Source organism: Alteromonas sp. ISO5 (genome assembly GCF_058105165.1).
Genome location: NZ_CM176572.1, coordinates 807,399 through 1,730,144 on the forward strand (window position 1 = coordinate 807,399; position 922,746 = coordinate 1,730,144).

Consider the following 922,746-nt stretch of genomic DNA (forward strand, 5'->3'; position numbering starts at 1 on the left):
AAGCGCCAATGGCCAGTGCGCAGTGAAACCACAATACTAATAAACAAAGCCATCTCATTGCAAAACAACACCTTTATAAAATACCATCTAGTCGCTGTTACTCTCGCCTTGCCACCAACAGATTTTCTGCCATTGAGCAGTGCGTCCCTCAACTATTGTGAATATCGTTGACTTAGCGTTCTTCGAATGCGTCCAGCTCGAAGGTCCGGCTGGCCCAAATATCATTCGCCCGGCAGATACCGGTACTCTCAAAGCGATAATAATAATAATCGACATTTTGTTTTACCACCTGGGTGGTTGTGCAGGTTGCCTGATAACTGCAGTTTTCCAGCCCGGTGCCGGTGCTGAATGCCGCACGGCTTGAAACAGTGGTACTGCAGGTTGCTACCGGGCTATTTAATGGAAAGGCGCTACTGAGCAATCGCTGTACACCGCTTTGTGCGGCCAATTTGGCTCTGGCGCCCAGCACCTCATACACCACCGACTGATTGGATGACGATAACAGATTAACCATGGTGATGCCCAGAAAGGCGAGTATAATTATAATGAACAACGTCATCACCAACATACTGCCGCGCTGGCGTTTGTCAGGGAACATTATCAATATGGATCTCCTGCTGATAAGCAATCTGTTCATTATTGTCGATAAAGCGCAGGCGTATTTCGACTATCGAATTACTTTGCAAACTAGTAGAAATAATCCGGAACGGATCATCTTCCTGTGGATTGCCTACCGGATCAGCCGACAGCACATTGGCCACATGCTCTGCGATAACCGGCAGGCCGGGAAATGCCCCTAATTGATTCACCAGCAAGTCATTTTCATAGCGAATAAGGCGATTCTGATACACACAGTAACTCACGGCCCGATCGACCAGATAGACCCGTGAAGCAGGCGACTCCTGGGCCAGCAACCCAGTAACCTCCAGTTGTACAATGTTATCGCTGTCATCCAGTGTGGTGCAGTCGCCATCACCATCATCACTGCAGCCGTTTACGGTAACCCGGTAGCCATTATTGGCATCAAACACGTCTTCACTTCGGGTAGGATAAACGACCGCAAAGCTATCGCCACCGGGCAGCGCATAAGGCACGTTGTTAATATCGTGCAGGGCAACCACATCAATTTCGTAGGTCGCATCGCCGGGGTCGGGTAAGTCGGTATACACCGTGGCCCAGTTAATCGGTACAAACTCAAGGCAATGATAGCTGGTATTCCCGGTTATTCTGACACTGTTGGGCAACGCGTTGCGCAGCTCCCGTTTAAGCCGTTCAATGGCAAAACGACTTTCTGACATCAGTTGTTCTCGGGTACTGACATCAATATAAGTCTGCATTGAGCCACGCACAAAAGAGGCAATGCCAGCACTGGCGACTCCGAGGATCACAATGACGGTAACCAGTTCAATCAGGGTGAATCCGCGGTTGCGCTGAATCATACGTTCCACCGATAGGTGCTAAAAGTGATTGCCTCACCGCCAGGCGTGGTAACCGTAATCACAATCCGCTTTACATTGCCGATAACCGTGCCACTGCCGCCGGTATCGTCATTAACGCCGTCTTCGTTATCATCATAGTAAACCTCAACGGCCACAGAAAAGCCGGCATACAGGCTCTCGCCATTGTACAGTACAGGTACCCCCTGAGCCGACAAAATGGCAGCTCCGGATTCATTGAGGCCATTATAATCATCAATATCATCATACTGAGCGCGGTTTTCACCGGCGTCGGGCCCAAGGTTTCCCGAGGTCGTACAAGGAACTGATTCATTGCAGCGAGTACTGCTGTTAGCCAGATTGTTATCGAACGCCCGGGCATTAATTTCGCTCAACAGCGACTGCGCTAACTCGCTGGCCCGTACCTGCCAGATGGGCTCCACACTGAGCCGCGATTGCGGGCCAATTAAGCCAATGATCACCATCATGATGATAGAGAACACAGTAATACCAATAATCAGTTCAACCAGGGTAAACCCTTTTTGTAGCTTAGCAGGCATGGATGTAGCCCTCACTTTCAATGCATACATCCACACTGGACTCACCAGTGATAGTTACCCGGCACGGCGTTCCCGTACCACAGTTAGCTGCATTGTTCAGCGGCCTGCCCAGCGCATCAAACCCGATATAACTGAAGTTAATCAGCGCGCCATCGGCACTGGATAAGCTCAGTCCCTCATCGGTAAGCTCGGTACCCACAGTGGCCAGAAACCCTGGAGCATCACTGGCTATGCCGCTGCCGCACGTAGCACTGCCGTTACCAGGTGCATAATCGAGTGCTGGTGGTCCGTATGCGCTATTAGCGCCGTATTGAAAGTTAAGCCGAAAGCAAAACCCGTCACGGGTATCCTGCATGGCTCTGATTTGCATATTACGAAGGGCGGACACGAGGCGGTCCTGATAGGCGTATTCAACATAGCCCTGACGGCTCTGAAGTCGGGTGCCGGCCACAACGGCCAGCACGCCGATTAGAGTTATGACAGTGACTAGTTCAACTAAACTAAAACCACCGGCTCTTTTAATGACCTTACCGGTCATAGATCAAGCCACAATCAAAAAATGATGGTTAACAACCTGTGTCAACTAAAGCGACTGAAGGAACACCACTATCAGTTGCTTCTGTATAAGTTACTGCACAAGTATTATCTGTAGTCCCTTCAGGGTAAAAAGTAATTACACCTGCAACTTCAGGACTAGAAGTCTGATCCCCTGCCGTTGTAACAACAGCATTCCAGTCCGTATCGGTGATATCAGTCCACGCTGAAATTGTTGGAGTCCCTGTAAGTAACATCGTATCCGCATCAGGATAACCATAATTAATATCTACGGTGGTGCCGTTTATCAAAACAGTCGTTGCTGCGAGGCCCTGCGAGCCTGCGATCGCTGATTTTGCATAAACTAATTGCGAGCCTCCTTGTAATCCGGCTTTAAGACCCTGAAGAGTAGATACGCGAGCCTCACTTTGGAAGTCAATAAAACGCGGGGCGGCAGTCACCGCTAAAATGCCCAGAATCACGATCACGATGATCAGTTCAATTAAAGTAAAACCACGCTGTTGCATATTAATTCCCCTTAAAACTATTTGTTCTATTATTCACTATTTTTCAATCGAGTACAGCGTTTACTGCACTAATTAGACGAATTAGTTAGTATTGTTACTAAAGACTACCACCTGACCAATTCTGGGGTCGTATATGAATCCATCCCCAACCGTGTCATCGGTCGGTGCGTTTTGTAAATTACGCACCGATTTACTTAAATAGTAATAGCATAAGTCGTTGCCACCGGACCCCGTACCATTGCTGAAGTTGGCAAAATAACGAAAACTATCAAATGGCCGGTTTGCCCAGTTAGACGTAATGGTGGGCGCACTCTGCATAATCAGATTAAAAATACTCTCACAGTCCAGCGCTGACATGGCATCATCTTCGGTACTGTTATCGTTGTTTAACTGGCCGGTAGGATAACCGGTGTTTTTATCTACCCCAACAATAATACCGTCGATGGTGACAAACGACAGATTGGTGCCCTGATTATCCCGCGGCCGGGCTTCCAGTTCCCACTCGGCTCTGACCAGGCCCACTCCCGTGGCAAACCCACCGGATACAGCCTCGATAGTGGCGTCCTCGGCTTGTTCAGTCACGTCCAGGAAACGCGGTATTGCTACTGCCGCAAGCAACCCCAGTAAGACCACTACAATAGTGAGCTCAATGAGGGTAAAACCCTTTGCACCCGCGATCTGCGTGCCCGCGTTGTGACGTTTATAATTTGTCATAGATAACTCCTGAACTCCCAATTTATTCACCAACTAGTCATTCCCTGATTGTTGAACAATACCCGTATAAATACTGTAGTCAAAATAGGGGCCGGTACTCACCCGGTAGCGACACCTTGCATTCGGTGTTTGCTCCCCGTCGTTATCACTGGCGTAGTAATCCCCCAGTACACGAAATCCCTCAACCCGGGTTGAAGTATTCAGTAATTGCTCCCACAACTGCAGACAACTATCCGAACTCGGCTCTACTTTCGGCCAGCCAAAGTGGGCCATTCTCACCGGCCGGCGGCCTACTTCCTTACCTTCTTTGTCGTAGTGTACCAACATAATCATTTCCGGACGGCCCTCGGCCTGCCACTGCCAGTGGGCATTGGTGGCACTGGTGGCAAACTGCCGCGCGTAGCCTTGCATAATTTCCGCCTCCACATCCGGTTCACTGTCGTACACATAAACAATCGCGGTAGCCATCAAAATGGTAAACACCACAATTACCGCCAGGTTTACCAGCACCCGGTTAAGGTTATGTTCGGCGACGTCTTTTGATTTCAAGCTTATTGCCCCTTAATCGCGCTCATCATGTCCCACATCGGGGTAAAGATCCCCAGTGCCAGCACCAGTACCATACCAGCGACAATGCCTATCAATACCGGTTCTATTTTGGCCGTCAGGCTATTGAGGTCGTAATCTACTTCACGTTCATAGAAATCCGCCACTTCGGCCAACAGTTCATCAACCCGGCCGGTTTCTTCTCCCACATTCACCATTTGCAACACCATTGGCGTAAACAGGCCGCTTGCCTGGGTCACCCTGGACAGATTTTCGCCCTTTTCAATGCTCTGGCGCATCTCTATGATTTTAGTTTCCATAAACCGGTTGCCAACAGCCTCTGCCACCAGGTTAAGTGCGGTAGTTAACGGTAAACCGGCTTGCAACATCATCGAGAAACTGCGACAAAAGCGGGCCAGCAACGAGCGTTCTATCACCTTACCAATAATCGGCAATTTCAATTTCTTGCGACTCCAGGCCAGATTGCCATCAGGTGTTTGTAAGTAGTTACGTACACCAAAAACTACGGCCAGAAGCGAGCCAATCAGTATATACCACTGATTGATAAAAAAGTCAGACATACCTAACAGAAAGCGCGTCATCACCGGTAACTCGGCGCCAAATTTGTTAAACAAATCGGCAAACTTAGGGATAACAACGATATTCATAATGATTAGCGCTGCTACCAGGGCAATCACTACAAAAATCGGATAGCGGGTTGCCGCTTTTATCTGACGGCGGGTTTCCTGCTCCCTTTCAAGGTAGCCAGCCAACTGCAAGAACGCTTCGTCCAGCCGACCGGTATTCTCACCAACGTGAACAACGCTTACGTATAACTTGTCGAAGATCTCGCTGTGTTGATGCATGGCCGATGACAGGGTGCGGCCCCTTTCCAGCAAGCTGATAATATCGGTCAGCGCTATTTTCAGGCGCAGCGACGACGACGATTCAGCCAGGCTGCTTACCGCACGGAGAATTGGGATGCCGGCATGAGTAAGGGAGTACATCTGACGGGACAGGATCACCCGTTCATCAAGACTCACCCTAGGCGTTAGAAAATTAACCTTTACCTCGCCCTGTGTCGTACTGCCTTCCACCGGGTTAATCGAAATCGGTGTAATACTGCGCGCCAGCAACATTTTGGCTGCAGCGTTGGCGTCAAGCGCATCAAGCATACCGCTTTTCATTTCGCCACCAGGCTCACGGCCGGTGTAGCTGAACCTAGGCATCCGGTAAATCCTCCAGACTCAGGCCACCATCTGGATTGCTGTTATTGCCCGGCGTGATTTGTGCGTGTTGCACACCCTGTTCGTCGCTTTGCGGAAGCTCTGCGACCATTTCCACCAGTTTTAGTACTTCTTCTACCGTTGTCAGGCCCATCTTGGCATAGGTGAGGGCAACGTGAGACAGCGGCTTATAGCCCGGACTACGTAAGGCATGCTCACCAAAGGCGGCGGTATCACCGGTTTTTAATGCATTCATCATCGGATTAGTCAGTTCGAGTAACTCAAATACCCCCATCCGGCCACGGTAACCGGTATGATGGCACTTCTGACAACCTTTACCGCGCTTAAATGTAACCGCATCAAGATTATTATCAATATGCCCGAGCCAGAAAAGCTCGTCCTGTGAAGGCTGATGCTCTACCTCACAATTATCGCAGATCCGTCGCACCAGACGCTGGGCGATGATGCCTCTCAATGAGCTGGCCACCAGGTAGCCCGCTGCGCCCATATCGAGCAGACGGATGGCGCTGGACACGGCATCGTTGGTGTGCAGCGTAGATAATACCAGGTGGCCGGTTAACGCACCGCGCAAACCAATTTCTACCGTTTCCTGGTCCCGCATCTCACCGACCATAATAATGTCCGGGTCCTGACGCAAAGTGGTCCGCAGTACGCGTGAAAAGTTAAGCCCGATACGACTGTTTACCTGGACCTGATTAATTCGCGGCAAACGGTATTCCACCGGGTCTTCTACGGTAATTATTTTACGCTGGGGCTGGTTTAATTCACTCAGGGCGCCATATAAGGTTGTCGTTTTACCGGAACCGGTCGGCCCGGTTACCAGGATCATGCCGTGGGGGCGTTTCAGTAACACCCGTAATCTGTCGAGTAACGGTTTGGGCATACCGGTTTCATCCAGAGATAATACCCCGGCTGACTGATCGAGCAAACGCATGACCACTGCTTCACCGGTTTGAACCGGCATCGTTGATAAACGCACATCCACACGGTGACCTTTCACTCTGACCTGTGTGCGACCATCCTGAGGCAGGCGCTTCTCTGAAATATCCAGACCGGCCATCAGCTTAAGGCGCAATACCAGCGCTGCTGCGATATTATTTTCCGGAAATACCGTTTCCTGCAGTACACCGTCTACCCGCTGCCGGATACGTAACTGCTGCTCGTCAGGCTCAATGTGAATATCTGACGCCTTAGCTTGTACGGCATCTTCAAAAATAGACTGCAGCAGGCGGGCAACAGCCGTGTCCTGCTCGTCCTCGAGTCCAGCCGTAAGCTCAAATTCCTGCTCGTCGCGGTATTCATTGGCCAGCTGCTGGGCAAAAGAGGCTATTTCATCGGTACGCCGATAAAAGCTGTCGTATGCTCCAAACAACTGTTGTTCACTTACCACTGCCACTTCAAAGGGCTTCGGCAGAATCTCGCCAAGATTATCTACCGCGGTCAGGTCGGCCGGGTCGCTCATCCCCACCAGTAATTTATCGCCGCGGTCTTCCAGCACCAGCGCCCGGTAGCGGCGGGCCTGCACTTCCGGCAGCAGTTTTACCGCAGCCGGATTGACATTAAAATGATCAATGTCGATCAGTGGTACATTTAAGTGCGTGGAGAGCAATTCGAGCAATTGCTTTTCAGTAACCAGTTCCATGGCTATCAGGGTAGCGCCGAGCTTGCGGCCGGTCTGGCGTTGCTCAGCCAAAGCCGACATGAGTTGTGGCTCGTCTATCAGCCCTTGCTGCACCAGCAGATCGCCCAGCCTGACCTTTACACCACTCATGATGATACTCCCGTCAGATTCGTTAAGCGCTGGCGAATAAATTGTTCAATGCCGTCTTCGAGCTGTCGCAATGACAGAGCCTCACGGTAACTGCTCAGAGCAAGCGCCGTATACCCCTGCTTATCGGCGACGACCGCCTGACCGAGCCACCATTTGGCGGTTTGACTATCTAACTGGACCAACTGCGTATAGTCGTTGAGAGCATCATCCAGCAAACTTAACTTTTGCGCCAGCGATGCCCGGTAACCTAACAGCTCAATGGAAGGCTGCGCGTAGTCGTTTACATCCTGCAGCGTGTAATAAGCCAGCTTGGTTTCGTTTTGCTGCACCAGCAGGCGGGCATACATTAGCCTGACACTGCTGTCGGCAGGCATATCAGCCACGGTTTTTTGCAGTAACTGCTGGGCGTCAGTAGTGCGACCTGCACTAAAATACAGGGCTGCCAGCCTTTTGCGGGCCGCCACGTTATCGGGTTGTTGACGGATCAGTGTACGTAACAATTGAACAGCCATCGGCGTATCATTCTGGCTGAGCGCGCGGCGGATTTGTGCTTTTAGCGCTTCTTCCGGATTAGCGGCACTGGGCTTGATAACCGGCTCAGCAGTGCGCTTTTCCGGCTCAAGTGTTGCCGCGGGGGCTGCCTCAGTAGTCTCGGAATCGCCGCCCGTATACGCAGCCATTCTTTGTCTGGCAGTCGGTAAGGCATTTCCAGTATCGGATTCAGTGGGTAAAGACGTTGCACTCGGATCAACCGGGCCATCCATCGTGCCCATGGTATTGTGCGGTTTAGTTGCCGTGCTGGTTTGTATTTGCTGCGGCTCGGACTCTTCAGGCGCTGTAACCTGCGCAGCCACTGCGTCTGGTACAACCTGATTGATCGGCCCTACCGATGGGCTTTGCCGCAAATCACCCTGAGTGGCAACAGGCCACAAATAGACAACACCAATGGCGACTAAGCCAACCAGCAGAATTCCCGCAATACGCAACACTGAGGATGACTTTTTAGCAGGCGGCTGATAGTTAGCCGGCGTAGCCTGACTGGCTTCCCGGTTCTCTAAATCTTTCAGCATTTTATTGACTACACTCACAGTGTCGCCCTCATGTTCCATATCCCTGCAATCATCACTATCACTACTACTGTGGCCGCTAACGCCAACCATTTACTCTGCAGGCCCTGCCACCAATTATTACTGACCGTTCGAGCAGCTTCTGTATCGACAGATGCGGCGGCAATATGCTCTGGCTCCACGACTGATTTACCTTCGCCATAAGCCAGCATTAGCGCTTTATGAGCCAGTACATTCACTATTCTCGGCGTGCCGGCACTGGCGCGATAGAGTAGCTCGCAGCACTGACGGTTAAATAAATCCGCACCATGATAACCGGCCACATTGACCCGATGTCTGACATATTGATACACCTGATCAGGATCCATCAGCGCCAGGCTGTAACTAAAAGTAATTCGCTGCCGTAACTGACGTAACTCCGGCAAGGCCAGTTTTTCGTCAAGCTCCGGCTGTCCGAATAACACCACCTGAAGCAATTTACGCGATTCGGTTTCCAGGTTGGTCATCAACCGCAAGGCTTCAATACTCTCAGTGGGTAATGCCTGAGCCTCATCAATAATCAGCACTGCACTTTGTTGCTGCTGATGAATCGCAATCAACCGCTCCTGAATTTTTTGCGTAAATTCCTGTTGATCGCAGTCACTGCTGAGCTCAACACCCAGCTCGTTGGCCACTGCACGCCGCAATTCTGTGGGCGACAGCATGGGGTTAGGCACGTAGGCCGCCACAAAGTAATCCGGCAGTTCATTGAGTAACTTACGGCAAATCAGCGTCTTACCGGTTCCGACCTCGCCTGTAACCTTTATAAAACCCTCGCCGGTTTTTAAAGCCGTCAGCAAGACCTGCATAGCCTCGTTATGACTGGGTAAGCCAAAAAAATAGCTGGTATTCGGGGTCAGCGTAAAAGGCAGTTCACGGATACCAAAGTGATACAGGTACATGGTTACTCTACGTACAACCAATCAGCCATTTTTTCACGGCTTAGTTCAATTTGTTCCGCCCAGGTTCCACTGCCGATCACGGTAGGTTTAAGCAGAATAATCAGCTCTTTCTTGGTTTCACGCTGACTTTTGTTGGTAAACAACTCACCAAGCAGCGGGATATCGCCAAGCAACGGCGTTTTCGATTCTGAATCAGTCAGGCTGGTTTGCATCAGGCCACCAATCACCACAATTTCGCCCGATGCCGCCTTGATGATAGTGTCAGACTCACGAATCGTGCTCTGCGCCAGTGGCAGTACAATCTGTTCCTGATTCAGGCTAACGACTTTTTCCTGTTCCTGGGTTTCGATAACCGAAGGGTGCACATGTAACAGTACCGAGCCGCTCTCATCGATTTGTGGCGTAACATCCAGCGCTATCCCGGAGAAAAACGGGGTAAGCTCAATATTCGGCACTACCGATGTGGTGGTGGAGGTGATGGTGTTCTGACTCGACACATCCGTAACGAAATACTCGTCATCACCCACTTTGATCACGGCTTTCTGATTGTTAATTGCCGTCACTCTGGGGCTGGACAACACCTGTACGTTTCCCTGGGTAGATAATAGCGAGATAACCCCAGAGAAGTCCTGATTCAGAAACGACAAGCTGGTCACTGCCCCCAGCGACGCGGAAATTTCATTGCCAATGCTGGCCGCGGTATTGCTGAAAGTAAAATCGGTGCTACCCACATTCGCCACTACCTCAGACCAGTTAATGCCCTGCTGATAACCGTCATCCAGCGCGACTTCCAGAATTCTGGCTTCCAGAATAACCTGACGTTGTAAGCTCGCTTCAGAGGTATTAAGGAACCGTTTGATATCGCGGATCTCATCGGGCATCGCGCGAATGGTGACCAGCCCGGCCTGTGGTGTTACAAAAACTGCCCGGCCGCCTTCAGTGCCAATCATCGATTCCAGCGATGCTTTCAGCTCGGTCCAGAAATCGGTTTCAGTGCGAGTTGAAATAGAGGTACCATTAACATTGTTGCCGAACTGGTTACCCAGATTGTTACGGTTTGCAGAATTGCCGCTGAAGTTATTAAAGTTACTGTTAGAGTTACGATTACCGTTGTTGTCGGTTTGTGATACACCGCCTGAAATAATACTGGTTTGCGTGGAGCCATCACGTTTCATCAGCAGGTAATTTACTGCCAGTGTTTCAGTGCGCATACCGGCAGGCAACACTCTGAAAACATTACTCTTGCGGCTGATATCAAAGCCGTAAAGGTCGCCCAGCAGTTCCATCACCTGCTCCATGCTAACCTGTTTTAAGCTTAGGGAAATGTCACCGCTGACATCCGGATGAATGGCCACGCTGTAGGGAGTATCGGCCACCAGACCGGTAAAAAAGGCTTTGACGCCAACGCCGTCGGCTTCGATATCGTATTTTTCGGGGCCAAATAACGACGGACGTTCACCGCTAGTTTCCACATCTCCCAGTAAATGGGTTACGTTGTCCGGCACATCCTGCAAGGAATTCGGTGACACCTTGGCATTTTTCTGAGCGGCTTGTTCGTGGGCAATTTGCTCAGCCAGTTGCTGTTTCAATGATTGTTCCACCACGGATTCTTCGGGTGTCGACTGACAGCCCGCCAGTGCCATAGCCAGAGCGATGTATATCAAACGTTTATTCATGCTACCCATTTTAATAATTCTCTGCTGCATTGGTTTTCACGTTGCCCCGTTGGCTGACCCATAACGTCATTGTTTTCCACACCCCGTTTTCATCATGCGCAATCACCACGCTACGTGGATTGATTTCTTTTATTAGTGCACCCTGAAATGTTTGCCCCGGTTTAACCGCTTTGCCATTAATTACCGCGGTCCGGCTCGCGCCAAGCTGTAAGACAGCTTGCAGTTGTAATTCAACCGCAGCCGCTGCTACCGACGCGCTGGCCTGAGAGGCTGTGCGTGCCGGGCGGGTGGGATCCTCAAGCACCTGAGCTCCCGCCTGGCTAACGAGCATGGTTAACAGCAACAAAGGGGACACTTTATTCAACACCTATAAACGCCTTCTCAGTACTCAGAGTGTAAACCTCAAGGGTTACCTCAGCAGTGGGATATTCCTTTACATGATAAGCCATAGAGCGCCAGTACAACTTGTTCGACAACTGCTCCAGGCGGGCCAGAAAATCCCTCACTGCAAAATAACGCCCTTCGAAAGTCAGCGTGACACCATGTTGGTACAGTGGTACTTCTTTCATCGCCGGGTTATCGGCAAAAATATTTTCCGGACTAACGGATGCCATTTCGATGAGTTTTAGCCCATCGGCCTGCGAAAACACCTGCTCGATGAGCGCTGGCATTTGCCGGGGCAGGATTAAATCAGCCAGTTGTGCGGCAAAGTTTTCCTGCAGTCGCACCATGCGCTTGTCAACCTGGGCGATTTGCTGCTTCAGGCTGGCATCCGGGTCTTCGGCCAACGCCTCCTGGTAAACCTCCTGTAGCGCTGTAAGCGAATTGACCTCGTTGCGGGCAATCTCAATAGTGCTGTTGGTTTTACCGTTTTCCTTGATGTCGGGCTCAATCAGCAAAAAGACCAATACAGCAAGGACTACGACCATTCCCGAGGCAAATATTAACGCTTTCTCGCGATGACTCAGCGCGGCAAATTTTTCTTCGTACTGGTCAAAAGTCACCGCAGACCACCTTGTTGTGTTGTTTCCGGTACCCGGGCCATATTTAATTCAAAGCGTAATTGCTCGTCGTCTCGGTACAGACGGGTAGAGTCAAAGGTGCGGCCGGAGAATGAGCTGGTTTGCCCCAGCCGCTGCAACCATTTGGGCATTGCCTGTGGGGTACTCAATTGTCCTTGCAGCACCATCATGTTTTCACTGACTTCAATGGTATCGAGCCAGATATCCTGACTGTCTTTGTGTGCCAGGCTATCGAGCATACCAGCAAAGCCCTGCTGTTTAATTTGCTCCCGCTGACTGAGTTCACGCACCAGCAATTCACGATTTGCCAGTTCCTGCTGGCGTTGTTCCAGGGTGCGAGTGAGTCCGGCATCGGGTTTACGTTGCTCAAGAGTCGTTTTTAGATTGTTTACCGCAGCCGATAACTGCTGTTGCTGAACCTGAACATTCGCTAGTTCTGTCCGTTTGGTTGCCCCATACCATGCGACACCGGCCCAAATCAGTAACAACACTGTGAGGGTTGCTCCCCACGCCAGCAGCACGCTGGTAAGCGAGAGCAAATCGAGGCGCGGCGCAAACTCAGCAGAATAAAAGTTAATCCTGTTTTTCATAGCGCGGCCTCATTCTCTTCCTGCGGCTCCGCAGACCTACAAATCGCTGCGCCCAGGCTGGAATAATTCACCCGCGTTATCGACGTTCCTGGCTCGGCTGACGTCACGGCAGGGATAAGGTCACTGACACTGGCACCAACCACCTGCTCAATCTGACCGGCCAGGGCCTCAGGGTGAGGGGTATCAAGGCGCATCATAATCTGCCTGACAGGCGCCTGACGCAGCTGACTTTCATAAAAGTCCATTGAACGCTGAATCTGCACACTTAACGACTCGCCGATGCCCATTTTGAGCTCGTCCTCGGTAAAGCTTCCGAGGTTCTCAAAGCCTTTCAGACGACGGCTGAAATACAGCTGGCCATCTTTGATGATATTCAGACAAATTTCTTCACCCACTTCCTGCACCACTGTCAGAATAGGGTCGGTCTGCACCGGTACTAACTCACAGTTAGCCAGTTCCTCGACCGTAATTAGCTGAAGTACCAGGCCTGCGTTGAATACCACATCGCTAACATTCTCAACATCTTCTTTGGGTAGTGCAAACACATTAATTCTGGCATTGCCGGCCAGCGGTACCGGCAAGTCGGTGTAATCGATAGCCATTTCTTTATCGCTGCCAGTGAGTTCTTTCACCGACCAGGATAATGCCGCGGTGATCTCATCAGCTTCCACGGAAGGCCGGTCTATCTGGAGAATCTGATACCAGTGAATTGAAAAGGCAACGTAGGTGGGGGTACCGGCAAGGCCATGTTTATCAACCCACTTGATTAGATACGCCCCCCAGTGCGAAAAGCTGACCGTCTCTTCAAACGCCAGGGTAATTGCACCGTTTTGCTTTTTGAGTGCACAAAACGTTACCGAATCCAACGACACTGCAATGCCGATTGCATGATAGCCAGATTTTTGTTGGAATTTTTGTTTGAGGAAAGAACGCCAACCAATGCGCATATATTTTTATAACTTCGTATAATTATTAGTTAAATTACAACAGAATTTAACTTAAAGTACCAGTGTCGAGTACCACACTTTTGTCGAACTATGTACCAAATCGTCGCTACCCCTTATAATTTCAACTTCACTCTCTGACATCAAGATAAATTTTTGACCTGCAAAGCCACCAACAATGCACCAGCTAAAAATGTTTGCGAAATGGCGAGCGGTACGTCCTACGCCCCGGCTGAAGCCCCTTTCGACCAGGTAAGACAAGGTGCCCGGCAATGGTGTCGCAGTTATAACCAGCTTACCGATGCCCGGCAGCGTCAGGCCATGCTGACAGCACAACTGCAGTGCCGGGGGTCGGTACAGATTGAATCAACCTTTCAAATCGAATACGCCCTGCACTGCTCTATCGGGAAAGGCAGTTTTATAAACCATAACACCAGCTTTCTTGATGTTTGCCCTATTAAATTGGGTAATCAGGTACTTATCGGCCCCAACTGCATTATCTCCAGCGCTCTGGGCAGAACACAAATTTGGCCAGAAATCTATCCGCCGGCGGAAGTTGGCCTGCCGGTTTCAATTGGTCACCGGGTTTGGATTGGTGCAAATACCACGGTATGTGCCGGCGTGTCGATTGGCGATAACGCGGTGATTGGTGCGGGCAGCCTGGTGCTCAACGACATTCCTGCTAATGCCGTCGCCTACGGCGTTCCTGCCACCGTGCAGCGTAACATTACACAAAATACTCAATAATCAGCCGGGGGTGGCCGATAACACTTCACAGTGTTGTGCCAGAAAAGAGTGATAACGTCTGATGAAAGGAATGAGCCTGTTGCCCTTACGAACCCATCATCTGCTGATGAAAGCTGCCCTGTTGACAGTTGCACTGCTTTTGAGTGCATGCGGGAGTGGGCTGAGTAAGGATGACTCAGACGAAAGCTTTGCCGTCAATGCCGGCCGCGATCGCTCGGCGGCAGAGCAAACCGATGTCAATTTGTCTGCCCAGGTGTCTTTTCCTTCCGGTGCGGTAGTGTATAGCTGGTCGGCAATACCGGCACTAAACATCACCCATGACGACACCAGCGTTGCCACAGCCAGTCTGACCACCCCGGTTGTCACAGCCGACACACAATATGTGGTCACGGTAAGCGTAACCGACAGTGCAGGTCAGTCGGCCTCTGACAGCTTTACCCTTACCGTAACCCCCGACAACCTGCCTCCCACGGCCATTATTACCCTTAACGACTGGCCGGATTTGCCATCCGGTACCTACCCGGCAGGCGTTACTGTTACATTGGATGGTCGTAACAGCACAGACAGTGACGGCACCAGCAGTGAAGAGATCAGTGCCTGGGTCTGGGAGCAAACCGCGGGTGATGATATTGTAACTGGGATTGAATCCGACCAGTCTACGCTGGTTATTGACACCCCGGTTACCGAAAACCAACAGACCCTGACGTTTAGCCTGACCGTCACCGACGATGAAGGGGCGGTCGACACCGCAACTCAGTCCATCACCGTCTTATCACTGAGTGATACACCACCGGAGGTGGATGCGGGAATCGATCAGGCACTGTTTGCAGGCGAGCGAATCGTTCTCGCTGGCACTGTCTCCAGCACCGTGCCAGACGCGACGCCGATTACCACTCTGTGGACCTACAGCGGTGATGCAGCGCCACAAATCATCAATCAAAATACTGCCGACACCTATGCTATAGCGCCGCTGGTAGACAGTGCCACCACGCTGGATTTTTACCTCACCGGGAAAGATAGATTCGGTAACGAAGTGACCGATCATCTGCGCGTACTGGTACGTCCATTTCCGGTGCGGGTGCTCAATGATACCGGCATGACGCAGCAGGCCACCAATACTACGTTATCGGCTACTCAGCAAAACGCATTTCCCGGCCAGGATGGTCAGCGCGGCGCCGATGCTTTGGCCGACAGCAACGTACTGGAGAAAGCCGGCCGCGGTGAAAACGGTTTTGATTTTACTAAGCTCAATGCCAATGGCGACGAAGAGGATGTGGATGCAGCGCAGTTCAGTTGTGTGCGGGACAATGTCACCGGGCTGGTCTGGGAAGTGAAAACCACCGACGGCGGCCTGCGTGATCTTGATCACCGCTATAGCTGGTATGCCGATGAAAACAACGGCGGCGCGCCCGGCAACCTTAATGGCACAAACACCAGTTGCACGCTGGCAAGCTGTAATACCGATGCTTACATCGACGCTGTTAACAGTGCCGGATTATGCGGTTTCTATGACTGGCGTCTGCCCAATCATCAGGAACTGATGTCACTGGTACACTTTGGCCGTCACCCCCTGCTGCGCATTGATACGCAGTACTTCCCCAATACCGGAGCTGACAGCGCCGCTTCGCTCTGGTACTGGACCTCCCAGCCCAGCGCCGATGGCGTGAGTAATGATGCAGCGCAGAATGCCTGGGCCATCGACTTCATCAGTGGGGTGGATAGTTTTCTTAATAAGTCAGATGCCGTCAGCATCCGACTGGTCAGAGCGGGACGATAATCATGAAACGCTTAATCACAGTCTTGTTTAGCTTACTTTGGGTGGCTGAGGTCACAGCGCAGGAATGCCTTACTAACGCCGTAGAAACCACTCCCGATGAGGTCTTCGGCGAAGTGACCACCGATACCATATTGCACATTCCAACCGGTTTAATCTGGCAGCGCTGCGCGGTGGGGCAAACCTGGAATGGTGAAACCTGTACCGGCGATGCCGAACAACTCACCTGGCAGCAGGCATTGGTATATGCCCGCGACTACGACGCTGAATTACTCGAAGGCTGGCGTGTTCCCAATGTGAAGGAACTGGCCTCGCTCACCGAAAGAAATTGCGTGAGACCGTCAGTAAATTCGGTATTTTTCCCGGCTACACCAAAAGACAGTTTCTGGACGTCCACGCCCAGCCTGAACGACCCGGAAAGGGTTTGGACGGTGGCCTTTTTCAATGCCAGCCATTCGATAAAAGAAAAGCAACGGGCTATTTACCTGCGCTTGGTCCGCACCAATCTTCCCGAGTAACCTTCCAACACTACTGCGCCAGTACATAATCGCCGGGAGCGGCCGGTAACGGCTTAATGGCTTCCACAGTTCTGGCGCTGACCTTACGGCTTGATTGCGAGGTTAGCCATTGCTGCCAGACCGGCCACCAGGAACCTTCCTGTAATGGCACTTCATCCAACCAGGCCTGGGGTGGCAGATAAGCCCCGTCTTCCTTACGGGTAGACATCTGATAGACCCGATGGGCATGACCAGGTTCACTGATAATCCCGGCATTATGCCCGCCATTGGTCAGTAAGAATGTAATATCTTTATCAATCAACAAGTTAATTTTATACACTGATTGCCATGGCGCGACATGATCTTTGGCGGTACCGACCACAAACAACGGTACCTGAATATCGGCCAGCGCAATGGGCCTGTCATCCACCATAAACTGACCGCTGGCCAGCGAATTTTGTAAATAACACTGACGCAAATATTCGGCATGCATGCGCGCAGGCATGCGGGTAGCGTCTTTATTCCAGGTCAGTAGGTCGTTAGGGTGCTGGCGTTCACCTAACAGGTACTCTTTTACCCATCGCGACCAGAGTAAATAATTCGCCCGCAGCAGGGTAAAAGTGCCGGCCATGCTTTCTTTGGGCAGGAAGCCGTTCTTAGCCATCACTGCCTCCAACATCGACAACTGGCTTTCGTCGATGAATAATCTGAGATCGCCTGCATCACTGAAATCAGTTTGTGCCGCCAGTAAGGTAAGCGCACAGAATGGATTACGCTTTTCCCGGGCCAGCCAGGCGGCGGCCATTGTCAGCAGAGTGCCGCCCAGACAATAGCCAACCCCATTGATTTGTTCCCCGGGGACTCGTTGCTGAACGGCTTCTATCGCCTCGCCAAGGCCCAGTTTCAGGTAATCAATCAGACTAACGTTATGATCCTCTTGTTGCGGGTTTTTCCAGGAAATCATAAATACCGTATGGCCCTGCTGCACCAAATACCTTACCAGCGAGTTGTGCTCAGACAGATCCAGAATGTAGTACTTCATGATCCATGCCGGCACTACCAACACCGGCTCGGCGCACACTTCCTCAGTGTCCGGGCTGTACTGGATAAGTTCCAGCAGGTTGTTTTTGAACACGACCTGGCCAGGCGTAACGGCAATATTCTCACCCACCCGGTAGGTATCCTGGCGATGAGACTCGGCTTCTTTGAAATGTTGCGCCTGCAAATCCTCGATAAAGTTATCAGCCCCTTTCACTAGGTTAGCACCAGCGGATTCCAGGGTTTTGCGAATGACGTTCGGGTTGGTGGTTATAAAGTTGGCCGGAGATAAAGCTTCCAACCACTGCCGGACCGAAAAGTTCACCATGTCGGTATGATGTTTTTCAACGCCTTGTACACCACGGGTAGCCTGTTGCCACCATTGACGCATGGCCAGATAGTTTTGCCGGTATACGGCGTAGGGCCAGGTTTGCCATTCGGGACCGGACAGCCGATTATCGTCTGCGGCCTTTTCGAGGTTTTTATTGAGCGTACTGGCATTAGTCAGGCTCAAGTCCAGTAGTGCCTGCTGCTTACCCAATGACAACAGCAAATGAATAAACCAGTCAGTAAAGGCCAGCGAATAAGCCACCGGATCGATGCCACCGGTAAACTGCGCGAGTAGTTGATTAATGGCATAATCAGGATTGAGCGGCTCACTAACATCGTAGGGTACCGCATGCTGATCGGTGTAAGTATATTCAATAACGTTACTTTCGTGGTTTATCACAACGAGTCTCCCAGACTATTTTATCTAGCATAACAGCTTCAGCGGTTAAAAATCTTGATCTTGATAGGTATCAATGCACATTTATTCATCAACCTGTAGTGTAATCATGTAATATTACAAAGCGAATTACAGCATTCACAATTTGGCGCCTCTGGCCGGAGAATCAACATGGAAATGATCCGCAATAAACCCTACAACAGCATTACGGTGGGCGATAAAGCCTCGCTTAGCCGCACACTGACCCGTAAAGATATTCAGCTGTTTGCCATTATGTCGGGCGATGTAAACCCGGCCCACGTAGACGAGGAGTACGCTAACAGCTCCCAGTTTCATCACATTATCGCCCATGGGATGTGGGGCGGAGCATTAATTTCAACCGTACTGGGTACCCAACTGCCCGGCCCTGGCACCATTTACCTAAAGCAGGATTTTACCTTCCGCCGCCCGGTTTCCCTTGGCGACAACCTCACCGTCACGGTAACCGTAGTAGAAAAACGTGAGCATCATCAAATCCTACTCGGCTGTGCCTGTACTAATCAGGACGGTGAAGTCGTTATTGACGGTCAGGCACTGGTAAAAGCGCCTACCGAACAAATCGATCGGCCCAGGGCGGTATTGCCGGCGGTTGAACTCAAAGAACAAAGCAGTGACCGCTATCAGCAGTTTATGGACATGGCAAAAGATATGGCTCCGCTCAAAACCTGTGTTATTCACCCAGTGGACCTCAATTCACTGGCTGGCGCTGTAGAAGCCGCTGCAGATAACCTTATTACCCCTATTCTGGTGGGCCCCATAGCCCGTATCGAACAGGTCGCGTTGGAAAATAAGCTCGACATTTCCGCGTTTGAACTGGTCGATACACCGCATAGCCATGCCTCAGCTGAAACCGCAGTAAAACTGGTGAGCAGTGGCAAGGCCGAAGCGCTGATGAAAGGCCATTTGCACACCGATGAAATGATGCATGAAGTGCTCAATAAGGATTACGGATTAAGAACCGGGCGGTTGATGAGTCATATATTTGCGCTTGATGCACCCAGTTACCATAAGACGCTTTTTCTCACCGATGCCGCGATTAATATCCGCCCTAACCTGGCGGCTAAAAAGGATATTATTCAAAACGCCATCGAACTGGTGTATGCCCTAACAAACCGAACTCCAAAGGTCGCGATTTTATCAGCGGTGGAAACTGTCGAAGAAAAAATACCTTCAACACTTGATGCCACAGCACTTTGTAAAATGGCCGAGCGTGGTCAGATTGTTGGTGGACTCCTCGACGGACCGCTGGCAATGGACAATGCGATTTCGGCTGAAGCGGCGAAAGCCAAGGGAATATTGTCGCAGGTGGCCGGCGATGCTGACATTCTGGTCGCACCGGATTTAGAATCGGGCAACATGTTGTTTAAACAAATGCGTTACCTGTCCGGCATCGAAGGAGCAGGCATTGTACTGGGTGCCAGAGCGCCGATTATTCTGACCAGTCGTGCCGGTGGCCCGCTAACCCGCAAAATGTCTTGTGCCATGGCATTGGTTTATCAGCGTAAACGCGGAGATCTGCCGTTATGAGCAAGCAAACCGATAGCCCCCATTACCTGGTCTTAAACAGCGGTTCCTCCACCTTAAAATACGCCGTATTTGACGCCATCAGCCTGGCGGTAGTGGAACGGGGGCTATTCGAACTTAGTGAAGATAATTATGCCGAGACGCTGGACGAGGTGCTACACCATGGCGGCTATGTCAGTGCCGTCGGGCACCGTGTAGTTCATGGCGGTACCGCCTATACGCAACCACTACTCATTGATGATAGCTCACTCGCGACACTCGATGAACTGTGCGATCTGGCGCCGTTACACCAGCCGCATAATCTGCATGCTGTAAAAGTACTGCGAAAGCTGCATCCGGAACTGCCACAGATTGCCTGTTTCGACACCGCTTTTCACGCTACGCAGCCTGCGGTTTCAACCGATTATGCTTTACCCGACTCGTTGCGTCGTCAGGGCATTCGCCGTTACGGTTTTCACGGATTATCTTACGATTATATCAGTCATCAGCTTGCTGCTTCAGATGCCTCAGCGGGCGGCAGATGTATTGTGTTGCACTTGGGTAGCGGTGCCAGCGGTTGCGCTATGTACGAAGGCAAAAGCGTTAGCTCAACCATGGGCTTTACCGCTCTTGATGGTCTGATGATGGCAACTCGCTGTGGCACTTTGGATCCGGGGCTGGTGTTACACTGTATAACGCAACTGGGGATGTCAGCCTCTGAAGTGACCAGTTCATTGTATAAGTCATCGGGCCTGCTGGGTGTTTCCGGCTGTTCAGGTGATATGCGTGTGTTGGACCAACACCGAAATGATCCTGCTGTAGCTCATGCACTTGCTCTTTATTGCCGCTACATTGTACGGGCCATTGGTAGTCTGACGGCAGAATTGCAAGGCCTGGACACGTTGATATTTACCGCCGGGGTTGGAGAAAATGCAGCAGATATCCGCCGCCAGATATGTGAGTCGCTCAACTGGCTTGGTGTTGAGCTCGATAACACGGCGAACCAGAACAACCAACCCGTGATCAGCACATCAACATCGTCCGTTACTGTGCGCATGCTCCCCACTAATGAAGAATGGATGATTGCATACTACATGCAGCAGATGCTTAACCCGTAAAGCACTTTGCATCTTTCTTCTGCGCCCTGTGCACATGGCTTTTGCCCCGCTGCCGGCAGGCCGGCGTTTCAAGCTGGCCATTACCCTGCTGGTTCACCGGCTCATCACTACGGTTTCAACCTTCAACCTTCAACCTTCAACCTTCAACCTTCAACCTTCAACCTTCAACCTTCAACCTTCAACCAGCTATTTCATCAGACCTTAAGGTTAAGAAAAACTAAACATAGACTTTAATCAAAATTAAAACATCAGTTACAACAAAGAATAATTCACATTAACATTCTCTCAAATTTTGCTGCCACTCATTACCAAATCGAGTCGATAAAGAGAAGCGGTTGACCGATATTTCCGCTCAGCATATCTGGAGACTTTAGTTTGAAATATACACTGTCAGTCATTGCCGCAGCGCTTACCTTTAACACCTCAGTATCAGCCAGTACGGCATATGACCCGGAACGCATTACTTTTGAAGGTCAGTATTGATCGATCAATGAATCAAATTAGGTAAAACCCCTACACCGATTATTGATGTTCCTCTAAGCCTATCGATTATGACGGCCGAAGACATCACCGAGCGCGGCATTACCAGTATTGGCGAAATCATCGACTACACGCCAGGTGTTAACACCTCGCAGGGTAAGGGGCACCGCGATTCAGTGGTGTTCCGCGGCGTTCGCTCAACCGCTGATTTTTACATTGATGGCAATCGCGATGACGTACAGTACTATCACTCACTGTACAATGTAGAACAGGTCGAAATCCTGCGCGGGCCCAACGCCTGCTCTTTGGCCGCGGTGGCACCGGCGGTATCCTGAACCGGGTTTCTAAAAAAGCCGGGGTAGATGAAACCTTTACCGGCGGTGACGAGGCGCTTTACTTACCCAAGCCGAAACGTATTAGGAAATCACTCAAGGAAAACGTGGCGTAGTCAACATATTCACCGGCATCGTAGAACCGTCCATGGCACTGAGGGCAACTTTCAAAATGGATATGTCGCTGCCCGCTGTCGGTCATTTCGAGCATTTTACTATTAGGGCACACAGGGCAATGAATATCGCTTATTTCACTGTAAAGCCTGCCCATTTCCTTATCACCGGTATCCAAAGCCCGGGCAAAGTCCTTTAGCTCCTCGTGCTCCATGACATCAAACCATAAACCATAGCAGGTGCTGCAACGCGCAACAACACCGGCAGGCGTACTGATATGCTCAAAATTACCATGACACTTGGGACAATTCATACGACTTCCTGCACAGGTGAAACAATCAGACTTTTACTATATGTATTTTAGGCTGTGCTGTCATTAGGCTGTGCGGCTATCACCAATAAAAAACCCCGCCGGGGCGGGGTTTGTAAAAGATGTCTCAGGTAACCGTCAGAACGGAATGTCATCGTCAAAGTCGAAGTCAGGCTCAGCCATTGGGGGCTTTTGCTGATTCTGGCCGCCCTGGGGACGTTGTTGCTGAGGCGGTTGCTGATAACCACCACCCTGGTTGCCACCGTAACCACCGCCCTGTTGACCGCCTTGTGGGCGTTGCTGATAGCCCCCGCCCTGGCCGCCCTGACCACCGTCACGGCCACCGAGCATTTGCATCTGGTCGACGATAATTTCTGTGGTGTAACGATCCTGACCCTGTTGATCCTGCCATTTGCGGGTTTGCAGTTTACCTTCAACGTAAATTTGCGAACCTTTTTTGAGGTATTCACCGGCAATTTCCGCTAACCGACGGTACATGGTTAAACGGTGCCATTCAGTTCGTTCCTGTACCTGCCCCTGCTGATCTTTCCAGCTTTCGCTGGTTGCCAGGCTCAGATTGGCAACGGCGTTGCCGTTGGGCATGTAACGTACTTCCGGGTCGTTACCTAAATTACCGACCAGAATGACTTTGTTAACGCCTCGAGTTGCCATGATGTCTCCTAAAATCTGTTTACGCTTTTATAATAATATAAGCGCATGCAGCGCTTCGTCGTCGTTTGTAAAGCTTGCCAGTATAACGCATTTTTTGCGCTCGCTCAGCGCCTTTTTGAGGTTAAATAAAAATCCTCAATGACAATATACTAACTCGTTGTTTTACCATACAGACTACGGCAAATTGGCATGGCTTTCACCTGTTCTTGCAACCGGTTGTGTCACACAATTCACCTGAGTAAATGTCCCATTGCTGCCAGTGTGGTAAAAATAGCCACTATCAAGCCCACAATGAGCATCCCACAAAATAGCAGAAACAACCTTACAGGCGGCCATAAGTGGTGCGCCAATTGCGGCTCCCGGTTAGTCAATGGTGCCACTGTTAACACCTTCAGACACCAGTACATGGTGGGTACGGACAGCCTGAGACCAACAATTTCAGTCAGTTCCAACAGCAGTGGCGCAGGAGTTGGCGACACCGAGAATAACCTGGCCAGATCGAGTAGATAAACGTTGAAATAGCTCATTCCCGCCAGCAATCCGCCAACTTTCGCCCACCGGGCATGTAACCTGACGAAGTAGGCCGCCATCAGGCTCCCAAGGCCAGAGTGGTTAAAAATAAATTAAAAGTACTGAGCAACAATGGCGAAAGGTAGGAAAAGTCGCGGTTTTCAATGGGGCCTCCCGGCACCAGTGCGATCAGCAGAAACGCCGATAGCAGCAACCAGGTAGTTTTATTATGAATGATTTGTCTGCGGTTTAATTAATTCCAACAGACTCATCGCAGGCTGGTAAAACGCAGGTAAAAAAAGCCTCAACCGAGGTTGAGGCTTTCAGCTTTGCATTTTATGCGACAATGCTTACCACCAGGTAATGTAGAATGCCGCCACCACAATAGTTAATGCTACAGAGGCCACATTAAACACTGATGAGGTTTTAAAGTTAATCTCGTCCAGTTGTACGGCGTGCTCATGCTCACCTTTGCCTTCAAACAGGCTCACTACAACGGCCAGACCAACACACAGCAGGAATACAATACCCACGCGGTCCATAAATGGCAGTTCCGGCCACAGCAGTTTAAATGCCAGGCTGAATACCGCAGAGCCAACGGCCGCTACCAGACCACCATTGGCGGTAGTTTTCTTCCAGAACATACCCAGAGCAAACAGTGCGACAATACCCGGAGTGAAAAAGCCGGTGAATTCCTGAATGTACTGGAACGCCTGATCGAACTGACCGAGTAATGGTTTTGCCACGGCCATGGCAATAATCAGTGCCAGTAAGCTAACAATACGACCTACTTTTACATAGTGATGCTGGCTCTTGTTAGGGTTGCGGTCTTTGTAAATATCCATGGTAAAGATAGTAGACACGCTATTGGTCATCGACGCCAGCGACGACACAATTGCGGCAACCAGGGCAGCAAAGATAATGCCTTTAAGACCAACCGGCATCAGTGTCATCAGCGATGGATAGGCCTGATCGGCTTTTTCCAGATCCGGCACCAGCAGTACCGCAGCTATACCCGGTAATACGACAATCAACGGCATCAATACTTTTAGGAATGCAGCAAATACAATTCCTTTCTGCGCTTCATTAACGCTTTTAGCCGCCAGGGTACGTTGGATTATATACTGGTTGAAGCCCCAGTAAGACAGGTTCATGATCCACATACCACCAATCAGTACCGATAAGCCAGGCAGATCCATATAGTGCGGATTCTCTTCGCTCAGGATCATATCGAATTTGCCAGGTAACTCCGTAGTGACAGTATTAAAACCAGCCCAGAACCCGGCCCCGTCGCCAATAATATCCAAGGCAGTGTAAGACAGGAACATTCCGCCTAACACTAACAGCACAACCTGGATAATATCAGTCATAGCCACTGCTTTCAGACCACCGTACAGCGAGTATGCCAGGGAAAAGACACCAAGGAAGATCATGCCATACATCAGGTCGACGCCGGCGATAGTATTAATTGCCAGTGCACCCAGCCATAATACCGCGGTGAGATTTACAAACACATAAACCCCCAGCCAGAACACCGCCATGACCATGCGTACACGGTGGTCATAGCGCTGCTCAAGAAATTGCGGCATCGTATAAATTTTATGCTTCAGGAAGATCGGCAGGAAGTATTTACCCACAATGATCAGTGTGATGGCTGCCATCCACTCGTAGGAAGCTATTGCCAGACCCACCATATAACCTGAACCAGACATACCGATGATCTGTTCCGCAGAGATATTGGCAGCAATTAGTGATGCACCAATAGCCCACCACGGCAAGCTGGAGCCCGCTAAAAAGTAATCGTTAGTGTCTTTCTCGTGGCCCTTCTCTTCCCGGGAAACCCACCAGGCAATACCTATTAAGGCAATGACATAAATAGCGAATAACGCTATATCGAGTGTTTCAATTTTCATTATGCGACCCAATAGTTTGTAATTTTAATTCGTAAGTGGGTAACGAAATCAAGTGTTTTCGTCAAAAGCGCCCGAATTTGTAGTACAAATGTAAACTTTTTGTTTCAACCCAGTCTGCGCATAATACTTGTCTTCTACCTGTTTAGTCACCCCTAAAAGTAATTTTTTTGGTAGTAAAATAACAACACAACCGCCAAATCCGCCTCCGGTCAACCTTACCCCGCCGGATTCTCCTATCACCTGTTGAATAATTTCTACAAGGTAATCAATAGCCGGTACGGTGATTTCAAAGTCATCACGCATTGAATGATGCGACTCGGCCATTAACTGACTCACTTTGGCAATGTCGCCTTTTCCCAGCGCATCAAACATGGCAGTAGTGCGTGCGTTTTCACTGATAACATGACGTGCACGCTTATACTCACTCTCACTTAGTACTTGTTTGCCGGCTTCCAGCAGCTCATTGTTAGCATCCCGTAAACTGGCCACGCCGAGTTTACGGGATGCTGCCTCGCATTGCTGACGCCGCAGATTGTACTCGCTGTCAACCAAACCCCGTTTAACGTTGGAGTTGACGATCATAATGGCGAAATCTTCGGGCAAGTCGATAAAACGCTGTGACAGGTCGCGGCAATCCAGCAGCATGGCTTTACCGCTTTTCCCCAGTGCTGATATCAACTGATCCATAATGCCGCAGGAGCAGCCAACAAATTCATTTTCAGCCTGCTGCCCCAGCAAGGCGGCCTCAAGGCCTGCTATATTCAGCTCGTAAAGCTGCGTTAATGCACTGATAATTGCAATTTCAAAAGAAGCAGATGAACTCAGGCCCGCACCTTGTGGTACATTACCGGTTACTACCAGGTTAGCCCCGCCCAGCTGCGGATATTTCGCTTTGACAACCTGACACACCCCCTTTACATAATTAAGCCAGCCAGGCTCTGGCTGATGCTCAATGTTAGCCAGGGAAAATGACGCGCATTCATTGTCGTAATCAACAGCCACCACCTTAACAATGCCGTCATCCCGCCGCGCCGCGGCAATATCGGTACCAAAATTGATCGCCACCGGAAAGACAAAGCCCTGGTTATAGTCGGTATGTTCACCAATCAGATTAACCCGGCCGGGGGCATGGCTGGTTACCTCTGGCGTGGTATTGAAATTAGCAGTGAAGAGCGAAGAAATATCTGCAAGCGTCATTGGCCGGTCTTCTTATAATGCGTTGTAGAAAGCGCCTGCAGGCGCTGGGCAGCTTGTTCAGGTGTCAGGTCGCGCTGCGCTTCCGCCATCATCTCATACCCAACCATGAATTTTCTGACCCTGGCAGAGCGAAGCAAAGGCGGAAAGAAGTGCGCGTGCAGACCCCATTCAGGGTGTTCGTCACTATCGCAAGGCTGGCTGTGCCAGCCCATCGAATAAGGAAAAGACGTGTTAAACAAGTTGTCATATTTACTGGTGATTGCGCCCACAATCATACCCAGATTGTGCGCCTGTAAGTCACTCAGGACTGCCAGAGAACTAACACTAAAGCGAGGTAACAACAGGGTTTCAAACGGCCACGCGGCCCAATAAGGAACCACGACCACCCAGTCATCGTTACTGCATACCACCCGCTCATTAAGAGCGACTTCACGCTCGGCATAATCGAGTAATAAAGCCCGCTTGTGTTGCTGATAATACGCCGCGAAGCTCGCCAGTTTCTTTGCTGCCTGCGTTGGCAAATGACGTTGGGCCCAGACTTGTCCATGAGGGTGCGGATTGGAACAGCCCATCATTGCGCCTTTATTTTCAAACACCTGGACCCACTGATAACTTTTCCCCAGCTCGGCAGTTTGAGCCATCCAGCATTTCACCACGCCTAATCTTTCCTCATCGCTAAGCAATGGCAACGTTTTGCTGTGATCCGGTGAGAAGCAAATCACCCGGCTACAGCCCTGTTCAGATTCATAGCGAAACAGCGGATCGTTGCTGGCATTTTCCGGCGTGTCCGGCTGCAGCGCGGCGAAGTCGTTGATAAACACGTAAGTCCCTTCATAAGCCGGGTTAACTTCACCGTTGATCCGGGTGTTTCCCGGGCACAAATAACAGCCCTCGTCATAGGTTGGTAAGACGGATTGGTCGGGTTCATCCTGTTGGCCCTGCCAGGGGCGCTTGGCCCGGTGTGGCGATACCAGTACCCATTCTTTCAGTAATGGGTTGTAACGTCGATGCGGATGATCTGACGGCTCAAAAGGAACAGACATGCTTATTTCCTGTTTAACAAAAGGGAAAACCTTTACCTTAATGCGCTAGACAAAAGATTGATAAACCAAGGGTTAATTGTCACAAACCCGGGCTTCAGGAACACCTGTTACGCCCACGTCAAGCTCAAACACGCTACCAGCCAATGGATAACGATTTAACGCCTCATCATCCATCCCAATTCTTGCTGAGGTAACAAACAGCATTGAATAAGCTGGACCGCCGAAAGTGACATTCGTAATTTGTGGCGCAGGCAGCACAATGCGCTCGATGAGCTTTCCTGCCGGATTAAAGCAACATATCCCGTGCCCTTGCCAGCAGGCCACCCAAAGGTTGTCCTGGTTATCTACTGTGATGCCATCCGGATAACCGTAGTGGTCAGATAAAACAATGTGTTGGCGTTTATGGGATAACTGCCCATTGGCATCAACGGTAAAGGCGTAAATGGTTCGACTGGCAGAACTCACCGAATAAAGCCGGTTACCAGCAAGATTAAGGGCCGGGCCATTGGATACGGTATAGCCACTGTCTACTTTGTGCAGCGTGCTATTATCGTTGAGACTGGCCAGCTGATAGAGACTTCCGCAGGGGGCCGCTTCACTGTCATCCATGGTACCAAAATACAGCCGGCCAGCCTGGTCGGTTTTCGCATCGTTCAAGCGATTGGTTACCGGTTCATCACGCAGTAGCAAACAGTATTCGCCACAGCTCAGATCATCGTTTAGCCAGTAAATGCCCGACTGTAATCCAACAATAAAGCGGCCCGAGCGAGTTTCCTTCACCCAGCCAATTTGCTCTGGCATGGCGATACAGGTCTCGGCCTTAGTGGCGTAATCCATACGATATAACAGCTGCTGTTTAATATCGACCCAGTAAACACAGTTACACCGGGCACTGTAATAAATGCCCTCGCCGAGGCTACATTTGTGACGACTAACATTTAAAATTTTAACCGGCATGGCATCATTTCGCTGTTAAATAGCCCTGCGGGTGAATCCAGCCCAAACCGACGCTCTTCGTCAGTTAGCCGCCCGATGATTCACCATCAAAGCCGAATATAGAAAGGCAAAGCTTACACAACCTGCAAACAGAATCGAATAGTGAATGTCGTTTAAGAATAAGATCATTGCGATATCGGCACAAAGGAAGAAGCTACCGAAAAACAATAAAGCAAACAATGACTGGCTATTTTGTTGCTGACGCAGTCGCTTGTCTCTTAACACCCAGGCCATCAGTTTCAACACCGGTAAATCTTTATGCCACTGACTTATTTGTTTCCCCTGCGTGTGAGCATAGAGTTTTGCCGCAACGGCCAGCGCGATAGGTGTCAGGATGATGGGTAGCCAGATGTCGCCATTGCTAAAGCCGTGATAGACCGCAACAGTCATCAGTATAAGACTTGAGTAAATATATATACGTTCCATACATTCTCTCCGAATAGGGGTCGAGGATTCATAAAGGAAAAGCGGCTCTGAACGAACCGCTCGAGCGTTAAAACACACTCCCGCCATCTTTCTGGATTTGATCAACGATACTATCAACACCGGACACCACGGCGCCCACGATACTGCCAGCCACTGCACCAGCGGCAGCCCCAATGATGCCTCCCATGGCAGCTCCAACAGTAGCCCCCGTGGCTGCACCCGACAGCGCACCGGAGCCTGCCGCTTCGAGTGCTTCACCACCGCTTACCGAGCCGCCTGTAACCACCATACACTCGTCTAAATCCAAACATCTCATATTGCTCGCCTTAATCTGAGAAGTATTCATAAGCTGCTCCTATCAAAGCTCCTGCTGCTACCACACCAATCACAACCGGAGCGCTAACAGTAACCCCAACGGCAACTGCAACACCTACCACTGTAGCGCCAGCTCCTGCGCCAGTTGTAGCTCCCTCTGCGGCATCGATAACGTCACCGCCACCGCTAACCAACTCGATATGTTTGCTATTTAATTCATACATAGATTGCTCCTTCACATAGTTTTAATTTTCAGTTGATAACCTGAAAACAATTTTGCCTCGGGGAGATACCGGTTTCCCGAGAGCCCCTTCCACTATAATTTTTGCAGAAGAAACCTAAATTTAAATGTAAAGGGCCACGAAATCATCGGTCCAAACGGACAGGTATGGGATAGTTTATGAAAGCTTAAAATGAGAGGGAGTGCGGCTTAGCTGGCAACAATCAGCACGGTACCGGCAAACGCTGCCACGACCAGGATCAGTTTTCTAATCAGTATTTCGTTGATACGCCGGTTGATAAAAAACGACGCGAACCAACCAGTCAGAATAGCCGGGATACACTTTAAGAAGAGCTCAAGATCGTCACGGCCCGCCGCATCGGTAAACCACAGTACGGCGATACCAAACATGTTGATATAAACAAAAAAGACACTCAGATTGGCTTTAATTTTATCTTTGTCTTCCGCCTGATACAGCAAGCCCATAGGGGCACCGCCAGCCGATGTAGTGGTGCCCATAAAACCCGATATCATGGCCGCGATTAAATTGGAGATAACGCTGACACGGGGTTTAACACCCACCATCGACAATATCACTGCAGTAATAATACACACGCCCAATAACATCTGATACTGATGAGCATCAATATAAAGCAGCACGCTACCGGCCACCAGCACACCCGCCGTGCCACCAAGAATAGAGAACCCGGTCTGTTTTAAGTCGATATCGTACTGATGTTTAACCGCCAACAGCGTCGTCAACAGTAACGCATTGAGGATCATGGGACCAGGCACCAGTTCGGGCATTATCAAAAAGATAAGCGGTGCACCCAACAGACCCAGCCCAAAGCCTATAACACTCTGCAAGCATGAACCGATGATCAGGACCAGATACACCAGGATATAGTCGGTCAAACAAACAATCCTTCAACTAAAGCTTAACTGTTATGCGCAACATTCATTATACATATTATATTACATATCATTTATGCACAGCGCCAGAGTGTAAACATTTTTTCAACATAACAGTGAGCCGGAATACTTGTTCACAGCCGTGCAAGGGTCTTCAGACCAAGCCTTAGCAACGAAAAAGGTCAGAGGATCAGGCATGCCTGCGCAATGCCGACAGACGTCAGCATGACGTTATACCCAGCCGGCATCAACAATCAGCGTTTGCGCAGTCATCATTTTACTGTCATCAGCGGCGAGGAATAATGCAGCGTTGGCAATATCGATAGGTAGCAGGGTTTCATGGATACACTGAGCCTGTTGTACTTCCTGAATAATGTCAGGGCCAGCCCAACGAGTCATCTGTCGTTCGGTCATCACCCAGCCGGGCACCAGCGTGTTTACCCGGATATGCTCGGGACCAAGTTTTGCAGCCAGGGTGCGGGTCAGGCCATCAATGGCCGCTTTAGCTGTAGTATAAACAGGCATACAGGTTTGCTTCTGGCGCCAGCTGACCGAGCCCATATTTACAATACTGCCGCCACCGCAGCGACGCATTTGCTCGATAACTGCCTGTGCGGCAAAAAAGCTCGGGCGCAGGTTTACATTAATGCGATCATTCCAGTATTCCTCGTCCACGTCTTCAAATTCGTGGCGGGTATCGTCGGCCGCATTGTTAATCAGCACGCTAATATCGCCGTGCCGTTCCCCGGCCTCTCTGATAGCCCCTTCGAGGGCTTTGAGATCGCGCAAATCACACTCTATGAAGGTGACCTGGCCTTTACCGGTTTTAGTTATTCGTTCTACCAATGTCTGACTCTTGTCAACATTGACATCAACAAAACACACTCGGGCTCCCTGTGCACAAAACCGTTCCACCATAACCTCGCCAATACCTGTACCACCGCCGGTAATAAATACGCTGCGGTTGTTCAGGCTTGGATAACAGGCTGAAGTATCAGACGACTGGGTCATAAAAAATCACCATAGATGATGGCTCGGTACACACCAACTTTCGTTGTTAAATAAAAATTCGTTACGCAGACAGGTCAGATTCAGCAATCTTCAGTTCAATATAAGCCATTGCTTCATCTATCAGATACGCCATCATGTTTTTGGCTCGCTCTGCTTCACCATTTTTAATCGCCTGATAAATCTTACGATGCTCGTCGGCAATGGTTTGCAGGCTGTCCTTAGCATTAGTCGTATACTGGAAGCTTACATTTAAAGCGGTGCTGATGAAATCCCGTAACTGGTAGAAAAAGCGATTGCCACTGGCAAGTAAAATGGCCGTATGAAATTCTAAATCGCTCTGATGGATAGATCCGTCGGTTTGTGCGGCGTTATCCATGCCATTCAAAGCCATCTCAATTTGCGCGATGGCTTCCGGTGAGCCGTGTTTGGCTGCCAGCGCTGCAGCCTGTGGCTCAATAGCCAGACGCATCTGCAAAAACTCTTTTAAAACCAGCAATGACGGACTGCTCTCAAACATCCACCCCAACACGTTGGTATCGTATAAGTTCCAGTTCTCTGGCGGCTCAACCCGAATCCCCTGGCGCGGTCGGGAGGATATTAACCCCTTTGCTGCCAGCATTTTCACTGCTTCGCGCACTGCAGTACGACTGATGCCATACTCGGTACAAAGCTGAGCTTCAGTTGGAAGGCCTGAACCCTCGCCATAGACTCCCGCAATAATCGCTTTACCCAATTCATTGGTAACGCGTTGCGACAGGTTTAAATTCTCAATTCGCGCCATGGATTATAATCTTTCTGCTTACCGCCATAACCACTAATAATATCATATTTATCGGTGGTACCTGTTGGCTTTATTGTTAATATATTTGTTCACATCATAGAGTTGTAAGCCTCCAACGTGCAAGCGTTTAAAATTGATCCAACCCTAAAAACAATCTATCAACGTCATTATGGAATTTAACGCTGTTTTAACAAAAAGCTTTTCATTACCAATATTGTAATATAATATTTTTTAATTGTTTTGAGCTTATATCATGGTATCAGGGTTATTACATGGTTGAATTAAGTACACTCGACTGGCTGGTTCTGGCTGGCTTTTTTATTTTGTTGCTTGGCGTAGTCGGGATGTCCATGCGGCAAAAAGAGGAAGATACGGCGGATTATTTTCTTGCCGGTCGTAACGCCAGCTGGCTGGTGATTGGAGCCTCAATTTTTGCCTCAAATATTGGCTCTGAACATTTGGTAGGTTTGTCTGGTTCCGGTGCCCAGTCGGGTATGGCGCTTGCTCACTGGGAATTGCAGTCGTGGATCATCCTGCTGTTGGGTTGGATATTTGTGCCCTTTTACTGGAGCAGTAAAGTGTACACCATGCCGGAGTTCCTGGAACGCCGCTACAACGCCGCTTCACGTACCTTCCTGTCGGTGATTTCACTGGTCAGTTATGTTTTGACCAAAGTCGCTGTAACGGTTTACGCCGGTGGTATTGCGTTTAAAACAATCCTCGGCATCGACAGTATCTGGGGTATCGACTTCTTCTGGATATCGGCGTTAGGCCTGGTCATCATTACCGGTATCTATACCGTACTCGGTGGTATGAAAGCCATTATGTGGACCTCCGTATTACAAACCCCGGTGTTGATCATCGGTTCTGTGGTGATCCTGGTGGTCGGTCTCGATCAGGTTGGCGGTTGGTCTGAAGTTGAGCGTATTAATGACGCCAACCTACACCTTATTCGCTCAGCCAGCGATGTAGACTTCCCATGGCCTGGCATTATTTTCGGCTCATTCATTATTGGTTTCTGGTACTGGTGTACCGACCAGTACATTGTACAGCGCGTTCTGTCAGCAAAAGGCATCAAGGAAGCCCGTCGTGGTACCATGTTTGCCGGTTACCTTAAATTACTGCCCGTGTTTATTTTCCTGTTCCCGGGCATGATTGCTGTCGCCCTTAAGGAAAAAGGCATTATCAATTACGCCAGCGCCGACCAGGCGTTCCCAACGCTGGTTGCCGAGCTATTACCTTCAGGGGTTAAGGGTATTGTTATCGGTGGTCTGGTTGCAGCGCTGATGAGTTCACTGGCGTCTCTTTTTAACTCTTCTGCCACGCTGTTTACCATCGATTTCTATAAGAAATTTAAACCTGAATCCAGCGAAAAACACCTGCTAAAAGTGGGCCGTATCGCTACCATCGTCATTGTTATTCTGGGTATTCTGTGGATCCCGGTGATGAGCCTAATTGCCGATGTATTGTATGAGTACCTACAGAGTGTGCAGTCACTTATCGCGCCGGGTATTGCAGCCGTCTTCCTGCTGGGCCTGGTAAGCCGTCGCATCACGCCTGCAGCAGGCTACGCGGGCCTGGTTTCAGGCTTTGTACTGGGTATGATCAGACTGGTAATGCTGCCGTTTAAAGACAGCCTGGCCGACACCAGCTTTGCCTGGGTTGTGGAGATGAACTGGCTTTACTACTGTATCCTGCTGTTCGTATTGGTAACGGCTATCATGATTGTGGTGAGTATGTTCACCAAAGCGGCCAGTGAAGAAAAACTTCAGGGCCTGACCTTTCGGACACTGGGAAAAGGCACCATGAAAGAAGTGGTCGACGGTCTGGATAAGTGGGATTACATTCATACCGTAGGTATATTAGGTATTACGGCCTTCATCTATATCCGCTTCTGGTAAACGACCAAGCCGGTGCCAACGTCACCGGCTTTTCTTTATATACACTAAACTATCAGAGCCAACCCAGGTAGCACCATGCTGCAAACACTCGCTTTAATATTACTGGTAGCATCTCCTGCCACAGCAACTACCTACAAGGTTTATTACCTTGGCGGGCAGTCGAACATGGAAGGCTTTAGTGAAAATGCCGATCCGCCTGCTCATTACTAAACGCCACTTAAAACGGGGGCTGTTTTCCAGGGCAATCCGGTGGTCGATTTTAAACTCAATGTTGGCCCTGGTTTATGGGATACACTATAACCAGGCTTCGGCCGGCAGTTTTATTCCGACGGAAAAACTAATCAGCATTCAGACTTTATCGGCCCGGAGCTGAGTTTCGGGCACCAGATTGCCAGACTACACCCACAACAGCACGTAGCCCTTATAAACTATGCGCTTGGGTGGCTCGGTCCTGGGCTGTGGCGTGGGTAACAACTGGTATCCCGACTCTCGTCGTAGCAATGGTGTAAACCAATACAATAATTTTTTATCTACACTCAGCAATGCGTTCGCCAGCCGGGATCTTGATGGTGATCGCGAGCCTGACCCTGATACCCGCAGGCATTATCTGGATGCAGGGAGAGTCAGATGCTTCCGATAGTGACATAACCGCCAATCGTGTTGTCCGGATAACCTGAAAACGATGATGGCGCTGTTCAGGACCGCTCTTCGTAGCCCGGATTTACCGGTAGTATTAGGTAAAATGACCGATTCGGGCATGGCTCCTGAAGACAGTTTACGAATGAACTGGGGCGGTCAGGTTCAACACGCCCAGCAAAACTTTGTGGAACAGGCTCCTTGCGCAGCTCTGGTCAGCGTTAGTGAAAGTTTTACCCATCTTGATGACGGCTGGCACGACACTTCTGCGGATTCCCTGATATTAGGACGCCAATTTGCAGAGCGAGAGACACAACTGGAGAGTCAGTGCCATTCTGATTAACAACAATAGCGCAGCGCTTTTCACCGTGCCATCCTCGCTGTAAAGCACTCGTTAAACGCAAACTGATTGATACCTGGTCAGTTAACAATGTAACCTCAGTATCAATTTCCCGTCCTGCATCACCACTTATGTCAGACAGCTTTGCTTTATTCCCCATCATTGAACGCATCTTTGCCACCGTTTTTCCGTTAATTGCCATGGTAATGGTGGGGTTTCTTTATGCCCGCAAAACCGATTCAGACATGGGGGTGGCCAACCGCATCAACATCGACATTTTTGTGCCCGCACTGATCTTCTCTGTGATGGCGTCCAAGTCGTTTGATCTGTTTAGTTATCTGGACTTAATGCTGGGTACTTTGTTGATGGTTATAGGGTCAGGCTTACTGGCTCTGCCGGTTTGCAAGTGGCTGGGGGTGTCGCCAAAAATTTTCGCTCCGCCCACCATGTTTAACAACTGCGGCAATCTGGGCTTGCCCCTCGCCTTGCTGGCATTTGGTGAAGCCGGTTTAAGTGCTGCTATCGCCATGTTCCTGGTAAGCACGTTGCTACATTTTTCACTGGGCGTCTATATTCTGCATGACAAAGCACAGTTGAAAACCCTGGCTACCAATCCTATGGTCATGGCCACTGCTGCAGGGGTGATATGGAGTTTATCCGACTGGACGTTACCGATATGGGCCAGCACACCGATAGATATGCTCGGCCAGATTTCCATACCACTGATGTTATTTGCGCTGGGAGTCCGCATGACTGATGTGGATTTTGCCAACTGGCGTTCCGGTTTGTTCTGGGGGTTATACGGGCCGTTAACCGGCTTTATGGTCGCTTACCCGTTTGCCTTGCTGGCGGGGCTGTCGAGCGAACATACGGCGTATTTTGTGCTGTTTTCGGTACTGCCACCGGCCGTACTCAATTTCATGCTTGCGGAACGCTACAAACAAGCGCCACACACGGTGGCGTCGATTGTATTACTAGGCAATATCGCCAGTCTGGTGGTCGTGCCGGTGGCACTATTCTTTGTACTCGACTAATCAGTCTTATCACTGAAGACTACCTGAAACCCTTCAGCACCCCAGTAAATCAACCGGCCTCAGGCATGACGGTTAGGATCGGTAAGTGGCGCGCCCCGCAGGGTTTCATAATCACGGCGGTGGTAAATCATCAGCTCGGTCTCGCCATTTTTGGCTTTCACAAAACGATTATGGCCCGAGCCGTAGCCGCCAACCGCTGCATTGGTGGTAAATACCGGCTCGGCTTTTTTATGCCAACTGGCAGGATCCAGTAAATCCGCGTCTTCATCGTCCCACAGCAGAGCCATGGCATAGCGGTGATCGGTTGCACTGGCCGAATAGGTGATCAGCACCCTATATTTTTAAACAACATGGTTATTACTATTTGTTTTTTTCTTTTGATAAATGCTGTCGCGTTATGGACAGTACCTGCAATACACGCGTCGGGTGCAGTAAATCGGTCACAGGCCCTAAACTGGACCGCGTTGGTAAATCGCAGATGGAAGGCGGTAAAACCATGGTAATAGTAGGTAACGATGACTGGGCAGCACTGGGTTATAATGCCGCTTATACCTTCGACGGCAAAGATTACCTGGTGTTGCACGGCTGTGAGACGGTCGATAACACGCTGCAAAAGCTGCGTATTCTGCCGATTAGTCGGGATAATGACTGGCCTGTGATTGACCCGGCTGACCTCAACAAGCGCACCACTAAACGTTTGAAAAAATAATACCGCTTCAGCTTGCCGTGCGTTGTCGATGGCTATGACACATCCACGCGCACGGGAGTTTTTCTCATAGTATTTATCCAACCCACTGTTCATCCATACGTTATTTCAGTATTCTGACTAAACAAATTTCCTTCTCTGTTCTCGGTTTCACAGGGTTTGTGTCGCGGGAGTTCCCATGCTTTCTATTCCACATGCCTGGCATGCTCATTATGTATTTCTGGTTATAGCTCTGGCCGCGCTGTTAATGGCCAGTAATCGCGTGCGCTACGATATGATAGCCATCACCGTAGTGCTGGCACTGATGCTGGGCGGTGTATTGTCGGTTCAGGAGTCACTGGCCGGCTTTGGCAACCCGGTGGTTGTACTCATCGGCGCCCTGCTGATTGTTGGTGAAATGCTCGACCGCACCGGGGTCGCCCGTTTTGTCGGTGACTGGATAGGCAGGCACAGTCACAGTTCTACCAATAAGCTGTTAATAATGCTCATGCTCGCCAGTGCTATTTTAAGTGCTGTAATGAGTTCTACGGCAGTCGTCGCGATATTTATTCCCATCGTGATGCGTATTGCCAAACAAACGGGTAACAGTGCCAGTCAACTACTGTTACCCATGTCTTATGCTGCGCTGGTCAGTGGTATGCTTACCCTGATTGCCACGCCGCCGAACCTGGTGATAAGCGGCGAGTTGGGTGCACAGGGCTATGAGCCCCTGCGATTTTTTACTTTCACGCTGCCGGGGCTGGTCGTCCTCGGAGGACTGATGCTGTATATGCTGTTTGTCGGCCGTAAATGGTTGCCCAATAATGGTAAAGCCGTGCATCAATCTGCACAGCGCTCTATTAAAGCGCTGTGGGACGACTACCGGGTTAACCGCGAACTGGTCTACCTGCGTATCGACGAGGAGTCCCCTTTGCACGGCAAAACTATTGCGCAAAGCGGATTGTACGATAGCTACGGTTTGCGCATTCTAGATCTGTCCCAGCGTGTTCGTGGCTGGCGTGAGTTAAAGGCCGGTGTATCGCCGGATATTATGCTACACACCGGGGATGTGCTGCATGTCGCCATTCCACCTGAGCAACTGGCGCAGGTAGAAAGCCAGGTCAGGCTGATGCCATTTCACCCATCGCAGTTAGAAACCCAGTACCGCAGTTGGGAGTTTGGCGCTGAAAGCGTGCTGGTTCATCCCGAATCAAAGCTTATTGGTAAGTCAGTGCGGGAGGCCAAATTCCGCGATCACTACGGCCTCGATGTGTTTGGTGTCAGGCGCAACCGCCAGTCTCTGGACGACTATCAGAATCAAAAACTGCAAGCCTCTGATTGCCTTTTGGTCACCGGCCCCTGGGCTAAAATTATGCAGTTACAACAACAAAACCACGATTTCGTAGTATTGGAAACGCCCGCCGAGGCCGCTGATGTGGTGCCTGCTTTCAAGCGGATGCCCGTGGCACTGGCTATTACCAGCTTTATGGTGCTCAGTTCGGTGTTTAACTGGATGCCGCTGGTTGCCGCTGTGCTTATTTCGGTTATTGCGGCAGTGATGGCCCGCTGCCTCACCGCGGCCGACGCTTACCGGGCCATTCACTGGCAAAGCCTGGTATTGCTGGCCGGTATGCTGCCCCTGGCTGAAGCGCTGCAACAAACCGGCGGCACGGCTATGATTGTTGGCAGTATGATAGGCGCCGCTGGCGACGCCTCTCCCCAAACCCTGCTGGTGTTGCTATTTGGCATCACAGCTTTGCTCACTAACATTTTGTCTAACACGGCATCTGCGGTACTCATGGCACCAATCGCAATTAGCATAGCCCAGCAGCTCGGTGTGTCACCCTACCCGTTGGCCATGACCGTTCTGTTTGCTGCCTCGGCTGCATTTATGACCCCCATAGCCTCGCCCATCATTACTCTGATTGTCGAGCCAGGAAAATATCGCTTCGTCGATTTCATAAAGCTCGGCACGCCCATGCTCGTTTGGGTCTTTGTGTGCTGTTATTTCCTTATCCCGTTTTTCTTTCCCTGGTAACCTTTTTGTTAACCATGAATGTTAATGACTACAACGTTATGGTCTGCGCAGTTCCGCAGGCCACGTTTTCCCTGTTCTTCGGCGCGAAACAAGATAAATAAGTGTTAAATTTTGTCTTTTATCGCTTCAAATTTGGCCACAGCAAGAGTATCTTTAGCTAATTAGTTAAGCAACCTAACAATTGACAACAAGCATCATGTCGTTGTCTTACGCGCCGAGGTAGTAATGGTTAATAACACTTATGATGCCATCGTTGTTGGCTCCGGAATAAGCGGCGGTTGGGCCGCCAAAGAGCTCACAGAGAAAGGCCTGAAGGTATTAATGTTGGAGCGTGGCGAAAACGTTGAGCACGTAAAGGACTACACCAACACCCATAAAAACCTGTGGGATTACCCTCACCATGGTCGCCCAAGCGAAAAAGCGCTGGCGTCTCAACCGATTATGGCACGTGGTAAGGGCTATCCGTTCAACGAAGTTACCATGGGTACCTGGGCGGATCATGAAACTTCGCCCTATGTGGAAAAAGAACCATTTCAATGGTTTCGCGCTTATCAGGTAGGTGGCCGTTCACTGCTGTGGGGCCGGCAGTCTTACCGACTCAACCCCGAAGACTTTGAAGCTAACGCTAAAGAAGGCGTTGCCATTGACTGGCCAATCCGTTACAACGACATCGCCCCCTGGTACAGCTATGTAGAAAAGTTTGCCGGTATCTCAGGTAATAAAGACGGTTTGGACGTGCTGCCCGATGGTGACTTCCTGCCTGCGTTCGAAATGAACGCCGTAGAGAAGGACCTGGCCGCGCGCCTGAAAAAGCACTACAAAGGCGAGCGCCACATGATCATGGGCCGTACAGCTCACATTACCGAGCACCGCCCGGAGCAGGGCCGCGGGAAATGCCAGAACCGTGATAAATGCTGGACGGGTTGTCCATGGGGCGGTTACTTTAGTACTCAGTCGGCGACACTCCCAGCGGCACTGAATACCGGTAATCTCACCCTGCGCCCGCTGTCGATAGTGAAAGAACTCATTTACGATAAAGACAAAAAGCGCGTTACCGGTGTGGAAATCATTGATGCAGAAACTAAGGAAACCATTGTTTATAAAAGCAAGATTGTGTTCCTGAACGCATCGACGCTTAACTCTGCCTGGGTACTGATGAACTCCGCCCGGGATGTGTGGGACAACGGGTTGGGTTCGAGCTCAGGCGAACTCGGTCATAATGTGATGGATCACCACTACATGCTGGGGGGCACTGCGGACATTCCAGGCCATCTTGACAAGTATATCTATGGCCGCCGCCCAACCGGTATTTATATTCCGCGCTTTGCCAACTGGGGCAGTGACAAACGAGACTTCCTGCGCGGCTTTGGCTTCCAGGGCAATGCTGAACGTCAAAGCTTTACCCGTGACGCTAATGGCCTCGGCATTGGCGCGACACTGAAAGAGACTCTGAGCAAGCCAGGTAAATGGACCATGCGCACCGTTGGATTTGGTGAAATATTGCCAGATCATCGCAACAAGGTCAGCCTGAGTAAGACGGTCACGGATGCCTGGGGACTACCGGTACTCGAAATGGATGCCAAAATTCGCGACAACGAAATCAAAATGCGTAAAGCGATGAAGGAAGACATTGTTGAGATGTTTGATAGCATTGGTCTTAAGAATGCACAGGCTTGGGAATCGACTTACCATATGGGTAAGGGTATTCACGAAATGGGCACTGCGCGTATGGGCCGGGATCCTAAAACCTCTGTGCTTAATAAGCACAACCAGGTATGGGACGCACCGAACGTTTTTGTCACCGACGGCGCCTGTATGACCTCATCATCCTGTGTCAATCCGTCTCTGACTTACATGGCGTTAACCGCCAGGGCAGCAGACTTTGCCGTTGAAGAATTAAAACGGGGGAACCTGTAATGGCAAATTCATCATCCACGACCATGGACCGCCGTACGCTGTTAAAGCTGATTGCGGCCTCAACCGGTGCCGGCCTGATTAATGCTCCGGCACTGGCAGTCTGGGAAGAACAACCCGAACTGCTACCGGTAAGCAAAGCAGGTTTTGATGACGCCACCGTGGCGCTCATTACTGAACTCTGCGAGGTTGTTATTCCGCGTACCGACACACCGGGAGCCAAAGACGCCGGTGTACCACCGTTTTTCATAGGCATGGTGCGCGAGTGCTACGACGAACAGCAGCAAAAGCTGTTTGAAGCAGGCTTTGCCGACATTGAATCACGTAGTAACGCACTTTACGGCACCCCCTTTGCAACCCTGGCAGCAGTGCAACAGTCCGATCTGATCACCGCCATTGATGCAGAAGCCATGGCGTTTAACAAAGGCGAAGCGACACAGTGGGATGGTTCTGGCTTTAGAGGTCAGCCACACTACTTCACACTAATGAAACAATTGATTATTTTTAGCTTCTTCTCATCCAAAGTGGGTGGTACTCAGGTACTCCGCCACTCCGATGTGCCCGGCGGCTACTATGACATTCCTTATAACGAAGGCGATAAAGCCTGGACAACAGTCTGGCCCTGGTAAACAACGATGAATTTAAACAAACTTATTAAACTTCCACTAATCCAAGCCGCAGTGCTTACTGCCGGTTTGCTAAGCATAAACACTGCCCACGCGGAAACGGCTATTGCTGACTGTGTATTACGAGACGCCAGTTTTAGCGTACAGCTGCCTGCGTATGACGTAATGATCCGCCCGGAAGCCCGGACTATTGCCGAGAAATACTACCCTGGTCTGTTTGAAACACTGCCAGCCTGGCTTCTCAGCGAAAAAATGCCATCGTTCGCTACCATACTAACTCTGGAGCAACTTATCGCCAGAGCTGATCCGGCAAAGTCGCGTCTGGCTGAGCTCGATGCTGAACTTCGCGCGTTGCCGGTTACCGAAGCCGTAAAAGCTGCACGCTGTGCCCGCTTCGATGCTGAACCTCAGCATTTTACGGTTGATGATGCACCGGTGCAGGTGCTGGTGTATCAGAAAATCAACGGCTACGACCATGGGCGTTCGGTTACTGCTGCTACCGAAGCGCTGACCCGTATATCAAAAGAAATGGGCTATGGCGTTACCGTTACCGCCAATGGCGGCGCGTTTAATGCTGAAAACCTGTCTCAGTTTGATGTGGTTGTATGGAACAATGTCAGTGGTGATACGCTCACCCTTTCGCAGCGTGCGGCATTCGAAAACTATATGAACAGTGGCGGTGGTTTCCTTGGTGTCCATGCTTCAGGTGGTGATTCCATCTATTTCTGGGACTGGTATCGTGAAGCTTTGCTTGGCGTGCAGTTTATTGGTCACCCTATGGATCCGCAGTTCCAGTTGGCCGAACTAACCACCCACGAGAATTCGGCACATATCGCTGAGTCATTGCCTGATACCTGGTCTATTAAAGATGAATGGTATTCCTTTGCAGCAGAACCGGACCTCGATGGCGTGGAATACGTTATCACGATTGATGAAAACAGCTATCAGCCGGGCGATTTGGCGATGAACGGTGTCCATCCCATTGCCTGGAAGCACTGTGTAAAGGAAGGCCGCGCTATGTATACAGCGATTGGTCATCGCGAAGAGATGTATGATGTACCGGAAAATATCACACTGATTAAAGATGCCCTGAAATGGACATCAGGCCACGGCGCTAAGGTATGTGCTAAATAAGGATGCGTACTAATTGAAAAGCAGTGCTGAGAAAGCCTGTATCTAGCCGCAAAAAAGGCTCCTGTATGGGAGCCTTTATGCCTTCAAGCATTATCCATGCTGTTCGTCGAGTAGTTCAGACTTTTTCTTAATCTTACAATTGAAGATTTTCTGGGTATTTTTCCTGCCTAAATACCAGGCAACAGTGTATGGATGTGCGCGCTTGAAGAATCGTTTAAAAGCTTTCATATTACATCCTCCTTTTTGTGTTGCCCTATTAACTATATGACAATACTGTAATAATTGCCAGTGCAATTTTAAAATCGTATACTATTTTGTTTTTACTTTGATTTTAAGGATTCACTTAACTACGCCTGACAGAATCATAAAAGATTGAAATATATTGATTTATTTTGAAATTCCGCAGACCATCTTCGCAGATTTAACAAGACTGGTTATCCGTCTTTTTTTGCTGCGACTAATGGCTCAGATACACTGACTACTGCTAAATAACCCCCAGCTTTATCTGATAGCCATATCAGATGCAACCACAGGAGCAGGAATGATTCGGGAAATCAGCATTGAAGATACGGTTGAAGTTGCCTCAATTTACAATCACTACGTTGAGCATACGCCAGTTACATTTGAAGAAGAGCCAGTGGCGCCAGAGGCGTTTGCCCAACGGATCAAGGCTGTGCTGGATTCGGGCCTGCCCTGGCTGGTATCCTCCGACGGCGGCACCCTATCAGGCTATGCCTATGCCACTGCCTTTAAGCCCCGCAGTGCGTACCGGTTTTCAGTAGAGTCAACCGTTTACCTGGCGCCCGATGCCCAGGGAAAAGGTCTTGGTACCGCATTGTACGAAGCGCTCCTGCAAAAGCTTTATCAGGCAGGGATTCGTAATGTCATTGGCTGTATCACTCTGCCCAATCCCGCGAGCGTGGCTCTGCACGAAAAAATGAACATGCAAAAAGTGGGGCACTTCCCGGCAGTAGGATTTAAGTTCGGACAATGGCTGGATGTTGGATTCTGGCAACTACAGATCTCTCAGGAATCCGATTAACACAACTGACCTGCTTGCGTTACTCAATACTGATCAGTCGGGCATCAACAATCATAACAGCATTAGGGCCAATTGAACTGCTGTTACCCCGCTTCCCCCAGGCCAGCTCCGGTGGGATCACAAATTCATACCGGGCTCCCACGTTCATTAACTGAAAGCCTTCCTGTAAACCTTCAATCGCTTCGCTGACGGCGTATTCTTCCGGTAAGCCCTTCTTATATGTGTCATCAATGACACTGCCATCACCTAACTTGATACGCTGATGGACTTTTACCCTGTGCTGAAAACCGGGTTTTACCCCCTCGGCCTGCTCAATAATTCGATACAGTAAACCCGACGCCGTTTCGCTAGTATCGTCGCGCTGTTGGTATTTTGTCAGCACCTCTTCGGTCAGGTTTCTGTTACTGCCACGCGAGCCTTTGGATTGTTTTCGTTTTGCCATATTGTGAACTTGCACTACTCATAAAATAAAAAATAATGGGGTCAGAGTAATTAAATCACAAATGATTATAGTACTCTGAGCAACCAGGACTAATCTGCAATCAATCGAACGCCATATATCCCACCTGCTACAGAGCCGGTGCCGGCCTCGAATTTCAACATCAGTTTTTCAGCCTGCTGCATCGACGGACTTAGCGGATAATCAACGGTGTAAAAATCGCTGGTTGGTGAGCCCACTGGCAGCTCAACTTCCGACAGCACTTCCTGATTCACTTTAATGCTGAACTGACGATTAACGTCACCTTTAAAATAGGTAATCCGCAGTGACCTGGCGCGCAGGTCGGGATTACGTAACAGGTACTGAAAGTATCCACTGGCATCCCGCCAGTGCCTGCCATTATTCACACCAGCCCGGGTATTCTCGCCAGTAAAATCGTGCTCTACCTCCGGCTGTTGCTCCCCGGGTGTGACTTTATCAACAGTGATGGCCTGCAGAGCTGAAGTAGCACTGGCTTTAGCTTTGGCATCATCAACAAACTGGTTAAACCCGGCTTTATCCAGTTGCGGCCAGTACACCTGATAGCGGGAGTCGTGTAAGCGGAAAAACGGGATTAACATGGTTGGTTTATTGCCATCTACCGGATCGGCAATAGCCACGTTATCGGTTGCAACAAAAGTCAGCCCTTTCTCTTCCGTCCGCTCAAGATTCTGTAAAAATCGCTCAGGCTCACCAAGCATAATCGGCAACGCTTCAGGAGGACAGACAGGCCCCGCAGCAACATGCCCCATGCGGCTATCATCGGCCACAAAGTTAATCTGCTCGTTGGCAAATGCCGTCACCGGCGTTGCCATGACCACCGGACCATACATCACCGAATAATAGTCCTGTCCGTCAGGCAATTGCTCAACATGCAACGCCGGGTTTACTGAGAACGTCACTGTATCACCTGCCTGCCATTGACGACGGAGCTGAAGATAACCTTCGGACAAGGGCGCATCAACTGCCTCACCGTTAACCGCCACCTGTAGCGACTTATCAGCCCACTGTGGCTGCCTGACATTCAGCGTAAATGTCGCGGACTCCTGACTGGGATCCACTTCAAGCGTCACTTTGTCATCATCCGGAAAACGGGTGTGTTGTTGGAGCAGTACGCCTTTCTCCTGCCAGTTGAGCGTGGCGGGTATAAATAAATTGACCCACAACGCATCATCCGTATGCGTAAATACTAACTCTCCATACTTACTATGATTCTCAATCCCTGAGCCTACACAGCACCACATTGAGTCCTGTACCGAGGAGTACATCCGATAGTGGCCGGGCCGCATGGAGGTAAAGTACACCAGTCCGCCATGTTCGGGGTGCTGACTGGATAAAATATGGTTATATGTGGCGCGTTCGTAAAAATCCAGATACCGCTGTTCGCCGGTACGTAAGAACAACATCTTACTGAGCTTCATCATGTTGTAAGTATTGCAGGTTTCCGGCCCTTCGATATCTTCCACCATCGGCGTGAAGTCTTTATCGTCATGGAAATGTTCGCGTACGCTGTTGCCGCCGATACTGACACTGCGATGCTGGCTAACCGTGTTCCAGAAAAATATGGCTGCGTCTTCCCATACGTCATCATCATCCAACTCCGCTACCCGCAACGCACCAATAATTTTAGGAATTTGCGTATTGGCATGCAGGCCGGTTAATTTATCTTCATACTGAGTTAACGGCCGCATGATTTTTTGATGGGTAAACTGGCGCGCCAGCTCTAAGTAGCGTTCATCACCGCTTATTGCCGCCATATCGGCAAACACCTCATTGAGACCACCGTGTTCGGAATACAGCATTTGCTGGATCTGCTCTTCGTTCAAATCAGCGGTGATATCGAGCATCCATTCACCAAGCTCCAATAACATGACTCTAGCCTGCTCACGGTGAGCGATTTGGTAAGCATCGCGCAAACCATGGAATATTTTATCAATGTTATACAACGGAACCCAACGGTCGTTCAGGCTGAATAAGTCTGCATTAATTTTACCGGCTTTAATTTCAGCCCACATCGCTTTGCTGTTGGGAATACCGCCAAGATATCCATTGCCGGCCTCCTGCGCCTGCTTAAGTTCGTCGAGCATATATTCCAGGCGGTCTAGCAAAGCCTGATCGCCGGTGGCAGCGTAACCAAGACTTAACGCAGAGAGATAATGGCCGCCAATATGACCGTCAAGACCGGTGTTTTCCCAGTTTCCATAGGATGCCGTTTTAGGCTCAAGGCCCGCCTCGCGTAAATAAGGCGCGAGCAATTTGTCGGGATCCATGGCCAGCAGATAATTCACATTGGTATGCATGGCGTGGGCAAACGGCCCATCAGTAAGACGCACTTGTTGCAAGTCAAACAGGCTGGCATTCGCCACAGAGACAGAAGCACGCGCTGACGCGCTGCCCGCTGTTTGAGCCAATTCGGATGATTGCTGATTAGCAGGTTGGCTGCAGCCGTTGAGGGTTGTCAGAGCGGCACTGACGCAAAGCGCCAGTGCCCAGTGTTTAACTGTATTTATCTTCATAGCGCTTCGCCATTTTTGTATTGTTTAGTCCCTTTGCGCCTGACTAAAGACGCTGCGACCACCGGAGGCTGATTGATAACCAGCCAGACCCGGCGTCGCTTCTGTAAGCGTTTGGGTAATCGTTGCATGTCTTGCGACGTTATTTCACACCGGATGCCATATCAGCACTGTGTTGACTGGCGGCGTCCAGTTGAACGTCATGTTTGAGCCGTTCAGTGGTGGTGAAGAAGCAAAACAGAAACATCGCCACGGCCAGACCACAGCCATCAGACCCATTGCAGTCTGGTATCCTGCTGCCAGTTTACCTTGCCAATAATCAGCACAGGCCCCGAAGCCTATCTTCTCTAACCGGGTTAATTTTTGTGAAACCATACCACCACGCTTCCGACTTTCAGCCTTAATACATTAGGCTGTGTGAAATAGACATAAGACTGCTAATTCAGCCCTCGGCTTGTCGTATTTGCAAACCAAATGTTAACATAACATATACTATCATCATACAATTTAAACAAGACGTATTATGACTTTCAGGAAGGGGAATTTTTGCGCCTGGGGAAATATTAACAATCTGCCTGAACAGGCTGTTAACAACAAAGAGCCCGAAGAAATGCCGGGCTCTCACTACATGTGCGTGACCCCTGCGCGAAAGCGCTCTGGAAACATAAATTTCGCCGTTTTCATCTACTTCAAACTCGGGAATATCCTGTTCCGAATCCTGCATCGTGTAACTCGCCTGAACACCTATCCCATCGAGCATTTCTGGTAAGTTGTCAGGGACAATATACCAGTCCTAATTCAAGGCCGCACAAGGTGCTATCAGAAGCATTACCAAGTTGCAAAGCAGAGCGGGTTTTATAGACACTGGGGCTTCGTAACAATGCTGCAGGAATAGCAGCCAGTGCAGTGGAACGGCCTGTCGAAGTAAAAATATTTCTACCATTAACAGTGGTTGTTGCATCAGATACCCCCGAATAGTAACCGTATTCACTTCACCTGAAGCTCTGTCAGTTACCTGAACACCGGTAACCCGTTACAGGGCCTCTACCACATTAATATCAGGAAATTTACCAATGTCTTCCGCAACGATTGTGTCTACGATTTGCAAATTCTGACGCTTGATGTTGATGGCTGTATTTAAACGAGTCCAGATACCGGAGACTTCAATAACCTCTAGGTCTTCTGGTGCGTCTTCCCGTGCATTCCCAGCTTATTGAGCATTGTACTACCCAGCGCAAACATGATTGCTGTTGCTAGTTGCGTTCTTTTACACATACGGTAAACCACCATTACTAGGAGCCAACCAAACTCCGGCCAGTCACCTTTATACAAGTTGTGTTAACTGCAAAGTAAACAATATCAGTTTTGTAGCAGAACGATTCGATCACGCCAAGATGTTATTGTATGACTTAATTAATACCAATGAAGTCTGGCAAATATATTAACATGTGTTAGCAAATCGGACTGCTGCATAGTTCGATTAAAAGACAAAGGCCATAACGTAAAAATTAATATTAATATTCAAACCCTTACATTTAACTAGATTGATTTACCCGATTTAACGATTAACAATGGATTTACATACTATATACTGTTTGATATATTCAATTAGTCATACAATATTACTCTGGTGAGATGTAACCATGAGATGGTACAAAGTGTTGTTAGCCGTGAATATTTCCGCTGTATTAGTTGGATGTGGGAACGGAACACAACAAAATGTTGAGGGTGTTGTTGAAGCCCTTCAGAACGAACCGTCTGTCAGTGTTGCCAACCCGACCTTTCCAACCGGCGTTACTTTTAGAGAAGCAGGCGTTCACGATCCTTCTGTTATTGGTATGAATGACAGCACTTTCTATAGCTTCGGTTCTCATATGGCCTATGCCAGCTCTACCGACATAGTTAACCGGACTCAGTTAAACCCAGGCGCCGCAAGTAACGACGCCGCAGCAAACACGCCATTATTCAATACCTACCGGTCAGAGGTATCAGAAGGTATCGACTGGGTAGGCGGCAATCTTTATTGAAGCAAATGCCGATGCCTACATATTCTTCGATAATCTGATGCCGAAATACGTCAAACTTAAAGACAATATACTAGAGCTGGATGGCGAGATAAACACCATCGACGTATCCAATTACACCGAAGTCTCGTGGGTCCATAAAAAGGGCGATAATTATTACTTTAGCTATGCCTGCGAATTTCCGGAAAAGATCTGCTATGCCATGAGTAAGAGTATTCATGGTCCATGGGTGTACAAGGGCCTATCGAGGATAGTCGCGGTTAACTCAGAAACCAATCCCCAGTCGATTATTGAGTACAAAGGTAAAAGTTATTTTATTTATCACACCGGCGCGCTGCCGCCTAAAGATGGCCAGGCAAGCGGCGGACGCTTTCGCCGTTCAGTGGCTGTAGAGCCTTTTTATTATAACGAAGATAGCACCCTGAAACGTGTCATTATGAGTACTGAAGGCGTGCAGAATTAACAAGGAGTAATGATGAGATTAAAATTAGTTGTCTGTGCCCTGCTGGGGGTTGGCCTGTCGTTTGGCTGTGTTTCCAAACAACATGAGGTGAATATCACCGCCGACCTCAGTAAAGAAGGTGCAACCATTAATAAAGATATCTACGGTCAGTTTGTCGAGCATCTCGGACGGGGTATTTACGAAGGGATCTGGGTAGGTAAAGACTCAGATATACCCAATACCAAGGGTTTTCGGAATGACGTCCTCAATGCCCTGCGCGATATTAAGGTGCCACTGGTCCGCTGGCCGGGTGGGTGCTTTGCCGATGAATACCACTGGCGTGACGGAATTGGCGATCCCACAAAGCGTCCGGTGAAAGTGAATACTCACTGGGGCGGTGTGGAGGAAGATAACGCAGTAGGCACCCATGAATTCTTCGATTTTGTCGAGCTGCTCGGGGCTGATGCATACATCAATGGTAACCTGGGTAGCGGCACCGTGCGTGAAATGGCTGAGTGGGTCGAATACATGACCTCAGACAAAAACTCCACGCTGGCCAATCAACGCCGGGCAAATGGTCGCGATGAGCCCTGGGATATTGCGTATTTTGGTATTGGTAACGAAAGCTGGGGCTGTGGTGGTCATATGTCGCCGGAGTACTATGTTAACCTGTATAACCAGTTTGCCACCTTCATCAAAACGCCGCCGGGTAAAATGCCAAAACTGGTGGCCAGTGGCGGCCATACCGAAGATACCGCATGGACTGATGTGTTAAGCGCCAGTATCGAGCGCAACATGGATGGCATCAGCTACCACTTCTACACGTTGCCTAACAGCGATTGGTCGAACAAGGGCCACGCTACTGAGTTTACCGAAACCGACTGGTTTAAAACCATGGAGCGTACTTATCGCATGGATAGATACCTTAAGGATAATATCGCAAAACTCGATGCTAACGATCCCGACGGTAAACTGGGCTTTTACGTGGATGAATGGGGTACCTGGTACGACCCTGAGCCGGGCCGTGAACCGGGCTTTTTGTATCAGCAGAATACCCTGCGTGATGCGGTGTTAACCGCGGTGAACTTTAACCTGTTCCACCACTATGCCGAGCGCGTGCACATGACCAATATCGCGCAGATGGTCAACGTACTGCAGGCCATGATCCTCACTGATGGTAGCGATATGCTGCTAACACCAACTTATCATGTGTATGGCATGTATAAGGTCTTTCAGGATGCCACCTCGATCCCATTTACCATCAACGGTAGTGAGTATCAACAAGGCGACCAGTCGTTACCTGCGGTCACCGCCTCTATTGCTAAGGGTCAGGATGGCAAGGTGTATATTGCTCTGGTTAACTTAGACCCGGCCAATGACGCAGAAGTCACTTTGGATTTTGACAACGGTGATTTTTCTTCACTGGTCGGTCAGATCCTGACTGCTGATGCCATTACGGCTAAGAACACGTTTGGCGCCAAGGACGTCGTTAAACCTGCATCATTCAGCAGTGATTTTGACGAACTAGTACTGCCAGCCAAGTCGGTGCTGGTTGCAGAGCTGAAATAAGCTGGTCTGTACCGGATAAAAGCGCGGTCAGTTTCTGGCCACGCTTTTTTTACTCACTCAATCCCAGTTCACTGGCACTTAAATGGTCGGTCAGATGGGGCTTACCCTTCACATAAAAATGCCGAAAAACGTTAAAGTAATGCGCCAATGTTTGAGCAGCGCTAGCTTCGCCGGCCAGTTTTAATACCTCTACGCCAACTTCTGCAGTACACAACTGATGGGCATGTGCCGCCTCCCGCAATTTATACTCTGAGTTCGCCTGCGGCTGAATACCCAACACCGGCAGATGCTGCAGATACTCACTTTTACGAAACATTTTGCGCGCTTCACGCCAGGTACCATCAAGCATGATAAACAAAGGGACTTTACCGGTATCAGCTACCGCATGCTCGCGTCGCTCAGGCTCAGCATATTCGTGGGGAAAGATAATAAACGGCTGATAGCTCGGATTGTCGAGCAGCGCTAAAAACGCTGGCGAGGGTTCAGTGCGATGCCACGTAAAGGCGTGATTCACCTTTGCCACATCGGCAATCAGTCGCCCGGTATTCGTTGGCTTGTAACATTCGCCTTTGTACATCAAAAACACAAAAGCACTGTTAGCCTGCGGCTCTGGCACATGCTTGCAGATACAATTGGCGGTTGGCAGCAAACAGTCATCACAGCGTACGACCTTGCCCCCGCGGGCCAGAAACGGGCGGGTTGAATGAACCAGCTCTCGCTGGCGCAGGGCTAAAACAGAATTATGCAAAGCATTGCCGGAATAAAACGAACAGGGTTTCATTATATATGAGCCCTGCCCGGCACGACCAGCATTGCTGAGCGGTATTTAATCGCCGGGTGATTGTAGTGAGCATAGTGTCACGGGCTAAACCAACGGATAGCGGGTTTCCAGGCTATCGATATCCACGACATTGCCGTTGCGGTTTACCTGCCGGTACAGACCCAGCTCAGCCGGGGGGACAAAACCAGCTGCCAGTTCAATATCGTTCAGGCGTGCTCCCTGAGCCACCAGGAACGTCAGATAAGTATGCCTTAGCGCAGCCACTGAAAACTGATCCGGGTATGGCAGCCCTGCGTCGTGAGCCACGTTAATGATCATCTGATCTAACTGACTGACATCCAGACGACTGCTCAATACCGTCGCTTCAGGGTCGCTTTCTGACTCGCACAATAATCCTATGCACTCATTGGTCAAGTCGAGGGTACGGGCAAAGTCACCGTGGATCTTTAGTCCGCCTTTTTGCACCAGCACGTCCTGATAACGTACTTCAGGTAATTCCTCTGGTGCTACCCCGCTGAGCAACAACGCAATAACCAGTTTGCCATCTCGATTGGCCGCTTTGTAGAGCCCCTGGCAGTCTTTTTCACTCAGTAACCTTGCATTGTTTGAGGTGGCTTCATGACCAAGTTGCATGGGGGCTTGCTGATGCCCTAATTGAGAGACCTTTTGTTGCTCAAGCGCCTGATGGGCAGCCATTTGCTGCTCCAGAGTCAGCCCCTGATTGGGCACCACGTTATAGCTGGTAAAGGTCGGCGCGGGAGCTTGTTGGCGATGAATCGAGCTGAACAGCTGCAGTGCCAGCAAGCCAAGAATAATTGCTACGACCAACGCAATGGCAGAGTCCCGCCAGTAGTGTGGCGCTATGGGAAAGTCCGGTTCAAAGGGTTGCTCCAGGATATTAATGGTTGGCTGCATGGGCTTTTGCACCTCTGCCTGTACCAGTTGATCCCGCAAAGTCTGCGACTGTAGTTGTAACTGCTCCAGGGCACCGTCAAGGCGGGCATATTCTTCGAGTTTCTGATTAAAGGCCTGGGCATCAAGCGACAGTTGTTTAAGTTCGCTCTCCAACTGCTGCTGCTTTTGCTGGGAAGACGTTACTGTTCGTTTGAGCTCTTCCAGGTAGCGCTGCTGGCTTTGTACTACAGTCTTATCGTAATTACCTCTGAGTTCCTCCAGTTTGCGCTTTTTGCCAACGATATCAGGGTCCATATTCATATAAGTGGGGGTGAAGTTTTCTGCCAGTTCGGCTAGTTCCGCTTCCACTTCGGCAATCACGGCATAGAGGCTATCCATGCGTGCTTTGTCATTGGGATGAAAGACCATTTCGCCGCGCGCAATACTCTGGCGTACGGTGGCCAGCTCAGCCTCGGCTTCAGCCTGCATAGACTCAGCCTCATCCAGCGCAGCGCCCTTACTTTTAATTTTCGCCAGTACGCGGTTTTCATCACGCTCCAGCGAAACAATGTTGTTTTCTTCACCAAAGGCCTGCACTACTGCCCGTTGTGCACTAATCTTTTCTTCCAGCGCGAAGAGTTTTTCCTGTTCGACACTGATGGTTTCTGCGGTGTTAGCAAGGGTTTCGGCCGACAGTTGTTCAAGGTACAGACTGAGCCACTGCTCCAGGACCGGTTTTAACAGAGTTTTGTCTTCTCCGCTGGCATACAGACTAATAATACGACTACTGGTATTGGCCTCGGTACTCAACATACCTGCCAATTGCTCCGGGCTAAGTGACAATGAATCATAGGCCAGCAACCGAACACTCAAATCATTAAATACACGATTACTGGTAAGACGCTGGTTGTTCAGGGTAATTTGCTCAACCGGCACAGTGCTTTGCTCGGTATTATGTTGCTGGGCATAGCTGAAATGAACGATGGCCTGACTCTGATAAATTTCTGCCCGCGACCAAATCCACACCAGAGCGGCAGCAAATACCACCAGAAACGTTAAGCTTAACACTAACCACTTTTGCTTTTGCAGCTTTTTGGTTTCTTCCTCTGAACGCAGATCTGCGTTGCCTGTGACAAATTGTGATGGCGTCACTTCGACTTTGCCATTAAATGCCATGTGTTATTTCCATATTCCAACGCAATACCCCCATCTCTGCAGACAGGGGCTGATTACTTACCTGGCGGTTAGATTATCAGCTAATGTATAGCTGTGCGACCACTATTGGGTGTTATCCGCGCTCCCCTGCAGATTTTTACACTCAGTGCTAATCCGGCTAAATGTTTACAGACCGGCAACGAAGGTTTTGTAGGCATCGACAGCTATAGGGCTTTTCATCAGCTTGTCATGGCCAACACCTTCTACCACCAGTAGGTTTTTATTCTCCGAGGGCGATACCCGGTAAAGTATCTGACTATACTTGGGTGGTGTGGTGAGGTCTTTTTCGCCCACGATAATCAATAATGGGCCTTTGTAGCTGCCTACCTGGTAGGCATTGTCTACCGCTTCGAGTTCAGGCGACAGCTTGATACGCGTAAACCAGCCGGACCAGCCCGGTGAGTTATCGTTAATAAGCTGAGAAAGATTAACAATGGGTTTTTCCAGCACCAGGGCATCCGGGCTACGCTGCAATGCAATATTGGCAGCCACGGCAGTGCCCAATTCGATACCGTGCACGATAAAGGGTTTATCGTTACGCAATTTCTCGGCGGCAAATTCATAAATAGCCAGTGCATCAGCCATCATAGCTTCGGGATCGAGTTGGGTTGGTTTATCACTAATTCCCGCACCGGGGTAATCAAACCAAATCACGTTGGCCGGAATGGCGCCAAAGCGGTGCACAATATTGGCTGACTCATTAATGGTCATGCCGTTGGCACCAAACAACAGAATATTGGCTTTCGCGCCATGATAAAGCGCCTGAATACCGCGCAGGGTGTATCCCTGTTCACTGGTCAGGCTTACCGCTTTTAGCGCAACCGACATATCATCCTTAAAGGCCTGCTCCCGAAAACGAGTAAGATTCAGTTTTTCGGTTGTAGCCGACTGATAAATAAGATTGCCCGGCGTGACGTTGATCACACAGCCGGTAATCACCACTGCGATGACGGAAATGATGGAGGTTTTGATAAAACGGTGCATGCCTTTCCCTGGAAAACCTTTAACTGCTTTAAGCGTATCAGTAAAACCGCAGAAAATCATGCAGGGCCATACATTTACTCTGTGGTTTGAGGAGTTACAGAGAAAGAAGGGAGAGCACCGCCCTACCCAGAACGCCCCCTTGAACAACAAGGTACTTAAAAAATAATGATTTACTGAGGTTCGCGCAGATGGAAAATCTGCGCAGCGTGTTGCCAGGTCAGGCTGCTGCGCAATATGAGTGCCTTCAGAAGGACCACGATCGGTTAAGCCCAGCGGCAGACGCATTTAGCGGTTAGCACAAATAACCAGCTTTATTCTGCCCGAGAATTAAAGACCTGCTGTTCAATGTTGCCACCATTCACGGCCAGCGCTTTACCACTTTGCTGGCTCATGAGTGTCACGTCTCCCATGGGGCACAGTTGCCACTGATTACAGGCACTGTCGGTATTGTGCGGTAACACTGCCTGATTGACAGAAGCAGAACACCCGGCAACCGCCAGGGTGGGCGACTTACACATCACTAGTTGCGACGTCCAGGTGGTTGTGGTCAGGTAATAGTTACCATCCCAGTATTCCAGCCACGGATCGGCGCCATTAGAAAACAGGGGATTAGTGAAAATGCCGGATGCTTGCGTCGCGACATTAGCCTTGGATTCGGTGACTTCCTGACTGCCTGTGCTGTTCCAGCCGGCAAGGAAATACATTACCAACAAACTAATACCAAGTCGTTTAAACGACTTGGTAATCATGATTGCTCTCTATCTGGGTGACACCCCCCGCCAGCCGACGGGTGTTAGGGTTAACCGCTCAACGCTGGCTTACTTTGTTTCGAAGATGTAGACAATACGCGTTGAGTAAACTTCGCCCGGTAATAAGGTAGTGCTTGGGAAGTTAGCCTGATTAGGCGAGTCGGGATAATGTTGGGGCTCCAAGCACAAGGCACCACGGAAAATATGCTGCTGACCAAACCCTTCGGTAGTTCCTTCCAGAAAGTTACCAGAATAAAACTGTACCGCGGGCTCTTCGGTCAGTACTCGCAGAATCCGGCCAGAGGTTGGCTCATAAACGGTGGCTGCTTCGATAAGCTCATTGTCTACCTGTTCTTTTAATACGTAGTTATGATCATAGCCTTTACCCAGCGCCAGTTGCTCGTTGTCAGCTTCAATATCGCGACCGATGGCTTTTGGTGACCTAAAGTCGAAAGGGGTTCCGGCCACCGGGGCCAGCTCGCCCGTTGGGATCAGGCCATCATCTACCGGTGTGATGTATTGACCGTTGATCTGCAGCTCGTGATCCAGAATCGTGCCTTTACCGGCCAGGTTGAAATAGGAGTGCTGGGTCAGATTGACCACGGTTGGTTTATCAGTGGTAGCGATAAACTGCATATCCAGTGTGTTGTTGTTGGTCAGCGTGTAAGTGACTTCGGTTGTCAGCTCACCCGGGTAGCCCTGATCGCCGTCCGGGCTTACCAGAGTCAGGGTCACCCCAGCACTGTTAGCCGTTGCAAACGGGGCCATTTTCCAGATTTTCTTGTCGAACCCCTGGATCCCACCGTGCAGGTGGTTATCGCCATCATTGCTGGCAAGCTGATACTCAGTGCCGTTTAACGTAAACTTGCCGTCTCTTATACGGTTACCATACCGACCGATCAGCGCGCCAAAATAAGGGTTGCCCTTTTCATACTCTTCAATGGTTTCCATGCCATAGACAATGTTACCCGATTTGCCATTAGCATCGGGCGTAGCAATGCGGGTAATAATGCCGCCGAAGCTAATCACTTCAACTTCCACATTATTGCTATTTTTAAGGGTGACTTTTTCAACCGGTGTCGCGTCGCTCAGCGAACCAAAAGCACTAATGGTAGCGCTGGGAGTGGTAGTCATAGATTGTCCTTGCTTATTAGCCATAACCTGATTGGCACAGCCAAATGTCAGTGTTAGCACTCCGGCCAGCAACCACTTGGCCTGTTTACCGGAGCGGGAGAAAAACGCAGGGCGAACCCTGGATAAAGATAACGACGGCATAATTTACATCCCTACAATAATTTTTATACTTTTATATTACAATTAACATAAGGGAATGCAAGTTTTTCAGACCTGAATTTCGCCGTTGTTTACCATAATACAGTCCATTCCGGCATCCTCAGCCGCCTGGCGACCAATCTCGGTATCCTCGAACACTACGCACCTGGACGGTTCAACCCCTATTTGTCTGGCAACAGTGAGGAAGGTTTCCGGATGTGGTTTGCCATGAGTCACATCGGTAGCCGTTACCAGTGAATCAATGCGCTCAAGGAGACCATGGGCCGACAACAGATGTTCCGCATGCGGGCGTTCAGCGCCGGTACCAATCCCAATCGCCATGTGCGGGCGATAATGCTCAAACACCGCCATGGTCGACTCTATGATAACCGGTTCAAGCTTCATTGCTTCCCAGCTTTCGCGCTTGAAGCGGGCAACTTCCGATGGATCAAGATCCATGTTGAATTTATCATTCAGAACCAAAACAGTCTGTCGCGTAGGTACACCACCCAGTGAATTCATGTAGTCGAGGTCAAAGGGATAACCGTATTTTTCGCAGGTGATACGCCATGCTTCCATGTGCGCTGGCATCGAGTCTACCAACGTGCCATCCATATCAAACACAATGCCTTTATAAGGGCTTAAGTCGACCATGAGTACTCCTAATCAATCTGTACTAGTCATAAAACAAAATCGCAATGTAACACGAGCTACTTGCGATTATATTACTATCACTGGTATGACAATGTTGTTGGTTCACCCTGAGGGTAAACCAACAGGTCGATTAGATACCTTGCTTAAGCTGATAGTAAGCAGCGTTATAGCGCAGTTCTGATTTGAAGTTACGCAGATTGGTATCGCTGTCGATTACCACGGTTTCAACACCCGCCATATCAGCAAAATCTTCAATTACTTCTGAGCTCAGCGCCTGGCTGTAGGCTGCGTGGTGAGCACCGCCAGCATGTATCCAGGCAGCCGCAGCCACCTCCAGATTTGGCTTAGGTTCCCACAGTGCCGATGCAACCGGCAGGTGTGGTGTCGTTTCAGGTTGTTCAACGGTTTCCACTTCGTTAATCAGAATCCGGAAACGGTTACCCATATCGATTGGCGATACGTTAATGGAAGGGCCCGCTTTAGCGGCAAACAGCAGACGTGGCACGTCACACTTTACACCAATGGTGTGGCGATGCAGTTCCAGACGAGGCGTCTTGCCAGCAATTGACGGGCAGATTTCCAGCATGTGGGCACCCAGTACCTGATCCACGGAATCAGTGAAGTTATAGGTGTAATCTTCCATAAAGGAACAGCCGCCCTCAAGACCCTGTGCCATCACTTTCATGGTGCGAACCATAGCAGCCGTTTTCCAGTCACCCTCTCCGCCGTAACCATAGCCTTTGGCCATTAAGCGCTGAGTGGCGAGCCCCGGCAGACCGGTTAACCCGGCAAGGTTTTCAAAACAGTTAGTGAACGCCCCGAAGCCACCGTCGATGAAGAATTTTTCCATACCCAGTTCCAGACGGGCTTCTTTCATCAGACGGTCACGCTGGTAGTCGTCGGTTAGTAGTTCTTTACTAACATCGTATTCCTGATAGTAAGCATCCAGTTGTGCCGCCACGTCGCCGTCGCTGATGCCGTTTACGACATCTGCTAAGTCCTGCAGGCCGTAAGCATGCACTTCGTAACCAAAAGTAATCTGTGCTGCAACCTTGTCGCCCTCAGTTACCGCTACGTTACGCATGTTGTCACCAAAGCGAACCACTTTGAGCGACTTGCTTTCTGCCCAGCCTAAGGCGGCACGGCACCAGCCGTCGATTTGCGCAACGGTTTTCGGATTTTGCCAGTGACCAACCACGACTTTACGTTCTTTACGCATGCGGCTACCAATGAAACCAAATTCACGGTCACCATGGGCACTCTGGTGCGTATTCATGTAGTTCATGTCGATGCTGCTCCACGGCAGACCGGCATTAAACTGAGTATGCAAATGCAGCCATGGCTTTTGCAGTTCGTTCAGGCCGGCAATCCACATTTTGGCTGGCGAAAAGGTGTGCATCCACAGGATCAAACCAACGCAGTTGGCATCGCTGTTCGCTGCCTGGCAAATCTGATGGATTTCAGCTGCAGATTTTACGGTGTCTTTATAAACCACTTTCACCGGCAGGTTGTTTTCGTTAAGGCCTGCGGCCAGCGCCTGACTGTTACCGGCGACTTCTTCAAGTACGCGTGGGCCATACAGATGCTGAGAACCGGTAACAAACCATACTTCTTTTTGTACTGTAGTCATAATTTGAGTCCTCTATTGATAAAGAGCTTGCAGGTAGAGTTACTCTTGGCCGTAGTAGGCGTTTTTACCGTGCTTGCGTAAATAATGCTTGTCCAATACGGCTTGCTTAAGCACAGCGGCATTGGGGTCTAAAGTCCTTGTGAGATACGCCATTTTGGCGATCTCTTCGAGCAGCGCGGCATGATATACCGATTGTGCTGCATCCTTACCCCAGGTAAATGGCGCATGGCCGGCAACGATGACCATCGGTGCTGCAGCCGGGTCGCGATCCACGTAAGCGTCAGTAATCTGCACCCCGGTTTCTTCTTCATAGTCGCCGTTAACCTGCTCGTCGGTGAGGTCGCGGGTACAGGTAATTTCACCGTGTACGTAATCAGCGTGAGTTGTGCCCAGGCAGGGAATGCTCTGGCGCGCTTGTGCCCACGCTGTCGCGTAAGTTGAATGGGTGTGAGTTACGCCACCAATTGAGTCAAACGCGCGGTAAAGGTGGGTGTGGGTTTTGGTATCAGAAGAAGGCCGCATGGTGCCTTCCACGATGGTATTTTCCATATCCACGATAACAATGTCTTGCGGCTTCAACTGATCATAAGACACACCGCTTGGCTTGATAGCCACTACGCCTCTATCCCGATCAATCTGTGATACATTACCGAAGGTGTAAATCACCAGATTACGCCGCTGAAGTTCCATATTGGCTTCATACACTTCCCGCTTTAATTCGGTGTAGCTCATGCTTTACCTCCACTGACATAATCGCCAAGTGTCTGATAGTTTCGGTATAACTCGTCGTAAATATCCACTTTCGATGCATCCGGCAGATATTGTTTGCAAACAGGCGACGCCATTACCTGCTGAGCTTCGGCGACGGTTGGGTATTCGCCAGCCGCTACAGCAGCCATAATGGCACCGCCCAGGGCACAACTCTGTTCACTTTCCAGTACGTCGATGGGGCAGTTCCACACATCGGCGCAGGTTTGCATTACGTAGTCGGATTTTTTCGAAATGCCGCCAATAACCACTACCGAGTCAATAGGTACGCCTTCCTCACGGAAACGTTCGGTAATGGCCCGCGCACCAAACGCCGTTGCTTCCACCAGCGCTTTAAATAATTGCGGCGCATCGGCGCCCATTTTGATACCGGTTAACGCCATCGACACGGTTTGGTCGGCATCCGGTGTACGGCGACCATTTACCCAGTCCAGGGCGGTGATATCTGTAGCACTTACCGGCAAAGTCGCGGCAGCAGCAGACAAACGCTGTAAGGTCAGCGATTCAATCTTATCCACTAATTCATCGGCGCCTGATTCCACCAGTTCATGCAGTAAATTGCTGGTTGGCCACAGCACCAGGTTTTTAAACCAGGCATACAGGTCACCAAATGCTGACTGACCGGCTTCAAGGCCAACCAGACCAGGAATAACAGAACCATCAACCTGCCCACAAATACCGCGAACACAGGTTTCGCCAATGGTTTCGTAAGACGTCACCGTGATGTCACAGGTAGAAGTACCCATTACTTTAGTCAGCACGCCTTCGCGAACATTGGCAGCTACCGCGCCCATGTGACAGTCAAATGCGCCATAACCCACTTTAATACCTGCAGGCAGACCCAGCTTTTCAGACCACTCAGAAGTTAACTCTCCGGCTACCTGATCGCTTGTTTGTGTTACTGGATTCAAGGTATCCACCAGGCCATCCAGCAGCGGATCTACTGAGGTAAAGAAATCATTTGGCGGGAAACCGTTCCAGGCTTCATTCCACATTAGTTTATGACCGGTTGCACAACGGCCCATCTGTAACTGCGAAGGATGGGTAGTGCCGCACATTAATGCGGTCATCCAGTCGCAATGCTCTACCCAACTGTAGGTGGCGGCTTTAACCGCCGGATCCTGGCGGAAAATGTGTAAGGCTTTGGCCCAGTACCATTCAGAAGAATATATACCGCCCATGTAAGCCAGGTAGTTCACCTCATTAGTGCTCGCAGCCTTAGTGATTTCGCCGGCTTCTTTCAGTGACGTGTGGTCTTTCCACAATACGAACATCGCATTGGGGTTTTCTGTAAATTCTTCGGTTAATGCCAGCGGCACACCTTCGGCGTTGATTGCCACAGGGGTAGACCCGGTGGTGTCGAAGCTCATGCCAACGACTTTATCAGCCGTGCCGGCAGGTACCTTCGACCACAGCGCATTGACCACTTCAATCAGGCTATCCACATAGTCCTGAGGGTGCTGACGGTACTGGTCTTTCGCGGGCTCGCAATAACGGCCCTGTGCCCAGCGCGGGTAATTCGCCATATGGCTGGCCAGCTCTTCGCCGGTGGTTACATCTACCAGTAAGGCTCTGACCGAATCAGAGCCATAATCCAGCCCTAATGTATAACGAGACATAATTTCTAATTCCACTCACGGCTAACAAAATTAGCCAACAAAGCCTAATTGTATGATAATATCAATATTAGGCAAATGTAAAGGTAATATAAAATTAATATTAACAGTGTAGACGGTGCATAATGCACCAGTACGTAAGTTGATGATGCCGCTGACCTATTGCTGTAAAAAACCACAACCAAAGCCTGCCGAAACTTGTAACCTTTTGAATTTATTCAGAGTGGAAAGAACTATGACTACCCAGTTAGAACAGCTTAAATCTATGACTACTGTGGTTGCCGACACCGGCGACTTCGAAGCGATTGCTTTATATCAACCACAGGATGCGACCACTAACCCGTCGCTATTGTTAAAGGCCGTACAAATTGAAAAGTATCGTCCGCTGGCTCTTGAAGCCGTAAAATGGGCGAAAGATCAGGGTGCTACCGATGACATTGCAACGGTTGCTGCAGACAAACTAGCGGTACTTATTGGTGCTAAGCTAATGGAGCAGGTACCCGGTTATGTGTCTACCGAAGTAGACGCACGCTTATCCTTCGACACCATGGCCACTGTCGAGAAAGCCAATCATCTGCTGGCGCTGTATCGGGATCAGGGCATCGATACCAGTCGCGTACTGATTAAAATTGCAGCAACCTGGGAAGGTATTCAGGCCGCCCGTATCCTCGAAGCCCAGGGGATTAAAACCAACGTCACTCTGGTTTTCTCTTTTGCTCAGGCCCGTGCATCAGCCGAGGCTGGCGCTTTCCTTATATCTCCTTTCGTAGGTCGTATTCTTGACTGGTATAAAGCAGACCAGCCAGACGCTAACTTTAGCGGCGCTAATGATCCGGGCGTGTTGTCGGTTACCCGCATTTATAACTACTTCAAAGAGCATGGCTATGACACCATCGTCATGGGCGCAAGCTTCCGCAACATTAGTGAGATTCAGGAGCTGGCTGGCTGTGACAGACTGACCATCAGTCCGGGATTACTTGATGAGCTGACTAATAACGACGCCGCACTGCCACGCAAACTCACTCCGGTTGATGCACCTAAGGCAGCGCCGTCGGCGTTAACCGAGCAAACTTTCCGCTGGGATATGAACGAAGATGCCATGGCTACTGATAAACTGTCTCAGGGCATCCGTCAGTTTGCTAAGGACCAGGAAACCTTAGAAACCATGCTGACCGAGCTGGCCAAATAATCGTTACACTGCTTCTCAATGCAATGCGGCTCAAAGTGACCTGTCAGCCGCATTTTTATTATACGAATGGCTCAACATTTATATTACTTATTGGTTGATGAGTGCCCTTCAATAAAGCTGCGAATATCCTTAAACAGTGCCGATTTAGCCGTGCTGTTAACGTACATCATGTGGCCCCCTTCATAATAGGTATACCAGATTTGCTCTGCATTGATGGCATGGCGGTTAAGGGTATATTCGGCGTCAAAGAACGGCGTTACCAGATCGTAATACCCTGATGCCACCAACACGTCCAAATGAGGGTTAATCCGTAATACCTCTGTTAATTGTCCCGCCGTATTCACGTAAGTTGGCTCCCAGGAACTACCGTCTTTGCTGGTACGGTACCGCCAGTAACGTCTGAGATCTGGGTCTGCCGGCGACAGGTACTGACGCTCCCAGTCTACATTGAGTGAGTTGCGCATATATACCTGCAGGGCGCTGTTAAAGGCTGCCGAGATGGTATCTGATGCCGCATCCCGTTTGGTGCTATCATCCAGGTCATCACGCTCATCACCTAAATAGCGCGCATCCAGCAAGCCCACTGTCTTACTCTGGTCACGCAATAACTCCTTGGCAAAGCGGCGCGCGCTTATTCTTAACTCAGCGCGTTCGACATATTGAGGACTTAATCCGGTAAAATAAGCCAGCCGCCTGGCTAACTGACTTTTTTGTTCAGGCTTTAAACGGTTACCCGCAAACAGGCCTGACAGTAATTCATTCGTAGCAAACTGACGCGCTTGCTCCAGGAACGCCTGTTTATTCTGTGGCACAGGGGCCACTTTACCGTGGTATAACGCGGCCGCTGCCATAGTCGGCACATAAGTCACATAGGAAATAATATTATCCGGGATATATGGCGACGACCCCTGATAATCCAGCGCCTGAGACACAAATACCAGCCCGTTAATACTGATTTTCATATTCTTTTGCAGAATATTAGCCACATAAGCGGCTCGCGTGGTGCCATAACTTTCACCCAGAATAAAAATCGGCGAACCCCACCGGTTATTCTCTGTCATCCAGGTGCGGATAAATTCGGCCATGGACTGCGCATCTTCTTTTAGGCCCCAAAATTCTTTACCTTCGTGCTCACCCAGAGCCCTGGAGAATCCGGTGCCAACCGGATCGATAAAGACCAAATCTGTTACATCCATTATTGAGTTTGTTGAACTCTTCGGTAAATAAGGCGGTAAGCCGGGATGGGTCGCATCCGACGGCACTTCAGCAAAGGCAGGCCCTAAGCCACTCATATGTAGCCACACCGACGCCGAACCCGGTCCGCCATTCCAGACAAAGGTTACCGGCCGCGTGGACGCTTTGACCTTATCCTGGGTATAAGCAAATGAAAATATGCTGGCTTTGGGTTCGCCTTGCAAGTCTCGTAAATAGGTTTCGCCAGCGGTTGCCCTGTAGGCAATTTTCTGACCGTTAAACTTGCCACTGTGATTGGTGATGAACGCCTGCGGTGCGTCAACAGGTACTTTTTCATCCTCAGCCTGAGCCGATGTCATCAATACGCCTAATACCAGTAACCAGCACTTAATCCCTATTCCAGACCGCATAGTTGCTCCACCTGTTTTATTATTTATTACCATTTAAGTATATAGTGATTTAACCACAATACAGGTCACAAACGACGAGCTCACCCAAAGCGATGATGAACATCAGCCGTATCTGAGTAAAAAATAATGTGGTCAAACCTTCAATAAATACGTATGTTTATTGCCGTTATAACGGATGACCCACCATCAACAAGGAATGAACTTTATGAAGCTATTAAAGTCTGTCGCCCTTTTTCTGTTACCAGCTACCGTTTCGGTTAATGCCAGTGCTGAATACCTAATTAACCTGACTGACTTTCCGGCATGGTTTCAGCAGTCCATGGCTCGTGAAGCCGAGGTGACGACTACCGGCCAACTCACCATCGAACAGTTAAATGTCGATGCCAAAGTAAAAGGTGCTCCGGCTTTGCAGGACAGCGGCAGTGAGGATGTTTGGTATTACACCATGGATATCGGCTCTGATTCACCAGTAGAGTGTTATGCCTTCTTAGAGTTTGATGGCGCGGCTAACTCCCTTCATGCCATTGTGGAACACAGCCTCGGCGGCGCTGAGCAAATTAACAATAAATCGTTGTCTGGCCGTTTTAATCTCGGTCTGGATATGGGCATGATTGGCGATACGCCCTATCTGCAGCTTGATACTCTGTATAATCTCGGACAAGGTAACGATAAAGTGGCAGGTGTGTTAAAAGGCCTCTCCGCGCAAACAGACCAGAGTTTGCAGATTTGTGTACACAACGAAATGGGTTACCAACAGGCATTCCTCGACGTTTTCAGCAGCTTTGTACAAGCGTTCACGGCAAATGACAAGCAACCCGAATTATACGAAGCCACTTACCGGATGACTATTAACGGCATTCCGGTAGGCTACACACAGGAAAAGCACACCATTGATCAGGACGGTGATATTGCAACCGTGTTGCGCGATGCCATGATTACCCCGGTCGACCAGGTAGCGGTGTCCCGTTCAGACTCTCAAACCCTGGAATGGAGCCGGCCCGATGGCTCCCTGATCAATGCTCAGGAATATGCCATTGAAAATGGCCAGTTGACATCACAGTTTGCTATCAGTCACGCAGAAGATGCCTGGCAGGTAACAGGCCAAATGCAGGGTAAAGAAGTCAACGCACGCCTGGAATACAATAGCTGGTTATTGTCGAGTTTCGGTAATTACACTGAAACTGCGCTGCTGCTGACCAGCGATGCGCCAACTGCCGATTACCATATCTGGCTCTCAGAAGCCGACCCAACCTCAGCCTTACCGGTGACCTTTACCAAGATCGACGAACTGCCTGACGCCAATTTACAGTTTGATCTTGGGCCGCTTACCCTTAAATACCTGGCTACAGAAAATGGCTCCTTTGAAAAAGGTTCCATTGCCCAGGGCGGCGTGGAGCTGAAACTTGAAAAAGTGTACAGCAAAGGCCAGCCGGTTCTGCCATGAAAAAGTACCTGACCATCCTGGCACTGACGTTTTCATTCAACGTCAGTGCACAGTCAGTGCCTTCACTGGCTGAAATACCGCTGACTCTCAGTGCCAATCAGTCTGGCGCTTTAAACGGTACCGTTTATCTGGAGATTGAGACCCGCCAACCAGCTTCACTGATAAAACACCTGGGCAATTACAATGGTGTTACCACTAAGCGGCTTGCTAGCCAGAAATTGGCGGTTGCCTTAACACACCAACCCAGGTTTACCGGTCCGGTTCAGGCAAAGTATACTCAGCCAAGCTTTGTTATTGATACCGATGAACCGGCGACCCAGGCTTTTATTGACGGTTTTACCACCACTTTGGCTGATACTGACAAGCTTGAGGCGATCACCGCCTACGTCAGTAAATACATTAATGAACCGACTTATATTCACGGGTTTAATCTGGCGTCTACGGTTGCCACCCAGCGCGCTGGTGACTGCACGGAATTTGCTGCCCTGACGACTGCCCTGGCCAGAGGTTTAGGATTGCCCGCCCGCTTAACTCTGGGTACGGTTATTACGGCTTATGGAGAATCGGCCGATGCGTTTGGTCATGCCTGGACGGAAGTCTGGTATAAAGGTAAATGGCAGATTATAGATGCTGCGCTGTACGGGGCTGAAGGGCAGCAGTTTTATTACCTGCCTACCGGCATTCTCAACAATGAAGGACCCGGTTTTGCCATGTCTTTAATGATGGCATCGTCCTTGTTTCCCAATCGTGTGGGAAACGTACAAAACTTGCAATAATCAGTACGCTGGTTGATAAGGTTATCGCGGCCGAACCGCCCGATGTGTTAGCACCGGCACTAACCTGAAGCGATCAGCCCGGCACTAAAGCGCTGATTAATGAAATAACGGGCACCAACGAACCACTCTCCGTTCAGTTTATAGCGGTCGACTACACTGTCGCCAAAATAACGCACAAAAACACGGTTGGTTTTATTCAGCTAAGGTGAAATATGAAAGCTTGTTCGCTCACCGGCACATCAGACAAATACCGCTTGTATTCAATACCAATAAAGTCGTCGCCATAGCTTTTTAAATCAGCTATACCGAAAGAGATCTCATTTTGGGTAACAACGGAAAAACCAGAAAAACACAACCCGGACAGGGCTATGGGTAAAAGGGAATGCTTCATAGCTCATTCTTGTTACGATAAAAATGACGATCAGCGGTTTGCCCCGGCGCCGCGTAACGAAGCCACACATCAACACAGCATAACCGCAGTATACATACCGCTTGTTACGAGCTCTGCTCCGTCAAATAGTTCAGCATTTATCTACACCGGCCACACTTTTTGTATGGCCGATTACGCCTTTTGCCGCATCTACTCAGCCAATTCGCACGGAACCGCGGCTGTCATCCTATACAGGATTTTATCAACGAGATGGTTGCATAATGCTAACTCAGCAATATAATAACGCGAACTATTATCATTTACATTAGGATTATTGATGAAATATAACGCGATCAGTCTCGTCCTGCTTACTTCTCTCGCTTTGCGGGCCGGCGTTGCCAACGCAACTGCGGTGCCTGACGATGACGATATTGAAAAGCTCACGGTCAATGGCGAGCGCTTAAATAATTATCTGTATGAAAAAGCCGATAGCTTGTCCCGACTGGATCTGGATATAAAGGATTTGCCTCAGTCGATCAGCGTGATTGGCGAGGAAATGATTGATGATTTCGCGTTAAATAACATTAATGCGGTACTCGATACCGTCACCGGCCTTAACGTAGAGGAAGTCGAAACCGACCGGACATATTTTACTGCGCGCGGCTTCGACGTTACCAACTTTCAGGTAGACGGTCTGGGTTTACCCATATTAAACGGTAACGTACATGGCGATATCGACACCGCCATTTACGAAAGAGTTGAGGTATTGCGTGGTGCAAACGGCCTGATGACAGGTACCGGCAGCCCTTCTGCCACGATCAACTACGTGCGCAAAAAGCCAACCGAGAACACGCAAATCTCCGCCCGTGCTCAGTTGGGTAGCTGGAATGCCAGGCGTCTCGACGTTGATGCCTCTGCACCATTATCCGACTCAGTAGGTGCGCGTGTGGTAGTGGTGAAAGAAGACAAAGAGTCTTACCTGGACCGCTACGAGTTAGATAAAACCGTGGCTTATGGCGTTATTAGTGCCGCCCTCACCGACACCACTCAGCTAACCGTAGGCGCCAGCCAACAAACCAGTGATGCGAAAGGCAATATGTGGGGCGCGTTAACTCTGTATTACGCCGATGGCACGCCAACCAACTTCGACACCAGCACCAGCACTTCTGCCGATTGGTCGCAATGGGATGTCACCGACACCCGCTATTTTGCATTTCTAGAACAGCAACTGGCCGAAGGCTGGTCACTCAAAGCAGATTATACGCACATTGAGACCGACGAAGACACACAGCTGTTTTATAGCTACGTATCCCGCGATCCGGATACCGGTGTTATGTTGCTGGATCCTGAAACGGGTCTGGGCCTGATTGGCTACGGTAGCGAATACACCCTGGATGATGAACATGACTATGCCGATATCTACCTGAACGGTAACTTCGATGCTTTCGGACAAACACATCAGGTAATGATGGGGGCGAGCTATGCCAAAGTAGCTTACACTGATGTATCGCTTTACGACTTCCATACCGGTAACGGCTTTCCGCTCTTGCCAGCCATGGAAGATTGGAGCGGCGACACACCCTACCCTGAATTTACAGACGGTGCTACCGGCAGCGATGTAGAGGAAAAACAAACAGCCGTGTATTTTGGTGGTAATTTTGCCCTGACCGACAGCCTGTCGCTACTAGCCGGCGGACGCTTTAATCAGGTGGAAGTAACTGGTATCTCCTATGACATCGACGAGACCCTCGATCAAAACGCTTTTGTCCCCTACGGGGGCCTGGTTTACGCCATTAACGATGATATCAACACCTACTTCAGCTACACTGAAGTGTTTACCCCCCAAACTGAAAGAGATGCCAACTTCAATCGACTCGATCCGATTACCGGCGAATCAAAGGAGATTGGGATTAAGGCGTCATTAATTGATGGTAATGCGCTACTGACCGTGGCCTACTTCGATATTGATCAGGTCAACGTTGCGGTGGACGACGGCTTTGCAGCCAACCCGGTATCCGGTGTGGAAGAGCAGGTTTACCGCGAAGCGGATGGCCTGAGCTCTAGAGGCTGGGAAATCGACTTAGCCGGTGAAATTCTGCCCGGCCTGCAAACCAGCCTTGGCCTGACGTTTTTCGACCTTGATGGCGACCAGCTTGTTGCCGATTATACGCCGGAAAAACTGGTTAACGTGAATGCTACCTATCAGTTCCAGACGTTACCGGCACTGAAAGTCGGTACCTCGATCCGGTGGCAGGAAGCCACTTCCCGCAATGTGGGCCAGGTACCCGCCACATATGCTAACGCGGGCCAGGATATCGTAATTGAACAGGATGCCTACGCCCTGGTGAATCTGATGGCCAGTTACACCGTTAACGACAGTATTACCATTATTGCTAACGTGAATAATGTGACCGACGAAAGATATCTGAAGTCGCTGTATTGGGAACAAGGCTATTACGGTGCACCCCGTAACTATATGTTGTCATTAAACTGGCAGTATTAAACACAAAACAGGCCGCTAATAGAGCGGCCTGCTTAATCTGCTGACAGGTTTTACGCCTGCTCAACAACTTCCTCAAGCTGGGGACCGGCTTTCACCAGTGCCCGGCCTTTGTCGTTAACGGCAAATTGCTCAAAGTTATCAATAAACAACTCGGCAAGCTTGGTAGCCTTTTCGAACCACTCATCTGCACTTTCATAGGTATCACGCGGATCCAGTATATCCGGATCAACCCCTGGCAGTGATGAAGGTACCTGCAGGTTGAAAATAGGCAATGAATGGCATTCCGCCTCTTCAATAGAACCATCCAGAATACGATCAATGATAGCACGGGTATCTTTTATGGAAATCCGTTTGCCCGTGCCATTCCAACCGGTGTTCACCAGGTATGCCTGGGCGCCAACCGCGTCCATTTTCGCAACTAACTCTTCACCGTACTTGGTGGGATGGAGGGTTAAAAACGCTTTACCAAAACATGCAGAGAAGGTTGGTGTTGGTTCGGTAATGCCACGCTCAGTACCCGCCAGTTTAGCCGTAAAGCCAGACAGGAAATGGTATTGAGTTTGCGCATGATCCAGTTTCGATACCGGCGGTAATACACCAAAGGCATCAGCAGTTAGGAAAATCACTTTCTTAGCGTGACCGCCTTTAGACACCGGCTTCACAATATTTTCAATATGGTGGATAGGGTAAGACACCCGGGTGTTTTCGGTGACGGAGTTATCGCTATAATCCACTACGCCGTTGTCATCAACGGTCACGTTTTCCAGCAACGCATCACGGCGAATAGCTTGATAAATATCCGGTTCACTCTCCGGGTCTAAGTTGATGGTTTTGGCATAGCAGCCACCTTCGAAATTAAACACGCCGTTTTCGTCCCAGCCGTGCTCATCGTCACCGATCAGGCGGCGGTGAGGATCGGTAGACAGCGTGGTTTTACCGGTGCCTGACAGACCGAAAAAGATTGCTACATCACCCTCTTCGCCCATATTGGCAGAGCAGTGCATGGAAGCCATGTTGTTCAGTGGCAGGTAGTAGTTCATCATCGCGAACATACCTTTTTTCATTTCACCACCATACCAGGTGCCACCGATAACCTGCATTTTTTCGGTCATATTAAACACGGTGAACACTTCCGAATTCATGCCGTGTTCTTTCCACTTAGGGTTGCTGGTTTTAGAACCATTGAGCACCACAAAATCCGGCTCGCCAAAATTAGCCAGTTCGTCTTCCGACGGACGGATAAACATGTTCTTAACAAAGTGCGCCTGCCAGGCCACTTCCATCACAAACCGTACTTTTAAACGAGAGCTTTCGTTAGCACCACAAAATGTATCCACCACAAACAAGCGTTTGCCGGATAACTGCTTACCCACCAACGCCTTGAGATCAGCCCAAACTTCCGGGCTTATTGGCTTGTTGTCGTTATGGGCAGCATCGCTGTCCCACCACATGTGCTCTTTGCTGACGTCGTCTTCCACAATGTATTTGTCTTTCGGTGAACGACCGGTGAAAACACCCGTACTCACTGCCACGGCACCGGACTCGGTTACCACGCCACGCTCATAACCGGTAAGATCATCACGGGTTTCCTCGGCAAACAATTGCTCGTAACTGGGGTTGTATATAATTTCGGAGGCATCGTTGATGCCGTATTTCGCTAAGGTTTCGACAGAAATGGCCATTGCCTTTTCCTCCGTGAACGGTTGAAAATTAAATTAGAAAACTTTTCTAAAGGCAACGCTGAACTTATTATTTTTATTTTAGGTTGCAGGGTCTCTTTTAGGTATAACAAAGTTCAGTCAGGGGTACAACTGTAGCGCTATTGACGGTAATTAAAATTGATATGCATCAGTTGAATGTAATCAACAAAAAACCAGCTTGTTTATGTGATTTACCACCTCCCTGTCATCCCGGAATTTGTGCAGCAAATATCCGGGTTCTCCTTGCATTTAAGCTTTAGGTAAAGGACCACAAGCGTTTAAAAGGTCACTTACGAGTCGTTTAGCGGTGGTGATATGACGTAAAACAAAAAGTCCATGAAAGACGTGGGCTAACCACGGAAGGCTAGCCAGGGCAGGACGCTCGCTCTGCTCGATAGACTTTCCCTTTTTATTTTATGTCATGCTGTATCGCCACATAGCACTGAGAGGGTCCAGGGGGGCCTCACTGCCTCCCCTGGTCGCCGTCGGCGACCCGACAAAAGCGGGAGCAGCATTTAAAGTTATACTGTTTGAAGGAGTCAGACTGTTTTAGAAGATCCCGGCCCGGAGGCAGGGATGACTGGTATTTACTTAAGCAACGCGGTTGCTTTAGCGACTACGTTTTCTACTGTGAAACCGAAGTGTTCCAGCAGTACGCCGCCCGGTGCAGATTCACCGAAGGTTTGCATTCCAACTACATTACCGTCGGTGCCCACATACTTGTACCAGAAGTCAGTATGGGCCGCTTCGATAGCCAGTTTCGGCACACCCGTTGGTAACACGGATTGCTTGTAGGCAGCATCCTGTGCATCAAACTGCTCAGTACTTGGCATCGATACAACTCGCACCGCTACACCATTATCAGCCAGTTTCGATGCGGCATCCGCGGCCAGCGCCACTTCCGAGCCAGTAGCAATCAGCACCAGCTGTGGGGTACCTGCGCAGTCTTTCAACACGTAACCACCTTTGGCAATATCCGCTAACTGACTTTCGCTTCGAGCCATGGTTCTGGTGCCCTGACGGGTAAATACCAGCGCACTTGGGCCCGCTTCTTTGACCAGCGACTGACGCCAGGCTTCGGCAGCTTCCACTGCATCACAAGGGCGCCAGGTAGTCAGATTCGGGGTCAGGCGCAGGTTAGCCAGTTGTTCGATAGGCTGGTGAGTCGGGCCGTCTTCACCCTGACCAATAGAGTCGTGGGTATAAACGAAAATCGATTTTGCTTTCATTAATGAAGCCATACGCACAGCATTACGTGCATACTCCATAAACATCAGGAAGGTCGCACCAAACGGGATAAATCCGCCATGCAGGGCTATACCGTTCATGATAGCGCTCATACCAAACTCACGCACACCGTAAAACACATAGTTTCCGGCGGCATCATCCTGAATGCCTTTTGCTTGTGGCCACAAGGTCAGGTTGGAACCAGCCAGGTCGGCACTGCCGCCAATGATTTCAGGTAGCTGACCAGCAAAGAAACCAATCGCATTTTGCGAGGCTTTACGAGTGGCCATGTCTTTCATATCCGCCTGGCACTGGCGAATGTAGGTGTCGGCCTTTTCGTTCAGATCGGTAGGCACCTGCTGTTTGATCACGCGGCGTTCAAACTCGGCGGCGAGTTGTGGGTAAGCCGCTGCGTACTCGGCGAACTTAGCTTCCCATTGCTGCTCCGCGGCATTACCTTTTTCTTTGGCATCCCACTTCGCATAAATATCTTCAGGCACTTCAAACGGTCCGTGCGACCAGTCCAGCTGCTTACGGACTTCGGCAATTTCTTCATCACCGAGTGGCGCGCCATGACAATCGTGACTGCCAGATTTGTTTGGAGAACCGAAGCCTATAACGGTTTTACAGCAAATCAGAGTAGGTTTGTCGGTAACTGACTGTGCATCTTCAATGGCTGCCTGCAGAGCCGCTTCATCGTGGCCGTTCACATCCTTAATTACATGCCAGCCATAAGACTCAAAGCGCATTGGTGTGTTATCGGTAAACCAACCTTCTACATGACCGTCGATAGAGATACCGTTGTCATCCCAAAAGGCGATCAGTTTGCCCAGTTTCAACGTACCGGCCAGTGAACAGGCTTCGTGAGAAATCCCTTCCATCAGACAGCCGTCACCCAGGAAACAATAGGTGAAGTGATTAACAATATCGAAATCATCGCGGTTAAACTGGCCAGCCAGAGTCTTCTCGGCGATGGCCATACCGACAGCATTGGCAATACCAGCGCCCAATGGCCCGGTTGTGGTTTCAACACCTGCAGTATAACCATACTCCGGGTGGCCTGGGGTTTTTGAATGTAACTGACGGAACTGTTTAAGTTCTTCAATTGGCAGATCATAACCACTCAGATGCAGCAAGGCATACTGAAGCATGGACGCATGGCCGTTAGACAGCACGAAGCGGTCACGGTTAGCCCAGTTAGGATTTGCCGGATTGTGCTGTAAGAATTGCTGCCACAGTACAGTAGCAATGTCTGCCATACCCATTGGCGCACCAGGGTGACCTGACTTGGCTTTTTGAATTGCTTCCACTGCGAGCATACGAATAGCATTAGCAGCGACTTGAGTTGATACTGACATGAGTGTAAAGACCCTTGTTACTATTATAGTATAAATAGTAAATTGAACTGACGGTCTAACACAACCTGTAAGTTAAAAAAAAGAAGCCTCAATACACTATTCGTTAACAAGTGCCTGCTTATGAGCACATTTTCAGGGCAACGTCTGGTTATATTGGGGCAAATCTGTCACGTTATATGAGGCATGTTACGTTTCGGAGCACACAGTCATGACAGATCGCATACAAAGCCTGAATGCCGTTGGCATTCTGGTCGACGACTACGATGAAGCTATCACATATTTTACTGAGGTGCTCAATTTTACGCTCATCGCTAACGAAAAACATAAAAACGCTTTACGCTGGGTGTTGCTGCACCCGCCGGGATTATCCTCCACCGGTATCATGCTTAATCTTGCCCGTTCAAAAATGGATAAAATTGCGGTGGGTAATCAGGCCGGCGATCAGGTTCTTTTCGTACTGCAAACCAATGACTTCTGGCGCGACTACGACTTTATGCAAAGCCAGGGCGTAGACTTCATTGAAACACCACGCGATGAAGACTACGGCACTGTGGCCATTTTTGAGGATCTTTACGGCAACAAGTGGGACCTGCTACAGGTAAAGGACGTCTGATCCAAAGCACGGTTGTTACGCCTTGATACAATTAGCCAGTACCCAGTTGGTCCCGATTGGGTTAAGCTCCATAAGTCAAAATAGTTAGAGGCTGTAAATCATGGAAGTATTACTGGACTATATTCTCACTCCGCAACTGTTTATTCTGATTTTTGTGGTGATTTTACTTAAATCATCGATCAAATTTGTGCCGCAGAACCGGGCTTATTTAGTTGAACGTTTTGGTAAATACCAGTCAACCAAAGAGGCTGGCCTGAACTTTATTGTGCCCTTTATCGACCGCATTGCTGCCGACCGCTCACTAAAAGAACAAGCGGTTGACGTACCAGAACAAAGTGCCATTACCAAAGACAATATTTCGCTGCACGTCGACGGCGTGCTGTATTTCCGGGTACTGGATCCTTATAAAGCCACCTACGGCGTAGACGATTACGTATTTGCCGTTACCCAGTTGGCGCAAACCACCATGCGTTCAGAACTGGGTAAAATGGAGCTTGATAAAACCTTTGAAGAGCGTGACCAGCTCAATACCAACATCGTAACCTCCATTAACGATGCCAGTGGTCCCTGGGGTATTCAGGTATTGCGCTACGAAATAAAAGACATCGTGCCGCCTAACTCGGTAATGGAGGCCATGGAAGCGCAGATGAAAGCCGAGCGGGTGAAACGCGCGCAAATCCTCGAGTCAGAAGGTGATCGCCAAGCCGCGATTAACCGTGCAGAGGGGGCTAAACAGTCAGTAGTACTGGCGGCAGAAGCAGATAAAGCCGAACAAGTACTGAAAGCCGAAGGTGAAGCCCAGGCGATTCTGGCCGTGGCCGACGCCCAGGCTGAGGCATTACGTAAGGTGGGTGAAGCCGCCGATACCGAAAAAGGCCAAAAAGCTATTCAGCTCGACCTTGCCACTAAAGCCATTGAAGCGAAACAGGCGATTGCCAAAGAGTCATCCATTGTGTTGCTACCCGACGGTAATACTGAAGCGGCCAGCCTGGTGACTCAGGCCATGGCTATTATTAATAAAATGAACAATAAAGACTGATGCCTATGGACTGGATCTATGCAAATGTGACCACGGTACTGGTAGTCACCGGTTTAGTGTTGTTAATCATTGAAGTAGCGATACTGGGGTTTGCCACCTTTGTGCTGTTTTTTGTTGGTTTGGCAGCGCTTATCACCGCTGGCATTTTTTATACCGGCGTGCTGGAAGCAACCTACATCAACGCCTTTTTCAGTTGTGCTGTGTTAACCGCTATTATTGCTCTTGTGTTGTACAAGCCGCTTAAGCAAATGCAGCAACAGGTAGAAAAGAAAACGGTGAACGGTGATTTCAACGGCTTACGGTTTCGCCTGACAGAGGCTATCGCTCCTGCTGCCCCTGGTACGCATAAATACTCGGGCATTAGTTGGTCAGTTCAATGTGATGAGCCTATCGCTGCTGGCACTGAAGTAGAAGTGACCAATGCCGAAGTAGGGATATTTCATGTCCGCCCTGCGCCCATAAAATAGTCGCTGCAACCCGGCAACCTTCGAAGGCAGTGGTTAACCCCACTGCCTGATGACAGCACGGGCATTAAGCTCATCAAACTCACCGTCCACTTTCAGGTATAACTGATTCTGGTTGGCATCGAACACATATTCCACAACCCCTTTTAATTCGTCCAGTTGAGCTAACTGACCGGCCACAGGTCGCGTATTACCCGGCACGTTAAGGGTCACTCGCTTGAGCTTTTCGCCAACGCGAATACCCGCCACAATCACACACCAAACTACGGCGATGACGGCACCGGTATAGTAGGCCGAAGTGGGGCCTGCTTGTGCTGTCATCGCACCGGAAAGAATACCGCCCAGAAACGCACCAAAAAACTGAAAGCTGGCATAAATGCCCATGGCAGTGCCCTTCTGACCAGCCGGAGCAATAGTAGACAGCAGCGCCGGAAAATTCGCTTCCAGGTAGTTAAAACCGGTAAAAAATATCAGCAGTCCGGTGCCCAGTAACCACCAGTTCTGTCCGGCTGAAGGCAACAGTACAAAAGCACTGCCGAGCATGATAACCGCCGCCAGTAACATCGAACGCGGCGTACGGCCGCGACTGCTACGCATCATGATGGCCAGTAGAAATACCGACACCAATAACACCGGCAGGTAGATTGTCCAGTGGTTGTCCAGCGGCATTCCCAGCGCCACCATTGTGGATGGTACCTGCACAAACAACAGGGTGATCATCATATGCAGCAGCATGACGCTGACATTCAAGCGCCACAAATCCCGAGAGGTAAACAGTTGCCAAACCTGGTCCATACGCGGCAGAGTATCTGCGTTAAACTGTTTAGGGCTGTCGGGCACAGCCCATTTCACCAGAGGTAAGCAACACAAAGCCAGAATACCGGTTACCCAGAATACACCGGCAAGGCCCCAGCCTTCAGCGATTAGCGGTCCGATGACCACCGCGATATAAAATGAAAAACCAATAGCAATGCCAATAATCGCCATCACCTTGGCCCGCTGCTGTTCTCTGGTGACGTCGGTTGCCAATGCCATGATGGCACCGGCAATAGCCCCGGCACCCTGCAGAATACGCCCGGCGATCAGCCACATCATACTATCGGCCATAGCAGCGATAATACTACCCAGAGCGAACACAGAAAGCCCGAGTAAAATAACCGGTTTACGCCCCCATTTATCCGACAACATGCCCATCGGAATTTGTAGCGCCGCCTGGGTTAAACCATACCCGCCGATAGCCACGCCCACCAGCATCACAGAGTAGTCACTAAATTCTGTAGCAGCCACAGCTAACACCGGCATGACCATAAATAACCCAAGCATTCTCAGTACGTAAACAACGGCAAGCGTTAATGCGGCACGGACTTCAATGGCGTTCAAAGTACTTTCTTCTCTGTTCTGGGGGTGAAACGGGGCGCGAATTGTAGCATAACTTGTCCGCCTGTCCCTAGAGCCTGTTGGCCTATGTGCGAAATTCCGCCGATACAACGAATGGTTAGGGGCTGACTGATCTTAAACACCTGATACACCATATTCATACCATAGCCATATACCCACGACATGGGTATATGGCATACTGTTTCTTTTGTATTCTGAACTGGTTCGAATGGATAAAATAGAAGTTCGCGGTGCACGTACGCACAATCTCAAAAACATCGATATCACCATTCCCCGCGACAAACTGGTAGTGATTACCGGTTTATCGGGTTCGGGTAAGTCGTCCCTGGCATTCGATACGCTCTACGCTGAAGGTCAGCGTCGTTATGTGGAATCTTTATCTGCCTATGCCCGCCAGTTTTTATCGATGATGGAAAAGCCCGATGTGGATCACATTGAGGGCCTGTCTCCGGCGATTTCGATTGAACAGAAATCCACCTCGCATAACCCCCGTTCAACCGTGGGGACCATTACCGAAATATACGATTACCTGCGTCTAATGTTTGCCCGTGTGGGCACACCACGCTGTCCGGATCACGATGTGCCATTGGATGCCCAGACCATTTCACAGATGGTCGATAAGGTGCTGGCTATGCCTGAAGGCACCAAGCTCATGCTACTGGCGCCGATTGTTCAGGATCGCAAAGGCGAACACGTAAAAACCCTGCAGTCGCTAGCTGCCCAGGGTTACATTCGCGCCCGTATTGATGGCGAAGTGTGTGACCTGTCGGATCCACCTGAGCTCGATTTACATAAAAAACACACCATCGAAGTGGTTATCGACCGCTTTAAAGTACGCGATGATTTGCAACTGCGTTTGGCCGAATCATTCGAAACGGCGTTGCAGCTTGCCAACGGCAATGCCAAAGTGGCCTACATGGATGACAGCAGCGAACCGGAAATTGTTTTCTCGGCCAATTTTGCTTGCCCTCACTGTGGCTACAGCATCAGTGAACTGGAACCACGCATGTTCTCGTTCAACAACCCGGCAGGTGCCTGTGGTACCTGCGACGGATTAGGTACCCGGCAATTCTTCGACCCTTTCAAAGTAGTCGTTAACGACGAACTGAGCCTGTCTGGCGGCGCTATCCGCGGCTGGGACAAGCGCAGCTATTATTATTTTCAGATGCTCCAGGCCGTTGCCGATCATTATCAATTCAGCCTCACTGTGCCCTTCGGCGAACTGAGCAAAGAATTCCGTGACATTGTGCTGTACGGTTCAAAAGGCAAGTCGATTAATTTCCGCTATATTAACGACCGCGGCGATATTATGGAGCGAAAGCATCCCTTTGAAGGGATCATTCCTAACATGGAACGCCGCTACCGTGAAACCGAGTCAAATACGGTGCGTGAAGAGCTGTCTAAATTTTTGAGTCAACAGCCGTGTAACAGCTGCGGCGGTACTCGTTTGCGTACCGAAGCCCGTCATGTGTTTATCGGACAGACCAACTTACCTACCGTGGCCGATATGTCGATTGCCGGTGCGTTTGATTTCTTCGAAAATCTGCAACTCTCTGGTCAGCGCGCACAAATCGCCGATAAAATACTGAAAGAAATTCTCGACCGCCTGCGTTTTCTGATCAATGTCGGACTCAATTACCTGAGTCTGTCACGCAGCGCAGAAACCTTATCTGGTGGTGAAGCTCAGCGTATTCGCCTGGCCAGCCAGATTGGCGCGGGTCTTGTGGGTGTTATGTATGTGCTGGATGAGCCGTCGATTGGCCTGCACCAGCGCGACAACGAGCGGTTGCTGAAAACGCTCACCCACCTGCGCGATCTGGGTAACACGGTACTGGTGGTCGAACACGACGAAGACGCTATTCGTGATGCCGACTTTATTATCGATATTGGCCCCGGTGCCGGTGTTCATGGTGGCGAAATCATTGCCCAGGGCAGCCTTGAGGATATCGTTAATAACGAGCAATCACTTACCGGTAAATATCTATCAGGCAAAGAGAAAATTGATATTCCGTCAGTGCGTCATCCGGCTAAGGACGATCAGTGGCTGGAACTTGCCGGCGCCACGGGCAACAACTTAAAGGACGTCACACTAAGGGTACCAACAGGCGTTATGACCTGTATCACCGGCGTGTCAGGTTCAGGTAAGTCGACTCTGGTTAATGATACGTTCTACAAGATTGCCCAGCGCGAGTTAAATAAAGCCACCACCAGTGAACCCGCGCCGTATAAGTCAATGCAAGGATTGGAGCTGCTCGATAAGGTGGTGGATATCGATCAGTCACCCATTGGCCGCACGCCTCGTTCTAACCCGGCCACCTACGCGGGCATTTTCACTCCGATCCGGGAAATTTTCTCCGGTACCCAGGAAGCCCGTTCGCGGGGTTACAAGCCGGGTCGCTTTAGCTTTAACGTGAAAGGCGGCCGTTGTGAAGCCTGCCAGGGTGACGGCGTCATTAAGGTAGAAATGCACTTTTTGCCAGACGTTTACGTGCCCTGTGATGTATGTAAGGGCAAGCGCTATAACCGCGAAACGCTGGAAATTAAGTTTAAAGACAAGAATATCCACGAAGTGCTGGAAATGACCGTCGAAGATGCCAGGCATTTCTTCGATGCTATCCCGGCCATCGCCCGTAAACTGCAAACCTTAATGGATGTGGGCTTGTCCTATGTGCGCCTGGGCCAATCGGCGACCACTTTATCAGGTGGTGAGGCACAACGGGTAAAACTGGCCAAAGAGTTGTCGAAGCGGGATACCGGCCAAACGCTGTATATTCTGGATGAGCCTACCACGGGCCTGCACTTCCACGACATTAAACAGTTGCTCGCGGTCCTGCATCGTCTGCGGGATCACGGCAATACTGTGGTGGTTATTGAGCATAATCTGGATGTTATAAAAACCGCTGATTACATTGTCGACCTTGGCCCGGAGGGCGGCTCCGGAGGTGGTCAGATCATTGCTGAAGGCACGCCGGAAGAAGTTGCCAACAGTGCAGTCTCCCATACCGGGCGATTCTTAAAACCGATGCTGAAGTAGGTGAAGCATGTTTGAAATGGACTTAAACCCGCGCCTGAGCGAAACCGACGGCGCCGGTCATGTTGGCAATACAGTGTTGGTAGTCTGGTTTGAAGAAGCCCGCACGCCTTTGTTTCGTATTGTCATGCCCGACTTATCCATAGCCACCTGGTCATTAATACTGGCCAATTACAACGTAGATTTTTATGCACAGATTTTTTACGGCAACCCCGTACAGATAAAAACCTGGGTAAAACGCATTGGTAACAGCTCATTCGAAACCTATCAGGAAGTCTGGCAGGACGGTAAACGCTGCGCTTCCGGTACCTCGACACAGGTTTACTTTAATTATCAGGCCGGCAAGTCCGAACCAATCCCGGAGAGCATTAAGGCAGGCCTCAGGGAACACTTACTGCCCGGGCAGGATGAAATGTGAATACCGACTTTATTGAAGTTGACGACAACGCCTTATCGCCAGAACCACACCATAAAAAATAGAGGGTTATGGTAGTAGCAAGCACTTACAAACTGACTGCTCTGACGGAGGTATGGATACCGATAAAAAGCGTTCAAAATGAGCCCTTAATTCGTATCTTACTGTTTATGTTCTACCTCAATGACGTCGGGGAAGGCAGCAGTTCCGACGTTTACTATCAGTAACAAATCCATTCAGCCACGGGCAGGCCAGATGGTCATAGCGCCGGCTTATTTTACTCATACCCATCGTATCCAGGTGCCGGTGAGTGATCATAAATACTTTTTAACCTCCAGGGTATTGTTCAACCGTGCAGAACACATTTATAGCCAACCTCACATTAGTCACTGAAACGGTTTACACCAACCACAACCCGGCCACCCGCTTTCTCACAGCCTCCCGAACCAGACTGCACACTATTGGTCTCATCAATCCAGGCTGCCGTAAAGCGGGCAATTTCCCATTCTTCAACGTCCGGAGCAAAGAAATACACCACGAGTGTGGGTAAGTTTTTTAGCCTGACACGACCTTCAATAGCAAGCCGTGTGATTTCACCAACCGGCATCTTTTGCTCGCCAAACTGGGTTATCCCTTCCTGCAGCAGGACCTTCACATTCGCGATATTATAATAGTCATCAATTAACTACTGAGGTGGTGGACCTGCGTTTGAGCAAAGCAAAAAGTGCGAGAATGAAGAACACAAAGACAATAACAACGTCCGTCAGACACCTCAGAGACTGACAAAAAGAAATGCGCTTTGATTAGCCTATAATCAGAAGGCTTGTCTGTCGTATCAGAGATCCGCCATTTCTGTCACTGGTTTTCAATTCCATTGAGGACGGCAACCCCAACCTTACTGGCCGATAGGAACAGTTTACAGCGGCATACCGTCTCCGCATGCGGCTATTTTTGAGCACATTACCAACAATTAAGCTGGTTTTAAGACGAGTTGCCTGAATTTTGCCACCAGAAACTTTATTAACAATTGTTTTACAACTATAGTCTATGGACGCAGATGGAGCTGTGTGGGTAAGCACTTTACGCATTAACTTTGCCTATCGATGTAAAAATAATTCAGGATGCGAAGGTGCCTATCGGAACCAGGATATTTTTCTATTGGAGGTAACTAATGAACTACTTCAAATTAGCTGGAGTGATAGCCGCGCTATCTGTATCCAGCCAGCTTAAGGCACAGGATTTTCAGTTTGTCGCAGCCGACAATAACCCGGAAACAAAATTTTGCGTCAGCGCAGTTAACAACGACTTAGATGCAATGAAAGGGCGTTTATTCCGGATGGGGATGGGCGATGCAGTACGAAAGAATATTAACCGTATTACCTGTAACGATATGTCGGTAGCAAAATTCACGCATAAATATCGCGCTGAGGACACCTTCGTGTACCTCAACAATCGCAGTGCTTATGGTAATAAAGCCAAAACGTCCGTAACGATAAACGATCTGGCGCAAACCAGCAGTTCTGACGAGCCGGTTATTGTTTATGTCTCTTCTGCCCGCTGATTAACCACCGTCAGAGTATTCAAAGACACTGAAAGGAGCCACAAGCTCCTTTCTTTTTAGCGGTACACCCAATGCGTTAGACCCTGGGCGGCTAAAAAATCTTCAGCGTCTTTTCCCTGTAACATTGCCAGGGTTGCCAGTAACCCAGCCTGCGTGCAAGAACCTGCCGCAACCGTTACCGAACGGGGCGGTTCCTCAACCGGATAACCGGTGTTAGGGTTTAGTATATGGCTGTAACGCTTGCCTTTATACAACAGATATCGACGGGCATCGCCGCTGGTTGCCAGCCCGCCCTGATAAATTTTAACCAGGGTTTCACCCTGTTCTCCCTTGAGTGGGTTTTCAATGCCTATATACCAGGGCTGATCGTTTATCCGCCGGTGTGTTACCTGAATATCGCCGCCAAAATTGACGACCACCGACACCTCTGGCACCTGCTCAGACAGCAACACCGCTACACGATCCACCGCATACTCTTTACCAATCCCGCCAACATCAAGATGCATGCCCGCTGGCACAGTAACGGTATCGGCGGTAAGCTCAACCCGCTGCCAGCCAATCAGGGTTAACAGCGCAGCAATATAAGATTCAGATGGCAAACGGTTGGATCCGTCAAAGCGCCAGACTTTACCCAGTACCCCCGAAGTAATATCAAACATGCCCTCGCTGAGCTGATAACAGGTATTGGCAAAACTTAATAATCGGTAGGTTTCATCATCAATAGCTATCGGCTTCCCGTGACTACTATTGATGGCGCTAATCACACTGTCGGCACGGTAACGGCTGTACTTGTATTCGATCCGTTTCGCTTCATTATAAGCCAGTTGGGTAATATGCCGGGCCAGTTGATTATCGGCGGTTTCAATAAGAATTTCACAAGGACTGGCCATGGCATCAAAGGTGCCAAGCATAAAGCCGTCTTGTGGTTGAATGGATACCGCCAGATCGGAATGCTCCCCGGTTCTGGTGGTATCGGCTTGATTAGTGGCCATTAAAACAGTCTGCTTACCTTAAAAATGGTAGTTAAACTGTAATATAACGGCTTTCACACTGGGGTAAAGGTCTAAATCAGCTAGCACGCCCGGTTCATCGAAACCGGCATTTTTCGGATCCTGCTGATAATATTCTGCCCGCACAGCCCACTCGTGACCGTTTTCCATTTTATGTCCGTACTTGAGCCCAACGGTATACGCCGTCATTTCGCCTACACGATAATCAGCACTGGCATACATAGGCATCGGATCGTTCTGGTTCAGGAACGGACGATAAAATTCCGCCGCGCTCTGCTGGTAGTACCGCAAGTGGGGCTGAATGTAGTTATTATCGCCTAAATTAAACCGGAAACGAGAATCGATGGTGTGAGAATCGATTTCCCAGTCATCAGTAGCAAAACGATACGACACATCCACAACACCACTATCGAGGGCATATTTGGTTTGCCAGAAAAAGCTGTGCTTGGTGCGCGAATCCGGGCGGCCTTCATAAATGACATCCTGCGTCATACCGGCACCATCTACCACACTTAGCAGTTTGTAGGGATCAGTCATGTAGCCGTCGACCACACTTAACCCATAGTTAAACTGCATCAGCATACGGCGGTTAATGACCTGAGTAACACCCAGGATGAGGTCAGTCGTCGTTTTACTTTCCGAGCCGGTTTTGTTTTCACCTTCTTCGTAGTCATCATCCCATTCGAACTCGCCTTCATCATTATCATCGCCGATGTAGGTCGGGACCAACATACTGGTTAATGCATCAGGCGTTCCACCTACCGGATCGATGGAATCAAACTGGAACGACAAGCCAGCCGAAAGCGTGGTATTGCGCATAAATAAATCTTTTTCCAGTAAGCCACTCAGTCCCAGCGACATATAGTCATACTCACGGGACACGTTTACCGCACCGGTAGCCCGCCAGGTATCGGCAAAAGGCTGCATCCACGAACTGGAAACCTGCACGCGGGTATCGCGGAATGTATCATCCAGCGGCGTTTCACCGGCGTTCACTACGTAACCATCTTTACCTGAGGGGCGGGAGAATGTCTGGGCATAAGGCTGAGCGACAGCCCCGTTAGCCGATGCACCGGTCAGCGTATCGATAACCAGTTTAACGTTAAAGATACTATCATCGTCGTTGGTTTTGGTGGCGTTGATAACGCCTTCAGCCAGACTCACCCGGTCGGTTTCGCCGTAGTACAAAATAGCGGTATCAAATGTCCAGTCTTTAAGCATCTCCTCCTCGGCCTGAGCCGCAGGAGTTCCCAATAACGCGCAGGCAGCACCTGCCAGTGCTGTCGCTACCGTGCCTTTATTTGTTAGTTGCATCCGCAGCCGCCTCCGGCAAATGAACGGCCGCCACTGGTGGCTTCCTTACTAAAATAGATATGATCATCAAGGCCTAAATCAACGCCTTCAGCGCCCAGTGCCATTTCATCCTTGGCCAGTAAATCACGCTCCCAGGGTTGTACACCTAAGGACGCACAGCCGCTGAGCTGAGCGACAGCCACCATGGCTAAAATAGCTGCTAGTTTTCGTTTCATGCTGAACTCCTATTCGGCCAACAGGCCCTTAATTTCCTGTTCGTATCGGGCTTGCTTCTCAACGTGAAAGCCCTGATGAGCAATACGTAGATTGCCCGCTTTATCAATCAGATAACTGGTAGGCATGCCTTTTAATTTATAGGTTTGTGCTGAATTGCCATCAGGATCGAAGGCAACCGGAAAATGCGCCGGAAGTTTATCGAGGAACGTATTGGCCAGTTTGCGCTCGCTATCAAGGTTGATAGCAATAACGGTAAAGCCTTGCTCGCCATATTTAGCCTGCATATCGTTCATCCACGGGAACGAGCGCTGACAGGGCTTGCACCAGCTTGCCCAGAAATCCAGATAGACAACCTGACCTTTATAATCCGATAAATTTACTTGCTTAGAAGCCATGCTTAACACCAGCTCCGGGGCTGGTTGTGCTGCTACGGCCAGGTTGGCGCTGGCCAGCATTAAGCCCAGACTTAAGCTAACGGCGCCTGCCAAGGCTCGAATACGACCCATCTTAAAACCCTGTGTTCAATTAACTGATGAGCAGTGTAAAAATCAAACCTTAAGGAAAGCTTAAGGAAACCGAAAAATGCCCCTGCGCAGTGTGTCTTTCACCAAATTCCGGCCCGTCCTTAACGTCATTTTCTGCCAGGATTGCGGATTCACTCGCTTTTCCCGGTGATTTTGCCGTATATTCTTGCCATTACTCAGTTCGATGACGCTAAGAGGACAGCTTCATACTCATTGGCTTGAGCTAATATGCTGTCGGGCTCAGGCAATGGGTCCGAATGACCCAGGGAATAGTAATATTAACAGGATAAAATCATGCGTAGATTTTTGTTTGTTGCCGCATTGCTGGTTACCACTTTAAGTGGTTGTGCCAGCTATGAGATTCGCTCTACCACCATCGCCAAGAATCAACCATTACCAGCCAATAATGGCGTTGTTGCCTTACAGGTTATCAACAATGCCGAACGGCTCGCCCCGTTACATAAGGGCTGGACAGCGGTGATAGTAGTAAGAACCGACAATATGGACGCGATTAAAGCCGCCGCTATTGCTGAAGCAAAACAAAAAGCAGAAAAGAAAGGTAAAACCATCGACGAAGAAAAAGTCGACTGGGATCCAGAGGTTTATGAATTAACGCCGGTATACCAGGGAACGGTAGACAGCCAACTGTTTATTGGCAGCATGCCGCCAGGCGAATATATGATTTCAAACCTGTACAGTTTTTATAATGGCGGCGATATGACTTCCTGGATTTCCATGCCGGTATTTTCTGCCGCCGGTGAATTTGCAGTGAGCGAGACCACACTCACCGACCTCGGGTCTGTGTTGTTTCAGCCATTGCTCAGTATTAAGGAAAGCTCTTTCTGGAGCACTTCCACTTCATCCAGAGCTTTTGTTACGCGGGTATTTGAAGAGTCAGATTTAGGCAATATCGTACTGCCACAATATCCGCAAATACAGCAACAACTTACTGGTAAACCAAGCCTGAGTTGGAAAACCGACGAGCTGGATCCACTCCGCGAGAAACTCAGTGTACTGGCTACCGAAAACGCCCTGGCAGCCAGCCCCATCGTATTACCAACCACTCAGCAGCGCGCGCTGGCAGCTAAATTCGGTCGTCTGGCAATACAGCATGACGATACCTGGACAACCTATAACCTGCCAACCAATTCACAGTTGTATGCAGCGCTTGAAATAGACGGAAAAGTGGCCGTTGGCGGCGAGTTGGGGCAGTTATTTATTTCGTCCGATTGGCAGCAATGGCAGATCACTAACCCCGTAGGGGCCGATGAGGCCATTGTCTGGATGGACAAGACAGCAGACAGTCACTATGCCCTCACCAGTTCTGCCAAACAATATCAGGTATACCGGTTTAATCAGTTAAACGATAGCTGGCAGAAAATTGGTAGTTACATCAAAAAGGATCCCAACGACTGGTTGATTCAAAATGGCGGTCTGTTTGCAGCTATCACTAAGCAAGGCACACTGCGTATTTTCAACGATAACAAGCGTCACGACTATAATCCTGCTGACAATACCTGGTCGACGGATAAAAGCACGTCACTGCGTAATATGGTACAACTGGCCAATGGCGCATTAGTGGCCGTTGAGGTAAGCCAGTGGGATGGTGTTGGCTCACAACTCATCAGCCTGGATGATGGTCTGAACTGGCAAACTATTAACCGTAATCTGAGTTTATTTGGCGATCTCAAAGCCGATGTCAGTTTACCGGTACTGACCGACGACAATGAAGTCATCACACTTAGTCGTAACCGCAAGTCCAGCGGCGAAAAAAGCCAGATCCGCATTGCTACCACAGCATTGAGTAACGCTGATGATAGCAGTAGCTGGCAGCTACATGGTGTGGCAAAGGACAACTGCCATTCCTTACTGCCTCAGTTAACATCCGGCAATACACTGTATTTTCTGTGCGATCAGGGACAAATCGTCAGTACCAATGACTTTGGCAACACCTGGCAAACCGATATTGACCGTGATATTGCGCAAATGCAGGCGCAATACGAAACCTTTATCGATGAGTTAAAACAGCAGCAGGAAGCCGAAGAAAACGCCAAGGCAACTCAGGCCGAAGCAGCCGGCGAGAAATAAGCACTGTGGGTAATGCGTCTGACTTATTCGGTGCATTACCCGTTTATCAGATTCTAATCGCCCTAACTGAAGGGTTGCCAGCCAATGACTTTTCTGGCAATTTCCTGCCTCGTTTTACTTATCCGGATAATCTTTCATGAGCTGGGCCTTGCTGTCTGTCTTTGTACCGACTTTTTTCTTTGTGTCTGTAACACCGGGGATGTGTATGACCCTGGCCATGACACTGGGCATGAGTATTGGCGTGAAACGCGCATTATGGATGATGCTGGGTGAACTAACTGGCGTTGGCCTGGTAGCGACCCTGTCTGCGGTGGGCGTAGCGGCGCTGCTGTTAAACTATCCGGACATATTTACCCTGTTTAAATACGCTGGCGGACTGTACCTGCTTTATTTAGGCCTACAACTGTGGCTTTCCAAAGGCAGAATGGCATTACGCCAGGAGAGCAGCGACCAGTGGGTGAACAGAACACAGCTTATCAGCCAGGGCTTTATTACCGCCATAGCCAACCCCAAGGGCTGGGCTTTTTTTGTGGCATTACTACCGCCCTTTCTTGATGCCAGTCAGCCGATGGCGGGACAATTAGCCAGTCTGATTGCCATCATTCTTACTCTGGAGTTTGGCTGTTTACTGATGTATGCCTCTGGTGGCAGAACCTTACGCACAGTACTGATGCAAAGCGGCAACGTGCGCATCATGAACCGTATAGCTGGTACGTTAATGGCTGGCGTTGGGCTGTGGCTGGCAGTTGGCTAACCACAGCTAAAATACACCGGCAATCAGCCGGATATTGTTGCGATCATTCATCAGTAAATAACTGAGTTAACGTCGTCAGTCTTTAACAAACGTTAAGTTGCGCCCGCCCTGATTGAGTGTAAATGACTGATAATCGACCCCACCGTCATTCTGCTCAAAGGTTATGATGATGCCAGCAGGCTCAAAGCGAAATTCTGAATCTGAAAAGGGGGTTAACGGCAGAGCCCGTTGTCCGGTTGCCTGAGCGGTAAGTTGGTTACCGTCAATGCTAAGAGTAATGCTAAGCGTAATCTCATCAGAGGTAAAAACGCCCTGATAATGGCGCAGTTGTTTGGCAGAAAGCGTAATCGCCTGTTTGCTAAAATCAGGCAGTTCGTAAGGCATTCCGAAGTAAATACTTAATACGCCAATACTTATATCATTAACCTTAAAATTTGTTCCATTGGAAGTGATCACCACTGCCACATCATCACGATCAAAATAAACGCCTTGCGAACTAAATCCGTCGATACCGCCAGTATGGCCATAGGCCTGCTTGCCATTGAAAGGAAACTGAAAGATGCCACGGCCAAAACCTTCATTAATCTCTGTCATTTTTGCCAGCGACGCTGCTGACAGCAGCTTTCCTTCAAATAACCGGGTCAGAAACAGCGCTACCTCAGTTGGGGTTGAAATAATGGCGCCAGCCCCATGCGGTACACTCATATCAGTTTCTGATGCCGGGTACCATGTGCCACTTTGAAACTGATATGACCTTGCCTGATTTTGCTCAGGCGTAATTTCGCGACCATAAGCAGTACGACTCAAACCAAGTTTATCGGTAATTCGTTTTTGCAGTTGATTGGCAAAGGTATCGCCGGTGACGTCTTCCAGAATATAACCGAGTAGCAAATACCCACTGTTTGAGTACTGTGCCTTGCTACCAGGAGTAAAATCGCTATCCATGTGCTCAATAATCATAAGCATGTCTGCTTTCGACATCTTTTTCGTCATCAGGCTTGGATATTCTGGTAAAGCGGTGAAGTTATGAATGCCACTGCGGTGGCTTAACAGCATCGATATGGTGATATCACTGGCATACTTTACCTTGGGATAAAACGCAGCCAGCGGCGTATCGAGCGACAACTTACCTTCTTCGATAAGTTGAAAAATCATGGTGGCTGTATAAACCTTGGTGATTGAACCAATGCGATACTGCGTTTCTGAGTTAGGCTTTGTGCCTGCTTTTACGTCGGTAAAACCGATCGAACGCTGATAAACAGGCTGACCTTTATCGATAATTGCCACCGACATCATAGTTTTTTGATGATCATCAAGTAACTGCACAAATTCATCGAGCTTTGCTTTATCGAATGATTGCGCCTCTGTACCAAACGAAATAACAATTAAAAACAGGCAAAGTAGTTGTTTCATGCGATCCCTTGCTGTGGAGTATGCATATCCAAACCAGACAGAGACTACTGAAAGCCTATCACAATGTCGACCAAACCAGGGGGAGCCTGCCATGGACCAGGGTAGTTACTTTAGCGAATGTAAGCCAAACATATTCCCTTCGGTGTCTTTTGCCAGCGTAATAAAACCATAATCACCAATCGAAATTTTCGGCCGCACTACTGTGCCGCCTGCAGACGCTACACGTGACTCTTCTACCGCACAGTCTTCGCAGGAAAAATACACCAATACGCTGTTCTGACCCGCCGGCATGTCTTCAACACAAACGAGCGCCCCTGAAGCCCCATGGCTTTCCATGTCAGACGGGAAGGCCTTCATTTGCAGCGAGCTATTAGCTGGCTCCGTGGACTCCAATAAATCGGCAAATTCGATGGCAAAGACCGAACTATAAAATGCCGAGGCCCGGGCCATGTCATCAACATAAATTTCGAACCACGTAATGGGATTTTTCATACTGTACTAACCTGAAGGACTAAGACTTTTACATTAGCACGTATTTTGTACAATTCTAGAATGGTTTGGGGGCTGTTCCTCAATAGGGATGAACCACCTCGCCCTGCATGCTGTAGCCGGCAGCAGCCAGATCACTGCTGTAACGGGTGGTCGAGAAAATACCCTCAACCCAAACCGCATCATAGAGATTTTCCACCGGCACGCCTTCTTTCATTTTAACATGTACAATCTGGTTGGAAGGTGGTGGCGGCACATGAATGCAGGCACCAAAAAACGGCACCAGCAAAAATTCGGTTGTCAGCTCTGCAGTACCTTCTAGAGGGACAATAAACCCCGGCACTTTAACCCGTTTACCATTGTAAATATCCACTACCGGTGCATCAGGCTGCAACTGGGCCATCTTATTGTTGTGATCGGTAGCCTGTTGAGGCGCCAGTTCATTGAAGTCCGGCGGTACCAGATCTTCCCAGTACACTTCTTTAACCTCGCTGGCGTTTACCCCACCAGCAAGTAGCATCAGGCACCAAAGCAGCGGCACTGCCCGTTGTTGTATCAATTGCAACATAGGATCTCCAAATAAAAAAGGCCCGACGAATCGAGCCTTTAATCTATCAGCATAATGCTTATTTTTCAGCTTCGTAACGCTCAACACTTGATACGATTTCAGCTTTAGCGGCGGCGGCATCACCCCAACCGTCAATCTTAACCCACTTGCCTTCTTCTAAGTCTTTATAGTGCTCAAAGAAATGTTCGATTTGCTTCAGCAGTAAAGGCTCAACATCTGAGGTTTCAAACACTTTGCGATACAGGGTAGACAGCTTGTCGATTGGCACAGCCAACACTTTTGCGTCTTTGCCTGATTCATCGGTCATGTTTAATACGCCCACAGGACGACATTTAATCACTGAACCTGCCAGCAGAGGGAAAGGTGTGATAACCAGCACATCTACCGGGTCACCGTCTTCAGACAGCGTGTTGTTTACATAGCCGTAATTGGTTGGGTAGTGCATGCAGGTCGCCATGAAGCGGTCTACGAAAATAGCACCAGTGTCTTTGTCGACTTCGTACTTCACCGGATCAGCGTGGGCTGGAATTTCGATAATTACGTTCACTTCATCAGGCAGTTTTTTGCCTGCAGGTACGGCGTTTAAGCTCATACAGGTTTGTCCTTTCGTTAATAGTTAGATTGCGTCAAGTATAAGGCTAACAGATGAAAATAAAAACCTGTTGCCCGATGTATCGGGCATACTTAGGATTTATTTTACCTAACCAATTAGTCGTAATAGCTCAGGCAAGCCTCTACTTCGTCTTTTGAACCGATGATTACCGGTACACGCTGGTGAATTTCTTCCGGCATCACTTCCATGATGCGCCCCTCACCGGTTGAAGCCAGACCACCGGCCTGCTCCATCAAAAATGCCATGGGGTTCGCTTCATATAGCAGACGCAGTTTTCCTGGCTTACCCGGATCACGTTTATCGTACGGGTACATAAAAATACCACCGCGGCATAACAGGCGGTGGATGTCACCAACCATGGCGGCTACCCAGCGCATGTTGTAGTTTTTCTCGCGAGGGCCTTCCGTTCCGGCCAGCAGGTCTGCCACGTAGTTTTGAATGGGCGGTTCCCAATGACGCTGGTTAGACGCATTAATGGAAAACTCAGCGGTTTGTTCCGGCACCTGAATATTCGGATGGGTTAGCAGGAAACCACCATGGGTTTTATCCAGCGTATAAATATGTGTGCCTTTCCCGGTGGTCATAGCCAGCATCGTAGACGGACCATACAGCACATAACCAGCTGCAACCATTTGCGTACCAGGCTGTAAAAAGGCCGAAGGATCATCCGGCTCCATCCACTGCGGTGCATGAGCAATGGAGAAGATAGTGCCGATCAGGCTGTTAATTTCGGTATTTGAAGAACCATCCAGCGGATCAAAGCTGACCAGGTATTTACCATCGGGATGACAGGGCACCACGTCATCTTCCTCTTCAGAGGAAATCGCTTTTACATAACCCGACTCCTTAAGGATATCCTTAAGAATTTGATTTGAAATCACATCCAGTTTCTTTTGCGTTTCGCCCTGAACGTTTTCACTCAGAGTTGAACCCAAAACGCCCGCCAAAGCGCCCTGACTCACCCGAAACGAAATCTCTTTACAGCCCGCCAACAGCGTACGGATCAGCAAAATAAGTTCGAGCGGAGCACCATCTTGTTGCATTTGTGAATTAAGTCTTTTCATGGTTTATGTAAGCCTTTTTTTCTATGTAGGGTATTGTTGCACTATACGGGTCGATAATGCTGGTTCTCTCCGTTGCCGCGTGGCAGCAATTGAACCTCGAGCATGATGCTCTGGTTAGATTGTAAACTGACTCACCGCTGAAAGGAAATCAGATGTTTAGGCATCACCGTGCGCATCTGGTAAAGTGTTCGGATATGAAATTAGCGCAGGAAAGTTAATGCACGTACACATTTTGGGAATTTGTGGCAGTTTTATGGGCGGTATCGCTGCAATTGCCAAATCGCTGGGACACACTGTCACTGGCTCAGACCGCAATGTTTATCCGCCAATGAGCACCCAGCTTGAGGCGCTCGGGATTACCCTTACCGAAGGCTATGATCCGGCCCAGTTCGAACCACTACCGGATATGGTGATCATTGGCAACGCTATGTCACGTGGCAACCCGGCGGTAGAATACGTGCTCGACCGCAACCTGCCTTATACCAGTGGCCCCCAATGGTTGCTGGATAATTTATTAACCGACCGCTGGGTTATAGGCGTTGCCGGTACCCACGGTAAAACCACCACGTCTTCTATGGTGGCCTGGATATTGGAATACGCCGGGCTTGAGCCGGGCTTTTTAATTGGTGGCATTCCACAAAACTTCGGTATCTCCGCCCGAGTGGGGAAAAGCCCGTTCTTTGTGATTGAGGCCGATGAATACGACAGCGCGTTCTTTGATAAGCGCTCGAAGTTTGTTCATTACCGCCCACGGACTCTGGTGATGAACAACCTGGAGTTCGATCATGCAGACATCTTCGCCGATTTAGCCGCTATTCAAACGCAATTTCACCATTTGGTGCGAACTGTGCCTGCCACCGGCCTGGTCCTTTCGCCCGACAGTGATGACAACCTCGCCACCGTACTCGACAAAGGCTGTTGGAGCGAGCAGCAATATCTTGGCCGCCACTGGCATGCCGAGCTCATTAACCCCGATGGCTCAGCCTTTAAAGTGTTCAATCAGGAGGAACAGGTCGGCACAGTAACCTGGGAGCTTCTCGGTCAGCACAACGTCGACAACGCCCTGATGGCCATCGCAGCGGCGCACCATGCCGGAGTGACACTACCAGACGCCATTGCCGCATTAAGCGAATTTGTGAATGTTAAGCGCCGCATGGAAGTTCGCGGCTGCGTGAAAGACATTACCGTTTACGACGACTTTGCGCATCATCCTACCGCCATTAAAACCACCCTCGACGGCCTGCGCAAGAAAGTTGGCGATGCCCGTATCATAGGTGTACTGGAACCCCGTTCCAACACCATGAAAATGGGTATTCATAAGGATGTACTGGTCGACTCCTGGCAGGAAGCAGACGAGATATTACTGTTTGAGCCGGATAATCTCGGCTGGTCAATGGCGCAACTGGCCAAGCACAGTCAAACGCCAACGCAGGTATTTCGTAGCGTAGATGCTATTGTTCATCAGTTAACGACTATGCTGCAGCCCGGCGATCATGTATTAATCATGAGTAATGGCGGTTTTGGTGGGATCCATAACAAGCTATTGGATGTATTAGCGGGTAAAGCCTGAGAGTTAGCATGAAAAAAACCATCACCCTGGCAATCACCGGCGCATCAGGTGCGCCCTATGCACTTCGCTTACTGGAGCAACTGGTTGTGGCCCAGTATGACGTATTTGTACTGATATCTTCCGCCGCAAAAGTGGTTTTTGCCACCGAAGAAGACCTGAAGATCCCGACCCAGCCAGAAGCAGCCAGCACTTTTTTTACTGAACGCTTTAACGCTCATCCCGGGCAGATCCGGGTTTGTGGTAAAGAAGAGTGGTTTTCACCCGTTGCTTCCGGCTCTGCGGCGCCTAAACAAATGGTCGTGTGCCCCTGCTCCACTGGTACTTTGTCTTCCATCGCCATCGGCGCTTGTGACAACCTGATTGAGCGTGCTGCCGATGTGGTACTCAAAGAAAGAGGGCAACTGATTCTGGTAACCCGGGAAATGCCATTGTCGAGCATTCATCTGGAAAATATGCTCAAACTGTCACAAATGGGCGCTACTATCATGCCCGCCTCACCCGGCTTTTACCATCAGCCCCAACAGATCAGTGATTTAGTCGATTTTGTCGTGGCGCGTATACTCGACCATTTAGGGGTAGACCAGTCGTTGATGGCGCGCTGGGGCTATCAGAACCAGTAATCCGACGGATTTCAATTTGCAAAGGAAAATTAAAATGATAACACGCGCGAGAAACGCCCCTGTTGCACTGCTTCTCTTAGCTTCATCAGTATTAAGCCTGCCAGCTTTTGGCTGGGGCCAAACCGGCCACCGTGTCACCGGCGCTATTGCTGAACGTCACCTTTCCGCTGAAGCCAAACAGCAAATTGAAGCACTGTTACCGCTGGAATCACTGGCAGAAGCGGCAACCTACCCGGATGATATGAAGTCGAACCCTGCTGAATTCTGGCAGAAAACCGCTACCCCCTGGCATTACGTAACAGTGCCTAAAGACAAACACTATCACGACGTAACGGTGCCGGAAGAAGGTGACGCCGTCACCGCTTTAACCCAATTTAGCGCTACGCTGGAAGACAGCAAAGCTTCCAAAGCAGATAAACAACTGGCCCTGCGCTTTATCGTGCATATCATTGGCGACCTTCACCAACCGCTTCATGCCGGCAACGGTACCGATCGTGGTGGTAACGATATTAAGGTACGGTTCTTCTGGCAGGATTCTAACCTTCACCGCGTGTGGGATTCGCAAATGATTCGTCAGAAAGAGCTGTCTTATACCGAGTGGACTGACTGGCTCGACAAAAAGATCACAGCACAAGACATAGAAGCCTGGCACTCAACGGATCCGGCAGAGTGGATCACCGAGAGCACTAAAATCCGTGACACCATTTACCCCGAAGATGCCAATCACATGGGCTATGGTTATCTTTATGATCATATGCCCACCACCAAACGTCGCCTGCAGCAGGCTGGCATTCGCATAGCGCATTATCTCAACGAAATATTTGCTAAATAAACGTAAGGACGCTCAGAATCCATCCCATAGGATATATCTGAGCGTCTTATTAATGTCCTGTAGCGACACACTCAAGGTTATTAATCTCAACCATTTTACCGGTTCCATCATTACTCAGCAGACACTTCGTTCCTTTTTTATATAAGGTGAACCAATAGGCCTGGTTGTTATGACGACCTTCAACAGGTCTACCCTGCCTGTCCAAGTGCTCTCTTCGCTCAATAGTCACAGAGGAAGAACTCGAGAACACATTGTCAGCCAGAGTAACTTTGGTACCACCAAACCATGCACTGATTACCTTCTCTATCTGCACTTTCTGCTGATGAGTCAGCGCACCTACCGTGGCGGGATAAAGCTCGTTATCACTGGTTTGCGCACAGCCACTGGCAACAACCAGTGACACACTTGTCAAAAGCCAGGTTAGCTTTAGCTTTTGCATTATTCTTGCTCCGTCAGAATGGGCTCATTGATTTTGTTTTGCAGGATTAAACGCTCTTTGAGAACGAATGGATTTTCAATAGCCAGTGACGACTCTGAACTCTGTCGGTCAAGCGAATCCGGTGAAACCGGTGCAGGACTCACTGGCTCAGGGCAGGCCCCGGTTTCTGCATATTCCAGAGCCGCGGAAAGCATTCCTTCAGCAGGATCGCCCAACGGGCGGCTAAAATCATCTTCTACTGCACAACCCGGCACTTCATAGCCATAATTTGGCGTCTCGGTAGGTATAAAGCCGTCGGCATAATCGCCAAAACCTTTGTTATTTACGCCCTGAAACTGAATGGTGAAATAGGTTGTACCGCAATTGTCGGTCGGATAAAAGCCATAAGGCTTGCCACAGGTCGTAGAACCTATCTGGACAACTTCTACGTCGATCCCACGCAATGCATTCATAACCGATTCACTCGCCGAGCAGGACGCACCGGTGGTCAATACGAATACCCGGGTTAATGATAAGCTGGGTAAAACCTCACTGAGTAAACGGCTGGCATTATAATCTATTTCATTGCTGTAAAAGGGCGTAGGCCGAATGACATTGCCAGTTACAGGATCAATGTTTGGTGATTTATCATTGAATTGCAGAGTCTCGAAAAAAGCATTGTTGGTCTGCGCCGGACCTGCCACCATATAAGACAACTGAGATGCCAGAGCCAACAGACCACCACCATTATAACGCAGGTCGATGACCAGTTCGGTAACGTTTTCATTTATGAACCTATCAAAAGTGTCAATCAGATCATACTGGGCTGTTCGGATAAAGGTATTGAACTGAAAATACCCCGTTCTGCCTGCTGGCATATCCAGCACCTGAACATTCTGCACCGGAGATACCTGTACGTCGGATGACGTCACATCCACCGCCAGTTCATCACCATTAACAAGTTCAAACACAAAACTAGTGGTAGTACCATTATCAACGGGGAAAAGGGCTTCATTTAGCGCTTCGATATCAGTACCATTGTTGGTGTTAACAAAATCGATGCCATTAACCCGTTTTACTGAAGCGCCCCTCGGGATGCCAGCTAAATCAGCAGGTGATCCGGGCTCAGTAAATCTGACTATGAATGCTCTTGGCGAGGTATTTCGCACAAATTCCCAGTCGAATCCATAGCCGGATGCAACACCACTTTGAGTCAGCTCATTGTATTCATCGGTAGGTTGGTAAAAATGGAAATTGTCTTTTGGCGCACCGCTTGGCGTGGTCGCAGTAGTTTTTAGCTGCCCAAAATACGCCTGCACCGAATAATTGGCCGGATTGTTATCATCAACTTCGTCGTACCAGAGATAGGTCTCATTCGTCCAGCTACGAAGCCAAAGCTTTTCCTCCAGACTGCTGCCCGCCTCATCCGGGTACTGTTGCCCGGTGAAAGGGTCAATACCGGTTCGTGGCGACTCGCATCTCGCGATCAGCGAAGATGCTGCCGCATAAACGCCCGGTTGCCAGGATGGTCCTGTAGGTGTAGGTGTTGGCGTGGCCGCCGGGGCCGAAGAACTGGAGCCACCGCCACATGCGGATAACCCTGAAATAGAGATTGTTGCGACGATGACTGCCGCTAGTTTAGATAAGCGCATTGCTGCCTCCCTGGCCTTTGTTATTTTCTGTCGTGCTGTTTTCTTTAACTAGAGCGTGTTGCTCTTTGCGGTATAAAAAACAAACGGCATGAAGACTGATATTATTCATTTCGCCAAAAACAATCCATACCGAAATCAACATGCCGAGATCTATGTTATCAGATGTCCAATGGGACAAGCTATGCCAATTGATGTATTTAAGTGGTCGGGTCTATTCAAAAGCCGAGCACAGAATGACGTTTGAAGGGATTCTATATCGTATGCGAACAGGCATTCTGTGACGTGATTTGCCCAGGGAATTCGGTGATTGGAGTGCCATATTTAGGCGGTTCAATCTATGGTCTAAAAAGGGCGTGCTAGCCGAGATGTTTAAGGCACTGAGCCAAGCGAGTGATACTCAATGGTTGTTTTGATGACAGTATCGTTAAGGCTCATCAGCATGACGCAGGGGCTGCCAGTGACATCGATGAGTCCATCGGGAAAAACCGCGGTGGAAACTCAACCAAAATATATCTTGCGGTCGATAGTGGCTGATTACCGGTTTACTTTAAATTATCGGGTGGCCAAGCCCACGACGTTAGTGTCGCAGAATCCTTAGTGATGAACTCTCCTTCGTCAGAGGTTGTTGTGGCGGATAAGGGTTGCGATAGTGACATGTTAAGAGGCTCGATAGAGGCCGCTGACATGGCGTCTAATATTCCGAGGAAAATCAATAAGAAGCGCGGTAATACCCATATGGACTGGTGGTTATACAAATATCGCCACCTGGTTGAGAATGCGTTTTTAAAACTAAAAAAGTATCGGGCAATCGCTACGGGATATGACAAATTGGCCAGAAACTACTATTCGATGGTATCTCTGGCTTTTACTATGCTGTGGTTACCGATGTATGCTGACTGAAACATGTACAGAAAAAATCAACACACTCTAGATTCTCTAGTTAAAACGAAAAACCTCTTATGATTCAGTACAATCATCTATCAACTTCCATGAGATTCCACAGGAAACCAGCAGCACCTAGCGAGTACTAACAGAAGATATGTTAGGAAAATAACGGGGGGATGGCCGACCGTAGCTGGCCATCAGGTTAAAGATAATAGGCCGCCGACTAACCGACCTAGCGCACTTTATTCCAAAGGTTTTGATTTTTCTTAAACGAAAAATAATCTGCCGGTTCCCAGAAAGCAGGGATCAGATCGTCAACAGCTTCCGGCGAGAAGTTACCGGATAGCTGACTCATAATTTCCATGAGGCGTTCCCGGCCGATCCGCATTAATTTTTTGCGATTCGCCGGAAAAAACAGATTGCTCGACTTTTTAATCACTTCATCACTACCCGAGCTGATATAGGACAGGTTTCTGGTTACCGGGCGCCCTACCGGCTCGGCTGGATGGGCTGGGTTCAAACGGGTTACAATCGCACATTCATATTGTTCCCGGTCAATACCCTTTTCATTGCGTGGAATATAAGTGACGCCAAAACCAAGGGGGAAATACCCCACAATCTGCACAAACGCCTTAGCTAACTCGGCATTAATTGCCCCCTTTTTGGCCAGCTGTTCAATAAACACATAGCCTTTTGGCAGGTTTTTCTTTGAAAAATCCGGTTTGGTTGATAACACAATGGACGTATAGATTTGTGGTATTTTTATCAGCTCGCCAACCCCGTTTTTCGACAGGTAGGTGTCTTTGAGCAGCGTCTGCATAAACCCGTTGAGCGCTGTATGGCGCTGCACAAAACGATCCCGCTCAGCTTTGTCGTTACCGATATATCGCGGCAACCCCAAACCATTTTTGAGGTATTCCAGGGTTTGGGTAAAATTAATTTTGAGTAACTGCTTACGGGTAGGCTCATCCAGTACGCGAAACTCATCAAGCTTGTTATCCTCGCCATGTAAAATAGACAGCGCTTCGGATGACTGTAAGCCAATATCCTGCAACAAGGCGCAGCTGATAATAGGGATCGCTACTTCTTCCTGCCACTTTTGATGATGTTCACGGCCGCCCTTAAAGCGTAATACCGAATCTTTTACATGATACAGATAGCGGTTGTTCTGCACATCCATATCCAGCACCTTATCCACCAGCCGCAAGGCCAGTACGGCCTTATATAGTGGCTTTAAGCGTTGATGCAGGCCTGCAAAATTTCGTTCAGGTCCGCGGGTGATAAGCATCAGGGTACCGAGAAATTTGGAGCTTAACATCTGCGTATCTTCAAAATTCTCACCTTCGCACAGGCTAATCAACTGACTGGCCACCGAATGCAGTCGCTCGATCCGCTGATGGCGCCCATCCTCGTGCGACGCTGATACGTCTTTCATCTGCTTGCGTAAAAGCTCGGCTTTTGCCTGACCTTTTTTCAACTTTTCTGCACGGGTAAGTTGTTTCTGTATTTCCGCTACGGCTGATTGCTGTGCACTGGCCTCAGCAAAGTATTGTCTGGCATCGCCGTAAACCGACCCCAGCCGATCATCCTTTGGGTAAACCTCTTCGATAAGCTGCTTAACTTGCAGAGTATAGTTATTGTCGGGATGTTCAAACTTACTCACTGTAAACCTTATTATAGTGTTTTTGCTTTCAACATGGCGGTAATGGCGCGTTAAGACCACCATTAGTCATTTACGGCTCCCTGTACAGCATCAAAGACATCGTCCGTAAACCGTATGTTATCGCAAGATAAACGGAATTTAGGTATTTATATTGATACCAACAGTATACTAAAAGTGAAGATTTTTGCCTGAAACAGGCGGGCTGATGAAAGCTGAATTCACACGAAACGTTGTGTCTTTTCAGCTCAACATGGTGGCGTATTTCACACCGAACGTGAAGAAAAATTGTAGAGCAGTAACAAAGAAAGCGGTGGCTACGCCACCGGCTTAATCAATATCGAGCGGCTCAGGAGAGAGAATTACGCCAGTGCTGTCGGCATATAGATGGTCTTCCGGCAGAAAGGTTACCCCACCAAAATTAACCGGCACATCAATATCACCAGTGCCCTGGCTATCGGCATTTACCGGAATAGAATTGACGGCCAGTATGCCCAGATCAAAATCAGACAGGCTGTCGACTTCGCGAACACAGCCGTAGCACACTACACCTTCCCAGTTATTTTCAACTGCCAGTTGCGCCGATTCAGCATCAAACAACGCGCGGCGCAGCGAGCCACCACCATCGATCAATAATACTTTGCCATCGCCCGGTTCAGTCAGTACCCGGTCGATTAATTCCCTGTCTTCAAAACACTTCACGGTGGTTATTTCTCCACCAAAGGAATACCGACCGCCATAACTGGTGAAAATGGGATCGACCACATCCACGTTATCGGCGAATAAATCACATAACTCAGAAGTGTTATAGTCCATGTTTATACCCTGTTGGTAAGCTAGGTTTTCGGGTTTTAGCATAGCACTCTAACAGTGATAACGCCTAGCGCAGAAATTGATTTTACTCACAAAAAGTTTGATTTCGCTCTACCCTCCCGCCATTGCCAGTCACTGTCATAAACCTTTAGCAAAACTGTCACTTGTGTTTCACGAACACTTTTTAACCTGATAGCGTTGATGAAAAGGAGCCGCGTTGGATGGGCCTGAAAAATATAACCAAATACGATACTGCAATCTTTCACTGGTTGTACGATCTGACCAAACACCGCGATTGTCGGGTTATTGTCTGGTTGTCGCGTACCGGTGATGGCTACCTGTATTTTGTTATTGGTCTTTTGTTAATGTGCTTCGAGCCTGAGCATGGTGAGATTTTTCTCTATACCGCACTAATGGCCTACGGTCTCGAACTGCCAATTTATGTGATCTTGAAAAAGGCCTTCAAACGCCCACGCCCGTGTGATTTTCTGGCTAACCTGACAGCCCACGTAACGCCGTCCGACAAATTCAGCTTGCCGTCCGGGCACACCGCTGCCGCCTGTTTAATGGCAACTATCATCGCGTTTTACTACCCTTCATTCTCACTACTCGCCTTTACCTGGGCAAGTCTGATTGGTTTGTCCCGCATATTGCTGGGCGTGCACTACCCTACTGATGTGATTGCTGGCGCCTTGCTGGGCCTCACCATTGCCCAACTGAGTCTGACTATTCTGGTTTAACATGAAAATACTTTATGGCGTACAAGCTACCGGCAACGGTCATATTGCCCGTGCTCGCATTATGGCATCAGCCATGGCTGAACGTACTGATATCGAAGTGGATTTTATTTTCTCAGGCAGAGCAGCAGATGAGTATTTTGATATGGAGTGCTTTGGTGAATACCTCACCTTTAATGGGCTGACTTTTGTAACCCATAAAGGCAAGGTCAGCCAATGGGAAACGCTAAAAAGCGCCAGGCCGCTGCAATTGTATCGAGATATACGGCAACTCGATGTAGCAGGCTATGATCTGTTGCTGAATGACTTTGAACCCGTCACCGCCTGGGCAGCCCGCCGCCAGGGATTAACCTCTATATCGATAAGTCACCAGGCCGCCTTTAGTCACGATATCCCACGCGCCAGTGAACACTTCACTGACAAGCTCATTATGCGCGGCTTTGCGCCCACAGACATCCAATTAGGCGTGCACTGGTTTCACTTTGAAAAACCTATTGTGCCCCCTTTTATTACCGATAAACCGGTGCCGTACCCGGCTAACAGCCACACGCTGGTCTATCTGCCCTTTGAAGAACTCGACGATATTCAGTTGCTGCTTGAGCCGCTCACCGAACAGCAGTTTGTATGCTTTCATCCCAAAGTGAAGCAGCAACACACGCAAGGACATATTGAGTGGCACCCGCCTTCCAAGCCTGGCTTCAGCCATGCCCTGCAACACTGTTCGGGGGTGATCAGCAATGGTGGCTTTGAACTGGCCAGTGAATCATTGCAACTGAAAAAGAAACTGCTGGTGAAACCGCTGAACGGCCAGTTTGAACAGCTCTCCAATCTGAAAACCCTGATGTCGTTGGGCCTTTGCCAGCCACTGTATCAACTGGACACGGATACCGTTGAAGAGTGGTTGCTGGAACCAGCCAGTGAAGGCTTGCAGTTCCCTGACGATCCAACCCCTATGCTTGACTGGATTGTGGCAGGTAATTGGCACAATACTAAACCACTGTGCGAAGCGCTGTGGAAACAGGTAAATTTTGGTCCAAAGACCCGTGAACGTTTGATGTCACTTGCATTTTAATCTCCCTCTGCGATGATATCCGCTCTTTTTATTTGCGGAGTGAGTGCGTGGCAAAACGTGTTGCATTATTACTGGTGTTGTTACTGAGTATTTCGGCCTGTGGATACCGCGGCGCCTTATATTTACCGGAGCAACCGCCGGCCAGTGATAATGAACCTGCTGACAACTCGACTCCTGATGCTTCCGGAGATTCTCGCTAGTGGACTACTTCAGTTACAAAAACCAATCGCTGCACGCTGAAGACATTGACGTAAAGGCGCTGGCCGCCCAATACGGCACCCCGTTATACGTGTATTCACGTGCCACCCTTGAGCGTCACTGGCACGCCTTTAACGATGCGTTGGGCGACCACCCCCACCTGATTTGCTACGCGGTAAAAGCAAATTCTAATATTGGCGTGCTGAGCGTACTGGCCAAACTGGGATCTGGTTTCGATATCGTTTCAGGCGGCGAACTGGCCCGCGTTATCGAAGCGGGTGGCGACATGAGCAAAGTCGTGTTCTCGGGCGTGGGTAAAACACCGGAAGAAATCGAATTTGCACTGCAACAAGGTATTCACTGCTTTAACGTGGAATCAGAGCCAGAACTCGAGCGGATCAACGAGGTAGCGGCAAAGCTGGGCAAAAAAGCGCCTATATCGCTACGTATTAACCCCGATGTCGATGCCAAAACCCATCCATATATTTCCACTGGCTTAAAAGCCAATAAGTTTGGTATCGCCCGCGAGCGAGCGGTAGAGGTATACACCCTGGCGGCCAGCCTGGAGCATCTCAATGTAGTGGGCATGGACTGTCATATTGGTTCTCAGCTTACCGAAACCGGTCCTTTTGTGGATGCACTGGAGCGCTTACTGGAACTGGTAGATGAGCTGTCGGCCAAGGGCATTGAAATCAGCCATCTCGACGTAGGCGGCGGTTTGGGTGTTACCTATAAGGATGAAACACCGCCGCACCCGAAAGAGTACGCCCAAGCGATTGCGGCGAAAATGGCCGGTCGCGAACACTTAACTCTGATTATGGAGCCTGGACGCGCTATTGCAGCAAACGCCGGTATCATGCTCACCAAAGTAGAGTTTGTGAAGGAGGGCGAGGAAAAGAGCTTCGCGATTGTGGATGCTGCCATGAATGATCTCATTCGTCCTTCTCTTTACTCAGCCTGGATGTCGATTATTCCGGTAGATGAAAATCCAACCCATACACCTCATGTTTACGATGTGGTTGGCCCGATTTGCGAAACCGGTGATTTCATTGGTAAAGACCGCGAACTGGCAATTGCCCCGGGCGACCTGCTGGCAGTACGTAGCGCTGGTGCTTACGGTTTTGTAATGGCTTCGAACTATAATACACGCTGCCGCCCGGCTGAGTTGCTGGTAGATAAAAGCAATGTTCATGTGGTCAGAGAAAGAGAAAATCTAAAAGATCTCTGGAAAGGTGAGCATAAAGTTACGTAAACTAGCACTATTCTTATAAGTCCTGTTGCGCTAAACCCCGTTGTTGTTAGTTGGGTTATTGTGATGAACACTGCATCACCTTTTCTGTCATAACAACACCGGGTGCCTAAAAAAATAGTCTGCAACACTTAAATAAACAGGCCCAGGATGCTGGTGAACTTTTCTAAAATGCACGGTCTCGGCAATGACTTTATGGTCATTGATAATGTGACTCAAAATGTTTTTTTCTCGCCGGAAAAAATCCAGCAGCTTGCCGACCGCAATTTTGGTATTGGTTTCGACCAGCTCCTGATGGTTGAGCCACCCTACGATCCCGATCAGGATTTTCATTACCGTATTTTTAATGCTGACGGCTCAGAAGTGTCGCAGTGCGGTAATGGGGCGCGCTGCTTTGCACGCTTTGTGAAGCTCAAAGGCTTAATCAACCGCAACAAGATTCTGGTGAGTACCAAAGCCGGCAAAATGATCCTGTATCTGGAAAAAGACGGTCAGGTCACGGTCAACATGGGTGTGCCAGATTTTACCCCGGCAGAAATCCCGTTAAAGGCAAATAAAGAAGAAAAAACCTATATTATTCGTGCCGACGATAGCACCCATTTTTGCGGTGCAGTCTCCATGGGCAATCCCCATTGCGTACTGGAGGTAGACAACACCGAAAGCGTCGATGTAGAAACGATCGGGCCACTACTAGAACGCCACGAACGCTTCCCTGAAGGGGTTAATGTGGGCTTTATGCAAGTATTGACGGCCGAACATATTCGCCTCAGAGTATTTGAACGTGGAGCAGGAGAAACCCTGGCATGTGGCAGCGGTGCATGCGCAGCAGTTGCAATAGGACAAATACAAGGTAAATTAGGCAAAGACGTTCGGGTGGATTTACCTGGTGGGCGCTTGCGCATCCGCTGGCAAGGGCCAGGAAGCCCATTAAAAATGACCGGACCGGCTGAGCATGTATACGACGGAACAATAAATATATGAATGAACTATCAGGTCAGGCCAATACCACACTGCAGTTTGATACCGACTTTCCTGAGGTAGGTGAGTTAACTGCCGAACAAGTGAGTCAGTATTTGGTCGAGAACCCTGATTTTTTTATTCAGCATCCGAGTATTTTAGAAGCGCTGCAAATCCCCCACCTGCAAAAAGGCAGCGTGTCACTGGTAGAATTGCAAAGTGAGCAGCTGCGCAAAAAAGTGCGCCTGCTTAACTATAAGCTCAGCCAACTGATTGGCATTGCCAAGCAAAACGAAAAAATTTACCGCGCCTACGCCGATTTAAACCTGCACCTGTTAACCTGCAAAGACGTTGGCGAAATGCTGCTTAAACTACAGGAAACCCTGCAGGATGAACTGGGACTGGCGAGTGTGGAACTCAAGTTGTTTAAAGGCGCGAATGCGTTACCGGAATTACAGCAGCGATTGTTCATGGAAAAACGCTTCAAACAGGGGCCGTACTTTTTTGGCCGCCTCAGCCAGCACGAAAAACAGCTGATGTTCGGTAATGAAGTGGCTGAATCTGTTGCTTTGATCCTACTAGGTGAGAGCCACAATTTAGGCGTGTTAGCCGTTGGCAGCCGCAACGCCGATCACTTTACCCCCGATATGGATACCCTGCTGTTAAACCAGCTGCGCGAAGTCCTAAATGTAGTTCTGCCCGAGAAACTGCGTTACTGATGACTGCATCGGCGGCCGACTCTCCCGCATCGCTGTCGCCGGACTGCGAATACTGGCTGAACAAATTTATTGATTACCTGCGTTATGAACGCGGCTTGTCTGATCACACCATTAAAAATTATGCGCGACAACTTGAACAGATTGCGCTGAGTCTGGAGCTAACGAGCTGGCAACAACTGGACCAGGCGGCGGTAAAAAAAGCCGTCGCCATTGCCCGTAAACAAAGTCTTGGCGCGCGAAGCACCGCTCTGCGCTTATCTGCACTGCGCACGTTTTGTAAATACCTGTTGCGTCATCAAATTATCGGCATCGACCCGGTAGAAGGTATTTCAGCGCCCAAAGCGGAGAAACCTCTGCCCAAGCAGATGTCGGTGGACGATATGTCTGCATTGCTGAATGAGTCGGATGATGAAGAGATCGTGATCCGTGACCAGGCGATGTTTGAACTGATGTACGGTTGTGGGTTACGCCTCAGCGAGCTGACCTCGTTGGATCTTAAACACATTACCAGCGATCGTCAGTTACGCGTAACAGGTAAAGGCAACAAGCAACGTCTTCTGCCCATTGGCCGTAAAGCCTGGCAGGCCTTACAACGTTGGCTGGCTATTCGCAGTCATTGGGGCGCAGGATTCGATAATGCGCTGTTTATCAGCCGCCAGAAGCGGCGTATATCCAATCGTCAGGTGGGTAATCGCCTCACTGAAATGGCCCGGCGGCAAACCCTGAATCAGCGTATTAACCCGCATAAATTGCGCCATTCTTTTGCGACCCATGTACTGGAGTCGAGCAGTGATTTACGCGCAGTACAAGAGCTATTAGGCCATGCTAATCTGTCGACCACTCAGGTGTACACCCATCTGGATTTTCAACATTTAGCCAAAGTGTATGATACAGCCCACCCTCGTGCCCGTAAGAAGAAAGATTAATCAGCCAGTCAGGAATTTTTGATGCAATGTTACCGCCCGGTCTCGCCGGTTAAAGCTATGACCTTTGATTTAGACGATACCCTGTACGATAACGAGCCTATCATTGCAGGCGCTACTCAGGCCCTGAACAATCGAATTGCCGAGCTTTACCCGGCAGCCGCCGCGCTGCCGGCGGCACAATGGGCCGCCATAAAGCGAGACCTGATTAAAGGCAACCGGGGATTAGCTTCGGATATGGGTCGATTGCGCTATGAGACCCTTTACCACGGACTGGCCGCAGAGCAGTTAGACGATGACAAGCGCCACCAGGCGGCGCAGTCGTTATTTGATTATTTTTATCATGCCCGCAGCGACTTTGCTGTAAGCGAAGAAGTCAGCCGGATACTGGCCACTCTGGCTGCAAAAATCCCTTTAATAGCTATTACTAACGGCAATGTGGACACAGTAAAAATTGGCATTGATGAATTCTTCACTGCCACGTATCACGCCAGCCTGAGTCGCCCCAGCAAACCCCACCGCCATATGTTCGATGAAGCGGCACAAACTTTGGGCCTCGCGCCGCAGGAAATCCTCCATGTGGGCGACAATCTCGAAAAAGACGTGCTTGGCGCACACCGGGCCGGATTGCAAACCGCCTGGTTCGCGGTGAACCGCTCTATGGATTTACGTCAGGAAGACGTCAGTGTGCTACCCGGTGTTCATCTGCACAGTCTGGCTGAATTGCTGTGGTTTGTTGCCTGACGACGTTTACAACCCCCAATCAATACTCATCGAAAAATACCATGCAGATCATTCAACACAGCGAGGACCTGGCTACTACCACCGGCACCATGCGTTGTTATATTTATCGGCCGGCCAGTGAGCAACGCTATCCGGCCATCGTTTTTTACTCTGAAATATTTCAGCACACGGCACCCATCGGTCGCTCGGCGGCCATCATGGCTAGCCACGGTTTTGTCGTTATCGTGCCGGAAGTCTTTCACGAGCTGAACCCCATTGGTACGGTACTTGGCTATGATGATGAGGGCAAAGACAAAGGTAATAACGACAAGTGGCAAAAGCCATTAACCAGTTACGACTCAGATCTCGTCGCCATTGTTGACCATTGTAAAACTGCATCTTATTGCACCGGAGTCGTTGGGGCCATGGGCGTTTGTCTTGGTGGTCATCTGGCTTACCGGGCCGCGATTAATCCGGCTGTGGCCAGTGCCTTCTGCCTGTATGCTACCGACATTCACAGCAACACCCTGCCCGCCAGCGATGAAGAACAAAGTTTCAATCACATGGCCGATATTCAGGGCGAGGTGTTTTTTGTGTGGGGTAAACAAGACCCCCATGTGCCCGCTGAAGGTCGTCTGAAGATTTATCAGCAATGCCTGGCCAGCGGCCTCAATTACCAGTGGCAGGAAGTTAACGCCGTGCACGCCTTTATGCGCGATGAGGGCGAACGCTATGATGGCGCTTTGGCATTACAGATGTATCAGCAAGCCGTGCAGTTTTTTCAACGTACGTTGGTTAGTTGAACTACTAATCTAGCAAGCTGTTGAATCAAATCCAGTGCTGGCCTTTTACTGAATTCCAGGGGTTTTAAAACGCTTTTGCTTTTTAAAACATTGCGTTAGCTAAGGATTTTTGTACGCCCTGAGCGGTCTCTGATTTCAATTCAAACTCAAGGGGTGCGGACTGCCCTGAAACAAAGATTTTCAGTTCTGCATCAAGGTCGAAATGACCTGCGGTTTCTACTTTAAACTGGGTAATCGCTTTATAGGGAATAGAGTGGTAATCCACTTTACGACCGGTCATGCCCTGTTTGTCGATAAACATAAACCGATTGCTGGTAAATACAATCAAGTCTCTCACCAGTTTGTAAGCACTTACAACCTTCTCATTATCACCCAGAATAGGCCCTAGTTCTTCCTGAACCTCGGCGACATCAACTTCACTGGCATTGCCCATCAGTGCATCAAGTAAACCCATAATGATTTCCGTTTTGTGATTAATCGAACTTTTACCTTAGCACACCTTTTCATGAATTCAGCCTGCAGGGCATCACTCGGCAAAAAGAAAACTTCACTTTCACGATGAAGTTGCGGTTAAATTAGACAGCCAAAAGGATTTACCATTTTTCTCAACACACAAGATGGTAAGCTAGAAGTAAACAGACAAAGGATAAATGAATGGAAAGCAACGCGCTGCAAGTGAGCTTTGATGATGTTCATCAGGCATCCTTGCGTATGATAGGCAAGGTTACCCGTACCCCGCTAATCGAATCGAGCCGCCTCAACCAATGGCTTGGGCAGCGTATCCTGTTTAAAGCTGAATGCTTTCAAACCACCGGCGCATTTAAGCTGCGCGGCGCCACTAACTTTATTGCCAGTTTGCAGGAGCAGGGCAATATTCCTCGGCATATTGTGGCGAATAGCTCCGGCAACCATGCTCAGGCTGTCGCTTACGCGGCCTCTCAGGCGGGTATCCCGGTAACCATTTTTTCTACAGAAAATATCTCCGAGGTAAAAGCAGCGGCAACCGAAGACTATGGGGCCGAGCTACGGCTTTACGCCACTCGCCCGGAAGCCGACGAGGCAGTAACACAGGCGGCCAAGCAAGAAGGGGTAGTGTGGATCCCGCCATTTAATCATCCGTTGATTGTGGCCGGACAAGGCACCGCTACTATGGAGGCTATTCAGGATGCCGATCACGTGGATGCCGTGTTTGCCCCCTGTGGCGGTGGCGGCCTGCTAAGCGGCAGTTTACTGGCAACCCGCCAACTCGCTCCCCATGCGAGAGTGATTGGTGCTGAGCCGCTACTGGCTAACGATGCTGCCCGCTCGTTACAATCTGGCGTAATAGAATCCCTTAGCGGGCCGGTTTCAACTTTAGCTGATGGCGCTGCGACGCCCTCAGTAGGTGATGTGACCTTCCCGATATTGCAGCAGCTCGACGACTTTTACGAAGTCAATGAACAACAAATTGCTTACTGGACCCAGTGGTTACAGCATCTGCTAAAATTACACGTAGAGCCCACCAGCGCCATGAGTATGGCCGCCGTTGCAGCCTGGGCAGTAAATGCGCCCAAAGGGCAAACCGCCGTAGTCATTTTATCCGGTGGCAATATCAGTAAAGCCACCATGACGAAAGTCTGGGATACTGACTATTTACTCCAGCCGCCTATCATTGAATAACAGCAAACTGAATAACACTATGTATAAAAAATCATTGCTCACCCTCTCTGCTACCTTGCTTCTTTCTGTAGGCTTCAGCGTATCGCTTAGCGCCGCCACACTGGTCACTAATGTGAAAGGCTACACCCTGAACCAACAAGGCAAACTTTTAAAGTTTAAGCGTATGCTTGTCGATGATAACGGTAAGGTAGTCAGCCTGGATCCAAACAATGTACCGGCAGGCACGACTAAGCTGGACGGCCACGACAAAGTATTGTTGCCGGGCCTTATTGATGCTCACGGCCACTTACTGGGCCTGGGCGGTAATCTACTGGAAGTCGACCTGCGTGAAACTGGCACGATGCAGGAAGCGGCGCAGTGGGTAGCGCAATATGCCATGGGTCATGCCGATCAGGAATGGATTATGGGACGCGGCTGGAATCAGGAGCTCTGGAGCGACCGCTCTTTTCCCAGTACGAGAGTCCTCGATGACGTTATCAGCAATAAACCAGTATGGTTAACCCGGGTCGACGGCCACGCTGCCTGGGTAAACACCAAAGCCCTGGAATTGGCCGGCATTACTAACGACACACCCGATCCAACCGGTGGCCAGATTATTCGCGATGAAAACGGCCAGGCCACCGGGGTACTGATTGATAACGCCATGGATCTGGTTGCTGAAGTTATGCCTAAGCAAAGCAGCAATTTATACCAGGCACAGCTTAATGCAGCAGGTGAGCACTTACTATCGGTAGGTATCACTGCCATGCATGATGCAGGCATTGGCCATCACGTCTACGATTTTTACCTGGCCCGTGCGGCCGAGCAAAACCTGCCGGTGCGCATTTACGCTATGTTAAGCGCAACTGACCCTACCCTGCCAGATATGCTGGATACCGGCATTATACGCAGCAGTGACGACTTCCTGTTTATCCGCAGTGTTAAGGCCTATGGTGACGGCGCGCTAGGCAGCCGTGGCGCAGCACTGATTAAACCCTACAGCGACGCGCCACACCAGCACGGCTTACTGCTCACCCAGCCGGAAGACTTTCCAAAGATCTTCCAACAAGTATTGGGCGCAGGTTTTCAACTCAACTTTCACGCCATTGGTGACCGTGCTAACCAAATGGTACTGGATGAATTCGAGCGCACTTTCAGCTCTACCGGTGGTCAGGAACTGAGAAACCGTGTGGAGCATGCTCAGGTGATTGCGGTAGAAGATCTACCACGTTTTGCCGAATTAAAGGTATTACCTTCCATGCAGCCTACCCACGCCACCAGCGATAAAAACATGGCCGAAGACCGCTTGGGTAAAGACCGTATGGAGGGCGCTTACGCCTGGAAAACCCTAATTGACAGTGGTATTCCGTTACCTCTGGGCTCAGATTTTCCGGTAGAACTGGCCAATCCGTTCTATGGTCTGCACGCAGCGGTTACCCGGCAGGACAGAAATAATCAACCCGTGGCGGGCTGGTACCCAGAACAGGCGTTAACCATAGAACAAGCGTTTAAGGGCTTTACGCTGGATGCGGCCTACGCCGCCCATATGGAAGATTCACTGGGTACATTAACCCCGGGCAAGTGGGCCGATTTCATTCTGGTTGATCAGGATATTTTTGAAATCCCGGCCCAGGACATCTGGAAAACCAAGGTTATTCAAACCTGGCTGGCCGGTGAGAAAGTGTTCGACGCAAACACGTCTTCAGACTAGAACATAACACCTGCGGTTACTGCGACCGCAGGCTTTTTGCGGTGCTGGGTTAACCTTTTCCTTTGATATGAGCTTAGCCAAACAGCGAAGTTTTTAATTTGTAAGTGCTTATCGGTTATGCGTGACATTTTCAACTTGCTAGAAATAAGGTGAAGAATTTTCAAAGGCCCGCTGTGTTTTTTAACACGAAGAAAGTGAAATAAAAAATGGCCGCATTGTTTGCGGCCATTTTTTATTTCGCTTTTTTAAGTTTCTTTTTCAGCTTTTTTACTTTTGTTTCTTGTTTTGCAATTTTCGCTTTGCGTGATTTGATTTCTTGTTTTAACGCTTTTGTTTTAGATTTTGCCATCTTAAATGACTCCTAATTTTTATCAGTTTGTTTTTGCTCTCGCTCGTGTTCAGCGATAAAGCTCTTGATGAATCGTCTTACCTCTCGGGCTGCGCTTGTATCGAGCTCATCACAGAGATCAACAAACGCCTTACGCTCCTCATCATTAATGCGGATTATTAATTGACTATTCTTTTTCTTACTTTTTGTCACAGGCAATCAAATCAATAGTAAGGAGTAACTCGATATACAAAAGATAGCAAATGTATATACATTTTTCAATATCCACTCAAACCCGGTGTATACAGGTTAAAGAAGCTTTGCGCATTCTGTCATCCTTAAATGCAGACTTGCTTCAATTTATCATCGCCAAAACCACCAACGCGATACCCCCACTAAAAAGCACATCACCGCCACATAACCCAATATGCTCACCATGGGGCTATAGAGTGCATAACTAAGCACTTCGGCTTGTGCAGGGTGGTCCGGTGAGTAAACAACTGTCAGCTTATCGCCTTCTTTTATTAAGCCCATGCCAGCATAAATATGCGCATTGGCATATATCCGGTAGGTCTCTCCTGCTACCTGATACTGAATCGTAATCTCATGTAACTCAGACTCCCGTGATGAACCTGTTCCCCGGATTTGCTCAATATAAACCTGTTTATCCACCACCGTCCCACTGGCAGAATTACCATTGATAAAACCCGTAAGCACATTACCGCTCAACAGCAACATGATAAACAGGCAAAACCAGCCAGTTGCCAGGGTATATTGCAGGTATGTTCCTTTTTGCGCAGTGCTCAATATTGTAATCTCCCTGAATACTACCGGACTGATCTGACCGGAAATCCCACAATGCGATGATGAAATACTGTATAGTGATTGCCGTTTTTTAGCTAACAGGAATCAATATGTCTTTAAGTGTAAACAGCTATTTCGACGATAACGTTAAATCTATCGCTTTTGAATCGGCCAACGGCCCGTGTACGTCAGGGGTGATGCTGCCTGGTGAATATGTATTCTCTACCAGTAAAGATGAATTGATGAAAGTGGTTGAAGGTGAGCTGGTGGTTAAACTGCCTAGCGCGGAAGAGTTTTTATCGTTTAAAACCGGTAGTGAATTTAACGTAGCCGCGAATCAGTCGTTCGACGTGAAAGTCAGCACTACTACTGCTTACCTGTGCTTCTATAGCTAAGGTTGAGTTTATCCAGCGAGCCGGAAAGTGGCTCGCTGTGTATTCCTCGAGCGGGCAACACACTTCTCATTAATAGAGTGTTTTAATCCACTTTTCTTCGGTAATAAAACTCCAGTCCCACTTGGCGTATTGCTCTGGCAGACCCTTTTCTACTGCTTGCGCTACCGACAAACCTGCTGCTTTTTGCTCTTCCACCCAGTCTTTAGTGGCTTTAATCATCGCTAGAAAGTTTTCGTAATCTGCTTTTTTGGCCAATGGGCCATGACCCGGGATAATCACAGTAGCGTTATTGATTTTCCCTAGCAGGATTTCAACCGCCTTGATATATCCGTCTACTGTCCCGCCAGCGCCTAAGTCGATATAGGGGAATCGTTCGTTAAAAAACAGATCGCCAGTATGCAACACATTGGCCTCCTCAAACCACACCACACTGTCGCCGTCGGTGTGACCGTTAGCTAAGTGAAACACGTTGAGCGTTTCATCGTTGAAGTGGATTTTTATACCATCCTCAAAAGTGACTACCGGCAAGGCAGCTTTGGCGATGGAGTTATCATTGGCCAGGCGGATACGCACGTTCTCATGGGCAAAGATGGTGGCCCCTTTATTATCGTGGAAAAACGCATTACTGCCAGTATGGTCGCCATGATAATGGGTATTGATCACATAGCTTGGAGTGTCTGTTGCCAGATCACCCAGCGCAGCACTGATTTTAGGTGCCAGAGGCGCAAACTGGTCGTCGATGATCAGCACGCCATCGTCACCGGCTGAGACTCCGATGTTACCGCCAGCGCCTTGTAGCATATAAGCACTACCCTTTAGTGGCGTGACACTAATAGACACATCAGCAAAACGGTCCTGAGCAGCACTCTGTGATGCACAAAATATCAGAGCCGCCCCAAGCGTACTGGAAATACGTGTTTTCATTTTTTTAATTACCTGTCGTTAGCGAATAGTGGTTGGATGAAATTCCATTCCACCATTTATAAGCTATTACAGACAAATAGGTTCACCGGAGGTGACAGGATTGTCTCTCAGGGCGTTGTTTCGACGGCCTTTTCCCCCAAAAAGCGAAAGCGCTCCACACTACGCCCGTTTACTTTAACTTCTTCAGTGAACATGGATAGTGGTCTTACCCACAAGCCTCTTTCGCCATATAGGGGGCGGTAAACCACCAGGTGGGTTTCGTCTTCTGAGTGTGTTGCCACACCAATGACTTCGTAATTGTTACCTTTGTAATGTTGGTAAATTCCCGGGCTTATCATTAAATACTTCCTTTAGGTGATGCGCACAGTCAGTTTGTAAGTCTAGTTCAGGTTCCTTGGCGCTGCGAACTCATCAGCGCAGTTTATTTCCGGCCGGTTTACAAGGTTTCAAAAGGTAAATCCAATTGCTTGTTTTCGTCTTTTTCTGCCAGGCCTACCTGCAGGCCTACCAGCCTTATACCCCGGCCATTGCTGCGCTGATACGCTTCCTGCAACAATGGCTTAAACGCACTACGGTGAACACTGGGGTAGCGGTGCTCTGCAGAGGTCAGTTGGAAATCGCTAAACTTTAGCTTCACCCCTAGCGTGCGAATGTTAGGTGGCCGCCCGCCATTATGTTTTCGCTGATGAGCAGTCAGCCTTTCTTGTAATGTAGTATATAGCTTATCGATTATTTCATCACACGCCTCAAGCGACTGGATATCTTCACTTAACGTGCGCTCAACACCTACCGACTTGCGAATCCGATTAGTCTGCACCGGTCTATCATCAATCCCATGGGCTCTGTCCCAGATCACCTGACCAAACTTGCCAAAGCGCTTTTGCAGCTCCGTTATGGGGTAAGCTCTGACATCAGCGCAGGTGTGTAACCCAAGCTGATTAAGCTTTTGTACAGTTACCTGTCCTACGCCCGGGATCTTTTTAAGCGACATGGCTTTAACAAATTCATCCAGTTGGTCTGGTGTGACTACACACAGGCCATTGGGTTTGTTTTCGTCACTAGCTACCTTAGCCACAAATTTACAGGGCGCTACACCGGCTGATGCCGTAAGGTTAAGCTCGCTGTCGATACGCTGGCGAATTTCTTCGGCTATGCGGGTAGCACTCCCCTGAAATAAAGATGAGCCGGTAACATCCAGATAAGCTTCATCCAAAGACAAGGGTTCAATCAGATCGGTGTAGTCGGCAAATATGGCCCTTATCTTTTGTGATTCTTCCTGATAGACCGCCATGCGTCCTTTAACCAACTTTAAGTTGGGGCACAGTTTTAGAGCATAGGCCGACGCCATGGCTGAGCGCACACCATACTTGCGTGCCGGATAATTGCAGGTCGCTATAACACCACGGCGCTCGCTACTGCCGCCAATGGCAATAGGTATATTACGTAGCGCCGGGTTGTCCCGCATTTCTACCGCTGCGTAAAAGCAATCCATATCCACATGTATTATCTTGCGCATGCCTGCTACTTTATTTCGGCCTGATTGGGCAACCGTTGTCTTTGGCTCTTCATGATAGTGGAATAATACTGTATATTTAACCAGCAATCCAGTGTCACTTTTCATTTTTGGCCTGTCTGCGTTTGGCATCTACGACTAATAGCGCATATGGCTATGTTAACAGTTTGTTATCAGAAATTTACTCCTTGTCGAATTTGTTTAGTACTTTAGACTAGCTGCGGAGTATGACCTGCGTGCAGGCGAAGGTTAACATTCTGATTCTACGTGTAAACAGCGACAACAGGTTTGTAAATATAGAGATAATAAATAAACAATGATTTAACAAATAAGCTATTTTATTTTCTCTAGGATGATGTCTGATTCGATTGTACCTTTATTTGGAGTCAGTACACATGAGTACCAGTAACACCGTGGACGGCAAGGCTGATTTGGCCGGGGATGCCCCGTCAGCATCATCGCCGCAGTCTTCAAATTACAGCCAACAACATAAACCAAGCTCAGCCTTTAACAGCAGGGATGAGTACCTGGAACATGAGCTGCAGATCATGTCACCACGGCGCTGGCGGCCTAATCTGCCTTTTCGTGACTATCGTTTTGAATGGGAAGATACTATTCCCGCTATGGCCGGCACCATTGGTAAAGTGGTGATGGTGGGCGCAATTGCTGCCACCTTCGCTGGTCCACTAGGGCTGAGTGACGGCTTTGTACTGGAAAATGTGCGCTACGAACTTATTCTGGTTGCGTTTTTCATTGTGTTGTTTTCAGGATTTATCCTTCCTACGGCAAATTTAGCCGGTACCCATGGCCCGCTGATCCCACTCATTCCTATTGTTGTGGCTGCGGGTGGTCACCCAATGGCCTTTGGCCTCCTCATCGGCGTATTTGGTTTTCTGCTGGCAATAAGCAAGGGGGGCAGTTTGCTGGCGCGGCTTACCAGTAAAGGTGTGTGCGGAGGACTGTTACTCTATCTTGGCTTTATTGGCACGACGTCTCAGGTTAAAAAGCTGTTTGCCTGGGCTGAAGGTATCGATATGGCTCACATCGCCTTTATTGTGATTGCCTGCACCATTGTGCTCTATGCCTTGCTGGAACACTGGAAAAAACGCTGGTTAGCAGTGCCCTTAAGCTGCTTATTGGGTGGCGGCATCGCTTTTCTGCTGGGCGCGCCATTTGAATTTAATACGGCACCGGGTTTTCCGAACATGAGCCCGTCTTACTGGTGGGGCGAGAGTACCGGCTGGATGTTGGGTTTGCCAACCCTCGAAAGCTTTATCGTGGTATTACCGTTTGCGGTACTGGCTGTTGCTATGTGGTCTCCGGACTTCCTCGGCCACCAGGTGTTCCAGAAAATCAGCTATCCGCCGAAAACTGAAAAAGTACAGATGAATATTGATGACACCATGGTCAGTGCATCGGCGCGGCAAATGGTGGGCTCAGTGATGGGAGGTGCAAACTTTACCTCGTCCTGGGGCACTTATATTGTGCCAGCAGCCATTGCCAAACGTCCTATTCCCGCTGGAGCATTGTTAACCGCGTTGTTCTGCGTAATCGCCGGTATCTGGGGTTATCCCATGGATCTGGCTATCTGGGAGCCAGTACTGTGTGTAGCATTGATTGTGGGCGTGTTCATACCACTGTTAGAAGCAGGAATGGAAATGACCCGAGAAGGCAAGACCACCCAGTCAGCTGCTATTGTCGTATTCTCGTCAGCGCTGGTAAATCCGGCCTTCGGCTGGTCCTTAACCATGCTGCTGGATAACCTTGGTCTGATAGGCTGTAAGGAGCGTAGTGCAGAACTTTCCAACATGAGTCGCTGGATTATACCGGGCATTATGTTTGTTGTACTCACTACCGTGATGGCCCTGGTGGGCTTGTTACCCGGCATTCCGGCTATTCTCCCCAATTTTCGTTAATCAGATCTTTGGCACAAAAAAGCCCCGGCGTTAATAACGACCGGGGCCTGTTAATGTTGTCAAAACCCATTCAAATAATACAGTCTTTGTGCCATCAATCGACACAAGCTGAGTAGCTTAATTTTAAAGCGCTTCGCAAGAATAGGTGACCGTACAACGCAGCATATCAGTTTCGCAATTAGTGGTACTGGAACAGTTAGGCATTCCTCTTGATAGATAGAAATCTTGTATGAAACGACTAAGCTTAATATTAAAATCAACACCGCGCTCATGACTTAGCTCAGCTTCTCCGCTATTTCGTATTTGCCCATCAATCGGAGCACTTGATACTTCGTCTGGTGTTATCGGCACCACGAGATTGATGTCGGCCGTCACCCCAACAGCGATAAAGGTCATCACAGTAGTATTCGCTTTTTGGCTTTTGATCGATGTTGCAAATTCATTAAGCGTAGTTGCCGTCTGCACTGCATTGTTAACCGTAGTAGACACACGTTCCGCTTTGCTTAATACCCGTTTTTTGAGTGAATTAGCAGCAACGTTATTATCAACAGCTAACACTGGAGAGCTGCCAATGCTGAGAATTTCTGTGCAATGATAATCATCACAACAGGATGAGTCACGCGGATCGCAAACTTCCTCTTCCCAAACATAAAGGCGTGTTTCATATATCGCATTTCTCAACGCCCAATAAACCTGTTTAACAGCAAGGTCACTATCAGAACACGTAAACTGTTGGCTGCATTTAATCTCAAAATCATACTCCGTATGTGCCAACTGACCGCTACTCTTGTCGAATACACGGTGGATAATAGTGGTTTGTTCGGTGTAAAAGTTATCCAGAAAATGCGCTCTGATTTCATCATATTGATAGGCCTGACAAGCCGCTGAATGTTTATTGCTAAAATTAAAACAATTATTAGATGATGCAAGTATGTCTGTAGAATAGAAAAGGGCAGAGATTAACACAAAAAATGTGTACACTTTTAAGTACATTATAGCTAATTCCTTTTAAATAATGGTTTCTGTAAATCCAAATATCTTCAAGTTACTTGGACAAAAAAAAGCCTAAGGAAACTGCGAATAAGTCCTGCAATTTAGTTCTTGAACCAGCCTTTGCATTCGCCGTCTAATTTTTGAACGCTAAATTTTCAATTTCGGCCAATATACTGCCGTTTTAGGCCGGATTGCCGCCTTATTCCGGACTATTCCCGGATTTTAGACAGATCTTGGCTGTCGTCGTAACATTTGGTCTACTTTAAACAGGTTCGCCAAGGTGAATAACATAGCTAACTGTGAGTCATTTTTCATCAGCCCTTTATAACGTGCTTTGATAAAGCCAAACTGACATTTGATGAGCCGAAACGGATGCTCCACTTTTGCTCGGATGCTGGCTTTTAAGTATTCGATGTTGATGGCCGTTTTGTTTTTGCGGGGATGCTTTTTCAGTGTCCGGACTCTTCCGGGGCGTTCGGCAATCAGCCATTCCACTTTCGTATCTTGCAACTCTTCCCGTTTATCTACTCCCTGATAACCGGCATCGCCGGAAGCGAATTCTTCTTCGCCGTGCAACAAATTGTGCAACTGGTTCAGGTCATGCTCGTTGGCGGCGGTGGTCACCAGCGTATGAGTCAGGCCGCTCTTGGCATCCACACCAATATGGGCTTTCATACCGAAGTGCCATTCATTGCCTTTCTTGGTCTGATGCATATCCGGGTCGCGTTCATTCTTTTTATTCTTGGTGGAGCTGGGTGCTTCAATAATCGTGGCATCCACCAGTGTGCCCTGCGTCATCATCACACCGCTGTCCGTCAGCCATTGGTTGACCGTTTTGAATAATTTGCGAGTCAGCTTGTGTTTTTCTAGCAAGTGCCGGAAGTTCATAATGGTAGTACGGTCTGGAATCGCTTTATCCAATGACAGTTGCGCAAACTGACGCATCGAAGCAATTTCATATAACGCATCTTCCATCGCTTCATCACCAAGGCTATACCATTGCTGCATACAGTGAATGCGAAACATGGTCTCAAGCGCATACGGACGTCTGCCATTGCCTGCTTTAGGATAAAAGGGTTCAATCACTTCCAGCAGTTGAGACCACGGCAGCAGGTTATCCATTCTGGATAAGAATATCTCTTTACGAGTTTGACGGCGCTTGCTGGAAAACTCACTATCGGCAAAAGTTAACTGTTGGCTCATGGGCGGTAATGGCTGTGATTTACTATGCAGCTATGATCTCACATCGGGGACTTATTCGCATCTTCCCTAACAGACAAGACAAGACAAATTAATAAGCAGGATCAAGAACATGACGTTGAACCTGAACCTGCTTATTTTTATTCATGATGGAAACTCAGATGGTTGGGAATCAATCGCCGCTGACGCCGTTTGCCAATATCAGTACGTCTTGCGATAACCTATACCAGCCATTGACGGCGATCATATTAACGATGGCCAACAGGCGTTTACCGAAGTACCGGGCAACACTCTAAATAATCCGGTCTTTGTCCCATTCTTTGAGCTTTTCCTGACGAGCCGCTTCCTTTTCCATACGTGCTTTTTTGCGGTCACAGGGTTCAGGGCAATCGCAGGCCTTTTCGATACCCAAGGCGCCTAACCCACCGCAACTGCCAGAAATGCTCCTCTTCTGCATAATGTAGCCAATGGCCATGGCAGTGACCATTACCAGAAAGAATGCGAAGGCTAATATAAAGGTACTCATTGTTTAACAAACCTCAGCGCTTAGCGCATTAATAAACCGTTACCAGCTCTTTAAAGGCCGGACTGGCATATTCTTCAAAATCCTTGTCTTTACGACGAATTATAAACACAGCAATGTTATTGGCTTCTGCTACTTCAATAGCATCTTCCCAACCCATTACATTAAAGGCAGTGGCCAGGCCATCAGCCGTCATTGAAGACGAGTGAACCACGGTGACCGCCACGGTATTGTGCTGAATGGGTTTACCCGTACGCGGATCAATAAGGTGTGAATACCGGGTACCATCCTGTTCATAGTAATTGCGATAATCACCAGATGTTGCAATGGCATTATCACCAATAGACACTACTTTCTGAACAGCACGCTGATTTGAAACCGGCTTTTCAATGGCGATTAACCAGGGTGAACCATCACCCTTTTCACCTTTCACGCGCATCTCACCACCAATCTCGACCAGATAGTTGTGAATACCGTTTTCTTCCAGCAGATCGGCGACCACATCAACACCATAGCCCTTGGCTATCGTAGATAAATCCACATACAGCTGCGGATGATGCTTCACCAAAGCGCGACCTTGTACCTCAAGTTTATCTAGGCCAACGTACTCTCTGACTGCCGTGACATCTTCTTCGTCGGGGATTGTTTCAGGGCGCATAGTAGGCCCAAACCCCCAAAGATTCACCAGTGGACCTACGGTCACGTCCAGTACGCCATCACTTAACTCACCGAGCCGTAAAGCTTCGTTAACTACCAGCAGGGTTTCATCAGACACCTCAAAGGGTTTTTCAAAGCGATACTGGTTAAAACGTGACAGCTCAGAGGTTGGATCGTACGTCGACATCAGCTTGTTTACCTGAACAAGACGCTTATCGATAGCGGCTTTGATAACCTCATCGCTTACGCCCGCTACCTCAGGAAACTTAACGTTATAGGTCGTCCCCATTGTCTGACCTAAAATGTGCTCAACTTTTACCACTGGCTGTTTTGAACAGGCAGCTATAAATAGGACCACAATAACCAGCAAAAATTTCATTTGTGTCACGCTCATCCCCTTGGACGCTACAGCAAGTACAGCATAATTATACAGGGTTAATAAAAAAGGGGCTAACAGCCCCTTTTATTATTTTACCTTTTCGGCTTAGCCACCGAAGTCATCCAGCAGGATGTTTTCGTCTTCTACGCCGAGGTCTTTCAACATGTTGATAACCGCAGCGTTCATCATAGGTGGTCCACACATGTAGAACTCACAATCTTCTGGTGCAGGGTGGTCTTTCAGGTAGTTTTCCAGTAATACATTGTGGATAAACCCTGTGTAACCGTCCCAGTTGTCTTCTGGCTGAGGATCAGACAGCGCAACGTGCCATTCGAAGTTATCGTTCTCTTCCTGCAGCATATCAAAATCTTCTACATAGAACATTTCGCGCAGCGAACGAGCACCGTACCAGAAACTGATCTTACGGTCAGTCTTAATACGACGCAGTTGGTCGAAGATATGTGAGCGCATAGGCGCCATACCAGCACCACCACCAACGAATACCATTTCTGCATCGGTGTCTTTAGCGAAGAATTCACCGAACGGACCAGAGATAGTCGCCTTGTCACCTTCCTTGAGGCTCCAGATGTACGATGACATCTTACCGGCCGGCAGGCTCAGGTTGTTTGGCGGCGGCGAAGCAATACGCACGTTCAGCATGATAATGCCTTCTTCTTCCGGGTAGTTCGCCATGGAATACGCACGAATAGTCTCTTCGTCTACTTTTGATTCGATATCGAAGAAGCCAAAGCGCTCCCAGTCACCACGATACTCTTCTGGTACATCAAAGTCTTTGTACTTAACGTGATGTGGTGGAGCTTCGATCTGAATGTAACCACCGGCACGGAAAGGCACGCTCTCGCCGTTTGGAATTTTAAGCTTAAGCTCTTTGATGAAGGTCGCTTTGTTATCGTTAGAAATAACTTCACAATCCCACTTCTTAATACCAAAGATTTCTTCTTCCAGCTCAATTTTCATGTCTTGCTTAACAGATACCTGGCAAGACAAACGGCAGCCTTCACGGGCTTCACGCTTGGTGATGTGGTCCAATTCGGTTGGCAGAATTTCACCACCACCTTCTTTTACATCCACACGGCACTGGCCGCATGAACCACCACCACCACAAGCAGAGGATACAAAGATCCCTGCATCGGCCAGGGCACCCAGCAATTTGCCGCCTGGTGCTGTCTTGATGTCTTTCTCAGGATCATCATTGATTCTGATAGTGACGTCGCCGGATGGTACCAGTTTAGACTTGGCAAACATAATGATGAATACCAGTGCCAATACGATGACGATAAACATCCCTACGCCAAGAATGATTTCAATTTGATTCATTGTTTCTGCTCCCTAGCGTCGATTACAGCTGTACACCAGTGAAGGACTGGAAACCCAGTGCCATCAGACCAGCAATCATGAAAACAGAACCCAGACCACGGATACCGTCTGGCATGTCAGCATATTTCAGCTTTTCACGCACAGCAGCCAGTAACACAATAGCCAGAGCCCAACCCATACCACTGCCTACACCGTAAACAATACTTTCGGTAAAGTTGTACTCACGCTGTACCGCGAAAGCCACACCACCAAAGATTGCACAGTTAACCGTGATAAGCGGCAGGAAGATACCCAGAGCGTTATATAGCGCCGGGAAGAACTTATCCAGACTCATTTCCAGAATCTGTACCAGTGCCGCAATAACACCGATAAAGGTCAGAAAGTTCAGGAAGCTCAGGTCTGCATCAGGGAACCCGGCCCAGGCCAGAGCACCAGGTGCCAGAATGTTCACATAGATAACCTGGTTAACCGGCACTGAAATACCCAGTACTACGATTACCGCAACCCCCAGCCCCATTGCTGTTTTAACTTTCTTTGAGACGGCCAGAAAAGTACACATACCCAAGAACAGCGACAACGCCATGTTCTCAACAAAGATTGAGCGAACAAATAATGATAAATAATGTTCCACGAGACTTACTCCTTAGGCTCAACTTGTTCTGGGCGAAGGGTACGGAGCGCCCATACCAAACCACCAATTAAGAAGAACGAGCTGAACGGCAGAATCAGCAGACCGTTAGCCTGATACCAACCACCATTTTGAATCAGCGGCAGAATTTCGAAGCCAAGGATAGTTCCGAAACCAAACAGTTCTTTAATGGTACCCACGATAATCAATACCAGTGAATAGCCAAGACCGTTACCGATGCCGTCTAGGAACGACATTAGTGGCGGACTCTTCATTGCGTACGCTTCCGCACGTCCCATTACGATACAGTTAGTAATAATCAGACCAACGAAAACCGAGAGTTGTTTAGATACCTCATAGGAGTAAGCCTTGAGGATTTGGTCTACAACAATTACCAGCGACGCGATAATGGTCATCTGAATGATGATCCGCACGCTGCTTGGGATCTGGTTTCGAATTAACGAGATAAACAAGTTAGAAAACGCCACAACGCTGGTTAGCGCCAAGGACATTACTAACGCGGTTTCTAGTTTAGTAGTAATCGCAAGTGCAGAACAAATACCGAGGATTTGTAATGCAATTGGGTTACTGTCTAAGATCGGTCCAAAGAGGACCTTCTTCATTTCTTTAGTATCAGCCATGATAATAACCCCTTACGAACGCCAGGCTTGTTTTTTAAGGAACGGACCAAAGCCGTTATCGCCTACCCAGTACCGAACCATGTTATTAACACCGTTACTGGTCAGCGTTGCACCAGACAGTGCGTCAACTGCATAAGGGTTGTTTTCGCCCGCGTTCTTTTTCACTTCAATTTCAACCTGGCCATCTTCGTACAGCTTCTTGCCATCCCACTTAGCCTGCCATGCTGGGTTTTGAACTTCACCACCCAGTCCTGGCGTTTCTTTTTGCTGGTAGTAAATCAGTTCACGAACGGTTTTGCCGTCAGCGTCAACTGCCAGGAAACCGTACATCAGATCCCACAGACCGCTACCATGTACAGGCAGGATGACGCGACTGACATCACCGGCTTCATCACGTACTAAATAAACAGAGGCTACTTCGGCACGACGTTGGAAACCCACGTTGCTGTTTTCCACCTTGATGCTCATGTCGTCGACTTTCGCCGCTTTGTACATGTCGTAGTCTTCTTTTGGTGCTTCAACAAAGTCACCGCTGCTTAAATCAACATAACGTTGTTCTACAAATTCATTGTAAGTGGCAAGGATGTCGCCGTTTGCCTGATCCAGTAACCCCGCCGCATGCAGGATGTTAGACATCTTGTCTTTCTTAGCGTTGGTTTGCTGAATATCTCGCAGGCCAACGGCCGCACCCGATACAATAATTGAACAAACTAGACAAACTGCCAGTACTACGCCGACCGTTTTTCCTAAAGATTCTTTTTTAGCCGACACGAGCTATCCTCCGCTTGATATTGCTTTGAGCGACAAAGTAGTCGAAGAGTGGCGCCCACAGGTTGGCAAACAGAATTGCCAGCATAACGCCCTCTGGGAATGCAGGGTTAAGTACACGAATCAGCACGGTCATAAAACCAATAAAGAATCCGTACGCCCACTTGCCCTGGTTGGTAAACGACGCAGACACGGGGTCTGTCGCCATAAAGAACATACCAAAGGCTAAACCACCCACTACAAAGTGCCAGTGAGCCGGCATGGCGAACATTGGGTTAGTATCGCTGCCAATCAGGTTAAGCAGGGTTGCGAAGAACGCCACACCCAGCGCCACACCCGCAACAATCCGCCAACTCGCAATACGCATGTAAATAATGAACAGGCCGCCCAGCATAATCGCCAGTGCAGACACTTCACCGGCAGAACCAGGGATGAAGCCCATGAACGCATCCATCCAGGCGTTAGTGTCGGCATAGTTTAATGTGCCTGCTGCGCCATCACTCAGTGACGTAGCGCCAGAATAGCCGTCTGCAGCAACCCATACGCGGTCACCAGAAATTTGCGCCGGATATGCGAAGTACAGGAATGCACGACCCGACAGTGCAGGGTTCAGGAAGTTGCGGCCAGTACCACCAAAGATTTCTTTCGCGATAACCACACCGAAGGTAATCCCTAAGGCAACCTGCCACAGCGGAATAGTCGCTGGCAGCGTTAGTGCAAATAGTACTGAAGTCACAAAGAAACCTTCGTTGACTTCGTGCTTGCGCACGGAAGCAAACAGTACTTCCCAGAAACCACCAACAACGAACGTAGTTGCGTAAATCGGTAACCAGAAACAAGCACCGTAAAACATCAGGCCTAATGTACCCGCGTTTGAAATGTCTCCACCCAGTGCCGCAAACAGACCTGCCTGCCAGGCATCAGGTAAGGTACCAGCGCCAGCAACAATTGCTTCCTGGGCCTGGAAACCAATGTTATACATACCAAAAAACATGGCAGGGAACGTAGCCATCCACACCATGATCATGATGCGTTTCAGGTCGATACTGTCACGCACGTGCGTGCCAGCTTTGTTTACATGACCAGGCGTGTAGAAAATAGTTGCGGCTGCTTCATACAGTGCATACCATTTTTCGTACTTTCCACCGGGCTCGAAGTTAGGTTCGATTTTTTCTAAATACGCTTTTAAGCCCATGAATTAACCCTCTTTCTCAATGGTGGTCAAACAATCGCGCAGAATGGAACCATAGGTGTATTTGCCGGGGCACACATAGGTACACAGCGCCAAATCTTCCTCGTCCAGTTCCAGACAGCCCAGTGTTTGAGCACTGTCAGTATCACCGGAAATTAAATCCCGTAATAATAACGTTGGCAGGATATCCAGAGGCATTACACGCTCGTAGTTACCAATTGGTACCATTGAACGCTCTGAGCCGTTAGTGGTCGTGGTCATGTCAAATTGCTTGCTACCACTGAAGTGACCGGTGTACGCACGGGTAACTGAGTGTTTATCAGACCCAGGTGTTAACCAACCAAACAGGACTTTTTCTTTACCTTCCAGTAACAGAGATACCTGTAAGTGGAAACGACCTAAGAAGCCGTGTACGCCCTGTGCGGTAGTTCCGTTGAGTACTGAACCAGAAACCACACGAACGTCGCCATCTTTCTTCTCGCTGGCAGTCAGTTCTGTCAGGTCTGCGCCGACAACAGTTCGTACCAGACGAGGATTCTTCGCCGCCGGACCGCCGATTGCCACCACACGGCTGTTGTCCAGTTCGCCGCTGGTCAGTGTTTTACCAATGGCTATAACGTCCTGGTAGTTTACTGTCCATACCGTTTTCTTGGCGCCGACCGGATCCAGATAATGTACGTGAGTACCAGCCAGACCAGCAGGATGCGGACCATCAAACTCAGCCGTTTCTGCTTTGCTGTCGCCAGCAGATACGTTTGCGCCGGCTTTCTTACAAAGATACACCTTACCGCCGGATAAGATGCTAAGCGCTTTTAAGCCGTTAGCGAAATCTTCCTGACGCTCAGCGATAATTACCGCCGGATCAGCTGCTAACGGGTTAGTGTCCATCGCGTTAACGAAAATCGAGCTTGGGGTGGACCCCAGCGCCGGAGACTTACTAAACGGGCGTGTACGAAGTGTCGTCCACAAACCGGTGTCTACCAGCACTTGCTCAATTTTTTCACGCGCAGTTGAAGTAATCTGGTCAGCAGCAATGGCTTCGAAGGTTTCCGCTTCGTTTCCTTCCTGCTTTACAACAACTGATTGTAAAACACGTTTAGCACCACGGTTTACTTCTACCACTTCACCCGCAACCGGAGCAGTAAATTTAACGCCAGGATTCTTTTTATCTTCAAAAATCAGCTGACCTTTCTTTACTTTGTCTCCAACCTGCACGTGCATGGTAGGACGCATACCCACATATTCTTCTCCCAGTATGGCAGCCCGAGACACAGACAGACCATCCTGGATCTGTTGTGTCGGAGCTCCCGATATAGGGAGGTCGAGACCTTTTTTGATTTTTATCATACGTAATCGCACTACTCTAATAGAAATACCCTTTTGAATTGGCTGCGCTCCGGCAAAACTGCCAACAAAGCCACAATTCAAAAACGTACTTCGCACAAACAGTAAAATTTGGTTGTTTAAAACCGTAACAAAGCTACAAAGCTTAGTTTCCACTTCGCAAAAATTGCAATCCAGCTGAATTGTTATTGTTGTTAGAATGTGTCGTGGTTATTTAGTGCTGGGCGCTTGCTGCATCGCCTGTTGTCACGACTAAGCGCAGGGTCCTGAACAAGGTCCCCCACTTAATTTCGGAATTTTAGCATCAACATAGCAACTTACGCTACGTCGATCAGAGATAATCCGTAATTTTTATCCCGATAATCTGTACAACTAACCTACCACAGTAGTCTTATATTTAATCACAGGGGCCACCCTGACTGGCTTGCAATGCCCGGCCGACTGAATATTGTCGACATGCCGGTATGCACTAAAGTATTAACAAAAAACCAAAATAAAGCCGTCATAAAGACGGCTTATATTAATTATCAAGTGGTATTACCAATTAACCAAAGGATCAACATCGGCGTCATAATCGACCCCTGACACGTCAAAACCGAACAGTTTCAAAAACTCATGATGGTAACCGGCATAATCACTCAGGTCGTGGAAATTATCCTGAGTTACCTGATCCCACAGCGCTTTAATTTTCGCCTGCGTCGCATCATTGGTCTCCTTGCCATCCATGCGGTAGCGATTGTGTTCATCAAGCGTGGCGCTATCGCCGTAAAGGCATTCTGTGTAAAGGCCTGCAATCTGTTCGATACAACCTTCGTGGGTGCCCTCTTCTTTCATTACCTGATAGATTAACGAAATATACAGCGGCATTACCGGAATCGCTGAACTGGCTTGTGTCACCAACGCCTTAAGTGATGATACATGCGCATCAACCTGCAAATCAGCATGGTCAGAATTAATCGCCGTGGCGGCACGGTCGAGATCTTCTTTGGCTTTACCAATTGTCGCCGAACCATAGATTGGCCAGGTCAGCTCTTTACCAATGTAAGTATAGGCTGTGGTTTTACACCCCTCAGCCAGCACACCTGCCTCAGCCAGCGCATTCAGCCACAACTCCCAGTCTTCACCGCCCATCACCTTAACAGTATCCGCAATTTCTTCTGCGGTCGCAGGCTCGAGAGAGACTTCGTGGATTTTATCTTTGTCGGTATCGTAAGTTTTTGTGGTATAGGCCTGACCAACCGGTTTCAGGGTAGACTTGTAGGTTTCACCTGTGGCCGGATCGGTGCGACGTGGTGACGCAAGACTGTAAATAACCAAATCCACCTGACCCAGGTCGGCTTTGATTTTGTCGATAACTTGCTCTTTTAATTCGTTAGAGAAAGCATCACCGTTAATGGTTTCAGCGTAAAGGTCAGCAGCTTTTGCCTGCTCATGAAACGCCGCGGTGTTGTACCAGCCGGCCGTCGCAGTTTTACGTTCTGTAGGCGGCTTTTCGAAACACACGCCCAGGGTGTCGGCACCATAACCGAATGCAGAAGTAATGCGGGACGCCAGGCCATAGCCGGTTGAGCAACCAATAACCAGCACTTTTTTGGGCCCGTCACCGAGCTCGCCAAGACCTTTAATATATTGAATCTGTTCTGCAACCACTGCAGCACAACCTTCTGGGTGTGCATTTGTACAAATGAAGCCTCGAATTTTGGGCTTGATAACCATAGTGACACTATCCTTTCTTATTTTAGCGCGTATTGTAAATGACCGGCCGTTGATAACAACTCTGAACAGCTAGAGCATGCTAAGCCTAATGCTATTTTCGCCAATTGCAAACCACGCCTCAATGCCCGTGGTTAAAAAAGCAAAAAGCCCGCAGTCGCGGGCTTTAACAAACTATAAATAAGAGCTTAGGCAACTACGTCCAGCAGCTCGATATCAAATACCAGTGTGCTGTAGGGTGCAATCGCGCCACCTGCACCCTGTTCGCCGTAAGCCAGGCTGTGCGGAACGTACAAACGCCACTTCGAGCCCACCGGCATCATTTGCAGCGCTTCGGTCCAGCCTTTGATTACACCACCGACCGGGAATTCTGCCGGCTGGCCACGATCGTAAGAGCTGTCGAATACAGAACCGTCGATCAGAGTACCATGATAGTGTGCGCGGATGGTACTTTCAGCAGTAGGCACTTCACCGTCGCCCGCGCTAACCACTTCGTACTGAAGGCCAGATTCAGTTACCTGTACTTCTTCGCGCTTAGCGTTTTCAGCCAGGAAGTTCTCGCCGTCTTCGATAGCGGCATTATGTTGCTCGGCTTTAGCCGCCTGCATACGCTCGTGAATTTCACCAAACGCAGCACGCAGAGCGTCGTTATCAACCTGTGGAGCCTGACCAGTGAATGCATCTTTTAACCCTGCTACAACAGAGTCCAGATCCAGTCCGTCAAATGGATTTGATTGTAATTGCTGACCCATTTGGAAACCAATCCCGTAACTAGCCTGAGTTTCTACTGTTTTAAATAAATCTGACACAGTGTCTCCTGAAATAAAATTACACTTTCTGCGCAATTATTAATCAAAAACCGTAGTATTCTGAAAATTTTTATTACGCTTCGATTTTTCGCTGGCATAGTGTAACACAGCCAGATAATCCGTGCCCGCGACATTGTTCCGACCGGTTTGAAGAGCCCGTTCCAAGGGGCTGTTAGATAAAAAGCTATTAGACAATTTAACTAAGAGACAGTATGTTGATAGCACTGTTTTTTGGAGGACGCCATGCAATCACATTATGACGCGCAGTTGAAAGATACTGTTCGCTATTTGGGAAAAACGCTGGGACAAACAATCAAAGCTCAGCTGGGAAATGACTGGTTGGAGAAAATAGAGAAAGTTCGCCTTGACGGTCGTGCATCGTTTAAAGGGGATACAGATTGCAGTAAAAATCTGAAAGAAACTTTCAAAACCATGTCCGACAGCGAATTACTGGTAGTAGCCAGAGCATTCGCTCAGTTTCTTAATCTGGGCAATATCGCCGAACAGGAATACAACGCTGGCCTGGATGTTGACGCATCCATCGATTCACTCTTTTCACACCTCGATAAGGCTGAACTGAGCGCGCTGGAAGTGGAAAAAGCGGTGGCTAAACTGGATATCGATCTGGTACTTACCGCTCACCCGACCGAAGTATTCCGTCGTACCCTGATACATAAGCATAAAGAGTTAGCTTACTGCTTAAAAAGCATGCACCACGAGCAATTAAGCGATACCGAGCGAAATCGCCTGGAAACCCGCATTGCAGACCTGATTAGTCAGGCCTGGCATACCGAAGAAATTCGATCGGTTCGCCCCACCCCGGTGGACGAAGCACGCTGGGGATTTTCGGTAATCGAAAACTCACTGTGGGACGCTGTCCCTGAGTTCTTGCGTGATTTAGACGAACGCTTAAAGAAGGATTACAACGTATCTCTGCCGATAGACGCGGCTCCTATTCACTTTAGTTCGTGGATGGGCGGCGACCGTGACGGTAACCCGTTCGTTACAGCCAAAGTGACCGAAGAAGTTTTGCTGCTGGCCCGTCGCCGTGCCGCTAAACTGCTGACTATCGATCTTGACCGCCTGCAGGTTGAGCTGTCGATGAATGACTGCAACGATGAACTCAAAAACGCAGTAGGTGAACAATACGAGCCCTACCGCGCGCTGTTACGCCCGCTGGTGAAGCGTTGTGCAGATACCCGCGACGGTATTTACGATTTCTTCAATGGCCGTCCCTATGATTCCAGCGAGTGGATTGCCTCTAATGATGAGTTGTTAGAGCCCCTGCTGATGTGCTACCGCTCACTGTGTGAGTCGGGTCTGGAAGTAACCGCTAACGGCATGCTGCTCGACACTATCCGTCGTGTTAAGTGTTTTGGCGTTCACCTGTTGCGTCTGGACGTTCGTCAGGACTCCCAACGTCACGCTGATGTGCTTAGCGAAGTTACCCGTTACCTTGGGTTAGGCGACTACGCTCACTGGAGTGAGGCCGACAAACAAGCCTTCCTGCTGCGTGAGCTTAGCTCCAAGCGACCTTTGTTCCCGCGCTGCTGGGAACCATCGGAAGAGGTTCAGGAAGTGCTCAACACCTGTAAGGTTATCGCTAATCACAGCCGCCATGGTTTTGGTATCTACATTATTTCTATGGCAAGTGAAGCCTCAGACGTAATGGCCGTACAACTGCTACTTCAGGAAATGGGCGTCGACTGGCCAATGCCGGTAGCCCCCTTATTTGAAACGCTGGACGATTTGAATAATTCGCCCACCGTAATGCGTAAACTGCTGAGCATTGATTGGTACCGTGGTTATATTCAGGGTAAGCAGTTCGTAATGATTGGTTATTCTGACTCAGCCAAAGATGCGGGCGCTATTGCCGCAGGGTGGGCACAATACGAGTCTCAGGAAGCGCTGGTTGCGCTGGCTGAGGAATTCGACGTTAAGCTCACGCTGTTCCATGGTCGCGGCGGCACGATTGGCCGCGGCGGACTGCCCGCGCATGCAGCCATACATTCTCAACCACCGGGTTCACTGGACGGTGGTTTCCGGGTAACCGAACAGGGTGAAACCATCCGTTATAAGTTTGGTATGCCGTTACTGGCTAAGCGCAGCCTGGGTATCTACACCAGTGCTATTATAGAAGCCATGTTGTTCCCACCACCTGCACCTAAAGACGAGTGGCGTGAACTAATGGCTGCCATGGCCGCCAAAGGTCGGGATTTCTACCGTGGCGTAGTGCGTCAGGACCCAGAATTTGTACCTTATTTCAGGGTTGCTACACCGGAGCAAGAATTAGGTAAACTGCCGCTTGGGAGTCGCCCGGCTAAACGTAAGCCGACAGGCGGTATCGAGAGCCTGCGTGCCATTCCGTGGATTTTTGCCTGGGCGCAAACCCGTCTGGTATTGCCGGCCTGGTTAGGCAGCATGAAAGCTATCGAAGCAGTCCGTCAGGCAGGTCATCACGAGAAGCTACAGGAAATGCGCGAAAACTGGCCGTTCTTCCAGTCGCGTTTGTCCATGCTGGATATGGTTTTCCAAAAAGCGGATCCGCGTATCAGCGCGGAATACGACGCTCGCTTGGTGCCCGATGAGCTGAAACACTTCGGTGAAGCACTACGCAATGAGTTACAGGAAGCCATCAAGCTACAACTGGATATTAACGGCCAGTCCGATATCATGGAAGCGGATCCGCAAGGTAAAGAGTCAATGAATATTCGCGCTCAGTACCTTGAACCACTGCATTTTCTGCAAATTGAGCTGCTTTCGCGCTTACGTCAGTTAGATGACGATGAGCATGATGCCACGCTGGATAAAGCCATGATGGTTGCGATCAGTGGTATTGCTATCGGTATGCGTAATACCGGTTAATCCACCCGCACGGTAACGTAACAAATAAAGCGCGGATAATGGTATCCGGGCTTTTTTTATGCCATCAACAAAAAAGCCGCTCAAATGAGCGGCTTTGACATATAAACTTAACGTTACTTACCCGTTTACGAAGTCAACACCCAGTTTGATGTCGCCACGCAGGCCTTCCAGCATATCTTCTTTAGCTTTTTGTTCGAAGGCACTCAGTTCGCCGTAAGACAGAATTTCTTCAACACCGTTTGGACCTAAACGTACAGGGTGAGAGAAGAACGCAGCGTCATCGCTGTCGTCAGTTTGTACATAGGTGTACTCAACCACGTTGTCGCCTTGCATAGCGGCAACCAGAGACAGACAGAAACGTGCAGCCGCCTGGCCCATAGACAGTGTAGCAGAACCGCCGCCGGCTTTAGCTTCAACCACTTCAGTCCCCGCATTCTGGATACGAGTAGTCAGCGAAGCCACTTCGTCATCAGAGAAGTCTACGCCTTCAACCTGAGACAGCAGAGGCAGAATAGTCGTGCCTGAGTGACCACCGATAACCGGTACGTGAGTATTCGCCGGATCCAGATCTTTCAGTTCTGCAACAAAGGTTTCTGCACGGATCACGTCCAGAGTGGTTACACCGAACAGTTTGTTCTTATCGTAAACGCCTTTTGCTTTCAGTGTTTCAGCAGCGATAGCAACAGTGGTGTTTACCGGGTTTGTGATAATACAAGTACAAGCAGAAGGACAGTTATCAGCAATGCCTTCAACCAGATTCTTAACGATACCCGCGTTGATATTGAACAGGTCGGAACGATCCATACCAGGCTTACGAGGTACACCCGCTGGAATTAAAACTACGTCACAACCCGTTAAAGCTTCTGCCAGGTCATCTTTACCGTGACCGGTAACTTTCACTGCAGTGGGGATGTGGCTTAAATCTACCGCTACACCAGGAACAACAGGTGCAACGTCATACAAAGCTAACTCAGAACCTGCTGGCAGTTGTGTTTTTAACAACAGTGACAGCGCCTGACCAATACCACCGGCAGCACCTAACACGGCTACTTTCATACCATTTCTCCTCATGGAAAGAATCACGTTTAATAACGGCCGAACACATTAAAGGATGTCAGCCTTAAACTCAATCACCTATTAGTCGTAGGACAGGTGAATGGGCGATTTATCGGGTTATATTCAATATAAGTGCATAGTTATGCATTAATGTTGCTTTTTCATGCAAATTAGGGCACAATAACTGGTTTTTAAAACCGTTAGGGTATGGGAGTTATCCCGGCCCTGAACCTTTCGCGGGATAGAGTATACACCAAGCCGGCAGGTTAGCCGAATCGATTAGCGATTAAAACTTAACCCACGCCGCCAATAACATACTATTACGAATAAACGTCAGGAACTAAATGGCAAATCAGAAGCAGGAAGAGCTCATCCGGGCATTCAAAGACATTCTTAAAGCTGAAAGTTACGGCTCCCAGGGAGAAATTGTTGAAGGGCTGAAAAGCCAGGGCTTTAACAATATTAGTCAAAGTAAAATTTCACGCATGCTGAGTAAGTTTGGCGCGGTTCGCACCCGCAATGCACGCGGCGATATGGTTTACTGCCTGCCGCCGGAACTGGGCATGCCAACAGCTAAAAGTCCGCTTAAACAACTGGTGCTGGATATTGTGCATAATAATGTGATGGTAATTATTCGCACCAGTCCGGGAGCCGCACAGCTCATTGCCCGTCTGCTGGACTCGCTCAGTAAAAAAGATGGCGTGCTTGGCACTATTGCCGGTGATGACACCATTTTTATTGCGCCGGCCGATGTCAGTAAAATTGAAAACCTGCGCCAGCGGGTAGAGGATTTATTCGATAATGTTTAGGGCTTGCTGCCCAACATCTGTTTAGAAGGTGCCGGCTGCACGCCGGTATTTTTTGCCCTAAAAGCAGTCCATTAATCAGAAAATCTCAGCTTTATACATGTCTTCCTGGAGACTACTGAATTTCAAAAAACAAAAAACCCCGCTTCGCGGGGTTTTTTAAATAAATATCTAACGGGTTAGCTTAGAAGCGGTAGTTGACACCTACACGGATTTCCCAAAGCGATGCGTTGTTTTGTACGCTGTCGCGCTGACGTGGAGTAGAGAACGTCTCGTACACGTACTGGCCTTGGTCATTAACACTTGCACCAACTACTGACTCAGACACGAAGTTACCTTGTTTCAGTACGCCCCAGTCATCGTTTAACAGGTTAGTAAAGTTCTCAATAACAAAGAACGCTTCAGCAGAGTGATCAGCGGTAAACGCTGGTAGCTCTTGGCTGATACGCAGGTCAACCTTAGTCCACCAGTCACCATTTACGCTGTTACGGCCCATGATTTTACCGCGATCTAAGCCTTCAGATGAGATGAATGCATTAAAGGCATCCAAGTCAAAATCAGGACCATAGACAACATTTGGATCATCTACAGTTGGTACGTAAATCAACTGGCGCCAGCCACCTGTGTCATCACCGTAATAGTTGTCAATTGCGTTTGTATAATAGTCGTCACCATCGTCATCAAAACGTTGAACGCTATCATAAGTATAACTCATACCACGACCTTCATTCGCCTGAGCAAACATGGTAATACGCGTAGTATATCCATCAATAAACTCTTGAGCATAACCAATACGCAGAGTAAAGCGATGTGGAATGTTGTAGTTAGACGTTGCTACCGCAGGATTGTTTGGATCGTAGGTTGCGAAGCTAGAGTAGTTTGAACTTGCTACCGAGCTGGTCATTGGGTTAGCGTCAGTCGAGTCGTTGTAAGCATAAGCAAAACTTACATCCAGACCGAAGTCATACTCTTTTGATACTGCAAATGACAGAGTTGTCGCGTCACCTGAATCACCTTCGATGTTAGTCAACAGGAAGGTATCGTTAGAACCAACATATACCGGACGACCGTCAGGACCAGTACCGACTTGCTCACGAGCGGGTTCTATGTAGGTAATCGCGTCTTTCTTGTCAGTGTAAAGAATGTCTGCTTGTACCAGGTAATCACCAGGTGCCAGGTAGGTTAAACCTAAGGCATATTTCCACTCAGTAGGAATATCAAGGTCTGGATCAATCGCAACAACGTAGTTAGCTGTACCTTCGGTTGGATAGTCCTCTACATAATCATATTGGGCCTGGGGTGGAGCAAAAATAGGATCACCGCCGCCTACGCGAGGCAGATCGAAAATACTGGTTTCGCCAGCGACAAAACCTGGAATGTGGTATTCACGAGAACCCACATTGGTTACACCATCATTGGAGTAGGCATTAGACACCCACACGTTCGGGCTGCCACCAGAATACAGACCGAAACCACCGTGCAGTTCCATGTCGTCAGTCAGTACATAGTTAAAGCCAACACGAGGCTGAACCAAGTCGATACCATCTAAATTAGCTGTGTTATCAAAACCGAATGCATCTTCAAATGCTGAGTTGTAACGCGGCGTATCGCTAGAAGACCAACGGTCATAACGAACACCTAGCAGTAAGGTCAGATCATCGTTAACGTACCAGTCATCCTGAATATAAAACGTAGTAGTTTCGAAACCAAAACTTGCCGCTGCGTCGTTTGGATCGTTAGTACCTGCTGAACCGTTATAGTAAATACGATTCGCTAAACCAGCTTCATAGTCAGCAATTGAGTTAAATCGGTACTCACCGATTGAGTGCTGCTGGAACAGGTTGAAGGCATCTAACTCTTCATATTCTACACCAGCTGTGATGGTGTGATCGCCGAGCAAGTAGGTACCAGCAATTTTAAATGTGGTGTTTTCCCAATTTAGCTGATTCGACTGACGCGAGTCATCAGGACCTAAGTAAACTGTGGCTTCACCGGTGTCGATTTGAACTTCACCAAAACCAGTCGCGGCATCTACCGAGTTCTGACGATTGTCTAACTTGGTGTGGCCAATACGAATTTCAGTTGAGAAATCTGCAGTCCAGTCTGAGTACAATGAACCAGTGAAGGTTTCGATTTCAGCACCGCGCTCATAATAGTGACCGTCGAATACTAACTCATCGCTGCCGCCGTCAGACTCAGAGATGTTGAAACCGTCATTCCAGTTATAGGTAAAAGATGCACGGTGATCCTGGTTTATGTTCCAGTCCAATTTAATCAACAGTTTTTCATCTTCTATTGGTGAGGATGCTTTAAAACCACCAGGATCATAACCATAGATTTCTTGTGAAATAGTACGAATTTGTTCTACTTGGGCATCAGAGACTACAGACAAAGCCGAATAGTCATGCAAACGGATCCCTTCTTTCTTCTCGTAAGCACCAAATATGAACAGTTTGTCACTGATGATTGGTAAACCAACAGTGAAACCATAACGTTTTTCAGTGTAGTTACCATTGTCGATATCACGACCTTCAATTGAGTCGCCACGGAGTGAATCAGACGTAAAGTCGTAGAATGCAGAACCGTGAACTTCGTTGGTACCAGACTTGGTTACGGCGTTGATGTTACACGCGGTAAAACCACCGTACTCAACATCGAACGGCGCTAACTCAACAGCTACCTGCTCAATGGCATCGTATGAAAACGGCATGTTTTCAGTTGGATAACCGTTAGAGTTCAGACCGAAGTTATCGTTTAAGCGCATACCATCCAGCGTTAAGCTATTAAAACGTGGAGATGCACCGGCACATTGGATGCCATCAGAATAGGTTTCATCGATATAAACACGTGGATCAGTACGAACCAGGTCTTTGATATCACGATTAATTGCGGGCGCAGTTTGCAGGTCTTCAATACTAAAATTAGCAGAAGGACCTTTTTGACCAAATGCAATAGAAGCAATCTGTGAAGCCGTTACTTCGATGCGCTCAACGTCAGCTTGGGCACCCAGTGCGAAGTTGTTCAGGTTTAAGCCGCTGTCCAGTGACAGGTAAACATCTGAAATAGTCGCGTCTTCAAAAGTATCAGAATCCATTACGATTTCGTATGGACCACCAACACGCAGACCAGACAGATTGAACTGACCATTTGCGTTAGCAGTTACTGTTTTGATACTTCCGGTCGGAATGTGCTTAACAGTAATTACTGTACCCGCTGCAGGTGCGCCCTGTGGACCAACTACGCGACCAGTGATTTCTGAAGATGTCTGTTGTGCCATAGCGGCAGTGGACAGACCAACAGACATCGCTACCGCAATCGCTACGCGATTAAGCTTCGATTTTGTCATCATTAGTGTGTTTCCCATTTATTTTCATAAGGCGTTTGTATTACTCCCGTTAACAAGAGATAGAACAGCAACCTGTTGCTTCCGGCAGTAAATGCAATTTTTATGTTCGGTCACCATAGCCGTTATTGGTGACAGTTCCGTTTTTCTGAAACAGCGTAAATCGGGCCGAGATTGTTCATTATTATTGTTTCAGCAATATGACAAATTCGCTCTGGTTGAACTACTTAAAAAGTTGACAACGCTTATTATTTTTATATTTTCCTGAACGAACGGTCAGTTATTTACCTAATTTATTAGAACCCTCGGCCCTGCTCACAAGCCCAGCTATATTCTTCGCATAACCACAATGAATAAACAGCGTTTAAGCAAATTCAAAGTTACTTAATGAATTAATATATTTTTCAGCATCTTAGACAGCCAAAATAAACTTACTTATTGCATTAAATAAGTTTAACTGTTCAAATTGGTCTAACAAATAAAACTAACTCTAAAACACTTTGCACCGTTTACGACTGAATTCAACAACACGATGGCTGATTGTTGCTGCTATTTTTATTTTTAGCGGCGTGCTGGGCTTCGTGCAAAATTCACAAAAAATAAAAGATATTTCACCGCAAACTACCAGCAAATTGCAGTGCGAAGCCCCATTGTCGCAAAACAGTAAGGTCTTTACCGTGTACCTTACTGAGCAATCTATCGCCGAAAAAGCACTGCCCTTGCTGTGCGCCAATAAAGTAGTGCAACGTCAGTTTGGCGATGTGCAGGTCATTATCGGTCGTAACGATTTTGATACTTTCCGTTTTGTTAATCACGGCGTACCAGAGCTGACCCTGGTAAAACGTAATGTGGTCGACGCTTTCGGTGCCGACCGTATCTATCATTACGATAGCATAGCAGCTCATCCGGACTACAGTGCATATTTTATTGCATTGAGAGAAAAACCGGTACTCAGTAAAGAATATCTGCTAGGTAAACGGATCGGCATACTCGACTATCCGAGCAGTCGGTCTGGGCACATCGTGCCGAAAACCGTGCTACAACGTCTGGGCCTTAACGACTCAAACATCAAGCTCTACTACTACAATTCGCATCAGGAACTGCGCCGCGCACTGATGGCCGGAGAAGTGGATATTATCTCCAGCTACTGGGGTAAAGCCGATGAGCAGACGTTGTCGCGAAATTACATTACCTCGCTGGAAAACAGTGTGCCGGGCATGCGCTGGTATTTAAAGATGCAGGATAACAATACGGATTTACGCTGCGCCATTCAGCAAGTGATTACCGAAATATCCAATAACCACCCACGTAAGTATTACCGCGATGTGGTACTAATTAATGAGTGTAATTCAAATGAAAACCTATGACATTACACCCAACGACTGGCTAAAGGGCGGCCTCGTCACTCTCCTGCTGTTTAGTATCTTCCAATTAGGAGCCCTTGCGGGGCAAGCCAGTGCCCGCTTGTATGCCGAGCATGAGGCTATCGATAAAATAAAAGCGCGGATTAGCCTGGATCTGCAGTTCCTGGATGTGGGAAACCAAACCTTAAGAACGCCACCAAATCAGGACACCCTCAAGGCTTACCTTAATCGAATTAATACCATTCTCAGCGAGCAACGAACCGGCGTATGGCTGGTGTCACTGCAGTCGGTCACCGCCAATGCAGCAGATCAGCCTGAATATACCCGTTTAACCCAGCTGGTACTGGAAAATTCAGAACAAACCGTCAATGTACAACTGGCTACCAAACCACTTTATCGCTACCTGTCATTCAGCCCTTTGACTTTACTGGCGGCGTTATTGGTATCGCCGGCTTTTGTTAAGGTGCGAACCAGTCAACGCCGTGCGGTTAACGCAGTTGCGTTGGCACAACCGGTGCCCATCATTAAAATTACCCCGAAGCTCACCGTTAACCTTAACGAGAAAACCCTTGGCAATGGCGTCAACGATGTCACCGTGCAGCTACAAAATAAACCGTTATGTTTTTACACGGCATTGCTGCACTATTGTATCGATAACCCCAATGCAATATTACTCCACCACAAAGATATACCGCCCGAGCTGACTAACCTTGCCAGTAAAGTGTTTACGCGCCTGATGGAATTAGGCCATACCAAGCGTAAACGGCCAGATTTTAACGCTAATCTGGATAAAACCCTGAGTGAAATCCGCGCTGCTCTCGATGAGGTATTTGCCGGTTTCAGTGAAGAGAAAACCCGCTATTATCCGCCTCGTGCCCAGGGTGAGGGGTCACGTTCCAAGCAACACTCCTATGCCCTGCCGGTGCTTCATACCAGTGACATTAATATTATCGGTGAATAGCGCGATTTGTAATCAGGCTTGTACAGCGTCGGTGTGACGGCCTGATGACAGACAGTTTGCAAGCCAGGAAAACAATGGTAACCTGAACAAATGGTCAGCATTATACTGCAAAGACTCACCATTTGCCGGGAGGTCAAAACACCCCCGAGCGGCGCTATCTGATTTAAAGCCTATACTGTGGGATTGATTCGCACGGTGCATTTGCGTATCTTTGCTATAACTAAATATACGTTTTCCCACTATGCAAACACCCCTGATTATTGCAATTTCCGGTGCTTCTGGCTCTGGTAAGTCGTTGTTCACTGAGAACCTGATTAATGCTTTTTCTGAGCAAGGTCGGCCGGTACAGATCCTTCGCGAGGACCATTATTACCGGGCCCAGGACCATTTGCCCATGGAAGCGCGGGAAAAAAACAACTATGACCATCCTAACGCGTTTGAGCACGAATTATTAAAAGCCCATCTGGGCGCATTGCGTAATGGTGAGCCCATTGACTACCCGCATTACTGCTTTAAAACCCACACCCGGTTGCCCAAAACCGAACGATTGCAACCTGCCCCGGTTGTGATCCTTGAAGGCATTATGCTGTTGGCCAGGGTGGAGTTACTGCCTTTATACGACGTAAAAATCTTCATCGACACGCCACTGGATATCTGTCTCATGCGCCGCATGATGCGGGATGTAAAAGAACGCGGGCGGACCATGGATTCAGTGGCTAAGCAGTACGAAGAAACGGTAAAACCCATGTACCACCAGTTTATTGAGCCCAGCCGTTTTACCGCCGATGTCGTGGTTACTCAGGGTGGTAAAAACCAAATTGCGCTGGACGTAATAAAATCACACATACAACAAGTTATTAAGTAAAGGATTACCCCATGATAAGTTTACTGGGCGTCGCCCTGCTGTTATGTATTGCATTTGCTTTATCAAGTAATCGACGTTCCATAAACTGGCGCACCGTGGGTGGCGCTTTCGCCATCCAGGCGGCGGTGGGGGCGTTTATCCTGTATTTTGAGCCCGGTATTAAGCTGTTACTGAAAACCACCGAGTTTGTGCAGAATATTATCGACTACAGCCAGGCCGGTATTGATTTTGTGTTTGGTCCGATTGGTAACAAATCCCTGGGCTTTATTTTCGCCTTCAATGTACTGCCGGTTATCATCTTTTTCTCTTCCCTGATTGCCGTGCTGTATCACCTGAAAGTAATGAACATAATTATCCGCCTGATTGGCGGTCTGCTGGAAAAAGCACTAAAAACCAGTCGCCCCGAGTCGATGTCGGCAGCCGCCAATATTTTCGTGGGCCAGACCGAAGCACCATTAGTAGTACGGCCTTTTATCCCCAACATGACCCGTTCTGAGCTGTTTGCCATTATGGTAGGCGGACTCGCTTCCATTGCCGGCTCGGTCATGGCTGGCTATGCCGGCATGGGGGTCGAGCTTAAATACCTGTTAGCTGCCAGCTTTATGGCCGCTCCGGGTGGCCTGCTAATGGCTAAGATAATGCAGCCTGAAACTTCGGAGCCGCACAACGAACTGGAAAAAACCGAGGAAGAGAAAACCCATTATGCCAATGTATTTGATGCAGCGGCCAGTGGTGCTGCTTCAGGTTTACAACTGGCCCTGAATGTAGGCGCCATGTTACTGGCTTTTGTGGCCCTGATTGCCTTGCTCAACGGCATTATCGGCTGGGCTGGCGGCCTGGCAGGTTTCGAAAACCTGACTATTCAGCAAATTCTCGGCTTCCTGTTACAGCCGCTGGCCTGGACTTTAGGCGTGCCCTGGTCTGAGGCGCAGATAGCAGGTAGCTTTATTGGTCAGAAGATAGTGGTCAATGAATTCATTGCCTATCTTGATTTTATTGCAGCGCAGCCAGAACTGTCGCCTATCAGTCAGGCCATTATAACGTTTGCCTTATGTGGTTTTGCCAACCTCTCATCGATTGCCATTCTGATGGGCGGTATCGGAGCCATGGCCCCCACCCGGCGCAAAGAAATTGCGCAATTAGGTCTTAAGGCGGTTTTTGCTGCCACCTTGTCAAACCTGATGAGCGCAGCCCTGGCCGGTTTTTATCTGACATTGGGGTAAACTTTCAGCCGTAATCAATCCGGCTTGATATGTATCAAGCCGCCGGCATTTGCAGTACCTCAAAGCCACATTATAATTTGTAAAATCAGAACGACAGGAAAACCCTAATGAACTTAGTTGCCGTGGACTATCAGGCAGACAACGCTGCCGAGTTATTTGCTAAATCGCTGCATGAAACCGGTTTTGGCGTGTTAAAAAATCACCCTATCCAAAAACAATTGGTAGAAGATATCTACACCGCCTGGCAGGCTTTTTTCGACAGCGAAGAAAAGTTCGATTACACCTACAACAAAGGCACTCAGGACGGCTATTTTTCCAAGTCGGTATCCGAAGTTGCCAAAGGCTTTAAGAAAAAAGACATCAAGGAATATTTCCACTACTACCCATGGGGTATGTGCCCCCCTGAGTTAAAACAGCAGTTAGCAGATTATTACGCCAAAACCACCAGCCTGGCCGCTGAATTACTTAGCTGGGTAGAAGACAATGCACCAGAAGACGTTAAGGCCAATTTTAACGAGCCATTACCACAAATGATTAATGGCAGTGAGCAAACATTGCTGAGGGTGCTTCACTACCCCCCCTTGGACGGCAATGAAGAGCCAGATGCTATCCGTGCTGCAGCTCACGGCGATATCAACCTGCTAACCGTATTACCAGCAGCGAACGAACCGGGGTTACAGGTTCAGCGCAAAGACGGCTCATGGATGGATGTACCCTGCGACTTTGGTACGCTGATTGTGAACATTGGCGACATGCTGCAGGAAGCCAGCGGCGGTTATTATCCATCAACCATCCACCGGGTAATTAACCCGGACGGTGCGGATATGACTAAATCGCGCATTTCCCTGCCATTGTTCCTTCACCCGCGTCCGGACGTTAAACTGTCTGACCGTTACACCGCTGAAGCGTATTTACAGGAACGTCTACGCGAGCTGGGCGTTATTTAGCGAGCTTTATCCAATTGATTAGCGAAGCACTAACAGCTCCGCGTTTTTATGGCCGCTCGTTAGCTTCAGCGCACAAAGCATCGAGTTTTTGCAGGTATTGCCACGCAATAGCGACGGTCTCGCCATAAAACGATTGATTTACCCGGGATGCGGTATCCCTGGGCGTGTGGTAGTAATTATGCCGGCCCACACCAAGAAACAAGAATGGGATGCCCTGTTCAGCAAAGGCGGCATGGTCGCTCACCTTGCGGCGGTCCGCCAGACTCGGGTAGCGGCCTACCCGACGCTTTTCATCGGTGGCAATCATAGGCATGTTACTGGCGAGTTCGATCTCTTTGATCAGACCATTAAACGCCGGATGGCTGAGATTACCACTAACCAGCACTTCCTTGCGACCGCCCGGTTGCGAGAGCATGTCGAGATTAAGGTTCACGAAAATCAAGTTACCGCCGACCACGTCAGACGCCACAAAGGCTTTGGCCCCTAGCAGGCCATGTTCTTCGGCATCCGAAGCTAAAAACACCTGGTGGCACTGGCGTCCCCTTTGCTGACTTTGCGCAGCAAGGTACAACATAGCCGCCACACCACTGGCGTTGTCATCGGCACCGTTAAATATGCGCCTTCCCTTACGGCCTATATGGTCATAGTGAGCACTTACAACAATATAGCGTTCCAGGGTGCCTTTCAGCTGACCAACTACATTAGTGCCGGCCAGGCGTTTATTCTTGCGGGTCGCCGAAAAAGGCTGGCCATAATCGTTAAGTGCTGGCAGCGGTTCAATGCCGATTTCCGCATACCGCTCCATCAGGTATTCGCGACTCCGCCTAGACCCCTTGCTACCCACTTCGCGGCCTTCCATCACATCGTCGGCCAGCACGCTAAGATCCTGCATCCACACGGGTTCACTGGCATTCACCAGTGCACACCAGCCTATCCCCCAGACAGCAACTAACAGGGTCAATTTCACTACAGCTGTTCCTCATAATAATGGCTCAGCATAGCCAGCTTGGCAGCATAGCGCTGTCGATCGGCCGCTAATTCCGCGCGCTTAATGGCTCGAGCCAGAAAGGTTTGTGCCTCGTCAGTTTCACCTGTAGCCAACGCGGTCTTGCCCAATGCAAACAGGATCAAATGATTGGTTCTGTCTAACCGGTAAGCCCGGCGGTAATAATTGTGTGCAAGGTTAAAATCCCCTTCATCAAAGGCTTCATCGCCGCGGATCAAATGGTAATAAGGATTAGCAGCCCTCAGTTGATGCACTTCTTTGGCTAACTCGGTGGCCTGGGAGTCACGACCTGTCAGGCGAAACAAAATAGCCAGATTTTCTCTGGCGGTAAGATTTTGAGCGTCGATCTGCAGAACCTTTTTATAGGCTTCTTCAGCATAGTCATAGTGTTCAGTAAACCGGTACAGCACTCCCAGATTGATCCATGCCGCGGTAAACTGCTCGTCCTGCTTCAGGGCCGCGCTGAGATAACGAAACGCCACCGGGAAATTGCCATATACGAGTGCATTAGCCCCCTTGTTGTTGTAAAACATCGACAGCGCTCGGTTTACCGACATGGTTTCTGATTTAAATTGCTGCCCCAGCATGCGGGTGTCAAAATCTATCAGTCTTGGTGTAACGAACAAACCCCGCTTGTCGGTGACCAATACATTGACGTGACCGTTGAGCAAACTAAAACCCTGCTTGCGCGACCAGTACTCGGGAATAAACACGTCCTGTAGACTGGCATCGAGGCCGAGCCCCTTTGCCAGAGCATAGGTCATCAATGTGAGCGAGAGACAGTTGGCCTGGCGGTTTTTAAAGGTTTCTGCAACCGTGGAATTTGCATCGCCAAAGTAACTTAACCCAAGCTTCTGCTCGGCAAACAGACTATTTACCAGCTCGTCTAACGGGGTGGTTTTTTTTTGTTCAGCCGTCACCTTAATTTTTGTTAAAAACCGTTTAGCCTCTTCCGGCAGCGTGAGGATTTGGGCTGGCGACTCAATGTTTACTGACCTGGCAGCTGGAAATGCATCGGTATAAACCGGGTGTAAGTCGTTACCGTCATCGAGCTCTGTACTGGCGCATCCGCCTAGCAAGATGGAGCTGCTGAGTACGACAACCAATGCATAAACTTTCATAGGCAGGCGCCTCCATTAAAAGGGCTCCTTTAAGTTTAGCTCAATTCACACGTATTTAACATTATTTAAACACTTTAATCCGTTACTTTTCGGCAGGGATAACTTATGCTGAAAGCGTCGATTATTTATACAGCAAGTCCTCATCTCATCGACCGACGAGGAAATAAAGGGAGTCACATGAAACGGGTGGTATTCAATCAAAAGGGCGGTGTTGGCAAATCAACCATCAGCACCAATCTCGCAGCAGAAAGTGCCTTAAGAGGATATAAAACCCTGTTGGTCGATTTGGATGCACAGGGCAACAGTACCCACTATGCGGGCATCGATATTACCGAAGACACCCTCACTGTGGCCGACATGTTTAAGCAGATTGTGGGATGGTTTTCCAAGCCCCAGCCGCCCACCGCTTTTGTGCGGGAGACCGCCTTCGAAAACCTGTTTGTACTGCCGGCAGATCCCTCCCTTGCCACAATTGAACGGGAACTGGAGTCACGCTATAAGATGTTCAAACTACGGGAAACCCTGGAAGCACTGAGCGAAGAGTTTGAACGCATTTATATTGATACACCACCCAACTTTAACTTTTACTCAAAAGCAGCCCTAATTGCTGCCGATGAGTTTCTGGTACCGTTTGATTGTGATCATTTTTCCGCCCAGGCCATTGAGCGTTTGCTGGAAAATGTCATGGAAATCAAAGAAGACCATAATCAGTCACTGGCACTATCCGGTGTTGTTATTAACCAGTATAACGCTCAGGCCAAGTTGCCAGCGGCGTTGATTGGTGAGCTACAGGAGAAAGGCCTGCCGTTGTTTGAAACGCGTTTGAGTAGCTCTGTGAAAATCAAAGAGTCGCACTCTCATCGCACGCCGCTGCCGTTTTTAATGCCCAGCCATAAGGTTACCAAACAAATCGCGGCGTTATTTGACGAAGTAGAAGGTGGCTGAGCCTTATCGGCTGACTAGACCGTTACTGTCTGGCTAATATCCAACAACAAGGTTGCGCCTAAACCAAGGAAAATCCCCCCCACCAACTGCTCCTGACGCACTGCGATGCGGGGGTTTCTCGCCATCCAGCGCCCCAGTTGATGAGACAGTTGCACCACCAGCAAATCACAACACAATGCGATAATACTGAATAGCAGCCCCAGTATCAGCAAATCGGTGATCAACACATCGCCCGTCGCATGGGTGAACTGCGGCAGAAAGGCAATAAAAAACAGCGCAGTTTTGGGGTTACTCAGTTCTACCAGCAAGCTTCTGGAAACTATCCGCCGGGTCGATGCCTGAACCGGCTTGCGCAGGTGTGGCGCGGCTGCAAACCGTATTGCAGTGACCCCAAGATAGATTAGATACAGCGCCCCCAGCACCTTTATCACCGTAAAGACCACAGGTACATACGCTATAACGGCCGCCAGTCCAAAAGCCGTGGCAATGGCATAACTGGAAGACCCTACTGCCATACCCAGTGCTGCCGCGGTGCCGCCGGTACGGCCTGAACCCAGCGTGCAAGCCATAATGTACAGATTGGAGGGGCCGGGCGACAAACTGATGATCAGCGTTGCGACTACAAAGGCCATAAGGGTATCAGGCGTTAAAGTCATAAAATGAATAACTTATTATCTTGGAAAAATGAAATGTGTAAGGTGAATACGGTGTAGTCTACCAGCAAACTCGGTTAAAAGGAGTGTGCCGATGTTCACCCTGTATCAATATTTACTCTGCCCGTTTTGCGTGTGCGCCGATTGGTAAACTATACCGATATTCCTCACGAGAAGGCACTGCTGCTGAATGACGATGATGAGACCTGTCATCAACTGATTGGTAAAAAATGGGGCCTATTTTGCGACTCGATGACGGCAGCGCAATGGGCGAGAGTCTGGATATAATGAACAAACCCCTTGTCCCTGGGGCTCGCTGACAAACCGCTGCCACTCAGGCAACTGGCAGATGAAGTCACCTTACTGCTTAGCGAGTACAGCAGTGACATGAACAGCTTGCTATTCCCGCGTAATATCCTTATGACCAACCGGAGTTTGCAACCGCTTCAGCCCGTGATTATTTCCAGGCGAAAAAAGAAAAAATGATGGCCATGACCTTTACCGAAGCCATGTCGTAATCAGAACACTATATTGCCCGGGTAAATGGCATGCTCAGTAAACTGCCGCCACTCAAGGCAACCACCAGATTTGGTGAGGATGATGTGCTGATATTCCCGCACTGAATAACATCCACTTTTACTGGCAGCAAGCTGCTTAATCCTTAAAAGCCAATCCTTTATGGGCCGCCAGGCCCGTTTCCCATTCCGTTTTGGCAAATTGTCGCGAAACATAAATCTCTAACTATACTTTAGTCCAAGCGGCGGGAAATAAGCCAAAAGATATCCCTCAAACACCGCTGTTATAAGCCTAGTTAACCAAGATACCTCTGAGTTGTGTAGTCCAGGGTCTTTCTGACGAGCAGACTATGAATGGATTGATACGTTTATCGATAGTACACCTGACGCTACTGTGTATCGGCCTGATTGGCGGATTAATGCTGGTTATGACCGGCATCGCAGTCAACAAAAGCCTTACTCAGTTACACCAGGCTGAATTGGAAACCCGCCTGGTTGAATTAGTTGATGCGGTTGAAAAAATTGCCCATAACCATGCTGTGGAGCGGGGGCTAACCGCTGGTTTTCTGGGCTCTGGCAGTGAGCAGGCGCGGGCAACAGTCCTCGAACAACGGCAAAAAGCCAGTGCTTCAGTGGATGCTTTGCGTCAGCTTGCAAATCAGGACTGGCCTGACTCACTCAGTATTCAACACCAGCTCAACAGCCTGTTTGCTATGCTGGACAACAAAACTGTCATTCATCAGCAAGTCGACAGGCGTGAAGGCAGCAAAGCTTTCGCTTATTACAGTAAGGTCAACCGTATGGCGCTCGACACCGCCAATACACTGGTACTGAACATTACCAACAGCGATGTGAGCAATACCATTGCTCACGCCCTGACCCAGGCTTGGCTGAAGGAGCGTCTCGGCCAATTACGAGGCAAAGTTAATGGCGTACTGGCCAGCCAGCGCATCACTGCGCAGTTAGCCGATGACCTGTCTGAATACCATGACAACATTGAATATCTTATTACTGTGCAAAAAAATGCCTTAACCGGCCAGGAACTGACTGACTTCAATACCGTTGCCAGTTCCTCACAAAAAGCGTTTATGGATAAGGTTTACCGCGCTTTAGTTGCTGAATCGGTTGATTTTTCGCAACTTCCGGCCGCTGCCGACTGGTTTGGTCAGGCGACGGCCCAGATTGGCCTGGTGAAGGAGTTGCTGGACTACACCTGGTTAGAGGTAAAAGCCAGTGCAGAGGCAGAATACGAGTCAGAGCTCACCAGCCTGATTGTGCTGGTTTCGGTAACTGGAGCGGTATTTGCAGTGGTTATCCTACTGGTCATCACCCTGATCAAAACCCTTAACTCCCAGCTGTCCACACTGACTTACAGGCTCAACGAGATCTCCCGCAGCGGCGACCTCACCATTAGCGTTAAACTCAATAGCGACAATGAACTTGGCGTTATCTCCAGAGCGGTTAATCAAACCTTACTGGCTATCCGCGATTTGATTACGGGCCTGGCTAAATCGGTAAATACCAGTACCCGGCTGGGCGACAGCGTAGCCGAATCGGCCGATACCATTCACCACGAGTCGGAGCAAACCCAGCAGCGGGCCATGAGCATAGCAACCGCCATTGAACAGATGACCCAAACCAGTAAAGAGATTGCTCAGTCAGCCTTTAATACCCTGGAGTCGAGTCAGGCCCTGGACAAACTGGCCGACGAGGCAACCCAGGCCAATAACACCATTAAAACCTCGATCCACAGCCTGACAGAACAAATGCAGGATGTAGAAAACAGCGCTAAAACCATGGGCGAACACTTAAGCGAGATCAGCGGTATTCTCGACACCATCAACAGCCTCTCTGATCAAACTAACCTGCTGGCGCTGAATGCTGCTATTGAGGCTGCCCGGGCCGGTGAGCACGGACGGGGCTTTGCCGTGGTGGCAGACGAAGTCAGGCAACTGGCCACCGCCAGTCGTGGCTCATCCGATAAAATTTCATCGTTACTCGATACACTGGCGCAAGTGAGTAGCAAAGTTATCAACGGGGTCAGCCAGAGCGCAGACGCCGCGCGCACATCACTCAACCTTACCGAAAGCGGCGAGCGCACTGCGAACACCGTTCGCGAAAGCGCCATTAACGTGGAGATCCAGGCCAATGCGATGTCGGCCGCCGCCGAACAGCAATCGGTGACCTCAGACCAAATTGCTAAGGATGTCATTTCGGTGCAGGACGCCGCTATCCATCAGGTCTCGATTGCCGATGAGCTCAAAGCACTGACAACCGATCTACAGTCAAACAATGCGCTTCTGGAGCGCACCATGGGTAATTTTAAGTATTAGGCTAATGTCCGCTTTATGACATACTGGGAATGATAACAACAAAAAGGATGAAACATGCGAAAACTGATTGTGTTACTCACACTTACCGGTTTAGCCGCCTGTAGCGGTGAAGCACCTGTTAGCTCAGACACAACGGCTTCACATAGCCAGCAACCAACGGTTCAAACCGCCAGTTACAATGTGTTGTTTGGCGGTACCGATGTGGGTGATATGACCATCAGCCAGTCCGGCCCCCTGATTGAGATCAGCTATGGATTTAGCAATAACGGCCGTGGCGCCAGCAGCGAAGAAACGTTATTACTCTCTGAAGCGGGCCTGCCAATCAGCTGGAACATCACCGGTAAAACAACCTTCGGTAATCAGGTTAATGAAACCTATGAGTTAAAAGACGGCCAGGCCAGCTGGACCTCTGCCGCAGGCAGTGGCGAAGCCGATGCCAGCAATGAGCCTATTTATATTGCCCAGAATCCCAGCCCTTATGCGCTGTATACCTACGCTAAAACAGTGCTCGATGCCGGTGGTGAGCCCTACCCTGCATTACCGGCCGGCCAGGTAACCGTTACCCCGAAAGAATCTCTTACCTTACAGGGCAAAGACGGCGAATTAGCAGCTACCCTGTATGCCGTTGGGGGTATCGACCTCAACCCAAGCTATATAATACTCGATGAACAACAGCAATACGTGGGCACCGTATCACCACGTTTCGCACTGTTGAAAGCAGGGTTTGAGGATGAAGATAGCCGCCTGCGCGAACTTACGGCAACGCTCAATACTCAGCGTTATGAAGACATCGCCAGTAACGTAACTCATGAATATGAGCAACCGGTGCGGGTTAACAATGTGCGTATTTTTAACCCTGAGTTACTTAGTCTGACAGACCCGGTATCGGTGGTCATGACCGGCGATACCATTACCGCCATCGAAGACGTCCGGTCGGCGCCTGACACCGATGAAGTATTTATCGAAGGCGAAGGCGGCACACTGGTGGCAGGACTCTACGACATGCACGGTCACGTTGGTGATAATCAGGCGATCATGAATGTCATGGCCGGCGTTACCGGCATTCGCGATATGGGTAACGAAGACGACGTATTGTCGGACCTGATAGATAAGATTGACCGCGGCGTGCTGATTGGCCCTACCATTACCAAAAGTGGCTTTATTGAAGGCGTAAGTGAATTTAGCGCGGCAACCGGAGAACTGGCAGACAGCAAAGACAAAGCGCTGGAGCTGGTCAGACACTACGCCGAAAAAGGTTACTGGCAAATTAAAATCTACAACTCCATGAACGGTGACTGGGTTGAAGATATGGCAGCAGAAGCCCACCGGCTGGGTATGCGGGTAGCGGGCCATGTACCGGCGTTTTACCGCGCCGACCAGATGATTGAGGCAGGTTATGATGAACTGACTCATATCAATCAGATTATGCTCGGCTGGGTCCTCGGACCGGAAGAGGACACCCGTACTCTGTTCAGAATTACCGGCATGAAGCGCTTTGTTGATTTGGATCTCAACAGCGATAAAGTGCAGCATACCCTGAAGCTAATGGCCGAAAACAACATTGCCCACGACCCCACCGCAGTGATCCACGAATATGCCATGACGGGCCGTAACGGTATTACCAACTTCGCGGTGCGCGATTATATTGATCACATGCCCATTAGCGTCCAGCGGTCGGCTAAATCCGCCATGCTTAACGTTGCCGATAAAGCCGAGGATGAAGCTTATCTTAGCGCTTACCAGAAAATTCTCGATACTTTGGCGTTAATGCACGAACGTGGCATTCTGTTGGTGCCCGGCACCGACATGGGCGGTGCTTTTTACCTGCATCGTGAACTGGAGTTGTTTGAAAAGATCGGTATGACCGCAGCCGAAGCACTGCGGCGCGGTTCCTATGATATGGCGCAATATCTGGGCCACACAGAACGCGGTTCTATTGAAGTGGGTAAACAGGCCGACTTTTTTCTGGTTCCCGGTGACCCAACCGAGGATCTGAAGGCCATTAAAACCATCGCCATGGTTGCCACTCAGGGACGCATCTACTTTCCCTCCGAGGTTTATCCTTCGTTTGGCATACAGCCATTTACCGAAGTACCTAAGGTGCATGCTCCCGATTAAACCGGGTCGAATTTAACCCGTTAACAAACATTTACAGTTTTGCTTCCGCCAGCACTTTAATTACTGGCGGAATGCTATATGTTTAACACTGGCACAAATCTGCCCGGGCGATACTCAACGCTAATAAAAAGATTAAGGATGACAAAAATGACAGTAATCAAACACCTCACCAAAGGCCTGAAACTAGGCGTTGGTGTGCTGGCACTCAGCGGTTTATACATAACTGCTGCGTTTGCCAAAGACGACATTAATATCGACTACGAAAAATTTACCACCGATAACGGCCTCACCGTTATTGTTCATGAAGATCGCAAAGCACCGGTTGTCGCCGTGGCAGTGTGGTATAAAGTGGGTTCAAAAGACGAACCCGAAGGTAAATCCGGCTTTGCACATTTATTTGAGCACCTGATGTTTAACGGCTCAGAAAACTACGATGATGAATGGTTCGGGCCATTACAGGAGGCTGGCGCTACCGGTCTGAACGGCACCACAAACTTCGACCGCACTAACTATTTCCAGACCGTTCCTACCCCTGCACTCGATCGGATTTTGTGGATGGAATCCGACCGTATGGGGCATTTGCTCGGTGCGGTAACCCAGGAAAAGCTCGATGAGCAGCGGGGTGTAGTACAAAACGAAAAACGCCAGGGCGAGGATCAGCCCTACGGCACCTTGTTTAATCATGTGGTTGAAGCCCTGTTTCCCAATGGCCACCCGTACAATCATACCGTTATTGGTTCAATGGATGATCTGAACTCGGCTTCACTGGACGATGTAAAAGCCTGGTTTAATCAGTATTACGGGCCTAACAATGCCATTTTAGTGCTTAGTGGCGATATTAACGCCGCCGAAGCCAAGCCTTTGGTAGACAAATACTTTGGCGATATTGAGCCGGGCCCGGCCCTGGCCAAGTGGCAATCCTGGGTACCTGAGCGTAAAGCCAATACACGCCAGGTAGTGCAGGACAAAGTACCGCAAACCCGCATCTACCGGCTATGGGTGTCGCCTGAGAACACCAGCCCCACCGCCACAGACCTGTTTATTGCAGCCAGTGTGTTAGGCGATGGCAAGAACTCGCGAATGTACAAAGAACTGGTTTACGACCAACAGATCGCGACCAATGCCTCAGTGTTTAATTATGAACTTCAGATGGCATCTATCTTCGGTGTCAGTGTGGACGTAAAAGCCGGCGAAGATCCGGCTAAAGTTGAACGCGAAATGGATAAAATCATTGCCGAGTTTTTACGTAAAGGCCCAAGCCGTGACGAAGTAGAACTCGTATCCACCAAGCGTCGCGCCTCAATTATTCGAGGCCTTGAGGAAGTTGGCGGCTTTGGCGGTAAGGCCGATACGCTGGCTACCGGCGAATACATTGCCGGCGATCCCAATTACTTTAAAACCGAATTAGAAGAACTGGCTGATTCCACCCCTAAAAAAGTTAAAGCGGCCGCCCAGCAATGGCTAGGGAATGGTTGGCATCAGATTACCTTTGTGCCTTTCGAAGAGCATACGGCCAAGGCTGAAGGCGTTGACCGCAGCACTGGCCTGCCATCGATTGATGCAGAAACTCAGCTGAGCTTCCCTCAAGTCACTGAAACCGAGTTGTCCAACGGCATAAAGGTGGTGTTTGCGCAGCGCTCTACGGTGCCATTAGTGAATGTAGCAGTGCAGTTTGATGCCGGTTATGCCGCCGATGCAGGCGGCAAACTTGGCCTCGCCAGCTTTACCGCCCGTATGCTGGATGAAGGTGCTGGTGACTATGACGCACTGGAACTGGCCGCCGAACTGGAACAACTGGGCACTAATTTAAACAGTGGTTCCAACCTCGACACCACCACCGTCAGCATGTCGATGCTAAAAGAGAACATGAAACCGTCACTGGCCTTACTTGGTGATATTCTTAAAGATCCAACCTTTGACAAGGAAGAGATTGAGCGCCAACGTGCTCTTATACTAAGTAATATTGCTCAGCAAAAGACCCGCCCGGTAAGTATTGCCCTGACCCTGCTGCCGCCACTTATTTACGGTGACGACCATGCCTACGGTATCCCGTTTACCGGCACGGGGACGGCTGAAGATGTACAGGCGGTCACCCGTAGTGATTTGGTTGACTTTAAAAATACCTGGTTACGGCCGGATAATGCCACCATCTTCGTTGTAGGTGACACCACCTTAAATGAGATTAAACCGGCCCTTGAGAAAGCGTTTGGCAAGTGGAAAGTATCTGGCAGCAAAGGCAGCAAGCAAATCGCCAAAGCCGAACTGCCTGAACAGGGCCAGGCCATCATTATTGACCGCCCGGGCTCTCAGCAATCGCTTATTCTGGCTGCCCATTTAGCGCCACCCACAGGCATCGACAACAATATTGCCATTGAAGCGATGAACCTGACATTAGGCGGCGCTTTCACTGCCCGGGTAAATATGAACCTGCGTGAAGACAAGGGCTGGTCTTACGGCGCTTATACCTTCCTGCAGGATGCCCGTGGTCAGCGCCCGTTTATGGTGTATGCACCGGTTCAGACCGACCAGACCGGCCCGTCTTTACTGGAGCTGAAGAAGGAGCTCAATGCTTACCTGGGTGACAAGCCGCCGATGGCCACGGAGCTTGAGCGTGCGCGTCTGGATGAGGTACGGTCCCTGCCGGGGCAGTTTGAAACAGCTGACTCTGTGCTGGGGAGCCTGCTTTCCAGTAGCCGTTTTAATCGCCAGTATAACTACCCGGAAACTCTGGTAGAAAAATACAACGGCCTTACGCTGGACGACCTCAATGAAGCCGCAGCTCAGGTGATCCATCCTGATAAGCTTACCTGGCTTATTATTGGTGACGCCGAAAAAATTAAAGCTGAAGTGGAAGCCGCCGATCTCGGCCCGGTTTCGGTACAGAGTATGAATAGTCTGTAATATCCGCGCTGCCAGCGGCAAATGCCGCTGGCAACTTCCTTTCACTATTTCCCTGGGGTTTACTCCCCCGGTGTCATACCAGCTGGCTCTGCAGCGAATGCGGAGGATGTTCAGCAGTTAATCCACCAAATTAAACGGCATCAGGGCGATGATGATAATTCTGGTTGGCCATTCTTATGGCAGACTGGTAGCAACCGAAGCCGCACAATTAATGCCGCAACTGATCAAGAGGGTTGTGTTGCTGGAACCTACAGTGCGCAATCAGCGCAAAGAATTTAATGCTATCGACCGTGAGCGTATTGCCAATTCAGAACAAACAATGCATGTTCGCTCAAAATCGGTTTCGCCCATAACCACATAAAGATAATCCTGAACTTGTGGCCCTGTCGATATTGCAACTCACACAAGCAATCCACTAAGCCGGCACAGTCTAAACCAACCCTTTGCAGCAACATTCGTAGCATTTAAACAAGAAAACCCACTCTGTTAGCCAGGGTGGGTTTTCTGAACGTATAAATCAATAGGGCTTAGTACTGGCTGAAGCTATACTTAACCGTTAAGCCCACTGTACGCGGCTCCTGCAAAGACGCTAAGATAGCGGTGTAGCCTGCAAATCCGGAGTCTACGCCTTCAGGATAACCCAGGATGTTGTAGTCACGACCATACGTATAGGATTTGTCATCAAAGACGTTTTTCACATACGCCTGCACGCTAAAACTACCAAATGAAACGCCAGCTCTAAGATTTACCTTCTGTAGATCAGGCGTTTCGGTCAGATTAGCTTCACTGGTGTACATGCCTGATTTGTAGCTGTAATCAATTCGGGCAAAATAATCATACTCACCAATAAAGTCGCTGTACTGTAGACCAACATTGCCTGATTGCTTTGATACGCCAGGCATTTCATTGCCTGAAAAGTCGGTATAACCCACCAGACGAGTCAGGTTAACACTGGTGAATTCCTGAATATCAGAACCAATATAAGCCCCGCTTGCGTTCAACCGCAGATGACTGGTGAGCATCCAGTTTATCTCGCCTTCCAGACCGCTAATTTCCACCCCGCCGGTATTCGCATAACCGGCATAAGTTTCCTGCAAACCACCGACCACAATGGTGCCATTCAGTTGGTTGGTCTGATTCGTCCAGTCTGCAAAATAGGCGTCAACCACATAGGTCATAGAGCCATCCAGCGCAGAACCTTTTACACCAATTTCGTAGTTATCTACTTCCTCGGGCTGTACCGCCAGGGTAATACCGGCTTCTTCTGCCGCAGCACGTACTTCTGGCAGATAGGTTGAAAGCACAGTATTAAACCGGGAAGGGTTTACCCCTTTTGAGTAAGTCACGTAAGCCATCAAATCATCGTTAAATTTGTAGTCCAGGATCACGCGCGGTAAAAAGTTATTATAGGTTGCTTCAGCTTCAAGCTCACCGGTTGCAGTTTCACTGGACACCTTATCACGCTGATAACGGCCTTCGGCACTCAGCGTCGCTTTATCGGTAAACTCATAGGATAAACCGAAGAACAAACCGGTGGTCTCGTTGAAAGCAGTGCCGCCCTGAGCCGGTGCAAAAGTGTAATTAAAGAATGGCTGATAAATAGTGTAACCCGCACCGGTTTGCGACTCAGCGTCAAGATAACTAAGGCCTACAGTACCTGTTAACGGACCATCGCCTGCGTAACTTAAGCGTAACTCCTGAGAGAAGTCTTCAATCTGACGTTCCGACATATAGGCAAAGTTGTAGTCACTGGAATAGTAGTGGTCGATGTCATTAATGATCACCCACTCTTCGTCATTCATACCGGTGAGAGATGAGACAGTAAAACCGCTGTCACCGATCTCATAATCCACCACCAAATGGGCATGATAGGTTTCCCGTTCCATACCGTAGTCGTTGATATCCAAATCCGTTAAACGCAGTGAAGGAATTTTAAGTGGCGAGTCCTCGGGTAAATGCGTGTTATAGGAAAGCGGATCGATTTTATCTGGCAACTGGCCACAAATATACGGGTTGCCACCGTTGATTTCACAGTTGCTTTGTCCCTGTACCAGTCGGTTACCAGAATAATCATTAATGTTGTAGGCTGCGATCAGTGCCGAGGCCGCCGGACCATCCTCATCGTGCGAGTAGAAGCCAAAGGCTTTAATGGTTAAGTCTTCGGTTGGCGTTGCCAGCACATACAGATTCCCCATAGTCGTTTTCTGATCACCCAGCGTGCCACCATCGGGACCATGGTTATCCCAGGCACCGTCTTTTTCATAACTTTCAACTGAGGCTCTAAAAGCAAGAGCATCGTCAATCAGAGTCCCTTCGAATTCGCCTCGAAAGCGCGTAAAGCTATAGTTTCCGACGGTCGCTTCCATTGAGCCAGCCCATTCTTTATTAGGCTCTTTGTTTACCACATTCACTGCACCAGCAAAGGTATTTCGACCGAAATAAGCAGCCTGCGGTCCACGCAAAATCTCAATGCGTTCCGGCGAACCAATAGACGATACGGCAGTAGTGGAAGACACTGGCACACCATCAATAAACATAGAAGTGGTTGCTTGAGAACCACTTGGCGTAAAACCCCTTAAAATGAAGGTTTGCACAGAGCGGTCAGTTTTACCCGAATAGTTATTGGAAACCACCAAACCAGGCGCATTATCAGCCAGATCACTAATCTGAATAATACCCCGCTTTTCAATATCGTCACTAATAAGCGCTGACACAGCCAGAGGAACTTCCTGGATGCTTTCAGAACGTTTACGGGCAGTCACCTCAATTTTCTCAATCTGGGGTTCAGCCCCTTTTTCATCTTCTCGTGCAAGTGCTGGCTGAATAGCACTGATGACGACACCAGCTACCAGACTATAACGCATGGTTTTATTACACGTTGTTCTCATTAAATTTCCTCACAATATCTTGTTGAGTCTTGTTTTATTGCTTTGTATACAGAATCCGGCGGCATAACTGTCGGTATTCCTGATAGGTCTAGAGCGTCTTGAGATACGCAATAATTGCTTTACGCTGAGCTTCATTGGGTAACCCGGAAAAGCTCATAATATTCCCAGGCACCAGCTGTGCAGGGCTCTGCAGCCACTGATCTAAAGTCGTTTCATCCCAGCTAAAATCCGTCTCACTCAACGCCTTTGAATAACTAAATGTGGCCAGACTGGCGGTATCCCGACCGACAATCCCCTTTAGACTCGGGCCAATTTTTATGCTGGGCTGGTCGTTGGTGGTATGACAGGCCTGGCAAACCACAAAGAGTGATTTCCCTTTGGCGGCGAGAGGCTCAAGCTCTGCAGCCATTGTCCTGGTTATGCCCATCAAGGCCACGAGTAAAGCGAGTACAAGTTTTGAGACCGTTATTATATTCATAAGCCTGTTTATCCTAAGCTGATAATTTCAAATGCTGCCCGCTCACCTGACTCCAGTGCCGATTCCATTCCAAAATCATTCCGACGGGTATGTTCACCAGCAAAATGGAGACGATGATGTGGTTTGATGATTTCTTTAGCGAAACGATTGATTTGTCCCGGAGCATACATATGGCGACACCCCTGTATCATCGGATTGTTTTTCCAGCCATACATATCAAGGAAACGTAATTTACCTTTAGTTGACGGTCGTATTCGGTTAATTTCCGCTTCCATTACAGCTAACGCTTTGTCCTTAGAGTACTGATCGATACGTGCTGCGGCGGCATCGGTAAATACCACCATAAAGCGGCTTTTCTCTTCATCCGGGCGTGGTTCCAAAGCCCAGAACATTTGCACCGTTTCGTCACTGAAGAAGGAAGGCTCAAATCCGTCTTCTTCCCAGAATGGTTCCTCGATAACGCCAAACGCCCGTGAGGTATCAACATAATCGAGGGTAAACACGCCTTCTGCCTGTTTACCCTCAAGCTCAGGAAATACCGATACATGCTGTAACGTCGAGAAAGGCAATGCACTGACAACATAGTCAGATTGAAAACGGCTGCCGTCCATGCAGGTCACTTCGGCGCCCGTTTTTGTCATATTGATTTTGCGCACCATCTTGCCAGTGCGCACACTGTCACCCAACGCTGCTGCCATAGCTTCAGGTAAACGAGAGCAACCGCCTTCGATATTATTAATCAGGGCTAGCCCTTCGCTCATACCTTTACCGTTGCCATATCCATAAGGGCGATCCACAGCGTCCTGAACATCTTTAGTGAACGCCAGGTCGAATAGACCGCGGTTTTTTTCCTGCAGCAACCCTAAAGCCGAAGCGGTGTGAATGTCGGTCGTAGCTGAAGCCAGCCGGATGGCCTCTTCAGAGGCACCATGCTGTTTAAACAGGTCGTAAATGGAAATATCATAATCACTGAATTTAGGGTCTAGCCAATCAGTAAGTGACTTAAGCGGATTGAGTTGAGTGAGCAGCTTCGAACTTAACAGTGCCGGGGGGATCTTGCGCTCATCCCCGACTGTTTTATTCACCTCGGAATGTTCCCAATCGGTCGATTTCACCCATTGGCCATTTATATAATTAGACATTGCCATCAGTTTGCGATGTTCTGGGATCAGCTTTAAATTAAAGCGTTCACATAAGCTAATGGTTCGTGCGTAAGACTTACCGATCTGACTGGCGCCGTATTCTGGGCGGGTTTCTACATTATCAGCGGTATATACACGTCCCCCCAGCCGTTCTGAAGCTTCCAGTACAATCACTTCATACCCGGCATCTTTAAGCATTAACGCACTGTTTAAGCCCGATAGCCCGCCACCGACAACGGTGACTGAGGTTTTCTCGACGGCTTTGGCTCTGCCGGTTGCCGTTATCGACAGAGCCGATAAGGCCAAAGCCCCTTTCATTAATTGACGTCTGTTTGTTTTCATTGATTGTTTTCCATCTGTGTAATTGGCAGTAACAAATTAGGTAATGCAGAGTCATCCCAGGAATGATCAGCTTTGCCGATGCGGACTATCACGGTGTTTGTACTGGGAATGACGTAAACCCTTTGTCCGCCAGAACCATCCAGGAAAAACACATCATCGCGATTAAAGGGGTCTTTCGCTGGTACGACGGCCGGGATCCCTTTACCATAAATCCTGCCTGGGTTGTGTGGACTGCCGCGCCAGATTTGCCAGCCATAGTTTGGATTAAGTTGAGAGGGTTGGGTCATAGCTGAAATCCACTCGGCTGGCACAACTTGTGTTTCGCCCACTTTGCCTTGTTGCAGTAATAGCAAACCGAATTTCAGCCAGTCTCTTGCACTGGCCTGCAGACAACATGATGCTCGGGGGCTGCCACCTTCATGATCCAACCACAACCGCGCATCGCCGGCCCCAATGGGTTGCCAGAGATATTTTGATAAGAAATCGGCATACCGCATGTGGCTTGTGCGTTCTATGATCCAGGCAAGATACTGGGTATTAGCATTGGCATAAAAAAACTCTTGGAACGGCTCAAACCGCATTGGCCAGTGAGCAATAGCCTGACTCAAGTCATTGCCAAAATAGGTTTGATAATAGGCACTTGCCGGATTAGTTGATACCGGAGGTGTAGTAATACCGCTGGCCATTTCCAACATAGCGCGCAAACTAACAGCCCCCCGTGGCGTACCTTGTAATTCGGGTAAATACTTGTCGACCGGGTCATCCACATTGCCAATGAGTCCCTGCTGTTGCGCTATGCCTAACAACACAGCCACTACCGTTTTATGCATCGAAGCGGTGTCAAAACGCGACTGTAGGCCAAAGTCGTACCAATACTTTTCCGCTTTTATAGCCCCGCCCTGCCAGTAAATAAAGGCGTAACTGTCATGCTTTTCGACCAGTGCAATGGCCTGATCGATTGCGGGTGAGGTTTGTGCGTTAACAAGCAGTTGACGCGAATAATCCCCATCAACTACTTCCAGAGGCGTATACCAATCCACATCATAAATAAAACGCTTAACAGGAAAGTTAGCCATGCGCTCCTTTACGAAGTTGATTTGTTGTTGTGTTGGCCAATTTTGCTCGGCCTGGGCCAGGGAAAAATAACTCAAAAGCATAAAACACATTGCCAATCGAAAAATCACGGGGTCTCCACCATTGCCTTAACAGCAAGCGTCATCGCTTTCATAATGCAGAAGTCCGATGGCATCATCTGACTAAGACTGCATGACGAGCTACTGGTCCACCAGCTGAAGCTGCTTAATTATTAATCAACCTAGCAGTGCTTAACCGACTTAACTTTGACATTTGTTAAATAAAATTAAGAACGTTATTAATTCTGGTTTAGCAGCTTCTGCATAATCCCAGGTAGAATCAGTGTTAGCGCAGGAAATCACTCTGGTTATGAAACAAATTCATAGGCCCTAGCGCTAAATAGCGTCAAGGAGTGTGGTAACAGGACTAAATAGTTGATAATCGCGATTAACTGTTGCATTCACCTCTCTTTTGATAATTAATATTCATAAATAAATAGTAGAATCGAAGAGAAACCCCTGCGTGTTACGGGAAAATTTAAACGATCTGGTTGCACTGAGCGTGGTGGTAAAAGAAGGTAGTTTTACCAAGGCAGCAAGACAATTGGGCGTCTCTCAGTCAGCCTTGAGTCATGCGGTAAAAGCACTGGAAGACAGACTTGGAACCCGGCTTTTATCCCGCAGTACTCGCAGTTTGTATCCAACCGACGCTGGCAGACAGTTGCTCAAAATTATCAATCCAAGTTTTGACAATATTCTGGAGGCGATATCAAACCTTGGGGAATGGCAGGAAAGCCCTTCTGGCACAGTGAAAATCATAAGCTGTCGCTATGCGGCGCATGCTTTAGTATGGCCCAGATTGCGCAATAAATTAGCTGGTTATCCAAACCTCCACATTGAACTGCTAGTCGACAACCGGGTAGACGACATCGTCGCAGAGCATTATGACATTGGGATCAGAATTGCACAGGAAATCCCTAAAGACATGATTTCCTTTCCCATAAGCAAAAAGGTTGGGATGGTAATTGCTGGTTCACCCGACTATTTAAATCGTTACGGTTATCCTCAAAAACCCGAAGATCTACTTAAACATAATTGTATTAAAGTCAGAAAACTGAATGATGGACGCACTTTTGACTGGCTCCTTGAAGAAAACGGTAGACCATTTACTCAAAAAGTGAATGGCCAGTGGACCTTTAGTGACAATGGTCACGCCTGGCATGCTGCTCTTGACGGCGCAGGATTAGCTTATTTACCCTATGATTTGTTCGAATGGAAAGCCAAAGAAGGTCGCTTGATTCAGGTTTTAAAAGACTGGATGCCACTCTCGCCGGGGTTTCATTTGTTTTATCCAAACCGACGACATCATTCACGCGCCTTCAGTTTGGTGCTTGATGCGTTAAAATCAGAACCTGAAACCTGAAATTGCGAGGGCGATCATGAATACATTTATTATGTCTAGTCCTTAAAAAAGCACTAAACAGGTGTAATATTGATTAATTAACAGGTTGTTCGATTTAGGCGCATCGCATTTTTATAGTAGGATGCTCCGGACGCACAAAATATAAGGAAGTGTTATGAAGAAAGTGCTTATTATCTTGTTATTGGTTATCGCGGTTATTGTAGGCGCAGTGGTGTTTCTGGCCAGTGGTGCCAATGAATTTATCCGCTCGCAGATAGAAACTCAGGGCACCAAGTATTTAGCCACCCCGGTGAGCGTTGCTTCGGTAGATTTGTCTTTCAGTGAAGGCCGCCTGACCATAGACGATATCGATGTGGAAAACCCGGATGGCTTTAGCGACGAAGATGCCCTAAGCCTCAGCGGCATCACCCTGGACTTGGGAGGTTCTACCGAGGAACCTTACCGCATTCAGGAAGTCACTGTCGACGGCCCGGAGATTCTGTATGAACTGGATAGCAGTGGTCAGGGTAACCTGGTAGTGCTGAAGAACAACCTGACCGCTAACCTGCCTGAAGGCGGCAGTGAGCAACCCGCCGATCCTTCATCACCCAGCCCGAAACTGATTGTCGACCAGGTAACCGTTAGCAACGCCAGATTAGTACTGAATTTTGAAAACCTCGATACCGGGGAATTTGAGATTGATAAAAAGGCTTATGAAGTCACGTTGCCCACCTTCAACGCCGGTTCAATTGGTAAGCCCGACGGTTTGCCAGCCGACCAGGTTGGTGCCGCTATAGTGCAGCAAATGCTGGATAACGCGATTAAACAGGCTAAAGCCGAAGCGAAGAAAGTGGTCGCTAACAAAGCCAAAGAAAAACTTGAGGAAGAAAAAGACAAGTTACTGGAAAAAGGCAAAGACAAACTTAAAGATCTGTTCAACTAGGCAGTGTTTCCTGCTGCTAAATAATGCCTGACGGACGTTCCAGACGTCCGTCGCTTACCACCTGCTACATGTGCTGTTCAATGGCCACTTCAACACTTTCCGTTGCCTCTGGCCCTTCGATAGTCAGCCACATCTGACCATCCTGCACGGTAACCTGAATTTGCATAGAGCGTTGAACGACGTTTGCCAGCGTGGAGGCCAGTGCTTCGGGCACGGTAAACACCGAGAGGTTTTTGCGGGTTTGCAGCTTATTTTGTTCCTTTTTCCACCATGCATCAAAGCTGTTGTCGGCGTAGGAATAAATCATCATCTGCTGGCTTTGATTACAGCCTTTCTTAATACGTTGCTCTGAGGGTTGGCCTAATTCAATCCACAACTCAATCTCATCACTAAAGTGCTTTTGCCACAGGTCCGGCTCATCATCATCGGATAACCCTTTAGTGAACTGTAATCGCTCATGAGCATTCACAATGAACGCAATAATACGCAGCATCATGCGTGCATCGTTTTCAGACGGATGCCGGGCAATGGTCAGGTTATGATCGTTATAATAGTTGCGGTCCATATCGGTGATCGACAGGTCTGCTTTAAAAATGGTTGCTTTAAGTGCCATAGTAATCCTGAGGTAATAAAGGGTGCAAACGCCATGCAATGTCGCAACGCTCCCGCTCAGCAGATTTTACACGTATATTAGCAGCTATTGATATCATTCGTCCGCAATGGTTAGCTAATTGTTGCGTCTACGCTAGTGAATATAGCAAAAGCGGTTATTCTTTTTGCTGTTATTGTCGAGCTTATCGGGATTAGCATTCTGACCGCGTATTGGTTCACTGAAATGGACTGGAAAACCAGTCTGTGGCATGCCATGTTTTACACTATATCAGCATTCAATAATGCGGGTTTTGCCCTTAGCGCAGATAGTTTGATGCCGTATATTTAGGATCCCGTTATTAATCTTACCATTACGTCATTGTTTACTACGGGTGGTTTGGGCTTTTCACTCTGGCTACATATTTGGCAAAAGCGAAGATAGCGAAAACTCACTCCCTATAGCCGACTTATGCTAGCGGGCACACTCATTCTATACACGTTAGCCCTGCTTACCATTTATTTTATTGAATATGACAACCCATAAACTCTTGGCATGTTAAGCCAGTCTGACAAATAGCTTGCCGCTTGGTTAAAGGCGGTCACACCGAGAACGGCTGATTTCAACACCGTTGATATCGCGTCGCTGAAAGACGCTTCTACAGCATTGATACTGCTGCTTATGTTTACCGGTGGTGGGTCACTTAGTACAGCCAGTGGGATAAAGGTAGTTACTTTTTTGTTCTGTTATTCTCCACATACAGCTTTCTGCGCAGAGACAGTAATGTGGAAAGTTTTGATAAAACAATTCCGTCGGAAACCGTCAGAAAGGCACTCGCCATTACATACATCTGTGTGACCTGGCTGGGTATGTTTGGATTGCTGATAACAGAAAATGGTAAATTCTTTGATGTTGTTTTTGAAACAGTCTCTGCACTCGGCACGATTGGCTTATCCCAGGGATTAACGGCCGAACTAAGTAACCCTGGCAAATTGGTTATTATGTTATTGATGTTTACTGGCAGGCTCGGACCGCTGACAGTAGCTTACTGTCTTACCAGCCCACGTGTAAAAGCGACACGCTTCCCGTCGTCTCGGCTTGCGATTGGATAAGGAATGGAAAGTGCGCAAGCATGGTAAAGAAAAGCGCCGTACCTGGCGACAACTACACCTGGGTGTGGATGCCAATCGCACAAATTCTGTGCGCCGAGATATCGCCGGAGAATATCGGCGACAATTAGGCTCGCAGACTTAAAGAATGGAAGCGAGAAACGGATTATCATAAGCGTTCGCTGGCGGAGACCGCCATGTGGCGCTACAAATCTCTGACGGGTGAAAAACTCCGTTTACGGGATTACAACGCTCAGGTGGGCGACTCCATGGCACGTGTTGCCGTGTTGAACAAAATTAGGCATGCCGGTGAGCAAAATGATCCGCTAAGCAGATTAAGGTAAGGGGAAGTCAGTCCCTGAAAATGAATTGATCAACAAGACCCCATGAAATATGATTTATAACAATGAAAAACCAATAAATCACACTATATATCAAAAACACCCAAAGAACCTATTTGTAATGAAAATTCTCCCGACGCCTCTGTCTAAGGAAAGGAGCTGTTCTGAAATGGCCTAGGAGCAGTTTACGTATTTGCCAAAGCTGACAACAACTTGACTTACGATATCTATATAAGTAACGCCACTGGATTGAGATTTCTTGCCAAGAGCGCCGAAAACCAAGTAAACAATTGTGAAGATTTCAGAAAGGCCTTCAAAAGTACCCGAAGAATTATCTAAATAAAATTAAACCCGAGTGGCGATATCATTAGCAATATTCTCTAGGCATATATCACCGTTAAAAAAATATTCCGGAGTAATTTTGATGCTAAAAGCACGTTCTAATTCTATCGTGATAGTAACCGCATCTATAGAGTCAAGGTCAAACTCTCTGATGGGTGAATTTTCACCAATATCATTATAGCTCTCCCCCAATAAATCAGCTAGATATAACTTCATCCAATGAGTTAACTCGTTACTCAACACTGATTTTTTCATTGCTAGCTCTTTCAATTTATTTCATCTCAGATTGTGTATAACCGATTTATATCAAGTCGTTATAAAAAAACCAAGTAGTTTTTATACAACAATTTTTGCTACCATAGGCGATTAGAATGAATCTGTATGAATAAATAATTAAGAGCTGTAGTTTGAGGGACATATGGAAATAGGCCTGCTTTACCTGCAACAAAAACCACTAGAAGCAGTGCCTTCATCCCGACTTCGAGCCTTACTAAACGAGGCGAATATACAGGGTTTTGATCTTCTGGTTTTGATTTATCGCTCTGTGAATTATCACTCCCAAACGATTAAAGCCTATTGTTGGTCAAGAGTAGAAGAGAAATGGCACGTTAAATTAGTGCCTATCCCTGAGATGTTAATATTCCAGGATGCAGTTAAAAACTATTCAGAGCGTAAACTCCGAGAGTGGTGTATACGGTATCGATACACAATCGCTGACGTGGGCATTAGTAAGAAAAGGCTCGCCGAGCTCCTCAGTGATACAATTTACAACAACACTATTATCCCCACACAAACATTAGCCAAAGACAATACTGTTTCCCATATAAAACTATTTATAAAAGAACATCAGGGAGCGGTAGTCAAACGAGAGAACAGTAACCGCGGAATAGGTTTAGTTTTTATTCGTAAAGTTGAGAGCTTATGGACATTAACCTCTGAACGCAAAAAGATGACAGGCACTTTGGATGAGGTCGCCGAGCAAGCTTCAAAGCTAATTAAAGGACGGATGAATTATCGCGACTATATAATACAACCCTTTATCACAGCAAAAACCAAGGACCAGCGCCCCGTTGATATCCGGGTTCATCTGCAAAAACGGCGAGACGGTAAATGGTACACTACTCGGGCTTATGCAAGGGTAGCCGAAGCTTGTTCAATGTTGCCAAATTATAGCAAGGGAGGTTATCAACGGGACCTAGAGTCATACTTGAAACTTGTTTGCCCCGATAATTTCAAACAGATTAACAGAACGTTAGTCTCGACGGCCATTGGAATTGCTACGGCCCAGGATAGAGTGGCAGATCACCCCCTGTCTGAGTTGGGGCTTGACTTTATACTTGATACCAAAGATAAACTGTGGCTTGTTGAAACAAATGCGTGGCCACAATCGGCACTACACGAAATGGAAAGAGCCCGATACGTTATAGAGTATCTGCGCTTTTTAAAAGCGACAAAAAGTAACTTAGTCAGACAGAAAATACCATGTCAGCAATCCCCCCAGGGCGAATTGGACAATTCCATAGAATATTGTTAACAGCTGTGCTTCTATTTAGCTCACCAGATAATGAATTAACTAAAGAGTAGCCATGTTATGAAACAAGAACTTATTGCCAATTCACCTGATGAAAAGCTAGCGTTACTTACTCGCGATAAACATGCCTATTTTATGGCCAAGGCGCTGGAGAAACGAGGTATCGCCTGGCGGGTCTTGCATCAACCGGGCAAGCTTACGAAGAAAGGTAACCCGAAGCGCTGGTTAAGCTTTAATTTAAACGGTAGAGACTTGCTCTACCGACTGACGATTTTTTTTGAACCCACGAGTGAGCAAACCAGACGTACAAGAACTTACATAAACGGGCAAGCGAGCCATATTGTAGCCGACAAACATGGGACCAAACGAAGGCTTGCTGCCCACCATATCAATTGCCCGAAGGGCCAAATCTTTCGCCGACGTTCAATTCAAAAAGCACTTGAATATTATCATACGACACAAGGTATGTTGTGCGTGAAGCCGAACAATGGCAATCAGGGGCGAGGTGTAACGTCAAGGATCAATAGTTATCAGCGGTATAAACAAGCTGTCGAAAAAGTTGCCGCGAACTTTGTCAATATCGTGGTTGAAGAACACGTTGAAGGCGAGCACTTTCGCTTTTTCTACGTTGAACCAGAGGTTGTGGGGGTACGTCAAGGTATACCGCTTAGTGTAGTTGGAGATGGTAAGCACACTATTGCTGAGTTACTAGCTTTAAAAAACCTACAACGGCGACAGCGTGCATCGCCAACGCACCCCGAAATATCTGTAGATGACAATATTGTTAGTTATCTGAAAGCACAGCAACTTTCGATTGATTCAGTCATACCGCAAAATGAGCGCGTATTTCTTCGTTCTGCTGCCAGCTACTCTGAAGGGGCAGATACGTTATTACATGATTTGAGCTCAGTTCACCCAGATTATCTTGATATTGTAGCTAGGGCATGCCAGGCAGTGCCAGATTTACACTTTTGTGGTGTCGATATTGTGATAAAGGACATTACACAGCCAGCAACTTCAGATAACTACTGGATATTAGAATTAAACTCTACACCTTCGATTACTCCCTTTTACTTTCCTTGGGAGGGTGAAAAAGTGGATATTGCCGGGAAAATCATTGATATGATGCTCAAAAACTTCCCTTTCCCAGAAAGTGAAGACGTGAAAAACAAAGAGAATCATTAGGGATAAAACATGATTACTCTACCAGCGCAAGCTACAAAGCTTGATCAACACGCCGCATCATTGGCGTGGTCGTTATCGCAGAATGGTATTGATTACGAAGTATTTTCGTCAAACAATAAAAAATCAGACATTGCCTACTGGCTAAAGTTTGAGGTTAATGGTCAAGCGTTTTTATACCGCTATGGTGTTTTGTTTACGGTATCCAACACAGGCGACCAGTCCGATAAGGTTAATATTAACCATCGAGCAGAATTACTCGTGGCGGATAAACACAAAACCAAGCTGCACCTTGCCAAACATGGCATTAGCGTACCATTTGGCAAATTCTTTCGACGACGTTCATTGCAACCCGCTTACGATTTTTATAACGATCTTACAAAACCGCTATGCGTGAAACCTAACAATGGCCGTATGGGTCGCTGTGTAACCGCTTCTATCAATACCTATGAACAATACACTAAAGCCATATCTCGTGTGGCTGCTGATTATCCAACCCTAGTGGTTGAAGAGCATGTAGACGGAGAACATTTTCGCTTTTTTTACGTTGAGCCAAAGGTCATTGCGATCCGCGAAGGTATTGCACTGAGTGTAGTAGGTGACGGTGTGAGTACCATTGCCACTCTGCTCAATAACAAAAATAAAGAGAGAGCTATAAGAAACCTGGTAACCCATCCGACGGTTGCTATCGATCAACCAATACTGGATTATTTGGCAGCGCAACACCTCACACCAGAAAGTGTACCCGCTTTAAACCAGCGAGTGTTTTTGCGGTCATCTGCCGGACACTCGGAAGCAGCAGATACCATAATTCTGCCGCCGGAAGCCATCCACCCGGATTACCTTCGCATTGTGGAAAGGGCCTGCCAATCGGTACCCGGATTATATTACTGCGGTATCGATATTGTTATTAAGAACCGGACAAAACCCGCCACAAATGAGAACCATTGGATTATTGAGCTTAACGCAAACCCTGGTTTGTCGCCCTATTACTACCCCTGGGTTGGCGATAAAATTGATGTCTGCAAAGTATTGGTAGATTTGCTAAGGAGCCCGCGTGAATTCTAAACAAAACATGGTTACAAATCCCGATACCAATGATGGAAAGAAACGTCCACTGGATCCCTTCGAGCGATGGGGTTATATCAACCGCAAAGTACTTACTTTTAAGCTTAGCGAAAATGAACAAGAGAAGTTTAAGACTGGTTTAGCCAATCTCCACTATGAACGAAGTAAAATTGAAAAGTATGCCTCGGGGGTACTTGATGACATGCTCATATTCAATGGGAACACAAATAGCCCCGCCATATTATGGTGTTTTAATCATTGGAGCGAGCCACTTTTGCTAGCTCGACATTTACCCAATTCAGTCACCTTGATAGCGGCAGTTTCTACTCACCTGTTAGCAGCAAGACAAGAGTGGAGGCTCAAAACGCGATTACATGAACACCTTGTTAAGCGTTACTTAACCACGTTAAAAGTGCATAACTTGATTTCGAACCAACTACTTATCGGTGGGAATTGTCAGGGTGCACCGGTAGCCGAGTCACTGGCAGTAAGAATCAATAACCAAACCGGACTCTTACCTCAATTGGTTACACTCGATTATACCCAGCGCAAAGCCTATTGTGGCCCCAAACTAATGCTATTTGGCAAAGACAGTAGTTATAACCCGTTCAACAGCGGAATAGACCCTAATAAAATGTGGGAAACTTTACCAGGCAAATGGCAGTACGAATTTTTAAACGCCGCGCATGGCCAATATTTTAGAGAACCAGGTATCACTGAATTAAGCCAGTTTTTGGATAGAGAAATGCAACAGCTGATAACAACAAATGTATCTGTCCCAGACCCATCTACCGATGCTTACTCTCAGAAAGCAATATAATGAATGCTATGAAGCAAGAAATAACTGAATTATTGGTGAGCGGAACTGATGAAAGGACGTCATTGGATAAGAGAGGTTTATCTAACTACGGCATTTCTTTTACCGATAGCAGTTTGACAAATAGAGGCTCCTGCACTTGTAACCATATTACCCAACATCACATTGACTATTTATCTAAAAAATTGCGCATAGTTTCAACCAGTCAAGACTGGATTAGTTTAATAGACAAAGTACGAAATAGTATTCAACAAGAAGTCGTTGGAATTACAGAGACTAATTTCGAGGTTTTATTCGGGCCCTCTGGCACTGATTTACTGTACTTCCCGTTGCTTTTTTCAAGAGAGCGTTTTCCTGAAAAAAAGAGTTTGTATATTGTTACTTGTATTGATGAACTAGGCTCAGGAGCCATTAATGCCTCTCAAGGTAAGTACTTTTCCGCAAAAAATCAGTTTGGAGAAGGCATACCGAAGGGAGAGTCCATCATTGATACTGATTTTATTGAAACTCATTACCTAAACGCCCGGTGTCCGCAAGGATATATTGAAAACCCTAGAGAAAAATTAAGCGAGTTAATTAGTTTCAATCCTGACAAAAGTATTATTGTTAATCTAGTTGTTGGTTCTAAATCGGGTATTGAAGACAACCTTTCATGGATAGATGAACTGGCCGCAGACAATGTGATGTGGAATGTAGACATGTGCCAATTCAGGCACAGTTATAAATTGATTGCTCCCCTCATCCAAAAGGGAGTTTCAGTTATGATCACTGGTTCTAAATTTTACCAATCCCCTCCATTTTGCGGGGCTATTTTGATCCCGGAAAGTTGGATTAAAAAAATAGAAAATATCAAAAGATTATCTCATTTTGACTTATTCAATAAAGTGTTCTCCAAGTATGATCTTCCACCTACGCTAAGGCAAAAAACTAACCTTCCAGCAAAAATCAACAAAGGCGGAGTCCTTCGATGGCTAGTGACGTTTAAGTCTATTTCCGATTTAAGGCTTATCGAAAAAAACAACATTAGCAAAATAACATATACCTGGAATGCATTTGTTAACAATGAGTTAGGAAAACATAAAGAATTTATGCTGATGCCTGAGCAGAACAAAACAGATCCCACAATAATCTCTTTTCAGGTTAAAGGGAAAGATGGGGTTTTAAACCATCAACAATTAAGAACACTGTTTATATCAGTGGTAACAAGCAACCAACCTGACCTTCCAACCAAAAGAGTTTTTATCGGGCAACCTGTCGCTTATGGCGATAAGTCCTTTTTGCGGTTAGCGATAGGAGCCAATGATATAGTTGATTTTAATGCACGTGGAGCAGATTTACTTGAAATCGATAAGCGAATTATAGCTCTCATTAGTGAAAAACTAATTGAGTTGGAATCAATACAGCCGTAAATCTACTCACTTAAATAATTGACATAACGCACTACCAATTGACTATACCAGCTCATTGTGAAGGAAAATCAAAAGCTGATGACATCACAGTCGTTCCTCCCCCCCCAAAAAAACGCCGCTTTGCCTCCGGTATTGTTGTGCGTAGGTTTTCATCGCAGTGCCACATCCGCAATTGCCAATTATTTACACAATGCAGGTCTTGATTTCGGCGAAAATTTAATTCAGCCGCATATCGCAAACCCAAGGGGCTATTTCGAAGATATGCCGGTGGTGAAAATGCATGAGTCATGGCTGGAAGAGCAAGGCACTAACTGGCAATATCATGGAGAAGTGGCGTTAACACAAAAGTCAGCTTACGCAGAACAAATCAAGCAATATGTTGCGCTGCGCGACAAGCAGGCCAAACCATGGGCATTGAAAGATCCCAGACTTTGCTTATTTTTGCCTAGCTGGCAATACGCCTTAAAAGAACGGGCCCGATACTGTATTGTTGTTCGCTCCTGGCAGAGCTGTGTTGAATCCTTGCACCACCGGCATAGCAGAGAGCTGACCTACTTAACTCAACGCAGCCGTTCATCACAGCACCTCAAATTTTGGCAAATAGAGGCGCTGGCCGCCAAAATGTGGCTAAACTACAACCAGCAAATAGTTGAGTTCATCCAGCAAAATCGCGCTAAATGTGTAGTAGTTACGCAAAAAGCTGCATTAGTTGGCGCCCCGATATTGGATAGTATTAATGCGATGGATGATTTTTCACTTGATAACAACGCGTTATCACCATTTTCCAAAGAACTGGTAAAAGAAACCGTTAGCCTTCGCCACAATACTCTGATTCCAACACAATTAAAAAATGAACTGGACAAATTGTGGCGTACATTGCTTAGCCTTTGTGATCATAGGGCCGAGAATGAGCTGGTAAACACCTACTTTGATGCCAACACACCTATTATTTCTGCTTTGTTAAGTGTATCACCACAACCTCTTAGCTTATCTCACAAAGATGAAAATAAGACTATGCAACAGTTATTTGGTGAGTATTCGAACGACAGCACATCGGCAATCAAAGGTTACTTTGCGTTTTATGGCGACGCATTGAGTAAAATTGATCAAGCAAGTTTACTAAAACACTATGCCAATTTACTTAAACAATGTTGTAATGTTCATGCCAGATTTGAGCTCGCCGCCAGAATATTAACGCATATAGAAAAATGCAATATTTTAACGCAGCGTCACAACGGTCAACTCACACTAACGCAGGTGCCTCCACTAATATCTCTCCAAACTCGCTTGTTTCCGAAGAGCAAAGGCGCAGATAAAGTTATTATCAATGGGCTTGCCGCGAAGTGCGACTGGGTTGTACTTTCAGATAACAGTGCCCCAGAGACCTTTTTAGTTAAACGTCAAAATACCGAATCGCCTAAAACGATATTTGTGAGCTTCCGCAATCCTTTTGCTGCAATTAGCTTCTTTTATGAACAGGTAATGCCACAGATTTCTGCGCCATTCATCATAATTTCCGGGTCAGAAGATACAACCTTTCCAGAGCAAATTGACAAGCGTAGGCGATCTTTTAACGAAAAAGAGAACGAATTAATTAAAAATATTCTGGATGACCCAAATCTCATTCACTGGTTTACAGAAAACCTATCCAGCAATAGCCATAGTAAACTAAGCCCTATTCCACTAGGACTGGTATATCGAGACAGTAAACAGAATCCGTCTTTACCATGGGAAACTGTACCTCCTATGCGTTCACGACCAAACAAAGTATTATGTGCCCACAGAGTTAGAGGTGACCACCAATGGGACCTCAGGAAGCGTGTAAAGCATATAGCCACCAAAGAGTGGCAACAATTTTGTATTGTTATTGACAATTATCTCTCAGAACGTACTTATTTAACGCTTTGCAAAACCGTTAGCTTTGTTGCTTGTGTGGAAGGCGGAGGTCTGGATCCCGCGCCTAAGATAATTCACAGCATTCTAATGGGCGCAATCCCCATTATCAGGCGCACACCAACGAGCGAAGCCTATTCAGAGTTGCCCGTTGCTTTTGTAGATGATTGGACCCCTTCTGCTATAAACGAAAAAAAGCTAGCGCGGTGGAAGGAGAAATTGTCACAATGGTATGACGAACCAGACAAGCGTACCAAAGTACTTAAAAAGCTGGATATCAACTTTTGGTGGGAAAAGTTGTGCAATCGTCTACAGCAGCGCTAAATTCCTTAGCTTTGCAATAAACACAGTCGAGCTATCACTAGTAACTTTACCACTTGTGGTTTTAAGTAGTTAGCCTCTTTCGAGAAGATAAACTTCTATTTTAGAGGGTGTCCGTCCGGTAATCCCCACATTCAATTCATAAGTTAGCTGCGGCATCGTGTTCGCTTTCAAAGGAGAATGACCATGCAGTAACATCAACAAAAACAAAGCGGACTCACCGCTGTTGAGTTTTGTCGTCAGCAGCAGATTAATGTTCAAACCTACTATACCGGCCGCCGTGATATTAGGCTTAAACGAACAAGCAGCAAGTTTGTTCAAGTGAAGCGTGAAGTGACGAAGATTGAGTCATACATTGAGGAAATGGATCGCGAACCTCACCTGCAATTTGGAAACGCTCAACTTAGCGTGCCAACAAACATCAGCCCTCACTGAGTTGCCACTGTCATGAAGACATTAGCCGAATGAAGATGCTCGTTGAGCCTGCCGACATGTATTTATACATGAATATCGTCGACTGCTGTAAGTCGAGTAACGACTTGATTGTGGCGGTCGCACGGGGCATGAACCTCAATGTCTTCCGTGACGCGCTGTTCGTCTTCTGCAACAAAAAGCGCGATAAGTTTTAACTCCGTAGTATTTTTTTGTGAGAACTAAAATATGAACCTAGCTCGTTGAGTTAGGGAAGTCCAATTACCGTTTATGGGGTAGAACCTAGAGCCTGTCGAAAGACAAATAAATGGTGCCCAGAGGCGGGTAAAGCGAGATTCAAGTGAACAAACAGTTTTGCTCACGCTCGCTGAACGGCTCGAGCTGTGCGAGAGGCTGAAATGTCCGCCAAGCAGAAATAACTGCAGGGATTTATCACATTATGGGAGTATTTTAACTTAGAAAAGAATGGTGCCCAGGGGCGGACTTGAACCGCCACGCCCTTGCGAGCACTAGCACCTGAAGCTAGCGTGTCTACCAATTTCACCACCTGGGCCTTGCGTTTAGCTCGTTGCTCAACGCGGGCGGAAAGATACGCTGTTGGACTATTCTTGTCAATCACTTATTTTCACTTTCCCTAAATTTTTGCAACTTACGGCTTGTGTATGAGCAATATCCTGCAAACTCATCTTTCCGCAGGGGTCCATGCTGTAATATTGCGCAAACCAGAGCTGTAATGTGGCCATCGCATCATCCAGGGCATTATGTGCCGGAGCCAGCGGTAAATCTAGGCGCTGACGGCATACCGTAAGGGTGGCACTGTTTGGCGGGAGCACATCATGTTGTTTTTGCAACTGATACACCGCCAGCTTCAGCGTATCTATGGTAATCACCTCTGGCAGATACATTTCGTTGGCGGCGAACACTTTATCGAGTACCGCCAGATCAAGCCCGGCATTATGAAAAACCCAAACATGGGTCTGAGCATAAGGTGCGAGACGCTCTAACGCTTCCTTAATGTGCGCACCCTGAGCAATTTCATCCGCTGTCAGGCCATGAATAACCGGGCTTTGCTCCAGATCGCCCGATGCCCTGACCACGTCATAATAGCAGCTACTCAGCTCAATGCTCCCGGCCTTCCCCTCTGTCCAGCCAATCGACGTTACTTTGGCTTTCTGTGGGTCCAGCGAGGTCAGTTCCAAATCAACCGCCAGCAAGGGGACATCCCGGAGCATTTGGTGCTTGCGGCTTTCCGGCAAAGCGGTTCCACTACTCATCCACTGCCGTATGCGCCGCCAGATTGAAGGCTGTCGCTGCGCCTGCATATCAGGATATTCCGCCGGAGAATTTCATAACCGCCGCTTGCTGGGCTCGCTCGATAGCCTGAAAGGCCGCTTTTAACTGGTGTTTTTCAATCGACGATAAGTCGCTGACTGACACCAGATTGTTGGTGACTCTATTTTGCAGTTGGTGGCGCCAGCGAAGTCGATTTAAGAACAGCCAGATATCCCGCAGATTATCTGCATCACGGTTCGATAAACCGGCGCCTGCCGGGAGTGCGGCAAGCCGCCCGAGCGTAGACGGCATGGTTAACCCGTTTGCCAACGCATAAAGCCTTACCAGGTTATTAATAATGGCAATTGCCCGCACTTTCAGATCAATAGCATCTTTAACGGTGTGGCCTTTTTCATAGGTGAATTTTTTAAACATCGACAGGGGCACCGAGGCATCATTAGCCTGGCGCGCCAACGCCGCCAGAAACATGGGTTGTTTTAATAAGGGCGCCCGAGCCATCTGCATTTTTCTGAATAAATCCACGTCTCCTGCGGCAGCACGGGCATCCAGAAAAATATTAAAATACATAATGGCTTTATTAGTGGGTTGAGCCACCCAGCCTTTTGCTTCTTTAATGGCAGCATCCAGTGACAACCGGAGCTCGGCATTGCTGGCCATAATATTGCCCGGGCACAGTTTGATTCCGCATTTTCCCAACCCGTTGCACACATACTCTGCCATACCGGCAAAGTAAGCCGCCTCCTCGTCACTCGGTTCACGTTCCAGCAATAAGCCGTTGTCCTGATCAGAGCCCATGGTCTGATCTTCCCGCGCCTGTGAGCCATAGACAATCCAGGCATAATCTAGCGGCGCCGGCCCGTTTTCGCGCTGATAATAACTAATCAACTTACGGGTCATAATATCGGTAGCCTGGGCCAGCACTTTACCGGCAATATCGAAATCCCCGAGGCGCTTGGCATGGGTGGCTAAATAATGTGGCAGTTGCCACGACAGCCTGGCGAGCTCATAAAGGTTTTCCGCTTTAGAGAGCTCACCAATAACAAACAGTACATTGCCCTTTTGATGACGTATTATATCTGACGCGGTCACCATACCCAGCGGCTGCCGGGTTGTCCGGTCTATCACCGGTAGGTGATGAATATTGCGCTCGGTCATCAGTGTCATGGCGTCGAACATGGTGCGGTTCTGAATAATCATGGCCGGTTTCTCTGTCATGATAGACTTTACCGGCAAACCAACATCCAGGCCGGTGGCCACTACCCGGTTACGCAAATCGCGGTCGGTAACAATACCGGCGAGCTTGTCATTATCGGTTATCAGCAGTGACGATACATTGCTTTGTGACATAACCTCTGCGGCCTGCTGCACTGACAGACTGACATCCACTTTTACCGGCGCCCGCTCAATCACTTCGGATAGGGCTTTATACAGCCACATGGAATTTGAGTCTTGCACAGCCTGGTTCTGCAGTGCCTCGCTTTTGGTGCCCTGGAAGAAGTTGGCGATTTCCGGCATCTCCAGAGATTTTTTAAACGCGACCTCGCTAAACGAATAAACCAGTCCGGGTGAGTCCACTTCTACTTCCAGCGGATAGGTCACGCCATCTATCAGCGCATGAAAGCCAAAGTAATCACCTTCACTCAGGTGTCGCTCAGGTCCGTCACAGTCTTTTACCGAAAACTGGCCGCTCTGGATAAGAAACAAACGTCCGGCGTTTTCCTTGAGTAACGCTTCCTGGTTTTCCTTAGCCAGATAGATAAGCCTCGCCTTTTGGGCCAGTTCATCGAGCATTTCATTTTTCAGGTGATCAAAAGGTGCTGAGGTTTTCAGAAAATCGATCACTTGCTGTGGCGTGGTACTCATAAGCTGTCCCCAAAAGCGTTTTTATCCTGTATTAGTTACAGCATACTGTTTTTTTGCCAATCACTAACTGTGCTGAATCAACCCTGTTTATGCCTGAACAGCCTTTGGAAAAACCTGCTCAGGGATAAATAAAGAAGGCCCACCGCAAGGTGAGCCTTTTCGTATTTAAATGTCAGTCAATCTTAGTGAGCCGACGCTTCACCCGCGCCTTTCGGGAAGCGGATACTTTCAACCATTTCCTGGATTTCCTGTGGCGCTTCATCAGTCATTTTGAACACGCCGTAGGCGACTGCGAAGTTCACAATCATCCCCAGGGTACCGATACCTTCCGGCGAAATACCAAACCACCAGTTAGCAGGCACGTTCGCTGCCGGATTCACAAACTTGAAGTAGATGATATAGGCTGCGGTAAACGCGATACCCGAGATCATACCAGCCACAGCACCTTTATCATTCATACGCTTGCTAAAGATACCCATAATAATAGCCGGGAAGAAGCTCGAGGCCGCGAGACCGAACGCGAAGGCGACCACCTGCGCAACGAATCCTGGCGGGTTAATCCCAAAGTAACCGGCAATCACAATCGCCACACCCGCTGCCAGTCGGGCATAGCCCAGCTCAGCTTTATCAGAGATGTTTGGCGCAAAGTTACGTTTCAGTAAGTCGTGTGATACCGAAGTCGAGATTACCAGCAGCAGACCCGCCGAAGTAGACAGTGCCGCAGCCACACCACCAGCCGCTACCAGAGCGATAACCCAAGCAGGCAGGTTGGCGATTTCCGGGTTAGCCAGTACCATGATGTCACGGTCAACGTTTACTTCATTAGCACTGTTAGGGTCGGTAATACTACCCGCAGCATAATACATGTTGCCATCGCCATTCTTATCGTTAAATTCGATAAGGCCGGTTTTTTCCCAGTTCTTAATCCAGGTAGGGGCATCCGCATAAGGTGTACCCGCCAGGTCCGGACCATTGATGGTTTCAATCATGTTTACCCGACCAAATGAAGCCAATGCCGGCGCAGTGGTGTACAGGATTGCAATGAAGACCAGCGCCCAACCTGCAGACTTACGCGCATCACGTACTTTAGGTACAGTGAAGAAACGTACGATAACGTGTGGTAGACCAGCAGTACCTACCATCAGTGCGAAGGTAATAAAGAATACGTCAATGGTGCTCTTCGTTCCGGTGGTATACTCTGCAAATCCAAGTGCCAGTGAAATCTGGTCCAGTTTCTCCAGCATGTACATCCCGGACCCATCAGCCAGCGTTGCACCGAAAGCAGTTTGCGGCAGAATGTGACCCGTCACCATTACAGAGATAAATACACAAGGTACTAAGTAGGCGAAAATCAGTACGCAGTACTGAGCCACCTGAGTGTAGGTAATGCCTTTCATACCGCCTAATACGGTGTAGAAGAATACAATTGCCATACCGATAACCACACCGGTAACAATGTCTACTTCCAGGAAGCGGCTGAATACCACGCCAACACCACGCATCTGACCGGCAACATAAGTAAAGCTTACGAAGATGGCACAGAATACCGCTACGGTACGTGCGGTTTGTGAGTAGTAGCGATCACCAATGAAATCCGGTACAGTAAATTTACCAAACTTACGTAAGTAGGGCGCAAGACACAACGCCAGCAGTACGTAACCACCGGTCCAGCCCATCAGGTAAACCGCGCCGTCGTAACCCATAAAGGAAATCAGACCGGCCATAGAGATAAACGATGCGGCTGACATCCAGTCCGCAGCGGTTGCCATGCCGTTAAGGACAGGTGGAACACCGCCGCCGGCAACATAAAAGTCGTTGGTTGAACCAGCGCGGGCCCAAATCGCAATAGCGATATACAGGGCAAACGAGGCGCCAACGATGATAAAGGTTAATAATTGTACATCCATTGGATTACTCCTCGTCTACGCCGTATTTTTTGTCTAATGCATTCATTTTGGCCATATATACAAAAATGAGTACCACAAACACGTATATTGCACCTTGCTGTGCAAACCAGAATCCCAGCTTAAAGCCAAAGAACTGGATTTCGTTTAGCACGTCTACTAAGAGAATGCCGCAGCCAAAAGACACGACAAACCAGACTACTAACAATTTGGCGAGGATGGAGAGATTCTCCTTCCAGTACGCCGTTTTGTCGTCATCACTTTTAAATGCCATCTTTCCGTCCTCATCAACAGGTTAATTCGATGTTCTATTTTTACATTTTCCTAACGGAGAGCTTCTCAGGCGACTTTAGCGCTTACCCTGGCTATCCCAAACCGCCAAAATCGCCTAAAAACCGCATAATTAGGAGCTTCGGATATACTCTAGACGGGCCTGTCAATTCAAGAAATGAGACCATGGTCGTAGGTCAGGTCTTAGGGGGTTGGTTATAATGCAATCAGATTTGTTAAAAACCTGTTAGGACAAGGCATGACGTTCGGTTGGGTTTCACTCGCACTCGTTTATTTATTTTTATTATTTTATATCGCCAGTTGGGGCGATAAGAATTCTCCCACCGCCAGATGGATAACCTCGCATCCGGTCATCTACTCCCTGGCACTGGCGATTTATTGTACTGCCTGGACCTTTTTTGGTGCGGTAGGTCAGGCATCGCGCGATACCTGGATATATTTACCCATTTTGCTTGGACCGGTTTTGGTTTACGTTCTTGGTTACCGGTTTATCTATAAACTGACACTGGTCAGCAAAAAACAGCATATTAATACCATTGCCGACTTTATTGCTTCCCGCTATGGCAAGCGTCAGGCGGTTGCTCTGCTGGTTACCATTATCGCTTTGATGGCCACTATTCCCTATATCGCCCTGCAGTTAAAAGCCATCGGTGCCACCTTTAAACTATTAACCAATCAGCCTAACAGCCAGTTTATTATTGTTCTGGCCACCGCCTTTATTGCCCTGTTTGCGATCTATTTTGGTACTAAACAAACCGATGTTACCGAATACCGCCGCGGCTTAATCCTGGCCATTTCCTTTGAATCCTCTATTAAACTGTTAGCACTGGTTCTTGTCGCCATCATCGGCTATCAGGCATGGTATGAGCAGGAAACAAGGCCGATTCTTGAAGATTTCCTCACCTCTGAAGCACTGTCTCAGTTTTCCTCTTTTACCTTTTTCGCCCAGGTGATTATGGCCGCCGCCGCGGTGATTTGTTTGCCTCGACAGTTTCACGTGGCAATTGTTGATAACCTGAGCCTGAATCACCTGAAAACGGCACGCTGGTTATTTCCGTTATACCTGGCAATCACCGCCACCGTGATTCCTATTATTGCCATGGCCGGGCAATCGGTGTTTGCCAGCAATCCCATTGAGCCGGATACTTATGTACTATCGCTGGCCATTTTCTCGGAATCTTTTTTACTGCAGGTCATTGTGTTTGTTGGCGGATTATCGGCCGCCACCGCCATGATCATCGTTGCCACGCTGACGCTCAGTACCATGCTGACCAACGACGTGGTACTCCCCCGATTACTGGCAGTTAAACAACATTCCGCAGCTTACGGTGACTACGGTAAACGCATTCGACTGATCCGCCGCATTATCATTGGCATTATTCTGTTACTGGCCTTTTTATATCACCAGCAAATGACCGGCAGTCGTTCGCTGCACTCCATTGGTTTGATTGCTTTTTCGCTGGTTATTCAGCTTATGCCTGCGGTAATTGGCGGCTTGTACTGGAAACGCGGCCATGCGCATGGTGTATACGCAGGCCTGGTAGTTGGGCTCATCACCTGGGTGTTGTGGCTGGTGTTGCCCATTGTCAACAGCTCCTCCACGGACTTTGAACAAAGTGAGTTACTCAGCCAGGGCGCGATTATCAGCCTGATTGCCAACGCCATGGCCTATTGCCTGTTTTCTTGGTTTGCGCCGGCCCGATTAATTGACAGGATCCAGGCTGAAGCCTTTGTATCCCCCGCTGAAGTGCGTAATACGCCACTCAAGAATCAGAGTGTTAACGTTACCATCGCTGATCTTATCACTTTGCTCTCCACGTTTATGGGCACCGGGCGCTGCAAGCAGTTGGTCAATGAGTATCAGCAACTGCACCACACCACGGTTGAAAGCTCTCAGGTACCGGATGACGCCTTTATGGCCTTCTGTGAAAGGGCACTCGGCGGTGTCATCGGTGCATCCAGTGCTAAAGCGCTGATCGACAGTGTACTGCGTGGTAAGAAGCTCGACTTTACCGAAGTTATTAACTTCTTTGACGATACCACCCAGGCCATGCAATTTAACATGACCGCCCTGCTCACCTCTCTGGAGAATATGGATCAGGGCATCAGCGTGATTGATAAACACCTTAACCTGGTGGCCTGGAATAAACAGTACGCCACATTGTATACCTATCCGGAAGACTTTTTAGTGGTGGGCATGCCCATAGAAAAGCTCATCCGCTACAATGCACAACGGGGGGAGTTTGGAGTAAATGATATTGAGGGCGAAATCGAAAAACGTCTGGAGCACCTGCGTTCTGGCACGCCTCATCGGTTTACCCGTCAGCGTAGCGACGGCCGGGTTATTGAAATGGTCGGTAACCCGCTCCCGGGTGGCGGCTTCGTAACCAGCTTCAATGATATTACCGGGCACGTGGAAATCCAACAGGCACTGGAAGAGTCCAATATCGACCTTGAGCTGCGAATTAAAAAGCGCACGGAAGAAGTTCACTCGATTAACGCCGAGTTACGCCTCGAGATTGAGCGCCGCCGCGGCGTAGAAAAAGAGCTGATCCGGGCCCGTAAACAGGCCGAAGATGCCAATGCCAGTAAAACCCGCTTCCTGGCGCTAGCAAGTCACGATGTATTGCAGCCGCTTAACGCTGCCAAGCTTTATGTTTCGGCTTTGCAGGAGGCCAGATTACCGGAAGCGGTGAATAACATCGTCAACAAACTCAACCACTCGGTTACCTCCAGTGAGGCGCTGATTGCTACTCTGCTGGACATTTCCCGCCTGGATCAGGGCGAGCTCAAGCCCAACCCGGAGCCGGTAAACATCAAGGATTTATGTGATCCCATCGTTGATGAGTTATCAATGCGCGCCAGGGATAAAGGCCTCATCCTGCGCACCCGCTTACTGAACTGCTGGGTGTATGCCGATAAAACCTTCCTGTATCGAATAATTCAGAACCTGCTGTCTAATGCAGTGAAATACACCAACACGGGTAAGGTGCTGCTTTCTACCCGCAAGCGGGCAGGAAAACTGCTGATTGAAATTCGTGATACCGGCATTGGGATCTCCAGGGAGCAACAGGCTTTAATCTTTAGTGACTTCTATCGCACCAATGTAAGCTCTGAACACGGCATCGGGTTGGGTTTGGGTGTAGTAAGACGATTAAGCCAGCAGATGCAGTGTAAGGTAAAAGTTGAATCTGAAGTGGGCCGGGGCAGTTGTTTCTCGCTGAGTTTCCCCATGACCCAGCCACTGGTCGCAAAGAATACCTCGCTGGCAAACCCTACCGCTTCCTTCCACGGTCTACGGGTGTTGTGTGTGGACGACCAGCAGGAAAATCTCGACGCGCTACAAACGTTATTAGAGAAATGGGGCGTAAGCACGGTATTGGCGGATAACTGGAACGATGCTATCACGCAGGCCGATATTTTCTCGCCGCAAATTTTACTGATGGATTATCAGCTCGGCAACGATCAAAATGGTCTGGATTTAATTGATGCCATTCGCCAGCATCTCGATATCGTGCTGCCAGCTTCACTGGTTACCGCCACCCACGATGAGGATGTCGTGACCCGTTGTAAGGAACAAGGGGTGAATTACCTGAGCAAACCCATTAAGCCCGCTAAGCTCCGCGCGCTGCTTAAAAGTATGACCCGCTACATTAAACATGCCCACTAATGTGTGGGCATGTTTAGATAAGTAGCCTGTACATCTCATTATTTTTACCCGTATGCTATACCTTAATACGGTAGTGGCAGGTAGTTGTGACCGTTAAGAAAAGTCACCGTCACGATAAATTATATTCACTTTACATTCTAACGACACAAGGCAAAGTATGCCGTTTTTTGCCGCAACCAATACTAGGCTTAATCATGCGAATCGCAATACTTTCAAGAAATCCGAAGCTTTATTCTACCCGCCGTTTAAAAGAGGCCGGCGAGCTCAGAGGTCATACTGTTGACGTAGTCGACACGATGCACTGTTACATGGATATCACCAGTAGCAACCCATCCGTTCGTTACAATGGTAAAAAGCTGCCGGTTTATGATGCAGTGATCCCACGCATTGGTGCCTCAGTGAGCTTTTACGGCACCTCGGTTGTTCGTCAGTTTGAAATGATGGGGACTTACAGTATTAACGAGTCGGTGGCAATCAGCCGCTCGCGGGACAAACTTCGTTCCTTACAGTTGCTCTCCCGGAAGGGTATCGGCATGCCCCGTACCGGCTTTGCTCACCACCCGGACAAAGTGGACGATGTCATTAAAAACGTTGGCGGCGCACCCGTGGTGATCAAATTACTGGAAGGTACTCAGGGGATCGGAGTCGTGCTGGCCGAAACACAAAAAACGGCAGAAGCTATGATTGAAGCCTTTATGGGCCTGAATGCCAGCATTCTGGTTCAGGAATACATCAAAGAAGCCGGTGGTGCAGACATCCGCTGCTTTGTCGTGGGTGGCAAAGTTATCGCAGCCATGAAACGCCAGGCCGCGCCGGGTGAGTTTCGCTCCAATCTGCACCGAGGAGGTTCCGCCAGCCTGGTTCGTCTGTCACCAACGGAGCGTAAAACCGCAATTGATGCGGCCAAAACCATGGGCTTAAATTGTTGTGGTGTGGATATCTTACGCTCGTCCAGAGGGCCGGTAGTGATGGAAGTTAATTCTTCACCGGGCCTGGAAGGCATTGAAAAAGCGACCAATAAAGACGTGGCCAGTATGATTATCGAGTTTATCGAGAAATCGGCTAAGCCCCACAGCACCAAAACGAAAGGAAAAGGTTGATGGCCAGCAAAGGGCTTGTTATTGGCGGTGAAACCATACTGCCAGGTGAAACGAAGAAGGTCGCGCTGGATATGCCACCTCTTTATACCGCTACGAGTATGAGTATTCCGGTTTACGTGAAGCGCGGGAAACGGTCGGGTCCTACGCTCTTCGTGAGTGCCGCTATCCATGGTGATGAGCTGAATGGTATTGAAATCATTGCACGACTCATCAAATCCCGGGCTATCGACAGGTTAAAAGGCACACTAATAGCAGTGCCAACCGTTAATGTTTACGGTGTGCTGAACCAGTCACGTTACTTACCGGACAGACGCGACCTGAACCGCAGCTTTCCAGGTAGCCGAAAAGGCAGTCTGGCCGGGCGTTTGGCGCATTTATTTTTTAATGAAGTGGTGAGCAAGTGTGATGTCGGTATCGACCTGCATACCGGCGCAATTCACCGCAGTAACTTACCGCAGATCCGCGCCGACCTGGACGACGAGGAAGTACTTGCTATGGCACAGGCATTTGGAGTGCCGGTACTGCTCAATGCCGATATTCGCGATGGTTCGTTACGCGCGACAGCCAGTGAAGCCGGGATCAAAATTCTGCTCTACGAAGCCGGTCAGGCCTTACGTTACGACGAGTTTTCCATTCGGGCCGGGGTAAAAGGTATTATTAACACCATGCGCCATCTGGGTATGCTCAATAAAAGCCGTGCGAAAAGCTTGCCGATTAAACCTTATATCGCCCGTTCCAGTGGCTGGGTTCGCGCCCCGGAAAGTGGCTTTATCAACCACCTGGCGCAACTGGGAGACCATGTGGAAAAAGGCGATAAGCTGGCTACCATTGCGGATTCTTACGGTCAGTTTCTGGGTACCCTCACCAGCCCAGCAGAGGGTGTGGTTATTGGTAAGCAAAATATTCCGTTAACCCAGGAAGGTGAGGCGATTTATCACATTGCCTATTTTAAAACCCCGGATACCGTGGCAGAACAGGTGGAAATGCTGCAGGACAATCTGATACCTAACGACTCAACGGTGACAATATAAATGAACAGAGCACATAAAACCAAACAGATGATTGGTGCCCTGGAATATGGCAACCTGCCAGAGCTGGGGATCACCAATTTAGTGATGCGGGTAGACACCGGCGCTGCTACGTCCTCTTTGCATGTGGATGATATCCAAGAGTTTGAACGCGATGGTGAACGCTGGATACGGTTTGATATTCATCCTGACATTCACGACGTGGAACGTACGGTAAGATGTGAAAGTAAAGTGCTCAGCCAGAAGAAAATTAAAAGCTCGACGGCCGATCGCCAGCGCCGCTATGTCATACGCACCCGGCTGGAGATGGGCTCGCGGGCATGGAAAATTAAACTCACACTGACCGACCGCTCTGAAATGACTTATTTAATGTTATTAGGCAGACAAGCTATGGTCGGCAAATTCTATGTCGACCCTGAATATGAGTTTATCCTGCCGGTACAACCATAACCATCAAGCAATACGCCAGCCTTAACGGTACCGAACCGGTAGCAGACTTCTTCGGCCGGTTCTTAGTTTTCAAGTGGTAATTCGCTGTTACCAGTTGTGCAGGAACAGACACCATCACCTATACTCTAGTAGTTAAGAATAGGGAACTGTGCTGCTCATGTATAAAATGGCGTTATTTATTATCGCTCTGATGGGTGTTTATCCAGCAGTGGTGCATGCCATGGAAATCGTTCGTATACCAACCTTTACCGTTCAGGATCCAATCATTGAATATCTTAATAAGCAGTTAGATCTGGCACTTGAGATAACTGAAGATGACTTTGGTCAGGTAGGGGTCGTGCATTTGAAAATTCCAATGGAAGAAGAACGTCAGTTACGAAATCTCAACCAAAATATAACGGATATTGCCTGGGCCACCTGTTCGGTAGCGCGTAATGAAAACTATCAGCCAGTGCTGATCCCACAAATCGCAGGCCTTTTTGGCATTCGCGTTAGCGTTATTCGTAAAGGTGACCAGCAATTATTGGAAATCAATGATATAGACACACTTAAGGACCTCATTGTAGTGCAGTCTCCAAAATGGCAAGACTATGACATCCTGGTCAATAACGGCTTTACTGTTCTGCCCTCAGATCGCTTTTCTGCCTACCGTGCGATTGAAGAAGGCCTGGCTGATTTCTACCCCAGAGGTATAGCAGAAGTCACAGACGAGATGCAGATGGCAAGTACAAAAGGTCTGACTGTAGCGCCTCATCATGCCTTACGCTATCCACTACTGTTTTTGGTTTATGTTAAAAAGGGCAATACGGCGCTGGCTGAAAGACTCACGCAGGGTTTTCAGCATAATCTGGAAAGCGGTACTTTTCAGAGCCTCATGCAATCCCAGCAATGGTTCAAGAGAGCGAAATCCATGCTGCAGGGGAGAACGTTTTTTGACCTTGAGAATAGAGATTCCCTGGGCGAGTGCCTGCAAGTTCAGGAACAACATAAATCATTACTGCAGGCCCCTTATGCCAATAATTAGATAGCCCAATGAAAAAGCAACCAAGGAGAAGGTTAATCCTAGGCGGCATGCTCGCTACCTGGTTATATATCGCCTCGAATAACTGCCTGGCACAGGCAGCCGCATTTGACGAGGTTACCAACATTAATATTCCTAATTATCAACCTGGAACCGGTGAATTTTATTTTTACATTAAAACCTTACTTAGCCTGGCTCTGGCGCAAACCGATAACCAGTTTGGCCCTGTAATACTGGTTACTGACTCCCAGATTGTTACTCAGGAAGCGCAATTTAAAGAATTGGCGCTTGGAATTACCGACATCACCTGGTCGATTACGACTATCAGACGAGAGCAACAGCATATTGCAGTGCGGGTGCCTTTAACAGCAGGCTTATTTGGTTATCGCGTAATGCTGGTACGAAAAAACGACCATCGTTTCGACGATCCGCTGTCTCTTGCCGCCCTCAAGGCCCTTACCGCGATTCAGGGAACCGGCTGGCCGGATAACAGCATACTCACTTATAACGGCTTTAAGTTGATAACAGACAGCTATGCCGACGCCTTTGAGAGCCTGAGCAACGGCAGGGCAGATTACTTTCCCCGCGCTGCTCATGAGGTTTTTGAAGAATTAGCAACCCGAACCTTCAAGGATCTGGTTATTGCCAGGGACATTACCCTGCAATACAACAATCCTATGTTTTTCTTCGTTACGAAGGACAAACCTGAGTTGGCCAAACGGTTGCTTAAAGGGTTGGAAATACTCGCTGCAAACGGCGACTTGTCCCGCTTGCTTACCTCTCAGCATTTCTATATCAGGGCTCGTAATTTGCTCGCAGGCAGAACCCTTATCAAGTTGGAGAATCCATTGCTATCGGAAGCCACCAAAGAAGCGACTGCACGCTACAATAGCCCGCTTGAGCACTTATTCTGAAGACAACTATTTGCCTGATGAGGCCGGAGGTTCGAGCTCAAGCTGAGAAGCAATCAAAACCGCCTGGGTGCGGTTATTGATACCCAGCTTCTTAAATATCGCCGTAACGTGAGCTTTCACTGTGGCCTCTGCGATATCAAGGTTATAGCCGATTTGCTTATTAAGAAGACCATCGCGCATATAACAAAGCACTTTGTACTGCGAGGGTGTCAGGCTCGACACTTTATCCGCCAGTTCTGAGAACGCTTCATCCACGTCTTCGAGCTTTTCGCTGATTGACTCAGGCAGCCAGATGTCACCGTCGAGGATCACTTCCACTGCTTTGGCTATATTATCCGCACTGGTAGTTTTGGGGATAAAGCCAAGCGCACCTACGCCAACAATTTTCGAAATTATGGTGGCGTCTTCGGTGCCGGAGACCACGGCTACGGGTAAATCGGGGTAGAGTTTGCGAATATGCAGCAAGCCGAACAGATCGTTACTGCCCGGCATATGTAAATCAAGTAACAACAGGTCGACATCTTCTTTTTCCAGAATCTCGGCCGTAGCAGTAAGGTCGCCAGCCTCGAGGATGGTGAGGTCTGGCAACGACAATGACAACGCTCCCTTTAGCGCATCGCGGTATAAAGGGTGATCATCGGCAATCAGCAGCGTTATCATTGTTACTCCGTTTACTTGTTAAGACGCTCCTCTATGAGTGTATCAACAACCGACGGATCCGCCAACGTCGACGTGTCGCCTAACTGCTCATGCTCATTAGCTGCAATCTTACGCAAGATACGACGCATGATTTTGCCTGAACGGGTTTTCGGCAGACCACGTGACCATTGAATCATATCCGGCGTTGCAATTGGGCTAAGTTCGGTACGTACCCAGGCACGAATTTCTTTAGTCAGCTCGTCATCCGGCTCAACACCTTCATTAGGCGTGATGTACACGTAGATACCCTGCCCCTTAATGTCGTGCGGATAACCCACTACGGCAGCTTCGGCCACTTTAGGGTGAGCAACCAGCGCACTTTCGATTTCTGCAGTACCTAAACGGTGGCCAGATACGTTAAGTACGTCATCTACCCGACCCGTGATCCAGTAGTAACCGTCTTCGTCGCGACGGGCACCGTCACCGGTAAAGTAAACGCCTTTATAGGCACTGAAGTACGTATTAATGAAACGCTCGTGGTCGCCATAAACCGTACGGGCCTGACTTGGCCAGCTTTCTTTAATCACCAGGTTACCTTCGCTGGCGCCGTCCAGTTCTTTACCTTCAGCGTCAAACAGCGCTGGTTGAATACCGAACATCGGGCGTGAAGCAGAACCTGGTTTAAGCGGTGTGGCACCAGGCAGTGGCGTAATCATCATACCGCCGGTTTCGGTTTGCCACCAGGTATCCATAATCGGACAACGGCTTTCACCAATAACACGGTAGTACCATTCCCAGGCTTCCGGGTTAATGGGCTCACCGACTGAACCTAACAGGCGCAGTGAAGACAGATCACAGCCTTCGACCGGCGCATTACCATGGGCCATCAGCGCACGAATTGCAGTAGGCGCAGTATACAGAGAGTTTACTTTGTACTTTTCAACAACCTGAGCAATCCGACGTACGTCCGGGTAAGTCGGTACACCTTCAAAGAATACCTGCGTCGCACCGTTAATCAGTGGTCCATAGGTCATGTAACTGTGGCCGGTGATCCAGCCCACATCGGCGGTACACCAGTAAATATCGTCTTCGCGGTAATCGAAGGCATATTTAAACGTCATTGCGGTATATAACAGGTAACCGCCGGTCGTGTGAACCACACCTTTAGGTGTGCCGGTAGAGCCTGACGTGTACAGAATAAACAGTGGGTCTTCTGCGTTCATGACTTCTGGCTCGCACTGCGCAGAGCAGTCCTCTACCAGCGCGTCCCACCACACATCCACACTGTCATTAAACGCAACATCGCCGCCCGTTAACCTGTGCACAATTACGTTAGTGATAGAAGGACAGGCCTCATTGGCCAGCGCCCGGTCAACGTTTGCTTTAAGCGGCACACTGCGGCCAGCACGACGCCCTTCGTCACAGGTAATGACCACCTTGGCACTGCTGTCGTTAATCCGGTCGGCAATGGCGTTTGGAGAGAAACCACCGAAGATGACTGAGTGCACCGCACCGATGCGCGCACAAGCCAGCATGGCGTAAGCCGCTTGTGGCACCATTGGCATATAAATGGCAACGCGGTCGCCCTTTTCAACACCCAGTTTTTTCAGGCCATTCGCCAGCTTACACACTTCATAATGCAATTGCTGGAAACTAATTTCATCACTGTCTTCAGGTGAATCGCCTTCCCAGAAAATGGCAGTTTTCTTGGCATTTTCGGCCAGGTGGCGATCAATACAGTTATAACTGGCGTTGATCTCACCATCTTCAAACCATTTAATTGAGACGTCATCGGCGCCGAAGTGAGTATTTTTTACTTTTGTAGGCTTAGTATACCAATCCAGCGTGCTGGCATGTTCGCCCCAAAACCCTTCAGGGTCTTCAACCGACTTCTTGTACATCTCGAAGTATTGCTCTTCAGTCAGGTGCGTAGATGCTTTGATGTCCTCTGGAACCGGGTATATCTTGCTGGCAGTCATTTGATGTGCCTCCAATTTTTTAATAAAAAGCAGTGATATTGTTGATAGATCAATGTAGCCGTTCCTGACCAAAGAAAAATGCGACTTTGGTCTTAGCGAAAGCGAAAATTCTATTTACTTACCACGTGTTACGACTTTCGTCTTATAGACCATCCGCTTATTTGCAATTGGTCTAAACTCATCCAAATTGTTATTCGTTAACTGTATTTTTACACTTTTTTTACCAATCATCCAATTCCTGGACAAATGGGACGAGAAACATGAAAACCACTATGAAAACAATCACCCGCGCAGTATCACTGTCTGTAGCTGGCTTTGCGGTAGCTTCTGCCAACGCTGCTACCATTGGCTCAACAGACGTTAAATACACCGGCTACATCAAAGTAGATGGCATCTACAGTGACTACTCTAACGGCGAAGGCCACCCTCTGAACCGGGATTTTTACGTGCCTTCCACCATTGCAGTTGGCGAATCTGATGATGATATTGGCGGCCGCTTCGACGGTCACGCCAGACAATCACGCTTTCGTTTAACCACCAACACGCCGGTAGATGACGGTGACAGCATCACAGGTGTACTGGAATTTGATTTCATGGTAACTAAAGGTGACTACGATAACGAGCGGATTTCTAATTCTTATCTGCCCCGTATGCGCCACGCCTTCTTAAAATACAAAAACTGGTTAGTGGGCCAAACCTGGACCACCTTTATGGACGTAGGCGCATTACCTGAGTCACTGGACTTTATTGGTACTACCGATGGTATTATATTTGGTCGCCAGGTAATGGTACGTTATTCACAAAACGGCTTTGATTTTGCACTTGAGAATCCGGAAACCACGGTAGTTGGTGTGGGGGCAACAGATGACAACTCAGTACCAGACGTAATTGGTGCCTACACGCACAAAGCTGACTGGGGTCACGTGAAAGTAGCCGCTATCTTACGCCAGTTATCCTATGAAGTCGGCGGTATTGATGCATCCGACACCGGTATGGGGGTATCGATTACTTCAAAAGTGAAGTTAAGCGATACCGACGACCTGCGTTTCACTTTCTTTACTGGTAGCGGCCTCGGTCGTTACGCTGCACTTAATGCCGCACAGGGCGCCGTATATAACGAAGAAACCGGTAGCCTGGACGCAATTGACTCCACCGGTTATGGTGTGGCTTATCGCCATATGTGGACCGACAAAGCCCGTTCCAGCATTATGTTTTCAGCTTTTGATGCCGATGCTGAGCAAGTTACTGAGGTCACCATGGGTGATTACACTGACAAGACCTACAGTGCCCGCGTGAACTATATTTACTCCATGACCAAAACCGTGACGGTAGGCGCTGAATATGCATACGCGAAGCGTGAAACCGATGCAGGTCTTGAAGGTGATATGAATCGCGTGCAATTTTCTGCGAAGTACGCTTTTTAAGACTACACTTAATCGGGCAGCGTGTGCATGCTGCCAGTTGTGTAAAGTTGTTCCCAAGTTGGCCACATTGATTGTGGCCTTTTTTATGGTAGCTTGAATCCGGACAGTAATAAAAAGCCGAAAGGCAACGCAAAAAAAACACTCAGAATATACACCAGGCCCAGTACCTTATGTTTGGCAACCCGGTTAGCCAGCAAGCCAGACAGGAGCGGCGGGATTTCCCTTAACCAGGGCAATCCAAAAATCAACAGCACTGCCAGCAGGTTATAGACAAAATGCACCAACGCGATTTGTAGAGCGGGTTCTGCCATGAGTCCACTGACTCCAAGCGCTGCAATAATGGCCGTAATACAGGTGCCAATATTAGCTCCCAGCGTAAATGGATAAATGTCCCTGGCGGTGAGTGCGCCGCTGCCGACCAACGGCACCATCAATGACGTGGTGGTTGACGAAGACTGTACCAACACCGTTACCGCAGTGCCGGAAGCAATGCCGGAAACCGGGCCTCGGCCAATACTGCTGTAAAGCATAGTTTTGGCCCGGCCGACCATCAGTGCTTTCATAATTTTACCCAGATAGGTAATGGAAACAATGATCAGACATATCCCTGCCACAATCATCACCGCCCCGGCGTAGCCCGAGGATAAGCCCGACAGCATCGACTCCAGTTGCTGGCTTACCGGCGAGGTAACCGCTTTAATAGGATTAAATCCGCTCACCTCCAGCACCTCATCGCTGTGCATCCAACTAACGAGTACACCACTGATTTTCTCCAGCAGATGAAACGTGATTTCCAGCGGCAGGAAGATAATCACCGCCATCAGATTGAAAATGTCATGAATTGTGGCGGCCTGAAAGGCCTTACGGTATTCATCGGTATTTTTAATATGCCCCATACTGACGATAGTATTGGTAATACTGGTGCCAACATTTGCCCCCATCATCATGGGCACCGCCAATGTTATCGGTAACCCACCGGCGACCATCGCCACGATAATCGACGTGACGGTACTGGACGACTGAATTAACGCCGTAGCAAGAATACCAATAATTAAACCGGTAACGGGATTTTCGGCAAACTGAAAGAGCGACTCTGCATGGCCAGCGGTCATCGCCTGAAAGCCATTACCGATGACCGAGACGGCAACCAGCATCAGGTATATAAGCCCCAGTAATACCACCCACTGATGACGGTTTGGTTGAGGTGCAGCGCCCGCCTGGGTGCCTAAAGGAAGTGATGTTGTCGACATAAACTGAAAGTGGAAAGTAAACCAACCTCCAGTCTATGGACGTTACATGACAAATCGATGAAGGGGTAAGACGCCCTAGAAAGGCATGGGATAGCGCTTGATCACCTGGTTGATTTGTTTTTTAGTATCTTCTGACAGGTCTATTTCAAATGCTTCAATATTGTCTTTAAGCTGCGCCACACTGGTTGCGCCAATAATAGTGGATGTAACACCGGGGACCTGCTTACACCAGGCCAGCGCCAGCTGCGCAGGGGTAATGTTTGCGCGTTCAGCAATTTCCAGATAACGGGCGGTTGCTTCGTGTGCCTCGGTGGTATTTCTGAATAACCCCTGACGCTGCACGAAGGTCCAGCGACTGCCCTTAGGACGCTCATCATTTAAATATTTGCCAGTCAGTAATCCGGTCGCCAGTGGCGACCAGGGCAGGTAAGCAATGTTTTCAAAAACGCAGGTTTCAATCAGATAAGGCCAGTCTTTTAAATGTAACAGGCTAAACTCATTCTGAATGGAGACCGGCTTGGGTACACCCATTTCCTGGCACAGGTTTAAAAACGTATGGATCCCCCACGGGGTGTCATCCGAAAGCCCCCAATGACGTATTTTTCCGGCATCAATGGCCTCGCCAATTCCTTTAACAATATCACGCATACCTTCGCGCTCGCGCTCAACATCGGTATCCTGAGGGTTGGTGCGCCACGGCCAGTGTTTGGCAAAATGTGGCGAGGTACGGTTTGGCCAGTGCAACTGGTACACATCCACATAACCCGTTTGCAGCCGCTTCAGAGATTCATCCAGCGCCATCGCAATAGTCTTACTGCTGATAGGACTGGCATCACGGATGTAAGCCAGGCCACTGCCAGCAATCTTGGTCATCAGCACCAGCTTATCTCGTTTATCCTGATGGGCTGCCAGCCAGTTACCGATAAAACGCTCGGTATCTGCGTAGGTCGCTTCGTTAGGCGGAATAGGATACATTTCGGCAGTGTCGATAAAGTTAATGCCGCAATCGACCGCGTAATCTAACTGGTCGTTGGCATCCTGCTGCGTATTCTGGATGCCAAAGGTCATGGTGCCGAGGCAAATTTCCGATACCTGTAAATCGCTACTACCTAGTTGATTAAATTGCATTTCTGCCCTCTTAAAAATGTTATGGAGCCACTTCTGCGGACTTGGGTTCAGTCGCTTCCAACTTAGCCAGTCGCCGCTCAATTTGCCGGCGGCTTTCGACCATTTCATTGGCCAGTGCAGCCAGCGAGCGAAACTCCGAAAATCCCAGTTGCTTTGGGTCTATACGTTGATATTGCCGTTTACAGCGATAAAAAAACAGTACGAAGTTAGCAAAAGACCGATGAAATGAGGCAAAACTTTTGACCAGTAACAAAATTAGTGCGACTGACGTCAGTAGGGCAATAGCTGTGCTATACACTGCAGCCTGCTTTTTATGCGATGCCAGCACCGGTTGCAATGCATTATCCAACACTTCCAGATCATCTTCTACCTGGTGTGCCAGGTCGCGGAATTCACCGCGCAATCCTTGTTGTTCACTAAGTCCGATTTGCTTTTTCACTCGGGCAAGACGGTTAACCTGCTGGCGGAAATCAATCAACAGGCTTTCCACGTCAGCCGGTAATGGCTGATCATCGAAAATGATTGTCAACGTTTGTCTGAGTGTTTCCAGCGTATTCGTGTTTGCGGTGAGTTGATAATCGGCAGCCAGATAAGTCGCCCGACCGATTTGATTTACCAAGGCTGGCGCAAAACCTTCGACTCTGGAATATAACGACATGGAAAGCTGTCGAAGTTCGCCGTTAATACCCGTGTCAGCCGTGAGTCCGTACACTTCCATCAATTGCGTCAACTGGTAAAAATGGCGTGCATAGAGCTCACTGTTTACCGCGATATCACTAACCAGGTTAGTTGGTAATTCATACTGGCTAATAACACCATCGAGACTATTAACAGTGGAGATAAAACGTTGGTATTGTTCACGAAACTGCTCAAGGTAGCGACGGTCATGGCGCAATAAAAAGTCTTTTTCGTGACGCCGTAATTGCAGTAAGTCGGCTTGCATTTGCTGTAGCGCTACATTCTGCTCATTCAGCGTACTTAACTTCTGACCAAAGTAGTGCTGGTTAATGGTCATTAACCCCATACCCAGCACACATAAAGTTGTCATCAGAAGTAACCGGGACTTAATTGAATCCCATTTCATCGCATCACCTCGTCGGCAAATAAAGCCCGACGCTACCCCAGATTGATGACGTTTATATGAAGAATTAGTTAGCCTATTGAGGCTACCCTTAAATCATTTTTGAGTAGATGACGGAGAATTAAAATTGGAGACATAACAAACGCTCCAGAAAGCATTGTGATTTCGCACTTTTTGAATGTTACTTTTATAGGTAAACAGTCAGGGCAAGATCGCGAGCACTATTTGATCAATTTTAGCTGTTAGTTGACGATCGAATCTGGTTATGATCATATGCTCTCTTTTTGGGAGCAGCATAATGTCACTTGCCCTTTTCGCTAGTCATTTTCACACGATAGATGAACCTCGCCAAGCTAGCAAAATCACCTATCCTCTTTTCGACGTACTGTTCTTAACTGTCGCGGCGGTTATTGCTGGCGCAGAAGGTTGGGAAGATTGAAGACTTTGGTCACTGTCACCTGAATTGGCTCAAACAGCATGGCGATTTTAGTCTGGGCATTCCTGTTCACGATACCATTGCTTGAGTTAATTAAATTAAGTGGGAAACAAGATGTCTTAACGGATTAATTAGTTACTGGCCGCACACAACGATACGGCTTTGTTCTTACTAATGTTAATTCTAAACAGAACAGTTTCTTCTGAACGAGAAATACGGCCAGTCAAAGATCACATTGAGGAAGGTTGGGGAAAGCTCTTGATGAGTCATACAACGAGAACCAAGCTCATTATCGAAGCGTTTACAAAGCTTACCTGGTTGCTTGTTTCAATTGTTCTAATAATATCAATCTTTAGGTAGGAAATACGATGCAAGATCGTAAGCAGCGAATCAAGTACTTGAAGTTAGCGGCTGATGGTATAAACCCACTGTCTGAGAAAGGTCCACAAAGCACTACTGATGCAGCAGATTTCTTGAAAAAGCTTCAAAATGAAGGTTTGGTCATATTTACACCAAATAGGAAACAAAATTCTAGTAGTGGTTTAGAAATAACTGATACTGGCCATAAAAGGCTAGATGAAATGAATAGGTCCAGATACCCCGATTGGCTTAAGTGGGGAGCACTTTCAGCTATTGTAGCCGCTGTGGCATTACTTATTGGTCTCGGTATCTGATGGGAAAAAGAAACATCATGGAAGTTCATCCTGATATAGCATATTCGATAAGAAATCGAGCAAAAGCAATAGACAGTATCCCTATTAAAATAATAGATCGGGAAGAGCGATTGCTTTCGAAAATACAGAGAAGCAAGAAAAACTCAATTGGCAAGCTTGTTTCTCTTTATGACTTTATGTACGAACTAACTTCATCGTTTAGTCATTTAACACCGTGTAAAAATGGTTGCTCTTATTGCTGCAATATCAGAGTGGACGTTTCTGAGTTGGAGTTATCCTTAATAAAAAGTAAAGCTTCAAAATCGTTTAAACGCGCTAAGCGAAATAATAAAATTGGGCAGCCATGCCCGTTCTTGGTAAATGATTCGTGTTCGGTTTATGAAGTTAGACCTTTTCAGTGCCGTAAACACAATGTATTTACGCCTACGAGTGAATTGTGTGCAACTGACAGTCAGTTAGGAGCGCAGTTGCTGAAATTTACTGAGGTAGAGGCTTCTTACTCCGCTATTTTGACTGAGAATAATAGTAAGCAACCGAAAGATATCAGAGAGTACTTTCGAGACGATAACACTTTTATTTTTTAATAGGAAAAATTGACGATGGAATCTAAGGCAAAAAATAAGTTAGACAAGCCTTGTTTTGAAAGTCTGGGTAACCTGCCTCCGGCAGGTTACCGAGCAAAACTGGAAAACTCTAATTTAGAACTGTCCCATTAAAGGGGAAGTGGACAAATAGACTTTATAGCAGGCTCAGGTGAAGAACTGGTGCACCTGGCAGAAGAGAGCTGATAATGGCTTTTGCTTAGAAGATGAAGACAAAATCACAGCGTTACTGAAGTAATTTGTAAGTAAAGATAGAATGCAAACCCAAACTTTTAATTTACCCACTGAATCGGTCTTCACCAACAGGAATAACTTAAAATCTACAGAAAGCGCAACGCAGACAGAACATAAAAAAGGACCTGTGATAGGTCCTTTATACTTTATAGCAATATACGACGTTTTACAGTGGTCTTAACTCGGCCCAAGTTGTTAATATGGCTCTGTTATGCGCGCGTATCAATCGGTAGAAGTACCCTTTAGGAACAATGCCCCCCAGGCTATCCTGCTTCTCATTAAAGCGTCGAGACACTTTTGCGTGGGACAAAGATACCCAACTGGAAGTTGAAGGATCTCTTACTTGAAAAGTAAGCGTATCTTGCCCCTCGCTCCCGCCATTTTGAGCTACTCGCACAGCAACCGCAATCGTTCCATCTGTTGTGTTTTCGTACTCCGTTGAAAAGCCTCTGTTTACTGTCGTCCAAATCCGCTCTGAGTCACCTGTAATACCATCAAGAACGTCCTGTTGTTCTTCAATCGTATCTTGCAGGGAGGCTATTAGCGATTGTGTTTGAGCTAATTGCTCTTGCAGCGCTGCAATAGCCGCGGCATTCCCCCCGACAGAGGGACGCGTTTGAGCGTAAGCACTCCCTGCTAAAAGCAAAGAAAGGGCAATAGCGGAAAATGAATAATTGATTTTGATTTTTTTCATACCTGTTTCCTCAAAGATTATTATGTAGTGAATACTGACGTGAACGTCGACGCCTTATAATTAGAAGTGTCGTGAAGAATGCCGCAGTGAAAAATACTGTTGTTGATGGCTCAGGAACTGCCGTAGATTCAATATTGGTGAACACTCCACCGATGCTGTAGGTAGTGTTAATGTCCCCATCATCGAGACTTCCCAGGCGAACGGTATTAAACACTGAATCTGTGCTAATGACCCCCAAAAAGAACTCCAAGCCATTATCCGGTAACACAGAGACTTTGCTGGAAGCGTCAATACCAAATGTTTGTCCTGCAAGTGAAATGAACAACTCGCCATCTAATGGGGTATCAGATAGACTCAGGCTCAAACCAAATGCGTTGGTAGCAACATCCAGACCAAAATCAATGACATCTAAGGAGTCCAGGAAAGGCCCCCATGTTGTGATCAGTGAATTTGTCCCAGGTGTCGCATCAAACGAATCGGTAATGGCAAAATCAATCGTCGGGTCGTTAAGACTATAGGTAATGCCATTAAAGCTATCACCATTAGCAATAAAAGTACCGGCTGGTTGACTATCAAAATCCTCCACAACCAAACCAGCTCCGACGTCATTTTGAAATAACGTCGGGTCAGAGTAGAAAATTACCCCTGCATGTGAAACGCAGGGAACGGATAAGGAAAACATAACAGCAGCAGCTGTATTCTTAAGAAACATCTAAAACTCCTTAAAGAAAGAAGCCGACGAATCAACTCTGTTTGCTATCGTATTTGACGCACACCCAGACAGACCTTATACTACCGTATTGTCTTAGGGCTTTCCTTAGCGGAAAGGTCAAGGCGATAACCTTAAGTGCTGTTTCATCAGCGACTTTACAGGTGTGCGGGACATAGAGATCTGTTTGACGACCGAAGCTCTATGCTTCCGCTTCTTATGTTAACCGTGCTAGTAATTAAACTAACGCTACGATGCCAAGAGAATTATTAGAACCCTCTTTGGCTCTTTCAGACTAACGGCAAATATCTAATTGTCAACAGCGCCATTACACGCCAAAAGTCGCTAATAATTGAGTAAAATCAAGTGAAAATTCTGTTGGTGTCAGATTTTTTTACTTTTTTACGATAAGCATCTCTTCGTAATTAAATTACATAAACAAGGGAGTTTTTGTCGCCGATAAAGCGCTCCAACGTAATTTAACAAGATAATACTCATCACAACTTGCAGCTCTTGCACCCTATTGGGGCGTAAATCAGCTCTTGCACCCCCTTTGAGCGTAAATTATACTTTACATTTGCAGTATTTTTGCAAAAAATAAAAATAACTATTAGTTATGCTTTCTTTTAATGTATTCACGCAGGGAATTCTGGTGATAAACGCGAGTGATGTTGAGAGGGGAGAGCGGCTAATTCGCCACTCAGCGGTGCATTCGCGCCCCTTTATTCATTAGGTTAGTTGTAAGAATAAATTTTACAGGAGGACAGGCAGGAAACATGGCGCTTAAATTAGTACTACTGCTTGCAGGTAAACAGCATATTGCGCCCCACATTACTCCAATCCCAGTTACTAGCCGTCCCATCTATTCCTGAGGCCGATAGCTGTGGTAAAAAGGTCAACCCCGTTAGCTGCTCTAGACTTGCCAGAGAAATGACTCGCCCTTTAATATAGTCTTGAGCTTCCGCTTTTTTGCTACCGTGTCGAGCATCGCTGTTTTCCAGTGTTATTGCTGTAACTACGTAACGGCCCGCCGACAACTGACGATAAATAACCTTAAAAAAGCATCCGCTATAGCAACGTTACGTTTACCATTATTACTAACCATCCTCGCAACCTGGCTATCCGCATCCCGCTTTCCGTCATGGTCGGAATCATAGATTCCTCCACTTATTACGTAAATTTCCCCGTAATCGTAAGCCCAATTGGGTTCATCCCGTTCGGACATCGTAGCAATTTCTTCACCATTTTCTTCGAGACGATAAAAAGTACATTTATTGAATTCAACATCTCCAAAACTAGTAATGCTTACGAGCCAATCAATTATATCTGCTGGGCCTAGACTTAGGGAAATGGGATGGACTCCCCTCACAATCGGCATCGATGTGCCATTATTAAGGTGAATATCGTTAATCAATGAGGAGAGTCCTATGACGATTATGCGTATTTGGGTGGATTTAGCCAAGAATGTATACCGACAGGCCATTCTACCAGCATGTAAAAGCAGGGGATTTACCTTCCTAAATTGGTCTGTTCGAGGAAATATTTATCGTATCAGAAAAGGTAAGGTGCATGTCCAATGGTAAGGATGAGGTGATTGCCGAGCCTGGCACCGTAGCGTCACTACCGCGTGATAATCAGCACGGTTTCTGAACCCCCTATGACGAGCCAGCTCAGTTACTGGTATTGGTTGCGTGCGGTCACTTTCAGGAGTTTTTTGGTGCCGTTGAGGATACGGTGATGGCATCCGGTGCTAAATGTCCCCCAGGACATCGGTGCTATTATTGGCCAGGAAGCCGCAAAGAAAGGCATTATGATCGATATGTCTGCCTTGCCTCCCTCAGCACTGGCTTTATTGCCACCACCGCAATAGTAATGGATGTGATCAGAAATGCCCACACATCCCCCACGTCATCCCGCAAGCTATAGAGCGGGGACCTCCCTGCCTGATATCGTAGAGTTAAAACGTGTTTTGCTGATGAAGTTGTTACAGGCCAGACAGCCTTTGAAGGAGATCTCGGATATACGCGGCGCGAATTCCGGGATGGTCTCACAATAGATGCTCTTTCTTCGGGCATAAAAAAAGGCCGCGTAAGCGACCTTTTTTGGGTACGGTGTTAATCGTCGATATTAATCGATGATTTTAGATACAACACCAGCACCTACTGTACGACCACCTTCACGGATTGCGAAGCGCAGACCTTCGTCCATCGCGATTGGTGCAATCAGTTCAACTTCGAACTTCAGGTTGTCGCCAGGCATTACCATTTCAACGCCTTCTGGCAGTTGAACAGCACCGGTTACGTCAGTGGTACGGAAGTAGAACTGTGGACGGTAACCTTTGAAGAATGGCGTGTGACGACCACCTTCATCTTTAGACAGTACATATACTTCCGCTTCAAACTTGGTATGTGGCGTGATTGAACCAGGCTTAGCCAGTACTTGTCCGCGCTCTACATCGTCACGCTTAGTACCACGTAACAGAACACCAACGTTCTCACCTGCACGACCTTCGTCAAGCAGCTTACGGAACATTTCAACACCAGTACAAGTCGTTTTAGTTGTATCTTTGATACCAACGATTTCTACTTCTTCACCTACTTTAACGATACCTTGCTCAACACGACCCGTTACAACAGTACCACGGCCTGAGATTGAGAATACGTCTTCGATTGGCAGGATGAACGGTTTATCGATGTCACGCTCTGGCTCTGGGATGTATGAATCCAGGGCTTCACCTAACTCAACAATTTTCGCTTCCCACGCTGCATCGCCTTCAAGGGCTTTCAGTGCTGAACCTTGAATTACTGGCAGGTCATCACCTGGGAAATCGTACTCTGATAACAGTTCACGAACTTCCATTTCAACCAGCTCAAGCAGCTCTTCGTCATCAACCATGTCACATTTGTTCATGAATACGATGATGTAAGGTACGCCTACCTGACGACCTAACAGGATGTGCTCACGAGTCTGAGGCATAGGGCCGTCAGTTGCAGCAACTACCAGGATCGCGCCGTCCATCTGAGCCGCACCGGTGATCATGTTTTTAACATAGTCAGCGTGTCCAGGACAGTCTACGTGAGCGTAGTGACGAGTTGGAGTGTCATATTCTACGTGTGAAGTAGAGATGGTGATACCACGTGCTTTTTCTTCAGGCGCGTTATCGATTTGATCAAACGCTTGAGCAGAACCACCGTAAGTCTTTGCAAGAACAGTAGTGATTGCTGCAGTCAGAGTGGTTTTACCGTGGTCAACGTGGCCGATAGTACCCACGTTTACATGGGGTTTCGAACGTTCAAACTTTTCTTTTGCCATTTTTCTAATATCCCAGCAAAGTACAATGTTAGGTGAATTTAAATATTACTACATGAGCTGGGGAGAAATGGTGCTGATAGGCAGATTTGAACTGCCGACCTCACCCTTACCAAGGGTGCGCTCTACCAACTGAGCTATATCAGCACGGGACTTGGAGCGGGCAGCGGGAATCGAACCCGCATCATCAGCTTGGAAGGCTGAGGTAATAGCCATTATACGATGCCCGCATTCCTAATTCTCTTGCCACACTCATAGAAAGTGGTGGAGGGGGCAGGATTCGAACCTGCGAAGGCTGAGCCGGCAGATTTACAGTCTGCTCCCGTTGACCGCTTGGGTACCCCTCCAGAGATTGATGAATGGTGCCGACTGCCGGAATCGAACTGGCGACCTACTGATTACAAGTCAGTTGCTCTACCAACTGAGCTAAGTCGGCTCCTCATCAAGTGGGTGCGAATTCTAGAGTAATGAATCACTCAGTGCAATAGGCTTTTGCGAAAAATTTTCTTTTTTTTGACTGAGTGGTTATTAATTTATCACCCTGTCGTTTAATTGAACAAAATCAATTAAAAGAAGCTTTTTCAGCATAGCGGGCTAGGCCGTCTATCACCAAATTCGCGGCGGAGAGACTACCACCGTCACAAGCACTTGTCAGCAGTTTTTTATCGCCGCCGGTAAAAATTATGACACTTTCTTTAAATTGACTATTTAATCGCCGCCTGGCTGACCAAAAAACACCCTGCAGTGCAGCCAGGCAGCCCATGGCCACACATTCTTCTGTATCACTGGCAGTCATTAATTGTTCCGGCACGGTCTCATTTTCGAAAACCCGGGTCGTATTGGAGAGCAGTGCTTTTTTCATTGTATGAAAGCCTGGCGCTATCCATCCGCCTAAATGTTGACCATCTGCCACAAAATCTACCGTTACCGCTGTGCCGGCATCAATCACGGCAAACGGTTTATCGGTTAATTTTGCCGCACCTAAAATGGCCAGCCAGCGATCCACGCCCATTTTTTGCGGATTTTGGTAACTGTTGGAAATACCAAATGCGTCACTTTCTGTTTTCACCGCACAAAATGTAACCTGCTGTTCCCGGCATAATTGCGCCAGCGCTGCTTCCACTGCTGGTTTACCCACATTAGCGATATATAAATGGGTAACCGGAGCTGCTTCTATATAAGTAATCAATGCCGACAGGTCGTCCACCGTATTGACGTTATCGCCATCATCACTTAATAAACGGTATTTAATTCGGGTGTTACCAATATCCACCAGCAATACGCTGTTAGTTTGCACGTAAACTTACCTCTCCTCCGTGGAACCGGGTAATGCCGTCAGCTGTTTCCAACAGCAGTGCGCCACTGGCGTCGATGCCCCGGTTTATACCACTGATTCGTTTATCGCCTGTTTTTATTACCACAGTGCGGTCGGCAAACCAGTCCAGGTGTTGCCACTCTTCGATATACGACTCGAAACCACGCTGGGTAAAATCAGGCAGTAGTGTCCAGAGTTGCTCAATGATACGGGCCGCTACCTCATTCCGATCGACATCCGGACCGAGAACCTGGCTTAAATCGGTATGCGGCTGGCCCACATCGTATTCGTGAGCCGGTACCATAACATTTAATCCAATGCCGATAATACAATCGGCGGGCGCGCCGATTTGCCCTTCTACTTCAATTAATACCCCGGCCAGCTTTTTACCATACAGGTACACATCGTTTGGCCATTTCAGGCGGGCTTCTTCCACACCGCAGTCTCGCAGTGCCCGACATATAGCCACACCGACTAATAATGACAGGCCGGCCATCCCCTGATAACCGTCATTAAAACGCCAGTACATAGAAAAAGTTAAACTACCGCCGACTGGTGCCAGCCACTGACGGCCATGTCGACCACGACCAGCGGTCTGAATCTCAGCCAGTACCGTATCACCATTAGCCCGCAGGCGAGCGGTGTTTTTCAGTTCGGTATTGGTCGATTCTATAACCTGCAACACATTGATGTCGGCATAAGGTTTATTGCTCAAAGCGCCAGTAATGGCCTTAGCATCGAGCAGCTTAAGCGGCCGGTTTAATTTGTAGCCCTTCCCTTTTACCTTAAATACGTCCAGTCCCCAGTCAATCAGCTGGTTGATATGCCCGGCAATAGCAGTACGGGATAGGTTTAATGTCTGAGCCAGGGTTTCACCTGAGTGAAAGTCGCCGTCCGCCAGCAGGCCAAGTAGTTGTTGCCTTACCTCGCGGGATTTATGTTTCATAGTTCAATACGTCCTTGTTTACCCAACAGTCTCACCTCAGGCACCAGGGTTATGGAAAATAGTTGTGAGACTTTTTGCTGAATCGCCCGGGCCAATGTAAGCAGTGCTTTGCCTGTGGCATGATGTTGATTCACCAGTACCAGCGGCTGACGATGATAACAACAAGCACCGTCTATGCACTGGCCTTTAAATCCGGCGTTATCAATTAGCCAGGCGGCTGGTACTTTTACCTGCTGTTCATTCACTATAAAGCCAGGAATAACCGGATGAGACTTTTTCAGTGCTTCATACTGGCTGGTGGCGATCGTCGGATTTTTAAAAAAGCTGCCAGCGTTCCCCAGTACCACCGGATCCGGTAGCTTTTGCTGTCGCACCTCAATAACTTTATTGAAGATATCAACGGGCGATGGGTTTTCCAGCGCTGCCAGTTCAGCGTAGGCGGTTACCGGTTTAATATCGCCTGCCAACCAGAAGTGCACGTGGGTTACCACCCAGTGCTTTGCTTCGGCACGCTTAAAGCGACTGTCACGGTAACCAAACTGACACTCGTCCCGGTTTAAAGTAAAAGCCTTGCCGGTGATAACATCAACGACCTCAACCTGACTGATGCGCTCGCCCACTTCCAGGCCATAGGCACCAATATTCTGAATCGGTGCCGCGCCAACAGAGCCCGGGATCAGCGCAAGGTTTTCCAGGCCTCCCCAGCCTTGCTCAATAGTATAGGCCACCAGCGTATGCCAGTTTTCGCCAGCACCCACCCGCAAGCTTACCCCACCGGGCTCATGACAAACTTCAACGCCGGTAATTTTATTGACCAGCACCTGGCCATCATAATCTTCGGTAAAAATCGTATTACTTCCCTCCCCCATAATGTAACTGGGAGTGTCCCGGGGGTATAAATCGAGAAGTTGCTGCACCGAGCAAAACTCATGGAGTACGCGGCAACGACTGGCGATACCAAAAGTATGACGTTGGGATAAATCAGGCATAGACACAGACTGTAATCTTAGAGGTCGTTTAGTATGCCTTAAAAGACCTAAGGTTGGCTATGTTGACACAGGTAACGATTAGCAGATTGGGCCTTTTCGGCCCAATCTTATGTAATAGGTAAAGCCCTTAACAACACAAGGTTGCTAAGCGCATGGCGCTTAGTCGAGAACAATAATGACGCCGGCTTCGTTGAAAAAGCCTTTATCGTCAAGCTCAATAATGCGCTCTGCATATTCGCTGGCCAGCACGATTTCGGTTCGTGTGTCACCATAGGTACGTAGCGCTTTAACTAACAGCGGGCGATTGCCAACCACCGGGTGCTGTACGGCAAAGTCCACATCGCGGGCAAATAATGACACCAGCTGACCACGTTCCAGCAAGCGTTCTTTGGAAGCGCCCTGATCCGGGTACACTACCGCGCCGCGTAACTGGCGAATTTTAGGACTCAGTGACGGAATAAAGTTACTGCCTCTGGCATCCACCACCAGCCCGGTGGGTTGTATATCCGCAACCGGTTCAGGCTGCGCATCCTCGCGACGGGTCTCAACCAGTTTTTGTTCAATCACCGACAACCGGCGGTTGAGCTTTTCCATTTCCAGTAGCCATACTGGCTTTTCCAGTTCTACATCATCCTGGGCATAGGCTTTACTGATCAATGCCCCGCCTAACCAGTCGAGGGTTGAGCGATAAAAACTTTGCAGGCCGGTTTCCTGATAGACTTCCTGATAAATCGTTTTAGACGCCTTGCCACCCAGATTGATCACCATTTCTATTTTACAGCTGCCATCATCGGCAGGGGTACGGCTGATAATGCGGGCATTACGAATAATCCCCTCCACTTCGCTTTTCACCTCATCGTTACTCAACATGTAATTGTCGATGACGGTGGTCGCAGTCACTCTGACGCCCTGGGTTGCCTCCAGCAAATTACGCTGAGCATCAACCACTGCTGCGCGGCACGCCAGTAATGGCCCGGCTTTACCGCGCACATTGCCCGGCGGCAAACCGTAACCTTCGGCAGAGACTTGCCCCGTGGTCCAGTTAATTTTACCGCCGGCCGCGGTCCATTCTTCATAATGAGCGTCCGCGGCAATGCTACTGCTGCTTACCAGCGCCAGAGCGAATACAAGCTTTCTCATTATTTAGTCCTTACTTTACCTAAAATTGACGTCTCAGAAGGTGCAGGTTGCCATTTGTTGTCTTGTGCTATGACCTCATAACTGGACGCGTTCTGAATATGAAACGGGAAGTTATTCTGCAGCGTACAATCCGTCATATTGAGCTTGGCGTAATCACTCACCACAATACCTGCCGTGTTACTGCCGTCAATTACACAGGAGCGTAAAGTCACATTGGACTCACCTTCAATACTCAGGGCGGTAAAACGGCTACCGATTATCTCAATGGCTTCCAGCAGTGGCTGACCGGATTTAACCAGTATGCCTATGCCTGCATCTTTGATTTTTAGCCCTGAGATTTGTGTTGGTTTGGTATTGTTCACAATCAGGTAAGGCTTCCGACGAGCCTGTTTGCCACTGGCACGGATACGGATATCCTGTTTTAGCCCCCAGAAATACGCCTCTCCATTAATTTCGATAGTGGCACCGGGCTCAAACTCCAGCACTACTCCAGGCTCAATGTATAACTCACTGTCTTCAGCAAACACCACCTCACCTTTTACCTGATAAGGACTAAAGGTTTCAGTAAGCGACAAAATACCAGCATAACCGCCCTGCAGCGGGCCGCTAACAAAAGTTTGTTTACCCACTTCCTTTATATAGGTAGTCAGAGTGAGTGACTTAGGCTCACTGGTATTGCCCGCCTCATCGATGGCAACCACCTCGTAGGTACTCTTACTGAACGCTTCCGAGTCAATATCGAGGTTAACGAAGGAGTCACTGCTTTGTTGAATTACAACACTACCGCTGTCATTGGTGCGCGTTACTTTATAGGCGGCTGCAACTTCGGCGTCCTGCCAGGCCAGCTTAAGGGTGGATTCAGTCTGACTGCCCACCAGATTGGTTACCGGCGGCGGCGCTTCATTGTCAAAATTCACCAGGCCGGTAATACTCAGTAGTGTATTAGTACTGCCATCAGTGTCTTGCAGGATACCGGTAACCGGTACCCGCTGTTCGTTCCAGTCGGGTTGTACCGGAATCTCGCTGATATACACACCGGGCTCCACTTCTTTAAGCTCGGTCCGTAACTGATTGCCAAGCTCCACAAACGCCTGCAAACCTGCTTCGCCTTTCACGCCGACTTCTATTACGTCGCCGTAGCGTAGCCATTTACCGGCTTTGTCGTGAATAACCGATTCAATAAGTGGTCCGGCACTACCTTTATAAAAACGCGGTTGAGGAAATTCAAACGCCACCTTACGCCCCAGCTCGTCGGCGGCCGCCAGCAGGTTTTCATCATCTAAATTCATGGCGGCAATCGCCGCGTTAAGTAACAGGCCCCAGGCAGTAGTGGACACGCCACCGGCGCGCTGGGTGACTTCATGCTCGCCGGTCCATACCACGTCGCCTTTGGTATTATATAGTGACAGTTTAATACCGAGCCGGATCTCTGAATAAATACCAGCAAAGAACCTTTCAAAGTCTACCACTTCACCGACCAGCACCCCTTCAACGCCAAGATAAGACGCCATTTGGGTGTGATCCAGAGGGCCCGACGGTAACCGTTTATCGACTTCTCCAGGATGCATTACCGAGAAGTTCCGCCCGGAAAGCTGGCTGTTGATAACCTGTCGAAGCAGCGGTCCGGCTACTTTTTCTTCGGTTACATTACTGAACGGTAAAATGGCAATGCTCGAAGGGATCGCCTGTTGCTCACCGCTTACACCAGTGTTGTTCTCTACTTCGCTGCTGGTTGAACGTTGCGGTGGACCCACCAGCACCGTGTCTTTTGTACTTACTGTACAACCAGACAACACCAGACACACCGCACCTAACCACAGGTGCACAGACAGCTTCTTCATGACTTGGGGTCTCCTTCCACAAGCGGTGGTACCGCAGGGTCGTATAGGGATTCATCAGGCGGGAACAAGCCGTTATTTTCCGGCCCTTTGGCTGGCACCGGCACGGCCTCCCCGCCCTGTAATAACCAATGTTGACGTAACTGGCGGGTGAGACCATTTACCTCAAACAATAAATTGTTGAGCAATGCCTGAGTTTGAGGCATTTCCGCCACGGTGGGTTCCATATTCACCGCGATGGCGTTGATACTTTCGATTAACTGTGCCGACTGCTCCGCCACGCCAGCAAAGGTGGCTATGTTATCGTTAACGGTTTGCGAGCCTTCCTGCAGGGTGGTTTCCATCACCTGCATGGTGCGCTGCATCTGGTTAAGGACGTCAGGCAACTGCTGACTGGCTTGGGTCATACTGGAGGTCAATGTCGCAACGTTTTCCAGACTTTGGGTCAGTGAGTCCTGGTTGTCACTGACATTGGTGACTATCTTGTCGAGGTTCACCAGGATATCAGCCACTTTTTGCGACAGTGCCTGGATATCCCATTCTTGCATCAGGTCCTGTATTGAGCGTGGCTCCTCGGCTTCCAGTAAGGCACCATTTTGTAATTGCCCCGCCGGGCCGGGAATAAAAGCAATGGCCGCACCCGACAATACATTATCAATGGCCAGCGTAGAGTCTATCTTAAGCCGGCTTCCCGCCCGGTACAGCGCCTGGTAATCCCGCTGCATCACCAAATCCAGCGCCACCTGCCCCTGCTCACTGAGGCGGATATTGTCAATCCGGCCCACGCTGACACCGTTAATTTTCACCGGCGAGCCCACGCTCAGTCCGAAAGACGAAGAAAGGTTAGCGCGAAAACGCAGTTGGTCGGCATGTTGTTCCTGTAAATCCTCAAACAATAACCAGCCAGCCAGTAACACTGCCACAATCACAAACAAACCAAGCAGCGTATCCTGCGCACGGGAAGACAACGACTGTGATGGCGCAAAGCTCATTGTACTTCCTCCAGTTGATGGTTATGAATTGCCAGTACCCGGTCGGCAAAGTCGGTGCGATCGCCGGCGGTGACCGTCATCACTACCGCATACTGATGTTGTTGCTGTTCCCTAAGCAACACATTTAGCATATTTTCACGCATTTCGTGTGACATACCGCTTTGCACTTCATCCAGCAGTATCAGTTTAGGCCGAAATACCATTGCCCTTAACAAGTTCATCATACGGGTTTGCACATCATTCAGCTGATGCGGTTCCAGTGCGAGTAACTCTGTCATTGCCAGCGCCTCCGCCAGGGGCTCAATGTGATCCGCTATTTCTTTTTCCGACATCCGGGTATGGTACAGCATCGGAAAGGCAATGTTATTGTAGTTAGTAAATATGCTCAGCAAGCCACCGGCTTCAAAAGCCATACAGGTGGATTTAAAACGCGCCTGTTCGGTCATATCCCTGAGCGATAAGCCTTCGATAATAATGTTGCCGTCATCCGGCTCGCATAACCCGGCTGCCAGCTTTAACAAACTGGAACCACCATCCAGTACGCCGGTTTCAATACACACAATTTCGCCGCTGTTAACGCGCAGGCTGAGCTGCCTGAACACCACGTTCTGGTCAAACCGCAAATCGACATTATCAAACTGCAAGCAGGTCATAAGTACACCAGGTAGGACAAGCCCACATTCAGCACAAAAAACGCAAACAGTTGAAAAGTGTTTGAATTAGATATCGCCCGCGATACATCAGTAAACCGATCCTGCACATTGTAACCGAAGAACAAGCTGGCCAGGCCAATCAGGCAGCCGCCCACCAACGCTTTGGTCATACTTACCACCACTTCGGTGAAAGTGAGCTGTTCGAGCAGGGCACGGATAAATGCCATCAGCGTAATGCCGCCCTCATGATATAACTCAATTACCGCATATGAGGTAAACACACATATCAGATTAAAATAGAAAAACATCAACAGCAAAGAGAGTGGAAACGCAAAGAATACCGGCAGCAGGAAAACCAGTGCCGGACTCATATTCACCGCAGACAAGGCATCAAACTGGCGGTACAACTGCATTTGTCCCACTTCAGCGGTCACTGCGGAGGCCGAACGGGCAATCAGAATGATGCCGGAAATTAGCGGGCCGATCTCACGATTCACCACAATATTAAAAAACTGTGCGTAGTAATCGATAAACTGCATGTTATTGGGAATAACTGAATAGGCTTTGGACATCACAAACACGCCAAGTAACACGGCAATAATCGTATTAATTGACGCCGCCCTGAGGCCTGAGTTATACAACTGGCGCTTAAACAGCAACCAGAAGATACGACGTCGCTGGGGCTTTAATAGTTGAGGGCAGGTATTTAACGCCAGACCCAGCAGGCCAGTGATACCCACCAGCACATTGGCATAACGCCGGGTTCGTAATCCCAGACTACTGAGCATAAACCGTGTCCCGCCGCCAGGTTCTGACCCGTTCTGCTCTGGCGGCCTCGCCCAGTTGGCTAAGCAGCAGTGCTGCTCGCGAAGCGTAATCCGCTGCCGCGTTCGGTTGTCCCTGCTCGTATTTTAACTTTGCCAGTAAAAAATAGCTGTCTGCCATGTTATGGCGGGCATCAAACTGCTCAAATAACACCAGCGCTTTTTGTAAAGCCGGCTCATTAAACGCAGCTTTACCAGATAAATAACACTGTAAAGCCAACCATTCGGTTGTTTCTGTACTGCTAAGGCAGTTGGTCACACTGATGTCAAAGATGGCTCGGTAAGACGCGTCATTGGCTGGCAGAGCTGCCATAGCCCGCGCATAATCATCTCGGTTGCCGGTAATAAAATATTGCGCCAGATGAGCTCTTGCCTGTGCTAGCTCATCGCCCTGAATAATCGCTACGTCCAGCAACGCAGCGCAGTCCTCGGTAGCGCCCGTGGCAGCTACGCCTCGCTGGCATAATTTCCACAGCGCCTTTGCCATAAGCGGCAGGTCGTTATTCTGATAGGCCTGATTGGCAATATTTCGCATGGCGAACACCGAAAAACCGGCGTCCTGCGCGAGTTTTTGATACTGTGCAGACAAGCTTGGCGGCGGGGGCGTGCTGCCACAACTCCACAACAAGGCAACGCAGCAAAAGCTAAGTGTTCGAATTATCGCCGTGTGCATAACTTAGCCTTACCATACGGGTGAGTGTATGGAGATTGTCTTCCGTGTTTACGTAGCGATTAAGCAACGTCATGATTTCATCCTGCGACATTTGTTCCTGCATGAAGTTTATACTGCGGCGCAGGGGTTTTAGCTCGTTAGTCGACAGCTGAATTTCCAGCAAATCAACAAAGTCATCGTAATCACCTTTTAAAAACAGTTTGCGGCTGCGACGCATAAAGTTCCAGTCGGAAAATTTACGCAGGTATTTCGACATCACAGTGCCTAGGGCAAATGCCATGGCCATGGCGATGAGATCGAAAAGTTTATCAAGGGTGAGTTCTTCTAACTGCTGGGCCTGCTCACTCACCGACGCATCATAAATAGACCGTATCACTTCAATGCGACGGGCAGCCAGAGCATTAAGCGGGTTAATTTCCAGCGCCCGGCGAAAGGCCACCTCGGCTTCGACTATCTGTTTATTTTCATACAGTGCATCACCATACAGCGACAGCAACATATCATTGTCCGGATACTGCACCGTGGCATTTTCCAGATAACGAATAGCCTCTTCATATTCTCCGCTTTCGATCAGGATTTGCGCTTCAACGATCGCTACTTTGGGTGACGCATGGGCGGCCGACTGGCAAAACAGTACCAGCAGCAGGCATACCAGTAATCTACGGTAGCAAGTGGCGCTCATCATCTGGCAATCACTATCATCACTTCGGCATTACCCAGCGCTTTTTGCAGGGTCTGCTGCGATTTCAGTAACGCTACGGCAGCGTCGCTGATGACCAGATCAGACTTACGGGATTTATAGGTGCCTTGTGAGGGTATGATAAAAGGCTTAACCGCAATGCGAGCATTACGCACTGCATCATTTACATCAAAATCGTAAGAAACCGGGCGGCTGCTGATACGGCCCTGGGTTAAATCATCTGCAGTAGGGTAAATAATGTCGCCCTTTTGATTTCTGATCCGCGGAATGGTCGCCAGTTCAAAATTGCCAATCTGGCTGGCATCTATTAAGACACCGGTAAAGTTACTATTACTTTCATAAAACTCAATGTATTGTTCCAGTTGAGCGATAACCTGAGGCTGACTGTGAGTTTTCAGTAAACGGGTAATTTCTTTTACCAGTTCCAGTTGGTTTGGGTTGTCGATAACCAAATGGCTTTGAGTCGTTTCTGCCGCCGCAGCAGTAGGGAACAACGTGAGCGAAGGCCATTCCATCTGAGTGGTGCGGGACAGTACCCATTGCACCGGTTTATCGTACCAGGTTGCGGCCGTCATGCCGCCTTTTGCCACCTCGGGTGCAATCATCTGAATAAAGCGACCGTCCAGTGACATGGTCATGGTAACCGTTGCAACGTCATTCTGGTAATGATCGGCGGTCATCGCCGCGCCTTTAATCATGGCTTCCAGGCTGGTTTTTACCGTATCGCTCTGCGCCACCATTTGCTCAACAACCGTTTCAGATGACACCCGCACGCCTTTGATCATCTCGGCCAGGTTTCGGTAGGCATCCAGTTGAGCAGCCCGGCGAGCCAGCAACCGTTGTTTAACCAGCGGCACATCATCCGGCGCTACGCCATAACCGTAGGCTGAAATCACCCCGGAAGACCAGTTAATTACGCCACCCGGCTTTTGCTCAACGACTTCTTCTGCATTAGCGAGGCCGGAGAGGAACGCACACACCAACGTTAAATATCGCATTGTCTTCATTGTTGCTCTCACTTTAAACGGGTTACGCATCAAACTGCTTATACTTAGCCATTCGGGTTACCACCTTTTTCAGGTAGTTTTTGGTTTCCTGGGCTGGCAGGTTTTCCATCAGAAAATCATAGACTGCATCGGGCGACATCCCATTGATGGTATCGACCGCGGCAGTGATACTTTTTTTGGGGGTAAAGGTTCTGGCCACATTGCCCACTCCAGTGTTGTAACTGGCAACCGCACAATAAAAACGCGCCTGGGGGTCAGTGATTTTACGTAAGTAGCGATGGGTCAGCAGGTGAAAATAGGCTGAGCCCAGCTTGAGGTTATTATCCTCATTAAACAAATAGTCAGCACTTACTATCTTTTTTTCACCATGCACAAAAAGGTGTGCGTCCAGGCCTGCAGTTTTGGGCACCAATTGCATTAAACCAAACGCGGGAACGGGAGATACCGCTCTGGGGTTATAACTCGATTCTGTTTCGATAATCGCCATAATGACTGAAACCGGCACATCGTACTGCTCGGCATAGCCTTTGATATCATCAAAATACTGCTTAACCAGTTTTTCCTGATAACCGTTTACAAACTCTATTTTTAATTGCAGGCGGGTTTGCCCACCTTCTTCCACCACGCTCAGTACCGGCATGGGTTTGGTTTGATCAACAGGCTGGATGGTTGCCGTCATTTGAGCCTCTGCTCCAGCTTGGGCGGGCGCTACAAACTGCCTGGCAACAGCGGAAGGTTTCTCTGCCGGCAGGTTGGTAATTTGCGGCGCGGTTTCCGGCTCTTCATCCGCTATCGGTTGTGGCCGTGGCTGACCCGCATCGGCTTTGGTAAGTTGTTGCTTTTGCGCCACCTTGCTTACCAGCGCACTGATATCAACCGACTCAGACTCAACTTGCAGTTCCGGTGCAGCGGAGAAATCCTGCTGTAAGGCGTCGGCCAGACCTTTGAGTTGTCCGCCAATGGTGTCGGGCAGCACACTGGCCAGTGATGAATCAGTAGATGATGTCATCTCTACCGGCTCTTCGGTAACTTCAGCCACCTCTTTGGTTACTTCCTGGAGCAGTACGTCCTGCTCATCCAGCTCGGCCGGTGTAGCGGTGGCTATGGACGATGACATTTCCATCAGCTCAGCAACCCGCTGTTGAAGATCTTCGCCTGGCTCTACCAGGGTTTCGATGAGCAACTCACCCGACTCAAAGTCGGCGATAGCCCGGCTGCTCATTGTTTTGTTATAGGTTACCCAGCGGTGTCTTTCAGGCATGGCCCCATCAGGCCATTTAACCTCAATACGCTTGGTCAGGCCTCGGAAGGCACGGTCGATAGCTTCATCCACAGCCTGGTAGATGTCGTCGATACGCCTGGTTTGGTTTTCGAATTCAGCATCCATCCGCGCGCTGATTTCATCGAAGTCATCTACCGACTGCGCAGCACAAAACGGACTGAATGCCAGCGTCGCGGCCAGCAGGTTAATACTGAGAATTTGCCGCATTACTGATCGCCTCTAAACTTTCCCGTTCTTTGCAAATATCAGCTTCGTTTGTCAGGCAAATACCCAGTACCACTTCCGCAATCCAGGTTCCTTCCTGCTCATAAACTTTCTCGTCTACCACAACGGTACCCTGCAACCAGGTTTTTACACGGGTCGCAATAATATCGCTTTTTACCTCATACTCTTCCACGGTAGAACCGGCACGTAATTCAATACCCTTTACCTGCTCAGATAACTGACGCTGAGCATCGAGCTGGGCAGCACGCTTAGCCAGCATGCGAGCCTGGGCGTTGGTTTTTGCCATCGCCGGATCCACGGTACCGAACCCTTGTGCCGTCACTACGCCAGTTAAATCTGCAGCCTGAACAACGCCGATAAAACCGGCCAGCAGCAACAGTAAAAACTTTACTTTCATGGTTTAATCCCTTTTTGCTTAAGTACCTCAGCGTAGACGTGATTAACCAGGTCAATCTCTACCCCTTCGCGCACTGAATCCATTAATTGATCAACAACTTCCACTTTAAACGCACCTGAGAGCAGAAACTGACGCACGCTCAGCAATTCACGCTTACAGGCAATGGGGGCGTGAACAATGGCAGAATTCAGATCGTTGACCTTTAAATATAGCGTGCCTTTGGCTAATACACACTCACGATATTTGTCGCGCAGACCTTCCAGCTCTTTCGATTCGCTGACTTTCTTAATTGCAGAATACTCGTTGGCTGCTGCCATATTGAGACCGGAAAACACTGTGACTGCCGAGCACAGCAATAACAGCCTGGATAATTTGATCATGTTTAGTTCCCTTCTGCATGCGGTGCAGTGGTGATTTCAGCGGAAGCCGACACGCTTCCCTCTAATTCGTCTTTATCTACCGCGGATACCCGGTAGCAGTAACTGCGCCTGCCAGACACATCAGTATCAACATAGTTGGCGGCACTGACAGCTGCCAATTTTCTTACATTACTACAACTTGAGCCCCGGTATACCTGATAAAAATCAATATCGCGTTCAGGTGCCGGCTGCCACTGCAAGACCACATTGGAGGCTGATTCCACGGCGTTGAGCCCTTCAATGCGGGCCGGTAGTGGCTTGGTTCTGGCCTCAACCACCGGCGTGGAAACGCCGTTGGCATCATACAGATTATACGCCAGTATTTTGTAGCGATGGGTTTGACCATCACCCAGTTTGCTGAAGAAGCTCCCCTCGTCGACATAGCGACTGGCAGTTCGACTGCTCAGGGTTTCCAGTAAATCAAATTTACCCTTATCTTCACGATAGATCTTATAGCCTTTAACATCGGCATCATTAGCCGGCTGCCAGGTAAGTGTTACACGTTTAACCTGGTTACTCGCCGCCGTAAAGTTCTCTGGTGCTGCCGGCACCGCTTTGGTAGTGGCCGTCACGATATTCGACTTTTGCGTTTCTTGGTCACCACCCACCGCGCTAATCGCATATTCATAGCTCACGCCATCGGCCAGATTGCGGCGGTCATTGTCGGAGTACTGAGTAATGCTCGGTGTAGTGATAGCCGTAACCAGCTCCCAACGGGGTACACCCTGAACCCGGCGGTACAGTTTATAGCCATCAATATTTTTATGAGCAGTCCAGCTTAAATCCGTTTGTCGCAACATGCCCTGAGCAGCCACACTTAGCGTTACTTCATCAGGACTAGCAATACTGGCAAACGCAGACGGGTCACTGCGCAGACCGTCTTTATCCTCGGCCACCACATAATAGGAAGTTTGCGCATAAGGTTTCAGGTTAGCATCGGTAAATGCCGACTCATTAGCGGGTAGCAGCGCAATTTCCTGCCAGCCCTGGTTATTCCAGCGCCGGTATAAGCGGTAGTGCTTGATGTCTACTTCGCCCGATGGCGGCCAGCTGATACGAATTGTATTGTTGTCTGCCGATAGCGCCGGGCTCTGCGCCTGATCCGGGCGTGGCTTGGTTTGCGCGCTGCGTGTTTCTGATACAAAACCAACGCCTTTGAATTTATTCAGTGCAACCACGAGGTAATGATAGGTCGTGCCGTCTTTTAAAGGCTGACCATTATCTACCCCGTCAATAAACTGGGTTTTATCGGCGCCGCTGACATCAGCTAATGCATCAAGCAGGGTATCTTGGTCCAGCTCCCCTTCCGTGCGGAATATCCGGTAACCCACTACATCGTCGTCTTTTACCGCCTGCCAGTACAAATGAGCAGATTTAACCCCGCCAGAGACGCTAAATTCTGTCGGCGCGGCCAGTTTCTTAGTTTCCTTGCGGGTGATATTAGAAGGCTCAGAGGCAGACAATTGATCGAACAGGCGAACCTGATACTCATAAACCAGGCCGTCTTCCAGACCCTGTTTGTCTACGTATGTGCCGTTGTGGCCAGGGTTGATTTCGCCCACGGTTTGCCAGTCATTCGTACCGGCCCCGCGACGCTCGATGCGCACACTGTATTCTGAGGCGGCTGGCTGCCACTGCAGAGTGACTTCACGGGTTTTTATCTCGCTATCGGCATTAAGCAGGATAATCGGTGCACTGGTTACCCTCACCGGTGGAGACTTGGCACTTTCCTTACCACTGTTGGTTACCGTTGTTACCGCAAACTCATAGCTCTTATCCGCTTCCATCAGGTTGACGGCAGAAACGGAGTAATTAATTTTTCCGGTGTCTTCAATTTTTACCGCAGGCGCCCAAACGCCACCGACTTCACGATAATACACCTGATAGGCGGCGGTTTTTTCCTGATTCGCAATCGAAGGAACAAAGTCGAGCTTCACACCGTTAACGTAAACCTGATGCTGCAGGATAGACGGCGCTGCCACATCGGCACTGGCCTGGGCTTTGGCAATAGTGGCTTTACTGACCAGGCCACCATCCATTTCATCACCGGTTTCCAGGATAATATCCAGACGGTAATAAAAAGTGCCACTTTGGGGAATTCGGGTATCGACATACTGACTTTCAGTAGTACTTTCGACAAATTCAAAAGGCCCCGATTCTGATTCCCCCCGATACAGGTTGTAATAAAAGACCGCGCCGATATCAGCGGTTTGCCAGTTCAGTACAACCTGCTCGCCCTGCGCGTTGCTGGTAAATGCTGTTAGTGCGGCACTGGCTTGTGTGCTATCCGGCTGCACCGACAGCGCACGGCGAATGCGTCGCTCCAGTGACTCTACGATTTCCGGTGCCCGGGTCACTAACTCACCCTGGGTTTGAAAGCTCTCCTGCCAAATCGCCGCCTCCCGGCTGTTTGATACATCAATCAGCTTAAAATCCACAATGATGGTGGCACGTTTAATATCGATTGAACCAGACAAAATAAAGTTTACGCCTAGTCCATTGCCGTACTGAATAATTTTTTGTGTATCAGCTACCTGCGCACCGCCAATACGGTACAGGCCTTCTTCCATCTGGCGCCTTGAAAGTAACTGATAGGTTTGGGAACGCTCCAGCTCCTTTCGCATGGAAAAGAGCAGGTCACCGTCCAGACCAATAGCATCAATACTGGCCGGTGACAGGTTGAATAAAGCGAGGCTGGTTTTTGCAAAAGTCGTGGTTGGTAACAACAACACTATCAACACAGCGACTCTAAAGATTACTGCTTGCATATCCCCTCGCCTACTAACTAATTTCTAAATTGATAGGTTTCGATGATTTGCTTCATATACCCGTCAATTTTGGCGGAGATCGGAGAGTTAACATTAGATTTAACACGCTCATCAAACTTGGCATCAACAAACCGCTCCAGCGCTTCCAGCGATTCTTTACGCTTAAGCAGTAATTCTTCACCGGCTTCGAAGTAATCGACTTCACGGTTACGCAGTGGTTGTAATACTTTACGGGACAAATCTTCCACCACCTGATCCGCCATCATTTGCAGCATTTCAGTATCAGTGGCAATTTCCAGTGGGTCGTAAGCAATGTTAGCGTCTTTCACCCCGTCGTTACCCACGTCTTCTTTCACCAGGCGCGAACGGATAGTATCCACACTCACGTTTTGTCCGGTTGAAACGTCAACGATGCGATAAGAAATCTCGATAAAGCCGACCTTTTTCGCTTTGTTTACGGTGTATTCTTTTTCGGTGTATACCGGCACCATAATTTTCGCCTGTGGTGCCTCTTTCAGATCGTTTTTATCTGGGTTCGGGTTGAGCGCTTTCCAGTTCAGGAAGTCAATGTTGTCCTGAATTTCCTGGCCAACCTGATAGCGTACGGTTTCGGCACTTTCAGATTTGGTTTCGTCTACTTTAAACAACAGTACCGAGCCCATGATTGCCACATCGATACCATACAAACGTCCCATTTCTTTGGCGGTATCTTCAGATACCACGCCGATTTGGCCGAGTTTCATTTCTTCAAGGATGGACTTCAGGTTTTCACGCTCAAGGATGTTGATATCCTTGGTAGCGTTGTTGAACAGGTTAGAAATCAGCTTTCCGGCAATCAGGCCACCCGCATCCATGTTGTAAGACGGGCTCTTAAAGTCAAATACCGCGATTGATTTGATGACACGCTCGCGAATTTTATCCTGTACATCACGTGACTTCTCAAACAGGCCTTCCATTAACGGGTCCAGCTTGCCGATTAATTCGTACATGTACCAGGCAACCCCCCAGTAACGATTGTCCATGTATTCGATGGCGATATCTTCGGCGCGGGATATCACGGCATTGCGCAGAGCAACGGCACGCAGAGGTAGTGCACCACCGGTATTTTCGTCAATTTCAATCGCCAGATTGATTGCCCGGGCGATATAACCCTGCTGTAACAACCGGGTCGCTTCAATAATTTTCTCGTCAACCAGCTTTTCCAACGCTGTGGCTTTCCACGCGATACAGTCCTGGTCGTTAGGGCTGAACGAAAGCACTTTTTCACAGGCAAACTCAGTCTGACTCCAGTTTTGTGTATCTAACGACTGGGCCGCCAGACTTTTAAAAAAGGTAGCGTTGTTTTTCTGGTCAGCATCAGCGGCCATTTTCTTGGCGATAACATTGTTCGGATCCAGCATGGTGGCTTTGCGGGCCGCCAGCTTGGCATCTTCAAACTCGTACTCAACAAAGGCTTTTTTGGCTTGTAGAAGATAATCGCGGGTACCTTCGGTTTTAATCCGCGAAGCTAACGGTACTGATGCTTCAAAGTTTGGATACAACTTCTGAACCTGTTGCAGTGTCAGGTTAGCACGCACCCAGTCCTGACGGTCAATCAGTGCCAGCGCTTCAGAATAACGCTCCTTCACTTCATCAATGAGTTCACTGCGCGAGCTATCGATCTGACTTTCCAACGACGCAATAGCCGGCAGATTCGGCGAGAACTGCCTGGCTTCCGCCACCAATGACTCGGCTTTCTCAATGTCATTAATGTTGACTCTGGCCACATTCAGAATCCCCTGCGCCTGACCAATGAGTGTCTGTGAGGCTTTCAGGCGTAAACTGCTAAGCTGAGCCGAATACTGTTGGTTATTCGGCTCTTTGGTTATTGCCTGCTTAAGGTAAGCAATGGCCTCAGCATAATTCCCGGCTGCAGCGAGCTGCTGAGATACATCAAACTCTTTTTTTCCCTTGCCCGTTGATTGACAGCCTGCCAGGGCTGACAATACCAGAGCGGCCAATACGTACCGTCTCATTGGTTGATCCTCAAACTTTGGTTGCGGTGATTTTGTTACCTGTGACGCCAACAATCTGTATTTTATGTCGTTGCGCTATGTTACTGGCCAGCAGTTCTTCATATAGCTGTTCTGTCCAGCCTTTATAGCTGATGACAAGATGTGCCACACCATTGGCGATATTAGAAATTTCGATTTGCTGAATAGCGGGCATAGCCTCCTGAATGACCGCTTTCATCTGATTCGCGACATCCAGTGAGTCAACGCCTTCAATATCAAGAAACACATTTCTGGCTTTCACCTGCTCCTGATGCCAAAAGCGGATCAGTTGTTTCCGTAACTGTGGCCATTCCTTGCGAATGATATCGGCTGATAGCTTTGCAAAAATACTGTTCGATTTAACGCCCGGTTTGCTGGCGCTCTTGCTACCTGCAGCCAGCACCTGGTTATCACCTACCCGGGTCACCTGCATGCCAAGGGTCAGCTCGTTGGCATTGATTTTCATGCCTTGGAATTCTTCCGGTTTTATTTGGGAATCAACGATCAGATTAACAGCAAACCCGGCGTAAATAGGTTCGTCTTCGTCAAACACCTGAAAGCCATCCCGTAACAAACGTTCGGTCATTTCGTTGCGGGCATGCTGGGCAATAATAGAGTTGGTGGAATTTTCATCGAGTACCACGGTAACGCGGGGCATTTTGGTCCAGCCCATGGAAGCCTGAATTTGAGCGACTCTGTCTACCAGTATATCCACCCGTACATCAGCCTGAATGACCACTTCGTAGATGTCTTCGCTGTCGCCTACGCCATCATAAATAATTTTGTATTCGTCGATCTGGCCTGCCGTGCTGGAAAATATCTGGTCTTTACCCAGCAGGTAATTATTCACGTCGGTACGGGAGCGCACAAAGGTGCCAACCACTTGTTCTACCGCAGCCCGCTTTGCATTTTCCAGGGCCACTTTGCGGGCTTCGACAATATTGTTGTCAGCCACTGCACTGATCCCTTTGGCTTCAACCAGCTTGGCAGTCGCTGATGCACTCACAACACTCAGAAAAGCAACAAAAAAAGGGATTACCACGAAAGAATACTGTTTGATGCTTCCACTGCATACTGCCATAGTGTCTCCAAATACCCACTATTACTACCAATAGTAGTTGAATATAATCCAATACCCCGTGATTTGCACTATCGCATCGGCTTTCTCACCCAAATATCGCAAAAATAAGTCAACTTGTCGGTTTTTAGGGAACTTTTTTATGAGTTTTATGCGGTCATTTATAGGACAAAAGTTGACAAATTGGCCCGACTAATCTGATGTGTTGCCAAATGACGACTTTTTTTATCCACAAATGAAAAAAAGCTTTATAAAGTCGGCGTTGGCGTATAGCTTTAATGCTATGCACAAGCCTAATTCGTCGCGATTACGGCGTCTGGCTACTTTTAGCCTTCCCTCCCGACTTTATCTTTTGAAGGAACGCGCAATGCAAAGTGACTCAACCGGAATCTGGTATTTTGAATGTGACGTCTGTGATATCGAAGCATATCTGCTGAACCTGCAAAGTCGTTCTGTTATCTATCCCGATGAATGCGAATACCTGATTAAAAACCTGCATAAACTGCACGCTACGTCAGAGCAGAATACCCATGGCGTGGTACCTTTGTGTCACCGCTGTGTAACGCTTATCGCTAAAGATGACAAAGTCGAAATTGTTATAAACCGGGAACAGGAAAAAACTGACCATGTGACCCAACTGCCTTTGCGTGTGTCTCTTTTGCGTCAGCTCGGGATATGGTACGAGCAGGATCCCGAGGCGATAACCGGTATCTGCCTGGTCGAGATCGACGATTTCAGCGATATTAACGACACCATTGGCCATGCCGCCGGCGATCTGATTTTGTTTGAAATCGCCCGTCGCCTGGAGCGGTATCATGGTTCACGATTTAAGTTGGTCAGACTGCATGGTGATGAATTTGCCCTGGCGGTAACGCAATTAGCTGATACAGAGGATATCTGGCAGATCTCAAAGTGGATTTGTGAGCAGTTCGAACCGCCTTTTATGACCCAGAAAGGCGCCGTGTTCCTGACTCCGTCAATTGGCTTGTCACTGAATATCAATACTGGTGAAGAACCTGTTACTTTGCTGGAAAGTGCATATATTGCCCTCAACCATGCCAAAGACGATCCGCTGACTAAAGAGAAATTATACAACCCTCAGCAGGAACATACGCTGACCCGGCAGGTGTTGCTCGAAGCCCAGCTCAATCAGGCGCTCACTGAAGAAGACAGTTTACTGGTGTGGTATCAGCCCAAACAGGATTTGCTTAACCGACAAATCAATGGTCTGGAAGCATTGATCCGCTGGAACCATATTACCGAAGGACTGATTTCCCCCGGTGAGTTTATCCCCCTTGCTGAACGCACCGGTTTAATTTGCAGCATTACCGATTTCGTCGTCTGTCAGGTTGCCAAAGACATCCCAAAACTGCGCATGCACGGTTTTACCGGCAAAGTGTCGATTAATATCTCGGCTACCGACTTTATGCGTACCAACCTGGTAGATAGTCTGCTGGCGTTGCTCAAGCCGTATAATGTCGATACCAGTGACATTGAGTTAGAAATCACCGAAGGCGCTTTTATCAGCGATTTCGATCACTGTATTTTACTCCTCACCGCCCTGCGTGACGCTGGATTCGCTTTGTCTATCGACGACTTTGGCACGGGCTACAGTTCGCTGAGTTATTTAACCCGGTTACCGGTAGATACCATAAAAATTGACATGAGCTTTGTCAGAGAGCTGGCCCGCAGTGAGCAGGCCAGGCAGATTTACAAAGGCATGATTGATATTTGTAAAGCAATGCACTTCGATGTGCTTGCCGAGGGCGTTGATGACGACGCCCAGCGAGAAACGCTGGCCGCCATTGGTTGCGACCGTATTCAAGGTTATCTGCTGAGTAAACCCTTACCGGTAGACAAACTACTCGAATTTCTGAATAAGTAACCGCGGACTGTAGACTATTTCATTGAAAAATGATGGGAATCGATTCAACTCGGTGGCGATAAACTCGATACCAGCTATATTCAAAAAATAATTACGAAAGCGCCACCGAACACAGTGGAGTGCAGGAGAAAGCTTGTTATGTTCTTCCAGCGTAAAACAAAACACAGTCGCAGTACTGACATTGATAACCCGGTGGCCGCCACTCTCAATATAACCAGCCGGGACATTCAGCCGGAAAAGCTGACGGCGTTGAAGCTTGAACCAGGTACAGCGCTGGTGATTGCATTCATTAGCCCATCCGGCCAGTTTGCCGAACTATCCCAGCGCCTGACCAAGGCAATGCCGTTTTCACCACAGGTCATCACCATTATGACAGCAGGTGAATTAGGCGGTGGCAAGGCGCTCTACCACACAACGTCCGATCAGTGGGATAATATTGTTTTACATGCATTTTCCAGCAGACTCTTCGAGCAGCTATCAATTCATACCGTGGCGCTGCACAGCCAGGATATTAAAAGCGGTAACCCTTCCCGTCCGGCAGCTAAGCGCATCGAAGCCATTACCGCCGAGCTGATGAAGGTGCGAGTGCCCTTTGAAGTGAGCAGCCACGATACGCTAGCCCTGACCTATTTTGATGGTTTGACGGCCAGCGAAGACTTTTTTACCCAGGCGTTATATCAAAGCCGTCGCTTCCCCTGTTATTTTGTTGGCGGCAGTGCCGGTGGCAAGCTGGACTTTAAACAGGCCGACATCGCCATTAATGGCGAAGTAAAACATAACAGCGTTATTCTGTGTTTTTGTAAACTGGCGAAAGGCTATCGTTACGGCATCCTCAAAAGCCATAACTTCAAGCCTACCGGCAATCAGTTTGTGGTTGCCGAATTCAATCCACTTACCCGCACGCTTAATTCGGTACTGGATAAAAATCTGAATTTACTGACACCGGTTGACGCCCTTTGCAACACTTTCCAGTGCTCACCTGCGGAACTGGAAGCACGTTTGCAATCCCACTCGTTTGGCATCGACATCAACAACAATATCTACATTCGTTCCGTGGCGTCTATTAATGATGACGGTAGCATTCGCTTCTTCAGCGATATGGCTTTTGGTGAGGAGTTACTTTTAGTTAAAGCCACTGACTTTAAGCAATCTCTGGAAGAGGACTTCCGACGCTTTATGCAGGACAAGCCTGCCACACCGGTGGCAATGATAGCCAATGATTGTATTTTACGCCGTCTGAATAACGCTTCTGCCCTGCAAAGCGTGAACACCTTTGACGGCATTTGTTTATCCGGTTTTTCTACTTTTGGCGAATTTCTTGGCCTACACCAGAATCAAACTGTAACGGCCGTCGGCTTTTTTGCCGTTTCAGCACAGCAGCGTTTTGAAGATGAGTACGCTAATAACTACCCGTTCTATTTATCATCCTTTTCCAGCTACCATTTGAATGCCAGAATTATCAGCATGCAGCGCATTAATGATCTGCAAAACCGTCTGATCGAAAGCACGCACGAATTCAGGCATTTGCTTGAGGAATCTAATGAGCAATTGCAGTTCGTGGTAGGCCTGGCGCGCGACTCAGCCACCAAACAACTGGAACTCGGCGGCCAGTTCAGCACCTTTTTAAATCAAATAGCACAGCAGGAAAAAGAGCGCGCAGGGCTGACTCAGGGTATGGCCCAGCTCCGTGATAGTGCCGAGCGCATCGTTCATATTATTCAGTCGATCAGCGGCATTGCTGAGCAAACTAACCTGTTGGCGCTAAACGCCGCTATAGAAGCCGCGAGAGCCGGCGAAGCGGGCCGTGGCTTTGCTGTTGTCGCCGACGAAGTGAGAGCACTCTCGCAGCGCACCCAGACCAGTTTAAAAGAGACCGGTGACACCATAGATGGTGTTTCAGGCTCCATCGACGGCATTGCTGTTGCTATCAATAGCATTAATGAATTGCTGTCCAGTATAGAAGGTAGCTCTACCGAGCTAAGTGCTGATCTATCCGGGTTATCCGAAACCTCATCCAGTGCTGCAAGCCGTGCTGAAGAGGGCATTGCCAAAGCACAGAAGGCGACCGAACGAATGAATGCGCTGGAAAAAGAGACCCGGTTAATTGAAACACTTAATGAACTTGCTCAGAAATCGCACTAATTGCGCGAATGCTCACTGGATAATCAATTTTACTGTCTATAAGTGGCTGAGCAGGCTGTGTGGCTCTCAAAACCGCTCAACCCTTTACAAAAAAGACACATATTTAAAATAAATAATCAACACCTTGTAAAGCTACCATACCAGAACTACGCCCCGGCCACCGCTTCGCAGACGGCGCAGGCTACTCTGACCTAGCAATGCACGTATAATAGGCGCTCATTTTTTCGTCAACATATAAAACTAACAGACGAATTAACTTCATTCAGAACGACAGAAATCCAGTTTATTATTATGAAAAATGCATCACACAGTGTTTTCGAAGATGTTTTTGCTCTGCTATGTGCCGGTTTATTTGTGGCGTTTGGCATTTTCCTGTTTCAGTCTCAGGAACTCATGGTAGGTGGCGCTGCGGGTCTTGCCCTGTTGGCAACCTACATTACCCCGCTTGAGTTTGGCTTATTGTTCTTCCTGATCAATTTGCCGTTTTACTATCTGGCGTGGCGACATATAAGCAAACGTTTCATGATCAACACGTTTATTTCCGTCACTACGGTTTCATTATTCTCTGAGTGGGTCCCCCATTTTGTGGATATTTCGCGGGTCGACCCTTTTTTCGCGGCCGTGTTTGGTGGCATTTTAATTGGCGTAGGCATGCTGATTATGTTCCGCCACAGCTCCAGCCTGGGTGGCCTTGGGATCCTGGCTTATTACCTACAAAATCGGCTTAATATTCGTGCTGGTTCGTTTCAACTGGTCGTTGATACCAGTATTCTGAGCCTGTCATTTGTATTTATCAACGCGCACCTGGTGCTAATCTCTATTCTGGCCGCGCTTTGTCTGAATATGGTGATTTCACTGAATCACCGACCGGAGCGCTACACCCTGCCCGCGGTAAAAAAGCCTCAGGCAGATGATGAAGTGGAGCATCTGCACCCACAAAACGGCTAAACGCTGGTATTCACTGAAGTAAGTTGCTGCTGGGCCAGATACACCGCGCCCCATTCCGGTCCGTGACAGGCAGGTTGAATGCGCGCAGCAACGGTTTCTGCCAGGTACGGCCGCCACGCGCTGGCCAGGCCACCACTCAACACTAAATTCATTGTACTATCGCCAAGCGCCCGTCGTGCCAGATCATTCAGATATTCTGCGCCCTCTGCGATAATGTCTGCAGCCGCCGCATCTTCGTTTGCCAACTCAAACAGCTGTGGTGCAAAGCGGGCAAATTCCCCGGGTAATGCGCTATTGAGTCGCTCGACTAACTCTGATGGTGTGGAGCAATCATAGAACCGGCTTACTGCTTGCCATAATTCACTGCCATGCCTGAGCTTGTCGGCCACCAGCAATGCCTGTCTGGCGGCCATCTGGCCGAGCCAGGCGCCACTGGCCTGGTCGCCCAGTTGAAAACCATAGCCCCCATATTGGGTCACCTTGCCATCTTGCAACACAGCCGCGCAGGAGCCGGTGCCGGTAATAATCACCACACCATCCTCGCCACCATGAGCGCCAAGTAAGGCGGTATGCAAATCGGAGGAAAAAACCAGTTCAGCAAAAGGGTGCTGCCATTGTTTAAGCAGGGCTGTGGATGAGTCCAGGTAGGCACCGGCCAGACCAGCGCTGACTACCAGTCCACGACTGACATCACTGAACGGCAGCCCGGCATCTGCCACGGCATTCTTAACGGCGGTCAGTATCGACGATAACGCCAGCTGCCCATGCCTGGCAATATTGGCAGGCCCGCCAATACCCTGCCCTAACGACTCTCCGAGTTGGTTAAACAGCTTAGCCCGGCATTTAGTGCCGCCGCCGTCTACGCCTACCCAGTATTCGCCGTCTTTCAGGTTTTGCGTCATTCTGATCATCCCAGTAAAACATCTAACAACATCATTACCACAAAGCCAATAAGCAAGCTGAACGTGGCTATGTTCTGATTACCATTCTGGTGGGTTTCCGGAATGATTTCATCAGAAATAATAAACAACATAGCACCAGCAGCGAAGGCCAGTGCCCATGGCATAAACGCTTCAGCGCCCGATACGGCGACTGCGCCTACCAGCCCGCCAAGAGGCTCTACCAATCCACTGCCAATGCCTATTAAAGAGGCTCTGATTGGGGTAAATCCCACCGATCGCAAAGCCACCGCTACCGCCAGGCCTTCGGGTATATTCTGGATACCTATACCCAAGGCCAGTGACAGGCCATTTGCCATTTCGCCACCGGCAAAACCCACCCCAACCGCCAGGCCCTCCGGAAAGTTGTGCAGGGTGATGGCCAGTACAAACAGCCAAATCCTGGTAAGCTTGGTTTTAGAAGCCCCTTCACGACCTGTAACAAAATGCTCATGGGGCACGGCCTGGTGAATAAAAAACAGTAAAAACGCGCCGGTCAGCAATCCCGTTGCGACCACCATACCGCCGGCCATATCACTCCCGTACAATGTACTACCGTACTCCAGCGATGGCAGTAATAATGAAAAGAAGGTCGCGGCCAGCATGATCCCGGCTGCCAGACTAAGCAGTGCATCCTCCAGTCGGCGAGACAATTGCCTGATCAAAAAGACGCCCAGGCTACCAGCGGCGGTGCCCAGACTGGCACAGCCGCTGGCGATCACACCCGCCCAAACTATTTGTGAACTCTCCACTTACTCATTTCCCATTTCAACCAGATACTCTTGGTACTCTGGCAGAGACACGGGTGATCAATTCGTAACTAATGGTACCGGCCCAGTCAGCCACCTCATCCACCGGTAATTGCGGCCCCCACAATTCCACTTCGTCACCCAGGGCAACCGCTTCGATGTCGGTAACATCAATGGTAATCATGTCCATGGAAACTCTGCCTACCAGTTGCCCTCGCTGACCACGCACTACTACCGGCGTACCATTCGGACAATGGCGGGGGTAACCATCGGCATAACCAATCCCTACCGTGGCGATAACACTGTCCCGGGGTGCTGTCCAGGTTTGGCTGTAGCCCACGGCTTCACCTTGTTTTACGTTATGCAGCGCAATAATTTGTGCCATTAGCGTCATAGCCGGTATGAGTCCGTATTCAGCGGCAGGATGACCTGTCACCGGGCTGGCACCATACAGGCCTATTCCTAACCGGCACCAGTTGGCCTGACTCGCCGGGTTACATAAAGTAGCCGCAGAGTTAGCCATGCAGCCTGGCAGAGCCAGTGACCTTGTTAAAGATAGAAATTGTTGCAGTTGGGCAGCATTATTAGGATTGTCCGGGTCATCAGCACAGGCAAAATGGGAAACCAGCACCGGCTGCTGTTGTTTCAGCCAGTCGCACTTTGTCAGCACCTCAGCAATGTCGTCTGCGTTATACCCCAACCGATGCATACCGGTATCCATCTTTAACCAGACCTGTGGCCGTTGGTCCTGATCAAGAGCACTCAACCAGTCCAGTTGTTGCTGATTATGGACCAGTAAAATAAGGTTGCTAGCCCGCGCGGCAACGCAATCGTCGGCATGATGCGGCCCTTCGAGCACCAGCAATGGCTGCCTGATACCAGCCTCTCTCAGTGCTGCGGCTTCATCACAAATGGCAATCGCAAAACAATCACACTGCTCAGCCAGTGCTTTAGCTACCGTTACCGCACCGTGTCCGTATGCGTCAGCCTTAATCACCGCAATAGCCGTACTGCCCTGCACAGGACGCAGCTGACGGAAATTATGACGGATGGCATCCGGATTTATAATGGCACAGGTTGATCTGCTCAAACGACTAACTCTTAGGTTGCGGAATATATTGGGTATATCCTGTACGATACACCTTGCTCATAAATTAATAAATTCTTAATTTGAAAATCCCTCAGAATAATATATTCTAAATTCGCACCAACTCTGACAAACTGGTGTCAATATCGATGGTTATTGGTTACTGAGAACCATGATAACCCAGCTTTCAAACGGTGAGAACGAGAATAAATGTTAACCAACTATACCCTGCCAGACTTGTTGCTGTTTGCCTTTTACGGGCTACTGTTGCTGGTGTCTGGTTGGTACTTTAATCGCCGTGCGCAAAACACCAGCGATTATTTTCTGGGGGGGCAGGCTATGCCCGTCTGGATGGTTGCCATGTCAGTACTGGCCACTTCTCAATCTGCCGCCACTTTTTTGGGTGGCCCGGACCAGGGCTATCGCGGTAACCTGACCTACCTGGCCACCAATCTGGGGGCGTTTATTGCCGCTTTTTTTGTTGCCAGGGTACTCATTCCACGCTTTTACCAGCTGAAAGTGTTTACCGTTTACGAGTTATTGGAAACCCGCTTTGGCGCCAGCGCCAAAAAACAAGCCGGACTGATGTACCTATTTGGCCGTATATTCGCCAGCGGTGCAAGACTCTACATGGCAGCGCTTGCTGTGGCCATGATTCTGTATGGCAACATAGCTGCCAGTAGCGTCATAACAGCGACGATTCTGATCAGCGTCATTGGCCTGATTTACAGTATCTATGGCGGTATCCGAACCGTTATTTACAGTGACGTTATGCAGGCCTTTACCTACATTAGCGCGGCACTTGCGGTGATTATTGCACTGTTAATTGCCATCCCGGCAGATATTCCGTCTATCCTCGACACTTTGCAGAATCCGGGCGCCGGTGAGCCATCAAAACTCACACTGTTTGATAACCGAATCGATTTTTCACCATCCGGGGTATTTACCCTGACCTCGGTATTCACTGGCTTTGTTCTGCTAAATATCGCGGCCTTTGGCCTTGATCAGGATATGACCCAACGGGTGCTGACCTGTCGCAACGCCCAGGAAGGGGCCAGGGCAATGTTATGGTCGGTGGTCATGGTGATCCCGGTCATGTTAGTGTTTATCGTGATAGGCCTGCTGTTATATATCTATTATCAGCAACCAGATTTGATGACCAGCAATGCCGGCGCACCGGTGCCGCAGTTTGCCGGCGAACCTGTCACCATTTTTATGTATTACGTGCTGACCGACTTACCGGCAGGCTTAAAAGGGCTGGTTACCATAGGCATCCTTGCCGCTGCTCTGTCGACATTGAATTCTGGCTTGAATTCAATGTCGAGTGTACTCATTCAGGATTTGTACCGGCCGTGGCAACGTAAACGGGGTAAGCAACGCAATGAACATCATTTTGTGAATGCCGGCCGCCTTGCAATGGCTGTCGTTGCATTGGCGTTAGCGTCCATGGCCTGTTTATGCTATTACTGGCAACAGTATTCAGATACACCGTTATTACAGTTTGCGCTGGGCGTGATGGTATTTTCCTACAGTGGCTTACTTGGCGTATACTTTATTACACTATTTACTCAGCGGGGCAGCCCTGCCTCCGTCACAGCGGCATTATTGAGTGGTTTCATTATCCCCTTGTTGCTACAACCATATGTGATGAGCTGGTATTTACCTGAAGCCTGGCAACTGAGCCTGGGCTTCACCTGGCAACTGGTTATCGGAACGCTGGTTGCTACGCTGGTATGTGCTGCAGGCAGCCAGCCTGAATACATGCCTGAAATAAAGGCGGAAGCAAAATGAATGGAATAACACGTTTAACCTGGACGATGGCTAACCTTAAGGTCGGCAGCTAACTATGCACATAACAAATAAACAGTCAGCAACATTGCTTGAACAACTGAACAGAATTATTTCTGAGGGCCGTAACCCTCATACTATGGATATTGATGTGCTGCCGACCATCGAGATTCTGGAAAAAATCAATCAGGAAGATGCCGGGGTTGCTGACGCTGTTCGCAAGACAATACCTCATATCGCTAAAGCAGTGGATGCCATTGTCCCGCGCATACAAGCCGGAGGCCGGTTAATTTATATGGGTGCAGGGACCAGCGGCCGTCTCGGTATTCTCGATGCGGTAGAATGTCGCCCTACCTTCAGTGTGCCTGAATCAATGGTTATTGGCATTATCGCCGGTGGTGACAAGGCTATAAAACATGCGGTGGAAGGTGCCGAAGACGACACCGTGAAGGGTGTTGAAGATTTAAAAGCTATCAACTTTTCTGCCAAAGACGTTCTGGTTGGCTTATCTGCCAGTGGGCGCACCCCTTATGTGATAGAAGCGATGCAATACGCCAACTCACTTAACGCAGCCACCATTACAGTAACCTGTAACCCTGAGTCGCCCATGATGCATGTCGCGGCCATCGGTATTTGTGCAGTGGTTGGTGCCGAGTGTATCACCGGCTCTACCCGCATGAAGTCTGGTACCGCACAAAAACTAATCCTCAACATGCTCAGCACGGCCAGTATGATAAGACTGGGTAAAACCTATGAGAATTTAATGGTGGACGTCAACGCCAGCAACCAAAAATTAAAAGCGCGCGCTACGCGCATTGTAATGCAGGCCACCGACTGCAGCGAGAAAGAAGCCGATACGGCACTGCAGGCAGCAAATAACCGGGCTAAGCTGGCCATTCTGATGATTCTGACCGGCCAGAATGCCACAGAGGCAGAAGCGCAGTTGGCTGATAATGGCGGTTTCTTACGCCGTGCTGTGCAGTCACATTCTTAGCCATGATCAGGTTACTGACACTTTTTCTGCTGTTGCTTACCACGGCAACAGCGCACAGCACTTCATTAAAGGTCGGCGCCGAGCAACCAACACGTTACCTGCCGCTACTGGACGGCAAACAAGTTGGCCTGGTAGTTAACCAAACGAGCCGGGTAGAACAAACCCATCTGGTAGATTTTCTGTTAAGCCGCAATGTAGCGGTACAAACAGTCTTTGCTCCGGAGCATGGTTTCAGAGGCAAGCTGGGCGCCGGAGAAAAAGTTACCGACGGCATAGATACGAAAACCGGCCTGCCAATTCGCTCGCTGTATGGCAAATTTAAAAAGCCCGCCCCGGAAATGCTGCAGGACATTGATGTGCTGGTGTTCGACATTCAGGATGTTGGTGCGCGTTTTTATACTTACATCAGTACCTTGCACTACATTCTCGAGGCTGCTGCTGAGCAGAATATTGCGGTCATTGTGCTGGATCGGCCCAACCCAAATGGGCGCTTCGTTGATGGCCCACTACGTGAAGCTGAATTCAGCTCATTTGTAGGCCTTGATCCGCTGCCATTACTGCACGGGCTGACGGTAGGTGAACTGGCGCTGATGATCCAGGGAGAAGGCTGGGTAAACCAGGCAAAACAGCTTAGTCTGACGGTCATTCCCGTTTCCGGATACACCAAAGCAACCGAGTATACATTACCGGTCGCTCCCAGCCCGAATTTGCCAAACAGGGATGCTATACGCTTATATCCGTCACTGTGTTTATTTGAGGCCACGGTAGTCAGTGTAGGCAGAGGTACAAACTGGCCATTTCAGATCATTGGCCATCATGAGATAAAGCTGGGTAACTTTACCTTTACACCACAATCCATGCCGGAAAGTGCCCCTAACCCAAAACTTGAGGGGGAATTACTGTTTGGCCGGGATTTGCGCGACAGTGCCATTCATGGCTTTGATATTGAATTATTCCATGCGGTTTATCAGCAGTTTCTTAAGCGCCAGCAGACATTTATTGACCGGCCCGACTTTTTTGACCTGTTAAGTGGTACCGATAAATTACGTAAACAACTGGCAGAAGGCCTCGACCCGGCTTCAATCAGAGCGTCATGGCAACCTGGGCTAACAGCGTTTAAAGCGCAGCGTCAGCCTTATTTGCTTTACCCGCAGTAAGTATTGAGTCGCTAACTTCCCGGCACGCCTGACCCACCACGGCGAAACTGAGAAACAATCTCGTTGGTTTTCTCCAGCAGCTTGCGGCCCGGGCGGGAAGCCTGAGTAAGGGCAATAAACAACATATCGATAATCAGTTCCTGAGCCGTTCTGGCCAGAATCGAAGACAACCGCGCCGAGGCTTCTTCAGCCACAGAATAAAGCTGCACGTCGGCTGGCTCCGACACCGGCGTAGCGCCGTATTTGGTAATAGAAATGACCTTGGCATGATTGTCCCTGGCCTGATTCACCACGTTGACAATCTCCCGCGTCGCGCCAGACTCAGAAATCGCCACGACCACATCATTCTCGTTAAAAGTGGCAGCCAATGCCAGCTGAACGTGCCCGTCGGCCTCGGCTATCGCCATCATGCCCAGCTTTTGCAATTTGAACGAAAAGTCCTTACTCACCAGAGCTGAGCCACCCACGCCACAAATCAGGATCCGTTTAGCGTTTTTAATGATCTCTACGGCTTTTTCGAACTCAACCAACTCATTCAGATTGCGGGTTTCATTAAGCACACTAATTTTACTGCTCAACAACTTATCGGCCATTTGTTCAAAGCCGTCGTTAAGGGTTATTTTGCCGTGTAGCTGGGTATTGGGGGTTTCCCGGTTCAGCGCATCAATCACCGCCAGTTTAAACGCCGGATACCCCTTATAGCCAAGCTTTTGAGCAAACTTAACAACACTGGACTGACTCACACCCACCACATTGGCCAGCTCCTGGGACGATAAGTCCCGCACCGCGTTGGGTGAATCCAGCGTAAAAGTCGCCAGTTTTGACTCACTGCTCGACAGTGAATGCTTTATGGCTTTAATTTTAACAAAAGCTGACATGTGCTTGTTCCCGGTTGTCGGCGTCGGTTACTAAGCAAAGAAACCAACAACAAAAATAACAAAAGAATTTTTTATTCAAATATAAACCAGTTGATAAGAATATCAAAATCTCTTTAAATAGAGTTTTCGGCGCTCTACGCGTTTAACTGTTTGTAAGGTTACCGTAATTTATGAAAGCTGCCCATCCCCATGCGCCCGCGCAGGCAACCTCCAGCCTGTGGGACTCACATCATTTTACATCGCTGGATAAAGCTCACCTGCAGCATAAGGATATTCAGCCAGTACTCGATGAATTAACGCAATTCCCCACACTCAGCAGGCAAACTATCGGATACAGTTGTTCCGGCAAGTCTATTGAGCGCCTTAGCATGGGAAATGGGCCGCTGGTAATTCTGGCCTGGACACAGATGCATGGTGACGAGCCTACTGCCACCGCGGCTGTGCTGGACTGGCTAAAGCTCTTACATCTGAATACCTCCAGCAATACACTGGCATTAGGTAGCAACTGGACTTCCCTGGTTACCTTACATGTGATCCCGATGCTAAACCCGGATGGCGCTGAGCGACGTACGCGGGTAAATGAACAAGGGATCGATATCAACCGTGATGCCAAACACCTGCAAACGCCAGAGGGCCAGTTGTTGTGGCAACAGGTGCAAACCCTGAAACCCGATGTTGCCTTTAACCTGCACGATCAAAACCCGTATTATTCGGCCGGCTCAACCGCTTACCCGGCAACCATCGCCTTTCTTGCGCCTGCATTTCATCCGGATAAACATGTTGATGCCCCCCGTTTGCGGGCAAAACAACTGATTGCCTGTATGGCAGATACCATCAGCCACTGGCTGCCTTGTCACATAGGCCGCTACGATGATACCTATTCATTGCGCTCCTTTGGTGACAACATCGCCGGTACCGGCGCCAGTACTATTTTAATTGAATCCGGTGCCCACCCTGATGATCCTCACCGTCAGGTGGCCAGAAAGATGAATGTGATTGGCTTGCAAAGTGCCCTCGAGGCCTTATTAGGGAACTTGTACCAACAGAAATCCCTGGCGGACTATTACCGTATTCCGGATAATGTCGAGGATGGCCTGGTGGATATTAAATTTTCCCAGGTTGCGCAGTCTTGTTGCGGGCACGAATACGTAGCTGATATCAGCGTGAACAGGGATAAACAGGGTCGTGCCACGGTTCAACATATCGGCGACCTGTCGGGTCAGGCTGGGTTTACTAATATCAGCGCTTTCCAGACGACGGTATTGCCACGAAAAACGCTTCGGCTCGACAAGCCGATGGTATTAACTGAAACAGACTATCTGGCACTGTTAAAACAGGGCTTTTGCGCTTTTGAGGGCGAGTTATCCTTGCTCGACAATCAGAGTGGTCTGCCAGTGTTATGTTTGTCTGCGCCGCTGGCATATTCCAGCTTGTATCCCGGTGCAGATGCGTTCTGGATAATGCAGGACAATGAAGGCAAACAGCGGGCAGTATTGAACGGCACGATCATAAACCTCTAAAAGGTCAGCTTGGTAAGCTCAGCCCCGAGGGCCTGATTGAAACGCTGCATAAAGGCCTCATCAACCCGGTTGCGACTGAACAGAAAATGCACCCGGGTTTCATGTATCACCTGTTTAGCTATCTTAAAGTCGTCAATACCCAGTTCTTGTGCCGCCGCTTCGAGTACTTTTTGGTCGCCTACCACTGCCTCCACTCGACCCATATTGAGCAATTGCATACGTCTTAATGTGCCCTCTGCGTGGATCAGATTGCGGTCGTAAACATCGAGCGCGTTGCGTTGAAAGTCTTCTCCAAACCAACCACTTTTATTCACTGAAACCAGAAAGTTTTGTTGCAATAAAGTACTGACATTCACTTCACTGAAATAAGGATTACGGGAAAACCTGAAACCGAATACGATGGTCTCTTTGCGATATGCCATGGAGTAAAAGTTCTTTGCTTCTCGGGCCTGCGTATAGGCCGCCCCGAGGATTACATCTATCTCTCCCTGTTCAAGTTCCATAGCCAGTCGTTGCTCAGGTAGTCGCTGCGCATTCAGCTCGTAGCCTAACCGTTGCAGTGTGCGCCGCAGTAGGCGTAAATCTTCGCCGTCTGGCTCTCCGTGTTGGTTAATGTACAGGTAGGGTTTCCAGTCAACCGTAACAGCCAGATTGAATGGTGCTTCGCTGCGGGCCGGAAAAACGGCCCCATACAGACACACAGTCAGCATGAAAATGAACAGATAGCGCAACGTCTTTCCCTGTATTTACGTTTACGATGTGGGCGTAATTATTACACTGGCGATGTCCTGATGTGGACTTACCAGCACTTAAATACGCCAGAAAAAACCATTATTATACATAAACTTAATCGGGTAATAGCACAGAATTAAAAAGACTATTGCCAGCAACAAAGAGGCCAGTTGCGGGGGCAGAGGCAGCGCTTGTGCCAGTTGCCAGGCATGCCCTTTTAAAGATACACCATCAACTCTTACTATAAGCAGTGCTCTGGCCAGCATACCAGACAGCATAAAAAAGGCGATGCTGTTGGTCCCGGCAACCAGCAAGGGATGCCCTTTGGACAAAGGGCCAGCTTTACGCTCGTACAGGATACTTAGCCAAAACAGAATGGTTAAAATACCACTGGTGACCATGACATAAGTGGGCGACCAGAGAGCCTTATTTATTGGATTAATTACCGCCAGTCCATAACCGGCACAAATGCCGGCGAGTGCCAGCATCATCAGTTTATTCGGACAGCCGTGTTGCACCAGTACGTATCGCCCGACCCAGACGCCACTCAGGCAGGTCACTACCGCTGGAAGGGTTGACAGGATCCCCTCCGGATCAAAGGCAAATGGGGTCGCATCAGCGTAATAAACGTGGTCTGCTCCAAGCAGGTGGTGATCGAGGTAGGCTGCCAGACTATTGCCAAAATCCCACTGGCCGTTATAAATCACGCCGCCAGCGTCAACATAAGGGACCCATTCCATCGCTCCCCAGTAGCCCGCCAACAGCACTGTAGCCAGCACGCCAATCCAGCGCCAGGATACGGTGAGAATAAGCATAACGGTAAGCCAGTAAACCACACCGAGTCGGGGCAGAACGCCAGCAAAACGCAGGGAGAGCAGACGCTCCTCAACCCAATTGTATCCGGGACTGCCCGTATTGTACCAACACAGATATAACCCCCAGCCCAGCAGAATAAGTATGATGGCGCGGCGGGTGGTACTTCTGATTACGGCCACCCGACTGTTGAGGCCGGTCAGCTCCTTAGGCAAATGGACTGCAATGGTGATTCCCATCACAAAGATAAACCCCGGGAAGATCACGTCTGTCGGGGTCAAACCATGCCACGCAGCATGTTTCAGCGGTGCATAAACAGCCTGCCAGGAGCCCGGATTATTGACCAGTACCATAGCGATTATTGCCACTCCCCGCAGGGCATCCAGAGCGCTTATGCGCGGCACGGTAATTCCTTATTGGTCGATGGTAACGGGTGATTTACCCGACATTAGTGAGCGCCCGAGTAACCCCTCGGCCAACGCAGTAAATACTGCACCATGTGCCTGCGCTGCTTCCTTATTATCGGCTTCTGATACGGTTACGTTATAGCCGAATGTTGCTACCGCAGCGCTAGCAAGATGGCGGTAGTCCGAAATACTATAGGGTGCCCTGAGCGCCACAAACACGGTTTTAACCGACTGCTCACCAGCACTGACCAACAAACGCCGCACCCAGGCGTCCTGAGTATTCTTATCGGGTCGGTTACGCCATGTGGTCAGGTCAGCCATCCCCCCCATTTCGGCCAGACTGTGCTGCGGTGTAATATCGCCAATAATCACAGCATCCGCCCCGCTAAGCGCTGGTAAAGCAGCTTCAGGATCAATGTCTGTTAGCGCCACACAGCTAAGTTGCAATTCTGGTTGTAGTTTTAAGAGCGCCGCGGTCATTGCCATACACCGCACAGTATCGGGCATCACCACCATATACTGACTACCTCTTAGCGGCAGTACATCACGATTATACACCTGGGTTAGTGCCGCACTGGCCAGCGCCTTTTCGGTGCGCTGGTTCGCTTCCATTGGCAACACATCAGCCGCTGTTTTTATTCGTTCGGCCAAAGGTTGCTGAATAAAATCATTGAGCTGAAATTGTTGCTTAGCCTGCAAAATACGTTTTACTGACAGCTCTGTTTGCTGGCGGTCAATTGTCCCGCTGGCAATAGCCTGGTTCCACTGTTGGTATAATTCCCAGAACCGCCTGATGCTTTGCGGGTTACGCACTGCATAGGGCATCAGTGCTATGTCAGCTCCGGCATTAAAAGTTTTAATCACCGCATTTTTGTGGTCAACATAGTGCGCGATACCGGCCATATCCAACGCATCGGTAACTATGATTCCCTGATACCCCATTTTATTGCGTAACAGACCCGTCAGAATTTTATGTGAGAGCGTTGCCGGTACCAGGGTTTCTTCGCCGTCCAGTGCGGTAAAACGGGTATCGTCGAGCAAGGGATACTGAATATGCGCAGTCATAATCATCGCTGGTGCCTGCTCCTGTTCGATGGCATGTTGAAAAGGCAGTAAATCAACCGCTTCCACCGTTGCCAAATCATGGTCCACTCGTGGCAGGCCGGTATGACTGTCGGTGTGCGTGTCACCATGGCCAGGGAAATGTTTCAGGGCGCTAAGAATGTTCTCGCCTTGCAACGCAGCAACTGCCGCCGCTCCCAGTTCCGCTACCATGCGCGGATCTTCGCCATAGGACCTGACGTTTATCACGGGGTTTTCAGCGTTCACGTTCACATCTACGGTGGGGGCAAAATTCACATTAAACCCAAGCAAACCAATACTTTTGGCAATCCCTGTATTGACTCGTTCGGCAAAGGTGGTGTTATATAACGGGTAGGTTGCGCCAATCGCCATATTGCCTACATAACGCGTCGCCACTTCATCGGGTAATCGCGCGACTCTGCCTCCCTCCTGATCGATAGCAATGAACAGCGGCGGCAGGCCCGCCTCTTTCGCCAGTTGTTGAATGGCATAATTCAGCTCGATAATTTGCTGAGTGTTTTCGAGGTTTTCAGCGAATAGAATCACTCCGCCGATGTGGCCCTGGCGAATAATATCAGCAAATTCGGGCCTCAAAGTGGTAACGGGCGTTTTGCAACGCTCAGCGGGCGTGCCATCGGCACAGTAGTAACGCATATCCAGCATCAGCTTCTGACCCAACATAAACTCGGTATCCTGTCCGCCAGAGCAGCCCACGATTAACAATCCCAGCAAACTTCCCAATATGGCCTTAGTACGCATCACTATCAGAGCCCTTAATAAATACATCAACGTTATCCATCAAGCTTACCTCAGCGAGCATGAGAAATAAATTATTCCAAGCGGACATTTTAACTCTTTGTTTATTTATCTGGGATTAGTGCTTCAGGACTATTATCACCGTTACCAAAGGCAGAGAAAAACGCCTCCACCACCGAAGATTATAGCTATTCAGGTAATCAATGAACGGTTGAAATACGAACCAAACATAAGGAATATTTTATTATGCACAAGTCATTCGAGTATGGTAGTTTGAGCTATACTACCGTCTGCGCTGCAGCCGGACGCCTGACCAACCACTGATCAATATAGAGGAATTGCTGTGACCAGCCGAAGTTTTCGCGGTGCGTTATTATGGACACTTTGTGCACTGCTTGTAATTAGCTGTAGTAGCCGCCGGGTGATTGAGATGCCATCGGCCAACTATGGGGAGCGAGTAAAGTCACTGGTACTGCACTTTACGGCGATTAATTATGCCAGGTCAGTCACTGCGCTGGTAAATGAAGGCGGATTAAGCTCCCATTACCTTATTCCGGAGTCTAATGACCCGAGCGATCCTGACGGCAAGCCAAGAATAATTCAGTTAGTCGATGAAAATATGCGTGCCTGGCACGCCGGTAAGAGTTATTGGCAGGGGCGCACCGGCTTAAACGATCACTCCATTGGTATAGAAATTGTTAATGTGCCGGAATGTGAACGTGATGGTGATATGGCGCCCTCTTTGGCTGAACACGGCTCTAACCGGTTGTGTTTTTTCCCGGATTACGATCCGGCGCAAATCGAAGTGGTTATCGAACTGGTAAAAGATATTATTGCCAGACACCCGGATATTGAACCTACTGCGGTGGTCGGTCATTCTGATATTGCCTTTGACCGTAAAAACGATCCTGGCCCTCGCTTTCCCTGGTTTGAGTTATATCAGGCGGGCGTTGGTGCCTGGTACGATAATGACACGCTGGCTGACTACTGGAAAACATTCAATGAGCAACCAGCCAGTATCGGTTTATTACAAAGTGCGCTGCGCGCTTATGGTTACGGGGTAATTGAAACCGGCATCGCCGATACCAGTACGCTCAATGCAATTTCCGCATTTCAGATGCACTTCCTGCCCTGGCATGTAAGTGGCGAACCTGACAGCCGCACAACCGCCGCCGTATTTGCTTTACTTGATAAGTATTTTCCTGACCAAAAAGATGCACTGCTGACCCGTTATGAAAAAGAACGTGAGCTCGCCATTGCCACCGCCGAAAGTGAGTTGCCGACGGTTCGACGTGGTCAGGTAGACGCAGTATTGCCGGATCATTCCCCCTCGAAACGGGCTTTTGTGAAAGACCGCTTCGCGTTTAAAAGCTACGCCGGCCGCGGAGAGCTGATTATTGAGAGTAACCAGCCAGCGTCGGCTACCGTGTCGGTTAACGGCGAAGTACTGTCGCTGGATGATAAGTTTACGGCTAATAATACTTATCGTTATTCCCTGGCACGCCGCACGCGAACGGGCATCAATGCCCTGGCCGTCAGCAACATAGAACCCGTCGAAGCACAGTTACATATTCAGGTGCCCTACCCTGAATTAAAAGACAATATCCAAGCATACCAAAGCCACTTTACCGCGGTAGACGAGCTAATCAATAAAGAAGTGGCTGAAGGCTTCCCGGGCGCTGTGTTACTGATAGTCAAAAACGGCGAAATTATTAAGCGCACAGCCTATGGTTACCAGAAGCGCTACGACGAAAACGGTCAACCGCTGGCCAATCCACAACCCATGCGTACCGACACCATTTTCGATCTGGCCTCCAATACCAAGATGTTTGCCACCACGCTGGCACTTATGCACCTGGTGGAAACCGGTCAGCTCGACGTTACGCAGCCCATTAAACATTACCTGCCGGAATATCAGGGTGCGGGACGTGAGGCACGGCGGGTCAGCGATCTGCTGTCTCATCAGTCCGGCTACTCGCCAAGCATTGCTTTTTACGATCCACAAAACCCGCTGGGCGAGCGCTTTTATTCCCAGTCCAGACAAAGAACCAGTGAGCTGCTGATCACTCAGGCTCCTTTTGAAATCAGCAACGGGCTTAATGCAACCTACAGTGATATCAACTTTATGTTACTGGGCCTGATTGTTGAACGTATTACCGGTATGCCGCTGGACAGCTATTGCGAAGAATGGCTGTATCAGCCGCTGGGCCTCAATAATACCCTGTTCAACCCGCTTCAGAAGGGCCACCATAAAGGCGAGTTTGCCGCCACCGAACTGCGTGGTAATACCCGCGACGGCCGGATTACATTCCCGAACATCCGTGAGTATACCCTACAGGGAGAAGTTCACGACGAAAAAGCCTTCTATGCCATGCAGGGCGTGTCCGGCCACGCCGGACTCTTCTCGACTGCTGATGAACTCGCCGTCATGGCACAGATGCTGTTAAATGGCGGTGGTTATGGCGAAACGCATTTGTTCGACAGCAACGTGATAAATGCCTTTACCAAACCGGATAACCGTTTCTGGCACTATGGACTCGGCTGGCGCCGGGCAGCGAACGGCGCCAATCGCTGGCACTTTGGCCCGTACGCCAGCGATCTGGCATTTGGTCACACCGGGTGGACAGGCACGGCAACCGTTATCGACCCAGCCCTTGATTTGGCCGTCATCCTCTTGACCAACGCGCGCCATTCGCCCATTGTGGAAGAAGACGAGGAAAAACTGCAATTTACCGGTAAGCAATTTGAAACCGGTCGCTACGGCAGCATCGTTTCACTGGTCTATGAAGCAATTCTGAACAAACAGGCCAACTAAAATAACGGCATAAAAACAACAAGGGTTCATTCGTATGGATTGGGTTTCCATCATTCCACCAGTTATCGCCATCGTGATCGTTTTCTGGAAGAAAGAGGTCATTATGGCACTGCTGATGGCGGTTCTCAGTGCTGAGGCACTGATCCTTCTCTCCGCTGGTACAGACAGTCTTTTGCTCGCCCCCATCACGTCTATCGAAAGGGTGGTAGAGGTAGCCACCAGTGCCGGCAATACCCGGATATTATTATTCAGCGTACTGGTGGGCGCATTGCTGGCTTATATCCGGGATTCAGGCGGGGTTACCGCTACGGTTGATTGGCTGACCAAGCGTGGCGTCGCCAAAAGCCGTCGTCAGGTAGGCGGACTGACCATGCTCACCGGGATTGTCGTTTTCATCGAGTCTAATCTAAGTGTGCTGACTGCCGGTATATTTGCCCGCGGGCTATTCGATAAGTTTGGCATGAGCCGGGCCCGACTGGCGTACCTTATCGACAGTACCAGTGCTCCCATATGTATTCTTATATTGCTCAACGGCTGGGGCGCTTTCGTACTTGGCATGTTGGATACCTACGAATTGCCCGCTTCTTCGGCCAGTATCCTGTGGGGTTCAGTGTTTTTTAATTTTTATGCCATCATCGCCCTGCTTATTGCCGCTTATACCGTCTTTGCCGACAAAGTCCATGGCCCCATGGCTAAAGCTGAACAACAACTCGAGAGCAATCAGCAACAGTTCTCAGCAGCCGCAGCAACGAAACCCGGTTATATGGTAATCCCTATTTTAACCATGGTAGTGAGCATGGTGGGGTTTATGCTGTGGACCGGCAATGGTGTGCTGTCCCAGGGCAGCGGCAGTAAGTCGGTACTGTATGCAACCATTCTGGCCACGGCTGTGGCGTATCTGATGCTGGTATTTTCCAAACGGTTTACTCACCACGAAGCGGTAGACGTTGGCTTTAAAGGCATGGGTGAATTGCTGCCCCTGGTAACCATAGTATTACTTTCACTGACACTCGGTAGCAGCTTAAAAGTACTGGGAACGGGGATTTTTGTAGCCGGCATAGTTGGTGAGTACTTACCGTTGTTTTTGATTGTTCCCATGTTGTTCTTAGCCGGTGGTATTATGTCATTCACCACCGGTACATCCTGGGGGACCTTCGCCATTCTGATTCCGATTGGCGTGCCCTTAATTCAGCAACTGGGTCTTCCGCCATCACTGGTCATTGGCGCCATTCTGGGCGGCGGGGTATTTGGCGATCACTGCTCGCCAATCTCCGACACAACGGCAGTCTCTTCGATTGCTTCAGGCTGTGATCTGCTTGAACACGTGCGCACACAAATGCCATATGCTTTGACCGGCGGTGCCTTAACCTTAATTCTTTATGTGATAACAAGTTTAATCATGGTGGGTTAGTTTTATGCGATATCTGTTAATAAGTGCTTTTATCCTTTCCCTTACGGCATGTTCAGCATCGGACTCCGTTACAAGTTCTCAGGCTACCTCCGCCGAATATGCGGTCGCCATGCCTGATAAATTTGCTGCGCAGGTGGCTCTAGATGTCATGCAGGACGGTGGCACGGCGGTAGATGCCGCCATTGCGGCTCAGTTTGTACTGGCTGTTACTTATCCTGAAGCCGGTAATATTGGCGGTGGCGGGTTTATGACCATTTACATGGACCAGCAGGCTGATTTTCTTGATTACCGTGAGATGGCACCTGCTCTGGCATCTCGTGATATGTACCTGAATGAAACAGGCGATGTGCACCCTACAGACTCCCTGTTTGGCGCCAAAGCATCTGGGATCCCTGGTACCGTTGCCGGCATGTGGGCCGCTCATCAAAAGTATGGCAAGTTACCCTGGCAGCGCCTGGTCCAGCCTGCTGTAACATTCGCCAGCGAAGGTTTTGCCGTACCAGAGAAGCTGGCCGGTCGGGTAAGTCGCTATATTGAGCGCATTGAAAAACGCGGCCTGAAAACTAACTTCGCCGATTACTTCGGTGCGGCAGCCACTGCAGGCGCACTATTTAAGCAACCCGAATTGGCCGCAACATTAAGCCGGATCCGGGATAACGGGCCAGCCGGGTTTTACGAGGGTGAAACGGCTGACCATATCGTCGCGTATATGCAAGCCAACGGCGGATTAATCAGCCATGCCGACTTAACCGGTTATCATGCGCAATGGCGTACACCGGTTAACTTCGATTGGCGAGAATATCAGGTTATAACCGCTCCTCCACCAAGTTCGGGCGGGATTGCTGTAGCGCAGTGGCTGGGTATGGTCAACAACGTTATTCAAACCAATGTATTACCTGCTCATAATTCTGCGCCTTACCTGCACCTGGTGAGTGAAGCCGGAAAACGGGTATTTGCTGACCGGGCTGAATACCTCGGCGATCCCGATTTTTTTGCCGTACCACAACTGCAGTTAATCGATCCTGACTACATCGCCAAGCGTGCTGATGAAATTAACCTCACGGCTATATCTGCTACCCCTGAAATTAAGCCTGGTTTGCACGAAAGCGAAGATACCACCCATTTTTCCATTGTAGATCAATGGGGCAATGCGGTGGCAAACACCACTACCATCAACCTGAGCTTTGGTGCCGGGGTTGTCGCTGAGGGTGCCGGCTTTTTATTGAATGACGAGATGGATGATTTCAGTGCCAAACCCGGTGTGCCCAACTTTTTTGGCGCGATTGGTGGTGAAGCCAACGCTATTGAGCCTTATAAGCGCATGTTATCGTCGATGACGCCTACCATCGTCCTGCAGGATGGACAGGTAAAACTGGTTACCGGCTCACCCGGCGGCACTACCATCATTTCGTCGGTAACACTGTCGATTCTCAATACGCTGCTGTTCGATTTAAGTGCTGAAGAAGCCGTTAATCTTCCGCGTTTCCATCACCAGCTTTGGCCGCAGGATCAAATTCGTGTCCATGAAGGGTTTGCCCCTGACACGCTCAATGCATTACAAGAGATGGGCTATATAATCAAAGAAAGTAACTTTGGCGATCTGCATCTGATAATCCAAAAAGACGGAAAACTATCGGCCGCCTCAGAGGCTCGGGGACGGGGTAAAGCAGTAGTGCAGTCGGCAAAATGATGCCCGCTACCAGCCTGAAGCCTGCGGCTTCAGGCTACGACAAAGTGCTCCCTGGTAAACTGGAAGGCCAGTAACCAGAAAGAACTACGCCTAAAACAAGCAGTACGATCAAGCCGGTTGCGGCACAGGTAAAGCCTGTGTGTGCTTTCTCCTGGCGGAAAATAGCCCGCTCACGCGCTACTCTTCTGGGGTACTGACCGAGGGTGACAATTTTACAAACCGGCCAGCCTACCAGGTAACACAAGCGCCAGAACAGCAGCTCTGCAATTAGAAAACCTATTCCCCTGAAAAACCCTTTACCAGCCTGTGCGACTACATCTTCAATCACGATAAATCCTGTTGGTTATTATTGTTGTTATATGTTCAGCATAACACCAGTTGTGTTGACTACTGCTGAGTTAATTTATTCGTCTTTCCCTGAGTAACAATGGCGTGGGTTACCCATCGGGTCCTTAAATTATTACAATAACGCCATAAACAATCAGTTCCCATTATAAGGCAAGCACCTGTCGGGTTAGCTTAATCTGTCGCAAATAATTGGTGAATATCGGTAAATGCTTTGAACTCCAACGCATTACCCGCCGGATCCATAAAAAACATAGTGGCCTGTTCACCGGCCTGCCCCTTAAAACGCACATAGGGCTTAATCACAAACTCCATGTCAGTGGCGGTCAATTTATCGGCCATTGACTGCCAGTCATTCATCGTCAGCACCACACCAAAATGCGGTACCGGTACACTGTGACCATCCACAGCATTATATTCCGGGGCAGACGGCATGGCTTTAACCAGATGTGTCACCAGCTGATGCCCGGCTAAATTCCAGTCTATCCACTGCGTATCACTGCGCCCCTGCTTGCAGCCGAGTAAATCGCCGTAAAATTCGCGGGCTTTATCCAGGTTGTCCACCGGAATGGCTAAATGAAAAGGTTGTGGCATGACGATACGGCTCCTTCGTCGTTGATAACAATCAACTACAGTAACTTCTTGAGTAAAAAGCGCTTGCGGGCACTTGAAGGGGCATAACGGATAGCCACATCAAACCAGAAACTGCGTCTCATAATGCTTTTCTGATGACTGAAGGTGTCAAAACCAAACCTGCCATGATAGCGCCCCATCCCGCTATTACCCACACCGCCAAACGGCAATTGCGGGTTCGCCATAAACATCATGGTATCGTTGATACAGATACTTCCGGCACTAACCTCATCAACAAACTGCTGCTGAATTGCCGACGACTCGCTGAATAAATAGGCCGCCAGGGGTTTGTGCCTGCGTTTTATAAAATCGATGGCTTCGCTGACACTGCTAACTTCAATCACCGGCAGGACCGGCCCAAAAATCTCTTCCTGCATGACCGGCGTGTCGATGTCCGGATTTAAAATCACGGTAGGCGCTAACTTCATTTGCGCTTCATCGACCTGACCGCCAATCACTATCTCATGTCCCTCAGTGTATTGCTTTAAGCGCGTTAGATGACGCTCATTAACGATGCGCCCATAATCCTTGCTTTGCAATGGCTGATTGCCAAACTGACGGGTAATTTCCTTACCAAGTTTGTCGATGAGGGCGTTAGCACAGCTGCGCTCAACCAATACATAATCGGGCGCAATACAGGTTTGACCGGCGTTAGTCCATTTTCCCCACACGATGCGCCGCGCGGTGGTAGCGATATCGGTATTGGCATCCACCACACACGGACTTTTCCCCCCCAGCTCAAGAGTGACGGGCGTAAGATTTTGGGCCGCCGCCGCCATGACAATTTTACCAACGATTTCACCGCCAGTATAAAAGATATGATCGAAGGACAATGACAGCAATTCACTGGCAACGTCCTTATCTCCCTCAACCACCACTACGGCATCGCCATCCAGATACTTCGGAATAAGGCTGGCCATCAGTGAGGAACTCGCCGGTGCCAGTTCAGAGGGTTTGAGGAGCGCACAATTACCGGCTGCCAGTGCGGCAACAAAAGGCGCCAGTGTAAGCTGTAGCGGGTAATTCCAGGCACCTATGATCAATACTGTCCCCAGAGGCTCCGGTTGCAGATAACTGCGGGCCGGTTGTGCCAGTAACGGAGTACTGACTTTCTGGGCATTCATCCATTTTCGTAAGTGTTGCTTAGTGTGCTGTATATCGCTCAGCAGAAACCCTATTTCGGTGGTAAAAGCTTCTGCTTCACTCTTGCCCAGGTCGGTATTCAGGGCCTCAACAAACGCCGCTTCATTTTCGCTGAGCATACGTTGTAAGGCTTCCAGCTGCGCCTTTCGCCAGGCGTAGGTCCGGGTTTTCCCCAGCATAAAGGACTGCTGTAAGCGTTCAAATGCTGACACGATAGCGCCTGGTTCAATACTCACAAAACAACTCCCACAGGTACGATGTCTTCATACTAGCACTATTTCACAACAATAAAAAAACCCCGCGAAAGCGGGGTTTTTAATATTAAGCAACTTTTATGCGTCGTAAGGATGACGTACAACAATTGTTTCGTTACGGTCCGGACCGGTAGAAATAATATCCACAGGTACGCCGGTAATGGCTTCAAGGCGGGCAATATAGTTTTTAGCAGCCTGAGGCAGTGAATCATAATCGGTAACACCAAAGGTGTTATCGCTCCAGCCAGGCATTTCTTCGTAGACTGGCGTTACCAGATCGTAGCCATCAGCAGCCATAGGTGGAACGTCTTTTACATTACCGTCTTTGTCTTTATAACCCACGCAAATCTGCAGGGTTTCCAGGCCATCTAACACATCCAGCTTGGTCAGACAGAAGCCGGTGATAGAGTTGATTTGTACCGCGCGCTTCATAGCTACCGCGTCAAACCAGCCGGTGCGTCGCTTACGACCGGTGGTAGCGCCAAACTCGTGGCCTTTAACACCTAAGTGTTCGCCCACAGCATCATCCAGCTCGGTAGGAAAAGGACCAGAGCCAACACGCGTCGTATAGGCCTTAACAATACCCAACACATAATCGAGGTTCAATGGACCGAAACCGGCGCCGGTTGCTACGCCACCAACAGTGGTGTTAGAAGAAGTAACGTAAGGGTAAGTACCATGGTCGATATCCAACAGCGTGCCCTGCGCACCTTCAAACATGATAGGCAGGCCGGCTTTCTGGGCTTTATCCAGTTCGTCGGTGACATCAACCACCATCGCACGCAGGATATCAGCAACTGCCATGGCATCAGCCAGGGTCTTATCGAAATCAACCGGCTCTTCACCGTAATACTGCGTTAACGTAAAGTTGTGGATATCCAGCACTTCTTTTAACTTTGCGGCAAAATCTTCGGCATTGAAAAGATCGCCAACCCGTAAACCACGACGGGACACTTTATCTTCATAAGCCGGACCAATACCGCGACCGGTAGTACCAATAGCTTTGGCACCACGGGCCTTTTCACGCGCAACATCCAGCGCCACGTGGTAAGGCAGAATAAGCGGACAAGCTTCACTGATTTTCAGGCGTTCACGCACTGGTACACCGCGCTCTTCCAGCATGGTGACTTCAGTCATTAATGCTTCCGGGCTCAGTACCACGCCGTTACCAATGATACAGGTAACGTTTTCGCGCAGAATGCCGGATGGGATTAGATGCAGAACGGTTTTTTCACCGTCGATTACCAGTGTGTGACCTGCATTGTGTCCGCCCTGATAGCGAACAACATACTTTGCACGGTCAGTAAGCAGATCTACTACTTTACCTTTTCCCTCGTCACCCCACTGGGTGCCAAGGACCACAATATTTTTAGCCATGAGTCGAGTATGTTAAAAAATTAGGCGTGGATTCTATCAAAATTAGGGCCACTGGATCATCTGTTTTATGCACAAATATTCAGCTGACCAGTGAATATTTCGCCTGTACAGCGCTAATCCACTATAAAGTATAAGCATACTGAGCCAATCACTACCAGAGTACCGCCAATTTGGCGTAACTGGCCGGGCTCTGATTCGGCTACTTGCCGCAGGTATTGCCGCCAACGGTTTGGAATAAGCAAAGGTCCGATGCCCTCAACGATCATTACCATAGCCAGCGCCGCCCAGAACCAATTTGGCATACTTGTCTCAAAAATGCGTGTATTTGTCCTGCACTATAGCAAATAATTCGCCGCTTGCGACGCCAGACAGGCTATATTTAAGTACAACAAATCACCAAGCACAGAACAAGTTATTCCCAATCTCGGTCAGTACAGCCTGACTGTTTCTAATGACATACTGGAAGTCTATACCAACGAAGCGTGGGAGGTGGGTATGGCCAGTATGCTGGATGGAATGGCGCCCATCGCCAGGCAGTTTGAACAACGCAATTGGGCGGCCATTGTTGATTGCCAGTGCTGGGTAATGAGCCCCCGGAGAGCCAGAGTATCGTGCGGGAAGGTATTTTCAATAATATCCGCAATGGCTTAAAAAGAACGGCCTATGTGGTGGATAACAATCACATAAAACATGCCCAGCTGGAACACACTGACCCTCAAATGAAACCGGATGATCCAATTTCAAACGCCTACAAGCGCGAGTATTTTACTAACTATCTGGACGCCATAAAGTAGCTCAGAGATGAAGGCTATCAGCCCTGAGCCGCTGGGGTATTAGTACATCAGGCTGTAAACTTTACGGCGGTAACCTGACTTCAGTGAATCGCCGTCCGGCAGGGCATTGATGATATCGAGGATAAGCTTTTTCGCTTCACCAAACCCGAAGTCTTTCAATAACACGCCATAGAGCAACTCCAGCGCTTCTTCAAAGCGCTGCACCTGATAAAGCGCAACCGCTAAATCCACTTTCACCTGTAGATCATCCGGGTTGGCTTCAGCCTGTTCCTGTAATGCGCGGATCTCCGGCGTATCAGCGGCCTGTTCAGCCAGCTCCACTTTGCCCTGCAGGGTATGATAGCGCTGGTCCTGATCCACCAGCTTAATCTCTGCCAGCAATTCTTTAGCTGCCGGCACCGCGCCTGTTTCAATCAGGCAGTCAATGTAAAGATATTTGCTATCGATATTGTCCGGGTTAATTTCGTAAGCTTGTTTCGCCATGGGGAAGGCACCGCTGTAATCCCCGCTACCGATAAGTTCCGCGGCTTTAGTCAGAAACTCATCCTCCGGGCTGGGCAGGTATTTACCCAACATGGCGCGAATTTCACTTTCCGGCTGCATACCGGCAAAACCATCAACCGGCTGGGCGTCTTTAACGACCATCACGGTAGGCAGATTACGAATACCAAACTGAGCGGCTACCTGCTGCTCACGTTCGCAGTCAACACGGGCCAGTAGCAGGGTGTCGGGATAATCACCGGCAATTTTTTCCAGCACCGGTGATAACTCTTTGCAAGGCTCGTAGCCTTCGGCCCAAAAGTCGATTAAGACGATTTTTTCTTTGGAAACTTCCAGAATGATCTGCTGAAAGTTCTCTACCGTTAAATCCACGATGTTGTTCGACATCAATTGCTGCATGCTTATTTCGCCTGTTTGCTTTCGTTCTGTTGTGCTTATGAATATGGGCGCGCTGGCCTTAATTACAAGTCCTTAAAATACAAATGCTACACTATCTCTGCTAAATTACTAAGGCGATAAGATGACAACAACAAAACGCTTTACCTCATTCCGGGAATTTTACCCATACTATCTAAGTGAACATCAGAATGAGACCTGCCGACGACTGCATTTTATCGGTTCAACACTGGTACTCACCCTGCTGATAGTGAGTTTATTTACCGGGCAGTTAATGCTGCTATGGTTATTACCGGTAGCCGGTTACGGCTTTGCCTGGCTTGGCCACTTTAAATTTGAGCACAACAAACCAGCGACCTTTCGTTATCCCTTGTACAGCTTAATGGGAGACTGGGTCATGTATAAAGATATCCTGCTTGGCAGGATAAAATTCTGACGACAGTAAGCAAGGAAAAACAATAATGAACAAAACCATAAAAGCTCTGACAGCCAGCGTTATGCTGGGCTTGTCAGCCGGCGCAGCGGCTGATAGCAGCGCGCCAACTACCTTTGATTACAAAGACGTGTTTGCCCTGGAGTACGCCGCATCACCAGTATTTACGCCCGACAGCAAACACATCATTTATGAGCGTCGCAGTAACGATATTATGAACGATCGGATGCACATCAGTTTATGGCAGGTAGAGGTAAAAAGCGGCCAGCATCGTCCGCTGATTGCTGAGCATGCCAATGTGCGCAGCCCGGTACTTTCCCCCGACGGTACCAAGCTGGCCTATCTGTCCGACCGCTCCGGCTCGCAACAACTTTATGTACGCTACCTCGATAGTGGTGAAGACGCTCTATTAACGAACACGAGCTATGCTCCGGGCAATGTAGTGTGGTCGCCAGACGGACAATCGCTGGCATTTACCCAGTTTACCCCACAAGCAAACAAACCCTTATTTACCGATATGCCGGGCAAACCGGCCGGAGCCAATTGGGCAGAAACCGGTAAGTTTATTGACGACCTTAACTACCGCTCCGATGGCGCGGGCTATGTACCAGGTGGCTTTAATCAGATTTATCTGTTGCCGGTAGAAGGTGGTACCCCCCGTCAGCTAACGTTTACTGACTACCCGCTCAATGGCGATCTGAGCTTTTCAAACGATGGCACACAATTGTACTTTTCTGCCAATCCCAGCGACAACTACGCCATGGAAGTGATGAGCAGTGATATTTACAGCCTGGATATTGCATCAGGAGTGTTTAGCCAGGTCACCAGCCTCGAAGGCCCGGAGAGTGGCCCACACTTAAGTCCGGACGGCAAATACCTGGCGTTTAAACACACCACTGATCGTAAGTTGAGCTTTCAGAGCAGCGACCTATGGGTAATGCGCCTGAAAGACGGTAAGCTGACCAACCTTACCGAATCCTTTGATCGCACCACCGGACAATTTGCCTGGAGCGACGACAGCGATGAGTTGTACGTCAGTTATGAGGATGCCGGACAAACCAAAGTAGCCGCGGTCGAGCTCGACGGCGATATGGATAAGCTCAACATCACCTTAAGTGGTCAGTCTCTTGGGCGCCCTTACACCTCTGGCGAGTTTGCAGTGGCCGATAATGGCGCACTGGCTTTTGTCAGTTCCGATGGCTCGACCCCGGCAGATTTGTTTGTTCGCGAAAGGCGCGGTAGCGTAACCCGCTTAACTACACTCAATAAGGACGTACTGGGGCACCTGAAAATACCGGAGATTGAAGCCATGACCGTCACGTCTTCAGTAGATGAACGCCCGATTGACGCCTGGATGATAACCCCGCCGGATTTTGACGCAAGTAAGAAATACCCGCTTATTCTGGAGATTCATGGCGGCCCACACACAGCTTACGGCCCCAATTTCAGTGCTGAAATCCAACTTATGGCTGCCAAAGGTTACGTGGTGGTCTGGTCAAACCCGCGTGGCAGCACTTCTTATGGCGAGGACTTTGCTAATCTGATTCACCACAACTATCCATCCGAAGACTACAACGACCTGATGGATGTGGTCGACGGCGTCATAGCCAAAGGCTTTATTGATACCAACAACCTGTTTATCACCGGCGGCTCTGGTGGCGGCGTGCTCACTGCCTGGTCTGTAGGCAAAACAGATCGTTTCGCGGCAGCAGTGGTTGCCAAACCGGTCATTAACTGGATGAGTTTTGCTTTAACAGCCGATGCCTATCCTTATTTTACGCAGTACTGGATGCCGGGTATGCCGTGGGAAATACCGGATCATTTATGGGCCCACTCGCCATTATCACTGGTAGGTAACGTGACCACACCAACCATGTTACTGACCGGAGAATCGGATTACCGCACCCCGATCAGTGAATCAGAACAGTTTTATCAGGCGCTCAAACTACGAGGCGTAGATTCGGCCATGCTAAGACTACCTGGCGCGTCTCATGGCATTGCTTCCAAACCATCCCGGTTGATACAGAAGGTGGGGAATATTCTGGCGTGGTTCGAACGCTATCGCACCGAGCAGGAAACGCAGGCAGATTAAGCCACAAAAAAGGGCTACCTCGGTAGCCCTTGTTGTTAATTAGCGGGAGTTATCTGCAGTAATTTACCATTACTTTCATCGGTTAACAGATAAACCAAGCCGTTGGGGCCCACCTCTACGTCGCGTATCCGCTCGTTGCGGTCGCGCAGGTATTCGGTTTGTGACTCAACTTCACCGACCTCATTAAAACTAATGCGGCGCAGGTGGCGAAATTTCAGCGCTCCCACCAGCAAATCGCCCTGCCAGTCTTTAAACACCTCGGACGCATAGAAAGTCATACCGCTTGGGGCAATGGATGGATCCCAGTACAGCACGGGCTGCTCCATGCCTTCCTGCTCCGTTTTATCGGAAATAATACTGCCGTTGTAATCAATCCCATAAGTAATTACCGGCCAGCCGTAATTATTACCGGTTTTGATCAAGTTAATTTCATCACCGCCTTTCGGACCGTGTTCCATAGCCCAGACTTCACCGGTTTGCGGGTGTACCGTTAACCCCTGGACATTTCGATGACCGTAACTGAATACTTCCGGTGCACCACCCTCTACAAACGGGTTGTCTTGTGGCACATCACCATTACGCTTAATGCGTACAATCTTGCCAAAGTGATTGTTGGTATTCTGCGCTTCTTTCATGTATTTATAGCGATCTCCCAGGGTCACAAACAAATACTCATCTTTGTCGAAAGCCAGGCGACAGCCAAAATGGAAGCCATTACTGACCACTGAATCGGCCACAAAAATATCTTTTACATTGGTCAGGCTGGTGCCATTGAGCGTGGCACTCGCTACACTGGAGCTGCTGCCACCGTCGGTTGGTCGCGAGTAACAAAAATACACCGTGTGGTTACTGGCAAAATCAGGATCGACTGTGATGTCCAGCAAACCGCCCTGATTATCGGCAGCCACGTCGGGTACGCCGCTTAACGGCTTACTCAGCCCGGTGGCAAAATTAAACCTGCGAATTTGCCCGCTTCGTTCGGTGATCAGCATCTCGCCTGAGGGAAGGAAAGTCATCCCCCAGGGGTGGTCCAAACCAGTCGCTAACTCATTCACGTTTAGTGTTTCTGTCGCCTGGCTGCTAAACGCAACAGCACCGGCAAAGGCCAGTGCTGTGAACGTTGCAACCTTATGCAGAGGTCGCTTCATAGGTCGTCTCTTGTTGTTTTAAAAAATGTTATTGCACCATTGCGCGTAACATCCAGGCGGTTTTTTCATGTACACGCATGCGGTCAGAAATCAATGCTACAGAGGACTCATCATCCGCCTGCTGAGCCAGTTTCAATGCTTCACGACAGGTTTTGACTACCTGCTCATGGGCATGGGTCAGTAATTGCACCATTTCGCTGGCTTCCGGCACACCTTCTACTTCCTCAATAGCACTTAGCTCGGCAAAAGCCTTGTAAGTACCGGGGGCTGCAATCCCCAGGGTACGAATACGTTCTGCAATATCATCTACCGCGACAGCAAGCTCGGTGTAATGCTCTTCAAACATCAGGTGCAACTCGCGGAATTGCGGACCGATCACATTCCAGTGGAAATTATGCGTTTGCAGATACAGAGTATAGGAATCTGCCAGTAATTTCTTTAATCCGTGGGCAACCGCTTCGCGATCTGCTTCCGCAATACCGATATCAATCTTGCTCATCATAAACTCCTTGGTTTATTCCAATTATAGTATTCATAACAATAATACACTGATTTGGATTACATGCGTTTTACAGCGACCCGTTGTCAGTGGTGGTGGTGTCCATCCTGTTTGCCCTGCTCACCCACGGTAACTTCTACCGTTTTGCTACGCTGGTCAGCGAAATGCAACGTCAGATTAAACTTATTGCCTTTTGTCAGGGGATTAACCAGCCCCATAAGCATTACATGGTAGCCGCCGGGCTTAAATTCAACCATGTCATTGGGCCCAACATCGATGCCATCGGTTACTTGTCGCATTCTCATCATGTCGCCTTCCATCACCGTGGTATGGATCTGTGCTTCGCTGGCAATGTCTGCCGGCACACTAACGCCGATTAAGGTAAAGGCACTATCGCCATGGTTCATCAGGGTAAGGTAAACGGCTGCGGTGGTAGCCATGGCAAACGTCGCCCGGGCATTGGCGTTGTGCACCATTACACCGTGCGCCACTTTCGCCGTAGCAGGTAAAGCCAGTTGCAAGCCCAGCGCCAGCACAAGACATTTCCAGTAACGATTAATCATTGTTGTCACTCCTGTAACTTTACAGCAAAAAAGACCCCACTATTGGTGAGGTCCTAAAGGTTATTTTAGCTTACTGATGTCAGCCGGTTAGCTTCATCAATCAGGCAGGGAAAATGTGCCAGCGAAAGATACTCACTGAGCTTTTGCAGTTTACTGCCCAGCTCAGCGTAGCTCGCCGCTGTCACATTGATATGCCCCATTTTGCGCTTTTGACGCACAGATTTGCCATACCAGTGGAAATGCACACCAGGCACGCTTAACAGCGCCATCTGATGGTCGTCGCAACCAATGATATTGATCATTGCGCTGACAGCCGCTTCGCCACCGGTATTACAGGCAAGACCCAAAGGTAAATCAAGTACTGCCCGTAAATGATTCTCAAACTGACTGGTAGGTGAGCCAGCCTGACTCCAGTGCCCTGAATTATGTACCCGCGGGGCCAGTTCATTAACCAGCAGTTCGTCGCCATACTGGAATAGCTCAACCGCCAGTACACCAACATAGTCCATGCCATTAACCAACTTGGTAAAGATGTCTCTGGCCTGGTCGGTTAACGCCGCACTGCTGGCCGTTGCCGGTGCCACCGACACATGTAGTTGACCTTCTTGATGGAGATTTTCCGCCAGTGGATAGACTACCACCTCACCGCTTGGGCTGCGTGCCCCGATCAGCGATACCTCGCGGTCGAAATTAAGCATCTTCTCTACCACCAGAGGCACGGCTTCCAGATCCAGCTCAGCTAACTGAGACTTGAGCGCTGGTAAATCACTGGCCGCTTTTAAGCGCCACTGGCCATAGCCATCATAGCCATCACGACTGGCTTTAATGATCAGGCGCTCGCCAAGGTTCTCAACACAACTGTCCAGTTGTGCCAGGTCGTCGACTATCTGGTAGGGACAATTCGGGATAGACAGACCGCTCAGTAATTGTTTTTCTCGTACCCGGTCGGCTCCCACCAGGATAGCATCGATCCCCGGATACAATTTACCCGAGGCTTCTGCCTGTTGCAGTAAAGCCTCAGGGACATGCTCAAACTCGACAGTCAGCGCGTCTGCCAGTTCAATGGCCTGCTCGAGGGTATAATCCATCGATGCCTTACTGACCGGATGAACCACTGTGTTATTGCTTACATCCACTGCCATAACATTGATGTCCAGCGCCGCCCCATCAAGATACATCATTTGTGCCAGTTGTCCGGCACCGTATACCAGCACCTGCATTGTTACAGCTCCAGTTTACCGTTAACTAAGACCGTGTCAGTTTGTTGCTGGCGAAAGGCAATAATTGCTTCTCTGACCGCCGGGTCTTGTAAGGCTACCACCTGAGCAGCCAGCAATCCGGCGTTTGCTGCACCGGCTTCACCTATCGCCAGGGTACCAACGGCGACGCCTTTTGGCATCTGCACGATAGATAATAAAGAGTCCATGCCATTTAATGCTTTGGACTGCACCGGGCATCCGAATACCGGTAAGTGTGTGTGCGCGGCAATCATGCCAGGTAAATGGGCTGCCCCGCCGGCACCGGCAATAATGGCACAAAAGCCATTCTGCTCTGCCTGCTCGGCAAATTCGACTAACAGATTAGGAGTGCGGTGGGCCGAGACAACCTGAGCCTCAAATTCAACACCGAATTGTTTGAGCATTACTGCCGCGTTTTGCATTGTTGGCCAATCCGAAGTCGACCCCATCACAATTGCGATTTTCGCCATTTTGCCGTCCTCTCAGACTTTGCGTTTACTAATCCGCTTAACTCGTGGTTGAGCAGTGCTTGAAAAGCGGCCGATATTAGCTCATTTTGCCCCGTTTGCCCATAGTAAGCGTCTATTTGTGGTCAATTACAAACAACCTGTAAACGGATATTTCCTCCGTATTAACGCAACCCGGCAAATATAGATAGAGATAAATGGGTTTTTAGTATATTTTTACGAAAACGCTTTCATGGGATGCTTTATGAATACATTGACGTTCAGACTACTTGAAGTTTTTCAGCAGGTTGTTGATTGTGGCTCGGTGACCGCAGCTTCTAATGCCCTGCAACTATCACAGCCTACCGTGTCACTTCAGCTTAAAAAACTAAACAGCATTATTGGTCTCCCCCTGATTGAGCACTTTCAGGGCAGCGTGCAACTCACTGAAGCCGGCGCTGCCGTATACCGTTGCGCTCAGGAGATATTGTCTTCTAAGGATAAACTTAAAAGCCAAATCAGCGCCTTGCAGGGCGTGGAAGTTGGCTCTCTTAAACTGGCGGTAGTCACCACTGCCAAATACATCATTCCGCCAATGCTCAGCCCGTTTTGCAAACAACACCCTAATATCGATGTGCGCTTTACCGTGGGTAACCGCGAACAGATTGTCGAGCGTCTGATGCAAAACCGTGATGACTTATATATTTTCACCTATCCGCCTGAAGATGATGATTTGGTCTGCGAGCCGTTTCTGGTCAATCCGCTGCTAGTGATTGCCCCGCCGGATTACGATGGCCCGGACAACTGCAGGTTACCCGACCTGCAAAACGCCAAGTTCCTGCTTAGAGAAAAAGGCAGTGGTACCCGCCGCACACTGGATGAGTACTGCGACAAACATGATGTGCTGTTACGCAATACGATGGTGATTGAGAGTAATGAGGCGATTCGGTTAGCCGTTTCTGCCGGGTTAGGTCTGGCGGTGCTGTCTCAGCATACGCTCGATCAGTCTGCCATCGACAGCGTTAAAGTGCTTAATATCAAAGACTTCCCAATACAAAGCACCTGGCAGGTAGTGACCAACCGCCGTCGCCCAATTAGTCTGTCGGCCCAGGCGTTTCGTCAGTCGTTGCTTGATAACCCACATACTTAATCAGCATTGTAAATAAGCTGGTGCGCCGCACCGGCTTACTTAAGTAATCACTCATTCCGGCACTCAGACAGGCTTTGCGGTCATCATCAAAGGCATTGGCGGTCAGGGCAATAATGGGGATGCCGGATTTATCACCGGGCAAGTCGCGAATCGCCCGGGTCGCTGAAAAGCCATCCATCACCGGCATCTGACAATCCATTAAAACCAAATCAAAATCGACCTTAGGGATGACTTCCAGCGCCTCAGCTCCGTCTTTGGCACGAAGACATTTAACCCCCGCATCCTTGAGCATATCGAGGATAATTTCAGCATTAATGTCATTATCTTCTACCACCAGAATTTTTAAGCCTTCAGGGAGCGTTAACGAGGCCTGCTCCGGCGCCTGCTCAACCTGGGCTGAAGCCGGTAGTGGTAACCTAACAATAAATTCACTGCCCTGTTGTTGCTCACTGTTCAGCTCAATAGTACCGCCCATTAAATCAATCAGCTTGCTGGTAATCGATAACCCCAGCCCGGTGCCACTGAATTGTCTGGAGCTGGACGCATCGGCCTGAACAAACTGTTCGAAGATAGTCTGCTGCTCAGCTTTATTAATCCCTATACCGGAGTCTTTGACGGCCATTATGAGTGCGCCATCCTGGTAAGTAACCTTAATGATAACACCGCCAATAGCGGTAAATTTTACGGCGTTACTCAACAGGTTATTTAAGATCTGGCTTAATTTACCGGCATCGCCAAGCAAAAACGAGGGGATGTTGTTATCCCAGACCACGTCCAGGCTCAAGTGTTTACGACTCGCTGCCTGACGATGAATCTCGGCACAAGCCTGAATAATCTGTTGTGGTGAAAAGGGGTGGCGGGTTACTTTCATTTTACCCGCTTCAATTTTCGACCAGTCCAGAATACTGTCGAGGATCAGCAGCAAATTATTAGCCGACTGCACGACTACCTGAATTCGCCGCCTGACAACATCCGGTAAGGATTGTTCAAGCAGGTTTTCACAGGTGCCAAGAATACCGTTCATAGGAGTGCGGATCTCATGGGACATATTGGCCAGAAACTGTGATTTCGACACATTAGCCGCTTCGGCCTGAGCCAGCGCCTGAATTAACGAAGCAGTTTTCTCTTCTACCCGTTCAGTAAGGGTGAGATTGAGCTTTTCCAGTTCTTCATTAAGGCTCCGTTGGCGCTGGCGTGAGGTGGAAAGTTCATTAAAAGCACTCACCAGACGTTCCCCCAACTCGCTAAATTCTATCGCCAGCCCGGATATCTCTTTTAGCTGCAAGCGATTGTGACTGAATGACGACGTTGGCACCGGTGATTCCGGAGAATAACCGGCGAAGGTTTTCATTAACTCGCCAAGCGGCCGGGAAAAAATCTGTGCCACCCGTCCACCGACAATAATCCCCACCAGCGCCAGCACAAGAAGCAGAAATAGCGCCCAGCGAACAGAATCTGTGCTCATTGCCATATAGCTGTTGTTTTCAAACAACATGGTGACAGTCCAATTCGAGAGCGGATCCCGCGATTGCGCGATAAACCAGTCCCGCGCCAGCGCGTGCTGACGTAAAAAACAACTATCCTGATCACAGCCTGGTAACTCGGGGCGTTGTAATGCTTCGAGTCTGAGCTCCGGCGAAGCATAAACCACTTTGCCTGCTTCATCCCGGTAAATCGTCCAAAAGCCCGGCAGGTTGCGACTATCGTATTCAATAAAGCTGCTAAGATTGAGCGACCCTTCGAGGATACCTATGAGATTGCCTTCTCCGTCGTAAAGCGGACTGGCAATGGCCACAATGGGGTCGTTACCAAAACCACGTCCCTGAAACGCCTGTGAGACAAAGGTCGATTGGGTCTGCATGGCCTGAACGAAATAATCGCGCTCAGTCACAACGGCCTGATTCAGTCGTTTCGCCCTGTTCAGCAGGTTGGTCGGGTAAGAATGGGTAACGGCGCCTTTTTCATCGGCAATCAAAAAAGTGAGAAACTCAGGAAACGCCTGGGCCAGGTTCGAAAGTGTTTCATCAGCGATAGCTGATAACGGAGCACCGTGCTGCTGTGCAATAGCCATCGACCTGGCCGTATTGCTGATAGCGCCGGCATGACCATCGAGAAAGCGACTTAGCTCGGTGCTCATCACCTGCGCCCGTTGGGTCATATATAATGTTAATTGTTGCGCTTGTTGACGTTGTAACTGGCCAACGTGTACATAAGTCATAATCAGTACAACAAAGAAAAACAGTGTGGCAAACATATAGCGAAACAGGGTCTCTACATTGAAGTGAAGCTCGTTTCCCACAGGCAAATAACGCAGCAGCGTGATAAACAACAAATGGCCAAACAAACAGGAAAAAATACCGCTTAACCAGGTAATGGAATACGTCGTAAAGGCCATAGTGGGAGAACCATTGTAGGTTGCATAAGCAAGCACAATATAACCAGTCACAATCAGTCCGCTCCACCAGCCAACCCCAAGTTTTAACGGACTTAGCGCATCATCCTTGTTCGATAGTGCATTCACCAACAAAGGTTGCACGGCCAGAAAGACAATCATAAAAGGGTCGTTGCCATGCACCAGCAACGCAGCATACACGGCAGTAGTCACCACCAGTGTCAGGGGAAAAGAAAGCAATAAGGCGGCAGCGATGGCGAAACCACCACCAAAAAATACCACCCCGCCAGTTTCCAGCGGGGCGGGGATTAGATTAACCGCAACTCCGGCTAGCGCCAGAGCCAGCGCCTGCAGCAATCTGTTTTCCATAGGGGGTTATTCTGCGTGAGCATCCATATAATCAAGTGTCAGGTTGGTAAGTACCCGAACACCCAGCTTCATCCCGGCATCGTCTACATAAAACTCCGAGGTATGGTGAGCAGGCGAATCTTCCACCGACACATCCAGCGGTTTACCACCGAGCCACATAAATAAACCCGGCACTTTTTCCTGGTAGAAAGAAAAATCCTCGGCACCGGTAACCGGTTTAGCAAGCAGGGTATTTTGCTTGCCTGCCGTCCGCTCCACGGTGGGGATCATTTGTGCCGTTAATTCCGGGTCGTTATAGGTAATAGGATAATTATAGTCCAGTGGCAGGGTAAGCTCGGCCTTAGCCCCCATGCTGTCAGCAATGCCTTTAACCTTACGAGCCATGGCTTCGTAAACGTGTTCACGGGCAGCATGATTAAGGGTACGAATGGTACCAACCAGTTCAACCTCGTTTGGAATAATATTCGAGCGGTTACCGCCGTGGATCGAACCAATGGTTACCACAGCAGCATCATCAATGATTTTCAGCTCACGGCTAACAATGGTTTGCAGCGACATGATCATCTGTGCGGCAGTGGTAATGGGGTCGACACTCTTCCACGGGTAAGCCCCATGGGCCTGCTTACCATGGATTACTATTTTAAACGGGTCCACCGCAGCCATGGTGCCACCAGGATTATAGCTGACCGTGCCGATGTCGTTATTAGCGCTGATATGCAGGCCAAAAATGACGTCCACGTCCGGGCTTTTTAACACCCCCTCGTCTACCATCACTTCTGCACCACCTTTCTCACCGGCCGGCGCGCCCTCTTCAGCAGGCTGGAAAATAAACTTCACCTTGCCACGCAGCTTATCTTTCATTGAAGTTAACACCGACGCTGCCCCCATCAGCATAGCCATGTGGGTATCGTGACCACAGGCATGCATAACCGGCACATCATTACCATTGTATTCGCCACGCTGTGCAGAGCGCCAGGGCAGAGTATTTTCCTCGGGCACCGGTAAGCCATCCATATCGGCTCTTAATGCCACCACCGGGCCAGGCCGGCCACTATCCAAAATAGCTACTACACCGGTTTTGGCGACACCAGTCTGAACCTCGAGATTTAGCGAGCGCAGATGCCTGGCAACGTACTCGGCAGTTTTAAACTCGCGATTGGATAACTCCGGATACTCATGCAAATGGTGACGCCAGCTAATCACCTCACTCTCAATGTTACTGGCCAACCGATCCACTTCATTAGACTGGGCAAAAGCAGACAGGGAAAAAAGAGGCAGCAGGGCAGCAAGTACGACGCAACGCATAGTGTTATCCATAAAATTACAATCACTTTACACTACCCCGTCTGATGAAAAATCACAAAAAAAAACCGCTGTCAGACAGCGGTTTTTAAAAAGTATAATCTAATGATTAACTTCTCTGGCGCTTCATCGCATCGAAGAACTCATCATTGGTCTTGGTCATGGAGAGTTTATTGATAAGGAATTCCATGGCATCAATTTCTGACATTTCATGCACAATCTTGCGCAGGATCCACATCTTCTGCAATTCCTCCTGACCGGTGAGTAACTCTTCACGACGAGTACCTGAGCGGTTAAAGTCGATAGCCGGGAACACACGCTTTTCAGCAATCTTACGATTAAGGTGCAATTCCATGTTACCGGTACCTTTAAACTCTTCGTAGATAACTTCATCCATTTTAGAGCCGGTATCAATCAGTGCGGTCGCGATGATGGTTAAGCTTCCACCTTCTTCCACGTTACGGGCGGCACCAAAGAAACGCTTGGGTTTGTGCAGTGCGTTAGCATCCACACCACCAGTAAGCACTTTACCTGATGACGGAATAACGGTGTTATAAGCACGCGCCAGACGAGTAATTGAATCGAGCAGGATAACCACGTCTTTTTTGTGCTCAACCAGGCGTTTCGCCTTCTCGATGACCATTTCGGCAACCTGCACGTGACGGCTGGCTGGCTCATCGAACGTTGAAGCAACGACTTCACCACGCACCAGACGGTGCATTTCAGTAACTTCTTCCGGACGTTCATCAATAAGCAACACCATCAGTTCACACTCAGGGTGGTTAGCCGCAATGGACTGGGCAATATTTTGTAGTAATAAGGTTTTACCCGCTTTGGGTGGCGCAACAATCAGACCACGCTGGCCGCGACCAATTGGCGATGCCAGATCTAATACGCGAGCGGTAATATCTTCGGAGGAACCATTACCTCGTTCCATCCGTAGCCGGTCATTGGCATGCAGTGGGGTTAAGTTTTCAAACAGGATTTTATTGCGGGAATTTTCTGGCTTATCGAAGTTGACTTCGCGGATTTTTAACAGGGCAAAATAACGCTCACTGTCTTTCGGCGGGCGAATTTTCCCGGCAATGGTATCACCCGTGCGCAGGTTAAAGCGTCTGATCTGGCTGGGTGAAACATATATATCATCTGGCCCCGCGAGATAGGAAGAGTCAGCAGAGCGGAGGAAGCCGAAGCCGTCCTGGAGGATTTCCAGTACGCCGTCGCCAAAAATGTCTTCGCCACTTTTCGCGTGGGATTTTAGAATCGAGAAAATAATGTCTTGTTTTCTCGCCCGGGCCATATTTTCGAGGCCCATTTCTTCGGCAAGGGCCACCAATTCACTGATTGGCTTATTCTTAAGTTCCGTTAGATTCATACTGGTGGGTCTTTGTGCTTGAACGTCTTTTTGGGAAATTCGTTAATTAATAAGAATAGTGCTTGAGCCCGGAGGAGGGCTAGTAAGGATGCTAGGCTAGCCTAGACTCAGTAAAGGTAGCACCATATTTTACTATCGTCCAGACTAAATCCTGTAAATGTTAAAAAAAGATTGCGAAACGCTCATAATCCTTCTTTCGTCTAGGCCGTTCCCGGCTGTGGTTGCTCAACACACCGTAACAGCATGGCCATCTCAGGTGAGAGACCCTGAACCGCCGGGATCTTTACCTTATAACCACTGCCAGGCGCTACCACTAACACTTCGCCCTGCTGAGAGAGCAACCTTTCAAGGGCAATCACAGTATTCCCTGCCGGCGTCATAACTTCCAGTTTATCGTTGACGCTAAACCGGTTTTTCACTTCTACGTACCACCAGTCGCTGTCACCATGGGTAACCTCTCCTACCAGCTGGCGTGTATCACTGGCTGAATTGCCCCGAGCATATTGCTGATAATCCTGGTGGTTATGACGCTGTAGAAAACCATCGGTATAACCCCGGTTAGCCAGATGCTCCAGTTCCAGAAACCAGTCGGCATCGAATGCTTCGCCTCGCCACGCTGCATCAATGGCCTTACGATAAACCTGTGCCGTGCGCGCGCAGTAATAAAAGGACTTGGTACGGCCTTCTATTTTCAGCGAGTCCACCCCAATCTCCACCAAACGCTGTACATGCTGAATGGCCCGTAAGTCGCGAGAGTTCATAATATATGTACCGTGCTCGTCTTCAAAAGCCGCCATGGGCTCATCGGGGCGCTGGGGTTCAGTTAGCAAGAACGCCTGGTCAGTAGGTGTGCCAATACCCAGGGTTGGCTCAACCGCATCCCGGGCCGGAATAAACTGCCCCACTTCATTATCCACTGCCGCTTCGGCTTTATATTCCCAGCGACAAGCGTTAGTGCAGGCCCCCTGATTAGGATCCCGTTTGTTTATATAGCCGGATAATAAACAACGTCCCGAGTACGCCATGCACAAGGCACCATGCACGAATACCTCAAGCTCGATATCCGGACACCGCTGACGAATTTCTTCGATTTCATTCAATCCCAGTTCCCGCGACAGGATAACCCGCTTGATCCCCTGTTGCTGCCAGAACTTTACTGCCGCCCAATTCACGGCATTGGCCTGTACTGACAGGTGAACAGGCAAGTCCGGAAAAGATTCACGAGTGAGCATTATTATGCCCGGGTCGGACATGATCATAGCATCGGGCTGTAAGGCAGCAACAGGTGCCAGGTCTTGCACGAATGTTTTTAATTTGGTGTTGTGCGGGGCAATATTATTAACGATATACAGTTGCTTATGATGAGCACTGGTGTAATCCCTGGCTTCCTGCAATTTGGCAAGGGTAAATTCATTGTTACGTACTCGCAGTGAATAACGGGGCTGACCGGCATACACCGCATCGGCGCCATAATGCAGTGCATATCTCAGATTTTTCATCGACCCGGCGGGTGACAGTAATTCAGGTTTTCGCATAACGTTAAGGTAACCGGTTAAAAAGCGCTGAAGCTTAACCAACGGTTGCAGCAAGGGTATTAACCGAGATCAAACAAAGCGTTTTTGAGGCACAAAAAAACCGGCCTCAGCCGGTTTTCTCAGTACAATTTACACCGTATCAGATGTTTTCGTTCAAAAACTCAGTCAGCTGTGCTTTTGACAGTGCACCCACTTTAGTGGCTGCAACATTACCACCTTTAAACAGCAACAACGTTGGGATACCACGAATACCGTATTTCGGCGGAGTTTCATTATTTTCATCGACATTCAGCTTGCCAACTGTTAACTTTCCTTCAAAGTCGGTTGCGACCTCTTCCAGAATAGGGGCAATCATTTTACACGGGCCACACCATTCAGCCCAGAAGTCAACCAGCACAGGACCTTCAGCATTGATAACATCTGCTTCGAACTTATCGTCAGTCAACTGGATAATTTTGTCGCTCATTCTTTTCTCCGTAATTGGTCTGTCGCTGAATTGTTCAGCTCTACCATAAGTGTTATATAGAAACTGTTTTTTAATGCAAGCACTGATAAGCTATAAGCTATGCAAACAACTCATTTAACCGAAACACATTTTTCCGATTTACCCATCAATGGCAAAGTCATTGATGCCTTAAATGCTGCAAATTATACGCATTGTACACCAATTCAGGCGCTAAGCTTACCTCCTTTGTTAGAAGGTAATGACATAGCCGGCCAGGCCCAAACCGGAACGGGTAAAACCATGGCATTTCTGGTCGCCACTTTCCACCATATTTTGAGCCGGGAACCAAATCCTGACGGTCAAAAGGAAGGACCAAAAGCCATTATTATGGCACCCACACGGGAACTTGCCGTACAAATTTACAATGATGCAGAACTACTTAGTAAGCATACAGGGCTTTCACTTGCACTCATTTATGGGGGTGAAGGTTACCAAAGTCAACGCGAAACTTTGCAGGATGGGGTAGATATCGTTATTGGTACGACGGGCCGCATACTGGATTATTACAAGCAAGGCGTGTTCTCGCTGCAAAATATCCAGGTCGCTGTGCTCGATGAAGCCGATCGTATGTTCGACCTGGGCTTCATTAAGGATATTCGCTTTTTATTCCGCCGTATGCCGCCAGCTGCTGAGCGTCTGAGCATGCTGTTTTCAGCCACTTTAAGCTACCGTGTGCAGGAACTGGCTTACGAACACATGAACAACCCTACTCACGTACAGGTTGAAGCGCAGCAAATGACCGCCAGTCGCGTTTCCGAAGAATTATTTTACCCGTCAGACGACGATAAAATAAAGCTGCTGCTAACCCTGATGGAAGAAGAATGGCCGGACAAAGCCATTGTATTTTCTAACACCAAGCATGGCTGTGAGCGCGTTGCCGACTGGCTGGAAGCCGACGGTCACCGGGTCGGTCTGTTGAGCGGCGATGTGCCGCAGAAAAAACGCCTGGGTATTCTGGAAGACTTTACCGGCGGCAAACTGGACATTCTGGTTGCCACCGATGTAGCAGCCAGAGGCCTGCATATCGAAGCCGTTTCCCACGTTTTCAACTATGATTTGCCCGACGACCCGGAAGATTACGTACACCGTATTGGTCGTACCGGGCGGGCCGGAAAGAGCGGTGTGGCAATTAGCTTTGCCTGTGAAAAATACGCGCTCAATTTGCCGGGTATCGAAAGCTACATTCAGCATGCGATTCCGGTTACTGAATATGTGCAGGATGCACTGCTCGATGATGTAAAAGCGCCTAAACCGCGCCAGCGTCGTCAGAATCGTCGCCCTTCATCACGACGTACTGGTTCAGGCAAGCGCCCACAGCATAAAAAGAATTAATATCGCAGTAAACGTTATGCAACCACAAACCGATTTTGACGCCAAGACGCTTGGCGAATACTACGCCGCCGTTGACCTCGGGTCGAACAGCTTTCATATGGTGGTTGTCCATGTTGTCAATGGCAGCGTACAGATCATCGGTAAGGTAAAACAAAAGGTCCGCCTGGCGGCCGGCCTCGACAAAGATATGGTCCTCAGTGAAGAAGCCATGCAACGGGGCTGGAACTGTTTGCAGACGTTTGCTGAACGATTACAGGACATTCCGGCCTCTAATATACGGATAGTTGCCACTGCGACGTTACGTCTGGCAGTTAATGCTCAGACTTTTATAGATGAAGCAGAGAAAATCCTTCGCCACCAGCTCGAGGTAATCCCTGGCGAAGAAGAGGCCAGGCAGATTTATCTTGGCGTTGCCTATACGTCAGCTAATCAGGGCAACTCCCTGGTGATTGATATTGGCGGGGCCAGTACCGAAATTATCATCGGAAATGACATGCAGCCTATCCATATGGTCAGCCTCGATATGGGCTGTGTAACCTTTATGGAACGTTATTTCCTCGACGGCGAGCTTTCCGAAGCCAACTTCCAGCGTGCCAAAGAAGCCGCCTATGAACTGCTTGACCCGGTTGCCGATGCTTTTCTTTGCTTTGACTGGCAAAACTGTCTGGGCGCGTCCGGTACGCCACAGGCGATTACCGAGATCCTGGTAAAACAGGGGATCAGTGATGCTATTCGGATTGACTATCTGTATAACCTCAGGCAGCAGTGTATTGATTGTGGCAATCTGAAAGATTTGGTGATTGATGGTCTTGAACCCAATCGGCAACCCATTTTTCCGAGTGGCCTGACTATCCTGCTGGCTTTGTTTGAGCGATTGAAAATTCGCACCATGAATATTTCCGGCGGTGCGCTCCGCGAAGGATTGATTTATGGCATGCTGGATAATCTTAAACATAACGATCGCCGCACTCAGACATTAAATACTGCCATCCGCCGTTACCATATCGATAAGCCCCATGCGGTAAACGTGAAGCAACTGGCGATCAATTTGTGTAAGCAACTCTGTCAGCAGTCAACGTTTTGTCATCTGGACACCGAAACGGTGCTGGATGCAGCTGCCATGCTGCACGAAATTGGCTTACATATTGAGTATAAGAAGCACCATGAACACGGTGCTTATATTCTTAATTATATTGATTTACCCGGCTATACCCGTTTACAACGGGCCGCCATCCGAGATCTGGTGGGCGCTCATCGTCAGGCTATCGATTTGCAGCCTTTTGCTCTGTATCACGAGGACGTAAAGCCCATGCTGGAGGGTTTACTGCGGATCCTGCGGATTGCGGTAGTTGTCTGTTTACGCCGCCATCAGCAACATATTCCTGCCATTGAGCTGGATGTCGACGGCCTCGACTGGACGCTGACATTTCCGGAAAAGTGGCTCAAAAAGCATCCGCTCATTAATGCGGAGCTGGTTAACGAAGCCTGGTTACAGCACAAAGCAGGCTGGCACCTGACCTGCAGGTAGGGCCAGCCAGTCGGCTTACCGGTTTTGCAGCAAACGGGCTGCTTCCGGGGCAAAGTAAGTTAAAATGCCATCGGCACCAGCGCGTTTAAAGGCTAGCAAGGATTCCAGAATCACCTGTTCACGGTTGAGCCAGCCATTGGCGAAAGCCGCTACGTGCATGGCGTATTCACCACTAACCTGATAAGCAAAGGTTGGCACTGCCAGCTCAGACTTACAGCGACGAACTATATCAAGATATGGCATACCCGGCTTAACCATAACCATATCAGCCCCTTCTTCCAGATCCAGTGCAATTTCAGCGATGGCTTCATCGCTATTGGCCGGATCCATCTGATAGGTTTTCTTGTTACCGCCTTTGATGTTCGCTGCAGACCCGACCGCATCGCGGAAAGGCCCGTAATAGGCAGAAGCATACTTAGCTGAGTAGGCCATGATACAGGTGTTTACAAACCCGGCCTCTTCGAGCGCATCACGAATGGCACCAATACGACCGTCCATCATATCCGAGGGAGCGACAATATCCACACCGGCTTCGGCATGTGATAACGCTTGTTTAATCAGAATTTCGACCGTTTCGTCATTCATCACATAGCCGTCTTCATCAAGAAGGCCGTCCTGCCCATGCGATGTAAACGGGTCAAGAGCAACATCAGAAATAAGCATCATTTCTGGTAGTTCGGCCTTCAGCGTGCGGATGGCTGTTTGGGCGATCGCGTCAGCATTAAAAGCCTCACTGGCACACAGGGACTTTTTCTCTATGGGAGTCACCGGGAATAACGCCAGGCTGCGGATCCCCAGTTCAAACGCCTCTTTAGCCGCTTCTAACAGTAGATCGATGGATAGTCTTTCCACGCCAGGCATGGAAGGTACGCCCTCACGCTGGTTACTACCGGGCAGTACGAACACCGGATAAATAAGATCGGCAGCAGAGAGTTGGTTTTCGGCGACCATTGCGCGTAATCCTTCGGTGCGACGTAAACGACGCAGGCGGCGCGGCAGATATTGTGAATAGCTCATAATTTTGTCTCAATGTGGTTTAACTGTGAAGTGGCAACAACCCGGTTTCGACCGGCCTGTTTAGCGGCATACAGCCTTTCATCGGCCAGTTTGAGCAATTCTGTTTCGGCATCTTCATGGGAAATAATTGCACTGGCGACACCGCCGCTCAGGGTTAGTGAAATCCTTTCGTTATCGATCATACAAGGGGAATCGGCTAACTGCTGACGAATCGACTCAATGAGCTGGCCGGCTCCTTGGGTCTCGGTATTCGGCAAAATAATAGCAAACTCTTCGCCACCATACCGGCACACGTCGTCAGACGGGCGCTTAAGTAAGCTCTGTAGTGTTTGTGCCACATACCGGATACAGGTATCGCCAGCACTGTGACCGTATTGATCGTTAATGTGTTTAAAGTGGTCGATGTCTATCATCGCCAGCGCCAGCGGCGTTTGTTCTCGCCGACTACGCCGCACCTCGGCTTGTAAGCGCTTGTCAAAGTACCTGCGGTTGCGGATGCCGGTGAGCGGGTCGATAGTATTGAGCTTCTCCAGTTCACGGTTGGCATCCGAGAGTTCCCGCAACGCAATTTCAAGCTCCAGGGTGCGCTCCTCCACTTTGTACTCCAGATCATCCTGGGCCCGTTGTTGCAGCTCGATAAGCTTCTGTTTAGCCGACACTGCCTCGCGTTCTTGCTCCAGAACTTGTTCTTTTGCCTGCATCATTTGGTCGCGCTGGCGACTGTAACTGATAGCAAGGATAAACGATAACATCAGGGCTTCGATAGTGGCACCGTACACCAGCAGTACCTGCGACGGAATACTGATATTAAGAACACCGAGGTTGTCCAGGCTGGCCGATAAAGCGCTTATTAATAAGGCGCTCCAGGCCAGCGCGTAATAGCCGGCAATGTGAATGCGGCGCATCGCAAACCAGATTGCCACGCCCATAATTAAGATTACCGTGATTGTCAGCAGCACCAGGAACACTTTAATCGATATTGCATAGTCAAGTAATAAAGAGCTGACGGTGAGCGCCAGAAACGACAGTGACAGAGCCCTGAAACACTTGGTAAATAACAGGCTGTGTTGCCTGACTTCTAACAAGGCCGCCGAAAAAATGACCGCGAAAAATAAGGTTGCACTGGCCAGAAAACTGACCGCCTGACTCTGAAACCAAACCTGTTCAGGCCATAGGTATTGGTAACCAAAACCGTGCATGCTTGCCAGTGTAAGTCCCATGCAAAGCACATAACCTGTGTAAAATAGGAAAGTCGGATTGCGCGTAGTAAAAAAGAAAAACAGATTGCTCAGCCCCATAGCGAGCAGCAGACCAAAAAATAACCCCATTATTAAATTAGTATTGGCGGTAAATTCGCTGAACGCCTCGCGCTGCCAAATCTTCACCGGTAACTTAACCACACTGGAAGACTCCACCCGTATAAATACCTCTGCGGGCAGGTCATTATCCGGCAGGGCAAATAAAAAATTGTTATAACGCAACTGACGTTGATTAAACGGCTTGCTGTCACCCTCAGACAGATGGTGCTGCTCATCACCCTGCACGATCCACACATCAATGTTATCCAGCAGCGGATAACCAATTTCAATGTAGGAAGGTTGCTTATCCAGATTTGCCGAAGCCAGAGAAAAAGTCACCCAGTGCTGAGTACCGGTATAACCAACGCTAACCGGGTTGGTAACCGGATACCAGTCAATATCTGTTTGTGATTGCAACGCATCTAAGGTTGTTGGGGAGGTGGCAGTTTCGGCAACTCGTAATTGAGGCGTAAAGCTGTGTTGTGAATTATCCGGGGCAGAACGGGTGATCACAATAAGTACCGAAATAACCAACAGACTGGTTAAAACAAATAACCACCTTTCTGTCGCCAGTTTGGTTGAAGCAATAAACTGCATACTAATCGCTCTGTTAGCCAAATAAGTCTTTGGCGTTGTTAAAGCTGATATTTTGTACCTGTTCGACACTCAACGTTTTGATCTGAGCGACTGTTTGGCCGATATGCGGCAAATAGGCCGGCGCATTATTCCGCTGTCTCGGCTTACGATCCTTGGGATACAGATATGGTGCATCTGTTTCCAGAATAAGCCGTTCAGGAGGCAACTCGCCTAGAGCTTCACGTAATGACTTCCCGCGTTTGGCGTCACACACCCAACCGGTAATCCCTATGTACAGCCCGAGCGCGAGGTATCTCAGCATTTGCTCAAGGGTGCCGGTAAAACAATGCGCAATTCCTCCTGGCAGCTGGCTTTTAAACGGTTCGAGAATGGCCAGTTGATCGGCAAAGGCATCCCGTTCGTGCAGATAGACCGGCATATTGAGTTCAACGGCCAGCGCCAGTTGTTCAGCAAACACTGCGCGCTGAACATCGCGAGGAGAAAAGTCACGGTTAAAGTCCAGACCGCATTCCCCAACAGCTACTACACCTGGTTGCTTAGCCCTTGCACGCAACTCCTGCCAGTGTTCGGGTCGGGCATCCTTGGCATTGTGCGGATGTAGACCCAAGGTATAGCAGAGCTGTTGAGGATACTGTTTATAGTAGTTTTCTGCCTGCTGCCATTCATCCGGATGGGTTGTGATGAGGCACAGTCTGGAAACGCCGGCAGCCAGAGCATCCTGGATAGTTTGTTCGGCTGGCATACGCGCATCGAACATATTTACCCCGGCATCAAACCAGGTCATGTTATCGGATCCGTTTAACTTTAATTCGACGGTTAACGCCATCATGACTTAGAAAGAAAGCGTCGAGAAAACCTCTTTCGATAGTCACTTCCATGCCGGTGTTCAGCCGCAGGGAGTGACTATCCTTTTGTTGCCACTGACTGCCATTATCGAGAGTGATAAGCAATTTGCCTCGGGCAGTCTCACTGAGTTGCGAGATAATGGCGGAAATTTCATCAATATTTTCGTCAGCCGTTTTTGGCGGCAAGCCAAAGTCAGCCAGTGCCTGGCCCCGCTGTTGTTCTTGTTTGCGTTCATTGCGGCGAGCCTGAACCTGTTGAGGGAGATTCACGGCCTGCCTGGCACGTGATTGTTTGCTGCCGGTGTCCGCCGGTCTATGTGAGTTTCCCTGACTGTTTTCGGATGCGCTGAAACGCTCGAGGGCCGGGGATTGAATGGCATCAAAACAAGCCAGACGCCGGACATCATTATCGATGGCTTTACAGGATGCAATGGCCTGGAGCATATTGTCGGCATAGGTATCTACCGGCACCAGCCACAACAAAGCAGGTAAAATCAAAGCGGGCAGTTTTTTCATCGCTGGCATCCTTTTGTTTTATTGTCTCAGAGCATTTGTGACGAACTGTTTAGTCCTTCGCTGCAGACTCTTCCTCATCTTCTTCGTCGTTGCGACTATACAATGCGCCAATTACCACACCACACTCAAACAGGATCCACATCGGGATAGCCAGCAACGACTGGGAAATAATATCAGGCGGTGTAAGCAACATGCCAATGACAAAAGCCCCGACAATGACGTAAGGACGTTTCTGTCGCAGGCTGTTGGCATCTGTTACGCCGGTCCAGCACAACAGTACAATAGCAATGGGGATTTCAAATGATACGCCAAAAGCAAAAAACAGCTTTAACACAAAATTAAGGTAACTGTTGATATCAGTAGCAACGGTTACGCCTTCCGGAGCGACCGAGGTAAAGAATGCAAAAACGACCGGAAACACCACGTAATAAGCAAACGCCATACCGGCATAAAACAGTAACGTACTGGAAAACAGCAGCGGTGCTACCAGCTTCTTCTCATTGCGATACAACCCCGGAGCTACAAAGCCCCAAATCTGAAACAACACATAAGGAATAGCAATGAAAAACGACAGTACCATGGTTAATTTGAAGGGTGCGAAGAAAGGTGACGCGACATCCGTCGCAATCATAGATGAATTAACCGGTAACGTCCGTAACAGCGGCTGAGCCAGCAACTGATAAAGATCGTTTGAGAAATAAGCCAGGCAGATAAATACCAGAAATACGCTGAGGACAGCGCGCAGCAACCGTGAACGCAACTCAATCAGATGCGATATAAGACTATTTTCTTCAGACATTTATGGCTTTTTATACGGTTTTTGAACAGATTCGGCAGCTTCTTTGAGTTCGTCAACGCTGTTTTTCAACTCCGGAGACAAATCCTTGAGCCCTTGTTGTTCCGCTTTTTTTAAATTCTCATGCAACTCGTGAACCCGCAGTTGATGCTCCACTTCTTCCTTGAACCCACTGGCCACGTTCCTAACGCTTCGAATTGTTTTCAGGGTAGAACGCATCGCACCAGGCAGCCGCTCAGGCCCCAGCACAACAAGCGCCAATACACCGATTAACAGGATTTCCCAAAACCCAATATCGAACATTAGTGTTTTTCTTTAGTTTCGCTTTCTGTTTTAACAGATTCGCTATCGGCCTTTGGCTTTTCTTCAACTTTAGACTGCGGCTCTTTAAAGTCGGCGTCTTCTTCAGACACTGCTTTCTTAAATCCTTTAATTGCTCCGCCTAAATCTGAACCTATGCCTTTTAATTTCTTGGTGCCAAATAACAGCACAACAATTACCAGCACGATGAGTAGTTGTACCCAACCAATATTACCCATAAAAACCTCTTGCTTACATCAATGACTACAGTATGCCACCGACTGCCAATTCAAACAGCACTTTTATCGATTAATCACGATATTCTACCGAGCTATTTACGATAAGCCAGTATTGATTAGTCTGCCGGCCGAAAAATCACAGGTCTGCTCGCTAACCGCGCAATACAAAATTTATTTGCAGCCACCGGCATTATCGCGCAAGCTAACTTAATCAGTTGCAAGCATTTTCATGGAAGTCAGGTGCTTAACTACCAATGTCCGAATTAGACACGCTAACAATAAAAGGAACTGGCCACCTTGTTTAAACGCAGGCAATTCGCCAGTTTGCTGCTCCTTTGGTTATGGGTGAGTAGCCCGGCCCTCGGTCAGTCTGATGACATATCGGTTGAACGGGATAAGCCGCAGCAAAGTCCGCCAGCCACAGACAGCTGGCTGGATAACTGGCATAGTAATTTTAGTGAGTCCATGGATTACACGGCGCAACGACTTGACGAGTTTTTTGCGCTGGCAGACAGTGATGAACATGAAAATGCCAGGGCTGAAGGCAGAGTGCGGTTTGGCTGGGAGCCCCGTACCCGCGATCTGGCTGCACAGGATTTTCGCTTCAGAGTCAGGGTAAAATTACCGGCGCTGAAAGACCGCGTAGATTTAATGCTATCTGATGACGAAAGCTACGATCGTCAGGACTCAATCCGGGCAGCAAGGGATGCGGTTAACGAAAATCGGGATTCCACCACGCTATCTCTGCGCTATCAGAAAGAGCAGAGCTCGCCTATTTCTCACCGCATTGGTGCCGGACGGCGGGGCCAGTTGTTTGCAAAAAGTCAGTACGAAAGCGCATACTACTTCACTGATGTCCTGAAGATGGATTACGACGCCGAGCTGTACTATTACACCCGTGATCAACTGGGAGCAGAACTCGGGCTGGATTTCACCTACCTGTTGGCCGATGAGAAATACCTGCGCTTTAATAACCGTTATTATTACCGCGACCGCTTTGAAGACTGGTTCTGGCGACATGAAGTACAATACCTGCGGCCGCTTACCCAGGATAGTGCGATATTGTATACCTTCGTCACCAAAGGCCTGACCAAGCCCAACCACCATCTCAATGAGGTGTATACCAGTGCTCGCTGGCGCACCAGCTACTTACGCTCATGGCTTTATTTTGAACTTGAGCCTTTTGTGATATGGCTTCGCAATGAAGACTTTAAGCCCTCTTATGGCGTCGCCATGCGCTTTGAATTTTACTACGGCCAACAGTAACAGGCCGTAGCGAACGACTTGCTGCCCGTTGCGCTCAAATCGTAATTTTTCAGCCTGTTGTTACGCTTTTTCAGTTAGAAAATAAATCAAAATAAAATCAGCGCATTACTCTGAGTTAATCTGCTTTAGTAACAGTTATAAACCACTGCCTCTTGCTCACAAAACCACAATTGGGTTTAATAGGCCATCCGGGTGGTTAATTATTGGTCACCATACGCAACAAGGAGGGGCATCGGTGTTTTTTAAAAACTGCATAAAACTGTTTTTTTGCCTCGGATTGTCCTTGCCAGCGTCTGCGTTGCAACCCGATCACGACGAACCACTTTTGCAGTTCCGGCAAAGCATTGGTAATCAAAGCCCACCGCCGCTTTACAAACCTCAGCCACAGCTCAGCGGCCGGTTTGACGAAAGCCATTTGAGCACGTTTTTCTCTTTTTTCTCGGTTGCCCTCATTGTCCTGGCTAGTCGTGGACAGCAGCGCCAGGACTACAGTCAGATGCGGGACCCCAGCAAACATCACCCCCTTGCACTGCCAAACCACACATTTTAGGCAAAAAAATGCCCGGCTGAGCCGGGCATCAGATAGTAAATTCAGCTAATTGCTTACGGGCGCAGAGCACGCTCACCACGCGCCAGACCACACACACCGGTACGGGATGACTCAATAATCTCAGTGCATTGCGCCATGGTTGTCGCAAAAGCGTCCAGTTTATCCGTGGTGCCGGTCACTTCCATGGTGTAGTTGTTTAGCGATACATCCAGGATGTTAGCGCGGAAGATATCAGCATTGCGCTTTACTTCGGCACGAATGGCTTCATTACGGGTTGCTACTTTAATCAGCATCATTTCCCGCTCAATGTGCGCATTTTCTGATAAATCGATAACCTTAAGCACATCTACCAGCTTATTTACCTGCTTGGTAATTTGCTCAATGACCTTGTCATCACCATGGGTAATGATGGTAAGACGTGACAAGCTCGGATCTTCTGTTGGTGCCACGCATAACGAGTCAACGTTATAACCACGCTGTGAGAACACTCCAACAATTCGGGACAGTGCACCTGGCGCGTTTTCCATTAATACTGAAATAATTCTTTTCATCAGGTTCTCTCCGTCTTACTTAAGCGCATGTCATCCATTGCGCCGTACTTAATTTGCATGGGATATACGTGTTCATTCTGGTCTACGGCAATATCCATAAATACCAGACGATCGGTAATGCTAAAGCATTTCTCCATTGCTGCGTCTAATTCAGACAGCGAGTCAACTTTGATACCCACGTGGCCATAGGCCTCGGCTAATTTGACGAAGTCGGGCATAGAATCCATATAAGAATGGGAGTGACGCCCTTTATAAATCATATCCTGCCACTGACGAACCATACCCAGAGCGCGATTATTCAGTGAAATAATCTTAATCGGCAGGTTGTATTGCAAACAGGTTGACAGCTCCTGAATATTCATCTGGATACTACCGTCACCGGTCACTACCACAGAGGTGGCATCCGGATGGGCAAACTGCACGCCCATTGCAGCCGGTAAACCAAAGCCCATAGTGCCCAGGCCACCAGAGTTGATCCAGCGACGCGGCTTATCATAGGGGTAATACAGTGCAGCAAACATCTGGTGTTGACCAACATCTGAGCTAACGTACGCATCGCCATTGGTGTGCTTGTACAGCGATTCAATAACCTTTTGTGGTTTGATCACCGTCTCACCCTGCTCGAAGTTCAGGCACTTGCGGCTGCGCCACTGAGTGATTTGCTCCCACCAGTCAGCCAGTTTGGCTTTCTGCTCTGGCAACTCTTCTGGCGTTAACAGATTTAAAATCTGTTCCAGCACGGTTTCCACCGAGCCAACTACCGGAATATGGGCATTAACCGTTTTAGAGATCGACGCCGGATCAATATCCACATGAATGATATCCGCATGGGGACAAAACTTTTCGACGTTATTGGTAACACGATCATCAAAACGGGCTCCCAGCGCTAAAATGCAGTCTGAGTTATGCATGGTTTTGTTGGCTTCGAGCGTACCGTGCATGCCAAGCATGCCGACAAACTGCTCGTGAGTACCCGGGAAAGCCCCCAGTCCCATCAGCGTACAGGTTACCGGGGCCTGAAGTAACTCGGCCAGTTGAGTTACCAGACCGGACGCTTCAGCTGTAATAGCACCGCCACCTACATAAAGTACCGGACGTTCAGCCTTTTTAAGTGAAGTAACGGCTTTTTTAACCTGCTTCATGTGGCCACGCACGGTTGGGTTGTAAGACCGCATGGTCACATCTGTCGGGAACACATAAGGGTGTTCTTCCATGACGTTGACAATGTCTTTTGGTAAATCAACCACTACCGGGCCCGGACGGCCGGTATTAGCAATGTAGTAAGCTTTGGCGATAGCATCAGGAATATCCTCTGCCCGCTTAACCAGAAAACTGTGCTTTACAATTGGACGTGAACAACCAACCATATCGGTTTCCTGGAAGGCGTCTTCACCGATGTGCATCGATGGCACCTGGCCAGACAGGATTACCATTGGGATTGAGTCCATATAAGCCGTTGCAATACCAGTTAAGGTATTGGTAGCACCAGGGCCTGAAGTGACAAGGACGGTACCGGTTTTGCCTGTCGAACGCGCATAACCATCTGCCATGTGGGCAGCTGCCTGTTCATGACGCACGAGGACATGTTTGACATCATCCTGAGCAAATAATGCATCATAAATGTCAAGAACGGCACCACCCGGGTAACCGAATACATGTGTAACTCCTACATCTTTTAGCGCTTCCACCACCATGGCGGCGCCCGACATCATCTTCACGGTGTTATCTCCTAATGGATTAATAGTTAATGCTAATCATTGAGTTAATTCAATGTATTAGCGAAAGCAAATTGCTTTATGGCAATGACAAATGGTCGTATGTAAACTAACCACCGTTGCCGTGTACGCGGACTATATCGAAGGCATCCCGAAGATCAAACAACTTTTTGCACAAAAGTGAGACACATATCCCAAATAATGAATATTATAGGATGAGCATCCTAATTTGTAAGTAATATACGCTTAGAAACGAAATTTTTGTATTTACATCAAATTAACAGAAGCGGCCGTTGAAAAAACCCTGCAACGCCTATTAAACATGACTTTAAGCGAAAATCCGTTACGAAAAATTCAATTTAATTTACCACATCAAATTAGGATAAATATTTCGTTTAATTTTTTCAACATTCCTGACCACGCTTGTACTGGTTGTCTCTGCCGGCCAATCCTGTAAGAAATATCAGTGCTTAACGTTGGCACTCAACAACACGTACTACGCCTCAAAACCACTCAGCAATTACAGTGTAACTGATTTCTGTATGTAAAACGATCTATGTGGTTAACACTGTGGTGTGCGCCCGTGTCCGGCCCGGACACTAAAAGTGTCCGCTTGCGGTAAAACGGACACTCAAAAACAACAAATCACTTAAGTAACAATAAGTTAAAACCTGGCACACATCTGGTATCTGTCCTGGTATACGTCCTAGGAGGAACACCTTATGCTACTAATTCACTTTCTCGCAGTCCCGGCAATAATATTGATGACCGCAGTGTGCATTACCCTGCTCGAGTCCTTTCATCAGGGTGGCCTGAAATGATTAAGGATACCAGTGCTCAGGATTCCGTAGTGTTGCCACAGCGACGCAACAAAATTAAGCAACTGGTGCTTGCCGCGTTAGTACTGATTGCCGTTGCTCTGTCTGCTCATGCCATACTTAACACAGAGTCGGCAGCGAAGTCTGTGGATCGAGCCAGCGTGCAGATTGCCACAGTAGAACGCGGTGATTTGGTCCGTGATATTGCGGCTACTGGCCGAATTGTGGCGGCCAATGCACCTCAGGTATACAGTCCTGAGGAAGGCCTGGTAACGCTAATGGTAAGGGCCGGGGATACCGTAAGCAAAGGTCAGCAGATAGCCCGGGTCGACAGCCCTCAACTGCAGAACCAATTACAGCAGGAACGCTCAGAACTGGCACGGTTGGAAGGTGAACTGGCTCGAAAGGCCCTGGATGCGCGCCGCCAGACCCTGCAGTTGAATAAGCAACTGGACTTAGCGAAAGTAGAACTTAAAGCTGCCGAGCGCGAAAGCCGTCGCGCGAACAAGTCCATTAAAACCAACATCATCAGCCAGATTGACTATGAAAAGGCGGAAGATGAGCTAGCCCGCGCCAGGCTTACCGTTACTCACGCCGAACAGGAAGTGGCGCTGGCCAAAGATACACTGGCTTTTGAGGTACAGGCTGCCGAGAACACCCTTGCCAGACAACAACTGGTAGTGGATGAACTGCAGCGCAAAGTCGGTAACCTGACCATAGCAGCCAGCGTTGAAGGTGTGGTAGGCAATCTGTTCGTCACCGGACGTTCTCTGGTAACGGCCAATCAGCCACTGATGACGCTGGTCGATCTCACCGCTTATGAAGCAGAAATTAACGTCGCCGAGAGCTTTGCCAATGAGTTGGGCCTGGGTATGGATGTTGAGCTAAAAATTGGTCGTCAGACCGTAATGGGCAAACTATCGGCCATATCACCAGAAGTGGCCGAGCGGGAAGTGACCACCCGGGTACGATTTGATCAAAGCAGTCTCAACCAAATCCGTCAGAACCAGCAGGTCACGGCCCGGGTACTGTTGGAAAACCGTAACAATGTACTCAAAGTCCGTCGCGGCAACTTCTTACAGTCCGGGGGGTATGTGGCCTACAAACTTAACGGCAACGTGGCGAGCCGAATCGATATTGAAACGGGCGCAACCAGTATGCGTGAAGTAGAAATCCTGACCGGTGCAACGCCCGGCGATCAGATAATTGTGTCCAGCTACCAGGGCTTTGAACAAGCCGAATCCATTTTATTACGTTAAGCCTTGCGGCCAACCAACGTACTTAACTGAAAGGAATACCCAATGTTAATAATGAAGAATGTGAGCAAAGTTTATCAAACCGAAATGGTACAGACCCACGCCTTAAGAGATTTTGATCTGGAGGTTAAAGAAGGCGAATTCATCGCAGTTACCGGTCCTTCCGGTTCCGGCAAGACCACGTTTTTAAACATTGCCGGCATGCTTGAGCCCTATACCAGTGGCCAGTATATGCTGGACGACGTCGATGTGGGCGAGTTATCTGACAACCAGCGCGCAGATTTACGCAACCAGAAAATTGGCTTTATCTTTCAGGGTTTTAACCTTATTCCTGATCTGAACTTATACGAGAATGTTGAAGTACCATTGCGCTACCGGGGTATCAGGGCGGCGGAACGTAAAAAACGTATCGAGTCTTGCCTCGAGCAGGTTGGGCTCGGCAGCCGTGCGAAGCACCTGCCTCAACAGCTCTCAGGCGGTCAGCAGCAACGAGTGGCCATTGCCCGGGCACTGGCGGGTGAGCCGCGTTTCTTGCTGGCCGATGAGCCAACCGGTAACCTCGATAGCCTGATGGCTCGCCAGGTCATGGAACTGCTGGAACAAATTAATCGCGACGGGGCTACCATTGTGATGGTTACTCACGATCCTGAACTGGCCCGTCGGGCACCGCGCAACATTCAGATTGTCGACGGCCAGGTGGCCGATTTAACCCTGTATCAGGGTGTAGGCGGGCAGTCTGCTCGCCAGGTCGTGGGAGGCTGATATGATACTGCATTATATTGACCTGGGATGGCGCAGCCTACGCCGTACCCCGCTGGTAAGCTTTTTGATGATCCTGGCCATTGCGCTGGGAATAGGTATTACCATGACCAGCTTGTCGGTTTATCACATGATGTCGATGGACCCTATTGAGCATAAAAGCAGCCGCTTATTCCACCCACAGTTACAAACCATGGATGATGGGGAAGAAATCTGGTCTGAGGACAACCTGCCTTACCAGCTGACCTATCAGGATGCGAAGAACCTGGCCGAAGCGCCTTTCCCTCAGTACAAAGCGGCTATGTTACGTACCGGGTTTACCGTACATATGGATAACTCCGAGATACGCCCGTTCATTCAGAATACGCGTGTCACACACAGCGACTTTTTTACCCTTTTTGATTTGTCTTTTATTTATGGTTCAGCCTGGACCCAGGAGCAGGCTGAAGCTGCCAGCCCGGTTGCCGTTATTAGCCAGGCGCTGAACGATAAGCTGTTTGGCGGAGAAAACTCCGTGGGCCGACAAATTTACCTCGACGACACCAGTTTCCGTATTGTCGGCGTCATCGCGCCCTGGCAAACCCACGTGAAGTATTATGACGTTAACAACGGTGCCTTCAACAGCCAGGAGAGTATTTATATTCCTTTCAGTTTAATTGCCGCCATGGATATCGATACCTGGGGCAACAGCAACGGCTGGAAGTTTCAGAATATCAACTCAATGAAAGATAAACGACAGTCGGAAATATTCTGGCTGCAGTTTTGGGTTCAACTTGAGGACCAGGCAGCCGTCAGTCAGTACGGCGATTATCTGATGAACTACATGGCAGAACAACAAAAGTTTGGTCGTTTTAACCGCGAAAACCTCCAATTTGGATTACGTGATGTGAACGAATGGCTCGATTACCGTAATGTAGTTTCTGAAGATAACGAAGTTCTGGTTGCCTTAAGTTTTATGTTTTTAGCCGTGTGCCTGGCTAACATTCTGGGTTTGCTGCTGGCCAAATTCATGCGTCGCGCAGCAGAAGTAGGCGTTCGCAGAGCGCTGGGTGCCAGTAAACGCCAGGTCTTTTTACAACACATTATTGAGGTATCCATGCTGGGGCTGATTGGTGGCTTGCTCGGCATTGGGATTGCTCAATTGGGACTATGGGGCGTTCGCCTCACCCAGGAGTATTATTCACCTCTCGCGACCATGGACCTCACTATGCTGCTATCAGCACCAGTGATAGCTATTTCGGCCTGTGTAATTGCCGGGCTGTATCCGGCATGGCTGGTGTGCAGAACTACCCCAGCCACTTACCTTAAAACCCAGTAGGAGCCGCACAATGTTAGAAATTAAACCCATCATTAATGCTCTGCGCCGCTCTAAAGTGGGCGCGATTCTGTTGCTGATACAAATAGCCATTACCACGGCAATTGTCAGCAATGCAGCCTTTATTATTCAGGACCGCATGAGCTATTTACAACAGGAAACCGGCTATCCGGAAGAGGATATCTTTTCACTCACCGTTATGACTTACGGTAAAGATCGTGATTTGTCCAAACAGTTCGAAGAAGATGAGGCCATGTTACGCAACCTGCCTGGCGTGGTGGATGCGTCACTTTCCAACGCGGTGCCGCTTAGTGGTTCTGGCAGTGCTTCCGGGATGGGTCTGAAGCCCGCACCGGAGCGTGGTCGAAATGTCCGCACAGCTTATCTCTTTGGCGACGAGCACATGATCAACACCCTGGGTGTTAAACTGATTGAAGGCCGTAATTTCGCCCCCGACGAAGTGCTTGTGACACAGGATAACAGTCTATCTCCTAACGTCGCTATTGCCACCAGCACCTTTATAAACGAAGCATTTCCCGATGGCGACGGGCTTGGTAAAGTCATGTATATGGGCGATCGCCCGTTTAAAATCATTGGCATTGTCGAAACAATGAAAGGGCCATGGCTTAAAGATGACCGGCCCGACAACGTTATGATTTTTCCTTATATTAATGCAGCGTCATACCAGCATATTATTATTCGTACTGAACCGGGCCAAAGATCGGCTGTGATGCAAACTGTTGAAGATAAAATGCTGGCTGCTTATGACAAGCGTGTACTTACCAATGTGCTGACACTGGATGAAAACAAACGTCAGTATAATGCATCGGATACCCTTATGCTGCGTATGCTGATGGTACTTATAGTGGTATTGATCGGCATTACAGCACTGGGGATTTTTGGTCTAACGCTGTTTAATATCAGTAAGCGTACCCGCCAGATTGGTACCCGCCGCGCACTGGGTGCCCGTAAATCCGATATTATTCGCTACTTTTTAGTCGAAAATGCGCTGATCTGCATTGGCGGACTGATGGTTGGCTGTACAGCCGCGATCCTGATGGGCCAGCAACTGCTGCAACGCTTCTCACTGCCAGCTCTTGAACTACAGTATGTAGCAGTTACTGCGATAATGGTGCTGGTGATGACGCTGGTCGCCGTGATATTTCCGGCCCGACGGGCTGCCCAAATTTCGCCGAGCATTGCGACCCGCAGTATTTAGCGGTAAGGTCTCACTGTGTTGGCATTTACCCCTTAACAGGCTGATTAAGCACTGAAAATAATGGATAAAATTTTACTCGTTGATGATAACCCGGCAGTGCTTGACGCACTGTCGCTATTACTGGAAATTCATGGTTATACCGTAGTAACGGCATCTAATCCAATGGCAGCCCGGCAAATTGTGAATTATCAGGCCATTTCGCTGGTTATTCAGGATATGAACTTCAGTGCCGACACGACTTCCGGCGAGGAAGGTAAGCAGCTGTTTAAGGCCTTACGCGAGCTCAATCCTCATTTGCCGGTGATCCTGATCACCGCCTGGACTGAACTGGAACAAGCAGTTGAACTGGTGAAAGCCGGCGCAGCAGATTATATCGCTAAGCCCTGGGATGATCAGAAGCTGGTGAATACTGTGGCCAATCTGATTGAGCTGGGCAAAGCCCGCTCCCAGAGCGCTCAGTTGATAAAGCAACAAAATGCATTTGTAGATGCCAGGGAAGCGGCCGCCCGAGTTGGACTGGTATACCAAAGCGCAGCGATGCAGCGCCTGATTGACATGGCCATTCAGGTGGCCAAATCCGATATTAGTGTACTTATCACCGGTCCCAACGGCAGCGGCAAAGAGAAAATAGCGCAGCTAATACAGGCCTGCTCTCCTCTTAGAGACAAACCTTTTATCAGTATCAATGCCGGTGCATTGCCACCGGATTTAATGGAAGCCGAATTGTTTGGCGCCGAACCCGGCGCATACACTGGTGCACAAAAAATACGGATCGGCCGCTTTGAAGCGGCTGACGGAGGCACTTTATTTCTCGATGAGATAGGTAACCTCTCGCCTGCCGGTCAAATGAAGTTACTGCGCGTACTGCAAACCGGCGAGTTTGAACGCCTTGGCTCAGTGCAAACCCGGCGGGTGAGCGTACGGGTGGTTTCTGCGACCAACGCCGATCTCACCACGGATATACATCAAGGCCGATTCCGCGAAGATTTGTATTACCGACTCAATGCCATCGAACTGAGGCTGCCACCGCTGAGTGAACGCACAGATGACGTAATGCCGTTGATTCAGCATTTCCTGCCCGGCCGTGATATTGGCCTTGATGTGCAAAAGGCGCTGGCCGACTATCCCTGGCCGGGCAATGTCCGCGAACTGGAGAATGCCTGTAAGCGAGTGGCAGTACTTAAACCGGATGGTGAAATCAGCCTGGCTGATTTTGCTTTGCACGGTTCAGCTCAGGGTATTGCACCAGTAAGCTCATCCGCCATTGCAGAGCCATCCCGCCAGGCGCTTGAATTTGCTATTGAAAAACACGAGGGCGTGATTGCCCGGGTAGCCAAGGAATTTGGCATGAGCAGGCAATCGCTGTATCGCCGGCTCAAAAAATTCGGGATTGAATATTGAGAAATCCATTACCGCCCTTCTTTATTGTTTATGCGGTCACGGTATTAACGGTTGTCATCGCCTTTACACCGTTAATGTGGCTGCTGGACTGGGCTGTCAGCCATAAAATCGCGCTGTTTACCGTCACGCTCATTATTTGCCTGCTGATAATGAAAAAAGGGCTCACCAAACTCTCCACTTCACTGGAATCGTTAAAAGTGGGTCTGCTTAATTTTAAAGACGGCGAATTCTCAAATCAGCTTGTCTATCGCGACAAGGATCCACTCGGCGATTTATGTTTGTTGTATAACGAGTCGGCCGAAAAACTGCGTCAGGAAAAGCGCTGGCTGCATCAGCGGGAGCTGATGCTGGATAAGGTATTACAAAGCTCCCCTGAAATACTGCTGTTACTTAACGACCACCAGCAAGTGGTCTTCAGTAACTACGCAGCTAGGGACTTTTTTCACGCCAGCGCCCGGCTGGAGGGCCTCCCCTTATCAGCGTTACTGGACAACATCTCAGCGCCCGCGGGCACGGTGCTAAGGGAAGCAAAAGAAGGGCTGTTTACCCTCCCCTGTTCAACCGGAGAAAACGAAACCTGGCATTTATCCATAGGCCGTTTTGTACTGAATAATCAGCATCACAGACTATTTATTCTTAAACAAATGACCCGCGAACTGAGCCGTCAGGAAGTGGCCGTCTGGAAAAAGGTCATTCGCATTATCAGCCACGAACTGAATAACTCTATCGGACCGGTGTCCTCTATGCTGCACAGTGGGCGCTTGCTGAGTGAGAACCTCAATGAACCCCGGCTTACCCGGGTCTTTTCAACCATCGCCGAACGGGTGGAGCATTTAAGTGACTTTGTGCAGGGTTACGGTAAATTTGCCAAACTGCCTGAGCCTAAGCCAGAAAGGATAAACCGGGTAGCGTTTATCTCTAAGCTGCAACAGCAATGGCCGTTTCATTATCAGGAAAAAGGTGAGGGTGAGCTCTATGCCGATATCATTCAGTTAGAGCAACTGCTAATCAACCTGCTGAAAAACGCCCACGAATCAGACTCCCATGGCGAAGATATTACGCTAAGTATCGACCTCAATAAACAGCGCACCGTTATTGAAGTCAGCGATCTTGGGCAAGGAATGTCTGACACCGTGCTGTCCCAAGCGCTCATCCCTTTTTATTCCACTAAAAGTTCTGGAAGCGGACTGGGACTGGCCCTGTGTAGGGAGATTGCAGAAGCCCATCATGGCCAGATAGCCCTGCAAAACCGTGAGGAGCGTGGCCTGACCGTGCGTGTTACTTTCCCGGCTTTATCCGCGAGTTAAACCTTAAAGTCTAAAAAGACTATTTTAAGGCAGATAGCTGCTCAACGGGTACGTTGAAATGGGCCGCAATTTTCAGTGCGATGACCTCTGACGGCGTAAATCAGCCAATTTCAACTGTGCAAATGGTCTTTCTCGACACGCCGATGGCATCGACCAGCTCCTGCTGAGAAAGCTTGTACTGCAAGCGAAGTTTATGGATATGATTATCCAGCTCTTCATTCATCGGCGTCTTCCTCACGTAACTTCAGGAATATCAGCAAGGCATAAGAATATAATTCAGGCGAATAAAGCCAGGTGAGAGCATGACTGCGCTGCGCAATAGGAACGTTGCAAAGAACGCTAAATAAGGCTGGTTGCTGAATGCGGATGCCAATAGCCAGCCATAAGGCGAGTGCCGACGTATTCGCCTTTGTTAGTTATTTTTTGTGCTTAGGCACCCAGGCCCATAGCATTTCACAAACAACTGGTTCGATATTGTTGGCATCGTTGACGGTAACCTTCACTAATACCTCGCCTTTTTCCTGTTGTTGCATCATCTTAATCTGTTCGTTACTAAGCGAGGCTACTGCGGTCATATCGCCTGTCGCCCGCTTCACGTATTGGAGATTCATTGATTTAATCAACGGTAATTTATCTCCCGGCAGATTCAAGCCAACAATAAACCCCGTGGCCGATTCGGCCAGCAGAGCCATTGCCGCAGCATGCACACTGCCAATGTGATTCTGCACCTTTTTATAGTTGGGTTGCCTGAATGTGACCGTGGAAAAGTCAGTAGACAGAATGTCCAGCCGAGCGGTTCCTGCCAGCTTTACTTTGTAGCGGAACATCCAGGTCAGCAGTCGGCTACTCAGCCAGGCTGGATAATGATTTACTTTTTCGGCAAAGCGCCTTAAAGGGTTACTCGACATAAAAAGCCCAACTGGTTAGACCAGGAGAGCCTACGTTTTCTTAGCGTACAAATCAAGGAAAAGCCGCGTCCTGTTAACCTTTATTCAGGTCGGCCAGCATCGCCTCTAATCTTGCTGTATGCGCAGCATACTGTCGCCAGCGGCCAATGGAACGGGTATTTATGGCTTCTCTTACCTGCACTTTACTGGCAGTTGAAACCGGAGCCTTATTTTTTTCTACCTGAAGACAGGCCGGTTCCCAGTTAAGACCACAGAAATCAATCAGTGCCGGGATAGCTTCAGCAGGACGGGTAACCAGTTCTTCATAGGATTGCAGCCACACATTGTCCGGGAAAAGCCGTTGCCAATGACGCATTAGAGAATAAAAATTCTTATAAAAACGCCCTGTAGATTCAAGATCATAAGCGTAGGCAAAGTAAGGGCTGCTTAATGAAAACAACTGCCGGAAGTTTCCAATACAGGTATCCATAGGATCCCTTAACAAACACACTATTTTTGCATTGGGGAGCGCCCTGCGAATTAAATGCACATAGAAAAAATTAAACGGGAGTTTGTCCACCAGGTGTTTTTTATTGTTTAGCAGGATTGACGTTCGTGCAAGATACCGGCTACCCAGTTCGTCATAAGAAAGCTGCTCGGCGGCTTGCAAGGTTGGTAAGTCAAGCACTTGATTAGACGATGTTTTTGTTAGTTCTTTGACCGCCAGCCCGAAATCCTGCAGCTCTCCACCCGAGGCTACCTGGCTATGACTGGTGATGATACGCTCCACCAGCGTGGTACCGGAGCGCGGCATGCCGAGCACAAAAATTGGCTGCGATGACGGATTCCCCTGCTTTGTGGAGTTAGCAGCAGGCTGCTGAGCCAGCAGCCAGTTAAAGATGGCGTCATAGTGTTGCTCTACCGCCGCGAACTGGCGCCGTTTAGCTTGCTTTGCCTCACTGAGAACGTTAAAGGCTTTATCATACTCCTTCAAGGCTTCGTATTCTTTGGCCAGTGCATGACTAAGGTGTAATTTGCCATCGATGTCAGTGGTTTTCGAGTGAAGAACAGATAGTCTTTCAATATGATTAGTGCTTTCACTAATGCCACCCAAATCGGAAAGCGCGTAATGCGCCTGATAATAATCGGGTTTCAGGGCAATGGCATGTTCAAAGGCTTGCCGCGCGACATCAAACTGCCCGGCAAACTTGGCCGACACTGCAAAGTTATAATGAAAACTGGCGTTCTCCGGCGCTTTTGCCAGCGCCGCTTCAAAATACTTCAGTGCTTGTTCGTGTAAGCCCACCCGGCTAAGTGACACCCCTACCGTATCCAGCGCCAGCGGTTTATCCAGACTGGATACCGGACACCATGATGCCGCCTTTACCGCTGCGGGCATATCGCCCAGCAGTGCATGACACTTGGTGAGATAAGCATAGGTTTGGGGTTCAGGCGACAGCTGGGCGGATTTTTTTAACAGGCGCACCGCCTTATGGACTTGCAGAATCTCAATATGCACCATGCCGAGCAGAAAATAGGCCTCGGCATCATCACCGTAGTGTTTAATCAACGCCACACAGGCGCCGTGCGCTGTGACATAATCACGTTGATTGATCGCACTCAGTGCCTGCTGAATATACTGTTGCTTGTTTTGCATAGGTTGCTGTTCCAACAAAAAGGCACCTTGCGGTGCCTTTTGAGTAGTGATTTGCCAGGCTTGCTAGTGCAGCTCCCGGTTATGCAGTTTTACATTTCAAACTGATAACTGAAGGTTACACCAACCGTGCGCGGGCGCAGCAGGTAGTGGCCGTAACCGCGTTGTAAATCGGTGCGGTTAATCTCTACATCACCGATTCCCTGATACCCCTGGTGGGCACGAGTCGATACAAAGGCGTATTTGTCGAACAGGTTATCAACATAGAAAGTGACACTCCAGTCCAAATCAGAGATTTTGGCGGTCAGGTTGCTTACTGCATAACCGGCCAGGCTCTCACCACTGCGACGTTTACCAACGGTAGTAATAATATCGCTTTGCGCGGTAATACCGTAGTTGATATCGAGCATCTTGTCGCCAAACACTTCCTGAGTATAGGTCAGGCCAAGTGAGAACTGTTGTTCAGGAGAGCCAGGCAGGCGATCGCCGTCTTTACCGTCAAACAGCTGATCCAGATTAGTGGGGGTACCATCTTCATTAAGCTCGTCGTACACGTTAAACAGGAATGGCGCATCCGCCGTCAGCTCTGCTTTGGTGTAAGAGTAAGTTGCATACATGGTCAGTTCATCACTGAGCACAGCACGGGTAAACAATTCAACACCGCGTGAGTTTGCGCCTTCAGCATTGGTCGTGATGGGCTGCTGACCATTAACCGTGGCACCACCCACCTGCGCATCTTCCCAATCAACGTTAAACACCGCCGCATTGAAGTGCAGCTTGTTTTTAAAGAAAGTAGTTTTCACACCCAATTCATAGTTAGTAGTGGTGTCGGCAGTGTAAACCTGCTCATCGGGCAGCGCACAGACAATCTGGTTTTCAATATCGTCGATGTCAGGAGGACACGCAGCCACACCGTTAGCACCACCGATGCGGAAACCTTCACTCACTGTAGCGTAAGCTAATACATCATCAGTCACCTGATAGCTGGCATTGAACTTAAACAGCGTGCCTGAATCATCGGCGCTTTCTTCACCAAAGTCGAGCTCTATACCAGTAGAGTCTCTGTAAATTTGTTGGTCCAAGTCTTCATCGTAGTAGCCAAATACGCTGTAATATAGTGGCAGGTCAACCGCCGAACGCGAATTGACTTCGTACTCATAGGCACGTAAACCAGCGGTAACGGTTAGCTTATCAGTAACTTCGTAGCTAACTTCACCAAATAGTGCTTTTTCGGTGATGTCAGTATCGTCAACTGAATAGTATTCTAATGAGTCAGGGCGAGGATTGCCGCCTACTCCCCAAACGTCTAGTGCATATTGGTCGAAGCCAGGCGTAAATTCCTTACTATCACCAAAGCTTTCCGTGTCATAGTAAAACCCACCTATAATCCAGGATAACGGGCCACTTGGCTCAGACACTAAGCGTACTTCCTGGGTAAAGCGGTCAATATCGCCCACTTCTTCAGTGAATGCACTGAAGGCTGGGAACTCTTCATAGGAATAGGCCAGACGAATCAGCAGGTCGGTCTGGTCACGATTACCCATGTCTTCTGAGGTAGACCATCCCGTTGCCGAAACCAGTTCTGCAAAGCCTAAGTCGGCTTTCAGTTCCAGACTTAGTAGGTCGTCTTCCTGCTCACGGGGTTCTTCATAACGGTAACCGGATTCGTATGGTCCCAGCACATCGTTTAAACCGTTAGCCGGATCCAGGGCACCGTACTGAGTAATAGAGCGACCTTCTACTTCACGCTTCTGATAGAAGTAAGAAATGCTTCCGTCGAACCAGTCATTCGGTGTCCAGCGCAGCGCAACACGGCCGGTCAGAGTCTTTTCGCCGTTAGCATCTTTCACCCGTTTGAGGTTTTCTGCCACGGCCGTTGGATCTGTCCAGTCAGGATCGGGCAGAGAAACACCACTTTCTCGAACCACATAGTTGTAATCCAGGTAGCCAGGATCGTTGAAATAGTTAACCGCAGCGCGAATGGCCAGCGTGTCATCAATTAATGGCGTGTTAAATACGAAGCTGGCTTCACCGCCCATGGAATCGCTTTTTGCAACGCTGAAGACATCGCCTTTGACACGGCCAGTGGTCAGATCCATCGCTACTTCATTGGGCAGATACCGAATTGCACCACCGAGCGTACCGGCGCCGTACAGGGTTCCCTGCGGACCAATCAGTACCTCAACCCGGTTTACATCGATTAAGCGCATGTTCAAAAACAACGGCACATCACCAAAGTAGGTGGCAACCGTACCACCGTCAGAAGACGGACCCGAAGAGTTAGTATTTAATCCGCGGACAATAATGGGCGAGTCAGTTCGCCCACCCTGGTTGGTAATAGTCAGACCCGGCACCCAACGGGCCAAATCTTCTAAATCTTCTAAATTCTGGTCTTCCATGATATCAGCGGTAATCGCTGAAATATTTAGCGGAACTTCCTGTAATGAACCGGTACGACGGGTGGCCGTTACTTCAATCTTTTCTATCTCTTTTGCACCATCCGGCTCCTGAGCCATAACAGTGGGTACCATACAGGCGGTCATAACTGCACTGGCAACGACAGAGTAGGCAAATCGATTACCTGGTTTATTCATGTGTGCTCCTCAACGACGATAAATCGACAACTGTTTTTTTATATCTGACCATTACAGCAGCATTTGTGCCTGTTTTTACTGACTTAGCCTAATTATTGAGTGGTTTTGTACAGATTATCCGCATAGTTATGCATAACTGTTCAAGAAAAATGCAATACAGTCCTCTCACCGCCAAATTGACGGCCCAATTAAGTGCAAAAAATAGCTTCTCTGGTGCAAAATCGGCTGAAATTCATCATTTTAGGGCGTCATTAGAAAGGTCGCACATAAAACATGCATAGCTATGTGAATAAATATCTAGAACGACACAGTTTGATATAACCTCCCTGCTGGCTCTTACCTTACAGCACAGCGAAGGCCGGTAGGGAAATGCTGGAAGTAACAAACTTGTTTTGTTCAGACGTTGTATATTGACTGAAAACGTTTCTGGAAGGGAAATTGGAGCGGGAAACGAGATTCAACTGGCAACCACGTTGTCGCTGGGCCCTTGGGGTCGCTGTACATTACTTTAAGAATTTAACACTTCTCTGGATGAGAAATTGGAGCGGGAAACGAGATTCGAACTCGCGACCCCAACCTTGGCAAGGTTGTGCTCTACCAACTGAGCTATTCCCGCTTAAGAGTGGCACTTCGTTTGAAGTGGTGCGCATTTTACAAAATTATTTTGTCAGTGCAACACCTATTTTCATTTTTTTGCGTTTTTTTGTCTGAATGCTTAAATACTAAACACTTTCTCGCGATAGAACTGCATTTCAGCGATAGACTCACGAATATCATCCAGTGCCTGGTGAGTACCCTGCTTGATAAATCCGTCGAGCGTCTCCGGCTTCCAGCGACGAACCAGTTCTTTAATGGTACTCACATCCACATTGCGATAATGGAAATACGCTTCCAGCTCTGGCATGTATTTCACCATAAACCGGCGATCCTGACCAATAGAGTTACCACACAGCGGCGATTTGCCTGCCTCGACGTATTGGGTTAAAAAGGCAATGGTTTGCGTAGCCGCGGCATCTTCATCAAACTGACTGTCGCGACAACGTTGAGTCAGTCCACTCTCGCCATGCACCCGGGTACACCACTCATCCATGCCATCGAGAATTTCATCGCTCTGGTGTACGGCAATCACCGGTCCTTCAGCAATTACGTTTAGCTGGGGGTCCGTCACAATAGTGGCAATTTCCAGTACTTTACAGGTTTCAGGGTCCAGACCGGTCATTTCCATATCGATCCACACCAGGTTGTCATTGTTTTTTGCCATTAACCTTGCCTATTTTCTATCAAGAGGTGACACATAAAGTGCACAAAAGGTATCATGCACAGCCTAAAACGCAAACTTCGAGATCGGCGTGGCCAAGAAACCCAAATTATCCCATAAACAAAAGCGACAGGTCGCGGCAAACCGCCAGAAACGCCTGTCTCGCAAACAGCAATCATCACCTGATTTATCCGCATTGCTGGCTGGCCGGGTAATTGGTCGTTTTGGTAAACAAGCCGACGTTCAGGACACCGAAGGCAACGTTGTTCGTTGTCATATTCGTCGTACCATCGAATCGGTGGTATGCGGCGATGAGGTGCTGTTCGCCCGTTCTGAAGTCCCCGACGAAAATATAGGTGGGGTTATTGAAATTGTACAGGATCGGCGCACCGTCCTGACCCGCCCGGATTTTTATGATGGGGTAAAACCCATTGCGGCCAATATCGATCAAATCATTGTGGTGTCGTCGGTAAAACCGGACTTGTCGCTGAATATTATCGACCGCTACCTGGTGGCCTGTGAAGACACCGACATAAAGCCCTTGCTGGTGCTTAACAAAGTAGAGCTGTTAAGTGACGAAGAGCGCGAAACCGTTAAAGCCTCGCTGGCCATTTATCAGGAGCTTGGTTACGAGTTATTACTCACCAGTTGTAAAAGTGGCGAAGGCATTGCCGAGCTACATGAACGCTTACGCGATAAAACCAGCGTGTTTGTTGGTCAGTCCGGAGTTGGCAAATCGAGTATTATCAATCAGGTACTGCCCGATGCCGATGAACTGGTCGGAGAGATTTCCGAAAATTCAGGTTTAGGCACACACACCACCACTGCTGCTAAGCTACTGCCTATTCCTTCTGGTGGTGAGCTAATCGATTCCCCCGGGGTGCGTGAATTTGCCCTGTGGCACCTACCTGAAGAGCGTATTACCTGGGGCTTTATTGAATTCAGGGACTATCTGGGTGGCTGTAAGTTTAGGGACTGTAAGCACCTCAACGATCCGGGCTGTATCATTCGTCAGGCCGTCGAAGCGGGCAAAATTAACCAGCAACGCTATGATAATTACCACCGGATTATCGCCGCTATGGCCGAGCAGCGCCCGGCATATGCGAACCGTCTTATATCAAACCCTGATGAACCATAACCTTATGTTGGTATGTTTCCCTGCAAAATCGGCTACAATAGGCACCATTAGGCACAAATAGCCCTCAGGCTGAGCCAGACAACATGTAACTAGGAGCATTTACTTTGCTGAATTGGTTTAAAGTCAACTTGCAGTACGTACTGCCTAAACACCTTATATCCCGGTTAGTGGGTAAACTGGCCGCCGCCGAGGCAGGCGCCCTGACCACCTGGCTAATCAAGCTGTTTATTAAACAGTTTAAGGTCAACATGGACGAGGCAATGTACTCTCAGCCAGAGGACTACCGTACCTTTAATGCTTTTTTTACCCGCCCTTTAAAGCCCGGTGTACGCCCTATTGAGGAAAATGAAGACGTACTGTGTCATTCTGTCGACGGCACCGTCAGTCAGTTTGGTGATATAGTCGGCGAAGACCTTATCCAGGCAAAAGGCCACAAATTTACTTTATCGGCCCTATTAGGCGGTAACCCGGATCTGGCCGAGCCATTTAAAGGCGGTAAGTTTGCCACTATTTATCTCTCTCCTAAAGATTACCATCGTATCCATATGCCCATAGAAGGTAAACTTACCGATATGGTGTATGTCCCTGGTGAACTCTTCTCTGTTAACCCTTTAACGGCGGAAAACGTGCCGGGGTTATTCGCTCGTAACGAGCGGGTAGTGACTATTTATGATACCCCGGTGGGCAAAATGGCCATTGTCCTGGTAGGTGCTACCATTGTTGCCAGTATTGATACGGTGTGGGCCGGTGCGGTAACGCCGCCAACAGGCAAGCATGTGACACACTGGCGTTACGAGGGCGACGAAGGCGTATCCCTGAAGAAAGGCGAAGAGCTCGGTCAGTTTAAACTGGGTTCAACGATTGTGGTATGTTTTGAGCCGGATAAGGTCAACTTTGCCGATCTGGCCCTTGACCAGGTTACTCGGTTAGGCCAGCCCTTTGCGACCAAATTCACCCCCACCGCTGATTAATGGATCCCGTTAAAAAGAGCCTCATCACCCTTCATCTCGCGGTAGTGCTTTTAGGGGGTACCGGGCTCTTTTCAAATATCATCCCGCTAAACGCCATCGACATTACGTTGGGGCGTAGTTTGTTTGCCTGCCTGGCACTGTGCTTATTTGTCAGAGCTGGCAGAGAGCACTTGCGCCTGGAACGACGCCTTGATTACTTTATTGCCATCGGCCTCGGCATACTGATGGCCGCCCACTGGGCTACCTATTTTGCTTCCATGCAGTACGCTGGCGTCTCGGTGGGCATGATCGCGATGTTTACTTTTCCGGTCATTACCGTACTGCTTGAACCGCTGTTCGAGAAAACCCGACTGGCCTGGCAAGACATGCTCAGCGCAATGGTAGTCGTCCTCGGCATAGTGTTAATTGTGCCTGAGGTATCACTGGATAATGATGTGACGCTCGGGGTAGGACTGGGTATCATTTCTGCTGTCCTTTATGCGGTGCGTAACCTTTCCTTACGAAAGTACTTTTCCCATTATAGCGGTGCTCGTTCCATGGCCTGGCAAACGCTGATAATTGTTTTATGTCTGCTACCGTTCAGTGAGTTACCACACACCCGACAGGATACCAACGTATGGCTGTTATTACTGGCACTGGGTACGGCATTTACCGCGCTGCCTCATGCACTAGTGGCGAATAGCCTTGCTCATCTGCGAGCCAAAACCTTCTCGTTAATCGCCTGTATGCAACCCTTTTACGGTGTGATTTTTGCCATTATTCTGCTTCATGAGTCTCCGGGGTGGCAAACACTGTTAGGCGGAATTTTAGTGACCTCAGCGTCAATTTATGAAACAGTAAACACCCATAAATCAGCATCTGCCACCAATAAGTAATCGTTATGTGGATCCTAGGTCATCGCGGCGCCAGCGTAGCAGCACCTGAAAATACCCTGGCTGCGTTTTCACTGGCAATGACGCAGCAAGCAACGGGTATTGAGCTCGACGTTTATCAGGTTGAAGACGAAATTGTTATTATTCACGACCGCTGGTTAAACCGCACCACCAACGGCAAGGGGATGGTTACCAGCCATCCGCTCTCATACTTACGTAGCCTCAATGCCGGTAATGGTGAAGTTATCCCCTATCTGGCAGAAGTCTTCGACATCCTGCCAGCAGACGCCGTGCTGAATGTGGAAATTAAACATCTGACTAATGTGCATAGCTGGCTGGAGAAAGTTCATCAGGGCCTTGCTCAAAGCGGATTTCCTGCTGAAAACCTGATTATATCTTCGTTTAATCATCGCTGGATCCGCCAGATTAAAGCCGCCTGGCCGCAGGTACACATTGGCGCACTCACTGCTACCTATCCCGAGAATGGTTTGGGTTTTGCTCACGATTTGGATGCTTTTTCGTTACATATGGCGCTGGACGTGGTGGATGAATTTTATGTAAAAGAAGCCCGGCAAGCGGGTTTAAAAGTATTGGTGTATACCGTGGATTACCCTGAAGATATGCTGATGCTAAAAGCCTGGGGAGTCGATGGTATTTTTACCAACGTGCCGGATATAGCCCGTCAGGTACTCAGCCCCCTGGATTAAGCTTAGCGGTGATTACTGGCCAGATGTTGGGAAACAACTTTGCCTTTGCAGCAACGACACTTACGGCACAAGCGCAGATTCAGCCAGTGACCAAGTATAATCAGACCAGCACCAAAGGCGATAGTAAAAGGCTCACCAGCCTCACCAAATATGTCTTTAAACCAGTAAATCCCCCCGCCACTTAGCAATAACAATAGCGGATAATATTTACCATGGTATCGCACAGCACCGCTGATAAGCGCGACGCTACCGATAAGAATAGACAAGCTTAAAATAGTCCGTTCAAACCAGGTTTGACCAAACATGCTGGAAGCCAGCAATGGCAGCAGCGGGATCGCCAGACAATGCAAAGCGCACAGACTCGAGATCCAGATCCCAAGCCGGTCTAAAAATGTTGGATTGTCGATGGGTGATTGCATAACTACCTTACCTTCAGCTGATGTTATAATATAACATTTTTGAGATTTTTCAAGATCCCATCACCGATCTTCATGCAAATAATGGCAAATTACGACGAATGACATCGTCGTACTATCTTAAAACCGTTCGAAGAGAGATTGGTTAGTCAGGCGCGGCAACACTTACCTGACTATTATTGGCAAACTTGCGTTGCGGCACATCAGGCACATCAAAAAAGTCATGCATCGATTTCAGGGCATATTGCTGTGCGGGCAGATTAGCCAGTTTTTCCAGCAAAAACTCAATGGTGCCAGGGTGAGGGTGAGCAATAATAATCACCTTACGATGTTTTTTGGTCAGCGCTATCGCGCGTTGCCATTGTTCAGTCATAAACACTTCAGTTTGTTCGTGATCCAGAAACACGTGCCGTCTGGCATTGGGTACCTGTTTTTCGGTGGCCACCTGTTGTGCGACGGTAAAGCGAGTGGTGCGACTATCTACAAAAAACAATCCACTATGCTTAATAATAGTCATCAATGTCTGCATCGCCCGACCAGAGGCGGTCAGCACACTGCCCATATGATTATTAACACCGATGGCATAAGGGACCGACGTCAGCGCTGACTCAAAGGTTGCGATAATTTCATCAGCATACATCGAAGACGTAATGGCACCGGGCCCGAGAGGCTTATCGGATTGCGCTTCCATTGGTAAATGCAGCATTACATCGCGTGCTTCAGCGTGCGCACGCTCGGCAAATGCCTGCCCTTGTGGGGTATGCGGCAAAATTGAGAAAGTCACTGATTCAGGCAGTGCAAATGCCCGCTCGTCGGTACCACGATAGCCCATATCATCAATGATAATATAGAGCTCTGCAGGTGGTTGGGGTGAATGATGCGCAGTTGATCGACTGGCAGCCGTCGCGGTCAGGCTAACCAGAAGCCCCCACACAATAACGCAATAAATACCGAGTTGTTTCAAAAGCGCACTAAAACCTGATTATTTGTAGTTGTTATAGCCGCTAGCATACCAGCCGGGATCCGAATTACCAATATCAACCGCCTTACCAGTCTGGCTTACGCCATACGAATTCTGCTCATCAGACGTTAAATATCCAGCCACTGCAAAGGGTTAAGTGCCTTACCCTTATGACGGATTTCAAAATACAAATTAGGTGAGGACTGTCCGCCACTCTGACCCAGCAATGCAACGGTCTCGCCTCTGACAACAGCATCGCCGGCTGAACGAAGCAGTGCCTGATTGTGCCCGTAAACCGACATATAACCATCACCGTGTTCGATAATAGTCACCAGACCAAAGCCTCTCAGCCAGTCAGCATATATTACCCGGCCATGAGCAATGGCTTTTACCGCACTGCCCTCGCGACCGTCTATCATGATACCTTTCCAGCGTACCTGGCCCTGACGACGCTTACCAAATAAACGCCGCAAAGTACCACTGGCAGGTTGTAGCAATTTACCCTTTTCGCCGGATAAACCGGTTAACTCCTGCGGCACCTGGCTGGCTCGCTGAGCACGCTCGATGGCCTCAACTAAAGCCTGTTCTGCTTCTCTCAACTGCGCAATACGGCTCTCTTCACTGGCAATTTTGCTACGTATTTTCAGCAACGTTTTCTGGCGGTCCTGTTGCCGGGCAACCAGTTCATTTTGCTGGCTCTCCTGATCGCTCAACAACGCGGTTAATTCCTGAGCCTTTACCTGCAACTGCGCATTAACCTGTTCCAGCTCAGTAACGCTCGCCTTGAACTGAGTGATTTCTTTTTGTCGGGCTTCATTAAGATATTTGTAATAAGTCAGCACACGTTCGAAGCGCGCTGCATCCTCCTGGTAAAACACCATTTTGGCATAGTCGTAATTACCAGAGATGAAAGCAGTTCTTAGCTGGCCACCAAGCAGCTCCTGTTGCTGAGCAATAGCTTGCTGCAGTTCATTGCGACGGCTTTTGAGACCTTCCTGCTGCTTACGGTTTTCGGTCAACGCGGTTTTCGTGTTGTTGAGCCGCCCGGCTACCGCGCCGATGTTTTTTTCCGATTCTTCAAGGACTGATTGTAGTTTCTCGGCATCGGCTTTACTGTTCTGCAATGCCTGTTGACGGGCTTTTAATTCTTTCTGTAGTTCCGCCAGCTCCTGCTCGGCATCATCACTTTGGGCAAACACAAAGCCAGCAGGTGATAGCCCATACAACAATGCCACCAGCACAAGGCTGGTGGCACAGTTCTTCAGCAACACTTCAATGGGCTGCATATCTCTGTTTAAGACTTTAGCGTCATAATGGTCTTGCCGGTCATTTCCTCTGGTTGCTCCACGCCCATAAGATACAGCATGGTAGGTGCCACATCGCTGAGTGTGCCGCCCTTTCGGGGCTCAGCATCACGACCAAAGTAAATAAACGGTACGGGCTCGCTGGTGTGGGCAGTGTGCGCCTGACCAGACTCGTTATCCATCATTTGTTCAGCGTTACCGTGGTCAGCCGTGATCAGACACTCGCCGCCGGTTTTTTTCAACGCTTCTATCACGCGGCCAATCGATTTATCGACTGCTTCGCAGGCCTTCACCGCCGCGTCGAAGTCGCCGGTATGACCAACCATATCGCCATTCGGATAATTACAGATGATCACATCAAACTTGCCAGACTCAATCGCCCCAACCAGTTCATCGGTGAGTTTCTCAGAGTTCATTTCTGGCTGCAGATCGTAGGTGGCCACATCGGGTGATGGAATAAGAATACGCTCTTCGCCTTTGAATTCTTTCTCTACACCGCCAGAGAAGAAAAAGGTCACGTGGGCGTACTTTTCCGTCTCTGAAATACGCAGTTGGGTTTTATCCTGCTTCTCTAACCATTCGCCTAAAACATTTACCAGTTTTTCTGATGGGAAGGCAACTGGTGCATCGAAGTCAGCGGAGTACTGAGTTAGCATTACAAAGGCCGACAATTCAGGTTTTACCGCCAGCTCGAAGCCATCAAAGCTTTTATCAACAAACACCTGGGTTAACTGACGCGCGCGGTCGGCACGGAAGTTCATAAAGACAATCGTATCGCCATCTTCCACACTGACACTGTCACCAATAACGGTTGGCGGTACAAACTCATCGTTTTTGCCTGCCTCATATGAGGCTTTTAACCCCGCTAACGCTGAATCTGCCGTCGCTTCGCCTTTGCCCTGAGTAATCAGGTCGTAAGCTTTCTGCACCCGATCCCAGCGTTTGTCGCGGTCCATGGCAAAGTAGCGGCCGATAATAGTCGCTGTTTTACCACAGCCAATTTCAGCAAACACCTCCTCGGCTTTTTCCAGCGACGCTTCAGCACTTTGCGGCGGCGTATCACGGCCATCCAGAAAAGCGTGTAAATAGACTTTTTTCGCACCACGGTGGGCGGCCATTTTCAGCGCAGCAAAAATGTGATCTTCATGACTGTGAACACCACCTGGTGAGAGTAGACCCATAATGTGCACGGCTTTATCTTTACTTACCGCATCATCGATAGCTTTAACCAGCGTCGGGTTGTGTTCAAACTCACCGTCGGCAATGGATTTTGTGACCTTGGTAAAGTCCTGATACACCACACGGCCGGCACCCAGGTTTACATGCCCTACCTCAGAGTTACCCATTTGTCCTTCGGGTAAACCCACATCAAGACCGGAACCGCTGATTAACGTGTTTGGGTACGCTTTAGTTAAAGCATCCAGATTTGGCGTGTTCGCGGCCAGGATGGCATTTTGATCTGCATCCTCACGATATCCCCAGCCATCGAGTACGATTAGTGCCAGTGTCTTCTTGGATTGCGTCATGGGTTCTCCTGTAAAAATGTCGTTGCCCTTATCAGGCGATGCTGTTCGGGTTAATTATCCGCTTGCCCGGCTTATTATTAGGTACCGATATTGTCAGGCTTTGGATTGTTCCGTAGGGCGAGGCATACATTTATATTACCAAACCCGAGGGGGGATTGAAGAGCAGATGTTGAAAAATACCTCAATCAGTTTAATTGATAATGTGAATTAACCAACCGAAGTACAGTAATTTAGCGCTCTTAGCGTTGTATTAACTGGGCTTCCTCCGCGCAAAGCTGGTTTCTGTTGTTTTTTTCTATATACTTTGCACTCTTTTTTTAACAAACCGATGCATTGGGAACACGTAATGGATCAACTCATCGAATTTGCCAGCAATAATATTATACTGGCGGGTATCTGGCTGGCGCTGGTTATTATGCTGATTTACAGCTATGTCAGCGGTCTGATTTCCTCTGTCAAAGAAGTCAGTGTGCACGAAATGACATTGCTGATTAACCGTGAAGATGCAGTGGTTCTTGACACCCGCGCTGCCAACGACTTTAAGGCAGGTCATATCACCGGTGCCCGACAGATCAAGCCGGAAGAGGTTCGCGAAAAGAACTTCAGCAAGCTTGAAAAATACAAAGACACGCCCATTATTGTTGTTTGTGCCATGGGTAACAGCGCACGTGGTGTAGCCGCTGCGATGACGAAAGACGGTTTCAGTAAAGTGAATGTTCTGAAAGGCGGCATGAATGCCTGGTCTCAGGCTGGCTTACCCGTAGCGAAATAATCAACCAAAAGGCTGCTATTGTGAGTAAAGTTGAGATCTACACCAAAGCTTATTGCCCCTTTTGCACCCGGGCAAAGGCCCTGCTCCAGCAAAAAGGTGTTGAATACACTGAGTACGCCATCGACGCCGAGCCTGCCTTGCGCGATGTCATGATTGAGCGCGCAAACGGCGGTTACACAGTGCCGCAAATATTCATTAACGACCAGCACATTGGTGGTTGTGATGAAATGTTTGCGCTGGAAAGACAGCAAGAACTCGATCCACTGCTGGCCAGCTAATTATTCTTATAAAATTTAAAATTACATTTAGGTAAAAACATGTCTGAAGAAAACCAAAGCAATCAAGAAAACGCCGCTGCCGGCCAGGGTCAAGCGCCACAATTCAACATCCAGCGTATTTACACAAAAGACATTTCTTTTGAGTCCCCCAACGCACCAGGTATCTTCACCAAAGAGTGGAAGCCAGAAATCAAACTGGATATTGATACCTCCACTGACAAACTGGATGGCAACCTGTTCGAAGTAGTTCTGTCTGTTACAGTAACAGCGACCATGGGTGAAGAGACTGCATTCCTGTGTGAAGTAGAACAAGCCGGTATATTCATGATTGGTGACATGCCAGAGCAAAACAAAGCGCACATGCTGGGTTCTTTCTGCCCGAACACTTTGTTCCCTTATGCTCGTGAAACCATTTCAAACCTGGTTAATCGCGGTACTTTCCCGCCATTAAACCTGGCACCGGTAAACTTCGACGCGATCTTTGCTGCTTATATGCAAAAACGCGCTCAGGAAGCCCAGGCATCTCAGCAACAACTGGACGCCTAAGACGCTCATGAATGATGCGTCGGTTACCGTTCTGGGAGCAGGGTCTTATGGCACAGCTCTGGCTATTTGCTTAGCTCGTAATAATACGCCCACCATACTCTGGGGCAGAGACTCAGAGCAATTGTCAGCCATGGCAGACAAGCGCCAGAACGAACGGTACCTGCCTGGCGCACCGTTTCCCAATGCGCTCTCGGTTGAGAGCGATTTAGCCACTGCTGTTGCGCAAAGTCGCGATATCCTGGTTGTGGTGCCAAGCCATGCCTTTAAAGGCATGCTGGAACAATTAGCGCCATTACTGCACGACTCCCAGCGTATTGTGTGGGCCACCAAGGGACTTGAGCCCGGCAGCGGTCGTCTGTTAAAAGAAGTCGCACTGGAAGTACTGGGTGATAACTATCCCCTGGCGGTGCTATCCGGACCGACCTTCGCAAAAGAAATGGCCGCGGGACTGCCTACGGCTATCTCTCTGTCTTCCACTGACGATGAGTTTATTGACGCAATGGCCGCCAAGCTGCATTGCGCCCGTTCATTCCGGGTTTACAAAAACCCTGACGTCACCGGTGTGCAACTTGGCGGTGCCGTTAAAAACGTAATCGCTATTGGTGCTGGCTTAGCTGATGGGCTGGGCTTTGGTGCGAATGCCCGAACCGCATTAATTACCCGTGGACTGGCTGAACTCACCCGTTTAGGGGTTCAGGCCGGCGCTCAACGTGAAACTTTTATGGGCATGGCCGGGTTAGGTGATCTTGTCCTTACCTGTACCGACAACCAGTCGCGCAACCGCCGGTTTGGCCTGGCATTGGGCAAGGGGAAGTCGGTTAAAAGCGCGATGAGCGAAATTGGACAGGTGGTCGAAGGCTACCGTAATACCGAAGAAGTCGTTATTCTGGCCCGCAAACTGGGTGTGGAAATGCCCATTTGCGAACAGATTTATGCTGTGCTCTATGAGGGTAAATCGCCCAAAGATGCTGCGTTAGCTTTGCTGGGTCGCGAACTGAAGAGTGAATAGCAGACACTTCTTTATTATGCATCTGCCCTTTTAACTCCCTGTGACTTTACCTCATTCTGTGTACGGTTAGCTGGCTACCCCCTAACGCGCACCATCGTAGCCAAATTGCCGCCAGGACTCATACACAAACACCGATACCGCATTCGACAGGTTCATGCTGCGACTGTCCGGCAGCATAGGAATTCGCACCCGTTGCCCGGGGGGTAACGATTCAATAATGTCACCGGGTAATCCGCGGGTTTCCGGCCCAAACAATAACGCGTCGCCTCTTTTGTATTGCACATCAGAGTGAAACGCTTTGCCTTTGGTGGTACAGGCAAATACCCGAACTGGCTGGCGCTCGGCCAGATAGGCTTCAAAACTTGCATAGCGTTTTACGTCGGCAAACTCGTGATAGTCCAAGCCCGCGCGGCGTACCCGTTTATCATCCCAGTCAAAACCCAGTGGCTCAATAAGGTGTAACGCATAACCGGTATTCGCGCACAAACGGATAATATTGCCGGTATTGGGTGGAATTTCAGGTTGATATAACACGATGTCTAGCATGTTGGTTCACTCTTCGCCAAGTCAGGCGGCATTATGAGAGGTTTCGGTCAACCGGTCAAAATTAGCGGGTAAAGAAATCCAGTATGCGGGTCATAACCGGCTGGCGAATAGCATCACTTTCGATCAGGATCTCGTGACGCGCGCCAACAACGTTAATGTACCGGGCACTTTGCATTTCCGCCACAACCCTTGCCTGCCGCTTATTGTCGACCACTGTGTCTTCACTTGCACTGAATACCAGCAATGGAATAGCAATGGCGCTGGCATGGCGCTCTACCTGCCACATGGCGGCACTTGCTGCAGACAGCCATTGCGGCGTGACTCCCCCCAACTGGAGTTGCGGTTGTTCGCTGTATAGGTTTCTGAATAACCGGTAACGAATTTCGCTGCTGGTCAGGCGATTAACCGAAAAGTCATCTGCGTGGTAATCGCGCTGACCAAAAAAATAACCGGAATTACCGGGTACTATGTAGTTAAAGCAGCGGTTTATCCCTAATAAAATTCTGGCCAGCCAGTCCGGTAACGCCGGTCGAATCCCAAACATCGGCGAACAAAATACAGCGCGGCTGAACTGCGATGGTCGCTGCAGGATGGTTAGAGCACCAATAGCTGAGCCCATGGAATGGCAGAGCAGATTTAGCGGTCCTCGCTGGTGTGGCGTAACAATCTCATCGATAAAATGGCACATGTCATCCACATAGTGCTGAAAGTCGTCGATGTATCCCTGGTGGGGATTAACCATCATACGGCCAGACAGCCCCTGCCCCCGGTGATCCAGTGTGAAAACGGCAAAGCCATTACAAAACAGCTCATAGATGACTTCCTTATATTTGAGCAGGGATTCAATTCGTCCCGAACTAATAAGTACCGACTGCTTTGCCTGCTCGGGGATACAGTAAGCATAGTTTACCCTTACGTTTCCTTCACCACGGAAGCTCCCCTGTACAACGTGTGCTTGCCAGAATGGCGCAATGTTTTTCGATAACGTTTCATCTAATTTAGATTCGGTACACAGGTACCAGTTATGCTCTGTCATTGGTTTTACAGCGTTTCTTCTGGGTAGTAATCAGCTTGAATTAATCCCCCCCTGATGGCAACGTAAATTTCGACATGTCATGTTTTACCGTGAAGGAACGTTTCATCGACAAAGCCGAAAGCTGTCAGGATAGCCGATATCATACTGATGATATCAGTTGGGTAAATAACTAGGGGCTGCTGACCCTAGGCAGCTAGCAAGCCGCAATGGATGAACAGGAAGACAGGTTAATGCTGATGGCAGTGTAAAGGCGCCAGTGGTATTGGATGCCCACCTGCAAAAATCTTCGACCGGGGAGGCCCACAAGGCGCTTAAAAAGTGGCGCTATAGGCCGCTCATAAAGCAAGGTAAACCTCAGGAAGTTCCCGGCGTGATGGTGTTGACCGCGTTTAAACTTGGCAAGTAGCGCCTTACCAGTGGTAACCCGATAATCGTTACTTGCCGTAATCCGGCACAAACCGCTGATGCGTCGCGTCGCTGAACAATGGCGAAGTGACCACCAGATCGGCGGTAGCCGGAGTGCAGGCTACCGGCACATTCCAAACCGAGCAAAGTCTTAGCAACGCTTTCACATCCGGGTCATGCGGCGCCGGATTCAGTGGGTCCCAGAAGAAAAACAGGGCATCGAGCTGACCTTCAGCGATCAACGCACCTATTTGCTGGTCGCCTCCGAGTGGACCACTTTTATAGCGATGAACTTCCAGACCAGTCTCGTCACTGATCAATTTTCCAGTAGTACCTGTTGCTACCAGCTTAAAGGGCGCTAACAGAGGCTGGTGGTATTTAACCCAATCAAGTAACTCGGCTTTTTTATGGTCGTGGGCGACCAGAGCAACAGTGCGGACTGTCATGCTAATTCCTGTTTTTATTTGTATGATTTTTGGCGAACTATGGCAAATCCTGCTACATCCGGCAAGAAATTCAACATAAATTGTTGAAAAGTTGCATTTCCACCCATTTACTTTAAATATTTATACAAAATTATTGCATAAATATTCCAAAATTGTATTATTGGCACCTATTAAGATTCTGCAGATTGTTTTTGCCTGACTAAACTAACAGTGTAGCGGAAGAAAATGACAGGAACACGACATGAACATTAACACCAACCGACATCATCTTGCGGTTGCTTCGACACAGTTTAGCTCTCCCCTGGCTGGCTACACTATGCAGTGCCCATGGCGACGATGGGGACCATCATCGCCGAAGAAGTAATGCACTAGTATGCGTAGCGCACTTTTTACCTTTGTGGTTTTATCGGCCTGCTCACAAGCACCAACACAAAGGTAAAAAGTGTTTTTTTAATTTTGTAACCCATCAATTTCAAACGATCAGATTATGTTTAACGTAGCAGTGATAGGCGCCAGCGGCTATACCGGGGCGCAGTTAGTGAGTTTAATCAGCGGACATTCACACATGACTTTGCAGCATGTGTTAGTGTCTGAGAACAGTCAGGATGCCGGTAAGACGATTGCCCAGTTGCACGGTAACCTCGCGCACCTGACCCAACACGTACTCGAGCCTTTAGCGCCCCATCGCCTTGCCGAACTGGCAGGATCAATGGATGCAATATTCCTGGCCACGCCCCATGAAGCCAGTCACGACTGGATGGCTGAGTTATCTGCCGGCAAGGCAAAAGTATTTGATCTGTCAGGCGCATTCCGTCTCAAAGACACTGAAGTGTTTGCCAAACACTATGGTTTTGCCCACACCTCGCAGGATTGTCTGGCGCAGGCCGTATATGGTCTTGCTGAATATAATGCCGATGCCATTAAGCAAGCCAGCATTGTTGCCGTTCCTGGTTGTTACCCCACCGCGTCACTACTGGCATTAAAACCATTACACAATGCTGGCCTGCTGGACGACAGCGTGCGCCCAATCATCAATGCAGTTTCCGGGGTCAGTGGTGCCGGACGTAAAGCCAACCTGGGCACCAGTTTTTACGAAGTGAGCCTGCAAGCATACGGCGTGCTCGGTCATCGTCATACGCCCGAAATAGATCTCTACCTGGGTAGGCCGGTAATCTTCACGCCACACCTGGGTAATTTCAAACGTGGGATCCTTGCTACAGTTACCGTTAAGTTGAAAAGTGGTACCAGCCAATCGACACTGGATAATCTGTATAGCGAAGTGTATGGTGAGCAGCCTGTTGTGCGTTTGCGCGAGAGTTTCCCTAAAATTGATGATGTTGCGCATACGCCGTATTGCGATCTGCACTGGAAAGTCGACGAGCAATCAGGCTACGCCATCATTACCAGTGCCATCGATAACGTTATGAAAGGGGCCGCTTCTCAAGCCATGCAATGTGCCAATTTAGCGTTGGGTTTACCGGCGACCGAGGGATTAATCAATGGCTGACGCTAAATCGCCGGTGGTCATAAAAGTGGGTGGCGCTCTGCTGGAAAATCCTCAGATTGCAAGCCAGTTGTTATCTGAGATCAAAACATTGCAAAGTCAGCGTCCGGTAATATTAGTCCATGGCGGCGGCCCGCTGGTAGAAACCTTGCTGGCAGCCATGCAGCTTACCAGCACCAAGATTGACGGATTACGGGTAACGCCAGACGAACAAATGCCGTTCGTTTGTGGTGCACTGGCCGGTAGTGCCAATAAAAGTTTGTGCGGTCTGGCGATTGGTGCAGGGATCACACCGGTGGGATTATCTTTACTGGACGGTGGCATTACCGATTGCAACGTACTCAATGAAAAGTATGGTGCCGTGGGTGTGCCGGTTGCCGGTAATCCAGCGCTGCTTAGCGAGTTGCTCAGTGCCGGTTTTCTACCGGTGATTAGTTCTATTGGCAGTAACGCCGAAGGGCGCTTGCTCAATGTCAATGCCGACCAGGCAGCTACTGTGATTGCCGAGCTAACCGGCGGCGATTTGTTGCTGTTGTCAAACGTCGACGGCGTGCTCGATGCAGACAAACAACTTATACATGAACTCGACCAGTCACGCCTCGATGAGGAAGTGGCCAAGGGCGTGATCAAAGACGGCATGTCGGTTAAAGTGGCAGCAGCAATGCAGGCGGCCACCGAGCTGGCTAAGCCGGTAACGATTGCTAACTGGTCAGCGCCGCTGACAGCAATATTGGATAATCAAACCGGAACCCGCGTAATTCCGGCCTCCCAGACATCTGGAGTATAAAATGAAGCAGGATTTATTGACGTTTGCTAACTGGACACCAGAGCAAATGCAGGAGCTATTGTCACTAGCGGTTCAAATTAAACAGGCGCCACAGGCTTATTCCCAGGCCCTCGCTGGCAAGTCTGTCGTTGCTCTGTTTGAAAAACCGTCGCTACGTACGCGCGTCAGCTTTGATATAGGTATTAACCGTTTAGGCGGTCACATGGTTTACCTAGACAGCCAGTCTAATAAACTTGCCGGTCGTGAAGACTCGGTAGATGTTGCCGCCAATCTGGCCTGTTGGGCCGACGCCATTGTGGCTCGCGTTTTCTCACACAAAACGCTGGAGACCTTTGCAGAAGCGGCTAATGTACCGGTAATCAACGCACTGTGCGATAAATATCATCCTTGTCAGGGTCTGGCCGATTACTTAACTCTGTTCGAGAAATTCGGCAGCTGTGAAGGTCTCACCATGGCCTATGTAGGTGATGGTAACAACGTTACTCATTCCCTGTTAATCGTCGGTGCACTGTTGGGTTGTCATCAGGTGGTTGTGACCCCTGAAGGCCATGAAGCCAGCCCGGAGATTGTTACTCAGGCCAAAGCTATCGCCGCCAAAACCGGCGTGAAAATCACGGAGTCAAGTGACGTGGCCGCTGCCAAAGGCGCTAACGTGATTTACACCGACACCTGGTTATCGATGGGAGATGATACGCCCCTTGAGACCATCAAAGACAAATTTATGCCGTATCAGGTTAACGAAGCATTGATGGAACTGACCGGTGCAACCCATGTGTTGCACTGTCAGCCCGCTCACCGCGACCTGGAAATTACCGGCAGCCTGATGGACAGCGATGCGTCGTTGTTAATGCAGCAGGCTGAAAACCGGATGCACGGCCAGAACGCAATTTTAACCCATTTACTTGGAGCCTAGTCAGGACACTCATTATGCGCAAAATCAATAAAGTTGTGCTTGCCTATTCAGGCGGTTTAGATACTTCAGCCATCATTCCATGGCTTAAAGAAAACTACGACTGTGAAGTAGTCGCCTTTGCGGCCGATGTTGGTCAGGGCGACGAAGAATTAGAAGGCTTAAAAGAGAAAGCCATCGCCACGGGTGCCAGCGAATGCTACATCGTTGACTTAAAAGAAGAGTTCGTTAAAGAATATATATTCCCGACTATTACCACCGGTGCGGTTTATGAGGGTGAATACCTGTTAGGTACGTCTATGGCGCGCCCGGTTATCGCCAAAGCGCAGGTAGAGATTGCCCGTAAAGTGGGTGCCGATGCACTGTGCCACGGCTGTACCGGTAAGGGTAACGACCAGGTACGTTTCGAAGGGGCTTTCAATGCGTTAGCGCCGGATCTGGCAGTTATTGCTCCCTGGCGTGAGTGGGACATGGTTTCCCGTGAAGACCTGCTGGCCTACTTAGCCGAGCGCAATATCAAAACCACCGCTTCAGCAACCAAAATTTACAGCCGTGATGCCAACGCCTGGCACATATCTCACGAAGGCGGCGAACTGGAAGACCCATGGTGTGAGCCAAGTAAACAGGTATGGACCATGACCGTCGACCCGGAAGAAGCACCGGATCAGGCTGAGCGTATCAACCTGAAGTTTAATGAAGGCGCACTAACTCACGTTAACGGTAAAGAAGTTTCACCCTATGAAGGTCTGGTCGAGCTTAACAAATTGGCAGCAGCGCACGGTGTTGGGCGTATCGACATCGTGGAAAACCGTCTGGTAGGCATGAAGTCACGCGGCTGTTATGAAACACCCGGAGGCACGGTTCTGCTGAAAGCCTACAAAGCGCTCGAAACTATGGTATTGGACAAAGCGTCACTAAAATACCGTGAACAACTGGCACTGGAATTTTCACATGTCATGTACGACGGCCGTTGGTTTACGCCGCTGAGCGATGCGCTGATTGCTGGCGCGTCGTCTTTTGCCAAGTACGTAACCGGAGAAATTGTGGTTAAGCTTTATAAAGGTCAGGCCACCGTAACTCAGCGTCAGTCGCCTAACAGCCTGTACTCTGAAGACTTCGCGACCTTTGGTGCGGATGATGTTTACGACCAGAAGCACGCTGAAGGCTTTATCCGTCTGTTCAGCTTATCAAGCCGTATTGCGGCACTGAAAAAGCAGGGAGAGTAATCATGGCATTGTGGGGAGGCCGGTTCGCTGCCGGCAGCAGTAACATGTTCCGCCAGGTGAACGATTCTTTACCGTTTGACCAGGCCATGGCCGCGCAGGACATGGAAGGTTCTATCATATGGTCGCGCGCACTGGCTAAGGCCGGGGTGCTGACCAGCGAGGAACAACAACAGTTAGAATCTGCACTCAGCGAATTGAAAGCCCAGGCGGAAGCCGGCGAAATCGACTTTAATGCCAGTGGCGAAGAAGACATTCACAGCTTCGTAGAGGCAGCATTGATTGATAAACTCGGCGATGTGGGGCGTAAGCTACACACTGGCCGCAGCCGGAACGATCAGGTTGCTACGGACTTCCGTTTGTGGTGCCGAACCCACATTGAGTCATTGAAATCCGATGTGACGGCAGTGGTTCGCAGCCTGCTGCACACTGCCAGTCGTCATCAGCAAGCAATTATTCCTGGTTATACACACCTACAGCGCGCGCAACCAATTCGTTTCCCGCACTGGTGTCTGGCCTATGTAGAGATGTTTAAACGCGATTTAAGCCGATTAAACGATTTATATGCTCGCATGAACCAATGTCCGCTCGGTTCTGGCGCACTGGCGGGTACAACCTATCCGGTTGACCGTCATGAAATTGCCGATCAACTGGGCTTTAGCGGCCCGTGTCTAAATAGCCTGGATGCGGTATCAGACCGTGATTTCGTTCTGGAGCTGTTATTTACTGCGAGCACCAGCATGATGCACTTATCGCGTCTGGCCGAAGATTTGATTTTCTATAACTCTGGCGAAGCGGGTTTTCTGCAATTGGGCGACAGCGTGACCTCCGGTTCATCATTGATGCCGCAGAAGAAAAACCCCGATGCCCTGGAGTTACTGCGCGGTAAATGTGGTCGTGTGTTTGGCCATCTACAGGCACTGCTGGTTACGATGAAAGGCCTGCCGCTGGCGTATAATAAAGACATGCAGGAAGACAAAGAAGGTGCTTTCGATGCGGTTAACCAGTGGCATTGTTGCCTCTGTATCGCGTGTGAGGTGCTCGACAGTCTGGCGCTCAATGAAGAACGCTGCCGAATTGCTGCCGCCCAGGGCTATTCAAACGCCACTGAACTGGCCGATTACCTGGTGGGTAAAGGTATTCCGTTCAGAACGGCGCACGATATCTCTGGTCAGGTTGTATTACTGGCACTCGAGCAGGATGCGCCTATTGAAGATTTATCGCTGGCACAGCTGCAATCAGTGTGCAGTGATATTGATGAAGATGTTTACCCGGTTCTCCAACTGGAATATGGCGTGGATAAACGCAATATTCTAGGCGGTACCAGTGCTGAAACAGTCACCAAAGCACTGTACGAAGAACTGGAAAAACTGGATAAGTTAGGATAAGTGCAAATGGTGCTATCGCATCACGAAAGTATCGGGCTATTCAGAAGCTCGGCGCCTTACATCAATGCACACCGGGGTAAAACCTTTGTGCTGATGTTTGGCGGTGAAGCCATAGAAGACGATAACTTTCCCAATATTATTCAGGACATTGCGCTACTGAACAGTCTGGGTGTGCGCCTCGTGCTGGTGCACGGTGCTCGTCCGCAAATTGATCAACGGGTGGCCCTGCGCAAAACCGAAGCGCGCTTTAGTCACGACGTGCGCATTACCGATAAAGAAACTCTGGAGTGCGTAAAAGACGCTGCAGGCTCGGTGCGCTGTCATATTGAAGCGCTGCTCACCATGGGTTTACCTAACTCGCCTATGCACGGTGCACACATACGTGTGTGTACAGGTAATCTGGTGGTTGCCAAGCCAATGGGCGTGCTCGACGGGGTGGATTTTGAAAACACCGGTCAGGTGCGCCGCATCGACACGACCGGCATTAACGATCATCTCAATGATGGCTCTATAGTGCTACTGTCGCCAATGGGCTACTCCTCTACCGGAGAAGTGTTTAACCTGTCTCACGAAGATGTGGCAACCCAGGCCGCCATAGCGCTTAAAGCCGATAAACTGGTGGTATTTTCCAACTATTCAGGCATTTTCCGTAAAGACGGCAAGCTTATTCGTACCATCGAGCGTAATCTGCTTGAACAGTTGCATCGTGATAATGAGCTCATGACTGAAGCGACAGTGATTCGCGCACTCACGACCAGTATAGCAGCGGGTATTCCCCGCGCCCATTGCGTGAGTTATGAAACCGATGGCGCTTTACTGCAAGAGCTGTTTACCCGCGATGGTGCCGGTTCTCTGGTCATGGAAAACCATTACGAACAGCTTCGCGAAGCCACAATCGATGATGTAGGTGGTATTCTTAACCTCATCAAACCGCTGGAAGAAAGTGGCGTATTGGTGAAGCGTTCCCGGGAACGTCTGGAGAACGAAATTCATCAATTTATTGTAATTGAACGGGACGGCATGATCATCGCCTGTGCCGCGCTTTACCTTTATCCTGATGACGGCTCGGCCGAGTTGGCCTGTGTTGCAACTCACTCCGATTATCGTGGCAAAAATCGTGGCGAGCGTATTCTCGATGAAGTTCGCGAACGGGCCATTGCAGCCGGTATTCAGCGTCTCTTCGTATTAACGACTGTCACCGGTCATTGGTTCCTCGATCAAGGTTTCAAGGCGGCGGATGTGGATGCCTTACCGGCTCAGAAGAAAGAACTGTATAACTTTCAGCGTAAATCAAAAGTCTACACCCTCGACTTATAGCCCTAGCCTGCGCTGTAGCCGGACTCGCCGGTTACAGCGGCAGTATCTTGAATTCCCCCTCTTTCATATTGTTAAGAGTTCGTTATAATTGCCTCAAACTGGTTAGACCAGAAGGTCATTTATGCATTCTCCCCATGCTGTCATCATTGAGTGTACAGACGATATTGCATTATCCGGCTTACTCTACAAGCCATTGGTCGCGCCCATTGCGGCGATAATGATTGCGCCGGCAACGGGCATCAAGCAGGGTTTCTATACCCGCTTTGCCACCTTTCTGGCCGAACAGGGCATCGCCGTGCTCACATTTGATAACCGTGGCATCGGTGACTCCCCCAAAACCCGCAAGGTGATGCGCGAGACCCGCTTACAGGACTGGGGTCAGAAAGATATGCCGGCAGCACTGGCATTTTTACAGCAACGTTATCCCGACCTACCGCTGCACCTGATTGGCCACAGTGCCGGCGGCCAGTTGGTAGGACTAATGCCCAACGCCACCGAGCTTACCAGTATCATTACCTATGGCAGCTCTTCCGGCTGTTTACGTAACTTTACCGGTGCCTATAAGTACCAGGCACAGTTTTATATGAATGTGTTTATTCCGCTAACCAATGCGCTGTTTGGTCGCACTCAATCTCACTGGATGGGCATGGGCGAACCACTGCCAAAGGGAGTAGGTGCCCAGTGGCGGCGCTGGTGTAACGGTCAGGGCTACGCCAAAACTGAGTTTGGCAGTCATATTCAACAGCAGTTTTATGATCAACTCGCCCAACCGGCTTTATGGATCAGGGCCGTCGATGACCAGATAGCGCCTGAAAAAAACATGGAAGATATTCTCACTGTCTATCAAAATCTGGACATTACCCGGAAGGTTATCGATCCTGCTCAGCACAACCTCGGGCATCTTGGTCATATGCGTTTTTTCTCGAAACACGGGCTGCCGTTTTGGTCGGATATTGTGAACTGGGTCGTTAAACACTCTTAACGGTTCGTAAAAAAAAGAGGGGGCACTCCATCGCCCCCTGAGGATCAAAAGAAGGGAACAACAAGCGATTCATCCATCCGGAATCACGCCGTTGTGACACATCTGAAAAGCAATGTGCAATGCATGCCCTAGTGAAGCAAGTGCATTACACTTTAGTATAATCAAGAGCCGTGCCAAAACAAATTTATCTATACTTTACAGAAACTTAATTGATTTTGACAGGAAAGCCGGCGAACAAAAGGTGGGTAAATGTTGCAAAACGATAACAGTTTTTACCGACTGCGCTACTGCGCAGCCGGTAACCGGGCCAGAATCAGATGCTGACCCGCTTGTAGGGACGGTATTCCGCGCGCCAGTAGTTTTTCTCAATGCTGGCTAACAGATTGTCGTCAGTTTGCTCCAGTGCCAGTCCTTGCTGCATGGCCACTTTAGCTACTTCAAAGGCAATCTGGCGACTCAGCGCTGAGATCTTACGCAGTGGTGGCAACAACTCACCCTCACCGGTATTGGCCAGTGGCGAGGCATTGGCCAGTGCATTGCTGGCAGCCATCAGCATTTCATCGCTGATTAAACGGGCTTTTGAAGCAATTACGCCCAAGCCAATTCCGGGAAAAATATAGCTGTTATTACACTGGGCAACCGGGTAAACGTTCCCCTCATACTCTACCGGTTTAAACGGGCTGCCAGTGGCGATAATTACTTCGCCGTCAGTCCATTCAATAACCTGCTCCGGACGGGCTTCTACCTGACGTGACGGGTTACTCAACGGGAAAATGATAGGCAACTCGGTGTGCCGTTTCATGGCTCGCACCACATGTTCAGTAAATAACCCCGGCTGGCCGGACACGCCGATCAGTACGTCTGGCTGTGCGCAGTTGACCACATCAAGCAACACCGGGTATTCACCGCTGAACGACCAGTCAGCAATTTCCTCCTGGCTATGCTGCAATTTCTGCTGGAAGTCCCGCAGGCCTTCCTGCCCCTCCATCACCAGCCCGTAACGGTCGACCATAAATATTTGCTTACGGGCCTGTTCATCGCTGAGTCCTTCATGCACCATCTGCTGGATCAGCATTTCAGCAATACCACAGCCGGCTGAGCCCGCGCCCACAAACACTACCTTCAGCTCAGAGAGTTTTGCCTGCTTCATGCGACATGCCGCCAGAATGGTCCCCAAGGTTACTGCCGCAGTCCCCTGGATGTCATCATTAAAACAGCACACTTCATCACGATAGCGGTTTAACAACGGCATCGCGTTAGGCTGTGCGAAATCCTCAAACTGAATCATCGCTTCAGGCCAACGACGGGTCACGGCCTTAATAAATAAGTCGAGGAATTCATCGTACTCTGCCTGGCTAATACGAGGATGACGGGCGCCCATATACATTGGGTCATTCAGCAATTTTTCGTTGTTGGTTCCCACATCCAGCATCACCGGCAAGGTGTACGCAGGTGAAATGCCACCACAGGCCGTGTACAGAGAAAGCTTACCAATCGGGATACCCATTCCTCCGATCCCCTGGTCACCAAGGCCCAGAATACGTTCTCCGTCGGTTACCACAATGACCTTAACCTTGCGTTTGGTCGCATTGCGGACAATGTCATCAATCTGGTCGCGCTCTTCCCAGGAAATAAACAACCCCCGCGAGCTGCGATAAATATCTGAAAACTGCTCGCAGGCGTCGCCCACCGTGGGGGTGTAAATAATCGGCATCATTTCTTCAATGTGCGACTGGATCAGGCGGTAAAACAGGGTTTCGTTATTATCCTGAATAGCGCGTAAGTAAATATGCTTGTTCAGGGGCTCATCGAAGGAGCTATATTGTAGATAAGCCCGTTCCACCTGTTCTTCGATAGTTTCGTAACGCGGGGGTAACAGGCCGGTAAGATTAAAACGGGCCCTCTCTTTGGCATTGAACGCACTGCCTTTATTCAGTAGTGGGGTTTCCAGCAAAGACGGGCCGGCATGCGGTATATATAAATATCGCTTATCGTCATCAGACATTATTAGTAACCAGTTCTTTATGTTGTTGTTTTGACTATAGACGTTAGAAGATTTCCTCTACGTCAGGCGTTGAGTCTTCCTGCTCAGCCGGATCCATGACTTCGTCATCTAAGACGTACACGGTCGGCTCAGTGCCCCTCAGGAAATACTCGAATAGTGTGGTATGGTCTGTGCGCCGGGTCAACTTCCCACTGGTACGATCAATCCTTACCCGCACAATATCATCTGGTACTGACATAGCTTCTTCCGGCTCGTCCTCGAGCGCTACCTGCATAAAACGTATCCACGCAGGCTGAGCCGCCATGGCGCCACTCTCAGTACCCACCATGGCATTACCCATCCAGCCAAACCGATCCGGATCGCGTTTGGCCAGTGGATTATTGTAAGCCGCGCGACCCAGTTGCCTTGTCATATCATCAAAACCTACCCAGGCAGTAGCCACCAGGTTGCGGCTAAAACCACTAAACCAGGCATCCCGCGAGTCGTTGGTGGTACCGGTTTTACCGGCCAGATCGGTGCGCTGCAGAATGTTTCTCGCCCGCCAGCCAGTGCCCTGCCAATAGGTCTTTTTATTCCAGCTACCATTGGCTCTCACTGCGGTACGCATCATATCGGCAACTAAAAAGGCATTTTGTGGCGAAATCACCCGGGGTGCAGCCAACACTTCTTCGCTATCGGTTTGGGCCGGTAACGACTGGTTTAACTCTGCGGCCAGCAGCGCCTCGATATCAGCTTCTTCGCTGACCGGTTGTTCCTGTGTACCGTTGTTATCACCACAATTATTGCAGGCAACAACCGGGTTGGTTTGCCACAGCACTTCACCCGTCTCATTCAGCACACGGTCGATAAAATAAGGTTCAACCAGAAAGCCGCCGTTAGCAATGGTGGCCATGCCTCGCACTATTTCAAGCGGCGTATGGGAACTCGACCCCAGAGACACGGTTTCATCGCGGTGAATATCGGCCCTATTGAGACCAAAACGGGTCAGGTGTTCAATGGTGTTATCCAGCCCCACACCTCGCAGTAAGCGCACAGATACTACGTTTTTCGATTTACCCAGTGCCACCCGCATACGGATAGGACCGTCATATTCAGCCGGAGAGTTTTGCGGACGCCAGGCCACGCCAGTGGCTTCATCCCATTCGTTGATGGGCGCATCGTTAATAATGCTGGCCACAGTGTAACCGTTGTCCAGCGCCGCGGAATAAATGAAAGGCTTGATGTTAGAGCCCACCTGACGCTTAGCCTGCGTAGCCCGGTTAAACTGACTCTGGTAGAAGCTGTAGCCACCCACAATCGCCTGCACCGCGCCGTCATGGGGATCTAACGCTACAAAGGCGCCACTGACCTGTGGCAACTGTGCGAGGCGCCACTGCCCCTCTTGTTCCCTGATGTACACAATGTCGCCAGCACTGACAATATCAGCAGCCTGGGAAGGAGGCTGCCCTTGTCGGCTATCGCTTAAAAACGGCCGGGCCCAGTCCATGCCCTGCCATTCAATAACCCGTTCGATTCCGGTTACGTCACGGGTGGTAAAGGATTGTTCATCAACACCAATGACAGCCACCGGAAACACAAAGCCGAAGGCACCGGCATTATCCAGTTGGCTGATAAGGGCCTCTTCCGTTACTTCACAGGGCCAGTTCGGATAAAGCGGCTCGCTCTCACATTCCGTCGGTGTTTCTTCGGTATTCTGCTCTGCCTTACTCTGTTCTTGTGGCCACAAGCGTGCCACGGCACCGCGATAGCCGTGGCGCTCATCGTAATCGTGTAGATTCTGCTTCACGGCCTGTTGCGCAGCTTTCTGTAATTCAGACGAAACCGTCGCGTACACCTGATAACCGCCGGTTTCCGCTTCTTCTTTGCCGTACACGGTGACCATTTCTGAGTAAATCAAATCAGCCAGATAAGGGGCATCCAGTTCGATTTCAGCACCGTGCTTTTCAGCTGTCACCGGAGCGCTGGCCGCTTCGTCAAATTGCTGTCGGGTGATGTACCCTTCATCGAGCATCCGCAATAACACGATTCGACGACGTTCCACAGAACGTTGTGGGCGGCTTACCGGGTTTAATACCGAGGGCGCCTGGGGCAGTCCGGCCAGGGTAGCAATCTGCGCCAGTGTCAGCTCGTCGAGTCGTTTACCGTAATACACCTGAGCAGCAGCCCCAAAACCAAAAGACCGATGACCCAACTCAACCTTGTTTAAATACAGTTCAAAAATTTCATCTTTGCTGAGTTCTGCTTCCATATGCAGGGCTATAAAGACTTCTTTAATTTTCCGTATATAGGTTTTCTCCCGGGTTAAAAAGAATCCCCGGGCCAGTTGTTGTGTCAGAGTACTCGCCCCCTGACTTTTCTCACCGGTCAATGCCAGGTTAATGAAAGCCCGTGTGATGCCGATAGGATCAATACCAAAGTGTTCGTAAAAACGATTGTCCTCAGTGGCCAGAATGGCTTTTTGTAGCAGATCCGGGGCCTGTTCAAGGGTAACCGGAATGCGCCGTTTAACACCGTACTGGGAGATGAGTTTGCCGTCATGGGTATAGATACGCATAGGCGTCTGCAGTCGCACATCTTTGAGGATTGCAACGCTGGGCAGGTCCGGCTTGATATAAAAATAAATACCCGTGAGTGCAATACCGCCGAGCAGTGCACCGACAAATCCGAGCAATAAGAAGGTTTTGATATACTTCACAATAAGAATAAACAGGGCTTTTTTGCCAAAATGACTTATATTTTATACCTAAGTGTATTTATTAGAACCATTAAATAGAAAAATTTTAAGTAACATCTTATGTTAGAAATTGATCGCAAGTAAATGAGATTCAGTTGACATGCTAAAATCGCTGTTCAAGAAAAAGCAACCTCCCATTGTCGGACTCGACATTGGCACCCGTTGCATCAAGGCAGTTTTGCTGGAAGGCGTCGAAGGCGACTACACGCTGACCGCGTATGCCTGTGAGCCGATTATTAAAGATGCATTCAGAGAACGAGAAATCACCGACTTCGACGCTGTAAGTGTAGCGCTGCGTAAAGTGCGACTGGCACTTAAGAATAAAATTAAGCCGGCAGCCATTGCCGTAGCTGGTACTTCAGTGATCAGTAAAATTGTTCATATGGAACCCGATCAGACCGATTACGAACTGGAAGGCCAGATAGAAGTCGAGGCCGACAGCCTGATCCCCTACCCGCTGGAAGAAGTTTATCTGGACTTCGAAGAAGTGGGTATGAGTGAAACCCATTCTGGCAAAGTGAACGTGCTGCTCACCGCTGCCCACCGTGATGTAGTGGATAACCGTTCCACGCTGGTACGTGAGCAAAGCTTTGAGCCCAAGGTGGTGGACGTGGAAACTTACGCTATAGGCAATGCTGTTGACTACTTTTATCCCCATGGCGAAGCAGCCCAACGCATATGCTGCATCAATATTGGTGCATCGCTGCTACAGATATGCGTTTGGAAGGATGGCAGCACTGTGTACACCAAAGAGCACACCTTCGGCGTTGATGCGCTGGTCCAGGATTTGTCTTTGGTGCACATGCTTGACCGTAAAGACACCGAAGAGCAGTTAATCAATAACACGCTGCCAAGCAACTGGATTAGCGACACCCTGCCTATTTTTGCTGCAAATCTACAGCAGCAGATTAATCGTGCCTTACAAATGTACATGAGCACTATGCAGGCTAATCGACCGGAAAAAATCGTCTTGATGGGCGCTGGTGCAGTCATACCTGCACTGGTAGATACCTTACAGCAGGATCTCGGCATTGAGGTGGAAGTATTCAATCCATTTGCCAATATCAAAATCAGCGACAAACTAAACACTGATCAGGTCGAGCAGGTTGCGCCATTACTGGTGATTGCTGCAGGTCTGGCCAGCCGGGGGATGTCAAGATGGCACATGTAAACCTACTGCCCTGGCGGGAACAGCGCCGCCAGCAGCAGAAACAACAGTACATTGTTGTGCTGGCGTTTGTGGCCATTATGACGGGTTTAATTTTCTGGTTAATTGGCCAGCTCATCGATACTCAGATCAGCAATCAAAACTCGCGTAACCAGTATCTGCAAACCCAAATTACCGCACTGGAAAGTCAGATTGCGGAAATTAAGCGTATTAAAGAAAGTAAGTCGGCCATTGAACAACGCATGGCCCTGATTGAACAACTGCAAAGCAGCCGTAATCTGGCTCCTCAGGTACTCGATGAGCTGGCACGAATAGTACCGCAGGGGGTTAGCTTTAAATCTCTCCAGCGCACGGGCTCCAGTATTCAGGTACGAGGCACCAGCGAGTCTAACAACCGCCTGGCTGAATTTATGCGCCAACTGGAAACATCAAAAGTGTTCACCTCCGGCGAGCTGTCATCTATCGTGGCAGACACCAGCGCCACCGACGCGGTTAGCGAGTTTACCCTGACCTTTTCGATAACCGAACAGGTTGCTATGGAGAAAGAACAACAGGACAGAGGTGGCAAATGAAGAAGTTTGACTTTGCCAAATTAAAAGAGATTAACGACCTCGATTTTGAACAAATAGCCATTTGGCCGTTTGAAGTAAAAACTGTTGTTGCCTTGTTTATTGTGATTGTGGTGTCCGGCATCAGCTATTTCGGCATTATTAGCCCCAAACTCCCTTTGCTGGACCAGGCTGAAGCTAAAGAAGCCGAGTTAAAAATGCAGTTCCAGGCAAAATACCGTCTTGCCGCCAACCTTTCGGCATACAAGCAACAGCTGGCACAAATCGAAGACGATTTTTCCTCGATGTTAAAGTCGCTGCCAACACAAAACGAAACGCCAGGGCTGCTGGATGACATCACCTATGTAGGGACCAGCGCGGGCCTTACTTTCCGATTGTTAAACTGGGAAAAAGAAATTCCTAAAGAGTTTTACACTGAGTTACCGATTCGCATCGAGGTATCCGGTGGCTATCACAATTTTGGTGAATTCGTGTCTAAAGTGGCCGAGTTGCCGCGAATAGTGACCATGCACGACTTTGAAGTGCACACTGATCAGGGCGGTTTACGCCTAAGTCTGCTGGCCAAAACTTACCGCGCCGCCAACACAGAGAACAAGGAGAGTAAATAATGTCGCAATTTACTCGCCTCCTGGGGATCGCAGTGGTAGCCTTGACCGCAACTGGTTGTGCGCCGCATATTGACGATCTGGTGGCTTACACTAACGAAGTCAGACAAAACACCAAGCCCAGCATAGAACCTTACCCTGAATTTGAGCAGAAACCGGTGTTCGTCTACGAGGCACAGGAGTTTCGCAGTCCGTTTATCCGTCCGAAAGCCAGCCGGGCGCCTGTGGTTGCAGAGGTGAAAGCGAATTGTACGCAGCCAGATTCCAACCGTACCCGTGAGCCTCTGGAAGCCTACGGTATTGATGCGCTGTCACTCACCGGTAGCTTCCGTTCTAACGGTGACACCTGGGTGTTGTTCAAAACCAATGATGGCGGGCTTTACCAGGCTAAAAAAGGCAGCCGACTGGGTTTGTTCTTCGGACAGATCATCAGCATTGGCAACGACAAAGTGATTATTGAAGAGCTTGTTCCTGACGGCACTGGCTGCTGGCAGAAGAAAGAAACTACGCTAACGATGAAGTCGTGAGCAGGAGATTATTAGATGTCTAAGCGATATATCTTTAACGAAAGACTAAACCGGCAAACCAAACGCCGCTACTGGGTAGCCGGCGCCGTAGTCACATTTTTACTGTTCAATGTAGTTGCCGCAGAGCTTAGAGCTCAGGAATCTCCACAATTAATTAATCCGAATGCTGAGGCGGAAAAGGTTTTTAAATCGATCCTGAAAGACATTGACTTTACCCGTGGCGCTAATGGTCTGGCTGTCACCACACTGACCATGAATAGCCGTGACGTGCAACCACAGCTGATTGAGGCTAACGGTAAGTTAGTACTTACATTACCTGCAACTAAGCTCGCCGAAGATCAATTAATTGAACTGGACGTTACAGCTTTTGGTACGCAGGTAACGACCATTGAGACCTTTCAGGAGAAAGACGCCTCACGCATAGAGTTTAATTACGCTGGTAACGTAATGACCACTACTGAACAGGACGGAAAAACTCTGACAGTCACTATTAGCCCCATGAGTCCGGAGCAAATGGCCAAGCTGGAAAAAAGCCAGTATGAAGGTGAGCCTATCTCTCTCGACTTCCAGGATGTGCCGGTCCGTCAGGTATTGCAAATCATAGCCAAAGTGAACGGATTTAATCTGGTCACCACCGACACCGTTACCGGTAATGTGTCGATTAGCCTTACCGGTGTGCCCTGGGATCAGGCACTCGATATGATTTTAAAAATTAAAGGGTTAGATAAACGTCAGGAAGGCAACATTTTACTGATCGCCCCCAGCGAAGAGCTTTCTCAGCGTGAGACCCAGAAACTGCAGTCTGACCAGCAGGTTGCTCAACTGGCACCGTTAGCGTCAGCCAGCATTACGGTTAATTACGCAAAAGCCGCCGAATTATCGCAGATTCTGAAAGCCGAAGAAGGGGCTGGTGGTATTCTGACTGAACGTGGCACCGTTACGGTAGACAACCGTACCAATACGATTCTGGTTCGTGACACCCAGGCATCTATAGACGAAGCCCGCCAGGTCATTGAGTCACTGGATATTCCGGTCAAACAGGTGTTAATCGAATCCCGCATGGTCACCGTACGCGATAACGTTGATGAACAGTTGGGCGTACGCTGGGGTTTCTCTGATCGTCAGGACGACAACGGCGTGTCAGGTTCACTCTCTGGTGCTGAAGCCATTGCCGGCGGCAACGTACCGGCTCTAGGTGATCGCCTTAACGTTAACCTGCCGGTCGCCAGTGCCGCAGGCAGTATCGGCTTTCAGATTGCTAGTCTGGCCGACGGCACCATATTAGACCTCGAATTATCGGCGCTGGAGTCAGAGAATAAAGGTGAAATTATTGCCAGCCCGCGTATCACCGTGGCTAATCAGCAGGAAGCTTATATTGAACAAGGTACGGAAATACCTTATTCACAGGCCACTTCCAGTGGTGCCACCTCGGTAGAGTTCAAAAAGGCCGTGTTGAGCCTCAAGGTAACGCCGCATATTACCCCGGATAACCGTATTATTATGGATCTGATTGTGACCCAGGATACCCGTGGTGAAACCGTCAAAACTGCTACTGGTGATGCCGTAGCCATCGATACCCAGGAAATTAAAACCCAGGTACTGGTAGAAAATGGTGAAACCATTGTACTGGGCGGAATCTTTCAACAGGTTAACAGCAATGATGTGAGTAAAGTGCCGTTGTTCGGCGATCTGCCGGTAGTTGGCGCATTATTTCGCAATAGCTCAACGGTATACCAAAAACGAGAGCTGCTGATTTTTGTAACGCCTAAAATTGTTACCGAAGCACTGTAATTTTTTATGCCTCAGGCGGAAAATCGCTGTCTGAGGCAATAATTTGCGTCTTTTCTCCCCCAGATCCGGTTCTTAATCCTCTGGCTAAGCTTCATTTTTGACGCTTTTGCCCTAATCCCTGCAACAAAACTTGCATAGCGGTCTGAGAAACTGAGATAATCCCGCTCTCGAAATTTTTACGAGGTTTTGTGTATGTGCTTATTAGCGACAAAATAAGCACGTGTGAACGGGTGGTTGAGGAAAACAGAACATTCTGCCCTTAACATAGATAAGTTGTGAAATAAGCAAATATGGCTGAAAAACGTAATATCTTTTTGGTTGGTCCAATGGGAGCAGGTAAAAGTACCATTGGTCGTCACTTAGCAGATGAGTTACACCTCGAGTTCTTCGATTCCGATCAGGAGATTGAACGTCGATCTGGCGCAGACATTACCTGGATCTTTGATCTCGAAGGTGAAGATGGTTTCCGCAAACGCGAAGAAAATGTCATTAATGATTTAACTGACAAACAAGGTATTGTGCTGGCCACTGGCGGCGGTTCTATTATGACCAAAGCAGTGCGTAATCGCCTGTCAGCGCGTGGTATTGTAGTGTATCTGCAAACCACCATCGACAAGCAGGTTGCCCGTACCCAGCGCGACAAGCGTCGCCCCTTGTTACAAAAGGATGATCCGGAAAAGGTATTAAGAGAACTCGCTGAACTGCGTAACCCGCTGTACGAAGAAGTGGCCGATTACGTGGTAGAAACCGACGATCAGTCAGCGCGAGCCGTTGCTAACCAAATTATAAGCAAGATTGGGTTATAACATTTAAAGGAGCTACAGGCGTGTCAACCTTAACCGTAGAACTTGACGAGCGTAGCTACCCTATTCAGATTGAAGCCGGACTGTTATCACAGCCCGGCTTTTTTACGCCCTACATCAAAGGGCAACGTGCTGTTATCGTCACCAACGAAACAGTGGCCCCTCTTTATCTGGAACGGGTACTGGCGGCTTGCGGAGAAAAGCAAACCGATGTCATCACTTTACCGGATGGCGAACAATATAAAACGCTTGAGCAATTTGAAGTGATAATGACCCGACTGCTGGAAATGAACGCAGCCCGGGATGTCACTCTGATCGCACTGGGAGGCGGTGTCATCGGCGACTTATGCGGCTTTGTCGCCGCCACCTATCAACGCGGCGTCCCTTTTATTCAGGTACCTACCACGTTGTTGTCACAGGTAGACTCGTCCGTCGGCGGCAAAACCGCGGTGAATCATCCCCTCGGCAAAAATATGATTGGGGCTTTTTATCAGCCTATTCTGGTGGCCATTGATATCACTACGCTTAACACCTTGCCAGAGCGTGAATTTGCCGCCGGTATGGCGGAAGTCATCAAGTACGGCATTATTTATGACGCAGCGTTTTTTGACTGGTTAGAAGCCAATCAGGCAGGGCTACAATCGCTCAACGCCGAAGCCCTTAGCAAGGCTATTTTCCGTTGCTGTCAAATCAAAGCAGAAATTGTTGCTCAGGATGAACGTGAAGGCGGCATTCGCGCGCTGCTTAATCTTGGACATACTTTCGGCCATGCTATCGAAGCCGAACAGGGTTATGGTAACTGGCTTCATGGTGAAGCGGTAGCGGCTGGTATTATCCTTGCTTGTAAAACAGCAGAACACCTTGATTGGTTAACACCGTCAGAAACCCGTCGTATTGAAGTGCTCCAGCAGCAATTTAAACTGCCGGTTGCCGGCCCTGACAGTATGTCTGTGGCTGACTACATGCGCCATATGGCACGCGACAAGAAAGTCGAGGCAGGCCAGATCCGCTTTGTTATCCCCCAGGGAATTGGCAAAGCGGTGGTAACCAAAGACGTTACCCAGCCTATTCTGGACGCGGTATTAAGTTAATCGGGTAATATCACTGGCCGTTTAATAAGGAAACTACCGTGGCATCTGAGCTGCACAGCAGGCTTGAATATTTAGTCAACTACTCGTCTCAGCTGATTTTTGTCAGCGGAGACAGTATTGCTGAGCAGCAGCGTACACTGGAATCCTTTGTCTTTCAGCAGTCCGACAATACCGAACTGGCTTTTATTACTGCCGAGCCAGATCTGCAGGTCACTGATTACCGCGGCACCCTCTGCAAACAACTCCTTGGTCAGGTGGTAGGCAGCTATATCCGGCCGTTGAACGAATTACTTGCCGGTCTAAATCATCACGATGGACCGGTATTAATCACAATCAGTCAGGCGCAACATTTACCCAACAGCTTTCTGCAGGAACTGTGGGACCTGGTTTTACAAAGCCGCTTTGCCAACAATAAACAGCATCTCAACGTACTGTTATTTGGCGAAAGCGACTGGGCTGAGCAGGCTAAAGAGTGGCTACCGGCTAAGAATACTAACACGCCCCTGTTAATCAGCAGTCAGTCGGTATCTACCCAGCAATACAGTAGTGATGTCGATAAATTACTGGCTGAGCGCCGGGCAGCATTTGAGCGTTACCGTCAGGAACGAGGCGAAGCGGGTGCGCCCCCGCTAACTGATAACCGTTTACGCTCCCCCTGGCTATGGATCGGCATCACCCTGGTGTTTTTGTCTAGCTTTGCAGCCATTATGGGCTGGCAGTACGGCACTACCATGACCACCTTGTTCGATCCGCTTCAAAGCAGTAAGCCTGACTTAGCGGAAAACAGTGCGGCTGAGTCCGAGGCCATTATAAAACCTACGCGCACACTCAGTATAGTCAAGCAGGACACGACTGAAGTGGCCGCCACTGACCAGCAAGCATCAGTCGAGTCCGCGTCCTCTGCAGCAGCTCAGCCAAGAGTAATGGCCAGTTTTAACGATGCCATTAAAGCGATTCCGGTTACACCTGTCAGTGATGTGGTCATCAAAGATACGACAGCCGATTCTGGGCAACCCGGTGAATCTGTACCACAGCAACCTCAGGCAGTCGCCGCAACGGCTCAACAAGTGAGCCAGCCACAGGCAATATTGTCAGTAGCAGAGGCACTCCCTGAGCCTGAAAGCGAGCCTAAGGCAAGCGAACAAACACCCGTTGCATCGAGTTCATTGAATACCCTCGAAGGTCTACTGGCCAATGCGCAACTGGCAAGTAGTCCGGCCGGCCAATACTGGGTTCAGATTGCGGGTATGCAGGATCCGCAATTAGCCCTGGATTTCCTGAATGATCATCAGCTTACCACCCGGGTTACGCTGTATAAGACTTATCGTTACGGTGGTGACTGGTATGTTATTTTGTGGTCAACCCCTGCACCAACTCTGGCCGTCGCTCAACAGCAGTTGCAAGCGTTACCCGAGTTTCCCGGCAGCAACAAAGCGTTTGTTAAAGCCGGCAGCCAGATAAAAGCTGAAATCGCCAGTCTGCAATAACCAGACAAACGCTATTAATTATCGATTTCTGGCTATTGTCGGTTGTCGAGATCAACGCTGACAGATACAATCAATGATTCGTTAAAGTTGAATGCCACCCAAGGGTAACCTTACCGGGTGCGGGATGCTGGGTGTTGTGAGTGTTGTTCACAATATCCCCAATAATAAAAATCATAGCGTCAGTGAGTAGTTACCAACATAATGGCCGTCAGTAAACACCGGGCTTTCCTCAAATGGGCAGGAGGCAAATACAGCCTGGTTGAACAAATCAATGCACACCTGCCAGAGGGAAAGAAGCTCATTGAGCCTTTCGTTGGCGCAGGGTCGGTGTTTCTCAATTCGGACTTTCAGCACTATGTGCTCAATGACATTAATCCGGACCTGATTAATCTCTACAATCTATTAAAAGCACAACCGGACCCACTCATTAATGATCTTAAAGACTTTTTTTCGCCCCATCATAACAGCGAAAAAATTTACTATGGCCTGCGTGAAGAGTTTAATCAGACCAGTGATGAATACTACCGGGCTCTGTTGTTCGTGTATTTGAACCGACACGGCTACAATGGCTTGTGCCGTTACAGTCTGAAAGGTCGGTTTAATGTGCCATTTGGCCGGTATAAACGCCCCTACTTTCCCGAGCGCGAGATGTTTGTGTTCGCCGAAAAGGCGCAAAAGGCCAGGTTCACCTGCTTACCCTTTGAGAAAGTATTTCAGCATGCCCGTAAAGGCAGCGTGATTTATTGCGACCCCCCTTATGCCCCAATTAGTAAAACGGCTCTGTTTACCAGTTACGCTGCCAAGCAGTTCAGCTTATCCTGTCAGCACAAGCTGGCTACGCTGGCTCAGCGTGCCGCGTTTAAACGAAACATTCCTGTGCTAATTTCAAACCATGATTTACCCATGACACGGCAAATGTATTATGGCGCGCAGATCACAACACTGAATGTAAAACGTTCAATCAGCCAGAAAGGCAGTGCGCGTAAACCGGTCAGTGAATTGCTGGCGCTATTTCAACACAAGCCTGTATACCCCATCACAGCGGCAGACGACGTCTAGTTATTACGCTTCGTCAAACTCAGGGCGTTAGCCAGTTGACCAAAGCAACTAAGCCAAGTACCAGTAATATGACAAACACAATGCCGACAACGATAAAGGGGGCAATAGTTGTTTGGGCGAAATCCTGCTGATATTTTTGTTGGCTCTGAACGCCAAAGGCACTGGCCAGTACGCTTTGTACAACTTTTAAAAAACCAGGCTTGTTTGCCACGTGTCTGAGCACAGCGAGCCGTTACTCGCTGTCCTTACCTTTGTGGCGGGAGAGTAGTTCAAGAAGATCGAGGAAATGGAAACGGTACGAGGTAGAGCGGCCGGTTAGCCAGCTAACCCAGCTGACTTGCTCAGCCTCATCCAGAACATTACTCACACGGCTTTCCAGACAATCTGCCTCTGGCGATCCCACGCTCAGGTTAAAACTGCCCACGGTTAACGCCAGAGCAAATACTGCCCCTGTTACCCGCCAGTTCAAGCTTTTCTTTAGCTTTGTCATACTGAAAACCATTCCAGAATAAAATCCATTGGTGTAATTATAATCAGTCTGTTACATCTGGCAATTAAAATTTTAACCCAAAGTACAAAGGCCACACTAACGTGTGGCCTTTGCGTGCACAAAACATAAACACTGTGAAAGTGTTAAAGGTCTCTTACAGTTCGAAATCGACTGAGTAAGAAACAGTGTATTTGATTGAGTCATTATCACGCTCTGGCGTGTTTGCGAAATCATCATTGTCGTCTAAATCAGTACCACTGATCATAAACGCAAAGCCGTCTTTGGAAATGGTTACACCATAATCAATATAAGCGTCTGTTACGCCATTAAATGATTCAGCAAAATCACCTTGGTGATGACCTACATGAAGACCTATTTCTGTGCCACTCTCCATTGCAATACCGTAATCAAGTGACAAGTAAGTTGCTTTACCAAAACCGAAGTCTTCACCCGGACCTTCATCTGGCTCAGCATTGGCTAAAACAGATAATGTCGCACTAAACGCGCCATAACCGATGCTACCGTAAATTTCACCGAAGTCATAACCAGCGTTTTCGTCATAGTTGTAGTACAGGTAACCTACGTCGTAGCTGATATCACCTGCTTCACCGGCATAACCAAAGTAAATGTCATGCTCATAAGAGTAGGCGTCAGACTCTTCATACTTAACATTAGATGCCCAGGTACCTGCATAGAATCCGCTATCACTGGCGTAATCGATACCACCTTGAACCGCGGCTTCGTTCATGGTCTGAGTCAGACCACGCCAGATGTAGTTATTAGTGACGCTTACGTTACCAGACAAGCTATCAGCCAGTACAGCTTGTGAAGAAAGGCAAGAGCCAACAACGGCTAGAGTTACCAGTGTTTTATTAAATTTCATGTGTGTTCTCCGTATAAATCACATATATATAAGTGTTATTATTTATAATCACTTTTCTGTCTTTATTTTTATTTTTGTGATGTCGGTATACGCAAAACTAGTGCCCAATTAGTCGCCATGTGCCAATCGACCACTCGAACTTAATAAATTGCTGTTTTAAATGCACTTTTATTCACATTCTTTACAGCATAAAAATCTTAAAAAGCCCTTTCACACAGTCAATTAACACCAATCTGCACCAAAAAGAAGCAAAGTCACCGTTAAGGTGCGAGATAAGCCCTTTTGCCAGTTACGATAATCCGCTAAAATATAGCTCACTAAATACGCTGGCCAAGTGTTTGTTTTGTCGTACATATCACATAACAACAGCGCTTCTCATCACTCGCCCGGTATTACTCTGTTTCCCTACACCGTCTATAAGGGTTAATCATGCAACGATTCCTGATAGCACCGTCGATACTTTCGGCGGATTTTGCCCGTCTGGGTGATGATGTACAGCGCGTGCTCGACGCCGGCGCTGACGTGGTCCACTTTGATGTAATGGACAATCACTACGTACCCAACCTGACCTTCGGGCCGATGATCTGTTCTGCGTTACGTGACTATGGCATTACTGCGCCTATAGATGTGCACTTGATGGTATCGCCGGTGGATGACTTAATCAGTCAGTTTGCCGATGCTGGCGCCAGTTATATCAGCTTCCACCCGGAAGCCAGCCAGCATGTAGACCGCAGCCTGCAACTCATCGCCGATAAAGGTTGTCAGCCAGGCCTGGTATTTAATCCGGCAACGCCCTTGCACTATCTCGACTACGTGATGGATAAATTACACCACATTTTATTAATGTCGGTGAACCCGGGGTTTGGCGGCCAGTCATTTATCCCCGGCACGTTGGAAAAGCTGCAAGAAGTTAAAGCCCGAATCGACGCATCCGGCCAAAACATCCGTTTGGAAGTTGACGGCGGAGTTAAAGTCGATAATATCGCAGCCATTGCCGCTGCCGGTGCCGATATGTTTGTCGCCGGTTCAGCAATCTTCAATCAGCCGGACTATGCTGCCGTTATCCAGCAAATGCGTGACAAACTGGCAACAGTGTCTTCTAAGTAATTAAGTGTGAATAGGTAAACAAGTAATGAGCGCAAAACCAATCGTATTAAGTGGCTGTCAGCCTTCCGGACAGCTTACCCTGGGTAACTATATGGGTGCGCTGAAGCAGTGGGTCTCCATGCAGGAAACTCACGACTGTCTTTATATGATTGTAGATTTGCATGCCATAACGGTGCGTCAGGACCCGGCCAAACTGAAAGAAGCCTGTCTGGACGGCCTGGCACTGTATCTTGCTTGCGGCATCGACCCAACCAAAAGCACATTGTTTATGCAGTCTCATGTGCCTGAGCACGCGCAACTTTCCTGGGTGTTGAACTGCTTTACCCAAATGGGTGAACTAAACCGCATGACCCAGTTCAAGGATAAATCGGCCCGTAATACCAACAATATCAATGTTGGCTTGTATAGCTACCCGGTATTGCAGGCTGCCGATATCCTGCTCTACCAGGCTAATGAGGTGCCGGTAGGTGAAGACCAGAAGCAGCACCTGGAGCTCACCCGCGACATCGCTACCCGATTTAACAACATATACGGCGACACCTTCCGTATCCCGGAGCCCTATATTCCTGAATTCGGTGCCCGCATTATGAGCTTGCAGGAGCCGGATAAGAAAATGTCTAAATCAGACACCAACCCGAATAACTTTATCGGCTTGCTGGAAGATCCGAAAAAAGTCGCCAAGAAAATTAAACGTGCAGTGACTGACTCAGACGAGCAGGCTCGTATTTATTTTGACTGGACTGAAAAGCCAGGGGTGACGAACTTACTCACACTCCTGTCACTGGCTACCGGCAAAACCGTTAATGAGCTGGTACCAGCATACGAAGATAAAATGTACGGTCATTTAAAATCAGACGTAGCCGATGCCGTGGTCGCACTGATTGAACCTCTGCAGGAACGGTATAAAGCCCTGCGCGCCGATCGTGGTTATCTTGATGAAGTGATGCACCAGGGCGCAGAGAAAGCCCAGGTTCGGGCGGCCGCCACCCTAAAGGCCACCTACGATGCGCTGGGTTTTATTGCTAAGCCCTGAAGCAGCCGATTAAACCTTGATACTACTGATCGATAATTACGACTCTTTTAGTCACAACCTGGCAAGATATTTTCAGGAGCTGGGTTGTGCACTGCAGGTAGTGCGTAACGATGCTATTACTGTGGCCGATATCGATCCGGCAAAGGTTCAGGCTATTGTGATTTCCCCAGGCCCCTGCACGCCTAATGAATCAGGTGTCAGCCTGGAGATAATCCGCCATTTTGCCGGTCATATTCCCATCATGGGCGTGTGCCTTGGTCATCAGGCTATCGGCCAGGTTTTTGGTGCCAGGATTACCAATGCCTTACAGGTACGCCATGGCAAACTCTCTGGTGTGAAGCATAACGGCGACAGCTTATTTAACAATATCCCCGAACACTTTGTGGTAACCCGCTACCATTCCCTAATCATTGATCCCGCTACCATCCCAGGATGTCTGCAGGTGGTCGCCTGGAGCGATGACGGTGAAACACCGGAAATCATGGCAATAAAACATCAGCATTTACCCGTCTGGGGCGTTCAGTACCATCCAGAGTCATTACTCACAGAATATGGCCACCAAATTCTGCTAAACTTTCTGTTACTGGCTAAGGTTGTACAATCCGATGCCGATATTAATTGTGTATCAGAATTTAACGGTGAGCTCGTTTCTCTGAACAACGCGGTGTAAGTCATTCTTTTTTTCGACGGTCTGATTACCTTTACAAACACAAACATGTCCTATCCTTAGCATTATAAGACGTTTAAGGTTCAGGTATTACATGGATGGAACGGAATTGACATGGTAGAGCGGTTATTGACCCCTCCAGCTTTTGCTAAACGATTTGATTATTTATTGCTGGCTCCTGAACTGGCCAAAGCAATGGTTGGTCGTCGCGCTCCCGGCGAGGTCAGCTACGCGGAATCAGAGCAAAGCTTTACCCGCCGTCAGTTGCTCAAAGTCGAAAAGGACGCCATCAAAAACAAGCTGGAAACCGCCAAGATACAGGCCAATTATGTGCAACAAATTAACCAGCAGTTGCACTCAGTTATTGATAAGAAGTTACTGCAAACCCTGGCTGATACTCAGGATGTGTGTGAAAACCTGCTGAACTGGTCAGAACATACCACCGACCTGATTGATTTACTGGCCTCGCCGTCGGCAACGATCAGTAAGGTTGAAGCCATCGCTGTCAATATTCCCTGGCTTGTCGATGAGCTGCTCAAACAGGTAAACCAGCCTCAATACCGACGCCGCGACGCCCGTGACGATGTGATAGCAGTCGATACCCTTAAGACAGCTCTGAGTTTCATCGGTATCGACAACGTAAAGCGGGTCATTCCCGCGTTAATTTATAAACAAACTTTGCCCCAGATAAGCGACCCTTTCCCTCAAATTAAACACAAGGTCTGGGAATACAGCCTGATATGTGCAAGAACGGCTCAAACCATTGCCAGCAGTTACAAGGTTAAACCTTTTGAAGCTTATACACTGACTCTCTTCAGCCAGTTAGGTCGCAGTGCCATTATCAAATTGTATTTTCGTTTGTTCGAACAGGTTCATCTGGACTTTTTACGCCATGCACAAAAGGCTAAATTACGTGATTTGCACTCAGCGCTGATTCAACTGGTACCGGATCCGAAACGCTTGCTGCCATTGATTGATGAACACAGCGACAAAGCCGCCCTGCACTTGTTTGAATACATGGTATTTAAGCGCCTCGACTATACCAGTGCCATGCAGCAGGTCTTACAGGACGTACTGCCGGATGATGCCGACCCACTCACACGCGTATTGCAACAATCCCGCTATTACGCCAAGTACCGGATGTTAAAAGACAACAATCTGTTTCTTGAAGATGAAAGTGAAAAGTTCATTGCAGGTTGTGCGATTGCGCCGGATTTACTGCAACAACTGAATACTCAGACGCTCCACCAACTGCCTATTCTGACCGATCTGTGAGCAATCAAAACAGCAGAACACCGCGATAAAGCCAAACACTGCACTAATTCCATCGATTCATAATCATTCAGCCGTAAAGTATGTTTTACAGGCCAAAATCTGACTATAACCAGCATGGCGCAGAATGCGCCGATATTTTTGCCCCGACACCAACATATTCACATATTTGGATAGTTATTCACATTTTATGCAATAAGTGACAGACCCCTTGATTTTACTGCCTTTCAGGAAAGGTAATAGACAAGACAACAGCTTTTTATGGTGGCATACTGGAGCGCTTAAAAACGAATGAAAGCCATAAATTCGCCGGCCTCAAAGTCGCGAACTGATGGCGATAACTAACAGTTAGAGGTGAAAAAATGCAGGTAACCCGCGAAATGTTTGATCAAGTCATGGTTCCTAACTACAACCCGGCCAAAATGGTACCGGTGCGTGGTCTGGGTTCGCGAGTTTGGGATCAGGCAGGTAACGAGTTTATTGATTTCGCCGGCGGTATTGCCGTAAATGCACTGGGGCACTGTCACCCGGAGCTGGTTAATGCCTTAACTGAACAGGGTCAGAAATTATGGCACCTGAGTAACGTTTTCACCAATGAGCCTGCATTGCGACTGGCGAAAAAGCTCACTGACCATACCTTTGCTGAGCGTGTCTATTTCGCTAACTCGGGTGCAGAAGCTAACGAAGCGGCTTTGAAACTGGCCCGTCGTTACGCCCTGGAGCAATTTGGTGAACATAAACAAAAAATCATCGCATTTACGCAGGGCTTCCATGGCCGCACTTTCTTTACGGTTACCGTAGGCGGTCAACCGGCTTACTCTGATGGTTTCGGACCAAAGCCCGGCGCTGTTGAGCATTGTGATTACAACGACCTGGCAGCCTTTGAATCCCTGATTTCAGATGAAACCTGTGCGGTCATGATGGAGCCCCTGCAGGGTGAAGGCGGTATCATTTCCCCCGACCCGGCCTTTGTTAAGGGCGTTCGCGAACTGTGCGACAAGCACAACGCACTGCTGATTTTCGATGAAGTCCAATCAGGTGTAGGTCGTACCGGCCACCTTTACGCCTATATGGGCCTGGACGTGGTGCCGGATATCCTGACAAGCGCCAAGGCCCTTGGCGGCGGTTTCCCGATAGGCGCAATGCTCACCACCACAGCCATTGCCCAACACCTTAAACCAGGCACTCACGGCAGCACGTATGGTGGTAATCCGTTAGCATGCGCCGTGGCCGAGCGCACCTTTGATATTGTTAACGATCCGGTAGTACTTAACGGCGTTAAACAAAAAGAACAGCTGTTCCGTGACACCCTGGAAACCATCAATGCCAAGTACAAAGTGTTTGCCGAAATTCGTGGCAAGGGTCTGCTGTTGGGCTGCGCATTAAACGACGACTTCAAAGGCGAATCACGTAAATTCCTCGAGGCATCAACCGAGCAACAACTGATGTGTCTGGTAGCCGGCGCTAACGTAGTTCGTTTTGCTCCGTCTCTGGTTATTCCGGACGAAGACATCGCCGAGGGTCTGGCTCGTTTTGACCGTGCTATTGAGAGCGTGGTAGCGGCGCGCTAATTAACCGGGAATTGCTCATGTACATTATTCGCCCTATCCGATCGAGTGATTATGACGCCCTGTATGCAGTAGCAGAAGAATCCGGCATCGGCTTCACGTCGCTGCCGGTTAATGAGGGTCTGCTCAAACGCAAAATCGGCAAGTCACTGGACGCGTTCAGCCGCGATGTGTCGGTACCTGGCAATGAGTCGTACCTGTTCGTTATGGAAGATATCGTTACCGGCGAGGTCGTTGGTACAACGGGTATTGAAGCCGCGGTAGGCACTGACGATGCTTTTTATCACTACCACCTGGGTAAGGTGGTGCATGCTTCCCGTGAACTCAATATCCATAACACGGTTGAGATCCTTACATTTTGTAACGACTACACCGGGGTGAGCGAAATCTGCACCCTGTTCTTGCGGGAAAATGCCCGCAATGGCGTGAACGGTCGATTCTTATCCAAAGTACGGTTTTTGTTTATGGAAGAGCACCGCGAGCGTTTCGCAGAAATTGTGATTGCCGAAATGCGCGGTGTCAGCGACGAAAATGGAAGCTCGCCATTCTGGGAATGGCTTGAAGAGCACTTCTTCTCCATGGACTTCCCTACCGCAGATTACATGACCGGCATCGGTAATAAGGTGTTCATTGCCGAGCTGATGCCGAAGTATCCGATATACGTCAATCTGCTCAGCCAGGAAGCCCAGAATGTCATTGGCAAAGTTCACCAAAAGACCGAACCTGCCTTGCGTCTGCTCCAAGAAGAAGGTTTTAGTTGCCGAGGTTATGTAGACATCTTCGACGGTGGCCCTACGGTGGAAGCCCGGCTAAGCCATATCAATACCGCACAGCGTAGTCGCCGTGCGACTGTGCATATCGACGACCAGTCAGCCGCACAGGACGGCGAATTATGCTACATCATTAATACTAAAATCGCCGATTTCAGAGCGGTGGTTGCCGATCTCAGTGTCGATGAACAGACCGGCCGGGCAGTGCTTTCTCACAAAGCCGCAGCGTCGTTAGACGTGGAAGAAGGCGACTCAATTCGGTTCGCGAGTGTCAAACCCCGCAACTGATATCAATACACAATTACAACAGCATCAGGACAGAAATCATGCAACAAGCCATTCATTTTATTAATGGGCAGTGGGTTGCCGGAGAAGGTTCTCCAATTACTTCGGTCGACCCGACCAAAAATCAAACCTTCTGGCGCGGCCAGGCCGCCTCTGCTAAACAGGTAGACAGTGCCCTCAACGCCGCTCGCGAGGCGTTACCTCAATGGTCGGCCAAAACCGTTGAAGAGCGCCTGTCACTGATTAAAACATTTGCCGAATTACTGGGCGAAAACAAACAACAACTGGCAGCACTGATTGCGCAAGAAACCGGTAAGCCACTGTGGGAAACCGCCACCGAAATTGGCGCTATGATTGGCAAAATTGCCATCTCAGAAAAAGCTTACTTTGAGCGTACCGGCACGGTAGAAAACCCTATGCCAGTGGGCAAGGCATTCATTCGCCATAAGCCCCACGGTGTAGTAGCGGTTTTCGGACCGTATAACTTCCCGGGCCACCTGCCAAACGGTCACATCGTGCCAGCGCTGATCGCCGGTAATACCGTCGTGTTTAAACCGAGTGATTTAACCCCGGCTGTCGCTGAAGCTACCGTTAAACTGTGGGAGCAAGCTGGCATTCCGACAGGCGTCCTTAACCTGGTTCAGGGTGAAGTAGAAACCGGCAAAGCGCTGGCTTCACACCCTCAAATCGACGGTTTATTCTTTACCGGCAGCTCACGCACCGGGAAATTTCTGCACGAACAATTTGCCGGCCATCCGGGTAAGATCCTGGCGTTGGAAATGGGTGGCAACAATCCTCTCATCGTTACTGAGGTGGCCGACACCAAAGCCGCCGTGCATGACATCATCCAGTCGGCATTTGTGACCTCAGGACAGCGCTGCACCTGTGCCCGACGCCTGTTTATCCCTGCCAATGCGGCTGGTGATGAGTTAGTTGAAGCCCTGGTTAATGCAACCCGCAAGATTTCGGTGGGTCATTACGATGCTGAGCCACAACCGTTTATGGGTGCAATGATCAGTGCCGCGGCTGCCAAAGGGATGGTAGCAGCTCAACAGCAATTATTAGACGCTGGAGCCAAAGCACTGGAGCCGCTTAAACACCTTGATGAACAAACCGGTCTGGTAACACCGGGAATCGTGGATGTCACCACTATTGCCGACACTATGGAAGATGAAGAACACTTTGGCCCGTTACTGAAGATCATTCGCTATACCGATTTTGATACCGCCATTGCCCAGGCTAATAACACACGCTTTGGTTTATCGGCCGGACTGTTAAGCGATAACGAAGCGGATTATCAGCATTTCTTTGCTCACATCCGGGCCGGGATCGTAAACTGGAATCGCCCTATAACCGGCGCCAGCAGTGCTGCTCCTTTCGGTGGTATTGGTGAAAGTGGTAATCATCGCGCCAGTGCTTATTACGCGGCAGACTACTGCGCTTACCCGGTCGCTTCAGTAGAGCTGGATAAAGTCACTTTACCTGGCGCCCTGAACCCTGGATTAGATCTCGAATAAGGACAAAGATTCGTCATGCATAAGACAACCGATACCCTATTTTCTGCGCTCTGGAAAGATTACGTTAGCATTACACCCAGTGCGCTGCGCATTCATAAATTACTGGCGGGCGAAGAAAACAGCCCGCAAATCGTTAACGACCACGTGGCGTTTCGTACCTTTGCGCTGGATAAAACCCGACTTTCTCACCTGGCTGCTCATTTTCTGGCACTGGGTTATGAAGTAAAGGGGGACTACGATTTTAAAGCCAAAAAGGTCACCGCACAGCATTTCGAACACCCGGACCCGACGGTCCCCAAAGTGTTCATCAGCGAACTGCGGGTAGATGAGTTATCTACCGAGACACAGCGCATTATCCACGCCCTGGTAGAGCAAATGCCTGCCAGTGTGGTTAACGCCGAAAACTTTCTCTATTCAGGCCGTCACTGGCAGTTGTCAACCGAAGAGTACCAGTCGCTCATCAGCGAGTCGGAATATGCCGGTTGGCTGGCCGCGTGGGGCTTCAGAGCTAACCACTTCACCGTGAGTGTGAATCACCTGAACAATATAGACACCCTGGCCGATGTAAACACTCTGCTGAAAGAGGCCGGTTTTGTATTAAATACGTCTGGTGGAGAAATCAAAGGCGGCGAGTCAGTTTTCCTGGCTCAGTCATCTACCATGGCAGATGAGTACGAACTGGCATTCAGTGATGCCACCCTGAATATCCCCAGTTGCTTCTATGAATTTGCCCAGCGTTACACCATGCCCGATGGCAAGCTTTATCAGGGCTTTGTAGAAGCGTCTGCCGATAAGATTTTCGAAAGCACCAACGCGCGTTAACCTTCTAAAACACAGCCGGGCCAGTTACCCTCGGCTGTGTTTGCATTTTACTTCACCATACGCCAGCCCTGGGTATGTTTAAATATGAACTGCTCGTAGGGCAGTGGCTTTTCAAACAAGAAGCCCTGGTAAGCATTAATACCTATATCTTCCAATAATGGCAGGTAAGCAGAATTATCCACCCCTTCAATAATGACCTCCAGGCGTAAACTGTCGAGCATTTTGAAAACCCCTTTCAACAACGAACGCGCCCGCTCAGAAGCATCAATTCCTTTTACCAGACTGCGGTCCAGCTTTATCACATCAAAGTCAAACTTGCGCAAATAGCTAAGCGACGAAAAACCTGAACCAAAGTCGTCCAGAGCAATAACAAATCCATGCGCTTTTAATGCCGCCAACCCTTTAATGGCAGCAGCTTCATCCTGGATGAAAATCGACTCTGTGATTTCAATTTCTACCAGCTCGGGCGAAACAAAATGCTCTGCACAAATAGCCGCAGCATCATCAGCAAAGGATTCACTCAATAATTGATTAGCACTGATGTTTACCGACAGCGGCAGACTAATGCGCTCGGTCTCCAGCATGCTGATATATTCACAGGCCGACTCCAGGGCAATCAGCCCGATATCCATATCCAGACCGTGTTGCTCAGCCAGCGGAATGAATACGCAGGGGCTGACGATGCCGTGTAGTGGCGAGAACCAGCGGCATAGTAGTTCAGCACCAATCAGACTGCCCGCCACGTTATATTTGCCCTGCAAATAAAACTCCAATCCGCGGTTGCGAATGGTTCTGCGCAAATCACTGAGCAACGACACCTGTTCTTTCACATGCTCCGTGAGGCCATCGTGGTATTCAAACACACGGCCCTTACCGCTGGTTTTAGCCCGGTACATAGCCGCATCGGCATTTTGAATAATCGACTCGATACTGCTTCCATCCTCGGGATAAATGGCTATACCAATACTGGCTGACAAGGTAAGTTCGGTTTTACCGTTTTTGAAGGTCTGGTTTTCCAGGGCGTCGATCATATTCCGATTGAGCTGATGAAAGGCCTGCTTATCCAGTTCTGTGCTGGCGATAATAAACTCGTCGCCGCCCCACCGGGTAACAATAGCAGAGGCTGGAAACGTATTACCCAGCAAACGCGCAACAATCTGTAAGCATTCATCTGCGAGCTCGTGACCGGCAATATCATTGATTTGTTTAAAGTCATCAAGATCGATGAAAGACAACACGAAATGTTGTTCCTCAGCCACCAGCTTCTCCAGGGCACTGCGCAAACCTAATCGATTCTTCAAACCGGTCAGATCGTCGTGATTGACCAGTTCGTGGAATTGTTGTTCATTCTTCTTACGTTCACTGATATCTCGCAAGGTGGCGATTAAATAGGAAGAATTTTGCTGCTTTGCTTCGAATACCGCGAGTGAAACGTCAACCGCAATATCCTGATCATCCCGGGTACTGAGTAAAGTTTCAAAACTTTCCTGGCGAGTCTGATTAATTCGTTCCAAAGGCTCCCTGGCATCGCGAAGAAAATAGTCCAACCGCAGCTTTTCCGTTGTCTCAATATCACCGAGCCTGGCTAACCGCCTGAACGCTTCATTTGACTCGGTAATTTGCAAGCTGGTAGACAACACCAGCATGGGTTCGCGGGAACTGGCAAAAGCTGAAGCCATGAGCTGAAAGGACTGCTCAGTGCGGTGTTCCCGGGTTTTATCCTTAGCCATACCAACGAGATAGGTGGCGGTACCGGTTTTATCGCGTTCCAGTACCTTGCCTCGAGCACGGGTCCATTGGTAACCAGCCACCCCTCGAATCCGGCAAATCAGTTCGATATCGTCGCTTTCACCGTTAACCGCCATAGACCAGATGAGCTGAACCTGAGGCAAATCATCTGCATGGACCCGGCGCATCAGCGCGATGGCATTTTGTTTAACTTCGCGCAGCTGCTTCTGCCGTAAGCCGTATGAGCGGATGATGAAAGCATCATCCTCTGCATGCCACTCAAAATAACTCTCCTGACTGGCCCATAACGCCAGTTCAAGTTTTTCCTGGTCGCCGCGACTTGTGGTCAGCGAATCATAAAGTGCCTGGCTCTTTTCTGTGAGCAGGGTTTCGGCTTGTTTTCTAGCCGCCTTTTCCCGCTCCAGCCGTCGATTCAGGCTGGCAACACTGGCAGCGGAGGATGACATTTCATTCACGATACAATTAATTTAACGTCTATATGGTATGTGTGCGGCACTGCGGTTGGCGTAACCTGGTGCTCTGCCTGTTGCGAAAAATAGGCGCCTGCACCGTCGATAAGCCCCTCAGCAAGCGCGTAGAGATCGTGTATGGAATAGTATTCCATTTTAATACTCTCAGGAGTGCGCTCAAGCACTTTAAAAGAAGGCAGATCAGCATCCGGATATAACTTCCTGACCTGCACATGGATATCATCATCCAGACAATCGAGAATCTCCAGTACAGAGTGACGGTTGGCCATCATGTCGGCGTGACCGGCCGATAACACCGTAAACAGGTACTGACCGTATTCGTAAAGTAAATCGTTCAGTGGACGGCCGGTCTTATTTACCAGTACCAGCATAATTTTTAGCAGTTCACTGAAAGGATAATAACCAACCGCGGTAAAAGCACCGTCATTCTCCAGGTTTGCCTCAACCAACACTTCGTCGGCAAACTCCGGTGAGATATTGTTCTCGAGCATTTCCACCAGCGAGGTGAACACAATTCCGAGCATAAAGACTCTCCTTAAATCCACTATAAAGTGTAGAAGAAGTCGCTGAAAGCACACGGAAATTGCCCGATAAAATATGATTTTTAGACTAAAGGTGATAGCAGTAGAGATGTGCGCTGCAGAAAAGCACGCGCCCTGCCTGACGAGGGCGCATATACCGGTTAGATTTCAATATCGATTTGGTCAACGCGCTGTAAACCGCGAGGCAGTTTATTGCCCCGACGGCCGCGCTCCCCCTGATAGTGCACCAGATCTTCAGCGCTCAGGGTCATACTCCGTTTACCCGCGGTAATTTTTACTGCCGCGCCTTCCGGTACTACCGCGAGCACTTTGACATACTCCTCGTGGATTTGCGCCTTGGCCGATGGGATACTGATAAGCTTATTGCCCTTACCTTTACCAAGACTCGGCAGATCCCGCAATGGAAACAGCAACATACGCCCTTCGTTTGAAATAGCCATGCACCAGTCGGTCTCCAGGTTATCCACCCGCTGCGGGGCAAGCACCCTGGCACCAGTCGGCAGATTAAGGTAGGCTTTACCCGCTTTATTTTTGCTGACCATATCAGCAAACGTGCCGACGAAGCCGTAGCCAGCGTCAGAGGCCATCAGATACTTACCGTCATCGCTGCCCATCACCACATGACTAAACTGTTCTCCGGCCACCACACTGAAGCGACCGGTCAACGGCTCTCCCTGACTGCGCGCGGATGGCAAGCCATGGGCATCACAGGAGAATGCCCGCCCGGAGGTATCGATAAACACCACTGGCTGATTACTGCGTCCCTGGGCACTGGCGAGGTATTTATCCCCCGACTTATAACTTAAGGCCTCGGCATCAATATCATGTCCTTTGGCACAACGTGCCCAGCCTTTGTCCGACAACACGACGGTTACTGCTTCACTGGGTACCAGCTCTTTCTCACTCAGTGCCTTGGCTTCTGCTCGTTCAACAATAGGTGAACGGCGGTCGTCACCATAGGTTTCAGCATCTTGCAGAATTTCTTTCTTCATCAGGGTTTTTAAACGGCGGTCGGAGCCGAGTAACTGCTGCAGATGGTCACGCTCTTTTTCCAGTTCTTCCTGCTCACCCCGAATTTTCATTTCTTCGAGCTTAGCAAGGTGGCGCAGTTTTAATTCCAGGATGGCTTCGGCCTGCTTGTCACTCAGGCTAAAGCGACGCATTAACTCCGCTTTGGGCTCATCGTGAAAGCGGATAATTTCAATCACCTCGTCGATATTCAAAAAGGCAATCATTAAACCTTCAAGAATATGCAACCGGGCCAGTACCTTGTCCAATCGATACTGTAAACGACGGGTGACTGTGTCTTTCCTGAAAACCAGCCACTCGGTCAGGATTGTCCTTAAGTCTTTTACCTGCGGTCGGCCATCCAGGCCAATCATATTGAGATTAACGCGGTAACTTTTTTCCAGGTCAGTAGTGGCAAACAAATGCTGCATCAATTGCTCGGTATCAACCCGGTTAGAACGCGGCACCACCACCAGCCGGGTAGGGTTTTCATGATCCGATTCATCGCGCAGATCGCTGACCATGGGTAACTTTTTGGCTTGCATCTGGCCGGCAATCTGTTCCAGAATTTTCGCACCGGAAGACTGGTGCGGCAGCGCGGTAATGACCACATCGCCATTTTCTTCGTGATACTTAGCGCGCATCTTAATACTGCCGCGCCCGGTTTCGTAGAGCTTACGAATATCACTGCGCGGGGTAATAATTTCAGCATCGGTGGGGTAGTCAGGCCCCTGAATATCCTCGAGTAATTCATGTAACTCAGTTTTGCTGTTGTCCAGCAATCGCGCACAAGCATTAGCGACTTCACGCACGTTGTGGGGCGGAATATCGGTGGCCATACCCACTGCAATACCGGTTACGCCATTAAGCAGGATATGCGGCAAACGCGCCGGCAGCACCTGCGGTTCATTTAGCGTACCATCAAAGTTTGGGATCCAGTCGACGGTTCCCTGCCCCAGCTCTGACAACAATACTTCACTGAATTTAGACAGCCGTGCCTCGGTATAACGCATAGCGGCAAACGACTTAGGATCGTCCGGTGCCCCCCAGTTGCCCTGGCCGTCGACCAACGGATAGCGGTAAGAGAAGGGCTGGGCCATGAGGACCATAGCTTCGTAACAGGCAGAATCACCATGCGGGTGAAATTTACCCAGTACATCACCCACGGTACGGGCTGACTTTTTGTACTTGGCTGTAGAGCTCAAGCCCAGATCGGACATCGCATAGATAATACGACGCTGCACCGGTTTGAGGCCGTCACCAATATTGGGTAACGCGCGGTCCATGATGACATACATGGAGTAATTCAGATAAGCGTCTTCAGTAAATCGTCGAATGGGGAGCTGTTCGACACCGTCTTGGTTAATGGTAATTTCGTCGCTCATGGGTACTGTTTTATTCTCGTCTTATTATTTACACCAATCCGCCGGGGGAGTGTGAGTTGCCGCAATGATTCTCACCCCATTGTGAGTGAATCCGCCATGAAGCGCAATAGCTCATCTCCGTCACCCCGGGCAGATTAATCCTTATTCAATCAAGCTTTTGCAGACGAGCCAAAGTTAAGGTTTAATAAGCGTTCGGCAACCGCCACCTGTATTCAAAGGCGCACTCATTTTGAACGGCAAATTATCCGTGATCCGCTGGTTACTCCTGCTTACCTGGCTAAGTCTGCCAGTGCACGCCGGTGTGCACCTGTATGACGGGGAACAAACCCAGCTACTGGCCGACAACTTCGCTATTCAGCATGAGCAGTCTTCGCCCTTTACTATCAGTGAAATCCTTAAACGTCGTCACGAATTTATTTACCAGGCCGACAATAATCCCAACTATGGCTTCAGCGATAAAGGTCTGTGGCTACATGCTGAGCTGTCGAACCTGTCGCACTACAGTGACTGGGTTTTCTCATTAAACTTCAGTCAGCTCGATACGGTTGATTTTTACCTGGTGATTAACAACGAGGTGGTATCACAAAGTCACCAGGGTAAGTTGCAGCGCGAACAGCTTTACCGCGTTCCAACCTTTAATACCAGTATCCCCATTGGTGAAGAAGCAGAACTGTTTATCCGCGTACAAAGCGATTCCTCCAGCCTGATAGCGCCGATTTATGTTATGTCTGAGACGGCAGAAATACGCATCAGCCAGATAGATAACCTCATCTGGGGCTTGTTCTATGGCGGGCTGTTCATACTGGCCATCTACAACCTGGTGCTCTATTTTGGCTCCCGGGAGCCAAGCCTGATTGCTTATGTAGCTTATATTGTCACTGTGCTGGTCTGGCAATTTGTCTGGGGCGGCCATATCGACTTTTTCTTTTCTGATACCTTGTCACCGCTGCTATCTCCCTATACGTCGCTGATTTTCTCATTGATAGGCATCAGTTCCGGCGTTTTCTCGCTGATATTTCTGGACACCAAAACAAACTCACCGTCCATTCATCCGGTGGTAGTGGCTTTTTTATGGTTACAGGGCTTGATGGGGCTGACCACGCTGGTCAATATCTTCCCACCGGTTTGGGAGCATAACCTGGTTTATGGCATTGGTATGTTGTCGATTACCAGTTACATTGCAGCGGGCTTTGAAGCCTATGGAAAACGCTACCGACCGGCGCGCTATTTTATTTATGCCTGGGGTATTCTGGCCACCGGCGCCATCGTAGGCATGCTTAGTCTGGTGGGGATTTTGCCGTCCAATCTGCTTACCACCTATTGTTTTCAGGTGGCGGTCTTTTGTGAAGCAGGCCTCTTTTCCATTGCGCTGATGGAGAAGAGCCGCAGCCAGCTTGAAAACGAAGTCAGCCAGGCCACCGACGAACTGCGCCACAATATGGAGCTAATAGAAGAGCAAAATGCACGGCTCGATATCGCCCGTAAAGACGCCATTAAAGCCAGTAATGTAAAGTCACAATTCCTGGCCAATATGAGTCACGAGATCCGCACACCTCTGAACGCCATTTTAGGTTTCAGTAAAGAGCTCACTAACCTGACGCTGCCGGTTGATAAAATGGAACAGGTAAGGATCATCAACACTGCAGCCGATAACCTGCTCACCATTGTTAATGACGTGCTGGATTTCTCAAAAATCGAAGCCGGTAAACTGCAAATCAACAATCAGCCCTTCTCACCCAACTCTTTGATTGAAGAGATGGTGACCATTATGTCTAAGTCAGCACATATGAAAGGGCTGGAGTTTATTCTCGAACTGGGCCCATTACCGGAAAAGTTAATTGGTGACGTCTTCCGTATCCGCCAAATCCTTAACAACCTGTTGAGTAATGCCCTGAAGTTTACTTCGTCTGGCTATATCAAACTGGCCGTTGCAGGTAAGGCACTGCAACACGGTATTCATGAGCTGGAAATTAAGGTCGAGGATACCGGCATTGGTATTAGCCGCAAGGATAAAAACAAACTGTTCAGTGCATTTTCACAGATCGATGACGCGCTCAACCGCAGCTACCAGGGTACTGGCCTGGGCCTTGTAATCTGTCAGGAACTGGTTAAATTAATGCGCGGCCACCTGGCGCTTAAAACAGCACCGGGACAAGGCAGTACCTTTACCGTGGTGCTGCGAACCAACCAGTTAAGCCAGCGTTACGCGCTCTCACCATTACCTGAGTGGCTTAACAAACGGGTATTAATTTTTGATCCGCATCCGGAGAGCCGCCGCGCCAGTGCGCAAATGATGATTAGCCTGGGGGCCAGGGTGTATTGCGTGGAATCCATCGCCCATCTTAAGTTCCTTCAAGAAGAATTTGATTACCTGTTTGCTACCCTGCCAACATTGAAAAAAACCGATCGTGAGCAGATGCTCGAAGCATTATGTGTATTTAACGCCACCAAGCGGGTTTTATGGTATTCGGGCGACGAGCCACTGACAGATTACCCAGCCTATATCGAAGACTTTGAGGCTCAGGTGAGAATGCCACTAACCATTACCAAACTGGACGGGATTGTCCACGGCAACATTAAAGAGAAAGCGTCCACCCAGCAAAGCAAACTCAACACCCTGCCTAAAGCCCGCATTCTGGCGGTGGACGATATGGACATGAACCTCAAACTGCTGGATACCTGGCTGGCTGACTCACCAGTGCAACTAACCCTATCCACCAGTGGTCAGGACTCGGTAAATCGCTGTAAAAATGAAGAGTTTGATTTAATCCTGATGGACGTGCAGATGCCGGGGATGGATGGGATTCAGGCGACCCGGCACATTCGCAAAACGCCGCTTAATGCAGGCACGCCGATTATAGCCGTAACTGCCCATGCTTTTAAGGAAGAACAGGAACGCCTGCTGTCATCGGGCATGGAAGACTACCTGCCCAAACCCATTGAGTTTTCAACCCTTATCACCCTTATCAAACGCTGGTGTCAGGGCGTGGACAGCAGTGCAATGGCACTGCCGACGCTGGACTGGCAGCTTGCTCTGAAACGAGCCAATCAAAACCGGGATTTAGCAATGGAACTGTTGGGTGAGTTTATCGCTCATTTACCGCAGGCTACCGAAGTAATAAGAAGCCAGTGGGATGCCCGCCATTACAAAGGAGTGCAGGACGAAATTCACCGTTTGCACGGGGCCTGTTGCTATACCGGTGTCCCTAAGCTCCAGGCGCTGGCCAATGAGATGGAGTCAGCCCTTAAACTGGGCAATCATTACGAAGTAGCAGAGATGCTGCCAACCATCATTCTGGAGTGCGAAATCGCTGCAGCCCAGGCCAATAAATTTATTCAGGACAACAGCACGTTTAATTCCAACTAGGCGGGATCCCGCAATCGTGCCACCTGACATTCGCGTAAAAGTCCGACAAACTCGCCTGGCTCGCGGTCTAACTCGCTGGCAGAAATAAACACATCATACCCCAGTGCCTTTCTCACGGCTGTCATGCGATTAGCTAGAATTGCCTTGATACCGGTTAGGGTCTGGCCGTTTTCCAACACGAAGGGTTTATCTTCAAATAAACTGCTGCTGTAGCAGCCACCCGTCGAACAGGACTTATCCTGAGCGTGTACCATCAGTGGCCGTTGTTCAATAATGATGTGCGACGCCAGACGTGGCGAGATGGTCAGTAAAAATTCGTCGTACCGTTTTAATTTAAAGCCCACCAGCTCCAGGGTGTCATGGCCCAGCCCGCGATTAACCCGGGGACAATCTACCCGCTGAATATCATCCCAGGCAATATGCCATTGACCGCAGCGATGCTGGTAGCTCACTTTATCACGACTAATGGCCAGACTATGCGGTGGTTCCCGCAGTTTAAACCAGCCCACTAACATAGTTACGATGCCACCACTTACCGCAAAGATAAGGGGTAAAAACACCCAGTCAGGGCTCATACTCAACGCCACCGAAGCAATCAGCAATACGGCCATACCAATCAGCAGTGTGGTCAGGCCGTTGCGTTTGGCCGTAGAACGGATAAAGATATAATCATCGCTGGAAGACATAGAAATACACCACAAACATTAATACTGTCCAAATCACATACAGACGCATACGTTGACAGAACGGGCAGTTTGTTGACCACCACCCAGCCTTGTTCTGGCCTCCCTCCCGAGTGGGCTCAGATCGGGCCTTGCGCGTCATTTTGTCGGGCTTTGGCATACGCTGTATTATTCATTTAAACGACGGATTTGAGTATATAGTTTATCATGCTCCCGACGCGACACTGAGGGAATATATTTAACACGTCAATCTTGGCAAGATTTACACACAGGGATATGATCCCGCGCAACGATAATCCGCACGGCAGTTAGCGATTTTTGCTACACTAGCCACAAATCAATAAGGCCGCAGCTAAATCTATGTCGAGTTTCACCGGTAATCATATTCTTTCTGTTTCTCAGTTCGATCGTGATGCGATAGAACGGGTTTTCAGTGTAGCCCAAAGCATGGAACCCTACGCCAAACGCCAAAAGAGAACCACTGTTCTTGATGGGGCAATTCTGGGTAACCTGTTTTTTGAACCCAGTACCCGAACCCGGGTGAGCTTTGGTACTGCCTTTAACCTACTCGGTGGTGAAGTACGGGAAACCACTGGTATGGCTAATTCCGCGCTGGCTAAAGGGGAGTCCCTGTATGACACAGCCCGGGTACTTAGTGGCTACTCCGACATTATTGCCATGCGCCATCCGGCTGCTGGCTCGGTTGCAGAATTTGCCCAAGGCAGCCGGGTACCAGTGTTAAACGGTGGTGACGGTGCCAATGAACACCCTACCCAAGCCTTACTTGATTTATTTACCATTAAACGGGAACTGCAGTTCAATAACAAAACAATTGATGGCCTGCACATTGCGATGATTGGTGACTTACGTTACGGACGTACCGTCCATTCCCTGTCTAAACTGCTTTGTTTATTCAAGAATATTCGTTTTACTTTAATTTCTCCCAAAGAATTGGCAATGCCGGAGTATATTCTGGAAGCCATCGAAAACGCCGGTCACTCCTTACAAGTCACCGAGCAACTTGAAGGGAACATGGACGCCGATATTTGTTATCAGACCCGCATTCAGGAAGAACGCTTCCCGTCGCAGGACGAGGCAAATAAATACCGCGGCAAATTCCGCTTAAATCAGTCGATTTACACCCGGCATTTTCAATCTAAAACCGTTATTATGCATCCGTTACCGAGGGATTCCCGTACAGAGGCTAACGAGCTGGATAACGACCTCAATCTCAACCCTAATCTGGCGATTTTCAGACAAACCGACAATGGCGTATTAGTGCGTATGGCGTTATTCGCTCTCACGCTCGGCGTGGAAAATCTGGTGAGTCAATACGAAAAGCCTGTCATCTGGTATAGCAATAAGAGCTAAAACATTATGCAACGATCCGAACAACTATTTGAGCGCGCCCAACTTTCTATTCCCGGTGGCGTAAATTCACCTGTGCGAGCCTTTAAAGCAGTAGGCGGAACTCCGCGCTTTATTGAAAAGGCAGATGGCCCGTACATCTATGATGTGGATGGCAAGCGATACATTGACTATGTGCAATCCTGGGGCCCCATGGTACTGGGCCACAATAACGACAAAATTCGTGAAGCCGTCATCCATGCCGCCGCTTCCGGGTTAAGCTTCGGTGCACCCACCGAAGCCGAAATTATTATGGCTGAAAAAGTCCGCGAGCTGGTACCTTCCATGGAAATGGTCAGAATGGTGAACTCCGGCACCGAGGCCACCATGTCAGCTATCCGCCTGGCTCGTGGTTACACGGGTAAAAACAAACTGGTGAAGTTTGAAGGTTGCTACCATGGTCACGCCGATTCGCTGCTGGTAAAAGCCGGTTCTGGCGCCCTGACCCTTGGCGTGCCCAGCTCACCTGGCGTGCCGGCGGATGTAGCACAACACACATTAACCGTTGAGTATAATAACCTCGATAGCGTGAAACAGGTGTTTGCTGAAGTAGGCGATGATATTGCCTGCATTATTGTTGAGCCGGTAGCCGGCAATATGAACTGTATCCCGCCCGTTGATGGCTTTTTACAGGGTTTACGCGATATTTGCGATGAGCATGGTGCAATACTGATTTTTGACGAGGTTATGACCGGCTTTAGGGTTAGCCGTGGTGGCGCTCAGGAGCGTTATGATATCACGCCTGATCTGACCTGCCTGGGCAAAGTGATTGGCGGCGGTATGCCGGTGGGGGCATTTGGTGGTAAAAAGTCCATTCTCACCCATATTGCGCCGACCGGTCCTGTCTATCAGGCTGGGACCCTATCAGGCAACCCTATCGCCATGGCAGCGGGCCTGGCGGCGATGGAACAAATTGCCCAGCCCGGCCTTTATGAACCGATCTTCAGCAGCACCAAAGCGCTAGTGGAAGGGTTTCAGGCCATCGCCGATCAAAACGGCATCCCTTTCACCACTAACCACGCCGGATCCATGTTCGGTTTATTCTTCACTGATGTCGATAAGGTAGTAAATTACCAGCAGGCCATTAACTGCAATCAGGAACGGTTTAAGCAGTTTTATCACGGCATGCTGAACGAAGGGGTGTACCTGGCGCCAGCTTCTTATGAAGCGGGCTTCGTATCTAAACTGCATACTCAGGACATTGTCGACGCCACACTTGACGCGGCGCGCAAAGTATTTGCCAATCTTTAAGTTAACAGGCGGGTCAGGAAAAATGCAGGGATGACGCTGTTGTACACAGGCTTTGTCTGCGTAATGGTCTTCTACGCCGGGATTGTTACCCTGCTGCTTATCAGGCAGAAAAGGGTAACCCAGCGTATTGCCCGTGCGGCAACCCGCGTTATTCCTGAACCGGCCATTCGTCACGACGATAGCGAACAACGTTTTCTGGAAAAAGCGGATGAAGCCATGCGGCTGAATCAGACATTCCAGAAATTTGTGCCGAGACAGTTTGTCGACCACTTTGCCAAACATGGCATCGACACCCTGGAACTCGGCCGTGCCGACGAAGACGAAGTCGCAATCCTGTTCTGCGACATACGCGGTTTTACCGGCCTGTCGGAGAAAATGACACCCCAGGAGTTAATGAACTTCCTGAATTCTTATTTTCTGCGGATGAACGCCCCTATTCACCAGAATGGCGGCTTCATAGATAAGTTCATCGGTGACGCCATTATGGCCCTGTTTGACCACCCCGGTGGCACTGGCACTGACAAAGCAACCGATGCAGTTAATGCGGCACTCGACCTGCAAAAAGCCCTTAGCGTTTATAACACGCACCGGGCTAAATCCGGCTATGAGGGAATTCGGGTAGGCGTAGGTGTTCATATTGGGCCGGTGATCCTTGGCACCGTGGGTAGCGATGACAGAATGGATACTACTGTGATTGGCGACAGCGTGAATATCGCCTTTCGTCTCGAGGGACTGGCTCCGATGTATCACGCCGATATTGTTATCAGTGCGCAAACACTAAAAGCCTTCAGTCATAAACAGCAAATAGACTACCGCGTGCTGGATGTGGTCAGAATTAAAGGCCGTCAGGCCCCGATTCGTGTCTATGAAGTCCTAAACCACCTGAGCGAGGATCTTCGCAAACAAAAACTCATTGTGGCGCCATATATCCGCGATGGCCTCGCTTGTCGTATCACCAAAGACTGGCAGGAAGCGCTCAGCCATTTCAATAAAGCATTGCTAATAGCCCCTGACGACCGACTGCTGCATCATCACATCCACAGCATTAAAACTCTGATGCGCACTGACCTCCCCGCCGACTGGGATGGCGCTGTATCACATTAATCAACAGGAAGGCGAAGTGAATAATTACGATATACAGATGATTTTTCAATGGCTGCTCCCTGTAGCTATCATCATGACCGTGGTGGGGTTTATGTTAGGTAAACGTAAAACCGACAAACCCATACTGACCGCGCTGTCACTGGGTATTTCCGTATTCGTACCTATTGTGGCCATTGTGTATTTAATCTATTTGCTCAATAAACCCGATCAGGTTTCCGCAAATTAAGCCAGTAAAGCCGAGTCCATAAAAAAGCCGGACGAGAAGTGGAAGCCCGTCCGGCCAAAACAGTCAGCCGTCGCCACTTAGCGACGGATGTTTTACTGATTAAATATGCTCAATAGAGCGTAACGCCTGGATCCGCTTCTCCAGCGGCGGGTGGCTCATAAACAGTTCTGAGAAGCTGCGTTTACCAGCAATACCGAAAGCCATCATTGTGCCTTCCAGCTCGCTTTCCCGGTTAGACTTGAGCCGCTCCAGCGCGGCAATCATTTTTTGCTTGCCAACCAGTGAAGCGGATCCCGCATCGGCACGAAACTCACGTTGACGGGAGAACCAGAACACCACCACACTTGCCAGCGCGCCAAAAATTACTTCCAAAATGATAACGGTGAACATATAAGCAAAACCGCCAACCACGTCACCATCTTCATCGTTTTGCATCAGGTTACTGATCAAACCGGCGACGACCCGGGCGAGGAAAATCACGAAGGTGTTTACCACGCCCTGAATAAGCGCCAGGGTAATCATATCGCCATTTGCCACATGAGATACTTCGTGGGCCAGCACTGCCTCAGCTTCTTCCTGCGTCATGTTATGCAGCAAGCCTGTCGACACCGCAACCAAGGCCTTATTGCGATTAGACCCAGTGGCAAAGGCATTGATTTCCGGCGAATCGTAAACCGCGACTTCCGGCATACCAATACCGGCTTTTTGCGCCTGACGTTTCACGGTGTCCAGCAGCCATTGCTCAGTAGCATTACGCGACCGCTCAATGACTACAGCGCCGGTAGAGCGCTTTGCCAGCCACTTCGACATCAATAGTGAAATAAACGAACCGCCAAAACCAAATACTGCGGCAAATACCAGTAAACCGCCCATACTCTGGCTGTTAATACCCAGTACGGTAAACACCACACTAAGCACAATCCCGAGTACCAGCACCACAGCCAGGTTTGTGATCAAAAACAGCACGACACGTTTCATAAAAGCCTCGCTAAACAAGAAACGAAAATTAACACTGGGCATTATATAGGGTCATTCACTGTAAGTTAAAATCGTATATAACTTATATTTAGTAAGGAAAATACTGATCAAAAAAAACCGGCGATGAGATTAGTTTCACAGGGCTTTTACCAGTTGCAAAACAGCAGGGTGAGTCAGTTTTCGCTCCGGAGAAATCGCGTAGAGTTGCTCGGTGACCCGGTTAATCACCCCGACTTTGCGCAGACCAAATTGTTTTTCCAGCTGCGGCGCCAACAGCAACGGAGCAGAAAACGCGCCTAATCCTTCCTGGGCAAAAGCCAGCATCAACGCACTGTCATCAAATTCCGCCGTGATATCAGGCTGAATATCCTGGGTGCTGAACCAGCCCAGCAACTGCTGTCGAATTAACGATTTCTTGCCTTGCAGCAGGAAGGGGGCATTATGGAGTGAGTGGGGAAAATTCTGACTGAGTGCGTGGTATTTATCTGCGGTCGCATACACAGCCATGGGTGACTCGGTGATCAAATGGCTGTATGCCTTAATGTGACTGCCGGTTTGAATGGGTTGATCGGATAACACCATATCAAGACGGTTAACCGCTAACTCGCCAAGTAACGAGGTGAGTTCCCCTTCCCGGCACACCAGTTTCACCGGTAACTGTAATACCGGCTTAAGCATTTCGTAGACCAGGGTTTTAGGCAGCACATCGGTGATCCCCACGGTAAAGCTCTGCCACTGGTTGTGCTGCTGATTGAGCACAGACTTGAGTTCTTCACCGAGCTGAAAAATATCCGCGGCATAGCCCTGCACCAGTATCCCCAGCTCGGTGGGTATCAGCCGCCGGGATTGGCGGGTAAACAACGACGCGCCTATGGTGTCCTCCAGCGCACTTATCTGGCCACTGATCGTTTGCGGCGTGATATGCAGTATCTCACTGACCCTGGCGATGGAGCCATGCTCGGCCACCATGTAAAAGTAATACAGCTGGTTGTAGTTAATCGGCGTCATGGGCAGCTGGTGTTATCAGAGCTTGGCCTGAGCTTTAATAAAGGCAATGGATGGCGCAAAAAACGCGCAGCCTGTCTCGGCAGCTGTATAGTCCAGCCAGCGGTCGTATTCGCCGTCGCCACTACCATATACCTGACTGTGCAACATACGTTTAAAGGGTTGTGAGCTGGCCGCACAGGTCACAGAAAACATGCCTTGCGATGTCATATCGCCGTAAGGCATCCCCTGCTTGAGCAAGTCAGCCATACCCTGTTCTGTCGCAGTAGTGCTGGCTCTGATGCTGTGAGAAGAAGGGTTACACTCCACACTGGGCAGGTTATGCTCTTTGGTAGTGCCCATGATTTGTTCCTGTTGGCGTTCAGACAAGCTCAACCAACGGCGTAAATCGTGCCTGAAGCGCTGCACATGCACATAGCTACCACCGGAAAAACCATTCTCATCATCTTCAATAACGGCAACTTTGGCTCGTTGTAGCCCCCGAGGATTGTCCTGTGCATACAAGTAGCCGTTAAGATCGCGACCGTCCAGATAGCGGAACCCCTGTATCTGCTCCACCAGCTCCACATGGATCCGCAGTAGTTCCATAATCTCAAGGCCAATGGCATAGCAAATATCAATGCGATCGGCACGGATTTGAATAAACAGATCACAGGGCGTGGAGGGCGCTACGCGGTCTTCACTTTGCATATCAGGAAACGGCGTCAGTTCAATGGGGATTGGGCCTGGATAAAGTTCACTCCAGTAATTACTGCCCACGGCGATAACCCCAGACACCATGGCTTCGTAGTGTTCATTATCATAATAATCAATCACTTCCAATGCCCGGCCCAGCTTCGCCCGGACGGCTTGTGAATCGTCGTCAATCACATTGAACAACAAGTACTGCGCATGCAGATTGGGTTCAGCACAAATACCTTTTTGTGGTTGCGACATAGTCTTCCCGTTGTTTTTATCGTTATCGACCGGCGTTGTTAATTAGTACCCGGCAGCCTGACCATCTTTTCGGCTTTCTGATGCACCATAGTATATCTGCTTATCGGCATCATACATAATCGCTTGATAGCCACCGTAAATCCCCAGTTTATTTTCCAGTTTGTGGCCTCTTTCCAGCAACTCTCTTTCGGTGCTCAGCGAAAAGCCGCGTTCCAGACTAATCGATCCACCATCTTTCATTAACTCGCCGGTAGGACTGCTTGAGCCACTGTGAATAAACCGGGGCGCATCACCAGCCTCCTGCAAATTCATACCAAAATCAACAAGATTGACGATTATTTGGGCATGCATCTGAGGCTGAGTAGCACCGCCCATGACGCCAAAACTTAACCAGGGTTTATTGTTGCGGGTGACCATGGCCGGGATAATGGTATGAAACGGACGTTTACCCGGCTGATATTCGTTACTGTGACCGGGCTCCAGGGTAAACAACTCACCACGGTTTTGCAGAATAAAGCCCAGCCCAGGCGGGGTCATGCCGGAGCCCATGCCCCGATAGTTACTCTGAATTAACGAAACCATATTACCGCGGCTATCGGCAACGGTCAGATACACGGTGTCGCCGTCGATAACGCCAGCATCATATCGATTGGCCGCCTTTAGCGGATCGATAAGTTTACGGCGCTCACCAGCGTAGTCTTTGCTGATAAGCCGTGCTACTGGGATATCGTTAAATGCCGGATCGGCGTAGTACTTGGCGCGGTCTTCAAAGGCCAGCTTTTTTGCTTCAACAAAGGTGTGAATATAATCGGTGGAGTCCAGCCCCATGCCTTCAATGTCGTACTGCTCCAGAATATTGAGGATCTGCAATGCCGCAATGCCCTGCCCGTTAGGTGGTAGCTCCCAGACATCGTAACCGCGGTAATTTGCCGATACCGGCGTCACCCACTCAGAGGTGTGAGAAGCCAAATCGTCATAACTTAAATAGCCGCCCTGCTCTTTCATATACGCAGCAATGATCCGGGCAATATCCCCTTTATAAAACGCGTCCCGGCCACCAGTAGCAATTTTCTCGTAGGTAACAGCCAGCCCCGGGTTCTTAAACACATCACCCTTTTGCGGCACTTTCTCCCCAGGCATGAAAGTTGTTGCAAATCCCGGGTAGTGACCGATTCGATCAACATTCATCTGCCAGTAATAAGCCACCAGTTCACTGACCGGAAAGCCGTTACGAGCATAACGAATCGCCGGCGACAGCAATGAGGTCATGGGTAAGCGACCAAAACGTTTATGCAATTCAAACCAGCCGTCTACTGCACCTGGCACTGACACCGGCAACGGCCCGAAAGACGGAATCTTGGTTAGCCCCTGTGCGGAAAATACCTCGGCAGTCAGCGATTTGGGAGACCGTCCGGACGCATTCAGCCCGTATAATTGTTTGCTCTCGGCATCCCAGACAAGCGCAAACAGGTCGCCACCAATTCCGCTACCGGTGGGCTCTACAAGACCCAGCATGGCATTTGCCGCAATGGCTGCATCAATGGCGCTGCCCCCTTGCTTTAAGATATCCAGCCCGACCTGAGTTGCCAGCGGCTGACTGGTCGCCACCATCCCTTGCCGGGCAATGACTTCGGAGCGACTGGCAAAGGGTTTGCCGGTGATTCTGTCATAGGCACTGGCTGGTAAAGTCATCGCCAACCCCATCACCACGCAAGTCAGTTTAATTCGCATGCCTTTTAATAAACTCAACATCATTATTATTACGTTACCCTTGTTATCGTGAGTGTCTGGCTGTCTGTCTGTCTGTAAGAATTACCAGCCCGGCGTGAATGCTTTGCCTAAGATAACATACTATTACAATCCTTCACTTTTTGCCGAAAAACCAAAGACCTTTAAATACGCGGTCTGAACAACAAGCATTAGGAGTAAACGAGTTGGAATCATGTTTGCAATATGGTTCAAATGAGCTAGTTATCTGTCCCCTCGCTTGCAGTACTTGTGGACCATTTTTTCAATTTGTCTTTTAAGACATCAACCCGCAGAGAGTCAGTACCATGAGCACGGAATTTAGTATCGTTACTATCGTGAAGCACCGCACCCAACAGCTGTCTAATTTACTGAGCAGTATCGAGTGCTCGTCAGTGCTCCCCAAAGAGGTGGTAATTGTCTGGATGACCTCACCAAGTGACGAGTCGCTATTAAGCAGTGAATACTTTGACATTCAGCATTGTTTTACCACGCATTCAGAGTTGCCAATAGCGAAGGCCCGTAATCGTGGCTTTGAAGCCTGTGCCACTTCAAGCATTATCTACCTGGATGTGGACTGTTTTTGCCCTGCGACTCTGCTGCAGGAGATGACAGCAACACTGGCAAACGGACGGGTGATTACCGCGAACATAACTGACCTGCCATGCAGGGCCGAAGAAGTGTCAAAAAATATTTTACAAGAGTTAGCGACAATTCCGCTACAAGCCCCGGAAGAACTCCCCTTTGTTCACTTTGATACCACGGTATTTGCTATCACCAGCGACGACTTTGACCGTCTCGGCGGTTTTGATACTGACTACGATGGCTACGGCTTTAGCGATGTGGATTTTGCCATGCGCTGCAGCCAGGCCGGCCTTACATTAGTTAACACCGGCCGGCACGTCTTTAAACAATTTCATATGCATTTTGATCCGCCGCTTAATCACCTATGCGATCTCGTTGCCAACGCGGAGCTGTTCAAACAAAAGTGGAGTTGCTATCCCTTCTGCGACTATTTCGAAAAATTTGCTGAGCTTGGCTATGTGAATGCCGATTATCAACAAACCGGGATCCGGGTAACCCGTCTGGCATCAGAGGATGAACTGGATGAATTTTTTATCGAGCAGCCCTGCGACGAACAAGCGGAAGTTGCTGAAGAGATCAGGCAAAGCGCCTGAAGCATGAGTCATCACAAAGCCCGGCAAATACCGGCTTTTTTGACATGTGACTGACTTATTTGTCTTTCAGAGGTGTGTTCTCGGTCGCCGGCACCGCGTTGACATCGGTTCCTGGTAACTCAACGGCTTGGCCGCACGTCCGGCTGAACGGTTTCCAATACCGCATACCAGCGCGCTTTTGCACCATACGGTGAAAGGGTTCATCCCGCCAGCACATGTTGTACCCATAGCAGAAGAAACCGGGCTAATTCATCAATTAGGTAAATGGGTCTTGCGCTGTGTTTTTGACCAACTGCATAGCTGGCAATAAACTCATATTCCACTACACCGGGTCTCTATGAATGTAACGGCCTCCCAGTTTGCTGAAGGAGACTTAATCCACTTTTTGCTGGCGGAAAGAGAGCGCTACGAGATACCAGCCGAACTCATTGAAGTTGAACTTACCGAGTCCAGTTTACTTTTCGATAGCCAGAAAGCGATTGAGTAACTAAAGATACTGCAATAACACCGGTATATCAGTATCGCTGGGAGATTTTGGTACCCGTTATTCAGGTTTGTCGCTCTTACGAGAAATACCATTGAACGTGCTTAAAATCGATAGGTCCTTTATCGACAACATCGCTCATCAGCAAAGTAAGGAACTCGCCAGCTCCAGCATTGCCATTAGCAAATACATGAAACTGCCAATGATCGCCGAAGAAACAGAACGCCTGGAGCAGGTAGAAATGCTTACAATAATAGGCGGTGATTATTTTCAGGGGTACTATTTCAGCCGGCTCCTAACGCCAGAGGATTTCGCCGCCTACGTCATGCGGTAAAGAAAACCACCGGGTAAGAAAAAACCCCGCATAAGCGGGGTCTGAGTCGAAGTGATTTAGGCTTATTATTATTAACTTAAGTGCCTAATCAATAATGTGTCCGAAGATTATGAACGGCCACCAGTGAAGTCAGGATAAGCTTCCAGACCACATTCACTGATATCAACACCTTCAAATTCTTCTTCTTCGCTAACGCGTACACCGATAACTGCTTTGATGATTAACCAAACCACTAAGCTGGTTACGAATACCCATACGAAGATAGTCAGTGCACCGATGATTTGACCAGAGAAAGTCGCGCCACCAGTAACAGGAACCAGTAACAGACCTAACAGACCAACCACACCGTGAACAGAAATCGCACCTACCGGATCATCGATTTTCAGTTTGTCCAGAGTAACAATACTGAATACTACCAGGATACCACCCAGGGCACCGAACAGCGTCGCAGTCAGTGGCGTAGGGGTCGAAGGTTCAGCAGTAATAGCAACCAGACCAGCCAGAGCACCGTTCAGTGCCATTGTCAGGTCAGCTTTACCAAACATAATGCGGGCTACAATCAGTGCGGCAATACAGCCACCCGCTGCAGCAGCGTTGGTGTTCATAAACACAACCGCCACTGAGTTAGCGCTTTCCACGGTAGCAGTAGCCAGTACTGAACCACCGTTGAAACCAAACCAGCCCATCCACAGGATGAACGTGCCTAAGGTCGCCAGTGGCAGGTTAGCGCCAGGGATAGCGTTAACTTTACCGTCTGTGGTGTATTTACCTTTACGTGCACCAAGTACAATTACACCAGCCAGTGCCGCCGCAGCGCCCGCCATGTGAACGATACCAGAACCAGCGAAGTCAGAGAAACCAAGATCGCCCAGTGTGTACATGCCGAATACAGAGGCGCCGCCCCAGGTCCAGGCACCTTCCATTGGGTAGATGAAACCAGTCATCACTACCGCAAAAGCAAGAAATGCCCACAGTTTCATACGCTCAGCTACCGCGCCAGATACGATTGACATTGCCGTAGCAACGAATACCACCTGAAAGAAGAAGTCCGCTGAAGGCGCGTAAGTTGCTGGTTCTTCAGCCACACCCGTTGCACCGTCACCCATGATGCCAGACAGCAACATCATGTCACCGCCGTGGTACATAATGCCGTAACCACACACCATGTACATGGTACATGCGATAGCAAACAGAGCGATGTTTTTAGTCAAGATTTCAGTTGTGTTTTTAGCACGTACAAGGCCAGCTTCCAGCATAGCAAAACCTGCAGCCATCCACATTACCAGTGCGCCACAGATCAAAAAGTAAAAGGTATCTAACGCGTACCCTAATTCAAATGTTGTTTCCATTATGCTTATCTCCGCAAATTTCTCGTCGACTGCTCTTACAGTGCGTCGGTATCTGTTTCGCCAGTACGAATCCGGACAGCGCCTTCAAGGTCATAAACAAAGACCTTACCGTCACCAATTTTGCCGGTTTTCGCAGCGCCCGTGATGGCTTCAACCAATCGTTCCACCTGGTCATCCTGAACGGCTATTTCCAGTTTGACTTTCGGCAGGAAGTCGACCTGATACTCGGCTCCGCGGTATAATTCTGTATGTCCTTTTTGACGTCCGAAACCTTTCACTTCGGTTACGGTCAGACCGTCAATACCGATTTCTGAAATGGCTTCACGAACATCATCCAGCTTAAATGGCTTGATGATTGCTGTGACTAGTTTCATGTGTTGCTCCCAAAATAATCGTGGTTTGCTACCAGTGTTCGTGTTGTGCGAGATTGACTAGAACAAGTCCTATGCCATAAATTTAAATCCATTAAAATCAACAACTAAATTAAAAATTATTATATTTTCTTGCCATTTTTCGCACCATTTAAATGCATGACAGTCGGTTTGCACTATTTTGGTGCCACTTCTATTCATCCATCCAGTTATGTCGTTTATCGCAGGGAACTTAGCGTAAAACGGTCGGTCTATCTGGCATGGGAAAAATGGACTTCGCCTTTACCGGGCCCACGCGTTTTCAATCTGCTGCACCAGCCCCTAAGAAGGCTGGCAGACTGGCGTGGCTGATTGTCTGCTCGGTGCTGGCTCATATTGCGGTACTGGCCACTTTATCGTTTCCACCACCGGCTTCACTGCCGGTTAAATCCAGTCCGGTACAAGCAGTCTTATACACGCCGGTTGTGCCTGCACAGGCCCTGCCGACACCTGCAGAACGTTCCGTTCCAGTCCGCAGTGACATACCGGCAGAGGAGCCTGAGGTAGTCGAGCCGGCGTCTGCACCCGCGAACGAACCATCGCATCCCGAAGCGGCGTCACCGCCACCGCAACCAAAACTACCACCCAGTACCAGTAGCGAAACCTCTGCGCCATCTTCAGGCGAAATACTGACTCAGGCAGAGGACAGCCCGGCGCCGCCTTCACGACGTTTATCCGACGCTATCAGCCGGGGGATTGCAGGACAGCAGTTAAAGAGACAGTATGATCTCGCCGAGCAAGTCACGCGGCAGCGTCGCCTGGAGCAGAAATCTCCGGACCTCAACATAGGCGAGTACGAGCCGGTCGAGCAAAAGGTAGGAGAATATGCCGTGAATTGCGAAAAGGGTGTTAATAGCACCCTGGCAACAGTTGCGCGACTGTTTGGAGGCAATGTAAAGTGCAACAGTCGCAACGAATTCCAGCAATTCATCGACAAACGACAACATAAACAACCAGAACAATAAGGGACTGCCCGTGGCCGGAGCCAACCTACTCGCACTTATTGATGATATAGCCACTCTGCTAGACGATGTCGCCATGATGTCGAAAATGGCAGCCAAGAAAACTGCCGGTGTACTGGGCGATGATTTGGCACTCAATGCCAATCAGGTACAGGGGGTTAAACCCGACCGCGAAATACCGGTGGTGTGGGCAGTAGCCAAAGGGTCCTTCATTAACAAACTCATTCTGGTGCCTGCAGCATTGTTAATCAGTGCTTTTGTGCCGGTGCTAATCACCGTATTGTTAGTGCTTGGTGGCCTTTATTTGTGTTTCGAAGGGGCAGAAAAGGTTCTCCATCGCTTCCTGCCCCATGCCGACAGCCCAGAGGAGGCCGATGAGCGCCTCATCAATCTGACCGACGCTTCCATTGACCTGGTGCAAATGGAAAAAGACAAAATTAAAGGAGCGATACGCACCGACTTTATTTTGTCTGCAGAAATTGTGGTCATTACCCTTGGTAGCCTGCAGGGTGCCGACCTGGCCACCCAGATCCTGGTCCTAAGCGGACTGAGTATTGCCTTTACTATTGGTGTATACGGCCTGGTGGCTGGCATTGTAAAAATGGATGACCTCGGCTTGTACCTGCTGCGTAAATCACTTACCGGTGATTATAACGGTGCTCAGCGCTTCGCCGGCCGTTTTATACTGACAGCGGCTCCCATTCTGATGAAAGTACTGTCATTCGTTGGCACCATCGCGATGTTCCTGGTGGGCGGCGGTATTCTGACTCATAGTATCCCCTTTTTGCACCATCTCGCTGAATCGGTAACCCAGTTAGTCCCGCAGATAGCATTACTTCTCAGTATCACCGCCGATGGTATCGCCGGGTTAGTCGCTGGAGCGATCATCGCTTTTGGCCTGGCTGTATTCAATAAAGCCCGTCAGTGATCAGACTCAACACCACCAGTAGAGTAGCATTAGCCATTTACACTACTTTACTGGTAATTCAGTTATTTATTAGCAAAAAAAACCACCCGCCTTATTTTTTCCGCCTTTATAAAATCAAAATAAATACCTACAAATCAATATCTTAAAAAATAATTACCTGACTGGCACAACTATCGCTAACTATTCTGCGACTTAAACAAACAGACAGCCTGCTCGGCGAGCAAGAAGAGGCTCTGATTGGGTACAGGGCAGCAAGTGTGAAGCGCTTACTGGTGTGCCCGTATAGAACAGCGAGGTTCGAGATTATGATTACTTACAGTTTTTTAATTTGGCTTTTATTGGGTCCGGTGCTGGCTTACGTCGTTGCGCTGGGGATTTTTAACGGGATTCGTTACCTGTTTACGTCAGACTCTTTAATCCACTAAAGGCTTACTCTATTTGTATCCCTGGACACTCCCGTAGTGCCACTTCTCAGGAATTGCAGATCTCTGCAATCTCCTGAGTTTTTTTATGCGGTAGTGACTAATCAATTATCTCTCAGCCAATCTCACCAGCCTTTATGCTCTGCCTTTCAAGATCAGAAGAAGCATAACTGACAGAAACATTATCGGGTGTTTAAAACATCCTGCTGTTTATTTGGTTCTTATTGAGCGAAATACTGGCGTTGGTCAGAAGAAGTAAAAACGTAGAGGCGTCATGGACGACGCCTCCGGCCAGCAAGGGCATGGCGCCCTCTCTGTTCGATAGGTTTACCTGACCAATTCCAGTATGCCTTCGCGAGTAAGAACTGGGCAAAGCTGTTATGAAGGGCAAAGAGAAGCCTCCTCCCCTTTGGGTGCTGTCGGCACCCCGACATATTGGTGTTCAGCCAAGTCTGATTAGCCTATCAACCACCAAACAACCGTTCCCACCATGACTTTTCCTTTGCCTTTTCAGGCGGTGCTTTTCCACCCGGTTGACCTGCGCAGCCCTGAGCAGGCGGCAGGGCTTCGAGCACTGCTGGTACACTCATGCTACCTGGACATCCGGCCGTGACTACCGCGCCGGTCTCAGGATCAAAGTGAGCAATACCAAGACCATTAGGAAAACGTCGGGACAGCGATTTAGGTTCCTGTAACTGCTGGTAGGCAAGGAAAACCGGCAATGCACCAGTAGAGCCTGTCAGACCGGTTGACCGGTTTTCATCATTACCTACCCATACTGTGGCCAGGTTATTACGGTCGTATCCGGCAAACCAACTATCCCGGTAATCATCGGTGGTACCGGTTTTACCCGCCATGTTAATGTTATCAAAGGCTCTGCCAATGGCTTTTGCCGTGCCTTCGGTGGTCACCTTATAAAGCGCGTAATTGAGCAGGTAAGCCGACTCTTCGTTAACACGCTGCTCGCCGTATTCCGCCTGGCGCCACATTAAACGGTTATTTACACTCACAATAGCACTGACCGTATGTAACGGCCGGTATGCACCATTGTTTGCAATCGTTTGGTATATCTGGTTGGTTTCGAAAGGAGTGAGCGCTACCGCGCCAAGGGTCAGCGCAGGCACTTCCGGAACTGGCCGTTTAACGCCCAGATTTCTTAACGTGGCGGCAACGTTATCGATACCCAGCTCAAGTCCAAGGTTAACAGTCGGTACGTTTAACGACAAACTGAGGGCATCCATAAGCGGTACGGATCCGCGGTAAGTTTTATCGAAGTTTTGTGGCTGCCAGTTATCTCCGTGTTCATCGTTGAGCGATAAGGGCTTATCTTCCAACGGAGTGGCCAGATTATACTGCGCCGGTTGTTCCAGCGCTGTCAGGTACACTGCGGGTTTTACCAGCGACCCTATGGGTCGTACCGCATCCAAAGCACGATTAAAACCGGCAAAGCTGACATTGCGTCCGCCTACCAGTGCGCGCACTTCACCGCTGCCAATGTCTGATACCACCATAGCCCCTTCCAGGGGCGCGTCGCGGCCGGGCTGCAAGCGGTCCAGGGTGCGGGCTAACGCCTGTTCAGCACGGCGTTGTGCATAAATATCCAGTGTTGTGAACACCTTCACACCCGACTCACGAATGTTAGGGTCGGCCAGAATGGTTTGTAGTTCCTTACGAACCTGAGTCATAAATGCCGGGTGTTTGCCGGTAGCCAGGCTGTCACCGGTCGCAATGCCTACCGGTCTGGATACAGCCATTTCGTATTGTTGCGGGCTTAACTCATTGCCCTCCAGCAACAAACGCAGTACCAGATTGCGCCGCTCGATGGCCCGTTCAGGATACTTGCGGGGATTATAATAAGATGGCCCTTTTATCATACCCACCAGCATGGCGATTTCGGTTTCGTCGAGTTCATATACGGGGCGGTCAAAATAAAAATAACTGGCCAGGCCGAAACCATGAACCGCCATATCGCCGCTCTGACCCAGGAACACTTCATTCAGATAAGCCTGGATGATCTTGTCTTTGCTGTAGCGGGCATCAATGATAATAGCCATCAGGGCTTCTTTAATCTTGCGCTCAAGCGAGCGTTCGCGCGTCAGATACAGGTTTTTTACCAGTTGCTGAGTCAGCGTACTGCCGCCCTGCACCGTGCGTCCGGCGGCGATATTCGCCAGTAGCGCACGGATGATGGACAAAGGGGCGATGCCGTGATGACTGTAAAAATCGCGATCTTCGGTAAGGGTTAATGCCTTTACCAGTAACGGCGGTACATCCTCCAGAGTAACCAGCATCCGATCTTCCTGACTGCCACTGGCAAGACGGGTCACCAGCCAGGACTCCAGCCTGACCTGCGGTAATGACTGGCCGGTTTGTAGATCAGTGATCGACGCAATGCGCATACCATTCCAGCGAATGTTTAACTGCCGTAATGGCTGAAAGCCATCCGGAAAATGAAACGCCCGGCGATAAATGCTGATAGCGGCATTACTCACGCTGTATTCACCACTGCCCTGAATTTGATTAACCCGTCGGTAGCCCAGTAGTTTTAACTCATCCAGCACTTCTTTGCGGGTCACCTCCTCGCCCTTTCGCAGTTCCAAGGGGCGGGCATAGATTTGTGCAGGCACCTGCCACTTATTGCCTGAAAAGTGGTGCTTAATCTGGGCATCGAGATAAATAATGTAGGCCCCGAACAGCACCAGCAGAATCAAAGAGAACTTCCAGAAAAACCGCCAAAGTCGGCGTTTTCGGTTAAGATTAGAAGTAGGCTCAGCTTTTTTTGATGTCACAACGCTTCCTGTAAATACTTTGCGGGTACGACCGGTTGCTGGCATTCAGGCCTGGTAAGGGACACAGCAGTTTTGTTTGCGCTGTATCAATTACCTTTATGCAACTTTAGGCTCATCAGACTAGACAAGTGATTGTTCGCTTTTTACTCTGTAAGTCAAACAGCCTCTGGGAAAGCCATGATACTGGCTAAAGTAAGGAGTTTACCATGAAAATTACCGTCGATATCGATCTGTCACCGTCAGAAGCTCGCGAACTCTTAGGCTGGCCGGACATGACCAAAATCCATGAAGCCACCATTGCCATGTTTACCGAACAGTTAAAAAACGGTAACCAGGAAACAATGATGACTCTTCTGAAACCCTACCTTGATGGCAGTCAACAGGCCTTTTCTTTCTACCAGAAAATGATGGAAGGCATTGCCACCAGCACCGCCTCAGGCAAAAAATAACAACTTCAAGGAGCACTTGTGGAGCAACAGGATAAGCAGGAAATTCTGGACACGCTGAACCAGTATGCTGAGCAGTTTAATAGCATGGTACAGAAAATTCTTACCCGTCAGGCTGATTCGAACGACGCAGCAAAGATGTTCGACCCGCAGCATTTGCAGCAGCTACTGACCACAAAGCTGGCCGATAAGGTAGAAGTAGATACCTCTAAGCTGGTTGAAAACCAAATGGAGTTTATGCGCCAGCAAACCGAGCTATGGCAGCAGGCAAGCAAAGCTATGTTTGGCGAAAAAGCTCAAGCGGTCGTCAGTGAGTCCCGTGGGGATAAACGTTTCAGCCACACCGACTGGAATGACAACCCGGTGTTTAACTATTTAAAGCAAGCCTATCTGATCAACTCCAAAATGCTGCAGGGCATGATGGACTCCATGACTTTTGCCGACCCTAAATCTGCTGAACAGGTAAAATTTTACACGCGTCAGTATATTAACTCGGTAGCGCCAACCAATTACCTGTTCTCAAACCCGGATGTGTGTGAAGAAATCCTCAAATCCAAAGGGCAAAGCATGCTCAAGGGTATTGAGAATTTTATGCGCGACCTGGAACAAAGCCCCCTTGAAGCGTTTAAGATTACGCAAACCGACATGTCGGCCTTCGAGCTGGGTGAAAACCTGGCGACTACCGAGGGCAAAGTGGTGTACCAGAATGATCTCATCCAGCTCATTCACTACGTACCGAAAAAAGCGAAAACCTACGCCCCGCCAATTCTGTTTGTGCCGCCGTTTATCAATAAATATTACATCCTTGACCTCGATGAAAAGAAATCAGCGGTGAAAGGATTGCTCGAAAACGGTTTCAGCGTGTTTATGATTTCCTGGGTCAACCCGGACAAATCCCTGGCCAACCATGACTTTATCAGTTACATGAAACATGGCCCGCTGGCCGCGCTGGATGTGGTATGTGAGATTACCAAACAGCCCAAGGTTAATCTGACCGGGTTCTGTGTGGGCGGCACGCTGTCCGCTGTGACAGCGGCTTACCTGCGCGCCCAGGGTGATGAACGGATTCAGTCACTGACTCTGCTAACGACCCTGACCGACTTCAGTGAGCCTGGTGAAATTGGTAACTACCTGACCGAAGAAAGCCTTAACGCCATGGAGCAGAACGCCGACATTAAAGGCGTTTATGACGGCCGCATACTGGGGCTCAGTTTCAGCCTGTTACGCGAAAACAACCTGTTCTGGTCGTACTTTATCAATAACTACTTAAAAGGCGAGGATCCCGCTGCCTTTGATATTCTGTTCTGGAACAGTGATGCCACCAACATCACCGCCGCCTGCTTCAAACAGTATGTGCGTACCATGTACTGGGAAAACAAACTGCGGGAACCTGGTGGTATGGTGATTGACGGCGTGCCTATCGATCTGAGCAATATCGACGTGCCGGTTTACTTCCTGGCCACCATTGCCGATCATATCGTGCTCTGGCAGGCTGCCTACAAAGGTACACAACTGGTGGGCGGTGAGACCCGCTTCGTGCTGGCCGGTTCCGGGCATTTAGCGGGAGTAATAAACCCACCCGCCAAAGGCAAGTATCCTCACTGGATCAACGAAGACCTGCCGGCAGACGCTGCCGCCTGGTTTGACGGTGCTACTCAGCATGAAGGCTCCTGGTGGCCGGATTGGTACAACTGGCTGCAATCACACAATGATAAACAGGTTACTTCACCCAAACCGGGTAAACATAAGTCTTACCCGGTTATTGAAGATGCACCTGGCAGTTACGTTAAACGCCGTCTCGGCTAATTATAAACCGCCCGTTATTTGCTCTGTTGGCCTGTTCTGCGCTACATTGCAGAACAGCTGACAGAGTTTATTCAACCTGCCGGCCCCGCTCCAGGGCCTTTTTCGGTTTTTCAGCTCTGTGTGTATCCGGCTCTGGGGTTGACAATGCGACTGCCCGGCAGTGATTGCCCGCCCGGATAAGCAGTTGTTAAGGTGACTCACTCACGTTCAAACAAGATAAGTACAGGTTCCGATGGTTACTATTAAGAAATATCCAAATCGCAGGCTTTATGACACGTCACGCAGTCAATATGTGAACATGGATTACATTAAAACACTGGTCAACGAGCGCACCGACTTTAACGTTGTCGACTCGAAATCCGGTGACGATGTGACCAAAACCATTTTACTCCAGATTATCAGTGAGTCTGAAACCAACGAGCATCAGTCTTTACTAACCAACAAACTCCTCAAGCAGCTTATTCGCTTTTACGACTCCGATATGCAGTTATTCCTGCGCGAGTACCTGGAACAAAGCCTGATTAGCTTCATGGAACAACAGGACAGCTTGCAGGGCATGATGAAGAATATGGTGGATACCAGCCCACTGGGTATGTTCAGTAAAATCATGGAACAGAATATCGACGCTTGGACCAAATCGAAAAAAGATCAGAAAAAATAGCCACTTGCTGCACTGCAGCATAAAAAGTTGTATCGTTATTCTATATTGTTCTAGGCATTTTGCTGCATTGCAACAAAATACCTCTTGACCATCCATGCCTCTACTGTCTAATATATAACCAACGAATGCTGCAACGCAGCAAGTATAAACTTCGAACGGGAGTGTTATATGTTTGGCAAATTTTCAGAGCAACTTAAGAAGTCTTCAAAGCCAGTAAATTCATGGATGGCCGTGAATGCAAAAATGCTGGAAGACTTATCGCAAAATCAAACTGAGCTGTTTACCGGTTTGTTAAGTGACGGCGTGAAATATCTCGAAACCGTGTCAGTACAAACCGAAGCGAAAGGCGTTTTTGCCGCCAATTCTGAATTTGCTGAAGCCATGCGCGATCGTTTGGCTGTTGCATCTAAAGGCGCTTACTCGACATTGAGCCATTTACAGGCTGATATGAAAGATGTCGTGAAATCATCAATCGAAGATGGTGCTGAAGTTGCCACGGAAGTTACTAAAGAAGTCACCAAGGCTGTTGAGAAACCAGCAGCTAAGGCGGCCGCACCGGTAAAAGCGCCTGCCAAGAAGGCAGCGCCTAAGCCTGCAGCAAAGGCAGAACCAACACCGGCGCCAGCCCCCAAAGAGGAGCCAGCCCCGGCAAAGGAAGCCACAGCAGCAAAGCCAGCTGAAGCCGAGGCAAAGCCGGCAGCTAAGTCTGCTGCAAAGAAAACCACGCGTACGCGTAGAACAACTTCGACAGCTAAAAAGCCAGCAACTAAAGCGGCCGAAACCAAATCAACCAATTAATTAACGACTCTTTAAGGAGAGACTAATGCTAGAGCAAATGACTGAAAAATTTCAAACTGCAATGAAGCCTGTAACTGAACTTGCGACTTTGAACATGAACACCATGCAGGAATTAGCTGAAAAGCAAAATTCTCTGTTCTCTACCCTGATGTCTGATGGTATGTCTTTTGTTGAGACTGCCAGCCAGCAAAAAGACCTGATGAGCCTTGCTGAAGCGCAGAAAGCGTATTTAGAAAGCCTGCAGGAAAAAATGACTGAGTCTGCTAAAAGCAGCTACACGCTGATCACTGAAACCCAGCAAAAAGCGGGCGAAATGATGAAAGGCATGAGCGAAGAGTTCACTACTAAGTTCACTGCTAAGTAAGACTCCGCCAGGCTAAAAATGCCCGCAACACTTGCTCTTAAAATTGCACAAAAGTGTTATGCGGGCCCAGAAAAAGGGCTGTTATACTTAATGGCCCTTTTTTGATATTTGTATTACAATTTTTTGAAATTTGTGGAACCAAGGCAATTTATTCGGGTCCACTCATCACTCAAAAAGTAGTACCTCCGGGAGTGAAACAATGAATTACCAAGCATACGACTACATGGCTCGCGGTGCGCAAATCATGCATGAAGGGTTTAGTCTGCTAAACGATATTGCCAGCCACCCGTCGAACCCATTTTCCCATACTATTCCAGGCCGTGTCAGCCGGGCGAGTCTCGAGACCGCCATGCGGCTAACCCGCCGTTATGAGAAAGTTGGCTTTAATATTGACGAGATCACCATTAATGGCAAATACCACGCCGTTAAGGAAGAAGTCGCATTATCCAAACCTTTTTGCGATTTAATTCACTTTAATCGCGTAGGTGTGCACGACGCTCATAAAGTATTGCTTGTAGCACCACTCTCCGGCCACTTTGCTACGTTACTTAAAGGCACAGTAGAAGCACTGTTGCCTGACCATGAAGTGTATATTACCGACTGGGCTGATGCCCGCGAGGTCCCCTTAGACGAGGGCCCGTTCAGCTTTGACTGTTATGTTGAATACCTGATTAACTTCATGGAATATCTGGGTCCTAATACCCACCTGATTGCCATTTGCCAGCCCACCGTGCAGGCACTGATTGCGACAGCAGTATTGGCTGAACAAAAAAGCCCGGCCACGCCTCATTCACTCACACTGATGGCGGGCCCTATCGATACCAGTAAAAATCCCACCAGGGTAAACGAGTTTTCTAGAAAACATCCGATGTCCTGGTTTCGTAATGTGGCCATCATGAGCGTACCTCATGGTTACCCGGGCGAAGGCCGCAAGGTTTACCCTGGCTTTATGCAGCTCGGTGGTTTTATTAGCATGAACCATAAGTCGCACATGCAAAAATATATCGACTTCTACCAAAACCTGTTTATGGGTGAAGAAGAAGATGCAGACCGCTTCCGGGCGTTTTATGACGAATATCTGGCGGTACTGGATATGCCGGCGGAGTTTTATCTGGAGACCATCGAGCGGGTATTCAAAAATAATGAAGTGGCTCGCGGGGCGATCACCTATAAAGGTCAGCCGGTAAACTTCGAAGCCATCGACAATACGCCGCTGCTGACAGTTGAAGGCGCTAATGACGATATTTGCGGTCTTGGTCAAACGGAAGCAGCCCAGCATTTATGCAAAAGCATTCCAAAGTCCAAGCGCAAACACCACGTTCAGCAAGGTGCCGGTCACTACGGTATTTTTAGTGGTTCGCAGTTCCGCAAACATATTCGTCCGTTGATCACCGATTTTATTCATAAATTTGCCTGACGTTATCTCGCCCATGCTGGCAACTTAGGTTAGCATGGGTGCTCTTAATTTCAGGGAGATTTCTATGCGCTTTGTTCACCGCTGCACACCCGCTAAACGCCAGCGTTTGTTCCCACTATTAACCTCCTGTTTCATGCTGTCCGCAGCAATGCTGAGCTTTCAGCCAGCAGTTTTCGCCCAGCAAAATAACGATGAACAGTCTTCAGCGAACGCCGATCCGGTACAGGCCTTCAACATCTGCAAACAAAGCCTGCAGCAATCAGCTTTAGAAGCTGGTATCACACCAGCAATAGCCGAACAGGTATTTGCCAATATTAAATATCAGCCCAGAGTCATTGAGCTTGATCGCAGTCAGCCGGAGTTTGTGCAAACGTTTCCTGGTTACTTCAGCAAGCGGGTCAATGACTGGCGAATCAACAAAGGTCGTGAACTTGCCGGTGAACACAAAGCGCTGTTGCAGGATTTGGTAAAACAGTACGGTATTCCTGCTCAGTACTTATTGGCGTTTTGGGGCCTGGAAACGAATTTCGGGGGCTACAAAGGGAAAATGCCGGTGCTGGATTCTCTGGCAACCCTGGCCTGTGATCCCCGGCGCAGCACCTTTTTCACCCGCGAATTACTCACTGCCGTAAAGCTGTTGGAAGAGCAGTCTTTAGAGCAGGAAAAAATGGTAGGGTCCTGGGCGGGTGCCATGGGTCACACCCAGTTTATGCCGTCAGCCTATGCCAACTATGCCATTGACGGCGACGGTGATGGACAAATTAATCTCTGGAATAGCGAAGCAGATGCGTTAACATCAGCCGCCAACTTTCTTTCCCAGCTAGGCTGGCAACCCGGATTTCGCTGGGGCAGAGAAGTAAAACTGCCTGGCGATTTTGATTACTCATTGCTGGGCTATGCCAAACGCCGCACCGTTACTGACTGGAACGCACTCGGGGTCACCCGTGCCAACGGTGATGCACTGGGTAACAGTGATATGAATGCCTACATAGTCATGCCTGCCGGTCATGAAGGGCCAACCTTTCTCGCATATCCTAATTTCAGAGTGATCATGCGCTGGAACAATTCGGAGTTTTACGCCATCGCAGTAGGCCGACTGGCAGACAGAATTGCCGGTGATAGTGAACTGGTTGCCTCCCTGCCCCCTTTGCCTAATTATCGTCGCGACGATATCAAAGCCATGCAGGAACAGCTCAATCAAAAAGGGATTGATGTTGGTGGTGCAGACGGTATTTTGGGCCCCGCTACCCGCGAGGGGATCCGCGTATTTCAGCGCCGTAATAATATGATTGCCGATGGTTTTCCATCGTTGGCTGTCATGCAGGCATTGGGTATTAAAGTAACGCCCACCTCTTAATTCTCAGACATTAAAAAGCCGGGCAAGCCTTTTCAGCGGCATGCCCGGCTTTTTGGGTTAATACATGTGCTGGCCACCGTTAATAGACAGCGTTGAGCCAGTGATAAAACTCGACTCATCCTTAATCAGGAACAACACACCGTCGGCGATATCTTCTGGCTTACCTAAACGGCCTACCGGGATTCTCGCAACGATTTTCTTCAGTACATCTTCCGGTACTGCGCGTACCATGTCTGTATCGATATAACCGGGAGCAATAGCATTTACCGTAATGCCTTTTGCTGCGCCTTCCTGCGCCAGCGCTTTAGTAAAGCCGTGGATCCCCGATTTTGCAGCCGCATAGTTCACCTGACCATACTGACCCGCCTGGCCATTGATTGAACCAATGTTTACAATTCGTCCAAATGACCGTTCACGCATGCCTTCAATCACTGCCCGGCAAGTGTTAAAGCAAGATGCCAGGTTAGTTTGAATTACCGCGTCCCACTGCTCAAAGGTCATTCGGTGCATAGTACCATCACGGGTAATACCCGCGTTATTAATTAACACATCTACCGGGCCGAAATCTGATTCAATTTGTTCTATCGCAGCTTTGGTTTTTTCAAAATCTGACACGTCAAACTTCATTGCAACAATACCGGTTCGCTCGGTAAATTCCTTTGCTGCCTGATCATTTCCACCATAGTTAGCCACTACGGTATAACCCGCATTCTTCAGTGTCGTACAGATTGCTTCACCAATACCGCGTGTTCCACCTGTAACGAGTGCTACTCTGCTCATGCTATTTCCTTCTTGTTTGATATTGCTCAACGTACAACTGATTACTATATAATCATCTATAGCCTGAATATTCCACTGTGAAAATCAGACGTTGGTCTATAAACTATTGTCCAAGTCAATAGCCTATTCGGTCTATATGACATTTTAATAATAGTATTCAGTTACTTATTCTTCGTTGTTTTAACAGAAGGCGTGGCAGTGGTCGGATCTTCAGGCCAGTAATGTTTGGGATAACGGCCTTTCATGTCTTTTCTGACATCGGTATAGCTACCCTGCCAGAAGCGCGGCAAATCATTAGTCGTTTGAACTGGTCGGCCGGCTGGTGATAATAATTCAACAGTCACCGTCTGACGCCCCTGGCCAATGGTAACGGGGGCGGAACTGCCGTACATTTCCTGCATTTTTGCCGAAAGCACAACCCGTGAGTCACTTTCGTAGCGAAGCCGACGAACCGAACCACTTGGCACTTTTATGCTGGTAGGTAACTGTTGCTCAATGGCCTGACGTTGTGGCCATGTCAGAATTTGTAGCAACACATCGGCCCAATGCGCATTTTGCAGTTGATTAAGTGATGCACACCTCCCCAATACAGATTGTACAGCCTCCTGTTCAAGCAACCCATTTGCGGTAAGAGTCGGCCAGGAGTCATCACCGTCGGCCCCCACTCTGAGATTCAGCGTTTTGGCCATGCTGAAGCGGTTGAGCGTCTCTCCAAGCTCGTTGAAGAATGGCCAGTCTTTAATGTTTTTACCGCCTAACCAGTCTTGCCAGCACTGAATTCGCTGCACTTCGCCCAGCTTAGCCATCGGCTTGCGAGACAGCAAAATTTGCTTAAAGTAACGCCGCTCTTCGGCCTTAATTATGTCGCTTTCGGCGTCATAAAAGGCAACCTGCTGTAACGAAACAGAATCCGCAAAGTGCTCCTGAAGAAGCGGCTCTTCAATAGGCTGCGCTAAACGAATAAGCAGGTTTGCGCCTTTTCGCTGACCAGACAATACCGCCAGCCAGGTGTGTTCTGTGTTTGCCGGCTGAGTTAGTTCCGCACCGGTTCCCATAGCCAGCTTGTACTCCTGTAAATTTCGCGCTCTGGCAATCCATCCTGGCCGCGCCAGGCTAACGGCAAGCCCAAGGTTCTGCTCGGAAACATGCGATATATCCTCAACTCTGGCAGTGCAGCCCAGTAAACGTGCATAGCGCGCAGCCTGACGGCTAACCGATTGCTTGAGCGCAACAGGTAAAGAGCGAATGACATCACTGATAATCCAGTGCTCGGTTTTTGGCGACTCCTCTGCTAAGGCTGTCACCACACAACCGGCCATCAGCAGAGTCGGATCATCGGTAAGCTCTGATTCCTCTTTAAGCTGCAGGAGCATACTGGCAAATTTCGGCTCAACTGGCAGCTTGAGACTCTCTTTGCCAAGTGGGGTAATCCGCCCCTGAGCTTCCAGCAAACACAATTCCTGCAACACCTGGTTAGCGGCATTCAGTTGTGCATCGCTTGGGTGATCCAGCATTGGCAAGGCCTCCAGGGATGTTCCCCAGTCGGCACTATGCAGAACCAGCGGCGTTATATCCTCGGTCCGAATGGCTGGAAGCGAGAACTCTGCCAACCGACTGTGGGCTTCTTTGCTCCAGAGTCGGTAACAGATGCCTTCCTGCACCCTGCCTGCCCGGCCTTTACGCTGCTCGGCGGAGGCCTGTGAAATCATCTTCAATGACAGCTCGGTCATGCCTGTCGTCGGGTGATACTGAGCGACCTGCTCACGCCCACTGTCTACCACAAGACTAATGCCTTCAATGGTTAAACTGGTTTCTGCAATGTTGGTAGCGAGTATAACCTTTCTCATCCCCTCTACATGGGGTTTAAGAGCCAGTTGCTGTTGCTGCAACGGCAGAGCGCCATGAAGGGGAAGAACTGCCACTCCCTTAGCCTCTACACCAGACAGCGAAGCCTGTACCTGATTGATATGTTTTACGGTCGGCAAGAATACCAGCACATCACCACTTTCTTTCGCTAGCACCTCTGCGATAAGGGCTGTAATACGCTGGCTTAGTTGTGATATATGGCATTCGCCCGCATACACTTCTTCAACGTCGAACCGACGTCCCTGGCTGGATAATACCGCAGCTTCTGGCAGTAACTGGCGCAAGGGACTGACATCCAGGGTCGCCGACATCACCACCAGCCGTAGGTCGTCACGCAGGTTTTGCCGTACCTCAGTTGCCAACGCCAGACTAAAGTCACTGTGTAAGCTACGCTCATGGAATTCATCAAATAAAACAATATCTACATTTGTAAGTTCCGGGTCCTGTTGCAATCGGCGGGTGAGGATCCCTTCGGTGATTATTTCAAGCCGGGTGGCAGCCGTGCTGTTGTGCTCGCCACGAATACGATAGCCGACGGTCTCTCCGACTTCCTCACCTAACTGACGAGCAAGGTAAGACGCCAGTTGCTTAACCACCACCCGGCGCGGCTGAAGCAACAATATTCTGGCTGACGTCGCGCGCAATAAGGCTAATGGAATGGCAGTAGACTTACCGGCTCCCGGCGGTGCGCTTAACAGCACATCTGCGGTATCCAGGGCCGCCAGTAAATCGGGGATGATGCTCTCTACAGGTAATGTGTTAGACATGGAAATAACTTCAGCAACAGACGAAAGAATAGTTGTTCTTTACTTATATACACGACACTGAGTGCAAACAGGCAGTATATCCATAGCCACTTAAGACATAAACCAGTCTTGTCCTGGGGTTTATAAACTGCCAACATAGCGATCAATCTAGCTTATCAGGCCTGAAAGTAATATGCGTTATTTTATTGGATTGGATTTGTCTCCGGCAAACAAACTGGCGCTGGACGGCTGGCGGGAAAAGAGCCTGCCTGAGCTACCGCGTTTAAAAATGCCACTGAATAGCAAAGCGCCTGCTCGCCAGCCGCGCCCGGTGCCCGCCGCTAATTTTCATATTACCCTGTGTTTTTTAGGCTCTATTACACCGCGGCAGTTAGAGACTGTCTCCGGATTGCTCGCTGAGGTAACCTCTCAACCTTTCGAACTCACATTGGATAATACGGGGTTCTGGTCGGGCCCGAAAATTTTCTTCGTGAGTCCAGTCGTTGTTCCTGAACCCTTGCAGCAGTTGGCCGCGAAAGTATCCACCGCGGCACGCCAAACAGACATAAATGTAGAAAAACGCGACTATCAGCCGCATGTTACGCTGATTCGCAACGTCAAAGCTGACTTTCCAACTCCGCTTTTTCTGCCGTCAGTTACCTGTCAGTTTAATCAGTTCCATTTATTTGAATCGGTCTCTACTCAATCTGGTGTAACATACCCCATCTGCCAAAGTTGGCCGCTGCGCAACAACCATTCAGTACGCGAAAAATTACTGCGCGGGAATTTTTAACCTTTGCCTCTTTACAGCACTGTCGCTGCTCGGTAAAAAGACACATCACTTTAGAGAACACCAGTAACATGCACCAAACTTTCAGACTTATTATCGATTGCCCCGACCAGGTTGGCCTGGTTGCACGCGTATCCCAATTTCTGGCTGACCATGATGCGTCAATCCTCGAAGCCAGCCATCATACCGACGTTCAGACCGGTCGGTTTTTTATGCGCCATGAAATCAGTACCGACTCATTAACGCTCTCTTATGAGCGTTTTATTGAAGAGTTTACCCCGCTGGCGAATGAATTCCAGATGCAGTGGAAAGTGACGGATTCGTCCAAGCGCCAGCGAGTAGCGCTACTCAGCAGTGTTGAATCCCATTGTCTGGTGGATATTTTACATCGCTGGCACACCGGCGAATTACATTGCGATATTCCCTGCATCATAGGTAACCACCCGCAAATGAAACAATTTGCCGACTGGTACAAGGTGCCTTTTCACTGGGTAGACTTTAAGTCCCTGGGGAAAGAAAGCGCGTTTAAACAAATTGAGGTATTGCTCGATGAATATGCCATCGACCTTACGGTACTCGCGCGTTTTATGCAGATCCTGCCTGACACCCTGTGCTCAAAGCTGGCCGGCAGAGCGATTAATATCCATCACAGCTTTCTGCCCTCCTTTGCCGGAGCCAAGCCCTATCAGCAAGCCTACGACCGCGGCGTGAAGCTTATTGGTGCAACCTGCCACTACGTCACCCGTGACCTTGATGAAGGCCCGATTATTGAGCAAAGTGTAAAACGCATCAGCCATAGTGATACGGTTGCCGACATGGTGCGTAAAGGTAAAGACTGTGAAGTGAATGCGCTGGCTACAGGCGTACGTAACCACCTCGAAGACCGGGTTATCATTCACCACAACAAAACTGTGGTATTCGCCTAGTCCTTTGTCGCTGGCAGGGCTCAGGCAACGTCTGCCAGTTGCACACTTGAAAGGCAAAGTGCACTATTTATAACTCAATAATAAAAGATGACAGGAACTCTATGCTTACAATAAAGAAGACGCTAACTGCCACCGCCATCGTACTGACACTGGCTGGCTGCTCTGACGCACCATCGACCAGCGAGACTACCGCTTCAAGTGCGGCCGAAACGGCAAACCAAACGGTAGAAAACACGCTGCTGCAACCTTTTAAAGGCCCCTATGGTGGCGTTCCGGCATTTGAAGATATGCATCTGAGCGACCTTATGCCCGCTATGGAAGCAGCTATGGCTGAACACCTGGCTGAAATTGATGCCATCGCCAATAACCCCGATGCGCCTGATTTTGCCAATACTATCGTGGCGTACGAGAAAGCGGGTGACACCATTGGCCGCGTGTATACCTATTATGGAATCTGGAGCTCAAATGTATCCAGCCCGGCGTTTCGCGAACTACAACGGGAATTATCACCAAAACTGTCAGCTTACCGCTCCAAAATCAATCAGAACACCAAGCTTTTCGAACGTATAAAGTCGGTCTATGAAAGTGACGAACTACAGTCTCTTACTGACGAAGAGCAGCGTATTACCTGGCTAATCTACAACAGCTTTGCGCGTAATGGTGCGACCCTTGAAGGCGAAGCAAAAGCACGATACGCCGAGATCAACAAAGAACTGGCAAGCTTGCATACCCGTTTCTCGAATAACGTATTGGCAGATGAAGAAAATTACGTAACCTATATTACCGCAGAGCAACTCGACGGTTTACCAGATAGCTTTGTAAAAGCAGCTGCCGCAGCCGCTGCAGAACGTGGTAAGGAAGGCATGTACGCCATTACCAATACCCGTTCATCGATGGACCCTTTCCTGACCTATTCAACCCAGCGGGATTTGCGTGAAAAAGTATGGCGCACCTATTACGACCGTGGCGATAACGGTGATGAATTTGATAACAATGACATCATCAAACAAATTCTGACTCTGCGCCATGAACGGGTACAACTGCTCGGTTACGATAACTATGCCCAATGGCGCCTTGAAGATCGCATGGCGAAAAATCCTGAAAATGCCATGGCGCTGATGATGAAGGTCTGGCCAGCGGCGCTGGCTCGGGTTGAAGAAGAAGTCGCCGACATGCAGGCCGTTGCAGATGCCGAAGGTGCACAGATTACAATTAAGCCATGGGATTATCGTTTTTACGCCGAAAAGGTTCGTCTGGACAAATACGACCTCGACTCCAACGAGGTAAAACAATACCTGCAACTCGATAAACTTCGCGAAGCCATGTTTTACGTGGCCGGCCGCCTGTTCAATTTTGAATTTACACCGGTACCGGCCGGCACCGTTCCAGTATTCCACCCCGATGTAAAAGTATGGGAAGTGGCGGATAAGGATTCTGGTGAACTGGTTGGTTTATGGTATCTGGATCCTTTTGCACGTCAGGGTAAGCGCTCTGGCGCCTGGGCGACCACGTACCGCCGTCATACCACCTTCGATGGCGATAAGAATGTGCTGTCCTCAAACAACTCTAACTTTGTAAAAGGACCGGAAGGTGAGCCGACGCTGATTTCCTGGGATGACGCTGAAACCTATTTCCATGAATTCGGACACGCGCTGCACTTCCTTTCGGCCGATGTTAAGTACCCGACTTCTCACTCAGGTGTAAGAGATTACACAGAGTTTCAGTCGCAACTCCTGGAACGCTGGCTGACCACCGACGAAGTGATTGATCAGTATCTGGTACATTATGAAACCGGTGAGCCCATTCCGGATAGTCTGATTGCCAAAATCAAAAAAGCATCAACGTTTAATGAAGGATTCAAAACCACCGAATATATGGCATCTGCCATTATGGATCTGCTTTATCACACGACTGATCCAGCCAATATAGATCCAGACAGCTTTGAGCGTGAGCAATTAAAAGCACTGGGCATGCCTGAAGAAATTGTGATGCGTCACCGTACGCCTCACTTCGGCCATGTTTTCTCCGGCGAAGGCTATTCAGCGGGCTATTACGGTTATATGTGGGCCGAGGTATTAACTGCAGATGCAGCAGAGGCCTTTGAGGCAGCCCCCGGCGGCTTCTACGATGAAGAGGTATCAGCCAAACTGGTCAAATACCTGTTCTCGGTTCGTAATGCTATGGATCCGACGGAAGCTTATCGACTGTTCCGTGGCCGGGATGCTAACGTTGAAGCGCTGATGCGTGACCGTGGCTTTCCGGTAACATCAGAGCAAGATAAATAACCATTGCGGTTAATAATACAAAGGCCAGCTGCGCAGCTGGCCTTTTTGTTTTCGAAATCGGATTACCCGGGTAACTTCACTTTTATAAGTTTAGCAGCACTCAACGGCGAACTTTCCTGCGTCAGCCAAATCGTATTGTTTTCCCGAACACACAATCCTTCCACCTGTCCATAACCTGAAAGCTTATAAGTACTGATTAAATCAAAATCGGCCGACAGGGTAGCAATAAAGGGCTTAAACATGCCCAGTGCATTACTGGTATAGCCAACGATCACATAACGGTTTTTGTGCGCGTCAAAATCGGCGCCAGTGACCACTCCGGGTAGGCCTGATACTTCAGCAACCGGTGTTAACAACTGGTCCGCTTGATGTTTATTGAGACGATAAACCTTAACGACCCGGGTAAGCCAGCTTTTTGAGAACAACACCAGATGGTTGCCCTGTGAAACCATGGCTTCGGCATCGTAATCGTGTGCATAGTACGCGTTTTTAGCAACGTCATAATTGTCGTAAGTAAATGCCAACGGGCGGATATCGCTCGGATCTGACCTATTGACTTTAAGGACTACCAGGTCGCTCCGTTTGCCGGCGTTATTGCCAAAATCACCAATATAGAAATAATCGCTGTCCCCTGTTATCGACTCCCAATCTGTATTTTGGGGGGACAGTAGCTGGCTTTTGACAATCTTACCGGTAGCGTCGAGGGTAAATAAATCCGGGCTGTTACCTGAATCATTTATCGTGTAACTGTGGTTCGCATCACAAAATAAGCCCGAGGTTTCCCCCAACTGCTCTTCTAAAACAAACTCGTCTAAAACTTCGATACTGTTGTTATTCGCGGTATCCGTACTACTACAGGCTGCAGGAAGGAATAGCAATCCTAACGCAAGCGTCCTGCCGACACCTGCCATAAATGATGATTTTTTCATAACTCAACTAACGCGGTAAAACGTTCCATTTGTTGCCGCTAATAAGATTGGCGATTTGAACTCACCCGGCAGGTATCTGACTTTTCCTGCCGGATACACCCCGCTAAACTTGCCTTGTTTAGCTAAACTTCTTGCGTGACAGCAGCAAAAGACCAAGGGCAAATAAGGTAATGCCGGCAGGTGCGGGAACAGGTTCACTGTCTGTGCAGGCCGGATGATCCGGGTTTGCTTCACAAAAATCCAGTGTTTCCTGCAATTTCACCTCGGCAAAATTGGTCACAAAGTTTTCAATATCACTCTGATTGGGCGTGTTCAGCTCATTCAGGTCAAAGCTGTTACCGCCATTGTTCAAAGCTAAATCAATTAATTCACTAAACTCACCGCCCAGAACCACATTAAATAATGCCGAATTGTTTTTTAACACAGAATCCAATGAGCCTGCGTTGTAAAAGCCATCACCATTGCTTGCTTCATCGGCAAACAAAATTAGGTTTTTTACAGCATCATCACGGTAACTTAAATTCGGTTGTTCAGATGGCAATGCTTCCAGCGCATAAGCGGTTGCATCGTAAGCAGGCTCATTGGCACCAATCGGAGTAATGCCTGACATGGCGCTGGCAAAGCCTGTCGCATCCACAAAATCTGAAATAAGGCGGATACTGTCTCCGGCAAAGCCATATCCGATCAACGCAAACTGTACGTCCAATCCACCATTTTGCAGGATGCCAGCAAACGTCCCAATGCTGTCCCGAAGGTTATTGCGGATACTACTCATAGAGCCACTTTCGTCCACCAGCATGACGATATCGGTTTTAATAATGGCCGCATTCACAGGGGCCGTAACAGTGAATAAACCAAACCCGAGCATCATAATGGCTATCAGGGCTGACCACGTTTTTCTGTTCTGTCTTTTCATTTTCTACTACTGTACTGCGTTGTTTCAAAAGAAAAAATGCAATAATCATTCCATTTTAAAAAGTGGCTCAAGATCATTGGTTTATTACCGCTTAAAGGTATCGAACTATGGCTATTGTAAAAATCTTCGACACAATTATAGCGTTATTAGAGTAATGCTTTCTATACCGGAAAGTGAACACATGACACAATTCTGGTGTATAACATCAATCAGGACTCTAATTGCTGTTGTTTTGCACAACAGCCAAACAATAATAAGGACTCTTTGAGTGTCAGATCCCACTATTTCTCTGGTCGCGGTTGGCCTGCTTTCAATCAGTTGTCAGTATTTAGCTTATAAGATTCGCTTGCCGGCAATTCTGCCTCTCCTGGTGGTAGGTATATTGGTCGGGCCAGTTTTTAACGTCCTGGATGCTGACGCACTGTTCGGTGATTTGCTCTTTCCGGTGGTGTCGTTGTCAGTCGCTATTATCCTGTTTGAAGGAGCGCTGACTCTTAAGTACAGCGACATTGCCGGCCACGGTAATATGGTGCGAAATCTTTGCAGTATTGGCGTTCTGGTCACCTGGGTGATAGCTGGTACTGTGGCTCATTATGCGCTCGATATAAGCTGGCAACTGTCATTTTTGTTTGGTGCCATTGTTACCGTGACCGGTCCAACCGTCATCGTCCCCATGTTACGTACTGTGCGCCCGCAAACCAATCTGGGTAACATTCTGCGCTGGGAAGGTATTATCATCGATCCCATTGGCGCACTGCTGGCGGTATTGGTTTATGAATACATCATTTCTTCGCAAAGTGCGATGTCTCACACCTTGCTGGCATTTGGTAAAACCCTGGGCATTGGTCTGGGCCTTGGTATGGCTGTTGGCTATTTCCTGGGGGTTACTTTACGCCATAATCTGGTGCCCCACTATTTACGAAATACCGCAGTATTAACCATCATTCTTGGCGCCTTCGCCGGTTCTAACTACTTTGCTCATGAGTCAGGACTACTCACCGTTACGGTTATTGGCGTAATGATGGCAAATATGCGTGATGTGGATGTTGAAGACATTCTTGAGTTTAAAGAAACCCTCAGCGTATTGTTGATCTCCGGATTGTTTATACTACTCGCTACCCGTCTCGATTTGGGAGCCGTAGCAGACGTAGGCTGGGCGGCAGCATTAGTTCTGATTTCCATCATTTTTATCGCCCGTCCGCTGGCGGTCTTTATCTCATCTATCGGCACCGGACTTAACTTACGAGAACTGGCTCTGCTTAGCTGGCTGGCGCCACGGGGCATCGTGGCGGCGGCTGTCTCTGCGTTGTTTTCTCTGAAGTTAGAACAGCTAGGCTACGCTCAGGTAGAAATCATTGTGCCGCTGGTGTTTCTGGTCATCATTGCAACAGTCGTTCTGCAGGGACTCACAGCCAAGCCAGTTGCCGCTTTGTTGAAAGTTCGGGCACCGGTACCCAATGGCTTTTTACTGTTTGGTGCAAGTGAATTTAGCCGCATGCTGGCTAAAGAACTAATGAAGCATAAGGTCCCTGTACGAGTTGCCGATACCAACTGGGATGCCATCAGAGCAGCCAGAATGCAGGATATCCCGGTGTATTTTGGTAATCCCACTTCAGAACACGCGGCGATTCACCTGGATTTAAACACCATAGGTACCGTATTGCTGTTATCTCCGTACAAACAGCTCAACCCCATGATTGGTTATCACTTTGAATACACCCTGGGCAAGAACAAGGTATGGGGACTAACTAATAATGAACTCGCCACCCGGCCCAGCCATCAGGTATCCCGGGATTATGCCAAGAAACTGTCCTTGTTTGCCGAAGGTGTTACCTATGGATATCTTGCCAGTGCGGTAAGTCGTGGCGCCAAAATTAAAACCACGCCATTGACTCCCGAGTTCACCTTTAAAGACTATGTCGAGCAATACGGGGACGCAGCCACGCCACTGATGTACATCAATGAACACAATCGTATGCATGTTCTGCTGAGCGCAGACGAAACCATTCCGCGCGCGGGCAGTAAGTTAGTCAGTTTGGTGGAGGCTGAAATGCTGGATACAGAAAAAGTCGTGAAACGGACGAAAGAGTAACAGAACAGCACCCTGTCTGTGGACAGGGTGCCTCTCCCTGGAAAAAACGAGCAATTAGATGATGCGTCAGGTGCAACCTTTTGAATTTTTATTTTGCCTAATTACAACGTCGCTTTGTGAAAGCAATCAGCAGGCCAACTTTTGCGAACCTTATAACTATATGATATTTCGGAGTTTTTTAATATTAATTGCGACTTTTCACCGAAAGTATGCGCTTACAAAGCACCACCATGAAGCATAATATTTTTGGTCGCACCAAACTGGTTAATCCCACCAGCGCGACTTCTCGTAACGCTGGCGGGAACATCTGTCCAGTTATGCGGACTCTTGCTCAATCATTGATTTAAGGATACGTCTTACCCGGACAGGTCCGGCATCACTGCTAATTAAAACAGGATCAAGTGCCAGAAAATCATTGGTTTCCATCTGGTCCTGAACGGCATCCAGGATCGGGCCGTCTTCATCCTCAAATGCGCCGTGCATTCCTTCAATTTTGATCTTGTTGAATTCAGCATCCTCCACATTATGATTACGGCGCGTAGCAAAGAAGTAATGTGTGCTGTATTCGGTTTCAGGCGTACAGGTGTGTAGGTCGTACTGGGAAATCGTGTGGTCGTAATCCATAGCGACATCATCCTGAGTTGCACCCACAATCAGCTGAATATGTGTTGGATGTGACCACGTTACTTCAATGAAGTGTGCAGCAGGTTCCCCTGGCTTGGGCAGGAAATCATTGAAAATCATAATGGGGGGGGTTTGCTCCCACTCCCAGCGCACTGCGACCTGGTTGTTCTCATCTCTCACTTTTGGAATCTGTGGCGACAACTGACCACGGGTAGTAATGATTTCACCATGCAGGTGATCTATATGGCTCAGGTCCATCACATTGTCGGTAATCAGCTCATAGTTACACGGCCGTTTCATATACGTATGTCCCAAGGCATTCGGATGACCATTATCTAGCTGAGAATAGTCAGGTAACATGTCAGGATCAGCCGGTTTATCGCCCATCCAAATCCAGATAAAGCCGTACTTTTCCATTAACGGATAGCTTTTAACTTCCGCTTTGGCGGGGATATGACCGCCACCGTGGGGATTATGGGTGCATTTGCCCTCGCCATTAAATGCCAGTCCGTGGTAGGGGCAGACAACACAATCATCCTTCTTCTTGCCCATACTCAGCGGAGCAAAGCGGTGCGGGCAGCGATCATGCAGTGCCACTGGAGAGCCGTCATTGCGGCGATAAATGACCACCGGAGTGTCCAGTAATCGGCGCTTAAACAACGTATCGGTTACCTCTGTTGATAACGCAGCAGCGTACCAGGTATTGGTCAGAAATTTACGGCTAGTGTCTTTCATTAGTAGTTCCTTAACACAGTTTTTAGCTTTTATTTAAGGTTTATAAATGCCTTTGTAGGTCGGTACAGTGGTTATAAATCGAGGACCAGCAAGGCTGATTTGGCGCGTGAGCAACAAGGCGTAAATACACTATTACTGTCTCGCTCGGCCTGGGTTAAAAACAAATCACGATGTTCGGGCTCGCCATCGATGATTCTAGTGACACAGGTACCACATACTCCCTGTTCACAGGATACGGGGACGTCCACACCATTATCCTGCAGTACCTGTAACACGGTTTGATCGTCTTTCACGGTAAGTAACTTGCCGCAACTGGCAAGTTTGATCTGGAACGAATCCGCGTCATCCGGCGTCGTTTCGACACCAGAGAAATACTCAAAGTGAATATTGCTATCGTCCCATCCGGCACCTTTAGCGGCATTAATCACAAAATCCATGAAGCCTTTAGGTCCACATACAAACAAATGGGTATCCTTATCTACACTGGCGAACACGCTTGCTGCGTCAAATGCCGGTTGTGAGGATTCTTCGTCGATGTGTAGCTGCACCTGCTGAGCAAACGTAGCCGTCGACAGTTTATCGTGAAAAGCCATTCGCTCTCGGCTGCGGCAGCAGTAATGCATAGTAAAGTCGGCATTTTGTTCAGCCAGTCTGCCGGCCATACACATAATAGGCGTGACCCCGATACCGCCAGCCAGCAGCAGGTAACGTTTTGCCGGGACTAACTCAAAGTGGTTTCGCGGCGCACTGATTTGCAGGGTACTGCCAATGTTTAGATTCTGATGCACATACTCAGAGCCACCCCGGCTCTGTAGCTCACGTAACACCGCAATTTTGTAGCTGTATGGCTGCTCTGTGTGCTCATACAACGAATACTGGCGAATGAGTCCGTTTGCCAATACTAAATCAATGTGCGCGCCCGGTGTGAAGGCAGGGAGCGCCCCGCCATTTACAGGTGCCAGTTCGAAACTGACAATCCCTTCGGCTTCTGAAGATTTGTTAACAACTTCAACATCTATCAGTTCTGAATTCATTCATTCCCTCACTCGGCCATGTCTTTTCTCAATCAAAAAGAGAAAGCTAACCAGTTAATTAAAAACAACTTTTGCAAGCTTTACTCAGTGATAGCAAAGGCCGAGCCAGGTTATTGAAAAACATCTTATGTTGTTGATATGTGTATTAATTGTTAATTTTCTATTTGCATATAAAAACTTTCATGGTAGGTTTCATTACATGATTTCAATCACACCCTAATGACTTTAATGGTTTCAATCACTGATTTCAGTCACCCATGTAGCAGGTCAAAAGTATGAAAAAAAAGCAGGAAGTTGAAGCTATAGTCACGCAGTTGCTTTCCGAACAGTTAATGTTTGCGCCCGATACCGGTCATATCAGATTATTCGACCAGCGTATGCTGTTAATTCCTGGTAAAACTCTTGGCATGCTACGCAAAGAAATGATTGAAACTTTTAGTTTCGACAAAGCTAAAGAGCTATTAACCCGCTTAGGTTACCAACGAGGCGTCAATTATTATCATCACCTGCGTAGTATCTCAGGCAACGATATCGAGATCCTTATACGATCGGCTATGCGGCTTGCCGAACTGGAAGGTTATGTCTATCACGACCCGATAGAAAGTATGCAAATAGATGTAGAAAAAGGCATTTTTCAGGGCGACTATCAGTGGCACTCATCCTGGGAAGCAGAAAACTACCTGTCGCATTTTGGTTTGAGTAGCCGTCCAACCTGCTGGACCATGGTTGGCTATGCCAACGGATTTTCCACCGCTATGTTTGGCCGTCCGGTGGTTTGGCGGGAAGTTGAATGCAAAGCCATGGGTCATAAGACCTGTCGGGTAATCGGCAAGCCCCTTGATGACTGGGAAGACTCAGAAGAACTGGGCAGCTTTCTAAAAGTGGAGTCTTTTGTCGACTTGCCCAAGCTACGCCAGCATCAGGTGCCTGCCGATATCAGTAACGAAGAGGAGTCCACCTCGCCATTAAATGAGTTGGTAGGTGCATCCGCTGGCTTCAACAAAGTCATTTACCGCCTAAAGCGAGTAGCACCTACTGACACCAGTGTGTTGCTGTTGGGGGAAAGCGGCGTGGGCAAAGAGCGCTTTTCCAAGGCGTTGCATGCTATCAGTCAGCGCAGTGACGGCCCTTGCATTTCGGTCAACTGTGCTGCCATTCCCAGCGAATTGGTTGAGTCGGAGTTATTCGGTGTCGAAAAAGGCGCCTTTACCGGCGCCACAGCGACCAGGCCTGGCCGTTTTGAGCGAGCCAGCGGCGGCACGCTGTTTTTGGATGAAATTGGCAGCTTACCACTGGCCGCCCAGGGCAAATTGTTGCGGGCTATCCAGGAAGGCGAAGTAGAGCGAGTTGGCGGAACCGACGTCATTAAAGTGAATGTGAGGATTGTGGCTGCCACCAATAATGATCTGCGTAAAGCCGTCGAAGAAGGCGAGTTCCGGGCCGACCTATTCTACCGCCTAAACGTATATCCCATCGAGATCCCCCCTCTTAAAGAGCGTCGTGAGGACATTCCTTTACTATTTAATGTGTTTGTCGAGCGGTATGGGCAGAAAGCCAATAAGGCCCTGGCAGGAATTACACGTAGGGCTTTAGATGCTATGTGGCATTACGACTGGCCTGGAAACGTACGAGAGCTGGAGAACCTGGTTGAACGAGCGGTGATTCTGGTAGACGATAATATGCCTATTGATGTTCCCCATTTATTTAATGGCGGCGAGAATATCGAAACCGCATCATTGGGGCTGAGTTCGTCCGGCCGGCTACAACAAACTGACAAGAAAGCGCTTGCGACGAATGAAGACGAAGAAGCATTGATCGATAACCTGCTCGAGCAAGGTGTTTGTGTTGAGGAAATAGAGCAAAAGATGATAGAGCAGGCTATGCGCCGCACCGATGGGAATGTATCCGCCGCCGCAAGGCTGCTTAAAATGGGCAGGGGGAAACTGCAATATAAGTTAACCAAGCAACCAGAATAATTGTATCCTGACAGAGGGCACACTGCCCTCTGATGCATTCTGCTAAAGCCCCTGTCGGCTGAGCAGGGCATACATGGCAAAACTGCCTAGCCAGTGAGTACCTTCATAATGGTTATCCACGATGGTAGGTAATGCCGCATTAACATGCGCATCGCCGATAGTTTGCAGGTGACCGTACTCAGCCGGAAACGCGTTGGCAACCCCATACAGAGCCCAGGCCCGGCTGAAATTAAGTCCATCCAGGTGAACCAATTTACCATCGGTACGATCGCTCACCCTGGCAGGCTCCAGAACAAACGTTTTATTAATCAGTTCCGGCATAAAATCACGGGCCCAGCTTTTGAACTGTTCGCCGGGTAACACTTTGCGCATTAAGTTTAGTTCTTCAAAACAAGGCGACAAAAAATCAAATCCGTTAGGCTCCCAGGAAAGCGGACACTGCTTGTCATTAAGGTACCAGTGCAAAGCACGCGCTGAAATTAGATCGGCCAGTGCATCATTAGCGGTGATCTCGGCAAAATCATACGCCATGGAGAGTCCGAAAGCGGTATTGGGGTGCTCACCAGTGCGAATCGGGTAGATAAGTTTCGGCAAAAAGGTTTCGTACTTACGCACCATTAAATCGGTTAACGGCTGTAAATTTTGTTCAAGTTCCCTGCCCAGGGGGTCATCCCAGCGATGGAGTTCTGCCGCCAAAGTTAGCAACCACGCCCAGCCGTAAGTACGTTCAAAGTTTTTATTACCAGGCGTCGCGAAAAAAGCCACTTCTGTTGCAATGTTTTCTGCCGTCAGGTTAGTTTTCAGAATATGCCTGATGGCAGTTCTGTCGGCCAGCTCCGGAAAATTGCGTAGCAAATTAACCATCATCCAATGACCATGCACGCTCGAATGCCAGTCAAAGCAGCCATAAAACACCGGATGCAGCGCCTTTGGTGACTGCAGATATTGTTCGCTATCCAGCACCTGATTGAGTTTATTCGGATATTCCACCTGGCTACACTTAAGCGGTAAAGAAGCCAGACGATTCGCCTCTTCCAGTGTAAGTGCCGGTGCGCTGGCCTGACTATATAAAGAGCAGATGCTCAGCAAGGTTGCGAGTAGCATCATCGGTAGCCTGATAATAACCATGATCTGATTTTCCTTATTATTTAGGATGGTCATCAGACATAGTCTTCAATTCATGTGTGTAAGTAAAGGGGTTTGCTGCCGTGCATGGCACTACAACAATGTTTAGCGGTGAGATAATTCAGAATAATGGGGCAGACCGTCGCCTGCCCCACATTCCTTTATCCAGATAGCCATTATCCGAGGAGGAACCTGGCATGGTTCGGATGCCAGGATGGCCGACTGAATTAACTGCCTGAGGCGCGCATGTACTGCGTGTTAAATTTGGTCACCGGCGACAGGCTGGGATCAATCACCCCTTTGAATTGTCCGGTTGTGCAATGGTTTGCCTGTATGTCTACCATCGAAAATGAATCATCAATAGACACACCAGAGCCTTTATTCATCGGCAGGTGGTGATCAGGGTGTGCCTGACCGATTGTGAATGACTTCCACATGTCACCTTTCCGGTCGTACGAGATAGTCCGTGGTATGGTAAAGGTTTGCGCATCAATAAAGTGGATACGCTTTGAAAGTGGATGAGAGTCACTTACCGGTTCTGCTTCCAGTTCGTAAACCTTGCGCAATTGCCAGGTAATATTCGGGAAACAACCGCCTTTACCACTGAAAGCAACCATTTGATAACCGTCGTCATCCTGATGTATCTCACTATCAAGTTCGAGGTCATTGTGATTGTAGAACGGCATCAGGATATTTCGCGTTCCCTTAAAGGTCCACTTCATATCGGAAACACGACCGTTGTAGCCTTCAAAGTCCTCAATCATGATATCTGAACCAAGGAAAGCATCGGTTACCTGCCCCGTGGCAAGGCGTCTTACACGTCGCTGGAAGCCCAGATACAACCAGGAGTTATCCCGTTTCAAATCATCCATGGAACGGTGAATCAAAAGCTGTGTATTCCGCACATCTGATGGCTCTAACACCATAGCATAGGTAGCACGAAACAAGTCTGAAGGGTTAGGTGTGATTTCAGGTTTTGGCTCGTGGTTTACACGCCCTTTAAAGTTAAGAAAGTGAAAATTGAATTTAATCGTACGCTCAACTTTTGCAGAGTCCAGATCCCGGTATTGCCAGTAGAAGGGGTATATCGATGCACTGTCTCCCCAGTTGTAACCAAACTTGTAGTTCCAGGCCAGTTTTTCGCCGGCACGCGGATCATTCATGTCAGGCTCCGCAGGGAACGGACGGCCTGCCACCCAACCGCTGATTTCACCGACTTTCTCACCCAGTTTCACTTTACCCAGGCCATCTTCGGTCGCCTTTACGTAATTTTCATGCAGGCCAAAAGACGTGGTTTCCCCCACGGTAATCGAGGTCATACCGCTTGAAATAAAGTCGTAGTAAGCCGGATCGATAATATCTTTAAACTGATCTACGTTTGACTTATCAATCACCATACCTGGAGTAAGTCCGGCAAACTCTGGCGTGTTCATTTTGTAAGGGTAAAACGACTGTTCCACGACATCAGACGCAGCCGCAGCTGTACCCATGACAGAAGTAAGCGCCCCTCCAATGAGTAAAGCTGAAAACCTTTTTAATTTTATAGTCATAATTGAATTCCTATTAGAAGCTATAACGAAGCGTTAACTGAAGCTCATCTTCTTTTTGTGCCATCCCGATGGGACCCGACTTAAAGCGTCCAAGCGGCTCATATCCACCCAATCCCAACGAGTATCCGGCTGGATGCTCCGGGAAGGCCTGAGTAAAGGGAGAAAAAGGATTACAGGTGCGGCAATCATCGTAAGCACGAGCCCCCGTACCTACTTTAAAGTTGGCACCACCTGTGATTTTGAAGTTGTCATTGACGATATACTCAAGCGCAAAAGAGATAACGGATGCTTCGGCGCGGAAATCATGAGCAGCGACAATTTGCGGGCTTAAACGGTCATTCATCCACCAACCTTTAATCAACAGGGTAGCGGTCCAGTTTTCGTCCCAGTCAGGCATGCCTACAGGACCCAGAGCACGTTGTTCTTCTTCGTGGTCGAGCAGGTGCTGACCAAAGATCTGGCCCGAGAACAGGAATGCACGACGGTCATTCAGAAAGGGAATAAAGATGTTTTTATCCGCACCAATAACGTAGCGAATAACGTCCGACTCTGAGTACAACTCTTCACGCATAGTATTAGCGAACTCTTCACCAGAAGTGTGAGCCGCCTCAACGCGAAATACCGTATCGATACCCTGCGAGTAATAATCGATGGAGCCACCGAGTAAAGTGACCCGCGGGAAATGCACATCAAAAGCAATCAGCGAAGGCCATGCGCCTACTTCACCGGTAAAGGAGTTTTGTGCTGGTATACCACCACGCAAAGATGGCAGCTGTGAGCGATAATGCAGCGCATTTAATGAGAAGCCTAGATCGCCCAGAATACCTTCAAACTTCAAACCTACCTGCGAGTTAGACAAACTCCAGCTCGGCATGTGAGCCTTGCGCAGACCCACCTGGCCCGGGCCGAAGTCGGTTGCTGCGGTACCGCCGGCAAAGTTAGATACGGTACCGCCGTAGTCCCACAGTGTTTTCATACCACGGAACAAACAGCCGGCATCCAGGATCACGTTAGGGTTACCACACTGTCCTAAATCATGCGGGCGGAAACGGTCGAAGTTCCAGATTAACTGCAGATTGATATCATCAAAGGTTTCCGTTGCCCCCATCCGATAATCCATTTTTAACATCCACATCGGGATGCGGATATCTTCCAGCTCGTCGTATATATTGTTGCGCGAATAATCCACCGGATTGATCACGTCAAGTACCCGGAACAAATCGGTACGCCCCCAGATAACCTGCTGTTTACCCAATCGGGTACTCAACACATTGCCATTGTCGGTATACACGTCGAAGTCGAGATAGAGTTCACGAATAAAGTCCAGGCGATCGTTTAGCTCAGGTGAGCGCAGTTCATCACCGTCTTTGTCGAGATAGCCATTGATACAGCCACGAGAATCCACATCACAGGGGCGCACCGGCACACCAAATGTCACGCCGCCGTTAGCGTCGTGCAATGGTTGTCCCAGAACAATCATGCCCTCGTTAGGATGATTAGCTACATCAAAGGTAAAGGGCAGTGGAATACCGCCACCGAAGGGTACGGTTGTTCCCGGGCCGGTAGCGATGTTTTCCAGCTCAATAGGGCCACCAGCGTTATCGCCGTATTCATCATCATTGAGGTCAAATACAGCATCGTAGGTAAGCCGGAATGTACCGTTAACCGTTACATTGCTGAACATACCTTTATTGCCGTAATTCTTTTCCGCTTCAATTTGCAGGGTATTTCTGAATTTAGACAGCCCGACATTATCGCGAACGTAAGTCGCATTCTCGATGAAGCCGTTAACTCTCGCGTCTTCTGCTATTGCTGTGCCCGCGCTGCATAACAGCAACGTCGGTAGCGCATAGCGACGCAATATGGAGCAGTACTTATTGGGTTTTATTGTGTGCATCCTAATGTCCTCTGGAGCAATGTGTAGGGATAGTGCCGCTTACGCGCGGCTTACGTTCCCGGCTAAACTTCCGCCTTCGTCGCCAACGTCTTTATGCGTGGTGGGTTCTTTGGCAGATTCGCCATCGGCATACAGCACACCATCTTCGTCGCTGTATACATTGACGATAAATTTGGGTTTGAACACCAACACCCATGCTGGTACCAGCAACATGGCGGCAAACCCGTTAATGACGATCATGACGCACAGCAGCAGCGCGGCGTCGGATTGAAAGCGCAGGTCAGAGAGAATGACCCACATGATAATTCCGGCCATTAGCGTGACCGCGGTGAAGCTGATAGCCATACCAGTGGTCGCAATGGACTGGCGCACAGAGCTTGCCAGATCATGGGTTTTAGCCATGAATTCGCGGATCCGGTCCATCATGTAAATGGAGTAGTCGATACCCACGCCAATGCCCACAGCCACCACCGGTACGGTATTGATGTCGATACTCAGACCGTAAAAGCCCATATACGCATAGGTGAGCGTCGTAGCGAACATCATGGTCATCAGCATCATCACACCGGCATGCCAGGAGGTATAAAACACCATTACGAAGATAAAAATCAGCAGGAAGACGCTGGGCAAAACAATTAGGTTGGTTTCAAAAGCAGACTCGTTCATCGCTGCCGCAACCCCCAGTGTGCCGCCGGCTAAACGAATAGTAAGCCCTTGCACATCATCTCCATGATCGGCAATCCAGCTCTTTGCCATGTGAATAGCACGGCGAATGGTCTCGCCCTGACGGTCTTTGTAGTAGAACACCAGATTGGCAATACGGTCGTCGGTATCGTTAAACTCGTTGAGTGCGCCCGGAATGGGGCTGGACGCCATGTAGGTAAACATCAGTCCGCCGACATAAGACTTATCATGAGGGATCTGATACCAGCGCGGATCGTTATTGTGCATCAGGCGGTTCACCTGCATCACCAGATCAGTCAGGCCCTTACTGCCACCAACTTCCGGGTCGCTTAACATGTGCTGCTGCAAATCAATCAGTGATTTCAGGACTTCCGGACGTTTCAGGCCACCGGGCTCATCGGTTTCAGCCACAATGTAAAGTTCTTCAGAGCCAGGGAACTGCTCGTTCACCACCCGTGACGACACATTGTAATCATGATGAGGATACAAAATGGGCGAGCCGGGCTCGGAATCACCAATTTGTACGTTCGATGCGCTTACCAGGCCAATAGCCATTAACGCCGCAGCCGCTAACAACAGGCTGCGCGCGGCTCCGGGTCTACCGACCAGACGTGAGCAACTTGCCCCTATATGACGCAGAAATGTTTCTTTGAGCTCGGGATTTTTCGGTGTTGGCAGAATGGTCAGTAACACCGGCACACCTATCAGCACGGTAAAGACCACAGTGATCGCCCAAAGCGAAGCGTAAAAACCTAATTGGGTATTCAGAGGAATAGAGCCAACTGCAATTAGCAGCAAACCAACGGCATCCGAAACCACTCCCAATGTGCCCGGGCGGAACAAACTGTTAAAGGTTTCCTTTGCGGCAACCGCACCATCTCCACACTGGGTCACCTCAGCGTAATAACGCTCAACAATTTGCACACCATGACTCATCGCTCGGGCGGCAATCAGGAATGGAATTACCAGGCCTAAGGGATCCAGGTTGTACCCCAGCAGGCTGATAATACCGAGACCCCATATGGTAGATACCATCACACCACCAAGGGGAACCAGCACACCGTAAGCACGACGGAAATGAAATACCAACAGGGCTAGCATGATCAGGATGGTGAAGAAGAAAATCTGCACGATTTGATCCAGGTATGTATAAGCCCAACCCACCAGCACCGGCTGTCCGGTAGCGTAGATATTGATACCGGCCTCTTTTTCCTGCTCGCGGATTTTTTGCAGTTTGTCAAAGGTCCCGGCGTAATCCAGTTGCCCTTCAATTAGCTGAGCTTTTACCAATGCCATTTTAAAGTCAGGGGATACCAGCGGGCCATAAACTCGTGGATTGGCCGCGATATTAGCTTGCATCTCATCCAGTTCAGCCTGGCTATAGTCGCCGTTAGTGGCATCGAAGTAGGGTTGTGAGTTAATACTACCTACCTCTGTAAGCCATATATGACGAGAGTTACGATGAGTAACACTGGAAACCAGATTATGGTTTACACCGGGTAGGCTATCGATCGCCTGGGTCATGCGGTCGATTTTTTTGAGGTTCTCGTTAGTAAAGATATCCCCTTCGGTAAATTCGATCCCTACTACCAGCACGTTTGCACCACCAAAACTGTCTTTAATACTGTTGTGTAACTGGATGTAAGGGTGCTGCTGGGGCAACAAATTCGAAAAGTCAGTGAAAATTTTGAGCGCCGGAATGCGGCTCATAAAGAATACTGTCAGGGCAAAAATGATCAGCAACACGGTTTTAGGGTGGCGAAACAGGCTCAATTCCGATTCGTGTAACAAATGAGTAAATTTGTGCTTCGGCTTATTCATGGTATTACTCCTCGGAACCAGTCATTGATGAAGTCAGAGCCAGATAAACGCCTCTGCCGCCAGCGATGTGGGTTACGCCATCGGCAGAGGTAACTGCAGCGCGCAGATAAACGGGTGCAGAGGGTGAAACGATGGTTTGCCAGCTACCATCGTCATTACGACGAAGCACTGTTGTGTTTTCGCCTAAACCCAGGAGTTGCCCATTTGCTGAGACCAGTTGATATACCGGAACAGCAGTGTCGACGGGCTCCCTGACCCAGCTTTCGCCACCGTCTTGTGTGGCATAGATATAGCCATTCAGTCCACTTACCCAGCCAGTTTCCAGAGAGGTGAAGTGCATGCCGTGAGGGTAGAATTCATCAGGCAGATACCCGGTTACATCCCAGCTCTGGCCACCATCGGTGGACGTTAGAATCATTCCGTATTCCGCGCTGGCCACAGCATCGGTGTCATTCAGGAAGGCAATATTGGTAATGATGGTATCCTCCTGCAACGAGAAGGTTTCCCAGTTAGCACCGTTGTCATTGGAGTGCATGATGGTTGAAAAGCTGCCTGCCACCCACCAGCTGCCACTCGGTGAGCAAGTAACATCCATCAACTGTTCGTTAGTGGGAATAGCAATGGATTGCCATTGTTTGCCGCCCTGCGGTTTTAGCCAGATAGTATTGTTGAACGACAGGGCGATGAAGTCGCCGGAAGGACATGTGTCGACTTTCAGTAAGGAGGCCGCATCAGGAAGCGTTTGACGCTCCCAGACCTCGCCATCGGCAGACGTTATCACCAGTCCGTTATTACCGACCGCGATAAGCTCGTTTTCGTTGGCAGCCATAGACTGGTAAAAATCTATGCGCTGAATCGATTGTGCTTGTTGCGCTCTAACCGCCTCTAGATTTAATGGCGCTTCACAGCCCGCTAACAGCCAGGGTAGTAAACAACAAGCAATGACTTTGGTGTAACTCCGAACCTTAAATTCACCTAATTTCATTATTTTAGTAATACTTTGTTAACATTAAGCCAACAAAAGCAAAGGCGGTGCCAGGACGAAAAAATTAAATTTTAATTTGATTTAGATCAAAAACTTACACACAATATTTTACAAATTTGTAAGGAAAACAAGGCGCTAAAAAGCAAAGAAAGGTTAATGAAATGATAAATCACCAACCTTGTCAGTGATTCATTTCATTAAATCATGCACACATCAATGTGTTAAATTCACTTTATCATTCAGGAAAAATACCCATTACTGGTACAGATTGATGACTTTCATGGTTTTATCAACGGCACCACTGTTTTGTACCAGCACTTCAAACCCGGCCAACCCCGCATTAGCAGCTATGCCAGCCTGCTCACACCAGGCCAGGGTTAATGCTGTCATGGCAGGGGTATCTTCAACAATATGCAGGGCGCCTGCTTCTTGCAGCTTCGCGCATATCACCGGGTTATTGTAAGTATTCGGACCCATCATAACAGGCAGTTTTTTGGCTGCTGGTTCCAGCGCGTTGTGACCGCCCCGATCGGCAATACTGCCGCCAACAAATGCAAAGTCAGCCACCGCATAGGCAGCGTTAAGTTTGCCCATTTCATTAACCAGCACTACATCACAACTATCAGGTACTTCCGTAATCGCCGTACTTTTCAGCATGGTTAGACCGGTTTTGCCAATAAGTTTGGCTACGGTTTCAAAGCGCTCGGGGTGGCGCGGCACCAACACCAGCAATAATTGTGGATAACGCTCTTTTACTGCGCGATAGGTAGCCAGTAGTGCGCTCTCTTCCGGATCATGGGTACTACCACCAACCAGAATTTTCCTGCCCGTCGTTTCCAGCCCAAGAAAACCGCTATGCTCAGCATCAATTGCCGAAGCCTGATCAAATTTAATGTTGTTGGTCAGGGTTAGCTTTTCTTCTGGCATCCCTAAAAACCGATAATTTGCATAATCACGCTCGCCCTGAGCGCACACATGCGACAGCTTATTCAGCATGGGTTCAAATAAGATTGGAAACTTAGCATAACGGCGCGCCGAGCGGTCGGTCATTCTGGCGTTTACTACCAGCACCGGAATGTCACGCTTCCAGCAGGCATGGATCAGATTGGGCCAGAGTTCGACTTCGGTGATAAACACCGCTCTGGGTTTAATCCGTCTTAACATCCCGGCCATCGCCATATGCAAATCGTAAGGCAGATAGAAGTGATGAACCTTATTACCAAAAATCGAACGCACCCGGGCAGAGCCGGTAGGCGTAGTTGTAGTCACTGTAATCTGGCGTTCTGGTTGCTCCTGCATAATGCGCTTAATGAGCACTGAAGCGGCCATCACTTCCCCCACCGACACACAGTGAAACAAATAGCCATTGGCTTTTGGCGCGTGTGCCACATAGCCAAACCGCTCAAAGCGACGCCGATTATAATCTTTTTGCCGGGTCATACCGCGCTTAACAAGAGTTAAAAAGGCAAATGGTATGAGTAAAGCCAGAATACAGGAATAGAGCCAGCGGAAGGCGTCCTGATACCACTTCGGAGAATAAGTTGCGCGCTGCTTGCTCATGTTGCCTTGTACACCGTTATGCTGGCCGTCATCAAAATGTCGTGAAGTTTTGTTTCACTGATAAAAAGGTTTTCACGTTTACTTTTATTGCATGTCATCAAATGCCACCAAACCCGCAGTGCTAATAATCAGACTAAGTGCAATGGGCGATATTGTAATGGCCTCAGGCCTGCCGTCCAGCCTAAAACAGCATTTTGACAACGATGTGACCATAAGCTGGTTAGTTGAAAGCCCCTATACCGCCCTGGTGGCAGACCACCCGGATGTAGATAACGTTATTAGCTGGCCCAAGCAGGAGTGGCGGCAACTGGTAAAAGCCAGGCAATATCTTACGCTGGTTAAAGCGATATTAAACTTTAGGAAAAAACTTAAGCGGTATAACTTTGATATGGTCGTTGATCCGCAGGGGCTGTTAAAAAGTGCACTCCTGGCGTGGTTTACCGGAGCCCCGCGGCGTATAGGCTTTAAGAGCAAAGAACGCAGTCAGTGGTTATTAACCGAAACCTATGACAAGCCATTATCCAACGATATCAGCAGCGAGTATAAGTTTTTGGCAGAGCAATTTAGTCATGCCCCGTACCGTTTACGTTTGTGCACCAGCGAACAAGACCGTAGCAATGCGAAAAAAGTACTGACAGAATCAGGCATTGAAAGTCCGTTCCTGGTACTGGCACCATTTACTACACGGCCACAGAAACACTGGATGCATTCCTCCTGGCATACATTAATTGCCAGGCTTGGTGAGGCCGGATACAAGCTCGTGATCCTTGGCGGCCCCTCGGATACCGAAAATGCTAAGCAGCTGGCTGAGCGATATGACCACTGCGTTAGTCTGGCCGGTGCACTCAGTATCACCGGGAGTGCTGTGGTGATAGAACAATGCCAGGCCCTTATAGGCGTTGACACCGGTTTAACCCATATAGGCATGGTTTACGAGCGTCCTACCATCGCGATATTTGGCTCTACACGGCCTTACACTCAAACACAAAATCCCTTTGCTCGCGTCCTGTATGCGGACTTAGCCTGTGCACCATGTAAGCGCAGGCCTACTTGTGAAGGCCGATTTGATTGTATGCAAGCGGTGAGTCCGGACAGGGTATTCAGTTCGTTGCAAGGTGTACTCTGACAATGCGCGTTTTACACATTGAGTTAGGCAGACACTTGTATGGCGGAGCAAAACAAGTAGTTTACCTTATAAACGCCATTCATCACCACGCTCCAGCGACTGCGCAACTATTGGTATGTGCCCGGGGCAGTGATATTGCAAAACAAGCGCTACCGGGTTGCACAATCTATCCGCTCCCCTACGCCGGTGAGCTGGACTTCGGTATTTTGTGGCGATTAGGTAAACTTATTCGCACAGAAAAACCCGATATTTTACATATCCATAGCAGAAGAGGCGCCGATGTTTGGGGCGCCCTATTAGCGCGAAAAACCGGTATACCGGCCATCTGTACCCGGCGGGTCGATAATCCGGAAGCCAAACTCAGCACTTTAAAATACGGTCAGTATAGGGCGGTAGTAAGCATATCTGAAGGCGTAAAAAAAGTGGTATCTCAACGCTGTCCGAACCATGTTTATCAGCAGGTGATTCACTCCGCTGTAGAGCTGGCTGAGTTTACCGAAAAACCAGACAAACAATGGTTTCGCAGCGCATTTAATATTGCGGATGATGTTTTCGTATTGGCTAACTTTGCACAGCTTATTGAGCGTAAGGGACAGTCAGAGATCATCGACGCCATGTCTGAGGTAGTTAGGCAGCATCCAAAAACGCTTTGTTTACTGTTCGGTAAAGGGAAAATGCATGCTGAGTACCAGCGTCAGATTGAGCAGGCGGGATTGCAAAACCATATCCGCCTTTGTGGCTTTACCAAAGAGGTAGCCAGAATATTACCCAACATCGACCTGCTGGTGCATCCGGCTCACGCCGAAGGGCTCGGTGTAATTCTTCTACAAGCAGGGGCATGCAAAGTGCCGGTTATCGCCAGCCCCTCCGGAGGCATTCCTGAGATAATCAGACATCAACACACTGGCTGGCTGACGCCGGCAGGCGATTCAGACAAATTGGCCGCGGCCATATGTGATGCCTTTGACAATCACGCCTTAAGGCAGGCTTATGGTGAAGCTTTATTCAAACAAGTTAGTACTTACTTTTCTCCCGAAGCGATGGCAAATCGTTACTTAAGCCTGTATCGACAAATTAAGGGATAGGGTGGCTGGAGCACAAACTCAAACCCTTTTATACTGACAGAAGCCACTCAAATTAAAGGTTCCGTTGTCATGAAGTCCTGCCGTTTATTGTTCTCCTCGTTGCTACTGACGCTGGTAATGCTCTTTATTCCACACGTTTTCGCTGGAACACCCCCCTATGCAGCACCTGAAAAAGAATTCATGGTGCCGGTGGAAGGCGGTAAGGTATATGTCAGATTAAACGGCATAAAACACAAGGACTCGATTCCTGTAATCTTTATTCACGGCGGCCCCGGTGGCACACACAACGGCTTTGCCGGTATGACCGGATTATCTGATGATCGCATGGTGATCATGTACGACCAACTCGACAGCGGTAAGTCTGAGCAAACCAATAACCCTGCCAACTGGCGCGTAGAACGGTTTGTTGAATCTATCGAGACTATTCGCCAGCACCTGAATATCCCGCGCTGGCATGTGGTTGGGCACAGCTGGGGGTCGGCACTGGCGCTGGAATATACCGCGAGATACCCCAACAAGGTAGTATCCACAGTACTTGGTGGCACGTTTATATCTACCCCTCATTGGATCATGGATGCTAATTTGTTGGTTAAAGCCGCCCCTGAGTCAGTGCAGAAAACACTTCGCCGGTGTGAATCGCCACAGCCGCCGGCCGTTGAGAAATGCAGTGCCGCTTATACTAAACTCTACTCCGCTTTTTATACACCGGGCGAGTCTACCCCGGAAAGCCAGAAATATGCCCAAAACGTTGGCGGCAATGGGTTTAACCCGGTGATCTACAATGCCATGTGGGGCCCCAGCGAATTTTCCTCTACCGGGGTATTAAAGCATTACGATGCCACCCACTTACTCAGCCGTATCGACCCGGCTAAAACCCTGTTTATGATTGGCCAGTACGACTCCGCGCGAATCGATACGGTGCAGGATTACCTTGCCTTAACCCCGGGGGCTGAGCTTGCGGTAGTACCAGGCGGTGCCCACGGTTTTTACAGTGACCGGCCCGTTATCACTCAGGCTGTGTTAACCAGCTGGCTTCACCGACACGACCCGAATTAAGCCGGAATACCAGTCCTCAGTCGTTGCGTTAGCGAATGAACGAATGCAGTATATAGTCATGGCTAAAATGAGAAGTATCACAATAGTCCAATCATCCAGACGCGAGATCTATCGTGGGAGGTATTGCTTTATCGGCACCGCTTCAGAAGCTTAAACCGGGATATCTGCATAACGTGCTTAAAACTAACAGGCTAACTGGATACATTGATACAACCTTCAGGTGATAAACCTATAAAAAACTATACTGAGATTGCTGGAAATTACCTTAGTCGCTAACGAAACGCTTGATTTGATGTTAAGCAAAAGCAGATACCCACCTTTACGTCTGCGCATTGCTAACTCTCAATGTTTATGTAGGACAAATAGAAAACTGTATAGCTGTTTATTTTTGACACAGTGTCTAAAAATGTAGATTTTAGAAAAGAAAATCATAATATTCATGAGGATAGAAACTATTCTCACAATCAACCTCAAGCCAGCGCCGAGATAAATTACCACACAACGAACTATGGCGCTATAACTGGTTGAAACCATGCATATCACAATTAAAGTTTTACTTAACACTCTTTTAAGTAACACTTAAATTAAAGTTTAGTCAAGGTTAATCACGCAATATCAGTAACTTAAACTTATTATTATAAATTAATAGAGACTAATACAAGAATCTATACTAGATACCCATATTTATGGGTTATATCAGGATGTTCCAGCCATAAAAAAGCCGCTCAAAAGAGCGGCTTTTTTTAAACGCTTAGAAAGTAGCGATTAAACGCCAGCTTTCTCAACAACGTCAACCAACATCCAAGATTTGTTCTTAGAGATTGGTGCACACTCGCGAACAGTCACTGTATCGCCTTCGTTGCACACGTTGCTTTCGTCATGAGCGTGCAGTTTAGTAGTACGCTTGATGAACTTCCCGTAAATAGGGTGTTTAACAAAACGTTCTACCGCAACAGTAATGGTTTTATCCATTTTGTTGCTAACCACACGACCTTGTACTGTACGAATTTTTTGCTCAGTCATTACGCATCAGCCTTTTGAGTCAGAATGGTTTTAACACGCGCGATGCTGCGACGCACTTTCTTCAACTGGTCGGTTTTTTCAAGCTGGCCAGTTGAATGCTGCATGCGTAAGTTGAACTGTTCGCGTAGCAGGTTTAATAACTCTGCATTCAGCTCTTCTACGCTTTTATCTTTCAGTTCAGCTGCTTTCATTACATCACCGTCCGAGTTACAAAGGTTGTTTTAAATGGCAGTTTTGCCGCAGCCAAAGTAAACGCTTCGCGTGCCAGAGCTTCAGGAACACCTTCCATCTCATAAAGAACACGACCAGGTTGAATTTGGCATACCCAGTACTCAACGTTACCCTTACCTTTACCTTGACGAACCTCTAGAGGCTTCTCAGTAATTGGCTTGTCAGGGAAAACCCGAATCCAGATTTTACCTTGACGCTTAACGTGACGAGTCATGGCACGACGTGCAGCCTCAATTTGGCGCGCGGTCATTCGACCACGACCAACCGCTTTAAGACCGTAAGTACCAAAGGCAACAGTAGCTCCTGCAGCTGTACCGCGGTTGCGGCCTTTGTGCATTTTACGGAATTTCATGCGTTTTGGTTGTAACATGATTAGCCCTCTCGCTTAGCGTTGCGGCCTTTCTTCTTAGGTTGAGCTGGCGCTGCCGGCTCTTGTGTTGTAGGCAATCCGCCTAACACTTCACCTTTGAAGATCCATACTTTAACGCCGATGATACCGTAAGTAGTAGCAGCTTCTGAGGTCGCGTAATCGATGTCCGCACGGAAAGTGTGCAGAGGAACACGACCTTCACGGTACCATTCAGAACGTGCAATCTCTGCTCCGCCCAAACGGCCGCTAACTTCTACTTTGATACCTTTTGCGCCAAGGCGCATTGCGTTTTGAACCGCACGCTTCATCGCGCGACGGAACATGACACGGCGTTCCAGCTGGCTTGAAATACTGTCAGCGACCAACTGACCATCCAGCTCCGGCTTGCGTACTTCAGCAATGTTGATCTGCGCAGGCACACCGGCCAGCTTAGATACATAGTTACGCAGCTTTTCAACGTCTTCGCCTTTCTTACCGATTACGACACCTGGACGAGCAGTGTGAATAGTCACACGGATACTCTTAGCAGGACGCTCGATCACGATTTTAGACAGTGAAGCGTTTTTCAGTTGTTTAGTCAGGTACTGACGTACCTGATGGTCATTGTACAGGTTATCTGCATAATCTGCGGTATTAGCGTACCAGGTAGAAGTCCATGGTTTACTGATACCCAGGCGTATACCTGTAGGATGTACCTTCTGTCCCATTATCTACTCCTAGTTATCCGCTACAACCACAGTGATGTGACTGCTACGCTTAAAGATACGATCCGCACGGCCTTTGGCTCGTGGCTTGATACGTTTCATAGTTGGGCCTTCGTCAACGAAGATCTTAGCGACGTGCAGTTCATCAATGTCTGCACCTTCGTTATGCTCTGCGTTAGCGATTGCTGATTCCAATACTTTCTTAATCAGCGCAGCGCTTTTCTTAGGGCTGTACGTTAAAAGCTCAAGTGCTTTTTCTACGTGCATACCGCGAACTTGATCCGCAACCAAGCGTGCTTTTTGAGCCGACGTGCGGGCAAAACGGTGTTTAGCTAATGCTTCCATCTTCCTACCCCTTAACGTTTAGCTTTCTTATCCGCGACATGGCCGCGGTAAGTACGCGTTGGCGCAAATTCGCCCAACTTGTGGCCGACCATTTCGTCACTCACGATGACAGGTACATGTTGGCGGCCGTTATGGACTGCAATGGTCAACCCAATCATATCTGGGATGATGATAGAACGACGAGACCAGGTTTTGATTGGTTTACGTTCGTTCTTTTCCACTGCAGCCTCTACCTTCTTCAGCAAGTGAAGGTCGATAAATGGACCTTTCTTGAGAGAACGTGGCATGGTGAATCCTCGCTATTACTTGTTACGACGACGTACGATAAGCTTATCAGTACGCTTGTTGCTTCGGGTTTTCTTACCTTTAGTAGGAACACCCCAAGGAGTTACTGGGTGACGACCGCCAGAAGTACGACCTTCACCACCACCGTGTGGGTGGTCAACCGGGTTCATTACAACACCACGAACGGTTGGACGAACACCACGCCAGCGGCTGGCACCAGCTTTACCTAATGAACGAAGCATGTGCTCTGCGTTACCTACTTCACCAATGGTGGCGCGGCAATCAGATAATACTTTGCGCATTTCGCCTGAACGCAGACGTAAAGTAACGTAGTTACCGTCACGAGCCAGGATCTGTGCGTTAGCACCGGCAGAACGTGCAATTTGTGCACCTTTACCAGGCTTCATTTCAATCGCGTGTACAATGGTACCAACAGGCATGTTGCGCATAGGCATAGCGTTACCCGCTTTGATAGGCGCATTTGAACCAGACTGGATTGCGTCACCCGCCTGAATACCTTTTGGTGCCAGAATGTATTTACGCTCACCGTCTGCATACAGTACTAAAGCAATGTTTGCAGAACGGTTAGGATCATATTCTAAACGCTCAACTTTCGCTGGGATGCCGTCTTTATTACGTTTAAAGTCAACTACGCGGTAGTGATGTTTGTGACCACCACCGATGTGACGTGTAGTAATACGACCATTGTTGTTACGGCCGCCAGTTTTGTCATTCTTTTCCAGCAAAGGTGCATATGGTGCGCCTTTGTGCAGGTCAGGATTAACAACCTTGATGACGTGACGACGACCGGCAGAAGTTGGCTTAGCTTTCATTAATGGCATTTCTAATCCCCTTCTTACTCAGCACCACCGACGAAGTCGATGTCCTGACCTTCTTTAAGCGCTACATACGCTTTTTTCCAGTCGCTGCGTTTACCGAAAGACATACCGTGACGCTTGGTTTTACCCTTAACGTTAACAGTACGAACCGAATCCACTTCAACCTCGAACAGTTTCTCAACTGCTGCTTTGATTTCAGCTTTGTTCGCGTCTTTAGCTACTTTAAATACAACTGTGTTACCCGCTTCAGCAGCCATGGTAGACTTTTCTGAAACGTGTGGTGCCTTAAGCACTTTTAGTAGACGTTCTTCTTTCATGCTAACGCCTCCTCAAGTTGTTTCACTGCATCAGCAGTGATAAGTACTTTTTCAAATGCAATCAGGCTGACCGGGTCGATACCAGCTACATCACGTACGTCAACCTTGTACAGGTTACGCGCAGCAAGGAACAGGTTTTCTTCAACTTCTGGCGTCACGATTAACACATCGTTTAATTCCAGATCGTTCAGCTTAGCAATCAGAGCTTTAGTCTTAGGTGTGTCAACACCGAACTTCTCAACCACAACCAGACGGTCTTGGCGAACCAGTTCAGACAGGATGCTCTTAATCGCACCACGATACATTTTCTTGTTAACTTTTTGATCAAAGTCACGAGGCTTGGCAGCAAATGCTCGGCCACCACCAACCCAGATTGGGCTGCGGATAGTACCGGCACGAGCACGACCAGTACCTTTTTGACGCCATGGCTTCTTACCGCCACCACGTACTTCAGAACGTGTCTTTTGTGCTTTAGTACCCTGACGAGCACCATTGCCGTAAGCTACAACGACCTGGTGAACCAGGGCTTCGTTGAATTCACGTCCAAAGGTCGCTTCGGATACTTCAAGAGCGCTTTGCGCGTCTTTCAATGTTAATTCCATCAGTTCAACTCCCAGACGTTACGCTTTAACAGCTGGCTTTACGACAACGTCGCCGCCAGTTGCGCCAGGTACGGCACCTTTAACCAGGATCAGGCTGTTTTCTACGTCAATACGTACAACTTCCAAAGACTGAGTGGTGACTTGCTTGTTACCAAGCTGACCAGCCATTTTCTTGCCTTTGAATACTTTACCTGGAGATTGGTTCTGACCAATTGAACCAGGTGCACGGTGAGACAATGAGTTACCGTGAGTTGCGCGTTGAGCAGAAAAGTTCCAACGCTTGATAGCGCCTGCGAAACCTTTACCTTTAGACGTACCAGTGACGTCAATTTTCTTGGTGTCGTTGAAGATTTCAACAGTGATTTCACTGCCTACTTCGATGTCGGCACCTTCGTTATCTTCCAGGCGGAATTCCCAAAGACCACGGCCAGCTTCAACACCAGCTTTAGCAAAATGACCTGCTGAAGCTTTGTTTACGCGGTTCGCTTTTTTGGTACCTGCAGTAACTTGCAGTGCGCGATAACCGTCAGTTTCATCAGTGCGTAACTGAGTAACACGGTTAGGGGTCGCTTCAATAACAGTCACAGGGATCGACGTGCCATCTTCAGTGAAGATGCGAGTCATACCCACTTTACGACCGACTAGACCAATCGCCATTGTTATTACCCTCTCTTGTTAGCCCAGGCTGATTTGAACATCAACACCAGCAGCCAAGTCCAGACGCATCAGCGCGTCAACGGTCTTGTCAGTTGGTTCAATGATGTCTACCAAACGCTTATGAGTACGGATTTCATATTGATCACGCGCGTCTTTATTAACGTGCGGAGAAATCAGAACTGTATAGCGTTCTTTGCGAGTAGGCAGTGGAATTGGACCGCTGACCTGAGCACCAGTACGTTTCGCCGTTTCAACGATTTCAGCCGTAGACTGATCGATCAACTTGTGATCAAACGCTTTTAAACGAATACGAATTCTTTGATTTGGCATCGATTAAGCTCCAATCGAAAGAACAAAAAAATCATCTTCTCACTCCCTTTTATTCTTGGGACGAAAAGATGTGCGTATAAACCAGTGGTTCCCAATTGGAACCTTGTTCTTTGTTTCTAACACTCCCGCCGCGTCTTCAGACGTTGCTTTGGCGACCACCCTAAAAGCAGTGTGGCTGCGGCTGAAACCATGCCCTGGGTACATATGTACGGGGCAAGTGGGCGCGAATTATACAGAGTTACCGAACTAATGCAACATCGCATTACACTTTTTGTACAGAAATGATGCATCTCTGATGGAAACTTCGTGGTTCGGATCAGTCTCAGTAAATCATGCACTCATAATTCTTGTCTTTTCCATATGGCAAAACCGCCTAATGTCCAGTAGTGAGGGAGCTTTTTTAGTCGTACCATTTATTTGCGTTGATCAGCGCAACTGCTAAATTTTTACGAGGATTAACATATGAAAGAACTTAGTATACAAGAACTGGATGCAGTCTCAGGTGGAGTTTCTGAAGACGCTATCTATGGGGGCTCACTAGCCAGTGCTGGCGGTTTCCTATTTACGGCCATTACATCAGCAGCGGCACTAACGCCTGTGGGAATGGGGATACTTTTAGGCGCATCAATCATCAGCTCAGGTATCGCGATTGCCACTGCGTATGATCCAGAGTAAAGCTAAGGGTTTTACATGGAAAATGTCAAAGAAGTACTTATAGCGCCTCACTTAAGTACCTTAGCAATTGGCATCGCGTTTTCCGCTTTCGTAAGTGCGATTCTGTTTTGCTTAACGTTTGTCGAAAAGCATCAATTGCTTCCTGTGTTTAGCATTATTACGGTATTTTACTTACTGAGTCATCTAGTAATAAAGTACAGCAGGTGAACGTAATTTAAACAGGGTATGTGGTATCACCCTGTTAGTTACCTCACTTCGTTTACCTATGTTTCTCAACTTAATGAACCACTTGGTCCTTACCATTGGCTTTTGCCTGGTACATCAGATTATCCGCCCGTGACAGGGTATGGGTCACAGACTCCTTGTCTTTGGCGTCCACCAGCCCAATAGAAAAGGCCACCCTGATATCAGGATACGCTGCAAGTGCTGCTGGCAACACCTTACATTCATCCATGAACTGCCTGAGAGCAACCGCTACTTCGTCGCAAGCTGCCGCCGGAAACACAAATAAGAACTCTTCACCACCAATCCGTCCAATGATGTCGGTATTACGGAAATCACGTTTTATGCGCTCCCCGACATGCTTAAGCACCTCATCCCCTACCTGATGTCCATAGGTATCGTTGATATATTTAAAATCGTCCAGGTCTGCAATGGCAACACTCAGCGGTTGATTTTGTCTGACGGCCAGCTTTTTCTCACGCTCGAGTAACAAAAAGGTCTGACGGCGGTTATACAGACCCGTGAGTTCATCAGTTTGAGCCAGTTTTTCCAGCTGTTGGTGCTGACGTTTAATACTGAAATACATAAACACAATAGCCATAAACATCACCACCAGCACCGCGATTACCAGTGCAACAATGGTCTGATCACGTTTATTAATGGCCAGCTCAGCCGTTTGCCGGGCATTGGTTTCCACCAGCAAACGGTTTTCATATTCCTTCTGGTCCAGCTCAAAACCTGCCCGTAACTGCTGAAAGCGTTCTTCATCCGCTTCTTTTCTACGTTTTATTTCCTCATCCCGGGCAGCTTGCAAGGTATGATAAGCGCTAGCGTAATTCCCGGAAGCAGCATCAAGCCTCGCTTTCAACAGCAAGGCCGTAGCCTTATGAAGGGTAATACCGTGCTCTGCAATGAGTTCTTCAGCCTGCTCAGTCACCTCGTACGCCTGTTCAATAAGCGCATTTTGCTCCAGCCACCTGGCCTTAATCAGTAACGCACCAACCTGTAAATGTACGTTATTACTTTGCTTAAAAGTGTCGATAGCTTCATTCAGCATTGGCATAAGCTGGGCGAGCTGTTCACTGCTGTGCTCATCGTTACTCGATAACATCACGTCAAACAGCGCCTGAGTTGTATATGCCTCACCTTGTTTATCACCAATTTCCACAGATATGGCCATGCTTTCATTGAAGTAATCAACCGCTTTATCAAGCCGATGGATTTTGCCGTGAGCGAGGCCCAGGCCATACAGGGAGTTAGACAGTTCAATCAGATTATCCGTTTGTCGATAGTACTGTGCGGATTCTTCAAAATAGGGGATAGCCAATCGGGGTTTTTCCTGAGCTTCGTATACCAGCGCTATGAAGGAGGCAATATGCGGGGCAACCGCGGTCAGCTCACTCTCCTGTTCTTGCTGAGCGATTCGATAAGCCTGAGTAAAGTAGTCAAGCGCTTCAACCAGATTGACCGTGGTCAGATTAATGGAGCCTAGCGCGATCAACGCCTCAATCATTACCGAGGTCGATTCATTATCAACCGCCCAGACTAGTGCTCGTTGTGCATAGTCAATACCCGGAGATGGGTCGGCCATGGTGTCATAAGCCCTTGCAACCTTGATGTTGCAAGCCTGCACCAGTGCTGAATCTTCTGTTTTCTGGGCCAGTAACAGGGCTTTTTTTGCGGCTACCAGCGCCTCATCGCCCAGAAATAGCGCGTAATACGCATCACTAAGTATATAGTGATACTGCGCTTGCTCATGAACCGAGAGAGAGGTATCAGCCAGGCGGGAATCAATAGTACTGATGACATCGGTAGGATGGTGGTTTATTCCATTAAGCAGTTTTGCTTTATCTTCAGGCCAGTCGATACCACTCGCACCGGAACTGACAATAAATAACGTCAGCAAAGCCAAAATACTCAGCAGTAATTTGTTCGGGAAAACGAAACACTTTAACTTCAAACTGTCTTAACCTGGCCGGCCATTCTGCCAGCATTAATCGCTCACTTATTGAGCATGACACAATACCCGGTTCCGTCAACCGGTATTATTCGTCGTGTGGAATAATGTGCATACGTTAATTATCCACGTAGGTCGTCATTTCTTCCCGAATCTGATCGCGCATTGCCATAAGCGTTAACGCCGAGTCCCGCTGTCGCTTGTCCTGTTCGGTTTGTGGCACCCAGTCCGGAACAGATGAAGGTTTACCATTTTCATCCATCGCTACCATCACTGCAATACAGTGAGTACAGAGTTCACGTTCGCTGCTTTTCGGATCGCCGGCACGTACCAGAATACGAATATGCATGGAGCTTTTCCCGGTATATATCACCTTCGCTTCCACTTCCACGATATTCCCTACCAGAATCGGTTTAACAAAATGCATACCGCCCACATAAGCCGTAATACAGTACTTACCACTCCACCCCGCTGCACAGCCGTAGGCACTCAAATCAATCCACTTCATTACTGCGCCGCCATGGACCTTACCACCGAAGTTGACATCCGCAGGTTCTGCCAAAAAGCGTAACGTTAATGAACGTTCTGTACCGGGCATAAGCTATTCTCTTTATTTAATTTTCACCAATTCATAAAACTACTGTAGTTTAATTGGTAAAACAATCAGGCGATTTTATTTATGGAAGAACTACGCTACCCCACCCGATTGATGCTGCTTGTTGCCCTGCTTCAGGGACTGGCCCTTTTACTGCTACATCAGTCCATTGACTTTGCGTTCTGGCCAGCGACAGCGCCCCAGTGGCTGTTTGCCGCTTACGCCCTGGTCATTATTGGGCCAGGTATGTACCTGTTGGGGGTTAACGAGCTCAATAAGGTAAAAATTGTCACCTATATTGCTCCTTTCGCCTTGCTTTGTTCACTGCTCGCCTACTACACCGGCGGCCAGGCTATCCCAGCTTCACCTTCGCGGCTGGATACGTTGCTTGGGCCCATGACATTCACCTTAGCTTTACTCACTTTCAAAGCATTGATGTATGTGCAGGTGAAAACCGCAAACGAACCTTTTACTTACCCCCAGTTATTTCACTATTCATGGCGGAACCTGCTCACTCTCGGGCTGGCTATTGCCTTTACGCTGGTTGCATGGGGCATTTTAATGCTGTGGGCCGGATTATTCGCGGTGATAAATATCGACTTCTTTGACCAGCTGTTTCAGGAGAAATGGTTTTATTATCCCGCGCTTAATCTGGCTTTGGCATTAGGAGTAGTGCTTATTCGCCGGCTCAGCGTCATCGTCGATACCATCAAGCAATTACAGCAGGCTTTGTTCAAGTACCTGTTAGTTCTGTTGGTCTTTGTTTCAGTCATTTTCCTGCTTGCATTACCGTTTACCGGTTTGTCGCCGCTATGGGAAAAAGGACCTGGCAGTTATCTCATTCTGTGGATGCAGGCCTGCCTGCTGTTTGCGCTAAACAGCGTCTATCAGGGCGATGCAACTGAACGCCCTTACTCGCCTTTGGTACACCGGTTTATCTATCTCGGCATACTGTTGTTACCTGTCTACAGCGCACTGGTATTTTATGGCCTGTCCTTAAGAGTGGAGCAGTATGGCTGGTCAGTAAGTCGTTACTGGGGCATGATTGTGTGGCTGTTTCTGGCGCTTTTCTCCCTTGGCTACCTGACTTGTATAGTCCGCTACAAAGACGACTGGATAGCCGGTCTTGGGCGCATTAATGTCGGGATGGGCTGGCTGCTTATGCTGGTGCTTGTACTGGTTAACAGTCCGTTTGCAGATTTACGCAAATTAACGGTTAACAACCAGTTAGCCCGTATCGAATCCGGACAAACCGAACTGCAGGACATCGACATACAATACTTTGCCCATCAGCTCGCTTTGCCTGGCTACCTTGCCATTGAGCAACTTAAGCAAACCTATGGCGACAGTCATCCAACGCTGGCGCTAAGGCTTTCGCGCGCCTATCAGGAAGATGCCATCGAACCTGAGCAGGACAAGCTAATGGTGATCAACAGTATTGAATGTCTCAACAACTGCGAAATGCCCTCTGATCTCGCTGATGTCATATACGACGACCTGACCAAAAGTAACTACCTGTTGCGTCAGGCGGAGCATCTATACCTGCTGGCAGTCGATCCTGATGGCGACAACGCAACCGATTACCTGCTAATGCTGGAAACTAACTATCTGGTAGATGCCACCCTGTATACGCGCAGCAATAAAAGCTGGTATCCGATAAATGTTGAAGATTTGGGACCCACTGGCAAAGATAAAAAGATGACTCTACGTGATCACCTACAGGCGTTGGAAGTAAATTATAGACAGCCGCAGTACCACATAATGCAAATCGGTGATTTTCACTTTAGTGTAACACTGAAGGAACAACTCAAGGCATCGCCTGAGCAGAATCAGTAAATAACCTGACCTGCACCGACTTTTACCACCTGTACCTTTTGCAGTATTGCTGCATTAGGTCAGAGGGTATAAGGTGATATATATTAATATTATACTTCGTCACAGCCGCATGTGTTTCCTGCCCTGTGAGTAACAGCTTACTAATTTGTAGTAGAATATGTCAGAGATAAATGAAAACCAGTTGGTGTTCGATAAAATCAACACGGTGCTTGAGAAAAAGCCGACGTTGTTAGATGCCTACAAAGAGCTAGAACCCCTTATACTCGGTTTATTTGATGCTCAACGCATGAGTATCTTTCAGCGTCGTCGGCAGCACCAGGATTTAGTCGCCCGGTTTAAAACCGGTAAAGAGTCAACGGAAATTAAGGTGCCAATCAGCCCGTTGTCGATTGCCGGGTATGTCGCTTTGTCGCAACGCCCCTTAATCATCTCTGACCCCTATGATCAGGAAGAGCTCGCGGCTATTCACCCACGCCTGCGCTTTGCCGACCGATTTGATAAAAGCAGCGACTTCAGAACCCGCAGTATTCTGTGTGTGCCGATTCTGAATGCCGGTGTAATCATGGGCGTTTTCCAGATTATCAATAAAAATAACGGGCCATTCACCAACCGTGACATGGAGCTTGCGCAGCAACTGAATGACATTCTGGGTACCAAGTTCCGATACGAACTAGGGGGCACTCAAAACCCCTTTGATCTTTTACTGCACGAAAACCTGCTCAGTGAGAAAGCGCTCACGGAGCTTCAGGAAACCAGCAGCGATATACGTCAGATGGTACAGAGGTTAATGTCGGAATACCGCATTAACGAAGGTAAGCTGGGCACCTCATTGTCGATTCACTATCAGGTGCCATACATCGGCTTTGATCCTGAGAAATACCATGTTTATCAAAGTGAAAGCCGTCTTAATACGTCTTATCTGAAACGTAATTTTGTGGCTGTGATTGCCGACGCCCACGATAAGCCCATTGTGTTGATGGCTGAGCCCAATAATGCGTCTTTGCTAATGGAAATTGAAAGCGCGCTGGGTATCGACAGCTACGACATTGCGGTAGGCCTGCCTAACCATATTCTGCAGTACCTCGGAGACTCAGCAGGCGGCGGTGCCCCGGGCGAAATGAGTGAGATCCTCGATGAAATCGGTACTTCGGTTGAGGAGTCAGAGGAGGGGGTTGATGAACTTTCCGATGATGCACCGGCAGTGGTACGACTGGTAAGCCGTATTTTGCACGACGCCAAGCGCCTCAATGCCTCAGATATTCATATCGACCCGGAAAAAAGTGGCCCGACCCGGGTTCGTATGCGGATCGACGGGGTGTGTCGTGATATCAACCAAGTGCCGGCCTCTCACCATAGTGCGGTGATTGCGCGGATTAAAATTATGTCTAACCTGAACATCGCCGAAAAACGCGTGCCTCAGGACGGCAAGCTGGCATTCAGAATGAGTGGTCAGTTAGTGGAAGTGCGGGTTGCTACCATTCCAACCGTAGCCGGTGAAGGGGTGGTTATGCGGATCCTGGCATCTGGCGGTGCCATGCCCATGGACAAAATGAATGTCGCGCCGAATAATTTGACCCGGCTCGAGGAAATGATCAAAAAACCGCACGGCATATTATTGGTTGTTGGACCTACCGGTTCGGGTAAAACCACCACGCTGCACGCAATTCTCGGTTACCTGAATACACCGGAAAAGAAAATCTGGACAGCCGAGGACCCGGTAGAAATCACTCAGCCTGGCTTACAGCAGGTGCAGGTAAGTCCGAAAATTGGCTTTACGTTTGCCAATGCACTCAGGGCATTTTTGCGAGCCGACCCGGATATTATTTTGATTGGTGAGATGCGGGATAAAGAAACCGCTCACGCTGGTATTGAGGCCTCATTAACCGGTCACCTGGTTTTATCTACCCTGCACACTAACTCTGCACCGGAAACGATTACCCGTTTACTGGATTTGGGGCTCGATCCGGTTAACTTCTCTGACGCCTGTGTGGGCATACTCGCGCAGCGCCTAATCAGAACCTTATGCAGTAGCTGTAAGGAAAAGCACCCGGTATCAGATACTGATATGGCCTTTATCAAACGCCAGTACGGCGAAGAGTATATCGACGAACTTAACCTTCCTGATAATCTTGAAATCTACCAGGCCAAGGGCTGCGACGACTGCGGCGATACCGGCTATCGGGGTCGGACCGGTGTACACGAGTTACTGGGCATGACACCAGCACTACGCTCGCTGGTTTATAAGGAGGCTTCGGTTGCCGAGATGAAAGCCCAGGCTATGCAGGATGGAATGCGAACCCTTATCCAGGACGCTATCTACAAGGTAATAAAAGGCGACACGGACCTCGCTCAGGTACAAATTATTGGAGGCGACTGACGAAGCGCGCCTCCCAACATTAATCAAAATAAATACCTGCATAACCTTTTTTTGATTCACAGAGCTCTAGAGTGCGCGTAAAGTAATCAATACCGTGGGATCACGGACTTTAAACGGATAAATAATCGAACTTTTTGGTAGCAGGTTGTTAAGTTGTGAAGCTGGATATGTGGCGTTTTAACGGATTTTATATTGTCGTGATGCTGATGATGTTATTTTCGTCGCCGGGTTACGCCGACTGTCAGATTATTACTCCCCGAGCTCAGTCAATACAACATCCGGTAGACATCACTCTCGGCTTAAACGATATCCAGTTTCGTTGCCAGTTAGCACACGCCCAGGTACTGAGCTTTCCCCTGGACGCCCTGTACAAGCCCTCTGTGTATACCGCTCAGGATGTCACTATCTCGCCTCTAACCAGCGCCAGAGCTGCCTACCTGCTGCCGGAGGGTGTTTATCAGTTTACCCTGACAGCCGAATCTGATCATATCAGCAAAGTCAGAATGTCGCTTCGCGACCTCAGTACGTTTCAGCATGACAACAACCTGCACATTTTAACCATTAGCGCCTTTGGTGGGTTTTGCATCGCGCTTTGCATTTATGTAGGGATCCTCGGTCGTAGCCTGCGTAATGCAGGGTTTTACGCTTATAGTGGCTATATTTTAAGTGCCGGTTTTTTCTTTGTGCTGCAGGAAGGCGTGCTACGCATTTTGTTCCCTGCTGTGCATTGGCTACACAGCCACCAGATTAAAGCCATTTTCGCCGGTATCACCGTTTATACAGCGCTGCGCTTCATCACAATACTGCTCGACCTGCGCCTGATACTGAAACGGTGGGAATACCTGACTATCCTTTACAGCGGAATGATTGTGCTGGTACTCGGTTTTATCGCTGCATTGCCTGTCGCACCTTTGCACGCCACGGCTAATCAGTTAATGGGACTGGTAACCTTATTCGGTATGGCGGCTGTCACTCTGGCCACCCTCTACGCCTTGTTACGTAAAGTGCATGGTGCTGGTTGGGTACTGATTGCTTTGCTGGTATTACTCGCCGCCATGTTATTCAGAGTGTCGTTACCCAATGTCAGCGAATTCCTCCATCGTTACGCGTTGATTATGGCAGTAACCCTGGAAGCCCTGTTGTTAGCTATCGCGGCGTCGGAGCGCGTCAAACGTCTTCAGTCTGACAAAATGCGGGCATATTACGCTGCCTCAAGTGACCCACTGTGCCCGGTATTAAATCGTCGTGGCTGGGAAGAGTCGGCACAAAAGATGTTAACAAGCCACAGTAAAGAGGGCGGCGTGTTGTTATTGTTGTTTATCGATATGGATGACTTTAAGCAAATTAACGACACCTACGGGCATCGGGTAGGCGATCAGGTATTGGTGATACTGGCCAAAATTCTTAACAGTCAGTCGCGGGCACAGGATATTGTTGGTCGCCTCGGTGGCGACGAGTTTGTGGTGATGAGCCATTGTCACAACCGCACTATTGCAGAACGGGTTAAGCAGCGCGTGGCGGAGCGTTTGAACGATCTGATAATAAAAGTTGATGACCAGCATATCCGGGTGTCGGCCAGTGTGGGAGCCCAGATTATTGATACTCCACACAGCGACCTGGCGTTACTGCTCCATGCTGCAGACATGCTCATGTATGAACAAAAACATGCCGCTCTTGGTGTTCAATAGACTGAAGTTTTGGCCCAGGATATTATTCAACCAGTTTGATCTTACCGAACACGGAAGCATCAATAAAGCCGAGGTTACGATCGCCATTTACCGGTTCAATTTCATGGGAACCAACGAAATGCTCACGCTCTTCACTGCCGTCATTGTCGCAATAAGCCAGCATAAATCCAAGTACCTGCTCAGCTGAAAGGCTCTGCGGCGGTACCGGCTGGTTATGATGGAAGGTGTCCGGATATACCCGGAAGCTTACTTCCCAGGTTATTTGATAAGGTGCCGTGTCTTCGCGGGTCCACCGGCTGGTTACGTGATCATTCAGTAAGACAAATTCCTGACCACCATTACTCGTTGGGCCGATATCCACTACATTGCCATCCAGTGCGATATGGTAGGCAAATGCGTTGTAAGATTTCAGGTGATTACCACCTGACGCGTCGGCATCAATAAAAATCTCCAGACAGTCGTCATCCCAGTAGGTCAATAGCGGATCAGGGTGGCTGTCTACCAGTACATCATCAATGATTTCTACCTGCAAATACAGCTGTTCTTCGTCCCACAGCATTTTAAAGCGGCCACTGAAATCCGCCGGGATCGGCATTGTGCCAACCATGAGATGCTTAAGAGAATGCCATTTTGCATTATCCCAGGCCGCTTCATCCGCTTTACCATCAATGACAATGGGCGAACTGGCTTTAATCACTTCGGTTGGCGCTGCTAACACCTGCCCGGTTGCTGCCATACTTAAATATCCGGCCAGCATGATCCTGTTTAGTTTCATCATGATATTTCGCCCGTTTTGCGTTGTAATAAAAAAACGTAGTTTAACAACAATTTTACAACAGCTGCACTACTTAATTTATTACGCGCATAAAAAAGGCCTGCATAGGCAAGCCTTTTGCGTACGAACAAGTCGTCACTAATTATGCACTACGACGGCGGCGAGCCGCGAGCAGAGAACCACCAATAATCAGTAACAGCGAGGCTGGCGCTGAAGCTGGTGTTGTTGGAGGAAGGCTGTCTTGATCTAATAATGCATAACGAACCTGACCACCGGCAACCAGATACTCACCGATACCATTACCCCAGAACGACACTTGGGTAAACTCATCACTATCGTCAAATGCCGCTACGAATATTTCAAATACATCACTAGACGGATTATCCTGCGACGGGAAAAGCCCTTCAGCATTTGTTGATGCCGATGCGACTAAAATTGGCGCGCCACCATCAAACGAGATGAAAAGATCTGTAGTCGGGTCAGTACAGCAGGTAGCCCAGTCGCCTACTTCAAAGCCAACAGCATTTACCGCGCTATCGAAGGTGAAGGTAATGCCGCTACTAAAATAGTCCATTGGATTCGTACGAGGAATTGAACCGCCCCCCGCCGGGTCGATACCAATTGCAGTACCAGTTAATGAACCATAGGTTGTACCGGATGCAAAGCCGCCATCGTTTTGGGTGATAATATAGTCACCACGGTCGATTGAAGCACCTGATAAGATAGTATCCCAGATATCAACACCAACAGTACCACCGGCACCCGTTACGGTACCGTCGAAATCGGCCACGCCGTCAGTAATGCCATCAAATACAGTTAGAATGGTTGCGTTGGCAGCAGATGCTGATGCCAACAGTACACCGGCGAGACCGCCAGCAAACAGTTTCTTCGCTTTCATGTAAAAGTCCTTCTTTAATAAACGTCCGTAGTACTGCGAAATCTCTACGTTTTTATTTGCAGTATATTAAGCATGATTAAAAATCAAACACACTTAGCGCTTTGTTAGCAAAGAAGGGGCCAGATCGTAAGATTTACTATTAATTAATTGAATAAGTGCCAATTTTTTGTATTGAGGGCTTTTTGCGTAATTCTGTGAAATGTCGATTTGTAAAAAAAAGCGACATTATACTTTAGTGTTATGTAACAACATTAGCAGGGCTGTTTAAACAGCCCTGTAAGCAAATCAGAGGTTGTATCCGCGCTCTTCGTGGCTGCTGATATCAAGTCCCTGCTGTTCCTGCTCTGCAGTCACCCGGATACCTTTAGTAAGCATGTCGACCAGCTTGAGCAACACCAGGCTTACCACAGCGGTATAGACAAACGTGGCAAAAATACCGACCATCTGTACGCCCAGTTGCTCGCCGATAGACGCGTTCTCGCCACCGAATCCGTAACCGCTGAAAATGCCCAGATCGGGAGAGCAAAAGATACCCGCCAGGAAAGTGCCGAGAATACCGCCGATACCGTGAACCGGGAACACGTCCAGCGAATCATCAATTTTCCATTTCTGTTTGATTAGGTTGGTGAAATAAAAACAAACGCAACCGGCTGTAAGTCCGATCACCAGTGCTGCGGCCGGACCAACATAACCTGACGCCGGGGTAATGGTTCCCAGCCCTGCCACCATGCCGGTAACGATACCCAGCACCGATGGTTTACCGTATTTTACCCATTCAATCGTCATCCACGCCAGTGAACCTGCTGCCGCTGAGACATGCGTCACCAACATCGCCATAGCAGCATCACCATTGGCCGCCACCGCGCTACCACCGTTAAAGCCAAACCAGCCAACCCAAAGCATACCGGCTCCGCCCACTGTCATGGTCAGGTTATGCGGGATCATAGAAGCGCTGCCGTAGCCGTGGCGGTTTTTGATGTACATAGCTGCCACCAAAGCACCTACGCCGGCAGTGATATGCACCACCGTGCCACCGGCAAAGTCCAGTAAACCAATTTGCGCCAGCCAACCGCCGCCCCATACCCAGTGACATACGGGCACGTATACCAGCACCAGCCAGGCCAGAGAAAACACTAGCACAGATGAAAACTTCATACGCTCAGCAAATCCACCCACCATCAGTGCGGGTGTGATGATGGCAAATGTCATCTGGAACATGAAAAACAGCGGTTCAGGAAGCGTACCGGATAACGAGGACTTATCCGTGTTAACTAAAAACATCTTTGAGAAATCGCCAATAAAGGCGTTACCTTCGCCAAAGGCCAGGCTATAACCGGCTATCAGCCAAATCAAAGATGCGCCACAGGCAATCGCAAAACATTGCATTAAAACCGAAAGTACGTTTTTGCTGCGCACCAGGCCGCCGTAGAAAAACGACAAACCGGGCAGGGTCATAAATAAAACCAAAGCTGTAGCGGTTAATATCCAGGCGGTATCGCCGGTATCTGCACCGGATTCAGCCAATACAAAGCCCGGCATAAATGCCAGGCCAATAAGCCAGTTTCGCATAAGTGTGTCCTGTTGATTCTCAAATGTGTTGTATTCAATTGCGTCGGATTTTGTTTCTGATGTTCTTATTCGGATAACCTTTTCGACATCTGTTATAAATAATTTTCCGTCGCCTATCTTGCCGGTCCTGGCACTCTGGATAATCGCCTCACAAACGCGTTCTGCGTTTTCGTCGGCGACGACCAGCTCCATTTATGTTTTGGGTACATAGTCAATTTGATACTCGTCACCACGGAATAACTCACTGTGGCCCTTTCAACCTTTTTACTTCACTAACTATTAAACCGTTTATACCTGTGTCAGCCAGGGCCTGACGTACTTCTTCGATGCGCAATGATTTTATGATCGCGGTTATTTTTTTCATTATTCCGGGCTTCTTTCAGAGAAGTTGGATTTTATTTTCTCTGAACAGTAGTATTTTTACCACTTTTTTTAACAAAACCTTATCAGTCAAAAGTAGCGTTACCGGGCTTGTACAATAACAGTTTCGTCGCAATATATAGCGCTCAGGCACGTTTCAATATCTAATTGTCGTAACGAGATAATGTGAGGATATGGTATCCTTTGCGCTCTGAAGCCCTGGTTTGAAAACAAAGAGGAGATGAATGTATATGAAAAAATTGCTTGCTGCGTTAGCTGTTATTTCTGCTGGTATATTATCCGGATGTACGTCCCTCCCCTCCGAACAGGAAATCAGTAATGCTGACTACGGCGCCTACCCTGATGATTACGAAAATATCGTAAAAACCTACTATGGCTATCACCTCACTCACCCTGATTCTGTTGAATACGGCAAAATAGAAAAGCCCAAACGTTACTGGCTGGGGAATGAGCTTGATAATGTGTATTACGGCTATCTTGTTTGTGCAACCCTCAATTACCGCAACATGGTTGGTAAAGACACCGGATTTAACACACATGCCCTATTGATTCATGATGGCCTGGTGGTTAAATATGTGGAAGACGGTGAGTGGTGGGGCAAGCCGCTCTGTAACTGAGTCACGGGGAGACAGTAGTAGTTATGAGGTATCGGTGGTTGTTATTGCTACTGTTGTTATCCGTTAATACTCACGCAGCAAACCAACTTAAATCGGCAGTATCCGATAGCTTTCCCAATGGCCTGCACGCACATTTTATTAAATATATCAGTGAGCAGCTTAATGTAGAGGCAGACATCGCCCACATGCCCTATGCCCGGCGGCTGATAGAGCTGGATGACGGCAGTATCGATATGATGGTTGGAGTGTCCGGCTCCGCCCCCATTGGTAGCCATACCATCCTACTCAAGCCCGCCTACGATAACATGACTATTGGCCTCTTTGTGCTCGCAGGCAATGAGACCCTGTTTACTGATGCCGATGATATGCGCACGCATTTACTCAGCCTGACCCGACGCGCCAACAGCGATGCCATATTAAGAGAAATTCCCACAGAGCATATTGTTTCGGCTCGTTCGTTGGAGCAAAAAATCGATATGCTGCTTAAAGGACGCATAGATGGCTTTTTGCATGTAACGCAGAGCACCGAATTACGCCTTAAGCAGCTCGGCTACACTATTAACATTACGCAAGCTGTTTACCAGCCGCCACAGCGTTATCAGCAGTTCATTGCCATCAGCAATCACTCGTGGCTCTATGCACGCAAAGCCGAACTCGAGGCAATTATTGCTAACGGCGTCGCCAGCGGCGCTTTTCAAACTATCCGGCGCGATTATTACGCTAACAGGCTTTAAACCTGACGCTATTTTACTGCTCACAGATCGCTCGACTTCTCATCCTTATGTAGGGTATATTTTTCTTCGTTGTTAAAGGATTAATTAATATAATAAGGAAATTCAATGAAGTATACTTTCTTGCTGGTTCTACTACTTGCTCCCCTACGCGCTTTTGCCGCCGTTTCCGAATGGGTTGATTTCACTCTGCACAATGGCCACGTCTACTTACCCATTACGGTTGAAGGTATCGACACTCATGCACTGCTGGACTCTGGCTCTCAGGTGCACGCCATCAATAAGGCGTTTGTGGGTAAACACAATCTGGACTTATCGACCGGCGCTAAAATGCGGATTAAGGGCGTTCACGATGTAGAGGAGCGAACCACTTATAACAATGTTAAGGTAGGTTTGTTTGGTTCTGAATTTGAGCTGGACAAGGTGGTTGAATTTAACCTGGGCCACCATACCAGTGGCATGTTATTGGGCGCAGCGTTTTTCAATCCGTTTATTATTCAGATTAACTACCCCGAAAAGAAAATACGCTTACTCACCCGCGATAGCGTGGATATGAGCGAAGCATCAAATGTAAGATCCATGGACAATCGCGGCAACGGCATGCCCATAGCCCAGATAGGTATTAACGGAGAAGACTTCTGGTTTTTAGTCGATACCGGCAGTTCCAGTGGCATTTTTATGGAGCGTCGCTTTGCATCGCAAGCGGGGTTGCTGGACAAAATTGAAGGTTCAGCGTCTTCGGCAGGGGTTAACAGTACCGGTGTCCAGGACGTTGCAACTGCCGACACCGTGCGACTTGGCCCTTTCGAAATTGCCGATGTAAAAGTGAGTTTTCCCGCACCGGGTGAGACCACCAACCTGGAAAGCCAGTTTTCTGAAACCCGCAGCCGCATTAAAGGTAAACGCATCGTCGGCATTATCGGCTACGGCTTATTCCAGCACTTCCTGCTTACCATGGATTATAAAACCGGTAAGATCCACGTTTCATTGCCGCCAGAAAAGTAACTAGTCCGTCGCCGGCTTTACCCGGCGTTTCACTGCTAGCTACCAGGGTAATTCATCACCGTTGCTATGCCAGAACCCACCGGAGTTTTCGCAGGTTAGTTCATCTATGCGTGCAACCAGGCCCGCCGCCGACTCCTGAGGTTCGATGAGCCCGTTAAAGTTTACCATTTCAGTATTCACCCAGCCCGGATGCAACAACGCCACGGCTATCCCTTGTTTATTGAGATCAACGGCCAGCGACTTTCCAGCCGCATTAAGCGCCGTTTTTGACATGCGATAACCGTAACTGCCACCAGAGTCATTATCGGCGATTGAGCCCATCCGACTGGTGATAAAAGCAACTTTACTGCCTTTTTTCAGGTTTGCTTTTAAGGTGGCGACAACTCGCAACGGACCAACAGCATTTACCTCAAACTGTTCCTTGATTTGTTCAAAATCCAGGTTGTCTAGGCTGTTTTTGCGCATGATGCCCGCATTATTGATCAGCACGTCGATGGTCCTGCCGTCCAGCTGACTCTGCAATTTCTCCAGATCATCCTGCTGGCTGACATCCACCTTTTCAATCACCTCAGCGCCACTTCGCTGTAGTGCCTCAGATGAATTACGACAGACGCCTATAACACTGTCGCCGCGATGCAGGTAGGCCTGCACAAGCGCCAGACCAATCCCACGGTTAGCACCGGTAATAAGTATGGTTGACATAGTAAAACCTCAATGAGTACATATACTACACTTGTATGCTTCAAGACATTGAGCCATTCGCCAAGTTTTAAAGGGAAGTTTACAGCTGTACTAGCAATATAGCCTAGTGGCAGTCCCATTAGCTGACAGACATTACGCTTACGCCGAATAGTGGTTGACGTCTTTAGTCAATCAAAAGGTAATCTCAAACTATCTACTTGCAAAACTGCGCAATAGCGGAAATCCAGCTCACCTAGTTTAACTCCAGCTCTCGCGCAATTAATGACATGGGTAACGTACTGAATAAACAAAGCTTTCGTTTAATTACCATACATTAAACGCAGCTTAGCACCGCATGACCGGTACAAAGCAGCGTTCGCAATCATGAACTAAATGCTTTATTAATGTTAGCAAAGACAGATTTGAAGTTTTTTAGGTCGGATGCAGAAATATCCTTAGTCGCCTTAAACTCTTCTAGAAGCTTAGTTTTAATCTCGCTTTTTGCAGCTTTCCTAACTTTTGCGTCTGCAATTGACAATTTCATAACGATGTCAGTATTTTTCCCGTATACATTGGATAGTACTTTTTGAGGTAAAAGTCCCTCTATACAATCTTTACCTGGTTCATTTAGCCCTACCGCCATGTGATCATCATCATCCTTCAAGCTAAGCTGCAACATAATTCTCTGCAACTCAGACTTTGCATCTAGATCATATGTGATGTAAACACGGCTAAATTTCTCAATAACAAATTTAAGCATTATCGAATTCTGCCCAATGCTTCAGTAATTCATATAGCAAAATCGAGTTTGGTATGAGTTCTCATTATCGCAACGATATATATCAGCTTTATTGAAACCACTTTTTTAATAATAAAAACTCTATTATAAACCCAAAATTTGAACTGCCTTAAATATCAACAGAATAGACAAAGAAATCAAAGATAGGCCGACAATATTCTTGTTCTTAAAACCATAAACTATTCTCATCAAGTCTAAACGAAGTTTACTATGACGAAATGATTGGCTAGTCAAAAGGTAAAGTAGTAATAAAGGGGAAATTACGGATATAGCAACAAAAAGAGGGTGAGTTAAGAAGAATTTTATGAAAATAAGATTTTTTTCATAAAGGTCGTTAAATTCCGGGTCACTTGCAGCACTACTTCTTGCTGACCTGCTGCTAATTATAAGCACTGAACTAAATGAAAGAAGCACAGCCACTGCTGATAATCCAACAGAAATCAACGATGGTAGGATCGATCTCAATCCATGTATTCGTTCTAGTTTATTTTTGATTTCATCGGTTTTTATGCTGAGTGATTCTAGGATGTACTCATCTCCTACTTCAGAAAACCGTTTCTCATCAAGGATGTTATTTCCCATGGCTCTCATAATATTTTTAAAACTCTTTATATAAGCCATAATCCCCTTAATTGAATAGTAATCATTTAAGTATTCTTTTCTACGATTTTTATGGATAACTCGATAGAGAGATCTTAAAACTTTATCCGTTAAAGCTCTAAAGTCATCGATTTCTGAAGTCTGATTATAAGGTACGAGGGGAATAAGAGAATCAGTCTTAGAGTCATGATGTTGATGTTGATGCGTTAAATCTTTTAGGAAATAGTAAATCTGATCTGCACTGATGCTTTCGAAATACGATTTTTTGAAGCCTTTATCTGGACGAACATGGGTTAATTCACTTGGCGCGATTTCAATTATCTCCCTGTTTGTCAGCTTTAGAATTCCGTTTCTTTGAATTTCGAAGTCATATTTAAACAACTTTTTGTTTAGCAATTCATCCTTTACCTTTTGACTGTCTCCATTTTTTTTTAACCTTCTTATGATGCTTTTCTTGTAAGAATTATTAAATCTTTCAAATACACATACAGTTCCTGTTACCTTTTCTGAGTCAGAAAAGTCACTTAAGCGGTTTTGCCAATAGATAAACGTAAAGTCACCATCGAGAAAAAGTAGCCTTGCTAATATACCATTAGCTAAGCCCACAACAATGCGGCTAATTACGTTATTTGAGTCACTATTAACGTCAATTTTGAATAGAGAAACTGCCTTATTGGCCAACCAATTAAGAGGTAAAAAAATTAACCACCTAAGAGGTGTTTTACGGCTGAACAAACAAAGTCTGATAAATCGAGGCAAGGCGCTGTCGTTGAGGAAACGATCTTGAATTATTACCTTAAACTTATGATTCTCGCAATTATCAACAGGATACGGCTTTGTACTAGTACCAATAGTTGTAAATGACAATCGGCCCCTCAGATTGGGGATCCACCCTAAATATTCCATCAGTCACTGCTATCCTTGAGGGCCATTTGAGGTTAGTAGTTTTCTTAGCCCCTAATACCCTCTTTAGACACTTGGCTACAAGGTACAAGCTCATTATTTCTTATATCACGAACAAAACCCCGCGAAACTCTGTCGGCTACTTTCGAGCTATCTTTGCTAAGTTCACCGCTAATAGCATTTGCCACTGAACCTGTTAGTTCGTGATTTCTGGCAAATTCGTCTTTGTCGTGGAACAATACTTGTATACCAAACGCCAATATACCGACCGCAAGGACTAAGAGACTTAGCCCTATAATAGTAGTCATTTATAGCATCCTTTTTTATAATTTCGTGGATATGATTAATAAAGCGCACAAATTATACTGATTTAAACTTACAAGTAAACTTGTATCAGTAATTAAAGACACGCTTAAGAATGAAAGTCAATACTAACTATCACTTATAGACTATATATAAGGCTACTACAAGTTAAGATCAATAACTGAACAAGTTTTAAAAAAACTTAGCAGTATCGCAGCTAATAACTACGATACTTTAATTGTTAGTATTTACACTCAACCTTAGGCAAATGCCGCCAGTTAGTGGTGTATTGGGGTGACAGGTGTCCTCTTTTCATTCCCCATTCCGGATGTATTCCTTTTGCGGCGGCACCGATTGTCTGACTGCCGTAGCGGCTGTTTATTGCATCCATGCACTGCATGAGTTTTGGGTTGTGGGCCAGCTCGGCAAACATGTCGCTCTGCTCATGGGCAGTTTCGAGGATCTCTATCGCGCCAACGCCGCACTTATGTAACCTGATATTGGCTTTATAAAGCACATTACTGGCATTAGACGCAGCCTGAACCAACGCTCTGGTATCGTTAGTTGGCTGCGCAAAGCGATGCTGAATAGCCTTGTGGTATTGCTCTGTATCAGCAAAGGGATTGGCATGCGTAAATAGGGTGAGTAGCAAGGTTTTACTTTGCTGGCGACGTAATTTTTCAGCCACTTTTTCAGCATGCCAGCAAAGGCTTTCACGCAAAAACTGTTCACTGGTAACCGGTTGCCCGAACGCGCGCGTTGAGTAAATTTGCTGCTTTTTGGCCCGTTCCTGATCCCACTCGATACAAACGGTGCCGTTAAGCTCTCTTACTGTTCTTTCCAATTCCACTGAAAACTGCTTACGCAGCGCTTTAGGGTCGGATTGTGCCAGCTGCCAGGCGTTTAAAATGCCTTGCTCGCGCAGCCTGGCGGCGATACGTTTACCCACGCCCCAAACATCCTGTACATCCATTTGAAACAGCACATCGCGACGAGCTTCCGGCGTATCGAGCACGGCAATGCCAGACTTATCACCAAGCTTCTTCCCTGCAAAGCTGGCAACCTTAGCCAGAGTGGGCGTTGCGCCTAAGCCAACGCCTACCGGCAATCTTAGCTGCTGCCACACATCATCCTGTATGCGCTTAGCATATACACGCCAGTTTTCAGCAGGCCGCCAGGTATCAAAAAATAAGAAGCACTCGTCTATGGAATAGATATGCTGGTCTGGAGCGTACTGCCCCACTACCTGCATCATCTTATTCGACAAGTAATCGTAAAGTTCATAGTTAGAAGACCGTATCACGGCATTGTGCTGCGCCAGCAGTTTTTTTACCTTATAGTAGGGGCCAAATTTTTTGACGCCCAGTTGCTTTGCGTGCTCGCAGAGGGCACAAATACAGCCGTCGTTGTTAGTCAGAACAACAACCGGTCGCTGGCGAATGGCTGGGTCGAATACTTTTTCGGCCGATGCGTAAAAGCTATTGGCATCGACTAACGCATACATTGGCTTAACCATCTGACATAACGATGCATACGCACAGAACGCACCACTATCCCTTCCACCTCAAACAAATCACCGTCACCCAGTGCATAGGGCTTGTGATCAAGGCCTGGAGATAACAGCACCTGTGCTTTACGATCGTAGAGTTTACAAACAAAGTTACCGTTTAAATTGGCCACTATCACATCCAGTGAAGTGGGATGCGCCGCACGATCGACAATCAGCAGATCACCGTCGAATATGCCTACGCCTGTCATAGAGTCGCCCTGAGCCTGACCAATAAACGTAGCAGTAGGATGTTCTATAAGTAGCTCATCGAGATCCAGTGCCAGCTGTTTATATTCAGCCGCCGGCGATTCGAAACCACTGATACCAGCTTGCGCCGCAACGGGTATAACCTGAAGCATTTAACTTTACCACTTGTTTAAAAATACTGTTTATTTATACAGTAAACTGCGATACAGTGACAAGGAATTTCACAACAACGGAGTTACACAATGGCTATCACAACACAATATGTGGTCTCTCATAAAGGGGTAGAAAAGTTGGTTACTACCGATAAAAAAGCAGCAGATCAATACGATAAAATGCTCGATGTGGCCGATAACCTGGCTGTTTACATTGAGGCGAAAGGGATAAAGCTTGATGAAGCAGTTGCTGAAGAGCTATCAGTCATGCTGGCCAAGAACAAAGACAACCTGGCTAAGCTGCTTAAAGGCACCGATGCAGATACGCTGTTATCCAGCGAGAGCGCTGAAGTGGTAAAGCTAAAAGCCAACGGCTAGGGTCGTAAACGCCGTTGGAATGTTGTAGCAAGGCTGCCAGACTCAGCGATGGTAACAGAGCCTGGTGGCGCTATTTGTCGCCAACTTCCTTTTCAATATTGAATCGCTTAATAACGCCATTAACCTCGGCGATGGTGGTATGCAGATGATCACTCGCTTCCAGTGAACGTTCTGAACTACGCTGGGTATCGGCAGCCCCATCGGCAATATCAACAATTTGCTGATTGATATGCTCTGCTACAGCACTTTGCTCTTCTACTGCTGCCGACATTTCAATGGTCATTTCTGAGATACCTTGCACCGCAACATTAATATCTGACAGCGCCTGACGGGTATCCTGTACAATACCCGCACCTCGTTCTGCTGACTCCAGCCCGTTTTTAGACACCTTAACAGCCCGCTCACTACGCGTGGCCAGTACCTGAATAATACTGTGAATGCGATCTGTTGATTCCCGGGTTTTAGACGCCAGAGCCCTCACTTCGTCAGCAACCACGGCAAAACCACGCCCTTGCTCACCGGCCCGGGCAGCTTCAATTGCGGCATTGAGCGCCAGCAAGTTTGTCTGCTCAGCAATCGAAGAGATAATGCTTGCCGCTTCACCAATATCACTGGTGCTTTGGTCGAGTTCTGTCACCGTAGCGGAAATGGTTTCCACTACGCCTTTTAACTCATCGATTGCAGCTGCCGCAGATTGCGCAGTCTGGTTACCAGTTTCTACGTTTCTTGCCGCTGAGCGGGCGGTATCGGCATTTTGCTCCACTCGTTCTGCCACTTCCTGAATAGACTGAGACATCTGGGTGACTGCAGACGCAATTTGTTGGGTCGCCTGATTTTGTTGTACCACTGCGGTAGACGTAATTGCTGCCTGTTCATGAGTAGTGGTAGCTATATGCCCCAGCGACGAAGCGGCGTCTTTTATACGGGTTAACGCTGTACGACTACGGGCAAGTTCACACCCAAGCACCAGCTTGGCTCTGGCCGATGCACCAAAGTCATCAAAATAGGTTTGCGAGACCAGTGCGCTGTCATAGGAATCCGGGCTCAGGCTGATTAACTCTTCCCAACGCCTTTCACTTAAAGAATGCTGCCAAACCGCCATCACGATAAGCACTGCAGCTGTCACCACTGTAGGCACCCACCCGGCGAATAAGCCAAGAAAAATAAGCAGCGGAATGCCCGCCCCCCAAAACACACTCAGCTCTTTGAGCCTGTAGAGGTAAATTTCGCTCGCCCTGGCCGCAGACTGACCATTGCGAATCCGCTCATAGCGAGCAGTGGCGCGGGTAATTTCATGATCGAGAGCGGGTATCCTGACCGACTCATAGCCAACTATTTCGTTATTCTCGTAAACTGGTGTAACAAACGCAGAGACCCAGTAATGGTCACCATTTTTACGCCGGTTTTTCACCAGACCCATCCAGATCCGGCCGGCCTGCAGGGTTTGCCACATTTCTTTGAAAACGCCTTCCGGCATATCCGGATGGCGCACTAGGTTGTGGTTCTTGTTGATCAGTTCTTCCCTGTCAAAACCACTCACTTCCACAAAAGCGTCATTACAGTAGGTAATAATGCCGCGCTTGTCTGTAGATGAAATCAGCCGGTAGTGCTTAGGAAACTTATATTCTTTTTGTGTGATTGGCTGGTTATTACGCATCGATTATGAAGCTCCCTTCTCGCTCCTGACGACCAATAGTTGGGACGCCCCTTTGTGAAGATATAGTAACGAATGCAAGGAACCCAACAACTTCTATCATTTAAAATAGACCATAAATACACAATCAACACTAAACAAGTGGCGAAAGTCGAACGGCAGACTGAAAACAGCACAACATGATAATAAAAAAAGCGGCTCCTTGCGAGCTGCCTCGGGCGAACGGTCAGGGTTTTGCGGTGTGCGAAATATTATCCAGTAAGGTGGTTACCTCCTGGCTGGCAGCTTCCATTTCTCTGAGCAACTGTTCACATTCAACATGGTGACCCGTAACGTGTGCCTTAATAGCATTAACCCCCGTTTTATGCACTGCCTCATGAGGCCTGTCCAGGCGCTTGAAAGCATCCAGTTTAGCCATGTCTGAATTAGCGTTAGTGCTATACCATTTACCCAGGCGGCAGTTCATATGGTCGGCAAAGTCATGTTCTGACTTGGAAGAACGTCCGGTCAGTACAGCATAAACCTCAGATTTCCACACTACGTGATCGAGCTTAACGGTTTGAATAAAGGTTTGCAGGCTGGCAGAGCGTATGGTGTTCTCCATTACATCGCAATGTTCAACCATGCCGTTGTAATTACTGTGAAGTGAACTAATACCGTCGGCTAACTTGCCGTTATTGGTCTGCAATTCCCCTACAGACGACACCGCCACCTGAGTGGATTGGATGATACTTTTTACCAGCTCAGACACTTCACTTGCCGATTGATTTGTTTCATTAGCCAATGAGCGTACTTCATCAGCCACCACACTAAATCCGCGTCCTGCATCTCCCGCGCGAGCAGCTTCAATGGCAGCATTGAGTGCCAGCAGGTTGGTTTGATCAGAAATACTGGTGATCGTAGTTACAAACTTATTAATGTTATCAGCCGTTTCGGAAAGGCCTTCGATGCTGTCACTCATGGCCGACATCATCGTATTCAGGCCACTCATATCGCTTACGATTTGCTTTAATGACTCGCTGGATTCGGTGAACAGGCGGTGATTCTCGGTGATTTTATCGGCTTGCGCACTGATATCCTTAAATGAAGAGAGTACTGTCTCGCGGATCCCCTCTACCTGATTTAACGAATCAAGCATGCTGTCAGTCAGGCCGGGCATATCAGACTCTTGATTTTCTGCTTCAGCCAATTGCCGCCGAAGGTGCTGATTTTCTTCTTCCAAAGCAGCAACCTGTGTCGCAAACTGTGAATTTTCTTTTTGTAAATCAGAGGCTTTTCTCTGAGCTCGATCAAAAGTAGTGCGAAATACAAACAAAACAACGTCTCCTAAACATAACCAAAAACCCTACTTTTAGTAGTGGTATAGCGTGATTCTATAAGCTGGTGGTAAATAATCCAGTTATTTACTACTCAGGGCTGCTTGTTGTACCTCTTAGGATAAGTCGCGGGCTGAGTATATGGTGGTATTCGTGGCGGGTATGGCCATACACTCGCCCGAGTACCCAATGGGCCGCCATACTACCGATTTTTTGTACCGGATAATCAATGGTCGTTAACCCCGGTGAAAGATAACTGGCAAAATCCACGTTATCAAACCCGATCACCGAAACATCTTCCGGTACTCTGCGCCCAAGCTCCCGCAGCGCGATCATTGCGCCGGAGGCCATTTCATCGTTTGCACAGGCCACTGCAGTAAACTTTGCACCGCGGGCAATCAGTGCTCGAATTCCCTCAGTACCGGATTTGGCCTGGAAGTTACCCTCATAGGTAAGGTTGTCAGTATATTCAACCCCCATGTCTGCAAGGGCCCGTTGATGACCGGTTAAACGGTTTTTAGCGTCGGCTTTAAACAGCGAACCGGCAATGTAGGCAATTTGCGTGTGGCCAATGTCGAGGAGGTGGCGAGAAGCAAGATACCCGCCTTTTATGTTGTCGAGACTAATGCAGTTGTCGCCAATCTCTTCAATAAACCGGTTCACCACCACCAGTTCCACGCCCTGGTTAACCAGATTCACCAGGTACTCATCGCTAACGGCCTCCACGTGCAAAATCAAGGCATCGCAACGGCGACTGAGCAGGGCATCGATTTGTTCTTTTTCAATTTGTGCGTCGGAGTGACCAGTAGCGATCAACATGTGCTTCTTAGCCTGCCTTAAGGCCTGTTCAGTACCGCCCATCATCGCACCAAAGAAAGATCCATGCAGTTCCGGCACAACATAGCCAATAGTATGGGTTTTATTTGATGCCAGAGAGGCTGCCACAACATTATGTCGGTAACCAAGCTCCGCCATCGCCGCCATAACCAGCTCGCGGGTTTTCTCTTTTACCGTACCGGTGTTGTTGATAACCCTGGAGACGGTGGCAGATGATACACCGGCTTTCTCACTAACTTGTTTTATTGTGACCATATTAACTTCGCTATACGTTTTTCCGCTGGGGTTGGCGTGCAGTTTTAAGGGCGTTGTGGATGTCGTCCACTCGCTGACTGTCCAGTTTATACCAGCGCATCAACAACACTACCACTACAGACATAGCCGCAGGTATTAAACAAAAGGACAAGGTAATGCCATGACTTACCCGTTCATCGATAGTATTGGCTTCATAGCCATAATAGGCCAGCGCCCAACCCGCCAGTGCACTGCCAAGGGCTATGCCTAACTTAATAAAGAACACTATGGTAGAAAAGGTCATTGCGGTTAATCGTGTTCCGGTTTGTAATTCACCATAATCCGTCACATCACCCATCTTCGACCAGAGTAATGGTGAGGTCGTTTGCAGCACAAATCCCCATAAGAAGTGAATCACCAACGCCCCCTCCCACATGGACGCAGGCAAAAAGTAATTTACAATACACAACCCCGCACAAGAAAGCTGTAATATTTTATATAACAATACTTTATCACAGCGACGAGTGAATGGATGAGCCGATGCTGCGCCCAGAATGCCGCCAACCATCGCCAGCGAGACAAACAGCGTGACATCGTCGGGACGTTGCAGTACATATTTTACGTAGTAAATTGCCAACGCATAGCGCAATACTATGCCGGTAAGTAATACCATGCTGATAATACACAAAATACGGCACTGGTCGTTATACCATACGGCCTTCAACTGCTCCCGTACCGGTGATGGCGGCCCAGCGGCCGGTAGCACTCTTTCCTTAGTGCCTGCGAAACACAAAAGAAATAACACCATACCTACCACTCCCATGGTCAGCATAGTGAGCTGATAGCCGCGCGCATCATCGCCAGCACCAAACCAACGCACCATTGGCAGCGTACAAAGCGACACAATTAATCCACCAAACATAGCAAACACAAAGCGATAAGATTGCACCGACACTCGTTCAAGCGGGCTCGCAGTAATCACACCGCCTAACGCGGAATAAGGGATATTAATTGCGGTATACATCAACATTAACAACACATAGCTGGCGATAGCGTAAGTCAGTTTGCCGTTGTAATCAGTATCGGGAGTGCTAAAAGCCAGTACGCTGATAAGCGCAAATGGCAGGGCCATCCATAGTAAATATGGCCGGTAAGCGCCCCAACGGGTGCGGGTTTTGTCCGCCAGGGAGCCCATCAGAGGATCGGTTACCGCATCGATTAGTCGTACCAGTAAAAAGATACTACCAACGGTTGCCGGATTGAGTCCTACCACATCGGTGTAATAGAAAGTGAGAAACAAAATGACCGTTTGAAAGACAAAGTTACTTGCTGTATCGCCAAGCCCGTATGCAACTTTTTCTTTTACACTAATCATTAAATGTCCAGACAGCTATGGAGTTTAGCGGCGTTGTTTAAGCCATTCACTGAGTTTCAGGGCACTTTGTTTAGGTAGCCGTTGTTGGGTTGCAAAATCCACGTGCACAATGCCAAACCGCTTAAGATACCCTTCCGCCCATTCGAAATTATCCAACAAACTCCACACAAAATAGCCTCTGATATCCACGCCTTTTTCCTTTGCTTCGGCGACAGCCTGCATGTGCTCCTGCAAATAATCCATCCGCACTTTATCGTGCACCTGACCGTCTAGTATCACGTCATCTTCGGCCATACCATTTTCGGTAATAAAAAGTGGCGGCAAATCATATTCATTATGAAGCTGAAGCAATAAATCACACAACCCTTGCGGATAAATTTCCCAGTTCATTGCAGTGACAGGTACGTTTTCATCCGGCGGCAGGATCTCAAAATGCCCTCCGGAACTAGCCTGAACCAGTGCCCGTGTATAATAATTTACCCCGAGATATGCCATGGGCGTGGCAATTATCGCCATGTCATCTGGCTCGATTAACGGCTTTTCTGTTTCGGGTAAAGTGTCTAGCAGCGGCGGGTATTGCGCCGTTAACGCAGGACTCACGTACCAGTCGCTAAAATGGGCTTTGGCCAGCAATGCGGCCTGCTTATCAGCCTCGCTGTCAGTAGCCGGATAATAAGTGGTAAAGTTGAGTACTAGGCCACTGGGAATATCCGGGCAGACATCATTGAGCACCTGCATGGCGAGTCCATGTGCAAGAAGAAGGTGATGAGCCGCTTTTTTACCGTACTGCTTGCCGATTTTACCCGGTGCATGCACACCTGTTTCATAACCTAAAAATGCACTGCAATAAGGTTCATTAAGAGTGGTATAAGCACTTACTTTCCCGCCAAAGGCGGTAGCTACAATACGGCTGTATTCGGCAAATGCATAGGCTGTAGCGCGGTTAAGCCAGCCGCCCTGATCTTCCAGAAATTGCGGCAACTCCCAGTGATACAGCGTCACGTAGGCCTTGAGGCCGCGCCTTTGTAGTTCATCAAGTATTTGAAGGTAAAAAGACAACCCTTGCTGGTTCACACTGCCGTCAGCACCAATTACCCTTGGCCAACAAATGGAAAACCGGTAAGCATCAAAACCCAGTTCATCAATTAGCGCAATATCCTGCTGCCATAAATGATAATGATCGCAGGCTGTCCGGCCGTCGGAGTTATCTTTTACTGCACCGGGTACCTGGCAAAAGGTGTCCCAGATACAAGGCTCCCGCAATTCACAGGCTCCTTCGATCTGAAACGACGAAGTGGCCACCCCAATTGTAAAATTCGGATCACCGAGCACTCTATTGATTGAAAAACCTTTACTCATCTTACATTTACGCACCTAACGCAGTTATTTCCGTCAGCGCACGGCCACCTCTTGCAAAATAATACCATCATAAATCCGCCTTCAATTGTAAGCGCTTTCATTTTTTATACAAGTTATTTACATTTTAATTGACTGCAGAAGAACGCCTTCGTTGCAGGAAAACGGTTACTACAATACTCAAAATTATTGTGCTCAGACGCAATGTATTGGCGTATTGACTGCCGATAGCCGTGGTGTCCACCTGCCAGATCACCCAACAGGTGTTCATCATTATGTGCAGCGTAGCCACCAGCCAGAGGTTGTGTCGCCAGGCAACAAACAACCAGGCAAACCACAAGCCACCGATACCGGTAAACAGGCTAGCCATCATGGCCTCAACTGGCGTCGCGCCCTGAAACCAGTGTCCTATTCCAAACAGCACAGCATTAACCAGTGCTGCAGGGAGCAATCGCCAACCAGCAACAGCTACCAGCATGCCCACCAGGAAACCCCGAAACATTAACTCTTCAAAGAACCCTGGCAATAGCGCTTTCGTAATCAATACATCCGGTAAAAACTGAGCCTCTCCGGTGATAGCAAAACCGATCATCATCGGTGAGACAAAAATGACTGCCCATGTAGCCCCATCCCGGAAGGAAGAAGACAGTCCGATAATCGATAACAAACGTTTACCCAACAGCGGCCAGCATGCAGCAATGGTGATAATCCAGACGATGTATGAAATCCCATAGTCCGGCCGGTATTGTGGCGGTATCCATGACGACATATGCGTAGCGGAATAAAAAACCGCCAGTATCAGTATTGAGTATGTCAGTTTCCGTGATGTCATAAAGGTGTCTGCCTTAAAAGGTTCCTGTTATCAACAAGAATAAAGCGCAGACCACTACATCGCATGTGCCAAAAGTCATATAATGAAAAGCACGCCTCCGGGCAACTGTTCTTGTCTTCACTGTCATAGCTCGCAAATCGCCTTCAAGTGCGATCGACAGAAAATGTAAACGCTTTCATATAGACACTTTAAATTGTTCTGTACTAAAGTTAACCAGGGGCGCCCATCCAAATTTAAGCCACTTTTTTTGGAATTAGTGGCTTTTCAACCGGCTTTGCTATTCATAGAAACCATTTTTCCAGCAATTTCCCCACGCCGAAATGTAAGCGCTTGCATTTGCAGAATTAATACTTATACTCTCACAACAAATTATTAACATTCGTTCATTGGTTTCGCAGTGCTTTGGCATTCGCAGGGGTTAAAATCCGGAGAATAATAATGAAATCATTTACTTTGTCAGCGGCGGCGGCCATCGGGGTTGCAGCTTTAACCGCTTGCAGCACATCAGAAACTGACAGCCAGCCTACCAATACCGTATCTGTTCCGGATTACTGGCCGCAAATTCAATCGCCAATCACTAATAAGCAAGCCGTTGAAGCGAAGGTCGAAGCGCTACTGGCCGATATGACTGTGGAGCAAAAAGTCGCACAGCTTATCCAGCCGGAAATCCGCGACGTAACGGTGGAAGACATGCGGCGCTATGGGTTCGGCTCCTACCTCAACGGTGGTGGTTCTTTTCCGGGGGCAAACAAACAAGCCACCCCTCAGGAATGGATTGAGCTTGCCGAAGCCATGTACCAGGCATCAGTCGATGACTCTCTCGACGGCAGTCGCATCCCAACCATGTGGGGCACGGATGCGGTGCACGGGCACAATAACGTCATTGGTGCCACACTATTTCCTCACAACATTGGTCTGGGTGCCATGCGGGATCAAGCGTTAATTGAAGAAATAGCCACCGCTACGGCTAAAGAAGTGCGTGCCACAGGTATAGACTGGATTTTTGCTCCGACTGTAGCGGTTGTACGTGATGACCGCTGGGGTCGCACCTACGAAAGTTACTCCGAAGATCCCGCGATTGTCGGTGAGTATGCGCGCGCAATCGTTACTGGCCTGCAAGGTGATATCAGTGATGGCAATATCGATGACCAGCACGTCATTTCCACTGTTAAACATTTTGTTGGCGATGGCGGCACCGATAAAGGTGACGATCAGGGTAACAACCTGGCCAGCGAAAGAGAGCTATTCGACATCCATGCACAAGGCTATGTTGACGGTTTAAATGCCGGTTCCCAATCCGTTATGGCGTCTTTCAATAGCTGGCACGGCGAAAAAATACATGGTAGCAAATACTTACTTACTGACGTCCTGAAAAATAAAATGGGCTTCGATGGCTTTGTGGTAGGTGACTGGAATGGCCACGGTCAGATCCCGGGCTGCACCAATGATAACTGCCCACAGGCATTATTGGCTGGCCTGGATGTTTATATGGCGCCGACCCCAACCTGGAAACCGTTAATGGAAAACCTGATTGCCCAGGTCAACAGTGGCGAAATTCCCATGTCACGCCTTAATGACGCCGTCAGTCGGGTTCTGCGGGTAAAATTACGTGTAGGTCTGTTCGACCTGCCCTCGCCGGCTAATCGTAGTCTGTCTGGCGACATGTCGGTTATTGGTGCCGATGCACACCGCGAAGTCGCCCGTCAAGCCGTGCGTAAATCACTGGTTATGCTTAAAAATAACCATCAACTGTTACCGCTAGCGCCGACTAGCCGGGTACTGGTGGCCGGTGATGGCGCGCACAATATTGGCAAGCAATCCGGTGGCTGGACGATTACCTGGCAGGGCACCGGTAATGAAAATAGTGACTTCCCGGGGGCCACTTCTATTTTCACCGGCATTAAGCAAACCGTTGAATCGGCAGGCGGTCAGGTTGAATTAAGCATTGATGGCAGTTACACAGAAAAGCCCGATGTGGCGGTAGTGGTATTTGGCGAAACACCTTATGCAGAAGGTAACGGTGATATTGCCAACGTGGAATATCAGCGTGGTAATAAGCAGGACCTGGCACTGCTGAAATCCCTCAAAGCGCAGGGTATCCCGGTGGTTTCAGTATTCATTACCGGTCGCCCGTTGTGGGTCACACCTGAGCTTAACGCCTCAGATGCCTTTGTTGTTGCCTGGTTACCCGGTTCAGAAGGTGGCGGTGTAGCCGATGTACTGTTTAGTAAACCAGATGGCTCAGTTAACTACCCTATGCACGGTAAATTATCGTTCTCGTGGCCGGCCGATCCTTTCCAGAATCCGGTTAATAAGGGTGATGGCAAACAACCGCTATTCGCCTACGACTATGGCCTCACCTACGCTGAAAACACAGACCTTCCGCAACTCGATGAGTCAGTGAATAGTGCGGCCAATGCAGCCGCTGATACGGTGATCTTTCAGCAGAGCGTACAACAGCCCTGGTCACTGATCGCCACAAGTGCCGGCGAACAAGGCACAATGAACAGTAACGTACTGAATGTTAATACCCTTAGCATCCGTACTGCCGACCGCCATGTACAGGAAGATACCCTGCAGATTGAATTCGGCAGCCGTGAAGACAGCATCCGCTTTTTCTCCCCTTTCCCGGCAGATCTGCTCGATTTCGCAGTTCCGGGGGGGGTGCTTGCCTTCGATGTGCAGCGCTCTGCATCAGCAGGCATAACAGTTTCCATGTCATGCGGGGACGACTGCGAAGCGGAGCTGGCTTTGGATGACTTTATGTCTTCTGGCAGTGGCTGGCAAAGTGTTGCCATTCCACTTAGTTGCTTTGTTGATAAAGGCATGAATCTGCGCGAGATATACGTACCCATGGCACTCTCTGCCAGTGATGTCACCGAGTTTAAACTGTCAGATATTCGCTTTACCCGGGTAGAAACGCCTGTCGCCTGTCCAGGCGCCTGAGTGAGTGCCCTGTGGCCGGGAGCATTTATTTGGCCCGGTCACGTTCCCGGACCATACTGCCTCACTACTTGTGAGTATTATCCCTGCAATGTTCTCCCGGCATTTCAAATTCTATCGTAGTATGGTCCAGGTTAAATGGTTCAAGCGCTTTGGCGACCTGAGCTTTTACATCGATAATGGCGGCCACATCGAGGCGCTTGTTCAGTTCAAGATGTGCGGTAAGCACGTGACTGGCCCCATCCAATGACCAAAAGTGGACGTGGTGCAAAGCTCCTACGTGTTCGATTTTCTCTAATGACGCTAAAATTGCGGCTCGCTTGTCACTATCAGGGTTAACCTGTAGAAATAGCTTTACCGTGTGAATAACATGCTTCACCACATTAAACAGAATAAAAAGGGTAAAAACCACCGACAACAATGGGTCCAGTACCGGCCAGTCAACAAACTGCAGCACAATAGCGACTATCAACACCGCCACCCAGCCAAGTAAGTCTTCCATTAAATGCCAGTTAAGGACCTTCTCATTTAAAGTTTCTCCACCATGCAGCTTGTAGGCTGCGAAGCCATTTGCCGCGATGCCTAATATTGCCAACACAATCATCCCCTCGGTCACCGGCATTTCCGGTGACCACAAACGAGGAATGGCTTCAGTTAACACCCATACCGAACCGACAACCAGGATCACCCCATTAATCAATGCCCCCAGCAAGCTAAGGCGCTTGAATCCGTATGAATACTGTTCGGTCGCGTCACGTTTACCGATTTTACTGAGATACCAGGCAAGACCAATCGCCAGTGAGTCACCCAAATCATGCACCGCATCGGCCATAATGGCCACACTGTTGGTTAACCAGCCACCAATAAACTCGATGATGGTAAAACTAAAATTGAGCCAGAAAGCCCAGCTTATTCGGTCTTCAGCGATATCATGATGGTGGTGATGACCATGATGATCATGAGAGTGATGATGGTGACCCTGCCCGTGGCCATGTTCGGTCATATAGACAACTCTGTAGCAGATTGAAACATAATGAGCTATTAGCATAGCCACTATTCGACTACCTGATCAACGGGTTTATCGGCTCATATCGATACGTCGTCGCTTTGATGTCAGTTTCGGGGCAGTCCGCACTTAGTCCGTCAGCCCCCAGTAGCATCCACTCTTCCCGGTGTGCCCGTCCAACAAAGTGCCCTTTGGTTAGGTCCACACAGACAGACTCGCGGCTGGCAGGGAGCAACAAATAACTCGCCGGGTTTGCCTTTAACCATTGCCATGCGGCAAACATTTCGGCCTCGGGCGGCGTATGGTAACCAAAATGTACAATTGGCCGGCGAGCAAACAACATAAACTGTTCACCGGTATCTAACAGGGCAATTTCGCTATTGGAAGGCACGCTGGTGTCGATACCCTGCCATACTGAGGCCGGCGTACGAATCGGATTAAGTAAGCTGGCAAATCCAACACTATAGCTACACCATACCAACAGCATGCTGATTCCCCATGCCTGCCAGCCAGCTCTGCGGCGCACCACTAACAAAGCAATCAGTACCGCTAATCCGGTGGTCAAAAACATCCCGCTTCCATCCACTTCATAACGTTGATTGAGTTTGGCAACAGGTCCGGTATCCGCCAAACCAAGTAATCCCAAAACAAACAAGCTACTGCCAATCAGCACAGGCAGGGCCCAGAGGATGCGGGATAGCCACTTCCGGTGCGCGATATGAGGCATGGCAGGCGCCATGGCCAGCGCCAGCATCGGTAGCGCTGGCAGAATATACACACCACGCTTGCCCGGACTCATGCTGAAAAACACCAGCACCAGCAACACAAAACCAAGCGGCATCAGGATCCGCGCGTCATTTTTCTTCCAGGCGCTGCGCCAGTGCGGCCACTGCCAGGGAAGTAACACTACCAGCGGCAACCACGCCCACGGCATAACGTTTACCCAAAAGTACCAGAATGGCTTGATGTGATGCCAGGAGTTGGCATAACGGGTGACGGTTTGTTTCATCAGGATATTATCCCGATAAGCACTATAAGCGGGGTCTAATCTGCCATCCACAGCCAGCAGCATTGGCAGTAGCCACAGCAGCAATGTCATCAGCATGGTCAGCACACCGGTTGCCCACCACCCCCAGTGATAGCGGTTAGGCAAGGTTTGCACCGCGGTCTGACGCCACAAAGTGATACCGTAGGGCAACAGCATCAACAGGGGTAGAAAACCAACCCCTTTAGTCATGATACCTAATCCCATGGCCATACATCCTGCCAGCCACCAGGTAATATGCCCTTCTTCGCAAAGCGTTGCCCGAAGTAAACCATAGCAGCCCAGGGTAACCCACAGACACACGCTCGCGTCGATTTGTGCACTTTTCGCCTGCAAGACAAACTGTACACTTCCCAGCAGTAATCCGGCAGCCCACCAGGCTTCCCTCTCACCCCATAAACGGCGGCAAATATCAAATACCGCCAGCACGGTTACCGTCCCGGCTATGGCCGATGGCAGCAGAAAAGCGATATGCAAGGAGCCGGTAAGGGCATAAAAAACCGCGATAGACCACATAAACAATGGTGGTTTATCCGGATAAAGCTCGTTACCACGCATTGGAAACAGCCACTGGCCAGTTTCCACCATGTCTTTGGCAATTAATGCAAAGCGGGGTTCATCGGCGGGCCAGGGGGCGCGTAAGCCTATACCTAAAGCCAGAAAAATAAAGGTAAATAAGCCCAGCCACACAAGATCTGAACGTCGATAACAACTGAAAGATGGCAGCATGAGCATGGCTAACTAACGCACTGAAACAGAGTTAGCAGGTTGTTGCTGATACCAGCGGTAAAGGTGTACGCCTAACAACGCCGAGCAAACCAGCAAGCTGAGGCTAACGCTTATCTGCCACGATGACATCTGCTCCATCCCCTGCCCCATTAGCGCGAAGGTCAGCATTTGCGGCACGTACCCCACAGCAGATGCACTCACAAAAGCCCTGCCACGAATGGTACTGGCACCGGCGACAATGTTGGTGATCGCGTTACTGCCAACAGGAAGTAGTCGAATTGCCAGTGTCGCGGTGTACGGTTTACCTGCCAACAATGGATGTAGTTTGGCTATCACGCCGGGAAAACGACGCTTCACCCAGCTCTGCAAAAAATAACGGGCAGTCAGGAAGGTAGTAGCGCAGGCAATTGCTGCCATAGCAGTAGAAAGTAAAGTCCCTGCGGTAACACCCAGCAGGCCGCCACCAATAAATGCAACAATTTGACGCGGAAAACCCACCAGCATCAGCAGTACTCCGGCGAATACCAGTAACGGCCAGCCAAGCAAGCCTTGTGCGGTTAACCACTGTTCAATCGCAACCGGATCGGCATATTTGCCGAGACTCGCCATTTTATAAATAACGGCTATGACTGCGCAGGCCAGTAACGGTTTTAACAGCATCTGCAGAGTCATTTTCAGGCGGCTTTTATGGGTGGCTTTACTCATGAATTAGTCACTTCCTGAGGGTGTGGGCATTTGGCCCGCCTAAGTAACCATATAACACCAAATAAATCCACAATCCCCACGCCAAGTCGACTCAACATTGTGTAATTGGAAGTGCCGCAGTGGCGGTCTCGATGATTGACTTCCACCACCAACACTCTCCCATCCAACCGCTTGATCAGGGCCGGCAGAAAACGATGCATATGATCAAAGTACGGCAATGATAAAAATGTACTGCGGGGGATCAGTTTTAAACCACAGCCGGTATCGGGGGTTTCATCATTTAGTAAACGCTGGCGTATCCGGTTGGCAATGCGCGACTGAAAACGCTTCCAGGCAGTATCCTTGCGATTTTTCCGATAGCCAGCTATACAAAAATCTGCCCCTATGGGCTGGCTTGCGGCAAGCTCAATAAAGCGGGGAATGTCGGATGGGTCATTCTGCCCATCAGCATCCAGAGTGATAATCCACTCATTACACGCGTAACGAACGCCGGTCATGATTGCCGTAGACTGCCCCATGGATTTTTCATGCTGCACAACACGCAAACGAGCGGATAATTCACTGGCAAGTTTCAGTATTTCACGGAGCGTGTCATCTGTGCTGCCGTCGTCAACGTAGATAATTTCAAACGCTACCTCTTTGGGTGTATGTTGGATAATCTCCGTTACCAGCGGCCGGATATTGCCCTGCTCATTCTTTGCAGGGATGACAAAAGAAACGTTCACAATGCACCACATGTTATTGTTTTCACAATAAGCTACCTGAGGTTTCTTAAGAAAACCTTAAGTCCACCGGCGATTAAATAATACCGCTATCAATAACCGGCGTAACCCAGTAGCGAATGCGATGCTGGAGCGATAATGCCGCAAGGGCAGCCGTTAAATGCGCCAGCTCTTTATGCTGCAGGCGAATATCAATGCGGCATACCGACCGATGACCAGCGACCTGCTCGCCCACGGAATAATTCGCATGTTCCTTGCTGTAGCCTTCAATACGATGCATGGAGAAACCACTTACGTAGGGCTGGCACAACAAGCAGTCCACTACATTATCGACTGTCTCAGGATCCACAAAGCAGCTAAAAATGCATTGTTCAGTCATGATGTTTGCGCTCCAGAGTGAAATACAGAATTGGCAGAATGATGAGTGTTACCAGGGTAGAGGACAACAGGCCGCCAATCACCACAATGGCTAATGGCTTTTGTATTTCAGAGCCCGGACCGGTAGCAAAAGCCAGTGGCATCAAACCGAAAATAGCCGTTGTAGCCGTCATAAGGATAGGCCGCAACCGGTCTTTCGCCCCTTGGATAATATGCTCTTTAAAGTCGCCGGCCAGCTTAGCCAACTGCTGAAAGTGCGACAGCATCACTACCCCATTGAGTACCGCCACGCCAAGTAGCGCAATAAATCCTACTGAAGCCGGTACCGACAGATACTCACCGGTAAACCACAACGCAAACACACCTCCCACCAATGCAAACGGGATATTGGCCAGGATCAGCAGTGCCAGTTTAAGCTCTTTAAGCTGGGTGAATAAAATAATCAGAATAACACCCAGTACCAGCGGAATGATGGTCAACAGGTTATTGGTTGCGCGGATCTGATTTTCAAATTCGCCGCCATAACTTACCGTATAGCCGGTGGGTAAAGACACGCTGCTATTCACCTTGGCCGCCACTTCTTCAACAAAGGATGCCAAGTCGCGATTTTCCACGTTGGTACTGACCATGACATAACGTAAGGCATCTTCCCGTTCAATCACCGCCGGCCCTTCTATACGCTCAAGCTCCGCAACCTGCGATAATGCCAGTAAAGTGCCATCGGGCAATTGTATTGGCAGATTGGCCAACTCAATGTCACTGCCTATTGCTGCAATGCCCTCGCGCTGATTAGAAAACATCAGCGGCGTAACAATGCGGCCGTTGATGATGTCAGTCACCTGCACGCCGTTCACCTGCATTTGTAAATAGTCAGACAGCTCAGTGAGCGACATATCAAACCTCAGGGCGATATCCATTTTAGGCTTAATTCGCAAATAGTCGCCGCCTTCCATCAGCGTTTTGTTTACATCCACCGCGCCCTGCACGCTTTGTGTTACCGTCGCGACCTCACTGGCTACATCGGTAAGGCGGGTAATGTCATCGCCAAAAATTTTGATACTTACCATGCCGGTACTGCCGGTAAGCATCTCAGATACCCGCATTTGAATAGGTTGGGTAAAGCCATAGTTAATACCGGGGAAGCCCTTTAATACCTCACGAATAGCGTTGGCCAGTTCGGCCTTGGTGTCGAACCGCCATTCATCGGTTGGTGTAAGCTGCATAAAAATATCAGTTTCATTGAGGCTCATGGGATCCAAACCCAGCTCATCCGAGCCGGTTCGCGCGACAATCTGCTTAATCTCGGGAACTTCGGCGAGTAATACCTCTTCAATTTGCTTATCCAGCGCTAAAGAGGCTGTCAACGAAAGCGTCGGCGATTTTTCCAGTTGCACAATCAGGTCGCCTTCATCCAGCGTTGGCATAAAGGTTTTACCTAGCTGCATAAAGGCCAACACGGTGAGGGCAAGCGTTATCGCCATCGCAATAAACAGGGTTTTCGGCACGCGAATAGCCTTGCGCAACGCGCTTTCAAAGCCGTTTTGTAAAGCCTGCAAATAACCGGGCAATTGCTGCGGCGCCTTACTCACAAAGAATGACGCCAGCACCGGAATAATGGTAAAGGCACTTACCAGCGCCACGGCCATGGCAAACATGATGGTCATGGCCACCGGACTGAACAATTTGCCTTCAAGCCCGGTGAGGGTTAGCAATGGTGTAAAGACCACCAGCACAATCAACGTACCGGCGATTACCGGCATGGCAACCGCTTTGGCAGAGCGATAGATCACGTGCAACCGGGGTAATGGTACGCCGCGGGAGAGCTGTGAAACGATATTTTCCACCACGACCACCGAAGCATCCACCAGCATGCCAATGGCAATCACCAGGCCGCCCAGGCTCATGAGGTTCGCGGTAAGACTGGTCACACTCATCAGATAAAAGGTGATCAGTACCGCTACCGGGATAACACACGCCACCACAAAAGACGCACCAATCTGACCAAGAAACACGGCCAGCAGTACCACAACTATCACAATTGCCTGCCCGAGCGCACTGGTAATGGTACCCACTGCGGTATCGATCAGGTTCTTGCGGTTATAAAACACGTTGACCTCGGTACCTTTAGGTAAACCAGGCTGAATTTGCGCCAGTTTTGCCTGTACGGCCTCTACTACCTCGGCAGTATTACTGTTTTTTAGCGCAACAATCAGTGCTTCGGTGGTTTCCTCACCGTCTTTAGTTACCCCGCCATAGCGGGCCAGGCTTCCTACTGACAAGCGGCCAATATCGTCGAGTCGAATGGCGCCGCCGTCTTTAATGGCAACCACCCGCTCAGCCACGTCTTCCAACCTGGTGAATCGCCCTTCGCTACGCACAATTAACGTGTCATTGCCGACTTCTATGCGGCCAATACTGCCATTGATATTAGACCGGGTAAGCGCATCGGCCACAACAGGCAATGTTAGCCCAAGGGCACTCATCCGCTGTACATCGGGGGTAAACTGCACCGTTTTAGTGTATCCACCCAACACATTCACCTCTGCGACACCGGCAACAGTGCGAAGCGCTGGCCGGACTTGCCAATCTAATAAATGCTTACGTTCCATTAACGACAAATTGGGGTTTTCAAGTGTCAACATAAACATTTCACTGAGCGGCGTGCTCATTGGCGCAATACCACCGTCTACCGTGGGCGGTAATTCGCTCCACAGGTTATTCAGGCGTTCCGCGACCTGCTGGCGGGCCCAGTAAATATCGGTACCTTCCACAAAATCCAGCGTAATCGAGGTAATCGCATATTTGGTGGTCGAACGCAGAACGGCCTTATCCGGAATACCCAGTAATTCGGTTTCCAGAGGCTGGGTAATTTGCGCCTCAATTTCTTCGGCGGTCATGCCCGGCGCTTTAATTATCACGTTAACCTGAGTAGGAGAAATATCCGGAAAAGCATCCACCGGCAGCTTCAGCCAGGCATTAACCCCGGCAGCCAGCGCAACAGTAAACATCGCCAGCACAAAAATGCGCTGGCTAAGAGAAAATTGGATCCAGCGGGCAATCATTTATTCGCCTCCCAGACCCAGTAAGATGCCTTGCACTGCACTCACTGAAGAGGTAAGTACCTGCGCATTCTTAAGCAGTGCATTATCCGCAATCAGCAGCTGGCCGTCGTGACGCCCCAATACTGTTACCGCCACTGGCAACAACTCAACACCGTCTTTAGCCAGGGCGTAATACTCACCGCCAAAGAAGTACACGCTTGAAGCAGGAACAGCCAGACCCGCTTGCTCAATTACCGGTGTCACTATAACCGCCTCAGCAAAACTCAGGGCACAATCGGCATTGCCGGTAATGGGAGCGCTCCATAAGCGGCTGACCAGGCCACGGTTAAGGCGTTCGCGATAGGCAACTTCCAAATGGCAGGCTCCTACCGTTAACGCCGATATCTTATTGGCAAGCTTGGATGGCAGTTGCACTTTTAAGCGCAATGCGCTCTGTTCAATCACCTCACCATACACAAACGCTTCCGTATCCAGTTGTTCACCCGCGGCGATAAACACACCGGCAACGGGTGAAATCAGCAAAGCAGAGTCTTCATCATTCGCCTTTTGCAGCAGCTCCTCGGCATGCCCAAGATGCCCCAACTCAAGTTTGCTGGTAAAGTAGTGATCGGTAATCGCCTGCCAGGATTGCTGGTTAATGGACTTGCTCTCAAACAACGGCAGGTTTTGTTGGTAACGCTGTTCTGCCTGGCGGTAAATCTCTTTTTGAGCTGTTAACATTTCGTAGAAATGATGAACCTCACTACCGGTCAGTTTGACCAACGGCGTATCAGCCGCCACAAAAGCTTGTGGCGCTACCAGATACTGTTGCTGCAATACCCGAAAAGGCAACACCAGTTGATAGCCATTGCCCGGCAGGTAACTTACTTCACCACTTACCGCAGGCGTCGGCACAGAAGGCACAATTTGCGGTGTTGCAAAATTCAATGACAGGCGACCCAAAGATTCAATGGATATCCGCTGGGTTTGCGCTGCAGCAGTAGAGACTGTCAGCACCAACAATATAAAAAAGAAAAACGATTTCATAGCACATGCCCTGCCAGTTGATTAATTTGCGCAACCCGTTGTTGCTGAGAAAGTTTGAGCTGATCCAGTTGATAAGTGCGGTCGCGCTGCTGTAGCAACGATTGCAGCCAATTGCTTTGCTCCAGTTCGCTGCTCTGCTTTAGCTGTTCCAACTGCTCAACAATTTGTTCGCCTATGGTTATTTGCTGTTCACCAATAGCAATTTGTTCTTCCAGCGATGCCAGGCTGGTCAGATTAGCGCTGACTTGTTGTAGCAACGTAATCCGCAGATTCATCAGATTTTGTGAAAGTGACAGATCGGTTTGCTGCCATGCCTGTAAATTCTGAGGGTTGGCAGGCATCTCAATGGCTAAAGGGATACCTACCGCGATACCTACCTGATTTTCATCACCCATCACGCTCTGTAAGCGCCGCACCACCAGCGCCACATCCCAGTTGCTCTGGCTTTGCCGGCCATACTGATAAGCCGCCGCGGCATATTGCTTCCGCAAGTTCAGGAGTTTCAATTCGGGGTGGCTATTGAGTGCACTATCAATATTGGAGGGGACAGACTCTGCAATGTTGGTCGGTAATGTTTGAGCACCGGTCAGCTCGGTGTAAGCTCGCATTGCCCCAGCCAAATCCGCTTTGGCGCTAACTAACGCCTGCTGTACATCGAGCTGCTGTTGTTGCCACTGCAAATATGCTAAGCGGGATAGCTCACCAGCGTTGAATCGCTCGGTTAACTGAGCACCCAGCCTGGTTAGCCACACCAGCTTGTCATTCAGGGCATTCACCTGCTGACTAGCCATGGCTGCATCCCAGACACGCTGCCTTACCAGTCCTGAAATCAGGAGTGCTTGCTGGCGCTGCTCGGCAACCATAATGGCCTGACTGGTCTGTTCCATCTGATCAAATAGATCGAGATTATCCGGCCGCTGGATTTGCACACCGAGTCGCACTTCAATCTCATCGGTACCGGTGGCAAGGTTAGATTGTAACGCTGAGATTTCCAGCGTTGGAGCACCGATGAGCCAGCGGCTCAGCGACGAACTTTGATGGGCCATCCAGTCAGAGGAGTAACTCTGCTCGACGCGCTGTTGAGCTTGTACTCGTAGCGCCGCTAAATCAGCGACCTCTGAAGCCTCAAGATAAGCAGAAAAACACCCACCAAGTACTATAATGATACCGGTAGTTAAGAACACAAACACACGTTGACAATACATAGCAATAATCCCTGTAAGAGGGACTCACCATCTCATGTTACGTCTATCCCGCCTATCAGACATCTGCCCCATAAGGATGCAACGATTTGATTTTTATTGACTTTTTAGTTGGCATTCCGCGACTGACCGAGACGGTCTTGAAATGCTAAAAGCAACCCATCAAGGTCAACACCCGCCTGCTCGCCGACTTGCTTTATTTCGTGCTGGCTAAGCCCCTGAGCCCAACGAGCCAGGGCCCATAAATGCAATACTCTTGTACCGGATCGGCAAAAAGCATGGACCCGACCTTTGGCGCTAAGCAGGATCCGACCAAACTCGGCGACATCCTGCTCACTGTAGTTACCACTAACTACCGGTACAAAGTAATAGTCCAGACCTGCTTCCCTTGCCCAGTTGCTCAACACGGCGTCAGGCACCTGATTGGGATCTTCAAAATCCGGGCGGCCATTAATCAGCGTGGTAACGCCGGCTTGGGCGAGCGCATAAAAATCGGCCTTGGTTAATGGTCCCGAAACGCTAAAGTTATGATTTATTGTGCGAATATTCATGCTGACACCTCCACAAAGTACAGCGCATATAACGACGAAAGAAAGATAAAGCACCCCATTACAATCAACATCACGCCAAAGCCTTTTTTCAGCTGTTGCTGAGGTAAACGCGCGCTAAGTTTTGCGCCAAGAATGGAACCGGCTGCGCCAATGATCACCATCAGCGCAATAAGCTGAAAGTCAAAGGGCAGCTCACCTAACTGTCTGAACAAATAAACGTATTTGCCAAAGCCCACTGCCGATTGCATCACAATGATCGCCAGGCTGGTACCCACGGCCTGGCGCATGGATACGCCACCGAGAGCCAGCAGTGCCGGCACAATTAAAAAGCCACCGCCAACCCCCACCAAACCGGCTATCATGCCTACCACCACCGCGGCCGAAACAAGCTTTGCCAATGACACCTCACTACTGACACTGACGTTAATCGGTTTAAGCATAAAACGACTGGCAAGCAACATAATGACGGCGAACAACACTAACTGCGCCAGGCCACTGAAATACTGCGAGAGTTGCGCGCCCAAATAGGTACCAACCATACTGGGCAAACCAAAACTAACCACTTTGTGCCAGGCCACCAGACCGGCCTGCTGTTGACGCCATACACCAGCCAGCGCAATGCCCCCAACTATTAACAGGGATTCAGCAATCGCTACTTTAGGCGGGCGCTCAACCACATAGGTCAATAGCGGCACCGTGAGAATAGAGCCTCCAGAACCGAGTAAGCCAAGGCTAACGCCAATCACGATGGCACCGATAAGGGTAAGCAACATGGCTATGACTTAACCGTCAGGGGGATTTTCAGATAGCACTTGCCATTGTCTTCCGCCGGCGGCATCTGACCGGCTCTGACATTCACCTGAATAGCTGGAAACAGCAGTTTAGGGACCGCCAATGTGGCATCCCGGGCTTCCCGCATGGCAACAAAGTCTGCCTGGCTAACACCATCTCTCACGTGAATATTGTTGCGGCGTTGCTCAATAACGGAGGTTTCCCAGGCGAAGTGATCTCGCGTCGGACTTTTATAGTCATGCCCCACGAACATCCGGGTAGCCTCCGGCAAGGCGAGAGTCTTGCGGATTGACTGGTATAAAGTATGTGCACTACCGTTAGGAAAATCTGCCCGTGCCGTGCCGTAATCCGGCATAAACAGCGTATCGCCAACAAACACCGCATCTTCTATGTAGTAAGACACACAAGCCGGTGTGTGGCCGGGCGTATGCAGTACTTCAATATCAAGGTGCCCAAGTGTGATGACTTCTCCGTCGACAAACAGCTGGTCGAACTGGCTGCCGTCGGTGGGAAACGTGCTTTCCAGGTTATAAATGGCTTTAAACGTGGATTGTACCCGGCGAATATGGTCGCCTACGCCAATCAGCCCACCCAGCTTGTCTTTAATGTAAGGGGCTGCAGTGAGATGGTCCGCATGGGCGTGTGTTTCCAGGATCCACTCCAGCGTTAAGCCATTTTTGTCAACATAACTGACAACTTTGTCAGCAAACTCATGGGAGATTTGCCCGGCTGCGGCGTCGTAATCGAGTACTGGATCGATAATCGCGCAGCTGCTGGTGGCACGGTCAGTTACCACGTAGGTCACGGTAAACGTGGGCTCATGGAAAAATGGCGTGATCTGAATTTTGCTCATTTGCCGGCTCTCTGTATCAAAATAAAATAGGTATATAGTGTGATACAGCAAAAGCTTTGCCAGCTGGCCGGGTGCGGTCCATAACAGCACATAACTACGCCAAAATAAAACCTAACCAACTGATAAATAGATATTTATATTATTTATGATTTTTTAATTTTAATGGCATAATTCGCCAAATACGTTGTAGAACGGGAACCCTCTGCCCGCTCTGACAATGACGTTTTCCAATCCTTATGCGTTAGCTCGCAAACCCAGCTAATCACTGGTTGTTTTGCACATTGTGTGGAGCAGTTTTTGTATGTTGTCTTGTATAGATTGTGGAGCCTGTTGCGCCACCTTTCGGGTATCGTTTTACTGGGCAGAATCCGACCCGTTTGCCGGAGGTTCGGTACCGGCCGAACTTACCACTAAAATTTCGCCAAATCTGGTATCGATGGCGGGCACCAATCAGCCCACCCCCAGGTGTGTAGCCCTGACAGGCGAAATTGGCAAACAGGTAAGTTGCAGCATTTACGAACAGCGCTCGTCTACCTGCCGGGAATTTGAGGCCGGCTCAGCCGATTGTTTAAAGGCCCGGCTAAAGCACGGGATCACCGACGATGTTATCCCTATCCGGGTCGCCTGATACAGTTTAGCTGTGTGATAGGGTCTAGCTGTCTTACATGGATTAACCAGGCGGGCTTAATATCAGCGTGTCTTTACATTGCAGCTCAGCCGGATATACGTGGCTGGCAATGATGATAAGGCGAGTAGCTGCTTCACGTGTTAACAAAGCAGTCAACTGACTGACCGCTGATCCATCGAGCCCTTCAAAGGGTTCATCCAGCAGCCATACCGGTGAGTCGATAAGCATTGCCCGGGCCATGCCTAAACGCTTGCGCTCGCCGCCGGATAATACGCGGCCCCCCGGCCCCAGCCACTCGCCAAGGTCGTTAAGCTGGGCAAGGCCCACTTTGACCAGCACATCATTAAGCTGCGTAGCGGAAAAGTCCCGGCCCAGGGTCAGGTTATGTTTAAGCGTAGCAGCCAGTATCACCGGCTGTTGCTCCATATATAACCAGCCTTCAATCACGCCGTCACCCGGCGCAGTCCCATCACAAAGGCGTTGTCCATGGCTGGCAACCAGCCCACTGATGGCCTGCAGTAACTGGGATTTGCCTGCGCCGCTTGGACCGCCAACCATATAGAGACCGCAGGCACCAAATTCCGCAGTCACTTTTTGTTCGGGAACGTTCACTGAACCAAAGTCTGTGAGTTGGAGTGAGTGGGTCAGTGATACTGCATCTGTCAGTTGCAGAGGCTCTACAGGTAATGTCTCAAGCGCCTGTTTCCCCTGCATATATCGGTTCAGTGCGGGCTGCCCATTAAAGGATCGCCCCAGCCAGTCTCCGGCGCTGAGCAACAGCATGGGCACCACCAGCAACAGTGGGTTACCGCCTTCACCATCAAGCTGAGTATGAATGGCCAGATAAATGATCATCAACATCAACGCCCAGGCAAGCCCCTGAAACACCCACTGGCTCTGCAAGGTAAGCTGCTGCTGTCTGATTTCAGTCTGCCATAGTGTTTGTGCCGAGGGTAACTGGGCTAACTGTTCCTTCACCGTTTTCAAATGCCAGATTGACACACTTCTGAGCACCACATCCGATTTCTCTCTGAATTCATGCTCCTGTAATACCTGAAATTTAGCTAGAGTGAGTCCTTGCATACAAAGAGTTGCCATTATCACCAGCCAAATAACACCAAGCGCTATGGTCCAGCCGGCAAAGGGAATACCCAGCACCAGTAGCGTTACTGCGCTCACTAACAACATAAGTACCGCAGAGGCCTGCTGTGATACCCAGCCAACCCAAACTGCTGCGATGGCTTCGGTATGACTGGCCAGCGCTTCTACTTCTTCGCTGCGCTGGCGGATCTGCGCCGCAAAGAGCCGTTCAAATAATTGTACTCTTAGCAGTGAGGTGAGTTGCAGTAAGTGTTTGTGGCCTACCCACATGTGGGCATAGCCACTACCAATGCGTAACAGCGCCAGAGCCCTGATAACCACTGCCGGTAACATATAGTTAAAATTCACCGGCGCCACGGCGCAGGCGGCAATAAACCACGAAGAGACAATTAAAATTGCCAACCCGGCACCGCCGTGCAGGACTGCCAGTAACACGGTAATAAAGGCTTTCAAGATACTGGCCCCCCACGCGTTTGCTGAACCATACGGTTTTCCACCCACCAGGTTCGGTTAAACCAGTCATCCGGTAGCGCCTTATGGGAAACCCATAACACGGTCCGCCCCTGTCCCAGGTTAAAAATAAGCTGGCTCAGGCTGTGATGCTGCGCCTCAGGCAGATGTGCCGTAGGTTCATCCAGCAGCCACACCGGTGCATCAGACAGTAATAAACGCGCCAGTGCCAGGCGCTGCGCCTGGCCTCCGGAGATAGCTGGCACTTCAGCAAGACGAGTGTCGAGCCCGGCGGGCAGCGAGTCCAGCCACGCCTTAAGCTCAACCTCACTAAGCACATGCTCCAGCCTGGCGGTGGTAAATGTGTACTGATAATTAAGATTTTCCCGCAACGTGGCCGGTAACAATACCGGATGCTGAGTGAGCATCGCCACCCGACAAGGCAGGCGATAGTTGCCCTCCCGCTGCCCGGCCAGGGCTTCCAGTAACAGGGTTTTGCCACTGCCGGAAGGCCCGGTTACCGCTACCCAGTCGCCGGGCTGCAGATTGAGTGGCTGGCTGACGAGGATGTTATTGGCCAGTTGTAAACTGAATTGCTGCGGTTCGGTCAGTTCGTTGGCTGGCTCATCTAATTGTACAGCCACCACCGGCGCAAGCCAGTCACCGGCTGCGTCGCGCGCGGCTTCAGCTTCGGCCTTTTGGTGGTAAAACTGCCCCAACGCTTTGAGTTCAGAAAACAACAATGGCGCGGTAAGTAATAACCATAACCCACTATGAAGCGTAAGCGTCGGGCCAAACGAAAACTCGCCCAGCAGGCTAAAACCAATGAACACCGCAATTAAGGCAACGGCAATGGTCGAAAAGAAATCCAACACTGTATTCGACAAAAACGCCACGCCAACCACTTTCATGGTGCGTTCATTCAGGTCGTCACTGGCCTGTTTTAATAGCTTTTGTTCAATTTGATGGGTGCGGAAACTGGCCAGTAGCCCAAGCGCTGTGAGGCGATCAACAAACAGGCTGCCGAGCCTGGTGAGGGCAACAAAGTGTTTGCGTTGTAGTGCTGCCGCCCCCTTACCTACTAAAATCATAAACAGCGGAATAAGCGGTAAGGTGATTAGCAAACTGCCACCGACCACCGGATTCACCACCAGAATAAACAGCAGCGCAAAAAAAGGAGTTAGCACCGCTACGTATTGCTGCACCTGATAGTCATAGCGCCATTGAACCAGCGCGTTGATATGTCGGGTCCATACTGATTGCCAGAAATAGGGCGAACGGCTGCTGACTAATGCGGTTTGTTCTGCCACCAAACGCTCGGCAAAGCGCTTTTCAAGGCCGCTGAGCAAGTTGGTTTTTGCCTGCAACGTGCGTCGATAAGCCTCCCCCTGGAATAGCCAGGCCAGTAAGAGTGCAGCCGACAGACCAAGCCAGTCACTAATATCTGGCTGCTTTGCAAGCACCACCCAGTCGTGCATCATTGCGGCAAACAGCCAGTAACCCGCAATTAAACACAACAGCCGCGTCGTTTTTATTGCCACCAATAAAAACAAGGTGCTGCGCGACGCAACACCCTGCTCAGTAACGGTGGCGTTAAACCACCGTGGAAGGGACTGACTCTCGTTCACTATTGATCTGCTGAGTCTTCAGGGCGATCCAAATTCTCAGTCGATTCTAACCACATGGCGTTAATAATGCCAAATGAACAAGCCAGCAACACACCTAATATCCAGGTAAAATACCACATGTTTTGTTCTCCTTAATAAATCGCGTGAGATGAACCCAGGTCGCTGTTTTTAATACGACCTCGCATCACGTAAAAACTATATGCTGTGTAACCCAGAATAATGGGCACAAAGATACAGGCTACAACAAACATGATTCTCAGGGTCATTTCACTGGATGTCGCATCCCAGATGGTTAAGCTTGCCATCGGCATAGTGGTGCTTGGCATCAGGAATGGGAACATCGAGAATCCCGCAGTCAGAATAATACCTGTCATCATCAGTGCACTGCTTACAAACGCCCAGCCACCGCGGCCTGTTTTTGAAAAGAAGGCACACGCTAGGCCAGCACCAATACCTAACAGCGGCGCCACCACCATCCAGGGATATTTGCTGTAGTTAGCCATCCACGCGCCGGCTTCAACCACCACGTCTTTCTTAAGTGGATTGGAGGTGGCCAGTGTATCCACGGCAGAGGTTACGACAAAACCATCCAGACCAAAGGCAACCCAAAGACCGGCCAGAATAAACAGCACCACTGTTACCAGTGACAGAACAACCGAGACCGCCCGTGCCCGCACTTCAATAAAGCTATCGGTTTTCATTTGCAGCCAGGTGGCACCATGGTTAAGGATCATCGCGACTGAAACCAACCCCGCCACCAGTGCAAACGGGGTAAGCAAGCCAAAGAACGAACCAGTATAAGTGGCTTTTAAATTGCCATCCAACTCAAACGGAACGCCCAACAGCAAGTTACCAAAGGCCACACCAAAGATTAACGCAGGTACAAAGCCAGAAGTAAACAACGCCCAGTCCCAACTGGTACGCCAGCGTTTATCCTCGAGCTTGCTGCGAAAATCAAAGCCCAACGGACGCATCCATAAGGCAATCAACACCAGCGCCAGCGCCAGGTAAAAGCCCGAGAAAGCGGTAGCATAAATCATCGGCCAGGCGGCAAAGATAGCACCGCCGGCGGTGATAAACCAAACCTGATTACCGTCCCAGTGTGGCCCCACCGTGTTGATCATCACCCGGCGCTCGTCATCAGTTTTACCAATCAAGGTAAGCAGTGCACCCACCCCTAAATCAAATCCATCGGTGATAGCAAAGCCAATCAGCAGCACGCCAACCAGCACCCACCAAATTACTCGTAGTACTTCATAATCAATCATGCGTTTGCTCCTTGAGTACCCAGGCCAATAGCATCATCCAGTTTGTTATCATCTTCCGGTGGAACCGGCCCTTTCTTGGCATATTTTTTCATCAGATAGAAGCCAATCACAAACATCGTGGCATAGAACAGGGTGTAAGCCACCAGTGTAGTCACTACGTCTGATACAGACAGGTTGGACACAGCTGTGTGTACCGGTAAGACTTCGGCGATAGACCATGGCTGACGGCCATACTCAGCCACAAACCAACCTGCTTCACAGGCAATCCATGGCAATGGCAGCGACCATACCGCCGCTTTCAATAACCAACGGGGTTGAGTAATGCGATGTTTGGTACTGTAATAGAAGGCCGCAATAAACAGTGCCAGCATCAGGAAGCCTGCGACCACCATCAGACGGAATGAATAAAACAGCGGTGCTACCGGAGGGATGCTGTAATCCACCGCTTTCTCCAGCGCTTCCGGGGTAGGCTGAGTAATGTCGTCGGTGAAAGGTTCCAGCAACAGCGCATAACCTAAGTCATCTTTGTTGCGCTCAAACATCTCAAGTTCCGCAGGCGTAGCCGTGCCATCTTTCACTTTTTCCAGTTGTTTCTGCGCCTGTACGCCGGACAAAATGCGCACCCTGTGAATCTCTTTCAGATCCTTGATCCCCATCACTTCTTCATCCAGTGAACGGGTAGCAATAATCCCCATTGCCCACGGGATCTGAATAGCGAAATCCATTTTTTCTTCTTCGTCATTAGGAATGCCGAACAAGGTGAAAGCTGCCGGAGCCGGATGGGTTTCGTACTCGGCTTCCACCGCAGCCAGTTTGACTTTTTGCACGTCGCCCAGCTCGTAACCGCTTTCGTCACCTAACACAATCACCGACAAGGTAGCTGCTAAACCAAAACTGGCCGCAATCGCAAAGGAACGACGGGCAAAGGCGATATGTTTATGCTTAAGCAGATAATAACTGGAGATAGCCAGTACAAAGATGGCACCGGTGACATAGCCTGCAGAGACAGTGTGGACAAACTTAACCTGGGCTACCGGGTTGAAGATCACTTCGCTGAAGCTGGTCATTTCCATCCGCATTGACTCGGTATTGAAGCTTGCGCCTACAGGGTACTGCATCCAACCGTTTGCAATCAAAATCCACAGCGCAGAGAAGTTCGAGCCAATGGCCACAAGCCAAGTTGCCATTAAGTGCTTCACCTTAGACATTTTGTCCCAGCCGAAGAAGAACAGTCCCACGAAGGTAGATTCTAAAAAGAACGCCATTAACCCTTCAATGGCCAACGGAGCGCCAAAGATGTCGCCCACGTAATGAGAATAGTAAGACCAGTTCATACCAAACTGGAACTCCATCGTTAGCCCGGTAGCAACGCCGATGGCAAAGTTAATCCCAAACAGCTTGCCCCAGAACTGGGTCATTTGTTTGTAGATTTCTTTACCGGTCATCACATACACCGACTCCATAATGGCTAACAGGAACGTCAGGCCAAGGGTCAGCGGGACAAAGATAAAGTGGAACATTGCTGTTAAAGCAAATTGTAACCGCGATAGTTCTATCAACGTATCGCTCATGGGACTCTCCTTTGATGTTTCTAAATACTAAACCGGGTTATAACCTTCAGTACAGTCAGCGTTACCCATGCTGAAGGTCCGAATTTTTCACGACCTAACAGGCCAACTGGCCCAGGTACTTTATTCTGTATACATTGCACTCTGCATAACTTACGCCAACCGAAACAAAACACCTAATCATTTGATATTATTAAATTTAACTGAAATCTATCAATTTAACAAATGGCGATCTGCTAAGCAGTGTAGCGCATGGCTGACATATTTGTCAGTAGCCTGTCAGAACTGACAAGCTTCGTTATCAGAGAAGTCGCATGAAGATACAGTAAAGTGGACGATTATAGTTTGATCGTCATCAACTAACTAAAAAGGGGATTGGTTTGAGAGCAATGAGGAGTACCTGGCCAGCGAAGCGGGCATACTGCCCGCTCACCATTCGCGCTGCCGGACAGGGCTTTACTGAATAGAAAAAGTGCGATGACAGGCATTACACACACGCATTAAATCCACCACATGCTGACGCACTTCCTCATCGGTATGGTCCGGGTTTTGGATTGCCTGCCAGTGTGGGCGCATGCTTTGTGCCATGGCGCGAAAAGCCGGCGGTATTTGCTGGCCGAAGCCTTTAGGGCGATTCGCCTGCTCGTGGGATTGCAGGTTCGCAATTCGCTGGCGAAGCTCCTCTCGCTTCCCTTCCAGCAGTAATTGTTGGGTATCGGTAAGCGCTTCAAGCATGTCGCGCATATGGCCCAGCACAAACGATTTTTGCTCCTCGTTGAGAGCCACTGCCATACGTTCATCATCGGCCAGCACATTAGCCGCGGGCCATGTCAGACACAGCATAAACAGCAGCGCACCAGTAGTGCCCTTAATCATTTTATTCTCCAGTCTGGTAACTCACCGTAAAGGCACCGCGTAAATCTCCCGCGGCAAAGCCGGTTGCCTCATCATTAGGATATTGCTGTTTAATGGCTTCCTTCACCGGCTCAGCCAGTGATGCGCCATGGCAGTTCAGGCATAAGCCACCGGTCATAATCGGCGCCATAAAACGATATTCTCCAGCCGCCTCGTCTATATGCACTGTTACTAATGACCCAGGCTCAAGGCCCTCTTCCAGTCCTTTCACCATTGCCATCAGCGACGACATTTCCCAACTATCGGCTCGGTTTTCCGGGTTGCGCACTTTCAACGCGGTGCGCCCTACCTTCCAGCCATCAGTGCTGAGTTCTGCCGCGATAGCCGGCGCAATGTCCTTACACACCTGCACACCATTGGCTAGCCCACCAGTTTTTATCGCCTGTTGCAGGTTTTGTTTCAGCGTTTTACCCAGCTGCATGGCTTTTTGCTTCGCCTGCGCTTTAAACTCTGCTTCGCTCAACTGTCCCGCCTGAACGGCAAGGGGGAGCAATAAGCACCCTATAAATGCTGCTTTATGAGTTAATCTGATCATTTGTCATCCTGCTCCAATCTTTCGATACCCAGTGCCTTCAACACATATTTCTCGTACACCGGTTCGCTGGTACCGGTTTTCATCTTACGCATGAAATATTTTTCAAAGGCAATCTTGGCCAAATGCACCCATTTCCCCTTTTTAAACCAGGTAACGTTACGCGGCGGAATCTGCGGCATGGCCACAAACGCAGCTCCGGTATCGCCCATATCAGCCAAACAAATTGCATGCCACGTCCCTTTTGTCGAAGGTGGTTTATTTTCAACAATGATGGATTTCATATTATGCGCAATGGCTGTCATCATGGTTTCAATCATGTAGCCGGTTTTGGGGGTACCGGTTGGCACAGGCGTAGCTTCAACCGGCGGAATGGCCACACATACCCCACCTGAGAAAATATTGGGGTATTTAGGTGAACGCTGGAATTCATCAGTGATCACAAACCCTTTTGGATTACACAACCCTTCCACATTGGCCACTGCCGGTACGCCGGCGAAGGGCGGGATCAGCATGGAGTGATTAAAAGGTTCTTCATAAGTAAACTCCACCTCGCCTTTCCGATTGAGCTCAGATATATGCATCATGCCATCTTCAACCTTATCGACCCGGGCATTACAGATCCATTTGATATTGCGGTTTCGCAGATCCGATTCGAGCATTGATTTTGAGTCGCCCACACCGCCAAGCCCTAAATGGCCGATGTAGGGCTCACTGGTCACAAAGGTCATTGGCACTTTGTGACGAATTTTGGCGTCGCGCAGGGCTTTATCCAGAATAAACGCATATTCATAGGCCGGGCCAAAACAACTGGCGCCCTGGAAGGAGCCCACCACGACCGGACCAGGGTTAGCGACCAACTTTTCAAAATCGGCATAGCAATGTTCAGCATGATCCAATGTGCAAACCGATTGAGTGAAACCACCCGGCCCTGCTCCTTCGATTTGATCAAAAGCCAGACGTGGACCGGTCGCAATAATCAGGTAGTCATAATCAATGATTTCACCCTCGCCAGTGACCAGTTGATTGGCCTCGGCATCAATCTTGTCGACCCGGGCGCACTTGAACGTAATTTTCTTTTTCGCCAGGTACTTCTCGATGGGCATAGTCACCGCACCGGCTTCCCGCCAACCCACAGCTACCCACGGGTTAGAAGGCACAAATCTGAACTCTTCCCGTTCATTGACGACCATCACTTCATGACCTGCGCCCAACGCTTCTTTTACTTCGTAAGCCGCTGGCATACCGCCGGTTCCTGCACCTAACACCACAATTTTTGCCATAATCATTCTCATTTATCGTTATTGGCTCTGCTAGTCTTGCCACACTGGTCGCTAACAAATCCGTTGAACAAATCTCTCTGTTAACAAGTTATTTACCAATATTCGTGCCATTATGGTGTAAACGTAGTAGGATGATGTTTTATATTAGATTTTTAATATATTCATTAGCAAAACGGCTTGTTATGCACTTATAGCTGTGTCAAATTTGACAATCAAGCTCAGCTTAAAGCTGCCATATTTGTCTCAGGAGAGAGTAGTTATGAACGCGTCGCTTATTCAGTCAATGATTAACGCCATTGATAAACCGGCGATATTCATTACCAAAGACTACATTATTCAGGCAGTTAACGATGCTTACCGCGAGACTTATGATACCGAAGTCATTGTGGGTAGCAGCACCTGCTATGCAGTATCTCACCGCAATGACGCGCCCTGCGATAAGCGCGGTGAAGAGTGTCCGCTGGCTCAGTGTCAGCAAACCAATCGTCCCAGCAGTGTTGTGCACATTCATAACACCAACGAAGGCAAAACCTACTGCGATATATTAATGAAGCCAGTGCGGGATGAAGACGGGATGACCATCGGTTATCTGGAAATTCTCGATCGCATCAGCTATGCCGCTGCCGACTCTCAGAAAAACAAGATGATTGGTAGTTCAGACAATTTCAGGCAAATGCTTAACCGCATCAACCGCGCAGCGCAGTCGGAGATTGCGGTATTGCTGCAAGGCGAAACTGGTGCAGGTAAAGAGCTGGTTGCCCAGGCCGTTCACCAGTCGAGCCGCCGTAAAGACAAACCCTTTGTGGTGATTGAATGTACCGGATTAAACGAAAGCCTGTTTGAGTCTGAACTGTTTGGCTATGAAAAGGGCGCGTTTACCGGGGCCACTAACAGTAAGAAAGGCCTGATCGAAGTGGCCAACGGCGGTACCGTCTTCTTCGACGAAATTGGTGACGTGCCGCTTAATATGCAGGTAAAGCTGCTGCGTTTACTTGAAACACAGTGCTACCGGCCGGTTGGCGGCCTAAAACAAAAGAAAGCTGACTTCCGCCTGGTGTGTGCCAGTCACAAAAATCTGCTGGCGATGGTCGAAAAAGGCGAGTTTCGTCAGGATCTGTATTTTCGTATTGCCGGATTTCCCATTTACCTCCCCGCACTACGGGAAAGAAAGGCAGATATTCCACTATTGTGTAAGCATTTTCTGTCTGGTAGCGAACATCGTCATAAGCACCTTAGCGAACGGGCATTACAAACTCTGTCACAATACAGCTTTCCGGGCAATATCCGCGAACTCAAGAGCATTGTGGAGCAGGCCGCTCTGATGTCGAATGATGACGATATACTGGTAAGTGATCTGCCGCCGCAGATCCTTGGTGTTGGGCCGACAGAAACCCAGGCCGTAGCGGAAGACATTATGCCACTCGAACAGGCCGAACAGGTGTATCTGGAAAAAATCTGTAAGCACTTCGATGGCAGCCCGGATGAACTTGCCAATAAGCTTGATGTAAGCACTCGCACACTATACAGAAAGCTTCAGAGATACAATATCAAACTTAAAGGTTCATAATTCCCTGATACAACAGGCGCACTGCAAGCACTGATAAAATCACTTTAAAAGCAAGTTTAAACTTATCGGCCGGAATGCGGTTTAGCAGTTTCAGGCCCAGCCAGGTACCAATTGCACCACTGACAATCATAGCCACCACCAGCGGCAACCATTGCCAGAACGAAAACCCGACCATGGTAAATACCACTGCTTTTAAGCTGTGCTGAAAGGTCATGCAGTTGGCGAATGTGGAGGTATGGGCCATTTTGTTATAGCCATTGCGGTACACCACCGAGGCAACCATAGGCCCGCTGGCGCCAACAAACATGCTAAGAAAAGTGGTTAACGCACCGGCGACAATGCGGCCCGGGCGCGACATTTCCCGGGGACTGGGTTTTAACCCCCACACCATTAGCAGCAAAAAAACTGCGATAGCCAGTTGGATAATCGCCAACGGCAGTTGCACTACCACAAAAGAGGCGGCTATCGCCCCCAGAATCGTGCCTATAGCGAAGTACTTAAACATCGCCCGGTCGAGATATTTAAATGTCATCACCGCCCGGCTGGCGTTGGAACCTAGTTGCACCAGACCATGCACGGGAATTAACGCAGCAATGGGCATCACCGATGCCATTACCACCAGCAACAGCATGCCGCCGCCCAATCCCATGGTGCCGGTGATAAACGAAGTAAATCCTGCCAGCAAAATGAGTCCCAGCGCCGTATAAAGGTCAAGGATGCCGGCTGTTAACAGTGTTTCCATTACAAACCATAAAGTCGCTATCTATCCTGACCATGATTCTCACTATGCCTGAAATACTTTGCAACCAAATAAACAGCTATTTCGTCTTATAAAACCTGTTTATGTCTTACATTCACTGATAACTTATTCGTTCTTACATAACAACAACGACAGTAATCACTTTAAAATCATGAATAAAATGCTTCTATCTCTGTCTGTTGCCACCGTGCTGCTAGCAGCCTGTAGCGACGACAAAATGCCCGAAAAACAAATAGAACCTGCAACCCCTATGAATTTATCAACATCTGTAACGCCGCCAGTGGCGAAAAAAGAACCCTATGAGTTATCCGCTCACGGTGATACACGGGTTGATGATTATTACTGGATGCGCGACGATTCGCGCACCAATGCGGAAGTGCTTTCGCACCTGGAAAAAGAAAACAGCTATGCTGATGCTGTACTTGCGCCGCTCGAGAAACAAAGTAACACGCTGTACGAAGAAATGATTGCCCGGATCCCCAAAGATGACTCTTCGGTACCGGTTAAACAAAACGGGTACTGGTATGTTACCCATTATGTAGGCGATGGCGAATACCCTATTTATGTCCGTAAAAAAGAGCTTGAAGGCGAAGAAACCGTTCTGCTCGACGGTAATGCCATGGCTGAGGGCGAAAGCTATTTCAGCATTGGCTCCTATGAGGCCAGCCCGAATAATGAGTTATTGGCCTACTCAGTGGATACCGTCAGCCGCCGCTTATATACCGTGTATGTTAAAAATGTTGCGACTGGTGAGTTGTATTCCGACACTCTGACCGACACCAATGGTCAGATTTACTGGGCTAATGATAACCAGACTCTGTATTACATTAAACGTGATACGCAAACTTTGTTGGGTTCACAGGTATTCCGTCATACGCTGGGCACCGATCAGGCCGATGATGAACTGGTATACGAAGAAACCGACACTACCTTCTATACCTCGTTGGGCAAAAGCAAAGATGGTGAAGTTATCTTCATTAATCACAGCAATACCGATATGTCTGGGGTCACCCTGATTGATGCTAACAGTGCCGATGCCACCCCCACGCCATTTTATCCCATAGAGCATGGCCATGAGTATTCTGTAGAAAAGCATGGCGACAATTACTATGTGCTAACCAACTGGCAAGCCGACAACTACCGCATTATGAAGGTAAGTGCCGAGAACACCCAGGACCGCAGCGCCTGGCAGGAAGTGGTTGCCCACAACCCTGACATTTACATTAGCAGCTTCGAAGTCCTGAAGGACTACCTGGTGTATAAAGCCAAAGAAAATGGCTATCTACGCCTTGAAGCCATGTCGCTTAAAGACGGCTCAATACGCACTATCCCAACTGAAGATCCAATTTATACAGCAGGTTTCACCGGCAATACCCAGAGTGATACCAACACTGTCAGAATTTACTATGCGTCGTTAACCACGCCACCGAGCACTTTCGATATCGACCTCGAAACCCTGCAAAGTGAACTGAAAAAACAAAATAAAGTGGGCGATAACTTTAATTCTGCAGACTACCAGTCAGAACGTGTGATGATCACCGCCCGTGACGGTAAACAGGTTCCGGTTTCATTGGTTTATCGTAAATCAACCTTTAAGAAAGACGGTACTAACCCGCTATTCCAGTATGGTTATGGCTCCTATGGTTCGACCATGGACCCAACCTTCGTTTCCTCGTGGTTATCGATGCTGGACCGGGGTTTTGTGGTTGCCATTGCCCACATCCGCGGTAGCCAGATGCTCGGCACCCAGTGGTATGAAGACGGTAAAATGGGCAACAAGATGAACACCTTTACCGACTTTATTGATGTCACTAAAGGACTGATTGAACAAGGCTATGCTGACCCAACCCGTATATTCGCAGAGGGGGGTAGTGCCGGTGGTTTATTAATGGGCGCAGTGGCAAACATGGCGCCTGAACTGTACACCGCGATCGCTGCCCATGTGCCTTTTGTGGATGTGGTAACCACCATGAGTGACGCCAGTATTCCACTGACTACCGGCGAGTATACTGAGTGGGGTAACCCGGCCAATAAAGAAGAATATGAGTATATGCTTTCCTATTCACCTTATGATCAGGTGAAAAAGCAGGATTACCCGCATATGTTTGTCACCACCGGCCTGCATGACTCACAGGTTCAGTACTTCGAGCCTATGAAGTGGGTGGCCAAACTCCGGGATTACAAAACCGACGATAATCTGTTGCTATTCATTACCAATATGGAAGCCGGCCATGGCGGCGCTTCAGGGCGCTTTAAGCGCTATGAGCAACGCGCCAAAGAATATGCCTTTTTCTTTCACCTGGCAGGTATAGAGCTTTAAAATACGGGCCCGGTTAACCCCAGGTTAGCCGGGTCTATTCTGGTCCGGCAAAGTCCAGTCCAGTTTGGTTTCGTCCTTCCCGCTTGGCTTTCAAAAGCTGCCGGTCAGCCTCATCAAATGCCTTTTGAAATCCCTGGCATTCATCAACCCGTGCAATACCAAAACTGCAGGACACTTCAAGCTCAGGCTCTGCGAACTTTAGTTCGGCTATGCCCTGACGAATGGCTTCGGCCACAGAGAACGCATTCTCTATGGAGGTTTGCGGCAGCAGCAACATAAATTCGTCGCCTCCGAAACGACCGAAGATATCACTGCTGCGAATTTTGCTGCGCACCAGGCCGGCCAGTTCACGAAGCACTTCGTCACCTGCCAAATGACCAAATCGGTCGTTGACTTGTTTAAACTTATCCACATCAAACAACAATAAAGCGGTTTGGTGACCATAGCGTTTGGCATGTTTAAGGTGTTGTTCGGTAAGCGCAATAAAATGCTGCCGCATTACCGCTTTGGTGAGGAAGTCGGTTTTGGCTTCAACGTGTAATTCGCGATTATCTGCCACTAGTGCAGGCACAGACATGGCAAAGTAAGCACTGCAGGCAATTACATTGATGGCCACCTGATAAATATAGGCCTGTTCGGTAACCCCTAAAATACTCACCAGCAGCGCCAGCAAGAAGTTTAGCATTGCCAGACTGGTAGCCATCCGTATGGGTGACTCGGTAAAAACGATCCACATTTGTGGCAGGGTCAGAAAGAAAATCAGACAGGCGATTTCCGAAGACTGATAATGGTCAGCCAGTACCACAACCCCTACCATCAACGCCCAGCTAAATACCAGCTTACCAGCAAAGGAACTAAAACTACTTCCGTTTTTTGGCTGGTAATTCAGCGCAGACAGTAACCCTCTGCGCGGATATAATCGATTCACAATGCCGATAAAAACCGGCACCAGCACCAGGATCCCGGACATATCGCCAATCCACCAGGCCAGACTGGTTGCTAAAAACGACTCCAGTTGCGACCCACCAAGTAAGAACACCACACCAGCGGTCGCCATGACCAGGCTGGAAGTGGCCACGGTTAGTAAAAACCGCATGATCGGCGCATATAAATTATGATGGCTTATCCGGTCGATAGAGCCGCGTAGCAAGTTGGCACTCACACCGTAGACCAGACAATGCAAGATGGCAAACTCGCTACCTTCGGTCAGCAGTTGTTCCAGCGAACGCTGGTCATTAAATACCAGGCTTTCCCAGCCGGTAGACAACACACAGGCGATGAACATGGCTGGCAATGCTTGCCACCTCAGCAGCAGAAAACAAGTAAACGTAAAACCGGCGGAAGGAAACCAAATGCTGGCATGAGGAGCATACTCAATAAAAACCGACAGGCGCCATAAAACCAACCAGGTTAGTATTAATAACGAATTTTTAAATACTGCATTAATTTTTTCCGTTACTATTTGCACTGTTCGTTTTACCACTTGAACACACTGACAAACCCACCAGTATGTTTGCTGCAAAAATCACCTCTCTAAATAGTAATACATATTTCACTGAGTACCTATGATGCTCTCCCGAATTCACTAATTTACAGTAGTACAAGCCAGATTGATGGTAATACTAACCAGAAAATGCCTCACACCAGTCTTTCCAGACCGGTGTCATTCCTAGTCGCATCACCGATTTTGCCACCGCTTCAGGTGAGCGTTTATCATCAGTGCTGAACTGTTCAAGCGCTTCATCGGCAGTAGAATATCCTCCCGGTTGCGTGCTGGATGCGGCGCTTAAACTAGTGATGCCAAAAGGCATAAGCTTGTCTCTCAGAGCTGCCGACTCACGGGTTGATAAGCTAATTTCAACATCCGGATTCATCAGCCGGTGTACGCAGATAAGCTGCAGTAACTGGCGATTAGTCATATCCAGTGAACTCACCTTATCTCCCGTATATGGCCTTAATCGCGGTACCGACAAGCTATAACGGCTTCGCCAGTAACAAGATTGCAGGTACTCAAGATGCAACGCAGTAAAATAGCTATCCACACGCCAGTCGTTTAGCCCAATTAATACTCCCAGCCCAATTTTGTCCATACCGGCTCGGGCCAAACGTTCAGGTGTTAACAGACGCCAGTCAAAATCCTGTTTGCTACCCCGCGTGTGGTATTCAGCATAGCGTCGTCGTTGATAAGTTTCCTGATACACTATCACTGCATCAACACCAAGGGTTTTCAGTGTCTGGTAGTCGCGTTCGGCCAGCGGTTGTACTTCCATCGCCACATAACTGAAGTGCGGTTTGATCAGGGGCAACACCCGGCGAAAATATGCCATACCGACTTTACGCTCATGCTCACCGGTCACCAGCAATAAGCTGTCAAAACCCATTGCTTTGATGGCCGTCACTTCTGCCGTTACCTCTTCTTCCGACAGCGTTTTACGGCGAATCGCATTACTCGCCGAGAAACCACAATACGTACACTCATTGGCACAAAGGTTCGATAAATACAAAGGCACAAAAAACTGCATGGTATGACCAAACCGGCATCGGGTAAGTTGCCGGGCGCGGCTGGCGAGTACCGGCAAATAGGATTCGGCGGCCGGCGACAACAAAGCCGGCAGGTGCTGCAGGGTTAATCCTGGCGCGTTAAGGGCGGCTTCCACCTCTTTAGCGGTACTGGCATAAATACGCAACCGAATGTCATCCCAGTCGGTGGTCGTCAGTGTGTCTGCAAAACTCATAAATCCTCCAGAAACGCTTCAACCGGACTGGTAGCCACAGCCACTTTGTGCGCGGCAGCAAGCCCGGCTTCATACGCCTGTCGCCCTGCTCTGACCGCATGGTTAAACGCTACCGCCATGGTGACCGGGTCGTGCGCTGCAGCCATAGCGGTATTTACCAGTACTGCGTCCACCCCCATTTCCATTGCAGCGGCCGCATGACTGGGTGCGCCTATACCCGCATCAACCACCACCGGCACCCTTGCCTGTTCAACAATTATCTGTAGGAATTCGCGGGTTTGCAGCCCCTGATTAGAACCAATCGGGGCTCCCAGCGGCATGACCGCTGCGCAGCCAACCTCTTCCAGTCGTTTACATAAAACTGGATCGGCCGGACAATAGGGCAATACCACAAACCCCTGATTAACCAGTCGTTCTGCAGCTTTCAGCGTTTCCACAGGGTCCGGCAGTAAATAGCGCTGATCAGGGTGAATTTCAAGCTTCACCCAGTGGGTTTGTAGCGCCTGCCGCGCCAGTTCAGCTGCGTAAACGGCCTCATTCGCTGTGCGGGCGCCTGCAGTGTTAGGCAGTAAATGCACACCTAGCTGCTTTAAGGGGGCGAGCAATTGATCTGACCTGCGCGAAAGATCCATGCGCTTTAATGCCAGCGTGGTCAGCTCACTACCACTGGCATCAATGGCTTGCTGCATAATAGCTGCGCTGGCAAACTTTCCTGTCCCAGTAAATAATCTGGATGAAAAGGTTTTATCTGCGATATTAAGCATTCGTTATCCCCCGGCGAAAACGGTAAAAAGTGTTACGTGGTCATCGGCATGCAAGGCATGCTGAGGCCATAATGTTCGGTTTATTACCCGCTGATTAACGGCCAGGGCGAGTCCACTTTCATCCACCGAGAGCACTTCGATAAGCTGTTTCAGGCTCAGGCCTTCGGCCACTTCCGTTACCCTATTATTAACTGTAATCTGCATTGCGTTCTCCACATACCGGGCACCCTTGAAGGGGGGGTAATTTAAAGGCTTGCCATTGACCACAAAGGCCATCAAAAAGCTGTAACTCCCCCCAACTCAGCGGTGTCATAGAAGTAAGAAACAGCAGGGTCTGCAGCGCCTGCATCATGCCAACGATTCCCACAACCGGCCCCAAAATGCCTTGGGCAATACACGTATTCGCCTCACTTTGCTCTGACGCGTATAAGCACCGGTAGCATCCGTGGGATTGTCTGGGATCTAACATCAGTAATTGTCCCTGCATGCCACTGGCAGCACCAGATATAAGCGGTACGCCAAGTTGATAACAGGTCTGATTAATTAATTGCCGGGATGCCATATTATCGGTGCAATCAAGTACTACCGACGCCCCATCAAGCAGACTTTCAGCATTACTTTCAACCAGCCCTGTGACATAGCATTGCACACTCAGAGTCCGGTTGATGTCACGCAATCGCAGGCTCGCCACCCTCGCCTTGGACTCTCCGATATCCCGTTCACTATAAAGGGGTTGTCGTGGCAGGTTGCTCAGCTCTACCTCATCCCCGTCCACCAGTCTTAGCATGCCGACCCCGGCGCCGGCTAAGTAAGGCGCCACAGCACAGCCAAGGCCACCAAGACCAACAATTACAACTTCTGCGTGCCGTAATGCCTGTTGCTTGAAGTCATCCATCTCAGCCACCAGCAATTGCCGGCTATATCTGACGTAATCATCTCTGGTTAACACGTGCATACGTCTCCTTTAATCGGTTCACCGCAGCCAGTGGATCATGAGCGCGGGTAATTGCGGTAACCACCGCCACACCATTTACACCGGTGTCAACCACATCTGCAAACCTCGCCTGGTTAATGCCACCAATAGCAATCGTGGGTATATCACCAGCGAGTCGTTGATAACGACGCAATCGGGCTAATCCTTGGGGGTTCGAGGGCATCTTTTTGGTTTGTGTGGCATAGATATGACCGAGGGCAATATACGAAGGCTTGAACTGTTTAGCCCGGCATAATTCAGCATAGCCATGGGTAGAAATGCCCAGACGCAACCCAGCCTTCCAAATAGCTCCTAAATCAGCGGTTTCCAGATCTTCCTGACCTAAGTGAACACCGTAGGCGCCACACTCAATGGCCAGTTGCCAATGGTCATTGATAAACAATCGGGAATGAAAAGACGCTGCCATGTTGACTGCCTGGCGAATTTGCTTAGCAAGGTCAGCCACGGGTTGCTTGATACGCAACTGAATAATGTTCAGCCCCAGGGGCAATAAGGTAGCTAACCATTCAAGGCTGTCCACCACCGGATATAAGCCGAGTTGATGACAAGCCAGGGGAGCAAACCCGCTGGGCGACACAGTAATATCAGCATCTGCGGGCAGCTGACGCACGGCGGGGAAGTGATGCTCATCTGTGGGCCAGCCACAGCGGGCTAACGGCCCGGCACCTGAGCCTGCCGGATAGCCTTTAGTCAGGCCCATGTTTACATAGGCTTTAGCGATACAGACGGCATCATGTAATGGGTAATCCTGCGCCAGGGCGGCAGCGATAGCGCTGGCAAACGTGCAGCCGCTGCCATGTTGATGAGTAGCCTGCTGCCGGATACTGCTATAACACCATTGCGCCTCTTTAGTATACAGCCTGTCTTCAACCTGTTCGCCTCCACCATGCCCACCGGTGCAGAGCAGCCCGGTATTTTTAACTGGCAGCCCGTTGTGCACTGTAAGCCTCGCAATCAACGCCAGCTCTGAATCCACCTCGCCTTCAAAACAGGCAAACAAATACTGTAATTCATCACTATTCGGCGTGCACAGGTTAATGCAGGCTAGTAGAGCACGACAGGCCTGGGTAGAAACGCGTGCCATTTCGGCGCCGGTCGTCGCTACTTGTACGGGATCCCAAATGACCCACACCTGGTCATTACGCTCACGCACCTGGTTAATCAGCCCGATCACTACATCCACTTGCGCGTCGTTACTCAACAAGCCAATTTTAATGGCCTGTGGCGGCATATCGTATAGCAATGCCTGCCCCTGACTGTTTAATACGTCGGGGGCAACAGCTGCCACCCGCTCAACAGCCTCAGAGTTCTGAGCTGTTATCGTGGTGATCACTGTGCAGGCATGGCAACCTAAATCGTGGAGCGTTAGCATATCAGCCTGAATCCCCGCGCCACCGCCACTATCGGATCCACCGATACACCAGACAATTGGGCGTTGTTCAGCGGCCATCATTAGCACTATCCTCGGTGGTGACGGCCGGATGATAGAGCTCTGCCCCGCGCCGATTGAATTCGACTGATTTGGCACGCATACCCTCCACCTGCTCGGCGGCAGTGTGATGGGCAGCGATATTTACCGCAATAGCTTCTCCTCTGGCTTCCTTAGCTGCCGCATCACGGACTTCATGGGAAATTTTCATCGAACAGAATTTGGGGCCACACATGGAGCAAAAATGGGCAACTTTACCAGCGGCCTGGGGGAGTGTTTCATCGTGATAAGCTCGCGCGGTACCCGGATCCAGCGCCAGATTAAACTGATCTTCCCAGCGGAATTCAAAGCGCGCTTTTGACATGGCATTGTCCCGAATTTGCGCCGCTGGATGACCTTTCGCAAGGTCTGCCGCGTGGGCGGCGATTTTATAGGTGATGAGTCCTTGTTTAACATCCTCTTTATTGGGCAATCCAAGATGCTCTTTGGGTGTCACATAGCACAACATTGCGCAGCCGAACCATCCGATCATGGCGGCGCCAATCCCCGAAGTAAAATGGTCATAACCGGGCGCAATGTCAGTAGTGAGCGGACCTAGCGTATAGAAAGGCGCGCCGTGACAATGCGCTAACTGCTCATCCATATTGGCTTTAATTAAATGCATGGGCACATGTCCTGGCCCCTCAATCATTACCTGCACATCATATTCCCAGGCAATCTTGGTGAGCTCACCGAGGGTATGTAACTCGGCAAACTGCGCCTCATCATTGGCATCAGCCACTGAGCCGGGCCGCAGACCGTCACCCAGACTCAGCGACACATCATAGGCTGCACAAATTTGGCAGATTTCTCTGAAGTTCTCGTACAAAAAGCTCTCAGCATGATGACTAAGGCACCACTTAGCCATAATTGACCCGCCACGGGATACAATGCCCGTCACCCGGTTTGCCGTCATTGGCACATAACGCAGCAACACACCGGCATGTATCGTAATATAATCGACGCCTTGTTCCGCTTGTTCGATCAGCGTGTCGCGAAACAGCGGCCAGGTGAGGTCCTGTGCGACACCATTCACTTTTTCCAGCGCCTGATAGATGGGAACAGTACCAAGGGGCACGGGGCTGTTTCGAAGTAACCACTCGCGGGTTTCATGAATATTGCGCCCGGTCGATAAATCCATGATGGTATCCGCGCCCCAACGAGTTGCCCAGACCAGCTTTTCGACCTCTTCTTCGATGGAAGAGGTGACCGCCGAATTACCAATATTGGCGTTAACCTTGACCAGAAAATTGCGGCCAATGATCATAGGCTCAGACTCCGGGTGATTAATATTGGCCGGGATAATGGCGCGCCCGGCGGCCACTTCAGCCCGGATAAATTCCGGCGTAATCTGCTCTGGTAATCCTGTGTCGAAGGTTTCTCCTTTATGCTGTTGCAACAGGGCTTTATCACGAACCTGTGCCCGGCCCATGTTTTCCCGAATGGCAATGAATTCCATTTCCGGCGTTATGATACCGCGCCGCGCATAGTGAAGCTGGGTAACACATTTACCGGATTTCGCGGTTTTTATAGGGTGTTCCACCTGCATTCGTAACGAGCAGGCATGACCATCCAGTTGGTTATCGCGGGTATATTGTGATGCAGAAGCCGATACCGCCTCGCAATCGCCGCGCTGATCAATCCATTGCTCCCTGAGCGCTTGCAAACCGTTGTGCACATCGATTGTGATATCCGGATCACCATAAGGACCTGACGTATCGTAAACCAGTACCGGCTCATTCGACTCGTAGACCGGGTTTGCAGTATCGCCACCAATCAGGCTGTCTGACTGTTCAATACTGCGCATAGGAACGCGAATCGTCTGGTCTGAGCCATCAAGGTAAACCCGCCTGGAGCCGGTAAAGCTCTGGCCACTTAATTGCGCGATAAATTGTTGCGCTTGTTCGCGCTGTTGACGTCGTGTTGACATAGCATTTATTCCTTGTAGAAATGAGAAAAATGCTTGTCAGGAGTGTTTAAAAAGACGATTACCACAGCAACGGCAAAACCTTCTGGTTCTGTGTTGTACTATGGGTAATATTGCCTTGTTCCCTTCGCAGGTATTAGCCTGATCAGGTTCAACGGATCCCGCTTACGCGGTCTCAGCTTGCATTCCGTAAAGAATAGCGAAGCACTCCGACAAGTATCGTTAATTGCAGCCTTTTAGCTTTTGCAATCGGATTGCCACCGAGTATAGGGAATGCAATCCACCACTTCAAGGCCCACAGGTAAGTTAGATTTCACTTAATGAAATGGTCATTTTGACCGGGAATAATACTATCAACACTACCCAAATTGCTGAATGTGCGTACAATGTTCGCCTTTTCTAAGCAACCATAACAATAGCCAGCATTATGACCGATAACGCCGATCCGTATTTCGACATTCGCCCCTACAACGACGTAGAAGTCCCCGCGTCCATTGAGCGGCTGATTAACGATCAGGAGTTTATCAACGCGATTGTTAATCACCGTTTTGAACACAGTCCGCATTGGCTGTCGTCGCTGCTGAGACCGCTGGTGAAAGTGTTACTGCGGCTGAAATGGCGAAAGTTTAAGACCGTCGCCCACATTCAGAACGAAGTGGGTTTTTTTATGGAGTCACTGCTGCAGCGCACTAGCCAGGGCATCACCGTAAAAGGATTAGATAAGCTCGACCCCAACCAGGCGTATATTTTTATTTCCAATCACCGTGATATAGCAATGGATCCTGCGCTGGTTAATTTTGCCCTACACCGTGCCGGCCACGAGACCGCATTGATCGCTTTTGGTGATAACCTGCTTAAAAAGCCCAGTGCCACCGAGTTAATGAAACTCAACAAAGGTTTTGTGGTAAAACGCTCAGCCAAAGGCCCCCGGGAATTACTTAAAGCACTCACCCAGTTGTCTAATTTTATTAAAGACTCGTTGAAGCACCGGCAGTCAATCTGGATAGCACAGCGTGAAGGGCGAGCCAAAGACGGCATGGACCTAACCGACCCGGCTATCCTTAAAATGTTCTACATGGCTGGTAAGCAACAAAAACTCGACTTCGGTGAGTACATGAAATCACTAAATATTGTGCCGGTTGCCATTTCTTACGAAAACGATCCCTGTGATATTGCGAAAGCCAACGAGCTCTATCAACGTGAGCACCTGGGCGGCTATAACAAATCAGAATTTGAAGATATCGACAGCATCATTCAGGGTATCATTGGTAACAAGTGCCGGTTGAGTGTGAACTTTGGTGAAGTGATCACACAGGACTTCGAAACGCCGGAAGCACTGGCGAAGCATATCGACCAGCAAATTCACCACAACTACCAGCTTTACCCGATTAACTATCTGGCTGCTAACCAGGAGTGCAACGAACTAACCCAGGCCTGCCGGGATCGCTTTGCGGCCAAGCTGGCAGAGCTACCTGAACAGGCTCACAGTTACCTTATAGCCAACTATGCTAACCCGGTGCACAACGCCAAATAGTGGTTAGACCAGTCAACCTTTGTTACTATCGCCTGACTGATCCAAGCAGCAGGTGTTTATGCAACTTCATGCCATCCCGGGTTACATAGAAAATATTTATCTGGTCGAGGACGTGGCCGGGCTAATGCTGCTGGATGGTTGTAGCCGCGCCGATGTAGAAAACGTTTGTCGCTATATTAATGATGAAATTGACCTGCCATTGTCTGCGCTTAAACTCATCGTAGTTACCCATATGCACCCGGACCACGCCGGTGGTGCCCGGCTATTGCAGCAGCGTAGTGGCGCATTACTCGCTTGCCACCCCAGAGCACCTGGCTGGTACCGCGGCATCGCAGGAAGAACGGCGCATGCTATCGACGTAGCACTTACCTGGTGGGTGGCGGGAAAGTTAGGTAAACCTAAGCGGCATATCTGGTATAAGCCCTATTTTCATCCGAATATAAAACTTAACGATGAACAACGACTGCCTGTTTTTGATGACTGGCAGGTTATATACACCCCCGGTCATACCGACCACGATATTTCACTGTTTCACCTGCCAACTCAGCAAATCTATGTTGCCGACTTAATTGTGTCGGTGAAAAAACAGCTTACCTCGCCTTATCCGGTATGCCATCCCAACCAGTACAAACGCTCACTTAAGCGAATCAGTAAGCTCAATCCTGCCAAGGTATATTGCGCTCATGTCAGGCCATTGTCACAGCAGGACATCGACTACGAGGCTCTGATTGCACAAGCCCCGGCGCTGCCGAAAAATCACTGGCACTCAAGTAAAATCAGAATTTACCGGGCGTTGGGCTTACGTTCTAATCAGCACTAACAGATGGCGCAGACCTACGCCAAACCAACTCGCCAGTGATGCCGCTGAGTCATCTTCCTGTTGCAGGGGCAGTTGCAAGGTAAATTCAGTGAAAGAACCAGGTTCACTCTCACACTGAACCGAGCCATCCAGCTGCTGCAACCCGTTGAGTGAATCGGCGAACTAGTTAGCAAAGTGAACATTGATGACTGGATATCCATATACCAGTCGACAGTGGCCGGGCCCCCTGAATCAATTAATTAGTACTCACTACCTGTCCAGCTCATCCCGCACAATCTGTGCACCGGCAGATAATGCCGCTAATTTACCGCTGGCGACATTTCTGGACAACGGCGCCATGCCACAGTTAGTGCACGGATAAAGCTTATCCGCATCAACAAACTGTAGGGCCTTGCGCAGGGTATCAGCCACTTCTTCGGGCGTTTCTATGGCGGTATTGGCAACATCGATAGCCCCCACCATAACCTTCTTGCCCCGGAGTAATTCAATCAGCTCCATGGGCACCCGGGAGTTATGGCATTCCAGCGAAATAATATCGATGTTTGACCGCTGTAGTTTAGGGAATATTGCCTCGTACTGGCGCCACTCATCACCCAGGGTTTTCTTCCAGTCTGTGTTGGCTTTTATGCCATAGCCATAGCAGATATGTACCGCGGTTTCACACTTAAGGCCTTCAATGGCTCTTTCCAGCGCTGCAATGCCCCAGTCATTCACTTCATCAAAGAACACATTAAAGGCCGGTTCATCAAACTGGATAATGTCCACACCTGCGGCTTCCAGTTCTTTCGCTTCCTGATTCAGAATTTTAGCAAACTCCCAGGCCAGTTTTTCACGGCTCTTGTAGTGAGCGTCGTAAAGGGTATCAATCATCGTCATCGGGCCGGGTAACGCCCATTTTATTGGCTGCCCGGTGTGTTTACGTAAAAACCGGGCATCTTCGGCAAAGACCGACTTTGGCCTGGCCACAGTATCCACCACTACCGGCACACTGGCATCATAGCGGTTGCGAATTCTTACCGTTTTACGGTTTTCAAAATCCACTCCTCTAAGATGCTCGATAAAAGTGGTTACGAAATGCTGACGGGATTGCTCGCCATCACTAACAATATCAACACCAGCACGGATCTGATCCTGCAACGACAACAGCAGCGCATCCTGCTTCCCTTCCACCAGCGCATCACCTTCCAGCTTCCAGGGTGACCACAATGTTTCAGGCTGTGCCAGCCAGGCTGGCTTAGGCAAACTGCCGGCGCTACACACAGGTAATAAGTTTTTCATAGTAAGCATGCTTTTCGGTGGTTAGTTAGTGTAATTGGCAGACCATTGCTCCAGCACGGCCTGATAAGGTTTAATAAAATACTCCTCGGCAAACTGCCCCTGCGCGATGGCAAGCTGACTGCGCTCTTCTCGGTCATACACGATTTGAGTGACGGAATGGTCCGGGTGCTTCAGATTAGGCTTATACCGTTGACCAGCCGCCGCATTAGCGTTGTATATTTCTGGACGGTATATCTTCTGAAAGGTCTCCATGGTGGCAATGGTGCTAATCAGCTCCAGGTTGGTATAGTCATTAAGCAAATCGCCAAAAAAGTAAAAAGCCAACGGCGCGACACTGTTTGGCGGCATGAAATAGCGCACCTTGAGGCCCATTTTCTGAAAGTAAAGTTCGGTGAGTGAAGACTCGTCGGGCTGATATTCAACGCCAAGTACCGGATGGATATTCTCGGTGCGGTGATAAGTTTTGCTGTCAGACACACTCAAACAAATCACCGGGAGCTTATTGAAAGCTTGCTGATATTCCTGTGAGCCCACGAAACACTGAAACAGCTTGCCATGTAAATCGCCGAAATTCTCCGGAATACTGAAGCCTGGTTGATTCTTGTTATGATTAAGCAGTAACACACTAAAATCGTAGTCACGCACGTAAGAAGAAAAATTATTGCCCACGTTGCCCTTAATCCTTTCGTTGGTCTGCCGATCAACAATATAGGTTTGCAGCATTTCAATGGTGGGGAAGGTTTGCCCGCTGCCGTCAATATCAATATCCACGGATACAATCTCCAGCTCTACGCGGTAGCGATTACCAGCGGGGTTATCCCAGTGCGCCAGAGCATTAAAGCGGTTATTGATCATCGCCAGGGCATTCCGCAAGTTCGCTTTACGGTATTGTCCCCGGGCCAGATTGGCAAAATTGGTGGTTGCCCGCGTATTGTCTGATGGATGGTAATTTTCATCAAAACAAACGCGCTTAATAGTAAACCTAAAATCATTTTTCATGGTCGGCTGCTACCCTGCTCTAATTACTTAAAACTCTCTAAATACTATCTGCTGTTAAGCAGGGTGAAAGTTATACGCGCCGAATTAGATGAATAAAAGTGACTTTATTTCATAAAACAATGAAATAAATTCATAAATAAAGTAATTAAAGCAGTTGCTGTGCAGCAAATAAACGCAGGTTATTGGCAAAACCGTTGCAGTGCCTGCAACAAGCGTTGATTGAATTGCATGGCCAGGCTGGTTTGTGGGGCCACCGACTCAAACGCATGGAATGCGCCTGGCACGGTATAAAGCTCTGTGGTCACACCAGCAGCCTCGAGTTTTTCTGCGAAGACACAGTTTTCAGCATAAAACAAATCCAGTTCTCCCACGGCAATGTAAGTGGATGGCAATCCATCAAGCTGAGTCACTCTGGCTGGTACATGGTAATCGGGTACCTTATTGCTACCTGGCGCTTTACCTAAAAACGTACGCCAGCCATAATGGTTTTGCTCCGCTGTCCATAAGTACTTTCCCTGATGAGCAGGCGGTATCACGGTACTACCGGTTCTGTCGTCCAGCATCGGATATAACAATGCCATGCCAGCCAGTTGAATGGTCTGCAAGCCAGCACAATGTAGCGCCAGATTCACCGCATGGCAGCCACCAGCACTTACTCCCAGCAAACTAATACGACGGCTATCAATGGCCAATGTGTTCGCCTGTGAGACTAACCAAATCAACGCGGCCTGGTGCTGTAATTGCGCCTCATCAGCCGGTATTTCAGGTGCCAGCCCGTATTCCACCGAAATCACGACGCAATTCAGCGCGTTGGCTATTGTTTGCATGCGCGGCAGAGAATTCTGGCAGTTGCCCATTACCAGACCACCACCATGGAAATGCAGTACCGCTGGCCGCGCCAGAGCAGCCGGATCATGATTGATTACCCAAAGCCGAAAACCCCGGTATCCCGGCCCATCGGCAACGTCAACCACCTCGAAAGGTACGTCTTCAAGGGGCTTGCTACCGCCTACTCTGGCCCGCTTACGATAAAACCCCAGATTAGCGCCGTTTAAGGGGGGAGACTGTTCGGTAAGCTCTAATAAAGCATTGAGGGAAGGTAATAATTCATCCGCAACCAGCGGATCAGTAATGGCCATGTGCGTTCTCTGTGGGGGTTTCATAATGGCGGCACTTTAACTTTATGCATCATTCAGTAATGGTGTTTTACCAGGCGTTACATGCTGCATCCCCTTGAATTGTTATACCATAACACCACTCTGTACCGAACGATCAGTGCTAATGCATAGCAGTGTTTCATTTTTTTAAGCGAAAGAGAAGTTATGAGCCAGAACAACACATTAATCCCCACCAATATTATGACCGGCTTTTTAGGGGTTGGTAAAACCACAGCCATCAATACGCTGCTGGCCAACAAACCTGAGGGGGAAAACTGGGCTATTCTGGTGAATGAGTTCGGCCAGGTCGGTATCGACCAGGAAATGCTGCCAGACCAACAGGACCTGCACGTAAAAGAACTGGCCGGTGGCTGTATTTGCTGCGCCCTTGGCGCTTCGCTGGGCAAAACAGTACGAGCACTAATTGAACAGGCCAGTCCTGACAGACTGATTATAGAGCCCACCGGTATTGGTCACCCTGAAGGCATTATCGATACACTCACTGGCCCGGCTTTCAAAGACAAACTGGATCTGCGCGCTACCCTCTGTTTATTGGATCCCCGTTCACTGGGAGAACCAGAGGTAATTGAAAATGCAACCTTTCACGACCAGCTAAACCTTGCCGACGTGGTGCTGATAAACAAATGCGACCTGGCCAGCGAGGCGCAGATTACCGCCACCGAAGACGGCCTCAACAATATGTTTCCGCCCAAGCAGTTTATCGGCCGAACCACTCGAGCCGCTATCGACATTGCCTTACTGGATGTGGTGCGAAACGGTGAGCTTAAAGCGCAGTTTCCCGAGTCTCATCAGCATCACCAACATGAGCATGAGCATGAGCATGAGCACAGCCATGATAACAATAGCCACCCTGAAAGCGCTACGCCTGGCAACCCCTTGCGTAAAACCGGCCACGGCAATGACCTGTACAGCTGTGGTTGGATTTTCCACCGCGATGACAGCTTTGACTACTGGCAACTCGAAACTATCCTCAATGGCCTTGAGCATATCAGCCGCATTAAAGGGGTGATAAAAATCGGTACAGCCTGGGTCTTTTACAACCGGGTGAAAGACGAACATGACTTCGATAAAGTCGCCTATCGCCGAGATAGTCGAATTGAAATTATCAGCACTAAGCCGCTGGATTGGACCCAAATTGAACGCGATATGCTGGCGTGTATAGCGCCATAAAAAAGCCCCTTAACAACCGGGGCAAAGAACGGATGGGAACATCCATCAATGAGAAAAGTAACTAAGTAAGCATTTACCAACAAATACTTACTATTTTAATTTCAATATGTTACTGGTTAAGCGCCAGTTCTTTCTCGGTTTTAAAGCCAAACACCTTACGTAAGATGATCGTAGCCGGACAAAAACCGGTAAAGCTTTGCTGAAACAGGTTGGCGCCAATAAACACGGTAAACCACAAGAAATTCTCGTGAACAAACCAGGTAAGTGCTACAGACAGCAATACCATAAATCCGGCAAAAGCGGTTAACGCACGTTCTGCAGACATAACTAACTCCTAATAAAAATATCGGAAAGACGTATACACATTGCTGGCGTCTTTAAATTGTGAGTAAAAGGTGTGGGGCTCATCACCATAGAACAGGTTAACCCCGCCGTTTATCTGCCACTCATCCACCGGCGAATAAGTAGCGCGAAACTTCATATAGCCATCGCTATCGGTAGGCGAATAAAAATTAAACCAGTTGAGGGTCAGCGTTTGACGTAACGCCCGGTACACTAACTGAGTGGTCACCACATGACGGCTTTCTTCCTGCTCGAACTGCGGCCAGTAGGAGTTGGCCAGTAATGCATCGTGATCCACAGTATGCTCGGCGTACCACTGCACACTGCCGGTTAAGTTGGCTATCAGTTCCTGTTCATAACCCACTAAAAAACGATGCTGACTATTGGGCACCAAAGGGTTAGTGCCATCACTGTCTTCAATGGCATCGTGATAAGCGTATTCCACTTTTGCCAGGCCCGGGCCAACAGGTTTAACAGCACTAGCGCCCCACACGTTTAAGCGGCTGTAACGAGGCAGCCCTTGTTCATCGGCCGCCATGGGTGTTTTGTTGTACCCCCGGTATCCATAAAACGCCAGTTCTGTCTGGCCAACGGTTTTATACAATCGCAACGCCCATTCAGCGTCGTCGGGCTCATTTTTGTCCAGTACGTCAAAGGCAGGCGCGACATTCATACCAAACTGCGGATTAAAAAACGAAAAGTATTCACCGGTTATGCCGTTATCCGGTTCAAATTCCGGAGTCACCACCAAATCCACATTCACCCAGTCGAAATAGCCAGAAAGTTTAGCCGACAGACTGGGCGCCTTTAAGTACTCGTCGTCTCGCCCGGCAAAGAACGATTGATAATCCTTGGGAAACATGTCGTTTAAAAAAACGTAATCGCCGGTGCCCCAGGTCAGCACCTGCTGGCCAATTTTAGCGTCAAAATTACTGCCCCAGTCACCTAAAAAAGCCAGATTACCCTGCCACGCGGCCTCACGAATCTGCACTTTCACGCTATCGAGCACACCGTCATAGTAAAGGTCGCCCCGAAACGCCAGCGTCGAGGCATCCAGGGTGTAGTCGGCTTGTAACTGCACCCGTAAATCCCGCAAGGTTTTATCTGCGGCTAACGCCGGGTCGTCACTTAGACGCTGACCGACAGCAATTTCGCCAAAGCCGGCCCAGATGAACGGCGAGACCTCTTCAGTTTCTTCGAATTCGTCAAATTGATCCCAGGCATCCCACTCATCACCACTGGTTTGCGCTTCCTGCGCTGAAGCCTGAACTGCGTAAAACATCGGGGTGCCAGTAAGCGCTGTCCCTAAGGCGATAGCTAATAATGAACGGCGCATTATTTTATCCACTGTACAGGCGGGTTACGCAGACTGCGCTCGGTAAATACATCGTCGGGTAAGCCAACGTTATACTCTGACCCCCTGAATTCCATTAGTGTGTAACCGCCATTGGCCAGGTCAGACACTTTCGAGCGCAATACAGTGGGAAATCCCTGCACGATATCTACCTGCACCGACTCCACGCGACGGTAATTGGTATCGTCACTTTTATAGAAGTTAATCAGCACCGGTAGCGATGTCGCCTTATCAATCTCCACCATGTAGTAAGCGAACTCTACAGAACCAGGGTCTTTCGGTACCGCTTTAAGGACATACCGCTCGTCGTTCTCTTCTACCAGTGAAAAGTCATCCTGCGATACAGCGCGACCGGAGACATCTTCGTAGAAGAAGTGTGAACCCACAAATGACGTACGCTTGTCGCCTGCAGAAATTCGTTTCACTAAATCCAGTGCCGGTAAATACAACCAGCGGTCATCATCCACATTGGTATCGGCATGTTTTTCCACCCGGAACACCGTGTCCTTCACATCGGTGGGACGGGAGAAAAACACCATCATTTTCTGATCGCCGTTGTCCTCAACATCTTTACGTAAAATGGTGAACTGGCGAAGCTGTTTACGCCCCTGGCTGTCCACAATCATCATGCGGGCATCAGAACGGCCGTCTTCGCCGGCATAGTAGGCGGCCTTTTCAGCCTGCTTAATCAGTTGATCCACGTCGACTGCTGCCATAGCAGATGACACAAATGTCAGACTGGAAGCTGCCAGAATTGTCGCTGACAAGATGGTTTTAGCAATTCGAGTTAATTTCATAACCACTCCTTAATTCGCCGACTTAAACACAATTTTACGGCCCAGACTCATTACCGCCGGCAACAGCAACAGGGTTACCAGGGCGGAGATAGCCATAATGCTCGCAAGAAACACACCAACGGTAATGTACGGGACGAGCGGGGCAAACAGTAACGGCGTGAAGCCCAGCGCAATCACTAACGCGTTGCGGGATATGGCTGTTGCCGGTTCTTCAAACATAATAGTCATAGTTTCCTGAACACTACCTGTATCGTTAAAGGTCGCCCGTGCACGTTCAAGGAAGTGGATGGCAAAATCCACCGACAGACCCAGGGTCAGTGCTGAAAGCACGGCAATCGGCATGTCATAATCTTTACCCACGATGCCAATCAGACCATAAATAAAGGTGATGGTAATGGTAAGTGGCAGCATGGCCAGCACACCGTAAACCAGCGAGCGAAACAGCACGATCATCATCACAAACACAATCACGAATGCGCCCATTAAGCTGTCGAGCATACCGGCCACCATATTTTCCTGCCACACTACGTTCAGGTAGGCTTTACCGGCCCAGTCAGCTTCGATACCGGCTGGCAGCGGATTGGTCTCTATGTAGTCCTTAACCAGTTGTACCACTGCTGTCATATCCTGATTGTCACCGCTGGTAAGTTGCAGCCACACCAGCGCTGCACGGTAGTCCGGCGTAACAAAGTGCCACAGGTCGTTTGGCCTGTGCGATGACTGATACTGCAACAAGGTTTGCGCTACAGCATTGCTGCTGTCAGGTAACTGATAGTCTTTCTGCTCGCCTGAACGTAGCTCGCGGTTAACCACTTTTACTACGTCTGGCAGCGCATTGGACTTGCCAACTAAACCAGAGTCCTGCAGGGTTTGTTGCAGTTTTTCAATATAGGCCAGTACTTCTGGATCCTGAAAGGTTTTGCCCTGACTATTAGCCGTTTCAACTTTTGCCATAACAGCATCAAGGTAGTCAGTTTCCTCGGGAGTGAGGTCATCAAACAGTTTATCGTCGATGGCAAAGATCAGGTTTTGCAGGGCTTCTGATGGTGCACCGTCCTGCACTGTAGCCAGTGTTTCCTGGCGCCAGTCGCTCAGCGACGCAGGCATAGCCTGCTCATCCAACATGCTCTGTGGCGTGGCCTGTTCAGTGCGATCTGTTAATACCAGATAAGCATTATAAGTACCGGCAAAGTTCTCATTTAACACGCGGTCTGCCACACGGATTTCATGATCAGATTTAAACCAGCGTACCGGGTTATCGTTAATCTGAATTTGTGTAACGCCCCACACCGACACCGCGAAAATCGCGCCGAACGCTACGAGTAGAGAGCCCTTATATCCGGTGGCAATTTTCCCCAGTCCGCGAGCAATACGAGCGATACGCGAACCATCGCCGTTGCCATCCTGATGCAGAGCTTCTTGTAAATTATTCAGCGCTTTGTCACTCATTCGCGAAAGGTAAGCGGGAATAAACACAATGGTCACCAAAAACGCAAACAGGATCCCAAAGCCCACAAAGGCACCAAATATTTGTACCGGTGGAATAGGCGTTAGCATGAGCGAGAAGAAGCCAACCGATGACGTAATGGAGGTGAACAACATTGGCGTAAACAGGTGACCTACCACCTCTTTGACCACCGCTTTTAGATCTTCGCCTGGTTTATAGCGGTCAGAGAATTCCGACAGAATATGCACCGAATCCACCACCGCAATCGGCATCAGGAAGATGGCAATCATTGACGACATAATGTGCACGGTAAAACCAAAGCCAATCAGTAGTCCCATGGTCACGATAACGGTTGCCATGGCCACTACCATTGGTGCAATAATAAGCGGAATATTGCGGAAGAAAATAAACAGCAAAATAAAGATAGTCAGCCCGGCAAGCGGCGCTGAGATACCCATTTGCACAAACATTTCAAAACCAAACTGGTCTTCGGCCACCGGCAACCCGGTGATGTACCATTGCTCAGTCCCGTCAAACTGATTAATTGCCGCACGGATCTCTTCCGCAATACGGTAGCTCTCATTTTTGTCGAGAATCGGCACGTAAATCGCAGCGGCTTTGCCGTTCTGCGAAACCAGTGTGTCGTATAGCAGCGGTAAGCGTTCAATATTGGTCTGAACCTGCGCCGCGGCCGCCTCATCAGCCGGCGGATTGGGCATCATCCATTCAAAACGAATGGTACCCGGCCCGGCCTGAGAAATATTGTCGACCGTGGAGATAGACATTAAATCAGCATCTACCACGCCTTCAATTGCCAAAATTGACTCAGTTAAGTCAAAAATGTCAGTCAAAGATGACTGATTGTAAACGCCCTGTGAATTATCGTCGTCCACAACGCCAACGACAATCGCGTCGTACATGCCAAAATCCGCTTTGGTCTGGTTGTGAAAAACCCGTGCAGGATGATCGGCATCCAACATGTTCTCCGGGTCTGTATCAATGGTAATCCGTGGGATCTGGCTACCAACGCCGAGGGTCAAAAGCAACAGTATGGCATAAACCCATAATGGCTTTTCCGTACTGATTGCAACAAGTTTGCTGGAGATACTTTTCATAAACACCGTCATTAAGACAATAAAACTTAATTTATAGCAGCAATATATGCGCCAAATCTAATATAATAAGTTTTTTTATTTAGCCGTCACCGACCTCGGTGTCTTATCAGATGGCTAGGTATATCTAACAGTCTGATATCGGACAGAAAGATGCGCGTTCGTGGTAAACTGGCAGTTCACTGGATTATTTTCGGCAGTTCCTTTTAAACATGACCTTTCGCTTACTGTTCTTTTCTTTGCTCGCCACAGCCATGGGTCAGTCTGTGGTTATGACGACGCTGCCGCCCCTGGGGCGCGAGGTTGGGCTTAGCGAATTTAACGTGGCGTTTCTGATGTCCAGTTCGGCCATGATGTATGCGCTGGGTAATGCCTTTTGGTCACGGATTGGTAAACGGCGGGGTTACCGACGACTCCTCATCACCGGACTGAGTGGCTATACCATAGGTACACTAATTTTTGCCTCCGTGTGGCTAACCGGTTTTCAGGGCTGGCTAGTTGGCTCGGCCTTATTTATCGCCCTTCTGTTTTCCCGCACAGCCCAGGCTACCATCATGTCGGCTACTCCGCCATCGGTGGTGGGAATGGCCATCGCGATCAGCAGTGAAAAAGAAAGGGTTAAAGCAATCAGTAAAGTGTCCTCTGCGCACAGTCTTGGGCAAATTCTCGGGCCAACCTTTGCCGGTATTATGGTCAGCTTTCACCTGTTAGCGCCCTTGTACGGCATCACCTTAATGACCCTGATTGCGGCGGTTCTGGTATGGCGCTATCTTCCGAAAGAACACGGCCTACCCGCCAGCAGTGCCCCCGGTAAAAAAACACGACAGGGCGATTTAACTATTCAACCCTATGTACCGCTTTTAATCGCTATGAACGCCAGTGTCTTTCTGGCTATTGCGATGATGCAGCAATCCCTGGCGTTTTTCCTGATCGATCATCACCAACTCACCACTACCGAAGCCGCCCAGGCGGTAGGACTGGCCATGATGTTGAGTGCCATTTGTGCTTTAACCGTTCAGGTTGCGCTGGTACAACGCACCAGCATACATCCGGGTAACCTGATCAAGATCGCTTTTCCGCTTTTATCGGTTGGCTATTTAATTATCTATCTTCATCAGGAGACCTCACACTTATTCGTAGCAATGCTGTTTTTAGGCAGTGGACTTGGGATAAGCTATCCCGCAATTGCGGCGCTGGCCAGCTCCAGCTGTAAACCGGAAAACCAGGCTACAGTGACTGGATTTATTACCGCTTCACCCGCTATGGGATATATTCTTGGCCCCCCGATAGCAGCGACGTTGTACGGTATTGAGCACAGAATGCCCTTTATTGCCGCTTCAGTGATGCTGGCACTGGTTACCGTAGTCGCCATGAGTCACTTGCGGGCCCGACCGACACCTTCGGACTAACAGCAAGCCCGATAGCTATCGCCGTTTCTAATTGATATTACCTTTATTTTACTCTCTTTTTTTCTACTGGTTTAGGTCCTCACAGAATATAGAATGACTAGTCTAGACCTCAATAATAACAGGCTAAAGAAAAGATATTTTGATTTTGGCCGGCAGCCCAGCTTGCTTCCATCAAATTAACTATATAGACTAGTCTGTATAGTTAATTTCGGAGAGTACAATGAGTCGGGTTAGTGCGCGGGATAAATTGCTTAAAGCAGCAGGAGAGTTGTTTTATGACCACGGCATCACCGCCACCGGAGTGGACGCGGTAATTAACCGTGCCGGGGTTGCCAAGATGTCGCTGTATAATAACTTTAAGTCCAAATCTGATCTGATTGCCGCTTACATCGACGCTCGACACCAGGAATGGCTCGAACTGTTTGCCCTGCGTTCTGCCAACCTGTCAAATGGTTGGGAACGGATTCTAGCGGTTTTCGATGCCTATCAGGACCACGCCGAGTTTGACTATCAAAATGGCTTTCGTGGGTGTGGTTTATTAAACGCCGCAGCAGAAATGCCAGCAAACAGTGCGGAGCGTGAAGCAGTAAACAGGCATAAACAGGAAGTCCGGGAAATCGTCACAAACCAGCTCAGTGAATTACCTCTCGCCGATGAAAACGGTCATACCCAGGCTTCGTTAGCAGAACACATCTGTTTTTTACTCGAGGGCTCAATATCGCTTGCTGGCCTGTCTCGCGATGTAAAAGCCATCTCACGGGCCAGAGCGATGGCAGATAAACTCATTGAGGGCGCATTATGAGTTCGCAGCCGGGCTACTTCATGGGTATAACAGCTGTGGTTATCGCTGCCATTCTGTGGGGGACCACCGGTACTGCGGCCACCTTCGCACCTCAGGTCAGCCCATTGGGTATTGCCTCCGTGACCATGGGGGTCGGCGGTTTGCTACTGGCAATGATTGCCGCCAGACCCATTGCCCGTCATAAAACGGCGCTACTCAACAACCGTATGCTGGTACTGGCTGCCGCGGTAAATGTTGCCGTTTACCCCCTGGCATTTTACAGTTCCATGAAACTTTCGGGTGTGGCCGTTGGCAATGTCGTCTCCATCGGTCTGGCGCCCATAGCCGCCGCAATAATTGAATGGACCTTCGACAAGCAATCTCTGAACCGTAGATGGCTTATCAGTATTGTTTTCGGGGTTGCCGGAGTAGTACTGCTCACTACGGCCAAACCCGCCAGTTCTTTTGAAAACACCGCCTCAAGCTGGCATAACACAATTGGTATAGTCCTTGGCCTGGTAGCAGCTTTTACTTATGCCATGTATTCATGGATTGCTCGGCGTCTTATCGATCGCGGTATAACTTCACGTGCTGCAATGGGCAGTATGTTTGGTGTGGGCGGCCTGATGTTAATGCCTGTTCTTTTCGCAACCGGCGCTCCACTGTTGTCTTCAATGAATAACTTTTCGGTGGGACTCTATATGGCAGTCGTCCCGATGTTTGTTGCCTATCTGTTATTTGGCAAAGGACTCACCGTTATCCGCGCCAGCCTGGCCACTACCATTACCCTGCTGGAACCGGTTGTGGCTGCTCTGCTGGCAGTAACGGTTGTAGGTGAAAAGCTCGCCCCAACAGGCTGGTTTGGCATCTGCCTTATCAGTGCCTGTTTGCTTATCGCGACACTCAGGAGACCGGTTAAAAACAAACCCAAACCCTTATATCCGGTTAGCGAAACCAACACATAGCCGTTACACTGATGCCACACTTACCCGCGTACAGATAGCACAGGAGTCGTTGCTGTGATAGTGCAAACGCAACACCTGAATATGGCATCCATCAATAACCACAGTACAGAATTGCTGGTTATTCTGGTGCCGGCAGGACACGCCGGCTTTCCTTCACAGGCGTATCCTGCCAGCCTTAAAACCCTTATTGAACATTATCAGGCAATGGGTGACTGGCATTCAGAAAGTAAATACTTACTATGCATAAAACCACCAAAATTTAAAGCATTTCGTGTTTTGTTAGTCAACGCTAACATTGATATCGGCAGGGTGGATGCCACGCGCATCAGTAACGTAGTCACCGACACTCTAACGCAACTTAACCAGGCTAAGGCTGAGCTTGTTGTTCCTCACTGGTTGCAGGGTAGCGAACTTCTGATACACGCGCTCTTTCATGCCTCTTATCAGTTTAACGATTACAAAACCAAAGCATCCCGGCGCAAAGAGCTTACAGTAGAGTTGCTAGTGAGTGATGACAGCTTACAGGATACATTGCATTATGCCCGGGCATTACATACCGGCAAGTGTCGTACCCGCGATCTGGCCAACATGCCAGGCAACCTGTGTACGCCAGGCTATTTTGCTGAATGCGCCCTGGCGCTTGCCGAACAATACGCGACCGTATCAACCGACGTTCTGGACGAAGTACAGTTAACTGAATTGGGGATGGGCGCGTATCTGGCTGTTGGCAGGGGGTCGGCACAGCCAGCTTGTATGCCGGTGATTCACTACATAGGCGCGGAGCCCGAAGAGCCTGCGATCTGGGTGATTGGCAAAGGCATTACATTCGACAGCGGCGGGATCACTCTGAAAAAACCACCGGGCATGCAAAACATGATTTACGACATGTGTGGCGGCGCGGCCGTAATTGGCCTGATGGCCGCCGTGGCTGAACTTAAATTACCGGTGAATGTGACCGGGGTGATTGCTACCGCCGAAAACATGCCTGATGGCGATGCGTTTCGCCCGGGTGATATTCTCACCACCATGTCAGGACAAACCGTTGAAATTATTAGTACCGATGCAGAGGGCAGGCTGGTACTTTGCGATGCCATTACCTACGCCAAACAGCATCAGCCAGCACTGATTATTGACGTGGCAACCCTTACCGGGGCACAGATTGTAAGCCTCGGCGGCCATGCCAGTGGCTTAATGGGCAATTCACCGCAGCTTAACCAGGCACTACAGCAAGCCGGCGATGAAAGTGGCGATCGGGCCTGGACCATGCCAATATGGCCGGATTATCAGGATTCGCTCAACTCGCCCTTTGCCGATATGCGTAATGCCGGCAATCATTCACCAGGCATGATCACGGCTGGCTGCTATTTGGCACGATTTGCAGGGAATACGCCCTGGGCTCATCTTGATGTAGCCGGCACCAGCTTTCAGTATGGGACAGGCACCAGCGCTTCCGGCCGGCCTTTACCCCTGTTGTTACAATTTTTACGAAATTATAGCAACTTAAGTGCGCCGCAGTGGTCCATAGATACGGACGCTTGTGGATTTTTACCCTAAAGGGATGATAAAAAGTAGTTCCAAAGTAGGATTTTTTTTTCGGCAGGCGAGTCCTACAATCACAAAAGTGTTAAAACGAAGTTAATAAGGAGCCCGTTATGTGGACTAAACCTCAATACACTGAAATGCGTTTAGGCTTTGAAGTTACTCTGTACATCAGCAACAGATAATAGCTTTATGCCCGGAGAGAATCTTCCGGAAACGTCATCTCGACAAGACCTATAAAAGGTTGCGCTTTCGCTTAATGGTGGTGCAGCCTTTTTTATTGGTAACGCTTTTTAATCAAATATTACCGCAACCGCGTAGCGGTTTGGTAACCAATCAGGGCTCATTATATGAAGATTCTGATCCTGGGAGCGGGAGCCGGTGGTGGGTTTCCGCAGTGGAATTGTCACTGTGATAACTGTCGCGGTGTTCGCGACGGCTCAATTAAGGCTACTCCCCGCACACAATCCAGCATAGCGGTCAGCGCTAATGGCACTGACTGGGTATTAATCAATGCATCGCCGGATTTACGCCAGCAAATAAATCACACCCCCGAACTCTGGCCGGTTGATAAACACCAGCAACGGGGCACCAGCATTCGCTCAATTATCTTAACCGACAGTCAGATAGATCACACCACGGGTCTGCTTACACTCCGTGAGGGATTGCCATTACCGGTTTACTGTACCGATGTGGTACATGAGGATTTAACCACTGCCTTTCCCCTTTTTACCATGCTCAAACACTGGCATGGCGGCCTTGAACGCCACCAAATCGGTACCGACTATGAAGCGTCATTTACTCCACAAGGCGCCGCGGGGCTGCTATTTAACCCGGTCGTGCTTGAGTCCAACGCGCCCCCCTATTCCAGTTACCGGGATAAAGTGGTGCCCGGCAACAATATTGGTTTACAAATCACCGATACCGCCAGTGGTAAGAGTCTGTTCTATGCCCCGGGTTGCGTACAAGCCAGTCCGTTAGTCGAGTCTATGCTCGATCAGGCCTCCTGTGTATTGTTTGACGGCACATTATGGCTGGATGACGAAATGATTCAGAAAGGCTTTAGCAATCGTCTGGGCAGTCAGATGGGCCATATGCCGGTGAATGGTCCGGATGGCACAGTCAGCCTGTTGAATCGTTTTAACATCGATCGCAAAATCCTGATTCATATCAATAATACCAATCCGGTTCTGAATGAAGATTCAGCGGCGCATCAATACTTAACTGATAACGATATTGAACTGGCATACGACGGTATGCAAATCACCCTATAAAAGAGGTATCCCATGAGCGAGCAACGCCCCTGGAGCAGAGAAGAATTCGAACAAAAGCTACGCGATAAAGGTCAGTATTATCATATTCACCATCCCTTCCATCAGGCCATGAACCAGGGTAAATGTAGCAGAGAACAAATTCAGGGCTGGGTAGCTAACCGGTTTTTTTATCAGCAGTGTATCCCGGTTAAGGACGCTGCTATTTTAGCTAACTGCCCTGATATGCAAACGCGTCGAAAGTGGATTCAGCGCATTCTTGATCACGATGGTGAAGAAGGCGATCCGCGTCTGGGCGGAATTGAAGCCTGGCTGCGCCTGGGCGAAGCAGTGGGCCTTGATCGCCAGGACATTGTTGATGAAAAGCTGCTTTTACCAGGGGTTAAGTTTGCAGTAGGCGCTTATGTGAATTTTGCTCGCCGCGCGACCTGGGAAGAAGCCGCCTGTTCATCGCTAACCGAAATGTTTGCCCCGGAAATTCATCAGAGCCGGCTAGACACCTGGCCGGCACATTACCCCTGGATAGACGCCGAGGGCTTTAAATACTTTCAGATGCGCCTAAGTCAGGCCCGGCGAGATGTGGAGCACGGTTTACAAATTACCCTGGATCACTTTACCACCCGTCAACTCCAGGAAAAGGCGCTTAACATTCTGCAATTTAAACTCGACGTCTTGTGGTCACTGGCAGATGCTATTAGTCTGGCCTACGAATTTGATCGCCGCCCGTTTCATGGCGTGGCCGACCAGCAAATTTGCCATAAAGGGTTAATGTAAGTGAGTGAACTAGCCAAAAAAGTGCCGAAGCTAAACCGCCTGTTCAAATTTCAGTTTGAAAAGGCCCAGGACTGCTACGTATTGCTGTTTCCGGAAGGCATGATAAAACTCAACGGCAGTGCCTCTGCTATCCTGTTACAGGTCGATGGTAAAAAGTCAGTTGCCGATATTATTGCGGCACTGGAGGCAGACTTCCCTGATGCAGAAGGTATCGATGAAGATGTCTATGCCTTTTTTGAACATGCCGAACAAAAGCGTTGGATAAACTATGTCTGAAAACGGCTCAGCCACTCCAAACCAGCCTGGTCCACCGCTGTGGTTACTGGCGGAATTAACCTACGAGTGTCCGCTGCACTGCCCTTATTGCTCCAATCCGGTCAATCTGGGCACCAGAGAACAGGAATGTAATACCGACACCTGGTTAAAGGTGCTTAGCGATGCGCGTGAAATGGGCGCGGTACAGCTCGGTTTCTCCGGTGGTGAGCCATTGTTACGCAAAGACCTGGAACAACTGGTGGCCCACGCCAGTGGCCTGGGCTATTACACCAATCTCATCACCTCCGGTATAGGCCTGACCGAAAAACGCATTGCGGCACTGCGCGAAGCCGGACTTGATCATATCCAGTTAAGCTTCCAGGCAGCCAATGCCGACGCTAATGATTTAATTGGTAACAAACGCCATTCTTTTGAACAAAAACTTAAAGTAGCAAAATTGGTTAAGCAGTACGAGTACCCCATGGTGCTGAATTTCTGCCTGACGGCACAGAATATTCATCAAATCGAAGAGGTGATGGCCCTGTGCTGTGAGCTGGAAGGTGATTATGTAGAGCTGGCTACCGTGCAGTATTATGGCTGGGCATATCTCAATCGCGACCACCTGCTCCCTTCTCAGGCACAACTGACAGAAGCCGAAGCAAAAGTGAACGCGTTCAGAGATAAGCAAAACGGTAGTGGTCCACATTTTATTTTTGTCACCCCCGACTATTATGAGGAACGTCCGAAAGCCTGCATGAATGGCTGGGGCACAACCTTTTTAACTATCGCCCCGGATGGCAGCGCATTACCCTGTCACAGCGCAAAAATTCTGCCGCTGACTTTCCCCAATGTAAAAGACAAATCGGTGCGGGATATCTGGTTCGACGATTTCGCTTTTAATCATTTCAGAGGCACGAACTGGATGCAGGGGCCCTGCAAAACCTGCGACGAAAAAGACCTCGATTTTGGCGGCTGTCGTTGTCAGGCCTATATGTTAACCGGCGATATGTATAAAACCGACCCGGTCTGCTCAAAATCACCGGATCACCATTTAATGGCCGAAGCGGTTGCAAAATCTCAAACGCCTGAGCGCGAATTAGTGTATCGTGACCCGAAAGTAAAGATCCCAATCACGGAAATCTGAATCAGCCATGGGTAACCAGACGCGCCTGAGTAACGGCCTCAACGTTGTCAGCTTCAAGCAACCAGCACAGGATTATGGTGCTGCCTTTGTAGTGCCTACACCGGCGGTAGACAGCTCCGGCATCGCCCACCTGATTGAACATTTGGTGTTCCGTTACTCCGACCGTTACCAACAGCGCCATACCCTGTTTGCCGCCAACAGTGTGCTACCGGTAAAAATCAATGCCTCCAGCCATAACGGCTTTAGTTATTTTTACGCGGTATCCCCAAGCAAATCGGTGTTGCTGAAGATTGTGGGCTACCTTTACGCAGGCTTACAGCAAATTGAGTACCCCGCCGACGACATTAAACGCGAACGGGATGGCGTCATTGCCCGCGAGCTCGCCATGTACGAGGCAACTCCCGACTATCAGGCGCAAATGAGTATCTGGCGCGGCGACCGCTCACCGGATTGTTATCATCACTGGGGCGGTTATTGCGATACCCTGGCCGGAATTAGCGCTGAAGACATCGCAGCATACAAGTCCCAGTATTATCAGCCAGAGCACATCACGCTGCTACTGGCAGGCGTTGAGGCTGACGAACTGCCGTTACGGTGCACCGCCACAGGTAAGCCCGCAGATAATACCTATATCCCTAAAGATCATCGGTTTTCCAGTGATACCCTGCAGGACGATTACATTTTCAGTTGGTGGCTGCCTGAATGTTACATCGATGGCCTGCTATCGGCCCAGAGCCGCTTAAACGAGGCCATGAAGCCGTACAACATGCGGGTCTTTGTGGAAGACTCGGCCAATCACGTTAGGAAGTTTGCCCTGCGCCTGATTGGCCGTCCCGGCCAGCTTATTGCTGCACAACAGGCGTTGGTAGACGAAGTCCGTCATCTGCATATCGTGCCCAAGCAGCATATTTTCTTTGAGTCGAAGTACCCTGAAACCATTAATGCCCTGCTCGCCTGGTACCATGGGCAGCAGCCGCTTAACCGCAAAGTAGTAGCACTTTCCCAGGCACTCACTCTGACGCCGGTGATCACTGGCGCACGGCCACTTAAAAAGCCAGTGATCCGCATTATGGAGCGCAAACCTGATGCGGAAGTCTGTTGCCCGCTGGTAACGGATACTTTGGAAAACCATGCGCCCGAGGTCCCCACAGAGCTGCCAAACAGACTAGCAACACTGGCCGCAAAGCTAGACGATAACGTCCGGTTTGCATGCGATCTGCAGGATTGGATCCTGCAGTACTCCCTCACCGGCATGTCTGCAGACCAACAAAACACCTTTATTAAAGACGTCATGTGTGACGAGCGGTTATGGTTGCCACGCACCGGCGGCCATTGTTATGCGATGGGGGTTCAACGACTCGACAACGGATTGCGAATTTACGGCGTGATGGACGACGAGCCCCAGCAACGACGCGAAGCGACTGAACAACTTCTGGCCCGTTATCGCCATTTATAAATCAGCTGGGCCATTCTATTTTATGCATTGGGCCGTTCGATTAGATAACCACAATTACAAATGCTTCTCATTTATAATCATCGACAAATACGGTATTCGTTGCGTCAGATGTCCTCGTGACGGCGCCTTAACAAGGTATGATGAAGATACGTTAAACAAACTGGCCTCTGCAGTTTGTTTTGCGCCATTCCCTCTCCTTTTTAAACGGACGATTAGGATAGGTTCCTGACCACAATAAGGAGTGTCTATGAAAAAACGGCAATACTACACATTACAGGTGCTTAGCACTGCGCGCCTGACGCCCAATTTACAACGGCTTATTCTCACCGGTAACGATCTCGCAGTGTTTCCTGAGGCTCCGGCTGGCAGTTACATCAAACTGTTATTCAATCAATTTGGTGAACCACAGACCACAACGCCTGAAGGAGGTCAGAAAATTCTGATGCGCACCTACACCGTGCGCGCGCTGAATAAAGCAGCCAACACCCTGACCGTCGACTTTATGCTTCACGGCGAGGGAGTAGAAGCCGGCCCGGCTTCCCACTGGGCACAATCTGCCGCCCCCGGTGACCCCATAACAGTGGCCGGGCCCGGAACCTCCAGGGGCCTTGCTACAGAGCACGACTGGGTAATATTACTTGGCGACATGACGGCGCTGCCCGCTATTAGCGCGCAACTGGAAGTGCTACCGGAGAAAACCCGCGGCTATGCCATTATCAGTATCGTTGAAGAAACAGATAAACAGTCTCTGCAAGCGCCCGAGGGCATCGAAGTTGTCTGGTTAACACAGACCGGCAGCGCCAGTCTTGCCAAAAGCCTGTTGGATATTCAATGGCTGGAAGGTGTCCCGGCGGTATGGGCTGCATGCGAATTTTCATCCATGCGTGCTATACGCAGTACGCTGGATGTGGAATTCAATGTCCCACGCACGCAAGTTTATGTAACCAGCTACTGGCGAGAGGGCCGCTCAGAAGATCAGCATAAGATAGATAAACGAGAAGATGCCCAGCAATATAGTCAGTTCGCAGATTAATTGACGACGCTGCATAAAACACGATATGCCTGACTGATTTCCTGCGCTTTTGCCGTGCAACCGCCTTTATCCGGATGATGCTGCTGAAGCAACTTACGATACTGCTTTTTAAGTTCAATAGCCGTCAGCTCATCATCTGTAGCCAGCTCAAGCGTTAATCTGGCTTTGGCTACATCACTGGCCGGCAGGTTGCGACCAGCCATGCACTGCCAGAAATCATCCAGCATTGCCTCTACATCGGCACTTTTGGTATCGCTGAAGTTATCCCAGTTCAGATAATAAGCCTTGAGTCCATCGTACCCGGTTACCCCTGCTGCATATGCAGTGGCTGGTTTCAGCCTGATGTTCAGGGTATGGATATCCAATTCGCCCAGGCCCTGTTGCCGCCACTCCTCGCTTAGCGAGTAAAGCGCATTGAACAGCACAAAATGACAGCGAAACATAGCCAGAGGCTCGCTAAGCTCGACTCCATTAAACAGTAGCCAGGGCGGCTGTTGCAATTGTTTAATCAACTGGTATTCAGAAATACCTGTATCAAACATTGCTTTTAATTCAGTCAACGCTTCGAGCAGCACCGGATCGGTATAGTCGGGCAATGTCTTTCCTCTACCACTTACCATAGCCATAGCGTAGCGCGGTCCGGCCAGAAATGCGAGATCAGGTCCACATTACCAGAATTGCGGCCAGACCAATCAGTACCAGGCCTGCAAACTCGTGACGACGAACCGGCTGCTTAAACCACAAAATCGTAATAAGCATAGTAGTAAAAACTTCTAGCTGACCAAGCGTTTTTACATAGGCGACATGTTGCATGGCCATTGCCGTAAACCAACCTATAGAGCCCAGGCAACTGGTGATACTGGCAGCAATAACGGTTTTCGGTCTGCTTGCCAGTTTTTTAAACGTCTGAGGCTGCCGGACAGCAATAAACACGCACAACATAATGGTTTGCAATGTTAACAACCATAACAGTACCCATCCGGCCGCCGGCACAAATGGGATGCCAAGCGCATGGCTCGCCTCGCGGGCATATAAAGACGTTAGCGCAAAACAACTACCACTGGCCAGACCGACAACTACGGTTTTAGCCGATAGATCCCCGCCTCTTCGCCAACCACTCAGTACAAACACCGCCACCGCACCTATGACAATCCCCAGCCAACCCAACAGGGAAAGCTGACTGCCAAAAAACAACATGCCCAGCACGCCAGCCACCAGCGCTTCACTTTTTGCCAGTCCGGCGCCCACGGCGAAATTCTTTTGTTTAAACAACACCACCATCAGCGATGTCGCAGCAATCTGTAGCACAGCACCAAGTACAATAAACACCCAGAAGCGGGACGTAAATTGCGGCACGCCAATTCCCTCGTTTATGGAAACCAGACATACATACACAGCCACAAAAGGCGGCGCAAACAGAAAACGCGACAGCGTTACCCCTGCTGTCGGCACAGTGCTACTCAGTTTACTTTGGATGGCATTGCGAAAGGTTTGAAAAAACACCGCCATCAGGGTGAATAAGATCCAGCTCACAGGTTATTTTCTAGGCCAATTAACAGGGCCTATAGATTACGCTATTTGGTTCGTGATGTGTTGATAACTCAACATCTTTAACTAGCCAAACGCGTTTTATCCGGCGCGGTAAGGACGCGCAAGCACCAACACTGGATACGGCAGGCGCTTGACTCTTTGGTCATCAGCCAATAACAATCAGCTTTATGCGTTACGCCAGGGCGGGACCTCCTGCCATCACCGCGATAAATGCACTACTCCCTGCAATAAAAGCCGGCGCATATTTTTTAAAGAAAGTTGGTTTATTGTGGATTGCGTGATTCAAGGTGATGTCTTTTTTAAGTCACTAATACGAGTGATTTACTCATTAGAAACGGCACCCCGAGTAGGTGTGACAGCAATAGAGAAATTAATGCTGTTTTACAACGCTATTAACTGCCAAGGGGCACTGTCTTTCCTTTTGAAGTTCAAAACTTCCTGCTTTTTTTGTGGTTCTGTTGTGGCGAATTGTTGGCCGACAAAAAGATTAGGGAAAACGTAGGCTCGTCACGGACGACGAGCCAGGGCAGGCGGGCAGGACGCCCGCTCTGCCTCGTTAGGTTTACCCTTTTGTTGGCCAACATGCTATTTCGCCACATAGAACTGAGGGGGCTCCAGGGGGAACCTCACTGTTCCCCCTGGGTGCTGTCGGCACCCCGACAAATTGCTCATAAAGCCATACAGTTTTTTGCACTAAGTGTGATGCAAAAAGCATCACTAAGAAAACCCTTTAACAGTGAACTAACCGTTTCTGCCAGTCGCCGTTGTGCTCACGCTCACAACTCTCTTCACTGTCAAAACAGACATGTCGGCGGATGTCCTTTACCTTGATACCCACTTTCAACAGTTGCTGCTGAATAAGCTGACGGAATTTTTTATCGTTTTCCTCAACGGTAAGTTGCTTTACGTCATCGTCGTACTCAAACACACAAGTCACCATCAGACTACCCGGGAACTGTTCGTAACGGGCGGTATGGGTGAGCCATACAAAACCCATGTCCCAGTCTTTAGCCGTTTCACAGGCTACAGTGAGCGCTTTAACGACATTATTGTCGAGCTTCTTGATGGTTTTTTTCATGCATGCACCGCAATAAAATGACTGATTATTTCGCGTCTTTTTCGATCGAGTTACCGCCCGTCACCGCTATACGCATAGCGGTTTCTACGTCGATATCCAGCTCAGTGATCCTGTTCCGTTCAAGGTAGATAGTATAGCCGCCAATCTGATAGCTTAAAGGCAAATAGACGGCCACTTTATCTTCGCCAGGAAAGAGTTTATTGGCGACCTTTTCACTGGTCATAAAACCCACCAGTTTAATCCCATTATCAAGCTCTACGGCAACCGCCTTTTTTGCTTCTTTTTCTTTTTTCACCTCAAACAGTTCAACGGCATCCTGCACCGCGCCGAACAGGGTTTTAACTACTGGTACGCGGGCGAAAACGCGCTCGCCGAGCAGAATAATCCAGTTAAACAGGTAGGCATTAATCAAAATTCCAATGGCTGTTAGTGCCAGAATAACGGTTACCACCCCTAGCCCGGGAAAATAATACCGGGCGGGTATAAGCGGTAATAACAGCGCTTCGGTAGAACTGACCAACCACACCAGAAAATAGATAGTGATGGCAAACGGCAGGATAGTAACCAGGCCCTTAACGGGCAATAACAACAATTTATTAAACATTGTAATTCTACTAAAAAATCGGTCCGGCATTGTAGCTTAGTATCCGTTGGATCTAAAAACTGTCCATGATAACTGGCGGCCGACACATATCGTGGCAGTATATAAACAGACACCCAACACAACAGGACAATGATGATCACTGCCAGCGAACTACACCACCTTGCTTCTATCTGCCGGGAGGCTTCTGATTCTGAAATCATGCCCCGATTCAGACATCTTGCCAGCGACCAGATAGAAGAAAAACGCAATCACCATGATTTGGTCACAGTAGCCGACCAGCGGCTGAGTATCGGCTGCTAAATACCGGTGCCACTGCCTTTGTTATGTTTCAGGGTACGCTTAACCTGTGGGATCACGGGGCCGGGTTATTGATCAGTCAGGAGGCCGGCGCGGTTGCTCGTATGCTTGATGACACCCGCTATTCACCGCAGATCACAGGTAAGTTACTGGTCGCCGAAAGTGAAGCTCGCTGGCAAGAGGTCGCGGCGTTATTTACATGACCAGGTAAATTAATGCGCTATATTTTGGCCGATTTTGCGATTTAGCATTAAGCTCAATGAAGTGAAAAGATTAATAATCACGCCTTAGGGTTTAACAACCAACGGCATTGATGCTGATAAAACGGAGGCGGTATGCTGGATCGAATATTTGATGGCAGTCTGATGCCACACGGGCACTGCCTGTTATGGCGCTGGGATCTGTTATTTTTACACCTGGGTGGCGACCTGTTAACGGTGATGGCCTACTCGCTCATTCCATTTGGCATTTTTTATTTTCTACATAAACGTAAAGATCTTAATTTTAACGGTATAGCCCTGTTATTTGCTGGTTTTATTGCCTTCTGCGGCGCTTCACATCTGGCGGGCCTGATTAATATATGGCACGGCTATTACTTTATCGAAGGTCTAATTAAGTTTTCTACCGGCGTGATCTCGATTGTTACGGCAATTTGCTTATGGCGATTAATGCCCACGCTGATCAATATTCCCAGCATTGATATGCTAAAGCAACGCAACACAGAGCTTGAAAACCTCAGAACTGAACTGGAAGAAGTCAACAAGTCATTGGAAGAGAAAGTTCAGCAACGTACCCTGGAACTTGAACGTCAGGCTAATACCGATACCGTAACCGGTATTGCCAGCCGTTTTGCCATCATGGACCGACTCAGTCGCTGTTACCTGGCGTATCAGCGCTACCACCGGGATTTTTCTATTCTGATGATCGATGTGGACCATTTTAAGAACATCAACGATACCCACGGTCACCAAGCCGGCGATAAAGTATTACATGACCTGGCGCTCTGCATCGAAGATAACATCAGAAATACGGATTCCGTAGGACGCTACGGCGGCGAAGAGTTTTTAGTTATCCTGCCGGAAACGCCCGCGGAGCAAGCCAGTGAGCTGGCTGATCGGATCCGCCGAGCGGTGGAAGAAATGACCTTCAAGGATAGTATTGCCATTACGTGCAGTATTGGTGTTGCCACCATCACCCAGGGTATTTCCGATGATGGCCTGATCAGCCAGGCCGATAAAGCCCTGTACAAAGCCAAAAACGCCGGGCGGAATCAGGTAGTTTCCTTTACCAAAGGGATGACCAGCGACTAGCCAGGACCCAAAAGCCCCGCGCAACGGGGCAGGAGGTCACACATTTATACCTTGGGCAGTTAAGGGCTGACTCTTACCAGCTTGCCTTTTTATGACCAAAGGTGGCGTAGTAGCCAATAAACAAATAGCACGGGATCATGATGACGTAGGCCAGCTGTGACGACAGTATGTCGGCCAGGCTTCCATAGGCCAGCGGCAAAATTGCCCCCCCGGCAATCCCCATGATCAGAATGGCAGAGCCTTGCGGGGTAAATTTACCCAGTCCGGCCAAAGCCAGTGGCCAGATAGTCGGCCATACCATGGCGTTAGCTAACCCTAACAACGCAATCATTGCAATGGTATCGGGCACCACCGGTAGCCCCAGCCATCCCCAGAGTGAGGAAGAGAGCAATGTTGAGTTATCCGAACCCAGTAAAATTGCCACTGTCAGCACCAATCCTAAACCAGCAGACGCGCGCAGTGCCGCAGCCTGAGAAATAATCCGTGGGATACAGACAAGACCTAGCACATAACCCACTACCATAGCAGTCATGGTAAAAGAAGTGAGTGAAGTAGCATTCGCAACACCCAACGATGAGCCATATAAGCCAATAGTGTCGCCGGCAATCACCTCAACCCCCACATAGCAAAACAGGGCTATGGCACCAAGCACCAGATGCGGAAACTGCATTACCGAACCGGCAACTTCGGTAGCAGTGTTGTCATCTTCAAAACGAATGTCTGGCAGATTCACTTTCATTAAACCCAGTGCCAGTATTCCCAGCGCGATAGCCATGCCAATATATGGCTGAATCAGCTTATACGACATTTCATTAAGCTGGATATTGCGTTCGGCTTCGCTCATCTGAGCCAATGATACCTGGTTAACATGACCGAAATCGCCCAGTACCAACGCGGTAAAAATTAAAGGGGCTAATACGCCGGCAAATTTATTGAGTAACCCCATAAAGGCTATACGCGCTGCAGCACTTTCCGGCGAGCCCAGATGCACAATAAAAGGATTGGAGGCGGTTTGCAGAATGGTCAGCCCTGAGCCCACTACAAATTGGGCAAGCAGGAAGATAATAAAGGTTTTACTTAACGCCGCCGGCACAAACAGTAAACAGCCGCCCGCGATCATAGCCAGTCCCAATGACATGCCCTTTTTGTAGCCGGTTCGCTCCAGGATTTTGGCCATTGGTAAAGCCATTACGACATAGGCCACATAAAAACAGAAGGCGATAAACAGCGCTTCCATTTCACTGAGCTCACACACCATTTGTAAAAAGGGGATCAGCGCGCCATTGAGCCAGGTAACAAAACCAAAGATGAAAAATAGCAAACCAATGGTCAGTATCGGCATTAAACTGCGGCTACCCGGCTGGGCAACAGATGGCGTATTCATAGGGTTGTTTCTCCGTTAGCAACGGCTTTACCGCGCAACCAAATAGTCTCAATATTAAGCATATCGTTGAGCAACAGAAAATTGGCGGTCTGCCCTACGGCAATGCTGCCAAGGTGTTGGGCTTTGCCTATAAAACGGGCCGGGGTCTGACTGGCCATGGTACTGACATCGGTTAATGAAAAACCCAGATCACGATGACAGTTCAACACCGCGGTATGCATATCCAGACAAGAACCGGCGAGCGTGCCCTCGGGCGTCACCAGTTTGTCGCCGTGACGTTCAATCACGGTATTAAAAAAGGTCAGTTCAGTAATGTCGGTGCCCACGTGGGCCATGGCATCGGTGACCAGCATAATACGTTGCGCGGTTTTGGTTCTGATTGCCAGCGCGGCGCTCTGCGGATGGACATGGTGATGGTCCACGATCAGTCCACAGTAAGCATTACTCTGATTTAACGCAGCACCGACCATTCCCGGCGCACGTGATTGTAAGGCTGACATGGCATTGTAGAGGTGCGTAAAGCCGGTGGCGCCAGCTTCGAGTGCCGCCTCAGCCTGTTCATAAGTGGCATTGCTATGACCTAACGCCACGACTACACCAGCAGCAGTCAGCTCGCTAATAAAACCCACATCCACATTATCCGGCGCCACCGTAACCAGTACCTGACCTAAATCCTGACGGGTTAAGATAGCCAGCTCACTGTCTTTGGGATGACGAATAAAGCCTGCTTCATGCACGCCTTTTTTGGCTACGTTAAGAAAGGGCCCTTCAAAGTGCACACCCACGATAGTAGGATGGTCATCGGCGATAACTTCGGCAATAGCATCCGCCGCTCTGGTCATGGTCTGCTCCCCATCTGTTATCAGCGTGGGCAACATTGAGGTGGTACCGAATCGCAGATGGGCCCGCGCCAGTTTATCCAGACTAGCAGCGTCTGGTTGTTGGTTAAATAACACGCCTCCACCGCCGTTAACCTGGGTATCAAAGTAACCCGGGATCAGCGTACCTGGCTGCACCGGTTCTTCGCCAGCCGGCTCAATCGCCACGATAATGCCATCTTCAACAGTGATACTGGTCTTCTCCAGCACACCGTTTGGGGTAATCACCTGCTGTACACATATCTTCATTTATACGGTTTCCGTTACTTTGTTCAGCCCCGGCGGCGTATCAGGATCGAGGCCCATTTCCACCGCCACCTGTTCAATATCCAGATAAAAACGTTGCATTAGCAATAAGGGTAACACTCTTTTGTGTAAAGCAATGTCACCACAGTTTAACCTGACCATTTTAGCGCCCCGCTGGCTCACGTTCTCAGACATCGCATGATGATAAGGCTGAGACTCATCAGGAATGTCCAGATCGACAATCAACAATGGCTTTTCAGCCAGTGTGACCGGACCGTGGATAAACTCTGCGCTACTGAAGGATTCGGCATGGATCCCCAGCACTTCCTTAAGTTTTAGCGCAACCTCCCGGGACACGGCGTAACCGAAGGCACGACCAAGAACAATACAGTTTTGCACTGCCTGCAGATGGGCCAGCTGCAATTGCGCAGGCTGATTGCAAACGGCTTGAAGAGCTTCAGGCAAGTCGTTTAGTGAAGCCTCCAGCGCCTTGTTTTCAGACCACACCGCACACAGTTGCAACAATGCCGACAAACTGGCGAGATAGCTCTTGGTTGCCGCGACGGCCTTTTCCTGGCCTGCGCCGATGGGTAATACCGCATCACAAATAGTGGCCAGAGGGGAAGTTTCATCGTTCACCAGCGCCACCGTGTATGCACCGCCCTGTTTAGCAAATTTGGCCTGATGCAGGATGTCCGGGCTGCGTCCGGACTGTGAAATCACAATCACCAGGGTATTTTTCAGATTGAGCTGCTTATTAAAAATACCCGAAACCGAAGGCGCCGCTGCACACACCGGAATCCCCAGCTCCACCTCAAAAAGGTATTTGGCAAACACCCCAGCGTGATCTGAAGAGCCGCGGGCTATGATCATGACCATCCCCGGCTGTAGAGCGCGTAATGTTGCTGCAAGCTTATCGCAGACGGGCTTGTTATTGTTAAGTTGGCCGGCAATAACTGTGGCGGCCTGACGGGCCTCCTGCGCCATAATACTGTTTGTCATAGTCCCTCTCCGGATTTCATTGTTTGTTTTGCCAAGAGTATTGCCCCCTGTTCGGGGCTGTATAAGCAGGGCTTTATCCGCTGCTGTATGGCATCACTTAATAACGGTTGATAAAGGGCGGTCAATCCGCCAATCAGACATAATTCGAGCGCGCTATTGCCCACGACCTGTTCAGCGAGGCGCTGTAAATAGTCCCGACCTTCATCAATAAAGCCTGCCACCACGCTGTCACCGTTTTGATATAAGGGCACCAGCGAAGTCACAATGGCCGCATAGTCGTTGGAGTTGAATACGCTGCACTGCTGCACAATGTCTTCGGCCTGTGCACTGTTGAAGTGCCCGGCGATCGTATCAAATACCGCATCGCGGGGAGCGAGATGGTCATACCCCAACAGGGTATGTTTAATGGCCTGTAATCCCAGCCAGGCTCCGCTAGCCTTATCGCCAATCGGAAAGCCATGGCCACCAAAGTCGGTAAAGGTATGATTAGCGTAACAGGTAGCCGATGAGCCGGTACCACACACTATTACCGCGCCGGGTTTACCCCCGTGTGCACCGGCGCAGGCGGCGTGTAAATCACTCACCAGAAGGATCTGCGCAAATGGCAGTTGACGCTTTAAAAACGCCTGACTAGCACCAGCAATATTGGCGCCGGCCAGTCCCGCACACAATACCACCTGTTCAAGGGGGATATTCAGTCCAGCTTGCTCAATGGCCTGCTCAGTTGCCTGGCGGATAGATGCTTCGGCCACATCCGGATTGCGCATGATGTTTGCCGGACCACTACTGGCCGTCGCCAGCAACCTGCCGTGCTGATCTTCAAGGCGAACCCGGCAACGGCTTCCTCCGCCATCAACACCAATAAAATACGTGTTACTTTTCATAGCTAATTGTTCTCAACTTGCAGTAGTTACCCTGGCACCAAGTCTGTGAAGTACACCTGTGGGCAGCGATATAAAGATAATTATGATCTGTCGTCAGCATGCTGATTAGGGTTCCACGGCAATAATTCGACTGGTGTGAGGGCTGTTAATTAAACGCGCTTGCACAAAATGGATATTGTCTGCAGATACAGTGCCGGTATAGGCGTGCCAGGTCACAGCATCTGCGCTGTACTCCAGCTTCAGATTGGGCATGGCGGCTCGCAGTTCCAATTGGTGTTGTGCGTTGATGTGGTAACTCGGCGGCGGTATCCGGACATTGATATCCGCTTTAACCAGCCTTGGGTAGTGGCGCTTCGCCACTACCTGGGTAAACTCGCTAAAATCGCGATTGAGCGCTGGCATAAAATCCGCCTGGCTCACATTGCCTTCCCACTCTGCCTGATGCCAGGCTCGCTCTGCAAAAGCCAGTAAGCGCGGAAAAAACATGTATTCAACGCTGCGCTGATCACGGGTAATTTCGGTCCACAGCTGGGCTTGCATACCCAGCACTGGCGTCGCCGATTGACGGGGTTCATCGGCATAGGCGTGGCCCATTCTGTCGGTCCAGATGTCAGACTGCTGACCCAGATGCTGCGGCATAAACGCAAACACTTTTTTAAGCGATACCGACTTCGCCCCCCAATAATAGCCCGGTTCAAGCGGATCATTCTGATAAGGGAAGTCAAAATACAATACGTCTGGGAGTGACAGCACGGCCGGGGTTTTGCCTGCGGCTAGCTGCCCCACCGTTTTACTGGCACCAGCAGGCAGCGTTTGCCAGACATTTACGTACACATTGGCGTTTGGCAACGCCGGCAAGGCTTCCATCATGCCGTCGCTCCAACCGGCCATCACCAGCCCCTTTTTGTTACCCAGCTTAATGATTTCCTGGATAAAGGTTTTGGCGATGTCGTGCGGCGCAATACCCGATTGTAGGCAGGCTGCTGACTCAGTCCAGGCGCCCGCTGTCTCATCAGCGCCAATGTGATAAGTAGTAAGCGGCACACCCGCTTGTTGATGCATGACTTTAAGTTCGGCCAGCAACTTATCGATAAACCGAAACGTTGAGGGCAAACACGGGTTCAGGGTGTTGTCGCTATAATGCTGAATAGAGGAATAACCTGATTTATCGCTGAATTCAGTCAGCAAATACATTTCTGCCTGCTCTGGTTTATTGTCGTCCATCAGGCGGTAATATCTGGCTTCCATTGCCTTGATCGCAGCGCGGGAATGACCCGGCATATCCAGCGATGGGATCACTTCGATGCCCCACTGTGCCGCCAGTTGCAATACAGTTTGATATTGCTGCACACTCAGGTAGCCATTGACCCCGGCATCGCGGTATGGACCGGAACCCAGCTGTGGCATCAGGCAACGCCGCTCTGACTCGTCGTGACAACGATATGCGCCCACCTCGGTAAGCTCAGGCAGGCCCGGAATTTCTAGCCGCCATCCCTCATCATCACTGACGTGCAAATGAAGTTTATTGAGTTTTAATATCGCCATCTGCTCCAGCAACATAGTGATGGAATCGTAGCCGGTAAAGCTGCGGGCAATGTCGAAGTGAACACCGCGAAAATCAAATCGTGGCGCATCAGAAATAGTGGTTAAAGCCACCTGGCCAGTTTGCGGATCGCGCAATTGAGCCAGCGTGAGTAAGCCATAGCCAGCCGCTTTATCTGACGCTGCAGTCAGGGTGATGGCATGCTCCTCAATGTGCAATTCATATTGTTCGGCTCCACTGAATTGCTGCTCGGCAAAACGAATATTGATGGTTTCCTGCTGTTCACCAACCGGTAAGCCTAACTGCTCCACAAGTGGTAACCAGGGCGCTAAATGCGCCGCATCAGGCGGTAATTTTATGCCCTGTAAAAGGCGCTTTTGCAGGTTGTCCTGGCGCTGCTGTACTTTGGGAACAACGCGATTTGCAGTGACTACAGGCCATTGCTCAGGCATTGAGGCAAATTGCGTTTTGCTGGTTTCCAGTGGCAATATATCATCGGCATTACGACGATACTGGCCCGGTTTAGTGAAGCTACCGGCATGGGTATTCACCAGTAAACCAGAACCCGGCTCTGCCTGTTGCACCGTGCTGTCAATCATCACCGGCGCAAGCCCATCGGCGACCAGATAATAATTGGGCATGATGTCAGATCTGGCCGCGTGCCAAGCCGGTGCCGCTATGCGTATAGTCTCCGTAGTATGATCAGGTATTGTGCGGGTAATGTGCATTTCATGGTGATCGCCATTGATATGGCTGATAGTCACCCAATTGCTTTGCGCCGCTGCGATAGGTGCAATGTGACTAAAGTGGATCACCGTTCCTTTGGTTAGCGCTACCTCCTGGGTTTGCAAACGGATTTGCGCGCTGAAACAGTGCCCGGCAATCTGTTCTGACTTACAGCCCGACTGTTCAATGTTATCCAATACCTGGTATTGCACGGCCAGCGTTCTGCCTAACTGATTCAGTTCGTGCTGGGTAACGGCCACTGCATTTGCACTTATGCTCGCGACAGACCAGGCCAGACAATATTTAATTAGGGTATTGAGCATCATTGAACATCTTCGTGGTGAATTAGGGTACAGACAAATTAATGGTACAGGCTAAGCCTGTCGCTGACCGACCATTGACCGGCCAGCGACTGTGACTTAAAAGCTCATGCTCGCGCCAACAAACAAACGGCGACCATTAGCACTCTGGGTGCCACCTAAACGGGCGCCATCGGATTCCCGCACATAGTAGTTTTCCCAGATTTCATCGGTCAGGTTTAAGGCTTCTGCTTTGAACGTGACGTTGTCATTAAACTGCCAGCTGAACTGAGCGTCTAGCTGTGCCTGTTCATCCCGATATTGCGCGCCAATTTCAGTTTGCGCAATAAAGTACTCCGAACGGTAGTTGTAATTCAAACGTGCACTGTACTGATCGGCTTCATAATAAACCCCCACGTTAAACGAGTTCTTCGACGTATTGGGGAAGCTCACCGTGCGGCTGGTGAGTGTGGCACCAATGATATTACCGTCCTCGTCTAGTACCGGTGCTGCTTCGTCAATTTCGGCATCATCCAGATCGGTATAGGTATAGTTAAAGTACCCGCCAAAACCATTTTCAAAAGCATGCTGAAGCTGGAACTCAAAACCTTCAAGGGCCGTTTTACCGCCATTTTCCGGCGTACTCAGCTGATTGATTTGCTGACCGTTAATTTCCTTAGCCACGGTTTTAGTAAAGATAAAATCGCTGATATCTTTTCTGAAGAACGTGATCGACGCCAGAGACGCACTGTCGAAATACCATTCCACACCACTTTCAAACTGGTTAGCTGTTAATGGATTGAGGGCCGGATTACCGGCTGAACCGGAACTGGTCTCCGGTGTCAGGTTAACCGCAGGCGCCAGTTGGAATGGCGCCGGACGGGTAATCACACGTGCAGCAGCAAAACGTAAAATAACGTCTTCCGACAGGTTATAGGCGATGTTCGCACTGGGCAGCCACTCTTTATAGTCGCTGTCGTAAGCCACGTCCTGCCCGGAGTTGAGGTCAAAGCCATTCGAAGTTGAGTCGGTTTCCACATAGCGAATACCAATGTTACCGCGCAGGTCGTCGGTTGAGAACTTCGCCATGGTGTACAGCGCTGTAATGTTCTCTTCAATATCGAATGAAGCATCTTTTAAGAAGACATTACTGTTACGGCATAACCCGCCAGCATTACCTTCGCTACACTCAGAGACATCATATAACGCTGAGTACATCAGATCTTTGTCGGGCATGAAGTAGTTCGCCGCCACACCATTGGTTTGCGAATGGCTTACATTGACCATATCGCCACTCCAGAAGTCGCTCGCCGGCCCCAGACTACCTTCACCAGTGGGTGCCAGATTAGCCAGATCGGTACGATAGCGCTGCTGTGAAAAGCTACGATCGCGGAACTTCATACCGGATTTAATTTCGTTAATCGCGCCCCATTCCACAAAGTGACTGTAGTCAAATTGCAGATAGTCTTCTTTATCTTCGGTGCTGTTTTCCTGATCGAAGATACCGCCTAACCACATTTCATCGCCAGGGTTCGTCAGCCATGGGCTGGCAGTCACAAAATCAATGTACGGGTTAGTGCCACCCGGGTTATAGAAGTCAAATGACGCACGCTCATCATCCGGGGTTACCCAGAACTCGGTGAAAAAGTCATTGTTGGTGCCTTCACCACTGGTGGTACCCAACTGGAAGTGCAGCTCACCATTTTCCATGGTATAGGTGCCCTCTAAATCCAGCACTTCGGTAGACATCTCCGAACCGTCACGGAAGATATTGTCGTAGGCAATATGGCGCGCCCAGCCCGGACGATTTGGTAGGCCAGTAACCGCCAGTGAATCAACAATACCGTTACTTACCGTACCAGGATTGGTGTCTGTGCCTAAAAATGCCACGCCACGGAATGGTATACCGATAAGGTTGGAGTTAACGTTATCTGCTTCCATAACCGACGACATATAGTGCAGAGACAGGTCAAGGTCGTCGGTAACTAACCACTGGCCAGTAATGTCGAAGCCTTTACGTTTACGATCCTGCTTAAACAAAGCAGAGCCCATTCCCCATGGAATGGCACCACGTTCACTGGCACCCTGCGGTGCTTCAATCAGCGGATCAATCCGTGGAATACTGGGACCAAACCAGCCAAAATCCTCATTGGTTTCACGCTGCACGGTGCGTTGTTGATAGCTTGCTGACACCAGCAAACCAAACGTGCCGTCGTCGTTTTTCCAGCTGTACAAGCCAGACAGTGACGGGTCGGTGGTTTCTGCGTTATCACTGTACTGGCCCTCAATGGATACTTGCGAGGTATTCGCATCAAGGTCAAGTGGTTTGCGAGTACGCAAAATGACCGTACCACCCAGTGCCCCCTCGTCTAAATCGGCCTGAGATGATTTGTATACTTCAAGTCCAGCAACCATTTCTGAAGCCAGGATCTCGAAGTTAAAGTTACGCGTGGCATCAGACAACACAAACCATTGTGCGGTACCCACCGCCTGGCCATTGAGTAAGGTCAGGTTTTGATCGGGCTGAACTCCACGGATGGTCACCCCCTGCCCTTCGCCGAAATCCCGGTCGATGGTAATACCCGGAATACGCGACAGTGATTCCGCCACGTTTTTGTCGGGAAACTTACCAATGTCTTCAGCGGTAATGGCATCCACCACGCTGTCGGAAAAACGTTTCGTGTTAATGTTTTCTTTTTGGCTTGCCCGAATACCGCGTATTTCAATCACTTCGGTATTATCTGCGCCTTCCTGTGCGAAGACAGCCGGCGTTGAAGTTACCGCCACTGCACCTACTGCCAGTGCCAGACGAAGCCCACGAGTTAATTTAGTTATTCTGTGTTTTTGCATCACTCAAGTCCTTGTTCTCATCTCAATGACAACGCTGTCATTTTACTCATAAATAAAATGACAGTCGCGTTCACTAGCCAGAATTTGGTTAATGACAACGCTGTCATTGAATGTTAAGCTACAACAAGGAATTAACCTTTGCAAACATATTTATTTACTATTGGTCGTAAAAATGACGTAACTTACTGATAAATATATGCAAAAAAATTGTTTAAAAATTATTCTGGAAGCATAATGTCTGCCACAATAAAAAGTGTTGCGCAATACGCCGGTGTATCCATTAAAACTGTATCCCGGGTTATCAATAACGAAGGCACGGTAAAACCAGATACCCTGGCAAAAGTGCAACAGGCCATCGACGCGCTGGATTATCGCCCGAATAAGGCTGCTCGCGATCTGGCGGGCCGCGACAACTATGTACTGGGTTACGTATACGACAACCCCAACGCCTATTACATTCTGGCCATGCAGAACGGTATTCTCAAAGAGTGTCGGGCCAACGGCTATGAACTGTTGATCCACCCTTGCGATGCCACGAGTGCCAACATTATTGATGAACTGGTCAACATGGTGAACAGTGCCCGTTTAGCAGGTTTGATTCTGTCGCCACCGCTATCTGAAATGCCAGATGTACTGCAGGCAATGGATGAAAAAGGCATTCAGTATGTGCGGGTACTGTCGGGCGATAAAGCGCCTGACGATAAACCCTGTGTGCTGGTAGACGATTACCAGGCAGCCCGCCAGATCACCGAGCACCTGCTCAATCAGGGACATCAGCGCATCGCATTTATTGCCGGTGAAAAGCAACACCATTCCACCACCGAACGTCAGCGTGGCTTTTTTCAGGCGCTGACAGATCATGGCATAAAAGCGGATCCGAAGCTGGTAATTGATGGTACCTATTCATTCGGCACTGGTGTGCAAAGCATACAGCAACTACTGGCGCTGCCTGAGCCGCCCACCGCGCTATTTGCCTGTAACGATGAAATCGCAGCGGGTGCGCTGTTCGGAGCGCGGATGCAAGGCGTTGATGTGCCTGAATCGCTGGCCATTGCCGGGTTCGAGAATAGCCCGTTTTCTACCCAGACGTTTCCGCCACTCACCACCGCCTCGCAGCCCACAGCGCAAATTGCCCAGCGTGCAACGTCTTCGTTAATACGCTCCTTACAGGCTCGTAAACGTAAGGCGGAGAACCACACAGTTCCCGCTGATATCTTTGTGCCCGAACTGATAGTTCGCGAATCCACCAGCCGGTAGCCATTATGACGCATAGTACGCAACAGCCTGAATCTATCGTTATCGTTGGTGGCGGCACCGCCGGCTGGATGTGTGCAGCTTACCTGGCGGCGAAGTGGAGCAAGCGCTATCGCATTACGCTTATCGAATCGGCGCAAATTGGTACGGTGGGCGTAGGCGAAGGCTCCACGCCGTTTTTAAAGCAGTTTTTTGCCGAACTGGGCTGGCACGAATCCGACTGGATGCCCGCCTGTGATGCGACTTACAAAACTGGAATTGAGTTCAGTAACTGGACCGGTAGCGAACGGTTTAAACGCTATTTTCACCCCTTCTTCAGCGCCCTTGATTTAGACACTGCCGAACACTTTTTTGCTAATTGTAACCAGCTGCGACGGGGCCAGAACGCAGCCGTTCGGCCGGAGCAATTTTTCTCTGCAGCGACAATGGCAGAAGCGGCAGTCTCACCGGTTAGTACTACTCTGGGCGGCGATATTGATTATGCTTATCACTTTGATGCCAGCAAGCTCGCCAGTTGTTTACGCAACTTTGCCGTACAACAGGGAGTAAATCACCTTACCGGCAATGTACTTAATGTGCAGTGCACTAACGGCCACATTAATCAGCTTCAAACCGATTGCAGCGTTCCCCTTACGGCTACGCTGTTTATCGATTGCTCAGGCTTTCGCGGACTCCTGATGAAACAAGGACTTGGACAGTCATTGCAAAGCTATCAGGATTGCTTATTCAACGATCGTGCCGTGGCTATTCCTACTCCACCTAGCCAGCCCCAACAGGCTATTACCCCGCAAACCCGATCCGAAGGCTTATCCTGTGGCTGGATGTGGAATATCCCGCTAACCAGCAGAGTCGGTAACGGCTATGTCTACAGCAGCCGGTTTTGCTCACCGGAGGAAGCTGAAGCAGAGTTAAGGCAACGTCTCAGGGTTAGCGATGAAACACCAGCCCGCCATCTTACTATGCCTGTGGGCCGCCTACAGGAACACTGGTACGGCAATTGTGTAGCAATAGGTTTATCCCAGGGATTTATCGAACCACTGGAAGCCACCGCCCTGATGTTGGTGCAATACGGTATTTACCAGTTGTCGAGCCGGTTAGGTGAGCCGGTAACAACTACCAGCCGCACTCAATACAATACGGAAATGAACAGGATGTTTGACGGTATCCGTGATTACATTGTGGCTCACTACTATCTGAATACCCGTAACGATTCACCATACTGGCAAGCCTGTAGGAATGATATCCGCGTGCCGGAAAATCTCAGATTACTGGTCAATGCCTGGGACGGAAAAGGTCAGTTTGAAGACGCTTTAGATAGCATCGATGAACAATTGGTGTATTTACGCCCTTCCTGGTACTGCATTCTGGCAGGCATGGGACGATTTAAATCCGAGGCAGTCAACGTCCCTGACCCGGGCGCCGCTGCGGGCATTCAGCAATACTTAACCAGCACTGTTGGTGAGCATTTTAAGGCGCAGTTAATGCCTTCGAGATAGCCTGTCACCTCAACAGCCTGTTTTACTGTAGCAGTTGTCTGTCAACAAACTTCAGATCACTACTGAACCGGCTGAACTGAAACGAAGACAAAGTAGTCTTATATACCTCTCAATAGACCACATTCGATTTCTATAAATATCAAATTAAAACGAAGACGTTCTTGTATGAATTAATTTTACTGAATCTCGCATGGTCTTTGCAAAACCCGTATTTCATCGAGCTGTATTTGATGTCTCGCGATACTTAACTGCTGAAAAATTCGTGGTCGAGCCAATCATCTGGAAAGCCCATAGGAAATTTTGGAACTTCGGGATGAAGTGTAACTAGCGCTTTTACTTTATTATGCCATTGACTATCTGGACTAACTTGTCTCATTAGGTGACCTAACATAAGTAACACCATATAAATACGACGCTTAGGCTGAACTTGGCTGGGCTCAAGTCTTTCTGGCAACTGCCAATTATCACCATTTGGAATCTTAGGCTGAACAGACAATTCTCGATTCCAAAGTCGACTATGATGTGCGCAACAATTCCTCACAAAGTTTAGCGTATGCAACCAACTTTCAAGAACCTCTTGAGGTAAGTCAAATCTTCTAGCGATGTCTTTACGGTCATTATCTTTCGCTAGCCCTCGATATAGGTGAGATATACTCCCAAGAGTTAATTCTTCCACCATCGCCCAACCTGGCATTAACTTAGGAGAATCATATGTATGTTGGTAAAAGCGGGCATAATTCTCTCGGACTCTTCTTTCAATCCGCCGATCTTTAACTTCGGCAGAAACGGAAGTTCGCTCAATCTTTTTTACATCTCTCTGAAGATCGTTGGATTCTTTAGATTGCTTGTCTTCGATTTCTTTCAACAGTCGTTTGTGCTGGTATGAGGATTTAAATAGTGATTCATTCAAGTACCACTGGGAGCCACTACATATATCATCAGTTTTTTGATGCTTGTTAGCCATAACGTTATTCAAGGTAGCTCGGATTGCAACTTCTACTCTCTCAATAGCGTCCATAATGAGCAGCCGCAATTCTCTATCAAAAGCGTACAAGTCCACTATTTGTTTAAATTCAGTTCCATCTTTGAATTGATGATCTACAACTTGTTCGTTTATATTCTTTTGGAATGGGCGCATATATGCGCTAAGGCGAAAATAGCTTATTACTTCTAAATATCTTTCCGCACGCTCTGGATTTTGAATGGCTAGACCGCGACGCTGAAGAATGCCGATTTGTTCTGTAATACTAACCGCGGGTTTGTTGAATTGATTCATTATGCCTTATCTTCCATGACGTAAAATTCAGGCATAAAAAAGCCCGCACAATTTGAGCATTGTTAAGAGGCTTGGCGGGCGTGTTGCTTACAATAGTAGTGATATGCATGCCGCCCGTCAACCACATTCAACTATTCTCTTCAAAGTATTAACTCACAACACAACAAAAACTTCAAACATAACCCCATGTATATTAAAGCAAAACAGTAATCCCTATTCAGCCAGAAGAATACTGAATTTAAAGCCAGATTTTTTACCCTAAAAAGTCTGTTCCATAGGCCTCTTTAGAAAGATTGCATGAATAGTTCTTGTTTCAATAGTTATTTCTAAAACTTTAAAATCGTTTTCAATTATTCAGGACCAAACATTCACCCTGGTACAACGGTCGCACCTGCAAACACAACACCGTCCCAATCACACCATGCTCTTGTAGTTCCACCTTATCTCTCCTCTTATAACGCGTCAGTCGTGGCCTTAAAATGGGCCTATTGACCAGCCGTTTATCCGAATCCATGTTAAGTTCTAGCGTAATTACAAGCACATAGCCGCAGACCACAGCCCGTGCGGGAGTTAGTATCAAAGCGATACTAACTCATTGTTTATAAAAGACTATTGAACTAACCCTTACCTTATACTAGCGTAAAGAGAGATACCACTGACACGATAGTATGACATGCTCACTTACCCCGATGGCTGGCTACTTTACACACTAACCGCTAACAACGCCGCTACCCAGGTTTGTCTCGTCACGCTCTTCAATGACAATTCGATGAGCGTTCACTGCGCAAGACAAGGTGCTGTACCTATCCACACGGAAGAAGGTAGCTATCATTGGGCCGCCTCAAATGGAGAGACCTCAATACTGCATCCACTCAAAGAGGGCTGCGTGCGCTCATTGCAACGGGTGTTATTGGACAGCGAACTGGCAAATTGGCGTGCGGCTCACGTGACCGTCCAACGTATCCGGATCAGCGACATTTCCCTAGACCAAGCATAAAGGAGACACCATGACTGTATATTGCAATTATGTATGGAAGTTGGATGCAGACACGGAGCCTCGCGGTCTGCTGAACCAATTTGCGCGGGAACACTTTCACGCCCATGAGGCTGTGCCCATCGATACCACCCAATATGGCATTGATCATGGCTTGAATGATGTGCGAGCTGTCTTCAAATCCGAACAACATTGGATTGCTTTCTGCTGTCGCTATCAGCACGATGTGGTCGCGACCGAAAGCAAAGTCCTAGCCTTCGCCCAGGCCCACGGCCTGACGGTCGAGCGCATGCGATAGTAAGAACATACCGATGTCGTCGTTTTCCGCTGATTTGGTCTTTACGGTTATCCCATCGCTGACCACCCGCTTGGCTGCCACCCATGTCGGGGTAGAAGTCCTGCATGTGCCTACCGGTTTCATAGCCCGCTCGGTGGACTTGCCGTCACAACATCTCAATCAACAGGCAGCGCTAGCTATATTGGCGAGCCGATTAACGACTCATGATTAGGGGTAATGTATCGTAGGTATCAACGAGAAAAGAATTAAAAATACCACGGAGTACACTTCGAATTATGCAGCCAGTTAGATAAACATGGATTAGCATTCTGGGTCAAAGAAGCTTGTCAGTTTTGCCGCTACCGATCCTTTTGACACTATACCCAACGGCTTTATATCCATTAGCACGCTTTTTCCACATTCTCTGTAGCATGGGAAAATCATCAACATAATCGTGTACCGTTACTTCAGTTTTATTCGGGTAGTGACGCTGAATACGGCCAGCGTACTGGGCTACAATCCCTTTCCATGAAATTGGGAGGGCCAAAAACAAGGTATCCAGATATGGCAAGTCAAAGCCTTCCCCCACATATTTACCCGTCGCAATGATGACAGTCCTTTCAGGTAATTCCTTCTGAATCAGTTCAATCCGCTGTTTACGGATCTTAGTACTCACGCCACCATGCAGCTCAATAGTATTGATACCTTGTGTATTTAATTGCTCGCTGAGTATTGCAATATGTTCTTTACGTTCACTGAGCACCAGACATTGATGCTTGGCTTCTATTGCCTGGGCAATGCTGCGCGTGATGAGCTGATTTCGAGACGCATTGTCTTGCAGGTATTGATACAGCTGGGTGATTTTTACCGGCTCCGAACCATCCACCCAAGACGGTGGAAAAGCGATTTGGGTATCACAGCCATAGGCCGTTTGACTGAATGTTACCGATGCTGGTTTAGACTCAAATAACACCGCACCAAGTTGAAAATACATGAGCTTTTCCAACCCATCTTGTCTTTTGGGCGTCGCGGTAAAGCCAACTAGGAATTGAGGCGCGACGTTCTTTAACAATGTTTCATAGTTTGAGGCCGGAATGTGATGGCATTCATCGACAATAATTTGCCCGTAGCTATCGACTTTGTCATGAATATCAATGCCATTTCGACTGATCAGGCTTTGATACGTCGCGACGTCGATCCGTCCATTTAATTTATCCTTTCCGCCCAGGAGAGATCCCATCTCAGCGTCTTTGAGGAATATCTTGCATCGCTCAATCCATTGTTCCGCCAGCGCCTTATTGTGCACTAATACCAATGTATTGACGGCGCGTTTGGCGATTAATGCCAGTGCAACAACGGTCTTACCAAACCCCGTATTCGCAATGACCAGTCCATGCTCATCCTTCAGTAAGGCTTGTAGCGCTTTCGCTTGCTGGCTGCGAAGCGTACCCTCAAAACGCAGAGCCGGGAGTCGCTGACCCGCATAGCGTTTATCCTGATACCGGATGGTACAAGCCTGTTGTTCCAATAACGCTTCAACTTGCCCTTTTAGTCCTCGGGGCAGGTGCAGATAGCCCGATTCAATGTGGGCTGCACACAGATAACGAGGTATGCCTATTGTTGAAAATCGCATCGCCTGGCGTTTAAAAAACTCAGGATTGGCAAACACCGCTAACTTCTTTAAGGTCGCAACCAGTTTGTTGGGTAAAACCGCAATAGCAATATACAGCTTGTCAGCCACAACGATGTCGATTGTCGCGGGACAGTCGTCAATTTTAGGCGTATTAAGGGTCGTCGATTTTTCCCAGGGTTTTAACTCGGCGACTTGCGGCTCCACATCCACATAATCGGCGAGACGCTCGAGTAGTTGCCGTATAGTGTCAGGTGATAGTTTGCCCGTCGCCGCCAATGCCTGCCATTGATCTTCGACAACGCCCCCGTCTGCATCAATAAAGCAGGCGTTCCCCGACAAACGAGGCTGTTTTTGTAACGGTAATGCAATGAGGTTCCCCATCCCGCCGCTGGGTAAGGCGTCTTGGTTGGGAAACATGCGGTCAAAGCAGTCAAAGTTAAGGGCCGGGTATGTGTCCATGGTCAGATTGAGCAGCGCTGTGCCCAATTGGCGTGCGGATTTTGCCTCTGTCGCTTTTTCAAAAAAGAGCCACAAATGGCCGCCTTGTCCACTACGGGAACGCTCAACTAAGTAGCCAATAGACAGTGACTCACACACGTTTCGCAGTGCCGATATTGCCTCAAACCAGTCCGTTTTATCGAAGTCAAACGCTAACAGGTAACATTCATTTTGCGCCGTTAACGGGTAGATCCCAATCGTGCGTTGCCCTCGAAGATGGGCATTAATAGCACTGTCATCAAAGCGATGGAAGGCTTGGTGGGCACATTCTGAACATGCCGTTTTGGGTTTGTTGCAGATCCCAGCTTGCCATTCATTGGCACAGGAAGGGCTATATCCGGCTTTCCCTTGCTTAGACTCCCAGCGGAAGGGATAGACATCTTCGCGTCCGCGAAAGTATCGCTTAAACAGGGCAATCTTGGCCTCGGGTGTCTCAGATTGACTGAAGTACTGTGCTTGATGCGCCATGCTTTGTTGCAAAAGCGCACTACGTTCATTGAGCAACGCCGTTTTTTGTTTCTCCAAAAGCGCCAGCTCTTCGGCGATTTGCGTCAGCCGCGCCTGGGATCCCGGGATTGTCATGCTGCTCAAGCTCCATTATCGTTTGGCATAGGCCCGTTGGGGAAAAGGAGCGCTCCACGGTTTAAGCAAGTCTGATCCCCCCTTTCACTTGGAGCTTATCACGAATGCGCCATCCCAGCGCTGATGCGTCATGAGTGTCTCTTTGGGCTACGCCTGTGGGTCGTCGGTGACGGTTTGCGAAAAGTGCGATAAATGGCACGTTCAGGGCGAATATGCACTCAAACGTCAAAATGGGCGTAATCGCGCATAAGAAGACATTATGTTTAATAGGTTTACTACCGCATTATCGTATAAAAATTGCCAGTAACGACCTACTTAGTACCTGTTCCTCATTATTTTCTTGGATACTGCAACTTTGTATCTGTTTAGAATGTTGATATTGAAATTTGAGTGAATATATTTTACCACTTGTCTTGACAGAGGATTAGAAAAGGTAAAAATAACCCGTTGTTTTCAATAGAAAAGAATATATAAATCTAACTACTCACTCAGCAAACGGACGAAGTATGGCCAATCAAAAATCTCCCAATTCTTTCAATTTATATAAAGTGACTCAGCTCACAAAAAACGCATTCCTCGATTCAGCGGGCTTAGCCGGTATATTTTTAGCTATTACATTTATGTGTAACGATCACCCGCTACAATTTATGACATCTAATTTTTACGTTTTATATCCTATCTTCGCAATAATTGCGGGTTTAGCTGTATGGTTGAAGCACTTTAATACCCCTGATGCGCATAAGTATGGCTGGTTTGGAAATTTAATACTTCAACTTATTGCTGTATCCTTCATGTGGTGGATAGTCATTGATGGGGTCCTAGTGAATGCAGAAAGCAAGACGAATCGAGAGTCTGTAGCTACTAGTATTGAATCGCAAACAAAAAAGCTAAAAGCTCATGAGTCAGATAGCCGCCAAAAACTGGAAGCACTAGAAAAGCAAATTTCTGCATTATCAGCCCAGGTAGAACAACTTGAAGAATCTCTAAATACTTCACAAACACCTCAACAATAAATTAACCATGTGGGTTCTAAGGAACCCACACATCAGTTGATGTATTCTCCCCTATCAGCACACACCAGATTGAGCATGTGGTAGTATCAATAACTAGATAATTAAAATTGGCTTTCGTGCCATAAAACTCCGGATATTCATGGATGAGCTTTTATAATCGTAATTACAGCCCTAATTCCTTATGGCAGCGCTTTATCGTTAGCTCCCCGTGTAATGTTTTGTTATGGGCAGCAGCATTGGCCTACGGTGGATACGTATCAGTTTTCTCTAGTGAAATCAGAGACATTACCCCCATCTCATGGGAGCATTCACCAAACTGGTATTTCTGGTTAGCAATAGTAATATTCTTAATTTTGCTCTCCCTTTTCAGTGCGCGTTCCAGCGCTATTGAAGCTAAAGATGAAAATACTCTCAAATCGATTATTACCTCTCCACCGGCTGATTTTTTGGAATACTTTGCTCGCAATTACGATCAAGCTTCAAATCAGTTAGAGATATTTGAAGCGCAGATGGCAATGACGGAAAGTATGCTTCTCGACGTATGTTCATTGCTTGATGAGCAAGATATCGATATTCACAATGAAACCCTACCGCCTTCAGGGCAATTGGAAGACATAGACATTGATATTCCTCCAGTCAATGAAGAAACGCCGGAGTCCAGAGAATTAGTGAAAAATAAGCTTTTACAAGCATACTCAACGACCAATGCCGCATTTTTCGAAAAGAAAGAAACCGGAAAGGAAGATTTGCGTTTTCTGCTTGTCACACTCATTGATCTAGTCAATAAATGGGATGCCAGAAATCGTCGCAGTCATAAAGTTGTATATCGCGCTAACATCATGAAAGTATTTTATTACGACGAAATGAAAGCCGAAGAGGCTGAAAAGTGGCATCAAGAAGCGTCGAAATATAGCGGAGGGCCTTTTTCTGATTACAGTGGTATTGTCATTTTAGAAGATAATGAATTAACAACTGCTACAGATACCCCGGAGCCAATACCTGATGCAGATAGAAAGCCAATTGCCTTCCCATTCACGTTGGTTAGAAATCAAGAGAAACCTAAACATCAAAACCTGTTAGGAGCGCCAATTGCAGTCGCTGAAAGAAGCTACTCATACCTGAAGGATATCCGAGATATTTATCATCACTACTCCAAACGTGAAAATACATTAAATTGGTCCGGTAGCGTTGAAAGAAACCTTAAACAATACTATTTGACTGAAAGTACTGGAGTTGCACATTCTTTATTAAGTATCCCTCTGACATCAGCTTTTAAACAGGAACGCGTTAAGTGGGTTGTAAATATTTATCGTGATCAAGATGGGCTGTTGTTTAACGGAGAGAAAGTGTCTGATTTTCTAAATATTATTGAACCCTACCTGGTTTTAATTCGTAAACGGTTATACATTCAGCCTGAATAGCAAATAGTTTTAAACTCTGCTATGCTGAAGGCACTATAGAAGGAGTGCGGTTATGACAACTATGTCTGTTCTCAGTGCAGAACAATTAAAAGCACTAGATCCCAAAGAGCGAGAGAGGATTACTCGAGCGGCGAAACTGAAGGTATACCAGAGCCGAGGTTGGATCACCCCTGAACTAAACAAAACTGCTGATAAACTGCGAAGAGAGATGAAAGAACGTAGTGATATAGCCAGAATGGCTTACAGTCGTTGATTTCTGTTCTAAAAGCCAAGCTTTAAGCTTGGCTTTTGTTTTATTGTCAGTTGATAAAGCCTTTCATACCTATCAGCCACAGTCTCAAACGATCTCTTGGCATCGCCTATAATTTCCACCTGCGGTGTAGGAATACCGGTTCTCTCATCAACATCAATGCAAAAGACGTGAAACTCACAATCATCTGCGCCGAGTGTATTGAGCTCACGCATCAGGCGTAAAAAAAGGAACAGGTGAGGCTCTGGAATAGCGGCATGACACGACAGCACCACATAGGGATGGGGACCAATAAAACGGGCGAGACTGTGGTTATCAATACGCGTGGTTGTCCAACGAGTCATGCTTTTCATCCTGAGGTAGTCCCCCCTCAAAAAAATGGGTTTGGGGGCGGTTTATTGGTTTCAACCCATTCTTATTTTCCCAAGCTTCGCTTGGCCGTGTTCCAGTAAGTCGCCAGCTTTACACGATGTGGTGTTTTAACTTACCTATCTCACTCAAAATGGATAAAAATCCCTCCTATTCATTAGCCAATAAAAGCCCTATCACACCTATTGCTTATCAATTTAAGGGGCGTTATCTCTTTCGTATTGCCTTATTTATATCTGTAGGACACATTGACTTAGTGATTAAGGAACTATTTAACTCGCGAGATGAATCATTTTCTTACTTAACAGATTTTGAAAAAGCTATAGTAAGAAGAGCGCTATCCTACATGTAAGATAGAACAGGCTAATAGTTGTCCATGTGTTCGTTAGCCTGATCAATTTTCAAAAATATGGCATCTGCAAATTTAAAGCGTTACTTTGTCTTCGCTCTAATTTCTCCTGTCTTCGTTTTAATTACTTCAGATCACTACACATACTGCGCGGCAGCCCAACCACTGCTCCACGCCCACTGGAAGTTGTAGCCCCCCAACCAGCCGGTGACATCCACCACTTCGCCGATAAAGAATAGTTGTTCTACTTTCTTACTCATCATCGTTTTTGATGACAACTCATCAGTGTCTACGCCGCCAAGTGTCACTTCGGCAGTTCGATAACCCTCTGTGCCGTTTGGCTGAATCTGCCAGTCTTCAAAAAATCCAGCGATGGCTTCGGCTTCTTTACTGTTTAACTGTTTAACCGGTTTATTCTCCCAGTGGTTCAGCTCGCAAAAGGTTGCTGCTACCCGTTTGGGGAAGTGTTTTGATAACCAGGTTGTTATTAAAGAATCAGGGTTCTTTAACTGCGCCTGCGCCAGACTTTCAGCAATATCGAAGGTAGGTGACGCATTAATATGCAAGGTGTCGCCCGGCTGCCAGTAGCTTGAAATTTGTAACATGGCGGGGCCGCTTAAGCCCCGGTGGGTAAATAAGGTATTTTCTCTGAACGTTGTATCGTTGCAGGTGGCATAGGTATCGATGGCCACGCCGCTGAGTTCGGCCAGAATCGTCTTGTCTTTTTCATGCAGGGTAAAAGGCACTAGCCCCGCCCGGGTAGGCAACACTTTAAGGCCAAATTGCTCTGCCAGCTTATAGCCAAAAGGCGTTGCCCCCAGTTTTGGCAGGCTCAAACCGCCGGTAGCAACCACCAGGGATTCACACTCATAGTCGCCCATCGAGGTGCTTAAGGCGAAGCCCTTAGCGGTTTTACTCACACTGAGGATCTCACAGCGAGTGGTAATGTCGACATTGACCTTACGACACTCGCTCACCAGTAAATTCACGATATCTGCAGCTGATTCGTCGCAAAATAGCTGACCAAGTGTTTTCTCGTGATAGGCGATGCCATATTCGGCCACCAGGGAAATGAAGTCCCACTGGGTGTAACGACTAAGCGCAGATTTGCAGAAGTGAGGATTGCTACACAGGTAGTTTTCGTGGCTGGCATACATATTGGTGAAGTTGCATCGCCCGCCGCCCGACATGAGGATTTTACGGCCGATTTTCTTTGCGTGATCCAGCACCGCCACACTGCGACCGCGCTTTCCGGCTTCGGCGGCACAGAATAATCCGGCTGCTCCCGCCCCAATCACCACTACATCAAACTTATTCACAGCCACACGCTCCTCTCCTGACCGGCGTATTATAGGTCAGGAGAAGCGTGGTTAATATGGTTTGGCTGATTTAATTGCTGTGCTCAAGCGCAGCTTTGACTACATCCAGCCTGGCTTTCCATGGGTCAGTACCGTGCTCCATTTCACCACTGCGGGTCATATTCAGCATATTGCTTTGTTCCGGCTTAAAAGCCTGCCAGGCTGCTGCACCGGCACTCACCGGCTGGCCAGTTTTGGCAAAGCTCACGATGTACTGATGAATGGCTTCAGCAGCTGCTGCATCCTGTTCAGTTAAAGCATCGCCATACTTGGCTGCGACCGTATTAAAGAAAAACGGGATGTCCGAAGCATGGGGTGCGCCGGGACTATCGTTACTCTCTGCAACAGTACCAAACCGGTAATAGAAAGCTCGCTGACCATGTCCGGTCATTTGTTCTGCCACAAATCTTGCCGGTTCCTGCATACTGCGATCCTGCCCTACTGCATAACCCACCATCTGGAACGGCATGTCACCGCTAGGATCATAGGCTTCCCGGGCCTGCTCGGCATAATCGCCAAAAGAGGCAAACAAGCCGGCTTTGTCTTTGAACATGTTGAAACCAATGTCCAAACTGGTAGCCCCTACCATCACATCCACCATTGCCACATCGCCATCACGAAGAGCGTCTTCGGTCGTTGCGGTAATGATTTCACCATCCTGCATAGGGCCACCCGCCCAGGTTGGCTTGTCTGTTGAAGCGGGGTTAAACAAAGCTGCCAGATTAAACCCATCGACGATATCTTCAGCACTTAGCTTGCGTAATGCCGCCAGGGCATCTGCGTCGTCGCCGGTAATGCCATGCTTCTCAGCATAGTTGAGACCATACTGTTCACCAGCCAGAGAACCTGGCGTAGGCTCACTCACCTTACGATTACCAAACAGCGAACGGCCACCGCCCGACATAATAATTGCCCGATCAAACAGCCCTCTTACCTGTTTCGCCTGCATCATGGCATGTACCGAGCCGCCACCCGCGGATTCACCCATGATGGTGACATTATTCACATCACCACCAAAGGCAGCGATGTTTTGATTTACCCACTTAAGGGCGGCGATTTGATCCATGTAGGCATAGTTACCCAGCATATCGCCACTGGCCTTGGCTTCTGCGGTCAGCGCCGGATGGGCAAAGAAACCAAAGCGACCCAGACGATAATTAAAGCTCACAAAAATCACGCCGTTTTTAGCAAATTCGCTGCCATCATAAACAGCCGGGGAAGCACCACCGTTAACGAAACCACCGCCGTAGATCCAAATTAGTACCGGTGTTGAACCGTCGGCATCCTTGGGTGCCCAGACATTAGCGTACAAGCAATCTTCAGCCGGTATTTTACCCAACGGTGCAGCATCGCTGGGGAACGGCAACTGCATACAATCATTGCCGTAATCGGTGGTTTGTTTCACGCCATCCCAGGGCGTTACCGGTTGGGGTGGCCGCCAGCGCAATTCGCCCACAGGCGGCGCGGCAAAAGGAATACCCTTGTACGTCACCAGTTGCTCAGTAACGGTGCCTTTTATTTTGCCGCCGGTTACTTCAACTTCTCCAGGCGTATTTGCAGCAGAGCAGGCAAATAAACCAAACAATGAGCCCAAAACAATCAGGCCATACTTATGTACTGAACAACGGAACATTTTGTCATCCTGTGAAATCGTCAAACTTAGCGGTGCAGGTAATCGCCTGGTTACCCGTCACCATTAGAAGATACCAGCACACTTTGACTATGCTGGAGATGCAGTTATAAGCTTTTCAGCATAGTTTCAGCGTCACTCACTTCAAAGCGACCAGGGTCCTCAACATTCAGTTTTACCACTTCGCCGTCTTCTACCAACATGGAATAACGTACTGAGCGGATACCACCAAAATCACTGGTATTCATGTCCAGGCCAATGCTCTTGGTAAAAAACGCATTGCCATCGGCAACCATCAGGAGTTCATCGGCATTCGCCGACTTACCCCAGGCATCCATTACATAGGCGTCGTTAACACTCAAACAAATAATGCTATCCACACCCTTGGCTTTAATTTTATCGGCAAGAGCAACATAACCAGGTAAATGCGCTTCCGAGCAGGTTGGTGTAAATGCACCCGGAACAGCGAAGACAACTACGCGTTTACCGCTAAATAATTCATTCGTATGCGGACTGGTCATTTTGCCGTCTTTCATTAATCCAAACGTCACTTCCGGCAGGGTGCTACCCACATCAATCATGTTGTTCTCCCAGAGAAATAATATAATTAACAGCAAGCTGTCATAGCTAAATTGTCTGTTAACTATAACAGTATCTGTAAATTGTGAAATAAAAAAGCCCCCGATTAACGGAGGGTTACTATTTTTACACTGGCTTATCTGACAGATTTAAGTTCCCGGTCATTTATCCCAAAGCGAGCTCGAAAATTATAAAACACAATACAAGAAAGGTTTTACAGTACAAGCTACAACGGTCTTGCCGGGTCAAAATCAAACGGTTTTTATATACACATCAAAGCGATGTTTCTTACTGGTTATTGCCATTGAAGGTTTACGATTAGCCAACAATGGCGCACTGTTAGGGCGCTTTACTACCACGCGCTTGGCAGCGGCATGCAACGCCGCCGGCAGCAGCAAATCGGCGTCTTCATCAGGGCCGAGCATCAGTTGAAACAGGCGCATTTCTTTTTTCACCAATGCTGATTTTTTGCGGTGGGGAAACATGGGATCCAGATACACTGCATCCACGCTGGCTGGCGCCAGTTGCTGCATGTAATCGCAGCTGTTGGCGTGATACAACACAAACTGTTTAGCCAGATCCGGTTCCTGCAGGGCGAGACGACGTAAGCCATCCGCTAGCAACAGGTAAGCGACCGGTGAGCGCTCAATCATAATCACATTGGCACCCAATGCTGCCAGTACAAACGCATCCCGCCCAAGCCCCGGCGTTGCATCCAGCACCGTGAGAGGCTGGTTGGCTTTAAGACCTACGGCTTTGGCAACCGGCTCTTTACTACCACCGCCATGCTGCCGTCGGTACTGACTTTGACCGGATAAGAAATCCACATACACGCCGTTACTGTTGGCCACCGTCAAATCCATTAACTGCAGGGTCTCATCAACGATCTCCAGAACCAGCGACTGGTTGTCCGGTAACTCATGCACTGCTGTGATCCCCACCGAACCGGTCAGCGAGATCAATTGTTGCTCGACCTCGGAAGGCGCGGCCAGTTGCTGCGCTGAAAGCCTCAGATACGGTAACTCAGGCATGCCCATAATGCTCCTTCTGCCCTATCCAGCGGTTAATAATGGCCTGAGCGCGAGCCGGGTATTCCGCCCACAGGCGATTGGCAATTTCCTGAACCTGAGGAATAAGCGGCGCGTCGCGTACAATATCGGCAATCTTTAACTCAGCGATGCCGGTTTGGCGGGTGCCCATCAGCTCGCCCGGGCCTCTGATTTCAAGGTCTTGCTGGGCGATATAAAATCCGTCATTCGACTCCCGTAAAACCGCCAGACGCTTGGTGGCCGTTCTCGACAGCGGGCTTTGGTACATTAGTACGCAGTGGCTCTCCACCGCCCCCCGGCCAACCCGGCCACGTAACTGATGAAGTTGAGCCAGACCCAGCCGCTCCGGGTTTTCAATAATCATTAAACTGGCATTGGGCACATCCACGCCTACTTCAATCACCGTGGTAGCCACCAGTAAATCCAGCTCGCCAGACTTAAAGGCGCCCATGATAGCTTGCTTTTCAGCAGCCTTTAAACGGCCGTGCACAAGGCCTATTTGCAGGTCGGGCAGGGCGGTCTTTAAAATAACCGCGGTATCTTCAGCCGCCTGACACTGTAACACTTCAGACTCATCAATCAGCGTACACACCCAGTACGCCTGACGCCCTTGCTGTTGACAGGCCTCACGCACCCGCTCAATAACGTCTGCCCGACGTGTGTCCGGCAACGCCACCGTTTTTACCGGTGTGCGTCCCGGCGGCAGTTCGTCAATGATTGAGGTATCCAGGTCTGCATAGGCAGTCATAGCCAATGTGCGGGGAATCGGGGTAGCGGTCATAATCAACTGATGAGGAAAACGCCCTTGCTGCTCACCTTTTTCGCGCAGTGCCAAACGTTGATGTACACCAAAGCGGTGTTGCTCATCGACAATCACCAGCGCTAACTGATTGTAAGTCACCTGTTCCTGAAAAATAGCATGAGTGCCCACCAGCATTTGCACCTCACCACTTGCCAGTCGCTCCAGCACTTCAGCGCGTTGCTTGCCCTTTAATTTACCGGCCAGCCAGCCTACTTCAATGCCGAGCGGGGCCAGCCAGTCCCTGAAATTATTGGCATGTTGTTCTGCCAACAATTCGGTAGGTGCCATAAGCGCGACCTGGTAACCGCCGCCTATGGCCGACAGCGCTGCCAGTGCGGCAACCAGAGTTTTACCAGAGCCGACGTCGCCCTGTACCAGCCTCATCATCGGGCGACTACGCGCCATATCCTGCTGAATGTCCCTGGTTACCCGCTGCTGGGCACCAGTAGGTTTAAATGGCAAGGCAGCGAGTAATTTTTTCACCAGTGCATGATCAACGTTTATCGCAATACCCGGCTGCGCGTCGCTTTGCTGGCGAACTTTCAACACACTTAAATGTTGGGCCAGCAATTCTTCCAGTATCAGTCGCATCTGCGCTGGGTGCTCACCGTTTTCCAACTCCTGTAACGCTACGTCTGGTGGGGGGCGATGAACCAGGGTAAGCGCTTCTTTCAGGCTCACCTGTTGCTGATACATGCCGTCGGGTAATAAGTCGGTCAGACCGCCCTTATTGAGGATTTTCAGCGCCTGCTCGGTAAGGTTGCGTAAGGTAAGCTGCTTCACGCCCTCGGTAGTGGGATATACCGGTGTCAGGGTCTCTTCCATGGGCGCCGCATCTTCTTCAATCAGCATAAACTCGGGGTGCATCATTTCCAGCCCCCATTTGCCAGTACGCACTTCACCAAAAGCGCGGATCTGATTACCGGGCGACATCATGGTGCGCTGCAGAGCACCAAAATGAAAAAATCGCAGCGTCATGGTGCCTGTGCCATCGGAGAGTTTCACCACCAGCATGCGCTTTTTGCCGTACTGGATATCCGCCGATTTTACTTCGCCCAGAATGCTAACGTGGGTGAATGGCAAACAATCGCCGATGAGATAAATACGAGTGCGGTCTTCATAGCGTGAGGGCAGGTGAAAGAGCACATCCTGCACGGTTACCAGATTGATTTTCGCCAGTTTCTCCGCCACTTTGGCACCAACGCCCTTAAGCTGGGTAATTGGCATGGTGGCAAGAGGCTGTTCAGACCGCATGTGAGTGTCATTCCTTACTTTTAGGGGCATATTAAATCAAGCGCTTAGGCATTGCGAGCATCAATCACCCCGTGCTTGCTCTCGCGGGGGTCTACTACTTTAAGTGGCCTAATGTACCTTTTCGCCAGACCCCCTCGGTCTATAGTGAATAAACCATCAACTTTTCGGATACCGCCATGAACCTGTTCTCCCTTGCCACCTTGCTATTGGCGCTGACGGACTTAAGCCAGTCAGTCGCCTCAGCGCACACCAATGACCCGCTCCAGGTGAGAAGCGCATTATAGTAAAAGGCAACAAAGGCGAGCAACTGGACATCGGCAGAGTCACCTTCGTACCCAAAGCTAAAGGGATTCGCTACACCCTCACCATCGACCACAGCCATTTTACTGATTACTTTTTGTCAATGAAGGAAATGAAAAGCCTGGACGGCCCTGAACTGTGATGTCATCGGCCTTACCCATACGGTCAACCCCGCACGGTGAGTGCTGAGGATTTTAGCTGGCTGGCGCACGACCTGTTATTTATGTACAAGAAAAAAGGCGAGTTTGGCGCTAACTTCTGGAATGGTATTTACTACAAGATGAGCCGACAGGACGGCCGGATCACCGGCGTGGCACAGGGGTGGACTTAAATCAGCTTGGAGCGCCTCCGGATGATCTCACAACACCGCCTTTTGGTGAATTTGCACGCACCGACACTGAACCTCAGCCGCGCTTTTTACCCTTTGTGGAAATTCGCTGATCACGTATTATCAAAGGCTAACCCTAGTGTCTGAGAGTCTTTATGTTTGTCCCGTCGGCTTTTTCTTTTACCGATACCGAAGCCCAGTTAGCTTTTATTAAAGCGCACCCCTTCGCGCTGATAACCACGCCCGATCTGCAGACAACCCATGTGCCGCTGCTGGTAAGGCAAGAAGGTGACAGCCTCTTTATAACAGGCCATATGGCGCGCGCAAACCCGCACTGGCAGGCGTTGGATAACACCCCGGTAGTTGCCGTGTTTAGCGGCCCTCACGCCTATATCTCGCCTAAGTGGTATGCCAGCGAACCCAATGTGCCTACCTGGAATTATGTGGCGGTTCATGCCAAAGGCACGGTAAGTGTTATGAGTGATGAGGCATTACCCGCAGCGCTCAACGAGCTCATGCAGGCTTTTGAGCCGGATTACAATCCTGAAACGCTCGCTACATCACTCATCGACTACCAGCAAAAACTGATCCGCGGTATTGTCGGTATTGAGATTAAAGTAGACAGCTTGCAGGGCTTACGCAAGCTCGGCCAGCACAAAAATACCGCCGATATGGCCGGGGTTTGTGAGGGGCTAAAAAACAGTGGTGACCCAGAATCACTGGCGCTGCTCAACTACATGCTGCGCCATGATATCGGTTACGCGGATTAACGTTCGCCGGCGAGTACTTCAGCTACCGACAAAATCAGCTGAGCAGAAGGGCGCACGGTAAAGTCCGGGTTCACATAAGTAAACTCAACCAGCCCCTTTTGATTGACAATGAATACCCCGGGCGCGGGCAATACCGGCGTGCCGGTGTCATCTTTGGTCAGGGCGATATTATAGTCGTCGTATTTTTTCGCCGTGGCGTCGTCTACGTAAAAGCCTATGCCGAATTCACGCAAGGCATCCAGTTTAACGTCTGACAATTGCTGAACTTTCATTTCGGTTTCGAGTTCCTGAGATTGCAACGCTGCCGGCGTTTGCGGCGAAATCGCCAGGATTTGGTAACCTAAATCCAGCAATTGGTCTTCAATAGCCTGTAGCTCACCAAACTGACGATTACAGTAAGGGCACCAGCCGCCACGATAAAACAAAATGATGGCGGGCTTATTTATGGTCAGCGCATGCAGACTTACCGGACTACCATCCGGAAACTGCAAGGTCACAGCCGGCACTTTCATACCATTTAGCAGCGGGGTTACGGCGTTAGCCTCGGGTGCTAACGCTTTGGCAGAAGCACCAAATGGCAGCATTACACACAGCAGGATCAAGAAAAACTGTTGTCGCATCATTGTTCTCGTTAGATAGTGAATACCAATCCTCATAGGAGATTGGTATAAGCAAAAACTAAAAAGACCCGCAAGCGGGCCTTTTTCTTTCAGTACAATTTTATCTACTCTATCAATGGCTGCTGACAGCTATCACTCCGGCAGTTCCATCACGCCGTCGATTTCAATTTGAGCGCCTTTAGGTAACTCTTTAATGCCAATTGCTGCGCGTGCAGGATAAGGCTTGGCAAAGTACTTAGACATAATTTCATTGACGGTGGCAAAATGGCCAAGGTCAAGTAAGTAAATGTTTACTTTCACCAAGTCATTAGTAGTACCGCCAGCCGCTTCACATACAGCCTTGATGTTTTCGAATACCTGGGTAGCCTGCTCAGCAAAATCCTGAGATACCAATTCCATCGTGGCTGGCACTAACGGGATCTGGCCTGACAGGTACACAGTGGTACCGGCTTTAACTGCCTGGCTGTAAGTGCCAATTGCAGCGGGTGCTTTATCAGTTTGAATAATCGACTTTGCCATGATGAGTCCTTCTCAATTAATGATGTCGCGACTGGCTGTGTCGCGACACCCGTTGTACTTCCGGCATTATGCGTATTTTGCGCATAACGTTGGCCAGATGTACGCGGTTATAAGTGGTTAATTCAAGATCTACAAAGTAGATATTGCTTTCTTTTTCCTCAGTTTGCAGTCCGATGATATTCGAATCGCACGAGGCAATGTTATTAGTCAGTGTAGCCAGTGTACCCTGATGATTAAACAGCTCAACACGTAGTGAGGCTTTAAATTCCCCCTGCGGCTCTTCATCCCAGGTCATCTGCAGTACCCGTTGTGGCTCTTCTTTGACCAGCTTACGAATATTCGGGCAACCATTCTGGTGAATGGTCATGCCTTTACCCGGGCTAAGCACCGACACAATTTCATCATCCGGGATCGGATGACAACAGCGGGCGTAGGTGACCAGCAGGCCTTCCGTACCACGAATAGCCACATTACCTTTCTTATCGGGAATATCTTCGTTTTCGCCTAACAGACGGCGGGCAACAATAGCGCTGAGCTCATTACCCAGGCCAATATCCACCAGTAAATCTTCAAAGGATGCATGCTTGGTTTCTGCCACCACACGATCGACGGATTCCTGACTTATGTCATCCAGTTTGACCGCGCCCAGAGCGTGACGTAACAGTCGGTTCCCCATGGTCAGGGCTTCCTGAGAACGCTGCTTACGCAGGTATTGCCTGATCCGCGTCCGCGCCCGGGCACTGACCACAAAATTTAGCCAGTTAGCGTTAGGCTTAGCCCGTGGGGAGGTAATAACCTCTACAGTCTGACCATTCTGCAGAGGTTTGCTGAGGCTGTAATTACGGCGCTCAACCCGCACGCCCACGCAGGTATTCCCGATATCAGAATGTACCGCATAAGCAAAGTCTACTGCCGTAGCGCCCGCCGGTAATTCAATAATTCGGCCATCCGGGGTAAACACATAGATTTCGTCCGGAAACAGGTCGGTTTTAACGCTTTCAATAAATTCAAAGGATGAGCTGGCGCTTTGTTGCAATTCCAGTAGCGATTGCATCCATTTACGGGCGCGTAGCTGGGCGGTAGTACCATCACTGGATTCTTTATACATCCAGTGGGCAGCAACCCCCTTGTCAGCCATCTGATCCATGGCCTGGGTGCGAATCTGTACTTCTACCGGAATCCCGTGCGGCCCCACCAAAGAGGTATGCAGCGACTGATATCCGTTGGTTCGCGGAATGGCGATGTAGTCTTTAAAGCGTGTTTCAATGGGCTTATAAAGACCGTGCATGGCCCCTAAGGAGCGATAACAGTCATCCACGGAATTTACCACAATGCGAAAGGCATAGATGTCCATCACTTCATTGAACATCTTTTCTTTATTCTTCATTTTGCGGTAAATAGAATAGAGGTGTTTTTCACGGCCCACTACAGTGGCTTCAATCTGGTAGCCTTCCAGGCGGGTGCCCAACTCCTGACGGATATTCTCGATGATTTCCTTACGATTACCCCGCGCTTGTTTCACCGCTGATTTCAGGGCACGGTGACGCATGGGATACATGGCCTGGAAACCAAGATCTTCCAATTCATTTTTAATATCGTGAATACCCAGACGATGGGCAATAGGCGAATAAATTTCGAGGGTTTCCAGCGCAATACGACGACGTTTATCCGGGCGCAATGACCCCAGTGTACGCATGTTGTGCGTGCGGTCGGCCAGTTTAATCAGGATAACCCGGATATCCTGCACCATGGCCATCATCATTTTACGAAAGTTTTCGGCCTGAGCTTCCTGCTTACTGCTAAAGGCGATTTTATCGAGTTTACTCACCCCTTCCACCAGATCAGCCACCGTGTCGCCAAAGGCTTCGGCCAAATCTTCCTGGCTATAATGAGTATCTTCAATTACGTCATGCAGCAAAGCCGCCATGAGAGTTTCATGGTCAAGGTGCATGTCAGCCAGAATGCTGGTTACTGCAACCGGGTGGGTGATGTAAGGATCACCACTCGATCGCATCTGACCATCATGGGCTTCATGGGCCAATACAAAAGCGTCCTGAACGAGCTGAACCCGTTCCGGTGGCAGGTATTCGGCAATTTTTTGTTTTAACCCTTCAAACAGATACACGTGTGTAGCGTATTTCCAATAATTTCAAGCGTTTTTCAAGAATACGGTGAAACGCGTCGGTTTCCAACGAAAAACGCCAGTGTTTCTTATAAAAGACACACTGGCGCTGTCAATTTGTGCTTCCGAGGGCTATCCGTTTTACTGATCAGACAGGATATTTGCAACTGATGCAAACTCAGCGTGCTCCTGATCCTGCTGGTCACGCAGCTCGTCTTGCTCAAGGGTTTCTGCAGTCACTAAGCCTTTTTCGATTTCGCGCAGCGCAATAACCGTTGGCTTATCGTTACTCACATCAACCATTGGATCTTTGCCTTCAGTGGCGATTTGGCGGGCACGACGTGCAGCAACCAATACCAGATCAAAACGGTTACCAACTTTATCTACTGCATCTTCGACTGTTACGCGAGCCATGAAAATCTCCGATTCGAACAAAAATATTAAAAAAATGGCCGCGTAGTATACAACAAGCCATACTCAATTGGGTAGTAATAAATCACCCGGCGCTTAATAAACTCTCTATTAATGACTGGTGACGGGCTTTTTGCTTAGCCGTACGTAAACGCTGGGCTTCAACAATACTGCTTAACTCCTGCAACGTTTCCGTAAACTCGTCGTTGACCAACACATAGTCAAACTCATTGTAGTGCGACATTTCAGACACCGCTTCTGCCATGCGCTTATCAATGACACTTTGTTCATCCTGACCGCGATTGACCAGCCTTTCACGCAGCGTCTCAGTAGACGGTGGTAAAATAAAGATGCTACAGGTATCGGGCATCAGAGCTTTTACCTGACGGGCGCCCTGCCAGTCAATATCCAAAAATACATCAATGCCCTGGCTCAGGGTATTTTCGATAGTAATGCGGGACGTACCATAATAGTTACCAAACACTTCGGCATATTCAAAAAATGCCTGCTGGGCGATCAGTGCTTCAAACTGTTCACGGGTAACAAAATGATAGTGCTCACCATCCACTTCACCAGGGCGGGGGGTCCGGGTGGTATGCGACACAGACACCTGCTTCGGATTAAAGTTAACATCCGGCGCTTTAGACAATAGCGCTTTTATCAAACTGGATTTACCGGCGCCAGACGGGGCCGCTAAAATAAACAGATTGCCGAGTTGTGTGGTCATAATGGTGTTCTATGCTTCATTTTTATGATGAGGTTATACGGCGAGAGTGTAGCACACTCGGCGTCCACATAAACGCCGCAACAACAATATTCATCAATACCGGTAAGACCATTGTACCTGTGGTCGGTGAGTGTTAATTTTAATTCGTAAAAACAATAGCAAAAGGAACCATCGGTCAATGAGCAGTGCATTACCTTACATCGAAACCAACCCGGTCTCTGAGATTAAAGCCACCGTTATCTGGTTACATGGGCTGGGGCACTCCGGCCATGGTTTTGCGCCAATAGTTCCGGAGTTAAAGTTACCCGACGCCCTGGGTGTACGGTTTGTTTTTCCGCACGCACCGGAGCGCCCGGTGACCATTAATGGCGGCATGCGCATGCGCGCCTGGTACGATATTAAGTCCATGGATTTCGACAAACGCGCCGATCTTACCGGGGTCAGAGAATCCGCCGATCAAGTGGAACAGCTTATTGAAGCAGAAATCCGTAATGGCGTCCCGCCGGAAAAAATCATTCTGGCCGGCTTTTCTCAGGGCGGTGTCATTGCACTGCACCTGGGCCCCCGTTTTAGTAAGTCGCTGGGCGGAATTATGGGCCTTTCAACCTACATGTGTCAGCCGCAGTTACTGGTTGCTGAAGCCCATCCGGCTAATCAGCAAACGCCGGTTTTCATGGCCCACGGCGAAATGGATGACGTAGTGCCGATTCAAATGGGTAAGGCTGCCTACGATACCCTCACTGCCAATAAGTATAACGTTAGCTGGCAGAGCTATCGCATGCAGCATAATGTCAATATTGATGAGATCAACGCCATCAGTCAGTGGCTGCAGGCACGTTTGGGATAGATCAATTACAGGCGGTATAACATCGCCTGTGTCTGCAAAATCGTTTACACTTTGCGCTTTGGCGCTGCTGGTGTCCGGCAAGCGCAGTTATTGAATTCAAGTTTAAAGGCGAATATTGCAGTGAAGTCTTCCCGCACTATCCGAATTGCCACCCGTAAAAGTGCCCTGGCCATGTGGCAGGCCGAATATGTTCAGGCACAGTTATTAACGCATCACCCCGAATGCAAGGTGGAGCTGGTGCCCATGTCTACTCAGGGCGACCGTATTCTCGATACGCCGTTAGCGAAAATTGGCGGTAAAGGCCTGTTTATTAAAGAACTCGAAATTGCCATGCTGGAAGGGCGCGCCGACATCGCGGTGCACTCCATGAAAGACGTGCCGGTAGAGTTTCCGGCAGAATTTGGCCTGCATGCAATCTGCCCGCGGGAAAATCCATTCGACGCTTTTGTATCTAATACCTATAACACTATCGATGAGCTACCGGCAGGTGCTGTGGTAGGCACGAGTAGCTTACGGCGTCAGTGTCAGTTAAAGCACCTGCGTCCGGATATAGTCATTAAAGACCTGCGCGGCAACGTTAACACCCGACTGGCTAAGCTGGACGCCGGCGACTACGATGCCATCATTCTGGCCTGTGCCGGCCTTATCCGTCTGGGCATGGAAAGCCGGATTACCCAGTCTATTCCTCAGGAGCAATCGTTACCTGCAGTGGGGCAGGGCGCAGTGGGCATAGAATGCCGCAACGATGATGCCGAACTCATTGCGTTACTGGCTGCCCTTAATGATGCCGACACCGCTTCACGAGTGGTTGCAGAACGTGCCATGAATGAACGTCTTGAGGGCGGTTGTCAGGTACCTATCGGCAGTTTTGCCACCCTTGAGGGTGACACGCTGAAGCTAACCGGCATGGTGGGCTCGGCAGATGGTCAAACCCTGTTGTACGCGAGCACCGAAGGCCACCGCGAGAATGCCTTTGCACTGGGCAATGAGGTTGCTGAGTCGTTGCTGGAGCAGGGTGCCGGCGACATCTTAAAGGCCTTGCATCAGTAGCCGGCTATGTATCTTATCACCCGGCCGCTGGCAAAATTAGCCACCACTGACTCGGCTTTTGCCGAGGCCGGGCTATCGGCCAGCGTGATTGCATTACAGCAAACCACCGAGGTTTCCTCCGGCATTGCCAGATTGCAGACATTGTTGGCGAGTCACCCGGATGCCATAATAATAGTCACCAGTACCGCGGCAGCGATACCCTTGGTAACTCACCTGGCCGGTGACATTAGCAAACAGCCAGTCATTGCTGTCGGTCAAAGTACCGCCATTATTCTGACCAACGCCGGATTAACGACCATTGTACCGGCTACCGAAAATTCAGAAGGCGTGCTCGCTTTACCATTGCTCAATGATTGCGCCAATAGGCACATTTTGTTATTAAAGGGTAAAGGCGGGCGTACTACAATCCCGGAACAACTAACCCTACGCGGTGCCAGGCTAAACGAGGTGGTGCTTTATGAGCGAGTGCCCTTAATACCTGCCGTATTTAGCAGGACCTGTGACTGGACACAGCTGGAGGGCATTATTGTCACCAGTAGCGAACAGGCCCAGGCACTTTTAAAACAATGTAATACCCAGCCGCTAACCGGTGTAAAATGGTTAACGGTCAGTGAGCGCATAGCGCAACAGCTTCATCAACAAGGTATCCGGCAAATTGATGTTTGCCCTAAAGCCAGCAACGAAGCGCTCATTTCATGGATTCAGCAGAATTGGGAGTGATATATGGCTGATCAGCAGCAACCAAACCAAGAGCAACCCAAGCAGTTGCCCGACACAGCCAGCGCCAAACAAACTTCGGCTAAATCCGCTGCGCCCAAAAGCTCACCAGACAACCCCAAGCCTGCTCAGTCAGCTCCACCCAAAGCAGCCAAAACAGGCCTGCTATGGCTGTTCACTCTGCTCAACCTGCTGCTTCTTGGCGGCACGGCCTACGGTGGTTACTGGTATTTCAATCAGCACAGCGTAACCCAGGCCAAACTTGACTCTCTGCGCAGCGAGCTCAACAATGATCTTGGCCAGAAACACAGCCAGATGAGCAGCAAAGCCGCCGAGCTCGAACAGCAAATCAGTGCCCAGGCAACGGCTACCCGGGAAGTACTGGACGGTGAAGCCGCTCAACAGGCCACCGTGCAACAACTGGAAAACCAACTGCAGGGCGCACTGGCACAAATCCAGGAATTAGATGGCCGCAGACCCACTGACTGGTTAATAGCCGAAGCCGATTATCTGGTGCGTATGGCCGGACGTAAATTGTGGCTGGAGAAGGATTTGCGTACCGCAATAATGCTACTTGGTAACGCTGATCAGCGCTTAAAATCATTAGCCGATCCATCGGTTCTGCCGGTAAGAGCTTTAATCGCCCAGGACATTCAGGCCCTTCAACAGGTCAACCCGGTCTCCGAAGTGTCGGTCGCGCTGGCCCTCGACGGCCTGGTTAAACAGGTTGATAAGCTGGCCATTATCACCCCCAAAGAAGCCAATGAATTTATCAGCGACGAAGTCAGTGACTCCACCAGCGACTGGAAGCAAAACCTGCTAAATGTGTGGCGCTCACTGGTGGATGTTTTTATTCGGGTTGAATATCGCGACGAACCCGTTGAACCCATGATGACAGCTCAACAGCAATGGCTGTCACGCGAGCAAATCAAGCTGGCCCTGCAACAGGCTCAAACTGCCGCTCTGGCCGGTGAGCAGGCGCTGTATCAGGCCTCTGTTGAACGTGCTCAGGCGATAATCAGCGAAGACTACATTCAGACAAACAGTGATGTATCAGGATTTCAGAGTGCCCTGGGGCAGTTAAAAAATACCGATATCAGCAAAGCCATTCCCACTGAACTGAGTTCACAGGCTGCCCTTGAATCGCTGCTCGACAGCCGGGTAAAACGTGTGTTCGGTGAAGGAGCCAGCGCACTATGAAGAAACTTCTCTATATCTTAGTCATTGTGGCGGTATGTCTGGTCGCAATGATTGCCGCGCCATCGTTGGTGGGCGACAAAGGCTATGTGCTGATACAGATGGGTAACCTGGTGGTAGAAACCAGCGTCGTCGCCCTGGCTATCATGGTATTTATTGGTCTGGTTGGCTGGATCATCCTCTCAACCTTATTCAGCCGTACGTGGCGCTTAACTAAACTCTCAGGCAGTTGGTTTGGCAACCGCTCACGGCGTAAAACGCAAAAGGCTTTTTATCGCAGTATTCAGGCCCTCGCAGAGGGTGACTGGGAGGCTGCAACCAAAGCCGCCGATCAGGCCGAGAACGGCGAATTCGAAGGGGTAAACTACCTGGTTTCAGCGCAGGCAGCCGTGGCAAGAGGCCGCAAAGACACCGCCGAGCGCAAGCTTAACGAAGCCGCTGATTACGAGAGTTCCGCGCTGGCAGCGAGAGTGACGCTGGCCCGCATGGCATTGGCGGAAGGCCAACCAGCAGACGCATTAACAGAACTGGCTCAACTTAACGACAAACAACAAGCCGCAGCGCCCGCTATTAAGCTAAAAGTACAGGCGCTGGCAGAAAGCGGTCAGTGGGAGCAACTTGAGCAAGAACTGGGTGGATATAAGAAGATTCTCGGTGATGACTACGCCAAATGGTCGAAGCAAATTGCCAAAGGTCGCTTAGCCGAAGTAGCCAGCAAGCAAGGCGCAATTGCCCTTAAATCGTTCTGGGACAATCTGCCCCGTAAGCAGCGCAATGATATTGGCTATCAGGCCGCCTATGCCGAACAATTGCTCAGTCAGGGTATGCACCAGGAGGCACAAACCGTGTTACTCGACTGGCAAAAGCGCGGGCCGCAGCCGCAATTACTGCCATTGTTGAAAGGATTACAGTTACCTAACCCGGCACCAGCCATTAAAGCCCTGGAAAAATGGATTAAGGCCGATGACGACAACCATGAGCTATACATGGTACTGGGTCATGTAGCCTATAACGCCGGCGACAATTTGCTGGCTGACAAAGCATTGCAAAAAGCCATGAAGCTTAACCCTACACAGGAAGGTTTGTTGTTACTGGCAGAGATAAACGAAAAGACCAATAACCGCGAATCGGCAATGGCCTTTTATAAGCAAAGTCTTAACCTTAAATAGTAGTTTGGGAGCGCGATAAGACACGCGCCCGATACCAGCCTGATTTTGGTTTTTTTGAGTAGGCTTATGAGTCGATTTATTATCGTTTTAGCACTCATTGTGACGATGTTGGAAATCGTACCCCAACTTGCCTTGGCATCCCCAGACAACACCGAAGTAAATGAATATCTGCAAAGTGAGTTGCAGCATATAGCAACCTTAAATGAGCGCAGTGACGTAGCAGGCACCAGACTGTATATTTCTGCCTCGCCAGTCATCAATAGTGCGATAATTTGGCAAGCTGATGGTGAACAACGTTATCCGGCTACCGCACAAGTACTCCATGTATTGGATCAGCCTGTTATCGCTGCCGAAAAGCGATTAAAAGCACTTGCAGTACTCGCCCGCCCCTGGCGGGCAGAAAAGGCAGATGCTTCGGGCGCCGAATTATTTTATTGCTATCGAACACAGCAGATCATTTGCGCACTGCTTAATGTCGAGCAACTGGCCACTTTATTTTCTGTCTCGCCTGATGAGATCAATCAGCAACTCGCACTTTCCGATACTGAAGTGCCAAATCATACCTGGGTCACCTGGGCCGTAGCCGCTTTGGCAATACTGGGGATATCAACAGGCAGCGTTCTTTTCTCGCGCCGTCAGCAACCAGCAAAGGCAACCCAAACACGATATCAGGAAACCGGTTTCAGGTTAGGCGATCTGACAATCTACCCGAAACAATTGCGTGCTTTACGGCAGGACTTAGCCATCGACCTCACAGACAGGGACGTAAAGTTACTCCGGCATTTTGCCAGTCACCCTTGCGAAGTTATCACTAAACAAGAATTATATGATGCAGCATGGGGGCGGGAATTTATGCCAAATAGCCGGGCGCTGGAACAACACATCATCACCCTACGTAGAAAACTCGATCCCGAAAAGAAGCTGCCTACGGTAATCGAAACCGTACACGGTCAGGGATATCGATTTAGCCCTCCCGTATAAGTCTTTATCACCATTTTGAATAAAATCTTGCAAATTTCTTGCGAATAACTTTGCGTTTTCTGGCATATCCGATTGCCGTTTAGTGTGCAATGAGCTGGTCGATTAACTAGCAACAAAAGGTATCACAATGTCCTGGATTGGAATTTGGTCAGAACACGCACAAACCTACCTGTTGGTAATAACGCTCATCACGTTTTTTGCTTTCAGTCTGCCGCTTTTCTTTAGGCCTTGTCTGTGGGCAAAGCTTCTACTGTGGAAGGTTCCTGATGACACACACCTGACCATATACTTCGGAAGGTGCCTGGGCGCATTTGCCATCGTCACCAATATTATGTTTATGCAAGCGGCTCTCTATAACCTTGGAACGCCCTTTATCCTGCAATTTTTTATTCTGTTTTGCATTTTAATGGTGATCGTACACATTTGGGGAGCAGTGCTGCGTATTCAGCCTGTTACAGAAACTATTGAAACCGGGTTTTGGGCGTTATTACTGATCCTCAATTTCCTGTTTTATCCTGTTCCGCAATAAGGGGCGCAATGATGAAAACCGCAAATTATGTGATGGTGCTGATGATTTTCCTGCCTCTGCCAAGTACAGCTCAATTTATGGATGGCGAGATCGATGAATATGGTGGAGCATTAAATCCCACGGACTTTTCCTGGCATTACTATCAGGAACAAATGAACCGTTTTCCTGATCGAATTGGTACGATCTGCTATAACGCCTACTTACTCGACAAAGGCGGCTTACACAATGATAGTGAAAAGTTTTTAATCCAGTGTGCGCAACGAGGTTCAACTTCGGCAATGATCTATTTAGCACTGCTTTATGAACAAGGCACAATCAGGGAGGCACAACCAGAATTATCAACCCAATGGCTGGCTAAAGCCGCAAATGCCGGTAACCCAATTGCACAGTATCATTATGGCATGGCGCTGATTAATGGCGTAGGTATAACCAAACAGCCGCAATCGGGCACACAATGGATAGCAAAGGCAGCTAAACAGGGAGAAGTGTTAGCCATAAAGCATTTAGCAAAAACTCGCTGCCTTAGTGCGCATTGCTAGTAATACTCTAATTGAGCGGTCTGTTAAAGCAGACCGCCTATCTGGTTAACGGCCACCGCAATGACGTAAGCCAATAACCCGTAAGCCACATATAAGCCCCAGGACAGCTTGCTACTCCCGCTTTCGCCTTTGAGCATGGCAACGGTTGCCACGCACTGTAGTGCAACCACGTAGAATAACATCAGCCCCAGTCCGGCTTCGGTGGTCATGCCGTCTGCCTGTACCCGTTCAGCAAGACCGGCAACGTCTTCATCTGCGCCTTCCAGCCCAAACAGTGTCCCCAGCGCGCCGACGAACACCTCACGGGCCAGGAATGACATCAGAATAGCCACACCGTAACGCCAGTCGAGTCCCATCGGCGTAAAAATAGGTTCAATAAAGTGGCCGATCTGACCCAGCCAGGAATTTTGTAACGTTGAGTTCAATGGGAAATAGCCTAAAACCCAGATTCCCACCGACACCATAAAGATAATGGGGCCAGCGCGCTTAATAAACATAATACCGCTGTTTAACACCCGCTGAAAAAGCGGCTTCCAGTGTGGCAATCGATAGGTTGGCAGTTCCAGAATAAACGGCATATCGTTTTTTTCCAGATCGCGAGGCAGGAAACGGTTAAGGATCTGACTGACCACCAGGGCCATGAAAATACCAAAGAAATACAAGCCAAAGAACGCCGCGCCCTGCATATTGAAAATCCCCAGGAACGTCTCATTAGCAGGCACCAGTACGGCTACCAGCAAAGCATAAACGGGCAGGCGTGCCGAGCACGACATTAGCGGAATAGTGAGCATGGTGATCAGGCGTTTGTGAGGCGACTCTATGGTGCGCGCCGCCATGATAGCGGGTATCGCGCAGGCATGGCCGGATAAATACGGTATAAAACTGCGTCCGGAAAGCCCGAAAAAGCTCAGCGGCCGGTGGCACATCAGTGCCGCCCGGGCCAGATAGCCGGAGTCTTCCAGCAGCCCAATGATCAGCGTGAGTACCATTATCTGGGGTACAAACACCAAAAAGGAACCGAAACCACCAAAGATGGCATCGTTAATAAAGTCGTGCACCACGCCTTCTGCGGTGACCGCACCCACACCGCCAGCGAGGGTTCCAATAAAATCTTCCACCCCGTCCATTAACGGCGTAGCCAGGGTAAAAATGCTCTGAAATAACACGAACATCACGGCAATAAACATAATCCCGCCGGTCCAGTTGTTGAGCATGAAATTGTCGATACGATTCTGGTTTCTCAGTACGATATCGTGCTGAATGCCGAAATCCCGGGCCAGTTCCTGACTGCGCTCGGCAGCATCCGCATGAGGTGTGCTGTCGTTTGTAACATAACGCTCTGGTTCACCAGCCATGCCCAGTAAGCTTTGCTTAAACTCGTGTAAACCATCCAAAGAACGAGCCGACAGCGCTAATACCGGACTGCCCAGGGCTTTCGACAAACCGTCTGTATCGATGGTTTCGCCCACACGCTTAACTTCATCAATAAAGTTAAGGGCAAACATCACCGGTTTGTTATGCTCAAAAGCAAGTCGCTGAACCTGCAGGCCCATCACCAAACTCTGCGCCAACCGTGTGGCATCCAGCACCACCAGCACCATCGACGTGTCGTCATCGGCAACAGAACGTTTAATTTCCTCAACTGCGATCACTTCGTCACGGGTTAAACCATTTAACGAATACGCGCCAGGTAAATCTACCAGCTCGAATTTGTCACACTTGCCGCGCGTGATTTCGACAGTGATACCTGGATAGTTAGCGACTTTCTGGCGTAACCCGGTAAGCTGGTTAAACAGCAAACTCTTACCACAGTTGGGTTTACCTACCATTAAAATGCGTTGCATGAATACGGCTGTCCTGAATCTAGACTAACTGGATATTTCAGTCAGTGGGGAAATCTGAATACGGGTGGCCAGGTCGTGCTCCATAGCAAAAACACTTCCACCTAACTGCATGACCATTGGCCCACCTAAGGGACCGCGTCGGATACACTGCACATCACGACCTGTGGAAAGGCCCATTTCGCTCAGGCGGTCAATAATTTGTTGATCGAGGGAGGCGTCAATTTGAGTAACCTTGGCAGATTTTGACTTACCTAATTCCCATAACGTCATACTAAAAACACCTAATCAGTGGCACCTGCTGGCCAAAAAACTGTGCAGCGGTCACCCGCGCACCACTTAAATAACAATCATTCCCATTTAGACTACCAGAATTTGACCAGTCAGGCTATAGCAGACCGGTTTTTGTTAACCCCTGATAGACTATTTGTTGAGATTAGCCGATTTCGCCCCATATGTTTGGTAGCACACAGACCGGGTTAATAGGGATAAATAGTCATTCCGGCCGGGGACTTCTTGCTCTACACTATTCTGCAAGCCAATGGGGCCTGTTAATAACAAGGAATTTTATATGATCGCTTACACTATCGTTGGTACCAACAATATTGAAAAGGCCGCTGCCTTTTACGACGAACTTTTAAGTCTGGCAGGTGCTCAGCGTGCTATTGACGCACCGCGCATGATTGCCTGGGGCAATAACCCCGCCGCGCCCATGTTCGCCATCGCAACCCCTTATGATGAAAAGCCAGCGACCGTGGGTAACGGTAGCATGGTGGCAATTGCTGCTACTGATCCTGATCAGGTAAATGCATTTTATGCCAAAGCAATTGAATTAGGTGGTACGACAGAAGGCGAACCCGGCGTGCGAATGGACGCATACTACTGTGCTTATGTTCGTGACCTGGACGGCAATAAGCTGAATTTCTTCTGCATGGCGAACTAATCAGCAGCACAAAAAAAGCCACCTCAAAGAGGTGGCTCAACCGTCGTGAGTCAACGAGGTTATACGGAAATCAGAACTTCACGCCTACAGCCAGCTGAACACGGCGTGGGTTGTAGTAACTACGCGCTTCACCAAAGTTGTCATCGGTCAGGTACGGGTTGTAGTTATATCCGGTTTGCTTATCGAACACGTTAAACAGATCCGCTCTGAAACGGGCAGTATAACCTTCAACAAACTCCCAGTTTTGCGTGTAACTTAGGTCCACCTGCCAGTGGCTGGCACCACGGCGGCTGCCGGCAGGTTCAGCATAACGGCTGGTATGTGAAGTTGCATAACCATAACCAGTGCCATCCCAGGCAGTCCAGGCTTCACCCGACTGGAAAATAAAGTAAGCGCCCATAATACCTTCCCAGTCAGTGGTATAGGTGCTGATAACTTTAACTTTATGTGGCTTATCAGCCGCTAACTTACCATAGCGGTTATCCCATGGCATACGACCACGGCCGTCCCCATAGTATGACGAACCGATAAAGGTGTTCGCATCATTAGTTGACGTTGTGTTGTCCTGGTCAAAGTTACCGTAGTAATGGCTCCATACATAAGACGCGTTTACATACCATTTGTCATCTTGGTATTCCGCCTCCATGCTCCATTCCCAGTATTTGGTCTGGCCGCCATCAACTTCGGCAATCACATAACTGGAACCGCCTACTTCATCACGCATTGCACCCAGGTTAGGGATATAATCACCTTTTGCTGCAATATCCGCAGGTACCTGACCGATATCACCATACTTGCCATACGAACGCGCACCGTTAGGCATATCTTCCCAGAAGTGACTACCGTAGCGATAACGAACGTGTGAACGCAGGAACAATTCGCTAGTAACCAGTTTAGTGGTACCAATGGTGAACTCATCAATACGACGCGGCTTCATGTTATCGGCGAAGAACTTACCTGATGATCCTGCAGCTGGATCAAAGTCAATGTAGTTGCCGTCTTGGTCGAAGTTCACATCTAGGTCACGCTGGGTATTTCGAGCCCACGACGCAGCACGCGGAAGTGAACTGGCATTGGGGTTATAACTGGCATAGTTTGCAAATACCGTTGAGGAATCTTCATATTCCCAGGTAACGCCTAAACGCGGCTGGATCATATCTTTCCAGTCAGTTTTATACATTTCGTATTTCGCGCCAGGCGCTAACTCATAGCCTGATACATTTGCGCTGTTTTTACGCAGCCCCTGACCATAAAACGTGTCCCGGCTCACCATAACGCCAATATTGTAGGTAAAGTCACCGTGCTCAATTTCGTCATTGATTTCAAAATCGAGTGATTCAATAGAAGACTTGATAGGAGGTACCGTTTCACCATTCTGCAACAAGCTCATTTGCTGAATTGTTGCCTGGTAATATACATCGGTTCTATCTGGGTCAACGTCTGTCCCTAATCCACCTATGAGTCTGACGTTACCCCAACCGTTAGACAGACGAGCAAGCTCTTCTTCGCCCTCTGACCAGCGCGCACCAAAATGCAGGAAGTGAGTCATATCACCAGTATAAAGTTCGGTATCAAAACCAATCTGGAACGCTTCACGATTATACTCAGTGGTATTATAAGTAGGGTACGCGCCGACACCGCCGCCGCCGCTTAATTCGCCATCGTCATCAATGTAGCCGTACTGCTGAACATAGCCAGCTGCCAGCGCGTTGAAGATATCATACTCGGCCATTTCTTCTGGCGTAGCATTTGCCGGATAGTCACGCTCACTGGGCACTAAAAAGTAACCAAGCTGATCCATATTGGCAATATCTAACGAATCGCCAAGTGCTGGTGTAAATCCAAATTCAACATCAGGGCCTTCAACCCCTTCATCGGTATATTTCGAATATTTAAAAGTAAGGCTGGATGTATCACCTAACAGCCATGAACCATCAACTGCGGTGATTTTACTTTTAGATTCGCCACCACGGGAAACGCTATCGGTTTCGAACTCGCCGATTGACGCACCTTCTTCCTCGATGTCGGTATTACGGTGACTAACATTGATCAGAATGTCGTCAGTTGGTGCCCAGGTTAATTTACCATAATATTCATCACGAACTCGCTTATAAGATTTCGCCGGACCGTAAGCGGTTTGTTTATCTTCACCGGTGGTTTCAGGACGATAATACGAGCCGTAAAAAAACAATTGGTCCTGAATAATCGGACCGCTCACTGAGCCAATAATCCAACTGTTATCAACGTCACTGATGACACCATCTGTAGGTGTTGCAGTAAAGTCCGCATTCTGAATGCGGTATTCTAGGCTGCCGTGGAAGTCATTGGTACCTGACTTGGTGACAGAGTTAACATTTACGCCACCAGCACGGTTAAAACCAATGGCTTTTGAACCACCACGGTCTACCGAAACATAGGAGATATCGTGGGTTGAAGGTGATGAAGATAAGTTACCAAACATCGGCAGGGATAAATCCACACCATCCAATGCATAGCTGTTATCCACGCCCGAACCACCAGCTGAGGGGCCCAGTACGCCGTTTTCAGTATATTCTACACCCGGCAAAATTTTCAGCATGTCACGATAAGACTGACCAATGGGCATGTTAGCAATAACGTCTTCGCCGAACGAGTTAGTCAGCGATGAATCACCTTCTGTAACAATAGCAGTACCATATACTTCAATGCGTTCAGCCTGCATGGGTTCAAAAGCAAAATTAACCACAGATGCCTGTTCCAGAAGAACCTTAGTATTGGTTTTACGCACTGAACCATCTGCGAAGGTGAAAGTAACGTCGTAGTCGCCAGGGAGCAGATACGGCAGCGTGAACGTACCATCGGGACGGGTTGTTGTACTACGCGGTTTTGGCATCACATCACTGGTAACTACTACCTGCACACCACTAACGGCAACATCCCCCCCCGGTGCTGTTACGGTACCTTTAATACTCCCGGTAATTTGCTGTGCCTGAACAGGTGCGCAGATACCCGCAGCCACTGCACCGGCAAACATAACGGCAGCAGTAGAGGTTGAACGATTTTTCCAGGATTGACGAATTGCCTGACGAATCTGACCAGACAGATACTGCCCGGCAAATTTCGCCTTGATTGACGTGAGTTCGTTATTCATGAGTGTGACCCTTTTGCTGTTTTTAGTGCGGCTAAATTACCACTTATGGTCAACATTTAACCCACAGCACGACCACACGTCAAGAATAATTTTTTCTAATTATTCATATTTTTTGAAATATTTTATCTCATATCAATAATAATTTTCTGCTCAAAGCGTTTATTTATTCTAGTCAAATACAAAACTTCCTCGCCGGAATCGCGTTGATATCGGCAATACATTATAAAATAGCCAAAAATTCAAAATTTAATCAAATAAATTCATAAGCTTAAAATTTGAGCGACCAAAGTAAACAAATAACGTTTTTATATCTTTTCAGGGGTTAATCAGCTTACCATTATTCGCAAACGTGATTAATTATTACACAGGAATAGCTTATTCGCAGGAATAGAAATATTAATTATTCCTAATAAACCAACTAAATCTATTCCGAATTTATCACGGCAACCGGAGGGCTGGCTGCCGTGTTTTGAAAGCTTACGAGTTCCGGTGATTCCAGGGTCCCGAAATCGCCAGGGTTTTGGCAGGCGAATAGAGATTCACAAACAGCGTTTTGCCATCCGGCGAGAAGCACGCCCCGGCCAACTCGGTTTGCAAAGCCAGCCGCGCAAAAGGATACACCTCACCAGCTGGCGTCACACCTCGTAAATAATTATCCACAATGGCGGTGTACTGATCTTCACAAATAATCAAATGACCATTAGGCGTAACCGTAAGGTTATCACCGAAGTTAAGCAGTTGGCTGTCGGCACTCTCTACAAACAACTGCAAAGCACCCGGCGCGTCACTTTCTCCCGGGCTGCCCTCATAGACGGAAGGCTTGTAAGCCATTACCTGTCCCAGCTTTTTGTGCCCGCCGTTGGTACAGCAGAAATACAACCGGTCTTCTGCCCAGTGAATGCCTTCACCCCGGGCAAACAACGCTGCGCCTGCCTGATACCCTTGTTTACGCAGATCATCTTCAGCACTGTCGGGCGAAGTAATATCCACCCAACTAACATCCAGCCACTCACCTACCGGCATTTCACGTTTGTTCCAGTTACGAGAGTCAAACTTTGGATAGCCTTTAACGGCCAGCGCCTGCAACTGACCACCGGCGGCCAGATTACCGTATTCATTGGGGATTAAGCGGTACAGTAAACTGTCACCGCGGTCTTCCGTCATGTAAACAATACTGCTTTCAGGATCCACACAGGCGGCTTCATGATTAAACCGCCCCAGTGCTTTGAGCGGTTTAGCCTCAACCAGTCCGTTTGCGTTGGCGGGCACTTCAAATACATAACCGTGATATTTATTACCATCGTCAGAAGGCGTATCAACGCTTTCTTCACAGGTAAGCCAGCTTCCCCATGGCGTAATGCCACCAGAGCAGTTTCGCACCGTGCCTATAAGACTCAGATATTCCTGCTCTTTGTTGCCAGTTTTCGTATTGTAAACAAGAGTGGTAGTGCCACCCGGCAAGGCTTCATTACGTCTATTGTTGTCGTAAGCCAAGGCAGATTTAAACGGCGTCGGCTGGCCGGGCCCGAATTCCGTTAAATGCTTGGGCTGTAATTCGTGGTTCCGGATCAGTGCAACCCGGTTTTCATCCAGAGGCAAACAGCCCATGCCGTCGGCGCGGTCTGGTACCAGTAGTCCGTCATCCATTTTATCGCCGAAAGAGGATAAGACCTGATAAGAGAAGCCTTCGGGTAATGCCAGTACGCCCTTAGGATCGTCAATCAGCGGGCCATAACCAGCACTGGTTTTCATGGCAACATTGGTTGCCGCCATGGGCTGTCGGAAAAGGCCGCCTGACATACCGGCGGCTGCCAGTGTTCCTAAGGCGACGGTAAACTGTCGTCGTGTAATCATGGTGTTCCTATATTTTTCACAGCCATTTTTGTTTTCTACGTTACATCAGTAACATGACTTTAGAATGACAAAATGGGTGTTGGTTCCTTCCAGACAATAGCGTAAACGCCCAATACGCTATTTTTACCGATAAACTGCGCGCCACACTGATGGCTACTTTTCTTCTTCCAGCAAGCGCATCAGGGTTTTACCCAATCGAACATTCAGGGCCCCGGCTGCCACGGCTTCGGCAGAGTTTTCCATCAGTTTGGCGGCCAACGAACCGCTCAGTTGATTAGTCATCTCATCGGTAGCTAAATCAAAAATACTTTGCGCGGCCAGGTTCTGAGCGAGAATTTTCATCAGCTTCCAGTTGCCAGCCGTGGCGGGTCGCAGCCCATAGACTTTGGCTACCCGTTTTATGGTGCGCATGCTGATCCATAAAATCATCAGTGACTGAATAAGATGGTTAGGACTGATAAACGCCATGCTACCACTGGCCATGGATTCCTTTTTCACCACTTCGCTGGCTTTGGCTTTCACCGGCTGCGCCACAAACTGGCGATACATTTCCACAATCTCGTCACTGGAATGGTCGGCCTTTAACAAGCCGGTAAAACGCTTATAGCACTGCTCGGCATAGCTGTGCCGGGTAAACTGACTGGCATGCAGCTGCAATGCATCCAGCGTTGCCTGCCTGGAGTCGTTGCGCGCCAGTGCCGATAGCTTAGGGCGACGATGAATAAACTGAGTGACCTTACGATAACCTCGCACCTCACCAAGGGTCATAGTAGATACGCTAAGCACGAATACCCCCAATACCGCAGCCAGCACCGAAGTCGCCACCGGCGATGAGGCAAAGTTGCTTTCAATAAACGTGACGGCTTCAAATAAGCTAAAACCAACCACACAGCCGATACCTGAGAGCAGCGCCAGCCACTTCGCAGAAAACCCCTTACCCGGTTCAACCACGGTTAACGGCTCCGCCTCCCGCTTAGCCGGCATGGCATGATCCGGCGGCTGCATGTCAATTTCCGTTTGCGTGACTTTGGAGCGATAGGTTTTTTCTGTGGTGCTCACGGTTAGTCCTCCAGTAGATACTGAAACAGCCTGTCCAGGCCATTGCCATTTAAAATACGCGCCAGGTGATCCTTAGGCACACCGGCCGGTAAAGCGGGATAATGTTCATCAGCAGGCATGGCTTTTAACGAATCCGGTAAGGGCTCGAAGGTCGCTTCCATATACCGCCCTTCGCTGTTTATGTAGCGTAAGGCCTGGTCACTTGAACCGGTATCGGTAGCCTGAATGGCCGACAGCAGAAAGTGTTCAAACTGAATGTCGTCTTTATCCAGCTGAGCCGTTGCGCCCCGGGTGACATCTTTAAGCAGCGCCAGCAGATTATCTTTCTGCGCGGCCGGAATGAGATCGCTTTTAGTGGCGACAAAAGCCACTTTGGCAATTTTCTGCTGGCGTAACAGATGACGTTGCACCCAGCCCGGGGCACCATACACAAAGGTTTGCGCCAGATTACTCAGGGTTTCCCGCAACTGATACAAATGGCTCTTGCTGTGGTTCAAGCCCTCAAATAGATCCACCAGTATTATCTGCTTGTCGGTTTCGCGAAACGTACTTTGTTTTAATACTGCCAGCCAGTCTTTCTGGAAGACCTCAAAATGATGGGTAAAGCGCTGGGTCCACGGGCTGGATAAATCGCTGCTGATCCGCGACGGCAAGGGCGTAAAGCCGTACTCCTGCCAGTCGAAGCCCGAACCGGGAATAAGAAAACTTCCCGGCTGCAGCATAGAAATACCTTCAGCTTTGGCCGCCAGCAAATACTCGCGGTATTTGCTAACCAGCACGTTAATCACATCGGGCGTGGGCGGCTGTTCAAAATCGAACCCGCTCACCGCCTCGTGCCAGTCTTTAGCGAACTGATTCTGCGGCTCATTCATTTGCTGTGCCCAGGCGGAGTCTGACCATTGGGTAAAGGTTTTATCCAGCATGGGTAAATCGGTAAGCCATTCACCGGGGTAATCGATAAATTCAAACACGATATCGGTGAAAGGCAGCAGGTACTTTTTAACCCCGTGGGTTTGCCGCAACCGAACGGTTAACTGAAAGCCAGCCACCGATTCAGTAGCCGGTGGCCATTCGCCTCTTTCCAGGGCTGCCATGTGCTCTTCTAACGGGAATTCAGGCAGGTCGCCAAGGGGTTCCACCCACATATTTTCGACAAGATCCATGGGCAAATACCTTAGTAAGGGCAAACACTGATACTGCTCCTCGCTACGGTACTTAAGAATCGTCATCAGGCTGGTAAACAGCATAGATTTACCACTGCGGCTTAAGCCGGTAATGGTAAAGCGGTGGCGGGATTGCATAAACCATTGGGCAAATTGTGCCGAGCCAGCATCAGACGCCCGCCTGACCGGTTTAAGCACACTATCCAGCAAGTTTCGCATGGTCATCCTCCCGCCCCGTTACACTGCTATTATTCCCTTTGTCTATTCCCTAACGTGGGTGGCTTTGCAATCAATATCAAGCTTTTGCCACACTTTGTTACAGTTATAGCGCAAAGGGGTTATCGATGGACTGCGCCGGTTGGGTAAACCAGCGCGGACCATCCTCGGTCATGTAAAAATGATCTTCCAGACGAATTCCAAACTCACCCGGCACTACGATCATGGGTTCATTACTGAAGCACATACCCGGGGCTAACGGCTGCGGATTGTCTTTTACCAGATAAGGCCATTCGTGGATATCCATGCCGATGCCATGGCCGGTGCGGTGGGGTAATCCCGGCAAATCGTAATCGGGTCCAAGACCAGCGCTTTCCAGACTGGCCCGGGCAGCGGCATCCACGTTGCCACAGGGCTGACCATTAACCGCTGCGGCAAATGCTGCCAGTTGCGCGTCTTTTTCGGCCTGCCACAAACGGGCCTGCTTCTCTGTTGCGCCGCCAAAAGAGTAGGTGCGGGTGATGTCCGACAGGTAGCCATGTAACTTACAACCGGTATCAATCAGCACCAGATCACCAGTTTTAAGGACCTGCGGATCTTTTACACCATGGGGAAAAGACGTTGCTTTGCCAAACAGCACAATACAAAAATAAGAGCCGCTGGCGCCAACTTTTTTATGCGCTTCATGAATAAACTGTTCGACCTCGGTAGTGGTGATCCCTTCATGTAATATGCTGGCGGTAGCCTGATGTACTGCCAGCGTCATGTCCATGGCGCGCTGAATAAGCGCCAGTTCGCCGGCCGATTTATGCATACGGCAATGGGCTGTCACGCCGCTGGCGTTAATAATCTTGATATCCGGCATCGCTTTATTAAAACCATCCACAATAAAGAACGCCGTGGCTTCATCCACGCCGAAAATATCACCGCCGCTGACACCGGCGCTTTTTAATACATCGGCGGCCAGCGCATAGGGACTTTCGTGCTCCTGCCAGCCTACCATATCGCCGGCAACAACCTTGCGCTCTGACAGCGAGTCAATCTCAAATAAAGGGGCAATATAAACGACTTCACCACTGGCTGGCAGAATAGCACCTACCAAACGCTCGCTGGCATACCAGTCCATGCCAGTAAAATAACTTAAGTTAGTACCGGCATTAAGATAGATAGCAGCAATTTGATGCTCACGCATGTACTGTTGGGCTTTTTCAATACGGGCTAAGTGTTCACTATGCGCTATCGGCTGAGTGTCTGCAGTCATGTTTGAAAGCGTGGCCAGCACGGCTTCGCGGGTCTTGCCGCCAATACCTGTTTGCATGAATTACTCCTGTCCGAAAATACCTGCACACTATACCTCATACACCATTTTCACGACAGACAGCCACTGCGAAGCTGGTCTACGCAGAGTGGTAACCCGGCGGTTTATCCTCGCCCAATTCAACTGGCTAAGGCAGTATAAACAAAATACGATAGACTTATTAAAATCCGGATATAACAACAATAGGAGACTCTGGTGCTCACAGCTCAATCCCCCAACCCAATAAAAATCGTAGCCCTATCTGTGATGATGGCTTGCTCGGCAATCGGTGTAACGGCATGTTCATCTACGACTTCGCCGTCAGCCACCACCAGTGTGGTGGAAAGTAGCGCCGACAGCCGCTTCGAGGCGCTGTATAAGGCAGAATGGGCATGGCGCCAGAATAAAGACGCGACCGATGAAAACAGCAATACCACCAGCGCCCCGTCGAGCCTGCCGGATGTTAGTATTGCTACCCAGCAAAAACGCCTCGCCCGTTGGCAGGAAACCCTGACACAGCTGGACGCCATCGACGTTGAAGCCTTATCCGAAACCAATCAGATCAACTACGCGGTGTATCGCCTGCAAATTGAAAACCTGATTGCCGAGCAGCAATTTAAAACTTACGAAAAACCTTTACTCGGAGATACCGCCTTTTGGAGCAACCTGGCGTATATCACCCGTGAAACCTTTCATAGCGAGCAGGATTTCGAGAACTACATACAGTGGCTGCAAGACATGCCACGCTATTTTGATCAGCAAATCGCCAATATGAAACTTGGCCTGGCGCGTAAGTTCACCTTACCGAAGATTTCGTTACAGGGCCGCGATACATCAGTGATCTCAGTTATCGAGGCAAAAGGCGCGGATAACATGTATTTTAAGCCGTTTAAGAAAATGCCTTCCCGCTTAAGTGAGGAAAAACAAGCGCAATTGCAGGCCAAAGCCAAAGCCGCTATTGCCGACTATGTTATTCCAGCTCATCAGACCTTGCTGACCTTTTTACAGGAAGACTATATTCCTAACGCCCAGCCATCGATTGCCGGTTATGACCTGCCCGATGGCAAGGCCTATTATCAGGCGCAAATTAAGCAGTACACCACGCTGGATTTAAGCGCCGAGGAGATCCACCAGATTGGTTTGGATGAAGTCGCCAAGATCCGCCAGCGCATGCATGAAGTGATGGCCGATGTGAATTTTGATGGCGACTTACAAGCCTTTTTAACCTTCCTGCGCACCGATGAACAATTTTATGTTGATACACCACAGGCGCTGCTCGACCGCGCCGCCTGGACTGCCAAGGAATTTGATGGTGTGGCAGACCAGTGGTTTGGTCACCTGCCCCGCAAACGCTTTGCCATCATTAAAGTGCCGGACGATATCGCGCCATTTTATACCGCTGGCCGTGGCGGCCCGGGCACTTATTGGGTAAATACCTATGACCTGCCCTCTCGCCCGCTGTATTCCCTGCCAGCACTCACGCTACATGAGTCCGCACCGGGCCACGCGTTCCAGATGCCACTGTCACTGGAAAACGACGCCATTCCCGAGTTCCGCCGTAAAAGCTATATCTCAGCATTCGGTGAAGGCTGGGCGCTTTACAGCGAATTATTGGGTGAAGAAATGGGCCTCTATCATACGCCTTACGAGGTCTTTGGCATGCTGAGTTACCAAATGTGGCGAGCGGCTCGTTTGGTGGTAGACACCGGCATTCACGCTAAGGGTTGGACACGTAAAGAGGCGCAGGACTTTATGAAAGAGAACACAGCGCTGTCGATTCATGAGATCACCACCGAAGTAGACCGCTACATTGCATGGCCTGGACAGGCACTTTCTTACTACCTCGGTCAGATGGCCATTGTTGAATACCGCGCGCGGGCAGAACAAGCCCTCGGCGAGCAGTTCGATATTCGTAACTTCCACGACATGATCCTGCAAATGGGCTCGGTGCCGCTTTCGGTTCTGGACAAGCGGGTAGATAAGTTTATTGCCGAAGGCGGACCATCGCCCTACCCGGCAGGTTAACATCGTCTCAGGGGGCGTAAATGATTGTTGGCAGCGTACCAACGCCGGCAAGACTTACGCCTTGTTTCCTTAAGCCTGTTACAACGCTTCGTTTGCCATTTTGAGCGCTACCAAGATGGTTTTGTCGGTATCAATTTGGATATCAGGCATAGCACCGCTGTTTTTCCAACTATCGCCGGTTTTTGGATGTTGCAGCACAGCCTAAGCCATCACCAGACTCAGGTGCTCACTCAGTCTCTCGACAGTTGTCATAAGGCAAGGGCTTCAGTTGTATTTTCAGGCGACCAAGAGAAAACTGAGCATCGTTCAATTCACCTTGCCGGAGGGCACTGTTTAACCACTCAACAGTCTCCTGACGAGGGTCGTCACGAATGTAATTCTTCTCAACCACACTAATCAGTTGTGTTACCGCGCCATGAACTTCCTGTCTGGAGCGGAATAGTTCGTCCGTCCCCAATGCCGGTGTTAAGCCGCCTACCGTTAAAGTGCTACAATAGCGACGTGTTTATTTAATAAGTAGCGATGTAAATGATGCGTTTTTCCGACCTGGGCCTGCACACTATTCTGCTTGCCACCCTTGATGAGCTCGACTATCAGGCCCCTACGCCTATTCAACAGGCCGCCATTCCCGAAGTATTGGCCGGACGTGATGTGTTGGCGGGCGCACAAACCGGTACCGGTAAGACCGCCGCGTTTGCGTTACCGTTAATTCAGCGCTATCTGTGTCAATCAAACGCGGAAAAAGCCATTCGGGTATTAGTGCTTACCCCTACACGCGAACTCGCTCAGCAGGTTCAGCAGAGTTTTGTCACTTACAGTCAGGGAACCGGATTGCGCTCCGTAGTGGCCTACGGCGGAGCGAGTATTAACCCGCAGATTGAAGCATTAGGCCTTGGTTGTGATGTACTGGTTGCCACCCCCGGGCGTTTACTGGAACTGGTTAGTAAAGCGCTTATTGACCTGAGTACCTTGCAAACGCTGGTACTCGATGAAGCAGACCGCATGCTGGATATGGGCTTTATTATCGATATTAAGCGGATCCTCAGGCACCTGCCGGATGCGCACCAAACGCTGTTTTTCAGTGCCACATTTAACGATGAGGTGTATGCCCTCAAAAATACCCTGTTAACGGATCCGGCGCTCATTGAAGTGACCGAACGCAATACCACAGCCAGCAAGGTTGAGCAGCGTGTTTACGAGGTCGATAGTGCTAAAAAAGCTGCGCTGGTGGCTTATCTTATCGGTGTGAATAACTGGCATCAGGTACTGATTTTTACGCGGACTAAACAGGCGGTGGACGCGCTGGTCAAAGAGCTCGGCAAAGATGGTATTACCGCAGATGCGGTTCACGGCGATAAAGCCCAGGGGGCCCGCGAGCGTGCCCTGGAAGCCTTCAAAGCCGGTGAGGTACGAGCGCTGGTTGCCACCGATGTAGCCGCCCGGGGCCTTGATATCCAGCAGTTACAATACGTGATCAATTTTGAACTGCCCTACAACGCTGAAGATTATATCCACCGCATTGGTCGCACCGGCCGTGCCGGTCAGGCCGGACTGGCAGTATCACTGGTTTCCCGTAAAGACAAGTACCTGCTTGAAGACGTTGAAAAACTTACCGGCGAGCATTTTATTGTCCAGTGGGTGGAAGGCTTCGAGCCGAATCCGGCAGCGCACGATAGCGCAGGTCCCCCCCGACGGAAACCGTCTAAAAAGTCGCTGCGCGCCAATGCCCTTGGCCAAACCAGAAACAAAGGGAAGGCCGGCAAACGGCGCCGCTAAGGCATTTAAATATATAACATGTCAAATCCGCAGGTTTGGCGGCCGTGTTTTTTATCTGGGGACGGGGTACCATAGCGCGTCTTTTGTTGCGGAGCTCACATGACCCTTTCATCACAACTGCTCACCGGTCCTATTCATAAAGCGCTGTTATCACTCGCCATTCCCATTGTGATCAGCCAGCTCCTACAGTCTGCCTACCAACTGACCGATGCGTTTTGGGTGGGCCGGCTAGGTCCGGCCGAAGTTGCCGCAGTCTCGATCAGTATGCCGGTCACCTTTCTGGTGATTGCCATTGGTGCCGGACTTGCGATGGCCGGTGCCACGCTGGCCGCTCAGTACATGGGCGCCGGTCGCAAAGAAGAAGTCGACAAGGTTTCAGCACAAACGTTATTGATGGTGATGGTGGTCTCTACCTTTCTGGGTACCTGCGGGTATTTGTTGTCGCCGCACTTTCTGACCCTGCTGAAAGTAGAGCCTGAGGTGTATAGCAACGCTCTGAGCTTTATGCATGTTTCGTTCATCGGGGTGATCTTTGTGTTTACCTTTAACATGTTCCAGGCGCTGATGCGGGGCATTGGCGAAGTGCGTATTCCGCTACTAATTGTGCTTGCCACCGTGTTGCTTAACCTGGTGCTCGACCCGCTATTTATATTCGGTTACGGCAGTTTTCCCGGTTTAGGCGTCACCGGCGCAGCTTTGGCAACTCTGGTTACTCAGGCGCTGGCCGCCGTAATTGGCATTGGCATTTTACTTAAAGGGCGCCATGGTATCCATGTTCGGTTGCGCTATTTCATCCCCGATTACAACTATATTCGCCGCGCTTTTTTCCTCGGTATTCCCGGCTCAGTTGATCTCTCTGCACGGGCGCTCGGGCAAATTATCATGTCGTTTCTGGTGGCCAGTTTCGGTACCGTAACCATTGCCTCCTACGGCGTGGGCAATAACATTTTGATGTTTGTTACTATCCCGGCTCTCGGCCTGGGTATGGCTATTTCCACGCTGGTGGGGCAAAACCTGGGCGCCGGACAAATTGAGCGCGCTTCCCAGGCCGCTTTTACCGGGGCAATCTGGGGGTTTGTTTCGCTAACACTGGTTGGCATATTAAGCTTCTTTCTGGCCCCGCAAATCATCGCGTTTTTCGTACCGGAGCAACCAGAAGTGATTGCCACCGGCGCAGAATTTGTGGAAGTGATGGCACTCACCTGGGGCGGCATGGCCGTGCAGGTATGCATTACCGGCGCATTCAGGGCTTCCGGTAATATGGTCAATGCCATGGTGCTGTCACTACTGTCGCAGTGGATGTTCCTGTTTCCCATTGCGTTTATCTTATCGAAACACACAGCGTTAGGTAAAACTGGCATTTGGTGGGCTTTTGCCGCCACCAATATCCTGATTGGCATTGTGAGTATTTGCTGGCTGGCCCGAGGCAGTTGGAAGCACACCAAGCTCACCAATCAAAAACAGGAAGTGCTACAGGTTACCGAAGAAACCCTGCGAGAATCAGAAGATCAGTATTATCCCTGATAGCGTCATGCCGGTACGTTTTTGCACCGGCTTTCCTGTCGTTTAGTCCAGATACTGGGCTCTTAAACGAGCAATATCTGCATCACTTACGTTAAGTTCTTCTCTGATAAAGGCATCGATAGACCCGGATTGAGTTTCCATTTCAGCAAATGCTGCGTTCAGGTAGCTTTCACGGGTTCCCATCAGCGCGCCAACAGCCTCCTTGGGTAACCGGGCCAGCATCGCCATTGACGCATCCTGTTTGTGATCATCGCCTTTTTCTTTGTGTCCGCCGATTAAATCTTCCGGCCGTAAGATCTGCTCAGACAACACGTAGTCCTGCATGATCACATCCTTCTCTACCCCCAGTGCATACAGAATTAATGCAGCCGCTACACCGGTTCGGTCTTTACCTGCGGTACAGTGGAATAACAAAGGCTTATCATCAGCAACCAGCTCGGCAAACATGGCCCGGTAATGAATCTTTTGCTGATTAAGCAATCCCGGGTACATACCGGCCATCACCAGTTCCATGTCTTGCTCGGTAACCCTACCCTCGGCAAACATTTGTTTAAAAGCAGAGGTATCAAACTCAAGCTGATAGTCCCAGGTCATATGATTAATGTCGCCAGCCTGCCAATGGGTCAACTCATTCTGGCGCTCACTGTTGCCCCGAAAGTCCACCACGGTTTTGATATCCAGCTCTCTTAACATGGCATAGTCGGCATCGTCGAGATTATGCAGCGCACCTGAGCGATACAGTTTTCCCCATTTAACCCGCCGACCATCAGCGGTTTTATAGCCGCCCAGATCGCGAAAATTACGTCCGCCATTGAGGTTCAGCACGCGTGAGCGCACCACGGCTTGCCCACCATTTTGCCCGGTAAACGTAAAAGTGTAACGGTCCTGTATCGGCGCGTTCCACTCAAGTGATACAACCCCACCATTAATTTTGTTTGAAATCATAATGGCTGTATCGCTGCGTTCCCCTTTTGCCGTCACAGAAACTGGCTCTGAAGACTGCCAGTTTAAAACATAATGACCACTGTCACGGTCAACAGTGACCTCAGCATCCAATGCCAAAGCATTAAAGCTCATGACAACAGCACCGGCTACAACCGACAGTAATAGGGTTAAATTTTTCATCATAAATCTCCGCCGGACTGTTTTCAGCAGCCCGGTTTAGTTAGTCAGTATTTGAGGGGTTAGTAACTCAGGCGCAGGCCAAACAGGAAACGACGACCATAGCTTTCAGACTGATTGACCGTATTGTTGCCGGCATAACGCAAATCGGTCTCATCAGTGAGATTATTAGCGTTAAAGTATACCGTGGCCGACACCGGTCCGGTAAGATCGTCAGGCAGCACATACTGTAAATTGAAGTCCAGTCGGCTTTGTTCGCCCCAGTATTCAGTGGGATCTTCAATGGGCGAGATCCATTCATCCCGGTATTGATAATTCAAACGGGCAGACACACCGTAGTCTTCATAAAACACGGAGGCGTTATAAATCAAATCTGACGTACCGGGTAAATCCAGCGTCTCGCCCTGAATGGTTTGAAATTCGGATTCAACGAATGTGGCGTTAACGCTTATCCCCCATCCCATCAGTCCCGGCACAAAATCTTCTGCCATAGCAATCAGGTTGAGTTCGATACCGATAATTTCACCATCCGAGCCGTTTACTGGTCCGGAAAGTTCCCAGCGCTCACCGGGTTGTCCACCATAGATAGCACCATCCACATTCTGCACGTCGGTGTAGATAACGTTGTCCACAAAGCGGCTGAATACGGATGCCGAGGCAATACTGGCAGGCGCAAAATAGTATTCCAACGTGGCATCCAAACCGTAGGACTCTTCTGCTTCCAGGGACGGATTACCGCCGCTGACGGTGGCCGGTGTCGTGGTTGGATTAATACTCGCTGCGGCGCGCCACTCCTGGTAGGTCGGGCGGTTTACACCGCTTGAAAATGACACCCGGGCGATAGTATTGTCGTTAACATTGTAATTGAGATGCACGCTTGGCAGTACATTGGTAAAGTCATCACGGTAATCCACCGAATTTTGCTCACCGGTTTCACTATCGATAAGCGTACCGATGGAAGAATAATCCGTTTGCTCTACACGCACGCCATAAACCACGTTACCCCAGTTAAACTGGGAGTCCATCATGGCGTAAACCGCAATAATATCTTCTTCGATATGAGTACGCTCATCAGCCGAGGCCGCCGGGAATAACTCTGCTCCGGTGGCTTCCCAGGCTGCACGTAAACCTGCATTGTCCCAGTAGTTAGCATTAATACTGTTGGAAGTATTTGACGTCCAGCTTTGGTCAGTCAAAAAATTGTTTACGTCAAGGGCTACGCCCCCCAGAGCCGGAATAAAAGCCAGGACATCGAAGTCCACCAGGTTTTCACCTTTTGCCTCACGCTGATTATATTCGCCGCCCATTGAAAACGTCGAAGGTAATCCCAGAAAAGCCAGGTCTTTGCTGGCATCCAGCTTAATTTTGTCAGCATCAACATTCAGTGGCGAATTGATTTTATAGGCATAAGTCGAAGTCGGCCCATACACTATCTCGTCTACCGGTGTTGCCGGCGTGATAATCGGGTCTTCAATATTGCTGAGATCCAGGTCCACCAAATGAATATCCGCGGCATAATCGTTCAGGAAGTCTAAGCCCGACTGATAGATAATGGGCAATTGTGTCGAAAATTCGGTTTCGGTGAGGTTATAGCGCAATGCCACATCCCAGCCCGCAATAAGAAAGTCACTACCCAGTGTAGTGGTTTGAGTGGAATTACTGTACTCACCGTCTTGTAATAGGCGGTCAATATACACCGGTGCATTCTTAACAACCGGTCCTACTGGCGAGGTCGCAAAGTTAAACACATACTGGTTACGCTGCTCCAAATCGGTAAACTCGGAGTACAGGCTGGAAATAAAGAAACGCGTGCCATTATCCAACCGATACTCCAGCCGCCCACCGTATGCTTCATCTTCACGAGTGAGTTTATAACTGCGCATATCAATACTGTTGACCGCGCCATCGGCCCCTAAATCATATTCACGGTTATCGGTAATTTGCTCGCGGCTGTTCTTTGAATAAAAGCCCATAATGCCAAAATTGTCGTTAGAGAAAGACAGGCGTGAACCAAACTTCTCCACGTCACCGCCACCCAATTGCTGCTCTCCCATGCCCACATCAAGGTCGGCGCTAAAGCCTTCACGGTCGAACGGATTAAAGGTTTCGATATTGACATAACCCGCCACTGCCTCACCGGTCATTGACGGCAGAACGGCTTTATTCACTTCAATACGACGGGTTATCACCGACGGGAACGAATCAAAACGAGGGATCCTGCCGTTTTCTGCACCGGGCACGTCTATGCCGTCAAAACCAATTGCGGTGTAGCGAAACGGCATACCTCTGAAGTTGATATAACGAGCCTGCCCCTGATCCCTCTCAATCGCCAGACCGGGAACGCGACCCAGGGAGTCCGCCAGGTTTTGATCAGGAAAACGGCCAATCGTATCAGCGGCAATCACCTCCATCACATTGGATGCTACCCGTTTGGCTTCGATAGCGGCTGTCTGGCTGTCTTTAATAGGTGAAGCTAATGCGACAACCTCTTCGATTTGTTGATTGTCATCCTGACTCGCTTGTTGGGCGTGTGCCGTGGAAACAAATAGCCCTAAGGCGGCCATTATCGACACGGTTAGATAAGAACGTGGTTGCATGAAATTCTCCAGCGCTTAAAAAAGTTGGGGGCGAGTCTGCAAAACCTCAATGACAACCATGTGACAGGGATATCTGAAACTTAAATGAGATATCTCTAAAACCAAAAGTACCTATTTTTCTTATAGTTAGATTATTGTGATTTTTTCTCGCGGCGCTTGAATACGGTAAAGATAACGCAATGAGGTTTGTTCTCTGCGACCTTCAAACAAGAAAGGCCCTGCCAGCTCTTCGCCCAAAACCGCAATCAGTTCATCTTTAATTTTATTGCGATTTTGATCGAGCTTCTTCGCGGTCAGGCCGTTACGGCCAAGATCATTAATGGCCTTACCATGACCGCCAAATTGCTCCATTAAGGCAATTAATTCTGCTGCCAGCTCATGATCAGCTTTGCTGGTGAACGGGTTTAGTACCCATCCGTCTTCGGTTTGGATGCGCTTTTGTGCGTACCACAGATAGTAGTAATAAGGTGTGGCTGTTAGCTTAATCTGTATCCCTTTAATAGTGAGCAGTCTTCTCACGGCGTCAAAACTCAATTGCTCAGGCAAAGTCAATGCATTCAGGAATACTTGTTCTTCATCTTTAAAATGAGTAAATAGTAAGCCCAGCCAGGCCAGTTCGCGCGCCGTGACATTGGCAAGTTTATAGCGGTTTACCAGCGTTACTAACTTATCGCGCGCAAATCCCGCTAAAGGAGGGTATTGAACAAGGGTTTCGATAACCTCCCTTGTTGACTCACTGGCAACTGCGACTTCAGTGGCCTGTTCAGCATTTAAACCCAACTGTTGCCAATAGTTGATGCGTTCGGCAAGGTGTCGGCTCAGTGGTACAGGGAGCCATCGAACAAAGAGCACCAGAAACAGCGAAAATAACAACTGACTCACGATCAGCCAATGCCAGTTGATTTCACACATGAGTGCTCCGCTATAACTCATGTGATGATTTGGATCGTCCAGAGCAAGGCGAAAAAGGAGCAAATTACGCCAGCGTGCGCCGCTATCCAGAGCCTCTGTTGCAGTCAAGTCCGTTACATGGCATTGCCCTAAAACTGGCAAACCACTCTGCGAATTCACCTGCTGAAGGGCATGACTGATTTTATCGACAATAAAATTAACAACTTCTTCATCCATATTGCCGGCGTAAATTTTATTTGGCACCAGTGATTGATAAGTCGCAGCGTACTGTTGCTGGATAGAAGTTAGCAGTGACCATTTCGACCATGCGAGGGTAACAACACAAAGCACGATACCAATAATAAATACTGAGACAAACTGTTTCACAGAGAAGCGTTGCATCACTGACATCCGGTTAACGAGGTGTCTACCGATGACAGATTTAAAACCGTGGTTAAGTGCTCAACGATGGGCGTCAGTGCATCGGACAGTTCACAACGAACAGCGTTAGAGAGTTCAGACGTGACAAACAAAGTAGCGCTATTGCCACTGGTAATTCTGACACTGTGGAGGCCGTCTTCCCTGCCCTTACGGAACAACTCGATTGTACTGATCATATCCACTTCACCCTTATCAAACGCTTCGTATAATGAATAACTATCGGCGTAATAACGGATATCGAGGGCGTCTATATGACTTGAACGGGATTTTAGATCCTGCAATGGCAGCAGGTAATGCGTGTGACTAAAGGTATCTTCTACCAGGCCAATACGCAGCTTATCCAGTTGCGAGAAATCGATGACCTGATGGCTAAACCAGAACACTGAAAAGCCATCAAATTTTATAATAGGTGTATAGAGTTGTGAAAAGCTGGGCACTAGCCCTTTAAGGCTATGTTCACGACCCATAATGACATCAAAATCCTGATTAAGCAGGTTCACTGCGGTTAACGTTTCCCTCGCCTGCCAGGAGAGCCTTACACTGCCATAGTGTTGTTTTATTAACGGTGAGTCGCACAGTGATTGTGTAATTTTGTTGGCCGTCACCGGCGTGTACACCTGCATATTAAGTTGCTTTTCCAGCTCTGAGCCGGTTTGACACTGTACTTCATTAAGCGGGCCAATGTTCAGTGCAACTGACTGATGACGGGTAAGCAGCAGGTCGAGTGCCAGTGTTCCGATAACACAACTACAGATTATCAAGACATAGCGAAAGCGTGACATGGAGCCTGGAGAGTTAATAAACCAGTTTTAAGTTTATGATGATTAGGTGACAAATTTGTGACCAAATGGACCGCACCTTCCCAGCTTGTTTTTACTGGCCATCTGCAGTGGCCTTTGTACAATCCTTCCAAAACTCATACAGGCTAACAGCAAATTAATGAAAATCCACCGTATTAACCCCACTCCGCGTTGGTCAGATGTCACGGTTTTTAACGGCATTGCCAACTTCGTTGAAGTCCCGGAAACTGACGTAGTACTCGACATCGAAGGCCAGGTAAAGGCGATTTTTGAACAGGCAGAAGCCTCCCTTGCTTTAATCGACAGCGATAAATCGCGTATTTTAAGCGTGACCGTTTATATCACCGACTTCAATCTTGTTGACCGATTAAATGCAGTCTGGGACGCCTGGTTTGACAAAGGCACGGCACCAAGTCGGGCGTGCGTAAAAGTTGAACTGGCCGATCCCGACTGGCTAGTTGAAATGGCCTTTACCGTAGCCGCCGGCGAAGCGTATTTATAAGCCTATCCGGAGCGGCAAATGCCGCTCCGGCACCCCGAATCAGTTTTCTTTTACCTGATTACGCAACACAAATTTCTGTATTTTTCCGGTAGACGTCTTAGGTAGTTCACCAAACACAATCTTCTTAGGCACTTTAAAACGTGCCATATTATTGCGACAGAATTCAATGACTTCTTCAGCACTTACCTCCATACCATCTTTGAGTTTAATGAACGCAGCAGGCACTTCTCCCCACTTTTCATCTGGCTGAGCCACTACAGCAGCTTCAATGATGGCCGGATGGCGATAAAGTACGTCTTCCACCTCAATACTGGAGATGTTTTCGCCACCAGAGATGATGATGTCTTTAGAACGGTCTTTAATTTCCACATAACCGTCTTCGTGCCATACAGCCAAATCACCGGAATGAAACCAGCCGTCTTCGAAGGAATTATCCGTGGTTGACGGGTTTTTCAAATATCCCTTCATCACCACGTTTCCACGCATAAAGATTTCACCGACAGTTTTACCATCCTGGGGTACCGGTTCCAGGGTATTGGGGTTAGCCACCATGATGTCTTCCTGCATCGGTACTTTAACGCCCTGACGCGACTTTTTACGGGCCTTCTCTTCCATTGGCAGTGCATCCCATTCATCATGCCAGGCACACACTACACAAGGACCATAGGTTTCGGTTAGGCCATAAACATGGGTCACCGCAAAACCCATTCCCTCCATACCCTGAATCACGGCAGCCGGTGGAGCAGCGCCCGCCGTCATCACGCTCACCTGATGCTCAATGCCCGCTTTCATCTCATCCGGCGCGTTATTAAGCATATTCAGTACAATAGGTGCACCGCAGAAATAATTAACCCCCTCTTCCTTGATAGCCTGATAAATTGCATCGGGGCGAACATGGCGCAAGCACACGCTCACACCGGCATTGGCAGCAATGGTCCAGGGGAAGCACCAGCCATTGCAGTGAAACATGGGCAGCGTCCATAAATAGCGCGGATGTGGCGCCATATTCCATGACACAATATTACTCACAGCGTTTAAATAGGCGCCGCGATGGTGATACACCACGCCTTTGGGATCGCCGGTGGTACCGGAGGTATAATTCAGGGTAATGGCATCCCATTCATTCTCTGGCAAAGACCACTCATAGTCCGCCGCATCGCCGGTAGCGATAAACGCTTCATAATCCATCTCGCCAATCAATTCGCCGCCTTCGTAGTAAGGGTCGTCAATATCAATCACCAGCGGGCGCTTATTGAGCATTTTCAACGCTTTACCGACTACTTCAGAAAACTCCCGGTCAACCACTACCACTTTGGCTTCGCCATGTTGCAGGATAAACGCGATGGCTTCGGCATCCAGACGAATATTGACCGCATTGAGCACAGCTCCGGTCATCGGCACACCAAAGTGCGCCTCAAACAGCTCTGGCAGGTTAGGCGAGATAAAGGCGACGGTATCGCCCTTACCTATTCCCCGTTTTGTCAGGGCACTGGCAAGCTGCTGCGTGCGCTCATAGGTTTCGGCCCAGGTGCGGCGGGTTTGCTGGTGAATCACCGCCAGATGATTGGGGTAAACCGCAGCAGTGCGCTTAATAAAAGACAACGGGCTCAACGCCGCAAAGTTAGCCGGGTTTTGATCGAGTCCTAACGCATAAGGGTTGTGAGGTGTAGGGTTCATGGTTATCCTTCTCGCATTCAAACAAGTGTTTAATTCACCCCCATACTAGACTTTTGTTTAAGCTAATCACAGTAGCCAATGGTCTTATACGTGACGCCATGAAATACCTTATTCGTATTAAGAAATCAGGGTAAAAGAAGATGCTATTAAAAGGTTGATGATACAGAGGCGCGCTCTACCCCACCGAAGCAGGGGCAACAGCGATGTGAAACTGGATTATTATCCGGTTAGTTAAGCAGCGGGACGATTTTCCATGGCTGGTTAGATGTATCGGATCCCCTATTTCAGAGCCGCGTCTTCGCCTTCAAGCTGCTGTTCTTTCAACTCAAGTTCTTTAACTTCCGCTTTAATTTGCGCACGAAGCTTGTCATGCTGCTCTCTGGTGAGCGGATAAATTTTGTTGATGTAGCACCGAAACGGCAATGAGTCGGGCGTGTAGATAAAGTCGGTACCTTCACTGAGAGAGTTGCCAAAACGGCGGTGCAGCAAAATACCCGGAGCAAAGGCAATTTCATTGCAGCGAGGCACCAGTTCTACCAGGTAATGGCGCATGGGAGAACTGCGAAGGATCAGATATTCATCACTGAGTTCGGCGTAGCTGTCGAGCCGAAAAGCACTGACAGTATGGTCGCGCTCAAGGGATTCATCCGCCACAAACTGCTCCACCAGCATCACCATTTCATTGTTGGTTAAACGCGGTGTTGCACACCCGGCTAACATCAGTCCTGCTATCGCTAAAAGCCAATATCGCTTCATAATACACCTTTTTAAAAACGTTAACTTTGCAGGTTCGACAACCTGCCAGCCCAATAATTCCTTGTTTATCAGTTGCCACTTAATAGCCTAGCACGCCTTGCTTAACCCAAACTGAACAATCCGTTTTAAGTATATGAGTATTACTTAGAAACCAACAGCTTATACTGCTATTATTGATTACATTGCGGCGATCACCAGCGCACCTCATATAAAGCGACCGGATAAAGAGACAGCCATTGGACACCAGAGAGTTTATTCAAATACGCCGGTTTATTCTTAAGCTGGGTAAAATGCTGCACAAATACGGCACACCGGCCTTTCGTCTCGAAGCCTATTTAACCGAAGTCGCCCGTTATCTGGGTGTACATGCCTCCTTTATCTCTACGCCGACGTCTTTATCAGTGGTTATCTGGAGTGATCGTCACGAAGAGGAGTACAGTCACAATGCGCGGCTTGAGCCCGGTGAACTGGATTTAAATTCGTTGTCACTCACCGATGAACTGGCCAACCTGCTGTTATCTGGTCAGGTAACGCTTGAAGAGGCTGACAAGCGTTTAACCGAAATCGATGCCATGCCAAGCCCCTACGGTAAACTCATTACCGGTTGCTCTTTTGGTTTGTCCACCGGCGCTTTCGGTATGCTGATGGGCGCCAGCTGGTCGGAAATTTTTTGGTCCGGTCTGTTCGGTTTTGTGGTGTATTTCTGGGTGCTGTGGTCAGAACGCTCCAAGCGCGTTGCCCTGATGCTTGAGCCGGTGATTGCCTATGTGGTGGCCTTTCTGGCCTGCGTGGCGAGTCGCTTTTTTGATCCGGGCATTAACATTCCCATTATTATCCTGTCATCGGTGATTATCTTTGTGCCGGGGCTGGCGCTAACCATGGGGCTTGCCGAGCTCTCCTCACGCAATATGGTGTCGGGAACAGCGCGTATTATGGATGCCATGATGCAACTGTTTAAACTGTATTTTGGCGCCTTTTTAGGCGTGGCTACCGGCTTTAGTCTGTTTGGTGAGAATACTTATTCGCCAGCTGAATCCTTACCTTACTGGTCTACCTGGCTAGCCGTGGTCTTGCTGGGATTTGGCCTGGTGGCGATTTTCCGTACCCGTGCTAAACATATTCCCTGGGCACTGGCGGCCGCGTTGATTGGCTACAGTGCCACGGCGCTAAGCTCCGATTTTTTGCCGCAAAATATCGGTAGCTTTGTGGGGGCATTTACCCTCGGGATCTTCGCCAATGCCTTTACCCGCATTGTCAATCAGCCCGCCACCATTGTGGCCATGCACGGCCTGATTGTGCTGGTGCCGGGCTCAAAAACCTATATTGGGCTGAACTCTTTTGTCTCGGGTCAGGATTTCGTAAATGCCGATCACATCGGCCAGGACGTATTTTTGATTTTTATGTCGCTGGTCGCCGGACTTATTTTCGCCAACGTGGTGTTCCCCACCAAAAAAGCGCTCTGATTCTAGCCAATAATACCCAGCTCAACAGCCCGCAGCACCGCACGGGTGCGATCACGGGCATCCAGTTTGGCCAGTATCGTCGACACCTGATTCTTTACCGTGCCTTCGGATTTAAACAACGCCCCGGCGATTTCTTTATTGCTGCACCCGGATGCCATTAACCGGAGGATTTCTTTTTCCTTGGCCGACAGCGGTTCAACCGGAGCAAGGCCGTCGGGGATGGTATTCAAGCCCTGCAGACTGTTAATCAGGGTATTGGTAATAGCGGGCTGAATCAGCGATTCACCGTTATGCACCGCCTCAATACCGTCGACCAGGGTTTCCAGCGATACGTCTTTTAGCAAGTACCCTTTAGCACCGGCACTCAGCGCGCCCATCAGACTTTCATGATCGTCAAAGGTGGTGAGCATAATAGTGGGCAGCAGGGTGCCATCCTGCTTTAACGCATTAAGGAGCTCTATGCCTGTCATCCGTGGCATACGGATATCCAGCAGCATCACATCCACATCTCCAGCGTTGGCATGCAGCCACTCCCGGGCCTCAACGCCATCATTGGCCTGGCCCACCACTTCCACTTTGTCGGATAGCGCCAGCAGGCTACACAACCCTTGCCGCAATAACTGCTGGTCGTCTACCACCAATACTCTAATCATCCTGGCTCCGGTATCATCAACAGGGTATGAAAACCCTGGGGGCTTGCGTTGAACTCTGCGCTGCCGTTAAGCTCGGCAACACGTTCCTTTATACCGGTTAAGCCATTGCCTGGCTGATACTCACCGGCAGTGCCGTTGTCGGAAATTTCGGTAACCAATTGATTTGCCTTGCGGCTTATCTCTATGTGCAGTTCACTGGCTTTACCATGGCGTATGCTGTTGGTCAGGCTTTCCTGCACACATCGCAGAATCGTGGTCGCCTGCAACAAACTAAGTTCACTTAAATCCCCCTCACAATGGATGGTCACCGATATCTTATCCTGCAAGGGAGCAATCAGTTCGTTCAGCGCCTGCAGTAAATCCAGTGAGCCATATTCACGCATATCCGAAACGGCTTCGCGTACATCAGACAGTAACAGTCTGGCAATGCTTAAGCACTGATCAATGGGCGGTCGTTGCGCTGGTGCAGCGGTGCGTGAGGCCACCTGTAAATGCAATGACAGCGCAGTAAGATGATGGCCAACCAGATCGTGGATGTCACGGGCGATACGGGTACGCTCATCCTTGCGACAGGCTTGCTGCATCAGATCCTGCAACGCCCTGAGTTCACGGTTGGCCTGCTCAGACTGTTCTTTTGCCTGCTCCGCCTGTTTGCGGCTTTCCATCATCATTAAAGAGAACAAATTAAAGGTCCAGAACAGGGTTGCGGTTAACCACAGCCCGTTGGTTTGTTCCCACACCTGTGCAAACACCAGCCACGGTATCGCTGACCACAACGGTGATAGCCATAGCGTACGCCGGTACGGCATAAAGTAGGGTAATTGCCCGGACCAGATAACCAGCAAAATAGCATTAAAATTAAACGGGCTCACCACAAAGACTGCCAGTACCAGCAGGTATTCAACTGTCAGCAGCGCCACTCTGACCCATGTATCATAACGGTAAGGTTTATCTCGGGTAACCAGCACGAACGCCAGACTGAACGCGGCAAAGATTGCCACGGTATACGCAATGTTTGACACCCCCAGACGACCGGAGGTGCTCATTATCCAAATATTGGCCAGTGCGACTACCGCAATGGTGATCATCGCCACCAAAAGTTCAGACGCTATTTTAGGGAAGTATTTTTTCATAAGGCTAGTATTGGTGAATCGCCGTGCAAATGGAATAGGCCAAAAGTCATCTTTTAAATTATGACTTTTGCCACTGCGACTAACGAAGCTGCCCCGGTAGTCTGCTTAACACAAGGTTAAGGAGATTTCGTTATGCAAAATGTTCAACAAGGCTTACTGTACTTACATATATTCACCGGGGCTTTAGGGCTGCTGTTATTCTGGGTGCCGATTTTTGGTCGTAAGGGCGGCTTTAACCATCGCCGGTTTGGCGTTTACTTCCGCCGCACTATGCTGACCTCTATTATCAGTGGGGCAATACTGGCACTCTTCTGGATCCTGGTGCCCACACTGGGTCATCCCGAGCTGCTGGACAACCCTGCAGCGATCCCCTACTTCCAACGCTTCGGAGCCTTTTTAATACACCTTGGGCTGGTAATGTTCACCTCTTTAATGGGCGGTCAATGGGCCCTTGAAGCCAAAAACAACCGCAAGATCCTGCGCACGCCGCCACATATAGCCCCTCCAGCTTTGCTGGTCTTCACCAGCATTGGCTCAGGCTACATGGGGATAATGTACGAGCAGGTATTAATGATGGTCTTTGCACCGCTGGGCCTGATGATTGCCTGGGGTCAGTTACGTTTTATTTTGGCTAAAGACGTCGAACCGAAAGCCTGGTTGGCAGAGCATCTTTCCGGCTACATAGGTACCGGCATAGGCGCTTATACTGCGTTTTTCGCCTTTGGCGGGCGTACCCTGTTCAGTGACATTGGTGCCTGGCAGTATGCGTTTTGGATTCTGCCCGGTGTTATCGGCAATATCGCCATGGTTTTGCTAGCCCGTAAATACCGCGGGAACACCAAACCTCAGGCGAAAAGCACGCCACTGCCGGCGCCATCAGGTACCGCGCAGTAAAAAGACGCCTTGTCCAGCCTGATCAGTGAGCACATCGTCTTCGGAGCGGTCTTTCAGGCCAACGCCCGTCAGCTGTTTAGCCCGGGCATTTTCCATTAAATACAGGCAGCGTGTGGCAGCTTTTTCCGGGGCCAGCCCCTCAGACCGGATATTTGAAATGCAATTGCGTTTAGCATCATCACAGCCCCGTGCCGGCTGCCAGGTAATATAGATCCCCAAACTGTCCGGCGAACTTAACCCTGGCCGCTCACCGATCAGTACCACCACCATGTGCGCATTGAGCGCCTGGGCAATGTCGTCACCGATGGCGACCCTACCCTGTTCAACCACCGTTACCGGCGCCAGGGTCCACGCTGACTGGCTGGTTTCCATCTGAGCCAGTAACGCGGTTAAAAGCGGGACGCTGTGCTGCATTACCGCGGTAGCGGAAAGTCCATCGGCAACCACAACAGCTAAATCAAACGACTCTTCTTTTCTTAAACTTTGTAAAGAGTGAGTGCTTGCTTCGTTAAGCATACGCCCCAAATCCGGTCGTTGCAGATAAACAAAACGATCGTCAGCCTCACTATTAGCATTGTGTACTGTTAATGGCTGTTGATGGTAACTCAGTGCAGTTAACCGTTCGCCCAACAGTTTACCGTTTAACGGGCTGTGCACTGCATCAATGGCCTGGGCATGGGCCAATTGAAATTTAAGTAATTCGCGGGTGGGCAGGCTGGTCCCGGCCCGGCCAAGCCCGATCCGTGCGGCGGTAAGCTCACGTAATTGTTGCCATGTGTCGGTATGTAGGTGTTGCTCCTTGTTACTCACGGCTTACCTCCATTATTTGGCAGCGCCGCCGCAAACCGGCCGGGGAGTTTATCAGCCAATAGCTGATTGCCGCTGTCGGTGAAGATCTTCTGCTGTTTCAGCCAGGCGTCAAATTCCGGCGCCGGGCGAGCGCCGAATAGCTGTCGAATATACAGGGCGTCATGAAACGACGTAGTCTGGTAGTTCAGCATAATGTCGTCGGCGCCCGGGATACCCATAATAAACTGGCAGTGGGCGCTGGCGAGTAAGGTGAGCAGGTTATCCATATCATTCTGGTCGGCCTGGGCATGGTTGGTATAGCAGATATCGCAGCCCATAGGTAAACCTAATAGCTTGCCACAAAAATGATCCTCTAAACCCGCCCGGATAATCTGTTTACCATCAAACAGGTATTCCGGCCCGATAAAGCCCACCACGGTATTGATAAGCAGCGGGTCGAGAACTCTGGCCAGGCCATAAGCCCGGGTCTCGCAGGTTTGCTGATCCACGCCGTGATGGCCATTGGCCGACAGCGCGCTGCCCTGGCCGGTTTCAAAATACATCACATTATCGCCCACTGTACCGCGTTTGAGCGACAGCGCTGCCTCGCGGGCTTCCTGAAGCAAGGCGAGTGACACCCCAAAACTGCTGTTTGTAATCTCAGTACCACCGATGGATTGAAACACCAAATCTACCGGTGCGCCGCGCTCGATGGCTTCAATGGTGTTGGTCACATGGGTTAACACGCAGGACTGGGTAGGAATGTGGTACTGATTGATGAGCTCATCGAGCATGCTGAGTAGTTTTATGGTCTGCGCCACATTGTCGGTTGCCGGGTTAATGCCAATCACCGCATCACCACTGCCGTACATCAGGCCATCAAAGATTGATGCCGCAATACCGTTTAAGTCATCGGTGGGGTGATTCGGTTGCAGGCGGGTAGAAAAGTGGCCGGGCACCCCAATGGTATTACGAAAGGCAGTGATCACTTCACATTTTCTGGCCACCAGAATGAGATCCTGATTGCGCATAATTTTGCTCACCGCCGCCACCATCTCCGGGGTCAGGCCCAAACACACATCCTGCAGCAAGGTAGCATCGGTAGACTCCAGCAGTAACCAGTTGCGCAACTCACCTACGGTTAAATTGGCCACCGGGACAAAGGCTTCGGCATCGTGAGTATCGATGATCAACCGTGTGACTTCATCTTTCTCATAGGGGATAACCGTTTCGTTTAAAAAGGTGCTCAGGGGCAGTTCGGCAAGCACCATTTGGGCTACCACCCGTTCCTCCGCCGCGGCCGCGGCCACACCGGCCAGTTGGTCGCCGGAGCGCAGCGGTGAGGCTTTTGCCATCACCTCGGCTAAATCCTTAAACCGATACGTGAGCTGGCCGAGTGTGTAGCGATATCCTGCCATAGCAACTCTCCCTGTGAGTAAGCTTCAATTCATCATGCCCGCGTGATGCTGTATTTGCAATCGCGTCACATTCGCCAATTAGTACAGACTTCTGGCACAAACCGGGGGATTATTGTTTAATTAATACTCAAAACAAGGATTCGACGATCAGGAAGTCACAATGAAATATTTAATATTTGTATTCCCAGTGCATTGACTCCCCCCCGCAAAAATATAGACTTTAGTTTCAATTAATTTAGAAGGATCTTATTTTTTGATGAAACGTTTATTCATTTTTGCTTTATTTTCTTTTTCTTTCTCAACAGCTTATGCTCAGAAATTTCCTGGCACACCAGAAGCACCTACTTTCGAAGGAGTATTTGAACGTTGTGTCGCAAACTATTCCGGGACCGATTTAAGCTTCTGCGTTTCTTTCGGGTTTAAATATCAAACTGTAGAAACGTCTTTTGATACACCTAACGGCTACAAAATACAGTTCAAGTCAGACATTATAGAAAGTGGATCGGCAAGACTCAAAGTTGAACACTACGACATTAAAGCATTTTGTACTGGCTGCTCTACAATAAAGTCTGGTGTCGGCGCAGAGGTGCCCAATCTCGCTTCAGATTTCAGCGCCGGAGTTAGCAATGCACACTACGGACATACTTTTTATTCTAAGCTAACAAGGAATAATGGCAGCAGAACCAACAATCCGACAAGATCTAACAACGGAGCTGACTGGTCAGAGCAACTGAAAAATACGACGGACTCTATAGTGGATATTCGGAACCTGGTAAGTGAATTATTTTCTGAAAATAACAGAGACGGAGGATTTGTCGAGCTCTATGGCCCTGATGGCGCTCCTGAACTGATCGTATGGGTTGACGAAGATGGAAAACATTATATTGTTGCAGAACTTAGGGATGATGATGGAGAAAACCTCATAGATGAAGACGGCAATCCCACAGATGGAAATGGTGTATCTTTCCGTGCCCAGTTTCCCTCCTCGGCGGGCTCTAATGATTTTATAGACTTTGTCCTACCTCTTCTGGAGAGAGAAATGGAGTGCACTATAGTATTTACCGGCGATAAAGAGAGAATGACAGCACAAGTTAGTTGTTATTAGTTATAGCAACTTTTCTGGTTTATCGCTTTAAGCATCACACACCTCAAGTCTATATCGACTTGAGGTCGCGAGCTTAGTGGCTTGGCTGGACAGGCACCTGCAAACGAACACCAGGCGGCTTTTTGACATAGACAGGCAGATCCTTTTTTAATATGGACAGGCATTAAATTAACTATCCCGAAATTAGAGCTTCAGCTCCGAGCATTAGGCAGTTGTATTGCGTTTTATATATTTCAGAGGGTGAAGTTAAAGCATTTGGCCTTTCAAATGCGGGGAAGGCTGTTGAATGTCCGCCAGTCAATCTTCGCTAATCGTCCGGCGATATGGAATGAAATGGTGTTGATGTAATAATTATGTTTGACTTAATAGGTCAGGAAAACTCTAAGCGCAGCCTGCATATTTCCGGCGTTGCCTGATAAACTTCTCAAAGCTTATCGATGATTTAAAGGAAGTCTCAATGCCTGTTACCATCTCATTCCAATCACTTTGCGCGAGTCCAACCTGGTTCAGTATGGGTGAAGCTGAGTCATCGATTTTGCCTTGCTTGTTGGGCTGTAAATGGCGTCCTGACAGTTCAACCAGTTCAATGTAATCCTGCAACCGAAAAGGCAGGCCATCTGGCATTTTGTTACATGGGTTCCCTACAAACGGAAGTAATTGAGCAGGTTGTCGATTCGATTTGGCCGCATTGATGCGTTTTTGAATACTTGTGTGAGTAGATGATTCTGGCGTACTCGCCAAACAAGCGCGTACTGGGTTTAAGTCAACATATGCCATACAGGCCGCTAGAGAAACTTCATCTAAGAGCGCCTGTGACTTAAACCGCCCCTCCCAGAAATGACCAGTACAATCATCCTCTTTATTGGCCCTACGGGCGATATACTCGTTAAGCAACCGCATAAACCAACTGATATCGTACAGTCGCTTACGATAAATTTCAGCCAGACTATGTACCGTTTCAATTTCCGCTTCAGACAATGTGGTAGATTGAACAGGGTCAATATAACGTTGCGACAACAACATGCCCTTGTAGAGTTGGTGCCACCTCCTGATGACGTCCCTCACGCTTAACGAATCAGCCTTTCGTTTGTTAATACGTAGTACCACATGGGTGTGGTTACTCATTACCGCATAAGCGCACACATCAACACAAAACACTTTGGCCAAAAACAGTAATCTGTCTTCTACCCACTGCCGGCGATGCTCATAACTTTTGCCTGTTTGGTAATCTTTTCCACATAAATACGCCCGACGAACACAGCGGGAAACGCAATGGTAGTAAGGGGTATCGGAGAGGTTGATGAGGCTTTTACGGGATCTGGGCACAATGTTTCACTAAAACAGAAAAGTAGTGTGTTCATTGTGCCAGCACAAAGGCAAAATCCAACTGAACCTGAGTCTAGCAAGTGACTGTCTTAGTATAAAAATGTTGGTCGATTAACTTAAAAACTGTAACCGCCTATCCATATTGAAACAAAAGGGTCACAGCCTCTTCATGTTATTAGCAAACTGCAGCAAACGCTTTTGCTGTCGCATCAAGATTACGGGTGTTTAAGCCCGCTACACACATGCGGCCACTGGCAATCAGATAAACCCCAAACTCCTCTTTCAGGCGTTTAATTTGCTCCGGGCTGAAGCCGGTGTAACTGAACATCCCCACCTGCGCGGCCAAATAGCTGAAATCCACATCGGGGCGCAGCTCGCCAAGTTTTGCGACCAGTTGCTGACGCATGCTGTGCATGCGCTCGCGCATGACTTCAAGCTCGGATTTCCACTCTTCGGTAAGCGTATCGCTTGCCAGAACGTGGCTGACCAGGCGCGCGCCAAAAGACGGCGGCGTAGAATAGTTGGTTCGTACCGTAAATTTTAGCTGGCCCTGAATGGTTTCGGCGGTTTCCGCTGACTCACATACCACATACAACGCCCCTACACGCTCGCTGTACAGTGAGAAAATCTTCGAGAATGACTGTGCCAGCAGGAACGGCTGACCAGACTCTGCCATCAGTTTAATGGCCTGAGTATCTTCGCTTAAGCCAAAGCCGAAGCCCTGATAAGCCATATCGAAAAAGGCCAGCAAATTACGTTGTTTAACCACTTCCACAACCTGTTGCCACTGCTCGTTGGTCAGATCGATCCCGGTTGGGTTATGGCAGCACGGATGCAGCAATACAATGGCTTTTTCCGGCAACTTATTTAAATCTTCCAACATACCGCTGAAGTCGAGCAGTTTGGTTTGCGGGTTATAGTAGCGATAGGTGTTTACCTTTACGCCCGCACCTTTGAAGATAGAGTGATGGTTTTCCCAGGTCGGGTCGCTCACCCATAGCTCTGAATCGGGAAAATAGCGCTTGAGTAGATCAGCACCCACTTTCAACGCGCCTGAACCACCGAGGCTCTGGGTTGATGCTAAGCGACTGTCCACTAATGGCAGTGCATCACCAAAGGCAAGCGATTTTACCGCTACACGGTAATCCGGTAAGCCGTCCATCGGCAGGTAAACGGGCGATGCCGGAGGGTTGTCTGCTGCCCAGACTTTGGCTTTATCAACACTGCTAAAGTTTGGCACGTTGCCGTTTTCATCAAAATAAAACCCGATGGTGAGATTTACTTTGTCCTCACGGGGATCTTTCATGAATTGCTCAACCAACGAGAAAATCGGGTCGCCGGCATAGGCATCGACATGTTCAAACATAGTATTTCCTTAAACTTACTGCCTCTTTTGGGGCAGTTATAAAAAGTAAGTGCTGCAAATACAGACTAGGCCAGGTAACGGTCTTTACGGTGGTTAAATGCAATCAGTATATTCAGTACCACAGCGCCCAACACTGAGGCGATCAGCGCAGGAATACTTACTACAAAAAACGCCGCACACACCACCAGCACATCTACCCCCATTTGCAGGTACCCGGCACGGAAGCCGGTCTTATCCTGAATGTAGAGCGCTAAAATGGTGACACCACCTAAACTTGCACCGTGGCGAAACAATACCACAAAGCCGGTGCCCATGAGCAGATTGCCGAACAGCGTTGAGTAAAATAAATTCAGCTCACCAAACTGAATAAACGCCGGGTGGATATGGGTAAACAGCGACACCAGCGATACAGTAGCAAAGGTCTTAAGCGTAAAGACTACGCCCATTTTCTTTACCGCCAGAATATAAAACGGAATATTCACTAAAAAGAAGGCTAAACCGAAGGACATGGGCGACAGATAATCAATCAAAAAGGCCATCCCAGCGGTACTGCCGGTAAGCGCGCCAACCTCACGCAGTAAAATAGCGCCAAAGGACACTAAAATGGTGCCGGTGATCAACGCCAGAACATCTTCTACCCAACTGTGCCGAATGGACTTCGGCTGACTGATTGCTGCTTCACTCATTACTTTACCCACGGAATGACTAATAATTAAACCGTGAGAAATATAGCACAATTAGAGACATTTTGTGCATATTTTTAATTATTTGCACAAAATGTGCGCTCAATAGTTATTTTTGTGGCTTCACAACCAAACACCATCCTCTTTAAGGCGTTCCAGCACCACTGCGGTACGGATATGCCCTACCGTTTTGTGTGCAGCTAAATCGCTGATCAGTGCCGATAAGTCACTCAGCTCTGCCACCGCCACTTTAAGGATAAAGTCGGCGTTGCCGGTGGTTTTATACATATCCAGAATAGCCGGGGTGTGTTTTACCAGCTCATAAAAGGCCGTAACGGCCTCGGGTGAAGCTTCGGCCAGGGTAATTTCCAGTACCGACGAGATATCTAAATTAAGCGCGGCAGGCGAAATACGGGCGCTGTAACCAATAATGTATTTTTGCTGCTCAAGGTGAATCCGCCGACGGGAGATTTGCGAGGCAGATAAGCCCACCAGCTCACCTAACTCCTGATTAGTCAGGCGGCCGTTGTGGCGCAAGAGTTTTAGGATCTGTTTATCGTAATCATCGATACCGTGCATGATATGTGCAAATTTCCGTGCAGTATGAGTTTATTGTGCAAGCTTAGCGCGATTGTGCGATGAGATCATGCAATGATTCAATCGCCGGTAATTGATGTTCCGGCTGATAAAATAGCCGGTTGAGGCGACCGAGGAAATTTACCTTACGATTGGGATCCTGCGGCTTTACCCGGCGTTCGCTGCTGGTTTGCAAAAACTCCTGCGGACGCAAATTCAGTTCCTGGATTTCATCGGTGGTAATGCCCTGCCCGTAAACCGTGCTAAGAATACGCTCGGTTTTACTCTCCATAATCGGCATAATGTCAGCCGCATACAGTGCACTGACAGGCTGACCAATGGCTTCTAAAGAGTGATTAATCGCCGCCCATAACTCATCGTGAGAATAGTGGGCATCGCCCGGCGCATAATAACCCATCACTTCCCATTCAAATTCGGCATTACTGGCCGCAATGGAGCTTTCCACCGCAGGCGAAAAAGACAGATCCGGCCGAGCACCTATGTTATAGGCGTCTACCGACAGGCCAATGCAAATCACCAGGTCACCCATTACAGCGGGATTGCGGTAGAGCGCTTCAAAGGCTGCGCGTTTTACCCCCATCCAGCCGTAAATCATGGGCTTTTGCTGAGCGAACTGGCGCACTTCATGAGGCAAGTCTTCACCGTACTTTTCCACCAGCAGCGGCATGGGATCGGCTTCCAACTGGCTTTCCGGCACCCAGACTTCGTATTCCAGGCGATTATCAGCCTTGCCCCGACTTTTAATACCATAGGAAAGATTTACCGGGCGGCAAATACTGCGGTCTTCATCCACCCGATGAAAATACTCCGAGCGTAACCGCTTAATGAAAGGTGCATCCAGACCGGCCAGTGCGGCAGTTGGGTAACGGTAGCCACAGTCACTGTGCTCAACAATGGTCAACCCGGGAACGCACTCAGTTAGGGCGTGCTTTAATCCTTTAAACAGGTGGTAGTCAGGCAGAATGATGCTGCGCTCCGGTTCGATAGTAAATCGTTCGCCGGTTTCGCTGATAAACTTGGGAGTCTTACTGAATTCATAGTTGCCGAGACCTGCCTGCTCAATGGCAAGGTCTCGCAAACGGGCAATTTCCAAAAACAACGCTTCGTGGTTGCGAATATGTTTTAACAGCGGTCGTTCCATCTACTCACATCGGGATTAATCAAAGCCTGTTGGCCAGTCTGCCAGAAATAGCACCAGAGGTTAAGCACTTAAGTAGCGACCGGAATTCACATGTGAGTTCACATGTGAGAGTTCACATGTGACAGTCACTTTTTTCTTTTCCATATTGGACAGTCAGTACTAACTCGAATGACTGTCTTCTGTGAAACGGTTACTCTGGTTATTTAGCGTTGATATTCCCTAAGTTCATACGGAAATACGTTTGGTGTTAGTTGGCAGTAGTAGACATAAAAGGGCGTAAACGAACATTTAGCAAGCTTATGCACACTGGTTTGAGGTTAATGCTCACCTGAGTTGAATTATTGAAGTGGGGGCGAAAAAGAATCACGCGGAGCGACATCGTCGGGTTCGTCTATGAATATGACCTAACTTTTCAATGCTCACCGTAGTTTTAAACTCGGTCTCGATACCCGCAACCATGAGGTCCCAATCTGGCCTTTCAAGGCCAACTCGATTGAGAATAGGCGCGGCAGCGTTGCTGATGTGGCCTCGTTTTGTGGGCTGATAGTGCCGGCCGGTGATTTCAACAATAGCCAGGTAATCTTCCACCCGAAAGGGCAGTCCATCTGGCATGTTGTTTCGAGGGTTGCCCGCAAATGGCAACAGTGAGCATGGTTGTTTATTTGATTTGGCCGCGTTAATGCGTTTTTGAATACTGGTGTGGGCCGACGATTCAGGCTCTTTGGCAAGGGACGCGCGTACTGGGTTTAAATCAACATAAGCCATGCACGCAGCGAGCGAAGCTTCATCCAATAATGCTTGAGATTTAAATCGGCCTTCCCAAAAATGGCCCGTACAGTCATCTTCTTTATTCGCCTGCCTGGCGATGTATTCATTGAGCAGGCGCATAAACCAACTGATATCGTATAGCCTATGACGATAAACTTCGGCGATAGACTTTACCGTCTCAACTTCAGCATCCGTCATAGCCTTGCATTCATCTGGGTGCAAGTAACGCTGGCACAACAGCACACCTTTATACAGCTTTTGCCATCGCGTAATAACCTCTTTTACCCGTAAAGCATCGGCCTTTTGCTTGTTAATTCGCAGTACCACATGGGTATGATTACTCATTACAGCATAAGCACAAACATCCACACACATCACGTCGGCCAAAAACAACAAGCGGTCCTCCACCCACTGCCGCCGGTGCTCATAGCTTTTGCCTGTTACGCTATCCTTACCGCACAAATAGGCTCGCCTTACACAGCGAGAGATACAGTGATAATACGGGGTATCTGACAGGTTAATCAGGCATTTACGAGGTCTTGGCACAGTAATTACAATTTGTAATAAATAGTGAGTTTATTGTGCCGATGTTTGTCAAAACATCCAACTGTACTCTGGGATAGACAGTGCCTGTCCAAATATTACATTTAGTTAAGCACTTAAATAACGCGCGGAATTCACGCTACATATGCCGCAGCACTGCCATTCGGTAAGCAGCTCAATACAGCCGCTGATAGTCACATCCTGGCGACAGGGTTGGGTAAGCATTTTGATTCTGGCTTTCGGTAACCGGCACATCAGCTCAAGTGTTCTGCCGGTATCTGCCGATTCCGTAATCACACCAGATGTATAGCCATAAAGTAATCGCATCAGACCGGAGCGCAGGCGAGGCGTTATCCCGCGGTTCGCTGCACCCCAATTGGTATTATGCATTAATCCGGCAACGTTGCCGCGCAATCCCGACAGCAGGTTAGCCATGGAAGCAGCCTGAATACACTGGTCGTCCACCGCCAGTACGATTTCACCGGGATGACTTTGCATATAGCGCTTTAACTCAGGCACCGCCAGCCAGACACTGCTGGCTCGCAAGGTTTTGATGGTTAAATGTGGGTGCGCCGGTAAACGGCAGGACGAGTGATCTTTGCTGTTGAGCAGCAGTAATTCCACATGCACACCACTCATCAACAGCCCTTCAATCAGTTGACTGGTGAGTTCAGCGTCTTCGCAACCATCACACTCTGAATACGACGCAAAGACAGCCAGGCGCTCCAGTGAATGCTCTACAGAAAAATACATGCTGACCTCTGTTTTTCGTATTGAACCGACTAAAAAGAGTAAAGCACATTTTAATTAATATTTCATTAACAAATAAATAACACCGAACCACTAGCGCTGCCAATGGGTCAGTTGCCGTAGATAAGCCGCCACAGAGTCTACCTGTCTGAACTTATTCACGGCCTGTTTTAATATATCGCTACCCAAGGGTGCTTCCAATGTATGAATGATGGCCGCAGCTAATGATTGCTCGTCATGGCAGGGCACAACCGGGCCGATGCGGCCATGCTGCAAAGTCTCTGTAACATCACCAACGGACGTGGCAACACAGGGAATACCCAGCGAAAGACACTCCGTTAGCACCGTAGGAGAGCCTTCACAGTCTGAAGACAACACAAATAGGTCAGCATGCTTCATTTCTGCATAAGGGTTGTCCACAAAGCCAAACAGAGACACGTCATTGGTGAGCGCTAGTTCGGCACACAGGCCTTCCAGTTGGCTGCGTTGAGGCCCTTCGCCAAAAATAACCAGCTTTGCTCTCCTTTTCTGCCGCACAAGTTTAAAGGCACGAATAAGCAAGGCGTAATTTTTCTGGGAAGACAGCCTGCCTGCGGCAACGATTACACATTGTGATTTATCAGCCAACCAGGGATGCACAGGCTCCATTTGTGACTTAGTATCGATATCAGGTGTAACAACAGGGTTTGCCAGCACGGATACTTTTGCGGATGGCAATCGCACTATCGATTGTAAGGAATCAGCGGCGTCTTGAGACACTGCAATCACTCCCGCTAAATATTGATACAGATAACGCATCATTATAAATCTTGTGCGTACCAGCACTTTACTCCGTCCCGCCAGACCAGTTTGCATATTAGTGTGTAGTTGCCCAACTACGCGTAGGTTGCAGCCGCTGAGGTAATTTGCCAGTGACGCAGCCTGAATTGCACGGTCTTTGATTGCCAGTAATACCCGGCCCGGGTGATTATGACAATAACGTTTTAATTCGGGAACGGCCAGCCAGGCGCTGCTTGCCTTTAACTTACGAATTGTCAGATTGGGGTGTTCAATGAGTTTGCGGAAGTGTGGTCCACGAGTTTTAAGCAGCAACAATTCAATTTTCACCCCGGCATTTAGCATACCGGCCACCAGGTGATTAGTGACCACTTCCACACCGCCGCTGCCCGAATAAGAAACCAGAATAGTGAGGTTTTCCAGTGGCTGATTCATCCTAAAAAAGTGCCTGTCCATAAGATGTCATATTGGTAGCGTATCGTTAGAGTTAAACAATTTTATGACAGTCAAATACTTATATGCTGTTATCCCACAAACATCAGTTTCTTTTTGTCCATATTGCCAAAACCGGCGGTACCAGCGTACGCGATGCACTCTCCCGGTATCGCTGGGATGTGAAACTTGCCGCACCGCAATTTATTGTGAATAAGCTCAGTCAATTGTGTGGACACAAACTGGGTTGTCGCTTTCCACGCCACAGCAAAGTGATTGCCGCGAAAGAAATGTTGCCACAGGCATATTTTAACCAACTGTATAAGTTTGCTTTTGTGAGAAATCCGTGGGATTTACAGGTGAGTTCCTATCACCATATCAAACGTGAGCGGCCGCATCTGGTAGCAGGCTTCGATGACTTTGACAGCTTTATGCGATACAAGCTCGACCCTGCGCGTCCCTATCAGTATCACATCGATACCTCCATGCAGTTACAAACCGACTACCTTGTCGATCTGCACGACAATCTATGTATGGATTTTATCGCCAAGTATGAAAACCTGCAGCACGACTTTGATGTCATTTGTAAGCACTTGAATCTGCCGACCACAGCCCTGCCCCATAAACGCAAAGCCACCGACAGACAAACCTACCACCGTTACTATTCTGATGAACTCGCTGAGTTGGTCGGGGCCTATTTTAAACGCGACGTCGAAATGCTGGGCTACCGCTTTTAACGTTTACGCTGATAAAGGGTAAGCCTTACGACTTTTTCAATCTCCAGCAGTATGAGTAATGCAAAGCCGGCTAACACTATCACCAGGTTGTCGATTAACGTAGGTGAACGGGTGCCAAACACGGTTTGCAATACCGGGATGTAGGAAATGGCCAACTGGGCTACCACTACCACACCGACTGCCGACCACACCACTTTAGTGCCTTTTACCCCGGTTAACGAGATAGATCGCAAGTTCATGGTGCGCACAAAGAACAAATAAAAAATCTCCAGCCCCACCAGCATGTTCATTGCCAGCGTTCGCGCATATTCAACATCATGCCCGGCCTTAATGGCGTACTGGTAAATACCAAATACCGCCAGGAAGAAGAGTGTGCCCACCAGCATAATTTGCCACACCAAGGCTGGCTGAATAAGCGCCTGGCCGCGCGGGCGTGGCGGTTTCTTCATGGTCGCCGCGTCGGTAGGTTCAAAGGCTAACGCCATGCCCAGCGTAACCGCCGTAATCATATTTACCCATAAAATCTGTACCGGCGTGATGGGATACGGCAACCCCGCCAGCAGTGCAACGATAATAGTCAGGGCTTCCCCGGCATTGGTTGGCAGCGTCCAACTCACCACTTTTTTGATGTTGGCATATACGGTACGGCCCTGCTCCACGGCTGCCGCAATAGACGCAAAGTTATCGTCTGCCAGCACCACTTCGGCGGCTTCCTTGGCGGCTTCACTGCCTTTAAGGCCCATGGCTACTCCGGCGTCAGCACGTTTAAGCGACGGCGCATCATTTACGCCGTCACCGGTCATTGATACCGTGAGGCCCAGTGATTGTAATGCCATCACCAGACGCAGTTTATGTTCAGGCGTGGTTCGGGCAAACACGTCTGTATGCTGCACCGCTTCTTTAAGCTGCTCATCGCTGAGGGCATCAAGCTCCGTGCCGGTGAGTACCTTATCGGTATGCGTTAACCCCAGCTGCTTACCAATCGCTTGGGCGGTTACCGCATGGTCCCCGGTGATCATTTTGACCTGAATTTTTGCGTCCAGGCAGGTTTGCACAGCACTAATGGCTTCCTGCCTGGGCGGATCTATCAGTCCTACCAGCCCCAGCAAGCACAACGAATTCTGCAAATCCGGGGCACTCAGAACGGTATGATCCGCCGGTACACTGCGCGAGGCGACAGCCAGTACCCGCTGCCCTTTTCTGGCCAGCGCTTCGGCTTTATCCAGCCAGGCCGTCAGGTCGATGGCTTGTTCCTCGCCTTGTGCTGTCTGTTGCACCCTGCATAACTTCAAAACCACTTCCGGGGCGCCTTTTGCCAGTATGATACCGTGGCCGTTGTGATCGTGATTGAGGGTGGCCATATACTGGGTGGTAGAGTCAAACGGCAGTACATCGGTGCGCCGCCATCGCGCTTTAAAATCATCCCCTTCATCAAACGTTGCTTTGCAGGCAAAACTCACCAGCGCGGCTTCCATGGGGTCGCCCTCAAAACGCCAGTTATCATCGCGATGATGAATTTCGGCGTCGTTGCACAGTGCACATGCCCTGGCAACTTCCTGAAGCAAGGGCTGTTCAGCCGTATGTACCGGTTTATCATTAAACAACACATCACCAATGGGTGCATAACCTTCGCCATCCACATCGTAGTCGTTAGCGGCGGTTTGCACGCTAACCACCATCATTTCGTTACGGGTGAAAGTACCGGTTTTGTCCGAACAAATAACCGACACCGAGCCAAGGGTTTCAATAGCAGGCAATACCCGCACGATGGCGCTTCGTTTAGCCATTGTCTGCACACCAACGGCCAGGGTAATGGTGAGCACTGCCGGCAGTCCTTCGGGAATGGCGGCCACGGATAACCCCACCACCGCAAGGAATAATTCGGTGAAAGGCTGGTTAAGTATCAAGGTGCCAACCAGTAATAAGATAACGGCCACCGCAAGAATAAAGCCGGTGATCCACTTGGCCAGCACGTCCATTTGTTCCACCAGTGGTGTCGTAAGCTTCTGTACTCCGGATAGCAAACCACCGATCCGGCCAATTTCGGTATTGGCGCCGGTAGCCACCACAATACCTATCGCTTGTCCGGCCGTCACGTTGGTACCGCTGAATGCCATACACTGCCTGTCGCCAAGCCCAGCCTCCTCTTCCACCGCGCTGGTACCCTTTTCCACGGGCAGTGACTCACCGGTTAGCAGACTTTCCTGAATCGCCAGACTATGACTGCTGAGCAGGCGAATATCTGCAGGTACCTTATCACCTGCTTCCAGTAACACCACGTCTCCGGGTACCAGCTCCTCGCCAGCTACCGTCCGTCGCTTACCATTGCGGATCACCGCCGCTTTTAAGGCCAACATCTGACGAATGGAATCCATGGCTTTTTCGGCCTTGCCTTCCTGCATAACCCCAATGACGGCATTAACGATGACCACGGCAAAGATCACCGCGGTATCTATCCAGTGCTGCAGAAAAGCGGTAAGAATACCGGCTATGATCAGTACGATTACCAGCAAATTGGCAAACTGTTTTAGAAATCTTGCCAGCGCGCTGGCTTGTGGCGCTTCCGGCAGTTTATTAGGACCACAGGTTGATAGTCGCTCACTTACCTGTTCCAGGCTCAGACCATCGCGACTCGCTTCAAGCTGGGTAATCGCCTCATCGGCGGAAAGCGCGTGCCATTTGGATTGCTGTACTTCGGTCATAATTACTCCCGTACATAGAAGTCAAAGGCAGTACAAAACAGGGGCGTAACTTCAAGTACACAGCACCTGCATGCCATCTAATCTAATAGTAATAGTATAGATACCGTACATAGATTACACGCTAAAGACACTGATTTGCATCAAAGAGAAGACTACCGGGTATTTTAGCATCCTTTCACTACAGCCCCGGTTTTGCTGGCTTCAGATATGCAATGTTGCACCATGCTGAGAAAAAATCGTGCGCACTTTATCCAGTTCATCAGGTGAAGCCTGCTTGAGAAATGCGCTCAGAGAGCGAAACAAATCAAGCGCCTGACTGCCGGGACCGGTAAACTCGATTATCTTGACGCCACCGCTGCATGATTGAAATGCGTGAACCTGGTTTTCAGGTACATACACCATGGCCCCGGCGCTGCAGTGATAACCATCTTCGTTGAGCATAAAGTCTACAGCACCGCTTATCACGTAAAAGGTTTCCGACCACGGGTGGCTGTGGGGAGGAGGACCAAAGCCTGCACCCGCACTTTCCTGTACGGTCACAGATTGCTCATCATCATTGCGGTGATCGCTCATGACATTTATCAGGCCGCCCAGCAGCTCAATAGTTTCAAGTGGTGCAGTGTCCTGCTGAACAATAGCCCTGTGCATAGCTTTACCTCTTTTTACCCACTTGCGGCATCAGGCCTGAAACCCGCCGCAGACTGTTTTTACCGGCTCATCTCACGGCCAATGGCATACCTGGCATGCCAGCATTGAACCCATAATGAAGGCGTCGGTAACCCACCGCAAAACATGCCAGCAATAATAAAACACTGACTGCCGGTGCATTTACCTGCGTTGCTACCGCCACCACTAATACCGGTAAAACTTCAATAAAGAACCCCGTATTATCAAACTGCAGCAGTGGGCTGCTCATTATGGTTGCCACTTCGGTACCGCTTAAATCCGTCCCCCCATTTAAAAACGCATGCATCAGGTTGTCACTGCCACTGTTATGCCCCAGCCCCAGATTATGGCCGAGTTCATGCGCAAGTAACTCTGCGTTAAACAGGCTATCGGCATAGGCCGATTCAACCACAAAATCGTTGCCCGGCGTTTCGCCACAGCCAACGTAAAAAATAAAGTGATTACCGCACCAGGTAATATCATCGAGAAACCAAAAATTCACCGTTGTTACTGAACCGTAATGGGCTGATGTCAGAGCACTCCATGTAGCGCCGGAGTCGAGGGTGAGCAAGCCTGGGTCGACGTGCTCAATAGCAGTGCCCAGTCGGATATCAACCGGCGTATTTCCGAAGCTGGTCTGGGCATAAATAGCATCCATACCGGCTTCATCAATAGTGATATAGGCAGCTTGCGCGACTCCGCTAAAAAAAATCAGAAAAACAAGGCTGTAAAGTCGCAGTAATTGCACTAAAGAATTGGCGTTTCGCAACATGTCCGGGCCCTTTGATAATCAACAGGAGTGTTATATTCCAGACAGCTCACCACAAAAGTTCGGGAATAGATATGCTTTCCACTCAACAGTGGCTAAGTATAGTGAATAATTTTAAAAACGAGAGTACTGATAGAAAATAACTGGCTGAAAACTGACCGTCGGGTCCGCATTCAATTTAGTCTTTCTGACGCTGAGCGGCCAGATACTTGTACAAAGTAGACTCACCAATATTGAGCTGTTGAGCGACCTCTTTTTTCTTCATGCCTTTGGCAATCAGCTTACTGGCTTTGTTGATAATCGTTGCTGGCAGGGCTTTACGGCCTTTGTACTTACCCTTAGCCCGGGCTTTGGCTATGCCAATGGCCTGCCGGTCGGTCAACAGGTCCTTATCCATTCGCGCGGCACTGGCAATCAGCGCATAAATATTAGGCGCCGGGCCGGCAACCGATTCCAGATTATCCACAATCAGCATAACGCCCTGTCGTTCAAGGTCGGCTGTGATAGCGGCTACTACACGAACGCTACGACCCAGCCTGGACACATCGTGAATAATCAGCCGATCCCCCCGCTTTAAGCGCTTTAACAGCCGGTTTAGTTTGGGTTTTGCGCCGGGATCTACATTAGGCTCGCGCACCACAATATCATGAGGGTACTTGTTGATTAAGGTCTGGGCCTGCTCGTCAACGTCCTGTTTCTCGGTACTGCTGCCAACGTATAAGTAGGTGGTCACGCGCTGATTCTGATTAGACTGGCTATGCTCAAAATGATAGTAAAATCAGCATTGAATACAAGCGTTAAAACATCCGACCTGACATTTAGCCTGTTTTCACCCTGCCTTGACCGTTGCCACGCTAAGGTTTGCGTAACATACTAGAGCAACAGCCTTTAAGGACACCGGACTGTGGCAACATCAATTTCTGTTTTATTAATCGAAGACAACCTGGCCATTGCCCGCCAGATTGTTGATTTCCTGGAAGGTCATGGCTGGCTGGTCGATTTCGCCGCCACCGGCAAACAAGGAATTCAACAGGCATTGAACGGTCAGTTCGACGTTCTCATCCTGGATTTGAATCTGCCCGACATTGACGGGCTCAACGTGTGTAAACGGGTTAAAGCTGAGGCCACAAAAGTGATGCCGGTACTAATGCTCACCGCACGAGATGCCTTTACCGACAAAGCGAAAGGTTTTGGTCAGGGAGCCGATGATTATCTCACTAAACCTTTCGATTTACGCGAACTGGCGCTGCGCTGTGAAGCCCTCGCGCGACGTCCACAACTGCACACTGATACCACAGTAACCCAGGGTGCCCTGACCATGGATACCCGGGCCATGACCGTCAACTGGCACAGTACAGTTATCCCGGTGACCGGTATCGGTTTTAAGATCCTGCATAAACTGCTTTGTGACTACCCTTATCCGGTCAGTCGCTCAGACTTAATCAGTCATATCTGGGCCGACGACCCGCCTGAAAGTAACGCACTTAAGTCGCACATGTATACGTTACGCAAAACATTGGAACAAGCCAGCGGTCAAGCACTGTTACACACTATTAGTAACGTCGGTTATCAGCTTAAGGGACTGGATGATAATGAAGTTTAAAGGCATTCAGGCGCAGTTGTTTATCGCGTTTGGAACCCTGGTGCTTATCATCGGTTTATTTTATACCCGCCTCAGTATGCTGTTTATCGAGGTGACTCAGGACATTGTGGCCTCCCATTTACTGAGCATGGAAATTGCGCAGCTTGAAAACAGCTGGGCGAAAAACAACCAGCTGAGTGCTCTGTCACCCTCATCCTCAGCATTTAACGTTATTATTCACGACAGCGATTTACCCGGTGAGCTGACACCGAGTACCTATGGCGATAATGTTGCCACCGTTGCCTCGCAGGAAGCGGTTTACTTTCGGCCTTTTACATTGTCTGACATCCCGGCCCGGGGCGTGATGGTTAAGGCGAATGAGCTGCTGCCTCTGGCTGACTTTGCCACGATTTACCGGGTTTTCCTGTTTAGCGTATCGGCCGCAGCAATCATCCTGGCGATTCTCAGCACCTGGTTTCTGGCCTCACGGCTGGCCAAGCCTATTCAGCGTCTGTCGGTTTCAATTAAGCAGCAATCACCCGATACGCCCTGTCAGATAAGTGGTGAACGTCGCCAGGACGAAATCGGCGAACTGGCCAACTCGTTCAAGAATACTTATTCTGAACTACAGGAAGCCTGGCAACGAGAGCGGGATTTTACCCGCGATGTGAGCCATGAACTGCGTACCCCCATCACGCTGCTGAAGAATACCCTGACTCTCAATGACAACCTGATTAGCGCTCCGGCCGAGCGACAATTAATTGAGCAGGCCACCAATACCTTACAGCAAACCGTAGAAGTATTACTGGCGCTGGCACGTAAGGAAAACCTGCAGTTCAGCGAGGTAAAACTACTGCCCGTTCTAGAAAAGCAGTTGCTTGCTCTTTACCAGATTTACCCCGACCAAGAGTTTAATGCCGACATTGAACTACCCGACAATTTCACCCTGCCGGGCAACACCTATTTAGTCTCTTTATTGTGCCAGAATCTGATTAACAACGGCTTTTATCACGGCGGTGGAGGTGGTATGCGGATTTATTTACAATCATCGCACCTGGTGTTTGAAAACCCACTAACAGAAACGCTTTCACGGCCCTATTATCAGGGTTTGGGTCACGGCCAGTATCTGGTGCAGCGTATTGCGTCGGTAATGCACTGGCAGGTTAGTATTGAGCAATCTGCCACTCATTACCGCGTGTTATTAAGCTGGTAGAACAGGGACTTTTTGCTTAATGAGCAAGCCCCCCAGCCAGCAGAACCAGCCGATTTGCAACAACCCGAAGGCGCCACCTGCAGCGGCCATTGGCGGATACAGGGTTAACATACCAATCACGCCCGTTAAGGCTCCCATTACACTGAGGGCCCGTGGCACATTGCGCTGACAAGACAGGCTTATGTTGATCACCAGCATCCAGATGCCGCCAATCCATTCTACGCCATCGCCAAGACCCGTCTGAATCGCCAGAATCGCCGGCCAGGTTTCATCGGTTAGCGTGGGTGTCAGGTGGGTAAGGTATTCTATGGTGAGCACCGAAATAAAGCCGATAGCAAACACGTAAGCAGCCCAAACATATCCAATCAGCGCGCCTATCAGTTGCCACTGGCCGGTTTCCTCGCCGGCCGGACGGTAAAGGCTACGGTTAAGTAAAAGCAACGCCACGCCAAACACCACAAAGATAATAAAGTACCAGCTCTGGATCAGACGAGGCTGAGAGAGAATGGCCTGCAGACGCTGCTCGCCATCAATATTAATGTCCGGCATGACAACCAGTATCATGGTAAAACCAATGATATAACACAGCGCACAGACTACTGCGGCAATACCGCCAAGCTGCAAGCGAGTTTTCATTTTGGCTCCGTCCGATGGCAATAGGCAAAGCATCAGCTTACCACTTAAACCGCTTTGCCAATACTCACCGGTTATGAGTTCAGGTGCTTAATTTGTAACAGATTATCTAAAGCGGACGTGATGACGATTCAGCTCACTGATTTTACTGCAGCCCATCAGGCGCATATCCCGCTCTATCTCTGCTACCATCAGCTGCATGGCGCGCTCTACACCCGGTTGTCCGGCAGCCGCCAGTGCATACAAATAGTAACGGCCCAGGCCAACCGCTTTTGCTCCCAGCGCCAGTGCTTTGAGCACGTGAGTACCGCGCTGAATGCCGCTATCGAAAATCACATCAATGTTGTCGCCTACCGCGTCGACAATCTCGGCCAGATGGTCGAACGAACTGCGTGAGCCGTCCAGTTGCCGGCCACCGTGGTTAGAGATCACAATGCCGGTACAGCCAATGTCCACCGCACGGCGCGCATCATCGGCACTCATGATCCCTTTTAAACAGAATTGGCCGCCCCAGAATTTAACCATCTCTTCCACGTCTTTCCAGTTCATGGATGGGTCGAGCATATTGGTAAAGTAATCGCCGATAGAGCTACTGCCACTCCCCATATCAATGTGCGCTTCGAGCTGCGGTAAAGAGAACTTCTCGTGGGTGATATAGTTTATCCCCCAGGCTGGCTTGGTTGCAAACTGCCATAGCCCGGCCAGATTGAGCTTAAACGGAATGGAAAAGCCGGTTCTGAGATCCCGCTCCCGGTTGCCGCCGGTTATGGAGTCTACCGTTAACATCATCACTTCAATATTGGATTCTTTAGCCCGTTCCATCATGGCCCGGTTCAGGCCTCTGTCTTTATGAAAATAAAACTGATAAACCTGCGGGGTATCGTATTGCCGGGCAATCTCTTCCATACTTACCGTGCCCAGCGACGACACGCCAAACATGGTGCCGAACTTTTCGGCCGTAGCGGCTACCGCACGTTCCCCCTGATGGTGGAACAAACGTTGTAACGCAGTGGGCGACAGGTACACCGGCAGGTTGAGCTTCTGGCCCATCACTTCCACGCTCAGATCAATATCTTTCACACCGGTTAATACACGGGGAATGAGATCGCATTCTCTGAACGCATCGCTGTTGCGACGCAATGTGGTTTCGTCGTCGGCACCGCCATCAATGTAATTGAAAATGGGACCAGGCAGTCGCTTTTGCGCCAGCTTTCTGAAATCGTGAAAATTAAAACATTGGTTCAATCGCATTAACGGCTCCCCTTTTAAATAACGCGAATGGGCGGACTTTGGTCACGCCTGATACAGTATAAAGGATACCGGAGATTTTTATGCCTGCGGCAGTATGCGCCTAATGTCTCAGTGAAACCGTTAAATAACCGGAGAAAAGTAGCCCTACTGACAAGCCGTTGGGTCAACAGAGCAGGCAGGCTTGGAAATACGGTCACACAGTACCCGAGCTGGTAACATTTGGATCCTGTGGGCACAACTCAGTCGCTTGGCTGCACGAGCTATAGTCAGTATAGGCGAGACGCTAGCAGTGCATTTTTACTGTTGTAACCAGCCTGTTGGTGACCCTCTTCGAGCACCAGCAAGTTAATATAAGCTCTACCAATATCCACCACAGCGTTTGGCATTAAAGGCTCCTAACGGGCAAAGCCAACACTACGACACAAACAAAGGCAGCCTTAAAGACCACCTTCTGCTAGCAATAATGAAACAAACCACGCAATAAATCATTTCCAATCAATATCAATCAAAGAGAAAGGGAGGTTTCACATTTAGGAAGGGGCGTCACGGCGTACAGACAGTTGATTATATCATTCTAAGCATCGGTTTCCCCGATGATACGGTTGCGGTGGTTTGAGGCTGCTATAATTGTGTTAGTGTCGAGCCTGACATACCGACCAAGTTCAAAGGAAGAACATGCAAGATAAAGAAAAGATAGCGATTTTTATTGATGCTGATAATGCGCCCGCCGCTAAGATCGATACAGTATTATCAGAGCTCGCCAAACACGGTGTGGTAAACATAAGAAAAGCCTACGGAAACTGGAAGAACCTGAATTTAAAGTCCTGGGAAGACCTGCTTCACGAATACGCCATCCAGCCAGTCCAGCAGTTCGATTTAACTAAAGGCAAAAACGCAACAGACATAGCACTTGTGATTGATGTAATGGATGTCCTCTATACAAAAGACGTAGATGTTATTTGCTTGGTATCTTCAGACTGTGACTTTACTCCCTTAGTTACCAGGTGCCTCGCTGAAGGAAAGTTTGTAGTGGGTTTCGGTGAGCGTAAAGCCCCCAAACCTTTTGTCAACAGCTGTTCGCGGTTTCTTTATCTGGACAAAGAAAGTGATCCGGATACCGAAGCGACAGCCCAAATACAACATCAAAAATTAAAGAGTGATACCAAATTAATGAATCTGCTGAGGCAGGCCGTTGATGCTGTAAGCGAGGAAAACGGCTGGGCCCAGTTAGGTTTAATCGGCAACCATATCTCTAATCATACTTCATTCGATCAACGCAACTACGGCTTCAAAAAGCTCAGTGACTTATTCATGGCCATCGATTTATTCGAAAACAAGAAATCGAATAGCGGCTTGCTTTGGATCAGGGATAAGAAGAAAGCGAAAGATTCGTCAAAATAAAGGGCGGACACACCATTGGGTCCTGATGGTGTGCCCGTGGCTAACAATCAGCCAATACCAAGTTCTGTTAACTTTTTATCCAGGCCCGGATAAACCCGGCGCGCATTGCCGGAATAGACTTGCTTACGCTGCTCGTCGGTTAAGTCAAGCGCATCGATATAGCGTTTAGTATCGTCAAAGTAGTAACCAGTTTCCGGGTCAATGCCACGTACTGCACCAATCATCTCGGAGCCAAACAAAATATTGTCGAGATCGATCACTTCAAACAAAAGGTCGATACCCGGTTGATGGTATACACAGGTGTCAAAGAACACATTCTTCATCAGGTGCTCGCGCAGCGGCGGTTGCTTAAGCATGTCTGCCAGGCCGCGATAGCGCCCCCAATGATAAGGCACCGCACCGCCACCGTGGGGAATAATAAAGCGCAGCTCCGGGAAGTCTTTGAACAGGTCGCCCTGTAATAACTGCATAAATGCAGTGGTATCGGCGTTCATATAGTGGGCGCCGGTGGCATGGAAATTTTCGTTACACGAGCCAGATACATGGATCATGGCCGGGACATCCAGCTCTACCATCTTTTCATAAAAGGGATACCAGCTTTTGTCGGTCAGCGGCTTGGAAGTCCAGTGACCACCGGATGGGTCCGGGTTGAGGTTACAACCGACAAACCCCAGTTCTCTTACACACCGTTCCAGTTCTGCAACAGAGTTTTTAATCGGCACACCCGGTGACTGGGGTAGCTGACACACCCCAATGAAGTGCTGCGGGTACAGGTCAACTACCCGGGCAATCAGGTCGTTACAGGCGCTGGTCCATTGTTTTGAGACCGCCTCGTCACCAATATGGTGGGCCATAGCTGACGCCCGGGGCGAGAATATGGTCATGTCTGAGCCGCGTTCAATTAGCAGTCGCAGCTGGTTCTTCTCAATACTTTCCTGAATTTGCTCGTCACTGATGTGCGGCACTTCAGGCAGTGCTTTGCCATCCTTATAAGCTTTTAACTGCGCTTCGCGGAACAACTGTAATGGTTCCGGCGCAGTGGTGTAATGGCCGTGGCAATCAATAATCATAATGTGCGCCTTGTTCTTTATTCATTAAATCCGTTAGGGGTAAACGCGCTATCGGGGATCATCACTTCCCCGCGCATCAGCATTCGCGCCGTTCTCAGTAAAGCAGCCCGACGTACGTTAAGCGTATCGGCAGACTCAGCACCTTCTACGTCCATGGCAACGGTAAACTGGCCGGTAGGGTGTTCTATTTGTAGGGCATCAAATCCAGTATCCTGCCCGGCAAGATACTCATTGCCCACCGCGCCTTCGATAACGCAGGCCGTGGCTACACTAACCGAGGCCAGCACACCAATGGCGTCATGCACGCGATGCGGGATAAACGAACGGGTATTCACCAGCCCGCCTTTTACCGCAGGCGATAACAGGGTCATTTTCGGTACCGTTTTGCTGGTCACGTCGCCAAGATTCATTTTTTTACCAGCCTGTAAACGAATGCCTTCTATCCGACTTTTCAGCTCAGCCATGGCTTCAATTTGTTCGGGCGTCTCGGTGCCGGTAATATCAAAATCACTCGCATTCAAAAGGACCACCGGCATTCCATTATCGATACAGGTCACCGTAATACCGTCGAAGGTGTCGGTCACATTCCCGGTAGGTAATAAGGCACCACAACTGGAGCCGGCAATATCGAGAAAGTCGATTAATACCGGCGCAGCCCCACCGGGCACACCATCAATTTCAGCATCGCCTTCATACACCGATTTACCGTCTTTAACCTGTACCCGGGCTACCGCCAGTGCCCCAGTGTTTACCATGTGAATACGTACGTCGGTGCTACCTTCACATGCAGCCACCAAGCCCTCATCAATTGCAAAGGGCCCGACACCCGCAAGAATATTGCCGCAATTCTGAGCACTACTGACTACCGCTTTATCTACCACTACCTGCAAAAACAAATAGTCTACATCCGCATCGTCCCGCGTAGATGGACTCACAACGGCGACTTTACTGGTAAGTGGATGGGCACCGCCTACCCCGTCAATCTGGCGACTGTCTGGCGAACCCATGGCGGCCAGTAATACCTGATCTCGAACGGCATTGTCTGCAGGCAAATCCTTAGCCTGAAAATACAAGCCTTTGGACGTACCGCCACGCATTAAACTACAGGGAATGGATCTCACGCTTTCTTACCGCTGATATGTTCTTCATAGCTCACATAACGCAAGCCTTTTTCAGCCAGGCGCTCGCGCATATTATAAATATCCAGCCCCAGCTCACCATTAGCCAGTCGCTCACGTTTAGACTCTTCGTTAGCCACCCGCTTCAGAACTTTCTCGTGCACGTCGTCGGCTTCCTCGCGGGCAACCACCACCACACCATCTTCATCAGCCACCACCATATCGCCAGGATTCACCAGTGCACCGGCACACACTACCGGCACATTCACGCTGGCAATGGTTTCTTTTACCGTGCCCTGCGAATAAATAGCTTTAGACCAGACCGGAAAACCCATTTCTTGCAGCGTAGCGGTATCCCGAACGCCACCGTCTATCACCAGCCCTTGTACACCTCGCGCTTTTAGTGAAGTCGCCAGCAGGTCACCAAAAAAACCATCGATACACGGGCTGGTAGGAACCACCACCAACACATCACCGGTCTGACACTGCTCAACTGCAACATGAATCATCCAGTTATCGCCCGGCGCAACCTGACAGGTGACCGCAGGCCCGGCTATCTTTGCCGGCTTGTAGATTGGTCGGATGGTCTCGTTCATCAAGCCTTTACGTCCCTGAGCTTCATGCACAGTAGCCGTCTCGGCATCTGCGTAATTATCAATAGTTTGTTTTGAAGGGCGGGGACACCCGGTAACACATACCGCCATAACTGCCTCAGTAATTTTAGTTTTTGATGAAATCAGTATGCGCCCGAAGGCGCTGAAATTCCGTTAAGAAAGATGTGAAATTCCATTAGGATTTTCTATAATGAAAAAAAACCTTAAAGAGACATGCTGTGCTATTTAATATCCGACACCTATTCTGCGCTCTTGAAATTCGCAAGCATGCTAATCTCTCCGAGGCGGCCAGGCATGTTCACCTGACCCAGTCAGCGCTAACTCAAAGCATTCGAAAACTGGAAAAGTCTATTGGTGTGTCATTATTTACGCGCGCCACTACGGGGATGTATGTTACCCCTGAAGGTGAGGTTTTTCTGAATCGTTTTGAGCGCGGTTTTGCTCATATAGAATACTTTGCCAACACGCTTTTCAATGCCGATCGCACTGCCCGGTTAATCTTTTTACGGGGCATTGGCGGCCGCCAGTTAGCGGCTCTTATCCAGGTAGTTGAGCACCAAAGCTACACCGCTGCCTCACGCGTGATGGGCCTGACGCAGCCAACCCTGCACCGCACCATAAAGGAGCTCGAGACCCTGTGTGGGCAGAGTTTGTTTACCCGTTCACCAACCGGTGTTGAAGCCACCTGGCGCGCTCGTCAGCTAAGCCGTTTGGCTGGTCTCTATTTTGCTGAACTGCAACAAGGGCTCGACGAATTGCAGGAGCTCGCGGGCTCTGGCCACGGCTCTCTTAAACTTGGCAGTCTCCCATTAACCCGCACCAGTATTATCCCTAATGCGGTGCTCAAGCTCACCGAACTGGCACCGCAGGCACACATCAACATTTTGGATGGCCCCTACGAAGAACAGTTGCATGCCCTGCTTCATGGTCAGATTGATATTTTGGTCGGTGCACTGCGCTTTCCCCCACTCAGTGACGAAATTACCCAGCATCACCTGTTCGATGACAATTTATCGCTGGTTTTCAGAAATGGCCACCCGCTGGCTTCTCAACCCGCGCTTAACAGTAACGACTGGTCATCACTAAAATGGGTAGTGCCTAAAACCGGTACGCCGGCCAGAGCCATTTTTAAAGATTTGTTCGGTTCGATGAATTTACCTGTGCCTGGTGACATTATTGAGTGCAGCTCTTTGGTTGCCACCCGAGGCTTGCTTATAAACAGTGACCGCGCCGCATTGCTACCGGCCCGACAGGTTGAAGTAGATGTTCAGGCCGGCCTACTTGCGGTAAGCCCTGTACAACTCGGCGATCCGGCCCGACAGATTGGCTACACGCTGCGTAAGGGGTGGACCCCCACCAGATTGCAGGCCAGTTTTCTGACCATTCTGGAACAATCTACCTGTTAAGCTTGCGCGTGCCGAATACATTGTAGAACCGCCCTTAGCAAAGTTACGCCCTGCTCAGACTTTGTTTTTTCGCTGCGATCATTGTCAGTAAACCCAACCGGATTGAGGCGTTCAATGCAGAATTTTAACCGGTACCCCCCGCGACTTTTTAACACTTAGCTTGTGAGTTGTCGCTACAACGCAAAAGAAGATTCTGACAATCCGCCTGCGCCATTAAAGGCGCATAACGTGATTAATAGAAATTACGTTGTGAAAAAAAATAATGGCAGCTAACTACTATCTCGTTACCATTCGTTAACATTTTGCTTACGCTTCGCCATAACGTATCGAACCTAGTCAAAAAACAAGGCCAGCAGGGCGTAAGCAGGTGATTAAGAATAATGAATGGGCACACATGAATACTAAATTTTCATAAAAAACGATACTTACACAAAGCATATCGTTGTTGCTTGCCACCAGCGTTATGTTGCCGGCCATGGCACAGCGAGCAACGCCGGACGATGATGTAGTCGAGGTGATTGAGGTTACCGGTCTGCAATCCAGTCTTACCGAGGCAGTATCAATCAAACAAAACTCAGTCGGTGTGGTCGACGCCATTGCAGCCAAAGGTATTGGTCACTTTCCGGATACCAACCTGGCTGAATCATTACAGCGTATTACCGGTGTCTCCAGGTGCCGAGGTGTCAGTACAACACATCTTTGCTGAGAGCGGTTTTGGTGTACAGGCTAACTACACTATAGTTCGTGGTGACATTGGATTTGGTCATCCAAATGTCTCGCAGTTTGCACTGACCGGCCTGAGTGACACCGCCAACCAGGTACTGTTATACGAACACTATGGCTGGACTGCCCGTTTCGCACTGAACTGGCGTGATGAATTCCTCAACCGGGCTAACTATAAAAGCGCCAACAACCCGGCATATATTGAGGATTATTATTAAATTGATGCTAACGTAAGTTATGAAGTGAGCGAAAACCTTACGGTATTTGAGGAAGGCACTAATATTACCGGCGAAAACAGCCGTGAACATGGCCGAACCGCTAACCAGCTGCGGTATCTCGAGGACCTCGGTGCGCGCTACCAGTTAGGCGCCCGAACACCTTCTGATAACAGCTAAAAGGAATACAAGGCCACTTCGATGGCCTTCTTGCGTTTGAAAGAGGTAAGCAATGAACAATAACAACTATGCCCTGCTGGACAATATAACTCACAAAGACTTACGTGTCATACCGCACTACAGCGCCGAATTTGGCGACAATGTTGCCTCTGTCCCCGTGTTTGCCACGGTGCTGGCACAAACCGATTTATCCACCTTACATCAACGCTATTACCTGCTGGGGTTATATCAGGCGATGACGTCACTCAGTAACATCCAGACTCTGATCGATCTGAAAAACATCCGCAAGCAACACGAGCAACAAGCCTATGTCTGACACTCTGTCTGCCATCAGTACACCGGTAAAAACAATACCAGCGGGCGATGCGCCAGCTGCATCTGAGCTGGCACAGGCAGGTGAACCTGTTGTCCTGCGCAGTATTGCTAAAAACTGGGCACTTACCAACCACGCAACACTAGGTCCGGCCAAAGCTGCTGCCTACCTTAAGCCTTTCTATAATGGCCGGCCCTCCATGCTATATCGGGCTCCTTCGACTATTCATGGCCGCTACTTTTACACTGAAGAAGCTAACGCTTTGAATTACCAAAGCGTCCACGGCCAGGTCGATGCTTTTCTGGACGAACTGGCAAGCGAGCCCCAGGATGAATCGCTCTACATGGCCTCAGCCCCGTTGGATAAGTTTTTCCCGGGCCTGAAAGAAGCCGTTCGGTTTAGCGACACTCCGCAATTGAATCCAGACGCAAAGTACGATCCACTGGTGAGTATCTGGGTAGGCAACCAATCACTGGCATCCTGCCACTTCGATAACATGGAAAATATCGCCTGTTGCGTGGCAGGTCGTCGGCGACTGGTTATTTTTCCCCCCGAACAAATAGGCAATCTGTATCCAGGCCCGGTAGAACGGACTCCGGGCGGTCAGGTTATCAGTATGGTCGACTTTCATCAGCCCGATTTCGCCCGTTATCCACGCTTTGCCAAAGCGCTTGAGCACGCCCAGATTGCCGAACTTGAACCGGGTGACGGCATATTCATCCCCAGTATGTGGTGGCACCAGGTAGAAGGCCTCAGCAACTTTAATGTGCTGGTGAATTACTGGTGGTCGCAGGCGTCACCTCTGACGGGTTCCGGTATGCCTGCGCTGTTTCATGCCATGCTTGCCATTCGCGACAGACCAGAGCGTGAAAAAGCAGCCTTTAAGGCACTGTTCGAGTATTACGTGTTTGGCGATCCCAGTCTGCCCCATGAGCATTTGCCACCAGCAGGTAAAGGCGTACTGGACAGCATAGACGACATCACCGCCCGGCGTTTACGCGCCATCATTATGAATCAATTAAATAAGTAGCCAGAGCATGACAACACAGCCTAAACAAATAGTGATAGCCGGCGGCGGCACCGCAGGATGGATAGCCGCGGCTGCGCTGGCCCGCAAAATGGGGCCGTTGGTGAATATCAGACTGGTTGAATCCAGCACGATTGGCACTATTGGCGTGGGTGAAGCGACCATTCCGCCCTTGCGCACATTTCACAAGCTGCTGCAAATAGACGAGCAAGCCTTTATGCGCGCAACATCAGCGACCTTCAAGCTGGGTATTCAGTTTGAAAACTGGGGGCGCATTTCCGAGCAATATATTCATTCCTTTGGGATGACGGGCCAGCAAAGCTGGCTTGCCGAGTTTGTTCACTTTTACCTAAGCGCCAAAGCCCGCGGCTTAGAAGGCGACTACGGTGATTATTGCTTTGAGCTGGAAGCCGCTCGCCAGCATAAATTTGCCACCTCAGCACAAAGTAATATCCAGTATGCCTACCACCTGGATGCCGGTAATTATGTGGATTTTTTAAAACGTTTTTGCAGCCCTCTGGGCGTTACTCACTGTGATGGCGTCATCAGTCAGGTTATCCAGCACGACAACGGCGATATCAAAGCACTCAGGCTGGCCAGTGGCGAAACCATTGAGGGCGATTTTTTCATTGACTGTACCGGTTTTAAAGGATTGCTTATTGAGGAAACTTTGCATACCGGCTATGAGGACTGGTCGCAATGGTTACTCTGTGACAGCGCTTGTGCCGTGCAAACCACCAGCACCGCTCCGGCAGCTCCCTTTACCCGCTCGGCTGCCCATCATGCCGGTTGGCAGTGGGAAATTCCGCTGCAGCACCGAACTGGCAATGGCAATGTTTACAGCAGCGCATTTATGGATGACAACGAAGCCAGCACGCAACTCATGCAGAACGTGAAGGGCGAAGCGATTACCACGCCCAGAACCCTGCGCTTTAAAACCGGCCGGCGCAATAAAGCCTGGCATCGCAACTGTCTGGCCCTGGGGCTGGCCAGCGGGTTTGTGGAACCCTTGGAGTCCACCAGCATTCACCTGGTTATCATGGGCATTACCCGGTTTATGCAACTGTTTCCCCACACCGGTAATAATCAGGCACTGGTTGATGAGTACAATCAGCAAACCCAACTTGAGCTCGAACGTATTCGTGATTTTATTATTCTGCATTATCACGTGACAGACCGCGACGACAGCCCGTTCTGGAACCATTGCCGAAACATGTCTGTACCAGATTCCCTGCAAACTCGTATTGCGCTGTTTAAAGAGCAGGCTCATGCCTTCCAGAAGCAAAACGAGTTATTCCGGGTCGACTCCTGGGCGCAGGTAATGCTGGGACAGGGCGTCACGCCGGAGCATCATCATCCTGCAGCCGCTATGTTATCCGATACCCAACTTAACCAGTCCATGGCGCAGCAACGCCAACGGGTACTGCAGGCGGTCGCTCAATTACCCGCCCACGAGGAATTTATCCGCCACTATTGCGCCATACCCGAAAAGAAGGCCGCTCAGATCGGAGCGGCGCCGCGTGATTTGCCAATTTAATGAAGTACAAGGAGCAGATTCAATGTCAGTAAAGCCACTCCCATCACGCCAGTTGGGCGCATCCAAGTTTGAAGTCAGTGAAGTCGGCTTAGGTTGCTGGCAACTTGGAGGTGATTTCGGGCCTATAGATGAACTCACGGCCAAAGCCATACTCGAACAAGCCGTCGCTGACGGCATCAATTTTTTCGATACCGCCGATGTCTATGGTGGCGGGCGCAGTGAAAGCTATGTGGGCGAGGTATTAGCCAGTATTGCCCCCGATGCGGTTATCGCGACCAAGTACGGGCGCGGTGAAGGCACTTACCCGAATGGGTATTCATTGCAGGACCTGCGAGACTCAGTGAAACGCGCGCAGGACAGACTGCAACGGGACAGCCTGGATTTATTACAACTCCACTGCATTCCTGAGCAGGTACTTAGCGAAGGCGTTATTTTTGACTGGCTTCGGGAAATACAGCAGGAAGGCCATATTCAACACTTCGGTGCCAGCGTGGAAACCCTGCGCGAAGCGCATATTTGTTTACGGCACAGCGACCTGACGTCACTCCAAATTATCTTTAATCTGATGCGCCAGCGCCCGGTAACCGAGCTACTGGATCAGGCTGCCGATCAACAGGTGGGCATAATCGTCCGCCTGCCCCTTGCCAGTGGCATGTTAACGGGTAAGTTTGATCAGCACACCCGCTTTGCCGACAGCGATCACCGTAACTTCAATAAAGACGGCGAAGCCTTTAGCGTAGGCGAAACCTTCAGTGGAATTGAATTTAACAAAGGTCTGGCACTGGTAAAACAGTTGGAGCAGTTTAAGCCTGCCGAATTAAACATGGCCCAGTTTGCCATGCGCTGGATACTGGATCATCCAGCTGTGTCGGCGATTATTCCCGGTGCCAGCTCGGCCAGACAGGTTTCCCAAAATGCCGCCATCGCAGGGTTAGCACCGCTCGACAAACACCTGCATAAGGCCCTCTATGAATTTTATCTGCAGGACATAGAACCACAAATCCGCTGCGAAGTTTAGCGTTATTCCCCTTACTGTAGTCAGTGACATGCGCTTGCATTGCAGTTGTCACTGACTGCCGGATTTCGATAGCCTGCCAGTCTGACGAAATCACAATAGCAATAACCGATACCGTAATTTTAATTGCCCGCCAGATTGATAACCTTTTGTTTACAATTAAAAGAGGAGAGACTGCGTGCTAAAACCACTTCTTGCTGTCGCTATTGCCAGCGCTTTTGCCACTGCATCAACGCTAACCCTGGCGGCTACCCCTAAGCTTAATGATAAGCAGTACTTCAGCCAGCCAAGTCTGGATGTGGTGGTGTTTAGCAACTGGTACAATGGTTTATTTGGTGATTCAAAAATTAGTGGTATTGAGCTGATTCATTTTGGTGAGCGCACCGCCACTAACGGCGATGTGCGCCTCAGTGCAACCCCGGAGCAATGGGACCCAATCCCCACATTTGTGGAGCGCAAAGTCGATAAGAAGTCTGGCAGCATTAGTGCCACCCTTGCCTATCCCGAGTTTAATTTCACCTACACCATCACCGCCACGCCTATCGATAACGGTGTTGAAATTACCTTATCGTCACCTAATCCATTACCGCCCGTGCTGGAAGGAAAAGCAGGATTTAATATGGAGTTTCTGCCCGCCACATACCGGGAAACCAGCTTTCTCGCCGATGGCAAACCAGGCAGCTTTCCGCTCTACCCCACTGGCGTAAAAGAAATGATCGGACAACATGAGCCTGAACCGCTGGCCACCGGACAACACCTGGTACTGGCACCGGAAAACGCGCAGAAACGAGTGTCCATTGTGTCAGAATCGCTGCCTTTGGCGCTTTATGACGGACGCGCTAAGGCCCAGAATGGCTGGTATGTGGTGCGTGGCCTGCTACCCGCCGGAAAAAGCGGCACGCTGGCTAAATGGCAGCTAACGGCGAGTACCGATGATAGCTGGTTACGCGCCCCGGTCATTGGCCATTCGCAGGTGGGTTATCTGCCGCAACAAACCAAGCGGGCAGTCATCGAACTGGATGCCAGAGCCTCACTTTCAGGCGAGGCCGAGTTATTACGGGTTAACCCTGACGGTACGACCACCACCGTTAAAAAACGCAAGCCGGAAAAGCATGACAACTACACGCGTTATCAGTACGCCGTATTTGATTTCAGCGATGTAACCACCAGTGGTGTTTATCAGTTACGCTATGGTGAAACCACCACTGCGGCATTTTCCATCGACCCAACCGTTCTGGATAAAGCCTGGCATCCGACCCTGGACCACTACTTTCCGGTGCAAATGGACCATATGCTGATTAACGAGGCATACCGGGTATGGCATGGCGCTTCCCATCTGGACGATGCGCTCCAGGCTCCGGTTAATCATACCCACTTCGATTTGTATGCTCAGGGACCGACTACCGATACCCCTTACGAACCTGGTGAGCATATTCCGGGCCTTAACGTGGGCGGCTGGTATGACGCTGGTGACTATGACATTCGCACGCAAACCCAGTATCACACCATTACGTCACTGGTGCAGGCATGGGAGGAGTTTGGCCTGACCCGCGATACCACGCTGGTCGATTACAAACGTAAGTATGTGGATATTCATGTCCCAGACGGTAAACCCGATCTGCTGCAACAAATTGAACATGGTAGCCTGGCATTGTTGGCGCAGTATAAAGCGGTTGGTCACGCTATCCCGGGGATTATCGTACCCGATTTGAGCCAGTATACGCATCTCGGCGACGGTCTCACCATGACCGACAATCTAATCTATGATCCGACTATGACCGACACCGAGTCAGATGGTATACACAGCGGCGTATTTGACGACCGCTGGGCATTTACCAGTAAGTCCACACCATTGAACTACGGCGCTATGGCAGCATTGGCTGCGGCAAGTCGAGCCATGGCAGACTACAAACCTGCGTTAGCTACCGAGTTCCGCGAAACCGCTATTGCAGCCTGGCAGGAGGAAGCAAGTCATGCACCGGATATGTTTAAGGTGGGTAATACCACTGGCGGTAGCCTTGAAGAAGAAAAACTCAAAGCAGCGGTAGAGCTTCTTATCACCACCGGCGCCCCCCAATACCAACGTGTGGTGAAAGACTTGCTTCCCTACGTCGAAAGTGAATTCAGCCGCGCTGCGGTGACTGCCATTCGTGCCTTACCGTATATGGACCAATCCTTCCGCAAGCGTATCCGCCGGGCAGCGGAGAACTACAAACCAGCCCTTGAAGCGGCCACAACCAGAAATCCCTTCGGTGTAACCATTACCGAGTATGGCTGGGCAGGCAATTCTACCATTTTGCAAATGGCAAACACGCAATACTATTTGCATTCCGCCTTCCCGGACCTGTTTGACACGGAGTTGATTTATCGCTCACTCGATTATCTGTACGGTACGCATCCTGACTCCGACATTTCCTTTGTCTCTAATGTAGGCACGGTGTCCAAAAAAGTGGCTTACGGAATGAACCGGGCAGATTATTCGTTTATCAGCGGCGCAATTGTACCAGGCGTATTAATTCTGAAGCCCGACCTGCCGGAAAACAAGGAAAACTGGCCGTTCCTGTGGGGTGAAAATGAGTATGTGATTGACGTTGGCGGGCTTTACCTGTTCACAGTCAACGCTGCCCTGGCTCTGGCTGAAAGATAAGTCATATCATCCGGTTATTGCAGCTCACCCTTTACGGGGTGAGCTGTTTGCTGCCGTTTACGCGTCGGCGAAATCCTCAGTATCAATATCGGCTTGCGCACCAGCCGGATACCGGTCACCTTTCACTGTTTGGCGATTAATCAGAGCATCTGCTTGGGCGAGTATATCGGCTGGCAGGAGCAGGCCGCTGGCCTGTATATCTTCCATAAGATGCGCTTCGCTGCTGGTACCTGGCAGGGCATGAATATGTTCACCTTGCGCCAGTATCCAGGCTAGAGCCAACTGCGCCGGCGTAACGTCTGCAGAGCTGGCCAGTGCTGCGAAGTCGGCAAACAGTTGCTGGTTAGCTGTCCAGTTATCGCCCTGAAAACGCGGCATGCCTTTCCGAATATCACCGTCGCCCATGTCTGCAGGGCTGATACCACCAGCCAGATACCCTCTGGCCAGTGGGCTGAATGCCACAAAGTCCACACCCAGCTCTTTACAGGCATCGAGTACTGCAATTTCAGCATTGCGGGTCCACAGAGAATACTCGGTTTGCAGCGCCGCAATGGGGTATTCGCCATGGGCTTTTCTCAGCGTTTCCGCCGAGACTTCCGATAACCCAATAGCGCCAATTTTGCCGGCTTTAACCATGTCACCTAATGTCCCCACACTTTCCTCTACCGGCACATCCGGATCAATGCGATGCAGGTAATACAGGTCGATATGATCCGTTTGCAGGCTGGTTAGCGCGGTATCAAGCGTAGCCTTTAAGGTTGCCGGATGGCCATCGATGGTACGTTTACCATTGACGCCGGTCATACCGCATTTACTGGCCAAAAAGATATCCTTGCGGAAAGGCTTTATGGCTTCACCCACCATCTTTTCATTACTGCCAAAACCATACAAGGCAGCCGTATCGAAATGAGTGACGCCAGCTTCAAAGGCTTTGGTAAGCAGGCTGGTTGCCGTAGCCTGGTCGACCTTTTTGGCATAGGCATGGTTGAGGTTCATACACCCCAGGCCAATTTCTGATACCAGACGGCCAGCCAGTTTGCGTTGTAACATAGGGCTAATCCTTTCAGTTTACAGGGTACAGGTATGCATTACTGAGCGTTTAACTGTTGCTCCAGTTCATACAGTACACGATAACAGTCAAAGACTTTGGCAACACTACTGTTTGGTTCACGGCCTTCGTTAATGGCTGCCACAAACTCGCGGTCCTGCAACTCAATGCCATTCATCGACACATCCACCTGAGACACATCAATGGGGTTTTCCCGACCATCAACCAAATCATCATAGCGGGCAATATAAGTGCCATTGTCACAGATGTAACGGAAAAAGGTACCTAACGGCCCGTCATTGTTGAACGATAATGATAACGTACATACCGCACCATTTTCGGCCAGCAACTGAATCGACATATCCATGGCGATACCCAGTTCCGGGTGGATCGGGCCCTGAATAGCATTAGCCTTAACCACTTTCGCACCGGCCTGATAAGCGAACAAATCCACCGTGTGCGCAGCATGGTGCCACAGCAGATGATCGGTCCATGAGCGCGGCTCACCCTTAGCGTTGATATTCTGACGACGGAAGAAGTAAGTCTGCACATCCATTTGCTGAATGTTAACCTCACCGGCGGTGATTTTATTATGCACATACTGGTGTGAAGGATTGAAACGACGGGTGTGTCCCACCATGCAAACCTTGCCGGTTTCTTCCTGTACTTTTAACACTTCCTGCGCATCTTCCCAACTGTCTGCCAGTGGAATTTCAACCTGCACATGTTTACCTGCTTTCATACAGGCAATCGCCTGGGCAGCATGCATTTGTGTAGGAGTACACAGGATAATGGCATCAGCGTCGCTTTCAAGCGCCTCTTCCAGCGACGTATACACATTGGGGATGGCATATTCGTCTGCCACCGCCTGCGTTTTCGCAGCATCACGACCTACCAGGCCAACCACTTCAGCGCTATCAATATTCTTCAGACCATCTAAATGCTTAATGCCAAACGCACCTGGTCCTACAACAACAATCTTCATAAAAACTCCCGTTTCGTTACTACCGGCGGTAATACCTTGCCGGCACGGTGTCTAATCCGCCCAGTACAGGCGCATAGGGTTATCAATCAGTAATTTTTTCTGCAATGCCTCTGTCGGCGCAATTTTGGGGATCATATCCACCAGATGACCATCATCAGGCATGTGCGATTTCATATTCGGATGCGGCCAGTCTGTCCCCCACAGCACGCGATCAGGGAAGCGCTCAACCACCGTTCGCGCAAAAGGAACCACATCTTCGTAGTTACCTTCCAATCCGACTTGCGAGATACGCTCCGGACAGCTCACCTTGCTCCAGAAGTTTTCATTCTCTTCCAATAGCTTCAAAAACAGCGCGAACTCAGGACCCTCTAACGGCTTGGTAACATCCGGACGGCCCATATGATCAACTACCACCGTTGTGGGTAATGCAGTAAAAAAGTCATATAACTCAGGTAACTCCTGAGCTTCAAAATAGATCACAATATGCCAGCCAAAGGGCTTTATTTTGTCGGCAATAGTGGCAAGGGAATCAAACGGCAACGCGTCCACCAGGCGTTTTACGAAGTTAAACCGTACTCCACGAACCCCTGCATCGTGCAGGCTTTGCAGTTCTTCACTGGTAATGTCCGCCGTAACGGTTGCCACACCGCGAGCCAGGCCATTGGAATGATTCAGGGCGTCTACCAGCGCCCGATTATCAGCACCATGACAAGTCGCCTGTACAATCACATTGCGGCTGAAGCCAAGATAATCACGTAATGCCCACAGTTGATCCTTCGAAGCATCACAAGGGGTGTACTTACGTTGTGGCGCAAAAGGAAACTGATCACCCGGACCAAATACATGACAATGCGCATCCACCGCGCCTTCTGGTACTTTGTAAGCTGGTACCGATGGTGACTGATGCCAGTGCAACCAGTCAGCATCCACAACAAATTGGCTCATGGCCTGCTCCTGAGTATGGGTTGCCCATTTATGCCTGTTGGGTAGCAACCTGTTGATTTAGCGAACGTTCAGCTGTTCCAGAAAACCAACCTGACTAAAAAGTACAATTGAAAGATATAAACCTACAATTGCGCTGTTGGCAATGTAACGCTGAGACTGTTTAGTATTTAGCACACAGTATGCGCCACCTGTGCTGGCCTTGCAGTTTAGAAAACTGCAAAACACCATTAGTTTTTTCTATATAGATAATTTTTAAACACACACAACCCGAACAAAAATAGCAAACAAAGTTAATATATTTCAATATATTAATTAAAAAAACGAATCACAAAACGGTAATATAGAGCAATTAATCTTGTCATTATTTGCGCTTCTGCTGGCGGAATTCACCGGCAGTTATACCCGCCATCTGCTTGAAGAAACGACAGAAGTAACCGGTGTCTTTAAAACCCAGTGTCAGTGCAATTTCATCAAGCGTCTGCTGAGTATAAATTAACCGCCGCCGGGCTTCACTGATCAGGCGCTGATGCACCAGTCGTTTAGGCGTTTGCGAGAGTTGCTGACGACAGATGCGGCTTAGGGTAGACACTGAAACGAAGAGCTTTGCGGCATATTCATCAATGGTTATATGATCCTGGTAATGCTTGTCGATGAGTTCGCGAAAGCCCAACAGAATACGGTTTTCCCTGCCGGAAGGCCCGCTTTGCACCGAGTCGAGCTGGCGTTGCCGGGCAATCGTGATAAATAACAACTTTAATAATAAACGAATAGTGGCAGAGGCCCCAGGATCGCTGATGTGCATTTCATCAGCCAGCATCATCAGGTAACTAAAATACCGCTCCGCCTGGCGGGCACTGCGAAACTCAATGGTCTGTGGTAACCACACCAACTGGTTAAATGCACTGATGTCCTCGCCCATTTCCATATTGGTGATCACATCAGCATTGATGGATAGCACAAAGCCTTTAGTATTGGGCGCAAAGTGAAAACCGTGCACCACACCAGGCGGCAGGGTAACCACCCAGTTACCCGATAGATTATGCACCTCGTCATCCAGTTGCACCTGCCACTGACTGTCAAAAACGCAAATGATCTGGGCCAGATTAGCGTGTCGGTGGGGTTTAATTTCCCAGCCTAAGTCGGCACTGCGCGACTGAATATCCTCCAGATGCACAAAGTCCGGCTGCATGCGCATAAATGACTCACCGTAGAGATCATAAAACGGGATGTGCTTTTGCGTTGTCGTCAAAGCGCTTCTCCTGGTGCTCACACAGTTGCTATCAACCATGACAAAAATTTAACATGTGATTAAAAAGTACAACATCTTAACGCATAAGTGAATAACAATTACAGTCACCGTCCTCCACTATTGAATTATCGCAATTAATTTGTTCAACGGAAGTCAGTGCTATGAAGACAAAAACGCAGGTTGCCATTATCGGCTCGGGTCCCTCAGGTTTATTACTGGGCCAACTGCTGCACAAAGCAGGTATAGATAATATTATTGTAGAACGTGTCAGCCCGGATTATATTCTTGGCCGTATCCGCGCCGGTATTCTTGAGCAAGGATTTGTTGATTTGGTTCGCGAGGCGGGCGTAAACAAACGCATGGACGAAGAAGGCCAGGTGCACGACGGCTTTGATATTGCCTACTATGGCAAGCGCTATCGCATCGACCTCAACAAGCTTACTGATGGCAGTACGGTAATGTGCTATGGCCAAACCGAAATTACCCGTGACCTGATGGATGCTCGCGAAGCTTCAGGCCTCACCAGTTTTTACCAGAGCCAGGACGTACAGTTACACAACGCAGACACTGATAATCCACAGGTGACGTTGGTGAAAGACGGAGAGACGATTACCATCGATTGTGACTACATTGCGGGCTGCGACGGCTTTCACGGCATATCCCGACAAACCATTCCAGAAGAAAAACGTACCGAGCATGAACGCGTATACCCCTTTGGCTGGCTGGGATTACTGGCCGATGTGCCACCCGTGAGCGACGAATTGATCTATTGTAAAACAGAACGCGGCTTCGCTCTGGCCAGTATGCGTTCATCAACACGCTCACGCTACTACCTGCAGGTCCCGCTGACCGACAAAGTAGAAAACTGGTCAGACGAAGCGTTTTGGGATGAACTTAAAAAACGTCTGCCTGAAGACAGCGCAGAAAAGCTAACCACCGGGCCAAGTATTGAAAAATCCATCGCCCCGCTACGTAGCTTCGTGTGTGAGCCAATGCAATGGGGTAACCTGTTTCTGGTTGGCGATGCTGCGCATATCGTACCGCCTACCGGTGCGAAAGGACTGAACCTGGCCGCGTCGGACGTATCAACTTTATACAAGCTGCTACAGAAGCGCTATGCACAAGGTGATTTGACCGCCCCGCAACAGTACTCTGAAATCGCACTGCGACGGGTGTGGCACGGTGAACGGTTCTCTTGGTGGATGAGCAATATGCTGCACGACTTTGACCAGGACACGGTAAACGGTATGGATAAGGCTACCTTCGATCGCTTTATGCAGTCTGAACTGGATTTTTACCTGACTCATGAAGAAGGCCAGAAAGTGATTGCCCGACAGTATGTGGGCATGCCCTACGAGGCCATTGAGTAACACTGTTGACGCTTAAGGCGGCATCGTGAATCCCCGATGCCGCTGGTTGTATTGTTATAATACCGGGATTAAGCCAGCCCGAAACAGGCGCAATGAAAGCCGACACGTTTTTCTTCTACCAACGTAGTATCAAAGCATCTAGCCTGCCCTTTTATTGGCTTGACTATTTTACCAGCCTCGGTATTCTCAACCGAGGAATCCAGCGAAAAAATGGTAACAATCAACAATGAAAGTGGATGCTGTTAAAGTACGCCGTCTTTATATCGAAGTGGCGAACCAAATTGAAAATCAGATCCGCTCAGGCAACATTAAAACCGGCGAGCGATTACCGTCAGAACGAGATTTAGCCTCGCGTTTTGAAGTCAGCCGCCCGACCATTCGTGAAGCGATGATTGCCCTTGAAATAGCCGGCCTGGTAGAAATTAGAACAGGCTCTGGCATTTATGCATTGCCCACCAACGACCAGGCTCTTAGCCGTCAACTTGACGATGTCCCTGGCCCCTTCGAAGTACTTGAAGCCCGCTTATTAGTTGAACCTGAAGCTGTTAGTCTGGCTGCTGCCAGAATTACCTCAAATCAGCTTGAAGTACTGGAAAAGGCATTGAAGGTCATGGAGTCTGCTGACTCCGACGAACATCAGAAAGAGCAGGCTGACGAGCTCTTCCATTGCACCATTGCCATAGCGACCAATAACAGCGCTTTGTGCTCGTACATAAAGTGGTTATGGGAGCTACGCAATGCATCCGTATTAAGCTCTACCTTTCATCAGAAAGTAAGGGACCTCGGCGTACACCCTTACGTGGATGAACACCGGCGTATTCTCAATGCTCTTAAATTGCGTGATCCTTCGCGAGCTCGCAGCGCCATGCAGACCCACATATCAAATGCCATTGAACAAGATATGAATGTGCTCGGGCTGGAGCCCAATTAGGCCCTGTTTGCGCTTTTGTGTACCCGCTCGTTTAAGACAAGGCAACAGCGTTTAGAGCGCAGCGCGTTTTAGCCGCACGTCTATGTAGTATATATCTTGCCAGAGCGGGACAACCCCCGCCATAGCAAGAAACGACAATCAAGGTATGGGCGTCACTACCACAGAAGATACAAATGCCTCGCCCTGTTGTGGCACAAATACCAGTTGCAGCTCGCCTGTGCTAACTTCCACGTCGACAGTACTGATATCAGCGCTGAATGTATCGCCTGTTGTAGCGCTAAAGGACTTCTGTAACAGTGGAGTTTGATTATAGCTAACGGTAAATGCTGTCTCTTCGATATCAGTGGGTGCAACAAACATCAGAGCCACCTGATAGCGGCCATCGGCAAGCGGCAACGTATAGCTGAATTCACCGGCGCGATAGGATGCCGCTAAATCTCGCTCAGCCGTGCCTTTAACTTGTGCTTTAACCGGCGGGCGTCCCCAGCCACCCGCTTTATCCAGTGTTTTAGCACTACCACCAGAGAAAAACGCATCAGAACCGTACTGATTTTCGCTGGTATCAGCGGCCATTATGGCCCCCGCATCAATAAAGTATGCATTGACCTGAGACGCTGCCAGGTGCCACGTCACGCTATCACTTGCGTCATTGCCATTAGCATCTTTAGCAACAATATTATTTTCGCCCTGTTGCAGCGCCACGCCGGTAAACACGCAAACTGCCTGGGGGCAATTTTGCAGTACGCCGACAGACTTACCGTTTACAACCAGTTCAGTGGCCGCCAGATTAGAATAGACTTTGACCGGCGTTTGCTGATAGGCACGGTTGGTATACCGACGAGAGGTGATATGTACTACCGGTGCTTCACGCCAGTTGGCCTGATAAAAATAGTAGCTGTCTTTTTTGATTTGACGGTCGTAGCTGATCAGTCCTTTCGTATTAATATCAATAGAGTCACCTTCACGACGGGTAGTGGTGGCAAAATCAAAAGCATTCCAGATCCAGGTGGCCCATAAGTAAGGCTTGTCGGCCATGATCTGCCAGTTTATTTCATGCACATAAGACATGTACTCCTCAGGCTGATGTTTGCCGGTTGCCGCGACCGGGCCACCCAGAGGATTATCGGTATGCATGGATAAGGCCCCACCGGCACCGTATTCACTGACTGAGACAGGCTGTTGCGGATACATAGCATGCAAGGTATCCAGGTGCTCATCAAGGTCGGTGGGTTTTCCATAATACCAGCCGAAATATCGGTTTACGCCAACCGTATCGGCGATACCCGTGGTCGGCGGTACTTTAGCGTGGGCCCACTTTTTATTCGCTTCACAGCAATTCGCCAGCGTTGAATAACGCAGGGGGTCGAGCGCTTTGGTTTGTTTGTCCAGCATGGTCAGCACCGGTGTTGGATCAGGCTCCGAATCACTCGGGCTGCCCAGAAAAGCGGGGATCACTGCACCAAAATCCACTTCATTTGCGATGCCCCACACCGCAACCGACGGGTGATTAAAGTTTTGCTTTATCATTTCCTCCAGTTGCAGGCTGGCATTATCCAGCAGTGCCTGATTAACCTTCTCATGCTCTTTTCCATAGCGCCATACCGTTACCAGCGGAATTTCGTCCCATAAAATAAGCCCTGTTTCATTAGCGATTTTGTGCACTGGCTGACCATGGGGATAATGGGCTAAGCGAATAGTATTGGCGCCCATGTCGACCAGCATGTCCATGTCTTCGGCAATGTCCTGGGCCGTTACTGCCCAACCCCGTCCTTCTCGGTCCTGGTGATAGGCTACACCGTGCAAGCGCAATGGTTTGCCATTTAGCAGCAGGCCTTTATCGGCGGTTACGGTAATTTCACGCAGGCCATATTGCTGATCAAGCTGGTCGATAACCATGCCATTGCTGTCGGTTACCTGCACGCGTAAGGTATATAAGTAGGGGTTCTCCATACCTTGCCAAAGCACCGGATTAGTTACCGATAATTGTTGTGTCCGTTCCCGGGTCTCGGCACCAGCTAACGATAACTGCTGTTCACTGCGGGCAACGACTTTATTGTTTCCATCGATTAACTGTGCACTTAATGTGACTGTTTGTTCATCTGTTTTGGCATTACTCACCCGACTGGTTACGGTTACCGTCGCCTGCTTATCGTGTATTGTTGTTGTAGCGTAGACACCAGGACCACCAAAGTCCTGCATATCCAGATGCACATCTGCTGTAGTAACCAGTCTCACCGGCCGGTAAATTCCGCCATGCACAAAAAAATCACCGGAAATAGGCAGGGTATCCGCCGTTGACGACTCCGCCGTAGGTTTACTGTTATCGGCTTTTACGACCAGCACATTGGGTTTGCTGTCACTGACATAGGGCGTTGCATCAAAGCGAAAACGATTAAAGCCACCACGGTGCTCACCCAGATACTGACCGTTTAGCCATACCTGGGCGGTACGGCTAACCGCATCAAATTCCAGCCAGAACTGCTTATCTGCCGTGTTATCCTCTACCTTAAATTCTGTTCGATAGAGACCAATACCCATAGTGGTATCGACGTTATCTTTGGTATGTAAATGAGAAAAGTCGTTCTGATAATAACCAACCCGGTTCCAGCTATGCGGAATACTCACTGTTTGCCATTGATCAGCTCTGAAATCAGGCTGATGAATACGCTCTGGCATAGAATCGGTTGGCAGGAACAGCCAGTTATCTTTTAACTCGCGGCTTTCACGGGGCTGACTGACTGAGCTTTGCTGCGGCGGTGGTGAAGAACACCCAAAAAGGAATAGCAACAAAGTAGCTATGAATATGGCGTTGCGATTTTTAAATAACATACACACTCTCTTTGCTAAAGTAGCCGTTTAAAAGCTAACAAGCAGCAAGTGTTAATTACACTTGCTGTAACGGTTGATTAAGTATCGGTTTGGAAATTAGTAAAAATTATAGGAAACATTTACGCCCATATATCGCAGTGCACCGCGGGTCCAACGCTTCGCAACAGCCGTTTCGCCCTGGAAACGATTTTCAAAATTGCTGTAGCCTAATGAATAGTTTTCGTCGAACATGTTATTGACGTAAAAGGTCACTTTGTAGCGATTGTCGTTATCAACCACCCCGAACCCCAGGTTAGCGATGCCGTAGGCTTCCTGCACATTGACCGGGTCGCCATACAGATCAAAATTCACCTCGTCCTGCCACTGATAGTTGGCCTGAGCGAACCAACTGAACGAATAGTCACCAGCGGGCTTCTCCCAGTAAGCGGCCAGATTGTATTTAAGATCCGGCGAGTTGTTCAGGTCTTCACCGGCGAGATCCTGTGCATCCAAACCACCCGGTCCCGCCCCAATCATACAACCATCAGCCTCTGTCTGATTGCCGTAACAGGGGGCATTATCAAATTCCTTAATTACCGCATCGGTATACGCCAGAGAAGCATCAAGTCGCAGCGCCTCAGAAGCCTGCAACGAAAAGTTGGCTTCCAGCCCCTGGGTACGCAGTTTACCCACGTTGTTAAGCGCAAATACCGGCGCACCGTTTTCATCAACGCGCCCTCCCTGGGCCTGGTAGTCATCGAAGTTGGTTAAGAAAGCAATTAACTCGTAACTAAAGCTGCGGCTGTCATTAAAGCCTTTTACGCCTATCTCGTATGACGTGGAGGTTTCCTCGCCCACTGGCTGATCTGCATCAGACTGATTAAACCCAGATGCCACGTCAAACGCCTGCCCTTTGTAGCCGGTACTTACTGAACCGTAAACCATGGTGCCGTTTTCAAGAAAATGACGCAGTGCCACCTTACCGGTAACGGCCGTTTGCGAGTCGTCGCCGTTATAGGTAGCCGGGTTTGTCGGGTTAAGCTCATAGCCATTGGCATAATAGTCGGTAAACGACACGCCAATTTTCTCGTGATTTAAACGTAGCCCAACATCAATAAAGGTGTCATCGACCATTTCATAGGACGTCTGGCCAAATATTGCCGTACTTTTTGAAGAAACCGATGCTTCCCAGTTGTTTAACACGAAAGATAGCGGGCCTCGCTCAAAATCACGGTAAATATCCTGGTCGCTGTAAAACAAACCGGCAATGTATTCAAAGCGGCCTGTTGGCGTGCCGGTTAAACGAATTTCCTGAGTAATGCCCTCGGCATCAATATACGGTGTTTGAATTGCTTGTGGGCCACCAATGCCGAGCGGATCAAAACGGGGTAACAGAAACGGTGGGTATGCGTCTTCCATGGGAACATCTGTAAGATCTTCATCAGAAATAGAGTCCTGTTCAAAACGTTGGTAGCTGGATACCGAGGTGAGGGTCAGGGTATCACTCAAGAAGTAATTCAGTTTAACGACGCCGAGGTTTTGGTCGGTTTCCCAATGATTATCCGTATCACGACGAACGTTCAGGTTTCTGCTGCTTGCCACTTCGCCTTCACCCGTTACAATATCAGCAGCATCAACCCAGGTTGGCACATTACTACCTTCCTGATGGCTGGTATCAAAAATAAAGGTTAAATCCACATCGTCGTGTGCAAACCACTGCAGTTTTCCGCGCACACCGTAACCTTTCTCTCCGTTAAGATCTTCGCCGGTTGTCAGGTTTTTAATAAAGCCATCACGGTCCTTATAAAAGGCATTGACCCGGTAACTTAGCGTGTCAGACATCGGGCCCGATACCATTAGCTGAGCTTTTTTCTCGTTGTCATCGGTGACGCCAAGGTTAATTCGCCCTTCAAAATCCTGGGTGGCATTTTTGGTCATGATGTTAACCAGACCCGCCGATGCATTTTTGCCAAAAAGCGTGCCCTGCGGCCCGCGTAATATTTCTACCTGTTGAATATCAGACAGTGTCGAAAATGCCTGCGCTGCCATTATCAGCGGTACATCATCTACCACCACCGCAACACTCGATTCAACGCCGATACTGAAAGCTGCCGTGCCAACGCCTCGCATGCTGATGGTATTGACCTGTGGCTCACCGCCCTGCTCAATGGTCAGTGATGGAGATACCCGGGTAACATCATCAAAATTATTGACGTCCAATCGTTCCAGCGTATTTTCGCCAAGCACCGAAACGGCGACAGGGATATCCTGCTGAGCCTGAGCGCGTTTTTGTGCTTTGACTTCAATAATCTCCAACTCCTGTGCTGAAGCAGAGTTACCTAAGCTCCCCATAGCAACTGACAGCGTAAGTGCTAGTAACGACGGTTTAAAAACAGGCAAGTTGTTCATGCATATTCTCTCTTGTGCTGCTGGTTAACGGTGATGATGAGGGACCTTTTTTAGGCACCGGCCATCTGGTAAGGCCAATATACACACCACAAAATACCACTCAACAATAAATTAACACAGTAAACACAACAGAGTTAACATTTTAACTACAAATCAACATTTTAACGTAACTATTTATTTTAAGGATGGTTTGTATCAGCAAATGCAATACCTTTTGGTAAAGCCAATTAAAAACAACGACTTCGAATTACAATAAGACATTGGCCTGACCAGGATTAGAAGTGCCAGAGAGGAGTTATGCTGGCCCTGACTTTGCGCTGACACATTGCACCTCAGGCCAGGTTTTGTTGACATCCTGCCGCGTCATCAGGGTATGTTCATTGAGAAAGTCTAGCTGGACATCAGCGTATGTGTTGCAGCGGAGGCGTGGCCACGCGAACAACCGGAGCGAGGGGCTATCAAGATGACATAATTGACTCAGAACGCGCAGCGCAAAATAGCGGCGCTGCGCCTTTTCATGCTGGTGGCTACTCACCATCCAGTGAGCAGAACCACCAATATAAACCGAATCATATTGCTTTTATCTGGGAGTCAGGAGTTAGTTAGTCTGGCCAGCCCGCAGACTTTCAAGCACATGGATTACACCGCGCAGTTCCGCCAGCGACTTCATTCGACCCAGGTAAGAGTAACCAGGTTTCACATCCGGTTTACCCAGTTCATCCTCCAACAGATGGCCATGGTCCGGACGCATTGGAATACTATTTTTCTGCTTTCTGGCCCCTTCCTCATCGAGCAACGCATTGATCAACCCTATCATGTCATTGTCTCCACCGAGGTGGTCGGATTCATAAAATGATCCGTCTGGTTCGCGTTTCACATTGCGTAAATGGACAAAGAAAATACTGGGCCCAAAGGCTTTAACCATCTCCACTAAATCGTTATCAGCACGGGCACCAAATGAGCCAGCGCACAAAGTGATCCCGTTGCTTGGGCTTGGCACCGCCTCAAGGATTGCTCTGGCATCATCGGCCGTTGATACCACTCTGGGTAGACCAAACAGTGAAAACGGCGGATCATCAGGGTGAATGCACATTCTCACACCCGCCTCTTCGGCGGTTGGCATAATTTCACGTAAAAAGGTAAATAAATTCTGCCGATAACCTTCAGTACCCAGTGCGATAAATTCAGCAATTGCCTGTTTGATACTATCTCTGGTATAGGAGCCTTCGCCCCCGGGCAGACCGGCTATAATGTTCTTTTCCAGCAGGAGCTTTTCTTCTTCGCTCATGCCCTGAATGCGGGCTTCAGCCACGTTTAACTGATGCTCTGAATAATCAGAACGGGCATTTTCACGCTCAAGTATGTACACGTCGTAAGCAATAAAGTCGGACATTTCAAAACGCAGTGCCTGCGAGGCATTTGGCAGGGTGTAACTTAAATTAGTGCGGGTCCAGTCGACAACCGGCATAAAGTTATAGCACACCGTATCAACGCCAGCTTTGCCCAGGTTAGTGAGCGTTTCAATATAGTTCTGAATGTACTGTTGATAATCACCAGTCCGGGTTTTAATGTCGTTGTGCAATGGCACACTTTCTACCACTGACCAGGTCATACCGGCCTGCTCGATCATGGCTTTACGAGCAAGGATGGTGTCCAGAGGCCACACATCACCGGTTGGCACTTCGTGCAAGGATGTCACTATCCCGGTTGCGCCAGTCTGGCGTATTTTGCTTAATGTAATGGAATCATCAGGACCAAACCAGCGCCATGTTTCGAGCATTGCCCTTACCTCTATAGTTAATCAGAAAAATCCGGCCACTATTTTACACAGAACTGCAGCGAACCGGACAGGTGGTAAGGCCAATTTTGGCATGGGAAAACGGTTCGGTCAATGCTATAAGTAATACAAATCTGCCGCTGGAATTTATCATTGCGGCTTGAAGACTAAACCGTCACCCTGTATTCATTTCCTAGTACGCTGGTACCCAGGCCACTTCTTTTGGTTACCATCAACTGCGTAGGGATACGCTCTTTCATGGCTTCAATGTGGCTTATTACACCAATCATTTTGCCTGACGCATTGAGATTATCCAGCGCATCCAGAGCAATATCCAGCGTCTCGGTGTCGAGAGTGCCAAAGCCTTCATCTAAAAATAATGAATCGATGCTGGTTTTGTGACTGACCAAATCAGAGAGCGCCAGCGCCAGCGCCAGGCTCACTAAAAAACTCTCCCCGCCCGACAATGTTTTGGTATCACGTTCCACATCGCCCTGCCAGGTATCCAGTACACTGAGCGATAACCCCTCGCCACTCTGACGTTTAAGCAGGTAACGACCATGCAGTTTATCCAGTTGCTTATTCGCCAGGTACACCAGATTATCCAGTGTCAGCCCCTGGGCAAACTTACGAAATTTATCGCCATTGGCTGACCCCACTAAGCCGTGCAGATAGCTGATGTCATCAACCTCTGCCTGCTGCTCAGCTATTTTACGGGTGAGTTCACTGAGTCTTTCTCGTTGCTGTGTGTCGGTCAGCAAGCGCTGCTCAAGCTGTCCTTTGCGGGCAATGATATTATCCCGCTGCCGATTTAACTCAGTTAACTGTGCGGTCACTTCAGCCGGTGAGGTCTGAGCCCAGATATCAGCGTTATCCATGGCCTGCTGGGTTGCAATTTGGTTTTGCGCCTCTTGCAGTAATATGGTCGCGGAGTGGAGGTTATCGGATAGACGGCGCTTCAATGCCGACAGACGTTCACGCTCAGCTTGCGGTAATAAGGCTCGCTCAAAGGCCTCAGGCGAATCAAAAACGCTGGTAGTTAGCAGTGCATCCCAATGGCTTTGCTTGTCACTAAGCTGCGTCTGTAGCTTGGAAAGGTTGTCATTGAGCACCGCCAGCGAAGACTGTAGCGAAGAGCAGGCTTTGTCGGCCTCATTACGAACTTGCTGACAGCGTTCTTTTTCCAACTCCAGCTCCCCAACCTGCTGACTGAGCGCCTGGCGCACCTGCGCAATATCCTGATCGCCAAATAACGTATGGCGCTCCGCGCTGAGCTGATCAAGTTCGGCTGATAGATCATCAGCTTGTTGTCGGGCTGCTGTTAACTGTTCGGTAAGTTCCTGCACGCGCTGCCCGAAGGTATTCACTTCATTTTCTTTTATGGCAATGTCATGCTGGCGCTGATCGCGTATTTTTACCTGCTCTGCATAGCTGGCCGCATCTTTTTTCTTAGCCGTCAGCCAGGAAGCCAGGGCTTGGGGGTCGGGCGAGAAACCTGTTGCTTTTATCTGCTCCATGAGCACAGTCAGCAACTGTTCATAAGATTGCATTGCGGCCTGATGTCTTGCCTCCAGGCGGGTAAGGCCCTCACTGTTTGTTTGCCTTTGTTGCAACAATAGCTGATAGGAAGCGCTAATCTTATCTAATGCAGTTTGCCGGACATCCACTTGTTGCCTGGCAGTCTGATACGCCGTGTTTGCCTGACGCACCGCGGCGATGCGGCTTTGCAGCGCATTGCTTTGCTCTGTGGTGTTACGTTCCAGGGAGGCTAATCCTTCAGTGTCAGTGACGGTCAGCTCTCCCTCCAGCGATTCGGCGTAGCTGGCCCAGTTGGCTTTAAGCTCGTCTAGCTGTTGCTCGCACTGCTGCCTCTGCTGGTTTACATCCTGCAGGTGGCGGCGACTCGATTCCAGATCCTGACGGGCCTGGGTGCCGGCATCATAGGTTGCCTGTAGCGTTTTTTCTGCCTCATCTCTACGCGCAATAGTATGCGGAATATCCAGCGCCAGACTCTCTTGTGAGGCATGTTCTGTAGCACCGCATAGCGGGCAGGGTTCGCCTTCATGTAGCTGTTTGCGATATTGGATCAGCTCTTCTTCCTGACTGATCAATCGCTTTATATCCTCGAGTTGTTGCTGTTGCTCCTGGTAAGCCCTGAGCAGTGCTTCCCGCTCTGTGGAAAGGGCTTCTACCCTACTCTGAACCTCGTCGGCAGTACCTCTTAACTGTTGTTTGTTGGACGCTTGCTGTTGATAGGCCTGCTGCACACCCCTGGCCCTGTCAATAACACTAAGCGTTAAGCGGCAGGAATCAAGCTTACTTTGTAATCCGTCTTCACTGTCATCGCCAAGTAACTCACCAGTGGTGGCAAGCTTGTTGTTAGCGTCGGAAGTAGCCGCATTTAACTCGGTTTGAGCATTTTGTTGCTGAGCCAATAACTGAGCTGTCTCACTGGCGAAAACGTGCTGTTTGTCGCGCAGTTGCTGACAATCAGTTTCCAGGCTCTCAACCGTTTGCCTGGCTGTTTTAACCTGATGCCATTGTAGTTCCCAGTCAGCCAGACTCTCGCTAAGGGCAGCATCGTCATGATGGGCATCAAGATATCCTGCCGCCTCATCACGCTGGGCTTTAAGCGTTTCAATGGCGCTGGTTGTTGCAGCCATCTGCTGTTTAAACCGGGTATTACTGTCGCTTAATTGCTGAGCACGAAGTTGACAATCCTGCCACTTTTCCTGCCGATGTCTTATTGCGGTGTCTAACGGCAGGATTTTTTCTGAGATGAGTTGATCTTGTTGCCGGGCATAGGCTTTTTTCTCCGTAAACGTTTTATGGGCGACAGCCAATGCCTCACTGGCTGCGCTCAGCGCCTGTTCCCGGCTTACCTTTAGCCGGGTCTGCTGGTCAATTTCCGCTGCCAGGCGGGTAGCCTCTGCGCGCAAGTTTTTGAGCATTTCCCAGGGCAGTCGCATCTGTTCAGCGGGCTCACTTCTGGCCAGTTGCTCCAGTTCATCCCTCGAGTCAGCCATAGCCTGCTCTGCCACAGACTTACTTTGCTCTGCCTGTTGCGCTTTATGCTTTGCAGCGTTTAACGTCTGCCACCACTGTAGCTGTTGGTTAAGCCCATCAGCTTGTGTTACCAGAGTTTGTTGTTGTGCCTGTAGCTGTGCCGCTTCTTCTTCCAACGTTTGCTTTTCGCCATCAGCCAGCAGCGCGAAACCACCAGCCGCGGCATTCAGTTCAGCGAGATGCTGTTTAGCCTGGCTAAAATGCTCGTGAATACGGCGGGAAATCTCGCCGTATATTTCGGTGCCGGTAAGCTCTTCCAGCAATTCAGCACGCTGCCCTTCCTCTGCATTAAGAAACGCTGCAAAATCGCCCTGAGACAGCATCATCGACTTGGTAAACCGCCCAAAGTCCAGGCCTGTCAGTTGCTTTATTGCTTCTGCTTTTTGCTTAATCTGAGTTGTCAGGATGTTGCCGGTGGCCAGCTCTGCCAGTTCGGTTTCAGCTTGTTGCAAATTCCCATCGGGCTTATTGCGCGCTCTGCGCATACTCCAGAAAGCCCGGTAGGCCACGCCTTTGACATCAAACTCAACTTCAGCCAGACACTCTGCGGTACCACGGGTCATAATTTCATTACTCGACGATGTAATGACCCCCAGTCGTGGGGTTTGATGGTACAGCGCCAGACAAATAGCATCTAAAATGGTGGTTTTGCCGGCCCCGGTAGGACCGGTAATAGCAAAGAGTCCGTTTTCGGCAAACGGTGCAGCCGTAAAATCGACTTTCCATTCACCTTTAAGGGAGTTGAGGTTTTTTAAGCGCAGCGACAGAATTTTCATGACTGACCTCCCTGTTCGTGCACCACTTCAGAGAGGATCCGGGCAAAGTGGTGCTTTATCCGCTCAGCTCTTTGCCGCGCTTCTTCGGTTTCAAATTGTTCCATCTCAAGGCGCTTTTCAAACACCTCAACGGGAGTAAGTTCGGCCAGTGTTTCGGTTTGCTGCCGGGTAAGTAACTGGCGCTGTTTATTACGCACCCGGCGTAATTGCAGTACTTCCACATTCAAGCCTTCGGTCATGGTCTGTACCCGTTGCTGCAGATCAGAAAGATAATCTTCACTTTCTACCTGTAAGCACAACCAAACCAATTTATTGGTAGTCAGCGAGGTTAATGCCGCCTCAAGCTCTGATAGAGAGCCGGTAAGTGTTTGCATGGGTTGAAAAACAGGTACATCTATCGGCGTAATAGCCTTGCGGCTTGCGCCGCTAAACTCTACCAGCACCACCTGTTTCTGGGTAGAGAGTTCATCAAAGCTCAGTGGGATGGGTGAGCCGCTGTACCGAATGTGTTCCGTTTTGGCCACTTTCTGTGGCCGGTGGATGTGCCCTAACGCAATGTAGTCGGCAGGCGGAAAGCCATCAGCAGAGAAACCCTCCAGCGTACCGATATAGATATCCCGCACGCTGTCTGACTGGCTTACGCCTAATGCGGTTAAATGACCGGTAGCGATGATTGGCAGTTCACCGCCTGCGGCCTCACGCAGGGCGACGGCCTGAGTATATAACGTAGCATAGTGCTGCTTTATGGCTTCACCGAGTGCCTGCCGCTTTTCTAATCCCGATTCACCAGCCTGACTTTGCAGTACATCACGGGGCCGGATAAATGGCACGGCGCACAAAATCGCGGCCTTTTCTCCCGCCCGGTTATGAAGCGTAAAAACCTGTTCTTCCGTGTCCATACCGGTACTGGCCACCACTTTAGTATCCAGTTGAGCCAGCAACTGCTTTGATTCATTTAGCATAGCAACAGAATCATGATTGCCGCCCAGTACAATAAGGCTACAGCCGTGTTTTTGAATATCCACCACGAACTGGTTATACATTTCACGGGCATAACTTGGCGGCGTGCCGGTATCAAACACATCTCCAGCAATAATCAGCGCATCCACCTGCTCACGCTTAACCAACGCTAACAACCACTGAATAAAGCACTGGTGTTCGTACTTACGGCTCTGGGTAAAAAAACTTTGCCCTAAGTGCCAGTCTGAGGTGTGCAGGATTTTCATGACGCTACCGGTCCTTAATGAGTATGACTCCATGAGGTATAGCCCGGCAAGGGCTAAACGCAGCCATAGTAGCCGCCCGCCGCGGGTGGCTCAACTGCCGGGGTGGATTAATTTTGGTTGGGAGTATGCAGCGCTCAGGACAACCGGCCCAGACTAAACTGCTCAGGACCACTGCTGATCACTAAATGCTCTTGGCCATCAATGTGCAAAGGGGTGGCCATATCAGCCCACTGATAATACACATTGCGATGTACCAGTGCTCTTAGACCACGGTGAAGGGTGACATAAGGTCGCGGCTGCTCTGGATCCGTATTATCAATGACGAGCGGGTGTTGCTGCGAAAGCAGTGCACAATGACCTAAGTTTGATATCACTTCAATAGCCGGGCCGTTATCTGTTTCATGGCGTCGCCATTCGGTGATCACAAAAGGCGCATCTTCTACCTGGATCCGCACTTTTTCGGCAGGGGTTTTTAAAAAGTACTCATCACCTTCTTTCAGTAACACGCCTGCAAATAATTTCACCAGCTTCTCGCGCCCGATGGGAGTACCTGCGTACCACCAGCTGCCATCGGCCTTAATGACCATATCAATATCCCCGCAAAACGGCGGATGCCATTTATCAAATGGCGGCGCAGAATCGAGGTTTTCAATTTGTGCCGTGAGGGTTTGCAAATCCATAGGTGTTCGCCTGCTATTAATTGTCGGTGATATTAAGCAGAATATTCGCTTGCCTCAGAACAACTTCGGGATTAACGCCAATATACATTAATGGACCATACAACGACTTTTGCAAGAGATTCGCTGCAGAACCATTTTCACCTTGATGCGCTTTATTGCGCCCATCTGAATTCCTTATTACCGAGTATAGAGGCCGGGCGGGAGGATGTCACCCGTACCTCCGGGCAACGCATAAAGCAGCTGAACGACTACGCCAGCGGCGAGATGCCAATCAGTGCTCTGTGGCCCAAAGGCCGCCAGATATTACCCAAGATCCGTTTTGTGGTGGATGAATTAGTGACAGTTGCAGAATCAGGCGGATTGAATTAACACTTTAGTCATTGCCAAGCGCTGCATAGCTGTTCTTATAATTACCAACCGGCTTATAGCGCTGAATCAGCACTAACACAGTAAACGCAACCAGCGTTGCCACAATATCATTCCAGTCGAAATACATTTCCGGAATGAATGCCTGATGAACCTCCCACAATAAAGCACCGCAAGTAATACCGATAATGCAGTTGTTGAGTTTTTTATTAGTCATAGAATGCGCAAAGGTCACGTAACCAGACACTAAGATCAGAACATATAAACAGCTAAGCACAGAACCAAGCAGGACATCCAGCCCACCATTTATACCAATATAGACTTCACGATTGAGTTTAACGGTCAGCGACAATAGCAGCGACAACGTGAACATGATTAAGTGGATTGCTCTGTTACTCATTACAGTCTCCTTAAGAAACCTGCAAATGCCCTACTACAGGTTTTTCTTAATTTAAGCGGCCGTCATCATACCTTCGTAATCGTCGGTTGGCCCTAACATCCCCTCAACAGCCTTATCCAGCTCCTCGCCGATATAGTAGTCAACGACTTTACCGACGATTATGCCTAACACAATTCCACCGACTAAACCGCCTGAAACATTAACGCAATCAGTTGAATTTAACTCTTTCATAGTTCTTTCCTCAAATTAAAGTTAACGCTCAACGAGCGCTTAACGAATTAACAGTGTTCACCTCAACTGCAGTGTTAACAATAAATGATAAGCACCACTTCGTAAGCTGTACTCAAGGTTAGAATTTTCGGTATGCGGTTTTTGAGTCGCCAAATATTTGAACGAAGACACGTATTGGGGCATTAAGCCAAGGCCACTTCGCTTTCACACCAACCGTGCTTATGCTCGACATAGCCTAAAACTCCACCGAAGATATCCATTAACGCGTGCAAGGCAGCCACCAACAGCAATGCCCCAGCCAGATTGGCCCGGCTATTCTGCCAGCCGAGTCCTACGCTCTGTGCCGACACTGTGTGCAGCATTAATAAAGTCATCAGAACACGGGTAAGTAACCATAAAAACAAGATGATTTCGCGGTACATAGCCAGCTTCGTTTTGCACCCTGCCTACACCGCGATTTTCGATTTATCCGACTCCCAAAGACTGTATAAAACCATGGCCGCCATCATTGCCGGCACCAGCCACTCGCCTGCGTGTAAATGTATTTTGCTACCCTTTACGCTTTTAACAATCACCCGAGCTGCTTAAAGACTGGCATTAATTAAATAGTTTAAAAATTTGGACTATTTATATTTAGTTTAACCAATGACTAACCCGAGAGAGTCATGTTTTGCAAAGTGGCCGAGACCGCCAATCAGCTCAGGAATCACTGAATTTCTAATGGGACGCAAATCACATACCCGAACATTTTATTGTTCCAAGAACGGATTTCCAGTCGATGAGTTGTAGTTAAAAAATGGGCGCATAAGCTTTAATTACGCTCCCGATTGGTTAGAAATAGAGGGGGCCGAGAAATGGCGATAATGCCATTAAACTGGCCTTGCGGGAGGAGAATTACAAATGTTGACTCATGTAGGCCAGTGCGGTTTCAAACGCTGGTTTCTGGAAACCTTTTAAACCGGTCTCGCTAAATTCTATGTACACACGGCTATCTTTTAACGCCGCTTTGATCTCGGTGGGCGGCATCACGATAACCTCCACCCCGGTTAGCAACTCCAGCGCCGCCTCTAATTTAAAACCAATGGCGCCACCGGCAAACTTGCCCTTCATCGGGCGCTGGCGGATTACGATGGTTTCGATTTTGTAATCCTGCACCAGCTGCGCGAAGGATTTCTGAAAATACTTAAGCTCATGGGCGGTAGCGGCTTTTTGCAGGCTCATTTTACGGGTGCGGCAATCAGGAAGCTGAATCAGGCCATTATCCAAAGTCAATAGGGCAATGTTGGCATCATGTCCCGCCAGTTCTACACCACATACACGCATTGCAAAGCTCCACCGTTAACATCAGCTTGGAGTATATCGGATTTAGCGGCGCCGCGGGCTTATTTTTCTGCTGTCACCAACCTTTTTTGCAACAAGTTCCTTAATCGCATTATTTTCTAAGCTAACGTCAGCGAACATCTTTTTGAGCTTGGCATTTTCTTCTTCAAGCTCTTTCAGTCGCTTGACGTCAGACGCTTCCATACCACCGTATTTGGACTTCCATTTGTAGAAAGTTGCACTGCTGATACCGTGTTGACGGCACACCTCCTCAACTTTTCTACCAGCATCAACTTCTTTCAATACTGCGATGATCTGAGATTCTGTATAGCGTGATTTTTGATACTCGTCTCCTGCATTAATCATTGGTGAGCGTCCGGTAATCCCCACATTCAATTCATAAGTTAGCTACGGCATGGTGTTCTTTTATGCAAAGGAGAATGATCATGCAGCAACGAAGAGAAGTGCAAGATTGGCTCAATCTATTTGAGCAACAAAAACAAAGCGGACTCACTGCGGTGGAGTTTTGTCGCCAGCAGCAGATTAACGTTCAAACCTACTATACCAGGCGTCGTGATATTCTGCTTCAACGAACAAGCAGCAAGTTCGTTCAAGTGAAACGCGAAGTCACGAAGATTGAGTCATACACCGAAGAAATGGGGGGCGACCTTCTCCTGCAACTCGGAGACGCTCAATTGAGCGTGCCAACGAACATGAGTCCTCATTGGGTTGCTACTGTGATGAAGGCATTGGCCGAATGAAGATGTTCGTTGAGCCTGCCGATATTTATCTATACATGGATATCGTCGACTTCCGCAAATCCATTAATGGCTTGATTGTAGTGGTCGAGCAAGACATGAACCTTAATCCGTTTCGCGATGCACTGTTTGTGTTTTGCAATAAAAAGCGCGATAAAGTCAAAATACTCTACTGGGATAAAACGGGCTTTGCACTCTGGTATAAACGTCTCGAGAAGCATCGGTTTAAGTGGCCTGTCGAGACGGAATTGCAACAACTGCACGTGAGTGAACAACAGCTACAATGGCTGTTATCGGGCTACGATGTCATAGGCCATCAGCCATTGCACTACAATACATCCGGCTTATAACCTGTGATCATAAGTCGCGATTATCGATCACCAAACGGTCTTAATAATGTCGGGTAATCAGTGGCTTATTGCATGATAATAACGTCATGAATATTGATATCGAAAACTTACCCGACGATCCAGCAACATTGAAAAAGATGTTGTCGCAAGTCATGTCTCGTAATCAATACCTTGAAGAGCAGTTTCGTATTGCCCAGCATAAGCAGTTTGGTAAAAGCACCGAAGGCCACCCTGGGCAAGGTGAGTTGTTCAATGAAGCGGAAGAACTGGTTGTTGAGGCTGAAACCGCCGAAGAAACGATTAGCTACACCCGTAAAAAGCCGGTACGTAAACCGCTACCCAAAGACCTTCCCCGTGAGGTTATCGTTCACGATATTACGGATGAAGAAAAAATCTGTGGCTGTTGTTCGGGTGAATTACATCGCATCGGTGAAGATAAGTCAGAGAAGCTTCAGTTTATCCCTGCTCAGGTCAAAGTGATTGAGCATGTTCGCCCTAAATATGCGTGCCGTACTTGTGAGAACGACGGTATCAGCAATAAGGTAAAGCAAGCTCCTGTGCCTCACTGCGTTATCCCAAAAGGTTATGCAACGCCAAGCTTATTAGCGCAAATCATCACCAGCAAATATCAGTATGGGCTACCGCTTTATCGTCAAGAGGCCATGTTTAAGCAGCATGGTATTGAACTCAGCCGTAAGACGATGGCGGACTGGATAATCCGCTGCGCTGAGTTGTTTAAACCCCTTTATGACCAACTTCATCAACACCTGCTGCAACAACCGGTTATCGCTGCGGATGAAACCACGTTGAAGGTGATTGAGTCTGAGAAAGTGAATAGCTATATGTGGCTATATGCCAGTGGCGCTGATTCACCTAGCGGTAATATCCCCGATACAGCGATACCTAACATCGTGCTCTACGACTATCACAATAGTCGAGCTGGGCAATGCGCGGTAGACTTCCTTGATGGCTATAACGGTTACCTACAAGTGGATGGTTATCAAGGCTACGAGCAAACGCAAGCCACACTCGTCGGGTGCTGGGCACATGCCCGCCGTAAGTTTATGGAAGCGAAGAAAGGCGCGGGTAAAAAAGGCAGTGGCAAAGCGGATTGGGCACTCAATCACATCCAAAAACTCTACCGCATCGAAACCCAGTTAAAAGATAAAACGGTGGAAGAACGCTACCTCACCCGACAAGAAAAGAGCCTGCCGTTACTCAATCAGCTCCATACATGGCTAGCGAAATCGGTTCAACAGGTGCTGCCGAAAACCAAATTAGGTGAAGCGATACAATACTGCTTAAACCAATGGGAAAAGCTTGCACGCTACACACTCGATGGATTACTGAATATAGATAATAATCGCGCTGAGCGCGCGATTAAACCGTTCGTCATCGGCAGAAAAAACTGGCTGTTTAGCCAAACCGCCACGGGCGCAAATGCCAGTGCGGTGCTTTATAGCATCATTGAAACCGCAAAAGCCAACGACCTCAATGTGTTCGAGTATGTAATGACATGCCTTGATGAAGTCAGCAAGCCCGACGCCGATATCGAGCAACTGCTACCATGGCAGTTTGATAAGCGCTAGGTGGTATTGCCGGACGGATACAATCATTGCAGAAAACTCCAATTAAGTCTGTCTCAGTTTAAGGGAAGTGGACACTAGAGCTGATGGGCGGATTATTCGTAAAACGCACTGAGCAAGCTGTGAGGCCGCTATACAAGGAGGAAGTGAACCCAGAAACAGGACAGATCAAGCAAAGCTGGTATGACGGGCTTATAACCAGGAAATTAAAGGGAATCATTCACAAAGGGAAAGAAATTCTCACCCGTTGGCACACCTGGCAAGTTGAATATGTCAGCCAGCCAGCAATGCTGGCGGCGAATTAGCTTTTACTTGGAGTTCTGTAAATAAGTGTACTATGAAAATTTAAAGGTTAAAAATCTAAATCTTTTATATTTTTATCTCTAGTATCAATCTTATATTGAAGAGCATTTAACCGCGATTTTAATTCATTGCATTCGTTATTTAGAAATCCACTTAGCAATTCTTCAAGCCTCTTTATTTTCAGGTCAATAACTTCCAGCTTGAAGAGATCAATATGTTCGAACCTTTCCTGTTCTATTACTAAGCTCTGTAATTCTGAAACTGATGAATTTGAAGAGAAAACTCGTTCCTTCTCATCAAACTCTAGCTCATCAAAAAAATCTTCCAATGCACTTATAAAACAATAGTTTAGATTATTATCCATTCTAGGAATATGTATATGCTCAGGATGAAAATTTCGAGATAAACGTCGTAGGCGTAATTTATCTTTGTAAATTTGAAACCATACTGTAAAAGACGAAGGGTAAAACAACTCGCCTTCACAATTTTCACCATCAAAGCCTGCAAGCTCTAATAAATACTCATAGAATGGAGCTAAAAAATATCTTTCGTAATTTTCAGTATCAATAAAAGAGAGATACTTTAGCTCCTCGCTATAAACGTCTGATTTCTCTACAGCCGCAGCATAGAATTTTAGTTTAATTTCAGAGTCTGAATTCTTTAAAAAGCTAGCAGCATGATATTCCATGACACTTTTATGGATAAATTGATAATCAAAGCCCTCCTTTAAAAGCAGACATGTATTTTTTACACAATCATTTAAAAAAGCGGACTCTGAAGCAGGGGAAACATTACAAAAGGTTGAAGCTTCACGCACTTTTTCTATGGCATCGTGAATCGCAAGAGTCTTTGAGTCTGTCTTCATACAAAAGAAGCTGTATGCTTCAAATAGCTTTTCAAGTTGATTTATGGTCAATTTGGAAGCAAAGCTTCTCCTAAAGCCAGGTTTTGTAGAATCATGTCTTTCAGCTAATAGGTGAAATAATTTTTGGTAAAATTCATAAGGGGAGGAAGGAATTTTATGTGTGCTGTTATAAGTAATACATAAAAGAGTCAATAACAGCGGGGTAGTTATTAACGAAGCTATTTGAAAACTTTCACCGTCGAGATATGACAAAATTTTGTGGATTTCTGCAGTGTCTTTTTTATAAAACTTACCTAGTATTGGCTCAAAGTCCTCTTTTGAAATAGGAGCAAGGTCATAGACCGTAAAATAAACAGAATTTTGAATATCAAAATCTGGTCTAGACGTTATGAGTATCTTTAGAGAACTAAACCTAGATGCAAGATGTTCTATGTATGACAAAGTATCCTTAATATGCTCTACAGGTAGTTCATCAAATGCGTCAAACAATAAAGTGAACCTGTTAGTTCCCAAAAAGGCTTCAACCTCATCTTCTCTACAACTCAAACCATACTCAGTTAGTGCATTTGAAATCAGTTTTTCTAAAGAGTATTTATCAGAAACCTTCATTAATTCGATAAATATTGGTATTTGGCTACCCCCTCTAAGTTCTTCGCCAGTTAAATACCTTAGAAAAATCGACTTTCCTTGCCCAGCAGTACCCTGAATAACAAGCTTTTGCCTTTGCGGAAAGTCATTAACTGAATTAATTTGAATTTTTTGATCGTCCCAGATCACTTTTGAGGGATAGTAAAAGTTAGCCAGACTAACTGCTCTATCAGTTTGCCAAATGGTTTTCACATTTAAAATGGACAACCCTTTCTGATAAACACTTTCTTCCCTTGGCCTTCTATGAACTTTTACCTTTTCTTTTATTTGAGAGTAGATGTCACTAATTGGACCTCTTAATATTTGTGATTCTGCGCTCATATTATTTCCTTATAAAAATGTCAGTAATAATATCAATTGAAACAAAAAGCAAAAACAGGCACAAACATCTGCTACACATTTGCTACATATTTTAAAAAGTATATTTTCAGAGGGGAGAAATCGGGCTACAGCCCTTTAAAAATGGCGCACCCGATAGGATTCGAACCTATGACCTTTGCCTCCGGAGGGCAACGCTCTATCCAGCTGAGCTACGGGTGCGTACTTTATAAACTTTTTTCTGACCCGTCCATGGTGGGTCATTCCAGCCGCAACGTCCTGTTGCGGCGTTGCGTGCCTTTCGGCGTGACGTTAAGTCACCCCGAATCGCCTTTGGCGACCGGTACTCACCCAGCTGAGCTACGGGTGCGTACTTTGCAAACGGTGTGGAACCGTCTTGAGTGGCGCATTATAGGAGTTCATCTGGTTAATTTACAGTAAAAAATGAAAATGCCGGTGCTGATGTTTAAAAAACCAGCAAATTTGGCTTTTGCTTCGCGTTCTGAATTGGCTTAGTCTGGGTTTAATAATAAAGGATGTGATGTGTATGTCTCGAGTTTGGCGGATTATTTTCTTCTTTTTTCTAAGTACTTTGGTTTCTCTGTCTGCTCTGGCTGATGAGCAGAGTGATTTGGATTTTTACCATAACGTCTTTAGCGCACCACCGGTATTACCGGGCACTTGCTCGCCTGGTGAAAACGTTAACTGCCCTCCGTATATGCCTGGCAAGTTAATGATTGGCAACAGCCCTGAAGGCAAGTACTTAACCGTTGAACAAACCGGCACCGCTCTAGGCTGGGAAGAGCGGGTTGCCAGTAACTGGGCATATTTTGAGATACCTGCGTCGTTGGGAAAAATTACTGTTATCGATTTTGGGCCCACGCCTGAAGGCACCGGATTCCGCTACCTGGCCAATGCCAATACCCAGAATATTTTGTATGAGCCGTGGAGCTCATCAAAAATCATGGCGTTTGCCGGCGCGCTGGCAACGATAGGCCGTGAGGTTGATGCGTCTACGCAGGTGGGTGATGTACGCCTGGCGGACTTAATTACCAGCATTAACAGCTATGCGCCGTCGGGCAAGGCAGATGGGAATTCCAATGCGATTGCTACCTATTTTGCCAATATTGCCGGGCGGGAATATTTAACCGGTTTGTTTCATGAAAACTGGCTGAAGTTAACTAATCCGGCGGTGCGCTTTCGCGGGGCTTATGGGCCTACCGCGTTTAAACCTGCGAGTGAACAATGGCGCTTTAATTCGGCAGAAACGGTGGCAGTAACGCCGTATCCTGAGGCGGGCGACGATCCATTCTACCAGACTTATCGGTGCGATGAATGTGGCATAACCGGCAATAAGCCCATGACCACACTGGCCCAGGCGGAGTTTTTAAAGCGTTTGGTAACGCATAGTAGCCAGGTGCAAACCCGCCTGCCGGGGTTTACCCACTCGCACCTTGAAATGCTGCTGTATGCCAATGGCCACAGTAATTCGGTAATAGAAGCCGGTGGCATGCAGGCGGGTATTGGCGTATTGCTGGCCAGAGCCATTGCTAACGCGCTTGAACCCGCATCAACGGCATCGGCTAAGTCGGTTTTAGACAACCATACCAGCGGCAACTGGCGTATCTTTCAGAAAATTGGCGCGGGCCCGAGTGAAACCCGCGGACAAAGCGAAACGGTGTTGCTCGCGCATGTGATACTGCCGCTTATTGATGGCCCCCGGCGTGAGTTTACCCTGGCGGTGCAAACTGAGGTGAAAGGCAACAGCGAGGCCGGCGTTGGCCGGGCTGGCAAAAAAATGCAACAGCTGCTCGATATTGCTATGGCCCAGTTACTGGCTGATACCTCATCCAAATCGCCAGTTGCTCAGTAACAAATAAAAAATACAGCGGCAATACGGCAAAAAGTCGATTTTTATGCACTTTTTGTCGGATAAGGACTAATCAATTAGTCTCAAACAGTTGTCGCGGCTGGATTAACCTTTATAATCATGCGGATTATTTATTTTTCAGACCAAAATTGCCTGGAGACGATTGTGAAATTAAAAACGTGGTTAGGTATGGGCGCTGTAGTACTGGCAGCTTTTGCGGTAAACGCTCAGGAAATGTCAGACGAGGCGATCAAAGAGCGTATTAAGCCAGTTGGCTCTGTGCATGTAGCTGGCGCGGCAGCGGCAGCCCCTGCGGGTGCGATGTCTGGTGAAGACGTATTTAATAAAGCCTGTGTGGCGTGTCACGCAGCGGGCGTATTAGGTGCACCGCGAGTAAACAACGCGGCTGACTGGACACCTCGTCTGGATCAGGGTTTCGATACCGTATTATCTCACGCGATTAACGGCTTTAATGCTATGCCGCCTCGTGGTACCTGTGCAAGCTGTAGCGATGATGATATCAAAGCAGCCATTGAGTACATGACATCAGAACTATAATGTTCTGAATCACTGACAACCTGCACGTTTTATGCAACTTCGGCGCATTTCGATACCAAAACAGCAGGTTGTTGGTGAATACAATCCCCCCAAAGCTCTGGCAAAATATTCCACAATAGAGTAAGTTTATCCTTTTACTCCAGCGGATTGTCGGCTGCTATATTTTATGTCATCTGAGCCAACAAAATATGAGTTGTCAGAAGCGGAATTAAGAGAGCTTATCCCGCAGCTGCAGCAATTAACTGATAAATATAAACGTGCTGAACGCGTTCAAAAAGCATTGTTTAACATATCAGAGTTGGCTAGTTCCATTAGCAACCTGTCGCGTCTCTATCCTGCTATTCATGAAATCATTGCCGACTTCATGGACGCAGAAAACTTCTTTGTTGCCTTTTATTCGCCTGATACCAGCATGGTCGACATGGCCTACTTTGTTGATGAGTTCGACGAACAAGTGGTCAAACAGTTGCCTGCCGAGGAATTAAAAAAAGGCCTTACCGGCTATATTCTTGAATCGGGTAATCACGTTTTCTATCGCAACGAAAACAAAGATGAGTTTGATAAAAACCAGAATATAGAGCTTATCGGTAGTCAGCCCCACCAGCTGTTGGGCGCACCGCTTAAACGCGGTAGCCAGGTAATTGGTGCCATGGTGGTACAAACCTACGATGATAATGTGAGCTACACCCAGGAAGATCTGGAAGTGTTGCTGTTTGTTTCCCAACACATTGTGACCACCGTCGACAGAGTTAAAAACCGCGAGCTTACCGAGCGAACCATTCGTGAGCGTACCCGCCAGTTACGTCAGATTAACGACGATTTGCAGGAAGAAATTCTTGAGCGCCAGAAAGTCGAGGCGCTACAGCAGGCACTGTTTGAAATATCCGAGTTGTCGGCCAACGCCAGCCGTAACATGGATACCTTTTATTCGAGTCTGCACGAAATTATTGCCCGGCTGATCAGCGCGCCCAACTGCTACATTGCGATCCTTGACGAAAGTAAGCAGTTTCTGAATTTTCCGTATTTCAGTGACACCCAGGATGATACACCGGGCACCCGCCCCTTAGGCTTTGGCTTAACGGAATTTGTTATTCGCCGCGGTCAGGCGGAGCTGATTGATCCCTCGCGCATTTTATCGCTCACTGAAGACGGCGAAATCGACGTTACCGTAGCCCAGCGAATCTTAAAGCAGGCCAACTCCTGGCTGGGTTCGCCGCTGATCATCGATGGCGAGGTGTATGGCGTTATTGCGGTACAAACCTATGGTAAGTCGGCAAAGTATACGCCGCGCGACTTAGAGCTCATGCGCTTTGTGTCGCACCATATTGCCGTTGCCCTGGAACGTAAATTCCGCGCCGAGGCCATGCATGCTTACAGCGAACAGCTTGAAGAGCGGGTTAAAGAGCGCACCACCGAACTTAATCGGGCAAACGCTGTATTGCGCCAGCAAATAGAAGAGCGTAAAGAAATTGAGCATAAGCTTATTCACGACGCCCATCACGATAACCTGACCGACTTACCCAACCGCTCGATGTTTGCCAGCCGTCTGGAGCTGGCCATTGCCAATAAACAGCGCCACCCGGAAAACCTGTTTGCAGTACTGTTTATCGACCTCGACCGGTTTAAAATTATTAACGATACCCTGGGCCACCACGCCGGCGACGAGTTTTTAATTGAGGTATCTAAACGCATTATCAAATGTATTCGTAGCCACGATTTACTGGCCCGCCACGGTGGCGATGAATTTGTGTTACTGCTGGATAACTTTGAATATACCTCTGATGTGGAAGAAATCTCGGCGCGCATTATCGACTCTATCTCCGAGCCGTTTATTCTCGACGACAAAGAAATGTATTCCGGCGCCAGTATTGGTATCGCCCATGTGGAAACCTACTACCGCAGCGCCGATGAGGTGATCCGCGACGCCGACGCCGCCATGTATCAGGCTAAGTCGCTGGGCCGTGGCCGTTTGGTGATATTTGATAAGAGTATGCGTGAGCGCCTGCTTGAAGAGCTTGAGCTGGAAAATGAGTTTCGTCGCTCCCTGCGCGATCGGGAATTTGAGTGCTACCTGCAGCCGGTTATTAATCTCACCAACAACCAGCCGCTCTATCACGAGATTTATGTACGCTGGGTGCACCCTTCCTTAGGTAAAATTTCCCGCGAACAGTTCCGCCAGGTGGCTGAGCAAAGTGGTTTGATTCTGGAACTGGATATGTATCAGTTACGCGCCGCCTGCGAGTTACTGAAAACCTGGCCCGATGCCGCCCCGCTCGATTACGAGCCAAGAATTGCGGTGAACATGTCGATTAACCACCTATTGCAGAGTTCACTGGTACAAAAAATTCTGAATGTAATCAATGAAGCCGGCGTATCGCCTGCGGCACTGGTATTTGAATTCGACGAAAACGATCTGAACCGCCGTTCGCAATATATTTTACCGGCAATTAAAAAGCTTAAGCGCGCTGGCGTAACCCTGGTGCTCGATAACTTTGGTAGCGGCCTGGCTTCACTGAGTTATTTATTCTCGTACCCGTTTGATTACATTAAGATTGACCATCGGTTTATTAAATCGCTGCCCCGTTCGCTGCGCAACTTAAAACTGATTCAGTCGGTCATGCTGATTTCCGGGCACCTCAAATTTGACGTGATTGCCGAAGGGATCGACAGCCACTCACAGCTTGAGGCGTTAACCGAAATAGAATGTATTTACGGGCAGGGCAAGTATCTGGAAAGCTCACAGTTGCTGCCGGCGCTCAATCAGTCGAACGTCTAAGACTTACCCAGCATTTCGCGGATATTGGCAATACTCGCCTGGCCTTTTTGCTGGCGTTCCTCGGCGGTGACTTTGCGTTTTTTCTCTTCCCATTCCAGATCGTCGGTAGGCAACTCGAATAAGAACCGGCTGGGCTCCGGCAGAATGATCTCGCCAAACTGACGGCGTTCTTTCGACAACGTAAAAATCAGCTCTCGCTGAGCTCGGGTGATCCCTACGTAAGCCAGGCGGCGTTCTTCTTCTACGTTATCCTCGTCGATGCTGCTCTGGTGAGGAAGCAAGCCTTCTTCCATGCCCACCAGAAACACAATGGGGAATTCCAGCCCTTTTGAGGCATGTAATGTCATGAGCTGCACCTGATCGGCTTCGGCTTCTTCTTCGCCACGCTCCATCATATCTCTCAGGATTAAGCGGTTAACCACCTCTGGCAGGGTCATAGGCGCGTTGAGTTCATCGCCTTCAAGCATGTCAGTTACCCAGCCGAACAGGGTACTTACATTAGCCATGGCCATTTCAGCCGCCTTCGGGCTGGTGCTGTGCTCATAGAGCCACTCTTCGTAGCTCATGGCGCGGATCATGTTTCTCAGTACTGCAGCCGTATCGCCGCGCACCGCTTCGTCTGAAAGCGACACAATCCAGCGCGCAAAGTTATGCACCGCTAAATAGCCTTTGCCGCTCAGGACCGAATTAAGGTTATCGTGGCAGGCGGCTTCAAACATCGATACCCCCAGCTCATTAGCAAAGTTACCCAGCTTTTCCAGGGTGGCGCGGCCAATGCCGCGGGTGGGTGTATTAATCACCCTGAGCAAGGCGTTGTCGTCGTCCTGATTTACCAGTAAGCGCAGGTAAGCCATGATGTCTTTGACTTCAGTACGACCAAAGAACGACATCCCCCCACTGATTTTATAGGGAATACGGTTGCTCATCAGCAGCTTTTCAAACAGGCGGCTCTGGTGATTGCCCCGGTATAAAATGGCGTAATCTTTAAAGCCGGTGCGATTGGTAAATTTATGGGCCAGCAGCTCGGCGACCACGCGCTCTGCTTCGTGTTCTTCGTTTTTGGCCATCAGTACCCGTAACGGCTCGCCATAGGCCAGCGCCGAAAACAGGGTTTTGTCGAACATGTGCGGGTTATTCTGAATAAGAATATTCGCACAGTGCAGAATACGGCCCGAGGAACGGTAGTTCTGCTCCAGTTTAATGACCCGCAAACGGGGAAAGTCTTCCTGCAATAAATTAAGGTTCTGCGGCCGCGCACCGCGCCAGGAGTAAATAGACTGGTCGTCATCGCCTACCACGGTAAACCGGGCTCTTTCGCCCACCAGCAGCTTTACCAGTTCGTACTGACTGGTGTTGGTATCCTGATACTCATCCACCAGCAGGTAGCGGATTTTGTTTTGCCATTTGGTTCGGGCCTTTTCATCCACTTTAAGTAGCAAAGTGGGTAGCATGATCAGATCATCAAAATCCAGCGCATTGTAGGCACGCAGGTGGTTCTGATACTGCTGATAATATTCGGCAAATTCCTTTTCCCCCTGACTCACAGCTCGTTTCAACAGTAACTCGGGAGTTAACAAATCGTTTTTCCAGTTGGAAATACAGCTTTGCAGCAGTTGGAGCTGATCTTTATCGCCGTCGAGGGTTTCAGTAGTCAGATCGTTCAGCAGCGCCATACTGTCTTTATCGTCAAACAGTGAAAAACCGGCTTTTAAGCCCAGTGCTTTTACTTCCGACTTAATAATATTGAGGCCCAGGGTGTGGAAAGTAGACACTTTAAGACCTCGGGCTTCCACTTTGCCCAGCGTTTGCGCTACCCGCTCTTTCATTTCCCGCGCGGCTTTGTTGGTAAAGGTTACCGCAGCTATGTAGCGGGCCGGCATATCGCACTGGCGTACCAGGTGCGCAATCTTGTTGGTGATCACCCGGGTTTTACCACTGCCAGCACCGGCGAGCACCAGGCAGGGGCCGGATACAAAGGTAACAGCAGATTCTTGGGCGGGATTAAGCTTCATTAAGGGGTATTCTCAACAACAAAAGGAATTGGTAATGGCGAAAGCGGTATTGTAATCGACCCATGCTAAGAATCCGAGTACTGATTGTATTGCATCGCTGCACAAGTGTTTTAGAATAACCCGGCCAATTTATGTATTTGCCAAGGAAAAGCCATGTTAGATCCTAAAAAACTTGAAGATATTGCACGTCAGATCGCCGACTCGGTGCCCCCTGGCGTAAAAAACATGGCCGAAGGAGCCGAAGGTAAAATTAAACAGGTGTTGCAAGCGCAATTATCCAAGCTGGATTTAGTCACCCGTGAAGAGTTTGATATTCAAACCCAGGTGCTGATTAAAACCCGCGAAAAGCTGGAAGCCATGGAAGTACGCCTTGCCGCCCTCGAAGCCGAACAAGCGGCCGACAAATAGCGTTAGCCGAGCAAGATAAGATCGACAATCAGCCCCAGCGCAATCACTAACCCAACATAGTGATTATCTAAAAAGGCCTTAAAACAGGCCTCACGCTGGCGGTGACGAATGCTGTAATGCTGGTGAATAAACAGCACCGCTGCAGCTACCAGGCCTGCATAAGCAGACGGTCCGAGGTTATTAAGCATAAACACAGCGGCCAGTAGCAACAAGGTAATAACTTCCAGCAGCGCCACAATCAGTTTATCCATGCGGCCAAATAATATGGCGCTGGATTTAATACCAATAATCACATCGTCATCGCGGTCGACCATGGCATACATGGTGTCGTAGGCTATGGTCCACAGCAGGTTAGCAATAAATAGCAGCCAACCCCATTGTGGAATATCGCCGCGCACCGCCATCACCGCCATGGGAATGGCCCACCCATAGGCAGCGCCCAGCACAGCCTGGGGCAAATAGGTATAGCGCTTCATAAACGGATAGGCCGACGCCAGCAGCAATGCCACGCCAGAAAGAAAAATAGTGGCCCAGCTCAATTGTAACACAATTAAAAACGCCATCAGGATCAGGGCACCAAACAGCTGTAAGGCTTCTCGTTCGGTAACATGCCCGGCGACCAGCGGGCGCTCATTGGTACGCTTAACCGCCCCATCCACGTGGCGATCGGCATAATCGTTAATCACGCAACCGGCAGAGCGCATCACCACCACCCCCAACGAAAACAAAATCAGCTCTTTCAGCGGCGGCATCCCCCCTGCGGCCAGCATTAACGCCCACAGGGTTGGCCACAGCAGTAAATAAATACCAATAGGCTTGTCCAGCCGCATGAGTTTGGCGTAATAAGGAAAATTTTGCAGGGTCAGCGTCATGTTTTGGCATACCAGCGCGCAGTGAAGACGCCGGAAGTTTAGCATTGGCAACGCTGCCGAGACAATCCACTCACTGCCTTTAGTCTAAAGTAGGTTGTGCGCTGTGGTTGTCTCAACTAGAATTTAGCTAATTGAATTTTATGGATAACCTTAATGAAGCAGTTTCTTCGGCTGATTGTATTGCTTGGACTTCTCACGCCTTTTTCTAATGCCTCAGCACAAGATCAACCGTCTTATGCCTACATTGGTATTGAACCTGAGATTGTCACCAACTATCTGGGCCCTAACGCCACCAAATTGGGCTATGTACGGGTGATGATCGAAATTATGGTAAATGATGTGGACCAGCTCGAACTGGTTGAACACCATATGCCCCTGCTTCGCGCTACCGCCATTGAGATTTTTGGCCGCCAGCCGGAAGAGAAAGTAAAATCACTCACCGGCCGTGAAGACATTCGCCGTGCGGTACTGGCGGCTCTGCAGGATCATATGTTGCAAGAAACCGGTGCCAAGGTGATAAAAGACATTATCTTTACCAAGTACCTGCATCAGAAATAATCAGCTAAGCCCCTGGGCAGAGGGTTTGTCACTGCCCAGTGTCAGCAACCAGGCCATTACGCACCCCGCAATCAATCCGGCGGTGTGCGCAGCGTTGGCCATATTTACCCATAACACATCGGCAAAGCCTAACAACAACCATACCAGCATAAAGCCAACAATGGCCCTGGGTAAATACAGGCCCCACTGAGGCCGTAACCAGCCGGTGATCCATACAAACCCAACCAGGCCGTACACCACACCAGAAAGTCCACCAAAATTCGGCCCCGATACCAACAGTTGGGCCAGATTACTGACCAACGCTGTTACCACAAACAAAATAATAATAAAGCTGCTGCCAAACTTACGTTCTACCTGGGAACCCAGCATGCTCCACCACAATAGGTTAAAAATAAAATGCAGTACACTAAAATGAATAAAGGCTGGCCCTAACAATCGCCACCACTCATGATTCTGCAATAAATTTCCCAGCGGCATAATCATCAGTGCTGCCGCAATGGGCTGGAACAAACCAACCAGTGATGCGGCAAAAATCAGTGTGCAAAGGATAAGAATAAGACCAGTTACCGGTGCGCGGCGCAATGAAACCAGCCAGCGGCGCAGGCTGTTGCCCTGAGCTGCCTCTACCGGCATATCGGTACGTTCAGAATGTTGCCAGGCAGCCTGCTGATAAATGGGATCATTGGGTGCCTTAATAAACGCCTGGCATATTTCCATGGCACGCGCCTGGTCGGCTTGGTTGTCGAGCACCAACAAATACTGGTCTTCTTGCGGCACATGATGAACCTGCACCGGGATCTGTTGGGATTTTAGGTAACTGGCCAGGGAGTCAGCATAACGCAGCTGACTGATGGCAATCAAAGGAGTTGCCACAATTAGTCGCTAACCACCGGCTGACCCAGACGCCAACCTTCAAAGCCGCCATCCATACTGTACACTTTTTCATAGCCCTGACCGGCCAGAAACTGTGCAGCTTGCTGACTGCTTACGCCGTGGTAGCACACCACTACCACCGGCGCGGTTTTAGGTGTGGCTTCCATAAACGCAGCCAGGTTATCGTTATTCAGGTTCACTGCGCCTTCCATATGGGCAGTCTGAAACGATCCGGCATCGCGGATATCCGCAATAACCAGCTCGTCTTTCTGTGCAGCGACGTCAGCAATTGAAATGTGTTGGAATGGTTGCATAAAACTCTTATTGCCAGTTAAGAATGACTTTGCCTGACTCTCCGGAGCCCATTACATCAAAGCCTTGCTGAAAATCGTCAATAGCAAACTGATGCGTAATAATGGGGGAAATATCCAGACCACTTTGCAGTAAGCTCGCCATCTTGTACCAGGTTTCAAACATTTCCCGGCCATAAATGCCTTTGATCACCAGGCCTTTAAAAATTACCTGATTCCAGTCGATGGCGACGTCCTGCGGCGGAATACCCAGCATGGCTATTTTACCGCCGTTGTTCATGTTATTGAGCATATCGCGAAAGGCTGTCGGGACTCCAGACATTTCTAGGCCGATATCAAAGCCTTCGGTCATGCCCAGTCCGTTCATCACTTCTTTCAGCGACTCTTGAGCCACGTTAACAGCGCGGCTGACGCCCATTTTTTCAGCCAGCTTTAAGCGATAAGGATTCACATCGGTAATCACCACGTGTCGGGCACCTACGTGACGGGCTACCGCGGCAGCCATAATACCAATAGGGCCGGCACCGGTGATCAATACATCCTCACCCACCAAATCGAATGACAACGCGGTATGCACAGCATTACCAAACGGGTCGAATATCGACGCCAGATCATCACTGATGTTATCCGGAATTTTAAACGCGTTAAACGCGGGGATCACTAGGTACTCGGCAAATGCACCGGCGCGATTAACTCCCACGCCTTCAGTATTACGACACAGGTGACGACGACCTGCCCGGCAGTTACGGCAGTGACCACAGGTTATGTGGCCTTCGCCAGACACCCTGTCGCCCACGTTGAACCCCTGTACTTCCTGGCCCATGTCGACCACTTCACCGACATACTCATGGCCCACCACCATGGGCACCGGAATGGTTTTCTGAGCCCAGTCGTCCCACTGGTAAATATGCATATCGGTACCGCAAATGGCGGTTTTACGAATTTTAATCAGCAGGTCGTTGTGACCCATTACCGGTTCGTCGGTATCGAGCATCCAGATACCGCGGGTTGGCTGCTGTTTTACCAACGACTTCATGCAATCACTCCCAGTTCACGACCTACCTCAATAAACGCATCTACCGCTTTATCCACGTGCTCCAGCGTGTGCGCGGCCGACATCTGAGTACGAATACGCGCCTGGCCTTTAGGTACCACAGGGTAAGAGAAGCCAATCACATAAATACCTTTCTCCAGCAGTTTCTCGGCCATCTGGTTAGCCAGTTTGGCGTCACCGAGCATCACCGGAATAATGGCGTGGTCTTTTCCTGCCAGGGTAAAGCCTGCTTCTGTCATACGATTGCGGAAGTGTTCTGCATTGCGCCACAACTGCGCGCGCAGATCATGGCCGTCGGCCATCATATCGAATACTTTCAGCGATGCAGCCACAATAGGAGGTGCCACGGAGTTAGAGAACAAATACGGGCGTGAGCGCTGGCGCAGCCACTCAATGGCTGCTTTGCTGCCCGAGGTATAACCACCGGAAGCGCCACCCAGTGCCTTACCCAGTGTACCGGTAATCAGATCTACCCTGCCCAGCACATCACAATATTCGTGGCTGCCACGACCATTGTCGCCCAGAAACCCCGTGGCATGGCAGTCATCTACCATTACCATGGCGTCGTACTTATCCGCCAGATCGCAAACCCCTTTAAGATTAGCGATGATGCCGTCCATAGAGAAAACCCCGTCGGTCGCAATCAGGATAAACCTGGCGCCATCCTCGCGGGCTTGCTTTAACTGCGTTTCCAGCGCGTCCATATCATTATTGGCATAGCGGTAACGCTTTGCTTTGCTGAGGCGCACTCCGTCGATAATACTGGCATGGTTAAGTGCATCAGAAACAATGGCGTCCTCCGGCCCTAACAGGGTTTCGAACAAGCCGCCATTGGCATCGAAGCAGGACGGATACAAAATAGTGTCTTCAGTACCAAGAAAGTCGCTGATTTTCGCTTCCAGCGCCTTGTGAATATCCTGGGTGCCGCAAATAAAACGCACAGAAGCCATGCCAAAGCCGTGGGAATCCAATCCATCCTTTGCTGCTTCAATCAACGCCGGATGGTTTGCCAGACCCAGATAGTTGTTGGCACAAAAGTTAATAACGTGCTCACCGCTCTGGGTGGCTATGTCGGCTTGTTGCTGAGTGGTGATCACCCGCTCCACTTTATATAACCCATCCTCACGGGTGGCGTTAAGCTGTTGTTCGAGATGAGAAATAAAAGATGCTGACATGCAAGCACTCCTGGCCAAAGGGGGTTGGATAAAAGAGCCGTATTGTACCGAAGAGCCAGTGATACTGCCTATGCCGGCGAGCATGGCCGCGGGTTTCTGTGTGCCCAAAGTGTAAACTTTTAAGAACGCCCCGAGACACCACCCAAAGAGGTGGCAGATTAGAGCTGCCAGCGACCCAGATTGACCTTGGTTTGCAGAACGTCCCACAAGCTATGTTCGTCGATAGGTTTACTGATGTAATACCCCTGCCCGTACTGGCAGCTCATATTGGCCAACTGGTATAACTGCTCAGGCTGTTCAATGCCTTCGGCGATAATCTCCTGCCCCATGCTGCGCACCATACTGATAGTAGAACTGACAATATTGCGATCGCTCTCTGTCTCCAACATGCCGGCTATAAAAGAACGGTCAATCTTAATAATATCGCTGGGGATCATTTTCAGATAGCTAAGTGATGAATAACCGGTACCAAAGTCATCCACGGCAATTTTACAGCCCAGGGCGCGGATCTGTTGGATCACTTCTACTGCACGCTCTATATCGGCCACCAGCACGGTTTCGGTGAGTTCCAGCTCAATGTTGCGCGGGTCCACCTTGTGCAACTCGATAAGCTCCATCAGATAAGGTTGCAGGGCGCTGTTAGCAAATTGCGCCGCCGACAGGTTAATGGCCATTTTTACGTTGCGGTAGCCGTTGGTTTCTAGTTTGGACAAGAGCTCGATGGCTTTTTCCATGACCCAAAAATCAAGTTCAGACATCATGGCCGTATTCTCGAGCATGGGCAGGAAATCGTCTGGTGGCACCAAGCCACGCTCGGGATGATTCCAGCGCAACAGTGCTTCAAATCCGGTTAACCGCTTGCTGGCCAATTCAATTTGCGGCTGCAGGGCAAGGAAGAATTGTTGTTCTTTTAAAGCGATACGGGCTTCGTTCTCAAGCACCACCTGTTTAACGATTTTCTGATTCATCGACGGATTAAAGAACCGGTAGCTGGAACCTCGTTCCAGCTTGGCTTCGTACATGGCGGTATCGGCCTGGCGCATAAGCTCCAGAGCCCGTGTTTTTGAGCTGGTAGTATAAGCCACGCCAATACTGATACTGATATAAAAGGTTTGTTCAATGATGCACATAGGTTCAACAAATTCTTCTATGAGCTTGTCAGCAACAATATTCACCTGCTCAACCTTATCGAGCCCGGTTACCAGGATGACAAACTCATCGCCGCCAAAACGGGCGATCAGGTCATTTTCCCTGATCACCCTGGAGAGCCTTTCACCAGCAAGTTTCACCACTTCATCGCCAAAGTGATGGCCGTGGCTGTCGTTGACCTTTTTAAAGTTATCCAGGTCAATAAACAATAAGGCCATACCCGCCTGTTGCCGGTGCAGTGCCGCCAGCTGTTTGTTGATCTGAAAGGTCATCATATTGCGATTGGGCAAGCCGGTCAGGCTGTCGAACATGGCCATCTTTTCCAGCTTGGCGGTGTTCACCGTCATTTGCTGATCCAGTGATTCCAGTTTATCGGATAGCTCTACGGCGGCCTCGCCCAGGGTGTCGAGCTCATCCAACAGCCATTTTTTACAGGTAAAGCTGCGTTTTTGCTGTATTTTGAATTCTTCGAAGCGCTTTTGAGCCAGTAACGGCAGCATGTTCGCCAACGCAGTAAGTTTTTGCGCATAGCGCCGCAACAGCACAAACATACACAACACAAAGGTCAGTACTAGCCCCACTCCACCGAAGAAGATAATCCGGTTCTGGCTTTTATAAGCACGCTTACGCTCATCAATATCGTGGGTAAACATTAGATAATGGCCGTTAGACTTGTGCTGATAGAGTGGCAATAGTGTTATAAGGTAGGCGCGCCCTTTTACGTTGACTTCGTAGCCGCTGGTGATCAGCTTAGTTTTAGTGGCGGAAGGCGGAATGGCGGCCAGAATATCGCGCATAAAGCGCTCCTGCTTATCGCTAACCATACTGTTAATGAAGTATCGGTCGGATTGAGAACTGGCCCCCCTGGCATGCTTCACCAGCACCAGGTCTGACTGACTGGCGCCTTCGGTTGCCTCACTCAGTAAGGCCAGTAATTCCTGTAATGATGTGCTCATTACCACTACATTGGCAGTCTGCCGGTTGATCATCACTGGAATGCTGACAACCTGTTCGCACACTACGTGGCAATGTACTCCGTTAACAGGCCGGGCCTCGGCCAGGGTTTGTTCAACCATTTCAAGCACATCGTCTGGCAACATCTCGCCCTGCTGGTATACCAGTTGCAGCTGGTTGTCGAGTATCCATAGGTTACTAACATCCCACTGAAGCAACAGGAAATCTTCAGCGCGCCTGAAGGTGTCCACCAGCTCGGTAGTGTTACGCGGTGGGATGTCGTTAATGTACTTGAGTCCTTCGACCCAAACCGAGAGACGTTCATTGAGTAAGGTTGAGAACTGGTGATAGCGGGTAACGTCACGCGATAGTATCGTCTGATTAAGCTGTTGCTCCTGATTAGCCGCCTGATACAGTAATAGACCCACCACCAGCGAGCAAACAAACATGATCACTACCAACATGATGGTCAGGACTTTGTAACTGAGCGAAACGGTTTTTTTCATCGGCTCAGAACCAGTACATCAGTTGTACAGACCAGGCATTCCAGTAAGGCTTTGCATAAACCAGCGCTTCAGGAAATACCACGGCTGTCAGACGTCCTGCGCCGTGCGTGCGGGAAAACTCGCCGCTGAGCCTGATATTTGAACGGATATCCCAGCTCATGCCAACGGTCAGTGTGTCCATATAACCATAGTATTCAGGAATAGCACCAAATGGATTGAATGCCAGCTGATCGCCACGCCGGTCCTTACGATCCACATCGTAGGTATCAAATCGCACCAGTCCGGTAAGATTGTTTCGCAAAAAGTAGCGCCATTGAAGGTATCCACCCTCGCCGGTTTTATCCACATCCAGGGTAACGCCCTGTGTGAAGTCTCCCTCGTACATCAAGCGGTCACGCAGCAACTCCATGGTCAGCTCCCAGTTTTCGCTGTCATAACGGGCGGCCAGGGTGAGCCGGTCGATATCAGACTGGCCATTGAGCAGAATATCCAGTGCGGCCGGCTCATAGGTAAACTCAGACTGCAGCAAACTAAAGCCAACCTGCCAATGCATCGACTCCGGCTGCCAGTAGGTGCTGAACTGATGCGTAAAATCCTGCTTTGCGCGCCCCTGCACCTGTGGGCTTAGCAGCTTTTCGGTATCTTCTCTGGCCAGTGGTGAGCGCCCATAGCTCCAACGCACTTCCCAGGTGCCAATGCTGCTTGTTTTTGTGCTCTGCAGGGCAATACCGTCGCTGCTCAGGGCGAGATCACGGTTACCATCGTAGTAGATAGACTGAGGCAGTGAAATTGAAGGGCGGGTTTGCGGCACATCCTGCGTGGCCGAATACCACCAGTGGCGGTTTTTATAGCGGCCCAGGTGCATGTTTACCTGCCAGTTAAACATGCGTATTAAGCGCCAGTCTAAAAATAAATAATCAAGGCGGGTTCCCTGGCGAAAGCGGTTGCCGCCGTCGAGGTAAACTAACTGACCGGACACGCTCAAAGACGGGTTAATCACATACGAGCCGTTGATCCCTATTTCCGTTAGTTCAGTGGTGATTTCATTGCCGGTGGTGATGTAATTGCTATCGGTAGAGCTGGTGATGCCCTGGGCGACAAAACCATGCCAGGAAAAGTTGTCCTGGCTAGCCTGAATATGAGTAGTAAAGAGCAGCAGTGTTAACCCTACGCTGTACACAAAATGCTTCATAACGGCTCTCCCACGGTGATCGTCCTGGTATTTTCACTCATCGATTCAGCCACTGGCAGGTAGCCAATAGCCCCGGGCGTTTGGCCAATAATGTCTTGCAGGGCCTGCGTGGTACTAATGATTTCTGGCGCTTCACCTTGCCCAGAATACACTACACGCTGCCAGATACGTTCGAGTTGATAGGGATAAATATTGAGTAAGTCTCGGCAAAAACGCTGATGAACATCACTTTTTGGTGACAGCACGAAGACACTGATCCGACTGCCGTCAGGCCAGAACTGGGTACGCCCGGCAAATATCATACGAAGTTGTGCGGGTGTTAATGTATTAATATCAACGGATTGATTTACCAGTACCGTAATTGGCTGCGCTGGTATATCGGCCCGAGCAGTTCCTAAGCAGAGCAGTAGTGCACTGAAGCAGAACGCTTTTAAAATCCAAACTTTCAAAGATACGCCTTAACTAATTCAGTCTTTTGCGTAGGTCCCTTCCTGCCGCGAAGTGCCTTCCCTGAGTTGGAAAAGCCCATTTACAAGTTTAGAAAAAAATTGGTTTTTTTAAAGTGTTTATTATTATAACTTTAACGCACTAAAGGCGGCGCTTTATACGCTATCGGTCCTGTTTAGCAGGGTATCGATAGCATTTTTAACCTGTTCAGTGGTGATCATGGTCATCAGATCTTCACCTTTGGCCCGACGCCCCCAGGGCAAAGATTGCCAGGGTTTGCCAGCCTGCTGCTCAATACACTGATCGTAAACTGAAACCACATCGGCCAGGTTGTTATAAGGGCCGGTACGGCGCGGATTAGAATGGGCATACAAGCCGATGACCGGCGTATTCACGGCCGTCGCCATATGGGCAGGGCCGGTGTCGGGCGCAATAACCAAACTGGCCTGTGCGAGCACACCGGCCAGCTCTTTGAGTGTGGTTTTACCAATCAGATCGTCTTTTATGGGAGCGCCGGCAGCCAGGATACTATCGCCGATAGTTCTGTCGAGCGGCCCCGGTCCACCGCAAAGGAATACCGGTATGTTTTTATCAGCAAGGTGCTTTGCGGCCTCGGCATAGCCTTGTGCAGTCCAGTTTCGCTCCGCCTTGGACGCAGCCGGGCAGATAACAGCATAGCGGCCATATTGTTGCTGTAAAGTATTGCCCTTAGCCAGATCAGACTCGCTCAGTGGTAACTGCCAGGCAGGTTTGTCAACAGGCTCAATGCCCATGGCATCAGCAAACGCCATAAAGCCTTCCAGTACATGGGGATGTTGTTGCTTTGCAATGCGTTTATTAATAAACAGGCTATGACCTTCTTTACTGCGGGACTTATCGAACCCTAAACGCACTTTCGCTCTGATAGCACGGGAAAGCAAATTGGCTCGCAGCGCTACCTGCATAACACAGAGCACGTCGAAGCGCTGTGCTTTAAATTGCTGGCGAATGGCCTGCATCCCCTGACGGCCGGTTTTCTTGTCATAGATAACAAACTCCACACCATCCATACCGTTGAGCAATTGGTACTCTATCTTACCGATTATCCAGGTAATGCGAATATCTGGCCTGGCGCTCCTGATGCGACTAACCATTGCCACGGCATGGCACACATCGCCGATGGCAGACAATCTAAGAATACATATTCTTGCATTTTGAGGGAGTTTTAATACACCTGACAAAGAATCTTCCAACTAGCACTGATAAACCCCGCTAATTTGATTACAATCAGCATGATTTAACAAGCCTTAATACTGAGAATTATCGTTGCAAGCCATAGAAACCTATACATCAGGCCGTGATACCCTGTTACTTTGCACCGACCAGTGCGATGCATTCGGGATCCCTATTCCACCGCTCGAATGGTTACAACAGGCGCACTGGCAGCAGTCTGCCACCGCCAACAGCGGGCGTGGTCAGGCGGTACTGATTGATGAGCCGGCGCCAATGGTGCTGAGGGATTACTGCCGGGGGGGGTTGGTCAGGCATGTATCTGAAAGACGGTTTATTTTCGGAGGGCTGACCGCTACCCGCCCTTATCGTGAGCTCAACCTGCTCAATAAAATGCATCAGGCTGGATTACCGGTTCCCAGAGGGCTGGCCGGACGCGTCAGCCGATATGGTATCAGCTACGAAGCCAGTATTTTAATGGCCCGTATTCCCCACAGTTGTGAAGTTCATGAGCACCTGCTTGCAAAGCCACTTACTGCCAAACTGTGGCAACAAGTAGGACGTTTGATCAGGCAGTTGCACGATAATCAGGTTTATCATCACGACCTTAACATTCACAATATTATGATCGATCAGGACGATAAGCTCTGGCTGATTGATTTTGATAAATGTGCAGAGAAGGCCGGTGACCAGTGGAAAGCCGGCAATCTGAGTCGTTTGAATCGCTCCTTACACAAGGAACAGGGCAAGTATCAGGGTTATCATTTTAAGCCAGATAACTGGGATAGCCTGCTAAGTGGTTATAATCAGCCTGGCTAGCCGGATGGTAATTGCATCCGGCGTGAAATCTGGTTACTGTTTTCCTAAATCAAACAATACTTATCTATTATGCATACACGAGCTATTTATCCTGGGACCTTTGATCCCATCACAAATGGTCACGCCGATTTAATCGAGCGGGCCTCACGCATGTTTGATGAAGTGATTGTGGGGATTGCCGCTAATCCCAGTAAAAAGCCGTTATTCAGTCTGGAAGAGCGAGTCTCGCTAATATCAACGGTTACCAGTGAGCTGGACAATGTCACTGTGATCGGCTTTTCGGGTTTGCTGGCTGAGTTTGCCCGCACCGAGAACGCAACTATTCTGATCCGTGGTCTGCGAGCGGTAGCCGATTTTGAATATGAATTTCAGCTGGCTAATATGAACCGTCGGTTAAATCCCGATTTAGAAAGTGTTTTTCTTACCCCTTCGGAGGAGAACTCGTTTATTTCCTCTACGCTGGTGAAAGAAGTGGCATTGCATCATGGCGATGTAGGGCAGTTTTGTCATCCGGCAGTCAAAACAGCGCTGGAAAAACGTTTACACGACTAACCGGCAACGCTTAGCGCTGACACTGGGGGCAGTAAAACGTATTGCGCTGGCCGATGGTCAGACTTTTAATGGGCGTTTCACAGGTGGAGCATGGCTCACCAGCGCGCCCGTAGACGTTCAGAGACTGTTTAAAGTAGCCAGGGTTGCCATCGGTCTGGGTAAAGTCTTTAAGCGTTGTACCACCCTGCTGGATGGCTTTTGCCAGTACTTCTTTAATGGCAATGGTAAGCAACTTATAGCGTTTAGCGCTGACCTTTCCCACTTTACGACGGGGATCGATACCGGCCATAAACAACGCTTCGTTTGCGTAGATATTACCCACTCCCACGACGACCGCGTTATCCATAATAAAATTCTTAATAGCCACCTGTTTATTGCGTGACAACGTCACCAGACGTTCAGCGTCAAAATCGCTTGTCAGTGGCTCCGGGCCCAGGTGAGCCAGTTGCAACGGAGCGGGTTCGTCGGGGGCTTGCCATAAACAGGCGCCAAAGCGTCTGGGATCATTTAGCCGCAGGCATTTGCCACTACCAAGAATTATGTCGATATGGTCATGTTTGACCGGTGCTACGGTGGCATCGAGAACCCGTAGCTTGCCAGACATACCCAGGTGCAGAATAATCCTGCCGCCACTGTCCAGCTCGATAAGCAGATATTTGGCACGGCGGTTAACTGCCCTAACCTGGTGGCCCACCGCATCAGCAAGTGATTCTGGTACCGGCCAGCGTAAACGGCGATCACGGACAATTATATTGCGGATAGTCTGCCCCTCCAAAAACGGGGCAACGCCCAGGCGACTCACTTCGACTTCTGGTAACTCAGGCATTACATTTCCTGCTCATCGCCCAGCCAGGGCAACAGTTGCGACAAACGAACATCGTCGAGGGTATACCACTGCTGATCAAACTGTACCCAGAGGTTTTGATCCTTACCAACAAACGCATAAACCAGTCCCTGTGAGGCACCGGCTATCCATACTACGGCTATCAGTGGTTCGGTCTGTGTGACCTCGCGAGGTGGCTTGGCCGGCTGCATTACGGCGCTGCGCCAGTGTCTGATTTGATCCTCGGGTGTGCTACTCAGGGTGTTATTAACACCATTCCAGCGCCACTGCTGACCCACCCGTTCAAGTTTAAAGCCGCTTTGCTCAATCTTAAGCACGTGGGCGTTTTCAGGCAGCAGCGGTAGGCTCACTGGCTGCTGACTATCCGGCACAAAACGGTCCAGATTAAACAGGAAAATCATGCCTAGCATGGCGAATATCACCACGTTATTGAATCCTCGTTTGGATAGTCTAGCCATAGAGTAGTTACCTGTTGAGATATGCTGCTGACATTCACGCAAAAAACCCGGCAAGGGCCGGGTTTTCGTGGAGACAAAAGCAAGTTTTATTACTTGATTTTGGCCTCTTTAAACATAACGTGCTTACGAACAACGGGATCATACTTTTTGATCTCCATTTTGCCCGGCATATTACGCTTGTTTTTGTCAGTGGTGTAGAAGAAACCCGTACCAGCTGAAGAAACTAATTTAATTTTATCACGCATGATTAGGCTTCCTTAGATCTTTTCGCCACGGGCACGGATGTCTGTTAATACAGCATCGATACCTTTCTTATCGATAATACGCATGCCTTTTGCAGACAGACGCAGTTTTACGAAGCGGTTTTCGCTCTCAACCCAAAAACGGTGAGATTGAAGGTTTGGTAAAAAGCGACGGCGAGTCGCGTTTCTAGCGTGAGAGCGGTTGTTACCTACCGCAGGACGCTTACCTGTTACTTGACATACTCTTGACATTATTTGTCTCCAGAACAACGAATTTTGTCTCGCCAATCGGTCCCACCAGCAATTTGGGTGTCGGGTCTGATGACGTCTTAACCTTTAAATAAGAGGGCGCATTTTATACAGTAAATCTGCGCCGAATTCAACACTAATCCATAAAAACCTGCGATCCTGGGCAAAAAACAGCCAGTCAGATCCTTCAGATCGGCATTTATACCCTGTTTCAGCGCCTAATCCAAGAATGGCGATCGCATTTCGGTTACGCCGATGAGCTGCACCGGACGGTTTAGCATCTGCCCGCCATCCCGCGCGATCGGTACCCATGGGAACTGCCCGCGGCCTGTCGCTGGCTGCAGAATAAACAGATCCAGCGGCACAGAAATGTAAAAGCCTTTGGTAAAGCTGCCTTCACCGTATTCTTCCGACGAGACATTCGTAAATGAGGCGAATGCGCCTACTACGATGCCACTGTCGAAGCGTTTGGCAAAATCGATATTGATACCGCGATCCTTGGCCAGGAACTGCCCTACACTGGCTCTGATGCGTGTATCCGGCAGAAAATCAGGCTGATAGTAAGCCGAGGCAAAACCGGTGACTGCGGAATAATCAATAAAGGCAGTAGTGCTATCAGGGTCGCGCTGTTTCACGTAGTTAATGTCTACGCCGAACGCAAAGTTACTGTCGATGGGACGATACATAATTTCGCCACCCACACCACCGAACATGGTTTCCAGATAGCCGCCATAGCCTTGGTAATACCAATTATCAGCCAGTCTGTCAGACCACTGCATAAATACCGTATCAAGGGTAATCATTGGCCCGGTAACATACTCGCGAACCCGGGTTCTTACCCGCGGCAGAAACGCCTCTTCAGCATCCACGGTATAATTAAATTTATCAAAGTTATCCAGCAACGTGGTGCGGAGCCCACCGTAGATCCCCAGGTGGTCATTAAATTTATACCCCACGTTACTCAGCAAGCCAATTTGGTACAAATAGAAATCTTCCGGGTTACCAAAAGTCTGCGTCCAGAAAAACTTGGTGGAGAAAAAGGCACCGGTAGCACGATGCGGCTCATAGGCATCTACCTGTTGCTGAGTAGGTGAAACACGCTGATAAGTGTTTTCTACATGGCTCTCTGGTACGCTGTACGTTGCGTGCTCGCGAAACTTAGCGGCATCGATAACCGTATCCACCAGCGGGATATTATTGCTTTGCTCAACCAGGTGATATTGTTGAATCGACTCCGGCAGCTCTGAAGCCAGGATCCGGCCTACCCGCTCTATGCCTTCATTGCGGTCACGATAGGTTGTTTGCAGGCCGTAAAAAGTGGCCTGGTCGTCGTCGATTTCAAGGTCGGTGATCGCATACCCTGCATGACGGCGCAGATCGTTAAACAGTTTTTGCCGATTCACTACGGCAGCGTTCTCTGGCGGTCGGATGCTGAGGATTTCGCGCGGTGGATTATCAATTTTGACCTGACTTACCGTGTGCATATTCAGCTTATAGCTCACACCAAAACCGATGGTGTTGCCACGCTGGTAATTGAGTGAAAAATCGAAATTATTCCAACGGTAGACAGCACCAAAGTTCCAGCGGGAGTCCTGCTCCAGTGCACCAGCGCGATCCTGCTGGTAATTATTCCCTTCAAACTCGGCTTTGAAGCTTAGACCTTCCAGCGGGGTCTGATACTCTACGCCCCCAAAGACAGCCATAGGCCCTTTAAAAAAGTTCTGATAATCAACCTTCCCCCCCCGGCCGGAAAAGCCGTCAGGGCGCTCACAGAAGCTGTCTCTTAATTCACAAAAGGGGTTGGTGATGTCGTTCTGATAACCTAAGTACCCCCAGCCTAAGCCAAGGTGAAAATCGAAAGGCCCGACCGCTTTACTGGCATTAACAAACTCGCTTTCAAAAAAGCCGGTGCCGCCAAAATCTCTGAAACCCACCGAAATATCCGGTAAATAATAGCTTTCTTCCCATAGGCGGAATTTAACGTCGAGGCCTTTGTCTTTCAGGGTTTGATCGCCGCTGAAGTCCTTTACATTACTGTAGAGCCGGGTTCTCACGTCGGTATATCGGGCTGTTGCCTCCATCCAGGGGAACAACTGCAAACTTACCGACATAAACCGGTATTCCTGATTGTCAGTGTAACTCATCGAGAGGGCGCCTTCCGGCATCATCCGAGCCGTTGGTGTTTGCCACAAGCCTACACCACCTTGCACCATCTGACTGGGGGTAACTGAATAAGTGGTTGGCTGATCTGATTCGTCAGCCTGGGTCTGAGGCACGGCTGCCATGCAAGCCAGCGCCAGAGTCGACAAAGAGAAAGAAAAACGCGGAGCAGCCAAGGTTACATCCTATGCATCATAAGTTGGGCGATGTTGTCGTTGAGCGGACCGATACGGTCGAAAAACAGCTCATCCTGTAGCGGTATAAAGATTTCACTGCCGGGCATCGGTTTTACGTGCTGGCGATTCCAGTAGGCGATGCCAAGCTTTTTCACATCGCCGTCAGGCTCAAGGAGGTAAGCGAAATCGCGATGAGCATTGGCCGCTAAACGGATATCATCAATATAATCGGTTACCGTGTATTCCGTATTAAACGGTAACGCGGTAGCTTGCTCAACCATACCGCTAAGCCGAATCTCCTTTGCACGTTCCTTAAAACGAATATAGTACTCACCGGTGTTAAACTGCGGGTTAAGGCCCGGATTAAGCCGCACCTGATCATAATCAACAATCAGGTTGAGACGGCGCATCAGCTGCCAACTGCCTATTTCCTGGTATAACGCAGAAAGCTGGCGATATTCCGGACTTCCCTTGGACTGTTCACGAATGAGCGCTGCCAGTTTCTGAAGAATATCCGCCCGTTGCTGTTCTATTTCAGGGGCATTTAACTGATAAACCGCCGCATTGGCCCAGTATTGGGTTGGCTTTCTTTCAACTATAGACAATACCGTTGCCAGACGAACTGGGCGGTCGAAGGTATAAATCTGGCCGGCCACATTGAAGGTAACGGCTATAGCAGCAGTGGCTGAGCAAGACAGCAAGCCGAGCAACACACAAAATAAACGCAACATCAGTTTGCCTCCCGGGCTTTAATTAAACGGGCAATACGACTCACAAATGTCATCTTCATCAGATCGGAATTCGGTGTGGGCTTCTGTTCACTATAAATGATCTGGCCGGAATCCTGCTCCAGCCAGTATAGGTTCTGCCAGGAGGTCTCATGGGTCCAGTAAGGTTTATCAATATTGATAGAAACGGTTTCGGTTACCGGAATAACAGTAAATGCTTTATCGTAAAACGTTACCTCCTGAGGGGCACCACGTTGCCACCGTGAAGTAACAGGCAAGCCATAGTAGTGTTCTTCTACGTCGATATGATATTGCCAGTTAGCGTCTGATAGCTGCTTTTTAGCTCTGAGCGGGTTGCCCTGAAGGTTGTCGGTAAACTGCAAGTCGACATCCAGACCGGCGATACGGATGATTTTATCCTGATCCATGGCAATCACAACATGGTCTGCGGATATCCATTTGTCCTGCCCGTCCTCAATATACGCAAGGGCCATATACACAGGTAGACGCTCACCATGCAGGACTTTAAGGAAGTCAATTTTACTTTCCCGGACCTGTTCCAGAGATAACGAAGGGCCGTCTTCAAAAAATGCCAGACGCAGGGTTTCCAGGTACAACCTGTTAACATTTGAACAGCCAACCAGCACAACGCTGATAGCTACCATGATGAAAAATCGAAGAAATGTTGCAACAGACATGAAAGACACGGTTCAGCCTAATGTAATTCCATAGCCAATAAAAAAGCCGCCCAACAGGCGGCTTTCTAACACTGAGTTTACTTACTGAGGTACAGTAGGTAAATAAGTAGTTGTTACCGGAACAGTGATAGTAGTGGTTACACCGTTGGTATTTGTAGTAGTTAGGGTATTTGTTACATTGTAGCAAATGCCATCTATCTCGTCGTCACCAGCTGCACACTCTGCCTCTGGCTCCGGGTCGATACTAGTGTTTGTATCGTTACTAGCAATAACAGAACCGACTACTGCTGCGGTAATTACACCACCAGCAATACCAGCAGCACCAATACCGCCGAAGCCAGCACTAGCTGAACCCGCGCCACCAGCGCCAGTTGAACTAGAATCTGGTTGTGCATTCGCAGACATTGCCATAGCGGCAGTGATCAGCGTAATAAGCAATGATTTTTTCATGTTTAGTCCTTTCTATGGGATATCCGCCAAGTGATCATACTAAAGCATTTTTAGCGTCAGATCACTAGGGTTGGCGTAAAAAAGTACAACTTAAGATAAAATATACCGGTATAAAAAAACAAACTAAAGTATAAATTTTAAAACCTTTATACCCCATCGGTAACTCTGATGATCACATTAAGCCCTGTTGGGCCAGTGAACACACCTGATTATCGGCCACAATAAAGTGGTCGAGCACCTCAACATCCACCAGCGCCATGGCATGTTTAATATCCCGGGTTAAGCGAATATCTGCTTCGCTGGGCGTGGGATTTCCCGAGGGATGATTATGCACCAGAATAATTGCTGCAGCGTGGTCGGCAATCACCTGCCTGACGATTTCCCGGGGGTAAACGGCAGCGGCATTTATGGTGCCGGAAAACAGCTTTCTGAACATAATTAACTGATGCTGGCTGTCTAGCATTAACACACCAAACACTTCCTGTTTTAAGTCGCGCAGCTCAGCCCGCAGGTAAAACTTAGCATCTTCGGCGCAATGAAATACCGAGCGTTTGTATAATGGCTCAGCCAGTTGGCGGCGGCAGATTTCCATGGCCGCCTGGAGCTCGCAATAGCGGGCTTTGCCAATGCCAGGCACCGCACAGAGCTCATGACTGGAGGCAGAGATAACCCCGCGCAAACTACTAAAATGTGCCAGTAACGTTCCCGCCAACTCCAGTACGGTAAGGCCCCGGGTACCACTGCGTAGGATAATCGCCAGCAGTTCCGTATCGGATAATTGCTGAGGCCCATATTTTAGCAGTCTCTCGCGGGGCCGCTCCTGTAGCGGCCAGTGATGAAGTGTCAGCGTCATAACATCTCTCGGTAAGGTAACGTTGATAACCGCCCCAGACTAAGAGAAAAAACGCGGGCTAACTACTGCACCTGAGCCGGGTTTTCGCTACACACCAGGTGCCGTGCATGCTAATCTTTGACTGTTTAGCTGGTCGGACATAGACACATGACGTTACAAGGTAAAAAAATAGTACTGGGGATTAGCGGCGGCATAGCGGCCTATAAAACCCCTGATTTAGTGCGTAAATTAGTCGCTCAGGGCGCGCAGGTTCGCGTTATCCTCAACCAGTCCGGCGGGCATTTTGTCAGCGAACTGTCGCTGCAGGCCGTGTCGGGTTTTCCGGTTAGCACGGATTTACTGGACCCCGGCGCAGAAGCCGCCATGGGCCATATTGAGCTGGCTAAATGGGCCGATATTCTGCTTATAGCGCCAGCCACCGCCAATACCATGGCCAAGCTTGCCCACGGCATTGCTGACGACTTACTGACCACGGTATATCTGGCTACCTCGGCAACCGTGTGTATTGCCCCAGCCATGAACCAACAAATGTGGAAGGCCAAGCCAACTCAGCACAACCTGCGGTTATTGCGGAGCTATGAAACGCAAATTCTCGGCCCGGCTGACGGCGCCCAGGCCTGTGGCGATATCGGCCCAGGCCGGATGCTGGAACCAGAAAAAATCGTTGAGTGTTTAAACACACTACTTAATAAACCACTGCCATTACGCGGTAAACGCCTGTTGATCACCGCTGGCCCCACCCGGGAAAGCCTAGATCCGGTGCGTTTTTTGTCTAATCACAGCTCGGGCAAGATGGGTTTTGCCATTGCAGAACAGGCCCGAAGCCTTGGTGCCGAGGTAACCCTGATAGCCGGCCCGGTTGCTTTGCCCACGCCAGCCGGGGTAACGCGAATTAATGTAGAAAGCGCCGGACAGATGCTTGAGACTGTTATGGCCAAGGTAAACAGTCAGGATATTTTTATCGCAACCGCTGCCGTTGCCGATTACCGGGCAGAAAATGTAGCGGACAATAAAATCAAAAAAAATGCCGATGAGTTAACACTTACTTTTGTAAAAAACCCTGATATCCTAAAAACAGTAGCAGGTTTGCCTAAGCCACCATTTTGCGTTGGTTTTGCTGCAGAGAGCCAGGATGTTGAAGCTTATGCAAAACGGAAACTGGCCGATAAAAAGCTCGATATGATTGCGGCGAATGATATTACTGTTGCCGGATTAGGGTTTAACAGTGACGCCAATGCGTTACAGGTGTTCTGGCCGGAGGGGCACTGTGATTTACCCGCCCAGCCTAAAACTGAGCTCGCACTGGCGCTGTTGAACGTAGTCATTGAACAATATCAAGAAAAAAACGACACACTGTCATTATAATTCACAATAAAGTGGAAACTGTTGTCACTCAATAATATGGTGGAGGAAGCACTTTTATTATGCCTGCTGCAAAACGAACTAACCGTAGAGCGCAAATTCTACAGGCGCTCGCCGGAATGCTGGAAACCAGCCCCGGTCAGCGTATAACCACGGCGAAGCTTGCTGAAAAAGTAGGCGTATCTGAAGCCGCGCTGTATCGTCACTTTCCCAGCAAAGCCCGGATGTTTGAAGGCTTAATTGAGTTTATTGAGGAAACCCTGTTTTCGCGCATCAATAAAATTATCAATGAAGAGAAAGACGCGGCAGCCCGTTGTCAGCTCATCCTGCACCTCATTCTTGGCTTTGCAGAAAAGAACCCCGGCATTACCCGCATTTTGAACGGTGATGCGCTGATGGGCGAGCAGGAACGGTTGCGTCTTCGCATTGCCAAACTGTTCGAACGTCTGGAGACTCAGTTAAAGCAAGTGTTACGGGAGCGCCGTTTGCGTGAGGGCAAAGAGCTTGCCGCCGATGAAGGACTGATTGCTAACACGCTTATCTGTTTTACAGATGGCCGGATCAACCAGTTTATCCGCAGTGGTTTTCAGCGCAAACCCACTGAACATTTCAATGAGCACTGGGCCTGCTTTAAGCAGTCTTTTTTCATTTAAAAACGATGCCGATTGAAGACTGATACCAACCGTTTATTTGCATTCCATGCGAGGCAAACTACAGTTAACTTAGATTAAAACGCTGACTTTATTATGCCTCGCACATCGCTTTACAACCTGGATGATATTCTCTGCGAAGCGGAAGATATCTTTATTGAACACAGTTACAACGGTGCCGTAATGGACGAGATTATTGCCCGGACTGAGTTTAATCGCAGAGGGTTTTATCTTGAGTTTGGCAGCAAGCTAAAGTTTCTTTACGCGGCCCTTGAGTATTACAATACCCACAAGCTGTCACCCATTCTTGCTCACCTTGAAGACCATCAGGGCCTGGCTTCTATTGAACGCTTCTTTGCGGCTTACATTGAGCATGTTTACGGCCGGGGCTGCTTGCTGATTAACATGCTAACCGAATTAGGCAGTGAAGATGATCATATCCGCTCACTGGGCCGCCACTACCTCGACAAACTCCAGTTGGCGTTTATCGGTTGCCTTGAGCAAGCGCAACGCCAGCAAACTGTGCAAACCCATATCAACGTTGAAGCAGTAGCCTTACAGCTCACCAGTTTCGTGCAGGGATTTGCCATCAACAGCATTCTGGCGGAAAGCGAAGAAGAGTTACATATCGCCACCCGCGCTTTACTGCAGCCCATTTCGCAATAACAATTCTGCTTTCTCCTCTTGGAGAGGCAGCCCATCTCCCTTTATAATCAGCGCTAGTGCTATACCAATCCTTTTCAGTAGTAATTAAGAGAACATAAATGGCCGACAATAAAACGCTCTACCGGGTACAGTTTGTGAGTAATGGTGAACATTATGAGCTTTATGTGCGGGAAGTCTCCCAAGGCGGATTATTCGGGTTTGTTGAAATTGGCGATTTTGTCTGGGATAACCACACTCACATTGTGGTGGATCCCTCCCATGAAAAACTCAAAACCGAGTTTGCCGATGTCACCAGTACTTTTATTCCCATGCATAATGTGCTTAGAATCGACCAGGTCAAAAAACAAGGTAGTGCCAAAATCACCGAGTTATCGGATAAGGTAACCGCGTTCCCCGGACCGATATATACCCCCAACAAAGATTAACCCTGCGGGCCTGTACTGACACAAGGATTATTCTGACATGCTGATATTTGCAAGCTTTGCGGCTCTGGTTTTGTTATTGATTTTTTTTGGTCTGAAAGTTCAGAACTTACAAAAGCAACTGCAGCTCTGCCAGAACAGCCTGAAAGCCACATCAAGACGAATGAGCGATGCCAACGGCAGTATGGTGGTGCTCGCACAACAGGTTCAGAGCTTTTTGGCCGAACGTCTCGATTCCTCACACAAGCGTGGTTTAGTGAACGCAAAGCACTATGAAACACTGCAACCGATGTTTGAAAAAATCAGCACAGTAGCGGTGTATTGCATGGAAAAAGACATGTCGGTTGAAGAAGCCCTCAATGCCGCTTTACAGGATGGGGAAGTGACCCTCGAGCAACTTCGCGAAGTCATTAAAGTCCAACCCAGTGACATCCGCATGGCCTGGAGTAAAAATACTCTGGATGGCTTCATTATCGCCTGTAAGGGCCTTAGCTTTCCGCCAACCAAATCCGAAAACAGTAAAGCGGAATAAGTAAACAAACCCCACGCGCCTCTTGCAGAGGCGTTTTTTTTGACTAAAATACTGTATATATAAACAGTATTTTTATTATGTCAGCATCTATCAGTTCGCTTATTAAACATCCCTTAGTTTTTCGGGGCCGGGACCATCGCCACAGTGTCGATGGCAGCGAAGAGCGGCTGCCTTTCGGCCAGGACAATCTGGATAAAGCCTGCGCGGGCGGAGTGCCAGCAGCTGGCGCGTTGAGCATCAGAGCGCTTGCCGGGCAAGGTGAGCTTCAATTGCTGAACAATGTGCTATTGCAAAAAGCCAGCACGCAAAAACGCATTATCTGGTTGCCCAACCGATTGCACTTAAACCCAAACTGGATGGCCCAAACGCCATACCAGCAACAATCGTGGGTAGTCAACACCACTAACGAAGCAGATGCCCTGTGGGCCTGCGAACAGGCAATCCGCAGTCAGGCTTGTTGTTGTGTAGTGATGTACCTTAGCCAAATAGCGCCGAAGGCTGCCCGGCGCCTGCAGGTGCTGGCAAGGCAATACGATTGCCTGGTGATACTGGTACATCCCGGTAACATGAGCCCGGGCGCGTTGCCGGTAAACATTGATATGGAGCTGAGCTTTGATGTGCGGCAATGGTATGTTCACTTACACCGGGTATCCGGTGCCTGGCCGCAACAGCATATTACCATTGAACACCCGCTGCCGGCTTCTAACAGTGCCATTGTAAACGCGTTCAGGCGGTACAGTAACCGCTCCGCAACTGCCATTCACGAAGTCAGTTAGTTCAATGCACTGGCTTTACCTGCATTTTCCGCGCCTGCAACTCGATCTATTCGAGCAGCTTCATCCTGATCAAACCGGGCCAACAGTAGTGATTGACGGCACCGGCAACACAGTCTGTCAGTTATCGGCTGCAGCCATCAGTGCAGGCATTAAGCCGGGCATGAGCTTAGCGGAAGTAACCGCGATCCATGCCCAAACCTGGATTATTGAATATTCCGTCAATAGCGAAGCGAGTCAGTTAGAGCAGTTGGCTACCACCCTATATGCGATTGCCTCAGACATAGTCTGCGTTGCCTGCAATGGTATTGCCATAAATCTGAGTCCGCTGGTTCGTTATTATCAGGGGCTGGATAATTTTATGGCGTTATGTCAGCGAACGTTAACCGCCCAGCGAGTGCACTTTCACTTTGGCTCTGGCGCCACAATAGAAATCGCCCGGGTACTGGCCCGCAGCCATGTTAACCGGGTAGAGCCAGATCCCAACTTAGCCAATAATCACCTTAAGCACTGTTCATTACAGTCCAGTGAACTGCCAGCCAGAGAAACCGAGCAGTTAAACCGGATTGGCATTCGCACGCTGGGGCAACTTGTTAAGTTACCACTGGAGGAAATTGGTAAACGTTTTAATAATCAGATCATCAGTTACCTGCTGGCTCTCAAAGGCGTAAAGCAGCCTCCTTACAGCTTATTTCACCCGCGTAAGCTATTCAGCCAGTACCTGGAACTTCCCTATGCGGTAGAGTCTGCTCCCCGATTGAGCCGGTACATTGCTATTCCCCTGGCAAATAATTGTGCTTATCTGCAAAAGCGCAATCTGGCCACCGATACCTTACAGTTTGAACTTCAGCAGCGGGAGCACGAAAACCTGGTATTTAAGGTTAACGCCGGGACCGCTCACCATCATTTAAATGAATGGCAAATGCTCATCGACCTTAAACTTGAGCAACTTAAGCTCGACTCTCCGGTGACCTCGCTAACCCTAACCTGTGATCAACTGGTCGAGTTTGATCCGGAAAACCTGTCCCTACTGCAAAGCAGCTACTCAAGACACGCTGAAAATATGCTGTTGGGTAAACTGCTGGCGAGGCTCGGCAGCGACAGTGTAAAAACAGTTCAACAGGTAAATGAACACCGCCAGGATTACGCTGTACAGCAGGCTTGTGCCCCCCAGAAGATTTCGGCGAACTCAGACGTTAACGGCCAGCAACCGGCCTGGCTGCTGACGATGCCCCAACTGCTAATCGAGCAGACTCAAATTCTCTACGGCCCGGAACGGGTTCACACTGGTTGGTGGGATGATCACCCGGTAAAGCGGGACTATTTTTTAGCTGTCACCGGTAAAGGTCAGCGCCTGTGGGTGTACCGGGATGAGCAACAGCATTGGTACGTGCACGGATACTTTGGCTGATTATGTTTGCTGAACTGGTTTGCCAAAGTAACTTTTCATTTTTAGAAGGCGCGTCTCACCCCGAAGAGCTGGTTAATACCGCCGCCTTTCTGGGCTATGAAGCCATAACCATTAGTGATGAATGTTCGGTTGCCGGGGTGGTCAGAGCCCATGCAGAAATAAAGGCTAACGGCTTACCCATTAAGCTGATTGTTGGCAGCGTGTTTCGGCTGGTGCCGGATCTGAAAGTGTGTTTACTGTGCCCGGATAAAACCGCTTATGCCGAGCTCTGCCGTATTATTACCAATGCACGGCGGCGCAGTGAGAAAGGGCATTACGCCTTATCAGAATGGGATTTAAAATCGGTAAAGTCGTGTCTGGCCATCTGGTTACCCGCGTATAACGGCAACGACCGTCAATGGGCAGAGTTTTTTGCTAAGTTTTTCAGCGAACGCTGCTGGATTGGCGTGTCGCGTTTGTTGAACGGTAATGATACCACTCACTTCGCATCAGCAATGTCGCTAAGTGAGGAATATTGCTTTCCTCTGGTAGCAACCAACCAGGCGCTGTTCCATCACCCGGACCGACAGCACACTCAGCATGTTCTGCATGCCATCCGAACACGCTGTACGGTGGCCGATTTAGGCAGGGATGGATTACCAAACCAGGAGCGCAGCCTCAAAACGCTTACCAAACTCACCCGTTTGTATCCTAAGGCCTGGTTAAGCGAGAGTCTGAGTATTGCCAGTCTTTGTCAGTTTAGTCTGGATGAGCTTAAGTATCAGTATCCCAGTGAGCTGGTACCTAACGGCTACACTGCAACCAGCTATCTTCGCCACTGCGTTGAGGCGGGTATCAAAAAACGGTTTAAACAAGGTGTGCCTCAGGCTACCAGAGAGACCATCGAAAAAGAGCTGGCTTTGATCCATTCAGAGCAATTCGAATACTTTTTTCTGACCATTTACGACATTGTGCAATTTGCCAAAGTGCGGGGAATTCTTTACCAGGGCCGGGGCTCTGCAGCAAATTCCATTGTTTGTTATTGCCTTGAAATCACCGCCGTGGATCCACGCCAGATAAATGTGCTGTTTGAACGTTTTATTTCCAAGGAGCGTAACGAGCCCCCGGATATTGATGTGGATTTTGAGCATGAACGCCGTGAAGAAGTTATCCAGTATATTTATGCCAAGTACGGCCGGGAGCGGACTGCGCTGGCGGCGAGTGTGTCTACTTTCCGATTTAAAAGTGCGTTTCGGGAAGTCGGCAAGGCGTTAGGATTGCCCGAATCGCAGCTTGGCTACTGGTTAAAGCAATTTAATCTTCGCGATCGTACGCTTGGCTGGCAAAGCCAGTTACAGGAACTGGGGATTGATCAGGATAGCAGAACAGTTAAGCAGTTAATTACCCTTACAGAAGACATTATTGGGTTTCCCCGGCATCTCTCTCAGCATGTAGGCGGCTTTGTGATTTCAGCAGGTCCCCTGTATGAACTGGTGCCAGTTGAAAATGCCGCTATGGCAGAGCGAAGTGTGATTCAGTGGGACAAGGACGATCTGGAGTCTCTGGGCCTGCTAAAAGTGGATGTACTGGCGCTGGGTATGCTAACGGCTATACGTAAAATCTTTTCGCTGATCAGGGAGCGTTATCAACAGGATATTTCAATTCCTTTTATCTCTGCCCATGGCAGTGATCAGCAGGTGTTTAAGGCCATTTGCAAGGCCGATACCGTGGGTGTTTTTCAGATTGAATCACGCGCCCAAATGACCATGCTGCCCCGATTAAAACCGGTGTCTTACTATGATCTGGTCGTACAAATAGCGATTGTAAGGCCTGGTCCGATTCAGGGAGACATGGTGCATCCTTATTTGCTAAGAAGGCACGGTAAAGAGCCGGTAAGCTACCCTTCTGATGAAGTGAGATCGGTACTAAGCCGAACTATGGGCGTGCCTATTTTTCAGGAGCAGGTGCTCCAGTTAGCCATGGTTGCCGCAGGGTTTACCGGCGGCGAAGCGGATCAGCTCAGAAGAGCCATGGCGAGTTGGAAGAAAAATGGCAAGCTACGTCAGTTCAGAACCAAGTTGCTCGATGGCATGACGCAGCGAGGCTATAAGCCGCAATTCGCCGAGCAACTTTTTGAGCAAATTTGCGGCTTTGGAGAGTATGGTTTTCCGGAGTCTCACTCTGCTTCATTTGCAGTACTGGCTTATGCCTCAGCCTGGCTTAAATATTACTACCCGGTTGAGTTTTATGTTGGTTTACTTAACAGCTGGCCAATGGGATTTTACTCACCGGCACAGCTTATTCAGGATGCTGCCCGGCATCAGGTTTATGCATTGCCGGTTGATATCAATGAAAGCAATATTGACCACAGCGTAATGGATAAACAACACTTCAGATTAGGCCTGAGACAAGTGAACGGCTTATCAGTCAAGGGAATGAATACACTGATAACACAACGCCCGGAAAACGGCTTCGCCAGCCTTGCTGAGATTAAATCGCTCGGCCTTAGCCGTAGTGAACTCTCAGCCCTGGCCAGCGCCAATGCATTAAGTACTCTGGCTAAAGACCGGTTTAATACCCGTTGGCAACTGATGGACTCTCAAATGACTCTGCCTTTATTAAAAGATCAGAATGATACCAGGTCGCAGATGCTAGCCCCTACTGCGGTTGAAGATCTGATTGAAGATTACGCGTCGCTTAATCTGTCTTTGTCGCAACATCCAATAAAACTGCTCCTGGAGCAGCACCCCCTTACCCACCTGACACTGGCAAATGAGGTTTTGAACAAAGCACATAAGTCCCTCATACGAGTAATTGGTTGCGTAGTTGGCCGACAAGCTCCGGGTACTGCCGGCGGAGTAACTTTTATGACGCTTGAGGATCACACCGGTAATCTGAACGTGGTGGTTTGGCAGAGTACAGCCAGGTTGCAGAAAAAAGCCTTTATTAGCAGTAAAATCCTTGAAGTCAGAGGGATATTAGAACGCTCAGAAGAAGGCGTTACTCATATCATTGCCGGAAAACTTATCGATCATAGTGACAAATTTGAACAGTTGCTGATGCACTCCAGGGACTTTCACTAGTGATTGTCTTCAATTCACGTAAAAAATACGTTTATATCGATAAAAACGTATTTAAAACACGCTATGTTTGCCGAAATCTAGTGTTATCGTCGCATTAAGTCATACTTTGTTATGTATAGCTTTAAGGTAAAACTTCTGTTTTAAGCCGCCTGGCGATGCCATTAGGCTTCACGCCGGTCAACTGGCAGAAAAGAATTGATAAGCAGCTTACCCACCTTATCAGGGTAAACGATACCCTCAATGCGCTGGAGCTCATCGCCAAGTACAAGGCCGATGCAGCCAACCTCGAATACTATGTCACTCAACATATCACTTCTCAATAACCCCCACTCTTGGCGAGTTCACATTGGCTCCTGAATTACCCCATGATGTGTTAGCAACAATCAGCCATACCGACTTGCTGGACGAATTTAATGCCATTCTTGCTTTATACCAGGCGTTCATTCAACAACTTCATAAGCAGTACCAAATTAGATCACCCGAGACTATTCTCAACAACTTAAGTGACCAATGCTATTGATTTTTATGTGTAATCTTTTCCACCACCGTTAAAAATTAACATCCTTTTTTATTCGCCCCCTTAATTAACATATATTATCAATAAGTTGCGATTGGCAAATTATTTGCTTCCTTGATTTCAAAGGAGTAAATATCATGCTTAAACCTTATTTTCTTTGTCTTTTTCTTTTTTCTTTTTCGTGCTTTTCATTTGCTAATGATCAGGCTGTTTCTGTAGGTTATCTCAATGGGTTCGATGATATCCAAGGCGTACGGGTGGCATGGCGGCCAACAACCCTGGATATTGATACCACCTGGCTGGGCGATGTAGACGTCTATCTGGAAGGAAGTGTTAACTTTTGGCGTTACTCGCAAAACGGTGACAACGAAACGGATACCAATTTTACGGTTGCACTGACCCCAGTCATTATTAAGCGTCTTGGCACAATTAGCGAACAGTACCCGGTTTACCTGGAAGCAGGAATCGGATTAAGTGTGGTAAGTGACCAGCACTTTGCCGGTAAGGATATTGGATCCCATTACCAGTTTGAGGATAAACTTGGCCTTATTATCGACCTTCATGAAAGTGAAAGGCTTACTCAGCAAGTTGCCATCAGGTTAATTCATTATTCTAACGGCGGCTTAAATAACGACAACCCTGGCCTGGACTTCCTAAACCTGGCTTATATCGCGCACTTTTAATTTAATCGGCGTCTCTCTGCTGCTGTCTGACAGCAGAGAGCGCAGAAGCGACTATGCCTGTAGGTACAGCGATCAAACCAAGCCCTATCATTAGCACTAAGAACGTGAACAGCTTACCGCCAAGCGTGATGGGGTAGATATCGCCATAGCCTACGGTAGTCAGGGTGGCTACCGACCACCACAAACTATCGAAGATAGACCGGAATACATCAGGCTGCGCGGCATGTTCGAAATGATAAATACCAACCGCAGAGAGATACAACAACACAAGGCTGGCCATGGTAAAAATGATTAATTCTTCTTTTGCCACATAGAGCGCACGAGTAAAGCGATGAAAGGCGGTGTTGTACCTCGCAAGCTTTATGATTCTTGCCAGCCTTAATAACCGCAATAACCGCAAAGTAGTGAGATCGACAGCAAATGCCAGGAAAAAAGGCAGTATGGCAATAAGATCCACCAAACCGTAAAAGCTAAAAATGAACCTTAACTTTTTACGAGCCAGGTAGATACGAGTTAGGTACTCAAGGGTAAACAAGGTCACGATGACATATTCGGTATAACGCAACCACCGCCTGTTCTCTGCACTGAGATCGGGTAGCGTTTCTATAGAGAAAGTCACTACAGAAAGCATAATCAGGCTAGTAATGATCAACGAGAAAATAGGCCTATCTAATACTGAGGAAGATGACTGATTACTCATAATGAGGTCCATTCAGGGTGGTTATCTACAGAGGGCTAATATCCATGGCTGAATTAGATGCCCTGTACATTTATTATTCATCGCCTTGCTCGGTAATTGCAAATCTCATTGGTAACATCAATTCACTGTGTACTATAGTTAATTTATGATTCCCGGCGTTAAGTAATTATGAAGCCCCCTTTATTTAGCAAAGTGTTTAGCTTAGTCTCCTTGTTATTAACATCAGTACTGGCATTTAACCCTGCTTGTGCAAAAACCTATGTGGTCGCCTCACAAAACATTGCCTATTATCCTCACTACGAATTTTCGGCGGTAAAAGACCGTGGTTATGCCTGGGCTTTACTTGAAGCCTTTGCAGCCGATCGGGGCATAACATTTGAATATGTCAGCATGCCGGTTTTGCGCTTACAAATTGAACTCGAAAAGGGAAACGTTGACTTTGTTTATCCCGACCACCCAACCTGGACCAACCCGGTTAACGACAATTCTACTAAGCACTTTAGTACTCCACTTACAGAGAGCCTCGTGGGCACATTTGTAAAGCCAGAGCGGTTTGGACAGGGAGCGTCATCGATACGGAAGGTTTCAATTGTACTGGGGTTTTCGCCGTTGTACTGGCAGGACCGCATCAACAGTGGCCAAACCAAACTTATTTCAGTAGCAGACAACAAGTCAGCCATCTATATGGCGCAGTGGGATAGAGCCGACGCTTTTGATATGGACTACTACGTTGCACAGCACCTGATGCAAAAGCTTGAAGATATAGACGATTTTAAACTCGATCCTGATCTGCCCGTTACCGTGGTCGAGTTTTGTTTATCAACGTTGAAAAACCCAGAATTACTATTAGAGCTTGATGAGTTTATTGCCAGCAACCCAGGGTTGGTTGCCATGCTTAAAGCCCGCTATGACATCGGTAACCCCCGTTACCGCCTTGAGTCTATTCAGGCAGGCCTTCAGTAGTTTTAAGTACATTGCGGGATGACGGTGATGTTGGTGTTTATTGTAGTGCTTTTATGGGCTCGGCGGTTGCACGACGTGGGTCCCGGTCTTCGCGAAGCGAAACAGGGATGAAAGTTCTTTCTTTTATTCAATTAACAGAGCGCTCACATGAGGCTGGGCCGGTCACCGGCGGAGGTTGACCGAATGTCCTGTGGACATTCGCAGCGACCGGAGCGACGCGGCTGGATGCCCGCTACAGGGATGTATCATTAGCGGACGACGCTGTTCGGGTGGATATGACCTTCGAGGGTTAGGTCTTCATGGCGTGGTAGGTGAGTACCAGTCCTAAACGCAAAAAACCCAGCTTTCGCTGGGTTCTTTGTTTTTTGAATTGGGAGCCTGGCGGTGTTCTACTCTCACATGGGGAGACCCCACACTACCATCGACGCTAACGTGTTTCACTTCTGAGTTCGGAATGGAGTCAGGTGGGACCACGTCGCTATTGCCGCCAGGCAAAACTTGGTGCAAAAAATATTGCGTAGCAATTTCTTTTGCGCAAGGGGGACTCGATTTACGCTCTGCAGCGAGTCAAGTCAGCCTTACTTTAAAATCTTAACAACTTTGGAATCTGATACGTATTCAATCTGTTGAGTAACGTCACTACTCTCTTTGACTTAATTAGTCAGCCATTCCATCAACTTCTAAATGTAAAGCCATTTAGGCGTTGTATGGTTAAGCCTCTCGGGCAATTAGTACAGGTTAGCTTAACGCCTTGCAACGCTTCCACACCCTGCCTATCAACGTCATAGTCTATAACAACCCTTCCAGCACTTACGTGCAGGGATGACTCATCTTGGGGCTCGCTTCCCGCTTAGATGCTTTCAGCGGTTATCGATTCCGAACTTGGCTACCGGGCAATGCCTTTGGCAAAACAACCCGAACACCAGCGGTTCGTCCACTCCGGTCCTCTCGTACTAGGAGCAGCTCCCCTCAATCATCCAACGCCCACACCAGATAGGGACCGAACTGTCTCACGACGTTCTAAACCCAGCTCGCGTACCACTTTAAATGGCGAACAGCCATACCCTTGGGACCGACTTCAGCCCCAGGATGTGATGAGCCGACATCGAGGTGCCAAACACCGCCGTCGATATGAACTCTTGGGCGGTATCAGCCTGTTATCCCCGGAGTACCTTTTATCCGTTGAGCGATGGCCCTTCCATACAGAACCACCGGATCACTATGACCTACTTTCGTACCTGCTCGACGTGTCTGTCTCGCAGTTAAGCTAGCTTATGCCATTGCACTAACCTCACGATGTCCGACCGTGATTAGCTAACCTTCGTGCTCCTCCGTTACTATTTGGGAGGAGACCGCCCCAGTCAAACTACCCACCAGACACTGTCCTCAATCCCGATAAGGGACCTAAGTTAGAACATCAAACATACCAGGGTGGTATTTCAAGGACGGCTCCACAGAAACTAGCGTCTCTGCTTCGAAGCCTCCCACCTATCCTACACAAGTAGGTTCAATGTTCAGTGCCAAGCTGTAGTAAAGGTTCACGGGGTCTTTCCGTCTAGGTGCGGGTACACAGCATCTTCACTGCGATTTCAATTTCACTGAGTCTCGGGTAGAGACAGCGTGGCCATGGTTACACCATTCGTGCAGGTCGGAACTTACCCGACAAGGAATTTCGCTACCTTAGGACCGTTATAGTTACGGCCGCCGTTTACCGGGGCTTCGATCAAGAGCTTCGCCTAAGCTAACCCCATCAATTAACCTTCCGGCACCGGGCAGGTGTCACACCCTATACGTCCTCTTTCGAGTTTGCAGAGTGCTGTGTTTTTAATAAACAGTCCCAGCCACCTGGTCACTGCGGCCCCCGACCGCTTAAGGAGCAAGTCCTATCACAATCAGGGGCGTACCTTCTCCCGAAGTTACGGTACAATTTTGCCGAGTTCCTTTACCCGAGTTCTCTCAAGCGCCTTAGTATTCTCTACCTGACCACCTGTGTCGGTTTGGGGTACGGTTTACATAATCATACGTTTAGAAGCTTTTCCTGGAAGCAGGGCATCAACAACTTCACCACCTTGGTGGCTCGTCTCGCGTCTCAGCCTTAGAATTCCGGATTTACCTAAAATTCCAGCCTACTCGCTTTCACTTGGACAACCAACGCCAAGCTTGCTTAGCCTTCTCCGTCCCTCCATCACTGATTATATAAGTACGGGAATATTAACCCGTTTCCCATCGACTACGCATCTCTGCCTCGCCTTAGGGGCCGACTTACCCTGCCCTGATTAGCATGGGACAGGAAACCTTGGTCTTCCGGCGTGCGGGTTTTTCACCCGCATTATCGTTACTCATGTCAGCATTCGCACTTCTGATACCTCCAGCAAACTTCACAGTTCACCTTCAACGGCTTACAGAACGCTCCCCTACCCAGCATGTAAACATGCTGCCGCAGCTTCGGTATATTGCTTAGCCCCGTTACATCTTCCGCGCAGGCCGACTCGACTAGTGAGCTATTACGCTTTCTTTAAAGGGTGGCTGCTTCTAAGCCAACCTCCTAGCTGTCTGGGCCTTCCCACATCGTTTCCCACTTAGCAATATTTTGGGACCTTAGCTGGCGGTCTGGGTTGTTTCCCTCTTCACGACGGACGTTAGCACCCGCCGTGTGTCTCCCGGATAGTTCTCATTGGTATTCGGAGTTTGCAAAGGGTTGGTAAGTCGGGATGACCCCCTAGCCTTAACAGTGCTCTACCCCCAATGGAATTCGTCCGAGGCTCTACCTAAATAGATTTCGGGGAGAACCAGCTATCTCCCGGTTTGATTGGCCTTTCACCCCCAGCCACAAGTCATCCCCTAACTTTTCAACGTTAGTGGGTTCGGTCCTCCAGTTGATGTTACTCAACCTTCAACCTGCCCATGGCTAGATCACCGGGTTTCGGGTCTATACCTAGCAACTAGACGCGCAGTTAACACTCGCTTTCGCTACGGCTCCCCTACATGGTTAACCTTGCTACTAAATATAAGTCGCTGACCCATTATACAAAAGGTACGCAGTCACCCCTAAAGGCTCCCACTGCTTGTACGTATACGGTTTCAGGTTCTATTTCACTCCCCTCACAGGGGTTCTTTTCGCCTTTCCCTCACGGTACTGGTTCACTATCGGTCAAATAGGAGTATTTAGCCTTGGAGGATGGTCCCCCCATCTTCAGTCAGAATAACACGTGTTCCGACCTACTTAATATGTAAACAAAGCCGCTTCATGTACGGGACTATCACCCTGTACCGTCCAACTTTCCAGAAGGTTCCACTACAACTTTATTTATCGGCTGCTCCCCGTTCGCTCGCCGCTACTAAGGGAATCTCGGTTGATTTCTTTTCCTAAGGGTACTTAGATGTTTCAGTTCCCCTCGTTTGCCTCTACAACCTATGTATTCAGTTGCAGATACCTGTAAACAGGTGGGTTTCCCCATTCGGACATCTGTGGCTCAAATGCGTTTTGTCAGCTCACCACAGCTTTTCGCAGACTTACACGTCCTTCATCGCCTCTATTTGCCAAGGCATCCACCGTATACGCTTAGTCACTTAACCATACAACCCTAAATAGCTTCCGCTTGAGAACCTGTGTTGCGCGTCACGTCCTCGTTCGCTCAGTTATGCGTTATTCACACACGCCTTCGCTTACTCGTCGTAGCCGCTTACCCAGAACCTCAATCGTCGCTATTTCCACTTATTGACATGACTCATAAGTGTCCATAGCCGTTACAACTCAACCCAAAGCGTGCGACACGCTAAAAGGATGGACTGCGTTGCGCCTACCTCCGCCTTTTTATCCGGAGTCAGGTGAGAATTGAATCTCTGTTGTATGCATGACTGTCTAATCAAATTACATTGCTGTTTTCACAGCGCCGTATGTCAAGTAGAGAGTAGTTCGTGCAAAATTTTCATCATTGCGTTAGCGTTGATGGAAACTTTTGCGCAAGGAGGACTCACAGTACGCTCAGTTGTGTAAACTAAACTTACTGCTTATTCTCTCAGTTACTCAATATTGATTGATTACTAATATCAGCTTTCCAAATTGTTAAAGAACGGTTTGCAAAAAAATATTGCGTTAGCAATTTCTTTTGGTATTCGTTACATCCCCTTCATACATCGTATGATGGCGAAATAACAAAACAATCTGTGTAGGCACTACATTAAGTCGTCCAACGACTTTACGTAAGGAGGTGATCCAACCCCAGGTTCCCCTAGGGTTACCTTGTTACGACTTCACCCCAGTCATGAAACACAAAGTGGTAATCGTCCTCCCGAAGGTTAGACTAACTACTTCTTTTGCATCCCACTCCCATGGTGTGACGGGCGGTGTGTACAAGGCCCGGGAACGTATTCACCGCAGTATGCTGACCTGCGATTACTAGCGATTCCGACTTCATGGAGTCGAGTTGCAGACTCCAATCCGGACTACGACAAGCTTTAAGGGGTCCGCTCCACATCACTGTCTCGCTTCCCTCTGTACTTGCCATTGTAGCACGTGTGTAGCCCTACACGTAAGGGCCATGATGACTTGACGTCGTCCCCACCTTCCTCCGGTTTGTCACCGGCAGTCTCCTTAAAGTGCCCAACTAAATGCTGGCAACTAAGGACAAGGGTTGCGCTCGTTGCGGGACTTAACCCAACATCTCACGACACGAGCTGACGACAGCCATGCAGCACCTGTGTCAGAGTTCCCGAAGGCACCAATCCATCTCTGGAAAGTTCTCTGCATGTCAAGTGTAGGTAAGGTTCTTCGCGTTGCATCGAATTAAACCACATGCTCCACCGCTTGTGCGGGCCCCCGTCAATTCATTTGAGTTTTAACCTTGCGGCCGTACTCCCCAGGCGGTCTACTTAGCGCGTTAGCTTCGCTACTCACGGATTAAATCCACAAACAGCTAGTAGACAGCGTTTACGGTGTGGACTACCAGGGTATCTAATCCTGTTCGCTACCCACACTTTCGCACATGAGCGTCAGTCTTTGGCCAGGGAGCCGCCTTCGCCACTGATGTTCCTCCAGATATCTACGCATTTCACCGCTACACCTGGAATTCCACTCCCCTCTCCAAGACTCTAGTCTGCCAGTTCTAAATGACCATCCCAGGTTGAGCCCGGGGCTTTCACATCTAGCTTAACAAACCGCCTGCGTGCGCTTTACGCCCAGTAATTCCGATTAACGCTCGCACCCTCCGTATTACCGCGGCTGCTGGCACGGAGTTAGCCGGTGCTTCTTCTGTTGTTAACGTCACAGCTGGCAGGTATTAACTACCAACCTTTCCTCACAACTGAAAGTGCTTTACAACCCGAAGGCCTTCTTCACACACGCGGCATGGCTGCATCAGGGTTTCCCCCATTGTGCAATATTCCCCACTGCTGCCTCCCGTAGGAGTCTGGGCCGTGTCTCAGTCCCAGTGTGGCTGATCTTCCTCTCAGAACAGCTAGAGATCGTTGCCTTGGTAAGCCTTTACCTTACCAACTAGCTAATCTCACTTGGGCCTCTCTTCAGGTGCGAGCTAAAAGCCCGCTTTGGTCCGGAGACATTATGCGGTATTAGCAGTCGTTTCCAACTGTTATCCCCCTCCTGAAGGCAAGTTCCCAAGCATTACTCACCCGTCCGCCACTCGTCAGCGATTAGCAAGCTAATCCTGTTACCGTTCGACTTGCATGTGTTAGGCCTGCCGCCAGCGTTCAATCTGAGCCATGATCAAACTCTTCAATTAAATATCGAAATTTTGAATTGTCGTTGTTGACACTCTTAATGAGTGCCCACACAGATTGTCTTGTTATAAATTGTTAAAGAACAGTGCGAAACCCTTGATATACTTGGCTTTCACTGCTTCAGGCCTAATTGCTTAGCCCCGAAGCGGGATGAGTATATTACGCTCTTTATTTTCAGTGTCAATAACTTTTTGAAATTTAATTTCGGAAGTTGCCACTTAAATCCACTTCAACTTTGTCTATTCAACCTCGTTGAAGTGAGGCGCGCATTCTACGCTGATGGCTTTCTGTGTCAATGCTTTTTTTGAACTTTTTCAAACGTCGCATTTGGCTGAAAGCCGCTTCCAATAAGCCCTAAGGCGTTATTGTTGGGTTGGCGTTTTAGCGCGTTCCCCGTCGAAGTGGGGCGCATTATAGAGAGTTAAGAGAACACGTCAACGGTTATTTTAAAAAAAGTGTCATATTTGATTTATTCGCTCACTAATGCAGCTAAATTGGCTTATTTCCAGTATCCGAGCTTCCTACGCACCTTAAACTTACGCAAAAGATTAAGCGGTTTGGGTTTTATGTGCATCTGATGGTTAGCAACAAAGTCATCCACAGCATCTAAAACTCTTGCGCAGTTCTTACCATCACGATGTGATTCGTGCTGCCAAGTATAGTCATTAATTGCCATCATTAACTCAGGCGGTTTAGATAATGCCTTATCAATAGCGGGTTCTACATCTTCTATATTGTGTACATCTATGAGGTGAGGGCCTGGATTTGTATTGTTAAACGTAACAACGGGTTTATCCAGCAACATAAACTCAAGAATAATTGATGAGCTATCACATAGCATCAAGTCTGCTCGTTGCAGCGTTGGTAATCCTTCATTACGTTCAAAGCTGACATTTTCGAGTTTATCTGCCAGTGCTTTATAATTATTGATAATAGTGGAATCGGTAATTTTGGGATGAAAAGTAATGATCCAATGCCAATCACGTCGCTTTGCCATGTCGGCTATGGTGTCATAGAGCACTTCAACAGAGGTGATACCTCTGCTGAATGTGGGCGAATACAGGATAGTAGTGTTGCCGCCATTTTGCAGGGTTGGCTCAGTAAAGTAGGGATCAACTTTGCACCAGCCAGTTTCATAAGACTTAAAAAATCCGTGCTTTTGTTCCAGCTTTTTAAATGTCGGAGTACTGCTTGGTCCTTGTGTGCAATAAATATCAAACCAGTTTCTTATGGTGAAGTGATCATCCTGTATCTCACCTTTTTCCCCACGTTTACCAATTGCATAACCATGAAATAACGCAACCTTTACGCCCGGCAAGAAATGGTAAATATGATTTCCACAAGCAAATATGGCCAAAGGGTTATAATCCTTTACTGAGTGGATGTCTTCAAGCAATACCTCATCATCATGAAGAAGGTTTACACATTCCTTTTCTAAAAACCATGCAACTTCATCACCCCGGGCTCTAATTTCAGCCTGCAATGGGCGGAAAATAGCATAGGCGTACGGAAGCGTGACAAATAATACATAGCGTTTAGGCATTGGCTTTTCACTTAAAACAATATAACTGGCGCAATAATACCACCCCAACCACTAAATGCTTAAATGGAACAATGTTGATTTTTGCACACCGGGTGTTTAACAGAGATAATGTCAGGCAATTCTTATATCGAACCAACTCAAATTAACGGTCCGATGATAGATATCAACGTAGCAGGTGACTAAGTGACAAATACAATTAGCTCTTTTAAAGGCATAATGCCTGATATAGGTCAGAGTGTTTATATTGCAGATTCGGCACGACTGGTTGGCGAAATAGAAATAGGCGAAGACAGCAGTATATGGCACATGGTGGCGGCTCGCGGTGACGTTAACTATATCAAGATAGGCGCGCGCAGTAACATTCAGGATGGCACTATCTTACACGTTACCCGAAAATCGACCACTAACCCTGAGGGTAACCCACTGCTCATTGGTGATGACGTTACAGTTGGACATAAATGCATGTTGCATGGATGTGTATTAGGTAATCGCATTCTGGTTGGTATGGGTGCGATTGTAATGGATGGTGCCGTAGTAGAAGATGATGTGTTTATTGGGGCCGGCACACTGGTACCGCCTAATAAACGCCTGGAAAGTGGTTATTTGTATGTTGGCAATCCCATGGTACAAAAGAGGCCGTTAAAAGAGGCAGAAATGGCATTCTTAAAACAGTCCGCCATTAACTATGTAGAGCTGAAAGACGAATACCTCGCTGGAGGTGAGTAGCGCTTAGCGGTTACGCAGGAATTCAATCACGCTGGCCGTTGACGGCTGTTTGCCGGTCCAGATACAAAACGCCGCGGCAGCTTGCTCCACCAGCATTCCCAGGCCATCGAGCTGCTTTGCTGCGCCCAATTGCTGAGCATGGGCCATAAATACCGTCGCGCCATTATCCTTTGAGTACACAATATCATAAGCGAGCTTGCAGTTAGCCAGCACAGCATCTGGTACTTCGGGCAACGTGCCGGATAAACTGGCAGACGTAGAGTTAATCACCACATCGTAGCCTGCTAACAGTTGGTTTAAGTTAACCGCTGATACTTTTGGATTATTGACATCTTCGGCAATGATCTCAGCCTTTTCCACAGTTCGATTAAGAATATGCAGGTGTTCAACTCCAGCATTTAGCAGAGGATGCACAACACCACGCGCAGCGCCACCCGCGCCTAACAGCAACACTTTGGTAGCTTGCAGATTTAAGCCATTATTTGTAAGGTCTGCTACCAGGCCGATACCATCTGTATTGAAAGCACATAACTCGCCCTCTTCATTAAGCATCAAAGTGTTCGCCGCCCTGGCCATCATTACCGCATCATCTTTGTGTTTTGCCATGGCGCAGGCTCTTTCTTTAAAAGGTACGGTGACATTGCAACCTGCCGCTTGTGGTGTGGTGAAAAAATTGTCGATGGTGGCTTCAAAGCCATCCAATGGGGCCTCTACTTTCGCGTAACTGATCTCCTCGCCACAGGATTTAGCAAACATTTTATGAATGGTTGGTGATAAACTCTGAGCAATTGGATTTCCAAAGACGGCAAACTTTTTCATGGGACTATTATCGAAACTGGGTATGGGAAAGAAAACTTCGGACAACAATACTGGTGTTACTACCCCCTATCAAGCAATAGGTGGAGAAAATACCGTCAGGCAACTGGCGAACCGATTTTATGACATCATGGAAAGTGACCCCATGGCGGCGGAGCTTTTAGCTATTCACCCACAACCAATGGACCGGATCCGTCATGTATTTTTTCTTTATCTTACAATGTGGCTGGGTGGGCCTAACCAGTACGAACAGGAACGCGGACACCCTCGACTTCGAGCCAGGCACCTGCCCTTTACCGTTACTCCAAAGCTGAAAGCACAATGGATGTATTGCATGCGCAAGGCCATGTATGAATGCGTTGACGATATGAATATAGCTGATCAGTTACTAAGGGCATTGGATCAACTCGCCGATCATATGATTAACCGTGAAGACGGCGCCAGTTAAAGAAAAAAGGCCCTTCAATGAAGGGCCAACAGGCAGTGCAAAAACACAAGGTGAAACTGATAAAACTATTTTTTAGAACTTATAACCCGCAGAAATAGTGAATACATAAGGGTCAATATCCACGTCTACGCTGCCTTTTACGTCAGCAACGGTGAACTCTGCAGTGGTGTCGATTTTGATATAACGGGCAGAGGCATTCAGAGACCAGTTTTCATCGATTTGATAATCGAAACCAACCTGGGCTGCTAAACCAAAAGAGTTGTCCAGATCCAGATCGGTAAAGGTCTGATCTTCACGAGCACCGGTAAATTCTTCGTCAAAGAAAATGGTGTAGTTAACACCCACGCCAACATATGGCGTAAAGGCACTGTTAGTATCGAAGAAGTAAACAGCGCTAACAGTTGGTGGCAGATGTGTTACTTCTGCCAGTTTGCCGTCGCCCAGGCCCAGATCATTGTCTGCTGTACCGATAAGGGTAACATCATGAGTAAATGGTGTGGCAGCCAGTACTTCCAGACCCCAGTTAGAATCCAACATGTAAACCAGGTTAAGGCCCAGTTGAGTGTTAGAATCTACCTCTACACCCATACCTACGTTGCCACCCAGGGCGTCTACATTAACGTTGCTTGAATCGTCGTTAGGTGAAACAGAGGTTAAACCTGCACGAACAATTATGTCGCCGGCTTCATAGGCAAATGCTGAAGGCGCAGAAACTAGTGCGGCTAGAACTAGTGTAGCTAAAGCTGATTTTTTCATTGTGTATTTTCTCATTCGTTTAAGTTGATGGAAGCTAATATACGCCTCCTGCCAAATAAAAATTTGATCTAAAACAAGTTTGAAAATACGTTTAAAAATCTGCGAATTAAGGTTGATCTACGTCAAAAAAAAGCAACGAAAAAGCTCGCTTTTACCATTCAATAGGCGTAAGCCAGTCCTGCAGTTTAGCTTCCGGCGACCCTGCAGGTGCAGCATAGCCGTACTCCCAACGCGCCAGCGGCGGCATAGACATCAGGATAGATTCGGTGCGCCCCCCCGTTTGTAAACCAAATAAGGTGCCACGGTCATACACCAGGTTAAATTCTACGTAACGTCCGCGACGGTAGAGCTGAAACTGGCGTTCACGCTCGCCATATGTATTGTTCTTACGCTTTTCTATAATAGGAACATAGGCATCGAGGTAACCATTTCCTACAGCCTGAATGTAGGCAAAGCACTGCTCAAAATCCCACTGGTTGAGGTCGTCAAAGAATAACCCGCCAACCCCACGGGTTTCGCTGCGGTGTTTCAGGTAGAAATACTCATCACACCACGTCTTGTGCTCTGCATAAACAGTGTCGCCAAATGGCTTACAAATCTTCTTCGCGGTGTTATGCCAGTGCTGCACATCTTCTTTAAAGGGGTAAAATGGGGTTAAATCGAAACCACCACCAAACCACCAGATTGGAGTCTCTCCCTCCTTCTCGGCAATAAAGAAACGCACATTAGCGTGCGAGGTAGGGATGTAAGGGTTATGAGGGTGGATCACTAATGACACTCCCATTGCCTGAAAGCTGCGGCCGGCCAGCTCGGGTCGCGAGGCCGTTGCGGAGGCTGGCATTTGGGTGCCATGCACGTGGGAAAAGTTTACCCCACCCTGCTCAATTACCGCTCCGTTCTTAATCACCCTCGAGCGACCACCGCCGCCTTCTTCCCGTTCCCAGGCATCTTCTACAAAGTGACCTTTGCCATCGGCCAGTTCCAGGGTGTGGCAGATATTGTCCTGTAAAGCCAGTAAAAACGCTTTAACCGACGCAATCGCCTGAGGCGTATCTTTTAAGGGAGTAATACTCATGTTTAATTCCGAATGGTGGTACCGGTTAAGGCATCTTTAATAGTAGAAGGTTGAGCGGCTCCGCCCACCGAACCTGCCACGTAGTGAACACTGTTAGCAAAGTAACCGCGGGCTTCTTCTGTGGTTCTTGCCGGTTCCTGTCCGGTAAGGTTAGCGCTGGTTGATACAATCGGACGGCCCAGTTTGTTACATAACGCCCGCGCCCCCTCGTGAGCGGTAACCCTGACTGCAATGGCATTGTGCTCGCCGGTCAGCCATTTTGGTGCCGTGGCAGATTTAGGTAATAACCAGGTTACCGGGCCAGGCCAACAGGAAAAAATACTGAATCGTTTATCCAGAGGAATGGCATTATCGTCCACATAAGGCAGCAACTGTGAATAATTGGCAGCAAGCAGAATAAGACCTTTTTCTACCGGACGCTGTTTTAGTGCCAGCAACGACATAACAGCCGTTTCGTTATCGGGATCACAACCGATGCCCATGACCGCTTCAGTGGGATACACCATGAGTTGGCCACTTTCAAACGCTGCTACATCAGCATCCTGATGAACTGATTCAACGCTCATCTGTTACCTCTTATTCTGCTTCTTGTTCGCTTTGTACTTCTTTATAGCCACATAATGGCTGCGGGCACACTAAACGGCCCTTTTTTTCGACCAGTATAGCCCATCCACAATCTGGACAGGACTTCTCAACCGGCGCGAAATTTACCACATAACGGCATTCAGGATAACGATTACAGGCAAAAAAGCGTTTACCGTATTTATTGGTGCGATCGAGCAGATGTCCCTTGTGGCATTTAGGACAGGTGACAGAGGTATCAGTTTGCGGTTTGGCATTTTCAATATGGTGACAGGTCGGAAAATTGGTACAGCCGATAAACATACCGTAACGGCCTTTTTTAATGGCCATAGGCGACCCACACTCAGGGCAATGGCTATCTTCTATCACTTTTAATGTGGTGGTGTGATTATCGTGTAAAGGCTTGGCGTAGTGGCAATCAGGATAGCCACTACAACCGATAAACGGGCCTGACTTGCTGTTTCTGATGCGCAGCTCTTTCCCACAGTCCGGACATGTCCCGTACTGATGTTCTAAAGCGTGCTCATGCGCTTCGAACAGTGAATGATCAATCTTCGACACAGCCCTACACTTCGTAATCTATAAGATTAGTGCAGTATACCGTCATGCTCTTCGAATAACAGATCTTCCATCTGCGCGTAGGCATTTTCTTTGCCCGGCACATTAAACAACACCATTAGTACCACCCACTTAAGGTCTTCTAAACAGAATTCCGGAGAGTCTATCTCCATGACTCTGTCGATAACCATTTCCCGTGTGGTGGCATCTAATACACCAACCTGTTCAAGGAACAATAAGAATCCCCGACATTCAACATCCAGGCGCATTTGTTCCTGTTGCGTATAAATACGGCTCAGGCTGCTGGAAATGCCTTTACAGAAGTAGGGGTTAATATCGGTTTCTTGCAGCGCGGCGAGTTTTTCTAACCAGGCGAGCGCTTTGTATATCTCATCGTGATGAAATCCTGCGCGGACCAGCTCTTCGGTTAATTCATCCTGATCGACGCGAATTTCGGTTTCACTATGGATGAAGTTTTCGAAGAGATACATGAGGATATCGAACATAGCATTTTCCCCCTCAATTTGAAGTAATCACGAAAAGGTGATTACCTAACCTCGCAAACTCTATTGTAGTGGTCTGGTCTTTTTTCAAGTCTCAAGACCAGTTTTGCGTACGGTGTCGATGCAAAAAACAAAGCATCTACGTTCAACTTATCTAAAAATACGGATAATGCCAAGCTTTGGCTCGACTTTTTTTCGATTACCTCGAGCATTAACCTGCAAACGATTGACTCTCATATCAAATAAGCCTTTTCACCAACCCTCCCCCAATGATGTAGCTTCAATCACCAACAGGCCTCATAGCACGAATATAGCCGCCGGGCACTGCCACTACACGCCCCTTAAGTTCAAGCTCCGCCAGCCTTGGCATTAAACGATTAACTGACAGACCGGTTTTCTCAACCAGATAATCTATATCTATCGGCTCACCGGCAAATTCTTTTAGTAACGGTTCGTTGTTGTCATCCTCCTGAGAAATGCCACGTGTTTCCGGGGGGCCTTTCTCAGCCCATCCCAACTCCTCGCAAATATCGCCGCAGCAGGTAACCAGCCTCGCCCCTTGCTGAATCAGATGATGGGGTCCTTCGCTGAGCGGGTTATTAATGTTGCCTGGCGTAGCAAATACATCGATGCCCATGTCTGCTGCCAGGTTAGCGGTAATCATTGAGCCACTTTTGATACGGGCTTCAATTAGCAATACCCCGCTCGACAGCGCGGCGATTAAGCGGTTACGTCGCGGAAAATGGTATGGCTTAACAGTTTCCCAGGGCGGAAACTCCGACACGATACATCCACCGTGCTCAACCATGCTCGATGCCAGGGCCTGATGGCTGCGCGGGTAAATGCGGCTCAGCCCACCACCGAGAATGCCAACAGTGCCCCCGGATGTAGGGTAAGCTCCCTGATGTGCTGCCCCATCAATACCCAGCGCCAGTCCACTGGTAACCGTTATTCCTGCGTCGCCCAGTTCCTTTGCCATGCGGCGCGCGGTATTTAAGCCATTAATGGTTGCCTTGCGGCTTCCCACAATAGCCAGTTGCGGTGCTTTCAGCAAACCCGCTTTACCGTAGCAAAATATTACCAGAGGAGGTGAATCAAGCTGCTTTAAACGTTCTGGATAAGTGGTATCACTTATGGCAATAATCTGGTTGAGCGGATGTTGACAAAGCCATTGCTCAATCTGTTCAACCTCATCCCCCGGGCGATTGATCAGCGCTATTTCATCGGGCTTGAGACCACATTGACGGAGTTCCCCGGCCGGCATACTGAATAATTGTTCGATAGTTAAATTGAAATGGGCCAGTAGAGCCAACCAGAACGCCGGCGAACGTCTTTTGATTAAGCTCAGGCGCAGCCAGCGCTTATTGAGTTGTGATAGTTGATTTTGCATTAACACTCCCGTACCCAGTACTGAGACGGAAGCGTCAGTACCGGTTATGGCTGGGCGACAATATTACCGGTTCGAACCATATCACTGGCCCGGGTTATAATGCCGTAGCTGGCATTAGTGAAAGTGCTGAAGATAATCAGCTCACCCACTTTTAAAGCGGGCTGATGAACCGTGCTGCCATCATCGAATACACTAACAACGACTTTGCTTTCGGTTGCATACTTCGGCTCTTCACCATCAATGATCACCGGCCCCTGCTGATAAATCCCCATCACAGTGCCCGGTTCAATTTCCTCTTCACCGAGATCTACGATGACCACATCATATTTACCCAGCAGTTCGTACTGGTGCAGATTACCTACAATGAACGCACGCTGGGACTCATCCGCCGGTTGCAACGCCATGTCACCGGCAGTTTTCGGCTCACCGTAGAGCAGCTTGTCACCGCGCCTTGCTTCTGAGTTAGACCCATCAATTTTCACCAGCCACTCGCCTTCGGCGCGATCTTCCACCATGCTCGCATCGGCGATATGGTGAATTTGTACACCCAACTCGTTGCCATCAAGGTCTTCAATTGTAGATTGCTTGCGGATCACGCGATACTGATCTCTGGCACGGCCGCTGCGACGGCTCATTACCAAGTCTTCGTTCACAAAACGAATGGAGGCATTCTTGTTGCCCAGTAAGTGCGGCAGGATTTCGTACTTGCCGGCATCGAGGATTTCATGATGCTGAATGTAAGGTTCGATAACCGACCAGGGTAACAGATTAATCGGCTCGCCCTGCTTCACCGTGCGACTGGCATTGGGAGACAGGGTGACCTGCGTTTTTTTCCTTACCATGTCCAGTACCGGTTCACCGTCGACGATCCGCAGAATGAGCACGTCACCAGGATAGATAAGATGAGGGTTCAGTATTTGCGTATTGTTGCGCCACAGTTCCGGCCACAACCAGGGCTTATCCAGAAAGATACCAGCGATGTCCCACAGGGTATCGTTTTTCTTAACTGTATAGCGGGTTGGCGCATCGGGTTTTACTTCCAGAGCCATCGCCCAGCCCGCGCTGACCCACAGTATCAGCCCAGCCAGTATGGCTACCCATTTTTTTGCATTTTTTAACATTATATCCCCTCGCCAGTAACGTCTCGCAGCCAGCCCTATGCTTGTATTATTAGATCACAATCCCCAATAATTCAGTATAGAAGCGATTAATACTGCATGAAAACGTGCTTTAAGCTAGAATACTGCCTGTTAAGGCAGGATAAATAGCATCATCGGCCTTAGCGTATAATTCTTAATACAGAAAGAGTGTAAATATCGACAGATGGCAATATTAGACGTATTACAATTCCCCGACGAGCGCCTTCGTACAGTGGCTAAGCCCATTGACGAAGTGAATAGTGAAATTAAGCAACTCGTCGCCGACATGTTTGAAACCATGCGTGAAGAAAAAGGCATTGGCCTGGCTGCAACGCAGGTTAACAGACACGTGCGCCTGGTAGTCATGGACGTCTCCGAAGAGCAAAACGAACCGCGGGTATTTATAAACCCTGAAATCGTTAATAAAGAAGGCTCCACCATCAGTGAGGAAGGCTGTTTGTCGGTGCCAGGCAATTATGCCAAGGTAGACCGTGCTGAAAAAGTAACGGTTAAGGCCCTCGACGGCGAAGGTAAGCCTTACGAGCTTGAGGCGGATGGTCTGCTTGCAATCTGTATTCAGCATGAACTGGATCATTTGGAAGGTAAGCTGTTCGTAGATTACTTATCGCCACTTAAGCGCCAGCGTATTCGCAAGAAACTCGAGAAAGAAGCCCGTCTGGCTGCTAAAGCCTAAGAGAATAGCCCTGTGACCAAGCCACTGAATATTGTTTTTGCCGGTACGCCGGACTTTGCGGCTACCCACTTAACTGGTTTGCTCAATAGCCAACATAATGTGGTAGCAGTATACACTCAGCCCGATCGCCCTGCCGGGCGTGGCAAAAAACTAACACCTAGCGCCACCAAACAAGTGGCCGAAGCGCACAATATCCCTGTGTACCAACCCGTCTCGTTGAAAAGCGAGGAGGCCCAGCAGCAACTGGCGGCGCTTCAACCTGATATCATGGTAGTGGTTGCCTATGGGTTACTGCTCCCAAAAGCCGTTCTGGAAATCCCAACTCGGGGTTGCATTAATGTACATGGCTCTATATTGCCGCGCTGGCGTGGCGCAGCGCCTATTCAACGCAGCATTTGGGCAGGCGATCAAGAAACCGGTGTCACCATTATGCAAATGGATGAAGGCCTGGATACTGGTGCGATGTTACATATCGCCAGATTGCCGATTAGCGATTCAGATACCAGCGCCACACTATATACCAAGCTAGCGGCAATTGGCCCGCAGGCCTTGGTTGAAGTGCTGGATAATTTTGATTCGCTGAATGCCGAACCCCAGCAGGAAGACAGCGCCACCTACGCTAAAAAACTCAATAAAGAAGAAGCGTTTCTTAACTGGCAGCATACAGCAGAACAACTCAGTCGTAACATTCGGGCATTTAATCCCTGGCCGGTGTGCTGGAGCCAGGTTAACGGTAAGAATATTAAAGTCTGGCAGGCATCCGTTAGCGAACACGCCGTCGCGAATACCCCCCCAGGCACCATTTTGGCTGCCGATAAATCCGGGATTGTGGTAGCCACCAGCGATAAAGCGCTGTGCATAGAGCAACTGCAATTGCCTGGTAAAAAACCCATGGCCATTCAGGATGTACTCAATGGTTATCAGGAATGGTTTGCGGTAGGCAGCGTATTACCCTGCGAGCCCGGGCAATCACAATGAAACTGCCGGCTAAAGTTGATCTTAGAGCCGATACCGCCTGGGTTATCTTTCAGGTACTTGAGCAGGGAAAGTCCTCCCGCGAAGCATTAGCAATGGCCCAGGCCAGACACGGTAAACAGGATGCCGCCTGGCTGCAAGAAATGGCAATGGGCGTTTTTCGCCACCTGCCACAGTTACAAATATGGCTGCGAGAGCTGCTGGAACAGCCTCTCAAAGGCAGTAAAAAAATCCTCGAGCATGTCATTTTGCTGGGGTTTTATCAGCAGGCTTTTAGCCGCGTGTCTGACCATGCCGCTGTCGCCGCAACAGTTAACGCCGCGGAAGTACTGGGCGGCAAAGGTCTCAAAGGACTCATTAATGCCATACTGCGAAACTTCCAGCGTCAGCAGCTAGCCGAACAGATTAGCGACAACCCCATTATCCAGTCTGGTTTACCTAAGTGGCTGTACAAACGCCTTGCTAATGCGTATCCGCAGGAGCTGGAAAGTATGGTGAGTGGTATGAACCAGCCTGCGCCTATCTGGCTCAGGGTAAATCAACAACAATCCAGCCGGGCAGATTACTGCAGTGCCTTAACGGACGCAGACATTCGCTTCGCATTGTCAGAGGATCATCCGGACGCAGTCATTCTTATCGACAGAACACCAATTATCACCCTGCCTGGCTTCGCCGAAGGGTGGTTTAGTGTGCAGGACGGTGCCGCGCAACTGGCAGCACCACTACTTGATGCTCAGCCAGGCGAGCGTATCCTGGATTGTTGTGCAGCCCCTGGTGGTAAGAGCGCACATATTCTGGAACGCACCACCGGCCTGACAGAGCTTGTTGCTCTGGACAGTGAAGCATCGCGCCTCGAACGAATGACCGAAAATTTAGCTCGCCTGCAACTAAAAGCTAACTTAGTTTGCGCCGATGCGGCAGAGGTTGACAGTTGGTGGGACGGAAAGCCCTTCGACCGTATTCTGCTCGATGCGCCCTGCTCTGCTACCGGCGTTATCCGCCGCCACCCTGACATACGCTGGCTACGTAAGTCAGCCGATATCGAGGTGCTACAAGCGATTCAGTATAAAATCCTGGCCGAGCTGTGGCGCACGCTCAAATCTGGCGGTACGTTGCTTTACGCCACCTGCTCTGTGCTGCCAGTTGAAAACAAGGCGCAGATTAGCCGCTTCCTGCAAGAGCACAGCGACGCGCAGCTACTGCCAATCAAACCGGGGGAATCCATTGAACAGCCAGGGCGGCAAATTTTGCCCGGCGAGCAACAAATGGATGGTTTCTATTATGCGAGGCTGCTAAAGTCTTAATAACCAAGATTAATAATACCTTACAACGACGATGAAAATTATCATCCTTGGCGCAGGACAGGTTGGCGGCACACTGGCTGAAAACCTGGTAGGCGAAAAAAACGAAATCACGGTGATCGACTCCGATCCCGTTATCCTGCGCGCGCTGCAGGACCGCCTCGATCTGCAGGTTGTCACCGGTGTAGGTTCTCACCCCGATGTACTGCGTAAAGCAGGTGCCGAAGACGCCGACATGCTGATTGCTGTGACCAACAGTGATGAAAGTAACATGCTGGCCTGTCAGGTGGCTTACAGCCTGTTCAAAACTCCCACGAAAATTGCCCGGGTTCGCTCTGAGCAATACATCATATACCAGGAACAGCTATACAAGCAGCAGGACATTCCGGTTGATCATATTATTGCCCCGGAACAACTGGTCACCCAGGCGATTAAGCGTTTGATTGACTATCCTGGTGCCCTGCAGGTGGTGGAATTTGCCGACGGCAAAGCCAGCCTGGTTGCGGTTAAAGCCTATTACGGCGGTTTACTGGTTGGCCATGCCTTATCTGCATTGAAGGAGCATATGCCCAATGTGGAAACCCGGGTAGCGGCTATTTACCGCCGCGGAAAGCCTATTCGCCCCCTGGGTACCACCGTCATTGAAGCCGATGATGAAGTGTTTTTTATTGCCGCCACCAAACACATTCGCGCTGTCATGAGCGAACTGCAAAAACTGGAGTCCAGTTATAAACGTATTATGATTGCCGGCGGCGGCTTAATTGGTGCCGGTCTGGCCAAGCGCCTGGAACACAATCATAACGTTAAGCTAATCGAATACAGCCCTGAGCGGGCGCAATATTTATCTGCCCACCTGGATAAAACCATTGTCTTCAGCGGCGATGCCTCCGACTCAACACTGCTGAGTGAGGAAGGCGTAGAGCAGGTTGATGCGTTTATTGCAGTAACCAACGACGATGAAGCCAATATTATGTCGGCCATGCTGGCTAAACGGATGGGCGCGCAAAAGGCTATGGTGCTGATCCAGCGCAGCGCTTATGTGGATTTGGTTCAGGGTGGCGAAATCGATATCGCCTTCTCGCCCCAGCAGGCAACTATCTCAGCCTTGCTCACCCACGTCCGCAGAGGCGATATAGTTAATGTGTACTCACTTCGCCGCGGTGCCGCAGAAGCTATAGAAGCAATCGCGCATGGCGATAAAAACACGTCAAAAGTGGTAGGCCGCGAAATTGGCAATATTAAATTACCCCCCGGTACCACCATTGGTGCTATTGTTCGCGAAGAACAGGTTATTATTGCCCATAGCGATACGGTAATCGAAGCTAACGATCATGTCATTCTGTTTTTAGTTGATAAGAAATACATCAGTGATGTGGAGCGTCTGTTCCAGCCAAGCGCGTTCTTTTTTGGTTAATCAATTCAATATGACGTTGCGAGGGCGTGTTGATCTTTGTTGTACGAATTTTGGTCTATATGAAAGCATTTTAATCGCGAAACAGCCCTGCAGACCTAGTGGTTCTAAGTTAAAGGACTGTGACAAAGAGTAAAATGCTTTCATGACGACCCCTTCGGGCAGCGCTTGTGCGTCATTTATACTGCGTTGGGTGCTTTTGATTTAGACCCACTAGACCTGCAACCACCCGCCTTGCCTAAATGACGCACAACTGCTGCAAAAAATGCCCAGCAAAGATCAACACGCCCTAGGGGCTGTCAAATACAGTTTAAAAGCGCGGAGAACAGATCCCTGGCAATTTTGGCGTAAAATTGACTAACAATTCTTTTTATCTTCACAACCCTGTGCTAGGTTATACAAATTGCGTGTTATATCACCAGTTGAAGCAGTGATTGTTTGTTGCCGGAGTTTGTTCACGCTTCTATTAGGTCCGCTTGTTAGCAGGGAAGTCAATGTCGGATGCTACTCAGCAAAAATCCCGGGCGGAGCAACGTCAAGAATCTCGCCGGGCAACAATTTATCGTGTGATAGTGAGTGTTGCGTTAACACTGATTTCTATTGGCCAGTTTAATGATACTAAGGAACTGGTCTCTGCAACCTACGAAGATGTTAAAGCCGCTTTCACTCATGAAGTAGAATATGAACAGCTTGAGTCGTTGAATATCGGCCGCACAATACCGTTTATAGAAGACACTTTCGGCCCGCCAGAAGTCATAAAGACCTCCAGTTATCAGCCCGAAGTCCGATTTCAGTACTATAATATTGAGAAGGCCATTATCACCGTTTTTAATCATAACGGCCGAGTGGCGGGCTTTGTTATTGTGCCGTTGGTTTATGATTTTATCCCTCCCCAGCCTTACCGGGATTTTCCATTGGCGAAACAGCCAATTAGCGCGGCAAGTACAGGAGATGACGGGCTCTATCTGGACGCCAGCAACTTGCTTTACTATGCTGAATCGGAAGATATGGGTAAGCAATACCTGTTCATGCAGCGGGTCATCGGCTTTGTTGAATATGGCGGCCTTGAACTTTCCGTTAATGATGTCGAAATAGATGCAGATGCAATCCTTAAGGAAATCCTCGCGCTAAACGAGTTTCTTGAAGCCGGAGAGGAAGATGAATTAGTTGAAGCAATAACGGTATTCAGAGCGGCATATCCGCCTAACTTTTATGCCTATACAGAACTCGACCCCACTCTGATTACCGAATCGTTACTCACACGGATTGAGTTTGAAACGTATTTTGGAGGCGCTTATGACTAAGCCGCGAATTCTTCTACTGCTCTGTTTGGGCAGTATCATGTTATCTGTTAGCAAAGCAGCTCTGGCTGAATTACCAGAGTGGATCCTGTTTCCGCCATCCAGTGAAACCGAACTATTTGCGATTGGCGAAGGCCAGACATTGCAGCAGGCTAATGACGTAGCCCTGAAAAATATACTCGGCCAGTTACGTACCCGGGTCAGCGGCGGCTTTAGCCAGCGCCAAATCCTTAACAATGATGCCTTTGCAGAATACATCAACCAAACAGTGTCCAGTTCCATAGAGTCGTTGCCGATCAGTCAATATAAAAAATTAAAGAATCATCAGGAAGATGGCACATTTTTCAGCCTTATTTCGGTAGAAAAACAGCAGTTAGCCGATACATTTCGGGGCGAACTTACCAGTAATTTTTATAAGTTAAGTAAAGCCCTTCGCGAACAGGCCACCGTTGCCTCTAAGCTTGAATGGTGGGTGCAGAATAAACCGCAGCTCCTTGAACAGTTTGCCACTAACGTACGGTATATCGAAATCCTCGACATGCTATCGCAGCCTACCGATAAATATAAGTCGTTGTTGAGCACCACAGAAACCCAGCTCAGCGATATCCAAAGCAGTGTTTGTTTATATGTTTTACCACATGAACAGGAAAACCTGCGACTGGCTTTCAGACAGCAAATTTTAAGCCTTGGTCTTAACGCTGATAATGCCCAATGCGAATTTACTATTCAGTTGTTCGATACCGTAAAGCTACAGAAGCTATTTAACCAGCACGTCGCCAGCTTGTCGCTGGACATCAAACTGAATAAAAACAATCAACCCATCGCATCAGAGATCATTAATGAATCTGGTCGTTCGTTGCAAAATCAGGCGAATGCAAGTAACGCTGCATATCAACGCCTTATGTCAAAAATCGACGCCGACAACGGCGCAATACTTACTAACCTGTTAACCCAGTAGTGTCATTATTAGGTAATAAACTATGAAAGCAATTTTAAAGCATGGAGTCATAGCAACCGCAGTTTCAACTATCTTATTGAGCGGCTGTATGAATACTACAAAAGTTGAAAATAAAGTTGACGTAATTACTAACTCTCAGTACATCGTCAGCATGCCTGAATCAGAATTTATGCCGACGCCGTCGGAACTGACCGGAAAGCAACAGTCCGTGGTGGTACTCCCGGTAAAAATCGACAGCAATGCAAATTTCGAGACCGGAGCAGTTCGACAGGTTTCCTCCGAACTGGAAAATGGATTGATAACGGCTGGGGTTGAAATTGTTGACCGCAGTCTGGCAACCAAACTGGGTGATGAAATTCTGGCCTATGAAGCCACCGGACAATTCTCCGGAGCGGGTGTGGATGTGGCCGATGTTGCCATATTACCAGCGATCCATAATGTGGGTATCGCGAAGTCTTTTACTCCCGCTTCAAACTATGTGGATGACGATGGCAAGCGCCAATATACACCAGCGAAATGCGACTACGAAGCCACGGTAACAGGTAATGTAAAAATCTTTGAATTACCCGATCTCAAAGAAACAGAAGCAATTAAGATGAAAGGCACTGCGTCGACTTCATTGTCAATCAGCAACTCCAGTTGCCCTGTTAGTCAGGATATTGCCTACAGCCTGGCCTCGCAGGCCTCCGGCAACAGTGTCTATAACATTTTGTCAGAAATTCAAAAGAACTTTAGTCAGAGTGGTTATGTTATGCAGTACCGCAAGCGCGGCGATCTGCACCTTGTGAATATTACCCTGGGCGCCAGTCAGAAGCTGAAAGAGGGCCAGAAAATTATATTCGCAACCAAGCTTTCTCAACCAGATTACACGACTGGTAAGAACAAAGTTTCAACAGTGTATTATGACTTTAAAGGTGTGGTGTCAGACATGATAGATGCCAACAATGCCTGGGTTATTGTTGATGAAGAGGCCGAAGGCCAACTGAAGAAAGGCGATATCGCTCAAACGGACTTTGAAAAGAGCTTCTGGGATGACATCACCAAGGGTGGCAACCTCGCGGATAACATTAAGAACTCTTTTCAATAACATCATTTAAAGGATCATATTATGAAAAAGCTCGCTCTCATTTTACCCATGTTGTTTGGTATAGGTGCCTGTAGCTCTACGTCAGATGGCATTACCACAAAAAAGGAAACCGTATTAACGCCTGAGTGCGTATACCAGGATGCCCCGGAAAAAGCCGCGCCGATGTGGATTTGTGGCGTGCCGGTGGAAGGTTTTGCCTTTACTCAGGTGGGTTTCTCCGAGAAGAAGCCCTCAGCAACCATGACTAACTCCGCCGCCACAGCAGACGCCAGAGCCAAAATGTCATCTTATTTCGCGACTATGGTATCGGACATGTTCAGCCAGTATCAAAAATCATTGGAAACTGAAGAAGCATCTAAGTATGTCATCGATACTGACATGGTTCGTGAAACGGTTTCATCCATGACCCTGTTTGGAACCCGCACCGTTCGCACCATGACCAGCCCCAGCGGTGGTCAGTACGTGCTGCTGGCTATGGACGAAGCAACCTTTAAGGCTAATCAGCAAAAAGTGTTTGCCGCGCTACAGGATGAAGATGCCGAGATTAAACAACTGTTCGAAAATGAGCAGGCACGCGAACGTCTGATGTCCATGATTAAGGTTCAGTAATACAACAAAGGGGAAAGGCTATGAAAACAAGGGAATTTTTCGCTTTACCTCAGCTTAATGCCGTTTTGTGCTTTAGTTTGCTGGCCGCAGCCCTGACGCTGCCGGCCGCCACATCGGCACAAACCAAGCTTACCGCTGACCAGCAAGCCTTTAAAGAACGTCGCGAAAAGGAATTCGAGGCGTTCCAGCTACGCCGTATTCAACAATTTGCAGCCTTTAAGGCGCGCTACAATGCAAAACTCGCCGCGTTTCGTACCGACTTACTGGAAAAGTGGGGCGAAGTAGAAATAAGCGATCAGGATACGGTGGTAGTTTATCCCGACCCCGAAATTAAAACAGTGGTCGATTACGAAGCCAAAAAAATTGTCGTCAGTGTACTACATGACGCTAACGCAACGGTCGATCAAACCAAGGTGGTGGCAGCTTTGGAGAAGCTCAAAAGCGTAGAGCCCGAAGACTCCAATGGAACAGCGGTGAATATCTTAAAATCCTACGCTGCCAACGATACCTTCGATGATCTCGACAAGCTGGTACAAAACGCCGAAGTAGAAGTTGCTCAACCAGAAATTACCGATGACGACATAGAAGCTGAGAACCAGGCATTTGCAGCCCGCCAGCTCCAGGATGAAATAGCCTTTCAAATGATGGCAGACAAATTGAGTTCACCATCGAAGACTGTAGACCAGACGATCACCCGGGTAGCCAGTCAGTCTGAAAAGAGCCATTCATTTTCTATAAACAAAATTAAACGGGATAAAAACCAAAAAGCATCTGAATTAAAGAACAAGCGTATAACCCGACTCACTATTGCAATTAAGCCTAAGGAATTGCAAGACCGTATCACAGAGATTAAACCCTACGCCAAGCAATATTCTTCAGTGATGGAAATTCCCGTCCCGCTGATTGTGGCGATGATTCACACTGAAAGCAGTTTTAATCCACTGGCAGTGTCTCATATTCCCGCGTACGGCCTAATGCAGGTAGTACCAACCTCAGCGGGAATCGACGTTAATGAGTTTTTGCACAGTAAGCGGGAGCCATTAGATAAAGACTACCTGTTTATCGCCGAACAGAACGTTGAAGCAGGCTCTGCTTACTTACACCTGTTGAATAACCGCTACTTAACTAAGATAACTAACCCGCAAAGTCGCCTGTATTGTGCTATAGCGGCATACAATACCGGCGTGGGGAACGTTACCCGCGCGTTTACCGATGGCCAGTCAACCAGCCTCAACAGCACAGTTGCAGACAGAATTAACGCCATGCAACCACAGGAAGTCTACGACTTACTACTGGAAAAGCTACCGTACGAAGAAACCCGTAAATACCTGAAAAAAGTACGCACCCGGATGGATAAGTACCAAAATATTTAAAGGCCGCCAAACAACCAACGTGCTGCTTAATGACATTATGGTGAGGAAAATGGATAAACTAACCAGCAAAGGTATTGCGTTACTTACAATATTCAGTATTACCGGCATTAGCCACGGCGCTACCACAGTTTCGCCAGCTGATCAGGGGAAACCCGGTGAAATTACTCAATATGGTTCTTTCGTGATGCAGAAACTGTTAGAAGATATGGGGTTGAGTCTGGATGCCGACGACAAGAAAAAAGCCATAGACAAGGAAAAACGCAAACCAGACCCTATCCCCGAACCCTTACCTGACCCGGAGCCACAACCTGAGCCGGAGCCGCAACCTGAGCCCGAGCCGCAACCTGAGCCCGAGCCGCAACCTGAGCCCGAGCCGCAACCTGAGCCCGAGCCGCAACCTGAGCCCGAGCCGCAACCTGAGCCCGAGCCGCAACCTGAGCCCGAGCCGCAACCTGAGCCCGAGCCGCAACCTGAGCCCGAGCCCGAGAAAAAAGGTTATGCAGACGACGTCTATGGTGGCATGAGTGACATGATGTCAGGGTTTAAGAAAAGCTATCGGAGCACGGTGGATCAATGGACTGATGATTACAACAAAGTATTACGCAGGTGGGGGATTGCCAAGCGCAAGTATCAGCGAAAAGAACAAGAGTACCTCGAAACCACTTTCGACCTGGCTTCGTTGAGTCAGGCGGTGCAGTCACCAGCTATAGGAAGCTTCCCTACTCGCGTAGATCCGCTCGCCGGCATGAAGCCTGGCGACTTTTATGTTATTCCTGCCGCTATGGAAGTGCCTATCCGAAATCAGGAGCGACGAGGTACTTGCGCAGCCTTTACCGGCATTAGAGCGGTGGAAACATTACTGGCACAACATCCACAGTACCTCCAGTATCAACTGGACTTTTCGGAACAGCACTTTTATTGGATTAGCCGGCCAGACTGCATAGATAGGGCCTGTACCACTAAAAATTCAGGTGACGGCTCAGATTTCGATATAGGTTTCTCCCTGTCACAGAAGATCAATCCGCTCACCGCTATCAGGCGTGAAGAGGCCTGCCCTTATGTGCCGGCAGCTAACGCTCAAAACCTGACATACACCCCATTGAGCAATCGCTGTCTGGATGAAAGCCAGGGTGTATTGCGTGTGACAGGTATGCAACAGGACTTTACTATCCCCGAGATCCTTAAACATATACGGGCTAACCGGCCGGTCGCAGCAGGCTTCACATTAACCAAAAGCTACATGCGAACCAAAGGACTGGTAAGGGCTAACGACCCGGTTAACAACCAGGAAGCTGGCGGCATGCATGCAGCCGGACACGCTATGTTATTGATAGGTTATATAAAATTACCTGAAGCAATGAAGGCAGAAGAAGGTGATTATTGTGTCATCATGGCCAACAGCTGGAGCGAAGGCTGGGGTGTTGGCGGCTACGCCTGTCTAACTGAACAATGGATGGAAGACAATTTGATCCGTCCTCAACCTAATGCCCCATCAAAAGGTATGTTAACAGCCGTCGAACAGGTCAGTTTTGTCAGGTAGTGCTGCTAACCCCGCCAGAAAGTTGGCGAGAATAGTACCAGTAAGGAGAAGACTTCCAGTCGACCAAACAGCATGGCGGTAACCAGTAACCACTTACCGCCATCGCTGACATCGGCAAACGTACCGGCAACGGTACCAAGACCCGGTCCAAGGTTATTCAACGTGGCAGCCGTGGCAGTAAATGCGGTAATGTTGTCCAGCCCGGTAGCAATAAGACCTATCATAATGACGACAAAGACAATGGCATAGGCAGAGAAAAAGCCCCAAACGGCTTCTACTACCCGGTCTGGCATCGCCCGTTCACCCAACTTAACTGAGTAAACGGCTTTAGGATGGATCAGTCGGTCTATTTCGCGCTTGCCTTGCAGAAATAGCAAATACACCCGAATAACTTTTAAGCCACCGCCGGTAGAACCTGCGCAGCCTCCAATGAAGCTGGAAAAAATCAGCAGAATAGGCAGAAATGACGGCCAGTTGGCAAAGTCGGTGGTAGCGAACCCTGCGGTAGTACTGATCGACACGGCCTGGATAACAGCCTGATCCAGGGCTTCTTCAGCATCGCTAAAGTGATTATGAAAGACCAGCACTATAAAGCACACGCTGATCAATGCCGCCTGAATAAACAGGAAGGCTTTTAATTCCGGATCCTGCCAGTAGCCTTTCAGAGAGCGACCACTGGCTGCAGCATAGTGCAGTGAAAAGTTAAATGCTGCGATGATCAAAAAGATAGCACAAATGGCGTTAACCACAGGACTATCAAAATAACCGAGGCTGGCATCGTGGGTAGAAAACCCGCCAATGGCTATGGTCGAGAACGAATGGCATATGGCATCAAACCAGTTCATCCCGGCAAACCAGTAAGCCAGGGTACATGCGCTGGTCAACGATAAATAGATGTACCAGAGATGTTTAGCCGTATCGGCGATCCGCGGAGTCATTTTAGAGTCTTTCACCGGCCCTGGTGTTTCGGCCCGGTATAGTTGCATTCCCCCCACGCCAAGGATTGGCAGGATAGCCACCGCTAGTACGATGATCCCCATACCACCCAGCCACTGCAACTGCTGCCGGTAAAATTGAACGGAATGGGGCAGAAAATCAATCCCTTCGATCACCGTTGCACCAGTGGTGGTTAAACCCGAAAACGACTCAAAAAACGCATCGGTTACGGTCATAGAAGGTTGTTCAAGAAGAATGAACGGAATAGCACCAAAACTGGCCAGTACCGACCAGAATAACACCACAATCAGAAAGCCTTCGCGGGCCCTTAAGTCCTGGCGATGCATGCGATTGGGATACCAAAACGCGCAACCGGTAAGGATACACAGTATAAAAGCCAGGAAGAATGGCAAACCACTACCGTCTTCGTAAATCAGAGAAACGATCGCTGGTGGAATCATGGTGACTGAGAACAGTGCAACCAGTAACCCTAAAATACGAATGATAGCGCGATAATGCATTATAGTATGTTGGCTATTTTTTATGTTATTGAATTGATGCAGCCCTCACTATATAGCGAAAGCCGCACACAACCAAGAGACTCTTCAGTTTACGACTGTATGGCAAACACGGCCTGCACCATCTTATCAAGCCCTTCCCCTACTTCCAGCAGGTTCTGGCCAAGCATATAGGCAGGCGTTGTTACCAGTTTAGCTTCACTATCGATAATGACATCGGTCACTGCACAGTTTTGATGTTTAATACCAAATTGCTCCAGTGCTTCTGCGGTACCAGCATCGTTGCCAATGGTCAGGTTTACACTGTTACCATACACTTTTGCTGCCAGCGCAGGTGCAATACAGGCATATGCAGCCGGTTTACCGGCATCAGCAAAGGCTTTACAAACTGTCAGTACATCGGCGTCAAACTCACAATCAGCGCCATCTACCGCGAAAGTACACAGGTTTTTAGCTGCGCCAAAGCCCCCCGGTAAAATTAACAAATCAAAGTCGTCAACGTTGCACTCTGTTACAGCCTTAACCTCGCCTCGGGTTATCCGCGCGGCCTCCACCAGTACGTTACGCGACTCTCCCTCTGCAACTTCACCCGTCAGGTGATTAATAACGTGCAACTGCGGCTTGTCCGGAGCAAAACACTGGTAACTGCCACCGTGTTTAAGAATACTCTGCAGAGTTAACACGGACTCATGGATTTCGGCGCCGTCGTAAACGCCACACCCACTCAGAATTACTGCTACTTTTTTCATGATCTTGTCTCCATACTGTGTCCTTTCTGGCTTATGCAATTTCATTTTATGAATTGCCATTAACCATTAAAAATTTTATCAACCAAAACTAGGATTTCTACTGGTATATGCTAAATTATCCTTTGTACCAGCGCCTGAGCAAATAATAGACAGCTGGGTTATCCACAATAATATATGGAAATAATAAAGCAGGATAGAGTCTGCAAAACTTTTATTTTTCCCTTACTTTTCATAAAGATCTGCTACCAAAATCGTAGCGATCGGATCGTGCCCTTTTTACGTTGATCACATTAGATCACAAAGTTATCCACAATCACATGGATCGCAATAGTAGCCATTGCCAAAGGTGTATGGCATGCTTCGCCACAGACCATAGCAAGAGAAGATTTTAATCATGTCATCCCCTTCAAAGCCCCCGTTTATCCTCGTCGATGGGTCGTCATACCTGTTCAGAGCTTTTCATGGATTGCCACCACTAACCAATACCAAAGGTCAGGACACCGGCGCGATCTATGGCGTGATCAATATGCTCAAAAGCTTGATCAAACAGTACAGCCCAACGCATATTGGCGTGGTATTTGATGCCAAGGGAAAAACCTTTCGGGATGATATCTATCCGGAGTACAAGGCCAACCGCCCGCCCATGCCGGATGAACTCCGCTCGCAAATAGCACCGTTGCACGAGATTATTAAGGCCATGGGCTTGCCGCTGATTATCGAGGACGGTGTAGAAGCCGACGACGTAATCGGTACCCTCGCCCGCCAGGCCAGCGAACTAGGTATAGATACGCTTATCAGCACCGGCGATAAGGACATGGCTCAGTTAGTGAATGAGCATGTAACGTTAATCAATACCATGAACAACCAACTGATGGACGTTCAGGGTGTGCAGGATAAATTTGGAATCCCGCCAGAACTGGTCATCGACTTCCTCGCACTTAAAGGGGATAAAGTCGATAACATTCCTGGTGTACCGGGTGTTGGAGACAAGAGCGCCCAGGGACTGTTAAACGGTATTGGTGGCATCGAAACCATTTACCAAAATCTCGACAAAATTGCCGAACTGGATTTTCGCGGCGCGAAAACACTGGGTAAGAAAATGGCGGAGTTTGAAGAACAGGCCCGTTTATCCTACAAACTGGCAACCATCGATGTAGACCTTAACCTAGACTATTCGCCACAAACTCTTACGCCTGAGCAGGCTGATAACGACAAGCTGGCCAACTTATACAGCGAATATGAATTTAAGCGCTGGTACACCGAAGTAACCAGTAGCCAGGCTACACCAGCGTCAACAGATTCAGGCATCACAAGTACCGATAACGACGAAGAAGCTGCCGATACTGATATTGAAACAAACTATACAACGATTCTCGACGAAGCTACGTTCAACCAGTGGTTTGAAAAAATTCAACAGGCCGATATTGTTGCGTTTGATACAGAAACGACCAGCCTGGACTATATGGAAGCCGAGCTGGTGGGGATGTCCTTTTGTATGGAGCCCGGAGTTGCGGCGTATCTGCCGGTTGCACATGATTATCCGGATGCGCCTGAACAGCTTTCAAGAGACTGGGTACTTAAGCAGCTAAAACCCTGGCTGGAGGATGTCTCCCGGATAAAGGTAGGGCAGCATCTGAAGTACGACAAAAATGTGCTCGCTAATTACGACATTACCCTTGATGGCATTGGTTTCGATACGATGCTGGAATCTTATGTACTCAACAGCACCGGTAGTCGCCACGATATGGATACCCTGGCGCAAAATTACCTGAACCACCGCACCGTTCACTATGAGGAAATCGCTGGTAAAGGTGCTAAACAGCTCACCTTTAATCAGATCGATCTGGAACAAGCCGCCTTTTACGCAGCAGAAGACGCCGACATCACCTTGCGTTTACACCAGGTGCTGTGGCCAAAAGTAGCGGCCGAAGACACACTGAAAAAGATCCTGCAGGAAATTGAAGTACCACTGGCCTCTATTCTGGCCCGTATGGAGCAACAAGGTGTGCTCATCGACAGTCAGCAATTAAGTCAGCAAAGTCAGCAGCTGGCCACGCGGATCATGGAACTCGAAAAAGAAGTGCATGAGATGGCCGGCGAGTCGTTTAATTTAGGTTCAACCAAACAACTGCAACATATTCTGTTTGAGAAGATGGAGCTGCCGGTGGTTAAAAAAACCCCCAAAGGCGCACCGTCAACCTCAGAAGAAGTGTTACAGGAACTGGCTCTGGACTACCCCCTGCCGGCACTGATTATGGAATACCGCGGCCTGACCAAGCTTAAAAACACTTACACGGATAAACTACCGAAGATGATCAATCATCGAACCGGCCGTGTGCATACGTCTTATCATCAGGCCGTCACCGCTACCGGCCGGCTATCTTCAACGGATCCAAATTTACAGAATATTCCTATTCGCAACGAAGAAGGCCGTCGGGTTCGTAAAGCCTTTATTGCCCGCGAGGGTTACAAGATTGTCGCAGCCGACTACTCGCAAATCGAGTTGCGGATTATGGCGCATTTATCCGGCGATAAAGGACTTGTCGACGCCTTTGCCCACGGCAAGGATATACACCGGGCAACGGCCTCTGAGGTATTCAATGTTACTGAGGATGAAGTCACCGATAACCAGCGCCGCAGCGCCAAAGCAATAAACTTTGGTTTGATCTATGGAATGTCTGCTTTTGGTCTGGCTAAACAGTTACACGTTGGCCGTCAGGAAGCTCAGGAATATATGGATCTGTATTTCAAGCGTTACCCCGGCGTGCTGGATTACATGGATCGCACCCGCGAATTTGCGAAAGAACATGGTTATGTCGAAACCGTATTTGGCCGCCGACTGTATTTGCCAGAAATCAAGTCGAGCAACGGTGCGCGCCGCAAAGGCGCTGAACGAGCGGCGATTAACGCGCCCATGCAAGGTACGGCCGCTGACGTAATAAAAATGGCCATGATCCAGGTTGACGATTGGATCCGCAGCAACAGCAGCGATGACGTGGTCATGATCATGCAGGTACACGATGAACTGGTATTCGAAATTAAACAGGACACCCTGGATGCCAACGTTGCAACGATTGTTGAACTGATGGAACAGGCGGCAACGCTGTCGGTGCCACTGAAAGTTGAAGCCGGAAATGGCGAAAACTGGGAAGAAGCACACTAAAAAAGTAATTAGATTTCAAAAAAAACGTAACAATTGCCGAATATTACGGCAATACGGCGGTCATATAAGTAATAAAATTACATTTTTGACTTGCCGTTTTCGTTCAGCTTAGGTAGTCTTACCACTGTAGGGTACAGAGGTGAGAAATCATTTTTCAAACCTTTGATTTGAGCTCCGGTGTTTACCGGAGCTTTTTTTATGTCTGGAATAAATTTGCAGAAGGGCTGGTTCAGGCTGTCCAAAATGCGTTTCCACTATACACCCGAAGCACATCTTTCAAAGCTTAAGATACTGATAAATAATAAAAATAAAATTAATTTAAAAATAAATGAATTATTTCTGAACTTTCGGGGTGATTGCGTACTCTTATAATCGGTTTTTTTATGTGTTTTCTCTCAGTCCTTAGCCCCATTCTATGAATGGGGTTATTTTTTTGGACGCTACTAATCAGCGCTCCCCTTATCATCCGCCGATTCTTCTCTGATCAAACCGAACCATTGATTCAGTATCGCTTCAAATTCTGGCAAACCGTGTTTATTTAAAGCCGAAAAAGTCTGTACTGTTACGTCACCACAAAACGCCAGAGCGGCCTCCCTGGCCATCAGTAATTGCGCTTTGCGTTTACCCGATTTTAATTTATCGGCTTTAGTTAACAACGCCAGTACCGGGATACCTGCATCCACTGCCCAGTGGATCAGATCCTGGTCGAGGTCCTTATAAGGATGACGAATATCCATCAATACAACCAGGCCTTTCAGGCTTTTGCGCCGTTGTAAGTACTCACCTAGGGAGCGCTGCCATTTCTCTTTCATGGCCAACGGTACTTTGGCATAACCGTATCCGGGCAAATCCACCAGTCGTTTATCGGCTTCCAGCTCAAACACGTTAATAAGTTGAGTGCGTCCTGGGGTTTTACTGGTTCTGGCAAGGTTCTTTTGCCGGGTCAGTGTATTTAAAGCACTGGACTTACCGGCATTCGACCGTCCGGCGAAGGCGACCTCAATACCGCTATCATCTTTAAGGTGCTTAATGTCGGGAGCGCTGGTAAAAAATTTTGCTTTGCTGTAATAACTCATGGGGTACTCATAATGTCAGAACGTCTGCTACATTAGTCGTAGTTCAATATTAAACCGATGTTATTCCATAGTTTTAGCATGGAATAGGTTTTTCTGACGCGTTAAATGTGTAAAATACGCATGATATCACGTATATCACATCAGCCGTTGGATCCTTGTAAGAGAAAAATTATGAAAAAACTGTGTTTGTTGGTTTGTTTAACCCTTGGGTTTACCACTTCTGTTACTGCCGAAGGAGACCCTGAAGCTGGTAAAGCAAAATCAGCTGTCTGTGCTGCCTGTCACGGACCTGATGGTAACAGTATGATCGACATGAACCCTAAGATTGCCGGTCAGCACCAAAACTATCTGGTAAAACAATTAACCGAATTCCGCTTGGCCTCTTCTACCGGTGGCAAAGAAGGTCGTAATAATGCCGTGATGAACGGTATGGCAGCCCCGCTGAGCGATCAGGATATTGCGGACCTTACCGCTTACTTCTCAAGCCAGGAGGCTACGCCGGGCTCTACCCCTGAAAACTTTGTTGAGCCGGGTGAAGCGTTGTATCGCGGTGGAGATGCTGAACGTGGTGTAACGGCTTGTATTGCCTGTCACGGCCCAAATGGTAACGGCATGCAATTAGCAGGTTTCCCTGATATCAGCGGTCAGCATGCAGCGTATACGACTGCCCAGTTAAAAGCCTTCCGCGCCGGCGAGCGTCATAATGATATGAACGGTATGATGCGTGACGTAGCCTCTAAACTGACAGACGAAGACATCGAAATCCTGGCTAATTATATTGCCGGTTTACACTAAAATTTACCGTACTGACCAAAGCTTACACGTCATTGTTAATAAAATGTAACACTTGGTGTTGTATTTTATTACAGTTAGTGTAAGCTAGTTTGCGTCGTGAAACCTGTTGTGAAACAGCCCGACGATAACAACAAAAATAAAAAGTCAGTCCACGGATGAATTTATAAAGTGTCAGGAAGACCCAGAACAAAAATGCTCTGTGAAAAAGAACAATAAGGGGAGCACTGCAGGAAAGCCAGCCGCACAGAGAAGTGCACTAACGGGAGAGGTGTCATCTGACACTCAATTAACAAGGTGATGGTGTGATACCATCACCTTTTTTATTGCACTAAATCATGTTTAATTGCCCACTTTGCCAGTCTGAACAATACGTTCAGTTTCATCAGGATAAAAAACGAACCTACCTGCGCTGCAATCAGTGTCTGTTGGTGTTTGTCGATCCGCAATACTTACCTACCACAGAACAGGAACTGGCTGAGTACCGCCTGCATCAGAATAGCCTCGAGGATGACGGTTATCTTCGTTACCTTAATCGTTTGGTTACCTGTATTACACCGCACCTGAATACAGACTCAAAGGTGTTAGATTACGGTTCAGGCCCGGTCCCGGCACTTGCGCATTTGCTCAACAAGGCAGGCTTTAACGCAGATTGCTTTGACCCCTTTTTCGGCCCCAAGGAAATACCCCGCCCGAGCTATGACTTGATCACGGCAACGGAATCTATCGAACATTTCCATACGCCAGCAACAGAATGGCGGCAGTGGATGACGCTACTCGCACCACAGGGCTGGCTTGCCATCATGACCAAGCGGGTGCTAAGCGCCGAAAAGTTTGCCAGCTGGCATTACAAAAATGATCCCACTCATGTCAGCTTTTTTTCTGTTGAAACCTTTTCCTGGCTGGCCCGCGAGTATCAGTTAAATGTGATCTTTGAGGACCGCGACATTGTATTGATGCAGAAGCTCGCGTAATAACGCGTTATAATGGTAGCTATTAAACACTGTATCAGAGCGCAGGAGCTCGACTAAACACTATGGCAAAAAAGAGAAAATCCAGAAAGGTAGGTTTGATTGGCGTTCGTAAGAACCCTGATCATGTTAATACCAAGTCTTCTGAACGGCCTAAAAAGCACAAAGGCAAAGCCCCCGGTAGCCGGCATAATGTTGAACAGAAAAAGGCGGAAAAAACCGCTTCCCATACCAACAAGGACCCGCGCTTAGGGAGTAAGAAACCGGTACCACTGATAAAATCAGTACCGGCAAAGATTGAAAAGCGAAAGTTCGCCACCCCGGCTGAAGAATTAGCAGCCATTGAGGCCGATGATCGTCTGGCCAGCTTGCTGGATAAACTGGACGACGGCGAGAAGATAACCAAAGAGCAACAACACTATGTCGATACCACCATGGCTCGCCATAAAGTGTTATGTGATCTGATGGGTATCAATGATGACGAAGAAGCGGAAGACGAAATCGACAACTTAGATGCACTCGATGCATTGAAACTGGACGACTACGAGAAATAACTATGCTTTGGATAATTCTGGTTAGCATTGGCCTGCTGATCATTGCTGCTCTGGGTGTTTACGCCGGCAAGCTGGTTTTTCAGTTGCAGCAGCAAAACGCTCGCCAAAAGGATGCCCGGGAAAAGCGCCTGGTAGTGATGTTTGAAAGCATTCACACCATTGCCAGAGCGATGCAGCAGCAACAGTGCAATGTATCGGAAGGTACTATTCGTATTTGTCGGTTACTCAGGGCGCTCCCGGAAGAAGCTCGCGATTACGCCGGTGATTATCCGGCAATTCATACACTGTTTACAGAAGTCAGCGGCTTCGCCATCTTAGAAGACCGTAAGGCGTTATCTAAACAGCAGCGGTTCAATGAAGATAAAGCCCGTGAAGCTATCGAAGAGCAACACGAAACGCCGGTCCTGAAGGAGCTGCCGGCTGTTATTGCCTACTGCGAAGAGCGCTACCCGCAATTGGCTAATTCCCGCACGCTTTCGTAACAGTGACAGTCTGTGGTGTGGTCGTTGACCATGCCCACAGCCTGCATAAACGCATAGCAGATCGTTTCCCCGACAAATTTAAAGCCTGCCTTTTTCAGGGCCTTCGCCATCGCCTTCGACTCCGCAGTACTGGTAGGCGCATCCCGATAATCCTGCCAATGGTTAACCACGGTTTTATGGTTGGTGAATTGCCAGATAAAGTCACTGAATGTCATGTTTTCGGTAAGTGCCAGATAGGCCCTGGCATTGGTAATAATGGCAGTGATTTTCGCCCGGCTGCGAATAATTTCTGGATTTTGCAGCAGCCGCTCTACGTCCTGTTCGGTCATGGCGGCAATTTTTACCGGGTCGAACTGATGAAAGGCTGCTTCGAATCCCGCCTGTTTCTTTAAAATCGTAATCCAGCTTAATCCGGCCTGCTGACCATCCAGACACAATTTCGCAAACAGTTGTTGGGAGTTATATTCCGGCCGCCCCCACACCTCATCATGGTATTGCTGATAAATTGGGTCGTCCGAAACCCAGCCACACCGAATAACACTTTCACTCATTTTTATCTCCTGTGATGGTTGCTGCCCACAATACACCTCGCTGAACAATGTCGATTTTGTTGGAATAAACCAGACTTTTTAGTCAACAAGCGGGTAATTAAGCCGCCCAAGGCCTACATTCATGGCCCTACAAAATGTATACTAACCCACTTCTTTAAGTCATCAGTCAGTTATAGTCGTTAATGTATGCACAAGTACGATATTAAAACATTTCAGGGCTTGATCCTTGCCTTACAGGATTACTGGGCCAGACAAGGTTGTGTGATTATTCAACCACTGGATATGGAAGTTGGAGCAGGTACCTTTCATCCTATGACGTTCCTGCGTTCATTGGGCCCCGAGCCTATTAGCAGTGCTTACGTACAACCAAGCCGACGCCCTACTGACGGTCGCTATGGTGAAAACCCTAACCGTCTGCAGCATTATTACCAGTTCCAGGTCATGTTAAAGCCCTCACCGGACAACTTCCAGGAGCTGTACTTGGGCTCATTGAAGGAGCTTGGTTTCGACCCGCTGGTGCACGACATACGCTTTGTAGAAGATAACTGGGAATCACCCACTCTGGGCGCCTGGGGTCTTGGCTGGGAAATCTGGCTAAACGGTATGGAAGTCACCCAGTTTACCTACTTCCAGCAAGTAGGTGGCCTTGAATGTAAACCCGTTACCGGTGAGATCACTTATGGTCTTGAGCGTTTGGCCATGTATATCCAGGGCGTTGATAGTATTTACGATCTGATCTGGACTGACGGCCCGATGGGTAAAGTCACTTATGGCGATGTGTTCCACCAGAATGAAGTGGAACAATCGACCTATAACTTTGAATATGCCAATGTAGATGTGATGTTCAGAACCTTTGATGAATGTGAATCTGCCTGCCAAATGCTGATCGAAAAGAATCTGCCGTTGCCAGCTTATGAACAGGTAATGAAAGCATCCCATGCATTTAACCTGCTGGATGCCCGCCACGCGATATCTGTTACGGAGAGACAACGTTACATCTTACGCGTTAGAACCCTTGCCAAAGCCGTTGCACAAGCTTATTACAATGCCCGTGAAGAGCTTGGTTTCCCGCTGTGTAAGAAGGAGCAGTAAAAGGTGCGCACCGATAATTTATTAGTTGAACTGGGTACCGAAGAGCTACCCCCGAAAGCCCTTATCCAACTGGGCTCAAGCTTTGCCGATAACATCAAAGATGCGTTAAGTGCAGCAGAGCTGAGTTACAGCAATGTGCAGTGGTTTGCGGCGCCGCGTCGTTTAGCGGTGTACATTACGAGTCTGGCAGAATCGCAGCAGGATAAAGTGGTAGAAAAGCGCGGCCCTGCCGTCTCAGCAGCCTTTGATGCAGACGGCAACCCTACCAAAGCGGCCATGGGCTGGGCTCGGGGTAATGGTATCAATGTTGAGGATGCCGACCGTCTGATTACCGATAAAGGCGAATGGCTACTGTATAAGGCCGAAGTAAAAGGCCAGAAGATTAGTGAACTGCTTGAAGACATCGTCAGTCAGGCGATTGCCAAACTGCCCATCCCTAAACCGATGAAATGGGGCGATTACACCACCCAGTTTATTCGCCCGGTACACACGTTGTGCGCGCTTTATGGTGATGAACTGATTGACATCGCAACCTTGGGATTAAGCAGTGCCAGAACTATTCAGGGCCACCGTTTCCACGGTGAGAAAACCTTTGAACTGGATCATGCCGACAATTACCAAAGCGCCCTGAAAGCACATTATGTCGTGGCAGATTTCGCTAGTCGCGCCTCCAGCATTGCTGAATCTCTGAATGCCAAGGCCGACAAGCTTGGCCTGGTTGCCGATTACGATGAAAGTTTGTTAAACGAAATCGCCGCATTAGTGGAGTGGCCGGTAGTATTGCAGGCCAGCTTCGATGAAGCCTTCCTGGATGTGCCTAAAGAAGCACTGATTTACACCATGAAAGGCGACCAGAAATACGTGCCTTTGCTGAACAAAGACGGTTCTTTATCCAATAAATTTCTTTTCGTTACCAATATTGAAAGCCATGATCCTATTCAGGTTATACAGGGTAACGAGAAAGTTATTCGCCCTCGCCTGGCCGATGCTGAGTTTTTCTTTAATACCGACAAAAAGCAATCTTTGGCGTCACGTTTAGCTTCACTTGAGTCCGTTCTGTTCCAGAAGCAATTAGGTACTTTGAAAGAGAAATCTGATCGGATTTCAGCATTATCTGGCTACATTGCCGATATCATTGGTGCAGACAACGCTCATGCCACGCGCGCAGGCTTGTTGTCTAAAACTGACCTGATGACTGATATGGTCATGGAGTTCCCGGATGTTCAGGGTGTCATGGGTAAGTACTATGCCCTGCATGACGGTGAACCCGCTCCGGTCGCTAATGCATTGTACGAGCAGTACTTGCCACGTTTCGCGGGCGATGTGCTACCGGAAGCGCCAGAAAGCGCAGCTGTTGCACTGGCCGACAAGTTCGATACCCTAGTCGGTATCTTCGGTATTGGCCAGTTACCGAAAGGCGATAAAGATCCCTTTGCATTGCGTCGTGCAGCCATTGGTGTGTTGCGGATTATAACCGAGAAATCATTACTGATTGATCTGCAGGATGTGGTTGCCAAGGCTGCAGATATATATGGCGATAAGCTAACCAACAAAGACGTGACCAAACAAGTAGTCGATTTCGTATTGGGCCGCTTTAATGCCTTGCTGCATGATCAGGATATAGAAACCGATGTGATTCAGGCCGTATCTGCTCGCCGTCCTACGCAGCCAACCGATTTCCTGGCCCGGATCAATGCAGTGGCAGACTTTAAGCAAGACGAAGCAGCTGAGGCGCTGGCAGCGGCTAACAAGCGTGTTGCGAATATTCTTGCCAAAAATAACGTTGAAGGCGACCAGAAAGTCGATGAGGCATTGCTCTCAGAAGACGCAGAAGTCACCCTGTATAACGATATCAAGGCAATTCAGGACAGTATTCACAGCCATGCGGCTAACCGGGAGTACACCGACGTACTCGCTCAGCTGGCGACGTTACGCCCCAGTATCGATGCCTTCTTTGATAACGTGATGGTTATGGCTGATGACCCGGCAGTAAAAACAAACCGTCTGGCATTGCTGTTATTGTTGCGTAGTCTGTTTATCACCACCGCAGATATTTCGTTATTAGCGAAGTAACGATAAAGTACATTAAAGGGCACCTGGCGTGCCCTTTTTTATTTCCAATAATTTGGAGTCAATCATGCAAAAACGTTGGTTAGCTCTGCCATTATCCCTGTTGATGACGGCCTGTACACAAACCGGTCAGTACCCTGTATTTCAGGAAAAGCAGCCAGAAATTGTATTTTCCGATTGGTATTTACGCGGCGTATTTAACTGGTGGGAAGCCAAGCCGGCTTATCAGTTGCAGCGAGGTAGTAATGGCTATTACGTGGATGTTGAACTGATCGCCGATGAACAGCCTTACGACTTTAAGTTTTCCAATACCAACTGGACGACCAGTCAGACCTGTGGCGCCAGTTATAAAGGACTGGCGATTGCCCTCAAACAATCCATGTCGCTGACCTGTGGTGCAGAAGCCGCTAACATGCGCTTCACGCCACCTCGTACGGCAACCTATCGATTCACGGTAAAAGGTAGCCCGAATACCAGTTTAATGCTGAATATCACTGCCCTTTAAGCTGCAAATAGATATAAAAAACGGCGACTCAAAGTTAATTTGATGTCGCCGTTTTTTCTTAAGGCTTACTATTAGAATTCGTTACCGCAATGGATAAGCATGTGCTGAGGCACGGAATATGGTGTTCATCAACATCACATTTAAACCGTCAAGATAAGCTCTGACTGTCGGCTCCTGGGTATAGGCGATTACCATGCCACGACCCATAGGTTGGTGGATCAGGAAAGGTTTATAAGCGCTCTGTGTCTTAAAATCATTCCAGATATAGCCACTGGCTACCACCTCATCCGGCCCTTTAAACCACGCCACGTTTTTGCCGGATTCAAGTTTGATAGGGCTGTAGATATCATTACCGGTGACCATAGCAACCACTTCAGGGTTAACGCCTGCGGTGAGCCAGTGCTCCTGATCAACGTCTACCCGAGTAAGAATGCCAGCCACATAATCCGGTAATTCTTGTTTGTTTTCTATAGCGTTAAGGAAACCGGTGCGGTTTTCAATGGTGGTGCCATCTACCACGTCACCATCAGCCTGGGCGGTCACATCATCCCCTTTTAAGGCAAATTCTCGCTTCACATCGAGTAGCCCAACGCTCTCGCTGGCAGCCCACTGAGTTGCATTAGCGATGGTAATTAATACCCCGCCTTTATTTACCCAGTCTTTCAGATTGTCAGCACCGTCTTTGCCCAGATGTCTGGCATAGTTGCCGGAAGGTAAAATGATAACCTGATAGTCACTCAGGTTAGCCCTGCTCATGTTACCGGCACGGATAGCCGTTACCGGGTAGTTAAACTGCCTCTCAATTACAAAACGCAGACTACCTGCACTTAATGAGCTGGTGGGTTCATCCCAGGCCATGGCAATTTTTGGCGCGCTCATGCCTACAGTGTTTTCACTGCCAAAACTTGGCCCCTCAACTACCCAGCTGGTATCCACGCCCACTACCTTTGCGCCGGTTTGATTAGCAATCTGGGTTATTTGCGCAGCGAGGTTTTTATCATTTTTTGCAATTTCAACGATAAGCGTACCGGCGGGATAACTGCCCGACTCCATTTTAAAGGCCTGGTCCGCACTTTTAATAGTAATCCCTGCACGCAGTGCCGCCGTTAAGAACCGCCCTGCTGACATATCCCCCCACGGAACCAGATAGGCAACCTTGGCATTGGCGTTTATCAGCTCCGCCTTCAATGGCAAATTGGCACTGATCATCTGGCCTTTTACCTTAACTGCATCGTCGCAGCTATTAGTCTCCACGTTGAACATCAGGGGTAACGACCAGCCAGTGACATCATAAATTTGGTCGCGTAGTTTATTGGCCCGACGTCGCTCCTGTTCAGCCACGAAGGTTTTATCCATATCTACCTGTTGGGTAAAGGTTGTCTTGGCAAACAGTCCTCGTGGTTGTGCGGTATCAATTACGAATGCGCCAGGCTTATAACGCTCACCGCACGCCTTGAAGCTCTCAGAGGCCTGTTTCACCTCTACACCATGCTCAGCCATTAATGTGGCTAAACGATGTGTTGCAGCCCTGTCTCTGACGTTTGGTAAGATAAAGGTTCGTTCATCATCGTCCTTGCCTGCCTCAATAGCTTTTTGCTGATACAGGTAAAAGTCAGAGAGGATTTTTTCGCGATGTTCTGCCGTCGTTTCAGCCGTCGCCATCGATGCAACAAAATGGCGCTGCACCGTGTCGCGGTACTGTAATATACTGCCATCCAGTTTTTCGAATTGCTCACCCCGGGCTGACGCTACTTCATAAGTCGCCGCTGAAGCACCATAGAAAGTTGGCCAACTGTCACCATAGCCAGGATAAAAAGCATCAAATACTTCTCGGGTGTAATAACTAAAACCAAATTGGTCGAAGTATTTGGCGTTGTTTTTTCCGATGGTAACGTTGTTGTCTAACTGCTCTGTTTGCATATGCGGATTAATGGGTTGCGCAGCCGGCACGAAGAAGTAGCTCGAGTCGCCGCCCATTTCATGTAGATCGATGACCACGGTGGGCTTGTATTTGTTGATAACTCGAATTCGCGCTTTGGTTTCTGGCTGAGTAATTGCCAGCCAGTCACGGTTCATGTCGAACAGATAGTGATTAGAGCGTCCCCGCGGCCAGGGTTCATTGTGCTCAGCGCTCAGGCGGTCGGTACTGTGCTCCATCCCTACCGTTGCATAATACTGATTGATAAACCGCATACGGCCATCAGGATTTTGCATCGGGTCGATAAACACCAGGGTATTATCGAGGATCTTTTTCACCATTGGTTGATTGGTGGCGGCCAATAAGTGGTAAGCCGTTACCATTGACGCGTCTGTACTGGAAATTTCATTGCCGTGAACCCCATGTTCGAGCCACACCGACGATGGCAAAGAAGCAATTAATTTTTCGGCTTCGCTTACTGAGGTGGCTCTCGGATCGGCCAGACGATTCATTTTTTCGGCGAATTCGTCAAGATTAGTCAGGTTTTGTTTGGACCCGATCACCGCATAAACTAATTTTCGTCCTTCCCAGGTTTCGCCGAATTCTACTACCTTGATATTGTCAGGCGCGGCTTGCTGTAACGCATAATAGTATTTTAATGTATCAGCATGGCTGGTAATACGCTCACCCAATTCATAGCCGAGTATTTGGTGACTCGTGGGGATACTGGTTTTGTATTGTGCAGAGGGCCACATTTCAAAGGTATTGTCCTGCGCCAGAATCGGCGAAGTAAAACCCAGTGAAGCAGTAAAAACTGCTGCAAGTAACAGTCGTTTATTCATTATTATCAATTCCGCAGTCGCGCTGTATGGTTAGATGTTCAATGTAGCTTTGTTTGTTCCAGGTGTCATGATCATCAATCATGAATAGCTGCCTGTTATCGAAAAGGCATAAAAAAACCCGGCAGCTATAGCCGGGTTTTTACCTTCATAGAAGTAGCAATAGCTATACGTCGAGGTTTTCCACGTTCAGAGCGTTCGCTTCAATAAATGCACGTCGTGGTTCAACCTGATCACCCATTAAGGTTGTGAACAACTGATCACAGGCAATGGCATCCTCGATGGTGACCTGTAACATGCGACGACTTGCAGGATCCATGGTAGTTTCCCAAAGCTGCTCCGGGTTCATTTCACCCAAACCTTTATAGCGCTGGATATATTGCCCGCGTTTTGCCTCAGCCATTAACCATTCCAGTGCATCCACAAAGTAGGTTACCGGCTCTTTGCGTTCGTTACGCTTAATATAGGCACCCTCTTCCATCATGCCGTTGATGGCCTCATTAAGGCCTTTAATACGTTGATATTCTGCTGATTCGATAAAGTCCCTGCCAAGGTTATACTCGTAGTCGATACCGTGCATACGCATAATGATAGCAATGTAGTATTCGCTACGCTCTGCGTCATGTTTAATTTCGTACTTGTATAACGCGCCATCGGTTTCCTGTGTTTCCAGCGCGCTGGTAAACTCAGTCGCAAAAGCGGCTAATGCCTCTTTATTGATCAGATCGTCGGTAGACAGTGTTTTGGTATAAATGAGTTTGTACCACAAGCTCACAGGCATTACCCGATACATGCGGGCAATCATTTTCTCTACGCCCTGGTATTGTTGTACCAGGTTTTCCAGCGCTACACCTTTGATAGGCAGCGCATCTTCACTGGTATATAACTCAGCACCGTCCATTGCAATAGAAGTGAGGTGTTTGGTCAGGGAATCATCGTCTTTCAGGTATTGTTCCTGCTTGCCTTTTTTCACTTTATACAGCGGTGGCTGAGCAATATAAACATAACCGCGCTCGATGATTTCAGGCATCTGACGGTAGAAGAAGGTCAGCAGCAAGGTACGGATATGTGAGCCATCCACGTCCGCATCGGTCATGATGATAATGCTGTGGTAGCGCAATTTTTCCGGGTCATATTCGTCACGGCCGATACCACAGCCCAGTGCGGTAATTAAGGTAGCGACTTCCTGAGAAGACAGCATCTTGTCAAAACGCGCTTTCTCAACGTTTAGAATTTTCCCTTTCAATGGCAGGATTGCCTGGTTTTTACGGTTACGACCCTGCTTGGCCGAACCGCCTGCAGAGTCACCCTCCACTATATAGAGTTCACTGAGAGCCGGATCTTTTTCCTGACAGTCTGCCAGTTTACCCGGTAGACCGGCCAGGTCTAACGCGCCTTTACGACGAGTCATTTCGCGGGCTTTACGAGCCGCTTCCCGAGCTCGTGCAGCGTCAATTATCTTGCTGGCGATGATTTTACTTTCGGCTGGATTTTCCAATAAGTACTCAGCTAGTTTTTCGTTCATAGCAGACTCTACCGCCGGCCGAACTTCAGAAGACACCAATTTATCTTTGGTCTGAGACGAGAACTTTGGATCAGGTACTTTAACAGAAACTACAGCAGTCAGACCCTCGCGAGCGTCATCGCCACTGGTGGACGTTTTCGCTTTCTTGTTTAAGCCTTCTTTTTCCATGTAGTTGTTCAGGGTACGGGTTAACGCACCACGGAAACCGGCTAAGTGTGTACCACCATCGCGCTGAGGAATGTTATTGGTAAAGCAATAGATATTTTCCTGGAAGCCATCGTTCCATTGCATAGACACTTCAACAGAGATGCCATCTTCTCTTTCGCTGGAGAAGTGAAATACTTTTTGATGGATAGGTGTTTTGTTGCGATTCAGATATTCAACGAATGCCTGAATTCCCCCTTCGTAATGGAAATGGTCTTCTTTACCGTCGCGTTCGTCTTTCAGTTTAATTGATACACCTGAGTTAAGGAATGACAGCTCGCGTAAACGTTTGGCCAGAATTTCGTAGTGAAATTCTACGTTCGTGAAGGTATCAGTGCTTGGCCAGAAACGCACTGCAGTACCTGTACTTTCTGTATCGCCGATCACTGCCAATGGTTGTTGTGGTACACCGTGTTGATACTCTTGTTCGTGAGTTTTGCCTGCGCGGCGGATTGTCAGCTTTAACTTTCTGGACAATGCGTTTACTACTGAAACACCGACACCGTGTAAACCACCTGACACTTTATAAGAGTTATCGTCAAACTTACCGCCTGCGTGAAGTACTGTCATAATTACTTCAGCCGCAGATACGCCCTCTTCGGGGTGTAGTTCTGTTGGGATACCACGGCCATTATCAGAAACTGAAACAGAGCCATCGGTATGAATTTGTACTTTGATTTCGGAACAGTGTCCTGCTAACGCTTCGTCAATGGAGTTATCTACAACCTCGAACACCATGTGATGTAGACCTGTTCCATCATCGGTATCACCAATGTACATGCCGGGACGCTTCCGTACTGCATCCAATCCTTTCAGAACTTTAATACTGGAAGAATCATAATTGTGCTGTTCTGACATTCAGTTTTACTCCTCGTTCACGTTGCAATGTTCCACGTGAAACAATTTTTTGTCTTTATATTTATTCACAAATTCAAGTTGTTCTTGTTCTATGGCAGTAACAAAAACTTGGGTCTGTGTTTCTATTAACCCATCGATGAACCGTTCTCTTTTTTCTGCATCCAGTTCGGCACCAATATCATCGAGCAAAAATATACTGTGCCTGTTGGTTTCCAGCGTAAATAGCTTTGTTTGAGCTAGCTGTAATGCAGCAACTGCCATTCTTAACTGTCCGCGTGATAGCACTTCCTGGGCCTGGGTTTTATTCACCCTAAAGCGTAAATCCGCTTTATGTGGACCAACAGAGGTGTATCCCACTTTTCTATCGTAAGGCAGCTTTTTATGTAAAGCCTGCGATAAATCGCTGTCTTTGTCCCAGCCCCTATAATACGAAATTTCGACGGAAAACTCAGGTAGAAATTGCATACAAGTACTTTCGAATACAGAAATTAATCTATTGACGTATTCGCCGCGTAATGCATTTATACGCTCCCCTAACACGATAATCTGTTGATCCCAATATCCCGTATCATTTTGGGCGGATTGTCCATTATAGTCCTTTAACAGCGCATTGCGATGCTTAAGTACCTTTCCATAGTTTTTTATCAGTTCTGAATAGGATTGTTCCACGTGGAACAATCCCCAGTCGCAAAATCGTCTTCTTTCAGAAGGCGAACCAATCACTAAATCGGTACTCTGAGGCGTAAACAATTGGATAGGAAGAAGACTCACCAAATCACTGAGGCGCTTAAAATGCTCGCCGTTCACACTGCATTTGAACTGCTCTGAATTTCCCCGTGACAGACCAATCTTAAATTGTTTACCGTCGTCATTCTGGCAACTAGCAAAGATAGTGAAAGCATCGTTATCATGCTTGATAACAGATTGGTGTTTAGACGTTCTGAATGAACGGCCGTATCCCAGATAATGAAGTGCTTCCAGTAACGACGATTTGCCACTTCCGTTTCTACCGGTAATGATACTCAGCGATGGCGACGGGCTGAATTGCACAGACTCGAAGTTTCTAAACTTTGTGAGCTGCAGCTTATCCAAAATCATAAAACAATACTTATGCTCTGAGTGAAGAAAAACCGGGGATTAAATACAACAAAGCCGAATATCGAGATTCGGCAATGTATTCAAAGATTACAAGTTACGTAAATGATGGACTCAACGTGCACCTACAGGCGCATGGGCATAATAACGTATAGAGCCGCACCATCATCAGCGTCTTCTATAAGGGCGCTGGAGTTGGCATCCATAAGATTAATCTTAACGTTGTTCGAACCGATAGCGTTCAGCACATCGATTAAGTAAGCGACGTTAAAACCTATCTCGAGCGAATCGCCCTGATAATCGATATCAACTATTTCCTCGGCTTCTTCCTGCTCCGGGTTGTTGGCAGTAATTTTTAATTCGCCGGAAGAGATATTTAAACGAACACCGCGGAACTTTTCATTAGACAAAATAGCAGCACGCGAAAACGCATCTTTCAAGACATCTTTACTGGCCAGAATAATCTTGTCGCCGTCTTTAGGTAGTACGCGACGATAATCAGGAAAACGACCATCAACCAGCTTACTGGTAAAAATAAATTCAGAGGAGAACATACGAATGTGATTTGCGCCAATCTGAATCTTTAACAACTTGTCATCGTCTTCAATCAGACGAGAAATCTCCAGCACACCTTTACGTGGAATGATAACCTGGCGAGCTGGCAAGGTAGCCGCTGTATAATCAAGCCGACAAAGCGCTAAACGGTGCCCATCGGTAGCCACTGTTCTAACCAGATTTTCTTCGGTTTCAAGAGACATACCGTTGAGATAATAGCGTACGTCCTGCTGTGCCATTGAGAAATGCACACTGTCGATTAAGCGTTTAAGATTAGCACCGGACACTTCAAACTCAACTTCGCCTTCCCAGTCTTCGAGATTAGGGTAATCACTAGCTGATAACGTTGAGAGTGTATAGCGGCCGCGACCGGCTCGGATAACCGCTTTATTGCCATCGAGTGAGAAATTGATTTCTGTACCATCAGACAGACCACGACAAATATCAAATAACTTTTTGGCGGGTACAGTGATCTCACCCTCGGCAAAGTCACCTTCCAGTTGTGTACTGGAAATTAACTCTACCTCTAAATCTGTACCCGTTAACCAAAGTGCGCCTTCACTAACTTTTATTAAAACGTTAGATAAAATTGGCAGGGTGTGGCGTCTCTCTACTGCCCCGGATACTAGTTGTAATGGTTGTAAAAAGTTTTCCCGGCTGATGGTAAAGTTCATCGAATTCTTTTCTCACCTGTGTTGGTTTCTGTTAAGAAGACAGTGTTCTTATCAAGTTCTTATAGTCTTCTTTTATATCATGACTTTCTTCTTTAAGCTGCTCTATTTTGCGGCAGGCATGCAACACCGTGGTGTGGTCTCTGCCACCAAACAGATTACCCAACTCGGGCAAGCTATGATTCGTCAATTCCTTAGATAACGCCATGGCAACTTGTCTTGGTCTGGCAACACTTCGGCTGCGACGTTTTGACAGAATATCAGATACCTTTATTTTATAATAATCCGCGACCGTTTTTTGAATATTATCTACCGTAACCAACTTTTCCTGTAACGCGAGAAGATCTCTTAACGCCTCGCGCACAAAATCAATGGTAATGGGTCTGCCGGTAAAGTTTGCATTGGCAATAACACGGTTTAATGCACCTTCCAGTTCACGAACATTTGACCGTAGACGTTTGGCAATAAAGAAAGCAACCTCGTTAGGCAGCTGGATATTATTCTCAGCGGCTTTACGCATCAGAATCGCCACCCGAGTTTCAAGCTCCGGAGGTTCGATTGCAATGGTCAGTCCCCAACCAAAGCGCGATTTAAGGCGATCCTCTACCCCGTCAATTTCCTTGGGGTAACGGTCGGAGGTAAGAATGATTTGTTGATTACCTTCCAACAACGCATTAAACGTATGGAAAAACTCTTCCTGGGAACGCTCTTTGTTTGCAAAGAACTGAATGTCATCGATAAGTAACGCATCCACTGAACGATAGAAACGCTTGAAGTCCTCAATGGCATTATTTTGTAGCGCTTTAACCATATCCTGAACAAAACGCTCAGAGTGCATATAAATGATTTTGGCATCCTGCTTAGTATTCAGAATGCCATTACCTACTGCATGTAGTAAGTGAGTTTTACCTAAACCGGTACCACCATAAATAAACAGCGGGTTATAGGATCCACCGGGATTGTTCGCCACCTGGCTCGCTGCCGCTCTGGCCAGTTGGTTAGACTTACCTTCGACAAAGTTGTCGAACTGGTAGTTGGGATTGATGTTGCTTTTATGACTCACCCCTTCCGGGATAGGAATGACCTTATTCATAGTCTTGCCAGCCGGTCCGGGTGGATTAACCCTGGCACCTACCGGCGTTGGGGCCGGCGGTCTTTGCATTGCCGCACTATTGTCATTTGTAAAAGCGTTGGTTTGTTGAGGAGGCTGGCTATAATTACCAGACGCAGGAATCGACGATCCCCGCACCGATCCTCGATTCAGATCGCTGTCGACAGCATTTGGCGACGGATTAGACGCAACCGGTGCAGCGCGACGCTGAACCACCTCGAAACGTAGCTGTGGCGGCTGTTGGCCGCCACTAAACTCAACAAATAACTGGTTGATCTTATCCCGGTATTTTTCGCGAACCCAATCCAGAATAAACCTATTCGGAGCATAAAGCGTAACAGCATCCTGATTTTGTTCTGATGTCAGTGGTCTTATCCACATAACAAACTGCTGTGTAGGGAGTTCCTGACGCAAACGCTCCAGGCACTGATTCCATAAAGACATATTATTATTATGCTCCGTTCAGGCTGTAGGCCTTATTTTTATTGTTATTATCGTTATTTAATGTTGTGTATAAAGGCTGCAGGTCGCATCGACTAACAAACAAGTGAATTGTGAGTAAACTGATGATGTCACGCTGATCGATTAACTAGCTTGTGGATTATCTTACTTATTCGATCCAAAGTAAATCCGGATCAGCAAAAAACAACAACTTCAAACCGTTAATTTCATGTTTATTATAGAAAATATCTTAATTGAAGATCAGATCGCACTATTATGATCAAGGATCCTGTATAAGCGATCAGTAGCCGATCATAGTCTTGACAAGACCTATACTTGCTGGATCAGCGTCAAAACTGTGGATAAATTGTATTGATAAAAATAATTATTCACAGTCGGTGTAATTTATAATCGTGATGCGACAATCAAAATTGGATTATTACGTGGTTTAGCAGGCTTTTTCATTGACAATGGTCCAAGAGATCTCTAGAATTCAGCGTCCTTTTGTAGCACGCCTATTATTTGGGCAGTTACGATAAGTATGTTTAACCACGTAAAAGTGAGACTTTGGTCATGAAAAGAACGTTTCAACCGAGTAACCTAAAGCGTAAACGCTCTCACGGTTTCCGTGCTCGTATGGCGACTAAAAACGGTCGTAAAGTACTAGCCGCTCGCCGTGCAAAGGGTCGTGCTCGCCTTTCTGCTTAATGGTATTTACCAAAAGTGGGCGAAAAGCAGTTTTCCCGGGAGTTAAGGCTTCTTACTCCCTCCCACTTTACCTATGTTTTCGATAAAGCAATTCCCGCAGTATCACCGTATTTTACGGTTCTAGCCAGACATAATCAGTTAGCCCATCCCCGCATTGGTATTACTTTAGCCAAAAAACGTATTCGTAAGGCTAATCAGCGCAATCGCATTAAACGTTTAATTCGCGAGAGCTTTCGCCATCGCGCGCAACAACTCCCCGGAATCGATATTATTGTGGTCGGCAAAACAGGCGCCGACAAATTATCGAATGATGAAGTCTTTGTCACGTTGGAAAAGTTATGGAAAAAGCTCGAAAAGCGCTGCACTACGGGCTAATCGCGCTGCCGCTGGTACTCATTTACTTTTACCGGTTATTTATTTCCCCGGTACTTGGACAGCGTTGTCGCTTTCACCCAAGCTGCTCAGTTTATGCCTTAAATGCATTTAAATCGCACGGATTGTTAATTGGCGGTTGGTTATCTATCAAACGCATATTAAAATGCCACCCTTTGCACTCTGGCGGATACGATCCGGTACCCGAAAACAAACAAGACAATAAACACTCAAATTAAAAGAGACCAGTATGGAATCGCAACGAAGTATTCTGATTATTGCCATCGCATTTATCAGCTTTTTACTCTGGCAAAAGTGGCATGAGGCTTACGGACCGCAGCCAGTTCAACCAGTAACCCAGGAAGCGGCAGAAAGTGTAGCGGCCGGTGTCCTCTCTGCGTCAACTGTACCTGCAGCAAGCAGTACAGATGGTGATGTGCCGGTCACTCAAAGTGAAGCATTGCCGCAAGCAGCGGATAACGGCAATACACAGCAAACGATTTCAGTAGTAACCGATACGTTGAATCTGACTATCAGCTTAGTGGGTGGTGACGTAATTCATGCCGATTTGGTTAAATTTCCGGTCACTCAGGGGTCTGACGAACCCTACAGCTTACTGCGTGCCGGAAATGGATTGTATGTTGCTCAAAGTGGACTAGTTGGCGCTAATGGGCCCGATGGCAGCTCACAAGGCAGACCATTATACCAAGCGCAGGCTGATTCTTACGAACTGACCGGCGACACACTGAGTGTACCGCTTACCTGGTCGGGCAACGACGGTATCAGCATTACCAAAACCTTTACCTTTACCCGTGGTCATAACGACGTAGATGTAAGCTATGCAATTACCAACAATACTGGTCAGACTGCTCAGTTCCAACAATATGCTCAGTTGAAGCAAACCACCGCAGAGCAGGAAGGCGGCAATATGTTTATGCCAACTTACCGCGGCGCTGCCTACGGTACAGCAGATGACCGTTATAATAAATATACGTTTGACGATATCGAAGACGAACCATTGCACATCACCACAACCGGCGGTTGGGTGAGTATGCTGGAGCATTACTTTATTTCTGCCTGGGTCCCGTCTCAAAATGAAACCAATTCGCTTTACAGCCGTATGGTTGCCAATCAGTACGCTATCGTTGGCTACACTGGCGAACCAACATCAGTAGAATCTGGCCAGGCTATTGAGTTAAATAGCACACTTTATCTTGGACCAAAAGATCAGGATAAACTGGCTAAGCTAGCGAAAGGCTTAGATCTGACCGTCGACTACGGTATTTTATGGTGGATTTCTCAACCCTTGTTTGCGCTGCTTAAATTCCTGCATAGCCTGGTAGGTAACTGGGGGGTGGCTATTATCCTCATCACCATTATTGTGAAAGGCGCCATGTACTGGCTCACCAAGAAGCAATACGAGTCAATGGCCAAGATGCGTAATCTGGCGCCGAAGATGCAGCAACTTAAAGACCGTTACGGCGACGACCGTCAAAAGATGTCACAATCTATGATGGAGTTGTACAAAAAAGAAAAAGTTAACCCCATGGGTGGCTGCTTCCCACTGTTACTGCAAATGCCTATCTTCCTGGCGCTGTACTGGGTACTGCTGGAAAGTGTGGAATTGCGCCATGCCGACTTTATTCTGTGGATTACCGATTTGTCGGTAATGGACCCCTATTTTGTACTGCCCGTATTAACCGGTGCCAGTATGTGGATGTTGCAAAAACTGCAACCCACAACCATGACCGACCCCATGCAACAAAAAATTATGCAGTGGATGCCGGTTGCCATGAGTGTGTTCTTCATCTGGTTCCCGGCGGGTCTGGTACTTTACTGGTTTATCAGTAACGTGATTACCCTGGTCCAGGCAAAAATGATTTACGCCTCCATGGAAAAACGTGGCATTAAGTAAATAAATAATCCCAATAAACTACTTAAAGCCCGCATTAATGCGGGCTTTTGTTAACAGGAGAGCAGTGATCATGCCTTCATTTGATATTGTGTCAGAAATAAACATGGAAGAAGTCCGCAATGCCACGGAAAACGCCAACCGTGAATTGTCGACCCGTTTCGATTTTCGTGGCGTAGAAGCCAGCTTCGAATACAAGGAAAAAACCGTACTGATGGCAGCCCAGGCCGAATTCCAACTGCAACAAATGGAATCCATGTTCCGTAATGCCTGTGCTAAGCGTAATCTGGATACCTCTGCCATAGATTGTAAACCGCATACCGTCACCGGTAAAAACTACCGCCAGGTAATAGCGTTTAAAGAAGGTATAGAACAGGCCGTCGCCAAGAAGATTGTTAAACTGGTCAAAGATGCCAAAATCAAAGTACAAACCGCAATCCAGGGCGAGCAACTGCGGGTAACCGGTAAAAAACGGGACGACCTGCAGCAGGTTATGCAACTGGTAAAACAGGCAGAGTTAGGTCAGCCATTTCAATTTAATAACTTCCGCGACTAGAGCTAATTTATGACTATCAGCCACACCGACACCATCGTTGCACAAGCTACCCCGCCAGGGCGAGGTGGTGTTGGCATTGTACGGGTATCCGGCCCGCAGGCGTTAAAAGTGGCTGAAAGCTTATTACGCACCCCATTATCGCCCCGTCAGGCCACCTACACTGATTTTTATAATGCCGACGGTGAAATCATCGACCAGGGCATCGCCATTTATTTTAAAACCCCCCACTCCTTTACCGGTGAAGATGTGGTGGAGTTTCAGGGTCATGGCGGACCGGTCATTATTGATATGCTACTGGAAGCAATTTCAGCGGTACCCAATGTCAGACTGGCGCGACCAGGTGAGTTTAGCGAACAAGCCTTCTTAAACGACAAACTGGATTTGGCCCAGGCCGAAGCCATTGCCGACCTGATCGATGCCAGCTCCCAACAGGCAGCGAAAAGCGCGTTGCGTTCGTTACAGGGTGAGTTCTCAGAGCAAATTAATACACTCAGCGAAGCCATTATTCATTTGCGCATGTATGTGGAAGCCGCTATCGACTTCCCGGATGAAGAAATCGACTTTTTATCTGACGGCAAGGTTAGTAATGATCTCACCGCCATTCTTGAACAAGTTGGTAAGGTTCGCAGTCAGGCAAAACAAGGTACGCTGCTACGCGAAGGCATGCAGGTGGTTATTGCCGGAAAACCCAATGCGGGTAAATCGAGCCTGCTCAATGCCCTGGCCGGCCGTGAAAGTGCCATCGTTACCGATATAGCAGGTACCACCCGGGATGTACTGAAAGAGCATATCCATATTAATGGTATGCCGCTGCATATTATCGACACGGCAGGCCTCAGAGAAAGCCCTGACAAAGTGGAACAAATCGGTATCGCCCGCGCATGGGAAGCGATTAATCAGGCCGATCGGGTATTGTTCGTGGTCGACAGTACCGAATCAGACAGCATCGACCCACACCTTATCTGGCCTGAATTTATGCAACAATTACCCGCAGGCATGCCGGTAACGGTTATTCGCAACAAGGTTGATAAAACCGGCGATGAAATCCGCTTACATCAGGTGGAATCGGCCCACGGAGCGTTTACCACCATAGCCCTGTCTGCCAGTACCGGTGAAGGTATTGAGGTATTAAAAAACCATCTGGCAGCCAGTATCGGCCTGAATACCACCACCGAAGGACAGTTTATTGCGCGCCGCCGTCACATAGATGCAATCGATACAGCACTTGAACATCTGCAAACCGGTGAGGCGCAGCTTAACGATAATCTTGCCGGCGAACTATTGGCCGAAGAGTTGCGATTGGCCCATCAGGCACTCACTGAAATCACTGGCGAGTTTAGCTCCGACGATCTACTCGGTCGTATTTTTTCCTCTTTCTGCATCGGCAAGTAATCTGCGGCCAGCAACCTCACCCGACTAAACATATTCGCTGGCGGTTATTATTGTTATAATGCCTCCACTTTAAGCATAACTGCCACAAGGTTTATCCGGAGTAATATGGATCGTCACTTTACACTGCTAGTAGGTTCTGTACTGGGGGCCAGCGAATATGTTGCTGATGCCATTGCTGAGGCCCTTCGTGCCCGTGGATATAAAGTTACTATACTCACCCAGCCCGATATAAACGATATTGACGCAGATTCAACCTGGTTTATCTGCACTTCTACCCATGGTGCCGGCGATTTACCCGACAATATTCAGCCCTTCGCGGCCCAGTTAGAAGACGAAGATCTCAGCGATATCGAGTACTTTGTAGTGGGCTTGGGTGACAGCAGCTACGATACCTATTGCTATGGTGCCATCGCCATGGAAACGCTGATGAACAAAACCGGCGCTAAACTCATGGCCGATCCATTGCATATCGACGTATTGCACCACCCCATACCTGAAGATCGCGCCGTAGAGTGGCTGGAACCCATTCTCGACACGCTGGACTAAATGTTTACCCAGGCTGAATTCAATGCGCTTACTGTGCCGCTAAGTAATGCGGCCAGGGTGCTTTATTGTCTGGCACTGCGGCCACAAGCCAATCAAGACACATTGCTGTCTACTCCACTGCAGTACAAAGAGCTACTGGCTCTGATGAACAGCGACCCGCAGCGAGAACCAGTGACCCGTGGCCGTGAGATCAATACATTGTTGGAAGAGCTTACCCAGGCCGGTCTGGTGTCATTACCTGAATCACTCAGCCTCGACATGTCGCTCAACGGCAAACGGGTTTTGTTGCCGCTGATAAGCCATAATCAGGGCTATCAGCCTTATCATCAGCAGCACTTCGCAATGCATCGCGACTGGCAACCTGAACAACCGGTGTTTGATGATATAGCAGCGCTCATTGGCTTAATCGATAAAAGCTTTGACGAACAGGACACCGGCGAGTTTGTGGCGTACTGGCTGGGCCGACCAGAGGCCGTTTTCAGCAGCTATCAGTGGACTCAGAAATTTACCTACGCGTTGAAAAACCGTCGTACAGCTAAAGGCTATCAGGCGACGAAAAAAGTGGGTAATCAGGTGGTCAAAGTTGAACCTGGCATCGAAGCAGATGATAATGCCAGACAGCTTGTTGCCAAATACGCCAATAAATCAGGTAAAAATTAATCATGGATTCATTTAAAGATAAACTCAACTCACTGGCCAGAACACTGGGTAAAGCAGTGCCGAATGAGTCCGAATATATCGATTATAAAACTTTGCGTAAGCAGTATGAGGCCCAGGCCAATCAGGAAATTGCGCAGCTCCAGCAGCAATCTAAAAAACAGCGCATCGAGATGCTTCATGGTCGTTCAGATCTCAACCCACGCTGGACCTTTGCTAACCTCATTGAAGACAGTGATGACGTGGTTGAGGCAGTGAGCATTGCCCAGTCTTTTATCGCAGCACATGAAGACAAAGCCTGGCGTGAAGCCGGTTCCCACATGATGATTTTTTACGGTGATTATGGCCGTGGTAAGTCACATATAGCAGGTGCCATAGCCCATCAGTTGATTGATCAGTATGAAGTTACCGTATTGTACCGACAGCTCTCTACCCTTCTGGAAATGCGTCATTCCGCCTATGACTTCGGCTCCCAGGATAACGCCGGCCAAAAATTCCGCGCCGCCCATCAGGAATTGCTTGATGTCGATATGCTAATCCTCGATGAAGTCTGTGTTAACGAAACGGTATTGAAGAAAAACTCCCAAAGCTGGTTGGGTAATTTGCTCAGACAACGGCTGGTTAACAAGAAAAACTGTATTATGATCACCAACCACAATCTTGGCGATCTGGAACAGGCACTTGGCCGTTATTGTTTTGAATCGCTCAAAGAATACGATACCTACAAAGTACGGTTCTCTGGTCCCAGCCGCCGCAAAGGGCTGACCCTGGATGAAGAAGACCAGGTTACAACTCCGCCTCGTTATCAGCCTAACCAGGTCCGCTAGCTTCTAAACAAGCCTGCCAGAAACGCCGTAAATACGGCGTTTTTTTATATCCAATTTCTACCATTCACGGTTCAAAACACGCTATTAGTACCTTTTGACCCCGCCCTGACAAAAAAATTTGTCCGCAAAAGTCCTTTTCAGATTATTGTTATAAACATTATGCTTCAACACGATCGGATCGATAACGTGATCCGCAGATCAAAAACCATTAAGATCTGAATAACTCTTTTCCACAGTAAAACACCGCTATAAGCCGCATAACAAGGGTTACAGGCCGATCAGATCCTGGATCTGATAAACAAGTTATCCCCAGTTAGATCAAAGCTAGATCACTGCTGTGAATAACCTCTTAGAAGTAGCTGTGTACAAGCTTTGATCTGAATTTTGATAAGATCCGGTCAGTGCTGGCATGTGGATAAAACAATGCCTTATGCACAGGATCCCACTAGGGTTGTGATCGGGGTCTTCCAGATCTTATTGATCGTGTAATATCATGTTAATTATAAGGAAAAGCGACTTACACACAGATCCGGCGATCCCTAATAAATATAAAAATAAAAGATCTAATAAAGATCCTATATTTTAATAAGCCGATCCGCTTTTCAGTTTCACCGGTAAAATGTAGAAAATTTAACCATTTTCTTTAGGCAATAAACCAGCTAAAATACGCGCCCTTTTTTCTCCACTGGCTAAACGAATTCGTCTCAGTTAGGTATTAGTGAGGTAACTATGTTTTATCAGCAAGATTACGATGTCATTGTCGTTGGCGGCGGACACGCCGGAACTGAAGCTGCACTTGCTGCTGCGCGTATGGGCGTGCGAACTCTATTACTTACCCATAATGTTGAGACTATTGGCCAGATGTCTTGTAATCCGGCGATCGGTGGTATTGGTAAAGGCCACCTGGTTAAAGAAATTGATGCCTTGGGCGGTGCTATGGCACTGGCCATCGATCAAGGCGGGATCCAGTTCAGAACATTAAATTCCAGTAAAGGTCCTGCTGTGCGTGCAACCCGCGCCCAGGCTGACCGTAGTTTGTATCGTCAGGCGATCCGCAACATGGTTGAAAACCAGCCAAATCTGACATTGTTCCAGCAGAGCTGTGATGATTTGATCGTTGAGAACGATCGCGTGTGTGGTGTTGTGACCCAGATGGGCCTGAAATTTCGAGCTAAAACGGTGGTGTTAACCGTAGGGACTTTTCTTGGAGGCACTATTCACATCGGTCTGGAAAACTATCGCGGCGGCCGTGCTGGCGATCCTCCGTCGATTGCACTGGCCGAACGGTTACGAGCTTTGCCGTTCAGAGTCGATCGGCTGAAAACCGGCACCCCGGCACGACTGGATATTCGCAGTCTTAATTTTGATGTGATGCAAGCTCAGCCTGGCGACACGCCAGCACCGGTGTTCTCGTTTATGGGTAACCGTGAAATGCATCCTCAGCAGATCCCGTGCTACATCACCCACACTAACGAACAAACCCACGAGATTATTCGTGGTGGATTGGATCGTTCCCCTATGTTTACCGGTGTGATTGAAGGCGTTGGACCACGTTACTGCCCGAGCATTGAAGATAAAATAACCCGGTTTGCCGATAAAAATTCACATCAGATCTTTGTTGAGCCTGAAGGTCTTAACAGCGTTGAGGTGTACCCTAACGGTATATCAACCAGCTTGCCGTTTGATATTCAGCAAGCGCTGATCCATTCCATCAAAGGGTTTGAAAACGCGCACATCATTCGCCCGGGCTATGCCATTGAGTATGACTTCTTTGATCCCAGGGACCTCAAACAAACCCTGGAAACCAAGTACATTGATGGACTGTTCTTTGCCGGCCAGATTAACGGTACTACCGGCTATGAAGAAGCCGGTGCCCAAGGTCTTATCGCCGGTGCGAACGCCGCTTTGCAGGTACAGCAAAAAGATCCGCTGATCCTGCGTCGCGATCAGGCTTACATGGGTGTATTGATTGATGATCTGGCGACTATGGGTACCAAAGAGCCCTATCGGATGTTTACCAGCCGGGCCGAATACCGTTTGTTACTGCGCGAAGATAACGCGGACATGCGCTTAACCGCGGCAGGCCGAGAAATCGGTCTTGTGGACGATGCCCGTTGGACTGCGTTTAACGCTAAAATGGAAGCGGTTGAACAGGAACAACAACGTCTGCGTGGCCAGTGGATCCATCCTGAACATGCGGCGGTCGCTGAGTTAAACACCCTGCTTAAAAATCCGGTCAGTCGTGAACACTCGCTGGAAGAACTGATCCGTCGTCCGGAAATGACTTACTCGTCACTGATGAGTATCGAGTCGTTGGGGCCTGGTCTTGAGGATCCTATTGCGGCCGAGCAGGTGGAAATTCAAATTAAGTACGCCGGCTATATAGCCCGTCAGCTTGACGAGATAGCCAAAACCCAGCGGCATGAAAATACCCTGTTACCCGCAGACTTCGATTACAGTAAAATATCCGGGTTATCCAACGAGGTTGTGGCGAAGTTAACCGACGCCCGTCCGGAAACTATTGGTAAAGCCGCTCGTATTTCCGGGATCACACCGGCGGCCATATCGCTGTTGCTGGTTTATCTGAAAAAACACGGCATGTTACGTAAACATGAGAAGCAGTCTGCCTAAATGAGTTTTGACCGACAAAAACTAAGTATCATTTTACGCGACGGTATCGATGCTATGTCGTTGGTACTGTCTGACCAACAGCAAAATTTGTTGCTGGATTATGTTGAGCGCATCCACAAATGGAACAAGGCGTTTAACCTGACATCGGTTCGTGATCCCGAGCAGATGATGGTTAAACACATCCTGGATTCGTTAGCCGTAGCCCCATTTTTAACCGACCAGCGTTACATTGATGTGGGCACGGGCCCCGGCTTACCGGGGATCCCACTGGCCATCGCCTGTCCGGATAAACACTTCACGTTACTCGATAGCCTGGGTAAACGGGTGCGTTTTATGAAGCAATGCGCCTTTGAGATGAAACTGGTCAATATAGAGCCAATTCAAAGCCGGGTTGAGGATCACGTGCCTGCGCAGTACTATGATGCAGTACTCAGCAGAGCGTTTGCCTCGCTGAAAGATATGTTGCACTGGTGTGAGCATCTGGTAGATACTCAGGGGAAGTTTCTGGCATTGAAAGGCCAGTATCCGACCGACGAAATCGCTGCCATACCGGCTACCTGTACTCTGGAATCATCTGTAGAGCTATTTGTACCCGGGCTGGAAGGCGAGCGTCATCTGCTGACGGTTCAAAAATCATAGTTGGGATCAAACGTGGCTAAAGTAATTGCAATCGCAAACCAAAAGGGCGGTGTGGGTAAAACTACTACAGCAGTAAACGTAGCTGCGTCAATGGCTGCCACAAAACGTAAAGTACTACTGATTGACCTGGATCCACAGGGTAACGCCACCATGGGGAGCGGCGTAGACAAGTACGAAGTAGATGCAACCAGCTATGAATTACTGATTGAAGACAAGCCGGTTGACGAAGTCATTGTAAAAAGTACGTCGGGTAAATACGATTTAATTGCCGCTAATGGTGATGTGACGGCTGCTGAAATTAAACTGATGGAACAGTTTGCTCGCGAAGTTCGTCTGCGCAATGCATTACAGTCGGTTCGTGACTATTATGACTTTATTTTTATCGACTGCCCACCTTCACTGAACCTGCTAACGGTTAATGCGCTGGCGGCAGCCGACTCAATTTTAGTGCCTATGCAATGTGAATATTATGCACTGGAAGGACTAACGGCATTGATGGACACCATTCAGAAACTGGCCTCGGTAGTGAATCCGGAATTAAAAATAGAAGGTGTGCTGCGGACCATGTATGATCCACGTAACCGCCTGGCCAATGATGTGTCCGAACAACTTAAACGGCATTTTGGTGAACAGGTATACCGTACCGTGATCCCTCGCAATGTACGTCTTGCTGAAGCGCCAAGTTTTGGTGCCCCAGCTATGTATTACGATAAATCATCTACTGGCGCAAAGGCTTATCTGGCCCTGGCCGGGGAAATTTTACGACGCCGGGACAAAACGTCAGAAATGCCTGCCAAGGCGAGTTAATAAAAAGAACATTCAGGCATTGAGGATATTATGTCAGCAAAAAGAAGAGGATTAGGACGCGGGCTGGATGCATTGTTAGCGACCAGTCAGTCAGCCTCACGCAGCGAAGATGGCGAAGCCGTCACGTCACAAAACAGTGAACTTAGAAAACTGCCTATCGAATTTTTGCAGCCTGGCAAGTATCAACCCCGTAAAGATATGTCGCCGGAGGCACTGGAAGAACTGGCCTCTTCTATCCGTTCTCAGGGTGTTATTCAGCCAATAGTTGCGCGGTTAGTAAGTACTGATAAATATGAAATTATCGCCGGTGAACGTCGTTGGCGTGCCGCGCAGCTGGCGCAACTGGATGTCGTGCCCTGCCTGATTAAGGACGTGCCTGACGAAGCCGCTGTGGCAATTGCGCTGATCGAAAATATTCAGCGTGAAGACTTAAACGCCATGGAAGAAGCCCAGGCGCTTAACCGCTTAATGAATGAGTTTGAATTAACTCACCAGGAAGTCGCCGAAGCGGTAGGTAAGTCACGCACGACCATCACCAACCTGTTACGCCTCAATAACCTTAATGACGATGTAAAGTTACTGGTTGAACACGGTGATATTGAAATGGGTCATGCCCGCGCTTTGCTGGCGCTGGAAGGTGAGTCTCAGTCTGATGCTGCGCAAATTGTTTCCGGCAAGGCACTGACGGTTCGTGATACCGAAAAACTGGTGCGTAAAATTCTTGAACCAGCAGAACCAAAACCCCCCAAAGAAATCGATCCGGATGTAAAAAGTCTGGTGAATAAGTTGTCTGACAACCTGGGCGCTAAAGTGTCGATTGACCATAACGCGAAAGGTAAAGGTAAGTTGGTGATCAACTTTAACGATTTAGACCAGCTCGACGGAATTTTGTCGCGGATAAAATAGCCTTTGTAAGGCTATTTTGGCGGCTAACTCATCTGACCTTCTGTTATAGACTCAGAAAATTTTCACAATAACATACAAAAAATCCATAACGGTTGAATTCTACCGCTAAAACAGTATACTTCTGTCGCTTTTTGTTGGGTTTCACAACCAGAGAATACATGTGACAAAAAACTTGGCCGACAAAGGAAAATCAGTGGCCAAAAAAGCGGCGCTTTTTCAGGTTATATGTGCGCTGATTTTCATTCTCATAACAGGGTTGTTGAGTACCGTTGATAAAGCCTTAGCGTTTGCAGCGGGGACTATCATCAGTATCTTACCCAATCAGGTTTTCGCATTGTTTGCGTTCAGATATGCCGGGGCGAGTCAATTAAGACTGGTCACGAAAAGTTTCAGCCAGGGCGCAAAGTTAAAACTGGCTGCAACAGTAATTTTTTTTGCTATTGCCTTTGCAGGTTTAAAGTTAGAACCGCTGCCGGTATTTACCGGGTTTGCAATAGCCACTGTCAGCTACTGGCTGGCGTTGTTTCGTCAACGATAGTACTAACAACTAAAAATAAACGTATCGTCCTTAGTCGTAAATAACCTAAGGCGAAGGTCGTAGAGACGAAACCAGTAAAGCATTTTAAACTTTAATTTTTTAGGTTGAACAATGGCATCTGAATACACTACCTCAGAATATATCAAGCATCACTTGACCAATGCCTCCATGTGCAGCACCGAAAACGGCATTGCGTTTAACGCGCAGTGTGCCGATGCTGGATTTTGGACGTGGCACATTGATACGCTGGCCTGGTCTATTGGTTTAGGCTTTCTGTTTTTGTTTTTGTTCCGCTCTGCGGCAAAAAAAGCGACGACAGGCGTACCTACCAAATGGCAGGCATTCGTGGAAATGGTTATCGAGTTTGTTGATGATAACGTAAAGAGTACTTTCCACGGCAAGAGTGACCTGATTGCACCATTAGCGCTCACCATCTTTGTATGGGTGTTGCTGATGAACCTGATGGACTTAGTACCGGTAGACGTCATTCCAATGATTTCCGGCCTGATTGGCGAGGCCTTCTTTGGTGTGGATGCCCATCACGTCTATAACAAAGCAGTTCCGACTACTGACCTTAACCTAACGTTCGCGTTAGCACTGGGGGTATTCGTACTGATCATCTTCTATTCAATTAAGATTAAAGGTGTTGGCGGTTTCATTAAAGAACTGACCATGCAGCCGTTTAATCATCCGGCGTTTATACCCGTTAACTTTATTCTGGAAACCGTTACCCTACTGGCGCGTCCGTTATCACTTGCGCTACGTTTGTTTGGTAACCTTTATGCCAGTGAACTTATCTTCATCCTGATCGCAACCATCGGCTACTTCCAGCTGCCGTTGCACTTTGCCTGGGCTGTGTTCCATATCCTGGTTCTGCCTTTGCAAGCCTTCATTTTCATGATGCTGACCATCGTTTACCTGAGTCTGGCAAGCGAAGATCACTAGAAACTAACAAGCGGTTGTCGTGATTCACCCGGAAGTTCACGGCAACCACATTGAAACGTGTTTTAACTTTAACTTTTAACTTTAACTTTAAATATAATCGGAGACGTACATGTTATACATCGCTGTTGCACTACTGATCGGTATGGGTGCCCTTGGGACTGCTATTGGTTTTGGTCTGCTGGGTGGTAAATTCCTGGAATCTGCTGCACGCCAACCAGAACTGGCACCACAACTGCAAGTTAAGATGTTTGTTGTAGCGGGCCTTATCGATGCGATCGCAATGATCGGTGTTGGTATCGCTTTATACCTCTTGTTCGCTGTTGGTGCTTAATTTTTATTAACTCAAGTCTATTAGCGAACATTTATGAGGAGGAGCGGTTGTGAATATTAACGCCACTCTATTTGGTCAATTAATCGCATTCGTCGTTTTTGTGTGGTTCTGCAAAAGCTACGTATGGCCACCATTAATGGCTGCGATTGAAGAGCGTCAGAAGAAGATAGCCGATGGCTTAGCGGCTTCTGAACGCGCTGAGAAAGACCTGGAGCTTGCTCAGGCGAAAGTCTCTGAGCAACTTAAAGAAGCGAAAGCACAAGCAGCTGAAATTATCGAGCAGGCTAAGAAGCGTGGAAATCAACTTGTTGATGAAGAAACGCAACGTGGTCATGCTGAGCGTGAAAAAATTATCTCGCAAGGTTATGCCGAAATTGAAGCTGAACGCAATCGTGCCAAAGAGGAACTGCGTAAGCAGGTAGCAGCATTAGCTATTGCCGGCGCACAACAGATCCTTGAACGTGAAATCGACGCCAGCGCGCAAAGCGACATTGTTGAAAAACTTGTCGCCGAGCTTTGAGATAGGAGATGAGCCATGTCTGAATTGACAACCGTAGCTCGTCCCTATGCGAAAGCCGCTTTCGATTTTGCTGTTGAGCAAAATGCCATTGCTACATGGCAGGAAATGCTGGGCTTTGCCGCGGAGGTTTCGAAAAACGAAACCATCCATGACCTGTCTACAGGTGCTATGGCGGCAGACAAGCTGGCAGACCTGTACATTAACGTCTGTGGCGATTCGCTCGATAAACATGGTCAAAACTTAGTAAAAGTTCTGGCTGAGAATAAACGTTTAACCGTGTTACCTGAGATTTCTGCTTTGTTTGATTTACTCAAAGCAGATTATGAAAAAGAAGTAGAAGTATCTGTTACCTCTGCGGCTGAGCTGACTGAAACTCAGCAATCTGAACTCAGTACATCGTTGGAAAAACGTTTGGCACGTAAAGTGAAGCTTATTTGTAACGTGGATCCTGCCCTGGTAGCCGGCTTAGTAATTAAAGCTGGTGATACAGTCATCGATGGTTCCGTGAAATCTAAATTGAACCGTCTCGCAGACGCGTTGCAAGCATAACGGGGATAAGAGCATGCAACTTAATTCCACTGAAATTGCCGAACTGATCAAGAAAAGAATTGCTCAGTTCGATGTAACCAGTGAAGCACGCAATGAAGGTACTATCGTCGCAGTAACCGACGGTATCATCCGCATTCACGGCCTGGCCGATGTTATGCAGGGTGAAATGATTGAGCTTCCTGGTGGTCGTTACGCGATTGCACTAAACCTTGAACGAGATTCAGTTGGTGCAGTTGTTATGGGTCCTTACTCGGACCTGCAAGAAGGACAAAAAGTCCAGTCTACTGGTCGTATCCTCGAAGTACCTGTTGGTCGTTCACTGCTGGGTCGTGTTGTAAACACCCTGGGTGAGCCGATTGATGGTAAAGGGTCTATCGACACTGATACTTTCGAGCCAGTTGAAAAAATCGCACCGGGCGTAATCGAGCGTCAGTCAGTTGATCAACCAGTACAAACTGGTTACAAGTCAGTTGACTCTATGATTCCAATCGGTCGTGGTCAGCGTGAGCTAATCATCGGTGACCGTCAGACTGGTAAAACAGCGATGGCAATCGATGCCATCATCAACCAGAAAGGTACTGGCGTTAAATGTGTATACGTAGCGGTTGGTCAAAAAGCCTCTACTATCGCTAACGTGGTACGTAAACTGGAAGAGCACGGCGCACTGGCTCACACCATTATTGTTGCCGCTTCTGCTTCTGAGTCTGCTGCCCTGCAATACCTGGCGCCATACTCTGGTTGTACAATGGGTGAATACTTCCGTGACCGCGGTGAAGACGCCCTTATCGTATATGATGATTTGTCTAAGCAAGCTGTTGCTTACCGTCAAATTTCACTGCTGCTGAAGCGTCCTCCTGGTCGTGAAGCATACCCAGGTGACGTATTCTATCTTCACTCACGCTTACTTGAGCGTGCTGCACGGGTTAACGAGCAGTATGTTGAGCGTTTCACTAACGGCGAAGTTAAGGGCAAAACCGGCTCATTAACGGCATTGCCAATTATCGAAACGCAAGCGGGTGACGTATCTGCATTCGTACCAACTAACGTAATCTCGATTACTGATGGTCAGATCTTCTTAGAAACTGATCTGTTCAACGCAGGTATCCGTCCGGCGGTTAACGCTGGTATCTCGGTATCTCGTGTTGGTGGTGCGGCGCAGACTAAAATCGTTAAGAAGCTGGGCGGTGGTATCCGTTTAGCCCTGGCTCAGTATCGCGAACTGGCGGCATTCTCGCAGTTTGCATCTGACCTTGACGAAGCGACTCGTGCCCAGCTTGAGCACGGTGAGCGCGTTACCGAACTGATGAAACAGAAACAGTACACGCCACTGTCAGTGGCGGATACGGGTGTTTCCCTGTTTGCGGTAGAAAAAGGTTATCTGAAAGACGTGGAACTGAACAAGATCCTGGATTTCGAAGCGGCCTTACATTCATTCATGAACAGCGACTATGCTGATCTGATGAAGACTATCAATGAAACAGGTAACTACAACGATGACATTGAGTCTCAGTTGAATGACGCTTTAACGAAATTTAAAGCGACACAAACTTGGTAATCAATGGCTGGTGGTGAAAACCACCAGCACAACGTTGAGTAATCGGAGAGATAGTCATGGCCAGCGGTAAAGAGATAAAAGGTAAGATTGGGAGTATCAAGAATACTCAGAAGATTACCAGTGCGATGGAAATGGTTGCTGCGTCTAAAATGAAAAAGGCGCAGGAACGTATGTCTCATGGACGCCCATACGCACAAAGCATGCTTAAAGTGATTGGTCACATTGCTAACGGTAACCTTGAATATCGCCATCCTTATCTGGAAGAGCGTGAAGTCAAGCGCGTCGGTTACATTGTCATTTCTACGGACCGTGGCTTGTGTGGTGGCTTAAACACCAACGAGTTCAAATTAGTATCGCAACAGGTTAAAGAGTGGCGTGCTAAGGACGTAGAGGTCGATTTTGCCGCGCTGGGTTCAAAAGCCTGCGCATTCTTTAACCGTTTTGGTGGCAATGTACTTGCTGCTGAATCCGGTTTAGGGGATGCCCCGTCGGTAAGCGATATTGTGGGTGTGGTTCGTGTAATGCTTAAAGCATTCGACGAAGGTAAGCTGGATAAAGTATTCCTGGTTTACAATGACTTCGTGAACACAATGACCCAACAGCCTGTGAGTAATCAGTTACTGCCTTTGCCAAAGTCAGAAGACGAAACGTTAAAACATCGCTGGGATTACATTTACGAGCCGGATCCAAAACCTATTTTGGAAGCATTAATGGTTCGTTACATTGAATCTCAGGTATATCAGGGCGTAGTTGAAAATGCCGCGTCGGAGCAAGCTGCCCGAATGGTTGCAATGAAAGCCGCAACCGATAACGCAGGCAACCTGATCGATGATCTTCAATTGGTATACAACAAAGCGCGTCAGGCCGCAATCACACAAGAAATCAGTGAGATTGTTGGCGGTGCCGCAGCGGTGTAGGCAAAGGTTTATAAAAGTTAATGAGGACAAATTATGAGTCAAGGTAAGGTCGTCCAAATCATTGGCGCCGTTGTGGACATTGAGTTTCCACAAGATGCGGTTCCAAAGGTATATGACGCACTTAAAGTTACCGAAGGTGACTTGTCTGGGTTAACCCTGGAAGTGCAACAACAATTAGGTGGCGGTGTCGTTCGTGGTATCGCTATGGGTTCTACTGACGGTCTGCGTCGTGGTCTGGTAGTTGAAAACTCTGGTAACCCAATTATGGTGCCAGTAGGTACAGCTACACTTGGTCGCATCATGGACGTATTGGGTAACCCAATCGACGAAGCAGGTCCAATTGGTGAAGAAGAGCGTATGTCTATTCACCGCGCAGCACCTAGCTACGAAGAACAATCAAGCTCAGTTGAACTGCTTGAAACCGGTATCAAAGTAATCGATCTGGTTTGCCCCTTCGCTAAGGGTGGTAAAGTTGGTCTGTTCGGTGGTGCCGGTGTAGGTAAAACGGTAAACATGATGGAGCTTATCCGTAACATCGCCATCGAGCACAGCGGTTACTCTGTATTTGCCGGTGTTGGTGAGCGTACTCGTGAGGGTAACGACTTCTATCACGAGATGAACGACTCAAACGTTCTGGATAAAGTATCACTGGTATATGGTCAGATGAATGAACCACCAGGTAACCGTTTACGTGTTGCTCTGACGGGTCTGACGATGGCAGAGAAGTTCCGTGACGAAGGTCGCGACGTACTTTTCTTCGTCGATAACATCTACCGTTATACACTGGCCGGTACCGAGGTATCAGCACTGTTAGGCCGTATGCCTTCAGCGGTAGGTTATCAGCCTACACTGGCTGAAGAGATGGGTGTTCTGCAGGAGCGTATCGCTTCTACCAAGACTGGTTCAATCACGTCAATCCAGGCGGTATACGTACCAGCCGATGACTTGACTGACCCGTCACCAGCGACCACCTTTGCTCACTTGGATGCAACGGTAGTACTGTCTCGTGATATCGCCTCTTTAGGTATCTACCCTGCGGTAGACCCACTGGATTCAACTTCACGTCAGCTGGATCCACTGGTAATCGGTCAGGAACACTACGAGACTGCTCGCGGCGTTCAAACTGTACTGCAGCGCTATAAAGAGCTGAAAGACATCATCGCGATTCTGGGTATGGACGAACTGTCTGATGAAGATAAACTGGTTGTAACACGCGCGCGTAAGATTCAGCGTTTCCTGTCTCAGCCGTTCTTCGTAGCAGAAGTATTCACTGGTTCTCCAGGTAAATACGTTTCTCTGAAAGACACCATCAGTGGCTTTAAAGGTATCCTGGAAGGTGAGTATGACCACCTGCCAGAGCAAGCCTTCTACATGGTTGGTTCTATCGACGAAGCGCTGGAAAAGGCCAAAAAATAAGCCTGTTTGATACTGGCCGGCGCTAGAGATGCAGCCGGTCATGTCCAGGCAAGGCTTTCCGTACCTATCAGGAGGTTATTATGGCAATGACAGTTCATCTGGATGTAGTAAGCGCAGAGAAGTCGATCTTCTCTGGTCTCGTTGAAACAATGCAGGTGACAGGAAGCGAAGGTGAACTGGGTATTTACCCTGGCCACGCGCCTCTGATCACTGCAATTAAGCCTGGCATGGTGCGTTTGGTTAAACAGCACGGTGAAGAAGAAGTTATTTATGTTGCTGGTGGTGTACTTGAGGTACAACCTGGCAGTGTAACTGTTCTGGCCGACACGGCAGTAAGAGCAGAAGACTTGGATGAACAAGCTGCTGAAGAAGCTAAACGACGTGCAGAAGAGCACATCGCCAATCCAGGTGCTGATTTTGATTACGCCGAAGCTGCATTAGAGCTAGCCGAAGCAATTGCCCAGTTACGTTTGATACAGAAACTGCGCAAGTAAATCGTTATAAGCATTATCTAAAAACCCGGGCATTGCCCGGGTTTTTTTATGGTTGAAAAATATTGATCTGAATACTGATTTTATATACAGTATTTAACGGCGTCGACGCCGTTAAATGTTATTCATAAGTTGTCACCGCAATTGCCTGACGGTGTTGAATAGAACAATTAACATCAATGAAGGAAGCAACCTATGAATAAAACAACCTTAAAATCAGACTGTCTGTGTGGCGGTACCCGCATTGAAGTCACTCCTGACTCCTGCCAGATAGGTGCTTGTCATTGTGGTATGTGCCGTAAATGGTCTGGCGGGCCCTTTATGGGCATCGAATCAGCACAGATAACGGTTTCCGGTGAGCATGTAGCCCGCTACGCATCCTCAGACTGGGCTGAAAGAGCGTTTTGCAAGCAATGTGGTACTCACCTTTTCTACAAGCTAAAAAGCAATAACATGTATTATGTGCCCGTTGGATTGTTTGATGAGAATGATGACATGGTCTTATCCCACGAAATTTTTATCGATAGTAAACCGCACTATTATCACTTTGCCGAACAAACTCATCAGATGACCGGTGCCGAAGTGTTTGCTGCTTTCGAAGGAGACTCATTATGACTAAAGATACCTTAATCAATTATGCAGAACTTCCCTGCCGCGACTTACAGGCAACCAAAGCGTTTTTTGCCGAGGTTTTCGGCTGGACCTTCACTGATTACGGCCCGGCCTATGTAGAATTTCATGATAAAGGCATTGTCGGTGGGTTTTATCAGTCAGAGCAGTCTTCGCTAACTGAAAATGGTGCAACCTTGCTGGTATTTTATTCGCCGCAACTGGAGCAAATAAAAGCTAAAGTTGAGCAACACGGTGGAACCGTAATCAAGCCTGTGTTTGATTTTCCGGGTGGCAGACGGTTTCATTTTACCGAGCCCAGCGGTAATGAATTCGCCGTGTGGAGTGATAAGTAAACGCTTACAGAAAAGCTACCATCATGGTGGTGCTTAAGGTAATGTATTGCGCCGTATAGTCTTTGCAACGTAATACATTACTAACGAAAAGCAGATGAAAAATAACAAAAATACTGTACTGCATGTGTGGATGTTGCCGCTTTTGTTTGTCTTAGCCTGTTTTACCGCGAATTATCTGGCCGGATCGCTGGATTACCGGAACATTACTGACGAACGGTCCCAGCGAGATTTTAACGCAGCGTTAGGAATGCCGCTGATCATTGGTTTTTTGTGGTTGGCACTGCGAATTCTACACCGTCGTGCAGGCAAGCGGATAGCCGACTTTCTGGTCCAGACTAATCAGTTGTCACAATACCATCAGCACAAAAAAATGCTGGAGAGAAAGCTTATTCGCCACGTTATTCTGGCTGCATCGCTGTCTATATCGATTACCCTGATATATCTGATCAACGAAGATTTGCTGGCTTTTAATCAGGCTTTCTCGGTACTGCTACTTAACGTTATTGCGGTGCCCTTCTGGTTTTTCTTGTTTCTGTTTCTAATGCAGTCGGCGTCTTTTACACGCTACCTGTATAAAAGGTTGGTACTGCCGAACATTGAACAGTACTTTTGTCATTGCAAAGCAATTTGTGACCTTGGCGCCAGCAATGTCATCTTTTCGTTACTGATGTTACTTTTGATACCCGTATTCTGGATTGGAAAACCAGTCCCTGTCATCGATGCCTTAATATTACTAACATTGACAACGTTTATGATCGTTCTGTTGTTTATGCCAGTCTTCAAAACGGTTTATCTGATGCGCAAACATCGCAATCAGAGTATTCGGCGAATCGAAACACAAATAGCCCGGTTGATTATTAGCGGACGGCACAGCCCGGAAAATAACCCGGGTGAAGCATTGTTTGAGCTTAATCAGCAGTTCGAAGATTTAAAGCAATTTCGCTGTTGGCCCAAAGATAGCTTTGTTAATACGAAAATTTTTATTATGTCGACCGGTCTACCTTGTTGTTTTTTATTGCTAATCTGGTGGTTAAATTAGGGAACAAATCAGCATGAAAGTGTACGGTGACAGCCGTTCTGGCAACTGTTACAAAATTCAGTTATTACTGGGATTATTAGGCAAGCAATGTGAATGGCAAGAAGTCGATATTCTCAACGGCGAAACTCAGACTGATGCCTTTAAGCAACTTAATCCTGCTGGCAAGATCCCATTGCTTGAACTCAGTGATGGCCGTAGCCTGAGCGAGTCAAATGCTATCTTAAACTACCTCGCCGCTGGTAGCGTGTTTATTCCGTCTACCGAATTTGAACTGGCTAAAATGCTACAGTGGCAGTTCTTTGAACAGTACAGCCATGAGCCTGCCATAGCAGTAGCGCGTTTTATTAACGTATACCTGGGTCTTCCTGCTGAGCGCCAGCTAGAATATGAACTAAAGCAACAGGCAGGATATAAAGCATTAGCGGTGATGGAACAGCAATTAATGCAAACGGCTTTCCTGATTGGCGATCAGATGACTCTGGCCGATATTGCACTGTACGCCTATACCCATGTGTCTCATGAGGCTGGCATCATGCTTGACGAGTATCCGGCGATCCGTCGTTGGTTGTTGATGGTACAAGAGCAGCGCGGCTATATGCCAGTGCAGAAGAAAGACTGATTTAATCCTGCCGCGGCAGAAAGCGTTGCCATTGGGTGGTAAAGGCATTGAGCAAGGTAAACAGTGGTGCCGGGTCGAGGTGTTCGACATACTCAAGGGTATAGGCCACTGCCTCCAGCGTTGAAAAGCTGTATTCCAGGTCAGAACGGCGAATTGTATACTGGCCTTGCTGCTGTAGAGGTAGTTTGTAAAACGGATACCGGTTGAGCCAGGCATTGTTCTGCCAGATAGCAAAGGCCTGCTTCCAACTGGCATCGATAAAAATTGCCCGTTTGATGCGAGCAGAAGACGTGTCTGTCACGGCGGATAATTCGGTACTTTTGTCAGACGGGTAGAACACAGCCGTTGTCGCCGGGTTGGCCGCCAGGTGCTGCTCAAGCTGACTAAAGTCGGCAGCCTGTTTTCCTGTCAAAACGGTTATGTTTGCCAACGCAAGGCTAAGCAGCCGTACCGTGTTTTTGGCGCGTACCGACTCTTTTGGATGTTGCAGGATAATTACTTCGGTATGATTAGAAACCGGTTTAATTGCATGGCATAGGCAGGTTTGAACAGGGTAACCACAACTAGGGCATTGTTTGCGCATGACTAAACAGGAATCGGCTGGTATAGATAGCCGTAAGCTTACCCCAGCTGAACGCATTTGGCACACCGTAGGACTCATTCCGGAAGGAAAAGTGGCATCCTATGGAAAAATTGCCGATCTGGCGGGATTGCCAGGGCGTGCTCGCTATGTTGGGTATTGTTTGCGCAATGTCCCCGCCTCTCTTACACTACCCTGGTACCGTGTGTTACGTAGTAACGGTCAGATTGCTTTTCAGGCCGGTACGCCACAAGCTCTTAATCAATGTGAGCTGCTGGCAGATGAAGAGGTACTGGTGCAGAATAATCGGGTTAATCTCAAGTTGTATGGCTGGGAGCCGGGTCTGGATGTAATACTGCATCAGTTAGCATTTTAATGTCTTCTATCTGGTTAAGGAGCTTATGGCATCGTTAACAATAGGAATTGAACAGCTTGAAGTCGGCATGTACGTGCTGCAGATTGCTGAACAAAAAGCCGGAACGGTGCAGATAAAAAACCGTGGCCGGGTGACCAGTCAGGCAATTATTGACCAGTTAAAGCGCAAAGGCATAAAGCGGTTAATTATTGATACTGACCTGTCCTATCATGCCTCGAAACCAACAGCCAGTGTGCAAAGACAACCTGAACTGGACACTCGCGTACCGCTGGAAGCGGAACTGGTCAAAGCTCAAAGCTTATATCAGCAGGGGATTGTCCTGCAGAAAAACCTGTATGATGCCGTTCATGAAGGAACACCTTTTGACGATTTTGTTCCGGCAGAATTTGCCCGGGCGCTGGTGGGATCACTGGATAGAAACCCGGATGCGCTGTTATTACTATCCCGGATCCGTGAGAAAGATACTTACTTACTCGAGCATTCCCTGAACGTTGGCATTTTATCTGCCCATTTTGCCCGTTCCCTGGGTATGTCTCAGCCGGAAATCGAAGCGGTTGCCTACAGCGGGCTGCTTCACGATTTGGGCAAAATTAAAATCCCTGATGAAATTTTGCATAAACCTGGTCGCCTCACTGACGCTGAAATGGAAGTGATGAAGAAACACGTTGAGTATGGCGTGGAGTTCTTGTCAGCAATGAAATTAGACGCCGGGCTGATTAAAGTTATCAGTGAACACCACGAACGACTGGATGGGATGGGTTATCCAAATCGGCTGAGTGGTGAGGAGATTTCGTATAACGGGCGTATACTGGCGATCACGGATATGTATGATGCGTTAACGGCTGACCGCTGCTACAAAGCGGGCATGTCGAGTCAAAAAGCGCTGCAGATCCTGATGAAAGACAGTGAAACCAAATTGGATGCCACCCTGTTAAGGCAGTTCATAAAATGTATCGGGATCTATCCATTAGGCTCGTTAGTGGCGCTTTCAAATCAACGTGTTGCCATGGTGATGCATCAAAATGAGAGCCAGCCTTTACGACCCGCGGTTAAAATGTTCTACTCCATCAATGGCGGCCATTATATAACGCCGAAAGACGTCGACCTTAGCAAAGACCTGCAACTAAATATCGTAAAGGCGGTTACGCCAACTGAATACAATATTGATATTAACCGATTCTTTAAAGAGTCAATCACGGCATAGCAGCTGGTGTTGCAATTAAGAAACAGTTTGCTGTGTAAACATTGCAAACCTTACCTTCAGATCCTGCTTTTAACGCTATCTGAACAATCCCCTGCTATTAGTCTGTTTCATTCGTGCAGAGCCTGATAACTCTAGTGACCTGGCGTGATTCATATGGTGTTCATTAATCACCAGCTATTGTTGGAACAGGATTTGCTCGAGTCAGTATGTATAGGTAAGTTATCTGAGGAATTTATGAAAAAGCTATTATTAGTGTGTGCCGTTTCAGCTGCTGTTTCTTTAACCGGTTGTGCTAACAGTAATAACACCCAGCGGGGGGCCGCTATTGGTGCGGTGGCCGGGGCATTATTAGGTAAGGCCACCGGCGATAATGACAAAAGCCGGTATGCCTGGGGTGCAGTAGTTGGTGCTATTGCCGGTGGTGCCATTGGTAACTACATGGATAAACAGGAAGAAGCGCTGCGCGAAGAGCTTGCAGACACCGGAGTAGATGTAGTGCGGGAAGGTGATACGTTACACCTTATCATGCCGGGTGACATTACCTTTGCGACCAATTCATCTGCTATCAGCCCAAACTTTAACCCGGTACTGGAAGACGTGGCTCTGGTGTTGAACGAATATGAAAAAACCGTGCTGATGATTAAGGGCCATACCGACGATACCGGTGCAGAAGAGTATAATCAGGCGCTCTCCGAGCGCCGTGCCAATGCGGTTAAAAATCTGTTGATGTCTTATAGTGTTAATGGCCAGCGGATCACCACTGTGGGCATGGGCGAGTATCAGCCTAAGGTGCCCAATACGTCTGCTGAGAACCGTCAGCAGAACCGTCGTGTTGAACTGTCAATCCAGCCTATTACCAACTAAACAGGCATCTTTTGACCCGCCTTAACCGGCGGGTCTTGCTCAATGCATAGCGTTGTATGCTTTTATCTGTTCGGCAACGCTGTCGGCAATGTCATTGGGAATTGGAATGGTTAAGTGATACTGGGTGACTTTCCAGCCGGACTCGGTTTTAACCAGCACGCCAGTGCCCCGGGTTAATCCGAGTGAGGCATTGTCCAGCAGCTCATCAAACCAGGCGACATCCTTGTGGGGTGAAAAGTAAATGTGGCGCTCCCTGGATTTATAGGTCCAGCCAGAACCCCGGTCAAATATGGGTTTCGCATAGTTTTTGAATTCTTCCAGCGTCCAGGTTTCGGACGCGTCGGTGCCAATAAAAATGGCTTCCTCGTCATATTGCGCGAAATAACGGTCATAGTTTGCCTGCGCAGCAAACTTGTGTAAGTTGCTGATTATAGTATCGACAGCCTCTTGCTCTGTGGCTAACGCTGAATGGCAAACCAGCCCTACTAAACAAATTAACCAACGCATAATGCCTCCTTTATTGTGGTTTTGGTCCCGATTATGACCTCTTTGAGCAAGATTACATAACACGCTGTTTTTAATATAAACGCCGTGCTGTTTACTTGCAAATAAGGGGGCGACTACTTTTCATAGTATAGGTGCGGCGATTATAGCCGTCCTCACTGTATTTATGTATCTGGAGCCATTGCGTTGATGAACCTACTTTTGAGGCAAAAAATTCGCCTCATCCCGATCATTGGCACGCTCAGTTTTGCGATTTTTGTCATTATCAACAGTGTTGTTTCTGCACAAAACGTTGATTTTCCAGCATTGTAATTAAGTACCTCAGCGTTAACCAATATGGGAAAAGTCCGCAACATACTGGTCTCCTCGGTAACACCTGTGACATTGATGGGGTAAATGGTGCCAGACAGAAAGCGGACACGGTGAGAGCCGATCTTACCGCCACAAGCCGGGGTTTTACGCGTTAAAGCTAAGCCTGTTAGCGGCCTCTTCTACGTCTTTCTGTGAATCTGCATATTGCTCGGCTATTCGGATAAACTTATCTTCACAGGCCAGAAACGCTGCAACAATGTCCGGATCAAAATGACTGCCCTCTCCTTCTTTTATTATGCTAACTGCTTTTTCATGAGAAAATGGTGGCTTATAAACACGACGGCTGATCAAGGCGTCATACACGTCTGCTAATGCCATCAGACGCGCTGAAATTGGAATTTTATCACCGGCCAGTCCCTGAGGATAACCGCTGCCATCCCATTTTTCGTGATGGCTATAAATGATTTCTGTTGCAAACGTTAGGAAGTGTTTACTGCTATCGTGTAATGAACTGATGGCTGCTTCTATCGCATCTTTTCCATATTTAGGATGACACTTCATTACATCAAATTCAGCGTCAGTTAGTTTTCCGGGTTTTAGCAATATACGGTCCGGAATACCGACTTTACCTATGTCATGTAATGGCGCGGACTTGCATATCAGCGCTATATTTTCCTGTGTTAAATAAGCAGTAAAACGGGGATTCGTCATTAGGTGTTCTGCTAGCACCTGAATATAGTGTTGAGTACGGCGAATATGGTTGCCGGTTTCAGGATCTCGTGTTTCTGCCAGCGCACCCATGGCTACCATAGCAACGTCCTGCAGCTCTTCGAGTTGGCGGGTCCGTTGTGCTACCTTCTCTTCCAGTGCATGGTTTTGCGATGCCAACAGGTCTTTAGCCTCCTTAAGCATCAGATGATTCTTCACCCGCTCTATCATAATGGCCGGCGAAATAGGCTTGGTGATATAGTCCACAGCACCGAGCGCCAGTCCTTTTGCTTCGTCACTGACTTCGGCTTTAGCGGTTAAAAATATAATAGGGATATCGCGTAAATCGGGATTCGCTTTTATGCGCTCACACACTTCATACCCGTCCATATCTGGCATCATAATATCCAGCAGGATTAAATCAGGTTTTTGCTGGTCCAGAATTTTAAGAGCTATTGCCCCGTTCAGGGCTGCCATGATGGTGTGTTGTCCGCCCAAAACGCCTTTTACAATATCGATATTGGTGGCGGTATCATCTACAGCGAGAATAAGCTTTTTAGCGGTCATAATGTACTCCGTTTAAGACTGATTGTTGGCGGCCGGTTGCAGGGAAGAAAGGCACGCCGATGCGGTGTCGAAGTCGTAGACTTGTAAAGCTTCCAGTATTGTTATCAGCGTCGCTCTGAACTCTTTTGGTGCGTTGGCGAGTAGCGCCTCGCAATAATCTGAAGCTTCACTGTCATAAAGGCTGATTTTATTGGCCAGTTCATTAATCTGTTGTACGGATAACGCTTCGCCGGTGAGTGAGTTGTTATGGATTTTTGCAGTGCCGGAAAGCGTATGAGAGAGGGTTTCGAGCATCCGCTGTAGCAAAACACTGGTAGTAGTGACCAGCTCAGATATTTCTTTTTTACTGCCATCATCGAGTGCTTGCTCGGCTAGGCGTGCCTGTTTGTGGAGCTCCTGGGCGCCAATATTGCCAGCGAGGCCGGCTAACCTGTGAAAAATGAAGCGCAGTTGCTGCGGATTGTTTTCTGCTAGCGCTTTTTCCAGTGATTCGGCAGTGTCTGCTTCGTCGATGATTACCCGTGCTAGGACACGTTTATACGCATTGACATTTCCACCAACGCGCTGAATGGCACTTCGTGTATCAAAGCCATCTATTTCCAGGTGTTCCGGTTCTGTTTCGTGCAGGTGTGGGGTCATTTCTGTATCGATAGGTGTCTCGTGGCCTATAAAATCGATCAGTAAATCAAATAACCTGTTTGGATCTATCGGTTTGCTTATATGGGCATTCATCCCCACGTCCTCACAATGTTGCTTGTCTTCGGGCATTACATTGGCGGTCATTGCGATAACCGGCATATCATCCCATTGAGAATGTTTACGAATTTCATTGGTAGCGGTAAAGCCATCCATTACCGGCATCTGTATATCCATGAGTACGGCATCAAATTGTTGCTGACCGAGGACTTCCAACGCTTCCTGCCCATTGCTGGTGGTTACCACATCTATACCGGCCTGTGACAATAATTCGCTGGCGACTTGTTGATTTACAGGATTATCCTCAACCAGTAAAACCCGATTACCACAGAGTAGGCTGCGGCGATTATGGCTGGTTTTAACGTGAGGATTAGCCAGTCCTGAACTGGCTATGCTACTGCCTTCATTCATAACGTTGATCAGGGCATCAAAGAGTGATGACGGACTCACCGGCTTGAGCAGAAATTCGTTAATACCAGCTTTCAGGGCCTCAGGTTTTACATCTTCGTGTTCGTAAGCGCTCACGAGAATGATGCGTGGCTTTTTGTGGTTGTCTGCGGTCTGTATTCTGCGGCTGGTTTCTATGCCATTAAGGCCGGGCATACGCCAGTCCATGAGGATCACATCAAATGGTCTGCTTGCTGTGGCTATCACATCCAGTGCTTTCCTGCCGTTGGAGGCAACGTGAGCAGCGCAGCCAAATTGCGATAGCAAGTTACATAATATCTGACGCATGGTGTCACTGTCGTCCACCACCAGGACTTTAAGCCCTTTAAATTGCTCCGATAAATACACCGGTGGCGAGGCTTCAGGGGCGACGCCCAGGGTAGCGGTAAACCAGAACTCACTTCCCTTATGATGTTCGCTTTCCACTCCTATATCGCCGCCCATCAAATTGGCCAGTCGCTTACAAATGGCCAGCCCAAGACCAGTACCACCGTATTTACGGGTGGTTGAAGTGTCGGCCTGAGAAAAGGATTCAAACAGATTATGCTGCTGTTCTCGGGTTAAACCAATTCCGGTGTCGGCGACACTAAACCTTAGCGTAGTCTGTTTTTTGGTTTGCTTTAGCACCGTTGCAGTAACAATAATTTCACCCTCATGGGTAAATTTCACAGCATTACTGAGCAGGTTTAACAGAACCTGGTTAAGTCTTAGCGGATCGCCTATCAGCTGTAGTGGGATTGCCGGGTCTATATTGAAAATCAGTTCGAGGTTTTTCTTCTCGACACTGACCTGCACCATAGCAGCTACTTCAAATAGTACTTTTTCCAGTGAGAATAGGTTTTTTTCAAAATGCAGTTTACCGGCTTCAATCTTCGAGAAGTCGAGAATGTCGTTGATGATGCGCAGCAAGGCATTGGCCGAGTTATCAATATTAAGCAGATAATCCTGCTGTTTAGTAGTCAGCTCGGTGCACAATGCCAGATGAGTCATGCCAAGAATTGCGTTCATCGGGGTACGAATCTCATGACTCATATTGGCCAGGAATGCAGACTTCGCCTGGGTCGCCGACTCCGCTTTTGCTTTTGCTTCCTTCATTTCGGTGATATCCACCATAATACCCAATAGTCCGCCTAAGGTATCGTTAGACAAGTGGAACGTTGTGACCCAGTACAATACGTCATGGGCCTTACCGTCGGCATAATATTGTACCAGTTCATGCTTGGCCGAACCGCCTTTGGCGAGCAGTGCAGAATCTTCGGCGTGGTACGTCTTACGATCCTCGAGCGGCAGATATTCCAATTCCATCACGGTTTTACCTATCATCATATCGCGGCTCAGGCCAAATGCTTTTTCGTAAGCGCGGTTACATCCCAAAAACACCCCGTTTGGATCTTTAATAAAAATGGGGTAGGGAATGGTGTCGACTAGCGCAGACTGAAACCGTATTTGGTCCTGTTTAGTCTGCTCCGCCCTTCTGCGGGCGGAAATATCTTCCACAATCCACAGTACACCGTCTGTCATATTGCCATCGTCGTCCTGAGCAAGCGATTTCCCCGACAGTGAGCACCATAGTGCCTTTTTACCAGCAGTTTGGAGTGGCATTTCCGCCTGGTAGTTTTTACCCTGTTGCAGGGTGGTATGTGCTGCGTGAAAAAACGACTGGTACTCTTCTTCAGTCGAGAATAATTTATCTAAACTCAGTCCGGCTACTGCTTTGGGAGTTTCGTAGCCGAGCAATAGCGCAAACCGCTCATTACAACGGTCGATACAATGTTGGCCCTTATCCAGAAAAATGCCAACCTGAGCGCTGTCGAAAATACCCTGTAATTCGCCCTTAATTTTACGCAGACGTTTTTCAACTTCCTTGCGCTCCCTAACTTCGCGCGCTAACCGGTGGTTGCTGAATGATATTGCAATAATAATCACTGCGGCCATCGCGATCATAGCGCCGGCCGCGAACAAAAAAGTGGACCAGTCAAATTCATAATCAGTACGTACATTCACCCAGCGATCGTAAAATGAGCGCTGCTTTTCCTGTGGTAAAGCCAACAGAGCTTTATTAAGAATATCAACCAGCTCTGGCCAGTCTCCCCTGACGCCTATCGCTAGTTCAAACTGATAAGGTGTGGTGGCAGCAACCTTCAGGTTTTCCAGAGTAAAACTTCTGATATTGTAAGTAACGGCAGGCAGTGTATCGAATGCGGCCGTCACTTCGCCTTCAATAACGGCGTTGAGGGCTTCATGCAATGAGTGGTATTCAACAATTTGAATTTCGGGGAAATCGCGGCGGAGGTAGACATTGGTGGCGTACTCTTTAACCACACCGATTCTTTGCCCATTTAAATCGCTCAACTGAGAGATAAAGTCGGCGTCATTACGCGTAATCAACACCATGGGCATGGAGTGATACACATCGGTAAACAAGATATCCTGATGTTGCTGACCAATGGGAGTCACGGCGGCCAGAATATCCACGTCTTTTTGCCTGAATGCGCGAATGACTTCCGACCAGTTTTTTGCCTGGTAAGGCGTAAACGTGCTGCCTAATTGCTGTTGCAGCCAGTTGGTGTACTCTGAAGTGACTCCTATATGTTCACCGGCCTTGGTTAGTCCTTCAATAGGCAGCCAGGCCGGATCAATACCGGTGCGAATATCCACATGGTTATTGAGCCACTGCTGTTCAGCTGGTGTGAGATGAAACTTACCTTCGTAGTCAAATGCCTGACTCAGATACTTGTCGCGAATCGCTTTTATGTCGGCTTCGCTAAGTGAGGCAATTCCCTGGTTAAGAATTTCCAGTAAAACCGGTTGATCTTTTCTGACTCCGATTGTCAGTGGTGTGGGCGAGACATCAAGAAAGCCAGCTGCTTGTATCTGACGCGGTAAAAAGCGGTTTATAAAGTACTCTCCCACAAAATTGTTACCAATATAGGCATCAACATCATGGGTCGCGACCAGGGTCAGTGCTTCCAGTGGATCTTTTACTTCACGAAAACGAATTTCGGGGTACTGGATTATGAGTGACTGAGCCAGATAATGACCTTTTTCCAGGGCTACACTCTTGTTTTGCAAATCAGTAATACCAGAGATGGAGTCATCGTCTTTTGCGGTAAAAATTGTGATCAGGCTAAGTAAATAAGGTTTGGTAAACTCGAAGTATTTGCGTCGCTCAGACGAAGGCGTCATTGCCGGCGATAAATCCAGCTTATCATTCAATAAAGCCGGATAAAGCGTATCCCAATTACCCAGTGTGGGCTGGCAGTCTAGCCCGGTGCACTCACAAATCAAAAGCAGGATGTCTGCACTGATGCCGCGATAGATACCGTCAGTATTCTGATATTCAAAAGGGGCCCAATTGTTGGTTGCTGCAACGTTAACGGTTGGGTTTTCTGTTATCCAGTTTTGTTGTTCTGGGGTCAGCGAAATTTTCCCAGCGAATGCCGGAGTAGCAACCAACACTAACGAACAGAACCACTTTGATAAGCGATAAAACCTTTGCTTCATTACTACTTCCCTATAACGTTGCTTTCTGCTAGTAGTGTTTACCCCTTGACCAATTCAGATTAAATTGAATCGTCCGCCACATCAACTTGTTGTGACTTTCACAAAGTATAGTACGTTAGCTGATATACTGTTGACTAATCCAACTCAGCGGACACAGGTATGCAGTATAAAACTCTGTTATTAGTGGCATTACTTAATTTAATCACCGCCTGCAGCGTTATTTCTTCAGTGGCATCGTATTCAGTGACGTCGGCTGATATCGCGTCGGAATTAGCGGGGCAATTGGACAATTTAAATCAAAAATCATCGGTGGCTGGCATTCCGGTTTTTCTGACGGTTGAAAACTTGCAGATTGATATTGGCCCGGATGGGAGGCCGGTTGTATCTTTATTGGCCGATGCGAAAGCAACAATCTCTGTTTTTGGCCTGAATTATCCCGCAAAGGTAAAACTGGGGTTGGAAGGCGAGCCTTATTACGATCAGCAGGAAAAAGCCCTGTATGTGCGTTCGCTTAGTCTGACCCGCAGTGAGATTGATGCGGCCGGGTTTAAAGGTAACCTCGCGCCGCTGGCTGACCGCTACATGGGGTTGTTTAGCCGTTATCTGGCTACCCATCCGGTGTATCAGATTGATACAACTAAAGGTGGTCTGGCATGGCTCGGTAATGTGCCATTAGACATGAAGATCGTGCCGGGCAAAATTACCTTTGTACCGCAATTCGACCAGTAAGCTAAATAGCAAACTGGGCCATGAGGCGTCGTAATGATTGCATCTGGTCGGCAAGCTTATCAGCCGTTGCTGACTGGCCTGAATGCTTGTAGTGTTACTCGTGGTCATTGTTTTAACTGCATTGGCTGCCGCTTGCTCCAGCCGCATGATGGTCTGAATGTTGACTTCTGTACGGCCCTGGATTCGTTGTGCCAGCTCGCGAACTTACTGCAAAGCCCCTGCCCTGCTCCCTGGCCCGGGCTGCTTCTATCGCCGCGTTTAAAGCCAGTAGGCTGGTTTGATCTGCAATGCCGTTTATCACTGTCAGTACCTTAACAACGTCCACTACGTCTTTTAGCAGTGTTGCTACTTGCTCGGCCGATACCGATATTTCAGATTCCAGCCCATTCATGACTCCTACGGTTTCATTGATGGCCCGATTTGCTTTATCACAGTGGCTTTTCACCTGGCTCGCCGCATTGGCAGTTTGCGTTGCATTGGTGGCGATTTCTCTGGCTGAATTGACTATATCGCCCACAAAGCCTGATACGGTGTGGCTGCTCTGCTGGCCTTTACGCAATTGCGCGCCAGCCTGTTTAGTATCGCTGCTTATCGCGGTCGTTGATTGGTAAGCGGGTTCGCTTTGGGGCGCTACCTGGCTGATTAACTGATGGATGCGTGAGGCAAAGCCGTTGAAATTTCGAGCCAGTCCACTGACTTCAACGTTAACACTATCGTTAACACGCTGAGTCAGATCACCATCGCCCTGCGTGAGCTCACGGAATGAGTTATTCAACGACAGCAGGCGCTGCAGGATCCCCTGGGAAATTAAAAATGACGTGCCAACGGCAATCAGTAACACTGCTACCGTTATAACCAGCGTCAGAATAAAGATCGCCTAGCGGGCTTTGCTGGCTTCTTTTCTTATTGCAATGACCAGGTGGATCAGCAATCATCTTTGCCAACATTGTTGCGGAGGTTTTATGCTTAACTGGTGCCTGTTACCCTTCTCTCAACTCAATACCGACCAGCTTTATGAATTACTCAAATTGCGCACTGACGTGTTTGTTGTAGAGCAAAACTGCCCTTATCCGGAGCTGGATGATAAAGACCGTATATCCGGGGTGTACCATCTGTTAGGAAAGACCGGCGATAAGCTGGTGGCTTATGCCAGGTTACTTCCTCCCGGTGTTAGTTTCCCGCAGGTGAGTATTGGCCGGGTGGTTGTGGCAGAGCAGGCGCGGGGCGCCGGTTACGGACAGCAATTAATAGGTAAAGCATTAGATGAATGTCAGCGACTGTGGCCGGAAAAGGATATCCAGATTGGTGCTCAGGTTTATCTTGAGGGCGTTTATAAGCAATTTAGCTTTGTAAGAAATTCAGAAGATTACCTGGAAGACGGGATTCCTCATGTGGATATGGTGCTCAGCAAAGGCTGCTGACCAAACTACTGGCCAGCACGTTGTGGAATGGCTACAGCCGGATAAGCAGTTTACCTTTATTGTCGCCGGTGAAGAACAGGTTAAGAGCACTCATGGCACTTTCCAGTCCTTCTAATACATGGGTCCGGTACTTTATTTTACCCTGAGCAATATAAGGACTGAGCTTCTGTAACAGCTGCGCAGCTTCATGCAGGTGGTCTGGCATGGCAAATCCCTGAATTAATATTCGTTTCTTTATCAGCGGGATCCAGTTTGGCCCGGGGGCTGGTTTCGCGGCGGTGTAGTCGGCAATCATGCCGCAAACGACCACCCTGCCGTGCACATTCATACGATTAAATATGTGCTGTTGTACCGGGCCGCCGGTGTTCTCAAAAAAGATGTCAACGCCTTGTGGCGTGAGGTCCTGAAGCTTACGCACAAGGTCATCCGTGTTGTAATTCACTGCGCCGTCAAATCCCAACTCGTTAACTATCCAGTCAGCCTTTTCATCACTGCCAACTACACCGATAACCCGCAGCCCTACAGCTTTTGCCAACTGACCAACCATCGACCCTACTGAGCCGGCTGCGCCGGTCACAACGAGTGTTTCGCCGGCCTGTGGTTTTCCAATATTAAATAAGCCCTGGGTGGCAGTCAGGCCGGGCAGACCAAAAACCGCAAGGGCGGTTTCACCGTCGACGCCAGATGGTAATTTATTGAGCCCTTTACCGTCGCTAAGGGCATATTCGGTCCAGCCCATCATGCCCATCACTTTATCACCCGGCGAGTAATCGGAGTGGTTTGAGCTAATGACCTCACCGTATCCACTGGAACGCATCCGGCTATTGAGCGCAACCGGCGGTATATAGCTGTCTTCATCAGGCATCATCCAGCCAAGCATGGCGGGATCCATCGACATGTGGGTTTGCTTAACTAACAGTTCGCCTGCGCCCGGCTGTGGAATGTCCCTAGTCACGACCTCGAACAAGTGTGGGCCGATGGGATTTCCATCGGGGCGTGCGGCCAGTAATATTTCTTTGTATTGGCTCATGAAGTACTCCTTGGTAGACACCGGGAGTATGACACATCAGCGAAATTAACCAAACCGGGTGGGTCGAGACGGTTAGTATTTGGTGTTTATGCCGCTTTTATCCAGGCAAAAATTAAATGTGAAAATGTTACCTTTTTCATTTAAGCTCGGCGGCAACTTTTCCGGCTGGCAGTCGGTAGCTGGGTGATAAATTGATTATTTTAATGGTTATAAGGAAAAAACCACATGAAAAAGACCTTTCTGGCGCTATCAGTATTGCTTACTTCATATCAGGCTATGGCCCAGAGTAGTGCAAACAATCCGCAGTTTAATTATGCCGAAGCAGGCTATGTTCAGTTTGACATCGACGATATTGATGAAGTGAAGCCTGCCGGTATTTCGGTTAGCGCGGCTAAGCAATTCGACCAATTTTTTATCACTGGCCAATACATGAGAGCCGCGGACGATACCAATCAAAACAACGGCATATCAGAACCCGGTTTCGAGGTTGATGAGCGGGCTAATCTGGAACTTACCACTACCCGTTATGAGCTTGGCGCCGGTTATATCTGGGATGTCAGCGACGGCGCTTCTATCGACCTTATGGTTGCTTACGGCAATCTCGATGCAACTGCGGATGTCGACTTTACTGCAGAAATCCGTTATACGGATATCGACGGAAATGCAATTCTGGAAACCTTTAGCGATAGCTACTCTGAGTCTGCTGATGAAAACTATTTCAGTGTGGCCGCACGATATATTTTTAACGTCAATGACTTTGTCCTCAAAGGATCTGTAGGTGCTGAGCGATTTGACACTGATGGCGCTGATACGGAGTTCGTTTATCGCGTAGAGGCGGGTTATTTTGTTACCGAAACTGTTTCGGTCAACCTGGGTTACACTGGCGGGGCTGATTATTCAGTGGCGGCGCTAACAGCGCGTTATCATTTCTAGTCCATAACAGAGAAAACCGTCATCAATACTAAAAAAGCCCCTGATGAAGGGGCTTTTTCGTGGGTAACTGAGCGGGCTTATTCGATGTTCTGGATCTGCTCGCGCATTTGTTCGACTAGCACTTTCAGTTCTACTGCTGACTGCGTGATTTCAGTGCTAATAGATTTTGAGCCCAGGGTATTCGATTCGCGGTTAAACTCCTGCATCATAAAATCCAGTCTGCGGCCGCAGGCGCCGCCTTTATTAAGAATTTTACGGGTTTCACCTACGTGAGAGTTTAAGCGGTCAAGCTCTTCCGCTACATCCACTTTTTGCGCTAACAGGATCATCTCCTGTTCAATACGGGAGGCGTCCAGTTCTAGCTTGGCTTCTTCAAAGCGAGTCTGAATCCGCTCGCGTTGCCAGTTGAGAATTTCCGGCATACGCTCAGCCACTTTTTGTGCTTCAACTTCGATGGCATCAAGGCGCTGCTCAATCAGCGACTTGAGATTTTCGCCCTCATCCCCGCGAGCGGTAATAAAGTCATCCATAGCTTTATCCAGGCCGGCCAGCAAATCGGCCTGGATAGTATCTGTATCCGCTTCCTCAGCCGCAATGACACCCGGCCAGCGCAGTACGTCGAGTGGGTTAACGCCGGTTGACTGCCCGTGCGACTGTACCCAGTCGGCAGCGTGCAATACTTGTTTGGCCAGCTCTTCGTTAAGCGTTAACTTGGTGACGGCTGCATCGTTTGCGGTGAAGCGTAAGGCGCATTCTACCTTACCTCGTTGCAAACGCTTTCTGAAACGGTCGCGAAGCAGCGGCTCTAAGCTACGAAACTGTTCAGGCAAACGAAAATAGGTTTCCAGGTAGCGTTGGTTTACTGAGCGAATTTCCCATACTGCTGTTCCCCAGTCCTTTTTTACTTCGCTGCGTGCGAAAGCCGTCATGCTATAAATCATTGTATTATCCGTCGGCATATTGCTTGTGTAGTCATCTATTGTACTACAGTCCGCTTCTGAACCCTATGCCTTTGCATCGTTGCTGCATGCGTGGGTTTCACATGGAACATCAGGCGGACAGAAGTGATTCAACGTTCAACTTATGCCATTAATTACGCTATACTATCGCCGTTAAATTAGCCGAGTACCCAATTTCAGGAGATTACCATGCGCCCAAGTGGCCGAACTGCCAGCCAAATCCGCCCCGTCACCATTACCCGTAACTTTACCTGCCATGCGGAAGGTTCTGTGCTGGTGGAATTTGGTAACACCAAAGTGTTATGTAATGCCACAGTTGAAGAAGGCGTACCACGTTTTATGAAAGGTCAGGGTAAAGGTTGGATCACGGCTGAGTACAGCATGTTGCCACGCTCTACTCATACCCGTTCGCAACGGGAGGCTGCGCGCGGCAAACAAGGTGGTCGTACTCTAGAGATTCAGCGCCTGATTGCCCGCTCTCTGCGTGCTGCGGTTGATCTGAAATTATTGGGCGAAAATACCATTACCTTTGATTGCGACGTGATTCAGGCCGATGGCGGTACCCGTACCGCTTCTATTACTGGTGCCTGTGTAGCGTTAATCGATGCCCTTACCTATATGCGTAATAAAGGCATTATTAAAGCCAATCCGCTTAAGCATATGATTGCTGCACTGTCGGTAGGTATTTATGAAGGTACACCTATCGCCGATCTGGAATACATCGAAGACTCTGCCGCCGAAACTGACATGAACGTTGTGATGACAGAAACCGGTAAGCTGATTGAAGTTCAGGGGACTGCTGAAGGCGAACCCTTCTCGTTTGAAGAAATGCACGAATTGCTCGATATTGCCAAACACGGATTGCGAGAGTTATTCGATATTCAGAAAGCGGCATTAAATTAAGTTTCGGAGTTTCTATGAAAGCATTCCAACAGGCGTTTATTGAGTTCGCGATTGCCCGTGGCGTTCTGAAATTTGGTGAGTTTACCTTGAAATCTGGCCGTAAAAGTCCGTATTTCTTTAATGCCGGTTTGTTTAATCGCGGAGGCGATCTGGCCAAGCTGGGTCGGTATTATGCCGATGCATTAACCGATGCTGGCATCAATTTTGATGTATTGTTTGGCCCGGCATATAAGGGGATCCCCATTGCCACCACAACAGCAGTGGCTTTGGCCGATCACCACGGGATGGATGTGCCCTACTGCTTTAACCGCAAAGAAGCTAAAGATCACGGCGAAGGCGGAAATCTGGTGGGAAGCCCGCTGGCAGGCAAGGTGATGTTGGTAGATGACGTGATTACTGCTGGCACAGCGATTCGTGAGTCGATGACCTTAATTGAAGCCAACGAAGCTTCACTGGCCGGGGTATTGATTGCGCTGGACAGACAGGAACGCGGTACGGGTGACTTGTCGGCGATCCAGGAAGTGGAGCGCGACTACCATACCAATGTAGTGTCTATTGTTTCGTTAAATGACGTGGTGACTTACCTTAAGTCTGCCGGCGGTTATGATGAGGCGATCGCGGCTATTGAAGCGTACCGGGAAAACTATGGTATCTGAACCTACGTTTAACTGGCAGGATGCCGATCACCAGTTAGATGCTCTGGGCCTGCGCTGCCCGGAGCCAGTGATGATGGTGCGCTTGCAAATGCGTAAACTTGCCAACGGAGAAACGCTGTGTATTACCGCAGACGATCCTGCTACGGTAAGAGATATTCCTAGTTTTTGTCGTTTTATGCAGCACACCCTGGTAGCTGCTGACACCGACGAACTCCCCTATCGTTACCTGCTTAAAAAGGGCCTGTAAAAGACGTTACCCAGCTTCTGGTTATAGTTCAGGCTGAAAGCTGTTACTGGTACTTTTAAACAATTTTGGGCTACAGCCGTATTCACTTTTAAACAGTTTATTGAAGTAAGGGACATTTTTGTATCCTACTGTATAAGCTATTTCAGATACGTTGGAATCTTCATGTTCAGAGAGTAACCTGGCTGCTTCATTAAGCCTTAACTTATTCAGATAAGTTGAAAAGGTATAACCCAGTTCCTCTTTCAGGAGTTCGTTAATCTTATTGCGGTTAATTCCTGAGGCTTGCACGATATAATCTAGATTAACATCAGGGTTGGCGTATTCGGTTGCCATCAGCTTAAGAATTGCGCTTTTATCTTTATCTTTGTGTGATTCAATAGACAGCTGTTTATAGGCTATCAGCGGGCGGTCTTTTCGCATTTTATCCCGGATATCCGCCATCAAATACGAAGCATGTTGGCGAACCAGCCAAATGAGCAACACTATCCATCCGACAACGCTCACTGCGCCAAACAAATACAAATAAAACCAGTTTTTGCCACGGAAGGTGATGTCTCGAATATTGATATTCGAAAGGATATTTTTGGGGCTTTGAATGGAACTGCCAAATGAGATTTTCAGTACATTGGACAGGTTATACTCCTGTGCGCTTAGTTGTTGGTTGTACGATTTAAACCACCACTCTGGTGTATCAAGACGCGTTAAATCGATATCAAATTGCTGCCATTCCTCTTTACAAAGAAAATAGTGCGTGGAAATGCGATCCGAACGCTCATCATCAAATTTTGAGGCATTGTCATCCAGCGTAAACACTGAAAAAGTCAGCGTATTTTCGGGTTTACACTTAGCGGTAAAAGACAGGGTGTCGAACTGACCAATATCTACCGATGTTGGGTTTCCTTCGGTGTCGACAAACTCCATTTCACCCATCGCAAAGATACTTTCGCCCTCTTCTCGAAGATACATATTTAACGAATAACTGTAATCACTGTCGATAATTTCAATATGTGACGTTCCGCCTTCGGATGCATCGGAATACGTTTTGGCACGCCACTGAAAGTTTTCTGTGTCGCTGGCTGGCAGCATAGGTTCGCTGAGAAAAGTAAACTCCATGGCAATAAAGCCTAACGCTGCGGTAAAAAGCAACATCAGTATTAATGCGTATGTAACTTTTCTGTAATAACTGAACATAAATAGCTCTAGCAACTCCGCCAAACATGCATACCTTCGTACAGACATATAACCAAACAGGAAGAACTTCGTCAACGAGTATCAATAAGCGGTTATAACGGGCTTAACTGTCTATTTCTGCTTATATTATTCGCCCGAAAAAATTGCAATTTCTGCACAGTCGTAGCTTTTTAATTAATATTAATAGCGCCAGTCTATTCTTTTCCTTATCTTTTTTCTGTTTACAGGTGAGTAACATCTTGTTTCTTTAAATATAAAAGTGATTCAAGTAGTCAACGCATCAAGGGTAACGGCTGTCTATGATGGCGGTTTATTTTCTATCAAAAGTCAGAATGGGTTTCGCAATAAACTGTGGGCTAACTTTCTCACCGCTAAGCCACATGGTTTAAACGTAATAATGGCGACGTATAAACACTGATTCTGACAACAGGAAGTACGGAGAAAAGTATGAAGAGAACGTATTTGGTTGCGTGTTGCATGGCACTGACGTGTTTGTCAGTGCCCTTGCTAACAGGCTGTGAGCAAACAAGTAGTGCCCAACAGGTCATCGCCGCAGGTACCTTCGAAAACTTTGACCATGGCATTGTTGTGCAACCTGCACGAGGCCAGGCAAAGCGTATTTACTTAACCGTAATGGCCGATGACATTATTCGGGTGACAGCTTTACCACACGGTAATTTAAGCAGTGTTAAAGACAGCCTGATGGTCGTTGCTTCTCCGCAAGGTAACTTTACTACCCAATCCAGCAATCAGCATGTCATATTGACAACTGCTTCCATGAGTGCAGAAGTTTCTCTTACAGATGGGCGCATGGTGTTAAGAAATGCGGCCGGAGAGGTGCTTCTTGACACCGTAAACAGTGGCGAATTTGGCCCGGTCACAGAGGACCCCATTAAGCCAGAGGCGGACTCTTACGCAGTAAGGCAGCAATGGAACAAAAACTCTGATGAAGGTTTCTTTGGATTGGGTCAGCATCAGAATGGGCAGGTAAACTACGCGGGTGAAAACGTCGAACTGAGCACACATAACTTGCAGATTTCTATTCCGTTTGTTGCCTCAACCCGCAATTACGGTGTGTTATGGGATAACGCATCAATTACGCGTTTTGGTGATCCTGAACTTTCTGCGCCCATAAAAAATGGCTTTACGCTGTACAATGAAAACGGTGAAAAAGGCAGCCTCACGGCATACTATTACGATGGTGACGAATTACTGTTGCGTCGTGACGAAGCCGATTTAGATTATCAGTTTCTGGCCAACAATTCGATTCGGGAGATACCGTTTCCCGCCGAGTTAGGCGATGTTGCGCAGCCCCGTGTTGTATGGAAAGGCCAGATAAGCCCTAACCGTTCAGGCGTTCATAAGTTCAGAATGTATAGCAGTGGCTATGCTGCGTTATCCATTGACGGCGAACAATTGTTAGATCGTTGGCGGATGAACTGGAACCCCTGGTTCCATACCACCGAGACTGAATTAACGGCTGGCGAGAAGGTCGACATTGAAGTGGATTGGGATTCGCAAGGCGGATATTTCCGCTTGCTACACAATGCACCACAGGATAAAGCCGACCAATACAGTTTATCGCTGGCTTCTGAGTCAGCCAAAGCTATCGACTACTATGTGGTGGTCGGTGACAATTACGATGAGCTGATTGCCGGTTACCGAGAACTTACCGGAAAGTCTGTCATGTTGCCCAAATGGGCTTATGGATTCTGGCAAAGCCGAGAGCGCTATACCACGCAGGATGAACTGCTGGAAGTATTAAAAACCTACCGTGAACGACAAATTCCCATCGACAATATTGTACTGGACTGGTCGTACTGGCCCCAGGATGCCTGGGGTAGCCATAAGTTTGATAAAGCGCATTTCCCGCAGCCTAAAGCCATGATTGACGAAGTACACGAGCTAAATGCCAACATCATGATATCGGTATGGCCTAAGTTTTATGCTACGACAGATAACTATAAGGAGCTCGATGAAAAAGGCTATATGCTGAACAAGAATGTTGAAATTGAAGGGAATCTCGATTGGATTGGGAAAGGCTATCTGAACGGGTTCTATGACCCCTACCCGCAAGAGTCTCAAGAAATTTTCTGGCGTCAGCTTAATGAAAATTTAAACGTACTGGGCATTGATGCATGGTGGCTGGATGCGTCTGAACCCGACATTCACTCTAACCTGTCGATAACCAAGCGCAAAGAAATCATGAGTCCGTTGTCGATTGGCAACGGGGCTGAGTATTTTAATTCCTATGCTCTGGCCAATGCCGAAGGGGTGTATAATGGCGAGCGCGAAACCGATGGTCATAAGCGTAGTTTTATATTAACCCGCAGTGGCTTCGCGGGGATCCAACGTACCGGGAGTGCTATCTGGAGTGGGGATACCGTACCGCGCTGGTCAAATTTGAAAGAGCAAATAGCCGCTGGTCTGGGGGCCAGTCTGGCGGGTATGCCCAACTGGACGATGGATATTGGTGGATTCACGCCAGAAAACCACTATCGCTATTACAACGGTAAGGTGGTAGGGCATTATTCGCAAATGCCACCTGCATATCAAGATGAATGGCAGGAGCTTAATCTGCGTTGGTTTCAGTTTGGCGCATTCGTGCCGTTGTTCCGCTCCCATGGTCAGAACCCGTATCGTGAAATCTTTAATATTGCCGATGAGGGCTCTGCGGTGTACGACTCATTGGTGTCTTACACCAAGCTCAGATACCGTTTAATGCCATATATCTACTCGCTTGCGGGTGACCTGTACCACAAAGACGGTACGATGATGCGTGGACTGGTGATGGATTTCCCGCAAGATGATACTGCTATCAGTGTGAATGATGCATACCTGTTTGGCCCATCATTACTGATTAACCCAGTCTATGAGTTCAAGGCACGTGAGCGTGATGTGTACCTGCCCGGTAAGGGCAAATGGTATGACTTCTACAGCGGAAAATTACACCAGGGCGGACGTACAATCAGTGCTGAAGCACCACTGACACAAATGCCCATATTTGTGCGCGCCGGCGCCATTATTCCTACCGGAGAGGATATCCAGTATGTCTACGACAAGCCTGCGGGAGACTATACACTCAATGTGTATACCGGCGCCGATGGTAAATTCGAAATTTATCACGATGATGGTAAATCCTACGGCTACGAGAATGGGCAGTATTCTTATACGCCTGTTGTTTTTGATGATACCGAAGGGACGCTGACGATTGGCGATCGTCAGGGACAATTCGATGGGATGGTAACATCGAGAACCTATCATATTCGCTTTATAGAAGAGGGTGATTCACTGCTTGATTTTTCTGCTAAGCCGGATATCAGTGTGATATATGATGGTAAATCTGTCACCGTTAAAAAGGACAATAACTAATGCGTCGATTATATGGTTTGTTTGTCTTACTCGCTTCGTTGCACGCTGTTGCCGCTGGCGACGTCATCAATGTGCTTAACACGGATATTGCGATTCCGCTTTATATTGAAAATGATGGCCAGGTGAAGGCTGTCACCGGTGAGTCAAGCTCAACGGATGACGGCAGTATCAAGCTGTCGTTTAACGACAGCAGGTCACGAAAAGAAGCGGTTATTACCTTTAAGGACGCCTGGAGTGGCCGGTTGTTTGCTAAAACGCCAAAACCGCTGAATTTAACAGACTACATGGCAGATGGCGTGTTGTCGTTTGCGGTAAAAGTTGATGATGTCACCAAAACCGGATTTCAGGTTGAAGTAAGCTGCAATGCCAATTGTCGCAACAGCGTAGATATCTGGCCCCGGTTGAAAGCGATGCAAAATAAAGGGTGGCAGCGAGTTGCAATGCCACTGGCCTGTTTTAATCGTGACGGTGCAACCTTTAACGCGGTAGAACAGCCACTGCGCTTTTATTTTTACGGCAGCGGAGAACTATCTGTTGCTGATATCGCCTTGCAATCAGTCGGTGAAGCTACGTTGGATTGCCCCGACCTCGACGCAATTACGGTTACGCCTGTTCCATTACGCGCGTTTTGGGCTGATGACTGGTGGATGAATCGACACGAGCAAAAACTCAAAGAAAAGGACAGCATCAAACCTGAGCTGGTGATGATTGGCGATTCCATTACCCACGGCTGGGAAGATGCCGGAGCGGCGGTCTGGCGGTCACACTTTGGACATATTCCCACGCTTAATTTAGGCTTTAGCGGCGATCGTACCGAGAACGTGTTGTGGCGACTCGAGCATGGTGAGCTGGATGGTATTAACCCTAAGCTTACTATGATCATGATTGGCACCAATAATACCGGGCACAGGATGGACTCTCCCGCAGCCATTCGCGATGGTGTGGCGCGAATTCTTGATGAACTGGAAGCGAGAACTCCGGGTAGCAAAGTCGTATTACTGGCGATATTCCCGCGGGGAGCAGATAATTCTGACAAGGAAAGAATCAACAACCAACAAGCCAACCAATTGCTTAAAGTGCTTGCTCAGCAGCGCAACGTCACATTTGTCAATATCAATCAGCAGTTTCTTGATGAATCGGGCGTGTTAAGCAAGGACATTATGCCGGACTTGTTGCATCCTAAAGCAATCGGTTACGAAATTTGGGCTAAAGCTATAACTCCCCATATTGAAAAGGTATTTTCCGGTCAATAAGTGCTTACAACTCCGACAGTGCCTGCAACAGCAATTGCTGCAGACACTGTTTTTGTTTGATTGACGTTGCATGTAAATCACACAGATGAATTTGGTGCCCTTGTAAGAGGTGTTTTAATACACTGACCCGCATATTTACCGCCACAAACTCTGGTTGTTTATTCCCCTGCATACTGGTTCCTTAGTGAATTGACGAAGAAGACTGGCGCAGGTTGTTGCAACGCAACCATTCTTTTAGCTGGGCTATGGTATTTAACAGGTCCGGCTCACTGGCATACAATGGCGATAATGCGGATAACTGCTGTTGAGTATCGGCCATGATACTGTCATTAACCGTGTCGCTAACCTGATTACAGCATTGCTGGTGGGCCATTGCCGCGGCAGCAAATACAACCAGATCCTGCTGATAACGGTTTGATGTATTATCCGGTTGGCGCAACGAAAGCAACACTGATTGCGCCACTTCCCATACCAAGCGATACCGTTTTACGGCTTGTTTGATATGTCCGTTTCGACGCATTTGCAGGGCCTGTGCATTAAAGGTTTGCCGTTGCTCACGGGCCTGTTCTGGGTTGAGTTGTAACCATTTACGGTAAACCGGACAAAGTACTGAGGTGCGCATGGTCGTCTCTCCTCGCGATTAACAATTGCCAGGAAATAAGTTAATGCAAATGATAATTATTATCAATAGTGGGTTGTGATTTTTATCTGTGTTGTGTTTTCTGTTGGTTTAACTTAAGACCCACCATAAACCGGCGACGACAACGGTTATGCCAACCATTGCTTTTGTTTTATAACGTTTTATGAATTTTTCTGCTTTATTGCCTACTAGCTTAACTAACAGCGCCAAACCAAAATAGCGCAGGCTCCGGGCCATCACCGTTGCCAGTAAAAACAGCCAGATAGAGTATTTAGTGGCACCTGCAGCAAGCATTGCAATTTGAAATGGAACCGGGATTATGCCTAGCGACAACACAAACCAAAAACCTTGCGCATCCATCTTTTGTTTTACCTGGTCAAACTGTTGTTCAGAGCCAAACCAGCTAATTAGATCCTGCCCAATGGCATCAAATAGAAAATACCCAATAGCATAACCAAACAGTGCCCCAATAATACAACCCAGTGTCGCCATGGCGGCTAACACCCAGAGTTTGTCACGTTTGGCCTGCATTAACGGCACCAGTACGGCTTCCAGCGGCACCGGTACAATGGTAGATTCTAGAAAAGAGGCAATGGTCAAGCCGCGTAGCATGTGCTTCGATTCAATCATCGCCTTCGTTTTGCGCTTTAGCGTGTCTTTTACCAAGGGAAAATGCCCCTATTGTTTGTAAATTTTTCCGCCTTTCATTACAAACCGCACGTTTTCCAGTGTTGTAATATCATTCAGCGGATTGCCCTTAACCGCGACGATATCGGCGAATTTACCGGCCTCCAGGGAACCAAGCTTATCGTCAATGCCGAGCATGGTGGCTGCGTTAATCGTTGCGGCTTGTATTGCTTTTGCAGGGGGCATGCCAGCTTCAACCATCAAACCAAATTCCTGACCATTATCACCATGGGCTGAAACACCGCTGTCGGTACCAAAGGCAATGCTTACGCCGTTCTTATAGGCCTTGCCAAATGTAGCCTGAATAAGTGGCCCGATGGCCGCGGCTTTAGGTCGAACAATGTCTGGAAAATAGCCATCAATCTTAGCTTTTTCGGCCACAAAATCACCGGCCAGAATGGTTGGCACGTAATAGGTGCCGTGCTTTTTCATCAACGCCATTACCTCTTCGTCCATGTAAGTGCCATGTTCAATGGACGTTACCCCGGCTTTGATAGCGCGCATCATGCCTTCTTTGCCATGGGCGTGCACCGCAACCGTCATTCCGTAATCTTTCGCGGTAGCTACCACAGCATCCAGTTCATCGTTCATAAACTGCGGGTTTTGCCCACTTTTGGCCACGCTTAGCACGCCGCCTGTGGCGGTGATTTTAATGGCGTCTGCACCATCCTGATAACGCTGCCGAACAGCCTGACGTGCTTCTGCCACACCATTAATTACACCGTCTTCAGGGCCTGTATCAGGGCGGATCATTTTAGCCATGCCATTACTCGGATCGGCGTGGCCACCGGTGGTTGCCAGAGATTTGGCGGCGGTGTAGATACGCGGGCCGGTTGCCATGCCCTTATTAATTGCATTGCGCAAAGCAACTGTCTCATTGTAACTGTCACCCAGGTTACGCACCGTGGTAAAGCCTGCCATCAGTGTTTTATTAGCATAATGCGCTGCTGCCAGGGCGTAATCGGCTTCATTTTGTGTAAACCGTTTCAGGTACGACGACGTGCCGCTTTGCTGTGAACTCAGATGTACGTGCATGTCCATCAAGCCAGGCAGCACCACGGAATCGGTTAGATCGATAAGCGTGTCGCCTGTGGCCACCTTAATATGACCCTGGTGGATCTCGCTGATAGTGTCGTTCTCAATAACCAGCGATACCGGGCCGGTTAGCTTGTCGTCAGTGCCGAGAAAGGCGTTGCCTGCATGGATCACCGTGGCGGCCTGTAAGTCATTCACCGCAAGCAGGGCTGCCGCCAGCAGGATGGATTTAATCGTATTCTTCATTGTTCTTTGCTCTTATTGTTGTGAAGTCATTTCACTTCACTTTATGTCATGACTGGCGCTTTTACAAAATACCCTGCAAACCGACAGCAATGTTAAATGCTCCCTGATGAGCAACAGTAAATCACAAAAGAGAAAAGGAACCTGTCATGCAATAAAGAATAAGGAAGATATCAGCGCATTCACTGGCTATTCACCTGGCACTGGTATTTGCCATTTTGTCACTGATCTTTATGTTACCGTTTACCCTTATGATGACGTCGCTGGCACCGAATATGCCTGAGCAAAATACCATGCCGTTTATGTTCACCGGCGCGATGACATTCGTAATGCCGGTCTTTTATTTAGTTTTTACTTACATTTTTACGCTGATTATGGCGTTTATCTATAATCTGCTGGCCAAAATGACCGGCGGCGTAAGGGTTACACTGGAAGCGAGTGACTAAGCGCCAATAAATAACAGCCAATAAAAAAGCCACCGTCAGGTGGCTTTCTTCAATACCATTTTGCGAAGCGGACTTATTGCGCCATCAGGCTGTCTTTGAGTTCACGTAGTTTCGCTTTAATGCGGCGCATGTTATCCGGGCCGGTGCGTAATAGTTGTTTCTGCGGGTCGGATAACCCTTCCAGACGCTCGTCAGCATATTTATACATGACTGAATCGGTATACACCTCTACCGGCATTTTCACTTCTGGTGTATCCAGCAGCGTATCAATGGCTTCAATCAGTACCTCAGTGAAAGGCTGATCCGGGTCGCCAATTTCAGCATACTTGGTCTGAATCTCGTCCTGGTAGGTTTCGTACAGGGCAATCAGGTCTTCGTTGCTCATTGACTCCAGTACGTCTACATAAGGGGTGTAACGCTTGTAACTGGCTGAATCAATCCACTCGCGGTCGGCCTGGGTATACACCCGGAAATCCTGGTCCGGTGGTGTGAGCAAACGGTGGTTAGGAGCAGTTTCATCATCAGCCAGGTTAGTCGCCGTTACAACAAAGCGCTGTAATAACCCGTCGTTGACCAGTAAACGACTTAGCGTTGGTGACGTTGCAATAGTTTCCAGAGCGGCCTTAATGGCGGTATCGCTAACGTCCAGAGGTTCTGGCTCAGGCGCAGGCTCTGGCATGGGTTCAACCTCCTGATCCGGATCGATTTCTACTGGTTCAGGCGGTGGCGTTGCTTCAAAGGTATCAGTTGGCTCAGGCTCGATAGGCTCAGGTTGGGCAACCGCCGGCGTTTCTGTTTCAACGACAGGTTGCGGCTCTGGTTCACTTGATGGCCACATCAATACTACCAGTAACACAACAACGATTACGCCTACCACAATGGCATAAGGTAACCAGGATCGCTGCTCAGTATTTTCGCTCATATTTGTCTACCTTGATCATTGGCTGCGGAATTCCATACTATCAGAGTTAATGACAATCCGCTGAAAATCAATGCACTTTTGCAAATCTTTTCGATTATGAAAACTCACTTACTACCCTCATATTTATTGAATACAGGACTTGGCAGCAAGAGTAAACCGTTAACAGGTACGATTTTATAGATGCTTTAGGGATAATTTGGTTCATTTCATCTTTTCTTTACTTTCGTGCGTACTTAATGACGAATTCCTGATTTCGGAGTGTTTATGCACAAGTTTATGAGCAGCGATATTGAGAAAGGTCCGCTGGAAATTGAGAACCTGGAAGTTCAGTCGTACGAAATGAATGTCTATCTGGTCCAGCTAACCATTGATGGCAATACTGGCCTGGTATTCAGCGATAAAGACCAGCCCATGCGGTTTTACAGTGCTGGCCATATTCGCGAATTTTTTATCCATTGTGAGGTGGCCAACTCATTTATGACCCACGATACGCCGTATGATGAAATGATCGGCAATCCGCCTAAAGCCCGGCATTCGATGGCGCTGCCGTTCAGTATGGAGTTACCCTATTAAAGCCATTTTGCGGCCGCTTCACGTAAATCGACCTGTGTATTAAGGCGTTTAGCCAGTAGATACAAGCCGCCAAGTTTACGGTGAATGAACACTGCATCAATCGGCGGTACATGCCAGAAACCCTGCTCGAAGCTCAGCGCCATGCCTGCCGTTTGCAAACGTCCCAGCAGGTCACTTTCGCCAAAGTCATAAGCGCCTTCACAATACAATGCCTCACAAGCAAGGCAGCCCATTGCCAGTACACTGGCCTGTTGTGATTCAGTGTGAGACTCTTGCATCAAGCCAATATTAAAAGCGGCCTCGGCCACACCAGGCATATCCTCTATGGCCATACTGCGCAGTAGCTGCAAATAACCTTCAGAAATAGCGACTGGTATTTCCCGACAGGCACCAAAATCCAACAAAGCAATTTGCTGCGTATCTGGCATATACCGGTAGTTCGCCATGTTCGGGTCGCTCTGGATGAGCCTGAAGGCAAATACCTCGTCAAAGAACAGTCTGAACAGCTCCGTCATCAAATGATTACGTACTGTCCGTGGTTGTTCGCTAAGTGCTTCAATGGGGCTACTGATAATATGGGTCATTGCCAGTACATTGGGCGTACTGAGTGCTGCATAAACCTCGGGTAGCACAAAACTCTGGTAGTCTGCCGATGCCCGTAGGTAGCGGGTCATCATTTCCGCTTCGCGAATATAGTTAGCTTCATCATGCAGTTGCAGTTTGGCTTCGGCCAGCAGTGGCTTGATATCAAAGGAAGCGGGCAGCAGGCCGGAAAGCCGGATAATACTGGCGACGTTATCTACGTCGCTATCGATGCTGTTACTAATGCCCGGGTACTGTACTTTGACCGCCAGGGTTTCACCTTGCATGGTTATGACTTTATGCACCTGACCAATCGACGCAGCGGCGATTGGTGCATAGGAAAAATACAGTAGTTTATCGAACCAGCCTGCACCCCAGGCTTCATCGAGCACTTTTTGTAATTGCTCTTTGGGCATCGGGTCGGCATCTTCTCGCAGGCGCGCCAGAATGGCGCTGAGTTCCGGCGGTAGCAGCTCGCCGCTGTCCATGGATATGAGCTGGCCCAATTTCATGGCGGCACCCCGCAGTGACGCCAGTTGGTCGGTAATGCGCTGAATATTTTTAGGAGTGAGTACCAGGTCTGACAGTACCGGGCGTTCACCCCGGAGCAATTTCGACGTGCCATTGGAAATCACGCTGCCGGCAATTTTAGTGGCCAGCGACCCTATCCGCGACAGCCTGGCTATGCGTGAGCTGGGAACGGGGTTATTTTTTGGGGGCTGGTTCATACACCCTTAAACGAATTGCGATATAAACTGGATCAGCATGCCCGCTGCGCTGCCAATACCAAAGCCAAACCAGCCGTTTTTATCCAGATAGCGGGCCAGCGAGGCGCCGAAAATACCACACCACAACATGCTGCCGTAAATAGCTATCAGACCAGTACCCATGCCACTATCCGGTAAGAACATCATCACAATAATAGTGAGTGCCATGGCACCAGACAGGATCACAAAAATAATGTTTTTCTTTTTTACCTGGGGAGTATCGGTTTGGTTGGTGTCGGTCATTCAGATTGCCCTGTCATTGTTTTGAGCATGATGACCATTTACGCAGGTCAGGTCAAATGCGACCTTGGTCTGAACAAGCAAAACCGCGGGAGTGCCCGCGGTACTTGAATCGATTAAAAGTGGACTTCCAGTAACTCAACACTGTCGGTAAAGGTCAGTGTTTTTAAATCGCCATTGCCTTCAACATTGATAGTGTTCACCTGCTCCGGCCATAAGTCCCGCAGAGCATCATGACGAATTTGCAGGCCCTCCAGTGCAGGCGGTTGGGCAGTTTCCTGATATACCCAGAAGTGTTTGCCTTCTACCTCAAAACCCACAAGGTTGAGCGGCAGGGACTCGCCCTGAGCATTAAGCAGGATAAACCGGTCCGCCACATAGCGGGCAAATGCCGTTTGCGTTTCGTTATCATCCAGAATATCGGCGGTTTTCTTGAACAGCGCTTTTACGGCGTGTTCTGCATCATGCAGATTAAACCGGTGCATGACCTCAATATTCTCGGTGCGCGGATTAAACAACACCGTGGTGATTGCGGTTTTTTGCTGATGTGCCACAGCCTGACCACAGGCCACAAAGAACAGCAGGGCATAAAGCCCTGCCTGCATGACACTTTTTACTCGATGGAGTTTAGTTGTCATCACCTTCTTTCTTCTCACCGTCTTCGTCTTCGTCGGTTTTTAGCTCGGTTTTAATATCCTGCATGATATCACGACGAGCACCTTTCTTCGTCGAACTCGACTTGTACGCTTCAATCCGTGAAGGAATGATTTGACGTGGGTAGTGGTTGTTTTCCACATCAACGTCAGCCGTTTCCCAACGTGGGTCAACGGTTACGCTAACCAGCTCTTTGTCTTTGTCGGTAACCACCAGCTTGCTAACTGCCTTAGGGGTACGACGCCAGATTTCAGCCGGAATACGCATCATCTCTTTGGTCCCGTCGGCAAAGGTCATTTCCAGAATAATTGGCATAACCAGGCCGCCCACGTTAGAGAATTCCATCACGTAGTAGTTTTTGTCTTCTTCAACGGCACGCTCAAAGGCTTTACGTTCCCACGGCTCAAGCTTCTTCAGCCAGCTTTGGTACTTGTTACGTTCTTTGTTGGTTACGGTAAATTGATCGTTTTCGTCGTAGAAGTCGGTGATGTCCGGGAAGCGTTCTACCCACAGTTTACGACCTTCTTCTTTGTTACGTTCAACGGTCAGCGACATTGGCTTGTCTTTCTCGAACTGGCGCTCACGGGCAAAATCAATATCCGGATCTTCTGTATCCAAACGCAGTTTGTACACCTTGTCCAGCGAGATATCTACGTGATCTGTGGTGTAGAACCAGCCACGCCAGAACCAGTCTAAATCAACGCCTGAGGCTTCTTCCATGGTGCGGAAGAAATCAGACGGTGTAGGACGCTTAAACATCCAGCGCTGAGCGTATTCTTTAAAGGCAAAATCAAACAGTTCACGGCCCAGGATGGTTTCGCGCAGAATATTCAGGGCAACGGCTGGTTTGGTGTAAGCGTTCGGGCCTAAACGCAGTACCGAATCAGACTGAGTCATGATTGGCACCTGAGTTTGTGACTTCATGTAACCTGTCACATCACGCGGCTCAACACCCCATGGAATGTCCGGATCCCACTCTCGACCGGCAACGCCATCGAGAAAGCTGTTTAAGCCTTCATCCATCCAGGTCCACTGACGCTCGTCTGAGTTTACGACCATCGGGAAGTAAGTATGCCCAATTTCGTGGATAACCACACCAATCAGGAAGCGCTTCTCAGCCAGCGAGTATGTGCGTGAGCCGTCGTCCTGCAATTCAGTACGCGGACCGTTAAAGGTGATCATGGGGTATTCCATGCCGCCTACCGGGCCATTTACTGACTGTGCCGTTGGATACGGGTAGTTAAAGGTAAAGCGGTTATACACTTCCAGCGTATGCACGATGGATTCGGTAGAATATTTCTGCCACAGATCGCCACCTTCTTTTGGCCAGAAAGACATCGCCATTACGTGCTTCTGCGGACCGCCCTGCTTCACGCCTTTCGCGTCCCACATAAACTTGCGAGAAGAGGCCCAAGCGAAGTCACGCACATTATCGGCTTTGAAGTGCCAGGTTTTGGTTTTGCTGGTGCCTTCTTTTTCGTTTTCCAGTGCTTCTTCCGGGGTTACAATAAATACGGGACGATCAGCATCTTCTGCTTTTTCCAAACGTTCACGCTGTTCACTGGTCAGCACGTCTCGTGGGTTTTGCAGTACACCGGTAGACGATACAATGTGGTCAGCTGGTACGGTCATGGAGACTTCGTAGTCACCGAACTCCAGGGTAAATTCACCGCGACCGATAAACTCTTTGTTGGTCCAGGCTTCGTAATCGGTGTAAGCCGCAAGACGCGGAAACCATTGAGCCAGCAGGAAAATATCGTTGCCGCCTTCGCGTTCGTCATCCGGGAAGTGCTCGTAACCAGAACGGGCTGATACCGCATCTTCTTCAACAATGTTGTAGCCAAAGTCGATGTTCAATTCGGTTTTCTTGCCTGGCTTTAACGGCTCGGCCAGGTCAACACGCATCAGGGTGCCAACAATCACGTAGTGCAGTGGCTTACCGCGACCATCGGTGACTTTCTTGATTTGGTAGCCCAGTTCGTTGTCATCAACAAACTGCTGGCGACGAATGGCGCCCATGGATAATTTGGCTGGCGAGCTGCCAGAAGCAGCAGAGGTTGCTGGTCCACGGTTACCAATACCACCAAAGGTGGTGGTCAGTGCCGACATGGAGTCGTCACGGAATTTGTTCTGGTCCAGTTGGATCCACAGGTATTTCAGCGTATCCGGCGCATTGTTGTGATAAATAATTTCTTCGCTGGCATCAATGCGGCGCTTTTCTTCATTCAGCGTAACATCAATATCGTAGTCAACTTGCTGTTGCCAGTACTGATGGCCTGGTTCACCTGCGGCGTTACGATAAACGTTTGGCGTGGGTAACACTTCTTCCAGTTGGCGGAACTTATCCTCAAAATCACCTTTGGTTTGCTTGATTGCACCATCAGCGAAAGCTGGTGTGGCTGACATAATCGACAGCACTGGCATCAACCAAACTAACTTCGGCATACGCTTACTCATAGGTATTCCTTCGTCGTTAAGTGGAAAATGGCTCAGATTGACGAGAAGGAATTCCTTAACGCATCGTCACCTATATTTATTAGAAGATACATAGTTTAATTCTAATACGGTGAAATTTGCCAGCGATTGACCGTAAATAGCCAAAAACTGAACGCAAACACAGCTTCACAGGGCAAGATATTCATGGTTTTTTGTTTGTTTTGTGGGCGCGTTGTAATATTCTTAACACCCCGTTTATCTATCGATTTCTCCAGATGAGTACATTTTCCTGGCAACGCGCTGTTATCAAGATAGGAAGCGCTTTGATTGCGCCAGACGGACAGCGATGCAGTGGCCGGTACTTACTTCCCATAGCGCGATTTATCAATGCCAGCCGTGAGGCGGGCAAAGAAGTGATTTTAGTGTCTTCAGGCAGTGTTGCCGCCGGAAGAGCCAAAATTCCGGTCAATCACGTGGCATCCATTGCTGAAAAGCAGGCCATGGCCGCCATCGGCCAGATTGATATGATGGCCAACTGGCAGCGTTTTTTTGATTTTCCCTGTGCTCAGGTGTTGCTGACCTATGACGATCTGCATGACCGCACGCGCTATGTAAACATCAAAAACACCATCCGTGAATTACTCAATCATCAGGCCCTGCCCATTGTTAACGAAAACGACACCGTAGCGGTCAATGAGCTGAAAGTGGGTGATAACGACAATCTGGCTGCCTATACGGCACTGGTGGCCGGCGCCGATACGCTGATCATTTGCTCAGACATTGATGGCCTGTACAGCGCAGATCCGCGTAAGAGTCCCGACGCCACATTGATCCCAGAAGTGGAACACATTACCCCGGATATTTATGCCATTGCCGGCGGTGCCGGTACGTCGGTGGGGACCGGCGGTATGCGAACTAAAATCGAAGCCGCCGATAAATGCACCCGAAGTGGTATTCAAACGCTGATTGTGAACGGCCGCAATGGAACAGTTTTTGATGCCTTGCACGAAGGGCAACTACCGGGCACGCTGTTTAAAGCGCAACAGTCGCAAAAAACGGCCCGCCGCCTGTGGCTGGAACACACGTTAAAAACCCGCGGCCGGGTTGAGGTGGATGAAGGCGCTAAAAAAGCCTTGGTTCATAAAGGTGCATCATTACTACCTTCAGGTGTGGTGGAAGTGAGTGGTCACTTTGGTCCTGGCGATGCTATCGAAATCCACTGCGGTAAACAGGTGCTTGCCAAAGGCATTGCACTGTATGGCGCGCAGGAGTTGAGACAAATCAAAGGGGTCAAGAGCGCACAGATCAATACTATCTTGGGGTATGACAGTGGCGAAGTGATTGTCCATCGGGATGATCTGGTGCTATTCCAAGCCTGAGACGTTCAGCGGTAAACCTGCAATGACTGCGTCGCAGCACTGCTACAATTAACTAATCCGTTAATTAAAGGGAGTCGGTATGAGTTTTTCAATTCGTAAAGCCGCCAGCGAGGCAAAAGTGGCCGCCAGACAGGTTGCCCGTTTAAGTGGCGAGCAAAAACGTACGGTATTAATGGCTATCAGCAAGCATCTGGTGAGTCAGGTGAGCAACATCTTAAGTGCCAACCAGCTTGACCTGGAACATGCCAAAACGGTAGGGCTGGATGCTGCCATGGTCGATCGCTTAACCCTTACCGAAGAGCGGATCATGGGCATTGCCAGTGCGGTAGCCTCTATTGCTAATCAAACTGATCCGGTGGGCGAAATCAAGTCGCTTAAAACCATGGCCAGTGGTATTCAGGTGGGCAAAATGCGCATCCCGCTTGGGGTGATAGCGATGATTTATGAATCGCGCCCTAATGTCACCATCGATGCGGCTGCGCTGTGTTTTAAAGCGGGGAATGCGGTGATATTACGTGGCGGTAAAGAAGCGCTGCATTCTAATCTGGCGCTGGCAGCATGTATCCATCATGTGCTGCGCGAGTTTGATCTCGATACGGCCGCGGTCACGGTTATTCCCGATCCAAATCGCGAGATCATGAATAAGCTGATGACCTTAAAAGAGTATATCGATTTGATCATACCTCGTGGTGGTGAAGGCTTAATTGAATACGTTAGTGAGCGTAGCCAGATCCCGGTGATTCAGCACTACAAAGGGGTTTGCCATTTATACGTCGATAAAGACGCCGACCTTGAGCAGGCCCTGGGGCTACTGGAAAACGGTAAAACCCAGCGTACCGGCGTGTGTAACGCGCTGGAAACCTGTTTAGTGCATCGCGCGGTGGCCGATACGTTTTTGCCCCGGGCGGCAGCCATGCTCAAGCAACATAACACCATGATCCACGCTTGTGATTCATCGATTAGTCACTTTACTGAGGCTGTTTCAGCTACCCACGCCGACTGGCAGGCTGAGTACCTGGCCATGGAAATTGCGGTGCGAGTCGTGGATAGTTACGACGATGCCATTGCTCATATCACCGAGTACGGCTCTGGTCATACTGAAGTGATTGCCACGCAAAATTACACCACGGCCAACGCGTTTATCCGGGATATTAATTCCGCAGTGGTGATGGTGAACGCGTCCTCGCGTTTTTCTGATGGCGGTGAGCTGGGGTTGGGTGCTGAAATTGGTATCTCGACCAGTAAATTACATGCCTATGGTCCCATGGGCGCCGAATCCCTGACCACTGAAAAGTTTGTGGTACTCGGGCAAGGGCAAACCCGAGCATAAACGTGGTTTAAACTCAACCACAAATGGCGTAGTGTTATAGTTTGCGGCAGACGTTGTGTCTTCGTTGCCAGTCAGTCAATAAAGGAAGAAAGAGTATTATGACGGATATTACCCCGTCCCTCAGCGATTACCCTTATCAGGTGACATTGCCAACCCGTTGGCAGGATAATGATATCTACGGTAATGTGAATAATGTGGTGTTCTACAGTTTCTTTGATACCGCGGTAAACCGTTTCTTATGTGATGAAGCGGGGATGGATTTTCGCACCAGTCCGGTGGTAGCTCATGTGGTCAGTTCGCAGTGTCAGTTTATTTCTCATGTCGCCTACCCGGAAGACGTGGATGTAGGGGTTCGGGTAGCCAAGATTGGCCGCAGCTCAGTCACCTACGGGGTGTCTATTTACGCCGGCACTAATGAGCGTCGGGTGGCCCATGGTCAGTTTGTACACGTATTTGTTGATCGCACTACCGGCCGCGTTGTGCCTGTTCCGGCGCGTACCAAATCGGCTCTGGAACGCATCATTGAGTCGTTATAATGCGGGCTGTTGTACTCGATAGTGATTCGCTGGGAACCGATCTTACCCTCAGCGAACTTGAATCATTACCAGTAACTCTTACCCGTTACCCAACCACCACTCCCGACCAGGTCAATGACCGTATTCGCGATGCCGAAATTGTGCTGGTGAATAAAGTGGTGCTCAATGCTGACGCATTAGGTCAGGCCGAAAAACTGCGTTATGTGGGTGTGCTCGCCACAGGCACCAATAATGTGGATACCGAATACTGCCAGCAACACGGTATTACGGTCAACAATGTCGACGGCTACGGCACCGATTCGGTTGCGCAGCATGCCATGATGCTGTTATTGAACCTGGCCACCTCGTTTGCGCCTACCATGCAACAGGTGAAACAGGGCGAATGGTCACGCTCGCCGTTCTTCTGTTTGCTGGATAACCCGGTGATGGAACTGGCCGGTAAACATCTGGTTATTGTGGGCTACGGCACACTGGGGCAGCGCTTTGCAGAACTGGCCCGGGCGTTTGGGATGAACGTCTCAGTAGCGGCAAGGCCGGGAACTACCTCTGCTGAGCGCAAAGCATTGGATGATTTACTGCCTGAAGCAGACGTAGTGAGTTTACATTGCCAGTTGAGTTCGCAGACCGACAAGCTGATCAACACCGAGCGGCTTGCCTTAATGAAATCCTCAGCTTTGCTTATCAATACGGCCCGTGGTGGTCTTATTGACGAGGCGGCCTTGGTAACAGCGCTTAAACAGGGCCAGATTGCTGGCGCCGCGCTTGATACCTTATCAGTTGAGCCACCTCCGGCGGATCACCCCTTGCTGCAGCTTGATTTACCCAACCTGCTGATCACCCCGCATTCCGCCTGGTCTGCCAAAGAAGCTCGCCAGCGTTTGGTACAAATCGCCGCCGAGCGCCTGCTAGGGTTTATTGAGGCTTGCTAAACGCTAGTTAAACCTTGGTGAAGCACTAATATACATCCCGTCATACGTGGAGATGCTAACGCGTCTATCCGGTATTTCCTGAGCAGTTTGACTAAGCTGATTAGGGTTTAACTTAGCTGGTTTTCTCCACATTTGTCGGCCCCGACAAATGCCAGATAGTTTTTAGCCGGCGAGTATTAATATGCAGGTAAGGCCGGGATGACTGGTTGAAATTTCTTAGGGATCTCACTTAACGATTGTCTACCGACACAACTTATTCAATTCCTGATTAAGCTCATAAGCAGGCTCGGTAACGATTTTCTCCAGTACTGCGATACGCTCTTTTAAGGCTGCAATTTCAGCATCTTTTTGGGTGGCGGTTTGCGAGTTTGCCTGCTGCGCTTGCTTAAAAGGATTCACCGGCTTGCCGTAAAACCAGGCGCTTAATTGCCAGTTATATCTGGCATCCAGGTAGTGACAAAATAAGCCCAGGCTAAGCACGGCAGTTACCAATAAAATTATCTCTGTGTGTGTCATTGCGATTTCCTCTTTAGGTACTAACCAAATGGTGTGGTTACCGGTATAGTCACTAGCCGTTAAAAAAAATTACACAACAATGTTATTTTTTTTGCCGGCGGCAGACTAAAGGAAGTAAGCAAAGTCATTTAACCTTTCATACCAGGATTTTTGTGCACAAGGACTTTAAGCAAATACTCGCTGAACATCAGGCGCTGCTGAGCCGCGTAGCGTCGAGCTACGAGGCCAATGAGTCTGTGCGCCAGGAGCTGTTGCAGGAAATAGCACTGGCGGTATGGCAAGGGTTAGAGCGCTTTAACGGCGATGCCAGTCTGAAAACTTACATCCTGAAAATTGCTCATAACCGGGCGGTGACTCACGTGAGTAAAGAAGTTAAGAATCGTGATGTGAGTCAGCCGGATGACGACGATATCGTTGCTACTGCAGGGGCGATAGATGAAGAGCCTGAATATGCGGCTGCCCGCAGCCGGCAGGTTACCTCCCTGCTGGAAGCCATTCGTACCCTGCCGGTTACCATGCGTCAGGTAATGACACTCACTCTGGAAGGCCTCAGCTATCAGGAGATTGCCGAAGTGTGTGGCTTAACCAGGAACCACGTTGGTGTATTACTGCAGCGGGCGAAAACGACGCTGCAGCAGAGGATGAACCATGAATAATGAAAAACCAGAGCAGGATTTAACCGCACTCTGGCAACAGCAGCCGGTGAGTGAAATCGATCTGACCGATGTAACAAAGCGTCTGAAGCATCAGCAATGCCTCCAGCGCTGGTACATTGTTTCAGATTTCACGGGCTTTTTAATTGGCCTTGGGATGCTTATTTACAGCTGGGAAAAGCTGCCATTATATATGGCCCTGGTATTGTGCGGAGTCATAGCATGTGGCGGTATAGTTACCGGTTTTGTTGTCTGGCTGCGTCGTCATGCGGTGCTGGCCTCGTTTGAAGATACCAGCCATTACCGCGAAACATTAAAAAAGCAGTATCTCAGTAATCAGAGAATTGCGCGGATCACCATGCATTCTGCCTGGAGCAGTGAATTAATCTTATTGGTTATATGGGGAATTGCTGCCGTTGTTGGCGATCTCAGTTGGGAATCATTTGTGGATAAAGGTGGTGTGGCTACCTTTATTATTATCAGTGTGGTTATGGCAGGGTTTGGCTACTGGGCGTACAAGCGGGAGCAAAAATTTAAGCAGGAATATGTGCGACTGGTCAGTCAGGAGCAAAACGACTTGTTCCCTTAGGCGAGCAGGCCTAAACTGCCTGTTCTTATCCCGTTTAAACAGGCCACTGGCTGCATGGATGATATTAAAAAGTTACTCGACAACAACGCCCACTGGGCTGCCCGAACTCACCAGGCCGACCCCGCTTTTTTCGATACCCTCTCTAAGCAACAGGCACCTGATTATTTATGGATAGGCTGCTCTGACAGCCGTGTACCGGCGAATCAGATTGTCGATTTATTGCCGGGTGACATTTTTGTGCACCGCAATGTGGCCAATATGGTGATCCACACCGACTTTAACTGTCTATCGGTACTGCAATACGCGGTGGATGTGCTAAAAGTTAAGCACATTATTGTATGCGGGCATTATGGTTGCGGTGGTGTGGAAGCGGCCATGAGTGACAAGCAGTTTGGCCTGATTGATAACTGGTTGGGTCATATCAAGGATATCTATCAGCAACACTACAAAGAGGTCCGGGCGTTGCCAGAGAATGAGCGTTCTGCACGCTTGTGTGAGCTCAATGTACTGGCCCAGACCGAAAATGTGAAACGCACCACTATCGTAAAAGATGCCCTGGCCCGCAATCAGGCCTTAACCATCCATAGCTGGATTTACCGCCTTAACAATGGTCGTATTACCGACCTGGGAGTGACGGCGCAATCCGGCGACTAGCCTTTGTTTTCGTCTTCAGTAGTGTCTTTGGGCTTGTTCTCTCCCAGCGTGAACTGGTAGTAGAGATCGACAGTGGTATAAAGGCTCCGCACAATCTCCAGGTACAGGTTAGACAAAATTTGATAGCGTAATGCGACTTCCTGGCCGCCGCTGTCTTCGCCAGAAAACATACCCACACCGTAGCGTACAGTGAGGTTAGAGGCAATTTTGCCTGAAATGGCGACCTTGGTATCACTGCCCTGGCCGGTGGTACTGAGTGATAAATCCTCAATACCCAGCGCATTGCCCACATTACTGGTGAGTGACTCAGAACTGGATAAACCAAATCCAATCAGCATGGCTGCGTAAGAATTTTCATCCATCTGGCCGCCACCGAGTCCGCCGCTGCCGTTTAGCAGGTAGGCCAGATTCCGGGCCTGATCCATACCGGGTTCTGAGAATAACGACACGCTGGGTCGAGTGGCAGGGCCTTCCACCCGGATACCTGCGATCACTTCATCTTCGGTGAGGTCGGGGTCGCGGATGGCTTCAACTAACAGAATAGGCTGGTCCAGCGGACCGTTAAACTGTACTTCACCGGTACGGATAATCAGGTTCTGGCCGTAGGCGGCATACCGGCCATTCAGAATACGTAAGTCACCGTAACCGGTGAGCGCCGGCTGGGTTTGCACATTTACACCGCCGCTTAACGAAGCCTTTAAGCCGAAAGCATCAAGCCGTACTTCTTTACGTTCGTCTTCATCGATGGTCACCATGATGTTGGCGTTAATATTATCTACCAATGCTTCACTGGGTGGCTCACCGCGTAAATGGACATCCCGGGAAGGGGATACCGCGCTGGGTGGGAGTTCGTTAATTTTCACCCGCGCATAGGGAATATCAATGTCTCCCGAAATATCCACACTCTGGGGACTCAGGCTGACCGACAGGTCGGGCGAGACTTTCACCCTGCTGTCATTGTAATTCACCGTAAAGGCATCGCCTTTAACAGCCATATCCACCAGCAGACTTTCCTGCCAATCGACTGAGCCATTGAGGGTTCCCGGGCCGTCGCCAAGTAAAAACTCACCTTCAAAGTCTGCACTGGCACCATTGAGGTTAATGGTTTGCTGCCACTGACTGACCACCACCGGCAGGTCTTCACTGTTTATCTCACCTTGTTTAAGGGTTAGCTGGCCATTTACCTGGGGCAGGCTTAACGGTCCGTCCAGTTTAAGTTCCCCATTGATATTACCGTTGAGTTCATTCATGCGTGCAATCAATGGCTTAAAGGGAGCTAGCTGCCAGTCGGCAATGTTGATTTGGGCTTCGATAGAAGGCTGTTCGGTAAATGGAAAGACTGTGGCCTGAGACGTAATAGTACCAATTTGCGGGCTGGTAACAGTGCCGGTTAAGGCCAACTGCTGTGCATCGAACTGTCCGTCAAAGCTAACTTCATCGAGGTCTATCGTAACCGTTTCATTGCCGGCCAGTTGCCATTTAGCCGGGCTCACAGATATCTGCAACTGGCCGACGACGTTTTCATTAGCAGGGTCGAAGTTACCTTTGGTTGTGATGTTAAGGGTTGCACTGTTGCGCTCTTCGAGTAACTCAGGCATCAGCTCATCAATCCATAACCCAATCGGTAGTGCATTGGCTTGCACGTCCCAGTTGACTTGCGCTGGTGTATAATCCACTGCATTAATGCACAGATTGCCTTTCTCCCGGGCTTCCCAGCAATGCTGACTCACCTTGAAATGCTGTGAGCTGGCTTCATAACGTAACGCGACATCTGACTGTAATTCCCAAACTGTATTCAGCACCGCCAACTGCGTATCTGATAACTGCCCCTGCCATTGCTGGTTTTGCCACTGACCATCCAGATTTAAGGTGGTGGTATGTTCTGGCAACTGCAGGTTTGCCTTAAGGGCATGTTCGGCTAATGAGCCGGTAATGGTGATTTCGCCATTCAGCGGGCCCTGATTAGCGGCCGCCTGACTCAGGCGGGCACTGGCAAGGATATCGGTCAGTAATAGTTTTGTATCGATCACCGGCGCGTCCCAGGGACCTTTTACTGCCACTGTTCCAGCCAGCTGGCCGGATATTTCGGGGTACAGAGCCGCCAGTTTCTGCAGATCGATGGCTACCAGAGCATCCAGGTATTGTTGGTTAAATACCTGTCCGACGGCTGAAAAATGGTTTTCGGCCAGATCGCCGTTGAGGTTGGCAACCATAATGTCACTGTTTGCTGAATACACTGCATCGCCGGTAATGGCAAACATTTCCTGCAGGTGTTCGCCGCTTAAGCGAATATCCGATACCAGTACGTTAGGGCCTTTATCACTAAGGCTGACCTGCGCTTTTACCACACCGTTTACATTAGTCGGGGCGAGTTCAGAGAAACCTTGCAAATCTACCCGGGTTAAGCGAGAGACGCCTTCCCAGCTCAGTGAGTCGCTAAAATAAAGCACGCCGCTGTTGGTCACTTCGCCTTCTAGCAATTCACTGTTAAGCGCCGAAACGGCCAGTGAACGTTCGCTTAACAGGGCAACCAGACTGACTTTTACCGGTGACACATCGGGGATGGTGGCACCACCATCCAGTTGGATGGCGTATCCTCCCATTTGGCCCTGCACCGACAAAACGCCGCTATCGAGTTCAATATCAGCCAGCGGCGTAAGCGCCTGAGCAGGCCATTGGCTGTGTAATGACACCGGCAGGCTGTCGCTGAGCAGGTTGGCCTTGCCTGCGACTTCTGCGCTCGCCAGTCCGCTGGTGGTGATATTAATCGCGAGATCGCTCAGATCGCCTTTGGCGGTCAGCTCTGCATGCTGAGAAGACTGCTCAACGGGCAGGTCGGCAACAAGATGAATAGCGAGCGGATATTGGCCACTCAGCGTTACTTCCCCGTCGAGGCTGGCACTGACCTGCTGCATGGAAACATTAAGCTCACGCAGAGCAATCCGGCTCGCCTCTATCTGCGTTTGTTGCAAGGCGACATCCAGTGCCGCGATTTCCTGTTCACCCTGAAACACCCGAATATCATTGACTTGAACATCGCTGGCTTTAAGCGATAAAGGTATATGTACCTCGGGCAGAGCCGGTGCCTGATAGCTTAGTATCATGGGCGATTGAGGTTGTGGCTCGCTGTTCGGTAATTTTATGGTAAGACCGTTGAGGGTCAGGTCGTTAATTTCCAGTGTGTCTGTCCACTGAGCGCTGCCGGATAACTGGTCAGCCTGAAGGGAAATAGCCGGACTTTTAAACCGCGTATCCGTGATACTGAGTTCATCGAGCGTGATTGCCAGCGGCAGAGTAATTTCGCTGGTTGGCCCTGGCGGGCCATCATCAGTTGTGTCTGCCACTGACAACTGTTTAATGTGGGGGGATTCAACCTGTAAGGCTGTAATACACGCTTTGCTGTCTAGCAGGCAAGTCCACTCGTGAGCCAGCGTAACTTTGCTGACATTCACCTGCCATTGTTCGTTCTGCCAACGGATTTTCTCAACCGTTAATTCGCTCAGCGGACTGCCTGACACTGAGTCAACTGTAAGGCCGGGAACATACTTGTTGGCTGCGTAGCTAATCAGAGGCGCGCCCAGCGGCGATAACACTATCGCTATCAGGAACATTAGCGTCAGCAGCAGAACTAAAAAAACTTTTGCCAGGCGATTAATACTCATAATTCCGGCCCCAGCGAAAAGTGGAAGCGCCACTGCGTCTCGAAGTCATTTTTACCCTGGGCTATGTAAAACCGTACCGGCCCGATGAGTGTTAACCAATGCGCACCAATGCCTAAGCCTCTGGACAAGCCATCAGAGAAGTCATTGGTGGCGGTACCGACATCAGCGAATACGGCTGCACGCCAGTTGTCGGCTACCGGGTAGGCATATTCAACACTGGCAGTTGCAAGGTAGCGGCCCCCGGTGAGGACGGCGTTGCCTTCTTCATTGAGCACTTTCGGGGAAATTTCCTGGTACCGGAAACCACGAATACTCTGATCACCACCGGTAAAGAAACGCAGTGATGAGGGCACCCGATCAAAGTCGTCCGTGCGAATGGCGCCTGCATCCGCTCGCAGGTAAATTCGGTGAGTATCGTTGATGGTTGTGATCACTTTGGCATTGGCGGTAATTTTAAACAGTGAGATGTCACTGCCGACACTTTCATGGCCACCTTGCAATGCGACAATATATTGTTGCCCCTGATTTATGGTGAGTTCCTGATCGGATTTGGTATAACCAACAGAATAGCCGGGCATCAGCAAATTAATGGTTTGCGGATCGCTTATCCCCTGGGTAAACATTTCCCGTTCAAAGGTTAACGACACGCTGCGTTGCCAGGGCGAATCGGCCTCTTTCCAGAAACGATGCCCCGAGATACTTAGGGTCTCACTTTTAGTATCACTCACCGAGTTGTCTTCAAATTCATAACTGGTTTGAATACTGGCGTAATCGTTATTGACGTCTTCCAGCGGAATGCGGTAATCAAGACTCGCTGCTTGTTCCAGCTTAGAGAAAAACACCTGTCCGGTTACTGAGTGGCCGCGGGAATTCACCCATGGTCGCTCCCAACGCGCTCTTACTCGTGGACCTTTGTCTGAGTTTGCACCGCCACCTACGTTAAAAATATCCCTTGGCAGGTGGGTCAGGGAAACTTCAACCGGCACTCTGGCTCCCTCTGCTTGTTTAACGATGGGACGGGCAATCGCTCTTGCAAAATAGCCGGTTTCGTTTAAGCGCCGGTTAAAATCGGTTAATTTGGCTGAGCTATACTTTTCTCCGGGTTCAAAATTATTGAGTCGACCGATGATTGCAGCAGCCCGATCGTCGCCAACCAGCACCACTTCACCAAATTCGTACTGGCGACCACTTTGCGCAATAAGCAGAATATTGGCTTCATTGTCCTCGCGTACCAGGTCAAGCCGGGTGGCCTGCCAGTAAAAGTCAAAATAGCCGTTTGATAGTGCATAGTTAAACATCTCTGACTTAAACTTTTCGTAGGATGGCTGATGTAACACATCGCCTTGTTTTAGCGGGAAAGCATTAAAGCGCTGCCGAAAAGCATCATCCGTGCGTCCATCACCAATGATTTCGCGGGTAACATTGCTCACCAATAAGGGGTCCCCAAGGCTTACATTAATAACGAGATCGTCGTCTTCAAAATAAAGATTGACTTCACTACTGTAAAAACCGAAAGGTTGCAGGGCAGTTTTTACAGAGCGGATGATACGTTCTTCAGTTGGCTCATCCAGCGTGTTATTGGCAAGTTTTACCTGCGCGAGGTGCAGTTCTATGTTGTCTTCCAACCTACTGCGTTCCACTCCTTTTAGCTCGTAGTCCAGTGCCCACGAAGGCTGGCAGGTGAAGATCAGCAGGGAGGTCAGCGCCAGAAAAGCGCGACGGAAAAATGAAAAAATACCAACAGACATTAACAGACTGTGTGCTCCTTGCACTACATGACAAACAAAAAGGGTCAATTCTTAAAGCAGAATCTACGCCAAAAGTGTACCTTCTTCAGAGGCGCTACTACAGCGTTTTTAGCTAATTTCCTGTTTGTTGCGACAGGTATTCCTTTTCGTTTATATTAACCACACAATTATATGGTACGAATAAACAAGGAATGTTGTATGTCTCGCCTGCTTAAGCAGTTCTCTATGCTATGGCTGTGTTGCTTCGTGGTAGTCCCTGTTGCCCAACCCTCAGAGCCGCAGCCAATCGAAGTTTTTAGTCGTTTGCCGCAATTTTATGGCGTATCGATGTCGCCAAACGGACAGCGTTTTGCAGTGGAGCGAAACTTTGCAGACGATGATCTTGCTGTGTTGATGACACTGGATCTGGCTACCGGAGATGCTTTTTATCTGCTCAAAGCCGATAACAAAAAAGTGAAAATTAACTGGTATAAGTGGGCTAACAATGAAGACTTGCTAGTCAGCGCCCGTTACGAGGTGAGCCGCCACGGGAAAAAGTTCTTCCGAACGCGCTTATACCTAATGAAATACAATGAGCAAGGGGGGCACCCCGAAATGGTTATCGACTGGCGACATATCCAACGTTATCAAAATGATTCGAACTACGTGCCGCAGTTTCAGGATGATGTGATCGATTACCTGCCTGACGACCCTGACCATATCCTGATGGCTATCGATATTTCCCGGCCGTTCGAAAAATCAGTTTTTAAAGTGAGTCTTAAAGACCGCAGAATCAGTCGTATGATTAAAGGTAAAAAACGAATTCGTGACTGGATCACTGATCGTCAGGGGAACGTACGAATTGGAATTGCACTGAATTACGAAACTGGCGAAAAGCAGATCTTTTTACGTGACGAAGAAGATAATTACGAGGAGTTGTATACCTATAACGTTTCTGAAGATAAACCGGTTTACGTGTCGGGGTTTGCTGCCGATCCGAATATTCTGTATATCAAAAAGTACCGCGATGAATATAAAGCGCTGTATAAACTCGATTTGACAACACGCGAAGAAACGCTGGTATACGCCGATGATAACTATGATGTGGATGGCGGCCTCATCTATTCCCCAGTGACTAATGATGCCATTGGCGTTTATCATCCTCAGGCTCCAGGCGGCCGCTTTTATTGGAATGACCGTTATGCGCTGCTTCAGAAAGGGCTCAACGAGTTACTTAAGGATAGCCATAACTCGTTGAGAGCGTTTAGCCGGAACGAAGAGGTTTATCTGCTTTATTCTGAGAGCGATACGCAGCCCGGTCGATACTACATTGGTAATCAGAAAGAAGTGACGATTAACTTTTTATTTGATCAATACCCGGATATGGATACCGAAACACTGAGTGAGCACGAGCGGATTACTTTTACAGCCCGCGATAAAACACAAATTGAAGGCTATCTCACGTTACCAAAAATCGGCGCAGCGCCATATCCAACGGTAGTCTTTCCTCACGGTGGGCCGGGCGTTCGTGAATACAGCGGATTTGATTACTGGACGGCGTACTTTACCAGTCGAGGTTATGCGGTATTGCGGCCTAATTTCCGCGGCTCTTCAGGCTATGGCTACTCGTTTAGCGAATCACAAATGCAGAACTGGGGCATGGCCATGCAGGATGATGTGGTGGATGGTACCCAATGGATGATTGATCAGGGTTATGCCGATAAAAATAAAATTTGTATTGTAGGTGCTAGCTATGGCGGGTTTGCCGCGTTAGCTGCAACGGTAAAAAGCCCTGAAGTGTATAAGTGTGCAGTGAGCTTTGCCGGTGTTAGTGATTTGGATCGCATTGTTTGGCGCGCACAAGGCTTTTTAGGTTCGAAGTTAGTCAAAAAGCAGATCGGTGAAGACGGTGAAGACCGTGACAGACGTTCACCCATAAATTATGTGGAAAATATCAAAACGCCCATTTTGCTGGTGCATGGCGAGGAGGACCGTGTTGTTCACGTGGAGCAGAGCCGCATGATGGCCGATGAGCTTGATGACGAGGACAAGGAGTACCGCTATGTTGAACTGCCCATGGGTAACCATCACCTGGAAATCCAGTCTAATAGGGTAAAGCTCTTCAAAGAAATGGATAAATTCCTCGCTAAATACCTGTAACGAGCAGACGGTAACATGTTGTCCGGGTAAGCTGTTAAAAAGCGCCCGGACAGGTGGTAAATTAACTGGTTGATCCAGATCAGCCGAGCTTGGATTAACCCGGGATTAGCCCCCTTGTTGTGGTTTATCGGCGTACAATAACTCCGTAACGAAGGAGAATTGAACGTGACCGATAGCCAAAAACTAACCGCTGTACCTACTCTTGAAGAAGCCCACGAGCATCCGCATTCATTGTCTGAAATGCGTCACGACGAGCAATATATTGCTGAGTCATTCCGCTCCGGTGAATACCCTTACAAGCGGAAAGTGACGCGTCAGTTCTATGAACAGCATAAACATCAACTGCAAGTAGAGCTGCTCAAGGTCCAGAAGTGGGTAAAAGAAAGCGGCGAACGAGTAGTCATGCTGTTTGAAGGGCGCGATGCGGCAGGTAAAGGTGGCACGATCAAGCGTTTTATGGAACACCTGAATCCACGTGGGGCAAGAGTTGTCGCGCTGGAAAAGCCGTCAGAGGAAGAAAAAGGACAGTGGTATTTTCAGCGTTACATTAAACATCTGCCAACCGCGGGCGAAATTGTCTTGTTCGACCGGTCCTGGTACAACCGTGCGGGTGTAGAGCGGGTGATGGGTTTTTGTGAGCCCAATGAATACCTGGAATTTATGCGTCAGACACCGGAGCTGGAACGCATGCTGGTGAACAGCGGGATTCGGATCTTTAAATTCTGGTTTTCGGTCACTCAGGAAGAACAAACCCGCCGCTTTCAGAAACGAGAAACCGACCCGCTCAAGCAGTGGAAATTAAGTCCGATCGATAAACTTGCACAAGAGAAATGGGATGACTACACCGAAGCGAAAGAAGCCATGTTTTTTTACACCGATACCAATGACGCGCCCTGGATGGTGATCAAGTCGGACGATAAAAAGCGCGCCAGGCTCAATTGTATGCAGTATTTCCTGCACAGCATGCCATATCCGAATAAAGATCGCCGTATTGCTAAAGCACCGGATCCGCTGATCGTAGGCCGTGCTTCCACCGTTATCGATCGGGACAACCATATTCTGGGCAAATCCCTGCACCCTGACCAACAAAAAGCCTGACCCATCAGACTGCTAACTTTGAGCACAAGTGTCTGTTTTAGCAGACGCCCCTAGTCTTGATAGTCATTTTGGTCTTACTGGATACTCTTTAACTTGCTGTTAAGTATAACTATTTAAAAACTGGCAAGGTATTCGCATTCTACTGTTGTTACGCCGCAGAAGCGGTGCAGTAGTTTAAAAAGGAATGGCTAATGTTTATTGTCATGTTACTGGGAATAGCCTTGCTGGCAACAGTTATTAAATTTCAGGGGGCGTCACGTCTGCTGAATCGCCTTGGTAAATTCATCGTGATTTTAGGGGTTTATGTGGTATTTTTAAGTAAAGTCGTTAAAGCATTGCTGTTCAGACATCATTAAAAAAAGGTGCACAACATGAAAACAACTAAACACATTTTGACTCTGGCTTTTATTGGCTTATTTTCGCTGGTACTAACCGCCTGTAGCGAAGAAAAGAAAGAGCAGGCTGAAGACTCGCTGAGCAGTATTAAAAATGCCGCGAGCCAGGCCATGGATGACGCTAAGGATGCCGCATCTGATGCTGCTGACAAAGCCAAAGACATGGCGGAAGATGCCTCTGAGAAAGCAGAGGAGCTCGCCGACGATGCTGGTGATGCACTTGAAGACGCCTGCGAAGATGCCAAAGAGAAAATGGATCTGGAAGATAAAGACTGCTAAGTAGTCTTTTCCTGTCGTCGATTCTGGTTTACCTGATACCAGAAGATACTGTTATGCCGGATAGCGGCTTTCGCGCTATCCGGTGTACAAATCAATGAAGCCTCAAGCGCTTCAGCACCCCTGCCAGCGACCCGGCTAAATTTTCTACGGTATTTTACCGTTAATTCACCCCTTCCGAGCGCAGTTGTCACAATCTTGCGGTATAATCGCCGGCTAAATTATTTTCCTTTGCTGAGGCTGGTTAATCCCGCCTGTAATACACTTTAACCGGAATAGTCCTTGTTATGACGCAAAAAAGTACTCATGTTAAACCTGCTCTCGGCTTGCCGGAGTTTATTGCTCTTATGGCGTTGATGACGTCGTTGGTGGCGCTGAGTATTGATGCCATGCTGCCCGCCCTGGATGCTATAGGCACGGCGATGGGCGCTAAGGATATCCATGAGAGTCACTTAATTGTGTCGTTGTTTTTTGGCGGCATGGCGATAGGTCAGCTGTTTTTCGGCCCTTACTGTGATACCCGTGGTCGTCGTGAGGCGATTATGCTCGGGTTGGGTATATTTGCCGCAGGTACTGTAGTGTGTATGCTGGCTGATGACATGCAAACCATGTTAATTGGCCGGGTTATTCAGGCATTTGGTGTCTCCGGGCCGCGTATTGCGTCTACCGCAGTCATCCGCGATCAGTTTGCCGGTGAAGCCATGGCGCGGGTCATGTCGTTTATTATGATGGTATTTATCCTGGTACCGATGCTGGCACCCATGGTGGGTCAGTGGGTGCTGAATATCGCTTCCTGGTTCCATATTTTCACCCTGTTTCTGCTGGTGGCAGTGTTTACCGGGGCCTGGTTCTGGATCCGACAACCTGAAACCTTACCTGCCAGTCGTCGTCAACCTTTCTCCTGGTCGCAGTTTCTGCGCTCCTCCAGGTTTATACTCACCCATAAGCCGGTTATCGGACCAACGTTGGCCATGGGCTGCGTATTTGGTGGATTCCTCGCTTACCTGAGTGCATCTCAGACTATCTTTCAGGGTTTTTACGGGGTGGGTGAAATGTTTTCCTATATCTTTGCTATTCTGGCTTTTTCGATTGGTCTGGCGTCTTTTATTAATAGCAAGATCGTTATGCGGTTAGGCATGTACCGGGTAACTCAGGTGGCGCTGATTGGCTCGGTGGTCTTTGCGATAATTTTTCTTGGCATCATCGAAATGTTCGATGGCCTGCCGCCAATGGTGGTAACGATAGGCTCATTGTTTATCGGCTTTTTCTTTGTGGGGCTGTTATTCGGTAATTTAAATGCCATTGCAATGCACCCGTTAGGTGATATGGCAGGACTGGGTGCCGCCATTATCGGCTCATTGTCGAGTATTATCGCTGTTTTGGTCGCGACTACGGTAGACTCCTATCTCACTGAAGATTTGTTCCCTATTGGTGCTGGCTTTGTGGTGTTCTTTACTCTGGCCTTTATTATCATCCGCCTGAGCCTGCAACGGCCGGAAAAAGCAGCGTAATCGCTCTCTTAGCGAAAGCGATTACCGTTAATCAATTGAACCACTGCGCGGGGGCGCTGATTTTCAACAATTTCAACATTGCGTGAGTGACGTTCGCCGTTGCGTAGCTTGTCGTACTGCAACTGTTTCATTTCCAGCTGTTTGGCAAATTCATAAAAGGCCATACAGTCTTCACGACTTAACTCATTATGCTGGCGGGTGAGCTGAGTATCGATATACATGCTTTCCCCGTTAGCGGTCAACGTGGCCACTGCATCATAGGGCTCACCGTAATTTTCGACTCTCAGCGCCCTGACCATTTTGACTTCGAAGATCCAGTCGCCAATTTGCGTAAACCTGGAAATGCCTGATTGCATGAAATTCTCCCCTCAGGATGATTTAATTATTATGATTGCTTTTTCAGATAACCAGTGGTTACTACAAGCATTGTGCCAACTATTATGTAATGTGTTATCAATAGTTTAGCGACAGCGACGCCAATTGGTGTGCGTCGATGTGTATGCAGTTGGTAACACATTGTTAAACGTCAGCCCTGAGCAGTAAACCAATAATGCTGAGGGACTATCTATGATTTATGTTTTCTTATAGGCATAAGAAAGTACATGTAACTAATACTTTGATTCAAAGATTAGAAAACTCAGTAAAGACGTAGCTTACGATATGATTTTCTAACTTTTATCTAATTTCTCACTAGCTTTCATAGTAAAACAAGAACGAGAAAGGCGCTAAAAATATAACCGTTCACCAAGGCCCTATTGACAGGCAGCTCAGAAGTCGGAAAATAGTGGATAGGTAGTTTTATTCAGCGTCGCAGCAAGAATTGCCCGGATCCATTTGAGAGGATTCAACTTTTGTTTTCGGCAGGTTTCGACAATGGTCAGGATGCGCAGCCAGAACAGTTCGCCCCGATGCGAACACCCACCATAGCTGCCTTTTCACCACAGTACATAGCTTCGCAACGAACGTTCCACTTCGTTGGTGGTAAGCGGTACACCATCGTGTTTGAGTCTCATTGCTTACTTTTTATCTATCTTTAATTAATAGGTTTTTCTCGTGTAAAGCTTCTTCAGTTAAAGATGCACTAAAACCAACAATCATTATATTTTCAATTATTAACACAGGTATCTGATTAATGTTGTCTGCTCTTAGTGCTTCGAATGACCTTGGCTGTGTTTTAAGTTCGAAATATTTATATTTCACACCACACTTCTGTAAAACTGATTTCAATTCTTGGCATGCTGGACAGTAATCTGCACCATATAAGATGACTTTTTGTTCGTCTTTAACTCCATACTTATCATAATTACCTCGTTGCACAAGTGCAGAAACATCTTCATTTCTGTGTGTAAACCACGCTGTTGCAATAGCAAGTGTAGCTATAACATCATAAAGTATAACTTCATTTATAAACTTTTTTATTTCATGGTCATTTTCCATTCGAATTAAATAAACCATCCAAATCTTCCGACGGAACCATAATTGTTGTTGAATTTTTACTTGGGACCATAATAATTTGAACTGCGTTGATATTTTTATGAGCTAGTTTCTTATGGATTTTGAGTAGCATATCTTCATGCTTCTTACATGGTTTGCAAGCGTCATAGTTATCCTGTCTAATCAGCACAATTGTAAAATCGCTTTCATTAAAATCGTAATTTTCAGGTAAAAATGGACTTAGTGTTGTAATCTGTTCGTTGCTTGATTCTAAAGCTTTTTTATTTTTGAGATGTTTCACTAAATCAGGAGCCAGTCCTTTCTTCTTATATAAAAGTTGTGCGTTTTTGTTAAACACATACCACTCTGGGGTCATAAAACCTAATCCAGAATCATAGAGTTCATCTTCTATAACTCTATTCTCGTACTCTTTCGCATTTGCTTCGGGTGTTGACAATAAAATAAATAAAATTATTAAAAAATATGTTTTCTTCAAAATTATATCCTTATGTAAGTGCAGCCCAAGCTTTTTGGCGTATAAACAAAACCCCAGAGAAAATCATAATGGCAAAAAGCAGTATCGATATCGTTATTAATACAGAAAACAGCCAGATTGACCGAATCAGATGATCAAACATTGATGGGAAGAAGTGAATAACACTAAACAAAATAATGGCGGCCACCGGAATACAAATCGATAGGTAGACAACCATTTGGGAACATAAAATGTGGTAAGGCCTGGCCCCGATATTCAATCGTAAGGAAATCTCTCGTTCCGACTTGACCAATAGTAACTTAACCCCATTTAAGCAAAATATAACAGTGCTTGTTATTAACACCAGCATGACAATCAAAGACATTGAAAGAAGTGCTACTTGTGGGGATTGTTGTTCCTTAATAAGGGCGGTGACATTAAACAGTTTTGGATTCTGAAATGAGTTGTCTATACTTTGAATCCCTGCATTAACACTTTGTAATACCTCTGGAGCAGTTGCTTTACTCCTTAGTAAAATACTTTCAAATCCTGTTACTGTAGGAACTAAACCGTAAACTAAAGATGCAGGTTTATCATCTAAACTTCCGTAATAAACATCTGCAGCTACGCCTACTACATCTATTGTTCGCGTTTTGCCGTCAACATATTTGCCAATTAGCTTTACTTGAGTAAGAGGCTGGCCATCAAAATATTTCCTATACAGTGAATCACTAATCACTACATCGTTGTACCGCCCCCATTTCATACTTTCTCCGATTAGTAATGATATACCACTAGCGTCAAAAAAATTGGGGGAAATGCTTGAGGTGAGTACAGCGGCGCTCCCCGCTCCTCCCAGGGGTTGCATAGAGGGAGTGTAGAGGTTTTCGTAAGATGAACGCCCCATCATAAATGGCATTGTTGTTAACGCTACAGAATCGATATGTTCTTGTGTAGCCAGGCTGTCTATCAGTAATTTTGGAAGTCCATTGGCATAAAACGTACCTCCTTGGCGTGGAAAGTCAAAATTGATCACGTATAAGTCAGTTGAATCAAAACCTCTATCTTTTTGATAGTAATCTAACTGAGTTTGAACAAGTTCTATTCCTCGGATAACGCTAATACAACTCAAACTCACCATTACACTGAGAATAACAAACGTTTGTAGCTTTTGTCCTCGCGACGCGGTGTTGCCTCTTCCCAGACTGGTATTCAGGAAATGAGTTTGCAAAAAAAATGTTACGTTCGACATAATAAAGAATGAAACCAGCACTAAGCCGAAAATAGTAATAAGTGTAGTAAAACCTGTGTCGGTCGTTGTATCTAGAGTTGGAATTACTAAGCTAATTAGTATTTTAGAAAGGGGAAGCATAAAAAGAAGCAAAATAGCTAAGGAAATAAAATTCAATAAATTCTCAATCGTTGATTGTAGAGTTAACTGATATCGATTTGCTCCTAAATATGTACGCAACGTCCGCTCATTTTGTCGATTTTGATTGTCATTTACTTGATGGCTCAAAAAGGCAATAAAACTAAAAACAAATAATACGGTAAACAGTTGAACTAGTCGGCCTAGGCGAGCTTGAACTTCATTATATTCCTTAACAGTATATCCAAATGCACTTGAAATTATAAGCTCTTCATTATCAGGCAATAAAAGTTGATCTTTGAAATATTGATTTATAGTATCTAAGCTTTTAGTATCCAATAAGTTATCACTTGTAATATATGATAGTACATCAGGTGATAAATCTTCGAGCGAGCTAGAAGTCAATTTTGATAGATAAATAAATGGAATAATAATATCGGCGACGTTTTTTTGTCGAAAAGATTTGAATTCGGGCCTCATAATAGCATCTACGATAACAATCTCGCCGTTTATTATGAGTGTTTTACCTAAGATAGGCTTAGACTTTAAATGATTTTTCCAAAATCCATGGCTAATTGCGATATGAATTTGTGATGTTTGGTGAGGAAAGTCTAAATTATCCAAATTCCCGAATGCAGGTGAAATTCCAAACGATTCATAATCACCTGAAAAAAAACTGGCCTCTACGTCTTTTACCTCTGTTTCACCAATCTCAACCCATTGACTCTTTTCGTAAACAATATCGTATTGAAAGTTTGGAATTGATTCTTCAGCCAAATAAACAGGAATTGGCAAATCTGAAGAGCCAATGAGTCGAATTTGCTGGACATTGCCGAGCTTGTCAACACCAATGAACTGGGGGGTGTTATAAGCTATATTTATTAGGTAAGCGTGAACATAAAATGACATTGGAAGAGCTAATAAGAATAAAGAAATCCAGAAACCAGTATTTTTCTTATACTGCTGCCACCAATTAATAGCAAAGTTTACGCCCAATCTAAGCCAAATTGGATTCACTGATGTTTCCTATTTTTTGTCTCGATTTGACCATCTTTTATAACCAATTGTTTTTCTGCTTTATTGGCGTAATTCATATCATGTGTAATCACACAGACCGTGCAGCCGCTTGCATGCAACTGCTCTAAAATGTTAAAGATAATTTCCGAATTATTACTATCGAGGTTTCCGGTCGGCTCGTCAGCCAGAATAAGAGAAGGCTGATTAACAATCGCTCTCGCAATTGCGACTCGTTGCTGTTGTCCACCAGAAAGCTGACTTGGAAACCTGTCGATAAAAGACTCCATGTCTACTTCTTTCAAAGCTTGTGACACTATGTTGCGATACTGTTTACGACGAACTGTTGGGTTGTAAGTTAATGGTAAACATACGTTTTGATAAACGGTTAGATGCCCCAACAAATTAAAATTTTGAAAAATCAGACCAATTTCCTGGTTTTTCAATCTGGCAATAGATGCCTCGGTAATATCCTGAACGTCAGTTCCGTAGAGGTAATGACTTCCCTTTGTTGGCTTATTTATCATACCTATAATGGAGAGCAGTGTACTTTTACCTGAACCTGATGTCCCAACAATAGACAAGTAATCGCCTTCCTCAATTGAAAATGAAATATCTTGGATTACTGCAGTCGTCTCATTCGGATAGCAATAACTTACTTTTTCCAAACGAATAATTTCACCCATGTAATTTACACCTAGTTAAACCAAACGCTTTGCTTTTCAATGGGTACGAATACTATTTGGTCGCCACTTTGTAGCTCCCCATCAAGCACCAAGCTATCATTATTGGCACTTATAACTTTTATATCAGTTGCGTATCGTTGCCCATCAATCACATGATGTATCTCCCAGGCTTGTTCATCAGTATAAAAATCCGGTCTTTCCACTGAGGCAATAGTCATAGGGGTAGACATATTAATTGCCGCTTTAACCGATTGCTCCATTGTTAGCCAATGGGGGAGATCATGCGGTAATTGAATTCTAACTAGAACAGCGCCCTGTCTTACGATTGGATCTACAAATTCTACCTGCCCATTAATTTGACCATTAGGTGTTTCAACTGTAGCAATGTAAGACTCGCGAATTTTGTCGCCCAGGTATTGTGGTACGGTAATCTCAGCGACCAATTGTGTATTGTCAACGATGTCTAATAGCTTTGCTCCCTCAGTCACAGCTTCCCCTTGAGTAATAGGGAGTTCTCTTAAAACACCGGCGATAGGTGATTCTATTATCAAAGAGTCGATCCGTTTTCTGTAGTATAAGACTCTATCAGTTGCTGCTTGCTGCTGTGCCAGTAAAGCGTCCTGCTGATTCTTTACTGTTGGTTCCATTAAGGTTAGCCGATGTTCAAGATTGTTAACATCCATTTGGGCCTGTTCGACGGTTAACTTTAACTGTTCGAACTTAATTTTAGATATGATCCCTGACTCTTTGAGCTTTTCATTTGCTCTTAATTCTAACTGGACACCTTTTAAAACTGACCGAGATCGCGCCAAATCTGATCGCAATGCTTCCAACTCTAAATCTAACTGACTATGCTGATAGTTTGTTTGGGCTATTATTTCGTTTGCAGTAAATTCCGCTTCCCGAGATTCTCTTAATAGACTGGGGTTATTAATTTGAATAAGTGGTTGGCCTAACTCTATCGATTGACCTTGCTTAACAAAGATCTTTTCGACGATCCCGGATTCGTTAGCTGATAATACGCGATGGTTAACTGCAGTAATTTTTCCATTACCCCGAGCTACTGAAGGTTGCTCAGTGATAGAAACAGTAAACTTTTTTTGTGTATCGATATCAGCGTCTGACTTCAAATACAAACTGAATACGATGCCACAAAAACAAAGTAAAAAAACTGGGATTAGAAATTTTCTCTCAGTAAAGAATGTGTGTTTCTTTGTTTTAATTAAATCATGCACCCGAAAAGGACTCCCGAAATAAATTTACCTGTTATTAAACTTTAAATACTAGGTACACCAGGTTCAGGTACAGGTGGCGTTTGCTCTGGGTGGCAAATTCTTATGGTGATACACCTCCCTTCTGAATCACATTGCGTAGAATTAAAACAACCGGCTACCGCAGCAAATGATGCAATAGCAATTGTCGCTCCAATAATCAGTTTTCGTAGATTTGATGCAGATTTTTTGATTGATAATTTCCTTATATTAAATGAGAGTCCTTCCCTGATGCTTTTTTAATATATTGGCTAAGTAGCTAGGCGTCAACATTACAAATGTTAGTTCATACGCGTCTACAGCTTTGGGCCGAATTATCTGATGTAAATATTTTCATAGGCTTCACAACAGTACACCTATTCTTGTTAGGCATGATACGGCAATACCATTATCATCAAAAACATATGAGTTATCTGCGTTCGACTATCCGCGAATTCAACTCCGAAGTGCAGCGTTCTTCTAATCGCGACGCATTGTACGAGATTGCCCAGTGCACCAGTTTCCATGCCTAGATAAAGCGATATCTGTCCGCACCATTATAATGAACTTTAGGCTCCTGCAGGAAAAGGACAAGCTAACTCGCATGTTACTTAAGAGGGTCAATCAATGGCTATCGGACTGCGGTGTGCCGAAATACTGCCAGGGGCGAGGAAACTTGCCTTGAACAAGCTTCGTGCGGAGACAACCAGAAAAGTGAGTGTGCTATGGAAACAGAAGCGTGCGCAGGGTAGCACTGATTACTTGAAAAAGATGTTAGCGGCAGGTTTGGTAGCGTTGAACGATATTTGAGCGCTTATGCTCTCGTCCTGACTACCGGGGCCGTTAGTTAAATATAAAAAAGCCCGACCAAATTGGTCGGGCAAAAGGGCTTGGTTAAGCACCTAACGACAGAAACTGTCTACGCTTCGATGATGGCTTTCATATCCGTCATGTAACCGCGTAATTCTTTACCAATGGCTTCAACGCCAGTGTTGCGAATCGCTTCGTTAACTTCGGTAAGACGCTTGTTGTCTACCTGGTTAGACGTTACGCTCAGCCCTTTACCGATTACGCTGGTATCGATGTTTGGCATGAACTTCTCGCGCAGTAATGGTACTGCCGCGTTCGCAAATAAATAGTTACCGTATTCTGCTGTGTCTGAAATTACCACGTTCATTTCGTACAGACGCTTACGCGAAATAGTGTTCGAAATCAGTGGTGTTTCGTGCAGTGATTCGTAGTAAGCCGACTCTGGCAGGATGCCTGCTTCAACCATTACGTCGAAGGCCATCTCTACACCGGCTTTAATCATTGCTACCAGCAAAATACCGTTGTCGAAGAATTCTTGCTCTGAGATTTCGCCGTCGTAAACCGGGGCATTTTCAAAACCGCTTTCGCCGGTTTCTTCACGCCATTTCAGCAGGTTTGCGTCGTTGTTTGCCCAGTCGGCCATCATAGTGCGGGAAAATTCACCGCTGATGATGTCGTCCTGGTGTTTTTCAAACAGTGGGCGCATCAGAGAAGTCAGTTCTTCTGACAAATCATAAGCTTTTAACTTCGCTGGGTTAGACAGGCGATCCATCATGTTGGTTACGCCGCCGATTTTCAGCGCTTCAGTAATGGCTTCTAAACCATACTGGATTAAGGCTGCTGCATAGCCGGCATCAATACCGTCAGCAGTCATTTTCTCAAAGGCCAGAATCGCTGCAGTCTGTTGCATACCACATAGGATAGTTTGCTCACCCATCAGGTCAGACTTCACTTCTGCAACAAAAGACGATTCCAGAACACCTGCACGGTCGCCACCAGTGGCGCTTGCCAGTGCTTTAGCGATTGGCCAGCCTTCACCTTTCGGATCATTTTCCGGGTGAACGGCAATCAGTGTTGGTACACCGAAACCACGCTTATATTCTTCACGTACTTCAGTACCCGGGCACTTAGGCGCACACATAACCACAGTAATGTCGCTACGGATTTGCTGACCTTCTTCAACAATGTTGAAACCGTGTGAGTAACCTAAGGTTGCGCCTTCTTTCATTAAAGGCATTACTGCTTCGACTACACTGGCGTGCTGCTTATCAGGTGTCAGGTTATAAACTACATCCGCAGTGGGGATCAGATCCTGATAGGTACCTACTTTAAAACCATTGTTAGAGGCGCGTTGGAATGAGTCTCGTTTCTCATCAATCGCAGCCTGACGCAGCGCATAAGCGACGTCTAACCCTGAATCACGCATGTTGAGTCCCTGGTTAAGGCCTTGTGCACCGCAGCCAACGATGACAATTTTTTTACCTTTAAGAAACTCACAACCATCAGCAAATTCGTCGCGATTCATAAAGCGACAACGACCTAACTGGTCCAGTTGCTGACGTAAAGACAGAGTGTTGAAATAATTAGCCATAAAAAAATAATTTCCGAACTTCTTTTTGTCGTTATCCCGTTGCTTCATACAGCAGGGATGACCTCGTCACTGACGACTTGTAGCAAACAATACGCTACCCCTTTCGTTTTGAAAAATGATATATTTGCAAAACAGTGTTGCAAAAAGTGAAATCACCATGGATTTTCGCAGTCTCCAACTATTTAATCATCTCGCAAAAAGCTTACATTTTGGTGACACGGCGGAAGCCATGTTCGTCTCACCATCGACGCTGAGCAGGGTGATTCAACGCCTTGAAGAAGAGTGTGGATGTGTATTGTTTAAACGCGATAATCGCTCGGTGGCACTCACCCATGGCGGCCATAAATTACTGAATTTTAGCGAACAAGTGCTGGGCGAGTGGCAACAGGTCAGGCAAGAACTGCGTGACGATGGTAAGGCCCTGCAGGGGGAGTTAAGCCTCTACTGTTCCGTGACTGCCAGCCAGAGTCATTTGCCTGCCGTTCTGTCTCGTTTTCGCCAGCGTTACCCCGGTGTAGACATCCGACTGGTGACTGGTGATCCAGGGCTTTCAATCGAACATGTGAAGCATAAAAAATCGGATGTGGCTATTGCCATTCACTCTCCGGACTTTCCCACCGACCTGTGTTTTTCCGGCCTGGACTTTGTTCCCCTGGTATTAATTGCACCCCGTGACAGGCGATTGACCCAACTGGCACAGGTTGACTGGCGGGTCAACCAGGTGATATTGCCAGAGCAAGGGCCGAGTCGGCGGATTGTGTATCATTGGTTTGCCGAACATGGTATTCGGCCAAATGTGTATGCTTCTGTAGGCGGCAATGAAGCCATTGTTTCTATGGTGGCGTTAGGCTGCGGCATTGGCTTTGTGCCCCAGGTAGTGCTTGACCACTCCAGTATGTCGTCCAGTGTTACTCGTATTCAGGTAGACGATATCGGCTCCTACGAGTTGGGGCTGGCTTGTTTACAGGAACGCCGACATGAGCCGTTGATCAACGCGCTGTTTCAGCTTGAATTAAACTGACGAATTAAATTATCCAGCGCCCGGTACCCCAACGCTTCGCCAATATGGTCGGTGTTAATCTGCGCCTGGTTCTCAAGGTCCGCAATAGTTCTGGCTACCTTAATGGTGCGATGAAATACCCGCATGGACAGCTTTAGTTTTATGGCAGCGCGCTGTAAAAAGTCCTCGGTTGTCGCTGGCATTGCACAATAGGTGCTGAGCTCCGCTACACTCAACGCGGCGTTGCTTTTGCCTTGGCGCCGCTGCTGAATTTCATGGGCCGCCATAACTTGTTGTCTGGCCGTCACCGCTGAATCCTCACCCGACAAAGGCGGTGCAAACGCGTAGGAGCCCGGCCTGCGCACTTCAATCTGTATATCAATACGGTCGAGTAACGGGCCTGAAAGCTTACTTAAATAGCGCTGAATCTGTTGAGTGGTGCTGCGCCCGTCATCGATATCCCCGGTCGGACTGGGATTCATAGCCGCTAATAATTGAAACCGGGCGGGATACTTTGCCTGACCAGAGGCGCGGGAGAGACAAATATCGCCCGTCTCCAGCGGTTCGCGCAGCACTTCCAGCGCCTGTCGACCGAACTCAGGCAGCTCATCTAAAAACAATACACCATTATGCGCCAGCGACACTTCGCCTGGTTGCGGGTGAACACCTCCGCCAGTCAGCGCAATCGCCGAGCAAGTATGATGGGGAGAACGAAATGGCGGTGTTAACCAGTCTTCGGTGTCACGCTGTTCACCTTTTACCGAATACAGCGCGGCAGTGGCCAGTGCTTGTTGATGAGTAAGTTGCGGTAACAAGCTTATAAGGCGACTGGCGAGTAGGCTTTTTCCGGTGCCTGCCGGCCCTACCATTAACAGATTATGCGAACCCGCTGCCGCAATGCAAAGGGCTCGTTTAGCCTGCTGCTGACCGATGATGTCATCCCAACGTGGGCTCGGTGGTGGCAGGATAACGTTATTTTGGGTGTGTTTAAGCTCAAGCGTTTGTTGCCGAGTGAAGTGCAAAAAAATATTCAGCAGTGTGGCTGGCTGCAGATATTCCAGGTTATTCACTAACTGAATTTCCGCTTCGTTACCTGCGGGAAGCACCAGGGTATGGTTGTCTTCTGCACAGCGCATAGCTACCGGTAGCAAGCCGGGCACCGGGCGAATATCACCGTTTAAGCTAAGCTCTCCGGCAACTTCAGTGTTATTAAACGGGGTCTGTTCAACGAGTCCCATGGCTATCAGTATCCCTAACGCGATGGCCAAGTCATAGCGTCCGCCGCTTTTGGGGATATCAGCCGGTGCCAGGTTTACCGTGATACGCCGGGCCGGATATTCAAACCCGCTGTTTATCAGGGCACTGCGCACCCGTTCTTTGGCTTCCTGCACGGCGGTTTCAGCCAGACCGACTAACTTAAAGGAAGGCAGACCGTTGGATAAGTGCACTTCCACCTTTACTTTTGGTGCGCTGATCCCGGCGGCACCGCGGGTATATACAATTCCCATTCCCATGATGTTCTGTACTGTTCCGGCGTTTTATAGAGCAGTGTAGTGAGGATGGGCGTGTGAGAATACTGAGCCTTAGTGCAGATTCGTCGAAGAATTGGTTGGTTTGGTCGGTCAAAAGGTTAATTTTTATGCCCTGCCCTTGATCAGGCCCCGGGATCCGTGGTATTTCTACGCCCCTGAAAGGACAACGTTACAGCCAAGCGTTAAGTATCCTTTCAAAAGCCAGCCAAAAACTTCCGAATCTGTGTCTGTATCTCGTTATTGTCAGCCGATAAACTATTGGCGATAACGGTATTAATTATTCCGTGCAAATTGCACCGCGAGTGTCGTAGCGCTAAACGCGCACCTTATTGCACGAGTTTACACTGTTTATCTGCGAAAAATGCCGCTGTGCATTGGGTCGCGAGTCCGCGTCATGTATCATCTGACGCGGTATTAATTATGGTGGCCAGTTAACAACCGGCTACTCTTTACGGGTTATCTGAAACCCGCTTGTTCTTAAGGAAACGTCATGGCTAAGCAACTTGCTGATTATATCTGGTTTAACGGTAACATTATCCCCTGGAAAGAGGCTACCGTTCATGTAATGACTCACGCTATTCACTACGGTTCATCAGTCTTTGAAGGTGTGCGTGCTTACAACACACCAGATCAGGGTACCTGTGTATTCCGTTTACAGGAACACACCCGTCGCTTGTTCGACTCAGCCAAAATCTATCGCATGAACATTCCATACACGATGGATGAATTAAATCAGGCGCTAATGGATATCATCGTTAAAAACGATCTTAAATCCGCTTACATCCGTCCGATTGCTTTCTTTGGTGATATTGGTATGGGCATTAAAGTGCCTTTGGATGCTGAAGCAGAAGTATCGATTGCGGCCTTTGAATGGGGCGCTTATTTAGGTGAAGAAGCGCTGAAAAACGGTGTTGATGCCGGTATTTCTTCCTGGAACCGTCTGGCGGCTAACACTATGCCGACTGGCGCGAAAGCGGGTGGTAACTACCTGTCTTCACAGCTTATATCAATGGAAGCCCGTCGTCACGGTTACGGCGAAGGTATTGCCTTGGACCGTAACGGTTACATCAGTGAAGGCGCTGGCGAAAACATCTTCGTGATCCGCGATGGCGTTATCAGCACTACGCCTAAAACCGCGGCAATCCTGCCGGGTATTACCCGCGACACGGTCATGACGCTGGCCAAAGAACTGGGTTATGAAATCCGCGAAGAGAACATTCCGCGCGAAGCCATGTATCTGGCCGACGAGATCCTGATGTGCGGCACCGCTGCCGAAGTCACGCCGGTAAACAGTGTTGACGGCATTACCGTTGGTAAAGGCGGTCGTGGCCCGATCACCAAAGAAATTCAAGACATGTTCTTCGGCTTGTTTAACGGCAAAACCGAAGATAAATGGAACTGGTTAACCCCGGTTTATAAATAAGATATACCCCCACGGGACGAGAGTTTTTTATGCCTAAGTTAAGATCTGCAACCACAACACAGGGACGCAACATGGCCGGAGCGCGCGCTTTATGGCGGGCCACCGGTATGAAAGACGGTGATTTTGGTAAGCCTATTATTGCCATTGCCAACTCCTTTACCCAGTTCGTGCCAGGCCACGTTCACTTAAAAGACATGGGCCAACTGGTGGCCCGAAGTGTTGAGGCTGCAGGTGGTGTGGCAAAAGAATTCAATACCATCGCCGTAGACGATGGTATTGCCATGGGCCACAGCGGTATGCTGTACAGCCTGCCGTCCCGTGAAATTATCGCCGACTCGGTTGAGTATATGGTGAATGCGCACTGCGCCGATGCCATTGTATGTATCTCTAATTGCGACAAAATCACGCCGGGAATGTTAATGGCGGCCATGCGTCTGAACATTCCGGTGGTGTTTGTATCCGGCGGCCCGATGGAAGCCGGTAAAACCAAATTGTCTGACCAAATCATCAAGCTCGATTTGGTCGATGCCATGGTGGCTGCTGCCGACGATAAAGTGTCAGACGATGACTCCAATGAAATCGAACGTTCAGCGTGCCCGACCTGCGGCTCTTGCTCTGGCATGTTTACCGCTAACTCCATGAACTGCTTAACCGAAGCCTTAGGTCTTTCCTTACCGGGCAACGGTTCTATGCTGGCTACTCACGCCGACCGTGAAGGCCTGTTTAAGCGTGCCGGTGAACTGGTCGTTGAGTTGTGTGAGCGTTGGTATAAAAACGATGATGCCTCTGCACTGCCGCGTAATATTGCTAATTTTAACGCCTTTGAAAATGCTATGAGCCTGGATATTGCCATGGGCGGTTCTACTAATACCATCCTGCATTTACTGGCTGCTGCGATGGAAGGTGAAGTGCCGTTTACCATGGCCGATATCGACCGCTTATCACGTAAAGTGCCGCACTTATGTAAGGTTGCACCTTCTACCCCGCAATATCATATGGAAGATGTGCACCGTGCCGGTGGCGTACTCGGTATTCTCAACGAACTGAACAAAGGCGGCTTACTGCATGGTGATTGTGCCCACGTACTGGGCAAGCCCATCGAAGGCGTTATTGCCGAGTGGGATATCACTAACCCCGACAATGCCGATGCCAACACCTTTTACCGGGCAGGCCCGGCCGGTATTCGTACCACCAAAGCGTTTAGCCAGGATTGTCGCTGGGATGAAGCCGACGCCGACCGTGCCAAGGGTTGTATCCGTGATTTAGAACACGCATACAGTCAGGAGGGTGGTCTGGCCGTGCTGTTTGGTAATCTGGCAGAGAATGGCTGTATTGTGAAAACTGCCGGCGTGGACGAGTCCATTCTGACATTTACCGGTCGCGCCCGTATTTATGAAAGCCAGGACGAAGCCGTTGCCGCAATCCTGAACGATCAGGTAGTTGCCGGTGATGCGGTCATTATTCGCTACGAAGGCCCGAAAGGCGGCCCGGGCATGCAGGAAATGCTCTATCCGACTTCCTATCTGAAGTCTAAAGGCTTAGGTAAAGATTGCGCACTGATCACCGATGGCCGTTTCTCAGGCGGTACGTCGGGGTTATCGATTGGTCACTGCTCGCCAGAAGCCGCCAGTGGCGGTGGTATTGGTTTAGTGCAGGAGGGCGATACCATTGAGATCGATATTCCTAACCGGACCATCAATATTGCCATTACCGATGCAGAGCTACAGGCCCGTCGTGCTGCGATGGAAGCCAGTGAACGTCCATGGCGACCGGTAAGCCGTCAGCGTGAAGTTTCACTGTCACTGAAAACCTTTGCCATGCTGGCTACCAGTGCCGATAAAGGCGCAGTAAGAGACCCATCCAAACTGGAAGATCTATGACCGTTACCGATCACGAATACCTGAAAAAAATCCTGTTAGCGCCGGTTTACGACGTGGCGGTTAACAGTGATTTGGTATTGTTATCGCGCTTAACCGCCGAACTGGGCAACGACGTCTTTTTAAAACGTGAAGACCAGCAACCGGTTAAGTCGTTTAAACTACGCGGTGCGTACAACCGTATCGCCAGTTTGTTGCCTGAGCAGTTAGAGGCAGGTGTTATTGCTGCGTCGGCGGGTAACCACGCCCAGGGCGTGGCATACAGTGCCAATATGAAAGGCATTAACGCCACTATTGTGATGCCGGAAACCACGCCGGATATTAAAATTGAAGCGGTACGCCGTTTTGGCGGCCAGCATGCAAACGTAGTGCTGCATGGCACCAACTTTGATACCGCCAGTGCTCATGCCCGGGTACTAAGCGCTGAGCATGGGTATACCCTTATCCCGCCGTTTGACGATCCGGATGTGATTGCCGGGCAAGGTACCATTGCCCGTGAACTGCTTGAGCAAAACCCAAACCTCGATATTTTGTTCATCGCCGTTGGCGGTGGCGGGCTAGCGGCCGGTATCTCGGTATACCTTAAGCAGTTAAAACCTGAGATCAAAATTATTGCCGTAGAGTCGGAAGAATCCGCCTGTTTTAAGGCAGCTAAAGACGCCGGTGAACCAACCAGCTTGAGCTCAGTGGGCATTTTTGCTGATGGTGTGGCTGTTAAACTGATGGGTACCGAAACCTTCCGCCTGTGTAATCAGTACGTCGATGAGATCATGACAGTCACCAACGATGAAATCTGTGGTGCCATTAAGGACATATTCGACGATACCCGGGTGATTGCTGAACCCGCCGGGGCTATGTCGGTAGCGGCGATCCGCAAATACGTTAAGCAAAACGACATTCAGGGCAAAAAGCTGGGTGGCATATTGTGTGGTTCTAACACCAATTTCCATACCCTGCGTTATGTGTCTGAACGTTGTGAGTTAGGTGAACAAAAAGAAGCCGTGTTTGCGGTGAAGATCCCGGAACGCCAGGGTGCCTTCAAGCAGTTTTGTGAATGTCTCGGTGGCCGTACGATTACTGAGTTTAACTATCGATATGCGTCGCAGAGCGAAGCGCATATTTTTGTTGGCATTAAACTGCGTGGTGGCAAGGCTGAATTTGAAGCCCTCACAGCAGAGCTCGGTGATAAAGGTTATCAGTGCTTTGATCTGTCAGACAATGAGCTGGCCAAACTGCACGTTCGTCATATGGTGGGGGGGCGTCCGCCAACCATCCTTAATGAAGTGGTATTCAGCTTTGAGTTTCCGGAATACCCTGGAGCGCTGCTTAACTTCCTGAGTACCCTGGGTGAACGCTGGAACATTACCTTGTTCCACTACCGTAACCACGGGGCGGCAGAAGGGTTGGTGCTGGCCGGATTCGATATCCCGCCAGAAAGCCGCGCGGCATTTGATGAGCATGTAACCGCGCTCAACTATACCTGCCAGGATGTCACTGACAATCCGGCTTACCGGTTCTTTTTATCAGAACCTAAGTAACCCCTAAGCAAATTCAATACCCGGCACCTGCCGGGTATTTTTGTCGGGGTGTATTTTATTTGATTAAAGAATAGCCAGAAAACGCAGCGCACTCTATACTTAGACGAGTTTATGTTCATAAGGAGTGTGACATGTTTAACCCCTTTTCATTTCCACCTTTCGCCTGGAATATGCCCTTAAGTGGCAATGTAAAAGATATTTCGCCGGTCACAAGTTGGTTTACCGAATGGTTTTCACCCCAATACGAAATCAATATTGCCGGCAATGCGGCCCTTGAAAAACAAGTTATTACCAAAGCGGCCAGTTACGGCAAGCAGCTTGGTAAGCTGACCGATGCGGTGCTTGAGATTGCCGAGGGTGAGCCTGGTGAAGCGGTAGATGCTCTTAGGACCATGGCTAAAGAGATTGAAGCGGTTAAAAATAAAACGCTGCTCGATACCATCGAGGCCGACCTGGCTACACTCAAAAGTCAGGATCAAGCGGCCTACCAGGAACTGGTAAAGCGTCTCTCTCCCTAATCATAAAAACAAATCAAATTAATCAGTTTTAATTATTTTTATAATTTTATACTGTCAGTCATACTCTGCCCATCGATTAAGTGTAGAGGAAAGTCTGATGCAGCAAATCATTCATCACCTGCTAAACCGCAAGCCCGCCACCAATCATGAGCAACCGCAACGCGATTGTAATTTCCGTGACAACTATTATGGCGATCAACTATGCAAAGACGCTGTGACGGAACAGCCACCTAACGCTTAGCCGGAGGCGGTAATGTTACTGATATTACTCACCGCTACGTTGTGTTGTATTCCGTTGTGCTTATCGGTGTCTTTCACCAGTAAAACCCGTACCCGACTGTATCAGGATGCTGCCAGGCGGGGTGATCTCACCTTGTTAAGATACTTTAGCCATACCGGCAATGATATGGCGCTGCAGGCGCACGAAAGAAAGGCTGCATTAAGCGTTGCCAGACAGCACAACCATCAACAGGTGCTCGCGTTTCTCACGCAGTCTGACTGATATTTGTGAACGATTTAATTGTGTTATCCCAACCCTTGCTTTCTCTGTAAGCCATGGCGGGAAATGCTTCCCGCCATTCTTTTTTCCAATCGCTCATCGAGCACCTTTACTTTCATAATCTTATGTGGGATAAAAAGTATACAGAATAATATTTAGGCGTAGTAACCAACGTTTATAATGGCGTTGCGGCAGCACAGCCCGGGATCTTCATGCACAAAACGCGATTGCCCTCTCTGACTGAAATTCTCATACTCACCGCTGCGTTTCTGGCCATTATTTTTGTGGCAGTACATCATCTGGGGTTACCTATTCAACTGGCGTTTATTGGCTGTTGGTTTGTAGTGATGGGCTTTGGGAAATACCTTGGTTATGACTATCATCATCTGCAAAAAGGCGTTATTGCAGGTGTTAACCAGGGAATGGATGCGATTTTGATCCTAATCGCCGTTGGCGCCCTGATTGGTAGCTGGATGGCTGGTGGTATTGTGCCCAACATTATTTACCTTGGGCTGTCGGTAATGGACCCGGCCCTGTTTTTACCGGCGGCCTTTATTATTTGTGCTATTACCTCATTGGCAACAGGTACCTCGTTTGGTACCGCTGGCACGGCGGGGATTGCCATGATGGGCATTGGTGCAGGTTTCGATTTACCGCCAGCGCTGGTGGCGGGGGCCGCTGTGTCAGGCGCTTATGTGGGTGATAAACTCTCACCGCTTTCCGATACTACTGTAATGACAGCCTCAATGTGCCAGGTAAATCTTATCGCGCATATTAAATCCATGCTGTATGTGAGTGTGCCGGCCTGCATTATTACTGGTATTGCTTTTTTGCTGGTGGGCCTGGGCTTTGAGCACGATGGTGGTACCGGCACCGCTCAACAGGTGATGAATGCCATTGCCATCCACTACACCATTGGCTGGTATATGTTGCTACCGGCATTGATTGTGATTGGTTTGTTGATGATGCGCCTGCCGTCGTTCCCGGTTATCTGCCTGGGAGCGTTGCTCGGTGTAATCTGGGCGATGATGTTTGAACAGGCTTCACTGGTTAGTGCCTTCGAAAGTTTATATACCGGCAACTTTATCGATACTGACGTTGAGTTTTTGCAGATCCTGCTCAATCGAGGCGGTATCACTTCTATGTTATCGGTGATCCTGTTGGTCATTCTGGCACTGGGACTGGGTGGACTGATGGAGTCTATTTGCGTGTTAAAGGCGGTGTGTAATGCTTTGCAACACTGGGCCACCACCACTGGCCGATTGGGGCTTTCCACCATGCTAAGCGGTATTTTAGGCAATGCGCTCGGCGGCGCGGCCTATGTATCGATAATGACCGCTAGCACCATTACCTCGCGAAACTACGAGCAAATGGGCATTGATAAACGGGTACTTTCGCGCAATGTTGAATCCGGGGGGACGGTGACCACTCCTATGATCCCGTGGACTGACGGAGGTATCTTTATGGCCACTACGCTGGGGGTCAGCACGCTGAATTACCTGCCGTTTTTGTGGTACCACTGGCTGGTACTCGGTATTGCGCTGTTATACAGCTACGCGGGCTGGTATCACTTTGCACCCGTTCAGTATGAAGCCGATGGCACGCCTGAACCTCAGTCGGCAAGCTAACGCTGACTGCTGACCAGATAAATACCGTGCAGAGGTGAACCTGAAACGGTAGGTTGGATTGTCGAATCTCAGTCATGCTCACTACAAAATTACAATGCCTTAAGAACGCTATATACTTCCTGACTATCACATTTCGCCTGAGGATTTATTTTGTTCACTGCCAACCTAGCTTTGGAGAAAGCGTATCAGTTTTCCCGGTTCGATAGTGCTAATCCACTTTCTACATGTTCAGCACACCCTATTTTTCTGGAGGACCAGAACTGGCTGACCTGCGAACATTATGTTCAGGCAAAAACATTACGCAGCGCCCGGCAAGCCAGTAAAGTCGCCACTCTCCCAACCGGTGAAAAAGCAAATGCCTATGGGCATGCCTGGTATCGTGGCAAAATCGCTGACTTTAAAATCACCGCACCGATACTGATGAAGCGTGCTTTGTACACCAAAGTACAAATGTATGATGAAGTCCGCGAAGCACTGTTAGCAACGGGTGACAGGTTGATGATCGAAACTTCACAATATGATTATTTTTGGGGCATTGGTCGCGATCAACGTGGCCTGAATCATATCGGTAAAGCGTGGATGGATATTCGTCTGAAACTGCTTGCAGATTAACCCTTAAACCTTATAGCCAGGGGCGCCTGTGAAACTGAAAAAGTACACAAAGCAAGGCTGACAGTGTCGAAGAATAGACGTTGGGTTGTGCAAAGATGCCCGGCGTCCGTCATGGCTACTTATTTTCACCACCCGGTAACTGCTCTCGTACCGATGATATAAATTCCTCACTTTCACTGGCCGGTGAGCCCCCTTCCGACAGTGAGTTCCACATGTGAAACAAACCGACGGTATTTGGTACTTCTGCTACGGATTACTTGCTTCAAATCCGGCCTCCCAACCACACTATAGGCTCATTTGAGAGAGTTAGCCGACAGGAGAACGGGTATATGGCCACCCCCGATTTTGGATTAACCAATAAGGTTGCTTTAGTGACTGGTGCCAGTCGTGGCATTGGTCAGGCGCTGGCTACAGGGTTGGCAGCTGCCGGTGCCAAAGTGATTTGTGGCAGTAGTCGTGAAGGTGGTTGTGCAGACACCGTCAGTAAAATTACTGATGAAGGTGGTGAGGCCTCACAACTGTTTGCTGATCTGTCTGACGCCGCAGCTGTGAAGGCACTGGCTGACAAAGCCAGGGGCGTGTATGGCGAAGTGGATATTCTGGTTAACAATGGTGGCACCATCTATCGCAGCCCGGCGGTGGAGTTTCCGTTGGAGCAGTGGCAACACGTGTTGCAGGTAAACCTTGATGCCACCTTTATCTTGTGTCAGCAGATTGGCAAGGACATGGTAGCGCGTCAGCAGGGCAAAATTATTAATATCGCGTCCATGCTCAGCTATAGCGGTGGTATTACGGTGCCGGCTTATACGGCCAGCAAGCATGCGGTGGCAGGGTTAACCAAGGCCTTGGCCAATGAATGGGGTCAGCACAACGTGCAGGTAAATGCTATCGCGCCGGGTTACATCCGTACCGATAATACCCAGGCTCTACAGGACGATACTGAGCGTAGTAATGAGATTCTCAAGCGCATTCCGGCTGCCCGCTGGGGCGAAACATCAGACCTACAGGGGGCAGCCGTATTTTTGGCCAGCGCCGCCAGTAACTATATTAATGGGCATATACTCGCCGTCGACGGCGGGTTCCTGGCCCGATAGCAACGAATTGATTTAAGGACTTACTATTATGTCTAACAAAACTGAATACGAAGTCAGGTATGCAGTCGGGCAGCGCGAAGTAAAAGGCTACGACACAACTGAACTGCGCGATACCTTTCTGGTCGACAAACTGATGACACCGGGCAAGGTTTACTGGGTTTACAGCCATTACGAGCGATTCATGCTGGGCAGCGCCGTACCCACCGATTCGCCGTTGGTGCTGGAAACGCTGGATGCTCTGAAAGCCGAACACTTCCTGGATCGGCGCGAGCTGGGCATTATTAACATCGGTGGTGACGGCACAGTGGTGGCCGATGGCGAAGAGTTTAGTCTGGCCCGGGAAGAAGCGCTGTATCTCGCCAAAGGGAATAAAGCAGTCACTTTTTATTCCAATGATCCAGCGAAACCAGCTAAGTTTTATTTAAATTCAGCGCCGGCCCATCATGCTTACAGCAACAAAAAAATTGGTAGGAGTGATGCCAGGGTGTTGCATCTTGGTGGGCAGGAAACTTCCAATGAACGGAACATTAATCAGTTAATGATTAACACCGTGGTGGAAACCTGTCAGTTACAAATGGGACTCACCCGCCTGCTGCCGGGCAGCGTATGGAATACCATGCCTGCTCACCAGCACGACCGCCGTAATGAAGTGTACTTCTATCTCGATCTCGACGAAGGCCAGACGGTCTGTCATATCATGGGGGAACCCCACGAAACACGGCATATCTTTGTACAGAACGAGCAGGCTGTGTTATCTCCACCCTGGTCTATTCATTGCGGTGTGGGAACGTCAAATTATGCCTTTATCTGGGGCATGGCGGGTGAAAATCTTGATTATGGCGACATGGACAGTTACCCACCGGATCAACTCCGTTAGTAGCTATTTAGTCTGAGTTCTATACTATATTAACGATCTAACCCGGAAGTGATTATGGAACGTTATCTGATCCCCAGTGTTAACCATGCCTGTCAGATTTTCAGAACCCTGGCTAATGCGCCGGAGGGCATGACCATGCACGAGATGGAGGTGGCGCTGGAGTTACCCCGTACTACGTTGTTTCGGTTATTACGTACTTTGTGCAATGAACAGATGCTGGAAAAACGGGGTAAACGCTACTTTTGCGGCACTGATCTGATGAAGCTCGGGTTACATATTATTAACTCAGATCGAATGCATCAGTTGGCGATCCCGCACATTCAACGCCTGGCGCTAAAAAGCGGTCACACAGCCCATCTGGCCGTGCCCAATAATGGCAGTATTCTGATTGTTGAAGTGGTGGATAGCCCTAACCCCCTGATGGTGTCCAAACGCCCTGGAGTGCAGGCCCAGTTGCATTGTTCTGCAGGAGGCAAAGTGTTTCTGGCGTTTCTGTATTACGACAACCTGGAGTTAATCCTGCGGGAACATCCGATGGAGAAGCATACCGAGTACACCATTACCGACATCGATAAACTTCGTGAAGAGCTCAAGCGAGTTGAAGCCCTAGGTTATGCGGTAGACGAACGTGAGTACAATAAAGATGTGCGTTGTCTGGCGGTGCCGGTGAGAGACAACCGTGGCGTAGTAGTAGCTTCTGTGGGGGTTACCGCGCCTGCCGTGACGTTTCCAACATCACAAATCCCCGCTGTAGCTGAATTCGCCAAGGAGGCAGCTCGTGGGATCTACCGCGATACCTACCAGTTATCAGAAAAGCGCCTGGGCGCTTAGGGTTTTCGCTCATCCGCAGGTATTTCGCAGATAGTTATCTGATAGCGGCTGAGTAAAAAGCCAAGCAGAAGGAAAATAACCCCTGCCACGCTCATGGCCAATACGGCATGAAATGCATGGCTGGTGAAGCGATCGGTGACTTCTCTGATCACTTCGCTGCTTAGCACTACCTTGCTTTGTTTTAAGCCGATACGGGTATATTGCTCGTTTTGAATATCGTGCAGGTTGAACAGGTAATCAGAGGTACCGTTAGTCATGGATGAGACGTAAAATGCCTGAATGAAAAGTAAAATGCCAGCGGCGAAAAAGAATGTACTTATCCCTTTGATATTGATAGAGAGATTCACCATTGTGCCTCCTTGCACAGTTCGACTGAAGTGTTGCTTTGTTCCTAAAGCTATAAGCGGCTAATCCTGCCGCGCGTTAAATATAGTCCAAAACACGCTAAGTTCTCCAGTTTCCGGTGCGTAAAAATTGCCAATTTCGAAGGTGCTGACAGCAATGGTCGGGTTAAAAGTTTGAGCGACGCGGCGTTATTGGGTAGTCTCTGGTTAATTCAATTTTTCTAATGAACAGCATGATAAAAACACTTATTCTGAGCAGCGCACTGCTTTGTACGTTTGCCAGCGTCGCAGCTACCCCAACGAATATCGGTAATAGCATCAATCTGGATAATTATCGACAGGCTGTTAAAACCCTTGCCAGCGATGAGTTTGAGGGGCGCGCACCGCTTTCTGACGGCGAAACAAAAACCGTGGCCTATCTGGAAAAGCAGTTTCGTGAGATGGGTTTACAGCCGGCATTTGGCGATAGCTATATCCAGCCAGTGCCATTGGCCAAAATTACCGCCAGTCAGGACATGTCGTTATCTGTTGGAGATACCACTTTTGACAATGGCGAAGACTTCGTTGCCCGTACCGAACGCATCACAGACGAAATAACGTTGGAAAATGAGGTGGTGTTTGTCGGCTATGGTATCAATGCGCCGGAATACCACTGGAATGACTATGCCGGGGTCGATGTGAAGGGCAAAACCGTGGTCGTGTTGGTTAACGATCCAGGGTTTATCTCCGGAGATAAAACTTTCTTCAACGGGCAGGCCATGACTTACTACGGTCGCTGGACCTATAAATATGAGGAGGCCGCCCGGCAGGGGGCCAAAGCCGTTTTTATTGTTCATGAAACCATGGCTGCAGGTTATGGCTGGGGCGTAGTAAAAGCAGGCGGCACGACGGCTAAATACACTCTGGTAGACAAGAATAATAACCAGTCGAAAGTTGGTGTGATGGGCTGGATGACACTGCGCGCAGCCGAAAAAGTGTTTGCCGCATCAGGTTTGGATTACCGACAGGTTAAAGCTCGGGCGGGCAAGCCAGGTTTCGCCGCCATCGATCTGCAGCAGCAGGCCAAACTGATGCTGCGCAACACCATAGAGCACAAGGCATCACAAAATGTAGCAGCGATTCTGCCCGGCCATCAAGCGCAGGATGAATGGGTAGCCTTGCATGCGCACTGGGATGGCTTGGGTAAAGGTATGGAGAATGGCCAGGAGGTGATTCTCAATGGTGCCGTGGACAATGCTTCTGGTGTGGCCGGAGTGTTGGAACTCGCCAGAGTATTTAAGCAACAGGCCGAAGTAACCCCCTTCAAGCGTACGCTGATGTTTGGCGCTTTTACTGCTGAGGAAACGGGGCTAATTGGTGCTGAACATTTTGCTAAGCACCCGCCGGTGCCGGCAAAGAATATTGTGGCATTTTTAAATATTGATGGCATGAACGTGAATGACGCCACACCTTATATACTGCAATATGGTGAGAATGTGTCTGAACTGGAAGACTATGTAGCCCGAGTGGCTAAAATCCAGGGGCGCGTTGTTAAGCCTGACCCGCGGCCGCAGAATGGGTTGTTTTTTCGCTCTGATCACTTTGCGGCGGCCCGCCAGGGGATCCCCGCTTACCTATTCATGAGCCTGGGCGATACCGACCCGCAATTTATCGCCAGCCGCTATCATAAATCCGGCGATGACTACTTCGATAGCTGGACGCTAGGCGGGGTGGTTCAGGATCTGGACCTGATTGGTCAAATTATGACTGAACTTGCCACTAACGGCGATTGGCCTGACTGGAAAGCTGACTCGTCCTTTAAAGAAGCGCGGATCGCTTCAGGGCGCGGGGTTTCCCCAGACGAAGATTAACCGGTTGGGGTTGACTGTTTGCTGAACTGAATGGCCATGGTCCGAGGGGCGATGGCCTGCATAGCTATCAGGATCAACTTAGATAGCTTCAACCGGTTGTCTGGCCGGGTCGGAGTAGTTTCATGCGGGCCAGGAAAGCCGGAACGCTATCGTCGCCCTCCGCCGGGGCCCAGTCAGCAAAGTCTTTATCTTCAGTGATTTCGTAGGGCCCTTGTTTCACTTCAACAAAGGTAACCGGTTGAGTGCACACGGTGGCGTGCCAGGTATTCGGCGGTATTTCCACACCCAGGCAATCACTGCCCGGGCCCAGCGCAAGGCGCTCTGTCAACACACCGTGATCATCAAAAAATAGCAGCTCAAGGCAGCCATCCACCACCATAAAGAACTCCCATTTATGCGGCTGGCTGTGGCGGTGTGGCCTGACATAGGAGTCGGGCAGCATACAAACAAACAGCCGTTGTACCGGCTGCTGGTAGTTGTCATGCACATTGTGATGCGCGCGACGGCGCGGACTGGCTTCCGCCCGGGCTCTTAATTCACTGAGTAACTCGATATCAAATTTTTTCATCGGCACCAGCTTCCCTGTCGGCCTGAAGAATATCCTGCTGTAAATGCTGCACGATCTCCGGCCAGACCAACGCCATAATGTCTTTACGCAGGGCCGAGGCTTCCTCAGAATACTTCAGGCTGCCGTCTTCGTCTGCATCCAGCCAGTGGTTGTCCCGTAACGCGCTGATAAAACTCGACAGCACATTTTTATCGTAAAACTCCGGTGAGTGCATGCCATATAGCTTGGATAAACGCTCTGCCACGGTTTTACTTTCCCGCTCCAGGGCATTGCGGCTAATCGATTTGTCGCGTTTAAGAATGGTTAGTACTACTGCATAGCGCTGCAGGGTTTCCTGCATACAGCGACTCAACAGCCAGCTTGAATGGAATTGTTCGCTATCGGCTTCCGGAAACGCCAGATAACGTCCTTTTTGCTGCAACATGCCGGTTTGTCTGAAAGCATCAATCAGCTGCGCGGTGTAGGCCAGTGCCTCATCCTGCGACATGTGTAGGAAAAGCTCGCGCTGCAGCAGCGGGTAAAGTGCCGCAATTAACTGCAGAATGTTGTTTTTCTCCAGTTTGCCATGGGCAAAAATAGCGGTCATCACAATACCTGGCAACGCGAATAAGTGAATAATATTATTCCGGTAGTAAGTCAGAAAGACCGCGTTATCCGGCATTGGGCTAATCAGAGTGCCGTAGTTATCTTCGCTGACCTGCAATCGCTTTAACGATAAAACGTGATCGAGCAGCGCGTCGGCATCTTCCTTAGGCAGGGTAGCATTAGCACTGTAAGGGGCTTGTTCAAACAGGGCGAGATAATCGCGCATTGCCTGTGCCAGTTCAGTTTTACTCATGGTCTGGGTTTTTGATGCCAGCAAACACAACGCGGTGAGGGCCATACCATTAATCGCGGCCGCGCTGTTTACCCGGGTCATTAATTCGTTGGCCAGGCCGTTAACCGTCGGTGTCAGCCAGGCGGGCTTTTTCTCGGGGTTTAACGTCTGACTCTCACGCCAGTTCGGGGCCTTGTTGTCGAGAAATTGATGGAGTGGCAGCGGCTCGCCGAAATTTACAAAGCCGTGGCCGTAATTCTTGAGCTTCTTAATGGCTGAAAAAACCTGCCAGTTGGACTCTTTCTTTTTCGCGCCGCCCTTAAGCTCACTCAGATAGCTTTTCACTTCCATGACGTTTTCGTAGCCAATGTACACCGGCACCAGACTGATTGGACGGTTTACGCCTTTTACAGCGGCCTGAATGGTCATGGCCAGCATGCCGGTTTTAGGTGGTATCAGGCGCCCGGTGCGGCTGCGGCCGCCTTCCGGGTAATACTTAACGGCGTAGCCTTTTTTAAACAGTAACTCCAGATACTCACGGAACACCGCCGTGTAGAGCTTGTTACCGGCAAAACTACGGCGCAGGAAGAATGCGCCGCCGCGACGGAAAATGCCGCCTACCGGCCAGAAGTTAAGATTAATGCCAGCTGCGATATGCGGTGTGACCAGGCCTTCATGGTAGATCACATAGGTAAGCAACAGATAGTCCATATGACTTCGATGGCAGGGCACGTAGATGATTTCGTGGCCATTATTGGCCAGTTCGCGAATACGGTTGGCGTGGCCAACGCTGATGCCGTTATAAATTTTGTTCCAGATCCGGGTTAATAGGCGGTCACCAAAACGGATAAGCCCTTCCCGATAATCTGCGGCAATCTCAGTCAGGTAGCCTGCAGCAACCTGGCGAGCTTCATCGGCACTGAGTTTTTTGGTGCGCATTTCTTCGCCAATGGCATTGCGGACCATTTCGGAGCCGAGCACCGCATTATTCAGTTCCTGGCGTTCCAACAAGGTTGGGCCGGTCATGGCCTGGCGTTTACGGTGAAAGTGAGTACTAGCTACTCGGGAAAGTTTATGGGCCAGCTTTTCATCGGTGCTGTGCTGGTCGGCCATTGCCCGTGATGACACCGCCTGGCTGTAGCTGATAAAGGTGTCGCGACCCAAAAACAACACGATAAAAAATTTGCGTAACCAACTCGGTGCGGCGGACAGGGTGAGTAAGTCCGCCAGGCCGGGTTTGCCTTTGCCTGGTGCCCTGCCCCAGGTGATAAAAACCGGCACCACCTGAACATCCAGTTCGCTATGATCGCGATGTAAATGAAACAGATCGGTAAACACCGGTTCAATATCGGTGTTCTGATTTCGTTTGCGCAGCAGTGCCTCAGTGCGACGCAAGAACAGGCTGCCCGGATAGCTCTTATTCGCCAGTGTCACCGATTCCGTGGGATCTGGCAGGCCGAGACGTTGTGCGGACATTTGCAATGCCAGTTGGTCAGTTACCGAATCTGACGGTAGCAAATAGATGATAGGGCGCGATTTATCGATGCCAAGCTCACTCTCAACATCAGAAGGAATACTGTTGGTTTTCACCAGCCACTTAACCGGGAGACGAAACACGTTAAGCAAAGCCTGACGCATCCAAGTCATGAATAGGGTGTCCTGTTTAATGAAATACCCACATAGTGTATCACGATTTCAGGCAGTGATAGTCTGCCTGACCATGCTTGCTGTTAATCCTTCAGTTTTATAGCCAGTGCGCCGCTGGTACTGACTAACGCGGTAGCAGCAGTGCCCCAGATCCAGTCTATCAAGGTAATGGGTAACGGCCAGTCGGCGACAATGGAATAATTGGTCAGGTTATAGGCACCATAAGCCGTGGCACCAACCACTGCGCCGTTCAGAAACGCTTTCGCCAGGTTCTGCCGGGCCGGTAGCACCGCCAGATATAAACCCGCAGCGCAATAGCCAATGTAAAACACCAGCCATGGCCAGGTAATAAAAGGATCGCGCAACAAGCTGGAGAGACTGCCGAAATACCATTGATTTGCCACCACGCCAAGCCACACGCCATCGAGCACACCAAACACCAGCAGCATTGTGACATAAGCCACTAACAGCTGAGTAAAACTGATTTTTGAAGCATAAGGGGATGTCATGGTATTTCCTTGTATGACGGCGTTCCATTACTGACTGATATGGCAGTAAGCCTGAAACAGATCGCTTTGGGCGATTGATCTTTCTGTAAATGTAAATTATTCTTATTTGCGTTTTAGGGTCGGCCTCTGTCTGACAAAATCACACTGCATAATGGCGGTTAATAAGGCACTCACGTGCTGACCGCTGCACCAGCTCAAGATAATAAGTAAAGTTTATGATTTTAGGAAGTTTTCTGGCTTTGGTTGTGTCAACCGTGGCGGCCGGTGGTGTATACCTCGGCTGGCGTAACAGTTCAGCGGTGTATGCCTGGTTGGGCTGGTTAGTCGTGGCCGGCAGTGTTTATTGCTGGTATTTAGCCCTCGGTGTGGAGTATGGCCTGACTATTGGTTTGTGTTTGCCTGCCCTGACCGTGTGGGCGGCTATCGCGGTTGAAGCCACCCCCCAACGACAACCACGTGAGCGCCTCAAATCGGCGCATCCATGGCGGATTGCTCCGCGCCAGATTGCCCTACAGACCGGGCATATTCTGTATGTCTTAGTAGGGCAGATGTTCATTTGTGCGCTCATTATGATCGCCGTGGTGTATCACCTTCCTGTCTCGGAGCCCAAGCAAATGGCCACTGGTGTGCTGGTGATGCCGGTGTTATGGGGCCTGTTGGCTTACTGGTACGTGCTGTCATCGCGAAAGTGGCTGCACTTAGTTTTATCTTGCGGCGCGGCTGCTCTGGCTGGCTTATGGTTATTTGGAGGGGCGCATGGCTAAATCGGTTTCTGCGGGTAGTCTGGCAAAACGTTCGTTGCAGTCCCACACCTGGCTGGGACTTGTTGTCAGTGCGGTGATGTTCCTGATTTGTTTATCCGGCACTATTGCCGTATTGCATAAAGAGTTTGAGCGCTGGGAACAACCCAACATCCCGGAGACAACAGACTACACCATCGAACAGGTGGAGCGGGCCTATACCAGTTTTACTGAGCAATACAGTGATGACACCCATCACTACTATTTTGTTTTTCCCGGCACCGGTATTCCGCGACTGGTGATGGAAGATGATCACCGCGCGCACTTTATCGATAACAACGGCAAGCTCATTGAGCAGGAAAATGTTACCTGGTCGCGGATGCTGGTGGATTTGCATTTGTACCTGCATCTGCCCCATTCGTTTGGCATGATCCTGGTGAGTGCCTGCGGTGCTTTATTATGTGCGCTGATTGTATCGGGCTTAATGGCTCACCCCAGAATTATCAAGGACGCCTTTAAGTTTCGCTATGGCGGCGACGGGTTCAAGGAAAACATCGATCTGCATAATCGCCTGAGTGTGTGGGGCACGCCTTTTCACCTGATGATTGCTATTACCGGAGCCTATTTTGGCCTGGCCGGGGTGTTTGTGACGTTAATTGCCCAGGCTTTCTACGATGGCGATACCCAGGCCGCATACGACCGTGCTTTTACGCCGGAACCGGAACTGGTGCAGGAGGTTGCCCCGCCCGACATCGGCACCGCCATGCGCGATCTGAATGCCCGGGTAAATACCGAAGGTAATTTACTGTTCTTTACGGTGCATGAACCGCATACGCCGCAGCAGTTCCTGGAGTTTTTTGTTAAAACCCCTGAGCGACTGATTTACTCAGAAAACTACCGGTATGATTCGGCCGGAAATTATCTGGGTAAAGCCGGTTACTCTGATGGTGATGGCGGCATGCAAACCCTGTATTCAGTGTTCCGTATTCATTTTGGTGACTTTATCGGGATGCCGGTAAAAGTACTTTACATTGTGCTGGGCATGATGCTGACGGTGGTTTCTGCAACCGGCATGAATATCTGGCTGAAAAAACGCCAGACCCGCGACGCGCTTAATCTGCTCTGGCCGGCATTTGTATGGGGCACGCCAGTGGCGTTGGTAGCCAGTGCGCTGGGCTATTTTGCGGTGGCACTCTCACCGGCCCTGCTATTCTGGGTTGCGATGGCAGTGCTTGCCGGCCTGGCGATACGCCTTAACGACGAAGCGCGAATTGTGCCCTTATATAAACAGTTGCTGGCGGTAATAATTGCTTTGTTTTGGCTGGTGTATGTGTTGCGCTTTGGCTCTGCTGCATTTTCTGTGGCAGCATTGCAAGTTAATGTGCCGTTGCTGGCTGTCGCTGTATGGGCTATGTGGTCTGCACGCCGTAACAAACAATAAGGTTATGCCGGTCGCAGCACAAAGCGCCGGTTAAACAGGAGAGGCCATGTTTATCGTCATGTTTGAGTTTGTCCCAAAAACAGGCAAGGAAGCCGATTTTTTGCGTGCCTGGCCTAAAGTGACTCAGGGCATTTATCTGTTTCACGGCAGCCTTGGCTCTCGCTTACATAAAGATGAAGAGGGGCGCTGGATTGCCTATGCCCAATGGCCCGACCGGGTAACCTGGCAACAGGCCGCAGCCAATACCATGAGCGAAGACTACGAACAGCAGCGTCCGCAAATGCATGATGCGCTAAATCTTGAGGCCACCCGTATTCTGTATAAAATGGACGTTACCTGCGATTATTTGCAGCGCCGTCCTTTTGCGGTGGATAGCTAACGGTGGTTAGTGTTTTTCATTACGAGTGTAGTAAGCAGTTTGGTTGTGGTTAGTGAGGAGTGGTCATGGAGCATACGTTCTGGCATGACAAGTGGGAAAAAGGCGAGATAGGCTTTCATCAGAGTGATATCCATCCGATGCTATTAGGATTTGCTGATGAATTTGGTATCGGTGATGGGTGCCGGGTGTTTGTGCCGCTTTGTGGTAAATCCAACGATATGACGTTTATGCTAGAGCGTGGTTGCGAAGTGGTGGGCGTTGAGCTAAGCGAACTGGCCGTTAGCCAGTATTTCAACAGCCTTGGCGTTACGCCGGTGATTGAAGAAAGCGGTAAATTAACCCGCTATACGGCGCCGGATATCACTCTGTACTGTGGCGATTTATTTGCTCTCACGCCTGAACAACTGGGCACCATTGATGTTGTTTACGACCGTGCCGCGCTGGTGGCCCTGCCCCAGGATATGCGTCAGCAATACAGTCAGCGTCTGTGTTTACTCACCCCTGGCGCGAAACATCTGTTAGTGACCTTCGAGTACGATCAGTCATTAACAGGCGGCCCGCCATTTGCCATTCCCAGCAAAGAAATACAGCAAAACTATGGTAAATACTGTGATATGACGTTGTTGCACAGCGAAGTACTGGAAGGAGGCTTAAAAGGCAAAGTCCCCGCCGTTGAAAACTTGTGGTCGCTTACCAGTAAGGGTCGGTTACTGTAAAAAGGGTCGGCAAAGTGCCAACAATTGGCACTGTACCGACCAGCCACTAGTGAACTTTGATATCAATCAGTAAGGCCTGCTTACTTCGGCACCTGGCTGCCATAGCGCATGATAAACGTTGTTACCGCGCACGTAATAGATATGACCATTGTGCAGCACACTGCGATCTTCAAAGCTACCAATGTAGTAATCGTCCTCTTTAGTTGGGGTTACCGAATTGACAAGGCTTAGGGTTCGGTCTGCTTCATCGACCTCCAGAGTCTGCAGAGCGTTGCGGGTAAACCAGTTACCGGTTTCGTCGTATCCCCAGGTTTGTGAAGGAAGCGCAAACTGATAGCCGCCGGCTGTTTTCAGTACTGAAAGTGAACGGTGGTCGTACTCAACCGGCGTATAAGTGTCGGGCCAGACAAATTCGCCCAGCACTATCGGATTAGCTGGGTCGAGTACATCAAATAAACTGACCTTCATGCCCTCCTCAATGGGGGTTTCAAGCGGGGTACTGCCACTGGCGGGGATCGCATCGCTTCTCACCTGTTGACCAACGCCCAGTAACAGCCCGTTTTCCATAGCATGCAAATAGCTGGAAAAGCCCGGAATATCGAGTTCTCCGGCAACCATCGGGGCATGCAGGTCCGTGAAGTCAAGCACATATAAGGGATCAATCTGTTCAAAGGTAACGATAAAGGCACGGTCTTCAAAAAAGCGCACTGCATAAATGGCTTCACCGGGCTTACCAATAGGCGCGGGTTGAGATTCATTGGGCAAGGTTGCAATTTCCACCAGTTCACTGCCCTGTTGTTCGAGGATGTGCAGCATATGTTCGGGATCCTGAGACCAGGCGCCCACGGTGGTGACAGCCAGTAATTTACCGTCGCGCTCAGCCAGTCTGAATTGTGCTGAACTTTGCCAGCCCAGAGTGCCTACTACACTGGCGGTTGCCTGATAGCGGATTTCATTACCCAGAGAGACTTTATGAATAACCGTTGTTTCTCCGCTACTGGCATGTAAGTACAGGTGATCGGCCGAGGCGAACAGACCATGGGCTTCGGTCAGCATGCACAGTGAGGAAAAAGCCATGGGGTTATCTAAATCAATTTTAACCACGCTGACCAGCTGAGCATGACCATTCTGATTGGTGGCACGCCGGGGTAACAAGCAATTATTTAACTGGTAAAGATCATGGGTTTGGCCGTTAATCGTGATTTTGGGGACTAGTTCACTACTGTCTTTCGCCAGTATCGTATTGTATAAATCAACCTGACTGCGGTTGCTGGTGCCGGCATCTGGCAAATCTTCCAGGTTGGGCACAAACTGCGTGGCAATAAACAAATGGTTGTCGATGCGTCGTGAGTTAATCAGGCCGCCATCAATGCGAATATTGCTCACAGTACTGGGACTGGCAGGGTCGACGACGCCATAAATATCAATATAAGTATCGTTTTCAGCTTGTTGCCAGGGGCTTGATTCGACCAGAATATCTTCCATGGCGGAATATTGGAAGGCGTGACTGACAACGCCAAGCGTATCTTCATACAGGTACATGCCGGCTACGTTAAGATTGTCCTGCAAGGAGATCGATGCTGCTTCGGTAAGAGAATAATCGCTCTGGCGCGCCAGAATGCGTATTTTTTTGATCTCTCCCTGGTTGGCAGTCCATACTGGTAAATCGGCCACAAACAGGTAGTCGCCGTTGTATTCGATACGATCCGCCTCATCTACACCAGCAAGCTGGGTGTTGGTGGTTGAAAAGCCAGCCGGCGCAGCGCTATCATCGGCAGCTACTTTTTCAGGGGTTGCCTGAGCTTTCTTCATCAGATACATGCCGTTTTTAACATAAAGCTCGGCACTTACCTGTTGAGCGGTGGATAAGGCCGAAACAGTGGCAGACAGAAAACTGAGTGTCGGCGGGCTCTCATTACCGTCGTTGCTGCAGGCAGTAATCGTACAGGTTGAAAATATCGCTACGGCCAGGCACTTCCACATCAGGTCGGTTTTTTGCCTCAGGTTCATATCCATATTCATGTCCTTTTCAGCGGTGAGGTTGAGGACTACCCTAGTGTTTGTTAAAGCAATAATCCGATCCAAACTATGTATAAATGTGACAATTTGTAATCGGATGCTGTGCAGGCTCCCAGTGTTTGATAATCTTTAACTATACAAATAACTTACCGGAACTATGGTGTGCGGATCCCTTTGCTGTGCTGTTTATTGCTATGGCTGTCAGGCCCCGGTACTGCGTGGGGCTGCGAAAATGATGATGCCTGCATAGCCCCCAACTCCTGGAAATTAGGCATCGCAGTGGGCATAGGCGGCAGGACCAATCCGCTGGTAGACGGTGATCCGATTCCGCTGGTGGTATTACCCGATGTGGCTTGGTACGGCGAAAACGCTTATTTCGACAACGGTGAGGTTGGCTATCAGTGGCAGCTGCGCAACGACGTCAGCACCGAATTGTTTGTTGTGGCCAACCGTGAACGCGCCTATTTTTCGTTCTGGCACCCGGCCAATATCGTTTTGTCTGTTAACACCAGCTCGGCGAATGTCATTGAGGGCCCGCTGCAACCCGGCGACAGCGACGGTGAATCCCCAGCCACCCGGGATTCCATTTCTATCAATGATATCAGCAACCGAAAGTGGACGGCTGATGCCGGTTTCAGGATCAACTGGAACCGTTCTGACAGCCTTTTTTCTGCCGCGTTAGCCGGTGACCTGTTGGGCGTACATCAGGGCTTTTATGCACAACTCAAATACCAGTATCGCTGGCAGTGGGCTGACTGGCGCTTTGCTGCTAATGCCTCAGTCACCTACAAGAGCGAAAAGCTGATAGATTATTATTACGGTATTGATAGCGAGGATACGGCCAACAGCAGTCTGTGGTATGCCGCCGACCATGCCCTGCAAACCAGTGTCGGGCTATTACTCAATAAACCTTTAAACAAGCACTGGCGATGGGTGGGCCGGGTTGAGGTAGCCACTTTGGGCGGCGGTATGACTGACAGCCCGTTGGTGTCAGGAGATTACGTTGCCAGTGGTTTCATTGGCTTCGGCTATCGGTTTTAAGGGACTTTGGTGCGTTTATTCTGCTTACTTTTTTTGCTCTCAGGCGCATTGTTAATGCCGGCAGAAGCAGAGGTCGGCGCCTTTTCAGCCACGCCCAGTGAGTGTATCGTTGCTGAAAAAGGCGATGAGTGTGTCATGTCAGTAACGCTGAACTATCCTCCGCTTCTCAAGGGTCGCTATTGCCTTTCGCTGAACGGCGAGTCGCTGGGATGCTGGCCCCACAGTGCTATGCCAGATGCTGTAATGATCACCTTAAAAGAGGAGTCAGAACTTAGCCTGGTGAGAGAAAGTAATACGTACCACGCTTCGGTGATACTCACACTTCGTTATCGCAGCGCTTCGATGCTCAGACGCCGCGTTAAAAATCCCTGGAGTTTATTCTGATGAAGTCGCTTATCCTGGTTGAAGACGATGAAAGACTGGCTGAACTGGTTAGTCAGTACCTGACGGCTAACGGTTTCAGCGTGACCCGGTTTGCCGATGGCGAAGGGCTCATAGAGCGGGTGAAAAACGCACCACCGGATGCCATTATTCTGGACGTGATGCTACCAGGCGAAGATGGCTTTACCCTGTGCAATCGCTTACGCCAGTTTTATAGCGGACCTTTACTTTTTATGACGGCTAAGAGCGAGAGCTTTGATCAGGTACTGGGACTGGAAATAGGCGCTGATGATTATGTGGTAAAGCCGGTGGAACCCAGGGTGCTTCTGGCCAGAGTGAATGCCCTGATGCGCCGCGCAACCTCGGCAGACGCACCGGTTCACAGCGGCTCGGTGGTTACCTTTGGCACATTGAGTATCGATAAGCTGTCGCGCCGGGTGAACCTGGGTGGCGAGGATATTACCCTGACCAGCCACGAATTCGACCTGCTGTGTTTACTGGCCGACAATGCCTCACAACTGGTTGAGCGTACAACCCTCTACAAGACGCTTATTGGCCGTGAATATGACGGGCTGGACCGCTCGGCCGACGTACGGGTGTCCCGCTTACGTAAAAAGCTTAAAGACAATCCGCAAAATCCCTACCGGATCAAAACTATCTGGGGCAAGGGCTTCTTTTTTGTGGCGGATGCGTGGAGTGACGAATGACCCGCCTGTTTGTGAGCTTTTACCTGTTTATGGCGGTGTCTCTGGTACTAATCAGCAGCACGCTTGAGCTGGTTTGGCCTGGCGAGGACTACAGCGAGTCGGCCGGTATGGTGCTGGCAAAAGCCTTATTGCCGCTGGCACTGGAGGATCAACATCAACTGCTGGCAAAACTTCGGCAGGCGGGTATCGATTACGAACTGAAAGAGAGTGCGGCGATTAACTGGTCTGCTGCAGAGCAAGCCGACCTGGCGGCCGGCTTGCCCGTCACCTTGTATACCGACACTGCAAGGTTCATTTATATGCCGGCCAGTGAAAACCGCCTGATTGTGCTTTCGTTGCCGTTTACCGAAGTGTCCAGACCTTATTTACTGATCTATCTTTCGGCGTTCCTGCTATTGCTGGGTGTGATGCTGGCAATCTGGTTGTGGCCGTTGTGGCGCGATCTGGCTTATCTCACCCGAAGGGTGGATCACCTTGGGCAGGAAAGCGAAAACGTATCGATTGCGCTGAAAAAGCGTTCTGTGATTCAGCCTATCTCTACTAAACTCAATATGCTTAGCGAGCGGGTGCACGGCTTGCTTCGCGACCAGCGGGAACTGACCGGCGCTGTGGCTCATGAATTCAGAACGCCCATTGCCAGATTAAAATTCGCCCTGGAAATGCACCCCGAGCCTGACAGCCAGGCCTGGCGAGGTATACAAGCCGATCTGGATGAACTTGAGGGGTTGGTGCAGGAAATGCTCGATTATACCCAGTACGATGCCATGACCCCCGAACTGAATATTGCTGATATTCCGCTCACAACATTATGCAGTGATGTGGTTGCCAGGTTAGTGCCAACGACCAGTAAAACCTTGTTGGTGAGTGGCAACGAATTTACCGTGCGTGGGGATGGTCACTTTATAGAGCGGGCTGTGATAAACCTGCTAAATAATGCTATCCGCCATGCTAAGTCGCAGATCATTATTGAAGTTTATCAAACCGACAATGCAGTAAATGTTGCCGTAAACGACGACGGTACTGGCGTAGAAGCTGCCCTGGCCACGCGTATTTTTGAGCCCTTTTTCAGGCCCGACAACAGTCGGGTTCGTTATGCTGGCGGCGCCGGTTTGGGACTGGCAATTGTAAAACGAATTCAGCTCTGGCATGGAGGGACGGTGTCGGTGATTTCCAGCCGCTCGCTGGGAGGCGCCTGCTTTATACTTTCTTACCCATTGTAGATGACTGGCGAAAAGTGAACAGAAGCATTCTCATGCTTCAACTTCCCTTAAGGTTTGCTTAAGATTTACCTGCTATACTAAAAGTACCTTAAATTATCCCGTTATCAATAACATGCGAATACTTCTTGTTGAAGATGACCAGCCACTCTCGGCCGCGTTGAGTAGATCACTGCGTGACGCCAGTTATGTGGTGGACTGCGTTTATCGCGGCAGCGAAGCGCTGGCAATGCTGGCGGCAGAGCAAACCGATATTGTTATCCTCGACCTTGGCTTGCCGGATATGGATGGTCTGGAAGTGCTGCGCCAGATTCGCCACAAAGTTAAAGACATGCCGGTGATCATCCTGACGGCCCGGGATAAAGTGACCGATAAAATACTTGGCCTCGACGCTGGCGCCGACGATTATTTGCCCAAGCCCTTTGATATGGACGAGCTGTTTGCCCGCTTACGTGTGCTCGAGCGTCGTTTGGGTACCGCCAGCACAGCCATGGTAAAAATTGGTGATGTTGCCTTAAACACGCAAACGCTGGAGCTAACGGTGGCCGGAGAGTTGGTTTCCCTACCCCGGCGGGAGCTTATGTTATTGAAGGTGCTGATGGAAAACGGTGGCCGTATTCAGCCTAAACAAAAGCTGGAATCGCGATTATATGAATGGGGGGATGAAGTCTCAAGCAACACTATCGAAGTGCACATTCATCACCTGCGCAAGAAACTGCCGGAAAACTTTATTAAAACCATCCGTGGTGTAGGCTACAGTATTCCTGTTAACGGAGCCTGACGATTGCATTCAATTAGGCGCACCATCACGCTGGTTCTTATTAGTTCACTGATCCTGGTGATTTTCAGCGCCGCGATTCATGGCTATCGGGCGGCGTTATCGATGTCATCACGGTTTATGGATCAGGAGCTAACTACCCTGTTGTACTCGGTAGCACTGAGCAATGGTCAGCAAATGGATGGCCTGGGTAGCAGTGAACTGGTATATCAGATCTGGCGCGACGGTAAACTTATCACCGATTCGCCCAATCAGCCTGATGAACCGCTCACCATAGGCGCGGATGGCTTTTCAGAGCAAAATTTTGACGGGCGGCGCTGGCGGGTTTATAAACAAACCCTCGCAGACGGCACTATGGTTATAGTTGGGCAGCCGTTACAAAGCCGCGTAGGGTTAACCGACGCTTTAACCGTATCGGTCATTATGCCGTTTATTTACTCAGTGCCGATATTGGCGCTTATCGTCTTTATGTCGGTGAGTCTGGGCTTAAAACCACTGAAGCTACTTTCTCTTAAGCTGTCTCATCGTAAAGGGAAAGATCTGTCGCCGGTATCCCTGCCCCAGGTCCCCACGGAAATGCAGCCGGTAATGGATACTCTGAACACTATGTTCCTGCGCCTCAACGAAGCCTTTGAGCGCGAACAACAGTTTGCTTCAAATGCCGCGCATGAACTGCGCACGCCGCTGAGTGTAATGAAAATTAATCTGCATAATCTGGCCAAAGAACGCCAGGATGATGCGGGTAAACTGCTTGCCATTCAGCAGGACACGGATCGCATGATCCACGTAGTGAATCAAATTTTACTGCTCAGCCGCACCAGCCCGGAGATGTTTCACTTACAATTAAGTCAGGTGGATGCTTTTGTCGTGGCGCAAAATGTGATTGCCGACCTCTACAGCAAAATAGAAAGTAAACAACAGGACATCAGCCTGGAGGGCGACAGTGCATTTTTGATGAGTACGGAATTTACCTTATACACCATGTTGCAGAACCTGATTGCCAATGCCAGTGCCTATTCGCCGCAGAACGCGGCTATTCAGGTAACGGTGTTGAATCAGGGGACTCAGGTGTGTTTTATGGTGGAAGACTCTGGCCCCGGTATAGCGCTTCAAGAGCGTTCCCAGGTGCTTAAACGGTTTTACCGCGATCAGAAAGATGAAAAGTACAAGTCAACAGGTAGTGGCCTGGGGCTGGCTATCGTTGGGCAAATTGTTACTTTGCATCACGGCACCATTTCCCTGGATGATTCTTCTCTGGGCGGATTAAACGTGACAGTTCGTTTACCTTTTGAGGTAACTGAGTCATGAAGCTGATTAGGCAGACCATAACGTTAACGCTGTTAACCCTGGCGCCACTGCATACGTTGGCAGCGCTGCCAGAGGTTGTTATTGAAATTCGTGACCATTTATTTATTCCGCAAACCGTGCGCATTCCGGAAGGTAAAAAAGTGCGTCTGGTATTTATTAACCACGATCCCTCGCCGGAGGAAATTGATAGTTTCGATCTTAACCGTGAGAAGGTGATTTTTGGCAACAGCAAAGGCACCATTTTTGTTGGACCATTGCCAAATGGCCGCTATAAGTTTTTTGGCGAGCTGCATCCAAATTCCGCCGTGGGCTATGTCATTGTAGGCGATACGGAGGCAACAGATGCTGATTAACACCGTGATCCTGTTTATTCGTGACACCCTGCCCGTATTCTTGTTGTTCAGCTTTTTATTGGCTCAGCAGGGCGGCAGCACACGACATCTGCTGGGCGGTACGGTAGCGGGCTTTTTATTTGCCGTGGGGTTGTATTTTAATCTATCGGTCGTTTCTGAATGGTTTGAAGGCGGTGGACTGGAGCTGATTAAAACACTGGTGCTAATTGTGATGTTAAGCGGATTAGGCGAGTTTATCCGTCGTCAGCACCTGGGCGTTCCCTTTGCTACCCAGTGGTTGAGTGTGTTGCTGATGGTTGGCATTACTTTCATTAATGTGATTCATTTTATCATTTATCTGCTTGCCTACTGGTCGGCATCAGAAGCCGGTTCGTCGCTCATTCTGGGCAACGTAATTGGGCTTGGGATAAGCCTGAGTGTGGGTGTGCTACTTTATGTGGCTGTCGCTGCAATTCGCGTCAGAGTGATTAAACTCGCCGTTCTGACCCTCTTCTTTGCCGGCCAGATTGCCGGCATTGCCATGTTGCTGGAACAAATCAATTTGCTGCCAAATCAGAATCGGTTATGGGATACCTCAGGCTGGGTAGCAGATGACAGCGAGTATGGTCACTTTCTGAATGTTTTAATCGGCTACGAAGCTACTCCTACAGGAGCTTATATGTTGATCTACGTGGCTTCGGTATTCTTTCCGGTCGTGTATTGTTACTTGTGTTCGTTACTGGTTGGCAAGCGTCAGCTAACCGGGGAGTTGAGATGAGATTATATCTGGTTATTGCCCTGCTACTGGTACTGCCTGGTAAAGTGTGGGCCGACAATTTTACCGTCGACAGGGTATATCACCCCTATGTTTTACCTTTTGAGCGGGAAGTGGAATGGCGTCTGACCTCCCGCCAGAGTGAAGAAGACGGCAATATTCTGATGCAGCGGATTTCCTTTGGTCACGCCTTATCTGAGTACACTATCCTGGAAGCCTACATTGTTGGTTCCCGTGATGACACGGGGAATTTCGGCGTGGCTGGTTATGAGCTGGAGTTGCGCTCAATGCTGACTGAACAAGGGCAATACTGGGCCGACTGGGGATTACTCTTTGAACTGGAAAAGCAAAATGCCAGTAACGACTGGGAGTTTAAAGGCGGCGTACTCACAGAGAAAGAACTCGGGCGCTTTAGCTTAACTACAAACGTGCTGCTGGTATATGAATGGGGAGATACCATAGAGCCTGAGTTTGAAAGCGAATTTAAAATGAAATTCCGCTATCGTTGGATCCCTGAAATCCAACCTGCCGTAGAATTTTATGCCGCAGAGGATTTTATTGGTGTGGGTCCGGCGTTTATGGGCATAAAGCGCTTCGACAAGCAAAAGCAACTCAAATGGGAACTGGCCTTTATTGCCGGTCTAAATGGGGATAGTAAAGACCATACACTGCGTATGGCCATGGAATACGAGTTTTAGTAAACCGCTACATCCTTGATGTATATCGTCGGTACGCTACTAGCAATGGTGTTTGGCTGTCTTGGGTGACCAGGCTCCCGTTGCAATGATGGCTTCTTCGCAGCAAACTACGCCCGCCAGAAGCGTTGTAGTGCCTGAAAATGACAGCCTGAGTTAGCAAGAGTGTAGTCCGCAAAATGTAAGTTGTACCGACATCCATACCGGTAAACTCAAATCGCCATGCTCACATCTCTTGTGGCGAGTTGTACTGATTGTTGCTCCTGACCATTACTGTATACGCATCCTGACTTAGTTTATGTATAAACAGGTGTTCACCCGAGGTGGCCAGCAATTTTTCGCCGTGGTTAAGGGGGCTAAACAGGTTGTTAAATTCATGTCTTTGCGATTATTAACGAGTATCAAACTGCCGCTATAAATAACGGAATACCATAGGCACTGCACCATGGGAAACAGCCCACATGTCATATTGGCGTTAGCGTGCGGAAGGGCCCTGAGGTATACTCTGAGATTGTTTTCAGGCAGCATAAGGTTGCTTTGGCAGATGAGGCAGAAAAATTAGCACCATGCGGTTAATTACTTATTGCACACTCTTACTCCTTAGTAGTGCCTTCTCCGTTTTTAACGCAGTCGCTGTGCCGTCAGCGCAAGAAATCATATTTGCCATCAATTCTCCGGGCTCTCCTCCTTACCTTTATTTCGACACGAAAAGTCACTCCTATCAGGGCATTGTAGTGGATTTTTTCAATAGCTTTGCTGATGAAACCAATATACAGGTGACTTACCTTGATTCCAGTCGGGCCCGCAACGAGTTACTACTGCGCCAGGGAAAGGCCGATATGTTTCTTTCGAGTGAGGCATGGCTGGATGATCCCAGTGGCTTTATATTCAGTAATCCCCTGATACAGCATCACAGTTATCTGTATGCCACCACCGTGTTTGACGGGCCATTTATCCCTGCTGAGAGTAATGGTGAAGCGGTTTGTACCCGTTTTGGCTTTAAATATCCGGTGTTACAGATGGCTTTTGAAGATCCAGTGCATCCACTCATTCGGGTAGATTCGGCCAGCCAGACTCTGATGGCATTGATGCTGACCAAAGGCCGTTGCGATTACGCCATTATGAGCGAACAAAATGCACTGTCGGTACTCAATAAACATCAGTTCTGCGACACCGAATTTTATCAATCTCCCAATATCATCAGTAGCATCGATCTGGTGTTAGTAGTCCGACCCGGTAAACAAGCCATGCTACCCGTTATTAACCGTTTTATAACCAGATTTATCGATAGAGGCCAGCTCTCCCGATCTATTAAACGTCACTCCGGGGATCACAAATTTCCTAAATCACGGTGTAATTGAAGAGTTATGAATCTTAGATTTTTATTGGTGACCCAGGCTGTTGAGGGGGCGGTCTTTACGTTGTAAAACCGGGATGCAAAAAAACTGGGAATTTTTTGCACTTAAGGTTCGCTTAATATTGACAGTTCATAATTTCGCTCAACAGTCACCCATGAGACGAAGTTATGTTGAGTACAATCCAACCTGTTTCAGAACAATTATCACGCCTGCGTGTTCCACGCAAAGGCTCGACTGTAGTGTCTGCTGCAAACCATTCGGCAATCCATGTTGCGAATCAGCAGGGCACAAAGAGAAAAACCATTGAAAACCATATTGCCAGAGGCTTTTACCAGGCCTATCAGGCAGACATTACCGAATTTATGCCCGTACTGGTTGCTCTGGGAAGCAATAAAATCGAAGCCGCACTGGGCATTCGTACCGGTAATGAAAAAATGTTTGTTGAAACCTATTTCGCTGACTCTTTGGAGCAGGCGCTAAACGACAATGGAATCCACTGCCCTCGCCATCGTCTGGCCGAAATCGGTAATCTCTACAGCAAATCTTCCCGCTATACCATGCCGTTGTTGTTACTCACCGCTATGGGATTATTTCAACACCATATCTCAGTATTGGTATTTACTGCCACTACCCGATTGCAAAGCATGATGGAACATGGCGGCCTGACTCTGCACTACCTGACAGACGCCGATGAGGCGCGGTTAGGTAAGCCAAAACAAAATTGGGGTACCTATTACCAGACAGCGCCTAAAGTTGTGGCTGCTAAAGTTGCCGATATTATTCAGTTAACTCTGGATAACCCTAAATTACGCGCCGGCTATGAGCGGTTTGCGCCCCTGGCTGCGGCACTCTCAGCGCAACTGGGGGCACAGTTATGATTCTGCAAAACTGGCAACAATGGTCAGCCCGGCAAGCGCTTAGCTGGCAAAACGGCAGTCTGACTTATGCCGAGTTGAATGACCGGGTTAATCAGGTGGCTGACTGGTTAGTGGCGCAAACCGCAGAACGCTTAGCATTACTGGCAGACAACAGTGCCGAATGGATTATTTGCGATTTGGCCTGTCAGCGTGCCAACAAATTACTGGTGCCGGTGCCACCTTACTTTTCTGTGATTCAGCGCGAGCATTTGCTTGCCGAAGCCGGGATAGAGTTAATTCTTACCGACCAGCCAGCATGGTTTGCCAGCGAGCGATTAATCTCTTCACCCTTTGAGCAACTGAGTGCATTACACCGCGCTAACCATGTTACACCACAAGTGCCTGTGGGCACCGGTAAAGTGACGTTTACGTCGGGCTCAACGGGTAATCCCAAAGGCGTTTGCCTGAGTACTGCCTCACAGGTCAGGGTTGCCGCCAGCCTCGATGCGGCGCTGAATATGCCGCAAGTGCGTCATCAGTGCCTGCTGCCCCTTGCTACCCTGCTGGAAAATATTGCCGGCGTTTATGCCCCGTTAACCTGCGGTGGTACGGTGGTGATCTGTAATAGTAAAGAGTTAGGTTTTTCCGGTGCACGATTAACCGACCCAGCGGCCATGCTAACTGCTATTAGCAACGCTCAGCCAGAGTCGTTGATTCTGGTACCCGAACTGTTATTTATGTTGGTTGCTGCCTGCAATAATGGTTGGCAGCCTCCGCAGTCATTAACGTTTATTGCGGTGGGCGGTGCTCACGTGCCTGTCGGCGTCATTGCCAGGGCTCGCGAAGCTGGCTTGCCGGTTTATCAGGGCTATGGCCTGTCTGAATGTGTCTCGGTGAATACTCTCAACCTTCCCGGTGCAGAGAATATCGACAGCGTAGGGCGCTCCCTTGGTCACAACACGCTAACCGTTGAGGACGGTGAGCTGGTAGCCAGTGGTACGATTTTTCTGGGCTATCTGAATCAGCCAGAGTCGTTTTATCCATCGCAAGTGAAAACCGGTGATTTGGTGAGTGAAAAGGACGGCTACTACTACGTGGCGGGTCGCAAGAAAAACCTCATTATTACCTCGCTAGGGCGCAACATCTCGCCAGAGTGGATCGAGAGTCAACTGATGGCTGGTGGCTTGTTCAGCCAGGTGCTGGTGGTAGGGGAAGCTCGCCCTAACTGCGCTGCGCTGTTGGTACCACGCCATAAAGCGGTAACTGCAAAGATGATTGATCAATACCTGAAGGCAGTAAATCAACAACTGCCCGACTATGCCCGCATAACTGTGTGGCAAACCCTGCCTGAAATTGCTGCCGATACCGGCTTGTTTACCGCTAATGGCAAATTAAAACGGGATAGAGCCGTTTCGCATTTTCAGTCTGTTATCGAAACTATGTACGCGCCAGAAGTTGTATAGGCGAGGAGTTATTAGCATGAATTTATATACCCGTTTAGAGCAGGAAACCCAGGCAGAAAGAGCTTACTTAACCAGTTCGCCTATTATTCAGCAGGTGTTTAAAGGTGATGTTTCCCTGGATGATTACACCGCGTTCTTACGCGAAGCTTATCACCATGTAAAACATACAGTGCCATTGCTAATGGCTACCGGCGCGGCATTGCCAGAAAGTAAAGAATGGTTGCGTGAGGCTGTTGGCGAGTATATTGAGGAAGAAATGGGCCACCAGGAATGGATCCTTAACGACCTGGCTACCTGTGGTGTAGATAAAGAGGCCGTTCGTCATAGTCAGCCCTCGGCGGCCACTGAACTAATGGTTGCTTACGCTTATGATGCTGTGCGTCGCAAGAACCCGCTGTGTTTCTTCGGCATGGTGTTTGTGCTGGAAGGCACCAGTATTGCGCTGGCCGATAATGCCGCCGCAATGATTAGAAAAACGCTGGACTTACCTGGCGGTGCGTTTAGCTATCTGCGCTCTCATGGTTCACTGGATCAGGAACATATTGTGTTCTTTCGCGACCTGATGAGCAAAATTGATGACAAAGCCGAACAGGATCTGATCATTCATTCCGCCAAAATGTTCTTCCAGTTATACGCCAATATCTTCCGCACCCTGGCGAGTAAGGAAAAACTTGGGGAGGCCGCGTAATGGCTATTGAATGGCAACACCAGGTGTGCCTGATCACCGGAGCCTCTGGTGGTATTGGTGAAGCCATCGCCCGAAAGCTGGCGGGCCTCGGTGCCTCGCTTATTTTAACCGGTCGGAATGCGGATAAACTCAGTGCCCTGTTGGAATCATTACCCGGCCGCCACACGGTGGCGTGTGCAGATATCACCACTGCGGATGGCCTGGATAAAGTGGTCGCGGTGAGTCATGAGCATCAGCCTACTATGTTGATCAACAGTGCCGGTATTAATGAAATTGGCGATTTCAGTACCATCCCGATGACCCGGATTGAGATGTTGTTAACCACTAATTTAACCGCCCCTATAGCTCTGACACAGCGTTTGCTACCTGTGTTGCAGCGCGCTGGTAAAGGCTACGTGGTAAACGTTGGTTCTACGTTCGGCAGTATTGGTTTTCCCTGTCATGCGGCCTATTGCGCGTCTAAGTTCGGTTTGCGTGGGTTTACCGAATCACTCATTCGCGAGTATGCACATAGTTCAGTCAACTTTTTTTATCTGGCGCCACGGGCCACACAAACGGCCATTAACTCCGATGCAGTGGTCTCGATGAACCACGCATTGGGCAATCAGATGGATCCCCCCGAACGGGTGGCCGATGCCCTGGTTGCCCAGTTAGAAGGTAATAAACCCCGCTGGTTTATTGGTTTCCCGGAAAAACTGTTTGCCCGCATAAACGGTGCCTTTCCTGGCATTGTTGACCGTGCACTTATTAAAAAACTACCTGTTATTCAACGCTTTTTGACGTCTGTCACAAAGGAGAAACTGTCATGAAAACTGTTCGCTATTTGCTGACCTTATTGGTTGCCGTTTGTTTGCCATTAAGTGCTGCCCAGAGCACACCTGGATTGGCTGAAATTCAGTCGGCCTGGGCCAAAATTAACTACGCTGATATCGATAGTGATAAAAAGGCGGATGAATTTAAATCGCTGATCAAACAGGCCGAAGCACTGGTTGCACAGCAACCTAAGCAGCCGGAATACTTAATCTGGCTGGGGATTGTGCAGTCGAGTACTGCTGGTGCACAAGGTGGTATTGGCGCGCTTAAATATGCTAAGTCCGCGAAGAAGAGCTTTGAGGATGCGCTGTCTATCGATTCTCATGCACTGCAAGGATCGGCGATGACCAGCCTGGGCGTGTTGTATCATAAAGTCCCAGGCTGGCCGATTGGCTTTGGCAGCGACAAAAAAGCAGAGCAGCTGTTAAAAAGCGCACTGCAGGTGAATCCGGAGGGAATAGACAGTAACTATTTTTATGCTGAATATCTGTACGACGATGGCCAGTATCAGCAGGCCCTGGCATATCTTGATAAAGCGATTAAAGCCGCACCACGCCCCGAGCGGCCACTGGCTGATGAAGGTCGTCACAAAGATATTGCTGCCCTGCGCGCCAAAGTGGAGAAAAAGATTCACTAAAGACTGTTGGAGGTTTATTCGTACCGCCCTGATGGTATGGTAATATACGCTACAGGCCGGATTGTCTCGCCGACAGTCCGGCTTTTTTTTTGAGAAGGAACATCAAAGTGCCTGCCAGATTGTCCTGCTGGGCAGAAATCGGTGACTTATACCTTTTTCTGTGTACGGTCCCACACCTATCCGGTATCCAAAATATGAGAGTGGGATAAATGTCATTTTTCTGAATTATCCTGTAAAAAGGTCAATAGTTGTCTAAATTAAATATAGTATACAGGTTTTTGTAATCATCTTATCAAAGCGCCCATCTGGCGCTTAGTAACCGGAGTTCTATTATGGCTGGTCATCCTTTGCTAAATACATTAAAAGGGCGAATGCTTTTGCTGTGGGTATTGCCGTCTATCGTTGCCGTTGTGCTGGTTATTTCGGTAAATGCTTATAATGAACTCAGCATGGCCAAACAACGGGCGCAACGTTTACTCCAAAGTGAAGTCACAAACACAGCTATGGTGCTTCAAGCGGACAACCTGAGGGCAGTCCAAACGGCAAAATCCATGGCGCTGGCGCAACAAACCGGCCTGATGGGACTGCGTCAGGCTTCACTCGACTATGCAAAGCAGATACTACAGGAAAACCCACAGTTCACCGGTGCTTACTTTGGTTATGAATCCAATGCCGACGGAAACGACAGTAGTGCTGAAAACAACGCTTTGCCGTCTCAGGCAACCGATGCCACCGGGCGGTTTTTACCATACTGGTATCGCGATGGCAGCAGCGTGGCACTGGATACCCTGGTAGATATGGAATCCAGCCTTTACTACGACGGCGTGAAAAAGCTTTATCAACGCAACGGTAAAGCCTCGGGGCTAGTTACTGAGCCCTATTCTTATCAAGGCGTCATGATAGTTGAACAGGTGTATCCGGTTATTATGAATGAGCAGTTTGTGGGGATCGCCGGAGTTGACCGGGCACTGGATTATATTGATGAACTGCTTAACCAACTCAAAAATGAGTATGGCAATAATTACTTGTTGTTAAGCCGAACAAATAAGGTGATCGCGTCAACCGTGGCAGGTGAATTGAATACACAGGACGTGGGAGTTACACCCTATGGCGCCATAGTGACGCCATTTGTTGCCAATAACAGTGATTTTAGTCAGGTGGTTCAGCAAGCAGACCCGGTTACTAAAGAGGACAGCTTTTTTGTTGCCGCCGGGATCCCCATTGGCGAATGGAAGCTGGTGCAAGTCACCACGGTAGATTCTGTGATGGGACCGCTTTACAGTAACGTGATGAGAACACTTGGTCTGGCGTTACTGGCCGTTATTTTTGTTGTGTTTTTGTCCTACTATTTTGTTAATACCATTAGCCAGCGGGTTAGGGTTTTAGTCAATAAAGCAGATAAAGTGAGCCAGGGCGATATTGACGGGATAAAAGAGCACGTTGGCAGTGTTGAAAGACGGGACGAAATTGACGACCTGATCATCAGTTTAAACCGTGTGGTTGATTCCTACCGGGGCATAACCCGTATGACATCAGCCATAGCCAATGGCGATTTTAGCGTGCAGTTAACACCGAGCAGTGCTCAGGATGCAGTGAGCCTCTCATTGAATGATATGGCCACGAAACGGCAGGAAATGGAACAAGCGTTACGCGAACATGCGGACATTGTAAAACAGAAATCAGCTACACAGGTTGCGGAGATCCAGAGTGTCTCCGCCGCTATCCACCAAATGAACGCCAGTATTGGTGAAGTGTCACAAGTGGCTTCAACGGCATCACAACGGGGTGAAGCATCGGTTACAGGCGTCGCGGGCGTTAAAAAGCTCATCTCGGATGTAGTAGAGCAGGCGTCTCAGCTTTCTGACGAAATGGCTCGTACCAGTGAAGCCGTATCAGAAGTATCCCAAAGTAGCGATAATATTAATCGCATTGTAGACGTCATAAATGGCATTGCCGAGCAAACGAATTTATTAGCACTCAATGCTGCAATAGAAGCTGCACGTGCTGGTGAGCAAGGCCGAGGGTTTGCAGTGGTGGCCGACGAAGTTCGTACATTGGCTGCTCGTACTCAGCAGTCGACAGAAGAAATTCGAAATCTGATCAGCCGGCTTGGGGTTGATGTGACGCGATCTGTGGATTTAGTGCAGGCTGGAGTGAGCAGAGCTCAAACCAGCGCTGATACTGCTCAGCAAGCCGATGCAACGTTATCGAATGTCGCTGAGCAGATTAACGAAATTTGTGATTTTATGATTCAGGTTGCCGCTGCTGTGGAGCAACAACAGGCTACAAGCTCCGAAATTAACACTAATATGAGTAAAGTCCATGATGCGGCACAGGAGCTTAGCCGTATGTCAGCAAAATAAATATCGATAACAGTGTGATAAACTGTGAGGCATGCTAAAAAATTACCGGGTGTGCTTGAGCACCACGTTTACTTTATAATAATGAGCCAACCTTTGTGTATTTTTAGGATGTATTAAGTGCCTGCCAGGTTGCCCCATTGGGTAGAAATCGGTGCATTATTACTTGCCCTGGTGGCAGGTTATGTCAATGCCATTGGGTTGCTGAGTTTTGAGCATCAGTCGGTCTCGCATTTATCCGGCACTGCCACGCTGCTGGGCGCAGGCTTGCTGGACAAAGGCTGGATGAGTGCATTGCATTTGCTGGGCGTTTTATTGTCATTTTTATTCGGTGCTGCTCTGGCCGGGATGCTGCTGAATGCGTCTACCCTGAAGCTGGGTCGGCATTATGATACGGCACTGGTGATCGAGGCCCTGTTACTCATCGCTGCACAAGTGTTGCTAAACGAGGGGCTGTTTTATGCGCATTTTCTTGCCTCTGCCGCCTGTGGCTTACAAAATGCTCTGGCCACGCGATACAGTGGTGCGGTAGTAAGAACCACTCATCTCACCGGCATATTCACCGATTTAGGTATCATGCTGGGCGCTAAATGGCGCGGAGAGCCCATTGATGCGCGCAAGCTACAATTATTCCTGGTCATTATCTGCGGCTTTATTGCTGGCGGTACAGGTGGCGCGGTGGGGTTCAGCCACTATGCTCAGCTGGCCCTGGTTTTGCCCGCCGTAGTTTGCTTACTGATGGCATTGGCGTACTACCGTTTTGTAAAGCGTCAGCGTTGAAGGAAGGTTTGCATAGCCGGTGACTTTTCCAGCTTCCTTAATACCATTGTGGCCAGCAGAATACCTACTGCATCGGCACTTAAGTCGGCAAAATCAAAGGTACGAGAGGGAATAAAAGCCTGGCTGATTTCTTCGCCAATCACGAACAGCGTAACGGCGATAGCGCCAAAATACAGTTTAGTGCTATAGGGCGTCCAGCCGGTAAACTTTGAGGCCACCACGGCTAAAAAGGTGAGAGTGCCGAATAAGCCCACATGACCGACCTTGTCGCCATAAGGCATCGTCGCGACAAGATCGAAAAAGAGGCTGCTCTGCCCGGTATTCGCCATATAAATGACCCATACAATAAACAGCAAAAAAGCGAGGGCAACTAAGCGGGTTAAATTAGTCATTGGATGTGTACCAAACGCTGATAGTAACCACTGCCGGGCGCCAGGAGCCGCCACTCTGCGATTGATGGATGTGCGCCACGCGATAAGCCGGATTGGCTTTTAACCACTGGTTGACCTCGTCTTCCAGACCGTCGTCAGTGACTTCCTGGGTAGCCGCAAATAATCCGGGCTTGTAGGCGAGGGTTTTAGTAAAAATTCTGACTTCCATGTGTTGCTCTTCAAAATAGCCAATACAGTGTGACTATAATCCACCGGATGCGTCGATAAAGCTACCTGTTACAAAGGATGATTTATCCGTTGCCAGCCAGACAATGGCTTCAGCTACTTCTTGTACGGTGCCCGGTCGCTGCAGAGGTATCTTTGCCTGCAGGCGGTTGACTCTGTCTGGCTCGCCACCCGAGGCATGCATTTCAGTATCTATCAGGGCCGGTCGCACTGCATTCACCCGAATCCCTTCGTCAGCCAGTTCCAGTGCGGCGCCGCGGGTAAAGCTGTCTATGGCACCCTTGGAAGCAGCGTAATCCGTGTATTCATTGGGGGCCCCGGATTTGGCTGCTGTCGAGGAGACATTCACAATAGTGCCGCCACTTCCCCCTTCTTTTGTCGACATTCTTGTTGCCGCTGCCCTGGTACACAAGAAGCAGGACAGCACGTTTACATTAAGGATATGGCGAAACCGCTCAGCCGAAATGCCTCGCAGGCTGGTTTGTTGCGCCAGGATGCCAGCGTTGTTAATCAGCACAGCAAGGGGGCCCAGAGCGTCGGCATGAGTAAACAAAGCTTCAACCTGATCTTCCTCAGATACATCGGCCTGCACCGCGATGCAGGGCACACCCATAGCGCTAATGTCTTGCTTTAATGTCTCGGCCTTCGCGGCAGAGTACCGATAATTAAGCACTATCGAATAGCCTTCTGCAGCCATAAGCCGTGCTGTTGCTGCGCCTATTCCTCTGCTGCTGCCGGTAATGACGGCGACCTGGTTTAACATGGGATATGCCCCTTACTGTTTGGTTTCGCGAAAGCGATAAGCAATAAAATGCTTAGTGATGAGCGTATGTCATTCAATTTTCATTATTGTCGACATTAATGCTCGGTAGAACGATTGTAAATGATGTTAATCTGCGTTTCACAATATTATTGTCGACAATTTAAATGTGAAAAGGATTACGATTTTGACTTTATATAATTTGCTGGGCGCTCTCAATACCCTGTTTATTATGGTGAGTGTACTGGGTATTTACTCTCAACTGAGCACTATATGGCGCCGCAAACAACGAGAGAGTGAAACTGCGCGTCCGACTGCGTTACTGTCATTGAATCAGTTTACCGTGAGCTTTTTTGCTTACCTGTCTTTTTTTATTTATGGCTACTCCATTGAGCCATTCAATCACTATATTGTGTGGCCCCGGTTACTGGCGGCAATGCTGGTGATGGGGATTTTGTTGGAAATCTGGCTGGACCGCAAATCCCGGGCGGCCCGCTTAAGTGTTGTACTGGCAGGCGTAAGCTTGGTGTTGGCGGGTGCAGGGCTATTGTTAGGCAACACAATCGCCGATCAGGGCAGGCAAATTGCTACTCTGCTTATTGTTCTGGTGTCTGCGTTTATTGCTCAGGGTTACTATCATCAAATCCGCTTGATCCTGAAAGCGGGTCAGACCGGTGCGGTGGATCTTAAAATGAGTCAGTTTATTTTGTTGATGGACATTTCTACTATTGCCTTAGCGCTGAGTATGGGGATAAGGGAAGGCTGGCCACTGCTTATTTTGGCAATAACCAGTGCGGTAACAAAGGTGGTAATCATGTATTTATTCCGCTGGGTGAATGTTAGTACTGTGGCGGCCCGGCGTCGGCAACAATATACATCAGACTGAGTGGGTGATAGTACTCCCGCAAGCGCGGCATGTATTGACTCTAACGGGAGCTTAGATACCGTGTCCTAATTGGCTTTGGATATTTTGATGTTTTCAATATCCTGATTGTTTGCAGCACTTTCATCCTCGTCGGTAGCCAGTTTAAAGTCCAGCTGAACTAAAATGCCGGTCTGTCTTTGTGCCTTACCGCCTTGAACCCGAGGCTTATACTGCCATTGTTCCATCGCTTTCACTGCACTGGCGTCAAATACACCAGCGGGCGATGATTTAACTACTTTAATGTTGTCAGTGGCACCGGTCTCGGTGATATCAAACTGGAGCGTAACAAAACCTTCCTGGTTTGCCTGTGCTGCAGTTGCAGGGTAAACCGGCGGAACACGTTTAACCGGCGTAGCCAGGTTGACTTTGTCGGCCTTTTCTTCATTCGCTGGCAGATTTGCCAGTGCCGTGTGGGTGGTTAATATGGCGGCGAAGGCCAGTGCGGCGACACCAGCCATTTTATTTGCTGAATTCGGCTTATTGATCAGATTGAGGCGTTTTAACATGGTGCTTTTTTCTCCGAATGTAGGATAGGTAGTTAGGTACGAGGAGTTTTGTGCTGCGCAGGCCACCAGGGCTTTTGCATAGAGTAGTTTTTCCTGTGGGCTTTTTTGGCTTAAAACCTGATGATCACAGGCTAGTTCCTGGTTGATTCTGAATGAGCGTAGTGCCAGCCATACCAGTGGGTTAAACCAGAAGACCGTCACTACTATTAGCGCCAGCGCATTCCAAAAGTGATCGCCGTGCCTAAGGTGTGTGTTTTCATGTTCGAGCACTAATTGTTGTTGCACAGGGCAAAACAGTCGGGTAAAGCCCGCTGGAAGCAATATTTTCGGTGCGAGCAAGCCAAACAACATAGGCGTGGTGGCCCGCCGGGCAAACCAGATGTTTTTAGTGCCAACCATAGGCTGACTCACAGAGCGGGCAAGCTGTGAATACTGAACTATCAGGTAAAGACTGATGCACAAGGCGCCAGCCGCCCATAGCCCCGACCACATGATGCTCTGTGAGACATTTACAGCCAGTGAGCCGCTTACCACATAGCGGGTAAAGCTATTTGAGGGCAGCGAAATTAAAGGGCTTGGCAGATTAGTTACCAACAGTACAAGCGGCACCAACCACCACATTTTGTACATCAGCCTGATGCCAATTCTGGCGGTAAAAAAGTGTTCCATGACCATCAGAGTGATGAGCACGAAACACAATGGGCCTTGTTGCTGAATGAGCCACTCAGTCATTGTTTTGCTCCCATTCCCTGATCAGTGCCTTGAGTTCATCCACATCTTGCTGAGAGAGGTTGTTCTGGTTGGCAAACCCGGCTACCAAAGGGGCAACTTTGCCTTTGAATAAGCGACTTACAAAGCTGGTGGTTTCCTTCTTTGTGTAATCCTCGCGGGCGATAACTGGGCGATAAAGATACTGGCGCTGCGCTTTATCGAAATCCAACACGCCTTTTTTCACCAAACGACTGAGCAGGGTTTTAACAGTTTTGTCGTGCCAGGGCTTCTTTTTATTCAAACGCTCAACAATATCGCTGGATGTGGCAGGATAGTCATCCCACAGCACATCAAGTACTTCAAATTCGGCGTTGGAGATATCCGCTTTTGGATTGCAATTACTCATGAAGAATCTCTCTTAAAATCCAATGTTAAGATTACAATTGTAGTCGTTCTGTTTTTAAGATTACATATGTAATCCTTTATGGCAAGTTTTTTAGTCAATAAAATTTGCAGGATGAAGAAAACGACCCGCGTAGGATGCAAAAAAGATGGGCTATTCAGCCAGTCAGATAGTTAAAGGCAATTACTCGGATGTGATACGAATGATGTAGGCTTGTGACCAATCCAGGCTGTTCAGAATAAAGCAGACTTTGCTCTTCTTTTCACCCGCTGAGTTTATCATTACCAGTAAATCTGCTTCGTGACCGGGTGTCACTTTTCGGTAAATCACTTCGTTCTGATAAAAGACAGTTACTTTACAGACCGACTTTTGCACTGGGGTTCGGCGTTTTTGCAGGTGTATATGTTGATGACCCTTTCAACTCATCGACGCAACACAGCTTGAGACATAAAAGGTCAGTTGCTTCATCGACCGCAGGCAGTGAATCCCATGCGTATGAGCCTCCGCTTGGTGAAACACGCACTGATTATCAAAACGACACCTGTTACCCTGTTTCGTTGCTTAGCCGACCTCACGGTCACCGGATTAGCGATGTTTAATAACTCGGAAATCCCGCTCAGTATAGGAGGCGTAAACCTTGATCCTGACAAAAGCCGCTTTAATAGCTTTTGCCCTGCGGTTCTCTCGGCTCATATGATTCTTCAACAAGCAATTTGGAGGTTGCTGTAATGGCCAAAAGATAGCTGGGCTATAAACACCCCCACCCGCTTATAAACTTAGTAAAGCTATGAAAGCCAGTGTCGGCGGAAAAAGTGACTGTCCTATTTAATTGCGGTATAGGAGGCGTAAACCTTGATCCTGACAAAAGCCGCTTTAATAGCTTTTGCCCTGCGGTTCTCTCGGCTCATATGATTCTTCAACAAGCAATTTGGAGGTTGCTGTAATGGCCAAAAGATAGCTGGGCTATAAACCCCCACCCGCTTATAAACTTAGTAAAGCTATGAAAGCCAGTGTCGGCGGAAAAAGTGACTGTCCTATTTAATTGCGTTTTATCCGCGATAACAGCTTGTACGCCGAACCTTGCAATCTGTCAGGCTTTGAACTGGGCAATATGCTGGCGCAGTTGGGATGCCTGGCTGGCAACTTCTTCACTGGCTTGTTCGTTCACGTGAACGTTGCGCATGGTTTCCTCCGAAAGGTCGCGGATATTGACCACATTTTTATTGACCTCACTGGCGACCAGACTCTGTTGCTCGATAGCGGCTGCTATCTGTGTAGTCATGTCCAGAATAGTATCTACTTCGTCGGTAATCTCATTCAGGCGTAACATGGCTTTGTCGGCCTGTTCGTCACTGCTGGTGCCCTCCTGCTGGCAGGCTTTCATCTCACCCACAATCTTCTGGGTGCGCTCCTGCAAGGCCGAAATAATGGTTTCAATCTGACTGGTCGACTCCTGAGTACGCATAGCCAGGGTTCTGACCTCATCCGCGACTACTGCGAAACCTCGTCCCTGTTCGCCTGCCCGCGCCGCTTCAATCGCAGCATTTAAAGCCAGCAGGTTGGTTTGTTCTGCAATACCCCGAATCACATCGAGCACAGAACCAATAGTCTGACTGTCTTTTTCCAGTTCACTGACCGCAGCAGAGGCGCTGTCCAGGCGCTGTACCAAACTGCGAATTGAGGTAACGGTTGCAATTACCTGATTACTACCGAGAGTGGCATTTTCGTTGGTTGAGCGGGCTTTATCTGCGGTATTTGCCGTGTTTGATGCAATTTCATGAATAGTTTGGCCCATCTGCGTAATAGCGGTTGCTACCATGTCGGTCTCATTTTGCTGAACTTTCATACCCTCGGCGGTGCTATTGGTTGCCGTGGCTAGTTGCGCCGTGGCGCTGTTAAGGTTGGTTAACGCAACATTTATAGACTTGACCAATTGCTGGAAGTCATCGAGTAAAGAATTCACATCATAACTAAACCGGGTAATTTCATCGTTACCACTTTGTTCCAGACGAAGACTGAAGTCGTGCTCTTTACGTACTCTTGAGATCTGTTCAGAGGCCCGTTGCAGGGGGACGTTTATGGAGTGTGCCAGGAGCACAATGAGTCCGCCAACAAGCGCCAGCATGACCGCAAATACTGTTAAGCCGATTGCTTGTAGCCGTGACAGGGAACTACTGATTTCCCCATTCAGGTTGGACGACATGGTATCCAGGATAGCTTCGGTTGCCTGGATCGTTTCACGCATAGTGCCTTCAGCCCCCTGATCGGGAGTTAATCCGCGTGCCCGGGTGTTCTTCACCAGCGCGTCAAAACTCGCGGCATAATTACTGGCAAGCTGCTGCCATTCATCGGGTAACAGGGGCCGTAACTGAGAGTAGTAGTCAATAAAAGACACCACGTCGGTTTCGGCATTGCGTAACAAGAAATCTTTTTCCTGACGACGCATTTGCAGCAGCAGTGTAAATGCTCTGTTGTCGGTGTTCAGTTGCTCTTCTAACCGTTGAGCAGCATTGCGCAGACTGGCCTTTAATCCATCGTCTTGGGTGAAGCCGATGTTACGCTCTATATCCACCAGTGCCTTAAAAGAGGCTGAATATTCGCTTACAAGCCTGCTGAACTGCTCGAGTTGTTGAGTGGCGATATTCAACTGTGAAAGGTGGCTTTTTAACGATGTGGCTGTTGATTGTAGCTCGCTGACTACTTTTTGATGACGCTGTGGATATTTGTCCTGTTTGCGCATTAAAAAGTCTTTTTCGTGCCGGCGAAGCATTAGCATGTCGGCGATGAGTTCATCAACCTGACCCTTGGCTTCAGTCAGTGTCTGGGTCGAATTTGCCTGATAGACCTGCAGTAATAACATGGCCGCCATTGCTAACAGCGCAATAATACCAATCAGTACTAACCTGAATTTAATGCTAAGCGAACGGATGGGCATGGGTATTCCTTTCAGTTGGCTGGATAAAGCTAAATTAAGCGCGATGAATGAAAGTTTAGGAAACTATTCGCTTTTTTGCATAATTTACATAAAGGAATAAGGGCATCAGGCTCCTTTCAGGAGAGTTTTCCAGGTTGTCGCACTAGCGCTGATATATTGAAAATATCCCCCATTCGTCCTCCAGCGGCGATCAAGTCCTGCTGCCTGAGCATTTAGCTGAATCGCGCCTACAAAAGTCGTTGTGTTTTGAGTTTTAGCCGTTATACTGCTAACAACTGTATGGAATAACAGGCTGTTTATGCGTCCACTAACCCCCCGACAACAAGAAGTACTCGATCTGATCAAATCCACTATGCTGGATACCGGTATGCCGCCTACGCGTGCAGAGATTGCCCGTCAACTGGGCTTTCGTTCTGCTAATGCCGCAGAGGAGCATTTAAAAGCGTTGGCGAAAAAGGGCGTGATTGAAATTTTACCGGGTACCTCTCGTGGTATTAAACTGAATATTCCTCTTGACGATGAAGCAGAAGAAGAAGGCTTACCGCTTATCGGTCGCGTTGCTGCGGGTGAACCTATTCTGGCGCAGGAACACGTAGAGATGCACTATAAAGTGGATCCGGCGTTATTCCATCCTAAAGCTGATTTCCTGCTGCGTGTAAACGGTATGAGTATGAAAGATATCGGTATTCTGGATGGTGACTTACTGGCAGTGCACCGTACCAGCGATGTTCACAATGGTCAGGTAGTCGTGGCCAGAGTCGATGAAGACGTTACGGTGAAGCGTTTAGAAAAACGAGGCCGTGAAGTACTGCTGCATGCAGAAAATGAAGAGTTCTCACCCATTAAGGTCGATCTGGCTAATCAGCCATTTAATATCGAAGGCATCGCGGTAGGTGTTATCCGTAATGCCGACTGGATGTAAGCACACCAGACATTATTTTTTAAAATTATGAATTTGAAAACCGGCATTCGCCGGTTTTCTTGCTTTTAGGGTTTTATTCTCTTAAAGCCACGCTTTCCCGTTACTTTTTGCCTGTTCAGGTCTGCTTATTAAGTTAGTAAAAGCTCACTAACAAAATTCACTCTGATTGTGCGCTTAGCACAAAAAATAACCATTTATCCGAATTTTAGACAAAAATAGCTGGACGTTATAGTCACAATGAGTAATTCTTATACAGTGCTTAACAATAAAATAACAAAGTAAGCACAAAATATTAAAAAGGCAGTTCAAATAACAACCAGTAAAGACCAGTCTGACTTTTCGCGTTGGGGCGTTTCGCGAGTGGCTACCGGTCTAACGGAGGTGTCGAGTGAAACAACTCGGGATATGTGTACTGAAAGCCTGGACAGCACTCGTTCTGTTGCTAGCTGGTGCGACAGCAGTAGCAGCAGGGAGCAGCGAAGTGTCGGCACTGAATCTGCGGCGTGGCGCGACAGAAATCAGTGGCCAGGTTTATGATCTGCACATGCTGATGTTCTCTATTTGTGTGGGGATCGCAGTAGTAGTGTTTGGGATTATGTTTGTTTCTATGTATTTGCATCGCAAATCACGGGGTGCAAAACCAGCCAACTTTCATGAGAGTGTGAAAGTTGAAATCGCCTGGACCGTTATTCCTTTCTTAATTCTAATCTTCATGGCTGTACCAGCCGCCAAAACCCTGCTTGCAATGGAAGATACCACCGAACCGGATATGACCGTCCTGGTAACCGGCTCCCAGTGGAAATGGCATTACAAGTATATGGATCGCGACGTGGAATTTTATTCATTGCTGGCTACTCAGCGTGAACAAATTGATAACCGCTATGCCAAGGGCGAAAATTATCTGCTTGAGGTCGACCGCCCACTGGTGATCCCTACCGGCCAGAAAGTACGCTTTCTGATCACCTCTGAGGACGTTATTCACTCTTGGTGGGTACCGGATTTTGCGGTTAAGAAAGATGCTAACCCAGGCTTTATTAACGAAGCCTGGACCCGGGTTGATGAGCCGGGAATCTATCGTGGTCAGTGCGCTGAACTGTGCGGTAAAGACCACGGCTTTATGCCGGTTGTGGTGATTGCCAAAGAGCCGGCCGCCTATGAGGCGTGGGTCAGTGAGCAGGAGTCTATTCGTCAGCAGGCACGTGAGGAAGAGCAGCGCTTACTGGCTATGAGTATGTCCATGGAAGAGCTGATGACCGAAGGCGAGCGGGTCTACAACGCCACCTGTGCAGCCTGCCATATGCCTAACGGCGAAGGGTTGCCAGGCGTCTTCCCGGCACTGAAAGGCAGCCCCATAGCACTGAACGATATGCAAGGGCATATCGACATTGTACTGAACGGTAAAACCGGTACTGCCATGCAGGCCTTTGGCAAAATGCTGAGCCTCAAAGAACTGGCTGCAGTTATTACCTACGAGCGTAATGCCTGGGGTAATAACACCGGTGACATGGTGCAGGCCAAAGACGTTAATGCCGTCGCAAGCGGGGAATAGGAGCCGAACATGAGTAAAGCAACTGACGTTTTAAACCCCGGTCTCGGGGCTGCAGATGCTCACGACGATCATCATGAGCATCATATTCCCAAAGGCATTATGCGTTGGGTATTAACAACCAACCATAAAGACATTGGGACCTTGTACCTTTGGTTCGCCTTCATCATGTTTTTAACGGGTGGTGCCATGGCTATGGTGATCCGGGCCGAACTGTTTCAACCCGGGTTACAAATTGTTGAACCTAACTTTTTTAACCAGATGACCACCGTGCATGGTCTCATCATGGTATTCGGCGCGGTTATGCCGGCCTTTACTGGTTTGGCTAACTGGCTGATCCCCATGATGATCGGCGCGCCAGATATGGCGCTACCGCGTATGAACAACTGGAGCTTCTGGATCCTGCCCTTTGCCTTTACGATTTTACTGGCGTCGCTGTTTGTTGAAGGCGGTGGCCCGGCATTTGGCTGGACGTTCTACGCACCACTATCTACCACCTACAGTGGTGACAGTACGGCATTGTTTGTGTTCTCCGTGCACATCATGGGTATCTCATCCATAATGGGCGCGATAAACGTCATTGTGACCATCTTTAATATGCGTGCGCCGGGCATGACCTGGATGAAGATGCCATTGTTTGTATGGACCTGGCTGATTACCGCGTTCCTGCTTATTGCGGTAATGCCGGTTCTGGCTGGTGCGGTTACCATGGTGCTCACCGATAAGTTCTTTGGTACCAGCTTTTTTGATGCCGCCGGTGGTGGCGATCCGGTAATGTTCCAGCATATATTCTGGTTCTTCGGTCACCCCGAAGTGTACATCATGATTTTGCCGGCCTTCGGTATTATCTCGCAGATTGTGCCAACCTTTGCCCGTAAACGTTTATTTGGTTATGCCTCAATGGTGTATGCCACCGCATCAATAGCCCTGCTAAGCTTTATTGTATGGGCTCACCATATGTTCACTACCGGCATGCCTGTGGCGGCCGAGATGTTCTTTATGTTTGCCACCATGCTGATATCAGTACCTACCGGCGTAAAAGTGTTTAACTGGGTGGCCACCATGTGGCGCGGCTCGATGAGTTTTGAAGTACCTATGTTATTTGCACTGGCCTTTATTGTGCTGTTTACCATTGGCGGTTTATCCGGGTTAATGCTCGCGATTACGCCGGTGGATTTCCAGTATCACGATACCTACTTTGTGGTCGCACATTTCCATTACGTGTTAGTAACCGGGGCGGTGTTCTCGATTATGGCGGCGGTGTATTACTGGATCCCTAAATGGACCGGTCGGATGTTCGATGTGACGCTTGCCAAGTGGCATTTCTGGTGCTCACTGATTTCCGTAAACGTACTGTTCTTCCCAATGCACTTCGTCGGCTTAGCCGGCATGCCCCGTCGTATTCCGGATTACTCTCTGCAGTTTGCGGATTTCAACAAATGGATCAGTATCGGTGGTTTTGCCTTTGGTTTGTCACAGCTCATCTTCCTGGTAGTGATGATCAAAGCCTGTCGTAAACAGGGTGAACCGGTGTCTGATCAGGTGTGGGACGGTGCGGAAGGTCTGGAGTGGGAAATTCCCTCACCAGCCCCTTATCACACCTTTGAAACGCCACCTGTTGTGAAGTAAGGGCACCAACATGGCCAATTCCAATTCGGCACTGGTAACCAAATTACTGCTGATTGTAGTGGGTATGTTCGGCTTTGGTTTTGCTCTGGTTCCGTTGTATGACGTGTTTTGCGACATCACTGGCATCAACGGCAAAACCAGCGAAACCGCTGCCGTTTACTACGAGGGGCAGGTGGATGAGTCGCGCACCATTACGGTGGAATTTATTACCCGCACTCATACTGGTATGCCGTGGGAGTTCAGAGCCCAAACCCAAAAGGTAAAGGTGCATCCCGGTGAAATGAACATGGTGGAGTTTTATGTGCGTAATCCGGCTAGCAAAGCCATGGTCGCGCAGGCTATTCCTTCAGTTACACCGGGCCAGGCGGCGTTGTATTTAAACAAAACCGAGTGCTTCTGTTTTAACAGCCAGCCACTGGCAGCCGGCGGTGAGTCGCTTATGCCCATGAGGTTTTATGTGGATCCGCAGCTGCCCGAAGACATTCACTTTTTTACCGTGCAATACACCCTTTTTGACGTCACCGGTAATGGTACCGATGACAAACCACTTAATAACCCTTTCCTGACTTCACTTAGCGATAACTGAGTCTAAGGAGAAAGTAATGCATCAAGAGTATCAGAAATACTATGTTCCGGCGCAGAGCTACTGGCCTATTGTGGGTGCCATTGCACTGTTTTTAATTGCCGTTGGGGCCGGTAACTTTGTTATAGAAGCCAGCCGCGGCGAGAGCGGCTGGGGCGATAACGTTCTGGGCGCTGGCATCGTCATGCTGCTGGTGATGTTGTTTGGCTGGTTTAAAGATCAGATTAACGAGTCCATGAGCGGCTTGTACAGCGATCAGTTAGGTCGTTCGTACCGACAGGGAATGAGTTGGTTTATTTTCTCTGAAGTGATGTTTTTTGCGGCCTTCTTTGGCGCGTTGTTTTATGCCCGCATGATTGCGGTGCCATGGCTTGGCGGTTCGTCGAATAATGCCATGACCAACGAAGTGCTGTGGCCGGGTTTTCAGGCGATGTGGCCGTTGGTGGAAACACCGGGGGGCATCAATACAACGCCAATGAGCTGGGCAGGATTGCCCACCATCAACACCATTATTCTGTTGATCTCCTCGGTTACTCTGCACTTTGCTCACGTGGGCCTGGAACAGGGTAAACGCAAGCAGCTTACCACTATGCTGGGTGCTACTATCCTGCTTGGTTGCGTGTTCTTGTTCCTGCAGGTGGAAGAATACATCCATGCCTATCAGGAACTGGGTCTGACTCTGCAATCCGGCGTGTATGGCAATACTTTCTTCCTGTTAACCGGCTTTCATGGCATGCACGTCACCCTGGGTACCATCATTTTAACAGTGCTGTTTCTACGGGTAATAAAAGGCCATTTCACGCCAGACAACCACTTTGCCTTCCAGGCAGGCAGTTGGTACTGGCACTTCGTCGACGTAGTGTGGGTAATGCTGTTTGTGTTTGTTTACGTGTTGTAAAGCTAATAAGGACTCGGATTGGGCGTGATCAGCCCGGTGGCCATGGCTATCAGGATGATCACCACAATCAGGGCCGACGTCATGACCCGCCGGCCAATATATTTACTCATCGGGGCTTTATCTGAGTTGTTACCCAGCATCACTTTCATCGCTAAAAACAGGTTAATGATCATAAAAATCAGTAAACCAACAATAATCACTTTGATGACCATGAGTAAAACTCCTCAGTACTCCGTGGCGAAGGGTTCCGGGCCAAAGAAATGGCCGGTACTGGCAAGCTGCGTAACGCTGATGGCGGTTGTCATTATGCTGTTTTTGGGTGTCTGGCAGCTCGATCGCATGGAGCAAAAACAACAGCGTCTCGACAGCATAGCGCAAAAATACACCACTGCGCCAATGCATCCCTTCGATGTGGCGGAGCAATGGCAGGATGTCCGTGATGTACCGGTAACGTTTCGTGGCGAGTTACAGGCTACACAGCTTATTTTTCTCGATAACCAGATTACCAATGGTGCAAGCGGTTATGACGTGCTGGTACCGGTGATTACCCGCGGGCGACCTGTGCTGGTTAACCTTGGCTGGGTGGCGGCCACCGCATCCCGTGCAGAGCTACCGGCAGTTGAGCTTCCCTCTGATCAGGTGTTAATCGAAGGGGTGATAACCCAACCCGGGCTGAATCCACTGATCAAGGAAACCCAGCAACAATTCAATGATTATCCGCTGCGGGTGCAACAAATAGATATTCCGCTGTTTAACCAGCAATGGGCATCGCGACTGCCAGACATGGTGGTTGAACGGTTGGCATCGCAACCGCAAATGAACCGCTTTACAACTAACTGGCAACCGGTTGTGATGTCACCGCAAAAACACCTCGGCTATGCCATTCAATGGTTTGGCCTGGCCATTGCCGCAGTAGTTATTTTCATTGTCGTGCTCATCAGGAGATCCAAATAATATGGCGACCGCAATTCATCCTCAGGCTAAACCCAAACGTTCGCTGCTGATTTTAATGGCGGCATTTATTATTCCGGTAGTACTGGCCAAGCTGGCCCTCGACTTTAACTGGTTTGAGCAAGGCGCTACCAATAAGGGGGAGCTGCTACAGCCGGTAGAGAATCTTCAACCATTGCTTAGCGAGCAAACACCGAAGTGGCGGGTGATGTATATCGTCCCGGCGCGGTGCGGTAATGAGTGTGAAAATGCGATTTACGCTATTCAGCAAGTCTGGCTGGCACTGGGAAAAGAGTCTGACCGGGCCCAACCGGCGGTATTTTTAACCGCAACCAGCGACAGCAAAGCCATGAATATTCTGCATGATTACGAACATATCAATGCGGTCATGCTCAATCAGTCGCAAATCCAGCAGCTCGAGCGTAGCCAGATCAATGAGCATATTTTTCTGGTCGATACCCAGGGTAATGCGATGTTGCGTTATCCCCTGTATCAGCGTCGTCAGGAAGCGGTAATGGGCAGCCGCGACGTGCTGTCCGATCTGCGTAAATTACTCAAACTGTCACGTATCGGGTAAGGCGGCACTATGCGGAAGTTGGTTGGTTTTAGTCTTCTCCTGGCGGTCGTGGTTATCGTGCTTGGTGCCTATACCCGTTTAACGGACGCAGGCCTCGGTTGTCCGGACTGGCCGGGCTGCTACGGTCATCTGACGGTACCGCAATCTGATGGGCACATCGAGGCAGCTAACGCGGCCTATCCTGAGCGGCCGGTGGAAACCCATAAAGCCTGGAACGAGATGATCCACCGGTACTTTGCCGGCACGCTGGGGCTGTGTATTTTGGCTATCGCTATTTGGGCGGTGAGCAAGCGATCTGCTCAGGTCCCCTTAAAACTACCGCTGATTTTGCTGGTACTGGTGTCTTTTCAGGCCTTACTTGGCATGTGGACAGTAACGCTCAACCTGCTTCCGGTGGTGGTCATGGGCCACCTGCTGGGCGGTTTTAGTGTGCTTACCTGCTTGTTTTTACTGTATTTACGATTATCCCGCTACCGGATTGGCTTTGTTGATATGCGTATTAAGCGCTACGCCACGTTTGCCGCCCTTGGCATCGTGGTGCTGGTTGGACAAATTGCACTGGGAGGCTGGACTTCGGCTAACTATGCTGCACTGGCCTGTACCGAATTCCCGGTCTGCGAGGGCGACTGGCTGAACCGGATTGATCTGGCCGGTGCTTACAGTGTACCTGATGCTGATAACTACGAATATGGCGCACATGACTACGCCGAACGCATGACTATGCATATCGCACATCGTTTGGGCGCGGTGATTACTTTTCTGTATCTGGGGTGGCTGGCAATCAGTCTGTATCGCCGCTCCGCTTCTCAGCATCTGCGCAACGCGTCGGTGGTATTAGGCCTGGTATTGCTGGCTCAGGTTGGTCTGGGTATCAGCAATGTCGTGTTCAGCTTACCCCTGCAGGTTGCCGTTTTACACAATGCCGTAGCGGCATGTTTATTACTGGTGCTCGTTCTTATTACTTACACACTGTATCGAAAAGTGTAGGAGGTCTTCATGGCAAAATCGCAACCGATTACTGCATCGTTGTCAGCTTCCAAAAGCCGTTCGTTAACCGGCTGGCGGGCAAACTGGCGCTATTATTACGAAATGACCAAGCCACGGGTGGTAATGTTATTACTGCTCACAGCCCTGGTGGGAATGTGTCTGGCCACGCCTGGCTGGGTACCCGCTGATCGTTTAATTGCCGGTTTACTCGGCATTGGCCTGCTGGCCAGCGCGGCAGCGGTACTTAACCATATCGTTGATCATAAAATTGATAGCCAGATGGCGCGCACCTTTAACCGCCCGGTGGTGAAAGGCAAGGTGAGTATCCAACAGGCACTGATATTTTCGTTTGTACTGGCGGTAGTGGGCTACGCCATGCTGGAAATCTGGGTTAACCGCTTAACCGCCATGCTCACATTAGCCAGCCTGGTCGGCTATGCCGTGGTTTACACCATGTTTCTTAAGCGTGCCACACCACAAAATATAGTGATTGGCGGATTAGCCGGTGCCGCGCCGCCATTACTGGGCTGGACAGCGGTCACCGGTGAGATTCATGCTCATGCATTGTTACTGGTGTTAATTGTATTCACGTGGACACCACCACATTTCTGGGCGCTGGCCATCCATCGCGAGAAAGATTACGCCAAAGCCAAGGTACCTATGCTGCCGGTGACTCACGGTATTGCCTTCACCAAAACCTGCGTACTGCTATACACCATTCTGCTGTGTTTAGTGTGCCTGTTACCTTACCTGATTGGAAAAGCACACCTTATTTATCTGGTGGGTTCGTCGCTACTTAACGCCGGCTTTTTATATTATGCGTTAAAACTCAAATATGCGGCGGATGGGCAAACTGCCATGACCACCTTTAGATACTCGATTGTCCATCTGATGGTATTATTTGTTGTATTGTTGGTTGATCACTATGTTCCGATGGCTTTATGAATCAAAAACTGTTGTTAACCCTGGTGGCGGTGCTGGCCCTTGTGACCGGCGTGGGTATGGCGTGGTGGTTTACCGCGCAAAGCACCGAAAACGACACACCTCAGTATCTACAAACCTTTCCTGAGCCTCGTCAGCTGGCCGAGGTCACGCTACTCAATCAGCACGGCGAAACGGTTAATAACGAACTGTTTAAAGGGCATTGGAGCCTGTTATTTTTAGGCTATACCTTTTGCCCGGATGTGTGCCCTACTACCATGGCAGCATTAGGGAAAATTTATCCAGAACTACAAAATATTTCCACGGACTCGCCGATTCAGGTAGTGTTTGTCTCCGTGGATCCAAAGCGGGATACACCTGAAAGGCTCGCCTCTTACGTTGAGTACTTCAACCCTGAGTTTGTTGCATTAACGGGTGAGCACAAAATGTTGTTCCCGTTTGCGAGATCGCTTGGGCTGATGTATGCCATTGCCGAAAGTACCGATAACCCCAATTATCTTGTTGATCACAGTGCTTCTGTGGTTGTAGTCGATCCGAATGGTTTGGCCCTTGGAAGGTTTAAGCCTAAGTATAATCCTGGTGAACTTGCAGTAAGTGACAGTGTTCAAATACTTACTGATATGCCTGTTATTATCAAAGAACAATAAATGCCATGTTGTAGTATTATCCGAAATGCCAAAAAGGATGATGGTAGTATAGCTGTTCCCCTGCTGTTGAACGCTGGTAAGCACTTGCTTATCGAGGTCTTTGGCCAAGGTGACCCAGAGGTTACCCTGGACTACCTGTTGTCAGCCTGGAATAAAGGGGGTGGACAGTACGGTTTTGAAAATCATTGGGTTGCCGAGTATAACGGCGAAGTGACCGGCCTGGTTAGTTGCTGGCACGATCGCTTGCCTGAAAATTTCGACAGAGAAACCCTGTCTTCGATCGTCGAGCACTATGGTATCGATGAGGCGCTTGAGATTGTCATGCGCTCACAGCAATATCTGGCCGTGTTAGAGGCGCCTTTATTTACCGAACTTGGAATTGGCCACCTGGCCGTATCGCCCAACGCCCGGCGTCAGGGTACTGGCTCTGCCCTAATCGAGTTTATGGAAGTAAAAGCCCGTGCGATGAAAAAAAATGCGCTCGTCCTAAACTGTGAAATTGCTAATGAAGGCGCGATTGCTTTCTATCAGCGATTAGGGTTTGGTGAACATCGGGCCAACGATCAGTTTGTGCAAATGATTAAAGCGCTGCATATCGAAATATAATAACCAGTGGGCTATTGCCGGTCGCGGTTTTCTCGCATCAGCAATAGCCGCGGTTTCGCTTAATCCGGATACTGCCCTTTGTCGTTAGCCACGAAAAAAGGCATGGAATACCAGTAAAAACGGCCGCCTGCTGACTCTGATGGCGCAGTACAATTCACCCGAGAACGGCCAATTGGTAATTTTGCATCCAGCGTAAAACTATACTCACTGGCATCGGTTTCTACTTCAAGTGTGCTGCCCTGATAATAACAGGCCAGTTGCGATAATCTCACGTCCTTGGCCGCACGCTTGTCGAGAGTAATGGTAACGGTGTCATCAAGCTGGCGGCTGGCCATTTGCGGATCGGTCAGCGAAGCACTCACCACCGGCATAGCCAGACTGGCCATTTTGGTCTTCAACGTGCTCAGCTTTGCATAGGGGCCGGCAGCAGGAAAGCGCGGAATCGCCGTCATATCAGTGAATGTGCCAACGGCGCCGGAGTGCTGACCAAACCCCGTATAGCCGTGTTGTGCCAGTTGGTTAGCCAGAGTCTGATTGTATTCTCCGAATGGGTAGGCGAGGTATTTAAGTGATTCACCGGTGTGTTGCTGAATGATTTTCTCGGCACGGGTGATATTCTGCCAGACCCGTTTAAGCCAGGCTTGCTCGCTTTCTCCGGCCTGTTTTTCCAGCAAATGCAAGTGGTCTATGGTGTGATTGGCGAAGGACACCCCCTGTTGTTGCATTTGCTTTACCTGCTTCCAGCTAAGCTGATTGCCCTGTTTACCAATGACTTCAGGGTTAATAAAAATGGTGTAAGGGAAGCCATGCTTCTGCAGCAGCGGGTGACCATTGGTGAGAATATTCTCGTAGCCATCATCAAAGGTAATGGCCAGCGCGTTATCAGGCACGCTACCCTTTCCTTTGGCTGCATCAACCAGCTGTTTTAAGGGCACTACCGTATAGTGTTCATTAATATAATCGAGGTGCTGAGCAAACTCTTCGGGCGTTACTGATGTGCTGCGCGGGGTATCCTCCGCCACATGGTGATACAGTAAGATCACGCCACTGGAATGGGCTGGTCCGGCCGCGGCCTGGCTTGCTGTGCTGTGCAAAAATAACAGGCTCAGTAACAGCGGGATAAATCGGCGTGTCATGATAAACTGCATGCATTCTCCTTGAAATTAATACCAAACTCGGAAAGGTTCCGGTGACAACCCTATCCTATCAGTTGCGCGGCAGTGCTGCCCACATTCAGTTATTAAAGCTGGCTCTGCCGATGATTCTGGCGAATATCACCACACCATTGCTGGGATTGGTTGATACGGCGGTAATGGGGCATATGGATTCATCGGCGCAACTCGCCGGCGCATCCATTGGTGCGTTAATCCTTACCCAAATTTACTGGGTGTGTGGCTTTATCCGTATGTCGGCCACCGGGATGAGTGCTCAGGCCCGGGGCGAGGGCGACCTCAGCGTGATGGCAAAATCCTTTTATCAAACCGCGGTGATTGCCATCACTATTGGTCTGCTCATCTGGCTGACGCAACAGGCTATTCTGCAAGCCGGTTTATGGCTGGCGGCGCCGGCTGCCGATGTGGCTGTTTTTAGTCGCGAGTACTTTACTATCCGGGTGTGGGGAGCGCCGGCTGCCTTGCTCAACCTGGCGTTGATTGGTTGGCTGGTAGGGCAGCAAAAAACCACCAGTGTGTTGCTGGTGCAGATTGTCGGTAACCTGCTTAATGCCGGGCTGGATATCCTGCTGGTCTGGTGGTTGGATTGGGGCGTCAGCGGAGTTGCACTGGCCAGTGTGGTGGCCGAGTACACGATGATGATAATGGCGATGCTGTTTGCGTTAAGTCATATTAAATGGCAGTCGCCGGCACTTGAGTGGTTTAATAAAACGGCCCGTAGGTTTTTAATGAAGCTCAATGGTGACATGCTGCTACGTAATCTGGCATTGCAGGCATGTCTGGCCTTTTTAACCATTCAGGGCGCCCGCTATGGTCAGACTGCCACGGCGGTCAATGCTATCCTTATGCAGTTCTTTGTGCTGATTGCTCTGGGGCTCGATGGTATTGCTTACGCAGTAGAGGCTACCGTAGGCGAGGCTGCCGGCGCTAAGAGTACTAACGGGGTTATGCGCCAGACACAGCGGGGGTTACTCTGGTCAGGGCTGTTTGCCGTCGGCTATGCGGTGATGTTTTGGTTTTTCGGGCCGCAAATCATTCGTTTACTCACCGATATAGAGTCTTTGCAGCAGGCCGCATACCCTTACCTTGGCATGATGACCGTGTTGCCATTAGTGGCTCACTGGTGTTTTTTGTATGATGGGGTGTTTGTTGGCCTCACGCAGGCCAAAGCCATGCGCGATACCATGATAGTCAGCGCGTTACTGGTGTATTTCCCGGTGTGGTATTTCACCCAGTCTGAGGGTAATCCTGCCTTGTGGTGGGCCTTACTGGCCTTTTTACTTGCCCGGGGGATCACACTGGGCGCTGTGTTTTACTGGCGCAGGGATAAACTCGTTGTTAGTGCCTGAATTTACTTGTGCCGCTTGGGATTAATCGACTTGGTGAGGCGTTGCCAGAGCAGGCCAAGATAACCAGACATAGCCCAGCCAAAGCCGCCGAGCAACACGACTAACCCCACATAATAAAGCGGTTCGAACCACCAGGCGCCTGCCACCATAACAGCCAGCCCCACTGCAAATACACTGAGGCCCTGAATAAAGCGTTGCCAGTGGCTAAAAGGCAGCATAGCGCCGTGGTCCGGCTGCAAGCTTAGTAGTAAGAGTGCTCACCCGACTGATGCTCTGTGGCATCGCGAACGCCTTTGATTTCGCCGGCAAATTCGTCGAGCATCTGCTTTTCAATCCCTTCTTTAAGCGTTACATCGACCATTGAGCAGCCGTTACAACCGCCGCCAAATTGCAGCACGGCATAACCGTCATCGGTAATTTCAAGCAGTACAACCTGGCCACCGTGGTTAGCCAGCTGCGGGTTAATTTCAGACTCAATCATGTAGTTCAGACGCTCGACTATTGGCGCATCATCTGCCACTTTGCGAGCCTTGGCATTTGGTGCTTTCAGCGTTAGCTGTGAGCCCATCTGATCGGTGACATAATCGATTTCGGCTTCTTCGAGATATGGCGCGCTTTCTTCGTCAACCACGGCATCAAAGCCGTCGAAGGGTAAACGGGTGTCGGAAGGCTCCACCGCATCGGGTGGACAATAAGAAACACCGCATTCAGCACTTGAGGTTCCCGGATTCACTACGAAAACACGGATGTTTGTGCCTTCTTCCTGTTTAGCCAGTAACTTAACAAAGTGTCCCTGGGCCTCTTTTGATATTGAGATCATTGTAGAGTCCTGCATAATCAATAACTGTCGCATATGATAACAAATTAACCTGACTAAAACAGTCAGGTATTGAAAATATATTATGCCGAAGTCACAGGTTTCAAGACCATCAAATAAAACTAATTATGGTGTCCGTAAAATGCTATCAGCGCCAATAACGACAAATTCCACCCCTTCACAATCATATCTAGCCAGGCTCTACGCTGTTCTGATTGTTGCGTTTTCGCTCTGCTTCAGCACGATGACGCTTGCCCAGGGCAAGCCGGCAAAGGCGTACCTGCCTGAAAATATTCAGCTTGATCCCGCTATACCCACTCCCGAATCGGTGCTTGGCTATAATGTTGGCGACTGGCATGTTCGCCATGATTTACTGGTTAGTTATATGCGCAGCCTCGCTGCGGCTTCTGATCGGATAACCCTGGAAGTCACCGGCTATACCCACGAGCAACGCCCGCTGCTGCTGTTAACCATTACGGCGCCACAAAACCGCAGTAAACTGCCTGACTGGCGTGCTGCGCATCTGGCTCAGCTTCAGCAAGGTAAAAAAACACCGGCGGATGCGCCGCTGTTCTTTTACATGGGCTACAGTGTACATGGCAATGAGCCATCCGGTGCCAATGCGTCGCTGTTAGTGGCCTATTATCTCGCAGCCGCCCAGGACGAACGGGTAACCCGTTTACTGCAGGAAAACGTGGTGCTGCTAGACCCTTCATACAACCCGGATGGGTTATCGCGGTTTGCGCACTGGGCCAATATGCACAAGGGCAAGGTACTCAATGCTGATCCAGCGCATCGGGAACATCAGGAAGGCTGGCCAAACGGTCGCACCAATCATTATTGGTTCGACCTGAACCGGGACTGGTTGATGATGGTGCATCCTGAGTCTCAGGCTCGGATTAAGAAGTTTCAGTACTGGCGCCCCCACGTATTAACCGATTTCCATGAAATGGGCACCAACAGTTCCTATTTTTTCCAGCCGGGTGTGCCAAGTCGCAAAAATCCGTTTACGCCGGAAGGTAACGTACGCCTGACTAACGCGTTGGCAGAATATTATGTCAGGGCCTTCGATAGTCAGAAACAACTGTATTTCAGTCAGGAAGGCTTTGATGATTTTTACTACGGTAAAGGCTCATCCTATCCGGATGCCCAGGGCAGTATTGGTGTGCTGTTCGAGCAGGCCAGTAGTCGCGGACACCTGCAGGATTCCATTAACGGCCCGCTGGCGTTTCCGCAAACTATCCAGAATCAGTTCACCATGTCAGTAGCGGTGTTTGATGGCGCCATGGCCAATAAGGCGGCGTTGCTGGACTATCAGCATAACTTCTATAAAGAAACTGCAGAGCTTGCCAGTCAGGATGACAATGCAGCCTACTTAATTCATGAACCGCAGGATAGCTGGCGTCTGGAAAAAGCGCGCTGGGTGCTCACGCAGCACAATATCAGGTATCAGCAACCGCGCGAAGATATTGAAGTTAACGACACTGTGTATAAAGCAAACAGCACGCTGGTAGTGCCGCTGGCACAGCCGCAGTACCGGTTAATCAAGTCGTTGTTCTCCACTCAGCAGGATTTTGTGGATAACACCTTTTACGACGTCTCTAACTTTAACCTGCCTCTGGCGTTTGATTTAGCCTTTGCCCCCATGAGCAGCCGTGAACTGCGCCGCGTAAAATTCACCGACAATAGCCCGTCCCCTGCTCCGGTGGTACCGATTGACAGTGATGCTTATGCCTACGCGCTTGAGTGGCATCACTACAAAGCCCCGGCATTGTTACAACAACTGCTGGATAAAGGGGTAGCAGCGCGTATCGCCACCCAGCCGTTTACAGCAGCAACCACTCAGGGCAACTTGTCGCTGGCAGCGGGTACGATTGTGATCCCACGGGGGGTGCCTCAGCCCCCGTCGCTCATTGACCTGATTAATGCGGCGGCGGTTGATGCCGGGGTGCCGGTGTTGTCGCTCAGCAGCGGCTTTACCCGAACCGGCATCGACATTGGCAGTCGCAGTATGGTGCCGGTAAAAGCACCCCGGGTACTGCTGGTGGGGGGCGAGGGCGTCAGTCCTTATCAGGCCGGTGAAGTGTGGCATTACCTGGATACACAGGTGGGCATGCCGGTAACCCTGGTGGAGCAACGTCACCTCGATAACGTTTCCCTGCATGATTACACCCACATTGTATTTGTTGGCGGCCGCTACGATTTGCCTGAAGGAACAGATAAAACGTTAACCGACTGGGTTCGCGCTGGCGGCACTCTGGTAGGCCAGACCTCGGCCCTGCGGTTATTTGCCCGGCATAAATGGCTGGATATTAAGTTAAGCTCGCGGCAGGACGTTGCCGACCTGTTCAACGAAAAGAACCTGACCTTCGCCGACCGTTCCGCGCACAATGCACAACAACTGGTGGCCGGGGCGGTTTATCAGGCCAACATCGATACCTCCCATCCGCTGTTTTACGGCTATGATGCACCGCTGTTAAACCTGTTTAAAACCAGTAATATGATGGCGTTCAGCAATGCCTCACCAACCTTGGTGCCGGCCCGCTACACCGACTCTCCGCTGGTCGCCGGTTTCAGTGCCGACCCTGTGGCAAATGAGATAGCCGGCTCAGTAGCGGTAATGGCTGAACCCCTTGGACGCGGCCGGGTGATTGGCTTTACCGACGATCCGCAATTTCGCGGGTTCTGGTATGGCACCAACAAGCTGATGAGCAATGCACTGTTTATGGCTGAGGCGATTAATTAAGCCTGACGGTGGCTAAGGATTTGCCGACCAGGCAGCAGCAGCGCCTGGTCGGCCTTTGCTGGTGTGACGGCCAGCGCCCAGACTAGGATTTCTGTGTGCGGCGCAACCTGATGGATGAGCCTGCTAAGGGTTGCAATAGTGGCACCGGTCGTCACCACGTCGTCAATCAGGGCTACTCGAGCGGGGAAGTTGCTGTTTCCAAGCTGATAAGCCTGCTTCAGGTTGTGCAGTCGCTCGCGTCTGCCAAGGGATTGCTGACTGCGTTGCCAGCCTCGTCTGTGAGCCCAGTGCGGCATCACCGGAATCTCCAGATGTTTTCCAAGGTAGTCGGCTAACAGCAGCGTCTGATGGTACTGGCGTTTGGCAAAACGCCAGGGACTAATAGGAACAGGCAGCAGGCAGTCGGGTAACGGGCTGGTTAAAACCGCAGAATATCGCAAGAACCATTGCGCCAATGGCTCCGCCAGCAGCGGATGGCCGTATTTAAAGCGGCGAATCAAATGATCCAGTGGCCACTGAAAGTAACTTAGCGCGCACATTTGCTGGTAGTGCCCGGGAGTTAATCCCTGCTTAATTGCGGGCCAGTTTAGCAGGTTACCGGCCACCTTATGGTTATTAAAGAACAGGCAGTCTTGCTCGCAAACCCGGCAAACTGCGGCCTTACAGTGTTGCTGACACAAATAACATAACCCTGCTGGACGGAACTTCGTCGCACCTTTGAGTCGTTCCACGCATTTCGTTATTGGGGTTTTTAAAATGCTCATGTAAACTTTTGCTACGTTCTGTCAGGAAGTGATTACGTGGGTGACTATAACACTAATACAGCATTAAAAAGCCTGTCTCAGGGATCGGGAAGGACGTTGGTTTTGCTCCATGGCTGGGGCATGAACAGCGCCGTTTTTAGTGAGTTTCTACCGCTTCTGACCGACGAGTTGGAGGTGATTCGCATTTGTTTGCCAGGCTTCGGCATGAATAGCGACAAGCTGCCTGAAGACTACTCATTGGACAGCATCACAGCACTGGTGAATGAGTCCATTCCTGCTGGTGCCGTGGTAGCAGGGTGGTCGCTTGGGGGGCTGGTAGCGCAACAGCTGGCGCTGTCTTACCCGGCTAAGATTGCCGGCTTAATTACCCTGGCTTCTAGCCCCCGTTTTGTCTCTAACGGTTGCTGGAAAGGCATTGAGCCAGAGGTGCTGAGCGGTTTTCAACGTCAGCTGGCGCGAGATTACGAGAAAACTCTGGACCGCTTTTTAGCTATTCAGGCTATGGGTAGCGCATCAGCCAGGCAGGACGTGAAAACCATTCGCCAGCAACTGGGTGCTTTGCCCTCACCGGCCGAAACAGCACTGGCTGCCGGACTTTCCTTACTTGAAACGGTGGACCTGCGGAATATGATTGGGCGGATAAATCAACCCACGCTGCGCTTGTATGGTCGCCTGGACAGTCTTGTTCCTACCAGTAGCATCGACCGTATCCACGAACTGCACCCCGGTGCTGATACCGTGGTAATGCCCCATGCTGCCCATGCACCGTTCATTTCGCATCCCCAGCAGACTGCAGATATCTTGTTGAATTTTATCAGTAACCTGGCCCGCATTGACCGCCATTATAGCTAGCTTGTGATGCCATACCGCAAAGTGCTTCGCCTGAGTGAGGTTACCTTGCGGTCATTAAACTGATGACTGGCTCAACACACCAGGCGCATAATGGCCGTGCCATTATTGGCTTGTGTAACGATTTAATACCACACCTGTGACTATCTCAGGCTTTATTTTTTAACCGTTTTGGTTAATAATTGAACACGAGAGTGTAGAGGTAGTGTATGGTGATAAGCAACAACGTAAATTCTGCGATGGTTGCTGGCCAGTTCGGTTTGCAACAGTCGTTTGAGGGAATGACCCAGTCAGCGATGAACATTGCACAGCGGACGGCCCAGCAGGACGTGGCGCAAAATGGTACCGGCAATTTTCTGGCCGATGCTTCGTTGCGCAGTTTGTCCACCACATCCAATCTGCTGCCATCCGGCGGCGACAGCATGACATCTGATTTATTGTCGATGCAGATGTATACCAATAACGCCCTGGCGTCGGCCAAGGTCATTGATGTTGCTAACGAAACGGTTGGCCGCATCATCGACACTATCGCCTGAGCACGGGTAATTCGTTATGAACATTGTCACGTCCATCCCGACTTCTTTCGCTATTCCAACCGCTAATCTCAGCGTGGAAGCAGCGCGGCGTGATAATCTTGCCCGTGAGTCCATACCCCAGCCGTCAGATGCCAAACAAGGCAGTGCTGAGCAGGGTCTGGGCTCTGAATCTGACAAATTAAAATCCTCGGTTAAAGGCAATCAGCCGCTCACCTATGAACGTCCGCAGTCGAATCAGGGCAGCGCGACACAGGTAACCGGCGACAGCCAACAGCAGTTCAACGATGCCGGCGAAGAAAGTGCTGGCAAAGAAGACGCCAGAGAGCGCCAGCAACAGCAGGCCGAACAGCGTCAGGTTGAATCACTTAAAGAGCGCGATCAGGAAGTGCGGACCCACGAACAGGCACACGCCACTATTGGTGGCCAGTACGCCGGCTCGCCTCAGTATGATTTTCAACGCGGTCCTGACGGCCAGCGCTATGCCATTGACGGTGAGGTGTCTATTGACGTTTCTACTGAAAACACACCACAACAAACTATCCGCAAGATGCAGCAGGTTCGTGCTGCCGCACTGGCACCGGCAGAGCCATCGCCTCAGGATTTACAGGTTGCCGCAGAAGCTTCGCGTATAGCATTTGAAGCGCGCAGTAAACTAGCCGAAGAGCGCAAAGACGTGTCGGTAGTGAGTGCCGAAGAAAGCGATTCTGCCTCGCGAGTGGCCTCTAATGTACCTACGCTGGAAGAGATCGTTGCGAATAACCAGCCACAAATTCCGACCCGAAAACTCGACGAACTGGCTGCCGACGAAGACCGCTACAGTCAGCAAAGCAGTGGCCGTCGCTCGCTGGAAATAGACAGTGAGCAAATGCAGCAGCGTAATACCGTGATTGCATCATATTATAAAAACGTCGCGGCGCCTTTTGAAGGTGGATTCAGCGCCTCGGCTTAAACGACCAGTATTGACAAAAAAGCCCCGTCTCTTGCGAGCGGGGCTTTTTTGGGTTCAGCTGAGTTGTTTAATCAGTTTTTCTTTGCTTTGGCAAAGGCATCGGCGAACGCATTACCCATTGCTGCATTAGCGGGTGCGCTCTGGCGGCCTTGCTGGCCTTTCTGATTACGATTATTGCTGCCTTTGTTCTGTGGCTTGCCGCCACCTTTAGGCCCTTTACTTTGTGGTGTCGGGGTGTCATCCAGGCGCATGGTAAACGAAATGCGTTTGCGGTCTGCATCGACTTCCAGTACTTTTACCTTAACAATATCACCGGCTTTCACCACCTCGCGTGGATCAGAGATAAATTTATTGGTCAGTGCTGAAATGTGCACCAGACCGTCCTGATGAACACCCACATCCACAAAAGCACCAAAGTTGGCCACGTTACTGACAACGCCCTCCAGGATCATACCTGGCTTAAGGTCTGCGATTGTCTCCACACCCTCTTTAAAGGCGGCCGTTTTAAACTCCGGACGCGGATCCCGGCCAGGCTTGTCCAGTTCCTTGAGAATGTCTTTAACGGTTGGAATACCAAAGCTGTCACTGACAAAATCTTCCGGATTAAGTTTACGCAATAAGTCGGTGTTACCAATCAGGTCATTTACCGCCACATCGGTGCGACTGACAATGCTATCTATTACCGGATAGGCTTCCGGGTGCACCGCCGAGCTATCCAGCGGGTTAGTGCCGTTCACAATTCGCAGGAATCCGGCGGCCTGCTCGAAGGCTTTGGGCCCTAAGCGCTCAACAGCTTTTAAATCCTGACGACGGGCAAAGGCACCATGGGTATCACGGTAGCTAACAATGTTGTGCGCGAGGGTTTTGTTCAATCCGGATACATAACTGAGCAGTGCTGGTGAAGCAGTATTCAAATCAACGCCAACGGCGTTAACACAATCTTCGATAACCTGATCAAGCGACTTACCCAGCAAGCTCTGACTGACATCATGCTGATACTGACCCACGCCAATGGCTTTTGGCTCAATTTTTACCAGTTCTGCCAGCGGATCCTGTAAGCGCCGGGCTATAGAGACGGCGCCACGTAACGATACATCCATTCCTGGCAGTTCTTTTGAAGCAAGCTCGGAAGCCGAATAAACCGATGCACCGGCTTCACTAACCATAATTTTTTGTGCCTGCACCTCGCTATTGGCTTTGAGCATTTCACCCACCAGTTTGTCGGTTTCCCGCGAGCCGGTGCCGTTACCGATGCTGATCAGTTCTACCTTGTGCTGTTTGCACAGATTAGCCAGGGTGCGCTGGGATTTATCCCACTGATTTTGTGGCGCATGAGGGAAGATGGTAGTGGTGCCCACCACCTTACCGGTTTTATCTACAATGGCGACTTTTACCCCGGTACGCAGGCCCGGATCCAGACCCATGGTGACTTTCGCACCGGCCGGCGCAGCCATCAGCAGGTCGTTGAGGTTTTTAGCAAATACATTAATGGCTTCTTCTTCCGCTTTTTCGCGAAGCTGGCCAAACAGTTCGGTTTCCATGTGCAGGGCAATTTTGATTTTCCAGGTCCAGGTAACTACCTGAGCCAGCCAAACATCGGCAGGGCGGCCCTGATTACGTAACGCAAAATGCTCGGCAATAATTTGCTCGCAATAAGATGCCTGAGCTGGAGAGTCTTCCTGACCAGGATCAGCAATCATCTGAATATGCAGCATGTTTTCATTGCGGCCACGGAACATCGCCAGTGCCCGGTGTGATGGTACTGACGCCAGCTTCTCTGAATGGTCGAAGTAATCGCTGTATTTAACGGCCGCTTTTTCCTGACCTTCTACCACGCGGCTGCGTATATGGGCATTCTCGTTCAGGTAACGACGAATCTTCGCCAGCAAACCCGCATCCTCGGCAAATCGTTCCATCAGAATATAGCGCGCACCTTCCAGTGCCGCTTTGGTATCTGCCACGTTGTTTTCAGCACTGACATAGTCAGCAGCCACTGTTTCCGGAGTCAGGGTTGGATCAGCAAACAGCGCATCAGCAAGCGGTTCAAGGCCAGCCTCAATAGCAATTTGTCCCTTGGTACGGCGACGCGGTTTGTAAGGCAGATATAAGTCTTCCAGCGTGGTTTTGTTGTCGGCTTCGAGAATTTGTTGCTGCAATTCAGGCGTGAGCTTTTCCTGCTCACCGATAGATTTTAAAATTACCTGACGGCGGTCTTCTAATTCGCGCAAATAACCTAACCGCTGTTCCAGGTTACGTAATTGGGTATCATCCAGTCCCTGGGTTACTTCTTTGCGGTAGCGGGCGATAAAAGGTACGGTTGAACCTTCGTCGAGCAGTTTTACAGCCGCCTCGACCTGAGCAGGTTTAACGGCGAGTTCGTTGGCAATGGTATTAATTATCATCATGTATGAGATTCAGACGGTAGTGAATTTAATGATTGGAAGTGTCCCTTCCTACCTACTATTGATTTGCAATCGGTAAGCGTCATTCGCGCTTTTAATGGGACCAGAGTATAGCACCTCTACCCGCCGTGTCATATGGGTTTGCTAACCTCATTTCAGGGGGCGAATCCGGTTGCCGATTTTATCATTGGCTGGTATTCGAAATTGTCGATACAATTCACTTTAAAGCACTAATTATTGAAGGGTCTGGCAAATTGCGTACGAACCTGGTGACCCGGGAAGGGTATGACAAACTGCGTAATGAACTGAATTATCTGTGGCGTGAGTACCGGCCGGAAATCACCGCCAAGGTCGCATGGGCTGCCAGCCTGGGTGATCGCTCAGAAAATGCTGACTACAAAGAGAACAAACGGCTGCTGCGGAAAATCGACTCCCGGATCCGGTTTTTAAGAAAGCGACTGGAAATTCTTAAAGTGGTGGATTTTGCCCCGGAGCAGGCCGGCCGGGTGTTCTTTGGTGCCTGGGTAGAGATTGAAAATGACGACGGTGACACCAAGACTTTTCGCATCGTTGGGCCCGATGAAATTTACGACCGCAAAGATTATATTTCCATCGATTCGCCGATGGCGCGGGCGTTGCTGAAAAAAGAGGAAGATGATCAGGTGGATGTACAAACGCCTGAAGGCCTCAAAGTCTGGTATATCAACCGGATTACTTACAAGGGTTAGCACCATGAATAGCTTTAAAGACGTTATGTTCCGATTTATATGGAGTAGTGTTTTATTGATTGTAAGCCTGAGTGTGCATGCTTACGATTTTGGAAACGGTGATATTACGGTCCCCGAAGGTTTTGAGGGGCCGGTAATGAAAACACCCAGCGAGGCCTTTGCTGCCGTTGGGTTTACCCGCCGTCATGAGGGGTCTGATAAGAGCACACTGCTGCAATTGACGGTGTTTACACCGCCAAATGGCATTCCTGAACTTGATAAAGCGAAGCAAGTCGCTTTTTCTAAACAATACCTGATGCAGTTTTTAGAAGGCGTAAAGCGCCGCCGGGATAATTTCTCTACGTCGGCCATAGAAACAATATCAATTGACGGGCAGCCTGCTGTCAGGATCCGCTGGAAAGGGCGCAGTACCGATAACGATGTCGCACTGTATGGTGAGATGTACTGCATGATATACCAGCAGCAATTACTCAGTTTTCATGTCCAGGATTTCACCGATTTAGATACTGCCGGATATGAGGCTGCACGTATGGCGGTTATGGCGATTACTTTTGATGAGCACGCCCGCAAGCGTTGAAAATACTCAGCTTTTAGCCAACAACAATAAAACAAATCATATTTTTATATAAAATGCCGACAAATTGTGTAGTAGATTAGCGCCAAGTCGGCAATTTCTGTTTATAATCTATACTGTTAATGATTGTAATCTATACTAAAGATCCCTATTCGTAGCCTCGGTTCTCAGGTATTGTAATCAAAATGTAAATATATTGAACGAATTCGTCGTACCAGTGACTAATCATTACTGTCACTTGTTACAAATGACATCGCTTACATTAAATGAATTGAGATTATGAATCGATACTTACCAACAGAACGACCTGAGCAACACAATGAGCGAGCTGACAAGGCGGCTACCGCCAGCGCCCTCGGTTTATGTTTAATGGGCTTCCTGCTGTTGTTAAGCGGCGTTTTAATGTTCATCCTGACTACTGTGAATGCTTTTAGTAGTAATGAAGGCACGAAAACCATGGTGTCAGTGCTGATCTGCCTGGCTATGTACCGGGCCGGAAAGTTTTTGCTTCAGCAGGTTCGCAAATTCAAAATGCCGCCCAATCGCCGCCGTAGCGTTATCTCTTAGTTATCCAAATCAACAGTTATTAAAATCAACATGGGGCACACAGTGACAGGTGTGTTCCCTTGTTCTGTTAAGTTCAGATTGGAATAAAACGACCGCCTTCTAGCTCGAAATATTTTTTAAAAAGCATCTGTTCGCCGTGCAAATCGGCAAATCTCAACTAAGCTTTAAGAGCAAACAAAACTTTACCCGAATGAGTATTTGGGCGCATGCGTTGCTGTCATTTTGACTGGCATGAGTATGCAGACAGTACGGACTTACTGATGAGCAAGGATAGGTGCTGAATAAAAAGCCGACATAATTATTGTCGGCTTTTTCTTTTTGAATTCGATGGAATATTAGGGCGGTGCACGAGACACCGCGCCAGAGATTATTCTGCGGCTTCTTCTGCCGGTTTAACCACTTCAAGTAACTCAACTTCAAAGATCAGCGTTGAGTTTGGTGTGATGTTACCCGTAGAGCGTTCACCATAGGCCAGTTCAGAAGGAATAAAGAAACGGGTTTTACCGCCTTCTTTCATGGTTTGAACCCCTTCGGTCCAGCCTGGAATAACGCGGTTCAGTGGGAATACTGCTGGTTCGCCACGAGAGTAAGAAGAGTCAAACTCGGTGCCATCCAGTAACGTCCCTTTGTAGTGAACTTTAACCGTGTCGGTGGCAACCGGGCTGGCACCTTCACCTTCTGCCATCACTTCATACTGCAGACCTGACTCAGTGGTAATTACCCCTTCTTTCTGACCATTTTCAGCCAGGAAGGCTTCACCCTTGGCGATATTTTCTTCGGCCATTTTGCTGGCCAGTTCCTGTTGCTTAGCTTGCATTGCCTGCTCGCCAGCTTGCGCCAGTTGCTGAATTTCAGCAGTTTCAAACACCAGGGTGTTACCCATGCCGTCTTTAATACCTTGCATCAGGGCGTCTTTATCGATGCTTTCACCAAACTGTTGCATTTGCTTGTCGCGGGTAAACACGAACATGCCCATGCTGGCACCCATAGCATACGCTTGCTTTTGCGCGTCGGTCATTTCTTCTTTAGTAAGCTTAGGGTCCTGAGCGGGTTCGGTAGTGGTGCCCTGTTGAGGCTGACATGCTGCCAGGCCCAGTGTAGCCATGATAGTTAGGGCAACGAGCGACTTTTGCATAAACTTCTCCGTTAGTTGGTCTCTTGTCGCAGCGCCGGTGCTGCTGCGACAATTCAAATTCTAAAAATATAAACCAGGTTGTTAACGCTTTACTTTAACACGCCTGATACGATAATCACGAATATCGGCTTCACATTGCGCCCAATCCCCAGGATAAGCGACGCATATTACGATTTCGTGCTATGTTAATGCGAGCATTCGCAATAAGAAAGGCATATGACAACACCATCACTGAAAACGTTCACTTCTCGTCTGATTGTTACGCTACTGGCCGTATTGGGTTTAGCCGGTTGTATTGTTCCGGACACGACGCCGGACAATCAATGGCGCATTGTAGAAGACGGCGCCTACGCTGCAGATGTATCGGTGGATGGCCAGTTAAGTGTGGTGTCCGGTATCAATAATGGTATCCATGTGTGGCGGTTCGGTGAAGCTCAACCCTTGTTTCAGTGGAGCCATCAAAGCGAAGACGGTGACCAGAGCAATAACCTGGTGGCCAACGTGCATATTAGTGCCGACAGTCGGTTTGCGGTGACATCAGATCGTGAGGCCTTTGCCATCTGGAGTTTGTCTTCCGGTGAGCCGGTAGGATTCTGGCGTATTGATGAGTCAACCATCCGCGATGTGGCGCTTTCCAACGGCGGTCGCGGCGTGTTGGTGGGCCGTTCCAGTGGCAAGGTGATGTTTTTTGAACCGGAGAGTGGCCGGCGCATTGAATTTCTTGGTCATCAGGAGCGCATTAATAGTGTGGATATTACGCCGAATGGCCGTTACGCCCTGACCGGAGGAAACGACTATGTGGCTTACCTCTGGAGTACCGATAGCGGGCAGGTGATTCATACATTTACTCATCCCAGCCGCGTAACTCTGGTGGCGCTGGATGACGAAGGGCGTTATGCCTTTACTGCCGACAGTCAGCAGAAATCGCAAATCTGGAATGTACAAACAGGTGAACCGATTAGCCAATTGCAGTATATTGCGCGCCAGAAAATATTTACCGATGCCGTGTTTTCTAAAGATGGTAAGTACTTGCTTACCGGAGCTCCCTCCCGAAGATTATACCTGTGGGAAGTTGCAACGGGTGAACAGGTGGGAGAATGGAAAGTGGCTCCCCGCGAAAACATGTCACCTCCCTCGGCCGTAGTTTACGGTGTGGGTTTTCTCGATGACGAACACGTGCTGTCGGTAAGTAGTAGCGGATTAGCTGAGCTGTGGAGTATGCCCTGAATGACAACGAACAACGACAAGCTGGCTAATGAGTTAGCCAAAGCAGAAGACGCTATTGCGGAGCTTGAAACCAAGGTGGCTTTTCAGGAGCACACCATTGATGCGCTTAATGAAGCTTTAGCCCATCAGCAAATACAAATCGATAAGATGCAGTTTCAGTTACGTCATGTTATCGACAAGGTCAAAGGCATGGAGCCTTCCAATATCGCCAAAATGTCGGAAGAGACGCCGCCGCCCCACTATTAAGTGTTACTCTGGAGCTTCCCAGCCAGTAATACCTGCAGCCAACGAATATCCTCCGGGCCCAGGCGTGCTTTGGCATGTTGTGCCGGGGTGGCCAGAATATCCTTATACACATGACAAACCGCGGTTTCGGTAAGGTTGCGCCAATGCTCGCTGTTGAGCTCGGAGAGACTAGCGTTAGCCAAATTAGGATCGTGCAGTGGGTCGTGTTCTGTCTCACTGGTACGCAAGGCAAATTCCAGTTGTGCCCGGGTTGCTTTTTCGCCAAGCGGTTTTAGGCCATGCCTGGCCAATAAAGACGAAATACCTGGCAAAACCGCTTTAATGGCAATGCCGGCGCCAATCAGCGGGTTAAATACTGCTGCAATCGCCCCGATAACCAGCATGCCGTAGGTGAGTTTGGTATCCAGTGCGTCAATATCGTCAGCCAGCTTTTCCAGCGTACTCACTTCGCCCTGATGGGAGGAATAAGATAGATTGCGCGCTGCTTCGATCATGTAGTGGCGTAACGTGCCCTCATAATGTTCGTTGGGGAAATGAAAAATCCGCCGTTTGGGCAGGTCATTAACTTCGGGTACGCCTTTGGGCAGATAGCGCATGGTATGCAGGGAAAATCCGGTGTCGCTGGTAAAATTGGGGATCACAAAATAATGCTTTTCATCAAACTGGCATTCTGTCTGTTCGCCACGCTCCAGCGAGGCCAGCACCGGTAGTTTACCTACCTGTTCCCTGATAAGGGTGACGGTGTTATCGAGTTCTGACTTCAGGCTGTTGAGCCCTGCGCTAAGTCGATTTAGGAATGACTTCATCAACGCAAGCCCATAATCCCGGTTAATAATGTCTGGCCGCTGGGGGTTAACAGGTAACCCAGTGCAGTAAGGTTGAGTACCACAGTAAACCAGAACATGGCTTTAAAGTCTCGCTTTGCGGATTTATGCCGCAACCATTGCTGGGCTAAATAAGCGCCGGGCCAGCCGCCAACTAATGCTATCAGATGTAAATGACTTTCTGGTGTGCGCCAGCGGTTGTTGCGCGCCGCGGATTTGTCTATGGCGTACATCACAAACGCAATCAGGCTGGCAATACCATAAATATAAAGCACTTTAAGGGGGATGCGTTGAAACCAGATGAGACCACCGAGTAAGGCTAAAAAGGGCAGGACCAGCGGAACAGGCCTTTTCGAAGGCCGGGATGACGGTTTCGATGTTTTCTTCGGCCTGCGTTTATCGCCCGTCGGGCGGTCGTTAAGCAGGTTAACCTCAATGGCCCGGAGCTTACCTTTGCGGTCCTGGCTGGTTTGGTACTGGAGCATATCGCCGCTTTGCGGGCGGCGGGAATAAAAACTAAACGCCTTAATGTGCACAAAGGCGCGCTGGCCGCCATCTTTGGGCTCAACAAAGCCGAAGCCCCGGTTATCGTCCCAATTGAGTAGCTTTCCCTGTAGCTTCATGGTTTCAGGCCAGGCAAGCTGCTACCAACGCCAGGGGCGCGGTAGCAAGGCTGGTACAAATCATTAACTGTTTGGCTTGTCATCTCTTGCCGGCGTTTCACCTGGAGCGGATTTAGCGGAACCGGATTGAGGCTTCTTCGCTTTGGTCGTCACCAGGTCACCGTCAATCACAGCACTGCCCTGAATAAGGTCTTCCAGTGTGCCATCTTCCGCATCCACTAAACCCAGTTCACGCAGTAATGAGTCGACTAACGGGGCATTGGCACGGTAGTTAAGCGCCGCGCTGGTAACCTGATCCGCCAGGCCTGCGCCACCACTTTCACCGTTACCACCGGCACCCCCAAGGCTATTGCCATAGCCTTGTAAAATCTTGATACCGTCGATGTTTTCCAGCGGTTTAACCGCATTGGCAATAATGTCTGGCAGGATCTTAAGGATGGCCAGTGAACGTTGCAGATCAATTTGCTCATCTTTGAGGGTATTTTCAGCTTCGTACATGGCTTTTTTACCGGCTGCTTCCACGGCGAACACTTTCTCGTCGGCTTCGGCCTGCAGCTTCTTAGCATCCGCGCTGGCCCGGGCTTCGGTAAGAATCGCTTCTGACGTATTAATTGCCGCTTCACGTTTGGCTTCGGCTTCAACGGTAATGTTCACTGCCTCACGCTCTGCTTCTTTACGGGCGTCGATCACTTCGATTTCCATGCGGCGGTTTGCTTCGGCCACCTGGCGGGTTGTGATAACGGCTTCTTCTTTTTCAACCTTGAGTTTTTCGGCTTCAGCGGCCTTAGCGCGGGCGGCGGATTCTTCTTCAGATTTACTCGCAATAGCAATTTGCTTATTCTGCTCGGCCACTTCAATTTGCTGCAGTTGCAGAATACGCGCTTCATCAATCGCTTTGCGCTTCTCTATTTCGCGGGCTTCAATGGTTTGCGCTTTTTCGATTTCGGAAGACGAAATGGCTTTTTCTTTGGCGATTTCGGCCTGACGCTCTTCCTGCTCTTTTTGTTCGCGCTGCTTGGCTATCTCGGCTTTTTGTTCCTGCCGTTTAAAGGCCAGTGATTGCTCTTGCTGGATGCGGGCTTCTTCTTCGTCACGCTTGATGTTTAACGACAGTTTTTCCGCTTCCAGGTTACGCTGTTCAATCTGAATGCGGTTTTCCTGCTGAATGTCGTTGGTTTCTTTGCGTTTTTCTTCAATAATTTTGGCTAAGCGGGCGCGACCTTCGGCGTCGAAGGCATTGTTTTCGTTGAAGTACTGCAGGTCGGTCTGGTCGAAGCCGGTTAAGCTCACCGATTCCAGCTCCAGGCCGTTCTTTTCAAGATCATTCGCCACACTTTGCTGCACTTTTTGTACAAAGTCGGCCCGTTGTTCGTGCATTTCGGTCATGGTCATCTCGGCCGCCACCGCACGCAATACGTCGACGAATTTCGATTCCATGAGCTTTTTCACTTCTTCGGCACGGGTGGTACGTGTGCCCAGGGTTTGCGCAGCCATGGAAATACCGGCGGCGTTTGGCGCAACGCGCAGATAGAAGTCGGCTTTTACATCCACCCGCATGCGGTCTTTGGTGATTAGCGCATCCTTGGAGGTTTTTTCTACCTCAATGCGCAGGGTGTTCATATTTACCGGGATCACCTCGTGAACCACTGGCAGCACCAGCGCGCCACCATCCTTGATGACTTTTTCACCGCCAAGGCCGGTACGTACAAAGGCGGTTTCCTTGGTTGCCCGCGTATATAGGCGAGCAAAGATAAAGCCAATAACGAGCAGGCCGATGACTGCTGCGCCGATCATTATCAGCATGAAAGGTACGTTACCTAATCCTGAATTTTCCATAGTGACTACTTCCATCGTAAAGGGTTAAAGGTCGGTATAGCGACTTGCTAACCAGCGGTAATCCCGCTTTTGTATTAATAATATTTTTTCGCCCTGACTGAATTGTTCATCAGGCTCGATAGGCTCTACCAACAGGTAGTGAGGCTGACCATGGGCATCAACAAATTTGCCTTCTGCCGGGCTGTTCTGGCGGGCAACACCCACGGTGATGTGGCCTACTGTGCCGACCAGTTCATCGGCTGTGGTGGCCGATGACTCTTGTTTGGGAAGCAGGCGGGCAATAAAGGTGCCGAACCGGGCCGTGAAAAACAAGCCGGCTACAACAGCCAGCAGCGTTATCAGCCAACGGGCAAAATAGGTGTTAAGCAGCGTGAGAGAAAGAAAATTAAACGTCAGACCGGCAGAGCCGAAAGTGGTAAGCAGTAATACCAGCCAAACCAGCAGGGGCACCCTGTCGAGCGCCAGCCAGCTGCCAAATTCGGTAAAACCAGAAGAAGTATCAGCGTCGGCATCCAGCGCCGCCTGATCGTCGATTAGTCCTAACAGGCTAACCCCAAAAAACATCCCTGCCATTTCCAGAATGAAAAGCGCTATAACAATGCCCAGCGCACAGCTAAACCAGAAATTGGCATCATCTAATAAGAATGACAACATGCCACCGTCCCTGATGGTGAATTCATAATCGAGAAAAGGAGTGTAATCCTAAAATAGCCAGATGGTAAAGCACTTAATAGGTAGTTCAGGCCTAACGTTCAGGATACGTCGTTGCCATAATGTCCAAGTTTTCTAAACACATACAACCGCCAGATTGTATAACTATTTACCATTAGCAGGGTCATTTCTAACAGCGTACCGCCAATCGAGCCCACCAGAATGTTGTTGGTGAGCCAGCAGATAGCACCGCATAAAAACGCCAGACGCATTGTAATGCCTGACAGGCAATACAGCGCATAAGTACCTATGCACGTGCCCAGAATGGGAAATAAGTCGTACCACACATCAGCCAGATAAATCCCCAGTGCCAGTGTAATCGCGATGAAGATATAGGCGATGATTCGGGAGCGGGTTTTTATGGATAAACCGGTTCTGGCCACCGACAGCAAGGCACTCAAACAGGCGGTTGTTGCGCCTAATAGCGCAAAATGCAGGGCGTGATTTAAGTTCATCACCACCATCATAATGCGCAGGCGTTGGTCGTCTTTCTGATAGAAACACAAAATACCGAGTACAAAGCTCAGCATGCCAAATGCCTGGGCGATATTAAATTCGGGGAAATCGGGCAGCAAAATAAATGGTTTGGTGATTATTCAGGTTTAAACACGCCAATCACGTTGGCGTTTTTGCTGGCGGTTTTTACCTCTTCCTGGGGTTGCGATTCGGCATAGCCGCACTCCACACAAGTGAGTTTTTCGACGTTGTTTTCAAAAAACAACATAATGGTGTCGGTAGCCTTGCATTTCGGGCAGGTGGCACCGGCAATAAAGCGTTTTCGTTGGCGTTGACTCATGAGGTAAACCGTTGTGACTAATTAAGGTTATTACGCACTGTGCGCAAATGCAGATCGCTTGCAGCGCTTCTGGTAAACTACGCAGCCAGACTATGTTATCACAGGTATTCGCAGTTTTATGATCCAGTTATCCGACGTCACCTTGTTGCGCGGCAGTAAAGTACTGCTCGATGGCGCATCGGCCCAGGTTTTTCCCGGCCATAAGGTTGCCCTGATAGGCAGTAATGGCTGTGGTAAATCGAGCCTGTTTGCTTTGTTACGTGGCGAACTCAGCGTGGATGCTGGCGATTGTGCATTACCGGCCGACTGGCGCATAGTCAGCGTGGCGCAGGAAACGCCTGCGGTGGAGCGTAGTGCCATTGATTATGTGATCGACGGCGATAACTATTTACGCGGTCTACAGCAAAAGCTCAGTGAAGCAGAAGCGGCGCATAATGGCGAAGAGATGGGCAAGTATCATGATTTACTCGCTCAGGCCGGTGCGTATGACGTGGAAGCCCGAGCTGCCACTATTCTAGCCGGTCTGGGCTTTACGCAAAGCCAGCTCACTGCGCCGGTCACCGATTTCTCCGGTGGTTGGCGAATGCGTCTAAACCTGGCTCAGGCATTGCTGTGCCCGTCGGACTTGCTGCTGCTCGATGAGCCCACTAACCACTTAGACTTAGACGCCGTGATCTGGCTGGAGCGCTGGTTACAGCGCTATCAGGGTACCCTGCTACTGATTTCCCACGATAAAGCGTTTATCGATAATACGGTGGCGCAGATTATCAGTGTTGAGCAGCAACAATTGATTGCCTACACTGGTAACTACTCAAGCTACGAAACCCAGCGTGCAGAACGCCTGCGTTTACAGGATATTGAATACCGTAAACAGCAGGACAAAATCGCGCATTTAGAATCCTTTATTACCCGCTTTAAGGCCAAGGCCAGTAAGGCTAAGCAGGCACAAAGCCGCATCAAGCAGTTAGAACGCATGGAAACGCTGCTGCCAGCGCATCACGCCAGCCAGTTCAGCTTTGAGTTTAAAACGCCCACGGCGCTGCCCAATCCATTAATTCAAATGGAAAAGGTCATGCTGGGTTACGGCGAACATATCGTGCTGGAGCAGGTAAAACTTAATCTGGTGCCGGGCAGCCGTATTGGTTTACTGGGCCGCAATGGTCAGGGTAAATCAACGCTTATTAAATTACTGGCCGGGGTACATGAGCCGAAAACCGGCGTATTTACTACGGCCAAAGGGTTAAACGTGGGCTATTTCGCCCAGCATCAACTGGAATATTTGGATCCCGAGGCTTCCGCCTTATTGCATTTACAGCGTCTGGACAGCAAAGCCACCGAACAACAGCTTCGGGATTTCCTTGGCGGTTTTGGTTTCCATGGTGATGAGGCCACCGGTCCGGTAGCGCCCATGTCCGGCGGTGAAAAGGCCCGTTTAGTGCTGGCCCTTATCGTGTATCAGAAGCCTAACTTGTTACTGCTCGATGAACCAACTAACCACCTCGATTTAGAAATGCGTCATGCGCTGAATATGGCCTTACAGGGCTTTGAAGGAGCTATGGTGCTGGTATCGCACGACCGTTTCTTATTAACCGCGGTGTGTGAAGAATTCTACCTGGTCGACAGCGGCGAAGTAGCGCCGTTTAGTGGTGATCTGGATGATTATCGCGACTGGATCCTCGCTCAGCAAACAGTGGACAAAACCGCAGAGGCAGCGCCGGTGGAAGACAAGCCCAAGGTGGATCGCAAGGCCGAAAAACGCCGCGAAGCCGAGTTTCGTCAGTCTACCGCGCACCTGCGTAAGCAAATCCAACAGTCTGAAAAAGCAATGGAAAAGCTTAATGCCTCGCTGGCGAAGGTGGAGGAGGCGCTTGGCCGCAGCGAACTCTACGAAGCCGATAACAAGCCTGAGCTAATGAAGTTTCTCGATCAACAGGCAACTCTTAAATCTCAAATAGAGGATGAGGAGATGCAATGGCTGGATGCGCAGGAGCAAATCGAAGCGGCAAAAGAAACCTATGACATCAGCGCATAAGCTAACTCCTGCCCTGCTCTGGCAGCATAGCCTGAAAATCTATGCGAAGCCGGGTGTCGCCAAGGCGTGCCTGGCGCTGCAGGATGATTATCAGGTCAATGTAAACTTGTTGCTGTTCTATCACTGGTGCTTTGCGGTAAAGCTGCCGGTCACTCAGGCATTACGAAACGCGCTCAATGAAGCGATAGCCAGCACCAACCCGGCGATACAGGCACACCGTATCAGACGGCGTGCGGCCAAAGGCAGTAGCGACTACGAAGCCCTTAAGCAGCAGGAGCTGGAACTCGAAGCAGCGCAGCAAGCAGAGCTGGTAACCACCTATAACAAAATAATGAAAATAATGGGGTCAGAGTTACTTATTACCGATGCTATGGAATTAATTGACTCTGACCCCATTATTGAGGTGCTTGGGTTGCCGCACAACCAGACGATCCGTTCATTAATCACAACAGTATTACAGGCATGACCATACGGACCAATCAATCACACGGAAGCATTGTTAAGAGCAGCTTTAACGCGCCGCGTTGGGCGCATAACCGGCATATTCAAACCATTTGGCCGCGCTTTATTCAGCGGCGCTTAGCACTGAAATACACCCTGGAGCGCATTAAGCTCGACGACGGTGATTTTCTGGATTTAGCCTGGGGGCCCGCACCGCACAAGCTAACCGGGCTGGTGGTGATGTTCCACGGCCTGGAAGGCTCCATGCACTCCCATTACGCCAACGATATGATGGCGACTCTCAGCCAGGGCGGCTGGCAGGTGGTAATGATGCATTTTCGTGGTTGCAGTGGCGAAGCTAACTTAACGCCCAGGGCTTATCATTCCGGTGAAACTGGCGATCCGGCGTTGGTAATTAATCTCTTACATCAACGTTACCCAGACATTCCAAAGGCTGCGATAGGCTTTTCCCTGGGCGGTAATATGTTGCTTAAATTGCTGGGTGAGCACCCGGACAGCCTGAGACTAAAGGCTGCGGTAGCGGTGTCGGCACCGTTAAAACTCGATGAATGTGCTACCAGTGTAAATCAGGGATTCTCCAGGGTGTATCAGAAATACCTGCTCGCCAGCATGAAGAAAAATCTGCTCAAAAAAATGCAGCGCATTGATTACCGCGATATTTTGCAAATCAGCGAGGCCGATGTGGAAGGCATACAGACCTTCTGGCAGTTTGATAATCTGGTCACCGCCCCGCTGCATGGTTATGCCGATGCCAAAGATTACTACGAGAAGTGTAGCGCCTACTACTTTTTAAAAGCGATTCATTGCCCTACGCTTATCCTGCATGCGTTGGACGACCCCTTTATGAATCATCTGGTGATCCCACAGGAGCAGGAACTGGCGCATAGCGTAAGCGTTGAACTGAGTGAAACCGGCGGCCATGTGGGCTTTATGCAGGGCACCCCAATGAAACCAGAGGTGTGGATGCACCAGCGAGTGCTGCGTTATTTCCGCGACTATTTACCCACTACTACGGAGTCTGCATGATTATTCCTATCGACGAACTTACGCCAGATACTCTCAACAATATTGCCCGGGAGTTTGTGCTGCGTGAAGGCACCGATTACGGCGAAATTGAAGCGGCGTTTGCTGATAAGGTTGAGCAAGTCATTGCCAAACTCAAAAGCGGCGAGGCAATTTTAGTGTATTCTGAACTTCATGAAACTGTGGATATCCGACCGACCGATAGCTACCTGCCTGACTCGGATAGTGCAGAATAGCTCCCATTCCCGTTACAAGATTATTAGTTCTTTATAGCTTTTTTACCGCATGAAAAATGCATTAGATTTTTATTAACTATATAAAAAATATACAGGAAAGCTGAAGAATTTATATTCCTTAGCTGAGAATGTAACTGCTGCTCGCAGTCAGGTCAATCAATTACCTCAGACTGCACTAACATTATTAGGCTAAACGAAAGTGTTATGGTGAAAATGAGCGTGTGACTTGTTTGGGAATGCAGCTAGTAATCTGTGAAAATGTTAAAACTATTTTTTAAACGTAAAAATGCCGGACCCACATCCGGCATTTTACTTCTGAGGAATTGAGGAATAAAAAGCCCCGCCTCGTCCATGTATGCAGGGCGTCAACTGCTACTTAAAAAGCATACCGGGCAGAAAGTTGAAACACGTCTGTATCGTCTAAAAATTCATAGCTGGCCCCCAACGCAAATTGTGGGTTGAAGTAGTAATAGGCACCGGCCTTAAGAGTAACGTCACCGTCGTCCAGATCGAGATAACCCAGCTCTCCGTTCACTTCCAGCTCGGGCGTTAACATACTGCGCACACCGGCATTCAGGCTGTAGCCATTGTCATCGTAATAATCTGCGTCGATGCGTTCGAAGTTCGCGCCAACATAGGCATCGGTAGTGCTGTTTAACGCAAAGCGATAACCTCCACCAAGAGTCAGAGTGGTAAAGTCAATATTCCCGGTTTCTGCCCAGCCAAATTCGCCGTTCACGTAAAAGTTTGGATCGAGTAAATACTTCCCATTCACCTGTAAACCATCCGGATCGAAGCCACCATCGCCGTCATAGCTCAGGTAACCGCCTTCTACATAGCGCCAGTCGGGCGTATCAGCAATGGCTGATACCGAAAACATTGAAGCCGACAAAGCGGTGATGGCGAGAATTGAAGATGCTTTCATAGTGGTACTCCTTTAGAAAAAACAAAAAGCGTTTTGCTGCTATCGCTATCGCAAGCATTGGGCCAAGGTGTAAAAATAAGTTAAAGATAATTCAATAAATCTATATAAAACAATTGCTTATTTTTTTGAGACGGTGTGTGTGAGGTGGTGATATCTGTGTGTAGGTTGTTTTTCAAACAATGGTTTGATGTAAAGTGTTGCTAAATTCCTACACCTTGTTGGTCTAAAGTATAATTTTCACGGTGTGTTTTTTGAACAGATACTTGTTTCATTAATTAATTGATTGCCTAAGCTTCTAATAAACAAAGAATTTATATTAATTCGTGTGCAAAGCTTCAAGGTTGGATCGGCATTTGCTCTAGTGACTGTAGTTTTTCTGGCTGCTTTGAATCAAATGGAGATAGCGATGCCACCAACCAAACGGTTATTACCTCATTATCTGGCTACTTTATCAGCCGGCGGTCCGGTTTTCAGTGATCGCACAATCGTTTATTCCGTGCGCGCCTTTGCTTGTGTCATTCTTATGCTATGTGGCGCGGCGGTGACTCATGCCGAAGAAGTTTCTGCGCAAAACCTGCCTCCTGAGTCTGCGCCCGTACTAAACAGTCTCATTGAAGAGGCTCGTCAGTCGGCTACTCAGGCCTACGAAACAGACGATCACGAACTGTCTGACGCGCTAAAAGAAATGAATTACCAAACTTACCGGGCCATCCGCTTTAAAGCAGACAAGAGTTTATGGCGTGGTGAGAATCCCTACGAAGTACAGTTTTTCCACCCCGGCTTTTTGTATCAGCAGCCGATAACTGTGTATACCATTGGCGCGGACAACCAGCCAAAGCGTTTACCCTTTGAGCGCGAAGCCTTTCGCTATGACGGCGACGCAGCACCGCTGGCCAAGGAAACCGACGATGGCAACGGCTATGCCGGTTTCAGAGTTCACTTTCCGATTAAAAACCAACAATATAAAGACGAATTTGCGGTATTTCTGGGCGCTTCCTATTTCCGTGTAATTGGCAAAGAACATGTATACGGTATTTCAGCTCGAGGCCTGGCTATCGATACCGGCTTGCCGGAAGGCGAAGAGTTTCCACACTTTACTAAGTTCTGGCTGATTGAGCCGGGTGAGGGCGAGCCAATGATGATTTACGCGCGCCTGGAGAGTTCTTCGGTAAGTGGCGCTTATAAGTTTATTATCACGCCCGGTGATGAGACTAACGTTAAGGTACAGAGCTGGTTATTTGCCCGCGAAGACGTCGCCAAGCTGGGCGTTGCGCCCTTTACCAGCATGTTTCTATACGGTGAAAACACGGCTGTAGTGCCCGACGATTATCGTCCTGAGGTGCACGACAGCGACGGTGTGAATATGATTACCGAAAGTGGCGAGCAAATCTGGCGTGTGCTAACCAACCCGGCACAGCTGCAAATCACGTCAATGAGTGACAGTGCGCCAAAAGGCTTTGGCGTGATGCAGCGCGATACCGATTTCGCCAGTTATCTGGACGGCGAAGCCAATTATCATCAGCGCCCCGGGTTATGGGTAACGCCACAGGCGGGTTTTGAAAAAGGTCGTCTGGAAGTGGTGGAAATTCCCACCAAGTCAGAAACCCACGACAACATTGTGGCTTACTGGGTACCAGAAGCCCCGTTTGTAGCCGGTGAAAGCCGTTACTTCGCGTACCAGTTGGAAACGGTAACCGGAGCCCGCGACAGCGACTTAGCTACGGTTGTGCGCACTCGTCAGGGCGCTACGGTATTACCGGGGGAAGAACCGCAAGAGTCGCAAACCCGTCGTTTTTCTATCGATTTTAAGGTGCCTGAAGACATGAGCATTGCGCCTGAAATGCTTAATCTGACAGTGACCACCAACCAGGGACAGATTCAGCAAGCGCGCGTGTTCCCGGTTAACAGCGGTAAATTATTGCGCGCTACTTTTCTGCTAACTCCGCAGGCCGGTCAGCCCGCGGATATGCGTCTTTACATTCATCAGGAAAACCAACGTGTCAGTGAGGTATGGAACTATGTCTATCATGCAAAATAGTACTCATTCGGACTCTGAAAGCAGTTCTCCAAAGGCAACGCCTGTATTGAAGGCGTGGGGAGCAGGTGTACGATTATCAATAATGGCGATTCTGGCCATTCCCACTGCAGCATTAGCCGGGTGGAGCCTGTACGAAATTTTTAAACCTAACCGTTTAACCGAAATGGAAATAGCGCAGCTGGCATTAAGCATGATGCTGTTTCTGTGGCTGGCCATGTCGTTTTGGACAGCGGTGATCGGCTTTGTATTAAAGCTGTTTAACATCGATCCACTCAGTATGCGCAAAGCGCTCCCCGCGCCGCGTACCGATGCACCGCTAACTAAACGCCACGCCGTGGTAATGCCGGTGTATAACGAAGATACCCGCCGTATTATGGTGGGCTTTGAAGCCTGCGTACGCGAATTGTTGGATACCGACAACGGTAAACAATACGACTTTTACATGCTCAGTGACACCACTAAGCCGGAGATGGCCGAAGCGGAACTGGCCGCCTGGGAAGCGCTAACCGCTCGTTTAGGCGATAAAAGCAGTCAGGTGTTCTATCGTCGTCGTGAGCAAAACACCGGCCGTAAGGTAGGTAATCTGGCTGATTTCTGTCAACGCTGGGGTAATCGCTACGAAGCTATGATTGTACTGGATGCCGACAGTATTATGTCTGGCGAGCGCATGAACGATCTGGCTTACCGTATTGAGCAAAACCCGGATACGGCGCTCATTCAAACCATTCCCATGCCAGTGCGTCAACACACTTTTTTTGCCCGGTTTGTACAGTTTGCCGCGCATCTGTACAGCCCGATGCTGGCAACCGGTTTGTCATTCTGGCAAACAGATAGTGCCAATTACTGGGGTCACAATGCGATTATCCGTGTGGAACCTTTTATGCAACATTGCGGGCTACCAACGCTGCAAGGTAAGGAACCTTTCGGTGGCGATATTCTAAGTCATGACTTCGTGGAAGCGGCGTTACTGCGCCGTGCTGGCTGGCAATGTTTCTTACTGACCGATACCACTGGCAGTTATGAGGAAGTACCCTCTAACATGATTGAGTACGCTACCCGTGACCGTCGTTGGGTACAGGGTAATATCCAGCATTTAGGTCTGCTTGGCGTTAAGGGCTTAAAAGCGACCAGCCGCCTGCATTTTTTGTTTGGTGCCTTTGCGTATATTTCGTCACTGTTATTGTTGCTGGTACTGGCATTCGGTACTGCCGATGCGCTCTACCGTGCATTAACACCGGTGGAGTTCTTTACTGCCGAATACCAGTTATTTCCGGACTGGCAGATTGCCCGACAGGGGTTAATGGTGGCCACCATGTGGGGAACGGCAGCGCTGTTATTTATGCCTAAAGTGCTGGGCCTGATCCTGGCGTTACTTCAGCGCCGTGACGAGTTTGGTGGGGCATGGCGCTTAATTAAAGGCGGCGTGATGGAGCTGGCCATGGCCATTCTGATTGCACCGCTGATGATGTTTTACCACAGCTATTTTGTGATTAGTGTCTTTGCCGGTATTTCAGTGAAATGGGAAGCCCAGGCCCGTGAAGGCAGCATGGTGCCCTGGATAGATTCACTTAAGCGCTCTAAGGTTGCGACCATTGTGGCTTTGGCGTGGGGGGCGGCTACGTTCATTTACACTCCGGCGCTGTTTGTTTGGTTATTACCGGTGTTAATCGGGCTGATTCTGGCAGCGCCACTGATCCGGATCACCTCCAGTCTGGGCCTCGGCCGGGCAGCCATGCGCGGCGGGATATTTGTGATTCAGGACGAAATCAACGAATGCCGGGCATTAAAGCGGGTACGTATTGGTATGGCCAACATTGAACATAGTGAAGCCAACAATACTAAAGCCCCGGTACCGGCATTGCCTGAAAGTAGCTGGCAGCCTATGGTGATTCAGGATTTCAGTGCTTACCCTGAACCGCGAACGCCACTGGCGCCCGAAGCAGCGTAATAGCCTGATAACTACCATTAAAAGCCGTCGTATGACGGCTTTTTGGGTTAAGGCCGTTATGTCTCTTATTGGTGGTGGTCGTAGTCTTTTCCGATCTATACGGCGCGACGCCGCGTAGCTAACTGAATACTTAAGCACAAATTACCAGTTTAAATAAACAGTGTTCCCAGCTTAAATTGTACCCGGAGGTTCACTTAGCTCGCCCGCTTTAAAATGAATGGAGGCAGTATGGAAGAGAAGCAGCCTGTTACGCCAACGCTATTGCTCGCACTCACGCCTGTGGTGTTGACGCTGATTATTCTGGGCACACAGATATTCTACTTCGGTGTATTTGAGCCACATATTCCCCTGGCTATTGGGGTGGCGCTGGCCAGCTTTGTGGGCATTCACTTAGGGCTTAGCTGGGAAGAGATTCGAGCCGGTATTTTTAAAGTGATTCATGTGGCCTTGCCTTCGGTAAGCGTACTGATTGTGGTGGGCATGATCATCGGCATATGGATTGCCAGCGGTACCGTGCCAACCATCATCTATTACGGTTTAAAAACATTGTCCCCGGAGATTTTTCTTGCCGCAGGCATGGTGATATGTGCGGTGGTAGCCGTTTCACTGGGTACCAGCTGGGGCAGTGTCGGCACGGTTGGCCTGGCTTTAATGGGCATTGGCGACGGCTTTGATATTCCTGTGTACTGGACTGCCGGTGCGGTGGTGTCGGGTGCATTTTTCGGCGATAAGGTCTCGCCACTTTCTGATACCACTAATCTGGCTCCCGCCGTTACCGGCACCGATGTGTTCTCTCATATTCAAAATATGATGGCGACGACTATTCCCGCCATGGTCATTGCCTTTCTGATTTACCTTGGGGTCGGGTATTTTGTGATTGATACCCAAAGTGTTTCGTTTGAGAAGATCGAAGGCATTACGGTAGCCTTAGACAATAATTTTTACATCTCTGCCTGGGCCTTACTGCCTGCTCTAGTGGTCATGCTACTGGCGCTGAAAAAATTCCCGCCACTGCCTTCATTATTCGCAGGGGTCATTGTGGGTGGCGCGTTTGCCATGGTGACTCAGGGGCAAAGCCTGCAGGCGGTGTTCGATTACGCAAATAACGGCTACAGCATTCAAACCAATATCAGCGAAATAGACAACCTGCTTAACCGCGGCGGTATTCAATCTATGATGTGGACCATTTCGTTAGTCCTGATTGCCTTAAGTTTTGGGGGAGCATTAGAAACCACCGGCTGTCTGGAAAGTATCATCAACGCCATTAAGAGCAAAGTGAAAACCTTTGCCGGCACCCAGGTGGCCTCCGTAGGAACGGCGTTTTCAACCAATCTGGTGGCGGGCGACCCGTACTTATCCGTAGCCTTACCAGGGCGCATGTTTTCGCCGGTTTATCGCGGTATGGGTTACTCAACGTTGAATTTATCCCGGGGCATCGAGGAAGGGGGAACATTAATGTCGCCACTGATCCCCTGGAACGCCGGAGGCGCGTTTGTTATCTCTGCCCTCGGGCTGGCCATTTCCGGCGATAATTTAGCAAACTTACTCTACATTCCTTTGGCCTTTGCCTGCTGGACAGCACCACTTATCGGCATATTTTACGCCTATATGGGGTGGTTTTCGCCAAAAGCAACTGAAGAAGAACGCAAGGAATGGGAATCGTCGGGTGCTGACATTGCGAAATTTAATGAAGATGGAACGCCGGTGGCCAGCTAAAGCCTCCGGTGCGAAGGGCCAGCCCCGTAACTGCCCACTATTTCGTAGTTAACTCAGGTGTGGTGAACAAATTCATTCATTAACTCATACACCTGGGCACACTCTTCTTGCACCAAACTATGCAACTGCATAAACCCGTGAACCATCCCCCTGGCGGTATGTGTGTTCACCTTAGCGCCCGCGATTCTCAGTTTATCGGCATAGGCGTAGGCTTCATCCTGAAGCGGATCGCAATCGGCAATAATTATTAAGGTGGCCGGGGTTCGGGCGCCTGCAGGCGAATATAAGGGGGAAACCTGCTTGCGGTCTTCGCCATGTTGCAGGTAGTTATCGAAATACCATCCGATGCCCGCTTTTTCCAGCAGGTAACCGGTTTGATAAGTGTTAATTGAAGGTTGATTCATGGTGTAGTCGAGGCTTGGGTAAATCAGTATTTGCTTGGTGATTACGGGAGCTTCGATGTTATCAGATGCACTGAGGGTTGCGGCCAGCGCGCCGCCAGCACTGTCTCCGGCCAGAATAAGCTCTTCCTTAAACGGTAACCCATTTAGTAAAGCGCGATAATGAGATAAAAGAAACTCGCAATCGCCAATGGCTTGAGGATAGGGGTATTCGGGTGCTAACCGATAATCAGGCGTGATGACGATACTATTGGTAATTTTAGCTATTCTGCGGCTTATGGCATCATAAGTCTCGATTCCCCCACACATGTGTCCGCCACCATGCAAATAGATAACGACCGGCAATGGCTTTGTTGGGGCCGGTGAGTAAATACGAAAGGGAATAGCGAAGCGAGTTGATTTTTTAATAAAAAAGCTGCCATCGGAGACATAGGCTATTTCGGGCCCTTGTCCGCCAAGGGCCGAGAGTTTTTGCATATTGGCGCGAGCCAGTTCGGGAGAAGGCTTAATACCTGCGGCTAGCGCTTGCTGCCTGGCCAGGTTAATTTGCTCGAGAAACGACGTAAGCTTTGCTGAAACTGAATTTGCCAATCGGATACTCCCTCTGCACAGTGGATGCTACAGCTTATAACAGAGCGCAAGTAATAAGCGAATTTACAGGGAGGTTACCCTGGAAACAATTTTTGCTTTTCTTTGCCTGCCCATTGCGGGCTTTAAAAGGCAGTATTGAGGCTAACCATCCTTGAAAGTCTCTAAGTAAAGCGCCTCTACCTTATCCCTGGCCCATTGGGTTTTACGCAAAAATTTCAGCGACGATTTAATCGACGGATCGTTGTTAAAGCAATTGACTCTGATTTGCTGATACAAACCCTGCCAACCATAGTGTTGCTGCAGGCGGGTAAGGAGCTTTTCCAGCGTCAGGCCGTGTAACGGATTGTTGGGTTGTTGGTTCAAGGTGGGGGCTCTGTCGAGTTAATTGTGTGGGCATTATCGCGTGTCGCTGTTGGCCTGAAAAGCCTTTATTGGCCGGGTAGAGGTAATAGCCGGTTTAGTACGCCTTTGAATGACTTGCCCACTTTAAGTCGCACCTGATTATTCAGTAACACTGAGTCACTGTCTTGCCCTATTACTGCGTTGTTGCGTACCACAAAGGATTTGTGGATTTGGCTGAAGGCCTGTGCAGGCAGTTCTGCCAGTAGCTTCTTTAAAGTGCTGTTGGCCAGTAGCATAGTATCGCCCTGCCACACTTTTACGTAGTTGCCATAGGCTTCCAGATAGGTGATGTCTCGCAGGTTTACTTTTCGTAGTTCGCGGTCTACTTTAATCACAATCTCTTTGGGTGTTTGTGCAGGTTTGTTAGCAGCGCTTCGCTGGTGAACCTTATCTAAGGCTGAAGTAAGGCGGGCTTCACTCACCGGCTTCAACAGGTAATCGGTCACATCCAGCTCGAATCCCTGCAGGGCGAATTCCTCGTAGGCGCTGACGATAATCACCTGGGGCCGGTTAGCCATTACCTTAAGCATATCCATGCCGTTTAGCTGCGGCATATTAATATCGAGGAAGATCAAATCAGCACGGTTAGAAGCTAACCATGCCAGCGCATCGGTGGCGTTGTAGCATTGCTTTACCACCTTTACGTCCCGATGACGGGCAAGATGATGCAGAATCACTTTATGGGCTAAGGGCTCATCATCCACAATCAATGCATTTAGCATGGCGTAAGCTCCATTTGCAAACGGGTGTACCAGTGAGTACCGCTCTGCTCGCTAATCAGCTCGTGGCGATTGGCGTACTGCAGGCTTAAGCGGCGCCGCAGGTTTTCCAGTCCCAGCCCACTGTTGTTTTCATCAACTGGCGCTTGTGCGTTCTGGCCTATGGGGTTTTCGCATTCAAATACCAGACGATTATCATCCAGTGAGAGGGCTAACCTAAGTTCGCAGGGCTTGCTGGCTTTTTCGACGCCATGTTTAAAAGCATTTTCCAGCACAATGATCAGTAACAGCGGCGGCAGTTGCCAGCGTTCACCCTGGGTTGGCCAGGTACATTTAAAGTGACAGTCATCGGTATAGCGCATGGATTGAAGTGCCAGGTAGTCCTGTAAATAGCGCACGTCATCGGCCAGGGATACCTGTTCTTTCTGGCCCTGATAAACGGTATAGCGTAACAGCCCGGCCAGTTTTTCCACCATCTCGGGAGCCTGTGGTGAACGCTCCAGACACAGCGCATACAAATTATTCAGGGTATTAAACAAAAAGTGCGGATTCACCTGTTGCTGCAGCATTTGCAATTCGGTGCGGGTTTGCCGGCGGGCTATATCCGCTACTCTGGCATCCTGTGATTTGCGCTCAAAAGCCAGAATGATGGGAGTGCTGAACATCAACAACCAAAAGGTCATCTGACTGTTAAAGGGGTCAAAAGGGTTGTGGTTTTCTGATGGGATCAAGGTGAAGTCAGTGACGTTATTCAACGGCATCAATAACAGCAGTGCACTTACTGGTGCGCTGAACAACAGAATAAATGCCAGTCCACCGGCCAGAAACGGTATTAAACCATGCACCGATAATAAGCGGCGGATCAGCACATAACGATTAAACCAATATACGCCGAATAGCACCAGTGCCATCAGGCTAAACTGCCAGAAATACTGCATAAAAAGCGGTAGTTGCCCGGCAATTAGCGCAAAGTCGATGATCATTTGTAGCGGCTGATTGACCATAGGGTTGTCGGTGTACAAAAAGACCCCTGACATGGTAAAGGTCCACAAAAACAGGCTCAGCGCCACCATGGTATCTAACGATAACAGGTGTGCAATCCAGCTTCGAGGGCCTTGCTTAACCCTCCCGTAGAATTTATCTATGAACCACAGCACGCTGGCGACAATGGCTAATACTACACCTTGTATCTCCAGCAACAGCCACTGCCCGTAGGCGGGGATCGTATGAGCCAGAATATTGCTTAACAGCGGGTAACCGATAAACCCGCTTAACCAGGTCAGTAGCGCGGGTCTGCCAGAAAGTGTTGAGGCCAGATAATGGCACACAAAAAACGGCAGCATCTCCACCAGCAGTTGGCCATGCACCGCCAGATAAGTGGTGGCATCGGGTTGTTGGTAAGAAAGAAAACGAATCGCCGCTTCCAGCAACAGGGCGGCAAAAATCGGTAGCAGTAGCAAACTGTTTTTGCGCAAATTAAACACCATGTTGCTGAACCCTTGAATAAATAAAGCTGCCAAAGTCTGCCTGATAGGCGCGGCCTGCACACGTTGTGAATGATGAACCTACGCAATTTAATGATGAAAGTAAAACCTGTTGCGGCCGGAGCCCTGTTTAAGTAATCGCAATAAAGGTTTTTACTCCACCCGGTACTGAATAAACCACTCTTTTGTCGTTTGTCACCGCAAACTTATGCTTTGTCATCCTTTGCTGTTTAGCCGTTAATCGGCTTGTTAGGTTACGGCCATTCTCGTTCCACATTCAGGATGATAACCACATGCTTACCATGACCGACGTGTCTAAAACCTATTCAGACGGCACCAAAGCGCTGGATGATATTACCTTAACCTTGCCGGCGGGTATGGTAGGCCTTTTAGGCCCCAATGGTGCGGGCAAATCGAGCTTAATGCGCACTCTGGCCTGTTTACAGGCACCGGACAGCGGGCAGATTAGCTTTAACAATACGGATATTCAGCAATCACCGCAGCGTTTGCGTGAACAGCTGGGCTATTTACCCCAGTCTTTCGGCGTGTACCCACACATGAGTTGTGTGGCCATGCTTGAGCACATCGCGGCCCTGAAAAACATTCCGCGTAAACAGGCTAAGCAGCAAATAGAGGAATTACTGACGCTAACCAACCTGACGGCATTTGCCGGTAAGCGCGTGAGTACCTTTTCCGGCGGCATGCGACAACGTTTTGGCATTGCTCAGGCACTGTTGGGCGACCCAAAGTTATTGATCATGGATGAGCCCACGGCCGGGCTCGACCCGCAGGAGCGCCAGCGTTTACACAGTGTGCTCATCCGCCTGAGCCAGAACAAGCTGGTATTGCTTTCCACTCATATTGTGGAAGACATTGAGCACCTGTGCCCCCAGGCTGCCATTATGATGCAGGGCGCCATCGTCGACAGTGGCGCTATTCCTGCGCTCATTGCGCCAATGCAAAACAACGTGTGGGAAACCTCAGCAAAACCCGCAGAAGGCATATTATTGGGTGAGCGTTATCACTTCGGCCAGCCAGTATGGCGGGTGTGCCATCATGAACCGCCTGGTGCTGATGCCGTAGCCTGCCGGGCAACCTTGCAGGACCGCTACTTTCTTGAACTGGCCAGGCGGGAGGCGAACTGATGCTGATCATCAATGAATGGCGTTTATATGTGCGTCAGCCTCTGGTGTGGTTAGGTGCGCTGGGTCTCCCCGGATTGTCGGTATTGTTGGTGCAGGGCCTGACCGTTGCCGATTTACAGTTGGCAAAACGCCTTACCATGCTAAATATTACGGCGGTCATGCTGGCGCTGCCTGTGGTGGTGGCCGCGTTAACGCCTCCCTTGCTGCAGCGTGACAGGCTCTACACTATGCAGGAACTCGTTGGTGCGGCCAGAACGAGTCAGTTTACCCGGCGGCTGAACCGGTTTGTGGCCTTTTTGAGTCTGGTGGCGGTGATCTGTTTATGCGGCTCGGTGCTGCAGCTATTAATGCTTAGTCAGCATCCGCTATTCGACGCCGGTGTTATTCACACGGCGCTGAAAAACGGCTTGTTTATAGTCGCTCCGGCGTGTTTTTGGTATTGCGCTGCCGCGTTACTGATTGCTCAGCGAGTCAAAAGTGCGCTGCCGGTGTATGCCTTTTTCGCCCTGGTGTGGATAGCTTATGTCATGTTGGCGTCCGTGACTGGCTCGCCTGTTTTGGCGGGGAGTAGCATTATCCATCCATCGCTTTACGAGGCGATGCTGGTAGCTGACCCTTTGGGTTTTACGGCGATTTTTGCCCAGTTTACCGGTGATCAGACTGACTGGTCAGTCAACCCGAGCATTGTTCTGAATCGTCTGGCCTGGCTGGCGCTTAGCGCACTGCTGGTGTGGTTAGCGTTGAACGCTCGAAGTGTGTTAAATGAAAGCGTTAAACGCGCACCCGGGTGGCGTTTAAGGAAAACAGCCCTGCCTGATAGCCAAAGTAAAATCCCCGCGGCCATTACTCATCATCCCTTTGCCACGTTGCTTGTGAGCGCAACCAAAGCATTACTGGTTAATCGGGTGATGCTGTTAGTACTGGCACTTTACGCTGGCGCGATTTGCTCCGAAGTGCTGGCAGCCATTGATTATGCAGAACCCCACTCAGTCATCACGCCGCTGAGTATTGATGCACTCAATCGCGTTGTGTGGGACATGTTACCCTTTGCCGGCTGCGTGCTTATGGCGCTCTGGAGCTGGCAACTGGGCTGGCAAAATCAGCGTAATGGCAGTGCAGAAATGATCGCCGCTACGCCAGTAACTAACACACAGTTGGTTGTGGCGCAGGCCGGTGCGTTGTTCTTCGCCGGCCTTGTTTTGCTGGGTATAACAGCTATTGCCGTTGCAGTTGCCCAGTTACTTTCGGGCAGCCAGATAAAAGTAGTTATCTATGCCCGTATGCTTACAATGACCGGCCTGCCTGTATTGTTGTTTGGGTGGCTTTGCCTGGCACTTCATCATGTTATGCGAAGTGCGTTGATAGCAGGCGGGCTTGGCCTGCTGTTGCTGATGGTTAAGTTTACGCCACTCGTTTCCTTGGCGGGTATTTCCCACCCTTTACTTGATATCGCCGGTACGCCGTTACAGGCGGCAGACTATTTAATCGGCTTCTCCCGCAGTGAACATACCTTTTGGCCGTACCTGATTATGTGGTCAGCAGTAGCGGCTTGCGCAATGGTACTGGCGGTAAACAAAACGCACCGTGGGGCAGGCTTTGTGCTGCGAGCCTGGCGATCGTTGCCTCGCTCTGGCTGGTTGGCTATTGGTGTGGCAGTCGTGATGCTTGTGGGCTTTCACCTGGCTCTGCAGCAGGAACGACCTTATATGACGCCCGACGCTCGTTATGCCCTGCGCGCCGACTACGAAAAGCAATATGGCCATTGGGAAGCGCGGGCTCAGCCGGTTGTTACGCACATTGATGCGCTGGTGGATTTTTTCCCGCAACAGCGCCAGGCAACGCTTAATCTCACACTGCACCTTAAAAACCTCAGTGGTGAGGCAATTAATAAAGTGTTAGTGGGTAGCTATCCGGGCTTTAAACCCAAAGTGTTAACGCTCAGCGGCGGGCAATTAACGTCTCAGAACGAGAGGTTACAGCAGTCTGTGTATAAGCTGGATTCGCCATTACAGCCCGGAAAAATGCTGACATTACACGCGGAAATAGTGGTAAACGGTACACGTTGGTGGTTACCCGCAGGGCATCAAGTTCTGCTGCCGGAATTCAGCTATTTACGCGGCATTCCATTATTACCCAATATTGGGTTTAACCGGCAGTACACGCTACGTGATGAAGTGCTCAGGGAAGAACTTAGCTTAACGGCTCTGGATTTGCCGTTACCCACTTCATTTGCGGATGCGGCTCCGGAGACAACATTGCAATCGACCCCGGTTACTCTTCGCAGTGTTGTTTCTTCGCCGGTTTCGCATACCGTGCATACTCAGGGGCAAATAGTTAACCAGTGGCTGGCTGCTGGTCGTCGCTACACGGAATTTGCCACTGCTGAGCCTGTTCGTAATATTCCGGTCTGGCTTGCCACTTTGCAAACGAGTACAACCTATAGCGCCTCGACGGGAGAGCGCTCGGTGGATATCCATTTGACCGGCTTAACCCGTGATCTTACGAGTGGCTCAAAGGACAGCGCGCAGCAAGTTCATTTACAGGCAGTTACCGACACCCTTAAATGGTTTTCGGCTCAGCTTACGCCCTATCCTTACCAGCAGTTATCCTTGCTGTTTACGCCAGAATTCGGCCCCAGCGGTTATGCGCTGCCACAGGTTATTTTAATGTCTCATCGCCTGGCAGTGCGGGCGCGTCCTGCTGCCGATGCTGGTTTTGACCAGCGCTATCGACGTACGGCGCATGAAGTGGCCCATCAGTGGTTTGGCCATCAGATTGGTTATGGTGTAGAGGCTGATGGTGCTTTTTTAATAGAATCGCTGGCGAAATACGCTGAGTTGGTGCTGATTGAGCAGCGCTTCGGTAAAGAGACAATGCAGGCGCTGGTGGACTTTGAGCGGCAGCGCTATCAACACGCTTTGCGGGGCAGGTTAACGGCCACCACAGCCATTATTGATGCTACCAGCTCGCCGGATGTGTATGCCAGAGCTACGCTAGTGTTTGCCAGGCTCCGTGAGCTGCTGGGCGACGAGCCCATTGTCAGCGTATTGAAACAGCTTCTTGAGCAGAACGCGCCGGGTAAGAAAAGTGTTACCTCGATGGATTTTGTGAAGCGACTGCAGGCCTCGACTGATGCTCAATATCACGACGAAATAAGGCAACTGCTGCTGGGGCAAGAGGTAAAGGGGTTGCTGTAGAAACGAAAAAGGAGCAGATGACTGCTCCTTTTTATGGGGTTAAGCCAAAGACTTATTCCATTTCAAAGGTCACAGAAAAGGTTACCGGGGACGACTGAGTAATACTCTTTAAGCCTGCAATGTCTTGCAGCATGTCGAGACCAGCCGTTAAACCAAAGGTTTCGGCACCAATCAGGGTAGGAGATACCGTGCTCACTACCATGGTATCGGCAGACACCTTGCTTACACTAACGTTAAAGCTGACCGGTGCTTCCACACCGTGCAGCGACAGTGTGCCATCTACTTTCGCCATAGTGCTGCTGCCTGCTTTAAGATTCATTAAGTCAGCGGGTACATCGGCGGTAAAGATGGCGGCTGGAAACTTCGCCACGTTAAACAGCTTTTCCTGCATCCGCGTGTTGCGGATAGGAATGTTGGTATTGACTGAGCTAAGTGGCACCTCAATCATCAGTTTACCGCTGTCTGACACTGAGCCGGAGAGCTCTTCGAAGGCATGTACCTCGGTTACCTGGGCATTTTTGGTCGACATAAAGTGCAGGCTGGATTGCTCAGGTGCAACTGTCCAGTCGGCGAAGGCCGGTGCTACCAGTAAACTGCTGAGAAGAACTAATGATTGCTTAAGCATAAAACACTTACTCCCTAATATTGAATAATGTCCCGCCACGGCACATTTTGATCGCCCAGAACAATAAAATCCGGGTTCTCTAACGTATTACGCTGATTGTAGCTAAGTGGCTCAAAATCAGCAGCATAGATGGCACCGCCCGCTTCCGAAACAATGCACTGAGATGCGCCGGTGTCCCACTCGCCGGTGACACCCAAACGCATGAAGACGTCGGCTTTACCCTCGGCAATAAAGCAGGATTTCAACGAGCAACTGCCTAATGGCAGGGTCTGATATACCCGCTTGGCACATAATTTAGAGATCACCCGTTCCCGCGGTTGACGACGGCTAATGGCCAGGATCACCACGCTGTTGTGCGGATCATCCAGCTTACGCACGCTGATTGGCCCGCTGGCTTCCGGTGAGTCTTTAAAGGCACCATGTCCTGCCAGAGCGTAATACAGGCTTTGCCCGGGCGGCCAGAAAATCACCCCTATCTTAGGCTTGTTGTCTTCAATCAGCGCGATATTCACGGCAAAGTCGCCGCTGCGTGCGATAAATTCCTGGGTGCCGTCAATCGGATCGATTAACCAGTAACGCTTCCAGGTTTTGCGTTCTTCCAGACTGGCGTGTTTGGTTTCTTCCGAAAGGATTGGGATATCCGGTGACAGTCGGGTTAAATATTCGGTGATAATTTCATTGGCTTTGTAATCGGCGCTGGTGACCGGTGATTCGTCGGCTTTCTGGTAGCTTTCGAAATCGCCAACATCATACAACCGCATAATGGCTTCGCCAGCCGTTAGAGCGGCGTCTTTGGCTATCTGTAGCAAATCATGATCAGAATTATCAGGCATGGTCCGGATGCTCCTTTAACCACTTTTGAGCAAGAAACAGTGCAGCGATACAGCGCGCTTCAATAAAGTCTTCGCGAGCCAGCAGCTCGTCGGCCCGGGCAATTGGCCAGCGCACCAGCTCAAGCGGTTCCGGCTCGTCGCCAGGCAGACTTTCGGGGTATAAATCGTGAGCGATAACAATATTCATCTGGGCGTTAAAGAACGTAGGTGCCATATTCACTTTATGGATAGCCTCGAGTTCTCTGGCACCAAAGCCGGCTTCTTCTTTCAGCTCACGGTTCGCCGCTTCTAAAATACTTTCACCTTGATCGATAAGACCTTTGGGAAACCCCAGTTCGTAAGTATGGGTACCGGCCGCATACTCTCTGACCAGCAGAAAGTCGCCATCCTGCACAGCAACGATCATTACTGCCCCACGGCTATAGCCTGCCATCCGTTCAAACTGACGAGTTGCGCCATTGGTAAATTCCAGGTCCACACGCTCAACCCTGAAAAAGCGGCTTTCAGCCACGATTTCGCGCTGGTGGATCTGCGGAAGCGTTTTGTCCTTATCGATATTGCTCATGTTGTTTGGGTCAGTCTTTCGTTATCATATTATCAAACTTAAGGTTAACGTATTTAGAGGAAAAGCGCTTGCCATTTCTGCCCTGGAACGAAATCAATACTGTCCTACTGGATATGGACGGCACCTTACTGGACCTGCACTTCGATAATCAGTTCTGGTTGGAGCACTTACCTAAAAAGCTGGCTGAGAAAAGTGGCCGTTCGCTGGCAGAGTGCCGCGAAGAAATGCATGGGCATTATGCAAGGGTAAGTGGCCGTATTGAATGGTACTGCCTGGATTACTGGGCAAAGCATCTGGATATGGATATTGTGGCGGCCAAACGAGAAATTGAGCACCTCATTGCCATGCGCGACGATACCCTGCCCTTTTTGGATGCCCTGCATAACAGTGGTCGCGAAGTGGTGCTGGTGACCAACGCACATCCGGGGAGCTTATCTTTGAAAGTGGAGCACACCAAACTCGATTCGCATATTGATACGCTGATTTCTACGCACGAATTTGGCGTTACCAAGGAGTCTCAGGAGCTGTGGCGGGCCTTGCAGGCGCGGTTGGGCTTCGACCCGGCTACCACGCTCTTTGTTGATGACAGCCTCAATATTCTGGAGGCAGCAAAGACCTTTGGCATTAAGCATGTATTGGCAGTGAAAAACCCCGACAGCAAGCAGCCCCACCGTGAAATCGAAGGCTACCCGGCGATCAGTGATTATCGCACTCTCATTGCTGATATTATTAATCACCCCTTTGAAAACGCATAAACGGAAACGGTGTAATGAAAGTAGTTGTTGGCTCTAAGAATCCGGTGAAAGTGAATGCTACCCGAGTAGCCCTGCAGCAGGTCTTAGGGACGGCGGATGATGTTGAGGTGGTTGGCGTCGACGCACCAAGCCTGGTGGCCGACCAGCCTATGACTGAGGCGGAAACGCGGTTGGGAGCGGTAAACCGGGTAAAAGCCTGTCTGGCTGGCCATCAGGCCAATTGGTATGTGGCGATTGAAGGTGGCGTGGATAACTTTACCGACGGCCCTGCCACTTTTGCCTACGTGGCAATCTGTAACGGCGAGCAATGGTCGGTGGGCCGCAGTGCTAACCTGCCGTTGCCAGAGTCGGTCTATGCTTCATTGTCTGCCGGGGAGGAACTTGGCGATGTGATGGATAAACTGTTTGATACGCACAATATCAAACAAAAAGGTGGCGCTATTGGCTTATTAACCCATCATCTGGCCACCCGCCAGAGTGTTTATGAGCTGGCTATTATACTGACCATGGCCAAATTTAACTTTTTGCCGCTGTACACAGATTGAAGCTAAAGCTCGGATTAAAGCTCAAACTGGGTATAGCCATTGGCATCCGGGCGACCAAAAAATAGTGCTGCCTCGTGCACTTCCTGCGGCAGTGATGGGTCGGGTCTGAACTGCCCTTTTACGGATAAACCAGAAAAATCCTGACGGGCTGAGGCTCGCATGCTCAATCCGAAGGCGTTAGGCTCTTCAACATTAATCACAATTTGCTCGTCCTGACAACGGATTTGCGCCGAAAAGGTGCCCAGCTCGATGGGCCCCTGCGTACCGGCAACGCGAGCGTTTAACCAGTCGCCATAGGCCATCATCTGGTCGCAACCCTGAGCGGAATATGCCAGATCTTCGATATTAACCCGAAACCGACCGCCGGCATTTACCGGCAGCGGTAATTGCACTTCAGACAGCACCCGATCAACCGGTAAGTACAGTAAAAAGTCCTCGGCTGACACCGCCTGAAAATCAAACAGGCTCACGCTAACCGGTCCGTTGAAAGCAATCGACGCTGGGTCTCGCATGTTACCCGCATCGAGTTCCACTGCCAGCTGGCCGGTGAACAATGCCCAGGGCGATATATCCCAGCTTAACTGATTAACCGGAATATTATTGACGACAAGCCGATCGACCTCGCCCTGCCACAGGGTACCCTGCACGTTGCCAACCTTAACGTTGGCTGGCAGGTTGATTCGGCTAACCACCTGTGACGCTGGCAGGTAAGCAATCAGTAAACACAAGTAAAAAAAGAGGCCGGCTAACAGCCAGCGCCAGTTAATTGCCATCATTTTGTAAGTACCAACCGTCTGACTTTTATCATTCCCGGCGCATTGGCTTCAGCCACATCAAGCTGCTCAATCACAATGCCTCGTGTTTCTAATTCATTGAGCCAGCCAAGCAGGCTGTTGAAGGGCGCTTCGTCTATCCATACCTGAATTTCATCACCTTGTGGTTGCATGCGGGATATAGACAGTGAGTGGTTACCACTGGTGCTGGTGACCAGTTGTGGTAGTGAACCCGAAACACGTTTTGGGGTTGATTGGGTACGACGAAGCTGAGCCGCTTTCTGACTTTGTTCTTCTACCCAGGTAATTAGCTTTTTATTACTTTCCAGTAACTGGTTCTGCTGACTGATACTCTGATTAAGTGGAGACCACAGCCCCCAGTAAAAAATACCCAGTAAAATGACCAGCCCTGATAGCACCACCAGGCGCTGTTCCCGTTCTGTGAGAGCGGTAAACTTTTGTTTTAAAGCGTTCATGAGGCTCCCCGGATATTCATTGTGCCAATCACGGCATCGTCGCGATTGTTAATGGCGCCTTGCTCCACCACAAAACCGGCTGCTTCGGCACTCCGCTTAAACGTATCCAGTGCGTTAAAATCCTTGCCCTGCGCCTGCATGCGAATTTCGGTGCGGTTGGCATCAAAACGCAATGTTTGCGGCGTGATACTCGACGTGGCGAAAGCCGTATTTAATTGCGAGAGCATAACCAGCAGCGAACTGCCGTCACCGGATTGTTCCAGGCGTTGCATCTCCTGTTGCACTTTCAGGCGTACGTTGCGGTAGGTACCGATGTCCGGAAAACCTTGCTTAACCAGTCTGTCGATTTGGGCAGTCAGCTCCGCATTTTGCTGTTGCAGTTGATTAAGCCTGAGAGTTTTATCGCCGATGGTTAAAACAACCACCAGAGCGAGTAAAACGAGTGGTACGCGCCAGACCTGCCAAACCTGATTATGTTGTTTTTTCGGCTTGTATTGCCCTTGTAGTAAATTGAAGGATGCTTTCCCAACGTGCTTTGCCAGCACGCCAATGGCAGGCACGTCGTCGTTATGTACTTGCTGATGAATATTCGGTAGCGTGTGAAGATCGATGTCGGTGAGAGCGTTCAGGCTAACCGGCTCGGGTTGGGTTTTAGCCTGTAAGGCAAGGACCCCGGTAAGAAACGCCTGATCTCCCTGCATACCTTGCCATGGCCCCTGGCGAACAATTAATTGTTCGCCGAGTGTCAGCGCTACCCATTGGTCATCGTCCTGCAGGGGAAGCGCCAGTATATCGGGCAGTATCGCATCAGCGGTAAATCCGGCATCTTCCAGCCAGCCCTGCCATTTTACCATTTGGCGGTGACTGACGATGGCCACGGATTGTTCGGTACCACGGGACGGGCCCATGGCAAAAAACAGTTCGCCGATATCTTCAGCCAACTCGTCTTCCAGCATAAACGGAATCGCGTTTTGTAATTTACGGTTGACCTTGCCAGGCAGGGTAACGTTGCACAGTCGCACATCCGCGCCAGGGACCAGCACGATTGCTCTGCGCAAACTGGTGCGCTCGCCAAGGCTTATCAGTGCATCGGCACCGGCTAATTCGCCGCTGGCAATCACATCCTGGCTTGGGGCAGACCAGACTACCCAATGCACGGGGTCGTGCAGGTTAGTACCCAGCCTAACAACTAACTGTTCCATTACTTTATGACTCCAAATTCGCGGCGCAATACCGCTATTTTGCCTGATAAAGCGGCGTTTAACACGGTTGTCATGGCAAACGTTGCTTCATTGTAACGGCTCTTGGTATGTAAAATAAAATACTCTGTGGTCACACTAAACCATTGAGTTTGTTCCGGCTGCAAATTCAACGCTGCAATATCCGGTTCGGCTAAAAAGGTGCTAACATCATCCCAGCCGTCCAGCGGGCGGGCGGCGATTATCGAGGAGGCTTGCGACAGACTCAGTCCGGTTAAAGCGGCCAGTACCGGCGCGCGTTCCTCACTCAGGGTGTTTACATTAATCACTAACTGATCATTACCGGGAATAACACAAACCTGTGGCAGCAGATCGTCCAGCCACTCGGCTTCCACACCGTTAATCAGGCGTAATTCCGACTGACTGCTCATCTGCCCGTTAGCGGCCAGGTAGGGGAAAGCGCGGGAGGCGTATTCACTGTCTTCGGCGCCATAAATGCGCATGCGATCGTCACTATCGAGCCAGTCTGCCAGAGAATCCCGCACCGTATCTATCGTAAAGCTGGGTATTTCTTCATTGACAAGCTGCAACAAGCGGGCAAACGCATTCATGGCCTCGGTAGGCTGCTGACCGTTTACATTGGTCTGGTTGGCGTTAGGCAATGCGTTGAGATTAAAACAACTTTGCATATCTTCCAGAGTAACGCTGATACCACCTTCTTCCATGGGGTATTCGAACTCCTGGGCCCAGGGCTGATTCAGGGTGATTTTATCGCCGGTTTCTTCCATCAGCGTTACCAGTGACAGGCGCGCATACTCTTCAGCGCTTTGGGCATACCAGTAGGCCTGGTTGCTGCTTTTGATATTACTGGCACGTTGTACCTGAAGCTGCAGTCTGGCACCCATTTCTGAAGCAAGGATAGCCACCAGGGCTACTACCATCAGCACAATCAACAGCGCTGCACCGCGTTGTCTGCTTAGTCTCATAACGGTTGCTCCGTCAGCGCAAAGACGCGCTGGATTTCGCCCATATCGGCCAGGGTAATGGTAATACGAATTCCCCTTGGCAGTGTTTCGCCAATGTAACTGTCATGCCAGGCCGTTTCGCCTGACTCACTGCCGCCGGTATTAAACTCAACGGTAAAGTTTGTCACGTTGTCGAGGAGCTCCCTGATTTTTGGTTCGGTGCCAAGCACACTGTCTACATACACGGTATTGAGACGTTCGAGTTTGTTTTCCCGCAGGCGATATGCAACGCCTTGTAATGTGCTGCGCGGCAGAGCGAGTTTGGGGTTGTGCCAGCCGCCACGCACAAAAGCCAGCCCGCCCGCGTCACTATCGTCGGTTTCTTCGCCGCCGCGCATTACTATGCTGTTGTTCTGCCCCTCCATACGCACAGCCCGTGGCACCGCCTGTTGCACATCCCGTTCGAGGATCAGCATAAAGCGTTGCAACTGTTGTAATCTGGCAAACTTTTCACTGGAAATTTCGTCGCTGTCGATAACCGTAGAAAGCAGCGCCGTTGAAGCCAGCCCCAACATGGCGAAAATCGCCATGGCGATTAAAATTTCGATCAGGGTAAAACCGCGGGTGCGCATTAGCTGTTCTCCGCGGGTTTGGCAAAGTAAGTGATCACCGTGGTGATTGTGTCGTTGAAATCTGCGTCAAGGCTGACACTGACTTCTACCGCTTTAAAGTCGCTATCACCGGTATCCTTGACGACCTGTTTCCAGTACCAGGTGCGTTCGGCCATTTCGGCCTCACCTTTGAGGTTGTTTTTGAGTGGCCAGGGTCGTTCTAACTGAATGTCATTCAGGTGATTGTTGGCCACCCAGGTGGCAATGGTGATTTCTTCAATCTGGCCAACACCGCTAAGGTGTTCTGAAGCGGCTTTCATAATGGCGCCGCCGGTCATCGCAAAGATAAACAGTGCGACCATTACTTCCAGTAATGTCATGCCCCGTTGCTTGTAAATCAATCCCATTCTGGTCGCTCCAATGGGCCGAGTAATTCCAGCGGTGGCATGTCCTGGCAGTTCAAAACGTAATAAGCTGGCAGGTCGTTGGTAAACTCTGGCTCATAATGAAATACCAGACTGAAAGGGGTGATCTCACCGCTCGACATGATAAGAATTTGTGGTGGGGGCGGCGGTGCTTCTTCCTCGCCAATTTCAATATCCTGTTCATTAACACTCAGTGAGCTGTCGAACATTTCACGGTCGAACAGCCGGTCTTCGGTTTGCCAGGGCAAATCATCCAGATTGAGGGTAAAAAAGAATGGCTCACTGAGCGTTACCGGCTCATACAGGGTATTGCCTTCTATAAATTGCCACTCGTCTTCTTCGTTGAGTTGCATGAAACTATAGGTACGGTTTTCCTGATCAATAAAAATACCCAGTTGTTGCTGATTGAGCACCGCGTAATCGCTGGCCATGTCGATAACCACCTGTAGTCGCCGCGCTTCGCGTTCCAGTTGTTCTGTCGGGTCGGTGGAGAAAGCATTAAAAATGACATAACCGGCAGCCAGACCCATTAGCAGTAACACCAGCATCACTTCGAGCAGCGTAAAGCCGCGCTGGCGGCTGGCCGCCAACGATGCTAAAGCGAAGCTGAACCGGCGACGGCCTGGAGCACGCATAAACAGCGTAGTTCCTTAGTTCAGGTAATCGTTGATGTTCCAGTTACCAATATCATCATCGGTGCCGGGCTCACCATCAGGGCCATTGGAAAAGATATCAATAGTGCCCATTTCACCGGGGCTGATCAGCACATAGGGGTTACCCCATGGATCATCCGGTAAACGTTTGATATAGCCATCTGCCGGGTAGTTACGCGGAATAGGGTCCAGTGTGGGGGCGGTTATCAGTGCATCAAGGCCTTGCTCTGTGGTGGGGAAGCGGTTGCTCTTGAGCTTGTACATTTCCAGTGCACTTTCCAACTGCTGAATATCCACGGCGGCTTTTTTAAGCTGCGCTTCTTCCTGATTGCCGAGGATTTGTGGTGCCACCATGGAAGCAAGGATACCAATGATTAACAGCACCACCATAATTTCGATTAAGCTGAATCCCGACTGTCTTTTAAGCATTTTCATTACACATTCACCATATTATTTAATGCCAGAATTGGTTGGATAATGGCCATGACGATAAATAACACCACGCCTGCCATTGTTACAATGAGCAAAGGTTCGAACACCTTTAGTGAGACACTAATAAGTGACTCAAATTCCCTGTCCTGATTATCGGCAGCCCTGCCAAGCATCTGTTGTAGCTCACCCGAGCGCTCACCCGAGGCAATCATATGCATCATCATCGGTGGAAATATCCGGGTATTATCCAGTGCAGCTCGCAGGCTGGATCCTTCTTTTACATGCACTGCCGCTTCGGCAATACGTTCTTTTATATACAGGTTTTGCAGCACATCCGTAGAGATCCGCATGGACTCAAGCAGCGGCACCGCACTGGCTGTCAGAATACTCAGAGTTCTCGCAAAGCGCGCGGTATTGAGCCCTCTTGAAACCTTACCAATCATGGGGACCTTAAGCAGAGCCCGATGATAGCGCAGGCGAACTACCGGCTTCTGAATCAGGCGCTGGAACACTACGATAAGCAACATAATGGCTATCAGCAAATAAAGCCCGTAGTTTTGCATCCACTCACTAATGGCTATAAGTACGGTGGTAATGGTGGGCAGGTCCTGACCCATATGGTCAAACTGGCCAACAATTTTAGGTACCACTACGGTAAGCAATACCACCACAATCATCATGGCGAAAAACATCATGATAGCAGGATAAATCAAGGCCTGAATAACCTGGCTGCGGGTTTGCTGACGACGTTCGGTATAGTCGGCCAGGCGATTTAATACGGTATCCAGGTGTCCTGATTTTTCGCCGGCCGCTACCATCGCGCGGTATAAGTCGTCGAACACGCTGGGGAATTCGCTGAGCGCGTCGGCCAGGGTGTAGCCTTCTACCACGCGGCTGCGTACTGCCATCATCATGTTTTTATGGCGTGGCTTTTCACTTTGCTCGGCAACGGCCAGTAGCGCTTCCTCAATGGGCAACGCCGATTCAACCAGGGTAGCAAGCTGGCGTGTGAGTAGTGATAAGTCACTGGCGGATATACGCGGGCGAAACAGCTGAAATCCTGAGGAAGACTGTTTGGCGCTTTTTTCGGCGACCTGCTCTACTTCCAGTGGCACCATGCCTTTTTCGCGTAGTTGCTGGCGGATTTGCCGGGCGTTATCGCCTTCCAGAACACCACTTTTATTGCGCCCGTTGGCGGCAATGGCTTTGAATGCAAAAGCGGCCATTAATCCTCCCGGGTAACCCGCAGCACTTCTTCCAGCGACGTTTGTCCGCTGAGTACTTTATGGCAACCGTCTTCACGAATGCTTGGGGTGGTCTGGCGAATATATTTCTCAATAGCCTGCTCACCCTTGCCTTCATGCATCATGGTGCGTACGGCTTCATCCACAATAAGCAGTTCATGAATACCGGTACGGCCGCGATATCCGGTTTGATTACAGGCTGCGCACCCTTTGGGTGAATAGATCACCACTCCGGCGGGGTCATTTACGCCAAGGATTTGCGCTTCCTGTTCGCCGGGCGCGTGAGGCGTTTTACACTCCGGGCATAATGTCCGCACCAGACGCTGTGACAACACCGCCAGCAAACTCGACGATAGCAGAAATGGTTCGATCCCCATATCTTCGAGACGGGTAATGGCGCCCGCTGCGGTATTGGTGTGCAGAGTCGATAATACCAGGTGGCCGGTTAAACTGGCCTGCACGGCAATCTGGCCGGTTTCGATGTCGCGGATTTCCCCCACCATGACCACATCCGGATCCTGACGAAGAATGGCTCGAAGACCACGGGCAAAGGTCATTTCTACCCTTGGGTTAACCTGGGTCTGACCTATACCCTGCAAATCAAATTCGATGGGATCTTCCACCGTCATGATATTGCGGTCTTTAGAATTAATTTCGGTCAGGCCAGCATACAGCGTGGTACTTTTACCGGAACCGGTTGGCCCGGTGACCAGAATAATACCGTGTGGTTTACGAATTAAGGTAGAGAAGTGGTCGCGGTTCGCCTGGGTCATGCCCAGATCCGCTAAGTTCAGTCGCGCATTATTTTTGTCGAGTAAACGCAGTACTACCCGCTCACCATGGCTGGAAGGTAAGGTAGATACCCGTACGTCAACGGCACGGCCGGCAATACGCAGCGTAATACGACCATCCTGGGGCACGCGTTTTTCGGCGATATCCAGTTTTGCCATTACCTTAATTCGGGAGACCAGCATGGAAGACAGTTTACGGTTTGGCCGCAGAATTTCGCGCAGTACGCCGTCCACCCGAAAGCGCACCACCAGTTGGCTTTCAAAGGTTTCGATATGAATATCCGAGGCGCCCTCTTTAATCGCTTCACCCAACATGGCGTTGATGAGTTTGATAATGGGGGCATCGTCTTCGCTGTCGAGCAGGTCTTCAGTGTCGGGCAGTTCTTCGGCCAATGAAAATAAATCGCTCTCGTTGCCGAGATCTTCCATTAATTGTTTGGCTGCCGATGAATCCCGTTGATAAGCCTGGGTTAACAACGGCTCAAACTGGTCTTGCGGCAGCTCTTTTAAGAGCAAGGCTCCGGCATGATAACGACGGACTTCGCTGAAGATATCCAGTGGCGTGTCGCTGGTGTGATAGAGCAACGCCGGCTCCTGATTCAGCTCCAGCAATACTTTGTGCCGCTTGGCAAAACCAAAGGGTAACTGTTGATCGTCTACCGCTTCTTCCGGTAACAACTCTTCTGCCGATTCAGCAGCCACGCTGGCTACTGAATCGGTGAGTTCGGACTGTTTAGCTTCGGCGCTCATTCGTTGCCTTCCTGGGCTTGTTTAGCTTTTTGCTGGGCCTCTTCCTCTTCGCGACGCTTGAGATAATCTTCATAGGTCGGTGGCAGCGCCAGGCTTTCATTCCAGTCAGGTAAAACCGGGGTTTCGGTGCGCGGCATTAACGAGACGCCACGTGACTGACGTTCAAGCTGTTCAGCACGAATATAATTGTATTTGCGCTTGCTGATTTCATTCATGGTGACACCGTCACGAATGATTTTAGGGCGCAGAAAAACCATCAGGTTGGTTTTGCGTTTACTACTGCTGGTGGACTTGAACAAGTGGCCAAGAATCGGGATATCGCCAAGCAGCGGTACTTTTGATTCACTTTCCTGAATGTCTTCATCAATCAGGCCGCCCAGCACAATGGTGCCGCCATCATCCACAATCACCGTGGTTTTGATTTGGCGTTTGTTGATGGAGATGTCTACAGCGGTAGCACCGGAAACGCTGGACACTTCCTGCTCTATGGTCAGCTGAATGGCGTTACCTTCGTTAATTTGCGGGGTGACCTGCAGCTTGATACCCACTTCCTGGCGATCGACGGTCTGGAAAGGATTCGAGTTATTGGCGCCGGTGGTCTGGCCGGTAATAATGGGCACTTCCTGACCCACAATAAAGAAGGCCTCTTCGTTGTCCATGGTGGTTAAGTGCGGGGTGGCCAGTACATTGGAATTGGTGTCGTTGCTAACAGCCTGAATAACTGCTCCCCAGCCATTTTCCACAATGCCGGCAATCAAACCATTGGCGCTGCCAAGCAGGCTGGCCAAGGGCGTAAGGTTACCTTCGATGGTTTCCTTCGTTTCTACCGGCACACCGTTCGCGGAGGTGGTAGAGCGGGTGACAGTTCGATCTTCGGCCTGACGCAAGGCTACGCCCAGCGCGCCGACCGGTACCACACCATTATTAAACTGCGTACCGCCACCGGCTTCTGAGACAAATTGCATACCCAGTGATGTTCCGTCGCCCTCGTACATTTCTACAATGATCGCTTCTACCTGGACCTGCGCACGGCGAATATCGAGCTGTCGGATCACTTCTTCCAGCGAACGCATCATGTCTGGCTCTGCGGTGATCACCAGTGCGTTGGAGTCTTCATGAGAATCGATACTGACATTACGGTTAGACGAAGTACGTCTGGCGTTGCCTGCACCGGCGGTTTCTTCGGCCTGAATACTGTCGCTCACGCCCTGCAGGACTTTTACCAGATCTTCGGCTTTGGCATAGTTGAGGAAGATAACCCGGGTATTACCGTTGGTTTCGAGCTCCTGGTCCATACGTTGTACCAGGTTAATCAGACGTTTGCGGGCTTTGGAATCGCCGCTTACAATGATGCTGTTGGTGCGGTCATCGGCCACCACGCGGGGTTCACTTTTACCGCCTGCAGCCTGTTTGCCCTGAGATTTATTGATGCTCTCAATGATGCGCACCATTTCAGAAGCTGAAGCGTATTGCAACTTTACAATGTCGACTTCTTCGTCACCGGCGCGGTCTACCCGCTCAATAATTTCTACTAAACGGTTTACTACGGCGGCACGGCCAGTGAGCATCATCACATTCGACGGGTCGTGGCTAACTACGTTACCACCACCGGCCTGATCGTTGAGCTGACGTAAGATGGGGGCCAGTTCACGTACCGGTACGTTGTACACCGGGATAACCCGGGTGATCATTTCATCTCCGTCGAGATTGGCGTTTTCAACCACCGGAATGTTGGAGGTTTTGGCGTCTTTAGAGCGGACTACCTTTAAAATGCCGTTGGGCATTTCAACCACCGCAAAATCGTACACCTGCAATACATTTAAGAAGAACTGATAATATTGTTCTTCATTAAGCATGTCGTAGCTGATAACACTGATTTTACCTCGCACGTTGGGGTCAACAATGATGGTTTTTTGCAGGTTCTGACCAACAATCGTAATAAATTCGTTGATATCCGTATCCTGAAATTTGGGCATACGATCGATTGCCGCTGCCTGCACACACAACAGTGTGGTGCAGATTGCTACGCTCATTCGGGTCAACCAGGTTCGACCAACTCGCCTCATGTTTTATTCCTGTTTAGTGTTTTACTTGCTTAAATTATTGCTCTGGCATGTCCAGATACAGTGTAATGTACTCACCTTCGCGGGTCACCGTTAGCTCGATGGACTGCGCTGTTCTTAATTCACCCATGGCTTCTCTGGCCTGAGCGGGATCGGTTAAGTCCAAGCCGTTTATCTGAATCACAATGTCACCGTTTTGTAATCCCACCGACTCGAATAAGCTGGGGTTCTTACCCGGCTTCACTTTGTAGCCGGCCATCTGGCCGCCTTCGAGTGCTGGGGTAACGGTAATAAAATCAATAAAGCTGGATGGGCTTTCACGCAGCGCCTCGGTAGCAGCAACGGCTTCGTCACTTAACTCGCGAGCCGGCTGCGGGCTGTTATCAATTCTACCCATGGTTGCACTGTTCTGATTACTACCCCGGGTAATCCTGCCGGTAGCCGGTGATTGTTGTGCAGCGTGGCGCTTGGTAAAATCCAGGCCATCGAGCATCAGGGTTTCATGGCGACCACCATTTTTAATAATGACGCGGTCAGTATGCACCTGAGAAAGCGTGGCATTCGTACCGTCAATTTTTTCGCCAATGGCGTAGGTTGCCTGTTTGCCGCGGTTTTCAATGATGGCGGTACCCTGATCTTCAGCACTGGTCGATACCACACCGGACAGTACCAGATTAAGCTGAGTTTCCGGTGCGTCGGTTATAGTTTCCTGGACTGGCGGTGGTGGAGCTTTATTTACCTCGCCAAATAAGTTCAGGCGTTGTATTTGATTAATGTCGACCCCACTTTGGGAGTTTGACAACGAACCAGCAGGGCGGGTACTTGCGGTGTTAAGCCCGGCAAGGCTGGCATTGCTATCTGGCTCGGGGATTAGTTTCCAGGTGATTTCAGCAGCGAAAGCGATGAGATACAGGCACAATAACACCACCACCGCGAGTCGAATGCGCGATTGGTGGGTGTTAAATAAGGCCGGTAAACTTTGTAATCTGGCTTGATTTAATATCATCTGAAAACAACTAATTGGTGAACAAATAACCGCGAAAAAACGCTCCCATCATAGCTTAGTCTGCGCGGGGGCAACAACATTAATCCGCTCAGGTTAAAATTATATTACAGTTTAGTAATTACACGCATGAGATGAACCGATGGCTAATGATGTAACCAATGAACTAAAGGTCCGGCTAGACAAATGGCTCTGGGCAGCGAGGTTAACCAAAACCCGTGCACTGGCAAGAGACCTGATTCAGGCCGGAAAAGTTCACTACAACGGGCAAAAAAGCAAGCCTGGTAAAATTGTTGAGCCCGGCGCAGTTATTCGGATACCCGCTGGCTGGGACGTGAAAGAACTGGTAGTACAGGGCGTTGCTGAAAAACGTCTGCCAGCCAAAGACGCTCAGCTATTATATGTAGAGACGCCGGAAAGTGTGGCCAAACGCGAAGAAAATCAGCAAGCACGCAAAATGCAGAGCTTCCACAATCCACGACCAGAGAGTCGGCCGGATAAAAAGCAGCGGCGCGAACTTATTAAATTTAAACATCAGTGATAGCGCTGATGAGAAGACAGGAAATGCCATGAATCAGTTTGATCAGTTACATCGTTATTTATTCACTGATGCCAGCGTGCGCGGTGAATTGGTAAGATTACAGGACACCTTAAAGCCAATCGTGCATAGTACCGATTACCCGCTGGCCATTCAGCAACTACTGGCGGAAATGGCCGCTGCCACCAGTTTGTTAACCGCCACACTCAAATTTGAGGGTGAAGTGGGGCTACAAATTCAAAGTCAGGGTAAGGTACGTTACGCCGTGGTCAATGCAACCCATGAACAAACTTTACGTGGCGTGGCCCGCTGGGATGAGGAAGCTGATTTATCGGCGGCCAGTTTTGCCGATCTGGTGGCCAATGCAGTACTGGTGATCACTATTACGCCTACCGAAGGGGAACGTTATCAGGGGGTTGTTGCGCTGGATAAAGGCTCGCTGGCGGGCTGTATTGAAGACTATTTTGAACGCTCAGAGCAATTAGCAACCCGCGTATTTATCCACACTGATTTAGCTGACAAAGACGCGCCTAAGGTAGCCGGGATGTTTTTACAAGTGGTGCCAACCAGTAGCGAAGCGACCAATGTCACTGCCGACAGTGAGTTTGAGCACCTGTGCACCTTAACCGAAACCATGACCGCAGAAGAGCTGTTTGCGTTACCTGCTCAGGATGTATTGTACCGCCTGTATCATGAGCAAACCGTGGAAGTGTATGCACCGGAAACGGTGACCTTTGCCTGCACCTGTTCACGGGAGCGCAGCGCCGAAGCATTACGTAACATCGACAAAACGGAACTGCTGGCCATCATTAAAGAAGAAGGCTCAATCAATATGAACTGTCAGTACTGCCACACAGAGTATCGCTTTGACGAAATTGATGTGGAAGCGTTGAAGAGCGGCTATAACAGCGCACCTGAAGCCTCGCAATAAACCGTTTATTGATGGCTGACTTTCATATTAAAGCGCTTGAACTGGCCAGAGCCGGTGACTGGGATGGCTCTCACGAACTGGTTCAGGATTACAGCGATGAAGTTTCCTGTCTGATCCATGGCTATTTACACCGGGTTGAAGGCGATGAGTTTAATGCCCGTTACTGGTATACCCGGGCGGGTACTGCTATGCCAGCGAACTCACTGGAACAAGAGCTGGCACGCCTCGAAAGTCTGGTACGCGGGCACCGTTAGCCGGGTGCAGTGACTCTTTTTTCAGTCTTTCATCAGAATGCAGCGGTGATTACCAGATTTGTTAAGTCTATTAACGAAATCACGCGCTGCATACGAATTCTTATTGCTGCGCCGACAGATTCGATGCTATTGCTAACGTAGCCGGCTTTTATCTGGATGCCGGATCGACACGTCTGACGGAGAACTAATGAATCGAACCCTGGCCACCACCGTTATTTTCAGCGGCTTTTTTCTGCTTGGTATCTTGTTGCTAATGTGGGGGATCCTGTTACCGCGCATGGCCGCAGAGCTGACCATGAGCAGCTTTGTGAGTGGCGCGTTGTTTACGCTGTTTTCACTGGGCATGATGATGGGCGCGATTATTGGTGGCAAGTATGCGTCGCGATTTGAGTTCTTGCCGCTGTTTGCCAGTTTGTCGCTGGTCAATGCCCTGTTCATCGTTATAGCCGCCTTAATGCCAAACTGGCCGGGATTGCTGGTTATTGTGTTCATTGTTGGTGTGCTGAGCTCCTGTAAAATTACCATTGGCCATACGGTTATCGCCCAACTCTATGTGGAAAAGCGGTTTGCCATGATGGGCGTTATGGATTTTATGTTTAGCCTGGGTACCCTGGTAGCGTCATTCTATGTGTCGCTTATCTTTTTGTGGCAGGCTAACTGGCGCTTACCGCTGCATTTTCTGGCTGGCTTGTGGGTTATTCTGGCGCTGTTTACCTTCCTCAGTGTACGCAATGCCAATGCAAAATTGCCGGTAGAGAAGCAGCAGGCGTCGGCGCCTAAACAAACTTTGGCGTTTGCCACCATCGTGCGTCAGCCGGTGTTTTTATTGCTGGCGGCAGCCAGCTTTGGTTATGGTGCGGTGGAATTTGGTACGGTTAACTGGTTTGTCAGTTATGCGCAGCAGGGCTTGGGTTTCGACGGGGATGCCGCGCGCCTGCTATTAGCCGGCTTTACCGGCGGGATGGCGCTGAGTCGGTTAACCTTCGCCTGGTTTTTACGCTGGTTTAGCGTGCATCGGTTGATGGTGGTGCTGGTCACTATGCTGCTGGCTGGTGCCATTATTGCCAAGCTGGGCGATACCTTTACGCTGATCATGCTGGGTAACTTCTTGTTAGGTCTGGGACTTGGCGGGCTCTTTCCGCTGATCCTCTCCGCCGCCATGAATATCGACAGCGAAAAAGGTCCGTTATTATCAGGAATAACCATTCTTGGTAATGCTATGGGCGTCCAACTGGTGTCGCTTGGCACCGGCGCCTGGGCCGGGGTGGCTTCTATTGAAGTGGCTTACTGGTCTGTGCCCATGTCGGCGGTGCTATTATGGAGTGCTACCTGGTTTTACAGCCGCATTATTAAACAAGGTTAAAGTCCCTCACTGGGCAGCCAGAACTCGGCAACCAGGCCTTCCTGTGGATGATTCCGCAGATTAATCTGCCCGCCATGCATTTCAATAATGCGTTTGGTAATGGCCAGTCCCAGGCCTGAGCCACCGGAATTACGGGCTGAGTCGCCCTGAGAGAAAGGTCGGAAAACATTTTCCAGACTATCCTCCGGAATACCCTGGCCAAAATCACGTACCTTACACACCACACGGTTTTGCTTTTTGTCGAAGAAAGTGGTGATTTCGATATGATTACTACCATAGCGGAAAGCGTTTTCTATCAGATTATCCAGTACCCGCTTTAAGGCCACTTTCCGCAACGGAATATTGGGTAGAGGGTTAAGTTCCAGATGAATGGACTGACGGTCTTCCTGGGATGGATTAAACTGCTGATTGGTATTGCGGGCGTCCGATAATTCAGTAATTAACGGATTCAGGTTGGCAATAGTCTGACGTTCCTGCTGTTCCTGCCGGGCATACTCTATGAACTGATCAATAATCGCATTCATATCCTCAATATCGCTGACAATGCCTTCTTTAACCCAGTCCTGATCTTCCGGTAACATTTCGGTGGCCAGGCGGATGCGGGTGAGTGGTGTCCGCAGGTCGTGAGAAATCCCCGCCGTCATTACCATGCGGTCATGTTCTAACTGCTTGATCCCCTGGTTCATGCGGTTAAACGCTTTGGTTACCTCAATCATTTCGCTGGTGCCATCTTCTTTCAGCGGTGGTGGGAACTGACCTCTGCCCACTTTAATAGCTGCACGCTGTAGTGCGCTCAATGGCCGGTTAAGGCGGAATACAAACAGCCAGCCGCCACCCACACTTAAAATACCAATCAGCAGCAGATACAGGGTTAGCGGGAAGATATTGGCTTCACTTAACCCGAATACCGGTACCCGGATCCATTTGTCTGGCAGGCTGGCGACTTTTATCCAGACATAGTAGGGCGTGGACTGCTGATCAAACTGGGGCGCACCAATACGCACTTCGGCTTTTTCCTCAAGCTGCTCAGTGACCTGCGCAGACATAAACTGATAAAAGGTCGCCTGACCCAGCCTGGCAGCCTTTGCTTCGGTATCGGTAAAGATGCGAATGCCGGTTTGTGCTTTTAAAGTACGCAGGTACTCAGGGTTGTCCAGTTCATCCACGTGGGTTTTAAGTGTGGCGGCCTGGGTGGCAATCAGACTGTTAATTTGCTCGTAACTGGGCCGAATAAAATACATGGTGACCGACAGGTAAGAGACTACCTGGTTGATCAATAATAAAACGCCAATCAGCAGTACGGTTTGGCCAAAGGCGCTTTTAGGAAGTAATCGCACTAGTTAAGTTACTGGGCAACCGCGCCATCCGGCACGAACACATAGCCTAATCCCCAAACCGTCTGGATGTAACGTGGATTGGCCGGATCGTCCTCCAGCATGCGGCGCAAGCGTGATACCTGCACGTCGATACTGCGTTCCAGGGCGCTATAGTCACGGCCTCTGGCCAGATTCATTAATTTGTCGCGGGACAACGGTTCACGGGGGTGTGTAACCAATGATTTCAAAACCGCAAATTCGCCGCTGGTGAGCGACAGGGATTTGCCGTTGTCGGTCATTTCACGGGTTGCCAGGTTTAGCCGGTAACTGCCGAACTCGACAATTTGTTCTTCCATGGAAGGCGCGCCGGGGGCCTCGTGCGTCTGACGACGCAGAACGGCTTTAGCCCGGGCAAGCAGTTCACGCGGATTAAATGGCTTTGGCAGGTAGTCGTCAGCACCCATTTCAAGCCCAATAATGCGGTCTACTTCGTCTCCTTTGGCGGTTAACATAATGATTGGCATTTTGCTTTCTGCCTGACGCATACGGCGGCAGATAGACAGGCCATCCTCACCGGGCAGCATCAGATCAAGCACCATCAAATGAAAGTTTTCACGTTCTAGCAGGCGGTCCATTTGCTCGGCATTTGCCGCACTCCTTACCTGAAAACCCTGTTCAACCAGGTAGCGCTCAAGCAAGCTACGTAACCGCATATCGTCATCGACGACTAATATTTTTGATGTTTCCTGACCCATTTCTGCCTCACTGACAACCGCGTTCCGGTATCACTATAACCCTAAGTGATACCGGACAAAAGTGCTCAAATGTTTCGAACTTACGCGGATTGTTACAAAGCGTGTCAGGCGCCTGATTCAGACAACGCCGGGCATCACATAAGTGGCCACGCCATAAACCAGTGCGTAGCCAATTGAGTAGGCAATCAGCAGGAGCAGGAAGTACTTGCCGTAACGGGCGAAGCTCAGGCCTTTAACCTTACTCATCGTTACAATGCCGGCAGCAGAGCCTATTATCAGCAATGAACCGCCAACGCCCACGGCATAAGTCAGCAACATCCATTCACTCACCGACATACCTATGTTGGCTTTAAGCAGGGCGGCCGTTAGCGGTACGTTATCAATTAAGGCCGACGTTGCGCCCATTACATAATTTGCCACCAGCGGCGGGAAGACCTGATACAGGTAAAGCAGCGAGTGTAAGGCTTCGATATGCTCCAGCATGCCAACCAATAACAACACGCCCAGGAAAAACAGCAGCGTATCAAATTCGATATAGCGGATGTAATCCATAATGGGATCCTGATCGTCATCTTCGCCCAACTGGTTAGCCACCAGAAACATAATTGCCATGCCGGCCAGGAAAGTCAGCATCGGAGGAATGGCAAATAACACGTTTAAGATCAGGGTTAAGATAATGGTGCTTAAGAAGATACCGGCGATGACGTAGTCAATGGTGTTGGTGGCATAGGTGGTTCTACGAATCTTTACCTTGCCGGTCATACCAATGCTAAGTAAACCAGTCAGTACCATTACTGCCAGGAACGAAGGCACCAGCAGCCAGAACAGCTGAGTAATAGTGACTTTCTTCTGCATAAAGATCATCAGTGTTGTGACGTCACCGGTAATCAATGAAACTCCGCCGGAATTGACCGCGAATACGACCAATACCGCGAAGCGCATGGTTTGATTAAATGGCAGTCCCAGTGACAAAACCATGGCAATCGAGACCAGCGTAGCGGTAATGTTATCGGCCAGCGAAGAAAAACAAAAACTGAACAGTGCGGTTATCAACATCAGCTTTTTAAGCGAAATATTGGTTGGCATCACCAGGTTAAGCATATTCGCAATCAGGCCCTTGCGGTTGAGATAGGCCACAAAGGTCATGGCAGCCACCAGAAATAACCAGAGGATGGAGATTTCTGTAATGTTATGTAACAAGCCTTCGTTTACGGCATCGGTAGAAGCCTGACTGTCGGCAGAGATAAACAAGATCATCCAAGCCAGCGTGCCGAAAAATAGGGTGATTTTGGCTTTGTTCACGTGCAAGACTTCTTCGAACATCACACCAAGCAGGGCCAGGGCGGCCAGGATAATAAGAATGGTATCTATCATATGGGGGGTTCCGCAATTTCAGTGGCCGTATTTTACGCCGAAACCCTCGCCAGTAAAGGGCTAAACGGTGAATGAGCGGTGTCAGGCGTTAATTGTTAGTATTCATTTAGGTTATAAGATACTTTGGTCTTACAACTAAAGCGCTCAATGCTAACAACTGAGTTTAGTCACATCTGCACAACGACGGTTGCGTGTGGAGGTTTGTTTTTTAAAAACAGATATATACCCTAGGTTGCTAAGAGCCGATCCGCCTGTCATTATTATTTTAGCGCCATTTTCGCAAAATAAATGGGTTTGAGTTATGGATAACGGTGTTGGTAATAAGTACCTTTGGCTAATTGAGTTACTCGCTTTTTGGCAAGGGCGGGTAAATAGTCAGGACTTGTGTAATGCATATGGCATTAGTACGACTCAGGCTAAAAAGTACATTTCAGACTACAAAATTATCTACCCATCTAATATTGTCTACAATAAGAGTGCTAAAGCGCATTTTCCCAATAATGAGCTTAAATGTGAGTTAATTAGTGGTGATGTAAATGAGTATCTGGACTGGCTGAATACTCAAAATGATCACGCTGAATTGCTTCATAACAGTATTACCCATGCCGAATTGCGGTTACCACCAAGACATACCTCCCACGAAATTATGCGTGGGCTGATTACTGCAATCAGACATCAGCGCCGAGTTGATGTGGAATACCTCTCGCTAAGTAAAACAACGGCTGAAGGCAGAGTAATACAGCCTCATACTTTTGTTAAAACCGGTTTACGCTGGCATTTACGCGGTTATTGTGAGTATCGTTCCGAATACCGCGATTTTGTATTGAGTCGGTTCAGGGGAGAGCCCTTTTTATTGGACGCTGCCACTCACACCCGGGCTCAGGACCCTGGCTGGAACAAAGAGATAACACTGCGATTTCAACCCGACCCGCGTTTTACTCCTGAGCAAAAAGGCATTATTGAGAAAGATTACCAAATGCAAAAGGGTGAACTTTTAATAACAACCAAAGCCGCCTTGGCTCAGTACGTCATTCAGGGGATGCAGGTACGTACCGACTCCCTGGCAAAAACACCTCAACAGCAACAATTAGTATTGGTAAACGAAGATGACCTGAAACCCTGGTTATTTGCCAGCTAAGCCTGAAAATAATGCTAAACCGGTCAAGTCGGTTTACTGGTTTTATTTACGGGATTGTAGAAGCGATTTTAGTGTGAAAAGGTAATATCAATAAAGTCCCCCCTAGCTCATAGGACAGAATATGGAAAAGGAGTTCCCTCCCTACTTTAAATATTGGGGAAAAGCCAAAAAAGACAGTGAACAGCCGGGAGCAGATTATCACCTGTTGCCTTATCACTGTTTGGATGTGGCGGCAGTATGTTATGAGTGGTTGGACGCAGATACTAAGCTCGCTGGTGAATTAAGCGACTATTTGGCAATACCCAGAAAACAGTTTACATCGCTAATGAGCTTTTTCATGGCGATGCATGACCTGGGGAAATTTGCGTCTGCTTTTCAGTCTTTATATTCAAGCGACTCGCCAAATTTAATCAACTCAAATAGTCGAAAAAGCTACGACGGATCACATTATCGTCATGACAGGTTAGGTACCTGGTTTTGGCGAAAACTACGCAAACAAATCCGTGAGCAATGGGCAGAAAGTAATGAGTTAGATAGAAGACAGCAGCAGTATTTAGCCAAGTCCTTAAATATACTTATGGATTGCATGCTGGGGCACCATGGTGTTCCGGTAGAACTCGATGAGCCAGGAATTGAAGGATTTATTGAAAGCCAAAATCTATGCGCTTCAGAAGCATTTACTGCAGATCTTATTGCGTTGTTTCAACCGAAGTTTACTGAAGTCATGTACCAAAATGATAAGGCATGGCTGGCAAAACTAAAACAAGTCAGTTGGCACATTGCAGGTATAGCGGTACTTTGTGATTGGTTAGGATCAGATCAAGCTGACTTTCCCTATGTTTCAGACAAGATGCCGTTAGACATCTATTGGCAAACAGCCAGGATACAGGCCAAAAAAGCGCTTGAGAGTAAGCAACTCATTCGATCATTCAATGTTGCCCCGTTTTATTCAGTAAAGGATAGCTTTGGCTTTAGCCCTACACCACTACAGAGTTGGGCTGAAAAAGTAGAGATCCGCGATGTGCCTCAGTTATTCATTCTTGAAGACGTAACAGGGGCAGGTAAGACAGAAGCCGCGCTCACATTAACTCACCGGCTCATGCAAAAAGGTGTGGCGAGTGGCTTTTATTTTGGGTTGCCTACAATGGCTACGTCCAATGCTATGTATAAGCGGGTGACTGAACATTACCTGAGAATGTATGAACCCGAGGTAGAAAAACCCAGTATCGTTCTGGCGCATGGTGCCCGGGAGATGAACCCGCTTTTCCAGCAAACGGTGATCTCTTCAGGTAAAGATAACTCTGAGTACACTGGTGAAGACAAAACCGCGATCGCCGAATGTCACCGGTGGCTTGCCGACTCCCGCAAAAAAGCACTGCTTGCGCCAGTTGGCGTGGGTACCATTGATCAGGCATTACTGGCGGTATTACCAAAAAGACACCAATCCCTCAGGCTCTTGGGTCTGCACAATAAAGTGCTGATTTTTGATGAGGTTCATGCGGCAGACGAATACATGTTTGAACTGCTTGAGGGATTATTAAAACTGCATTTCCATCAGGGTGGCAGCGTTATCTTGTTAACTGCCACCTTACCCCTTAAACAGCGTAAAAAGCTGGTAGAAATATGGCAAGCGTCAGCAGGAAATGCTGTGAAACCGATTACAAGAACCGGATTGAACGATTTCCCTCTTGCGACACATGTTACACCCGAAATAGAAAATCCAGTGCGAGAAGAAGTTTTACTCAGTCGGGAAGAAGTGAGTCGAGCGGTAAAAGTGACATATCTGCATGATGAGGCGAGTTGTATTGAACGCATTATCAACGCTACAGAAAATGGAAACTGCGTAGTTTGGGTGCGCAACTCTGTTGATGACGCTCTGGCAGCATACTCAGAATTGTCTGCTCAAATGAGTAACTCCGATGACTGCATTTTATTTCACAGCAGGTTTACCTTGACTGATAGAAATTCTATTGAAGCAAAGGTATTGAATGTATTTGGTAAGCATACCGCAACAGATTCTCGAGCTGGGAAAGTCCTGATAGCGACTCAGGTTTTTCAGGAAAGCTTAGATGCAGACTGCGATCTACTGATTTCTGATATTTGCCCAATTGATGATTTGATACAGCGAGCCGGACGATTACATCGCCATTCCCGAGACAAGCAAGGTAAGTTGATTTCGGATAAACCCGATCAGCGTGGACAACCTGAACTCATCGTCCATGCGCCACATTGGCAAGATGATCCGTACGAAGACTGGGTAAGAAAAGACTTCAGAAATACGAGCTATGTGTACCCATCAGCAGGCAGATTATGGTTGGGCATGAGAGAGTTGCTGAAATTAGGCACGATGCGCATGCCTCAGGATGCCAGACAGTTAATCGAAGCGGTATATAGCGATGAAGGGCGGGAGCAAATCCCTGCCAGTTTAATTGCACAGGAACAACAAGTCCTTGGCGATGAAAGAGCAAGAGAAAATCAGGCATTTGCGCGAAAACTTAACTGGGAAACGGGATACCAAATAACGAGCCGTGGGCGCTGGGAAGAAGATGAGGTTGAGATTAATACCCGGCTAAGCGAGCGGGAAGAGGTACAGGTGGTGGTGTTGAAAGTAGATGAGCATGAACAGCTCACTTTTTGGCGTGAGCATAAACAGCATGCAATACAGCTAAGTACACTGAAACTCGCAAAAAATAAGTATGCAGACAATTTAAGCCCGGTCCCCGAAAAATATCAGGAACAACTGGATAGGTTAAATGCGAAATACCCGGTGCTTAAATTTAAACAATGCTGGATACCGGCACAGGATGAGCGGTTTGGTTATTCACCTGTATCTGGCTTTTTTAAAATCCCCGCTTAACGCGGGGAACTTAGTAACCATTAGAGCAAAATTAACTCAATTTACGGTTCATCCCCTAATTATAAGGGACCAGCATTATTGTACATTGGCTGATAAATAATATGAAATCTAAACTTTATTCTCTGACTTTAATAAAATAAACTAATAAAATAAACTCTATTTACTTTATTTTTGTTGAAAACGTCTTCAGGATTGTTTATTGTTTGAGCGGTCAATTGGTGGCGCGTAAGCAGAGGCAGCGTACCACCCCCACAAACACGCTCATTAGCACGGTGATAGTAAGTGGTTTTGACGCTGGAATCAATCGAGTTTGAACCAGTTGAATTTCTGTCTCTGAATATACAGAGGAGGCTTTATGCCTAATTGTAAGCAAGATTCAGATTATATAGTCATTTTCAGGAGATATAAGAAAGGGAAAGATGGGAAATTGATGGATGCTTATAGCTATGGAAAGCGCGCGTGGCCTATCAAAATCAAGAAGAAGTAGTCTAAGTGGGAGAGTCATCTCCCACATTACAGTAGATGTAAATGGGAATTACAATGAACTTACTTAAAGATCCTTGGCTGTTATTTAACGTGCAACAACCCGATGGAAGTATCACTGAACAAACGTTGCCGATAACCGCCATTGCAAAGCCAGAAGTTATCGATTTTGCTTTACCCAGAGCAGATTTTCAGGGAGCCGCGTACCAGTTTGCGATTGGCTTGCTACAAACGTGTTTTGCACCTGACGATGAATTTCAGTGGCAAGATCACTATCTTGAGCCCCCAACAGAAGAATTGCTTTGGCAAATTTTAACAAAAGCCAAGCATGCATTTAATGTCATCGGCGAAGGCCCACTGTTTATGCAGGACTATGACAGTTTAGATGAGGCAAAGCCAGCCTCAATATCGGGTTTACTCATCGAAGCGCCAGGTGCTAATGGATTAAAGCTTAATACCGACCACTTTGTTAAACGGGGTATTGGTGAAGCGATGTCTTTGCCTATGGCAGTTTTGGCGCTTTTTACTCTCCAGATAAATGCACCTAGCGGTGGACAGGGGCATCGCACCGGTCTTCGTGGTGGCGGCCCGCTAACTACTTTGGTAATGCCACAAAATGAAAACTCCCCGCTCTGGCAAAAACTTTGGTTAAACGTGATGCCTAATGATGATCGTTATTCCACCCCAGATTTTCACAGTGACACTGTGTTCCCGTGGTTAGGTAGAACTCGAGTCAGTGCAAAGAAAGGGAGCGAGACTTATCAGAAAGATGTGCATCCGCTACATGTGTTCTGGGCGATGCCAAGACGCATTAGATTGGTTGTGGAGGAAATCACCGGTGAGTGTGGCCTGACCGGCAAGCATTGTAGTCAGTTGGTGAAGCTGTATAAAACGCAGAATTATGGTGCCAATTATGCGGGTTCGTGGACACACCCTCTAACGCCGTATAAACGAGATTTAAAAAAGCCTGAACAGGAAGACTTGTCGATTAAGGGCCAGCCTGGGGGGATTACTTATAAAATCTGGGATGTACTTACGCTAACAGGCTCCCCTGATGGCGGAAAAACTCAGCAGATGTGCGCGAGTGTGGTTAATTCGTTCAATAATCTGTTCAACGAAGACATTTTAGAAGATGTAGCAGCGCAGCCCAGATTATGGGCATTTGGTTACGACATGGACAATATGAAAGCCCGCGGGTGGTATTCGCAAACAATGCCGCTGTTTCAGGTTCCATCTACTAAGCAACAGAACATTCTAGAACACATTAAAGAGCTTCAGACTCTCGCCAATGATGCTCTTTGGCATTGCCGTAGCCAGATAAAAGCCGCGTGGTTTGATAAACCCGGTGATGCAAAAGGTGATTTTAGTTTTATTGATGTCGCCTTTTGGCAGCAAACCCAATCTGATTTCTTCACCGCTGTGCAGCAATTGATGAGCAGTGAATCATTTTATTTAACCTCACATGAAGCAAACCAATGGTTAGCCGCACTCAGAGAGGTGGCTTTGTTTTTATTTGATGAGTATGCGTTGTCTGAACTGGGTTGTGAACGCTCCATGGCGAAGCGAATTAGGGCAAGGAAAAGCCTGTTAAATGGGCTGTACTCAAAATCATTCAAAAATTTTGAAAAGGCGCACCAAATTGAGCCTATTAAGGAGACCAACTAATGAATAAGGACCTACTTCAACGCGGGTTAGTCACTGCACACCGCTGGTGGAAGTCCATGTATGCCAGTGCCAGCGATTTAAAAAAAGAGGGGATCCATGCTGCGCCAACGGTATGGAAAGCCGAACTAAGAAGAGCTGAATCTATTGATGCCGTATTGCTTTCTCAGGGGTTTAGAGCGCTGTGGTTATCGTTAGGTAGTGACATAACTGAAGGCAATGAAAAACAGGTGAGCCACAACATGCTTTGTTGGGCAGTGATTGCAGGCGCGCTTGTTTATGTAACAGAAAATCATGCCGAAAGCTTTGCTAAATTAGCCGGGATAAAGGGCGAGGCTGATAAACCTGTGGTGAGCGAATTGCGTTTTGCTCAACTGCAACAAGCACAAACGGTAGAAGAGTTTTTACGTCGTATCAGGCGGATTTTAAAACAGTTAAAAGGTAAGGCATCGGTAACTCAGTTAGCCAAAGATACCATTTACTGGTATCAGGAACTAACGTCAAATTACCCCAGGCAGGCTGACAAACGCATAGCGGTACGCTGGGCGATGGAATACTACCAGGCAAGTTAATTTAGATGCCTGAATAACTATTTTTTGAAAAAAGGATTAATCACATGAGCAAATTTATTCAACTTCACTTACTGACTTCCTATGCACCATCAAACTTAAACCGTGACGACCTTGGACGCCCAAAAACAGCAAAAATGGGCGGATTTGATCGTTTACGTGTGAGCTCACAAAGTTTAAAGAGAAATTGGCGTGTGTCTGAATTATTTGAAGAAGCCATGTCTGGCGAAATCGGCGTTCGCACCAAAAAGCTGGGAGATGAAGTATTTCATTCGTTGGTTGCTGGTGGTGTAAAAGAGAAGCAAGCGATCACCTGGGCTTCGACAATTGCTGGGGTGTTTGGCAAGGTTAAAAAAGACAAGCCTTTAGAAATTGAGCAACTTGCCCATATTAGTACGGCAGAAAAACAAGCTGTTTCGGCATTAGCGGAACTACTTTGCAATGAACAGCGAGATCCAAGCGCTGAGGAATTGAAATTGTTAAAAGCAGACCGGACTTCCGTTGATATTGCGCTGTTCGGCAGAATGCTGGCATCCAGCCCTGAGTTTAATGTAGAAGCAGCCTGTCAGGTTGCTCATTCAATAAGTGTTCACAAGGTACTGGTAGAAGATGACTATTTTACCGCGGTTGATGACTTAAACGATAGTAAAATAGGCACTGGCTCAGCTCATATTGGGGAGTCTAACTTTGCTGCGGCACTTTTTTATAGCTACATCTGCATTAACAAATCTCAATTGATAGACAACCTGGGCGGAAACGAAACGTTGGCGGATAACGCTATCAAAGCACTGACCGAAGCGGCAGTGAAAGTATCGCCCAAAGGCAAACAAAACAGCTTTGCTTCACGCGCCTACGCCAGTTATGTCATGGCAGAAAAAGGTGAGCAACAACCCCGTTCATTATCAGTATCATTTCTTAAACCGGTTCAGGACGAAGATATGGCTGATGCGGCAATCAACGCAATAGAAAAACAGACGATGAATTTTGACGCGGTTTACGGTAAGTGTGCAGATGCTCGCTATACCATTAATGCGGTAAAAGGCGAAGGTACGTTAAACGAATTATTAGACTTCGTTACAAAGTAATTGGAGCTGAACAATGAAAGCATATTTAGTCTTTCGGCTCTATGGACCAATGGCGAGCTGGGGCCTACCAGCAGTGGGAGGAGATAGAGCCACGGCAATCGCGCCCACACGTTCAGCATTACTTGGTTTACTTGGTGCTGCGTTAGGTATTAAGCGAGACAATACATCGAAAATAGAAGCGCTTCAACAAAGTGTTTCGTTTGGTGTTAAGCAGTGTGTGCCCAGCTCTATATTGCGTGATTACCATACCGCGCAGGTGCCATCAGAAAAAAGAGGAGTTACCCATCTAACTCGTAAAAGCGAGTTAAGTGAAGCAAAGCTCAATACTGTTTTATCCAGTAGGGATTACCGCTGTGATGGGGTTTGGATAGTGGCAGTTTGGCTGAGGACTAACCCACAGGTATCGCTGTTGGCCTTAAAAGAAGCGCTGGTGAGGCCTGTGTTTCCTCTCTACTTAGGGCGTAAATCTTGTCCCCTTGCCATACCACTTTCACCTAGGGTTTTCGGATCTGAGACGCTGCAGGAAGCTTTAGATACCGATTTCCCCCATGTTATTTCAGAACTATCAGATAAACATTGGCTTGGTGCTAACGGTTACGTAACTTACTTTTGGGAAGGTGCTGCGACTGAATTTGACAATGAACACACAGAGTCTTATCAGCCTTGGGACGAGCCGGTTCATCGTGGACGATGGCAGTTCAAACAGCGGACTATGCATCAATTAACAGTGCGGGAGGCGAGATAATGTTTTTATCAAAAGTCACAATGATGTCAAGCCCTCAAACTTCTCACGAACTTGCGAAGCTTCAGCACAACGGAGTTTATGCATCTCACCAGTT

846 protein-coding genes, 7 tRNA genes, 3 rRNA genes, 12 pseudogenes and 1 riboswitch (2 of these 869 running past the window's edge) are annotated in these 922,746 nt (G+C 48.9%); of the genes and pseudogenes, 408 read left to right on the forward strand and 460 right to left on the reverse strand.

All coding sequences use genetic code 11. The features are described 5' to 3' along the window. The 17 genes from AC2T0J_RS03575 to pilM (AC2T0J_RS03655) form a co-directional block, all read right to left on the reverse strand. On the reverse strand, window positions 1-58 hold the 5' end (the start) of the coding sequence (locus AC2T0J_RS03575) for a LamG-like jellyroll fold domain-containing protein (protein ID WP_489808805.1). Its footprint begins 5,006 nt before the window's first position; the window shows 58 of its 5,064 coding nt (coding positions 1-58); its start codon is at window positions 56-58; its stop codon lies beyond the left edge, outside the window. A gap of 114 nt (window positions 59-172) precedes the next feature. Beyond that, on the reverse strand, window positions 173-604 hold the full coding sequence (locus AC2T0J_RS03580; RefSeq protein ID WP_489808806.1) for a type II secretory pathway component: 432 nt from the start codon (window positions 602-604) through the stop codon (window positions 173-175). After that, a complete protein-coding gene (locus tag AC2T0J_RS03585; RefSeq protein ID WP_489808807.1) occupies window positions 588-1,439 on the reverse strand; it encodes a PilW family protein in 852 nt (283 codons plus the stop codon). Before AC2T0J_RS03585 ends, AC2T0J_RS03580 begins: the two co-directional genes overlap by 17 nt. Further along, on the reverse strand, window positions 1,436-1,996 hold the full coding sequence (locus AC2T0J_RS03590) for a type IV pilus modification PilV family protein (RefSeq protein ID WP_489808808.1): 561 nt from the start codon (window positions 1,994-1,996) through the stop codon (window positions 1,436-1,438). Before AC2T0J_RS03590 ends, AC2T0J_RS03585 begins: the two co-directional genes overlap by 4 nt. Continuing rightward, a complete protein-coding gene (locus AC2T0J_RS03595; RefSeq protein ID WP_489808809.1) occupies window positions 1,986-2,534 on the reverse strand; it encodes a type IV pilin protein in 549 nt (182 codons plus the stop codon). Before AC2T0J_RS03595 ends, AC2T0J_RS03590 begins: the two co-directional genes overlap by 11 nt. 28 nt (window positions 2,535-2,562) lie before the next feature. Further along, entirely contained in the window at window positions 2,563-3,057 is a 495-nt protein-coding gene (locus AC2T0J_RS03600; protein WP_489808810.1) for a prepilin-type N-terminal cleavage/methylation domain-containing protein, read from the reverse strand. 81 nt (window positions 3,058-3,138) lie between these two features. After that, window positions 3,139-3,771, reverse strand: a complete 633-nt coding sequence (locus AC2T0J_RS03605; protein WP_489808811.1) for a pilus assembly FimT family protein — start codon at window positions 3,769-3,771, stop codon at window positions 3,139-3,141. Window positions 3,772-3,804: 33 nt separating this feature from the next. Then, window positions 3,805-4,320, reverse strand: coding sequence for a hypothetical protein (locus AC2T0J_RS03610; RefSeq protein ID WP_489808812.1), 516 nt, complete (start codon window positions 4,318-4,320; stop codon window positions 3,805-3,807). Window positions 4,321-4,322: 2 nt separating this feature from the next. Beyond that, a complete protein-coding gene (locus tag AC2T0J_RS03615) occupies window positions 4,323-5,546 on the reverse strand; it encodes a type II secretion system F family protein (RefSeq protein WP_489808813.1) in 1,224 nt (407 codons plus the stop codon). Continuing rightward, entirely contained in the window at window positions 5,539-7,335 is a 1,797-nt protein-coding gene (locus AC2T0J_RS03620; protein WP_489808814.1) for a GspE/PulE family protein, read from the reverse strand. Before AC2T0J_RS03620 ends, AC2T0J_RS03615 begins: the two co-directional genes overlap by 8 nt. Further along, complete coding sequence (locus tag AC2T0J_RS03625) at window positions 7,332-8,423, reverse strand: tetratricopeptide repeat protein (RefSeq protein WP_489808815.1); 1,092 nt, start codon at window positions 8,421-8,423, stop codon at window positions 7,332-7,334. The genes AC2T0J_RS03620 and AC2T0J_RS03625 overlap by 4 nt, the downstream gene beginning before the upstream one ends. Further along, window positions 8,420-9,343 (reverse strand): ExeA family protein, encoded by a 924-nt coding sequence (locus AC2T0J_RS03630; RefSeq protein WP_489808816.1) that lies wholly within the window; start codon window positions 9,341-9,343, stop codon window positions 8,420-8,422. The genes AC2T0J_RS03625 and AC2T0J_RS03630 overlap by 4 nt, the downstream gene beginning before the upstream one ends. Window positions 9,344-9,345: 2 nt before the next feature. Further along, complete coding sequence (gene mshL, locus AC2T0J_RS03635; RefSeq protein ID WP_489808817.1) at window positions 9,346-11,019, reverse strand: pilus (MSHA type) biogenesis protein MshL; 1,674 nt, start codon at window positions 11,017-11,019, stop codon at window positions 9,346-9,348. Between the two features lie 10 nt (window positions 11,020-11,029). Then, a complete protein-coding gene (locus AC2T0J_RS03640; protein ID WP_489808818.1) occupies window positions 11,030-11,386 on the reverse strand; it encodes a hypothetical protein in 357 nt (118 codons plus the stop codon). Continuing rightward, window positions 11,376-12,023 (reverse strand): hypothetical protein, encoded by a 648-nt coding sequence (locus AC2T0J_RS03645; RefSeq protein ID WP_489808819.1) that lies wholly within the window; start codon window positions 12,021-12,023, stop codon window positions 11,376-11,378. The genes AC2T0J_RS03640 and AC2T0J_RS03645 overlap by 11 nt, the downstream gene beginning before the upstream one ends. Beyond that, a complete protein-coding gene (locus AC2T0J_RS03650; RefSeq protein WP_489808820.1) occupies window positions 12,020-12,631 on the reverse strand; it encodes a hypothetical protein in 612 nt (203 codons plus the stop codon). Before AC2T0J_RS03650 ends, AC2T0J_RS03645 begins: the two co-directional genes overlap by 4 nt. Beyond that, window positions 12,628-13,578 carry a type IV pilus biogenesis protein PilM gene (pilM, locus tag AC2T0J_RS03655; protein ID WP_489808821.1) on the reverse strand — a complete coding sequence of 317 codons (951 nt, stop codon included), beginning with the start codon at window positions 13,576-13,578 and terminating at the stop codon, window positions 12,628-12,630. Before pilM (AC2T0J_RS03655) ends, AC2T0J_RS03650 begins: the two co-directional genes overlap by 4 nt. 153 nt (window positions 13,579-13,731) lie before the next feature. Between pilM (AC2T0J_RS03655) and AC2T0J_RS03660 the strand changes: the two genes are divergently transcribed. The 3 genes from AC2T0J_RS03660 (at window position 13,732) to AC2T0J_RS03670 (ending at window position 16,614) form a co-directional block, all read left to right on the forward strand. Further along, window positions 13,732-14,322: a DapH/DapD/GlmU-related protein gene (locus tag AC2T0J_RS03660; RefSeq protein WP_489808822.1), complete on the forward strand. Its 591-nt coding sequence runs from the start codon at window positions 13,732-13,734 to the stop codon at window positions 14,320-14,322. A gap of 79 nt (window positions 14,323-14,401) precedes the next feature. Next, window positions 14,402-16,099 (forward strand): Lcl C-terminal domain-containing protein, encoded by a 1,698-nt coding sequence (locus tag AC2T0J_RS03665; RefSeq protein ID WP_489808823.1) that lies wholly within the window; start codon window positions 14,402-14,404, stop codon window positions 16,097-16,099. 2 nt (window positions 16,100-16,101) lie between these two features. Further along, window positions 16,102-16,614: an Lcl C-terminal domain-containing protein gene (locus AC2T0J_RS03670; protein ID WP_489808824.1), complete on the forward strand. Its 513-nt coding sequence runs from the start codon at window positions 16,102-16,104 to the stop codon at window positions 16,612-16,614. A gap of 10 nt (window positions 16,615-16,624) precedes the next feature. On the opposite strand, the gene AC2T0J_RS03675 is transcribed toward AC2T0J_RS03670, so the two are convergent. After that, window positions 16,625-18,361, reverse strand: a complete 1,737-nt coding sequence (locus tag AC2T0J_RS03675) for a PHA/PHB synthase family protein (protein WP_489808825.1) — start codon at window positions 18,359-18,361, stop codon at window positions 16,625-16,627. A gap of 168 nt (window positions 18,362-18,529) precedes the next feature. On the opposite strand from AC2T0J_RS03675, the gene AC2T0J_RS03680 reads away from it, so the two are divergent. From AC2T0J_RS03680 to AC2T0J_RS03690, 3 genes are all read left to right on the forward strand, one after another. After that, window positions 18,530-19,924: a bifunctional enoyl-CoA hydratase/phosphate acetyltransferase gene (locus AC2T0J_RS03680; protein WP_489808826.1), complete on the forward strand. Its 1,395-nt coding sequence runs from the start codon at window positions 18,530-18,532 to the stop codon at window positions 19,922-19,924. Next, entirely contained in the window at window positions 19,921-21,018 is a 1,098-nt protein-coding gene (locus tag AC2T0J_RS03685) for an acetate/propionate family kinase (RefSeq protein WP_489808827.1), read from the forward strand. The genes AC2T0J_RS03680 and AC2T0J_RS03685 overlap by 4 nt, the downstream gene beginning before the upstream one ends. Window positions 21,019-21,569: 551 nt before the next feature. Then, entirely contained in the window at window positions 21,570-21,833 is a 264-nt protein-coding gene (locus AC2T0J_RS03690) for a TonB-dependent receptor plug domain-containing protein (protein WP_489808828.1), read from the forward strand. A gap of 58 nt (window positions 21,834-21,891) precedes the next feature. Here AC2T0J_RS03690 and AC2T0J_RS03695 read toward each other — a convergent pair whose 3' ends face one another. From AC2T0J_RS03695 to AC2T0J_RS03755, 13 genes and pseudogenes are all read right to left on the reverse strand, one after another. Beyond that, window positions 21,892-22,257, reverse strand: coding sequence for a zf-TFIIB domain-containing protein (locus tag AC2T0J_RS03695; RefSeq protein ID WP_489808829.1), 366 nt, complete (start codon window positions 22,255-22,257; stop codon window positions 21,892-21,894). A 135-nt stretch (window positions 22,258-22,392) separates the two neighbouring features. Further along, the gene (locus tag AC2T0J_RS03700) at window positions 22,393-22,926 is read right to left on the reverse strand and encodes a single-stranded DNA-binding protein (RefSeq protein WP_489808830.1); all 534 of its coding nucleotides are present in this window, start codon (window positions 22,924-22,926) and stop codon (window positions 22,393-22,395) included. A gap of 230 nt (window positions 22,927-23,156) precedes the next feature. Next, window positions 23,157-23,617: pseudogene (locus AC2T0J_RS03705) on the reverse strand (DUF8051 family protein). A 169-nt stretch (window positions 23,618-23,786) separates the two neighbouring features. After that, on the reverse strand, window positions 23,787-25,349 hold the full coding sequence (locus tag AC2T0J_RS03710; protein WP_489808831.1) for a sodium/sugar symporter: 1,563 nt from the start codon (window positions 25,347-25,349) through the stop codon (window positions 23,787-23,789). Between the two features lie 48 nt (window positions 25,350-25,397). Continuing rightward, window positions 25,398-26,546: a galactokinase gene (gene galK, locus AC2T0J_RS03715; protein ID WP_489808832.1), complete on the reverse strand. Its 1,149-nt coding sequence runs from the start codon at window positions 26,544-26,546 to the stop codon at window positions 25,398-25,400. After that, window positions 26,543-27,589, reverse strand: coding sequence for a UDP-glucose--hexose-1-phosphate uridylyltransferase (locus tag AC2T0J_RS03720; RefSeq protein WP_489808833.1), 1,047 nt, complete (start codon window positions 27,587-27,589; stop codon window positions 26,543-26,545). The genes galK and AC2T0J_RS03720 overlap by 4 nt, the downstream gene beginning before the upstream one ends. 72 nt (window positions 27,590-27,661) lie before the next feature. Next, window positions 27,662-28,546 carry an SMP-30/gluconolactonase/LRE family protein gene (locus AC2T0J_RS03725; protein WP_489808834.1) on the reverse strand — a complete coding sequence of 295 codons (885 nt, stop codon included), beginning with the start codon at window positions 28,544-28,546 and terminating at the stop codon, window positions 27,662-27,664. A 60-nt stretch (window positions 28,547-28,606) separates the two neighbouring features. Next, window positions 28,607-29,011, reverse strand: a complete 405-nt coding sequence (locus tag AC2T0J_RS03730; RefSeq protein ID WP_489808835.1) for a hypothetical protein — start codon at window positions 29,009-29,011, stop codon at window positions 28,607-28,609. Between the two features lie 67 nt (window positions 29,012-29,078). Further along, window positions 29,079-29,357, reverse strand: a complete 279-nt coding sequence (locus tag AC2T0J_RS03735; protein WP_489808836.1) for a hypothetical protein — start codon at window positions 29,355-29,357, stop codon at window positions 29,079-29,081. Continuing rightward, window positions 29,338-29,550 carry a hypothetical protein gene (locus AC2T0J_RS03740; protein ID WP_489808837.1) on the reverse strand — a complete coding sequence of 71 codons (213 nt, stop codon included), beginning with the start codon at window positions 29,548-29,550 and terminating at the stop codon, window positions 29,338-29,340. The genes AC2T0J_RS03735 and AC2T0J_RS03740 overlap by 20 nt, the downstream gene beginning before the upstream one ends. 206 nt (window positions 29,551-29,756) lie before the next feature. Beyond that, window positions 29,757-30,461 carry a sulfite exporter TauE/SafE family protein gene (locus AC2T0J_RS03745; protein ID WP_489808838.1) on the reverse strand — a complete coding sequence of 235 codons (705 nt, stop codon included), beginning with the start codon at window positions 30,459-30,461 and terminating at the stop codon, window positions 29,757-29,759. 228 nt (window positions 30,462-30,689) lie between these two features. Next, window positions 30,690-31,469 (reverse strand): SDR family NAD(P)-dependent oxidoreductase, encoded by a 780-nt coding sequence (locus AC2T0J_RS03750; protein ID WP_489808839.1) that lies wholly within the window; start codon window positions 31,467-31,469, stop codon window positions 30,690-30,692. 61 nt (window positions 31,470-31,530) lie between these two features. Then, window positions 31,531-32,250, reverse strand: a complete 720-nt coding sequence (locus AC2T0J_RS03755) for a FadR/GntR family transcriptional regulator (protein ID WP_489808840.1) — start codon at window positions 32,248-32,250, stop codon at window positions 31,531-31,533. 272 nt (window positions 32,251-32,522) lie between these two features. On the opposite strand from AC2T0J_RS03755, the gene AC2T0J_RS03760 reads away from it, so the two are divergent. The 4 genes from AC2T0J_RS03760 (at window position 32,523) to AC2T0J_RS03775 (ending at window position 36,161) form a co-directional block, all read left to right on the forward strand. Then, window positions 32,523-34,151: a sodium:solute symporter gene (locus AC2T0J_RS03760; RefSeq protein WP_489808841.1), complete on the forward strand. Its 1,629-nt coding sequence runs from the start codon at window positions 32,523-32,525 to the stop codon at window positions 34,149-34,151. A gap of 75 nt (window positions 34,152-34,226) precedes the next feature. Beyond that, window positions 34,227-34,361 carry a hypothetical protein gene (locus AC2T0J_RS03765; RefSeq protein WP_489808842.1) on the forward strand — a complete coding sequence of 45 codons (135 nt, stop codon included), beginning with the start codon at window positions 34,227-34,229 and terminating at the stop codon, window positions 34,359-34,361. A gap of 472 nt (window positions 34,362-34,833) precedes the next feature. After that, window positions 34,834-35,130: a hypothetical protein gene (locus AC2T0J_RS03770; protein ID WP_489808843.1), complete on the forward strand. Its 297-nt coding sequence runs from the start codon at window positions 34,834-34,836 to the stop codon at window positions 35,128-35,130. Window positions 35,131-35,258: 128 nt separating this feature from the next. After that, complete coding sequence (locus tag AC2T0J_RS03775) at window positions 35,259-36,161, forward strand: AEC family transporter (RefSeq protein ID WP_489808844.1); 903 nt, start codon at window positions 35,259-35,261, stop codon at window positions 36,159-36,161. A gap of 59 nt (window positions 36,162-36,220) precedes the next feature. Here AC2T0J_RS03775 and AC2T0J_RS03780 read toward each other — a convergent pair whose 3' ends face one another. Next, complete coding sequence (locus tag AC2T0J_RS03780) at window positions 36,221-36,493, reverse strand: family 43 glycosylhydrolase (protein WP_489808845.1); 273 nt, start codon at window positions 36,491-36,493, stop codon at window positions 36,221-36,223. Window positions 36,494-36,558: 65 nt separating this feature from the next. Here AC2T0J_RS03780 and AC2T0J_RS03785 point away from each other — a divergent pair, with 65 nt between their 5' ends. The 6 genes from AC2T0J_RS03785 (at window position 36,559) to AC2T0J_RS03810 (ending at window position 43,600) form a co-directional block, all read left to right on the forward strand. Further along, window positions 36,559-36,870 carry a hypothetical protein gene (locus AC2T0J_RS03785; protein WP_489808846.1) on the forward strand — a complete coding sequence of 104 codons (312 nt, stop codon included), beginning with the start codon at window positions 36,559-36,561 and terminating at the stop codon, window positions 36,868-36,870. A gap of 175 nt (window positions 36,871-37,045) precedes the next feature. Beyond that, a complete protein-coding gene (locus AC2T0J_RS03790; RefSeq protein WP_489808847.1) occupies window positions 37,046-38,884 on the forward strand; it encodes an SLC13 family permease in 1,839 nt (612 codons plus the stop codon). Window positions 38,885-39,109: 225 nt separating this feature from the next. Further along, on the forward strand, window positions 39,110-40,801 hold the full coding sequence (locus AC2T0J_RS03795) for a GMC oxidoreductase (RefSeq protein WP_489808848.1): 1,692 nt from the start codon (window positions 39,110-39,112) through the stop codon (window positions 40,799-40,801). Continuing rightward, window positions 40,801-41,427 (forward strand): gluconate 2-dehydrogenase subunit 3 family protein, encoded by a 627-nt coding sequence (locus tag AC2T0J_RS03800; RefSeq protein WP_489808849.1) that lies wholly within the window; start codon window positions 40,801-40,803, stop codon window positions 41,425-41,427. The genes AC2T0J_RS03795 and AC2T0J_RS03800 overlap by 1 nt, the downstream gene beginning before the upstream one ends. A 6-nt stretch (window positions 41,428-41,433) precedes the next feature. Continuing rightward, window positions 41,434-42,558, forward strand: a complete 1,125-nt coding sequence (locus AC2T0J_RS03805) for a ThuA domain-containing protein (RefSeq protein WP_489808850.1) — start codon at window positions 41,434-41,436, stop codon at window positions 42,556-42,558. Window positions 42,559-43,099: 541 nt separating this feature from the next. After that, complete coding sequence (locus AC2T0J_RS03810) at window positions 43,100-43,600, forward strand: GNAT family N-acetyltransferase (RefSeq protein WP_489808851.1); 501 nt, start codon at window positions 43,100-43,102, stop codon at window positions 43,598-43,600. A 19-nt stretch (window positions 43,601-43,619) separates the two neighbouring features. Here the strand turns inward: AC2T0J_RS03810 and AC2T0J_RS03815 are convergent, their stop codons facing one another. The 5 genes and pseudogenes from AC2T0J_RS03815 to AC2T0J_RS03835 form a co-directional block, all read right to left on the reverse strand. Next, window positions 43,620-44,042 carry an FKBP-type peptidyl-prolyl cis-trans isomerase gene (locus AC2T0J_RS03815; protein ID WP_489808852.1) on the reverse strand — a complete coding sequence of 141 codons (423 nt, stop codon included), beginning with the start codon at window positions 44,040-44,042 and terminating at the stop codon, window positions 43,620-43,622. A gap of 89 nt (window positions 44,043-44,131) precedes the next feature. Further along, on the reverse strand, window positions 44,132-46,594 hold the full coding sequence (locus AC2T0J_RS03820; protein ID WP_489808853.1) for a beta-L-arabinofuranosidase domain-containing protein: 2,463 nt from the start codon (window positions 46,592-46,594) through the stop codon (window positions 44,132-44,134). Further along, window positions 46,591-46,722, reverse strand: a complete 132-nt coding sequence (locus AC2T0J_RS03825; RefSeq protein WP_489808854.1) for a hypothetical protein — start codon at window positions 46,720-46,722, stop codon at window positions 46,591-46,593. Before AC2T0J_RS03825 ends, AC2T0J_RS03820 begins: the two co-directional genes overlap by 4 nt. Window positions 46,723-46,738: 16 nt before the next feature. Then, the gene (locus AC2T0J_RS03830; protein WP_489808855.1) at window positions 46,739-46,966 is read right to left on the reverse strand and encodes a hypothetical protein; all 228 of its coding nucleotides are present in this window, start codon (window positions 46,964-46,966) and stop codon (window positions 46,739-46,741) included. Window positions 46,967-47,418: 452 nt separating this feature from the next. After that, window positions 47,419-47,774: pseudogene (locus tag AC2T0J_RS03835) on the reverse strand (TonB-dependent receptor plug domain-containing protein); the annotation flags it as partial. Window positions 47,775-48,234: 460 nt separating this feature from the next. On the opposite strand from AC2T0J_RS03835, the gene AC2T0J_RS03840 reads away from it, so the two are divergent. From AC2T0J_RS03840 to AC2T0J_RS03850, 3 genes and pseudogenes are all read left to right on the forward strand, one after another. Further along, on the forward strand, window positions 48,235-48,618 hold the full coding sequence (locus AC2T0J_RS03840) for a hypothetical protein (protein ID WP_489808856.1): 384 nt from the start codon (window positions 48,235-48,237) through the stop codon (window positions 48,616-48,618). Next, window positions 48,605-49,078, forward strand: a pseudogene (locus AC2T0J_RS03845) (family 43 glycosylhydrolase); the annotation flags it as partial. The gene AC2T0J_RS03840 and the pseudogene AC2T0J_RS03845, both read left to right, overlap by 14 nt. Window positions 49,079-49,090: 12 nt before the next feature. Beyond that, a complete protein-coding gene (locus AC2T0J_RS03850) occupies window positions 49,091-50,626 on the forward strand; it encodes an alpha-N-arabinofuranosidase (RefSeq protein ID WP_489808857.1) in 1,536 nt (511 codons plus the stop codon). 49 nt (window positions 50,627-50,675) lie between these two features. Here AC2T0J_RS03850 and AC2T0J_RS03855 read toward each other — a convergent pair whose 3' ends face one another. The 9 genes from AC2T0J_RS03855 to AC2T0J_RS03895 all read right to left on the reverse strand — a co-directional run bounded on the left by AC2T0J_RS03855 (window position 50,676) and on the right by AC2T0J_RS03895 (window position 61,192). Continuing rightward, the gene (locus AC2T0J_RS03855; protein ID WP_489808858.1) at window positions 50,676-51,407 is read right to left on the reverse strand and encodes a tRNA-uridine aminocarboxypropyltransferase; all 732 of its coding nucleotides are present in this window, start codon (window positions 51,405-51,407) and stop codon (window positions 50,676-50,678) included. A gap of 84 nt (window positions 51,408-51,491) precedes the next feature. Next, window positions 51,492-53,477 carry a hypothetical protein gene (locus AC2T0J_RS03860; protein WP_489808859.1) on the reverse strand — a complete coding sequence of 662 codons (1,986 nt, stop codon included), beginning with the start codon at window positions 53,475-53,477 and terminating at the stop codon, window positions 51,492-51,494. A 165-nt stretch (window positions 53,478-53,642) separates the two neighbouring features. After that, window positions 53,643-54,500 (reverse strand): alpha/beta hydrolase, encoded by an 858-nt coding sequence (locus AC2T0J_RS03865; protein WP_489808860.1) that lies wholly within the window; start codon window positions 54,498-54,500, stop codon window positions 53,643-53,645. 311 nt (window positions 54,501-54,811) lie between these two features. Continuing rightward, on the reverse strand, window positions 54,812-55,249 hold the full coding sequence (locus tag AC2T0J_RS03870; RefSeq protein ID WP_489808861.1) for a hypothetical protein: 438 nt from the start codon (window positions 55,247-55,249) through the stop codon (window positions 54,812-54,814). Window positions 55,250-55,318: 69 nt separating this feature from the next. Then, window positions 55,319-56,524 carry an aldose epimerase family protein gene (locus tag AC2T0J_RS03875; protein WP_489808862.1) on the reverse strand — a complete coding sequence of 402 codons (1,206 nt, stop codon included), beginning with the start codon at window positions 56,522-56,524 and terminating at the stop codon, window positions 55,319-55,321. A gap of 66 nt (window positions 56,525-56,590) precedes the next feature. Then, window positions 56,591-57,175 (reverse strand): HAD family hydrolase, encoded by a 585-nt coding sequence (locus AC2T0J_RS03880; protein WP_489808863.1) that lies wholly within the window; start codon window positions 57,173-57,175, stop codon window positions 56,591-56,593. A gap of 130 nt (window positions 57,176-57,305) precedes the next feature. Beyond that, window positions 57,306-58,805: an L-arabinose isomerase gene (gene araA, locus AC2T0J_RS03885; RefSeq protein ID WP_489808864.1), complete on the reverse strand. Its 1,500-nt coding sequence runs from the start codon at window positions 58,803-58,805 to the stop codon at window positions 57,306-57,308. Between the two features lie 39 nt (window positions 58,806-58,844). Then, window positions 58,845-59,537, reverse strand: coding sequence for an L-ribulose-5-phosphate 4-epimerase (locus AC2T0J_RS03890; protein WP_489808865.1), 693 nt, complete (start codon window positions 59,535-59,537; stop codon window positions 58,845-58,847). After that, window positions 59,534-61,192: a ribulokinase gene (locus AC2T0J_RS03895; protein WP_489808866.1), complete on the reverse strand. Its 1,659-nt coding sequence runs from the start codon at window positions 61,190-61,192 to the stop codon at window positions 59,534-59,536. The genes AC2T0J_RS03890 and AC2T0J_RS03895 overlap by 4 nt, the downstream gene beginning before the upstream one ends. Window positions 61,193-61,424: 232 nt before the next feature. Here AC2T0J_RS03895 and tal point away from each other — a divergent pair, with 232 nt between their 5' ends. Next, window positions 61,425-62,378 (forward strand): transaldolase, encoded by a 954-nt coding sequence (gene tal / locus AC2T0J_RS03900; protein ID WP_489808867.1) that lies wholly within the window; start codon window positions 61,425-61,427, stop codon window positions 62,376-62,378. An 83-nt stretch (window positions 62,379-62,461) separates the two neighbouring features. On the opposite strand, the gene AC2T0J_RS03905 is transcribed toward tal, so the two are convergent. After that, window positions 62,462-63,982 carry a S10 family peptidase gene (locus AC2T0J_RS03905; RefSeq protein WP_489808868.1) on the reverse strand — a complete coding sequence of 507 codons (1,521 nt, stop codon included), beginning with the start codon at window positions 63,980-63,982 and terminating at the stop codon, window positions 62,462-62,464. 205 nt (window positions 63,983-64,187) lie between these two features. Between AC2T0J_RS03905 and AC2T0J_RS03910 the strand changes: the two genes are divergently transcribed. Further along, window positions 64,188-65,426 carry a hypothetical protein gene (locus AC2T0J_RS03910; protein ID WP_489808869.1) on the forward strand — a complete coding sequence of 413 codons (1,239 nt, stop codon included), beginning with the start codon at window positions 64,188-64,190 and terminating at the stop codon, window positions 65,424-65,426. Then, window positions 65,423-66,202: a transglutaminase-like domain-containing protein gene (locus tag AC2T0J_RS03915; RefSeq protein WP_489808870.1), complete on the forward strand. Its 780-nt coding sequence runs from the start codon at window positions 65,423-65,425 to the stop codon at window positions 66,200-66,202. The genes AC2T0J_RS03910 and AC2T0J_RS03915 overlap by 4 nt, the downstream gene beginning before the upstream one ends. A 196-nt stretch (window positions 66,203-66,398) precedes the next feature. Here the strand turns inward: AC2T0J_RS03915 and AC2T0J_RS03920 are convergent, their stop codons facing one another. Further along, window positions 66,399-66,593: a hypothetical protein gene (locus AC2T0J_RS03920; protein WP_489808871.1), complete on the reverse strand. Its 195-nt coding sequence runs from the start codon at window positions 66,591-66,593 to the stop codon at window positions 66,399-66,401. 316 nt (window positions 66,594-66,909) lie between these two features. On the opposite strand from AC2T0J_RS03920, the gene AC2T0J_RS03925 reads away from it, so the two are divergent. Continuing rightward, window positions 66,910-69,075, forward strand: a complete 2,166-nt coding sequence (locus AC2T0J_RS03925) for a TonB-dependent siderophore receptor (protein WP_489808872.1) — start codon at window positions 66,910-66,912, stop codon at window positions 69,073-69,075. Window positions 69,076-69,125: 50 nt separating this feature from the next. Here AC2T0J_RS03925 and pckA read toward each other — a convergent pair whose 3' ends face one another. Next, window positions 69,126-70,757: a phosphoenolpyruvate carboxykinase (ATP) gene (gene pckA / locus AC2T0J_RS03930; RefSeq protein WP_489808873.1), complete on the reverse strand. Its 1,632-nt coding sequence runs from the start codon at window positions 70,755-70,757 to the stop codon at window positions 69,126-69,128. Between the two features lie 605 nt (window positions 70,758-71,362). Then, window positions 71,363-73,360, reverse strand: a complete 1,998-nt coding sequence (tkt, locus tag AC2T0J_RS03935) for a transketolase (RefSeq protein WP_489808874.1) — start codon at window positions 73,358-73,360, stop codon at window positions 71,363-71,365. A gap of 208 nt (window positions 73,361-73,568) precedes the next feature. On the opposite strand from tkt, the gene AC2T0J_RS03940 reads away from it, so the two are divergent. From AC2T0J_RS03940 to AC2T0J_RS03950, 3 genes are all read left to right on the forward strand, one after another. Then, window positions 73,569-73,973: a VOC family protein gene (locus tag AC2T0J_RS03940; RefSeq protein ID WP_489808875.1), complete on the forward strand. Its 405-nt coding sequence runs from the start codon at window positions 73,569-73,571 to the stop codon at window positions 73,971-73,973. 100 nt (window positions 73,974-74,073) lie between these two features. After that, entirely contained in the window at window positions 74,074-75,012 is a 939-nt protein-coding gene (locus AC2T0J_RS03945) for an SPFH domain-containing protein (RefSeq protein WP_489808876.1), read from the forward strand. A gap of 5 nt (window positions 75,013-75,017) precedes the next feature. Then, window positions 75,018-75,479 (forward strand): NfeD family protein, encoded by a 462-nt coding sequence (locus AC2T0J_RS03950; RefSeq protein ID WP_489808877.1) that lies wholly within the window; start codon window positions 75,018-75,020, stop codon window positions 75,477-75,479. A 33-nt stretch (window positions 75,480-75,512) separates the two neighbouring features. Here AC2T0J_RS03950 and AC2T0J_RS03955 read toward each other — a convergent pair whose 3' ends face one another. Then, window positions 75,513-76,856 (reverse strand): MFS transporter, encoded by a 1,344-nt coding sequence (locus AC2T0J_RS03955; RefSeq protein ID WP_489808878.1) that lies wholly within the window; start codon window positions 76,854-76,856, stop codon window positions 75,513-75,515. Between the two features lie 226 nt (window positions 76,857-77,082). Between AC2T0J_RS03955 and uvrA the strand changes: the two genes are divergently transcribed. From uvrA to AC2T0J_RS03970, 3 genes and pseudogenes are all read left to right on the forward strand, one after another. Then, on the forward strand, window positions 77,083-79,908 hold the full coding sequence (gene uvrA, locus AC2T0J_RS03960) for an excinuclease ABC subunit UvrA (protein WP_489808879.1): 2,826 nt from the start codon (window positions 77,083-77,085) through the stop codon (window positions 79,906-79,908). Between the two features lie 7 nt (window positions 79,909-79,915). Further along, the gene (locus tag AC2T0J_RS03965) at window positions 79,916-80,323 is read left to right on the forward strand and encodes an acyl-CoA thioesterase (protein WP_489808880.1); all 408 of its coding nucleotides are present in this window, start codon (window positions 79,916-79,918) and stop codon (window positions 80,321-80,323) included. 137 nt (window positions 80,324-80,460) lie between these two features. Next, window positions 80,461-80,713: pseudogene (locus AC2T0J_RS03970) on the forward strand (2OG-Fe(II) oxygenase); the annotation flags it as partial. On the opposite strand, the gene AC2T0J_RS03975 reads toward AC2T0J_RS03970, so the two are convergent. Continuing rightward, complete coding sequence (locus tag AC2T0J_RS03975; RefSeq protein ID WP_489808881.1) at window positions 80,703-80,975, reverse strand: hypothetical protein; 273 nt, start codon at window positions 80,973-80,975, stop codon at window positions 80,703-80,705. The pseudogene AC2T0J_RS03970 and the gene AC2T0J_RS03975 sit on opposite strands and share 11 nt — an antisense overlap. A gap of 516 nt (window positions 80,976-81,491) precedes the next feature. Between AC2T0J_RS03975 and AC2T0J_RS03980 the strand changes: the two genes are divergently transcribed. Next, window positions 81,492-81,881, forward strand: a complete 390-nt coding sequence (locus AC2T0J_RS03980) for a hypothetical protein (RefSeq protein ID WP_489808882.1) — start codon at window positions 81,492-81,494, stop codon at window positions 81,879-81,881. 56 nt (window positions 81,882-81,937) lie between these two features. On the opposite strand, the gene AC2T0J_RS03985 is transcribed toward AC2T0J_RS03980, so the two are convergent. From AC2T0J_RS03985 to AC2T0J_RS04000, 4 genes are read right to left on the reverse strand one after another with little or no spacing between them, the layout of a single operon-like run. Continuing rightward, a complete protein-coding gene (locus AC2T0J_RS03985; protein ID WP_489808883.1) occupies window positions 81,938-82,873 on the reverse strand; it encodes an FAD:protein FMN transferase in 936 nt (311 codons plus the stop codon). Between the two features lie 18 nt (window positions 82,874-82,891). Next, window positions 82,892-84,205 carry a DUF3570 domain-containing protein gene (locus AC2T0J_RS03990; protein ID WP_489808884.1) on the reverse strand — a complete coding sequence of 438 codons (1,314 nt, stop codon included), beginning with the start codon at window positions 84,203-84,205 and terminating at the stop codon, window positions 82,892-82,894. Beyond that, window positions 84,196-84,420 (reverse strand): DUF4266 domain-containing protein, encoded by a 225-nt coding sequence (locus AC2T0J_RS03995; protein WP_489808885.1) that lies wholly within the window; start codon window positions 84,418-84,420, stop codon window positions 84,196-84,198. Before AC2T0J_RS03995 ends, AC2T0J_RS03990 begins: the two co-directional genes overlap by 10 nt. A gap of 9 nt (window positions 84,421-84,429) precedes the next feature. Continuing rightward, on the reverse strand, window positions 84,430-84,927 hold the full coding sequence (locus tag AC2T0J_RS04000; protein WP_489808886.1) for a TlpA disulfide reductase family protein: 498 nt from the start codon (window positions 84,925-84,927) through the stop codon (window positions 84,430-84,432). Window positions 84,928-85,239: 312 nt separating this feature from the next. Here AC2T0J_RS04000 and AC2T0J_RS04005 point away from each other — a divergent pair, with 312 nt between their 5' ends. Both AC2T0J_RS04005 and AC2T0J_RS04010 read left to right on the forward strand, forming a co-directional pair. Beyond that, on the forward strand, window positions 85,240-87,033 hold the full coding sequence (locus AC2T0J_RS04005) for a hypothetical protein (RefSeq protein WP_489808887.1): 1,794 nt from the start codon (window positions 85,240-85,242) through the stop codon (window positions 87,031-87,033). A 136-nt stretch (window positions 87,034-87,169) separates the two neighbouring features. Further along, complete coding sequence (locus tag AC2T0J_RS04010; protein ID WP_489808888.1) at window positions 87,170-87,787, forward strand: LysE family translocator; 618 nt, start codon at window positions 87,170-87,172, stop codon at window positions 87,785-87,787. Window positions 87,788-87,862: 75 nt separating this feature from the next. Here the strand turns inward: AC2T0J_RS04010 and AC2T0J_RS04015 are convergent, their stop codons facing one another. From AC2T0J_RS04015 to AC2T0J_RS04035, 5 genes are all read right to left on the reverse strand, one after another. Then, window positions 87,863-89,200, reverse strand: coding sequence for a serine hydrolase domain-containing protein (locus tag AC2T0J_RS04015; protein WP_489808889.1), 1,338 nt, complete (start codon window positions 89,198-89,200; stop codon window positions 87,863-87,865). Between the two features lie 105 nt (window positions 89,201-89,305). Continuing rightward, the gene (locus AC2T0J_RS04020; RefSeq protein WP_489808890.1) at window positions 89,306-89,692 is read right to left on the reverse strand and encodes a VOC family protein; all 387 of its coding nucleotides are present in this window, start codon (window positions 89,690-89,692) and stop codon (window positions 89,306-89,308) included. A gap of 79 nt (window positions 89,693-89,771) precedes the next feature. Further along, the gene (locus AC2T0J_RS04025) at window positions 89,772-90,209 is read right to left on the reverse strand and encodes a DUF3299 domain-containing protein (protein WP_489810429.1); all 438 of its coding nucleotides are present in this window, start codon (window positions 90,207-90,209) and stop codon (window positions 89,772-89,774) included. Between the two features lie 106 nt (window positions 90,210-90,315). After that, entirely contained in the window at window positions 90,316-90,849 is a 534-nt protein-coding gene (gene ppa, locus AC2T0J_RS04030; protein ID WP_489808891.1) for an inorganic diphosphatase, read from the reverse strand. A 116-nt stretch (window positions 90,850-90,965) separates the two neighbouring features. After that, a complete protein-coding gene (locus AC2T0J_RS04035; RefSeq protein WP_279321399.1) occupies window positions 90,966-91,934 on the reverse strand; it encodes a class 1 fructose-bisphosphatase in 969 nt (322 codons plus the stop codon). A 217-nt stretch (window positions 91,935-92,151) separates the two neighbouring features. Between AC2T0J_RS04035 and mpl the strand changes: the two genes are divergently transcribed. From mpl to AC2T0J_RS04050, 3 genes are read left to right on the forward strand one after another with little or no spacing between them, the layout of a single operon-like run. After that, window positions 92,152-93,504 (forward strand): UDP-N-acetylmuramate:L-alanyl-gamma-D-glutamyl-meso-diaminopimelate ligase, encoded by a 1,353-nt coding sequence (gene mpl, locus AC2T0J_RS04040; protein ID WP_489808892.1) that lies wholly within the window; start codon window positions 92,152-92,154, stop codon window positions 93,502-93,504. Between the two features lie 8 nt (window positions 93,505-93,512). Further along, on the forward strand, window positions 93,513-94,124 hold the full coding sequence (locus AC2T0J_RS04045) for a flavin prenyltransferase UbiX (RefSeq protein ID WP_489808893.1): 612 nt from the start codon (window positions 93,513-93,515) through the stop codon (window positions 94,122-94,124). Between the two features lie 34 nt (window positions 94,125-94,158). Next, the gene (locus tag AC2T0J_RS04050; RefSeq protein ID WP_489808894.1) at window positions 94,159-94,956 is read left to right on the forward strand and encodes a S1/P1 nuclease; all 798 of its coding nucleotides are present in this window, start codon (window positions 94,159-94,161) and stop codon (window positions 94,954-94,956) included. 49 nt (window positions 94,957-95,005) lie between these two features. Here the strand turns inward: AC2T0J_RS04050 and AC2T0J_RS04055 are convergent, their stop codons facing one another. The 3 genes from AC2T0J_RS04055 to AC2T0J_RS04065 are packed head-to-tail and all read right to left on the reverse strand — an operon-like array spanning window position 95,006 to window position 97,168. Continuing rightward, window positions 95,006-95,395, reverse strand: coding sequence for a hypothetical protein (locus AC2T0J_RS04055; protein ID WP_489808895.1), 390 nt, complete (start codon window positions 95,393-95,395; stop codon window positions 95,006-95,008). Further along, the gene (locus tag AC2T0J_RS04060) at window positions 95,395-97,026 is read right to left on the reverse strand and encodes a S41 family peptidase (protein WP_489808896.1); all 1,632 of its coding nucleotides are present in this window, start codon (window positions 97,024-97,026) and stop codon (window positions 95,395-95,397) included. The genes AC2T0J_RS04055 and AC2T0J_RS04060 overlap by 1 nt, the downstream gene beginning before the upstream one ends. After that, window positions 97,013-97,168: a hypothetical protein gene (locus AC2T0J_RS04065; RefSeq protein WP_489808897.1), complete on the reverse strand. Its 156-nt coding sequence runs from the start codon at window positions 97,166-97,168 to the stop codon at window positions 97,013-97,015. Before AC2T0J_RS04065 ends, AC2T0J_RS04060 begins: the two co-directional genes overlap by 14 nt. Between AC2T0J_RS04065 and AC2T0J_RS04070 the strand changes: the two are divergent. Next, a pseudogene (locus AC2T0J_RS04070) lies at window positions 97,167-97,926 on the forward strand (IS5 family transposase). The gene AC2T0J_RS04065 and the pseudogene AC2T0J_RS04070 sit on opposite strands and share 2 nt — an antisense overlap. A 217-nt stretch (window positions 97,927-98,143) precedes the next feature. On the opposite strand, the gene AC2T0J_RS04075 reads toward AC2T0J_RS04070, so the two are convergent. Together AC2T0J_RS04075 and rraA are read right to left on the reverse strand one after the other, a co-directional pair. Next, on the reverse strand, window positions 98,144-99,574 hold the full coding sequence (locus AC2T0J_RS04075; RefSeq protein ID WP_489808898.1) for a hypothetical protein: 1,431 nt from the start codon (window positions 99,572-99,574) through the stop codon (window positions 98,144-98,146). A 327-nt stretch (window positions 99,575-99,901) separates the two neighbouring features. Further along, the gene (gene rraA / locus AC2T0J_RS04080; RefSeq protein WP_105934634.1) at window positions 99,902-100,387 is read right to left on the reverse strand and encodes a ribonuclease E activity regulator RraA; all 486 of its coding nucleotides are present in this window, start codon (window positions 100,385-100,387) and stop codon (window positions 99,902-99,904) included. A gap of 218 nt (window positions 100,388-100,605) precedes the next feature. Here rraA and AC2T0J_RS04085 point away from each other — a divergent pair, with 218 nt between their 5' ends. The 9 genes from AC2T0J_RS04085 (at window position 100,606) to AC2T0J_RS04125 (ending at window position 107,765) form a co-directional block, all read left to right on the forward strand. Then, the gene (locus tag AC2T0J_RS04085; protein WP_489808899.1) at window positions 100,606-101,124 is read left to right on the forward strand and encodes a phosphatase PAP2 family protein; all 519 of its coding nucleotides are present in this window, start codon (window positions 100,606-100,608) and stop codon (window positions 101,122-101,124) included. A 1-nt stretch (window position 101,125) separates the two neighbouring features. Then, entirely contained in the window at window positions 101,126-102,193 is a 1,068-nt protein-coding gene (locus tag AC2T0J_RS04090; protein WP_489808900.1) for an MJ1255/VC2487 family glycosyltransferase, read from the forward strand. 47 nt (window positions 102,194-102,240) lie between these two features. Continuing rightward, entirely contained in the window at window positions 102,241-102,393 is a 153-nt protein-coding gene (lptM, locus tag AC2T0J_RS04095) for an LPS translocon maturation chaperone LptM (protein ID WP_489808901.1), read from the forward strand. Beyond that, entirely contained in the window at window positions 102,393-103,643 is a 1,251-nt protein-coding gene (lysA, locus tag AC2T0J_RS04100) for a diaminopimelate decarboxylase (RefSeq protein WP_489808902.1), read from the forward strand. Before lptM ends, lysA begins: the two co-directional genes overlap by 1 nt. A 147-nt stretch (window positions 103,644-103,790) precedes the next feature. After that, the gene (gene dapF / locus AC2T0J_RS04105) at window positions 103,791-104,621 is read left to right on the forward strand and encodes a diaminopimelate epimerase (protein ID WP_489808903.1); all 831 of its coding nucleotides are present in this window, start codon (window positions 103,791-103,793) and stop codon (window positions 104,619-104,621) included. Further along, window positions 104,618-105,316, forward strand: coding sequence for a DUF484 family protein (locus AC2T0J_RS04110; RefSeq protein WP_489808904.1), 699 nt, complete (start codon window positions 104,618-104,620; stop codon window positions 105,314-105,316). Before dapF ends, AC2T0J_RS04110 begins: the two co-directional genes overlap by 4 nt. Further along, a complete protein-coding gene (gene xerC / locus AC2T0J_RS04115) occupies window positions 105,316-106,242 on the forward strand; it encodes a tyrosine recombinase XerC (RefSeq protein WP_489808905.1) in 927 nt (308 codons plus the stop codon). The genes AC2T0J_RS04110 and xerC overlap by 1 nt, the downstream gene beginning before the upstream one ends. Window positions 106,243-106,263: 21 nt before the next feature. Continuing rightward, a complete protein-coding gene (locus AC2T0J_RS04120) occupies window positions 106,264-106,983 on the forward strand; it encodes an HAD-IA family hydrolase (protein ID WP_489808906.1) in 720 nt (239 codons plus the stop codon). 41 nt (window positions 106,984-107,024) lie between these two features. Continuing rightward, a complete protein-coding gene (locus AC2T0J_RS04125) occupies window positions 107,025-107,765 on the forward strand; it encodes a dienelactone hydrolase family protein (RefSeq protein ID WP_489808907.1) in 741 nt (246 codons plus the stop codon). Window positions 107,766-107,847: 82 nt separating this feature from the next. On the opposite strand, the gene AC2T0J_RS04130 is transcribed toward AC2T0J_RS04125, so the two are convergent. Then, on the reverse strand, window positions 107,848-108,219 hold the full coding sequence (locus AC2T0J_RS04130; protein ID WP_489808908.1) for a PH domain-containing protein: 372 nt from the start codon (window positions 108,217-108,219) through the stop codon (window positions 107,848-107,850). 200 nt (window positions 108,220-108,419) lie between these two features. Here AC2T0J_RS04130 and AC2T0J_RS04135 point away from each other — a divergent pair, with 200 nt between their 5' ends. Together AC2T0J_RS04135 and AC2T0J_RS04140 are read left to right on the forward strand one after the other, a co-directional pair. Then, window positions 108,420-109,424 (forward strand): serine/threonine dehydratase, encoded by a 1,005-nt coding sequence (locus AC2T0J_RS04135; protein WP_489808909.1) that lies wholly within the window; start codon window positions 108,420-108,422, stop codon window positions 109,422-109,424. Window positions 109,425-109,443: 19 nt separating this feature from the next. Next, window positions 109,444-111,114: an amidohydrolase gene (locus AC2T0J_RS04140; RefSeq protein WP_489808910.1), complete on the forward strand. Its 1,671-nt coding sequence runs from the start codon at window positions 109,444-109,446 to the stop codon at window positions 111,112-111,114. Between the two features lie 361 nt (window positions 111,115-111,475). Here AC2T0J_RS04140 and AC2T0J_RS04145 read toward each other — a convergent pair whose 3' ends face one another. Beyond that, a complete protein-coding gene (locus AC2T0J_RS04145; RefSeq protein WP_489808911.1) occupies window positions 111,476-111,661 on the reverse strand; it encodes a hypothetical protein in 186 nt (61 codons plus the stop codon). A 144-nt stretch (window positions 111,662-111,805) separates the two neighbouring features. Further along, window positions 111,806-112,249, reverse strand: coding sequence for a DUF3592 domain-containing protein (locus AC2T0J_RS04150; RefSeq protein ID WP_489808912.1), 444 nt, complete (start codon window positions 112,247-112,249; stop codon window positions 111,806-111,808). 107 nt (window positions 112,250-112,356) lie between these two features. Here AC2T0J_RS04150 and ppnP point away from each other — a divergent pair, with 107 nt between their 5' ends. Continuing rightward, window positions 112,357-112,641 (forward strand): pyrimidine/purine nucleoside phosphorylase, encoded by a 285-nt coding sequence (gene ppnP, locus AC2T0J_RS04155; protein ID WP_489808913.1) that lies wholly within the window; start codon window positions 112,357-112,359, stop codon window positions 112,639-112,641. Between the two features lie 69 nt (window positions 112,642-112,710). Here ppnP and AC2T0J_RS04160 read toward each other — a convergent pair whose 3' ends face one another. The 3 genes from AC2T0J_RS04160 to dinB all read right to left on the reverse strand — a co-directional run bounded on the left by AC2T0J_RS04160 (window position 112,711) and on the right by dinB (window position 115,081). After that, window positions 112,711-113,565 carry an MBL fold metallo-hydrolase gene (locus tag AC2T0J_RS04160; RefSeq protein ID WP_489808914.1) on the reverse strand — a complete coding sequence of 285 codons (855 nt, stop codon included), beginning with the start codon at window positions 113,563-113,565 and terminating at the stop codon, window positions 112,711-112,713. 107 nt (window positions 113,566-113,672) lie between these two features. Continuing rightward, a complete protein-coding gene (locus AC2T0J_RS04165; RefSeq protein WP_489808915.1) occupies window positions 113,673-113,903 on the reverse strand; it encodes a DUF1653 domain-containing protein in 231 nt (76 codons plus the stop codon). Between the two features lie 98 nt (window positions 113,904-114,001). Beyond that, entirely contained in the window at window positions 114,002-115,081 is a 1,080-nt protein-coding gene (gene dinB, locus AC2T0J_RS04170) for a DNA polymerase IV (RefSeq protein WP_489808916.1), read from the reverse strand. A gap of 392 nt (window positions 115,082-115,473) precedes the next feature. Between dinB and AC2T0J_RS04175 the strand changes: the two genes are divergently transcribed. Beyond that, window positions 115,474-116,994 carry a DUF3360 family protein gene (locus tag AC2T0J_RS04175; protein ID WP_489808917.1) on the forward strand — a complete coding sequence of 507 codons (1,521 nt, stop codon included), beginning with the start codon at window positions 115,474-115,476 and terminating at the stop codon, window positions 116,992-116,994. A 123-nt stretch (window positions 116,995-117,117) separates the two neighbouring features. Here the strand turns inward: AC2T0J_RS04175 and AC2T0J_RS04180 are convergent, their stop codons facing one another. The 12 genes from AC2T0J_RS04180 to bamJ form a co-directional block, all read right to left on the reverse strand. Further along, the gene (locus tag AC2T0J_RS04180; protein ID WP_489808918.1) at window positions 117,118-117,987 is read right to left on the reverse strand and encodes a hypothetical protein; all 870 of its coding nucleotides are present in this window, start codon (window positions 117,985-117,987) and stop codon (window positions 117,118-117,120) included. Window positions 117,988-118,209: 222 nt separating this feature from the next. Next, window positions 118,210-119,190, reverse strand: a complete 981-nt coding sequence (locus tag AC2T0J_RS04185; RefSeq protein ID WP_489808919.1) for an IS5 family transposase — start codon at window positions 119,188-119,190, stop codon at window positions 118,210-118,212. 289 nt (window positions 119,191-119,479) lie between these two features. Beyond that, window positions 119,480-119,713 (reverse strand): (Na+)-NQR maturation NqrM, encoded by a 234-nt coding sequence (gene nqrM, locus AC2T0J_RS04190; RefSeq protein WP_489808920.1) that lies wholly within the window; start codon window positions 119,711-119,713, stop codon window positions 119,480-119,482. Between the two features lie 28 nt (window positions 119,714-119,741). Continuing rightward, window positions 119,742-120,746, reverse strand: coding sequence for an FAD:protein FMN transferase (locus AC2T0J_RS04195; protein WP_489810430.1), 1,005 nt, complete (start codon window positions 120,744-120,746; stop codon window positions 119,742-119,744). Between the two features lie 105 nt (window positions 120,747-120,851). Next, window positions 120,852-122,084 carry an NADH:ubiquinone reductase (Na(+)-transporting) subunit F gene (gene nqrF / locus AC2T0J_RS04200; protein ID WP_489808921.1) on the reverse strand — a complete coding sequence of 411 codons (1,233 nt, stop codon included), beginning with the start codon at window positions 122,082-122,084 and terminating at the stop codon, window positions 120,852-120,854. A gap of 22 nt (window positions 122,085-122,106) precedes the next feature. Further along, window positions 122,107-122,715: an NADH:ubiquinone reductase (Na(+)-transporting) subunit E gene (gene nqrE / locus AC2T0J_RS04205; protein WP_123324680.1), complete on the reverse strand. Its 609-nt coding sequence runs from the start codon at window positions 122,713-122,715 to the stop codon at window positions 122,107-122,109. Window positions 122,716-122,720: 5 nt separating this feature from the next. After that, entirely contained in the window at window positions 122,721-123,353 is a 633-nt protein-coding gene (locus tag AC2T0J_RS04210) for an NADH:ubiquinone reductase (Na(+)-transporting) subunit D (RefSeq protein ID WP_489808922.1), read from the reverse strand. 12 nt (window positions 123,354-123,365) lie between these two features. Then, complete coding sequence (locus AC2T0J_RS04215; protein ID WP_489808923.1) at window positions 123,366-124,124, reverse strand: Na(+)-translocating NADH-quinone reductase subunit C; 759 nt, start codon at window positions 124,122-124,124, stop codon at window positions 123,366-123,368. Then, window positions 124,114-125,316 carry an NADH:ubiquinone reductase (Na(+)-transporting) subunit B gene (locus AC2T0J_RS04220; protein WP_489808924.1) on the reverse strand — a complete coding sequence of 401 codons (1,203 nt, stop codon included), beginning with the start codon at window positions 125,314-125,316 and terminating at the stop codon, window positions 124,114-124,116. Before AC2T0J_RS04220 ends, AC2T0J_RS04215 begins: the two co-directional genes overlap by 11 nt. A gap of 3 nt (window positions 125,317-125,319) precedes the next feature. Continuing rightward, window positions 125,320-126,660, reverse strand: a complete 1,341-nt coding sequence (locus AC2T0J_RS04225; protein ID WP_489808925.1) for a Na(+)-translocating NADH-quinone reductase subunit A — start codon at window positions 126,658-126,660, stop codon at window positions 125,320-125,322. Between the two features lie 534 nt (window positions 126,661-127,194). After that, window positions 127,195-128,373 (reverse strand): enoyl-ACP reductase FabV, encoded by a 1,179-nt coding sequence (gene fabV / locus AC2T0J_RS04230; RefSeq protein WP_489808926.1) that lies wholly within the window; start codon window positions 128,371-128,373, stop codon window positions 127,195-127,197. Window positions 128,374-128,558: 185 nt separating this feature from the next. Further along, window positions 128,559-129,179, reverse strand: a complete 621-nt coding sequence (gene bamJ, locus AC2T0J_RS04235; RefSeq protein WP_489808927.1) for a BamJ family beta-barrel-assembly machinery protein — start codon at window positions 129,177-129,179, stop codon at window positions 128,559-128,561. A 243-nt stretch (window positions 129,180-129,422) separates the two neighbouring features. Between bamJ and ppc the strand changes: the two genes are divergently transcribed. Then, a complete protein-coding gene (gene ppc / locus AC2T0J_RS04240; protein WP_489808928.1) occupies window positions 129,423-132,044 on the forward strand; it encodes a phosphoenolpyruvate carboxylase in 2,622 nt (873 codons plus the stop codon). 117 nt (window positions 132,045-132,161) lie between these two features. Here ppc and mdh read toward each other — a convergent pair whose 3' ends face one another. Then, window positions 132,162-133,100 (reverse strand): malate dehydrogenase, encoded by a 939-nt coding sequence (mdh, locus tag AC2T0J_RS04245; protein ID WP_489808929.1) that lies wholly within the window; start codon window positions 133,098-133,100, stop codon window positions 132,162-132,164. A gap of 344 nt (window positions 133,101-133,444) precedes the next feature. Here mdh and argR point away from each other — a divergent pair, with 344 nt between their 5' ends. Then, window positions 133,445-133,909 carry a transcriptional regulator ArgR gene (gene argR / locus AC2T0J_RS04250; protein WP_489808930.1) on the forward strand — a complete coding sequence of 155 codons (465 nt, stop codon included), beginning with the start codon at window positions 133,445-133,447 and terminating at the stop codon, window positions 133,907-133,909. A gap of 181 nt (window positions 133,910-134,090) precedes the next feature. On the opposite strand, the gene AC2T0J_RS04255 is transcribed toward argR, so the two are convergent. Next, the gene (locus AC2T0J_RS04255) at window positions 134,091-137,255 is read right to left on the reverse strand and encodes a TonB-dependent receptor (protein WP_489808931.1); all 3,165 of its coding nucleotides are present in this window, start codon (window positions 137,253-137,255) and stop codon (window positions 134,091-134,093) included. 575 nt (window positions 137,256-137,830) lie between these two features. Here AC2T0J_RS04255 and AC2T0J_RS04260 point away from each other — a divergent pair. The 5 genes from AC2T0J_RS04260 (at window position 137,831) to AC2T0J_RS04280 (ending at window position 142,609) form a co-directional block, all read left to right on the forward strand. Continuing rightward, entirely contained in the window at window positions 137,831-138,616 is a 786-nt protein-coding gene (locus AC2T0J_RS04260) for a PhnD/SsuA/transferrin family substrate-binding protein (protein ID WP_489808932.1), read from the forward strand. Next, the gene (locus AC2T0J_RS04265) at window positions 138,588-139,574 is read left to right on the forward strand and encodes a hypothetical protein (RefSeq protein ID WP_489808933.1); all 987 of its coding nucleotides are present in this window, start codon (window positions 138,588-138,590) and stop codon (window positions 139,572-139,574) included. Before AC2T0J_RS04260 ends, AC2T0J_RS04265 begins: the two co-directional genes overlap by 29 nt. Before the next feature lie 241 nt (window positions 139,575-139,815). After that, a complete protein-coding gene (gene udk / locus AC2T0J_RS04270) occupies window positions 139,816-140,439 on the forward strand; it encodes a uridine kinase (protein ID WP_489808934.1) in 624 nt (207 codons plus the stop codon). Window positions 140,440-140,450: 11 nt separating this feature from the next. After that, window positions 140,451-141,662, forward strand: a complete 1,212-nt coding sequence (locus tag AC2T0J_RS04275; RefSeq protein ID WP_489808935.1) for a NupC/NupG family nucleoside CNT transporter — start codon at window positions 140,451-140,453, stop codon at window positions 141,660-141,662. A 107-nt stretch (window positions 141,663-141,769) separates the two neighbouring features. Further along, entirely contained in the window at window positions 141,770-142,609 is an 840-nt protein-coding gene (locus AC2T0J_RS04280) for an isopenicillin N synthase family dioxygenase (RefSeq protein ID WP_489808936.1), read from the forward strand. 46 nt (window positions 142,610-142,655) lie between these two features. Here the strand turns inward: AC2T0J_RS04280 and AC2T0J_RS04285 are convergent, their stop codons facing one another. Both AC2T0J_RS04285 and AC2T0J_RS04290 read right to left on the reverse strand, forming a co-directional pair. Beyond that, complete coding sequence (locus AC2T0J_RS04285; RefSeq protein ID WP_489808937.1) at window positions 142,656-143,576, reverse strand: M28 family peptidase; 921 nt, start codon at window positions 143,574-143,576, stop codon at window positions 142,656-142,658. Then, on the reverse strand, window positions 143,576-144,736 hold the full coding sequence (locus tag AC2T0J_RS04290) for a tetratricopeptide repeat protein (protein WP_489808938.1): 1,161 nt from the start codon (window positions 144,734-144,736) through the stop codon (window positions 143,576-143,578). The genes AC2T0J_RS04285 and AC2T0J_RS04290 overlap by 1 nt, the downstream gene beginning before the upstream one ends. 177 nt (window positions 144,737-144,913) lie before the next feature. On the opposite strand from AC2T0J_RS04290, the gene AC2T0J_RS04295 reads away from it, so the two are divergent. Further along, on the forward strand, window positions 144,914-145,681 hold the full coding sequence (locus AC2T0J_RS04295) for a ParA family protein (protein ID WP_489808939.1): 768 nt from the start codon (window positions 144,914-144,916) through the stop codon (window positions 145,679-145,681). 14 nt (window positions 145,682-145,695) lie between these two features. On the opposite strand, the gene AC2T0J_RS04300 is transcribed toward AC2T0J_RS04295, so the two are convergent. Next, entirely contained in the window at window positions 145,696-146,337 is a 642-nt protein-coding gene (locus tag AC2T0J_RS04300; RefSeq protein WP_489808940.1) for a LysE family translocator, read from the reverse strand. 523 nt (window positions 146,338-146,860) lie between these two features. After that, window positions 146,861-146,983, reverse strand: a complete 123-nt coding sequence (locus tag AC2T0J_RS04305) for a hypothetical protein (protein ID WP_489808941.1) — start codon at window positions 146,981-146,983, stop codon at window positions 146,861-146,863. A 216-nt stretch (window positions 146,984-147,199) separates the two neighbouring features. Between AC2T0J_RS04305 and AC2T0J_RS04310 the strand changes: the two genes are divergently transcribed. From AC2T0J_RS04310 to AC2T0J_RS04325, 4 genes are all read left to right on the forward strand, one after another. Next, window positions 147,200-149,182, forward strand: coding sequence for a methyl-accepting chemotaxis protein (locus AC2T0J_RS04310; RefSeq protein WP_489808942.1), 1,983 nt, complete (start codon window positions 147,200-147,202; stop codon window positions 149,180-149,182). A gap of 54 nt (window positions 149,183-149,236) precedes the next feature. Continuing rightward, on the forward strand, window positions 149,237-151,300 hold the full coding sequence (locus AC2T0J_RS04315) for an amidohydrolase family protein (protein ID WP_489808943.1): 2,064 nt from the start codon (window positions 149,237-149,239) through the stop codon (window positions 151,298-151,300). A 147-nt stretch (window positions 151,301-151,447) separates the two neighbouring features. Further along, the gene (locus tag AC2T0J_RS04320) at window positions 151,448-154,201 is read left to right on the forward strand and encodes a M16 family metallopeptidase (RefSeq protein ID WP_489808944.1); all 2,754 of its coding nucleotides are present in this window, start codon (window positions 151,448-151,450) and stop codon (window positions 154,199-154,201) included. 148 nt (window positions 154,202-154,349) lie between these two features. Next, window positions 154,350-154,562: an alpha/beta fold hydrolase gene (locus AC2T0J_RS04325; protein ID WP_489808945.1), complete on the forward strand. Its 213-nt coding sequence runs from the start codon at window positions 154,350-154,352 to the stop codon at window positions 154,560-154,562. Window positions 154,563-154,728: 166 nt separating this feature from the next. Here the strand turns inward: AC2T0J_RS04325 and AC2T0J_RS04330 are convergent, their stop codons facing one another. The 4 genes from AC2T0J_RS04330 to AC2T0J_RS04345 form a co-directional block, all read right to left on the reverse strand. Then, the gene (locus AC2T0J_RS04330; RefSeq protein WP_489808946.1) at window positions 154,729-157,089 is read right to left on the reverse strand and encodes a TonB-dependent receptor; all 2,361 of its coding nucleotides are present in this window, start codon (window positions 157,087-157,089) and stop codon (window positions 154,729-154,731) included. An 88-nt stretch (window positions 157,090-157,177) separates the two neighbouring features. Beyond that, the gene (locus tag AC2T0J_RS04335; RefSeq protein WP_489808947.1) at window positions 157,178-157,567 is read right to left on the reverse strand and encodes a c-type cytochrome; all 390 of its coding nucleotides are present in this window, start codon (window positions 157,565-157,567) and stop codon (window positions 157,178-157,180) included. A gap of 8 nt (window positions 157,568-157,575) precedes the next feature. After that, window positions 157,576-159,051 carry a flavin monoamine oxidase family protein gene (locus AC2T0J_RS04340; RefSeq protein ID WP_489808948.1) on the reverse strand — a complete coding sequence of 492 codons (1,476 nt, stop codon included), beginning with the start codon at window positions 159,049-159,051 and terminating at the stop codon, window positions 157,576-157,578. Beyond that, window positions 159,048-160,127, reverse strand: a complete 1,080-nt coding sequence (locus AC2T0J_RS04345) for a serine hydrolase domain-containing protein (RefSeq protein ID WP_489808949.1) — start codon at window positions 160,125-160,127, stop codon at window positions 159,048-159,050. Before AC2T0J_RS04345 ends, AC2T0J_RS04340 begins: the two co-directional genes overlap by 4 nt. Window positions 160,128-160,647: 520 nt before the next feature. On the opposite strand from AC2T0J_RS04345, the gene AC2T0J_RS04350 reads away from it, so the two are divergent. Both AC2T0J_RS04350 and AC2T0J_RS04355 read left to right on the forward strand, forming a co-directional pair. Further along, window positions 160,648-161,547 carry a LysR family transcriptional regulator gene (locus AC2T0J_RS04350; RefSeq protein ID WP_489808950.1) on the forward strand — a complete coding sequence of 300 codons (900 nt, stop codon included), beginning with the start codon at window positions 160,648-160,650 and terminating at the stop codon, window positions 161,545-161,547. A gap of 154 nt (window positions 161,548-161,701) precedes the next feature. Then, window positions 161,702-162,469 (forward strand): hypothetical protein, encoded by a 768-nt coding sequence (locus AC2T0J_RS04355; RefSeq protein WP_489808951.1) that lies wholly within the window; start codon window positions 161,702-161,704, stop codon window positions 162,467-162,469. 64 nt (window positions 162,470-162,533) lie between these two features. On the opposite strand, the gene AC2T0J_RS04360 is transcribed toward AC2T0J_RS04355, so the two are convergent. Then, the gene (locus AC2T0J_RS04360) at window positions 162,534-163,082 is read right to left on the reverse strand and encodes a YaeQ family protein (RefSeq protein ID WP_489808952.1); all 549 of its coding nucleotides are present in this window, start codon (window positions 163,080-163,082) and stop codon (window positions 162,534-162,536) included. Between the two features lie 135 nt (window positions 163,083-163,217). Between AC2T0J_RS04360 and AC2T0J_RS04365 the strand changes: the two genes are divergently transcribed. The 4 genes from AC2T0J_RS04365 (at window position 163,218) to AC2T0J_RS04380 (ending at window position 164,511) form a co-directional block, all read left to right on the forward strand. Next, entirely contained in the window at window positions 163,218-163,409 is a 192-nt protein-coding gene (locus AC2T0J_RS04365) for a potassium transporter TrkG (protein WP_489808953.1), read from the forward strand. A gap of 285 nt (window positions 163,410-163,694) precedes the next feature. Then, a complete protein-coding gene (locus AC2T0J_RS04370) occupies window positions 163,695-163,916 on the forward strand; it encodes a hypothetical protein (RefSeq protein ID WP_489810431.1) in 222 nt (73 codons plus the stop codon). Continuing rightward, on the forward strand, window positions 163,844-164,170 hold the full coding sequence (locus AC2T0J_RS04375) for a potassium transporter TrkG (RefSeq protein ID WP_489808954.1): 327 nt from the start codon (window positions 163,844-163,846) through the stop codon (window positions 164,168-164,170). Before AC2T0J_RS04370 ends, AC2T0J_RS04375 begins: the two co-directional genes overlap by 73 nt. 194 nt (window positions 164,171-164,364) lie before the next feature. Next, a complete protein-coding gene (locus AC2T0J_RS04380) occupies window positions 164,365-164,511 on the forward strand; it encodes a hypothetical protein (RefSeq protein WP_489808955.1) in 147 nt (48 codons plus the stop codon). Between the two features lie 342 nt (window positions 164,512-164,853). On the opposite strand, the gene AC2T0J_RS04385 is transcribed toward AC2T0J_RS04380, so the two are convergent. After that, complete coding sequence (locus AC2T0J_RS04385) at window positions 164,854-165,105, reverse strand: acyl carrier protein (protein ID WP_489808956.1); 252 nt, start codon at window positions 165,103-165,105, stop codon at window positions 164,854-164,856. Between the two features lie 163 nt (window positions 165,106-165,268). Here AC2T0J_RS04385 and AC2T0J_RS04390 point away from each other — a divergent pair, with 163 nt between their 5' ends. The 8 genes from AC2T0J_RS04390 to tnpB (AC2T0J_RS04425) all read left to right on the forward strand — a co-directional run bounded on the left by AC2T0J_RS04390 (window position 165,269) and on the right by tnpB (AC2T0J_RS04425) (window position 173,700). Further along, window positions 165,269-166,384, forward strand: coding sequence for a YheC/YheD family protein (locus tag AC2T0J_RS04390; RefSeq protein ID WP_489808957.1), 1,116 nt, complete (start codon window positions 165,269-165,271; stop codon window positions 166,382-166,384). Between the two features lie 57 nt (window positions 166,385-166,441). Further along, window positions 166,442-167,566, forward strand: coding sequence for a hypothetical protein (locus AC2T0J_RS04395; protein ID WP_489808958.1), 1,125 nt, complete (start codon window positions 166,442-166,444; stop codon window positions 167,564-167,566). Window positions 167,567-167,575: 9 nt separating this feature from the next. Continuing rightward, window positions 167,576-168,631 (forward strand): hypothetical protein, encoded by a 1,056-nt coding sequence (locus AC2T0J_RS04400; RefSeq protein WP_489808959.1) that lies wholly within the window; start codon window positions 167,576-167,578, stop codon window positions 168,629-168,631. Continuing rightward, window positions 168,621-169,451 carry a hypothetical protein gene (locus AC2T0J_RS04405; RefSeq protein ID WP_489808960.1) on the forward strand — a complete coding sequence of 277 codons (831 nt, stop codon included), beginning with the start codon at window positions 168,621-168,623 and terminating at the stop codon, window positions 169,449-169,451. The genes AC2T0J_RS04400 and AC2T0J_RS04405 overlap by 11 nt, the downstream gene beginning before the upstream one ends. An 8-nt stretch (window positions 169,452-169,459) precedes the next feature. After that, window positions 169,460-170,857 (forward strand): hypothetical protein, encoded by a 1,398-nt coding sequence (locus AC2T0J_RS04410; RefSeq protein ID WP_489808961.1) that lies wholly within the window; start codon window positions 169,460-169,462, stop codon window positions 170,855-170,857. 78 nt (window positions 170,858-170,935) lie between these two features. Beyond that, window positions 170,936-173,074 carry a hypothetical protein gene (locus tag AC2T0J_RS04415; RefSeq protein ID WP_489808962.1) on the forward strand — a complete coding sequence of 713 codons (2,139 nt, stop codon included), beginning with the start codon at window positions 170,936-170,938 and terminating at the stop codon, window positions 173,072-173,074. Between the two features lie 246 nt (window positions 173,075-173,320). Beyond that, window positions 173,321-173,506 carry a hypothetical protein gene (locus AC2T0J_RS04420; protein WP_489810432.1) on the forward strand — a complete coding sequence of 62 codons (186 nt, stop codon included), beginning with the start codon at window positions 173,321-173,323 and terminating at the stop codon, window positions 173,504-173,506. Window positions 173,507-173,574: 68 nt separating this feature from the next. Then, complete coding sequence (gene tnpB / locus AC2T0J_RS04425; protein WP_489810433.1) at window positions 173,575-173,700, forward strand: IS66 family insertion sequence element accessory protein TnpB; 126 nt, start codon at window positions 173,575-173,577, stop codon at window positions 173,698-173,700. A gap of 269 nt (window positions 173,701-173,969) precedes the next feature. Here tnpB (AC2T0J_RS04425) and AC2T0J_RS04430 read toward each other — a convergent pair. From AC2T0J_RS04430 to AC2T0J_RS04450, 5 genes are all read right to left on the reverse strand, one after another. Then, a tRNA-Leu gene (locus AC2T0J_RS04430) sits at window positions 173,970-174,056 on the reverse strand. 58 nt (window positions 174,057-174,114) lie between these two features. Next, window positions 174,115-174,777: a 3'-5' exonuclease gene (locus AC2T0J_RS04435; RefSeq protein ID WP_489808963.1), complete on the reverse strand. Its 663-nt coding sequence runs from the start codon at window positions 174,775-174,777 to the stop codon at window positions 174,115-174,117. A 49-nt stretch (window positions 174,778-174,826) separates the two neighbouring features. Continuing rightward, window positions 174,827-176,659 carry a putative nucleotidyltransferase substrate binding domain-containing protein gene (locus tag AC2T0J_RS04440; protein ID WP_489808964.1) on the reverse strand — a complete coding sequence of 611 codons (1,833 nt, stop codon included), beginning with the start codon at window positions 176,657-176,659 and terminating at the stop codon, window positions 174,827-174,829. A 182-nt stretch (window positions 176,660-176,841) separates the two neighbouring features. Next, window positions 176,842-178,566, reverse strand: coding sequence for a sodium:solute symporter family protein (locus AC2T0J_RS04445; RefSeq protein WP_489808965.1), 1,725 nt, complete (start codon window positions 178,564-178,566; stop codon window positions 176,842-176,844). Between the two features lie 4 nt (window positions 178,567-178,570). Next, window positions 178,571-178,837, reverse strand: coding sequence for a DUF4212 domain-containing protein (locus AC2T0J_RS04450; RefSeq protein WP_105933789.1), 267 nt, complete (start codon window positions 178,835-178,837; stop codon window positions 178,571-178,573). Window positions 178,838-179,092: 255 nt separating this feature from the next. Here AC2T0J_RS04450 and AC2T0J_RS04455 point away from each other — a divergent pair, with 255 nt between their 5' ends. The 6 genes from AC2T0J_RS04455 (at window position 179,093) to AC2T0J_RS04480 (ending at window position 187,037) form a co-directional block, all read left to right on the forward strand. Then, entirely contained in the window at window positions 179,093-182,524 is a 3,432-nt protein-coding gene (locus tag AC2T0J_RS04455; protein WP_489808966.1) for a hybrid sensor histidine kinase/response regulator, read from the forward strand. Window positions 182,525-182,718: 194 nt separating this feature from the next. Next, a complete protein-coding gene (gene rimK / locus AC2T0J_RS04460) occupies window positions 182,719-183,624 on the forward strand; it encodes a 30S ribosomal protein S6--L-glutamate ligase (protein WP_489808967.1) in 906 nt (301 codons plus the stop codon). Next, window positions 183,624-184,655, forward strand: coding sequence for a succinylglutamate desuccinylase/aspartoacylase family protein (locus tag AC2T0J_RS04465; RefSeq protein ID WP_489808968.1), 1,032 nt, complete (start codon window positions 183,624-183,626; stop codon window positions 184,653-184,655). Before rimK ends, AC2T0J_RS04465 begins: the two co-directional genes overlap by 1 nt. Beyond that, a complete protein-coding gene (locus AC2T0J_RS04470; RefSeq protein ID WP_489808969.1) occupies window positions 184,656-185,102 on the forward strand; it encodes an ATP-dependent zinc protease family protein in 447 nt (148 codons plus the stop codon). Window positions 185,103-185,259: 157 nt separating this feature from the next. Further along, a complete protein-coding gene (locus tag AC2T0J_RS04475; protein WP_489808970.1) occupies window positions 185,260-186,126 on the forward strand; it encodes a type 2 periplasmic-binding domain-containing protein in 867 nt (288 codons plus the stop codon). Between the two features lie 8 nt (window positions 186,127-186,134). Further along, entirely contained in the window at window positions 186,135-187,037 is a 903-nt protein-coding gene (locus tag AC2T0J_RS04480; protein ID WP_489808971.1) for a hypothetical protein, read from the forward strand. 6 nt (window positions 187,038-187,043) lie between these two features. On the opposite strand, the gene AC2T0J_RS04485 is transcribed toward AC2T0J_RS04480, so the two are convergent. Together AC2T0J_RS04485 and acs are read right to left on the reverse strand one after the other, a co-directional pair. Beyond that, window positions 187,044-187,697: a response regulator transcription factor gene (locus tag AC2T0J_RS04485; protein ID WP_489808972.1), complete on the reverse strand. Its 654-nt coding sequence runs from the start codon at window positions 187,695-187,697 to the stop codon at window positions 187,044-187,046. Between the two features lie 11 nt (window positions 187,698-187,708). Continuing rightward, window positions 187,709-189,655, reverse strand: a complete 1,947-nt coding sequence (gene acs, locus AC2T0J_RS04490; protein WP_489808973.1) for an acetate--CoA ligase — start codon at window positions 189,653-189,655, stop codon at window positions 187,709-187,711. 260 nt (window positions 189,656-189,915) lie between these two features. On the opposite strand from acs, the gene AC2T0J_RS04495 reads away from it, so the two are divergent. Then, window positions 189,916-191,079: a DcaP family trimeric outer membrane transporter gene (locus AC2T0J_RS04495; RefSeq protein ID WP_489808974.1), complete on the forward strand. Its 1,164-nt coding sequence runs from the start codon at window positions 189,916-189,918 to the stop codon at window positions 191,077-191,079. 83 nt (window positions 191,080-191,162) lie between these two features. On the opposite strand, the gene AC2T0J_RS04500 is transcribed toward AC2T0J_RS04495, so the two are convergent. The 3 genes from AC2T0J_RS04500 to AC2T0J_RS04510 all read right to left on the reverse strand — a co-directional run bounded on the left by AC2T0J_RS04500 (window position 191,163) and on the right by AC2T0J_RS04510 (window position 194,541). Further along, window positions 191,163-192,329 (reverse strand): Na/Pi symporter, encoded by a 1,167-nt coding sequence (locus AC2T0J_RS04500; protein ID WP_489808975.1) that lies wholly within the window; start codon window positions 192,327-192,329, stop codon window positions 191,163-191,165. Window positions 192,330-192,404: 75 nt separating this feature from the next. Then, complete coding sequence (locus AC2T0J_RS04505) at window positions 192,405-193,457, reverse strand: aldo/keto reductase (RefSeq protein WP_489808976.1); 1,053 nt, start codon at window positions 193,455-193,457, stop codon at window positions 192,405-192,407. A gap of 19 nt (window positions 193,458-193,476) precedes the next feature. Beyond that, window positions 193,477-194,541 (reverse strand): chemotaxis protein, encoded by a 1,065-nt coding sequence (locus AC2T0J_RS04510; RefSeq protein WP_489808977.1) that lies wholly within the window; start codon window positions 194,539-194,541, stop codon window positions 193,477-193,479. A gap of 295 nt (window positions 194,542-194,836) precedes the next feature. Between AC2T0J_RS04510 and AC2T0J_RS04515 the strand changes: the two are divergent. From AC2T0J_RS04515 to AC2T0J_RS04525, 3 genes and pseudogenes are all read left to right on the forward strand, one after another. Further along, a pseudogene (locus tag AC2T0J_RS04515) lies at window positions 194,837-195,059 on the forward strand (transposase family protein); the annotation flags it as partial. Between the two features lie 283 nt (window positions 195,060-195,342). Next, on the forward strand, window positions 195,343-195,648 hold the full coding sequence (locus AC2T0J_RS04520) for a hypothetical protein (protein WP_489808978.1): 306 nt from the start codon (window positions 195,343-195,345) through the stop codon (window positions 195,646-195,648). Between the two features lie 17 nt (window positions 195,649-195,665). Next, complete coding sequence (locus AC2T0J_RS04525) at window positions 195,666-196,232, forward strand: YkgJ family cysteine cluster protein (RefSeq protein ID WP_489808979.1); 567 nt, start codon at window positions 195,666-195,668, stop codon at window positions 196,230-196,232. A 418-nt stretch (window positions 196,233-196,650) separates the two neighbouring features. Here AC2T0J_RS04525 and AC2T0J_RS04530 read toward each other — a convergent pair whose 3' ends face one another. From AC2T0J_RS04530 to AC2T0J_RS04540, 3 genes are all read right to left on the reverse strand, one after another. Next, entirely contained in the window at window positions 196,651-197,178 is a 528-nt protein-coding gene (locus tag AC2T0J_RS04530; RefSeq protein ID WP_489808980.1) for a hypothetical protein, read from the reverse strand. A gap of 10 nt (window positions 197,179-197,188) precedes the next feature. Next, a complete protein-coding gene (locus tag AC2T0J_RS04535; protein WP_489808981.1) occupies window positions 197,189-197,890 on the reverse strand; it encodes a PEP-CTERM sorting domain-containing protein in 702 nt (233 codons plus the stop codon). A 1,012-nt stretch (window positions 197,891-198,902) separates the two neighbouring features. After that, the gene (locus AC2T0J_RS04540) at window positions 198,903-199,301 is read right to left on the reverse strand and encodes a hypothetical protein (RefSeq protein ID WP_489808982.1); all 399 of its coding nucleotides are present in this window, start codon (window positions 199,299-199,301) and stop codon (window positions 198,903-198,905) included. 333 nt (window positions 199,302-199,634) lie between these two features. Here AC2T0J_RS04540 and AC2T0J_RS04545 point away from each other — a divergent pair, with 333 nt between their 5' ends. Next, window positions 199,635-199,757, forward strand: a complete 123-nt coding sequence (locus tag AC2T0J_RS04545; protein WP_489808983.1) for a hypothetical protein — start codon at window positions 199,635-199,637, stop codon at window positions 199,755-199,757. A 257-nt stretch (window positions 199,758-200,014) separates the two neighbouring features. Here AC2T0J_RS04545 and tuf read toward each other — a convergent pair whose 3' ends face one another. The 22 genes from tuf to AC2T0J_RS04655 form a co-directional block, all read right to left on the reverse strand. Beyond that, window positions 200,015-201,199, reverse strand: a complete 1,185-nt coding sequence (tuf, locus tag AC2T0J_RS04550; protein WP_489808647.1) for an elongation factor Tu — start codon at window positions 201,197-201,199, stop codon at window positions 200,015-200,017. A gap of 68 nt (window positions 201,200-201,267) precedes the next feature. After that, window positions 201,268-201,343: transfer RNA gene (locus AC2T0J_RS04555), tRNA-Thr, on the reverse strand. Window positions 201,344-201,351: 8 nt separating this feature from the next. Further along, window positions 201,352-201,426 (reverse strand) — tRNA-Gly (locus tag AC2T0J_RS04560). Window positions 201,427-201,458: 32 nt separating this feature from the next. Further along, a tRNA-Tyr gene (locus AC2T0J_RS04565) sits at window positions 201,459-201,543 on the reverse strand. 13 nt (window positions 201,544-201,556) lie between these two features. Next, window positions 201,557-201,632 (reverse strand) — tRNA-Thr (locus AC2T0J_RS04570). Window positions 201,633-201,758: 126 nt separating this feature from the next. After that, window positions 201,759-202,493 carry a type III pantothenate kinase gene (locus AC2T0J_RS04575; protein WP_489808984.1) on the reverse strand — a complete coding sequence of 245 codons (735 nt, stop codon included), beginning with the start codon at window positions 202,491-202,493 and terminating at the stop codon, window positions 201,759-201,761. Continuing rightward, window positions 202,483-203,457, reverse strand: a complete 975-nt coding sequence (gene birA, locus AC2T0J_RS04580; RefSeq protein ID WP_489808985.1) for a bifunctional biotin--[acetyl-CoA-carboxylase] ligase/biotin operon repressor BirA — start codon at window positions 203,455-203,457, stop codon at window positions 202,483-202,485. The genes AC2T0J_RS04575 and birA overlap by 11 nt, the downstream gene beginning before the upstream one ends. After that, on the reverse strand, window positions 203,454-204,446 hold the full coding sequence (murB, locus tag AC2T0J_RS04585) for a UDP-N-acetylmuramate dehydrogenase (RefSeq protein WP_489808986.1): 993 nt from the start codon (window positions 204,444-204,446) through the stop codon (window positions 203,454-203,456). The genes birA and murB overlap by 4 nt, the downstream gene beginning before the upstream one ends. Before the next feature lie 159 nt (window positions 204,447-204,605). Beyond that, window positions 204,606-205,586 carry an LPP20 family lipoprotein gene (locus AC2T0J_RS04590; RefSeq protein ID WP_489808987.1) on the reverse strand — a complete coding sequence of 327 codons (981 nt, stop codon included), beginning with the start codon at window positions 205,584-205,586 and terminating at the stop codon, window positions 204,606-204,608. Then, window positions 205,586-207,427 (reverse strand): right-handed parallel beta-helix repeat-containing protein, encoded by a 1,842-nt coding sequence (locus AC2T0J_RS04595; protein WP_489808988.1) that lies wholly within the window; start codon window positions 207,425-207,427, stop codon window positions 205,586-205,588. The genes AC2T0J_RS04590 and AC2T0J_RS04595 overlap by 1 nt, the downstream gene beginning before the upstream one ends. Then, complete coding sequence (locus AC2T0J_RS04600) at window positions 207,424-208,416, reverse strand: MlaD family protein (protein WP_489808989.1); 993 nt, start codon at window positions 208,414-208,416, stop codon at window positions 207,424-207,426. Before AC2T0J_RS04600 ends, AC2T0J_RS04595 begins: the two co-directional genes overlap by 4 nt. Continuing rightward, window positions 208,413-209,069 carry an ATP-binding cassette domain-containing protein gene (locus AC2T0J_RS04605; protein WP_489808990.1) on the reverse strand — a complete coding sequence of 219 codons (657 nt, stop codon included), beginning with the start codon at window positions 209,067-209,069 and terminating at the stop codon, window positions 208,413-208,415. The genes AC2T0J_RS04600 and AC2T0J_RS04605 overlap by 4 nt, the downstream gene beginning before the upstream one ends. After that, on the reverse strand, window positions 209,066-209,857 hold the full coding sequence (locus AC2T0J_RS04610; RefSeq protein ID WP_489808991.1) for an MlaE family ABC transporter permease: 792 nt from the start codon (window positions 209,855-209,857) through the stop codon (window positions 209,066-209,068). The genes AC2T0J_RS04605 and AC2T0J_RS04610 overlap by 4 nt, the downstream gene beginning before the upstream one ends. Continuing rightward, on the reverse strand, window positions 209,847-210,482 hold the full coding sequence (locus tag AC2T0J_RS04615; protein ID WP_489808992.1) for a hypothetical protein: 636 nt from the start codon (window positions 210,480-210,482) through the stop codon (window positions 209,847-209,849). The genes AC2T0J_RS04610 and AC2T0J_RS04615 overlap by 11 nt, the downstream gene beginning before the upstream one ends. Before the next feature lie 55 nt (window positions 210,483-210,537). After that, on the reverse strand, window positions 210,538-211,251 hold the full coding sequence (locus AC2T0J_RS04620; protein WP_489808993.1) for a tetratricopeptide repeat protein: 714 nt from the start codon (window positions 211,249-211,251) through the stop codon (window positions 210,538-210,540). Next, the gene (locus AC2T0J_RS04625; protein ID WP_489808994.1) at window positions 211,248-212,273 is read right to left on the reverse strand and encodes an LPP20 family lipoprotein; all 1,026 of its coding nucleotides are present in this window, start codon (window positions 212,271-212,273) and stop codon (window positions 211,248-211,250) included. The genes AC2T0J_RS04620 and AC2T0J_RS04625 overlap by 4 nt, the downstream gene beginning before the upstream one ends. A 22-nt stretch (window positions 212,274-212,295) precedes the next feature. Next, window positions 212,296-213,762, reverse strand: a complete 1,467-nt coding sequence (locus AC2T0J_RS04630; RefSeq protein ID WP_489808995.1) for a murein transglycosylase domain-containing protein — start codon at window positions 213,760-213,762, stop codon at window positions 212,296-212,298. After that, a complete protein-coding gene (locus AC2T0J_RS04635; RefSeq protein WP_489808996.1) occupies window positions 213,740-214,177 on the reverse strand; it encodes a hypothetical protein in 438 nt (145 codons plus the stop codon). The genes AC2T0J_RS04630 and AC2T0J_RS04635 overlap by 23 nt, the downstream gene beginning before the upstream one ends. Further along, on the reverse strand, window positions 214,174-214,557 hold the full coding sequence (locus AC2T0J_RS04640) for a hypothetical protein (protein ID WP_489808997.1): 384 nt from the start codon (window positions 214,555-214,557) through the stop codon (window positions 214,174-214,176). Before AC2T0J_RS04640 ends, AC2T0J_RS04635 begins: the two co-directional genes overlap by 4 nt. Window positions 214,558-214,559: 2 nt before the next feature. Beyond that, window positions 214,560-217,364 (reverse strand): hypothetical protein, encoded by a 2,805-nt coding sequence (locus tag AC2T0J_RS04645; RefSeq protein WP_489808998.1) that lies wholly within the window; start codon window positions 217,362-217,364, stop codon window positions 214,560-214,562. Between the two features lie 17 nt (window positions 217,365-217,381). Further along, the gene (locus AC2T0J_RS04650; RefSeq protein ID WP_489808999.1) at window positions 217,382-219,379 is read right to left on the reverse strand and encodes a CsgG/HfaB family protein; all 1,998 of its coding nucleotides are present in this window, start codon (window positions 219,377-219,379) and stop codon (window positions 217,382-217,384) included. 10 nt (window positions 219,380-219,389) lie between these two features. Then, window positions 219,390-220,478, reverse strand: a complete 1,089-nt coding sequence (locus tag AC2T0J_RS04655) for a hypothetical protein (protein WP_489809000.1) — start codon at window positions 220,476-220,478, stop codon at window positions 219,390-219,392. Between the two features lie 364 nt (window positions 220,479-220,842). On the opposite strand from AC2T0J_RS04655, the gene AC2T0J_RS04660 reads away from it, so the two are divergent. From AC2T0J_RS04660 to AC2T0J_RS04670, 3 genes are all read left to right on the forward strand, one after another. Continuing rightward, window positions 220,843-222,360: a putative bifunctional diguanylate cyclase/phosphodiesterase gene (locus tag AC2T0J_RS04660; RefSeq protein WP_489809001.1), complete on the forward strand. Its 1,518-nt coding sequence runs from the start codon at window positions 220,843-220,845 to the stop codon at window positions 222,358-222,360. Window positions 222,361-222,498: 138 nt separating this feature from the next. Next, window positions 222,499-224,502 (forward strand): methyl-accepting chemotaxis protein, encoded by a 2,004-nt coding sequence (locus AC2T0J_RS04665; RefSeq protein ID WP_489809002.1) that lies wholly within the window; start codon window positions 222,499-222,501, stop codon window positions 224,500-224,502. A gap of 291 nt (window positions 224,503-224,793) precedes the next feature. Further along, entirely contained in the window at window positions 224,794-225,450 is a 657-nt protein-coding gene (locus tag AC2T0J_RS04670) for a YitT family protein (RefSeq protein ID WP_489809003.1), read from the forward strand. Here the strand turns inward: AC2T0J_RS04670 and AC2T0J_RS04675 are convergent. Genes AC2T0J_RS04675 through alr form a run of 3 tightly spaced genes read right to left on the reverse strand, consistent with a single transcriptional unit; the run spans window position 225,447 to window position 228,227 of the window. Continuing rightward, window positions 225,447-226,352, reverse strand: coding sequence for a glucosamine kinase nucleotide-binding domain-containing protein (locus AC2T0J_RS04675; protein WP_489809004.1), 906 nt, complete (start codon window positions 226,350-226,352; stop codon window positions 225,447-225,449). The genes AC2T0J_RS04670 and AC2T0J_RS04675 overlap by 4 nt on opposite strands. 5 nt (window positions 226,353-226,357) lie before the next feature. Continuing rightward, window positions 226,358-227,140, reverse strand: a complete 783-nt coding sequence (locus AC2T0J_RS04680; protein ID WP_489809005.1) for a ZIP family metal transporter — start codon at window positions 227,138-227,140, stop codon at window positions 226,358-226,360. Between the two features lie 16 nt (window positions 227,141-227,156). Continuing rightward, window positions 227,157-228,227 carry an alanine racemase gene (gene alr / locus AC2T0J_RS04685; RefSeq protein WP_489809006.1) on the reverse strand — a complete coding sequence of 357 codons (1,071 nt, stop codon included), beginning with the start codon at window positions 228,225-228,227 and terminating at the stop codon, window positions 227,157-227,159. Window positions 228,228-228,434: 207 nt separating this feature from the next. Between alr and AC2T0J_RS04690 the strand changes: the two genes are divergently transcribed. From AC2T0J_RS04690 to AC2T0J_RS04700, 3 genes are read left to right on the forward strand one after another with little or no spacing between them, the layout of a single operon-like run. Further along, a complete protein-coding gene (locus tag AC2T0J_RS04690) occupies window positions 228,435-230,015 on the forward strand; it encodes a sodium:solute symporter (protein WP_489809007.1) in 1,581 nt (526 codons plus the stop codon). A 55-nt stretch (window positions 230,016-230,070) separates the two neighbouring features. Further along, on the forward strand, window positions 230,071-231,006 hold the full coding sequence (gene murQ / locus AC2T0J_RS04695; RefSeq protein ID WP_489809008.1) for an N-acetylmuramic acid 6-phosphate etherase: 936 nt from the start codon (window positions 230,071-230,073) through the stop codon (window positions 231,004-231,006). Window positions 231,007-231,008: 2 nt separating this feature from the next. Beyond that, window positions 231,009-232,163 (forward strand): exo-beta-N-acetylmuramidase NamZ family protein, encoded by a 1,155-nt coding sequence (locus AC2T0J_RS04700; protein ID WP_489809009.1) that lies wholly within the window; start codon window positions 231,009-231,011, stop codon window positions 232,161-232,163. Between the two features lie 11 nt (window positions 232,164-232,174). On the opposite strand, the gene AC2T0J_RS04705 is transcribed toward AC2T0J_RS04700, so the two are convergent. After that, a complete protein-coding gene (locus tag AC2T0J_RS04705; RefSeq protein WP_489809010.1) occupies window positions 232,175-233,041 on the reverse strand; it encodes a MurR/RpiR family transcriptional regulator in 867 nt (288 codons plus the stop codon). A gap of 170 nt (window positions 233,042-233,211) precedes the next feature. Between AC2T0J_RS04705 and AC2T0J_RS04710 the strand changes: the two genes are divergently transcribed. Beyond that, on the forward strand, window positions 233,212-234,561 hold the full coding sequence (locus tag AC2T0J_RS04710) for a M14 family zinc carboxypeptidase (RefSeq protein ID WP_489809011.1): 1,350 nt from the start codon (window positions 233,212-233,214) through the stop codon (window positions 234,559-234,561). Here the strand turns inward: AC2T0J_RS04710 and AC2T0J_RS04715 are convergent. From AC2T0J_RS04715 to AC2T0J_RS04725, 3 genes are all read right to left on the reverse strand, one after another. Further along, on the reverse strand, window positions 234,558-235,292 hold the full coding sequence (locus AC2T0J_RS04715) for a substrate-binding periplasmic protein (protein WP_489809012.1): 735 nt from the start codon (window positions 235,290-235,292) through the stop codon (window positions 234,558-234,560). The two genes, AC2T0J_RS04710 and AC2T0J_RS04715, sit on opposite strands and share 4 nt — an antisense overlap. A gap of 78 nt (window positions 235,293-235,370) precedes the next feature. Next, window positions 235,371-236,510: an acyltransferase family protein gene (locus AC2T0J_RS04720; protein ID WP_489809013.1), complete on the reverse strand. Its 1,140-nt coding sequence runs from the start codon at window positions 236,508-236,510 to the stop codon at window positions 235,371-235,373. 9 nt (window positions 236,511-236,519) lie between these two features. Further along, window positions 236,520-238,382 carry a glycoside hydrolase family 3 protein gene (locus tag AC2T0J_RS04725; RefSeq protein WP_489809014.1) on the reverse strand — a complete coding sequence of 621 codons (1,863 nt, stop codon included), beginning with the start codon at window positions 238,380-238,382 and terminating at the stop codon, window positions 236,520-236,522. A 313-nt stretch (window positions 238,383-238,695) separates the two neighbouring features. Here AC2T0J_RS04725 and pbp4b point away from each other — a divergent pair, with 313 nt between their 5' ends. The 3 genes from pbp4b to ggt (AC2T0J_RS04740) are packed head-to-tail and all read left to right on the forward strand — an operon-like array spanning window position 238,696 to window position 244,268. After that, complete coding sequence (gene pbp4b / locus AC2T0J_RS04730) at window positions 238,696-241,167, forward strand: penicillin binding protein PBP4B (RefSeq protein ID WP_489809015.1); 2,472 nt, start codon at window positions 238,696-238,698, stop codon at window positions 241,165-241,167. 34 nt (window positions 241,168-241,201) lie between these two features. Then, window positions 241,202-242,578, forward strand: a complete 1,377-nt coding sequence (locus AC2T0J_RS04735; protein WP_489809016.1) for a Na+/H+ antiporter NhaC family protein — start codon at window positions 241,202-241,204, stop codon at window positions 242,576-242,578. Between the two features lie 4 nt (window positions 242,579-242,582). Next, window positions 242,583-244,268, forward strand: a complete 1,686-nt coding sequence (gene ggt / locus AC2T0J_RS04740; RefSeq protein ID WP_489809017.1) for a gamma-glutamyltransferase — start codon at window positions 242,583-242,585, stop codon at window positions 244,266-244,268. Between the two features lie 34 nt (window positions 244,269-244,302). Here ggt (AC2T0J_RS04740) and AC2T0J_RS04745 read toward each other — a convergent pair whose 3' ends face one another. The 5 genes from AC2T0J_RS04745 to AC2T0J_RS04765 form a co-directional block, all read right to left on the reverse strand. Then, window positions 244,303-244,596, reverse strand: a complete 294-nt coding sequence (locus tag AC2T0J_RS04745; RefSeq protein WP_489809018.1) for a hypothetical protein — start codon at window positions 244,594-244,596, stop codon at window positions 244,303-244,305. Window positions 244,597-244,787: 191 nt separating this feature from the next. Continuing rightward, a complete protein-coding gene (locus tag AC2T0J_RS04750) occupies window positions 244,788-245,207 on the reverse strand; it encodes a VOC family protein (protein ID WP_489809019.1) in 420 nt (139 codons plus the stop codon). 35 nt (window positions 245,208-245,242) lie between these two features. Continuing rightward, complete coding sequence (locus tag AC2T0J_RS04755) at window positions 245,243-246,625, reverse strand: aldehyde dehydrogenase family protein (RefSeq protein WP_489809020.1); 1,383 nt, start codon at window positions 246,623-246,625, stop codon at window positions 245,243-245,245. Between the two features lie 96 nt (window positions 246,626-246,721). Continuing rightward, on the reverse strand, window positions 246,722-248,020 hold the full coding sequence (locus AC2T0J_RS04760; RefSeq protein ID WP_489809021.1) for an adenylosuccinate synthase: 1,299 nt from the start codon (window positions 248,018-248,020) through the stop codon (window positions 246,722-246,724). Between the two features lie 113 nt (window positions 248,021-248,133). After that, entirely contained in the window at window positions 248,134-248,322 is a 189-nt protein-coding gene (locus AC2T0J_RS04765) for a DUF2065 domain-containing protein (RefSeq protein WP_489809022.1), read from the reverse strand. 309 nt (window positions 248,323-248,631) lie between these two features. Here AC2T0J_RS04765 and AC2T0J_RS04770 point away from each other — a divergent pair, with 309 nt between their 5' ends. After that, window positions 248,632-248,814 (forward strand): hypothetical protein, encoded by a 183-nt coding sequence (locus AC2T0J_RS04770; protein ID WP_489809023.1) that lies wholly within the window; start codon window positions 248,632-248,634, stop codon window positions 248,812-248,814. Window positions 248,815-248,853: 39 nt separating this feature from the next. Here AC2T0J_RS04770 and AC2T0J_RS04775 read toward each other — a convergent pair whose 3' ends face one another. Beyond that, window positions 248,854-249,714, reverse strand: coding sequence for a tetratricopeptide repeat protein (locus tag AC2T0J_RS04775; RefSeq protein WP_489809024.1), 861 nt, complete (start codon window positions 249,712-249,714; stop codon window positions 248,854-248,856). A 121-nt stretch (window positions 249,715-249,835) separates the two neighbouring features. Here AC2T0J_RS04775 and AC2T0J_RS04780 point away from each other — a divergent pair, with 121 nt between their 5' ends. Both AC2T0J_RS04780 and AC2T0J_RS04785 read left to right on the forward strand, forming a co-directional pair. Next, complete coding sequence (locus tag AC2T0J_RS04780; RefSeq protein ID WP_489809025.1) at window positions 249,836-250,147, forward strand: Mpo1-like protein; 312 nt, start codon at window positions 249,836-249,838, stop codon at window positions 250,145-250,147. A gap of 25 nt (window positions 250,148-250,172) precedes the next feature. Next, entirely contained in the window at window positions 250,173-252,236 is a 2,064-nt protein-coding gene (locus AC2T0J_RS04785) for a S9 family peptidase (RefSeq protein WP_489809026.1), read from the forward strand. A gap of 35 nt (window positions 252,237-252,271) precedes the next feature. Here AC2T0J_RS04785 and AC2T0J_RS04790 read toward each other — a convergent pair whose 3' ends face one another. From AC2T0J_RS04790 to purE, 5 genes are all read right to left on the reverse strand, one after another. Beyond that, window positions 252,272-253,384 (reverse strand): PQQ-dependent sugar dehydrogenase, encoded by a 1,113-nt coding sequence (locus tag AC2T0J_RS04790; RefSeq protein ID WP_489809027.1) that lies wholly within the window; start codon window positions 253,382-253,384, stop codon window positions 252,272-252,274. Window positions 253,385-253,412: 28 nt separating this feature from the next. Next, window positions 253,413-253,883: a Dps family protein gene (locus tag AC2T0J_RS04795; protein ID WP_489810434.1), complete on the reverse strand. Its 471-nt coding sequence runs from the start codon at window positions 253,881-253,883 to the stop codon at window positions 253,413-253,415. Between the two features lie 86 nt (window positions 253,884-253,969). Then, complete coding sequence (locus tag AC2T0J_RS04800; protein WP_489809028.1) at window positions 253,970-254,446, reverse strand: copper chaperone PCu(A)C; 477 nt, start codon at window positions 254,444-254,446, stop codon at window positions 253,970-253,972. A 65-nt stretch (window positions 254,447-254,511) separates the two neighbouring features. Next, the gene (locus AC2T0J_RS04805; protein WP_489809029.1) at window positions 254,512-255,666 is read right to left on the reverse strand and encodes a 5-(carboxyamino)imidazole ribonucleotide synthase; all 1,155 of its coding nucleotides are present in this window, start codon (window positions 255,664-255,666) and stop codon (window positions 254,512-254,514) included. A 2-nt stretch (window positions 255,667-255,668) separates the two neighbouring features. Next, entirely contained in the window at window positions 255,669-256,154 is a 486-nt protein-coding gene (purE, locus tag AC2T0J_RS04810; protein WP_489809030.1) for a 5-(carboxyamino)imidazole ribonucleotide mutase, read from the reverse strand. Between the two features lie 241 nt (window positions 256,155-256,395). On the opposite strand from purE, the gene AC2T0J_RS04815 reads away from it, so the two are divergent. Further along, complete coding sequence (locus tag AC2T0J_RS04815; protein ID WP_489809031.1) at window positions 256,396-257,280, forward strand: LysR family transcriptional regulator; 885 nt, start codon at window positions 256,396-256,398, stop codon at window positions 257,278-257,280. On the opposite strand, the gene AC2T0J_RS04820 is transcribed toward AC2T0J_RS04815, so the two are convergent. The 5 genes from AC2T0J_RS04820 to trxA form a co-directional block, all read right to left on the reverse strand. Next, window positions 257,225-260,041: an ATP-binding protein gene (locus AC2T0J_RS04820; protein ID WP_489809032.1), complete on the reverse strand. Its 2,817-nt coding sequence runs from the start codon at window positions 260,039-260,041 to the stop codon at window positions 257,225-257,227. The two genes, AC2T0J_RS04815 and AC2T0J_RS04820, sit on opposite strands and share 56 nt — an antisense overlap. A gap of 6 nt (window positions 260,042-260,047) precedes the next feature. Beyond that, a complete protein-coding gene (locus AC2T0J_RS04825; RefSeq protein WP_489809033.1) occupies window positions 260,048-261,346 on the reverse strand; it encodes an amidohydrolase in 1,299 nt (432 codons plus the stop codon). Between the two features lie 106 nt (window positions 261,347-261,452). After that, window positions 261,453-262,718 carry a transcription termination factor Rho gene (rho, locus tag AC2T0J_RS04830; protein ID WP_489809034.1) on the reverse strand — a complete coding sequence of 422 codons (1,266 nt, stop codon included), beginning with the start codon at window positions 262,716-262,718 and terminating at the stop codon, window positions 261,453-261,455. A 200-nt stretch (window positions 262,719-262,918) separates the two neighbouring features. Next, the gene (trhP, locus tag AC2T0J_RS04835) at window positions 262,919-264,253 is read right to left on the reverse strand and encodes a prephenate-dependent tRNA uridine(34) hydroxylase TrhP (RefSeq protein ID WP_489810435.1); all 1,335 of its coding nucleotides are present in this window, start codon (window positions 264,251-264,253) and stop codon (window positions 262,919-262,921) included. Between the two features lie 139 nt (window positions 264,254-264,392). After that, entirely contained in the window at window positions 264,393-264,719 is a 327-nt protein-coding gene (gene trxA, locus AC2T0J_RS04840; RefSeq protein ID WP_105936165.1) for a thioredoxin TrxA, read from the reverse strand. Between the two features lie 99 nt (window positions 264,720-264,818). Between trxA and rhlB the strand changes: the two genes are divergently transcribed. Both rhlB and AC2T0J_RS04850 read left to right on the forward strand, forming a co-directional pair. Beyond that, window positions 264,819-266,090, forward strand: coding sequence for an ATP-dependent RNA helicase RhlB (rhlB, locus tag AC2T0J_RS04845; protein ID WP_489809035.1), 1,272 nt, complete (start codon window positions 264,819-264,821; stop codon window positions 266,088-266,090). A 16-nt stretch (window positions 266,091-266,106) separates the two neighbouring features. Continuing rightward, complete coding sequence (locus AC2T0J_RS04850) at window positions 266,107-267,618, forward strand: Ppx/GppA phosphatase family protein (RefSeq protein ID WP_489809036.1); 1,512 nt, start codon at window positions 266,107-266,109, stop codon at window positions 267,616-267,618. Window positions 267,619-267,633: 15 nt separating this feature from the next. On the opposite strand, the gene hemB is transcribed toward AC2T0J_RS04850, so the two are convergent. From hemB to tatA, 7 genes are read right to left on the reverse strand one after another with little or no spacing between them, the layout of a single operon-like run. Beyond that, window positions 267,634-268,635: a porphobilinogen synthase gene (hemB, locus tag AC2T0J_RS04855; protein ID WP_489809037.1), complete on the reverse strand. Its 1,002-nt coding sequence runs from the start codon at window positions 268,633-268,635 to the stop codon at window positions 267,634-267,636. Then, window positions 268,632-270,530, reverse strand: a complete 1,899-nt coding sequence (locus AC2T0J_RS04860; protein WP_489809038.1) for a sensor domain-containing diguanylate cyclase — start codon at window positions 270,528-270,530, stop codon at window positions 268,632-268,634. Before AC2T0J_RS04860 ends, hemB begins: the two co-directional genes overlap by 4 nt. A gap of 13 nt (window positions 270,531-270,543) precedes the next feature. Then, a complete protein-coding gene (locus AC2T0J_RS04865; protein WP_489809039.1) occupies window positions 270,544-271,314 on the reverse strand; it encodes a TatD family hydrolase in 771 nt (256 codons plus the stop codon). A gap of 1 nt (window position 271,315) precedes the next feature. Further along, complete coding sequence (locus tag AC2T0J_RS04870; protein WP_489809040.1) at window positions 271,316-271,891, reverse strand: hypothetical protein; 576 nt, start codon at window positions 271,889-271,891, stop codon at window positions 271,316-271,318. A gap of 49 nt (window positions 271,892-271,940) precedes the next feature. Continuing rightward, complete coding sequence (gene tatC, locus AC2T0J_RS04875) at window positions 271,941-272,690, reverse strand: twin-arginine translocase subunit TatC (protein ID WP_489809041.1); 750 nt, start codon at window positions 272,688-272,690, stop codon at window positions 271,941-271,943. Beyond that, the gene (gene tatB / locus AC2T0J_RS04880) at window positions 272,691-272,990 is read right to left on the reverse strand and encodes a Sec-independent protein translocase protein TatB (RefSeq protein WP_123327274.1); all 300 of its coding nucleotides are present in this window, start codon (window positions 272,988-272,990) and stop codon (window positions 272,691-272,693) included. It abuts the gene before it with no gap. Beyond that, on the reverse strand, window positions 272,990-273,226 hold the full coding sequence (gene tatA, locus AC2T0J_RS04885) for a twin-arginine translocase TatA/TatE family subunit (RefSeq protein ID WP_489809042.1): 237 nt from the start codon (window positions 273,224-273,226) through the stop codon (window positions 272,990-272,992). Before tatA ends, tatB begins: the two co-directional genes overlap by 1 nt. 297 nt (window positions 273,227-273,523) lie before the next feature. Between tatA and AC2T0J_RS04890 the strand changes: the two genes are divergently transcribed. Next, complete coding sequence (locus tag AC2T0J_RS04890; RefSeq protein ID WP_489809043.1) at window positions 273,524-274,492, forward strand: hypothetical protein; 969 nt, start codon at window positions 273,524-273,526, stop codon at window positions 274,490-274,492. Window positions 274,493-274,688: 196 nt separating this feature from the next. Here AC2T0J_RS04890 and AC2T0J_RS04895 read toward each other — a convergent pair whose 3' ends face one another. From AC2T0J_RS04895 to AC2T0J_RS04905, 3 genes are all read right to left on the reverse strand, one after another. Further along, the gene (locus tag AC2T0J_RS04895; protein WP_489809044.1) at window positions 274,689-275,009 is read right to left on the reverse strand and encodes a hypothetical protein; all 321 of its coding nucleotides are present in this window, start codon (window positions 275,007-275,009) and stop codon (window positions 274,689-274,691) included. 86 nt (window positions 275,010-275,095) lie between these two features. Beyond that, window positions 275,096-275,593: an acetolactate synthase small subunit gene (gene ilvN / locus AC2T0J_RS04900; RefSeq protein WP_105936177.1), complete on the reverse strand. Its 498-nt coding sequence runs from the start codon at window positions 275,591-275,593 to the stop codon at window positions 275,096-275,098. Next, window positions 275,593-277,311, reverse strand: a complete 1,719-nt coding sequence (locus tag AC2T0J_RS04905) for an acetolactate synthase 3 large subunit (RefSeq protein ID WP_489809045.1) — start codon at window positions 277,309-277,311, stop codon at window positions 275,593-275,595. The genes ilvN and AC2T0J_RS04905 overlap by 1 nt, the downstream gene beginning before the upstream one ends. Before the next feature lie 814 nt (window positions 277,312-278,125). On the opposite strand from AC2T0J_RS04905, the gene AC2T0J_RS04910 reads away from it, so the two are divergent. From AC2T0J_RS04910 to AC2T0J_RS04935, 6 genes are read left to right on the forward strand one after another with little or no spacing between them, the layout of a single operon-like run. After that, a complete protein-coding gene (locus AC2T0J_RS04910; protein WP_489809046.1) occupies window positions 278,126-279,385 on the forward strand; it encodes an efflux RND transporter periplasmic adaptor subunit in 1,260 nt (419 codons plus the stop codon). 42 nt (window positions 279,386-279,427) lie between these two features. Continuing rightward, window positions 279,428-280,144, forward strand: coding sequence for an ABC transporter ATP-binding protein (locus AC2T0J_RS04915; protein ID WP_489809047.1), 717 nt, complete (start codon window positions 279,428-279,430; stop codon window positions 280,142-280,144). A gap of 1 nt (window position 280,145) precedes the next feature. Further along, window positions 280,146-281,459: an ABC transporter permease gene (locus tag AC2T0J_RS04920; RefSeq protein ID WP_489809048.1), complete on the forward strand. Its 1,314-nt coding sequence runs from the start codon at window positions 280,146-280,148 to the stop codon at window positions 281,457-281,459. 10 nt (window positions 281,460-281,469) lie between these two features. Then, complete coding sequence (locus AC2T0J_RS04925) at window positions 281,470-282,675, forward strand: ABC transporter permease (RefSeq protein WP_489809049.1); 1,206 nt, start codon at window positions 281,470-281,472, stop codon at window positions 282,673-282,675. 60 nt (window positions 282,676-282,735) lie between these two features. Then, a complete protein-coding gene (locus AC2T0J_RS04930) occupies window positions 282,736-284,076 on the forward strand; it encodes a sigma-54-dependent transcriptional regulator (RefSeq protein WP_489809050.1) in 1,341 nt (446 codons plus the stop codon). Then, window positions 284,073-285,383 (forward strand): sensor histidine kinase, encoded by a 1,311-nt coding sequence (locus tag AC2T0J_RS04935; RefSeq protein ID WP_489809051.1) that lies wholly within the window; start codon window positions 284,073-284,075, stop codon window positions 285,381-285,383. Before AC2T0J_RS04930 ends, AC2T0J_RS04935 begins: the two co-directional genes overlap by 4 nt. A 19-nt stretch (window positions 285,384-285,402) precedes the next feature. On the opposite strand, the pseudogene AC2T0J_RS04940 reads toward AC2T0J_RS04935, so the two are convergent. From AC2T0J_RS04940 to orn, 6 genes and pseudogenes are all read right to left on the reverse strand, one after another. After that, a pseudogene (locus tag AC2T0J_RS04940) lies at window positions 285,403-285,606 on the reverse strand (helix-turn-helix transcriptional regulator). Window positions 285,607-285,799: 193 nt separating this feature from the next. Continuing rightward, window positions 285,800-286,291 carry a DUF4442 domain-containing protein gene (locus tag AC2T0J_RS04945; protein WP_489809052.1) on the reverse strand — a complete coding sequence of 164 codons (492 nt, stop codon included), beginning with the start codon at window positions 286,289-286,291 and terminating at the stop codon, window positions 285,800-285,802. Window positions 286,292-286,364: 73 nt separating this feature from the next. Continuing rightward, the gene (locus AC2T0J_RS04950) at window positions 286,365-287,927 is read right to left on the reverse strand and encodes a tetratricopeptide repeat-containing sulfotransferase family protein (RefSeq protein ID WP_489809053.1); all 1,563 of its coding nucleotides are present in this window, start codon (window positions 287,925-287,927) and stop codon (window positions 286,365-286,367) included. Between the two features lie 89 nt (window positions 287,928-288,016). Beyond that, a complete protein-coding gene (locus AC2T0J_RS04955) occupies window positions 288,017-290,518 on the reverse strand; it encodes a TonB-dependent receptor (RefSeq protein WP_489809054.1) in 2,502 nt (833 codons plus the stop codon). 540 nt (window positions 290,519-291,058) lie between these two features. Beyond that, window positions 291,059-291,134 (reverse strand) — tRNA-Gly (locus AC2T0J_RS04960). 99 nt (window positions 291,135-291,233) lie between these two features. After that, window positions 291,234-291,779: an oligoribonuclease gene (gene orn, locus AC2T0J_RS04965; protein WP_489809055.1), complete on the reverse strand. Its 546-nt coding sequence runs from the start codon at window positions 291,777-291,779 to the stop codon at window positions 291,234-291,236. An 88-nt stretch (window positions 291,780-291,867) separates the two neighbouring features. Here orn and rsgA point away from each other — a divergent pair, with 88 nt between their 5' ends. From rsgA to AC2T0J_RS04985, 4 genes are all read left to right on the forward strand, one after another. Beyond that, entirely contained in the window at window positions 291,868-292,914 is a 1,047-nt protein-coding gene (gene rsgA / locus AC2T0J_RS04970) for a small ribosomal subunit biogenesis GTPase RsgA (RefSeq protein WP_489809056.1), read from the forward strand. A gap of 104 nt (window positions 292,915-293,018) precedes the next feature. After that, window positions 293,019-293,885, forward strand: coding sequence for an archaetidylserine decarboxylase (gene asd, locus AC2T0J_RS04975; protein ID WP_489809057.1), 867 nt, complete (start codon window positions 293,019-293,021; stop codon window positions 293,883-293,885). Then, complete coding sequence (locus AC2T0J_RS04980; protein ID WP_489809058.1) at window positions 293,885-294,760, forward strand: DMT family transporter; 876 nt, start codon at window positions 293,885-293,887, stop codon at window positions 294,758-294,760. Before asd ends, AC2T0J_RS04980 begins: the two co-directional genes overlap by 1 nt. A 5-nt stretch (window positions 294,761-294,765) precedes the next feature. After that, window positions 294,766-295,464 (forward strand): glycerophosphodiester phosphodiesterase, encoded by a 699-nt coding sequence (locus AC2T0J_RS04985; RefSeq protein ID WP_489809059.1) that lies wholly within the window; start codon window positions 294,766-294,768, stop codon window positions 295,462-295,464. 2 nt (window positions 295,465-295,466) lie between these two features. On the opposite strand, the gene AC2T0J_RS04990 is transcribed toward AC2T0J_RS04985, so the two are convergent. The 4 genes from AC2T0J_RS04990 to gpmI all read right to left on the reverse strand — a co-directional run bounded on the left by AC2T0J_RS04990 (window position 295,467) and on the right by gpmI (window position 299,671). After that, the gene (locus AC2T0J_RS04990) at window positions 295,467-295,883 is read right to left on the reverse strand and encodes a MerC domain-containing protein (RefSeq protein WP_489809060.1); all 417 of its coding nucleotides are present in this window, start codon (window positions 295,881-295,883) and stop codon (window positions 295,467-295,469) included. A 142-nt stretch (window positions 295,884-296,025) separates the two neighbouring features. After that, window positions 296,026-296,844, reverse strand: a complete 819-nt coding sequence (locus tag AC2T0J_RS04995; protein ID WP_489809061.1) for a divergent polysaccharide deacetylase family protein — start codon at window positions 296,842-296,844, stop codon at window positions 296,026-296,028. Between the two features lie 125 nt (window positions 296,845-296,969). Next, a complete protein-coding gene (locus tag AC2T0J_RS05000; protein WP_489809062.1) occupies window positions 296,970-298,127 on the reverse strand; it encodes a murein hydrolase activator EnvC family protein in 1,158 nt (385 codons plus the stop codon). Between the two features lie 8 nt (window positions 298,128-298,135). Continuing rightward, window positions 298,136-299,671 (reverse strand): 2,3-bisphosphoglycerate-independent phosphoglycerate mutase, encoded by a 1,536-nt coding sequence (gene gpmI / locus AC2T0J_RS05005; RefSeq protein ID WP_489809063.1) that lies wholly within the window; start codon window positions 299,669-299,671, stop codon window positions 298,136-298,138. Window positions 299,672-300,017: 346 nt separating this feature from the next. Here gpmI and AC2T0J_RS05010 point away from each other — a divergent pair, with 346 nt between their 5' ends. Genes AC2T0J_RS05010 through gpsA form a run of 4 tightly spaced genes read left to right on the forward strand, consistent with a single transcriptional unit; the run spans window position 300,018 to window position 302,276 of the window. Then, the gene (locus AC2T0J_RS05010; RefSeq protein ID WP_489809064.1) at window positions 300,018-300,443 is read left to right on the forward strand and encodes a rhodanese-like domain-containing protein; all 426 of its coding nucleotides are present in this window, start codon (window positions 300,018-300,020) and stop codon (window positions 300,441-300,443) included. Window positions 300,444-300,463: 20 nt separating this feature from the next. Continuing rightward, the gene (grxC, locus tag AC2T0J_RS05015; protein ID WP_489809065.1) at window positions 300,464-300,721 is read left to right on the forward strand and encodes a glutaredoxin 3; all 258 of its coding nucleotides are present in this window, start codon (window positions 300,464-300,466) and stop codon (window positions 300,719-300,721) included. A gap of 39 nt (window positions 300,722-300,760) precedes the next feature. Next, window positions 300,761-301,267: a protein-export chaperone SecB gene (secB, locus tag AC2T0J_RS05020; protein WP_105936198.1), complete on the forward strand. Its 507-nt coding sequence runs from the start codon at window positions 300,761-300,763 to the stop codon at window positions 301,265-301,267. Between the two features lie 7 nt (window positions 301,268-301,274). After that, window positions 301,275-302,276: an NAD(P)H-dependent glycerol-3-phosphate dehydrogenase gene (gene gpsA, locus AC2T0J_RS05025; RefSeq protein ID WP_489809066.1), complete on the forward strand. Its 1,002-nt coding sequence runs from the start codon at window positions 301,275-301,277 to the stop codon at window positions 302,274-302,276. 81 nt (window positions 302,277-302,357) lie between these two features. Here gpsA and trmL read toward each other — a convergent pair whose 3' ends face one another. From trmL to AC2T0J_RS05040, 3 genes are all read right to left on the reverse strand, one after another. Continuing rightward, entirely contained in the window at window positions 302,358-302,822 is a 465-nt protein-coding gene (trmL, locus tag AC2T0J_RS05030) for a tRNA (uridine(34)/cytosine(34)/5-carboxymethylaminomethyluridine(34)-2'-O)-methyltransferase TrmL (protein ID WP_489809067.1), read from the reverse strand. A gap of 61 nt (window positions 302,823-302,883) precedes the next feature. Beyond that, window positions 302,884-303,858, reverse strand: a complete 975-nt coding sequence (locus AC2T0J_RS05035; protein ID WP_489809068.1) for an alpha/beta fold hydrolase — start codon at window positions 303,856-303,858, stop codon at window positions 302,884-302,886. 434 nt (window positions 303,859-304,292) lie between these two features. After that, the gene (locus AC2T0J_RS05040; RefSeq protein ID WP_489809069.1) at window positions 304,293-304,709 is read right to left on the reverse strand and encodes a methylglyoxal synthase; all 417 of its coding nucleotides are present in this window, start codon (window positions 304,707-304,709) and stop codon (window positions 304,293-304,295) included. 487 nt (window positions 304,710-305,196) lie between these two features. Between AC2T0J_RS05040 and argC the strand changes: the two genes are divergently transcribed. The 7 genes from argC (at window position 305,197) to AC2T0J_RS05075 (ending at window position 312,820) form a co-directional block, all read left to right on the forward strand. Next, window positions 305,197-306,216: an N-acetyl-gamma-glutamyl-phosphate reductase gene (gene argC / locus AC2T0J_RS05045; RefSeq protein ID WP_489809070.1), complete on the forward strand. Its 1,020-nt coding sequence runs from the start codon at window positions 305,197-305,199 to the stop codon at window positions 306,214-306,216. Then, window positions 306,209-307,000, forward strand: a complete 792-nt coding sequence (gene argB, locus AC2T0J_RS05050) for an acetylglutamate kinase (protein WP_489809071.1) — start codon at window positions 306,209-306,211, stop codon at window positions 306,998-307,000. The genes argC and argB overlap by 8 nt, the downstream gene beginning before the upstream one ends. A 1-nt stretch (window position 307,001) precedes the next feature. Beyond that, the gene (locus AC2T0J_RS05055; protein ID WP_489809072.1) at window positions 307,002-307,913 is read left to right on the forward strand and encodes an ornithine carbamoyltransferase; all 912 of its coding nucleotides are present in this window, start codon (window positions 307,002-307,004) and stop codon (window positions 307,911-307,913) included. A gap of 14 nt (window positions 307,914-307,927) precedes the next feature. Then, window positions 307,928-309,136, forward strand: a complete 1,209-nt coding sequence (locus tag AC2T0J_RS05060; protein WP_489809073.1) for an argininosuccinate synthase — start codon at window positions 307,928-307,930, stop codon at window positions 309,134-309,136. 2 nt (window positions 309,137-309,138) lie between these two features. Beyond that, window positions 309,139-310,521, forward strand: coding sequence for an argininosuccinate lyase (gene argH / locus AC2T0J_RS05065; protein WP_489809074.1), 1,383 nt, complete (start codon window positions 309,139-309,141; stop codon window positions 310,519-310,521). 6 nt (window positions 310,522-310,527) lie between these two features. Continuing rightward, window positions 310,528-311,838: an amino-acid N-acetyltransferase gene (argA, locus tag AC2T0J_RS05070; protein ID WP_489809075.1), complete on the forward strand. Its 1,311-nt coding sequence runs from the start codon at window positions 310,528-310,530 to the stop codon at window positions 311,836-311,838. Window positions 311,839-311,959: 121 nt separating this feature from the next. After that, window positions 311,960-312,820, forward strand: coding sequence for an alpha/beta hydrolase family protein (locus AC2T0J_RS05075; RefSeq protein ID WP_489809076.1), 861 nt, complete (start codon window positions 311,960-311,962; stop codon window positions 312,818-312,820). A gap of 313 nt (window positions 312,821-313,133) precedes the next feature. On the opposite strand, the gene AC2T0J_RS05080 is transcribed toward AC2T0J_RS05075, so the two are convergent. Continuing rightward, window positions 313,134-314,825, reverse strand: coding sequence for an NAD-dependent malic enzyme (locus tag AC2T0J_RS05080; RefSeq protein WP_489809077.1), 1,692 nt, complete (start codon window positions 314,823-314,825; stop codon window positions 313,134-313,136). 43 nt (window positions 314,826-314,868) lie between these two features. After that, window positions 314,869-317,520, reverse strand: a complete 2,652-nt coding sequence (locus tag AC2T0J_RS05085; protein WP_489809078.1) for a penicillin-binding protein 1A — start codon at window positions 317,518-317,520, stop codon at window positions 314,869-314,871. 139 nt (window positions 317,521-317,659) lie between these two features. Between AC2T0J_RS05085 and pilM (AC2T0J_RS05090) the strand changes: the two genes are divergently transcribed. From pilM (AC2T0J_RS05090) to AC2T0J_RS05130, 9 genes are all read left to right on the forward strand, one after another. After that, window positions 317,660-318,730: a type IV pilus assembly protein PilM gene (gene pilM / locus AC2T0J_RS05090; RefSeq protein ID WP_489809079.1), complete on the forward strand. Its 1,071-nt coding sequence runs from the start codon at window positions 317,660-317,662 to the stop codon at window positions 318,728-318,730. Next, entirely contained in the window at window positions 318,718-319,299 is a 582-nt protein-coding gene (locus tag AC2T0J_RS05095; RefSeq protein ID WP_489809080.1) for a PilN domain-containing protein, read from the forward strand. Before pilM (AC2T0J_RS05090) ends, AC2T0J_RS05095 begins: the two co-directional genes overlap by 13 nt. Continuing rightward, window positions 319,296-319,904, forward strand: coding sequence for a type IV pilus inner membrane component PilO (locus tag AC2T0J_RS05100; RefSeq protein ID WP_489809081.1), 609 nt, complete (start codon window positions 319,296-319,298; stop codon window positions 319,902-319,904). Before AC2T0J_RS05095 ends, AC2T0J_RS05100 begins: the two co-directional genes overlap by 4 nt. After that, entirely contained in the window at window positions 319,904-320,428 is a 525-nt protein-coding gene (locus AC2T0J_RS05105) for a pilus assembly protein PilP (protein ID WP_489809082.1), read from the forward strand. Before AC2T0J_RS05100 ends, AC2T0J_RS05105 begins: the two co-directional genes overlap by 1 nt. 15 nt (window positions 320,429-320,443) lie before the next feature. Next, complete coding sequence (locus AC2T0J_RS05110) at window positions 320,444-322,219, forward strand: type IV pilus secretin PilQ (RefSeq protein WP_489809083.1); 1,776 nt, start codon at window positions 320,444-320,446, stop codon at window positions 322,217-322,219. Window positions 322,220-322,509: 290 nt separating this feature from the next. Further along, the gene (gene aroK / locus AC2T0J_RS05115) at window positions 322,510-323,025 is read left to right on the forward strand and encodes a shikimate kinase AroK (RefSeq protein ID WP_105936217.1); all 516 of its coding nucleotides are present in this window, start codon (window positions 322,510-322,512) and stop codon (window positions 323,023-323,025) included. A 20-nt stretch (window positions 323,026-323,045) separates the two neighbouring features. Then, window positions 323,046-324,113: a 3-dehydroquinate synthase gene (aroB, locus tag AC2T0J_RS05120; protein WP_489809084.1), complete on the forward strand. Its 1,068-nt coding sequence runs from the start codon at window positions 323,046-323,048 to the stop codon at window positions 324,111-324,113. Between the two features lie 38 nt (window positions 324,114-324,151). After that, window positions 324,152-325,600 carry an SPOR domain-containing protein gene (locus tag AC2T0J_RS05125; RefSeq protein WP_489809085.1) on the forward strand — a complete coding sequence of 483 codons (1,449 nt, stop codon included), beginning with the start codon at window positions 324,152-324,154 and terminating at the stop codon, window positions 325,598-325,600. A gap of 201 nt (window positions 325,601-325,801) precedes the next feature. Then, window positions 325,802-326,659 (forward strand): Dam family site-specific DNA-(adenine-N6)-methyltransferase, encoded by an 858-nt coding sequence (locus AC2T0J_RS05130; protein WP_489809086.1) that lies wholly within the window; start codon window positions 325,802-325,804, stop codon window positions 326,657-326,659. A gap of 19 nt (window positions 326,660-326,678) precedes the next feature. Here AC2T0J_RS05130 and AC2T0J_RS05135 read toward each other — a convergent pair whose 3' ends face one another. From AC2T0J_RS05135 to AC2T0J_RS05145, 3 genes are all read right to left on the reverse strand, one after another. Next, window positions 326,679-326,870, reverse strand: coding sequence for a DUF2970 domain-containing protein (locus tag AC2T0J_RS05135; RefSeq protein WP_489809087.1), 192 nt, complete (start codon window positions 326,868-326,870; stop codon window positions 326,679-326,681). Window positions 326,871-326,891: 21 nt separating this feature from the next. Beyond that, window positions 326,892-327,149: a hypothetical protein gene (locus AC2T0J_RS05140; RefSeq protein WP_489809088.1), complete on the reverse strand. Its 258-nt coding sequence runs from the start codon at window positions 327,147-327,149 to the stop codon at window positions 326,892-326,894. A 154-nt stretch (window positions 327,150-327,303) separates the two neighbouring features. Continuing rightward, the gene (locus AC2T0J_RS05145; protein ID WP_489809089.1) at window positions 327,304-328,032 is read right to left on the reverse strand and encodes a TorF family putative porin; all 729 of its coding nucleotides are present in this window, start codon (window positions 328,030-328,032) and stop codon (window positions 327,304-327,306) included. A gap of 429 nt (window positions 328,033-328,461) precedes the next feature. On the opposite strand from AC2T0J_RS05145, the gene rpe reads away from it, so the two are divergent. The 8 genes from rpe to AC2T0J_RS05185 all read left to right on the forward strand — a co-directional run bounded on the left by rpe (window position 328,462) and on the right by AC2T0J_RS05185 (window position 337,073). Next, window positions 328,462-329,139 carry a ribulose-phosphate 3-epimerase gene (gene rpe / locus AC2T0J_RS05150; RefSeq protein WP_489809090.1) on the forward strand — a complete coding sequence of 226 codons (678 nt, stop codon included), beginning with the start codon at window positions 328,462-328,464 and terminating at the stop codon, window positions 329,137-329,139. Window positions 329,140-329,164: 25 nt separating this feature from the next. Further along, window positions 329,165-330,172, forward strand: a complete 1,008-nt coding sequence (gene trpS, locus AC2T0J_RS05155; RefSeq protein WP_489809091.1) for a tryptophan--tRNA ligase — start codon at window positions 329,165-329,167, stop codon at window positions 330,170-330,172. Between the two features lie 16 nt (window positions 330,173-330,188). After that, window positions 330,189-330,842, forward strand: a complete 654-nt coding sequence (locus AC2T0J_RS05160) for an anthranilate synthase component II (RefSeq protein WP_489809092.1) — start codon at window positions 330,189-330,191, stop codon at window positions 330,840-330,842. 111 nt (window positions 330,843-330,953) lie between these two features. After that, complete coding sequence (locus AC2T0J_RS05165) at window positions 330,954-332,114, forward strand: HDOD domain-containing protein (RefSeq protein WP_489809093.1); 1,161 nt, start codon at window positions 330,954-330,956, stop codon at window positions 332,112-332,114. A gap of 359 nt (window positions 332,115-332,473) precedes the next feature. Further along, window positions 332,474-333,682 carry an aspartate aminotransferase family protein gene (locus tag AC2T0J_RS05170; protein ID WP_489809094.1) on the forward strand — a complete coding sequence of 403 codons (1,209 nt, stop codon included), beginning with the start codon at window positions 332,474-332,476 and terminating at the stop codon, window positions 333,680-333,682. A gap of 17 nt (window positions 333,683-333,699) precedes the next feature. Next, complete coding sequence (gene astA / locus AC2T0J_RS05175) at window positions 333,700-334,737, forward strand: arginine N-succinyltransferase (protein ID WP_489809095.1); 1,038 nt, start codon at window positions 333,700-333,702, stop codon at window positions 334,735-334,737. Between the two features lie 38 nt (window positions 334,738-334,775). Then, window positions 334,776-336,251 (forward strand): succinylglutamate-semialdehyde dehydrogenase, encoded by a 1,476-nt coding sequence (gene astD, locus AC2T0J_RS05180; protein WP_489809096.1) that lies wholly within the window; start codon window positions 334,776-334,778, stop codon window positions 336,249-336,251. A gap of 15 nt (window positions 336,252-336,266) precedes the next feature. Further along, window positions 336,267-337,073, forward strand: coding sequence for a DUF1338 domain-containing protein (locus tag AC2T0J_RS05185; RefSeq protein WP_489809097.1), 807 nt, complete (start codon window positions 336,267-336,269; stop codon window positions 337,071-337,073). 47 nt (window positions 337,074-337,120) lie between these two features. Here AC2T0J_RS05185 and AC2T0J_RS05190 read toward each other — a convergent pair whose 3' ends face one another. The 3 genes from AC2T0J_RS05190 to parC all read right to left on the reverse strand — a co-directional run bounded on the left by AC2T0J_RS05190 (window position 337,121) and on the right by parC (window position 342,227). Continuing rightward, a complete protein-coding gene (locus AC2T0J_RS05190; protein ID WP_489809098.1) occupies window positions 337,121-339,268 on the reverse strand; it encodes a putative bifunctional diguanylate cyclase/phosphodiesterase in 2,148 nt (715 codons plus the stop codon). Window positions 339,269-339,273: 5 nt separating this feature from the next. Next, window positions 339,274-339,816, reverse strand: a complete 543-nt coding sequence (locus AC2T0J_RS05195) for a heme NO-binding domain-containing protein (protein WP_489809099.1) — start codon at window positions 339,814-339,816, stop codon at window positions 339,274-339,276. 158 nt (window positions 339,817-339,974) lie between these two features. After that, window positions 339,975-342,227 carry a DNA topoisomerase IV subunit A gene (gene parC, locus AC2T0J_RS05200; protein ID WP_489809100.1) on the reverse strand — a complete coding sequence of 751 codons (2,253 nt, stop codon included), beginning with the start codon at window positions 342,225-342,227 and terminating at the stop codon, window positions 339,975-339,977. Between the two features lie 229 nt (window positions 342,228-342,456). On the opposite strand from parC, the gene AC2T0J_RS05205 reads away from it, so the two are divergent. Next, complete coding sequence (locus tag AC2T0J_RS05205) at window positions 342,457-345,594, forward strand: hybrid sensor histidine kinase/response regulator (RefSeq protein WP_489809101.1); 3,138 nt, start codon at window positions 342,457-342,459, stop codon at window positions 345,592-345,594. On the opposite strand, the gene AC2T0J_RS05210 is transcribed toward AC2T0J_RS05205, so the two are convergent. Then, on the reverse strand, window positions 345,591-346,280 hold the full coding sequence (locus tag AC2T0J_RS05210; RefSeq protein ID WP_489809102.1) for a DUF2982 domain-containing protein: 690 nt from the start codon (window positions 346,278-346,280) through the stop codon (window positions 345,591-345,593). The genes AC2T0J_RS05205 and AC2T0J_RS05210 overlap by 4 nt on opposite strands. Before the next feature lie 357 nt (window positions 346,281-346,637). Between AC2T0J_RS05210 and AC2T0J_RS05215 the strand changes: the two genes are divergently transcribed. From AC2T0J_RS05215 to AC2T0J_RS05230, 4 genes are read left to right on the forward strand one after another with little or no spacing between them, the layout of a single operon-like run. After that, window positions 346,638-347,648 (forward strand): aspartate carbamoyltransferase, encoded by a 1,011-nt coding sequence (locus AC2T0J_RS05215; RefSeq protein WP_489809103.1) that lies wholly within the window; start codon window positions 346,638-346,640, stop codon window positions 347,646-347,648. A 6-nt stretch (window positions 347,649-347,654) separates the two neighbouring features. Beyond that, window positions 347,655-348,935, forward strand: coding sequence for a glutamate-1-semialdehyde 2,1-aminomutase (gene hemL / locus AC2T0J_RS05220; protein WP_489809104.1), 1,281 nt, complete (start codon window positions 347,655-347,657; stop codon window positions 348,933-348,935). 30 nt (window positions 348,936-348,965) lie between these two features. Continuing rightward, window positions 348,966-350,039, forward strand: coding sequence for an adenylate/guanylate cyclase domain-containing protein (locus AC2T0J_RS05225; RefSeq protein WP_489809105.1), 1,074 nt, complete (start codon window positions 348,966-348,968; stop codon window positions 350,037-350,039). Beyond that, window positions 350,020-350,265, forward strand: coding sequence for a hypothetical protein (locus AC2T0J_RS05230; protein WP_489809106.1), 246 nt, complete (start codon window positions 350,020-350,022; stop codon window positions 350,263-350,265). Before AC2T0J_RS05225 ends, AC2T0J_RS05230 begins: the two co-directional genes overlap by 20 nt. A 99-nt stretch (window positions 350,266-350,364) precedes the next feature. On the opposite strand, the gene htpX is transcribed toward AC2T0J_RS05230, so the two are convergent. The 4 genes from htpX to ggt (AC2T0J_RS05250) form a co-directional block, all read right to left on the reverse strand. After that, on the reverse strand, window positions 350,365-351,243 hold the full coding sequence (htpX, locus tag AC2T0J_RS05235; RefSeq protein WP_489809107.1) for a protease HtpX: 879 nt from the start codon (window positions 351,241-351,243) through the stop codon (window positions 350,365-350,367). 135 nt (window positions 351,244-351,378) lie between these two features. Beyond that, the gene (gene nhaR, locus AC2T0J_RS05240) at window positions 351,379-352,251 is read right to left on the reverse strand and encodes a transcriptional activator NhaR (protein WP_489809108.1); all 873 of its coding nucleotides are present in this window, start codon (window positions 352,249-352,251) and stop codon (window positions 351,379-351,381) included. A gap of 15 nt (window positions 352,252-352,266) precedes the next feature. Then, the gene (locus AC2T0J_RS05245) at window positions 352,267-353,184 is read right to left on the reverse strand and encodes a Dyp-type peroxidase (protein WP_489809109.1); all 918 of its coding nucleotides are present in this window, start codon (window positions 353,182-353,184) and stop codon (window positions 352,267-352,269) included. Window positions 353,185-353,226: 42 nt separating this feature from the next. Beyond that, window positions 353,227-354,915: a gamma-glutamyltransferase gene (gene ggt / locus AC2T0J_RS05250; RefSeq protein ID WP_489810436.1), complete on the reverse strand. Its 1,689-nt coding sequence runs from the start codon at window positions 354,913-354,915 to the stop codon at window positions 353,227-353,229. A gap of 323 nt (window positions 354,916-355,238) precedes the next feature. Here ggt (AC2T0J_RS05250) and AC2T0J_RS05255 point away from each other — a divergent pair, with 323 nt between their 5' ends. The 4 genes from AC2T0J_RS05255 to AC2T0J_RS05270 all read left to right on the forward strand — a co-directional run bounded on the left by AC2T0J_RS05255 (window position 355,239) and on the right by AC2T0J_RS05270 (window position 356,926). Next, on the forward strand, window positions 355,239-356,108 hold the full coding sequence (locus tag AC2T0J_RS05255; RefSeq protein ID WP_489809110.1) for a glycosyltransferase family 2 protein: 870 nt from the start codon (window positions 355,239-355,241) through the stop codon (window positions 356,106-356,108). Window positions 356,109-356,298: 190 nt separating this feature from the next. Next, entirely contained in the window at window positions 356,299-356,418 is a 120-nt protein-coding gene (locus tag AC2T0J_RS05260; RefSeq protein WP_489810437.1) for a hypothetical protein, read from the forward strand. A 27-nt stretch (window positions 356,419-356,445) separates the two neighbouring features. Next, complete coding sequence (locus AC2T0J_RS05265) at window positions 356,446-356,595, forward strand: hypothetical protein (RefSeq protein WP_489809111.1); 150 nt, start codon at window positions 356,446-356,448, stop codon at window positions 356,593-356,595. Window positions 356,596-356,662: 67 nt separating this feature from the next. Beyond that, the gene (locus tag AC2T0J_RS05270; RefSeq protein WP_489809112.1) at window positions 356,663-356,926 is read left to right on the forward strand and encodes an EAL domain-containing protein; all 264 of its coding nucleotides are present in this window, start codon (window positions 356,663-356,665) and stop codon (window positions 356,924-356,926) included. A 107-nt stretch (window positions 356,927-357,033) separates the two neighbouring features. Here the strand turns inward: AC2T0J_RS05270 and AC2T0J_RS05275 are convergent, their stop codons facing one another. Together AC2T0J_RS05275 and glnK are read right to left on the reverse strand one after the other, a co-directional pair. Further along, window positions 357,034-358,275: an ammonium transporter gene (locus AC2T0J_RS05275; protein WP_489809113.1), complete on the reverse strand. Its 1,242-nt coding sequence runs from the start codon at window positions 358,273-358,275 to the stop codon at window positions 357,034-357,036. A gap of 35 nt (window positions 358,276-358,310) precedes the next feature. Then, window positions 358,311-358,649, reverse strand: a complete 339-nt coding sequence (gene glnK / locus AC2T0J_RS05280) for a P-II family nitrogen regulator (protein WP_105935564.1) — start codon at window positions 358,647-358,649, stop codon at window positions 358,311-358,313. A gap of 257 nt (window positions 358,650-358,906) precedes the next feature. On the opposite strand from glnK, the gene AC2T0J_RS05285 reads away from it, so the two are divergent. Together AC2T0J_RS05285 and AC2T0J_RS05290 are read left to right on the forward strand one after the other, a co-directional pair. Continuing rightward, window positions 358,907-359,650: a hypothetical protein gene (locus tag AC2T0J_RS05285; RefSeq protein ID WP_489809114.1), complete on the forward strand. Its 744-nt coding sequence runs from the start codon at window positions 358,907-358,909 to the stop codon at window positions 359,648-359,650. A 10-nt stretch (window positions 359,651-359,660) separates the two neighbouring features. Then, complete coding sequence (locus tag AC2T0J_RS05290) at window positions 359,661-360,575, forward strand: DUF808 domain-containing protein (RefSeq protein WP_489809115.1); 915 nt, start codon at window positions 359,661-359,663, stop codon at window positions 360,573-360,575. Between the two features lie 886 nt (window positions 360,576-361,461). On the opposite strand, the gene mrcB is transcribed toward AC2T0J_RS05290, so the two are convergent. Beyond that, entirely contained in the window at window positions 361,462-363,831 is a 2,370-nt protein-coding gene (gene mrcB, locus AC2T0J_RS05295; protein ID WP_489809116.1) for a penicillin-binding protein 1B, read from the reverse strand. A 161-nt stretch (window positions 363,832-363,992) separates the two neighbouring features. Between mrcB and AC2T0J_RS05300 the strand changes: the two genes are divergently transcribed. The 7 genes from AC2T0J_RS05300 (at window position 363,993) to AC2T0J_RS05330 (ending at window position 370,635) form a co-directional block, all read left to right on the forward strand. Next, on the forward strand, window positions 363,993-364,235 hold the full coding sequence (locus tag AC2T0J_RS05300) for a DUF6489 family protein (protein WP_105935560.1): 243 nt from the start codon (window positions 363,993-363,995) through the stop codon (window positions 364,233-364,235). A gap of 18 nt (window positions 364,236-364,253) precedes the next feature. Next, window positions 364,254-366,038 (forward strand): PHA/PHB synthase family protein, encoded by a 1,785-nt coding sequence (locus tag AC2T0J_RS05305; RefSeq protein ID WP_489809117.1) that lies wholly within the window; start codon window positions 364,254-364,256, stop codon window positions 366,036-366,038. A gap of 298 nt (window positions 366,039-366,336) precedes the next feature. Next, entirely contained in the window at window positions 366,337-366,699 is a 363-nt protein-coding gene (locus tag AC2T0J_RS05310) for a PHB accumulation regulatory domain-containing protein (protein WP_489809118.1), read from the forward strand. A gap of 168 nt (window positions 366,700-366,867) precedes the next feature. Then, window positions 366,868-367,497: a phasin family protein gene (locus tag AC2T0J_RS05315; RefSeq protein ID WP_489809119.1), complete on the forward strand. Its 630-nt coding sequence runs from the start codon at window positions 366,868-366,870 to the stop codon at window positions 367,495-367,497. 25 nt (window positions 367,498-367,522) lie between these two features. Continuing rightward, window positions 367,523-367,861, forward strand: a complete 339-nt coding sequence (locus AC2T0J_RS05320) for a phasin family protein (RefSeq protein ID WP_489809120.1) — start codon at window positions 367,523-367,525, stop codon at window positions 367,859-367,861. A 199-nt stretch (window positions 367,862-368,060) separates the two neighbouring features. Then, window positions 368,061-369,278 (forward strand): polyhydroxyalkanoate depolymerase, encoded by a 1,218-nt coding sequence (locus AC2T0J_RS05325; protein WP_489809121.1) that lies wholly within the window; start codon window positions 368,061-368,063, stop codon window positions 369,276-369,278. A 64-nt stretch (window positions 369,279-369,342) separates the two neighbouring features. Beyond that, complete coding sequence (locus tag AC2T0J_RS05330) at window positions 369,343-370,635, forward strand: lytic murein transglycosylase (protein ID WP_489809122.1); 1,293 nt, start codon at window positions 369,343-369,345, stop codon at window positions 370,633-370,635. 57 nt (window positions 370,636-370,692) lie between these two features. Here the strand turns inward: AC2T0J_RS05330 and phbB are convergent, their stop codons facing one another. Both phbB and hrpB read right to left on the reverse strand, forming a co-directional pair. Next, the gene (gene phbB / locus AC2T0J_RS05335) at window positions 370,693-371,415 is read right to left on the reverse strand and encodes an acetoacetyl-CoA reductase (protein ID WP_489809123.1); all 723 of its coding nucleotides are present in this window, start codon (window positions 371,413-371,415) and stop codon (window positions 370,693-370,695) included. A 161-nt stretch (window positions 371,416-371,576) separates the two neighbouring features. Continuing rightward, window positions 371,577-374,048, reverse strand: a complete 2,472-nt coding sequence (hrpB, locus tag AC2T0J_RS05340; RefSeq protein WP_489809124.1) for an ATP-dependent helicase HrpB — start codon at window positions 374,046-374,048, stop codon at window positions 371,577-371,579. A 172-nt stretch (window positions 374,049-374,220) separates the two neighbouring features. Here hrpB and thpR point away from each other — a divergent pair, with 172 nt between their 5' ends. The 3 genes from thpR (at window position 374,221) to AC2T0J_RS05355 (ending at window position 378,028) form a co-directional block, all read left to right on the forward strand. Continuing rightward, on the forward strand, window positions 374,221-374,820 hold the full coding sequence (gene thpR / locus AC2T0J_RS05345) for an RNA 2',3'-cyclic phosphodiesterase (protein WP_489809125.1): 600 nt from the start codon (window positions 374,221-374,223) through the stop codon (window positions 374,818-374,820). A gap of 68 nt (window positions 374,821-374,888) precedes the next feature. Then, window positions 374,889-375,743 carry a formyltetrahydrofolate deformylase gene (gene purU, locus AC2T0J_RS05350; RefSeq protein WP_489809126.1) on the forward strand — a complete coding sequence of 285 codons (855 nt, stop codon included), beginning with the start codon at window positions 374,889-374,891 and terminating at the stop codon, window positions 375,741-375,743. A 101-nt stretch (window positions 375,744-375,844) separates the two neighbouring features. Then, entirely contained in the window at window positions 375,845-378,028 is a 2,184-nt protein-coding gene (locus AC2T0J_RS05355) for a M3 family metallopeptidase (protein WP_489809127.1), read from the forward strand. 62 nt (window positions 378,029-378,090) lie between these two features. Here the strand turns inward: AC2T0J_RS05355 and AC2T0J_RS05360 are convergent, their stop codons facing one another. Then, entirely contained in the window at window positions 378,091-378,957 is an 867-nt protein-coding gene (locus AC2T0J_RS05360; protein ID WP_489809128.1) for a hypothetical protein, read from the reverse strand. A gap of 118 nt (window positions 378,958-379,075) precedes the next feature. Further along, the gene (locus AC2T0J_RS05365) at window positions 379,076-379,873 is read right to left on the reverse strand and encodes a vWA domain-containing protein (protein WP_489809129.1); all 798 of its coding nucleotides are present in this window, start codon (window positions 379,871-379,873) and stop codon (window positions 379,076-379,078) included. Window positions 379,874-380,141: 268 nt separating this feature from the next. Here AC2T0J_RS05365 and AC2T0J_RS05370 point away from each other — a divergent pair, with 268 nt between their 5' ends. Then, on the forward strand, window positions 380,142-381,965 hold the full coding sequence (locus tag AC2T0J_RS05370; RefSeq protein WP_489809130.1) for a cation:proton antiporter: 1,824 nt from the start codon (window positions 380,142-380,144) through the stop codon (window positions 381,963-381,965). A gap of 315 nt (window positions 381,966-382,280) precedes the next feature. Here the strand turns inward: AC2T0J_RS05370 and AC2T0J_RS05375 are convergent, their stop codons facing one another. Beyond that, window positions 382,281-383,324 carry a Rieske 2Fe-2S domain-containing protein gene (locus tag AC2T0J_RS05375; protein ID WP_489809131.1) on the reverse strand — a complete coding sequence of 348 codons (1,044 nt, stop codon included), beginning with the start codon at window positions 383,322-383,324 and terminating at the stop codon, window positions 382,281-382,283. Window positions 383,325-383,395: 71 nt separating this feature from the next. After that, window positions 383,396-384,358: a PDR/VanB family oxidoreductase gene (locus AC2T0J_RS05380; protein WP_489809132.1), complete on the reverse strand. Its 963-nt coding sequence runs from the start codon at window positions 384,356-384,358 to the stop codon at window positions 383,396-383,398. A 275-nt stretch (window positions 384,359-384,633) separates the two neighbouring features. Between AC2T0J_RS05380 and AC2T0J_RS05385 the strand changes: the two genes are divergently transcribed. Then, on the forward strand, window positions 384,634-386,334 hold the full coding sequence (locus AC2T0J_RS05385) for a sigma 54-interacting transcriptional regulator (protein ID WP_489809133.1): 1,701 nt from the start codon (window positions 384,634-384,636) through the stop codon (window positions 386,332-386,334). A gap of 42 nt (window positions 386,335-386,376) precedes the next feature. On the opposite strand, the gene AC2T0J_RS05390 is transcribed toward AC2T0J_RS05385, so the two are convergent. The 6 genes from AC2T0J_RS05390 to AC2T0J_RS05415 all read right to left on the reverse strand — a co-directional run bounded on the left by AC2T0J_RS05390 (window position 386,377) and on the right by AC2T0J_RS05415 (window position 395,956). Further along, window positions 386,377-387,462, reverse strand: coding sequence for a DUF2891 domain-containing protein (locus AC2T0J_RS05390; protein WP_489809134.1), 1,086 nt, complete (start codon window positions 387,460-387,462; stop codon window positions 386,377-386,379). Window positions 387,463-387,686: 224 nt separating this feature from the next. Then, complete coding sequence (locus tag AC2T0J_RS05395) at window positions 387,687-389,009, reverse strand: DUF1329 domain-containing protein (RefSeq protein WP_489809135.1); 1,323 nt, start codon at window positions 389,007-389,009, stop codon at window positions 387,687-387,689. A 13-nt stretch (window positions 389,010-389,022) separates the two neighbouring features. Further along, the gene (locus AC2T0J_RS05400) at window positions 389,023-390,906 is read right to left on the reverse strand and encodes a DUF1302 family protein (protein WP_489809136.1); all 1,884 of its coding nucleotides are present in this window, start codon (window positions 390,904-390,906) and stop codon (window positions 389,023-389,025) included. Between the two features lie 39 nt (window positions 390,907-390,945). Next, window positions 390,946-393,411 (reverse strand): efflux RND transporter permease subunit, encoded by a 2,466-nt coding sequence (locus AC2T0J_RS05405; RefSeq protein ID WP_489809137.1) that lies wholly within the window; start codon window positions 393,409-393,411, stop codon window positions 390,946-390,948. Between the two features lie 4 nt (window positions 393,412-393,415). Next, the gene (locus AC2T0J_RS05410; protein WP_489809138.1) at window positions 393,416-394,396 is read right to left on the reverse strand and encodes a WD40/YVTN/BNR-like repeat-containing protein; all 981 of its coding nucleotides are present in this window, start codon (window positions 394,394-394,396) and stop codon (window positions 393,416-393,418) included. A gap of 255 nt (window positions 394,397-394,651) precedes the next feature. Continuing rightward, window positions 394,652-395,956, reverse strand: coding sequence for a 3-deoxy-D-manno-octulosonic acid transferase (locus AC2T0J_RS05415; protein ID WP_489809139.1), 1,305 nt, complete (start codon window positions 395,954-395,956; stop codon window positions 394,652-394,654). Between the two features lie 142 nt (window positions 395,957-396,098). On the opposite strand from AC2T0J_RS05415, the gene AC2T0J_RS05420 reads away from it, so the two are divergent. From AC2T0J_RS05420 to AC2T0J_RS05430, 3 genes are all read left to right on the forward strand, one after another. Next, entirely contained in the window at window positions 396,099-397,082 is a 984-nt protein-coding gene (locus AC2T0J_RS05420; protein ID WP_489809140.1) for a glycosyltransferase family 9 protein, read from the forward strand. A 2-nt stretch (window positions 397,083-397,084) separates the two neighbouring features. Then, entirely contained in the window at window positions 397,085-398,167 is a 1,083-nt protein-coding gene (locus AC2T0J_RS05425; protein WP_489809141.1) for a glycosyltransferase, read from the forward strand. Between the two features lie 69 nt (window positions 398,168-398,236). Further along, window positions 398,237-399,223 carry a proline iminopeptidase-family hydrolase gene (locus tag AC2T0J_RS05430; RefSeq protein WP_489809142.1) on the forward strand — a complete coding sequence of 329 codons (987 nt, stop codon included), beginning with the start codon at window positions 398,237-398,239 and terminating at the stop codon, window positions 399,221-399,223. Between the two features lie 765 nt (window positions 399,224-399,988). Here AC2T0J_RS05430 and rpsQ read toward each other — a convergent pair. Genes rpsQ through rpsJ form a run of 11 tightly spaced genes read right to left on the reverse strand, consistent with a single transcriptional unit; the run spans window position 399,989 to window position 404,926 of the window. Beyond that, window positions 399,989-400,246 carry a 30S ribosomal protein S17 gene (gene rpsQ / locus AC2T0J_RS05435; RefSeq protein ID WP_070177563.1) on the reverse strand — a complete coding sequence of 86 codons (258 nt, stop codon included), beginning with the start codon at window positions 400,244-400,246 and terminating at the stop codon, window positions 399,989-399,991. Continuing rightward, entirely contained in the window at window positions 400,246-400,437 is a 192-nt protein-coding gene (gene rpmC, locus AC2T0J_RS05440; protein ID WP_073324256.1) for a 50S ribosomal protein L29, read from the reverse strand. Before rpmC ends, rpsQ begins: the two co-directional genes overlap by 1 nt. Then, window positions 400,437-400,847 (reverse strand): 50S ribosomal protein L16, encoded by a 411-nt coding sequence (rplP, locus tag AC2T0J_RS05445; protein ID WP_105935539.1) that lies wholly within the window; start codon window positions 400,845-400,847, stop codon window positions 400,437-400,439. The genes rpmC and rplP overlap by 1 nt, the downstream gene beginning before the upstream one ends. 2 nt (window positions 400,848-400,849) lie before the next feature. After that, a complete protein-coding gene (rpsC, locus tag AC2T0J_RS05450; protein WP_487120861.1) occupies window positions 400,850-401,554 on the reverse strand; it encodes a 30S ribosomal protein S3 in 705 nt (234 codons plus the stop codon). Between the two features lie 9 nt (window positions 401,555-401,563). Further along, window positions 401,564-401,896 carry a 50S ribosomal protein L22 gene (gene rplV / locus AC2T0J_RS05455; RefSeq protein ID WP_489809143.1) on the reverse strand — a complete coding sequence of 111 codons (333 nt, stop codon included), beginning with the start codon at window positions 401,894-401,896 and terminating at the stop codon, window positions 401,564-401,566. 11 nt (window positions 401,897-401,907) lie between these two features. After that, a complete protein-coding gene (gene rpsS, locus AC2T0J_RS05460; protein ID WP_070177558.1) occupies window positions 401,908-402,183 on the reverse strand; it encodes a 30S ribosomal protein S19 in 276 nt (91 codons plus the stop codon). A gap of 15 nt (window positions 402,184-402,198) precedes the next feature. After that, a complete protein-coding gene (gene rplB / locus AC2T0J_RS05465) occupies window positions 402,199-403,023 on the reverse strand; it encodes a 50S ribosomal protein L2 (RefSeq protein WP_489809144.1) in 825 nt (274 codons plus the stop codon). 14 nt (window positions 403,024-403,037) lie between these two features. Further along, complete coding sequence (rplW, locus tag AC2T0J_RS05470) at window positions 403,038-403,337, reverse strand: 50S ribosomal protein L23 (protein WP_105935536.1); 300 nt, start codon at window positions 403,335-403,337, stop codon at window positions 403,038-403,040. Continuing rightward, window positions 403,334-403,939 (reverse strand): 50S ribosomal protein L4, encoded by a 606-nt coding sequence (gene rplD / locus AC2T0J_RS05475; protein WP_489809145.1) that lies wholly within the window; start codon window positions 403,937-403,939, stop codon window positions 403,334-403,336. The genes rplW and rplD overlap by 4 nt, the downstream gene beginning before the upstream one ends. 18 nt (window positions 403,940-403,957) lie before the next feature. Further along, window positions 403,958-404,596, reverse strand: coding sequence for a 50S ribosomal protein L3 (rplC, locus tag AC2T0J_RS05480; protein WP_105935534.1), 639 nt, complete (start codon window positions 404,594-404,596; stop codon window positions 403,958-403,960). Between the two features lie 18 nt (window positions 404,597-404,614). Next, window positions 404,615-404,926, reverse strand: a complete 312-nt coding sequence (gene rpsJ, locus AC2T0J_RS05485) for a 30S ribosomal protein S10 (RefSeq protein WP_010179497.1) — start codon at window positions 404,924-404,926, stop codon at window positions 404,615-404,617. Window positions 404,927-405,388: 462 nt separating this feature from the next. Here rpsJ and AC2T0J_RS05490 point away from each other — a divergent pair, with 462 nt between their 5' ends. Further along, on the forward strand, window positions 405,389-405,601 hold the full coding sequence (locus AC2T0J_RS05490) for a bacteriocin (protein ID WP_489809146.1): 213 nt from the start codon (window positions 405,389-405,391) through the stop codon (window positions 405,599-405,601). 277 nt (window positions 405,602-405,878) lie between these two features. Here the strand turns inward: AC2T0J_RS05490 and AC2T0J_RS05495 are convergent, their stop codons facing one another. Together AC2T0J_RS05495 and AC2T0J_RS05500 are read right to left on the reverse strand one after the other, a co-directional pair. Continuing rightward, window positions 405,879-407,783 carry a tetratricopeptide repeat-containing diguanylate cyclase gene (locus tag AC2T0J_RS05495; protein ID WP_489809147.1) on the reverse strand — a complete coding sequence of 635 codons (1,905 nt, stop codon included), beginning with the start codon at window positions 407,781-407,783 and terminating at the stop codon, window positions 405,879-405,881. 115 nt (window positions 407,784-407,898) lie between these two features. Further along, the gene (locus tag AC2T0J_RS05500; RefSeq protein WP_489809148.1) at window positions 407,899-408,378 is read right to left on the reverse strand and encodes an acyl-CoA thioesterase; all 480 of its coding nucleotides are present in this window, start codon (window positions 408,376-408,378) and stop codon (window positions 407,899-407,901) included. Between the two features lie 81 nt (window positions 408,379-408,459). Between AC2T0J_RS05500 and AC2T0J_RS05505 the strand changes: the two genes are divergently transcribed. The 3 genes from AC2T0J_RS05505 (at window position 408,460) to AC2T0J_RS05515 (ending at window position 414,276) form a co-directional block, all read left to right on the forward strand. Then, window positions 408,460-410,211 (forward strand): DUF4153 domain-containing protein, encoded by a 1,752-nt coding sequence (locus AC2T0J_RS05505; protein ID WP_489809149.1) that lies wholly within the window; start codon window positions 408,460-408,462, stop codon window positions 410,209-410,211. Between the two features lie 157 nt (window positions 410,212-410,368). Further along, window positions 410,369-412,588 carry a GspE/PulE family protein gene (locus AC2T0J_RS05510; protein WP_489809150.1) on the forward strand — a complete coding sequence of 740 codons (2,220 nt, stop codon included), beginning with the start codon at window positions 410,369-410,371 and terminating at the stop codon, window positions 412,586-412,588. A gap of 155 nt (window positions 412,589-412,743) precedes the next feature. Further along, the gene (locus AC2T0J_RS05515; protein ID WP_489809151.1) at window positions 412,744-414,276 is read left to right on the forward strand and encodes a sensor domain-containing diguanylate cyclase; all 1,533 of its coding nucleotides are present in this window, start codon (window positions 412,744-412,746) and stop codon (window positions 414,274-414,276) included. A gap of 22 nt (window positions 414,277-414,298) precedes the next feature. Here AC2T0J_RS05515 and AC2T0J_RS05520 read toward each other — a convergent pair whose 3' ends face one another. The 4 genes and pseudogenes from AC2T0J_RS05520 to AC2T0J_RS05535 form a co-directional block, all read right to left on the reverse strand. After that, window positions 414,299-415,051 carry a sugar-binding protein gene (locus tag AC2T0J_RS05520; RefSeq protein WP_489810438.1) on the reverse strand — a complete coding sequence of 251 codons (753 nt, stop codon included), beginning with the start codon at window positions 415,049-415,051 and terminating at the stop codon, window positions 414,299-414,301. 142 nt (window positions 415,052-415,193) lie between these two features. Beyond that, window positions 415,194-415,949: a hypothetical protein gene (locus AC2T0J_RS05525; RefSeq protein ID WP_489809152.1), complete on the reverse strand. Its 756-nt coding sequence runs from the start codon at window positions 415,947-415,949 to the stop codon at window positions 415,194-415,196. 285 nt (window positions 415,950-416,234) lie between these two features. Then, a complete protein-coding gene (locus AC2T0J_RS05530) occupies window positions 416,235-417,488 on the reverse strand; it encodes an ammonium transporter (protein ID WP_489810439.1) in 1,254 nt (417 codons plus the stop codon). 66 nt (window positions 417,489-417,554) lie between these two features. Beyond that, window positions 417,555-417,882, reverse strand: a pseudogene (locus AC2T0J_RS05535) (P-II family nitrogen regulator); the annotation flags it as partial. A 247-nt stretch (window positions 417,883-418,129) separates the two neighbouring features. Between AC2T0J_RS05535 and AC2T0J_RS05540 the strand changes: the two are divergent. The 3 genes from AC2T0J_RS05540 (at window position 418,130) to AC2T0J_RS05550 (ending at window position 420,252) form a co-directional block, all read left to right on the forward strand. Continuing rightward, a complete protein-coding gene (locus tag AC2T0J_RS05540; protein ID WP_489809153.1) occupies window positions 418,130-418,516 on the forward strand; it encodes a hypothetical protein in 387 nt (128 codons plus the stop codon). A 23-nt stretch (window positions 418,517-418,539) separates the two neighbouring features. Next, entirely contained in the window at window positions 418,540-419,250 is a 711-nt protein-coding gene (locus tag AC2T0J_RS05545) for a substrate-binding periplasmic protein (protein WP_489809154.1), read from the forward strand. Between the two features lie 105 nt (window positions 419,251-419,355). Further along, on the forward strand, window positions 419,356-420,252 hold the full coding sequence (locus tag AC2T0J_RS05550) for a pepsin/retropepsin-like aspartic protease family protein (protein ID WP_489809155.1): 897 nt from the start codon (window positions 419,356-419,358) through the stop codon (window positions 420,250-420,252). A 39-nt stretch (window positions 420,253-420,291) separates the two neighbouring features. On the opposite strand, the gene AC2T0J_RS05555 is transcribed toward AC2T0J_RS05550, so the two are convergent. The 6 genes from AC2T0J_RS05555 to AC2T0J_RS05580 all read right to left on the reverse strand — a co-directional run bounded on the left by AC2T0J_RS05555 (window position 420,292) and on the right by AC2T0J_RS05580 (window position 425,446). Beyond that, complete coding sequence (locus AC2T0J_RS05555; RefSeq protein WP_489809156.1) at window positions 420,292-420,954, reverse strand: SDR family oxidoreductase; 663 nt, start codon at window positions 420,952-420,954, stop codon at window positions 420,292-420,294. Window positions 420,955-421,315: 361 nt separating this feature from the next. Next, window positions 421,316-421,693, reverse strand: coding sequence for a hypothetical protein (locus AC2T0J_RS05560; protein ID WP_489809157.1), 378 nt, complete (start codon window positions 421,691-421,693; stop codon window positions 421,316-421,318). A gap of 123 nt (window positions 421,694-421,816) precedes the next feature. Next, on the reverse strand, window positions 421,817-423,199 hold the full coding sequence (locus AC2T0J_RS05565; RefSeq protein WP_489809158.1) for a hypothetical protein: 1,383 nt from the start codon (window positions 423,197-423,199) through the stop codon (window positions 421,817-421,819). An 83-nt stretch (window positions 423,200-423,282) separates the two neighbouring features. Next, on the reverse strand, window positions 423,283-423,543 hold the full coding sequence (locus AC2T0J_RS05570) for a hypothetical protein (protein ID WP_489809159.1): 261 nt from the start codon (window positions 423,541-423,543) through the stop codon (window positions 423,283-423,285). A gap of 236 nt (window positions 423,544-423,779) precedes the next feature. Continuing rightward, complete coding sequence (locus AC2T0J_RS05575; RefSeq protein WP_489809160.1) at window positions 423,780-425,042, reverse strand: Y-family DNA polymerase; 1,263 nt, start codon at window positions 425,040-425,042, stop codon at window positions 423,780-423,782. After that, window positions 425,030-425,446, reverse strand: coding sequence for a S24 family peptidase (locus AC2T0J_RS05580; RefSeq protein ID WP_105936919.1), 417 nt, complete (start codon window positions 425,444-425,446; stop codon window positions 425,030-425,032). Before AC2T0J_RS05580 ends, AC2T0J_RS05575 begins: the two co-directional genes overlap by 13 nt. A 90-nt stretch (window positions 425,447-425,536) precedes the next feature. Here AC2T0J_RS05580 and AC2T0J_RS05585 point away from each other — a divergent pair, with 90 nt between their 5' ends. Then, window positions 425,537-425,824 carry a YebG family protein gene (locus AC2T0J_RS05585; RefSeq protein WP_489809161.1) on the forward strand — a complete coding sequence of 96 codons (288 nt, stop codon included), beginning with the start codon at window positions 425,537-425,539 and terminating at the stop codon, window positions 425,822-425,824. 70 nt (window positions 425,825-425,894) lie between these two features. Here AC2T0J_RS05585 and AC2T0J_RS05590 read toward each other — a convergent pair whose 3' ends face one another. The 6 genes from AC2T0J_RS05590 to AC2T0J_RS05615 all read right to left on the reverse strand — a co-directional run bounded on the left by AC2T0J_RS05590 (window position 425,895) and on the right by AC2T0J_RS05615 (window position 433,428). Continuing rightward, entirely contained in the window at window positions 425,895-427,481 is a 1,587-nt protein-coding gene (locus AC2T0J_RS05590) for a methyl-accepting chemotaxis protein (protein WP_489809162.1), read from the reverse strand. 223 nt (window positions 427,482-427,704) lie between these two features. Next, window positions 427,705-428,793, reverse strand: coding sequence for a methyl-accepting chemotaxis protein (locus tag AC2T0J_RS05595; RefSeq protein WP_489809163.1), 1,089 nt, complete (start codon window positions 428,791-428,793; stop codon window positions 427,705-427,707). A 91-nt stretch (window positions 428,794-428,884) separates the two neighbouring features. Next, on the reverse strand, window positions 428,885-429,886 hold the full coding sequence (locus AC2T0J_RS05600) for a LacI family DNA-binding transcriptional regulator (protein ID WP_489809164.1): 1,002 nt from the start codon (window positions 429,884-429,886) through the stop codon (window positions 428,885-428,887). 10 nt (window positions 429,887-429,896) lie between these two features. Further along, entirely contained in the window at window positions 429,897-431,240 is a 1,344-nt protein-coding gene (locus AC2T0J_RS05605) for a glycoside-pentoside-hexuronide (GPH):cation symporter (RefSeq protein ID WP_489809165.1), read from the reverse strand. Window positions 431,241-431,264: 24 nt separating this feature from the next. Next, complete coding sequence (locus tag AC2T0J_RS05610; RefSeq protein ID WP_489809166.1) at window positions 431,265-432,599, reverse strand: GH1 family beta-glucosidase; 1,335 nt, start codon at window positions 432,597-432,599, stop codon at window positions 431,265-431,267. Between the two features lie 124 nt (window positions 432,600-432,723). After that, window positions 432,724-433,428 carry a CPBP family intramembrane glutamic endopeptidase gene (locus AC2T0J_RS05615; RefSeq protein ID WP_489809167.1) on the reverse strand — a complete coding sequence of 235 codons (705 nt, stop codon included), beginning with the start codon at window positions 433,426-433,428 and terminating at the stop codon, window positions 432,724-432,726. A gap of 438 nt (window positions 433,429-433,866) precedes the next feature. Here AC2T0J_RS05615 and AC2T0J_RS05620 point away from each other — a divergent pair, with 438 nt between their 5' ends. Further along, a complete protein-coding gene (locus tag AC2T0J_RS05620; protein WP_489809168.1) occupies window positions 433,867-436,374 on the forward strand; it encodes a glycoside hydrolase family 3 protein in 2,508 nt (835 codons plus the stop codon). 64 nt (window positions 436,375-436,438) lie between these two features. Here the strand turns inward: AC2T0J_RS05620 and AC2T0J_RS05625 are convergent, their stop codons facing one another. From AC2T0J_RS05625 to AC2T0J_RS05675, 11 genes are all read right to left on the reverse strand, one after another. Further along, entirely contained in the window at window positions 436,439-437,374 is a 936-nt protein-coding gene (locus tag AC2T0J_RS05625; protein WP_489809169.1) for a cation diffusion facilitator family transporter, read from the reverse strand. A gap of 58 nt (window positions 437,375-437,432) precedes the next feature. After that, window positions 437,433-439,151 carry an ArnT family glycosyltransferase gene (locus AC2T0J_RS05630; protein WP_489809170.1) on the reverse strand — a complete coding sequence of 573 codons (1,719 nt, stop codon included), beginning with the start codon at window positions 439,149-439,151 and terminating at the stop codon, window positions 437,433-437,435. Window positions 439,152-439,163: 12 nt separating this feature from the next. Continuing rightward, window positions 439,164-439,856, reverse strand: coding sequence for a TVP38/TMEM64 family protein (locus AC2T0J_RS05635; protein WP_489809171.1), 693 nt, complete (start codon window positions 439,854-439,856; stop codon window positions 439,164-439,166). Beyond that, entirely contained in the window at window positions 439,853-440,581 is a 729-nt protein-coding gene (locus tag AC2T0J_RS05640) for a glycosyltransferase family 2 protein (protein ID WP_489809172.1), read from the reverse strand. The genes AC2T0J_RS05635 and AC2T0J_RS05640 overlap by 4 nt, the downstream gene beginning before the upstream one ends. 73 nt (window positions 440,582-440,654) lie before the next feature. After that, on the reverse strand, window positions 440,655-440,957 hold the full coding sequence (locus AC2T0J_RS05645) for a DUF3240 family protein (protein ID WP_489809173.1): 303 nt from the start codon (window positions 440,955-440,957) through the stop codon (window positions 440,655-440,657). Continuing rightward, entirely contained in the window at window positions 440,950-444,018 is a 3,069-nt protein-coding gene (locus AC2T0J_RS05650) for an efflux RND transporter permease subunit (RefSeq protein ID WP_489809174.1), read from the reverse strand. The genes AC2T0J_RS05645 and AC2T0J_RS05650 overlap by 8 nt, the downstream gene beginning before the upstream one ends. Further along, complete coding sequence (locus tag AC2T0J_RS05655) at window positions 444,019-445,044, reverse strand: efflux RND transporter periplasmic adaptor subunit (RefSeq protein ID WP_489809175.1); 1,026 nt, start codon at window positions 445,042-445,044, stop codon at window positions 444,019-444,021. It abuts the gene before it with no gap. Further along, window positions 445,041-446,249 carry a TolC family protein gene (locus tag AC2T0J_RS05660; protein ID WP_489809176.1) on the reverse strand — a complete coding sequence of 403 codons (1,209 nt, stop codon included), beginning with the start codon at window positions 446,247-446,249 and terminating at the stop codon, window positions 445,041-445,043. The genes AC2T0J_RS05655 and AC2T0J_RS05660 overlap by 4 nt, the downstream gene beginning before the upstream one ends. A gap of 104 nt (window positions 446,250-446,353) precedes the next feature. After that, window positions 446,354-446,797, reverse strand: coding sequence for a protein tyrosine phosphatase family protein (locus AC2T0J_RS05665; protein ID WP_489809177.1), 444 nt, complete (start codon window positions 446,795-446,797; stop codon window positions 446,354-446,356). Continuing rightward, window positions 446,794-447,570 carry a sulfite exporter TauE/SafE family protein gene (locus AC2T0J_RS05670; RefSeq protein WP_489809178.1) on the reverse strand — a complete coding sequence of 259 codons (777 nt, stop codon included), beginning with the start codon at window positions 447,568-447,570 and terminating at the stop codon, window positions 446,794-446,796. The genes AC2T0J_RS05665 and AC2T0J_RS05670 overlap by 4 nt, the downstream gene beginning before the upstream one ends. Before the next feature lie 2 nt (window positions 447,571-447,572). Further along, a complete protein-coding gene (locus tag AC2T0J_RS05675) occupies window positions 447,573-448,442 on the reverse strand; it encodes an MBL fold metallo-hydrolase (protein ID WP_489809179.1) in 870 nt (289 codons plus the stop codon). Window positions 448,443-448,743: 301 nt separating this feature from the next. Here AC2T0J_RS05675 and AC2T0J_RS05680 point away from each other — a divergent pair, with 301 nt between their 5' ends. After that, window positions 448,744-449,070, forward strand: a complete 327-nt coding sequence (locus AC2T0J_RS05680; RefSeq protein WP_489809180.1) for a YkgJ family cysteine cluster protein — start codon at window positions 448,744-448,746, stop codon at window positions 449,068-449,070. Between the two features lie 42 nt (window positions 449,071-449,112). Here AC2T0J_RS05680 and AC2T0J_RS05685 read toward each other — a convergent pair whose 3' ends face one another. From AC2T0J_RS05685 to AC2T0J_RS05720, 8 genes are all read right to left on the reverse strand, one after another. Beyond that, window positions 449,113-450,624, reverse strand: coding sequence for an ATP-binding cassette domain-containing protein (locus AC2T0J_RS05685; RefSeq protein ID WP_489809181.1), 1,512 nt, complete (start codon window positions 450,622-450,624; stop codon window positions 449,113-449,115). Then, window positions 450,621-452,249, reverse strand: coding sequence for an ATP-binding cassette domain-containing protein (locus AC2T0J_RS05690; RefSeq protein WP_489809182.1), 1,629 nt, complete (start codon window positions 452,247-452,249; stop codon window positions 450,621-450,623). The genes AC2T0J_RS05685 and AC2T0J_RS05690 overlap by 4 nt, the downstream gene beginning before the upstream one ends. Beyond that, complete coding sequence (gene cydX / locus AC2T0J_RS05695; protein WP_489809183.1) at window positions 452,249-452,368, reverse strand: cytochrome bd-I oxidase subunit CydX; 120 nt, start codon at window positions 452,366-452,368, stop codon at window positions 452,249-452,251. The genes AC2T0J_RS05690 and cydX overlap by 1 nt, the downstream gene beginning before the upstream one ends. A gap of 12 nt (window positions 452,369-452,380) precedes the next feature. Then, on the reverse strand, window positions 452,381-453,517 hold the full coding sequence (cydB, locus tag AC2T0J_RS05700) for a cytochrome d ubiquinol oxidase subunit II (RefSeq protein WP_489809184.1): 1,137 nt from the start codon (window positions 453,515-453,517) through the stop codon (window positions 452,381-452,383). Then, on the reverse strand, window positions 453,514-455,088 hold the full coding sequence (locus tag AC2T0J_RS05705) for a cytochrome ubiquinol oxidase subunit I (RefSeq protein WP_489809185.1): 1,575 nt from the start codon (window positions 455,086-455,088) through the stop codon (window positions 453,514-453,516). The genes cydB and AC2T0J_RS05705 overlap by 4 nt, the downstream gene beginning before the upstream one ends. Window positions 455,089-455,541: 453 nt before the next feature. Further along, window positions 455,542-455,961 carry a hypothetical protein gene (locus AC2T0J_RS05710; protein WP_489809186.1) on the reverse strand — a complete coding sequence of 140 codons (420 nt, stop codon included), beginning with the start codon at window positions 455,959-455,961 and terminating at the stop codon, window positions 455,542-455,544. Window position 455,962: 1 nt separating this feature from the next. Continuing rightward, window positions 455,963-456,535, reverse strand: a complete 573-nt coding sequence (locus tag AC2T0J_RS05715) for a Tll0287-like domain-containing protein (protein WP_489809187.1) — start codon at window positions 456,533-456,535, stop codon at window positions 455,963-455,965. Next, window positions 456,532-457,815 (reverse strand): NAD(P)/FAD-dependent oxidoreductase, encoded by a 1,284-nt coding sequence (locus tag AC2T0J_RS05720; RefSeq protein WP_489809188.1) that lies wholly within the window; start codon window positions 457,813-457,815, stop codon window positions 456,532-456,534. The genes AC2T0J_RS05715 and AC2T0J_RS05720 overlap by 4 nt, the downstream gene beginning before the upstream one ends. A 259-nt stretch (window positions 457,816-458,074) precedes the next feature. Here AC2T0J_RS05720 and AC2T0J_RS05725 point away from each other — a divergent pair, with 259 nt between their 5' ends. Beyond that, complete coding sequence (locus AC2T0J_RS05725) at window positions 458,075-459,382, forward strand: sigma-54 interaction domain-containing protein (RefSeq protein WP_489809189.1); 1,308 nt, start codon at window positions 458,075-458,077, stop codon at window positions 459,380-459,382. Here AC2T0J_RS05725 and AC2T0J_RS05730 read toward each other — a convergent pair. Beyond that, window positions 459,369-460,124, reverse strand: a complete 756-nt coding sequence (locus AC2T0J_RS05730; protein WP_489809190.1) for a sulfite exporter TauE/SafE family protein — start codon at window positions 460,122-460,124, stop codon at window positions 459,369-459,371. The genes AC2T0J_RS05725 and AC2T0J_RS05730 overlap by 14 nt on opposite strands. Window positions 460,125-460,293: 169 nt before the next feature. Between AC2T0J_RS05730 and AC2T0J_RS05735 the strand changes: the two genes are divergently transcribed. After that, window positions 460,294-462,462: a S9 family peptidase gene (locus tag AC2T0J_RS05735; protein ID WP_489809191.1), complete on the forward strand. Its 2,169-nt coding sequence runs from the start codon at window positions 460,294-460,296 to the stop codon at window positions 462,460-462,462. Window positions 462,463-462,496: 34 nt separating this feature from the next. Here AC2T0J_RS05735 and AC2T0J_RS05740 read toward each other — a convergent pair whose 3' ends face one another. The 7 genes from AC2T0J_RS05740 to thiC all read right to left on the reverse strand — a co-directional run bounded on the left by AC2T0J_RS05740 (window position 462,497) and on the right by thiC (window position 470,353). Next, window positions 462,497-463,945, reverse strand: a complete 1,449-nt coding sequence (locus tag AC2T0J_RS05740) for a sensor domain-containing diguanylate cyclase (protein WP_489809192.1) — start codon at window positions 463,943-463,945, stop codon at window positions 462,497-462,499. A 139-nt stretch (window positions 463,946-464,084) separates the two neighbouring features. Next, window positions 464,085-465,197 (reverse strand): 2-iminoacetate synthase ThiH, encoded by a 1,113-nt coding sequence (gene thiH / locus AC2T0J_RS05745; protein ID WP_489809193.1) that lies wholly within the window; start codon window positions 465,195-465,197, stop codon window positions 464,085-464,087. After that, window positions 465,194-465,961 (reverse strand): thiazole synthase, encoded by a 768-nt coding sequence (locus AC2T0J_RS05750; protein WP_489809194.1) that lies wholly within the window; start codon window positions 465,959-465,961, stop codon window positions 465,194-465,196. The genes thiH and AC2T0J_RS05750 overlap by 4 nt, the downstream gene beginning before the upstream one ends. Window positions 465,962-465,964: 3 nt before the next feature. Continuing rightward, the gene (gene thiS, locus AC2T0J_RS05755) at window positions 465,965-466,165 is read right to left on the reverse strand and encodes a sulfur carrier protein ThiS (RefSeq protein ID WP_489809195.1); all 201 of its coding nucleotides are present in this window, start codon (window positions 466,163-466,165) and stop codon (window positions 465,965-465,967) included. Beyond that, entirely contained in the window at window positions 466,149-466,916 is a 768-nt protein-coding gene (locus AC2T0J_RS05760; RefSeq protein WP_489809196.1) for a HesA/MoeB/ThiF family protein, read from the reverse strand. Before AC2T0J_RS05760 ends, thiS begins: the two co-directional genes overlap by 17 nt. Then, a complete protein-coding gene (thiE, locus tag AC2T0J_RS05765) occupies window positions 466,894-468,408 on the reverse strand; it encodes a thiamine phosphate synthase (RefSeq protein ID WP_489809197.1) in 1,515 nt (504 codons plus the stop codon). The genes AC2T0J_RS05760 and thiE overlap by 23 nt, the downstream gene beginning before the upstream one ends. Then, a complete protein-coding gene (gene thiC / locus AC2T0J_RS05770; protein ID WP_489809198.1) occupies window positions 468,395-470,353 on the reverse strand; it encodes a phosphomethylpyrimidine synthase ThiC in 1,959 nt (652 codons plus the stop codon). The genes thiE and thiC overlap by 14 nt, the downstream gene beginning before the upstream one ends. A 102-nt stretch (window positions 470,354-470,455) precedes the next feature. After that, window positions 470,456-470,572: riboswitch (TPP riboswitch) on the reverse strand. A gap of 205 nt (window positions 470,573-470,777) precedes the next feature. Here thiC and AC2T0J_RS05775 point away from each other — a divergent pair. Both AC2T0J_RS05775 and AC2T0J_RS05780 read left to right on the forward strand, forming a co-directional pair. Further along, complete coding sequence (locus AC2T0J_RS05775; RefSeq protein ID WP_489809199.1) at window positions 470,778-471,884, forward strand: 1-acyl-sn-glycerol-3-phosphate acyltransferase; 1,107 nt, start codon at window positions 470,778-470,780, stop codon at window positions 471,882-471,884. A gap of 58 nt (window positions 471,885-471,942) precedes the next feature. Then, on the forward strand, window positions 471,943-472,704 hold the full coding sequence (locus AC2T0J_RS05780; RefSeq protein WP_489809200.1) for an MBL fold metallo-hydrolase: 762 nt from the start codon (window positions 471,943-471,945) through the stop codon (window positions 472,702-472,704). 249 nt (window positions 472,705-472,953) lie between these two features. Here the strand turns inward: AC2T0J_RS05780 and AC2T0J_RS05785 are convergent, their stop codons facing one another. The 3 genes from AC2T0J_RS05785 to AC2T0J_RS05795 form a co-directional block, all read right to left on the reverse strand. Next, window positions 472,954-473,982, reverse strand: coding sequence for a methionine synthase (locus AC2T0J_RS05785; RefSeq protein ID WP_489809201.1), 1,029 nt, complete (start codon window positions 473,980-473,982; stop codon window positions 472,954-472,956). A 21-nt stretch (window positions 473,983-474,003) separates the two neighbouring features. Continuing rightward, window positions 474,004-474,981 (reverse strand): DUF1852 domain-containing protein, encoded by a 978-nt coding sequence (locus AC2T0J_RS05790; RefSeq protein ID WP_489809202.1) that lies wholly within the window; start codon window positions 474,979-474,981, stop codon window positions 474,004-474,006. Window positions 474,982-475,160: 179 nt separating this feature from the next. Beyond that, window positions 475,161-476,144, reverse strand: a complete 984-nt coding sequence (locus AC2T0J_RS05795) for an alpha/beta hydrolase (protein ID WP_489809203.1) — start codon at window positions 476,142-476,144, stop codon at window positions 475,161-475,163. Between the two features lie 159 nt (window positions 476,145-476,303). Between AC2T0J_RS05795 and AC2T0J_RS05800 the strand changes: the two genes are divergently transcribed. Then, the gene (locus tag AC2T0J_RS05800) at window positions 476,304-477,329 is read left to right on the forward strand and encodes a CobW family GTP-binding protein (protein WP_489809204.1); all 1,026 of its coding nucleotides are present in this window, start codon (window positions 476,304-476,306) and stop codon (window positions 477,327-477,329) included. A gap of 109 nt (window positions 477,330-477,438) precedes the next feature. On the opposite strand, the gene AC2T0J_RS05805 is transcribed toward AC2T0J_RS05800, so the two are convergent. From AC2T0J_RS05805 to AC2T0J_RS05820, 4 genes are read right to left on the reverse strand one after another with little or no spacing between them, the layout of a single operon-like run. Beyond that, the gene (locus AC2T0J_RS05805; RefSeq protein ID WP_123324623.1) at window positions 477,439-477,654 is read right to left on the reverse strand and encodes a YgaP family membrane protein; all 216 of its coding nucleotides are present in this window, start codon (window positions 477,652-477,654) and stop codon (window positions 477,439-477,441) included. A gap of 9 nt (window positions 477,655-477,663) precedes the next feature. Further along, on the reverse strand, window positions 477,664-479,007 hold the full coding sequence (locus AC2T0J_RS05810) for a DUF1302 family protein (protein WP_489809205.1): 1,344 nt from the start codon (window positions 479,005-479,007) through the stop codon (window positions 477,664-477,666). Beyond that, entirely contained in the window at window positions 479,007-479,822 is an 816-nt protein-coding gene (locus AC2T0J_RS05815) for an outer membrane lipoprotein-sorting protein (protein ID WP_489809206.1), read from the reverse strand. The genes AC2T0J_RS05810 and AC2T0J_RS05815 overlap by 1 nt, the downstream gene beginning before the upstream one ends. A gap of 9 nt (window positions 479,823-479,831) precedes the next feature. After that, on the reverse strand, window positions 479,832-482,384 hold the full coding sequence (locus AC2T0J_RS05820; protein WP_489809207.1) for an efflux RND transporter permease subunit: 2,553 nt from the start codon (window positions 482,382-482,384) through the stop codon (window positions 479,832-479,834). A 209-nt stretch (window positions 482,385-482,593) separates the two neighbouring features. Between AC2T0J_RS05820 and AC2T0J_RS05825 the strand changes: the two genes are divergently transcribed. The 11 genes from AC2T0J_RS05825 (at window position 482,594) to AC2T0J_RS05875 (ending at window position 493,008) form a co-directional block, all read left to right on the forward strand. Continuing rightward, a complete protein-coding gene (locus AC2T0J_RS05825; RefSeq protein ID WP_489809208.1) occupies window positions 482,594-483,790 on the forward strand; it encodes an MFS transporter in 1,197 nt (398 codons plus the stop codon). A gap of 220 nt (window positions 483,791-484,010) precedes the next feature. Beyond that, on the forward strand, window positions 484,011-484,592 hold the full coding sequence (locus tag AC2T0J_RS05830; RefSeq protein ID WP_489809209.1) for a TetR/AcrR family transcriptional regulator: 582 nt from the start codon (window positions 484,011-484,013) through the stop codon (window positions 484,590-484,592). Further along, complete coding sequence (locus tag AC2T0J_RS05835) at window positions 484,589-485,536, forward strand: DMT family transporter (protein WP_489809210.1); 948 nt, start codon at window positions 484,589-484,591, stop codon at window positions 485,534-485,536. The genes AC2T0J_RS05830 and AC2T0J_RS05835 overlap by 4 nt, the downstream gene beginning before the upstream one ends. A 54-nt stretch (window positions 485,537-485,590) precedes the next feature. Then, complete coding sequence (locus tag AC2T0J_RS05840; RefSeq protein WP_489809211.1) at window positions 485,591-487,090, forward strand: leucyl aminopeptidase; 1,500 nt, start codon at window positions 485,591-485,593, stop codon at window positions 487,088-487,090. Window positions 487,091-487,188: 98 nt separating this feature from the next. Continuing rightward, window positions 487,189-487,260 carry a pyrroloquinoline quinone precursor peptide PqqA gene (gene pqqA, locus AC2T0J_RS05845; RefSeq protein WP_073324441.1) on the forward strand — a complete coding sequence of 24 codons (72 nt, stop codon included), beginning with the start codon at window positions 487,189-487,191 and terminating at the stop codon, window positions 487,258-487,260. Between the two features lie 165 nt (window positions 487,261-487,425). Further along, the gene (gene pqqB, locus AC2T0J_RS05850) at window positions 487,426-488,349 is read left to right on the forward strand and encodes a pyrroloquinoline quinone biosynthesis protein PqqB (RefSeq protein ID WP_489809212.1); all 924 of its coding nucleotides are present in this window, start codon (window positions 487,426-487,428) and stop codon (window positions 488,347-488,349) included. 12 nt (window positions 488,350-488,361) lie between these two features. Next, window positions 488,362-489,120, forward strand: a complete 759-nt coding sequence (gene pqqC, locus AC2T0J_RS05855; RefSeq protein WP_489809213.1) for a pyrroloquinoline-quinone synthase PqqC — start codon at window positions 488,362-488,364, stop codon at window positions 489,118-489,120. Continuing rightward, a complete protein-coding gene (pqqD, locus tag AC2T0J_RS05860; protein ID WP_489809214.1) occupies window positions 489,121-489,396 on the forward strand; it encodes a pyrroloquinoline quinone biosynthesis peptide chaperone PqqD in 276 nt (91 codons plus the stop codon). Then, on the forward strand, window positions 489,389-490,519 hold the full coding sequence (gene pqqE, locus AC2T0J_RS05865) for a pyrroloquinoline quinone biosynthesis protein PqqE (RefSeq protein ID WP_489809215.1): 1,131 nt from the start codon (window positions 489,389-489,391) through the stop codon (window positions 490,517-490,519). The genes pqqD and pqqE overlap by 8 nt, the downstream gene beginning before the upstream one ends. Window positions 490,520-490,526: 7 nt before the next feature. Next, window positions 490,527-491,975, forward strand: a complete 1,449-nt coding sequence (locus tag AC2T0J_RS05870; protein WP_489809216.1) for an insulinase family protein — start codon at window positions 490,527-490,529, stop codon at window positions 491,973-491,975. Between the two features lie 247 nt (window positions 491,976-492,222). Further along, a complete protein-coding gene (locus AC2T0J_RS05875; protein ID WP_489809217.1) occupies window positions 492,223-493,008 on the forward strand; it encodes a siderophore-interacting protein in 786 nt (261 codons plus the stop codon). On the opposite strand, the gene AC2T0J_RS05880 is transcribed toward AC2T0J_RS05875, so the two are convergent. The 4 genes from AC2T0J_RS05880 to AC2T0J_RS05895 form a co-directional block, all read right to left on the reverse strand. Further along, complete coding sequence (locus AC2T0J_RS05880) at window positions 493,005-493,634, reverse strand: DNA-J related domain-containing protein (RefSeq protein WP_489809218.1); 630 nt, start codon at window positions 493,632-493,634, stop codon at window positions 493,005-493,007. The two genes, AC2T0J_RS05875 and AC2T0J_RS05880, sit on opposite strands and share 4 nt — an antisense overlap. Window positions 493,635-493,665: 31 nt before the next feature. Then, complete coding sequence (locus AC2T0J_RS05885) at window positions 493,666-494,541, reverse strand: EamA family transporter (RefSeq protein ID WP_489809219.1); 876 nt, start codon at window positions 494,539-494,541, stop codon at window positions 493,666-493,668. Window positions 494,542-495,289: 748 nt separating this feature from the next. Next, a complete protein-coding gene (locus tag AC2T0J_RS05890) occupies window positions 495,290-495,637 on the reverse strand; it encodes a Fis family transcriptional regulator (protein ID WP_489809220.1) in 348 nt (115 codons plus the stop codon). Between the two features lie 25 nt (window positions 495,638-495,662). Continuing rightward, window positions 495,663-496,241, reverse strand: coding sequence for a DUF502 domain-containing protein (locus tag AC2T0J_RS05895; RefSeq protein WP_489809221.1), 579 nt, complete (start codon window positions 496,239-496,241; stop codon window positions 495,663-495,665). A 323-nt stretch (window positions 496,242-496,564) separates the two neighbouring features. Here AC2T0J_RS05895 and AC2T0J_RS05900 point away from each other — a divergent pair, with 323 nt between their 5' ends. Continuing rightward, complete coding sequence (locus tag AC2T0J_RS05900; RefSeq protein ID WP_489809222.1) at window positions 496,565-496,741, forward strand: hypothetical protein; 177 nt, start codon at window positions 496,565-496,567, stop codon at window positions 496,739-496,741. Window positions 496,742-496,873: 132 nt separating this feature from the next. Next, on the forward strand, window positions 496,874-497,848 hold the full coding sequence (locus tag AC2T0J_RS05905; RefSeq protein ID WP_489809223.1) for a GGDEF domain-containing protein: 975 nt from the start codon (window positions 496,874-496,876) through the stop codon (window positions 497,846-497,848). Between the two features lie 73 nt (window positions 497,849-497,921). On the opposite strand, the gene AC2T0J_RS05910 is transcribed toward AC2T0J_RS05905, so the two are convergent. From AC2T0J_RS05910 to AC2T0J_RS05935, 6 genes are all read right to left on the reverse strand, one after another. After that, window positions 497,922-499,232 (reverse strand): sugar MFS transporter, encoded by a 1,311-nt coding sequence (locus AC2T0J_RS05910; RefSeq protein WP_489809224.1) that lies wholly within the window; start codon window positions 499,230-499,232, stop codon window positions 497,922-497,924. Then, window positions 499,229-500,359 carry an N-acetylglucosamine-6-phosphate deacetylase gene (nagA, locus tag AC2T0J_RS05915; protein ID WP_489809225.1) on the reverse strand — a complete coding sequence of 377 codons (1,131 nt, stop codon included), beginning with the start codon at window positions 500,357-500,359 and terminating at the stop codon, window positions 499,229-499,231. Before nagA ends, AC2T0J_RS05910 begins: the two co-directional genes overlap by 4 nt. Beyond that, window positions 500,360-501,358, reverse strand: coding sequence for a glucosamine-6-phosphate deaminase NagB-II (gene nagB-II / locus AC2T0J_RS05920; protein WP_489809226.1), 999 nt, complete (start codon window positions 501,356-501,358; stop codon window positions 500,360-500,362). Further along, window positions 501,355-502,242, reverse strand: coding sequence for a glucosamine kinase nucleotide-binding domain-containing protein (locus AC2T0J_RS05925; RefSeq protein ID WP_489809227.1), 888 nt, complete (start codon window positions 502,240-502,242; stop codon window positions 501,355-501,357). Before AC2T0J_RS05925 ends, nagB-II begins: the two co-directional genes overlap by 4 nt. Window positions 502,243-502,347: 105 nt before the next feature. Next, window positions 502,348-504,837 (reverse strand): family 20 glycosylhydrolase, encoded by a 2,490-nt coding sequence (locus tag AC2T0J_RS05930; RefSeq protein ID WP_489809228.1) that lies wholly within the window; start codon window positions 504,835-504,837, stop codon window positions 502,348-502,350. A gap of 93 nt (window positions 504,838-504,930) precedes the next feature. Continuing rightward, on the reverse strand, window positions 504,931-507,660 hold the full coding sequence (locus AC2T0J_RS05935) for a TonB-dependent receptor (RefSeq protein WP_489809229.1): 2,730 nt from the start codon (window positions 507,658-507,660) through the stop codon (window positions 504,931-504,933). 234 nt (window positions 507,661-507,894) lie between these two features. Here AC2T0J_RS05935 and AC2T0J_RS05940 point away from each other — a divergent pair, with 234 nt between their 5' ends. Together AC2T0J_RS05940 and AC2T0J_RS05945 are read left to right on the forward strand one after the other, a co-directional pair. Then, complete coding sequence (locus AC2T0J_RS05940; RefSeq protein WP_489809230.1) at window positions 507,895-508,917, forward strand: LacI family DNA-binding transcriptional regulator; 1,023 nt, start codon at window positions 507,895-507,897, stop codon at window positions 508,915-508,917. Between the two features lie 5 nt (window positions 508,918-508,922). Continuing rightward, entirely contained in the window at window positions 508,923-510,410 is a 1,488-nt protein-coding gene (locus AC2T0J_RS05945) for a tryptophan halogenase family protein (RefSeq protein ID WP_489809231.1), read from the forward strand. 244 nt (window positions 510,411-510,654) lie between these two features. Here AC2T0J_RS05945 and AC2T0J_RS05950 read toward each other — a convergent pair whose 3' ends face one another. After that, complete coding sequence (locus AC2T0J_RS05950) at window positions 510,655-511,686, reverse strand: Abi family protein (protein ID WP_489809232.1); 1,032 nt, start codon at window positions 511,684-511,686, stop codon at window positions 510,655-510,657. Window positions 511,687-512,395: 709 nt separating this feature from the next. After that, complete coding sequence (locus AC2T0J_RS05955; RefSeq protein WP_269748468.1) at window positions 512,396-512,518, reverse strand: hypothetical protein; 123 nt, start codon at window positions 512,516-512,518, stop codon at window positions 512,396-512,398. A 175-nt stretch (window positions 512,519-512,693) separates the two neighbouring features. Between AC2T0J_RS05955 and AC2T0J_RS05960 the strand changes: the two genes are divergently transcribed. Then, entirely contained in the window at window positions 512,694-512,978 is a 285-nt protein-coding gene (locus AC2T0J_RS05960) for a hypothetical protein (RefSeq protein ID WP_489809233.1), read from the forward strand. A 13-nt stretch (window positions 512,979-512,991) separates the two neighbouring features. Further along, window positions 512,992-513,189 carry a hypothetical protein gene (locus AC2T0J_RS05965; protein ID WP_489809234.1) on the forward strand — a complete coding sequence of 66 codons (198 nt, stop codon included), beginning with the start codon at window positions 512,992-512,994 and terminating at the stop codon, window positions 513,187-513,189. Between the two features lie 102 nt (window positions 513,190-513,291). On the opposite strand, the gene AC2T0J_RS05970 is transcribed toward AC2T0J_RS05965, so the two are convergent. Continuing rightward, a complete protein-coding gene (locus AC2T0J_RS05970) occupies window positions 513,292-515,670 on the reverse strand; it encodes a TOTE conflict system archaeo-eukaryotic primase domain-containing protein (protein WP_489809235.1) in 2,379 nt (792 codons plus the stop codon). Window positions 515,671-516,176: 506 nt separating this feature from the next. Here AC2T0J_RS05970 and AC2T0J_RS05975 point away from each other — a divergent pair. From AC2T0J_RS05975 to AC2T0J_RS05985, 3 genes are all read left to right on the forward strand, one after another. Next, on the forward strand, window positions 516,177-516,683 hold the full coding sequence (locus AC2T0J_RS05975) for a bZIP transcription factor (RefSeq protein ID WP_489809236.1): 507 nt from the start codon (window positions 516,177-516,179) through the stop codon (window positions 516,681-516,683). A gap of 143 nt (window positions 516,684-516,826) precedes the next feature. Continuing rightward, on the forward strand, window positions 516,827-518,104 hold the full coding sequence (locus tag AC2T0J_RS05980) for a hypothetical protein (RefSeq protein ID WP_489809237.1): 1,278 nt from the start codon (window positions 516,827-516,829) through the stop codon (window positions 518,102-518,104). Between the two features lie 52 nt (window positions 518,105-518,156). Continuing rightward, window positions 518,157-518,357: a hypothetical protein gene (locus tag AC2T0J_RS05985; RefSeq protein ID WP_075607545.1), complete on the forward strand. Its 201-nt coding sequence runs from the start codon at window positions 518,157-518,159 to the stop codon at window positions 518,355-518,357. 8 nt (window positions 518,358-518,365) lie between these two features. Here AC2T0J_RS05985 and AC2T0J_RS05990 read toward each other — a convergent pair whose 3' ends face one another. The 6 genes from AC2T0J_RS05990 to recG all read right to left on the reverse strand — a co-directional run bounded on the left by AC2T0J_RS05990 (window position 518,366) and on the right by recG (window position 525,744). Further along, a complete protein-coding gene (locus AC2T0J_RS05990) occupies window positions 518,366-518,698 on the reverse strand; it encodes a hypothetical protein (RefSeq protein WP_489809238.1) in 333 nt (110 codons plus the stop codon). 511 nt (window positions 518,699-519,209) lie between these two features. Then, the gene (locus AC2T0J_RS05995) at window positions 519,210-520,391 is read right to left on the reverse strand and encodes a BaiN/RdsA family NAD(P)/FAD-dependent oxidoreductase (protein WP_489809239.1); all 1,182 of its coding nucleotides are present in this window, start codon (window positions 520,389-520,391) and stop codon (window positions 519,210-519,212) included. Window positions 520,392-520,461: 70 nt separating this feature from the next. Continuing rightward, window positions 520,462-522,063: a carboxylesterase/lipase family protein gene (locus AC2T0J_RS06000; RefSeq protein WP_489809240.1), complete on the reverse strand. Its 1,602-nt coding sequence runs from the start codon at window positions 522,061-522,063 to the stop codon at window positions 520,462-520,464. Window positions 522,064-522,167: 104 nt separating this feature from the next. Further along, on the reverse strand, window positions 522,168-522,641 hold the full coding sequence (locus tag AC2T0J_RS06005) for a peroxiredoxin (protein WP_489809241.1): 474 nt from the start codon (window positions 522,639-522,641) through the stop codon (window positions 522,168-522,170). Between the two features lie 249 nt (window positions 522,642-522,890). Continuing rightward, window positions 522,891-523,670 carry a class I SAM-dependent methyltransferase gene (locus tag AC2T0J_RS06010; RefSeq protein ID WP_489809242.1) on the reverse strand — a complete coding sequence of 260 codons (780 nt, stop codon included), beginning with the start codon at window positions 523,668-523,670 and terminating at the stop codon, window positions 522,891-522,893. Beyond that, the gene (gene recG, locus AC2T0J_RS06015) at window positions 523,663-525,744 is read right to left on the reverse strand and encodes an ATP-dependent DNA helicase RecG (protein ID WP_489809243.1); all 2,082 of its coding nucleotides are present in this window, start codon (window positions 525,742-525,744) and stop codon (window positions 523,663-523,665) included. Before recG ends, AC2T0J_RS06010 begins: the two co-directional genes overlap by 8 nt. A gap of 478 nt (window positions 525,745-526,222) precedes the next feature. Here recG and AC2T0J_RS06020 point away from each other — a divergent pair, with 478 nt between their 5' ends. Then, on the forward strand, window positions 526,223-526,375 hold the full coding sequence (locus tag AC2T0J_RS06020) for a hypothetical protein (protein ID WP_489809244.1): 153 nt from the start codon (window positions 526,223-526,225) through the stop codon (window positions 526,373-526,375). 152 nt (window positions 526,376-526,527) lie between these two features. Beyond that, window positions 526,528-527,142 carry an FMN-binding negative transcriptional regulator gene (locus AC2T0J_RS06025; RefSeq protein ID WP_489809245.1) on the forward strand — a complete coding sequence of 205 codons (615 nt, stop codon included), beginning with the start codon at window positions 526,528-526,530 and terminating at the stop codon, window positions 527,140-527,142. On the opposite strand, the gene AC2T0J_RS06030 is transcribed toward AC2T0J_RS06025, so the two are convergent. The 5 genes from AC2T0J_RS06030 to gmk form a co-directional block, all read right to left on the reverse strand. After that, window positions 527,139-527,765, reverse strand: a complete 627-nt coding sequence (locus AC2T0J_RS06030; protein WP_489809246.1) for a peroxiredoxin-like family protein — start codon at window positions 527,763-527,765, stop codon at window positions 527,139-527,141. The genes AC2T0J_RS06025 and AC2T0J_RS06030 overlap by 4 nt on opposite strands. Window positions 527,766-527,894: 129 nt before the next feature. Continuing rightward, window positions 527,895-528,281 (reverse strand): RidA family protein, encoded by a 387-nt coding sequence (locus AC2T0J_RS06035; protein WP_489809247.1) that lies wholly within the window; start codon window positions 528,279-528,281, stop codon window positions 527,895-527,897. A gap of 16 nt (window positions 528,282-528,297) precedes the next feature. Continuing rightward, a complete protein-coding gene (spoT, locus tag AC2T0J_RS06040) occupies window positions 528,298-530,406 on the reverse strand; it encodes a bifunctional GTP diphosphokinase/guanosine-3',5'-bis pyrophosphate 3'-pyrophosphohydrolase (protein ID WP_489809248.1) in 2,109 nt (702 codons plus the stop codon). Between the two features lie 138 nt (window positions 530,407-530,544). Next, window positions 530,545-530,817, reverse strand: a complete 273-nt coding sequence (gene rpoZ / locus AC2T0J_RS06045; RefSeq protein WP_489809249.1) for a DNA-directed RNA polymerase subunit omega — start codon at window positions 530,815-530,817, stop codon at window positions 530,545-530,547. Between the two features lie 82 nt (window positions 530,818-530,899). Then, a complete protein-coding gene (gmk, locus tag AC2T0J_RS06050) occupies window positions 530,900-531,541 on the reverse strand; it encodes a guanylate kinase (protein WP_489809250.1) in 642 nt (213 codons plus the stop codon). A 178-nt stretch (window positions 531,542-531,719) separates the two neighbouring features. Here gmk and AC2T0J_RS06055 point away from each other — a divergent pair, with 178 nt between their 5' ends. From AC2T0J_RS06055 to AC2T0J_RS06090, 8 genes are all read left to right on the forward strand, one after another. Beyond that, a complete protein-coding gene (locus tag AC2T0J_RS06055) occupies window positions 531,720-532,388 on the forward strand; it encodes an alpha/beta hydrolase (protein WP_489809251.1) in 669 nt (222 codons plus the stop codon). A 171-nt stretch (window positions 532,389-532,559) separates the two neighbouring features. Next, window positions 532,560-533,438 carry a hydroxymethylbilane synthase gene (gene hemC / locus AC2T0J_RS06060; protein ID WP_489810296.1) on the forward strand — a complete coding sequence of 293 codons (879 nt, stop codon included), beginning with the start codon at window positions 532,560-532,562 and terminating at the stop codon, window positions 533,436-533,438. A 6-nt stretch (window positions 533,439-533,444) separates the two neighbouring features. Next, the gene (locus tag AC2T0J_RS06065; protein ID WP_489809252.1) at window positions 533,445-534,158 is read left to right on the forward strand and encodes a uroporphyrinogen-III synthase; all 714 of its coding nucleotides are present in this window, start codon (window positions 533,445-533,447) and stop codon (window positions 534,156-534,158) included. Between the two features lie 3 nt (window positions 534,159-534,161). Continuing rightward, complete coding sequence (locus AC2T0J_RS06070; protein ID WP_489809253.1) at window positions 534,162-535,355, forward strand: uroporphyrinogen-III C-methyltransferase; 1,194 nt, start codon at window positions 534,162-534,164, stop codon at window positions 535,353-535,355. Continuing rightward, window positions 535,352-536,521, forward strand: coding sequence for a heme biosynthesis HemY N-terminal domain-containing protein (locus tag AC2T0J_RS06075; RefSeq protein WP_489809254.1), 1,170 nt, complete (start codon window positions 535,352-535,354; stop codon window positions 536,519-536,521). The genes AC2T0J_RS06070 and AC2T0J_RS06075 overlap by 4 nt, the downstream gene beginning before the upstream one ends. Before the next feature lie 66 nt (window positions 536,522-536,587). After that, window positions 536,588-537,502: a winged helix-turn-helix domain-containing protein gene (locus AC2T0J_RS06080; RefSeq protein ID WP_489809255.1), complete on the forward strand. Its 915-nt coding sequence runs from the start codon at window positions 536,588-536,590 to the stop codon at window positions 537,500-537,502. A 127-nt stretch (window positions 537,503-537,629) separates the two neighbouring features. After that, complete coding sequence (locus tag AC2T0J_RS06085) at window positions 537,630-538,031, forward strand: hypothetical protein (RefSeq protein ID WP_489809256.1); 402 nt, start codon at window positions 537,630-537,632, stop codon at window positions 538,029-538,031. A gap of 8 nt (window positions 538,032-538,039) precedes the next feature. Beyond that, a complete protein-coding gene (locus AC2T0J_RS06090; protein ID WP_489809257.1) occupies window positions 538,040-538,570 on the forward strand; it encodes a tetratricopeptide repeat protein in 531 nt (176 codons plus the stop codon). A gap of 23 nt (window positions 538,571-538,593) precedes the next feature. Here the strand turns inward: AC2T0J_RS06090 and feoB are convergent, their stop codons facing one another. Next, window positions 538,594-540,414: a ferrous iron transporter B gene (gene feoB, locus AC2T0J_RS06095; protein WP_489809258.1), complete on the reverse strand. Its 1,821-nt coding sequence runs from the start codon at window positions 540,412-540,414 to the stop codon at window positions 538,594-538,596. Between the two features lie 24 nt (window positions 540,415-540,438). Continuing rightward, on the reverse strand, window positions 540,439-540,684 hold the full coding sequence (locus AC2T0J_RS06100; RefSeq protein ID WP_489809259.1) for a FeoA family protein: 246 nt from the start codon (window positions 540,682-540,684) through the stop codon (window positions 540,439-540,441). A 298-nt stretch (window positions 540,685-540,982) separates the two neighbouring features. On the opposite strand from AC2T0J_RS06100, the gene AC2T0J_RS06105 reads away from it, so the two are divergent. Continuing rightward, window positions 540,983-541,354: a VOC family protein gene (locus tag AC2T0J_RS06105; RefSeq protein WP_489809260.1), complete on the forward strand. Its 372-nt coding sequence runs from the start codon at window positions 540,983-540,985 to the stop codon at window positions 541,352-541,354. A gap of 70 nt (window positions 541,355-541,424) precedes the next feature. Here the strand turns inward: AC2T0J_RS06105 and AC2T0J_RS06110 are convergent, their stop codons facing one another. The 5 genes from AC2T0J_RS06110 to AC2T0J_RS06130 form a co-directional block, all read right to left on the reverse strand. Continuing rightward, window positions 541,425-544,484, reverse strand: coding sequence for an outer membrane beta-barrel protein (locus tag AC2T0J_RS06110; RefSeq protein WP_489809261.1), 3,060 nt, complete (start codon window positions 544,482-544,484; stop codon window positions 541,425-541,427). A 477-nt stretch (window positions 544,485-544,961) separates the two neighbouring features. Further along, window positions 544,962-546,338, reverse strand: a complete 1,377-nt coding sequence (locus AC2T0J_RS06115) for an alkaline phosphatase PhoX (protein WP_489809262.1) — start codon at window positions 546,336-546,338, stop codon at window positions 544,962-544,964. A 153-nt stretch (window positions 546,339-546,491) separates the two neighbouring features. Then, window positions 546,492-547,397 (reverse strand): DUF697 domain-containing protein, encoded by a 906-nt coding sequence (locus AC2T0J_RS06120; RefSeq protein WP_489809263.1) that lies wholly within the window; start codon window positions 547,395-547,397, stop codon window positions 546,492-546,494. 2 nt (window positions 547,398-547,399) lie between these two features. Next, a complete protein-coding gene (locus AC2T0J_RS06125) occupies window positions 547,400-548,779 on the reverse strand; it encodes a YcjX family protein (protein ID WP_489809264.1) in 1,380 nt (459 codons plus the stop codon). Window positions 548,780-548,882: 103 nt separating this feature from the next. After that, window positions 548,883-550,094, reverse strand: coding sequence for a M24 family metallopeptidase (locus tag AC2T0J_RS06130; protein WP_489809265.1), 1,212 nt, complete (start codon window positions 550,092-550,094; stop codon window positions 548,883-548,885). Between the two features lie 195 nt (window positions 550,095-550,289). On the opposite strand from AC2T0J_RS06130, the gene AC2T0J_RS06135 reads away from it, so the two are divergent. From AC2T0J_RS06135 to AC2T0J_RS06145, 3 genes are all read left to right on the forward strand, one after another. After that, window positions 550,290-552,098, forward strand: a complete 1,809-nt coding sequence (locus tag AC2T0J_RS06135) for a DUF885 domain-containing protein (protein WP_489809266.1) — start codon at window positions 550,290-550,292, stop codon at window positions 552,096-552,098. A gap of 531 nt (window positions 552,099-552,629) precedes the next feature. Beyond that, the gene (locus tag AC2T0J_RS06140) at window positions 552,630-553,874 is read left to right on the forward strand and encodes a DEAD/DEAH box helicase (protein ID WP_489810297.1); all 1,245 of its coding nucleotides are present in this window, start codon (window positions 552,630-552,632) and stop codon (window positions 553,872-553,874) included. A gap of 99 nt (window positions 553,875-553,973) precedes the next feature. Continuing rightward, on the forward strand, window positions 553,974-555,398 hold the full coding sequence (locus AC2T0J_RS06145) for an MATE family efflux transporter (protein WP_489809267.1): 1,425 nt from the start codon (window positions 553,974-553,976) through the stop codon (window positions 555,396-555,398). A gap of 42 nt (window positions 555,399-555,440) precedes the next feature. Here AC2T0J_RS06145 and AC2T0J_RS06150 read toward each other — a convergent pair whose 3' ends face one another. From AC2T0J_RS06150 to AC2T0J_RS06165, 4 genes are all read right to left on the reverse strand, one after another. Next, window positions 555,441-556,526 (reverse strand): tyrosine-protein phosphatase, encoded by a 1,086-nt coding sequence (locus tag AC2T0J_RS06150; RefSeq protein ID WP_489809268.1) that lies wholly within the window; start codon window positions 556,524-556,526, stop codon window positions 555,441-555,443. Between the two features lie 56 nt (window positions 556,527-556,582). After that, window positions 556,583-559,117, reverse strand: a complete 2,535-nt coding sequence (locus AC2T0J_RS06155; protein ID WP_489809269.1) for a TonB-dependent receptor — start codon at window positions 559,115-559,117, stop codon at window positions 556,583-556,585. Between the two features lie 126 nt (window positions 559,118-559,243). Then, window positions 559,244-560,413, reverse strand: a complete 1,170-nt coding sequence (locus AC2T0J_RS06160; protein WP_489809270.1) for a hypothetical protein — start codon at window positions 560,411-560,413, stop codon at window positions 559,244-559,246. Further along, a complete protein-coding gene (locus tag AC2T0J_RS06165) occupies window positions 560,410-561,210 on the reverse strand; it encodes a hypothetical protein (protein ID WP_489809271.1) in 801 nt (266 codons plus the stop codon). The genes AC2T0J_RS06160 and AC2T0J_RS06165 overlap by 4 nt, the downstream gene beginning before the upstream one ends. A gap of 178 nt (window positions 561,211-561,388) precedes the next feature. Here AC2T0J_RS06165 and AC2T0J_RS06170 point away from each other — a divergent pair, with 178 nt between their 5' ends. Beyond that, window positions 561,389-561,751, forward strand: a complete 363-nt coding sequence (locus AC2T0J_RS06170; RefSeq protein ID WP_489809272.1) for a RidA family protein — start codon at window positions 561,389-561,391, stop codon at window positions 561,749-561,751. 39 nt (window positions 561,752-561,790) lie between these two features. Here AC2T0J_RS06170 and AC2T0J_RS06175 read toward each other — a convergent pair whose 3' ends face one another. After that, window positions 561,791-563,428 carry an acyl-CoA synthetase gene (locus AC2T0J_RS06175; protein WP_489809273.1) on the reverse strand — a complete coding sequence of 546 codons (1,638 nt, stop codon included), beginning with the start codon at window positions 563,426-563,428 and terminating at the stop codon, window positions 561,791-561,793. A gap of 279 nt (window positions 563,429-563,707) precedes the next feature. Beyond that, a complete protein-coding gene (locus AC2T0J_RS06180) occupies window positions 563,708-564,184 on the reverse strand; it encodes a DUF6491 family protein (protein ID WP_489809274.1) in 477 nt (158 codons plus the stop codon). A 236-nt stretch (window positions 564,185-564,420) separates the two neighbouring features. On the opposite strand from AC2T0J_RS06180, the gene AC2T0J_RS06185 reads away from it, so the two are divergent. Beyond that, the gene (locus tag AC2T0J_RS06185; protein ID WP_489809275.1) at window positions 564,421-565,647 is read left to right on the forward strand and encodes a threonine/serine exporter family protein; all 1,227 of its coding nucleotides are present in this window, start codon (window positions 564,421-564,423) and stop codon (window positions 565,645-565,647) included. Window positions 565,648-565,649: 2 nt separating this feature from the next. Here the strand turns inward: AC2T0J_RS06185 and AC2T0J_RS06190 are convergent, their stop codons facing one another. Together AC2T0J_RS06190 and AC2T0J_RS06195 are read right to left on the reverse strand one after the other, a co-directional pair. Then, window positions 565,650-566,300: a response regulator gene (locus AC2T0J_RS06190; protein WP_489809276.1), complete on the reverse strand. Its 651-nt coding sequence runs from the start codon at window positions 566,298-566,300 to the stop codon at window positions 565,650-565,652. Continuing rightward, entirely contained in the window at window positions 566,297-567,433 is a 1,137-nt protein-coding gene (locus AC2T0J_RS06195) for a sensor histidine kinase (RefSeq protein ID WP_489809277.1), read from the reverse strand. Before AC2T0J_RS06195 ends, AC2T0J_RS06190 begins: the two co-directional genes overlap by 4 nt. A gap of 132 nt (window positions 567,434-567,565) precedes the next feature. Between AC2T0J_RS06195 and AC2T0J_RS06200 the strand changes: the two genes are divergently transcribed. Then, complete coding sequence (locus AC2T0J_RS06200) at window positions 567,566-568,327, forward strand: hypothetical protein (protein WP_489809278.1); 762 nt, start codon at window positions 567,566-567,568, stop codon at window positions 568,325-568,327. Here AC2T0J_RS06200 and eutC read toward each other — a convergent pair. Together eutC and AC2T0J_RS06210 are read right to left on the reverse strand one after the other, a co-directional pair. Continuing rightward, on the reverse strand, window positions 568,310-569,137 hold the full coding sequence (eutC, locus tag AC2T0J_RS06205) for an ethanolamine ammonia-lyase subunit EutC (RefSeq protein ID WP_489809279.1): 828 nt from the start codon (window positions 569,135-569,137) through the stop codon (window positions 568,310-568,312). The two genes, AC2T0J_RS06200 and eutC, sit on opposite strands and share 18 nt — an antisense overlap. Continuing rightward, complete coding sequence (locus AC2T0J_RS06210) at window positions 569,134-570,534, reverse strand: ethanolamine ammonia-lyase subunit EutB (protein ID WP_489809280.1); 1,401 nt, start codon at window positions 570,532-570,534, stop codon at window positions 569,134-569,136. The genes eutC and AC2T0J_RS06210 overlap by 4 nt, the downstream gene beginning before the upstream one ends. Window positions 570,535-570,787: 253 nt before the next feature. Here AC2T0J_RS06210 and AC2T0J_RS06215 point away from each other — a divergent pair, with 253 nt between their 5' ends. Then, window positions 570,788-571,639 carry a hypothetical protein gene (locus AC2T0J_RS06215; RefSeq protein ID WP_489809281.1) on the forward strand — a complete coding sequence of 284 codons (852 nt, stop codon included), beginning with the start codon at window positions 570,788-570,790 and terminating at the stop codon, window positions 571,637-571,639. A gap of 381 nt (window positions 571,640-572,020) precedes the next feature. Here the strand turns inward: AC2T0J_RS06215 and AC2T0J_RS06220 are convergent, their stop codons facing one another. The 8 genes from AC2T0J_RS06220 to AC2T0J_RS06255 form a co-directional block, all read right to left on the reverse strand. Next, window positions 572,021-572,965: a transposase gene (locus AC2T0J_RS06220; protein ID WP_489809282.1), complete on the reverse strand. Its 945-nt coding sequence runs from the start codon at window positions 572,963-572,965 to the stop codon at window positions 572,021-572,023. Between the two features lie 175 nt (window positions 572,966-573,140). Continuing rightward, window positions 573,141-574,331, reverse strand: coding sequence for an amino acid aminotransferase (locus tag AC2T0J_RS06225; protein WP_489809283.1), 1,191 nt, complete (start codon window positions 574,329-574,331; stop codon window positions 573,141-573,143). 65 nt (window positions 574,332-574,396) lie between these two features. Continuing rightward, the gene (locus tag AC2T0J_RS06230) at window positions 574,397-575,017 is read right to left on the reverse strand and encodes a YitT family protein (protein WP_489809284.1); all 621 of its coding nucleotides are present in this window, start codon (window positions 575,015-575,017) and stop codon (window positions 574,397-574,399) included. Between the two features lie 120 nt (window positions 575,018-575,137). Next, entirely contained in the window at window positions 575,138-575,593 is a 456-nt protein-coding gene (locus AC2T0J_RS06235; protein WP_489809285.1) for an Lrp/AsnC family transcriptional regulator, read from the reverse strand. A 43-nt stretch (window positions 575,594-575,636) separates the two neighbouring features. Continuing rightward, the gene (locus AC2T0J_RS06240; RefSeq protein WP_489809286.1) at window positions 575,637-576,752 is read right to left on the reverse strand and encodes a hypothetical protein; all 1,116 of its coding nucleotides are present in this window, start codon (window positions 576,750-576,752) and stop codon (window positions 575,637-575,639) included. Window positions 576,753-577,115: 363 nt separating this feature from the next. Beyond that, window positions 577,116-577,982 (reverse strand): transposase, encoded by an 867-nt coding sequence (locus tag AC2T0J_RS06245; RefSeq protein ID WP_489809287.1) that lies wholly within the window; start codon window positions 577,980-577,982, stop codon window positions 577,116-577,118. Window positions 577,983-578,171: 189 nt separating this feature from the next. Then, the gene (locus AC2T0J_RS06250; RefSeq protein WP_489809288.1) at window positions 578,172-578,816 is read right to left on the reverse strand and encodes a hypothetical protein; all 645 of its coding nucleotides are present in this window, start codon (window positions 578,814-578,816) and stop codon (window positions 578,172-578,174) included. A gap of 90 nt (window positions 578,817-578,906) precedes the next feature. Further along, window positions 578,907-580,025, reverse strand: coding sequence for a glycosyltransferase (locus AC2T0J_RS06255; RefSeq protein WP_489809289.1), 1,119 nt, complete (start codon window positions 580,023-580,025; stop codon window positions 578,907-578,909). An 83-nt stretch (window positions 580,026-580,108) separates the two neighbouring features. Here AC2T0J_RS06255 and AC2T0J_RS06260 point away from each other — a divergent pair, with 83 nt between their 5' ends. Next, window positions 580,109-580,759 (forward strand): sulfotransferase family 2 domain-containing protein, encoded by a 651-nt coding sequence (locus AC2T0J_RS06260; RefSeq protein ID WP_489809290.1) that lies wholly within the window; start codon window positions 580,109-580,111, stop codon window positions 580,757-580,759. On the opposite strand, the gene AC2T0J_RS06265 is transcribed toward AC2T0J_RS06260, so the two are convergent. The 4 genes from AC2T0J_RS06265 to AC2T0J_RS06280 all read right to left on the reverse strand — a co-directional run bounded on the left by AC2T0J_RS06265 (window position 580,756) and on the right by AC2T0J_RS06280 (window position 585,629). Further along, window positions 580,756-583,461: a cation-translocating P-type ATPase gene (locus tag AC2T0J_RS06265; RefSeq protein ID WP_489809291.1), complete on the reverse strand. Its 2,706-nt coding sequence runs from the start codon at window positions 583,459-583,461 to the stop codon at window positions 580,756-580,758. The two genes, AC2T0J_RS06260 and AC2T0J_RS06265, sit on opposite strands and share 4 nt — an antisense overlap. Window positions 583,462-583,662: 201 nt before the next feature. Beyond that, window positions 583,663-584,109 carry a cupin domain-containing protein gene (locus tag AC2T0J_RS06270; RefSeq protein ID WP_489809292.1) on the reverse strand — a complete coding sequence of 149 codons (447 nt, stop codon included), beginning with the start codon at window positions 584,107-584,109 and terminating at the stop codon, window positions 583,663-583,665. A 67-nt stretch (window positions 584,110-584,176) separates the two neighbouring features. Next, window positions 584,177-584,899 carry a matrixin family metalloprotease gene (locus AC2T0J_RS06275; RefSeq protein WP_489809293.1) on the reverse strand — a complete coding sequence of 241 codons (723 nt, stop codon included), beginning with the start codon at window positions 584,897-584,899 and terminating at the stop codon, window positions 584,177-584,179. 175 nt (window positions 584,900-585,074) lie between these two features. Next, window positions 585,075-585,629 carry a recombinase family protein gene (locus tag AC2T0J_RS06280; protein ID WP_489809294.1) on the reverse strand — a complete coding sequence of 185 codons (555 nt, stop codon included), beginning with the start codon at window positions 585,627-585,629 and terminating at the stop codon, window positions 585,075-585,077. A gap of 171 nt (window positions 585,630-585,800) precedes the next feature. Here AC2T0J_RS06280 and AC2T0J_RS06285 point away from each other — a divergent pair, with 171 nt between their 5' ends. Together AC2T0J_RS06285 and AC2T0J_RS06290 are read left to right on the forward strand one after the other, a co-directional pair. After that, a complete protein-coding gene (locus AC2T0J_RS06285; protein WP_489809295.1) occupies window positions 585,801-586,499 on the forward strand; it encodes a response regulator transcription factor in 699 nt (232 codons plus the stop codon). Next, on the forward strand, window positions 586,489-587,691 hold the full coding sequence (locus tag AC2T0J_RS06290; RefSeq protein ID WP_489809296.1) for a histidine kinase dimerization/phospho-acceptor domain-containing protein: 1,203 nt from the start codon (window positions 586,489-586,491) through the stop codon (window positions 587,689-587,691). Before AC2T0J_RS06285 ends, AC2T0J_RS06290 begins: the two co-directional genes overlap by 11 nt. Here AC2T0J_RS06290 and AC2T0J_RS06295 read toward each other — a convergent pair. Together AC2T0J_RS06295 and AC2T0J_RS06300 are read right to left on the reverse strand one after the other, a co-directional pair. Then, window positions 587,680-588,327 (reverse strand): hypothetical protein, encoded by a 648-nt coding sequence (locus tag AC2T0J_RS06295; protein ID WP_489809297.1) that lies wholly within the window; start codon window positions 588,325-588,327, stop codon window positions 587,680-587,682. The genes AC2T0J_RS06290 and AC2T0J_RS06295 overlap by 12 nt on opposite strands. A gap of 102 nt (window positions 588,328-588,429) precedes the next feature. Beyond that, entirely contained in the window at window positions 588,430-589,575 is a 1,146-nt protein-coding gene (locus tag AC2T0J_RS06300) for an alpha-hydroxy acid oxidase (protein ID WP_489809298.1), read from the reverse strand. 675 nt (window positions 589,576-590,250) lie between these two features. Between AC2T0J_RS06300 and AC2T0J_RS06305 the strand changes: the two genes are divergently transcribed. Next, the gene (locus AC2T0J_RS06305) at window positions 590,251-590,976 is read left to right on the forward strand and encodes an NYN domain-containing protein (protein ID WP_489809299.1); all 726 of its coding nucleotides are present in this window, start codon (window positions 590,251-590,253) and stop codon (window positions 590,974-590,976) included. 47 nt (window positions 590,977-591,023) lie between these two features. Here the strand turns inward: AC2T0J_RS06305 and AC2T0J_RS06310 are convergent, their stop codons facing one another. From AC2T0J_RS06310 to AC2T0J_RS06320, 3 genes are read right to left on the reverse strand one after another with little or no spacing between them, the layout of a single operon-like run. After that, a complete protein-coding gene (locus AC2T0J_RS06310) occupies window positions 591,024-592,046 on the reverse strand; it encodes an amidohydrolase family protein (protein WP_489809300.1) in 1,023 nt (340 codons plus the stop codon). 17 nt (window positions 592,047-592,063) lie between these two features. Next, window positions 592,064-593,167, reverse strand: coding sequence for a 4-oxalomesaconate tautomerase (locus AC2T0J_RS06315; protein ID WP_489809301.1), 1,104 nt, complete (start codon window positions 593,165-593,167; stop codon window positions 592,064-592,066). Beyond that, window positions 593,164-593,868, reverse strand: a complete 705-nt coding sequence (locus AC2T0J_RS06320; protein WP_489809302.1) for a 4-carboxy-4-hydroxy-2-oxoadipate aldolase/oxaloacetate decarboxylase — start codon at window positions 593,866-593,868, stop codon at window positions 593,164-593,166. The genes AC2T0J_RS06315 and AC2T0J_RS06320 overlap by 4 nt, the downstream gene beginning before the upstream one ends. Before the next feature lie 128 nt (window positions 593,869-593,996). On the opposite strand from AC2T0J_RS06320, the gene AC2T0J_RS06325 reads away from it, so the two are divergent. The 9 genes and pseudogenes from AC2T0J_RS06325 (at window position 593,997) to AC2T0J_RS06365 (ending at window position 602,841) form a co-directional block, all read left to right on the forward strand. Then, the gene (locus AC2T0J_RS06325) at window positions 593,997-595,184 is read left to right on the forward strand and encodes a LysR family transcriptional regulator (RefSeq protein WP_489809303.1); all 1,188 of its coding nucleotides are present in this window, start codon (window positions 593,997-593,999) and stop codon (window positions 595,182-595,184) included. A gap of 463 nt (window positions 595,185-595,647) precedes the next feature. After that, window positions 595,648-595,854, forward strand: a pseudogene (locus AC2T0J_RS06330) (hypothetical protein); the annotation flags it as partial. Between the two features lie 10 nt (window positions 595,855-595,864). After that, entirely contained in the window at window positions 595,865-596,125 is a 261-nt protein-coding gene (locus AC2T0J_RS06335; RefSeq protein ID WP_489809304.1) for a hypothetical protein, read from the forward strand. Window positions 596,126-596,149: 24 nt separating this feature from the next. After that, complete coding sequence (locus tag AC2T0J_RS06340) at window positions 596,150-596,302, forward strand: hypothetical protein (RefSeq protein ID WP_489809305.1); 153 nt, start codon at window positions 596,150-596,152, stop codon at window positions 596,300-596,302. Window positions 596,303-596,354: 52 nt separating this feature from the next. Then, window positions 596,355-596,618, forward strand: a complete 264-nt coding sequence (locus tag AC2T0J_RS06345; RefSeq protein ID WP_489809306.1) for a hypothetical protein — start codon at window positions 596,355-596,357, stop codon at window positions 596,616-596,618. Beyond that, window positions 596,611-597,645 (forward strand): cupin-like domain-containing protein, encoded by a 1,035-nt coding sequence (locus AC2T0J_RS06350; protein ID WP_489809307.1) that lies wholly within the window; start codon window positions 596,611-596,613, stop codon window positions 597,643-597,645. Before AC2T0J_RS06345 ends, AC2T0J_RS06350 begins: the two co-directional genes overlap by 8 nt. Window positions 597,646-597,652: 7 nt before the next feature. Next, window positions 597,653-599,179 (forward strand): tryptophan halogenase family protein, encoded by a 1,527-nt coding sequence (locus tag AC2T0J_RS06355; RefSeq protein ID WP_489809308.1) that lies wholly within the window; start codon window positions 597,653-597,655, stop codon window positions 599,177-599,179. 22 nt (window positions 599,180-599,201) lie between these two features. Continuing rightward, window positions 599,202-600,197, forward strand: a complete 996-nt coding sequence (locus AC2T0J_RS06360; protein WP_489809309.1) for an aldo/keto reductase — start codon at window positions 599,202-599,204, stop codon at window positions 600,195-600,197. 175 nt (window positions 600,198-600,372) lie between these two features. Continuing rightward, entirely contained in the window at window positions 600,373-602,841 is a 2,469-nt protein-coding gene (locus AC2T0J_RS06365) for a glycoside hydrolase family 9 protein (RefSeq protein ID WP_489809310.1), read from the forward strand. A gap of 57 nt (window positions 602,842-602,898) precedes the next feature. Here the strand turns inward: AC2T0J_RS06365 and AC2T0J_RS06370 are convergent, their stop codons facing one another. From AC2T0J_RS06370 to AC2T0J_RS06385, 4 genes are all read right to left on the reverse strand, one after another. After that, window positions 602,899-603,891, reverse strand: a complete 993-nt coding sequence (locus AC2T0J_RS06370; RefSeq protein WP_489809311.1) for an aldo/keto reductase — start codon at window positions 603,889-603,891, stop codon at window positions 602,899-602,901. 38 nt (window positions 603,892-603,929) lie between these two features. Next, the gene (locus tag AC2T0J_RS06375) at window positions 603,930-604,874 is read right to left on the reverse strand and encodes a Gfo/Idh/MocA family oxidoreductase (protein WP_489809312.1); all 945 of its coding nucleotides are present in this window, start codon (window positions 604,872-604,874) and stop codon (window positions 603,930-603,932) included. A 51-nt stretch (window positions 604,875-604,925) separates the two neighbouring features. Continuing rightward, window positions 604,926-605,819: an amidohydrolase family protein gene (locus AC2T0J_RS06380; protein ID WP_489809313.1), complete on the reverse strand. Its 894-nt coding sequence runs from the start codon at window positions 605,817-605,819 to the stop codon at window positions 604,926-604,928. A gap of 361 nt (window positions 605,820-606,180) precedes the next feature. Then, window positions 606,181-607,068 carry a helix-turn-helix domain-containing protein gene (locus tag AC2T0J_RS06385; RefSeq protein WP_489809314.1) on the reverse strand — a complete coding sequence of 296 codons (888 nt, stop codon included), beginning with the start codon at window positions 607,066-607,068 and terminating at the stop codon, window positions 606,181-606,183. Between the two features lie 161 nt (window positions 607,069-607,229). Here AC2T0J_RS06385 and pobA point away from each other — a divergent pair, with 161 nt between their 5' ends. Together pobA and AC2T0J_RS06395 are read left to right on the forward strand one after the other, a co-directional pair. Then, the gene (pobA, locus tag AC2T0J_RS06390; RefSeq protein WP_489809315.1) at window positions 607,230-608,438 is read left to right on the forward strand and encodes a 4-hydroxybenzoate 3-monooxygenase; all 1,209 of its coding nucleotides are present in this window, start codon (window positions 607,230-607,232) and stop codon (window positions 608,436-608,438) included. Window positions 608,439-608,664: 226 nt separating this feature from the next. Continuing rightward, on the forward strand, window positions 608,665-609,369 hold the full coding sequence (locus AC2T0J_RS06395; protein WP_489809316.1) for a FadR/GntR family transcriptional regulator: 705 nt from the start codon (window positions 608,665-608,667) through the stop codon (window positions 609,367-609,369). Window positions 609,370-609,507: 138 nt separating this feature from the next. Here the strand turns inward: AC2T0J_RS06395 and AC2T0J_RS06400 are convergent, their stop codons facing one another. The 6 genes from AC2T0J_RS06400 to AC2T0J_RS06425 all read right to left on the reverse strand — a co-directional run bounded on the left by AC2T0J_RS06400 (window position 609,508) and on the right by AC2T0J_RS06425 (window position 622,111). Then, window positions 609,508-612,198 carry a glycoside hydrolase family 2 TIM barrel-domain containing protein gene (locus AC2T0J_RS06400; RefSeq protein WP_489809317.1) on the reverse strand — a complete coding sequence of 897 codons (2,691 nt, stop codon included), beginning with the start codon at window positions 612,196-612,198 and terminating at the stop codon, window positions 609,508-609,510. A gap of 96 nt (window positions 612,199-612,294) precedes the next feature. Beyond that, window positions 612,295-614,586 (reverse strand): TonB-dependent receptor, encoded by a 2,292-nt coding sequence (locus AC2T0J_RS06405; protein ID WP_489809318.1) that lies wholly within the window; start codon window positions 614,584-614,586, stop codon window positions 612,295-612,297. 598 nt (window positions 614,587-615,184) lie between these two features. Continuing rightward, window positions 615,185-616,366: a mannonate dehydratase gene (uxuA, locus tag AC2T0J_RS06410; RefSeq protein ID WP_489809319.1), complete on the reverse strand. Its 1,182-nt coding sequence runs from the start codon at window positions 616,364-616,366 to the stop codon at window positions 615,185-615,187. 164 nt (window positions 616,367-616,530) lie between these two features. Then, complete coding sequence (locus AC2T0J_RS06415; protein ID WP_489809320.1) at window positions 616,531-620,205, reverse strand: AAA family ATPase; 3,675 nt, start codon at window positions 620,203-620,205, stop codon at window positions 616,531-616,533. Then, on the reverse strand, window positions 620,202-621,431 hold the full coding sequence (sbcD, locus tag AC2T0J_RS06420) for an exonuclease subunit SbcD (protein ID WP_489809321.1): 1,230 nt from the start codon (window positions 621,429-621,431) through the stop codon (window positions 620,202-620,204). The genes AC2T0J_RS06415 and sbcD overlap by 4 nt, the downstream gene beginning before the upstream one ends. A 134-nt stretch (window positions 621,432-621,565) precedes the next feature. After that, a complete protein-coding gene (locus AC2T0J_RS06425; RefSeq protein ID WP_489809322.1) occupies window positions 621,566-622,111 on the reverse strand; it encodes a DUF1285 domain-containing protein in 546 nt (181 codons plus the stop codon). A gap of 90 nt (window positions 622,112-622,201) precedes the next feature. On the opposite strand from AC2T0J_RS06425, the gene AC2T0J_RS06430 reads away from it, so the two are divergent. After that, a complete protein-coding gene (locus AC2T0J_RS06430) occupies window positions 622,202-622,480 on the forward strand; it encodes a hypothetical protein (RefSeq protein ID WP_489809323.1) in 279 nt (92 codons plus the stop codon). Between the two features lie 4 nt (window positions 622,481-622,484). On the opposite strand, the gene AC2T0J_RS06435 is transcribed toward AC2T0J_RS06430, so the two are convergent. The 5 genes and pseudogenes from AC2T0J_RS06435 to AC2T0J_RS06455 all read right to left on the reverse strand — a co-directional run. Continuing rightward, on the reverse strand, window positions 622,485-622,877 hold the full coding sequence (locus AC2T0J_RS06435) for a hypothetical protein (RefSeq protein ID WP_489809324.1): 393 nt from the start codon (window positions 622,875-622,877) through the stop codon (window positions 622,485-622,487). Between the two features lie 51 nt (window positions 622,878-622,928). After that, on the reverse strand, window positions 622,929-623,108 hold the full coding sequence (locus AC2T0J_RS06440; RefSeq protein ID WP_489809325.1) for a hypothetical protein: 180 nt from the start codon (window positions 623,106-623,108) through the stop codon (window positions 622,929-622,931). 182 nt (window positions 623,109-623,290) lie between these two features. Further along, window positions 623,291-623,530, reverse strand: a complete 240-nt coding sequence (locus AC2T0J_RS06445) for a hypothetical protein (RefSeq protein ID WP_489809326.1) — start codon at window positions 623,528-623,530, stop codon at window positions 623,291-623,293. A 472-nt stretch (window positions 623,531-624,002) separates the two neighbouring features. Then, entirely contained in the window at window positions 624,003-624,431 is a 429-nt protein-coding gene (locus tag AC2T0J_RS06450; protein ID WP_489809327.1) for a DUF3010 family protein, read from the reverse strand. An 81-nt stretch (window positions 624,432-624,512) separates the two neighbouring features. Next, window positions 624,513-624,794 (reverse strand): annotated as a pseudogene (locus AC2T0J_RS06455) (transposase); the annotation flags it as partial. Window positions 624,795-624,874: 80 nt separating this feature from the next. On the opposite strand from AC2T0J_RS06455, the gene tnpA reads away from it, so the two are divergent. From tnpA to AC2T0J_RS06475, 4 genes are all read left to right on the forward strand, one after another. Next, window positions 624,875-625,189 carry an IS66 family insertion sequence element accessory protein TnpA gene (tnpA, locus tag AC2T0J_RS06460; RefSeq protein WP_489806273.1) on the forward strand — a complete coding sequence of 105 codons (315 nt, stop codon included), beginning with the start codon at window positions 624,875-624,877 and terminating at the stop codon, window positions 625,187-625,189. Continuing rightward, window positions 625,186-625,536, forward strand: coding sequence for an IS66 family insertion sequence element accessory protein TnpB (gene tnpB, locus AC2T0J_RS06465; RefSeq protein ID WP_489806274.1), 351 nt, complete (start codon window positions 625,186-625,188; stop codon window positions 625,534-625,536). The genes tnpA and tnpB (AC2T0J_RS06465) overlap by 4 nt, the downstream gene beginning before the upstream one ends. A gap of 86 nt (window positions 625,537-625,622) precedes the next feature. Next, complete coding sequence (tnpC, locus tag AC2T0J_RS06470) at window positions 625,623-627,125, forward strand: IS66 family transposase (RefSeq protein ID WP_489806275.1); 1,503 nt, start codon at window positions 625,623-625,625, stop codon at window positions 627,123-627,125. Window positions 627,126-627,208: 83 nt separating this feature from the next. Beyond that, window positions 627,209-627,427 (forward strand): hypothetical protein, encoded by a 219-nt coding sequence (locus AC2T0J_RS06475; protein WP_489809328.1) that lies wholly within the window; start codon window positions 627,209-627,211, stop codon window positions 627,425-627,427. Between the two features lie 47 nt (window positions 627,428-627,474). Here the strand turns inward: AC2T0J_RS06475 and AC2T0J_RS06480 are convergent, their stop codons facing one another. Then, window positions 627,475-629,259 (reverse strand): NACHT domain-containing protein, encoded by a 1,785-nt coding sequence (locus tag AC2T0J_RS06480; RefSeq protein ID WP_489809329.1) that lies wholly within the window; start codon window positions 629,257-629,259, stop codon window positions 627,475-627,477. Window positions 629,260-629,401: 142 nt separating this feature from the next. Continuing rightward, window positions 629,402-629,478: transfer RNA gene (locus AC2T0J_RS06485), tRNA-Arg, on the reverse strand. A gap of 325 nt (window positions 629,479-629,803) precedes the next feature. Between AC2T0J_RS06485 and AC2T0J_RS06490 the strand changes: the two genes are divergently transcribed. The 3 genes from AC2T0J_RS06490 (at window position 629,804) to AC2T0J_RS06500 (ending at window position 634,460) form a co-directional block, all read left to right on the forward strand. Next, on the forward strand, window positions 629,804-631,129 hold the full coding sequence (locus AC2T0J_RS06490; RefSeq protein WP_489809330.1) for a hypothetical protein: 1,326 nt from the start codon (window positions 629,804-629,806) through the stop codon (window positions 631,127-631,129). Between the two features lie 162 nt (window positions 631,130-631,291). After that, the gene (locus AC2T0J_RS06495) at window positions 631,292-631,684 is read left to right on the forward strand and encodes a c-type cytochrome (RefSeq protein WP_489809331.1); all 393 of its coding nucleotides are present in this window, start codon (window positions 631,292-631,294) and stop codon (window positions 631,682-631,684) included. 166 nt (window positions 631,685-631,850) lie between these two features. After that, window positions 631,851-634,460, forward strand: a complete 2,610-nt coding sequence (locus AC2T0J_RS06500) for an EAL domain-containing protein (RefSeq protein WP_489809332.1) — start codon at window positions 631,851-631,853, stop codon at window positions 634,458-634,460. On the opposite strand, the gene rep is transcribed toward AC2T0J_RS06500, so the two are convergent. Continuing rightward, the gene (rep, locus tag AC2T0J_RS06505; protein WP_489809333.1) at window positions 634,457-636,472 is read right to left on the reverse strand and encodes a DNA helicase Rep; all 2,016 of its coding nucleotides are present in this window, start codon (window positions 636,470-636,472) and stop codon (window positions 634,457-634,459) included. The genes AC2T0J_RS06500 and rep overlap by 4 nt on opposite strands. A 153-nt stretch (window positions 636,473-636,625) precedes the next feature. Between rep and ubiK the strand changes: the two genes are divergently transcribed. Beyond that, window positions 636,626-636,880 (forward strand): ubiquinone biosynthesis accessory factor UbiK, encoded by a 255-nt coding sequence (gene ubiK / locus AC2T0J_RS06510; RefSeq protein ID WP_489809334.1) that lies wholly within the window; start codon window positions 636,626-636,628, stop codon window positions 636,878-636,880. Window positions 636,881-636,882: 2 nt separating this feature from the next. Here ubiK and ubiA read toward each other — a convergent pair whose 3' ends face one another. Next, window positions 636,883-637,752, reverse strand: a complete 870-nt coding sequence (ubiA, locus tag AC2T0J_RS06515; protein ID WP_489809335.1) for a 4-hydroxybenzoate octaprenyltransferase — start codon at window positions 637,750-637,752, stop codon at window positions 636,883-636,885. Between the two features lie 153 nt (window positions 637,753-637,905). Between ubiA and AC2T0J_RS06520 the strand changes: the two genes are divergently transcribed. Then, complete coding sequence (locus AC2T0J_RS06520; protein WP_489809336.1) at window positions 637,906-638,310, forward strand: flagellar basal body-associated protein FliL; 405 nt, start codon at window positions 637,906-637,908, stop codon at window positions 638,308-638,310. Here AC2T0J_RS06520 and glpG read toward each other — a convergent pair whose 3' ends face one another. The 8 genes from glpG to AC2T0J_RS06560 form a co-directional block, all read right to left on the reverse strand. Then, a complete protein-coding gene (gene glpG / locus AC2T0J_RS06525; RefSeq protein WP_489809337.1) occupies window positions 638,311-639,183 on the reverse strand; it encodes a rhomboid family intramembrane serine protease GlpG in 873 nt (290 codons plus the stop codon). It abuts the gene before it with no gap. A gap of 2 nt (window positions 639,184-639,185) precedes the next feature. Continuing rightward, window positions 639,186-639,497 (reverse strand): thiosulfate sulfurtransferase GlpE, encoded by a 312-nt coding sequence (gene glpE / locus AC2T0J_RS06530; protein ID WP_489809338.1) that lies wholly within the window; start codon window positions 639,495-639,497, stop codon window positions 639,186-639,188. Between the two features lie 7 nt (window positions 639,498-639,504). Then, window positions 639,505-640,530 (reverse strand): L-threonine 3-dehydrogenase, encoded by a 1,026-nt coding sequence (gene tdh, locus AC2T0J_RS06535; protein WP_489809339.1) that lies wholly within the window; start codon window positions 640,528-640,530, stop codon window positions 639,505-639,507. Continuing rightward, on the reverse strand, window positions 640,527-641,723 hold the full coding sequence (gene kbl / locus AC2T0J_RS06540; RefSeq protein ID WP_489809340.1) for a glycine C-acetyltransferase: 1,197 nt from the start codon (window positions 641,721-641,723) through the stop codon (window positions 640,527-640,529). Before kbl ends, tdh begins: the two co-directional genes overlap by 4 nt. A gap of 158 nt (window positions 641,724-641,881) precedes the next feature. Continuing rightward, window positions 641,882-644,332 (reverse strand): putative bifunctional diguanylate cyclase/phosphodiesterase, encoded by a 2,451-nt coding sequence (locus AC2T0J_RS06545; protein WP_489809341.1) that lies wholly within the window; start codon window positions 644,330-644,332, stop codon window positions 641,882-641,884. A 4-nt stretch (window positions 644,333-644,336) separates the two neighbouring features. Further along, window positions 644,337-645,524 (reverse strand): hypothetical protein, encoded by a 1,188-nt coding sequence (locus tag AC2T0J_RS06550; RefSeq protein WP_489809342.1) that lies wholly within the window; start codon window positions 645,522-645,524, stop codon window positions 644,337-644,339. Continuing rightward, a complete protein-coding gene (locus tag AC2T0J_RS06555) occupies window positions 645,521-645,973 on the reverse strand; it encodes a substrate-binding domain-containing protein (RefSeq protein ID WP_489809343.1) in 453 nt (150 codons plus the stop codon). The genes AC2T0J_RS06550 and AC2T0J_RS06555 overlap by 4 nt, the downstream gene beginning before the upstream one ends. 153 nt (window positions 645,974-646,126) lie before the next feature. Continuing rightward, window positions 646,127-647,140: a glycosyltransferase family 9 protein gene (locus tag AC2T0J_RS06560; RefSeq protein ID WP_489809344.1), complete on the reverse strand. Its 1,014-nt coding sequence runs from the start codon at window positions 647,138-647,140 to the stop codon at window positions 646,127-646,129. A gap of 136 nt (window positions 647,141-647,276) precedes the next feature. Between AC2T0J_RS06560 and AC2T0J_RS06565 the strand changes: the two genes are divergently transcribed. Together AC2T0J_RS06565 and coaD are read left to right on the forward strand one after the other, a co-directional pair. Next, window positions 647,277-647,999, forward strand: coding sequence for a 3-deoxy-D-manno-octulosonic acid kinase (locus AC2T0J_RS06565; RefSeq protein ID WP_489809345.1), 723 nt, complete (start codon window positions 647,277-647,279; stop codon window positions 647,997-647,999). A gap of 69 nt (window positions 648,000-648,068) precedes the next feature. Next, a complete protein-coding gene (coaD, locus tag AC2T0J_RS06570; protein WP_489809346.1) occupies window positions 648,069-648,551 on the forward strand; it encodes a pantetheine-phosphate adenylyltransferase in 483 nt (160 codons plus the stop codon). Window positions 648,552-648,561: 10 nt separating this feature from the next. On the opposite strand, the gene mutM is transcribed toward coaD, so the two are convergent. The 9 genes from mutM to radC all read right to left on the reverse strand — a co-directional run bounded on the left by mutM (window position 648,562) and on the right by radC (window position 655,403). After that, on the reverse strand, window positions 648,562-649,377 hold the full coding sequence (mutM, locus tag AC2T0J_RS06575; RefSeq protein WP_489809347.1) for a bifunctional DNA-formamidopyrimidine glycosylase/DNA-(apurinic or apyrimidinic site) lyase: 816 nt from the start codon (window positions 649,375-649,377) through the stop codon (window positions 648,562-648,564). Continuing rightward, on the reverse strand, window positions 649,377-649,853 hold the full coding sequence (locus tag AC2T0J_RS06580) for a hypothetical protein (RefSeq protein ID WP_489809348.1): 477 nt from the start codon (window positions 649,851-649,853) through the stop codon (window positions 649,377-649,379). The genes mutM and AC2T0J_RS06580 overlap by 1 nt, the downstream gene beginning before the upstream one ends. Before the next feature lie 89 nt (window positions 649,854-649,942). After that, window positions 649,943-650,098 (reverse strand): 50S ribosomal protein L33, encoded by a 156-nt coding sequence (gene rpmG / locus AC2T0J_RS06585; RefSeq protein WP_012516577.1) that lies wholly within the window; start codon window positions 650,096-650,098, stop codon window positions 649,943-649,945. A 12-nt stretch (window positions 650,099-650,110) separates the two neighbouring features. After that, window positions 650,111-650,347, reverse strand: a complete 237-nt coding sequence (rpmB, locus tag AC2T0J_RS06590) for a 50S ribosomal protein L28 (protein ID WP_105933571.1) — start codon at window positions 650,345-650,347, stop codon at window positions 650,111-650,113. 215 nt (window positions 650,348-650,562) lie between these two features. Continuing rightward, complete coding sequence (locus AC2T0J_RS06595; RefSeq protein ID WP_489809349.1) at window positions 650,563-652,680, reverse strand: YjbH domain-containing protein; 2,118 nt, start codon at window positions 652,678-652,680, stop codon at window positions 650,563-650,565. A 2-nt stretch (window positions 652,681-652,682) separates the two neighbouring features. Continuing rightward, window positions 652,683-653,411 (reverse strand): capsule biosynthesis GfcC family protein, encoded by a 729-nt coding sequence (locus AC2T0J_RS06600; protein WP_489809350.1) that lies wholly within the window; start codon window positions 653,409-653,411, stop codon window positions 652,683-652,685. Further along, on the reverse strand, window positions 653,411-654,106 hold the full coding sequence (locus AC2T0J_RS06605) for a YjbF family lipoprotein (protein ID WP_489809351.1): 696 nt from the start codon (window positions 654,104-654,106) through the stop codon (window positions 653,411-653,413). The genes AC2T0J_RS06600 and AC2T0J_RS06605 overlap by 1 nt, the downstream gene beginning before the upstream one ends. Before the next feature lie 81 nt (window positions 654,107-654,187). Then, window positions 654,188-654,556 (reverse strand): hypothetical protein, encoded by a 369-nt coding sequence (locus AC2T0J_RS06610; protein WP_489809352.1) that lies wholly within the window; start codon window positions 654,554-654,556, stop codon window positions 654,188-654,190. A gap of 172 nt (window positions 654,557-654,728) precedes the next feature. Beyond that, on the reverse strand, window positions 654,729-655,403 hold the full coding sequence (gene radC, locus AC2T0J_RS06615) for a RadC family protein (RefSeq protein ID WP_489810298.1): 675 nt from the start codon (window positions 655,401-655,403) through the stop codon (window positions 654,729-654,731). 153 nt (window positions 655,404-655,556) lie between these two features. Here radC and coaBC point away from each other — a divergent pair, with 153 nt between their 5' ends. The 10 genes from coaBC to AC2T0J_RS06665 all read left to right on the forward strand — a co-directional run bounded on the left by coaBC (window position 655,557) and on the right by AC2T0J_RS06665 (window position 665,487). Continuing rightward, on the forward strand, window positions 655,557-656,774 hold the full coding sequence (gene coaBC / locus AC2T0J_RS06620; RefSeq protein WP_489809353.1) for a bifunctional phosphopantothenoylcysteine decarboxylase/phosphopantothenate--cysteine ligase CoaBC: 1,218 nt from the start codon (window positions 655,557-655,559) through the stop codon (window positions 656,772-656,774). A 59-nt stretch (window positions 656,775-656,833) separates the two neighbouring features. Then, window positions 656,834-657,424: a nucleoid occlusion factor SlmA gene (slmA, locus tag AC2T0J_RS06625; RefSeq protein ID WP_489809354.1), complete on the forward strand. Its 591-nt coding sequence runs from the start codon at window positions 656,834-656,836 to the stop codon at window positions 657,422-657,424. Window positions 657,425-657,517: 93 nt separating this feature from the next. Continuing rightward, a complete protein-coding gene (locus AC2T0J_RS06630; protein WP_489809355.1) occupies window positions 657,518-658,087 on the forward strand; it encodes a TetR/AcrR family transcriptional regulator in 570 nt (189 codons plus the stop codon). 98 nt (window positions 658,088-658,185) lie between these two features. Beyond that, the gene (locus AC2T0J_RS06635; RefSeq protein ID WP_489809356.1) at window positions 658,186-658,512 is read left to right on the forward strand and encodes a DUF1820 family protein; all 327 of its coding nucleotides are present in this window, start codon (window positions 658,186-658,188) and stop codon (window positions 658,510-658,512) included. Between the two features lie 37 nt (window positions 658,513-658,549). Then, on the forward strand, window positions 658,550-659,041 hold the full coding sequence (locus AC2T0J_RS06640) for a hypothetical protein (RefSeq protein ID WP_489809357.1): 492 nt from the start codon (window positions 658,550-658,552) through the stop codon (window positions 659,039-659,041). A gap of 77 nt (window positions 659,042-659,118) precedes the next feature. Then, window positions 659,119-659,817, forward strand: a complete 699-nt coding sequence (locus AC2T0J_RS06645) for a hypothetical protein (RefSeq protein WP_489809358.1) — start codon at window positions 659,119-659,121, stop codon at window positions 659,815-659,817. 4 nt (window positions 659,818-659,821) lie between these two features. Continuing rightward, a complete protein-coding gene (locus AC2T0J_RS06650) occupies window positions 659,822-661,225 on the forward strand; it encodes a Y-family DNA polymerase (protein ID WP_489809359.1) in 1,404 nt (467 codons plus the stop codon). A 2-nt stretch (window positions 661,226-661,227) separates the two neighbouring features. After that, window positions 661,228-664,287, forward strand: coding sequence for an error-prone DNA polymerase (locus tag AC2T0J_RS06655; RefSeq protein ID WP_489809360.1), 3,060 nt, complete (start codon window positions 661,228-661,230; stop codon window positions 664,285-664,287). A gap of 155 nt (window positions 664,288-664,442) precedes the next feature. Further along, complete coding sequence (locus AC2T0J_RS06660; protein ID WP_489809361.1) at window positions 664,443-664,610, forward strand: hypothetical protein; 168 nt, start codon at window positions 664,443-664,445, stop codon at window positions 664,608-664,610. A 331-nt stretch (window positions 664,611-664,941) separates the two neighbouring features. Beyond that, entirely contained in the window at window positions 664,942-665,487 is a 546-nt protein-coding gene (locus AC2T0J_RS06665; protein ID WP_489809362.1) for an acyloxyacyl hydrolase, read from the forward strand. Window position 665,488: 1 nt separating this feature from the next. Here AC2T0J_RS06665 and AC2T0J_RS06670 read toward each other — a convergent pair whose 3' ends face one another. Next, complete coding sequence (locus AC2T0J_RS06670) at window positions 665,489-666,187, reverse strand: ion transporter (protein ID WP_489809363.1); 699 nt, start codon at window positions 666,185-666,187, stop codon at window positions 665,489-665,491. 168 nt (window positions 666,188-666,355) lie between these two features. Between AC2T0J_RS06670 and AC2T0J_RS06675 the strand changes: the two genes are divergently transcribed. Beyond that, window positions 666,356-667,150: a hypothetical protein gene (locus tag AC2T0J_RS06675; protein ID WP_489809364.1), complete on the forward strand. Its 795-nt coding sequence runs from the start codon at window positions 666,356-666,358 to the stop codon at window positions 667,148-667,150. A 376-nt stretch (window positions 667,151-667,526) separates the two neighbouring features. On the opposite strand, the gene rrf is transcribed toward AC2T0J_RS06675, so the two are convergent. The 4 genes from rrf to AC2T0J_RS06695 all read right to left on the reverse strand — a co-directional run bounded on the left by rrf (window position 667,527) and on the right by AC2T0J_RS06695 (window position 674,429). Next, window positions 667,527-667,642 (reverse strand): 5S ribosomal RNA (rrf, locus tag AC2T0J_RS06680). A 215-nt stretch (window positions 667,643-667,857) separates the two neighbouring features. Further along, window positions 667,858-670,726, reverse strand: a 23S ribosomal RNA gene (locus tag AC2T0J_RS06685). A 628-nt stretch (window positions 670,727-671,354) separates the two neighbouring features. Then, window positions 671,355-672,888, reverse strand: a 16S ribosomal RNA gene (locus AC2T0J_RS06690). The 16S, 23S and 5S rRNA genes sit together here, the layout of an rRNA operon. Window positions 672,889-673,385: 497 nt before the next feature. Further along, entirely contained in the window at window positions 673,386-674,429 is a 1,044-nt protein-coding gene (locus tag AC2T0J_RS06695; protein ID WP_489809365.1) for a CDP-glycerol glycerophosphotransferase family protein, read from the reverse strand. A 216-nt stretch (window positions 674,430-674,645) separates the two neighbouring features. On the opposite strand from AC2T0J_RS06695, the gene AC2T0J_RS06700 reads away from it, so the two are divergent. Next, window positions 674,646-675,155 carry a gamma carbonic anhydrase family protein gene (locus AC2T0J_RS06700; protein WP_489810299.1) on the forward strand — a complete coding sequence of 170 codons (510 nt, stop codon included), beginning with the start codon at window positions 674,646-674,648 and terminating at the stop codon, window positions 675,153-675,155. A gap of 3 nt (window positions 675,156-675,158) precedes the next feature. Here AC2T0J_RS06700 and aroE read toward each other — a convergent pair whose 3' ends face one another. Then, window positions 675,159-675,974 carry a shikimate dehydrogenase gene (gene aroE / locus AC2T0J_RS06705; RefSeq protein WP_489809366.1) on the reverse strand — a complete coding sequence of 272 codons (816 nt, stop codon included), beginning with the start codon at window positions 675,972-675,974 and terminating at the stop codon, window positions 675,159-675,161. Between aroE and AC2T0J_RS06710 the strand changes: the two genes are divergently transcribed. Further along, window positions 675,973-676,419 carry a group II truncated hemoglobin gene (locus AC2T0J_RS06710; protein WP_489809367.1) on the forward strand — a complete coding sequence of 149 codons (447 nt, stop codon included), beginning with the start codon at window positions 675,973-675,975 and terminating at the stop codon, window positions 676,417-676,419. The genes aroE and AC2T0J_RS06710 overlap by 2 nt on opposite strands. 72 nt (window positions 676,420-676,491) lie before the next feature. On the opposite strand, the gene AC2T0J_RS06715 is transcribed toward AC2T0J_RS06710, so the two are convergent. The 7 genes from AC2T0J_RS06715 to AC2T0J_RS06745 form a co-directional block, all read right to left on the reverse strand. Beyond that, window positions 676,492-677,175: an OmpW/AlkL family protein gene (locus AC2T0J_RS06715; protein WP_489809368.1), complete on the reverse strand. Its 684-nt coding sequence runs from the start codon at window positions 677,173-677,175 to the stop codon at window positions 676,492-676,494. Between the two features lie 151 nt (window positions 677,176-677,326). Then, a complete protein-coding gene (gene hemF / locus AC2T0J_RS06720) occupies window positions 677,327-678,250 on the reverse strand; it encodes an oxygen-dependent coproporphyrinogen oxidase (protein ID WP_489809369.1) in 924 nt (307 codons plus the stop codon). A 2-nt stretch (window positions 678,251-678,252) separates the two neighbouring features. After that, complete coding sequence (gene tsaC, locus AC2T0J_RS06725; RefSeq protein WP_489809370.1) at window positions 678,253-678,816, reverse strand: L-threonylcarbamoyladenylate synthase type 1 TsaC; 564 nt, start codon at window positions 678,814-678,816, stop codon at window positions 678,253-678,255. A 10-nt stretch (window positions 678,817-678,826) separates the two neighbouring features. Next, window positions 678,827-679,393, reverse strand: a complete 567-nt coding sequence (locus AC2T0J_RS06730) for a DNA topoisomerase family protein (RefSeq protein WP_489809371.1) — start codon at window positions 679,391-679,393, stop codon at window positions 678,827-678,829. 26 nt (window positions 679,394-679,419) lie between these two features. After that, window positions 679,420-679,896 carry a DUF494 family protein gene (locus AC2T0J_RS06735; RefSeq protein WP_489809372.1) on the reverse strand — a complete coding sequence of 159 codons (477 nt, stop codon included), beginning with the start codon at window positions 679,894-679,896 and terminating at the stop codon, window positions 679,420-679,422. A 277-nt stretch (window positions 679,897-680,173) separates the two neighbouring features. After that, window positions 680,174-681,283: a DNA-processing protein DprA gene (dprA, locus tag AC2T0J_RS06740; RefSeq protein ID WP_489809373.1), complete on the reverse strand. Its 1,110-nt coding sequence runs from the start codon at window positions 681,281-681,283 to the stop codon at window positions 680,174-680,176. Window positions 681,284-681,327: 44 nt separating this feature from the next. Beyond that, window positions 681,328-682,404 carry a LysM peptidoglycan-binding domain-containing protein gene (locus tag AC2T0J_RS06745; RefSeq protein ID WP_489809374.1) on the reverse strand — a complete coding sequence of 359 codons (1,077 nt, stop codon included), beginning with the start codon at window positions 682,402-682,404 and terminating at the stop codon, window positions 681,328-681,330. Between the two features lie 202 nt (window positions 682,405-682,606). Here AC2T0J_RS06745 and def point away from each other — a divergent pair, with 202 nt between their 5' ends. The 10 genes from def (at window position 682,607) to AC2T0J_RS06795 (ending at window position 693,671) form a co-directional block, all read left to right on the forward strand. Then, window positions 682,607-683,116, forward strand: a complete 510-nt coding sequence (def, locus tag AC2T0J_RS06750) for a peptide deformylase (RefSeq protein WP_489809375.1) — start codon at window positions 682,607-682,609, stop codon at window positions 683,114-683,116. Between the two features lie 12 nt (window positions 683,117-683,128). Continuing rightward, window positions 683,129-684,094, forward strand: a complete 966-nt coding sequence (fmt, locus tag AC2T0J_RS06755) for a methionyl-tRNA formyltransferase (RefSeq protein WP_489809376.1) — start codon at window positions 683,129-683,131, stop codon at window positions 684,092-684,094. Then, window positions 684,091-685,395 (forward strand): 16S rRNA (cytosine(967)-C(5))-methyltransferase RsmB, encoded by a 1,305-nt coding sequence (gene rsmB / locus AC2T0J_RS06760; RefSeq protein WP_489809377.1) that lies wholly within the window; start codon window positions 684,091-684,093, stop codon window positions 685,393-685,395. Before fmt ends, rsmB begins: the two co-directional genes overlap by 4 nt. A gap of 31 nt (window positions 685,396-685,426) precedes the next feature. Next, window positions 685,427-686,806 carry a Trk system potassium transporter TrkA gene (trkA, locus tag AC2T0J_RS06765; RefSeq protein WP_489809378.1) on the forward strand — a complete coding sequence of 460 codons (1,380 nt, stop codon included), beginning with the start codon at window positions 685,427-685,429 and terminating at the stop codon, window positions 686,804-686,806. A gap of 491 nt (window positions 686,807-687,297) precedes the next feature. Beyond that, on the forward strand, window positions 687,298-688,107 hold the full coding sequence (locus tag AC2T0J_RS06770; RefSeq protein WP_489809379.1) for an ETEC_3214 domain-containing protein: 810 nt from the start codon (window positions 687,298-687,300) through the stop codon (window positions 688,105-688,107). Further along, complete coding sequence (locus tag AC2T0J_RS06775) at window positions 688,100-689,062, forward strand: hypothetical protein (RefSeq protein WP_489809380.1); 963 nt, start codon at window positions 688,100-688,102, stop codon at window positions 689,060-689,062. The genes AC2T0J_RS06770 and AC2T0J_RS06775 overlap by 8 nt, the downstream gene beginning before the upstream one ends. Before the next feature lie 88 nt (window positions 689,063-689,150). Beyond that, window positions 689,151-690,149 (forward strand): hypothetical protein, encoded by a 999-nt coding sequence (locus AC2T0J_RS06780; protein ID WP_489809381.1) that lies wholly within the window; start codon window positions 689,151-689,153, stop codon window positions 690,147-690,149. 21 nt (window positions 690,150-690,170) lie between these two features. Further along, a complete protein-coding gene (locus AC2T0J_RS06785) occupies window positions 690,171-690,758 on the forward strand; it encodes a hypothetical protein (RefSeq protein WP_489809382.1) in 588 nt (195 codons plus the stop codon). Between the two features lie 20 nt (window positions 690,759-690,778). Next, window positions 690,779-692,131: a transglycosylase SLT domain-containing protein gene (locus AC2T0J_RS06790; RefSeq protein ID WP_489809383.1), complete on the forward strand. Its 1,353-nt coding sequence runs from the start codon at window positions 690,779-690,781 to the stop codon at window positions 692,129-692,131. 49 nt (window positions 692,132-692,180) lie between these two features. Continuing rightward, entirely contained in the window at window positions 692,181-693,671 is a 1,491-nt protein-coding gene (locus AC2T0J_RS06795) for a C1 family peptidase (protein WP_489809384.1), read from the forward strand. A 5-nt stretch (window positions 693,672-693,676) separates the two neighbouring features. On the opposite strand, the gene AC2T0J_RS06800 is transcribed toward AC2T0J_RS06795, so the two are convergent. Together AC2T0J_RS06800 and elbB are read right to left on the reverse strand one after the other, a co-directional pair. Further along, on the reverse strand, window positions 693,677-695,128 hold the full coding sequence (locus AC2T0J_RS06800; protein ID WP_489809385.1) for a TrkH family potassium uptake protein: 1,452 nt from the start codon (window positions 695,126-695,128) through the stop codon (window positions 693,677-693,679). Between the two features lie 89 nt (window positions 695,129-695,217). Next, the gene (elbB, locus tag AC2T0J_RS06805) at window positions 695,218-695,874 is read right to left on the reverse strand and encodes an isoprenoid biosynthesis glyoxalase ElbB (RefSeq protein ID WP_489809386.1); all 657 of its coding nucleotides are present in this window, start codon (window positions 695,872-695,874) and stop codon (window positions 695,218-695,220) included. Window positions 695,875-696,268: 394 nt separating this feature from the next. Here elbB and polA point away from each other — a divergent pair, with 394 nt between their 5' ends. Continuing rightward, window positions 696,269-699,037 (forward strand): DNA polymerase I, encoded by a 2,769-nt coding sequence (gene polA, locus AC2T0J_RS06810; protein WP_489809387.1) that lies wholly within the window; start codon window positions 696,269-696,271, stop codon window positions 699,035-699,037. Window positions 699,038-699,480: 443 nt separating this feature from the next. Here polA and yihA read toward each other — a convergent pair whose 3' ends face one another. After that, on the reverse strand, window positions 699,481-700,113 hold the full coding sequence (gene yihA / locus AC2T0J_RS06815; RefSeq protein WP_489809388.1) for a ribosome biogenesis GTP-binding protein YihA/YsxC: 633 nt from the start codon (window positions 700,111-700,113) through the stop codon (window positions 699,481-699,483). A gap of 171 nt (window positions 700,114-700,284) precedes the next feature. Between yihA and AC2T0J_RS06820 the strand changes: the two genes are divergently transcribed. The 4 genes from AC2T0J_RS06820 (at window position 700,285) to AC2T0J_RS06835 (ending at window position 702,912) form a co-directional block, all read left to right on the forward strand. Further along, window positions 700,285-700,908 carry a c-type cytochrome gene (locus tag AC2T0J_RS06820; protein WP_489809389.1) on the forward strand — a complete coding sequence of 208 codons (624 nt, stop codon included), beginning with the start codon at window positions 700,285-700,287 and terminating at the stop codon, window positions 700,906-700,908. 335 nt (window positions 700,909-701,243) lie between these two features. After that, entirely contained in the window at window positions 701,244-701,879 is a 636-nt protein-coding gene (locus tag AC2T0J_RS06825) for a class I SAM-dependent methyltransferase (protein WP_489809390.1), read from the forward strand. 62 nt (window positions 701,880-701,941) lie between these two features. After that, on the forward strand, window positions 701,942-702,430 hold the full coding sequence (gene yihI, locus AC2T0J_RS06830; protein WP_489809391.1) for a Der GTPase-activating protein YihI: 489 nt from the start codon (window positions 701,942-701,944) through the stop codon (window positions 702,428-702,430). 2 nt (window positions 702,431-702,432) lie between these two features. After that, complete coding sequence (locus AC2T0J_RS06835) at window positions 702,433-702,912, forward strand: DUF2489 domain-containing protein (RefSeq protein WP_489809392.1); 480 nt, start codon at window positions 702,433-702,435, stop codon at window positions 702,910-702,912. Here AC2T0J_RS06835 and AC2T0J_RS06840 read toward each other — a convergent pair. After that, window positions 702,876-703,463 carry a DNA-3-methyladenine glycosylase I gene (locus tag AC2T0J_RS06840; RefSeq protein WP_489809393.1) on the reverse strand — a complete coding sequence of 196 codons (588 nt, stop codon included), beginning with the start codon at window positions 703,461-703,463 and terminating at the stop codon, window positions 702,876-702,878. The two genes, AC2T0J_RS06835 and AC2T0J_RS06840, sit on opposite strands and share 37 nt — an antisense overlap. 186 nt (window positions 703,464-703,649) lie before the next feature. Here AC2T0J_RS06840 and glyQ point away from each other — a divergent pair, with 186 nt between their 5' ends. From glyQ to AC2T0J_RS06855, 3 genes are all read left to right on the forward strand, one after another. Beyond that, entirely contained in the window at window positions 703,650-704,555 is a 906-nt protein-coding gene (gene glyQ / locus AC2T0J_RS06845; RefSeq protein ID WP_489809394.1) for a glycine--tRNA ligase subunit alpha, read from the forward strand. A 3-nt stretch (window positions 704,556-704,558) separates the two neighbouring features. Beyond that, window positions 704,559-706,628 (forward strand): glycine--tRNA ligase subunit beta, encoded by a 2,070-nt coding sequence (gene glyS, locus AC2T0J_RS06850; RefSeq protein WP_489809395.1) that lies wholly within the window; start codon window positions 704,559-704,561, stop codon window positions 706,626-706,628. Between the two features lie 64 nt (window positions 706,629-706,692). Beyond that, complete coding sequence (locus AC2T0J_RS06855; protein WP_489809396.1) at window positions 706,693-707,130, forward strand: early set domain-containing protein; 438 nt, start codon at window positions 706,693-706,695, stop codon at window positions 707,128-707,130. Window positions 707,131-707,211: 81 nt separating this feature from the next. On the opposite strand, the gene AC2T0J_RS06860 is transcribed toward AC2T0J_RS06855, so the two are convergent. The 5 genes from AC2T0J_RS06860 to dnaA all read right to left on the reverse strand — a co-directional run bounded on the left by AC2T0J_RS06860 (window position 707,212) and on the right by dnaA (window position 716,350). Continuing rightward, complete coding sequence (locus AC2T0J_RS06860; RefSeq protein WP_489809397.1) at window positions 707,212-709,890, reverse strand: M14 family metallopeptidase; 2,679 nt, start codon at window positions 709,888-709,890, stop codon at window positions 707,212-707,214. Window positions 709,891-710,053: 163 nt separating this feature from the next. Next, the gene (gyrB, locus tag AC2T0J_RS06865) at window positions 710,054-712,474 is read right to left on the reverse strand and encodes a DNA topoisomerase (ATP-hydrolyzing) subunit B (RefSeq protein ID WP_489809398.1); all 2,421 of its coding nucleotides are present in this window, start codon (window positions 712,472-712,474) and stop codon (window positions 710,054-710,056) included. A gap of 6 nt (window positions 712,475-712,480) precedes the next feature. After that, complete coding sequence (gene recF, locus AC2T0J_RS06870; protein ID WP_489809399.1) at window positions 712,481-713,572, reverse strand: DNA replication/repair protein RecF; 1,092 nt, start codon at window positions 713,570-713,572, stop codon at window positions 712,481-712,483. A 122-nt stretch (window positions 713,573-713,694) separates the two neighbouring features. After that, complete coding sequence (gene dnaN, locus AC2T0J_RS06875; RefSeq protein ID WP_489809400.1) at window positions 713,695-714,798, reverse strand: DNA polymerase III subunit beta; 1,104 nt, start codon at window positions 714,796-714,798, stop codon at window positions 713,695-713,697. A gap of 31 nt (window positions 714,799-714,829) precedes the next feature. Further along, the gene (dnaA, locus tag AC2T0J_RS06880; RefSeq protein WP_489809401.1) at window positions 714,830-716,350 is read right to left on the reverse strand and encodes a chromosomal replication initiator protein DnaA; all 1,521 of its coding nucleotides are present in this window, start codon (window positions 716,348-716,350) and stop codon (window positions 714,830-714,832) included. Window positions 716,351-716,920: 570 nt separating this feature from the next. On the opposite strand from dnaA, the gene rpmH reads away from it, so the two are divergent. The 26 genes from rpmH to AC2T0J_RS07010 all read left to right on the forward strand — a co-directional run bounded on the left by rpmH (window position 716,921) and on the right by AC2T0J_RS07010 (window position 738,185). After that, entirely contained in the window at window positions 716,921-717,055 is a 135-nt protein-coding gene (rpmH, locus tag AC2T0J_RS06885) for a 50S ribosomal protein L34 (protein ID WP_014290886.1), read from the forward strand. Between the two features lie 15 nt (window positions 717,056-717,070). Then, window positions 717,071-717,430, forward strand: a complete 360-nt coding sequence (gene rnpA, locus AC2T0J_RS06890) for a ribonuclease P protein component (RefSeq protein ID WP_489809402.1) — start codon at window positions 717,071-717,073, stop codon at window positions 717,428-717,430. Further along, window positions 717,394-717,666 carry a membrane protein insertion efficiency factor YidD gene (yidD, locus tag AC2T0J_RS06895; protein WP_489809403.1) on the forward strand — a complete coding sequence of 91 codons (273 nt, stop codon included), beginning with the start codon at window positions 717,394-717,396 and terminating at the stop codon, window positions 717,664-717,666. The genes rnpA and yidD overlap by 37 nt, the downstream gene beginning before the upstream one ends. An 11-nt stretch (window positions 717,667-717,677) precedes the next feature. Beyond that, on the forward strand, window positions 717,678-719,342 hold the full coding sequence (yidC, locus tag AC2T0J_RS06900; protein ID WP_489809404.1) for a membrane protein insertase YidC: 1,665 nt from the start codon (window positions 717,678-717,680) through the stop codon (window positions 719,340-719,342). A 70-nt stretch (window positions 719,343-719,412) separates the two neighbouring features. Beyond that, window positions 719,413-719,895, forward strand: a complete 483-nt coding sequence (locus AC2T0J_RS06905) for a YajQ family cyclic di-GMP-binding protein (protein WP_489809405.1) — start codon at window positions 719,413-719,415, stop codon at window positions 719,893-719,895. 9 nt (window positions 719,896-719,904) lie between these two features. Beyond that, window positions 719,905-721,287, forward strand: a complete 1,383-nt coding sequence (mnmE, locus tag AC2T0J_RS06910) for a tRNA uridine-5-carboxymethylaminomethyl(34) synthesis GTPase MnmE (protein ID WP_489809406.1) — start codon at window positions 719,905-719,907, stop codon at window positions 721,285-721,287. A gap of 105 nt (window positions 721,288-721,392) precedes the next feature. After that, complete coding sequence (mioC, locus tag AC2T0J_RS06915; RefSeq protein WP_489809407.1) at window positions 721,393-721,833, forward strand: FMN-binding protein MioC; 441 nt, start codon at window positions 721,393-721,395, stop codon at window positions 721,831-721,833. Then, window positions 721,834-722,493 (forward strand): DnaT-like ssDNA-binding domain-containing protein, encoded by a 660-nt coding sequence (locus AC2T0J_RS06920; protein WP_489809408.1) that lies wholly within the window; start codon window positions 721,834-721,836, stop codon window positions 722,491-722,493. It begins immediately after the preceding gene. A 2-nt stretch (window positions 722,494-722,495) separates the two neighbouring features. After that, on the forward strand, window positions 722,496-723,317 hold the full coding sequence (locus AC2T0J_RS06925) for an ATP-binding protein (RefSeq protein ID WP_489809409.1): 822 nt from the start codon (window positions 722,496-722,498) through the stop codon (window positions 723,315-723,317). Window positions 723,318-724,046: 729 nt separating this feature from the next. Then, the gene (gene mnmG / locus AC2T0J_RS06930) at window positions 724,047-725,948 is read left to right on the forward strand and encodes a tRNA uridine-5-carboxymethylaminomethyl(34) synthesis enzyme MnmG (RefSeq protein WP_489809410.1); all 1,902 of its coding nucleotides are present in this window, start codon (window positions 724,047-724,049) and stop codon (window positions 725,946-725,948) included. Continuing rightward, window positions 725,949-726,587: a 16S rRNA (guanine(527)-N(7))-methyltransferase RsmG gene (rsmG, locus tag AC2T0J_RS06935; RefSeq protein ID WP_489809411.1), complete on the forward strand. Its 639-nt coding sequence runs from the start codon at window positions 725,949-725,951 to the stop codon at window positions 726,585-726,587. 12 nt (window positions 726,588-726,599) lie between these two features. Further along, entirely contained in the window at window positions 726,600-727,394 is a 795-nt protein-coding gene (locus tag AC2T0J_RS06940) for a ParA family protein (RefSeq protein WP_489809412.1), read from the forward strand. Window positions 727,395-727,424: 30 nt separating this feature from the next. Then, window positions 727,425-728,300, forward strand: a complete 876-nt coding sequence (locus AC2T0J_RS06945) for a ParB/RepB/Spo0J family partition protein (RefSeq protein ID WP_489809413.1) — start codon at window positions 727,425-727,427, stop codon at window positions 728,298-728,300. A gap of 160 nt (window positions 728,301-728,460) precedes the next feature. Then, entirely contained in the window at window positions 728,461-728,838 is a 378-nt protein-coding gene (locus AC2T0J_RS06950; RefSeq protein WP_489809414.1) for an ATP synthase subunit I, read from the forward strand. A 111-nt stretch (window positions 728,839-728,949) separates the two neighbouring features. Continuing rightward, entirely contained in the window at window positions 728,950-729,783 is an 834-nt protein-coding gene (gene atpB / locus AC2T0J_RS06955; RefSeq protein ID WP_489809415.1) for a F0F1 ATP synthase subunit A, read from the forward strand. A gap of 109 nt (window positions 729,784-729,892) precedes the next feature. Beyond that, window positions 729,893-730,114: a F0F1 ATP synthase subunit C gene (gene atpE / locus AC2T0J_RS06960; RefSeq protein ID WP_070177268.1), complete on the forward strand. Its 222-nt coding sequence runs from the start codon at window positions 729,893-729,895 to the stop codon at window positions 730,112-730,114. Between the two features lie 49 nt (window positions 730,115-730,163). Then, window positions 730,164-730,634 (forward strand): F0F1 ATP synthase subunit B, encoded by a 471-nt coding sequence (gene atpF, locus AC2T0J_RS06965; RefSeq protein ID WP_489809416.1) that lies wholly within the window; start codon window positions 730,164-730,166, stop codon window positions 730,632-730,634. Window positions 730,635-730,649: 15 nt separating this feature from the next. Then, window positions 730,650-731,183, forward strand: a complete 534-nt coding sequence (gene atpH / locus AC2T0J_RS06970; RefSeq protein ID WP_489809417.1) for a F0F1 ATP synthase subunit delta — start codon at window positions 730,650-730,652, stop codon at window positions 731,181-731,183. Window positions 731,184-731,196: 13 nt separating this feature from the next. Next, window positions 731,197-732,738 (forward strand): F0F1 ATP synthase subunit alpha, encoded by a 1,542-nt coding sequence (gene atpA, locus AC2T0J_RS06975; RefSeq protein WP_489809418.1) that lies wholly within the window; start codon window positions 731,197-731,199, stop codon window positions 732,736-732,738. A gap of 56 nt (window positions 732,739-732,794) precedes the next feature. Then, window positions 732,795-733,655 (forward strand): F0F1 ATP synthase subunit gamma, encoded by an 861-nt coding sequence (gene atpG / locus AC2T0J_RS06980; RefSeq protein ID WP_123324211.1) that lies wholly within the window; start codon window positions 732,795-732,797, stop codon window positions 733,653-733,655. Window positions 733,656-733,688: 33 nt separating this feature from the next. Beyond that, window positions 733,689-735,071, forward strand: a complete 1,383-nt coding sequence (gene atpD / locus AC2T0J_RS06985; RefSeq protein ID WP_489809419.1) for a F0F1 ATP synthase subunit beta — start codon at window positions 733,689-733,691, stop codon at window positions 735,069-735,071. Window positions 735,072-735,151: 80 nt separating this feature from the next. Beyond that, window positions 735,152-735,565, forward strand: coding sequence for a F0F1 ATP synthase subunit epsilon (locus AC2T0J_RS06990; RefSeq protein WP_105935421.1), 414 nt, complete (start codon window positions 735,152-735,154; stop codon window positions 735,563-735,565). Between the two features lie 192 nt (window positions 735,566-735,757). Beyond that, on the forward strand, window positions 735,758-736,177 hold the full coding sequence (locus AC2T0J_RS06995) for a GFA family protein (RefSeq protein ID WP_489809420.1): 420 nt from the start codon (window positions 735,758-735,760) through the stop codon (window positions 736,175-736,177). Then, entirely contained in the window at window positions 736,174-736,527 is a 354-nt protein-coding gene (locus AC2T0J_RS07000) for a VOC family protein (RefSeq protein ID WP_489809421.1), read from the forward strand. The genes AC2T0J_RS06995 and AC2T0J_RS07000 overlap by 4 nt, the downstream gene beginning before the upstream one ends. 94 nt (window positions 736,528-736,621) lie before the next feature. Further along, window positions 736,622-737,566, forward strand: a complete 945-nt coding sequence (locus AC2T0J_RS07005) for a hypothetical protein (protein WP_489809422.1) — start codon at window positions 736,622-736,624, stop codon at window positions 737,564-737,566. Between the two features lie 13 nt (window positions 737,567-737,579). Next, window positions 737,580-738,185, forward strand: coding sequence for a glutathione S-transferase family protein (locus tag AC2T0J_RS07010; RefSeq protein WP_489809423.1), 606 nt, complete (start codon window positions 737,580-737,582; stop codon window positions 738,183-738,185). A 1-nt stretch (window position 738,186) separates the two neighbouring features. Here the strand turns inward: AC2T0J_RS07010 and AC2T0J_RS07015 are convergent, their stop codons facing one another. After that, window positions 738,187-738,846: a tRNA-uridine aminocarboxypropyltransferase gene (locus tag AC2T0J_RS07015; protein ID WP_489809424.1), complete on the reverse strand. Its 660-nt coding sequence runs from the start codon at window positions 738,844-738,846 to the stop codon at window positions 738,187-738,189. Here AC2T0J_RS07015 and AC2T0J_RS07020 point away from each other — a divergent pair. The 3 genes from AC2T0J_RS07020 (at window position 738,767) to AC2T0J_RS07030 (ending at window position 741,209) form a co-directional block, all read left to right on the forward strand. Then, window positions 738,767-739,141 carry an MGMT family protein gene (locus AC2T0J_RS07020; RefSeq protein ID WP_489809425.1) on the forward strand — a complete coding sequence of 125 codons (375 nt, stop codon included), beginning with the start codon at window positions 738,767-738,769 and terminating at the stop codon, window positions 739,139-739,141. The genes AC2T0J_RS07015 and AC2T0J_RS07020 overlap by 80 nt on opposite strands. A 25-nt stretch (window positions 739,142-739,166) precedes the next feature. Beyond that, complete coding sequence (locus tag AC2T0J_RS07025; protein ID WP_489809426.1) at window positions 739,167-740,345, forward strand: cyclic di-GMP phosphodiesterase; 1,179 nt, start codon at window positions 739,167-739,169, stop codon at window positions 740,343-740,345. Between the two features lie 234 nt (window positions 740,346-740,579). Further along, window positions 740,580-741,209 (forward strand): YiaD family glycine zipper/OmpA-like lipoprotein, encoded by a 630-nt coding sequence (locus AC2T0J_RS07030; RefSeq protein ID WP_489809427.1) that lies wholly within the window; start codon window positions 740,580-740,582, stop codon window positions 741,207-741,209. A gap of 39 nt (window positions 741,210-741,248) precedes the next feature. On the opposite strand, the gene AC2T0J_RS07035 is transcribed toward AC2T0J_RS07030, so the two are convergent. The 3 genes from AC2T0J_RS07035 to AC2T0J_RS07045 form a co-directional block, all read right to left on the reverse strand. Next, window positions 741,249-741,716 carry a nuclear transport factor 2 family protein gene (locus AC2T0J_RS07035; protein ID WP_489809428.1) on the reverse strand — a complete coding sequence of 156 codons (468 nt, stop codon included), beginning with the start codon at window positions 741,714-741,716 and terminating at the stop codon, window positions 741,249-741,251. A gap of 453 nt (window positions 741,717-742,169) precedes the next feature. After that, window positions 742,170-743,300 (reverse strand): HD-GYP domain-containing protein, encoded by a 1,131-nt coding sequence (locus AC2T0J_RS07040; protein WP_489809429.1) that lies wholly within the window; start codon window positions 743,298-743,300, stop codon window positions 742,170-742,172. Window positions 743,301-743,312: 12 nt separating this feature from the next. Beyond that, on the reverse strand, window positions 743,313-747,947 hold the full coding sequence (locus tag AC2T0J_RS07045) for a response regulator (RefSeq protein ID WP_489809430.1): 4,635 nt from the start codon (window positions 747,945-747,947) through the stop codon (window positions 743,313-743,315). A 159-nt stretch (window positions 747,948-748,106) separates the two neighbouring features. Between AC2T0J_RS07045 and AC2T0J_RS07050 the strand changes: the two genes are divergently transcribed. Then, window positions 748,107-748,676 (forward strand): YceB family lipoprotein, encoded by a 570-nt coding sequence (locus AC2T0J_RS07050; protein ID WP_489809431.1) that lies wholly within the window; start codon window positions 748,107-748,109, stop codon window positions 748,674-748,676. A gap of 112 nt (window positions 748,677-748,788) precedes the next feature. Here AC2T0J_RS07050 and AC2T0J_RS07055 read toward each other — a convergent pair whose 3' ends face one another. After that, the gene (locus tag AC2T0J_RS07055; protein ID WP_489809432.1) at window positions 748,789-749,517 is read right to left on the reverse strand and encodes a methyl-accepting chemotaxis protein; all 729 of its coding nucleotides are present in this window, start codon (window positions 749,515-749,517) and stop codon (window positions 748,789-748,791) included. Between the two features lie 121 nt (window positions 749,518-749,638). Here AC2T0J_RS07055 and AC2T0J_RS07060 point away from each other — a divergent pair, with 121 nt between their 5' ends. After that, window positions 749,639-750,097 carry a GNAT family N-acetyltransferase gene (locus AC2T0J_RS07060; protein ID WP_489809433.1) on the forward strand — a complete coding sequence of 153 codons (459 nt, stop codon included), beginning with the start codon at window positions 749,639-749,641 and terminating at the stop codon, window positions 750,095-750,097. 31 nt (window positions 750,098-750,128) lie between these two features. Here AC2T0J_RS07060 and AC2T0J_RS07065 read toward each other — a convergent pair whose 3' ends face one another. Next, the gene (locus AC2T0J_RS07065; RefSeq protein ID WP_489809434.1) at window positions 750,129-751,127 is read right to left on the reverse strand and encodes an NADP-dependent oxidoreductase; all 999 of its coding nucleotides are present in this window, start codon (window positions 751,125-751,127) and stop codon (window positions 750,129-750,131) included. 225 nt (window positions 751,128-751,352) lie between these two features. On the opposite strand from AC2T0J_RS07065, the gene AC2T0J_RS07070 reads away from it, so the two are divergent. Then, entirely contained in the window at window positions 751,353-752,060 is a 708-nt protein-coding gene (locus AC2T0J_RS07070; RefSeq protein WP_489809435.1) for a hypothetical protein, read from the forward strand. Window positions 752,061-752,137: 77 nt separating this feature from the next. Here the strand turns inward: AC2T0J_RS07070 and AC2T0J_RS07075 are convergent, their stop codons facing one another. Continuing rightward, on the reverse strand, window positions 752,138-753,001 hold the full coding sequence (locus AC2T0J_RS07075) for a YicC/YloC family endoribonuclease (protein WP_489809436.1): 864 nt from the start codon (window positions 752,999-753,001) through the stop codon (window positions 752,138-752,140). A gap of 207 nt (window positions 753,002-753,208) precedes the next feature. On the opposite strand from AC2T0J_RS07075, the gene rph reads away from it, so the two are divergent. The 3 genes from rph to tusA are packed head-to-tail and all read left to right on the forward strand — an operon-like array spanning window position 753,209 to window position 754,825. After that, window positions 753,209-753,922 (forward strand): ribonuclease PH, encoded by a 714-nt coding sequence (gene rph, locus AC2T0J_RS07080; protein ID WP_279319493.1) that lies wholly within the window; start codon window positions 753,209-753,211, stop codon window positions 753,920-753,922. A 14-nt stretch (window positions 753,923-753,936) separates the two neighbouring features. Next, on the forward strand, window positions 753,937-754,578 hold the full coding sequence (gene pyrE, locus AC2T0J_RS07085; RefSeq protein ID WP_489809437.1) for an orotate phosphoribosyltransferase: 642 nt from the start codon (window positions 753,937-753,939) through the stop codon (window positions 754,576-754,578). After that, on the forward strand, window positions 754,568-754,825 hold the full coding sequence (gene tusA / locus AC2T0J_RS07090) for a sulfurtransferase TusA (RefSeq protein WP_489809438.1): 258 nt from the start codon (window positions 754,568-754,570) through the stop codon (window positions 754,823-754,825). The genes pyrE and tusA overlap by 11 nt, the downstream gene beginning before the upstream one ends. Window positions 754,826-754,846: 21 nt before the next feature. Here the strand turns inward: tusA and AC2T0J_RS07095 are convergent, their stop codons facing one another. Further along, the gene (locus tag AC2T0J_RS07095) at window positions 754,847-755,974 is read right to left on the reverse strand and encodes a helix-turn-helix domain-containing protein (RefSeq protein ID WP_489809439.1); all 1,128 of its coding nucleotides are present in this window, start codon (window positions 755,972-755,974) and stop codon (window positions 754,847-754,849) included. Window positions 755,975-756,463: 489 nt separating this feature from the next. Here AC2T0J_RS07095 and AC2T0J_RS07100 point away from each other — a divergent pair, with 489 nt between their 5' ends. After that, a complete protein-coding gene (locus AC2T0J_RS07100; protein ID WP_489809440.1) occupies window positions 756,464-759,388 on the forward strand; it encodes a glycoside hydrolase family 31 protein in 2,925 nt (974 codons plus the stop codon). After that, window positions 759,388-760,641, forward strand: coding sequence for a GDSL-type esterase/lipase family protein (locus AC2T0J_RS07105; RefSeq protein WP_489809441.1), 1,254 nt, complete (start codon window positions 759,388-759,390; stop codon window positions 760,639-760,641). The genes AC2T0J_RS07100 and AC2T0J_RS07105 overlap by 1 nt, the downstream gene beginning before the upstream one ends. Window positions 760,642-760,645: 4 nt before the next feature. Here the strand turns inward: AC2T0J_RS07105 and AC2T0J_RS07110 are convergent, their stop codons facing one another. From AC2T0J_RS07110 to AC2T0J_RS07125, 4 genes are all read right to left on the reverse strand, one after another. Next, a complete protein-coding gene (locus AC2T0J_RS07110) occupies window positions 760,646-760,813 on the reverse strand; it encodes a hypothetical protein (RefSeq protein WP_489809442.1) in 168 nt (55 codons plus the stop codon). A gap of 9 nt (window positions 760,814-760,822) precedes the next feature. Continuing rightward, the gene (locus AC2T0J_RS07115; protein WP_489809443.1) at window positions 760,823-761,263 is read right to left on the reverse strand and encodes a hypothetical protein; all 441 of its coding nucleotides are present in this window, start codon (window positions 761,261-761,263) and stop codon (window positions 760,823-760,825) included. A gap of 108 nt (window positions 761,264-761,371) precedes the next feature. Beyond that, window positions 761,372-761,911, reverse strand: coding sequence for a YqaA family protein (locus AC2T0J_RS07120; protein WP_489809444.1), 540 nt, complete (start codon window positions 761,909-761,911; stop codon window positions 761,372-761,374). Between the two features lie 48 nt (window positions 761,912-761,959). Beyond that, complete coding sequence (locus AC2T0J_RS07125; protein WP_489809445.1) at window positions 761,960-763,249, reverse strand: metal-dependent hydrolase family protein; 1,290 nt, start codon at window positions 763,247-763,249, stop codon at window positions 761,960-761,962. Between the two features lie 230 nt (window positions 763,250-763,479). Between AC2T0J_RS07125 and AC2T0J_RS07130 the strand changes: the two genes are divergently transcribed. Next, complete coding sequence (locus AC2T0J_RS07130) at window positions 763,480-763,692, forward strand: DUF3566 domain-containing protein (protein ID WP_489809446.1); 213 nt, start codon at window positions 763,480-763,482, stop codon at window positions 763,690-763,692. A gap of 73 nt (window positions 763,693-763,765) precedes the next feature. Here AC2T0J_RS07130 and AC2T0J_RS07135 read toward each other — a convergent pair whose 3' ends face one another. Continuing rightward, the gene (locus AC2T0J_RS07135; RefSeq protein ID WP_489809447.1) at window positions 763,766-764,614 is read right to left on the reverse strand and encodes a DUF3014 domain-containing protein; all 849 of its coding nucleotides are present in this window, start codon (window positions 764,612-764,614) and stop codon (window positions 763,766-763,768) included. Window positions 764,615-764,878: 264 nt separating this feature from the next. On the opposite strand from AC2T0J_RS07135, the gene AC2T0J_RS07140 reads away from it, so the two are divergent. Next, window positions 764,879-765,187, forward strand: coding sequence for a DUF6482 family protein (locus tag AC2T0J_RS07140; RefSeq protein ID WP_489809448.1), 309 nt, complete (start codon window positions 764,879-764,881; stop codon window positions 765,185-765,187). On the opposite strand, the gene AC2T0J_RS07145 is transcribed toward AC2T0J_RS07140, so the two are convergent. The 4 genes from AC2T0J_RS07145 to AC2T0J_RS07160 form a co-directional block, all read right to left on the reverse strand. Next, window positions 765,184-766,497 carry an ABC1 kinase family protein gene (locus AC2T0J_RS07145; protein ID WP_489809449.1) on the reverse strand — a complete coding sequence of 438 codons (1,314 nt, stop codon included), beginning with the start codon at window positions 766,495-766,497 and terminating at the stop codon, window positions 765,184-765,186. The genes AC2T0J_RS07140 and AC2T0J_RS07145 overlap by 4 nt on opposite strands. A 6-nt stretch (window positions 766,498-766,503) precedes the next feature. Further along, window positions 766,504-766,779, reverse strand: coding sequence for a hypothetical protein (locus AC2T0J_RS07150; RefSeq protein ID WP_489809450.1), 276 nt, complete (start codon window positions 766,777-766,779; stop codon window positions 766,504-766,506). A 113-nt stretch (window positions 766,780-766,892) separates the two neighbouring features. Then, window positions 766,893-767,381: a DUF6702 family protein gene (locus tag AC2T0J_RS07155; protein ID WP_489810300.1), complete on the reverse strand. Its 489-nt coding sequence runs from the start codon at window positions 767,379-767,381 to the stop codon at window positions 766,893-766,895. 22 nt (window positions 767,382-767,403) lie between these two features. Next, entirely contained in the window at window positions 767,404-769,854 is a 2,451-nt protein-coding gene (locus tag AC2T0J_RS07160) for a M1 family metallopeptidase (RefSeq protein ID WP_489810301.1), read from the reverse strand. Window positions 769,855-770,141: 287 nt separating this feature from the next. On the opposite strand from AC2T0J_RS07160, the gene proB reads away from it, so the two are divergent. The 4 genes from proB (at window position 770,142) to AC2T0J_RS07180 (ending at window position 774,040) form a co-directional block, all read left to right on the forward strand. Further along, window positions 770,142-771,245, forward strand: a complete 1,104-nt coding sequence (gene proB, locus AC2T0J_RS07165) for a glutamate 5-kinase (RefSeq protein ID WP_489809451.1) — start codon at window positions 770,142-770,144, stop codon at window positions 771,243-771,245. A 79-nt stretch (window positions 771,246-771,324) separates the two neighbouring features. Then, window positions 771,325-772,575 (forward strand): glutamate-5-semialdehyde dehydrogenase, encoded by a 1,251-nt coding sequence (locus AC2T0J_RS07170; protein ID WP_489809452.1) that lies wholly within the window; start codon window positions 771,325-771,327, stop codon window positions 772,573-772,575. A 98-nt stretch (window positions 772,576-772,673) separates the two neighbouring features. Then, the gene (locus AC2T0J_RS07175) at window positions 772,674-773,111 is read left to right on the forward strand and encodes an acyl-CoA thioesterase (RefSeq protein ID WP_489809453.1); all 438 of its coding nucleotides are present in this window, start codon (window positions 772,674-772,676) and stop codon (window positions 773,109-773,111) included. Beyond that, on the forward strand, window positions 773,111-774,040 hold the full coding sequence (locus AC2T0J_RS07180) for a D-2-hydroxyacid dehydrogenase (protein ID WP_489809454.1): 930 nt from the start codon (window positions 773,111-773,113) through the stop codon (window positions 774,038-774,040). Before AC2T0J_RS07175 ends, AC2T0J_RS07180 begins: the two co-directional genes overlap by 1 nt. A gap of 240 nt (window positions 774,041-774,280) precedes the next feature. Here the strand turns inward: AC2T0J_RS07180 and AC2T0J_RS07185 are convergent, their stop codons facing one another. Further along, a complete protein-coding gene (locus AC2T0J_RS07185; RefSeq protein ID WP_489809455.1) occupies window positions 774,281-774,556 on the reverse strand; it encodes a hypothetical protein in 276 nt (91 codons plus the stop codon). Between the two features lie 152 nt (window positions 774,557-774,708). Here AC2T0J_RS07185 and AC2T0J_RS07190 point away from each other — a divergent pair, with 152 nt between their 5' ends. The 3 genes from AC2T0J_RS07190 to can are packed head-to-tail and all read left to right on the forward strand — an operon-like array spanning window position 774,709 to window position 776,452. Beyond that, window positions 774,709-775,212 (forward strand): RNA polymerase sigma factor, encoded by a 504-nt coding sequence (locus tag AC2T0J_RS07190; RefSeq protein ID WP_489809456.1) that lies wholly within the window; start codon window positions 774,709-774,711, stop codon window positions 775,210-775,212. Beyond that, window positions 775,205-775,798 carry a hypothetical protein gene (locus AC2T0J_RS07195; protein ID WP_489809457.1) on the forward strand — a complete coding sequence of 198 codons (594 nt, stop codon included), beginning with the start codon at window positions 775,205-775,207 and terminating at the stop codon, window positions 775,796-775,798. Before AC2T0J_RS07190 ends, AC2T0J_RS07195 begins: the two co-directional genes overlap by 8 nt. Before the next feature lie 54 nt (window positions 775,799-775,852). Further along, window positions 775,853-776,452 carry a carbonate dehydratase gene (gene can / locus AC2T0J_RS07200; RefSeq protein WP_489809458.1) on the forward strand — a complete coding sequence of 200 codons (600 nt, stop codon included), beginning with the start codon at window positions 775,853-775,855 and terminating at the stop codon, window positions 776,450-776,452. Here can and AC2T0J_RS07205 read toward each other — a convergent pair. After that, a complete protein-coding gene (locus AC2T0J_RS07205; RefSeq protein WP_489809459.1) occupies window positions 776,449-780,114 on the reverse strand; it encodes a translocation/assembly module TamB domain-containing protein in 3,666 nt (1,221 codons plus the stop codon). The two genes, can and AC2T0J_RS07205, sit on opposite strands and share 4 nt — an antisense overlap. Further along, complete coding sequence (locus AC2T0J_RS07210) at window positions 780,111-781,862, reverse strand: autotransporter assembly complex protein TamA (protein WP_489809460.1); 1,752 nt, start codon at window positions 781,860-781,862, stop codon at window positions 780,111-780,113. The genes AC2T0J_RS07205 and AC2T0J_RS07210 overlap by 4 nt, the downstream gene beginning before the upstream one ends. 198 nt (window positions 781,863-782,060) lie before the next feature. On the opposite strand from AC2T0J_RS07210, the gene AC2T0J_RS07215 reads away from it, so the two are divergent. The 5 genes from AC2T0J_RS07215 (at window position 782,061) to AC2T0J_RS07235 (ending at window position 787,281) form a co-directional block, all read left to right on the forward strand. After that, window positions 782,061-784,001 (forward strand): alpha/beta hydrolase family protein, encoded by a 1,941-nt coding sequence (locus AC2T0J_RS07215; RefSeq protein WP_489809461.1) that lies wholly within the window; start codon window positions 782,061-782,063, stop codon window positions 783,999-784,001. Window positions 784,002-784,166: 165 nt separating this feature from the next. Continuing rightward, the gene (gene ppk2, locus AC2T0J_RS07220; protein ID WP_489809462.1) at window positions 784,167-785,099 is read left to right on the forward strand and encodes a polyphosphate kinase 2; all 933 of its coding nucleotides are present in this window, start codon (window positions 784,167-784,169) and stop codon (window positions 785,097-785,099) included. 191 nt (window positions 785,100-785,290) lie between these two features. After that, window positions 785,291-785,455 (forward strand): hypothetical protein, encoded by a 165-nt coding sequence (locus tag AC2T0J_RS07225; protein WP_489809463.1) that lies wholly within the window; start codon window positions 785,291-785,293, stop codon window positions 785,453-785,455. Window positions 785,456-785,470: 15 nt separating this feature from the next. Next, window positions 785,471-785,773: a hypothetical protein gene (locus AC2T0J_RS07230; protein WP_489809464.1), complete on the forward strand. Its 303-nt coding sequence runs from the start codon at window positions 785,471-785,473 to the stop codon at window positions 785,771-785,773. Window positions 785,774-786,057: 284 nt separating this feature from the next. Beyond that, on the forward strand, window positions 786,058-787,281 hold the full coding sequence (locus AC2T0J_RS07235; RefSeq protein WP_489809465.1) for a multidrug effflux MFS transporter: 1,224 nt from the start codon (window positions 786,058-786,060) through the stop codon (window positions 787,279-787,281). Window positions 787,282-787,289: 8 nt separating this feature from the next. Here the strand turns inward: AC2T0J_RS07235 and AC2T0J_RS07240 are convergent, their stop codons facing one another. The 7 genes and pseudogenes from AC2T0J_RS07240 to AC2T0J_RS07270 form a co-directional block, all read right to left on the reverse strand. After that, window positions 787,290-787,637 (reverse strand): hypothetical protein, encoded by a 348-nt coding sequence (locus AC2T0J_RS07240; RefSeq protein ID WP_489809466.1) that lies wholly within the window; start codon window positions 787,635-787,637, stop codon window positions 787,290-787,292. A 411-nt stretch (window positions 787,638-788,048) separates the two neighbouring features. Further along, window positions 788,049-788,288 (reverse strand): annotated as a pseudogene (locus tag AC2T0J_RS07245) (IS66 family transposase); the annotation flags it as partial. A gap of 16 nt (window positions 788,289-788,304) precedes the next feature. After that, window positions 788,305-788,718 (reverse strand): glutaredoxin family protein, encoded by a 414-nt coding sequence (locus AC2T0J_RS07250; protein WP_489809467.1) that lies wholly within the window; start codon window positions 788,716-788,718, stop codon window positions 788,305-788,307. Beyond that, window positions 788,708-789,211: a hypothetical protein gene (locus tag AC2T0J_RS07255; RefSeq protein WP_489809468.1), complete on the reverse strand. Its 504-nt coding sequence runs from the start codon at window positions 789,209-789,211 to the stop codon at window positions 788,708-788,710. Before AC2T0J_RS07255 ends, AC2T0J_RS07250 begins: the two co-directional genes overlap by 11 nt. A gap of 10 nt (window positions 789,212-789,221) precedes the next feature. Beyond that, window positions 789,222-791,576, reverse strand: coding sequence for an ADOP family protein (locus AC2T0J_RS07260; RefSeq protein WP_489809469.1), 2,355 nt, complete (start codon window positions 791,574-791,576; stop codon window positions 789,222-789,224). Beyond that, window positions 791,573-792,259, reverse strand: a complete 687-nt coding sequence (locus AC2T0J_RS07265; RefSeq protein WP_489809470.1) for an ABC transporter ATP-binding protein — start codon at window positions 792,257-792,259, stop codon at window positions 791,573-791,575. The genes AC2T0J_RS07260 and AC2T0J_RS07265 overlap by 4 nt, the downstream gene beginning before the upstream one ends. 11 nt (window positions 792,260-792,270) lie before the next feature. Beyond that, on the reverse strand, window positions 792,271-793,494 hold the full coding sequence (locus tag AC2T0J_RS07270) for an HlyD family secretion protein (RefSeq protein ID WP_489809471.1): 1,224 nt from the start codon (window positions 793,492-793,494) through the stop codon (window positions 792,271-792,273). Window positions 793,495-793,997: 503 nt separating this feature from the next. Here AC2T0J_RS07270 and AC2T0J_RS07275 point away from each other — a divergent pair. Next, window positions 793,998-794,158: pseudogene (locus AC2T0J_RS07275) on the forward strand (IS5/IS1182 family transposase); the annotation flags it as partial. 270 nt (window positions 794,159-794,428) lie between these two features. On the opposite strand, the gene ilvC reads toward AC2T0J_RS07275, so the two are convergent. Then, window positions 794,429-795,910: a ketol-acid reductoisomerase gene (gene ilvC, locus AC2T0J_RS07280; protein ID WP_489809472.1), complete on the reverse strand. Its 1,482-nt coding sequence runs from the start codon at window positions 795,908-795,910 to the stop codon at window positions 794,429-794,431. Window positions 795,911-796,067: 157 nt separating this feature from the next. Here ilvC and ilvY point away from each other — a divergent pair, with 157 nt between their 5' ends. Continuing rightward, a complete protein-coding gene (ilvY, locus tag AC2T0J_RS07285) occupies window positions 796,068-796,931 on the forward strand; it encodes an HTH-type transcriptional activator IlvY (protein WP_489809473.1) in 864 nt (287 codons plus the stop codon). On the opposite strand, the gene AC2T0J_RS07290 is transcribed toward ilvY, so the two are convergent. After that, window positions 796,913-798,424, reverse strand: a complete 1,512-nt coding sequence (locus AC2T0J_RS07290; RefSeq protein ID WP_489809474.1) for a YifB family Mg chelatase-like AAA ATPase — start codon at window positions 798,422-798,424, stop codon at window positions 796,913-796,915. The two genes, ilvY and AC2T0J_RS07290, sit on opposite strands and share 19 nt — an antisense overlap. A 508-nt stretch (window positions 798,425-798,932) precedes the next feature. On the opposite strand from AC2T0J_RS07290, the gene AC2T0J_RS07295 reads away from it, so the two are divergent. The 11 genes from AC2T0J_RS07295 (at window position 798,933) to AC2T0J_RS07345 (ending at window position 809,339) form a co-directional block, all read left to right on the forward strand. Continuing rightward, window positions 798,933-799,865 (forward strand): branched-chain amino acid transaminase, encoded by a 933-nt coding sequence (locus tag AC2T0J_RS07295; protein ID WP_489809475.1) that lies wholly within the window; start codon window positions 798,933-798,935, stop codon window positions 799,863-799,865. A gap of 29 nt (window positions 799,866-799,894) precedes the next feature. Continuing rightward, on the forward strand, window positions 799,895-801,745 hold the full coding sequence (gene ilvD, locus AC2T0J_RS07300; RefSeq protein ID WP_489809476.1) for a dihydroxy-acid dehydratase: 1,851 nt from the start codon (window positions 799,895-799,897) through the stop codon (window positions 801,743-801,745). Continuing rightward, a complete protein-coding gene (ilvA, locus tag AC2T0J_RS07305) occupies window positions 801,742-803,280 on the forward strand; it encodes a threonine ammonia-lyase, biosynthetic (protein ID WP_489809477.1) in 1,539 nt (512 codons plus the stop codon). Before ilvD ends, ilvA begins: the two co-directional genes overlap by 4 nt. Window positions 803,281-803,411: 131 nt before the next feature. Further along, the gene (locus AC2T0J_RS07310) at window positions 803,412-803,798 is read left to right on the forward strand and encodes a hypothetical protein (protein WP_489809478.1); all 387 of its coding nucleotides are present in this window, start codon (window positions 803,412-803,414) and stop codon (window positions 803,796-803,798) included. A gap of 97 nt (window positions 803,799-803,895) precedes the next feature. After that, a complete protein-coding gene (locus tag AC2T0J_RS07315) occupies window positions 803,896-804,039 on the forward strand; it encodes a hypothetical protein (RefSeq protein ID WP_489809479.1) in 144 nt (47 codons plus the stop codon). Between the two features lie 12 nt (window positions 804,040-804,051). Then, window positions 804,052-804,300 (forward strand): hypothetical protein, encoded by a 249-nt coding sequence (locus AC2T0J_RS07320; protein ID WP_489809480.1) that lies wholly within the window; start codon window positions 804,052-804,054, stop codon window positions 804,298-804,300. Window positions 804,301-804,509: 209 nt separating this feature from the next. Then, window positions 804,510-805,925, forward strand: coding sequence for a Na+/H+ antiporter NhaC (gene nhaC, locus AC2T0J_RS07325; protein ID WP_489809481.1), 1,416 nt, complete (start codon window positions 804,510-804,512; stop codon window positions 805,923-805,925). A gap of 150 nt (window positions 805,926-806,075) precedes the next feature. After that, entirely contained in the window at window positions 806,076-806,537 is a 462-nt protein-coding gene (locus AC2T0J_RS07330; protein ID WP_489809482.1) for an NADAR family protein, read from the forward strand. A gap of 329 nt (window positions 806,538-806,866) precedes the next feature. Next, the gene (kduD, locus tag AC2T0J_RS07335; protein WP_489809483.1) at window positions 806,867-807,631 is read left to right on the forward strand and encodes a 2-dehydro-3-deoxy-D-gluconate 5-dehydrogenase KduD; all 765 of its coding nucleotides are present in this window, start codon (window positions 806,867-806,869) and stop codon (window positions 807,629-807,631) included. Between the two features lie 28 nt (window positions 807,632-807,659). Then, a complete protein-coding gene (gene kduI / locus AC2T0J_RS07340; protein ID WP_489809484.1) occupies window positions 807,660-808,508 on the forward strand; it encodes a 5-dehydro-4-deoxy-D-glucuronate isomerase in 849 nt (282 codons plus the stop codon). Between the two features lie 54 nt (window positions 808,509-808,562). Further along, the gene (locus AC2T0J_RS07345; RefSeq protein ID WP_489809485.1) at window positions 808,563-809,339 is read left to right on the forward strand and encodes an IclR family transcriptional regulator; all 777 of its coding nucleotides are present in this window, start codon (window positions 808,563-808,565) and stop codon (window positions 809,337-809,339) included. Here the strand turns inward: AC2T0J_RS07345 and AC2T0J_RS07350 are convergent. Beyond that, entirely contained in the window at window positions 809,336-809,689 is a 354-nt protein-coding gene (locus AC2T0J_RS07350) for a hypothetical protein (RefSeq protein WP_489809486.1), read from the reverse strand. The two genes, AC2T0J_RS07345 and AC2T0J_RS07350, sit on opposite strands and share 4 nt — an antisense overlap. 227 nt (window positions 809,690-809,916) lie before the next feature. Here AC2T0J_RS07350 and AC2T0J_RS07355 point away from each other — a divergent pair, with 227 nt between their 5' ends. Next, window positions 809,917-811,533 carry a M28 family metallopeptidase gene (locus AC2T0J_RS07355; protein WP_489809487.1) on the forward strand — a complete coding sequence of 539 codons (1,617 nt, stop codon included), beginning with the start codon at window positions 809,917-809,919 and terminating at the stop codon, window positions 811,531-811,533. An 88-nt stretch (window positions 811,534-811,621) separates the two neighbouring features. Here AC2T0J_RS07355 and AC2T0J_RS07360 read toward each other — a convergent pair whose 3' ends face one another. The 3 genes from AC2T0J_RS07360 to AC2T0J_RS07370 all read right to left on the reverse strand — a co-directional run bounded on the left by AC2T0J_RS07360 (window position 811,622) and on the right by AC2T0J_RS07370 (window position 815,074). Then, window positions 811,622-812,101, reverse strand: a complete 480-nt coding sequence (locus AC2T0J_RS07360; protein WP_489809488.1) for a WbuC family cupin fold metalloprotein — start codon at window positions 812,099-812,101, stop codon at window positions 811,622-811,624. After that, window positions 812,088-814,565, reverse strand: a complete 2,478-nt coding sequence (plsB, locus tag AC2T0J_RS07365) for a glycerol-3-phosphate 1-O-acyltransferase PlsB (RefSeq protein ID WP_489809489.1) — start codon at window positions 814,563-814,565, stop codon at window positions 812,088-812,090. Before plsB ends, AC2T0J_RS07360 begins: the two co-directional genes overlap by 14 nt. A gap of 83 nt (window positions 814,566-814,648) precedes the next feature. After that, window positions 814,649-815,074, reverse strand: a complete 426-nt coding sequence (locus AC2T0J_RS07370) for a DUF2177 family protein (RefSeq protein ID WP_489809490.1) — start codon at window positions 815,072-815,074, stop codon at window positions 814,649-814,651. A 215-nt stretch (window positions 815,075-815,289) separates the two neighbouring features. Here AC2T0J_RS07370 and AC2T0J_RS07375 point away from each other — a divergent pair, with 215 nt between their 5' ends. The 4 genes from AC2T0J_RS07375 (at window position 815,290) to tmpT (ending at window position 818,350) form a co-directional block, all read left to right on the forward strand. Next, the gene (locus AC2T0J_RS07375) at window positions 815,290-815,838 is read left to right on the forward strand and encodes a hypothetical protein (protein ID WP_489809491.1); all 549 of its coding nucleotides are present in this window, start codon (window positions 815,290-815,292) and stop codon (window positions 815,836-815,838) included. Beyond that, on the forward strand, window positions 815,831-817,255 hold the full coding sequence (locus tag AC2T0J_RS07380; protein WP_489809492.1) for a PepSY-associated TM helix domain-containing protein: 1,425 nt from the start codon (window positions 815,831-815,833) through the stop codon (window positions 817,253-817,255). Before AC2T0J_RS07375 ends, AC2T0J_RS07380 begins: the two co-directional genes overlap by 8 nt. 46 nt (window positions 817,256-817,301) lie before the next feature. Then, window positions 817,302-817,634 carry an antibiotic biosynthesis monooxygenase family protein gene (locus AC2T0J_RS07385; RefSeq protein ID WP_489809493.1) on the forward strand — a complete coding sequence of 111 codons (333 nt, stop codon included), beginning with the start codon at window positions 817,302-817,304 and terminating at the stop codon, window positions 817,632-817,634. A gap of 65 nt (window positions 817,635-817,699) precedes the next feature. Continuing rightward, window positions 817,700-818,350 (forward strand): thiopurine S-methyltransferase, encoded by a 651-nt coding sequence (tmpT, locus tag AC2T0J_RS07390; RefSeq protein ID WP_489809494.1) that lies wholly within the window; start codon window positions 817,700-817,702, stop codon window positions 818,348-818,350. Between the two features lie 66 nt (window positions 818,351-818,416). Here tmpT and AC2T0J_RS07395 read toward each other — a convergent pair whose 3' ends face one another. Next, window positions 818,417-820,366, reverse strand: a complete 1,950-nt coding sequence (locus AC2T0J_RS07395) for a beta-propeller domain-containing protein (protein WP_489809495.1) — start codon at window positions 820,364-820,366, stop codon at window positions 818,417-818,419. 165 nt (window positions 820,367-820,531) lie between these two features. On the opposite strand from AC2T0J_RS07395, the gene AC2T0J_RS07400 reads away from it, so the two are divergent. The 17 genes from AC2T0J_RS07400 (at window position 820,532) to AC2T0J_RS07480 (ending at window position 836,559) form a co-directional block, all read left to right on the forward strand. Then, entirely contained in the window at window positions 820,532-821,410 is an 879-nt protein-coding gene (locus AC2T0J_RS07400) for a MipA/OmpV family protein (RefSeq protein WP_489809496.1), read from the forward strand. 54 nt (window positions 821,411-821,464) lie between these two features. Beyond that, the gene (locus tag AC2T0J_RS07405) at window positions 821,465-821,794 is read left to right on the forward strand and encodes a DUF3019 domain-containing protein (protein ID WP_489809497.1); all 330 of its coding nucleotides are present in this window, start codon (window positions 821,465-821,467) and stop codon (window positions 821,792-821,794) included. Further along, window positions 821,794-822,498 (forward strand): response regulator, encoded by a 705-nt coding sequence (locus tag AC2T0J_RS07410; RefSeq protein ID WP_489809498.1) that lies wholly within the window; start codon window positions 821,794-821,796, stop codon window positions 822,496-822,498. The genes AC2T0J_RS07405 and AC2T0J_RS07410 overlap by 1 nt, the downstream gene beginning before the upstream one ends. Next, window positions 822,495-823,718, forward strand: coding sequence for an ATP-binding protein (locus tag AC2T0J_RS07415; RefSeq protein ID WP_489809499.1), 1,224 nt, complete (start codon window positions 822,495-822,497; stop codon window positions 823,716-823,718). Before AC2T0J_RS07410 ends, AC2T0J_RS07415 begins: the two co-directional genes overlap by 4 nt. 112 nt (window positions 823,719-823,830) lie before the next feature. Continuing rightward, entirely contained in the window at window positions 823,831-824,496 is a 666-nt protein-coding gene (locus tag AC2T0J_RS07420) for a response regulator (RefSeq protein WP_489809500.1), read from the forward strand. A gap of 3 nt (window positions 824,497-824,499) precedes the next feature. After that, a complete protein-coding gene (locus tag AC2T0J_RS07425; RefSeq protein ID WP_489809501.1) occupies window positions 824,500-825,801 on the forward strand; it encodes a sensor histidine kinase in 1,302 nt (433 codons plus the stop codon). Further along, window positions 825,798-826,154: a cupredoxin domain-containing protein gene (locus tag AC2T0J_RS07430; RefSeq protein WP_489809502.1), complete on the forward strand. Its 357-nt coding sequence runs from the start codon at window positions 825,798-825,800 to the stop codon at window positions 826,152-826,154. Before AC2T0J_RS07425 ends, AC2T0J_RS07430 begins: the two co-directional genes overlap by 4 nt. Beyond that, window positions 826,144-826,911: an FTR1 family protein gene (locus AC2T0J_RS07435; protein WP_489809503.1), complete on the forward strand. Its 768-nt coding sequence runs from the start codon at window positions 826,144-826,146 to the stop codon at window positions 826,909-826,911. Before AC2T0J_RS07430 ends, AC2T0J_RS07435 begins: the two co-directional genes overlap by 11 nt. Next, a complete protein-coding gene (locus tag AC2T0J_RS07440) occupies window positions 826,908-827,606 on the forward strand; it encodes a hypothetical protein (RefSeq protein WP_489809504.1) in 699 nt (232 codons plus the stop codon). Before AC2T0J_RS07435 ends, AC2T0J_RS07440 begins: the two co-directional genes overlap by 4 nt. 632 nt (window positions 827,607-828,238) lie before the next feature. Continuing rightward, window positions 828,239-828,964 (forward strand): substrate-binding periplasmic protein, encoded by a 726-nt coding sequence (locus AC2T0J_RS07445; RefSeq protein ID WP_489809505.1) that lies wholly within the window; start codon window positions 828,239-828,241, stop codon window positions 828,962-828,964. A 164-nt stretch (window positions 828,965-829,128) separates the two neighbouring features. Beyond that, window positions 829,129-829,839 (forward strand): thermostable hemolysin, encoded by a 711-nt coding sequence (locus AC2T0J_RS07450; protein ID WP_489809506.1) that lies wholly within the window; start codon window positions 829,129-829,131, stop codon window positions 829,837-829,839. Then, window positions 829,836-831,281 (forward strand): AMP-binding protein, encoded by a 1,446-nt coding sequence (locus AC2T0J_RS07455; protein WP_489809507.1) that lies wholly within the window; start codon window positions 829,836-829,838, stop codon window positions 831,279-831,281. Before AC2T0J_RS07450 ends, AC2T0J_RS07455 begins: the two co-directional genes overlap by 4 nt. 16 nt (window positions 831,282-831,297) lie before the next feature. Further along, entirely contained in the window at window positions 831,298-831,969 is a 672-nt protein-coding gene (locus tag AC2T0J_RS07460) for an iron-containing redox enzyme family protein (RefSeq protein ID WP_489809508.1), read from the forward strand. After that, entirely contained in the window at window positions 831,969-832,778 is an 810-nt protein-coding gene (locus AC2T0J_RS07465; protein WP_489809509.1) for an SDR family oxidoreductase, read from the forward strand. Before AC2T0J_RS07460 ends, AC2T0J_RS07465 begins: the two co-directional genes overlap by 1 nt. Further along, window positions 832,775-833,419, forward strand: a complete 645-nt coding sequence (locus tag AC2T0J_RS07470; protein WP_489809510.1) for a tetratricopeptide repeat protein — start codon at window positions 832,775-832,777, stop codon at window positions 833,417-833,419. The genes AC2T0J_RS07465 and AC2T0J_RS07470 overlap by 4 nt, the downstream gene beginning before the upstream one ends. 332 nt (window positions 833,420-833,751) lie before the next feature. Then, the gene (locus AC2T0J_RS07475) at window positions 833,752-835,782 is read left to right on the forward strand and encodes a methyl-accepting chemotaxis protein (RefSeq protein WP_489809511.1); all 2,031 of its coding nucleotides are present in this window, start codon (window positions 833,752-833,754) and stop codon (window positions 835,780-835,782) included. A gap of 117 nt (window positions 835,783-835,899) precedes the next feature. Next, entirely contained in the window at window positions 835,900-836,559 is a 660-nt protein-coding gene (locus tag AC2T0J_RS07480) for a YoaK family protein (protein WP_489809512.1), read from the forward strand. Here AC2T0J_RS07480 and AC2T0J_RS07485 read toward each other — a convergent pair. From AC2T0J_RS07485 to AC2T0J_RS07495, 3 genes are read right to left on the reverse strand one after another with little or no spacing between them, the layout of a single operon-like run. Next, window positions 836,550-836,951 (reverse strand): VanZ family protein, encoded by a 402-nt coding sequence (locus AC2T0J_RS07485; RefSeq protein ID WP_489809513.1) that lies wholly within the window; start codon window positions 836,949-836,951, stop codon window positions 836,550-836,552. The genes AC2T0J_RS07480 and AC2T0J_RS07485 overlap by 10 nt on opposite strands. Further along, window positions 836,944-837,159: a hypothetical protein gene (locus tag AC2T0J_RS07490; protein WP_489809514.1), complete on the reverse strand. Its 216-nt coding sequence runs from the start codon at window positions 837,157-837,159 to the stop codon at window positions 836,944-836,946. Before AC2T0J_RS07490 ends, AC2T0J_RS07485 begins: the two co-directional genes overlap by 8 nt. Before the next feature lie 33 nt (window positions 837,160-837,192). Next, complete coding sequence (locus AC2T0J_RS07495) at window positions 837,193-837,939, reverse strand: SDR family oxidoreductase (RefSeq protein ID WP_489809515.1); 747 nt, start codon at window positions 837,937-837,939, stop codon at window positions 837,193-837,195. Between the two features lie 184 nt (window positions 837,940-838,123). On the opposite strand from AC2T0J_RS07495, the gene AC2T0J_RS07500 reads away from it, so the two are divergent. Continuing rightward, on the forward strand, window positions 838,124-838,822 hold the full coding sequence (locus AC2T0J_RS07500; protein ID WP_489809516.1) for a hypothetical protein: 699 nt from the start codon (window positions 838,124-838,126) through the stop codon (window positions 838,820-838,822). Between the two features lie 65 nt (window positions 838,823-838,887). Here the strand turns inward: AC2T0J_RS07500 and AC2T0J_RS07505 are convergent, their stop codons facing one another. The 3 genes from AC2T0J_RS07505 to AC2T0J_RS07515 form a co-directional block, all read right to left on the reverse strand. Continuing rightward, window positions 838,888-840,099 carry a M56 family metallopeptidase gene (locus AC2T0J_RS07505; RefSeq protein WP_489809517.1) on the reverse strand — a complete coding sequence of 404 codons (1,212 nt, stop codon included), beginning with the start codon at window positions 840,097-840,099 and terminating at the stop codon, window positions 838,888-838,890. Further along, window positions 840,092-840,484 (reverse strand): BlaI/MecI/CopY family transcriptional regulator, encoded by a 393-nt coding sequence (locus AC2T0J_RS07510; RefSeq protein WP_489809518.1) that lies wholly within the window; start codon window positions 840,482-840,484, stop codon window positions 840,092-840,094. The genes AC2T0J_RS07505 and AC2T0J_RS07510 overlap by 8 nt, the downstream gene beginning before the upstream one ends. Window positions 840,485-841,571: 1,087 nt before the next feature. Continuing rightward, the gene (locus AC2T0J_RS07515) at window positions 841,572-843,416 is read right to left on the reverse strand and encodes a methyl-accepting chemotaxis protein (RefSeq protein ID WP_489809519.1); all 1,845 of its coding nucleotides are present in this window, start codon (window positions 843,414-843,416) and stop codon (window positions 841,572-841,574) included. Window positions 843,417-843,714: 298 nt separating this feature from the next. Between AC2T0J_RS07515 and lexA the strand changes: the two genes are divergently transcribed. From lexA to AC2T0J_RS07540, 5 genes are all read left to right on the forward strand, one after another. Further along, the gene (gene lexA / locus AC2T0J_RS07520; protein ID WP_279319590.1) at window positions 843,715-844,338 is read left to right on the forward strand and encodes a transcriptional repressor LexA; all 624 of its coding nucleotides are present in this window, start codon (window positions 843,715-843,717) and stop codon (window positions 844,336-844,338) included. 436 nt (window positions 844,339-844,774) lie between these two features. After that, window positions 844,775-845,887, forward strand: coding sequence for a cytochrome c oxidase subunit II (coxB, locus tag AC2T0J_RS07525; protein WP_489810302.1), 1,113 nt, complete (start codon window positions 844,775-844,777; stop codon window positions 845,885-845,887). Window positions 845,888-845,896: 9 nt separating this feature from the next. Next, a complete protein-coding gene (gene ctaD, locus AC2T0J_RS07530; protein ID WP_489809520.1) occupies window positions 845,897-847,513 on the forward strand; it encodes a cytochrome c oxidase subunit I in 1,617 nt (538 codons plus the stop codon). Between the two features lie 10 nt (window positions 847,514-847,523). Then, window positions 847,524-848,099 (forward strand): cytochrome c oxidase assembly protein, encoded by a 576-nt coding sequence (locus AC2T0J_RS07535; protein ID WP_489809521.1) that lies wholly within the window; start codon window positions 847,524-847,526, stop codon window positions 848,097-848,099. 16 nt (window positions 848,100-848,115) lie between these two features. Beyond that, complete coding sequence (locus AC2T0J_RS07540; protein ID WP_489809522.1) at window positions 848,116-848,994, forward strand: cytochrome c oxidase subunit 3; 879 nt, start codon at window positions 848,116-848,118, stop codon at window positions 848,992-848,994. A gap of 2 nt (window positions 848,995-848,996) precedes the next feature. Here the strand turns inward: AC2T0J_RS07540 and AC2T0J_RS07545 are convergent, their stop codons facing one another. Then, window positions 848,997-849,206: a DUF2909 domain-containing protein gene (locus AC2T0J_RS07545; RefSeq protein ID WP_489809523.1), complete on the reverse strand. Its 210-nt coding sequence runs from the start codon at window positions 849,204-849,206 to the stop codon at window positions 848,997-848,999. Between AC2T0J_RS07545 and AC2T0J_RS07550 the strand changes: the two genes are divergently transcribed. The 6 genes from AC2T0J_RS07550 to AC2T0J_RS07575 are packed head-to-tail and all read left to right on the forward strand — an operon-like array spanning window position 849,205 to window position 853,704. Further along, window positions 849,205-849,948, forward strand: a complete 744-nt coding sequence (locus tag AC2T0J_RS07550; protein ID WP_489809524.1) for an SURF1 family protein — start codon at window positions 849,205-849,207, stop codon at window positions 849,946-849,948. The two genes, AC2T0J_RS07545 and AC2T0J_RS07550, sit on opposite strands and share 2 nt — an antisense overlap. 1 nt (window position 849,949) lies before the next feature. Further along, complete coding sequence (locus AC2T0J_RS07555; RefSeq protein ID WP_489809525.1) at window positions 849,950-850,522, forward strand: hypothetical protein; 573 nt, start codon at window positions 849,950-849,952, stop codon at window positions 850,520-850,522. Between the two features lie 9 nt (window positions 850,523-850,531). Next, window positions 850,532-851,509 (forward strand): COX15/CtaA family protein, encoded by a 978-nt coding sequence (locus tag AC2T0J_RS07560; RefSeq protein ID WP_489809526.1) that lies wholly within the window; start codon window positions 850,532-850,534, stop codon window positions 851,507-851,509. Window positions 851,510-851,518: 9 nt separating this feature from the next. Continuing rightward, on the forward strand, window positions 851,519-852,454 hold the full coding sequence (gene cyoE / locus AC2T0J_RS07565) for a heme o synthase (protein WP_489809527.1): 936 nt from the start codon (window positions 851,519-851,521) through the stop codon (window positions 852,452-852,454). Then, the gene (locus AC2T0J_RS07570; RefSeq protein ID WP_489809528.1) at window positions 852,451-853,098 is read left to right on the forward strand and encodes an SCO family protein; all 648 of its coding nucleotides are present in this window, start codon (window positions 852,451-852,453) and stop codon (window positions 853,096-853,098) included. The genes cyoE and AC2T0J_RS07570 overlap by 4 nt, the downstream gene beginning before the upstream one ends. Then, window positions 853,099-853,704, forward strand: coding sequence for a GNAT family N-acetyltransferase (locus AC2T0J_RS07575; RefSeq protein WP_489809529.1), 606 nt, complete (start codon window positions 853,099-853,101; stop codon window positions 853,702-853,704). It begins immediately after the preceding gene. Between the two features lie 59 nt (window positions 853,705-853,763). Here AC2T0J_RS07575 and AC2T0J_RS07580 read toward each other — a convergent pair whose 3' ends face one another. Then, complete coding sequence (locus AC2T0J_RS07580; protein WP_489809530.1) at window positions 853,764-854,852, reverse strand: polysaccharide deacetylase family protein; 1,089 nt, start codon at window positions 854,850-854,852, stop codon at window positions 853,764-853,766. A 110-nt stretch (window positions 854,853-854,962) separates the two neighbouring features. On the opposite strand from AC2T0J_RS07580, the gene AC2T0J_RS07585 reads away from it, so the two are divergent. Next, window positions 854,963-856,225 (forward strand): MATE family efflux transporter, encoded by a 1,263-nt coding sequence (locus AC2T0J_RS07585; protein WP_489810303.1) that lies wholly within the window; start codon window positions 854,963-854,965, stop codon window positions 856,223-856,225. Between the two features lie 2 nt (window positions 856,226-856,227). Here AC2T0J_RS07585 and AC2T0J_RS07590 read toward each other — a convergent pair whose 3' ends face one another. Together AC2T0J_RS07590 and nfuA are read right to left on the reverse strand one after the other, a co-directional pair. Further along, entirely contained in the window at window positions 856,228-856,443 is a 216-nt protein-coding gene (locus AC2T0J_RS07590) for a hypothetical protein (protein ID WP_489809531.1), read from the reverse strand. 23 nt (window positions 856,444-856,466) lie between these two features. After that, complete coding sequence (nfuA, locus tag AC2T0J_RS07595; protein WP_296046345.1) at window positions 856,467-857,045, reverse strand: Fe-S biogenesis protein NfuA; 579 nt, start codon at window positions 857,043-857,045, stop codon at window positions 856,467-856,469. 241 nt (window positions 857,046-857,286) lie between these two features. Between nfuA and AC2T0J_RS07600 the strand changes: the two genes are divergently transcribed. Next, on the forward strand, window positions 857,287-859,788 hold the full coding sequence (locus AC2T0J_RS07600; protein ID WP_489809532.1) for a M14 family zinc carboxypeptidase: 2,502 nt from the start codon (window positions 857,287-857,289) through the stop codon (window positions 859,786-859,788). Here the strand turns inward: AC2T0J_RS07600 and AC2T0J_RS07605 are convergent. Further along, on the reverse strand, window positions 859,785-860,519 hold the full coding sequence (locus AC2T0J_RS07605; RefSeq protein ID WP_489809533.1) for a ComF family protein: 735 nt from the start codon (window positions 860,517-860,519) through the stop codon (window positions 859,785-859,787). The two genes, AC2T0J_RS07600 and AC2T0J_RS07605, sit on opposite strands and share 4 nt — an antisense overlap. Window positions 860,520-860,588: 69 nt before the next feature. On the opposite strand from AC2T0J_RS07605, the gene bioH reads away from it, so the two are divergent. The 3 genes from bioH (at window position 860,589) to AC2T0J_RS07620 (ending at window position 862,886) form a co-directional block, all read left to right on the forward strand. After that, window positions 860,589-861,404, forward strand: a complete 816-nt coding sequence (bioH, locus tag AC2T0J_RS07610) for a pimeloyl-ACP methyl ester esterase BioH (protein WP_489809534.1) — start codon at window positions 860,589-860,591, stop codon at window positions 861,402-861,404. Window positions 861,405-861,610: 206 nt separating this feature from the next. Further along, the gene (locus AC2T0J_RS07615; RefSeq protein ID WP_279319605.1) at window positions 861,611-861,937 is read left to right on the forward strand and encodes a hypothetical protein; all 327 of its coding nucleotides are present in this window, start codon (window positions 861,611-861,613) and stop codon (window positions 861,935-861,937) included. Window positions 861,938-861,953: 16 nt separating this feature from the next. Next, window positions 861,954-862,886, forward strand: coding sequence for a putative metalloprotease CJM1_0395 family protein (locus tag AC2T0J_RS07620; RefSeq protein ID WP_489809535.1), 933 nt, complete (start codon window positions 861,954-861,956; stop codon window positions 862,884-862,886). Window positions 862,887-862,957: 71 nt separating this feature from the next. Here the strand turns inward: AC2T0J_RS07620 and AC2T0J_RS07625 are convergent, their stop codons facing one another. After that, window positions 862,958-865,288, reverse strand: coding sequence for a Tex family protein (locus AC2T0J_RS07625; RefSeq protein ID WP_489810304.1), 2,331 nt, complete (start codon window positions 865,286-865,288; stop codon window positions 862,958-862,960). A gap of 254 nt (window positions 865,289-865,542) precedes the next feature. Between AC2T0J_RS07625 and greB the strand changes: the two genes are divergently transcribed. The 3 genes from greB (at window position 865,543) to AC2T0J_RS07640 (ending at window position 867,157) form a co-directional block, all read left to right on the forward strand. Next, entirely contained in the window at window positions 865,543-866,016 is a 474-nt protein-coding gene (gene greB, locus AC2T0J_RS07630; RefSeq protein ID WP_489809536.1) for a transcription elongation factor GreB, read from the forward strand. Window positions 866,017-866,020: 4 nt separating this feature from the next. Further along, the gene (locus tag AC2T0J_RS07635; RefSeq protein WP_489809537.1) at window positions 866,021-866,593 is read left to right on the forward strand and encodes a hypothetical protein; all 573 of its coding nucleotides are present in this window, start codon (window positions 866,021-866,023) and stop codon (window positions 866,591-866,593) included. A gap of 276 nt (window positions 866,594-866,869) precedes the next feature. Further along, entirely contained in the window at window positions 866,870-867,157 is a 288-nt protein-coding gene (locus tag AC2T0J_RS07640; protein ID WP_489809538.1) for a hypothetical protein, read from the forward strand. Window positions 867,158-867,524: 367 nt separating this feature from the next. Here AC2T0J_RS07640 and fkpA read toward each other — a convergent pair whose 3' ends face one another. Beyond that, window positions 867,525-868,292 (reverse strand): FKBP-type peptidyl-prolyl cis-trans isomerase, encoded by a 768-nt coding sequence (fkpA, locus tag AC2T0J_RS07645; RefSeq protein WP_489809539.1) that lies wholly within the window; start codon window positions 868,290-868,292, stop codon window positions 867,525-867,527. Between the two features lie 216 nt (window positions 868,293-868,508). Between fkpA and AC2T0J_RS07650 the strand changes: the two genes are divergently transcribed. Continuing rightward, on the forward strand, window positions 868,509-869,519 hold the full coding sequence (locus AC2T0J_RS07650) for a WD40 repeat domain-containing protein (RefSeq protein WP_489809540.1): 1,011 nt from the start codon (window positions 868,509-868,511) through the stop codon (window positions 869,517-869,519). Further along, complete coding sequence (locus AC2T0J_RS07655; RefSeq protein WP_489809541.1) at window positions 869,520-869,765, forward strand: SlyX family protein; 246 nt, start codon at window positions 869,520-869,522, stop codon at window positions 869,763-869,765. Here the strand turns inward: AC2T0J_RS07655 and AC2T0J_RS07660 are convergent. From AC2T0J_RS07660 to AC2T0J_RS07685, 6 genes are all read right to left on the reverse strand, one after another. Beyond that, window positions 869,762-870,571, reverse strand: a complete 810-nt coding sequence (locus AC2T0J_RS07660) for a hypothetical protein (protein WP_489809542.1) — start codon at window positions 870,569-870,571, stop codon at window positions 869,762-869,764. The two genes, AC2T0J_RS07655 and AC2T0J_RS07660, sit on opposite strands and share 4 nt — an antisense overlap. Then, a complete protein-coding gene (locus AC2T0J_RS07665) occupies window positions 870,571-871,212 on the reverse strand; it encodes a DUF1294 domain-containing protein (RefSeq protein WP_489809543.1) in 642 nt (213 codons plus the stop codon). The genes AC2T0J_RS07660 and AC2T0J_RS07665 overlap by 1 nt, the downstream gene beginning before the upstream one ends. A gap of 63 nt (window positions 871,213-871,275) precedes the next feature. Next, the gene (locus AC2T0J_RS07670) at window positions 871,276-873,048 is read right to left on the reverse strand and encodes a flotillin family protein (protein ID WP_489809544.1); all 1,773 of its coding nucleotides are present in this window, start codon (window positions 873,046-873,048) and stop codon (window positions 871,276-871,278) included. 24 nt (window positions 873,049-873,072) lie between these two features. After that, window positions 873,073-873,702, reverse strand: a complete 630-nt coding sequence (locus tag AC2T0J_RS07675) for an OB-fold-containig protein (protein WP_489809545.1) — start codon at window positions 873,700-873,702, stop codon at window positions 873,073-873,075. A 98-nt stretch (window positions 873,703-873,800) separates the two neighbouring features. Next, window positions 873,801-874,289, reverse strand: a complete 489-nt coding sequence (locus tag AC2T0J_RS07680; protein ID WP_489809546.1) for a YgjV family protein — start codon at window positions 874,287-874,289, stop codon at window positions 873,801-873,803. Window positions 874,290-874,351: 62 nt separating this feature from the next. Next, the gene (locus tag AC2T0J_RS07685) at window positions 874,352-874,555 is read right to left on the reverse strand and encodes a YheV family putative zinc ribbon protein (RefSeq protein WP_489809547.1); all 204 of its coding nucleotides are present in this window, start codon (window positions 874,553-874,555) and stop codon (window positions 874,352-874,354) included. A 118-nt stretch (window positions 874,556-874,673) separates the two neighbouring features. Here AC2T0J_RS07685 and AC2T0J_RS07690 point away from each other — a divergent pair, with 118 nt between their 5' ends. Genes AC2T0J_RS07690 through AC2T0J_RS07705 form a run of 4 tightly spaced genes read left to right on the forward strand, consistent with a single transcriptional unit; the run spans window position 874,674 to window position 878,308 of the window. Then, on the forward strand, window positions 874,674-876,587 hold the full coding sequence (locus AC2T0J_RS07690; protein ID WP_489809548.1) for an ATP-binding cassette domain-containing protein: 1,914 nt from the start codon (window positions 874,674-874,676) through the stop codon (window positions 876,585-876,587). After that, complete coding sequence (locus AC2T0J_RS07695) at window positions 876,571-877,053, forward strand: TIGR02444 family protein (RefSeq protein WP_489809549.1); 483 nt, start codon at window positions 876,571-876,573, stop codon at window positions 877,051-877,053. Before AC2T0J_RS07690 ends, AC2T0J_RS07695 begins: the two co-directional genes overlap by 17 nt. Then, a complete protein-coding gene (locus tag AC2T0J_RS07700) occupies window positions 877,050-878,075 on the forward strand; it encodes a hydrolase (protein ID WP_489809550.1) in 1,026 nt (341 codons plus the stop codon). The genes AC2T0J_RS07695 and AC2T0J_RS07700 overlap by 4 nt, the downstream gene beginning before the upstream one ends. After that, window positions 878,072-878,308 carry a YheU family protein gene (locus AC2T0J_RS07705; protein WP_489809551.1) on the forward strand — a complete coding sequence of 79 codons (237 nt, stop codon included), beginning with the start codon at window positions 878,072-878,074 and terminating at the stop codon, window positions 878,306-878,308. Before AC2T0J_RS07700 ends, AC2T0J_RS07705 begins: the two co-directional genes overlap by 4 nt. A 376-nt stretch (window positions 878,309-878,684) precedes the next feature. Here AC2T0J_RS07705 and AC2T0J_RS07710 read toward each other — a convergent pair whose 3' ends face one another. Continuing rightward, a complete protein-coding gene (locus tag AC2T0J_RS07710) occupies window positions 878,685-879,233 on the reverse strand; it encodes an outer membrane beta-barrel protein (RefSeq protein ID WP_489809552.1) in 549 nt (182 codons plus the stop codon). Between the two features lie 406 nt (window positions 879,234-879,639). Here AC2T0J_RS07710 and AC2T0J_RS07715 point away from each other — a divergent pair, with 406 nt between their 5' ends. The 3 genes from AC2T0J_RS07715 to nhaC (AC2T0J_RS07725) all read left to right on the forward strand — a co-directional run bounded on the left by AC2T0J_RS07715 (window position 879,640) and on the right by nhaC (AC2T0J_RS07725) (window position 884,935). Further along, entirely contained in the window at window positions 879,640-881,271 is a 1,632-nt protein-coding gene (locus AC2T0J_RS07715; protein ID WP_489809553.1) for an OpgD/OpgG family glucan biosynthesis protein, read from the forward strand. Beyond that, entirely contained in the window at window positions 881,252-883,219 is a 1,968-nt protein-coding gene (gene mdoH, locus AC2T0J_RS07720) for a glucans biosynthesis glucosyltransferase MdoH (RefSeq protein WP_489809554.1), read from the forward strand. The genes AC2T0J_RS07715 and mdoH overlap by 20 nt, the downstream gene beginning before the upstream one ends. A 228-nt stretch (window positions 883,220-883,447) precedes the next feature. Next, the gene (gene nhaC / locus AC2T0J_RS07725; RefSeq protein ID WP_489809555.1) at window positions 883,448-884,935 is read left to right on the forward strand and encodes a Na+/H+ antiporter NhaC; all 1,488 of its coding nucleotides are present in this window, start codon (window positions 883,448-883,450) and stop codon (window positions 884,933-884,935) included. 53 nt (window positions 884,936-884,988) lie between these two features. Here the strand turns inward: nhaC (AC2T0J_RS07725) and AC2T0J_RS07730 are convergent, their stop codons facing one another. The 4 genes from AC2T0J_RS07730 to AC2T0J_RS07745 form a co-directional block, all read right to left on the reverse strand. Further along, a complete protein-coding gene (locus AC2T0J_RS07730; RefSeq protein WP_489809556.1) occupies window positions 884,989-885,927 on the reverse strand; it encodes an alpha/beta hydrolase in 939 nt (312 codons plus the stop codon). 141 nt (window positions 885,928-886,068) lie between these two features. Next, entirely contained in the window at window positions 886,069-886,290 is a 222-nt protein-coding gene (locus tag AC2T0J_RS07735; RefSeq protein ID WP_489809557.1) for a VF530 family protein, read from the reverse strand. A 65-nt stretch (window positions 886,291-886,355) separates the two neighbouring features. Next, complete coding sequence (locus AC2T0J_RS07740) at window positions 886,356-887,051, reverse strand: LytR/AlgR family response regulator transcription factor (protein ID WP_489809558.1); 696 nt, start codon at window positions 887,049-887,051, stop codon at window positions 886,356-886,358. After that, window positions 887,045-888,535 carry a histidine kinase gene (locus tag AC2T0J_RS07745; protein WP_489809559.1) on the reverse strand — a complete coding sequence of 497 codons (1,491 nt, stop codon included), beginning with the start codon at window positions 888,533-888,535 and terminating at the stop codon, window positions 887,045-887,047. Before AC2T0J_RS07745 ends, AC2T0J_RS07740 begins: the two co-directional genes overlap by 7 nt. Before the next feature lie 290 nt (window positions 888,536-888,825). Here AC2T0J_RS07745 and AC2T0J_RS07750 point away from each other — a divergent pair, with 290 nt between their 5' ends. Continuing rightward, complete coding sequence (locus AC2T0J_RS07750; protein WP_489809560.1) at window positions 888,826-889,677, forward strand: ABC transporter ATP-binding protein; 852 nt, start codon at window positions 888,826-888,828, stop codon at window positions 889,675-889,677. Beyond that, window positions 889,677-892,874, forward strand: coding sequence for a M1 family aminopeptidase (locus AC2T0J_RS07755; RefSeq protein ID WP_489809561.1), 3,198 nt, complete (start codon window positions 889,677-889,679; stop codon window positions 892,872-892,874). The genes AC2T0J_RS07750 and AC2T0J_RS07755 overlap by 1 nt, the downstream gene beginning before the upstream one ends. A 52-nt stretch (window positions 892,875-892,926) precedes the next feature. Here the strand turns inward: AC2T0J_RS07755 and AC2T0J_RS07760 are convergent, their stop codons facing one another. The 3 genes from AC2T0J_RS07760 to nudE are packed head-to-tail and all read right to left on the reverse strand — an operon-like array spanning window position 892,927 to window position 894,897. Beyond that, a complete protein-coding gene (locus AC2T0J_RS07760; RefSeq protein ID WP_489809562.1) occupies window positions 892,927-893,499 on the reverse strand; it encodes a YceI family protein in 573 nt (190 codons plus the stop codon). 14 nt (window positions 893,500-893,513) lie between these two features. Continuing rightward, the gene (gene cysQ, locus AC2T0J_RS07765) at window positions 893,514-894,332 is read right to left on the reverse strand and encodes a 3'(2'),5'-bisphosphate nucleotidase CysQ (protein ID WP_489809563.1); all 819 of its coding nucleotides are present in this window, start codon (window positions 894,330-894,332) and stop codon (window positions 893,514-893,516) included. Further along, window positions 894,325-894,897: an ADP compounds hydrolase NudE gene (gene nudE, locus AC2T0J_RS07770; RefSeq protein WP_489809564.1), complete on the reverse strand. Its 573-nt coding sequence runs from the start codon at window positions 894,895-894,897 to the stop codon at window positions 894,325-894,327. Before nudE ends, cysQ begins: the two co-directional genes overlap by 8 nt. A 68-nt stretch (window positions 894,898-894,965) precedes the next feature. Here nudE and yrfG point away from each other — a divergent pair, with 68 nt between their 5' ends. After that, window positions 894,966-895,652, forward strand: coding sequence for a GMP/IMP nucleotidase (yrfG, locus tag AC2T0J_RS07775; RefSeq protein ID WP_489809565.1), 687 nt, complete (start codon window positions 894,966-894,968; stop codon window positions 895,650-895,652). A gap of 14 nt (window positions 895,653-895,666) precedes the next feature. Continuing rightward, window positions 895,667-896,197 carry an inosine/xanthosine triphosphatase gene (gene yjjX, locus AC2T0J_RS07780; protein ID WP_489809566.1) on the forward strand — a complete coding sequence of 177 codons (531 nt, stop codon included), beginning with the start codon at window positions 895,667-895,669 and terminating at the stop codon, window positions 896,195-896,197. Window positions 896,198-896,211: 14 nt separating this feature from the next. Here the strand turns inward: yjjX and AC2T0J_RS07785 are convergent, their stop codons facing one another. The 12 genes from AC2T0J_RS07785 to gspC all read right to left on the reverse strand — a co-directional run bounded on the left by AC2T0J_RS07785 (window position 896,212) and on the right by gspC (window position 907,585). Beyond that, entirely contained in the window at window positions 896,212-896,973 is a 762-nt protein-coding gene (locus AC2T0J_RS07785) for a type II secretion system protein N (RefSeq protein WP_489809567.1), read from the reverse strand. Beyond that, a complete protein-coding gene (locus AC2T0J_RS07790) occupies window positions 896,970-897,446 on the reverse strand; it encodes a type II secretion system protein M (RefSeq protein ID WP_489809568.1) in 477 nt (158 codons plus the stop codon). The genes AC2T0J_RS07785 and AC2T0J_RS07790 overlap by 4 nt, the downstream gene beginning before the upstream one ends. Continuing rightward, window positions 897,443-898,648: a type II secretion system protein GspL gene (gene gspL / locus AC2T0J_RS07795; RefSeq protein WP_489809569.1), complete on the reverse strand. Its 1,206-nt coding sequence runs from the start codon at window positions 898,646-898,648 to the stop codon at window positions 897,443-897,445. The genes AC2T0J_RS07790 and gspL overlap by 4 nt, the downstream gene beginning before the upstream one ends. Continuing rightward, entirely contained in the window at window positions 898,648-899,631 is a 984-nt protein-coding gene (gene gspK / locus AC2T0J_RS07800; RefSeq protein ID WP_489809570.1) for a type II secretion system minor pseudopilin GspK, read from the reverse strand. Before gspK ends, gspL begins: the two co-directional genes overlap by 1 nt. Beyond that, complete coding sequence (gene gspJ, locus AC2T0J_RS07805) at window positions 899,628-900,242, reverse strand: type II secretion system minor pseudopilin GspJ (RefSeq protein WP_489809571.1); 615 nt, start codon at window positions 900,240-900,242, stop codon at window positions 899,628-899,630. The genes gspK and gspJ overlap by 4 nt, the downstream gene beginning before the upstream one ends. Beyond that, entirely contained in the window at window positions 900,242-900,628 is a 387-nt protein-coding gene (gspI, locus tag AC2T0J_RS07810; RefSeq protein ID WP_489809572.1) for a type II secretion system minor pseudopilin GspI, read from the reverse strand. The genes gspJ and gspI overlap by 1 nt, the downstream gene beginning before the upstream one ends. After that, the gene (gspH, locus tag AC2T0J_RS07815) at window positions 900,619-901,281 is read right to left on the reverse strand and encodes a type II secretion system minor pseudopilin GspH (RefSeq protein WP_489809573.1); all 663 of its coding nucleotides are present in this window, start codon (window positions 901,279-901,281) and stop codon (window positions 900,619-900,621) included. The genes gspI and gspH overlap by 10 nt, the downstream gene beginning before the upstream one ends. A gap of 15 nt (window positions 901,282-901,296) precedes the next feature. Further along, window positions 901,297-901,734 (reverse strand): type II secretion system major pseudopilin GspG, encoded by a 438-nt coding sequence (gspG, locus tag AC2T0J_RS07820; RefSeq protein ID WP_489809574.1) that lies wholly within the window; start codon window positions 901,732-901,734, stop codon window positions 901,297-901,299. Then, window positions 901,734-902,957: a type II secretion system inner membrane protein GspF gene (gene gspF / locus AC2T0J_RS07825; RefSeq protein WP_489809575.1), complete on the reverse strand. Its 1,224-nt coding sequence runs from the start codon at window positions 902,955-902,957 to the stop codon at window positions 901,734-901,736. The genes gspG and gspF overlap by 1 nt, the downstream gene beginning before the upstream one ends. Further along, the gene (gspE, locus tag AC2T0J_RS07830) at window positions 902,957-904,516 is read right to left on the reverse strand and encodes a type II secretion system ATPase GspE (protein WP_489809576.1); all 1,560 of its coding nucleotides are present in this window, start codon (window positions 904,514-904,516) and stop codon (window positions 902,957-902,959) included. Before gspE ends, gspF begins: the two co-directional genes overlap by 1 nt. After that, entirely contained in the window at window positions 904,513-906,549 is a 2,037-nt protein-coding gene (gspD, locus tag AC2T0J_RS07835; protein WP_489809577.1) for a type II secretion system secretin GspD, read from the reverse strand. Before gspD ends, gspE begins: the two co-directional genes overlap by 4 nt. Window positions 906,550-906,616: 67 nt before the next feature. Next, window positions 906,617-907,585: a type II secretion system protein GspC gene (gene gspC / locus AC2T0J_RS07840; protein WP_489809578.1), complete on the reverse strand. Its 969-nt coding sequence runs from the start codon at window positions 907,583-907,585 to the stop codon at window positions 906,617-906,619. Window positions 907,586-907,724: 139 nt separating this feature from the next. Between gspC and hslR the strand changes: the two genes are divergently transcribed. The 4 genes from hslR (at window position 907,725) to AC2T0J_RS07860 (ending at window position 910,668) form a co-directional block, all read left to right on the forward strand. Continuing rightward, entirely contained in the window at window positions 907,725-908,123 is a 399-nt protein-coding gene (gene hslR / locus AC2T0J_RS07845; RefSeq protein WP_489809579.1) for a ribosome-associated heat shock protein Hsp15, read from the forward strand. A 28-nt stretch (window positions 908,124-908,151) separates the two neighbouring features. After that, window positions 908,152-909,051, forward strand: a complete 900-nt coding sequence (gene hslO / locus AC2T0J_RS07850) for an Hsp33 family molecular chaperone HslO (protein WP_489809580.1) — start codon at window positions 908,152-908,154, stop codon at window positions 909,049-909,051. A gap of 11 nt (window positions 909,052-909,062) precedes the next feature. Beyond that, window positions 909,063-909,305, forward strand: a complete 243-nt coding sequence (locus AC2T0J_RS07855; RefSeq protein WP_489809581.1) for a hypothetical protein — start codon at window positions 909,063-909,065, stop codon at window positions 909,303-909,305. 187 nt (window positions 909,306-909,492) lie between these two features. Next, on the forward strand, window positions 909,493-910,668 hold the full coding sequence (locus tag AC2T0J_RS07860; RefSeq protein WP_489809582.1) for an MFS transporter: 1,176 nt from the start codon (window positions 909,493-909,495) through the stop codon (window positions 910,666-910,668). Here AC2T0J_RS07860 and envZ read toward each other — a convergent pair. The 3 genes from envZ to AC2T0J_RS07875 all read right to left on the reverse strand — a co-directional run bounded on the left by envZ (window position 910,665) and on the right by AC2T0J_RS07875 (window position 914,113). Further along, window positions 910,665-912,005 carry a two-component system sensor histidine kinase EnvZ gene (envZ, locus tag AC2T0J_RS07865; protein WP_489809583.1) on the reverse strand — a complete coding sequence of 447 codons (1,341 nt, stop codon included), beginning with the start codon at window positions 912,003-912,005 and terminating at the stop codon, window positions 910,665-910,667. The two genes, AC2T0J_RS07860 and envZ, sit on opposite strands and share 4 nt — an antisense overlap. Before the next feature lie 8 nt (window positions 912,006-912,013). Continuing rightward, window positions 912,014-912,739 (reverse strand): osmolarity response regulator transcription factor OmpR, encoded by a 726-nt coding sequence (gene ompR / locus AC2T0J_RS07870; RefSeq protein WP_489809584.1) that lies wholly within the window; start codon window positions 912,737-912,739, stop codon window positions 912,014-912,016. Between the two features lie 117 nt (window positions 912,740-912,856). Next, window positions 912,857-914,113 carry an SLC13 family permease gene (locus AC2T0J_RS07875; RefSeq protein ID WP_489809585.1) on the reverse strand — a complete coding sequence of 419 codons (1,257 nt, stop codon included), beginning with the start codon at window positions 914,111-914,113 and terminating at the stop codon, window positions 912,857-912,859. A 301-nt stretch (window positions 914,114-914,414) separates the two neighbouring features. Here AC2T0J_RS07875 and AC2T0J_RS07880 point away from each other — a divergent pair, with 301 nt between their 5' ends. The 7 genes from AC2T0J_RS07880 to cas6e form a co-directional block, all read left to right on the forward strand. Further along, window positions 914,415-915,251 carry a WYL domain-containing protein gene (locus AC2T0J_RS07880; RefSeq protein WP_489809586.1) on the forward strand — a complete coding sequence of 279 codons (837 nt, stop codon included), beginning with the start codon at window positions 914,415-914,417 and terminating at the stop codon, window positions 915,249-915,251. A 121-nt stretch (window positions 915,252-915,372) separates the two neighbouring features. Next, the gene (gene cas3, locus AC2T0J_RS07885; protein WP_489809587.1) at window positions 915,373-918,108 is read left to right on the forward strand and encodes a CRISPR-associated helicase Cas3'; all 2,736 of its coding nucleotides are present in this window, start codon (window positions 915,373-915,375) and stop codon (window positions 918,106-918,108) included. Window positions 918,109-918,648: 540 nt separating this feature from the next. Then, window positions 918,649-920,256, forward strand: coding sequence for a type I-E CRISPR-associated protein Cse1/CasA (gene casA / locus AC2T0J_RS07890; RefSeq protein WP_489809588.1), 1,608 nt, complete (start codon window positions 918,649-918,651; stop codon window positions 920,254-920,256). Further along, a complete protein-coding gene (gene casB, locus AC2T0J_RS07895) occupies window positions 920,256-920,825 on the forward strand; it encodes a type I-E CRISPR-associated protein Cse2/CasB (RefSeq protein ID WP_489809589.1) in 570 nt (189 codons plus the stop codon). Before casA ends, casB begins: the two co-directional genes overlap by 1 nt. A 44-nt stretch (window positions 920,826-920,869) precedes the next feature. Continuing rightward, complete coding sequence (gene cas7e, locus AC2T0J_RS07900; protein WP_489809590.1) at window positions 920,870-921,907, forward strand: type I-E CRISPR-associated protein Cas7/Cse4/CasC; 1,038 nt, start codon at window positions 920,870-920,872, stop codon at window positions 921,905-921,907. 13 nt (window positions 921,908-921,920) lie between these two features. Then, window positions 921,921-922,652 (forward strand): type I-E CRISPR-associated protein Cas5/CasD, encoded by a 732-nt coding sequence (cas5e, locus tag AC2T0J_RS07905; RefSeq protein WP_489809591.1) that lies wholly within the window; start codon window positions 921,921-921,923, stop codon window positions 922,650-922,652. Further along, on the forward strand, window positions 922,652-922,746 hold the start of the coding sequence (gene cas6e / locus AC2T0J_RS07910; protein WP_489809592.1) for a type I-E CRISPR-associated protein Cas6/Cse3/CasE. 574 nt of this gene lie beyond the right edge of the window; the window shows 95 of its 669 coding nt (coding positions 1-95); it begins with the start codon at window positions 922,652-922,654; its stop codon lies off the right edge, out of view. Before cas5e ends, cas6e begins: the two co-directional genes overlap by 1 nt.

Coding starts and splice junctions, on each gene's coding strand:
- uvrA (WP_489808879.1), top strand. CDS start 77,083: ATGGATAAAATAGAAGTTCGCGGTGCACGTACGCACAATCTCAAAAAC.
- AC2T0J_RS05215 (WP_489809103.1), top strand. CDS start 346,638: ATGTCGAGTTTCACCGGTAATCATATTCTTTCTGTTTCTCAGTTCGAT.
- polA (WP_489809387.1), top strand. CDS start 696,269: ATGTCATCCCCTTCAAAGCCCCCGTTTATCCTCGTCGATGGGTCGTCA.
- AC2T0J_RS06640 (WP_489809357.1), top strand. CDS start 658,550: ATGCTGATATTTGCAAGCTTTGCGGCTCTGGTTTTGTTATTGATTTTT.
- AC2T0J_RS07215 (WP_489809461.1), top strand. CDS start 782,061: ATGTCTCGCCTGCTTAAGCAGTTCTCTATGCTATGGCTGTGTTGCTTC.
- AC2T0J_RS04765 (WP_489809022.1), bottom strand. CDS start 248,322: ATGCCAAATTGGTTCTGGGCGGCGCTGGCTATGGTAATGATCGTTGAG.
- AC2T0J_RS04850 (WP_489809036.1), top strand. CDS start 266,107: ATGCAACCACAAACCGATTTTGACGCCAAGACGCTTGGCGAATACTAC.
- AC2T0J_RS05935 (WP_489809229.1), bottom strand. CDS start 507,660: ATGCAAAAACACAGAATAACTAAATTAACTCGTGGGCTTCGTCTGGCA.
- AC2T0J_RS05380 (WP_489809132.1), bottom strand. CDS start 384,358: ATGAATTCAGAACTGATAGATGTTGAAGTTGTTAACAAATCTTCAGAA.
- AC2T0J_RS06785 (WP_489809382.1), top strand. CDS start 690,171: ATGAAAAAGCTCGCTCTCATTTTACCCATGTTGTTTGGTATAGGTGCC.
- argA (WP_489809075.1), top strand. CDS start 310,528: ATGGTGCTATCGCATCACGAAAGTATCGGGCTATTCAGAAGCTCGGCG.
- AC2T0J_RS05520 (WP_489810438.1), bottom strand. CDS start 415,051: ATGAAACTAAACAGGATCATGCTGGCCGGATATTTAAGTATGGCAGCA.
- AC2T0J_RS04640 (WP_489808997.1), bottom strand. CDS start 214,557: ATGATCAAATTATCCAGGCTGTTATTGCTGTGCTCGGCAGTCACAGTG.
- AC2T0J_RS06035 (WP_489809247.1), bottom strand. CDS start 528,281: ATGGCAAAGTCGATTATTCAAACTGATAAAGCACCCGCTGCAATTGGC.
- AC2T0J_RS06085 (WP_489809256.1), top strand. CDS start 537,630: ATGTCCTGGATTGGAATTTGGTCAGAACACGCACAAACCTACCTGTTG.
- AC2T0J_RS07380 (WP_489809492.1), top strand. CDS start 815,831: ATGGCTAAATCGGTTTCTGCGGGTAGTCTGGCAAAACGTTCGTTGCAG.
- AC2T0J_RS04750 (WP_489809019.1), bottom strand. CDS start 245,207: ATGCCACAACCTTTTCATTTAGCCATTCCGGTGGACAACCTGGATAAA.
- AC2T0J_RS03595 (WP_489808809.1), bottom strand. CDS start 2,534: ATGACCGGTAAGGTCATTAAAAGAGCCGGTGGTTTTAGTTTAGTTGAA.
- AC2T0J_RS07785 (WP_489809567.1), bottom strand. CDS start 896,973: ATGATGGCAATTAACTGGCGCTGGCTGTTAGCCGGCCTCTTTTTTTAC.
- AC2T0J_RS04085 (WP_489808899.1), top strand. CDS start 100,606: ATGGGCCTGAAAAATATAACCAAATACGATACTGCAATCTTTCACTGG.
- rpsC (WP_487120861.1), bottom strand. CDS start 401,554: ATGGGACAGAAGGTACATCCTACAGGTATACGCCTGGGTATCAGTAAA.
- AC2T0J_RS07115 (WP_489809443.1), bottom strand. CDS start 761,263: ATGCGCACCTCAGTACTTTGTCCGGTTTACCGTAAATGGTTACAACTC.
- AC2T0J_RS06820 (WP_489809389.1), top strand. CDS start 700,285: ATGAAAAAACTGTGTTTGTTGGTTTGTTTAACCCTTGGGTTTACCACT.
- AC2T0J_RS07180 (WP_489809454.1), top strand. CDS start 773,111: ATGCGGGCTGTTGTACTCGATAGTGATTCGCTGGGAACCGATCTTACC.
- AC2T0J_RS05105 (WP_489809082.1), top strand. CDS start 319,904: ATGTCGCAATTTACTCGCCTCCTGGGGATCGCAGTGGTAGCCTTGACC.
- AC2T0J_RS04735 (WP_489809016.1), top strand. CDS start 241,202: ATGGATTGGGTTTCCATCATTCCACCAGTTATCGCCATCGTGATCGTT.
- AC2T0J_RS07230 (WP_489809464.1), top strand. CDS start 785,471: ATGAAAACAACTAAACACATTTTGACTCTGGCTTTTATTGGCTTATTT.
- AC2T0J_RS04595 (WP_489808988.1), bottom strand. CDS start 207,427: ATGAAGAAGCTGTCTGTGCACCTGTGGTTAGGTGCGGTGTGTCTGGTG.
- AC2T0J_RS03990 (WP_489808884.1), bottom strand. CDS start 84,205: ATGCAACTAACAAATAAAGGCACGGTAGCGACAGCACTGGCAGGTGCT.
- rpe (WP_489809090.1), top strand. CDS start 328,462: ATGCAACGATTCCTGATAGCACCGTCGATACTTTCGGCGGATTTTGCC.
- pobA (WP_489809315.1), top strand. CDS start 607,230: ATGAAGACAAAAACGCAGGTTGCCATTATCGGCTCGGGTCCCTCAGGT.
- AC2T0J_RS03670 (WP_489808824.1), top strand. CDS start 16,102: ATGAAACGCTTAATCACAGTCTTGTTTAGCTTACTTTGGGTGGCTGAG.
- AC2T0J_RS04450 (WP_105933789.1), bottom strand. CDS start 178,837: ATGGCATTTAAAAGTGATGACGACAAAACGGCGTACTGGAAGGAGAAT.
- AC2T0J_RS07350 (WP_489809486.1), bottom strand. CDS start 809,689: ATGGTGAATCTCTCTATCAATATCAAAGGGATAAGTACATTCTTTTTC.
- AC2T0J_RS05905 (WP_489809223.1), top strand. CDS start 496,874: ATGCTGGATCGAATATTTGATGGCAGTCTGATGCCACACGGGCACTGC.
- rpoZ (WP_489809249.1), bottom strand. CDS start 530,817: ATGGCTCGCGTAACAGTCGAAGATGCAGTAGATAAAGTTGGTAACCGT.
- AC2T0J_RS04360 (WP_489808952.1), bottom strand. CDS start 163,082: ATGGCACTTAAAGCAACCATTTTTAAAGCAGACCTGTCGATCACCGAT.
- AC2T0J_RS07235 (WP_489809465.1), top strand. CDS start 786,058: ATGACGCAAAAAAGTACTCATGTTAAACCTGCTCTCGGCTTGCCGGAG.
- casA (WP_489809588.1), top strand. CDS start 918,649: ATGAACTTACTTAAAGATCCTTGGCTGTTATTTAACGTGCAACAACCC.
- AC2T0J_RS06295 (WP_489809297.1), bottom strand. CDS start 588,327: ATGAAAACTCGCTTGCAGCTTGGCGGTATTGCCGCAGTAGTCTGTGCG.
- AC2T0J_RS03800 (WP_489808849.1), top strand. CDS start 40,801: ATGGCAAATTCATCATCCACGACCATGGACCGCCGTACGCTGTTAAAG.
- AC2T0J_RS05500 (WP_489809148.1), bottom strand. CDS start 408,378: ATGCCCGGTACAGAACGTTCATTAACGTTACGCTTTTTGGCAGAACCT.
- AC2T0J_RS07540 (WP_489809522.1), top strand. CDS start 848,116: ATGCATCAAGAGTATCAGAAATACTATGTTCCGGCGCAGAGCTACTGG.
- AC2T0J_RS07585 (WP_489810303.1), top strand. CDS start 854,963: ATGATTCTGGCGAATATCACCACACCATTGCTGGGATTGGTTGATACG.
- AC2T0J_RS06065 (WP_489809252.1), top strand. CDS start 533,445: ATGTATCTTATCACCCGGCCGCTGGCAAAATTAGCCACCACTGACTCG.
- AC2T0J_RS06770 (WP_489809379.1), top strand. CDS start 687,298: ATGTCGGATGCTACTCAGCAAAAATCCCGGGCGGAGCAACGTCAAGAA.
- purU (WP_489809126.1), top strand. CDS start 374,889: ATGCACCAAACTTTCAGACTTATTATCGATTGCCCCGACCAGGTTGGC.
- AC2T0J_RS06305 (WP_489809299.1), top strand. CDS start 590,251: ATGCAAGATAAAGAAAAGATAGCGATTTTTATTGATGCTGATAATGCG.
- AC2T0J_RS05505 (WP_489809149.1), top strand. CDS start 408,460: ATGGAAGAACTACGCTACCCCACCCGATTGATGCTGCTTGTTGCCCTG.
- AC2T0J_RS05610 (WP_489809166.1), bottom strand. CDS start 432,599: ATGAGTAAAGGTTTTTCAATCAATAGAGTGCTCGGTGATCCGAATTTT.
- cydB (WP_489809184.1), bottom strand. CDS start 453,517: ATGATTGATTATGAAGTACTACGAGTAATTTGGTGGGTGCTGGTTGGC.
- AC2T0J_RS07310 (WP_489809478.1), top strand. CDS start 803,412: ATGTTTAACCCCTTTTCATTTCCACCTTTCGCCTGGAATATGCCCTTA.
- AC2T0J_RS04485 (WP_489808972.1), bottom strand. CDS start 187,697: ATGATAACGCTGCTGATTGCCGATGATCACCCTTTATACCGCGATGCG.
- AC2T0J_RS05405 (WP_489809137.1), bottom strand. CDS start 393,411: ATGAATAAGCCGAAGCACAAATTTACTCATTTGTTACACGAATCGGAA.
- AC2T0J_RS06775 (WP_489809380.1), top strand. CDS start 688,100: ATGACTAAGCCGCGAATTCTTCTACTGCTCTGTTTGGGCAGTATCATG.
- rplP (WP_105935539.1), bottom strand. CDS start 400,847: ATGTTACAACCAAAACGCATGAAATTCCGTAAAATGCACAAAGGCCGC.
- AC2T0J_RS06345 (WP_489809306.1), top strand. CDS start 596,355: ATGAACAATAACAACTATGCCCTGCTGGACAATATAACTCACAAAGAC.
- AC2T0J_RS04775 (WP_489809024.1), bottom strand. CDS start 249,714: ATGCAGCAATTGATGTCGAACAACATCGTGGATTTAACGGTAGAGAAC.
- AC2T0J_RS05375 (WP_489809131.1), bottom strand. CDS start 383,324: ATGAAAGACACTAGCCGTAAATTTCTGACCAATACCTGGTACGCTGCT.
- AC2T0J_RS04865 (WP_489809039.1), bottom strand. CDS start 271,314: ATGACCTGGTTTGATGCCGGGGTAAATATGTTCGATGCGCGTATGCCA.
- AC2T0J_RS07690 (WP_489809548.1), top strand. CDS start 874,674: ATGATCCAGTTATCCGACGTCACCTTGTTGCGCGGCAGTAAAGTACTG.
- AC2T0J_RS03620 (WP_489808814.1), bottom strand. CDS start 7,335: ATGAGTGGTGTAAAGGTCAGGCTGGGCGATCTGCTGGTGCAGCAAGGG.
- tmpT (WP_489809494.1), top strand. CDS start 817,700: ATGGAGCATACGTTCTGGCATGACAAGTGGGAAAAAGGCGAGATAGGC.
- AC2T0J_RS05140 (WP_489809088.1), bottom strand. CDS start 327,149: ATGACAAAGCTAAAGAAAAGCTTGAACTGGCGGGTAACAGGGGCAGTA.
- AC2T0J_RS06780 (WP_489809381.1), top strand. CDS start 689,151: ATGAATACTACAAAAGTTGAAAATAAAGTTGACGTAATTACTAACTCT.
- AC2T0J_RS05660 (WP_489809176.1), bottom strand. CDS start 446,249: ATGTATTGTCAACGTGTGTTTGTGTTCTTAACTACCGGTATCATTATA.
- AC2T0J_RS06400 (WP_489809317.1), bottom strand. CDS start 612,198: ATGTTATTTAAAAATCGCAACGCCATATTCATAGCTACTTTGTTGCTA.
- AC2T0J_RS05010 (WP_489809064.1), top strand. CDS start 300,018: ATGGATCAACTCATCGAATTTGCCAGCAATAATATTATACTGGCGGGT.
- atpE (WP_070177268.1), top strand. CDS start 729,893: ATGTTATACATCGCTGTTGCACTACTGATCGGTATGGGTGCCCTTGGG.
- AC2T0J_RS03680 (WP_489808826.1), top strand. CDS start 18,530: ATGGAAATGATCCGCAATAAACCCTACAACAGCATTACGGTGGGCGAT.
- AC2T0J_RS05820 (WP_489809207.1), bottom strand. CDS start 482,384: ATGAAAAGTATCTCCAGCAAACTTGTTGCAATCAGTACGGAAAAGCCA.
- def (WP_489809375.1), top strand. CDS start 682,607: ATGGCAATATTAGACGTATTACAATTCCCCGACGAGCGCCTTCGTACA.
- AC2T0J_RS04510 (WP_489808977.1), bottom strand. CDS start 194,541: ATGAAATGGGATTCAATTAAGTCCCGGTTACTTCTGATGACAACTTTA.
- AC2T0J_RS05490 (WP_489809146.1), top strand. CDS start 405,389: ATGAAAGAACTTAGTATACAAGAACTGGATGCAGTCTCAGGTGGAGTT.
- AC2T0J_RS03995 (WP_489808885.1), bottom strand. CDS start 84,420: ATGAAACGAAAACTAGCAGCTATTTTAGCCATGGTGGCTGTCGCTCAG.
- AC2T0J_RS03840 (WP_489808856.1), top strand. CDS start 48,235: ATGAGATGGTACAAAGTGTTGTTAGCCGTGAATATTTCCGCTGTATTA.
- AC2T0J_RS04445 (WP_489808965.1), bottom strand. CDS start 178,566: ATGGATGTACAATTATTAACCTTTATCATCGTTGGCGCCTCGTTTGCC.
- AC2T0J_RS03850 (WP_489808857.1), top strand. CDS start 49,091: ATGAGATTAAAATTAGTTGTCTGTGCCCTGCTGGGGGTTGGCCTGTCG.
- AC2T0J_RS04530 (WP_489808980.1), bottom strand. CDS start 197,178: ATGAAAAAAATCAAAATCAATTATTCATTTTCCGCTATTGCCCTTTCT.
- AC2T0J_RS03725 (WP_489808834.1), bottom strand. CDS start 28,546: ATGCCGGTTAAAATTTTAAATGTTAGTCGTCACAAATGTAGCCTCGGC.
- rsmG (WP_489809411.1), top strand. CDS start 725,949: ATGAGTTTTGACCGACAAAAACTAAGTATCATTTTACGCGACGGTATC.
- AC2T0J_RS07140 (WP_489809448.1), top strand. CDS start 764,879: ATGCACAAGTTTATGAGCAGCGATATTGAGAAAGGTCCGCTGGAAATT.
- AC2T0J_RS04045 (WP_489808893.1), top strand. CDS start 93,513: ATGAAAAAAACCATCACCCTGGCAATCACCGGCGCATCAGGTGCGCCC.
- AC2T0J_RS06235 (WP_489809285.1), bottom strand. CDS start 575,593: ATGCACGGTATCGATGATTACGATAAACAGATCCTAAAACTCTTGCGC.
- AC2T0J_RS05165 (WP_489809093.1), top strand. CDS start 330,954: ATGGTAGAGCGGTTATTGACCCCTCCAGCTTTTGCTAAACGATTTGAT.
- AC2T0J_RS04465 (WP_489808968.1), top strand. CDS start 183,624: ATGGCCAGCAAAGGGCTTGTTATTGGCGGTGAAACCATACTGCCAGGT.
- AC2T0J_RS06500 (WP_489809332.1), top strand. CDS start 631,851: ATGTCATCTGAGCCAACAAAATATGAGTTGTCAGAAGCGGAATTAAGA.
- AC2T0J_RS05990 (WP_489809238.1), bottom strand. CDS start 518,698: ATGACTCGTTGGACAACCACGCGTATTGATAACCACAGTCTCGCCCGT.
- AC2T0J_RS05355 (WP_489809127.1), top strand. CDS start 375,845: ATGCTTACAATAAAGAAGACGCTAACTGCCACCGCCATCGTACTGACA.
- AC2T0J_RS07505 (WP_489809517.1), bottom strand. CDS start 840,099: ATGACTGAGTGGCTCATTCAGCAACAAGGCCCATTGTGTTTCGTGCTC.
- AC2T0J_RS03795 (WP_489808848.1), top strand. CDS start 39,110: ATGGTTAATAACACTTATGATGCCATCGTTGTTGGCTCCGGAATAAGC.
- rpmB (WP_105933571.1), bottom strand. CDS start 650,347: ATGTCAAGAGTATGTCAAGTAACAGGTAAGCGTCCTGCGGTAGGTAAC.
- AC2T0J_RS04180 (WP_489808918.1), bottom strand. CDS start 117,987: ATGTACTTAAAAGTGTACACATTTTTTGTGTTAATCTCTGCCCTTTTC.
- AC2T0J_RS04860 (WP_489809038.1), bottom strand. CDS start 270,530: ATGCAGTTTATTGCTTCAACCAAACTGGCGACAGAAAGGTGGTTATTT.
- gspD (WP_489809577.1), bottom strand. CDS start 906,549: ATGAGCGTAGCAATCTGCACCACACTGTTGTGTGTGCAGGCAGCGGCA.
- AC2T0J_RS04725 (WP_489809014.1), bottom strand. CDS start 238,382: ATGTATTTATTAAGGGCTCTGATAGTGATGCGTACTAAGGCCATATTG.
- AC2T0J_RS05930 (WP_489809228.1), bottom strand. CDS start 504,837: ATGATGCTCAATACCCTAATTAAATATTGTCTGGCCTGGTCTGTCGCG.
- AC2T0J_RS06090 (WP_489809257.1), top strand. CDS start 538,040: ATGATGAAAACCGCAAATTATGTGATGGTGCTGATGATTTTCCTGCCT.
- AC2T0J_RS07660 (WP_489809542.1), bottom strand. CDS start 870,571: ATGAAGTCATTCCTAAATCGACTTAGCGCAGGGCTCAACAGCCTGAAG.
- AC2T0J_RS07475 (WP_489809511.1), top strand. CDS start 833,752: ATGGCTGGTCATCCTTTGCTAAATACATTAAAAGGGCGAATGCTTTTG.
- AC2T0J_RS03905 (WP_489808868.1), bottom strand. CDS start 63,982: ATGCGGTCTGGAATAGGGATTAAGTGCTGGTTACTGGTATTAGGCGTA.
- AC2T0J_RS05550 (WP_489809155.1), top strand. CDS start 419,356: ATGAAGTATACTTTCTTGCTGGTTCTACTACTTGCTCCCCTACGCGCT.
- AC2T0J_RS05060 (WP_489809073.1), top strand. CDS start 307,928: ATGCGCAAAATCAATAAAGTTGTGCTTGCCTATTCAGGCGGTTTAGAT.
- AC2T0J_RS06665 (WP_489809362.1), top strand. CDS start 664,942: ATGCTTAAACCTTATTTTCTTTGTCTTTTTCTTTTTTCTTTTTCGTGC.
- AC2T0J_RS04435 (WP_489808963.1), bottom strand. CDS start 174,777: ATGAGTAGTGGAACCGCTTTGCCGGAAAGCCGCAAGCACCAAATGCTC.
- AC2T0J_RS03865 (WP_489808860.1), bottom strand. CDS start 54,500: ATGCACCGTTTTATCAAAACCTCCATCATTTCCGTCATCGCAGTGGTG.
- rpmC (WP_073324256.1), bottom strand. CDS start 400,437: ATGAAAGCAGCTGAACTGAAAGATAAAAGCGTAGAAGAGCTGAATGCA.
- AC2T0J_RS03790 (WP_489808847.1), top strand. CDS start 37,046: ATGCTTTCTATTCCACATGCCTGGCATGCTCATTATGTATTTCTGGTT.
- nagB-II (WP_489809226.1), bottom strand. CDS start 501,358: ATGACAAACAGTATTATGGCGCAGGAGGCCCGTCAGGCCGCCACAGTT.
- AC2T0J_RS05540 (WP_489809153.1), top strand. CDS start 418,130: ATGAAAAAATTGCTTGCTGCGTTAGCTGTTATTTCTGCTGGTATATTA.
- AC2T0J_RS04300 (WP_489808940.1), bottom strand. CDS start 146,337: ATGACTTTAACGCCTGATACCCTTATGGCCTTTGTAGTCGCAACGCTG.
- AC2T0J_RS04355 (WP_489808951.1), top strand. CDS start 161,702: ATGAAGAAAGTGCTTATTATCTTGTTATTGGTTATCGCGGTTATTGTA.
- rph (WP_279319493.1), top strand. CDS start 753,209: ATGCGCCCAAGTGGCCGAACTGCCAGCCAAATCCGCCCCGTCACCATT.
- AC2T0J_RS06745 (WP_489809374.1), bottom strand. CDS start 682,404: ATGTTAAAAAATGCAAAAAAATGGGTAGCCATACTGGCTGGGCTGATA.
- AC2T0J_RS04800 (WP_489809028.1), bottom strand. CDS start 254,446: ATGATTAATCGTTACTGGAAATGTCTTGTGCTGGCGCTGGGCTTGCAA.
- AC2T0J_RS04440 (WP_489808964.1), bottom strand. CDS start 176,659: ATGAGTACCACGCCACAGCAAGTGATCGATTTTCTGAAAACCTCAGCA.
- AC2T0J_RS04455 (WP_489808966.1), top strand. CDS start 179,093: ATGACGTTCGGTTGGGTTTCACTCGCACTCGTTTATTTATTTTTATTA.
- AC2T0J_RS04335 (WP_489808947.1), bottom strand. CDS start 157,567: ATGAATATAATAACGGTCTCAAAACTTGTACTCGCTTTACTCGTGGCC.
- AC2T0J_RS04320 (WP_489808944.1), top strand. CDS start 151,448: ATGACAGTAATCAAACACCTCACCAAAGGCCTGAAACTAGGCGTTGGT.
- ctaD (WP_489809520.1), top strand. CDS start 845,897: ATGAGTAAAGCAACTGACGTTTTAAACCCCGGTCTCGGGGCTGCAGAT.
- AC2T0J_RS04015 (WP_489808889.1), bottom strand. CDS start 89,200: ATGAAACAACTACTTTGCCTGTTTTTAATTGTTATTTCGTTTGGTACA.
- AC2T0J_RS05795 (WP_489809203.1), bottom strand. CDS start 476,144: ATGAAACCCCCACAGAGAACGCACATGGCCATTACTGATCCGCTGGTT.
- AC2T0J_RS04295 (WP_489808939.1), top strand. CDS start 144,914: ATGAAACGGGTGGTATTCAATCAAAAGGGCGGTGTTGGCAAATCAACC.
- AC2T0J_RS03980 (WP_489808882.1), top strand. CDS start 81,492: ATGAACTACTTCAAATTAGCTGGAGTGATAGCCGCGCTATCTGTATCC.
- AC2T0J_RS07685 (WP_489809547.1), bottom strand. CDS start 874,555: ATGAGTCAACGCCAACGAAAACGCTTTATTGCCGGTGCCACCTGCCCG.
- AC2T0J_RS05170 (WP_489809094.1), top strand. CDS start 332,474: ATGCAGGTAACCCGCGAAATGTTTGATCAAGTCATGGTTCCTAACTAC.
- AC2T0J_RS05420 (WP_489809140.1), top strand. CDS start 396,099: ATGGGCGATATTGTAATGGCCTCAGGCCTGCCGTCCAGCCTAAAACAG.
- AC2T0J_RS06030 (WP_489809246.1), bottom strand. CDS start 527,765: ATGATGCGACAACAGTTTTTCTTGATCCTGCTGTGTGTAATGCTGCCA.
- AC2T0J_RS06075 (WP_489809254.1), top strand. CDS start 535,352: ATGAAGAAACTTCTCTATATCTTAGTCATTGTGGCGGTATGTCTGGTC.
- AC2T0J_RS03825 (WP_489808854.1), bottom strand. CDS start 46,722: ATGCAACGATTACCCAAACGCTTACAGAAGCGACGCCGGGTCTGGCTG.
- AC2T0J_RS05330 (WP_489809122.1), top strand. CDS start 369,343: ATGCGCTTTGTTCACCGCTGCACACCCGCTAAACGCCAGCGTTTGTTC.
- AC2T0J_RS03605 (WP_489808811.1), bottom strand. CDS start 3,771: ATGACAAATTATAAACGTCACAACGCGGGCACGCAGATCGCGGGTGCA.
- AC2T0J_RS07100 (WP_489809440.1), top strand. CDS start 756,464: ATGAAGAGAACGTATTTGGTTGCGTGTTGCATGGCACTGACGTGTTTG.
- AC2T0J_RS06375 (WP_489809312.1), bottom strand. CDS start 604,874: ATGAAGATTGTTGTTGTAGGACCAGGTGCGTTTGGCATTAAGCATTTA.
- AC2T0J_RS06100 (WP_489809259.1), bottom strand. CDS start 540,684: ATGACGTTATGGGAATTAGGTAAGTCAAAATCTGCCAAGGTTACTCAA.
- trmL (WP_489809067.1), bottom strand. CDS start 302,822: ATGCTAGACATCGTGTTATATCAACCTGAAATTCCACCCAATACCGGC.
- AC2T0J_RS06795 (WP_489809384.1), top strand. CDS start 692,181: ATGGATAAACTAACCAGCAAAGGTATTGCGTTACTTACAATATTCAGT.
- ompR (WP_489809584.1), bottom strand. CDS start 912,739: ATGGGTCAGGAAACATCAAAAATATTAGTCGTCGATGACGATATGCGG.
- AC2T0J_RS04275 (WP_489808935.1), top strand. CDS start 140,451: ATGATAAGTTTACTGGGCGTCGCCCTGCTGTTATGTATTGCATTTGCT.
- hemL (WP_489809104.1), top strand. CDS start 347,655: ATGCAACGATCCGAACAACTATTTGAGCGCGCCCAACTTTCTATTCCC.
- nqrM (WP_489808920.1), bottom strand. CDS start 119,713: ATGAGTACCTTTATATTAGCCTTCGCATTCTTTCTGGTAATGGTCACT.
- AC2T0J_RS05665 (WP_489809177.1), bottom strand. CDS start 446,797: ATGAATATTCGCACAATAAATCATAACTTTAGCGTTTCGGGACCATTA.
- AC2T0J_RS04210 (WP_489808922.1), bottom strand. CDS start 123,353: ATGGCTGATACTAAAGAAATGAAGAAGGTCCTCTTTGGACCGATCTTA.
- AC2T0J_RS07670 (WP_489809544.1), bottom strand. CDS start 873,048: ATGGAAAATTCAGGATTAGGTAACGTACCTTTCATGCTGATAATGATC.
- AC2T0J_RS05720 (WP_489809188.1), bottom strand. CDS start 457,815: ATGGCAAAAATTGTGGTGTTAGGTGCAGGAACCGGCGGTATGCCAGCG.
- AC2T0J_RS07075 (WP_489809436.1), bottom strand. CDS start 753,001: ATGATTTATAGCATGACGGCTTTCGCACGCAGCGAAGTAAAAAAGGAC.
- gspF (WP_489809575.1), bottom strand. CDS start 902,957: ATGGCCGCTTTTGCATTCAAAGCCATTGCCGCCAACGGGCGCAATAAA.
- AC2T0J_RS04925 (WP_489809049.1), top strand. CDS start 281,470: ATGTTAGAAATTAAACCCATCATTAATGCTCTGCGCCGCTCTAAAGTG.
- AC2T0J_RS04805 (WP_489809029.1), bottom strand. CDS start 255,666: ATGCAGGTGCTGGTATACGGTGCCGGACAACTGGCACAAATGATGTAT.
- AC2T0J_RS07060 (WP_489809433.1), top strand. CDS start 749,639: ATGCTTAACTGGTGCCTGTTACCCTTCTCTCAACTCAATACCGACCAG.
- AC2T0J_RS07580 (WP_489809530.1), bottom strand. CDS start 854,852: ATGCAGTTTATCATGACACGCCGATTTATCCCGCTGTTACTGAGCCTG.
- AC2T0J_RS05185 (WP_489809097.1), top strand. CDS start 336,267: ATGCATAAGACAACCGATACCCTATTTTCTGCGCTCTGGAAAGATTAC.
- AC2T0J_RS04520 (WP_489808978.1), top strand. CDS start 195,343: ATGCAAGATCGTAAGCAGCGAATCAAGTACTTGAAGTTAGCGGCTGAT.
- AC2T0J_RS04815 (WP_489809031.1), top strand. CDS start 256,396: ATGAATACATTGACGTTCAGACTACTTGAAGTTTTTCAGCAGGTTGTT.
- AC2T0J_RS04920 (WP_489809048.1), top strand. CDS start 280,146: ATGATACTGCATTATATTGACCTGGGATGGCGCAGCCTACGCCGTACC.
- AC2T0J_RS03615 (WP_489808813.1), bottom strand. CDS start 5,546: ATGCCTAGGTTCAGCTACACCGGCCGTGAGCCTGGTGGCGAAATGAAA.
- AC2T0J_RS04345 (WP_489808949.1), bottom strand. CDS start 160,127: ATGGCTAACTTTCCTGTTAAGCGTTTTATTTATGATGTGGATTGGTAT.
- AC2T0J_RS07145 (WP_489809449.1), bottom strand. CDS start 766,497: ATGAACCAGCCCCCAAAAAATAACCCCGTTCCCAGCTCACGCATAGCC.
- AC2T0J_RS06150 (WP_489809268.1), bottom strand. CDS start 556,526: ATGATGAAAAATTTAACCCTATTACTGTCGGTTGTAGCCGGTGCTGTT.
- udk (WP_489808934.1), top strand. CDS start 139,816: ATGCAAACACCCCTGATTATTGCAATTTCCGGTGCTTCTGGCTCTGGT.
- aroK (WP_105936217.1), top strand. CDS start 322,510: ATGGCTGAAAAACGTAATATCTTTTTGGTTGGTCCAATGGGAGCAGGT.
- mioC (WP_489809407.1), top strand. CDS start 721,393: ATGGATCGTCACTTTACACTGCTAGTAGGTTCTGTACTGGGGGCCAGC.
- dprA (WP_489809373.1), bottom strand. CDS start 681,283: ATGCAAAATCAACTATCACAACTCAATAAGCGCTGGCTGCGCCTGAGC.
- AC2T0J_RS07510 (WP_489809518.1), bottom strand. CDS start 840,484: ATGAGTAATTGCAATCCAAAAGCGGATATCTCCAACGCCGAATTTGAA.
- xerC (WP_489808905.1), top strand. CDS start 105,316: ATGACTGCATCGGCGGCCGACTCTCCCGCATCGCTGTCGCCGGACTGC.
- AC2T0J_RS05360 (WP_489809128.1), bottom strand. CDS start 378,957: ATGAAAAAATCATCATTTATGGCAGGTGTCGGCAGGACGCTTGCGTTA.
- tuf (WP_489808647.1), bottom strand. CDS start 201,199: ATGGCAAAAGAAAAGTTTGAACGTTCGAAACCCCATGTAAACGTGGGT.
- AC2T0J_RS05585 (WP_489809161.1), top strand. CDS start 425,537: ATGGCTATCACAACACAATATGTGGTCTCTCATAAAGGGGTAGAAAAG.
- AC2T0J_RS07025 (WP_489809426.1), top strand. CDS start 739,167: ATGGCATCGTTAACAATAGGAATTGAACAGCTTGAAGTCGGCATGTAC.
- AC2T0J_RS05970 (WP_489809235.1), bottom strand. CDS start 515,670: ATGACAATCCCGGGATCCCAGGCGCGGCTGACGCAAATCGCCGAAGAG.
- AC2T0J_RS06440 (WP_489809325.1), bottom strand. CDS start 623,108: ATGAAAGAGTTAAATTCAACTGATTGCGTTAATGTTTCAGGCGGTTTA.
- AC2T0J_RS04525 (WP_489808979.1), top strand. CDS start 195,666: ATGGAAGTTCATCCTGATATAGCATATTCGATAAGAAATCGAGCAAAA.
- ilvY (WP_489809473.1), top strand. CDS start 796,068: ATGGATTTTCGCAGTCTCCAACTATTTAATCATCTCGCAAAAAGCTTA.
- AC2T0J_RS06925 (WP_489809409.1), top strand. CDS start 722,496: ATGGATTCATTTAAAGATAAACTCAACTCACTGGCCAGAACACTGGGT.
- AC2T0J_RS07855 (WP_489809581.1), top strand. CDS start 909,063: ATGGCTGACTTTCATATTAAAGCGCTTGAACTGGCCAGAGCCGGTGAC.
- AC2T0J_RS07015 (WP_489809424.1), bottom strand. CDS start 738,846: ATGAGTCCTACGGTGTGCCAAATGCGTTCAGCTGGGGTAAGCTTACGG.
- AC2T0J_RS05965 (WP_489809234.1), top strand. CDS start 512,992: ATGTCGTCGTTTTCCGCTGATTTGGTCTTTACGGTTATCCCATCGCTG.
- glnK (WP_105935564.1), bottom strand. CDS start 358,649: ATGAAACTAGTCACAGCAATCATCAAGCCATTTAAGCTGGATGATGTT.
- AC2T0J_RS03740 (WP_489808837.1), bottom strand. CDS start 29,550: ATGTATGAATTAAATAGCAAACATATCGAGTTGGTTAGCGGTGGCGGT.
- AC2T0J_RS04500 (WP_489808975.1), bottom strand. CDS start 192,329: ATGTCGACAACATCACTTCCTTTAGGCACCCAGGCGGGCGCTGCACCT.
- AC2T0J_RS07485 (WP_489809513.1), bottom strand. CDS start 836,951: ATGACTAATTTAACCCGCTTAGTTGCCCTCGCTTTTTTGCTGTTTATT.
- AC2T0J_RS07550 (WP_489809524.1), top strand. CDS start 849,205: ATGAGTAAAACTCCTCAGTACTCCGTGGCGAAGGGTTCCGGGCCAAAG.
- AC2T0J_RS04645 (WP_489808998.1), bottom strand. CDS start 217,364: ATGCAAGCAGTAATCTTTAGAGTCGCTGTGTTGATAGTGTTGTTGTTA.
- uxuA (WP_489809319.1), bottom strand. CDS start 616,366: ATGCTCGAAACATGGCGCTGGTTTGGTCCTGATGATTCCATTACATTA.
- AC2T0J_RS05710 (WP_489809186.1), bottom strand. CDS start 455,961: ATGATTAAGGGCACTACTGGTGCGCTGCTGTTTATGCTGTGTCTGACA.
- thiS (WP_489809195.1), bottom strand. CDS start 466,165: ATGCAGATTACAGTTAATAATAGGGTAACGGAAGTGGCCGAAGGCCTG.
- hslO (WP_489809580.1), top strand. CDS start 908,152: ATGAATCAGTTTGATCAGTTACATCGTTATTTATTCACTGATGCCAGC.
- AC2T0J_RS07470 (WP_489809510.1), top strand. CDS start 832,775: ATGAAAACTGTTCGCTATTTGCTGACCTTATTGGTTGCCGTTTGTTTG.
- AC2T0J_RS05735 (WP_489809191.1), top strand. CDS start 460,294: ATGAATAAAATGCTTCTATCTCTGTCTGTTGCCACCGTGCTGCTAGCA.
- AC2T0J_RS06490 (WP_489809330.1), top strand. CDS start 629,804: ATGTCTCGAGTTTGGCGGATTATTTTCTTCTTTTTTCTAAGTACTTTG.
- AC2T0J_RS07695 (WP_489809549.1), top strand. CDS start 876,571: ATGACATCAGCGCATAAGCTAACTCCTGCCCTGCTCTGGCAGCATAGC.
- argR (WP_489808930.1), top strand. CDS start 133,445: ATGGCAAATCAGAAGCAGGAAGAGCTCATCCGGGCATTCAAAGACATT.
- AC2T0J_RS05310 (WP_489809118.1), top strand. CDS start 366,337: ATGGATTACATTAAAACACTGGTCAACGAGCGCACCGACTTTAACGTT.
- yidD (WP_489809403.1), top strand. CDS start 717,394: ATGGAAAAAGCTCGAAAAGCGCTGCACTACGGGCTAATCGCGCTGCCG.
- AC2T0J_RS04330 (WP_489808946.1), bottom strand. CDS start 157,089: ATGAGAACAACGTGTAATAAAACCATGCGTTATAGTCTGGTAGCTGGT.
- AC2T0J_RS07740 (WP_489809558.1), bottom strand. CDS start 887,051: ATGCTAAATGCATTGATTGTGGATGATGAGCCCTTAGCCCATAAAGTG.
- AC2T0J_RS04120 (WP_489808906.1), top strand. CDS start 106,264: ATGCAATGTTACCGCCCGGTCTCGCCGGTTAAAGCTATGACCTTTGAT.
- gspK (WP_489809570.1), bottom strand. CDS start 899,631: ATGAGACTAAGCAGACAACGCGGTGCAGCGCTGTTGATTGTGCTGATG.
- cas7e (WP_489809590.1), top strand. CDS start 920,870: ATGAGCAAATTTATTCAACTTCACTTACTGACTTCCTATGCACCATCA.
- nagA (WP_489809225.1), bottom strand. CDS start 500,359: ATGAAGATATGTGTACAGCAGGTGATTACCCCAAACGGTGTGCTGGAG.
- AC2T0J_RS05760 (WP_489809196.1), bottom strand. CDS start 466,916: ATGCACGTGTTAACCAGAGATGATTACGTCAGATATAGCCGGCAATTG.
- AC2T0J_RS05605 (WP_489809165.1), bottom strand. CDS start 431,240: ATGATTAGTGTAAAAGAAAAAGTTGCATACGGGCTTGGCGATACAGCA.
- AC2T0J_RS06800 (WP_489809385.1), bottom strand. CDS start 695,128: ATGCATTATCGCGCTATCATTCGTATTTTAGGGTTACTGGTTGCACTG.
- rplV (WP_489809143.1), bottom strand. CDS start 401,896: ATGGAAGCATTAGCTAAACACCGTTTTGCCCGCACGTCGGCTCAAAAA.
- pilM (WP_489808821.1), bottom strand. CDS start 13,578: ATGCGCATTGGTTGGCGTTCTTTCCTCAAACAAAAATTCCAACAAAAA.
- AC2T0J_RS07370 (WP_489809490.1), bottom strand. CDS start 815,074: ATGACATCCCCTTATGCTTCAAAAATCAGTTTTACTCAGCTGTTAGTG.
- AC2T0J_RS07755 (WP_489809561.1), top strand. CDS start 889,677: ATGCTGATCATCAATGAATGGCGTTTATATGTGCGTCAGCCTCTGGTG.
- AC2T0J_RS07160 (WP_489810301.1), bottom strand. CDS start 769,854: ATGCCAGTGCTGTCGATTATGTCAGCCACACCAGCTTTCGCTGATGGT.
- kduI (WP_489809484.1), top strand. CDS start 807,660: ATGTCTAACAAAACTGAATACGAAGTCAGGTATGCAGTCGGGCAGCGC.
- AC2T0J_RS05590 (WP_489809162.1), bottom strand. CDS start 427,481: ATGCGTAATAACCAGCCAATCACACAAAAAGAATATAAGTTTCCTAAG.
- slmA (WP_489809354.1), top strand. CDS start 656,834: ATGCCTGCTGCAAAACGAACTAACCGTAGAGCGCAAATTCTACAGGCG.
- AC2T0J_RS07010 (WP_489809423.1), top strand. CDS start 737,580: ATGAAAGTGTACGGTGACAGCCGTTCTGGCAACTGTTACAAAATTCAG.
- AC2T0J_RS07440 (WP_489809504.1), top strand. CDS start 826,908: ATGAGATTATATCTGGTTATTGCCCTGCTACTGGTACTGCCTGGTAAA.
- AC2T0J_RS07385 (WP_489809493.1), top strand. CDS start 817,302: ATGTTTATCGTCATGTTTGAGTTTGTCCCAAAAACAGGCAAGGAAGCC.
- AC2T0J_RS05960 (WP_489809233.1), top strand. CDS start 512,694: ATGACTGTATATTGCAATTATGTATGGAAGTTGGATGCAGACACGGAG.
- AC2T0J_RS03940 (WP_489808875.1), top strand. CDS start 73,569: ATGACAGATCGCATACAAAGCCTGAATGCCGTTGGCATTCTGGTCGAC.
- tatC (WP_489809041.1), bottom strand. CDS start 272,690: ATGTCTGAAGAAAATAGTCTTATATCGCATCTGATTGAGTTGCGTTCA.
- gspC (WP_489809578.1), bottom strand. CDS start 907,585: ATGATATTAAATCAAGCCAGATTACAAAGTTTACCGGCCTTATTTAAC.
- AC2T0J_RS07665 (WP_489809543.1), bottom strand. CDS start 871,212: ATGAAGCTACAGGGAAAGCTACTCAATTGGGACGATAACCGGGGCTTC.
- pyrE (WP_489809437.1), top strand. CDS start 753,937: ATGAAAGCATTCCAACAGGCGTTTATTGAGTTCGCGATTGCCCGTGGC.
- rpmH (WP_014290886.1), top strand. CDS start 716,921: ATGAAAAGAACGTTTCAACCGAGTAACCTAAAGCGTAAACGCTCTCAC.
- AC2T0J_RS04505 (WP_489808976.1), bottom strand. CDS start 193,457: ATGCAATTTAATCAACTAGGTAGTAGCGATTTACAGGTATCGGAAATT.
- AC2T0J_RS05730 (WP_489809190.1), bottom strand. CDS start 460,124: ATGGAAACACTGTTAACAGCCGGCATCCTTGACCTTTATACGGCGCTG.
- yihA (WP_489809388.1), bottom strand. CDS start 700,113: ATGAGTTATTACAGCAAAGCAAAATTTTTTACCAGCGCTCCCGACATT.
- AC2T0J_RS05945 (WP_489809231.1), top strand. CDS start 508,923: ATGACGCATAGTACGCAACAGCCTGAATCTATCGTTATCGTTGGTGGC.
- AC2T0J_RS04780 (WP_489809025.1), top strand. CDS start 249,836: ATGACAACAACAAAACGCTTTACCTCATTCCGGGAATTTTACCCATAC.
- AC2T0J_RS04700 (WP_489809009.1), top strand. CDS start 231,009: ATGATCAGGTTACTGACACTTTTTCTGCTGTTGCTTACCACGGCAACA.
- tdh (WP_489809339.1), bottom strand. CDS start 640,530: ATGAAGTCGTTGGTAAAACAGCAGCCAACCCGCGGTATCTGGATGCTC.
- rpmG (WP_012516577.1), bottom strand. CDS start 650,098: ATGCGTGATAAAATTAAATTAGTTTCTTCAGCTGGTACGGGTTTCTTC.
- AC2T0J_RS05925 (WP_489809227.1), bottom strand. CDS start 502,242: ATGAAAAGTAACACGTATTTTATTGGTGTTGATGGCGGAGGAAGCCGT.
- AC2T0J_RS04265 (WP_489808933.1), top strand. CDS start 138,588: ATGAGTGTAATTCAAATGAAAACCTATGACATTACACCCAACGACTGG.
- AC2T0J_RS03785 (WP_489808846.1), top strand. CDS start 36,559: ATGGACAGTACCTGCAATACACGCGTCGGGTGCAGTAAATCGGTCACA.
- AC2T0J_RS03590 (WP_489808808.1), bottom strand. CDS start 1,996: ATGCCTGCTAAGCTACAAAAAGGGTTTACCCTGGTTGAACTGATTATT.
- AC2T0J_RS05040 (WP_489809069.1), bottom strand. CDS start 304,709: ATGACAGTCCGCACTGTTGCTCTGGTCGCCCACGACCATAAAAAAGCC.
- AC2T0J_RS06990 (WP_105935421.1), top strand. CDS start 735,152: ATGGCAATGACAGTTCATCTGGATGTAGTAAGCGCAGAGAAGTCGATC.
- AC2T0J_RS06145 (WP_489809267.1), top strand. CDS start 553,974: ATGACCCTTTCATCACAACTGCTCACCGGTCCTATTCATAAAGCGCTG.
- AC2T0J_RS03890 (WP_489808865.1), bottom strand. CDS start 59,537: ATGAGCTACACCGAATTAAAGCGGGAAGTGTATGAAGCCAATATGGAA.
- sbcD (WP_489809321.1), bottom strand. CDS start 621,431: ATGAAAATCCTGCACACCTCAGACTGGCACTTAGGGCAAAGTTTTTTT.
- AC2T0J_RS07705 (WP_489809551.1), top strand. CDS start 878,072: ATGATTATTCCTATCGACGAACTTACGCCAGATACTCTCAACAATATT.
- AC2T0J_RS05080 (WP_489809077.1), bottom strand. CDS start 314,825: ATGTCTGATGACGATAAGCGATATTTATATATACCGCATGCCGGCCCG.
- dinB (WP_489808916.1), bottom strand. CDS start 115,081: ATGCGCAAGATAATACATGTGGATATGGATTGCTTTTACGCAGCGGTA.
- AC2T0J_RS05545 (WP_489809154.1), top strand. CDS start 418,540: ATGAGGTATCGGTGGTTGTTATTGCTACTGTTGTTATCCGTTAATACT.
- trxA (WP_105936165.1), bottom strand. CDS start 264,719: ATGAGCGACAAAATTATCCAGTTGACTGACGATAAGTTCGAAGCAGAT.
- AC2T0J_RS06635 (WP_489809356.1), top strand. CDS start 658,186: ATGGCCGACAATAAAACGCTCTACCGGGTACAGTTTGTGAGTAATGGT.
- AC2T0J_RS06225 (WP_489809283.1), bottom strand. CDS start 574,331: ATGTTTGAACATGTCGATGCCTATGCCGGCGACCCGATTTTCTCGTTG.
- recG (WP_489809243.1), bottom strand. CDS start 525,744: ATGCGGTCTGAACAGCCTCTTGCCACCATGCCAATTACCCAGCTTAAG.
- AC2T0J_RS07415 (WP_489809499.1), top strand. CDS start 822,495: ATGACCCGCCTGTTTGTGAGCTTTTACCTGTTTATGGCGGTGTCTCTG.
- AC2T0J_RS06995 (WP_489809420.1), top strand. CDS start 735,758: ATGAATAAAACAACCTTAAAATCAGACTGTCTGTGTGGCGGTACCCGC.
- tusA (WP_489809438.1), top strand. CDS start 754,568: ATGGTATCTGAACCTACGTTTAACTGGCAGGATGCCGATCACCAGTTA.
- AC2T0J_RS06240 (WP_489809286.1), bottom strand. CDS start 576,752: ATGGAACGACCGCTGTTAAAACATATTCGCAACCACGAAGCGTTGTTT.
- AC2T0J_RS05910 (WP_489809224.1), bottom strand. CDS start 499,232: ATGAATACGCCATCTGTTGCCCAGCCGGGTAGCCGCAGTTTAATGCCG.
- AC2T0J_RS04140 (WP_489808910.1), top strand. CDS start 109,444: ATGTATAAAAAATCATTGCTCACCCTCTCTGCTACCTTGCTTCTTTCT.
- AC2T0J_RS06415 (WP_489809320.1), bottom strand. CDS start 620,205: ATGAAAATTCTGTCGCTGCGCTTAAAAAACCTCAACTCCCTTAAAGGT.
- AC2T0J_RS03600 (WP_489808810.1), bottom strand. CDS start 3,057: ATGCAACAGCGTGGTTTTACTTTAATTGAACTGATCATCGTGATCGTG.
- AC2T0J_RS03720 (WP_489808833.1), bottom strand. CDS start 27,589: ATGTCTGTTCCTTTTGAGCCGTCAGATCATCCGCATCGACGTTACAAC.
- phbB (WP_489809123.1), bottom strand. CDS start 371,415: ATGAGCAGAGTAGCACTCGTTACAGGTGGAACACGCGGTATTGGTGAA.
- AC2T0J_RS06255 (WP_489809289.1), bottom strand. CDS start 580,025: ATGAATCAGCCACTGGAAAACCTCACTATTCTGGTTTCTTATTCGGGC.
- astD (WP_489809096.1), top strand. CDS start 334,776: ATGCAACAAGCCATTCATTTTATTAATGGGCAGTGGGTTGCCGGAGAA.
- AC2T0J_RS06905 (WP_489809405.1), top strand. CDS start 719,413: ATGCCTTCATTTGATATTGTGTCAGAAATAAACATGGAAGAAGTCCGC.
- htpX (WP_489809107.1), bottom strand. CDS start 351,243: ATGAAACGTGTCGTGCTGTTTTTGATCACAAACCTGGCTGTGGTGCTG.
- AC2T0J_RS06630 (WP_489809355.1), top strand. CDS start 657,518: ATGCCTCGCACATCGCTTTACAACCTGGATGATATTCTCTGCGAAGCG.
- AC2T0J_RS04605 (WP_489808990.1), bottom strand. CDS start 209,069: ATGACCTGCTTGCAGTTTGATAATGTCGATTTGCGGTTTGACCAGAAC.
- AC2T0J_RS06070 (WP_489809253.1), top strand. CDS start 534,162: ATGGCTGATCAGCAGCAACCAAACCAAGAGCAACCCAAGCAGTTGCCC.
- AC2T0J_RS06695 (WP_489809365.1), bottom strand. CDS start 674,429: ATGCCTAAACGCTATGTATTATTTGTCACGCTTCCGTACGCCTATGCT.
- AC2T0J_RS06230 (WP_489809284.1), bottom strand. CDS start 575,017: ATGAGTGAAGCAGCAATCAGTCAGCCGAAGTCCATTCGGCACAGTTGG.
- glyQ (WP_489809394.1), top strand. CDS start 703,650: ATGCACAAGTACGATATTAAAACATTTCAGGGCTTGATCCTTGCCTTA.
- AC2T0J_RS06645 (WP_489809358.1), top strand. CDS start 659,119: ATGTCAGCATCTATCAGTTCGCTTATTAAACATCCCTTAGTTTTTCGG.
- AC2T0J_RS03810 (WP_489808851.1), top strand. CDS start 43,100: ATGATTCGGGAAATCAGCATTGAAGATACGGTTGAAGTTGCCTCAATT.
- gpsA (WP_489809066.1), top strand. CDS start 301,275: ATGAATGATGCGTCGGTTACCGTTCTGGGAGCAGGGTCTTATGGCACA.
- AC2T0J_RS03755 (WP_489808840.1), bottom strand. CDS start 32,250: ATGGCGCGAATTGAGAATTTAAACCTGTCGCAACGCGTTACCAATGAA.
- AC2T0J_RS05975 (WP_489809236.1), top strand. CDS start 516,177: ATGGCCAATCAAAAATCTCCCAATTCTTTCAATTTATATAAAGTGACT.
- AC2T0J_RS04415 (WP_489808962.1), top strand. CDS start 170,936: ATGACATCACAGTCGTTCCTCCCCCCCCAAAAAAACGCCGCTTTGCCT.
- AC2T0J_RS06275 (WP_489809293.1), bottom strand. CDS start 584,899: ATGTTGCGAAACGCCAATTCTTTAGTGCAATTACTGCGACTTTACAGC.
- AC2T0J_RS06395 (WP_489809316.1), top strand. CDS start 608,665: ATGAAAGTGGATGCTGTTAAAGTACGCCGTCTTTATATCGAAGTGGCG.
- AC2T0J_RS06055 (WP_489809251.1), top strand. CDS start 531,720: ATGAGCAGTGCATTACCTTACATCGAAACCAACCCGGTCTCTGAGATT.
- AC2T0J_RS04495 (WP_489808974.1), top strand. CDS start 189,916: ATGAAAACCACTATGAAAACAATCACCCGCGCAGTATCACTGTCTGTA.
- AC2T0J_RS05190 (WP_489809098.1), bottom strand. CDS start 339,268: ATGTCATCCTCCGCTGCCAGTGTTGCCAGCCTGAATCGACGGCTGGAG.
- gyrB (WP_489809398.1), bottom strand. CDS start 712,474: ATGTCAGAACAGCACAATTATGATTCTTCCAGTATTAAAGTTCTGAAA.
- AC2T0J_RS05320 (WP_489809120.1), top strand. CDS start 367,523: ATGCTAGAGCAAATGACTGAAAAATTTCAAACTGCAATGAAGCCTGTA.
- AC2T0J_RS05980 (WP_489809237.1), top strand. CDS start 516,827: ATGAGCTTTTATAATCGTAATTACAGCCCTAATTCCTTATGGCAGCGC.
- cas3 (WP_489809587.1), top strand. CDS start 915,373: ATGGAAAAGGAGTTCCCTCCCTACTTTAAATATTGGGGAAAAGCCAAA.
- mrcB (WP_489809116.1), bottom strand. CDS start 363,831: ATGCCAGCAACCGGTCGTACCCGCAAAGTATTTACAGGAAGCGTTGTG.
- cas5e (WP_489809591.1), top strand. CDS start 921,921: ATGAAAGCATATTTAGTCTTTCGGCTCTATGGACCAATGGCGAGCTGG.
- AC2T0J_RS03735 (WP_489808836.1), bottom strand. CDS start 29,357: ATGAATACTTCTCAGATTAAGGCGAGCAATATGAGATGTTTGGATTTA.
- atpB (WP_489809415.1), top strand. CDS start 728,950: ATGGCATCTGAATACACTACCTCAGAATATATCAAGCATCACTTGACC.
- rpsJ (WP_010179497.1), bottom strand. CDS start 404,926: ATGCCAAATCAAAGAATTCGTATTCGTTTAAAAGCGTTTGATCACAAG.
- AC2T0J_RS06450 (WP_489809327.1), bottom strand. CDS start 624,431: ATGCGTGTATGTGGTGTAGAACTGGCGGGACATGATGCCAACATTGCC.
- AC2T0J_RS04820 (WP_489809032.1), bottom strand. CDS start 260,041: ATGGAAAACAGATTGCTGCAGGCGCTGGCTCTGGCGCTAGCCGGAGTT.
- nudE (WP_489809564.1), bottom strand. CDS start 894,897: ATGAGCAATATCGATAAGGACAAAACGCTTCCGCAGATCCACCAGCGC.
- AC2T0J_RS07205 (WP_489809459.1), bottom strand. CDS start 780,114: ATGAGTATTAATCGCCTGGCAAAAGTTTTTTTAGTTCTGCTGCTGACG.
- trhP (WP_489810435.1), bottom strand. CDS start 264,253: ATGCGAAAACCTGAATTACTGTCACCCGCCGGGTCGATGAAAAATCTG.
- AC2T0J_RS04255 (WP_489808931.1), bottom strand. CDS start 137,255: ATGATGACAAAATCGAAGCTTAATCGCGTAGCGATTGCGGTAGCGATG.
- AC2T0J_RS07655 (WP_489809541.1), top strand. CDS start 869,520: ATGACAACGAACAACGACAAGCTGGCTAATGAGTTAGCCAAAGCAGAA.
- AC2T0J_RS03585 (WP_489808807.1), bottom strand. CDS start 1,439: ATGATTCAGCGCAACCGCGGATTCACCCTGATTGAACTGGTTACCGTC.
- acs (WP_489808973.1), bottom strand. CDS start 189,655: ATGACTGCCAGCAAGATATACCCGGTTCCAGAGGACATCAAAGCATCT.
- AC2T0J_RS06260 (WP_489809290.1), top strand. CDS start 580,109: ATGCTGTTATCCCACAAACATCAGTTTCTTTTTGTCCATATTGCCAAA.
- AC2T0J_RS05680 (WP_489809180.1), top strand. CDS start 448,744: ATGTTGTCTTGTATAGATTGTGGAGCCTGTTGCGCCACCTTTCGGGTA.
- AC2T0J_RS07880 (WP_489809586.1), top strand. CDS start 914,415: ATGGATAACGGTGTTGGTAATAAGTACCTTTGGCTAATTGAGTTACTC.
- AC2T0J_RS05210 (WP_489809102.1), bottom strand. CDS start 346,280: ATGTCTTCCAGCGATGATTATATCTTTATCCGTTCTACGGCCAAACGC.
- recF (WP_489809399.1), bottom strand. CDS start 713,572: ATGATTTTGGATAAGCTGCAGCTCACAAAGTTTAGAAACTTCGAGTCT.
- AC2T0J_RS07175 (WP_489809453.1), top strand. CDS start 772,674: ATGACGGATATTACCCCGTCCCTCAGCGATTACCCTTATCAGGTGACA.
- AC2T0J_RS07575 (WP_489809529.1), top strand. CDS start 853,099: ATGCCATGTTGTAGTATTATCCGAAATGCCAAAAAGGATGATGGTAGT.
- AC2T0J_RS04990 (WP_489809060.1), bottom strand. CDS start 295,883: ATGCAATCACCCATCGACAATCCAACATTTTTAGACCGGCTTGGGATC.
- gpmI (WP_489809063.1), bottom strand. CDS start 299,671: ATGACGCAATCCAAGAAGACACTGGCACTAATCGTACTCGATGGCTGG.
- AC2T0J_RS07040 (WP_489809429.1), bottom strand. CDS start 743,300: ATGACCGCTAAAAAGCTTATTCTCGCTGTAGATGATACCGCCACCAAT.
- AC2T0J_RS05890 (WP_489809220.1), bottom strand. CDS start 495,637: ATGAAAAAAACCATCAAGAAGCTCGACAATAATGTCGTTAAAGCGCTC.
- AC2T0J_RS04390 (WP_489808957.1), top strand. CDS start 165,269: ATGGAAATAGGCCTGCTTTACCTGCAACAAAAACCACTAGAAGCAGTG.
- murQ (WP_489809008.1), top strand. CDS start 230,071: ATGCACATAACAAATAAACAGTCAGCAACATTGCTTGAACAACTGAAC.
- AC2T0J_RS05145 (WP_489809089.1), bottom strand. CDS start 328,032: ATGAAATTTAATAAAACACTGGTAACTCTAGCCGTTGTTGGCTCTTGC.
- AC2T0J_RS06190 (WP_489809276.1), bottom strand. CDS start 566,300: ATGATTAGAGTATTGGTGGTAGACGACCAGCAGTTATTGCGGCAAGGG.
- AC2T0J_RS05955 (WP_269748468.1), bottom strand. CDS start 512,518: ATGATAGCTACCTTCTTCCGTGTGGATAGGTACAGCACCTTGTCTTGC.
- AC2T0J_RS06005 (WP_489809241.1), bottom strand. CDS start 522,641: ATGATTGATGTGGGTAGCACCCTGCCGGAAGTGACGTTTGGATTAATG.
- argH (WP_489809074.1), top strand. CDS start 309,139: ATGGCATTGTGGGGAGGCCGGTTCGCTGCCGGCAGCAGTAACATGTTC.
- AC2T0J_RS05805 (WP_123324623.1), bottom strand. CDS start 477,654: ATGTCTGCAGAACGTGCGTTAACCGCTTTTGCCGGATTTATGGTATTG.
- thiC (WP_489809198.1), bottom strand. CDS start 470,353: ATGTCAACACGACGTCAACAGCGCGAACAAGCGCAACAATTTATCGCG.
- AC2T0J_RS07650 (WP_489809540.1), top strand. CDS start 868,509: ATGACAACACCATCACTGAAAACGTTCACTTCTCGTCTGATTGTTACG.
- AC2T0J_RS04315 (WP_489808943.1), top strand. CDS start 149,237: ATGCGAAAACTGATTGTGTTACTCACACTTACCGGTTTAGCCGCCTGT.
- AC2T0J_RS06105 (WP_489809260.1), top strand. CDS start 540,983: ATGATCGCTTACACTATCGTTGGTACCAACAATATTGAAAAGGCCGCT.
- AC2T0J_RS07460 (WP_489809508.1), top strand. CDS start 831,298: ATGAATTTATATACCCGTTTAGAGCAGGAAACCCAGGCAGAAAGAGCT.
- AC2T0J_RS05615 (WP_489809167.1), bottom strand. CDS start 433,428: ATGACATCACGGAAACTGACATACTCAATACTGATACTGGCGGTTTTT.
- AC2T0J_RS06300 (WP_489809298.1), bottom strand. CDS start 589,575: ATGCGATTGAACCAATGTTTTAATTTTCACGATTTCAGAAAGCTGGCG.
- AC2T0J_RS07265 (WP_489809470.1), bottom strand. CDS start 792,259: ATGGGTGAAATTATTCGTTTGGAAAAAGTAAGTTATTGCTATCCGAAT.
- AC2T0J_RS06320 (WP_489809302.1), bottom strand. CDS start 593,868: ATGGCGGTATGTGTTACCGGGTGTCCCCGCCCTTCAAAACAAACTATT.
- AC2T0J_RS07030 (WP_489809427.1), top strand. CDS start 740,580: ATGAAAAAGCTATTATTAGTGTGTGCCGTTTCAGCTGCTGTTTCTTTA.
- AC2T0J_RS04690 (WP_489809007.1), top strand. CDS start 228,435: ATGTTAACCAACTATACCCTGCCAGACTTGTTGCTGTTTGCCTTTTAC.
- plsB (WP_489809489.1), bottom strand. CDS start 814,565: ATGACTTGGATGCGTCAGGCTTTGCTTAACGTGTTTCGTCTCCCGGTT.
- AC2T0J_RS07095 (WP_489809439.1), bottom strand. CDS start 755,974: ATGTTGCTTTTTACCGCAGCGTTAGGCTTTATTGCCATGGAGTTTACT.
- AC2T0J_RS03915 (WP_489808870.1), top strand. CDS start 65,423: ATGAAAAAGTACCTGACCATCCTGGCACTGACGTTTTCATTCAACGTC.
- atpG (WP_123324211.1), top strand. CDS start 732,795: ATGGCCAGCGGTAAAGAGATAAAAGGTAAGATTGGGAGTATCAAGAAT.
- AC2T0J_RS05110 (WP_489809083.1), top strand. CDS start 320,444: ATGTCTAAGCGATATATCTTTAACGAAAGACTAAACCGGCAAACCAAA.
- AC2T0J_RS04535 (WP_489808981.1), bottom strand. CDS start 197,890: ATGTTTCTTAAGAATACAGCTGCTGCTGTTATGTTTTCCTTATCCGTT.
- AC2T0J_RS06610 (WP_489809352.1), bottom strand. CDS start 654,556: ATGAAAAAATCATTGCTTATTACGCTGATCACTGCCGCTATGGCAATG.
- AC2T0J_RS04915 (WP_489809047.1), top strand. CDS start 279,428: ATGTTAATAATGAAGAATGTGAGCAAAGTTTATCAAACCGAAATGGTA.
- AC2T0J_RS06110 (WP_489809261.1), bottom strand. CDS start 544,484: ATGAATAACGAACTCACGTCAATCAAGGCGAAATTTGCCGGGCAGTAT.
- AC2T0J_RS07225 (WP_489809463.1), top strand. CDS start 785,291: ATGTTTATTGTCATGTTACTGGGAATAGCCTTGCTGGCAACAGTTATT.
- trpS (WP_489809091.1), top strand. CDS start 329,165: ATGAGCGCAAAACCAATCGTATTAAGTGGCTGTCAGCCTTCCGGACAG.
- yihI (WP_489809391.1), top strand. CDS start 701,942: ATGGCAAAAAAGAGAAAATCCAGAAAGGTAGGTTTGATTGGCGTTCGT.
- mdoH (WP_489809554.1), top strand. CDS start 881,252: ATGTCTATCATGCAAAATAGTACTCATTCGGACTCTGAAAGCAGTTCT.
- AC2T0J_RS06175 (WP_489809273.1), bottom strand. CDS start 563,428: ATGAACCCTACACCTCACAACCCTTATGCGTTAGGACTCGATCAAAAC.
- rplD (WP_489809145.1), bottom strand. CDS start 403,939: ATGGAATTAACATTGAAAGACGCGCAAAGCGCTCTTGAAGTATCCGAA.
- fabV (WP_489808926.1), bottom strand. CDS start 128,373: ATGGTTATCAAGCCCAAAATTCGAGGCTTCATTTGTACAAATGCACAC.
- atpH (WP_489809417.1), top strand. CDS start 730,650: ATGTCTGAATTGACAACCGTAGCTCGTCCCTATGCGAAAGCCGCTTTC.
- pilM (WP_489809079.1), top strand. CDS start 317,660: ATGCTAAAATCGCTGTTCAAGAAAAAGCAACCTCCCATTGTCGGACTC.
- AC2T0J_RS06715 (WP_489809368.1), bottom strand. CDS start 677,175: ATGAAAAAATCAGCTTTAGCTACACTAGTTCTAGCCGCACTAGTTTCT.
- AC2T0J_RS07590 (WP_489809531.1), bottom strand. CDS start 856,443: ATGCTGCCTTTTAGCCACTGGCAACGCTTTATTCAGGGCCTCAGTGTA.
- AC2T0J_RS05625 (WP_489809169.1), bottom strand. CDS start 437,374: ATGACCGAACATGGCCACGGGCAGGGTCACCATCATCACTCTCATGAT.
- rplW (WP_105935536.1), bottom strand. CDS start 403,337: ATGAAAGAAGAACGTCTACTAAAAGTGCTTAAGGCACCACACGTTTCA.
- ubiA (WP_489809335.1), bottom strand. CDS start 637,752: ATGACGCTGACCCTGCAAAATTTTCCTTATTACGCCAAACTCATGCGG.
- AC2T0J_RS07295 (WP_489809475.1), top strand. CDS start 798,933: ATGGCTAAGCAACTTGCTGATTATATCTGGTTTAACGGTAACATTATC.
- AC2T0J_RS03950 (WP_489808877.1), top strand. CDS start 75,018: ATGGACTGGATCTATGCAAATGTGACCACGGTACTGGTAGTCACCGGT.
- AC2T0J_RS06825 (WP_489809390.1), top strand. CDS start 701,244: ATGTTTAATTGCCCACTTTGCCAGTCTGAACAATACGTTCAGTTTCAT.
- AC2T0J_RS04980 (WP_489809058.1), top strand. CDS start 293,885: ATGGATCCCGTTAAAAAGAGCCTCATCACCCTTCATCTCGCGGTAGTG.
- mnmE (WP_489809406.1), top strand. CDS start 719,905: ATGACTATCAGCCACACCGACACCATCGTTGCACAAGCTACCCCGCCA.
- AC2T0J_RS03870 (WP_489808861.1), bottom strand. CDS start 55,249: ATGATTACCAAGTCGTTTAAACGACTTGGTATTAGTTTGTTGGTAATG.
- AC2T0J_RS05255 (WP_489809110.1), top strand. CDS start 355,239: ATGAGCACGGAATTTAGTATCGTTACTATCGTGAAGCACCGCACCCAA.
- AC2T0J_RS07625 (WP_489810304.1), bottom strand. CDS start 865,288: ATGATAATTAATACCATTGCCAACGAACTCGCCGTTAAACCTGCTCAG.
- fkpA (WP_489809539.1), bottom strand. CDS start 868,292: ATGCAAAAGTCGCTCGTTGCCCTAACTATCATGGCTACACTGGGCCTG.
- cyoE (WP_489809527.1), top strand. CDS start 851,519: ATGGCAAAATCGCAACCGATTACTGCATCGTTGTCAGCTTCCAAAAGC.
- AC2T0J_RS04795 (WP_489810434.1), bottom strand. CDS start 253,883: ATGAGCAAGATTGATATCGGTATTGCGGAAGCAGATCGCGAAGCGGTT.
- AC2T0J_RS03730 (WP_489808835.1), bottom strand. CDS start 29,011: ATGGAACGTATATATATTTACTCAAGTCTTATACTGATGACTGTTGCG.
- AC2T0J_RS06270 (WP_489809292.1), bottom strand. CDS start 584,109: ATGCACAGGGCTATTGTTCAGCAGGACACTGCACCACTTGAAACTATT.
- AC2T0J_RS05575 (WP_489809160.1), bottom strand. CDS start 425,042: ATGTATGCGTTAGTCGATGCCAATAGCTTTTACGCATCGGCCGAAAAA.
- AC2T0J_RS06290 (WP_489809296.1), top strand. CDS start 586,489: ATGAAGTTTAAAGGCATTCAGGCGCAGTTGTTTATCGCGTTTGGAACC.
- AC2T0J_RS04660 (WP_489809001.1), top strand. CDS start 220,843: ATGCAAAGTGACTCAACCGGAATCTGGTATTTTGAATGTGACGTCTGT.
- AC2T0J_RS04950 (WP_489809053.1), bottom strand. CDS start 287,927: ATGCAAAACAAGCAACAGTATATTCAGCAGGCACTGAGTGCGATCAAT.
- yidC (WP_489809404.1), top strand. CDS start 717,678: ATGGAATCGCAACGAAGTATTCTGATTATTGCCATCGCATTTATCAGC.
- AC2T0J_RS05830 (WP_489809209.1), top strand. CDS start 484,011: ATGAGTCGGGTTAGTGCGCGGGATAAATTGCTTAAAGCAGCAGGAGAG.
- AC2T0J_RS05315 (WP_489809119.1), top strand. CDS start 366,868: ATGTTTGGCAAATTTTCAGAGCAACTTAAGAAGTCTTCAAAGCCAGTA.
- dapF (WP_489808903.1), top strand. CDS start 103,791: ATGCTGGTGAACTTTTCTAAAATGCACGGTCTCGGCAATGACTTTATG.
- ilvC (WP_489809472.1), bottom strand. CDS start 795,910: ATGGCTAATTATTTCAACACTCTGTCTTTACGTCAGCAACTGGACCAG.
- ubiK (WP_489809334.1), top strand. CDS start 636,626: ATGTTAGATCCTAAAAAACTTGAAGATATTGCACGTCAGATCGCCGAC.
- ggt (WP_489809017.1), top strand. CDS start 242,583: ATGCGATATCTGTTAATAAGTGCTTTTATCCTTTCCCTTACGGCATGT.
- AC2T0J_RS04670 (WP_489809003.1), top strand. CDS start 224,794: ATGAAAAATGCATCACACAGTGTTTTCGAAGATGTTTTTGCTCTGCTA.
- parC (WP_489809100.1), bottom strand. CDS start 342,227: ATGAGCGACGAAATTACCATTAACCAAGACGGTGTCGAACAGCTCCCC.
- AC2T0J_RS03690 (WP_489808828.1), top strand. CDS start 21,570: ATGACGGCCGAAGACATCACCGAGCGCGGCATTACCAGTATTGGCGAA.
- ppa (WP_489808891.1), bottom strand. CDS start 90,849: ATGAGCTTAAACGCCGTACCTGCAGGCAAAAAACTGCCTGATGAAGTG.
- AC2T0J_RS05425 (WP_489809141.1), top strand. CDS start 397,085: ATGCGCGTTTTACACATTGAGTTAGGCAGACACTTGTATGGCGGAGCA.
- AC2T0J_RS06080 (WP_489809255.1), top strand. CDS start 536,588: ATGAGTCGATTTATTATCGTTTTAGCACTCATTGTGACGATGTTGGAA.
- AC2T0J_RS04055 (WP_489808895.1), bottom strand. CDS start 95,395: ATGCAAAAGCTAAAGCTAACCTGGCTTTTGACAAGTGTGTCACTGGTT.
- AC2T0J_RS03830 (WP_489808855.1), bottom strand. CDS start 46,966: ATGGTTTCACAAAAATTAACCCGGTTAGAGAAGATAGGCTTCGGGGCC.
- cydX (WP_489809183.1), bottom strand. CDS start 452,368: ATGTGGTATTTTACCTGGATATTAGGTGTGTTGCTGGCTTGTTCATTT.
- murB (WP_489808986.1), bottom strand. CDS start 204,446: ATGCCTGATTTATCCCAACGTCATACTTTTGGTATCGCCAGTCGTTGC.
- AC2T0J_RS06605 (WP_489809351.1), bottom strand. CDS start 654,106: ATGTCTGTTGCAACATTTCTTCGATTTTTCATCATGGTAGCTATCAGC.
- AC2T0J_RS07515 (WP_489809519.1), bottom strand. CDS start 843,416: ATGCCCATCCGTTCGCTTAGCATTAAATTCAGGTTAGTACTGATTGGT.
- tal (WP_489808867.1), top strand. CDS start 61,425: ATGACTACCCAGTTAGAACAGCTTAAATCTATGACTACTGTGGTTGCC.
- AC2T0J_RS04610 (WP_489808991.1), bottom strand. CDS start 209,857: ATGCTCAGTAGTCTGGGATTACGAACCCGGCGTTATGCCAATGTGCTG.
- AC2T0J_RS07615 (WP_279319605.1), top strand. CDS start 861,611: ATGGTGATAAGCAACAACGTAAATTCTGCGATGGTTGCTGGCCAGTTC.
- AC2T0J_RS04020 (WP_489808890.1), bottom strand. CDS start 89,692: ATGAAAAATCCCATTACGTGGTTCGAAATTTATGTTGATGACATGGCC.
- AC2T0J_RS05715 (WP_489809187.1), bottom strand. CDS start 456,535: ATGATCAGATTAACTCATAAAGCAGCATTTATAGGGTGCTTATTGCTC.
- kduD (WP_489809483.1), top strand. CDS start 806,867: ATGGCCACCCCCGATTTTGGATTAACCAATAAGGTTGCTTTAGTGACT.
- feoB (WP_489809258.1), bottom strand. CDS start 540,414: ATGCAACGCATTTTAATGGTAGGTAAACCCAACTGTGGTAAGAGTTTG.
- AC2T0J_RS06475 (WP_489809328.1), top strand. CDS start 627,209: ATGGGCGGATTATTCGTAAAACGCACTGAGCAAGCTGTGAGGCCGCTA.
- AC2T0J_RS05100 (WP_489809081.1), top strand. CDS start 319,296: ATGAAGAAGTTTGACTTTGCCAAATTAAAAGAGATTAACGACCTCGAT.
- AC2T0J_RS06945 (WP_489809413.1), top strand. CDS start 727,425: ATGTCAGCAAAAAGAAGAGGATTAGGACGCGGGCTGGATGCATTGTTA.
- rplB (WP_489809144.1), bottom strand. CDS start 403,023: ATGCCATTAATGAAAGCTAAGCCAACTTCTGCCGGTCGTCGTCACGTC.
- AC2T0J_RS04785 (WP_489809026.1), top strand. CDS start 250,173: ATGAACAAAACCATAAAAGCTCTGACAGCCAGCGTTATGCTGGGCTTG.
- AC2T0J_RS04310 (WP_489808942.1), top strand. CDS start 147,200: ATGAATGGATTGATACGTTTATCGATAGTACACCTGACGCTACTGTGT.
- AC2T0J_RS04760 (WP_489809021.1), bottom strand. CDS start 248,020: ATGGCTAAAAATATTGTGGTCCTTGGCACCCAGTGGGGTGACGAGGGA.
- AC2T0J_RS03920 (WP_489808871.1), bottom strand. CDS start 66,593: ATGAAGCATTCCCTTTTACCCATAGCCCTGTCCGGGTTGTGTTTTTCT.
- AC2T0J_RS03700 (WP_489808830.1), bottom strand. CDS start 22,926: ATGGCAACTCGAGGCGTTAACAAAGTCATTCTGGTCGGTAATTTAGGT.
- rplC (WP_105935534.1), bottom strand. CDS start 404,596: ATGGCGATTGGTCTAGTCGGTCGTAAAGTGGGTATGACTCGCATCTTC.
- AC2T0J_RS05415 (WP_489809139.1), bottom strand. CDS start 395,956: ATGAGCAAGCAGCGCGCAACTTATTCTCCGAAGTGGTATCAGGACGCC.
- AC2T0J_RS03985 (WP_489808883.1), bottom strand. CDS start 82,873: ATGGCCACTAATCAAGCCGATACCACCAGAACCGGGGAGCATTCCGAT.
- astA (WP_489809095.1), top strand. CDS start 333,700: ATGTACATTATTCGCCCTATCCGATCGAGTGATTATGACGCCCTGTAT.
- AC2T0J_RS07315 (WP_489809479.1), top strand. CDS start 803,896: ATGCAGCAAATCATTCATCACCTGCTAAACCGCAAGCCCGCCACCAAT.
- AC2T0J_RS05940 (WP_489809230.1), top strand. CDS start 507,895: ATGTCTGCCACAATAAAAAGTGTTGCGCAATACGCCGGTGTATCCATT.
- pqqE (WP_489809215.1), top strand. CDS start 489,389: ATGTCTGAAAACGGCTCAGCCACTCCAAACCAGCCTGGTCCACCGCTG.
- AC2T0J_RS05825 (WP_489809208.1), top strand. CDS start 482,594: ATGACCTTTCGCTTACTGTTCTTTTCTTTGCTCGCCACAGCCATGGGT.
- AC2T0J_RS07020 (WP_489809425.1), top strand. CDS start 738,767: ATGACTAAACAGGAATCGGCTGGTATAGATAGCCGTAAGCTTACCCCA.
- AC2T0J_RS04135 (WP_489808909.1), top strand. CDS start 108,420: ATGGAAAGCAACGCGCTGCAAGTGAGCTTTGATGATGTTCATCAGGCA.
- tkt (WP_489808874.1), bottom strand. CDS start 73,360: ATGTCAGTATCAACTCAAGTCGCTGCTAATGCTATTCGTATGCTCGCA.
- glpE (WP_489809338.1), bottom strand. CDS start 639,497: ATGCAACCATTCCAACACATTTCAATTGCTGACGTCGCTGCACAGAAA.
- gspJ (WP_489809571.1), bottom strand. CDS start 900,242: ATGCGCACCCGCGGTTTTACCCTGATCGAAATTTTAATCGCCATGGCG.
- AC2T0J_RS04185 (WP_489808919.1), bottom strand. CDS start 119,190: ATGAGCCAACAGTTAACTTTTGCCGATAGTGAGTTTTCCAGCAAGCGC.
- AC2T0J_RS05635 (WP_489809171.1), bottom strand. CDS start 439,856: ATGAGTAAAGCCACCCATAAAAGCCGCCTGAAAATGACTCTGCAGATG.
- cysQ (WP_489809563.1), bottom strand. CDS start 894,332: ATGCCTGATAATTCTGATCATGATTTGCTACAGATAGCCAAAGACGCC.
- AC2T0J_RS04400 (WP_489808959.1), top strand. CDS start 167,576: ATGATTACTCTACCAGCGCAAGCTACAAAGCTTGATCAACACGCCGCA.
- AC2T0J_RS05510 (WP_489809150.1), top strand. CDS start 410,369: ATGTCAGAGATAAATGAAAACCAGTTGGTGTTCGATAAAATCAACACG.
- hemB (WP_489809037.1), bottom strand. CDS start 268,635: ATGAGCTATTCACAATATCTGCCGCGCCGCCTGCGTCGTTTACGTCGC.
- AC2T0J_RS04480 (WP_489808971.1), top strand. CDS start 186,135: ATGAAAAAGCAACCAAGGAGAAGGTTAATCCTAGGCGGCATGCTCGCT.
- AC2T0J_RS05780 (WP_489809200.1), top strand. CDS start 471,943: ATGCAACTTCATGCCATCCCGGGTTACATAGAAAATATTTATCTGGTC.
- AC2T0J_RS06550 (WP_489809342.1), bottom strand. CDS start 645,524: ATGAAGCATTTTGTGTACAGCGTAGGGTTAACACTGCTGCTCTTTACT.
- atpA (WP_489809418.1), top strand. CDS start 731,197: ATGCAACTTAATTCCACTGAAATTGCCGAACTGATCAAGAAAAGAATT.
- AC2T0J_RS05555 (WP_489809156.1), bottom strand. CDS start 420,954: ATGTCAACCATACTTATTACCGGTGCTAACCGTGGGATTGGTCTGGCG.
- AC2T0J_RS06405 (WP_489809318.1), bottom strand. CDS start 614,586: ATGAACAACTTGCCTGTTTTTAAACCGTCGTTACTAGCACTTACGCTG.
- AC2T0J_RS03710 (WP_489808831.1), bottom strand. CDS start 25,349: ATGAAAATTGAAACACTCGATATAGCGTTATTCGCTATTTATGTCATT.
- AC2T0J_RS07395 (WP_489809495.1), bottom strand. CDS start 820,366: ATGGATATGAACCTGAGGCAAAAAACCGACCTGATGTGGAAGTGCCTG.
- AC2T0J_RS04625 (WP_489808994.1), bottom strand. CDS start 212,273: ATGAAGACAATGCGATATTTAACGTTGGTGTGTGCGTTCCTCTCCGGC.
- AC2T0J_RS04675 (WP_489809004.1), bottom strand. CDS start 226,352: ATGACGCAAAACCTGAAAGACGGCGAATACTGGGTAGGCGTAGACGGC.
- AC2T0J_RS05800 (WP_489809204.1), top strand. CDS start 476,304: ATGAGCCAGAACAACACATTAATCCCCACCAATATTATGACCGGCTTT.
- AC2T0J_RS04130 (WP_489808908.1), bottom strand. CDS start 108,219: ATGGGTTTACTTGATGCACTGATGGGCAATGCCAGTGAAGTTGATGTC.
- AC2T0J_RS05785 (WP_489809201.1), bottom strand. CDS start 473,982: ATGAAAAACTTATTACCTGTGTGTAGCGCCGGCAGTTTGCCTAAGCCA.
- AC2T0J_RS06010 (WP_489809242.1), bottom strand. CDS start 523,670: ATGCCTGAGTTACCGTATCTGAGGCTTTCAGCGCAGCAACTGGCCGCG.
- AC2T0J_RS06545 (WP_489809341.1), bottom strand. CDS start 644,332: ATGAAAAAAACCGTTTCGCTCAGTTACAAAGTCCTGACCATCATGTTG.
- AC2T0J_RS07560 (WP_489809526.1), top strand. CDS start 850,532: ATGCGGAAGTTGGTTGGTTTTAGTCTTCTCCTGGCGGTCGTGGTTATC.
- AC2T0J_RS06675 (WP_489809364.1), top strand. CDS start 666,356: ATGAAGCCCCCTTTATTTAGCAAAGTGTTTAGCTTAGTCTCCTTGTTA.
- AC2T0J_RS06310 (WP_489809300.1), bottom strand. CDS start 592,046: ATGATTATTGATTGCCACGGCCATTACACCACTGCGCCGGAACCATTA.
- yjjX (WP_489809566.1), top strand. CDS start 895,667: ATGAAAGTAGTTGTTGGCTCTAAGAATCCGGTGAAAGTGAATGCTACC.
- AC2T0J_RS07620 (WP_489809535.1), top strand. CDS start 861,954: ATGAACATTGTCACGTCCATCCCGACTTCTTTCGCTATTCCAACCGCT.
- AC2T0J_RS04290 (WP_489808938.1), bottom strand. CDS start 144,736: ATGAAAGTTTATGCATTGGTTGTCGTACTCAGCAGCTCCATCTTGCTA.
- AC2T0J_RS04195 (WP_489810430.1), bottom strand. CDS start 120,746: ATGAAATTTTTGCTGGTTATTGTGGTCCTATTTATAGCTGCCTGTTCA.
- AC2T0J_RS07680 (WP_489809546.1), bottom strand. CDS start 874,289: ATGCTGAGCTTTGTACTCGGTATTTTGTGTTTCTATCAGAAAGACGAC.
- AC2T0J_RS07545 (WP_489809523.1), bottom strand. CDS start 849,206: ATGGTCATCAAAGTGATTATTGTTGGTTTACTGATTTTTATGATCATT.
- tatA (WP_489809042.1), bottom strand. CDS start 273,226: ATGGGTAATATTGGTTGGGTACAACTACTCATCGTGCTGGTAATTGTT.
- AC2T0J_RS07555 (WP_489809525.1), top strand. CDS start 849,950: ATGGCGACCGCAATTCATCCTCAGGCTAAACCCAAACGTTCGCTGCTG.
- AC2T0J_RS06130 (WP_489809265.1), bottom strand. CDS start 550,094: ATGCAAACAGGTATTGGCGGCAAGACCCGCGAAGCCGTGCTGGCCACG.
- AC2T0J_RS07120 (WP_489809444.1), bottom strand. CDS start 761,911: ATGATTGAATCGAAGCACATGCTACGCGGCTTGACCATTGCCTCTTTT.
- hemF (WP_489809369.1), bottom strand. CDS start 678,250: ATGAGTATTACTCCCTTAAAAGATACGCCTCAGGCGATTGCGTCGGTT.
- kbl (WP_489809340.1), bottom strand. CDS start 641,723: ATGTCAGCATCTTTTATTTCTCATCTCGAACAACAGCTTAACGCCACC.
- AC2T0J_RS03945 (WP_489808876.1), top strand. CDS start 74,074: ATGGAAGTATTACTGGACTATATTCTCACTCCGCAACTGTTTATTCTG.
- AC2T0J_RS05790 (WP_489809202.1), bottom strand. CDS start 474,981: ATGAAAAATGATTTTAGGTTTACTATTAAGCGCGTTTGTTTTGATGAA.
- AC2T0J_RS07135 (WP_489809447.1), bottom strand. CDS start 764,614: ATGAGCGAAAATACTGAGCAGCGATCCTGGTTACCTTATGCCATTGTG.
- AC2T0J_RS04225 (WP_489808925.1), bottom strand. CDS start 126,660: ATGATAAAAATCAAAAAAGGTCTCGACCTCCCTATATCGGGAGCTCCG.
- AC2T0J_RS06125 (WP_489809264.1), bottom strand. CDS start 548,779: ATGCGAAACTTGCTGGATAGTGTGCTTAAACCGGTCAGGCGGGCGTCT.
- AC2T0J_RS05870 (WP_489809216.1), top strand. CDS start 490,527: ATGGGTAACCAGACGCGCCTGAGTAACGGCCTCAACGTTGTCAGCTTC.
- AC2T0J_RS05810 (WP_489809205.1), bottom strand. CDS start 479,007: ATGCGCCGTTCATTATTAGCTATCGCCTTAGGGACAGCGCTTACTGGC.
- AC2T0J_RS05570 (WP_489809159.1), bottom strand. CDS start 423,543: ATGACTACTATTATAGGGCTAAGTCTCTTAGTCCTTGCGGTCGGTATA.
- AC2T0J_RS03775 (WP_489808844.1), top strand. CDS start 35,259: ATGTCAGACAGCTTTGCTTTATTCCCCATCATTGAACGCATCTTTGCC.
- casB (WP_489809589.1), top strand. CDS start 920,256: ATGAATAAGGACCTACTTCAACGCGGGTTAGTCACTGCACACCGCTGG.
- tsaC (WP_489809370.1), bottom strand. CDS start 678,816: ATGAGCGTTGAATCAGTTCATCAGGATGCTGATGTAGCAGCGTTTGAA.
- AC2T0J_RS03910 (WP_489808869.1), top strand. CDS start 64,188: ATGAAGCTATTAAAGTCTGTCGCCCTTTTTCTGTTACCAGCTACCGTT.
- AC2T0J_RS04035 (WP_279321399.1), bottom strand. CDS start 91,934: ATGAAAAGACTTAATTCACAAATGCAACAAGATGGTGCTCCGCTCGAA.
- rpsS (WP_070177558.1), bottom strand. CDS start 402,183: ATGCCACGTTCTCTCAAGAAAGGTCCATTTATCGACCTTCACTTGCTG.
- AC2T0J_RS04650 (WP_489808999.1), bottom strand. CDS start 219,379: ATGAGACGGTACGTATTGGCCGCTCTGGTATTGTCAGCCCTGGCAGGC.
- AC2T0J_RS04220 (WP_489808924.1), bottom strand. CDS start 125,316: ATGGGCTTAAAAGCGTATTTAGAAAAAATCGAACCTAACTTCGAGCCC.
- AC2T0J_RS06710 (WP_489809367.1), top strand. CDS start 675,973: ATGGGACTATTATCGAAACTGGGTATGGGAAAGAAAACTTCGGACAAC.
- AC2T0J_RS06265 (WP_489809291.1), bottom strand. CDS start 583,461: ATGACCGAAGTACAGCAATCCAAATGGCACGCGCTTTCCGCCGATGAG.
- AC2T0J_RS03750 (WP_489808839.1), bottom strand. CDS start 31,469: ATGACCCAGTCGTCTGATACTTCAGCCTGTTATCCAAGCCTGAACAAC.
- rraA (WP_105934634.1), bottom strand. CDS start 100,387: ATGGACTATAACACTTCTGAGTTATGTGATTTATTCGCCGATAACGTG.
- AC2T0J_RS03630 (WP_489808816.1), bottom strand. CDS start 9,343: ATGTACCTGTATCACTTTGGTATCCGTGAACTGCCTTTTACGCTGACC.
- AC2T0J_RS06480 (WP_489809329.1), bottom strand. CDS start 629,259: ATGAGCGCAGAATCACAAATATTAAGAGGTCCAATTAGTGACATCTAC.
- AC2T0J_RS04475 (WP_489808970.1), top strand. CDS start 185,260: ATGTATAAAATGGCGTTATTTATTATCGCTCTGATGGGTGTTTATCCA.
- mutM (WP_489809347.1), bottom strand. CDS start 649,377: ATGCCTGAGTTACCAGAAGTCGAAGTGAGTCGCCTGGGCGTTGCCCCG.
- AC2T0J_RS07150 (WP_489809450.1), bottom strand. CDS start 766,779: ATGACCGACACCAACCAAACCGATACTCCCCAGGTAAAAAAGAAAAAC.
- rsmB (WP_489809377.1), top strand. CDS start 684,091: ATGAAACTGCCGGCTAAAGTTGATCTTAGAGCCGATACCGCCTGGGTT.
- AC2T0J_RS05430 (WP_489809142.1), top strand. CDS start 398,237: ATGAAGTCCTGCCGTTTATTGTTCTCCTCGTTGCTACTGACGCTGGTA.
- AC2T0J_RS06735 (WP_489809372.1), bottom strand. CDS start 679,896: ATGTTCGATATCCTCATGTATCTCTTCGAAAACTTCATCCATAGTGAA.
- AC2T0J_RS04895 (WP_489809044.1), bottom strand. CDS start 275,009: ATGTTTGCTGGGGTCCCGCATCTGACTGTAGTCCTGGCGCTGCTGTCC.
- AC2T0J_RS06840 (WP_489809393.1), bottom strand. CDS start 703,463: ATGAGTGAAAGTGTTATTCGGTGTGGCTGGGTTTCGGACGACCCAATT.
- AC2T0J_RS07535 (WP_489809521.1), top strand. CDS start 847,524: ATGGCCAATTCCAATTCGGCACTGGTAACCAAATTACTGCTGATTGTA.
- AC2T0J_RS07600 (WP_489809532.1), top strand. CDS start 857,287: ATGACGCTTGCCCAGGGCAAGCCGGCAAAGGCGTACCTGCCTGAAAAT.
- AC2T0J_RS05900 (WP_489809222.1), top strand. CDS start 496,565: ATGTTTCAGGGTACGCTTAACCTGTGGGATCACGGGGCCGGGTTATTG.
- AC2T0J_RS06370 (WP_489809311.1), bottom strand. CDS start 603,891: ATGTTACAACGCAAACTGGCTGGCCGTCTGGTATCAGAAATTGGCCTG.
- AC2T0J_RS03895 (WP_489808866.1), bottom strand. CDS start 61,192: ATGTCTCGTTATACATTAGGGCTGGATTATGGCTCTGATTCGGTCAGA.
- AC2T0J_RS05875 (WP_489809217.1), top strand. CDS start 492,223: ATGAAAAAACGGCAATACTACACATTACAGGTGCTTAGCACTGCGCGC.
- AC2T0J_RS06355 (WP_489809308.1), top strand. CDS start 597,653: ATGACAACACAGCCTAAACAAATAGTGATAGCCGGCGGCGGCACCGCA.
- pqqC (WP_489809213.1), top strand. CDS start 488,362: ATGAGCGAGCAACGCCCCTGGAGCAGAGAAGAATTCGAACAAAAGCTA.
- AC2T0J_RS05325 (WP_489809121.1), top strand. CDS start 368,061: ATGAATTACCAAGCATACGACTACATGGCTCGCGGTGCGCAAATCATG.
- AC2T0J_RS05675 (WP_489809179.1), bottom strand. CDS start 448,442: ATGAGCAAAATTCAGATCACGCCATTTTTCCATGAGCCCACGTTTACC.
- AC2T0J_RS05245 (WP_489809109.1), bottom strand. CDS start 353,184: ATGTCGCAACCACAAAAAGGTATTTGTGCTGAACCCAATCTGCATGCG.
- AC2T0J_RS07465 (WP_489809509.1), top strand. CDS start 831,969: ATGGCTATTGAATGGCAACACCAGGTGTGCCTGATCACCGGAGCCTCT.
- AC2T0J_RS06435 (WP_489809324.1), bottom strand. CDS start 622,877: ATGAGTAACAGAGCAATCCACTTAATCATGTTCACGTTGTCGCTGCTA.
- mshL (WP_489808817.1), bottom strand. CDS start 11,019: ATGAATAAACGTTTGATATACATCGCTCTGGCTATGGCACTGGCGGGC.
- AC2T0J_RS06670 (WP_489809363.1), bottom strand. CDS start 666,187: ATGAGTAATCAGTCATCTTCCTCAGTATTAGATAGGCCTATTTTCTCG.
- thpR (WP_489809125.1), top strand. CDS start 374,221: ATGCGTTATTTTATTGGATTGGATTTGTCTCCGGCAAACAAACTGGCG.
- AC2T0J_RS06170 (WP_489809272.1), top strand. CDS start 561,389: ATGAAAATCCACCGTATTAACCCCACTCCGCGTTGGTCAGATGTCACG.
- AC2T0J_RS06195 (WP_489809277.1), bottom strand. CDS start 567,433: ATGAAAAAATACTTCCCTAAAATAGCGTCTGAACTTTTGGTGGCGATG.
- AC2T0J_RS04025 (WP_489810429.1), bottom strand. CDS start 90,209: ATGCTACTTGCTGGTGGGGTAAACGCCAGCGAGGTTAAAGAAGTGTAC.
- AC2T0J_RS07750 (WP_489809560.1), top strand. CDS start 888,826: ATGCTTACCATGACCGACGTGTCTAAAACCTATTCAGACGGCACCAAA.
- ilvA (WP_489809477.1), top strand. CDS start 801,742: ATGACCGTTACCGATCACGAATACCTGAAAAAAATCCTGTTAGCGCCG.
- nhaC (WP_489809481.1), top strand. CDS start 804,510: ATGCACAAAACGCGATTGCCCTCTCTGACTGAAATTCTCATACTCACC.
- nfuA (WP_296046345.1), bottom strand. CDS start 857,045: ATGATCTCAATATCAAAAGAGGCCCAGGGACACTTTGTTAAGTTACTG.
- purE (WP_489809030.1), bottom strand. CDS start 256,154: ATGGCGAAAATCGCAATTGTGATGGGGTCGACTTCGGATTGGCCAACA.
- AC2T0J_RS04005 (WP_489808887.1), top strand. CDS start 85,240: ATGCGTAGATTTTTGTTTGTTGCCGCATTGCTGGTTACCACTTTAAGT.
- mdh (WP_489808929.1), bottom strand. CDS start 133,100: ATGAAAGTAGCCGTGTTAGGTGCTGCCGGTGGTATTGGTCAGGCGCTG.
- AC2T0J_RS07700 (WP_489809550.1), top strand. CDS start 877,050: ATGACCATACGGACCAATCAATCACACGGAAGCATTGTTAAGAGCAGC.
- tnpA (WP_489806273.1), top strand. CDS start 624,875: ATGCAGCAACGAAGAGAAGTGCAAGATTGGCTCAATCTATTTGAGCAA.
- AC2T0J_RS07640 (WP_489809538.1), top strand. CDS start 866,870: ATGAATCGATACTTACCAACAGAACGACCTGAGCAACACAATGAGCGA.
- AC2T0J_RS07290 (WP_489809474.1), bottom strand. CDS start 798,424: ATGGGAATGGGAATTGTATATACCCGCGGTGCCGCCGGGATCAGCGCA.
- tnpB (WP_489810433.1), top strand. CDS start 173,575: ATGAATATCGTCGACTGCTGTAAGTCGAGTAACGACTTGATTGTGGCG.
- argC (WP_489809070.1), top strand. CDS start 305,197: ATGTTTAACGTAGCAGTGATAGGCGCCAGCGGCTATACCGGGGCGCAG.
- AC2T0J_RS07005 (WP_489809422.1), top strand. CDS start 736,622: ATGAAAAATAACAAAAATACTGTACTGCATGTGTGGATGTTGCCGCTT.
- AC2T0J_RS03855 (WP_489808858.1), bottom strand. CDS start 51,407: ATGAAACCCTGTTCGTTTTATTCCGGCAATGCTTTGCATAATTCTGTT.
- araA (WP_489808864.1), bottom strand. CDS start 58,805: ATGACTACAGTACAAAAAGAAGTATGGTTTGTTACCGGTTCTCAGCAT.
- AC2T0J_RS07570 (WP_489809528.1), top strand. CDS start 852,451: ATGAATCAAAAACTGTTGTTAACCCTGGTGGCGGTGCTGGCCCTTGTG.
- pckA (WP_489808873.1), bottom strand. CDS start 70,757: ATGGCCATTTCTGTCGAAACCTTAGCGAAATACGGCATCAACGATGCC.
- hrpB (WP_489809124.1), bottom strand. CDS start 374,048: ATGTCTAACACATTACCTGTAGAGAGCATCATCCCCGATTTACTGGCG.
- AC2T0J_RS07715 (WP_489809553.1), top strand. CDS start 879,640: ATGCCACCAACCAAACGGTTATTACCTCATTATCTGGCTACTTTATCA.
- mnmG (WP_489809410.1), top strand. CDS start 724,047: ATGTTTTATCAGCAAGATTACGATGTCATTGTCGTTGGCGGCGGACAC.
- AC2T0J_RS03760 (WP_489808841.1), top strand. CDS start 32,523: ATGGTTGAATTAAGTACACTCGACTGGCTGGTTCTGGCTGGCTTTTTT.
- trkA (WP_489809378.1), top strand. CDS start 685,427: ATGAAAATTATCATCCTTGGCGCAGGACAGGTTGGCGGCACACTGGCT.
- ilvN (WP_105936177.1), bottom strand. CDS start 275,593: ATGAAAAGAATTATTTCAGTATTAATGGAAAACGCGCCAGGTGCACTG.
- AC2T0J_RS06700 (WP_489810299.1), top strand. CDS start 674,646: ATGCCTGATATAGGTCAGAGTGTTTATATTGCAGATTCGGCACGACTG.
- AC2T0J_RS05670 (WP_489809178.1), bottom strand. CDS start 447,570: ATGTTGCTTACCCTTATCGGTGCCATCGTGATTGGCGTTAGCCTTGGC.
- AC2T0J_RS05300 (WP_105935560.1), top strand. CDS start 363,993: ATGAAAATTACCGTCGATATCGATCTGTCACCGTCAGAAGCTCGCGAA.
- AC2T0J_RS05815 (WP_489809206.1), bottom strand. CDS start 479,822: ATGAAATTAACTCGAATTGCTAAAACCATCTTGTCAGCGACAATTCTG.
- AC2T0J_RS05225 (WP_489809105.1), top strand. CDS start 348,966: ATGACGCTGTTGTACACAGGCTTTGTCTGCGTAATGGTCTTCTACGCC.
- AC2T0J_RS05725 (WP_489809189.1), top strand. CDS start 458,075: ATGAACGCGTCGCTTATTCAGTCAATGATTAACGCCATTGATAAACCG.
- galK (WP_489808832.1), bottom strand. CDS start 26,546: ATGACGCTTGCAGATATTTCTTCGCTCTTCACTGCTAATTTCAATACC.
- AC2T0J_RS07130 (WP_489809446.1), top strand. CDS start 763,480: ATGTTACCGTTTACCCTTATGATGACGTCGCTGGCACCGAATATGCCT.
- AC2T0J_RS05705 (WP_489809185.1), bottom strand. CDS start 455,088: ATGAGCGATACGTTGATAGAACTATCGCGGTTACAATTTGCTTTAACA.
- gspI (WP_489809572.1), bottom strand. CDS start 900,628: ATGGGATTGATTTACAAGCAACGGGGCATGACATTACTGGAAGTAATG.
- AC2T0J_RS04010 (WP_489808888.1), top strand. CDS start 87,170: ATGAGCTGGGCCTTGCTGTCTGTCTTTGTACCGACTTTTTTCTTTGTG.
- AC2T0J_RS04410 (WP_489808961.1), top strand. CDS start 169,460: ATGAAGCAAGAAATAACTGAATTATTGGTGAGCGGAACTGATGAAAGG.
- gspG (WP_489809574.1), bottom strand. CDS start 901,734: ATGAAAATGCTTAAAAGACAGTCGGGATTCAGCTTAATCGAAATTATG.
- AC2T0J_RS04790 (WP_489809027.1), bottom strand. CDS start 253,384: ATGAAGCGACCTCTGCATAAGGTTGCAACGTTCACAGCACTGGCCTTT.
- AC2T0J_RS07760 (WP_489809562.1), bottom strand. CDS start 893,499: ATGCTTAAGCAATCATTAGTTCTTCTCAGCAGTTTACTGGTAGCACCG.
- AC2T0J_RS07375 (WP_489809491.1), top strand. CDS start 815,290: ATGATTTTAGGAAGTTTTCTGGCTTTGGTTGTGTCAACCGTGGCGGCC.
- AC2T0J_RS04050 (WP_489808894.1), top strand. CDS start 94,159: ATGATAACACGCGCGAGAAACGCCCCTGTTGCACTGCTTCTCTTAGCT.
- AC2T0J_RS05835 (WP_489809210.1), top strand. CDS start 484,589: ATGAGTTCGCAGCCGGGCTACTTCATGGGTATAACAGCTGTGGTTATC.
- can (WP_489809458.1), top strand. CDS start 775,853: ATGGATGATATTAAAAAGTTACTCGACAACAACGCCCACTGGGCTGCC.
- AC2T0J_RS04705 (WP_489809010.1), bottom strand. CDS start 233,041: ATGTCAGCTTTTGTTAAAATTAAAGCCATAAAGCATTCACTGTCGAGC.
- AC2T0J_RS06350 (WP_489809307.1), top strand. CDS start 596,611: ATGTCTGACACTCTGTCTGCCATCAGTACACCGGTAAAAACAATACCA.
- gspL (WP_489809569.1), bottom strand. CDS start 898,648: ATGGAACAGTTAGTTGTTAGGCTGGGTACTAACCTGCACGACCCCGTG.
- AC2T0J_RS07860 (WP_489809582.1), top strand. CDS start 909,493: ATGAATCGAACCCTGGCCACCACCGTTATTTTCAGCGGCTTTTTTCTG.
- AC2T0J_RS06430 (WP_489809323.1), top strand. CDS start 622,202: ATGGACCATACAACGACTTTTGCAAGAGATTCGCTGCAGAACCATTTT.
- AC2T0J_RS07035 (WP_489809428.1), bottom strand. CDS start 741,716: ATGCGTTGGTTAATTTGTTTAGTAGGGCTGGTTTGCCATTCAGCGTTA.
- AC2T0J_RS07430 (WP_489809502.1), top strand. CDS start 825,798: ATGAAGCTGATTAGGCAGACCATAACGTTAACGCTGTTAACCCTGGCG.
- AC2T0J_RS04710 (WP_489809011.1), top strand. CDS start 233,212: ATGAAAGCTGCCCATCCCCATGCGCCCGCGCAGGCAACCTCCAGCCTG.
- AC2T0J_RS07710 (WP_489809552.1), bottom strand. CDS start 879,233: ATGAAAGCATCTTCAATTCTCGCCATCACCGCTTTGTCGGCTTCAATG.
- AC2T0J_RS07185 (WP_489809455.1), bottom strand. CDS start 774,556: ATGACACACACAGAGATAATTTTATTGGTAACTGCCGTGCTTAGCCTG.
- AC2T0J_RS04000 (WP_489808886.1), bottom strand. CDS start 84,927: ATGGGTCGTATTCGAGCCTTGGCAGGCGCCGTTAGCTTAAGTCTGGGC.
- AC2T0J_RS07320 (WP_489809480.1), top strand. CDS start 804,052: ATGTTACTGATATTACTCACCGCTACGTTGTGTTGTATTCCGTTGTGC.
- AC2T0J_RS04910 (WP_489809046.1), top strand. CDS start 278,126: ATGATTAAGGATACCAGTGCTCAGGATTCCGTAGTGTTGCCACAGCGA.
- aroE (WP_489809366.1), bottom strand. CDS start 675,974: ATGAAAAAGTTTGCCGTCTTTGGAAATCCAATTGCTCAGAGTTTATCA.
- rpsQ (WP_070177563.1), bottom strand. CDS start 400,246: ATGACTGAGCAAAAAATTCGTACAGTACAAGGTCGTGTGGTTAGCAAC.
- AC2T0J_RS05580 (WP_105936919.1), bottom strand. CDS start 425,446: ATGCTTCAGGTTATACCCGTTGCGGCGCAAGCTGGTATCAGTGGTTTC.
- AC2T0J_RS04110 (WP_489808904.1), top strand. CDS start 104,618: ATGAATGAACTATCAGGTCAGGCCAATACCACACTGCAGTTTGATACC.
- AC2T0J_RS05400 (WP_489809136.1), bottom strand. CDS start 390,906: ATGCACACAATAAAACCCAATAAGTACTGCTCCATATTGCGTCGCTAT.
- AC2T0J_RS07490 (WP_489809514.1), bottom strand. CDS start 837,159: ATGGAAGTCAGAATTTTTACTAAAACCCTCGCCTACAAGCCCGGATTA.
- AC2T0J_RS05095 (WP_489809080.1), top strand. CDS start 318,718: ATGGCACATGTAAACCTACTGCCCTGGCGGGAACAGCGCCGCCAGCAG.
- AC2T0J_RS04655 (WP_489809000.1), bottom strand. CDS start 220,478: ATGGCAGTATGCAGTGGAAGCATCAAACAGTATTCTTTCGTGGTAATC.
- gspE (WP_489809576.1), bottom strand. CDS start 904,516: ATGAGCGCCGAAGCTAAACAGTCCGAACTCACCGATTCAGTAGCCAGC.
- AC2T0J_RS06660 (WP_489809361.1), top strand. CDS start 664,443: ATGCCATTAGGCTTCACGCCGGTCAACTGGCAGAAAAGAATTGATAAG.
- AC2T0J_RS04385 (WP_489808956.1), bottom strand. CDS start 165,105: ATGAAAAAATCAGTGTTGAGTAACGAGTTAACTCATTGGATGAAGTTA.
- AC2T0J_RS07455 (WP_489809507.1), top strand. CDS start 829,836: ATGATTCTGCAAAACTGGCAACAATGGTCAGCCCGGCAAGCGCTTAGC.
- AC2T0J_RS07105 (WP_489809441.1), top strand. CDS start 759,388: ATGCGTCGATTATATGGTTTGTTTGTCTTACTCGCTTCGTTGCACGCT.
- hslR (WP_489809579.1), top strand. CDS start 907,725: ATGGCTAATGATGTAACCAATGAACTAAAGGTCCGGCTAGACAAATGG.
- AC2T0J_RS03860 (WP_489808859.1), bottom strand. CDS start 53,477: ATGGCATTTAATGGCAAAGTCGAAGTGACGCCATCACAATTTGTCACA.
- AC2T0J_RS06250 (WP_489809288.1), bottom strand. CDS start 578,816: ATGTATTTTTCTGTAGAGCATTCACTGGAGCGCCTGGCTGTCTTTGCG.
- AC2T0J_RS07110 (WP_489809442.1), bottom strand. CDS start 760,813: ATGCAGGGGAATAAACAACCAGAGTTTGTGGCGGTAAATATGCGGGTC.
- AC2T0J_RS07410 (WP_489809498.1), top strand. CDS start 821,794: ATGAAGTCGCTTATCCTGGTTGAAGACGATGAAAGACTGGCTGAACTG.
- AC2T0J_RS06115 (WP_489809262.1), bottom strand. CDS start 546,338: ATGATTACACGACGACAGTTTACCGTCGCCTTAGGAACACTGGCAGCC.
- AC2T0J_RS05075 (WP_489809076.1), top strand. CDS start 311,960: ATGCATTCTCCCCATGCTGTCATCATTGAGTGTACAGACGATATTGCA.
- AC2T0J_RS04470 (WP_489808969.1), top strand. CDS start 184,656: ATGAACAGAGCACATAAAACCAAACAGATGATTGGTGCCCTGGAATAT.
- tnpB (WP_489806274.1), top strand. CDS start 625,186: ATGAAGATGTTCGTTGAGCCTGCCGATATTTATCTATACATGGATATC.
- AC2T0J_RS06380 (WP_489809313.1), bottom strand. CDS start 605,819: ATGAGCCAATTTGTTGTGGATGCTGACTGGTTGCACTGGCATCAGTCA.
- AC2T0J_RS03815 (WP_489808852.1), bottom strand. CDS start 44,042: ATGGCAAAACGAAAACAATCCAAAGGCTCGCGTGGCAGTAACAGAAAC.
- AC2T0J_RS07675 (WP_489809545.1), bottom strand. CDS start 873,702: ATGTTGTCATTCTTATTAGATGATGCCAATTTCTGGTTTAGCTGTGCG.
- rho (WP_489809034.1), bottom strand. CDS start 262,718: ATGAATCTAACGGAACTTAAGAATAAGCCAATCAGTGAATTGGTGGCC.
- AC2T0J_RS07450 (WP_489809506.1), top strand. CDS start 829,129: ATGTTGAGTACAATCCAACCTGTTTCAGAACAATTATCACGCCTGCGT.
- ggt (WP_489810436.1), bottom strand. CDS start 354,915: ATGCGAATTAAACTGACTTGCGTGGTGATGGGGTTGGCGATGACTTTA.
- AC2T0J_RS05650 (WP_489809174.1), bottom strand. CDS start 444,018: ATGATTGCCCGCTGGATCCAATTTTCTCTTAGCCAGCGCATTTTTGTG.
- AC2T0J_RS03880 (WP_489808863.1), bottom strand. CDS start 57,175: ATGGTCGACTTAAGCCCTTATAAAGGCATTGTGTTTGATATGGATGGC.
- AC2T0J_RS06445 (WP_489809326.1), bottom strand. CDS start 623,530: ATGTACCGCGAAATCATCTTGTTTTTATGGTTACTTACCCGTGTTCTG.
- AC2T0J_RS07240 (WP_489809466.1), bottom strand. CDS start 787,637: ATGCAATCAGGCATTTCCAGGTTTACGCAAATTGGCGACTGGATCTTC.
- AC2T0J_RS07435 (WP_489809503.1), top strand. CDS start 826,144: ATGCTGATTAACACCGTGATCCTGTTTATTCGTGACACCCTGCCCGTA.
- AC2T0J_RS04060 (WP_489808896.1), bottom strand. CDS start 97,026: ATGCGCTTATCTAAACTAGCGGCAGTCATCGTCGCAACAATCTCTATT.
- AC2T0J_RS07195 (WP_489809457.1), top strand. CDS start 775,205: ATGAATAATGAAAAACCAGAGCAGGATTTAACCGCACTCTGGCAACAG.
- argB (WP_489809071.1), top strand. CDS start 306,209: ATGGCTGACGCTAAATCGCCGGTGGTCATAAAAGTGGGTGGCGCTCTG.
- nhaR (WP_489809108.1), bottom strand. CDS start 352,251: ATGACGCCGATTAACTACAACCAGCTGTATTACTTTTACATGGTGGCC.
- AC2T0J_RS04160 (WP_489808914.1), bottom strand. CDS start 113,565: ATGAAAACACGTATTTCCAGTACGCTTGGGGCGGCTCTGATATTTTGT.
- AC2T0J_RS06790 (WP_489809383.1), top strand. CDS start 690,779: ATGAAAACAAGGGAATTTTTCGCTTTACCTCAGCTTAATGCCGTTTTG.
- AC2T0J_RS04620 (WP_489808993.1), bottom strand. CDS start 211,251: ATGATGAGCGCCACTTGCTACCGTAGATTACTGGTATGCCTGCTGCTG.
- AC2T0J_RS07355 (WP_489809487.1), top strand. CDS start 809,917: ATGATAAAAACACTTATTCTGAGCAGCGCACTGCTTTGTACGTTTGCC.
- ilvD (WP_489809476.1), top strand. CDS start 799,895: ATGCCTAAGTTAAGATCTGCAACCACAACACAGGGACGCAACATGGCC.
- rhlB (WP_489809035.1), top strand. CDS start 264,819: ATGCAAACAACTCATTTAACCGAAACACATTTTTCCGATTTACCCATC.
- AC2T0J_RS04280 (WP_489808936.1), top strand. CDS start 141,770: ATGAACTTAGTTGCCGTGGACTATCAGGCAGACAACGCTGCCGAGTTA.
- AC2T0J_RS04590 (WP_489808987.1), bottom strand. CDS start 205,586: ATGAGAAAGCTTGTATTCGCTCTGGCGCTGGTAAGCAGCAGTAGCATT.
- AC2T0J_RS05230 (WP_489809106.1), top strand. CDS start 350,020: ATGGCGCTGTATCACATTAATCAACAGGAAGGCGAAGTGAATAATTAC.
- thiE (WP_489809197.1), bottom strand. CDS start 468,408: ATGATGGCCGCTGAACAACGCCCAATTGTCTGGTGTATCGGTGGATCC.
- dnaN (WP_489809400.1), bottom strand. CDS start 714,798: ATGAACTTTACCATCAGCCGGGAAAACTTTTTACAACCATTACAACTA.
- AC2T0J_RS07745 (WP_489809559.1), bottom strand. CDS start 888,535: ATGGTGTTTAATTTGCGCAAAAACAGTTTGCTACTGCTACCGATTTTT.
- AC2T0J_RS05645 (WP_489809173.1), bottom strand. CDS start 440,957: ATGACTGAACAATGCATTTTTAGCTGCTTTGTGGATCCTGAGACAGTC.
- AC2T0J_RS04340 (WP_489808948.1), bottom strand. CDS start 159,051: ATGAAAACAAACAGACGTCAATTAATGAAAGGGGCTTTGGCCTTATCG.
- AC2T0J_RS03875 (WP_489808862.1), bottom strand. CDS start 56,524: ATGCCGTCGTTATCTTTATCCAGGGTTCGCCCTGCGTTTTTCTCCCGC.
- AC2T0J_RS03925 (WP_489808872.1), top strand. CDS start 66,910: ATGAAATATAACGCGATCAGTCTCGTCCTGCTTACTTCTCTCGCTTTG.
- secB (WP_105936198.1), top strand. CDS start 300,761: ATGTCTGAAGAAAACCAAAGCAATCAAGAAAACGCCGCTGCCGGCCAG.
- AC2T0J_RS06580 (WP_489809348.1), bottom strand. CDS start 649,853: ATGGCTAGACTATCCAAACGAGGATTCAATAACGTGGTGATATTCGCC.
- AC2T0J_RS03820 (WP_489808853.1), bottom strand. CDS start 46,594: ATGAAGATAAATACAGTTAAACACTGGGCACTGGCGCTTTGCGTCAGT.
- AC2T0J_RS04635 (WP_489808996.1), bottom strand. CDS start 214,177: ATGAAAGTAAAGTTTTTACTGTTGCTGCTGGCCGGTTTTATCGGCGTT.
- coaD (WP_489809346.1), top strand. CDS start 648,069: ATGCATACACGAGCTATTTATCCTGGGACCTTTGATCCCATCACAAAT.
- AC2T0J_RS06655 (WP_489809360.1), top strand. CDS start 661,228: ATGTTTGCTGAACTGGTTTGCCAAAGTAACTTTTCATTTTTAGAAGGC.
- AC2T0J_RS06000 (WP_489809240.1), bottom strand. CDS start 522,063: ATGTTCCGTTGTTCAGTACATAAGTATGGCCTGATTGTTTTGGGCTCA.
- AC2T0J_RS05880 (WP_489809218.1), bottom strand. CDS start 493,634: ATGGCTATGGTAAGTGGTAGAGGAAAGACATTGCCCGACTATACCGAT.
- AC2T0J_RS07045 (WP_489809430.1), bottom strand. CDS start 747,947: ATGAAGCAAAGGTTTTATCGCTTATCAAAGTGGTTCTGTTCGTTAGTG.
- AC2T0J_RS03650 (WP_489808820.1), bottom strand. CDS start 12,631: ATGAAAAACAGGATTAACTTTTATTCTGCTGAGTTTGCGCCGCGCCTC.
- AC2T0J_RS04065 (WP_489808897.1), bottom strand. CDS start 97,168: ATGTTGATTTCGGTATGGATTGTTTTTGGCGAAATGAATAATATCAGT.
- AC2T0J_RS05395 (WP_489809135.1), bottom strand. CDS start 389,009: ATGACTATAAAATTAAAAAGGTTTTCAGCTTTACTCATTGGAGGGGCG.
- AC2T0J_RS04395 (WP_489808958.1), top strand. CDS start 166,442: ATGAAACAAGAACTTATTGCCAATTCACCTGATGAAAAGCTAGCGTTA.
- AC2T0J_RS07210 (WP_489809460.1), bottom strand. CDS start 781,862: ATGTCTGTTGGTATTTTTTCATTTTTCCGTCGCGCTTTTCTGGCGCTG.
- AC2T0J_RS06360 (WP_489809309.1), top strand. CDS start 599,202: ATGTCAGTAAAGCCACTCCCATCACGCCAGTTGGGCGCATCCAAGTTT.
- AC2T0J_RS05775 (WP_489809199.1), top strand. CDS start 470,778: ATGACCGATAACGCCGATCCGTATTTCGACATTCGCCCCTACAACGAC.
- AC2T0J_RS03805 (WP_489808850.1), top strand. CDS start 41,434: ATGAATTTAAACAAACTTATTAAACTTCCACTAATCCAAGCCGCAGTG.
- AC2T0J_RS04930 (WP_489809050.1), top strand. CDS start 282,736: ATGGATAAAATTTTACTCGTTGATGATAACCCGGCAGTGCTTGACGCA.
- AC2T0J_RS04955 (WP_489809054.1), bottom strand. CDS start 290,518: ATGAATAAACCAGGTAATCGATTTGCCTACTCTGTCGTTGCCAGTGCA.
- AC2T0J_RS06425 (WP_489809322.1), bottom strand. CDS start 622,111: ATGGATTTGCAAACCCTCACGGCACAAATTGAAAACCTCGATTCTGCG.
- AC2T0J_RS05950 (WP_489809232.1), bottom strand. CDS start 511,686: ATGAATCAATTCAACAAACCCGCGGTTAGTATTACAGAACAAATCGGC.
- AC2T0J_RS07000 (WP_489809421.1), top strand. CDS start 736,174: ATGACTAAAGATACCTTAATCAATTATGCAGAACTTCCCTGCCGCGAC.
- AC2T0J_RS06835 (WP_489809392.1), top strand. CDS start 702,433: ATGCTTTGGATAATTCTGGTTAGCATTGGCCTGCTGATCATTGCTGCT.
- ppnP (WP_489808913.1), top strand. CDS start 112,357: ATGTCTTTAAGTGTAAACAGCTATTTCGACGATAACGTTAAATCTATC.
- AC2T0J_RS05750 (WP_489809194.1), bottom strand. CDS start 465,961: ATGCTTAATATCGCAGATAAAACCTTTTCATCCAGATTATTTACTGGG.
- AC2T0J_RS05130 (WP_489809086.1), top strand. CDS start 325,802: ATGGCCGTCAGTAAACACCGGGCTTTCCTCAAATGGGCAGGAGGCAAA.
- hemC (WP_489810296.1), top strand. CDS start 532,560: ATGTGGCAGGCCGAATATGTTCAGGCACAGTTATTAACGCATCACCCC.
- AC2T0J_RS06520 (WP_489809336.1), top strand. CDS start 637,906: ATGAAGCAGTTTCTTCGGCTGATTGTATTGCTTGGACTTCTCACGCCT.
- AC2T0J_RS03695 (WP_489808829.1), bottom strand. CDS start 22,257: ATGAATTGTCCCAAGTGTCATGGTAATTTTGAGCATATCAGTACGCCT.
- AC2T0J_RS05385 (WP_489809133.1), top strand. CDS start 384,634: ATGAAAAAAAAGCAGGAAGTTGAAGCTATAGTCACGCAGTTGCTTTCC.
- AC2T0J_RS05195 (WP_489809099.1), bottom strand. CDS start 339,816: ATGCTCGGAATTGTGTTCACCTCGCTGGTGGAAATGCTCGAGAACAAT.
- AC2T0J_RS06650 (WP_489809359.1), top strand. CDS start 659,822: ATGCACTGGCTTTACCTGCATTTTCCGCGCCTGCAACTCGATCTATTC.
- AC2T0J_RS04380 (WP_489808955.1), top strand. CDS start 164,365: ATGTGGCGCTACAAATCTCTGACGGGTGAAAAACTCCGTTTACGGGAT.
- AC2T0J_RS07155 (WP_489810300.1), bottom strand. CDS start 767,381: ATGCAGGCAGGGCTTTATGCCCTGCTGTTCTTTGTGGCCTGTGGTCAG.
- AC2T0J_RS07790 (WP_489809568.1), bottom strand. CDS start 897,446: ATGAACGCTTTAAAACAAAAGTTTACCGCTCTCACAGAACGGGAACAG.
- AC2T0J_RS06180 (WP_489809274.1), bottom strand. CDS start 564,184: ATGAAGCGATATTGGCTTTTAGCGATAGCAGGACTGATGTTAGCCGGG.
- pqqB (WP_489809212.1), top strand. CDS start 487,426: ATGAAGATTCTGATCCTGGGAGCGGGAGCCGGTGGTGGGTTTCCGCAG.
- dnaA (WP_489809401.1), bottom strand. CDS start 716,350: ATGTCTTTATGGAATCAGTGCCTGGAGCGTTTGCGTCAGGAACTCCCT.
- tatB (WP_123327274.1), bottom strand. CDS start 272,990: ATGTTCGATATTGGGTTTTGGGAAATCCTGTTAATCGGTGTATTGGCG.
- birA (WP_489808985.1), bottom strand. CDS start 203,457: ATGAAACATAAATCCCGCGAGGTAAGGCAACAACTACTTGGCCTGCTG.
- proB (WP_489809451.1), top strand. CDS start 770,142: ATGAGTACATTTTCCTGGCAACGCGCTGTTATCAAGATAGGAAGCGCT.
- tnpC (WP_489806275.1), top strand. CDS start 625,623: ATGAATATTGATATCGAAAACTTACCCGACGATCCAGCAACATTGAAA.
- AC2T0J_RS07875 (WP_489809585.1), bottom strand. CDS start 914,113: ATGATAGATACCATTCTTATTATCCTGGCCGCCCTGGCCCTGCTTGGT.
- AC2T0J_RS03685 (WP_489808827.1), top strand. CDS start 19,921: ATGAGCAAGCAAACCGATAGCCCCCATTACCTGGTCTTAAACAGCGGT.
- rep (WP_489809333.1), bottom strand. CDS start 636,472: ATGAAGCTTAATCCCGCCCAAGAATCTGCTGTTACCTTTGTATCCGGC.
- AC2T0J_RS05620 (WP_489809168.1), top strand. CDS start 433,867: ATGAAATCATTTACTTTGTCAGCGGCGGCGGCCATCGGGGTTGCAGCT.
- AC2T0J_RS07420 (WP_489809500.1), top strand. CDS start 823,831: ATGCGAATACTTCTTGTTGAAGATGACCAGCCACTCTCGGCCGCGTTG.
- thiH (WP_489809193.1), bottom strand. CDS start 465,197: ATGAGTTTTGCAGACACACTGACGACCACCGACTGGGATGACATTCGG.
- AC2T0J_RS06140 (WP_489810297.1), top strand. CDS start 552,630: ATGCGTTTTTCCGACCTGGGCCTGCACACTATTCTGCTTGCCACCCTT.
- AC2T0J_RS07405 (WP_489809497.1), top strand. CDS start 821,465: ATGCCGGCAGAAGCAGAGGTCGGCGCCTTTTCAGCCACGCCCAGTGAG.
- ppc (WP_489808928.1), top strand. CDS start 129,423: ATGCAATCACATTATGACGCGCAGTTGAAAGATACTGTTCGCTATTTG.
- AC2T0J_RS07250 (WP_489809467.1), bottom strand. CDS start 788,718: ATGGAAAATGACCATGAAATAAAAAAGTTTATAAATGAAGTTATACTT.
- AC2T0J_RS05530 (WP_489810439.1), bottom strand. CDS start 417,488: ATGCCGGGCTTTGTATTGGCTGAATCCGGTGCAGATACCGGCGATACC.
- mpl (WP_489808892.1), top strand. CDS start 92,152: ATGCACGTACACATTTTGGGAATTTGTGGCAGTTTTATGGGCGGTATC.
- AC2T0J_RS05630 (WP_489809170.1), bottom strand. CDS start 439,151: ATGCTGCCATCTTTCAGTTGTTATCGACGTTCAGATCTTGTGTGGCTG.
- AC2T0J_RS04125 (WP_489808907.1), top strand. CDS start 107,025: ATGCAGATCATTCAACACAGCGAGGACCTGGCTACTACCACCGGCACC.
- AC2T0J_RS05275 (WP_489809113.1), bottom strand. CDS start 358,275: ATGGAAACAACATTTGAATTAGGGTACGCGTTAGATACCTTTTACTTT.
- AC2T0J_RS05895 (WP_489809221.1), bottom strand. CDS start 496,241: ATGTTTAATAAATTGTTGTTATTGCCCGTTAAGGGCCTGGTTACTATC.
- AC2T0J_RS07495 (WP_489809515.1), bottom strand. CDS start 837,939: ATGTTAAACCAGGTCGCCGTCATTACCGGCAGCAGCAGAGGAATAGGC.
- AC2T0J_RS05390 (WP_489809134.1), bottom strand. CDS start 387,462: ATGGTTATTATCAGGCTACCGATGATGCTACTCGCAACCTTGCTGAGC.
- AC2T0J_RS04870 (WP_489809040.1), bottom strand. CDS start 271,891: ATGAAAAAACTGCCCGCTTTGATTTTACCTGCTTTGTTGTGGCTGGTG.
- AC2T0J_RS04945 (WP_489809052.1), bottom strand. CDS start 286,291: ATGTCGAGTAACCCTTTAAGGCGCTTTGCCGAAAAAGTAAATCATTAT.
- atpD (WP_489809419.1), top strand. CDS start 733,689: ATGAGTCAAGGTAAGGTCGTCCAAATCATTGGCGCCGTTGTGGACATT.
- coaBC (WP_489809353.1), top strand. CDS start 655,557: ATGACGTTACAAGGTAAAAAAATAGTACTGGGGATTAGCGGCGGCATA.
- AC2T0J_RS05600 (WP_489809164.1), bottom strand. CDS start 429,886: ATGGTCACAATAAAACAAGTTAGTGAGAAAGCCGGTGTATCATCTGCC.
- AC2T0J_RS07345 (WP_489809485.1), top strand. CDS start 808,563: ATGGAACGTTATCTGATCCCCAGTGTTAACCATGCCTGTCAGATTTTC.
- AC2T0J_RS07050 (WP_489809431.1), top strand. CDS start 748,107: ATGCAGTATAAAACTCTGTTATTAGTGGCATTACTTAATTTAATCACC.
- AC2T0J_RS03765 (WP_489808842.1), top strand. CDS start 34,227: ATGCTGCAAACACTCGCTTTAATATTACTGGTAGCATCTCCTGCCACA.
- AC2T0J_RS05410 (WP_489809138.1), bottom strand. CDS start 394,396: ATGAAATTAGGTGAATTTAAGGTTCGGAGTTACACCAAAGTCATTGCT.
- gmk (WP_489809250.1), bottom strand. CDS start 531,541: ATGACCACACAACTCGGCAATCTGTTTATTTTAGCGGCCCCGTCTGGC.
- AC2T0J_RS07065 (WP_489809434.1), bottom strand. CDS start 751,127: ATGAGCCAATACAAAGAAATATTACTGGCCGCACGCCCCGATGGAAAT.
- AC2T0J_RS05560 (WP_489809157.1), bottom strand. CDS start 421,693: ATGCTTAAATTTGTTATTGAGAAATTTAGCCGTGTTTACATCACATAT.
- AC2T0J_RS05985 (WP_075607545.1), top strand. CDS start 518,157: ATGACAACTATGTCTGTTCTCAGTGCAGAACAATTAAAAGCACTAGAT.
- AC2T0J_RS04600 (WP_489808989.1), bottom strand. CDS start 208,416: ATGAGCTTTGCGCCATCACAGTCGTTGTCTTCCCGTGCGCAGGATACG.
- AC2T0J_RS06025 (WP_489809245.1), top strand. CDS start 526,528: ATGTTTGTCCCGTCGGCTTTTTCTTTTACCGATACCGAAGCCCAGTTA.
- AC2T0J_RS04665 (WP_489809002.1), top strand. CDS start 222,499: ATGTTCTTCCAGCGTAAAACAAAACACAGTCGCAGTACTGACATTGAT.
- AC2T0J_RS05265 (WP_489809111.1), top strand. CDS start 356,446: ATGAATGTAACGGCCTCCCAGTTTGCTGAAGGAGACTTAATCCACTTT.
- AC2T0J_RS06210 (WP_489809280.1), bottom strand. CDS start 570,534: ATGGCAGGATATCGCTACACACTCGGCCAGCTCACGTATCGGTTTAAG.
- nqrF (WP_489808921.1), bottom strand. CDS start 122,084: ATGAATCAAATTGAAATCATTCTTGGCGTAGGGATGTTTATCGTCATC.
- lexA (WP_279319590.1), top strand. CDS start 843,715: ATGCGTCCACTAACCCCCCGACAACAAGAAGTACTCGATCTGATCAAA.
- AC2T0J_RS05365 (WP_489809129.1), bottom strand. CDS start 379,873: ATGAAAAGACAGAACAGAAAAACGTGGTCAGCCCTGATAGCCATTATG.
- AC2T0J_RS06855 (WP_489809396.1), top strand. CDS start 706,693: ATGCAAAAACGTTGGTTAGCTCTGCCATTATCCCTGTTGATGACGGCC.
- AC2T0J_RS06860 (WP_489809397.1), bottom strand. CDS start 709,890: ATGAATAAACGACTGTTACTTGCAGCAGTTTTTACTGCTTCACTGGGT.
- AC2T0J_RS04985 (WP_489809059.1), top strand. CDS start 294,766: ATGTGGATCCTAGGTCATCGCGGCGCCAGCGTAGCAGCACCTGAAAAT.
- elbB (WP_489809386.1), bottom strand. CDS start 695,874: ATGAAAAAAGTAGCAGTAATTCTGAGTGGGTGTGGCGTTTACGACGGC.
- AC2T0J_RS04825 (WP_489809033.1), bottom strand. CDS start 261,346: ATGCGTTGCGTCGTACTTGCTGCCCTGCTGCCTCTTTTTTCCCTGTCT.
- AC2T0J_RS07070 (WP_489809435.1), top strand. CDS start 751,353: ATGAAAAAGACCTTTCTGGCGCTATCAGTATTGCTTACTTCATATCAG.
- AC2T0J_RS07635 (WP_489809537.1), top strand. CDS start 866,021: ATGAATAGCTTTAAAGACGTTATGTTCCGATTTATATGGAGTAGTGTT.
- AC2T0J_RS04325 (WP_489808945.1), top strand. CDS start 154,350: ATGATGATAATTCTGGTTGGCCATTCTTATGGCAGACTGGTAGCAACC.
- AC2T0J_RS04630 (WP_489808995.1), bottom strand. CDS start 213,762: ATGCGGCAAATTCTCAGTATTAACCTGCTGGCCGCGACGCTGGCATTC.
- AC2T0J_RS03770 (WP_489808843.1), top strand. CDS start 34,834: ATGATGGCGCTGTTCAGGACCGCTCTTCGTAGCCCGGATTTACCGGTA.
- AC2T0J_RS06600 (WP_489809350.1), bottom strand. CDS start 653,411: ATGTTGCGTTTATTTTGTGTGTTGCTCGGCTTGCTGTCTTGCTCAGCC.
- AC2T0J_RS05055 (WP_489809072.1), top strand. CDS start 307,002: ATGAAGCAGGATTTATTGACGTTTGCTAACTGGACACCAGAGCAAATG.
- AC2T0J_RS06200 (WP_489809278.1), top strand. CDS start 567,566: ATGCAAAATGTTCAACAAGGCTTACTGTACTTACATATATTCACCGGG.
- AC2T0J_RS06155 (WP_489809269.1), bottom strand. CDS start 559,117: ATGCAACCACGTTCTTATCTAACCGTGTCGATAATGGCCGCCTTAGGG.
- orn (WP_489809055.1), bottom strand. CDS start 291,779: ATGGCAAAAAACAATGACAACCTGGTGTGGATCGATATGGAAATGACC.
- AC2T0J_RS07170 (WP_489809452.1), top strand. CDS start 771,325: ATGAGTTTTTCAATTCGTAAAGCCGCCAGCGAGGCAAAAGTGGCCGCC.
- nhaC (WP_489809555.1), top strand. CDS start 883,448: ATGGAAGAGAAGCAGCCTGTTACGCCAACGCTATTGCTCGCACTCACG.
- gspH (WP_489809573.1), bottom strand. CDS start 901,281: ATGCGTGCTCCAGGCCGTCGCCGGTTCAGCTTCGCTTTAGCATCGTTG.
- AC2T0J_RS05285 (WP_489809114.1), top strand. CDS start 358,907: ATGGGAAAAATGGACTTCGCCTTTACCGGGCCCACGCGTTTTCAATCT.
- AC2T0J_RS06920 (WP_489809408.1), top strand. CDS start 721,834: ATGTTTACCCAGGCTGAATTCAATGCGCTTACTGTGCCGCTAAGTAAT.
- AC2T0J_RS05000 (WP_489809062.1), bottom strand. CDS start 298,127: ATGCAGCCCATTGAAGTGTTGCTGAAGAACTGTGCCACCAGCCTTGTG.
- AC2T0J_RS03965 (WP_489808880.1), top strand. CDS start 79,916: ATGTTTGAAATGGACTTAAACCCGCGCCTGAGCGAAACCGACGGCGCC.
- AC2T0J_RS05525 (WP_489809152.1), bottom strand. CDS start 415,949: ATGAAAGCGAAGAAACTGTTTGCTGGCGGTCTCGCCGGTGTACTGTTG.
- AC2T0J_RS04165 (WP_489808915.1), bottom strand. CDS start 113,903: ATGATAAGCCCGGGAATTTACCAACATTACAAAGGTAACAATTACGAA.
- AC2T0J_RS05035 (WP_489809068.1), bottom strand. CDS start 303,858: ATGACAGAGCATAACTGGTACCTGTGTACCGAATCTAAATTAGATGAA.
- AC2T0J_RS07125 (WP_489809445.1), bottom strand. CDS start 763,249: ATGAAGAATACGATTAAATCCATCCTGCTGGCGGCAGCCCTGCTTGCG.
- AC2T0J_RS07360 (WP_489809488.1), bottom strand. CDS start 812,101: ATGAAAAAATTTGATATCGAGTTACTCAGTGAATTAAGAGCCCGGGCG.
- AC2T0J_RS05655 (WP_489809175.1), bottom strand. CDS start 445,044: ATGAAATCGTTTTTCTTTTTTATATTGTTGGTGCTGACAGTCTCTACT.
- rimK (WP_489808967.1), top strand. CDS start 182,719: ATGCGAATCGCAATACTTTCAAGAAATCCGAAGCTTTATTCTACCCGC.
- AC2T0J_RS04175 (WP_489808917.1), top strand. CDS start 115,474: ATGAGTACCAGTAACACCGTGGACGGCAAGGCTGATTTGGCCGGGGAT.
- AC2T0J_RS04090 (WP_489808900.1), top strand. CDS start 101,126: ATGAAAATACTTTATGGCGTACAAGCTACCGGCAACGGTCATATTGCC.